The 916,416-nt window shown below is 67.0% G+C and carries 825 protein-coding genes, 4 tRNA genes, 11 pseudogenes and 3 riboswitches (2 of these 843 running past the window's edge); of the genes and pseudogenes, 350 read left to right on the top strand and 490 right to left on the bottom strand.

Features of this window, described 5'->3' with window-relative positions; all coding sequences use genetic code 11:
• The 8 genes from LGM89_RS09880 to LGM89_RS09845 form a co-directional block, all read right to left on the bottom strand.
• Positions 1-28, bottom strand: partial view of a chemotaxis protein CheX gene (locus LGM89_RS09880; protein ID WP_089497244.1) — the 5' end (the start) only. 932 nt of this gene lie to the left of the window's left edge; 28 of the gene's 960 nt are visible here — the first part of the coding sequence; it begins with the start codon at positions 26-28; its stop codon lies beyond the left edge, outside the window.
• 32 nt (positions 29-60) lie between these two features.
• Positions 61-642, bottom strand: coding sequence for a hypothetical protein (locus LGM89_RS09875; protein WP_226272953.1), 582 nt, complete (start codon positions 640-642; stop codon positions 61-63).
• Positions 639-1,367 (bottom strand): methyl-accepting chemotaxis protein, encoded by a 729-nt coding sequence (locus LGM89_RS37145; RefSeq protein ID WP_089498154.1) that lies wholly within the window; start codon positions 1,365-1,367, stop codon positions 639-641. Before LGM89_RS37145 ends, LGM89_RS09875 begins: the two co-directional genes overlap by 4 nt.
• A gap of 22 nt (positions 1,368-1,389) precedes the next feature.
• Positions 1,390-3,771: an ATP-binding protein gene (locus tag LGM89_RS09865; RefSeq protein WP_226272952.1), complete on the bottom strand. Its 2,382-nt coding sequence runs from the start codon at positions 3,769-3,771 to the stop codon at positions 1,390-1,392.
• 454 nt (positions 3,772-4,225) lie between these two features.
• Positions 4,226-5,956, bottom strand: a complete 1,731-nt coding sequence (locus LGM89_RS09860; RefSeq protein ID WP_089497248.1) for a cation acetate symporter — start codon at positions 5,954-5,956, stop codon at positions 4,226-4,228.
• Entirely contained in the window at positions 5,953-6,261 is a 309-nt protein-coding gene (locus LGM89_RS09855; protein WP_043179330.1) for a DUF485 domain-containing protein, read from the bottom strand. Before LGM89_RS09855 ends, LGM89_RS09860 begins: the two co-directional genes overlap by 4 nt.
• 653 nt (positions 6,262-6,914) lie before the next feature.
• The gene (locus tag LGM89_RS09850; RefSeq protein ID WP_089497249.1) at positions 6,915-7,322 is read right to left on the bottom strand and encodes a type II toxin-antitoxin system VapC family toxin; all 408 of its coding nucleotides are present in this window, start codon (positions 7,320-7,322) and stop codon (positions 6,915-6,917) included.
• The gene (locus LGM89_RS09845; RefSeq protein WP_089497250.1) at positions 7,319-7,561 is read right to left on the bottom strand and encodes an antitoxin; all 243 of its coding nucleotides are present in this window, start codon (positions 7,559-7,561) and stop codon (positions 7,319-7,321) included. The genes LGM89_RS09850 and LGM89_RS09845 overlap by 4 nt, the downstream gene beginning before the upstream one ends.
• 214 nt (positions 7,562-7,775) lie before the next feature.
• Between LGM89_RS09845 and LGM89_RS09840 the strand changes: the two genes are divergently transcribed.
• Positions 7,776-8,459, top strand: a complete 684-nt coding sequence (locus LGM89_RS09840) for an alpha/beta hydrolase (RefSeq protein ID WP_226272951.1) — start codon at positions 7,776-7,778, stop codon at positions 8,457-8,459.
• A gap of 61 nt (positions 8,460-8,520) precedes the next feature.
• On the opposite strand, the gene LGM89_RS09835 is transcribed toward LGM89_RS09840, so the two are convergent.
• Positions 8,521-10,032, bottom strand: a complete 1,512-nt coding sequence (locus tag LGM89_RS09835) for an amino acid permease (protein WP_226203804.1) — start codon at positions 10,030-10,032, stop codon at positions 8,521-8,523.
• 108 nt (positions 10,033-10,140) lie between these two features.
• Positions 10,141-11,547: an aspartate ammonia-lyase gene (locus tag LGM89_RS09830; protein ID WP_089427816.1), complete on the bottom strand. Its 1,407-nt coding sequence runs from the start codon at positions 11,545-11,547 to the stop codon at positions 10,141-10,143.
• Between the two features lie 142 nt (positions 11,548-11,689).
• On the opposite strand from LGM89_RS09830, the gene LGM89_RS09825 reads away from it, so the two are divergent.
• A complete protein-coding gene (locus LGM89_RS09825) occupies positions 11,690-12,664 on the top strand; it encodes a LysR family transcriptional regulator (RefSeq protein ID WP_089474592.1) in 975 nt (324 codons plus the stop codon).
• A gap of 88 nt (positions 12,665-12,752) precedes the next feature.
• Here LGM89_RS09825 and LGM89_RS09820 read toward each other — a convergent pair whose 3' ends face one another.
• Positions 12,753-13,817, bottom strand: coding sequence for an asparaginase (locus LGM89_RS09820; protein WP_089432480.1), 1,065 nt, complete (start codon positions 13,815-13,817; stop codon positions 12,753-12,755).
• Positions 13,818-14,139: 322 nt separating this feature from the next.
• Here LGM89_RS09820 and LGM89_RS09815 point away from each other — a divergent pair, with 322 nt between their 5' ends.
• Complete coding sequence (locus LGM89_RS09815) at positions 14,140-16,380, top strand: TonB-dependent receptor (protein ID WP_226272950.1); 2,241 nt, start codon at positions 14,140-14,142, stop codon at positions 16,378-16,380.
• Between the two features lie 45 nt (positions 16,381-16,425).
• Here LGM89_RS09815 and phnY read toward each other — a convergent pair whose 3' ends face one another.
• Together phnY and LGM89_RS09805 are read right to left on the bottom strand one after the other, a co-directional pair.
• Entirely contained in the window at positions 16,426-17,880 is a 1,455-nt protein-coding gene (gene phnY / locus LGM89_RS09810; protein WP_226272949.1) for a phosphonoacetaldehyde dehydrogenase, read from the bottom strand.
• 44 nt (positions 17,881-17,924) lie between these two features.
• On the bottom strand, positions 17,925-18,266 hold the full coding sequence (locus LGM89_RS09805) for a GNAT family N-acetyltransferase (protein ID WP_226272948.1): 342 nt from the start codon (positions 18,264-18,266) through the stop codon (positions 17,925-17,927).
• A 271-nt stretch (positions 18,267-18,537) separates the two neighbouring features.
• Between LGM89_RS09805 and LGM89_RS09800 the strand changes: the two genes are divergently transcribed.
• From LGM89_RS09800 to LGM89_RS09775, 6 genes are all read left to right on the top strand, one after another.
• On the top strand, positions 18,538-20,064 hold the full coding sequence (locus LGM89_RS09800) for a PLP-dependent aminotransferase family protein (protein WP_089497256.1): 1,527 nt from the start codon (positions 18,538-18,540) through the stop codon (positions 20,062-20,064).
• A gap of 481 nt (positions 20,065-20,545) precedes the next feature.
• Positions 20,546-23,431: a GH92 family glycosyl hydrolase gene (locus LGM89_RS09795; protein WP_226272947.1), complete on the top strand. Its 2,886-nt coding sequence runs from the start codon at positions 20,546-20,548 to the stop codon at positions 23,429-23,431.
• A 372-nt stretch (positions 23,432-23,803) separates the two neighbouring features.
• Positions 23,804-24,202, top strand: a complete 399-nt coding sequence (locus LGM89_RS09790) for a nuclear transport factor 2 family protein (RefSeq protein ID WP_089497258.1) — start codon at positions 23,804-23,806, stop codon at positions 24,200-24,202.
• Between the two features lie 160 nt (positions 24,203-24,362).
• Positions 24,363-26,180 (top strand): sulfoacetaldehyde acetyltransferase, encoded by a 1,818-nt coding sequence (xsc, locus tag LGM89_RS09785; RefSeq protein WP_089427823.1) that lies wholly within the window; start codon positions 24,363-24,365, stop codon positions 26,178-26,180.
• 129 nt (positions 26,181-26,309) lie between these two features.
• Complete coding sequence (pta, locus tag LGM89_RS09780) at positions 26,310-27,344, top strand: phosphate acetyltransferase (RefSeq protein WP_226272946.1); 1,035 nt, start codon at positions 26,310-26,312, stop codon at positions 27,342-27,344.
• Positions 27,341-28,108: a sulfite exporter TauE/SafE family protein gene (locus tag LGM89_RS09775; protein ID WP_226272945.1), complete on the top strand. Its 768-nt coding sequence runs from the start codon at positions 27,341-27,343 to the stop codon at positions 28,106-28,108. The genes pta and LGM89_RS09775 overlap by 4 nt, the downstream gene beginning before the upstream one ends.
• Before the next feature lie 88 nt (positions 28,109-28,196).
• Here the strand turns inward: LGM89_RS09775 and LGM89_RS09770 are convergent, their stop codons facing one another.
• On the bottom strand, positions 28,197-29,918 hold the full coding sequence (locus LGM89_RS09770) for a cobaltochelatase CobT-related protein (RefSeq protein WP_226272944.1): 1,722 nt from the start codon (positions 29,916-29,918) through the stop codon (positions 28,197-28,199).
• Positions 29,915-30,901, bottom strand: a complete 987-nt coding sequence (locus LGM89_RS09765; RefSeq protein WP_226272943.1) for an AAA family ATPase — start codon at positions 30,899-30,901, stop codon at positions 29,915-29,917. Before LGM89_RS09765 ends, LGM89_RS09770 begins: the two co-directional genes overlap by 4 nt.
• Positions 30,902-31,097: 196 nt before the next feature.
• Here LGM89_RS09765 and LGM89_RS09760 point away from each other — a divergent pair, with 196 nt between their 5' ends.
• Positions 31,098-31,850 (top strand): IclR family transcriptional regulator, encoded by a 753-nt coding sequence (locus tag LGM89_RS09760; protein ID WP_226203823.1) that lies wholly within the window; start codon positions 31,098-31,100, stop codon positions 31,848-31,850.
• Positions 31,851-31,882: 32 nt separating this feature from the next.
• Here LGM89_RS09760 and LGM89_RS09755 read toward each other — a convergent pair whose 3' ends face one another.
• The 7 genes from LGM89_RS09755 to LGM89_RS09725 all read right to left on the bottom strand — a co-directional run bounded on the left by LGM89_RS09755 (position 31,883) and on the right by LGM89_RS09725 (position 43,548).
• Positions 31,883-32,830, bottom strand: coding sequence for a dimethyl sulfoxide reductase anchor subunit family protein (locus LGM89_RS09755; RefSeq protein ID WP_226272942.1), 948 nt, complete (start codon positions 32,828-32,830; stop codon positions 31,883-31,885).
• Between the two features lie 40 nt (positions 32,831-32,870).
• Positions 32,871-33,617, bottom strand: coding sequence for a 4Fe-4S dicluster domain-containing protein (locus LGM89_RS09750; RefSeq protein WP_226272941.1), 747 nt, complete (start codon positions 33,615-33,617; stop codon positions 32,871-32,873).
• Between the two features lie 16 nt (positions 33,618-33,633).
• Positions 33,634-36,570, bottom strand: a complete 2,937-nt coding sequence (locus LGM89_RS09745) for a molybdopterin oxidoreductase family protein (RefSeq protein ID WP_226272940.1) — start codon at positions 36,568-36,570, stop codon at positions 33,634-33,636.
• Positions 36,571-36,823: 253 nt separating this feature from the next.
• Positions 36,824-38,245 (bottom strand): amino acid permease, encoded by a 1,422-nt coding sequence (locus LGM89_RS09740; protein ID WP_226203832.1) that lies wholly within the window; start codon positions 38,243-38,245, stop codon positions 36,824-36,826.
• 180 nt (positions 38,246-38,425) lie between these two features.
• Positions 38,426-39,841: an NAD(P)/FAD-dependent oxidoreductase gene (locus tag LGM89_RS09735; RefSeq protein ID WP_226203834.1), complete on the bottom strand. Its 1,416-nt coding sequence runs from the start codon at positions 39,839-39,841 to the stop codon at positions 38,426-38,428.
• 619 nt (positions 39,842-40,460) lie between these two features.
• Positions 40,461-41,765, bottom strand: coding sequence for an MFS transporter (locus LGM89_RS09730; RefSeq protein WP_089497268.1), 1,305 nt, complete (start codon positions 41,763-41,765; stop codon positions 40,461-40,463).
• A gap of 127 nt (positions 41,766-41,892) precedes the next feature.
• The gene (locus LGM89_RS09725; protein WP_226272939.1) at positions 41,893-43,548 is read right to left on the bottom strand and encodes a GMC family oxidoreductase; all 1,656 of its coding nucleotides are present in this window, start codon (positions 43,546-43,548) and stop codon (positions 41,893-41,895) included.
• Positions 43,549-43,734: 186 nt separating this feature from the next.
• Between LGM89_RS09725 and LGM89_RS09720 the strand changes: the two genes are divergently transcribed.
• Entirely contained in the window at positions 43,735-44,559 is an 825-nt protein-coding gene (locus tag LGM89_RS09720) for an IclR family transcriptional regulator (protein ID WP_089497270.1), read from the top strand.
• Positions 44,560-44,589: 30 nt separating this feature from the next.
• Here LGM89_RS09720 and LGM89_RS09715 read toward each other — a convergent pair whose 3' ends face one another.
• The 4 genes from LGM89_RS09715 to LGM89_RS09700 form a co-directional block, all read right to left on the bottom strand.
• The gene (locus LGM89_RS09715) at positions 44,590-44,913 is read right to left on the bottom strand and encodes a hypothetical protein (protein WP_226272938.1); all 324 of its coding nucleotides are present in this window, start codon (positions 44,911-44,913) and stop codon (positions 44,590-44,592) included.
• A 115-nt stretch (positions 44,914-45,028) separates the two neighbouring features.
• Positions 45,029-46,051 carry a DUF2891 domain-containing protein gene (locus LGM89_RS09710; protein WP_226272937.1) on the bottom strand — a complete coding sequence of 341 codons (1,023 nt, stop codon included), beginning with the start codon at positions 46,049-46,051 and terminating at the stop codon, positions 45,029-45,031.
• Positions 46,052-46,061: 10 nt separating this feature from the next.
• On the bottom strand, positions 46,062-47,012 hold the full coding sequence (locus LGM89_RS09705) for a DUF979 domain-containing protein (RefSeq protein WP_226272936.1): 951 nt from the start codon (positions 47,010-47,012) through the stop codon (positions 46,062-46,064).
• Entirely contained in the window at positions 47,009-47,698 is a 690-nt protein-coding gene (locus LGM89_RS09700) for a DUF969 domain-containing protein (protein WP_174971847.1), read from the bottom strand. The genes LGM89_RS09705 and LGM89_RS09700 overlap by 4 nt, the downstream gene beginning before the upstream one ends.
• 343 nt (positions 47,699-48,041) lie before the next feature.
• On the opposite strand from LGM89_RS09700, the gene LGM89_RS09695 reads away from it, so the two are divergent.
• The gene (locus LGM89_RS09695; protein ID WP_039357299.1) at positions 48,042-48,266 is read left to right on the top strand and encodes a hypothetical protein; all 225 of its coding nucleotides are present in this window, start codon (positions 48,042-48,044) and stop codon (positions 48,264-48,266) included.
• A 46-nt stretch (positions 48,267-48,312) separates the two neighbouring features.
• Here the strand turns inward: LGM89_RS09695 and LGM89_RS09690 are convergent, their stop codons facing one another.
• Positions 48,313-48,741, bottom strand: a complete 429-nt coding sequence (locus tag LGM89_RS09690) for a hypothetical protein (RefSeq protein ID WP_089497275.1) — start codon at positions 48,739-48,741, stop codon at positions 48,313-48,315.
• Positions 48,742-49,080: 339 nt separating this feature from the next.
• Here LGM89_RS09690 and LGM89_RS09685 point away from each other — a divergent pair, with 339 nt between their 5' ends.
• Both LGM89_RS09685 and LGM89_RS09680 read left to right on the top strand, forming a co-directional pair.
• The gene (locus LGM89_RS09685) at positions 49,081-50,085 is read left to right on the top strand and encodes a chemotaxis response regulator protein-glutamate methylesterase (protein WP_226272935.1); all 1,005 of its coding nucleotides are present in this window, start codon (positions 49,081-49,083) and stop codon (positions 50,083-50,085) included.
• Positions 50,086-50,152: 67 nt separating this feature from the next.
• Positions 50,153-51,220 (top strand): diguanylate cyclase domain-containing protein, encoded by a 1,068-nt coding sequence (locus LGM89_RS09680; RefSeq protein WP_226272934.1) that lies wholly within the window; start codon positions 50,153-50,155, stop codon positions 51,218-51,220.
• 27 nt (positions 51,221-51,247) lie between these two features.
• Here LGM89_RS09680 and LGM89_RS09675 read toward each other — a convergent pair whose 3' ends face one another.
• On the bottom strand, positions 51,248-53,497 hold the full coding sequence (locus tag LGM89_RS09675) for a putative bifunctional diguanylate cyclase/phosphodiesterase (protein ID WP_226272933.1): 2,250 nt from the start codon (positions 53,495-53,497) through the stop codon (positions 51,248-51,250).
• A gap of 336 nt (positions 53,498-53,833) precedes the next feature.
• On the bottom strand, positions 53,834-54,850 hold the full coding sequence (locus LGM89_RS09670; RefSeq protein WP_226272932.1) for a LysR substrate-binding domain-containing protein: 1,017 nt from the start codon (positions 54,848-54,850) through the stop codon (positions 53,834-53,836).
• Between the two features lie 134 nt (positions 54,851-54,984).
• On the opposite strand from LGM89_RS09670, the gene LGM89_RS09665 reads away from it, so the two are divergent.
• A complete protein-coding gene (locus LGM89_RS09665) occupies positions 54,985-56,835 on the top strand; it encodes a sulfatase-like hydrolase/transferase (protein WP_226272931.1) in 1,851 nt (616 codons plus the stop codon).
• Positions 56,836-57,100: 265 nt separating this feature from the next.
• Entirely contained in the window at positions 57,101-58,003 is a 903-nt protein-coding gene (locus LGM89_RS09660) for an AraC family transcriptional regulator (RefSeq protein ID WP_226203852.1), read from the top strand.
• Here the strand turns inward: LGM89_RS09660 and LGM89_RS09655 are convergent.
• From LGM89_RS09655 to LGM89_RS09640, 4 genes are all read right to left on the bottom strand, one after another.
• The gene (locus LGM89_RS09655) at positions 57,966-59,477 is read right to left on the bottom strand and encodes a hypothetical protein (protein ID WP_226272930.1); all 1,512 of its coding nucleotides are present in this window, start codon (positions 59,475-59,477) and stop codon (positions 57,966-57,968) included. The two genes, LGM89_RS09660 and LGM89_RS09655, sit on opposite strands and share 38 nt — an antisense overlap.
• A 1-nt stretch (position 59,478) precedes the next feature.
• Entirely contained in the window at positions 59,479-60,801 is a 1,323-nt protein-coding gene (locus tag LGM89_RS09650) for a DUF6765 family protein (RefSeq protein WP_226272929.1), read from the bottom strand.
• 92 nt (positions 60,802-60,893) lie between these two features.
• Complete coding sequence (locus LGM89_RS09645) at positions 60,894-62,528, bottom strand: LVIVD repeat-containing protein (RefSeq protein ID WP_226272928.1); 1,635 nt, start codon at positions 62,526-62,528, stop codon at positions 60,894-60,896.
• 63 nt (positions 62,529-62,591) lie between these two features.
• Positions 62,592-62,999: a hypothetical protein gene (locus tag LGM89_RS09640; protein ID WP_226203860.1), complete on the bottom strand. Its 408-nt coding sequence runs from the start codon at positions 62,997-62,999 to the stop codon at positions 62,592-62,594.
• Positions 63,000-63,394: 395 nt separating this feature from the next.
• On the opposite strand from LGM89_RS09640, the gene LGM89_RS09635 reads away from it, so the two are divergent.
• Positions 63,395-64,117 (top strand): haloacid dehalogenase type II, encoded by a 723-nt coding sequence (locus LGM89_RS09635; RefSeq protein WP_226272927.1) that lies wholly within the window; start codon positions 63,395-63,397, stop codon positions 64,115-64,117.
• 64 nt (positions 64,118-64,181) lie between these two features.
• Here LGM89_RS09635 and LGM89_RS09630 read toward each other — a convergent pair whose 3' ends face one another.
• The 3 genes from LGM89_RS09630 to LGM89_RS09620 all read right to left on the bottom strand — a co-directional run bounded on the left by LGM89_RS09630 (position 64,182) and on the right by LGM89_RS09620 (position 66,625).
• Positions 64,182-64,679: an SRPBCC family protein gene (locus tag LGM89_RS09630; protein ID WP_089498160.1), complete on the bottom strand. Its 498-nt coding sequence runs from the start codon at positions 64,677-64,679 to the stop codon at positions 64,182-64,184.
• Positions 64,680-64,735: 56 nt separating this feature from the next.
• Entirely contained in the window at positions 64,736-65,542 is an 807-nt protein-coding gene (locus LGM89_RS09625; protein ID WP_226272926.1) for a uracil permease, read from the bottom strand.
• A gap of 123 nt (positions 65,543-65,665) precedes the next feature.
• Complete coding sequence (locus tag LGM89_RS09620) at positions 65,666-66,625, bottom strand: LysR family transcriptional regulator (RefSeq protein ID WP_226272925.1); 960 nt, start codon at positions 66,623-66,625, stop codon at positions 65,666-65,668.
• 157 nt (positions 66,626-66,782) lie between these two features.
• Between LGM89_RS09620 and LGM89_RS09615 the strand changes: the two genes are divergently transcribed.
• The 3 genes from LGM89_RS09615 (at position 66,783) to mmsB (ending at position 70,648) form a co-directional block, all read left to right on the top strand.
• A complete protein-coding gene (locus LGM89_RS09615) occupies positions 66,783-68,102 on the top strand; it encodes an MFS transporter (RefSeq protein WP_226272924.1) in 1,320 nt (439 codons plus the stop codon).
• Between the two features lie 112 nt (positions 68,103-68,214).
• Complete coding sequence (locus LGM89_RS09610) at positions 68,215-69,741, top strand: CoA-acylating methylmalonate-semialdehyde dehydrogenase (RefSeq protein ID WP_089497284.1); 1,527 nt, start codon at positions 68,215-68,217, stop codon at positions 69,739-69,741.
• Positions 69,742-69,757: 16 nt separating this feature from the next.
• Entirely contained in the window at positions 69,758-70,648 is an 891-nt protein-coding gene (mmsB, locus tag LGM89_RS09605; protein ID WP_089497285.1) for a 3-hydroxyisobutyrate dehydrogenase, read from the top strand.
• Positions 70,649-70,770: 122 nt separating this feature from the next.
• Here mmsB and LGM89_RS09600 read toward each other — a convergent pair whose 3' ends face one another.
• The 4 genes and pseudogenes from LGM89_RS09600 to LGM89_RS09585 all read right to left on the bottom strand — a co-directional run bounded on the left by LGM89_RS09600 (position 70,771) and on the right by LGM89_RS09585 (position 75,646).
• On the bottom strand, positions 70,771-71,103 hold the full coding sequence (locus LGM89_RS09600; RefSeq protein WP_089474557.1) for a hypothetical protein: 333 nt from the start codon (positions 71,101-71,103) through the stop codon (positions 70,771-70,773).
• A gap of 244 nt (positions 71,104-71,347) precedes the next feature.
• Positions 71,348-73,844: pseudogene (locus LGM89_RS09595) on the bottom strand (c-type cytochrome).
• Entirely contained in the window at positions 73,834-74,337 is a 504-nt protein-coding gene (locus LGM89_RS09590; RefSeq protein ID WP_175239450.1) for a (2Fe-2S)-binding protein, read from the bottom strand. The pseudogene LGM89_RS09595 and the gene LGM89_RS09590 overlap by 11 nt, the downstream one beginning before the upstream one ends.
• Before the next feature lie 151 nt (positions 74,338-74,488).
• Positions 74,489-75,646 carry an FAD-dependent monooxygenase gene (locus LGM89_RS09585; protein WP_089474553.1) on the bottom strand — a complete coding sequence of 386 codons (1,158 nt, stop codon included), beginning with the start codon at positions 75,644-75,646 and terminating at the stop codon, positions 74,489-74,491.
• Positions 75,647-75,944: 298 nt separating this feature from the next.
• On the opposite strand from LGM89_RS09585, the gene LGM89_RS09580 reads away from it, so the two are divergent.
• From LGM89_RS09580 to LGM89_RS09560, 5 genes are all read left to right on the top strand, one after another.
• The gene (locus tag LGM89_RS09580; RefSeq protein ID WP_060212471.1) at positions 75,945-76,697 is read left to right on the top strand and encodes an Asp/Glu racemase; all 753 of its coding nucleotides are present in this window, start codon (positions 75,945-75,947) and stop codon (positions 76,695-76,697) included.
• Between the two features lie 27 nt (positions 76,698-76,724).
• Positions 76,725-77,555, top strand: coding sequence for an alpha/beta fold hydrolase (locus tag LGM89_RS09575; RefSeq protein ID WP_226272923.1), 831 nt, complete (start codon positions 76,725-76,727; stop codon positions 77,553-77,555).
• A 41-nt stretch (positions 77,556-77,596) separates the two neighbouring features.
• Entirely contained in the window at positions 77,597-78,646 is a 1,050-nt protein-coding gene (locus LGM89_RS09570; RefSeq protein WP_226272922.1) for a 2,5-dihydroxypyridine 5,6-dioxygenase, read from the top strand.
• Between the two features lie 19 nt (positions 78,647-78,665).
• Entirely contained in the window at positions 78,666-79,319 is a 654-nt protein-coding gene (locus LGM89_RS09565; RefSeq protein ID WP_226272921.1) for an isochorismatase family protein, read from the top strand.
• Between the two features lie 219 nt (positions 79,320-79,538).
• Positions 79,539-81,824: a xanthine dehydrogenase family protein molybdopterin-binding subunit gene (locus LGM89_RS09560; RefSeq protein WP_226272920.1), complete on the top strand. Its 2,286-nt coding sequence runs from the start codon at positions 79,539-79,541 to the stop codon at positions 81,822-81,824.
• A gap of 94 nt (positions 81,825-81,918) precedes the next feature.
• Here the strand turns inward: LGM89_RS09560 and LGM89_RS09555 are convergent, their stop codons facing one another.
• Positions 81,919-82,365, bottom strand: coding sequence for a MarR family winged helix-turn-helix transcriptional regulator (locus tag LGM89_RS09555; protein ID WP_226272919.1), 447 nt, complete (start codon positions 82,363-82,365; stop codon positions 81,919-81,921).
• A gap of 534 nt (positions 82,366-82,899) precedes the next feature.
• Here LGM89_RS09555 and LGM89_RS09550 point away from each other — a divergent pair.
• Positions 82,900-84,207 (top strand): MFS transporter, encoded by a 1,308-nt coding sequence (locus tag LGM89_RS09550; RefSeq protein ID WP_089497294.1) that lies wholly within the window; start codon positions 82,900-82,902, stop codon positions 84,205-84,207.
• A 305-nt stretch (positions 84,208-84,512) separates the two neighbouring features.
• Positions 84,513-85,274, top strand: a complete 762-nt coding sequence (locus LGM89_RS09545) for a DUF4397 domain-containing protein (protein ID WP_089497295.1) — start codon at positions 84,513-84,515, stop codon at positions 85,272-85,274.
• A gap of 64 nt (positions 85,275-85,338) precedes the next feature.
• On the opposite strand, the gene LGM89_RS09540 is transcribed toward LGM89_RS09545, so the two are convergent.
• A complete protein-coding gene (locus tag LGM89_RS09540) occupies positions 85,339-85,887 on the bottom strand; it encodes a DUF3005 domain-containing protein (RefSeq protein WP_124585759.1) in 549 nt (182 codons plus the stop codon).
• 252 nt (positions 85,888-86,139) lie between these two features.
• On the opposite strand from LGM89_RS09540, the gene LGM89_RS09535 reads away from it, so the two are divergent.
• The 4 genes from LGM89_RS09535 to LGM89_RS09520 all read left to right on the top strand — a co-directional run bounded on the left by LGM89_RS09535 (position 86,140) and on the right by LGM89_RS09520 (position 90,133).
• On the top strand, positions 86,140-86,481 hold the full coding sequence (locus LGM89_RS09535) for a hypothetical protein (protein WP_226272918.1): 342 nt from the start codon (positions 86,140-86,142) through the stop codon (positions 86,479-86,481).
• 110 nt (positions 86,482-86,591) lie between these two features.
• Complete coding sequence (locus tag LGM89_RS09530) at positions 86,592-88,142, top strand: NCS1 family nucleobase:cation symporter-1 (RefSeq protein ID WP_226272917.1); 1,551 nt, start codon at positions 86,592-86,594, stop codon at positions 88,140-88,142.
• 22 nt (positions 88,143-88,164) lie between these two features.
• Positions 88,165-88,893 (top strand): aspartate/glutamate racemase family protein, encoded by a 729-nt coding sequence (locus tag LGM89_RS09525; RefSeq protein WP_089497298.1) that lies wholly within the window; start codon positions 88,165-88,167, stop codon positions 88,891-88,893.
• A 61-nt stretch (positions 88,894-88,954) separates the two neighbouring features.
• Positions 88,955-90,133 carry a LysR family transcriptional regulator gene (locus tag LGM89_RS09520; RefSeq protein WP_226272916.1) on the top strand — a complete coding sequence of 393 codons (1,179 nt, stop codon included), beginning with the start codon at positions 88,955-88,957 and terminating at the stop codon, positions 90,131-90,133.
• A gap of 77 nt (positions 90,134-90,210) precedes the next feature.
• Here the strand turns inward: LGM89_RS09520 and LGM89_RS09515 are convergent.
• Positions 90,211-90,390: pseudogene (locus LGM89_RS09515) on the bottom strand (AEC family transporter); the annotation flags it as partial.
• Between the two features lie 24 nt (positions 90,391-90,414).
• Positions 90,415-91,986, bottom strand: a complete 1,572-nt coding sequence (locus LGM89_RS09510) for an MFS transporter (protein ID WP_226272915.1) — start codon at positions 91,984-91,986, stop codon at positions 90,415-90,417.
• Between the two features lie 100 nt (positions 91,987-92,086).
• Between LGM89_RS09510 and LGM89_RS09505 the strand changes: the two genes are divergently transcribed.
• The 6 genes from LGM89_RS09505 (at position 92,087) to LGM89_RS09480 (ending at position 99,440) form a co-directional block, all read left to right on the top strand.
• Positions 92,087-92,965 carry a LysR family transcriptional regulator gene (locus LGM89_RS09505; RefSeq protein ID WP_089427872.1) on the top strand — a complete coding sequence of 293 codons (879 nt, stop codon included), beginning with the start codon at positions 92,087-92,089 and terminating at the stop codon, positions 92,963-92,965.
• 157 nt (positions 92,966-93,122) lie between these two features.
• Positions 93,123-94,109 (top strand): ABC transporter substrate-binding protein, encoded by a 987-nt coding sequence (locus tag LGM89_RS09500; protein ID WP_089427873.1) that lies wholly within the window; start codon positions 93,123-93,125, stop codon positions 94,107-94,109.
• Positions 94,110-94,453: 344 nt separating this feature from the next.
• Positions 94,454-95,551: a glycosyltransferase family 2 protein gene (locus tag LGM89_RS09495; RefSeq protein ID WP_089497301.1), complete on the top strand. Its 1,098-nt coding sequence runs from the start codon at positions 94,454-94,456 to the stop codon at positions 95,549-95,551.
• A gap of 6 nt (positions 95,552-95,557) precedes the next feature.
• A complete protein-coding gene (locus tag LGM89_RS09490; RefSeq protein ID WP_089497302.1) occupies positions 95,558-96,820 on the top strand; it encodes a glycosyltransferase family 87 protein in 1,263 nt (420 codons plus the stop codon).
• A gap of 271 nt (positions 96,821-97,091) precedes the next feature.
• Positions 97,092-98,171, top strand: coding sequence for a glycosyltransferase family 2 protein (locus tag LGM89_RS09485; RefSeq protein WP_226272914.1), 1,080 nt, complete (start codon positions 97,092-97,094; stop codon positions 98,169-98,171).
• Positions 98,172-98,186: 15 nt separating this feature from the next.
• On the top strand, positions 98,187-99,440 hold the full coding sequence (locus LGM89_RS09480; protein ID WP_226272913.1) for a glycosyltransferase family 87 protein: 1,254 nt from the start codon (positions 98,187-98,189) through the stop codon (positions 99,438-99,440).
• Here LGM89_RS09480 and LGM89_RS09475 read toward each other — a convergent pair.
• The 12 genes from LGM89_RS09475 to LGM89_RS09420 form a co-directional block, all read right to left on the bottom strand.
• On the bottom strand, positions 99,413-100,453 hold the full coding sequence (locus LGM89_RS09475; RefSeq protein ID WP_226203904.1) for a TadG family pilus assembly protein: 1,041 nt from the start codon (positions 100,451-100,453) through the stop codon (positions 99,413-99,415). The genes LGM89_RS09480 and LGM89_RS09475 overlap by 28 nt on opposite strands.
• Positions 100,446-100,874 carry a TadE/TadG family type IV pilus assembly protein gene (locus tag LGM89_RS09470; protein ID WP_226272912.1) on the bottom strand — a complete coding sequence of 143 codons (429 nt, stop codon included), beginning with the start codon at positions 100,872-100,874 and terminating at the stop codon, positions 100,446-100,448. The genes LGM89_RS09475 and LGM89_RS09470 overlap by 8 nt, the downstream gene beginning before the upstream one ends.
• Complete coding sequence (locus LGM89_RS09465; protein ID WP_226272911.1) at positions 100,871-101,749, bottom strand: tetratricopeptide repeat protein; 879 nt, start codon at positions 101,747-101,749, stop codon at positions 100,871-100,873. The genes LGM89_RS09470 and LGM89_RS09465 overlap by 4 nt, the downstream gene beginning before the upstream one ends.
• Positions 101,746-102,690 carry a type II secretion system F family protein gene (locus LGM89_RS09460; protein ID WP_226272910.1) on the bottom strand — a complete coding sequence of 315 codons (945 nt, stop codon included), beginning with the start codon at positions 102,688-102,690 and terminating at the stop codon, positions 101,746-101,748. Before LGM89_RS09460 ends, LGM89_RS09465 begins: the two co-directional genes overlap by 4 nt.
• Entirely contained in the window at positions 102,687-103,664 is a 978-nt protein-coding gene (locus LGM89_RS09455) for a type II secretion system F family protein (RefSeq protein ID WP_226272909.1), read from the bottom strand. The genes LGM89_RS09460 and LGM89_RS09455 overlap by 4 nt, the downstream gene beginning before the upstream one ends.
• On the bottom strand, positions 103,661-105,094 hold the full coding sequence (locus LGM89_RS09450; protein WP_226272908.1) for a CpaF family protein: 1,434 nt from the start codon (positions 105,092-105,094) through the stop codon (positions 103,661-103,663). The genes LGM89_RS09455 and LGM89_RS09450 overlap by 4 nt, the downstream gene beginning before the upstream one ends.
• Positions 105,091-106,314, bottom strand: coding sequence for an AAA family ATPase (locus tag LGM89_RS09445; RefSeq protein ID WP_226272907.1), 1,224 nt, complete (start codon positions 106,312-106,314; stop codon positions 105,091-105,093). Before LGM89_RS09445 ends, LGM89_RS09450 begins: the two co-directional genes overlap by 4 nt.
• 19 nt (positions 106,315-106,333) lie before the next feature.
• Positions 106,334-106,714: a CpaD family pilus assembly lipoprotein gene (locus tag LGM89_RS09440; protein ID WP_089427883.1), complete on the bottom strand. Its 381-nt coding sequence runs from the start codon at positions 106,712-106,714 to the stop codon at positions 106,334-106,336.
• A 13-nt stretch (positions 106,715-106,727) separates the two neighbouring features.
• On the bottom strand, positions 106,728-108,110 hold the full coding sequence (locus LGM89_RS09435) for a type II and III secretion system protein family protein (protein ID WP_226272906.1): 1,383 nt from the start codon (positions 108,108-108,110) through the stop codon (positions 106,728-106,730).
• A gap of 54 nt (positions 108,111-108,164) precedes the next feature.
• Positions 108,165-109,202 carry a Flp pilus assembly protein CpaB gene (gene cpaB / locus LGM89_RS09430; RefSeq protein WP_226272905.1) on the bottom strand — a complete coding sequence of 346 codons (1,038 nt, stop codon included), beginning with the start codon at positions 109,200-109,202 and terminating at the stop codon, positions 108,165-108,167.
• 20 nt (positions 109,203-109,222) lie between these two features.
• On the bottom strand, positions 109,223-109,696 hold the full coding sequence (locus LGM89_RS09425) for a prepilin peptidase (RefSeq protein WP_089497315.1): 474 nt from the start codon (positions 109,694-109,696) through the stop codon (positions 109,223-109,225).
• 89 nt (positions 109,697-109,785) lie between these two features.
• A complete protein-coding gene (locus LGM89_RS09420) occupies positions 109,786-109,968 on the bottom strand; it encodes a Flp family type IVb pilin (RefSeq protein WP_041493341.1) in 183 nt (60 codons plus the stop codon).
• 857 nt (positions 109,969-110,825) lie between these two features.
• Here LGM89_RS09420 and LGM89_RS09415 point away from each other — a divergent pair.
• The 6 genes from LGM89_RS09415 (at position 110,826) to LGM89_RS09390 (ending at position 116,704) form a co-directional block, all read left to right on the top strand.
• Positions 110,826-111,893, top strand: coding sequence for an ABC transporter substrate-binding protein (locus LGM89_RS09415; protein WP_089497317.1), 1,068 nt, complete (start codon positions 110,826-110,828; stop codon positions 111,891-111,893).
• Positions 111,894-111,908: 15 nt separating this feature from the next.
• Complete coding sequence (locus tag LGM89_RS09410) at positions 111,909-112,751, top strand: ABC transporter permease (protein WP_226272904.1); 843 nt, start codon at positions 111,909-111,911, stop codon at positions 112,749-112,751.
• 39 nt (positions 112,752-112,790) lie between these two features.
• Positions 112,791-113,612, top strand: a complete 822-nt coding sequence (locus LGM89_RS09405; RefSeq protein ID WP_226272903.1) for an ABC transporter permease — start codon at positions 112,791-112,793, stop codon at positions 113,610-113,612.
• 40 nt (positions 113,613-113,652) lie between these two features.
• Positions 113,653-114,498 (top strand): ABC transporter ATP-binding protein, encoded by an 846-nt coding sequence (locus LGM89_RS09400; RefSeq protein ID WP_226272902.1) that lies wholly within the window; start codon positions 113,653-113,655, stop codon positions 114,496-114,498.
• Between the two features lie 148 nt (positions 114,499-114,646).
• Entirely contained in the window at positions 114,647-115,600 is a 954-nt protein-coding gene (locus LGM89_RS09395; RefSeq protein WP_089427891.1) for a TauD/TfdA dioxygenase family protein, read from the top strand.
• Positions 115,601-115,756: 156 nt separating this feature from the next.
• The gene (locus LGM89_RS09390; protein WP_089432426.1) at positions 115,757-116,704 is read left to right on the top strand and encodes a TauD/TfdA dioxygenase family protein; all 948 of its coding nucleotides are present in this window, start codon (positions 115,757-115,759) and stop codon (positions 116,702-116,704) included.
• Between the two features lie 100 nt (positions 116,705-116,804).
• On the opposite strand, the gene LGM89_RS09385 is transcribed toward LGM89_RS09390, so the two are convergent.
• Entirely contained in the window at positions 116,805-118,466 is a 1,662-nt protein-coding gene (locus LGM89_RS09385; protein WP_226272901.1) for an ABC transporter substrate-binding protein, read from the bottom strand.
• Positions 118,467-118,754: 288 nt separating this feature from the next.
• Here LGM89_RS09385 and LGM89_RS09380 point away from each other — a divergent pair, with 288 nt between their 5' ends.
• Both LGM89_RS09380 and LGM89_RS09375 read left to right on the top strand, forming a co-directional pair.
• The gene (locus tag LGM89_RS09380) at positions 118,755-119,162 is read left to right on the top strand and encodes a DUF427 domain-containing protein (protein ID WP_089442892.1); all 408 of its coding nucleotides are present in this window, start codon (positions 118,755-118,757) and stop codon (positions 119,160-119,162) included.
• Between the two features lie 298 nt (positions 119,163-119,460).
• Positions 119,461-120,453 (top strand): sulfonate ABC transporter substrate-binding protein, encoded by a 993-nt coding sequence (locus LGM89_RS09375; RefSeq protein ID WP_089497323.1) that lies wholly within the window; start codon positions 119,461-119,463, stop codon positions 120,451-120,453.
• Between the two features lie 45 nt (positions 120,454-120,498).
• On the opposite strand, the gene LGM89_RS09370 is transcribed toward LGM89_RS09375, so the two are convergent.
• On the bottom strand, positions 120,499-121,083 hold the full coding sequence (locus LGM89_RS09370; protein WP_226272900.1) for a putative glycolipid-binding domain-containing protein: 585 nt from the start codon (positions 121,081-121,083) through the stop codon (positions 120,499-120,501).
• 174 nt (positions 121,084-121,257) lie between these two features.
• Between LGM89_RS09370 and LGM89_RS09365 the strand changes: the two genes are divergently transcribed.
• Positions 121,258-122,166, top strand: coding sequence for a LysR family transcriptional regulator (locus LGM89_RS09365; RefSeq protein ID WP_226272899.1), 909 nt, complete (start codon positions 121,258-121,260; stop codon positions 122,164-122,166).
• Between the two features lie 22 nt (positions 122,167-122,188).
• Here the strand turns inward: LGM89_RS09365 and potE are convergent, their stop codons facing one another.
• Positions 122,189-123,574: a putrescine-ornithine antiporter gene (gene potE, locus LGM89_RS09360; RefSeq protein WP_089427898.1), complete on the bottom strand. Its 1,386-nt coding sequence runs from the start codon at positions 123,572-123,574 to the stop codon at positions 122,189-122,191.
• 46 nt (positions 123,575-123,620) lie between these two features.
• Positions 123,621-125,921: an Orn/Lys/Arg decarboxylase N-terminal domain-containing protein gene (locus LGM89_RS09355; RefSeq protein WP_226272898.1), complete on the bottom strand. Its 2,301-nt coding sequence runs from the start codon at positions 125,919-125,921 to the stop codon at positions 123,621-123,623.
• A 510-nt stretch (positions 125,922-126,431) separates the two neighbouring features.
• On the opposite strand from LGM89_RS09355, the gene LGM89_RS09350 reads away from it, so the two are divergent.
• Entirely contained in the window at positions 126,432-128,612 is a 2,181-nt protein-coding gene (locus LGM89_RS09350; RefSeq protein ID WP_226272897.1) for an ornithine decarboxylase, read from the top strand.
• Positions 128,613-128,692: 80 nt separating this feature from the next.
• Here LGM89_RS09350 and LGM89_RS09345 read toward each other — a convergent pair whose 3' ends face one another.
• From LGM89_RS09345 to LGM89_RS09335, 3 genes are all read right to left on the bottom strand, one after another.
• Positions 128,693-129,850, bottom strand: coding sequence for an iron-containing alcohol dehydrogenase (locus LGM89_RS09345; RefSeq protein WP_226272896.1), 1,158 nt, complete (start codon positions 129,848-129,850; stop codon positions 128,693-128,695).
• Positions 129,847-130,182, bottom strand: a complete 336-nt coding sequence (locus LGM89_RS09340) for a putative quinol monooxygenase (RefSeq protein ID WP_089497331.1) — start codon at positions 130,180-130,182, stop codon at positions 129,847-129,849. Before LGM89_RS09340 ends, LGM89_RS09345 begins: the two co-directional genes overlap by 4 nt.
• 207 nt (positions 130,183-130,389) lie before the next feature.
• Positions 130,390-131,106, bottom strand: coding sequence for an SDR family oxidoreductase (locus LGM89_RS09335; protein ID WP_089497332.1), 717 nt, complete (start codon positions 131,104-131,106; stop codon positions 130,390-130,392).
• A gap of 133 nt (positions 131,107-131,239) precedes the next feature.
• Here LGM89_RS09335 and LGM89_RS09330 point away from each other — a divergent pair, with 133 nt between their 5' ends.
• Positions 131,240-132,217: a LysR family transcriptional regulator gene (locus LGM89_RS09330; RefSeq protein WP_226273019.1), complete on the top strand. Its 978-nt coding sequence runs from the start codon at positions 131,240-131,242 to the stop codon at positions 132,215-132,217.
• A gap of 8 nt (positions 132,218-132,225) precedes the next feature.
• Here the strand turns inward: LGM89_RS09330 and LGM89_RS09325 are convergent, their stop codons facing one another.
• Entirely contained in the window at positions 132,226-132,963 is a 738-nt protein-coding gene (locus LGM89_RS09325) for an SDR family oxidoreductase (RefSeq protein WP_226203946.1), read from the bottom strand.
• Positions 132,964-133,066: 103 nt separating this feature from the next.
• Between LGM89_RS09325 and LGM89_RS09320 the strand changes: the two genes are divergently transcribed.
• The 3 genes from LGM89_RS09320 (at position 133,067) to LGM89_RS09310 (ending at position 136,293) form a co-directional block, all read left to right on the top strand.
• Complete coding sequence (locus tag LGM89_RS09320) at positions 133,067-134,023, top strand: LysR family transcriptional regulator (RefSeq protein WP_226272895.1); 957 nt, start codon at positions 133,067-133,069, stop codon at positions 134,021-134,023.
• A 142-nt stretch (positions 134,024-134,165) separates the two neighbouring features.
• Complete coding sequence (locus LGM89_RS09315; protein ID WP_089474503.1) at positions 134,166-135,554, top strand: nucleobase:cation symporter-2 family protein; 1,389 nt, start codon at positions 134,166-134,168, stop codon at positions 135,552-135,554.
• A gap of 313 nt (positions 135,555-135,867) precedes the next feature.
• Positions 135,868-136,293, top strand: a complete 426-nt coding sequence (locus LGM89_RS09310) for an NUDIX hydrolase (protein WP_226272894.1) — start codon at positions 135,868-135,870, stop codon at positions 136,291-136,293.
• Between the two features lie 77 nt (positions 136,294-136,370).
• Here LGM89_RS09310 and LGM89_RS09305 read toward each other — a convergent pair whose 3' ends face one another.
• The 10 genes from LGM89_RS09305 to fdnG form a co-directional block, all read right to left on the bottom strand.
• A complete protein-coding gene (locus LGM89_RS09305) occupies positions 136,371-136,583 on the bottom strand; it encodes a hypothetical protein (RefSeq protein ID WP_175239513.1) in 213 nt (70 codons plus the stop codon).
• Positions 136,584-136,782: 199 nt separating this feature from the next.
• Positions 136,783-136,878: transfer RNA gene (locus tag LGM89_RS09300), tRNA-Sec, on the bottom strand.
• Positions 136,879-136,988: 110 nt separating this feature from the next.
• Positions 136,989-137,744: a Fic family protein gene (locus LGM89_RS09295; RefSeq protein WP_226272893.1), complete on the bottom strand. Its 756-nt coding sequence runs from the start codon at positions 137,742-137,744 to the stop codon at positions 136,989-136,991.
• 56 nt (positions 137,745-137,800) lie between these two features.
• Positions 137,801-137,896: transfer RNA gene (locus tag LGM89_RS09290), tRNA-Sec, on the bottom strand.
• 32 nt (positions 137,897-137,928) lie between these two features.
• On the bottom strand, positions 137,929-139,854 hold the full coding sequence (selB, locus tag LGM89_RS09285) for a selenocysteine-specific translation elongation factor (RefSeq protein WP_226272892.1): 1,926 nt from the start codon (positions 139,852-139,854) through the stop codon (positions 137,929-137,931).
• Positions 139,851-141,290 carry an L-seryl-tRNA(Sec) selenium transferase gene (gene selA, locus LGM89_RS09280; protein ID WP_089427919.1) on the bottom strand — a complete coding sequence of 480 codons (1,440 nt, stop codon included), beginning with the start codon at positions 141,288-141,290 and terminating at the stop codon, positions 139,851-139,853. The genes selB and selA overlap by 4 nt, the downstream gene beginning before the upstream one ends.
• A gap of 76 nt (positions 141,291-141,366) precedes the next feature.
• A complete protein-coding gene (fdhE, locus tag LGM89_RS09270) occupies positions 141,367-142,302 on the bottom strand; it encodes a formate dehydrogenase accessory protein FdhE (protein WP_174971920.1) in 936 nt (311 codons plus the stop codon).
• A 106-nt stretch (positions 142,303-142,408) separates the two neighbouring features.
• On the bottom strand, positions 142,409-143,035 hold the full coding sequence (locus LGM89_RS09265) for a formate dehydrogenase subunit gamma (protein ID WP_011355693.1): 627 nt from the start codon (positions 143,033-143,035) through the stop codon (positions 142,409-142,411).
• Positions 143,032-143,946: a formate dehydrogenase subunit beta gene (gene fdxH / locus LGM89_RS09260; protein WP_166890531.1), complete on the bottom strand. Its 915-nt coding sequence runs from the start codon at positions 143,944-143,946 to the stop codon at positions 143,032-143,034. Before fdxH ends, LGM89_RS09265 begins: the two co-directional genes overlap by 4 nt.
• Positions 143,947-143,956: 10 nt before the next feature.
• Positions 143,957-147,028 carry a formate dehydrogenase-N subunit alpha gene (gene fdnG, locus LGM89_RS09255; protein ID WP_226272891.1) on the bottom strand — a complete coding sequence of 1,024 codons (3,072 nt, stop codon included), beginning with the start codon at positions 147,026-147,028 and terminating at the stop codon, positions 143,957-143,959.
• 142 nt (positions 147,029-147,170) lie between these two features.
• Between fdnG and LGM89_RS09250 the strand changes: the two genes are divergently transcribed.
• The 3 genes from LGM89_RS09250 (at position 147,171) to LGM89_RS09240 (ending at position 150,541) form a co-directional block, all read left to right on the top strand.
• Positions 147,171-148,118 carry a YihY/virulence factor BrkB family protein gene (locus LGM89_RS09250; protein ID WP_226272890.1) on the top strand — a complete coding sequence of 316 codons (948 nt, stop codon included), beginning with the start codon at positions 147,171-147,173 and terminating at the stop codon, positions 148,116-148,118.
• A gap of 404 nt (positions 148,119-148,522) precedes the next feature.
• Positions 148,523-149,680, top strand: coding sequence for a porin (locus LGM89_RS09245; RefSeq protein WP_089457862.1), 1,158 nt, complete (start codon positions 148,523-148,525; stop codon positions 149,678-149,680).
• A 387-nt stretch (positions 149,681-150,067) separates the two neighbouring features.
• Positions 150,068-150,541, top strand: coding sequence for a VOC family protein (locus LGM89_RS09240; protein ID WP_089497343.1), 474 nt, complete (start codon positions 150,068-150,070; stop codon positions 150,539-150,541).
• Positions 150,542-150,693: 152 nt separating this feature from the next.
• Here the strand turns inward: LGM89_RS09240 and LGM89_RS09235 are convergent, their stop codons facing one another.
• Together LGM89_RS09235 and LGM89_RS09230 are read right to left on the bottom strand one after the other, a co-directional pair.
• Positions 150,694-151,485: an AadA family aminoglycoside 3''-O-nucleotidyltransferase gene (locus LGM89_RS09235; protein WP_226272889.1), complete on the bottom strand. Its 792-nt coding sequence runs from the start codon at positions 151,483-151,485 to the stop codon at positions 150,694-150,696.
• Between the two features lie 278 nt (positions 151,486-151,763).
• The gene (locus tag LGM89_RS09230; protein WP_011355701.1) at positions 151,764-152,213 is read right to left on the bottom strand and encodes an HU family DNA-binding protein; all 450 of its coding nucleotides are present in this window, start codon (positions 152,211-152,213) and stop codon (positions 151,764-151,766) included.
• A gap of 257 nt (positions 152,214-152,470) precedes the next feature.
• Here LGM89_RS09230 and LGM89_RS09225 point away from each other — a divergent pair, with 257 nt between their 5' ends.
• Positions 152,471-153,589: an acyltransferase family protein gene (locus tag LGM89_RS09225; RefSeq protein ID WP_089497345.1), complete on the top strand. Its 1,119-nt coding sequence runs from the start codon at positions 152,471-152,473 to the stop codon at positions 153,587-153,589.
• A gap of 388 nt (positions 153,590-153,977) precedes the next feature.
• Here the strand turns inward: LGM89_RS09225 and galU are convergent, their stop codons facing one another.
• The gene (gene galU, locus LGM89_RS09220; protein ID WP_011355704.1) at positions 153,978-154,865 is read right to left on the bottom strand and encodes a UTP--glucose-1-phosphate uridylyltransferase GalU; all 888 of its coding nucleotides are present in this window, start codon (positions 154,863-154,865) and stop codon (positions 153,978-153,980) included.
• Between the two features lie 230 nt (positions 154,866-155,095).
• Positions 155,096-155,239 carry a hypothetical protein gene (locus tag LGM89_RS09215; protein ID WP_175967895.1) on the bottom strand — a complete coding sequence of 48 codons (144 nt, stop codon included), beginning with the start codon at positions 155,237-155,239 and terminating at the stop codon, positions 155,096-155,098.
• A 217-nt stretch (positions 155,240-155,456) separates the two neighbouring features.
• Here LGM89_RS09215 and LGM89_RS09210 point away from each other — a divergent pair, with 217 nt between their 5' ends.
• Positions 155,457-156,632, top strand: a complete 1,176-nt coding sequence (locus tag LGM89_RS09210; protein ID WP_226272888.1) for an acyltransferase family protein — start codon at positions 155,457-155,459, stop codon at positions 156,630-156,632.
• A 397-nt stretch (positions 156,633-157,029) separates the two neighbouring features.
• On the opposite strand, the gene LGM89_RS09205 is transcribed toward LGM89_RS09210, so the two are convergent.
• Genes LGM89_RS09205 through LGM89_RS09195 form a run of 3 tightly spaced genes read right to left on the bottom strand, consistent with a single transcriptional unit; the run spans position 157,030 to position 163,177 of the window.
• Complete coding sequence (locus LGM89_RS09205; protein WP_226203969.1) at positions 157,030-159,495, bottom strand: glycosyltransferase family 4 protein; 2,466 nt, start codon at positions 159,493-159,495, stop codon at positions 157,030-157,032.
• Positions 159,492-160,958 carry a flippase gene (locus LGM89_RS09200; protein ID WP_089497347.1) on the bottom strand — a complete coding sequence of 489 codons (1,467 nt, stop codon included), beginning with the start codon at positions 160,956-160,958 and terminating at the stop codon, positions 159,492-159,494. The genes LGM89_RS09205 and LGM89_RS09200 overlap by 4 nt, the downstream gene beginning before the upstream one ends.
• A gap of 26 nt (positions 160,959-160,984) precedes the next feature.
• Entirely contained in the window at positions 160,985-163,177 is a 2,193-nt protein-coding gene (locus LGM89_RS09195; protein ID WP_226273018.1) for a hypothetical protein, read from the bottom strand.
• Between the two features lie 499 nt (positions 163,178-163,676).
• On the opposite strand from LGM89_RS09195, the gene LGM89_RS09190 reads away from it, so the two are divergent.
• The 3 genes from LGM89_RS09190 to LGM89_RS09180 are packed head-to-tail and all read left to right on the top strand — an operon-like array spanning position 163,677 to position 166,781.
• Positions 163,677-164,741, top strand: coding sequence for an acyltransferase family protein (locus tag LGM89_RS09190; RefSeq protein ID WP_226272887.1), 1,065 nt, complete (start codon positions 163,677-163,679; stop codon positions 164,739-164,741).
• 35 nt (positions 164,742-164,776) lie between these two features.
• Complete coding sequence (gmd, locus tag LGM89_RS09185; protein WP_226272886.1) at positions 164,777-165,823, top strand: GDP-mannose 4,6-dehydratase; 1,047 nt, start codon at positions 164,777-164,779, stop codon at positions 165,821-165,823.
• Positions 165,810-166,781 carry an NAD-dependent epimerase/dehydratase family protein gene (locus LGM89_RS09180; protein ID WP_226272885.1) on the top strand — a complete coding sequence of 324 codons (972 nt, stop codon included), beginning with the start codon at positions 165,810-165,812 and terminating at the stop codon, positions 166,779-166,781. The genes gmd and LGM89_RS09180 overlap by 14 nt, the downstream gene beginning before the upstream one ends.
• A 109-nt stretch (positions 166,782-166,890) precedes the next feature.
• Here LGM89_RS09180 and LGM89_RS09175 read toward each other — a convergent pair whose 3' ends face one another.
• The 12 genes from LGM89_RS09175 to LGM89_RS09120 form a co-directional block, all read right to left on the bottom strand.
• The gene (locus LGM89_RS09175; protein ID WP_226272884.1) at positions 166,891-168,081 is read right to left on the bottom strand and encodes an O-succinylhomoserine sulfhydrylase; all 1,191 of its coding nucleotides are present in this window, start codon (positions 168,079-168,081) and stop codon (positions 166,891-166,893) included.
• Positions 168,082-168,326: 245 nt separating this feature from the next.
• Complete coding sequence (gene purF / locus LGM89_RS09170; RefSeq protein WP_089427935.1) at positions 168,327-169,859, bottom strand: amidophosphoribosyltransferase; 1,533 nt, start codon at positions 169,857-169,859, stop codon at positions 168,327-168,329.
• A gap of 51 nt (positions 169,860-169,910) precedes the next feature.
• Positions 169,911-170,405 carry a CvpA family protein gene (locus LGM89_RS09165; protein ID WP_069251156.1) on the bottom strand — a complete coding sequence of 165 codons (495 nt, stop codon included), beginning with the start codon at positions 170,403-170,405 and terminating at the stop codon, positions 169,911-169,913.
• Positions 170,406-170,411: 6 nt separating this feature from the next.
• Complete coding sequence (locus LGM89_RS09160) at positions 170,412-171,257, bottom strand: SPOR domain-containing protein (protein ID WP_226272883.1); 846 nt, start codon at positions 171,255-171,257, stop codon at positions 170,412-170,414.
• 29 nt (positions 171,258-171,286) lie between these two features.
• Positions 171,287-172,597 (bottom strand): bifunctional tetrahydrofolate synthase/dihydrofolate synthase, encoded by a 1,311-nt coding sequence (gene folC / locus LGM89_RS09155; protein ID WP_226272882.1) that lies wholly within the window; start codon positions 172,595-172,597, stop codon positions 171,287-171,289.
• A gap of 100 nt (positions 172,598-172,697) precedes the next feature.
• Positions 172,698-173,570 carry an acetyl-CoA carboxylase, carboxyltransferase subunit beta gene (accD, locus tag LGM89_RS09150; protein WP_089497355.1) on the bottom strand — a complete coding sequence of 291 codons (873 nt, stop codon included), beginning with the start codon at positions 173,568-173,570 and terminating at the stop codon, positions 172,698-172,700.
• 64 nt (positions 173,571-173,634) lie between these two features.
• Positions 173,635-174,450, bottom strand: a complete 816-nt coding sequence (trpA, locus tag LGM89_RS09145) for a tryptophan synthase subunit alpha (RefSeq protein WP_089442926.1) — start codon at positions 174,448-174,450, stop codon at positions 173,635-173,637.
• A gap of 41 nt (positions 174,451-174,491) precedes the next feature.
• Positions 174,492-175,343: a DNA-methyltransferase gene (locus LGM89_RS09140; RefSeq protein ID WP_226272881.1), complete on the bottom strand. Its 852-nt coding sequence runs from the start codon at positions 175,341-175,343 to the stop codon at positions 174,492-174,494.
• Between the two features lie 9 nt (positions 175,344-175,352).
• Entirely contained in the window at positions 175,353-176,546 is a 1,194-nt protein-coding gene (trpB, locus tag LGM89_RS09135; RefSeq protein WP_089497358.1) for a tryptophan synthase subunit beta, read from the bottom strand.
• 55 nt (positions 176,547-176,601) lie between these two features.
• On the bottom strand, positions 176,602-177,303 hold the full coding sequence (locus tag LGM89_RS09130) for a phosphoribosylanthranilate isomerase (protein ID WP_226204230.1): 702 nt from the start codon (positions 177,301-177,303) through the stop codon (positions 176,602-176,604).
• Entirely contained in the window at positions 177,300-178,112 is an 813-nt protein-coding gene (truA, locus tag LGM89_RS09125; protein ID WP_179254913.1) for a tRNA pseudouridine(38-40) synthase TruA, read from the bottom strand. Before truA ends, LGM89_RS09130 begins: the two co-directional genes overlap by 4 nt.
• Positions 178,112-180,316 (bottom strand): FimV/HubP family polar landmark protein, encoded by a 2,205-nt coding sequence (locus tag LGM89_RS09120; protein WP_226272880.1) that lies wholly within the window; start codon positions 180,314-180,316, stop codon positions 178,112-178,114. Before LGM89_RS09120 ends, truA begins: the two co-directional genes overlap by 1 nt.
• An 857-nt stretch (positions 180,317-181,173) precedes the next feature.
• Between LGM89_RS09120 and flgE the strand changes: the two genes are divergently transcribed.
• Complete coding sequence (flgE, locus tag LGM89_RS09115; protein ID WP_089462908.1) at positions 181,174-182,418, top strand: flagellar hook protein FlgE; 1,245 nt, start codon at positions 181,174-181,176, stop codon at positions 182,416-182,418.
• A gap of 104 nt (positions 182,419-182,522) precedes the next feature.
• On the opposite strand, the gene asd is transcribed toward flgE, so the two are convergent.
• The 7 genes from asd to LGM89_RS09080 all read right to left on the bottom strand — a co-directional run bounded on the left by asd (position 182,523) and on the right by LGM89_RS09080 (position 189,255).
• The gene (gene asd, locus LGM89_RS09110) at positions 182,523-183,644 is read right to left on the bottom strand and encodes an aspartate-semialdehyde dehydrogenase (RefSeq protein WP_069251145.1); all 1,122 of its coding nucleotides are present in this window, start codon (positions 183,642-183,644) and stop codon (positions 182,523-182,525) included.
• A 298-nt stretch (positions 183,645-183,942) separates the two neighbouring features.
• Positions 183,943-185,010, bottom strand: a complete 1,068-nt coding sequence (gene leuB, locus LGM89_RS09105; RefSeq protein WP_089497362.1) for a 3-isopropylmalate dehydrogenase — start codon at positions 185,008-185,010, stop codon at positions 183,943-183,945.
• A gap of 79 nt (positions 185,011-185,089) precedes the next feature.
• Positions 185,090-185,740, bottom strand: a complete 651-nt coding sequence (gene leuD, locus LGM89_RS09100) for a 3-isopropylmalate dehydratase small subunit (RefSeq protein WP_039358292.1) — start codon at positions 185,738-185,740, stop codon at positions 185,090-185,092.
• Positions 185,741-185,808: 68 nt separating this feature from the next.
• Positions 185,809-185,955, bottom strand: coding sequence for an entericidin A/B family lipoprotein (locus LGM89_RS09095; RefSeq protein ID WP_089474479.1), 147 nt, complete (start codon positions 185,953-185,955; stop codon positions 185,809-185,811).
• A 3-nt stretch (positions 185,956-185,958) separates the two neighbouring features.
• Positions 185,959-187,368: a 3-isopropylmalate dehydratase large subunit gene (gene leuC / locus LGM89_RS09090; protein WP_089427948.1), complete on the bottom strand. Its 1,410-nt coding sequence runs from the start codon at positions 187,366-187,368 to the stop codon at positions 185,959-185,961.
• A gap of 285 nt (positions 187,369-187,653) precedes the next feature.
• A complete protein-coding gene (locus tag LGM89_RS09085; RefSeq protein WP_226273017.1) occupies positions 187,654-188,403 on the bottom strand; it encodes a Tat pathway signal protein in 750 nt (249 codons plus the stop codon).
• 30 nt (positions 188,404-188,433) lie between these two features.
• Positions 188,434-189,255, bottom strand: coding sequence for a hypothetical protein (locus tag LGM89_RS09080; protein ID WP_226272879.1), 822 nt, complete (start codon positions 189,253-189,255; stop codon positions 188,434-188,436).
• A 401-nt stretch (positions 189,256-189,656) separates the two neighbouring features.
• Between LGM89_RS09080 and LGM89_RS09075 the strand changes: the two genes are divergently transcribed.
• Both LGM89_RS09075 and LGM89_RS09070 read left to right on the top strand, forming a co-directional pair.
• Positions 189,657-189,980: a cupin domain-containing protein gene (locus LGM89_RS09075; protein ID WP_089497365.1), complete on the top strand. Its 324-nt coding sequence runs from the start codon at positions 189,657-189,659 to the stop codon at positions 189,978-189,980.
• A 143-nt stretch (positions 189,981-190,123) separates the two neighbouring features.
• A complete protein-coding gene (locus LGM89_RS09070) occupies positions 190,124-190,849 on the top strand; it encodes a glutathione S-transferase (RefSeq protein WP_089497366.1) in 726 nt (241 codons plus the stop codon).
• Between the two features lie 167 nt (positions 190,850-191,016).
• Here LGM89_RS09070 and LGM89_RS09065 read toward each other — a convergent pair whose 3' ends face one another.
• The 5 genes from LGM89_RS09065 to LGM89_RS09045 all read right to left on the bottom strand — a co-directional run bounded on the left by LGM89_RS09065 (position 191,017) and on the right by LGM89_RS09045 (position 195,933).
• Positions 191,017-192,549, bottom strand: coding sequence for an amino acid permease (locus LGM89_RS09065; protein ID WP_226203989.1), 1,533 nt, complete (start codon positions 192,547-192,549; stop codon positions 191,017-191,019).
• A 102-nt stretch (positions 192,550-192,651) separates the two neighbouring features.
• Positions 192,652-193,116, bottom strand: coding sequence for an Lrp/AsnC family transcriptional regulator (locus LGM89_RS09060; RefSeq protein ID WP_089427955.1), 465 nt, complete (start codon positions 193,114-193,116; stop codon positions 192,652-192,654).
• A 98-nt stretch (positions 193,117-193,214) separates the two neighbouring features.
• The gene (locus LGM89_RS09055; protein WP_226203991.1) at positions 193,215-193,973 is read right to left on the bottom strand and encodes a dimethylarginine dimethylaminohydrolase family protein; all 759 of its coding nucleotides are present in this window, start codon (positions 193,971-193,973) and stop codon (positions 193,215-193,217) included.
• Between the two features lie 209 nt (positions 193,974-194,182).
• The gene (locus LGM89_RS09050; RefSeq protein ID WP_226272878.1) at positions 194,183-195,433 is read right to left on the bottom strand and encodes a DUF1479 domain-containing protein; all 1,251 of its coding nucleotides are present in this window, start codon (positions 195,431-195,433) and stop codon (positions 194,183-194,185) included.
• Positions 195,434-195,543: 110 nt separating this feature from the next.
• Positions 195,544-195,933 (bottom strand): VOC family protein, encoded by a 390-nt coding sequence (locus LGM89_RS09045; RefSeq protein ID WP_089442941.1) that lies wholly within the window; start codon positions 195,931-195,933, stop codon positions 195,544-195,546.
• Between the two features lie 72 nt (positions 195,934-196,005).
• Between LGM89_RS09045 and LGM89_RS09040 the strand changes: the two genes are divergently transcribed.
• Positions 196,006-196,983, top strand: coding sequence for a helix-turn-helix domain-containing protein (locus LGM89_RS09040; protein ID WP_226272877.1), 978 nt, complete (start codon positions 196,006-196,008; stop codon positions 196,981-196,983).
• A 90-nt stretch (positions 196,984-197,073) separates the two neighbouring features.
• On the opposite strand, the gene gltA is transcribed toward LGM89_RS09040, so the two are convergent.
• The 7 genes from gltA to LGM89_RS09005 all read right to left on the bottom strand — a co-directional run bounded on the left by gltA (position 197,074) and on the right by LGM89_RS09005 (position 203,091).
• A complete protein-coding gene (gltA, locus tag LGM89_RS09035) occupies positions 197,074-198,375 on the bottom strand; it encodes a citrate synthase (protein WP_011355741.1) in 1,302 nt (433 codons plus the stop codon).
• A gap of 66 nt (positions 198,376-198,441) precedes the next feature.
• Positions 198,442-198,714, bottom strand: a complete 273-nt coding sequence (locus LGM89_RS09030; protein WP_011355742.1) for a succinate dehydrogenase assembly factor 2 — start codon at positions 198,712-198,714, stop codon at positions 198,442-198,444.
• An 87-nt stretch (positions 198,715-198,801) separates the two neighbouring features.
• On the bottom strand, positions 198,802-199,503 hold the full coding sequence (locus tag LGM89_RS09025) for a succinate dehydrogenase iron-sulfur subunit (protein WP_011355743.1): 702 nt from the start codon (positions 199,501-199,503) through the stop codon (positions 198,802-198,804).
• Positions 199,504-199,524: 21 nt separating this feature from the next.
• Positions 199,525-201,303: a succinate dehydrogenase flavoprotein subunit gene (sdhA, locus tag LGM89_RS09020; protein ID WP_089497371.1), complete on the bottom strand. Its 1,779-nt coding sequence runs from the start codon at positions 201,301-201,303 to the stop codon at positions 199,525-199,527.
• A gap of 3 nt (positions 201,304-201,306) precedes the next feature.
• Complete coding sequence (sdhD, locus tag LGM89_RS09015; protein WP_011355745.1) at positions 201,307-201,675, bottom strand: succinate dehydrogenase, hydrophobic membrane anchor protein; 369 nt, start codon at positions 201,673-201,675, stop codon at positions 201,307-201,309.
• 4 nt (positions 201,676-201,679) lie between these two features.
• Entirely contained in the window at positions 201,680-202,096 is a 417-nt protein-coding gene (sdhC, locus tag LGM89_RS09010) for a succinate dehydrogenase, cytochrome b556 subunit (RefSeq protein ID WP_206138036.1), read from the bottom strand.
• Positions 202,097-202,266: 170 nt separating this feature from the next.
• Positions 202,267-203,091, bottom strand: coding sequence for a GntR family transcriptional regulator (locus LGM89_RS09005; RefSeq protein WP_039358249.1), 825 nt, complete (start codon positions 203,089-203,091; stop codon positions 202,267-202,269).
• A gap of 288 nt (positions 203,092-203,379) precedes the next feature.
• Between LGM89_RS09005 and LGM89_RS09000 the strand changes: the two genes are divergently transcribed.
• From LGM89_RS09000 to acnA, 5 genes are all read left to right on the top strand, one after another.
• Positions 203,380-204,366, top strand: a complete 987-nt coding sequence (locus LGM89_RS09000) for a malate dehydrogenase (RefSeq protein WP_046549914.1) — start codon at positions 203,380-203,382, stop codon at positions 204,364-204,366.
• A gap of 184 nt (positions 204,367-204,550) precedes the next feature.
• Entirely contained in the window at positions 204,551-205,558 is a 1,008-nt protein-coding gene (locus LGM89_RS08995) for an HpcH/HpaI aldolase/citrate lyase family protein (RefSeq protein WP_226273016.1), read from the top strand.
• 230 nt (positions 205,559-205,788) lie between these two features.
• The gene (locus LGM89_RS08990) at positions 205,789-206,304 is read left to right on the top strand and encodes a hypothetical protein (protein ID WP_089442945.1); all 516 of its coding nucleotides are present in this window, start codon (positions 205,789-205,791) and stop codon (positions 206,302-206,304) included.
• A gap of 22 nt (positions 206,305-206,326) precedes the next feature.
• Positions 206,327-207,778 carry a bifunctional 2-methylcitrate dehydratase/aconitate hydratase gene (locus tag LGM89_RS08985; RefSeq protein WP_226272876.1) on the top strand — a complete coding sequence of 484 codons (1,452 nt, stop codon included), beginning with the start codon at positions 206,327-206,329 and terminating at the stop codon, positions 207,776-207,778.
• 52 nt (positions 207,779-207,830) lie between these two features.
• Entirely contained in the window at positions 207,831-210,548 is a 2,718-nt protein-coding gene (acnA, locus tag LGM89_RS08980; RefSeq protein WP_226272875.1) for an aconitate hydratase AcnA, read from the top strand.
• Between the two features lie 123 nt (positions 210,549-210,671).
• On the opposite strand, the gene LGM89_RS08975 is transcribed toward acnA, so the two are convergent.
• The 3 genes from LGM89_RS08975 to LGM89_RS08965 are packed head-to-tail and all read right to left on the bottom strand — an operon-like array spanning position 210,672 to position 211,860.
• Positions 210,672-211,109: a DUF1801 domain-containing protein gene (locus LGM89_RS08975; protein WP_089497375.1), complete on the bottom strand. Its 438-nt coding sequence runs from the start codon at positions 211,107-211,109 to the stop codon at positions 210,672-210,674.
• Positions 211,106-211,537: an SRPBCC family protein gene (locus tag LGM89_RS08970; protein ID WP_089447379.1), complete on the bottom strand. Its 432-nt coding sequence runs from the start codon at positions 211,535-211,537 to the stop codon at positions 211,106-211,108. Before LGM89_RS08970 ends, LGM89_RS08975 begins: the two co-directional genes overlap by 4 nt.
• Positions 211,537-211,860, bottom strand: a complete 324-nt coding sequence (locus LGM89_RS08965) for an ArsR/SmtB family transcription factor (protein WP_089458952.1) — start codon at positions 211,858-211,860, stop codon at positions 211,537-211,539. The genes LGM89_RS08970 and LGM89_RS08965 overlap by 1 nt, the downstream gene beginning before the upstream one ends.
• Before the next feature lie 644 nt (positions 211,861-212,504).
• Here LGM89_RS08965 and LGM89_RS08960 point away from each other — a divergent pair.
• A complete protein-coding gene (locus LGM89_RS08960; RefSeq protein ID WP_226272874.1) occupies positions 212,505-214,238 on the top strand; it encodes a protease pro-enzyme activation domain-containing protein in 1,734 nt (577 codons plus the stop codon).
• Positions 214,239-214,344: 106 nt separating this feature from the next.
• On the opposite strand, the gene LGM89_RS08955 is transcribed toward LGM89_RS08960, so the two are convergent.
• The 5 genes from LGM89_RS08955 to LGM89_RS08935 form a co-directional block, all read right to left on the bottom strand.
• Entirely contained in the window at positions 214,345-215,763 is a 1,419-nt protein-coding gene (locus LGM89_RS08955) for an MFS transporter (RefSeq protein ID WP_226272873.1), read from the bottom strand.
• Positions 215,764-215,971: 208 nt separating this feature from the next.
• A complete protein-coding gene (locus tag LGM89_RS08950; RefSeq protein ID WP_027791109.1) occupies positions 215,972-216,808 on the bottom strand; it encodes an ABC transporter permease in 837 nt (278 codons plus the stop codon).
• A 37-nt stretch (positions 216,809-216,845) separates the two neighbouring features.
• Complete coding sequence (locus tag LGM89_RS08945) at positions 216,846-218,111, bottom strand: ABC transporter permease (RefSeq protein ID WP_226273015.1); 1,266 nt, start codon at positions 218,109-218,111, stop codon at positions 216,846-216,848.
• Between the two features lie 102 nt (positions 218,112-218,213).
• On the bottom strand, positions 218,214-219,260 hold the full coding sequence (locus tag LGM89_RS08940; protein WP_089462920.1) for an ABC transporter substrate-binding protein: 1,047 nt from the start codon (positions 219,258-219,260) through the stop codon (positions 218,214-218,216).
• Positions 219,261-219,338: 78 nt separating this feature from the next.
• Complete coding sequence (locus tag LGM89_RS08935; RefSeq protein ID WP_089427971.1) at positions 219,339-220,445, bottom strand: ABC transporter ATP-binding protein; 1,107 nt, start codon at positions 220,443-220,445, stop codon at positions 219,339-219,341.
• A gap of 108 nt (positions 220,446-220,553) precedes the next feature.
• Between LGM89_RS08935 and LGM89_RS08930 the strand changes: the two genes are divergently transcribed.
• Positions 220,554-222,077, top strand: coding sequence for a PLP-dependent aminotransferase family protein (locus tag LGM89_RS08930; protein WP_226272872.1), 1,524 nt, complete (start codon positions 220,554-220,556; stop codon positions 222,075-222,077).
• Between the two features lie 36 nt (positions 222,078-222,113).
• On the opposite strand, the gene LGM89_RS08925 is transcribed toward LGM89_RS08930, so the two are convergent.
• The 5 genes from LGM89_RS08925 to LGM89_RS08905 all read right to left on the bottom strand — a co-directional run bounded on the left by LGM89_RS08925 (position 222,114) and on the right by LGM89_RS08905 (position 227,751).
• Complete coding sequence (locus LGM89_RS08925; RefSeq protein WP_089497378.1) at positions 222,114-223,148, bottom strand: lipase secretion chaperone; 1,035 nt, start codon at positions 223,146-223,148, stop codon at positions 222,114-222,116.
• A 3-nt stretch (positions 223,149-223,151) separates the two neighbouring features.
• A complete protein-coding gene (locus tag LGM89_RS08920) occupies positions 223,152-224,246 on the bottom strand; it encodes a triacylglycerol lipase (protein ID WP_226272871.1) in 1,095 nt (364 codons plus the stop codon).
• Between the two features lie 228 nt (positions 224,247-224,474).
• Complete coding sequence (locus LGM89_RS08915; protein ID WP_226272870.1) at positions 224,475-226,607, bottom strand: TonB-dependent copper receptor; 2,133 nt, start codon at positions 226,605-226,607, stop codon at positions 224,475-224,477.
• A gap of 82 nt (positions 226,608-226,689) precedes the next feature.
• Positions 226,690-227,058, bottom strand: a complete 369-nt coding sequence (locus LGM89_RS08910) for a DUF2946 domain-containing protein (RefSeq protein ID WP_226272869.1) — start codon at positions 227,056-227,058, stop codon at positions 226,690-226,692.
• A 156-nt stretch (positions 227,059-227,214) separates the two neighbouring features.
• Positions 227,215-227,751: a cytochrome b gene (locus LGM89_RS08905; protein ID WP_226204021.1), complete on the bottom strand. Its 537-nt coding sequence runs from the start codon at positions 227,749-227,751 to the stop codon at positions 227,215-227,217.
• A 225-nt stretch (positions 227,752-227,976) separates the two neighbouring features.
• On the opposite strand from LGM89_RS08905, the gene LGM89_RS08900 reads away from it, so the two are divergent.
• Positions 227,977-228,615 (top strand): Pr6Pr family membrane protein, encoded by a 639-nt coding sequence (locus tag LGM89_RS08900; RefSeq protein ID WP_226272868.1) that lies wholly within the window; start codon positions 227,977-227,979, stop codon positions 228,613-228,615.
• A 48-nt stretch (positions 228,616-228,663) separates the two neighbouring features.
• Here LGM89_RS08900 and LGM89_RS08895 read toward each other — a convergent pair whose 3' ends face one another.
• Complete coding sequence (locus LGM89_RS08895; protein ID WP_226272867.1) at positions 228,664-229,398, bottom strand: peptidoglycan DD-metalloendopeptidase family protein; 735 nt, start codon at positions 229,396-229,398, stop codon at positions 228,664-228,666.
• Positions 229,399-229,821: 423 nt separating this feature from the next.
• Here LGM89_RS08895 and LGM89_RS08890 point away from each other — a divergent pair, with 423 nt between their 5' ends.
• Entirely contained in the window at positions 229,822-230,142 is a 321-nt protein-coding gene (locus tag LGM89_RS08890; RefSeq protein WP_089497384.1) for a hypothetical protein, read from the top strand.
• A gap of 118 nt (positions 230,143-230,260) precedes the next feature.
• Here LGM89_RS08890 and LGM89_RS08885 read toward each other — a convergent pair whose 3' ends face one another.
• The 4 genes from LGM89_RS08885 to LGM89_RS08870 all read right to left on the bottom strand — a co-directional run bounded on the left by LGM89_RS08885 (position 230,261) and on the right by LGM89_RS08870 (position 233,850).
• The gene (locus LGM89_RS08885; protein ID WP_226272866.1) at positions 230,261-230,605 is read right to left on the bottom strand and encodes a DUF4148 domain-containing protein; all 345 of its coding nucleotides are present in this window, start codon (positions 230,603-230,605) and stop codon (positions 230,261-230,263) included.
• 200 nt (positions 230,606-230,805) lie between these two features.
• Entirely contained in the window at positions 230,806-232,218 is a 1,413-nt protein-coding gene (gene gndA / locus LGM89_RS08880; RefSeq protein WP_226272865.1) for an NADP-dependent phosphogluconate dehydrogenase, read from the bottom strand.
• A gap of 97 nt (positions 232,219-232,315) precedes the next feature.
• Positions 232,316-232,957, bottom strand: a complete 642-nt coding sequence (locus LGM89_RS08875; protein ID WP_089474451.1) for a DUF938 domain-containing protein — start codon at positions 232,955-232,957, stop codon at positions 232,316-232,318.
• Positions 232,954-233,850 (bottom strand): NAD-dependent protein deacetylase, encoded by an 897-nt coding sequence (locus LGM89_RS08870; RefSeq protein ID WP_226272864.1) that lies wholly within the window; start codon positions 233,848-233,850, stop codon positions 232,954-232,956. Before LGM89_RS08870 ends, LGM89_RS08875 begins: the two co-directional genes overlap by 4 nt.
• Before the next feature lie 1,015 nt (positions 233,851-234,865).
• On the opposite strand from LGM89_RS08870, the gene LGM89_RS08865 reads away from it, so the two are divergent.
• Positions 234,866-235,597 (top strand): GNAT family N-acetyltransferase, encoded by a 732-nt coding sequence (locus LGM89_RS08865; protein ID WP_226272863.1) that lies wholly within the window; start codon positions 234,866-234,868, stop codon positions 235,595-235,597.
• Positions 235,598-235,618: 21 nt separating this feature from the next.
• Here LGM89_RS08865 and LGM89_RS08860 read toward each other — a convergent pair whose 3' ends face one another.
• Positions 235,619-236,017 carry a lysozyme inhibitor LprI family protein gene (locus LGM89_RS08860; RefSeq protein WP_089497387.1) on the bottom strand — a complete coding sequence of 133 codons (399 nt, stop codon included), beginning with the start codon at positions 236,015-236,017 and terminating at the stop codon, positions 235,619-235,621.
• 185 nt (positions 236,018-236,202) lie between these two features.
• Between LGM89_RS08860 and LGM89_RS08855 the strand changes: the two genes are divergently transcribed.
• Positions 236,203-237,162 (top strand): LLM class oxidoreductase, encoded by a 960-nt coding sequence (locus LGM89_RS08855; RefSeq protein ID WP_226272862.1) that lies wholly within the window; start codon positions 236,203-236,205, stop codon positions 237,160-237,162.
• A gap of 298 nt (positions 237,163-237,460) precedes the next feature.
• Positions 237,461-239,947 (top strand): mechanosensitive ion channel family protein, encoded by a 2,487-nt coding sequence (locus LGM89_RS08850; RefSeq protein WP_226272861.1) that lies wholly within the window; start codon positions 237,461-237,463, stop codon positions 239,945-239,947.
• Positions 239,948-239,974: 27 nt separating this feature from the next.
• On the opposite strand, the gene LGM89_RS08845 is transcribed toward LGM89_RS08850, so the two are convergent.
• Positions 239,975-240,808, bottom strand: coding sequence for a CerR family C-terminal domain-containing protein (locus LGM89_RS08845; protein ID WP_226272860.1), 834 nt, complete (start codon positions 240,806-240,808; stop codon positions 239,975-239,977).
• A 92-nt stretch (positions 240,809-240,900) separates the two neighbouring features.
• On the opposite strand from LGM89_RS08845, the gene LGM89_RS08840 reads away from it, so the two are divergent.
• From LGM89_RS08840 to LGM89_RS08810, 7 genes are all read left to right on the top strand, one after another.
• Positions 240,901-242,022 (top strand): HlyD family secretion protein, encoded by a 1,122-nt coding sequence (locus LGM89_RS08840; protein WP_226272859.1) that lies wholly within the window; start codon positions 240,901-240,903, stop codon positions 242,020-242,022.
• Positions 242,015-243,601 carry an MDR family MFS transporter gene (locus LGM89_RS08835; protein ID WP_226204044.1) on the top strand — a complete coding sequence of 529 codons (1,587 nt, stop codon included), beginning with the start codon at positions 242,015-242,017 and terminating at the stop codon, positions 243,599-243,601. The genes LGM89_RS08840 and LGM89_RS08835 overlap by 8 nt, the downstream gene beginning before the upstream one ends.
• Before the next feature lie 13 nt (positions 243,602-243,614).
• Positions 243,615-245,102 carry an efflux transporter outer membrane subunit gene (locus tag LGM89_RS08830; protein WP_226272858.1) on the top strand — a complete coding sequence of 496 codons (1,488 nt, stop codon included), beginning with the start codon at positions 243,615-243,617 and terminating at the stop codon, positions 245,100-245,102.
• Positions 245,103-245,409: 307 nt separating this feature from the next.
• Positions 245,410-246,945 (top strand): catalase, encoded by a 1,536-nt coding sequence (locus LGM89_RS08825; RefSeq protein WP_226272857.1) that lies wholly within the window; start codon positions 245,410-245,412, stop codon positions 246,943-246,945.
• A 77-nt stretch (positions 246,946-247,022) separates the two neighbouring features.
• Complete coding sequence (locus tag LGM89_RS08820) at positions 247,023-247,634, top strand: ankyrin repeat domain-containing protein (RefSeq protein ID WP_226204052.1); 612 nt, start codon at positions 247,023-247,025, stop codon at positions 247,632-247,634.
• Positions 247,635-248,348: 714 nt separating this feature from the next.
• Positions 248,349-250,181 carry a protease pro-enzyme activation domain-containing protein gene (locus LGM89_RS08815; protein WP_226272856.1) on the top strand — a complete coding sequence of 611 codons (1,833 nt, stop codon included), beginning with the start codon at positions 248,349-248,351 and terminating at the stop codon, positions 250,179-250,181.
• Positions 250,182-250,631: 450 nt separating this feature from the next.
• Positions 250,632-252,335, top strand: a complete 1,704-nt coding sequence (locus LGM89_RS08810; protein ID WP_226272855.1) for a DUF3300 domain-containing protein — start codon at positions 250,632-250,634, stop codon at positions 252,333-252,335.
• 136 nt (positions 252,336-252,471) lie between these two features.
• Here LGM89_RS08810 and LGM89_RS08805 read toward each other — a convergent pair whose 3' ends face one another.
• Positions 252,472-253,122: a pyridoxamine 5'-phosphate oxidase family protein gene (locus LGM89_RS08805; protein WP_089497396.1), complete on the bottom strand. Its 651-nt coding sequence runs from the start codon at positions 253,120-253,122 to the stop codon at positions 252,472-252,474.
• 313 nt (positions 253,123-253,435) lie between these two features.
• On the opposite strand from LGM89_RS08805, the gene LGM89_RS08800 reads away from it, so the two are divergent.
• On the top strand, positions 253,436-254,902 hold the full coding sequence (locus LGM89_RS08800) for a PLP-dependent aminotransferase family protein (RefSeq protein WP_089497397.1): 1,467 nt from the start codon (positions 253,436-253,438) through the stop codon (positions 254,900-254,902).
• Positions 254,903-254,924: 22 nt separating this feature from the next.
• On the opposite strand, the gene LGM89_RS08795 is transcribed toward LGM89_RS08800, so the two are convergent.
• The 7 genes from LGM89_RS08795 to LGM89_RS08765 all read right to left on the bottom strand — a co-directional run bounded on the left by LGM89_RS08795 (position 254,925) and on the right by LGM89_RS08765 (position 263,597).
• Positions 254,925-256,475 carry a phospholipase D family protein gene (locus LGM89_RS08795; RefSeq protein WP_226272854.1) on the bottom strand — a complete coding sequence of 517 codons (1,551 nt, stop codon included), beginning with the start codon at positions 256,473-256,475 and terminating at the stop codon, positions 254,925-254,927.
• Positions 256,476-256,735: 260 nt separating this feature from the next.
• Positions 256,736-256,811 (bottom strand) — tRNA-Ile (locus tag LGM89_RS08790).
• Positions 256,812-256,940: 129 nt separating this feature from the next.
• Positions 256,941-259,364 (bottom strand): RNA polymerase sigma factor RpoD, encoded by a 2,424-nt coding sequence (rpoD, locus tag LGM89_RS08785; RefSeq protein ID WP_175864840.1) that lies wholly within the window; start codon positions 259,362-259,364, stop codon positions 256,941-256,943.
• A gap of 88 nt (positions 259,365-259,452) precedes the next feature.
• A complete protein-coding gene (dnaG, locus tag LGM89_RS08780) occupies positions 259,453-261,330 on the bottom strand; it encodes a DNA primase (RefSeq protein ID WP_206137471.1) in 1,878 nt (625 codons plus the stop codon).
• A gap of 70 nt (positions 261,331-261,400) precedes the next feature.
• Positions 261,401-261,847 carry a GatB/YqeY domain-containing protein gene (locus LGM89_RS08775; RefSeq protein ID WP_089427999.1) on the bottom strand — a complete coding sequence of 149 codons (447 nt, stop codon included), beginning with the start codon at positions 261,845-261,847 and terminating at the stop codon, positions 261,401-261,403.
• Between the two features lie 209 nt (positions 261,848-262,056).
• Positions 262,057-262,269, bottom strand: coding sequence for a 30S ribosomal protein S21 (gene rpsU, locus LGM89_RS08770; RefSeq protein WP_006479415.1), 213 nt, complete (start codon positions 262,267-262,269; stop codon positions 262,057-262,059).
• 107 nt (positions 262,270-262,376) lie between these two features.
• A complete protein-coding gene (locus LGM89_RS08765; RefSeq protein WP_089497401.1) occupies positions 262,377-263,597 on the bottom strand; it encodes an NAD(P)/FAD-dependent oxidoreductase in 1,221 nt (406 codons plus the stop codon).
• Positions 263,598-263,727: 130 nt separating this feature from the next.
• On the opposite strand from LGM89_RS08765, the gene tsaD reads away from it, so the two are divergent.
• A complete protein-coding gene (tsaD, locus tag LGM89_RS08760) occupies positions 263,728-264,768 on the top strand; it encodes a tRNA (adenosine(37)-N6)-threonylcarbamoyltransferase complex transferase subunit TsaD (RefSeq protein ID WP_089497402.1) in 1,041 nt (346 codons plus the stop codon).
• Positions 264,769-264,866: 98 nt separating this feature from the next.
• On the opposite strand, the gene folE2 is transcribed toward tsaD, so the two are convergent.
• The 4 genes from folE2 to LGM89_RS08740 form a co-directional block, all read right to left on the bottom strand.
• Entirely contained in the window at positions 264,867-265,676 is an 810-nt protein-coding gene (gene folE2 / locus LGM89_RS08755) for a GTP cyclohydrolase FolE2 (protein ID WP_011355803.1), read from the bottom strand.
• A 154-nt stretch (positions 265,677-265,830) separates the two neighbouring features.
• Positions 265,831-267,735: a 1-deoxy-D-xylulose-5-phosphate synthase gene (dxs, locus tag LGM89_RS08750; RefSeq protein WP_226272853.1), complete on the bottom strand. Its 1,905-nt coding sequence runs from the start codon at positions 267,733-267,735 to the stop codon at positions 265,831-265,833.
• A gap of 81 nt (positions 267,736-267,816) precedes the next feature.
• The gene (locus LGM89_RS08745) at positions 267,817-268,701 is read right to left on the bottom strand and encodes a polyprenyl synthetase family protein (protein ID WP_226204097.1); all 885 of its coding nucleotides are present in this window, start codon (positions 268,699-268,701) and stop codon (positions 267,817-267,819) included.
• Positions 268,698-268,991, bottom strand: coding sequence for an exodeoxyribonuclease VII small subunit (locus LGM89_RS08740; RefSeq protein ID WP_027791079.1), 294 nt, complete (start codon positions 268,989-268,991; stop codon positions 268,698-268,700). Before LGM89_RS08740 ends, LGM89_RS08745 begins: the two co-directional genes overlap by 4 nt.
• Before the next feature lie 270 nt (positions 268,992-269,261).
• Here LGM89_RS08740 and LGM89_RS08735 point away from each other — a divergent pair, with 270 nt between their 5' ends.
• Together LGM89_RS08735 and LGM89_RS08730 are read left to right on the top strand one after the other, a co-directional pair.
• Positions 269,262-270,368 carry an aromatic ring-hydroxylating oxygenase subunit alpha gene (locus tag LGM89_RS08735; protein ID WP_089497404.1) on the top strand — a complete coding sequence of 369 codons (1,107 nt, stop codon included), beginning with the start codon at positions 269,262-269,264 and terminating at the stop codon, positions 270,366-270,368.
• Positions 270,369-270,485: 117 nt separating this feature from the next.
• The gene (locus LGM89_RS08730; protein ID WP_089497405.1) at positions 270,486-271,355 is read left to right on the top strand and encodes a sulfurtransferase; all 870 of its coding nucleotides are present in this window, start codon (positions 270,486-270,488) and stop codon (positions 271,353-271,355) included.
• Positions 271,356-271,409: 54 nt separating this feature from the next.
• On the opposite strand, the gene LGM89_RS08725 is transcribed toward LGM89_RS08730, so the two are convergent.
• From LGM89_RS08725 to polA, 3 genes are all read right to left on the bottom strand, one after another.
• A complete protein-coding gene (locus LGM89_RS08725) occupies positions 271,410-272,285 on the bottom strand; it encodes a dienelactone hydrolase family protein (protein ID WP_069251089.1) in 876 nt (291 codons plus the stop codon).
• A gap of 424 nt (positions 272,286-272,709) precedes the next feature.
• Positions 272,710-274,044, bottom strand: a complete 1,335-nt coding sequence (locus LGM89_RS08720; RefSeq protein ID WP_089474427.1) for an NAD(P)/FAD-dependent oxidoreductase — start codon at positions 274,042-274,044, stop codon at positions 272,710-272,712.
• 269 nt (positions 274,045-274,313) lie between these two features.
• Positions 274,314-277,067, bottom strand: a complete 2,754-nt coding sequence (polA, locus tag LGM89_RS08715; RefSeq protein ID WP_226272852.1) for a DNA polymerase I — start codon at positions 277,065-277,067, stop codon at positions 274,314-274,316.
• 1 nt (position 277,068) lies between these two features.
• Between polA and LGM89_RS08710 the strand changes: the two genes are divergently transcribed.
• Together LGM89_RS08710 and LGM89_RS08705 are read left to right on the top strand one after the other, a co-directional pair.
• Positions 277,069-277,827, top strand: coding sequence for a TIGR00730 family Rossman fold protein (locus LGM89_RS08710; protein WP_069259466.1), 759 nt, complete (start codon positions 277,069-277,071; stop codon positions 277,825-277,827).
• A gap of 386 nt (positions 277,828-278,213) precedes the next feature.
• On the top strand, positions 278,214-278,510 hold the full coding sequence (locus LGM89_RS08705) for a hypothetical protein (protein WP_089474425.1): 297 nt from the start codon (positions 278,214-278,216) through the stop codon (positions 278,508-278,510).
• Between the two features lie 125 nt (positions 278,511-278,635).
• Here the strand turns inward: LGM89_RS08705 and LGM89_RS08700 are convergent, their stop codons facing one another.
• The gene (locus tag LGM89_RS08700) at positions 278,636-280,162 is read right to left on the bottom strand and encodes an AMP nucleosidase (protein WP_089442993.1); all 1,527 of its coding nucleotides are present in this window, start codon (positions 280,160-280,162) and stop codon (positions 278,636-278,638) included.
• Positions 280,163-280,291: 129 nt separating this feature from the next.
• Between LGM89_RS08700 and LGM89_RS08695 the strand changes: the two genes are divergently transcribed.
• The 5 genes from LGM89_RS08695 (at position 280,292) to LGM89_RS08675 (ending at position 283,803) form a co-directional block, all read left to right on the top strand.
• Positions 280,292-280,687 carry a hypothetical protein gene (locus LGM89_RS08695; protein WP_021160838.1) on the top strand — a complete coding sequence of 132 codons (396 nt, stop codon included), beginning with the start codon at positions 280,292-280,294 and terminating at the stop codon, positions 280,685-280,687.
• Between the two features lie 101 nt (positions 280,688-280,788).
• Positions 280,789-281,787 (top strand): homoserine kinase, encoded by a 999-nt coding sequence (locus LGM89_RS08690; protein WP_226272851.1) that lies wholly within the window; start codon positions 280,789-280,791, stop codon positions 281,785-281,787.
• Complete coding sequence (locus tag LGM89_RS08685) at positions 281,778-282,587, top strand: BPSS1780 family membrane protein (RefSeq protein ID WP_069251080.1); 810 nt, start codon at positions 281,778-281,780, stop codon at positions 282,585-282,587. Before LGM89_RS08690 ends, LGM89_RS08685 begins: the two co-directional genes overlap by 10 nt.
• Before the next feature lie 187 nt (positions 282,588-282,774).
• The gene (locus LGM89_RS08680) at positions 282,775-283,227 is read left to right on the top strand and encodes a MarR family winged helix-turn-helix transcriptional regulator (protein WP_089428013.1); all 453 of its coding nucleotides are present in this window, start codon (positions 282,775-282,777) and stop codon (positions 283,225-283,227) included.
• 156 nt (positions 283,228-283,383) lie between these two features.
• Entirely contained in the window at positions 283,384-283,803 is a 420-nt protein-coding gene (locus LGM89_RS08675) for an organic hydroperoxide resistance protein (RefSeq protein WP_039358076.1), read from the top strand.
• 113 nt (positions 283,804-283,916) lie between these two features.
• Here the strand turns inward: LGM89_RS08675 and LGM89_RS08670 are convergent, their stop codons facing one another.
• Together LGM89_RS08670 and LGM89_RS08665 are read right to left on the bottom strand one after the other, a co-directional pair.
• Positions 283,917-284,093, bottom strand: a complete 177-nt coding sequence (locus tag LGM89_RS08670) for a DUF3563 family protein (protein ID WP_069251078.1) — start codon at positions 284,091-284,093, stop codon at positions 283,917-283,919.
• Between the two features lie 81 nt (positions 284,094-284,174).
• Positions 284,175-285,284 carry a PHB depolymerase family esterase gene (locus LGM89_RS08665; protein ID WP_226272850.1) on the bottom strand — a complete coding sequence of 370 codons (1,110 nt, stop codon included), beginning with the start codon at positions 285,282-285,284 and terminating at the stop codon, positions 284,175-284,177.
• A 247-nt stretch (positions 285,285-285,531) separates the two neighbouring features.
• Here LGM89_RS08665 and LGM89_RS08660 point away from each other — a divergent pair, with 247 nt between their 5' ends.
• From LGM89_RS08660 to LGM89_RS08645, 4 genes are all read left to right on the top strand, one after another.
• Positions 285,532-286,230 (top strand): phosphatase PAP2 family protein, encoded by a 699-nt coding sequence (locus tag LGM89_RS08660; RefSeq protein ID WP_089497411.1) that lies wholly within the window; start codon positions 285,532-285,534, stop codon positions 286,228-286,230.
• Between the two features lie 137 nt (positions 286,231-286,367).
• Complete coding sequence (gene modA, locus LGM89_RS08655) at positions 286,368-287,168, top strand: molybdate ABC transporter substrate-binding protein (protein ID WP_226272849.1); 801 nt, start codon at positions 286,368-286,370, stop codon at positions 287,166-287,168.
• Between the two features lie 10 nt (positions 287,169-287,178).
• Positions 287,179-287,856 (top strand): molybdate ABC transporter permease subunit, encoded by a 678-nt coding sequence (modB, locus tag LGM89_RS08650; protein ID WP_089457806.1) that lies wholly within the window; start codon positions 287,179-287,181, stop codon positions 287,854-287,856.
• Between the two features lie 55 nt (positions 287,857-287,911).
• Complete coding sequence (locus LGM89_RS08645; protein WP_226272848.1) at positions 287,912-288,613, top strand: sulfate/molybdate ABC transporter ATP-binding protein; 702 nt, start codon at positions 287,912-287,914, stop codon at positions 288,611-288,613.
• Positions 288,614-288,780: 167 nt separating this feature from the next.
• On the opposite strand, the gene LGM89_RS08640 is transcribed toward LGM89_RS08645, so the two are convergent.
• The 3 genes from LGM89_RS08640 to LGM89_RS08630 form a co-directional block, all read right to left on the bottom strand.
• On the bottom strand, positions 288,781-289,617 hold the full coding sequence (locus LGM89_RS08640) for a TOBE domain-containing protein (RefSeq protein WP_089497413.1): 837 nt from the start codon (positions 289,615-289,617) through the stop codon (positions 288,781-288,783).
• A gap of 48 nt (positions 289,618-289,665) precedes the next feature.
• Positions 289,666-291,291 (bottom strand): CHAD domain-containing protein, encoded by a 1,626-nt coding sequence (locus LGM89_RS08635; protein WP_089497414.1) that lies wholly within the window; start codon positions 291,289-291,291, stop codon positions 289,666-289,668.
• Positions 291,292-291,417: 126 nt separating this feature from the next.
• Positions 291,418-291,801, bottom strand: a complete 384-nt coding sequence (locus tag LGM89_RS08630) for a tautomerase family protein (protein ID WP_089497415.1) — start codon at positions 291,799-291,801, stop codon at positions 291,418-291,420.
• A 115-nt stretch (positions 291,802-291,916) separates the two neighbouring features.
• Between LGM89_RS08630 and LGM89_RS08625 the strand changes: the two genes are divergently transcribed.
• The 5 genes from LGM89_RS08625 (at position 291,917) to LGM89_RS08605 (ending at position 296,613) form a co-directional block, all read left to right on the top strand.
• Positions 291,917-292,774: a LysR family transcriptional regulator gene (locus LGM89_RS08625; RefSeq protein ID WP_039358052.1), complete on the top strand. Its 858-nt coding sequence runs from the start codon at positions 291,917-291,919 to the stop codon at positions 292,772-292,774.
• Between the two features lie 41 nt (positions 292,775-292,815).
• Entirely contained in the window at positions 292,816-293,739 is a 924-nt protein-coding gene (locus tag LGM89_RS08620) for a DMT family transporter (protein ID WP_089497416.1), read from the top strand.
• A 67-nt stretch (positions 293,740-293,806) separates the two neighbouring features.
• On the top strand, positions 293,807-294,586 hold the full coding sequence (locus LGM89_RS08615) for a sensor histidine kinase (protein ID WP_089497417.1): 780 nt from the start codon (positions 293,807-293,809) through the stop codon (positions 294,584-294,586).
• Between the two features lie 76 nt (positions 294,587-294,662).
• On the top strand, positions 294,663-296,006 hold the full coding sequence (locus LGM89_RS08610; protein WP_089497418.1) for a hemolysin family protein: 1,344 nt from the start codon (positions 294,663-294,665) through the stop codon (positions 296,004-296,006).
• Positions 296,007-296,028: 22 nt separating this feature from the next.
• Positions 296,029-296,613 carry a thiamine phosphate synthase gene (locus LGM89_RS08605; protein ID WP_226272847.1) on the top strand — a complete coding sequence of 195 codons (585 nt, stop codon included), beginning with the start codon at positions 296,029-296,031 and terminating at the stop codon, positions 296,611-296,613.
• Between the two features lie 72 nt (positions 296,614-296,685).
• Here the strand turns inward: LGM89_RS08605 and LGM89_RS08600 are convergent, their stop codons facing one another.
• A complete protein-coding gene (locus LGM89_RS08600; protein WP_226273014.1) occupies positions 296,686-298,338 on the bottom strand; it encodes a DUF3459 domain-containing protein in 1,653 nt (550 codons plus the stop codon).
• Between the two features lie 309 nt (positions 298,339-298,647).
• Here LGM89_RS08600 and LGM89_RS08595 point away from each other — a divergent pair, with 309 nt between their 5' ends.
• Positions 298,648-299,355, top strand: a complete 708-nt coding sequence (locus tag LGM89_RS08595) for a class I SAM-dependent methyltransferase (protein WP_226272846.1) — start codon at positions 298,648-298,650, stop codon at positions 299,353-299,355.
• Positions 299,356-299,463: 108 nt separating this feature from the next.
• Positions 299,464-300,132: a glutathione S-transferase gene (locus LGM89_RS08590; RefSeq protein WP_089497421.1), complete on the top strand. Its 669-nt coding sequence runs from the start codon at positions 299,464-299,466 to the stop codon at positions 300,130-300,132.
• Positions 300,133-300,156: 24 nt separating this feature from the next.
• Here the strand turns inward: LGM89_RS08590 and LGM89_RS08585 are convergent, their stop codons facing one another.
• Positions 300,157-300,810, bottom strand: coding sequence for a DUF1345 domain-containing protein (locus tag LGM89_RS08585; protein WP_039360521.1), 654 nt, complete (start codon positions 300,808-300,810; stop codon positions 300,157-300,159).
• Between the two features lie 139 nt (positions 300,811-300,949).
• Between LGM89_RS08585 and LGM89_RS08580 the strand changes: the two genes are divergently transcribed.
• Positions 300,950-301,681 carry a metallophosphoesterase gene (locus LGM89_RS08580; protein WP_089497422.1) on the top strand — a complete coding sequence of 244 codons (732 nt, stop codon included), beginning with the start codon at positions 300,950-300,952 and terminating at the stop codon, positions 301,679-301,681.
• Between the two features lie 55 nt (positions 301,682-301,736).
• Here the strand turns inward: LGM89_RS08580 and LGM89_RS08575 are convergent, their stop codons facing one another.
• Both LGM89_RS08575 and LGM89_RS08570 read right to left on the bottom strand, forming a co-directional pair.
• Positions 301,737-302,432, bottom strand: coding sequence for an RES family NAD+ phosphorylase (locus LGM89_RS08575; protein ID WP_089497423.1), 696 nt, complete (start codon positions 302,430-302,432; stop codon positions 301,737-301,739).
• A gap of 2 nt (positions 302,433-302,434) precedes the next feature.
• Complete coding sequence (locus tag LGM89_RS08570) at positions 302,435-302,854, bottom strand: MbcA/ParS/Xre antitoxin family protein (protein ID WP_226272845.1); 420 nt, start codon at positions 302,852-302,854, stop codon at positions 302,435-302,437.
• Between the two features lie 233 nt (positions 302,855-303,087).
• On the opposite strand from LGM89_RS08570, the gene LGM89_RS08565 reads away from it, so the two are divergent.
• Together LGM89_RS08565 and LGM89_RS08560 are read left to right on the top strand one after the other, a co-directional pair.
• Positions 303,088-303,870, top strand: a complete 783-nt coding sequence (locus LGM89_RS08565) for an ABC transporter substrate-binding protein (protein ID WP_069251060.1) — start codon at positions 303,088-303,090, stop codon at positions 303,868-303,870.
• A gap of 1,116 nt (positions 303,871-304,986) precedes the next feature.
• The gene (locus tag LGM89_RS08560; protein WP_226272844.1) at positions 304,987-305,373 is read left to right on the top strand and encodes a GtrA family protein; all 387 of its coding nucleotides are present in this window, start codon (positions 304,987-304,989) and stop codon (positions 305,371-305,373) included.
• 28 nt (positions 305,374-305,401) lie between these two features.
• Here LGM89_RS08560 and LGM89_RS08555 read toward each other — a convergent pair whose 3' ends face one another.
• Both LGM89_RS08555 and LGM89_RS08550 read right to left on the bottom strand, forming a co-directional pair.
• Positions 305,402-306,883: a sigma-54 dependent transcriptional regulator gene (locus LGM89_RS08555; protein ID WP_089497426.1), complete on the bottom strand. Its 1,482-nt coding sequence runs from the start codon at positions 306,881-306,883 to the stop codon at positions 305,402-305,404.
• Positions 306,884-307,333: 450 nt separating this feature from the next.
• Positions 307,334-308,251: a metal-dependent hydrolase gene (locus LGM89_RS08550; RefSeq protein WP_226272843.1), complete on the bottom strand. Its 918-nt coding sequence runs from the start codon at positions 308,249-308,251 to the stop codon at positions 307,334-307,336.
• A gap of 581 nt (positions 308,252-308,832) precedes the next feature.
• Here LGM89_RS08550 and LGM89_RS08545 point away from each other — a divergent pair.
• The 3 genes from LGM89_RS08545 (at position 308,833) to LGM89_RS08535 (ending at position 311,610) form a co-directional block, all read left to right on the top strand.
• On the top strand, positions 308,833-309,174 hold the full coding sequence (locus LGM89_RS08545) for an FKBP-type peptidyl-prolyl cis-trans isomerase (RefSeq protein ID WP_011355854.1): 342 nt from the start codon (positions 308,833-308,835) through the stop codon (positions 309,172-309,174).
• A 31-nt stretch (positions 309,175-309,205) separates the two neighbouring features.
• Positions 309,206-309,979: an AraC family transcriptional regulator gene (locus LGM89_RS08540; protein ID WP_089497428.1), complete on the top strand. Its 774-nt coding sequence runs from the start codon at positions 309,206-309,208 to the stop codon at positions 309,977-309,979.
• Positions 309,980-310,170: 191 nt separating this feature from the next.
• The gene (locus LGM89_RS08535) at positions 310,171-311,610 is read left to right on the top strand and encodes an MFS transporter (RefSeq protein WP_226272842.1); all 1,440 of its coding nucleotides are present in this window, start codon (positions 310,171-310,173) and stop codon (positions 311,608-311,610) included.
• A 27-nt stretch (positions 311,611-311,637) separates the two neighbouring features.
• On the opposite strand, the gene LGM89_RS08530 is transcribed toward LGM89_RS08535, so the two are convergent.
• Positions 311,638-312,090 (bottom strand): winged helix-turn-helix transcriptional regulator, encoded by a 453-nt coding sequence (locus LGM89_RS08530; RefSeq protein ID WP_179254914.1) that lies wholly within the window; start codon positions 312,088-312,090, stop codon positions 311,638-311,640.
• Positions 312,091-312,244: 154 nt separating this feature from the next.
• Between LGM89_RS08530 and LGM89_RS08525 the strand changes: the two genes are divergently transcribed.
• Positions 312,245-313,480 carry an MFS transporter gene (locus LGM89_RS08525; RefSeq protein ID WP_226272841.1) on the top strand — a complete coding sequence of 412 codons (1,236 nt, stop codon included), beginning with the start codon at positions 312,245-312,247 and terminating at the stop codon, positions 313,478-313,480.
• A 131-nt stretch (positions 313,481-313,611) separates the two neighbouring features.
• Here LGM89_RS08525 and LGM89_RS08520 read toward each other — a convergent pair whose 3' ends face one another.
• The 10 genes from LGM89_RS08520 to LGM89_RS08475 all read right to left on the bottom strand — a co-directional run bounded on the left by LGM89_RS08520 (position 313,612) and on the right by LGM89_RS08475 (position 326,433).
• Positions 313,612-314,778, bottom strand: a complete 1,167-nt coding sequence (locus tag LGM89_RS08520) for a glycosyltransferase family 4 protein (protein ID WP_089497432.1) — start codon at positions 314,776-314,778, stop codon at positions 313,612-313,614.
• Positions 314,778-315,962, bottom strand: a complete 1,185-nt coding sequence (locus tag LGM89_RS08515; RefSeq protein WP_089457790.1) for a glycosyltransferase family 4 protein — start codon at positions 315,960-315,962, stop codon at positions 314,778-314,780. Before LGM89_RS08515 ends, LGM89_RS08520 begins: the two co-directional genes overlap by 1 nt.
• Positions 315,959-317,425 carry a glucose-6-phosphate isomerase gene (locus tag LGM89_RS08510; RefSeq protein WP_089486255.1) on the bottom strand — a complete coding sequence of 489 codons (1,467 nt, stop codon included), beginning with the start codon at positions 317,423-317,425 and terminating at the stop codon, positions 315,959-315,961. Before LGM89_RS08510 ends, LGM89_RS08515 begins: the two co-directional genes overlap by 4 nt.
• Positions 317,426-317,435: 10 nt before the next feature.
• Complete coding sequence (locus LGM89_RS08505) at positions 317,436-318,584, bottom strand: glycosyltransferase family 4 protein (RefSeq protein WP_226272840.1); 1,149 nt, start codon at positions 318,582-318,584, stop codon at positions 317,436-317,438.
• Between the two features lie 43 nt (positions 318,585-318,627).
• On the bottom strand, positions 318,628-319,587 hold the full coding sequence (locus tag LGM89_RS08500) for a glycosyltransferase family 2 protein (protein ID WP_089497434.1): 960 nt from the start codon (positions 319,585-319,587) through the stop codon (positions 318,628-318,630).
• Between the two features lie 64 nt (positions 319,588-319,651).
• Entirely contained in the window at positions 319,652-321,877 is a 2,226-nt protein-coding gene (locus LGM89_RS08495) for a polysaccharide biosynthesis tyrosine autokinase (protein WP_226272839.1), read from the bottom strand.
• Between the two features lie 50 nt (positions 321,878-321,927).
• Complete coding sequence (locus LGM89_RS08490; protein ID WP_069251045.1) at positions 321,928-323,106, bottom strand: polysaccharide biosynthesis/export family protein; 1,179 nt, start codon at positions 323,104-323,106, stop codon at positions 321,928-321,930.
• A complete protein-coding gene (locus LGM89_RS08485) occupies positions 323,100-323,543 on the bottom strand; it encodes a low molecular weight protein-tyrosine-phosphatase (protein ID WP_089428042.1) in 444 nt (147 codons plus the stop codon). Before LGM89_RS08485 ends, LGM89_RS08490 begins: the two co-directional genes overlap by 7 nt.
• A 30-nt stretch (positions 323,544-323,573) precedes the next feature.
• Entirely contained in the window at positions 323,574-324,986 is a 1,413-nt protein-coding gene (locus LGM89_RS08480; protein ID WP_226272838.1) for a UDP-glucose dehydrogenase family protein, read from the bottom strand.
• 73 nt (positions 324,987-325,059) lie between these two features.
• Positions 325,060-326,433 (bottom strand): undecaprenyl-phosphate glucose phosphotransferase, encoded by a 1,374-nt coding sequence (locus LGM89_RS08475; protein WP_089498168.1) that lies wholly within the window; start codon positions 326,431-326,433, stop codon positions 325,060-325,062.
• A 428-nt stretch (positions 326,434-326,861) separates the two neighbouring features.
• Here LGM89_RS08475 and LGM89_RS08470 point away from each other — a divergent pair, with 428 nt between their 5' ends.
• The gene (locus LGM89_RS08470; protein ID WP_226272837.1) at positions 326,862-328,388 is read left to right on the top strand and encodes a mannose-1-phosphate guanylyltransferase/mannose-6-phosphate isomerase; all 1,527 of its coding nucleotides are present in this window, start codon (positions 326,862-326,864) and stop codon (positions 328,386-328,388) included.
• Between the two features lie 123 nt (positions 328,389-328,511).
• Here the strand turns inward: LGM89_RS08470 and LGM89_RS08465 are convergent, their stop codons facing one another.
• From LGM89_RS08465 to LGM89_RS08430, 8 genes are all read right to left on the bottom strand, one after another.
• A complete protein-coding gene (locus tag LGM89_RS08465; protein ID WP_089497438.1) occupies positions 328,512-329,453 on the bottom strand; it encodes a transposase in 942 nt (313 codons plus the stop codon).
• Positions 329,454-330,187: 734 nt separating this feature from the next.
• Positions 330,188-330,769: a DUF3501 family protein gene (locus LGM89_RS08460; protein WP_226272836.1), complete on the bottom strand. Its 582-nt coding sequence runs from the start codon at positions 330,767-330,769 to the stop codon at positions 330,188-330,190.
• A 31-nt stretch (positions 330,770-330,800) separates the two neighbouring features.
• Positions 330,801-332,138 carry a heterodisulfide reductase-related iron-sulfur binding cluster gene (locus tag LGM89_RS08455; protein WP_089497440.1) on the bottom strand — a complete coding sequence of 446 codons (1,338 nt, stop codon included), beginning with the start codon at positions 332,136-332,138 and terminating at the stop codon, positions 330,801-330,803.
• Positions 332,139-332,261: 123 nt separating this feature from the next.
• Positions 332,262-332,684 carry a rubrerythrin family protein gene (locus LGM89_RS08450; protein ID WP_089428047.1) on the bottom strand — a complete coding sequence of 141 codons (423 nt, stop codon included), beginning with the start codon at positions 332,682-332,684 and terminating at the stop codon, positions 332,262-332,264.
• 397 nt (positions 332,685-333,081) lie between these two features.
• Positions 333,082-334,350 (bottom strand): RNA polymerase sigma factor, encoded by a 1,269-nt coding sequence (locus LGM89_RS08445; RefSeq protein ID WP_226272835.1) that lies wholly within the window; start codon positions 334,348-334,350, stop codon positions 333,082-333,084.
• Positions 334,347-334,763, bottom strand: coding sequence for a VOC family protein (locus LGM89_RS08440; protein WP_089428049.1), 417 nt, complete (start codon positions 334,761-334,763; stop codon positions 334,347-334,349). Before LGM89_RS08440 ends, LGM89_RS08445 begins: the two co-directional genes overlap by 4 nt.
• A gap of 42 nt (positions 334,764-334,805) precedes the next feature.
• A complete protein-coding gene (locus tag LGM89_RS08435) occupies positions 334,806-335,225 on the bottom strand; it encodes a YciI family protein (RefSeq protein ID WP_089497442.1) in 420 nt (139 codons plus the stop codon).
• Between the two features lie 125 nt (positions 335,226-335,350).
• Positions 335,351-335,704: a YciI family protein gene (locus LGM89_RS08430; protein ID WP_226272834.1), complete on the bottom strand. Its 354-nt coding sequence runs from the start codon at positions 335,702-335,704 to the stop codon at positions 335,351-335,353.
• Positions 335,705-335,908: 204 nt separating this feature from the next.
• On the opposite strand from LGM89_RS08430, the gene LGM89_RS08425 reads away from it, so the two are divergent.
• The 5 genes from LGM89_RS08425 to LGM89_RS08405 all read left to right on the top strand — a co-directional run bounded on the left by LGM89_RS08425 (position 335,909) and on the right by LGM89_RS08405 (position 340,375).
• Complete coding sequence (locus LGM89_RS08425) at positions 335,909-337,765, top strand: ExeM/NucH family extracellular endonuclease (RefSeq protein ID WP_226272833.1); 1,857 nt, start codon at positions 335,909-335,911, stop codon at positions 337,763-337,765.
• Between the two features lie 5 nt (positions 337,766-337,770).
• Entirely contained in the window at positions 337,771-338,064 is a 294-nt protein-coding gene (locus LGM89_RS08420; protein WP_144023118.1) for a hypothetical protein, read from the top strand.
• Complete coding sequence (locus LGM89_RS08415) at positions 338,051-338,437, top strand: DUF883 family protein (protein ID WP_089428053.1); 387 nt, start codon at positions 338,051-338,053, stop codon at positions 338,435-338,437. Before LGM89_RS08420 ends, LGM89_RS08415 begins: the two co-directional genes overlap by 14 nt.
• Before the next feature lie 64 nt (positions 338,438-338,501).
• Positions 338,502-339,086: a YSC84-related protein gene (locus LGM89_RS08410; protein WP_089497445.1), complete on the top strand. Its 585-nt coding sequence runs from the start codon at positions 338,502-338,504 to the stop codon at positions 339,084-339,086.
• Positions 339,087-339,322: 236 nt separating this feature from the next.
• Positions 339,323-340,375, top strand: coding sequence for an AI-2E family transporter (locus tag LGM89_RS08405; RefSeq protein WP_089428055.1), 1,053 nt, complete (start codon positions 339,323-339,325; stop codon positions 340,373-340,375).
• Between the two features lie 43 nt (positions 340,376-340,418).
• On the opposite strand, the gene LGM89_RS08400 is transcribed toward LGM89_RS08405, so the two are convergent.
• From LGM89_RS08400 to LGM89_RS08375, 7 genes and pseudogenes are all read right to left on the bottom strand, one after another.
• Positions 340,419-340,934 (bottom strand): thioesterase, encoded by a 516-nt coding sequence (locus LGM89_RS08400; protein WP_226272832.1) that lies wholly within the window; start codon positions 340,932-340,934, stop codon positions 340,419-340,421.
• Between the two features lie 207 nt (positions 340,935-341,141).
• Positions 341,142-342,158 carry an NADP-dependent oxidoreductase gene (locus tag LGM89_RS08395; protein WP_089432337.1) on the bottom strand — a complete coding sequence of 339 codons (1,017 nt, stop codon included), beginning with the start codon at positions 342,156-342,158 and terminating at the stop codon, positions 341,142-341,144.
• Positions 342,159-342,195: 37 nt separating this feature from the next.
• Positions 342,196-342,984 (bottom strand): SDR family oxidoreductase, encoded by a 789-nt coding sequence (locus tag LGM89_RS08390; RefSeq protein WP_059521513.1) that lies wholly within the window; start codon positions 342,982-342,984, stop codon positions 342,196-342,198.
• A 467-nt stretch (positions 342,985-343,451) separates the two neighbouring features.
• Positions 343,452-344,042, bottom strand: a complete 591-nt coding sequence (locus tag LGM89_RS08385; RefSeq protein ID WP_089497447.1) for a phosphatase PAP2 family protein — start codon at positions 344,040-344,042, stop codon at positions 343,452-343,454.
• A gap of 81 nt (positions 344,043-344,123) precedes the next feature.
• Complete coding sequence (locus LGM89_RS08380; protein WP_226272831.1) at positions 344,124-345,440, bottom strand: Nramp family divalent metal transporter; 1,317 nt, start codon at positions 345,438-345,440, stop codon at positions 344,124-344,126.
• Positions 345,392-345,499, bottom strand: a pseudogene (locus LGM89_RS37365) (AraC family transcriptional regulator); the annotation flags it as partial. The gene LGM89_RS08380 and the pseudogene LGM89_RS37365, both read right to left, overlap by 49 nt.
• 12 nt (positions 345,500-345,511) lie before the next feature.
• Complete coding sequence (locus LGM89_RS08375) at positions 345,512-346,441, bottom strand: helix-turn-helix domain-containing protein (protein WP_089474389.1); 930 nt, start codon at positions 346,439-346,441, stop codon at positions 345,512-345,514.
• Positions 346,442-346,938: 497 nt separating this feature from the next.
• Between LGM89_RS08375 and LGM89_RS08370 the strand changes: the two genes are divergently transcribed.
• Both LGM89_RS08370 and LGM89_RS08365 read left to right on the top strand, forming a co-directional pair.
• The gene (locus LGM89_RS08370; RefSeq protein WP_226272830.1) at positions 346,939-347,862 is read left to right on the top strand and encodes a LysR family transcriptional regulator; all 924 of its coding nucleotides are present in this window, start codon (positions 346,939-346,941) and stop codon (positions 347,860-347,862) included.
• Between the two features lie 104 nt (positions 347,863-347,966).
• Positions 347,967-348,368, top strand: a complete 402-nt coding sequence (locus LGM89_RS08365; protein ID WP_226272829.1) for an OsmC family protein — start codon at positions 347,967-347,969, stop codon at positions 348,366-348,368.
• Between the two features lie 102 nt (positions 348,369-348,470).
• Here LGM89_RS08365 and LGM89_RS08360 read toward each other — a convergent pair whose 3' ends face one another.
• Positions 348,471-349,352 (bottom strand): Dyp-type peroxidase, encoded by an 882-nt coding sequence (locus LGM89_RS08360; protein WP_226204169.1) that lies wholly within the window; start codon positions 349,350-349,352, stop codon positions 348,471-348,473.
• A 482-nt stretch (positions 349,353-349,834) separates the two neighbouring features.
• Between LGM89_RS08360 and LGM89_RS08355 the strand changes: the two genes are divergently transcribed.
• The gene (locus LGM89_RS08355) at positions 349,835-351,697 is read left to right on the top strand and encodes an ABC transporter ATP-binding protein (RefSeq protein WP_089497453.1); all 1,863 of its coding nucleotides are present in this window, start codon (positions 349,835-349,837) and stop codon (positions 351,695-351,697) included.
• 80 nt (positions 351,698-351,777) lie between these two features.
• Here LGM89_RS08355 and LGM89_RS08350 read toward each other — a convergent pair whose 3' ends face one another.
• Positions 351,778-352,749: a phosphatase PAP2 family protein gene (locus tag LGM89_RS08350; protein ID WP_226272828.1), complete on the bottom strand. Its 972-nt coding sequence runs from the start codon at positions 352,747-352,749 to the stop codon at positions 351,778-351,780.
• A 187-nt stretch (positions 352,750-352,936) separates the two neighbouring features.
• Between LGM89_RS08350 and LGM89_RS08345 the strand changes: the two genes are divergently transcribed.
• The gene (locus tag LGM89_RS08345) at positions 352,937-353,650 is read left to right on the top strand and encodes a riboflavin synthase subunit alpha (RefSeq protein WP_089497455.1); all 714 of its coding nucleotides are present in this window, start codon (positions 352,937-352,939) and stop codon (positions 353,648-353,650) included.
• A 13-nt stretch (positions 353,651-353,663) separates the two neighbouring features.
• Here the strand turns inward: LGM89_RS08345 and LGM89_RS08340 are convergent, their stop codons facing one another.
• From LGM89_RS08340 to LGM89_RS08285, 12 genes are all read right to left on the bottom strand, one after another.
• Positions 353,664-354,275: a shikimate kinase gene (locus LGM89_RS08340; RefSeq protein WP_226272827.1), complete on the bottom strand. Its 612-nt coding sequence runs from the start codon at positions 354,273-354,275 to the stop codon at positions 353,664-353,666.
• 70 nt (positions 354,276-354,345) lie between these two features.
• Complete coding sequence (locus tag LGM89_RS08335; RefSeq protein WP_089497457.1) at positions 354,346-355,587, bottom strand: voltage-gated chloride channel family protein; 1,242 nt, start codon at positions 355,585-355,587, stop codon at positions 354,346-354,348.
• 79 nt (positions 355,588-355,666) lie between these two features.
• Positions 355,667-355,773: riboswitch (Fluoride riboswitch) on the bottom strand.
• Positions 355,774-355,847: 74 nt separating this feature from the next.
• Positions 355,848-356,867, bottom strand: coding sequence for a chemotaxis response regulator protein-glutamate methylesterase (locus LGM89_RS08330; RefSeq protein ID WP_089497458.1), 1,020 nt, complete (start codon positions 356,865-356,867; stop codon positions 355,848-355,850).
• Positions 356,864-359,173 (bottom strand): hybrid sensor histidine kinase/response regulator, encoded by a 2,310-nt coding sequence (locus LGM89_RS08325; protein WP_089497459.1) that lies wholly within the window; start codon positions 359,171-359,173, stop codon positions 356,864-356,866. Before LGM89_RS08325 ends, LGM89_RS08330 begins: the two co-directional genes overlap by 4 nt.
• Positions 359,170-359,877 carry a chemotaxis protein CheW gene (locus tag LGM89_RS08320; protein WP_226272826.1) on the bottom strand — a complete coding sequence of 236 codons (708 nt, stop codon included), beginning with the start codon at positions 359,875-359,877 and terminating at the stop codon, positions 359,170-359,172. The genes LGM89_RS08325 and LGM89_RS08320 overlap by 4 nt, the downstream gene beginning before the upstream one ends.
• A gap of 45 nt (positions 359,878-359,922) precedes the next feature.
• Entirely contained in the window at positions 359,923-361,332 is a 1,410-nt protein-coding gene (locus LGM89_RS08315; RefSeq protein ID WP_226272825.1) for a CheR family methyltransferase, read from the bottom strand.
• On the bottom strand, positions 361,329-361,796 hold the full coding sequence (locus LGM89_RS08310) for a chemotaxis protein CheW (RefSeq protein WP_264172501.1): 468 nt from the start codon (positions 361,794-361,796) through the stop codon (positions 361,329-361,331). Before LGM89_RS08310 ends, LGM89_RS08315 begins: the two co-directional genes overlap by 4 nt.
• 41 nt (positions 361,797-361,837) lie before the next feature.
• Entirely contained in the window at positions 361,838-363,514 is a 1,677-nt protein-coding gene (locus tag LGM89_RS08305; RefSeq protein ID WP_089497463.1) for a methyl-accepting chemotaxis protein, read from the bottom strand.
• Positions 363,515-363,638: 124 nt separating this feature from the next.
• On the bottom strand, positions 363,639-364,772 hold the full coding sequence (locus tag LGM89_RS08300) for a hybrid sensor histidine kinase/response regulator (RefSeq protein ID WP_089428075.1): 1,134 nt from the start codon (positions 364,770-364,772) through the stop codon (positions 363,639-363,641).
• Between the two features lie 480 nt (positions 364,773-365,252).
• On the bottom strand, positions 365,253-366,836 hold the full coding sequence (locus tag LGM89_RS08295) for a Na+/H+ antiporter (protein ID WP_089497465.1): 1,584 nt from the start codon (positions 366,834-366,836) through the stop codon (positions 365,253-365,255).
• A 242-nt stretch (positions 366,837-367,078) separates the two neighbouring features.
• On the bottom strand, positions 367,079-368,512 hold the full coding sequence (locus tag LGM89_RS08290) for an aldehyde dehydrogenase family protein (protein ID WP_226272822.1): 1,434 nt from the start codon (positions 368,510-368,512) through the stop codon (positions 367,079-367,081).
• Between the two features lie 29 nt (positions 368,513-368,541).
• Complete coding sequence (locus tag LGM89_RS08285; protein WP_226272821.1) at positions 368,542-370,182, bottom strand: acetolactate synthase large subunit; 1,641 nt, start codon at positions 370,180-370,182, stop codon at positions 368,542-368,544.
• Between the two features lie 352 nt (positions 370,183-370,534).
• On the opposite strand from LGM89_RS08285, the gene LGM89_RS08280 reads away from it, so the two are divergent.
• Positions 370,535-370,852 (top strand): type II toxin-antitoxin system RelE/ParE family toxin, encoded by a 318-nt coding sequence (locus tag LGM89_RS08280; protein ID WP_166886314.1) that lies wholly within the window; start codon positions 370,535-370,537, stop codon positions 370,850-370,852.
• Between the two features lie 3 nt (positions 370,853-370,855).
• A complete protein-coding gene (locus LGM89_RS08275) occupies positions 370,856-371,155 on the top strand; it encodes an addiction module antidote protein (RefSeq protein ID WP_069251007.1) in 300 nt (99 codons plus the stop codon).
• Between the two features lie 48 nt (positions 371,156-371,203).
• Here LGM89_RS08275 and LGM89_RS08270 read toward each other — a convergent pair whose 3' ends face one another.
• The 5 genes from LGM89_RS08270 to andAc all read right to left on the bottom strand — a co-directional run bounded on the left by LGM89_RS08270 (position 371,204) and on the right by andAc (position 375,993).
• Positions 371,204-372,490, bottom strand: coding sequence for a DUF445 domain-containing protein (locus LGM89_RS08270; RefSeq protein WP_089497468.1), 1,287 nt, complete (start codon positions 372,488-372,490; stop codon positions 371,204-371,206).
• Between the two features lie 171 nt (positions 372,491-372,661).
• Complete coding sequence (gene andAa / locus LGM89_RS08265) at positions 372,662-373,882, bottom strand: anthranilate 1,2-dioxygenase system ferredoxin--NAD(+) reductase (protein ID WP_226272820.1); 1,221 nt, start codon at positions 373,880-373,882, stop codon at positions 372,662-372,664.
• Complete coding sequence (gene andAb, locus LGM89_RS08260; protein WP_006479527.1) at positions 373,872-374,198, bottom strand: anthranilate 1,2-dioxygenase ferredoxin subunit AndAb; 327 nt, start codon at positions 374,196-374,198, stop codon at positions 373,872-373,874. The genes andAa and andAb overlap by 11 nt, the downstream gene beginning before the upstream one ends.
• Positions 374,199-374,218: 20 nt before the next feature.
• The gene (gene andAd, locus LGM89_RS08255; RefSeq protein WP_089443060.1) at positions 374,219-374,704 is read right to left on the bottom strand and encodes an anthranilate 1,2-dioxygenase small subunit AndAd; all 486 of its coding nucleotides are present in this window, start codon (positions 374,702-374,704) and stop codon (positions 374,219-374,221) included.
• 17 nt (positions 374,705-374,721) lie between these two features.
• Positions 374,722-375,993, bottom strand: a complete 1,272-nt coding sequence (gene andAc, locus LGM89_RS08250) for an anthranilate 1,2-dioxygenase large subunit AndAc (protein WP_226204193.1) — start codon at positions 375,991-375,993, stop codon at positions 374,722-374,724.
• A gap of 213 nt (positions 375,994-376,206) precedes the next feature.
• Here andAc and andR point away from each other — a divergent pair, with 213 nt between their 5' ends.
• Positions 376,207-377,166, top strand: a complete 960-nt coding sequence (gene andR / locus LGM89_RS08245; RefSeq protein ID WP_089497471.1) for an anthranilate 1,2-dioxygenase regulatory protein AndR — start codon at positions 376,207-376,209, stop codon at positions 377,164-377,166.
• A 151-nt stretch (positions 377,167-377,317) separates the two neighbouring features.
• On the opposite strand, the gene LGM89_RS08240 is transcribed toward andR, so the two are convergent.
• Positions 377,318-378,208, bottom strand: coding sequence for a LysR family transcriptional regulator (locus LGM89_RS08240; RefSeq protein ID WP_226272819.1), 891 nt, complete (start codon positions 378,206-378,208; stop codon positions 377,318-377,320).
• Positions 378,209-378,299: 91 nt separating this feature from the next.
• Between LGM89_RS08240 and LGM89_RS08235 the strand changes: the two genes are divergently transcribed.
• Genes LGM89_RS08235 through catC form a run of 3 tightly spaced genes read left to right on the top strand, consistent with a single transcriptional unit; the run spans position 378,300 to position 380,701 of the window.
• Positions 378,300-379,433 (top strand): muconate/chloromuconate family cycloisomerase, encoded by a 1,134-nt coding sequence (locus LGM89_RS08235; protein ID WP_089447280.1) that lies wholly within the window; start codon positions 378,300-378,302, stop codon positions 379,431-379,433.
• A gap of 31 nt (positions 379,434-379,464) precedes the next feature.
• Positions 379,465-380,367 carry a catechol 1,2-dioxygenase gene (catA, locus tag LGM89_RS08230; protein WP_089443064.1) on the top strand — a complete coding sequence of 301 codons (903 nt, stop codon included), beginning with the start codon at positions 379,465-379,467 and terminating at the stop codon, positions 380,365-380,367.
• Positions 380,368-380,410: 43 nt separating this feature from the next.
• Positions 380,411-380,701 (top strand): muconolactone Delta-isomerase, encoded by a 291-nt coding sequence (catC, locus tag LGM89_RS08225; protein WP_105830058.1) that lies wholly within the window; start codon positions 380,411-380,413, stop codon positions 380,699-380,701.
• A gap of 701 nt (positions 380,702-381,402) precedes the next feature.
• On the opposite strand, the gene tssJ is transcribed toward catC, so the two are convergent.
• From tssJ to tssB, 13 genes are all read right to left on the bottom strand, one after another.
• Positions 381,403-381,933, bottom strand: coding sequence for a type VI secretion system lipoprotein TssJ (gene tssJ, locus LGM89_RS08220; RefSeq protein ID WP_226272818.1), 531 nt, complete (start codon positions 381,931-381,933; stop codon positions 381,403-381,405).
• A 13-nt stretch (positions 381,934-381,946) separates the two neighbouring features.
• Positions 381,947-383,050: a type VI secretion system baseplate subunit TssG gene (gene tssG / locus LGM89_RS08215; RefSeq protein ID WP_089498172.1), complete on the bottom strand. Its 1,104-nt coding sequence runs from the start codon at positions 383,048-383,050 to the stop codon at positions 381,947-381,949.
• Between the two features lie 17 nt (positions 383,051-383,067).
• The gene (tssF, locus tag LGM89_RS08210; RefSeq protein ID WP_089497475.1) at positions 383,068-384,882 is read right to left on the bottom strand and encodes a type VI secretion system baseplate subunit TssF; all 1,815 of its coding nucleotides are present in this window, start codon (positions 384,880-384,882) and stop codon (positions 383,068-383,070) included.
• 9 nt (positions 384,883-384,891) lie between these two features.
• Positions 384,892-386,475 carry a type VI secretion system protein TssA gene (gene tssA, locus LGM89_RS08205; protein WP_089497476.1) on the bottom strand — a complete coding sequence of 528 codons (1,584 nt, stop codon included), beginning with the start codon at positions 386,473-386,475 and terminating at the stop codon, positions 384,892-384,894.
• 8 nt (positions 386,476-386,483) lie between these two features.
• Positions 386,484-390,299, bottom strand: coding sequence for an ImcF-related family protein (locus LGM89_RS08200; protein ID WP_226272817.1), 3,816 nt, complete (start codon positions 390,297-390,299; stop codon positions 386,484-386,486).
• Positions 390,296-391,531, bottom strand: coding sequence for a hypothetical protein (locus LGM89_RS08195; protein ID WP_226272816.1), 1,236 nt, complete (start codon positions 391,529-391,531; stop codon positions 390,296-390,298). The genes LGM89_RS08200 and LGM89_RS08195 overlap by 4 nt, the downstream gene beginning before the upstream one ends.
• Before the next feature lie 3 nt (positions 391,532-391,534).
• Positions 391,535-391,792, bottom strand: a complete 258-nt coding sequence (locus tag LGM89_RS08190) for a PAAR domain-containing protein (RefSeq protein WP_226272815.1) — start codon at positions 391,790-391,792, stop codon at positions 391,535-391,537.
• Positions 391,793-392,065: 273 nt separating this feature from the next.
• The gene (locus tag LGM89_RS08185; protein ID WP_226272814.1) at positions 392,066-392,719 is read right to left on the bottom strand and encodes a hypothetical protein; all 654 of its coding nucleotides are present in this window, start codon (positions 392,717-392,719) and stop codon (positions 392,066-392,068) included.
• 320 nt (positions 392,720-393,039) lie between these two features.
• Positions 393,040-393,564, bottom strand: coding sequence for a hypothetical protein (locus LGM89_RS08180; protein WP_226272813.1), 525 nt, complete (start codon positions 393,562-393,564; stop codon positions 393,040-393,042).
• Positions 393,565-393,598: 34 nt separating this feature from the next.
• Positions 393,599-396,226 carry a glycoside hydrolase family 19 protein gene (locus LGM89_RS08175; RefSeq protein WP_226272812.1) on the bottom strand — a complete coding sequence of 876 codons (2,628 nt, stop codon included), beginning with the start codon at positions 396,224-396,226 and terminating at the stop codon, positions 393,599-393,601.
• Between the two features lie 9 nt (positions 396,227-396,235).
• The gene (locus LGM89_RS08170) at positions 396,236-398,575 is read right to left on the bottom strand and encodes a type VI secretion system Vgr family protein (protein WP_226272811.1); all 2,340 of its coding nucleotides are present in this window, start codon (positions 398,573-398,575) and stop codon (positions 396,236-396,238) included.
• Positions 398,576-398,651: 76 nt separating this feature from the next.
• A complete protein-coding gene (gene tssC / locus LGM89_RS08165; protein ID WP_089432315.1) occupies positions 398,652-400,202 on the bottom strand; it encodes a type VI secretion system contractile sheath large subunit in 1,551 nt (516 codons plus the stop codon).
• A gap of 73 nt (positions 400,203-400,275) precedes the next feature.
• Positions 400,276-400,788, bottom strand: a complete 513-nt coding sequence (tssB, locus tag LGM89_RS08160) for a type VI secretion system contractile sheath small subunit (RefSeq protein WP_226272810.1) — start codon at positions 400,786-400,788, stop codon at positions 400,276-400,278.
• A gap of 577 nt (positions 400,789-401,365) precedes the next feature.
• Here tssB and tssK point away from each other — a divergent pair.
• The 6 genes from tssK to tssE all read left to right on the top strand — a co-directional run bounded on the left by tssK (position 401,366) and on the right by tssE (position 409,047).
• Positions 401,366-402,715 (top strand): type VI secretion system baseplate subunit TssK, encoded by a 1,350-nt coding sequence (gene tssK, locus LGM89_RS08155; RefSeq protein WP_226272809.1) that lies wholly within the window; start codon positions 401,366-401,368, stop codon positions 402,713-402,715.
• Complete coding sequence (locus tag LGM89_RS08150) at positions 402,715-403,470, top strand: DotU family type IV/VI secretion system protein (protein WP_226272808.1); 756 nt, start codon at positions 402,715-402,717, stop codon at positions 403,468-403,470. The genes tssK and LGM89_RS08150 overlap by 1 nt, the downstream gene beginning before the upstream one ends.
• Complete coding sequence (locus LGM89_RS08145; protein ID WP_226272807.1) at positions 403,467-405,245, top strand: OmpA family protein; 1,779 nt, start codon at positions 403,467-403,469, stop codon at positions 405,243-405,245. The genes LGM89_RS08150 and LGM89_RS08145 overlap by 4 nt, the downstream gene beginning before the upstream one ends.
• Positions 405,246-405,339: 94 nt before the next feature.
• Complete coding sequence (locus tag LGM89_RS08140) at positions 405,340-405,825, top strand: Hcp family type VI secretion system effector (RefSeq protein ID WP_089497485.1); 486 nt, start codon at positions 405,340-405,342, stop codon at positions 405,823-405,825.
• A gap of 94 nt (positions 405,826-405,919) precedes the next feature.
• A complete protein-coding gene (gene tssH / locus LGM89_RS08135) occupies positions 405,920-408,628 on the top strand; it encodes a type VI secretion system ATPase TssH (protein ID WP_226272806.1) in 2,709 nt (902 codons plus the stop codon).
• The gene (gene tssE, locus LGM89_RS08130) at positions 408,625-409,047 is read left to right on the top strand and encodes a type VI secretion system baseplate subunit TssE (RefSeq protein ID WP_089497487.1); all 423 of its coding nucleotides are present in this window, start codon (positions 408,625-408,627) and stop codon (positions 409,045-409,047) included. The genes tssH and tssE overlap by 4 nt, the downstream gene beginning before the upstream one ends.
• A 10-nt stretch (positions 409,048-409,057) precedes the next feature.
• On the opposite strand, the gene LGM89_RS08125 is transcribed toward tssE, so the two are convergent.
• Entirely contained in the window at positions 409,058-409,843 is a 786-nt protein-coding gene (locus LGM89_RS08125) for an NAD(P)H-dependent oxidoreductase (RefSeq protein ID WP_226272805.1), read from the bottom strand.
• Between the two features lie 86 nt (positions 409,844-409,929).
• On the opposite strand from LGM89_RS08125, the gene LGM89_RS08120 reads away from it, so the two are divergent.
• Entirely contained in the window at positions 409,930-410,823 is an 894-nt protein-coding gene (locus tag LGM89_RS08120) for a LysR family transcriptional regulator (protein WP_226272804.1), read from the top strand.
• A 164-nt stretch (positions 410,824-410,987) separates the two neighbouring features.
• Positions 410,988-411,392 carry a DUF2471 family protein gene (locus LGM89_RS08115; protein WP_039344831.1) on the top strand — a complete coding sequence of 135 codons (405 nt, stop codon included), beginning with the start codon at positions 410,988-410,990 and terminating at the stop codon, positions 411,390-411,392.
• Positions 411,393-411,589: 197 nt separating this feature from the next.
• On the opposite strand, the gene LGM89_RS08110 is transcribed toward LGM89_RS08115, so the two are convergent.
• Positions 411,590-413,623, bottom strand: a complete 2,034-nt coding sequence (locus tag LGM89_RS08110) for an NADPH-dependent 2,4-dienoyl-CoA reductase (RefSeq protein WP_226205797.1) — start codon at positions 413,621-413,623, stop codon at positions 411,590-411,592.
• Positions 413,624-413,708: 85 nt separating this feature from the next.
• Here LGM89_RS08110 and LGM89_RS08105 point away from each other — a divergent pair, with 85 nt between their 5' ends.
• On the top strand, positions 413,709-414,809 hold the full coding sequence (locus tag LGM89_RS08105) for an AraC family transcriptional regulator (protein ID WP_226272803.1): 1,101 nt from the start codon (positions 413,709-413,711) through the stop codon (positions 414,807-414,809).
• Here the strand turns inward: LGM89_RS08105 and LGM89_RS08100 are convergent.
• A complete protein-coding gene (locus LGM89_RS08100; protein ID WP_226272802.1) occupies positions 414,806-415,696 on the bottom strand; it encodes a LysR family transcriptional regulator in 891 nt (296 codons plus the stop codon). The genes LGM89_RS08105 and LGM89_RS08100 overlap by 4 nt on opposite strands.
• Positions 415,697-415,851: 155 nt before the next feature.
• Here LGM89_RS08100 and LGM89_RS08095 point away from each other — a divergent pair, with 155 nt between their 5' ends.
• Positions 415,852-416,271 carry an ester cyclase gene (locus LGM89_RS08095; RefSeq protein ID WP_226272801.1) on the top strand — a complete coding sequence of 140 codons (420 nt, stop codon included), beginning with the start codon at positions 415,852-415,854 and terminating at the stop codon, positions 416,269-416,271.
• A 47-nt stretch (positions 416,272-416,318) separates the two neighbouring features.
• On the opposite strand, the gene LGM89_RS08090 is transcribed toward LGM89_RS08095, so the two are convergent.
• The 3 genes from LGM89_RS08090 to LGM89_RS08080 form a co-directional block, all read right to left on the bottom strand.
• A complete protein-coding gene (locus LGM89_RS08090) occupies positions 416,319-416,783 on the bottom strand; it encodes an aconitase X swivel domain-containing protein (protein WP_226272800.1) in 465 nt (154 codons plus the stop codon).
• The gene (locus LGM89_RS08085; RefSeq protein WP_226272799.1) at positions 416,776-418,023 is read right to left on the bottom strand and encodes an aconitase X; all 1,248 of its coding nucleotides are present in this window, start codon (positions 418,021-418,023) and stop codon (positions 416,776-416,778) included. Before LGM89_RS08085 ends, LGM89_RS08090 begins: the two co-directional genes overlap by 8 nt.
• A gap of 188 nt (positions 418,024-418,211) precedes the next feature.
• The gene (locus LGM89_RS08080; RefSeq protein WP_089428109.1) at positions 418,212-418,640 is read right to left on the bottom strand and encodes a MarR family winged helix-turn-helix transcriptional regulator; all 429 of its coding nucleotides are present in this window, start codon (positions 418,638-418,640) and stop codon (positions 418,212-418,214) included.
• A gap of 91 nt (positions 418,641-418,731) precedes the next feature.
• On the opposite strand from LGM89_RS08080, the gene LGM89_RS08075 reads away from it, so the two are divergent.
• From LGM89_RS08075 to LGM89_RS08055, 5 genes are all read left to right on the top strand, one after another.
• Positions 418,732-419,652, top strand: coding sequence for a LysR family transcriptional regulator (locus tag LGM89_RS08075; RefSeq protein WP_089462995.1), 921 nt, complete (start codon positions 418,732-418,734; stop codon positions 419,650-419,652).
• Positions 419,653-419,733: 81 nt separating this feature from the next.
• Complete coding sequence (locus LGM89_RS08070) at positions 419,734-420,165, top strand: MarR family winged helix-turn-helix transcriptional regulator (protein ID WP_089428111.1); 432 nt, start codon at positions 419,734-419,736, stop codon at positions 420,163-420,165.
• 64 nt (positions 420,166-420,229) lie between these two features.
• Positions 420,230-421,324 (top strand): HlyD family secretion protein, encoded by a 1,095-nt coding sequence (locus LGM89_RS08065; protein ID WP_226272798.1) that lies wholly within the window; start codon positions 420,230-420,232, stop codon positions 421,322-421,324.
• Between the two features lie 13 nt (positions 421,325-421,337).
• Entirely contained in the window at positions 421,338-422,912 is a 1,575-nt protein-coding gene (locus LGM89_RS08060) for a DHA2 family efflux MFS transporter permease subunit (RefSeq protein WP_226272797.1), read from the top strand.
• A gap of 19 nt (positions 422,913-422,931) precedes the next feature.
• Complete coding sequence (locus LGM89_RS08055; protein ID WP_226272796.1) at positions 422,932-424,368, top strand: efflux transporter outer membrane subunit; 1,437 nt, start codon at positions 422,932-422,934, stop codon at positions 424,366-424,368.
• A 50-nt stretch (positions 424,369-424,418) separates the two neighbouring features.
• Here the strand turns inward: LGM89_RS08055 and LGM89_RS08050 are convergent, their stop codons facing one another.
• From LGM89_RS08050 to LGM89_RS08040, 3 genes and pseudogenes are all read right to left on the bottom strand, one after another.
• Positions 424,419-424,601: a hypothetical protein gene (locus LGM89_RS08050; protein WP_089497497.1), complete on the bottom strand. Its 183-nt coding sequence runs from the start codon at positions 424,599-424,601 to the stop codon at positions 424,419-424,421.
• Positions 424,602-424,607: 6 nt separating this feature from the next.
• Positions 424,608-424,730: pseudogene (locus tag LGM89_RS08045) on the bottom strand (glutathione S-transferase); the annotation flags it as partial.
• 7 nt (positions 424,731-424,737) lie between these two features.
• Complete coding sequence (locus LGM89_RS08040; protein ID WP_089428115.1) at positions 424,738-425,148, bottom strand: TIGR02594 family protein; 411 nt, start codon at positions 425,146-425,148, stop codon at positions 424,738-424,740.
• Positions 425,149-425,331: 183 nt separating this feature from the next.
• On the opposite strand from LGM89_RS08040, the gene LGM89_RS08035 reads away from it, so the two are divergent.
• The 3 genes from LGM89_RS08035 to LGM89_RS08025 all read left to right on the top strand — a co-directional run bounded on the left by LGM89_RS08035 (position 425,332) and on the right by LGM89_RS08025 (position 428,951).
• Positions 425,332-426,243 (top strand): LysR substrate-binding domain-containing protein, encoded by a 912-nt coding sequence (locus LGM89_RS08035; RefSeq protein ID WP_226272795.1) that lies wholly within the window; start codon positions 425,332-425,334, stop codon positions 426,241-426,243.
• Positions 426,244-426,380: 137 nt separating this feature from the next.
• Positions 426,381-427,697, top strand: coding sequence for an MFS transporter (locus tag LGM89_RS08030; protein WP_226272794.1), 1,317 nt, complete (start codon positions 426,381-426,383; stop codon positions 427,695-427,697).
• Positions 427,698-427,709: 12 nt separating this feature from the next.
• Positions 427,710-428,951: a metal-dependent hydrolase family protein gene (locus LGM89_RS08025; protein ID WP_226272793.1), complete on the top strand. Its 1,242-nt coding sequence runs from the start codon at positions 427,710-427,712 to the stop codon at positions 428,949-428,951.
• A 208-nt stretch (positions 428,952-429,159) separates the two neighbouring features.
• Here the strand turns inward: LGM89_RS08025 and LGM89_RS08020 are convergent, their stop codons facing one another.
• From LGM89_RS08020 to LGM89_RS07965, 12 genes and pseudogenes are all read right to left on the bottom strand, one after another.
• Complete coding sequence (locus LGM89_RS08020; RefSeq protein WP_089429160.1) at positions 429,160-429,456, bottom strand: hypothetical protein; 297 nt, start codon at positions 429,454-429,456, stop codon at positions 429,160-429,162.
• Between the two features lie 680 nt (positions 429,457-430,136).
• Positions 430,137-432,362 (bottom strand): hypothetical protein, encoded by a 2,226-nt coding sequence (locus LGM89_RS08015; protein ID WP_226272792.1) that lies wholly within the window; start codon positions 432,360-432,362, stop codon positions 430,137-430,139.
• A 246-nt stretch (positions 432,363-432,608) separates the two neighbouring features.
• Positions 432,609-433,247 (bottom strand): annotated as a pseudogene (locus LGM89_RS08010) (transposase); the annotation flags it as partial.
• Positions 433,248-433,483: 236 nt separating this feature from the next.
• Positions 433,484-435,769, bottom strand: a complete 2,286-nt coding sequence (locus LGM89_RS08005) for a hypothetical protein (protein WP_226272791.1) — start codon at positions 435,767-435,769, stop codon at positions 433,484-433,486.
• A 236-nt stretch (positions 435,770-436,005) separates the two neighbouring features.
• The gene (locus LGM89_RS08000) at positions 436,006-438,621 is read right to left on the bottom strand and encodes a hypothetical protein (protein WP_226272790.1); all 2,616 of its coding nucleotides are present in this window, start codon (positions 438,619-438,621) and stop codon (positions 436,006-436,008) included.
• 182 nt (positions 438,622-438,803) lie between these two features.
• On the bottom strand, positions 438,804-439,328 hold the full coding sequence (locus LGM89_RS07995; RefSeq protein ID WP_226272789.1) for a hypothetical protein: 525 nt from the start codon (positions 439,326-439,328) through the stop codon (positions 438,804-438,806).
• Positions 439,298-439,591, bottom strand: coding sequence for a hypothetical protein (locus LGM89_RS07990; RefSeq protein ID WP_226272788.1), 294 nt, complete (start codon positions 439,589-439,591; stop codon positions 439,298-439,300). Before LGM89_RS07990 ends, LGM89_RS07995 begins: the two co-directional genes overlap by 31 nt.
• A 105-nt stretch (positions 439,592-439,696) precedes the next feature.
• Positions 439,697-441,559: a methyl-accepting chemotaxis protein gene (locus LGM89_RS07985; protein WP_226272787.1), complete on the bottom strand. Its 1,863-nt coding sequence runs from the start codon at positions 441,557-441,559 to the stop codon at positions 439,697-439,699.
• Positions 441,560-441,728: 169 nt separating this feature from the next.
• Complete coding sequence (locus LGM89_RS07980; RefSeq protein ID WP_226272786.1) at positions 441,729-442,409, bottom strand: flagellar motor protein MotB; 681 nt, start codon at positions 442,407-442,409, stop codon at positions 441,729-441,731.
• A gap of 39 nt (positions 442,410-442,448) precedes the next feature.
• Entirely contained in the window at positions 442,449-443,213 is a 765-nt protein-coding gene (locus tag LGM89_RS07975) for a flagellar motor protein (RefSeq protein ID WP_174975841.1), read from the bottom strand.
• A gap of 13 nt (positions 443,214-443,226) precedes the next feature.
• A complete protein-coding gene (locus tag LGM89_RS07970) occupies positions 443,227-444,468 on the bottom strand; it encodes a cyclic nucleotide-binding domain-containing protein (protein WP_319001501.1) in 1,242 nt (413 codons plus the stop codon).
• A gap of 238 nt (positions 444,469-444,706) precedes the next feature.
• The gene (locus LGM89_RS07965; protein WP_089497507.1) at positions 444,707-445,372 is read right to left on the bottom strand and encodes a glutathione S-transferase family protein; all 666 of its coding nucleotides are present in this window, start codon (positions 445,370-445,372) and stop codon (positions 444,707-444,709) included.
• 289 nt (positions 445,373-445,661) lie between these two features.
• On the opposite strand from LGM89_RS07965, the gene LGM89_RS07960 reads away from it, so the two are divergent.
• Positions 445,662-447,017, top strand: a complete 1,356-nt coding sequence (locus LGM89_RS07960) for a polyhydroxyalkanoate depolymerase (RefSeq protein ID WP_226272785.1) — start codon at positions 445,662-445,664, stop codon at positions 447,015-447,017.
• Positions 447,018-447,123: 106 nt separating this feature from the next.
• Here LGM89_RS07960 and LGM89_RS07955 read toward each other — a convergent pair whose 3' ends face one another.
• From LGM89_RS07955 to kdpA, 12 genes are all read right to left on the bottom strand, one after another.
• On the bottom strand, positions 447,124-447,591 hold the full coding sequence (locus tag LGM89_RS07955) for a DUF3761 domain-containing protein (protein ID WP_089443092.1): 468 nt from the start codon (positions 447,589-447,591) through the stop codon (positions 447,124-447,126).
• 60 nt (positions 447,592-447,651) lie between these two features.
• On the bottom strand, positions 447,652-447,789 hold the full coding sequence (locus LGM89_RS07950; protein WP_167347852.1) for an HHHH-motif protein: 138 nt from the start codon (positions 447,787-447,789) through the stop codon (positions 447,652-447,654).
• A 316-nt stretch (positions 447,790-448,105) separates the two neighbouring features.
• Positions 448,106-448,540, bottom strand: coding sequence for a cupin domain-containing protein (locus LGM89_RS07945; RefSeq protein WP_124659799.1), 435 nt, complete (start codon positions 448,538-448,540; stop codon positions 448,106-448,108).
• A gap of 93 nt (positions 448,541-448,633) precedes the next feature.
• The gene (locus LGM89_RS07940) at positions 448,634-449,401 is read right to left on the bottom strand and encodes an ABC transporter ATP-binding protein (protein ID WP_039344915.1); all 768 of its coding nucleotides are present in this window, start codon (positions 449,399-449,401) and stop codon (positions 448,634-448,636) included.
• A gap of 33 nt (positions 449,402-449,434) precedes the next feature.
• Positions 449,435-450,148: an ABC transporter permease gene (locus LGM89_RS07935; RefSeq protein ID WP_046549412.1), complete on the bottom strand. Its 714-nt coding sequence runs from the start codon at positions 450,146-450,148 to the stop codon at positions 449,435-449,437.
• Complete coding sequence (locus LGM89_RS07930) at positions 450,145-450,834, bottom strand: ABC transporter permease (RefSeq protein ID WP_041493367.1); 690 nt, start codon at positions 450,832-450,834, stop codon at positions 450,145-450,147. Before LGM89_RS07930 ends, LGM89_RS07935 begins: the two co-directional genes overlap by 4 nt.
• Positions 450,835-451,007: 173 nt before the next feature.
• On the bottom strand, positions 451,008-451,781 hold the full coding sequence (locus LGM89_RS07925; protein WP_124576198.1) for an ABC transporter substrate-binding protein: 774 nt from the start codon (positions 451,779-451,781) through the stop codon (positions 451,008-451,010).
• A 273-nt stretch (positions 451,782-452,054) separates the two neighbouring features.
• A complete protein-coding gene (locus LGM89_RS07920) occupies positions 452,055-452,807 on the bottom strand; it encodes a response regulator (RefSeq protein WP_226272784.1) in 753 nt (250 codons plus the stop codon).
• Positions 452,804-454,510 carry a DUF4118 domain-containing protein gene (locus tag LGM89_RS07915; protein ID WP_226272783.1) on the bottom strand — a complete coding sequence of 569 codons (1,707 nt, stop codon included), beginning with the start codon at positions 454,508-454,510 and terminating at the stop codon, positions 452,804-452,806. Before LGM89_RS07915 ends, LGM89_RS07920 begins: the two co-directional genes overlap by 4 nt.
• Positions 454,511-454,590: 80 nt before the next feature.
• Positions 454,591-456,639 (bottom strand): potassium-transporting ATPase subunit KdpB, encoded by a 2,049-nt coding sequence (kdpB, locus tag LGM89_RS07910; protein ID WP_226273012.1) that lies wholly within the window; start codon positions 456,637-456,639, stop codon positions 454,591-454,593.
• Positions 456,640-456,695: 56 nt separating this feature from the next.
• Complete coding sequence (gene kdpC / locus LGM89_RS07905; protein ID WP_226272782.1) at positions 456,696-457,397, bottom strand: potassium-transporting ATPase subunit KdpC; 702 nt, start codon at positions 457,395-457,397, stop codon at positions 456,696-456,698.
• A gap of 10 nt (positions 457,398-457,407) precedes the next feature.
• The gene (gene kdpA, locus LGM89_RS07900; protein ID WP_226272781.1) at positions 457,408-459,111 is read right to left on the bottom strand and encodes a potassium-transporting ATPase subunit KdpA; all 1,704 of its coding nucleotides are present in this window, start codon (positions 459,109-459,111) and stop codon (positions 457,408-457,410) included.
• On the opposite strand from kdpA, the gene LGM89_RS07895 reads away from it, so the two are divergent.
• Positions 459,110-459,280, top strand: coding sequence for a hypothetical protein (locus LGM89_RS07895; RefSeq protein ID WP_174975849.1), 171 nt, complete (start codon positions 459,110-459,112; stop codon positions 459,278-459,280). The genes kdpA and LGM89_RS07895 overlap by 2 nt on opposite strands.
• Here the strand turns inward: LGM89_RS07895 and kdpF are convergent.
• Positions 459,250-459,576 (bottom strand): K(+)-transporting ATPase subunit F, encoded by a 327-nt coding sequence (gene kdpF / locus LGM89_RS37300; protein WP_226205749.1) that lies wholly within the window; start codon positions 459,574-459,576, stop codon positions 459,250-459,252. The two genes, LGM89_RS07895 and kdpF, sit on opposite strands and share 31 nt — an antisense overlap.
• A gap of 89 nt (positions 459,577-459,665) precedes the next feature.
• Here kdpF and LGM89_RS07885 point away from each other — a divergent pair, with 89 nt between their 5' ends.
• The 3 genes from LGM89_RS07885 to hutC all read left to right on the top strand — a co-directional run bounded on the left by LGM89_RS07885 (position 459,666) and on the right by hutC (position 462,172).
• Positions 459,666-459,980, top strand: coding sequence for a hypothetical protein (locus tag LGM89_RS07885; protein WP_226205746.1), 315 nt, complete (start codon positions 459,666-459,668; stop codon positions 459,978-459,980).
• 186 nt (positions 459,981-460,166) lie between these two features.
• Positions 460,167-461,294 (top strand): porin, encoded by a 1,128-nt coding sequence (locus LGM89_RS07880; protein ID WP_226272780.1) that lies wholly within the window; start codon positions 460,167-460,169, stop codon positions 461,292-461,294.
• A 182-nt stretch (positions 461,295-461,476) separates the two neighbouring features.
• A complete protein-coding gene (hutC, locus tag LGM89_RS07875; protein ID WP_089428141.1) occupies positions 461,477-462,172 on the top strand; it encodes a histidine utilization repressor in 696 nt (231 codons plus the stop codon).
• 20 nt (positions 462,173-462,192) lie between these two features.
• Here hutC and LGM89_RS07870 read toward each other — a convergent pair whose 3' ends face one another.
• Positions 462,193-463,434: a glycosyltransferase gene (locus LGM89_RS07870; protein ID WP_089497518.1), complete on the bottom strand. Its 1,242-nt coding sequence runs from the start codon at positions 463,432-463,434 to the stop codon at positions 462,193-462,195.
• Between the two features lie 94 nt (positions 463,435-463,528).
• On the opposite strand from LGM89_RS07870, the gene LGM89_RS07865 reads away from it, so the two are divergent.
• On the top strand, positions 463,529-464,149 hold the full coding sequence (locus LGM89_RS07865; protein WP_089497519.1) for a TetR/AcrR family transcriptional regulator: 621 nt from the start codon (positions 463,529-463,531) through the stop codon (positions 464,147-464,149).
• A 120-nt stretch (positions 464,150-464,269) separates the two neighbouring features.
• Here LGM89_RS07865 and LGM89_RS07860 read toward each other — a convergent pair whose 3' ends face one another.
• Positions 464,270-464,872, bottom strand: coding sequence for a TetR family transcriptional regulator (locus tag LGM89_RS07860; protein WP_089474337.1), 603 nt, complete (start codon positions 464,870-464,872; stop codon positions 464,270-464,272).
• A gap of 388 nt (positions 464,873-465,260) precedes the next feature.
• Between LGM89_RS07860 and LGM89_RS07855 the strand changes: the two genes are divergently transcribed.
• The 3 genes from LGM89_RS07855 to LGM89_RS07845 all read left to right on the top strand — a co-directional run bounded on the left by LGM89_RS07855 (position 465,261) and on the right by LGM89_RS07845 (position 468,084).
• On the top strand, positions 465,261-465,923 hold the full coding sequence (locus LGM89_RS07855; RefSeq protein ID WP_089474336.1) for a DUF3313 domain-containing protein: 663 nt from the start codon (positions 465,261-465,263) through the stop codon (positions 465,921-465,923).
• 38 nt (positions 465,924-465,961) lie between these two features.
• The gene (locus tag LGM89_RS07850) at positions 465,962-467,551 is read left to right on the top strand and encodes an intermembrane transport protein PqiB (RefSeq protein ID WP_226272779.1); all 1,590 of its coding nucleotides are present in this window, start codon (positions 465,962-465,964) and stop codon (positions 467,549-467,551) included.
• A 179-nt stretch (positions 467,552-467,730) separates the two neighbouring features.
• Positions 467,731-468,084 carry a hypothetical protein gene (locus tag LGM89_RS07845; RefSeq protein ID WP_089497520.1) on the top strand — a complete coding sequence of 118 codons (354 nt, stop codon included), beginning with the start codon at positions 467,731-467,733 and terminating at the stop codon, positions 468,082-468,084.
• 37 nt (positions 468,085-468,121) lie between these two features.
• Here the strand turns inward: LGM89_RS07845 and LGM89_RS07840 are convergent, their stop codons facing one another.
• The 4 genes from LGM89_RS07840 to LGM89_RS07825 all read right to left on the bottom strand — a co-directional run bounded on the left by LGM89_RS07840 (position 468,122) and on the right by LGM89_RS07825 (position 472,290).
• Positions 468,122-468,967, bottom strand: a complete 846-nt coding sequence (locus tag LGM89_RS07840; RefSeq protein WP_226272778.1) for an alpha/beta fold hydrolase — start codon at positions 468,965-468,967, stop codon at positions 468,122-468,124.
• Positions 468,968-469,076: 109 nt separating this feature from the next.
• Positions 469,077-469,994: a LysR family transcriptional regulator gene (locus LGM89_RS07835; protein ID WP_011355987.1), complete on the bottom strand. Its 918-nt coding sequence runs from the start codon at positions 469,992-469,994 to the stop codon at positions 469,077-469,079.
• 250 nt (positions 469,995-470,244) lie between these two features.
• Positions 470,245-470,490 (bottom strand): DUF3717 domain-containing protein, encoded by a 246-nt coding sequence (locus LGM89_RS07830; RefSeq protein WP_089497522.1) that lies wholly within the window; start codon positions 470,488-470,490, stop codon positions 470,245-470,247.
• A gap of 264 nt (positions 470,491-470,754) precedes the next feature.
• The gene (locus LGM89_RS07825; protein WP_089497523.1) at positions 470,755-472,290 is read right to left on the bottom strand and encodes an amino acid permease; all 1,536 of its coding nucleotides are present in this window, start codon (positions 472,288-472,290) and stop codon (positions 470,755-470,757) included.
• A 579-nt stretch (positions 472,291-472,869) separates the two neighbouring features.
• Here LGM89_RS07825 and LGM89_RS07820 point away from each other — a divergent pair.
• The 5 genes and pseudogenes from LGM89_RS07820 (at position 472,870) to LGM89_RS07800 (ending at position 479,117) form a co-directional block, all read left to right on the top strand.
• Positions 472,870-474,402, top strand: coding sequence for a sensor domain-containing diguanylate cyclase (locus LGM89_RS07820; RefSeq protein ID WP_226272777.1), 1,533 nt, complete (start codon positions 472,870-472,872; stop codon positions 474,400-474,402).
• Positions 474,403-474,565: 163 nt separating this feature from the next.
• Positions 474,566-475,636: an FUSC family protein gene (locus LGM89_RS07815; RefSeq protein ID WP_089497525.1), complete on the top strand. Its 1,071-nt coding sequence runs from the start codon at positions 474,566-474,568 to the stop codon at positions 475,634-475,636.
• Between the two features lie 334 nt (positions 475,637-475,970).
• Positions 475,971-477,305 (top strand): argininosuccinate synthase, encoded by a 1,335-nt coding sequence (argG, locus tag LGM89_RS07810; protein WP_069250949.1) that lies wholly within the window; start codon positions 475,971-475,973, stop codon positions 477,303-477,305.
• 225 nt (positions 477,306-477,530) lie between these two features.
• Positions 477,531-477,981 (top strand): annotated as a pseudogene (locus LGM89_RS07805) (shikimate kinase).
• Between the two features lie 341 nt (positions 477,982-478,322).
• Positions 478,323-479,117, top strand: a complete 795-nt coding sequence (locus LGM89_RS07800) for a polysaccharide lyase family 7 protein (RefSeq protein ID WP_226272776.1) — start codon at positions 478,323-478,325, stop codon at positions 479,115-479,117.
• Positions 479,118-479,194: 77 nt separating this feature from the next.
• Here the strand turns inward: LGM89_RS07800 and LGM89_RS07795 are convergent, their stop codons facing one another.
• Both LGM89_RS07795 and LGM89_RS07790 read right to left on the bottom strand, forming a co-directional pair.
• On the bottom strand, positions 479,195-480,505 hold the full coding sequence (locus LGM89_RS07795; RefSeq protein ID WP_226272775.1) for an MFS transporter: 1,311 nt from the start codon (positions 480,503-480,505) through the stop codon (positions 479,195-479,197).
• A 243-nt stretch (positions 480,506-480,748) separates the two neighbouring features.
• Positions 480,749-481,831 (bottom strand): tartrate dehydrogenase, encoded by a 1,083-nt coding sequence (locus tag LGM89_RS07790; protein ID WP_226272774.1) that lies wholly within the window; start codon positions 481,829-481,831, stop codon positions 480,749-480,751.
• A 108-nt stretch (positions 481,832-481,939) separates the two neighbouring features.
• Between LGM89_RS07790 and LGM89_RS07785 the strand changes: the two genes are divergently transcribed.
• Positions 481,940-482,848: a LysR substrate-binding domain-containing protein gene (locus tag LGM89_RS07785; protein ID WP_226272773.1), complete on the top strand. Its 909-nt coding sequence runs from the start codon at positions 481,940-481,942 to the stop codon at positions 482,846-482,848.
• 263 nt (positions 482,849-483,111) lie between these two features.
• On the opposite strand, the gene LGM89_RS07780 is transcribed toward LGM89_RS07785, so the two are convergent.
• From LGM89_RS07780 to LGM89_RS07770, 3 genes are all read right to left on the bottom strand, one after another.
• Entirely contained in the window at positions 483,112-484,107 is a 996-nt protein-coding gene (locus LGM89_RS07780; RefSeq protein ID WP_226272772.1) for a LysR family transcriptional regulator, read from the bottom strand.
• A 93-nt stretch (positions 484,108-484,200) separates the two neighbouring features.
• Positions 484,201-484,620 carry an ATP--cob(I)alamin adenosyltransferase gene (locus LGM89_RS07775; RefSeq protein WP_226272771.1) on the bottom strand — a complete coding sequence of 140 codons (420 nt, stop codon included), beginning with the start codon at positions 484,618-484,620 and terminating at the stop codon, positions 484,201-484,203.
• 125 nt (positions 484,621-484,745) lie between these two features.
• On the bottom strand, positions 484,746-485,546 hold the full coding sequence (locus tag LGM89_RS07770; protein WP_089497532.1) for an AraC family transcriptional regulator: 801 nt from the start codon (positions 485,544-485,546) through the stop codon (positions 484,746-484,748).
• A 172-nt stretch (positions 485,547-485,718) separates the two neighbouring features.
• Here LGM89_RS07770 and LGM89_RS07765 point away from each other — a divergent pair, with 172 nt between their 5' ends.
• On the top strand, positions 485,719-486,345 hold the full coding sequence (locus tag LGM89_RS07765; RefSeq protein WP_069250940.1) for a LysE family translocator: 627 nt from the start codon (positions 485,719-485,721) through the stop codon (positions 486,343-486,345).
• A gap of 13 nt (positions 486,346-486,358) precedes the next feature.
• Positions 486,359-487,123 (top strand): class I SAM-dependent methyltransferase, encoded by a 765-nt coding sequence (locus tag LGM89_RS07760; RefSeq protein WP_226272770.1) that lies wholly within the window; start codon positions 486,359-486,361, stop codon positions 487,121-487,123.
• 24 nt (positions 487,124-487,147) lie between these two features.
• Here the strand turns inward: LGM89_RS07760 and LGM89_RS07755 are convergent, their stop codons facing one another.
• The 4 genes from LGM89_RS07755 to LGM89_RS07740 all read right to left on the bottom strand — a co-directional run bounded on the left by LGM89_RS07755 (position 487,148) and on the right by LGM89_RS07740 (position 490,408).
• Entirely contained in the window at positions 487,148-487,837 is a 690-nt protein-coding gene (locus LGM89_RS07755) for a DUF2848 domain-containing protein (protein WP_226272769.1), read from the bottom strand.
• Between the two features lie 72 nt (positions 487,838-487,909).
• Positions 487,910-488,296: a hypothetical protein gene (locus LGM89_RS07750; protein ID WP_011356002.1), complete on the bottom strand. Its 387-nt coding sequence runs from the start codon at positions 488,294-488,296 to the stop codon at positions 487,910-487,912.
• Positions 488,297-488,344: 48 nt separating this feature from the next.
• On the bottom strand, positions 488,345-489,823 hold the full coding sequence (locus LGM89_RS07745; RefSeq protein ID WP_089432263.1) for a 4-hydroxyphenylacetate 3-hydroxylase family protein: 1,479 nt from the start codon (positions 489,821-489,823) through the stop codon (positions 488,345-488,347).
• Positions 489,824-489,859: 36 nt separating this feature from the next.
• The gene (locus LGM89_RS07740; RefSeq protein ID WP_226272768.1) at positions 489,860-490,408 is read right to left on the bottom strand and encodes a flavin reductase family protein; all 549 of its coding nucleotides are present in this window, start codon (positions 490,406-490,408) and stop codon (positions 489,860-489,862) included.
• A gap of 255 nt (positions 490,409-490,663) precedes the next feature.
• Here LGM89_RS07740 and LGM89_RS07735 point away from each other — a divergent pair, with 255 nt between their 5' ends.
• Positions 490,664-491,875: an IscS subfamily cysteine desulfurase gene (locus LGM89_RS07735; RefSeq protein ID WP_226272767.1), complete on the top strand. Its 1,212-nt coding sequence runs from the start codon at positions 490,664-490,666 to the stop codon at positions 491,873-491,875.
• 47 nt (positions 491,876-491,922) lie between these two features.
• On the opposite strand, the gene LGM89_RS07730 is transcribed toward LGM89_RS07735, so the two are convergent.
• Positions 491,923-492,465, bottom strand: a complete 543-nt coding sequence (locus tag LGM89_RS07730; protein WP_089497538.1) for a MarR family winged helix-turn-helix transcriptional regulator — start codon at positions 492,463-492,465, stop codon at positions 491,923-491,925.
• 131 nt (positions 492,466-492,596) lie between these two features.
• Between LGM89_RS07730 and LGM89_RS07725 the strand changes: the two genes are divergently transcribed.
• On the top strand, positions 492,597-493,184 hold the full coding sequence (locus LGM89_RS07725) for a nuclear transport factor 2 family protein (RefSeq protein WP_226272766.1): 588 nt from the start codon (positions 492,597-492,599) through the stop codon (positions 493,182-493,184).
• A gap of 67 nt (positions 493,185-493,251) precedes the next feature.
• Here the strand turns inward: LGM89_RS07725 and rtcR are convergent, their stop codons facing one another.
• Positions 493,252-494,868 (bottom strand): RNA repair transcriptional activator RtcR, encoded by a 1,617-nt coding sequence (rtcR, locus tag LGM89_RS07720; RefSeq protein ID WP_226272765.1) that lies wholly within the window; start codon positions 494,866-494,868, stop codon positions 493,252-493,254.
• Positions 494,869-495,203: 335 nt separating this feature from the next.
• Here rtcR and LGM89_RS07715 point away from each other — a divergent pair.
• From LGM89_RS07715 to LGM89_RS07695, 5 genes are all read left to right on the top strand, one after another.
• A tRNA-Cys gene (locus LGM89_RS07715) sits at positions 495,204-495,274 on the top strand.
• Between the two features lie 258 nt (positions 495,275-495,532).
• On the top strand, positions 495,533-496,672 hold the full coding sequence (locus LGM89_RS07710; RefSeq protein ID WP_226272764.1) for a slipin family protein: 1,140 nt from the start codon (positions 495,533-495,535) through the stop codon (positions 496,670-496,672).
• 62 nt (positions 496,673-496,734) lie between these two features.
• Entirely contained in the window at positions 496,735-497,958 is a 1,224-nt protein-coding gene (locus LGM89_RS07705; RefSeq protein WP_319001500.1) for an RtcB family protein, read from the top strand.
• A 283-nt stretch (positions 497,959-498,241) separates the two neighbouring features.
• Positions 498,242-499,390 carry a DUF1176 domain-containing protein gene (locus tag LGM89_RS07700; RefSeq protein WP_226272763.1) on the top strand — a complete coding sequence of 383 codons (1,149 nt, stop codon included), beginning with the start codon at positions 498,242-498,244 and terminating at the stop codon, positions 499,388-499,390.
• Between the two features lie 62 nt (positions 499,391-499,452).
• On the top strand, positions 499,453-500,748 hold the full coding sequence (locus LGM89_RS07695; RefSeq protein WP_226272762.1) for an XAC2610-related protein: 1,296 nt from the start codon (positions 499,453-499,455) through the stop codon (positions 500,746-500,748).
• A 36-nt stretch (positions 500,749-500,784) separates the two neighbouring features.
• On the opposite strand, the gene LGM89_RS07690 is transcribed toward LGM89_RS07695, so the two are convergent.
• Complete coding sequence (locus tag LGM89_RS07690) at positions 500,785-501,453, bottom strand: O-methyltransferase (RefSeq protein WP_226272761.1); 669 nt, start codon at positions 501,451-501,453, stop codon at positions 500,785-500,787.
• A 133-nt stretch (positions 501,454-501,586) separates the two neighbouring features.
• Between LGM89_RS07690 and LGM89_RS07685 the strand changes: the two genes are divergently transcribed.
• Together LGM89_RS07685 and LGM89_RS07680 are read left to right on the top strand one after the other, a co-directional pair.
• Positions 501,587-502,882 (top strand): O-acetylhomoserine aminocarboxypropyltransferase/cysteine synthase family protein, encoded by a 1,296-nt coding sequence (locus LGM89_RS07685; RefSeq protein ID WP_226272760.1) that lies wholly within the window; start codon positions 501,587-501,589, stop codon positions 502,880-502,882.
• Between the two features lie 184 nt (positions 502,883-503,066).
• Positions 503,067-503,792 carry a hypothetical protein gene (locus LGM89_RS07680; RefSeq protein WP_226272759.1) on the top strand — a complete coding sequence of 242 codons (726 nt, stop codon included), beginning with the start codon at positions 503,067-503,069 and terminating at the stop codon, positions 503,790-503,792.
• 21 nt (positions 503,793-503,813) lie between these two features.
• On the opposite strand, the gene LGM89_RS07675 is transcribed toward LGM89_RS07680, so the two are convergent.
• Together LGM89_RS07675 and LGM89_RS07670 are read right to left on the bottom strand one after the other, a co-directional pair.
• Entirely contained in the window at positions 503,814-504,317 is a 504-nt protein-coding gene (locus tag LGM89_RS07675) for a hypothetical protein (RefSeq protein WP_226272758.1), read from the bottom strand.
• A gap of 65 nt (positions 504,318-504,382) precedes the next feature.
• Entirely contained in the window at positions 504,383-504,658 is a 276-nt protein-coding gene (locus tag LGM89_RS07670) for a DUF4148 domain-containing protein (protein ID WP_226272757.1), read from the bottom strand.
• A gap of 316 nt (positions 504,659-504,974) precedes the next feature.
• On the opposite strand from LGM89_RS07670, the gene LGM89_RS07665 reads away from it, so the two are divergent.
• From LGM89_RS07665 to LGM89_RS07655, 3 genes are all read left to right on the top strand, one after another.
• Positions 504,975-506,135, top strand: a complete 1,161-nt coding sequence (locus LGM89_RS07665; protein WP_226272756.1) for a porin — start codon at positions 504,975-504,977, stop codon at positions 506,133-506,135.
• 381 nt (positions 506,136-506,516) lie between these two features.
• Entirely contained in the window at positions 506,517-507,323 is an 807-nt protein-coding gene (locus tag LGM89_RS07660) for an aminoglycoside phosphotransferase family protein (protein ID WP_226272755.1), read from the top strand.
• Between the two features lie 558 nt (positions 507,324-507,881).
• Positions 507,882-508,169 (top strand): DUF4148 domain-containing protein, encoded by a 288-nt coding sequence (locus LGM89_RS07655; RefSeq protein ID WP_089432253.1) that lies wholly within the window; start codon positions 507,882-507,884, stop codon positions 508,167-508,169.
• A gap of 79 nt (positions 508,170-508,248) precedes the next feature.
• Here LGM89_RS07655 and LGM89_RS07650 read toward each other — a convergent pair whose 3' ends face one another.
• The 5 genes from LGM89_RS07650 to LGM89_RS07630 form a co-directional block, all read right to left on the bottom strand.
• A complete protein-coding gene (locus LGM89_RS07650) occupies positions 508,249-509,673 on the bottom strand; it encodes a heavy metal sensor histidine kinase (protein WP_226272754.1) in 1,425 nt (474 codons plus the stop codon).
• Positions 509,670-510,353 carry a heavy metal response regulator transcription factor IrlR gene (irlR, locus tag LGM89_RS07645; RefSeq protein WP_089497548.1) on the bottom strand — a complete coding sequence of 228 codons (684 nt, stop codon included), beginning with the start codon at positions 510,351-510,353 and terminating at the stop codon, positions 509,670-509,672. The genes LGM89_RS07650 and irlR overlap by 4 nt, the downstream gene beginning before the upstream one ends.
• Complete coding sequence (locus LGM89_RS07640; RefSeq protein WP_226272753.1) at positions 510,353-513,565, bottom strand: efflux RND transporter permease subunit; 3,213 nt, start codon at positions 513,563-513,565, stop codon at positions 510,353-510,355. Before LGM89_RS07640 ends, irlR begins: the two co-directional genes overlap by 1 nt.
• Before the next feature lie 125 nt (positions 513,566-513,690).
• Complete coding sequence (locus LGM89_RS07635; RefSeq protein WP_226272752.1) at positions 513,691-515,163, bottom strand: efflux RND transporter periplasmic adaptor subunit; 1,473 nt, start codon at positions 515,161-515,163, stop codon at positions 513,691-513,693.
• A gap of 34 nt (positions 515,164-515,197) precedes the next feature.
• On the bottom strand, positions 515,198-516,520 hold the full coding sequence (locus LGM89_RS07630) for a TolC family protein (RefSeq protein WP_226272751.1): 1,323 nt from the start codon (positions 516,518-516,520) through the stop codon (positions 515,198-515,200).
• A 397-nt stretch (positions 516,521-516,917) separates the two neighbouring features.
• On the opposite strand from LGM89_RS07630, the gene LGM89_RS07625 reads away from it, so the two are divergent.
• On the top strand, positions 516,918-517,634 hold the full coding sequence (locus LGM89_RS07625) for a M35 family metallo-endopeptidase (protein ID WP_226272750.1): 717 nt from the start codon (positions 516,918-516,920) through the stop codon (positions 517,632-517,634).
• A gap of 15 nt (positions 517,635-517,649) precedes the next feature.
• On the top strand, positions 517,650-518,099 hold the full coding sequence (locus LGM89_RS07620) for a hypothetical protein (RefSeq protein ID WP_226272749.1): 450 nt from the start codon (positions 517,650-517,652) through the stop codon (positions 518,097-518,099).
• Between the two features lie 143 nt (positions 518,100-518,242).
• Here the strand turns inward: LGM89_RS07620 and LGM89_RS07615 are convergent, their stop codons facing one another.
• The 6 genes from LGM89_RS07615 to LGM89_RS07590 all read right to left on the bottom strand — a co-directional run bounded on the left by LGM89_RS07615 (position 518,243) and on the right by LGM89_RS07590 (position 526,084).
• On the bottom strand, positions 518,243-519,433 hold the full coding sequence (locus LGM89_RS07615; protein ID WP_226272748.1) for a phosphotransferase enzyme family protein: 1,191 nt from the start codon (positions 519,431-519,433) through the stop codon (positions 518,243-518,245).
• 41 nt (positions 519,434-519,474) lie between these two features.
• Positions 519,475-520,107 (bottom strand): nicotinamide riboside transporter PnuC, encoded by a 633-nt coding sequence (gene pnuC, locus LGM89_RS07610; RefSeq protein WP_089497555.1) that lies wholly within the window; start codon positions 520,105-520,107, stop codon positions 519,475-519,477.
• A 59-nt stretch (positions 520,108-520,166) separates the two neighbouring features.
• The gene (locus tag LGM89_RS07605; protein ID WP_226272747.1) at positions 520,167-522,398 is read right to left on the bottom strand and encodes a TonB-dependent siderophore receptor; all 2,232 of its coding nucleotides are present in this window, start codon (positions 522,396-522,398) and stop codon (positions 520,167-520,169) included.
• Between the two features lie 570 nt (positions 522,399-522,968).
• Entirely contained in the window at positions 522,969-523,172 is a 204-nt protein-coding gene (locus tag LGM89_RS07600; protein ID WP_043178166.1) for a DUF2970 domain-containing protein, read from the bottom strand.
• 122 nt (positions 523,173-523,294) lie between these two features.
• Positions 523,295-525,403: a pyridoxamine 5'-phosphate oxidase family protein gene (locus tag LGM89_RS07595; RefSeq protein ID WP_226272746.1), complete on the bottom strand. Its 2,109-nt coding sequence runs from the start codon at positions 525,401-525,403 to the stop codon at positions 523,295-523,297.
• Positions 525,404-525,439: 36 nt separating this feature from the next.
• Positions 525,440-526,084 (bottom strand): glutathione S-transferase family protein, encoded by a 645-nt coding sequence (locus LGM89_RS07590; protein WP_226272745.1) that lies wholly within the window; start codon positions 526,082-526,084, stop codon positions 525,440-525,442.
• A 126-nt stretch (positions 526,085-526,210) separates the two neighbouring features.
• Between LGM89_RS07590 and LGM89_RS07585 the strand changes: the two genes are divergently transcribed.
• Positions 526,211-527,152: a LysR family transcriptional regulator gene (locus LGM89_RS07585; RefSeq protein WP_226205682.1), complete on the top strand. Its 942-nt coding sequence runs from the start codon at positions 526,211-526,213 to the stop codon at positions 527,150-527,152.
• Between the two features lie 36 nt (positions 527,153-527,188).
• Here LGM89_RS07585 and LGM89_RS07580 read toward each other — a convergent pair whose 3' ends face one another.
• Complete coding sequence (locus tag LGM89_RS07580) at positions 527,189-527,329, bottom strand: hypothetical protein (protein WP_179254919.1); 141 nt, start codon at positions 527,327-527,329, stop codon at positions 527,189-527,191.
• A 94-nt stretch (positions 527,330-527,423) separates the two neighbouring features.
• Positions 527,424-528,074, bottom strand: coding sequence for a TetR/AcrR family transcriptional regulator (locus LGM89_RS07575; protein WP_226205681.1), 651 nt, complete (start codon positions 528,072-528,074; stop codon positions 527,424-527,426).
• 103 nt (positions 528,075-528,177) lie between these two features.
• On the opposite strand from LGM89_RS07575, the gene LGM89_RS07570 reads away from it, so the two are divergent.
• Genes LGM89_RS07570 through LGM89_RS07560 form a run of 3 tightly spaced genes read left to right on the top strand, consistent with a single transcriptional unit; the run spans position 528,178 to position 531,642 of the window.
• On the top strand, positions 528,178-529,080 hold the full coding sequence (locus LGM89_RS07570; RefSeq protein ID WP_226272744.1) for an SDR family NAD(P)-dependent oxidoreductase: 903 nt from the start codon (positions 528,178-528,180) through the stop codon (positions 529,078-529,080).
• Positions 529,077-530,651, top strand: coding sequence for a flavin-containing monooxygenase (locus LGM89_RS07565; RefSeq protein WP_089497562.1), 1,575 nt, complete (start codon positions 529,077-529,079; stop codon positions 530,649-530,651). Before LGM89_RS07570 ends, LGM89_RS07565 begins: the two co-directional genes overlap by 4 nt.
• 7 nt (positions 530,652-530,658) lie before the next feature.
• Entirely contained in the window at positions 530,659-531,642 is a 984-nt protein-coding gene (locus LGM89_RS07560; protein ID WP_089497563.1) for an alpha/beta fold hydrolase, read from the top strand.
• Between the two features lie 57 nt (positions 531,643-531,699).
• Here LGM89_RS07560 and LGM89_RS07555 read toward each other — a convergent pair whose 3' ends face one another.
• On the bottom strand, positions 531,700-532,098 hold the full coding sequence (locus tag LGM89_RS07555; protein ID WP_089497564.1) for a carboxymuconolactone decarboxylase family protein: 399 nt from the start codon (positions 532,096-532,098) through the stop codon (positions 531,700-531,702).
• A 358-nt stretch (positions 532,099-532,456) separates the two neighbouring features.
• On the opposite strand from LGM89_RS07555, the gene LGM89_RS37295 reads away from it, so the two are divergent.
• Positions 532,457-534,778 carry a collagen-like triple helix repeat-containing protein gene (locus LGM89_RS37295; protein ID WP_319001499.1) on the top strand — a complete coding sequence of 774 codons (2,322 nt, stop codon included), beginning with the start codon at positions 532,457-532,459 and terminating at the stop codon, positions 534,776-534,778.
• A gap of 120 nt (positions 534,779-534,898) precedes the next feature.
• Entirely contained in the window at positions 534,899-536,182 is a 1,284-nt protein-coding gene (locus tag LGM89_RS07540) for an isoprenylcysteine carboxylmethyltransferase family protein (protein WP_089497566.1), read from the top strand.
• Between the two features lie 88 nt (positions 536,183-536,270).
• Here the strand turns inward: LGM89_RS07540 and cml are convergent, their stop codons facing one another.
• Positions 536,271-537,503 (bottom strand): CmlA/FloR family chloramphenicol efflux MFS transporter, encoded by a 1,233-nt coding sequence (gene cml / locus LGM89_RS07535; RefSeq protein ID WP_089497567.1) that lies wholly within the window; start codon positions 537,501-537,503, stop codon positions 536,271-536,273.
• A gap of 709 nt (positions 537,504-538,212) precedes the next feature.
• On the opposite strand from cml, the gene LGM89_RS07530 reads away from it, so the two are divergent.
• Both LGM89_RS07530 and LGM89_RS07525 read left to right on the top strand, forming a co-directional pair.
• Positions 538,213-538,803, top strand: coding sequence for a histone acetyltransferase (locus LGM89_RS07530; protein WP_226272742.1), 591 nt, complete (start codon positions 538,213-538,215; stop codon positions 538,801-538,803).
• A 58-nt stretch (positions 538,804-538,861) separates the two neighbouring features.
• Positions 538,862-539,434 carry an NADPH-dependent FMN reductase gene (locus LGM89_RS07525; RefSeq protein ID WP_089497569.1) on the top strand — a complete coding sequence of 191 codons (573 nt, stop codon included), beginning with the start codon at positions 538,862-538,864 and terminating at the stop codon, positions 539,432-539,434.
• A 32-nt stretch (positions 539,435-539,466) separates the two neighbouring features.
• On the opposite strand, the gene LGM89_RS07520 is transcribed toward LGM89_RS07525, so the two are convergent.
• Genes LGM89_RS07520 through LGM89_RS07505 form a run of 4 tightly spaced genes read right to left on the bottom strand, consistent with a single transcriptional unit; the run spans position 539,467 to position 544,578 of the window.
• Positions 539,467-540,093, bottom strand: coding sequence for a DUF2894 domain-containing protein (locus LGM89_RS07520; protein ID WP_089497570.1), 627 nt, complete (start codon positions 540,091-540,093; stop codon positions 539,467-539,469).
• On the bottom strand, positions 540,090-540,734 hold the full coding sequence (locus tag LGM89_RS07515) for an OmpA family protein (protein WP_089497571.1): 645 nt from the start codon (positions 540,732-540,734) through the stop codon (positions 540,090-540,092). The genes LGM89_RS07520 and LGM89_RS07515 overlap by 4 nt, the downstream gene beginning before the upstream one ends.
• A 3-nt stretch (positions 540,735-540,737) precedes the next feature.
• Positions 540,738-543,785 carry a DUF802 domain-containing protein gene (locus LGM89_RS07510; RefSeq protein ID WP_226272741.1) on the bottom strand — a complete coding sequence of 1,016 codons (3,048 nt, stop codon included), beginning with the start codon at positions 543,783-543,785 and terminating at the stop codon, positions 540,738-540,740.
• A gap of 10 nt (positions 543,786-543,795) precedes the next feature.
• Positions 543,796-544,578, bottom strand: a complete 783-nt coding sequence (locus LGM89_RS07505) for a DUF3348 domain-containing protein (RefSeq protein WP_089497573.1) — start codon at positions 544,576-544,578, stop codon at positions 543,796-543,798.
• A gap of 434 nt (positions 544,579-545,012) precedes the next feature.
• Here LGM89_RS07505 and LGM89_RS07500 point away from each other — a divergent pair, with 434 nt between their 5' ends.
• Positions 545,013-546,224 carry a hypothetical protein gene (locus LGM89_RS07500; protein ID WP_226272740.1) on the top strand — a complete coding sequence of 404 codons (1,212 nt, stop codon included), beginning with the start codon at positions 545,013-545,015 and terminating at the stop codon, positions 546,222-546,224.
• 109 nt (positions 546,225-546,333) lie between these two features.
• On the opposite strand, the gene LGM89_RS07495 is transcribed toward LGM89_RS07500, so the two are convergent.
• Positions 546,334-546,972, bottom strand: a complete 639-nt coding sequence (locus LGM89_RS07495; protein ID WP_069252865.1) for a LysE family translocator — start codon at positions 546,970-546,972, stop codon at positions 546,334-546,336.
• A gap of 151 nt (positions 546,973-547,123) precedes the next feature.
• On the opposite strand from LGM89_RS07495, the gene LGM89_RS07490 reads away from it, so the two are divergent.
• The 5 genes and pseudogenes from LGM89_RS07490 to LGM89_RS07470 form a co-directional block, all read left to right on the top strand.
• A complete protein-coding gene (locus tag LGM89_RS07490) occupies positions 547,124-547,588 on the top strand; it encodes a GNAT family N-acetyltransferase (RefSeq protein WP_226272739.1) in 465 nt (154 codons plus the stop codon).
• Positions 547,589-547,662: 74 nt separating this feature from the next.
• The gene (locus LGM89_RS07485) at positions 547,663-548,532 is read left to right on the top strand and encodes a hypothetical protein (protein WP_226272738.1); all 870 of its coding nucleotides are present in this window, start codon (positions 547,663-547,665) and stop codon (positions 548,530-548,532) included.
• A 62-nt stretch (positions 548,533-548,594) separates the two neighbouring features.
• Positions 548,595-549,164 (top strand): hypothetical protein, encoded by a 570-nt coding sequence (locus LGM89_RS07480; protein WP_089497577.1) that lies wholly within the window; start codon positions 548,595-548,597, stop codon positions 549,162-549,164.
• A 208-nt stretch (positions 549,165-549,372) separates the two neighbouring features.
• A complete protein-coding gene (locus tag LGM89_RS07475) occupies positions 549,373-550,752 on the top strand; it encodes an FAD-containing oxidoreductase (RefSeq protein ID WP_226272737.1) in 1,380 nt (459 codons plus the stop codon).
• Between the two features lie 33 nt (positions 550,753-550,785).
• Positions 550,786-550,905 (top strand): annotated as a pseudogene (locus tag LGM89_RS07470) (zinc-binding dehydrogenase); the annotation flags it as partial.
• Between the two features lie 55 nt (positions 550,906-550,960).
• Here LGM89_RS07470 and LGM89_RS07465 read toward each other — a convergent pair.
• Entirely contained in the window at positions 550,961-551,854 is an 894-nt protein-coding gene (locus LGM89_RS07465) for an SDR family oxidoreductase (protein ID WP_226272736.1), read from the bottom strand.
• A gap of 95 nt (positions 551,855-551,949) precedes the next feature.
• On the opposite strand from LGM89_RS07465, the gene LGM89_RS07460 reads away from it, so the two are divergent.
• The 3 genes from LGM89_RS07460 to LGM89_RS07450 all read left to right on the top strand — a co-directional run bounded on the left by LGM89_RS07460 (position 551,950) and on the right by LGM89_RS07450 (position 555,144).
• A complete protein-coding gene (locus tag LGM89_RS07460; protein ID WP_226272735.1) occupies positions 551,950-552,807 on the top strand; it encodes a helix-turn-helix transcriptional regulator in 858 nt (285 codons plus the stop codon).
• A gap of 194 nt (positions 552,808-553,001) precedes the next feature.
• On the top strand, positions 553,002-554,231 hold the full coding sequence (locus LGM89_RS07455; protein WP_226272734.1) for a cyanate transporter: 1,230 nt from the start codon (positions 553,002-553,004) through the stop codon (positions 554,229-554,231).
• Between the two features lie 142 nt (positions 554,232-554,373).
• Positions 554,374-555,144 carry an ABC transporter substrate-binding protein gene (locus LGM89_RS07450; RefSeq protein WP_226272733.1) on the top strand — a complete coding sequence of 257 codons (771 nt, stop codon included), beginning with the start codon at positions 554,374-554,376 and terminating at the stop codon, positions 555,142-555,144.
• Between the two features lie 78 nt (positions 555,145-555,222).
• Here the strand turns inward: LGM89_RS07450 and LGM89_RS07445 are convergent, their stop codons facing one another.
• Positions 555,223-555,606, bottom strand: coding sequence for a hypothetical protein (locus LGM89_RS07445; RefSeq protein WP_089457688.1), 384 nt, complete (start codon positions 555,604-555,606; stop codon positions 555,223-555,225).
• 203 nt (positions 555,607-555,809) lie between these two features.
• Between LGM89_RS07445 and LGM89_RS07440 the strand changes: the two genes are divergently transcribed.
• The gene (locus LGM89_RS07440; RefSeq protein WP_089497584.1) at positions 555,810-556,331 is read left to right on the top strand and encodes a GNAT family N-acetyltransferase; all 522 of its coding nucleotides are present in this window, start codon (positions 555,810-555,812) and stop codon (positions 556,329-556,331) included.
• Positions 556,332-556,476: 145 nt separating this feature from the next.
• Here the strand turns inward: LGM89_RS07440 and LGM89_RS07435 are convergent, their stop codons facing one another.
• The 6 genes from LGM89_RS07435 to LGM89_RS07410 all read right to left on the bottom strand — a co-directional run bounded on the left by LGM89_RS07435 (position 556,477) and on the right by LGM89_RS07410 (position 562,618).
• On the bottom strand, positions 556,477-556,941 hold the full coding sequence (locus LGM89_RS07435) for an Ivy family C-type lysozyme inhibitor (protein WP_226272732.1): 465 nt from the start codon (positions 556,939-556,941) through the stop codon (positions 556,477-556,479).
• 84 nt (positions 556,942-557,025) lie between these two features.
• Entirely contained in the window at positions 557,026-558,498 is a 1,473-nt protein-coding gene (locus LGM89_RS07430) for an amidohydrolase family protein (RefSeq protein ID WP_226272731.1), read from the bottom strand.
• A 64-nt stretch (positions 558,499-558,562) separates the two neighbouring features.
• Positions 558,563-560,041 carry a sodium:solute symporter family protein gene (locus LGM89_RS07425; protein ID WP_226272730.1) on the bottom strand — a complete coding sequence of 493 codons (1,479 nt, stop codon included), beginning with the start codon at positions 560,039-560,041 and terminating at the stop codon, positions 558,563-558,565.
• The gene (locus tag LGM89_RS07420; RefSeq protein WP_226272729.1) at positions 560,038-560,268 is read right to left on the bottom strand and encodes a DUF3311 domain-containing protein; all 231 of its coding nucleotides are present in this window, start codon (positions 560,266-560,268) and stop codon (positions 560,038-560,040) included. Before LGM89_RS07420 ends, LGM89_RS07425 begins: the two co-directional genes overlap by 4 nt.
• 39 nt (positions 560,269-560,307) lie before the next feature.
• The gene (locus LGM89_RS07415; protein ID WP_413227461.1) at positions 560,308-561,435 is read right to left on the bottom strand and encodes a porin; all 1,128 of its coding nucleotides are present in this window, start codon (positions 561,433-561,435) and stop codon (positions 560,308-560,310) included.
• Between the two features lie 295 nt (positions 561,436-561,730).
• The gene (locus LGM89_RS07410; RefSeq protein ID WP_089497590.1) at positions 561,731-562,618 is read right to left on the bottom strand and encodes an IclR family transcriptional regulator; all 888 of its coding nucleotides are present in this window, start codon (positions 562,616-562,618) and stop codon (positions 561,731-561,733) included.
• Positions 562,619-562,912: 294 nt separating this feature from the next.
• Here LGM89_RS07410 and LGM89_RS07405 point away from each other — a divergent pair, with 294 nt between their 5' ends.
• The 7 genes from LGM89_RS07405 to LGM89_RS07375 are packed head-to-tail and all read left to right on the top strand — an operon-like array spanning position 562,913 to position 569,719.
• Positions 562,913-563,995 (top strand): ABC transporter ATP-binding protein, encoded by a 1,083-nt coding sequence (locus tag LGM89_RS07405; RefSeq protein ID WP_089497591.1) that lies wholly within the window; start codon positions 562,913-562,915, stop codon positions 563,993-563,995.
• Complete coding sequence (locus tag LGM89_RS07400; RefSeq protein WP_089497592.1) at positions 563,996-564,964, top strand: ABC transporter permease; 969 nt, start codon at positions 563,996-563,998, stop codon at positions 564,962-564,964.
• The gene (locus LGM89_RS07395) at positions 564,961-565,755 is read left to right on the top strand and encodes an ABC transporter permease (RefSeq protein ID WP_226272728.1); all 795 of its coding nucleotides are present in this window, start codon (positions 564,961-564,963) and stop codon (positions 565,753-565,755) included. Before LGM89_RS07400 ends, LGM89_RS07395 begins: the two co-directional genes overlap by 4 nt.
• Positions 565,756-565,757: 2 nt before the next feature.
• Entirely contained in the window at positions 565,758-566,102 is a 345-nt protein-coding gene (locus LGM89_RS07390; RefSeq protein WP_226205637.1) for a (2Fe-2S)-binding protein, read from the top strand.
• On the top strand, positions 566,099-567,532 hold the full coding sequence (locus LGM89_RS07385) for an NAD(P)/FAD-dependent oxidoreductase (RefSeq protein ID WP_226272727.1): 1,434 nt from the start codon (positions 566,099-566,101) through the stop codon (positions 567,530-567,532). The genes LGM89_RS07390 and LGM89_RS07385 overlap by 4 nt, the downstream gene beginning before the upstream one ends.
• A complete protein-coding gene (locus tag LGM89_RS07380) occupies positions 567,525-568,676 on the top strand; it encodes an NAD(P)/FAD-dependent oxidoreductase (RefSeq protein WP_226272726.1) in 1,152 nt (383 codons plus the stop codon). The genes LGM89_RS07385 and LGM89_RS07380 overlap by 8 nt, the downstream gene beginning before the upstream one ends.
• Positions 568,673-569,719 (top strand): ABC transporter substrate-binding protein, encoded by a 1,047-nt coding sequence (locus LGM89_RS07375; protein ID WP_089497597.1) that lies wholly within the window; start codon positions 568,673-568,675, stop codon positions 569,717-569,719. Before LGM89_RS07380 ends, LGM89_RS07375 begins: the two co-directional genes overlap by 4 nt.
• A 14-nt stretch (positions 569,720-569,733) precedes the next feature.
• On the opposite strand, the gene LGM89_RS07370 is transcribed toward LGM89_RS07375, so the two are convergent.
• The 6 genes from LGM89_RS07370 to LGM89_RS07345 all read right to left on the bottom strand — a co-directional run bounded on the left by LGM89_RS07370 (position 569,734) and on the right by LGM89_RS07345 (position 576,581).
• A complete protein-coding gene (locus LGM89_RS07370) occupies positions 569,734-570,120 on the bottom strand; it encodes a BON domain-containing protein (protein WP_226272725.1) in 387 nt (128 codons plus the stop codon).
• A 39-nt stretch (positions 570,121-570,159) separates the two neighbouring features.
• Positions 570,160-571,221, bottom strand: a complete 1,062-nt coding sequence (locus LGM89_RS07365) for a porin (RefSeq protein ID WP_226205627.1) — start codon at positions 571,219-571,221, stop codon at positions 570,160-570,162.
• A gap of 119 nt (positions 571,222-571,340) precedes the next feature.
• The gene (locus LGM89_RS07360; protein ID WP_226272724.1) at positions 571,341-572,639 is read right to left on the bottom strand and encodes an MFS transporter; all 1,299 of its coding nucleotides are present in this window, start codon (positions 572,637-572,639) and stop codon (positions 571,341-571,343) included.
• Between the two features lie 44 nt (positions 572,640-572,683).
• Positions 572,684-573,832, bottom strand: a complete 1,149-nt coding sequence (locus LGM89_RS07355) for a CaiB/BaiF CoA transferase family protein (RefSeq protein WP_226272723.1) — start codon at positions 573,830-573,832, stop codon at positions 572,684-572,686.
• Positions 573,829-575,016, bottom strand: coding sequence for an acyl-CoA dehydrogenase family protein (locus tag LGM89_RS07350; RefSeq protein WP_226272722.1), 1,188 nt, complete (start codon positions 575,014-575,016; stop codon positions 573,829-573,831). Before LGM89_RS07350 ends, LGM89_RS07355 begins: the two co-directional genes overlap by 4 nt.
• Before the next feature lie 11 nt (positions 575,017-575,027).
• A complete protein-coding gene (locus tag LGM89_RS07345) occupies positions 575,028-576,581 on the bottom strand; it encodes an AMP-binding protein (RefSeq protein ID WP_226272721.1) in 1,554 nt (517 codons plus the stop codon).
• A gap of 101 nt (positions 576,582-576,682) precedes the next feature.
• Between LGM89_RS07345 and LGM89_RS07340 the strand changes: the two genes are divergently transcribed.
• Entirely contained in the window at positions 576,683-577,573 is an 891-nt protein-coding gene (locus tag LGM89_RS07340; RefSeq protein WP_226272720.1) for a LysR family transcriptional regulator, read from the top strand.
• Positions 577,574-577,717: 144 nt separating this feature from the next.
• Positions 577,718-579,055, top strand: a complete 1,338-nt coding sequence (locus LGM89_RS07335) for an MFS transporter (protein ID WP_226272719.1) — start codon at positions 577,718-577,720, stop codon at positions 579,053-579,055.
• Between the two features lie 131 nt (positions 579,056-579,186).
• Here LGM89_RS07335 and LGM89_RS07330 read toward each other — a convergent pair whose 3' ends face one another.
• Together LGM89_RS07330 and LGM89_RS07325 are read right to left on the bottom strand one after the other, a co-directional pair.
• The gene (locus tag LGM89_RS07330; RefSeq protein WP_226272718.1) at positions 579,187-580,197 is read right to left on the bottom strand and encodes a 3-hydroxybutyryl-CoA dehydrogenase; all 1,011 of its coding nucleotides are present in this window, start codon (positions 580,195-580,197) and stop codon (positions 579,187-579,189) included.
• Entirely contained in the window at positions 580,194-581,309 is a 1,116-nt protein-coding gene (locus LGM89_RS07325; RefSeq protein ID WP_226272717.1) for an NAD/NADP-dependent octopine/nopaline dehydrogenase family protein, read from the bottom strand. The genes LGM89_RS07330 and LGM89_RS07325 overlap by 4 nt, the downstream gene beginning before the upstream one ends.
• Before the next feature lie 150 nt (positions 581,310-581,459).
• On the opposite strand from LGM89_RS07325, the gene LGM89_RS07320 reads away from it, so the two are divergent.
• Together LGM89_RS07320 and LGM89_RS07315 are read left to right on the top strand one after the other, a co-directional pair.
• A complete protein-coding gene (locus LGM89_RS07320) occupies positions 581,460-582,434 on the top strand; it encodes an AraC family transcriptional regulator (protein WP_226272716.1) in 975 nt (324 codons plus the stop codon).
• A complete protein-coding gene (locus LGM89_RS07315) occupies positions 582,431-583,465 on the top strand; it encodes a LysR family transcriptional regulator (RefSeq protein WP_226272715.1) in 1,035 nt (344 codons plus the stop codon). The genes LGM89_RS07320 and LGM89_RS07315 overlap by 4 nt, the downstream gene beginning before the upstream one ends.
• Before the next feature lie 96 nt (positions 583,466-583,561).
• Here the strand turns inward: LGM89_RS07315 and LGM89_RS07310 are convergent, their stop codons facing one another.
• On the bottom strand, positions 583,562-584,302 hold the full coding sequence (locus LGM89_RS07310) for a TetR/AcrR family transcriptional regulator (protein WP_089497609.1): 741 nt from the start codon (positions 584,300-584,302) through the stop codon (positions 583,562-583,564).
• Positions 584,303-584,447: 145 nt separating this feature from the next.
• Between LGM89_RS07310 and LGM89_RS07305 the strand changes: the two genes are divergently transcribed.
• The 5 genes from LGM89_RS07305 (at position 584,448) to LGM89_RS07285 (ending at position 591,225) form a co-directional block, all read left to right on the top strand.
• Positions 584,448-586,139, top strand: a complete 1,692-nt coding sequence (locus tag LGM89_RS07305) for a bifunctional 3-(3-hydroxy-phenyl)propionate/3-hydroxycinnamic acid hydroxylase (protein ID WP_226273009.1) — start codon at positions 584,448-584,450, stop codon at positions 586,137-586,139.
• On the top strand, positions 586,130-587,200 hold the full coding sequence (locus LGM89_RS07300) for a VOC family protein (RefSeq protein ID WP_226205608.1): 1,071 nt from the start codon (positions 586,130-586,132) through the stop codon (positions 587,198-587,200). Before LGM89_RS07305 ends, LGM89_RS07300 begins: the two co-directional genes overlap by 10 nt.
• A 37-nt stretch (positions 587,201-587,237) precedes the next feature.
• A complete protein-coding gene (locus LGM89_RS07295; RefSeq protein ID WP_089497612.1) occupies positions 587,238-588,194 on the top strand; it encodes a fumarylacetoacetate hydrolase family protein in 957 nt (318 codons plus the stop codon).
• Positions 588,191-590,200 (top strand): acyl-CoA synthetase, encoded by a 2,010-nt coding sequence (locus LGM89_RS07290; protein ID WP_226205606.1) that lies wholly within the window; start codon positions 588,191-588,193, stop codon positions 590,198-590,200. Before LGM89_RS07295 ends, LGM89_RS07290 begins: the two co-directional genes overlap by 4 nt.
• Positions 590,201-590,487: 287 nt before the next feature.
• Entirely contained in the window at positions 590,488-591,225 is a 738-nt protein-coding gene (locus LGM89_RS07285; protein ID WP_226272714.1) for an OmpW/AlkL family protein, read from the top strand.
• Positions 591,226-591,359: 134 nt separating this feature from the next.
• Here LGM89_RS07285 and LGM89_RS07280 read toward each other — a convergent pair whose 3' ends face one another.
• On the bottom strand, positions 591,360-592,478 hold the full coding sequence (locus LGM89_RS07280) for a porin (RefSeq protein ID WP_226272713.1): 1,119 nt from the start codon (positions 592,476-592,478) through the stop codon (positions 591,360-591,362).
• Positions 592,479-592,889: 411 nt separating this feature from the next.
• On the opposite strand from LGM89_RS07280, the gene LGM89_RS07275 reads away from it, so the two are divergent.
• Together LGM89_RS07275 and LGM89_RS07270 are read left to right on the top strand one after the other, a co-directional pair.
• Complete coding sequence (locus LGM89_RS07275) at positions 592,890-594,284, top strand: spinster family MFS transporter (protein ID WP_226272712.1); 1,395 nt, start codon at positions 592,890-592,892, stop codon at positions 594,282-594,284.
• Positions 594,285-594,462: 178 nt separating this feature from the next.
• Complete coding sequence (locus LGM89_RS07270) at positions 594,463-595,455, top strand: PDR/VanB family oxidoreductase (protein WP_226272711.1); 993 nt, start codon at positions 594,463-594,465, stop codon at positions 595,453-595,455.
• Positions 595,456-595,719: 264 nt separating this feature from the next.
• Here the strand turns inward: LGM89_RS07270 and LGM89_RS07265 are convergent, their stop codons facing one another.
• On the bottom strand, positions 595,720-596,640 hold the full coding sequence (locus LGM89_RS07265) for a LysR family transcriptional regulator (RefSeq protein WP_089474252.1): 921 nt from the start codon (positions 596,638-596,640) through the stop codon (positions 595,720-595,722).
• A gap of 139 nt (positions 596,641-596,779) precedes the next feature.
• On the opposite strand from LGM89_RS07265, the gene LGM89_RS07260 reads away from it, so the two are divergent.
• The 3 genes from LGM89_RS07260 to LGM89_RS07250 all read left to right on the top strand — a co-directional run bounded on the left by LGM89_RS07260 (position 596,780) and on the right by LGM89_RS07250 (position 599,072).
• Entirely contained in the window at positions 596,780-598,063 is a 1,284-nt protein-coding gene (locus LGM89_RS07260) for an aromatic ring-hydroxylating oxygenase subunit alpha (protein WP_226272710.1), read from the top strand.
• Positions 598,060-598,563, top strand: coding sequence for an aromatic-ring-hydroxylating dioxygenase subunit beta (locus LGM89_RS07255; protein WP_226272709.1), 504 nt, complete (start codon positions 598,060-598,062; stop codon positions 598,561-598,563). Before LGM89_RS07260 ends, LGM89_RS07255 begins: the two co-directional genes overlap by 4 nt.
• 122 nt (positions 598,564-598,685) lie before the next feature.
• Positions 598,686-599,072 carry a tautomerase family protein gene (locus tag LGM89_RS07250; RefSeq protein ID WP_226272708.1) on the top strand — a complete coding sequence of 129 codons (387 nt, stop codon included), beginning with the start codon at positions 598,686-598,688 and terminating at the stop codon, positions 599,070-599,072.
• 59 nt (positions 599,073-599,131) lie between these two features.
• Here LGM89_RS07250 and LGM89_RS07245 read toward each other — a convergent pair whose 3' ends face one another.
• Positions 599,132-600,715: a sensor histidine kinase gene (locus LGM89_RS07245; RefSeq protein ID WP_226205590.1), complete on the bottom strand. Its 1,584-nt coding sequence runs from the start codon at positions 600,713-600,715 to the stop codon at positions 599,132-599,134.
• Between the two features lie 144 nt (positions 600,716-600,859).
• On the opposite strand from LGM89_RS07245, the gene LGM89_RS07240 reads away from it, so the two are divergent.
• From LGM89_RS07240 to LGM89_RS07220, 5 genes are all read left to right on the top strand, one after another.
• Positions 600,860-602,053, top strand: coding sequence for an acyl-CoA dehydrogenase family protein (locus tag LGM89_RS07240; RefSeq protein WP_226272707.1), 1,194 nt, complete (start codon positions 600,860-600,862; stop codon positions 602,051-602,053).
• 95 nt (positions 602,054-602,148) lie between these two features.
• Positions 602,149-602,526, top strand: coding sequence for a hypothetical protein (locus LGM89_RS07235; RefSeq protein ID WP_011356094.1), 378 nt, complete (start codon positions 602,149-602,151; stop codon positions 602,524-602,526).
• An 8-nt stretch (positions 602,527-602,534) separates the two neighbouring features.
• On the top strand, positions 602,535-603,053 hold the full coding sequence (locus LGM89_RS07230) for a nuclear transport factor 2 family protein (protein WP_226272706.1): 519 nt from the start codon (positions 602,535-602,537) through the stop codon (positions 603,051-603,053).
• Between the two features lie 38 nt (positions 603,054-603,091).
• The gene (locus LGM89_RS07225) at positions 603,092-604,216 is read left to right on the top strand and encodes an amidase (protein WP_226272705.1); all 1,125 of its coding nucleotides are present in this window, start codon (positions 603,092-603,094) and stop codon (positions 604,214-604,216) included.
• 59 nt (positions 604,217-604,275) lie between these two features.
• The gene (locus tag LGM89_RS07220; protein ID WP_089497625.1) at positions 604,276-605,019 is read left to right on the top strand and encodes an SDR family NAD(P)-dependent oxidoreductase; all 744 of its coding nucleotides are present in this window, start codon (positions 604,276-604,278) and stop codon (positions 605,017-605,019) included.
• A 52-nt stretch (positions 605,020-605,071) separates the two neighbouring features.
• Here LGM89_RS07220 and LGM89_RS07215 read toward each other — a convergent pair whose 3' ends face one another.
• Positions 605,072-605,704: a response regulator transcription factor gene (locus tag LGM89_RS07215; protein WP_011356098.1), complete on the bottom strand. Its 633-nt coding sequence runs from the start codon at positions 605,702-605,704 to the stop codon at positions 605,072-605,074.
• 352 nt (positions 605,705-606,056) lie between these two features.
• Between LGM89_RS07215 and hpaC the strand changes: the two genes are divergently transcribed.
• Positions 606,057-606,602, top strand: coding sequence for a 4-hydroxyphenylacetate 3-monooxygenase, reductase component (gene hpaC, locus LGM89_RS07210; RefSeq protein WP_226272704.1), 546 nt, complete (start codon positions 606,057-606,059; stop codon positions 606,600-606,602).
• Between the two features lie 20 nt (positions 606,603-606,622).
• On the opposite strand, the gene LGM89_RS07205 is transcribed toward hpaC, so the two are convergent.
• Together LGM89_RS07205 and LGM89_RS07200 are read right to left on the bottom strand one after the other, a co-directional pair.
• Positions 606,623-607,891 carry a YbfB/YjiJ family MFS transporter gene (locus LGM89_RS07205; RefSeq protein ID WP_089497627.1) on the bottom strand — a complete coding sequence of 423 codons (1,269 nt, stop codon included), beginning with the start codon at positions 607,889-607,891 and terminating at the stop codon, positions 606,623-606,625.
• A gap of 226 nt (positions 607,892-608,117) precedes the next feature.
• The gene (locus tag LGM89_RS07200; RefSeq protein ID WP_089497628.1) at positions 608,118-608,663 is read right to left on the bottom strand and encodes an RBBP9/YdeN family alpha/beta hydrolase; all 546 of its coding nucleotides are present in this window, start codon (positions 608,661-608,663) and stop codon (positions 608,118-608,120) included.
• 117 nt (positions 608,664-608,780) lie between these two features.
• On the opposite strand from LGM89_RS07200, the gene LGM89_RS07195 reads away from it, so the two are divergent.
• The 3 genes from LGM89_RS07195 to LGM89_RS07190 all read left to right on the top strand — a co-directional run bounded on the left by LGM89_RS07195 (position 608,781) and on the right by LGM89_RS07190 (position 610,762).
• Positions 608,781-609,236, top strand: a complete 456-nt coding sequence (locus LGM89_RS07195; RefSeq protein ID WP_011356102.1) for an Lrp/AsnC family transcriptional regulator — start codon at positions 608,781-608,783, stop codon at positions 609,234-609,236.
• A gap of 391 nt (positions 609,237-609,627) precedes the next feature.
• The gene (locus LGM89_RS37135) at positions 609,628-609,750 is read left to right on the top strand and encodes a hypothetical protein (protein WP_006766865.1); all 123 of its coding nucleotides are present in this window, start codon (positions 609,628-609,630) and stop codon (positions 609,748-609,750) included.
• Positions 609,751-609,808: 58 nt separating this feature from the next.
• Positions 609,809-610,762, top strand: a complete 954-nt coding sequence (locus LGM89_RS07190; protein ID WP_226272703.1) for a leucyl aminopeptidase — start codon at positions 609,809-609,811, stop codon at positions 610,760-610,762.
• A 16-nt stretch (positions 610,763-610,778) separates the two neighbouring features.
• On the opposite strand, the gene LGM89_RS07185 is transcribed toward LGM89_RS07190, so the two are convergent.
• Both LGM89_RS07185 and LGM89_RS07180 read right to left on the bottom strand, forming a co-directional pair.
• Positions 610,779-611,288, bottom strand: coding sequence for a GNAT family N-acetyltransferase (locus tag LGM89_RS07185; protein ID WP_226272702.1), 510 nt, complete (start codon positions 611,286-611,288; stop codon positions 610,779-610,781).
• 55 nt (positions 611,289-611,343) lie between these two features.
• A complete protein-coding gene (locus LGM89_RS07180) occupies positions 611,344-612,375 on the bottom strand; it encodes an AraC family transcriptional regulator (protein WP_089497632.1) in 1,032 nt (343 codons plus the stop codon).
• 336 nt (positions 612,376-612,711) lie between these two features.
• On the opposite strand from LGM89_RS07180, the gene LGM89_RS07175 reads away from it, so the two are divergent.
• The 5 genes from LGM89_RS07175 (at position 612,712) to LGM89_RS07155 (ending at position 618,642) form a co-directional block, all read left to right on the top strand.
• Positions 612,712-614,427: a GMC family oxidoreductase gene (locus LGM89_RS07175; protein WP_226272701.1), complete on the top strand. Its 1,716-nt coding sequence runs from the start codon at positions 612,712-612,714 to the stop codon at positions 614,425-614,427.
• Positions 614,414-616,864 carry a flavin-containing monooxygenase gene (locus LGM89_RS07170; RefSeq protein ID WP_226272700.1) on the top strand — a complete coding sequence of 817 codons (2,451 nt, stop codon included), beginning with the start codon at positions 614,414-614,416 and terminating at the stop codon, positions 616,862-616,864. The genes LGM89_RS07175 and LGM89_RS07170 overlap by 14 nt, the downstream gene beginning before the upstream one ends.
• A 211-nt stretch (positions 616,865-617,075) precedes the next feature.
• A complete protein-coding gene (locus LGM89_RS07165; protein ID WP_226272699.1) occupies positions 617,076-617,630 on the top strand; it encodes a protein tyrosine phosphatase in 555 nt (184 codons plus the stop codon).
• A gap of 353 nt (positions 617,631-617,983) precedes the next feature.
• Positions 617,984-618,316, top strand: a complete 333-nt coding sequence (locus LGM89_RS07160; protein WP_048020341.1) for a type II toxin-antitoxin system RelE/ParE family toxin — start codon at positions 617,984-617,986, stop codon at positions 618,314-618,316.
• A complete protein-coding gene (locus LGM89_RS07155) occupies positions 618,313-618,642 on the top strand; it encodes a DNA-binding protein (protein ID WP_011356110.1) in 330 nt (109 codons plus the stop codon). Before LGM89_RS07160 ends, LGM89_RS07155 begins: the two co-directional genes overlap by 4 nt.
• Before the next feature lie 16 nt (positions 618,643-618,658).
• On the opposite strand, the gene LGM89_RS07150 is transcribed toward LGM89_RS07155, so the two are convergent.
• Together LGM89_RS07150 and LGM89_RS07145 are read right to left on the bottom strand one after the other, a co-directional pair.
• Positions 618,659-620,677, bottom strand: coding sequence for an LssY C-terminal domain-containing protein (locus LGM89_RS07150; protein WP_226272698.1), 2,019 nt, complete (start codon positions 620,675-620,677; stop codon positions 618,659-618,661).
• Positions 620,678-620,779: 102 nt separating this feature from the next.
• On the bottom strand, positions 620,780-621,232 hold the full coding sequence (locus LGM89_RS07145; protein ID WP_226205571.1) for a hypothetical protein: 453 nt from the start codon (positions 621,230-621,232) through the stop codon (positions 620,780-620,782).
• Between the two features lie 322 nt (positions 621,233-621,554).
• On the opposite strand from LGM89_RS07145, the gene LGM89_RS07140 reads away from it, so the two are divergent.
• Both LGM89_RS07140 and LGM89_RS07135 read left to right on the top strand, forming a co-directional pair.
• Positions 621,555-622,199, top strand: coding sequence for a response regulator transcription factor (locus LGM89_RS07140; RefSeq protein ID WP_226272697.1), 645 nt, complete (start codon positions 621,555-621,557; stop codon positions 622,197-622,199).
• Positions 622,196-623,986 (top strand): sensor histidine kinase, encoded by a 1,791-nt coding sequence (locus LGM89_RS07135; protein WP_226272696.1) that lies wholly within the window; start codon positions 622,196-622,198, stop codon positions 623,984-623,986. The genes LGM89_RS07140 and LGM89_RS07135 overlap by 4 nt, the downstream gene beginning before the upstream one ends.
• Before the next feature lie 89 nt (positions 623,987-624,075).
• Here LGM89_RS07135 and LGM89_RS07130 read toward each other — a convergent pair whose 3' ends face one another.
• Positions 624,076-624,267 (bottom strand): hypothetical protein, encoded by a 192-nt coding sequence (locus LGM89_RS07130; RefSeq protein WP_226272695.1) that lies wholly within the window; start codon positions 624,265-624,267, stop codon positions 624,076-624,078.
• A gap of 90 nt (positions 624,268-624,357) precedes the next feature.
• Here LGM89_RS07130 and LGM89_RS07125 point away from each other — a divergent pair, with 90 nt between their 5' ends.
• Positions 624,358-624,552 (top strand): hypothetical protein, encoded by a 195-nt coding sequence (locus LGM89_RS07125; RefSeq protein WP_226272694.1) that lies wholly within the window; start codon positions 624,358-624,360, stop codon positions 624,550-624,552.
• Between the two features lie 12 nt (positions 624,553-624,564).
• On the opposite strand, the gene LGM89_RS07120 is transcribed toward LGM89_RS07125, so the two are convergent.
• Complete coding sequence (locus LGM89_RS07120; RefSeq protein ID WP_226272693.1) at positions 624,565-625,875, bottom strand: MFS transporter; 1,311 nt, start codon at positions 625,873-625,875, stop codon at positions 624,565-624,567.
• 100 nt (positions 625,876-625,975) lie between these two features.
• Positions 625,976-626,992, bottom strand: a complete 1,017-nt coding sequence (locus LGM89_RS07115; protein WP_226272692.1) for an ABC transporter substrate-binding protein — start codon at positions 626,990-626,992, stop codon at positions 625,976-625,978.
• A gap of 271 nt (positions 626,993-627,263) precedes the next feature.
• Here LGM89_RS07115 and LGM89_RS07110 point away from each other — a divergent pair, with 271 nt between their 5' ends.
• On the top strand, positions 627,264-627,929 hold the full coding sequence (locus LGM89_RS07110; RefSeq protein WP_069250848.1) for a response regulator transcription factor: 666 nt from the start codon (positions 627,264-627,266) through the stop codon (positions 627,927-627,929).
• Positions 627,916-629,337, top strand: a complete 1,422-nt coding sequence (locus tag LGM89_RS07105) for a sensor histidine kinase (protein WP_226272691.1) — start codon at positions 627,916-627,918, stop codon at positions 629,335-629,337. Before LGM89_RS07110 ends, LGM89_RS07105 begins: the two co-directional genes overlap by 14 nt.
• 43 nt (positions 629,338-629,380) lie before the next feature.
• Here the strand turns inward: LGM89_RS07105 and LGM89_RS07100 are convergent, their stop codons facing one another.
• From LGM89_RS07100 to LGM89_RS07080, 5 genes are all read right to left on the bottom strand, one after another.
• Positions 629,381-629,827, bottom strand: a complete 447-nt coding sequence (locus LGM89_RS07100) for a hypothetical protein (RefSeq protein WP_226272690.1) — start codon at positions 629,825-629,827, stop codon at positions 629,381-629,383.
• 95 nt (positions 629,828-629,922) lie between these two features.
• Positions 629,923-630,687 (bottom strand): ABC transporter ATP-binding protein, encoded by a 765-nt coding sequence (locus LGM89_RS07095; protein ID WP_226272689.1) that lies wholly within the window; start codon positions 630,685-630,687, stop codon positions 629,923-629,925.
• Positions 630,684-631,541 (bottom strand): ABC transporter ATP-binding protein, encoded by an 858-nt coding sequence (locus LGM89_RS07090; protein ID WP_226272688.1) that lies wholly within the window; start codon positions 631,539-631,541, stop codon positions 630,684-630,686. The genes LGM89_RS07095 and LGM89_RS07090 overlap by 4 nt, the downstream gene beginning before the upstream one ends.
• Positions 631,542-631,552: 11 nt before the next feature.
• Positions 631,553-633,364: an ABC transporter permease gene (locus tag LGM89_RS07085; protein WP_226272687.1), complete on the bottom strand. Its 1,812-nt coding sequence runs from the start codon at positions 633,362-633,364 to the stop codon at positions 631,553-631,555.
• 40 nt (positions 633,365-633,404) lie between these two features.
• Entirely contained in the window at positions 633,405-634,598 is a 1,194-nt protein-coding gene (locus LGM89_RS07080; protein WP_089497649.1) for an ABC transporter substrate-binding protein, read from the bottom strand.
• A gap of 355 nt (positions 634,599-634,953) precedes the next feature.
• Here LGM89_RS07080 and LGM89_RS07075 point away from each other — a divergent pair, with 355 nt between their 5' ends.
• Genes LGM89_RS07075 through LGM89_RS07060 form a run of 4 tightly spaced genes read left to right on the top strand, consistent with a single transcriptional unit; the run spans position 634,954 to position 638,563 of the window.
• Complete coding sequence (locus LGM89_RS07075) at positions 634,954-635,970, top strand: LysR family transcriptional regulator (RefSeq protein ID WP_226272686.1); 1,017 nt, start codon at positions 634,954-634,956, stop codon at positions 635,968-635,970.
• The gene (locus LGM89_RS07070) at positions 635,967-637,397 is read left to right on the top strand and encodes an NAD(P)-binding domain-containing protein (protein ID WP_226272685.1); all 1,431 of its coding nucleotides are present in this window, start codon (positions 635,967-635,969) and stop codon (positions 637,395-637,397) included. The genes LGM89_RS07075 and LGM89_RS07070 overlap by 4 nt, the downstream gene beginning before the upstream one ends.
• A gap of 45 nt (positions 637,398-637,442) precedes the next feature.
• Positions 637,443-637,973, top strand: coding sequence for a CMD domain-containing protein (locus tag LGM89_RS07065; protein ID WP_226272684.1), 531 nt, complete (start codon positions 637,443-637,445; stop codon positions 637,971-637,973).
• Positions 637,970-638,563 (top strand): peroxidase-related enzyme, encoded by a 594-nt coding sequence (locus tag LGM89_RS07060; protein WP_089497653.1) that lies wholly within the window; start codon positions 637,970-637,972, stop codon positions 638,561-638,563. Before LGM89_RS07065 ends, LGM89_RS07060 begins: the two co-directional genes overlap by 4 nt.
• Before the next feature lie 45 nt (positions 638,564-638,608).
• On the opposite strand, the gene LGM89_RS07055 is transcribed toward LGM89_RS07060, so the two are convergent.
• Complete coding sequence (locus LGM89_RS07055; RefSeq protein ID WP_006479718.1) at positions 638,609-639,040, bottom strand: Lrp/AsnC family transcriptional regulator; 432 nt, start codon at positions 639,038-639,040, stop codon at positions 638,609-638,611.
• Positions 639,041-639,386: 346 nt separating this feature from the next.
• On the opposite strand from LGM89_RS07055, the gene LGM89_RS07050 reads away from it, so the two are divergent.
• Both LGM89_RS07050 and ctlX read left to right on the top strand, forming a co-directional pair.
• Positions 639,387-640,466 (top strand): ornithine cyclodeaminase, encoded by a 1,080-nt coding sequence (locus tag LGM89_RS07050; protein WP_226272683.1) that lies wholly within the window; start codon positions 639,387-639,389, stop codon positions 640,464-640,466.
• A 58-nt stretch (positions 640,467-640,524) separates the two neighbouring features.
• Complete coding sequence (gene ctlX / locus LGM89_RS07045) at positions 640,525-641,538, top strand: citrulline utilization hydrolase CtlX (RefSeq protein WP_226272682.1); 1,014 nt, start codon at positions 640,525-640,527, stop codon at positions 641,536-641,538.
• Between the two features lie 251 nt (positions 641,539-641,789).
• On the opposite strand, the gene LGM89_RS07040 is transcribed toward ctlX, so the two are convergent.
• From LGM89_RS07040 to LGM89_RS07015, 6 genes are all read right to left on the bottom strand, one after another.
• Complete coding sequence (locus LGM89_RS07040; RefSeq protein ID WP_226272681.1) at positions 641,790-642,296, bottom strand: GNAT family N-acetyltransferase; 507 nt, start codon at positions 642,294-642,296, stop codon at positions 641,790-641,792.
• Positions 642,293-642,598 carry a DUF1778 domain-containing protein gene (locus LGM89_RS07035; RefSeq protein ID WP_089497656.1) on the bottom strand — a complete coding sequence of 102 codons (306 nt, stop codon included), beginning with the start codon at positions 642,596-642,598 and terminating at the stop codon, positions 642,293-642,295. The genes LGM89_RS07040 and LGM89_RS07035 overlap by 4 nt, the downstream gene beginning before the upstream one ends.
• A gap of 329 nt (positions 642,599-642,927) precedes the next feature.
• Positions 642,928-645,672, bottom strand: coding sequence for an Hsp70 family protein (locus LGM89_RS07030; RefSeq protein ID WP_226272680.1), 2,745 nt, complete (start codon positions 645,670-645,672; stop codon positions 642,928-642,930).
• A gap of 5 nt (positions 645,673-645,677) precedes the next feature.
• Positions 645,678-647,519: an Hsp70 family protein gene (locus LGM89_RS07025; RefSeq protein ID WP_226205542.1), complete on the bottom strand. Its 1,842-nt coding sequence runs from the start codon at positions 647,517-647,519 to the stop codon at positions 645,678-645,680.
• Entirely contained in the window at positions 647,516-648,109 is a 594-nt protein-coding gene (locus tag LGM89_RS07020; protein ID WP_089497659.1) for a DUF2760 domain-containing protein, read from the bottom strand. Before LGM89_RS07020 ends, LGM89_RS07025 begins: the two co-directional genes overlap by 4 nt.
• A 252-nt stretch (positions 648,110-648,361) precedes the next feature.
• Complete coding sequence (locus LGM89_RS07015; RefSeq protein ID WP_089497660.1) at positions 648,362-648,802, bottom strand: RrF2 family transcriptional regulator; 441 nt, start codon at positions 648,800-648,802, stop codon at positions 648,362-648,364.
• A gap of 160 nt (positions 648,803-648,962) precedes the next feature.
• Here LGM89_RS07015 and LGM89_RS07010 point away from each other — a divergent pair, with 160 nt between their 5' ends.
• The 5 genes from LGM89_RS07010 (at position 648,963) to LGM89_RS06990 (ending at position 654,056) form a co-directional block, all read left to right on the top strand.
• Complete coding sequence (locus LGM89_RS07010; protein WP_226272679.1) at positions 648,963-649,877, top strand: NAD(P)/FAD-dependent oxidoreductase; 915 nt, start codon at positions 648,963-648,965, stop codon at positions 649,875-649,877.
• Between the two features lie 147 nt (positions 649,878-650,024).
• Positions 650,025-650,951 carry a LysR substrate-binding domain-containing protein gene (locus LGM89_RS07005; RefSeq protein WP_089497662.1) on the top strand — a complete coding sequence of 309 codons (927 nt, stop codon included), beginning with the start codon at positions 650,025-650,027 and terminating at the stop codon, positions 650,949-650,951.
• Positions 650,952-651,098: 147 nt separating this feature from the next.
• Positions 651,099-652,229, top strand: a complete 1,131-nt coding sequence (locus LGM89_RS07000) for a DSD1 family PLP-dependent enzyme (RefSeq protein ID WP_089497663.1) — start codon at positions 651,099-651,101, stop codon at positions 652,227-652,229.
• Positions 652,230-652,339: 110 nt separating this feature from the next.
• Positions 652,340-653,311 (top strand): ornithine cyclodeaminase family protein, encoded by a 972-nt coding sequence (locus LGM89_RS06995; RefSeq protein ID WP_226272678.1) that lies wholly within the window; start codon positions 652,340-652,342, stop codon positions 653,309-653,311.
• Positions 653,312-653,333: 22 nt separating this feature from the next.
• On the top strand, positions 653,334-654,056 hold the full coding sequence (locus LGM89_RS06990) for an HAD family hydrolase (RefSeq protein ID WP_226272677.1): 723 nt from the start codon (positions 653,334-653,336) through the stop codon (positions 654,054-654,056).
• 127 nt (positions 654,057-654,183) lie between these two features.
• Here LGM89_RS06990 and LGM89_RS06985 read toward each other — a convergent pair whose 3' ends face one another.
• On the bottom strand, positions 654,184-654,801 hold the full coding sequence (locus LGM89_RS06985) for a glutathione S-transferase family protein (RefSeq protein ID WP_226272676.1): 618 nt from the start codon (positions 654,799-654,801) through the stop codon (positions 654,184-654,186).
• Between the two features lie 88 nt (positions 654,802-654,889).
• Complete coding sequence (locus tag LGM89_RS06980) at positions 654,890-655,258, bottom strand: hypothetical protein (protein ID WP_089497667.1); 369 nt, start codon at positions 655,256-655,258, stop codon at positions 654,890-654,892.
• A gap of 80 nt (positions 655,259-655,338) precedes the next feature.
• Here LGM89_RS06980 and LGM89_RS06975 point away from each other — a divergent pair, with 80 nt between their 5' ends.
• Positions 655,339-655,806, top strand: a complete 468-nt coding sequence (locus LGM89_RS06975; RefSeq protein ID WP_089497668.1) for a MarR family winged helix-turn-helix transcriptional regulator — start codon at positions 655,339-655,341, stop codon at positions 655,804-655,806.
• A gap of 36 nt (positions 655,807-655,842) precedes the next feature.
• On the opposite strand, the gene LGM89_RS06970 is transcribed toward LGM89_RS06975, so the two are convergent.
• Positions 655,843-656,436, bottom strand: coding sequence for a TetR/AcrR family transcriptional regulator (locus LGM89_RS06970; RefSeq protein ID WP_089497669.1), 594 nt, complete (start codon positions 656,434-656,436; stop codon positions 655,843-655,845).
• 118 nt (positions 656,437-656,554) lie between these two features.
• On the opposite strand from LGM89_RS06970, the gene LGM89_RS06965 reads away from it, so the two are divergent.
• The 4 genes from LGM89_RS06965 to LGM89_RS06950 all read left to right on the top strand — a co-directional run bounded on the left by LGM89_RS06965 (position 656,555) and on the right by LGM89_RS06950 (position 659,931).
• On the top strand, positions 656,555-657,607 hold the full coding sequence (locus LGM89_RS06965) for a saccharopine dehydrogenase family protein (protein ID WP_226272675.1): 1,053 nt from the start codon (positions 656,555-656,557) through the stop codon (positions 657,605-657,607).
• The gene (locus LGM89_RS06960) at positions 657,604-658,365 is read left to right on the top strand and encodes an isocitrate lyase/PEP mutase family protein (RefSeq protein ID WP_226272674.1); all 762 of its coding nucleotides are present in this window, start codon (positions 657,604-657,606) and stop codon (positions 658,363-658,365) included. The genes LGM89_RS06965 and LGM89_RS06960 overlap by 4 nt, the downstream gene beginning before the upstream one ends.
• 114 nt (positions 658,366-658,479) lie before the next feature.
• A complete protein-coding gene (locus LGM89_RS06955; protein WP_226272673.1) occupies positions 658,480-659,037 on the top strand; it encodes a carboxymuconolactone decarboxylase family protein in 558 nt (185 codons plus the stop codon).
• Between the two features lie 48 nt (positions 659,038-659,085).
• Positions 659,086-659,931 carry a helix-turn-helix domain-containing protein gene (locus LGM89_RS06950; RefSeq protein ID WP_226272672.1) on the top strand — a complete coding sequence of 282 codons (846 nt, stop codon included), beginning with the start codon at positions 659,086-659,088 and terminating at the stop codon, positions 659,929-659,931.
• Positions 659,932-659,961: 30 nt separating this feature from the next.
• Here the strand turns inward: LGM89_RS06950 and LGM89_RS06945 are convergent, their stop codons facing one another.
• The gene (locus LGM89_RS06945; RefSeq protein WP_226272671.1) at positions 659,962-661,173 is read right to left on the bottom strand and encodes an MFS transporter; all 1,212 of its coding nucleotides are present in this window, start codon (positions 661,171-661,173) and stop codon (positions 659,962-659,964) included.
• 70 nt (positions 661,174-661,243) lie between these two features.
• Between LGM89_RS06945 and LGM89_RS06940 the strand changes: the two genes are divergently transcribed.
• Entirely contained in the window at positions 661,244-662,293 is a 1,050-nt protein-coding gene (locus LGM89_RS06940; protein ID WP_089497675.1) for an AraC family transcriptional regulator, read from the top strand.
• Between the two features lie 94 nt (positions 662,294-662,387).
• Here the strand turns inward: LGM89_RS06940 and LGM89_RS06935 are convergent, their stop codons facing one another.
• Positions 662,388-662,555, bottom strand: a complete 168-nt coding sequence (locus tag LGM89_RS06935; RefSeq protein ID WP_226272670.1) for a hypothetical protein — start codon at positions 662,553-662,555, stop codon at positions 662,388-662,390.
• Between the two features lie 56 nt (positions 662,556-662,611).
• Positions 662,612-664,519 (bottom strand): DUF3857 domain-containing transglutaminase family protein, encoded by a 1,908-nt coding sequence (locus LGM89_RS06930; protein WP_226272669.1) that lies wholly within the window; start codon positions 664,517-664,519, stop codon positions 662,612-662,614.
• A gap of 365 nt (positions 664,520-664,884) precedes the next feature.
• On the opposite strand from LGM89_RS06930, the gene LGM89_RS06925 reads away from it, so the two are divergent.
• Positions 664,885-665,070, top strand: coding sequence for a hypothetical protein (locus tag LGM89_RS06925; RefSeq protein WP_089474198.1), 186 nt, complete (start codon positions 664,885-664,887; stop codon positions 665,068-665,070).
• Between the two features lie 229 nt (positions 665,071-665,299).
• Here the strand turns inward: LGM89_RS06925 and LGM89_RS06920 are convergent, their stop codons facing one another.
• The gene (locus LGM89_RS06920; protein WP_089497676.1) at positions 665,300-667,270 is read right to left on the bottom strand and encodes an APC family permease; all 1,971 of its coding nucleotides are present in this window, start codon (positions 667,268-667,270) and stop codon (positions 665,300-665,302) included.
• Positions 667,271-667,761: 491 nt separating this feature from the next.
• Between LGM89_RS06920 and LGM89_RS06915 the strand changes: the two genes are divergently transcribed.
• On the top strand, positions 667,762-668,625 hold the full coding sequence (locus tag LGM89_RS06915; protein WP_089497677.1) for a crotonase/enoyl-CoA hydratase family protein: 864 nt from the start codon (positions 667,762-667,764) through the stop codon (positions 668,623-668,625).
• 48 nt (positions 668,626-668,673) lie between these two features.
• Here LGM89_RS06915 and pdeR read toward each other — a convergent pair whose 3' ends face one another.
• The 4 genes from pdeR to LGM89_RS06895 form a co-directional block, all read right to left on the bottom strand.
• Complete coding sequence (gene pdeR, locus LGM89_RS06910; protein WP_089497678.1) at positions 668,674-670,677, bottom strand: cyclic di-GMP phosphodiesterase; 2,004 nt, start codon at positions 670,675-670,677, stop codon at positions 668,674-668,676.
• Positions 670,678-671,240: 563 nt separating this feature from the next.
• Positions 671,241-674,891, bottom strand: a complete 3,651-nt coding sequence (locus LGM89_RS06905; RefSeq protein WP_226272668.1) for a hydantoinase B/oxoprolinase family protein — start codon at positions 674,889-674,891, stop codon at positions 671,241-671,243.
• 121 nt (positions 674,892-675,012) lie between these two features.
• On the bottom strand, positions 675,013-676,311 hold the full coding sequence (locus tag LGM89_RS06900) for an MFS transporter (protein ID WP_089497680.1): 1,299 nt from the start codon (positions 676,309-676,311) through the stop codon (positions 675,013-675,015).
• An 83-nt stretch (positions 676,312-676,394) separates the two neighbouring features.
• Positions 676,395-677,168, bottom strand: coding sequence for a putative hydro-lyase (locus LGM89_RS06895; RefSeq protein ID WP_089497681.1), 774 nt, complete (start codon positions 677,166-677,168; stop codon positions 676,395-676,397).
• 205 nt (positions 677,169-677,373) lie between these two features.
• Here LGM89_RS06895 and LGM89_RS06890 point away from each other — a divergent pair, with 205 nt between their 5' ends.
• Both LGM89_RS06890 and LGM89_RS37130 read left to right on the top strand, forming a co-directional pair.
• The gene (locus LGM89_RS06890) at positions 677,374-678,306 is read left to right on the top strand and encodes a LysR family transcriptional regulator (protein ID WP_226272667.1); all 933 of its coding nucleotides are present in this window, start codon (positions 677,374-677,376) and stop codon (positions 678,304-678,306) included.
• 104 nt (positions 678,307-678,410) lie between these two features.
• Entirely contained in the window at positions 678,411-678,536 is a 126-nt protein-coding gene (locus tag LGM89_RS37130; protein WP_256990131.1) for a hypothetical protein, read from the top strand.
• A 93-nt stretch (positions 678,537-678,629) separates the two neighbouring features.
• On the opposite strand, the gene LGM89_RS06885 is transcribed toward LGM89_RS37130, so the two are convergent.
• The 6 genes from LGM89_RS06885 to LGM89_RS06860 all read right to left on the bottom strand — a co-directional run bounded on the left by LGM89_RS06885 (position 678,630) and on the right by LGM89_RS06860 (position 685,729).
• Positions 678,630-680,330: a hypothetical protein gene (locus LGM89_RS06885; protein ID WP_226272666.1), complete on the bottom strand. Its 1,701-nt coding sequence runs from the start codon at positions 680,328-680,330 to the stop codon at positions 678,630-678,632.
• 185 nt (positions 680,331-680,515) lie between these two features.
• A complete protein-coding gene (locus LGM89_RS06880) occupies positions 680,516-680,854 on the bottom strand; it encodes an antibiotic biosynthesis monooxygenase family protein (protein WP_226272665.1) in 339 nt (112 codons plus the stop codon).
• Positions 680,855-680,918: 64 nt separating this feature from the next.
• Positions 680,919-681,905 carry a YkgJ family cysteine cluster protein gene (locus LGM89_RS06875; protein WP_226272664.1) on the bottom strand — a complete coding sequence of 329 codons (987 nt, stop codon included), beginning with the start codon at positions 681,903-681,905 and terminating at the stop codon, positions 680,919-680,921.
• Positions 681,899-682,708, bottom strand: coding sequence for a MetQ/NlpA family lipoprotein (locus tag LGM89_RS06870; RefSeq protein WP_226272663.1), 810 nt, complete (start codon positions 682,706-682,708; stop codon positions 681,899-681,901). The genes LGM89_RS06875 and LGM89_RS06870 overlap by 7 nt, the downstream gene beginning before the upstream one ends.
• Positions 682,705-683,754 (bottom strand): formylglycine-generating enzyme family protein, encoded by a 1,050-nt coding sequence (locus tag LGM89_RS06865; protein ID WP_089497686.1) that lies wholly within the window; start codon positions 683,752-683,754, stop codon positions 682,705-682,707. The genes LGM89_RS06870 and LGM89_RS06865 overlap by 4 nt, the downstream gene beginning before the upstream one ends.
• 16 nt (positions 683,755-683,770) lie before the next feature.
• The gene (locus LGM89_RS06860) at positions 683,771-685,729 is read right to left on the bottom strand and encodes an arylsulfatase (protein ID WP_089497687.1); all 1,959 of its coding nucleotides are present in this window, start codon (positions 685,727-685,729) and stop codon (positions 683,771-683,773) included.
• A 612-nt stretch (positions 685,730-686,341) separates the two neighbouring features.
• On the opposite strand from LGM89_RS06860, the gene LGM89_RS06855 reads away from it, so the two are divergent.
• The 6 genes from LGM89_RS06855 (at position 686,342) to csgH (ending at position 690,822) form a co-directional block, all read left to right on the top strand.
• On the top strand, positions 686,342-686,923 hold the full coding sequence (locus LGM89_RS06855) for a CsgE family curli-type amyloid fiber assembly protein (protein ID WP_181159269.1): 582 nt from the start codon (positions 686,342-686,344) through the stop codon (positions 686,921-686,923).
• Positions 686,924-686,953: 30 nt separating this feature from the next.
• Positions 686,954-687,391 carry a curli assembly protein CsgF gene (locus LGM89_RS06850; RefSeq protein ID WP_089428285.1) on the top strand — a complete coding sequence of 146 codons (438 nt, stop codon included), beginning with the start codon at positions 686,954-686,956 and terminating at the stop codon, positions 687,389-687,391.
• Between the two features lie 23 nt (positions 687,392-687,414).
• Positions 687,415-688,353, top strand: a complete 939-nt coding sequence (locus LGM89_RS06845; protein WP_089497689.1) for a CsgG/HfaB family protein — start codon at positions 687,415-687,417, stop codon at positions 688,351-688,353.
• Between the two features lie 32 nt (positions 688,354-688,385).
• Positions 688,386-688,925: a hypothetical protein gene (locus LGM89_RS06840; RefSeq protein WP_144023127.1), complete on the top strand. Its 540-nt coding sequence runs from the start codon at positions 688,386-688,388 to the stop codon at positions 688,923-688,925.
• Positions 688,926-689,056: 131 nt separating this feature from the next.
• On the top strand, positions 689,057-690,430 hold the full coding sequence (locus tag LGM89_RS06835; RefSeq protein ID WP_226272662.1) for a beta strand repeat-containing protein: 1,374 nt from the start codon (positions 689,057-689,059) through the stop codon (positions 690,428-690,430).
• 71 nt (positions 690,431-690,501) lie between these two features.
• On the top strand, positions 690,502-690,822 hold the full coding sequence (gene csgH, locus LGM89_RS06830; protein WP_089497692.1) for a curli-like amyloid fiber formation chaperone CsgH: 321 nt from the start codon (positions 690,502-690,504) through the stop codon (positions 690,820-690,822).
• Positions 690,823-690,867: 45 nt separating this feature from the next.
• Here the strand turns inward: csgH and LGM89_RS06825 are convergent, their stop codons facing one another.
• A complete protein-coding gene (locus tag LGM89_RS06825) occupies positions 690,868-691,779 on the bottom strand; it encodes a LysR family transcriptional regulator (protein ID WP_226272661.1) in 912 nt (303 codons plus the stop codon).
• Positions 691,780-691,905: 126 nt separating this feature from the next.
• Between LGM89_RS06825 and LGM89_RS06820 the strand changes: the two genes are divergently transcribed.
• Positions 691,906-692,925 (top strand): zinc-dependent alcohol dehydrogenase family protein, encoded by a 1,020-nt coding sequence (locus tag LGM89_RS06820; RefSeq protein ID WP_226272660.1) that lies wholly within the window; start codon positions 691,906-691,908, stop codon positions 692,923-692,925.
• Positions 692,926-692,976: 51 nt separating this feature from the next.
• Here LGM89_RS06820 and LGM89_RS06815 read toward each other — a convergent pair whose 3' ends face one another.
• From LGM89_RS06815 to LGM89_RS06805, 3 genes are read right to left on the bottom strand one after another with little or no spacing between them, the layout of a single operon-like run.
• Positions 692,977-694,167, bottom strand: a complete 1,191-nt coding sequence (locus LGM89_RS06815) for a porin (protein WP_226272659.1) — start codon at positions 694,165-694,167, stop codon at positions 692,977-692,979.
• A 52-nt stretch (positions 694,168-694,219) separates the two neighbouring features.
• Entirely contained in the window at positions 694,220-695,008 is a 789-nt protein-coding gene (locus LGM89_RS06810) for an ABC transporter substrate-binding protein (RefSeq protein ID WP_089457612.1), read from the bottom strand.
• Positions 695,009-695,058: 50 nt separating this feature from the next.
• Positions 695,059-696,180 (bottom strand): M20 aminoacylase family protein, encoded by a 1,122-nt coding sequence (locus LGM89_RS06805; protein ID WP_226273008.1) that lies wholly within the window; start codon positions 696,178-696,180, stop codon positions 695,059-695,061.
• Positions 696,181-696,364: 184 nt separating this feature from the next.
• Between LGM89_RS06805 and LGM89_RS06800 the strand changes: the two genes are divergently transcribed.
• Positions 696,365-697,324 (top strand): LysR substrate-binding domain-containing protein, encoded by a 960-nt coding sequence (locus LGM89_RS06800; RefSeq protein ID WP_089457611.1) that lies wholly within the window; start codon positions 696,365-696,367, stop codon positions 697,322-697,324.
• 45 nt (positions 697,325-697,369) lie between these two features.
• Here LGM89_RS06800 and LGM89_RS06795 read toward each other — a convergent pair whose 3' ends face one another.
• The 8 genes from LGM89_RS06795 to LGM89_RS06760 form a co-directional block, all read right to left on the bottom strand.
• The gene (locus LGM89_RS06795) at positions 697,370-699,682 is read right to left on the bottom strand and encodes a TonB-dependent receptor (RefSeq protein WP_089497696.1); all 2,313 of its coding nucleotides are present in this window, start codon (positions 699,680-699,682) and stop codon (positions 697,370-697,372) included.
• Positions 699,683-699,874: 192 nt separating this feature from the next.
• On the bottom strand, positions 699,875-701,092 hold the full coding sequence (locus LGM89_RS06790) for an MFS transporter (protein WP_226205492.1): 1,218 nt from the start codon (positions 701,090-701,092) through the stop codon (positions 699,875-699,877).
• A complete protein-coding gene (locus LGM89_RS06785) occupies positions 701,089-702,165 on the bottom strand; it encodes an ABC transporter substrate-binding protein (RefSeq protein ID WP_226205490.1) in 1,077 nt (358 codons plus the stop codon). The genes LGM89_RS06790 and LGM89_RS06785 overlap by 4 nt, the downstream gene beginning before the upstream one ends.
• A gap of 34 nt (positions 702,166-702,199) precedes the next feature.
• On the bottom strand, positions 702,200-702,610 hold the full coding sequence (locus LGM89_RS06780) for an ExbD/TolR family protein (protein WP_009694203.1): 411 nt from the start codon (positions 702,608-702,610) through the stop codon (positions 702,200-702,202).
• A complete protein-coding gene (locus tag LGM89_RS06775; protein ID WP_226272658.1) occupies positions 702,610-703,326 on the bottom strand; it encodes a MotA/TolQ/ExbB proton channel family protein in 717 nt (238 codons plus the stop codon). The genes LGM89_RS06780 and LGM89_RS06775 overlap by 1 nt, the downstream gene beginning before the upstream one ends.
• Positions 703,327-703,367: 41 nt before the next feature.
• On the bottom strand, positions 703,368-704,183 hold the full coding sequence (locus LGM89_RS06770; protein ID WP_226272657.1) for an energy transducer TonB: 816 nt from the start codon (positions 704,181-704,183) through the stop codon (positions 703,368-703,370).
• Positions 704,184-704,216: 33 nt separating this feature from the next.
• Complete coding sequence (locus tag LGM89_RS06765) at positions 704,217-705,263, bottom strand: ABC transporter substrate-binding protein (RefSeq protein ID WP_039354360.1); 1,047 nt, start codon at positions 705,261-705,263, stop codon at positions 704,217-704,219.
• A gap of 50 nt (positions 705,264-705,313) precedes the next feature.
• A complete protein-coding gene (locus tag LGM89_RS06760; protein WP_226272656.1) occupies positions 705,314-706,486 on the bottom strand; it encodes an LLM class flavin-dependent oxidoreductase in 1,173 nt (390 codons plus the stop codon).
• A gap of 455 nt (positions 706,487-706,941) precedes the next feature.
• On the opposite strand from LGM89_RS06760, the gene LGM89_RS06755 reads away from it, so the two are divergent.
• The 4 genes from LGM89_RS06755 to LGM89_RS06740 are packed head-to-tail and all read left to right on the top strand — an operon-like array spanning position 706,942 to position 710,776.
• Positions 706,942-708,018: an ABC transporter substrate-binding protein gene (locus LGM89_RS06755; protein ID WP_226205481.1), complete on the top strand. Its 1,077-nt coding sequence runs from the start codon at positions 706,942-706,944 to the stop codon at positions 708,016-708,018.
• A 31-nt stretch (positions 708,019-708,049) separates the two neighbouring features.
• A complete protein-coding gene (locus LGM89_RS06750) occupies positions 708,050-709,156 on the top strand; it encodes a PhnD/SsuA/transferrin family substrate-binding protein (RefSeq protein ID WP_226272655.1) in 1,107 nt (368 codons plus the stop codon).
• A complete protein-coding gene (locus LGM89_RS06745; RefSeq protein WP_226272654.1) occupies positions 709,156-709,971 on the top strand; it encodes an ABC transporter permease in 816 nt (271 codons plus the stop codon). Before LGM89_RS06750 ends, LGM89_RS06745 begins: the two co-directional genes overlap by 1 nt.
• 16 nt (positions 709,972-709,987) lie before the next feature.
• Positions 709,988-710,776, top strand: coding sequence for an ABC transporter permease (locus LGM89_RS06740; protein ID WP_089497705.1), 789 nt, complete (start codon positions 709,988-709,990; stop codon positions 710,774-710,776).
• Here the strand turns inward: LGM89_RS06740 and LGM89_RS06735 are convergent.
• On the bottom strand, positions 710,767-711,894 hold the full coding sequence (locus LGM89_RS06735) for a sigma-54 interaction domain-containing protein (RefSeq protein WP_089497706.1): 1,128 nt from the start codon (positions 711,892-711,894) through the stop codon (positions 710,767-710,769). The two genes, LGM89_RS06740 and LGM89_RS06735, sit on opposite strands and share 10 nt — an antisense overlap.
• 120 nt (positions 711,895-712,014) lie before the next feature.
• Positions 712,015-712,695 carry a class II aldolase/adducin family protein gene (locus LGM89_RS06730; RefSeq protein ID WP_226272653.1) on the bottom strand — a complete coding sequence of 227 codons (681 nt, stop codon included), beginning with the start codon at positions 712,693-712,695 and terminating at the stop codon, positions 712,015-712,017.
• A gap of 390 nt (positions 712,696-713,085) precedes the next feature.
• On the opposite strand from LGM89_RS06730, the gene LGM89_RS06725 reads away from it, so the two are divergent.
• The 3 genes from LGM89_RS06725 (at position 713,086) to groL (ending at position 716,456) form a co-directional block, all read left to right on the top strand.
• Positions 713,086-714,369 carry an alpha/beta fold hydrolase gene (locus tag LGM89_RS06725; RefSeq protein WP_226272652.1) on the top strand — a complete coding sequence of 428 codons (1,284 nt, stop codon included), beginning with the start codon at positions 713,086-713,088 and terminating at the stop codon, positions 714,367-714,369.
• 143 nt (positions 714,370-714,512) lie between these two features.
• Entirely contained in the window at positions 714,513-714,803 is a 291-nt protein-coding gene (locus LGM89_RS06720; RefSeq protein ID WP_011694564.1) for a co-chaperone GroES, read from the top strand.
• Positions 714,804-714,815: 12 nt separating this feature from the next.
• The gene (groL, locus tag LGM89_RS06715; protein ID WP_226272651.1) at positions 714,816-716,456 is read left to right on the top strand and encodes a chaperonin GroEL; all 1,641 of its coding nucleotides are present in this window, start codon (positions 714,816-714,818) and stop codon (positions 716,454-716,456) included.
• A 126-nt stretch (positions 716,457-716,582) separates the two neighbouring features.
• Here groL and LGM89_RS06710 read toward each other — a convergent pair whose 3' ends face one another.
• Entirely contained in the window at positions 716,583-717,497 is a 915-nt protein-coding gene (locus tag LGM89_RS06710) for a LysR family transcriptional regulator (protein ID WP_089497708.1), read from the bottom strand.
• Positions 717,498-717,668: 171 nt separating this feature from the next.
• On the opposite strand from LGM89_RS06710, the gene LGM89_RS06705 reads away from it, so the two are divergent.
• From LGM89_RS06705 to LGM89_RS06675, 7 genes are all read left to right on the top strand, one after another.
• Positions 717,669-719,027 (top strand): nucleobase:cation symporter-2 family protein, encoded by a 1,359-nt coding sequence (locus LGM89_RS06705; protein ID WP_226272650.1) that lies wholly within the window; start codon positions 717,669-717,671, stop codon positions 719,025-719,027.
• Between the two features lie 58 nt (positions 719,028-719,085).
• Positions 719,086-719,595, top strand: a complete 510-nt coding sequence (locus LGM89_RS06700; RefSeq protein ID WP_089497710.1) for a nucleoside deaminase — start codon at positions 719,086-719,088, stop codon at positions 719,593-719,595.
• 8 nt (positions 719,596-719,603) lie between these two features.
• Positions 719,604-719,960, top strand: coding sequence for a hydroxyisourate hydrolase (locus LGM89_RS06695; RefSeq protein WP_089497711.1), 357 nt, complete (start codon positions 719,604-719,606; stop codon positions 719,958-719,960).
• Positions 719,961-720,431: 471 nt separating this feature from the next.
• Positions 720,432-720,803: a DUF6697 family protein gene (locus tag LGM89_RS06690; RefSeq protein ID WP_039354345.1), complete on the top strand. Its 372-nt coding sequence runs from the start codon at positions 720,432-720,434 to the stop codon at positions 720,801-720,803.
• Positions 720,804-720,861: 58 nt separating this feature from the next.
• Positions 720,862-721,080: a hypothetical protein gene (locus tag LGM89_RS06685; protein WP_226272649.1), complete on the top strand. Its 219-nt coding sequence runs from the start codon at positions 720,862-720,864 to the stop codon at positions 721,078-721,080.
• Positions 721,081-721,212: 132 nt separating this feature from the next.
• A complete protein-coding gene (locus LGM89_RS06680; RefSeq protein WP_226272648.1) occupies positions 721,213-721,734 on the top strand; it encodes a PTS sugar transporter subunit IIA in 522 nt (173 codons plus the stop codon).
• A 59-nt stretch (positions 721,735-721,793) separates the two neighbouring features.
• Positions 721,794-722,687 (top strand): acetylglutamate kinase, encoded by an 894-nt coding sequence (locus tag LGM89_RS06675; protein WP_226272647.1) that lies wholly within the window; start codon positions 721,794-721,796, stop codon positions 722,685-722,687.
• Between the two features lie 60 nt (positions 722,688-722,747).
• On the opposite strand, the gene LGM89_RS06670 is transcribed toward LGM89_RS06675, so the two are convergent.
• The 15 genes from LGM89_RS06670 to fabI all read right to left on the bottom strand — a co-directional run bounded on the left by LGM89_RS06670 (position 722,748) and on the right by fabI (position 738,385).
• Positions 722,748-724,748: a family 2A encapsulin nanocompartment cargo protein cysteine desulfurase gene (locus LGM89_RS06670; protein ID WP_226272646.1), complete on the bottom strand. Its 2,001-nt coding sequence runs from the start codon at positions 724,746-724,748 to the stop codon at positions 722,748-722,750.
• On the bottom strand, positions 724,723-725,655 hold the full coding sequence (locus tag LGM89_RS06665; protein WP_006479760.1) for a family 2A encapsulin nanocompartment shell protein: 933 nt from the start codon (positions 725,653-725,655) through the stop codon (positions 724,723-724,725). Before LGM89_RS06665 ends, LGM89_RS06670 begins: the two co-directional genes overlap by 26 nt.
• A gap of 138 nt (positions 725,656-725,793) precedes the next feature.
• Positions 725,794-726,015, bottom strand: a complete 222-nt coding sequence (locus tag LGM89_RS06660) for a helix-turn-helix domain-containing protein (protein ID WP_006484517.1) — start codon at positions 726,013-726,015, stop codon at positions 725,794-725,796.
• 8 nt (positions 726,016-726,023) lie between these two features.
• Positions 726,024-726,962 carry a serine O-acetyltransferase EpsC gene (gene epsC, locus LGM89_RS06655; RefSeq protein ID WP_089443278.1) on the bottom strand — a complete coding sequence of 313 codons (939 nt, stop codon included), beginning with the start codon at positions 726,960-726,962 and terminating at the stop codon, positions 726,024-726,026.
• Between the two features lie 28 nt (positions 726,963-726,990).
• Entirely contained in the window at positions 726,991-727,461 is a 471-nt protein-coding gene (locus tag LGM89_RS06650; RefSeq protein WP_089443279.1) for a rhodanese-like domain-containing protein, read from the bottom strand.
• Positions 727,462-727,884: 423 nt separating this feature from the next.
• Complete coding sequence (locus LGM89_RS06645; protein WP_226272645.1) at positions 727,885-729,285, bottom strand: amidase family protein; 1,401 nt, start codon at positions 729,283-729,285, stop codon at positions 727,885-727,887.
• Positions 729,286-729,361: 76 nt separating this feature from the next.
• Positions 729,362-730,153: an alpha/beta fold hydrolase gene (locus LGM89_RS06640; RefSeq protein ID WP_226272644.1), complete on the bottom strand. Its 792-nt coding sequence runs from the start codon at positions 730,151-730,153 to the stop codon at positions 729,362-729,364.
• An 84-nt stretch (positions 730,154-730,237) separates the two neighbouring features.
• Positions 730,238-730,582 carry a DUF4148 domain-containing protein gene (locus LGM89_RS06635; RefSeq protein WP_089497719.1) on the bottom strand — a complete coding sequence of 115 codons (345 nt, stop codon included), beginning with the start codon at positions 730,580-730,582 and terminating at the stop codon, positions 730,238-730,240.
• 303 nt (positions 730,583-730,885) lie between these two features.
• On the bottom strand, positions 730,886-731,428 hold the full coding sequence (locus LGM89_RS06630; RefSeq protein WP_089497720.1) for a cytochrome P460 family protein: 543 nt from the start codon (positions 731,426-731,428) through the stop codon (positions 730,886-730,888).
• Positions 731,428-732,471 (bottom strand): alpha/beta fold hydrolase, encoded by a 1,044-nt coding sequence (locus LGM89_RS06625; protein WP_226272643.1) that lies wholly within the window; start codon positions 732,469-732,471, stop codon positions 731,428-731,430. The genes LGM89_RS06630 and LGM89_RS06625 overlap by 1 nt, the downstream gene beginning before the upstream one ends.
• Before the next feature lie 270 nt (positions 732,472-732,741).
• Positions 732,742-732,996 carry a hypothetical protein gene (locus LGM89_RS06620; protein WP_089428318.1) on the bottom strand — a complete coding sequence of 85 codons (255 nt, stop codon included), beginning with the start codon at positions 732,994-732,996 and terminating at the stop codon, positions 732,742-732,744.
• 28 nt (positions 732,997-733,024) lie between these two features.
• On the bottom strand, positions 733,025-734,203 hold the full coding sequence (locus LGM89_RS06615; protein ID WP_226272642.1) for an acetate/propionate family kinase: 1,179 nt from the start codon (positions 734,201-734,203) through the stop codon (positions 733,025-733,027).
• 4 nt (positions 734,204-734,207) lie between these two features.
• Complete coding sequence (locus tag LGM89_RS06610) at positions 734,208-735,146, bottom strand: phosphate acetyltransferase (RefSeq protein ID WP_226272641.1); 939 nt, start codon at positions 735,144-735,146, stop codon at positions 734,208-734,210.
• 19 nt (positions 735,147-735,165) lie between these two features.
• Positions 735,166-737,514, bottom strand: coding sequence for a DUF3141 domain-containing protein (locus LGM89_RS06605; protein ID WP_226272640.1), 2,349 nt, complete (start codon positions 737,512-737,514; stop codon positions 735,166-735,168).
• 61 nt (positions 737,515-737,575) lie between these two features.
• Entirely contained in the window at positions 737,576-738,385 is an 810-nt protein-coding gene (fabI, locus tag LGM89_RS06600; RefSeq protein ID WP_413227460.1) for an enoyl-ACP reductase FabI, read from the bottom strand.
• Between the two features lie 425 nt (positions 738,386-738,810).
• On the opposite strand from fabI, the gene LGM89_RS06595 reads away from it, so the two are divergent.
• Complete coding sequence (locus LGM89_RS06595) at positions 738,811-739,317, top strand: RICIN domain-containing protein (protein WP_226205456.1); 507 nt, start codon at positions 738,811-738,813, stop codon at positions 739,315-739,317.
• A 186-nt stretch (positions 739,318-739,503) separates the two neighbouring features.
• Here LGM89_RS06595 and LGM89_RS06590 read toward each other — a convergent pair whose 3' ends face one another.
• Entirely contained in the window at positions 739,504-740,781 is a 1,278-nt protein-coding gene (locus LGM89_RS06590) for an epoxide hydrolase family protein (protein ID WP_089497727.1), read from the bottom strand.
• Between the two features lie 200 nt (positions 740,782-740,981).
• Positions 740,982-741,686 carry an SDR family oxidoreductase gene (locus tag LGM89_RS06585; protein ID WP_089498189.1) on the bottom strand — a complete coding sequence of 235 codons (705 nt, stop codon included), beginning with the start codon at positions 741,684-741,686 and terminating at the stop codon, positions 740,982-740,984.
• 134 nt (positions 741,687-741,820) lie between these two features.
• Here LGM89_RS06585 and gcvA point away from each other — a divergent pair, with 134 nt between their 5' ends.
• Positions 741,821-742,714, top strand: a complete 894-nt coding sequence (gene gcvA / locus LGM89_RS06580; RefSeq protein ID WP_089497730.1) for a transcriptional regulator GcvA — start codon at positions 741,821-741,823, stop codon at positions 742,712-742,714.
• Between the two features lie 16 nt (positions 742,715-742,730).
• Here the strand turns inward: gcvA and LGM89_RS06575 are convergent, their stop codons facing one another.
• The 4 genes from LGM89_RS06575 to LGM89_RS06560 form a co-directional block, all read right to left on the bottom strand.
• On the bottom strand, positions 742,731-743,327 hold the full coding sequence (locus LGM89_RS06575; protein WP_089497731.1) for a pyridoxamine 5'-phosphate oxidase family protein: 597 nt from the start codon (positions 743,325-743,327) through the stop codon (positions 742,731-742,733).
• Positions 743,328-743,422: 95 nt separating this feature from the next.
• Complete coding sequence (locus LGM89_RS06570) at positions 743,423-743,614, bottom strand: hypothetical protein (RefSeq protein ID WP_226272639.1); 192 nt, start codon at positions 743,612-743,614, stop codon at positions 743,423-743,425.
• A 12-nt stretch (positions 743,615-743,626) separates the two neighbouring features.
• Positions 743,627-744,826, bottom strand: coding sequence for a PLP-dependent aminotransferase family protein (locus LGM89_RS06565; protein WP_089443293.1), 1,200 nt, complete (start codon positions 744,824-744,826; stop codon positions 743,627-743,629).
• Between the two features lie 400 nt (positions 744,827-745,226).
• Positions 745,227-747,527 carry an NADP-dependent malic enzyme gene (locus LGM89_RS06560; protein WP_226272638.1) on the bottom strand — a complete coding sequence of 767 codons (2,301 nt, stop codon included), beginning with the start codon at positions 747,525-747,527 and terminating at the stop codon, positions 745,227-745,229.
• Positions 747,528-747,663: 136 nt separating this feature from the next.
• On the opposite strand from LGM89_RS06560, the gene LGM89_RS06555 reads away from it, so the two are divergent.
• The gene (locus LGM89_RS06555) at positions 747,664-748,635 is read left to right on the top strand and encodes a LysR substrate-binding domain-containing protein (RefSeq protein ID WP_089497732.1); all 972 of its coding nucleotides are present in this window, start codon (positions 747,664-747,666) and stop codon (positions 748,633-748,635) included.
• A gap of 95 nt (positions 748,636-748,730) precedes the next feature.
• Here the strand turns inward: LGM89_RS06555 and LGM89_RS06550 are convergent, their stop codons facing one another.
• The 4 genes from LGM89_RS06550 to LGM89_RS06535 all read right to left on the bottom strand — a co-directional run bounded on the left by LGM89_RS06550 (position 748,731) and on the right by LGM89_RS06535 (position 750,884).
• Positions 748,731-749,246 (bottom strand): hypothetical protein, encoded by a 516-nt coding sequence (locus LGM89_RS06550; protein ID WP_226272637.1) that lies wholly within the window; start codon positions 749,244-749,246, stop codon positions 748,731-748,733.
• Between the two features lie 266 nt (positions 749,247-749,512).
• Entirely contained in the window at positions 749,513-750,007 is a 495-nt protein-coding gene (locus tag LGM89_RS06545; RefSeq protein WP_226272636.1) for a GNAT family N-acetyltransferase, read from the bottom strand.
• Positions 750,008-750,227: 220 nt separating this feature from the next.
• A complete protein-coding gene (locus tag LGM89_RS06540; protein WP_226272635.1) occupies positions 750,228-750,434 on the bottom strand; it encodes a hypothetical protein in 207 nt (68 codons plus the stop codon).
• 75 nt (positions 750,435-750,509) lie between these two features.
• Entirely contained in the window at positions 750,510-750,884 is a 375-nt protein-coding gene (locus LGM89_RS06535; RefSeq protein ID WP_226272634.1) for a VOC family protein, read from the bottom strand.
• Between the two features lie 625 nt (positions 750,885-751,509).
• Here LGM89_RS06535 and LGM89_RS06530 point away from each other — a divergent pair.
• A complete protein-coding gene (locus LGM89_RS06530; protein ID WP_089457579.1) occupies positions 751,510-751,968 on the top strand; it encodes a GNAT family N-acetyltransferase in 459 nt (152 codons plus the stop codon).
• 123 nt (positions 751,969-752,091) lie between these two features.
• Here LGM89_RS06530 and LGM89_RS06525 read toward each other — a convergent pair whose 3' ends face one another.
• Together LGM89_RS06525 and LGM89_RS06520 are read right to left on the bottom strand one after the other, a co-directional pair.
• Complete coding sequence (locus LGM89_RS06525; protein WP_226272633.1) at positions 752,092-754,131, bottom strand: SMI1/KNR4 family protein; 2,040 nt, start codon at positions 754,129-754,131, stop codon at positions 752,092-752,094.
• A gap of 60 nt (positions 754,132-754,191) precedes the next feature.
• On the bottom strand, positions 754,192-755,295 hold the full coding sequence (locus LGM89_RS06520; protein WP_226272632.1) for a NucA/NucB deoxyribonuclease domain-containing protein: 1,104 nt from the start codon (positions 755,293-755,295) through the stop codon (positions 754,192-754,194).
• Between the two features lie 462 nt (positions 755,296-755,757).
• On the opposite strand from LGM89_RS06520, the gene LGM89_RS06515 reads away from it, so the two are divergent.
• Entirely contained in the window at positions 755,758-756,987 is a 1,230-nt protein-coding gene (locus LGM89_RS06515) for a peptidoglycan DD-metalloendopeptidase family protein (RefSeq protein ID WP_226273006.1), read from the top strand.
• A 38-nt stretch (positions 756,988-757,025) separates the two neighbouring features.
• Here LGM89_RS06515 and LGM89_RS06510 read toward each other — a convergent pair whose 3' ends face one another.
• On the bottom strand, positions 757,026-757,436 hold the full coding sequence (locus LGM89_RS06510; RefSeq protein WP_071333191.1) for a GNAT family N-acetyltransferase: 411 nt from the start codon (positions 757,434-757,436) through the stop codon (positions 757,026-757,028).
• A 177-nt stretch (positions 757,437-757,613) separates the two neighbouring features.
• Positions 757,614-758,741 (bottom strand): aminotransferase class V-fold PLP-dependent enzyme, encoded by a 1,128-nt coding sequence (locus LGM89_RS06505; RefSeq protein WP_226272631.1) that lies wholly within the window; start codon positions 758,739-758,741, stop codon positions 757,614-757,616.
• A gap of 365 nt (positions 758,742-759,106) precedes the next feature.
• On the opposite strand from LGM89_RS06505, the gene LGM89_RS06500 reads away from it, so the two are divergent.
• Positions 759,107-760,288, top strand: a complete 1,182-nt coding sequence (locus tag LGM89_RS06500) for a serine hydrolase domain-containing protein (protein ID WP_226272630.1) — start codon at positions 759,107-759,109, stop codon at positions 760,286-760,288.
• A gap of 103 nt (positions 760,289-760,391) precedes the next feature.
• Here LGM89_RS06500 and LGM89_RS06495 read toward each other — a convergent pair whose 3' ends face one another.
• The 5 genes from LGM89_RS06495 to LGM89_RS06475 all read right to left on the bottom strand — a co-directional run bounded on the left by LGM89_RS06495 (position 760,392) and on the right by LGM89_RS06475 (position 765,193).
• Positions 760,392-761,564 (bottom strand): NAD(P)/FAD-dependent oxidoreductase, encoded by a 1,173-nt coding sequence (locus LGM89_RS06495; protein ID WP_089457572.1) that lies wholly within the window; start codon positions 761,562-761,564, stop codon positions 760,392-760,394.
• Entirely contained in the window at positions 761,561-761,761 is a 201-nt protein-coding gene (locus LGM89_RS06490) for a hypothetical protein (RefSeq protein WP_226272629.1), read from the bottom strand. Before LGM89_RS06490 ends, LGM89_RS06495 begins: the two co-directional genes overlap by 4 nt.
• On the bottom strand, positions 761,758-762,909 hold the full coding sequence (locus tag LGM89_RS06485) for a branched-chain amino acid ABC transporter substrate-binding protein (protein ID WP_089497741.1): 1,152 nt from the start codon (positions 762,907-762,909) through the stop codon (positions 761,758-761,760). Before LGM89_RS06485 ends, LGM89_RS06490 begins: the two co-directional genes overlap by 4 nt.
• 419 nt (positions 762,910-763,328) lie before the next feature.
• The gene (locus LGM89_RS06480) at positions 763,329-763,520 is read right to left on the bottom strand and encodes a CsbD family protein (protein WP_089497742.1); all 192 of its coding nucleotides are present in this window, start codon (positions 763,518-763,520) and stop codon (positions 763,329-763,331) included.
• 140 nt (positions 763,521-763,660) lie between these two features.
• Positions 763,661-765,193, bottom strand: coding sequence for a helix-turn-helix transcriptional regulator (locus LGM89_RS06475; RefSeq protein WP_089497743.1), 1,533 nt, complete (start codon positions 765,191-765,193; stop codon positions 763,661-763,663).
• A gap of 370 nt (positions 765,194-765,563) precedes the next feature.
• On the opposite strand from LGM89_RS06475, the gene LGM89_RS06470 reads away from it, so the two are divergent.
• The 6 genes from LGM89_RS06470 (at position 765,564) to LGM89_RS06450 (ending at position 767,214) form a co-directional block, all read left to right on the top strand.
• Complete coding sequence (locus LGM89_RS06470; RefSeq protein WP_179254921.1) at positions 765,564-765,728, top strand: hypothetical protein; 165 nt, start codon at positions 765,564-765,566, stop codon at positions 765,726-765,728.
• A gap of 62 nt (positions 765,729-765,790) precedes the next feature.
• A complete protein-coding gene (locus tag LGM89_RS06465; RefSeq protein WP_089497744.1) occupies positions 765,791-766,141 on the top strand; it encodes a BON domain-containing protein in 351 nt (116 codons plus the stop codon).
• Positions 766,142-766,197: 56 nt separating this feature from the next.
• Positions 766,198-766,395 (top strand): CsbD family protein, encoded by a 198-nt coding sequence (locus tag LGM89_RS06460; RefSeq protein WP_039354235.1) that lies wholly within the window; start codon positions 766,198-766,200, stop codon positions 766,393-766,395.
• A gap of 26 nt (positions 766,396-766,421) precedes the next feature.
• Positions 766,422-766,553 carry a hypothetical protein gene (locus LGM89_RS37125; RefSeq protein WP_256941090.1) on the top strand — a complete coding sequence of 44 codons (132 nt, stop codon included), beginning with the start codon at positions 766,422-766,424 and terminating at the stop codon, positions 766,551-766,553.
• Between the two features lie 56 nt (positions 766,554-766,609).
• Entirely contained in the window at positions 766,610-766,831 is a 222-nt protein-coding gene (locus tag LGM89_RS06455; RefSeq protein WP_089443317.1) for a hypothetical protein, read from the top strand.
• Between the two features lie 128 nt (positions 766,832-766,959).
• Positions 766,960-767,214 carry a GlsB/YeaQ/YmgE family stress response membrane protein gene (locus LGM89_RS06450; protein ID WP_089497745.1) on the top strand — a complete coding sequence of 85 codons (255 nt, stop codon included), beginning with the start codon at positions 766,960-766,962 and terminating at the stop codon, positions 767,212-767,214.
• 105 nt (positions 767,215-767,319) lie between these two features.
• Here LGM89_RS06450 and LGM89_RS06445 read toward each other — a convergent pair whose 3' ends face one another.
• Both LGM89_RS06445 and LGM89_RS06440 read right to left on the bottom strand, forming a co-directional pair.
• Positions 767,320-767,625 carry a hypothetical protein gene (locus LGM89_RS06445; protein ID WP_226272628.1) on the bottom strand — a complete coding sequence of 102 codons (306 nt, stop codon included), beginning with the start codon at positions 767,623-767,625 and terminating at the stop codon, positions 767,320-767,322.
• A gap of 392 nt (positions 767,626-768,017) precedes the next feature.
• Positions 768,018-769,046, bottom strand: a complete 1,029-nt coding sequence (locus tag LGM89_RS06440; protein WP_089463203.1) for a DUF1338 domain-containing protein — start codon at positions 769,044-769,046, stop codon at positions 768,018-768,020.
• Between the two features lie 474 nt (positions 769,047-769,520).
• Between LGM89_RS06440 and LGM89_RS06435 the strand changes: the two genes are divergently transcribed.
• Positions 769,521-770,468, top strand: a complete 948-nt coding sequence (locus tag LGM89_RS06435; protein WP_226272627.1) for a LysR family transcriptional regulator — start codon at positions 769,521-769,523, stop codon at positions 770,466-770,468.
• A gap of 19 nt (positions 770,469-770,487) precedes the next feature.
• Here LGM89_RS06435 and LGM89_RS06430 read toward each other — a convergent pair whose 3' ends face one another.
• Together LGM89_RS06430 and LGM89_RS06425 are read right to left on the bottom strand one after the other, a co-directional pair.
• Positions 770,488-770,982: a hypothetical protein gene (locus tag LGM89_RS06430; RefSeq protein ID WP_226272626.1), complete on the bottom strand. Its 495-nt coding sequence runs from the start codon at positions 770,980-770,982 to the stop codon at positions 770,488-770,490.
• A 66-nt stretch (positions 770,983-771,048) separates the two neighbouring features.
• A complete protein-coding gene (locus tag LGM89_RS06425; protein ID WP_226272625.1) occupies positions 771,049-773,178 on the bottom strand; it encodes a TonB-dependent receptor in 2,130 nt (709 codons plus the stop codon).
• A 943-nt stretch (positions 773,179-774,121) separates the two neighbouring features.
• On the opposite strand from LGM89_RS06425, the gene LGM89_RS06415 reads away from it, so the two are divergent.
• Positions 774,122-775,750 (top strand): NADP-dependent glyceraldehyde-3-phosphate dehydrogenase, encoded by a 1,629-nt coding sequence (locus LGM89_RS06415; protein WP_089463205.1) that lies wholly within the window; start codon positions 774,122-774,124, stop codon positions 775,748-775,750.
• Between the two features lie 86 nt (positions 775,751-775,836).
• Here the strand turns inward: LGM89_RS06415 and LGM89_RS06410 are convergent, their stop codons facing one another.
• From LGM89_RS06410 to LGM89_RS06395, 4 genes and pseudogenes are all read right to left on the bottom strand, one after another.
• Positions 775,837-777,033 (bottom strand): T6SS immunity protein Tli4 family protein, encoded by a 1,197-nt coding sequence (locus LGM89_RS06410; RefSeq protein ID WP_226272624.1) that lies wholly within the window; start codon positions 777,031-777,033, stop codon positions 775,837-775,839.
• 208 nt (positions 777,034-777,241) lie between these two features.
• Positions 777,242-777,316, bottom strand: a pseudogene (locus LGM89_RS06405) (LysE family translocator); the annotation flags it as partial.
• A gap of 131 nt (positions 777,317-777,447) precedes the next feature.
• Entirely contained in the window at positions 777,448-778,026 is a 579-nt protein-coding gene (locus tag LGM89_RS06400) for a hypothetical protein (RefSeq protein WP_226272623.1), read from the bottom strand.
• 82 nt (positions 778,027-778,108) lie between these two features.
• Positions 778,109-778,741 carry a LysE family translocator gene (locus LGM89_RS06395; protein ID WP_089497754.1) on the bottom strand — a complete coding sequence of 211 codons (633 nt, stop codon included), beginning with the start codon at positions 778,739-778,741 and terminating at the stop codon, positions 778,109-778,111.
• Positions 778,742-779,333: 592 nt separating this feature from the next.
• Between LGM89_RS06395 and LGM89_RS06390 the strand changes: the two genes are divergently transcribed.
• From LGM89_RS06390 to LGM89_RS06355, 8 genes are all read left to right on the top strand, one after another.
• Positions 779,334-779,657: a DNA-binding protein gene (locus LGM89_RS06390; protein ID WP_069259119.1), complete on the top strand. Its 324-nt coding sequence runs from the start codon at positions 779,334-779,336 to the stop codon at positions 779,655-779,657.
• Positions 779,658-779,750: 93 nt separating this feature from the next.
• Positions 779,751-779,987 (top strand): hypothetical protein, encoded by a 237-nt coding sequence (locus tag LGM89_RS06385; protein ID WP_226272622.1) that lies wholly within the window; start codon positions 779,751-779,753, stop codon positions 779,985-779,987.
• Positions 779,984-780,529, top strand: coding sequence for a hypothetical protein (locus tag LGM89_RS06380; protein WP_226272621.1), 546 nt, complete (start codon positions 779,984-779,986; stop codon positions 780,527-780,529). The genes LGM89_RS06385 and LGM89_RS06380 overlap by 4 nt, the downstream gene beginning before the upstream one ends.
• A gap of 103 nt (positions 780,530-780,632) precedes the next feature.
• A complete protein-coding gene (locus LGM89_RS06375) occupies positions 780,633-781,118 on the top strand; it encodes a hypothetical protein (protein WP_089497757.1) in 486 nt (161 codons plus the stop codon).
• A gap of 242 nt (positions 781,119-781,360) precedes the next feature.
• Positions 781,361-782,824, top strand: coding sequence for a PepSY-associated TM helix domain-containing protein (locus LGM89_RS06370; protein ID WP_226272620.1), 1,464 nt, complete (start codon positions 781,361-781,363; stop codon positions 782,822-782,824).
• The gene (locus LGM89_RS06365) at positions 782,802-783,245 is read left to right on the top strand and encodes a DUF2946 domain-containing protein (protein WP_226272619.1); all 444 of its coding nucleotides are present in this window, start codon (positions 782,802-782,804) and stop codon (positions 783,243-783,245) included. The genes LGM89_RS06370 and LGM89_RS06365 overlap by 23 nt, the downstream gene beginning before the upstream one ends.
• 164 nt (positions 783,246-783,409) lie before the next feature.
• Complete coding sequence (locus LGM89_RS06360) at positions 783,410-785,524, top strand: TonB-dependent receptor family protein (protein ID WP_226272618.1); 2,115 nt, start codon at positions 783,410-783,412, stop codon at positions 785,522-785,524.
• Positions 785,525-785,577: 53 nt separating this feature from the next.
• Positions 785,578-787,695: a TonB-dependent receptor gene (locus LGM89_RS06355; RefSeq protein ID WP_226272617.1), complete on the top strand. Its 2,118-nt coding sequence runs from the start codon at positions 785,578-785,580 to the stop codon at positions 787,693-787,695.
• 169 nt (positions 787,696-787,864) lie between these two features.
• Here LGM89_RS06355 and LGM89_RS06350 read toward each other — a convergent pair whose 3' ends face one another.
• Complete coding sequence (locus tag LGM89_RS06350; RefSeq protein WP_226272616.1) at positions 787,865-789,109, bottom strand: NADH:flavin oxidoreductase/NADH oxidase family protein; 1,245 nt, start codon at positions 789,107-789,109, stop codon at positions 787,865-787,867.
• A gap of 77 nt (positions 789,110-789,186) precedes the next feature.
• Here LGM89_RS06350 and LGM89_RS06345 point away from each other — a divergent pair, with 77 nt between their 5' ends.
• From LGM89_RS06345 to LGM89_RS06335, 3 genes are all read left to right on the top strand, one after another.
• Positions 789,187-789,657, top strand: coding sequence for a MerR family transcriptional regulator (locus LGM89_RS06345; protein ID WP_226205406.1), 471 nt, complete (start codon positions 789,187-789,189; stop codon positions 789,655-789,657).
• A 109-nt stretch (positions 789,658-789,766) separates the two neighbouring features.
• On the top strand, positions 789,767-790,465 hold the full coding sequence (locus LGM89_RS06340) for a hypothetical protein (RefSeq protein WP_226272615.1): 699 nt from the start codon (positions 789,767-789,769) through the stop codon (positions 790,463-790,465).
• 211 nt (positions 790,466-790,676) lie between these two features.
• Positions 790,677-790,997, top strand: a complete 321-nt coding sequence (locus LGM89_RS06335) for a DUF1330 domain-containing protein (protein WP_089497763.1) — start codon at positions 790,677-790,679, stop codon at positions 790,995-790,997.
• 63 nt (positions 790,998-791,060) lie between these two features.
• On the opposite strand, the gene LGM89_RS06330 is transcribed toward LGM89_RS06335, so the two are convergent.
• Positions 791,061-791,777 carry a tetratricopeptide repeat protein gene (locus tag LGM89_RS06330; RefSeq protein WP_226272614.1) on the bottom strand — a complete coding sequence of 239 codons (717 nt, stop codon included), beginning with the start codon at positions 791,775-791,777 and terminating at the stop codon, positions 791,061-791,063.
• Between the two features lie 203 nt (positions 791,778-791,980).
• Entirely contained in the window at positions 791,981-792,814 is an 834-nt protein-coding gene (locus LGM89_RS06325) for an NAD-dependent epimerase/dehydratase family protein (protein ID WP_089428365.1), read from the bottom strand.
• A 120-nt stretch (positions 792,815-792,934) separates the two neighbouring features.
• Here LGM89_RS06325 and LGM89_RS06320 point away from each other — a divergent pair, with 120 nt between their 5' ends.
• Together LGM89_RS06320 and LGM89_RS06315 are read left to right on the top strand one after the other, a co-directional pair.
• On the top strand, positions 792,935-793,987 hold the full coding sequence (locus LGM89_RS06320; protein WP_226272613.1) for an RNA-guided endonuclease InsQ/TnpB family protein: 1,053 nt from the start codon (positions 792,935-792,937) through the stop codon (positions 793,985-793,987).
• A gap of 116 nt (positions 793,988-794,103) precedes the next feature.
• Positions 794,104-795,207: a LacI family DNA-binding transcriptional regulator gene (locus LGM89_RS06315; protein WP_226272612.1), complete on the top strand. Its 1,104-nt coding sequence runs from the start codon at positions 794,104-794,106 to the stop codon at positions 795,205-795,207.
• A gap of 87 nt (positions 795,208-795,294) precedes the next feature.
• Here the strand turns inward: LGM89_RS06315 and LGM89_RS06310 are convergent, their stop codons facing one another.
• On the bottom strand, positions 795,295-796,587 hold the full coding sequence (locus LGM89_RS06310; protein WP_226272611.1) for an MFS transporter: 1,293 nt from the start codon (positions 796,585-796,587) through the stop codon (positions 795,295-795,297).
• Between the two features lie 322 nt (positions 796,588-796,909).
• Here LGM89_RS06310 and LGM89_RS06305 point away from each other — a divergent pair, with 322 nt between their 5' ends.
• Positions 796,910-798,394: a bifunctional transcriptional activator/DNA repair enzyme AdaA gene (locus LGM89_RS06305; protein WP_226205398.1), complete on the top strand. Its 1,485-nt coding sequence runs from the start codon at positions 796,910-796,912 to the stop codon at positions 798,392-798,394.
• Positions 798,391-798,924 carry a methylated-DNA--[protein]-cysteine S-methyltransferase gene (locus LGM89_RS06300; RefSeq protein WP_226272610.1) on the top strand — a complete coding sequence of 178 codons (534 nt, stop codon included), beginning with the start codon at positions 798,391-798,393 and terminating at the stop codon, positions 798,922-798,924. The genes LGM89_RS06305 and LGM89_RS06300 overlap by 4 nt, the downstream gene beginning before the upstream one ends.
• Positions 798,925-798,943: 19 nt before the next feature.
• Here the strand turns inward: LGM89_RS06300 and LGM89_RS06295 are convergent, their stop codons facing one another.
• Positions 798,944-799,762, bottom strand: a complete 819-nt coding sequence (locus LGM89_RS06295; protein ID WP_226272609.1) for an AraC family transcriptional regulator — start codon at positions 799,760-799,762, stop codon at positions 798,944-798,946.
• A gap of 77 nt (positions 799,763-799,839) precedes the next feature.
• Here LGM89_RS06295 and panB point away from each other — a divergent pair, with 77 nt between their 5' ends.
• Positions 799,840-800,697, top strand: a complete 858-nt coding sequence (gene panB, locus LGM89_RS06290; RefSeq protein ID WP_226205392.1) for a 3-methyl-2-oxobutanoate hydroxymethyltransferase — start codon at positions 799,840-799,842, stop codon at positions 800,695-800,697.
• Between the two features lie 59 nt (positions 800,698-800,756).
• On the opposite strand, the gene LGM89_RS06285 is transcribed toward panB, so the two are convergent.
• Positions 800,757-801,248, bottom strand: coding sequence for an Lrp/AsnC family transcriptional regulator (locus LGM89_RS06285; RefSeq protein WP_021160045.1), 492 nt, complete (start codon positions 801,246-801,248; stop codon positions 800,757-800,759).
• A gap of 156 nt (positions 801,249-801,404) precedes the next feature.
• Between LGM89_RS06285 and glmS the strand changes: the two genes are divergently transcribed.
• Entirely contained in the window at positions 801,405-803,234 is a 1,830-nt protein-coding gene (glmS, locus tag LGM89_RS06280) for a glutamine--fructose-6-phosphate transaminase (isomerizing) (protein WP_174947408.1), read from the top strand.
• Positions 803,235-803,542: 308 nt separating this feature from the next.
• Here glmS and LGM89_RS06275 read toward each other — a convergent pair whose 3' ends face one another.
• From LGM89_RS06275 to LGM89_RS06190, 18 genes and pseudogenes are all read right to left on the bottom strand, one after another.
• Positions 803,543-803,716: a helix-turn-helix domain-containing protein gene (locus tag LGM89_RS06275; RefSeq protein ID WP_226272608.1), complete on the bottom strand. Its 174-nt coding sequence runs from the start codon at positions 803,714-803,716 to the stop codon at positions 803,543-803,545.
• Between the two features lie 67 nt (positions 803,717-803,783).
• Positions 803,784-804,596, bottom strand: a complete 813-nt coding sequence (locus LGM89_RS06270) for a hypothetical protein (protein WP_226273005.1) — start codon at positions 804,594-804,596, stop codon at positions 803,784-803,786.
• A gap of 220 nt (positions 804,597-804,816) precedes the next feature.
• Entirely contained in the window at positions 804,817-805,152 is a 336-nt protein-coding gene (locus tag LGM89_RS06265) for a hypothetical protein (RefSeq protein ID WP_179254923.1), read from the bottom strand.
• A 42-nt stretch (positions 805,153-805,194) separates the two neighbouring features.
• A riboswitch (SAM-I-IV-variant riboswitch) is annotated at positions 805,195-805,298 on the bottom strand.
• A 150-nt stretch (positions 805,299-805,448) separates the two neighbouring features.
• Positions 805,449-806,801: a sensor histidine kinase gene (locus LGM89_RS06260; RefSeq protein ID WP_226273004.1), complete on the bottom strand. Its 1,353-nt coding sequence runs from the start codon at positions 806,799-806,801 to the stop codon at positions 805,449-805,451.
• Between the two features lie 54 nt (positions 806,802-806,855).
• A complete protein-coding gene (locus LGM89_RS06255; RefSeq protein ID WP_089497775.1) occupies positions 806,856-807,530 on the bottom strand; it encodes a response regulator transcription factor in 675 nt (224 codons plus the stop codon).
• An 8-nt stretch (positions 807,531-807,538) separates the two neighbouring features.
• The gene (locus LGM89_RS06250) at positions 807,539-808,354 is read right to left on the bottom strand and encodes a MipA/OmpV family protein (RefSeq protein WP_089498196.1); all 816 of its coding nucleotides are present in this window, start codon (positions 808,352-808,354) and stop codon (positions 807,539-807,541) included.
• 183 nt (positions 808,355-808,537) lie between these two features.
• On the bottom strand, positions 808,538-809,626 hold the full coding sequence (locus LGM89_RS06245; protein WP_226272606.1) for a porin: 1,089 nt from the start codon (positions 809,624-809,626) through the stop codon (positions 808,538-808,540).
• Between the two features lie 197 nt (positions 809,627-809,823).
• Positions 809,824-810,159, bottom strand: a complete 336-nt coding sequence (locus tag LGM89_RS06240; RefSeq protein ID WP_226272605.1) for a Rieske (2Fe-2S) protein — start codon at positions 810,157-810,159, stop codon at positions 809,824-809,826.
• A gap of 3 nt (positions 810,160-810,162) precedes the next feature.
• Positions 810,163-810,474, bottom strand: coding sequence for a YciI family protein (locus tag LGM89_RS06235; protein WP_046549162.1), 312 nt, complete (start codon positions 810,472-810,474; stop codon positions 810,163-810,165).
• Between the two features lie 5 nt (positions 810,475-810,479).
• Positions 810,480-810,623, bottom strand: coding sequence for a hypothetical protein (locus tag LGM89_RS06230; protein ID WP_226272604.1), 144 nt, complete (start codon positions 810,621-810,623; stop codon positions 810,480-810,482).
• 28 nt (positions 810,624-810,651) lie between these two features.
• Positions 810,652-811,719 carry a maleylacetate reductase gene (locus LGM89_RS06225; protein WP_226272603.1) on the bottom strand — a complete coding sequence of 356 codons (1,068 nt, stop codon included), beginning with the start codon at positions 811,717-811,719 and terminating at the stop codon, positions 810,652-810,654.
• Positions 811,720-811,727: 8 nt separating this feature from the next.
• On the bottom strand, positions 811,728-813,194 hold the full coding sequence (locus tag LGM89_RS06220; protein ID WP_226272602.1) for an aldehyde dehydrogenase family protein: 1,467 nt from the start codon (positions 813,192-813,194) through the stop codon (positions 811,728-811,730).
• Between the two features lie 51 nt (positions 813,195-813,245).
• Positions 813,246-814,274: a hydroxyquinol 1,2-dioxygenase gene (locus LGM89_RS06215; protein ID WP_226272601.1), complete on the bottom strand. Its 1,029-nt coding sequence runs from the start codon at positions 814,272-814,274 to the stop codon at positions 813,246-813,248.
• A gap of 38 nt (positions 814,275-814,312) precedes the next feature.
• The gene (locus LGM89_RS06210; RefSeq protein WP_226272600.1) at positions 814,313-814,807 is read right to left on the bottom strand and encodes a hydroxyquinol 1,2-dioxygenase; all 495 of its coding nucleotides are present in this window, start codon (positions 814,805-814,807) and stop codon (positions 814,313-814,315) included.
• Positions 814,808-814,922: 115 nt separating this feature from the next.
• Positions 814,923-815,852, bottom strand: coding sequence for a LysR family transcriptional regulator (locus LGM89_RS06205; protein ID WP_089497782.1), 930 nt, complete (start codon positions 815,850-815,852; stop codon positions 814,923-814,925).
• Positions 815,853-815,999: 147 nt separating this feature from the next.
• Positions 816,000-817,256: an MFS transporter gene (locus LGM89_RS06200; RefSeq protein WP_226272599.1), complete on the bottom strand. Its 1,257-nt coding sequence runs from the start codon at positions 817,254-817,256 to the stop codon at positions 816,000-816,002.
• Between the two features lie 399 nt (positions 817,257-817,655).
• Positions 817,656-817,766, bottom strand: a pseudogene (locus tag LGM89_RS06195) (AraC family transcriptional regulator); the annotation flags it as partial.
• A 60-nt stretch (positions 817,767-817,826) separates the two neighbouring features.
• Complete coding sequence (locus LGM89_RS06190) at positions 817,827-818,162, bottom strand: winged helix-turn-helix transcriptional regulator (protein WP_089497784.1); 336 nt, start codon at positions 818,160-818,162, stop codon at positions 817,827-817,829.
• Positions 818,163-818,303: 141 nt separating this feature from the next.
• On the opposite strand from LGM89_RS06190, the gene LGM89_RS06185 reads away from it, so the two are divergent.
• Positions 818,304-819,317 (top strand): NADPH:quinone reductase, encoded by a 1,014-nt coding sequence (locus tag LGM89_RS06185; RefSeq protein WP_089497785.1) that lies wholly within the window; start codon positions 818,304-818,306, stop codon positions 819,315-819,317.
• A gap of 407 nt (positions 819,318-819,724) precedes the next feature.
• Here LGM89_RS06185 and LGM89_RS06180 read toward each other — a convergent pair whose 3' ends face one another.
• Positions 819,725-820,339, bottom strand: coding sequence for an NIPSNAP family protein (locus tag LGM89_RS06180; protein ID WP_226272598.1), 615 nt, complete (start codon positions 820,337-820,339; stop codon positions 819,725-819,727).
• Positions 820,340-820,535: 196 nt separating this feature from the next.
• Between LGM89_RS06180 and LGM89_RS06175 the strand changes: the two are divergent.
• Positions 820,536-822,011, top strand: a pseudogene (locus tag LGM89_RS06175) (aminotransferase class V-fold PLP-dependent enzyme); the annotation flags it as partial.
• Between the two features lie 168 nt (positions 822,012-822,179).
• Here LGM89_RS06175 and LGM89_RS06170 read toward each other — a convergent pair.
• Together LGM89_RS06170 and LGM89_RS06165 are read right to left on the bottom strand one after the other, a co-directional pair.
• Complete coding sequence (locus LGM89_RS06170) at positions 822,180-822,443, bottom strand: hypothetical protein (protein ID WP_226205362.1); 264 nt, start codon at positions 822,441-822,443, stop codon at positions 822,180-822,182.
• Positions 822,427-823,383 (bottom strand): LysR family transcriptional regulator, encoded by a 957-nt coding sequence (locus LGM89_RS06165; RefSeq protein WP_226272596.1) that lies wholly within the window; start codon positions 823,381-823,383, stop codon positions 822,427-822,429. Before LGM89_RS06165 ends, LGM89_RS06170 begins: the two co-directional genes overlap by 17 nt.
• Before the next feature lie 157 nt (positions 823,384-823,540).
• Between LGM89_RS06165 and LGM89_RS06160 the strand changes: the two genes are divergently transcribed.
• Both LGM89_RS06160 and LGM89_RS06155 read left to right on the top strand, forming a co-directional pair.
• On the top strand, positions 823,541-824,095 hold the full coding sequence (locus LGM89_RS06160; protein WP_226205360.1) for a flavodoxin family protein: 555 nt from the start codon (positions 823,541-823,543) through the stop codon (positions 824,093-824,095).
• 28 nt (positions 824,096-824,123) lie between these two features.
• A complete protein-coding gene (locus LGM89_RS06155; protein ID WP_089497789.1) occupies positions 824,124-824,423 on the top strand; it encodes a superoxide dismutase in 300 nt (99 codons plus the stop codon).
• A 126-nt stretch (positions 824,424-824,549) separates the two neighbouring features.
• Here the strand turns inward: LGM89_RS06155 and LGM89_RS06150 are convergent, their stop codons facing one another.
• Complete coding sequence (locus LGM89_RS06150) at positions 824,550-825,650, bottom strand: DJ-1/PfpI family protein (RefSeq protein WP_226272595.1); 1,101 nt, start codon at positions 825,648-825,650, stop codon at positions 824,550-824,552.
• Positions 825,651-825,738: 88 nt separating this feature from the next.
• Between LGM89_RS06150 and LGM89_RS06145 the strand changes: the two genes are divergently transcribed.
• Positions 825,739-826,749: a GlxA family transcriptional regulator gene (locus tag LGM89_RS06145; protein WP_226272594.1), complete on the top strand. Its 1,011-nt coding sequence runs from the start codon at positions 825,739-825,741 to the stop codon at positions 826,747-826,749.
• A gap of 384 nt (positions 826,750-827,133) precedes the next feature.
• On the opposite strand, the gene LGM89_RS06140 is transcribed toward LGM89_RS06145, so the two are convergent.
• Together LGM89_RS06140 and LGM89_RS06135 are read right to left on the bottom strand one after the other, a co-directional pair.
• Positions 827,134-827,526, bottom strand: coding sequence for a 2-oxoglutarate dehydrogenase (locus tag LGM89_RS06140; protein WP_226272593.1), 393 nt, complete (start codon positions 827,524-827,526; stop codon positions 827,134-827,136).
• Positions 827,527-827,618: 92 nt separating this feature from the next.
• Entirely contained in the window at positions 827,619-829,463 is a 1,845-nt protein-coding gene (locus LGM89_RS06135) for a S10 family serine carboxypeptidase-like protein (protein WP_226272592.1), read from the bottom strand.
• A gap of 234 nt (positions 829,464-829,697) precedes the next feature.
• Here LGM89_RS06135 and LGM89_RS06130 point away from each other — a divergent pair, with 234 nt between their 5' ends.
• The gene (locus LGM89_RS06130; protein WP_226272591.1) at positions 829,698-829,928 is read left to right on the top strand and encodes a hypothetical protein; all 231 of its coding nucleotides are present in this window, start codon (positions 829,698-829,700) and stop codon (positions 829,926-829,928) included.
• 246 nt (positions 829,929-830,174) lie between these two features.
• On the opposite strand, the gene LGM89_RS06125 is transcribed toward LGM89_RS06130, so the two are convergent.
• From LGM89_RS06125 to LGM89_RS06090, 8 genes are all read right to left on the bottom strand, one after another.
• Positions 830,175-831,989, bottom strand: a complete 1,815-nt coding sequence (locus LGM89_RS06125; protein ID WP_226272590.1) for an ExeM/NucH family extracellular endonuclease — start codon at positions 831,987-831,989, stop codon at positions 830,175-830,177.
• A 220-nt stretch (positions 831,990-832,209) separates the two neighbouring features.
• On the bottom strand, positions 832,210-833,151 hold the full coding sequence (locus LGM89_RS06120; RefSeq protein WP_226272589.1) for a CopD family protein: 942 nt from the start codon (positions 833,149-833,151) through the stop codon (positions 832,210-832,212).
• Positions 833,148-833,528, bottom strand: coding sequence for a copper homeostasis periplasmic binding protein CopC (gene copC / locus LGM89_RS06115; RefSeq protein WP_089428408.1), 381 nt, complete (start codon positions 833,526-833,528; stop codon positions 833,148-833,150). The genes LGM89_RS06120 and copC overlap by 4 nt, the downstream gene beginning before the upstream one ends.
• Positions 833,529-833,542: 14 nt before the next feature.
• The gene (locus tag LGM89_RS06110) at positions 833,543-833,890 is read right to left on the bottom strand and encodes a copper-binding protein (RefSeq protein ID WP_226272588.1); all 348 of its coding nucleotides are present in this window, start codon (positions 833,888-833,890) and stop codon (positions 833,543-833,545) included.
• A 67-nt stretch (positions 833,891-833,957) separates the two neighbouring features.
• Positions 833,958-835,253 (bottom strand): multicopper oxidase family protein, encoded by a 1,296-nt coding sequence (locus LGM89_RS06105; protein WP_089497800.1) that lies wholly within the window; start codon positions 835,251-835,253, stop codon positions 833,958-833,960.
• Between the two features lies 1 nt (position 835,254).
• Positions 835,255-836,751, bottom strand: coding sequence for a TolC family protein (locus tag LGM89_RS06100; protein WP_226272587.1), 1,497 nt, complete (start codon positions 836,749-836,751; stop codon positions 835,255-835,257).
• Positions 836,748-837,029, bottom strand: coding sequence for a hypothetical protein (locus LGM89_RS06095; protein WP_226272586.1), 282 nt, complete (start codon positions 837,027-837,029; stop codon positions 836,748-836,750). The genes LGM89_RS06100 and LGM89_RS06095 overlap by 4 nt, the downstream gene beginning before the upstream one ends.
• A gap of 90 nt (positions 837,030-837,119) precedes the next feature.
• Positions 837,120-837,647: a hypothetical protein gene (locus LGM89_RS06090; protein WP_226272585.1), complete on the bottom strand. Its 528-nt coding sequence runs from the start codon at positions 837,645-837,647 to the stop codon at positions 837,120-837,122.
• Positions 837,648-837,762: 115 nt separating this feature from the next.
• Between LGM89_RS06090 and LGM89_RS06085 the strand changes: the two genes are divergently transcribed.
• Complete coding sequence (locus LGM89_RS06085) at positions 837,763-838,434, top strand: heavy metal response regulator transcription factor (protein WP_089497804.1); 672 nt, start codon at positions 837,763-837,765, stop codon at positions 838,432-838,434.
• On the top strand, positions 838,431-839,840 hold the full coding sequence (locus LGM89_RS06080; RefSeq protein ID WP_226272584.1) for a heavy metal sensor histidine kinase: 1,410 nt from the start codon (positions 838,431-838,433) through the stop codon (positions 839,838-839,840). The genes LGM89_RS06085 and LGM89_RS06080 overlap by 4 nt, the downstream gene beginning before the upstream one ends.
• Before the next feature lie 19 nt (positions 839,841-839,859).
• On the opposite strand, the gene LGM89_RS06075 is transcribed toward LGM89_RS06080, so the two are convergent.
• The 4 genes from LGM89_RS06075 to LGM89_RS06060 form a co-directional block, all read right to left on the bottom strand.
• Positions 839,860-841,068, bottom strand: coding sequence for an MFS transporter (locus LGM89_RS06075; RefSeq protein ID WP_226272583.1), 1,209 nt, complete (start codon positions 841,066-841,068; stop codon positions 839,860-839,862).
• Positions 841,069-841,154: 86 nt separating this feature from the next.
• On the bottom strand, positions 841,155-841,340 hold the full coding sequence (locus LGM89_RS06070; RefSeq protein ID WP_226272582.1) for a DUF1289 domain-containing protein: 186 nt from the start codon (positions 841,338-841,340) through the stop codon (positions 841,155-841,157).
• A 2-nt stretch (positions 841,341-841,342) separates the two neighbouring features.
• Entirely contained in the window at positions 841,343-842,632 is a 1,290-nt protein-coding gene (dmeF, locus tag LGM89_RS06065) for a CDF family Co(II)/Ni(II) efflux transporter DmeF (protein WP_226272581.1), read from the bottom strand.
• A gap of 12 nt (positions 842,633-842,644) precedes the next feature.
• Complete coding sequence (locus tag LGM89_RS06060) at positions 842,645-842,920, bottom strand: metal/formaldehyde-sensitive transcriptional repressor (protein WP_089428418.1); 276 nt, start codon at positions 842,918-842,920, stop codon at positions 842,645-842,647.
• 119 nt (positions 842,921-843,039) lie between these two features.
• Positions 843,040-843,207: riboswitch (yybP-ykoY riboswitch) on the top strand.
• An 81-nt stretch (positions 843,208-843,288) separates the two neighbouring features.
• Between LGM89_RS06060 and LGM89_RS06055 the strand changes: the two genes are divergently transcribed.
• Complete coding sequence (locus LGM89_RS06055; RefSeq protein WP_089497808.1) at positions 843,289-844,299, top strand: sodium:calcium antiporter; 1,011 nt, start codon at positions 843,289-843,291, stop codon at positions 844,297-844,299.
• Positions 844,300-844,389: 90 nt separating this feature from the next.
• Here LGM89_RS06055 and arsH read toward each other — a convergent pair whose 3' ends face one another.
• From arsH to LGM89_RS06005, 10 genes are all read right to left on the bottom strand, one after another.
• Complete coding sequence (gene arsH / locus LGM89_RS06050; RefSeq protein WP_089497809.1) at positions 844,390-845,112, bottom strand: arsenical resistance protein ArsH; 723 nt, start codon at positions 845,110-845,112, stop codon at positions 844,390-844,392.
• Positions 845,105-845,527, bottom strand: coding sequence for an arsenate reductase (glutaredoxin) (arsC, locus tag LGM89_RS06045; protein ID WP_089497810.1), 423 nt, complete (start codon positions 845,525-845,527; stop codon positions 845,105-845,107). Before arsC ends, arsH begins: the two co-directional genes overlap by 8 nt.
• Positions 845,528-845,547: 20 nt before the next feature.
• Positions 845,548-846,618, bottom strand: coding sequence for an ACR3 family arsenite efflux transporter (gene arsB / locus LGM89_RS06040; RefSeq protein ID WP_226272580.1), 1,071 nt, complete (start codon positions 846,616-846,618; stop codon positions 845,548-845,550).
• A complete protein-coding gene (locus tag LGM89_RS06035) occupies positions 846,615-846,947 on the bottom strand; it encodes an ArsR/SmtB family transcription factor (RefSeq protein ID WP_089497812.1) in 333 nt (110 codons plus the stop codon). Before LGM89_RS06035 ends, arsB begins: the two co-directional genes overlap by 4 nt.
• A gap of 194 nt (positions 846,948-847,141) precedes the next feature.
• A complete protein-coding gene (locus LGM89_RS06030) occupies positions 847,142-847,513 on the bottom strand; it encodes a copper-binding protein (RefSeq protein WP_226272579.1) in 372 nt (123 codons plus the stop codon).
• A complete protein-coding gene (locus LGM89_RS06025) occupies positions 847,510-850,716 on the bottom strand; it encodes an efflux RND transporter permease subunit (protein ID WP_226272578.1) in 3,207 nt (1,068 codons plus the stop codon). The genes LGM89_RS06030 and LGM89_RS06025 overlap by 4 nt, the downstream gene beginning before the upstream one ends.
• Complete coding sequence (locus LGM89_RS06020) at positions 850,713-852,242, bottom strand: efflux RND transporter periplasmic adaptor subunit (RefSeq protein ID WP_226272577.1); 1,530 nt, start codon at positions 852,240-852,242, stop codon at positions 850,713-850,715. The genes LGM89_RS06025 and LGM89_RS06020 overlap by 4 nt, the downstream gene beginning before the upstream one ends.
• Positions 852,243-852,253: 11 nt before the next feature.
• The gene (locus LGM89_RS06015) at positions 852,254-853,546 is read right to left on the bottom strand and encodes a TolC family protein (RefSeq protein ID WP_226272576.1); all 1,293 of its coding nucleotides are present in this window, start codon (positions 853,544-853,546) and stop codon (positions 852,254-852,256) included.
• Positions 853,547-853,638: 92 nt separating this feature from the next.
• Positions 853,639-854,022 carry a hypothetical protein gene (locus LGM89_RS06010; RefSeq protein WP_226272575.1) on the bottom strand — a complete coding sequence of 128 codons (384 nt, stop codon included), beginning with the start codon at positions 854,020-854,022 and terminating at the stop codon, positions 853,639-853,641.
• Positions 854,023-854,109: 87 nt separating this feature from the next.
• Positions 854,110-854,742: a glutathione binding-like protein gene (locus LGM89_RS06005; protein ID WP_226272574.1), complete on the bottom strand. Its 633-nt coding sequence runs from the start codon at positions 854,740-854,742 to the stop codon at positions 854,110-854,112.
• A gap of 136 nt (positions 854,743-854,878) precedes the next feature.
• On the opposite strand from LGM89_RS06005, the gene LGM89_RS06000 reads away from it, so the two are divergent.
• The 4 genes from LGM89_RS06000 to LGM89_RS05985 all read left to right on the top strand — a co-directional run bounded on the left by LGM89_RS06000 (position 854,879) and on the right by LGM89_RS05985 (position 857,608).
• A complete protein-coding gene (locus LGM89_RS06000; protein ID WP_089428429.1) occupies positions 854,879-855,271 on the top strand; it encodes a winged helix-turn-helix transcriptional regulator in 393 nt (130 codons plus the stop codon).
• Between the two features lie 31 nt (positions 855,272-855,302).
• Positions 855,303-855,671: a hypothetical protein gene (locus LGM89_RS05995; protein WP_089428430.1), complete on the top strand. Its 369-nt coding sequence runs from the start codon at positions 855,303-855,305 to the stop codon at positions 855,669-855,671.
• A gap of 57 nt (positions 855,672-855,728) precedes the next feature.
• Positions 855,729-856,049 carry a hypothetical protein gene (locus LGM89_RS05990; protein WP_226272573.1) on the top strand — a complete coding sequence of 107 codons (321 nt, stop codon included), beginning with the start codon at positions 855,729-855,731 and terminating at the stop codon, positions 856,047-856,049.
• A 176-nt stretch (positions 856,050-856,225) separates the two neighbouring features.
• The gene (locus tag LGM89_RS05985; RefSeq protein WP_226272572.1) at positions 856,226-857,608 is read left to right on the top strand and encodes an MFS transporter; all 1,383 of its coding nucleotides are present in this window, start codon (positions 856,226-856,228) and stop codon (positions 857,606-857,608) included.
• 97 nt (positions 857,609-857,705) lie between these two features.
• Here the strand turns inward: LGM89_RS05985 and LGM89_RS05980 are convergent, their stop codons facing one another.
• The 4 genes from LGM89_RS05980 to LGM89_RS05965 form a co-directional block, all read right to left on the bottom strand.
• Complete coding sequence (locus LGM89_RS05980; protein ID WP_226272571.1) at positions 857,706-858,782, bottom strand: C45 family autoproteolytic acyltransferase/hydolase; 1,077 nt, start codon at positions 858,780-858,782, stop codon at positions 857,706-857,708.
• 71 nt (positions 858,783-858,853) lie between these two features.
• Positions 858,854-860,434 carry a DUF3138 family protein gene (locus LGM89_RS05975; protein ID WP_226272570.1) on the bottom strand — a complete coding sequence of 527 codons (1,581 nt, stop codon included), beginning with the start codon at positions 860,432-860,434 and terminating at the stop codon, positions 858,854-858,856.
• Positions 860,435-860,532: 98 nt separating this feature from the next.
• Positions 860,533-861,648, bottom strand: coding sequence for a polyamine ABC transporter substrate-binding protein (locus tag LGM89_RS05970; RefSeq protein WP_226272569.1), 1,116 nt, complete (start codon positions 861,646-861,648; stop codon positions 860,533-860,535).
• 222 nt (positions 861,649-861,870) lie between these two features.
• The gene (locus tag LGM89_RS05965; protein WP_226272568.1) at positions 861,871-863,604 is read right to left on the bottom strand and encodes an amidohydrolase; all 1,734 of its coding nucleotides are present in this window, start codon (positions 863,602-863,604) and stop codon (positions 861,871-861,873) included.
• Positions 863,605-863,842: 238 nt separating this feature from the next.
• Here LGM89_RS05965 and LGM89_RS05960 point away from each other — a divergent pair, with 238 nt between their 5' ends.
• Positions 863,843-864,673 (top strand): helix-turn-helix transcriptional regulator, encoded by an 831-nt coding sequence (locus LGM89_RS05960; protein WP_089497826.1) that lies wholly within the window; start codon positions 863,843-863,845, stop codon positions 864,671-864,673.
• Between the two features lie 19 nt (positions 864,674-864,692).
• On the opposite strand, the gene LGM89_RS05955 is transcribed toward LGM89_RS05960, so the two are convergent.
• The 4 genes from LGM89_RS05955 to LGM89_RS05940 form a co-directional block, all read right to left on the bottom strand.
• Positions 864,693-865,613: a LysR family transcriptional regulator gene (locus tag LGM89_RS05955; RefSeq protein WP_069250655.1), complete on the bottom strand. Its 921-nt coding sequence runs from the start codon at positions 865,611-865,613 to the stop codon at positions 864,693-864,695.
• Between the two features lie 133 nt (positions 865,614-865,746).
• Complete coding sequence (locus tag LGM89_RS05950) at positions 865,747-866,937, bottom strand: MFS transporter (RefSeq protein WP_226272567.1); 1,191 nt, start codon at positions 866,935-866,937, stop codon at positions 865,747-865,749.
• A 103-nt stretch (positions 866,938-867,040) separates the two neighbouring features.
• The gene (locus LGM89_RS05945) at positions 867,041-868,498 is read right to left on the bottom strand and encodes an NAD(P)/FAD-dependent oxidoreductase (RefSeq protein ID WP_226272566.1); all 1,458 of its coding nucleotides are present in this window, start codon (positions 868,496-868,498) and stop codon (positions 867,041-867,043) included.
• A gap of 85 nt (positions 868,499-868,583) precedes the next feature.
• Complete coding sequence (locus LGM89_RS05940) at positions 868,584-868,928, bottom strand: cupin domain-containing protein (protein WP_047901802.1); 345 nt, start codon at positions 868,926-868,928, stop codon at positions 868,584-868,586.
• A 198-nt stretch (positions 868,929-869,126) separates the two neighbouring features.
• Between LGM89_RS05940 and LGM89_RS05935 the strand changes: the two genes are divergently transcribed.
• From LGM89_RS05935 to LGM89_RS05925, 3 genes are all read left to right on the top strand, one after another.
• Entirely contained in the window at positions 869,127-870,011 is an 885-nt protein-coding gene (locus LGM89_RS05935) for a helix-turn-helix transcriptional regulator (RefSeq protein ID WP_226272565.1), read from the top strand.
• Positions 870,012-870,177: 166 nt separating this feature from the next.
• Positions 870,178-871,128, top strand: coding sequence for an agmatinase (gene speB / locus LGM89_RS05930; RefSeq protein ID WP_226272564.1), 951 nt, complete (start codon positions 870,178-870,180; stop codon positions 871,126-871,128).
• Positions 871,129-871,150: 22 nt separating this feature from the next.
• Positions 871,151-872,632, top strand: a complete 1,482-nt coding sequence (locus LGM89_RS05925) for an aldehyde dehydrogenase family protein (RefSeq protein ID WP_226272563.1) — start codon at positions 871,151-871,153, stop codon at positions 872,630-872,632.
• Between the two features lie 141 nt (positions 872,633-872,773).
• Here LGM89_RS05925 and LGM89_RS05920 read toward each other — a convergent pair whose 3' ends face one another.
• Positions 872,774-873,658 (bottom strand): patatin-like phospholipase family protein, encoded by an 885-nt coding sequence (locus tag LGM89_RS05920; protein WP_226272562.1) that lies wholly within the window; start codon positions 873,656-873,658, stop codon positions 872,774-872,776.
• 194 nt (positions 873,659-873,852) lie between these two features.
• Here LGM89_RS05920 and LGM89_RS05915 point away from each other — a divergent pair, with 194 nt between their 5' ends.
• Positions 873,853-874,044 (top strand): hypothetical protein, encoded by a 192-nt coding sequence (locus LGM89_RS05915; protein WP_226272561.1) that lies wholly within the window; start codon positions 873,853-873,855, stop codon positions 874,042-874,044.
• 121 nt (positions 874,045-874,165) lie between these two features.
• Positions 874,166-875,512, top strand: coding sequence for a DUF2325 domain-containing protein (locus LGM89_RS05910; protein ID WP_226272560.1), 1,347 nt, complete (start codon positions 874,166-874,168; stop codon positions 875,510-875,512).
• A 74-nt stretch (positions 875,513-875,586) separates the two neighbouring features.
• Here LGM89_RS05910 and LGM89_RS05905 read toward each other — a convergent pair whose 3' ends face one another.
• From LGM89_RS05905 to LGM89_RS05895, 3 genes are all read right to left on the bottom strand, one after another.
• The gene (locus LGM89_RS05905) at positions 875,587-875,910 is read right to left on the bottom strand and encodes a winged helix-turn-helix domain-containing protein (protein WP_319001498.1); all 324 of its coding nucleotides are present in this window, start codon (positions 875,908-875,910) and stop codon (positions 875,587-875,589) included.
• 292 nt (positions 875,911-876,202) lie between these two features.
• The gene (locus tag LGM89_RS05900) at positions 876,203-876,970 is read right to left on the bottom strand and encodes a DeoR/GlpR family DNA-binding transcription regulator (RefSeq protein ID WP_226272558.1); all 768 of its coding nucleotides are present in this window, start codon (positions 876,968-876,970) and stop codon (positions 876,203-876,205) included.
• A 43-nt stretch (positions 876,971-877,013) separates the two neighbouring features.
• Complete coding sequence (locus tag LGM89_RS05895; protein WP_226272557.1) at positions 877,014-877,694, bottom strand: MgtC/SapB family protein; 681 nt, start codon at positions 877,692-877,694, stop codon at positions 877,014-877,016.
• 268 nt (positions 877,695-877,962) lie between these two features.
• Here LGM89_RS05895 and LGM89_RS05890 point away from each other — a divergent pair, with 268 nt between their 5' ends.
• The 4 genes from LGM89_RS05890 (at position 877,963) to LGM89_RS05875 (ending at position 882,413) form a co-directional block, all read left to right on the top strand.
• Positions 877,963-878,907, top strand: coding sequence for a choline ABC transporter substrate-binding protein (locus tag LGM89_RS05890; RefSeq protein ID WP_226272556.1), 945 nt, complete (start codon positions 877,963-877,965; stop codon positions 878,905-878,907).
• A gap of 23 nt (positions 878,908-878,930) precedes the next feature.
• Positions 878,931-879,611: an HAD family hydrolase gene (locus tag LGM89_RS05885; protein WP_226272555.1), complete on the top strand. Its 681-nt coding sequence runs from the start codon at positions 878,931-878,933 to the stop codon at positions 879,609-879,611.
• Positions 879,612-879,780: 169 nt separating this feature from the next.
• Positions 879,781-879,918: a hypothetical protein gene (locus LGM89_RS05880; RefSeq protein ID WP_226205318.1), complete on the top strand. Its 138-nt coding sequence runs from the start codon at positions 879,781-879,783 to the stop codon at positions 879,916-879,918.
• Between the two features lie 44 nt (positions 879,919-879,962).
• A complete protein-coding gene (locus LGM89_RS05875) occupies positions 879,963-882,413 on the top strand; it encodes a phosphocholine-specific phospholipase C (RefSeq protein ID WP_226272554.1) in 2,451 nt (816 codons plus the stop codon).
• A gap of 150 nt (positions 882,414-882,563) precedes the next feature.
• Here LGM89_RS05875 and LGM89_RS05870 read toward each other — a convergent pair.
• Positions 882,564-882,827, bottom strand: a pseudogene (locus tag LGM89_RS05870) (porin); the annotation flags it as partial.
• 379 nt (positions 882,828-883,206) lie between these two features.
• Here LGM89_RS05870 and LGM89_RS05865 point away from each other — a divergent pair.
• Positions 883,207-883,797 carry a GNAT family N-acetyltransferase gene (locus tag LGM89_RS05865; RefSeq protein ID WP_089497843.1) on the top strand — a complete coding sequence of 197 codons (591 nt, stop codon included), beginning with the start codon at positions 883,207-883,209 and terminating at the stop codon, positions 883,795-883,797.
• Between the two features lie 18 nt (positions 883,798-883,815).
• On the opposite strand, the gene tam is transcribed toward LGM89_RS05865, so the two are convergent.
• Positions 883,816-884,601 carry a trans-aconitate 2-methyltransferase gene (tam, locus tag LGM89_RS05860; protein ID WP_226272553.1) on the bottom strand — a complete coding sequence of 262 codons (786 nt, stop codon included), beginning with the start codon at positions 884,599-884,601 and terminating at the stop codon, positions 883,816-883,818.
• Here tam and LGM89_RS37115 point away from each other — a divergent pair.
• The 3 genes from LGM89_RS37115 to LGM89_RS05850 all read left to right on the top strand — a co-directional run bounded on the left by LGM89_RS37115 (position 884,600) and on the right by LGM89_RS05850 (position 887,059).
• Positions 884,600-884,722 carry a hypothetical protein gene (locus LGM89_RS37115; protein WP_264170896.1) on the top strand — a complete coding sequence of 41 codons (123 nt, stop codon included), beginning with the start codon at positions 884,600-884,602 and terminating at the stop codon, positions 884,720-884,722. The two genes, tam and LGM89_RS37115, sit on opposite strands and share 2 nt — an antisense overlap.
• Positions 884,723-884,738: 16 nt before the next feature.
• Entirely contained in the window at positions 884,739-885,629 is an 891-nt protein-coding gene (locus tag LGM89_RS05855) for a LysR family transcriptional regulator (protein WP_089428458.1), read from the top strand.
• 146 nt (positions 885,630-885,775) lie between these two features.
• Positions 885,776-887,059 (top strand): cystathionine gamma-synthase family protein, encoded by a 1,284-nt coding sequence (locus LGM89_RS05850; protein ID WP_226272552.1) that lies wholly within the window; start codon positions 885,776-885,778, stop codon positions 887,057-887,059.
• Between the two features lie 224 nt (positions 887,060-887,283).
• Here LGM89_RS05850 and LGM89_RS05845 read toward each other — a convergent pair whose 3' ends face one another.
• The 8 genes from LGM89_RS05845 to LGM89_RS05810 form a co-directional block, all read right to left on the bottom strand.
• Entirely contained in the window at positions 887,284-887,718 is a 435-nt protein-coding gene (locus tag LGM89_RS05845; RefSeq protein ID WP_226272551.1) for a GNAT family N-acetyltransferase, read from the bottom strand.
• 173 nt (positions 887,719-887,891) lie between these two features.
• Positions 887,892-888,731: an ABC transporter permease subunit gene (locus LGM89_RS05840; RefSeq protein ID WP_089473679.1), complete on the bottom strand. Its 840-nt coding sequence runs from the start codon at positions 888,729-888,731 to the stop codon at positions 887,892-887,894.
• The gene (locus LGM89_RS05835) at positions 888,728-889,714 is read right to left on the bottom strand and encodes an ABC transporter permease subunit (RefSeq protein WP_226272550.1); all 987 of its coding nucleotides are present in this window, start codon (positions 889,712-889,714) and stop codon (positions 888,728-888,730) included. Before LGM89_RS05835 ends, LGM89_RS05840 begins: the two co-directional genes overlap by 4 nt.
• 10 nt (positions 889,715-889,724) lie before the next feature.
• Positions 889,725-890,825: an ABC transporter ATP-binding protein gene (locus LGM89_RS05830; RefSeq protein WP_226273003.1), complete on the bottom strand. Its 1,101-nt coding sequence runs from the start codon at positions 890,823-890,825 to the stop codon at positions 889,725-889,727.
• 210 nt (positions 890,826-891,035) lie between these two features.
• Positions 891,036-891,347 carry a hypothetical protein gene (locus LGM89_RS05825; RefSeq protein ID WP_226272549.1) on the bottom strand — a complete coding sequence of 104 codons (312 nt, stop codon included), beginning with the start codon at positions 891,345-891,347 and terminating at the stop codon, positions 891,036-891,038.
• A gap of 1 nt (position 891,348) precedes the next feature.
• Complete coding sequence (locus LGM89_RS05820; protein ID WP_319001497.1) at positions 891,349-891,744, bottom strand: nucleoside deaminase; 396 nt, start codon at positions 891,742-891,744, stop codon at positions 891,349-891,351.
• A gap of 178 nt (positions 891,745-891,922) precedes the next feature.
• The gene (gene cynS, locus LGM89_RS05815) at positions 891,923-892,393 is read right to left on the bottom strand and encodes a cyanase (protein WP_226272547.1); all 471 of its coding nucleotides are present in this window, start codon (positions 892,391-892,393) and stop codon (positions 891,923-891,925) included.
• A gap of 36 nt (positions 892,394-892,429) precedes the next feature.
• Complete coding sequence (locus LGM89_RS05810) at positions 892,430-893,089, bottom strand: carbonic anhydrase (protein ID WP_226272546.1); 660 nt, start codon at positions 893,087-893,089, stop codon at positions 892,430-892,432.
• Between the two features lie 113 nt (positions 893,090-893,202).
• Here LGM89_RS05810 and cynR point away from each other — a divergent pair, with 113 nt between their 5' ends.
• A complete protein-coding gene (gene cynR, locus LGM89_RS05805) occupies positions 893,203-894,132 on the top strand; it encodes a transcriptional regulator CynR (RefSeq protein WP_226272545.1) in 930 nt (309 codons plus the stop codon).
• Between the two features lie 105 nt (positions 894,133-894,237).
• Here the strand turns inward: cynR and LGM89_RS05800 are convergent, their stop codons facing one another.
• Together LGM89_RS05800 and LGM89_RS05795 are read right to left on the bottom strand one after the other, a co-directional pair.
• Positions 894,238-894,441 carry a hypothetical protein gene (locus tag LGM89_RS05800; protein ID WP_089429190.1) on the bottom strand — a complete coding sequence of 68 codons (204 nt, stop codon included), beginning with the start codon at positions 894,439-894,441 and terminating at the stop codon, positions 894,238-894,240.
• A 34-nt stretch (positions 894,442-894,475) separates the two neighbouring features.
• Positions 894,476-895,795, bottom strand: coding sequence for a DUF3422 family protein (locus LGM89_RS05795; protein ID WP_089457473.1), 1,320 nt, complete (start codon positions 895,793-895,795; stop codon positions 894,476-894,478).
• A 161-nt stretch (positions 895,796-895,956) separates the two neighbouring features.
• Here LGM89_RS05795 and LGM89_RS05790 point away from each other — a divergent pair, with 161 nt between their 5' ends.
• Positions 895,957-896,832 carry a LysR family transcriptional regulator gene (locus LGM89_RS05790; protein WP_089428468.1) on the top strand — a complete coding sequence of 292 codons (876 nt, stop codon included), beginning with the start codon at positions 895,957-895,959 and terminating at the stop codon, positions 896,830-896,832.
• On the opposite strand, the gene LGM89_RS05785 is transcribed toward LGM89_RS05790, so the two are convergent.
• From LGM89_RS05785 to LGM89_RS05775, 3 genes are all read right to left on the bottom strand, one after another.
• Positions 896,833-897,393 carry a hypothetical protein gene (locus LGM89_RS05785; RefSeq protein ID WP_226272544.1) on the bottom strand — a complete coding sequence of 187 codons (561 nt, stop codon included), beginning with the start codon at positions 897,391-897,393 and terminating at the stop codon, positions 896,833-896,835.
• 141 nt (positions 897,394-897,534) lie between these two features.
• A complete protein-coding gene (locus LGM89_RS05780) occupies positions 897,535-897,885 on the bottom strand; it encodes a hypothetical protein (RefSeq protein WP_226208175.1) in 351 nt (116 codons plus the stop codon).
• Between the two features lie 246 nt (positions 897,886-898,131).
• Entirely contained in the window at positions 898,132-899,052 is a 921-nt protein-coding gene (locus LGM89_RS05775; RefSeq protein WP_089474013.1) for a LysR family transcriptional regulator, read from the bottom strand.
• A gap of 325 nt (positions 899,053-899,377) precedes the next feature.
• Here LGM89_RS05775 and fae point away from each other — a divergent pair, with 325 nt between their 5' ends.
• The 4 genes from fae (at position 899,378) to LGM89_RS05755 (ending at position 903,980) form a co-directional block, all read left to right on the top strand.
• Positions 899,378-899,902, top strand: a complete 525-nt coding sequence (gene fae, locus LGM89_RS05770; protein WP_011356415.1) for a formaldehyde-activating enzyme — start codon at positions 899,378-899,380, stop codon at positions 899,900-899,902.
• A 48-nt stretch (positions 899,903-899,950) separates the two neighbouring features.
• Entirely contained in the window at positions 899,951-900,973 is a 1,023-nt protein-coding gene (locus tag LGM89_RS05765) for an aldo/keto reductase (RefSeq protein ID WP_039369873.1), read from the top strand.
• A gap of 53 nt (positions 900,974-901,026) precedes the next feature.
• Positions 901,027-902,478 carry an NAD-dependent succinate-semialdehyde dehydrogenase gene (locus LGM89_RS05760; RefSeq protein WP_226272543.1) on the top strand — a complete coding sequence of 484 codons (1,452 nt, stop codon included), beginning with the start codon at positions 901,027-901,029 and terminating at the stop codon, positions 902,476-902,478.
• Positions 902,479-902,645: 167 nt separating this feature from the next.
• On the top strand, positions 902,646-903,980 hold the full coding sequence (locus tag LGM89_RS05755; RefSeq protein ID WP_226273002.1) for an MFS transporter: 1,335 nt from the start codon (positions 902,646-902,648) through the stop codon (positions 903,978-903,980).
• 161 nt (positions 903,981-904,141) lie between these two features.
• Here the strand turns inward: LGM89_RS05755 and LGM89_RS05750 are convergent, their stop codons facing one another.
• Entirely contained in the window at positions 904,142-904,441 is a 300-nt protein-coding gene (locus LGM89_RS05750; RefSeq protein WP_226273001.1) for a type II toxin-antitoxin system RelE/ParE family toxin, read from the bottom strand.
• The gene (locus tag LGM89_RS05745; RefSeq protein WP_071333298.1) at positions 904,438-904,695 is read right to left on the bottom strand and encodes a type II toxin-antitoxin system ParD family antitoxin; all 258 of its coding nucleotides are present in this window, start codon (positions 904,693-904,695) and stop codon (positions 904,438-904,440) included. The genes LGM89_RS05750 and LGM89_RS05745 overlap by 4 nt, the downstream gene beginning before the upstream one ends.
• A 229-nt stretch (positions 904,696-904,924) precedes the next feature.
• Here LGM89_RS05745 and LGM89_RS05740 point away from each other — a divergent pair, with 229 nt between their 5' ends.
• The 3 genes from LGM89_RS05740 (at position 904,925) to LGM89_RS05730 (ending at position 906,816) form a co-directional block, all read left to right on the top strand.
• On the top strand, positions 904,925-905,644 hold the full coding sequence (locus tag LGM89_RS05740; RefSeq protein WP_226208173.1) for a hypothetical protein: 720 nt from the start codon (positions 904,925-904,927) through the stop codon (positions 905,642-905,644).
• Positions 905,645-905,707: 63 nt separating this feature from the next.
• Positions 905,708-906,478 (top strand): hypothetical protein, encoded by a 771-nt coding sequence (locus LGM89_RS05735; RefSeq protein WP_226272542.1) that lies wholly within the window; start codon positions 905,708-905,710, stop codon positions 906,476-906,478.
• Complete coding sequence (locus tag LGM89_RS05730; RefSeq protein WP_144023133.1) at positions 906,475-906,816, top strand: hypothetical protein; 342 nt, start codon at positions 906,475-906,477, stop codon at positions 906,814-906,816. The genes LGM89_RS05735 and LGM89_RS05730 overlap by 4 nt, the downstream gene beginning before the upstream one ends.
• 164 nt (positions 906,817-906,980) lie before the next feature.
• Here LGM89_RS05730 and LGM89_RS05725 read toward each other — a convergent pair whose 3' ends face one another.
• Positions 906,981-907,856 (bottom strand): LysR substrate-binding domain-containing protein, encoded by an 876-nt coding sequence (locus tag LGM89_RS05725; protein ID WP_226208170.1) that lies wholly within the window; start codon positions 907,854-907,856, stop codon positions 906,981-906,983.
• 212 nt (positions 907,857-908,068) lie between these two features.
• Between LGM89_RS05725 and LGM89_RS05720 the strand changes: the two genes are divergently transcribed.
• From LGM89_RS05720 to LGM89_RS05695, 6 genes are all read left to right on the top strand, one after another.
• Complete coding sequence (locus LGM89_RS05720; protein ID WP_011356424.1) at positions 908,069-909,007, top strand: LysR substrate-binding domain-containing protein; 939 nt, start codon at positions 908,069-908,071, stop codon at positions 909,005-909,007.
• Positions 909,008-909,330: 323 nt separating this feature from the next.
• Positions 909,331-910,755: an aldehyde dehydrogenase gene (aldA, locus tag LGM89_RS05715; RefSeq protein ID WP_089497861.1), complete on the top strand. Its 1,425-nt coding sequence runs from the start codon at positions 909,331-909,333 to the stop codon at positions 910,753-910,755.
• A gap of 133 nt (positions 910,756-910,888) precedes the next feature.
• Positions 910,889-912,220, top strand: coding sequence for an MFS transporter (locus LGM89_RS05710; RefSeq protein ID WP_226272541.1), 1,332 nt, complete (start codon positions 910,889-910,891; stop codon positions 912,218-912,220).
• Entirely contained in the window at positions 912,217-913,434 is a 1,218-nt protein-coding gene (locus LGM89_RS05705; protein ID WP_089497863.1) for a mandelate racemase/muconate lactonizing enzyme family protein, read from the top strand. The genes LGM89_RS05710 and LGM89_RS05705 overlap by 4 nt, the downstream gene beginning before the upstream one ends.
• A 15-nt stretch (positions 913,435-913,449) precedes the next feature.
• On the top strand, positions 913,450-915,117 hold the full coding sequence (locus LGM89_RS05700) for a GMC family oxidoreductase (RefSeq protein WP_226272540.1): 1,668 nt from the start codon (positions 913,450-913,452) through the stop codon (positions 915,115-915,117).
• Positions 915,118-915,396: 279 nt separating this feature from the next.
• Positions 915,397-916,416, top strand: partial view of an acetate kinase gene (locus LGM89_RS05695; RefSeq protein ID WP_226272539.1) — the 5' portion only. Its footprint extends 345 nt past the window's final position; the window shows 1,020 of its 1,365 coding nt (coding positions 1-1,020); the start codon lies at positions 915,397-915,399; the stop codon falls past the right edge of the window.

The raw sequence follows: 916,416 nt of genomic DNA, 5'->3' as shown, positions 1-916,416 counted from the left end.
CCTTGCTGACGGGTTTGTCCAGGGTCATCTCAAGGTTTCCTCATGGTCGGTCAGGGTCGGTCAGAACAGTTCGAGCTCGCCGCCGGTATCCACCGTGGCCGTTGCCGGCACATGGAAATCGACCGCCGCGTTCGCGCACACGCACAACGTCGCGCCGACCCGCACGTCGCCATCGAGCGTCAGGTCGTAGGCGGCCACGTAATCGGGCGAGAGCGCGTGCATGAAGTCGATGCTCGCGCCGCTCAGCAGGTAAGGCGTCGACATCCCGAGGTCGGGAAACGACGCGGTCAGCGCCTGGTTGATCGCGCCGCAACACAGGTTCGCGACTTCCATGAACGCGTCGGTCAATGGTCGCTGGCTGTTCGTGCCCGCTGTCGCGCCGGCGAAATGGCGGCGCGTCGCGTCGTCGTCGCTGAAGCGCAGCGCGAGCAGCAGGCGGAAATGCAGTGCGGAGATCGTCAGTACGACCACATGTTCGGGCGCCTGCGGCTTCGATCGCGACTTCGCTTGCGCGCGATCCGGCGCGTCGTGTTCGTGCCCGGCTCGCGGCCGGATGTCGCACGCGCCGCCTGCCGCGAGCCGCGTGCGCGCGGCATCGAAAAAGATCCGTTCGAACCCGGCCCTCGCCTGCGCACTGATCACGCGGCTTCTCCCTCGATCCGCGCGTGCAACTGCCCGGCCAGCGTCTCGACGGTCGCGAGCGCGGCCGTGATCATCTTGCCGCCGGCCTGGATGTCCTGGAACGTCGCGGCCGTCACGAGATCGTTGCGGTTCAGGCTGTCGCGATAGCTGTTCGACAGCTGCTGCGAGCGCGCGGCCAGCCCGCGCACCTCGCTCGCGACGATCGAGAAGCCGCGCCCGGCCGTGCCGGCGCGCGCGGCCTCGATCGACGCGTTCAGCGACACGATCGACACGTGCGCGACGATGGCCGACAGCTCCTGGTTCTTCGTGCGCATGTCCTGGTTCTGCGTGGTCAGCGAGATCATCTGCTCGTGCCAGCGCTCGAAGGTGCCGGCGAGCCCGCGCAGGCGCGCGGCTTCGTCGGCGATCTTCATCGCGTGCTGCGCGAGCGCCGCGCGATCGGCCGACAGCGCCTGCATCGCGTCGCGCTGCGAGCCGGCGGCGGACGTCTCGCGCGCCAGCGCATCCTCGAGCTGCGCCTCGCGCTGCGCCCATGCGTCGGCCGCCTCCGCATGCGCCGACGCGGCGTCGGCGACGCGCGCGTCGGCTGCGTCGAGCGCGCCGCGCAACTGCGCCGCATCGCGCTCGAGCGCCGCGACGAGCCGCATGCGCGTCACGCGAAACACCACCGCCGCCACGATGGCGACGACGGCACCGCCCGCCAGTGCGGCGGCCATCTGGATCATCCACGCCTGCCCGATCACGTCGTCACTCCGCCGCGTCGATGTCCGCGCTGCGTGCACGCTCGTGCGCGACGCCCTGGGCGGCGCCGTCGGCCGCGAAACGGGCCGGCAGCGTCACGATCGTCTCGAACGCGCGATACGGCGCGCCGACGCGATCGTCGGTGAAGCGCAGCGCGATATCGCCGCCGTCGCGCTTCAGGAAGTTGCGCACCGCGTCCATGCCGACGCCGCGCCCCGACACTTCGGTCACCGTGCTCGCGGTCGAGAAACCCGGCCGGAAGATCAGCTCGGCCACATCCTCGTCGGACAGCCCCGCGTCGTGGTCGGCATCGATCCAGCCGCGCTCGCGCGCGATGCTACGAATCCGGTCGAGCGCGAGGCCGCGGCCGTCGTCGCTCAGCACGAACCACAGCTCGCCGCCGCCCACGCCGACCGCGATGTCGATCGTACCGGACGCCGCCTTGCCGGCCGCGCGCCGCTCGTCGGACGATTCGATCCCGTGGTCCATCGAATTGCGCAGCAGGTGCATGAACACGTTCTTCAGCGTCGCGGCGATTTCGCTGCGCACGCGGTGGCCGTGGCTGTCGATATGCACGACCGGTGCCGGCTTGCCGAGTTCGGCCGCGAGCGACGGCAGCGACTCGATCACGCCGCCGAGCGCATCACCGATGCCCTGCGTGCCGAGCTGGCTCAGCATGCGGCGCACGGCGTCGCGCGCCGCGTGCCAGTCGGACGCGTTCGCCGGATCGGCGCCGTCGAGCACGCGCAGGCTCTCGCTGATGTGCGCGCGTTCGACCATCAGGAAGTCGGCGCCCTGCACCGCTTCGCCGCTGCGGCCGAGCGTGACCGCGTTGATCGTCGCGTAGTGCTCGACCGCGTCGCGCACGCGGGCCAGGTCGTCCATCAGCGCGTCGCGGTTCCACTCCGGGCCGCCGTCCGCGCGGCGCAGCGAGTCGTACGCCTGCTCCGCTTCATGGACGATGTTGGTCAGGTGCTGGAGGCTGTACGTGCGCGCATTGCCCTTGATCGTGTGCATGTTGCGGAACAGCGCCGCGACGATCGAGTGATCGGCGCGCTCGTGCTGGCGGATCATCCGCTCGTTCTCGCTGAGGAAGCCCTTCGCGCTGTGCACGAAGTCGTGGAACTTGTCCTGGCTGATCGACAGAATCTCGCCGATCATTTCGAGGCGGCGCTGCTGCTCGCCGGCCTGCGCGGTCAGCTCGCGAATCTCGGTCACGTCGCGCACGCACAGCATCAGGCGCACGACCGTGTCGGTCTCGTCGGTGATCGCCGACCAGCTCAGGTCGAGCCACTTGTCTCGGCCATCCGGCATCCGCTTCGCGACTTCGTTCACGAGCAGGTGCTCGTTGAACGCGAAGTTCATGCTGTCTTCGCCGAGGCACGCGTGCACGGCCGCATCGACCTGCGAGCGCGCGTCGGAACCGATGTTCGAATCGTCGAACACGAGCGCCATCAGGTCGCGGCCGGCGATATCGTTCGTCTCGAAGATGGTTTCGAGGTATGCCGAATACTCCGCATGCACGACGCCGCCCTCGACGACGGTCAGGATCCCCTGCTGCATGTTCTGCAGCATCGCCTGGATGTCGGCCGTCTTCTGCTTGAGCTGCGCCGAGTTCTCCTGGATCTTCTCGATCATCCCGTTGAACGCGACGATCGAATGGCCGATCTCGTCCATCCGGCCCACCGGCACGCGGCGCGTGAAATCCTGGCTCGTCGCGATCTCGCTCATCGCCGTCTGCATCCCGATCAGCGGGCGCGTGATCTGGCGATACAGCAGCAGGCCGAGTGCGGTCAGCAGCACGATCACCGTGCCGGCGACGCCCGCGATCGCCGTCGCCGTGGTCGACAGCATCCCGTTCAGCGCGCTGATCGCGTCGTCCTTCTGGCGGTTCTTCTCGACGCGCAGCGTGTCGACGATGCTTTCGAGTTCGTCGCGATACTGCGCGACGTTCGCGAACAGGTACGCCTGCGCCATCTCGGGCTTGCCGTCGGCCTTCATCTTCACGGTGTCGTCGATCGCCGCGAAATAGTTCGCGGCGCTCTCCTTCGCCTGCGAGACGAGCCCGACCTGCGCCTGGCCGACCGCCGACTTCGCCTGCACGTCGAGCGCGGCGCGCAGCGCGCCCTGCTTCGCCTTCAGCTCGTCGCGCGCCTGCGCGGCGGTGTTCGCGTCGGGCGCATAGACGAGCGTCATCGTCGCGATCTGGATGTTCTTCACATCGGCGACGAGATCCGCCGACGCGAGCGCGCTCGGCACGATTCCCTGGGTGACCTGGCGTACCTCGGACGCGCTCTTGCGGGTCTGGTACACAGCATAGATGCCGATCGCGGACAGCGCGAAGAACGTCAGGACGACTAGCAGCGTAATGCGATGACGGATGGTCATGAGTACAGCTCCCCGCAGCGATCCGGCTTCGACCGCCGTTTGGTCTATTGAAAGAATGTGAGCGCCGAATTATCGGGGATGGTGTATGACGCTCCGATGACCGGAAATCAATCATTCATTGATAAAAACGAAATGAATAATTGCGACGAAAGCGCCCTAAAGGTTTGCCTGGATCTGCCGTTAACCTCATGCCACAAGGCTTCGGTCGGCGATCCTGCGCGGCCTTTGAATTCCAGGTTCGGATATTTTATTTTTATTTATTTAATCCGCGAATTAGCCGCAATCGGGCTTTCGTAAAACGTTTGCGCATTATCGACGAATTCAGTCGAGTTCGCGATTTTTTATTGCCGGGCGTGATTCTACGGACGGATGAAAACGATTCCGCCCGCCCCGGAGCGACGATACATGGACTGCATCGTCGGCCCCGGTGCGGGCTTGAGCGGCTAACGACCGGTCAGTGGCTGCTGGCGCGCGTCGCCCCCAGCCCCGTTTCCGAACGCACCTGCTGCGCGGCGAACGCGCCCTTCTCCGCCTTCGCGCGCAGGCTCGTGTCGAGCACCGAGAACAGCCACACGCCGACGAAGCCGATCGTCATCGAGAACAACGCGGGCGACGTGTACGGGAACCATGCCGAACCCTTCGGATAACCGAGCGTCGCCTCCCACACCGACGGCGACACGATCGTCAGCCCCACCGACGAGACCAGCCCGAGGAAGCCGCCGATGACCGCGCCGCGCGTGGTGCAGCCCTTCCACATCATCGACAGGAACAGCACCGGGAAATTGGCCGATGCCGCCACGGCAAACGCCAGCGACACCATGAACGCGACGTTCTGCTTCTCGAACGCGATGCCCAGCAGCACGGCGATCACGCCGAGCACCAGCGTCGTGATGCGCGACACCTTCAGCTCGTCGGCACTGTTGGCCTTGCCGTTCTTGAAGACGGTGGCGTAGAGATCGTGCGACACCGCGGACGCACCCGACAGCGTGAGCCCGGCCACCACCGCCAGGATCGTCGCGAACGCCACGGCCGAGATGAAGCCGTAGAACACGTCGCCGCCCACCGTCTTGGCCACCAGCACCGCGGCCATGTTGGCCGTGCCCGCGCCGCCCTTGATCACGCCCTTGGCCACGTCGGCCAGTTCCGGATTGGTCAGCACCAGCGTGATCGCACCGAAACCGATGATGAAGATCAGCACGTAGAAGTAGCCGATCCACGTGGTGGCCCAGAACACGGATTTACGCGCTTCCTTCGCATCCGGCACCGTGAAGAAGCGCATCAGGATGTGCGGCAGGCCGGCGGTGCCGAACATCAGCGCCATGCCGAACGAGATGGCCGAGATCGGATCCTTGATGAACCCGCCCGGCGACATCACCGACAGCCCGATGCGGGTCGCGTCGTCCGGCGACTTGCCGGCATTCGCGGCGATCGCGGTCTTGACTTCGACGGCATGGGCGAACAGCGCCTCCGGGCTGAAGCCGTACTGCGCGAGCACCATGATCGCCATGAAGGTCACGCCCGCGAGCAGCATGCACGCCTTGATGATCTGCACCCAGGTGGTGGCCGTCATGCCGCCGAACAGCACGTAGACCATCATCAGCGCGCCGACGATGACGACCGCCACCCAGTAGTCGAGACCGAACAGCAGCTTGATGAGCTGCCCCGCGCCCACCATCTGCGCGATCAGGTAGAACGCCACCACCACCAGCGTGCCGATCGCGGCGAAGCTGCGGATCGGCCCCTGCTCGAAGCGATAGCCCGCGACGTCGGCGAAGGTGAACTTGCCGAGGTTGCGCAGCCGCTCGGCCATCAGGAACGTGATGATCGGCCAGCCGACCAGGAAGCCGATCGAGTAGATCAGGCCGTCGTAGCCCGACGTCATCACCGCCGCGGAAATGCCGAGGAAGGATGCCGCCGACATGTAGTCGCCCGAGATCGCCAGGCCGTTCTGGAACCCGGTAATGCCGCCGCCGGCCGTGTAGAAATCCGCCGCGGAACGCGTGCGCGACGCCGCCCACTTGGTGATCCACAACGTCCCGGCCACGAACAGCGCGAACAGGACGATGGCCGTGGTGTTGGTCGCCTGCTTGGCGGTCTGCCCGACATCGCCGCCGCCCGCGACGGCCGCGCCGCATACGCCCGCAGCCAGCAGCGCGACCAGCGTCATCGAAAGTGTCTTCTTCATTGGGCGACGTCCTGCAGGATGTCCTGCGTCAGTTGATCGTATTCGTTGTTCGCGCGGCGCACGTAGATGCCGGTGATGACGACGGTGAACACGATCACCGCCATGCCGACCGGTACGCCGACACTCGTCACGCCGGTGCTCACCGGCTTCGCGAGGAACGACTTGTCGAATGCGATCAGTGCGATGTAGCCGTAGTACACGATCAGCATCAGCACGGTCAGGCAGATACCGAGCGTGTTGCGCCGTCGCTTGAGCTGCGCATACTTCGGATGCGCTTCGATTTTTTTCACCAACCCATCATGCATCGCCTGTCTCCTGGTTTGCTTTTTGAATGAGTTCGGCGATTCTGAAGAGCGAAGCTGACTGCGGGCTTACTCGGTCTTTCGCGAGTGGCACCGCGAGGACTATGGTTTTCCCTAGCGGTACGGGCGCTGTGGCGCTGTCGCACGCGAGCTGCTTATCACGTGTTCTCCACCGTACATCGGGCACGCCTCAATGGCGATGCCATTTCGGCGTCGCGATGCGGGTTGGTCGAGACGCAATTTCTCGACAGTCGTCAATCAATGGATATTCGCGCGCAGCAGGCGTCACTCACATCGATCGAGCGATGGCGGGGATAGGAGTGTCGACGGAGCATGCCGTCGGTGCGGCGTGAAGAATCTGAAGCCTTTTTTTGCCGTCGGCCCGTTGACATCCCGCCCCCGCCGGCCGCGCTTGCGTAGTGGTCGACAAGATCGAATCGCGGATCTTCATGCTCTTATTCGTCGTCCGCGAATCGAATTGCTTGCGAGGGGTTTCCACGAGATGGCGGATTCGCTGCGCCGCCAGCGCATCCCCCGCTGCACGCGCTGGGGAAAAATACGGAGTTGAAGTCGACGGTGATTCGGTTGCGGTGACGCGAAACGGGCACCCGCGCGCCGGACGATTCCACTCCCGTTGCAGCCTGACCGCCATGCGATCAGTTTTCACGCGCGTCGGCGAGCCAATCCTCGACCTGTAGCCCCGGAACTCGCGCAAACTCGCGCACGTTATGCGTGACGAGCACCAGACGCCGCGCGCGTGCCTGCCCGGCGATCAACGCATCGTACGGACCGATCGGGGTGCCCGCCGCGGTCAGATGCGCACGAATCTCGCCGGCGTGCTGAGCATCTTCGACATCGAACGCCACCCCCTCGAACTGAAGTGCCTCGACACGTGCCACGTTCGCAGCCGCTCTCTGGCTCTTGTAGGCACCGTAATAGAGTTCATGCGCGACGATCGCCGGCATGCCGAAATCGGCTGGCTGATACGTGCGCAGCCGTGCCAGCATGGCCGGCTCGCCTTTCAGGATGGCGATTACCGCGTTGGTATCCAGCAGAAATTTCATTCGAATACGTCCAGATCCGGTCGCTCCTGAGCACCAGGCTCGGTCGTGGCGGCGGCTTCGAAATCGGCGTCCACCGGGCCGATCAGCGGCGTGAGCCAAGCCCAGTCTTGCGGCACCGGCTCGAGAATCACGGATGAACCGTGGCGACGAATCCGGACCTCGGTCGTGTCGAAGCGGAAATCCTTCGGCAGACGGACAGCCTGCGATCCGCCATGCTTGAAAATCTTGGCAGTATCCATCCTCGCCCCTCGTGTATCTACGAAATGTATCTATTTTAACCATTCCGCGCGCTGATGACGAGTCACCCGATCGGTATATGAACAACGAGCAACGTGGCATCGCGGGACACCCGATTCATTCCCACTGGGAAACAATCAATCGCACGGCGGCGATTCACGTCGCCGCCCGCACGCCCTAGACTGTCGCATCGCTCCCCTTTCCGGACCCCACGCAATGCCCAACGTCCTGCCGCTGACCACCGATCCCGAGTCGGGCCTCCAGTACCGGCTGCGCCCGGCCACTGGCCGCCCCGCTGCCCGCCTGTTGCTGCTGCATGGCGTCGGCGGCAACGAAACCAACCTGCTGAACCTGGCCGACGTCATCGATCCGCGCATCGAGATCGCCTTCCTGCGCGCGCCGCTCGCGTTCGGGCCCGACCAGCATGCGTGGTTTCCGGTGCGCTTCGGCCCGAACGGCCCCGAAATCGACGCGGCCCGCGCGGACGCGAGCCGACTCAAGCTGATCACGCTGCTCCGCAGCTTCCGTGGCAACGATGACGCGGGCGCCGCGTTGCCGACGGTGATTGCCGGCTTCAGCCAGGGCGGCATCATGAGCGCGAGCGTCGGCCTCACGTCGCCGCAGGACGTCACCGCATTCGCAGTGCTGTGCGGGCGCATCCTGCCCGAAATCGATCCGCTGATCGCGCCGCGCGATGCCCTTCGCCCGCTCCATGCGCTGATCGTGCACGGCCGCGCCGACGACAAGCTGCCCGTCGCGTGGGCCGACACCGCCGACGCGAAGCTCACCGCGCTCGGCGTCGCGCACGAAACGCGGCTGTATGCGGCCGGCCACGAGCTGACCGCGGAGATGGCCGGCTCGTTCGCCCGATGGGTCGGCGAACGAGCCGGTTTGAACTGACCTTGGCGGCACGCCGGGGCGCCGGCCGCGAACGACCCGGCGCGCCCGGCGCATACCGTCTTCAGGCGCCCCGCACCGGATCGGCAACGGCGCGCGTGGCCGAAGATGCAAGCGCATCCGCCGCCTGCTCGCGCGCCGCACCACGCTTCGCCAGCTTCCAGCCGACCACCAGTGCGAGCACGACGACCGGAATCGTCGCGATGGTCCACGTGCCGCCCGGATAGTCGAATGCCATCAGCACCAGCACGCCGACGAGGAAGGCCAGCGTGAGCCACGACGTGAACGGCGCGCCGGGCATCCGGAACGACACGGCCTTCAGCTCGCCGCGATCGACCGCACGACGGAACAGGATCTGGCACATGACGATGAAGCCCCACGTCGTGATGATCCCGAGCGACGCCATGTTCAGCACGATCTCGAACGCCTGCGCCGGCACGATGTAGTTCAGCGGCACGCCGATCGCATTGATCGCGACCGTGATCAGGATCCCGCCGTACGGCACGCCGCGTGCGTTCATCCGCGACACGAAGCGCGGCGCCGATCCGCCCATCGCGAGCGAGCGCAGCACGCGCCCGGTCGAATAGAGGCCGGAGTTCAGGCTCGACAGCGCGGCGGTCAGCACCACGACGTTCATCACGGTGCCGACGTACGGCACGCCGAGCTTGCTGAAGAACGTCACGAACGGGCTTTCGTGCGCGCTGTACGCCGTCCACGGCAGCAGCATCGTCAACAGCACGACCGAGCCGACGTAGAACAGCGCAATCCGCCACATCACGCTGTTGATGGCTTTAGGCAAGACCTTGCGCGCATCGGCCGTCTCGCCCGCCGCGACGCCGACGAGCTCGATGCTCGCGTACGCAAATACGACGCCCTGCACGATCAGCACGGCCGGCAGGATGCCGTGCGGGAAGATCCCGCCGTGATCCGCGACCAGGTGAAGCCCCGGCATCTGCCCGGCGACCGGATGGCCGCTCGCGAGAAACACGGCGCCGACCGCGAGGAACACCGCGAGCGTCCCCACCTTGACGAGCGAGAACCAGAACTCCATCTCGCCGAACACCTTCACGCCGATCATGTTCATCACCGACACGATCCCGAGCGCGCCGAGCGCGAACACCCACTGCGGCACGTCCGTGAACACGGCCCAGTACTTCATGTAGATCGCGACCGCGGTGATGTCGACGATGCCGGTGGTCGCCCAGTTCAGGTAGTACATCCAGCCCGCGACGAACGAGGCGCGTTCGCCCATGAACTCCCGCGCATACGACACGAAGCTGCCGCTGGTCGGCCGGTGCATCACGAGCTCGCCGAGCGCGCGCATGATCAGGAACGCGAACACGCCGCAGACGAGGTACACGAGCGCGAGCGCCGGCCCCGCGTGCTGCAGGCGCCCGCCCGCACCGAGAAAGAGGCCCGTGCCGATCGCGCCGCCCATCGCGATCATCTGCACGTGCCGGGGCTTCAACTGCTTCGCATAGCCGGCTTCGTGCGACGCGAACATCGCATCCGGGTCGGCATGTCGGGAATCCGCGCCACCGGCCGAATCGGCCAGGCGCTCGCTGCTGTGGGTCATCGTGTGTCTCCGTTGTTTCTTGATGTGTCGCGCCCCGCGCGGGGGCGCGTCGGATGCAGTCGCATGCAAGCCGCCGGCGTCACGCACCGACGGCCCGCGCAGCCGGCGTCAAAGCACGCGCGGCCGGATCAGTGCTTCGGGTTGCAGCGCTTCCTCGACCTGCGCAGCGGTCATCCACTCGCGCTCCAGCACGACCTCGCGGATCGACTTGCCGGTCGCGTGCGCTTCGGCTGCCACGGCGGTCGCGCGCTTGTAGCCGATGTACGGGTTCAGCGCGGTCGCGAGCGCGACCGAGCGTTCCATCGTTTCGCGCAGCCGCTCGGGATTCGCGGTGATCCCGCTCACGCACCGCTGCGCGAGCGTCGTGCAGGCGGCCGTCAGGTGGCTGAAGCTGCGGAACAGCGCGCTGGCGATCACCGGCTCGAACGCGTTCAACTGAAGCTGCCCGGCCTCGGCCGCGAAGGTCACGGTCAGGTCGTTGCCGAACACCTCGAAGGCGACCTGGTTGACGACTTCCGGGATCACCGGATTCACCTTGCCGGGCATGATCGACGAGCCGGCCTGCACGGGCGGCAGGTTGATCTCGCCGAACCCCGCGCGCGGGCCGCTCGACAGCAGCCGCAGGTCGTTGCAGATCTTCGACAGCTTCACCGCGATCCGCTTGAGCACGCCCGACACCTGCACGAACGCGCCGCAATCCTGGGTCGCTTCGATCAGGTTCGGCGCGGTGCTCAGGTCGAGCCCGGTAATGCGCCGCAGCGCCGCGAGCGCCTTCTCCGCGTACTGCGGATGCGCGGTGATCCCCGTGCCGATCGCGGTCGCGCCGAGGTTGATCTCGCGAATCAGCCAGCCGGCTTCCTGCAGGCGCGCGATGTCTTCCGTCAGCATCACCGCGTAGGTCGAGAATTCCTGGCCGAGCGTCATCGGCACCGCGTCCTGCAGCTGCGTGCGGCCGAGCTTCAGCAAGCCGGCGAACGCGTCGGCGCGCTCCGCGAACGCATCGCGCAGGCGCGCCATCGCCTCGAGCAGGTGCTCGACCGCGAAGCAGGTCGCCACGCGGATCGCGGTCGGATAAACGTCGTTGGTGCTCTGCGCGAGGTTCACGTGCTCGTTCGGATGCAGGTATTCGTACTGCCCGCGCGCGTGCCCCATGAGTTCGAGCGCGCGGTTGCAGATCACCTCGTTCGCGTTCATGTTGGTCGACGTGCCGGCCCCGCCCTGGATGATGTCGACGACGAACTGGTCGTGCAGGCGCCCTTCGCGGATCTCGACGCACGCGGCGGCGATCGCATCGCGGTACGGCCGCGGCAGCAGCCCGAGTTCGCAGTTCGCGTCGGCCGCGGCCTCCTTCACTGCAGCGAGCGCCATCACGAAGTACGGCAGCGACGCGATGGTGCGGCCCGAAATGTCGAAATTCTCCTTCGCGCGCAGCGTATGGACGCCGTAGTAGGCCTCATTCGGGATGCTTCGCTTACCTAAAAGATCCGCTTCGACGCGGAAGCCGTTTTCTGTCATCGTGCCCCTCCTGGATGTCTCGTGCCGCTCGTCGTGCGCCGCTTCCCGACGCGACGGGTTCGCATTCTATGCCTTTGCAAAAACAACCTCCCTTCTGTATTATCGAAAGCGGTTTTGCGTGGCACGCAACAATGAGAATCGGATGAAAAAAGGCGCGAGGGAAACCGGCATCGATCACATGGGCGCGATGCGCGCGTTCGTCAGGGTGGTCGAAACGGGGAGTTTTTCGGCGGTCGCCAAGGAGATGCACGTGTCGACGTCCACCGTCGCACGCAAGGTCACCGCGATCGAGGAGGCGCTCGGCGTCGCGCTGCTGCACCGCTCCACGCATAGCGTGACGCTCACCGAAGCCGGCCATATCTACCTGGAACGCGCCGTCACGCTGATCGCCGATCTCGACGACACCTTGCGCGTGGTCGCCGAGCTGAATGCGCAGCCGAGCGGCCCGCTGAAGCTCACCGCGCCGGTGGCGTTCGGCCGCCGCCATCTCGCGCCGCTGGTCGCGCCGTTCCTCGCGCGCTACCCGACGATCCAGCTCGACGTGCGGCTCACCGACAACCACAACGACCTCGTGGCCGGCGGCTTCGATCTCGACATTCACGAAGGCGAGAACTACCTGGACAACCTCGTCGTCCACCGCCTGTCACGCAACGACAGCATCCTGTGCGCGACGCCCGGCTATCTCGACCGCTGCGGGCGCCCGGTCACGCCGGACGACCTCAAGCAACACAACTGCCTGCGCTACGTGCATCCGGAAGGCGATCCGCGCTGGGATCTCGTGAACGGCGACGCGCATCACAGCGTGCTGCCGGCCGGCAACCTCGTCACCGACCATTCGGAGCTGCTGCTCGAAGCGACCTGCGCCGGGCTCGGCATCGCGGAGTTCGAGATCTGGCTGGTGCGCGACCTGCTCGCGAGCGGCCGGCTCGAAGCCGTGCTGCCGCGCTACCGGCTGCAGAACCGGCTGACGGGCGAATACATCTACATCGCGTACCTGGCGAACCGGCGCAGCTCGGCGAAGCTGCGCGTGCTGAAGGACTTTCTCGCGGAACACCTCGCGCATATCGGCGAGTTGTCGGCGCTGGAGCTGACGAAGATTCGCGGCGCGAGCGTGTAGCGCACGCGCCCTGGGTCGGGTTCGCGCCGCTGCGCACGGCCCGCGTCGCGGACCACCGGCAGCAGCGCATCCGCGCCGTTCAGGCCGATCAAGCCGCCTGCAATTCGAACGGGAACGTGGCGTGCCCTATCTCGACACCCTGCGTGTTGAGCATCCGCGGCCGATGGAAGCCGGCCAGCGGCGCGCGCTGCTCGGCCGTGCCGATCTGCAGCCGCTCGAGCAGCTCGCTGACGACCATGTAGAGCACGTCGAGATTGCCGTCCTCGATCTTCACCGAGATGCCGAGCGCGCCATCGGCGCCCAGCGCCCGCGTGCGCTCGGACGCCCGCACGCCGATCCCGTAGCACGCATCGGCGCCGAGCTTGCCGACCACCTGCCCGCCGAACGCGTTCATCAGCACCGTGCAATAGCGCCCTTCGCCGGCAACCAGCTCCGGATACGCGGTCATCGCATGATGAATGCGCGCCAGCGCGCGGACGCGATCGGTGATGGCGTCACCGCCCGCTTCCACCGTATCCGCCCCGTCGGCCAGCGATGCGTAAAGCCGCGCGAGCCGGTCCAGCGAAAACGCCGGCGTCGGCAGGTTGCACCCGTCGATGCCCCACTCAACCTCGTCGTCGCGCAGCCCGCACGCGTCGGCCACCACGTGCTTCACGCGCACCTGCATCGGATGTTCGGGCAGATGGTAATCGGCGATCGCGGCGCCGATCGCCTGCGCGCCGGCCAGCATCCCGACGTGCTTGCCCGAACAGTTGCTGCACACGCCGGTTGGCGTGTAGTCGCGCTTGATCCACGCGCGGTACACCGCGTCCGACAACGGCGGATGGCCGCCGCAACGCAAGTCCGATTCGTGCGCGGCGACCTTGGCGAGCATCGCGCGCGTGCGTTCGATGTGCCGGTCCTCGCTGCTGTGCGACGCGCACATCAGCGCGATATCCGCATCGTCGAAGCCGAAACGCTCGGGCGCGCCCGTCTCGAGCACCGACAGCGCCTGCGCCGGCTTGGCCGCCGAGCGCGCGAGCGTCATCCGGAACGGATCGCCGAACCGGGCCAGCAGCCGGCCGCGTGCATCGACCACCGCCACATGGGCGACGTGCGTGTTCTCGATCGCATCGCCTCGGTACGTGACGACTGCTGCGCGTTGGGTGTCCATCTTGTGTTGTCTCCATGCTCGGGGCCTGCTTGCCGGGGCCCGTCCAACCGGTACGGCAGTGTATCGAGTCGTCGCCGCCGCGCACGGCCGGGTGATGGAAAGTGGTGTTGCACGCCACGCAAAGGCAATCCGCCCCCCACGAAAGCCTGACCGAATTAGTACAAAAACCATTCGATCGTTTACAGAATTAGTACCAATCCGTACAATTGCGACCGCAAACGCGAATCATACGCATTTACATTGACGTTTTCCGATGTTCCGTGCGGCCCGCCCGGCATCGAGAAGACGCACCTGCTCACCGAACCTTCTGCTGCCTCTCGATATGCCCGCCCAGTTCAAGACGAGGCCTCGCGCCCTCGTGTCGGCGCTGACCTGCTCCGTGTTCCTGACCCCGCTGCTCGCTTCCGCCGAAACCGCCCCTGCTCCCGCACCCGCCGCCGGCCAGCCCGCCCCGGCCGCCGACGTGCAGGCGACGCTGCCGACGATCCACGTCCAGTCGACCGCGCCGTCGGACATGCAGGTGAAACGTTCGCCGTCGTACAAGTTCACCGCGCCGCTGCTCGACACGCCGCGCTCGGTCACGGTGATCCCCGAGCAACTGATCAAGGAAAAGAACGTCACGTCGTTCGCGGACGCGCTGCGCTCGGTGCCGGGCATCACGTTCCTCGGCGGCGACGCGGCCGCGAACCCGTCGGCCGATCGCCCGGTGATCCGCGGCTTCGAATCGCGCAACTCGATCTTCGTCGACGGGATGCGCGACTCGGGGTTGCAGAACCGCGAAACGTTCGCGGTCGAGCAGATCAGCGTGATCAAGGGCCCCGATTCGGTCTACGCCGGCCGCGGCTCGGTGGGCGGCAGCATCGACATCGTCACGAAGACGCCGAAGAACGACAACTTCATCAACAGCAGCATCGGCTTCGGCACCGACGGCTACAAGCGCGCGACGGTCGACGCGAACCACAAGATCAACGACACGACGGCCGTGCGCCTGAACGTGATGGGTCACGACGCGAACCAGGCCGGCCGCAACGACGTGTACAACAAGCGCTGGGGCGTCGCGCCGTCGATCGTGTTCGGGCTGAATACGCCGACCACGGTCACGGTCAGCTACTACCACATGAACTCGTACGACATGCCGGACTTCAGCGTGCCGTTCCGCGCGTCGGGCGGTGCGCCGGTGCCGACCGATCGCGGCCAGTTCTTCGGGCTGAATACGCGCGACTACCGCTACGGGCAGACCGACACCGCCCAGGTGCGCGTCGAGCACAAGCTCAACGACGACTGGAAACTGAAGAACACGACGATGTTCGGCCGCTCGACGCTCGATTACGTGGCGACGAATCCGCAGATCCTCGCGTCGAATCCGACCATGCTGAGCCTGCAGGCGAAGAGCGGCAAGTACGCGCTCAACGGCTTCTCGAACCAGACCGAAGTGACCGGCAGCGCAAGCCTGTTCGGCATGAAGCACACGATGACGGCCGGCGTCGAGTTCAGCCATGAACAGGCACGCTACGAGGGCTACCTCGTGTCGGATGCGACCGGCAACAACATCCGCTCGGGCGGCCCCTGCTCGGTGGCCGGCAACTGCACGCCGCTCGCGGGCGGCTGGAACCCGAACATGCCGTGGACCGGCAGCATCGTGCTGAACGGCGACAAGGGCTTCCCCGGCGCGACGACGAACACGCGCACCGACACGGTTTCCGCGTACCTCTTCGATACCGTGAAGCTGTCCGAGCGCTGGCAGTTCAACACGGGGCTTCGCTTCGACCGCTACGACACGACCGGCAAGCAGGCCGGCGTGGCCGACCTGTCGAACACGTCGAACCTGTTCAGCTACCAGTTCGGCCTCGTGTTCAAGCCGGTGAGCAACGTGAGCCTGTATGCGTCGTACGGCACGTCGTCGAACCCGCCGGGTTCGAACGGCGGCCTCGGCGGCGGCACCGACCAGATCACCGCGACGAACCAGGATCTCGCGCCGGAACGCTCGCGCAACATCGAGATCGGCGCGAAGTGGGACGTGCTGCAGGATCAGCTGTCGCTGACGTCGGCGCTGTTCCAGACCGAGAAGACCAACGCGCGCGTGAGCGACGGCCTCGGTCACACGGTCAACGCGGGCAAGCAGCGCGTGCGCGGCGTCGAATTCGGCTTCGCGGGCAACTTGACGCCGAAGTGGCACGTGTTCGGCGGCTACTCGTACCTGAACGCGATCACGACCGATGCCGGCCCCGGCAGCCCGGGCGCATCGGGCCTGCCGATGGTGATGGTGCCGAAGCACAACTTCACGCTGTGGACGAGCTACGACGTGATGCCGAAGCTCACGCTCGGCGCGGGTGCGACGGTGATGAGCCAGACCTATGCGTCGGTATCCGCGACGACGAAGAAATGGACGCCCGGCTACGCACGCTTCGACGCGGCCGCGACGTGGCGCGTGAACAAGACGATGGACGTGCAGCTCAACGTGCAGAACCTGTTCGACAAGAAGTATTACTCGAGCGCGTATCCGATCTACGCGACGTGGGCGCCGGGCCGTTCGGCGATGGTCACGCTCAACTTCTATCAGTAACGCGGTTGGCGGCGGGCGGGCGCGATGCGCCCTTCCCCGCCGCACTCACCACGGCAGCGAATACGTCTTCACGTTCGTGAAGCTCTTCATCGCTTCCTGCACGCCCTCCTTGTAGCCCAGCCCCGAATCCTTCACGCCGCCGAACGGCGTCACTTCGAGCCGGTAGCCCGGCACTTCACGCACGTTCACGCTGCCGACTTCCAGCTCGGTGATGAAGCGCGTGATGTGGTCGAAGCGGTTCGTGCAGACCGATGACGACAGCGCGTAGTCGGTGCTGTTCGACATCCGGATCGCTTCGTCGATGTCGCGGAAACGCATGATCGGCGACACGGGGCCGAAGGTTTCGTACTTCACGAGCGGCATGTCGGGCGTCACGCGATCGATCACCGTCGGCGAATACAGCGCGCCGCTCCGCACGTTGCCGACCAGCAGCCGCGCCCCGCGTGCGATTGCGTCATTCACCTGCTGCTCGCAGAACTTCGCGGCCGCTTCGTCGATCACCGTGCCCATGTCGACCGACGGATCGGACGGATTGCCGTACGACCACGCACGCGTTTTCTCGACCACGAGTTCGGTAAAGCGATCGGCCACCGACTCGTGCACGAGCATCCGCTTGATCGCGGTACAGCGCTGCCCCGAGTTTTTATACGAACCCGACACCGCGAGCGTGCTCGCTTCATCGAGATCGGCGTCTTCCATCACGATGATCGGATCGTTGCCGCCGAGTTCGAGCACCGCACGTCGGTAGCCCATGCGCGACGCAATCGACTTGCCGATCGACACACCGCCCGTGAACGTAATGAGATCGATCGCCGGGTTCGTGATCAGCTCGTCGGCAATCTCCTCCGGGTCGCCGGTGAGCACTTGCAGCATCTGTGGCGGCAAACCGGCTTCGTACAGGATGTCCGCGAACAGGTAGCACGACAGCGGCACCTTCTCCGACGGCTTCACCACGATCCGGTTGTTGGTCGCGACCGACGGCACGATCTTGTGCGCGACCTGGTTCATCGGATGATTGAACGGCGTGATCGCCGAGATCACGCCGAGCAGCGGATCGCGCTGCGTGTACACGCGGCGCTTCTTGCCGTGCGGAGTCAAGTCGCACGAGAAGATCTGCCCGTCGTCCTTCAGCACTTCACCGGCGCCGAACGTCAGCACGTCGGCCACGCGGCCGGCTTCGTATGTGGAATCCTTGATGCACAAGCCGGACTCGGCCGTAATTAGCGCTGCAATCTCGGCGGTGCGCGAACGCACGATGTCGGCCGCACGGCGCAGGATCGCCGCGCGATCGTAGCGCGAGAGCGTCGGCCGGTAGGCACGTGCGGCGGCAAACGCACGCCGCACATCGTCCAGTGTCGCCTTCGGCACGGTGCCGACCAGCGCGCCGTCGTACGGGTTGCGCACGTCGATGACCGCGTCGCGCCACACGCGCTGCCCGTCGATGCGCAGCGCTTCGTGCCGCACGTCGGATGCGGGAATCGGCTTCAGGACCGTGCTCATGTCGTCTCCGTCTTTGTGAAGCGTGATCTTGGTCACGCTTCCGGTTAGCGCACCACCACCAGCCCTTCGTATTCGAGGCAGCGGCACAGCGTCGCCCAGGCCGGCGTATCGGGCCATTCCCGTGCGTGGGCATCGATGCGGATCGGCCGCCCGAATTCGCGCGACGCGCACGCCAGCAGTGTGTGCGCGATGCCGCTGCGCCGATACGCGGGTTCGACGTACAGCCGCGTGAGCGACGGCGATCGCCCGGCACCGCCACTGTCGTCGTCGATATCGAGTTCGCCGATCGCCTCGTCGTCGCGATACGCGACCGCCGTCGCACGTGCATCGTCGAACACGATGCGGATCACGCGCTCGCAGCGATCCCTGAACACGACGACGTGCATGGCGCGCCTCTCCTTGGCATCACGTTGCAGGCGAACGCGATGCGCGCACGCCTCCCTGCGCCCGCGAACCGGGGACTAATCCGGATCGTCCAGCGGCGACGGTTTGAGTATCGTCTTGCCACGTCGGCGCGCAGTAGTGCCAGACGGCACCTTTCATTGAGTCCACATCCGCGGCGCGGCGCGCGTATTCTCGCGACATCGCGCCCCTCGCGGGCCGCACGCACGCCCCGCGCACCGCCTCGCGTTTCCCGTACCGATCACAGGAGGAAGCATGCCGAGTCGTACCCCGACCGCCTTATGGGCCCAGCAGTTCCGGCGGTCGTCGGCGTCGAGCCTGCAGGACCAGATCCGGCGGATGCTCGTGGCCGCGATCCTCGACGGCCAGCTCGCGCCCGATGCCGCGCTGCCGTCGAGCCGCGAGCTCGCCGACCAGCTCGGCGTCGCGCGCAACACCGTCGTGCTCGCGTACCAGATGCTCGTCGAAGAGGGCTACCTGATCTCGCGCGAACGCAGCGGGCACTTCGTGAACCCGAAGATGCTCGAGGGCGTGCCTGGCTTCGCGGCCGCCAAGCCCACTGTGCAGCCGGGCGGCAGCGAAGCAACACCCGGCCGCCCCGCATGGGACAAGCGCATCGCGTATCCGCCGTCGAGGCAGCGCAACATCGTGAAACCCGCGAACTGGCAGCATTACGAATATCCGTTCATCTACGGGCAATTCGACCAGTCGCTGTTTCCGACCAACGACTGGCGCGAATGCTGCCTGAAGGCGCTGTCGGTGATGGAGATCCGCAACTGGGCGCCCGACCTGATCGAACGCGACGACGAATCGCTGATCCAGCAAATCCGCACGCGCGTGCTGCCGCGGCGCGGCGTGTTCGCGATGCCCGACGAGATCGTCGTCACGAACGGCTGCCAGCAGGCGCTGTACCTGATCGCGGACCTGCTGTGCGGCAAGCACACGACGGTCGGCTTCGAGAACCCCGGTTATCCGGATGCGCGCAACATCTTCGAGAACCGCAACGCACGGCTCTTGCCGCTGCCCGTCGACGGCCACGGGATCGCACCCGACGCGCTCGGCGCGACGCTCTCGCGCTGCGACTACGTGTACGTGACGCCGAGCCACCAGTGCCCGACCACCGCGACGATGCCGGTCGAACGCCGCCGCGCGCTGCTCGATTGCGCGCAGCAGCATGACTTCGTGATCATCGAGGACGACTACGAGAGCGAGAACACGTTCTCCGGCACGCCGCATCCGGCGCTGAAGAGCCTCGACACGGCCGACCGCGTGATCTACGTCGGCAGCCTGTCGAAAACATTCGCGCCGGGGCTGCGTCTCGGCTACGTGGTCGGGCCGCGCGAGCTGATCCGCGAACTGCGCGCGCTGCGGCGGCTGATGGTGCGCCACCCGGTTGCGTATATCCAGCGCGCGTTCGCGACCTTTCTCGCGCTCGGTCATCACGACGCGTTGCTGCGTCGGCTCGCGCATGCGTACAGCGAGCGCTCGCAGGCACTGATGGCCGCGCTCGATGCGCACTTGCCGGAAGCGCGCTACGTGCCGGTGACGGGCGGCGCGTCGTGCTGGGTCGAGGGCCCGCCGTGGCTGGATGCGACGCGCCTCGCCGCCGATGCACAGGAAGCCCGCATCCTGATCGAGCCGGGCAGCGTGTTCTTCATGAACGATGAAGGCGACGCGCGGCGCTGCTTCCGGATGGGGTTCTCCGCGATCCCGCTCGAGCGGATCGAGCCGGGTGTGCGGGCGCTCGCGCAATGCGTGCGTTCGCAACGACCGGGGGCCTGACCGGCGGCGAAAAGGCGTCGTGCGCCGGCGCGGCGGAGTCACCTCGAAGCCCGCATGTTTCGCGCGCTGCAGCTCGAAAAACCGCTTCACCGGTCGGCCGTGAGTCATCCTGCAGCATGACTCACGGACACATGCGTGCTGACCGCCTCGTCGGGTATCGATGAACCGCAGACGTGGGCACAAGACGCATCGCTTCGACCAACAGGTGATGTTCCGCTGCCTCATCGAACTCCGCCTACGCCACTCGCTCCCACACGCCGATACAGTGCGACTTCAACACGACGTCGTCTGAATTCATTGCGTTTCGATTCGTTTAGTAAATCCAATAAAAACATTACAACTCTCCAAATCCGATTGACAACGGATTCGTCCAAATCCTAGTGTTACGACGCTGAAAGACGGCAACAAGCGACGACGCAGCAACGGTTCGATCGATTGGATTGCCAAAGAACAAAGTGCGTGGACAACCGGAGGGGCGATCATGATTCGATTCACGACGCTCGCGGCAATCCTGGCCGCGGCGTGCGCATTGAGCGGGTGCGGAGGCGGTGACGGCAGCGACGGATCCGCGGCGTCGGTATTGGCGGCACGCCCGTCGGATGCCTCGGCCGATACGACCAATCTCGATGACAACCGCAACCTGTCGTTGACGCAGTACGTCGATCCGCTGATCGGCACGCTCGCGAGCAATTCGCCGAACCCGGTGCCGGCGGGACAGGCCGGCAGCGTCGAACCGGCCGCCGGCCTGCCGTCGGGCATGGTGCAGTGGGCGCCCGACACCAACACCACGCCGGCGCCGAGCAACAGCCAGGAGCCGAACTCGCCCGCCGGCTACTACTACGACATCCATTCGATCCAGGGCTTCAGCCTGACGCACATGCCGGGCGCCGGCTGCAGCGGCAACAACGGCGAATTTCCGGTCATGCCGACCACCGACCCGACGCAGCTCTCGCCAACCTTCAGTCATGCGAATGAAACGGCCAGGCCCGGCTACTATTCCGTGCTGCTCGACTCGCAGATCAAGGTGGAGCTGACCGCTACGCTGCGCACCGGCTTCGGCCAGTTCGCGTACCCGGCCGGCAAACCCGCGCTGCTGGTACTCGACGCGACCCGCACCAACACCAAGACCTCGACCACCGGCTCCGTTACGCAGGTTTCCGACAGCGCCATCTCCGGCAGCACGATCGGCGGTGGCTTCTGCGGCAACTCGGTGCCGGTTCCCGTCTACTTCTACGCCGCCTTCGACCAGGCTTTTACGTCGGCGTCGATTACGCACGGCGTGGCCCAACTGGGTTTCCGCCCGGGCCAGACGGTCAGGATGAAGATCGGCATCTCCTACGTCAGCGTCGCCAACGCGAAAGCCAACCTCGACGCGGAAAATCGCGGCTGGGACTTCGCGGGTGTCCGCACACAGGCCGACCGTATCTGGAACGACCGCCTCAATAGCATCCGCGTGGCGGGCGGCACGCTCGACGCGAAGAAAAAGTTCTACACGGCGCTGTATCACGCGCTGTGGGCACCGAGCATCTTCAGTGACGTGAACGGCCAGTACATCGGCTTCGACAACACCGTGCATCAGGTCGCCAAGGGCCAGCAGGCCCAGTATTCGTCGTTCTCGGGCTGGGACATCTACCGCTCGCTGATCCAGCTGAAGTCGATCCTCAACCCGTCCGAGACCAGCGACATGATCCAGTCGCTGATCAACGACGCGGACCAGTGCGGCGCGATTCCGCACTGGGTCAACGACAACGTCGAGGACGGCGTGATGCCGGGCGACGCCGGTTCGCTGATCGTCTCGAACGCCTATGCGTTCGGCGCGCGGCGCTTCGATACGCGGTCCGCGCTGCAGCACATGGTGAAGATGGCGAACATCCCCGGCACGGCCTGCAACAACGTGACCACCAACGGCGGTCGCGCGAGCTACCTGCAGACCGGCTACATCACCAACGGCGAGTGGGGACAGGCTTCGTCCACGCTCGAATACACGAGCAGCGATTTCGCGATCTCGCGCTTCGCGGGCGCACTCGGCGATGCCGCCACGCAGCGCATGCTGCTGAGCCGCTCGGCTTACTGGCAGAACCTGCTCGACACCACGCTGACGCCGCCGCTGATCGCGGCGCGCCAGTCGAACGGCGCGTGGATTCCCGAGACCCCGAGCAGCGGCGACAACTATGTGGAAGGCAATGCCGAGCAGTACACGTGGATGGTGCCGTACAACGGCGCCGGCCTGTTCGCGCAGCTGGGCGGCAATGCGGCAGTGACGTCGCGGCTCGACCAGTTCTTCACGGTGCTCAATGCGGGCCTGAGCCTGCCCAACTTCTACATGGGCAACGAGCCGACCTTCGAGGTGCCGTGGCTCTACAACTGGGCCGGACAGCCGTCGGGCACGCAGCGCGTGGTGCAGCAGATCCTCGCCAGCGCGTTCGGCACCGGCCCCGACGGCTTGCCGGGCAACGACGACCTCGGCGCCGTGTCGGGCTGGTATGTGTGGGGTGCGCTGGGCCTGTATCCGCAGATCCCCGGCGTCGCGGGCCTGGCGATCGGCAGTCCGCAGTTCCCGCAGATCGATGTGCGGCTCGGCAATGGCCGCACGTGGCGGATTCGTGCCGAAGGCGCGCCCGCGTCCAGCTATGTGCAGTCGCTGTCGATCAACGGTCGCGCGCACGATGTGCCGTGGGTCGCCTACGACGACATCGCGAACGGCGCGACGCTGCACTTCGCGATGGGCAGCGCGCCGTCGCAATGGGGCAGCCGGAAGCAGCCGCCGTCGTTCGGCGTGCCGGTGGCGATCAACGCGGTCGACAGCTACAACAATCGCGGCTTCAGCGCGGACGGCGCGACCAATGCCGACGGCCAGGGCGCGGACTTCGACGGCAGCCTGTTCAGCTACTCGCTGAATGCGCTGGCAGCGGCGGGCGTGCAGCCCGGCAAGCCGTTCGCGGTGGCCGGCGCGAGCGTCGCGGTGGCGGGCGGGCCGCTCTCGCTCGACAACACCGTGACCGTCGGCCAGACCGTGATGCTGCCGCCGGGATCGGCCGGCACCGGCGTGGTGGTGCTCGGCTCGGCCAACAATGGCCCGAGCAGCGGTACGGCGCAGCTGAATTTTGCGGATGGCACGAGTCAGGCTGTGACGCTGGCGTTCGACGACTGGACGCTGAATGGCGGCAGCGCGCATGCCAGCGCGGCGATCGCCGTCACGATGGCGTACCGCAATTCGGGCAGCGGTCAGCAGGACAACGTGAAGACCTACATCTTCGCGCAGAAGATTCCGGTACCGCCCGGCAAGGTGGTGACGAGCATCGTGCTGCCGCGGCAGGTGAGCGCCGGCAAGATGCATGTGTTCGGGATCGGGATGGCGGCGTCTTGATGCCCGCTTGACCAACGGGGATACATCGGACCTCCGATGTATCCCTCGCCGGCCGGTGCCGCGGCCGCATGCGCGTGCGCGCCGTGACTCATCGCGCAACAGCGACGGATTCGCGATACTCCCCTGCGGCAGATCTTTTTACCCATTGCTCCGCACCGATGCTTTCTGTCGATGCGCGTCACCGAACTCGCCGTCGGGCATCCACCGGGCGCCGGTAGCCAGGCGCACCGGCCCGGCTTCTCCCGCTGGCCCAAGCGAATCCCCCCCACTGGCGCTACCGCCAAAAACGAGCGCTCACTAACGTGTCGATACCGCGTGCCGCATGCGCGCCAGCGCCTTGCGCACCGCTCACCATTCGACAGGAGACACGTTATGGCAGATACGCTCACCGCCCCCGTCACGGCCGCCACGCTCGCGGCCTTTTCCGACGCCTTCAACCGGCACGACGCCAATGCGTTGATGGGCTTCATGACCGAGGACTGCGTGTTCGACGCGGCCGGCGGCCCCGACATCCACGGCACGCGGTTCGTCGGCCGTGACGCGGTACGCGCCGCGTTCGAAGCCGTGTTCAAGACCTTCCCCGACGCGCACTGGGGCCACGGCCGCCACACCGTCGCCGGCGAGCGCGGCGTCTCCGAATGGGTGTTCACGGGCACGCACGCCGAAGGCTGGCGCATCGAGGCCGAAGGCTGCGACCTGTTCGAATTCCGCGACGGACTGATCGCCGTCAAGCGTGCCTTCCGCAAGGAACGGCCGAAGCAGCCGGCCTGAGCGCACCGCCCGGGCCACCGTGCCCGGCGCGCATTTTGAAACGAATCGATTCATTTCATTCCACATTCCCCGGCAGCGGGCGGAATGACTTGACCGGCCTTCCCCAGCAAATAGCATCTGGAACAAGACGTTCCGTTAATTGAACAATCGGAGACAACCCATGAGCGAACAATCCACTTCCCTGCGTGCATCGGCGAACGGTCCGCAGGACATGACGCCGTCCGAAGCCTTCGTCGAGACCCTCGCGGCCAACGGCGTGACCGACATGTTCGGCATCATGGGCTCCGCGTTCATGGATGCGATGGACATCTTCGCGCCGGCCGGCATCCGCCTGATCCCGGTCGTGCACGAACAGGGCGCGGGCCACATGGCCGACGGCTATGCGCGCGTATCGGGCCGCCACGGCGTCGTGATCGGCCAGAACGGCCCCGGCATCAGCAACTGCGTGACAGCGATCGCGGCCGCGTACTGGGCGCATAGCCCGGTCGTGATCGTCACGCCGGAAGCCGGCACGATGGGCATCGGCCTCGGCGGCTTCCAGGAAGCGAACCAGCTGCCGATGTTCCAGGAGTTCACGAAATACCAGGGCCACGTCACGCACCCGGCGCGGATGGCCGAATTCACCGCGCGCTGCTTCGACCGCGCGCAGGCCGAGATGGGCCCGACCCAGCTGAACATCCCGCGCGACTACTTCTACGGCAAGGTCAAGGTCGAGATTCCGCAACCGCGCCGGCTCGATCGCGGCGCCGGCGGCGAACAGAGCCTGGACGACGCAGCCGCACTGATCGCGCAGGCGAAGTTCCCGGTGATCATCTCGGGCGGCGGCGTCGTGATGGCCGACGCGATCGAGGAATGCAAGGCGCTCGCCGAACGGCTCGGCGCGCCGGTCGTCAACAGCTACCTGCACAACGACTCGTTCCCGGCGAACCATCCGCTGTGGTGCGGCCCGCTCGGCTACCAGGGCTCGAAGGCCGCGATGAAGCTGCTGTCGCGCGCGGACGTCGTGATCGCGCTCGGCTCGCGCCTCGGGCCGTTCGGCACGCTGCCGCAGCACGGGATGGACTACTGGCCGAAGGACGCGAAGATCATCCAGATCGACGCCGATCACAAGATGCTCGGCCTCGTGAAGAAGATCTCGGTCGGCATCTGCGGCGACGCGAAAGCCGCGGCGGTCGCGCTCACGCAACGCCTCGAAGGCCGCACGCTCGCGTGCGACGGCTCGCGCGGCGAGCGCGCCGACCAGATCGCGACCGAGAAGGCCGCGTGGGAGAAGGAACTCGACGACTGGACGCACGAGCGCGACGCGTACAGCCTCGACATGATCGAGGAGCAGAAGCACGAGAAGCCGTTCAGCGGCGGCCAGTACCTGCATCCGCGCCAGGTGCTGCGCGAGCTCGAGAAGGCGATGCCCGAGGACGTGATGGTGTCGACCGACATCGGCAACATCAACTCGGTCGCGAACAGCTACCTGCGCTTCAACAAGCCGCGCAGCTTCTTCGCGGCGATGAGCTGGGGCAACTGCGGCTATGCGTTCCCGACGATCATCGGCGCGAAGGTCGCCGCGCCGCACCGCCCGGCCGTGTCGTATGCGGGTGACGGCGCGTGGGGCATGAGCCTGATGGAAACGATGACCTGCGTGCGCCACAACATCCCGGTCACGGCCGTCGTGTTCCACAACCGCCAATGGGGCGCGGAAAAGAAGAACCAGGTCGACTTCTACAACCGCCGCTTCGTCGCCGGTGAACTCGACAACCAGAGCTTCGCGGCGATCGCGCGGGCGATGGGCGCCGAAGGGATCACGGTCGACCGCCTCGAGGATGTCGGCCCGGCGCTCAAGCGCGCGATCGACATGCAGATGAACGAAGGCAAGACGACGATCATCGAGATCATGTGCACGCGCGAACTCGGCGATCCGTTCCGTCGCGACGCGCTGTCGAAGCCGGTACGCATGCTCGACAAGTACAAGGACTACGTGTAACGCCGCGTCGCCGGCGCAACCCGTTGCCGGCCGCGCGCCCCGCTCGCGCGGCCGGCCCTCCGGCCGGACGCCGTGCCCCGTGCGGGCCGCCGCATCCGGCCGTTTTTTCTTTTCTTACCCGAGCGAACGATGAAAGCCCTCGACCGCATTCTCGACGCCGCGCGCCGCCAGCCGATGCGCATCGCACTGTGCGAAGCCGACGATCCGCGCGTGCTGCAGGCCGCCGCGCGCGCGACGCGCGACGGTATCGCCCGCATCGTGCTCGTCGGCAACCGCGCGGCGATCCACGCGGCGGCTGCACGCGACGCGATCGATCTCGACGGCATGACGCTCGTCGATCCGGCCACCGCCACGCAGCGCGATGCCTATGCCGACACGCTGCACGCGCTGCGCAAGAGCAAGGGCATGACGGCCGATGCCGCACGCGACGCGGTGCTCGACCCGCTCTGCCACGCCAACCTGATGGTGCGGCTCCGCGATGCGGACGGCTCGGTCGCGGGCGCCGTGCATGCGACGGCCGACGTCGTGCGCGCGGCGATCCAGCTGATCGGCGTCGATCCGGCGTTCCGGATCGTGTCGAGCTTCTTCCTGATGATGCTGTGCGAGCCGTTCCACACGATCAAGGGCGGGCTGATCTTCTCCGACTGCGCGCTGGTCGTCGATCCGGACGCCAGTCAGCTCGCCGAGATCGCGATGGCCGCTGCCGACAGCGCGCACGCACTGCTCGGCGAAGAGCCGCGCGTGGCGATGCTGTCGTTCTCGACGAGCGGCAGCGCGCATCACGCGGCGGTCGACAAGGTGACGGCCGCGACCGCGCACGTGCGCGAACTCCGCCCCACCCTCGCGATCGACGGCGACGTGCAGCTCGACGCGGCGATCGTCGCGGAAATCGCCGAGCGCAAGATCGCGCATTCGCAGGTGGGCGGCCACGCGAACGTGCTCGTGTTCCCGAGCCTCGAAGCAGGCAACATCGGCTACAAGCTCGCCGAGCGGATCGGCCGCGCGAAGGCCGTCGGCCCGCTGCTGCAAGGGCTGCGCCGCCCCGCGAACGACCTGTCGCGCGGCTGCAGCGCCGACGACGTGTACCACGTGATCGCGGCGACCACCGTGCAGGCGCAGGCGGCCGCGCAGCGCGCCGCAACCGGCGAGGCCGCACACGCATGACCGCCGACAAACTGGCGATCCTGATCGCGGTGATCGGCGCCGGCAGCTATTTCCAGACCGTCACCGGCTTCGGGCTCGGGATGATCGTGATGGGCGCGACGAGCGGCTTCGGGCTCGCGCCGCTTGCCACCGTCGCCACGCTGATGAGCGTCGTGTCGCTCGCGAACGGCGCGACCGCACTGCCCGGCCGGCTGCATCACATCGACTGGCGCGCGGTCGGCGCGGCGACGCTCGGCATCCTGCCGTCGGTCGTCGCGGGCGTGCTGCTGCTCGAATGCCTGAGCCGCTCGGCGGCCGACCTGCTGCAACTGATCCTCGGCGCGGTCGTGCTGTATGGCGGACTGAGCGCGACGCTGCGGCCGACGCCGCTCACCGAGCGCTCGGACAACCGCAGCTTCTTCGTCAGCGGCCTGTTCGGCGGCTTGCTGAGCGGGATGTTCGGCGTGTCGGGGCCGCCGCTGATCTTCCAGTTCTACCGGCAGCCGCTGACGCTCGTGCAGATCCGCTGTGCGCTGATCGTGCTGTTCACGACGACCTCGGCCACACGCGTGCTGTACAGCGCATGCGAAGGCCAGCTCGATCGCGACATCTGGCTGCTGGCCGCGATCGCAACGCCGGTCGTGATGCTGACGACGGTGGCCGCCCGCCAGTACCCGCCGCCGCTGTCGCCGGTCGCGCTGCGCCGGCTTGCGTTCGGCGTGCTGATGGTGATCGGCCTCGGGCTGATCGCGACGTCGTTGCCGCCGTTGCTGCATCGCGCTTGATGTCGCGCAGCGTGCGCCACGTCGAACCGCCCTGTTCCCGGCAATCGATTCGGACTCGACGCCTGCGCTTCGAATGCAGACATCCGCATCACCGCCGGGCGCCGATCCATCCGGCGATTTCGACGAGCCGCTTCATATCGGGCGCCGACGCAAGATCGATCGCGAGCCGGTGCCGGTAATATGGGCCGAGATCGAGCCCGACGCCCAACCCTAGCACTTCGACGCGGCCCGCCGACTCCTCGCGCGCAACGACCTGCTTCAGATGGTTGTCGAGGTAGAACGGATCGTTCGCGAGCGCCGTCGCGCCGTCCATCGGGCTGCCGTCCGAGATCACGACGAGGATCTTGCGCGCCTCCGGCCGTGCAGCGAGCCGCGCGCACGCCCATTCGACCGCTTCGCCATCCACCCCTTCGCGGAACAGATCGGCCTTGAACAGCGCGGCAATGCCCGTGCGCGCATGCCGCCAGCGGGTATCCGCGTCCTTGAACACCAGGTGGCCGGTTTCGTTGAGCCGGCCCGGATGGCGCGGCTTGCCACGCGCGAGCCAGTCCTGCCGGGCGCGGCCGCCGTTCCATGAGAGCGTCGTGAAGCCCAGCACTTCGGTTGCCAGACCGGCGGCATCGCCCGCGCGGGCCAGCGTGTCGACCATCAGCGCGACGCCGTCGATCCACGTCTTCATCGACCCGGAGCAGTCGATCAGGAACGCGAGCGCGCAGTCGGCATGCGGCCGCACGCGTTCGAGCCGGAACAACCGACGTTCGGCCGGCGAGCTGACGAGTTGCGCGAGCCGGCGGCCGTCGAGCCGGCCGTGCTCCTCGCCGAACGACCAGCCGTCGGCCTGCGGCACGACGAGCGCCGCGCGCAGCACGCGGGCGAGCCGCGTGACGTTGATCCGCTGCGCGGCGACCTGGGCGTCGAGCCGGTCGCGATACTCGCGCAGCAGTGCCGCGCGGATCTGCGCGGCCGGTCGAAGCTCGCGGTCGTAGCGCGTCGTATAGGCACGGTAGACGGCATCGCCGCCCTGCAGCACGACGCTGTCGCCCGTCTCCACGAGTGCCGGCATATCGATGCCCGTCTCGTCGAAATCGACCCACAGCGAGAAATTCGTCAGTGCATCGTCCTGCTCGCGTGCGTCTTCCGTCTCCGTGTCCACGACGGCTGCACGCGCATCGCGGATCATCGCCGCAATCCACTTCGCGAGCGCCAGCGCGTGTTCCGCGAAGGCGCGCTGATCGTGCCGGCACCGCTTGAGCCCGGCAAGCTGCACGCCGATCTCGGGCACGATCGCCGCGCGCGACGCTTCGATCAGGTCTTCCGTCTCTTCGAGCACGGGCCAGCCCGTCAGCCGCGACCATGCGATCTGCGCGACGGTGTACACGAGAATCCCGATATGCGTATCGGCCTGCCCCGACCGGTGAAACGCGCGTGACCAGGTCTCGAAGCGATGACGCAGGTTCTGAACGACACCGCGCATGGCAGGCGGCGCGACCGACTCGCAGCGCAGTTGCTCGAGCATCTCGAACAGCACGCGTTCGACCGGATCGTCTCCGGACAGCGCGCGATGCAGGTCCGCATCGGAATGCAGGATGCGCATCGCGGCACCGTCGGCCGCGCCGCGCCATGACGCGAGATCGTCGTCGGCGGCCTGCGCGCGCAGGTGCGGTGCATGGATCGGCAACGGCCGCAGGTCGCGGCACACGCGGCCCGCGCGGTAATGCAGCGCCGCGTCGCGCGTCAGCGCACGCACGGTCGAAGCACCCAGCGCTTCGCGCGCCGATGCGCGGCGTGCGGCGTCGCGATCGGCGCTCACCGCCCCGCCCCCGGCTCGCCGCCGCCCCGCGACGCAACCGCCAGCTCCTCGCCGAAACAGCGCTGGTAATACTCGGCGACGACCGGCCGCTCCGCGTCGTCGCACTTGTTCAGGAACGTGAGCCGGAACGCGAGCGCCGGATCGCGGAAGATCTGACAGTTCTCGGCCCAGTTGATCACCGTGCGCGGCGACATCAGCGTCGACAGGTCGCCGGTCGCGAAGCCGTTGCGCGTCAGCTCCGCGAGGCTCACCATCGATTCGAGCAGCGGGCGGCCGGCTTCGTCCGCGAGTTCCGGCACGCGCGCCCGCACGATGCCGATCTCCTCGTCGCGCGGCAGGTAGTCGAGCGTCGCGACCACGTTCCAGCGGTCCATCTGCGCGTGGTTGAGCATCTGCGTGCCGTGGTAGAGCCCGTTCAGGTTGCCGAGCCCGACCGTGTTCGCGGTCGCGAACAGCCGGAACGACGGATGCGGATGGATCACGCGGTTCTGGTCGAGCAGCGTGAACTTGCCGTCGCGCTCCAGAATCCGCTGGATCACGAACATCACGTCGGGCCGCCCCGCGTCGTATTCGTCGAAAATCAGCGCGACCGGGCGCTGCAATGCCCACGGCACGATCCCTTCCTGGAATTCGGTTACCTGCACGTCGTCGCGCACGACGATCGCATCCTTGCCGACGAGGTCGAGCCGGCTGATGTGGCCGTCGAGGTTCACGCGCACGCACGGCCAGTTCAGCCGTGCCGCGACCTGTTCGATATGCGTCGACTTGCCGGTGCCGTGCATCCCCTGCACGAGCACGCGGCGGTTGCGTGCGAAGCCCGCGAGGATCGCGAGCGTGACGTCCGGGTTGAACCGGTATGCATCGTCGATATCGGGTACGTGATCGTCGCGCGTGCTGAACGCGGGCACCATCAGGTCCGAATCGAACCCGAACCGTTCGCGGACCGACACCATGCAGTCCGGCTTGTTCGCCACCCCATCCATTGCGTTGCGCTCCTGTCGTTGCTGTCGTTGCTGTCCGCGCGGGCGTCGATCTTCGCGCCCGCGCCGGTCGCGTTTATGGAACGATTCGTTCCATCGCTGAAAATGCGTACCGGGTTGCCGCGCCCCCCCCCTCACGCGGCCGGCCTGCCAGGCCGTTCGGTACAATGGCCGCCATCCAGTTTCCGGAATGCCTGCCATGCTGCCCGCGGATACGCCCACGCTGCGCGCCTTCGCGCTGCTCGAACATCTCGTCCAGGCCGGCGATGCCGTGTCGCTCGCCGATCTCGTGCGTGAAGTCGATCTCCCGAAGGCGTCGCTGCACCGGATGCTCGCGTCGCTCGAAGCCGGCGGCCTCGTGATCCGCGAGCCGGGCCGCAAGAACGCGTATGCGATCGGCCCACGCCTCGCGCGGCTCGGCACTGGCGTGCTGCTGCATGCGGGCGCGCGCCGGCTGCGCCACGCGATCCTCGAACGGCTCGTCGCCGATCTCGGCGAAACCTGCAACCTCACCGCGCTGCACGACACGGAAGTCGTCTATCTCGACCGCGTCGAAGCCGACTGGCCGCTGCGGCTCGACCTGCAACCCGGCTCGCGCGTGCCCGCGCACTGCAGCGCCAGCGGCAAGCTGCTGCTCGCGCTGTTGCCGCGCGACGAACGCGCCGCACTGGTGCGCGCGCTGGCGCTGCCGCGCTACACGCCGAACACGATCTCCGACCCCGAATTGCTCGAAGCCGAACTCGACCGTACCGCGCACAAGGGCGTCGCGATCGACAACGAGGAATTCGTCGCGGGCATCGTGTGCATCGCGGCGCCGATCGTCGGCGACGACGGCGCGTGCATCGCCGCGGTCGCCGTGCATGCACCCGTGTCGCGCGCACCGCTGTCGCGGCTGCTCGACCACGTGCCGCGTTTGCAGGAAGCGGCGCGCGCGCTCGCGGACACGTTCTAGCTCCCGCACGGCGTGGCGGCGCACGCGCAACGTCACGACGCGCGCTGGTAGTAGAGGTTCTGCGGATGGCGCGCATCCGCGAAGAAGAACCAGCGTTCCGCGACCAGCCCCGCGTACTGGATCACGAACGCCGCGCCGAGCGCGACGGCGGCCGCGACCGACGTCGGCGCGAGCGCGCCCGCGCCGGTCAGCACGAACGGCACCGCGAATGCGCCGATCAGGAAGCCGGCCTTCACCGCGCGCAGCGTGCCGTTGCCCTGCCCATGAAAGAATTCCCGCGTATTGAATGCGCTGGCCGTGAAGCCGCGCGATTTCTGCTCGACCTTGTCGCTGCGGATCCCGGTCGCGCTCTGCACGGTCGACTTCGGCCGCAGCCGCGCATTGCGTGCGAGCGACGCGAGCCGTGCCACGCCACCCGCGAGCGTCAGCACGCAGGCGGCCACGGCGAGCCGGCCAACCAGCGACGGCGCGAGCCACGCGGCGCACGCCGTCGCCAGCGTGCAGCCCGACGCGCAGCCGAGCAGCACGAAGTTCACGAGCGTCAGCGGGCTCGCCCATTCCTGCAGGAAGCGCAGGCACGCGTAGATCATCGCGGTGCACACGAACAGCGCGACGCTCGCGAGCGCGCCCACCGCGCCGATCAGCAACGTGCCCGGCCAGCCGAACAGGTGCGCCGCGCCATAGGCGAACGCGCACGCGAGAAACACCGGCAGCGCGATGCATTCGCGCGACAGCCACGACGTGCGCCACATCGCGATCGCGCGCCAGGCCCGCTCGGGGTGGCCGAGATGGAAGAACGACGCCAGCAGGCCGAGTGCGCCGAGCGCGACCGACAGCGCGGCGCCCGTCACGTAGAACGACGCAGCAATATCGACGCCTGCCGTGCGCGCCAGTGCCTCGACGATCACGAGCGTCAGCAGCAGGCCCTGTGCCGCACCGCACAGGGTGGTGAGGAAAACGACCGAAAAAGCTGGGCGCATGGGGACTCCGTTTTTTTCGTATGAGTGAAGGGCTTTGCGCTCAGCGCTGCGTCGCGAGCGACACGAGATCGATGTCGCCGCGCGTCGCGCGGGCCTCGAATGAATCGTCTTCGACGATGCCGTTCGATGCGCTGCCGCACCCGCCGCTGCTTCCGCACCCGCACGATGCTTCGGTCTTCACGCGCGGCAGGTAATGGTTCGACGGCCGCGTGCCCCATTCGGGCATCAGCTGATAGCCGCCGCGTTCGCGGATCGCGCGCGACACGTCCGACTCCGGATCGTGCACGTCGCCGAACAGTCGCGCCGACGTCGGGCACGCGAGCACGCAGGCCGGCTTCCGATCGCGCTCGGGCAGCGCTTCGTTGTCGATGCGGTCCGCGCAGAGCGTGCACTTCGTCATCTCCTTGCGGCCTTCGTCGAGCTCGCGGGCGCCGTACGGACATGCCCACGCGCAGTACTTGCAGCCGATGCACTTGTCGTAGTCGACCAGCACGATCCCGTCCGACTTGCGCTTGTAGCTCGCGCCGGTCGGACAGACGGGCACGCATGGCGGATCCTCGCAGTGCAGGCACGACTTCGGGAAATGAATCGTGTCGGTCATCGGAAACACGCCCGCTTCGTACGTCTGCACGCGGTTGAAGAACGTGCCGGACGGATCGTCGTCGTACGGGCGCATATCCGCGAGACTGCCGGCTTCGCCCGACGTGTTCCATTCCTTGCAGCTCGTCACGCAGGCATGGCAGCCGACGCACACGTTCAGGTCGATGACGAGGGCCATCTGGGTCATGGTGGTGCTCCTTCGATCAGCGATCTTCAGACTTCGGGCCGGCGGACGCCGCGCGCCGCAGCCGCGCGGCGAATGCGCCGGTTCCCGCGAAATACGCCTGCACGCGCTGCAGCACGCGCGGCGTGCCCGGCAGCGCCGGCATCGGCGCGAACTGCGGCAAGGTCGTCGCCGCATCGGCTTCGGCCGGATAGATTCGCACCTGCACGTCGTACCAGCCGGCCTGCCCCGTGATCGGATCGGAGTTCGACATCCGCGCACCGCCGCGCGCCGCATCCGGCAGCTCGTCGGTGATCACGTGGTTCAACAGGAAGCCGCGCTGCGACTCGCCCGCGTGCGGCCCGAGGTTCCACGCGCCGGACGCCTTGCCGATTGCGTTCCAGGTCCACACGGTGCCGGGCTCGACCGCCTCGCTGTAGCGTGCGCGGCAACGCACCTTGCCCCATGGCGATTCGACGTAGATCCATGCGCCGTCGTCGATCTGCTGGGCGGCGGCCGTCACCGGGTTCACGAACAGGTGGTTCTCGCCGTGGATCTGCCGCAGCCACGCGTTCTGCGAATCCCACGAGTGGTACATCGCCATCGGCCGTTGCGTGATCGCCGCGAGCGGATAGCGGCCCGCATCGGTCAGCCCGCTTTCGAGCGAGCGATGCCAGAACGGCAGCGGATCGAAATAGCGCGCGATGCGCTCGCGCAGATGGTCGGGCGGCTGGCGGCCCGACGTGCGGCCCTGCGCGGCGAGCCGGAATTTCTGCATCACGTCCGAGTAGAGCTGGATCACGATCGGCACGCCGAACTTGCGCATCCCGTTGTCGACCGCCCACTGCATGTACGGCCCGTTGCAGTTGCGCATGTACTGCAGCGGCTCCGGCAACCGGTGGTGGTACACGCAGTTGTTCTCCGCGTAGCGCTTCCATTGCTCGGGGTTCGGCTCGCCGACGACGGCCTTGCCACCCTCCTTGCCGCGCCAGCCGATCAGGAAGCCGGTGCCGGAATCGGGCGCGGTCTGGAAGTTGATGACGAAATCCGGGTAGTCGCGATACTTGCGCTGCCCGTCCGCGGTCGTGAAGGCCGGAAACTTCAGCCGGCTCGCGAGCTCGATCAGCACTTCCTGGAACGGCTTGCATTCACCGGTCGGCGGCACCACGGGCACGCGCACCGAGTCGACCGGCCCGTCGAATTCGGAGATCGGCCGGTCGAGCACCGACATCACGTCGTGCCGCTCGAGGTAAGTCGTGTCGGGCAGGATCAGGTCGGCGAACGCCGTCATCTCCGACGCGAACGCATCGCACACGACGAGGAACGGGATCCGGTATTCGCCGTCGTCGCGCTTGTCGACCAGCATCTTGCGCACTTCCGTCGTGTTCATCGACGAATTCCACGCCATGTTGGCCATGAAGATCAGCAGCGTGTCGATCGGATAGGGATCGCCGCGCCACGCATTGGTGATCACCGAATGCATGAGCCCGTGCACCGCGAGCGGGTATTCCCACGAGAACGCCTTGTCGAGCCGCGCGGGCGTGCCGTCCGGATGGACGAACAGATCCTCGGGGCCGGCGGGCCAGCCGAGCGGGCCGGTGGCGAGCGGCGTGTTCGGCTTGATCTGCGCCGGGTCGTTCGGCGGTTTCGCCGATGGCGGCACCGCGCGCGGATACGGCGCCTTGTGCCGGAAGCCGCCCGGCCGGTCGATCGTGCCGAGCAGCGACATCAGCACGGCAAGCGCGCGGATCGTCTGGAAGCCGTTCGAATGCGCGGCGAGCCCGCGCATCGCATGGAACGCGATCGGCACGCCCTTCACCGATTCGTGTTCCTTGCCCCACGAATCCGTCCAGCGCACCGGCAGCGCGATCGCGTGGTCGCGCGCGACCGTCTCCATCTCGCGCGCCAGGCGGCGGATCGTGTCGGCCGCGATGCCGGTGATGTCGGCCGCCCATTCGGGCGTGCAATCGGCCACCTGTTCGCGCAGCAGCGTGAACGACGGCGCGACGGGCGTGCCGTCGTCGAGCGTATAGCGGCCGTCGAGTGCAGGCTCGGCGCCTTCCGTGTGATGCAGCACCGCGCGGTTCGTCTTCGTGTCCCACCACATCCGGTTCTGCGGATACAGCGCGTTGACCTCCGGCGCGCCGCCGTCGCGCACGAACAGCCCGAACGTGTCGGCGCCGTCGCGCTGGTCGACCAGCTCGGCCGCGTTCGTGAAGCGCGACACGAATTCGAGGTCGAACGCGTCGCGCGCGATCAGCTCGTGCATCAGCGCCATGAACAGCGCGCCATCAGTGCCGGGGCGAATCGGAATCCATTCGTCGGCGATCGCCGCGTAGCCGGTGCGCACCGGATTGATCGCGATGAAGCGCCCGCCCGCGCGCTTGAACTTGCCGAGCGCGATCTTCAGCGGATTCGAATGGTGGTCCTCGGCGGTGCCGATCATGAAGAACAGCTTCGCGTTGTCGAGATCGGGCCCGCCGAATTCCCAGAACGAGCCGCCGATCGTGTAGATCATCCCGGCCGCCATGTTCGCCGAGCAGAACCCGCCATGCGCCGCATAGTTCGGCGTACCGAACTGTTTCGCGAACAGGCCGGTGAGCGCCTGCATCTGGTCGCGGCCGGTGAACAGCGCGAAGCGCTTCGGGTCGGTGGCGCGCAGGTGCGCGAGACGCTTTTCGAGCACGTCGAACGCGACGTCCCACGACACCGGCTCGAACTGCGCATCGCCGCGCTCGGCGCCCGGCTTGCGCATCAGCGGCTGCGTGAGCCGCGCGGGCGAATACTGCTTCATGATTCCCGACGAACCTTTCGCGCAGATGACGCCCTGGTTCAGCGGATGCGCGGGATTGCCGTCGATATAGCGCACCTCGCCGTCGCGCAGGTGCACGCGGATGCCGCAGCGGCACGCGCACATGTAGCACGTCGTCGTCTTGATCTCGGCCTGCTCGTCCCGCTCGCGTGCCCGATGTTCCATCGTCTGTCCTCGTTCGCGGATTCGCGGATGAGGGCGCGCCCGGCGGGGCGCACCCGTGAATCGGTTCATCCATGCTATGCCGGCACGCGGCCGACATAAAGTCGCATCCTCTGATCGGTGCTATCGGTCGGCCCGATAGTTGCCCCGATAGTTGCCCCGATCATCCACAGGCTCGGGCCGGAAGCTACATGCACGAAGGCCCGGCACGCGGGCCGGGCCTTCGGCGTCAGGCGTTAGCGCGCATTACCCGGCATCAACGCGGCGGATAGGCGAGCAGTTCGCTGTCGTCGAGAGGCTCGCGGCGGCTGCGGCGCGTGAGCCCGTAGGCGACGACCAGCACGCCGAGGCTGGCGACACCGAGCCACAGCGGCTTGCGCTGATCGGGGATGAACGCCATCGCGACGAGGATGCCGACCATCCCGATGATCGCGACCCAGGTGAGATACGGATACGCCCACATCTTGACGCGCAGCTTGCTGGCGGCCACCGGGTCGAGACGCTTGCGCAGGCGCAGTTGCGAGAACGCGATCAGCACGTACACGAACAGCGCAACGGTGCCGTACGAATTGACGAGGAACGCGAACACGGTATCGGGCGACACGTACGACATCACCACCGACACGTAGCCGAACACCGTGCCGAGCAGGATCGCGCGCACCGGCACGCCGCGCTTGTTGACCTTCGCGAGCGCGGCCGGCGCGTCGCCGTGGCGGGTCAGCGCGAACAGCATCCGCGACGCCGCATAGAGGCCCGAGTTGAGCGCGGACAGCACCGCCGTCAGCACGATCGCGTTCATCACGTTGGCGGCAGCCGGCAGGCCCATCACTTCGAGTGCGCTCACGTACGGCGTGGCCATCTGATGCGAGTTCCACGGCACCAGCGCCACGACGAGCGCGACCGAGCCGACGTAGAACACCAGCACGCGCGTGATCACCGAATTGGTGGCCTTCGCAACCGCTTTCGCCGGTTCCTTCGCCTCGGCCGCCGCGATCGTGACGATCTCGGCGCCGAAGTAGAAGCCGGTCGCCGCGACCGCCCCGCTCATCACCGGCCCGATGCCGAGCGGCATGAAGCCGCCGTGGCCGAGCAGCGTCGGCAGCACGGACGTCGTGTGCATCGACGCGGGCCACAGGCCGAGCACGTAGAGGCCGCCGAGGAACAGGAACACGATGATCGCGCCGACCTTGATCGACGAGAACCAGAACTCGAACTCGCCGTAGCTGCCGACCGAGATCAGGTTCGTGAGCGTCAGCACGACCAGCAGCGCGAGGCTGATGATCCACGCGGGCGTATCCGGCAACCAGAACTGGATCAGCTTGGCGCCGGCCACCGCTTCGAGCGCGACGACGATCACCCAGAAATACCAGTACATCCAGCCGGTCAGGAAGCCCGCCATCTTGCCGGGCCCGCGCCAGTTGCCGAACGCGAGCCGCGCGTATTCGTAGAACGAACCGACGGCCGGCATCGCGCATGCCATCTCGCCGAGCATCCGCATCACGAGCACGACGAGCCCGCCCGTGATCAGGAACGACAGGATCGCGGCCGGCCCGGTCTGCTGAATCACCACGCCGCTGCCGACGAACAGCCCGGCACCGATCACGCCGCCAAGCGCGATCATCGTCATGTGGCGCTGCTTGAGCCCACACTTCAGGTCACTCTGATTCGAGGGTTGCATGTCTTCTCCATATCCAGTTGTCCGGGCGCCGCCCGCTCGCCACCATCGGGTGAGCGCGGGTGCCGCCGGCGACGGCGCGTGCAGGGGCGCCTGCCGCCCCGGCCGCACGGATTTCTATTGCTTTTATTGTGTTCGACAACCCGGCGCGCGTTGTGTCACGCCGGGCGATATGCACTACGTTCAGGGCTTTTCGTCGTTCCTGAAGTAAGACAGGTAGAGCATCCGTTGCCCGAGGCGCCGGAACGGCGCGAACGGGTGGCCAGGCAGCGGCGACGTGAAGATCGGCAGCGTCTGCCGTGCGCCCTTCCCCGCGATCTGCTCGGCCAGCCGGCGGCCGGCCTGCTGCGAGTACGACACACCGTTGCCGCCGTAGCCGAGCGCGTAGTACACCGACTGCCGCGGGTCGGGCTGGCACACGCGCGGCATCATGTCGTGGCTCACGTCGACCCAGCCCCACCATGAGTAGTCGATCTCCACGCCGCGCAGCGCGGGAAACTTGCGCGCCATCCCTTCCTTCAGCAATTCGAAGTGACGCGGGTTCGGCGCATCGTCCCCGGTGATCGCGCTGCGGCTGCCGATCTGCAAGCGGCGATCCGGCAGGAAGCGGTAGTAGAAACGCAGCGTGCGCGTATCGGTCAGCACCTGTGTCGTGCGGAAATTGCATGCGTCGATCTCCGCGTCGGTGAGCGGGCGCGTGACCATCGAGTTCGACAGGATCGGCATCACCTTGCTGCGCAGCGACGGATGCAGCGTCTGCGCGGTGTACGCGCCGGTTGCGATGCCCACCGCCCGGGCCCGCACGACGCCGCCGGGCGTGCGCAGGTGATGCACGCCGTCGATCGTCTCAAAGCCGAGCACCGGGCTGCTCGTATGCACCTTCGCGCCGGCTTCGCGCGCGAGGCGCAGATAGCCGAACGCGAGCTTCAGCGCGTGGATGCCGATGCCTTCCGGCTCGTGCAGCGCGCCGGCCGCTTCGTGGTCGTTGATGAATTCGCGGCGGAAGGTTTCCGCGCTCAGCAGCTCGGACGGATAGCCGAACACGTCCTTCCACACCTTCGCCTCGGCCGCGAGCTTGGCCATGATGCGCGGACGATGCGCGATCAGGAAATGGCCGCCCGGCTGCGGGTCGCAGTCGATTTCCGCGACGAGCGACTTGAAGTGCTCGAAGCCTTCGAGGATCTCGTCGTGCATCTTCAGCGCGACGTCCTTGCCCCAGCGCTCGATCCACTGCGAGCGCGACAGCCGGCCCGATGCGTTCTGCCCCTGCCCGCCGTTGCGGCTGCTGCAGCCCCAGCTCGTGCGGTTGGCTTCCAGCACGACAGCCTTGATGCCGTGGTCCCGCGCGAGGCACAGCGCGGTCGCGAGGCCCGTGTAGCCGGCGCCGATGATCGCGACGTCGACATCGAGATCGCGCGTCACGGGGCCGTCGTCGGGCGGCGGGGTACCGGCCGTCGCGACCCAGTAGGTCGGCGCGTACTGCCTGCCGCACCCGGGCCCCGGCGACACGAGCGGATCGTAGGTCGGGTCGTAACGCGTATCGTTCGGCCGGCCGCCGGCGAAGCTGCTCGCGGTGCGTTCGATGGAAGGGGTCGACATGCTCAGACCTCCGACGCGGGCTGGCCTGCCGCGCCGCAACGGGCGCATGTGGCGATTCGACTGACTGATGCGGGGCGCGCGCTCGCCGCACGGGCGAATGCTGCCGACTGCCTGTTGGTCATGCCTGTCTCCTGATCGTTCTCTTCGGGTCGATCGTGTGCAGATGCTTCAATGCGGCGATCTGTCGAGGAAAGTGTAGGCAGGCCGATTTGTCGCAGGTAGGGCCAGTGGGCCGGATTCGCTTGGACCAGCACGGGGGCGGCGAACGGCGTGCGGCAGCGGGCGAGAGGGGGACCGTGACGGTCAAAAAGGATCAGCGGCGCGGGCGCGACGCCGCCGAGCGACCGGGACGCCGGATGGCGAGCAACAGCGGGCAGACGGTGTGGGTCGCAATCGGCAGGGGTGCACAGCGTGGGCCTGACGCCACCGGGAGACCGAACAGCCGGCAGCATCGGACGACCGGCTGACGGCAAGGGTCAGAGGCACGGCATAGGCATAGGCATAGGCATGGGCATGGGCATAGGCATAGGCGTGGCCGTGGCCGTGGGCTCGAGTGTGGGCACGGCACCGACCGACGACCGCACCGCCGATACGACCCGCCCCCCCACCCCACCCGCCGTCACATCGCGCGCACCGCGACGCCGTCCACGCCGCCGCGCTTCTCGATCGCCCGCGCGGACACGATCGACAGGAGTGCAGACAACATCACGTAAACCCCGACGAGCCACGGCGCCCCGCCGTTCACGCGCAGCAGCGCGGTCGCGACGATCGGCGTGAGCCCGCTCGCGAAGATGCCCGACACCTGGTAGACGAACGAGATGCCCGTGTAACGCACGTTCGCGTCGAACAGCTCCGCGAACAGCGCGGCCTCCGGCCCGTACGCCATCGCGTAGAAGATCCCGAACGGGATCACCAGCGCGAGCCACACGGCGAGCAGGTGGGTCGACTGCGTCTGCAACAGCCAGAACGCGGGCAGCACCGACAGCCCGCACAGCGTCGCGCCCCACCGGTACACGCGTGCGCGGCCGAGCCGGTCGGACAGCCCGCCGAACACCGGGATGAACACGCACATCACGACCGCCGCGCTCATCACGCCGAGCAGCGCGTCGCCGCGCGAGATCGACAGGTTGCGCGTCATGTAGCCGATCGAGAACACCGCGAACACGTTGAAGAACACGCCGTCGATATAGCGCGCGCCCATCCCGAGCAGGATCGCCCGACGATAGTTGGCGAGCAACTCGACGACCGGCAGCTTCGTCGCGCGCCGCTGGCGCTTGAGCGCGACGAACTCGGGCGTATCGGCCACGCGGGTGCGGATGTAGAAGCCGACCGCGACCAGCAGCAGCGACGCCGCGAACGCGACACGCCAACCCCACGCGAGAAAGGCGGCATCTGGCAGCGCACGCGACAGCGCCGCGACCACGCCGGCCGCGAGGCACAGCCCGATCGCGAGCCCGATCTGCGGCAGGCTCGCATACAGCCCGCGCCGGTGCGGCGGCGCGTACTCGTAGGCCATCAGCACCGCGCCGCCCCACTCGCCGCCGAGGCCGATGCCCTGCAGCACGCGCAGCGTCAGCAGCAGCACCGGCGCCCACATGCCGATCTGCGCATAAGTCGGCAGGAACGCGACGCCGGCCGTCGACACGCCCATGATCAGCATCGTCAGGATCAGCGCGGACTTGCGCCCGACGCGGTCGCCGAGATGGCCGAACAGCAAGCCGCCGAGCGGGCGCGTGATGAAGCCGACCGCGAACGTCGCATACGCGAGCATCGTCGACACGAACGCGTCGCCGGCCGGAAAGTACTGCTTGTCGAACACGATGCCGGCGACCACGCCGTACAGGAAAAAGTCGTACCACTCGACGGTCGCGCCGATCACGCTGGCCGCGGCCACGCGTCGGACGACCCGGGAATCGATTGCCATGCGAGCTTCTCCAGGTAAGGATGCGCCGCAACCTGCCCCGGCGCCTTGCCGGCGGGGGCATCGATGAACGCGCGGCGGCCGTCCGGGCGCAGGCGCACGGGCCACGCGAGTGATGCGTGGCGACGCGCTACGCGAGCGCCTCGGCGGCCGGCGCGACGCTGTGGCCGCGATCGGCCTCGCGCGCGTCCTCGAGGATCATGTCGGACGCCTTCTCGGCGACCATCACGATCGGCACGTTGGTATTGCCCGATACGAGGGTCGGCATGATCGAGCAGTCGACCACGCGCAGTCCGCGCGTGCCGTACACGCGCAGCCGCTCGTCGACGACCGCGAGCGGATCGCTCGCGACGCCCATTTTCGCGGTGCCGGACGGATGGAAGATCGTCTGCCCGTATTCCCGGCAGAACTCGAGCAGTTCGTCGTCCGTCTGCGCGTCCGCGCCCGGCCGCACCTCGCGCTTCATCAGCGGCGCCATCGGCTCGGTGGCCGCGACGCGGCGCGCAAAGCGCACGCCGGCCACCGTCGTGCGGCGGTCGCGCTCGGTGTCGAGATAGTTCGGCTGGATCGACGGCGCGTCGCGCGCATCGTCGGTGCGGATGCGCACGGTGCCGCGCGATTCGGGCCGCAGCTGGCAGATCGAATACGTGCAACCGGGAAACGGATGCACGCTGCCGCCCGCCGAATCGGCCGACAACGTCGAGAAATGGAACTGGATGTCCGGCGTCGCCGATTCGTCCGGCAGCGCACGGCAGAACATCCCGCCCTGGTTGATGCCGATCGCGAGCGGGCCGCCACGGAACAGCGCCCACTGCAGCCCCATCTTCGCGCGGCCGATCCACGAATGCAGCTCGTCGTTGGTCGTGATCGGCTGCGTCACTTCGTAGATCAGACGAATCTGCAGGTGATCCTGCAGGTTCTCGCCGACGCCCGCGCGATCGGCGACGACCGGAATCCCGTGCCGGTTCAGGAGCGCGGCCGGCCCGACGCCCGACACCTGCAGCAGTTGCGGCGACTGCAGCGCGCCGGCCGCGAGAATCACCTCGCGCAGCGCGCGCACCTCGTGCACGTTGCCATGCTGGACGTACCGCACGCCGGCCGCCTGCGCGCCGTCGAACAGCACCTTCAGCGCCTGCGCATCGGTTTCGACATGCAGGTTCGGCCGCCCGCGCGCGGGCTTCAGGTACGCCACCGCCGTCGAGCAACGCAGCCCGTTGCGCGTGGTGAGCTGGTAATAGCCGACGCCTTCCTGGTCGCCCGTATTGAAATCGTCGACCGTGCGCACGCCGAGCCGGTTCGACGCGGCCACGAACGCATCGACGAGTTCGTGCCGCTGCCGGATCGCGGACGCCCACAGCGGGCCGCCGGTGCCGCGCGTGGGCCCTTCGCCGAGCGTGTTGTGTTCGAGCTTGCGGAAATACGGCAGGCACTCGCGCCAGCTCCAGCCGCGATTGCCGAGCGCGGCCCAGTGGTCGTAATCCTGCTGCTGCCCGCGCACGTAGATCAGCCCGTTGATCGAGCTGCAGCCGCCGAGCGTGCGGCCGCGCGGCCAGTACAGGCGGCGGTTGTGCATGTTCGGATCGGGATCGGTGTGGAAGCCCCAGTTGTACACGGGGTGGAACATCGTCTTGCCGTACCCGATCGGCACGTGGATCCACATGTAGCGGTCGGCGGGGCCCGCTTCCAGCAGGCACACCGTATGGCGGCCGCCGTCGGACAGCCGGTTGGCGAGGACGCAACCGGCCGATCCCGCGCCGACCACGACATAGTCGAAGCTGCGTGTCATTCGTGTCTCCGTTCCGGGATTTTGAAAAAATCCGGTATGTTTCGTCCAAATTTATTGAGCCCACGGAACGCGTACAAGCCGATTTATTGTCCACGCCGCGAATGTGGTACAAAAACCGTTCAATTCGTTTCATTTCCCTCGCACACACCATCCCGGGACGCACGCCGATCCCGACGGAGGAGACACATGCGCGACACCGCCCCCGCGCCGCCCGATGGCGCGCCCGCCGACGACGCGCGCGTCCTGCGCGCGCTCGCGGTGCTCGAAGCACTCGCGTCGGCCGGCCAGCCCTACACGCTGTCGCAGCTCGCCGCGCGGCTGCACATTCCAAAGGCGACGCTGCTGCGCCTGATCGAATCGCTCGAAACGCGCGGCTACGTGATCCACCTGCCCGACTCGCGCGGCCACGATCGCGGCATCGCGCTCGGCCCGCGTGCCGCGCAGTTCGCGCTCGCGGCGCTGTCGAACAACACGTTCACGCGCGGCTGCCGCTCGGTGCTGCGCTCGCTCGTCGACGTGCTCGGCGAGACCTGCAACCTCACCGCGCTCGACGGCGACACGGTGCTGTACGTCGAACGCGTCGAGACGACCGAGCCGTTGCGGCTCGAGATGCGGCCCGGCATGCGCGTGCCGCTGCATTGCACGGCGAGCGGCAAGCTGTTCCTGTCGCAGCTGAACGCGCTGGAGCGCAACGCGATGCTCGCGCGGCTCACGCTGAAGAAGATGACCTACCGGACGCTGACCGATGCGCAGTTACTCGCGGCCGAGCTCGACCGGCTCGCCGCGCGCGGCGTCGGGATCGACAACGAGGAGTTCGTGCGCGGGATGGTGGCGGTTGCAGTGCCGGTGAAGGAGGCAGCAAGCGGCCGCGTGCTCGCGGCGCTCGCCGTGCATGCGCCGACCGCGCGCGCGACGCTCAACGACCTGCTGGAGAACGTGCCGAAGATGCGGGAAGCGGCTACGCGGCTCGCGCCGCTGCTGCATGCGGCCGAGGGCGCGCCGCCGGGTTGATTGCCGTGATGCGCCAAAGCGTCGAAACGTTCACGCGAGGTGGTAGCGCAGCCAGAAAGTCTCGCGGCACGCGTTGTCGAACGTGATCCGCGTCGGGCCGATCGGTTGCGCATCGGGATGACGAAGCACGTCGTAGTCGATCCAGCATTCCGCGCACAGCAGGTCGGACGGCGCGCGATCCTGCTCGACAGAGCGGCGCACGATCGCGCCGTTGTCGAAGCGGTATTCGGTTTCGTCGCGCGTGACTTCGACATCGTCGTCGGTCCAGCGGTCGTGCGACGTCGTGTGCGACACGATCGACACCGGGCCCGGGAGTCCGTGGATCGCGGCAACGTAGGAAATGAGCTTGTCCATGGCGAGGCGGCAGGGAAACAGATGGCCGCATCGCGCAACGCGTGCTGCGCGATACGGCCCGAGCGGCGAGTATAGCCGCGTGCCGAAGACCTTGCCGCCGGCGGGGTTTCGCGCGCTACGCCTCCAGCGCGAGCAACGCGAACGTCGCGAGCCAGTGCTCGCCCATGTAGTCGCCGGCCACGTGCGCGAGTGCGCTCGCAAGATGCCGGTCGGCCGCGTCGAGCAGCTTCGCGCGCCGCGCATCGCCTTCCGGCAGCGCGCCGGCCAGCGCCCGCTGGCACCACGCGCGGCTCAGGTTCAGCCCGTCGAGGTGCGCGATCTTGCCGTCGCTGCGGTCGCTGACCGTCGCCGGCTCGAACAGCGTCGCCGGTTCGCCGCGCGCGAGATCGGGCAGGAAGCGCGCGAACCAGCCGTCGAATTCGGCAGCCGGCAGCACGCGCCGCATCAGCTCCGCCTCCATCAGCGCGGGCGACAGGAATTCGTCGCCCGACGGCTCCCACGCCTGGCATGCGACATCGTTCAGGTGCCAGCGCTTCGCGGTATCGACGATCAGCGCCGCGAGCCCGTCGCGCTGCGTGTCGCGCGCGAAGTCGAGCGTGAGCGCCAGCGCGAACGCGGTGTTGAAGTGCGTGCCGACGCGCAGCGGATAGGTCGCTTTCGGCAGGAAGGTCTCGAAGCGCGACACGAACAGGTCGGTCAGCGGCGCCATCGTCTTCGCCCAGCGCGCGGCCTGCGGCATCGCCCCCTTCAGCGCGAGCCGCTCCAGTTGCGCCGACAGCGCGAGCAGCCACGCCCAGCCGTACGGCCGCTCGAAACCGGCGTTGTGCGGCCGCGCGAGATACGCGCGCTCGCCGGCGACGTTCGCGTCGGTGAAGTGCGCGTCGACGATCGCGACGATGCGTTCGGCCTCCGGCAATGCCGGGTAGCGCTCGAGCACGCGCAGCACGAGCCAGTAGCCGTGCACGCACGAGTGCCAGTCGTAGCTGCCGTAAAAGATCGGGTGAAGTGCGCGCGGCCCCTGCACGTCGTGCGGGCCTTCGAGCGCATGCGTGAGCTTGTTCGGATATTCGCGGGTCAGGTGCGCGAGCGCGAGCGACGCGAATTTCGAGGCGAGTTCGGGGGTCAGTCGGTCGGTCATGGGGATCTCGTCAGAAGCGGAATGCGAACGCGTACATCAGCAGCGTGTTCACGGCGAGCAGCAGCAAGGCCGTCGGCCACTGCACCTTGATCACGCCATTCTTGTCCTTCAGTTCGAGCAGCGCCGCCGGCACGATGTTGAAGTTCGCGGCCATCGGCGTCATCAGCGTACCGCAGAAGCCGCTCAGCATCCCGATCGCGCCGACGATCGCCGGGTTGCCGTGGAACTGGTGGACGATCAGCGGCAGGCCGATGCCGGCCGTCATCACGGGGAACGCGGCGAAGCCGTTGCCCATGATCATCGTGAACAGCGCCATGCCGACCGTGTAGGCCGCGACCACCGCGAACGGCGAATCGATCGGCACCCACGCCTTCACGAGCCCCGACACCACGCCGCCGACACCGGCGACCGCGAACAGCGCACCGAGCGCCGCGAGCATCTGCGGCAGGATCGCGGCCCAGCCGACCGCGTCCATCGTGTGGCGTGCCTCCTTCACCGCATGCACGGGCGAATCGCGCAGCATCGCGAGCGCGACGGCGAACGCGACGAGCGTGCCGAGCACGAGCGAGATCAGCGTCACGCTCTTCTGCTCGACGAACGGCACGAGCTTCAACGCGAACGTGCCGATCAGCGTGACGACCGGAATCAGCAGCGCGGGCAGGAACAATTTGTTGCCGAAACGCTGCGCGAGCGTCTCGCGCCGCACGGCCGCCGCTTCCCCGGCTTCGTCGGACGTGCCGCGCCCGAGCTTGCCCGAGCCGGCGATCACCGCGAGCGCGATCGCGAGGCAGCCCGTCACGAAATGCGGCAGCAGCGCGCCGAACAGGAACGTGAGCGCGTAGATCGCCCAGAACGCGAAATTGACGACGCGGCGCGGGTTCGTGCGATCGGTCAGGTTGAAGTAGGCGAACGCGGCGAACATCAGCCCCGCGAGCGTGTACAGCGATTCGAGGCCGATCATCGCGTGCCCTCCTGCCCCACCAGGCCGAAGCCGCGCGTGAGCCGACGGTCGAGCAGCGCGAGGCGCGTGCAGTGGATCACGAGTGCGGCGATCGCGGTCGGGATCGCCCACACCGACAGGTGCAGCGGCTCGATCGAGATGCCGTTCTGTTCGAGAAAGCCCTTGATCAGCAGGATCGACTGGATCGCGATGAAGATGTCCTCGCCGAAGAACACGGCGACGTTGTCGGCGCCCGATGCATGCGCGCGGATCTGCTGGCGCACCGATTCGGGCAGCTCGCCATGCCGGTTGACCGCGGCGGCCTCGGCCATCGGCGCGATCAGCGGCCGCACCATCTGCGCATGGCCGCCGAGCGACGTGAGACCGAGCGCGGCCGTCGCCTGGCGCAGCACGAAATACAGCATCAGCACACGACCCGTGGTGGCCGCCTGCACGCGCGAGATCATCCGTTTCGCCTGCTCCTTGAGCCCGTTGCGCTCGAGCAGCGCGATCACCGGCAGCGTCAGCCAGATGAGCCCCATGTAGCGGTTTTCGGTGAACGCCTTGCCGAACGCGCTGACGATGTCGACGAGATTGAGCCCGCCCGCCAGCCCCGTCGCGAGCCCCGCGATCGTGACCACCAGCAGCGCGTTGAAGCGCAGCGCAAAACCGATCACGACGATCGGCACCCCAATCAGCACCAGCATTGCTCCTCCTTGTGTCGAATGCACGGCGCCTTGGCAACGCGCCGCCTGCCCGGTTTCGACCGGATTCAGTCGGCGCAATCTAACACGAGACTTTATCGATAAATAGTCGACAATTTGCTGCTTCGGGTAAACGTTGAACGGCGTGGACACCGTGCCCGCGCCAGGTGTCGTCAATGTTTCATCCGGGGAATCGGTGGCGGATCAGTGGCCGGCCTGCCCGTGCGAATGCGCCGGTCGCGGCACGCGGATTGGATTGCCCCTCCGGGCCCGGGCCGCCGCGCGTGGCGGAGCCCCGGTGCGCCGACTACACTGGAAAGCATCGGCAACGGACGGGAGAGCCGCCATGATTGACGTATTCCAGACCATCGGCAGCCGCGCGTTCTCCGCTCATCTGGCGAAGGATGGGATGGTGACGCTGATGGAGCAACGCCATGAGGTCGATCGCGTGACGCTCGCGACCGCGTATGCCGCGCTCGTCGAGGAATCCGAGCAGGAAGCCGACCTGCTCGACGCGACGGTCGAGGGGATGATGCGCGCGCTGATCCAGGGGTACGCGCGCAGCCATTGACGGCACGGCCTCGCCCGTCGGAGCGGATGACGGGCAGCCCCGGGCGCTACGCGGCCGGCGTACCGGCGCCCATGTCGAACCACCGGCCCGCGCGCAGTTGCCGGTAGTCGGCCTGCGTGAAGATCCTCAGCAGGTTCGCGACCGCGCCGTTGCTGGCGCGGTCGAGTTCCGTCATGAACGCTTCGACCTCGTCGCGGCCGGCAAACAGGATCGTGCGAAAGTAGCGTTCGCGTTCCGCGTCGGACAGGTTCGTTGCGCGCAGCTGGTACGGATGGTGAAGCGCCGCGAACAGGAAGTAAAACCGCTCGGCATCGTCGCGCAGCACGCGCACCGCTTCCGGATCGACCGGAAAATCGCGGTGGAACGACGCATGCCCGCTCTCGATGGGGATCCGGTACAGCAAGCGGCCGTCGTGCTCGGTCACGATCGGCGCATACGGATCGCGGCTGACCAGCAGGGTGTCGGGCACGGTCATCCGGCATTCTCCCGTCATTTTTATCGAAGCCGCCACGGTAACATGCCGGCTTCCGCGGCCGGTCGTGCCGAAACCGCCGGACCGGCATGCGCGGGCCGACCCGGCTCCCCTGCTGTCGGCAAACACCGCGCCGTCATAGAGGAAACGCACTGAAACGGCACCATGCGCGAATTTTTCGATTGCCGCCGCCCGCGCCGCATGACAGCATGCGGGCGTCGCCAACCGAAAAGAATGCCGTGCCGTCCGGCCGCCGATGCCGTCCGGCGGCGCCGAACAGGCAGCCCCTTCCATGAACCCGGCCTACCTCCAACACTACGAACCGACCGGAGAATTCCGCTTGTGAACATCGGCATCGTCAACGACCTCCCGCTTGCCGTCGAGGCGATGCGCCGCGCGATCGCGCGCCGGCCCGAGCACCGCGTGCTGTGGGTCGCGACCGACGGCGCGCAAGCCGTCGAGCTGTGCGCCGCGCAGCCGCCCGACGTCGTGCTGATGGACCTGATCATGCCGAAATTCGACGGGATCGAAGCGACGCGGCGGATCATGCGATCCGAACGACCGTGCGCGATCCTGATCGTGACGAGCTGCATCGGCGCGAATGCCTGGCGCGTGTTCGAGGCGATGGGCGCCGGCGCGCTCGACGCGGTCGATACGCCGCGGCTCGGCGACGGCGCGGCCGGCGACACGACCCGCCTGCTGCTCGCGAAGATCGACCAGATCGGCCGCCTGCTCGACGCGCCCGGCGGCACGCGCGTCGCCGGCACGGCCGCCCGCGCCGGCGGCGGCCCGCTGATCGCGATCGGCGCATCGGCCGGCGGCCCCGGCGCGCTCGCGTCCGTGCTCGGCGGCCTGCCGGCCGATTTCAGCGCGCCGATCGTGATCGTCCAGCACGTCGACCGCGCGTTCGCCGAAGGCATGGCGCAATGGCTCGACGGCCAGACACCGCTCGCCGTACGCGTCGCGCGCGAAGGCGATCGCCCGCAGCCGGGCGTCGCACTGCTCGCCGCGACCGACGACCACCTGCGCATCACCCGAGACGGCACGCTCGAATACACGCGCGAGCCGGCCGCCACGCCGTATCGCCCGTCGGTCGACGTGTTCTTCAACAGCCTGACCGAGCACTGGCCCGGCCGCGTGATCGGCGTGCTGCTCACCGGGATGGGCCGCGACGGCGCGATCGGCCTGAAGGCGCTGCGGATGAAGGGCTACCATACGATCGCCCAGGACGAGGCGACGAGCGCCGTGTACGGCATGCCGAAAGCGGCCGCGACGCTCGGCGCGGCACGCGCGATCCTGCCGCTCGGGCGCATCGCGGGCGAGCTGGCGGCGCTCGCGAGAATCTGAGCCCGACGATGAACACGCGCAACACCCATGTCTGCCCCTGCAACAACCGCAACAACCCGCCTCGACCATGACCATTGACCTGACTCGCCCGCCAGGCGGCCCCCACACGCCGCCCGTCGACGTGCCGGCGATGGTGCTGCTGGTGGATGACCAGACGATCGTCGCGGAAGCCGTGCGGCGCGCGCTCGTCGACGAGGACGGCATCGATTTCCACTACTGCCCGCGTTCGGACGACGCGATGGCCACCGCGATTGAGACACGGCCGACCGTGATCCTGCAGGACCTCGTGATGCCCGGCACCGACGGGCTGAGCCTCGTGAGGGCGTACCGCGAGAATCCGGCGACGCGCGACGTGCCGATCATCGTGCTGTCGACGCAGGAAGAGCCCGTGATCAAGAGCGCCGCGTTCGCGGCCGGCGCGAACGACTACCTCGTGAAGCTGCCCGACCGCATCGAGCTCGTCGCACGCGTGCGCTACCACTCGCGCTCGTACATGAACCTGCTGCAACGCGACGAGGCCTACCGCGCGCTGCGGCAATCGCAACAGCAGTTGCTCGAAGCCAATCTCGAGCTGCGACGCCTCACGCATTCGGACGGCCTGACCGGACTGTCGAACCGGCGCTATCTCGACGAATACCTCGCCGCCGAATGGCGGCGCGGCACGCGCGAGCGCAGCGAGCTGTCGCTGCTGATGATCGACGTCGACAACTTCAAGCTGTACAACGACACGTACGGCCACGTGTCGGGCGACAGCGTGCTCAAGCAGATCGCGTCGACCATCGAGCGCTGCCTCGGCCAGTCGGGCGATCTCGCCGCGCGTTTCGGCGGCGAGGAATTCGCGGTCGTGATGCCGGCCACGTCGCCGGGCGCCGCGCGGCTGCTCGGCGAGAAGATCCGCCTCGCGGTCGAGGCGCTGCGGCTGCGGCACGCGCATTCGTCGACCGGCAACACCGTGACGATCAGCATCGGCGGCGCGACCATCGTGCCGATGCCCGGCCTGCCGACGACGCTGCTGATCGAAGCGGCCGACCGCGCGCTCTATCGCGCGAAGCACGAAGGCAAGAACCGCGTCGAGATCGATGCGACGCCGACGACGCCGGTCCCCGGCGGGTTCGGCGGGCCGCGCGTCGACTGAGCGCCGAACGCCGAACGCGCGCCGCGCTCACACGGCGCCGAGCCGGCGCGCGTAGTCGCCCGGATCCAGCGGGCGGCTGAACAGATAGCCCTGCTGCATGTCGCAACCGATCTGCTGCAGGAACCACGATTGCGCCTGCGTCTCGACCCCTTCGGCCGTGACCTTCATCCCGAGCGAATGCGCCATCGCGACCACGGCCTGCGTGATCGCGACCGAGTCGTGATGATCGGGCACGCCCGACACGAACGAGCGGTCGACCTTCAGGTTGTGCAGCGGAAAGCGCTTCAGGTACGCAAGCGATGAATAGCCGGTGCCGAAATCGTCGACCGAGATCCGCACGTTCATGTCCGTGAGCGCCTCGAGCATCGGCAGCACGGTGTCCGTATCATTCATCAGCAGTCCTTCGGTAATCTCGAGTTCGAGCGCGGACGGATCGAGCCGCGTCTGCGCGAGGCAGCGACCGACCGATTCGACGAGCCCTTCGTGGAACTGCCGCGGCGACAGGTTGACGGCCAGCATCAGGTCGGGCGCGATCGTGCGGCGCCATTCGGCCGCCTGCCGGCACGCGGTTTCGAGCACCCACTGGCCGATCGCGACGATCAGCCCCGTATCTTCCGCGACCGGAATGAACTCCGCCGGCGACATCGGCCCGAGCTCGGGGCTCGTCCAGCGCAAGAGCGCCTCGGCGCCGACCGTGCGGCCGCTGCGCGCGTCGACGACGGGCTGATACGCGAGCCGCAGCATGTCCGACGACAGCGCGCGCCGCAGCGACTGCTCGATCGCGAAGCGGCGCTGCAGCCGCAGGTTGAGCTGCGCGGTGAAGAACGTGAAGTGGTTGCGGCCGCGCTGCTTCGCGTCGTACATCGCCGAATCGGCATTGCGCATCAGCGTGACGGCATCGTCGCCGTCGCGCGGCGCGACGCTGATCCCGATCGACACGCCGAGCCAGTATTCGTTGTTCGCGATCGCGAACGGCTTCGCGATCGCGTCGATCACCTCGCGCGCGAGCACCTCGAGCCGGTCGGGATCGTCGCAGTCGTCGACGAGGATCACGAACTCGTCGCCGCCCACCCGCGTCAGCGCGTGCTGGCCGCCGCCGCAGGCCGCGAGCCGCGCGGCCACGCTGCGCAGCAGCGCGTCCCCCGCGTCGTGGCCGGCCGTGTCGTTGACCTTCTTGAATCCGACGAGATCGATGAACAGGATCGCGACGCGCGCGGGCCCGCCCGCCGCATCGTGTCCGCCGAACAGCTCGCGCATGCGGTCGCCCAGCCAGCGGCGGTTGTAGAGGCCCGTCAGCGCATCGCGCGTCGCGAGGTAACGCAACTGCTGCTGCGCTTCGCGCACGGGGCCGATGTCGTTGAACGACACGATCACCGAATCGGCCTGCTGCTCGCCCGGCTTCACGATTGGCACCGCGTTGCCGCGCACCCAGATGATGTCGCCGTCCGCCAGGCCGAAGCCGACCGTGTAGCCGAGCATCGGCGTGGCCGTCTCGAGCGCGCGCCGGCTCGGCCAGTCGTCCGGCGCGATCGGCGTGCCGTCCTCGTGCAGCTTGCGCAGGATCACCGTCGACAGCCGCCGGCCGACGAGGTCGCCCTTCACGCGCATCATCCGGTTCGCACTCGGGTTGCTCGCGACGACGACGCCGTCGCGCGACACCACGACGATCCCTTCGTTCAGGCTGTTGACCACGAGCCGGTGATGTTCCTCGCTGCGCGCGAGCTGTCGCGCGATCCGGTCCTGGTGCACCGCGAGGCCGACGCTGTTGCCGATGTCGCGCAACAGTTCGGTCGCCTCGTCGCCCGGCCGGCGCGGTGTGCGGTAATAGACGGCGAATGCGCCGAGCACGACGCCCGCGTCGTCGAGGAACGGCACCGACCAGCACGCGCGCAAGCCCAGCGGCAATGCGACGGCCCGGTAGTCGGCCCACAGGGGATCGGTTTCGATGTCTTCGACGACGACCATCCGGCGCAGGTACATCGCCGTGCCGCACGAGCCGGCGGCCGGCCCGATCGACGCGCCTTCGATCGCCGTGCTGTACCGCACCGGCAGCGAGGGCGCGGCACCGACGTGCACGTGCACGCCGTCGGGATCGAGCAGCAGGATCGTGCATGACGCGCCGTCGCCGAGCAACGCCTCGGCGCGCCGGCAGACCTCGACGAGCAGTTCCGGCAGCGGTGTGTTGCGCGTGATCAGCCTCAGCACGCTTTGCTCGGATGCGAGCACTTCCGCCGCGAGTCCGGGACTGTAACGAGAACTTTGCGGTTCGGTATTCAAGATGAATCCTGCCGTCTGTCCGATCGGGTCTGATGCGCCCGATTCGTTTTCGATCCTTCGTGCCGAATTTCGCTCCGGGTTTACGCCGATGCCCGGTGCGCCCCGTATTGCGCGCGGTGCCAACGCGCGCCGAAATACATTTAACACCAATCCGTGACCAGTGGCGCATCCACGTGCATCAGGGGTTACGCGTGGTCGGCACGGCGGTTGCACCCGGTAGTCAGCTCGCCGAAAGACTTGCACGCGGCGCGACGGCCCGGGGCACGGCCGCATGGGCTGCGCGGCGGGCATGCAAACCGTTCGTCAGATTGTGGCGGCGCGCGGCTCCGTTCGCGTTCATGGCACCGCGCCGGGTTCCATGCGCGTCACGGCCTTCAATGCATCGATCGCGGCCGCGACCGACACGCCCGCGGGCGCCGAATACAGCGCGCCGACCGTTTCCGGCATCGTCGACAGCTTCAGTGGCAACCGGCCGACCCGCTCGCCCGCGCGCACGGCCAGCTCGAACGCGCGGGACGACTGCACGAACAGGCACGGCGACTGCCCGGCCACCACGCGGTTGGTCTGCCATGACACCGATTCCATCAGCACGGGCGGTGGCGGCAAGCCCGCATTCGCGAACTCGGCGTCCAGCGCCGCGCGCGCGGGCGAGCCGAGCGGCGGAGCGATCCACGGGAACGCGGCCGCGTCGCGCCAGCCGATCCGCGCGCGCCTGAGCAGCGGATGGCGCGGCCCGCACACGACGATCATGTCGTCGCGGTACAACGGCGCGACGTCGAGCCCCGCGCTCAGCGCCGACGCGTCGAGCCGGCACACGAGCAGGTCGAGCTCGTGGCGCTGCGCCTGCGCGAGCATCCGGTCGAGCGTGTCCTCGCGCACGTTGAGCTGCACAGGCCGGCCGGCTTCGCGCAGCCACGCCAGCGCGCCCGGAATCAGTTGCGGCGCCATGTTCGGCAGCAGGCCGATCGACACCGGGCGGCCGGTGCCGGTGCGCAACGCGTCGAACGCGGGCGCGACGCCGCGCATGTCGGTCAGCACGCGGCCGATGCACTCGAGCAGCGCATCGCCGTAGACGGTCGGCGCGACGCGCCGCGACGTGCGTTCGAACAGCGGCAGGCCGAGCGCGTCCTCGAGTTCGCGCAGCCATTTCGACAGCGCGGGCTGCGTGATCGACGCGGCCTCGGCCGTGCGCGCGAAGCTGCGTGTGCGCCCGAGCGAGTCGAGCGTTTCCATGTCGCGCACGCGCAGCCGGCGCAGCGCCTGCGCGATGCGCTGCTCGTGGGCCGGCGCGCCGGGCGGCGCGAGCGGTTCCGGCCGCGTGCGGCGGGCCGGGCCGCGTGGATCGTAGGTCACGGGCGCCTCCGTCATTCATATTCGTCAGGTTATCGATCGACCCTGATCTTTCATCGATCGATACACGATCCTGCCGCATAGTCGTCCGCATGAAAACCCCCGGCACGAGCCGGCATGACCAGGAGACAGCCGACGTGAAAGACGATCAGGACACCCCCGCCGCCGAACCCACCCCGCGGCGCCAGTTCCTCAAGCGGGCCGGCGCGGCCGTCGCGGCAGCCGGCTTCGGCGCCGAAGCGCTGGCCGCGAGCGCGCCGCCGGCCGCCCCGGTCGCCACCGGCGCGGGCGTCGATCCCGCGCCCGCGTTCCACGGCGCAACGACCGCGCCCGCCGCGCCGCCCGCCGGCTACAACATCCTGTTCATCCTGACCGACCAGGAGCGCCACTTCGATCGCTGGCCGTTCCCGGTGCCGGGCCGCGAAGCGCTGCGCCGCGACGGCATCACGTTCATGCACCACCAGATCGCCGCCTGCGTGTGCTCGCCGTCGCGCTCGACGGTCTACACCGGGCAGCACATCCAGCACACCGGCGTGCTCGACAACGCAGGCGTGCCCTGGCAGAAGGACATGTCGCCGGACGTGCGCACCGTCGGCCACATGCTGCGCGACGCCGGCTACTACGCCGCGTATCTCGGCAAGTGGCACCTGAGCGCGTCGATGCACGAAACCGCGAGCCCGTACACGGCACCCGTGGCCGACTACAACCGCACGATCCGGTCGTACGGTTTCGACGACTATTTCGGCGTGGGCGACCTGATCGGGATGGTGCGCGGCGGCTACCAGTACGACGGGATCACGGCCGAGGCGGCGGTGAGCTGGATGCGCAACCACGCGCCGCGTCTCGCGAAGGAAGGCAAGCCGTGGTTCCTCGCGGTGAACCTGGTGAACCCGCACGACGCGATGTTCGTGAACACCGACACGAACGGCTCGACGGTGCAGGACGCGAACCACCCGATGCTCGGCAACGCGCCGCCGCCGAACGACGCGCTGTATCGCACGTCATGGCACGACGTGCCGCTCGCGGCTTCGCGGCGGCAGCCGTACGACGAGCCGGGGCGGCCGCCGGCGCACGGGATGTTCAACGCCGCGCATGCGAACCTGGTCGGACGCTATCCGTTCACCGACGAACGCCTGCGCATCTATCAGGACAACTACTTCAACTGCGTACGCGACTGCGACACGCATGTCGTGCGCCTGCTGCAATCGCTGCAGTCGCTCGGCCTCGACGAACGCACGATCGTCGTGATGACGGCCGACCACGGCGATCACGTCGGCGCGCACCAGCTCGTCGGCAAGGGCGCGACCGCATACCAGCCGCAGAACCACGTGCCGCTCGTGATCCGCCATCCCGCGTATCCGGGCGGCATGCAGTGCGATGCGCTGACGTCGCACATCGACATCGCGCCGACGCTGCTCGGTCTCACCGGTCTCGACGACGCGCGGCTCGCATCGATTCGCGGCAGCGCGCTGAAGGGGCACGACCTCACGCGCTGGCTCGCGAAGCCGGCCGACGCGAAGCGGCACGCGGCCCGTGATGCCACGCTGTTCAACTACGCGATGCTGCTCTACTACGACAGCGAATGGATGCTGAAGGAACTGGGCACGATGCGCCAGAAAGGCGTGCCCGAGGACGAGCTGCTGCGCCGCGCGCTCGCGCAGCAGCCGGATTTCCGGTTGCGCGGCACGATCCGCAGCGTGTTCGACGGCCGCTACCGGTTCACGCGCTACTTCTCGCCGCTCGAATTCAACCGGCCGACGACGATGGAGGGCTTGTTCGCGCGCAACGACGTCGAGCTGTTCGACATCGCGAGCGATCCGGGCGAGATGCGCAATCTCGCGATGGACCGGAAGCGGCACGGCGAGCTGCTGCTCGCGATGAACGGCCGCCTGAACGACCTGATCGCGAGCGAGGTGGGCGACGACAGTCCCGACGTCATGCCGATCCGCGACGGCAAGGTGCAGGTGCAGATTCGCAAGGGGCATTGAAGGCGGCCACCTGCCCTCCCGAACCGGCAATCGTCGGATGATTCCGCCTCCCGTGATCCGCTGCCGTGCGGTCGCGCCATGCGATCGCACGCGGGGCGTCTCTTTTCGTCATCGGTCGGGACAGGTAAGCATCGAGTAAGCATGACGCCCTACAGTGTGCTGATTCTCCAAGGCGGATCATCGCGGCGAGCGCGCGCTTCGCCCGGATCCGGGCTACATGAAGGGAAACGGCATGCAGAACCGGCCAGCGTTGAACTATGTATGTGTGAAACATCCCGACGGACGCCGGTCGAACTGGCAACCGCCCGCGAGCTGGAAACGGCAGCTTGCGACGCCGTCGCGCGGCGTCGTCGCGATCGATCACTACATCGCGAATGCGTCGGAGGTGATCGATCTCGAGACGACCGAGCCCGTCTTCACACTGCACTTGCGCGCACCGACGGGACTGGAGATGCGCACCGACGGCAACGGCTGGGCCGCGCACGTGATGCGCACGCCGTTGACCTACGTGCCGCCCGGCTTCGCGTGTTCCAGCCGGTGGTCGAACGATATCGAGTGGCTCGCCGTCCACTTCGACGTGGCCTGGCTGTCGCGCTCCGGCCTGCTGGCCAGCACGCCGACCGTGCCGGCCGTGCCCCGCTTCGACGTCAGCGACGATCTGCTCGTGCAGATCATCCGGAGTATTCATGAAGATGCGGTCGCGGGGATGCCGTCGGGGCCGACCTACGTCGAAACCCTCGGCGCGGCCGCGCTCGGCCGCATGTCGTATCTCGAGTCGACGCGCAAGGCCCGCGAGTACACGCATGCGCAGGGCATGCGACGGGCCGTCGAGTACATCCGCGACAACTTCCGCGATCCGCTGACGCTCGTGACGCTTGCCGAAGCGGTCGACTACCCCGGCGACCTGTATTCGTTCATCCGGAACTTCAAGAAGGCCAACGGGATGACGCCGCATCAGTACATCGTCGAAACCCGGCTGCAAGCCGCCCGCGACCTGATCGAACGCGGACGATGCGATGTGACCGAGGCCGCGCTCGCGTGCGGCTTCTCGACCACCAGCCACTTCTCCGCAACCTTCCGCAAACGGTGGGGATGCTCGCCGTCCGGGCTCAAGCCGCGCGCGGCGAACGTCACGCGAGCGGCAGCGACAGGATCCACAGGCCGCTGATCGTCAGCGCGATCGTCAACACCAGCAGCGGCAACTGGTTGAGCACCACGGTGCCGGCCAGCACGCGATGACGGACGGCGATCGCGTGCGTGACGACCACGCTCAGCACATGCCCGGCGAGAATCAGCAGGACCTGTGCATGCCAGATGGTGCCGACGTTGATCAGGAGCGCGGTCGGCGCGACCTGCGCCGGTTCGATCGACAGCAGGTTCCAGCCGATGCCGAGCGGATCGGACAGCAGTGAAACGACCTGCCGCCCCTGATCGATGAACAGCGTGAAGTAGTGGCACACGTTGTAGAACAGCGCGATCGGCAACAGCAACAGGCAGAACTGCCGCGCAAACGCGCCGCCATCCAGCCCTGAACGCGACCCCGCCGCGCCGAGCGCGCAGAAGCCCCGGAACAGCCCATGGTAAGCCAGCCCGACCGCGGCAAAGGTGGCCCACTGTCCGGCGAGCACGAGGTCTCCCGCAATCGCGTAGTTGTTTTTGAGCGCCGGCAACACCGCGACGATCAGCGGATAGATGCCGCGCCAGAAGAACGTGTTCCACACGGCCGTATCGCGCAGGCCGTCGTAGGCCGTCGACGACAGCATGAACGACAGGAAGATCACGACGCTGGTGTCGAACGGCGGCTCCGCTGCCATCGCGGTGACCGGATTCCTCAGCCTGATGCCGATTTCGCGCGCCGACCCGCGACGCCATTCGAATGGCGACAGTCGCGCGCACAATCCGCACAGGATGCCGAACGCATCGAAATGCCTGAGCCACACGTCGCGGCCGAAGCAGAATGAACCGGCCAATGCGTAGATTGCATAGCCGGCAAGAAACAGGCTGGCGTCTCGCGGCCGTGCCGCGCCGAACAACTCCAGCGCGATCAGCGCGACATACACGAACAGCGCGGGATACGATGCGAGGCCACGCGAATAGCGATACCGGCCCCGGTCGATTGCCGGGGCGCAGCGCGCCGCGATCCGCAGCATCAATGCGAACGGATTCGTGAACGCGTAGAGGTCGCCGAACACCGCACTGACATAGATCGACCCCAGGTAGAACCACAGCCAGAATCCCGACATGCCGAGATTGACGAACGGATTCTGGGTGCCGAAGAGGCCCGACACGATCAGCAGGATGACGAAGCTTAGGCTGACGGCCTGCACCGCAGCGAGCGCCACGGCCGGTATCCGCCATGCCCGCCGCCAGCGGATCGCCGGCGCGCGCGTGACCGGCACATGCGCGCCCGAGCCCGATGCGAACGCCAGGATCATGAAGGACACCACGAGCGTGCCGGTCGCCGCGTATGCATAGAGCCACAACGGCACCGGCAGGTAGTAGGGAATATTCCATGCATGCGCGTCGGCACCGGTCGGCGCGCAGGCGAGGAGCGCGGCCGCCCCCGCGGCCCGCCACGCGTTACGGCGCGGTGCGTGGAGGCTGGGCGGGTGGCTCGCACCGGATTCGAAGTCGTCGTGCATGTCAGTAATCGGATGACGCAATCAGTCCCGTGACCTTCCAGCCGGCCCCGCTTCCCTGCTCCGACACCACGCCGATCGTGTCGTACGGTGCATCGAGCAGCTTGATCAACGCGACGGCGCGCTTGTTGCCGTCCGCCGAATCGGGCAGCGGAAACACCAGGAACGGCAGGATCGGCGACGGCTTGTCGCCCTCCACGATGAGCGGCAGCACCGCATCGTTCAACGACTTGAAGACCGCGAACGACGCACGGTTGCGCAAGATCGCGCTGGCGCTTGCCGTCGGCTGCGACGGGGTTCCGATGGCGAGATAGGCACCGTGATCCCGCAAGCGCCAGCCGGTCAACTGCTCGACCAGCGCGCCGTCGGGCTTGCCGGTGCGACCGGCAGCCAGGGCGGGCAGCCAACGCCTATCCACCGGCGACGTCGTGACCCAGTCGCTGAAGAAGCGCGCGTAGAAATCGGTCAGCCCCTTGTCGACGCCGGGTTGCGCGCCCGGCGAGGCCGGCTTCGGCACGTCGCGCCGGCCGTGCCAGCGGACCGCCTGCCAGGCGGGGCCATCCGGCAGGCTCGTGCCGTCGAGAAACGATGTGTCCTTCACGCCGTTCGAAGCGAACCAGCCCGCTTTCGCCTGCTTGGTTCGCGCGTCGATGAAACCGGCGAGCATCGGCCGGACCTGCTCCCACGGCAGCGCATTTCTCGACGCGCCGTTGATCTTCGGATAACGAATCATCTGCAGATACGTCGACTTCGCCATCGCCTCCGTATCGACGGGCCAACGCCAGGTCATCTCGGCGGCGTGGCCGGGCGGCCCACCGCGCTCGACCGGCGCGGCCATCGCCAGACCGGCGTCGCATTCAATCCCGTAGCGGCGCCAGTCCGGTACGGACGGCGTACCCTGGTGCGCCCACGCATCCTGCAACGCATGCAGCGCCCGGCCGAACTCGCCCAGCATGAATCCCGCGTTGCGCCCTTCCGCACGCCGCAGCGCGGCGTCGACCAACGAGCGCGGCGCCGGGCCGTCCGGCACCACGACCCGGGCTGCCGCTGCGGCCGGCACCCGCGTCTCGCTCGGATAGTGCGCCACCTGGGTGTCCCGCGCATCGGGCGCGAAGCGCGACAGGCAAGCGAACTGCAGCGGCGACGTCATGTATTCGATCGAGCCGGCATCCAGCCGCTGGTCGGCAAGCGCAATCGCGTCGGCTTCACCGGGCGCGAATCCCACCTGCCGCGCCAGCCAGAACGTGAGGCCGAAGTGCACATCCGCTTCGAACCCCGAGCACGTCAGCGGCATGGCAAGCGCCGCCAGCAGGGCCAGCCCGGCCACGCCCGGATTTCTCCGGGCGCGGCCTCGCACGCCTGCCCTGCCGGTTGCGATCGCTTCACGCGACGACCCGCGAGCAACCTGTCTGCCGTGCATCAATTGCCGATCTCCGTCGCTTTCGTGCTTTCAGGGAACGGCCACGCCCCATTCTCGAACGACAGCACCAGCAGGCCGTTGTCCTGGCACGCCGTGGTCAGCAAATGGCGGTCGAAGTCGAAATCGAGACGCGACGCACACCAGTCCGGGCCGCCCGGGCGGTACTGGCCGAACATCAGGTGCGCGGAACCGGCGCCGGGCGACTTTGCCGAAGGCGGGTTGTAGTACGCGATTTCCTTCGGCTTCGCCGGATCGCGAATGTCGAACACGCGCACGCCCGAGTTGAAGTAGCTGCACGCGAGCGCGGTGGCGTTCTCCCGGTTGTCGACGCTGCAGTAGTGCGATCCGTACGTGAAGGTGGAAAGGCCGAGGATGTCGGGCATCACCTTGCTGCAGTTCTGCACCGCATGCGTTTCGAGCCGCAGCTCGGACACGAGCTTGGGCGCCGCCTCGTTCGACATGTCGTAGATATGGCCCAGCGGGAACGGCGTCATCCCGGCGTTGCACGCGGCCTTCACGCCCGCCGCGCCCGGATCCTGGATCCCGCCCGAGCCGCCTTCATCCACTTCGACCAGATAAGGCTTGCCGCCCACCTTGAACGGAATCGTGTGCTGCCCCGCACTGCCGTCGCGCACCGGCACCGTCGCGATCCGGTGCATCTGCGCATTGGGGCGCCGGCTCTGCACTTCGCTGGTGTCGATGACGAAGAACCCGTTGTCGCCGTTCGAGTTCGCGTTGTCCAGCGGCGGTGCGCCCGCGCCGGCCGCCGCGCCCGTGTTGCCGAGGCCGATGAAGTACGCGCGGTTGCCGTCCTGGCTCACCGACAACCCGTGCGGAACCGCCCCGAAGCCCAGGTCGGCCATCGTGATCGCCGAGATCAGCTTCGGCCGCGTCGGGATCGTCACGTCGACTGCGTAGTAGGACTTCGAATAGGCACCGCCGATGTAATACGTGAAGCCGTCCGGCGAGAAACCGCCTTCATGGCCCATCGGCTTGGCACTCGGGAGAATGCCGCCGTCGGCGCCCGTGCCGATCGGTACGCTCGCGAGCAGTTGCGGGTGCGTGCAGTCGGTCGCCACGTCGTACAGGTCGACTTCGGGGCCGGCGCCGCCGCCGAGCCCGTTATCGGCGGCGAGAATCCCGCGCGCGACGTTCACGCGCAGCGATTCCCACGGATCGATCATCGCCGTGGACGTCAGCGAACTCACCCGCACCGGCTTGGCCGGGTCGGTGATGTCGATCACCGGCACGCCCGGGTTCACGCGCGGCGGCGCATCGGGGTTGTTGAATGCCGGCGTGGCGCCCATCGTCGCATGGTAGAAGCAGGTCTTGCCCTGCCGGTCGGTGTAGGTCGCGGCCGACCACGACGCGCCTTCGCCCTGCACCTGGCTGACGCGCTTCAGGTTGCAGTTGAAGCCGCCGAATCCCGATTGACGCAGTGCGGCGGGCACCTGCCCTTGCAGCGCCGTCTCGGGCGTATCGCCGGGGCTGCAGCCGGGCACGCGCGGCACGACGTAGTCGGCCACCGATACGGCGGGCGTCGCGCTCGTCGTGACGTTATCGTCCCCGCCGCAGCCGGCGAGCATGAGTGTGCCGAGCGATAGCGTGATCGCCAGGCGATTCAGTGCGTGCATCTTTGCCTCCTCCTGTTTCGAACTTCGTTTCGAGTTTCGTTACGTTCCGTTCCATCTTTATCGTTAGTTATCCGGATAGATCTCGATGACCGCCACCTCGATCTGCTCGCCGGTCCGGCTGTGAAAGTGCAGCGAAAAGCGCCCGGTGATTCCGACCGGGAGAATGTCCATCGACTGATCGGTTCCGGATGTGCAGGCCGCGAGCGCACCCGGGATTTCATGCGCCATCAGCACGCCCGCCTCGCGCGAACGCACGCGGATATGCGCCGGCACGCCTTCGCGAATCGCAATCACGGATCGCTCCCAGGGTGCCTTGTCCCGATCGACGTCGACGGAAAAAACCTGTTGATCCGGGGGGCGTGTCGACGCGTGTGACAGATGTCGTGCCACACCGTAGGCGAACACCAGCGCCGACACGGTCGCGATCAACGCGACGAGTCGACGCCGCGGTCGCGGATTCCTCTCCTCCATGGCGGCGCTCCGTTTCATCGGCTCTCACGCTGCGCGGTGTGGTTGTGCCCGCAGGCCGGCCATCGGCGCGGCGCTCAGCCGTTCGACAAATGGTAGAGAGCGGCCCGATGCGGCGATATCGGCTTATTGCGGGTTGTCGGAAAATTGCGTCCGGAGTAACCCGAGCCGGGGCGGCCGGACGGGGTGCGCGAAGGATTCCCGATGAGTCACCCGCGAATCTCGCGGGGTGCCGATGTCCAAGGGACAGTTCACGCGCCACGCGGCCGGGCCGTTCGACCTGGCGACCGTCCCAACCGCTTTTCCGTATCCGTGATTCAATGTCGATCGAACCGGCGCCGCGCAATCGGGCGGCACGGCGATTCGCCACCTCATCGATCGACCCTCACGGGATCACCATGACGAACCCTGCCGAAATCAAGGCGCTCGTTTTCGATGTCTTCGGAACGATCGTCGACTGGAGAAGCGGCGTCGCACGCGGCGCCGCCGCGTTCCTCGACCGCTACGCCCCCGCGCTCGACCCGCTCGAATTCGCCGATGCGTGGCGGGCCGAATATTCGCCGTCGATGGAAGAAATCCGCAGCGGCCGCCGCCGCTACGTGCGCCTCGACGTCCTGCACCGCGAGAACCTGGTCCGCACGCTCGACCGCTACGGGATCGACGACGTGCCCGACGCCGACATCGACGCGCTCAACCTCGCGTGGCACCGCCTCGACCCGTGGCCCGACGCCGTCGCGGCGCTGCAACGACTGAAGCGACGCTTCATCATCGCGCCGCTGTCGAACGGCAACATCCGGCTGATGGTCGACGTCGCGAAACGCGCGGGGCTGCCGTGGGATGCGATTCTCGGTGCGGAGGTCGTTCGCGCGTACAAGCCGTCGCCGCAGGTCTACAGCGACACCGTCGAGATTCTCGGCGTCGAACCGGCCGAGCTGTGCCTGGTCGCCGCGCACAACGGCGATCTTGCGGCCGCGCGCCGGCAGGGGCTGTCGACCGCGTTCGTGCTGCGGCCGACCGAACACGGGCCCGGCCAGACGACCGACCTGAAAGCCGATGATGCGTGGGACTTCGACGTCAGGGATCTGAACGAGCTCGCGGACCGGCTCGAGTGCCCGGGTTGAAAACCGGGTTCCGGTGCGCGATCGCGGGGTGACCGGCGGCTCGTCGGGCGCCGGCTCCAAGGGCCTAACGCGCCGGCGCCATCTCGGCCGCCCGCCCCTGCGCCGCCATCGCCAAGCGCCGCCAGTTGCGGGCCGCATACCGGTGCGCCTGCTGCAACGCGAGCCACAACCCGATCTGCCGAACCGGCTTGAAAAGGCCGCGTGCGCGAAACACGGTGCGCCGCTCGACGCGGGTCCTGCCGCCTTCGACGGGCGTCAGCGTGAATTCGTCCTCGAGCAGCCCGACCCAGTCGCGGCACCACACCGTCGACGCCACCATCCGGTAACGCAGCCGGCGGTGCTCGTCGAGCACGAGAATCCGCTGGTCGATGGTGCCGCGATCGGTCGTGCACTGCCGCGTGTTGCCGACGGCCGGCACGCCTTCCAGCACGCGGCAACTGACCGGCTTCGGCACGCCGAGGCGGAACAGCAACGGCCGCGTGTCGTCCATCCGGGCATGGAGAAAATGCGGCCAGACATGCTCGGGCCGGCAATCGAACGTCCACTGCGAATGAATTTCCACGACCGTCTCCTGGCGGCTGTCGGTGCGGCCATGATGGCACAACCGCGCCGCCTCCGTTACTTCACGACCGCGCGCCAGGCCGTTCGCGCGTAGATGAGCAGCAACGGCAGCAGCGCGAGCGCGAACAACAGGCTGAGCGCCAGCACCCACACCGGCCAATCTTCCGGATTCCCGCGCGCCCAGTAGCGGTAAGGCACGCTCAGGAACCCGATTTCCATCAGCAGCGCGCCGAGCGGCACGAGCCCGTTCATGACCACCGCCACACCGAAGCGGGCCGCGCCGTCGAGGTTCCGGCCGGCGCCGTACGCCGCGATCAGGTAGAGGAAGTACCCGATCATCGCGACCATCAGCCCGCCGCCGGCCAGCAGGCCAACACTGCGCACGCTGCGTTCGTGCCATTGATCCGCACCGGGCGGCAACACGACATCGATCCGCTCGCCGATTTCCGGCGCACCGCCGGAACGGACGTTACCCGGCATCACCACGCGCTTGCCGTCGGGCAGCGCGGCTTCCAGGATCGACGTGTATTTCAGGCACTGATACCGTTCGGTCCGCCCGTCGCTATCGTGGCGCTCGCAGGTATCCCACTCGGACGTGTAGGACACGACCGTCGCCTCGTATTTCGGCGAGACGGTCAGTACGTAGAGTTCGTCGCCGATCCAGTACGCGAACGGGAAGAACAGCGACAGCAGGCAAAAGCACACGAGCCACCAGAATGCGACCGCGCCGCGATTCGGCGCCCCCTTCGCACCGTGCCTGGCGCCGGACTGGCGGCGCACCATGCGCGACGCGAGCCAATAAGCGGCCACGGCAAAGACCGCCACACACACCACGAAGACCTTGCCCGCATGCGTCAATGCCATCTGTCTTGCCCCCGATTCCCCGATTCCCCGATTCTTCAATGCTTCGCTTGCCGGCAAGTTCGCCGCCGGGTCGTGTTCACGCAATGAACCGCACAGCCGCCTTCGCCGCGGCCACGTCACGCACTATTCCGGCTCGCCGACGAACCTCAGCTTCCCCGACTCCCCCGACAGCAGCGCGAGATTCGCGTCCGCCGCCGCGCGCAGGTAATCCCACAGCGCGGTCACGCGCCGCAGCTTGCGCAGATCCTCGCGGCAGGTCAGCCAGAAGCACCGCGTGACGACCACGTCGTCCGGCAGCACCGGCACCAGCGCCGGCTGCGTGGCCGCCATGAAACACGGCAGGATCGCCAGCCCGCCGCCCTGCAGCGCCGCGAAATACTGCGCGATCACGCTCGTCGTGCGCAGCCCGGCCGTCGCGCCCGGCACCGCGCGGTCCAGGTACAGCAGCTCGTTGCTGAACGCGAGATCGTCGACGTAGCTGATGAACGCGTGCCGCGCGAGATCGTCGGTGCAGGTGATCGGATCATGGTTCGCGAGATAGTCGCGCGTCGCATAGAGCCGCAGCTGGTAGTCGCACAGCTTGGTGACCACGTAAGGCCCGCGCTCGGGCCGCTCGAGCGTGATCGCCAGATCGGCCTCGCGCTTCGGCAGGTTGACGAAATGCGGCACCGGCAGCAGGTCGACTGTCACGTGCGGATGCTCGGCGCGAAACTGCGCGAGCTGCGGCGCGAGGAAAAAGCAGCCGAACCCTTCCGTCGACCCGATCCGCACATGGCCCGACAGCGCCTCGCCCGTGTTCGCGACCTGGTCGCACGCGGACTGCACGGTCGTCTCCATCGCGTCCGCATACGCGACGAGCCGCTGCCCTTCGGCCGTCAGCGTGAAGCCGCCGGAGCGCGACTTGTCGAACAGCAGCGTGCCCATCGCGGCCTCGAGCGCGCGAATGCGCCGCGCGACGGTCGTGTAGTCGACGCCCAGCCGCTTCGCGGCGCCGCTCGCGCGCTGCGTGCGCGCGACTTCGAGGAAAAAGCGCAGGTCGTCCCAGTTCAGGTTGCCGGAAACCGGCTCGGTGGCGTGTCGCATCGGCGGGGAAAAAAGGGGCTGGAGTCTCCGGGCCGGCCGTCGATATGCATAAATGCACATCCAACCGGTTTCTTTATCGGTACATGATGAATCTGCGCATAACTATACTCGACCGTGACCTGCGGACCACGAGCCGCGGCACCACCACGGAGACACCATGCAGACCCGATCCACCCTCGATGAGCATGCGACAGTCGCGGCGCCGGCGCCCGAGCGCACCGCGAAGCACTACCTGCTGGCCGGCTGGGCCAGCATGGCCGGTACCACGATCGAGTGGTACGACTTCTTCCTCTACGGCACGGCCGCCGCCCTCGTCTTCAACCGCATCTTCTTCCCGTCGCTGGACCCGGTCGTCGGCACGCTCGCCGCGTTCGGCACGTTCGCGGTCGGCTTCATCGGCCGGCCGATGGGCGGCATCGTGTTCGGCCACTTCGGCGACCGCATCGGCCGCAAGTCGATGCTGATGATCACGCTGCTGCTGATGGGCGTGCCGAGCATGATCATCGGGCTGATCCCGTCGTACGACCGCATCGGCTACTGGGCCGCCGCGCTCTTGATCGCGATGCGCTTCCTGCAGGGGATGGCCGTCGGCGGCGAATGGGGCGGCGCGGTGCTGATGGCCGTCGAACACGCGCCGAAGGGCCGCAAGGGGCTGTTCGGCAGCCTGCCGCAGACGGGCGTCGGGCTCGGCCTGATCCTGTCGTCGGTCGCGATGGCCGCGGTGGCCGCGCTGCCGGAAGCCGACATGCTGTCGTGGGGCTGGCGCGTGCCGTTCCTCGCGAGCATCGCGCTCGTCGGCCTCGGCTGGTTCATCCGCGCGAAGGTGCCCGAATCGCCCGACTTCGAGAAGATGCAGCGCCAGGGCAAGGCCGAGAAGTCGCCGGTGACGGCCGCGCTGCGCCGCCATCCGCGCGAGGTGCTGACGATCGTCGGCGCCCGCGCCGCCGAGAACACCTGGTTCTACATGGTCGTCACGTTCGCGCTCGCCTACGCAACGCAGCAGCTGCACCTGCCGAAGGCCGAGATGCTGCATGCGATCACGGCCGGCGCGGCGCTGTCGCTCGTCACGATGCCGCTGTGCGGCCACCTGAGCGACCGCATCGGCCAGCGCCGGATGTTCGCGATCGGCCTCGTGCTGATGTGCGCGTTCGCCGCGCCGTTCTTCATGATGCTCGGCACGCAGCAGGTGTCGTACGCGTGGTGGGCGATCGTGCTCGGCCTCGGCGTCGTGTTCCCGATCCTCTATGCGCCGGAATCGCTGCTGTTCGCGCAGCAGTTCCCCGCGGAAATCCGCTACAGCGGCATCTCGCTGTCGGTGCAGCTCGCCGGCGTGATCGGCGGCGGCTTCGCGCCGATGATCGCGACGTCGCTGCTCAAGGCCGGCGGCGGCCAGCCGCATTACGTGATCGCGTACCTCGTCGGCTTCGGCGTGTTCGCGCTCATGTGTACCGCGTTGATGCGACCGGCACGCGCGTGAGCGCGCCGGCCCGCATTCGATCGATTTCAGTTCAGCCTGCTGCCCGCCGCGCCTCCACGCGCGGCGCAAGCAGACACCCTTTTCATCGTCACACCGCTTTACGGAGACATCCATGAACGCCGCAGTTCCCCAGACCACCCTCGCCCTGCCCACCGCCAAGCTGCTGATCGACGGCGCGTTCGTCGAATCGCAAAGCGCCGAATGGGGCGACATCGTCAACCCGGCGACGCAGGAAGTGATCGGCCGCGTGCCGTTCGCGACGCTCGACGAGGTCGATGCCGCGATCGCATCCGCGCAGCGCGCGTTCCAGACCTGGAAGACGACGCCGATCGGCGCGCGGCTGCGCATCATGCTGAAATTCCAGGATCTCGTGCGCCGCAATCTCGAACGGATCGCGCACACGCTGACGGCCGAGCAAGGCAAGACGCTGCCCGACGCGCAGGGCGACATCTTCCGCGGCCTCGAAGTGGTCGAGCATGCGTGCTCGATCGGCACGCTGCAGCAAGGCGAATTCGCGGAGAACGTCGCGGGCGGCGTCGACACCTACACGCTGCGCCAGCCGATCGGCGTGTGCGCGGGCATCACGCCGTTCAACTTCCCCGGCATGATCCCGCTGTGGATGTTCCCGATGGCGATCGTGTGCGGCAACACGTTCGTGCTGAAGCCGTCGGAGCAGGACCCGCTGTCGACGATGCAGCTCGTCGAGCTCGCGATCGAGGCCGGCGTGCCGCAGGGCGTGCTGAACGTCGTGCACGGCGGCAAGACGGTGGTCGACCGTCTCTGCACGCATCCGGACATCAAGGCGATCTCGTTCGTCGGCTCGACGCGCGTCGGCACGCACGTGTACAACCTCGGCAGCCAGCACGGCAAGCGCGTGCAGTCGATGATGGGCGCGAAGAACCACGCGGTCGTGCTGCCCGATGCGCACCGCGAGCAATCGATCAACGCACTCGTCGGCGCGGGCTTCGGCGCGGCCGGCCAGCGCTGCATGGCGACGTCGGTCGTCGTGCTGGTGGGCAAGGCACGCGACTGGCTGCCCGAACTCGTCGCGAAGGCGAAGGCGCTGAAGGTCAATGCGGGCGCTGAAGCCGGCACGGACGTCGGGCCGGTCGTGTCGAAGGCCGCGAAGGAACGCATCCTGTCGCTGATCGATGCGGGCGTGAAGGAAGGCGCGACGCTGTTGCTCGACGGCCGCAACGTGAAGGTGCCCGGCTACGAGCAGGGCAACTTCGTCGGCCCGACGATCTTCTCGGGCGTGACGACCGACATGTCGATCTACACGGAGGAAATCTTCGGGCCGGTGGTGGTCGTGCTCGAAGCCGACACGCTCGACGAAGCGATCGCGCTCGTCAACCGCAATCCGATGGGCAACGGCGTGGGCCTGTTCACGCAGAGCGGCGCGGCCGCACGCAAGTTCCAGAGCGAGATCGACATCGGCCAGGTCGGCATCAACATCCCGATCCCGGTGCCGGTGCCCTACTTCAGCTTCACCGGCTCGCGCGGCTCGAAGCTCGGCGATCTCGGCCCGTACGGCAAGCAGGTCGTGCAGTTCTATACGCAGACGAAGACGGTCACCGCGCGCTGGTTCGACGACGACGCGACGGCCGGCGGCGTGAACACGACGATCGCGCTGCGCTGACCCGGAGAGCCTGCACATGGAAATCGCATTCATCGGACTCGGCAACATGGGCGGCCCGATGGCCGCCAACCTGCTGAAAGCCGGCCACGCGCTGACGGTGTTCGACCTCGACGCGCACGCAGTCGACGTCGCGGTACGCGCCGGCGCGACGGCCGCCGGCTCGCCGCGTGAAGCGGCCGCGCGCGGCGCCGTCGTGATCACGATGCTGCCGGCCGCGCAGCACGTGCGCGCGGTCTACCTCGGCGACGACGGCGTGCTGGCCGGCGCACGCGCCGGCGCTGCGCTGATCGACTGCAGCACGATCGATCCGGGCACCGTGCGCGCGGTGGCCGAGGCCGCCGCGCAGCGCGGCTTCCCGCTCGCCGACGCGCCCGTGTCGGGCGGCACGGGCGGCGCGCAGGCCGGCACGCTGACCTTCATGGTCGGCGCGGACGCCGCGCTGTTCGAGCGCATCCGCCCCGTGCTGCTCGACATGGGCAAGAACGTCGTGCAGTGCGGCGGCACGGGCACCGGGCAGATCGCGAAGATCTGCAACAACCTGCTGCTCGGGATCTCGATGATGGGCGTATCGGAAGCGATGGCGCTCGGCGCGGCGCTCGGGATCGATCCGGCCGTGCTGGCCGGCATCATCAATACGTCGACCGGCCGCTGCTGGAGCTCGGACGCGTACAACCCGTATCCGGGCGTGAGCGACACCGCGCCGGCCGCGCGCGGCTACGCGGGCGGGTTCGCCGCGAACCTGATGCTGAAGGATCTCGGGCTCGCGACCGAAGCCGCACGCAGCGCCCACCAGCCGGTGTGGATGGGCGCGCTCGCGCAGCAGCTCTATCAGTCGATGAGCCAGCAGGGGCTCGGCACGCTCGACTTCTCCGCGTGCGTGAAGCTGTACGAGGCGCAGCCGGCGTAACCGCCGCCGCCCGCACCGGACGTGCGTCGACCCGCGATGTGCCTGAACGGCATCGCGGGTCGTTTTGCATGCGGGGGAAGGAAAACGTGCGGCACGGACGCGGCGTCAACGCCGCCGGTCGCTCAACCGCGCGGGTTCGACGCCGTCTCGAAGGTCGGATGGCACTCGAACGCGAGTTCGGAGCGCGCGCCGACACGGCTGCCGCTGGTCAGCGATTCCTGCTTCATGCTCGCGCGCATGCCGCGCTGCGTGCAGTAGTTGGTGGCTTCGTCGACGGCCTTCGTATGGGCGTCGGCCCACGTCGTCGACACGCCGACCGTGCGCGTCGTCACGGTAAACACGTTCGGGTTCGACGTCGCGGTCACGTCGGAAGCGGTCGAACACGCGGCGAGCAAGCATACGGCAGCCGCGACGGTCAACCATCGCAAGGTTCGAAAGGATACTGGAATGGACATGAGGGGCAGGCGCGCGCCGGTCGACGCGCATTGAGCAACATAGGCGACAGTATGCCTGCTCGATCGCCGGAGATCATGCCCCTTTCAGTGAACACATTGTTTCGAATGGTTAAACGATGAGGAAAATGGGGCAATATTTCCGCCCCTTTCCGGGCCAGATCGCGCCAGCGGGTAGTTTTGTCCGGTTGCCGGTTGCCCGCGTTGCCCGTCGCCCGCCTCCCGCAGCCCGTTGTCTGGCGGCCGATCAGTGCGCAAGTGCCTGCCGGGTCCTTGCCGACGCTTCCTCGAGGTTCCGCCACGCCGGCTGCCCCGGTGCGTAGCGCGCGCGGATATACGCGGCGAGCTCGGCCATCTGCCGGTCGTCGAATGCGTCGCCGAAGCCCGGCATGTAGCCGAGTTCGCCGGTGGCCGGCTGGTCGATCCCGTGATGCAGCACGCGCAGCAGGTTGTCCGGCGCGGCCTGGCTGACGCTCGTGTTGAGCCCCATCAGCGGGCGTACGCCGAAATGCCCGACGCCGCCCGATTCCGCATGACACACCGCACACGCGGCGTCGAACGCCCGGCGACCGTTCTCGAGGCCGAGCGTCGCGACGGCTTCCGCGCCGCGCGCCTGCCGGGCGGCCGCGTCGGCGGCGGCCGCCGCGTCGACGGGCGGCGACAGCGATGCGAGATAGTGTGCGATCGCCTGGACGTCGGCCTCGGGCAGCGACGCGAGCCCAGCGACGACGGGCGCCATCGGCCCGGCCGCGACGCCATGCTGCGCGGAGAAGCCCGTGCGCAGGTAGTCGAACAGCGCGCCTTCGGTCCACGGCACCGGCGAAGCCGGCGACGCGACGAGCGGCGGCGCGACCCAGCCCTCGGCCTCGCCGCCCGACAGGTACGCCAAACCGCCCTTCTCCGCACCCAGCGCGTTGCGCGGCGTATGGCACGCGCCGCAGTGCCCGGCGCCATCAACCAGATATTTGCCGCGATTCCACGTCGCGGAGCGTGCCGGATCCGGCGCGAACGGCCGCGCATCGTGAAACAGCCAGTTCCAGCCGGCGACGAGGCGCCGCTGGTCGAGCGGAAACGGCAGCTTGGTCTTCGGCGGCTCGTGCTTCACCGGCGGCTGCGACATCAGGTACGCATAGAGCGCGAGCAGGTCGGGTTCGCTCAGCTTCGCGAACGCCGTGTACGGGAACGCCGGGTACAGGTGCGTACCGTCACGCGAGATGCCTTCGCGCATCGCGCGCGCGAACGCCGGATACGACCATGTGCCGATGCCGGTGTCCGGATCGGGCGTGAGGTTCGTCGTGTAGATCGTGCCGAACGGCGTATCGAGCGCGAGCCCGCCCGCGTTGGTCGCGCCGCCGGGCGCGGTGTGGCACACCGCGCAGTCGCCGGCGAGGGCGACCAGGCGGCCGCGCTCGAGCGTCGCCGCGCTCCACATCGCGCCGTCCGCGCCGCCGGGCGCAACGGGCGCAACGGGTGCGATGGACGCAGGGCCCGGCAGGATCGCGCAGGCCAGGCCGATCAGCCCGCCGACCACCCCGCCCACGCCGCCGCCGGCCAGCCAGCCAGCGGCGCCAGCGTGAGGCGCGACGCGGGTCGCGGCGCCCCGCTTCCGCGGAATCGGCCGCCACCGGTCGCGCGAGCGCCGCGCGAATGCGCGCGGCGTCGAACGGCGGTGCGCGAAACCGCACACCCGTCGCGTCGTACAGCGCGTTCGCGATCGCCGCCGCCGCGGGCGCCGCCGCCTGCTCGATCCGGCGCGCGTCGTGCACGGACAGCTCCCCGTGCGCGCGATGGGCCGTGTCCGTGCCGTCGAACGCAATCAGTTCATGAGCGATCGCATCCGGCTGCGCACCCATGCCGGTTTCGTCGTGCGCGGGCCGCGCGGACAGGCGCGCCCCCATCACGCGCGAAATCGCCGCCTCGATCTGCCATGCGGGCAAGCCGGCCATCGACGCGTCGCCCGGTGCGCCGGCACCCTGCCCGGCCACGACGCGCCGCACCGCGACGTCGCCCGTCGCGCGGTCGACCTCGAGATCCACGACCCATGCGGACCAACGCGCATCGTCGTCGCCTGTCGCATCGGCGGCCGACGGCGGGTTGCCGGAAGGCGCCGCGGCGCCGTCGAAAGCAAAGCCGCGCCCGCTCAGGCGCGCATGGGCATCCGGGTCGACCGCGGCCGGCGCGCCCCATGCCGCACGCTCGCTGACCATCCGGATGATCTCGCGCGGCCCTGCGTCCCGCGCCGCATCGAGATGCTGCAGGCGCAACGCGACCGGATCGCGCCGCAACGCGCCTGCGAGTTCGTCGACGAAGGATTCGCGCGCGAACACGTGCGCGTGCCCGGGAATCGTGTGGCCGGCATCGGCGAGTTCGATCGACGTCTGCGCGTGCCGGTAGACGAACGGCTCGGTCGGGCCGGTATCCGCGCGTTCGGTCTGCGCACCGTGCGGCGCGTGACGATCGTCCGTCGCCGCCTGCACGGTATCCGCGCGCTCGGTCTGCGCACCGTGCGGCGCGTGATGATCGTCCGTGGCCGCCTGCGCGCGATAGCGCCAGGTCGTCATCCGCCCGTCGGCCGCGGTCCGCGTTTCGACGTCGAGCGATACCTGCGCGTCTGCCTGCGCATCGCCGATCGGCCAGGCGTAGCGCGCGTGGTGCGTGCGCAATGCATCGGCGCCGGCTTCATCGCGCGGCTCGGCGCCCGTCACGCGCTCCGGTGCGACGGGCAAACCCGCGTCAGGCTTCATCGCCGCCTCGCAGGTAGCGTGCCGCGCGATGCACGGCACGGATGATTTCCAGGTGCGTGCCGCAGCGGCACAGATTGAAGCGCAACGCATCGCGGATCGCCGCGTCGTCCGGTGCGGGATGGCGGTCGAGCAGCGCCTTCGTGCTCATGATCATCCCGTTCAGGCAATAGCCGCACTGCGCGGCCTGCTCGTCGATGAACGCGCGCTGGATCGGATGCGGCGCGTCGTGCGACCCGAGCCCTTCCAGCGTCGTGACGTCGCGCCCGTGCGCGGCGGCGGCCGGCACGACGCACGAACGCGTGGCCTGCCCGTCGACCAGCACCGTGCATGCGCCGCACTGCCCGAGCCCGCAGCCGTACTTCGGGCCGTTGAGCGCGCAGTCGTTGCGCAGGACCAGCAGCAGCGGCGCGTCGGGCGCGGCCTCGACGAAGGTGTGCGGCGTGCCGTTCACGCGAAACGCCAGCGGCCGCGATGGGGAAGCGGGATGGGACATGAAGGGATCCGGAATGCGGCGGGCGACCGGCAGCGGGCACTGCCGCCGGCGCGCGCCTGACATATAACACGCCGAAAAACACACGGCCCGGCGCATCGGCGCTCGCGACGCCGACGGCTCAGCAGCGGCCGGCGCGGGCACCGCGTACGCGTCAGGCCACGGCCGCGACGCTGTTGCGCGACGGCGAGACGAGCGGCACGTCGAACACGTCGTAGCCGAACACCCACGACGGATCCTCGTTCGTGCGCAGCCACGTGTTGTTGTGCGACACGAGCTGCACCTTCGACGCACGCGCCGCGCGATTCGCCTCGTACAGCGCGAACGCACCCGCGTAGTCGCTGACGCCGACTTCATCGAGGCAGCGCGCGAGCATCGCCGCATCCTCGATCGCCATCGCCGCGCCCTGCGCCATGTGCGGTTTCATCGGATGGCACGCGTCGCCGAGCAGCACGAGGCGGCCGCGGCTCCACAACGGCAGCGGATCGCGCTCGAGCAGCGGCCACTTGGTGATCGACGGCGACACGTCGATCAGGTGCTGGATGTCGGCATGGAAACCCGCGAACGCCTCGCGCATTTCATCACGGCTGCTGTCGACCATCGACACGCCTTCGGGCCATTCGGCCTGCGGCACGCCGGTCACGTAGTAATACTCGTCGCGCTTCTCGGTCACGTAGTAGACCATCATGTGGCGATCCTCCGACCACCACTTCACGCACATGTCGTACGGCTTGTTGCCGAGCAGCGACGCCGGGAACACCGCGCGGTGCGCGACGTAGCCCGTGTAGCGCGGCGGTTCCGCGCCGAGCAGGTGCTCGCGAATCCGCGAATTCACGCCGTCCGCGCCGATCACGATGTCGGCCGTCTCGACGCTGCCGTCGGTGAACGTCAGGCGCACCGCGTCGCCGGTGTCCTCCACCGCCGCGAGCCGCTTGCCGAAGCGGATCGTGCCGGGCGTCACCGCCTGCGTCATCAATGCATGGAAATCGCCGCGATGCACGGTCAGGTAGCGCGCGCCGTAGGCGTTGCGCGCGTAGTCGCCGAGCGGGATCTGCGCGAGCACGTCGGCCGTCTGCCAGTCGCGGCTGTACCAGTAATCCGGATGCGAACCCATCGTCTCCAGCGCGTCCTCGCAGCCGATGCGCCGCATGATCTTCATCACGTTCGGGCCGAGGTGGATGCCCGCGCCGAGGCGCGAGAACGCCGGCGCCTGCTCGTACAGCGCGACGTCGTAGCCGCCGCGCTGCAGCAGCGCCGCGGCGGCCGTGCCGCCGAGACCGGCGCCGATGATTGCGATACGGGGTGTGCTCATGCGGATCTCCTGATCGTGGGCCCGTGGCCGAGCGCGGCGCGAGAACGGGCGGATTGAATGGCGTTTATGTAGCGTACACACTCAATTTATTCAGGACAAGCGGATTGTCGCCAGCGGCAACGGCATTCGGGAAAACACCAATAATTCCATGAATACCCGCACCACAAAGCGATACACGCAAGATCGACGTCATTTTGATCCATTGCCATTTTCAAATGTACACACTAGACTTTGCTCGACATCCGGCGATCCCGCACCCGCGTGCCGCCCCACCCTTACCGACACGGAGCCTTCCGTCATGAGCAAGACCTACCGCATCGGCCAGATCGTGCCGAGTTCCAACACGACGATGGAAACCGAGATCCCCGCGATGCTGCGGCTGCGCGAAGCGATCCGCCCCGAGCGCTTCACGTATCACTCGAGCCGGATGCGGATGAAGAAGGTCGTCAAGGAAGAACTCGCGGCGATGGACGCCGAATCCGACCGCTGCGCGGTGGAACTGAGCGACGCGCGCGTCGACGTGCTCGGCTACGCGTGCCTGGTCGCGATCATGGCGATGGGGCACGGTTATCACCGCGTGTCGCAGGCGCGCCTGACGAAGCACACGGCGGACAACGGCGCGCAGGCGCCGGTGCTGACGAGTGCGGGCGCGCTCGTCGACGCACTGAAGGTGATCGGCGCGAAGCGGATCGTCGTCGTCGCGCCGTACATGCTGCCGCTGACCGAACTCGTGGTCGACTACATCCGCAACGAAGGCTTCGACGTGCTTGCGTACCGCGCGCTGGAGATCCCCGACAACCTCGACGTCGGCCGCCACGATCCGGCGCGCCTGCCCGACATCGTGAAGACGCTGCCGTACCAGGACGCCGATGCGATCGTGCTGTCCGCCTGCGTGCAGATGCCGTCGCTGCCAGCCGTCGCGAAGGTCGAGGCGATGACGGGCAAGCCCGTGATCACGGCCGCGATCGCGACGACCTACGCGATGCTGCGCGAGCTCGACCTCGAGCCGATCGTGCCCGGCGCCGGCGCGCTGCTGTCCGGCGCGTACTGAGCGCGACCCTTTAGACGGAGCTCCTTCATGCCCTCGACTTTCCTCTATGGCGCGAACATCCGCGCGAACGGCATCCGCCAGCACTACCTGCGCTACGGCGGCGCGACCGGCGCGCGCGCGGCGCGCCCGGCGATCGTGCTGATTCCCGGCATCACGAGCCCCGCGATCACGTGGGGTTTCGTCGGCGAAGTGTTCGGCGCGGCGTTCGATACCTACGTGCTCGACGTGCGCGGCCGCGGGCTGTCCGACGCGTCGCCGTCGCTCGACTACAGCCTCGATGCGCAGGCCGACGACATCGCGGCGCTCGTCGCCGCGCTCGGCCTGCCGCGCACCAGCCTCGTCGGCCATTCGATGGGCGCGCGGATCGCCGCGCGCGCCGCGCGGCGCGGCATCCACGGGCTCGCATCGGTCGCGCTCGTCGATCCGCCCGTGTCGGGCCCGAACCGCCGCGACTATCCAGGCAAGCTGCCGTGGTACATCGACTCGATGGCGCTCGCGCGTGCCGGCACCGACGCCGAAGGCATGCGCGCGTTCTGCCCGACCTGGACCGACGCCGAGCTGCAGTTGCGCGCCGAATGGCTGCACACCTGCGACGAGCGCGCGGTGCGCGCGTCGTACGAAGGCTTTCATACCGACGATTTCCACGCGGACGCCGCGCAACTGGCCGTGCCGTCGCTGCTGATCACGGCCGAACGCGGCGACGTGGTGCGCGACGACGACGTCGCCGAACTGCAGCGCGCGACGCCGTCGATGCGGCACGTGCGCGTGCCCGACGCCGGCCACATGATTCCGTGGGACAACGCAGCGGGCTTCTACGCGGCGTTCGGCGACTTCCTCGGCGCGCCGCTCGCGGCCTGACCCTGACCTCCCTTCCCCTCACGCCTTTACCGGAGCCGACGATGCCAGTCAGCGATTCCCAACTGATCGACGCGTGGAAGCAGGTCCTCACGCTGTCGCGCCTCGAACCGGGCCAGACCGTCACGATCCTGACGAGCGCGGCCACCCACCCGCAGACGCTGTCGTGCGCGCTGATCGCGACGCAAACGATGGGCGCGATCGTCAACCGGCTCGACCTGCCGCCGGTGAACGGCGACAAGGCGTTCAGCCGCGACCCGCTCGCGTATCTCGGTACGACGCCGCTGACCGGCAACAAGGCCGCGATCGCCGCGCTGCGCGAGAGCGACCTCGTGCTCGACCTGATGACGCTGCTGTTCTCGCCCGAGCAACACGAGATCCTCAAATCCGGCACGAAAATCCTGCTCGCGGTCGAGCCGCCCGAAGTGCTCGTGCGGATGGTGCCGACGCTGGCCGACCGCACGCGCGTGCTCGCCGCGGCGAAACAGATCGCCGCCGCCCGCGAGATGCGCGTGACGTCGGCGGCCGGCACCGCGCTCGTGTGCCCGCTCGGCGAGTTCCCGCCGACGGCCGAATACGGCTTCGTCGACGCGCCGGGCCGCTGGGACCACTGGCCGAGCGGCTTCGCGCTGACCTACCCGAACGACCGCACCACGCGCGGCACGATCGTGATCGACCGCGGCGACATCCTGCTGCCGCAGAAGCACTACGTGCGCGAACCGATCGCGCTGACCGTCGAAGGCGGCTATGCGACGCGCATCGAAGGCGGCGTCGACGCCGACCTGCTGCGCGACTACATGGAGACCTTCGCCGACCCCGAAGGCTATGCGATCTCGCATATCGGCTGGGGGCTGCAGCCGCGTGCGCGCTGGTCGACGCTCGGGCTGTACGACCGCGAGGCGACGATCGGGATGGACGCGCGCGCGTTCGAGGGCAACTTCCTGTTCTCGCTCGGCCCGAACAACGAAGGCGGCGGCAACCGCACGACCACCTGCCACATCGACATCCCGCTGCGCCGCTGCACCGTAGAACTCGACGGCGAGACCGTCGTGCGCGACGGCCGCGTGATCGATCGACCCGCTCAACCCGCCTGACCAACGAGTGCCCCACACCATGAACGATCTTTCCCGTCACGCCGAAGCGAACGTCTATCGCCAGCAGGGCTTCGGCACGCCGCTGCCGCCGCACGGCAACGTCGGCCTGCTGATCGTCGACTTCGTGGTCGGCTTCGCCGATCCCGCGACGTTCGGCGGCGGCAACATCGCGCCGGCGATCGCGCGCACGACGCGTGCGCTCGCGCTCGCGCGCGAACGCGGCTGGCCGGTCGCGCACAGCCGCATCGTGTACGCGGAAGACGGCAGCGACGACAACGTGTTCTCGCTGAAGGTGCCCGGCATGGCGACGCTGACCGAGCACCATCCGAACAGCGCGATCGTGCCGGAGCTCACGCCCGCGCCCGGCGAACTCGTCGTGCGCAAGACGGTGCCGTCGGCATTCTTCGGCACGCAACTGGCGCCGTGGCTCGCGCAACGTGCGGTGCAGACGCTGCTCGTCGCGGGCGCCGTGACGAGCGGCTGCGTGCGCGCAAGCGTGGTCGACGCGATGTCGCACGGGTTCCGCCCGCTCGTGCTCGCCGACTGTGTCGGCGATCGCGCGATCGCGCCGCACGACGCGAACCTGTTCGACATGCAGCAGAAATACGCGGCGGTGATACCGCTCGACGATGCGATCGCGGCGATCGATGCGGTGCAGGCACGCGCACGCTGAATCGTCACGGCGGGCCGGCGGCGTGACCGGCCGGCAACCGCCCGCGCGATTGACGCTGCGCTTTTGGCGACCTAGATTGGGGACGCGCGCGCTCGCGACGGTCACCGTCATGGCGCTCGACGCACACCGCGAACAGAACACCCGGGCCGCCGCCCGCCTCGCCCCGCGTACGCTGCATCCGGCCGCGCGCCGCCTCTCCCTCGACAGGATTCTTCATCCGTGAACCGCTCCGAACTGCTCGCGCGCAACGGCTGCCTTACCGTGATCCGGCCGCCCGCGCCGCCCGTCACGCCGGCGCCCGGCCAGCCGGGCAGCCTGTCGTCCTACGTGCCGGCGCTGCCGGAAGTATTCGTCGCGATCCTCGACGACGGCCGCATCCTCGCGTTCAACGGCCACGTCGATCTCGGCACCGGCATCCGCACGTCGCTCGCGCAGATCGTCGCCGAGGAACTCGACGTGCCGGCCGCGCGCGTGACGATGGTGCTCGGCGACACGGCCGCGACACCGAACCAGGGCCCGACCATCGCGAGCGCGACGATCCAGATTTCCGCGACGCCGCTGCGCTGCGCGGCCGCGCAGGCGCGGCATGCACTGCTGGCGCTCGCGGCCGAACGCTTCGGCGTCGCTGCGGAACGGCTGGCCGTCGACGATGGAACGATTTCGTCCGATGGACAGGCGATCACGTTCGCCGCGCTCGTCGCCGCGCACCGGATCGCGCTGACGCTGGACCTGAACACCCGCACGAAAGATCCCGCCCTGTACCGGATCGTCGGCAAGCCGTCGCCGCGCGTCGACCTGCCCGCGAAGGCCACCGGCCAGCTCACGTTCGTGCACGACATGCGCGTGCCGGGCATGCTCCACGGCCGTGTCGTGCGGCCGCCGTATGCGGGGCATGACAGTGGTTCGTTCGTCGGCACATCGCTCGTCGACGTCGATCGCGCATCGGTGGCCGACGTGCCGGGGCTCGTGGCCGTCGTCGCGATCGGCGATTTCGTCGGCGTGGTGGCCGAGCGCGAGGAACACGCGATCCGCGCGGCGCGCCAGCTGCGCGTGACGTGGCGCCCGCTCCCCGCGCTGCCGCCGCTCGACGAACCGGCTACCGCGATCGCCGCCGCGCCGGCCAGACGCCGCGTGCTGCTCGACGAAGGCGACGTCGACGCGGCGCGAGCGCAGCCCGACACGATCACGCTGTCGCGCACCTACGCATGGCCGTTCCAGATGCACGGCTCGATCGGCCCGTCCTGCGCGCTCGCCGACTATCGCGAGCCGGGCAACGGCCGGATCACCGTGTGGTCCGGCACGCAGAACCCCGTGTCGCTGCGCTACGACCTCGCGACGCTCGTCGCGCGCGACGAAGCCGATTTCGACGTGGTGCGGATGGAAGCGGCCGGCTGCTACGGCCGCAACGGCGCGGACGACGTGTGCGGCGACGCGCTGCTGCTGTCGCGCGCGGTCGGCCGCCCGGTGCGCGTGCAGCTGTCGCGTGCCGACGAACATCTGTGGGAACCGAAAGGCGCGGGCCAGCGGATGCAGGTGACCGGCACCGTCACGCGCGACGGCCGCCTGCTCGGCTACGATTTCACGACACGCTATCCGTCGAACGACGCGCCGCTGCTCGCGGCGCTGCTGACCGGCACGATCGCGCCCGCGCCGCGCGTGTTCGAGATGGGCGACCGCACGGCCGTGTCGCCGTATGCAAGCCCGCATCGCCGCTTCGTGTGCGAGGATCTCGCCCCGCTCGTGCGTGCGTCGTGGCTGCGCGGCGTGTCGGCATTGCCGAACTCGTTCGCGCACGATGCGTTCGTCGACGAATGCGCGGCGCTGACCGGCGTCGACCCGCTCGCGTTCCGGCTGCGCCATCTGCAGGACACGCGCGCGACCGAACTGCTGCAGGCCGTGGCCGATCGTGCGGGCTGGACGCCACGCGTGCGGCGCACGCCGCTTGAACCCGAGCCGTCGCGGCTGGTGCGCGGCCGCGGGATCGCCTACGCGCGCTACGTGCACAGCCGCTTCCCCGGCTTCGGCGCGGCGTGGTCGGCATGGGTCGTCGACCTGAGCGTCGATCGCGTGTCGGGCGAGGTCCGCATCGAACGCGTCACGGTCGGCCAGGACACGGGCACGATGATCAACCCCGACGGCGTGCGCCACCAGATCCACGGCAACGTGATCCAGGTATTGAGCCGCACGCTGAAGGAGCGCGTGCGCTTCGCCGACGGCAAGGTCGCGTCGCGCGAATGGGCGAGCTATCCGATCCTGACCTTCGCGGAAGTGCCGGACGTCGATGTGGTGCTGATGCCGAGGCAAGGCGAGCCGCCGCTCGGCGCGGGAGAATCGGCGTCGGTGCCGGGCCCGGCCGCCGTCGCGAACGCGTTGTTCGATGCGACCGGCGTGCGGTTCTACACGCCGCCGTTTACGCCGGAGACGGTCCGGGCGGCGTTACGCGACGCAGGCAGGTTGATGACGGCCGACGCGGCCGGTACGCACGCGGCAACCCGCACGGCTTGAAGGCGGCCCGCTGCATCGCGGGATCAAGCCGGCGGACGAACGGGCCAACAAGCGGGCGGGCCAGACGGGCATGCCGCCCCGCGAGCGACACGCATCACGCGTCGCCGTCTTCTTCCATCATCTTGCGCAGCAGGAACTGCAGCGCGACCCGCTCGCCCGGATTGAGCGCGCCATACGTGCGCTCCGTCACCTGCCGCGCGAACGGCACCGTGCGGTCGATCAGCGCGAGGCCGGTCGCGGTGGCGCGCACGATCAGCTTGCGGCCGTCGTTCGGATCGGGCAGCACCTCGATCAGCGCGCGCGCCTTCAGCCGGTCGACCACGCCGCGAATCGTCGCCTGGTCGATCGCGGTCGCCTTGACGATGTCGTTCAGCGAGCACCCCTGGCGCTCCTTGACCGCGCACAGCGTGACGAACTGCGCGGCCGTGAGATCCGAATCGGGGATCGCTGCCTGGAAGATCGACACGTGCCGCTGATACGCGCGGCGCAGCAGGTGGCCGACCTGATCGTGAAAGTCGTAGGAATCCTTCGAAGACGCCATGAAAGTGCAGGCCCGCGCCGCATGTAAGGGAAAGACAAGCAGTGTACACCCTCAATTTGGCCCGACCGGCAGCCGGGGGGGCGCTTCATTGCGGTGCGTCAGGATTCGCGGCACCCGGCGCGCCGCGTGCCTGACGATCGCCGGCCAGCTGCGCGTTGCCTGCCGAGTACGGCGCAGCGACGGCAGGCAATGCGCGTTCGAACCCGCTGCCGCGCACGTACTTGCGTGCATCGGCAGCTTTCCGTGCACACGCTGTATTTTTAAGCGCATACGCACGAATTTTGTGCATGACCTTGCGCGTTGGCGCCCTCTTTAAAACCGCGTTCATTTCCCCAAAAAACCTCATCAAACACGCGGCTTTTCTCACGCAAACGCTTGCCTTCTCGCGGCCGGAATCGTGCCTGTGCGATTCGGTATTTTCTAGTGTGTACGCTATTTAATTGCCGTGATATACAGACTCCAGAGCGCAGCGGAGCGTCCGCTCGCGTCGATCGGCCACCCATTCATCCGTCACATTCGAACAGGGGCAATCCCATGTCTACCGCACACCCGAGCGCCGCCGTTTCCCCCGACGACGCGCTGCACGGCAATCTCTATCGCAAGGTCACGCTGCGCCTGATTACCCTCTTTTGCCTGTGCTACTTCGCGGCCTATCTCGACCGCATCAACATCGGGCTCGCGAAACTCCAGATGCTCGACGCGCTGAAGTTCAGCGATACCGTGTACGGGCTCGGCGCCGGCCTGTTCTTCGCCGGCTACATCCTGTTCGAAGTCCCGAGCAACCTGGTGCTGCAACGCGTCGGCGCGAAGCTGTGGATCGCGCGGATCATGATCACGTGGGGCCTGCTGTCGGGTGCGACGATGTTCGTGCACACGCCGACGCAGTTCTACCTCGTGCGCTTCCTGCTCGGCGCGGCCGAGGCCGGCTTCCTGCCCGGCGTGCTGCTGTACCTGACGCAGTGGTATCCCGATGCGCGCCGCGCGCGGATCGTCGCGCTGTTCATGGTCGGGCTGCCGTTGTCGAGCATGATCGGCAGCCCGATCTCCGGGTGGATCATGCGCGCGTTCGACGGCACGCACGGGCTCGGCGGCTGGCAGTGGCTGTTCCTGCTCGAAGCGCTGCCTTCGGTGCTGCTCGGCTTCGCGGTGCTGCGCTGGCTGCCGAACAGCATCGAATCCGCACCGTGGCTGAACGCCGACGAGAAGCACGCATTGCGTGCGAACCTCGACGCCGATCCGTCCGGCAACAAGAGCCATGCGCTCGGCAAGGCGTTCTCCGATCCGAAGGTATGGGCGCTCGGCCTGATCGACCTGTGCGTGCTGCTCGGCCTCTATGCGGTGAGCTTCTGGCTGCCGACGATCCTGCGCGACACGGGCGTCAAGGATGCGTATCACATCGGCTGGCTGATGGTGATCCCGAATGCCGCGGCCGTGCTCGCCACGCTGTACTGCGGCGCCAGTTCCGACCGCGCGCGCGAACGCCGCTGGCATATCGTCGTGCCGTTCATGGTGTCGGCCGTCGCGCTGGCGATCGCGGCCTCGTCGTCGCACGGCACGTTCGGCACGGTGCTGCTGTTCTCGCTGATCAACGCGGGCGCGGCCGCCGCGATGCCGGTCGTCTGGGCACTGCCGTCGACGTTCCTGAAGGGCTCGGCCGCCGCCGGCGGGATCGCATTCGCGTGCTCGATCGCCAACCTCGGCGGGTTCGGCAGCACCTACTTCATCGGCTGGCTGCGCGACACGTTCCATTCGCAAAGCGCGGGGCTGTACGGTTTCGCAGCGTGCATGGTGATCGGCTGCGCCCTCGCGCTCGCCTATCCGGCCCGGCTCGTGAACCGCTGACGCAGCGCGTCGCGCACGCGACGCGGTCATTTTTACAACCGGCAACCGACAACCGCGCCGAGCGCGCGGTTCGCCCCGCGCCCCCTCTCACCCGCGCACGCCGCCCCTCCGGCGCGTGCGCGCCACCCGCCGCCGCTTCCCGCCCCCTTCCCGACGCCGTTCGCCGCACAGGCACATCGCTTGCGTCATGCACGCGCCCGCCGCTCCGGCGGACGGCATCCTTCCCTCAACCGGCGCTGCGCACCGCGCGACCCTTCGCGCGGCGATCCCGCATCGCAAGCAGGTTCCCTGAACGAGAGGACAACATGAAATCAATACGAACGCTGGTCGCCCTTTGCTCGGTCGTTTCCGTGCTCGCGGCGTGTGGCGGCGGCGACGACGCCGGGACCGAACTCGGCATCTCGAAGCCGCAGGCGCGCTTCATCAACGCGGTGCCGGCCGGGCCCAACCTCGACTACTACCTGAACGCGAAGCTCGACCAGGGCAATATCGCGTACAAGGGCGTGACGCGCTATCACGACGTCGACTCGGGCACGCAGAACGCGAGCTACGACGTCTCCGGCACGACGTCGACCATCGCCGCGCAATCGTTCAGCGCGGCAAACGGCCATCACTACACGACGATCGCGCTGCCGAGCACGACGTCGCTGATCTCCGTGATCGACGATCCGTACGCCAAGGGCCTGCTGTCCGACAAGGCGCGCGTGCGCAGCTTCAACGCGTCGCCGAATGCGCAGAACGTCGACGTGTACGTCGTCCCGCCCGGCACCGACATCACGACGCAAAGCCCGACGCTCGCGGGTACGGCTTACCAGAACGCGGTGCCGGCATCGACGCAGGATTCGATCTACCTGAACGGCGGCAGCTACCAGGTGATCGTCACGACGGCCGGCAGCAAGACGCCGATCCTCAAGACCGCGCCGGTCACCATCAACAACAACGCCGACTGGCTGCTGCTGACGATCCCGTCGGGCGGGGTCGGCGACGTGACGCCGAACGACATCCACGTGCTGGTCGCGCAGGGCAACGACGCCGATGCGTCCGCGCAGGAACTGGGTCCGCAATAAGGACCGCTCATGATGGCGGCGGGCGGCGCGATCGTGCCGCCCGCCGCCTCTTCCCGTCACGCGGTCAGTTGTTCCGCTCCAGGACGATCACATGCTCGGCGCGCGTGCCGTCGCCGTGCTCGACGTCGACATCGCCGACATGGCGTACGCGCCAGCCCGGCCGCGTCGCGATCTGCGGCATGTTGCCGGACGGACGGCTCTCGATCCCGCCGAGCCCTTCGTCGGGCGTCTCGACCGCTTCGTCGAGCGACGCGTTCGAATAAATCACGTTGTCGTGCCACTTCGACGCGCCCGCGGCGGCTTCCATGCCCTTGCCGTCGACGTCGACCGTGTTGTCGGTCATCGCCATGTTCGCGTTGTCGAGCGTCGGGATCCGGGCGGCCGCTCGCCGCACGGGGTCGGCGCTGTCGGGCGCCTGCGTGCCGCGCTCGATCGGCGGCAGGCCGGTCGGCATTTTCCCGGCAATCTTCTCGGGCGTCAGCGGACGCTGCGCGACCTGCGCCGCCTGGGTTGCCGCATCGGGCATGTCGCCGGCCGCCGGTGTCTTCACCGGGCTCTTCTCGATCTGTTCCCGCTGCTGTTCCGGGGTCGGGTTCGATTCCGCGTTCTGCATTGCACCTCCTTGTCCGGCCGGCGCGCGCCGGCATCAGGGCTGCCGCCGCCGGTCCGGGAATCGCTACAACGGTCCTTGCAAATCTTTCATGGGCTTGGCCCGACGCGCACGCCTCCAGGCGCACGTGCCAGGCCGGCCCGGTACCCTTCATACGGACGGCGCGCCCGCGCGCAGCCGGCGCGAGGTCCGCCCCACGCGTGAGCCGCGCGTCAGCCGCCGCTCGCGCCGCCCGGCGCGGAAGCCGCGCCCGGCATGCTCGCGCCGCTGTCGCCGCTGCTGCCGGCCGCCCCGCTGCTCGGCATACCCGACGGCGCGGTGGACGGTGCGGCCGACATGCCGCCCGTGGCGCTCGATTCCGAGCTTGCGCCGCCGTTGTCGCTCTTCTTCTGGCAGCCCGCACCTGCCGCCAGGCCCGCAATCAGGATGCCGGCGAAGACGGCTCGCGATACAAGTCGAAGTGAATATCGCTGCATGACACCTCCGCTGATGTCGATGTGGATGGAGCCCGCAGGCGCGCAATTCGCGTGCCGCACCCCGCCGCCACGGCCGCCCGCTTCCATTCATTTTTCAAATGACGCCCAACCGAATATTTAATTTCCCATCGCGTTGCCAGCCTTCCATACTCGCGAACAAATCCGAGACATAACGTCCACGGCGGCCGGGCCGGCGCAGCGTTCCCACGCAGCCGGTTTCGCGCCCCGCACATGGAAGGAGACAACGGCGTGCAACTGGAAGCCACCCACCGCCCAGGCATCGTGCCCGGCGCGGACGACGCATCGCATCGAACCGGTTCGGCCGCGCGCGAACCCGCGCTGAGCCCGCGGCTCCACAACGCCGACCTCGCGCCGACCCAGGCCAAGGGCCGGACGTGGGGCCGCTACAGCATCTTTGCGCTGTGGACCAACGACGTGCACAACATCGCGAACTACTCGTTCGCGATCGGGCTGTTCGCGCTCGGTCTGTCGGGCTGGCAGATGCTCGCATCGCTCGCGATCGGCGCGGTGCTCGTCTACTTTTTCATGAACCTCACCGGCTACATGGGCCAGAAGACCGGCGTGCCGTTCCCGGTGATCAGCCGGATGAGCTTCGGCATCTACGGCGCGCTGCTGCCCGCGATGATCCGCGCGGTGATCGCGATCGCATGGTTCGGAATCCAGACCTATCTCGCGTCGGTCGTGCTGCGCGTGCTGCTCACCGCGGTCTGGCCGGGCCTCGCCGCATTCGACCAGAACGCGATCTTCGGACTGTCGACGCTCGGCTGGGTCACGTTCGTCGCGATCTGGCTCGTGCAGATCGGCATCCTCACGTACGGGATGGAAATGGTCCGCAAGTACGAGGGGCTCGCCGGCCCGGTGATCCTCGTCACGACGCTGTCGCTCGCCGCATGGATGTATAGCCGCACCGGCGGCCATCTCGCGATGTCGATCGGCAAGCCGCTGACCGGCTTCAGGATGTGGACGGAGATCTTCGCGGGCGGCTCGCTGTGGCTCGCGATCTACGGCACGCTGGTGCTCAACTTCTGCGATTTCGCGCGCTCGTCGCCGAGCGCGAAGACGGTGCGCGTGGGCAACTTCTGGGGCCTGCCGGTCAACATCCTCGTGTTCGCGACGATCAGCTTCGTGCTCGCCGGCGCGCAGTTCAAGCTGAACGGCCACATCATCCACAGCCCGACGGAAATCATCGCGACGGTGCCGAACAAGCTGTTCCTCGTGCTCGGCTGCCTCGCATTCCTGATCGTGACGGTCGCGGTGAACATCATGGCGAACTTCGTCGCGCCGGCCTTCGTGCTGACGAGCCTCGCGCCGCACCGCCTGTCGTTCCGCCGCGCGGGCCTGATCAGCGCGACGGTCGCCGTGCTGATCCTGCCGTGGAACCTGTACAACAGCCCGATCGTGATCGTCTACTTCCTGTCCGGCCTCGGCGCGCTGCTCGGCCCGCTGTACGGGATCATCACGGTCGACTACTGGCTCGTGCGCAAGCAGCGCGTGAACGTGCCCGACCTCTATACCGAAGCGCCGACCGGCGCCTACTTCTACACGCGCGGCGTGAACCGCAAGGCGCTCGCGGCGCTGGTGCCGTCCGCGCTGATCTCGATCACGCTCGCCCTCGTGCCGGCGTTCAGCGCGATGACGCCGTTCTCGTGGCTGCTCGGCGCGGCCATCGCGGGCAGCGTGTACTGGCTGCTGGCCGATCGCAACCGGCATTACGAGGCGCGTTCGGGCGAATCCATCGCGGTCGCCTGCGCGCAACACTGACACACCTGCATACGGAGTCGCAATGAGGATCCTGGTAGTCAACGTCAACACGACCGAGTCGATCACCGACGCGATCGCCGCGCAGGCGCAGGCCGCCGCGTCGCCGGGCACGGAGATCGTCGGGCTGACGCCGCGCTTCGGCGCCGAGTCGGTCGAAGGCAACTTCGAGAGCTACCTCGCGGCGATCGCCGTGATGGATCGCGTCATGCACTACGACGAGCCGTACGACGCGGTGATCCAGGCCGGCTACGGCGAACACGGCCGCGAAGGCCTGCAGGAACTGCTGACGGTGCCCGTCGTCGACATCACCGAAGCGGCCGCGAGCATCGCGATGCTGCTCGGCCATCGCTACTCGGTCGTCACGACGCTCGACCGCACGGTGCCGCTGATCGAGGATCGCCTGAAGCTCGCCGGGCTCGACGCGCGCTGCGCGTCGGTGCGCGCAAGCGGCCTCGCGGTGCTCGAGCTCGAGGAGAACCCGGCCCGCGCGATCGAGTCGATCGTCGGCCAGGCGCAGCGCGCCGTGAAGGACGATCACGCGGAAGTGATCTGCCTCGGCTGCGGCGGGATGGCCGGCCTCGACCGGCAGATCGAGGAATGCACGGGCGTGCCGGTCGTCGACGGCGTCTCGGCCGCGGTGGCGCTCGCCGAGTCGCTGGTGCGCCTGAAGCTGAAGACGTCGAAAGTCCGCACGTACGCGCCGCCGCGCCCGAAGCGGATCGTCGGCTGGCCGGGCACCTTCGCACAATGACGTACGGCCGGCCCGCTGCTGCGTCGCACGCGCGCATCGGGGCGCCGGGAGGCGGATCGGCATGCGGGACCCACTAGACCCGAACACCCTGCCCCGCGGCGCGTCCGACGCCGCGGGCGCGCTCGACGTGCTCGATGCGCGGCTGATGCGTATCCTGCTCGTGCTGCTGACCGAGCGCACCGTGTCGCGTGCGGCCGTGCGCCTGAACATGTCGCAGCCGGCCACCAGCGCCGCGCTCAAGCGCCTGCGCACGCTGCTCGGCGATCCGCTGCTGGTGCGCAGCCGCTACGGGATGGTGCCGACCGAATTCGGCGCGCGGCTGATCGAACCGCTGCGCAACGCGCTGCGCGTGATCGACTTCATCCGCATCCAGCAGCCGAGGTTCGATGCGCGCACGTCGGTGCGGACCTACCGGATCGGCTGCCCCGACTACCTGAACGTGCTGTTCGTGCCGAAGCTCGTCGCGCTGTTTCGCGAACGCGCGCCGAATGCGCAGCTCGTGTTCCATCCGCTCGGCGACGGCTTCGACGACGAGCGCGCACTGGCCGACGGCGAGCTCGACGTCGTGATCGACAATCGCCCGGCGCGCGCGTCGCGGTTCCGGCAGGACGACCTGTTCGACGACCGCGTCGTGTGCCTGATGCGCGCGACGCATCCGCTCGCACGGCGCGGCACGATGACGGCGACCGAGTTTGCCGACGCGCCGCAGCTGTGCCCGACACCGTCGTGGCTGGAGGCGTCCGGCGCGATCGACAGGCAACTCGAACGCGTGGGCCTGCAGCGGCGGATCGTCGTCACGCTGCCGCACTTCGAACTCGCCGCGCATGCGCTCGTGCGCAGCGACATGCTGCTGACCACCACGTACCGGCTCGCGCGGCACTATGCGAAGCTGCTGCCGCTCGCCGCCGTCGCGCTGCCGGCCGAACCGCCGGACATCGTGTACCGGATGACCTGGAACGAATCGGGCGAGTGCGTCGAGGGCGTGCGCTGGTTGCGCGGGCTGATCGCGGAAGCGACGCGTGCGTGGCTCGATGCGGAGGCGATGCAGCCGGCGGTGGCGGCGGTGGCCGCCGGTGCAGTCGTGGACGTGGACGCACGAAATAGCACGCCGGTCTCGGCCGATACCCCCGAACCCGCGCGACGCACGCGCCGCAGGCAGGCGACGCATTGCCATGCGTCGCATCCTCGGCATGTCCCCCACGCAGCACGCATCCATCGCCTCGCGACGAAGCCGCATTGACGGGCGCGATCGATACGCGCGACAGCCGGCCGATACGTCGTTCAATCTCCGTCGACCAGCCGCACGGCCCGACGACCGATCAAGCGGTTGAGTTCCGAAGCCGCGGCCGGCCCAAGCACCCCGCGCCGGCGGCACGGGAACCCTGCCGCGATCAGCCCGAACACGGGCAACAGCATCTCGTTCGTCGATGACATCCTGAACACGCTGCGGGAAACCGGAACGCGCCCGCTTGATGGTTCCGCCGGGTCGCGTCCGATACGCGGCGCGGGCTGCGCCGTGCGTCACGCACCGTCGCGCATCGGTTGCGCAAGCAACTTGCGGGCGACGACGGTCGCAACCAGCGCGAGCCCGCCGCTCACCGTCAGCGCATCGGCGAACCCGCTCGCGAACGCGACGGGCGCCGCCTGTGCGAGCGCACCGGCGGCCGACGGCGGCACACGCTCGAGCGCCCGCGCCAGGTCGCCGGCCAGCAGGCTCGACATGAACTGTGCATCGGCGAACGCGCGCAGGCCGGGCGCGGCGGACAGCAACCGGTCGAGCCGCGCTTGCGTGCTCGCCGCCAGCACCGCGCCGAGCACGCCGACGGCCGTCACGATCGCCGAGAAGCGCGTCGTCGTGCTGATGCCCGATGCCATGCCGGTGCGGCTCGGCGGCACGCACGCCATGATCGCCTTCTGCGTGTCGCCGTTCATGATGCCCGCGCCGCAGCCCGTCACGAACATGCCGAGCGCGACGAGCCGGTAGTCGCCGCTGGCCGTCAGCGCCGCGGTCGCGAGGTTGCCCGCGCCGATCAGCGCGAGCCCGCCCGCCAGCACGCCGCCGGACGACACGCGCGCGGCCAGCGCCGCGCCGAGCGACGGCCCGGCGATCATCGCGAATGCAAACGGCAGCATCCCGAGCCCCGCGTCGATCGCCGACATCCCGAACGCGTTCTGCAGATACAGCGGCAGGAACGTCATCATCACCTGCGCGCACGCCGCATAGCCGAACATCGCCAGCACGGCGCCGACGAAGCGCGGCTGGCGGAACAGCGCGAGATCGATCATCGGCCGCGCCTGCCAGCGCTCCGCGCCGATGAACGCCGCGACGAGCGCGGCGGCCAGCGCGAGCCGGCCGAGCGTCGCGGCCGACACCCAGCCGTGCGACGGCGCGCCGATCAGCGCCGCGATCGCGCACGCGAGCGCCGCGCCGAACAGCAGGCTGCCGGCCGCGTCCACGCGCTTCGCGTGCGGATCGCGCGACTCGTCGATCGCGACACGCGCACCGGCCGCCAGCAGCAGGCAGACGGGCAGGTTCAGCAGGAACACCCAGCGCCAGCCGATCCACTGCGTGATCGCGCCGCCGACGAGCGGCGCGATGGCCGTCGCGATCCCCATGCACATGCCCCAGATCGCCCACGCGCGCGCCCGTTCGCGCCCGTCCGGAAAGCGGTTCGCGATCACGGCGAGCGCGGCCGTCAGCAGCAGCGCGGCGCCGCCGCCCTTCACCGCCCGCGCGGCGATCAGCCAGCCGGCCGTCGGCGCGACGCCGCAGCCGAGCGACGCGAGAAAGAACAGCGCGAGCCCCGTGAAGAGCATCCGCTTGCGCCCGAAACGGTCGGCGAGCCCGCCGGCCGGCAGCAGGCAGGCGGCGAACGCGGTCATGTACGCGCTCACGACCCATTCGATCTCGGCGAAGCTCGCGTGGAAACCGCGCGCGATGCTCGGCAGCGACACGGCGACGACGTTCGTGTCGAGCACGATCAGCGAGCAGGTGGCGGACGCGACGGCGAGCGTCGCGGCGGCGGGCAGGCGGGCGCTCGTGCGCGGGGCGGCAGCCGCGCCTGCGCGCGACGCCGGGGAAGGCTGGGACATCGGTTACTCCGGAACAGGATCGACGAGCCGTATGCTAGGCTTGACCGGTATTGACTGTCATTGACACACGGATGCTGTTTTATTGACGAAAATTGCAATCATGGACCGGCTCGAATTCCGCCACGTGCGGGCGTTCCTCAGCGTCGCGCAGCACCTGCACTTCGCCCGCGCGGCCGAAGCGCTCGACATGGCGCCGCCCGCGCTCACGCGGCAGATCCAGGAGGCCGAGCGCGTGCTCGGCGTGCGCCTCTTTCACAGGTCGCGCCGCGCGGTCACGCTGAGCGCGGCCGGCGAGGCCTATCTCGCCGAGGCACGCGCCGCGGTCGAGCACCTGCAGCGCGGCCGCGAACTCGCTGCGTTGGCCGAGCGCGGCGAACTCGGCCGGATCGAGATCGGCTACGTGTCGTCGGCCGTCTATTCGGGCACGCTGCAGCGCACCGTCGGCGCGTTTCGTGACGCGCACCCGCGCATCGAGCTGAACCTGCGCGAAGTGCCGATGGACGACGTCGCGAACCAGCTCGACACGGGCCGGCTCGATCTCGCATACGTGCGCCCGCCGCTGCCGCTGCCCGGCGGCCTGCGGGTCGTCACGCTGCAGCGCGACGTGTTCGTCGCGGCCGTGCCGGCCGGGTCGCGCTACGCGTCGATGTCGGCCATTCGCGCGGCCGACCTCGCCGACGCGCGCTTCGCGGTACCCGAACAGGAGCGCGGCACGCTCGACGTCGCGCGCCGCGGCCGCTTCGCACCGCTGATCGCCGCCCGCCCGGGCGGCCTGCTCGCGGTGCTCGCGTGCGTGTCCGTGAATGGCTGGGTCGCGGTGATTCCCGATGCGCTCGCCGGCTGCGTGTCGCTGCCGGGCGTCGTGTACCGGCCGATCGCCGGCAAGCCGATCACGTCGGAACTGGCGCTCGCGCACCGGCGCTTCGAGAAGGCGCCGGCGGTGCGCGCGTTCCTGCGGACGGTTCCGTCTGCCGCGTAAGCCCCGCCTCACGCCCCCGCGCGGCGAGGGCGACGATGCCGGCCGTCGCCGCGCGAATATGCATTGCACGATTCGATGTTTGTCGGCCGGAAACCGATTCCGTAACCTGCCCGGCAGCCGCGCCGCCTGCGCGCGGATCACCGAGGACACCCTGCCGATGAATCCCGCCTCCGCCCCGCCGCGCCGCCGCGTGCTGCAGCGTCTTGCCGCCCTCGCCGCCGCGCCGCTCGCCGGCGCCATCGCACGGCCCGCCCAGGCGGCCGGCGCCGACCTGTCGGGCGTGACGCTCGTGCTCGGCGACCAGGCCGGCGGCCTGCGCGCGCTCGCGGAAGCCGCGCACGTGCTCGACGGCACGCCTTACCGGTTCCGCTGGGCCAACTTCCAGGGTGCCGCGCCGCTGTTCGAGGCGCAGCGCGCGGGCGCGATCGATCTCGCGCCGGCCGGCGACCTGCCCGTGCTAACCGCCGCGCTCGGCGACCCGTCGTTGCGGATCGTCGCGACGCGCGTCGGCTCGCCGACGTCGCTCGGCATCGTCGTGCAGCCCGATTCGCCGGTCCGCACCGTCGCCGACCTGAAAGGGCAAACCGTCGTCGTGTCGTCCGCGCGCGGCAGCATCTCGCAGTACCAGTTGTACGGCGCGCTGCGCGAACACGGCCTCGCGCCGCGCGATGTCGACGTGCGCTTCGTGCTGCCCGTCGATGCGTTCGCCGCGTTCGAGGCGAAGCGGATCGGCATCTGGGCGACGTTCGATCCGTACTACGGGCATGCGGTCCGGCGCGGCGCGCGCATCGTCCGCGACGGCAGCGGCATCAATTCCGGGCTGGCGTTCCTGACGTCGCCGGTCGAGACGCTCGACGATCGCGCGAAGCGCGCGGCGCTCGCCGACGTGCTGGCGCGGCTCGCCCGCGCGGGCCAATGGGCGCTCGCGCATCCGGCCGACTATGCGAGCGTCTATGCGTCGCTCACGCGCCTGCCGCCCGACGCGGCCACCGACATCGCGCGCCGGGCCGCGCTCGCGCAGCGCAGCCTCAGCGGCGCGGACATCGACGTGCTGCAGCGTGTCGCCGACCGCGCGGCGGCCGACGCGATCCTGCCGCGGCGCGTCGATGTCGCATCGATCGCGATCCGGAGCGTATCGGCCTGAACGATGACGCGCGTGGGTACGATCAGCGTGGGCGCGCCATGTCGAGGTCGGGCACGTCGTCGCCGAACGTCGCCGCGACGAGCGTGCGCATCGCGGCGATGGCACCGCCGCGCGCTGCCCTATCGCTGAAATCCCTGCCCCGAGCAAACCCGCGCACGCTGTCACCGCCCCGTCATTCGTGCGTACAATGATCTGACCGCTTGCCGCCGCGGTTCGCGGCAAGCGGACGAGGACATTACAAACAGAAAACACACAAGAATTGCGCCGATCCGGACCCGTTTCCGCAAGGTCGGCGACAACCGGACCAGACCATGCGGCGCAGACCGGATTACACGGGGGGACATATGTCCAGGCACACCCGAAAGCCACTGGTATCGCTCGTCGTACCCTTCCACGACGAGGCGGAAGCGATCGACGCATTCTTCGCGACCACCCTTCCCATTCTCGAATCCATCGACACCACGCGCTTCGAAATCGTTTGCGTGAACGACGGCAGCCGCGACGACACGCTCGACAGGCTGATCGACGTCGCCGCCGGCGACCCGCGCGTGCGTATCGTCGATCTCACCCGGCGCTTCGGCAAGGAAGCCGCGCTCACCGCCGGCATCGACGAAGCCGCCGGCACCGCCGTGATCCTGATCGACGCCGACCTGCAGGATCCGCCCGCGCTGATCCCCGCGATGGTCGAGCGCTGGCTCGCCGGCGCCGAGGTCGTCGCCGCCAAGCGCACCGACCGCATGTGCGACCCGCTGATGCAGCGCGTGGCCGCCGCGCTCTACTACCGCGTGCACAACCATCTCTCCGAAGTCGAGATGCCCGAAAACGTCGGCGATTTCCGCCTGATGGACCGCCAGGTCGTCGACGCGCTGCGCGCGCTGCCCGAGCGGCGGCGCTTCATGAAAGGCCTGTTCGCGTGGGTCGGCTATCGCATCGAGCTCATCGAATACACCCGCGCGCCGCGCAGCGGCGGCCGCTCCAAATTCTCCGGCTGGCGCCGCTGGAACTTCGCGCTCGAAGGCATCACCAGCTTCAGCACCGTGCCGCTGCGCGTGTGGACCTACATCGGCCTCGCGTTCGCCGCGCTGTCGTTCGTCTACGGCGCGTTCATCGTCATGCGTACGCTGCTGTTCGGCAATCCCGTGCACGGCTACGCGTCGCTGATCTCCGTGATGCTGTTCGTCGGCGGCATCCAGCTGATCGGCATCGGCGTGATCGGCGAATACCTCGGACGCATCTATCACGAATCCAAGCAGCGGCCGGTCTATCTCGTGCGACGGCGCTACCGCGCCGACGCGCTGGTGGGCCAGCACCCGGCGCGGCACGCCGCGCAGCCGGACGCCGCGAAACTGCTGCCGTTTCCGGTCCGGCGCGCCGCCGCGGCCCGCCGACGGCAGCCGGCCGTCGCGAGCGCGGCGGTCGCGCGCAATCTGTCGATCAAGTAGCGCCGCATGGATATTTCCACCTCATCGATCCAGGCCGACGAACGTCCTGTCCGCGTCTGGCTGACGCCCGGACGCGTCGCGCTGTACAGCACGGTCATGCTGACGGTCGGCGTGCTGTTCATGACGATCCTGGTCTGGATCGGCACCCACTCGACCGACCCGGGCGTGTTCCGCCCCGGCTCGGGGTTCATGGTGTTCTGGTCCGCGTCCCATCTGATGCTCCACGGTTCGCCGTGGCAGATCTACGACGTCCCCGCGTTCTCGCGGGTGCTCGTCGGCCTGTTCCCGACCGCGGCCCGCTATGCGTTCCTGCCGTGGCTGTATCCCCCCACGTATCTGCTGGTGGTCGCCCCCTTCGCGCTGCTGCCCTATGCGGTCGGGTATCCGCTGTTCGTCGCGCTCGGCATCGTGCTGCTCGGGGTAGCAGCCTGGCGCGTGTCGGGGCTCGCGGCGACGCCCGGCGCGAAACGCGTCGGCTGGCTCGCGCTGCTCGCGTGCCCGGGTGTGTTCGTCACCGCGATGTACGGGCAAAACGCGATGCTGACCGCGGCGTGCGCGGCGCTCGCCGTGCATTTCGTCGACCGTCGGCCGATGCTGGCCGGCTTCTTCATCGGACTCCTGTCGGTCAAGCCGCAACTCGCGTTGCTGTTCCCGTTCGTGCTGATCGCCGCGCGGGCGTGGCGCGCATTCGCGTGGGCCGCGGCATTCGCGACCGCCTTCACCGCGCTGGGCATCGCGACGGGCGGCATCGCATCGCTCCATCTCTTCACGCAGAACACCGGCGCGCTGCGTTCACTGATCATCGAGCATGGCGTTGCGTTCTGGTTTGCATCGCCGACGCCGTTCGCGGCGTTTCGTCTCGCCGGCCTGCCGCTGACGCTCGCCTATGCCGGGCAAGCCGCCATCGCCGCGATCGCGATCGCGGCCGCGTGCGTCGTCTGGCACCGCCATCGGGATGCGCGGCTGCGCGGCGCCATGCTGGTCATCGCGACGCTCGCCGCGAATCCCTATCTCTGGCACTACGAACTGTCCTGGCTGTGCATTCCGATCGCGTGCATGATCGCCATCGGCTCGCAGGACGGCTGGCTGCGCGGCGAGCAAAGTCTCTTGGCCGTCCTGTGGGCGCTGCCGTTGTACGAGTTTCTGAATCCGTGGTTGCATCTGCCGCAGATCGGGCCGCTCGTGACGACGATCGCGTTGCTCGTGCTGCTGCGGCGCGCCCGGCTTGCACGCCGCGGCACATGCGCCGCGGTCGTTCGCGCCTCCTGAGCCGGTCGCCGGGCGCCACGCCCTGCACTCTGCCCGTGCCGGCGGCTGCGCCCGGCAATCGCACCGGTCGCGCTCGCGCGGCACGACGCCACCAGCCTCAACGTCCGGCCAGGCGACCCGGCGTCCGCGCGTGCATTGCCGCGCCGGCATCGATTCGTGTTACGAATCCCCGATTCCTGCCTACAATGTTCAGAACGCCAGTCGTCCGGCCTGCCGCCGGCGACGACCGGATCCATACGGCGCAGCGCAGGCCGGATCTCTCGGGGGACGTATGTCCGCGCATGCCAGAAAACCACTGGTCTCGCTCGTCGTGCCGTTCCATGACGAGGACGAAGCCATCGACGCGTTCTTTGCCACGACGCTGCCGATCCTCGAATCGGTCGAGTCGGTCCGTTTCGAGATCGTCTGCATCAACGACGGCAGCCGCGACGACACGCTCGGCAGGCTGATCGACGTCGCCGCCGGCGACCCGCGCGTGCGCATCGTCGATCTCACCCGGCGCTTCGGCAAGGAAGCCGCGCTCACCGCCGGCATCGACGAAGCCGCCGGCACCGCCGTGATCCTGATCGACGCCGACCTGCAGGATCCGCCCGCGCTGATCCCCGCGATGGTCGAGCGCTGGCTCGCCGGCGCCGAGGTCGTCGCCGCCAAGCGCACCGACCGCAGGTGCGACCCGCTGATGCAGCGCGTGGCCGCCGCGCTCTACTACCGCGTGCACAACCATCTCTCCGAAGTCGAGATGCCCGAAAACGTCGGCGATTTCCGCCTGATGGATCGCCAGGTCGTCGACGCGCTGCGCGCGCTGCCCGAGCGGCGGCGCTTCATGAAAGGCCTGTTCGCGTGGGTCGGCTATCGCATCGAGCTCATCGAATACACCCGCGCGCCGCGCAGCGGCGGCCGCTCCAAATTCTCCGGCTGGCGCCGCTGGAACTTCGCGCTCGAAGGCATCACCAGCTTCAGCACCGTGCCGCTGCGCGTGTGGACCTACATCGGCCTCGCGTTCGCCGCGCTGTCGTTCGTCTACGGCGCGTTCATCGTCATGCGTACGCTGCTGTTCGGCAATCCCGTGCACGGCTACGCGTCGCTGATCTCCGTGATGCTGTTCGTCGGCGGCATCCAGCTGATCGGCATCGGCGTGATCGGCGAATACCTCGGACGCATCTATCACGAATCCAAGCAGCGGCCGGTCTATCTCGTGCGGCGGCGCTATCACGCGCAGCGGGACGCCGCCGCGCATCCGGCGTCGCAGCTGCTGCAGTTTCCGCTCAAGCGCACGCATGCGGCCCGCCGCCGGACGGCGCAGCCCGCCGCCGCCGGCCACGGCGCCGCGCGGAAAGCGTCCGCCAAGTAACCGCGCGCACGACGCATGGATCTCCCCCGACAAGCGATCCGAGCGGCGGCCCCTCCCGTCCGCGCATGGCTGACGCCCCGGCGCGTCGTGGCGTACAGCGCGGTCGCGCTCGCGTGTTACGCGCTGTTCGTCGCGATCTGGATCGCCGTCGTCCGTCACGCGCCCGCGATCGCGCCGTCGCGCCCGGGCCCCGACTACGCGGTGTTCTGGTCGGCGTCGTACGTGATGCTGCATGGCTCGCCGTGGCAAGCGTACGATCTGCCGACCTTCTCCCGGCTGGCGGCCGAGCTGTTCCCGCAGTTCCGCCGCGAAGACCTCGTCGCGTGGCTGTACCCGCCCACCAACCTGCTGCTCGTGACGCCGCTGGCGCTGCTGCCCTATGCAGTCGGCTACCCGCTGTTCGTCGCGTTCGGCATCGTCGTGTTCGGGTTCGCCGCAGCGCGCGTATCGGGGCTCGGCGCGCTCCCCGGCTTGCGGCGCGTCGGCGCGTTCGCGCTGCTCGCCGCCCCGTGCGTGTTCGTCACCGGGATGTTCGGGCAGAACGCGTTCCTCACCGCGTCGTGCGCGGCGCTGGCCGTCTGCTGGGCCGACCGTCGGCCGATGTGGGCCGGCCTCTGCATCGGCCTGCTGTCGGCCAAGCCGCAGATGGCGCTGCTGTTCCCGTTCGTGCTGGTCGCCACGCGCGCCTGGCGCACGGTCGCGTGGGCCGCGCTCGCCACCGCCGCGTTCACCGCATTGAGCGTCCTGATCTGCGGCGTCGAATCGCTGCGCCTGTTCGTCGCCGGCACGGCGCTCGCGCGCACGCTCCTCCTCGAGCAAGGCATCGTGTTCTGGCTCGCGTCGCCGGCGCCGTTCGCCGCGCTCCGCCTCGCGGGCCTGCCGCCTGGCGCCGCGTATGCCGCGCAAGCGTGCGTCGCGGCGCTGGCGATCGCCGCCGCCTGCATCGTGTGGACACGCTCGCGCGACATCCGCTTGCGCGCGGCGGTGCTGGCCGTCGCCACGCTCGCGGCAAACCCGTACGTGTGGCACTACGAGCTCGCCTGGCTCGGCATCGCGATCGCGTGCCTGCTGGCGATGGGCTGGCAGGACGGCTGGCTGCGCGGCGAGCAGATCGCGATCGCGCTCATGTGGCTGCTGCCGGCCGTCGAATACCTGAACCCGTGGCTGCAAGGGCCGCAGATCGGCCCGGTCGTGACGCTGTTCGCGCTCCTGGTGCTGCTGCGCCGCGCCGGCCCGGAGGCTCAGAACGCGAGCCGCGGCGGCACGTAGATGCCGTAGTACGGCCCGACGCCGGTCGCGACGCCGGTCATCTTCACGCCGGCGACGAAATGGCCCTGGATGTACTTGTACGAGCCGCCGAGCGACACGTCGATATGGAACGGCGCGAACGCGACGATCGGCACGGAGGTGCTGGTCGCGGTCTGCGTGACGACCGGCAGCACCACCGTCGCGCCGACCGGCACCGACGTATAGAGCGTCGCCTTCACGCCGGTCGCAAGATTGATGGTGTCGCCGATGTTGAGCGTCGTCGGATTGCCGGTTGTCATCAGGCCGCCCATCGTCGTCGTGTCGGTCGCGCTCGACTGGAACGACGTCCACTGCCCGCCCATGCACAGCAGGCCGTAGATCTGGCCGTTCGTGATCGAGAATTCGAACGGCTGGCCCGTCAGCGGATTGATCAGCGGCTGGTTGGTCGACGCGTTCCAGTACAGGTTGTACACGCACTGGTCGATCGCGACCGGAAACAGCCCGCCTGCCCCGACCCCGCCCGGCGCCGCCAGCACCGCCACGGCGGTCGCGCTGTCGGATGCGCCGGGAATCCCCAGCAGCCCGCCGAGCAGCAGCGGAATCGAGCCGCCGTTCACGCCGGGCGCGCGCGACACGGTGACCTGCACCGCCGGCACGTCGTACTGGCCCGGCGTGATGGTCGTCGGCTGCATGGAGGCGGGGTTGCGCGTCACGTTCCAGTATCCGGTGGTCACCGTGCCGGTCGACAGCGCCGCGCCGGCCGCCGAGTTCTTCGCGATCACGCCATTCGCGGCCGGCGCGGCCTGCGACCAGTTCACCGCGCCGCCGCTCGGCGACATCATCGCATCGGCCCCCGCGAGCGCGGCCGCGTCGGCCGCGTTCTGCAACTGGTTGTTCACCGTGATGATCCACGCGATGTCGATCGCCAGGGCGCCGAACGACAGCAGCGGAATCAGGAACAGCAGGAAGAACAGCGCGACCGAACCGCGCTGCCGTTCGGCGTCGACGGGTGGCGTGGCGGTCACGTCATTCATAGAGCATCACCGACGTCGCCGAGACCGTCACCGGGCCCGTGAGCGCACTGAACGCGGAACCCAGCACGAGCCCCGAATACGTGTAGGTCACCGTCACCGTCAGCGCGGTGCCCGACGTCGTGCCGTTCGCCTGCGTCACGGTCACCGCCGGTGTCGTCGCGGTGCCGCCGGTGATCAGGCTGTTCTGCATCGCGGTCTGCGCGATGCCGGCGATCTGCGTCGTGGTCAGCATCGGCACCCGCAGCATGACGCCGGCGCGCGCCGCCTCGCGGCTCGCGTTCGTGATGACGGCCTTGTCGCACAGGAGCAGGCTCGTGTCGATGATGCCGATCAGCACCATCAACAGGAACGGCAGCATCAGCACGAACTCGAGGGACACGACGCCGCGCGCGTGGCGGGCGCCCATCGCCCCGCGTGTCATTTTGCGGCCCCCGCACCCGGTGGTACGACACCCGGCTCCAGCGCCGCGCCGGACAGCGGCGGCGGGCTGCCGGCCCCGCCGGCCACCCCGGCAACCCCGCGCGACGCCAGCCGCGCACGCACCGCCTGGTAAAAGCGCAGGTTGTCGGCCACCGCCGACGCGGGCAACTCCGCGGACAGCAGCTTCTTCGCCGAATCGGTGTTGCCGAGCACGCCGTACGCAAATGCGAGGTTCTGGCGCGCCTGCCACGGCGCGGACGGCAACCCGGCGACGTCGAGCAGCACGTTCACGCCTTCGCGCGGCCGGTTGCTCAGCACGAGCGACAGCCCGAGATCGACACGCAGCCCCTGCGCGTCAGGGTGCGCGCGCAGTGCGTCGCGATACACGACCTGCGCATCCGCATGACGCCCCTGCAGGTCGAGCACGGTGCCGAGCCCCTCCGCCGCGAGCGGATGGTTCGGCTGCGCGGCGAGCAGGTCGCGGTAGCGCTGCGCGGCTTCGTCGAGGCGCCGCTGCCGCAACGCGACGCGCGCGAGCCCGAGCTGCGGGCCGAGTTCCGCGGGTGCCTGCCGCTGCGCTTCGTCATAGAGAATCCGCGCACGCTCCAGGTCGCCCGCGCGGTAGTTGACGTCGCCGAGCCCCAGGCGCGCCGCGAGCGAATCGGGATGCTTCGCGAGCACCTTCTCGTACAGCGTCGACGCGAGATCGACGTTGCCGCCGGCCAGTGCGCTGTCGGCGATGCGCAATTCGGCCTGCGGGTCGTCGCTCTTGTGCGACAGCACCGGCCGCGTCTGGACGCCCGGCGCGCCGCAGCCGCCGGCCAGCACCGGCAGCACGGCCGCGAGCGCGAACGCGCGTATGACGGATCGTGTCATCTGAACACCTCGAGCAGGCGAATCGCCGCCGGGCCCGCCGCGATCAGGCAGACCGTCGGCAGGATGAACAGCATCATCGGCAGCGTAATCTTCGGCGCGAGCTTCGCGGCGCGTTCCTCGAGCGCGACGATCTGCTCGGTGCGCTCGGTGCGCGACAGCGTGCGCAGCGCCTGCGTGATCGGCGTGCCGAACCGTTGCGACTGCGTCAGCGTCGTCGCGAGCGAGCGCGCCGACGTGAAATCGACACGCATCGCGAAATGCGCGAGCGTCGCGGACACGTCGCCGCTCAGCGTCAGCTCGTCCGCGCATACGGTCAGCTCGTCGGCGAGCGGCGGGCAGATGCGCGCCAGTTCGTGCGCGACGCGCCGGATGCCCGACGCGAGACTGTTGCCGGCCATCGTGCAGATCACCAGCAGGTCCAGCGCATCGGGAAAGCACGCGGCGATGATCCGCCGCCGCCGCCGGATCATCACGCCGAGCACGTATTCCGGCACGATCACGCCGATCACGAAGGCGGCGATCATCGCCAGCGCGCGGATCACGAAGTATTCGCCGAAGCGCGGAATCAGCGGGCTGAACACGATCGCGCCGCACGCGAACAGCACGCCGCAGCTCAGCTTGATCCCGATCATCACCGACGCCGCGCGGCGCTCGCGAAAGCCCGCGCGCGTCAGCTGCAGGCCGAGCTTCACGCGCTGCATCGGGTCGAGCACCGGCAGCCGTTCGCCCAGCTGCGCGAGCCGGCGCGTGAGATCCAGCCGGACGCTGCCCGGCTGCAGCCACCCCGCCATCGACGCCGGCGGATGCTGGCCGGCAGCCTGCCGCACGCGCGCGGCGATCCGCTGGCGGGTGCCGCCGCCGGGCGTGGCGAGCGCCACCGCGACACAGCCGAGCAACAACAGCAACTCGAGGCCGCGGGCGGCCAGTATCGACATCGTCATCGCGCGGTATCCAGTTTCGAGATCTTGCGGATCACCAGCAGGCCGACCGTCAGCAACCCGGCCGCGATCGTCAGCATCGTGTGTCCCGGGTGCGTCGTGAACAGCAGCATCACGTAGTCGCGGTTCACGAGGAACAGCGCGCCGATCATCACGAACGGCACCGCCGAAATGATGTTCGTCGTGATGCGCCCTTCGGCGGTCAGCGCGCGCGTCTTCAGGCGGATGTCGCGACGCGTGCGGATGATGCTCGACAGCTCGTCGAGCGTTTCGCCGAGGCTGCCGCCGGTCTCGCGCTGCAGCAGCAGGTAGACGGTGAAGAACGAGAAGTCCGCGATCATCAGCCGGTCGGCTGCCTGCGTCAGCACGTCCTTGAGATCCGCGCCGACGCGCAGGCTGTCGCCCATCGAGCGGAACGTCGCGCGCACCGGCTCGGCCGCGCCGTCGCCGACCATGCTGATCGCCTGCGTGACCGGAATGCCCGCGCGCACGGCCCGCACGATCACGTCGATCGCGTCGGGGAATGCTTCGAGAAAACGCATCCGGAAGCGCTCGACCAACGCACGGTAGCTGGCGCGCATCGTGACCAGCGGCAACCCGACGTAGATCAGCGGACGCAGGAAGCCCGGCGGCCCGATCAGCTTCACCGCGACGATCGCGACGATCGCGCCGGCGATCGTGCTCGCGACGACGATCCTCACGCCGCCCTTGCCGCCGACGGCACGCACACGCGTCACGCGGCGCTGCAGCCACGCGCGCACGCGTCCCTGGCGGCGCTCGAGGTTGAACAACGCGACGCCGGGCGCGGCGGAGGCGAGCCCGTCGCGCCCGGCGAGCGACGGCGACAGCCGGCGCATCCGCGCGCGGATGCGCTGGGCCGGCGTGCGGCTCGCGCGATCGAACCACGACGACAGCACGAGCCCGATCGCGAGGATCATCACGAACGCGCCCACCGCGAACAGGTCGGCGGCCTTCATTGCCGGAACACCTCGGCGAGCGCATCCTCGACGCCGTAATACGCGGCGCGCGCCGCGAATGACGGCCGCAACGGCGACGCCTCGAACACGCCCTTCACCGCATCGCGCGTCGTGTCGCCTTCCTGGCGGAACGCGAACAGGTCCTGCGTGATCACCACCTCGCCCTCCATCCCGACGATCTCGGTGATCCGCGTGACGCGCCGCACGCCGTCGCGCATCCGCTCGATCTGCACGAACAGGTGCACGGCGCTCGCGATCTGGCGCCGGATCGACAGCAGCTGCAGGTTCGCGTTCGCCATCATGACCATGCTCTCGAGCCGGCTGATCGCATCGCGCGGCGAATTCGCGTGGATCGTCGTCATCGAGCCGTCGTGCCCCGTGTTCATCGCCTGCAGCACGTCGAACGCCTCGGGGCCGCGAATCTCGCCGAGGATGATGCGGTCGGGCCGCATCCGCAGCGCGTTGCGCACGAGATCGCGCTGCGAGATCCCGCCGAGCCCCTCGGTATTCTCCGGCCGCGTCTCGAGGCTCACGACGTGCGGCTGCAGCAACTGCAGCTCGGCCGCATCCTCGATCGTCACGATCCGTTCGTGCTGCTCGATGTGCTGCGACAGCGCGTTGAGCAGCGTCGTCTTGCCCGAGCCGGTGCCGCCCGAGATCACGATGTTCAGCCGGCACGCGCACGCGACCTTGAGCACCTGCAGCATCGGATGTGAAATGTTGCCCTGCTGCGCCATCCGCGCGAGCGTGATGTCGCGCTTCGCGAACTTGCGGATCGAGATCGACGGGCCGCGCATCGCGATCGGCGGCAGCACGACGTTCACGCGGCTGCCGTCGGCGAGCCGCGCGTCGACCATCGGGCTGCTCTCGTCGACGCGGCGCCCCACCGCCGCCGCGATCCGCTGCGCGACGCTCGCCACGTGCGCGTCGTCGCGGAACTTCAGCGACGTGAGTTCGAGCCGGCCCGCGCGCTCGACGTAGACCTGGTCGGGCCCGTTGACGAGGATGTCGGTGACCGAATCGTCGGCGAGCAGCGGCTCGATCGGCCCGACGCCGAACATGTCGTTCAGGATCGCGTCGACGATCAGCACCTGCTCGCCGGCCGTGATCTTCAGCCGCTCGCGCTCGACCGTGTGCGCGGCCACCTGCTCGATGCCCGCGCGCACTTCGTCGCGCGTCTTCATCAGCGCCGCCGACATGTTCATCGACGCGAACACCGCACTGCGGATCGCGTCGAACTTGCTCGACCGGATCAGCGCCTCGCGGGTGTCGGCCGTCACGGGTGTGCGAGCCGGAGTCGGTGCAGGCGCGTCCGCCGCGGTCGGCGCCGGGGCCGATGGAGCGGCCTCGCGCGCCACGGCGGGCGTCGCGGCCTGTGGCTCGGCCGGCGCGGGATCCGCCGGCGGCCGGTTGCGGGTGCCGAACGTCACGTTCCCTTCCTCCACTTGACGAGCCGCGCATACCACGGCTCGGCGACGGCCATCGGCTCGCCCGTGATGCCGTTCGCGAGCTGCCGGATCTGGTCCAGGAAGCCGTTGCGCTTCGCGCCTTCAATCGGCTCGCCAAGGTTCTCGGCGACGGCGAGCGTCTGCGGCTCGTGCGGCAGCTCGTGCAGCGTCGCGCCGCCGAACGCCGCCTCGAAATCGACCGGCTCGACGCGGCCCGCGACCGGGGCGAGCGGATTGTTCAGCACCATCGACAGCAGCCGCTCGCCGGGCAGTTCCCGCACGAAGCGCACGAGCCGCGCGGCTTCGTACGCGGCGTGCACCGAACGGTCGACCACGATGTGGACGAGATCGGACGCCACGAGCGCGTCCTCGAGCAGCTTGCCGGCGCCACTGCCGACGTCGAACAGCACGTAGTGGAAACGGTCCTTCAGCATGTCGACCAGGCGCGCGACGGCCTGGTCGCCCAGCGTGACGTCGGCGCCGTAGGCCAGCTCGGCGGACAGCACGTGCAGCCGGTCGCCCTTCGTCACGAACATGCGCTCGAACAACGCGTCGTCGGGACGCTGCCCCATGTTCAGCAACTCGATCAGCCCGTTGTTGCTGGACAGCCCGAACATCGAGTTCGCGCCGCCGCCATGCAGGTTCAGGTCGACGTAGGCCACCCGGCGGCGCTTCTCGCTCGCCAGGAAGCGCGCGAGGCTCACCGTGATCGTGGTCGCGCCGACGCCGCCGCGCGCGCCGACGAAGCTGACGACCTTGCCGGTGCGCGCCTGCACGACCGATTCCGTCGCGGTCAGCGCACGCCGCATCAACTCGACGGTCAGCGGCTTGACGATGTAGTCCTGCACGCCGATGCCGAGCAGGTTGCGAAACAGCCCGACGTCGTTCTGCGTGCCGATCGCGATGACGCGCACCGACGGGTCGCACACGTCGGCGAGCCGCATCAGGTCCGACACCGGCAGCACCGAATCGGACACGTCGATGACGAGCTGGCGCGGCGAACGCTCGTACTGCTGCAGCAGCCGGATCGCATCGTCGCAGGTGCCCAATTGCAGCTGGGTGCGCGTGATCGCCAGCTCCTGCGTGACGCGGCGTATCACGTCCTCGCTGCCCGGATCGGCGACGACCGCGACGAGATCGGCCGCGCCCGCGGACGCGGCGCGCCGGGTGTGCTGACGGTCGAGGAGGTTCATGGGCGGCATCGTGATGGCATCCGGGCGGTCAATGGCTGGGCGAGCCGGTCGTCTGCGTCTTGCCGGGCGTCGGCTGCTTCACGCGATCCTCGACGTAGCGGCGCACCGCGTCGGCGGCCGTCTGCGCATCCGCGCCGCCGTATGGCACGGGCGCGACGAGATCCTCCGGCCGCGCGAGCATCGCCGCGAGGTTCGAATAGGTCGCGCAGCCGAACGGCACGCCGGGCCGCGCGTACCCCGCGTCGACGAGATGCGACGGCTGCATCAGCTTCGCGCAATCGGGCGCCACCGCGTGCGCGCCGTCGAAGCCGATCGACCGCGCATCGGGCAGGTTGACCGGCGGCGGCGCCGACAGGCAGCCCGCACACACCAGCGGCAGGAGTGCGGCAACGATCGATCGGGTTCGCATGTGCGCCTCCGGTTCAGTACACGAAGCCCGCGGCGCCGACGAGGCGCGGCGTGTCGCCCGACAGCAGGTCGAGCCCGAGGTTGCGCTGCACCGCGAACTCCAGGTCGCTGCTCGGCCGCGCGACGGTGTCGATCGCCTGCTCGAGCTGGCCGGGCCCGGTCGGCTGCACGACGTACGGCGTGACGATCACGACCACCTCGGTCTTGTTGTCCTGGAAGTTCTTCGACGAAAACAGCCTGCCGATGATCGGCAACCGGCCGAGCCCCGGAATCTGCGACACGGTGTCGGCCGTCTGGCTCTGCAGCAGCCCGCCGATCGCGAAGCTCTGCCCGCTCGACAACTCGACCGTCGTGTCGACGCGCCGCACCGTGAGCCCCGGCACCTTGACGCCGCCGGTCGTCACGCTGTTGTTCGCATCGACCTCGCTCACTTCCGGCCGCACCTTCAGGCTGATGCGGTTGTCGGCGAGCACGGTCGGCGTGAAGTCGAGCGACACGCCGAACGGCTTGAACTCGACCGTGATCGCGCCGGTCGACGAACCGGCCTGCGCGACCGGGATCGGAATCTCGCCGCCCGCGAGGAAGCTCGCGGTCTCGCCGGACATCGCGGTGAGGTTCGGTTCGGCGAGCATCGTGATCAAGCCCTCCTGGTCGAGTGCGTCGAGCACCACGTCGATCGACCAGCGCCCCGCGCGGAATCCGCCGAGCACCGAGAAGGCGCCCGTCGGCGACAGGTTGAACAGGCCGTTCGTCGGATCGAACAGCGTGCGCCCGTTGAACAGCCCGCCGACGAAGTTGCCGGCGCCGCCCAGCGCGCTCCAGTTGATGCCGAGCTGCTGCGTGATGTTGCGGCTCACCTCGGTCACCCGCACGCGCAGGTTCACCTGGATCGGGCGCGACAGCGCGAGCCGGTTCACGATCTTCTCCTTGTCGTGCAGGTACGGCGTGAGCGACTGCATCACGGCGTCCGCGTCGGCCGCGCTCGGCACCTTGCCCGACACCATCAGCGAACCCGGCGCGCCGGACACCGACAGCTTCAGCTGCGGAAAGCGGCTGTCGAGCACGCCCTGCAGCGACGCCGTGTCGACCTGCACGATCACCGTCTTGCGCAGGATCGGGCGATGGTTCGCGCCGAGCGCGATCAGCGTGGTCGTGCCCGCCTTCTTGCCGAACACGAACACGGTGCGCGGGGACGGCACCTGGATGTCGGCGACGGACGGATCGGCGACGAACATCGCGGCCGCGGGTTCGGGCAGCGACAGCAGTTCCCCCTTGCCGGTCGCGATCGACAGCGCCGCGCCCGCGTCCGGCACGCGTGCGACCTGCGCCAACGCGCCCCCGGACGCGACGATGCAGGCCAGGCCCCCGAGAGCGATCCAACGAACCATGCGCACCATGCGTGTTCCCGTCAAATGCCGGCCGCCGGGCGGCCGGCCCGAATCGTCAATCCGTCACTGCGCCGCCATTGCCGGCGGTTGCGCAGTCGTCTCCGCCGCGACGTTGGCGCCGCCCGTCGTCGTGGGCATTGCAGGCACTGCAGGCATCGCCGGCCACGCCGGCAGCCCGGCCGGCAGCGGCGGCAGGCCCGGCGTGCCGGTGCCGCCGCCACGCGATCCGTCGTCGACCGACGAACCGCGATAGATCACGACCGCGTTGCTCCGCCATGCCGGCCGCGCGCCCGGCTCCGGCCTGGCGGACGGTTCGCGTGCGGCCTCGCGGGCCGCGCGCGACACGTCGCCGGCCCACACGGGCTGCGTATCGGGCTCCTGCGCGTCGCCGCCTGCCGGCTGCCGCCGGTCGCTCGTCGCGAAACTGCGCAGCGCGAGCGACAGCGAGCCGAGGCGGGTCGCCACCAGCACGACCTGCGCGGTGCGCGGCGCGACCTCGAGCGTGACCGTGCGGGCGCGGGCCGTCGCGTCCGGTGCACTCGCGGGCGCCTTCGCGCGCTGGAATTCGGAGCCGACCGCGAGCACGCGCGCACGCCGCACCACGGTCTCCGCTTCGAACGTGCCGGGCGACGTCGCCGAGCCGCCGATCTGCTGCGTCAGCAACACGTCGACGAAGTCGCCCGGCTGGATCAGCCCCGCGTTGCCGGACACGTCGTCGACCGGCACCGAGATCGCGCGCATGCCGGGTTGCAGCGCGGCCGCGAGAAAATCCGGCGCGCCGGCCGGTATCACGTTCTCGACGCGAATCGGTGCGCCCGCGCCGACATGGTTGCGCAGCAGCGCGCCCTTCAGGTCCGCGCCCGGCTGCGACTCGACGAATGCGCCGGCCGGCACCTGCGCGCGCGGCATGCGCTTCCATGCCAGATCGTTGTCGCGCAGCAGCAGCCCTTCCGGCAGGTCGGCGGCGGCCACCCGCACGCGTGCCTGATCCGTTTCGGCGGGCACCGACGGCGTCGACGCGGCGACGTACAGCTCGCGCAGGATGAACGCACCGATGCCGGCGGCAACGACGAGCACGGCCAGTCTCAGCGGTTTGGGCATGGCGGCGTGCGTCCCCCCGGCTAGGTAAGCGAAACCGTGTGTGGAAACGACGCCCAGACGGCCAGCGTGCCGCCGAGCGCGAGCGCGACGCCGTACGGCACGCCGCGCGCGGCGACCGCGCGAACCGAGCCTGCGCGCCACGGCCGCGACGCCAGCAACGCGACGCCGCACAGCGCACCGCCCGCACCGACGCCCGTCAGCACCGGAAACGCCAGTGCCGGGCCGGCCCACAGGAATACCGCCGCCGCCAGCTTGACGTCGCCTCCGCCGATCCAGCCCGCGTGGCGCATGCCGCCGAACAGCAGCAGCATCGCCGCCCCGGTCGCGACATGGCCGGCCAGCGGCGCGAATCCGTCGCGCACGAGCGCCGCCGCGACGAAATACAGCGCCGCGAACGCGAGCACCGCGCGATTGGACAGGCGCCGGTCGCGCAGATCCTGCGCGGCGAGCGAGGCCAGCAACACCGTGGCCACCGACTGCACGAGCGTGAGCATGGGAGAGCCGTCCGTCGACACGCCCCCGGCCGGACACGTTCTACCGCTGCGGATCCCGGTGTTCGTCGGTGGCGCGCGGGTTCAGGGGATCAGATCAGGCTCGTCACCTTGTTGATCAGTGTCGTGAACACGCTCGGCAGGCCGCCGCTGGTGCTGCTGAGGATCACGCCGACCGCCGCGAGCGCGACCACGACGATGCCGGCCAGCACGGCGTATTCGAGCGAGCTGACGCCACGTTCGTCACGCAGCAGGGACTTGACGTATTGCAGCATGGCAACCTCCGTGTAACGGGGCCGATAACCGACCGTTGAACGCAAAGATGCTCCGTTGCTCCGGCGGTTGCGCAGGGCCTTCGCCCGTTGCGACGCATGCGCGCGACCCTGGCACGAGGCCGCCCGCATCCCCCGGAATCCTCTCGATGACTGCAACACGCGGCGTGCAACGACATCTTCGATCGTTGCGTGCCTGCATCCGTGGTGCGGTCTTCCCGCACGATGCAACCGCGCTGATTCGTCTAGGGTATAGACAATTTTTCAGGCGAATTCAAATTATTTGGCGTCGGATGCATTTATGGATTTCATCCTGCAACGATGAAATCCATATCCTTCATTTACGGTCATTTTTTCTCGCATGACCGCGAATGGTTCGCCGATCGGAACGCGCATGCCGACTGTTGCAGCGCGTGAATTTCCGCCCCGGCTTCCACTCGATTTATCGGCATGCCGGGCCGCTCCCCATGCGCGCGTCTTGCCCCACCCGGCTTGCCGTTCCGGCCTGCATGACGGACTCGCATCGCATGTCACCGACTACCTGCCCCCGTTTTTTGGCCCGGATTCGGAAAGTGATCGCCGCGCGAATCCACGCGCGTGTTCTTTGCGACTTTCCAATCGGAAATTTCATGACGCTGCTTCCGGCTTCAATCGACTTGATTGGAATCCTGATTGAATGTCGGATGCATGTGAATACCGTTCTCATCCGGATGGAATGAATCGCCCGGCGCACCAACCGGGAAAACGGCGATAAGCATAGTTCAAATCGTTTCTTGTCCGGCCCCGGGCCGTCATCGAGAATGCGCCGACGGGCTGAGGCCCGGCCTCGCTTCCCCTCAACGTTCCGGAACCATCGATTCATGCTTCCACTGCGCCTGCTTCGCTCGCTGCTGATCGCGTCCCTCATTGCGTTGCCGGCCGCCGCCGCGCACGCCGACAAGCCCGCCACCATCCGCATCGGCGTCGCCCAGCAAGGCGCCGGCGATCCGCCGACGTTCGGCGGCTCGAGTGCGGCCACCGCGCAGTTGCAGCAGCTGGTCGAAAAGGAGTTCGCGGCCGACGGCATCAAGGTGGAGTGGCTGTTCTTCAAGGGCGCGGGGCCGGCCGTCAACGAGGCGATCGCCAACAAGGCGCTCGACTTCGCGTACCAGGGCGACCTGCCCGCCGTGCTCGCGCGGGCGAACGGGATCAAGACGCGCCTGCTGCTCGCCGCGAGCGTGCGTTCCGGCGTCAAGATCGCGGTACCGCCCGACTCCCCCATCCGCTCGATCAAGGACCTGAAGGATCGCCGCGTGTCGATCTTCCGCGGCACGAACCTGCAGCTCGTCGCCGACAACGCGCTCGCGAAGAACGGCCTCGGCGAACGCGACTTGCGCGTGATCAACCTCGACGCCGCGAGCTCGCTCGCCGCGCTCGCGTCGAAGGGCATCGATGCGTCGGTGGGCGACTACCAGCTGTACAAGCTGCGCGACGCGGGGCTCGCGAAGATCATCTACGAATCGCAGAACGACGGCCCGCAACTCACGCGCCAGACCCACCTGCTCGTGCTCGACGATTTCGAGCGCGCGCATCCGGACATCGTGCAGCGCGTCGTCACCGCCGTCGTGAAGGGCGCGCAATGGTCGTCCGATGAAGCGAACCGCGACGCGCTGTTCAAGCTGTGGGCGAAAAGCGGCGTGCCGGTGTCGTCGTGGCAGGCCGACTATGCGAACCAGCGCCTGAAGGACCGCCTGTCGCCGCTGATCGATCCGTTCTTCGTCGCGCGCTACAAGTCCGTCGCGCAGGATGCGCTGGCGCTGAAGCTGATCCGTCAGCCGGTCGACGTCGATGGCTGGTTCGAGCCGAAGTATCTCGACAATGCGCTGCGCACGCTGAAGCTCGAGAGCTACTGGCCACGCTACGACGCGGCCGGCAAGCCGCTTTCCTGACCCGGATCCGCCACGATGAGCGACACCGCGTTTTCCATTCCGTCATCCGGGCGCCACGCGCTCGCCGCGCCGCCTCGCCGTGCGGCGGCCGTGAAGCGGTGGTCGTGGCGGCTCGCGCCGTGGCTGCTGCCTGCACTGCTGTTCGCGCTGTGGAGCATCGGCAGCGCGCGCGGCTGGATCGCGCCGCAGATCCTGCCGCCGCCCGAACGCGTGTTCGACGCACTCAAGGATCTCGCGACGAGCGGCGACCTCGTGCGCCACACGCTGATCAGCCTGCAGCGCGTGCTGGTCGGCTTCGCTGCCGGCACGCTGCTCGGCTTCGCGACCGGCGTCGCGCTCGGCCTGTCGCGCACGCTCGAAGCGTACGTGCTGCCGAGCTTCAATGCGCTCGTGCAGATTCCGGTGCTCGGCTGGCTGCCGTTCCTGCTGCTGCTCGTCGGTGTCGGTGAGCCGCTCAAGTACCTGCTGATCGCGCATGCGGCGCTCGTCCCCGTTACGCTGAGCACGTTGCAAGGGTTTCGCCAGATGCCGCCCGCGCTCGACGAAGTCGCGCGCGTATTCGGCTACACGCGGCGGCAACGCATCGTGCACGTCGTGCTGCCCGCCGCGATCCCGACGCTCGCGACCGGCGTGCGGCTCGCGTTCACGAAGTCGTGGCTCGCGCTCGTCGTCGTCGAGCTCGTCGCATCGTCCGAAGGGCTCGGCTACCTGATCGTGTACGGGCGGCAGCTGTTCCAGCTCGACCTCGTGATGGCGGCCGTGATCGTCGTCGGCGCGGTCGGCCTGCTGATCAACCGGCTGCTCGATGCACTCGAAGCGCGCTTGCGGCGCGGCGTGCCGTCCGCGTTCCGCGGCTGAAGCGCCGCCCCTGCCCGTGCAACCGAAGGAGTCCCAACCTTGACGTATCATGCTGCCGCGCCTGACGCCACCCCGCCTGCTGGCGCAACCGCCCGTCGCCTGCACACCCCCGACTGGCGCGGCTTCGTGCTGCCGCTCGTCGCGTTCGCGCTGTGGTGGGCGATCGCTTCCGCGCACCTCGTCAGCAGCGGGCTGCTCGTCGGCCCCGCCGACGTGCTGCGCACCGCATGGGCGCAAGCCACGAGCGGCGCACTCGGCCGCGCGCTGTCCGCGTCGCTCGCGCGTGAAGCGTGCGGCTTCGTGCTCGGCGCGACGGGCGGGCTGCTGCTCGGCGCCGCGCTCGGGCTGTCGCGCGTCGCCGCGCGCATGGTCGGCCCGAGCTTCGACACGTTCAAGCAGGTCTCGCTGTTCGCGTGGATTCCGCTGATTTCCGTGTGGTTCGGCCTCGGCGACGTCGCCAAGGTCGTGTTCCTGTCGCTCGCCGCGCTGCTGCCCGTCGCCGCGCACACCTGCGACGGCATTCACGCGGTGCCGCGCGCGTATGTCGACGTCGCCCGCGCGCTGCGCTACTCGCGGCTCCAGCTCGTGCGCCACGTGATCCTGCCGGCCGCGCTGCCGTCGATCTTCACCGGGCTGTATCTCGGCCTGATCTATTCGTGGCTCGCGACGCTCGGCGCCGAATACCTGCTGGTCGCCGGCAGCGGGATCGGCAACACGCTGATCGACGGCAGCGAACAGTTCCGGATGGATCTCGTGCTGTTCGGGATCATCGTCGTCGGCGTGACCGGCTGGGCGCTGAACGCGATCGCGCGTGCGATCGAACGCAAGGTGCTGGCCCGGCGCGGCGACCTGACGCGCTGAACGCCGTTTCCTTTCTCGTCACCCTCTTCCTCGCACCGCCATGACGACCCTCGCCTCCGATTCGCTCGACATCCTCCACGTGAGCAAGCACTACGCGCAACGCGGCGCCGCGCTCGCCGTACTCGACGACGTGTCGCTGCACGTGCGCGCCGGTGAATTCGTCACGATCGTCGGCTCGAGCGGTTGCGGCAAGTCGACGCTGCTGCGGCTGATCGCCGGGCTCGATACCGATTATGCGGGCGAGATCCGGGCCGGCACCGAACGCGTGTACGACACGTCGTTGCAGCGCGGGATCGTGTTCCAGGATCACCGGCTGTTCCCGTGGCTGACCGTCGCGCAGAACATCGAAGCCGCGCTGCGCAACGCGCCGCTCGACGCGGCCGCGAAGCGGCGCGCGGTTGCCGATCACATCGCGCTCGTCGGGCTGAACGGCTTCGAACACGCGTATCCGAACCAGCTGTCGGGCGGGATGGCGCAGCGCGTCGCGATCGCGCGCGGCCTCGTGAACCGCCCGCGCGTGCTGCTGCTCGACGAACCGTTCGGCGCGCTCGACGCGCAGACGCGCGCGCGGATGCAGAACGAACTGCTGCGCATCTGGGAACAGGAGCGCATCACGATGATCCTCGTCACGCACGACGTCGACGAAGCCGTGTATCTCGGCGACCGCGTCGTGACGATGGCGCCCCGCCCGGGCCGCATCGAACGCATCGTCGATGTCGCGTTGCCGCGCCCGCGCCGGCGCGATTCGCCGGAATTCGCGCGATTGCGCGACACCGTGCTCGCCGATTTCGACGACCACGAACCGCCGGGCGACGATCGCCCGGGCGGTAAGCGCATCGACCCGCCGCGCCCGCACCGGATCGGCGAATGGCGGCTTGCGTGGTAACGCGCACGACGCACCGCATTGCTCAGCATGACGACGCATATCGATCATCGCTGCGCACACGCTAAGGTTGTGACGATTCATCGGTTCCGATTGCGCGCGGTCCCTGCTTGAATGGAGACTCGCCCGACCCGACTCCAGGAGACTCCCGATGTCCGAAGTCCAGCACGCCGCTCACCCGTCTTCGCATGCTTCGCACGCCGCACCGCGCACGGCCGCCACGCCGCTCCAGCTTCGCCAGGTCGCCGGCCGGATCGGCGCCGAGATCGCCGGCGTGCGGCTGTCGGGCACGCTCGACGACGCGACGTTCGACGCGATCCAGGCCGCGCTGCTGCGCCACAAGGTGCTGTTCTTCCGTGGCCAGCAGCATCTCGACGACACCGCGCAGGAAGCGTTCGCACGCCGCTTCGGCAAGACCGTCGCGCACCCGACCGTGCCGTCCGTCGACGGCAGCGCAGCCCTGCTCGAACTCGATTCCGCGCACGGCGCGCGCGCCAATTCGTGGCACACCGACGTGACCTTTGTCGATGCATACCCGAAGATCTCGATCTTGCGCGCGGTCGTGATTCCGCCGTTCGGCGGCGACACCGTGTGGGCCAACACGGCCGCCGCGTACACGAACCTGCCGGACCCGCTGCGCGCGCTCGCCGACACGCTGTGGGCGCTCCATACCAACGCATACGACTACGCGTCGACGCACGTGCATGCCGACGATACGCAACTGAAGCGCTACCGCGAAGTGTTCACGTCGACCGTCTACGAAACCGAGCACCCGGTCGTGCGCGTCCATCCGGAAACCGGCGAACGCACGCTCGTGCTCGGGCATTTCGTGCAGCGGCTCAAGGGGCTGTCGGCGCAGGATTCCGCGCACCTGCTGCAGGTGTTCCATGAGCACGTGACGCGTCTCGAGAACACCGTGCGCTGGAACTGGCAGGAAGGCGACGTCGCGATCTGGGACAACCGCGCGACGCAGCACTACGCGATCAACGACTACGGCGATGCGCGCCGCGTCGTGCGCCGCGCCACCGTGCACGGCGACGTGCCGGTCGGCATCGACGGCCGCCAGAGCGTCGTGCTGAAGGGGCCGGGCGCGACGCTGCAGTAACGCCCGCGTCACGCGGCGGCGGCGCTCCGTGCGCCGCCGCGCCTGCCCCGCTTTCCGCTACCGGACCCCGACCATGCCCTTCCCGCCTCCGGACCGACGCTTGCACGCGCAACGATGTCGGCCCTCCGCCCCGTCCACTCCCGCCAGGAGCGTCGCATGAGCGCCCTACTCGAACCCGCCGCCCAGCCGGTCGACGTGATTCCGCTGTCCGCCCATATCGGCGCGGAAATCCGCGGCGTCGACCTCACGCAACCGTTGACCACGCCGCAGATTGCGGCGATCCGCGCCGCGCTGCTGAAATGGCGCGTCATCTTCTTCCGCGAGCAATTCCTCACGCACGAGCAGCATGTCGCGTTCTCCGCGCAGTTCGGCGAGCCGACGGTCGGCCACCCGGTGTTCGGGCACGTCGACGGGCATCCGGCCGTCTACTCGATCGCGAAGCATCGCAAGGCGACGCGCTTCGAAGGCGAACCGGTGCGCCGCCCGTGGACCGGCTGGCACACCGACGTGACGGCCGCCGTGAACCCGCCGTGGGCGTCGATCCTGCGCGGCGTGACGATCCCGCCGTACGGCGGCGACACGCACTGGACGAACCTCGTGCGGGCGTACGAAACGCTGTCGGCGCCGCTGCGCGGCTTCGTCGACGGCCTGCGCGGCATTCACCGCTTCACGCCGCCGGCCGGCGCGCGCGCCACCGGTGCGTTCGACGACGCGGTCGAACGCCGCCCGCTCGTCACCGAGCATCCGCTCGTGCGCGTGCATCCGGAGACCGGCGAACGCGCGTTGTACGTGAGCCCGAGCTTCCTGAAGTCGATCGTCGGGCTGACGCCGCGCGAGAGCCAGGCGCTGCTCGAACTGCTGTGGGAACACGTGACGCGGCCGGAATTCACGATCCGCTTCAAGTGGGAACCGCGCAGCATCGCGTTCTGGGACAACCGCGCGACCGCCCACCTCGCGCCCGTCGACATCTTCGATCTCGACTTCGATCGCCAGCTGTATCGCACGACGCTCATCGGCGACGTGCCGGTCGGCCCCGACGGCCGGCCGTCGGTCGCGCTCGAAGGCTCGCCGGTCGAAGCCGCGGCGGCGGTCGCGCTCAACTGAACCGAACCGCTCTGCCGGCAGCCGGCGCGCACTGCATCGCGCCGGCCCTTCCCTTCATCGCACCGCGCGGACGAAAACGCTTGTCCGCGCGGGCCGCCCGTCAATCCAGCCACACCCCGTCGAAGCGATGCCCGCCGAGCGGCGAGAACGTCAGCCCGTGCACGCGCTTGGAGACCGGCAGCGACACGATCGACGTCGCGATCGGCGTGAACGGCACCTGGTCCTTGAACACGACCTGCGCCTGCTCGTACAGCGCCGTGCGCTTCGCGACGTCCCCATTGGAACGCGCCGCGTCCACCAGCTTCTCGAAATCCTGGTTGCACCACTTCGCGAGATTGCTGCCGTGCACCGCGTCGCAACCGAGCAGCGTGCCGAGCCAGTTGTCGGGGTCGCCGTTGTCGCCCGACCAGCCGTACAGGATCGCGTCGTGCTGCCCGTCGTGCTTCGCGCGGCGGTTGTATTCGCCCCATTCGTAGCTGACGATCTTCGCGCGCACGCCGATCTTCGCCCAGTCCTGCTGGATCAGCTGCGCCATCAACTGCGCATTCGGGTTGTACGGGCGCTGCACGGGCATCGCCCACAGCGTCAGGTCGAAGCCGTTCGGGAAGCCGGCCTGCGCGAGCAGCGCCTTCGCGGCCGCCGGGTCGCGCGGCGCATCCTTCAGCCGCGGGTTGTACGACCATTGCGCGGGCGGCATCGGGTTCGTCGCGATCTTCGCGTCGCCGTTGAACACGGTCTTCACGATCGCCGACTTGTCGATCGCGATGTCGAGCGCGCGCCGCACGTCGACGCGATCGAGCGGCGCATGCTGCGTGTTGTACGCGACGAAGCCGACGTTGAAACCCATCCCCGAGAACAACGTCAGCTTCGGGTCGCGCCGCACCGTGTCGAGATCGGCCGGCCGCGGGAACGCCGATACCTGGCATTCGCCGGCCACCAGCTTCTGCAGGCGCGCGGCCGGATCGGGCGTGATCGCGAACACGAGGCGCGCGAGCTTCACGTCGTCCGGTTTCCAGTAGTCGGGATTCGCGTCGTAGCGGATCAGCGCGTCCTTCTGGTACGTGCGCAGCAGGAACGGCCCCGTGCCCACCGGGAACTGGTTGATGTCGGCCTCGCGGTGGCGCGCCGCGAGCTGCGACGCATACTCGGACGACAGGATCGACGCGAACGCCATCGCGAGATTGCGCACGAACACGACGTCGGGTGTCTTCAGCACGAAGCGCACCGTGTAGTCGTCGACCTTGTCGATGCGCTCGATGTTGCGGTCGAAGCCGAGGTCGCTGAAATACGGGAAGCTGACCGGATAGGCCTTGCGGAACGGATCGTCGGGATCGAGCATCCGGTGGAACGTGAAGACGACGTCGTCGGCCTGGAACGGCCGCGTCGGCGTGAACCAGGCGGTGGTCTGGAATTTCACGTCGCGCCGCAGGTGGAACGTGATCGTGCGCTGGTCGGGCGACACGTCCCAGCTCGTCGCGAGCGCCGGCTCGAGATCGAGCGTGCCGCGCCTGAACTGCACGAGCCCGTTGTAGACCGGGTACGTGCTCGCATCGAAATCGGTGCTCGTCGTATGCTGGCCCGGATCGAAGCCGGCCGGGCTGCCTTCGGTGCAATACACGAGCGTCTTGCCGGATGGAGCGGCAAGCGCGTGCGTGGCCGCGCCGGCGAGCAGCAGCGACGCCACGAGACAGCGCAGGGCGATCGCGGCATGGGGGACGCCACGCGCACGACGCGCGGCTGACGAAACGAAAGCGTTTTTCATGGTGACGGGGACAGGAGAGCGCTGTCATGCAAATGAAGACGGCCGATCTTCGCGCGCCTCCCGCCGATCGCTTACCAATTAATTTCGCGTTGCTTATCGTCGTGGCTGCATCCCGCTGCCCGTGCATGAAAACGTCCACGCGAACGTCGGCGGCCGTCTCGAGCCGCCGTCTTCCGGCCCCCTGCAGACTCGCCCGAAATGGCGCATCGTATCGGCTGGCCAACGCCGGCACGGGCGCGCCGGGATTCGCCCGACGCCGCCGCGCCGCCGATTCCAGGAGGACACACGATGCCCGTCAGCTCCGAAACGTCTGCTCGCCCGGTGAAGACGCCGGGCCCCGATCACCCGATCACGGTCGAACTGCACCCGCGGCGCGTCGTGGTCAAGGCGGCCGGCAGGGTCGTCGCGGATACGCGCCGCGCGCTGGCGCTGCGCGAGGCCGCCTACCCGGCGGTGTTCTACATCCCGCGCGAGGACGCCGACCTGACACTGCTGCAACGCACCAACCACGCGACGTACTGTCCGTACAAGGGCGACGCCGCCTACTACTCGATTCCGGTCGGCGGCGAGCGCGCCGTGAATGCCGTCTGGACCTACGAGGCGCCCTATCCGGCCGTCGACGCGATTCGCGGGCACCTCGCGTTCTATCCGGATCGCGTCGATTCGATCGAGGAAAGCCCCGCCGGCTCCGATTGAGGGTCGAGGCAGCCGTTCATCGAATTCCGGGCGGCTGCGCGTGCGCGTGGGCGCATTCGCCGGCACGGCGCGCCGTGCCGGCGGGTTCCCGTGCCAACCACTAGCCCGAACCCGCCCACCTGGCCCGCCGCTGATTTGCATATGCGGATTCGTTGGTTGGCCGCCGGCCTGCGCGGCCGTATCGTCCTGAATCCGGCGCGGGCCGGCCCGTGGCGCGCATCGCCCGCATCGGGCCCGCCCTGCGCCGGCCGCGCCGTCTTTCGCGCGCGGCCCGTGAACCCGCACGCAGGACGCCTCGATGAACGACACACCCCACGCAGACGTTGAACCGACACCGGCGAACCCGCATCGCCGCCAGTGGCTGCAAGGCGCGGCCGCCGGGCTGGCCGGGCTCGCGCTCGGCCCGCTCGCGGGCCTGCCTGCTCATGCGCAAGACAGCAGCACGCGGCTGCGCGTCGGTTTCCAGAAATACGGCAACTTCGTCGTGCTCAAGGCGCGCGGCACGCTGGAGAAACGGCTCGCGAGCCAGGGCGTCACCGTGCAGTGGCTCGAATTTCCGGCCGGCCCGCAATTGCTCGAGGGCCTGAACGCCGGCGCGATCGACGTCGGCACGGTCGGCGAGACGCCGCCGATCTTCGCGCAGGCGGGCGGCGTCGACTTCGTCTACATCGGCAACGAGCCGCCCGCGCCGCAGGGCGAGGCGATCGTCGTGCTGCCCGATTCGCCGATCCGCAACGTCGCGCAATTGCGCGGCAAGAAGGTCGCGTTCAACAAGGGTTCGAACGTCCATTACCTGCTCGTGAAGGCGCTCGAACATGCGGGATTGACGTATGCCGACATCCAGCCGATCTACCTGACGCCCGCCGACGCCCGCGCCGCGTTCGTGCAGCGCAACGTCGACGCATGGGTGATCTGGGATCCGTACCTGGCCGCCGCCGAGCGCCAGATCGGCGCGCGCGTGATCGCGAACGGCGAAGGGCTCGTGCGCAATACGCAGTACTACCTCGCCGCGCGCAAATACGCGGCGGCCCACCCGCAGGTCATCCGCGCGCTGCTCGACGAAGTCGACGCGGTCGACCGCTGGGCGCGCGACCATGTGCCCGAAGTCGCCACGCAACTGTCGCCGCTCGTCGGCCTCGATGCGCCGACGCTCGAAGTCGCGCTCAAGCGCGCCGGCTACGGCGTGCAGCCGATCAGCGACGCGACGCTCGCGTATCAGCAGAACATCGCGGATTCATTCAGCGCGCTGAAGCTGATTCCGGGCAAGCTGTCGGTCGCGAGCGCACGCTGACGCGCCGGTGCCGGTGCCGCTAACGCGCGGCGCGGTACGCGCGAATCAGCGCGCGGTAGCCGCGCCGATGCGCCGCCATTCGTCGTAGTCGGTGACCAACCCCGCTTCGTCGACCGCGATATCGGCCGCATACGTGCCGCTTTCGTAGCGGTACACGCGCTCCGCCGTACGCGTATAGCGCTGCTCGCCGCGCACGAACGCGACATCCGGAAAACGCAGCCACGCGGTGTGAATCACCGCCGCTTCGCCGACGGCCAGCCCGAGCCGCCGGATCGGCAGCGTATTCGTCGACGGGCTGAAACCGAGATCGAGGTCGGTCGCGCCCGCGAGCGCCGGGACGTCGACGCCGTCGACCGTCCATCGCCCTGCGTCACGGCGGATATCCCACTGCCGCGGCGGCTGCGTGCCGTCCCACTGCGTGATGCGTGCCGAGCGCGTGAGCCAGTCGGCGCCGCATGCGATCGCGTAATCGATGCGAAACGGCGAGCCGTCGATCGCACCCGACACCGATCCCGACAGATCGATTCCCGTTCGCGATTCGACGAGCCGGCACCATTCGGCTGCCTGCCACGTCTGCACGATCTGCCATGCGACGCAGCGCGTGCGCACCGCGTCATCCTGCTGCGTCATGTCGTCGTCTCCCGTCGATCGCACGGATGCCGATTGTCCCCCATCGCACCGGCGAACACACGCGGCTTCGCCGACCGATGGTCAGTATCGGTTCGACGCGTACCTTCGGGCAGCCCTGCTTTGATACCATCCGTCGATCGGCATCAACCGGAACCGGACAAGGGGCGCGACTTCATGGATTTGCTGGCGACGATGCGCATCTACGTGAGGGTCGTCGAGCGCGGCACGATGTCCGGCGCGGCGCGCGATCTCGACATGGGCCAGCCGGCCGTCAGCGAGCGTATCGAGCGGCTCGAGAAGCATCTCGGCACACGGCTGCTGTTGCGCAGCGCGCGCACCCTCACGTGCACGGAAGAAGGCCGGATCTTCTATGAACGCAGCAAGGAACTGCTCGAAGCGGCCGACGACGCGGTCGCGTCGGTGTCGAAGACGGAAAACGCACTCGACGGCACGATCCGGCTCGCGGCGCCGCAGTGCATCGGCGAGGTCGTGCTGCCGGGTGTGCTGATGCATGTCCGCAGCGCGTATCCGAACCTGCACATCGACCTGGTCCTGAACGACGACATCGTCGATCCGGTCACGGAAGGCGTCGACATCTCGATTCGCGTCGGCCAGCTCGGCGACGGCGGATTCGTCGCGCATCCGGTCGGCGCGGTCGGCCGCCGGCTCGTGGCCGCGCCGTCGTATCTCGAGCGGCACGGCCCGATCGACACGGCGGCCGATCTCGCGAACCATCCGTTCGTCCGCGTGAAAGGCGTCTTCGCCAGCGAGCGGCTGCCGCTGCGGCGCGACGGCGACGCGCTCGACTACGCGCGCATCCGCACGATCATGACGACGAGCCACTGGCGCCCGATGTTCGACACGATCGTGGCCGGCGGCGGCATCGGCGTGGTCCAGCAGCCGGCCTGCGCCGACGCGCTCGCGTCCGGCACGCTCGTCGAGCTCCTGCCGCACTACGTGATTCCCGACTTCGCGCTCAACGTGCTCGTGCATGCGCAGCGGCCGCTGCCGCCGCGCGTGCGGGCCGTCGTCGACCTGCTGAAGCAGGACCTCCCGCCGCTGCTGGCCCGCGCTGCCCGATAACGGGCGGCGCCCGCCGCCCCCGTCACGCCTGCAGCGACTTCCCCGGCTCCTTCACGTGGGCGTCGACTTCCATCTGGTAGAAGCGCGCGCTGACGAAACCGAACAGCGTCCAGCCCAGGAACACGCACAGGCCGCCGAGCATCAGCGCCTGCTCGCCCGAGCTGAACAGCGCATAGAAGCTGTATGCGGTGGCCACCATCGCGATCACGTTGGTCAGCAGCGCCTTGGCCGGCGGCACCTTCGCGACCTTCTGGATCGTGATCAGCGCGGCCATCGACATCACGTACGGCACGAGGTTCGTGACGACCGCGAGATCGACGATCTTCTGGAACTGGCTGCTGAGCTCCGGGCTGATCGTCATCAGCGCCAGCGCGACCTGCGCGACCAGCAGGATCACCATCCCGACGATCGGCGTGCCGGTGCGCGTCGCACGCGCGAACACCGGCAGGAAGTAGCCGACGTCCGCCGAGCTCTTGAACACCTGCGCGACCGTGAACTGCCAGCCGAGCAGCGAGCCGATGCACGCGATCACCATCAGCGCGGTGACGATCGTGCCGACCGTCGGCGTGAACATCGTCGCGAACGCGATGCCGAACGGCGCATTCGACTTCGCGAGGAGCGCGTTGGGCACGATCCCCGCGATCACGTTGGTCGACACGATGTAGAAGATCGCCGACGCGATCGTGCCGCCGAGCACGGCGATCGGCACGTTGCGCTCCGGATTCTCGACGGCGTCCGAGTTCGCGCACGCCGATTCGAGCCCGAGGAACGCCCACAGCGTCACCGCGATCGAGCTGCCGACGGCCGGCCCGAACGGCAGGTTGTTAGGATTCCACGCGGCGCCCCAGGTCGCGCCGCTGAACCAGAACCAGCCGATCAGCGACACGACGACGACCGGAATGATCACGCCCCACACCGTCACCGCGCCGATCCGGCCGGTGATGCGCGAGCCGCCGAAGTTCGCGACCGTCGTCAGCACGAGCAGGAAGATCGTCCACAGGCCGGTCTGCAGCGGCGACAACGTCGCGTCGAACAGCACGGTGCCGTAGCCGACCGCCGTGACGCCGATCGCGACGTTCGCGATCACGAGCGACAGCCCGTACGTGTAGTTCGCCATGTAGTTGCCGGCCTTGCCGAACGCGTATTCCGCGTAGCCGCCCATCCCGCCCGGCTTGCGGCTCAGCATCCCGCAGCGCGCGAACGCATAGGCCAGCGCGAGCGAACCGCCGGCCGTGACGATCCACGACAGCAGCGAGATCGTGCCGACCTGCGCGAGCTTCGACGGCAGCAGGATGATGCCGGAGCCCATCATGTTGACCGCCGTGAGAATGGTCAGCTGCCAGACGTTCATCCGGTTCTTCGGCGCGGCCGCGGCGGCCGCGTCGGACATGCGCGCTGTGTTTTCCATGATGTCGATCCCTCGATGTAAGGCCGTTGCACGGCCGGTCGCGCGTTCAGGCCGTCAGGCAATACACGCGGTACGTGCCGTCCTCGACTTCCACGCCGTGCGTATCGTGCGCGAAGCCCGGGAAGCGCCGGTCGTACGCTTCGAGCGCCTTCAGGTAACCGAGCACCGGGCCGTCCGCCGGCCCCGCGTTCTCGCCCGGCATCAACAGCGGAATGCCCGGCGGATACGGCACGACGCCGGTGGCGACCGTGCGCCCGGCCAGTTCCTCGAGCGTGACCTGCTCGACGCGGCCCTGCACCAGATGCTCGTAGGCGCGCACCGGGCTCATCTCCGGCTTCGGCAGGATCGAGAACGCTTCCGACATCAACCGCGTCGTGCCGAGCTGCTCCATCGCCGCGAACATCGTGTCGGCCAGGTCCTTCAGCCCCATGCCCGCATAGCGCGAGCCGTGCGCCTTCGCGAGCGACGGAATCGCCATGTCGAGCGGCAGGTTCGCGTCGTAGTCGCGCTTGAAGTCGCACAGCGCGCTGACGAGCGAGCCCCACTTGCCCTTCGTGATGCCGATCGAGAACAGGAACAGGATCGTGAAGTCGGTGGTCTTCTCGACGACGATCCCGCGTGCATCGAGATACGCGGTCACGACGCTCGCCGGAATGCCGACCGGCATCAGCCCGCCGGCCGGCGCGACGCCCGGCGTGACGATCGACACCTTGATCGGATCGAGCATGCAGTAGCCGTCCTCGATATTGCCGAAGCCGTGCCATTGCGCGCCGGGGCGCAGCACCCAGCACGACGGGTCGCTCGCGAGCAGCTCGGGCGGCGCATCGTGGAACGGCAGCGTGCGGCCGGTGCGCGTCTCGAGCACCGTGTCGGGCTGCCAGCACTCGAAGAACCAGTCGCCCTTCGCGCCGAACTCGCTGTTCATCCGCGCGATCATCTGCCGGAACGCGACGGCCTCCTCGATCGACTCGTGCGTGAGCGCCGCGCCGCCGGGGCCGTCCATCATCGCGGCCGCGACGTCGTTCGACGCGATGATCGCGTAGTTCGGCGACGTCGACGCGTGCATCATGAACGTTTCGTTAAACTGACCATGTGGAATCGGGTTGCGGCCGTCGCGCACGTGGATGTACGACGCCTGCGACAGCGCGGTCAGCAGCTTGTGCGTCGACTGCGTCGCGAACACCGTGGGGCGGTCCGCACGATGGTCGCGCGGGTCGCCGTGCATCGCGTGGCGATCGCGGTAGATCGGGTTGAAACGCGCGTAGCCGTACCAGGCTTCGTCGAAATGCAGCCGGTCGACGCTCGCGCCGAGCAGCTCCTCGACGCGCGTGACGTTGTAGCACAAGCCGTCGTACGTCGAGTTGGTGACGATTGCATGCTTCGGCTGGCGATCGGCGAGCCCGGCCGTGAGCGGATTCGACGTGATCGCCTCGCGGATCGCCGCCTGCGTGAGGCGCTCCGACGCGATCGGCCCGATGATCCCGTAGCGGTTGCGCGTCGGCACGAGGTAGGTCGGGATCGCGCCCGACATCGTCATCGCGTGCTCGGCCGACTTGTGGCAGTTGCGGTCGCACAGCGCGATCTGGTCGCGACTCACGCTCGCCATCAGGATGATGCGGTTCGACGTCGACGAGCCGTTCGTCACGTGATACGTGCGATGCGCGCCGAACACGCGGGCCGCGTAGCGCTCGCTTTCGCCGATCGGGCCCGAGTGGTCGAGCAGCGAGCCGAGTTCGCCAACCGAGATCGACAGGTCGGAACGGAACAGCGCTTCGCCGAAGTATTCGAAGAACGCGCGGCCGACCGGCGATTTGAGGAAGCCCGTGCCGCCCGTGTGGCCGGGCGTATGCCATGAGTATTCGTAGACGCGCGAGAATTTCGCGAGCGCGCCGAACATCGGCGGCAACACGGTGGCGCGGTAGCGCTCGATCGCCGCGTGGATGCGCCCGCCGATGAAGTCGGCCGTATCTTCGAGCAGCCACACGAAATCGTCGACCTTGCCCATTACCGCGGACGGCACCGACGATGCGACGCTGCGGTCGGCCAGCAGGAAGATCGGCACGTTGGCGTTGCGATGCCGGATCGCGTCGACCACGGCCTCGGACGGCCCGTGGCCATCCACGCCGAGATCCCAGTCGAGCAGCACGCACTGGATCGACGGATCGGAGCGGATCAGCATGATCGCGTCGTCGGCCGAGGTGGCCGTGAGCACGTCGATGTCGCGCTGCACGAGCTCCGCGCTCAGCGTGCGGACCGCACGCCCGGTCGCGGTTTCCTGCGTGATCTCGTCGTCGACCAATAACGCGCGCAGGCCGAGACGACGAATGCCACCGACGGACGTATTCATGTTTTTGCCCTCGTTGTTCCGATGCTTCGTTGGGTTTAATTCGTCTCACGAGCACGCGGACAGCAGGCCACGGGAGCGGCATGAGACGCTCGCAAATCCGGTTTGATTCGCCATCCAATTCGGAGCCGACTATGCCATAGATGCCTTTTGATGAAAAGCAGACGAATCGGCGAAACGGTCGAACGTTTTCAAATCGCCTTTCACAATCGGTTCATTTTGATGTGCATTGCAGCACGCCGATTTCCGATTATCGGATCGGTTTCGCCCACCAATCGGATTGCCGATTCCGCTCGATTGAATTCGCCGGGTTTTGTTGCTACGATCGGCTGCGCCGTGCATTGACCGGCGGCGGCTGCGCCGCGCCGCGCAAGGTGTTTTCGTGCGGCGCGCCATGCGGCATTCAGCATTCGCGGGAGCGTTTCAATCGGCGGCGGCGCGTGTCGGATGACGCGGATTGCGCGCCCGTGCGAATGCGGCTCTCGTTTTCCGCACATTTACGGGAGAGTTCGTGTGAGCCTGTTGAAAATCGCAGTCGAGCCGGCGCTGATTGGCGCCTTCCTCACCACGCACGAACAGGTCGACGTATTCCAGACCGATCTCACGAATATCGCGGCAATCGTCGTCGGAATCGATTCGGCGCAACAGGTGCTTGAAACCGTCGAAAGAACCGGATTCGCGATTCCGTTTTTCGTCGCGGTCGAGCCCGACCAGGAAGTGCCGCCGTCGATCCTGCCGAGCGCGAGCGGCGTGATCCAGCTCCGCCATGGCGGACGCCACTACTACGGCCGGCAGATCTCCGCCGCCGCCGACATCTACAGCGAGAACCTGCTGCCGCCGTTCTTCAAGGTGATGCGCGAATACGTGCAGCGCGGCTATGTCGAATTCGACTGCCCCGGCCATCAGGGCGGCCAGTTCTTCTCGAACCACCCGCTCGGCCGGATGTTCTTCGACTTCTTCGGCGAGACGATCTTTCGCGCCGACCTCTGCAACGCCGACGTTCGGCTCGGCGACCTGCTGATCCACGAAGGCCCCGCGCTGGAAGCGCAGCGCAATGCCGCGCGGATCTACAACGCGGACAAGACGTACTTCGTGCTGAACGGCACGTCCACGTCGAACAAGGTCGTCACCAGCGCGCTGCTCGCGCCCGACGATCTCGTGCTGTTCGACCGCAACAATCACAAGTCGGTGCACCTCGGCGCGCTCGTGCTGTCGGGCGCGCGGCCGGTCTACCTCGAAACCGCGCGCAACGCGTGGGGCCTCATCGGCGGCGTCGACAGCGCGGCGCTCGACGAAACCCGTATTCGCGACGCGATCCGCGACGTCGCGCCGGAGCGCGCCGGCCTGCCGCGCCCGTTCCGGCTCGCCGTGATCCAGCTCGGCACCTACGACGGCACGATCTACAACGCGCGCGAGATCGTCGACCGGATCGGGCATCTGTGCGACTACATCCTGTTCGATTCGGCGTGGGTCGGCTACGAGCAGTTCATCCCGATGATGCAGGACTGCTCGCCGCTGATGCTCACGCTCGGCCCCGACGATCCCGGCATCTTCGTCACGCAGTCGGTGCACAAGCAGCAGGCCGGTTTCTCGCAGACGTCGCAGATCCACAAGAAGGACAGCCACATCGAAGGCCAGAAGCGCTTCTGCGATCACCGGCGCTTCAACAACGCGTACATGATCCATGCGTCGACGAGCCCGTTCTACCCGATGTTCGCCGCGCTCGACGTCAACGCGCAGATGCATGCGGGCCCGGCCGGCAAGCGCCTGTGGCGCGATTGCGTCGCGCATGGCGTCGATGCGCGCAAGCTGCTTCTGAAGACCTGCCGCCAGATTCGACCGTTCGTTCCCCAGAACATCGACGGCCGCCCGTGGGCCGACTACCCGACCGAGCAGATCGTCGACGACCTGCGCTTCTTCCGCTTTCATCCGGCCGACACGTGGCACGGCTTCGAAGGCTATGCGGACGACCAGTATTTCGTCGACCCGTGCAAGCTGCTGCTGACGACGCCCGGCATCGATCGCGACACGCACGAATACGCGGCGTTCGGCGCACCGGCGCCGATCCTGGCGCGCTACCTGCGCGAGCACGGCGTCGTGCCCGAGAAGGCCGACCTGTACACGATCCTGTTCCTGCTCACGCCTTCCGAAAGTTTCGGCAAGCTGCAGCATCTGGTCGCGCACCTCGCGCAGTTCGAACGCCATCTCGACCAGGACACGCCGCTGCGCGAAGCGATTCCATCGCTGTGCGAAGCGTATCCTGAGCTGTACGGCAACATGCGCCTGCGGCAGCTGTGCCAGCGGATGCACGACTTCTACCGCAGCCACGACATGAAGCATCTGCAGAAGATGATGTTCCGGCGTGCGCAGTTCCCGAAGCAGGCGATGCTGCCGCAGGCCGCGAACGTCGAGCTGATCCGCAACAACGTCGAACTCGTCACGCTCGATCGCATCGAAGGCCGGATCGCGACGGAAGGCGCGCTGCCCTATCCGCCCGGCATCTTCTGCGTGGTGCCCGGCGAAAGGTGGGGCGGCCCGGCGCTCGACTACTTCCGTGCGCTCGAAGCGGGGATCAACGCGCTGCCGGGTTTCGAGCCGGAAATCCAGGGCGTCTATCTGCAAACGCGGCCGGACGGCACGAAGCAGGCTTCGGCGTACGTGGTGGCGGCCGGCGCCGACGCGTCACGCGCGTAACGGCGGCCTGGCGGGCGGCCACGCGCCGCTCGCGGTCCTGAGCGCATCGTGAACGCATGACGGGCGGCGCGCCCGCCGCCTCACCACGCCTGCCGGTAGATCTCCAGCGCGTCGGCCTCCGTCACCTCGCGTGGATTGTTCACGAGCAGGCGCGTCTGCAGCATCGCATCCGATGCCATCCTCGGCAGGTCGCCCTCCCCGATGCCGACCTCACGCAGCGTGCGCGGAATGCCCGTCGCGACGATCAGCCGGTCGATCTCGGCGATCAGCGCGTGCGTGCGCGCTTCATCGCTGCCCGTCGCCGACGGCGCGACGATCGACGCGAGTTCCGCATACAGCGGCGCGGCGGCCGCCGCGTTGAAACGCAGCACGTGCGGCAGCACGAGCGCATTCGACAACCCGTGCGGCACATGGAAGATCCCGCCGACCGGATAGGCGAGCGCGTGCACGGCCGCGACCGGTGCATTCGCGAACGCCTGCCCCGCGAACATCGCGCCGACCAGCATCGCCTCGCGCGCGTGGCGGTTCCGGCCGTCGTCGCACGCCGCGAGCAGGTTGCGCGACAGCAGCGTCAGCGCGTGCACGGCCAGCATGTCGGATACCGGGTTCTTCAGCCGCGCGGACGTGTAGGCCTCGATCGCATGCACCATCGCGTCGATGCCCGTCGCGGCCGTGGCCGCACGCGGCAGGCCGAGCGTCAGTTCGGCATCGAGGATCGCGACGTCCGCGAACAGGTGCGGCGACACGACGCCCATCTTGCGCGCCTCGCCGATCGTGACGATCGACACGGCCGTGACTTCCGAACCGGTGCCGGCCGTCGTCGGCATCTGCACGAGCGGCAGCCGCGCGCTCGTGACCTTGCCGACGCCGTACATGTCGGTCAGCGCCTGCTGCCCCGGCGCGAGCACCGCGATCAGCTTCGCGACGTCCATCGACGATCCGCCGCCCAGGCCGAGCACGATCTCGGCATCGGCCGCGACGGCCCGCTCGGTCGCTTCCAGCACCACGTGCTCGGGCGGATCGGCGATCACGTCGTCGATCACGGTGACTTGCCAGCCGTGCGCGGCGAGGCTCTCCAGCGCGGGCGCGAGCACGCCGCTGCGATGCAGGAACGCGTCGGTGACGACACAGAGCCGCACGAGCGCCGGAAAGCGTTCGCGCAACAACACGCCGAGCCGGCGCGCGGCACCGAATTCGACGACCTGCGTCGGAACGGTACGGAATTGAAACGGGTTCATCGGGCGCCTCCCGGTGGCGTCGCCGCGCCGGTGCCCGGCTGCACCATGTAGCTGGACACTTCGCGGCGATCGAGCAACGGAATGATCGCGCCGAACCCGATCCGCTGGAAATGCGGCGTTTCCCGATGCACGTCGAGACCGTCCGCGTCGCGGTAGCGTTCGAGGATCACGATGTGGTCGGGGTCCTCCGGCGACCGGAAATACGCGTAGTCGAGATTCTTCGGCTCGGCGCGCGTCAGCGGCGCGAGCTCCGCGAGCAATGCGACCACGCGGTCGCCGTTGCCGGGCTTGGCGTGGAAATGCGCGATGACCTGCAGGTAAGGTTCGTTCATGTTGCGCTCCGGGTTCGACTGGGGGCCGTCACGACGGGGACGCACGCAATGCGCGGCGAACCGGAAGGATTCGAACGCGACGGCGCAACGCAGTGTCACTGGCGGGTCGTCGCATTGTATTGAATCGGCGCGGCCTTCGCAGTGACGCCACCGCGCCACGAACAACAACGCCGATCGCCATCGGCCTCTACTCGTGCGACGCGCCGACTACCACGGCACCGTCCGCCCCAGATAGTCGAGATACTCGAGCCCCGGGCGCCCATGCTTGGCGATCAGCACGTCGACGAGACTCGGCACGCTTTCCTCGATCGTCAGGCGCGCATCGGGCCCACCGAGTTCCGTGCGGACCCAGCCGGGCGCCATCAGCACCATTGCACGCCGCGTATCGGCCTGGCGCACCGCGAAGCTGCGCATGAACTGGTTCAGCGCGGCCTTGCTGCCGCGATAGACCTCGCGCATCCCGCTGACGTTGTTCGCGACGCTGCCCTGCCCCGACGACATCGCACCGATCAGGCCATCGTCGGTCACGAGATCCTGCAGCGTCTCGATCACGCGCATCGGCGCCAGCGCATTCGTGATCATCACGCGCACGAACTCGTCGGTCGTCACTTCGCCGATCGTTTCGGTGGGCTCGTTCGTCGTGCCCGCGTTCACGAACAGCATGTCGAAGCGCCGACCCGACAGCCGCTCGCGCAGCACGGCCAGTTGCACCGGTTCGCAGATGTCGAGCGTCTCGATGTCGAGCCGGCCGTCGAACCGGTCGGCGAGGTCGTGCAGCTTCGTGCGCCCCGATCCTGCGCGCACGGTGCCCGTTACGTGCCAGCCTTTGTCCAGGAACGTCTCCGCCATCGCGAGCCCGAGGCCGCGCGAGGCCGCGACGAGCAGGATCGTAGGCACATTCGCGTTCGATACTGTTGATTGCATGGTTTCCGCCTTTGCCGGGTTTCGTCATGCAGCCACTATAGGTGCGCACCACGACAGGCGCCAGACGCACCAGATTCAACTTGTAGTTGCATCGCACGCCATGTCAAATCGCACGGAGGCGTATCCTGTCGCCATGGAAGACATCGACCTGAATCTCGTCACCGCGCTCGACGTGCTGCTGTCGGAAGGCAGCGTGACCGGCGCCGCGCGCCGGCTCGGCCTGAGCACATCGGCCATGAGCCGCACGCTCACACGGTTGCGGATGGCCACCGGCGATCAGCTGCTCGTGCGCGCCGGGCGCAAGCTCGTGCCGACGCCACACGCCGCCGCGTTGCGCGACCGCGTACACGCGATCGCCAGCGATGCGCGCGCGGTGCTGCGGCCGGCGACGGCCGACGTCGACATGGCGACGCACACTTCCACGTTCACCCTCCGTGCGGCCGCCTCGTTCATGGAAATGCTGTCCGGCCCGGTGGTCGCCGCACTCGGCGAAATCGCGCCGCAGGTGCGCGTCCGCTTCGTCCCGAAGCCCGACCGCGATCCGCAAGCGTTGCGCGACGGCACCGTCGACCTGGAAATCGGCAAGCGCGGCGACGATGCCCCCGAGTTGCACACCCGCATGCTGTTTCACGACTGGCACGTCGCCGTGGCGCGCGCCGGGCACCCGCTGTTCGCATCGGGCCGGATCACGCCCGCGCGCTATGCGGCCTGCCGTCACGTGATCGCGTCGCAGTTGGGCGATTTCGGCGGTCCGGCTGGCGACTCGACCGACAAGGCCGGCCCAAGCCACTCCGTGCACGTCGTCGTACCGGGCTACCCCGATGCGATGCGGGTCGCGGCCAGCACCGACCTGATCGCGCTCGTGCCGCGCTCGAGCCTCGGCAACGCGTTCTCGCCGGGCCTCACGGAGGCGCTCGGGCTTCGCAGCTTCGAGATCCCGGTGCGCCTGCCCGAGATCCTCGTGTCCGCGCTGTGGCATCCACGCATGCACGGCGACCCCGTGCACCGTCGCTTGCGCGATGCGGTCATCGCCGTCTGCCAGCGAGCGTATCCGGAGGGCCGCGCGCCGCGCCCGCCGGCACGTCGCACCGGCACGCGCGCGGCAGGCTGACGCGCGGCTCAGACCAGCCGCCCGCCGCCGTCGATGTGCAGGATCTCGCCATTCATGAAGCCGTTGCCCAGCAGGAACGCGATCGCTTCCCCCACTTCATCGGCGCGCCCGACACGGCCGCCGGGCAATGCCGCCGCCGCGCCCGCGAGGATCGCATCGCGCGCTTCCGCACCGAACGCGTCGTAAAGCGGCGTCTCGACGAAACCGGGCGCAACCACGTTCACGCGAATGGGCTTCAGTTCCAGCGCGAGCGACTGCGCCAGTGCCTCGACCCCGCGCACGGCGGCGGCAATGACGGAAACGCCCTGCGCGGCCGGACGATCCGACAGTTGCCCGCCGGTCAGCACGATCGAGCCGCTCTCGGGCATCAGCGGCAATGCGGCGCGGATCGCGTAGACCGGCCCGGCGATACGCTCCTGCCACGCGGCGAGCAGGTGATCGGGATCGGTCTCGTTCAGCTTGCCGGCAATGAACCGGCCGGCCGTGACGACCAGGTGATCGACGCGCGTGATCGTGTCGAACACGGCCTCCACTGCCAGCCGGTCCGCGATGTCGGCCACCGCGACGCGTGCGCCGCCGATCGCCTGCGCGGCGGATTCGAGCTTCGCGCGGGTCCGGCCGACCAGCGTGACGCTGGCGCCTTTCGCCTTCGCGGCGGCCGCCGCCTCGAGGCCGATGCCGGAACTCCCGCCGAATACCACGACCTGCGCACCGTCCAGTGCCGAAGATTGCGTTGCCTCGTTCATGTCGACGCCTCATCAGGGATTGAAGATTCGCGAACGTTAGGTCATTCTCCATTGCGCAGGAATATGGGAGACTTGAATAAGGGTCATGCCATAAAGGAATGAGATGGATTCGCTGCGATCCATGCGCGTATTCGTCCGCGTGATCGAGCTTGGCAATTTCTCGGCGGTCGCGCGGGAGGAAGGCACCGGCCAGCCGACGATCAGCAAGATCGTCGCCGCATTCGAGAAGGAACTGGGCGTTCGCCTGCTCGAACGCTCGACCACGAGCCTCGCGCCCACCGACGAAGGCCGCCGGTTCTACGATCGCTGCAAGCGCGTGATCGACGAATACGCGAGCGCGGTGGCCGAGGTGCGCGGGCAAACGGTGCGGCCGGTCGGCAAGCTGGTCGTCAATGCGCCGCTGGGGCTGGGCGAACTGAGACTGAACGCGCTCGTGCTCGAATTCCTCGCCGCGTGGCCGGAGATCGAGGTCGAACTCCAATTGACCGACCGCGTGATCGACCTCGTCGAAGAAAGCGTCGATGTCGCCATTCGCCTCGGCCAGCTGCTGCCGCCGGATGCCGTGGCGCGCCACATCGCGTCGTCGCCGCGCCTGCTGGTCGCCACGCCGGCGTACGTGGCGCGGGCGCCGAAGCTCCGCCGGCCGGACGACCTCGCGAAGCACGAGTATGTCGGCTACGCGCGCGCGGACATCGGCAACGAACTGGCCTTCGCGCGCGGCAGCGAGCAAGTCGTCGTTCCGGTGCGCGGCCGGTATCGCGTGAACAGCTCGATGGCGCTGCGGGAATGTTTTCTTGCCGGAAACGCGGTGGGCAGCGGGCCCGCGTGGCTCGTTCAGGACCTGATCGACAGCGGCCAGCTCGTCCGGTTGCTGCCGAAGTGGGACATGGTGCCGCCGCATGCGCTGCACCTCGTCTATGCGTCGCGCCGGTATCTGCCGCTGCGGACCCGCACGTTCCTGCAGTTCATGGAGCAGCGGATTCCCGGGCTGCCCGGGTTCCATGCGATCACCGCCCCGACCCGTACCCCAACCGCGCCCGCATTGCGGCAGGCCCGCTAATCGACGCTCGCCGCGGCCACGGCCGGCCCGGGCGTCGATCCGCCACCGTTTTCCCGCTCCGCCGAATCCCCGCTATTGCAGCGGCGCCGGCGGGCCGTTCGGCTAAAATGCCGCACTTTCCACCTCGTCCGGCCCGCTCGCCATGCAACCCGCCTCCCCCGCCCAACCCGCCGCCCACGGCGCCGACGCCGCAGATTCGGCCCGCGACCTCGTCTACGGCCCGAACGACCGGCCGGCGCCGATGGTCGCCTTCGTCGCCGCGCTGCAGCACCTGCTGGCGATCATCGTGCCGATCGTCACGCCCGGCCTGCTGATCTGCCAGGCGCTCGGCGTGTCCAGCCGCGATACGACCCTGATCGTGTCGATGTCGCTGGTGATTTCCGGCATCGCCACCTTCGTCCAGTGCAAGCGCTTCGGCCCGCTGGGCGCCGGCCTGCTGATCGTCCAGGGCACGAGCTTCAACTTCGTCGGCCCGCTGATCGCCGGCGGCAGCCTGATGGTCAAGCAAGGCACGCCGGTCGAGACCGTGATGGCCGCGATCTTCGGCGTCGTGATGGCCGGGTCGTTCGTCGAGATGGGCGTGTCGCGCATCCTGCCGTTCGTGAAGCGCCTGATCACGCCGCTCGTCACCGGCATCGTCGTGCTGCTGATCGGCCTCACGCTGATCAAGGTCGGCCTGATCAGCATGGGCGGCGGCTTTGGCGCGATGGCCAAGGGCACCTTCGCGAGCGCGGAGAACCTGACGCTGTCCGGCCTCGTGCTCGGCACGATCATCCTGCTGAACCGCGTGCCGATCGTGTGGGTGCGCAGCACCGCGCTCGTCATCGCGCTCGTGATCGGCTATCTCGCGGCCGCGTTCCTCGGCCGCCTCGATTTCACCGGCATGCACCAGGCCGCGCTGTTCCAGGTCCCGACGCCGCTGCACTTCGGCATCGGCTTCTCATGGGCGCTGTTCGTGCCGATGCTGATCATCTACCTCGTCACGTCGCTCGAGGCGATCGGCGACGTCACGGCCACCAGCAAGATCTCGAACGAGCCGGTCGAAGGCCCGGTGTGGATGCAACGGATCAAGGGCGGCGTGCTCGTGAACGGCGCGAACTCGCTGCTGGCCGGCGTGTTCAACACGTTCCCGAGCTCGGTGTTCGCGCAGAACAACGGCGTGATCCAGATCACCGGCGTCGCCAGCCGCTACGTCGGCATCTGGATCGCGGGGATGCTCGTGGTGCTCGGCCTGTTCCCGGTCGTCGCCGGCGTGCTGCAGGCCGTGCCGGAGCCCGTGCTCGGCGGCGCGGCGATGGTGATGTTCGGCGCGGTGGCCGCATCGGGCATCAACATCCTCGCGGGCGTTCATCTCGATCGTCGCGCACTGCTGATCATCGCGGTGTCGCTCGCGCTCGGCCTCGGCGTGTCGCAAGTGCCGGACATCCTCAACAGCCTGCCGCACGCGCTGAAGAACGTGCTGGAATCGGGCGTGGCAACGGGCGGCATCTGCGCGCTCGTGATGAACTGGTTCCTGCCGGAAAAGAAGTAACGGCGCGACGCCTGACCGGCGTCCCCCTCAAGCCGCGCTTCCGGTGCATCGGGCGCGCGGCTTTTTTTCATGGCGGACGAGTGTGTCCCGCATCGAGGGATAACGTCGCCCGATTCGAAGCGAAGGGCGAGCCCATCGCGCACTTCATGCCATCGTCCCGCCCCTTGGCGCGGACGACCGGGCGCCGGCCGGGCACGGATTCGAATCTGCGAAACGCAGCGGCGGCCTGACCGGAGACGCGACGGTGACGATCGATCGTCAAACCACGTCAGACCCGCTTTGCCGATCGATCCGCGATGGTTAGAATTGCTTCATGCCTCAAACCCCCGCCCCCACCAACGCCCCAGAAGCGAGCACCGTCCCGGTCAAGGAACGTGCGACCGTCGTCTGCTACCGCGGCGAGAAAGTCTTGCTCGTTGCCCGTGCGGCGTCGCGCTGGGCCCTTCCCGGCGGCACGATCAAGCGCGGGGAAACGCCGCTCGAAGCCGCACATCGCGAGTTATCCGAAGAAACCGGCATGACCGGCCAGCATCTCGTCTACTCGATGCAGTTCACCGGCCTCGCGAAGATCCATCACGTGTTCTTCGCGGAAGTCGGCCCGGACCAGACGCCGCAAGCGAACAACGAGATCGAGAAATGCAAGTGGTTTCCGATCGACAGCGTCGACGGGTTGCGCGCCAGCATTCCGACGAAGCGCATCGTCGAACTCGTTTACCAACACGAAATCAGCAAGACATAGCCCGCGACGGACGTGCGTATTCGCGAGCCGGCAAACCGGCCCGGATCATCCTGTGTGGATCACCAGCGCGTGAGCGCTCAGTGCGGACGCCTTCTTCGCAACTCGTGTGTGGCATAGACGACCAGGAAGATGCCGAGCATCGCAATACCGGACGCCATGAAGTCGTTCGCGCTTCCCGAGCTTTGCAGGGACGTCGGGAAAATGCCGAGACTCAATCCTGCAACAGCAAGAAGCAGTCCTGCAGCCACGCCCCAGATCGGTCCGGCGGTCTTGTCGATTTTATTTTTCATACAGCACCCGTCTACAGTCATTACCTGAACGGTATCGGCAAGGGACGCCGCGTCTACCTTCAGTGATTCAACTATAGCCCGGAAAAAAATCGCAAACTTTTAGTGCTTTTCCCGATCAAGTTTTGGCGATTGCAATCGCCGGTGCTGTCGTGCAATTGCACGTTAATTGAAGCGCGTCGGGTCGACAAGAAATACGGGGTGGCGGAAGGCAGCAGGAGTCGAACCTACCGGGGAGTGTCTGACACCCCCAACTGGATTTGAAGTCCAGCCGTACCACCGGATACGAATGCCTTCCGTGGGGGGAAGAACACCTGGCAGACGGCACATTTACCGGAGTGGACGTAACCGGCCCAGACAGGACGCCTCAGTGATCGAACCAGCCTGACAGGCGTTCGGAATGGCCCGCTACGTGCGCAATCCAAGCACGCCGAGGTAGGCGTCGAGCGAGCGCTGCACTGACTCGGCCACCAGGCGCGTGATGCCGCTGTAGTCGCCGGTCGTGCACGCCTCGTCCAGCGTATCGTAGTAAGCCAGCCGGTCTTCCTTGCGAATGACCGCTGGCGGATAGCCGGACTTCATCAGTTCGAAATTCAGGAGCAGCCGCCCCGTTCTTCCATTGCCGTCGACAAACGGATGGATCTTCACGAACCGCGTATGCAGTTCGGCGGCCCGTGCCACCGGATGCATCGCGCCCGCCTGCGTATCCCAATCGATGAGCGCGGCCATTTCAGCCGGCAAATGCAGGAAATCCGGGGGCGTCGTGCTTGCGCCTGCGATCACGACGTTCTCCCGGCGATACCTGCCAGCCTCACCGTCGTCGATCCCCTTCGATAACAGCCCGTGAATATTTCCGATCTGCCATTCGGACAGCGTTTCCTGCTTGCCGACGATTTCTTCGACATGGAGAATCGCGTCGCGATGATTGGTGGCCTCGAAATGCTCGCGCAGCGACTTTCCGCCGACCGTAATGCCTTCGAGTACGACCTTCGTTTCCCGCAAGGCCAGCGTGTTGCCTTCGATCGCATTCGAATGATAAGTCCACTCCAGCATCAGCTTTTCGCGCAATGACGCCTGCGTATGCGGCGGAAGCGGACGCGCCGCGTCCAGCTTTGCCTTGTCGGCATCGACGGCTTCCAGCAGAAGCGATACGGACGAATCCATGAAATCACCAAAATCGACCAATGCGCGCCACTTTACTCAGTGTCGGGAATGGCGAATGGCGGAAGGCAGCAGGAGTCGAACCTACCCGGGAGTGTCTGACACCCCCAACTGGATTTGAAGTCCAGCCGTACCACCGGATACGAATGCCTTCCGTGGGGAAAAGAACCCAAAGAACAACGAGCGCCTACGCCTGAATACCCGCCCAACCGCTGTCAGGCCGCAGGAGGTGAAGATCGCGGTGGAAGCGAGTATACCCAACCCGGTCGAAGAACTCGAGAATCTGGATCGCGCGCTTGCGGCCGAGCCCCGTCGCATCGCGGAACGTCGCGGCATCGAGCCCGCCCTCGCGCGACGGCGCGAGATGCGCGACCAGTTCCGCCAGCTCGCGCACCACGCTCGCGTGATAGAACAGGTCGCGCACGACCTGGTGCACGTCACCGCGCCGCGCGAGCTTGCGCAACAACGCGCGCACCGCGTCCTCGGCCGCGCCCGTGTCGCGGGCCAGGTCGCGCACCCACGGCGGGTCGAAGCGCCCCGCATGAATCAGCGGCAGCAGTTGCTGCGCCAGCGCCTCCTCGCGCGGCTCGAGGCTCACCGCATGCGACGGCAGATGCAGCCACGGCCCGCTTCGCGCGACTTCGCCGCCGGCCACCAGCGCATCGACGAGCGCGCGCCACAGCGCATCGCCGGCGAGCGGCGCGGCCATCCGCCGCAACCGCGCGGCGTCGAGCCCCTGCTCGTCGGGCATGCGCTCGTGATACGCGCGCAGCGTATCGATCGCCCGCGTCTGCAGTGCGCGCCAGTGCGCCTGGGCAATCACCGCGCCGTCGTTCGACGCGGCGTCGCGCGGCCCGATCGCCAGCGCGTCTTCCGGCAAGGCCAGCGCATTCGGCGCAAAACCCGTCAGATGCGTGAGCATCGCGCGCGGGATGCCGAGCGGCGCCTGCGCGAGCAGCGCATCGAGGCGGCCCGCGTCGAGCCATTCGGCCAGCGCGTCGAGCCATGCGCGGCGCGCAGGCGTACGACGCTTGCGCGCCGGCCCGAACGGATCGAGTACGCGGCCGCCGCCGACCGTGCGCGTCGCCTGCGGATTGCGGACGATGAACCGGTCGCCCGGCAGCGCAAACACCGGTTCGTCGAACACCAGTTGCACGCGCATCCGCTGGCCGGCCGCGAGCGTATCGCCGTCGAGCAGCGCGACATGCGCGACGCGATGCAACGTGCCGAGATGCACGTGCAGCGGCGCCCAGTGCGTCAGCGTGAGCCCCGCATCCGCGAGCAGCGTCAGCTCGACGTCGAGACGCGGCGACGTCGCGACGAGCCGCGCATCGGCGACGGTGTCGCCTCGCTCGACATCGGCCTTGTCGACCCCGGCCAGATTCAGCGCGCAACGCTCGCCCGCGCGGCCGGCCTCGACCGGCCGGTTCTGCGCGTGGATGCTGCGCACGCGCGCCGCGCCGCCCGTGCGCACGATCGCGAGCGTGTCGCCGGTCGCGACGCGGCCCGCGAACGCGGTGCCCGTCACGACGGTACCCTGCCCCGCGAGCGTGAACACGCGATCGACCGCGAGCCGGAACAGCCCGTCGTCGCGGCGCGCACGCCACGCGATCGCCGCGTCCGCCAGATAACGCTTCAACGCGGCGACGCCCGGATCGTCCGCAGCCGTCGCGCGCGTTTCGAAAATCGGCACGCCGGCCAGCGTCGAGTCGTTCAGCCACGTGGCGATCTCGTCGCGCACTTCGGCCACGCGTGCGGCATCGACGCGATCGCACTTCGTCAGCGCGACGGCGCCATGCGTGACGCCGAGCAGTTGCAGGATCGCGAGATGCTCGCGCGTCTGCGGCATCACGCCGTCGTCGGCGGCAATCACGAGCAGCGCGAAGTCGATCCCGCATGCGCCGGCCGCCATCGTATGAATCAGCTTCTCGTGGCCCGGCACGTCGATCAGGCCGAGCACGTCGCCGTTGTCGAGCGGCGTATACGCGTAACCGAGCTCGATCGAGATGCCGCGCGCCTTCTCTTCCTTCAGGCGATCGGTATCGACGCCCGTCAGCGCGCGCACCAGCGTCGTCTTGCCGTGGTCGATGTGTCCCGCGGTACCGACGATCATGCAGCAGGCCCCGCGAGCGGCACGCATTGCGCGACGAACACCGCCTCGTCGGCGGCTTCGAGGCAGCGCAGGTCGAGCCGCAGCGCATTGTCGGCGACGCGGCCGATCACCGGGCGCGGCCATTCGCGCAGCCGTTTCTCGAGCTGCGCCAGTGCACGGCCGCCGCGCTTGCCGTCCGCCGTGCGTACGACGAGCCCGGCGCTCGGCAACTGGTCGACCGGCAGCGCGCCGCTGCCGATCTGGCTGAACATCGGCTCGACCGTCACGTCGAAACCGCTGCCGAGCGCGGCCTGCAGCGCCGGACGCACGCGCTCGGCGGCCTCGGCGATCTCGCGCTGCGGGCGCGTCAGCAGCCGCAGCGTGGTGAGCCGGTCACGCAGGAACTCGGGTGACTGGTAGAGGCGCAGCACCGGCTCGAGCGCCGCGAGCGTCAGCTTGCCGACGCGCAGCGCGCGCTTGAGCGGATGTTTCTTGATCTTCGCGATCAGCGCGCGGTCGCCGACGATCAGGCCGGCCTGCGGCCCGCCGAGCAGCTTGTCGCCGCTGAACGTGACAACGTTTGCGCCGGCGGCGACGGTTTCCTGCACGGTCGTCTCGTGCGGCAGGCCCCATTGCGACAGGTCGGCGAGCGTGCCGCTGCCGAGATCGACGGCCACCGGCAGCCCATGCTCGCGCGCGAGCGGCGCGAGTTCGGCGAGCGTCGCCTCCTTCGTGAAGCCGCTGATCGCATAGTTGCTGCAATGCACCTTCATCAGCAGCGCGGTACGCGGGCCGATGGCCTCCGCGTAATCGCGCAGATGGGTGCGGTTGGTGGTGCCGACCTCGCGCAGCCTGGCGCCCGCGCGGCTCATGATGTCGGGAATGCGGAATGCGCCGCCGATCTCCACCAGCTCGCCGCGCGACACCACGACTTCCCGTTTCGTCGCCAGCGCCGACAGCGCCAGCAGCACGGCCGCCGCGTTGTTGTTGACGACGGTCGCGGCTTCCGCGCCCGTCAGTTCGCACAGCAGATCGTCGATCAGGTCGTCGCGATCGCCGCGGCGGCCCGTGGCGAGATCGAATTCGAGGTTGACCGGCCGTGTCAGCACGTCGACCACCGCGCGCACCGCGTCGTCGGGCAACAGTGCGCGCCCGAGGTTCGTGTGCAGCACGGTGCCGGTCAGGTTGAACACGGCGCGCACCGCGCCCGCGCTCTGCGCGGCCAGCGTGCGCGCGACGGCCGCGGCGATGCGCGGCTCGTCGAGCGGCTCGGCCGCCGCCGGATCGTGTTGCGCGGCGGTACGCCAGCGTTCGAGCTCGGCACGCACGGCGTTCAGCACGCGCGTGCGGCCGTAGTCCGCGATGAGCGGTTGCAGCGGCGCCGACGACAGCACGCGCTCGACGGACGGCACGCGCGCCAGTACCGCATTCAGTTCATTCACACCCGGTTCGGTCACGTCGTTGTGGCTCCAGTCTCATGCTTCGCAGCGGGCCGGCGCCGGTGCTCGCGCACCGTCCCGCCGGCCCGTGCCGTCAATTCGCGTCCCGCGAGACATCCGGCCACAGCAGCGGGTTCGGTGAACTGCGCTGGTAGCCGGCTTCGTTCATCAGCAGGTCGAGCGTGAGGCTCGCGAGATCGTCCGCCAGCGGCTCGAACTCGTAGTCCTTGTCCTGATAGCCGATCTTGCGATAGGTCTTGCACTCGTCGCACGATTCGGCCTTAACGGCTTCGCTGCCGCCCTCGATCCCGTGATAGGCGATGCCTTTCGTCGAATCGCAGTGCGAGCACTTCGTGCGCACCATGTGCCACTCGGTCGTGCACAGCCCGCATTGCAGGAAACGGTAGCCCTGGTACTGGCCGCCGACCCGCACGACGCTCGCGACCGGATGCGTGCCGCACACGGGGCACAGCCCCGGCTGATCGAGATACGGAACGTCGGCCGGCGGAACGCGGCTGGCGAGGTCCGTCCACACGACCTGCAGCGCGGCCATCAGGAACGGCGCGATAGCCGGGTCGACTTCGGCGAAACGCAGCGCGAGAATCGCGTCGGCTTGCGCGTCGAGTTCGGCGGGCGCCATCAGGCGCAGCCGGTCGAGCAGCTTCGCGAGCTGCGGGTTGACGAGCCCGGCGCCTTCGACGCGGTCGAGCAGTTCGTACAGCACGGCACGCCAGCGCGGATCGCGCTCGCCGTCTAGCGCCGGCACGAGCGGCATCGAATGCTCCTGCGCACGCGCGATCGCTTCCTTCGACGGCAGCGGCAGTTCGAGCGTTTGCAACGTCGCGTGCTGCGCATCGGCGACGGTGGCCATCAGCCGCAGGTAGCCGCTGATCGGGTTCAGGTCGGCCAGCTTGCGCAGCCGCGCGGCGCGCGCCGAGAACGCGGTGGCGCGCTCCGGCAGGCGAAAGCGCGGGATGGCCGAATGATCGAGGGTCGAGATCTCGGTCGGTTCGAGGATGCGTTGTGTCACAGATATGTCTTCCAAATAAACAAGCGCCGACAAGTCGGCGCTTCAGGCGGTTCCGACGGCTGACGGAGCGGCCACCGCGATCGGCGAGCCGCCCCGCTCCGGTGCGTTATTTCACGCTTTCACGGAACCACTTCGGGTGATGCTTGCGAGCCCAGCCCAGCGTGACGGTGCCGCGCACCATCGCGCCGATCGAGCCCTTCACCCACAACGCCGCGTAAATGTGCACGATGATGCTCGCGATCAGCACGAAGGCCGCCACGGCATGCACGACCGCGGCCGCGCGGATCACCCCGATCGGGAAGTAGAACGAGAAGTAGCGCCGCCAGATCACGACTCCCGACAGCAGGAGCAGCAGCAGGCACGCGACCAACGTAAAGAATAGCAGCTTCTGCCCGGCGTTATAGCGCCCGACCGGCGGCAGCTTGTCTTCCTGGTTGGTCAGCACGTCGCCGATCTGCTTGAGCCACTGGCGATCGTCCGCGTCGAGCGCGTTGTGGTGCCAGAAGCGCACCACCAGGATCGCGAACGACACGAACATCACGAGGCCGACGAACGGATGCAGGATCCGCGTCCACTGGCCGCCGCCGAACAGCGCGGTCAGCCAGAACATCGACGGATGAAACAGCGCGAGCCCGGACAGCGCGAGCAGCACGAACGTGATCGCGGTGATCCAGTGGTTCGTGCGCTCGTTCGCCGAGTAGCGGACGATCAGGTTGGGGTCGTCGTGGTTCATTTCGCGTCCTCCTTGATGCGTCGCGCCTCGTCGCGCGCGGCCTGTTCCTCTTCGTCGCTCACCTCGTTCGGACCGACCCGGACATAGTGGAAGAACCCGGCAAGCGCGGTCAGCGCGAGGCCGGCCACCGCGAGCGGCTTCGCGATGCCCTTCCACAGCTTCACCATCGGGCTGATCGACGGATTGTCGGGCAGCCCGTGGTACAGCGACGGCTTGTCCGCATGGTGCAGCACGTACATCACGTGCGTGCCGCCGACGCCCTGCGGGTCGTACAGCCCCGCATGCTCGAAGCCGCGCTCCTTCAGGTCCTCGATCCGCTCGGCCGCGTGCTGCTTCATGTCCTCCTTGGTACCGAACACGATCGCGCCCGTCGGGCAGGTCTTCACGCAGGCCGGTTCCTGGCCGACCGCGACGCGGTCGGAACAGAGCGTGCACTTGTATGCGCGATGATCCTTCTTCGAGATCCGCGGAACGTTGAACGGGCAGCCGGTCACGCAATAGCCGCAACCGATGCAGTTCTCCTCGTGGAAATCGACGATCCCGTTGTTGTACTGCACGATCGCGCCCGGCGACGGACACGCCTTCAGGCAGCCCGGATCCTCGCAGTGCATGCAGCCGTCCTTGCGGATCAGCCACTCGAGGTCGCCGGCCGGGTTCTCGTATTCGGAGAACCGCATGACCGTCCACGAATGCTCGGTCAGGTCGGCCGGGTTGTCGTACACGCCGACGTTGGTGCCGACCTCGTCACGCAGGTCGTTCCACTCCATGCATGCCGTCTGGCATGCCTTGCAGCCGATGCACTTCGATACGTCGATCAGCTTCGCGACACTCCCGGTCACCGGTTCGCGCACCGTGGGCGGTGGCGTCGTGGTGGCCGAGACGCGCTTGATATCCAGCGATTGCAATGCCATCTCGTTCCCCTTACGCCTTTTCGACCTTCACCAGGAACGACTTGAATTCCGGTGTATAGGAGTTGCCGTCACCCACGGACGGAGTCAGGGTATTGGCGAGATAGCCGGGCTTCGTCAGACCCTTGAAGCCCCAGTGCAACGGGACGCCGACCGTCTGGACCTTCTTGCCGTCGACCGTCAGCGGTTTGATCCGCTTCGTGACGAGGGCGACCGCGATGATGTAGCCGCGCTTGGACGACACCTTCACGCGCTCGCCATGCGCGACGCCGACTTCCTTCGCGAGGTCTTCGCCGATCTCGACGAATTGCTCGGGCTGGATGATCGAGTTCAGCCGCGCATGCTTGGTCCAGTAGTGGAAGTGCTCGGTGAGCCGGTACGTCGTCGCCACGTGCGGGAAGTCCGCCACCTTGCCGAACGACGCGCGGTCGTCCGGGAACACGCGGGCAGCCGGGTTGTTCAGCGCCTGCGGGTTGTTCGGGTGCAGCGGGTTCGCGTCGAGCGGCGTCTCGAACGGCTCGTAGTGCTCGGGGAACGGACCTTCGTTCATCCCCGCCCGGGCGAAGAAGCGTGCGACACCTTCCGGGTTCATGATGAACGGCCCCATCCCGTTTTCGGGCGCTTCGTCCGCCTTGAAGTCGGGAATGTCGGCCCCCTTCCACGCGCTGCCGTTCCAGCCGATCAGCTTGCGGGTCGGGTCGAACGGCTTGCCGGCAACGTCGCACGACGCACGGTTGTACAGGATCCGCCGGTTCGCCGGCCACGCCCACGCCCAGTTCAGCGTCTGGCCGATGCCGGTCGGGTCGGCGTTGTCGCGCCGCCCCATCTGGTTGCCGGCCTGCGTCCAGGCACCGCAGAAGATCCAGCAGCCGCTCGCGGTCGTGCCGTCGTCCTTCAACTGCGCGAACGCGGCCAGCTGCTCGCCCTTCTTCACGAGCGTCTTGGTCGGATCCTTCGGATCGGGCAGATCGGCGAGCGCCTTGCCGTTGAACTCCATCGCGAGCTCTTCGGGCGTCGGGCTTTCCGGGTTCGCGTACGGCCAGGTCAGGTTGACGATCGGATCCGGATACTTGCCGCCGTCCGTCTGGTACATCTTGCGCATGCGCAGGAACAGCCCCGACATGATCTCGAGGTCGCTCTTCGCCTCGCCCGGCGGCTCCGCGCCCTTCCAGTGCCATTGCAGCACGCGGCTCGAACTCACGAGCGAACCGTTTTCCTCCGCGAAGCACGTGGTCGGCAGACGGAACACCTCGGTCTGGATCTTCGACGAATCGACGTCGTTGTAGTCGCCGTGATGCTTCCAGAACTCGGAGGTTTCGGTCGCGAGCGGGTCCATGATCACGAGCCACTTCAGCTTCGCGAGCCCGGCCGCCGTCTTCACCTTCGACGGCGACGCCGCAAGCGGGTTGAAGCCCTGGCAGATGTATCCGTTCATCTTGCCGGCATTCATCAGCTCGATCACCTGCAGCAGGTCGTACTGCTTGTCCAGCTTCGGCAGGTAGTCGTAGCCCCAGTTGTTCTCGGCGGTCGCCGCATCGCCCCACCACGACTTCATGAAGCTCACGTGGAAGGCCTTGTAGTTCTTCCAGTAGCTCAACTGGTTCGGCCGCAGCGGCAGCTGCACGCGCTTCTTGATGTAGCCGTCGAAGTCCTGCTCGGCCTGCATCGGCAGCGTCATGTAGCCCGGCAGCAGGTTCGACATCAGCCCGAGGTCGGTCAACCCCTGGATGTTCGAGTGGCCGCGCAGCGCGTTCATCCCGCCGCCGGCGATGCCGATGTTGCCGAGCAGCAACTGCACCATCGCGCCGGTGCGGATGATCTGCGCGCCGATCGAGTGGTGGGTCCAGCCGAGCGCGTACAGCACCGTGCCGGCGCGGCCGGGAACGGCCGTGGTCGCGAGCATCTCGCACACCTTCAGGAATTTCTCCTTCGGCGTGCCGCACGTCTGCTGGACCATGTCCGGCGTATAGCGCGCGTAGTGCTGCTTCAGCAGGTTGTACACGCAACGCGGATGCTGCAGCGTCGGGTCGACCTTCACGAAACCGTCGTCGCCGCGCTCGTAGTCCCAGCTCGATTTGTCCGGGTACGCGTGCTTCTCCGGATCGTAGCCGGAATAGATGCCGTCGTTGAACGCGAAATCCTCGCGCACGATGAACGAGAAGTCCGTGTAGTTCTTCACGTACTCATGCTGGATCTTGTCGTTCGTCAGCAGATAGTTGATGACGCCGCCCAGGAAGACGATGTCGGTGCCGGTGCGGATCGGCGCGTAGTAGTCGGCCACCGAGGCCGTACGCGTGAAGCGCGGGTCGACGACGATCAGCCGCGCCTTGCGGTGCGCCTTCGCCTCCGTTACCCACTTGAAACCGCACGGATGGGCCTCGGCTGCATTGCCGCCCATCACGAGAATCACGTCCGCGTTCTTGATGTCGACCCAATGGTTCGTCATCGCTCCACGGCCAAACGTCGGGGCAAGACCTGCCACCGTCGGGCCATGTCAGACACGCGCCTGATTGTCGAATGCGAGCATCCCGAGACTGCGGATGGTCTTGTGCGTCAGGTAGCCGACCTCGTTGCTGCCTGCCGACGCGGCCAGCATGCCGGTGGTCAGCCAGCGGTTGACCTTGGAGCCGTCTTCCGCCGTCTCGACGAAGTTCGCGTCGCGGTCGGCCTTCATCAGCTTCGCGATGCGGTCGAGCGCGTCATTCCACGAAATCGGTTCCCACTTGTCCGAGCCGGGCGCCCGATACTCCGGGTGCGTCAGGCGGTTCGGGCTGTGGATGAAGTCGATCAGGCTCGCGCCCTTCGGGCACAGCGTGCCGCGATTGACGGGATGGTCGGGATCGCCTTCGATGTGGATGATGCTCGGCTGGGCGTTTTTCGCGCCGTCTCCGAGGCTGTACATCAGGATGCCGCAACCCACTGAACAGTAAGGACAGGTGTTGCGCGTTTCGACGGTGCGCGCCAGCTTGTACTGTCGGACTTCGGCAAGCGCTTCGGACGGAGAGAAGCCCATCAGGGCTAGACTCGATCCGGCAAGCGACGTAGCCGTCACCTTCAGGAACTGGCGCCGGGACATTTGTAGCATGGCTGGTCTCGGCGTTATTGTGGGGGTGAGGAAACTGAAAGGAATTATAGACAGTTCGCGCAACTATGTTCGAATCCTCGGATCAATACTGAATTGTCTGATTACCAACGATGATCCGCGTTCCCCGCGCCACCGAACCGTCATGAAACGACAGATCACCTCCGAAGCCACCCGTCTCGCGCAAGAACAGGCCAACTGGGCCCTCACCGCGTTCAAGCGCTTCTCGTCCGACCGCTGCTCCGCGATGGCCGCGGGCATCGCCTTTTTCTCCGCGTTCTCGCTCGCGCCGATGCTCGTGATGGTGATTGCCGTGGCCGGCTGGTTCTACGGCGACGATGCCGCGCGCGGCCAGGTGTTCGAACAGGCCCACCAACTGATCGGCGACGACGCGGCGGCCAGCATCCAGACGATCGTGCAGAACGCGCACCGCGCGGGCGAGCGCGGCGGCCTGGCCACCCTGATCTCGTTCGCCGCGCTCGCGATCGGCGCGTCGGCCACCTTCGCGTCGCTCAGCGCCGCGCTCAGCGTGATCTGGCCGGCCACCGAGAACCGCTGGTCGAGCATGCTCGGGCTCGTGCGCGTGCGGCTGATCTCGTTCGGGCTCGTGCTCGGCGTCGCGTTCCTGCTGATCGTGTCGCTCGTGCTCGACACCGCGATCACGTTCGTCGGCACCTGGCTGCTGGGCAATTCGCCGTACGTGATCGTCACGAACCTCGTGCAGTTCTTCGTCGGGATCGCGGTGCTCGCGGGCGCGTTCGCGTCGCTGATGAAGTTCCTGCCCGATGCGCGCGTCGCCTGGCGTGACGCCGCGATCGGCGGCATCGTGTCCGCGATCCTGTTCTCCGGCGGCAAGAAGCTGTTCGCGCTGTACCTCGCGCATGCTGGCACCGCAAGTGCATTCGGTGCAGCGGGATCGTTCGCGGTCCTGCTGATGTGGCTGTACTTCTCCGCGATCGTGCTGCTGCTCGGCGCGGAATTCGCGGCCGCCCGCGGCAACGCGCATCGGCCCGCCGCGACCACCCCATCGGCCGTTACTGCTCAAGCCGATCGCGCCATCGATCGCCCCACCGACGGCATGCGCGACGACTGACGCACCGCTGTCGCCACGCCGCCGCACGCCCCCGCACACCCGTCCGCCGCTTTGCAACCACGCTGCCCGCCGCGCATTCGCGCGGCGTTGACATGTTCTTTGCATGCCCGCGCATTCGTTGCCGCAACCGCAAACGTTTGCACGCTTCAGTTTCCGTGCGTGAACGAGCCGAAACAGGCTTCCTGCCGCGATGCGCATCAACGAGCGAAACAATCGCATCGCAGCAATTGTCAACTTTTTCAAAAACAGAAACAGTCGTTGATGTGCTTGATATATATGGACTTTTTCTCGCTGTTACCTTTTCGAGACACTTTATTTTTTAAGCTTTCTTGCGTCGATGGCACTGAGCTATTCTCCAATCCGCAACAAATAACGATGAATCACTTGCGTGGAGATATTCAACGATGAAGAAACTTGCTCTCTCGACCCTCTCGCTCGCCCTGCTGGGCGCCGCTGGTGCCGCACAGGCCCAGTCGAGCGTGACGCTGTACGGCGTGATCGACACGTCGATCACCTATGTTCACGGTAACGACGGTCAAGGTAACAATGCGTGGTCGATGGGTAGCGGCAACCTGCAAGGCAGCCGCTTCGGCCTCAAGGGCGCAGAAGACCTCGGTGGCGGCCTGAAGGCGATCTTCCAGTTGGAAAACGGCTTCGACTCGACGTCGGGCGCACTGGGCCAAGGCAAGCGCATGTTCGGTCGCCAGGCTTTCGTCGGCCTGCAAAGCGATCAGTACGGCACGCTGACGCTCGGCCGCCAATACGATCCGATCGTCGACCTGGTCCAGGGCGTGACGGCTGACAACTATTTCGGCAGCGTGTTCGCCACGCCGGGCGACGTCGACAACAACGACAACAGCCTGCGCGTCAGCAACGCAATCAAGTACACGTCGCCGGTGTTCGCCGGCTTCCAGGTCGAAGGCATGTACGCCCTCGGCGGTGTCGCTGGCAAGACGGGCGCCGGCCAAACGTGGTCGGTCGCGGCCGCTTACAACAACGGCCCGGTCGGCGTTGCTGCTGGCTACTTCTACGCGAACAACCCGACGCCGGCAGCCGGCGCGCGCGCGGGCTGGGGTTCGACGACGTCGGACAATATCGTCGACGGTCCGATCAACGCGGGTTACGTGTCGGCGAAGTCGATCGGCATCGCGCAAGTGGCAGGCCAGTACGCATTCGGCCCGGTGACGTTCGGCCTCGGTTACAGCAATGCACAGTACAAGCCGGACGCATCGTCGGGCTTCGGTTCGACCGAAAAATACAACACGGGCCGCGGGTTCGTGACGTATCAGGTCACGCCGCCGCTGCTGCTGGGCCTCGGCTACTCGTACACGAAGGCGAGCGGCAACACGAACGCCAAGTACCATCAGGTTTCGCTGGGCGGCGACTACTCGCTGTCGAAGCGCACGGACATCTACCTGGTCGGCGCTTACCAGCACGCGAGCGGCACGCAACTCAACGCGGATGGCACGACGTCGGCAGCGCAAGCTTCGGTCGGCTCGTACGGCATCGCCGGCACGAAGTCCCAAGAGCTGGTCGCACTCGGCCTGCGTCACAAGTTCTAAGAAGTACGTTTCCGGCGTGCATGGCGTCTCCGACGCCTTGCCGCCGACCTGGAAAGCCAGTCCCGGTTTCGGCCGCGACTGGCTTTTTTTCGTCCGTCTCCCGCGTGCCCGCAGCGCCCGCACGGGCCGGGAACCGGAACCCGCGCCCCGACCCACGCCCGCCGGCCGGCAGCGGCGCCTGGCGGCTGCCACGCGCCGGGAACACCGTTTGCGAAGCGCCGCGCCGGTCGCGATCCGTCCGCCGAGCGACTACCATCCGCACTGCCGGCACCGCTCGTCCGGTGCGATCGCAATGTGCCGAGGCGTGTCGATTTCGGCAATCGTCATCCGTCGTCTCGATGGCGGCACGCGGTTCGCGCATCGCCCCATTCACACAGGAGATACGCCATGACGATTCAGAAGATCACGCCTTTCCTCTGGTACGCGGCGCAAGCAGAAGAAGCCGCCGCCTTCTATGCCGGCATCTTTCCGGATTCGCGCGTCGTGCGCGTCACGACGGTGCCCGGCACCGACGGCACGCGGATGGTCGAGTTCGAACTGTTCGGGCAACCGTTCTTCGCGATGAGCCACCCGCGCACCGATACGTTCAACCATTCAATTTCGCTGCTGGTCAGCTGCGCCGACCAGGCGGAACTCGACCGCTACTGGCATGCCCTGCTCGACAACGGCGGCACGGCCGACGCCTGCGGCTGGCTGAGAGACCGCTACGGCGTGTCGTGGCAGATCGTTCCGGAAACGCTGATCCCGATGGTGTCCGACCGGGACACGGTCAAGGCCACGCGCGTGGCCGCCGCGATGATGCAGATGATCAAGCTCGACGACGCCGCATTGAAGGCCGCCTACGCCGGTACGGCGGGCTGACGAAGCAGCACGTCGCACGGCGCATGCGCGATGACGCGCCGGGTCACCGACAGGCATCCGGCTCGACCGCATGCGCGTGCGACTGCCGCGCCAGTGCCGATGATCTTCCTCGGCGTCGCCCCAAGCCCCGGGCACGCGCGCGGTATCCGCCGCTACGTCGACAGCATCGATTCGACCGTTCGCCGCGCGTAGCCGATGAATGCGGCAAGGGGTTCGCCCGACAGGATCGCCGCGTCCTCCTCGCCGCCGAGATAGGCGGCACGCGCCGCCGCGACGACCGGCCGGCAGGCTTGCGGCAAGCGTTCCAGAACCCATGTCGCCGCGACGTCCTTCGGCGCGATCCTGCCGGTCGCGGCGCTGTACCAGATGCGCGCGAGCGCGAGCACCACGTTGCACGCGTCGCCGCGCCAGTCCGGTTCGGCGTTCCACTGCGCAACCGTCGCCAGCAGCGCGGCGACAAAATCCCGTGCGGGCACTGGCTCGAAAAGCGCCGCCGCCGGCGCGCCAACCAGCACGACACTGTGTTGCCGCACCTTCGTCAACAGGATCGCCAGATCGTGATCGACGCGCGCCGGTTCGACGATGCCGGCCTCGAGCTCGTGACGCAGCCACTCGCCGAACTGCAGTTCACGACGCGCCGGATGACGCCACGGCACGACCGCATCGCGCGCGACGACGGTCGCTTCCAGGGCGCGCATGCCGCCGGCGCGACCAGGCGGCGCCGACACGGCCAGCAGGTCGAGCATCAGTGCGTGCCGCGTCGACTCGTCCGGCCGGGCCGACACCGTCACCAGCAGGTCGATGTCACTGCGCGGCTTCAGTCCGCCGTCGAGCGCCGATCCGAACAGGTGAAGCGCCGTGAGCGTCGCGCCGAGATGCCGCTCGATCGTGTCGCACGCGGCGGTGACCTGGGCTGCGATTTCGTCGGGAATGCATTCAGTCACGATGCACGTGCCTCGCGAGGCGCACGCTACCGGCACAGCGCGCGCGACGGGCAGCGGCGGATCTGCTGCAAGCGCGCGGAGGATTGCCGTTCGTCATCGCGCGTGCGCGGCGCGTCTTCCGTCGTGCGTCACGCGTCGAACCGGACCTTCCGCCATTTCACTGCTTCGCTGCCGCGCGATTTGCGCAGCGCAATAAAAATCCCCGCACGCTTTCGCGTGCGGGGATCGTCGGACATCGCAGCGGCTGCCGACATGCGTTCGGCAGCCACTGCGCAGCATTACGCTGCCGCGTCCTTCAGCTTCTTCAGCGCACGTGCCTTCACGCGCACGCTGGCCGGCTTCGCCGGGAACCAACGCTCTTCGCCCGTGAACGGATCCTTGCCGAAGCGCTTCTTCTTCGCCGGCACGACTTGCGCCGTGATCTTCAGCAGACCCGGCAGCGTGAACTCGCCCGCGCCCTTCTTGTGGACCGAGCCCAGCACGACGTTCTCGAGTGCGACGAGCACTGCCTTGACAGCCTTCACTTCGACAGCTGCGCGCTCAGCGATGTGCGTTGCGAGCGATGCCTTCGTGAACTTGTCCTTCAGCGGCGTCGGAGCAGCCGGTGCCGCCTTCGCGACAACCTTCTTGGCCACTACTTTCTTCGCGGGCGCAGCCTTTTTGGCAGCCACTTTCTTGGTGGCCGGTGCGGCAGCCTTCTTGGCCACCTTTTTTGCGGAAGTCGCCATGTTTCTCCTACCAGGTGTGGTCGTTGGATACACGAAGCGTGCAACGCGCGCGCTTCAACGCCGGATTCTACAAGCGCCTTGACGCTTCGTGCAGTACTTTTATGCGTTTTCACGGGGTTTCCCGCAGGTTTTTTTGCATGCGACCGATTTCATCGACGCTCCAGCATCAAAAAACGCCTTCACGTAGGCACCCGAATGCGAATTACGTTCGATATTTGCGCACCTATACTGGGCTCGCTCAATGCCCGGATGCCTCCATGCGCGAAGCCAGATACGTCAAAGGACTCGACGGCCTGCGAGCCCTCGCCGTCATCCTCGTTTTCCTGTCCCACAAGGGCCACGTCCTTGCCGTCGACGTCGGCAAGCTTGGCGTGTGGACGTTTTTCCTCATCAGCGGATTCCTGATCGTCGGCGAGCTGCATCGCAACCGCCAGGCGGTCGAGCGCGGCACCATGACGCGCCGCCACGCGCTCGCGCTGTTCCTCGCGAAACGCGCGCTGCGGATCTTTCCCGTCTATTACCTGCTGCTCGCCGCGCTCGCGATCGCGCACGCGCTGTTCTACCAGCGCGGCGTCAATCTCGGGCTCGCATGGCACGCGGTGTTCCTGTCGAATTACTGGATCGGCGCCGTCAAGGACGGCTGGCCGGGCTCCACGTCGCACTTCTGGAGCCTCGCGGTTGAACAGCAGTTCTACCTGATCGCGCCGCTCGCGCTGCTCGCGGTGCCCGCCGCGCGACACGTCGCGCTCGGCATCGGGGCCATCGTACTGGGCGCGCTCGCGCATCTCGCGCTCTACCTGTGCGACGCGTCGCCGGTGCTGATCTATGCGTTTTCCCCGTGGAATTTCGCGCTGATCGCGCTCGGCGGCGTCGGCGCGATGGCGCTCGCCGATCGCGGCACGGCCGCCGTGCGCCGCGTTCCGCCCGGCTGGCTCGGCGCGGCCGGCGTCGTGTTCTTCCTCGTGCTGCCCGCCTGCACGCCCCTGCCCGATGCGATCGCGGGGCTCGCGGATCTCGGCCTGTCCGCATCGCTCGGCGCGCTGCTGCTGAGGATCGTCAGCGAACCCGAGCATCCGGTCGTCGCTTTGCTCGACTGGGCGCCGCTCGCCTATCTCGGCACGATCAGCTACGGCTTCTACCTGTTCCACAACCTGATTCCGGCGCGCTTCGGCGTGCTGCCGGCGCACGTCGGGCACGTGGCCATCCCTGAAATCGTCCGCGACACGCTACCCGAACTGCTGCAGTTCGCGCTCGCCGTGCTGCTCGCGCACCTGTCGTGGCGCTATCTGGAAAAGCGGCTGCTCGATTTCAAGAAGCCGGTCGCCGCGATGCTGGCCCGGTATTTCGTCGCACGGCCGAGTACGTCGGCGCGTTGAACACGGCACGAACGCGGCAACGGTTGAGCGGGGAAACGGTGCTTCACGCCACACTCTGGCGCTGACGCGCAACGCTCGAGCCGTCGCGTCGTCGACCGGCGCCGGCAAAACCGATGCGGTCACGAACGTCGATACGCGTCGCGCCATCGAGCCGCCGATCCGGTGATCCGGGCGCCCGTCGCGGCACCGGTTTCAGCCATGACGTCCGTTCTCGTCGGCGCGCCCCGCTCCACACGCAGCCCCGATCCTGACGCCGAGCTGCCACGACTCGCACCCCGACGGCCCGCATGGCGCAGTGGCGCATCCGCACACGCAAAAAAGCCCCGGCGCGCGAGCGGCCGGGGCCAACGGAACAACCACCACCTGAAACAACGGAGCGCGCGGCTGCTTAGGCGACAGCAGCCAGCGCGGGCAAACAGGTACGCAGGTAGGCCTCGAATTCGCGGCTCACTTCCGGATGCTGGAGCGCGAGCTCGACGGTGGCCTTGAGATAGCCGATCTTGCTGCCGCAGTCGAAGCGCGTGCCGAAGTAGCGATACGCGAGCACCTGCTCGTTCGCGAGCAGCGACTGGACCGCGTCGGTCAGCTGCAGTTCGCCGCCGGCGCCCGGCTTGAGCTTGCGCAGGTGATCGAAGATCGTCGGCATGAACACGTAGCGTCCGACCACGCCGAGATTCGACGGCGCATCCTCGGGCGCCGGCTTCTCGATGATGCCCGACAGCTTGATGATGTCCTCTTCCCATTCGCGGCCTTCGACGACGCCGTACGAACGGCTGTCCTCGCGCGGGATCGTCTCGACCCCGATCACCGAGCTGTGATAGTGGTCGAACACGTCGACGAGCTGCTTCAGCACCGGCTGTTCGCCATGCAGCAGGTCGTCGGCGAGGATCACCGCGAACGGCTCGCCGTGCACCAGCTTCTCCGCGCACAGCACCGCGTGGCCGAGGCCGAGCGCTTCCGGCTGGCGCACGTAGAAGCAGTTCACGTGGCTCGGCTTGATGCCGCGCACCAGTTCGAGCAGCTTTTCCTTGCCGCGCGCCTCGAGTTCGGCCTCGATCTCGTAGGACTTGTCGAAGTGATCCTCGATCGCGCGCTTGCTGCGCCCGGTGACGAAGATCATCTCGGTGATACCGGCGTTGATCGCTTCCTCGACCGCGTACTGGATCAGCGGCTTGTCGACGACGGGCAACATCTCCTTCGGGCTCGCCTTCGTTGCCGGGAGGAACCGCGTGCCGAGACCGGCGACGGGGAACACGGCCTTGGTGACTTTCAACATGTTCGCATCCTGATTGCGTTGACTGCGCCGCGTCGACCCGCGACCCGGCGCGATTGTGTTCCGAACGGCATATCGAGAATCGACGGTGCTGCCAATTCGACTCCGCTCATTTTCGATATGGACTGATTGCCCAATGATTCCGGAAAAAATATAATCCTTTCAACCCGGTCGATATTGCCGAACCGAGTGCCGAGGCAGAAACAAATTACCGATTTTCCAGATACAAATTCTTACGATTCGAATTCCTCGATATAGGGCACGCCGCCCCGTTCGAGACCCGGGCGAATCGGTTCGTTCTTCAGCGCCTCGCGGTACGCCGACAGCATGGCCATGACCAGCAGTACTGCAGCGCTCGCGATCCAATGCATGTCCATCTTGCCGCTCCTTGCATCAATCAACTGGAGCTTCAAACTATCAGAAAAAAATCGGTAAATAATTGACCCGCCTCGCGGAACCGCTTTCCGAACGCGATAAACCCATGATGTGGAATTTCGATATTTCCCGGTGAGATTTTTTTATTCATTGATCGAATTCTTGCGCATTACGATTGGATGAAACTTCCCGTCCATCCGTCGCAAGGAATCGAATCGCATGCAAGCTTTCAGCGGATCGTCTCTGGCCGCGCCGCCCGTCGCCGATCACAAGGAACACGTGATCGACGCGATGCGCGGCTTCGCGGCGCTGCTCGTCGCCTATTTCCACTGCCGCCAGGTCGTCTGGGTCGGCATGCAAAGCTTCCATCACGCTTACGGCCATGCGCTCACCCCGAGCGCGATCGCCGGCTACCTGACCTTCCCGTTCGCGTGGGGCTCCGCCGGCGTGCCGATCTTCTTCGTGATCAGCGGCTACTGCATCCATCGCAACGCGGCGCTCAAGCTCGCGGCCGATCCCGCGTACCGGCTCGACGCGCCGAACTTCTGGGTGCGCCGGTTCGCGCGCATCTACCCGGTGCTGCTCGCCGCGCTGCTGTTTACGCTCGCACTCGACTCGGTCAGCCTGCAGATCGAGCCCGTCAGCCACAAGATCCGCGACGCCGGCCTCGTCGCGTTCCTCGTGAACCTGTTCTCGCTGCAGGGTGTCGCCGGCTACACGTACGGGTCGAACGGCGCGCTGTGGACGCTGTCACTCGAAGTGCAGTTCTATGCGATCTACCCGCTGCTGTTCGCGATCCGCCGGCGTATCGGCATGCCGGCGGTCGTGGCCGCGGTCGCGCTCGTCAACGTCGCGTCGGCGTGGCTGCTCGAACGGCACGACCTGCAGTTCTTCACGTCGTACTGGCTGTCGTGGACGATCGGCGCGTGGATCGCCGACGTGCGCGCGCAGCCGGCCCGCGGCGCGGCCGCCGTGCCGTCGCGCGCGTGGTACGGTGCGGCCGCCGTGCTGCTGGCCGCCGGCTGCGGCGCGTTCCATTTCGGCCAGTACGGCGCGTTCCAGCTGTGGTCGGCCGGCTTCGCGTGCTTCCTGTACCGCGCGCTCGCCCGTCCGCCGCGCCCGACGCCGCCGCTGCGCGTGCTGAGCTGGTTCGGCGACTTCAGCTACTCGCTGTACCTGATCCACCTGCCGCTGTTCGTCTGTCTCGGCTCGGTGCTGTTCCATTCCGAGCTGCAGCTGTCGATCTGGCCGTCATTCGCGTTCATGGCCGCCGCGATCCCGGTCGCGTATGTGTTCTACCGGATGTTCGAACGGCCCGCGATGACGTGGTCGGCCAGCTTCAAGCCGGCTCGACCCGCTCGGGTCGTGACGCCGGCGCCCGAACGGGCCGTTTGATCCGGCCGGAACGCCTTTCCGAGCCCTCGCGCGGCGGTGCGCTGCGCGGGGGCTTTTTCATGGCCTGAGCGCGCCGGCATACCGGGTTGACGGGGGGTGGGTTAGCCTTCCGGCGTCGGGCCGCGCTACGGCCCGCGTGAGCCGCCCTCGACCGCCTTTCACCATCGGGACTGCCTGGGCGCGGCCTTCTCGCGTCACCTTCTCGCGTCACCTTCTCGCGTCACCTTCTCGCGTCGCCAACCACGCCCTCCCAATCAACAATCGGCCAAGCACGCGCCCCACGCAACGCACAACAACCTGCCCACCACCCGCCCGACGAAGGCCCGGGCGCTGAAAAACAAAGCCCCCACGCAGCACACCGCCGCATGAGGGCCCGTTTCCCGCCGGCTCGCGCCGCTTACCGCTTCTTCGCCTTCGCGGCCTTCGCCGTATCCGCGAGGATCTTCTCGACCCGCTCCACGTAGGTTTCGGTGCCGAACCGGCGCACCGCCGTCGCCCGCCCGCTCGCGACGAGCCGCTCGCGCAGCGCGCCGTCGCGCTTCAGCGTAGCCAGCGCATCGGCCAGCGCGGCCGCGTCGCCCGGCGCGCAGAGCAGCCCGTTGTCGCCGTCCTCGATGATCTCGACGACGCCGCCCGCGCGGGCCGCGACGACCGGCCGGCGCGCGAGCATTCCCTCGACGATCACGCGCCCGAACGGCTCGGGCGTGATAGACGTGTGCGCGACGACGTCGACCGCCGTCATGCAGGCGGCCACGTCGCGCTGGAACCCGAGGAAATGCACGCGCTCGTCCATCCCGTGCCGCGCGACGTATTCGTGCAGCTGCGCCGCGTATTCGTCCTCGCCGAACAGCGGCGCGCCGACCAGCACCACGTGCATGTCGGGATGCCGCGCGGCGGCTTCCAGCAGCACGTGCTGCCCCTTCCAGTGCGCGAGCCGGCTGAACGAACCGACGAGCCACGCGTTTTCGGGCAACCCGAGGCGCGTGCGCAGCGCGGCCTGGCTGACGCCTTCCAGCGCGTCGAACGGCTCGGCCGAAATGCCGTTGAACACGACGTCGACGTGCTGCGGCGTGAAGCCCGTCAGCGTCCGGAACGCCTGCGCGGACGCATCGGAATTCGCGATCACGCGCGTGACGCCGAGCCGCGCGCAGTACTTGATCGCCATCAACTGCTTGCTGCCGAAATGGTCGGTGCTGACGATGTCGCGCAGGTGCCACACCACCGGCTTACGCGCGAGCCGCCCGGCCAGCGCGGCGACCACCATCGCGCGCTGCGTGTTCGCGTAGATCACCTCGGCGCGGCGTGCGCGGCGCGCGACGTCGCGCACCAGCCGCACGAGTTGCTTCAGCGCGCCGGCCGATACGCCGCCCTGCTTGCGCACGCCCGCGAGCGCGCCCTGGTCGACCACGTCGACGCGCGCGCCGATCTCGTCGAGCGCCGCGCGGAACGGGCCGTCGTCGAACAGCAGCACATCGGCGTTTGCGCGCATGTGCTTCATGATCTCGAGCAGCGACAGCTCGGCACCGCCGAGCACGCCGCTCTGGTCGAGCACGAGCGTCGCCGGGCCGCGCGCAGCCGGCATCGGCGCGCTGGCCGTACCGCGCTGCGCGGTTGAGCCGGGCAGCGCGGCTTCCACATAGTCGAGGAAGCGCCGCCGGAACGTATCGGCGGAAAACCGCTCCGCGTTCGTGCGGCAGGCGGTCGGCGTGAAGCGCTGCGGCGCACGCTCGAAATCGTCGACGGCCGCGACGATCGCGTGTGGCGTCTGTTCGTCGAAGAACAGCCCGGTCGGGTTCAGGTCCGATTGCGGGTCGAGCACGGTTTCGAGCGCGCCGCCCTTGCCGTACGCGATCACCGGCGTGCCGCACGCCTGCGCCTCGACCACCGAGATCCCGAAATCCTCCTCGGCCGCGAACACGAACGCCTTCGCGCGCCGCATCCGGTCGTGCAGCACCGCGAACGGCTGGTAGCCCATGATCTCGACGTTCGGGCCCGCCTTCGCGCGGATCTTCTGCATCTCGGGGCCGTCGCCGATCACGACGAGCTTGCGCTCGGGCGTGCGCGAAAAGGCTTCGACGATCAGGTCGATCTTCTTGTACGGCACCATCCGCGACGCGGTCAGGTAGAAATCCTCCTTCTCCGCGTTCAGCGAAAACGCATCGACGTCGACCGGCGGGAAGATCACCGCCGCGTCGCGGTGGTAGACCTTCTTGATGCGCCGCGCGATGAACGCGGAGTTCGCGACGAAACCGTCCACCGCGTTCGCGGTGCGCGTGTCCCAGTTGCGGATGTAATGCAGGATCATCCGCGCGAGCAGCGACTTCGGCCCGCGCGTGAGGTTCGACTGCTCCAGATACTGGTGCTGCAGATCCCACGCATAGCGGATCGGCGAATGCACGTAGCTGATGTGCACCTGGTCGGGCCCCGTCAGCACGCCCTTCGCGACCGCGTGGCTGCTCGAGATCACCAGGTCGTACTCGGACACGTCGAGCTGCTCGATCGCGAGCGGCATCAGCGGCAGGTAGCTGCGGTACTTGGTGCGCGCGAACGGCAGCTTCTGGATGAACGACGTCGTCACCGGCTTGCCGCGCACGAACGCGCGATCGTCGAGGAAGTCGACGAGACTGAACAGGTCCGCGTCGGGAAAGCACGCGACGATCTGCTCGAGCACGCGTTCGGCTCCAGCATAGGTGACGAGCCAGTCGTGGACGATCGCCACGCGCAGCGCGCGCGTCGGATGGCGCGCGCTGGCCCGTTCGGCCGGCAGCGCCCGGCGCAGCGCGGCGGCGTCGCCCGCTTCGGCCACGGCCGCATCGGCGGTGGCGAGATTCAATACGGCGTGTTCCGCCAGATCGCGATTCATGCGGTTTTCCTCGCATTGAGACGGACAAACAGGTCGCGCACCAGCGCACGCAACCCCGGCGTCATCGTGAGCGACCACGCGACGTTCAACAGCAGCACGACCGCGCAGATGCCGATCGACTCGACGAGCCCCGGCCACGCCTGCGCCAGAAACAGGCTCGCCAGCAGAAACGCCAGATGCGCGAGCATGTCGAGCACGATCGCGCGCATCCGGATCGCCGACAGGTACAGCAGCACGCCGTAGTCGACGAGCGCGCGCGCCGCGACGACCACCGCCGCGCCGATCAGCCCGAAGTGATGGATGCCGAACCACAGGCCGCCGACGAAGAACGGCATCTCGACGAGCCCGGCGAACGCCGCGCGGGCCGGGTTGACCTGCGACTGGATCAGGATTCGCGTGACGCTCGCCTGGCCGACGAGCCACACGCTGATCACCAGCACGCGGCCGACCGGCGCCGAATGCGCGGCGAGATCCGCGCCCACCCACAGCGTGAGGAACGGCGCGAGCGCGAAGATCGCGACGATGCCGACCGGCGTGAACACGCCGTTCAGGAATTCGAGCGACTGGCGCGCGAGCGTGTCCGCATGGTCGCGGCCGACCGCCGACAGGCGCGGGAACAGCGTGCGCACCAGCGCATTCGGCAGCATGTTCAGGCGCGTGACGAGGTTCTGCGGCACCGTGTAGTAGGTGACGAACTTCGCGCCCATGCCGGCGCCGAGCATCACGCGGTCGAGCGTGTCGGCGATCATGCTCGTCGTACTCGCGATCAGCATCCAGCCGCCGAAGTTGAACAGCCCTTTCGCGGTGCCCCACTGCGGCGGATCGATGCGCCGGATCCCGAGCACCTTGATGCTGGCCTGGCCGAGCATCACCGCGGCGATCAGCCGCGCGACGACCGCTGCCGCGAGCACCGTCTGCAGGTTCGGCGCGATCCACCACGCAGCACCGAGCGGCAGCAGCTGGAACAGGAACGTGCCGATCGTCTGGTTCGTGTTGAACACGCCGAAGCGTTCGGCACCGTTGATCGCGCCGGCGAACACCCACGACACGTTCGCCAGCGGAATCGCGAGCGCGAGCCACGGCAGCGCGAGATACACCTCGTGCTGCATCGCCGCCGACACCTTCGTGAAGTACGCGGTGTAGACGAACGCGCCGAAATAGATCAGCAGCCCGCCGACGATGCCGGTGCCGAGATTCAGCCAGAACGCGCTCCAGAACACACGCGCGCTTTCGTCGGCGTTACCGCTCGCGAGCGCCTTCGAGATGTGGTTCTGCGCGGCCATGCTCATCCCGAGATCGAGGATCCCGAAATAGCCGATCAGCGTCCACACGAGGCTGACGACGCCGTAGCGTTCGACGCCGAGCGCGTGGATATAGGCGGGCACCGTCACCAGCGACACGAAGGTCGGCAGGATCAGCCCGATGAAGTTGATCGAAACGTTCTTGAGTATGCCTTTGTCCATGCTTCTGCCTTGTGTGACGTCGCCCGTCACGGTTTCCAGCGATACATCAGCACCTTGCCGCGTGCGTCTTCCTCGACGAACACGAGGTACTCGCCGTTCTCGCGCCGGAACGCGCTGATGCCGAACGGCACGTCGACCCAGCCGGAGGCCTTGCCAACCTCGGCGCCCGGGCTCATCACGCCCACTTCCTTGCCGGTTTCCTTGTCGTACACGTGGATCTTGCCGACCGGCTCCACCCCGAACAGGTAGCGGCCCTCGGCCGTGAGCCCGATCAGGTCGAAGATCGGCTTCGCGTCGAGCTGCCACGGCAGCGCGACCTGGTAACGCACGACCGGCGAACCCGTCGACCACTTGTCGAAGCGGATCAGCACGCGCCCCACTTCCTTGTTGATGCCCGGCTGCGGCGGCGCGTCGGCCGTGTAGCCGGTCACGTACAGCGTGTCGGTCTGCGGCTCGTAGATCGCGCGGCGCAACTGCGTGAACGGCTGCGGCATCGGGTAGGTCGTGACCTTGTCGTACGAGTAGATCGGGTTGCCGGCCTTGTCGATGCCGCCGTACTGGAAGCGGTGGATGCCGCGCACGTCGCTGGTGCGCCAGATGTCGCCCTTCGTGTCGACCCACCAGCCCCAGCCGCCCGCCTTCGCCTTGCCGGTCGTATTGATCTCGGCCTCGTCGCCATCGATCCGGCCGTTGCCGTTCGCGTCGCGCCACAGCCAGTCGCCGCCCGGCGGCTTGTTCGGCACCTTGTCGACCGGTCGCGCACGCCCCGCGATCAGGCCGGACGGAATCGCGACCTCGCCGTCGCGCTTCGCGTCGAAGCGGTAGATCTTCAGGTGATCGGCGTACATGTCGGTCAGGTACAGGAACGTGCGGCCGTCGAGGCGCCGTGCGAACGGCATGCCGGGATACTGGTCCGTGTGGAACACGGGATCGTCCGGATACTTGAAGCGGTTCGACAGGAAGCCGACGTATTTCCAGTCCTGGCCCGGCGGTTTCGACAGGTCGAGCTCGAAGCGCTTGTTGCCCGTGTACACGCTGTTCGGCCGCGCCGGGTCGAGCCACGCGCCGTCGACGAACAGCAGCCCCTGCACCTGCCAGCGCAGCTTGCCGTCCGGCGTGTAGCTTTCGAGCACCGCGCCGAGCCCTGCGCCGATCGTGTCGTGGCGCGGCCCGATGCCGTTCATCGACACGTAGATGTTGCCCGCGCGGTCGACACCGACGCCCGTCAGCCCGTTGAAACGCTGCGGCCCCGGCCGGCCCGGCACCGGGCCCGCGAAGATGCCGCCGCGCTCGCCGAGCGTGCCCGACTGCGCATAACCCTTGCCGCCTTTCGAGAAGATCAGGATCTGCTGGCGCGGCCCGTTGTCCGCGACGAGCACGCGCCCTTTCGCGTCGACGGCCACGTCCACCGCCTCGGTGCCTTCCGGCAGCGCGGGCGCGTCGTCGAGCTTGCGGCCGTCCGCGCGCACGTGCACGAGGTGCGCGGGCCCGTTGAGCGTATCGGTGAGCAGCCACAGCGTGCCGTCGCCCGCGAGTGCGAGGCGGCCCGGCTCGTGCGCGCTCCACGTGCCCTTCTGCTGCATGGTCTCCGCGTCGTACACGTTCACCGCGTCGCGCGACGGATTCGTCGCGAACAGCGTCTTGTCGTCGGCTGCGAGGCCGCCGACTTCCGCCTTCTGCTCGCCCACTTCCGAGCGCGCGGGCGCCGCGACCTCGTTCATCATCATGAAGCTCGCGGCCATCCGCGCGCGGCCGGTGTCCGCGCGGCCGCCGGGCGCGACCTGCGGCGCCGCGCGGAACGGCGCGGGCTGCTTCAGGTCGCCGATCGTGCGACGCGAGATGCCGAACCACTGCTTGCCCTTGTCCGGCCAGATGCCGGGCGACTGCAGGTGGCCGCGCTCGTTGCCGACACCGATCGCGACATACGCGTACTTGCCGTTCACCGCGATCGCGCTGCCGCCGAGGTTGCCCCAGCCGTGCGTGCCGCCGGCGAAGCCGAGCATCTTCCCGTCCTGGTAGACGCTCGCCTCGGCCCCGCTCTCGTCCCACGGCGCATTCGTATACACCTTGCCTTCAGGCGTCACCGCGATCGCGCGGATGTCGATCTGCGTCCAGCTGCCGTCGCCATAGCCGAACGTATTGCCGATCCACGACGTCGTCGCGGGCAACACCGTTTCGGCCGGTGCGGCGCTCGTCAGCATCGTCACGCATACCGTCATGCCTACCAGAATCAGACGTCGCAATGCGCTTCTCCAGACTTGATGCAACAGCGGCCGGGCCGCCGCAAGGACTGCCGCCGGCGCACCCTGTCGCTAAATGGGTTTCAAACGTCGCGATGCAGGTTACAAGCAAAAATAATCACAAGAAATTTGGAAATATTTGGGGATGTTTCCGCGTGAAATATCGAACCGGAACAGCGCCGAAAAGGTGCCCGAAAGCGGCAACAACGACCGCCTTTCGGTTTCCGTCCCGTAGAAAATGCCGCCCTCCACCGCCCGACGGGGCCGTCCGGGCGCCGACCTTTCATCCCACGACAGAAATAATCGGCATTTGAATATTTGCCGTCAGATAAATGACGCGCGTTTTTTTGCCGATTTCTTTTCCCTAGAATCGATTTCGATTCGATATTTCATTTAATGGCATGCATTACGTTCACGTTTACGCATCGGATGTGCGACACGCCCTAGCTCACGCCGCGCGTCGCGAAGGAGCGGCGCGATGACGGGCATCTCGCGACCCGCTGACCTCACCCCGTCGCAACACGGCCGCATCGTGCAGCTCGACGGGCTGCGCGCGATCGCGGTCGGCGCCGTGTTCCTGCAGCACGCGCTGAAGGCGCCGCTCTGGATGGGTGTCGACCTGTTCTTCGTGCTGAGCGGGCTGCTGATCACCGGCATCCTGCTCGATCGCAAGGCGCGCGGGCAGTCGTACTTCAGCCACTTCTACGCACGCCGCGTGCGTCGCATCCTGCCGCCGTACGTGCTGCTGCTGGCGGTGTCGACGCTCCTGTTCGGCGCGGGCTGGCTGCCGCACTGGCCGTGGTTCGCGTTCTTCTCGACCAACATCGGGCTGTCGCTCGGCAGCATCGGCCATGACAGCCTGAACGTGCTGTGGTCGCTCGCGGTCGAGGAGCAGTTCTATATCTTCTGGCCGTTCGTCGTGCTGTGGTGCTCGGAGCGCGCGCTGCTGTGGGTCGCCGCCGCGCTGATCGTCGCGGCCCCCGTGCTGCGCGCGATCGCGACGCCGTGGTTCGACTCGTTCTGGCCGATCTACTACCTGACGCCGTTCCGCATGGACCTGCTCGCCGCGGGCGCGCTGCTCGCGATCGTGCTGCGCCGCGACCGGCGCGCGCTCGAGCCGTTCTATCCGCTCGCGATCGTCGGCGCGCTCGTATCGCTCGCGATCCTCGGCTGGCTGCACCTGTCGTTCCCGCGCTTTCGCGCCGCGAACACGCCGCTGTCGAATGCGGCGCTCTACAGCATCTCGCTGCTGCTGTGCACGTCGATCGTCGTGATCGCGCTGCGCGGCCGCGGCCTCGTGCAGCGCGTGCTGACGAACCCGATGCTCGTCTACGTCGGCACCGTCAGCTACACCGTGTACCTGATCCACCTCAGCGTGCTGTACGCGCTGTGGCCGCTGCACCTGAACCGCTTCGTCACGGCCGCGCTGGCGCTCGCGCTCACGCTCGCGTACGCGACCGTGAGCTGGTACGGCTTCGAACGGCGCCTGACGCGCGGCCCCGCACGCCGCGCGCTGCCGGCCGCCGCCGGCACGACTGCCTGAATTTCATCATCCATCGTTTCTACCAGGACAACGTCATGAGCCAAACTCGCAAGAAGGCCATCATCACCGGGATCTCGGGGCAAGACGGCGCCTATCTGACCAAGCTGCTGCTCGACAAAGGCTATGAAGTCACCGGCACCTACCGCCGCACCAGCTCGGTGAATTTCTGGCGCATCGCCGAGCTCGGCGTCGACACGCACCCGAACCTCACGCTCGTCGAGCACGACCTGACCGACGCTGGCTCGAGCCTGCGCCTGCTCGAACGCACGCAGCCCGACGAGCTGTACAACCTCGCCGCGCAGAGCTTCGTCGGCGTGTCGTTCGACCAGCCGGCGACGACCGCCGAAGTGACGGGCCTGGGTCCGCTGAACCTGCTCGAGGCGATCCGCGTCGTGAGCCCGAACACGCGCTTCTACCAGGCGTCGACCTCCGAGATGTTCGGCAAGGTGCAATCGATTCCGCAGACGGAAGCGACCTCGTTCTATCCGCGCAGCCCGTACGGCGTCGCGAAGCTGTACGCGCACTGGATGACGGTGAACTACCGCGAGTCGTACGGCCTGTTCGGCAGCAGCGGCATCCTGTTCAACCACGAGTCGCCGCTGCGCGGCCGCGAGTTCGTCACGCGCAAGATCACCGACACCATCGCGAAGATCAAGCTCGGCAAGGCGACCCGCCTCGAGCTCGGCAACCTCGACGCGAAGCGCGACTGGGGCTTCGCACTCGAGTACGTCGAAGGCATGTGGCGCATGCTGCAGGCCGACGAACCCGATACCTATGTGCTGGCAACCAACCGCACCGAGACCGTACGCGACTTCGTGCGGATGGCGTTCGCGGCGGCTGGCTATCAGATCGAGTGGACCGGCAAGGGCGAGCAGGAGCGCGGCCTCGACGCGGCGACCGGCAATGTGCTCGTGGAAGTGAATCCGAAGTTCTACCGCCCTGCCGAGGTCGACCTGCTGATCGGCTGCGCGGACAAGGCTAAAGCCAAACTCGGCTGGGAACCGAAGACGACGCTCGAACAACTTTGCCAGATGATGGTCGAAGCGGATTTGACGCGGAATCAACACCATGACACGTTCTGAAGCCGGACGCCCGTCGCGCCGTGCATTCGTCACCGGCCTGACGGGCTTCACCGGCCGCTACATGGCCGAACGCCTGCAGGCGGCCGGCTATGAGGTCTGGGGCACGGTCGCGCCCGGTACGGTACGGCCCGACGATCCGGCCTTCGCGCACTGCACGCTGCTGCCCGTCGACCTGCTCGATGCGGATGCGATGCGCGCGGCGGCCGCCGACGCGCGGCCCGATGCGGTCGTGCATCTCGCCGCCCGCGCGCACGTCGCGCAGGACGAGCCGTCGCAGACTTACGCGGTCAACATCGTCGGCACGCGCAACCTGCTGGCCGCGCTCGCGGGCCTCGACCGCCGCCCGTCGGCCGTGCTGCTCGCCAGCAGCGCGAACATCTACGGCAATTCGACGGCCGGCGTGCTCGACGAAACCGTCGCTCCGGCCCCGGCGAACGACTACGCGGTCAGCAAGCTCGCGATGGAATACGCGGCGAGGCTATGGGGCGACCGGCTGCCGATCGTGATCGCGCGGCCGTTCAACTACACGGGCGTCGGCCAGAGCGATGCGTACCTGCTGCCGAAGCTCGTCGCGCACTACGCGCGCAACGCACCGCGCATCTCGCTCGGCAATCTCGACGTGAGCCGCGATTTCTCCGACGTGCGCGACGTGACGGCCGCGTACCTGAAGCTGGTCGAGGCCGCACCGGCCGGCGAGACGTTCAACGTCTGCTCGGAGCGCGCGTATTCGCTGAAGGAAGTGCTGGCGATGCTGTCGCGCATCGCCGGTTACGTGATCGACGTGACGATCGATCCGCGTTTCGTGCGGCACAACGAGGTGAAAAGTCTGAGTGGGTCGCGCGACAAGCTGCGACGCGCGGTGGGCGAGCTGCCCGTCACGCCGCTCGACGAAACGCTGCGATGGATGGTGGAGGCAATGCGCAACGACGCGCATGCGGGCGGACATCCCGCCGGGTAAGCCGGGCGATTTGCATCGACACCAAAACGAAGGGCCGGTCACGCAAGCGACCGGCCCTTCGTCCAAGTGTCACGTCAAATCACGTCACGACATGCGTGACGTGCCGCGCTCAACCTTCGAGGCCGCGCGCGAGATCCTTGCGCAGGTCGCCCGCGTCTTCGAGGCCGACCGACAACCGGATCAGCCCTTCGCTGATCCCTGCCGCCGCGCGCGCTTCCGGCGTGATGCGGCCATGCGTGGTCGTCGCCGGATGGGTAATGGTCGACCGCGTGTCGCCGAGATTGCCGGTGATCGAGATCAGCTTCGTGTTGTCGATCACGCGCCATGCATTCGCGCGCTGCTGCTCGGGCGTGTCGCCGTTCAGCTCGAACGACAGGATCGAACCGCCCGCCTTCTGCTGACGCTTCGCGAGTTCGTGCTGCGGGTGCGATTCGAGGCCCGGGTGAAACACGCGCGCAACCGCCGGATGCGAATCGAGCCAGCGTGCGATTTCCAGCGCGTTCGCCGACTGCTTCTCGACGCGCAGCGACAGCGTCTCCATCCCCTTCAGCAGCACCCACGCGTTGAACGCCGACAGCGTCGGGCCCGCGCTGCGCACGAACGGGAACACCTTGCCCATGATGAATTCCTTCGAGCCGACCAGCGCGCCGCCGAGCACGCGGCCCTGCCCATCGAGGAATTTCGTCGCCGAGTGCATCACGACATCCGCGCCGAGCTTCAGCGGCTGCTGCAGCACCGGGCTGCAGAAACAGTTGTCGACGACGAACAGCGCGTTCGATGCCTTGGCGATCTTGCCGATCGCCTCGATGTCGGCGAGTTCGGTCAGCGGGTTCGACGGCGTCTCGAGGAAGAACATCTTCGTTTCCGGACGCACGGCTTCCTTCCACGCGTTCAGGTCGGTCGGGTCGACGAAGGTCGTCGTGATCCCGAACTTGTTGAAGATCTGCGAGAACATCCCGAGCGTCGAGCCGAACAGGCTGCGCGAGCTGACGAGGTGGTCGCCGGCCTGCAGCGCGGCCATCACGACCGACATGATCGCGGCCATCCCCGACGCCGTCGCGATGCACGCCTCGCCGCCCTCGAGCGCCGCGAGACGCTCCTGGAACATCGTGACGGTCGGGTTCGTGAAGCGCGAATAGGTGAAGTAGTCTTCCGAATTCGCGAAGCGCTCGGCCGCGTCGGCCGCGCTCTGGAAGCAGAAGCTCGACGTGAGGAACAGCGCTTCCGAGTGCTCGTTGAAGTCGCTGCGCAGCGTGCCCGCGCGCACGGCAAGCGTGTCGAAGTTGAGGGAGTCGTCCATGTTCCGTTTTCCGTATTCGAGGGTCGCGCGGGTGGCGCGAACCCAGTCAAAACCAGGCCAAAACAAAAAGCCCGCTATGCGTCGGCATCAGCGGGCTTCGGTGCGGTACGACAGCGATCGACTCGGGCCGGTTGCCACCGGCCTTCGCTTTAGCTGTTTTGGGAAGTCGCCCCGCGTCCGCAAGCTGATATCAAATCGACGCAAGGCCACATCCTATCACGCCTCGTCAAAAGCGTGCGCCGGTGTCACTCGACCGACAACTGCAGGTTCATCTGCGAGCGTTCGGTGTCGCCCGCCGTGTCGCGATCGGCCTGCGATGCCGGCGTGAGGCGCGCGCGCTCGATCGCATCGAGATACTCGGGCGTCACGTCGCCGGTGATGTAGTTGCCGTCGAAGCACGACGCCTCGAAGCGTTCGAGCTTCGGGTTGATGTCGCGCACCGCGCGGCGCAGATCGTCGACGTCCTGATAGATCAGGTGGTCGGCGCCGATGATCTTCGCGACTTCTTCGTCGGTGCGGCCATGCGCGACCAGTTCGCCGCGCGTCGGCATGTCGATGCCGTACACGTTCGGGAACTTCACGGGCGGCGCGGCCGACGCGAAGATCACCGACTTCGCGCCCGCATCGCGCGCCATCTGCACGATTTCATGCGAGGTCGTGCCGCGCACGATCGAATCGTCGACGATCAGCACGTTCTTGTCCTTGAACTCGATGCTCATCGCATTGAGCTTCTGGCGCACCGACTTCTTGCGCACGGCCTGGCCCGGCATGATGAAGGTACGGCCGACGTAGCGGTTCTTGAAGAAGCCTTCGCGATACTCGACGCCGAGCTTCGCGGCGACCTGCATCGCAGCCGGGCGCGACGAATCGGGAATCGGCATCACGACGTCGATCGGCACGTTCGGCAGCTCGCGCTTGATCTTCTCGGCGAGATAGTCGCCCATGCGCAGGCGCACGTTGTAGACCGGCACGCCATCGAGGCACGAATCCGGACGCGCGAGGTACACGTATTCGAACATGCACGGATTCAGCGTCGGCTGCTCCGCGCACTGCTGGCTGTGGAAGTTGCCTGCGGGATCGATGAAGATCGCTTCGCCCGGCTGCACGTCGCGGACGAATTCGAAACCGATACCTTCGACGGCCACCGACTCCGATGCGACCATCCATTCGGTGCCGTTTTCGGTCTCGAGCTTGCCGATGCACAGCGGGCGAATGCCGAACGGGTCGCGGAACGCGAGCAGGCCGTAGCCGGCGATCAGCGAGACGATCGCATACGAGCCCTGCAGGCGGCGATGCACGCCCGAGACGGCCTTGAACACCGAGGCCGGATCGAGCTCGAGGCCCGTGGTCGACAGTTGCAGCTCGTGTGCGAACACGTTGAGCAGCACTTCGCTGTCGGAATTGGTGTTGATGTGCCGGCGGTCGATCCGGAACATCTCGTCCTTCAGTTGCTGCCAGTTCGTCAGGTTGCCGTTGTGCGCGAGGATGATCCCGAACGGCGCGTTCACGTAGAACGGTTGCGCCTCGGCTTCGCTCGACGCCGAGCCGGCGGTCGGGTAGCGCACCTGGCCGATGCCGTAGGTGCCGGGCAGGCTGCGCATGTTGCGCGTGCGGAACACGTCGCGCACCATGCCGTTCGCCTTGTACATGTGGAAATTGCTGCCGTCCGCCGTCGCGATGCCCGCCGCGTCCTGACCGCGATGCTGCAGGAGCAGCAGGCTGTCATAGATCAGCTGGTTGACCGGGGATTGGGAGATAACGCCTACGATGCCGCACATGGCATGTCCTTCAGAATGACAAAATCGGTTCCGTCCTGCCCGGCCGCGTCGTCACACGCGTACGTACTGGGCCATGCCGTCGGGCAGGAGCTGCTTCAGCTCGTGCACGCCCTGTTCGGCGAAAGGACGCAATAGCGCATTGCGCCAGAATTCCTGTTTGGGCAGCTCGGTCAGCCCGGCCGCCGCGACCAGCAGCACCACCAGCACGCAGCCGCGGACGAGCCCGAACATCATGCCCAGCGAGCGGTCGACGCCGCCCAGGCCGCTCGCCTGCGCGATCCGCGACAGCAACGCGTTCGCCACGCCGGCGACCAGCACCACGCCGATCACGACCAACGCGAAGGCGATCACCCACTGCGTCAGCGCACCGCCCGGCCAGTTCGCCGGGATATACGGCACGACCAGTCCGACGTAGCGGCCCGCGATCACGATCGCCGCGATCCAGCCGATCAGCCCGAAAATCTCGGACACGAAACCGCGCCACGCGCCACGCAGCGCAGACAACGCGATCACCGCCAATACAGCGTAGTCGAAAGCCGTCAGCATCGTGCGTTACTGCGTCAGACCGGCTTCGCGCACCTTCGCGATCGCGGCGGACGCCGCCGCACGATCCGCGAACGGGCCCGCACGCAACAGTGTAGCCGTGCTGCCGTCTGCCTGCTTGCGATGCTCGACATATGCGGGCACACCCGCGGATTTCAATTTGGTGGCCCACGAACGGGCCGTCGCGTCGTCCTTGAACGAACCGAGCTGCACCGCGAAACGCGCACCGGCCGGCGACGACGGCGACGAAGCGTCGCTGCTGTCCGGGCTGGCGGCGTCGGTATGCGCGACGGCCGCGGGCGCGGGGGCAGGCTTCGGCGCGGCCGGCTTCGCCACGGGGGCGGCCGGTTTCGGCGCGGGCTTCGGCGGCGTCACGCTCGCCGTGGTCGTGGTATCGGGTTTCGCGGCCGGCTTGTCGGCATCCTTCGGCGCGGGCGCCGGTGCAGCCGCAACGGCGACATCGGATGCCGGCGGTTCGTCGTGCGCGACGCCTGCCTGTACGTCGGCGGCGTCATCGTCGCGCGGTGCGACCGCCTGGTGCGCGGGCCGGTTCGGAATGTCGATGGCGATGTCGTCCGTGACCGGCTTCGGGTGCGAGTCGAGCACCATCGGCAACACGATCACGGCGGCGACGACGAGCGCGATCGCGCCGACGAGGCGACGGCGCGCGCGTTGCTTTTCTGGAAGGGTCGGATCGAGGAGCAGTGCGTCCGATTCCGGACGCTCGGTGCGGCGCGAGCGTCGCTCGACGCGCTCAGTGGTGCGCTCCGTGCGCACGTTCCGGGAGGTCCCGGTGCGACCGCCGCGCCGCGGGGGCGCGTCGTCGTCTTTCTTGCCGAACGAGAAAATTCCCATGAATGGCTGAGTCCGAAACTGCCCGTCAGTCAGTGTTGCTGCGATTTACGGTAGGCCAGCACGCCGGCAACCGTATGGAAACTGCCGAAAACCACGATTCTATCATTCTCGGATGCTCTTTTTAGTGCATCGCGAAACGCTTCGGCAGGCGACGTGTAACGCGTGACGCTCGAATCGGGCCCCTCCTCCACGCCGGCCTTGCGCAGCGCAGCTTCGAGCTGCTCCGCGGAGGCCGCGCGCGGCAGCGGCAGGTCGGTCACGCACCAGTGGTCGATCTCGCCCTTCAGGTGCTGCAGCACGCCGTCGATGTCCTTGTCGTGCATCGCGCCGAACACCGCGTACGTGTACGGGAAGAAGCCCATGTTGCCGAGGTTCTGCTCGAGCACGGCCGACGCATGCGGGTTGTGCGCGACGTCGAGCACGATCGCCGGCTTGCCGGGCAGCACCTGGAAGCGCCCCGGCAGCTCGACGTTCGCGAGGCCGAGCCGGATGTCCTGCGCGGACACCGGCAGCACCGGACGCAGCGCTTCGAGCGCGGCGAGCGCGGCCGACGCATTGATCAGCTGATTCGCCCCGCGCAGCGCCGGGTACGCAAGCGCCGGATAGCGCTTCTCGCGGCCGAGGTAGCTCCATTGCTGGCGCTCCGCGCCTGCCTGCGCCTCGTAGCGGAAATCGCGGCCGACCAGCCACAGATCGGCGCCGATCGCTTCGGCGTGGTCGATCAGCGTTTGCGGCGCGGCCGGATCGCCGCAGATCGCCGGCTTGCCGGCGCGGAAGATCCCGGCCTTCTCGAACGCGATCTTCTCGCGCGTGTCGCCAAGGTATTCGGTGTGGTCGATGTCGATGCTCGTGACGATCGCGCAATCGGTATCGATGATGTTCACCGCATCGAGCCGGCCGCCGAGGCCGACTTCAAGGATCACCGCGTCGAGCCCGCGCGATGCGAACAGGTGCAGGATCGCGAGCGTCGTGAATTCGAAGTACGTGAGCGACACCGGCTCGGGCAGCGACGTGCGCGCGGCTTCGACGGCCTCGAAGTGCGGCAGCAGTTCATCATCGGTGACGTTCTGCCCGTTCACGCGCGCGCGCTCGTTGAATTCGAGCAGGTGCGGCGACGTGTGGCAGCCGACCTTGTAGCCGGCGCGCACGAGGATCGTCTCGAGGAACGCGCAGGTCGAGCCCTTGCCGTTCGTGCCGCCGACGGTGATCACGGGGCACGCGAATTCGAGCTGCAGCGCCGCCTTGACCTGCCCGATGCGGGTCAGGCCCATGTCGATGCCGACCGGGTGCGCGCGTTCGAGATGCGCAAGCCACGCGTCGAGAGTGGGAAAAGTGCTCATCGGTTCAAATCTGGATCGGGACCGCCACTACGCCAAAAAACGAAGCGCGCCGCCTGACGCTGAAGCCAGGCGACGCGCAGTGTTCACAACCTCGCGCCGGTCAGGCCAGCGCGTCGGCCGGTTGCCGCTGCAGCAGCGCGAGCAGCTGCGCGATCTCGTCGCGCAGCTTGCGGCGGTCGACGATCATGTCGATCGCGCCCGTCTTCAGCAGGAATTCGGCGCGCTGGAAGCCTTCCGGCAGCTTCTCGCGGACCGTCTGCTCGATCACGCGCGGGCCGGCGAAGCCGATCAGCGCCTTCGGTTCGGCGATCACGACGTCGCCGAGGAACGCAAAGCTCGCCGACACGCCGCCCATCGTCGGGTCGGTCAGCACCGAAATGAACGGCAGCTTCGCTTCCGACAGCTTGGTCAGCATCGCGGTGGTTTTCGCCATCTGCATCAGCGACAACAGGCTTTCCTGCATCCGCGCACCGCCCGAAGCGGTGAAGCAGATGAACGGCACTTGCTGTTCCAGCGCATTCTGCGCGCCGCGTACGAAGCGCTCGCCCACCACCGAGCCCATCGAGCCGCCCATGAACGAGAACTCGAAGCAGGCCGCGACCACCGGCAGCGTGTGAATCGCACCGCCCATCACGACCATCGCGTCGGTCTCGCCCGTGTCGTCCATCGCTTCCTTCAGACGATCGGGGTACTTGCGGCTGTCCTTGAACTTCAGCGTGTCGACCGGCACGATTTCCTGGCCGATCTCGTAGCGGCCTTCCGGATCGAGCAGCCCGTCGAGGCGCTCACGCGCACCGATGCGCATGTGGTGATCGCACTTCGGGCACACGTGCAGGTTCGCGTCCACGTCGTTGCGGTACAGCACGGCCTCGCAGGACGGGCATTTGACCCACAGGCCTTCCGGAATGCCCTTGCGGCTTTTCGGGTCGGTCTGCTTGATCTTCGGCGGCAACAGTTTGTCGAGCCAGCTCATCGTATGGTTTCCTGTTCCGTGGCGGGGCGGGCCAACCGGCCCGTTCCCGCTTCCTGTGTTGTGTTTATCGCGCCGCCTTGCCCGCGCCGTCCAGGGCGGCACGCAGCTCGGCGATGAACGTCTTCAGCGCGGCGGCGGCCCCCTCCGGCGCAGCGCTTTCGAGCAGCTGCACGAGGCGGCTGCCGATCACGACGGCGTCCGACACCTCGGCCACCGCGCGCGCCGTTTCGGCGTCGCGGATCCCGAAGCCGACGCCGACCGGAACCGGCACGCGCGACTTGATGGCCGGGATTTTACCCGCAATGCTCGAAACATCCAGATTTCCTGCACCGGTCACGCCCTTGAGCGACACGTAATACACGTAGCCGCTCGCGATCTTGCCGACGTCGGCGATGCGTTCATCGGTCGACGTGGGCGCGAGCAGGAAGATCGGATCGATCTGCGCGGCGCGCATTTTCTCGGCGAACACGCCCGCCTCTTCCGGCGGATAGTCGACGACGAGCACGCCGTCGACCCCGGCCGCCTGTGCTTCGGCCGCGAACGCGTCGACGCCCATCCGCTCGATCGGGTTCGCATAGCCCATCAGCACGACGGGGGTTTTGGGGTCGGTTTCGCGAAAGCGCTTCACGTCGGCGAGCACGCTCTTGAGCGTGACGCCGCGCGCGAGCGCGCGTTCCGACGAACGCTGGATCACGGGGCCGTCGGCCATCGGGTCCGAGAACGGCACGCCGAGTTCGATCACGTCCGCGCCGCCTTCGGCGAGCGCGTGCATGAATTCGACGGTTTTGGCGGGATCCGGGTCGCCGGCCGTGATGAACGGGATCAGGCCCTTACGGCCTTGTTCGGCGAGCGCGGCGAAGGTCTGCTGAATACGGGACATGGCAATTTTCCTAAATGCGTTCGGCGATGCGGCGGCGCGATTCACGCGCACGCCGGCGCAGCGAGCGCGTTCACGCGCTCGTGCGCGATCGCACAATAGCTTTCGTTGATCTCGTAGCCGACGAAGTCGCGCCCCTGCCGTGCGCAGGCCACCGCGGTCGTGCCGCTGCCCATGAACGGATCGAGCACGCGGCCGCCCGGCGGGCAGCTTGCGAGCACCATCCGCTCGATGATTTCCAGCGGCTTCTGGGTCGGATGATCGACGCGTTCCGCGTGCTGCCGATGCAGGCGCGAGACCGACCAGACGTCCTTCGGGTTGTAGCCCATCTCCAGCCACTTGCTGCCTTCGAACAGCTTGCGCGAGCGGGCCTTCTTCGTGTCGGCGTCGTACGGGATGCGGACCGGATCGAGATCGAAGTAATACGCCTTGGAAACCGCGAAAAAGCCGATGTTGTCGTGCACCGACGTGAAACGGCGCGTCGTGCCGCCCATGCTCGGCACGCGCCGGTCCCAGATGATCTCGTTGACCATCGTGAGCTGCGTCTTCAGGAAGCTGAAGATTTCCGGCGCGTACTGCCACGTGCAGAAGATGTACATCGACCCGCTCGGCTTCAGCTTCGGAATTGCGAGCTCGAGCCACTCGCGCGTCCATGCGAGAAAGTCGTCGCCCGAACGCTTGTCCGAGTCGTTGCCGTAGTCCTTGCCGAGCCCGTACGGCGGATCGGCGACGATCAGGTCGATCGACGCGTCCGGCAGGTGCATGGCATGGGTCAGGAAATCGCGGTTATGCAGTTCGATACCGGACGGCAGCGCGCGCGGCTCGGCAGCGGCGGGCTGAACCGCCCCCGCCTCGCTCGCGGCACCGCCGCCCGGTTCTTCGATCAGGTCACGCATCGGTCGGGGTCAGAGCTCGATGCCCGATCGCTCGGCGACCGTATGCATGTCCTTGTCGCCGCGGCCCGACAGGTTGACGAGCAGGATCTTGTCCTGCGGCAACGTCGGTGCGAGCTTCACGCCATACGCGATCGCGTGGCTCGACTCGAGCGCGGGAATGATCCCCTCGATCCGGCAGCAGTCGTGGAACGCCTTCAGCGCTTCCTCGTCGGTGATGCCGACGTACTGCGCACGGCCGCTGTCCTTCAGCCACGCGTGCTCGGGGCCGACGCCCGGATAGTCGAGGCCCGCCGACACCGAATGCGTCTCGATGATCTGGCCGTTGTCGTCTTGCAGCAGGTAGGTCCGGTTGCCGTGCAGCACGCCCGGGCTGCCGGCGATCAGCGACGCCGCGTGATGGCCCGTGTCGAGGCCGTCGCCGGCCGCTTCGACGCCGATCAGCTGCACCGAGGTGTCGTCGATGTACGGATAGAAGATGCCCATTGCGTTCGAACCGCCGCCCACGCAGGCGATCACCGCGTCAGGCTGCCGGCCGGCGAGCTCGGGCATCTGCACCTTGCACTCGTCGCCGATCACGCGCTGGAAGTCGCGCACCATCATCGGGTACGGGTGGGGGCCCGCGACCGTGCCGATGATGTAGAACGTGCTCTCGATGTTCGTGACCCAGTCGCGCATCGCTTCATTCAGCGCGTCCTTCAGCGTGCGCGAACCCGACTCGACCGGCACGACCGTCGCGCCGAGCAGCTTCATCCGGTAGACGTTCGCGGCCTGGCGGCGCACGTCTTCCGAACCCATGTAGACGACGCACTCCATCCCGAAGCGCGCGCAGATCGTCGCGGTCGCGACGCCGTGCTGGCCGGCGCCCGTCTCGGCGATCACGCGCTTCTTGCCCATGCGCTTCGCGAGCAGCGCCTGGCCGATCACGTTGTTGATCTTGTGCGCGCCGGTGTGGTTCAGGTCTTCGCGCTTCAGGTAGATCTGCGCGCCGCCGAGCGTCTCGCTCCAGCGTTGCGCATGATAGATCGGCGACGGGCGGCCGACGAAATGCTTCAGCTCGCGCTCGAATTCGGCGACGAAATCGGGATCGTTCTGGAATTTTTCATACGCCGCGCGCAGTTCGTCCAGCGCGTGAATCAGCGTCTCGGCGACGAACGTGCCGCCATACGGGCCGAAGTGGCCGCGATCATCAGGAAGGTTGTACATGGTGTCTCTCTCGATCGGTCGGCGCGCCCCGCTTGTCGGGCCGCACCGGCTTGCATCACCCGGCGTCCGCTTCGCGCACCGCGCGTACGAACGCCGCCATCCGGGCGTGATCCTTCACGCCCTTCGCGCCCTCCACTTCGATGCCACTCGAGACATCGACAGCAAACGGGCGCAACTGGCGAATCGCATCACCGACGTTTTGCGCGCTCAAGCCACCACTCAAAACGGCCCGATGCGCGAGCTCTGCGGGAATAAGAGACCAATCGAAGACCTTGCCGCTACCACCGTAATCCGGCACCAGGGTGTCGAACAGGAGGCCGCGCGCTTTCGAATAATGAAGCCCCGATTCTACCAAATCGGCCGATTGCGTCGAGGGGCCTACGCGCACCGCACGCAGCCACGGCAGGCGTGCCGCGCGGCCAAGTGCGTCGCACTGCTCGGGCGTCTCGTCGCCATGGAACTGCAGCAGCGTGAGCGGCACGTCGCGCACGACGGCCTCGATCTCGGCCTCGGTCGCGTTCACGAACAGCCCGACCACGGACACGAACGGCGGCGCGAGGCGCGCCAGCTCCGCCGCCTGCGCGATCGACACCGCGCGGGGGCTCTTCGGATAGAACACGAGGCCGATCGCATCGGCGCCGAGCGCGGCCGCATGCAGCACGTCCTCGGGCTTCGACAGCCCGCACAGCTTGATGCGCGTGCGCGGCGGCAGGCCGGCCGCGGCGGGAATCGAGGAAGACACGGCGTGATCCGTCATGATTGCGGGTCCAGATCGGCCCAGACGCTGCTCCACGGCACACTGCCGAGCTGCGCGGGCGGGACGGCGAATTCCGCCGGGTAGCCGACGTGGGCGAGGTACAGCCCGTCGGCCATGAACGTGGGCGCCGCAAGCTTGCGATCGCGCCCGGCCAGCACGTCGGCGAGCCAGTCGGCCGGATAGCGGCCGCGACCGACCGCGACGAGGCAGCCCATCAGGTTGCGCACCATATGGTGCAGGAACGCGTTGGCGCGGAACCGGAAATGGATGAAATGGCCCACGCGCCGCACGTCGATCTGATACAGGTGTTTGACCGGCGTCTTCGACTGACATTCCGACGACCGGAACGACGAGAAGTCATGCTCGCCGATCAGGTGCGCGGCGGCGGCGCGCATCGCGTCGTCGTCGAGCGGCGTATGGATCCAGCCCGCGCGCCCCGCCAGCATCGGCGAGCGCACGGGATGCACGTACAGCGTGTAGTAATAGGTGCGCTCGAACGCCGAGAAACGCGCGTGGAACGTGTCCGGCATCGGCTTCGCCCATTGCACCGCCACGGTCGGCGGCAGGAACGCGTTGGTGCCGCGCACCCACGAAAAAACCTCCCGATCGAGGTCGGTATCGAAGTGCACGACCTGCCCGAGCCCGTGCACGCCCGTATCGGTCCGCCCGGCCACCGTCGTATGCAGCGGCACGCGCGCGAACTCGGCCAGTGCGCGCTCGAGCCGATCCTGCACGGTCTTGCCGTGCGGCTGCGCCTGCCAGCCGCAGAACGCCGCGCCGTCGTACTGAATGCCGAGCGCGATCCGCATCACGCCTCGTCCGCCAGTTTCGCGAGCAGCGCGCGCGCATCGTCGCGCGTCGCGGCGTCGTTCGCGTCGACCACTTCCTGCAGCAGTGTCCGTGCGCCGGACAGGTCGCCCAGCTCGACGTACTCGGACGCGAGGTCGAGCTTGTTGCGCGCGATGCGGGCGAGTTCGTCCGGCGTCAGCGCCGGCAACGCAGCCCCCGGCGCGGACGGCAGGTCGAGATCGAAATCGAGCTTCAGCGCGCCGAACTGCGCGCCGCCTAGCGGCGGCAGCGACGACGTCGCGAACGGGCTGCCCGCCTGGCTCGCCGGCGTCGCTGCGTCCGGATCCCAATCGAACTCGTCATCCTGGTCGGCCGGATGTTCCGGGGCCGGATCGATCGAGCCAAACGGGAGACGCTGGGCGACTTGACCGTTAGTTGCGATTTTATCGATGTCGGACTGCCCTGCTTGCGCAGCCGGCTCATCCGCCGCCAGCGACGGCTCGTCCGGCGTGCGCGGCGGCAGCGGCATGTCGAGGCTGCTGAGCGCGCTGATCGCGTTCTGCATCAGCGCCGCATGCTGCGCTTCGGTGGCCGCGGGTGCGGCCGGCGTCTCCACCGGCGTCGCTACCCGTGGCTCCACCGACGTCTCGATCGGCGTCGCTGACGACGTTTCGACCGGCTTTTCGGCCGGCGTTTCGGCCGCAACCTTTTCGATCGGCTCGGCATCGTGCGAAACCGGAGCCGTCTCGCTCGCGGCCGGCACTGCCGCGTGTGCGGTCGGCAATTCGGGCTGCTCGACATGCGGCTTCGCCACATTCGACGACGGCGACAGATCCGCATCCGGTGTCTCGACCGGCTCCGCCGCGGCGGCAGTCGCCGCGGCAAGGTTCAAGTCGGAAGCGGCATCACGCGCGACCGGCATCTCGGGCCGAATCGGCAGTTCAGGTTCGACAAAAGGCGCCGCTTCGGCTTGCGCAGTGGCAGCGGCAGCCGTGACACCGCCCGCTGCCGTAGCGGCCGCCACCGTGTCCGCCCCCGCATCGTCCGTGCGGCGGCTCTTCCTGCGCTTGCGCCACGCGAAACCTGCGGCGAGGACGATCACGGCCGCACCGGCCACCGCGGCCGGACGCCAGTCCATCTGCTCGTGACTACGTGCAGGCGCCACCACCGGCGCGGCCGGCTGCGCGGGCGCCGATACCGATGCCGGCGGCACTGCGCTGGCAGCAACGCCGGATGCCGCTTCGCCGGTCGCTGACGCAGCCGCAGCCGCGGACGCGCCCGCATCGCTCGCGGCCGGACGCGGCGCGACAGGTGCCGGCGCCGACGCCGGCTTGACCTCGTTCGTCGTGGCCGGCTTGCCGATACCGTGCTTCTGCAATTCCATCAGCACGCGGTTCTTCAGCGCCAGCAGTTGCTGCAGGCTCGACGGCCGCGGCTGCGACGCGCCCGTGACCGGTGCCGCGCCAGCCGGTTCGTTCATGCCCGGAACCTGGCTGCCCGACGCAGGCGGGATCACGGCCCCGCTCGCGGACGACGGCACCGACTGGATCGTGCCGCTCCACACATGCGGACCGCTTGCACCGGCAACGGGTGCCGCCGGCTGCATGCTTTGGACAGCCGATGCGCCGTGGGCAGCCGAAGCACCGATCGATGCCGACGCACCGGCGGCCGCCGCGACGCTCGCACCGCTGACAGGTGCCGCATGCACGGCCGGCGCCACCGGCGCGGATTGCACGGTCGACCCCGGATGTGGTGCGGACGCACCATGCTGCGCGACTGCCGTGCCGCCCGATGCGGCGGCGGGTGCGGACGCTGCCGCCGCACCGGATGCACCGGATGCACCGGATGCAGCGGATGCAGCGGCCGGGACGACTGCCGCGCCTGTCGCATCGAGCGCCGGCACGGTCAGCGTCACGCCGACTTTCAGGCGGCTCGCGTCGCGCTTCATGAACGCCTGCGGATTGGCGTCGAACAGCGCGCGGCCGGCGCGTGCGAGCACCCCGGGATCGCGCGACTGCGTGGCCGCCTTCGCGATGTCGTTCAGCGACTGGCCCGGCTGGACCGTCACGGTAAGCGGGGCCGCGCCGTCGGCAGCGGACGCCGGCAGTTCGCCGGTGCCGGCCGCCCAGGCCGATGCGGTTGCGCCGAGCGCCAGGATCGCCAGCGCGCCACGCACGGCGCGCGACAGACGGGACTGCCGCGGAAACAAGGAAATTCGGGACATCGTTGGCTCTATCGCCGCGCGCGGGCGCGGCTCGGATTCGCGGTTGAAAGCGTCAATAAAGTTGCCGCAGAAATGCAAAAGCGTCGCGTGGAACGCGACGCTTTCGGCGGGTCTGTGCGTCGTAACCGCATAGTTTACTTCACGTGATCAGGTTCGGGCCGAATTCATCGCCGACAGGTGCAACCGATTGCGTGCGCGCGTCGGTGCGACCCGTGATCGGGCCGCGTGGGGTATCCGGTTGAGCACGCTGCGGCCGGCGCCCCCGATCGACCGGAAGTGCGCCTCGCTCAGATGCCCAGATGCAAAGCCATCCGGCCGCATCGCATGCCGAACGCATCCCGCATGCCTTTGCTCACTCAACGATGCGGTTCGCACAACCCGGGGGCCGACACGGAACCACGACCGGGGAATCAGGTGCGTTTGCTCAATAATTCGCGTTGCTTGCCGTTAATGGATTAACAAGCGCCAATCAAAATAAATCCAGTCGGCCATCACCCCATTCAAATGAATTTCAATTGATCGATAAGAGGCCAATTCCCCTCTCTGATCGTCGAATTGAACACCCTCGCCGCCAAACCCCCGCCCCACAAGGCTTTACCGCCCCGCCCAAGCTTCATTGCTCATACGAAATCGATCATTTCGACAACAATTCAATTTCATTACACAAAATTACACAGATCAAATAATTGCCGTCGCTAGGATCGTCCTCAAACAAGAATCGGCGCAGTTCGACCATCGCGCCCGCACCCGCCGGAACAGCGGAACGCGGTCGGCCTGACTGACGCCGTGAGATGTCAGGGAGGCATCGCGCAGTCGCACGACTGCATTTACTCACCAGCTCGTTACGGGGATCGAACATGGGCTATCAACAAGGCTTGAGCGGGTTGGCCGGCGCGGCGAACCATCTCGACGTGATCGGCAACAACATCGCGAACGCAAACACGGTTGGCTACAAGCAGGGGCGCGCGAACTTCGCCGACATGTACGCGAACTCGGTCGCGACGTCGACCAACACACAGATCGGCATCGGCACGCGACTCACGTCGGTGCAGCAACAATTCGGCCAGGGGACGATCAACTCGACGAAGTCGTCGCTCGACATCGCGATCAACGGCAACGGCTTCTTCCAGATGTCGAACAACGGCGTGACGACGTACTCGCGCGACGGTGTATTCCACCGCGACAAGAGCGGCGCCATCGTCGACGCGCAGAACCGCAACCTGATGGGCTATGCGGCAGGGCCGGGCGGCGCGATCAACACCGCGGCGACCGTGCCGCTGCAAGCGCCGACCACCAACATCGCGCCGCAGGCAACGACGAAGATCACCGGCCAGTTCAACCTGAATTCGCAGGACAAGGTGCCGGCCAAGACACCGTTCAACGCGGGCGACAACACCACGTACAACTACAATTCGTCGATCCAGGTGTACGACACGCTCGGTGGCTCGCAACAGGTGTCGATGTATTTCGCGAAGAACGCGGCAGGTACCTGGCAGGCCTACGCGGGCGTGCAGGGCCAGACGCCGACGAATCTCGGCACCGTCACGTTCGACGCATCGGGCCGGATCAGCTCGACGACGTCGGCCGCAACCGGCCAGCCGACGCCGAGCCTCGGCCAGTTCGCGTTCTCGATCCCCAACGCGTCGGGCGGCGCCAATCCGCAAAACCTGACGCTCGACCTGACCGGCACGACGCAGTTCGGCGGGAAAAGCGGCGTGAACAACCTCGCACAGGATGGCTTCGCGAGCGGCACGCTGACGACGTTCTCGATCGGCACCGACGGCAAGCTCACCGGCAATTACTCGAACGGCCAGAGCGCGGTGCTCGGCCTGATCGCGCTCGCGAACTTCAACAACCCGAACGGGCTCGAGAACATCGGCGGCAACCAGTATGTGGAAACCACCGCGTCGGGCGTGCCGCAGATCTCCGCGCCGGGCAGCACGAACCACGGCACGCTGCAGGGAAGCGCGCTGGAAAACTCGAACGTCAACCTGACGACCGAGCTCGTGAACCTGATCAAGGCGCAGCGCGATTACCAGGCGAATGCGCAGACGATCAAGACGCAGCAGGCCGTCGACCAGACGCTCCTGAACATGCGCTGACCCGCACATGAAAAACGCGCCGCGCCCGCCTTGATATCGTCAAGGCAGACGCGGCGCGCAATCTCGTGCACCGCGGCCCGCGCATCGCGGGCCGGACACGCCACTTACTTGTCGAGCAGGATGCGCAGCATGCGGCGCAGCGGCTCGGCCGCGCCCCACAGCAGCTGGTCGCCGACCGTGAACGCCGACAGGTATTCACCGCCCATCGCGAGCTTGCGCAGGCGGCCGACCGGCACCGTCAGCGTACCCGTGACGTTCGCCGGCGACAGGTCGCGCATCGACGCTTCACGCTCGTTCGGCACGACCTTCACCCAGTCGTTCGCCGATGCGAGAATGCCGTTGATCTCGTCGAGCGGCACGTCCTTGTTCAGCTTGATCGTCAGCGCCTGCGAGTGGCAGCGCATGGCGCCGATTCGCACGCACAGGCCGTCGACCGGAATCGAACCCGGCTCGCCCATCGCCGGCTTGCCGAGGATCTTGTTGGTTTCCGCGCCGCCCTTCCACTCTTCCTTCGACATCCCGTTGCCGAGATCCTTGTCGATCCACGGAATCAGCGAACCGGCGAGCGGCACGCCGAAGTTGCTCGTCGGCATCGCGTCGCTGTTCATCGCGGCCAGCACGCGGCGGTCGATGTCGAGGATCGCGGAAGCCGGATCGGCGAGTTGCGCCTGAACCGCGCCGTTCAGCGTGCCCATCTGCGCCAGCAGTTCGCGCATGTTCTGCGCGCCCGCGCCCGATGCGGCCTGGTAGGTCATCGCCGTCATCCAGTCGACGAGGTTCTCGCGGAACAGGCCGCCGAGCGCCATCAGCATCAGGCTGACCGTGCAGTTGCCGCCGATGAAGTTCTTCTGGCCCTTGACGAGCGCGTCCTTGATCACGTCGAGGTTGACCGGATCGAGGATGATGACCGCGTCGTCCTTCATCCGCAGCGACGATGCCGCATCGATCCAGTAGCCGTTCCAGCCGGCCGCGCGCAGCTTCGGGAACACGTCGTTCGTGTAGTCGCCGCCCTGGCACGTGATGATCACGTCGCACTTCTTCAGCTCGTCGACGTTGGTCGCGTCCTTGAGCGTAGTCTCGTTTTTCGCGAACGACGGCGCTTTGCCGCCCGTGTTGCTGGTGCTGAAAAACACCGGTTCGATCAGGTCGAAATCGCCCTCTTCCTGCATGCGCTGCATCAGGACGCTACCGACCATGCCGCGCCAACCTACGAGACCTACGTTCATGACTAACCCTTTGATGGAGCTTCCCCGCCATTCCGTCCCCGGTGTGACCGCGCGGGGAAATAGGCGGGCACGACGGACGATCAGCGTTTAATGATCGTTTTCGTGGTAATGGTTTTCGTGATGACGATGGCGCGCGCACCCGCACGGGCTGTGTTGCCGTGGAGTTTCAAGACCGGGGAGATCAGGGAAAGATGCGCCATCGTTCGAGTCTACACAAAGCCGGTGGCCCGCACAACGGCCAACCGCACGCGAACCGGCCGATTTCGCGGCCTGTTCGCGCCCTTTCTACATGATCGCGTTACAGCGCCGCGACCACCGCGTCGCCCATCGCCGTCGTGCCGACCTGCTGGCAACCCGGCGTCGCGATATCGCCCGTGCGGTAGCCCTGTTCGAGCACCGTTTTCACCGCACGCTCGATGCGATCGGCCTGCTCCGCGCGATTCAGCGAATAGCGCAGCATCATCGCGGCCGACAGGATCGTCGCGAGCGGGTTCGCGATGCCCTTGCCCGCGATGTCCGGCGCCGAACCGTGCGACGGTTCGTACAGGCCCTTGTTGTTCTTGTCGAGCGACGCCGACGGCAGCATGCCGATCGAGCCCGTCAGCATCGACGCTTCATCCGACAGGATGTCGCCGAACATGTTGCCCGTGACGATCACGTCGAACTGCTTGGGCGCCTTCGCGAGCTGCATCGCCGCGTTGTCGACGTACATGTGCGACAGCTCGACGTCCGCGTATTCCTTCGACACGTCGATCATGATGTCGCGCCAGAACTGCGACGTCTCGAGCACGTTCGCCTTGTCGACCGACAGCAGCTTCTTCGCGCGCTTGCGGGCCGCCTGGAACGCGACGTGCGCGATGCGGCGCACTTCCGGTTCCGAATAGCGCATCGTGTCGAAGCCTTCGCGCTCGCCCGCGAACAGGCCGTCCGGTGCGGCGCGCACGCCGCGCGGCTGGCCGAAGTAGATGTCGCCGTTCAGTTCGCGCACGATCAGGATGTCGAGGCCCGCGACCAGCTCGGGCTTCAGCGGCGACGCATCGACGAGCTGCGGATAGCAGATTGCCGGGCGGAAGTTCGCGAACAGCTCGAGGTGCTTGCGCAGCCCGAGGATCGCCTGCTCGGGGCGCAGCGCGCGCTCGAGCGAGTCGTACTTCCAGTCGCCTACGGCACCGAACAGGATCGCGTCGGCGTCCTTCGCGAGCTTCAGCGTCGCGTCGGGCAGCGGATGGCCGCTCGCCTCGTAGCCCGCGCCGCCGACCGGCGCCTGTTCGAGTTCGAACTTCTCGTCGAGTGCGTTCAGCACCTTCACCGCTTCATTGACGATTTCCGGACCGATGCCGTCGCCGGGCAGCACTGCAATCTTCATGCGAAATTCCTGACTGGGTAGGTTTTTATGGAGGCAGGCCGGCGAACGCGCCGCCGGCGCGCCCGCCCGAAAGGCGATCTCAGCCGACCAGCTTGGTGTTGAGCCACGGCTGCTTCACGAGGCGCTCGGCCTCGAACTGGCGGATCTTGTCCGCGTGGCGCAGCGTGAGGCCGATGTCGTCGAAGCCGTTCAGCAGGCAGTACTTGCGGAACGCGGCGATCTCGAACGGATACTCGCGGCCGTCGCCCGTGCGGACGACCTGCGCGTCGAGATCGACCGTCACCTCGAAGCCGTTGAACGCGACCGTCTCGTTGAACAGGTGATCGACCTGCTGCTCGGTCAGCACGATCGGCAGCAGGCCGTTCTTGTAGCAGTTGTTGAAGAAAATATCGGCGAAGCTCGGCGCGATGATCGCGCGGAAGCCGTACTGTTGCAGCGCCCACGGCGCATGCTCGCGCGAGCTGCCGCAACCGAAGTTCTTGCGTGCGAGCAGCACGGATGCGCCCTGGTAGCGCGGCTGGTTCAGCACGAAGTCGGGATTCAGCGGGCGCTTCGAGTTGTCCTGGCCCGGCTCGCCGTGATCGAGATAACGCCATTCGTCGAACGCGTTCGGACCGAAGCCCGTGCGCTTGATCGACTTCAGGAACTGCTTCGGGATGATCGCGTCGGTGTCGACGTTCTCGCGATCGAGCGGCGCCACGACGCCGGTATGCACTGTGAATTTTTCCATGATCCGTCTATCCGGTTGAAGGGCCGGCGTTCAGCCGGCGCACATCGACAAATTCTCGGTGGGGGACGTCACTCCGCGGCGCGCTTCAGCGCGCTGCCGGCAGCGTTGACGTCCTGCCCGAAGCCCTGGACGGTATTGCAGCCCGCCAGGCCGAAGCCCAGCCCTGCGAGCGCCAGCGCGGCAACCAGCCGCGCAATGATCTTCGATGCCGTCACGCGTTACCCCAGCTGGCGAATGTCGACGAAATGGCCTTCGATGGCCGCGGCCGCCGCCATCGCGGGGCTCACGAGGTGCGTGCGACCGCCCGCGCCCTGCCGGCCTTCGAAGTTGCGGTTCGACGTCGATGCGCAGCGCTCGCCCGGCTCGAGCCGGTCGGCATTCATCGCGAGGCACATCGAGCAGCCCGGCTCGCGCCATTCGAAGCCGGCGTCCGTGAACACCTTGTCGAGCCCTTCGCGCTCGGCCTGTGCCTTCACGAGGCCCGAGCCCGGCACGACCATCGCGAGCCGCACGTTCGACGCGACGCGACGGTTCAGCTTCTTCACGACATACGCGGCTGCGCGGATGTCTTCGATTCGCGCGTTCGTGCACGAGCCGATGAAGATCTTGTCGACCTTGATCGATTCGATCGGCGTGTTCGGCTCGAGCGCCATGTAGGCCAGCGCACGCTCCATCGCATCGCGCTTGACCGGATCCTTCTCGCGCTCGGGATCGGGCACGCGGCCGTCGATCGACGTGACCATTTCCGGCGACGTGCCCCACGTGACCTGCGGGACGATTTCGGCGGCGTTCAGCTCGACCACGCGATCGAACTGCGCGCCGTCGTCCGACTTGAACTGGCGCCAGTATTCGACGGCCTGGTCCCATTCCGCGCCGGTCGGCACGAACGGGCGGCCCAACAGGTAATCGATCGTCGTGTCGTCCACCGCAACCATGCCGGCGCGCGCGCCAGCCTCGATCGCCATGTTGCAGACGGTCATGCGGCCTTCCATCGTCAGCGCGCGGATCGTCGAGCCGCCGAATTCGATCGCGTAGCCCGTGCCGCCGGCCGTGCCGATCTTGCCGATGATCGCGAGCACGATGTCCTTCGCGGTACAGCCGCGCGGCAACGTGCCCTCGACCTTCACGAGCATGTTCTTGCTCTTCTTCTGCAGCAGGGTTTGGGTGGCGAGCACGTGCTCGACTTCCGACGTGCCGATGCCGTGCGCGAGCGCACCGAACGCGCCGTGCGTCGACGTATGCGAATCGCCGCACACGATCGTCATGCCCGGCAGCGTCGCGCCCTGTTCCGGCCCGATGATGTGGACGATGCCCTGGCGCACGTCGTTCATCTTGAACTGCGTGATGCCGAACGCATCGCAGTTCGCGTCGAGCGTGTCGACCTGGAGCTTCGAGACGGGATCGGCGATGCCGTGGCTGCGATCGGTGGTCGGCACGTTGTGGTCCGACACGGCCAGGTTCGCGCTGATGCGCCACACCGGACGCTGCGCCATCTTCAGCCCTTCGAACGCCTGCGGGCTCGTGACTTCATGCAGCAGCTGACGGTCGATGTAGAGCAGGGTCGTGCCGTCTTCCTCGGTGTGGACCACGTGGGTGTTCCACAGTTTGTCGTAGAGAGTCTGTGCCATGGGTATGCGGGGTCGTTGTGACTACAAGCCTTGCGGATGTGATCGATTATGCCACGCAAAATCCGCCCACGGAGTACCACGATAACGAAAAAAGTGAATAAAAACAGTGGGTTGGGTGGTACACGCGATACCCGGATAAGCATTACCCGGCAACGCGGGCACCACGGCGCGGTGGCCACTGCCGCCACCGCGCTGCGCATGTCACGGCGACACGCGAAAGGACATGACGGTTCCGGAATGGAAGAGGTCGATGAACGGGAGATGTTCCGCGAACGCCCGGCAGTGTCAGCCGTTCGGGTACTCGCGGTTGATCAGGTCGAGCCGCAGCATGCCCAGTTGCACGCCGACGTTGCTCAGCAGGTAGAGATCGCGGCGCCGCAATGCCGGCATCTGCGCGGACGCGTCGTAAAGCGACGGTAGCGCCAGGCCCGCCGGCACCGCGGCCTGCATCCCCGCGGCGTTCGACACGCGCACGGCAAGCGACGCCTGATCCGTATGGGTGACGACCCCGACGTTGCCGAGTGCCGCAGCCGAGCCGGCCCGCTTGACGATCGCGGCAGCGACGCCGTCTGGCGTCGGGATCGGGCTGCCGGCGGCCAGGGCCGGGGTCGCGATCGACGTCACGCCGGCCGTCAGCCCGTATTTCGACGCGAGCACGCTCGCGACTTCCTGCTGCGCGAAGATCCGCACGGCAACTGTCTGGCGCAGCAGGAACACGGCGTCGGCAATCGCCTCGTTCACCGGGCCCGGCACCGGCGCGGCGCGACTGCCGAAGCTGAGGGCGACAATCGTGTTGATGGCCGTGTTCTGGACGGTCGGCGGCAGCCACGAGAAAAACGGTTCGAACAGGTAGCCGGTCTCGTCGGTGGCGGCAGCGCGGTCGTTCAGTTCGTTCGTCAGCTTGCCGAGCATCTGGCGTTGCAGTTCGGCGTCTGAAACGGGCGCGTCGCTCGCGAAGGCCGGCGTACCGGCGGCGCCGGTCGCGGCCAGCGCGGAAGCGGAAACGGAAGCGAGAAAATGGCGGCGGGTCTTCATGGTCATCGGAATCGGGAAAGAGAAAATGCGTCAGCCCTTCGGGAACGCCTGCATCGTCGCGCCGATCGCACGGCCGAGCATCTGCGCATACATGTCGTGCACGAGGTACAGGCTGCGGTTACGCGTCCACGGCTGGCCCGACAGCGGGTCGTAAAGCGTCGGCAACGACACCTCGGCAACCGCGGCCGCCTTCATGCCCGCCTGTTGCGAGGTCTGGATGCAGCGCTTCGCGTGGTCCCGATGACCGACCACCGCGACGCTGCCCATCGCTGCCGCGCCGCCCGCGCGCGCCACGGCCTCGGCGGCCACGCCCGCCGTACTGAGGTACACGATCGTGCCGTCGCTCGCGATCACGGGCTCGATCGACGACAGCACGTCGGCGCCCATCCCGTATTTCGACACGAGAAAGCGCGCAATCTCCCACTGCGCGTAGACCTTGACCGGTTTCAGTTGCCGAATACGGTAGACGGCGTCCGCGAGCGCTTCGTTGACGGGCCCCGGATCGGGCAGCGCGGACTGGTTGCCGCCCGTGCTCGACGTATTGCCGCTTGCCGCGTTCGGGCGATTGCCGAAGCTGTATGCGACGATCGCGCCGATTTGCGCGGCCGGCACCGTCGGCAGGTCCCACGTGAAGCCGACATCGGTCAGCGCAGGCACGATCGCGTTGACCGTCGCGGCATCGCCGAGCTGCGCGTTGAGCTTCGCGGACATTTGCGCGGCCAGCGCCTCATCGGTGACGGGCGCCGACGTGACGTCGTCGCCACCGCAAGCGCTCAACAACGGCGCCACGGCAACCGCGGGTGCGGCAGCCAGGAATTTTCTGCGTAAAGAAGCCGACGGGGTTCGATTCATGAGAAATACGAAATGATGCGAGCAACGCCAGCAGCCGATCACGACGTTGCAAATCGCGGGTTCACGGGAATGACGACCTGTTGCGTCGCACGGTTGGGCGATGGATGGCAGGGTCGACGCTCGAATCGAATCGCTGCGCATCGGTCGATCGACGATGCGGGATCGTAGTGGGCGTTTATTAAATCGCGGTGAACCTGTCGATCGAATGCGGACGATCGTCACGCTGTTTCATCGATGGACGCACGCGTTTCATCCATGGCGAGCATGTGCGGCCACCGTTTCATCGGTGGCGAGCGACGTGATTCGCCCGCCTCGTCGGGCGCTGCACATCGCGCTCCTGATTTCGAGATACGATGGCGCAACGCGCATGCCCCCCACGATCCGGATCCGGAGCCCCCGCCATGAAGCTCGGCCTGAACGAATCGCTCGCCCGCCTCGACGAAGATGGCACGCTGTTCACGACGCTGTTTCGCCACGGTACGCTCGACGTCGAGCTGTACCGGCCGCGCATCGAGGACAAGCAGAAGCCGCATACGCGCGACGAGGTCTACGCGATCGCCACGGGCACGTCACGCGTCGTCGTCGCCGGACGCGAATACGAAGTCGCGGCCGGCGACGTGCTGTTCGTCCCGGCACACGCGGAACACCGCTTCATCGGCTTCTCCGACGACTTCTCGACGTGGGTGTTCTTCTACGGCCCCGAAGGCGGCGAGCGCGGCGCATAACGCATGTACGACGCACACGCGACGCACGCGGCACTTTTCCTGCGATCGCCTAGACTGTCTATTCGCAGCGGGTGGCGCGCGACGCGCGGCCGCCCGGTCGTCACGATGCCGGCGGCAGCCGGTTCAACGAACGGGAAGACAGCATGCGATACGAACTGTATTACTGGCCCGAGATCCAGGGCCGGGGCGAGTACGTGCGGCTCGCGCTCGAAGCGGCCGAAGCCGATTATGTCGACGTCGCGCGTGAATCGGGGCGCGGCATGGGCGTGCCGGCAATGATGCGGATGATGGACAGCTCGAAGGCGGAATGCGTGCCGTTCGCGCCGCCGTTCCTGAAAGCCGGCGACGTCGTCATCGGGCAAACCGCGAACATCCTGCTGTTTCTCGGCGCGCGGCTGGGGCTCGCGCCCGCCGACGAAGCCGGCCGGCTGTGGGTGCACCAGCTTCAGTTGACCGTCGCCGATTTCGTCACCGAGATCCACGACACGCACCATCCGATCGCAAGCGGCCTCTACTACGAGGATCAGCAGGCGGAAGCCGCCGAGCGTGCCGCCGATTTCCTCGAAAACCGGCTGCCGAAATTCCTCGGATACTTCGAGCGTGTACTCGCACAGAATCCGCACAAGAGCGGCTACCTCGCCGGCAACGCACTCAGCTATGCGGACCTGTCGATGTTCCAGTTGATCGAGGGCCTGCGCTACGCGTTTCCGAAAGCGATGAAGCGTGCGGAGCGGCAGATCGCGGCGCTGGTTGCACTGCACGACCGCGTTGCACTGCATACGCCTGTTGCGCTCTATCTCGAGTCGGAACGCCGCATCCCGTTCAACGACATGGGCATCTTCCGGCACTATCCGGAGCTGGACAAGTAACGCAGGCACGGCATCCGCGCCGCTTCCCTCATGTAGGGCAGCGGATGCCCCCTGCTCACGCGGCGACCGGCGTCTCGTGCAGATGACGCCGCGCGCCAGCCGCATGCATCGGAGCCGGCCGGACAAAACATGCCGGCTCCCGTTGTCGCGCTTTCCGTACCAGGCAGTCAGTGCGACTGCCCGTGCTGCGTGGTCGCTGCATCGACGGCTTCGACCGAACGCGTCAGCCACGGCCCGATGTCCATCTCCTCGTAGCGCACGAGCCGGCTCTTGCGCGCCCGGCGATACGCCCACCAGATCGCGACGAACAGCGGAATCCACACGTAGATCGATAGCACTTCCATCCAGTCGATGCGGGCCGCGAAGAACGCCTGGTAATCCTGCCCGAGCGAGATCACGATGCAGATCGCGATCGCGAACAGCGGCCCGAACGGGAACCATTTCGCGCGGTACGGCAGCTGATCGAGCCGGTAGCCCTGCTTCAGGAACCCCTTGCGGAACCGGTAATGGCAGACCGCGATGCCGAGCCACGCGATGAAGCCGGTGATGCCGACCGTATTCAGCAGCCACAGATAGATGCTCTGGTTGTTGGTCAGCGACGTGAGGAAGCACAGCCCGCCGACGGCCATCGTCGCGTACAGCGCGTTGCGCGGCACGCCGCCCGGCGACAGCGTCGCGAACATCGCCGGCGCGCGCCCTTCCGCCGCGAGGTTGTACAGCATCCGCGTGGCCGCGTAAGTCCCGGAATTGCCGGCCGACAACACGGCCGTCAGGATCACGAGATTCATCGCGCCGGCCGCGAGCCGAAATCCCGCATGGCTGAACACCAACGTGAACGGGCTCACGCCGATGTCGGTCACGTCGCTCTTCAGCAGGTTCGGGTCCGTGTACGGCACCAGCAGCCCGATCACGAAGATCGCGAACACGTAGAACAGCATGATCCGCCAGAAGATCTGCTTCACCGCGCGCGGGATCGTCTTGCGCGGGTTTTCCGATTCGCCGGCCGTGATCCCGACCAGCTCGGTGCCGAGAAACGAGAAGCCCGCGATCAGCGCGACGCTCATCATCGCGTGCACGCCGCCGACGAACGGCGCATCGCCCGTCGTGAAGTTGCGCAAGCCGACCGGATGCCCGTTCCCGATCAGGCCGGCGGCGATCAGCAGCCCCGCCGCGATGAACGCGACCACGGTGACGACCTTGATCAGCGAGAACCAGTATTCCGATTCGCCGAAGCCGCGCACCGACAGCGTATTCAGCAGGAAGATCAGCACGAGGAAACCGGCGCCCCACCAGATGCCGGGTACGGTTGGAAACCAGTAGCGCATCACGATCTGCGCGGCGACCAGCTCGATCGCGATCGTCACGGCCCAGCTGTACCAGTAGGTCCAGCCGAGCGCGACGCCGAAGCCTTCGTCGACGTACTTCTCGCCGTAGATCGCGAACGAGCCCGATACCGGCATCAGCGCGGCCATCTCGCCGAGGCCCGTGACGACGAAGTACACCATCAGCCCGATCGCGATATACGCGGCGATCGCCCCGCCCGGCCCCGCCTGCGCGACCGACGCCCCCGACGCGACGAACAACCCCGTGCCGATCGAGCCGCCGATCGCGATCATCGCGATGTGGCGGCCCTGCAGACGGCGCTTCAGTGTCGTCCCGGACGGTGCGGCCGTCTCCGCTGCCGCTTGCAAAGCATCCATAGTGTTCACCCTGATTGGATTCGGGCCCGACGATTTGATTCGGAATGCAAATCGTCAGGCCGGGTCATTCGCGTCGGAGCCGGCCCTTCCCGGCCGGCCGCATCACACGACGCTGCGCTTGATCGCCTGCAGTTCGGCCGTCGTCACGATCTTCTCGATCCGGAACCGCGGGCTTTCCAGCCACAGGTTCGCGATCCGCCGGTACTCGTCGAGATCCTCGCACGCGAGCCGCACGAGGAAATCGAACGTGCCGCTGACGAGCCAGCAATCGAGCACCGCCGGATTCGCGCGCATTTCGTCCTCGAACGGCGCCTGCGAACGCCCGTGGTCGGCCAGCGTGATCTGCGCGATCACGACGATCGGCTTGGTCGCGCGCGGCGCCTTGATCACCGCGCGGTACCCTTCGATCACCCCAAGCGCCTCGAGCCGCTCCACGCGCGCCTGGCACGGCCGCGGCGTGAGGTTCACGAGCTCGGACAGCTTCCGGTAGGAAATCCGCCCGTCGGTGCGCAGGATGTCGAGGATCCGGAGATCGATCTTGTCGAGCTGCATCTTCTTGTCGGTCATCCGCGTTCGCTCCGGTCGGGTCGTGGCTGATGCGCGGAACGTCTCCGGTTCCGCGCGGGGGCCACATTATCCGGCCGAAGCGGCCGCGCGCCAATCGGCTAGAACCGCAGCGACAGGCAGGTCAGGCCGCCGTCCATCTTGCGGAACTCGCTCGTATCGATCACGTGCAGCGGCAGCCCGAGCGACGCGATCGCGTCGTGCACGCGCGGGTAGCCGGCCGGGGTGATCAGCGTGCCGTTCACGCGCAGCGTGTTGCCCGCGTATTCGTCGGCGGCCGAAATCGCGATCCGGCGATAGTCGGCGAAGGCCGGATGCGCGGCCAGCGCTTCGGTGACGAGCAGCGTGTCGTCGCCGAGCGCGTTGACGACCGACTTGAGATGCAGGCCGGCACCCACCGGCACCGCGACGACCGAATAGCCGTAGCGCGACACGAGCGAGTCGAATGCGGCGATGCCGTCGGCGTCGGTACGGCCCGTCAGGCCGATGTAGAAGCGCTTGCCGACCTGCATCACGTCACCGCCGTCGAGCCGGCCCGCCTGCATCGGCAGCAGGTCGCGATGCGCGGCCAGCGCCGCTTCGATATGCACCGTCTCGCCCCGCCGCGCCGGCGCACCGGGGCGCGTGATCACCGCGAATTCGGGCGTCACCACCGCGGTGTCCTCGACGAAGTGCGAATCGGGGAATGCCTCCAGCGGCGGCAGTTCGGTCAGCGCGACGCCGAGCGTGCGCAGCGCTTCGCAATACGCGTGGAACTGGGTGAGCGTCTTGTCGTAATCGGGCGCGCCGAGTTCGGCCGTGGTCAGGCCCGCGCCACAGGATGGCGCGGGGCGGCGAACGATCGCTTGCGTGAATTGCATCGACTCCTCCATGGTCAGCGCCGCACCCGTGCTTCACGCGGGGCGGCTGCGTTGTGTCCGGACCATTATCGGAAGCCAAATTGCGCAATTCGCGTCGATTTCGGCTGCGCCGACAGCCGATTGCGTCGAATTGCGCTCGACACGCAGCGGATTCGGCAGCCCGCCGTTCGCCACCCGGCGAGCCGTCGCTTTCACGGGCGGCACGCTGGCTACGCGCCCGCCCCGAACCCCATCTGCGAACGGCCGAGCACCGTGAGATCGTCCTCCCCGCCCCGCCCGTCGAATTCGACCTCGAAATGATCGGCAGGGAAATCGGGCGGGCTCTCGCCGCGCAGGAACGCAGCGCGTTGGCGCTGCAGGTACGCGTCGTTCTTCGCGCAACCGGGCGCGGCGGCGATGTACATCACGTTGCTGTCGCCGCTACCGCGATGCGCATCCTCGACCGCGTGCACGACGTCGCCGTGCCAGAACACCGCATCGCCCGGCTCCATGTGCGGGATCGGCACCAGCGCGTCGAGCAGCAGCGCGTGCCATTCGGGCCGGATCGACAGCGCGCGGCCCGGGCGCGCGCCGCACAGGTCGTCGTCGGCCACGTCGTCCTGCAACGCCCGCAGCACGACATAGGCCATCGCGTTCGCCACCGGGATCAACTGCAGCGTGCCGTCGCCGGGACCCTGCGGCGTCAGTGCGGTCCAGCCCTGGAACGTGCGGAACATCGAGCACACGGCCGGCGACGGAATCTCCTCGACATCGGGACGAAACGCCGCGTCGTACGGGTCGTAATCGCGCCAGCGGCCGGCCAGCACGTGACGGTAGACCTTGCGGAAATTGGCGCCGAGCCAGCGTTCGACGGAACCGCCGTCGACATGCGGCGACAGCCCGAGCGACGTCGAGCCGGGCGGGCGGCGACGAATCCGGTCCGCATAGGCCGGCACCTGGTCGGGATCGAAGTGCGTGCGGCCGCCGTCCGTGTGCCGCCACAGGCGGTTCAGGAACACGCGCGCTTGAGTCAACGCAGGCGACTGGCGCGCAGCCACCTGCGGCTTCGACCAGTAAACGCCGTAGATCTGCGGCTTGCCCGACGCGAGGTTGCCGAAATAGCGGTCCTCGGCACGTGCGTGCAGCCGGTCGGTGAAGCGGTTCGCGTCCAGGTAGGCACCGATCTCGTCGTTCCAGTCGCGCGCCTGCTGCGCATCGAATACGCCACGGATCACGACCGCGCCGTGCGTGCGGATCGCGGCAACCGCTTGCGGATCGACGGTCGCGCCCGCGATGTCCGCGAACGGCACCACCGGAATGACGTCACGACCATGCGCATGCGCGCGGCGAATCACATCGACCTGCCGCGCGATGTCGCCCTCCAGTTCGCGGAACGTGGCCGCATAACCGGGCAGGTCGGTGCGCAGCGCCCTTTTCGCGTCGCGAATCGCGGCAGGCAAGTCGTCAATCGTCAGTTGCATCGTGGTCTCCTCGCTGACAGGTGTCGTGATGTGCTGTCAGCGTACGGCCGGCGCGCAGTCGCGATTACCACTATCCGGCCAACTATCGATACAATCCTGACAACCGGGCATCACGCCGGACGATGGCAGACCACGCACAGCTTGTTGCCGTCCGGATCGCGGAAATACGCGCCGTAATAGTCGCGGTGATAGTCCGGCCGCAGGCCCGGCGGCCCTTCGCAGGTGCCGCCGTGGCGCAGCGCGAGCGCGTGGCAGCGATCGACGTGCGCGCGGGTCGGCGCAACGAACGCGATCGTGTGGCCATTGCCCGGTTCGGGCGCGCGGCCGTCGAGCGGGTGGCCGAAGAAGAACAGCGGCCGGTCGGTGTCGGCCGGCATCCAGCCCGACCAGCCGTCCGGCTCGCGGAATTTCAGGCGCAGCCCGAGTTCCGCGAACAGCGGCGCGTAGAAATCGTAGGCGCGCGCGGTGTCGGCCACCCCCACGCAAACATGTGAAAACATGGCATCGCTCCGTCGTGACGATCGCTCACGATCATGCCACGGCGGGATGCCGGCACTCCCCCGGAGGCCGCAATGAAACCGCAGTACGAGCACGTGACGTTCGCCCCCGGCTGTTCGATCCGCGTCTATCACCGCCAGCTCGCGCGCATCCCGTTCGAATGGCATCGCCATCCCGAGTACGAACTGACGCTGACGCTCAACAGCCGCGGCCGGCGCTTCATCGGCGATTACGTCGCGCACTACGCGGACGACGACCTGGTGCTCGTGCCACCCAACCTGCCGCATACGTGGTCGTCGAATGCACGCATCGATCGAGATGCGCCTGAAGTCGCGCTCGTCATCTGGTTCGACGGCGACTGGGCGCGGCGTCTGGCCGACTGTTGCCCCGAATACGCACCGCTGCGCTCACTGCTGCGGCGTGCCGCACCGGGCCTGCGCTTCGATACGGACGCGGCCCGCACGATGCGCGCACGGCTGCCGCAGCTGCTCGATCCGTCGCCGCGCACCCGGCTCGCGGCCGCGCTCGACACGCTCGCCGATCTCGCGGAAGCCGGCGGCGAACCGCTCGCCACCGCACACGCGTACGAGCGGGCCGACGGCACGACACGCCAAACCGACGCAGCCGCCCCCGAAGCCGAACGCCTCGACCGCGTGCTTGACGCGATCGACCGGCACTTCCACGAGCCGTTGCGCATCGACGCGCTCGCGGCCACCGCGCATATGTCCGAACGCACTTTGCAGCGGCTGTTCGTCCGGCATCTCGGCGAAAGCGTCGGCCGCTACGTGCAGCGGCTGCGGCTCGCGCACGCGTGCCGTCATCTCGTCGGCACCGACTGGCCGATCGCGACGGTGGCTGCGCGCTGCGGCATTCCGAATGCCGCGAACTTCAACCGCCAGTTCCTCGCCGCACGCGGGATGACGCCCGGCGCATACCGGCAGTTCTTCGTGCAGCACGGCCACGCGCCCGATCACGACGCACCCGCACTCGACACGCGCCCGCCGTCGCTGGAACGCCGCGCGGGCCGGAGCGAACCGCGACCGCCCAAATGAAAACACCCCGACGGGATGACCCGTCGGGGTGTCGTGGCGTTGCGATCGCCCGACGCGAGCGGCCTGCCGGCCGTTCGCGCCGCGCACGACTTAACGTGCGTTGAGCGGCTTCGCTTCGCGCGGCGTATCGCCGATGAACAGCTGACGCGGACGGCCGATCTTCTGTTCCGGATCGCCGATCATTTCGTTCCACTGTGCGATCCAGCCGACCGTACGTGCCATCGCGAAGATACACGTGAACATCGACGTCGGGATGCCCAGCGCGCGCTGGACGATGCCCGAGTAGAAGTCGACGTTCGGGTACAGCTTGCGCGACACGAAGTATTCGTCTTCCAGCGCGATCTTCTCGAGCTGCATCGCGAGCTTGAACAGCGGGTCGTCGTGCAGGCCCAGTTCGTTCAGCACTTCGTAGCACGTTTCGCGCATCAGCTTCGCACGCGGGTCGTAGTTCTTGTACACGCGGTGACCGAAGCCCATCAGCTTCACGCCCGAATTCTTGTCCTTCACCTGCTTGATGAATTCGGGGATGTTGTCCGGCGAACCGATCTGCTCGAGCATGTTCAGCGCGGCTTCGTTCGCACCACCGTGCGCCGGGCCCCACAGACAGGCGATACCGGCAGCGATACAGGCGAACGGGTTCGCGCCCGACGAGCCGGCCAGGCGGACGGTCGACGTCGATGCGTTCTGCTCGTGGTCGGCGTGCAGGATCAGGATACGGTCGAGCGCGCGGACGAGCACGTCGTTGACCTTGTACTCTTCGCACGGGTTCGAGAACATCATGTGCATGAAGTTCGCGCTGTACGACAGCGAGTTCTTCGGATACACGAACGGCTGGCCGATGCTGTACTTGTACGCCATCGCGACGAGCGTCGGCAGCTTCGCGATCATGCGGATCGCCGACACTTCACGGTGACGCGGATCGTTGATGTCGAGCGAGTCGTGGTAGAACGCCGACAGCGCGCCGACTGCAGCGACCAGGATCGCCATCGGGTGCGCGTCGCGACGGAAGCCGCGGAAGAAGAAGTGCATCTGCTCGTGCACCATCGTGTGCTTCGTGACGGTGTCGACGAATTCCTTCTTTTGCGCTGCGTTCGGCAGTTCGCCCTTCAGCAGCAGGTAGCAGCTTTCGAGGAAGTCCGCGTTTTGCGCGAGGTTGTCGATCGGGTAGCCGCGGTACAGCAGCTCGCCCTTGTCGCCGTCGATGTACGTGATCGCCGAATTACAAGCTGCCGTCGACATGAAGCCCGGGTCGTACGTGAACTTGCCGGTCTGGCCGTACAGCTTGCGGATGTCGATCACGTCCGGGCCCATCGTGCCCTTGTAGATCGGCAGTTCGACGCTCGGCGAGTTGTCGCTGAACGATAGCGTGGCTTTAACATCAGACGGAGTCATGGCACATCCTCAATCGAAATAAAGAAACGGGATTCGATAACGGGCACAGCGTGTTACACCTTGGCGTTACACGTTGCGCAGCATCTCCAACAGCCGGTGAATATCCGGGCTGTCTAGGTCGCCTTCTGGTTCCTTGCGCGCGAGGAGCAAGTCCATCAGGTCGTTGTCGCTCAGATCGAGCAGGCGCGACAACGCGCCTACGTCTGCATCGGTGAGGTCATGCTCGTATCTGCTGAAGAAACGCTCGAAAATGATGTCGTTCTCCAGCAGACCCCGCCGCGCACGCCAGCGAAGGCGTGCGCGACGGTGCGGGTCGGATTGATGCGAATCGTCGCTCATCACAACTCAGACTCCCGCAGGGCCGCCCCAAGGAAGTCGACGCCCCCTCGGGGGGCAGCGAACGCAGTGAGCTTGGGGGTCATCATATTAAACCGCGCGGCGAACCATCAGTTCCTTGATCTTGCCGATCGCCTTCGTCGGGTTCAGGCCCTTCGGGCAAACGTCGACGCAGTTCATGATCGTGTGGCAACGGAACAGACGGTACGGGTCTTCCAGGTTGTCGAGACGCTCGCCGGTGGCCGTGTCGCGGCTGTCCGCGATGAAGCGGTAAGCCTGCAGCAGGCCCGCCGGGCCGACGAACTTGTCCGGGTTCCACCAGAAGCTCGGGCACGACGTCGAGCAGCTTGCGCACAGAATGCACTCGTACACGCCGTCGAGCTCGTCGCGCTCTTCCGGCGACTGGAGGCGTTCCTTCTCCGGCGGCGGCGCGTCGTTGATCAGGTACGGCTTGATCGAGTGGTACTGGTTGAAGAAGTGCGTCATGTCGACGATCAGGTCGCGCACGACGGGCAGGCCCGGCAGCGGACGCAGCACGATCTTCTGCGGCAGGTCGTTCAGGTTCGTCAGGCACGCGAGACCGTTCTTGCCGTTGATGTTCATCGCGTCCGAACCGCACACGCCTTCACGGCACGAACGGCGGAACGACAGCGTCTCGTCCACGGCCTTCAGCTTGACCAGTGCGTCGAGCAGCATGCGCTCGTGCTCGAGCTCCAGCTCGTACGTCTGCATGCGCGGCGCTGCGTCCTTGTCCGGATCGTAGCGGTAGACTTCAAAAATGCGTTTTGCCATTTCGGATTCCTTTGACTCGGCTTAGAACGTGCGCGGCTTCGGCGGCACGGATTCGACCGTCAGCGGCTTCATTTGAACCGGCTTGTAGTCGAGGCGATCGCCTTCGCTGTACCACAGCGTGTGGCGCAGCCAGTTCTCGTCGTCGCGGTGTTCGTAGTCGCTGTGGGCGTGTGCGCCACGGCTTTCCTTGCGTGCTTCCGCCGACACCATCGTTGCGCGAGCGACTTCGATCAGGTTCTCCAGCTCGAGCGCTTCGACGCGCGCGGTGTTGAACACCTTCGACTTGTCCTTCAGGTGGATGTTTTCCACGCGTGCCTTCAGGCCGGCCATCTGGTCGACGCCTTCCTTCAGCAGCTCCGACGTGCGGAACACGCCTGCGTGCTTCTGCATCGTCGAGCGGATGTCGTTCGCGACGTCCTGCGTGTATTCACCCGAGGTCGACTTGTCGAGCTTCGCCAGACGTGCCAGCGAGAATTCGCCCGCATCGGCCGGCAGCGGCTTGTGTTCCTTCTGGTTCTTCACGTGCTCGACGATGTGGTTGCCGGCCGCACGGCCGAACACCACGAGGTCCAGCAGCGAGTTCGTGCCGAGGCGGTTCGCGCCGTGCACGGACACGCACGAGCATTCGCCCACTGCGTAGAAACCGTTGACCGGATCCTTGTGACCGCCGCGCGTCGTGCCGACGACCTGACCGTGGATGTTGGTCGGGATGCCGCCCATCTGGTAGTGGATCGTCGGGACGACCGGGATCGGTTCCTTGATCGCGTCGACGTTCGCGAACTTCAGCGCGATTTCGCGGATCGACGGCAGACGCTTCATGATCGTCTCGGCGCCGATGTGCGACAGGTCGAGCAGCACGTGATCCTTGTTCGGACCCACGCCGCGGCCTTCCTTGATTTCCTGGTCCATCGAACGCGACACGAAGTCACGCGGCGCCAGATCCTTCAGCGTCGGCGCGTAGCGCTCCATGAAACGCTCGCCGTTCGCGTTGCGCAGGATACCGCCTTCGCCGCGCACGCCTTCGGTGATCAGCACGCCCGCGCCGGCCACGCCAGTCGGGTGGAACTGCCAGAACTCCATGTCCTGCAGCGCGATGCCCGAACGCGCAGCCATGCCGAGGCCGTCGCCGGTGTTGATGAACGCGTTGGTCGATGCCGCGAAGATCCGGCCTGCGCCGCCCGTCGCGAACAGCGTCGTCTTGCCTTCCATGATGTAGACGTCACCCGTCTCCATCTCGAGGGCCGTCACGCCGAGCACGTCGCCTTCCGCGTCGCGGATCAGGTCGAGCGCCATCCATTCGACGAAGAATTGCGTCTTCGCTTCGACGTTCTGCTGGTACAGCGTGTGCAGCAGCGCGTGACCGGTACGGTCGGCGGCCGCGCAGGCGCGCTGCACCGGCTTCTCGCCGTAGTTCGCGGTGTGGCCGCCGAACGGGCGCTGGTAGATCGTGCCGTCCGCGTTACGGTCGAACGGCATGCCGAAGTGCTCGAGTTCATATACGACGTTCGGCGCTTCACGGCACATGAATTCGATCGCGTCCTGGTCGCCGAGCCAGTCGGAGCCCTTGATCGTGTCGTAGAAGTGGAAGTGCCAGTTGTCTTCGCTCATGTTGCCGAGCGACGCACCGATACCGCCCTGCGCGGCCACCGTGTGCGAACGGGTCGGGAACACCTTCGACAGCACGCCGACCGACAGGCCCGCGCGCGACAGTTGCAGCGCTGCGCGCAAGCCGGAGCCGCCCGCGCCGACGATCACCACATCGAACTTGCGGCGCGGGAGATTAGTTTTGATTGCAGCCATTCTTTACACTCTCCAGAGAATCTGCGCGGCGTAGCCCGCACATGCGAGCAGCCAGACGATGGTCAGCGATTGCAGCAGCAGGCGCACACCGACGGGCTTCACGTAGTCCATCCAGATGTCGCGCACGCCGACCCATGCGTGGTAGAAGAGGGAAAGCAGCATCACGAAGGTCGCGAGCTTCATCCATTGCGCGGCGAAGATCGATGCCCAGCCTTCGTACGAGAAATCGTGCGCGCCGAAGAACAGGACGAGCAGGATGACCGTGTAGACCGCCATGATCGTGGCGGTGATGCGCTGCGCGAGCCAGTCGCGCAGGCCGTAGTGGGCGCCGACGACGAGGCGCTTCGAGCCGATTCGGTTATTGGCTGCCATTTTCTTAGAATGCTCCGAACAGTTTGAGTGCCATGGCGATCGTCAGCGCGATCGAGACGACAAAGACGACGACTGCCGTCCGCTTGCCGCCTTCCTTCGTGACGGCGTCGTGGTTGACGTCCATCAGCAGGTGGCGAATGCCGGCGCAGAAATGGTGGAAGAAGGCCCACGACAGTGCGAGGACGATCAGCTTGACGATGATGTTGGAGAGGAAAGCCTTGAAGACTTCGAAGCTGAGCTCGGACGTGAGGCTCTGGTCGAAGAGGAACAGCAGGAACGGCAGGAACAAGAACAGCAGCGCGCCGCTGACTCGGTGGAGAATCGACAAAGTCGCTGCCAGCGGCATGCGATATTTCATCGTGATATCGGCGAGTCCGATGTTCCGGTATTCCGGCCTCGGCTTTCTTACTGCATCAGTCATGCTAGACCCCTACTATGTTGTCACACTAATCCGCGATTTTAGCGCCTTTTTATATCGCGCTGCAGCGAAAGTCTGCTCTGGATAGTTGCGCGAACAAGAACAAAGGCGGCCCGAAACGTGCTTCGCGAACGTGGGGAACGCGAACGCACTCGGCTTGAGCCGATACACCGTCAGCTCAAGTCATTCTGATAGTAGTACCCGGTCGTGACATACCAGCCTCGACGCACTTCCACCGGCCGGTCTCCGTATGTATAGGACACACGCTCGACCGACAGCAAAGGGAAACCTGCCGGCACGTGCAGCAGGTCGGCCACCGCCGGCTCCGCCGCCACCGCGCGGATCTTTTCCGTCGCGCGGATCATCCGCGTGCCGAACTCCGTCTCGAACATCGCGTAGAGCGGCCCCTTGTATTCGCTCAGCCGCTCGAACGTGAGCCCGCGGAACATCGCGCCCGGCAGCCAGATCTCGTCGAGCACCGTCACTTCGTTCTCGAACTCCAGCAGGCGGCGCACCTGCACGACGGGATCGGCCGGCTTCAGGTCGAGTTGCCGCGCGATCTCGGCCGGCGCGCGCAGGCGACGGCATTCGAGCAGGCGGCTCACGTGCGGATGCTCGGCACCGTCGTCGGCCAGCAGCCGCAGGAAGCGGAACTGCGCGCGATCTTCGTTGTGCGTTGCAACAAAAGTACCTTTGCCCTGCCGCCGGACCACGAGGTTTTCGGCGGCCAGCTCGTCGATCGCCTTGCGGACGGTGCCCTGGCTGACCTTGTAACGGGCCGCCAGCTCCACCTCGCTCGGGATGATCTCGCCCGGCTTCCACTCGCCGGTTTCGAGACTTTGCGTGATTAATGACTTAATCTGCTGGTATAACGGGCTGAACGTCGGCGACGGAGCCGCCGCGGGCGAAGGTGCGGGATCGCTCGCGCCCGGCTGCCCTGGGCCGCCTGCGCCGGTCTGATTCGCGGTATTCGCCTGGTTCGATGTCATGGCGCGCATTTCATCACAAACCGCACTTTTAAGTCCACTCAATTTCCGCAAAACATCTGTCTTATATAAGACATATGATACCGTTTGACTTTGAGCCGGACGGCTCCTACACTCCGGGTCGAGCAAGGGTTCGCGGGTGCAAAAGCGCGTCCCCGGCTACGTGCCACGGCCGTCTCCAGGTTCACCGCGTCTGCCATCGCGAGTCCTCCGCCCTGCTTCAATGCAACACTCCGCACAACGCGCATAGAATGGCGTTTTCGCGAGTGTCCAACGCTTTACCCGTCCTGGAGATTTTCAATGGCTAAGCCCGCAAAGCGTGTTGCCGTCACCGGCGCCGCAGGTCAAATCGCTTACTCCCTGCTGTTCCGCATCGCGAACGGCGACCTGCTCGGCAAGGACCAGCCGGTCATCCTGCAACTGCTCGACCTCCCGCAAGCCCAAGGCGCCGTCAAGGGCGTCGTGATGGAACTCGACGATTGCGCGTTCCCGCTGCTCGCGGGCGTCGTGATCACCGACGATCCGAAGGTCGCATTCAAGGATGCCGACGTCGCTCTGCTGGTCGGCGCACGTCCGCGCTCGAAGGGCATGGAGCGCAAGGACCTGCTGTCGGCAAACGCCGAAATCTTCACGGTTCAGGGCGCTGCGCTGAACGAAGTCGCGAGCCGCGACGTGAAGGTGCTGGTCGTCGGCAACCCGGCGAACACGAACGCCTACATCGCGATGAAGTCGGCACCGGATCTGCCGAAGAAGAACTTCACGGCGATGCTGCGCCTCGACCACAACCGCGCGCTGTCGCAGCTCGCAGCGAAGTCGGGCAAGCCGGTCGCATCGATCGAGAAGCTCGCCGTGTGGGGCAACCACTCGCCGACGATGTACCCCGACTTCCGCTTCGCGACCGCCGAAGGCGAATCGCTGCTGAAGCTGATCAACGACGACGTGTGGAACCGCGACACGTTCATCCCGACCGTCGGCAAGCGCGGCGCGGCGATCATCGAAGCGCGCGGCCTGTCGTCGGCAGCGTCGGCGGCGAACGCAGCGATCGACCACGTGCGTGACTGGGTCCTCGGCACGAACGGCAAGTGGGTCACGATGGGCATCCCGTCGGACGGCTCGTACGGCATCCCGGAAGACATCATCTACGGCGTGCCGGTCGTTTGCGAAAACGGCGAATACAAGCGCGTCGAAGGCCTGGAAATCGACGCATTCTCGCGCGAGAAGATGGACGGCACGCTGGCCGAGCTGCTCGAAGAGCGCGATGGCGTCGCCCACCTGCTGAAGAACTAAGCATCAAGCACCTCGCCGGGCGGCCCTCGGGCAGCCCGGTTTCGGCCTGGGCCGGCATGCCGCCGGCCCGGCCGACCGATCCGATCCGCGCACGTTTTGCCGCCCCGCGCTTGCCGCGCACCGGCCCAGAACGCGTCCGAATCCGATTTTCTCCACGTTGACCCGCTCCCCTGACGTAGACGAGATGGCCGCGCTCACTCCCGCACAAGTGCTGTACGACGGGGCGTCCCCGCCCGCGATCCTGCCCTGCTGTGATCACTACGCGGGCAGCGAAAAACTGATGCGCAAGTCGCTCGCGCTGCAGGCCGAGCTGGGCCCCGTGTTCGACATCACGCTCGACTGCGAAGACGGCGCCGCCGTCGGCCAGGAAGCCGCGCACGCGGCACTCGTCACCGACATCCTCGGCAGCGACGAGAACCGCTTCGGCCGCGTCGGCGTCCGCATCCACGACTTTTCCCACCCGCACTGGCGCGACGATGTACGCATCGTGCTGCGCGCATCGCGTGCCCCCGCCTACATCACGCTCCCGAAGATCGCGAGTGCCGCTGACGCCGCCGAAATGACCGCGTTCATCGAAGGCACGCGCCGCGAGCTCGGCATCGCGCAGCCGATTCCCGTCGACGTGCTGGTCGAAACGCACGGCGCGCTCGCACAGGCGGCCGCTCTCGCCGCGCTGCCGACGGTCGGCACGCTGAGCTTCGGGCTGATGGATTTCGTCTCCGCGCACCACGGCGCGATTCCCGATTCCGCGATGCGCTCGCCCGGCCAGTTCGAGCACCCGCTCGTGCGCCGCGCGAAGCTGGAAATCGCCGCGGCCTGTCACGCGCACGGCAAGACGCCGTCGCACAACGTGACGACCGAAGTGCGCGACATGAGCATCGTCGCTGGCGATGCGCGCCGCGCCCGCGACGAATTCGCGTTCACGCGGATGTGGAGCATCCACCCCGCGCAGATCCGCCCGATCGTCGACGCATTCGCGCCGCGCACCGACGAGGTCGCGCTGGCCGCCGAGATCCTGCTAGCCGCGCAGGCCGCCGACTGGGGCCCGACGCGCCATGGTGATACGCTGCACGATCGCGCGAGTTACCGCTATTACTGGTCGGTACTGCGCCGCGCACGGGCCACCGGCCAGCCTGTGCCGGCCGAGGCCGCGCCGCTGTTCGGCCCGGCCGCCGCGGGCAGCGCACCGTAAGCGCGCGCCGCCGGCCGATACACGAGTTTCATGCATTCGACGACGCGCGAACCGGATAGAGGTTTGCGAAACGACAAAAAACGTAACGGAGCCCGAAAACCTGATATACACGCGGCCAAATAGGTGAAAATAGCGGCCGCTGCGCGCTTTCGGGGCGCGTGCAGTTTCAACCCGGCCGGCGGCGCAGATTGCCGGCCCTTGTCAACTGATTATCGAAAGGTTCTGACTCCATGAAGAAACTCCTGATCGCTACCGCCATCGGCGCCTTGTCCGCCACGATGCTGGTGTCGGCTCCGAGCGCGTTTGCCCAGGGTACGACCACGACGACCGCGAAGAAGGCAGCGGCCAAGCGCCCGGCGCCGGCCAAGCGCATCATCCCGCGCAGCAAGAAGGCACAGGCACGTGCCGCGGCGAAGGTCGATCCGGTACCGGACGGCGCAGTCAAGTGGTCCTGCAAGGAAGGTCTGTCGTTCGACCTCGCCGGTGACATGAAGCGCGACCAGGTCGTCACGGTTCACTGGGCGAAGAAGAACTACAAGCTGCCGCGTCAGGCCACGACGACGGGCGCCGACACGTTCTACGATCCGGCCGCGGGCTTCAAGCTGGTCGTGATCCCGACCAAGGCGATGCTGTTCTCCGACGCGAACGGCGGCGAACGCCTCGCGGACGAATGCGTGACGCCGGAAATGGCGCAAGGCACGCCGGCACCGACGCAGTCGAACGAACTGAAGCCGGCAACGAACTAAGCGCGTTCCCATCGGCCCCTCGATGTCCGCCCCGGTCTCCAACGTCCGCCCTGCTCCGGATACGGTACTCGTCGATATCGTCGACTACGTGCTGAATGCCGGCATCGACAGCGCGCTCGCGCTGGAGACGGCGCGTCATTGCCTGATCGACACGCTCGGATGCGGACTCGAGGCGCTCTCCTACCCTGCCTGCACCAAGCTGCTCGGCCCCGTCGTGCCCGGCACGATCGTGCCGCACGGCGCGAAGGTGCCCGGCACGTCCTTCCAGCTCGATCCCGTCCAGGCCGCTTTCGGCATCGGCGCGATGATCCGCTGGCTGGACTTCAACGACACCTGGCTCGCCGCCGAATGGGGTCATCCGTCCGACAACCTCGGCGGGATCCTGGCGACGGCCGACTGGCTTTCCCGCACGGCCCGCGCGGCCGGCCGCAAGCCGCTCACGATGCGCGACGTGCTGGTCGCGATGATCCAGGCCCACGAGATCCAGGGCTGCCTCGCGCTCGAGAATTCGTTCAATGCGGTCGGGCTCGACCACGTGCTGCTCGTGAAGGTCGCGTCGACGGTCGTCGTCGGCCGGCTGCTCGGGCTCACGCGCGACGAGCTGATCAACGCGGTGTCCCACGCGTTCGTCGACGGCCACGCGCTGCGCACCTACCGCCACGCGCCGAACACCGGCTCGCGCAAGTCCTGGGCGGCCGGCGACGCAACCTCCCGCGCGGTGCGCCTCGCGCTGATCGCGAAAACGGGTGAAATGGGCTACCCGTCGGCGCTCACCGCCAGGACCTGGGGCTTCTACGACGTGCTGTTCGACGGCAAGCCGTTCCGCTTCCAGCGCCCGTACGGCACGTACGTGATGGAAAACGTGCTGTTCAAGATCGCGTTCCCCGCCGAATTCCACGCGCAAACGGCCGCCGAGGCCGCGCTGCAGCTGCACGCGCAGCTCGCCGCCGCGGGCCGCACGACCGACGACATCAGCCGGATCACGATCCGCACGCACGCGGCCGCGATCCGCATCATCGACAAGCAGGGCCCGCTCGCCAATCCGGCCGACCGCGACCACTGCATCCAGTACATGGTCGCCGTGCCGCTGCTGTTCGGCCGGCTGACCGCGGCCGACTACGAGGATTCGGCCGCCGCCGATCCCCGCATCGACGCGCTGCGCGCGAAGACCGTGTGCGTCGAGGATCCGCAGTTCACGCAGGATTACCACGACCCGGACAAGCGCTCGATCGCAAATGCACTGACGATCGAGTTCAAGGACGGGTCGAAGCTTGCCGAGGTGGCGGTCGAATACCCGCTCGGCCACCGGCGGCGCCGGGCCGAAGGCGTCCCGCTCCTGGTCGAGAAGTTCAGGACCAACCTTGCCCGCCGCTTCCCGGCCAAGCAGCAACAAGCGATTCTCGACGTGTCGCTGGACCAGGCAAAGCTCGAAGCGATGCCGGTCGATGAGTACGTCGATCTGTACGTGATATAGCCGTCATTTACAGGACACGTAGTTTCCTAGCCTTAAACCCAGGAAAATCACCATGGCCCACAATCTCCACAAGACCCTCAAGGAATTCGACAGCGGTTCCGGCAAAGGCAAGTTCTACTCGCTGCCGCAGCTCGGCAAGGAACTGAAGACGAAGATCGAACGCCTGCCGGTGTCGATCCGTATCGTGCTCGAGTCCGTGCTGCGCAACTACGACGGCAAGAAGATCACCGAAGAGCACATCCAGCAGCTCGCGAACTGGAAGCCGAACGACAAGCGCGTCGACGAGATTCCGTTCGTGGTGTCGCGCGTCGTGCTGCAGGACTTCACGGGCGTGCCGCTGCTCGCCGACATCGCGGCCATGCGCGGCGTCGCGGAGCGTACCGGCAAGAACCCGAAGAAGATCGAGCCGCTGGTCCCGGTCGATCTCGTCGTCGATCACTCGGTGCAGATCGACTACTTCCGCCAGAAGGACGCGCTCGACCTGAACATGAAACTGGAATTCCAGCGCAACAACGAGCGCTACCAGTTCATGAAGTGGGGCATGCAGGCATTCGACACGTTCAAGGTCGTGCCGCCGGGCGTCGGCATCGTCCACCAGGTGAACCTGGAATACCTCGCGCGCGGCGTCCACAAGAAGGCGGACGGCGGCGACACCGTGTACTACCCGGACACCCTCGTCGGCACCGACAGCCACACGACGATGATCAACGGCATCGGCGTGGTCGGCTGGGGCGTGGGCGGCATCGAGGCTGAAGCCGGCATGCTCGGCCAGCCGGTGTACTTCCTGACGCCGGACGTCGTCGGCGTCGAGCTGAAGGGCAAGCTGCGCGAAGGCGTGACGGCCACCGACCTGGTGCTGACGATCACCGAAATGCTGCGCAAGGAGAAGGTCGTCGGCAAGTTCGTCGAGTTCTTCGGCGAAGGCACGAAGTCGCTGTCGCTGCCGGACCGCGCGACGATCGGCAACATGGCGCCGGAATACGGCGCGACGATGGGCTTCTTCCCGGTCGACGAAAAGACGATCGACTACTTCGAAGGCACGGGCCGCACGAAGGCCGAAATCGCCGCGTTCGAAAACTACTTCAAGGCGCAGAAGCTGTTCGGCATCCCGAAGGCCGGCGACATCGACTACACGAAGGTCGTGACGCTCGATCTGACGACGGTCGCGCCGTCGCTGGCCGGCCCGAAGCGCCCGCAAGACCGCATCGAGATCGGCCACGTCAAGTCGACGTTCACCGACCTGTTCTCGAAGCCGGTCGCGGAAAACGGCTTCGCGAAGAAGGCGGACGACCTGGCCGCGCAATACACGACGAGCAACGGCGTCGACGTGAAGAACGGCGACATCCTGATCGCCGCGATCACGTCGTGCACCAACACGTCGAACCCGAGCGTGCTGCTGGCCGCCGGCCTGCTCGCGAAGAAGGCGGTCGAGGCCGGCCTCACGGTCGATCCGAAGATCAAGACCTCGCTCGCGCCGGGATCGCGCATCGTCACCGAGTACCTGACGAAGACGGGCCTGCTGCCCTACCTGTCGAAGCTCGGCTTCGAAGTCGCGGCCTACGGCTGCACGACCTGTATCGGCAACGCGGGCGACCTGACGCCGGAGCTGAACGAAGCGATCACGAAGAACGACATCGTCGCGGCAGCCGTGCTGTCGGGCAACCGTAACTTCGAAGCGCGGATCCACCCGAACATCCGTGCGAACTTCCTCGCGTCGCCGCCGCTGGTCGTCGCCTACGCGATCGCCGGCAACATCACGCGCGACCTGATGACCGAACCGGTCGGCAAGGGCAAGGGCGGCCGCGACATCTACCTCGGCGACATCTGGCCGACGAGCGAAGAAATCCACGCGCTGCTCAAGTTCGCGCTCGACCCGAAGAAGTTCGAGGACAACTACTCGAAGCTGACCAAGAAGGGCGACCTCTGGAGCAAGATCGAGGGCGAATCGGGCCAGGTCTACGACTGGCCGAAGTCGACGTACATCGCCGAGCCGCCGTTCTTCGGCAACGACTTCTCGATGGAACCGGCCGCGTCGATCCCGACGGTCAAGGGCGCGCGCGCACTGGGCATCTTCGGTGACTCGGTCACGACCGACCACATCAGCCCGGCAGGCTCGATCAAGGAAGACTCGCCGGCAGGCAAGTGGCTGAAGGAGAACGGCGTGCAGAAGGCCGACTTCAACAGCTACGGCTCGCGCCGCGGCAACCACGACGTGATGATGCGCGGCACGTTCGCGAACGTCCGGATCAAGAACCTGATGATCCCGGCAAAGGCAGACGGCACGCGCGTCGAAGGCGGCCTGACGATCCACCAGCCGAGCGGCGAACAGCAATCGATCTACGATGCAGCAATGCAGTACGTTGCCGCCGATACGCCGACGGTCGTGTTCGCGGGCGAAGAGTACGGCACGGGCTCGTCGCGCGACTGGGCCGCGAAGGGCACGCAACTGCTCGGCGTGAAGGCCGTGATCGCACGCAGCTTCGAGCGCATCCACCGCTCGAACCTGGTCGGCATGGGCGTGCTGCCGCTGCAGTTCAAGGGCGCGGACAGCGTCCAGTCGCTCGGCATCACCGGTGAAGAAACGTACGACATCGAAGGCCTCGGCGACGACTTCAAGCCGCAACAGGACGTCACGCTCGTGATCCACCGCAAGAACGGCGAATCGCAGCGCGTGCCGGTGCTGCTGCGCATCGATACGCCGATCGAAGTCGACTACTACAAGCACGGCGGGATCCTGCCGTTCGTGCTGCGCTCGCTGCTCGCAGCGTAAGCGCCCTGCACCTTGCAGGTGCCGCAGCCGCCTCGCGGGCGGTTGCGGCCGATTTGGATGCCCGACCTCGTGTCGGGCTTTTTTTGCCTGCGCGCTACGCCGCGTGACCGGTCGTGCGGCGCGTCATGCCGCCTTGTCGGCTCGCGCCTTCGTGCCTGCACCCGCTCGCCGGGTGTTCTTCTTCAGATGCGTGCGGTTGTAGTCGATCGCCGCGCGCACCAGGTTCTTCAGTGCCCGCTTGTCGAGCTTGTCGCCTTCGAAGAAATCGATCGCACGCCGCGCATTGCCGTCGAGGCCGTCGTTAAAGAGCTTGTCGGGATCGGGCAGTTGCGCGCCGTGCATGAAGGTCAGCTTCACCTTGCCCTTGTGCGCGTTCGCCACCGCAATCATCCCGTCGCACGACCATACGGGGCTGCCCATCCATTTCCATTCCTCGACGATGCCCGCTTGCGCGTCGAGGATCGTCTGGCGCAGGTCGGCGAAGGTCTTGCCGCGCCAGTCGGCGATGCCGGCGATCAGCGCGTCGATACGCTCCGACGGCGTGAGGTCGGTTGGGCTCATGCGCGGGCCTCCGTGCCTTCGTCGGGGCGGGCCAGCACCTGTTCGAGCGAGTCGAAGAAGCGGACCCAGCCGTGCTGCGCACCGCGGTACGCCTGCTCCTGGTCGGTCCGGAAGCCGACCTGCTCCATCCGCAGGTGCGTGCCGTGCGGTGTCGGCGTGAGCGTCCACGTGACGACGCTTTCGAGGCCGTATGCGGCCCACGTATAGGACAACGCATGCGGCGGCTCGATCGTCAGGACCGTGCAGTCGACCGAGCCCCAGTCCGCACGGAAGCTGAAGGCGCGGCCCGCGACGGGCTCGAAGTCGCTCTTCATCAGCCACGCCTCGATCAGGTGCGGCTGCGTGAGCGCGCGCCAGATCTTCTCCGGCGGATGGGGCAGCTCCCGGTCGACGACGACGGAGCGCGTTTCGGTGGTTGCCTGGTTCATTACTGGTCCATCCTTTTCAGAAGAGCTTCGAGGGCATCGAACCGGGTCTGCCAGAAGCCGGCCATCTGACTCGTCCAGTCGATCAACGGGGCCAGCGCTTGAGGCTGCGCGCTGTAGTGCGTCTGCCGGCCTTCGTGACGGTCGCTCACGAGCCCGGCCTGCTTCAGGACGCCCAGATGCTTCGAGACGGCCGGCTGCGAGACGCCCGCATGGGCCGTCAGCGCGGCAACCGTCAGCTCGCCGTCCGCGCACAGCCGCTCGAAGAGCGCGCGGCGCGTGGGATCGGCCAGTGTCCTGAAAAGCATGTCGTGTGCGTTCTGCATGTCCAAATCCATAACCCGATGGTTATGGATTGAAGCATATCCGCTGATCGACGCACGTCAAGGCGGAATTTCGCGAACGACGCCGCGCAATCTTGCGCGGGCCCGCTATCCGCCGCACGGGGTATCCACGCCCCCGAATTCGAGCCCTTCCTCTAATCCGCAATTGCCGCATGCGATCCGAAAGTCGCCTGCAAGACTGCCGGAAGCACCGTTCCACAGTTCGGGAAACGTTTGCGGCCGAGCGATCCCATTTTTGTGCACGCGCGAATCCGTTCCTGCCGTGTCGCGGCGTTTGACCACATAGTGCGACGCGACACGCGACAACGACCGGTCGCGCACGATGCGTTCACCCGGCGATCCGCTCCGCGATCGCGCACGTTCCGGCGTCGTGACGAGCGACTCGTGCGTGCGAGCGTCGCGCGTCGCTGCGCCGCCGTATCGCGAACCGGTTCCGCTCGCCGCTGCCGCAATTCGCTTACGCGCATGACGCAGCACATGCGTGCACCCGCGCCGATGTCAGAACTGACAGCTATGGAAAATGGCAGCTACCCGAACGATACCGACGCCCTACGCTCGTCACCGCTCGCGGCCCCACAAGGGCCGGGGGTTCCAGTAACGTCGCCTCTCCTAAAAAAGGACTCCCGATGAAAAGGAACACCTGGTTTGCCCTTCCCCTTCCGTCGCCCCGCCGCCTCGCGTGCGTGGCACCGTTCGTGTTCGCCGCCGCCGCGGCGCATGCGACGACGGATTGGGTCGATACGCATACGAAGGCCTTTCTGACCGGCCCGCAGTTGATGGCGCGCAGCGCGGCGCCGTCGCTCGAACTGGCAGGCGGTGAAACGACCAACGTCGTCGTCAGCCTGAAACTGCGCAACGCCGCGCAGCTCAAGCAACTGGCGCGCGACGTGAACCGGCCCGGCAGCGCGCATTACCGCCAGTACCTCACGCACGAGCAGTTCCTCGCCAACTACGCGCCGACCGATGCGCAGGTCAAGTCGGTCGTCGACTATCTGCACAAGAGCGGCTTCGTGAACGTCGAGGTTGCGCCGAACCGCCTGCTGGTCTCCGCCAGCGGCACGGCCGCCACGGTGAAGACCGCATTCAACACGTCGCTCGTGCACTTCGCCTACGCGGGTCACTCGGGCTTCGCGAACACGTCGACTGCGCAGGTGCCGCGCGCGCTCGGCGACGTCGTCGGCTCGGTGCTCGGGCTGCAGAACGTTGCACACGCGCGGCCGCTGCTGCGCATCGGCAACGTGTCGAAGCCGCAGGCGCTGGCAGCCGGCACGGCGACCGGCCACTATCCGAAGGAATTCCCGGGCCTCTACAACGCAACCGGCGTGCCGACCGCAGCCGGCGTCACCGTCGGCATCATCACGATCGGCGGCGTGTCGCAGACGCTGCAGGACCTGAAGCAGTTCACGTCGAGCAACGGATACGGGGCGGTGTCGACGCAGACCATCAAGACCAACGGCTCGGGCGGCAGCTACACCGACGACCAGGACGGCCAGGGCGAATGGGATCTGGACAGCCAGTCGATCGTCGGCTCGGCCGGCGGCCAGGTCGGCAAGCTCGTGTTCTACATGGCCGACCTCAATGCGAGCGGCAACACGGGCCTCACGCAGGCGTTCAACCGCGCGGTGTCGGACAACACCGCGAAGGTGATCAACGTATCGCTCGGCTGGTGCGAGACCGATGCGAACGCGGACGGCACGCTCGACGCCGAGGAACAGATCTTCACGACTGCCGCGGCGCAAGGCCAGACGTTCTCCGTTTCGTCGGGTGACGAAGGCGTGTACGAGTGCAACAACCGCGGCTATCCGGACGGCTCGAACTACACGGTGTCGTGGCCGGCTTCGTCGCCGCACGTGCTCGCGATCGGCGGCACGACGCTCTACACGACGTCGTCGGGCGCATTCTCGAGCGAGACGGTGTGGAACGAAGGGCTCGACGGCAACGGCAAGCTGTGGGCGACGGGCGGCGGCATCAGCACGATCCTGCCCGCGCCGTCGTGGCAGTCGGGCAGCAACCGCCAGTTGCCGGACGTCGCGTTCGACGCCGCGCAAAGCACGGGCGCGTACATCTACAACTACGGCCAGTTGCAGCAGATCGGCGGCACGAGCCTCGCCGCGCCGATCTTCACCGGCCTCTGGGCGCGCCTGCTCGCAGCGAACGGCACGGGCCTCGGCTTCCCGGCCGGCAAGTTCTACGCCGACATTCCGTCGAACCCGTCGCTCGTGCGCTACGACGTGGTGTCGGGGAACAACGGCTATCAGGGGTATGGCTACAACGCAGGCACTGGCTGGGATTACACGACCGGCTTCGGCAGCTTGAACATCGCGAACCTCAACCAGCTGATCAAGTCGGGCGGGTTCTAAGCGAAGCGTAAAGGCCGGCGCGCGGCGGTGGTTCGTTGCGTGCCGGCTCGAAAATTTCCCGCGACGGTCGTTCGGCCATCGGCTTGCGCCGCAACCGCGCGCCACCCTACTCCGTCGCCTGCTCGCCCACGCGCTCCGGCGCAGCCGGCACACCGGCCCGATGCGACGGCGCAAAGAGCCGCAATCCGCTCGCGACACTCGCGGCCCCGGCGAAGCCCGCGCCGAGCATCAGCGCGAGCGTCGGCCCGTGGCGTCCCGCGATCCCGAACGACAGCGCGACGAGCGCCGCGCCCGTCGCCTGCCCGATCAGCCGTGCGGTCGCGATGATCCCGCTCGCGCCGCCGCTGCGCTCGGGCGGTGCGCTCGACATCAGCGCCTTCAGGTTCGGCGACTGGAAGAAACCGAAGCCCGCGCCGCACAGCATCATCCGCCAGCCGATGTCGATGACGCCGGGCGCCGCCGGCAACGCGGCAAGCGACACCATGCCCGCGCTCAGCAACGCCAGACCGATCGCGCCGAGCAGGCCCGGCGGATAGCGATCCGACAGGCGCCCCGCGATCGGCGCGGCAAGCGCGACGATGACCGACCACGGCGTCATCAGGAAGCCCGTCTCGACCGCGTTGCGATGCAGGACGGTTTCGAAATAGAACGGCAGCGACACGAACGCGAGCCCCTGTGCCGCGAACGCGCACACCGCGGTCAGCGCGGACAGCGTGAACACCGGCCGGCGAAACAGGTCGACCGGCAGCATCGGCGCCGGGTGCCCCGCCTGACGGCGAATCAGCAGCCAGCCGAAGGTGAGCGCGACCGCCGCCGCCGCGAACACGATGGAAAGCGGCCCGCGCTGCGCGAATTCGCCGAGCGCGAAGATCAGCGACGCGAACGTGATCACGTTGAACAATGCCGCGACCGGATCGAACGCATGCTTGCCGCGCGCCGTCTGCGGCAGCGACGGAATCGCCACGGCAAGCGCGAACACGCCGAGCGGCACGTTCACCGCGAACAGCCACGGCCATGCGGCGACCGACAGGATCAGCGACGCGATGGTCGGCCCCACCGCGAACGACACGCCGACGACGAGCGCGTTGAAGCCGACGCCACGCCCGAGCCGGTGCGCGGGAAACAGGCCGCGGATAAGCGCGACGTTCACGCTCATGATCGCGCTCGCACCGAAGCCCTGCACGATCCGCGCGGCCGTCAGCATCGGCAGCGTCGACGCGAGCGAGCAGCCGAGCGACGCCACCGTGAACACCGCGAGCCCGGCGACATACACGCGCTTGTGGCCGACGATGTCGCCGAGCGACGCGAACGGCAGCAGCGTCGCGACCATCGCGAGCTGGTACGCGTTGATGATCCAGACGGACGCGGCCGGCGACGCATGCAGGTCGGCGGCAATCGCGGGCAGCGCGGTGTTCGCGATCGCGGTGTCGAGCGTCGCGAGCGCGACGGCCAGCAGCACGGCGGACATCGCGCGCCAGTTGACGGCCGGCTCATGCGCGCCGGCGGGGGAAGCGAATTCGGACAAGATGAGGCTCGGCTGACGAGCGACGCGTTGCGCCGCGTCGCGGATTGGACTCGCGGCGGCGTTCCGGACGCACCGCACGGAACGCGCGCCGCCGCGCCCCGTATTGTTGCAGAGCCGCATCGAACGTGCAGGCGGCCACCTCGTCAGTCAGCGAAATGAAAGCAAATGCGTGGCCGCGCAGGACGCACGGCCACGCAGGCTCGCCGCGTCAGCTCACCGCGCGCCGCGCATTACGACCGCGCAGCCATTCGAGCGCCAGCAGCAGGCTCGTCGAGAAGATGATCAGGATCGTTGCGAGCGCAGCGATCGTCGGGCTGATGTTCTCGCGGATGCCGGTGAACATCTGGCGCGGCAGCGTCGTCTGGTCCGCGCCCGCGAGGAACAGCGTGACGACGACTTCGTCGAACGACGTCGCGAACGCGAACAGCGCGCCGGACATCACGCCCGGTGCGATCACCGGCAGCGTCACGCGGAAGAACGTCGACACCGGATTCGCGCCGAGCGACAGGCTCGCGCGCACGAGGTTCTGGTTGAAGCCCTGCAGGGTTGCCGCAACCGTCGTCACGACGAACGGCACGCCGAGCGCCGCGTGCGCGGCGATCAGTCCCGTGTAGGTGTTCGCGAGCCCGAGCGGCGCGAAGAACAGGTACATGCCGACGCCGACCACGACGACCGGCACGATCATCGGCGACAGCAGCACGGCCATCAGCAGCCCCTTGCCGCGGAAGTCGGCCTTCGTGAGGCCGATCGCGGCGAGCGTGCCGAGCACGGTCGCGACGACGGTCGCCGACGGTGCGACGATGAAGCTGTTCTTCGCGGCCATCCGCCACTCGTCCGATGCGATCAGGTTCTCGTACCAGCGCATCGAGAAGCCCGGGATCGGATAGACGAGGAACGTGCTCGACGAAAACGACAGCGGCACGATCGCGAGCACCGGCAGGATCAGGTACAGCAGCGTCAGCACGACGAGCACGCGCAATGCGACGTACCACGCGCGCTCGACGAACGACATGTGCGGCGCGAACAGCGGCCTGGCGAGTTTCATGGTTCGAATCCCCTTCCCGTTTCGTTGCACGCGGCGCTCAGCCGAGGCTCACGTTGGTGCGCGTGAAGCGCCCGTACACCGCGTACAGCACGAGCGTCGCCGCGAGCAGCAGCCCGCCGAGCGCGCACGCCATGCCCCAGTTGATCGTCACGTTCGTGAAGTACGCGACGTAGTAGCTGACCATCTGGTCGTTCGGCCCGCCGAGCAGCGCGGGCGTGATGTAGTAGCCGATCGCGAGAATGAACACGAGCAATGCGCCCGCGCCGACGCCCGGGTAGGTCTGCGGCACGTACACGCGCCAGAACGCGGCGAACGGATGGCTGCCGAGCGACACGGCCGCGCGCTGGTAGGTCGGCGGGATCGACTTCATCACGCTGTAGAGCGGCAGGATCATGAACGGCAGCAGGATGTGCGTCATCGAGATGTACACGCCGACGCGGTTGAACAGCAGCGTCAGCGGATGCGAGATCAGCCCGCTGCCGATCAGCGCCGTATTGATGAGCCCTTCGCTCTGCAGCAGCACGATCCATGCGGCGACGCGCACGAGCACCGACGTCCAGAACGGAATCAGCACGAGGATCATCACGAGGTTGGCACGCCGCTCCGACAGCGTCGAGATCCAGTACGCGAGCGGATAGCCGAGCAGCAGCGCGAACAGCGTGACGGCGACACCGATTACGAACGTGCGGCCGAAGATCGCGAGATAGATCGACTGGTCGGGGTCGGCCTGCACGATGTGGCCGAAGCCGTCCTGCTTGTGGTCGAGCGCGGCGAGCAGGTAGAACGGCGAATACGCGCTGCCGTTCTTCGCGATCGCCTGCCAATAGGCGGCATCGCCCCAACGCGAATCGAGCTCGACCAGCTTGTCGCGCGTCTGCGCGGGCGTCAGTGCCGCGTCGCCAGTCCCACCCTCGCCCTTCAGCGGCATCGCGCGCGCCGTCTTCGCGACGAGCGAGCGATAGCCGGGAATCTCGGTGTTCAGCCGCCGCGCGAGCGCACCCATCGCCTCGCTGTCGGCCACCTTCGTCATGTCGGCCGCGAGTGCGACATACGCGGCGTCGGCCGGCGGCGTCTTGCGGTCCCAGCCCGACAGCGCCCTGACCGTGTTCGGCAGCGCGGCGGCGATCTCGGGGTTCTGCACCGCGCGCGTGAGCAGCGCGCCGATCGGCACGACGAAAATCAGCAGCAGGAAAATCGCGAGCGGCGCGACCAGCAGCAGTGCCATCGTGCGCTTGCGGGCCTCGACGGCCTTCAGCTCGCGCTTGAGCGCGGCGTTCGACGGCGAGGAAGGCGCGATCGTCATCGTATTCAACGGTTCTCTCCGGCCGGGCACGATCCGGCGGAAGGCCGCGCGACACGATCGACGTATCGCGCGGCCGGTTGCATCAGGATGCCTGAACGACGGTTACTTCGTCGCCCACGCGGCGAAACGCTGCTCGAGCTCGTCGCTGTGGTCGGTCCAGAAGCCGATGTCTTCCAGCACCGCGTTCTTGCCGTTGGCCGGCGAGTTCGGCAGGTTCGCGAGCGTCTTCGCGTCGAGCGACTTGATCGCCGCGATGTTGGTCGGGCCGTACGCGATGTGCTGCGCGTAGCCCTGCTGCGGCTTCGGCGTCAACGTGTATGCGATGTACTGCTCGGCCAGCGCCTTGTTCGGCGAGCCCTTCGGAATCGCCCAGTAGTCGAGGTCGTAGATACTGCCGTTCCACACGACCTTCAGGTTCTTGCCTTCCTTCTGCGCGGCGTCGATGCGGCCGTTGTACGCGGTCGACATCACGACGTCCCCGGCCACGAGGAACTGCGGCGGCTGCGCGCCCGCTTCCCACCACTGGATGTACGGCTTCAGCTCGTCGAGCTTCTTGAACGCGCGATCCTGGCCGGCCTTCGTGCCGAGCACCTTGTACACGTCCTTCGGCGCGACGCCGTCGGCCATCAGCGCGAATTCGAGGTTGTAGCGCGCGCCCTTGCGCATGCCGCGCTTGCCGGGGAATTTCTTCACGTTCCAGAAATCGGCCCAGCCGGTCGGCGCCGATTTCAGCTTGTCCGCGTTGTACGACAGCGCCGTCGACCACACGAAGAAGCCGACGCCGCACACCTGCGGCGATTCCGGAATCAAGTCGGACTTCTTCGCGATCTTCGACCAGTCGAGCTTCTCGTACAGCCCTTCGTCGCAGCCGCGGTTCAGGTCGCCCGATTCGACTTCGACCACGTCCCAGTTGACGTGCTTCGCCTCGACCATCGCCTTCACTTTCGCCTGCTCGCCGTTGTATTCGACGGCCGTGACCTTGTTGCCGGTCGCCTTCTCGAACGGCTGGTTGAACGCGGCCTTCTGGGCGTCGCCGTTCGCGCCGCCGAAGTTGACGACCGTGAGTTCGGCAGCCGATGCCGATGCGCCGACGACGGCGAGCGCCAATGCCAGCGCGGTGCGCCGTGCGGTAATGCGTGCTCGGTTCATGGTGGTTCCTCTCCTCTCGTGGTGGAAGTGGGCAGTTGTTGTTGACGACGTGCTACGGAAAATCGGGGGAAATCCTGCTCACGCGAACACGCGCAGGTGTTCGGGCGAGAACGCGAGCGCGACCGGTGCGCCGGGCGAGAACGCATCGAGCGCGCCGGTGCCGAGCGGCACCTTCACGAAGCATTCGTCCTGGCCGGGCAGCGCGCAGCGCATGCGCACGTGGTCGCCGAAATAGATGAGGCTGCGCGCCTCGCCGCTCAGCTGGTTGGCGGCCGCGCCGTTCGCGTGCCCGTTCGCGCCGTGCGCGGCGAGGCTCATGCGTTCGGGGCGGATGCACGCGACGGCCGGCGCTCCCTCGGCCGCATCGCCGATGCGGCGGCCGACGAGCTTGGTGCCGTCGTCGAGCCGGAATTCGCAGAATTCGCCGTCGACGCGCGCGATGGTGCCGCGCAGCCGGTTGCTGTCGCCGATGAAGTTCGCGACGAATTCGTTGCACGGCGATTCGTACAGGCGGTCGACGGTGTCGAGCTGCTGCACGATGCCCTTGTCGAACACGGCGACGCGATCGGACATCGTCAGCGCCTCGCCCTGGTCGTGCGTCACGTACACGAAAGTCACGCCGAGTTTTTCGTGCAGCGCCTTCAGTTCGTACTGCATGTGTTCGCGCAACTGCTTGTCGAGCGCGCCGAGCGGCTCGTCCATCAGCACCAGCTTCGGCTCGAACACGAGCGCGCGCGCCAGCGCGATGCGCTGCTGCTGGCCGCCCGACAACTGCGCCGGGTAGCGCTTCGCGAAGCGCTCCATCTGCACCATCTTCAGCGCGTGCGCGACGCGTTCCGCGCGCTCGGCCGCCGGCAGCTTGCGCACGGTCAGCGGATACGCGACGTTCTGCTCGACCGTCAGGTGCGGAAACAGCGCGTAGTTCTGGAACACCATGCCGATGTTGCGCTTGTGCGGCGGCACGTTGTTCAGCAACTCGCCGTCGAGGCGGATCTCGCCGCCGGTCGGGAATTCGAAGCCGGCCAGCATCATCAGGCAGGTGGTCTTGCCCGAGCCCGATGGCCCGAGCAGCGTCAGGAATTCCCCGCGGTGGATATCGAGGTCGAGCGATTTGACGACCAGCGTTTCGCCGTCGTAGGTCTTCCGCACGCCGCGAAAGCTGACGATCACATCATCGGACTTCATCGTGGCTGTCCCCTTGCTTCGCGACAATTGATTTTGAGATGCGAGCCACTATACGGCGCCCACGGTTCTACAATAGGGAACCATTTCAATATTACTAGTAGGACCACTTTGGATACCGTGATCCTCGCCGACTGGCTCTCTGCCCGCCTCGACCGCAGCTCGCCCGAGCCGATGTACCGGCAGTTGCTGCAGCAGATGCAGCAGGCCATCCTGACCGGGGAATTGGGGCCAGGGACAAAGCTGCCGAGTTCGCGCACGCTCGCGGCCGACCTGTTGATCGCGCGCAATACCGTGCTGCACGTGTACGACCAGCTGACGGCCGAAGGCTACGTGCTGACGACCACCGGCAGCGGCACCTATGTGGCCGACACGCGGCCGGACGCCGCCGCGATCCACGTGCCGGGCGCCGCGCCGCCGCCGTCGAGCGCCGATGAACCACCGCTGCCGGACGCGCAGGGCGGCCTGTCGATGCGCGGCCGGCAACTGATCGAGCATGCGGGCGTGTCGCGGCGCCAGTGGGGTGCGTTCATGCCGGGCGTGCCGGACGTGTCGGAATTCCCGAGCCGGACGTGGAGCCGCCTGCAGGCGCGGCTGTGGAAGGAGGCGAATCCCGAGCTGCTGACCTATGCGCCGGGCGGCGGCTACCGGCCGTTGCGGCGGGCGCTCGCCGATTACCTGCGCGTCGCGCGCTCGGTCAAATGCTCGCCGGACCAGGTGATCATCACGACGGGCATCCACCAGTCGATCGATCTCGCGGTGCGGCTGCTGTCCGACATCGGCGATCGCGCATGGGTCGAGGAGCCGTGCTATTGGGGCGTACGCAGCGTATTGCAGGCGGCCGGCCTCACGCTGACGCCGGTGCCGGTCGACCAGGAAGGGCTCGACCCGCGTGCCAGCGACATGCAGCATCCGCCGCGGCTCGTGCTCGTCACGCCGTCGCATCAGTACCCGCTCGGGATGGTGATGAGCCTCGCGCGACGCCGGATGCTGCTCGAATACGCGCGCCAGCACCGCTGCTGGATCATCGAGGACGACTACGACAGCGAGTTCCGCTACGGCAGCCGCCCGCTCGCGTCGCTGCAGGGGCTCGACGACGGCGGCCGCGTGATCTACGTCGGCAGCCTCGGCAAGATGCTGTTCCCGGGGCTGCGGATGGGCTACATGGTCGTGCCCGAGCATCTGGTCGACACGTTCCGCACCGGGCTGTCGGAGTTGTACCGAGAGGGCCAGCTGATGCAGCAGGCCGTGCTCGCCGAATTCATCATGGACGGCCACCTGACTTCGCACGTCAGACGAATGCGCACGCTGTACGGCGAGCGCCGGCAACTGATGATCGACGCGATCCGCGCGCGCTTCGGCGACGCGCTGCCCGTGATGGGCGACGAGGCAGGCCTGCATCTCGTGCTCGGCCTGCCCGACGCCTGCGACGATCGCGCGGTCACGCAGAGCGCGTTCGATGCGGGCGTGATCGTGCGCCCGCTCACCAGCTACTACAGCAGCCTCGACACCGCGCGGCGCGGCCTGCTGCTCGGCTATGCGTGCGTCCCGCACGAAGGCATCGGCCCCGCGTTCGACACGCTCGCGAATACCATCGAGCGACACCTGCCGCGGGACCTCACGCGCGCGGCATAGCGGCGCTCATGCGCCGCGCCGCCCGCGCTTCTCACCTTACCGCGCGCTGCCCGCCCCGCGATCGAGCGATGCCGCGCGCACGGCTTCGCCGGGCTTCGTGAACACGCGCTGCCGCAGCGCGGCGATCTGCGCGTCGCGATCCTGCGGCGACAGGCCCGCCGACTCGATCTGCGCACGCTGCGCCGCATAGTCCGTATAGCGGCTTTGCCACGATGCGTCGTCCTGCTGCAACTGCGCGACGCGCGCGGCGGCTTCGGCGCCGAGCGTCTGCGTCAGTTGCGCGCGCATCGCATCGGGCGTCGCCCCGCTCTTCTGCAATTGCGCGATCTGGTCGATCGCGGCGCGCTGCTTATCGATGCGCTGCTGCGCGGCGCGCTCGTCGGCCGGCATCTGCTGTTCGAGCGCCGCGAGTCGTTCGGCCTTCTGCACATCCGTCAGCGTCCGATCCTGCGTGATCTTCAGCCGCGCGAGGTCGTAGCGCTGCCGCCACTGCTCCGCGCCGAAAAACGGCTGGCTCCAGTCACCGAGCGTGCGATATGCAATCGACGCACGCTGGTCGAGCGCGAGCTGCAGCGCGCCGAGATCGGACTTGTCGACCGCGCCGGCATCGCGCAGCTTCGCGAGTGCGTCGAGATAGGCGCGATAGCGGTGCCATACGTCGAGCGCCTCGGCCTGCGCCACGGTGCCGTCGAGTTGCGCGGCAATCTCCCGCGCGACGAACGCATCGAGCGCGGTCGCACTCAGGTCGCTCTGCGCGGTCAGGCAGTAGTCGAAGAAGTCGCGCACCGCGCGCGACTTCGCGAGATGGCCGCCGACATCGAGCGGCAACCGCGGCGCGCTGGAGCCGGCGAGCGACGGCGGCAGGCCCGCGCTTGCCGGCATGGCGGCCTGCGGCGGTGCGGCAGCCACGCTACCCACCGCCGCCGCATCCGGCGACTCGCCGCCGGCGCCTGTCCCTCGATGCCAGCCCGCGCCGCTCCACATCGCCACACCGGCAATCGCCGCCAGCCCCACGACACCGTAGACCACGGCACGCCGCGCCAGCGGCGCGCGTCCTTCACGTGCCGTCATCGATTACACGCCCGCCAGCTTCAGACGGTTCGCATGCGTGCGGATCACCGCGACCGGATCTTCCGCATACGCGCCGCGCACGCCGAGCAGCTGGTTGATCTCGTCGAGATGGTTCCACTTGTAGCTCGTGCTCAGCACCTTGCCGTACAGCGCACTGCACTTCGACACGACCCCGTCGTTCTGCCCGGAGCCGCGGTTGATCATCACCGTGCCCGTGCCGAGCAGCGCGAGCGTCGACAGATCGAGTGCGTTCGCCGGATCGACGACCGGAAGGGTGCTCGTGTCCGTGGCGCCCGTGACACCCAACACGGAGAGTGTCGGCTGGATCGCCGTGCCGGCCCACGAGTACAGCAGGTGCGTGTTGCCGCCGACGGTTTCGGTCGGCGCGCCGGTCTGGCAACTGCCCGGCGCACCCAGGCCCGCACTCGGGTAGTTCTGGTTGTACGTGGCGGCGCGTGCGGTGGTCAGCGTCTGCAGTGCGGCGAGCGCGTCCTGGTTCGTGTTGTGGGTGCTGCTCGTCAGGATCCCGAACACATTGACGAACGCGGCGATCACCGATGACGAAAGTCCGGTCGGATCGTACGCAAGCACGTTCTGCACGAAGTCGGCGAACTCGGAGCCGCGATGCGGCGTGCCGATCGTCGTCACCGACGCGACGAGATCGGGCGCGACGGCCGCGACATAGCGCGACGAGAGGCCGCCCTGGCTGTGGCCGACGAGATTGACCTTGGTCGCGCCCGTCGCCGCGAGCACCGTCTTCACGTAAGCGAGCAACTGCTCGCCGCGCCCGTTCGGGCCGTCATCGCTCTGGAAACCCGACAGGTTCGCGACGTAGACGGTCGCCCCGTTCTGCTGCAGGTCTTCCTGGATGCCGTACCAATAATCGAGCACGCCGGCGTACTTGTCGGTACCGGTGAGCCCGTGCACGAGGATGATCGGATAACGCGTCGCCGCGTAGCCGTCGGCGGGCGCGGTCGCCGCCATCGCCGCGTGCGTCGTCGCGAGCGTCATTGCCACAGTCGTCCCCGCGAACGGCGCGATGCTCATCGCGCATGCCACTGCCCCTGCCACCACCCTGGAACGCATCGTATTGGCCATGCATGTTCTCCTGATTATTGTGCTGCCGGTGCGAATGAAGCCGGATCGATACGCACTATGCGTCGCCCACATCGCGACCACCGTGTGCGTCGAATGCGGGAGTGAATCACGAGTCGCGAACGTTTGCGCCCTGACTAGACACGGTTCTCTAATCGGTTGACGCGGCCCACCGGTTCGGGCGGGGCCGCGTTCATGCGTGCGCATGCTGCAATGCACACGCGCGATGCGTCAAAGCTTCGCACTCACACGCACCCATGCGGTCCGGCCCGGCTCCATCACCGGCGCGTTCGCCGGATAGCCGAAGCCCGCGTTGCCGGCGAGATTCAGGTGCTCGGTGTAGGCCTTGTTCAGCACGTTGTCGACGCCGACCGAGATCTGCACGGTCTTGCTGACGTTGTATTGCGTATGCAGCGAGAGCACACCGAATCCGGCGCTCGGGCCGAAGTCCTTGCCGACCACGTTGCCCTCGTTCAGGGCATAGCGATGCTGCGGCGCAACGATGCGCCACAGCCCCCCTGCCGACCACGCACCCCGCGTGTACTCGAGCCCGATGCGCGCCTCGAGCGGCGGCATCTGCGGCAATGGATCGCCGGTTGCGACGTTGCGCCCCCACGCATACGCGAGCGACGTCTCGACGCGCAGCGGCGAAACCGGTTTCCACGACACGCCCGCTTCGCCACCCATGATCTGCGCGTTGACGTTGGTTGCCTGCGTGGTCGGGCCCATCATGCCGGCCGCGTAGTTGAACAGGATGAAGTCCTGAACATAACCCGCATACGCCGACACCCACGCATCGAGCCGTTCGCTCTTGTATTGCGCGCCGAGGTCGAGCTGCGTGGTCTTCTCCGGCTGCACCGCCGAGAACGCGTTGATCGAACCCGCCGGCCCGCGCTTCGCGGAAAACAGCTCCCAGTAGTCGGGATAGCGCTCCGTATGGCCGACGCCCGCGTACCACGTGACGGGCAGCGACGCGAGATCGCGCTCATAGCGGACGAAACCGCTCGGCAGCACGCGCGAGCGATCGTCGTCGAAGGTCGGGTTCGGCATGCGCTTCATCATGCCGCTCGTCGTCGCGCGCTTGTCGCGTGCGCTCGCATAGTCGATGCGCGCGCCGCCGATCACGCGCGACACGTCGCTCGCGTACCACGTCAACTCGCCGAACACGCCTGCGTTCCACATCGTCGCCTGCGCATCCCACGGCTTGTCGCCGTAGTTCTGCCGCCCCATCGCCGAGCGCGAGTCGAGCCGGTTCGATTGCGCATCGACGCCCGTCACGAGCTTGAAGTCGTCGGCAAAGCGGAACGTCGCGGCCGCGCGCGCGCCGAACGTACGCCGCCGCACTTCCGACGCCATCCGCATCGGCATGCTGCTGGTCGGGTCCGGTTGCCGCAACGTAGTGTTGTCCATCACGTGATCGGCTTCGTTGTAGTACACGCGCGCTTCGATCCGGTCGAGCACGTCGCCGAGATGCTGCTTGTCGAACGACAGGCCGAACGTCTCGCGGCGGAAATGCGCGCCGTCCATTCCGCGTCCCGCGTAGCGCGCATAGCCGTCGCCGGTGCCGGCGGTCAGCTCGACGCGTGTATGGTCGTCCGGCGTCCAGCCGAGCGCCGCATCGGCGTTCCACTTGTCCCACTGCGACGGCACGGTGTTGCCGTTGCCGTCCTTGTAGTCCTGCGAATGCGCGTGGTTCGCGGTCACGCGGCCATAGACGTCCGGCGTGCCGGCCGTCACGTCGATGTTCTGGTCGTTGCGGCCGAACGACCCGCCGACCAGGCTGCCGTCGAAGCGCATGCCGGGCTTGTCGAAGCGCGGCGTCACGCGCTCGAACATCACGGTGCCGGCCGACGCGCCGGGACCGTACAGCACCGTCTGCGGCCCCTTCACGACGGTGACCTTGTCATAGCTTTCCGGCGCGATATACGACGTCGGCGCATCCATCCGGCCCGGACATGCGCCGAGCGTCGACATCCCGTTCGCCAGGATGTTCAGCCGCGAGCCGAACATCCCGCGCAGCACGAGGTCGCCGTTGGTGCCGCCGCTGCGGATCGACGTGAAACCGGGGATCGTTTTCAGGTAATCCGCGCCGTCGCTGGCGGGCAGCGGCTGACGCGGAGTCTTCGGATCCGTGACGACGACGAGCGGCGTCGACAGCGGCGATGCGACGACTTCGATGGCCGGCAACGGCGCGGCCGTCTCGCCGGTCGGCGCGCCGGATGCGCGCGCCGTTTCGGCGGCCGCGGCGCTCGCGGCCAATGCGCCGACAGCGAGCGCGGGAACGGTGAGTTTCAGCACGCGCGGCATGCGCCGCGCACCGGCATTGCGTGACGCCCGCGGCGTACGCAACTGGAAAATGGTCATGATCGAAAGCCCGAGTGACGCCCTCCACGCGGCCTCGACGGGCCGCACGGATATCGGCGATGAATGGAACGGAAACAGCGCGTCAGGCGCGCTCGGGCGGGGCGCGCGGGTACGCGCGCGGATAGCGGTCGGCGCGCGCCGCGACGGCAGGCGGCGCGACGGCGGTAACGGAAACGACGGGAACGGAAGCGAGTGCCGCGGCGGCTGGCCCGCCGATCGCGGGGCTGTGCGCGAAGAAACCGCAGTAGCCGCACGCATCGAGATGCAGCGCATGATCGTGCAGGCGGCCCGCATCGGGCGACGGGTGCGCGCCATGCTCCGTACTGCAGACGATTGCGTCGGGCGTGGCCGCCTGCGCGACGCGCCACTGCGACACCAGCGGCGCCGCGATCGCGAACCAGATCGCGAGCACGCCAAGCCAGGCGGTCAGGTGACGATGTCGGTGCAGCATGCTCGGCAACGAGTAAGCGGAATGTAAAAACAGCCGAGATGTTACAGAATGTTCAACACGATGGCCAGCACGGATGGCGGTAAACGAACCGGGGGCGCATGGTTGTCAACACAACCATGCGCCCCCCGCCTGCTGCATGCTTCCGGAACGCGCCGCTCAGGGCGCCATGCGCCGCAGCACGTCGTCGCGCCGGATGAAATGATGGTAAAGCGCGGCCAGCGCGTGCAGGCCGATCACGAAGTAGAACGCGTTGCCGATCAGCTCGTGCGCTGCCTTGATCGTCGGCCGCAGCGCCTTGTCGGGGCCGAACAGCGTGAACGAGACGCCGAGCCAGTCGAGCGACACCGGCTTGCCGCCCAGGTTGATCATCATGATGCCGAGCAGCGGCTGCGCGATGATGAACACGTAGAGCGCGACATGCGCGAGCTTCGACAGCCAGCGCAGCAGCGCCGCTTGCGGAATGGCCTGCGGCACCCGGCTGACGGCTCGCCACAGCACGCGCAGCACCGACAGCACGAGCACGAGCGTGCCCGCGGTGAGATGCACGTTCATCCAGAACACCCGGCTGTCGCTGCCTTTCGGCCCACGGATCTCGATGGCCAGGTAGGCCAGCGCCACCAGCAGGAAGACGGCCCAGTGGAAGAAGATCGCGGGCGAGCTGTAGCGCGTCTGTTTCGCGAGGATGTTTCTCATGCTTCGTCTCGTGTTGTATGCGGGGAGGAGCGCATGCAGCCACCGGCCGGCGCCCGGCAAAACTGCCCCGATTGTAGCCGCACGGGCGTCCGGTTTTGCACGACGCGCGCAAATATCCGACGAATTGCCCACGCGCGCCGAGCGGGGCTTCATATGGAAAGTCCGCATCGCGCGCCAGAACGGCTGTGGCACGATGAAGCTTTGGTGCGACGGCGCGCGGGCATCATGAGCAAGGCGTTCTTCGTTGCGGCCTATCGGCTGACCGCCGCGTTGCTCGCGGTATCCACCACGCTGCACAGCGTCGCCGGCTACTGGCACCTGCCGGGCTTTCATCTCGGCAACTACCTCAGCTACTTCACGCAACTGAGCAGCCTCTACGCGGCCGCGATGCTCGCCGTCGGGCTCTGGCGCATCGCGCGCCCCGGCTCGGCCCGCTACGAATCGATGCGCGGCGCCGCGGTGCTGTACATGCTGATCACCGCGATCGTCTACGAACTCCTGCTCGCGCGGCTCGATGCGCTGCACCACGTCACGCCCGCGTTCAACAACTGGGTGCTGCACCGGATCGTGCCGCTCGTCGTGCTGTGCGACTGGCTGTACGTGGAGCCGCGCCTGCCGATCCCGTGGCGCAGCGCGTTCACGTGGCTCGCCTTCCCGATCGTCTATCTCGGCTATACGTTCGTGCGCGGCTCATTCGAGAACTGGTATCCCTACCCGTTCGTCGATCCGCGGCCGCACGGCTACCTGCCGGTCGCGATTCAGTGTTCGCTGATCGCGCTGGGCGCGGTGGCGCTCGCAATGGGTATTCGCTGGCTCGGCAATCACGCGAGACCGTCCGGTGCGGTGACGCTCAGGAAAGGATGAAGGCGGGAGCGTGTGCGCCGCCCGGCGCACACGGGATGAAGCGGACGATCAGCCGCCGTTGCGCGGCAGGAAGTTCATCGGATCGACGACCTTGCCGTTCTGGCGGACTTCGAATTCGAACGTCGAGCGGCCGCTCGCGTCCGTGCCCATTTCGGCGACCGGCTGGCCCTGGCGCACCGCGTCGCCTTCGTTGACGAGCAGCTTGCCGTTGTGTCCGTAGGCCGTGATGAGCCCGTTCTCATGCTTCAGGATCACGAGCGGCCCGTAGGCCTTGACGCCGGATCCGGCGTACACCACGCGCCCGGCCGCCGCGGCCCGCACCGAATGGTCGGGCCCGGACGCAGCGATCACGAGGCCGCGCGTCTTGCCGGCCGAGAACGGCGTCGCCACGACACCGGTGGCCGGCCAGGCGAGCGAGCCCGGCTGTGCGGCCGCCGCGGGCGGCTGCCCGAGCGACGTCGCGGCAGGCGGCGGCGCGACGCGCAGCACCTGGCCGGGATACACGGCATCGGTCGGCGCCATGTGGTTCCAGCTGGCCACGTCCTGGACGCGCTGCCCGTAGGCGTTCGCGACGCCCGCGAGCGTATCGCCCGGATTCACGCGGTAATAGCCGGCTATCACGCCCGGCGTCGCGGCCGACGTGGGTGCCGGCTGGCGCGCCGGCTGCCAGCTGTCGGTCCACGGCGTCATCGTGCAGCCCGTCAGCGCGATGGCTGCGGCAACGAGCGCCGCCTGCGGCAGCCAGCGCATCAGCGCATCGTGGATGGGAATAGTTTCTCTCAAGGGTCCTCCCGGATTTGCGTCGTTGCGCCGCCCACCGCCCCCCGGCGCGCGACGCACGATGTCCGGCCGAACGGCCGGATCAACCAGTATCCGACCGCGCTCGCGGCCGTCAGTTTCCACAGCGGGACGTGGGTGCGAATGGGCTCACCGGCCCCTTTTTCGCGTCGTCCCGACCGGCAAAGATACCATTTGTGGCGGTCAAGGCCGCGTCAGGTGCCTGATCCGGCAACAATCTTGCGGCGTCGCACCGGCGTGCCGGTGGCCTGCAAGCCGCGCCGCGCGGGCCGTCGGGCGGCTTTAGCGGCGCTTCCGCTCGCCGCGCCGCCCTTGCGGGCAGTCTCGATCCCGTCACATTCTCCCCGTCGTTCGCCACCTATACTCGGTGATGCACTGCGCGATCCAACGACAACGAGGAGCATGACAATGAATAATGCGACGTTTCTTTCCGTGCAGCTCAACGCCGACGACTTCTCCGGTTCCAGCGGCCTGGTCGAATTGCTCAACCGGCACCTGCTGTTCGCGACCGACGTCGCCGAGGCGGCCGATGCGCTCGTCCAGTTGGCGAGTGTCGCGCATATGACGGGCGCCACGCGCCACAGCGTCGAGCTGCCGGTCCTCGCGATCGAGCGGCTGCGCGACGCGCTCGACACGTTGAGCGGCTACGACGAAACGTGGCTGCAGGTGCTGGAACCGGCCGAAGCGCTGTTCCGGGATATCGGGCACCGCCGGCACGCGCTGCACTGAACTGGCGGCTGGCACGATAGGCGCGCCGCCAATGAAAACAGCCCGCCGTTCCGCATGACGGAACGACGGGCTGTTTGTACTTCCAGGGTCGGATCAGGCCGCCGATGCGGCCGCACCATTAACGACCCTTGTAGATCGGGGCGTCGTCAGCGATACGCTTGACTTGCCAGCCGGTCTTGGCCTTGGCCGGCGCGCCGGATTCTTGCGCGGCAGCCGGTTGCGCGCCGTAGCCGGTCGTGTCGGCAGCGGCGACGTTCTGTTGCGGGTTCAGGCGGGCTTCAACAGCCTGGATGCCTTCCGGGTAGTTCGTACGGTCGCTGCCCAGCTTGTAGCCGGCCTGTTGCACGGCGACCAGGTCGGCCTTCACTTGTGCACGGGTGACGGGCGCGTTCTGTTGGGCGAACGAGACGGCGGGAACGGCGAGGACGGCAGCTGCGGCGAACGTTGCGATCAGCGATTTCATGATTACCTCCGGGATTTTTTTGCTCCGCCGCACACACCATGTCTGCAGCGATGGAACAGAGTTTAGTCCCGGCAGCACCTAGGGAAAACCATGAAACCACGAAAACACTATTTCCCAGGAACCAACAATCCCGGCATCCGGTATCGAAAAACCCTATCGATAGAATAGATTTTCGCAACAATGCCGCCCTCGCCAGCCGGTTACGACCAGTTCGCGTGGAAGCTGCCCGGCTTGTCGGTACGCTCGAACGTGTGCGCGCCGAAGAAATCTCGCTGCGCCTGCACGAGGTTCGCCGGCAGCCGCTCGGAGCGGTAGCTGTCGAAGTACGCGACCGCCGACGCGAACGCCGGTACCGGCACGCCGGCCTTCACCGCGGCGACCACGACGTCGCGCAGCGATGCCTGGTAATTCGCGGCGATGTCCTTGAAGTACGGGTCGAGCAGCAGGTTCGCGAGCGCCGAATCCTTCGCGTACGCGTCCGTGATCTTCTGCAGGAAACGCGCGCGGATGATACAGCCCGCACGGAAGATCTTCGCGATCGTGCCGAGATCGAGGTTCCAGCCGTACTCTTCCGACGCCGTGCGCAGTTGCGCGAAGCCCTGCGCGTACGAGATCACCTTGCTCAGGTACAGCGCGCGGCGCACCGCTTCGACGAACGCGGCGCGATCGCCTTCGAACGGCGCGGCGGCCGGGCCCGCCAGGACCTTGCCAGCCGCGACGCGCTCGGTCTTCAGCGACGACAGCACGCGCGCGAACACCGATTCGGTGATCAGCGGCAGCGGCACGCCGAGATCCAGCGCATTCTGGCTCGTCCACTTGCCGGTGCCCTTCTGCGCGGCGCGATCGAGGATCACGTCGACCAGGTGCTTGCCTGTTTCCTCGTCCTTCTTACCGAAGATCTTCGACGTGATCTCCATCAGGTAGCTGTCGAGCTCGCCCTGGTTCCACTCGGTGTACACCGCGCCGAGTTCGTCGTTGGTCAGGCCCGCGACGTCCTTCAGCACCGCATAGCTTTCGGCGATCAGCTGCATGTCGCCGTATTCGATGCCGTTGTGGACCATCTTCACGTAATGGCCTGCACCGTCCGGGCCCATGTACGCGACGCACGGCTCGCCGTCCGACGGCGCCTTGGCGGCGATCTGCTTGAGGATCGGCTCGACGAGGTCGTACGCATCACGCTGGCCGCCGGGCATGATCGACGGGCCGCGCAGCGCGCCCTCTTCGCCCCCCGACACGCCCGTGCCGATGAAGTGCAGGCCCGATTGCGCGAGCTCCTGGTTGCGGCGGATCGTGTCGGTGAAGTGCGTATTGCCGCCGTCGATCAGCACGTCGCCCTTCTCGAGCAGCGGCTTGAGCGATGCGATCGTCGCATCGGTCGCCTCGCCGGCCTTCACCATCATCAGGATCCGGCGCGGCGTTTCGAGCGACGCGACGAATTCCTCGAGCGTATAGGTCGGCACCAGATTGCGGCCGGGGAATTCGGCGATCAGTTCGTCGGTTTTCTCGCGGCTGCGGTTGTACACCGACACCGCGTAACCGCGGCTCTCGATATTGAGTGCGAGATTGCGGCCCATCACCGCGAGCCCGATCACACCGATTGCTTGTTTGCCCATTAGTCAATTCTCCGGAAAAAACGGGGCGCGACCCGAGCCGGGTCGCGCGCACAGGCGAAAGGATAGTGGAAACCCGGCGGCGATGCGCGCTTGCCTGTCATTGCTCCGCGTGCGGCAGCCGCCGGAACACGACGCTCAGGTTGTTCGCCGGCATCTCGACCACCTCGATGCAGTCGAGCCCGCGATCGAGGCCGAGCGCGACGACGGTCTCGAGATCGCGCACGCCCCACGACGGGTCGCGGCCGCGCAGCTGCAGGTCGAACGCTTCGTTCGACGGCGCCGTATGCCGGCCCTCGCGGCGATACGGCCCGTACAGGAACAGCACGCCGCCCGGCCGCAGCAGGCGCGACGCACCCGCGAACAGCGCGTCGGTGCAGGCCCACGGCGAGATGTGAATCATGTTGATGCAGACGATGGCATCGAGCGTGTCGACCGGCCAGGACGCGTCCCGCACATCGAACGCGAGCGGCCCGGCAACGTTGGCGAGGCCGGCATGGGCAACCCACGCGGCGATCGAGCGCCGCGCCTGCGCATCGGGATCGCTCGGCTGCCAGTGCAGGCCCGGCAGCGCCTGCGCGAAGTGGACCGCGTGCTGCCCCGTGCCGCTCGCGATTTCGAGCACGCGGCCGCTCGCCGGCAGCACGCGGCGCAAGACGTCGAGGATCGGCCCGCGATTGCGTTCGGCCGCCGGCGCCGACAGCCGCGCGGACGGATCGGGCGAAGAGGTCGGATCGGTCACGATGCCTGCTCCGGTGCGTGGTTCGCGAGGCCCAGCCGCGCGGTCAGCGCGTCGAGCGCGGGTGCGCAGCGCGCCTCGACCTTCAGCGTCAGCATCGGATCGGCGCGCGTATGGCCGAGATTGAGCGCGGCGACCGGCTTGTTCTGTGCCTGCGCCCACACGCAGAAGCGATAGCCGGAATACACCATCAGCGACGAGCCGACGACCAGCAGCGCATCGGCCGCCTCGAGCGCCTGCGACGCGAGCGCCACGCGCTCGCGCGGCACGTTTTCGCCGAAGAACACGACCGCCGGCTTCAGCAGCCCGCCGCACGCGGGGCACGCCGGAATGCGGAACGTGTCGAGCGCGGCCCATTCGAGGTGCGCGTCGCCATCCGCGGCCGGCTCGGCCTGCGCGCCCAGCAGTTCGGGATTGTCGGCCTCGAGCATGACCTGGATCGTCGCGCGCGCATGATGCGCGCCGCAGCCAAGGCACGTGACGCCGTCGATTCCGCCGTGCAGTTCAATCACGTCGCCGCTGCCCGCGCGCTGGTGCAGGCCGTCGACGTTCTGCGTGACGAGCCGCTCGACCCGTCCCGCGCTGCCGAGCCGCGCCAGCGCCACGTGCGACCCGTTCGGCTGCGCGCGGCCGACGACGGGCCAGCCGATCATGCTGCGCGCCCAATAGCGCCGCCGCGCGGCATCGGAGCCGAGGAATTCGTGGAGCTGGATCGGCGGCGAGCGCATCCATTGGCCGTTGCGGTCGCGATAGCCGGGAATGCCGGAGTCGGTGCTGATGCCCGCGCCGGTCAGTACCAGCAGGCGCGGATGACGCTCGACGAACGTGTGCAGCGCATCGAGTGCGGCCGGTTCGAGGCCGGCGGTTGAAGGGTCGTGCAGGGCTTTGTCGTTCATGTTGGCAACGCGTGATCGGGCGCGCCGGCAAGTACCGTGCGCCCGCACGGGCAGCCAGGCACGCCAGCACATGATACAGAACGCCGCGCGATCGGGCCGATGGCTCGCGTCGCACATCGGCGCACAAAAAAAGACGCCCATCCGCCACTCGGCGATGGGCGCTTCAACAATTGATCCATCGGGGTAGTGGATCAACTGACAGCACAATTTCGCGGCGTCCGCCTTGCTGCGGCTGGTGAACGCTTCCCCTGGACTCCATGTGTTCCGCGATGCCGAATGCATCGATGCGCTGCCGGCTTTCCGGTGCGTGCCGGTTCGGCCCCGTCGCGCCACCGCAATGCACGGCACGCACACGTCTACGCCGCACGACGACTTGCGTTGCGCGCGGCAGATTGACGATCCGGGATCCGGGATCCGGGCCGGGCCATCCGCAGGCATTCACGGTTCATCCCCGACGGCCGACTGGCACCAGTCGGCCTCGTGCGTCATGCCTGCACGTCGTCGTTCAGAACAAGCCCGATTGCTCGGATGGAACGGAAAGCCGCGCGCTCACGTCGCCTCGATAAACGGCGAAGCGAATAGCCCGGCAGGTCGGCGATTCATGTTTGCAACACCACACGTTGCGATTCGGTCTGTTTTCATTCTCTTGTCCCCGTCTCCGATACGTCCGACCCACTGAAGCGATCGCCGGACCGACTGCGTCCGCGACCGCGCTCACGGCCTGCACAGATATGCAAGGAGCGCACCATGCTTCACGCCGCAAGGCCGCGCGGGTCAAAACGGGGCCATCGACGCGCATCGCGCACCGGCAAACAGCGCGAACGTTTCGAAACTGAAACGCCTGCCGGATCGGCTGCCGGGGCCGGGCGAGCCGTCACGCCGCACCCGCCCGGCCCCGGCGGACAGCGCGACGTTGCATCGACGCGCGACCGCCGAACGGCTTACAATCGCCCCACAGTGCCGCATGAACCGGCGCGCGGCGCGCACCACCCGACCGGAGCCCACTACCCGACGCATGCCTGACGCACACGACTGGCTGGATACCGACTACCGCACGCTGTTCCGCCTGCATCCGGATCGCCGGATCGAACGCGAGAACGATCCCGACTGCTCGCCCGGGCCGCGCTTCTGGCTCGGCCGAAGCACCGACGGCAACCTGGCGGGCATACGCGCCGACGTGCCCACTGCTGTTGCAGACGAACTCGCACACCTGGCCAGCAGCGAACCGCCGTCGGCGGACCACATGCAGCCCGCGCACCTCGATCGCTATCTCGCGCTGCTCGCCCCTGTTCCGCACTGGAATATCGGCCTTGTCTACCCGCTGCCGCACGCGCTCGGTTTCGACACCGACGCGCGCGTCGCGCTGATCGACGGCGACAGCGACGCGGGCCGCCATCTGCTGCATGCGCTGTCCAAGCACGGGATGCCCGAAGGCCTGTACTCGATGGGATTTCGAAGCGCCGCCGATCTGTGGGCGCCGTGGTGCGCGGCTGTCGTCGATGGAGAAGTCGCGTCGGTCGCGTTTGCCGCGCGGCTGTCCGAAGTCGGTGCCGAACTCGGTCTCGCGACGGCCCCTGCATTTCGTGGGCGCGGGCTCGCGGCGGCGGTGACCGCGGCGTGGTCGCGACTGCCGTCGCTTCAAACGCGCACGCTGTTTTACAGCACCGACAGCGACAACCGCGCGTCACGACGCGTGGCGTCGCGCCTCGGCCTCACGCTGCGCGGCACGACGCTGCGAGTGGCATAGCACTGGAGCCGGCGCGACACCTCAACGAAAGGCGTCGATCACCTTGATGCGACGCTCGGTTTCGTTGACGAAGCAACTGTCGACCTCCACGAGCCCGAGCGTGCCGCCCGCATCGGGCTGCCGCGATTCGGCGCACTTCGCGTCCCGCGCCTTGAGCCAGCGGCGCTCGTCGTTGCGCAGTCTCGCCTGGCCTTGCGCATCCAGGTTCGCCATCTTCGTCTTGTAGACCGCATTCAAGCGCTTGTCGGCTGCTTCGTATTTCAGTCCGAGGCAATTGCGGATGTCGGCCGTGTAGCCCGTTTCCTCGGCGGTCTTGCAAATAGCGGCGCGCTGCGCATCGTCCGCGAGCGCGTCCGACGCGACCGCGAAAAGCATCGCGCTTGCCGCCAGACCGATCGCCATGTGTCGAAGCATGTTCATCCGGATTTGTTGTTTTCAATGACGGAAGGCCCCGATTATGCCCGGCCCGCAGCCCGCATGACCTGCGTTGCCTCGACGTCAACCGGTCACCGCGCATGCCATACCGGGCAACCGTCGTGCAAACACGCTAGCATTCGAACACGCAACGTCGCGCGTTCGCTTCGCGCTGCCTCCAAGGACTCGACATGACCACGCCCGCCCCTGCCCGCCCCGATGTCGCGCATCGCGTCTTTTCGGACGGACGGTTGTCGATCGGCCTCACGCTTCCGCTGCTTCGCACCGGCCATATCGTCGCCGACTTCGACGAGCAGCTCGAACTCGCGGCGCTGGCCGACGCGCTCGGCTTTCGCGCGCTGTGGGTTCGCGACGTGCCGCTGAACAGCGCCGACTACCCCGATCCGGTCGGCCACCTCGACCCGTGGGTCCTGCTCGGCGCACTGGCGTCGCGTACGCGCCGGATCACGCTCGCCAGCGGCGCGATCGTGCTGCCGCTGCGTCATCCGCTGCATATCGCGAAAGGCGCGCTGTCGGTCGCGACGCTGTCGGGCGGCCGCTTCATCCTCGGGCTAGGCTCCGGCGACCGGCCGCCCGAATATGCGGCGTTCGGTGTCGATGCGGAGACGCGGCGCGACCGCTACCGCGCCCACTGGGACGTCGTCGCGGCCGCGCTCGGCATGCCATCGCGCGTGCTGCCCGACGAAGCGCCGCCCGATGCACCCGAATTCACGCTGCTGCCGCGCGGCGCCGACGCCGTGCCGATGCTGGCGGTCGGCTCGGGCGGACAAAGCGTCGACTGGATCGCACGGCACTCGCTCGGCTGGATGACGTACCACCGCGATCCGGACACGCAACGCGCACGCTATTCGATGTGGCGCGCGGCGGTCGACCGGCTCGCGATGCCCGCCTTTCGCGCGTTCGGCGTCTCGATGCGGCTCGACCTCGTCGCGGATCCCGATGCGCCGGCTACCGCATTGCCGCTCGGCTATGCAACCGGACGCCGCGCATTGATCGACATCCTGCGGGACATGCACGCGGCGGGCACGCACCACGTCACGCTGAATCCCGGCTCGGACCGGCCCGTGCGCGAAGTCATCGAGGAAATCGCGGAACACGTTCTGCCGGTTTTTCACGACGAGCCAGCTTGATTCGGCAGGATTCCAGATTAATTCGATCCAATGCGTGCGTGGTGCATCGTAGTCGACGAGCCGACATTACAAATGTCTTTCGCGCCGACAATTGAAACGCCCGACCTGTCTGGCGACCCACAGTCCGCGTCGGACACATGACTGCGCAAACGCGCCGCAAACGCCCGCGCCGCGTCGGGTATGCCCGATTCGAATGATCGTCGACGGAACTATTCGGTTTCCATCGCAATCATGTTAACTTCCGTCCATCGTTCAGCCTGGCGGGCCGCGCGCCGATGCGCGCCCGCATGCCTACTCCATGCGACATTTCCTCCTCGGCTGGCTGCTGGCCGCCGTCATCTCGGCCGCCCATGCGGCCGCTCCCGCCCCGGCCGCCGCGTCGGCCGCTTCCGGCACCGCGCCCGCGTTGACGCCGCAACAGGCGCAGCAGGCACTCAATGTGCTCGAAAATCCGCGCGATCGCGCGCAGGTCGAAACGACGCTGCGTGCGATCGCGGCCGTCGGCGCGTTGAGCGCACCCGCGATCGCGGCGAGCGATGCGGCTGCGGCCAGCGCCGCGTCGGCCGCCGCGGCTCCGGCGGCACTGACGTCGAACGGGCTCGCATCGATGCTCGTCCGGCAGGGATCGCGCTGGACCATCGAAATCGGCGGTGCGCTGAAGGAATCGCTGCACTCGCTGCTCGATGTCGGCTCGGTCGGCAACTGGTGGCACGACAAGCTGGTGCGCGCCGACGAGCGCGCGGATCTTGCACACGCGCTCTGGATCATCATCGCCGTGCTCGTCCCCGCGCTCGTCGTCGAATGGTTCGCGAAGCGGCTGCTGCGACGTGCGCTGGCCGCAGTGGCTGCTCGGCGCGCCGACACGTCGCGCCGCACCGAGTCCGAGTCCGAGTCTGAATCCGTTACGCCCGACTCCGCGACGCTCGACGACGGCAACGCACCACCGGGCGCAGTCGCCCCACCAGACGCTTCCAACGTCCCCGACGCCGCGCCCGCGTCGTCGCAAGGCCGCGGCCACGCGCGCCGCCACACCACGCTGCTGCACCGGATGCCGCGCGCGCTCGTCAGCCTTGCGTTGCGTGCCGTGCCGCTGCTCGTGTTCGTCGGCGTCGCGAGCCTGACGATGTCGGTGATCGGCGATACGGGCGCCCCGGTCGAATCCGCACTCGAAGCGCTGATCGACATCTACGTGATCTGCCGACTCGTCACGATCGTCAGCCGGCTGTTCTTCCAGCCCGATGCGCGGCAATTGCGCTTGCTGCACATCAGCGACGCGTGGGCCGACTTCGCGCAACGCTCGATCGCGCAGATCGTGATCGTGGTCGGCGCCTGCACGGCCGCGGTCGAGATCGCCGCGAGCTTCGGCCTCAGCGACGCCGGTCACGTCGCGCTGCTGAAAGCCGTCGCGCTCGTCGGGCACCTGATGGTCTCGGCGCTGATCCTCCAGTGCCGCTTGCCCGTCGCCGCGCGGATCCGCGCGGCCGGCGCGGATCGCCCGTCCTTCGCGATGGTCGCCAACGCGCTCGCGGACGCGTGGGCGCCCGTCTCGGTCTTCATCGTGATGGCCCTGTGGTTCGTGTGGGCGCTCGACGTCCACAACGGCTACCGCGTGCTGATCACGCTCGGCGGCCGCTCGATCGCCGTGATGATCGGCATGCGGATCGTGTCGATCGTCGTGTTCGGCGCGCTCGCGCGGCTGTTCCAGGGCCGCGACGAAGATCGCACGATCGTCCATGCGCACGCGTACCGCTACTACCCGCTGCTGCGCCAGATCGTGTCGGGCGCGATCGGCATCGTGACCATCGTGCTGCTGCTGCAGATCTGGGGTGTACCGATTTTCCGCGCGTTCGAGACCGGCACGATCGGCCACCGGCTCGCGTCGGCGCTGGTGACGATCGCCATCGCGGCCATCGTCGCGCTCGTCGTGTGGGAAGCCGCGAACATCGCAATCGAGCGCCGCCTGCAGCGCTGGACGCGCGAAGGCAATCTCATGCGCGCGGCGCGGCTGCGCACGCTGCTGCCGATGCTGCGCACGCTGCTGTTCGTGATGATCGCGCTCGTCGTCGTGCTGACGGGCCTCAGCCAGCTCGGCGTGAACGTCGGCCCGCTGCTTGCCGGCGCCAGCATCTTCGGTGTCGCGCTCGGCTTCGGCTCGCAGAAGCTCGTGCAGGATTTCATCACCGGGATCTTCCTGCTGATGGAAAACGCGATGCAGGTGGGCGACTGGGTCACGCTCGCCGGTGTGTCGGGCACGGTCGAGTACCTGTCGATCCGCACCGTGCGGCTGCGCGCCGGCGACGGGTCGTTGTACACGATTCCGTTCAGCTCGGTGACGACCGTCAACAATACGAATCGCGGGCTCGGCAACGCGGCCGTCAAGATCAGCATTGCCTACGGCGAGGATATCGACCGCGCGATCGCGACGCTGAAGGAGATCGGTGCGGCATTGCGCGACGATCCGAAGTACCGCGACGGCATCCTGTCGGACTTCAGCTACTGGGGTATCGACCAGGTCGACGGCGCGACGCTCGCGCTGGCCGGGCAGATGCAATGCACGGACTCGACGCGCTGGAGCGTGCAGCGTGAATTCAACCGGCGGATCGCGGAGACGTTCCGCGAACGCGGCATCCGGATCGCCAATCCGCAGCGCAGCGTCGTTGCGTACGCGGACGGATCGCGGCCGGTGGTCGATGACGAAAACGGCACCCGCGGCGACAGCAGCCATGCTGCCGAAGTGACGGCCCGCCCGCCGTCGCCGGCCGCACCGGCGCGCAAGCCGGGTTGACCGGCCGGGGCCAACGGCGCGCCGCGTTCAACGCGCGGCGGGCTTGCTCCCGCGCCGCGGGCCTTGCGCGGCGGGCGTCGACGCCCCCGCCTTCGCCGTGCGTTTCGCCGTCGCACCCGGCTCCCGCTTCGAGCCGGCTCCAGATTCGGCCGCCCATGCGTCGCGCTGCACGTGCCATTGCTGGAGCAGCACCCGAGTCTGCTCGGCAATCGTGTCGATCAGCAATTTCGCGCGCTCGCCTTCGAATGCCTCCCATTCGAGCAACTGCAGCGCCGAACGCTGCGCGATGTGGAACACCGTGATCTGCCCGAACAGGCTCAGTGCACGCAGGCGCGTGACGGGATCGTTGGCCGGCCGCCCCGAGATGCGGCCGATCAGCTCGGCGCTCACGTCGTTCAGCGGCTTGCGCATGCGCTTCATCAGGATTTCGCTCGCGCTCGCCGGCTCCTGGCCGCCTTGCTCGCGTGCAAAGAACATCCGCTGGTTCATCGTCTTCGGCGCCGTGAACATCCGGTCCGACAGCGCGCGCAGCAGCCCGACGAACGCATCGATCAGCACGTCGACGTCCGCGTCCGCATCGAGCATCGCCCACGCATGGCCGACCGCCGGCGCGAACACTTCCCAGCCGTGCTCCGCGATCGTCTCCACGCACGCGCGGTACACGCCTTCCTTGTTCTCGAAGTAGTACTGGAGCGCCGGCGCGTTCACGCCGGCCATCGCGGCGATCTCGCGTGTCGATGCCCCCGCGAACCCCCGCTCGCCGAACAGTTCGATCGCCGCCTCAATGATCCGCCGGCGCGTTTCGTCGCCGCGGGCGTAGCCGCCCGCCGACGTACGGCGCAGCTTCTTCGCTTCGTTCATGCCTTCCTCGTCATTCGATCGATCGACATTCTACTTGACACAATTTTATCAACTGGAATAATTCTTCCACTTGGAATAAATTGGATGCCAGCATGTCGACGCAGCAAGACCCGCCACAGAAAGCAGATCGTCAGGAAAACGGAACAACCCGGCGCAACGGCAACGGATCGAAACGGCGCATCCTGCTCGTCGTCGCCGTGCTTGCGGCGATCGGCGGCGCCGTCTGGCTCGGCCGCTGGTGGACGGTCGGCTGCTTCATCGAAAGCACCAACGACGCGTACCTGCAGGCGGACAGCATGACCGCCGCGCCGAAGGTCGCCGGCTACGTGACCGACGTGTACGTGCGCGACAACCAGGCCGTGAAGGCCGGCGATCCGCTCGTGCGGCTCGACGTCCGCCAGTACCAGGTCGCGCTCGCGCAATCGCTTGCGACCGTCGACGCGCGCCGCGCCGACATCGCACGCGCCGAGGCCGACATCAGCCAGCAGCATGCGAATCTCGAACAGGCCGATGCACAGGCGAAGGTGTCGCGCATCAATGCGCAGCACGCCAGCGACGAATACACGCGCTATGCGCCGCTCGCCGCGACCGGCGCGGAAACGCACGAACGCGTGGCCGACCTGAAGAGCACGCGCGATCAGGCGGCCGCGACGCTCGCCGCGAACAATGCGTCGATCGCTGCCGCCCGCACGCAGATCGCGTCGTACACAGCGCAGCTCCAGCAGGCGCGCGCGCAGCTCGAAGCCGCGCAGGCCAGCGCCGCACAGGCGCGGCTCGACCTCGACAACACGATCGTGCGCAGCACCCTCGCCGGCCGCGTCGGCGATCGCACCGTGCGCGTCGGTCAATACGTGCAGCCCGGCACGCGCCTGCTGACCGTCGTGCCCGTCGACTCGATCTACCTCGTCGCGAACTTCAAGGAAACGCAGATCGGCAACATGCGCATCGGCCAGCCCGTCGAACTGCACGTCGACGCGCTGCCGGACGGCGCGCTGTCCGGCGTCGTCGACAGCTTCGCCCCCGGCACGGGCGCGCAATTCGCGCTGCTGCCGCCCGAGAATGCGACCGGCAACTTCACGAAGATCGTCCAGCGCGTGCCGGTACGCATCCGCCTCGCCGCGGACGCCCGCGCGCAGCGCATGCTGCTGCCGGGGCTGTCGGTGACGGTCGACGTCGATACGCGCTCGGCCCGCGACGAGACGCATCATGGCTGAACCGTCCGCCATGATGCCCATGCCGCCGCACGAGGGCCGTGCGAGCGTGACCGACTGGATCGCGGTCGCGGCGGGCGCGCTCGGCGCGCTGATGGCGACCCTCGACATTTCGATCACGAACTCCGCGCTGCCGCAGATCCAGGGTGAAATCGGCGCGACCGGCACCGAAGGCACGTGGATCTCGACCGGCTACCTGATGTCGGAGATCGTGATGATCCCGCTCGCCGCGTGGCTCACGCGCGTGTTCGGGCTGCGCAATTTCCTGCTGACGAACTCCGCGCTGTTCATTGCCTTCTCGATGATGTGCGGCTGGTCGCATTCGCTGCCGATGATGATCGCCGGCCGGATCGGCCAGGGCTTCACCGGCGGTGCGCTGATCCCGACTGCACAAACCATCATCCGCACGCGGCTGCCGCTGTCGCAGTTGCCGGTCGGCATGACGCTGTTCGGCCTGATCGTGCTGCTCGGGCCGCTGTTCGGCCCCGTGCTCGGCGGCTGGCTCGCGGAGAACGTCAGCTGGAGCTGGTGCTTTTTCCTGAACCTGCCGGTGTGCCTGTTGCTGATGGCGTTGTTGATATTCGGGCTGCCGTCGGACCGCCCGCAATGGCATGCATTCCTGAACGCGGACTGGCTCGGGATCTTGGGTCTCGCGATCGGTCTGAGCTCGCTCACCGTCGTGCTCGAGGAAGGCCAGCGCGAGCGCTGGTTCGAATCGCAGATGATCGTCACGTTGAGCCTCGTATCGCTTGCCGGAATGATCCTGATCGCGTTGTCGCAGCTCTTTGCAAAGCGGCCGATCATGCGGCTGTCGCTGATGCGCAACCCGCGCTACGCGAGCGTGATCGTGATCGTGTCCGCGGTGGGCGCCGGGCTGTACGGCGTGTCCTACCTGCTGCCGCAGTTCCTGGCGATCGTCGCCGGCTACAACGCGGAACAGGCAGGCGCGATCATGCTGCTGTCGGGGCTGCCCGCGTTCCTCGTGATGCCGATCCTGCCGCGCCTGCTCGGCAAGGTCGATTTCCGCATCCTCGTGATCTCGGGGCTGTTGCTGTTCTGCCTGAGCTGCATGCTCGACATCAGCCTGACCGCGCAGAGCGTCGGCCACGACTTCGTCTGGTCGCAACTGATCCGCGGCGTCGCGCAGATGCTCGCGATGATGCCGCTCAACCAGGCCTCGATGGCGGCCGTCGCACGCGAAGACTCGGGCGATGCGGCCGGGCTCTACAACATGGCGCGCAATCTCGGCGGCTCGATCGGGCTCGCGATCATCGGCACCGTGATCGACCGGCGCACGACCTTCCATACGGCCGCGCTCCGCGAATCGGTGACGGCGAACTCGCTGATCGGGCAGGACCGGCTGTCGGCCTACGCGGCCAACTGGTTCTCGCACACCGGCGACCTCGCGTATTCGAACATGCGCGCGCTCGGACAGCTGGCGCAGCAGATCCAGATCCAGGCCGTCGTGATGACCTATTCCGAAACCTTTTATCTGCTGGGCCTCGCGCTGCTTGCCTGCGTGCCGCTCGCGCTGCTGCTGAGAACGCCGCGCGGGCCGCAGCCGATGTCGTCCGGCCACTGAACCGTCTTACGCGATGAAACCCTTCTCCCTGCCCCGCCGCCCCGCGCTCACGCTGTGCGCGGCCGCGTGCCTGCTCGCCGGCTGCACGGTCGGCCCCGACTATCGCGGCGCGCCCGCCGCGCCGGATGCGCCGACCTTCGTGCGCGCGCCGGCCACCGGCGTCGACCCCGCGGCGCCCGCGCCGAGCGCATGGTGGCACGCGCTCGACGATCGCCAGCTCGACGACCTGATCACCGCCGCGCTCGCGTACAACCCCGATCTGCACGCGGCACAAGCCCGCTTGCGCGCATCGCGCGCGCAGCTCGCGCAACAACGTGCGGCCCAGTTGCCGAAGTCGTCCGCCACCGTCGCCGCCATCCGCATGCGCGAGCCGGACGTCAGCGCACTCGGTTCGCTGCTGCCGTCGAACGGTTCGAGCCAATCGGGCGGCACCTCGCCGTCGCTGGGTGGCTCGGGCCCGCTGCAGCTCTATTCGGCAGGCTTCGACGCAACCTGGGAAATCGACCTGTTCGGCGGCACGCGCCGCGCGGTCGAAGCGGCATCTGCGCAAGCGGAAGCGGTCGACGCCGATCTCGCCGACACGCAGGTGTCGATCACGGCCGAAGTCGCCAACGCGTACATCGACCTGCGCGATCAACAGCAGCGGCTTGCGTTGTCGCGGCGCACTGCCGAGCTGCAGCAGAAGATGCTCGAACTCACGCAGCAGCGTCGCGCGCGTGGCGTTGCCGCCGATGCCGACATCGAACGCCTGACGACGCAAGTCGAAAACACGCGTGCATCGCTGATCCCGCTCGACGCGCAGGTGACGGAATCGCTCGACCGGCTCGCGATCCTGACGGGCCGCGCACCCGGTGCGCTCGACGCGGCGTTGTCGACATCGGATGCGCCGTTGCCGACGCTACCCGGCAGCGTCGCGATCGGCGATCCGGCCACGCTGCTGAAACAGCGCCCCGACATTCGCGCGGCCGAGCGCCGGCTCGCATCGAGCAATGCGCAGATCGGCGAGCACGTCGCCGACTATTTCCCGAAGGTGACGCTGCTCGGCGACCTCGGTTTCAGCGCGGCGGACCCGGGCCACCTGTTCCGCAAGCAGAACTTCACCTGGGTCGGCGCGCCGTATCTGCAATGGAACATTCTCGACTTCGGGCGTACGCGCGGTGCGGTGCGCGCGGCCGAGGCATCGCGAGACGAGGCGGAAGCGAACTATCAGAAGGCGGTGCTCGGCGCCCTGCAGGATGCCAACACGGCATTGCAGCGTTACGGGCACCAGCGCGAGCATGTCGTTGCACTCACCAAGGTGCAGACGTCGGCCATGCATTCCCGATCGCTGATGGACGAGCGCTATCGCGCGGGCGTCGCATCGATGATCGACCTGCTCGATACGCAACGCGAAGCGTTGGCCGCGCAGCAGAACGTGATCGCCGGGCAGGCCGAGCTGATCAAGGACTACGTGTCGTTGCAGAAGAACCTCGGGCTCGGGTGGCAGGCGGGCGCGGGTTGATGTCCGGTTGATCGGTGCCGCACGGCCAGGTTTGTCGAGACTGCGGCGGCGCCGATGCTCGAAATGTGGATCGCAAGTCCAAAGCGCCCGCGTTCGATACTTGTGGATCGCCTCACGGCGCGCGACGCAACAACTCATTGCGCACGCAACGATATTCATCGCCTGCGTCGATGAGAGCCGCACCCACGCCGCACGCACGCCGTCGCTATCGGAAACATATCGAATATCAATTAGCCAATCGTCTGACGATCTCTTCTAATTCAGTCGGCTTCCCCACCACCGATCGGATTCAAGGAGTTCCATCGTCATGTCCTCATCCTCCCATCGCGTGCTGAGACACGCGGTCGCCGCGATCTGCGTTGCACTTTCCGCGTCCCCCCATGCCGCCGAACTCACGCGAGACACGGGCGCCCCCGTCGGCGACAACGAGAATTCGCAGACGGCCGGCCCTGCCGGCCCCGTGCTCCTGCAAGACTCCGCACTCATCGAGAAACTGCAGCGCTTCGATCGCGAGCGCATTCCGGAACGGGTCGTGCATGCACGCGGCACCGGCGCATTCGGCGAGTTCGTGCCGACCGCCGACATCTCGAACCTGACGAAAGCGAAGGTCTTCACACCCGGCACCCGCACGCCCGTGTTCGTGCGCTTCTCCACCGTGATGGGCTATCGCGGCTCGCCTGAACAGGCGCGCGATCCGCGCGGTTTCGCGGTGAAGTTCTATACGCAACAGGGCAACTGGGACATGGTCGGCATCAACTGGCCCGTGTTCTTCATTCGCGACGGCATCAAGTTCCCCGACTTCGTTCACGCGAACAAGCCGAGCGCCGTGACCGGCGTGCAGGATCCGAACCTCGCATTCGACTTCTTCGCGCACACGCCCGAAGCGACGAACATGCTGACGATGCTGTACACGAACGCCGGCATGCCCGATTCGTATCGTCACATGGACGGCTTCGCGGTGCACGCGTTCAAGTTCGTCAATGCGCACGGCGACGTGCACTACGTGAAGTTCCACTGGAAGAGCCAGCAAGGCGTGCACGGCCTGCGTCCGCAAGACATCAATGCATCGATCGGGCGCGACTGGAACATGATGACGAACGACCTGTACGGCGCGCTGAAGCAAGGCGACTTCCCGAAGTGGGATCTGTACGTGCAGGTGCTCACGCAGCAGGACCTGAACCGTTTCGACTTCGATGCGCTGGACGACACGAAGGTGTGGACCGGTGTGCCCGAGCGCAAGATCGGCACGATGACGCTGAACCGCGTGCCCGACAACTACTTCCAGTCGACCGAGGAATCGGCGTTCGCGCCGTCGCGACTCGTGCCCGGCATCGAGCCGTCCGAAGACCGGATGCTGCAGGACCGGCTGTTCGCGTACGCCGACACGCAGATGTACCGGCTCGGCGCGAACTACATGGACCTGCCGATCAACCGGCCCGTCGTGCCGGTGGTCAACAACAACCAGGACGGCAAGATGAACGCCGGCGACCGCAAGGGCGAGGTGAACTACGAACCGTCGACGCTGCATGAACTCGCGCCGGATCCGCAATACAAGTCCGTGCGCATGACGCTCAACGGCACGACGCAGCAGGAAGCGATCCACAAGAAGCTGCGGTTCCGTCAGGCGGGCGAGTACTACCGCAGCCTGTCGCAGCAGGACAGGGACGACCTGATCACCGCGCTGTCCGGCGACCTCGGCAAGGTGACGAACGCGCACAACCAGTACGCGATGCTGTCGTACTTCTACAAGGCCGATGCCGACTACGGCACGCGTCTCGCGCAGGCCGTGCACGCCGACGTCGGGCAAGTGCAGGCGCTCGCCGCGAGGCTGAGCGAGAACTGATCCCGCGACTCCGGTCGCCGTCGACGTGCGGGGTTGCGCCGCGCACGTCGACCTTACCCACCCATCAGGACATCCTCATGCAATCCGAACGCCTGACGCGCGCGATCCGCGCCACCGCAGCAGTCCTGGCGCTGGCCGCGCTCGCCGGTTGCGCGCACCTTCCCGAGCAGCCGGCGTATGCGCCGGCCGACCCCGCCGCGCTGCGCCGCTACGACGGCGACTGGTTCGACGCCGCCCGCGTCGGACGCGTCGACATCCTGCGCGCATTGCACGACGCCGGCTATCCCGTCGATGCCACCGACAGCCATGGCTTTACGGCCGTGATACTCGCGTCCTACGACGGCCAGCCGGCAGCGCTCGACTATCTACTGTCGGCCGGCGCAAACGCATGCGCCGGCGACCGCCACGGCAACACGGCGCTGATGGGCGCCCTCTTCAAGAACGAACCCGACATCGCACGGCGCCTGATCGACACGCCATGCCCGATCGACCAGACGAACGGCGCCGGGGAAACCGCGCTGGGATTCGCCACGCTGTTCAATCGATTCGACCTGATTCCGCTCCTCGTCGCGCGTGGCGCGAATCCGAATCATGTCGATCGGCGCGGTCAGTCGCTGCTGCAGCTCGCGCGGTCGCACGACAACACGGAAGCCGTGGATGCGCTGCGGCATGCAGGTGCGAGGCAGTAGCTTCATGCCCCGCTTCCTGATGCCCGCGGACTCGCCTCGCTTCACCGCGTCCGGCGATTCGAGTCCCGCCTCGAATAGGATCGGCCAATTGCCCCATTACGCATCAAACCGGAAACGATCGGCAAATCGCATTCCGCATTACTTTCTTTAGCGGCCCTGGACATTACAAAACACTGCCAATATTTTCAAAAACATTTCACCTATTCGCTTTAATTTAGTTTCATATAATCAAAAAAAGTTTGACACCTCGCTTTCGTTCTTGATACCGTCCGATGCAAGCAATCTGACGAATTGCTCACTACGCAATCGCTTCCGCTCTACGATTTTTGCTTCCGCCGTACCGCAATGCTCGCCGCCGGCCACATCGTTCGCGCGCCGACGGATGCAACATCCCGATGCATCTCATTGGACAACTGCCATCCGGCAGCGGGCCGAAGGATCGAATCAAATGAGCAGGACAACGAAACTGTTGCTCTAGCAATCTCGCCCGCGCCCCGTCCGGCGCAGTTGCGTCGTATCGCGGCGCAGCCTTCCCGTTACCGCGTTTTCCGTATTTCGCTCCCGGAGACAAGACACCTTTCCGGATCGGGCGAAAGGCCCTGTCGCGTCCGTGCCATCCGCATGCGTGCGACAGAAATCGGCGGTGCATGACCCGCACCGCTGTCGACCGTTGTTGTTCGTGCTGTTCGATGTTCAACCGGAGGGGTAATTCAAATGAATCAGGTTGCAGACAAGAATCAAAAGCACAATCGCTTCGTCAAACTCGCATTCGCCGCCGCCGCAGTCGCATCGTTCGGCATGGCGACGGCCCACGCCGCGCCTGCGGCCGGCTGGACGGAAACGCACACCAAGGGTTTCCTGCCGCTCGTGCAGCAAAGCGAAGCCGGTACGGCCGGCGCGCCCGCCGCGAGCACGGCGGCGGCTGCAGCAGCAGCCGTCGAGATGGCGCCGGGCGAGTCGGTGGACATCGTGCTCGGGCTGAACCTGCGCAACGAGGCGCAACTCGACCAGTATCTGCACGACCTGCATACGCCTGGTTCGCCGCACTACCGGCAGTTCCTCACGCCGGCGCAGTTCGCGTCGCAATATGCGCCGACCGACCAGCAGGTCGCCTCGGTCGTCGCGCATCTGCGCAAGGCAGGCTTCGTGAACATCGTCGTCGCGCCGAACCGTCTGCTGGTCTCCGCGTCCGGCACCGCGGCCACCATCAAGTCCGCGTTCCGCACGACGCTCAAGCGCTTCACGCGCAACGGCCGCAGCGTCTACGCGAATACCGACGCAGCGCAAGTGCCGAACGCGATCGGCGGCGTCGTGGGTTCGGTACTGGGCCTGCAGAACGTCGAGCTGATGCACACGGGCGCGGGCAGCCAGCCGCAAGGCAACACCAGCAACCTGACGATTCCGGCCGGCGCATCGGCGGTGCCGCACAACCCGACCGAATTCTCGTCGATCTACGGCGGCGACGGCACGCCGACCGCCTCGCAGACCACCGTCGGCATCATCTCCGAAGGCGACCTGTCGCAGACGGTAAGCGACCTCAATACGTTCGCCGCAAACAACAGCCTCGGCACGATCAGCAGCAGCATCGTGAAGACGGGCCCGTCCGGCAGCTCGTACACCGACACCGACGGCACCGTCGAATGGAACCTCGACAGCCAGTCGATCGTCGGCGCGGCCGGCGGCAGCGTGAAGCAGGTCGTGTTCTACGTCGCACCGTCGATGACGCTCACGGCGATCACCGCCGCGTACAACAAGGCCGTGACCGACAACGTCGCGAAGGTGATCAACGTGTCGCTCGGCGTGTGCGAATCGTCCGCGAACAGCACCGGCTCGCAGGCCACCGACGACACCATCTTCAAGCAGGCAGTCGCGCAGGGGCAGACCTTCTCGGTATCCGCCGGCGACCATGGCGCGTACGAATGTGCGAGCGGCACGCCGTCGCGCTCGACCTACACGGTGAGCGAGCCGGCAACGTCGCCGTACGTGATCGCCGTGGGCGGCACGACGCTGTTCACCAATACGTCGACCAACGCGTACAACAGCGAGATCGTCTGGAACGATCCGAGCTGGCAGCCGGGCACCGTGTGGTCGACGGGCGGCGGGTACAGCAAGTACGAAGCCGCGCCGTCGTGGCAATCGTCGAGCCTCACGGGCTCGACCAAGCGCGCACTGCCTGACGTCGGCTTCGACGCGGACCTGCGCACCGGCGCGATTCTCGTCGTCAACGGCCAGACGTCCAACACGCTGTGGGGCTCGGGCTACCTCAACAACGAAGGCGGCACGAGCCTCGCCGCGCCGATCTTCACGGGCATCTGGGCGCGCTTGCAGTCCGCCAACAACAATGCGCTCGGGTTTCCCGCGTCGAGCTTCTACAAGTACTTCCCGAGCAACGCGGCACTGCTGCACGACGTCACGTCCGGCAACAACGGCAGCGGCACCTACGGCTACAAGGCAAAGGCCGGCTGGGACGCGACGACGGGCTTCGGCAGCGTGAACATCTCGAAGCTGAACACGTTCATCCAGAGCACGTCGGATTTCGCACGCTGATGGATCGATGACTGCCCCGGTTCCGCGTGCGCACCGCAACGCATGCATGGAACCGGATGTGATCGCTTGAACAACCCGTGGGGGCCGCAAGGCCTTCGCGGGTTTTTTGTATTCCGCGCAGTCTCGAGGCGCAGCCTTCGGCGCGGCGATGCCCTCGCCAACCTTGCAATCGTTGCGCAAGCAACTTTCATGTCCATTACCCGGGCAGCATCGACCCGCTTACGGACTGCAAGGTACACACTGTTACACAACACGCAGACAACTTCCGCGCGTGTCGTGCGTTTAACTGGATATATCGATTCGTCGCGGGACAACCACCCTGCGAGCACGACCCTGCCGCCGGCCCCGGCCGATGCCCCCGGAGCATGCGCTGACGGCCGCGGCACAGTGCTCAAGCCGATCGCGCGGCCCGCGTGCCTGCCAACGCCGACACAACCCTGAACGAACAACATGAACAACACACGTGCACACCGCCCCGTCAGAACGCTGCTCGCGTCGTCCCTCATCGTGTCGCTGCTCGGCCTCTCGGCCTGCAACAAGAACGGCGACAGCAGCGCCGCCGCTCCGGCCAGCGACGCAAGCGCGGCCGCCGCGGCCCAGCCCGCCTCGACGCCCGTCGCCTACACGCCGCCGACTGCCGACCAGCTCTACCAGATGGTCGCGCCGATCGCACTGTTCCCCGACAAGCTCGTCGCGCTGGTGCTGGCGGGTGCAACGTATCCGGACCAGGTCACGGCCGCCAATAACTGGGTCATGCAGAATCCGTCGTTGAAGGGACAGCCACTCGCCACCGCCGCCGATACGCAGCCGTGGGATCCTTCCGTCAAGGCATTGACCGCGTTCCCGGCGGTGCTGTCGCAGATGGCATCGAACCCGGCCTGGACCACGTCGCTCGGTCAGGCCTACTACAACGACCCCACCGACGTGATGAACGCGATCCAGGTGATGCGCCAGCGCGCGCAGACGTCCGGTCATCTCCGCTCGGGCGGCCAGATGCGGGTCACGCAAGTCGCGCAGGCCGCACCGACCGGCTATACGCCGGCCAACGATGCGCCCGTCGTCTACGCCGGGCCGGCGATCGTGCCGCCCCCCGCGCAGGCCATCGAGATCGAGTCGGCACAGCCCGACGTCGTCTATGTCCCGTCGTACAACCCGACGGTCGTCTACGGCGAACCGGTTTCGGCGTACCCCGGCTACGTGTACCGGCCGCCTTCATACAGCACGGGGGAAGTCGTTGCGGCCGGCGTGATCACGTTCGGCGTCGGCATCGCCGTCGGCGCCGCGATCTTCGGGCACCACGACTGGGGCTGGCATGCATGGGGCATGAACTGGGGCGCGCCGCGTCCGGAAGGCCCCCGCAGGAACGACGGCTGGGAGCGCCCGGCCGTGGTGTACAACCACACCACGTACGTGTCGAAGTCGACCACCGTGATCAACAACATCACCAACATCCGCAACACGCGAATCACGAACAACTACGGCGGCAACGTCACCAACAATACGACGAACACGACGATCGAACGCAACACGATGCAGCCGGGTGCGGCGCCGATGCGCGGGCAGGCCATGGAGCAACGCCCGGGCGCCGTGCCGATGACGATGCCGCACTTCGGCGCGAACGACGCGCGCCCCGGCGCGCGCCCGTCGCCTGGCGCGTTCGCACAGAACCGTGTGAGCGAACCGCATGCCGAGGCACCCGCGCAGCATGCGCCCGGCGCGATGCGCGAAGAGCGGCAGCAGGCCATGCAGCAGGCACACGCCGCGCAGGAAAATCGTGCGGCCGCCCAGCAGCAGCAATTGCAGCAGCAACAGCGCAACGAAGCTCAGCAGCAACGCGAGGCGATGCAACAGCACAACGCCGCGCAGCAGCAGCAACGTGAGGAAATGCAGCAACACAACGCAGCGGAGCAACAGCAGCGCGAGGCGTTGCAGCAACACAATGCGGAACAGCAACGGCAGCGCGAAGCCATGCAGCAACGCAACGAGACTCAGCAGCAAGTGCGCAAAGAGGCGCCACCGCACAACGAAGCGCAGCCGCAGGAACACGCGGCAGCGCAGCCGCGGCAACCGGCCCCCGAGCACGCACCGGCACCGCATCCGCACCCTGCGGCGTCGCATCCGCCACACGAGACGCATGAGCATCGCACCGAGTGAAATGCACGCCAGCCGGCAGCGCGGGTTTCGCACTGCCGGCTGGCGACACCGCGTCTCGTTGGCGTGCGAACCCCGCTCGGCACGACATTCCGCGCGCCACCGTTTTCAGCGAAACCGCACGGCGGTGCCGTGCAACTTACTCCTCCCAGTTCCGGACATAATCCGGCACCGGCACGCTGCCCTCGGCATGGACCGGCGCACCGCGCGTCATCTTCAGCGGCAGGATCCCCGTCCAGACAGCAAGCGCGAGATCTTCGTCCTTGTCGGACGGCATTGAGTCGCTGACCTTCACGGCTGCTTCCGCAAGCGCAATCCGCAGCACGCTGGTCGCATTGATTTCCTTGTCGTTGCCGGGCCGCGCGTCATGCTTGCGACCCGGAGCGATCTTGTCCATCAATGCATCCAGCGCCGCCAGCTTGTCCGCACTACGCTCCACCATCTCGAACCGCCCGTAGATCACCGCGGATCGGTAATTCATCGAATGGTTGAAGGCCGACCTGGCCAACACGAGACCGTCCAGCAACGTCACCGCGACGGAGGCCGGCATGCCCGCCGCCAGCGCCTTGATCATCCGGCTGCCGTTCGACCCGTGAATATAGAGGTAATCGCCCCGTCTCCAGTGCGCGGTCGGGATGCAGTGTATGTCCTCGCCCGAACCGAATGCGATGTGGCACACGTAAGCCTCGTCCACGATGCGATGAAGCACCTCGCGATCGCGGCTTGCCAGCTCCGGCAGGCGGCGAATGGTGGTGCGGGATGTGGGGGAGATGACGGTCTGGTCTTGCATGTTTCGTTTTCCTGTTTGCACGCCCTTGCGCGCATCGAGCGGCCCGCGTTTCGGCAACGCGCAGGCGTTCACTCCAAATATATTGGCACTACGAAGTTAACGACATCGAACACTACAGCTTGCACGCGCGAATGACCGGTCGATCGGCCCATCGACAGTCGCTTTCCAAATCGATCAAAATACGCACACGCGCCTATCCGTGACGATCGCTGCACATGCCCGCGCACCGACTGGCGCCACGGGAACGTGAACGATACGACGCGCGTCGCATCTTCAAAAGAACCAGCTCACCCAAAAAATCTGGAACCAGCCCATGGATCTCGCGCTGCTCGTCTCATCGCTTTCCAGACAGGACGGCACGACACGCCACAGCCAGCAGGAAGCCCTCTACCGGAGCCTGCGCAACATGCTGCTGGACGGGCACATCCCGCCCGGCACGCGGCTCGTGTCGACGCGCGTGCTCGCGGCCGAGCTGGGCATCGCGCGTAACTCGGCGGTCTATGCGTACGAGCGCCTTGCCGAAGAAGGCTTCGTGGCGGCCACGCGCAACGGGACGATCACACTATGGGACGGGTGCGACCGTTCCAGCACAGAGCCCGAACGCGGCCCGGCCTCGGTTCGATTGTCCGAGCGTGTGCACGGGCTGGAGAACGCCGACCCCGAACCCGAATGCATGCTGCCGTTCGTGCCCGGCCTCCCTTCGCTCGATGAATTCCCCGTCGCCCAATGGCGCCGTTGCATCGAGCGCGCATGGAAAGTCATCAAGCCCGCGCAGCTCGCCTACGGCCCGGTCGAAGGGCTGCCCGAATTGCGGCGTGCCGTGGCCGCCTACATCCGGGTCTCGCGCGGCGTGCGCTGCGAAACAGGCCAGGTATTCATCACCGACGGCACGCAAAGCAGCCTCGAACTGTGCGCGCGCATGCTGGCGAATCCCGGTGAATATGGCTGGCTAGAGAATCCCTGTTACAACGGCGCCCGAACCGCATTCCGGTCGACCGGCCTGGATCTCGTGCCGATCGAGGTCGATCACGAAGGCATGGCGCCAACCGACGAACAATGGCACACCCGGCCGCCCCGGCTGATCTATACGACACCGTCGCACCAATACCCGCTTGGCGCACTGATGAGCCCCCAGCGGCGCACGGCGCTTGTCACGCGCGCACGTGCGTGCGGCGCGTGGATCATCGAGGACGATTACGACAGCGAGTTCCGCCACGGCGGCCAGCCGCTGCCCGCGATCCAGGGCCTCGATGCCGACGCACCGGTCTGCTATCTCGGCACCTTCAGCAAGACGATGTTTCCCGCCCTTCGACTCGGCTTCATGGTGGTACCGCCGACGCTGGTCGACCGCTTCACCCGCACGCTGCGCGAACTCGTCCATCGCGGCCACTCGGCCGATCAACTGGCGATGGCTGAATTCATCGATACCGGCCTCTTTGCACGACACCTGCGCCGAATGAGGACGCTGTACGCCGAGCGGCGGAGCAGCCTCGAAGCCGCACTCGCCTGCCACCTCGGCGCCGTGCTGAGCGTTCGCGAAAGCCCGGGCGGCATGCATCTGTCGGCGGATCTCGCGATGCCGCTGCAGGATACCGACGTCGCCCGCGCCGCAGCCGCGCATGGCCTGCTGCTACAGCCGCTGAGCCGCTATCGGGTCGGCGACGGCCGGCCGTACAACGGCTTCGTGCTCGGATACTCGGGGCTGAGCGACACGACGATCGAGACCGCGACGAGGCAGCTCGCGGCCGTCATCGAGCAGCACGGCCGCACGCGTTGCTGAATGGTGCGCGCGGCATCGGTGCTCACAGTTGCGACTCGAGCGGAAACAGCCCGAGGAACCAGACTTCCATCCGCCGCGCCGCGGACACTTCCGGTTCGTGATCGAGCTCGGTGACCTTCCCGTCCGAATCGGTCTGCATCCACTTGAGCCGCCCTTTGCCCGCCGGATCGGTCCTCAGCTCTACCCGCCACGCGATGCGATCGAGCCGTGCCTCCAGATCGTTGGCCACCTGCGACGCAATCGCCGGACTCTCGCAGTAAACGCCGATCTCCGTATTGAGGTTCAGCGAGCGCGGATCGAGATTCATCGACCCGATGAAAATACTCTTGTGATCGAACACGTAGGTCTTCGCATGCAACGACGCACGCGACGACCCGATGATGACCTGCTTCGAAATGCTCTTGTCACCCGACGGCCGCCGCTCGTAAAGCCGCACGCCGGCGGTCACGAGATCGCTTCGGTAGTGCCGGTAGCCCGCATGGACGGCCGCCACGTCGGTCGACGCGAGCGAGTTGGTCAGCACCGTGACGCGCACACCGCGCGCCGTGAGCGCGCGCAGCCGCTCGACGACCTCCTTGCCCGGCACGAAGTACGGCGACACGATCAGCAGGTCATGTTCGGGCTGCAATGCGAGCGCCCGCAATTGCGGCATCAGGTGTCCGTCGCTGTCCTTCGGCGCGTGTGCGATCTTCGACGGATCGTCGTACAGCACCGTCGCGTGCCCCCACGACAGTTCGGTGCCCTGCCCATGAACGATCCGGTCGAGCCGCTGCCTGGCCTCGAGCACGTACGGATTGTCTTCCATGGCTCTCAGGTAGTCGCGCAACCGTTCGCGCTCGCGGTCCAGCCCGCCCGGCGCCGCATCATGCCCGACCAGCGCGCTGATCGGATACGCGTACGGGGAATTCCAGAACGTATCGAATTCGGTCGAGATGTCCTTCACGACCGGGCCGTGAACGACAACGTCGAGATCGCCGAACTCCAGCATCGACGATGCGCCGAAATACTCGTCGCCGATATTGCGGCCACCGACGATCGCCGCCTGGTTGTCCGCGATCATCGCCTTGTTGTGCATGCGCCGGTTGACGCGCGAGAACTCGAACACGGTGCCGATCTTCTTGAACCGGCGCGTGGCAACCGGGTTGAAGAGCCGGATCTCGATGTTCGGATGTGAACTGATCTCGAGCAGCTTGCGGTCGTCCGCGTTCGTGCCGAGGTCGTCGAGCAGCGCGCGGACGCGCACGCCGCGATCGGCCGCGCGGATGATCGCGTCGGCCAACTCGTGCCCGGTCAGGTCGTCATGCCAGATGTAGTACTGAAGGTCGAGCGAGCGGTCCGCGCGATCGGCGAGCAGCACGCGCGCATCCAGCGCATCGACCGGATCGGTCAGCAGATGAAACGCGTCCTGCCCGGGGTGCACACGGGCCTGCTTCTGGAACGCGACGCCCAGCCGAGTATTGTCCGTATCGGTGTACGCGTGCGTCGGCACGCGCTCGGCCTGCGGGGGCAGGCTCGCGCATGCAACGAGCGCCAGCAACGAAAGAAGCGCACCCCACGAACGCAGCATGGTCATGATTGCCGTCCCACTCCCGGCCGAAGTCTGTTTGTTCTCGCCGCCGGATGGATCGCGGGGCTGTTTGGCTTGCCTTGGGCCGCAATCGGTATCGCGTGTGAAACGGCCGCGCTACAGCATACTTCGATTGACGACGACGCGGCACCCTCTCGGTACTTTCCTGATTACGACGTTCGTCTCGCATCCGCACAAAGAAAAACCCGCGACGCATGAAGCCATCGCGGGTTTTCGGCATGCCGCGCGAACGCGCGCATGAAATCTGGTGGGCCCGGCGGGGTTCGAACCCGCGACCAATCGATTATGAGTCGACTGCTCTAACCGCTGAGCTACAAGCCCTGATGAGAAGCGAAGCATGTCACACGCTGCCCCGACGAAGAAGCCGGGCCGGCATTGTAACAACAAAGGAGAGAAACGCCACCGGCATCACGCGGATGCCGGCGGCGTTCGCAGCAGAGACGCTGGAAATCAGTTCCCTTCGAGGAACGACTTCAGCTTGTCGGAACGGCTCGGGTGACGCAGCTTGCGCAGCGCCTTGGCCTCGATCTGGCGGATCCGCTCACGCGTGACGTCGAACTGCTTGCCGACTTCCTCGAGCGTGTGATCGGTGCTCATCTCGATACCGAAGCGCATCCGCAGCACCTTCGCCTCGCGCGGCGTCAGCGAATCGAGCACGTCCTTCACGACGTCACGCATGCTCGCATGCAGCGCGGCATCCGCCGGCGCGACCGTGTTGGTGTCCTCGATGAAGTCGCCGAGATGGGAATCGTCGTCGTCACCGATCGGCGTTTCCATCGAGATCGGCTCCTTCGCGATCTTCATGATCTTGCGGATCTTGTCTTCCGGCATCTCCATCTTCTCGGCGAGCGTTGCCGGATCCGGCTCGAGACCGGTTTCCTGCAGGATCTGCCGCGAGATGCGGTTCATCTTGTTGATCGTCTCGATCATGTGAACCGGAATACGGATCGTGCGCGCCTGGTCCGCGATCGAACGCGTGATGGCCTGACGGATCCACCACGTCGCATAGGTCGAGAACTTGTAGCCACGACGGTATTCGAACTTGTCCACCGCCTTCATCAGGCCGATGTTGCCTTCCTGGATCAGGTCGAGGAACTGCAGGCCGCGGTTCGTGTACTTCTTCGCGATCGAGATCACGAGACGCAGGTTCGCCTCGGTCATTTCGCGCTTCGCCTGGCGCGCCTTCAGTTCGCCGGCCGCCATCTGGCGGTTGGTTTCCTTCAGGTCCTTCAGCGGCAGCACGACGCGCGCCTGCAGGTCGAGCAGGCGCTGCTGCTGTTCGCGGATCGCCGGGATGTTACGCGACAGCACCGCGCTGTACGAATGGCCTTCGGCCATGATCTTCTCGGCCCAGTCGAGATCGGTCTCGCTGCCCGGGAAGCGCGCGATGAATTCCGAGCGCGGCATGCCGCACTTGTCGACGACGATGTGCAGGATCTGGCGTTCGACCTGACGCACTTCGTCCACCTGCGCACGCAGCGTGTCGCACAGGCGTTCGACGGTACGCGCGGTGAAGCGGATCGTCATCAGTTCGGTCTGGATCGTTTCCTGCGCCTTCAGGTAGGCCTTCGACTTGTAGCCTTCCTTTTCGAATGCGCGGCGCATCTTGTCGAACCACTCGCTGATCTGCGAGAACTTCTCGAGCGACGCACGCTTGAGGGCTTCGAGCTGGGCGGCGTTGGCCGATGCCTGCGCGGCACCGTCATCTTCCTCCTCTTCCTCTTCTTCCTCTTCCTCTTCGGCTTCCTCGTCCTCGTTCTCGATGGCTTCCGCTTCCTTCGCGGAGAAGCCGTCGGTATCGGCGGAGTCCGAAGCATTCGGATCGAGCAGGCCGTCGACGAGCTCGTCGACGCGGATCTCTTCGTTCGCGACGCGTTCGGCCATCGCGAGGATGTCGGCGATCGTCGTCGGGCACGCGGAGATGGCCATCACCATGTGACGCAGGCCGTCCTCGATCCGCTTCGCGATCTCGATTTCGCCTTCGCGCGTGAGCAGCTCGACCGTGCCCATTTCACGCATGTACATCCGGACCGGATCGGTCGTGCGGCCGAATTCCGAATCGACGGTGGACAGCGCGACTTCCGCTTCCTCTTCGACTTCATCGTCCGACGACGCGGCGGGCGCGTTGTCGTTCAGGAGCAGCGTTTCCGCGTCCGGCGCCTGCTCGTAGACCGCCACGCCCATGTCGTTGAACGTGCCGATGATGCCCTCGAGGGCTTCGGTCTCGGTGAAGTTGTCCGGCAGGTGGTCGTTGATTTCGGCGTACGTCAGGAAGCCGCGCTCCTTGCCGAGCTTGATCAGCGCGCGCAGTTTCACGCGGCGCTCTTCGAGCTCCTCGGCCGTACCCGGCGTGCTCGTCGCGAACGCTTCCTTCAGCAGCGCCTTTTCCTTGGCGCGACGATCGCGCACCTTGGATTTGCCCGGTGCAGCCGCCGCTGCTGCTGCGGGCTGCTCGTCGCTCTGATTTGCGTCGTCTTCGACGGATACTTCGTTCAGCTTTTTGGTCATGGAGTTCGCCGTACCGGCTATATCGACTCGCGGCTGCTGGACGACAGCCGGTTGAACCGTGGGTGCATGAGTAGTACGTACTGCCGTTTCGTCCGCGGCGGCAGTCGTGTCCCTTGCGCTTTTCGCACTTGCCCGCTTCGCCGCCGGCTTGGCCGGCCCGGAGTCGGGTCTGGCGGCAGCCCGTGTTCTGGCTGCCGGCGCCGGCGCAGCCTGAGCAGTGCCGGCCGCGGTTTTCTTTCCTGCTGGGGCTGACGTGGCTGAAGACGTTGTCCTGGTGGAAGAAGCAGACTTGGCCGCTGTGACCTTTTTGGTCGGCTCCGTCGAGCCCTTGCCTGTTGCTTTCTTTCCGCCTGTCGTCTTTGCCATCGCGATTCTCGCCTCTGCTTAGAAAACAAACCGCTGGAAACCTTATATTATAGCACGCTGGGGAGCCCTCTCTAAGCTCTCCAGCCGCCTACAGCCCGAGCCGACGCTTCATGTCGGTCCGCTGCTGGTTCAATTCCGTCAATTCGGCCAATTCCTCGGGTGTGAAGGCAGATTGCCGCGCCAGCCTGTCAAGCCGGTCGCAGCAAGCGTCGTAACGCATCTTGAGTACCGCCGCCTGCAGTTCCTCCCCCGCGATCCGTTCCTGTTCACGCTGCCGCTCGGGCACCGTCTCGTCTTCCGGATTCTGTAACAGCAAGTCGCGGACGTTTTCATCATAGTCCAGAATTTCGCGGAAGATTTCCTCGTAAGTCGCTCCATTCGAGGACGTCCGCAGGACATCCGACAGCAGCCGGAACTCCGCGCCCTCGCCCAGCGCGCGCGCATGATCGACGACTTCCGCGAACAGCTCGCCGATGCGCGGCAATGCGCGCAGGGTCGCCAGCTGCTCATCGTCGAGCTGCGACGCGATGCGCGGATGCATCACCAGCGTGCGCAATGCCCGCTTTTCACTGTCCGTCACGCGGCGCCGCTCGCTGCGCGGGGGCGCCTGGCGCGGCGGTGCCGCGATCCGCGTATCGACGTCGGACAGCGCCGCGACCTCTTCGAACGGGATGTCGAGGCGGTCGGCGAACATGTGCATGATCTGCGCGCGCAACGCGTTCGCGGGCAGCGCCTGCAACAACGGCTTCGCATCGAACAGCGCCTTCGCGCGGCCTTCCGGCTGATCGAGCGCCTTGCCGGCAATTGCTTCGTTCAGCAAAAATTGCGACAACGGCATCGCGCGCTCGACCTGCTCGGAGAACGCCGCCTCGCCGAACTCGCGCACATAGCTGTCCGGATCGTGCTCGGCCGGCAAAAAAAGGAACCGGATCGTGCGGTTGTCCCCCGCATGCGGCAGGCAGGCCTCGAGCGCTCGCCGGGCCGCTCGCCGCCCGGCCGAATCGCCGTCGAAGCTGAAAATGACCGTATCGGTCTGGCGCAGCAGCTTCTGCACGTGAATCGGCGTGCACGCGGTGCCGAGCGTCGCGACCGCGTTCGGGAACCCGAGCTGGGCGAGCGCGACGACGTCCATGTAGCCTTCGACGACCAGCACGTACTTGCGCTCGCGAATCGCGAGCCGCGCCTCGAACAGGCCATACAGTTCGCTGCCCTTATTGAACAGCGGGGTTTCAGGCGAATTCAGGTACTTCGGCTCGCCGCTGCCGAGCACGCGCCCGCCGAAGCCGATCACCTGGCCTTTCACATTGCGGATCGGGAACATGATCCGCTCGCGGAACCGGTCGTAGCGGCGCGCGACGCCCTGCGCATCGGTCTTCTCGCTGACGATCACGAGCCCCGACTCGACGAGCGACTCGTCGCGATAGTCGGGGAACGCGGCTTCGAGGTTCTGCCAGCCGTCCGGTGCGTAGCCGAGCCCGAAGCGCGCGGCAATCTCGCCGGTCAGGCCCCGGTTCTTCAGGTACTGGATCGCGACGGTCGCGCCGCGCAACTGCTTGCGGTAGTAATCGCACGCGGCGGTCATCGCATCGGACAACGCAGTCGCGACCGATTTCGACACGGGCGCCGGATAGTCACCGCCACCGCCGCCGCCCCCACCGCCGCCGCGCATCGACGGCTCGTGCGGCACGGTCAGCCCGACGGACTGCGCGAGATCCTGCACGGCCTCCGGGAATGTGAGCCCCGCGTGTTCCATCAGGAAGCCGATCGCCGTGCCGTGAGCCCCGCAACCGAAGCAGTGATAAAACTGCTTGGTCGGGCTGACGGTAAACGACGGGCTCTTCTCGTTATGGAACGGGCACAGCCCCATGAAATTGGCGCCGCCCTTCTTGAGCTGCACGTACTTGCCCACCACGTCGACGATATCGACGCGGTTCAGCAAGTCCTGCAGGAACGAATGCGGAATCACCGTGGGATCGAGCGAAAAAAGACAATACGACACCCCCGCGCATGCATCGCACGCGCCGGGGAAACAGGTGTTACTTCGTGAGCGCGGCCTTGACCAGCGCGGAAATGGCCGTCATGTCGGCGCGGCCGGCGAGCTTGCCCTTCAGCACGCCCATCACCTTGCCCATGTCCTGCGGGCCGGCGGCGCCCGTCTGCGCGACCGCTGCCTGGACTTCGGCGGCCACCTCGGCCTCCGACAGCTGCTCGGGCATGTAGCCGCTCAGCACGACCAGTTCGGCCTGCTCCTTCGCGACGAGGTCGTCACGGCTGGCTGCCTGGAACTGGCTGATCGAATCCTTGCGCTGCTTGATCATCTTGTCGATCACGGCCGTGATGCCCGCATCGTCGAGGGTGATCTGATCGTCGACTTCGCGTTGCTTGATCGCGGCCATCAGCAGGCGAATCGTTGCCAGGCGCTCGCTGTCCTTCGCGCGCATCGCGGCCTTCATGTCTTCGCTGATCTGCTCTTTCAAACTCATCTTTCACCCGGGAAGGAAACGTGAATCCGACGCCCGCCAAAGGGCGTCAAGACAAAAACCCGCTTGGGACAATGTCTCAAGCGGGTTGCTCGAATCCGGCATCGGCGGCTCGCCCGATCGGTCGCACGATCATGCTCGATCTTTCGCGATCACCTGATCGCACGGAGTCGCCGGTGCGCCGCTCAGCGAACCGCGCGGCGCCCAATCGTTCAGTACAGCTTCTTCGGCAGTGTCTGGCTGCGGATGCGCTTGTAATGACGCTTCACTGCAGCAGCCTTCTTGCGCTTGCGCTCCGCGGTCGGCTTCTCGTAAAACTCGCGCGCCCGAAGCTCGGTCAGCAGACCGTTCTTCTCGATCGTGCGCTTGAAGCGACGCATTGCAACTTCGAACGGCTCGTTCTCTTTAACGCGAATGATCGTCATGATCCGACACGAATAAAGGTTTGCAAGGAAAGACTACCGAGTATAGCAGAGCGATTGCCTAAAGGCACGGGGCCCGGCCCCGCCAAAACGGCGTCGGCCCGGCCCCGTCAGGCGCCGCGCGCATACTCCGCCGCGGCCTGTCCGGCCGCCGTGCCGGACGCCCACGCCCACTGGAAGTTGTAGCCGCCGAGCCAGCCCGTCACGTCCACCGCCTCGCCGACGAAGAACAGCCCCGGTACGCGCGCGCTCATCATCGTCGTCGACGATAGATCACGCGTATCGACCCCGCCCTTCGTTACCTCGGCCTTCTTGTAGCCCTCGGTGCCGTTCGGCGTCAGCGTCCAGCCGGACAGCGCATCGCCGATCTGGCGCAGCGTCTTGTCGGGCAGATCCGCGAGCCGTGCGTCGGCCGCGACGCGATGCGTGTCGAGCCACGCATGCGCGAGGCGCGACGGCACCCAGTCCGCGAGCAGCGAACCGATCTGGCGCTTCGACGTGCGTTTCGCGTCGAGCAAGTCGGCCACCGTGTCGCGCTGCGGCAGCAGGTCGACGCGAATCGGGTCGCCAGGCTGCCAGTAGCTCGAGATCTGCAGGATCCCGGGCCCGGACAGGCCGCGATGGGTCAGCAGCAGATCCTCGACGAATTCGCCGCCGCGCTTCCTGTCGCCGGTCGAGACGCGCACTTCGAGCGACACGCCGGACAACGCCGCGAACGGCTCCCAGTCCTGCTGCGCGAACGTCAACGGCACGAGCGCGGGCCGCGTATCGATGAGCTTGTGACCGAACTGCTTGGCGATCCGGTAACCGAAGTCGGTCGCGCCGATCTTCGGGATCGACAGGCCGCCGGTCGCGATGATCAGTGCGCGCGCACCGATCGTCCCGGCCTGCTGCGTGTCGAGCGTGAAGCCGTCGGACGGCGCGTGGCGCACCGCGTCGACGACGACGGGCCGGCGCCACGCGATACCGCCCGCGTCGCACTCGTGCTTCAGCACGTCGATGATCGCGTCGCTGCCGTGGTCGCAAAAAAGCTGGCCCTTGTGCTTTTCGTGCCAGGTCACGTGATGGCGCTTGAGCAGCCCGAGGAAGTCGCGCGGCGTATAGCGCGCCAGCGCCGAGCGCGCGAAATGCGGATTCGACGACAGATAGTTGTCGGGGCCGGCGTACAGGTTCGTGAAGTTGCAGCGGCCGCCGCCCGAGATGCGGATCTTCTCGGCGAGCCGCGGCGCGTGATCGATCAGCACGACGCGGCGGCCGAGCTGCCCGGCCACCGCGGCGCTCATCATTCCGGCGGCGCCCGCGCCGATCACGGCGATGTCATAAGTTTCCATGGCGCGGATTGTACCTGCCCGGCATGCGGCCCGGGCCGCTGCCAGCGGGGGCAGGCCCTCGCCTGCTATACTTTCCGGTTACGTTGACCTTCCCGCGGCGCGCCCGATACGGCGTGCCCTGCCCGTACCCATGCTCGTTCTCGGCATCGAAAGCTCCTGCGACGAAACCGGCCTCGCGCTCTACGACACGCAGCGCGGCCTGCTCGCGCACGCGCTCCACTCGCAGATCGCCATGCACCGCGAATACGGCGGCGTCGTGCCCGAGCTCGCATCGCGCGACCACATCCGCCGCGCGCTGCCGCTGCTCGAGGAAGTGATGGCGCAAAGCGGCACGCGCCGCGACGACATCGACGCGATCGCGTTCACACAGGGCCCCGGCCTCGCCGGCGCGCTGCTGGTCGGCGCGAGCATCGCGAATGCGCTCGCGCTCGCCTGGAACAAGCCGACCGTCGGCATCCACCACCTCGAAGGCCACCTGCTGTCGCCGCTGCTCGTCGACCAGCCGCCGCCGTTCCCGTTCGTCGCGCTGCTGGTGTCCGGCGGGCACACGCAACTGATGCGCGTGACCGACGTCGGCGTGTACGAGACGCTCGGCGAAACGCTCGACGACGCGGCCGGCGAAGCATTCGACAAGACGGCCAAGCTGATTGGCCTCGGCTACCCGGGCGGCCCGGAAGTGTCGAAGCTCGCCGAGACCGGCACGCCGGGTGCGGTCGTCCTGCCGCGCCCGATGCTGCATTCGGGCGACCTCGACTTCAGCTTCAGCGGCCTGAAGACGGCTGTACTCACGCAGATGAAGAAGTTCGAAGCGGCCAGGCTCGAAGGTGAAGCACTCGAACGCGCGAAGGCCGACCTCGCGCGCGGCTTCGTCGACGCGGCCGTCGACGTGCTCGTCGCCAAGTCGCTCGCCGCACTGAAGAAGACAAAGCTCAAGCGTCTCGTGGTCGCGGGCGGGGTCGGCGCGAACCGCCAGTTGCGCGCGGCACTGTCGGCCGCCGCGGCCAAGCGCGGCTTCGATGTGCATTACCCCGATCTCGCGCTCTGCACCGACAACGGCGCGATGATCGCGCTCGCAGGCGCGTTGCGGCTCGGCCGCTGGCCCGAGCAGGCGAATGCCGACTACGCATTCACGGTGAAGCCGCGCTGGGATCTCGCGTCGCTCGCGCGCTGAGCCGCGCCACGCACGCGACGCAAAGTCGCACCGGCAAACAGAAAGGCCGCTCAATTTTGAGCGGCCTTTCTTCATCGACGCGACAAAACGCCGCGGCGTTATGCAGCCTGTCGCTTGTCGCGCTCGATCAGCGCATACGCGCTGTGATTGTGGATCGACTCGAAGTTCTCGGCTTCGAGCACGTATGCCGCCACACGCTCGTCCGCATCGAGACGCTGTGCGACGTCACGCACGAGATCCTCGACGAACTTCGGGTTCTCGTACGCGCGCTCGGTGACGAACTTCTCGTCCGGACGCTTCAGCAGGCCCCACAGCTCGCACGACGCCTCTTCCTCGGCGATGCGGATCAGCGCCTCGACCGGCAGGTCGGCCGCGAGCTCCGCGTCGATCGTCACGTGCGAACGCTGGTTGTGCGCGCCGTACTGCGAGATCTTCTTCGAGCACGGGCACAGGCTCGTCACGGGCACGAGCACCTTCAGGAACAGGCGCGTATCGCCGTTGCGGCTTTCGCCCGCGAGCGTCACTTCATAATCGAGCAGGCTCTGCACGCCCGACACCGGCGCCGTCTTGTTCACGAAGTACGGGAACGTGACTTCGATGCGACCGGCTTCGGCTTCCAGCTTCTCGAGCATCGATGCGAGCATCGCGCGAAAACGTTCGACCGTCAGCGGTGCACGGTTCTCTTCGAGCAGCGCGACGAAGCGCGACATGTGCGTGCCCTTCTGGTCGGCCGGCAGGCGGACATCGAGGTTCCAGACACCGACGGTCGGCTGCACGTCGCCGCTTTCGGTGCACACCGTCAACGGATGCCGGACCGCCTTCACGCCCACACGCTGAATCGGAATCTGGCGGGTATCCACCGTGCTCTGCACGTCGGGCATCACGAAGGCGGGATTCATCTGGTTCATCTTGTTCAATCCTTGTAAGCCGCGCGTTCGACGACGCGCACGCCGCGTCATGCGGCAGCCGGAAAAGCAACATGGGCCCGCAGGCCCATGTTTTCCGCATCAATGAAGACCGGTTGCGCCAGTCGCACCGACACCGCCCGCAGGCGGCGCCAGCTTATGCGACGCGCTTCGCCTGACCGGCGACGTTGGCCGCCGGATTCAGAAAGCGTTCGCGAATCGATTTCGCGATACCCGCGCCGTCGAGGCCGCATTGCGACAGCAGCTTCGCGGGGTCGCCGTGATCGATGAACAGGTCAGGGAGGCCCAATTGTAGTACGGGTCGGATAACCCCACTCTCCATCAGGGCTTCCACGCAGGCCGAGCCCGCGCCACCCATCACGCAGCCTTCCTCGACCGTGACGAGGTAGTCATGCGTCTCGGCGAGTTCGCGCACGAGCGCCGCATCGATCGGCTTCACGAAGCGCATGTTCGCGACGGTTGCGTCGAGCTCCTCGGCCGCGGCGAGCGACGGCGCGACCATCGTGCCGAACGCGAGGATCGCGACGCGCTTGCCTTCCGGCTGCGACGTCTGGCGACGCACTTCACCCTTGCCGAGCGGGATCTCGGTGAATTCCTTCACCGTCGGCACACCCGTGCCCGCGCCGCGCGGATAGCGCACCGCGGTCGGGTTCGGCTGCTGCAGCGCCGTGTGCAGCATCTGGCGGCATTCGTTCTCGTCGGACGCAGCCATGATCGTCATGTTCGGGATGCAGCGCATGAACGCGAGATCGTACGCGCCCGCGTGCGTCGCACCGTCCGCGCCGACGAGGCCGGCACGGTCGATCGCGAACACGACCGGCAGGTTCTGCAGCGCGACGTCGTGGATCAGCTGGTCGTAAGCACGCTGCAGGAACGTCGAGTAGATCGCGACGACCGGCTTGAGGCCTTCGGTTGCCATGCCGCCCGCGAACGTCACCGCGTGCTGCTCGGCGATGCCGACGTCGTAGTAGCGATCCTTGAAGCGCTTCTCGAACTCGACCATGCCCGAGCCTTCGCGCATCGCGGGCGTGATGCCGACGACGCGCGTATCGCGCTCGGCTTCGTCGCACAGCCATTCGCCGAACACCTGCGTGTACGTCTTCTTCGCGGGCGTGGCCGACGGCTTGATGCCTTCGGCCGGGTTGAACTTGCCGGGGCCGTGGTAGAGCACGGGATCCGCTTCGGCGAGCTTGTAGCCCTGGCCTTTCTTCGTCACCACGTGCAGGAACTGCGGGCCGCGCAGTTCGCGGATGTTCTGCAGCGTCGGGATCAGCGAATCGAGATCGTGACCGTCGATCGGGCCGATGTAGTTGAAGCCGAACTCTTCGAACAGGGTAGCCGGCACGACCATGCCCTTCGCGTGCTCTTCGAGCTTGCGTGCAAGTTCGAGCACCGGCGGCGCGACGCTCAGCACGCGCTCGACGCCCGCGCGCGCAGCCGCATAGAAGCGGCCCGACATCAGGCGTGCGAGATGGCGATTCAGCGCGCCGACCGGCGGCGAGATCGACATGTCGTTGTCGTTCAGGATCACGAGCACTTTCGCGTCTTCCGACACGCCCGCGTTGTTCATCGCCTCGAATGCCATGCCGGCCGTCATCGCGCCGTCGCCGATCACGGCGATCGAGAAGCGGTCGTCGCCGTTCAACTGACTGCCGATCGCCATGCCGAGCGCGGCCGAGATCGACGTGCTCGAGTGCGCGGTGCCGAACGTGTCGTATTCGGATTCGCTGCGGCGCGGGAAGCCCGAGATGCCGTCCTGCTGGCGCAGCGAATGCATCTGGTCGCGGCGGCCCGTCAGGATCTTGTGCGGGTAGGTCTGGTGGCCCACGTCCCAGACGATCCGATCGTTCGGCGTATTGAACACGTAGTGCAACGCGATCGTCAGCTCGACCGTCCCGAGGTTGGACGACAAATGGCCGCCCGTCTTCGACACGCTGTCGAGCACGAACGCGCGCAGTTCATCCGCGAGCGGTTGCAGTTGGCGACGATCGAGGCGGCGCAAATCCGCCGGGTCGTCGATGGTTTTCAGCAAGTCGTACATCGTCGTTCCATTGTAGGAAATCAAACGCGCCCGCATTCTGATGCACGCACCGTAGCATGTGCGCGGCGGCGGGCTTTCGCGTCAGCTGACCCGGTTCACTACCAGGTCGGCAAGTTCGGCCAGACGCTGTGCGCGCGCGCCGAACGGTTTCAGCGCGTCGTGCGCTTCGGCGCGCAGTTGTGCTGCGAGCTCGCGCGACGCGTCGAGGCCGAGGATCGATACATAGGTCGGCTTGTCGTTCGCCGCATCCTTGCCGGCCGTCTTGCCGAGCGTCGCCGAATCGGTCGTGACGTCGAGAATATCGTCGACGACCTGGAAAGCCAGACCCACGGCCCCCGCGTATACATCGAGCGCCGCCATCGTTTCCGCGGACGGCGCCTCGCCGGCCAGCGCGCCCATCCGCACGGCCGCGCGCAGCAGTGCGCCGGTCTTCTTCCGGTGCATCGTCTCGAGCTGCTCGAGCGTCAGCTTGAGGCCGACGCTCGCCAGGTCGATCGCCTGCCCGCCGGCCATGCCGATCGAGCCGCTTGCCAGCGCCAGCTCGCGCACGAGCGCGGCCTGCTGCACCGGCGACAGCGCGGCGGCATCGGTCAGCGCAACGAACGCCTGCGACTGCAGCGCGTCACCGACGAGCAGTGCCGTCGGCTCGTCGTACTGCACGTGCACGGTCGGCTTGCCGCGACGCAGCGCGTCGTCGTCCATGCACGGCATGTCGTCGTGCACGAGCGAGTAGACGTGGATCATCTCCAGTGCGGCCGCCGCCGCATTGCGGGCCGCTTCGGTCGCGCCGGTCAGTTCGCCTGCTGCATGGCACAGCAGCGGGCGAACGCGTTTGCCGCCGCCGAGGACCGCATAGCGCATCGCCTCGTGGAGTTTCTCCGGCACCGCGGTTTCAGCGGGCAAATAGTGGCCGAGTGCGTCCTCGACACGGTCAAGCACGGACCGCATCCATTGTTCGAATGTCATAGATCGTCGTCTTCGCCGTCCGTGGCGGCCGTTCCGGACGAAAGCGGCTTCAGCGTCGCGCCGTCGAGCACGCGAACCTGCTGCTCCACTTTCTCGAGCTGCTGTTGGCAAAACGCAACGAGGGTCGCACCGCGGCGATATGCCGTCAGTGAATCCTCGAGGCTCAACGCGCCGCCTTCCATCCGGGCAACCAGCGTCTCGAGTTCCGCGAGCGCCGTTTCGTAATTGTCCGGCAACGGTTCGGTACCATTGCCGGGCGGCGTGGCGCCTGGGGATGCGGTTTTCGCCATGGACGAGGGTGTCAAATTTCAAAACAAGTCGGACATTCTACGGCAAAAGAGAATTTTCCGACCTGCCGTCGTGGCACGTGGGTACATATTCCGGCCCCACCTTCGACACACATTGTGCGCCTGCCGATTGTCGCCCGACAAAAAATTGACACAAATCAGGCACTTAATCCTAGCCTTGCGAGGCGAACCGGGTATAATTCCCCGTTTCCCTAAATCGATTTTTCGATGGTTGGGTTGTTCACTGCTTTCACGCTAACACCGGGAGTGGGAATGTCCAATCTGAGCGATGCGCTTCAGTTGAAGTCGGCTCACAGCCAGCTTCCAGTCACTGCATACTTCGATGAGGCGCTACTCGAGCGCGAGATCGAAACCCTCTTCAAGAAAGGACCTCGTTACGTCGGGCACGAATTGATGGTGCCCGAGGCGGGGGATTATTTTGCGCTGCCGTCCGAGCAGGAAGGCCGCGTGCTGGTCCGCAACCAGGCGAACCAGATCGAACTGCTGTCGAACGTCTGCCGCCACCGGCAGGCGATCATGCTCAATGGGCGCGGCCACACGCAGAACATCGTGTGCCCGCTGCACCGCTGGACGTACGATCTGGAAGGCGAGTTGCTCGGCGCGCCGCACTTCCCCGACAAGCCGTGCCTGAACCTCGGCAAGAGCCCGCTGCAGAACTGGCAGGGGCTGCTGTTCGAGGCCGAAGGCCGGAATGTCGCGCGCGACCTCGCCCACCTCGGCACGAAGCATCACTTCGACTTCTCCGAGTACCACTTCGATCACGTCGAAGTGCACGAGTGCGATTACAACTGGAAGACGTTCATCGAGGTCTACCTCGAGGATTACCACGTCGTCCCGTTCCACCCGGGCCTCGGCAGCTTCGTGTCGTGCGACGACCTCAAGTGGGAGTTCGGCGACTGGTACAGCGTGCAGACGGTCGGCGTGCACAACGCGCTCGCGAAACCGGGCAGCGCGACTTACCAGAAATGGCACGAGCAGGTGCTGAAGTTCCGCAACGGCGTGCCGCCGGAGTTCGGCGCGATCTGGATGGTCTACTACCCGGGCCTGATGATCGAGTGGTATCCGCACGTGCTCGTCGTGTCGTGGCTGATTCCGCAAGGCCCGCAAAAGACGACCAACATCGTCGAGTTCTATTACCCCGAGGAAATCGCGCTGTTCGAACGCGAGTTCGTCGAGGCCGAACGCGCCGCCTACATGGAAACGGCCGTCGAGGACGACGAGATCGCCATGCGGATGGACGCAGGCCGCCGTGCGCTGATGGCACGCGGCGAGTCGCAGGTCGGCCCGTACCAGAGCCCGATGGAAGACGGCATGCAGCACTTCCACGAGTTCCTGCGCCGCCACCTCGGCGACATCTGATAACCGGTGCGGCGCTTTGACGCCGCACGGTATCCGGCAGACGAAAAGACGGGCTTCGGCCCGTCTTTTTTTGTTTAGACTTGGAATGTCAGGCCATTCGCACTCCAGGGAGCCGTCATGCCACACACTCACTACACCACGCTCATCTCCGCCGCCAATCTCGCCGAGCGCCTGGCGGCGGCGCCCGGCAGCGTCGCGCTGTTCGACTGCCGCTTCGATCTCGTCGATCCCGCCGCCGGTGAGGCCGCCTATGCGGCCGGCCATCTCCCCGGCGCCCAATACCTCCATCTCGACCGCGACCTGTCGGGCCGCAAGACGGGCACCAACGGCCGCCATCCGCTGCCGACCCGCGACGCACTCGCCACGCTGCTCGCGAGCCGCGGCCTCAAGCAAGGCCAGCAGGTCGTCGCGTACGACGCACAAGGCGGCGCCTATGCGGCGCGCCTGTGGTGGCTGCTGCGCTGGCTCGGGCATGATTCGGTTGCCGTGCTCGACGGCGGCCTGCAGGCCTGGGAAGCGGCCGGCCAGCCGCTGACGGCCGACGTACCGCACCCGGCAGCCGGCGATTTCCGTGCGGCCGCGCCGCTCGAATCGACGGTCGACGCGGCAGCCGTGCTCGCCAACGTGAACGCACCCACGCGTGTCGTGATCGATGCGCGCGCACCCGATCGCTACCGCGGCGAAAACGAAACGATCGATCGCGTGGGTGGCCACATCCCCGGCGCACGCAACCGCTTCTTCAAGGACAACCTCACCGCCGACGGCCGCTTCAAGACCGGCCATGAACTGCGCGAGGCGTTTTCCGCCGTGCTGGCGGGCACCGAACCGAACCGCGTGATCCTACAATGCGGCTCCGGTGTGACCGCATGCCACAACGCACTGGCGCTGGAAGTTGCGGGCCTGCACGGCGCATCGCTGTATCCGGGCTCGTGGAGCGAGTGGAGCGCGGACCCGTCGCGGCCGATCGCGACCGGCCCGACACCGTAAGCGCCGGCGCGGCGCAGTCGCAACGAAGCGGCGGCCCATGCCGCCGCTTGCCGTTTACATCACGCCGTACTTGCGGAGCCACGCGATCGCGCGCTTCCAGCTCTCCTCCGCGTCGGCCTTCACATAGCTCGGCCGGTAATCGGCAAAGAACGCGTGACCGGCATCCGGGTACACGACGATCTCCGATTCGCGCGCGAGCTTCGAATCGCTCGTCTGGATTGCCTTGCGCATGTCGGCGAGCGACGCCTGCGTGATGTTCGCATCCTTCTCGCCATACAGCCCGAGCACGGGCACCTTCAGCAACGATGCATGATCGACCGGGTTGAACGGCGTCATCTCGTCGGTCTTGCCTTCGACGAACCCGTACCATGCGACGGCCGCACGCACGTGCGGATTGTGCTCCGCATACAGCCAGCTCTGGCGGCCGCCCCAACAGAACCCGACCACGCCGAGACGCGACAGGTCGCCGCCGTTCTTGCCGGCCCACGCGACGGTCGCATCGAGATCCTCGGTCACCTGCCGGTCCGGCACCTTGCTGACGATGTGCTCGACCAGATCCTTGATCGTCGGATACTTCTCCGCATTGCCCTGCCGCGCGAACAGGTCCGGCGCGATCGCGAGATAGCCGAGCTTCGCGAAGCGGCGGCAGACATCGGCGATGTGCGCGTGCACGCCGAAGATCTCGTGGATCACGATGACGACCGGCAGGTTCGTCTTGTCCTTCGGCTGCGCGCGATACGCGGGCACGCTCGCGTCGCCCGAGCGGATCTCGACGGTGTCGACGTCCAGCCCTTCGCTGTCGGTCGTGACCGTCTGCGCCGACACGGGCAGCACGGCCGCCGCGAAGGCACCGCCCAGCGCGGCCTGCATGAACTTGCGGCGCGAGAACGGAACGTGGGGAACCAGGCTGTCGACTTCGGGTTTCAACATGAATGCACTCCTCGATTGGGGGCCGCCGTCACGATCACGGACACGGCATGACGGGGCATCGCGCCGGCGCACGGCGCGGATGTCGCAGCGGTTGGCACCCCGCCGCGAACGGAAACCCGGACAAGATGCCCAATAATCCGTTGTCGCGTCAACTGTCGGATATGTAAGACTCGATTACGGCGTGTTGAATCGCCACGTCGATCGTCGCGCCAAACACCGCGGGCACCCCGTCGAATCGCGATGCAACAGGCCGCATGCCGATCGCCGTTGCGCGATCGGATGCTTGCCGATTGAAACGAAAAACACGCGGTCGATGTTGCCCGTCACACGCCGGCACGACAGCCCGGCTGCCCGCAAGGAACAACGGGCGGAGAACGACGCCCGACCTGCGCGCTCCCCGCCCGCCTCACGCGCGAACGCGCGCTCAGTGCAGCTTGACGCGCGGCAGCGTCGTGCGCCGCAGCCAGTGCGCGACCGTGTCGAGCATCATGCGCGGATAGCCGTGCAGCGCGGCGATGTGCATCCGGTACAACGACATGTACATGAAGCGCGCGAACAGCCCTTCGATCAGCATGTTGCCGCCGATCAGCCCGCCCATCAGGTTGCCGACCGCGCTGAAATGGCCGAGCGACACGAGCGAGCCCAGGTCGCGATAGGTGAATTCGGGCAGCGGACGCCCATCGAGCCGGCAGCCGATTGCCTTCAGCAGGAAGCTCGCCTGCTGGTGCGCAGCCTGCGCGCGCGGCGGCACGTTGCGCTCGTTGCCGGGCCATGCGCATGCCGCACAATCGCCGAGCGCGAACACGTTGTCGTCGGTGAAGGTCTGCAGCGTGCGGCGCACGTCGAGCTGGCCGAGCTTGTTGACCTGGAGGCCATCGAGATTGGCGAGCACGGCCGGCGCCTTGATGCCCGCGGCCCAGACCGTCAGGTCGGCACGTATTGTCTTGCCGCTCGCCGTATGGACGGCCCCGGGCGCCACCTCGGTCACGCGCTCGGCGAGCATCAGCCGCACGCCGATCTTTTCGAGCAGTTCGGCCGTCGCCGACGACACGCGCTCCGGCAACGCCGGGAGGATCCGCGGCCCCGATTCGATCAGCACGATGCCGACGTCGTGCCGCGGGTCGAGCTTGTGCAGCCCGTAGGCCGACAACACTTGCGCGGTGTTGCGCAGCTCGGCGGACAGCTCGACGCCGGTCGCGCCGCCACCGACGATCGCGACCTGGATGCGCGGCTCAGCCGCTTCACCCGGCGCGGTCGGCGCCGGCGCCTGATGCTCGGCGCGCATGCACGCGGCGATGAGCCGCTTGCGGAAGCGCTCGGCCTCGCCAACGGTATCGAGCGCGATCGCGTTTTCCGCCGCACCCTGCACGCCAAAGAAGTGAGTCGTGCTGCCGATCGCGATCACGAGCGTGTCATATTCCAGCTCGCGCGCCGGCAACAACTCCTCGCCGTCGCTGTCGTTGACGGGTGACAGCGTGATGCGCTTCGCCGCGCGATCGAGCCCGGTCAACCCGCCCTGCTGGAACTCAAAGCCATGCCAGCGCGCCTGCGCCGCGTATTCGAGCTCCTGCGTGAACGGGTCCATGCTGCCGGCCGCGACCTCGTGCAGCAGCGGTTTCCAGATGTGGGTCGGATTGCGGTCGACGAGCGTGACAAGCGCACGCGCAGAACGATTGCCGCGCGCGCCGTAACGGTCGCCGAGCCGCGTCGCCAGTTCCAGGCCGCCCGCGCCTCCACCTACGATGATGATCCGATGCATCTGTTCCCCCTTTGCGATTCGAAACTGCTGCCGCCGGACGATGCGAACGCGATGCATTCGCGCGACCCGGTGGATTAACCGGTTCGGACATCATCGATGTGCAGTTCGAAGCACTTCGATTCGCCCAATCCGGAACGCGGGGCGCGCTGCCCCCGCGTCAATCACATGCATTGTCCGGGAGCTTGCGCGTTGACCACAAGCAAACCATCTCGATATTCAGCATCCCTGCAACAATATGCCGCAGGAATCGGGAACCGCGCAACGGTGCGTCAGTGTGCCTCTTCCCAGTTCGCGCCGGCGCCCACTTCGGCCACCAGCGGCACCTTCAGCTTCGCCACGCCGCACATCATTTCGGGCAGTTTCTCGCGCACCAGCGACAGCTCGCCGTCGGGTACCTCGAGCACCAGTTCATCGTGCACCTGCATGATCATCCGCGACGCGAGCTTATCGCGCGTGAGCCAGTCGTCCACCGCGATCATCGACAGCTTGATCAGGTCGGCCGCCGTGCCCTGCATCGGCGCATTGATGGCCGCGCGCTCCGCCGCCTGGCGGCGCGGACCGTTGCCGCCGTTGATCTCGGGCAGCCACAGGCGGCGGCCGAAAACGGTTTCGACGTAGCCCTTCTCCTTCGCAACCGAGCGTGTGTCTTCCATGTACTGCGCGACACCCGGGTAGCGGGCGAAATAACGGTCGATATAGAGCTTCGCCGCATCGCGCGTGATACCGAGGTTCGACGCAAGCCCGAACGCGCTCATCCCGTAGATGAGCCCGAAGTTGATCACCTTCGCAATCCGGCGCTGGTCGGAATTGACCTCCAGCGGCGTCACGCCGAACACCTCGGCGGCCGTCGCGCGGTGGATGTCCTCGCCCTGCGAGAACGCGCGCAGCAGCGACGCGTCGCCCGAGATGTGCGCCATGATCCGCAGTTCGATCTGCGAATAATCGGCCGACACGATCCGGTGGCCCGGCGAGGCGATGAACGCCTCGCGGATCCGCCGCCCCTCGGCCGTGCGCACCGGAATGTTCTGAAGATTCGGATCGTTCGATGCCAGGCGGCCCGTGACCGCGACGGCCTGCGCGTAGTTCGTGTGCACGCGACCCGTTGAAGGGTTCACCATGCGCGGCAGCTTGTCGGTATAGGTCGACTTCAGCTTCGACAGCCCGCGATGCTCGAGCAGCAGCTTCGGCAGCGGGTAGTCCTCTGCCAGCTTCTGCAGCACTTCTTCGTCGGTCGACGGCGCGCCGCTCGGCGTCTTTTTCACGACCGGCAACTGCAGCTTTTCGAAGAAGATCTGCCCGATCTGCTTCGGCGAGCCGAGATTGAATTCGCCGCCCGCCAGTTCGTATGCCTGCGCTTCGAGCTCGATCAGGCGCGTCGCGATTTCGGTGCTCTGCGCCTGCAGCCGCGCGTCGTCGATCAGCACGCCCGTGCGCTCCATCTTGCGCAGCACGAGCGACACGGGCATCTCGATCTCGCGGTACACGCGCAAGAGGCCCGGTTCGCGCGCGACCTGCGGATACAGCGCGTGATGCAGTTGCAGCGTGATGTCCGCGTCTTCGGCCGCGTATTCGGCGGCCTGCGTGAGCGCGACTTCGTCGAAGCCGATCTGCTTCGCGCCCTTGCCGGCCACGTCTTCGTACTTGATCGTCTTGACACCGAGATGACGCAGCGCGAGGCTGTCCATGTCGTGCGTGCGATGCGATTCGACCACGTACGATTCGAGCAGCGTGTCGTGCTCGATGCCGTTCAGCGCGATGTCGTAGTTCGCGAGCACCTGCGCGTCGTATTTCAGGTGCTGGCCGACCTTCTTGCGATCAGCCGATTCGAGCCACGGCTTCAGGCGCGCGAGCACTTCGTCGAGCGGAAGCTGTTCGGGCATGTCGGGGCCGCGATGCGCAACCGGCAGATACGCCGCCTTGCCCGGCTCGACCGAGAACGACAGGCCCACGAGCCGCGCGAGCATCGGGTCGAGCGCGGTCGTCTCGGTGTCGAATGCGGTGAGCTCGGCCGCGTCGATCTTCGCGAACCACGCGTCGAATTGCCCCCAGGTCTGGATCGTGTCGTATTCGCGCACGATGTCGGCCGCCACCACCGGCGCCGGCTCGCCTTCCGGCGCGTCGGCACCGCCGCCTTCCGCCGGCGCGCTGTCGACTTCGCGCAGCCAGGTCTTGAAGCCGTAGCGCGCGAAGATGTCGCGCATCAGATCGCGCGCTTCGCCGTCGGTCTTCAACGACGCCTCGATCGATTCGAGATGCGGCGCGAGATCGCAGGCCGTCTCGACGGTCACGAGCTTGCGGCCGAGCGGCAGGAAGTCGAGCGCGCGGCGCAGGTTGTCGCCGACCACGCCCTTGATGTCGCCCGCATGCTCGATCACGCCGTCGAGGCTGTCGTACTGCGCCAGCCATTTCACGGCCGTCTTCGGCCCGCACTTCTCGACGCCCGGCACGTTGTCGACGGTGTCGCCGATCAGTGCGAGGTAGTCGATGATGCGCTCCGGCGGCACGCCGAACTTCGCGATCACGCCGTCGCGGTCGAGCGTCTCGTTGGTCATCGTATTGACGAGCGTGACGTGGTCGGTGACGAGCTGCGCGAGATCCTTGTCGCCGGTCGACACGATCACGTTCATCCCATGCCGCTCGGCTTCGCGCGCGAGCGTGCCGATCACGTCGTCGGCCTCGACGCCTTCGACCATCAGCAGCGGCCAGCCGAGCGCACGCACGGCGCCGTGGATCGGTTCGACCTGCAATGCGAGGTCGGGCGGCATCGACGGACGGTTTGCCTTATAGTCGGCATAAAGGTCGTCACGGAACGTCTTGCCCTTTGCATCGAACACGCAAGCGCTATACTCTGCACTGACTTCCTTGCGCATACGGCGCAGCATGTTGATGATTCCGTAGAGCGCTCCGGTCGGCTCCCCGCCAGGGCCACGCAAATCAGGCATCGCATGGTAAGCCCGATACAGATAGCTCGAACCGTCAACCAATAGCAGGGTCTTACCTTCCAGATTTCGTTCTTCAGGCATTATGAACAAGAGAAAAGTGATTCCGAGTCTGCGTTCGCTCGCAGATCAAGAACGCGCGACGGCCAAGAAGGCGCGCGCATCGTGGCAGATGTTCACGATTATGGCAGAGTTTATCGAGGCGACCGAGTACCTGTCGGAGATCCGCCCGGCTGTCAGCATCTACGGTTCTGCCCGCCTCAAACCCGACACGCCGCACTACAAGCTCGCCGTGCAGATCGCACGCAAGCTGTCCGACGCCGGCTTCGCCGTGATCTCCGGCGGCGGCCCCGGCATCATGGAAGCGGCGAACAAGGGCGCGCACGCCGGTAAAGCACCGTCGGTCGGCCTGAACATCGAGCTGCCGCACGAGCAGGCCGGCAACCACTATCAGGACATCTCGCTGCGCTTCCGCCACTTCTTCACGCGCAAGGTCACGTTCGTGAAGAATTCGGATGCGGTGATCGTGATGCCGGGTGGCTTCGGCACGCTCGACGAACTGTCGGAAGTGCTCACGCTGATCCAGACGAAGAAGTCGCGCCTCGTGCCGATCATTCTCGTCGGCAGCGAGTTCTGGAAGGGGCTGCTGCAGTGGTTCCGCGACCAGCTGATTCCGATGGGCCTCATCAATCCGGAAGACATGGACCTGATGCAGGTGATCGACGATCCCGACCAGGTGCTCGACGCGGTGCTCGCGTTCTACGAGGACAGTGGCGAGGAAGAAGGTTCGGACGATGACGGCCATCCGCCGCGCCCCGAAGAAGACCGGATGTTCTACCTGTAATCCATCCATGACGACCGCCGGCCCGACGGCCGGCGTGCCCCTCCCGCGCGGCAGACGTGGCGATTCCGCCACCTGCCGCGTGTCACTTTGTAACGCGCCATTAATCGCGCTTCGTGGCCGCGCGCCACCGAATGTCAAATCCGCGCAGCCGGTGCCGTGCAGCGCGCGCCGTCATCCGCACACGAAGGCCGCCATTGTCAAATGACACGGCCCGACGCCCGCGTCCGGCGCCTGCCGGCCGCAATCCTCCGTAACAACCCCGCCTCGCATTTTCCGTCGCGCGCCAGCACACTGCATGTGTCGGTGCGGCGTTCCCCCGGTGGAACGGTCCCCCTCGCTTCCATCGCGTCGCGCCGGCCTTTTATAACGACACCACGGAAAAGAACATGCAACGCTCGCTGATCGCCCTTGCCTTCGCCGGCCTCGGCCTTTCGCTATCCGGCCTCGCCCACGCCGTCAATGTCGACGTCAACATCGGCACGCCCGCACCGGTCGTCGTCGCGCCCGCGCCCGTCGTGGTCGCCCCGGCACCCGCGGTGATCGTCGGCTGGCATGGCGACCGCTACTGGGACGGCCGCCGCTACTGGGAACGCCGCGAGTGGGAAGACTATCAGCGTCATCGCGGCCACGGCGATCGCGGCTATCACTGCCCGCCGGGACACGCGAAGAAGGGTGAGTGCTGAGCGCATGATCGCCGGGCCGTTCAGCCCGGCACTGAAGCACGGGCAGAAAACAAAAGGCCGCACGCGAACCCACATTCGCGTGCGGCCTTTGCCGTTGCGGGTGCCGCGGCGCGATGCCGTCGACGTTACTGAAACGCCACTTCCGCGAAGCTCCGCAGCTTCCGGCTATGCAGCTTGTCGAGCCCGTTCGTGCGCAGGATTTCCATCGCCTTCACGCCGATCTGCAGATGCTGGTCGACCTGCCCGCGATAGAACGTGTCGGCCATGCCCGGCAGTTTCAGCTCGCCGTGCAGCGGCTTGTCCGACACGCACAGCAGCGTGCCGTACGGCACGCGGAAGCGGAAGCCGTTCGCGGCGATCGTCGCGCTTTCCATGTCGAGCGCGATCGCGCGGCTCTGCGACAGGCGCTGCACGGGTTCGCGATGATCGCGCAGCTCCCAGTTGCGGTTGTCGACGCTCGCGACCGTACCCGTGCGCATCACGCGCTTCAGTTCGACGCCATCGAGCTGCGTGACCTCGGCCACCCCGCGTTCGAGCGCGAGCTGCACTTCGGCCAGCGCCGGAATCGGCACCCACAGCGGCAGGTCGTCATCGAGCACGTGATCCTCGCGCACGTAACCGTGTGCGAGCACGTAATCGCCGAGACGCTGCGTATTACGCAACCCCGCGCAGTGACCGAGCATCACCCACGCGTGCGGACGCAGCACCGCGATGTGATCGGTGATCGTCTTCGCGTTCGACGGACCGACGCCGATGTTGACCATCGTGATCCCGCTGCCGTCCGCGCGCTTCAGGTGATACGCGGGCATCTGCGGCAGGCGCGGCGGCGCGTTGCCCTCGGCCGGCTCGCTGCCGAGGTTCGCGTTGTAGGTGACGACATCGCCCGGCTCGACGAACGCGCTGTACTGGCTCCGGTATGCACGCACCTCGGGATCGTCGCTCTCCGTCATCACCGTGCGGCCCAGCTTCACGAACTCGTCGATGTAGAACTGGTAGTTCGTGTAGAGCACGTAGTTCTGGAAATGCGTGGGCGACGTCGCCGTGTAGTGGCGCAACCGGTGCAGCGAGAAGTCGACGCGCGCGGCCGTGAACAGCGCGAGCGGATGCGGCTCGCCCGGCGCCGGCTCGAACGTGCCGTTGACGATGCGATCGTCGAGATACGACAGGTCGGGCGTGTCGAAGATGTCGCGCATCGCGAGCAGGCGGTCGCGGTCGAGCTCGCCCTCGAGATGGATGCCTTCCGGAAACGCGAAATGGATCGGAATCGGCTGCGACGACACGCCGATCTCGATCTTCACATGGTGGTTCTTCGCCAGCAGGCGCAGTTGCTCGCGATAGTAGTTCGCGAAGAGATCGGGGCGCGTGACCGTCGTCTCGAATACGCCGGGGCCCGCGACGAAACCGTACGAGCGCCGCGAATCGACGTGCGTGTTGACGTCGGTGCGGATCCGCACGAACGGGTAGCACGCGCGCACGTGCTCGGTAATCGATTCGTGGCGGCGATAGCGCGCGAACGCATCGCGCAGGAAGCCCGTGTTCGTGTCGTAAATGGCGGACAGCCGCGCGACGGCGGCGATCGGATCGTCGAAAGCCTCGACCGACGGGCTTTCGGGCGTCAGCACACGGTGCCGGCGGCTCAAGTCGTTCTTCATTTTGATTACCTCGTCTGATCCGACGACATTACCACGGAACCCGGTCGCCTTTATGGCTGCCCCTACGCACGCGAGGGCCGGATGGGGCGCAGTATTTGCTAAAATCGGTGGGTTCACTGGAGACTCATCATGAAGCCGCTCATTCTCGTCGTCGCTGCCGCCGCGTTTGCCGCCGCCAGCGCCGCTTACGCCGCCGGCGGCACGCCTGACGCCGACGCGCAGGCTCGGGCCGAGGCCAACGAGGCCGCCGGCCTGCCCGATCTCCGCAAGATCAACCGGCCGGGCGCCGAAGTCACGTCGAAAGTCGACTTCGCCGACATCCGCCGCACGCCGAGCTTTCACGAAAAGAGCAAGAACGGCACCGAAGTCACCGAGTACCGCGATCGCGGCAAGCCGGTCGAGATCGACGTGAAGTCGAACTTCGGCACGCGCTACCAGATGAGCTCGACGCCCGACACGTCGCCGAAGCCGCACGACGCGGGCATCCCGATCACGCGCCTGCCGTCGCTGAACCTGCGCTACTGATTCCGTGGCGCGCGGCACCGAACGCCGCGCGCCGCCTCCCTTCACCCGATGTCGCGACGCACGCCGCCCGCGTGCCGACACCCTGACCTGACGCATCCCGCATGGCCGTTTTCACTGCTGTTTCCGACTCCGATCTCGCGCAATGGATGCGCCACTACGAACTGGGCGACGTGCTTGCGTTCCGCGGCATTCCGTCCGGTATCGAGAACAGCAACTTCTTCCTGACGACGACGCGCGGCGAGTACGTCCTCACGATCTTCGAAAAGCTCACGGCGGAACAGCTGCCGTTCTACCTGGACCTCATGCGCCATCTGGCCGGCCACGGCGTGCCGGTGCCGGATCCGGTCCCGCGCGACGACGGCGCGCTGTTCGGCATGCTGCACGGCAAGCCGGCCGCGATCGTCACGAAGCTCGACGGCTCGGCCGAACTGGCGCCGGGGGTCGAACACTGCATCGAGGTCGGGCAGATGCTCGCGCGCCTGCACCTCGCCGGCCGCGACTATCCGCGCAACCAGCCGAACCTGCGCAGCCTGCCGTGGTGGCAGGAGAACGTACCGGCGATCGTGCCGTTCATCACGGATGAGCAGCGCGCGCTGCTGGAAGGCGAACTCGCGCACCAGGCCAGCTTCTTCGCGTCGGCCGACTACGCGGCGCTGCCGGCCGGGCCGTGCCATTGCGACCTGTTCCGCGACAACGTGCTGTTCGCGCACGCGGCGCCCGGCACCGGCCACGCCGTGCGGCTCGGCGGCTTCTTCGACTTCTATTTCGCGGGCTGCGACAAGTGGCTGTTCGACGTCGCGGTCACGGTCAACGACTGGTGCGTCGACCTCGCGACCGGCGTGCTCGACGTCGCGCGCGCCGACGCGCTGCTGCGCGCGTACCAGACGGTCCGGCCGTTCACGGCCGAGGAGCGCCGCCACTGGAGCGACATGCTGCGCGCGGGCGCGTACCGCTTCTGGGTGTCGCGCCTGTACGACTTCTACCTGCCGCGCGCGGCCGAGATGCTCAAGCCGCACGACCCCGGCCATTTCGAACGCATCCTGCGCGAGCGTATCGCGCATACGCCCGCGCTTCCCGAGATCCACACCGCATGCAACTGATCGAAGTGCCCGCCAAAACGGGCTATGTCTGGTTCCGTCAAGGCGTCTGGCTGTTCCGCCGGAACCCGCTCGCGTTCATCACGCTGTTCTTCACGTACCTGCTGGCGATCACGCTGATATCGATGGTGCCCGTGATCGGCTCCGCGCTGCCGCTGGTATTCATTCCGGGCGTCGCGGTCGGCTTCATGGCCGCGTGCCGCGACACGGTGGCCGGCAAGCCCGTGATGCCGACGATCCTCGTCGACGGCTTCCGCTCGTACGGCACCGTCGCAACCCAGCGGCTGCTCGTGCTCGGCGTGATCTACGTCGCGTCGATGGTGATCGTGTTCGCCGCGTCGTCGTTCGTGGACGGCGGCGCGCTGTTCCACGTGATGATGGGCGCGGCGGACGAAGCCAGCACGACGCCGGAGGCGCTCGCCGCGCAAGGCACGCTCGGCGCGCTGTTCTTCGCGACGCTGCTGTACCTGCCGGTCGCGATGCTGTTCTGGTTCGCGCCGGTGCTGGTCGCGTGGCATGACGTCCCGCCCGCCAAGGCGCTGTTCTTCAGCGTCGTCAGCTGCTGGCGCAATCGCGGCGCGTTCGTCGTGTACGGCGTGCTGTGGTTCGCCGTCGCGCTCGGCACGTCGCTCGCGCTGTCGCTGCTGCTGCAGGCGCTCGGCGCCGGCGCCTATGCGCTGACGATCATGATGCCGGTGACGATCATCATCGTCACGATGCTGTACTGCTCGTTCTACGCGACCTATCGCGGCTGCTTCGGCGTACAGGAACCCGGCGCGACGACCACCACGTCGGGTCGCTGAAGTCTCTCCGGCCGGCGCGCGGCGCCGGCCCGCCGTTCTCCGCGGCGGGTGGCCTCCCGGCGCCCCCGCCCTTCCCCCGCCTCCGGCAGCCTCCGGCAGCCCCCGCTCGCCCCTGTTCATCCGGATCTTTTGCGCGCAAAATAATTTGCGTACAAATTGTTCGCGCGTTCGCCGCGCCGCCCGAATCATGGACCGCCTGCCTCCGCTGCCTCAGACACTCGACGAGCAACTCTGCTTCGCGCTCTACTCGACTTCGCACGCGATGACGAAGGCGTACAAGCCGCTGCTCGACAAGCTGTCGCTGACCTATCCCCAATATCTCGCGATGCTCGTGCTGTGGGAACGCGACGACATCGCCGTGAAGGACATCGCCGCGCGGCTCGACCTCGACCCGGCCACGGTCACGCCCCTGCTGAAGCGGCTGGAGGCGCTCGGCTACGTCGAGCGTGTGCGCAGCGCAGCCGACGAACGCATCGTGAACGTGCTTGTGACGCCGGAAGGCCGTGCGTTGAAGGAGCGCGCGCGCTCCGTGCCCGCCGATCTCTTTTGCGCGATGCAGCAATCGCCCGACTTCCTGGTCAGGCTGCGCGCCGATCTTCAGCAGTTGCGCGACGCACTGTCGGCTGCCAACGAACGCTGACGGCCGAACCTCGATCAACCGGCCCGGCACTGTCGGGCCTTTTCTTCAAAAATTCATTTGCACACAAATGATTTGTGTTCTATTGTTTGTGCGTGGCCGGCGACACCCCGTTCGACCGGGCCGCTTTTCCTCCCTTTTCCAGACAGGAGCTGCACGATGAACATTCTGTACAAGACCAGCGCCACGAGCACGGGTGGCCGCGACGGCCGCGCGGTATCCGCTGACAACAAGCTGGAAGTGAAGCTGGCCGCGCCGCGCGAACTCGGCGGCACGGGCGCGGAAGGCACGAATCCGGAGCAGCTGTTTGCCGCAGGTTACTCGGCCTGTTTCCTGAGCGCGATGAAATTCGTCGCCGGCCAGGACAAGAAGGCATTGCCGGCCGACACGCAGGTCACGGCGGAAGTGGGCATCGGCCCGAATGACGCAGGCGGCTTCGGTCTCGACATCGAACTGCGCGTATCGCTGCCGGGGCTCGACAAGGCCGACGCACAAGCGCTGGTCGAAAAGGCGCACCACGTGTGCCCGTATTCGAACGCGACGCGCAACAACGTGCCGGTGCGCCTGACGGTCGTCTGACGCGACACACGGCCTGGAATGCAAAAAGGGCGCGTGCGGCATGGTGCCGCACGCGCCCTTTTCTGCTGCGTGACTCGCCGGAGCGGCGGACCTGACTGCCCGCCCTGCGCTCCTTAGCGCGAACCGAACGTGTACGGGCGGTTCATCGCCGCTTCGCGATCGATCTTGCGCATGCGGAATTCGAGATCATAGATGTCGGTGGCTTCGGCCAGGTACGCGTCGGCGCGCTCTTTCGAGGCCTTTTCAGCGTTCTTGGTCAGCATCAGGAAGAGGTGGCTCAGCAGGTACATGGTTGATCTCGCAATCCAAAGGTTCTTTGACTAGGGTTTTCCCGAATTATAGGGAAAACCCTAGGCTTTGGCCAGCGTCGATCAGACGGTGCGTCGTTCGGTCGCCACAGTGCGGCGCTGGGTCTCGAAAAAGGCCCAGATCATCGCGCTCGCATCGGGGCCGACCGCCGCGTGGAACGGCACGGCTTCGTCGCCGCCGGCCCACGCATGGTCGAGCCCTTTCACATGACAGAGCCGGACGACCGGCTCACCGTCGCGGCAGACATCGGTGATCTGCGCGCCCGCGTCGCGCGTCTCGACCCGTTCGCCGCCGCGCAACGCGCCGCGGCTGTCGGCAAGCCCGTTCAGGCGCATGAACTGCACCGTCAGCTGGTCGGCATTTTTCGGCGCGACCACGTGGTCACCGTCGCCCTGGACGACCAGCGCCGGCATGCCCGGATACGCGGCGGCATCGACCAGCGCGTCGACGGCCGCCGCCGGGTTCTGGCGCACGCCGCGCCGCATCACATCCATCGCGGTAATGCCCGAGGTTGCCTCGCCGAGCGCCGGGCCCGAATGCAGCGCCACCGCCGCGAAACGGTCCGGATGGTGCAGTGCAAGAAGCGACGCGAGACCCGCGCCGGCCGACAACCCCGCGACATAGACACGCGACGCGTCGAAACCGTGTTCGTCGACGAGGGCGTCGACGAGCGACGCCACCGCGTTCGCCTCGCCGCGGCCCGCGCGGTCGGTGTCTTCATACCAGTGCCAGCAGCCGTGCGCGTGCGCGCGCAGCGACTGCTCAGGGTACAGCACCGCAAAGCCGTGCTTGTCGGCCAGCAGGTTCATCCGCGTGCCTTGCACGAATTCGTCGACGGACTGCTGGCAGCCGTGCAGCATCACCACGAGCGGTATCGCGCCACGCCGGCGGCCGGGCGGCACATAAAGGCCGTACGCGAGATTCTGGACGAGGCGCCCGAGCGCGGGCGCCATCGGATGTTCGCCGCGCGTCCATTCGCCGGCCGCCCATGCGGCCGCGCGCGGTCGCACGCGCGATTCGCGCGGCGGGGACGGATCGGGTACGGCGGCGGAGGCCGCGGCCTCGAGTGCATCGCGTGTGATGCGCTGCGCATCGCGCGCCGAGCGCTTGGCGACAGGAGACAGCATGCGTTTCATGCCGCCCAGCCACACCTTGGTCAGACTTTTGGTCATCGATCGGGCTCGCAGTCAGGAAAAATAGGGGCACCACAGCGGATGCATCGTTCGTCTTTGTGCAATGCACCATAACATTGTTTCTCGGACTTTTCCTGCATGCGGATCGTTCCCGGCCGCGCAAAAAACGGGGCTCATGCGCACGCGGCGCTATACTGGGGCTTCGCCGCTTGTATCCGTTGTAGTCGTTCTTTCCGGCTCGCGCGTTGATTTAAGCATCCTCCCGCCTTCGTTCGCCCCCTTCCCGATGTTCGACCTGTCGTCTCACCTGTGGATCATGATCACCGCGTTCGGCGGCGCCGGCCTGACCTTGCCGCTCGCGATCACGATCGCCGTCTGGCTCGCGCTCGGCTATTCGTGGGAGCGCGCGGCCGCGTGGCTCGGCGTGCTCGCGGCCGCGATCGGCGTGGTCGCGCTCACGAAGATCGCGTTCCTCGGCTGGGGGATCGGCATCCGCAAGTGGGATTTCACGGGGTTCAGCGGCCATGCGATGCTGTCGACGTCGGTTTATCCGGTCGCGATTTTCCTGGCGCTGATCCGCACCCGCACACCGGTGCGACTCGCCGGCATCGCGCTCGGGCTCGCGGCCGGCGTCGCGGTCGGCGTGTCGCGCGTCGCGCTCGATGCCCATTCGCCGTCCGAATCGATCACCGGCTGCATCGTCGGCGCGATCGCCGCGATCGCGTTCATCGCCGGTTCGTGGCGCGCGGTGCCGCACCGCTGGTCGGTGCCCGCGGTCGTCGCGAGCCTCGCGCTCGTCACCGTGGCGCTGCACGGCATCACGGTGCCGTCACATCGCTGGGTCACCAAGGTGGCGCTGCAACTGTCGGGCCACGAGCGTCCGTTCGTCCGCGCGCGCTGGAAGGCCAACCCGAACTACCGCCCTGCTTCGCAGCCGTCGTCGCTGCAGCGCACCCAGTCGTCGCCGCACACGCTCCGTACGTGACCGGCCACCCGGCCGCCGCGTTCGCCGCTTTTCACGTCTGACCATTCCATGCGCGCCGTCGCATGAGCGGTATGTCGAGCGTTATAACCCGCCCTATATTACGATTACGGTTTCCACCCATTCAACACGAATCCACCATGCGCTCAACCGTCCGCTCGCTTCGCCGCACCCTGCTTCGCCTGCTGCCGATCGCCACGCTTGCCGCTGCCGGTATCGCGGTCAGCGCGCCCGCTTCCGCTGCCGACGAACTGGTCGTGTCGGCCGCCGCCAGCCTGACGAACGCGTTCAAGGCCGTCGGTGACGCGTACGAGAAGCAGCATCCGGAGACCAAGGTGCTGTTCAACTTCGGCGCGTCGGACGTGCTGATGCAGCAGATCGCCAAGGGCGCGCCGGCCGACGTGTTCGCGTCGGCCGACCAGAAGGCGATGGATCGCGCGGCGGACGAAAAGGTGATCGTGCCCGCCACGCGTCGCGATTTCGCGGCGAACTCGCTCGTGCTGATCGTGCCGGCGGACAGCAAGGCCGCCGCGCCGACGGCGCTGAACGACCTGACCGCGCCCGGCGTGAAGCGCATCGCGTACGGCGACCCGGCATCGGTGCCAGTCGGCCGCTACACGGAAGGCGCGCTGCGCGCGGCCGGCGTGTGGGATGCCGTCAGCGCGAAGGGCGTGCTGGCCGCCAACGTGCGCCAGAGCCTCGACTATGTCGCGCGTGGCGAAGTCGATGCGGGCTTCGTGTTCGGCACCGACGCCGCGATCATGCCGGGCCGCGTGAAGGTCGCGCTGACGGTGCCGACGAAGACGGCCATCACCTATCCGATCGCCGTGGTCAAGGACAGCCGCCACGCCGCGCAGGCGCAGTCGTTCATCGACTTCGTCGCGTCGCCGCAGGGCCAGGCCGTGCTGTCGACGTTCGGCTTCAAGCCCGCGGGCAAGTGAGCGTAGCGCGATGCAAGACGCCTGGGTACCGCTGCTGCTGTCGCTGAAGGTTGCCGGCTGGGCCACCGCGCTCGACATCGTGCTCGGCGTCGCGGCCGCGTTCATGCTCGCGCGCTGGCGCTCGCCGCTGCGCGACGTCGTCGATTCCGTGCTGACGCTGCCGCTCGTGCTGCCGCCGACGGTGCTCGGGTATTACCTGCTCGTGCTGCTCGGCCGCCGCGGCGTGTTCGGCGCGTGGCTCGACACGCTCGGCATCGAACTGGTCTTCACGTGGCAAGGCGCGGTGATCGCGTCGATGGTCGTTGCGTTTCCGCTGATCCTGAAATCGGCGCGGGCCGCGTTCGAAGGCGTCGATCCGCATCTCGAGCGCGCCGCGCGCACGCTCGGGCTCGGCGAAGTCGCGGTGTTCTTCCGCGTGACGCTGCCGCTCGCCACGCGCGGCATTCTCGCGGGCGCGCTGCTCGCGTTCGCGCGTGCGCTCGGCGAGTTCGGCGCGACGCTGATGATCGCGGGCAACCTGCCCGGCCGCACGCAGACGCTGTCGGTCGCGATCTACGCGGCCGTGCAGGCCGGCGACGACAGCACCGCCAACTTCCTCGTGCTGGTGACATCGATCACCTGCGTGCTCGTGCTGCTCGCGACCGGCTGGCTCGTGCCGTCGCGTGCCCGGCGGGGCCAGCTGACATGATGCACTCGCCTCGTTCATCGTCTTTCGTTATCGGGCGGCTTCGACGGAGGCACGCATGAGCCTCGTCGTCGACATCCGCAAGACCTACGCGAACGCCGAGCGCCGCTTCACGCTCGACATGTCGTTCACGGCAACGACGCAGCGCGTCGTGCTGTTCGGGCCGTCCGGGGCGGGCAAGAGCATGACGCTGCAGGCGATCGCCGGCCTGCTGTCGCCCGACGAAGGCATGATCACGCTGAACGGCGAGCCGCTGTTCGACGCCGCGCGCCGCATCGACGTGCCGACCCGCGAGCGGCGCGTCGCGTACCTGTTCCAGGATTACGCGCTGTTTCCGCATCTGAACGTGCGCCAGAACATTGCATTCGGGCTCACGTCGGGGCTGCGCAACCCGCGCGCGAAGACGGTGCCGCCGGAAGTCGCGTACTGGCTGCAGGCGTTCGATCTCGAGGCGCTCGCGGGGCAGTATCCGTCGCAATTGTCGGGCGGGCAGAAACAGCGCGTCGCGCTGGCGCGCGCACTGGTCGCGCAACCGCGGATCCTGCTGCTCGACGAACCGTTCGCGGCGCTCGACGGCGCCATGCGCCAGCGCATGCGTCACGAGCTCGCCGAGCTGCAGGCGCGGCTCGATATCCCGATGGTGCTGATCTCGCACGATCCCGACGACGTCGCCGCGTTCGGCGACCAGGTCGTGCAGTTGAGCGAAGGACGCGTGCAGGCGGCTCCGCCGCACGCCGAGTGGCCGACGCGCGTCACCTGAGCGCGCGAGGCCGTGGTCGTGGCAGGCAGGTTGGAGCCTGGGAGAAGCCGCGCATAGCGGCATTTGCTGAAAGCGGAAACGAAGCCGGTGCCGTGCGAGCGCTGTGCGATGCCGGCTTCGCCCCGCCCGTCACACGATCGTCGACGCGCGCCGCCCGGCCTGCCTCGTCAGCCCGTCACCGCAAGAATCACGCTCGACGCCTTGAACAGCGCGATCGCCCGCTCGCCGGCGTCGAGTTGCAACGCCTCGACGCTGTCGTTGGTCACGACGGCCGTCAGCGTCCCGCCACCGTCGAGCGCCAGCGTCACCTCGCTGTTCACCGCCCCCGCCGCGACGGTTTCCACACTGCCGCGCAGTTGATTCCGTGCGGACACCTTCAACTCGGGTTCGCCATCGTCGACCGCGAGCACGACCCACGATGCCTTCACCAGCGCGCAGGCGTCCGCGCCGACCTGCAGGCCGAGCGCATCGGCGCTCTCGTGCGTCAGCACGGCAACGATCGGCTGCCCGCCGGGCAGCGTGAGCGTGACCTCGTCGTTGACGGTGCCGCGCACGATCGATGCGACCTTGCCGAACCACTGGTTGCGGGCGCTGGTCTTCATCCCGATCCGGCCGATCAGCGCCCAGTCGACGTCGAACCCGGCCACGGCCGCGCTCGCGGCCTCGATGAACCGGCGGTGCTCGCGCTCGATCGTGCGGAACGCGGCGATCAGCGACGTCGCACGCTGCGTCAGCGTCGTACCGCCGCCGCCCTTGCCGCCCGTCGAGCGCGCGACGAGCGGTTCGCCGGCCAGATTGTTCATCGTGTCGACCGCATCCCACGCGGCCTTGTAGCTGAGGCCGACGGCCTTCGCCGCGCGCGTGATCGAACCGGTGTCGCCGATCGCCGCGAGCAACGCGATGCGCGTGGCGCCGCCGAGCGTCTGCTCGCCGGCGCGCAGCCACAGCTCGCCGCCCAGTTCGAGCGGTTCGGCGGACGGGAAGGAATGCGGTGCGTCGGTCATCGGGATGCGTAGGGAAATCGGGCGGCCATTATAGTCAGCGCGTGCGGCTCAACCCGGCTTGCCGTCGAGCTTCGGCGGCCGCAGGCTGGCCAGCAACGTCTCGGCGTCGCGCGCCGCGCGCTGCTCGAGCGCCGCGCCGTAGCCGCGCACGAACCCGAGCTGGTACGGCGGCGCAGCCAATTTTTCGAGGTGCTGCAGCGCGACCATCGTGTCGTTCGCTTCGCCGAGCACGCTCTGCACGCGCGCGAGTGTCTTGACCGTGTCGGTGCGCGTGCGGCGCGACGCCAGCGACGCGAAGAATTCGAGCGCATAGCGCAGCCGCTTCGCATCGATCCGCACCTGATGGCGCGCGGCCGTGTCGAGCGACGTCAGCGACGGTGACGCGTACAGATGACCGAACAGCCGCCGCACGCGCTTCGTCGCGTGGCGCCGCAGCGAAGGCGCGTCGCCGTCCTCGGCCGGCGGCAGCGCAAGCGAGCTCAGCCACTCGAGCCAGCCGAGCGTCAGCCGCGCATAGCGAGCCGAATGCAGCGCCTGGCGCAACTCGGCCCGCGCGGCCGCGCACTGCGCACGCGCGGCGTCGAGCGTACCGTTCCACTCGCCGTCGCCGCCGTCGGCCGCGATCAGCGCGGGCAGGCTTTCGGTCGCGAACACGTCCCAGTCGCGCACCGTGCCGAGCAGCGACGCAAGCCAGCGCAGGTCGACACCGAGCGTGTCGCGCCACTGGCGGTCGGTAAAGCGCGGAAAGAAGCGCATCAGCGTACGCAGGCGGCGCAGCGCGACACGCATCTGGTGCACGAATTCGGGATCGTCGTGCTCGAGCACCCCGCCCTCGTTGCCGAGCCACTGCGCGGTGATGTCGCCGGCCAGCGCGAACAGCGCGGTGCGCTGCGAGCGCACGCCGGTCAGGTCGACGGGCTTGGCCTTGACGGGCCCGTCGGCGGCCGGCTCGGCCGCGCATGCGCGATCGATCACGCTCGTCAATTGCACGAATGCGGGCCACGCGCCGCTCAATTCGCGCGCGGCGGCAAACAGCGCATGCAGCGCGGCGGTACGCGCGGGCAGCGTCTCCCAGTCGGGCGCCGCAAGGCGCAGCTCGACGAAGCGGCGCGGCGGCTCGCTGCCGCGATGCAGCGTGACGTCGTCGAGCGTCATCTCGACCACGACGCCGCTGTCGTCGGCCCAGCGCCCGCGCCGCCGTTCGCTGACGACACGCAGCGCCGACGATTCCGGCTGCACGCTCGGGGCCGGGGGCACTGCGGCGTCGGGCGCGACGGCATCCACTTCATCTGCCGGTGCATCGGCAGCGGCCGCCGCGGGCACGGGCAGCGGCATCGCGACGGCGATACCCGCATGCTCCGCGTCGAACAGTTCGCGCGCCGTGACGCCTGGCGCAAATGCCGTCGTGCGCGACGCGACCACCCGCCTGCCGTGCGCATTCGACTCGACCCACGTCCACCAGCTCGCGCCGGGGCTCGACTCGGCCTCCTCGATCTGGCACGGCTCGATCGTCACGCGCTCATGGCCGCGGCGCATCCGGACCTGCGGGCAGATCCGCCACGCCCGCACGAGTTCGGCGCCGAAATCACGCTGCGCCCCCCGGGCGCGACTCGCGGCCTTGACCGGCCACCCTTCCAGCGACAGCGACAACACGATTTCCAGCACACGCGACATGGAGGCTCCTGCACATGAAGAATCGCCGGCGCATCATCCGCGCCGGCGTCGACCGTGAAGCTGCTTCCATAGTACACGTCGCCCAAACTCGCCGGCGACGATCCGGCCCTGTCGTGCTGTCGCAGGTCAAACGGCGTATTGCGCGAGGCCGTTGCCGAACGACCAGTCCTCCTTCAGCACCTCGACAAGACTGATGAATACGTCCTGCTGCCGCACGCCCGGTTGCTGCGCGAGGTTGTCCGCGATCGCCCGGTACAGCGCCCGCTTTTGCTCGAGCGTACGCGTGTTGTTCGCGGTGATCTGGATCATCACGAGATTGTCGCTGCGTTCGATATCGAGGTAGTGACGACCGAACACGAAGTTCTCGGCCGCATGCTCGGTGACGACCATGAAGATGTCGTCCTCGGGCACGTTGAACGTGTGCATCAGCGCGCGATGCACGCCGTCGACGAGCGCCGCACGATAAGCGGCCGGCTTGCCTTCGCGCACTGCGATACGGGTGAATGGCATGGTCCTGCTCCTGTCGGTGAAGTTGACGTTGAAGAACGGAAACACAGCGTCAGGCTAGGCGCGCCGAACTATAATGAACAGTCATCGATGAATATTTCATCCATTTACATCGAAAATGAAAGTCCTTGATCTCGATGCCGTCCGTGCGTTCGTGCTGGTCGCCGATCTCGCCAGCTTCACGCGCGCCGCCGATGCGCTCGGCACCACCCAATCGGCCGTCAGCCTGAAGCTGAAGCGGCTGGAGGCCCACCTCGGCAAGCCGCTGCTCGCGCGTACGCCGCGCGTCGTCAAGCTGGCCGCCGACGGCGAGAATTTCCTGCCGGCCGCCCGCGCGCTGCTCGATGCGCACGATCACGCGCTGGGCGCGATCTCGGCCGGTACGCACCGGCTGTCGCTCGGCGTCAGCGAGCACGTCGCCGTGCCCGACCTGCCGGCCGTGCTCACGAGCCTGCATCGGCAGGATCCCGGGTTGTCGCTCGAAATGCATCTCGGCACGTCGACGAACCTGCTCGCGCAATACGACGAACGCCGGTTCGATGCGGTGATCGTGCGGCACGAGCCGGGCGAAGACCCGCCGCGCGAAGACGGCACGCTGCTGTTTTCCGAACCGCTGGCCTGGCTCGCCGCGCCGGACTGGGTGCCGCGCGCGGGCGAGCCGCTGCCGCTCGCGGTGCTGGCCGGCCCGTGCGGCGTGCGGGCCGCCGCGCTGCGCGCGCTCGACCATGCGGGGCGGCCGTGGCGCGAGCGCTTTACGGGCGGCGGCGTGGCGGCGGTCACGGCCGCCGCCGCCGCGGGGCTCGCCGTCTGTCCGCTGGCGCGGCGGGTCGCGCCGCGCACGCTGGTCGACGTCGGCGCGAAATTCGGGCTGCCGCCGCTGCCGCTGTCGCAGGTCGTGCTGTATTCGCGGGTACGCGACGCACGTGCCGGCGCCGCGTTGCGCAGGTTTGCCGACAGCCTTGCAATCTCGGCGTAAACTAACGGGTTTCGCCGCCCGCAATCTCCAGAAGAATTCCGATGACGCCCGACGCCCGCAAGCACCTCCGAGCCAACCTGCTGATGCTCGCCGCCGCCGCGATCTGGGGTTCGGCGTTCGTCGCCCAGCGCCTGAGCCTCGACGTGATCGGGCCGTTCCTGTTCACGGGGCTCCGTTTCCTGCTCGGCGCGCTGGTGCTGGTGCCGCTGCTGATGCTGAACACGGCGTCGCGCACGCAACTCGTGGCGATCCGCCGCGAGCCGACGCTGCTGCTGCCGGGCCTCGCGCTCGGCGGGCTGCTGGCGGTATCGATTTCGCTGCAGCAGATCGGCCTGCAGTACACGCGCATCGCCAACGCGGGCTTCATCAGCTCGCTGTACGTCGTGATCGTGCCGCTGATGGGCGTGTTCGCCCGTCACCGGATCGGCCCGGGCACGTGGTTCGGCGCGCTGCTCGCGGCGATCGGCCTGTATTTCCTCAGCATCAACGAGCAATTCTCGGTGCTGTACGGCGACTGGTTCCAGCTCGCCGGCGCCGTGATCATCGCCGCGCACGTGATGGCCGTCGGCCATTTCGCGAAGCGCCACAATCCGCTCGTGCTCGCGTTCATGCAGTTCGTCGTGTGCGGCGCGGCGTGCCTCGCGATCGGCCTCGTCATCGAGCCGGTCAGCGGCACGATGCTGCGCAACGCGCTGCCGACGCTGCTGTACGGCGGCCTGCTGTCGGTCGGGGTCGGCTATACGATGCAGGTCGTCGCGCAACGCGACGCGGCGCCCGCGCACGCGGCCGTGATCTTCAGCATGGAAGGCGTGTTCGCGGCGATCGCCGGCTGGGCCGCGCTCGGCGAAACGCTGACGCTGCGCGCGCTCGTCGGCTGCGCGCTGATGCTGGCCGGCCTGCTCGCGTGCCAGCTGCTGCCGAACGGCGACGCCCGGAAAAAGGACGAAGACGCGCTGCCGGCGTGACACGCACCGTCCCTATAATGACGGTTCGCGTGACTTCCACGCCAACCGCTTCCGACAGGCCAGCTCCGTGACGTCCACTACCGTCGATCCCGCCGCCGACCTGCTGCGCGAACGCGCAGCGCATTACGCCACCCAGGCGGCGCTGTTCCTGCGCGACCAGGCGCTCTCCACCGCCTCGCACGACCTGCGCAGCCCGCTGAACGCGATGCATAGCTGGGCGTACGTGCTCGAGCGCCAGCTCGCCAACGCCGATCCGAACCTGCAGCGCGCGCTCGCGGGGATCCGCACGGGCATCGACCAGCAGGTTGCGCTGATCGACGACGTGCTCGACGCGCCGCGCGCCGAAACGCGCACGCTCGCCGTCAGGCCGCAGCCGTTCGCGCTGCGCGCGCTGCTCGACGACACGATCGCGCTCGCCCGTTTCACGCTCGCCGACGCCCGGCAGGTCGCGCTCGACGCGACGCTGCCGGCCGGCGACCTGCCGCTGACCGCCGACCGCGAACGCATCGCACAGGCGCTCTGGACGATGCTCACGGCCGCGGTCGAAGCCAGCGCCGCCGGCAGCCGCGTGACGTTTGCGTGCGCGCGCGACGGCCTGCAGTTCACCGCGCGCGCCACGTGTACCGTCAACGCCGACGCGCTCGCCGATCCCGCGCAACCGCATGCATTCGAATCGTTCGCGCGGCGCGAGATGCTGCGCGAGCGCGACGCCAAGCGCGTCGCCTGGACGCTCGCGCTTTGCCAGCGCGTCGCGCTCGCGCACGGCGGCACGTTCGCGCACGACGCGTTCGCCGATGGCGCCACGGCCACCATCACGCTCTCCGTTTCCGGTGAGGCGCCGGTGTAAGCAATCGGCCGCCCGACACATTACAAATTCCTTTCTGGCTCTATACTGACGGGCCTGTCATAACCGGAGTGCTTCTTTGTTACAGATCTTCGCGCTCATCGGCGCGTTGTTCCTGGTGGCCCTGAACGGGTTCTTCGTCGCGGCCGAATTCGGCCTCGTCAAACTGCGCGCCACGCGCGTCAAGACACTGGCCCGCAAGCACGGCCTGCGCGGCCGCATCCTCGGCATCGTGCACGGCCGGCTCGACGCGTATCTTTCCGCGTGCCAGCTCGGCATCACGCTTGCGTCGCTCGGCCTCGGCTGGGTCGGCGAACCGGCCTTCGCGCAACTGCTCGGCCCGTTGCTCGACCTGATCGGCGTGGAATCCGAACGCGTCGTGCACCTGATCTCGCTGGTGTTCGCGTTCTCGCTGATCTCGTTCCTGCACATCGTCGTCGGCGAGCTGGCGCCGAAATCGATGGCGATCCGCCAGCCGGAAAAGATCGGCCTGTGGGTCGCGCTGCCGCTCTATGCGTTCTACTGGGCGATGTACCCGGCGATCTGGGTGCTCAACAACAGCGCCAACGCAGTGCTGCGGCTCGCGGGGCTCTCGGCCGACCACGGCAGCGACGCCCACTACTCGACCGACGAGCTGAAGCTGATCCTGCGCAGCCGCCGCAGCACGGCCGGCAATCCGGCCCAGCCGGCGCGCGGCACGTACAGCAACGACGAGTGGAACACGCTCGCGCATTCGCTCGATTTTTCGTCGATGACCGTGTCGGACCTGATGCGGCCGGCCCATGAAATGATCGGTCTGCGCCGCGACCTGCCGCTGCCCGACAACATGGAGATCGTCGCGCGGCACCGCTTCAGCCGCTATCCGCTGTTCGAGGATGCATCGCGCGAACAGGTGAGCGGGCTGATCCACCTGAAGGACCTGCTGCTCGCGCGTCACGCGGGCGCGGCGCTGGAAGACCTGTCGGACTACGTCCGCCCCGTGCAGTACGTGAGGCCCGACACGCCGGCGCTCGACCTGTTCCGCCGCTTCCGCAAGGGCGCGCCGCACTTCGCGCTGGTCGGCAACAAGGGCGAGAAGCCGATCGGCTTCCTGACGCTCGACAACCTGCTCGGCGCGCTGGTCGGCCAGATCCACGACGAATTCCGCCAGGGCGACGCCGACTGGAGCCGCCTCGACGACGGCACGCTGATGGGCAAGGGCAGCCTGCCCGTCGTGTCGCTCGAGCAGGCGCTCGGCATCGACATCGACGAAGGCCGCGCGGAATCGGTCGGCGGCCTCGTGATCCAGGCGCTCAGCGACCTGCCGACCGAAGGGCAGCGCGTGTCGTTCGACCGCTTCGACGTCGTCGTGAAGAAGATGAACGGGCCGCGCATCGTGCTCGTGCGCGTCTACCCGAAGATCTCGAAAGAGGCCGACGAATGACGGCCGCGCTGCGCCGCACGCGATGAACGCCACGCTGCCGCGCTGCTGCGTGATCACGCCGGAGCCGGCGTCCGCGTCGGCGGCCGATTGCGCGGCGTTCCTCGACCGGCTGTCGGCCGTGCTCGCGCGCGGCGAGACGCTCGTGCAACTCCGCGTGAAGTCGCTCGATGCAGCCGCGTTCGCGCGACTCGCCACCGAAGCGCTCGCGCGCTGCGACGCGACCGGCGCGCACCTGATGCTGAACGGGCCAACCGATGCGGCCGGCGTGATGCGACTCGGCGGCGCCGGCTGGCATCTCGACGGCACCGCGTTGCGCGCGGCCACGCAGCGGCCGTTGCCGGCCGGAAGATGGGTGTCCGCCGCCTGTCACACGCGCGACGACCTGCTGCTGGCCGCGCGCGCCCGCGCGGATTTCGTCACGCTGTCGCCCGTGTTGCCGACGCTCAGCCATCCCGGTGCGCCGACGCTCGGCTGGGCCCGGTTCGACGCGCTGGCCGCCGAGGCCGCCATGCCCGTCTTCGCGCTCGGCGGCATGACACGTCTCCACCTCGACGATGCACGCCGCCACGGCGCCTACGGCATCGCAGGCATTCGCGGGTTCTGGTAGTTCGGAGATTGCCCTGCGGTGCAGCCGGGCGCAGATGCGCCCGGCTGCTCAAACGCTTGCCCGCTCACGTCGTCATGCGTTCAAGTTCGGACGCATGCCGCGCCAGGCACCGTCATCGATGCGACGCGCGTCGTGCGTGAGCGCATACCGGTTGACGTCACCCGTCAGCCACGCGACGAGCGCATACGGCGGCAACACGCCTTCATCGACCCGGTCGCGCGCACGCGCCGGCGTCTCGAACACGACTCGCCCGCTCGGCGCATCGAACGGCACCGCGTCGGGCGACAGGTTCAACGCGATCGTCAGCGTCTCGTCGTCGGCGAGCCGCCAGGATGCGAGCAGCGCGTCGGCATCGCCGTCGCCGTCCGACTTCAGCGCACGCGCTTCCTGCGGCCGGCAATCGGACAATCGCGGCGCGATCAGCTTCGCGCGCACCGCGAGCGCCGACTGCACGAAATGCGCGCGATCGGCATCGCGCGCGGTTTCGTCGAATATCAACGGGATCTGCGGCGTGAGCAGCGACAGCGCCAGTGCGGCCAGACCGGCCGCCTGCCCGTGGTCGCCCTGCCCGCAGTCGCGCCACGCGCCATCGGACAGCACCAGCGACGTCAACGACAGCCCGCTGTCGGCGGCCATGCCTTCCCCCGACCCGGCCGGCTGGAATGCGGCTCCGGCCGCGGTCAGCGCGCGGGCGAGCGTGTGGATCGACTGGTGCGTGGAAATGCCTTCGTGGGCCGACGTATCGCGCCCCGTCAGCCGGTGCAGCGCGCGTTCGCCGCACCCGTTCCACTGTGCATCGAAATGGGTATCGGCAAGATGCGCCGGATGCCGTTCGCTGCCGAGGACGAGATGGATCAGCCGGTCGGCCGGCACGGCCGCGCGCACGCGATCCGCGATCTCGCGCAGCCACGACACGCCGATCCGGTCGGCTTCGCGCAGGCGCAGCCCGTCACAACGGTACTCGTCGATCCAGTACAGCGCGTTGTCGCAGAAGAAATCGCAGACTTCCGGATGATCGAGCGCGAGCGGCGACGCCTGGAGCGGATCGTCACGCGTATGGAAGAACGGCGCCGCGTAGTGGCGCAGCGCCTCGGTGCCGCTGCCGAAGCGCGCATAGTCGAGTTCCAGCAGCACCGCGAGACCGTAGCCGTGCGCGTCGTCGATCAGCGCCTTCAGCGCGTCGGGGCCGCCTTCTGCCGCGAGTGGCGCGAACGGCAGGCTGTCGTGCGGCGACGCGAGCAGCTCCAGCGCGGTCACGCCGAGCCGCGCGAGTTGCGGCAGGCGCCGGCGCACGCCGTCGAAGCCGCCCACCGCGTGCGGGCGAATCGCATAGAGCGCGATGTCTTCCCATGCGCGCCCGTGCCAGAACGTGTTGCGCCACGTGAACGCGCGCGGATCGATGACCTCGCTCGGGCCGTTGAGCCCTTCGGGTTGCGAGCGCGACGCGGGATCGGGAATCGATACCGCATCGTCGAGGCGATAGCGATAAAGCGCACCCGCACCGCAATCGGCAAAGACTTCGAACCAGTTCGTGCCGGCCGCCGTCATCGGGACGAGCAACGGGCCGAAGCCGGTATCGAGTTCGAGCTGGACCTGCGTGCTGCCCGGCGCCCACACGCGAAAATGCGTGCGCGGCGTCGCGCAGAGCGCGCCACAGGGCTGGGCGCCGAACGGCAAGCAGTGAATGTAGTGCTGCGCATACGGATCGTGCGGACAATCGGACATCATGCGCTCCTCGTGCGTGCCGAGCGGCATGGCCGCGCCAGCGGGGCGCGGCGCATCGGGGCCCGGCATGCGACGGCCAGGCGGGGGGAGAGAAACGAGTATGCGCCGGATTCGCTACCGCGATGCATCGCGCCCGGACATTTTTAAATACGAATCGACCCCGGGAAAACCCGCAATCCCGCCGGTCCCGACGAGTCGGGTAGCCGCCATACCGGAATGGTTGCTCGCCTTGTTGCACCGGCCGCGCACGCTTACGCTCTGCGCCATGCTCGCGGACACGACGTCCGCGCCCGACCCGAGGAACCCGCCATGTCGCTTCCCTCCAGCGCCGCCAAATTCGATCCAGCACGCGCGCACGAATACGCCGAGCAATCCCGCATCGCACTCGCCGGCTACGATGCCTGCCACGAACTCACCGCGTGCATGCTCGCGTCGGCGATCGCGGCGCCCGACGCGCGGATCCTCGTCGCCGGCGCGGGCGGCACCGGGCAGGAAATCTGCGTGGCGGCCGCGCTCGAGCCGGGCTGGCAATTCACGGCCGTCGACCCGTCCGCGCCGATGCTCGCGCTCGCGCGCTCGAACGTCGAGGCCGCGGGTTTCGGCGCACGCACGGCATTCGTCGAGGACAGCGTCGAGGCGTTGCCCGACACGCCCGCGTTCGACGGCGCGACGCTGATCGGCGTGCTGCACCACGTCCCCGGCGACGAAGCGAAGGCGGCGCTGCTGCATGCGATCGCGCGGCGCCTGAAACCCGGCGCGCCGCTCGTGCTCGCCGGCAACCATCGCCGCTACGCGGACCACCCTCGCCTGCTCGGCGCGTGGCAGCAGCGCTGGCGCATGAAAGGTACGACGCCCGACGCGGTGCGCGCGCAACTCGCGAAGATCCTGCAGGGCGCCGATCCGCCCGCGTCAGAGGAAGCCGTGTTCGGCCTGCTGCGCGATGCGGGCTTCGATGCGCCGCTGCGCTTTTTCGCGAGCCTGTTCTGGGGTGCGTGGATCGCGGTGCGGGGCGGCTGACCAGACGCGGTCGTCTAGACGCCGTTCGTCACGGCGCGCGGCGCGTTTCGCGTACGCGCCCTATGCGCTGGGTATGATGTCGTTCCCGCCCCCACTCCCAGCGTCGACATGCTCACCGTCCATCACCTGAACAACTCGCGCTCGCAGCGCGTGCTCTGGCTGCTCGAAGAACTGGATGTGCCGTACGAGATCGTGCGCTACGCGCGCGACCCGAAAACGATGCTCGCGCCGCCCGAATTGCGCGCGATCCATCCGCTCGGCAAGTCGCCGGTCGTCACCGACGAAGGCCGCACGTATGCCGAATCGGGCGCGATCATCGAATACCTGGTCGAACGCTACGGCAACGGGCGCCTGGCGCCGCCGCCCGGCACGCCCGAGCGGCACGACTTCACGTACTGGCTGCACTACGCGGAAGGGTCGGCGATGCCGCCGCTGCTGCTCAAGCTCGTCGCGCTGCGGATCGCACACGCGCCGATGCCGTTCTTCGCACGGCCGATCGCACGCAAGATCGCCGACACGCTGCAATCGAGCTTCGTCGATCCGCAGATCGCGCTGCATCTCGGCTATGTCAACGACACGTTGAGCCGCACCGGCTGGTTCGTCGGCGACGGTTTCAGCGCAGCCGACATCCAGATGAGCTTTCCGCTCGAAGCCGCGACCGCGCGCGGGGGCGGCAGCCGCTATCCGGCAATCGCACGTTTCCTCGATGCGATCCACGCGCGGCCCGCGTACCAGCGGGCGCTGGAACGCGGCGGCCCGTACGACCTGCTCAAGTAACGCGGCGAATCGCCCTGGCCTGCATCAGCTCAGCAGGCCCGCCGCGACGTTGATCGACAGCCCGAGCACGGCCATGTTGAAGTAGAACGACAGGATCGACTGCGCGAGCACCGAGCGCCGCGCGGAGCGGTTCGTCATCGACACGTCGGCCGTCTGCGACGCGACCGCGATCGTGAACGCGAAATACAGGAAATCCCAGTAATCGGGCTCCGGGCTCCGGTCCGGGAAACGAAGCGCGCGGTCGTTGCCGGGCGAGCCGTAATAGAGGCGCGCATAGTGCAGCGTGAAAATCGTCGGAATCATGAACCACGCGCCGAACAGCGTCGCGCCCGTGATCGCGTAGTGGCTGAGCCCCGCGCGAAAGCCGACGCTTTTGACGGTCGCGAGCTCGATCGCGATCGCGGCCACGCTCGCGACGGTCGCAAGGGACACGATGGTCAGCACGGTCGTCGCGTTTTCGTCCTCGCGAATCGCGATGTCGCGCACCTGGTCATGATGCGCGGTGACCATGCGCACCCACATCAGCGCGAGATACAGCCAGACCGCGCAATCCCAGCCGATCAGCGCCCGTACGGTCGGACGCAGCGGAAACGGCAGCAGTACCGCGCACAGCAAGCCGGCGACGAACGCCGCGACCATGCGCGGCCGGTTGCGTAATACCTGCGGATAAATCGTCATCATGTGATTCCGAAAGCAAATGGAAAGGGTTCGGCCGGCGCGCGGGACTGCCCGCCGCGCCGCACCGGCGGGTATTGTCCCGATTATCGCCATTCCATCGTGACGTGGCGATGGGGACGCAAGCGCCTAAGATATTGGGATGACTGCCATCGCCCCCCTCTGCCGCCATCCGGCGAACACGGTCGGCCGCGACTTCGTCGTTGGCGACCTGCACGGCTGCGTGGATGTGCTGCGCGCGCTGCTGCACGACATCCGCTTCGATCCGGCCCGCGACCGCCTGTTCTCGGTCGGCGACCTCGTCGACCGCGGCCCGGCCTCCGAAACCACGCTCGACCTGCTCGACCGCCCGTGGTGCCACGTCGTGCGCGGCAATCACGAGGAAGTGCTGAGCCTCGTGGCGCGCGGCAAGCTGTCGCCCGACGCGTGGCGCGGGATCGGCGGCGACTGGGGTGCCGACCTGCCGCCGGAACGGCTGCACGCGCATGCGGCACGCATCGACGCGCTGCCACTGGTGCGCGTGATCGGCGACGGCCCCGGGCGCTTCAACGTACTGCACGCGGAATTCTTCGGCTCGGACGCCGATCTCGACACCGGCAGCTATGCGCACGACGTGCGCGAGCGGCTGATCTGGGGCCGCGATCTCGTCCAGGGGCTCGCCGATCCGGCGCGGCAGGCCGGGCTGTCGCTGACCTGCACCGGGCACACGCCGGTGCGCGCGCCACAGCGGATCGGCGCGCAGTGGTTCATCGACACGGGCGCGTTCGCACCGGCCGGGCGGCTCACGCTCGCCGAGCCGCGCACCGGGCGCACCTGGTCGATGACGCAGGCCGAGGCACGCGAGCGCCATGCGGGCGACTGGCCGCTGCCTTGAGGCGGCTGATATGCGCTGATAGATGCTAATAGGTGCTGACGCCCGCGAGCAGGCCCTAGCCCACCTGGTTCAGTTCGAACACCGCATCGACGGCCGAGCCGTTCCAGTTGTATTCGAGGTAGGCCGCGTGATGGCAGTCGCGCAGCAGCGCGGTGCGGAACGCCGCCAGGCACTCGCCGCGCGGGTCGCGCACCGACGGATAGACGATGCCCGCGCCGCCCGCATTGCGCACCGCGCGACCGAGCGCCTGCCCGGCGCTGTAATCGAGCGGATGCAGCAGCGCCGGATCGCGTTTGGGCCACACGCGTATGTCGGCCACGTCGCCCTGCGCGATCACCGTATAGAGCCGCATTTGCTGGCGCATCGGCGGCTCCCTCGTCGCTTCCAGGAACAACGCGCTGTGATACCGCGTTTCGGCGATCGCCGTATCGCGCGAACGCGCGCAGTAGAACACGCCGTAGCTGCCGTCGGAAAAGCGGCTGCCCTGCGGATTCAGATGCGTGAACGCGGCCATGATCGGTCCCCAGCCCTGCCCGTAGCGGCGCTCGGCGGGCGGCACGAGGTCGAGCGTGCCGACTTCGTTGCGGATGCGGTCGTTGGTCAGCGATTCGAGTGCGTAAAGCGCGTCGAAATCGTCCGCCGAGGCCACGCGGTCGAAGAGGTTGATCGCCGGGAAACGGGTGGGGATCACGCGATAGGCTGGCGCCCAGTCGACCGCGGTCGTGGGCCATTGTTGTGCTTGGATCGGCATGGTCACGCCCAGCCACCTCGCATCGCGTCGAGATATTGCCGGACGGCGACCAGATCGCCGACGTTGCCGGCGAGCATCCGGTCGAGTGCGCGCTTGCCGCCGAACGGCGCCGCGTCGTTGGGCCGCTTGACCCACGCATCGGCCGCGGCCGGCTGCGGCAGCAGGATCTGCAGTGCCTTGTAGATGCCGAGCAACAGCGATAGCCGTTCGAGCGTATCGCGCGGCAGCCGCGCCGATTCCGGCGTGCCCTTCCACTTGAAGAACGTCGAACGGCCGGGCGACCCGAGCAGCACGATCTGCTCGTCGATCGTCAGTTCCCAGTCGCGCGCGATGTTGAAAAACGCGCGCAGGCCGGCCGCCGACATCTGCGCGACCGAGGCCTGCGGCGGGGCGGAGTGCGATTCATAGGCGGGCTGTGACATGATCGTTAGTCTCGAAACGAATTTACTAACAAGATTAGTCCATTTTCGTATTTTTGCAAGGGTCGAGACCGCCGATCGATCCGCTCCTCCGACCAAACGATATTTTTTGTCCATTCTGGACTCTTATTTTATTTTCTGCGTTAATGGCCGTGCGGACACCGCGCGCAGACGCGGTTCGTATCCGTGAAACCGTGTCGCACAGAAACCGGAAGCACCCCGCCAAGGAACGCACCATGAAGAGACTGATTGCCGCTGTTTCGATCGCCCTGCTCGCGGTATCCGCAGGCCCCGCCGTCGCGAAGGACTGGACCACGATCCGCTTCGGCACCGATGCCAGCTACGCGCCGTTCGAGTCGAAGGCGCCCGACGGCAAGCTCGTCGGCTTCGACATCGACCTCGGCAACGAGATCTGCGCGCGCCTGAAGGCGAAGTGCGTGTGGCTCGAGAACGATTTCGACGGGATGATTCCGGCGCTGAAGGCGAAGAAGTTCGACGCGGTGCTGTCGTCGATGTCGATTACGCCGCAACGTGCGCAGCAGATCGGCTTCACGACGAAGATCTACAACCAGCCGACGCGGCTCGTCGTGAAGAAGGGTTCGCCGCTGCTGCCGACGGCCGAATCGCTGAAGGGCAAATCGATCGGCGTCGAACAGGGCACGACGCAGGAAACGTATGCGAAGGCGTACTGGGGCAAGCAAGGCGCGAACGTCGTGTCGTACCAGAACCAGGACGGCGTGTACGCGGACCTGACGTCGGGCCGCCTCGACGCGGCGTTGCAGGATGAAGTGCAGGCGGCCATCGGGTTCCTGAAATCGCCGCGCGGCGCGAACTACACGTTCGTCGGCCCCGAGCTCGTCGACGAAAAGGTGCTCGGCATCGGCGCCGGCATCGGGCTGCGCAAGGAGGACACCGACCTGAAGGCGAAGATCGACGGCGCCATCCTCGATATGGTCAAGGACGGCACCTACAAGCGGCTCGCGTCGAAGTACTTCGACTTCGACATCTACGGCGGTTGAAACGGCGTCGCGCGCGTACGGGCGCCACTCCCGTCGCGCGCGTCCGACCGCCCCTCCCCTCACCACCGGACGGCACCGGCGCTACACCGTTTGCCGTCGCATCGAATGCTTCATCCGTCGCACACATCGCACGACGCTGCGCATTTCATTCGGATTGCAGATCGATCGTTCACGGGGACGATGCCTCGCGCGAACGGATATCGTGCGGCTTCAGTCAGTAGGCGAAGACCGGGCGTCGAGGGACCGGCGCCCGTGTGCACATGCCCTTGCGAATCGGGTTCGGGTGCAGGAAAGTGCCGACCCGGCGCGGATGACCGGCAATCAGCCGGATCCGCCTCGCACCGGGCGCGGAGAGATGGCCTGTCGATGCATGCCGGCCGGCTGCAAGAACGGCGTTCGACCGGCGATGCTCCGACTCACTGCGATCGCGGCCTGCCGGCCGCGGCGTGTGGCGATCGATCATTTTTCTTCCCCGTTTCAATCTGATGGTTGTTCCGGCAACCGGACGAGACCGGTGCCCCGACGATCAGGCGACGACACGCCGTGCTCGCCGGAACGCAGCTGTCGTGCCGCGCTCCGCCGCCGCATCCCCGCGGACCGTGTCCAGGCCGGTACTGACAGGGTTCGCTGCCGAACCGGACGGACCGTGCATCGTCGACTTTCGCACGCTCACTATTGCAAGGAGCGGGCCAGCGTCGCGCGAGCCCGTCCGGACAAGGGGTTGACCCGGCAGCGTGGTGGCCGGAACGGGTGCGGAAGGCGGGAAGTTACGAAACTGAAACACACGGCGCGCGGCCTGCGCTGGCCGTGTCGCGGCGCTGCCTTGCCGGATAAGGCTGAACAATGCGCCGCGACATTTTTACCGACGGGTAGCCGGCCGTTCACCCCGATTTGCCGCGCCAATTTGCGTGACTGCCGAGGCGAAAATGTTTCATGCGCTTTACATGGCGCAGGCGGCACGGGAGCCGCAGGTTGTCCGCACATCCATCGGCCGACGGCATCGCTATACTGCGAAACCGGCGCGCGTCATGTTTGCGCCGGCGCCCTTCGCCGGCGCGTGACGCACCTCACGACACCGCCCCACACGCCGCCCCATCACCCGAACGACCGCCCCCGATGATCCGCACCCTCTATACCGCCGAACGCGCCAGGATGATTCGCTTCGGGGTGTCGGGCGTCGGCTCGACCGCGCTGCATGCGCTGATCGCGGCCGCGATGTTCGCGCTGTTCGACGCGACGCCGGTGAGCGCGAACGCGGTCGCGTTCGCGTGCTCGACCGCGTTCTCGTATCTCGCCAACACGCTGTGGAGTTTTTCGTCGCCGGTGACGTGGGGCAACTTCGTGCGCTTTCTCGCCGTCGCGCTGGCCGGCCTCGGCATGACGATGCTGCTGGCGCACGCCACCGAGACGCTCGGCCTCGCCCGCGCGTGGAGCATCGTCGCGGTCGTGCTGTGCGTGCCGCCGGTCACGTTCGTGCTGCACCGGCTCTGGACCTATCGCTGAACCGGCTCACGCGTCACGCATGCGCCGCTCAGCCGACCCGCTGATGCCCCGCGTCGCCGGACGGCGTGCCGTCGTGGCCGCCGTTGTCGCCGTTCCCGCCGTTGTTGTCGTGATCGTTCAGCCCGTGCTCGATCATCATCCGGTAGAGCGTCACGCGTGAAATGCCGAGTTCGGCCGCGGCCTTGTTGATGCGGTGATCGTTGCGCAGCAGCGCATTCTCGATCGCGGTGCGCTCGGCGAGCGCCCGCGCCTGTTCGAGCGTCACGGGTTCGGTTTCGCCCGGCGTCTCGAGCCCGAGATCGTGCGGCGTCAGCAGCCGGCTCTCGGCCATCACGATCGCGCGCCGCACGCGGTTGATCAGCTCGCGCACGTTGCCCGGCCATTCGTAGCGGCGCATCGCATCGAGCGCGGCCGACGTGAAGCCGCTGATCTTGCGGCCGCTGTCGGACTTGAATTTCTGCAGCACGTAGTGCGCGAGGATGTCGATATCCTTGCCGCGCGCGCGCAGCGGCGGCTCGTGGATGCGCAGCACGCACAGGCGGTGATACAGGTCGGCGCGGAAGCGCCCGGCCTCGACCGCGCCGTCGAGATCGACGTGGGTGGCCGAGATGATCCGTACGTCGACCGGAATCGATTCCTGCCCGCCGAGCCGCTCGATCTTCCCTTCCTGCAGGAAACGCAGCAGGCTTGCCTGGCTTTCGACCGGCATGTCGCCGATTTCGTCGAGAAACAGCGTGCCGCCGTTCGCCGATTCGATCCGGCCCGCGCGCCGCTGGTTCGCGCCGGTGAACGCGCCGCGCTCGTAGCCGAACAGTTCCGACTGCAGCAGGTGATGCGGAATCGCGCCGCAATTGATCGCGACGAACGGCCCCTTGCCGCGGCCGGAGCGCTCGTGAATCGCGAGCGCCGTCAGCTCCTTGCCGGTGCCCGACTCGCCCGAGATGAACACGCTCGCGTCGGTCTTCGCGACCTTGCGGATCGTGCTGAACAGCTGCTGCATCGCCTCGCAGTTGCCGATCATCCCGTGTTCGCCGATCGACGCCGCATAGGCCGCGCCATCGACGCGATCGAGCGCGGCCATCCCGCGCGCATGGCCGAGCACGTGCGAAATCCATTCGTAGGGCAACGGAAGGGTCACGTAATCGAAGCAATAGCTGCGGATCAGTTCGCGCACCGCGGGGCTGATCGTGATGCCGGCCTGCGCGATGGAAATCCAGCCGATCGACGGCTGGCTCAGGCACGCCTTCAGCGCGGGATAGTCGCGCGACGTGAACCCGGTGAAATCGACCAGACCGGCGGCGACGCTTACGCCGGAGGTCATGTTCTGCGCGGCGCCGGCCGTCTTCGCGACGGCGATTTCCCAGCCGAGACCGCGCAGTTGCGCAAGCAACGGCTCATCGGGCGAACGCATGATCACGAACAGCTTGCGTCCGTCCTCGGGCGCGGTGACGGACACATGCGACATCTCGGGCACCGCATGCCCGTTTGCGTCAGGTGACCTAGCAACCATCGTTGTTCCCCGCTTCGCGTTGGTATCGCGCCGGCTCGCCGTCTCACGCGACGGACCTTGGTCGAACCGACATATTGGCCGCATTTCCGTCCGAATAAAATCCCCCCGTGCAGGAATCGCGCGTGAGGTGGACATTGTCATGAACGGTATATCGATGCGGCCGGCGCGCGGCTAGATGGGTGTTATCCCGGTGGCGTACGCGGCGGGCCCCCTGAAAGGATGGCTGCGCGGCGCGCAAAGCCGCGCCGGTGCTGGCGCATGGCGTTCCCGGGCGATGCCGCGCACGCCGGATCGGCTCGCTCGCGCATGCGTGCGCAACCGGTCGACGGGCCCGCAGGGCACCCGTGCTGCCGGTTCGAATTGATTTCGGTCAATCGTCAGAAGAAGCCGGCTGATGCACGAACGCAACATGCGCGGCCCGATGCCGCGCATGCCGGCGCAGCGGCGATCTCAGCGGCCCGATGCGAGCGGCGCCGGCGCGTTGGCGCGGCCGCGGCCGGCCGGTGCGTCGCCCTGTTCGCCATAGGCGGCGGCGAGCGCATCGACCCGCGCCAGATGGTGGTGATTGTCGTGATCCCACGGATGGAAGCCCGGCCGGAAAAAGCTCAGCCATTCGCCGGCGATGCGCGGGAACAGCCCTCGGCGCGGCCCGTACAGGAACGCGATCATCCGCAGCATGCCGCGCACGTGATGGCCGGCGCCGCGATCGCGCCACAGCAGCGTCGCATGCATCAGGAATACGGTCGGCCAGAACGTCAGCGTCGTCAGCAGATACACGCCGATGCGGATCAGGTAACGGCGCATGCCCGGCTCCATCGCGGTGTTCCATACGTCGAACGACACGGCCTTGTGCTCGGTTTCCTCGAGCGCGTGCCAGATCCACATCTGGCGGTAGCCCTCGACCGAGCCGTCGAGGCGCGTCGGGTCGCGCAGCAGCCAGTCGGCGAGCATCGCCGTGTAGTGCTCCGCCGCGACCGTATGCGCGAGCTGCACCGAATGCGGCAGCTTGCGCTTCATGTAGCCGAGCACCGTCCACACGCGCTTGTCGAGCTTGCGCGCGGGCAGGTGGTTCGCCTGCATCAGCTCGTTGTACTCGATGTGCTCGCGCGTGTGCATCGCCTCCTGGCCGATGAAGCCGAGCACCTGCTGCTTCAGCACGGGATCGTCGATCCGGTCGCGGTAGTTGCGCACCGAATCCATGAAGAAACGCTCGCCGGCCGGAAACAGCAGCGACAGCGCGTTGAAGAAATGGGTCACGTGCGACCCGAGGCCATGCCAGTCCTTCGCGCGTTCGACCGGCAGGTCGAAGCGCAGGTCGCGGCGCACCGGCATGATCCCGGCTGCGGTGGCGGAAGCGGCTGACTTCATGTTGATCGTTCTCCTGGTTCCGGAGCGGCCCGGCGCGTCGTCCGACGCAGCCGGCGCAGGCCCGGGCGGCGCATCGCGCACCGCCAAAATCTTGACATCGGCAGCTGTAAAGATAGGCCGCCCGCGGCGGCACACGCAAGCCGCGCGGTAGATGCGCGCTTCCAAACAGGGCACGGTCGAAAAGGCGGAAAAGACGGCGCTCGAACAGCGTCCGGACGGGGCGGGATTCGAACGCGCGCGGTGGCTCGCGAGCGCTACGCGCCGCGCCGTGCCGCGTCACGTCGACAGTCTGAAAGCCCCGTGCGGCGGGCGTTTCACGGAAGTCGGCGACACCACGCGGCACGCAGCGGCGCGCCCCGGTAGCACCGATTCATACACGCGTCGCACGCGCACGGTGCAACCGCGGGCACGAGGCGCGCGAAAAATTCAAACGCGCGTTCCATTTGCGTTTCGGACGATCGCGGCCACGGTGGCCCGGTGCCGCCCGCGACACGCGTGCGAGCGGCCGACAGCCCCGAGCGCCGACCCGTTGCGCGCTCGCCTACAATAGCGGTTTTACCCATCCTTTTTCAGGAGAAGTCATGTCTGTCATCACGACCGAATCGGGCCTCAAATACGAAGACCTGACCGAAGGCACCGGCGACGTAGCGCAAGCCGGCCAGACCGTCAGCGTCCACTACACGGGCTGGCTGACCGACGGTCAGAAATTCGATTCGAGCAAGGATCGCAATGACCCGTTCGCGTTCGTGCTCGGCGGCGGCATGGTCATCAAGGGCTGGGACGAAGGCGTGCAGGGTATGAAAGTCGGCGGCGTGCGTCGCCTGACGATCCCGCCGCAACTCGGCTACGGCCCGCGCGGCGCAGGCGGCGTGATTCCGCCGAATGCCACGCTCGTGTTCGAAGTCGAGCTGCTCGACATCTGACAACGCACGCGAGCCGCCTGACGCCTGCCCCATGGCACACCTTGCGTCCCCCACCATCGCACTGCAACGCTACGACACGCTCGAAGCGTCGGACGTGCACGACTTTCACCAGATCGTGCTCGGCATCGACGGTGCGATGGTGATGGCGGTGGACGGCGTCAGCCAGCGGCTCGACCGGCACGGCGCGTGGCTGGTTCCGGCCGGCGCGCGCCACGATTACGCGGGCCTCGGCGAGAACCGCCAGCTCGTACTCAATCTTCCCCTCGCGTCGCTCGCGGTACCGCAGCGGCTGTTCGACAGCGCGCGCGCCGTGGCGATCGATCCGGCACTGACGTCGCTGGTCGCGCAGATCGCGGCCGCCGCCGCGCAACTCGACGCCCCCGCCGACGACGCGCGGCACGCGGCCGCGCATCGTTTCCAGTGGCAGGCCGCCGCGCGGCTGTGCGGCGCGCTGCTCGACGAACGCGCGATCGCCGCGCCCGCCTCGGGCCTCGATTTCGCGCGCATCGACCGCTGGCTGCGCGCACGGCTCGAGGAGCCGCTGCGCATCGCCGATCTCGCCGCGCACTGCGGCTACGGGATGCGCCGCTTTCATCAACTGTTCGTCGACGCGTTCGGCGAAACGCCGCATCGCTACCTGCAACGGCTCAGGCTCGACGCGGCCGTGATCCTGCTCGCGGACGGCCGGTATCCGCTCGTCGATATCGCCGGGAGGGTCGGCTTCGCGGATCAAAGCACGTTCACCCATGCGTTCACGAAACGCTTCGGCGTGGCGCCCGGACGCTGGCGCGGCGAGCGGCATTGAACGCAGCCGCTGGCCCGCGCTGAGCGCGCATCCCGGCACGTAGCGGCACGCTTCTTCGATAAATGGCGTTCGCGACGGCCCGGACGCAGCCTGTTCCGTTCCCGCTTCGCGCCCCCTGCTCCGCATCCGGCGTTTCGACGCTTCACGTCCCGCTGAAACATCGCGGGCCGGCCGCGTCCTACGATTGACGCATGGATACGACCGCCCCCACGCCCGCCTTCCCGTCCGCGCTCGCCCGCGTCGTCGCGACCGTCAGCACCGGTTTCGTCGTGACGCAGCTCGACGTGACGATCGTCAACATCGCGCTCGCGCATCTCGCCGGCGACCTGCGCTTGCCGGTCGCCGGCCTGCAGTGGGTCGTCGACGCATACACGCTCGCGTTCGCGGTACTGATGCTGTCGGGCGGCGCGCTCGGCGACCGCTTCGGCGCGCGGCGCCTGTACATCGCCGGCCTCGTGCTGTTCGCGCTGGCGTCGCTCGCGTGCGGCGCCGCGAACGCGCCCGCGATGCTGATCGCGGCGCGCGCGCTGCAGGGCGTCGGCGCCGCGGCGATGCTGCCCAATTCGCTCGCGCTGCTCAACGACGCGTGCCGGCACGACCCGCACCTGCGGGCGCGAGCCGTGGGCGGGTGGACGGCGGCCGGCTCGATTTCGATCGCCGCCGGCCCGGTGGTGGGCGGCGTGCTGATCGCGGCATGGGGCTGGCGCGGCATCTTCCTCGTGAACCTGCCGCTGTGCGCGGCCGGGCTGGCGGCTGCGTTTGCATGGATCCCCGCGCGCCGTGCGGCGGCGCCGGGCGCGCCCTCCCGTTCCATCCGCGCACTCGACCTGCGCGGCCAGTTCATCGCGATCGCGATGCTGACCGCGCTGACCGGCGCCGTGATCGAATGGCGGCCACTCGGCTTCACGCATCCGGTCGTCGCCGGCGGCTTCGCGCTGGCCGCCCTCGCCGCGCTCGCGTTCGTCGCCGTGGAAACGCGCACGGCCACGCCGATGCTGCCGCTCTCGCTGTTCCGCCATCGCACCTTCAGCGCGGCCGTGCTGTTCGGGATCTGCGTGAACCTCACGTACTACGGCACCGTGTTCGTGCTCGCGCTGTACCTGCAGCGCGCACGCGGCGAAACGGCGTTGCAGGCGGGCCTTGCGTTCCTGCCGCTGACGGGCGGCTTCCTCCTGTCGAACCTCGCCAGCGGCCGTGTCGTGGCGCGTCACGGCCCGCGTGCGCCGATGCTGGCGGGCGCGCTCGTCGCCGCGCTCGGCTACGGGTCGCTGCATGTCATCGACGCGTCGACGCCGCTGGCCGTCCTGCTCGTGCCGTTCCTGCTGATTCCGACCGGCATGGGCTTCGCGGTGCCGGCGATGACGACCGCCGTGCTCGCGTCGGTCGCGCCCGAACGGGCCGGCATCGCGTCGGCCGTGCTGAATACCGCGCGGCAGGCCGGCGGCGCGATCGGCGTGGCTGCGTTCGGCGCGCTCGCCGGCGGTGGCGGCGCGGCGCAGGTCGTGGACGGGTTGCGGATCGAAACGGCCGTGTCGGTCGCGCTGCTCGTCACCGCCGCGCTGCTCGCGACGCGGGTGCGGCCCGATGCGGATCGTGGCGCGTCGTCCGCGCGTCAGGCCGTCAGGTCGTGACGGCGGCCGATTGAACCACGCGTGCGGTCACGCGTCGCCGATCTTCCTCACGACCGTCTCGGCCGCCTTCAAAGGCCGGCCGTCGTCATGCCGCAGCGCGAGCTTGCGGACCGCCCGCCCCGTGCTGCGGTCGACCAGCACCGAATGCGGTTCGCCGCGCGCGAACAGGTTCGCCTCCCCCCACTGCCTCAGCATCACGATCACCGGAAACAGCCCTTCGCCCTTCTTGGTCAGCACGTACTCCTGATACGCGGTGCCGTCGGATGCCGGCACGACGTCGAACACGCCGGCGTCCACCAGCATCTTCAGCCGGTCGGACAGGATGTTGCTCGCGACACCGAGGCTCGCGCGGAAATCGCCGAACCGGCGCACGCCGTCGAACGCATCGCGCACGATCAGCAACGCCCAGCGATCGCCGACGATATCGGTCGCCCGCGCCACCGGGCACGGCGAATCCGCAAGACTTTTCTGCCTGGCCATGTTCCTCTCCGCAATCTTGCCGGCCGCCTCCGCGGCAACGCCGGCCATCCGTGCGCGGACATTTCGCCTGCCGCACAACAGGTTGCATTTTAAAACTACTTTTCCTACACTTCACACTAGTTTCAATTTGCAACTACATTGCACGAGGGAACCCATGGCGTCTTCCTGTCATTCCGGCACCGTTGCGTCGACCGCGCCAACACACGCCGCGCATCCGCCCGACGGCGCCCGCCTGTCCGCGGCGCGCGTCGCGTTGCTGGCCGTCTGCTGCGCGGCCAGTGTCGCGAACGTCTACTATGCGCAGCCGCTGCTCGATTCGATCGCGCGGGATTTCGGCGTGTCGCAGGCGGCCGTCGGCGGCGTCATCACCGCGACGCAACTCGGCTGTGCGCTCGCGCTGCTGTTCGTCGTGCCGCTCGGCGACCTGCTGAACCGCAAGCGCCTGGTCACCGTGCAGCTACTGCTGCTGACGGCGGCCTGCATCGGTGTCGCCGCCTCGTCGACGCGCGTCGCGCTGCTGGCCGGGATGGTCGCGGTCGGGCTGCTCGGCACCGCGATGACGCAAGGGCTGATCGCGTGCTCGGCCGCGCTCGCGGGCGCCGGCGAACGCGGGCGCGTGGTGGGTGCCGCGCAAGGTGGCGTCGTGGTCGGGTTGCTGGCCGCGCGCTCGCTGGCGGGCGTCGTCACCGACATCGCGGGCTGGCGGGCCGTCTATCTGGTGTCGGGTGCGCTCGCGATCGCGATGCTCGTCGTGCTGTCGCGGCTATTGCCGGACGAGATCGGCCCGCGCGAGCGCATCGGCTACGCGGCGCTGCTGCGATCGATGGCGTCGCTGCTGCGCGATGAACGCGTGCTGCGCGTGCGTGGCGCGATCGCACTGCTGATGTTCGCGGCCTTCAGCATCTTCTGGAGCGCGCTGGTGCTGCCGCTGAGCGCGCCGCCGCACACGATGTCGCATACGCAGATCGGCGCGTTCGGCCTCGTCGGCGCACTGGGCGCGGCAGCGGCCGCCCGCGCGGGACGGCTTGCGGATCGCGGGCGCGGCGAAGCAACGACCGGCGCCGCGCTCGCACTGCTCGCGTGCGCGTGGCTGCCGCTCGCGTTCGGCGCGACGTCGATTGGATGGCTGATCGTCGGCATCGTGCTGCTCGATGTCGGCGGGCAGGCCGTCCACGTCGTCAACCAGAGCATGATTCTCGGCGCGCGGCCCGATGCGCATGCGCGCCTCGTCGGCTGCTACATGCTGTTCTATTCGGCCGGCAGCGGACTCGGCGCGATTGCGTCGACGATGATGTATGCGCGCGCCGGATGGATGGGCGTCTGCGTGCTCGGCGCGGTCGTGAGCGTGGCGGCGCTTGGCGTGTGGGCCGCCACGCTCAGGCGCGCGTGACACGTGCCGGCGCCACATATCGGAGGGAGAAGGCCCGCCTGCCCTTCGCGGGCGCCGGCTTGCGAACCGGCCGCGAACGCGCCGCCGGTTCGGCTTTCGGTTCGGCGCGCAGGTCGCGCGCCGCGGCACACTCAACCTGCCGCCTGGATCGCCTCTTCGTACACGCCGGCCACGCGCCGCGCGATCACCGCGTTGTCGAAATGGTCACGTGCATAACGCTTGCACGCGGCTTCGTCGGGCAGCGTGATCGCACCCGACAACGCGGCACCGAGCCCTTCCGCGATCGCGTCCGCGCCCGTGGACGGCAGCACGAGATCGTCGGACAGCCCGGCCACCGCCTCCGGCAGCCCGCCCACCGGCGTGACCAGCACGGGCGTGCCGGAGGCGAGCGATTCGACGGTGATCAGCCCGAAGCCTTCGAGCGCGACCGTCGGCACGACGCTGACCGTCGCCGCGCGGTACAGCGCCGCGAGATGGTTGTCGGGCACGAAGCCGAGCAGCTTCACGTTGTCTTGCAGCCCGGCGGCATCGATGCGCTGCTGCAGTTCCTCGCCGATCTTGCCCTTGCCGGCGATCAGCAGCAGCACGTCCGGGTGGCGGTGCTTGAGGAGGCCGATCGCGTCGATCAGGTCCTCCAGCCCCATGCGCCGCACGAGCCGGCGCACGGCCAGCACGATCGGCCGGTCCTGCGGCAGCTGCAGCTTGTGCCGCGCCTCGGCCGGCGTGAGCGGCGTATCGAACTGCGCGGTATCGACGCAGCCGGGAATCACGCGCACGCGCGACGGATCGATCCCGTAGCGGTTCGTCAGGATCTGACCGAACGCCTGCGACAGCACGATCAGCCGCGACGAACGCGTATAGACGGCCTGTTCGAGATAGCGCTTCGCGCGCTGGCCCAGCGACGCGGCACCCTCGACCTGGCTTTCGTCGGCCCACGGCCCCTGGAAATGCGACACCTGCGGAATCCCGCGCGTGACGTCGAGGCCCGGGAACGTGTACAGCGCGAAGTGCGACGAGATCACGTCCGGCCGCTCGCTGCGGATCTCCTCGCGCAACGCGCGCCGCGCGGCGAGCATCCGGCGTGCAAGCGACTCCGATGCGGGGCCGAAGCCCTGGATCGCGCCGTCCGTGTCGTCGGCGACCTTCGGCGAGCCGGCAACGAGCCCGCGCACCTCGACGCCCGCGCCCGGCAGCGCGCCGACGAGCGAGTAGTACATCCGGTCGAGGCCGCCCGCGCGTTCGGGGAACCAGTGCATGCCGATCTGCAACGATTTGATCGGCCGGGAAGAGTGGGACATCACGTTTGCTCCTGCGTGACTGCATGCTCGGCCCGCTCGAATGCGGACGGCTGCGTGGGTTGGCCGATGCGCCGGTAAAGCGCGACATACTGGGCGCCCATGTGCGCCCAGCCAAAACGGGTCATCAGTTCGCGGGCGGCTTCGCCCATCGTGCGACAGGTGTCGCGCGATGCCGCGAGCGAGCCGATCGCCTGCGCGAGCGCCGCCGGATCGTCCGGGTCCTCCAGCACGATCCCGCATTCGCGCGTGATGATTTCCGCGCCGCCCGCCGTGCGCGCGGTGACGACCGGCAGCCCGGCCGCCATCGCCTCGAGCAGCGACAGGCTCATCGCTTCGTAGCGCGACGGGAACACGTACGCGTCGACCGAGCGCATCAGCGTCGGCATGTTTTTAACGAGGCCGAGGAAATGCACGCGCGAATCGATGCCGAGCGCGCGCGCCTCCTCCGGATACGGGCTGCCGGGCAGGTAGCCTGCCACCGCCAGGTGCACGTTCGCCGGCAGCTTCGTCAGCGCCTTCAGCACGGTGCCGAGGTTCTTGCGCGGCGTGCGCAGGTCGCCGACGAACAGCAGCAGGAACGCATCGTCCGGCAGCTTGAATGCCGCGCGGTCGGCCTGCGCCCCCGCGAACGCGCTGGCGTCGACACCGTTGTAGATCACGCTGATCTTGCGGCTGTCGATGCCGAGCCCGGCGATCTCGTCGGCCACCTTCTGCGACACGGCCGTGATCGCGCGCGAACGCCGGTACGCCCAGCGCTCGAGCGTGGTGTTCACGCGCGTATAGACGTACTGGTAGGCCGACCACAGCCCCTTCGTCGGCCCGAACGGATAGTACGGACTCTTGAACCAGCCGCCGTGCACGAAGTGCGCGGTATTCACGTCGGCCTTGATCCACGAAATGAAGCCGTTCACGTGCAACACGTCGTACTCGCTGCGGTGCGATCGCAGCCAGGCCGCGCTCTTCAGCGCGAACACCTGCTGCTTGACGAGATTCGACGGCCAGAAGCCGCCGACCTTCACGGGCACCCAGCGCACGCGCGGGTCGGCCAGCAGCTCGGGCGCGACATGCGACGCGACCAGCGTGACCTCGTAGTTCTCGGCCAGCGCCGCGCGCGCGATTTCGTAATTGACGCGGCCCTGCCCGTCGTTATGTCGCACGACGTGCGTGACGATCGCGATTCTCAATGGTCGCCTCCCCGTAAACGCGCGGCGGCCAGCAGGCGTTGCGCCTTTTGCCAGTGCGCCGCGGAAAGAATCGAAAAAATGGCTGTGAACATCAGCAGGCCGCCCGTGCCGATCAGCGAGTTCGTGAACACGAGCATCGCGAAGGTCGACAGGCACAAGCTCAGGCACGCGCCGACGAACTTGTCCTTGCGCAACTTGAACGCCGCGCGCAGCGTGCGGCCGAACAGCATCACGACGCCCGAGAGGTACAGCAGCGTGCCGGGCCAGCCGAGCACGAACGGCACGTTCATCACGCCGCTGTCGAAGCTGCCGTACTTGCCGAGCTCGCCGCTGTCGCTCGACAGCTTCGTGGATGCACCCGTCGCGCCCATCCCTTCGCCGGCGACGTCGGTGAACGCCGTCTGCGCGAAGGTGGCGTAGAACTTGTTGCGGTCGTCGTAGCTGCGGTCGTCCTTCAGGTTCGTGATCGACTGCAGGCGCGCGCCGAGACGGTCGGCCACCGGCCCGACGGTCAGCAGCGGCACGCACAGGCCGACCAGCACGACGCCGCTGATCAGGATCCGCATCCGCACGCGGTTGTTCGACTGCGCGAGCTGGATCGCGAGCGCGATCACCCAGCCGCCCCACGTCGAGCGCACGAGACACAGGGCGAACGACACGAAGCCGGCCGCCCCCGCGAACCAGCGGATCTTCTGCGGCGCGGCGAACACGAACACCAGCGCGCCCATGATCGCGAACGCGAACGGCCCCGACGAGTTCATCGTGCTGAACACGCGCACGCCGTACGGCACCGGCTCGCCCTGCGAGCCCATGTCGGAGCCGATCATCCACAGCACGTCCCACTGCGGCATCACGAAATACTGGACGACGCCGTACAGGCCCATCACGAGCATGCCCCACATGAACGTGGACAGCAGCACGTCGCGGTACTCGGGGTAGTCGCGCGCGTTGACCATGATGTGAAAGCCGATCAGCACCGGGTACACCCAGTTCGCGAGGTCGTAGGTCGCGGCCATCACGCCGCTCGACACGATCCCGACGAGGTATGCGTACGCGAGCCCGAACAGCATCAGCAGGATCGGAATCCCGCGTCGCTGCGCGAGCACGCGGTAATGCCGGATCAGCCCGAGGCCGGCGATCATCGTCACCGCGAGCGGCGCGACCTGGATCAGGCTCGTCGGCGTGAACGCACCCTTCGACCAGTCGGCGAGACGCCGCACTTCCGGGCTCAGGAACCACACCCACCACATGAAGCCGACGTAGCGCGCCGGACTCTTGAAATACAGCCAGAGGCCGACCGCGATGGCCAGCACCGGGAACGCGAGCGTCAGCACCTTGCCCTGGTGAATGGCGATCAGCGCGGCCGTGAACGTCCACAGCCCGGCCTGCCCGACCCAGTGCTTCGGCTCGGGAAGCCAGTTGCGTTTGCGCGACGGTGCGCGTTCGGCGGCAATCGTACTCATCGATCCGCTCTCACCGCGACGACGGGCGCGAATCCGCGAGCGGCATCGCGAGGCCCGCGGCGGACGGCGTGCGGCGCCGGCGCAGCATGTCGCGCGTGATCCGCACGTGCTGCTCGGCGAACGCCTGCGTGGTCAGGTCGCGGTCGCGCAGGCACGCGGCGGCGGCCTGCGCGCAGGCGAGCGCCGCGACCGGGTCGGCCACGAAGCGATCGGCGGCCTGGCGCATCGCCTGCGCGTCGAACGCCGGCACATAGGCGGCCGTATCGTGCGGGAAGTAGTCGCTGAGCCCGCCGACATCCGACACGATCATCGGCTTGCCGACGGCGGCGGCCTCGAGCATCACCGTGATGCCCGACGCATGGAAGTTCGGCCGCAGCGGCACGACGATCACGTCGGCCCACGCGTACAGCTCGTGCTGCTTCGCGAGCCCCGATGCCGAGCCGATCTTCACGTTCGGCGCATGCCACTCGCGCGGCACGCGGCGGCGCGTCGCGAGCCGCACGTCGTAGCGCTCGTCGCCGCCGAACGCGGCGAGGAACGTGCGCCAGTCACGGTCGCGATCGTTGCCGATCGCCGCGATCCGCAGCGGCCGGTTCGGTTGCCATTGCCGCGGCTCGGCGATCGGGAAATCCTGCGTGTTCAGCCCGTAGTAGACGAACTCGGCGTCGCGGCCGAGATAGCGGCGGCACAGGTCGGCGTTGGCGCGGGCCAGCGTGGTCAGCGCGTCGGCGCGCGAGATCAGCTTGCGGTACAGCCAGCGGCGCGGGCCGCCGAAGCTGTTCCACTTGTCGAACAGCCATACGCTCTGCGCGAGCAGCAGCGGGCGCTTGCCCTGCGCGCCGGCCAGCTTCAGGATCAGCGCAGCGGCCAGATGCTCCTGTTCCGTGTGCGTCCAGATCACGTCGGTGTTCAGCAGCGCGGCGCGGTTGCGCCACGCGTGCACGACGTCGAAGCCGAGCGCCGCCTTCAGCGCGCGGCGCGCTAGGCTGGCGACGCGGTTCTCGCTGCCGTCCTGCGAATAGGTCAGCCGGAATTCGTCGGATTCTGCATGGTGATAGCCGTACAGGCAGCCGATGTTCTCGCCTTTCCGGTAGGTACGCGGATCGGCGCCATAAAACAGGTGAACGTGGACGTTCGTCGCAGCTTTCGTTGCAGTCATGCGAGCCCTCCGTGGGGGGTCGCGCGCGAGGCGCGCAGACCGTTCAAGACGTCACCGGCGGCATCGCCGCACGATGGGGGGCAAGGTTCGCGCGGCGGGCGTCGCGCGCGCCGCGGCGCACCGCGCGCCAGTGCTCGCGGATCCGCTCGCGCTGCGCCGTATGCAGCGACAGCAGCACGTGCGCGAGGCCCGGGTAGACGCGCGTGCCGACCAGCGTCCACCACCACCACGCGATCTCGCGCCGGACCGGCGGCAGATGCTCGCGCAGGATCAGGTGCATGTTGTACGCGCCGTTGCTGATCGCATTCAGCGACGCGGCATCGCGCCGGTCGTCGTCGAAGCGCTCGGCCGGGAAATGATCGACCGCGATTGCCGGGTCGTAGACGAGCTTCCAGCCGTCGCGCTGCACGTGCATGCTGAAACCCATGTCGTTGTGCATCTGCGCGCCGGCGCCGCGCAGCCGCGTGTCGAAGCGCAGCCGCTCGATCGCCGCGCGGCGGTAGCTCATGTTCGCGCCTTTCAGCATGTCGACTTCGCGCAGGCCGCCGACGCCGAGATGATGGTTGCCGACGATCTTGCCGGACAGCGTGAGCTGGCCGACGCGTTCGCGCGATTCGTCGAGCACGCGGCCCTTCTCGTGCACCCAGTCGCGCCCGCCAACCGCGCCCACGCGCGGATCGGCCTCGAACACCGACTCGACGCGCGCGAGCCAGTCGGGGTGCGGCGCCGCGTCGTCGTCGGTGATCGCGACGATGTCGCCGTTCGCCGAGTCGAGCCCCTTGTTCAGCGCGGCGACCTGGCCCGGCACCTCGACCGGCACGATGCGCAGCGGCAGCGTGCCGCCGACCGCCGGATCGGCGAGCCGTTCGTGCGTGGCGTCATCCTCCGGGCGCGCGACGACGATCACCTCGTCGGGCAGCCGATGCTGGCGCTGCAGCGCCAGCAGGCAGCGCGCGAGGTCGGCGGGCCGCCGATAGGTCGGAACGAGCACGGAAATTTTCATCGTTGATTCTCCTGTCGGCCGGGCAGGCAACACGCGCTGCCCGCCCGGTTACGTGCGATGCGGATCAGGCGCTCAGGTATTCATGCACGGCCGCATAGCCGCGGCCGTAGCCGCGCGCCTTCGGCGGCACGCCGTTGAAGATCCCGCCTTCCAGGTCGACGCCCGCGGTGCGCAGGCGCTTGATCGCGTCGGCGATCTCGCCTTCGGTATGCATGCCCGAGCGCAGCACGAGGAACGTCGAGCCGGCCATGCGGCCGATGATGGTCGCGTCGGTCACCGCCAGCACCGGCGGCGAGTCGATCAGCACGACGTCGTAGCGCTTGCCGAGCCCTTCGAGGTATTGCGGCAGGCGCGTCGACATCAGCAGCTCCGACGGGTTCGGCGGGCGCGTGCCGGCCGAGATGAACGACAGGCCCTGCACCGGCGTCTCGCGCACGGCGTCCTCGAGCGCCGACTGGTCGCTCAGCAGCTCGGACAGGCCCGGCTGCGACGTGAGGCCGAAGTAGCGGTCGAGCAGGCCGCGCCGCATGTCGGCGTCGATCAGCAGCACGCGCTTGCCCGAATGGGCGAGGAGCACCGCGAGGTTGACCGTCAGGAAGCTCTTGCCGATGCCCGGCGTCGGGCCCGTCAGCACGATCACGCGGTTCTTCGCATCCATCATCGCGAACTGCATCGCGGTGCGCAGGCTGCGCAGGCTCTCGACGCTGAGATCCTTCGGACGCAGGCTCGCGAGGATCGGCCGGGTACGGCTGCCGCTCTTCTCGGCCTGCGCGTCGAGCTTCACCTGCTCGGCGCTTTGCGGCACCAGCCCGTACAGCGGCAGGTTGAACGCGCGCTCGATGCGGTCGGGATCCTCGATACCCTGGAACATGTTGCGGCGCAGGAACACGACGCCCGTGCCGAGGATCAGCCCGAGGAACACGGCGGCCGACAGGATCAGCACCTTCTTCGGCTTGACCGGATCGCCCGGACGCAGCGCCGAATCGACGAGGTGGATGTTGCCGCCCGTGCCGGCCTTCTGCACCGACAGCTCCTGCACGCGGTTCAGCAGCAGCACGTAGATGTCCTCGGCCACCTTCGCGTCGCGCTGCAGCTGGACGGCCTTCACTTCGGTGGCCGGCAGGCTGCGGAAGCGGTTGCTGAACTTGTCCTTCTCGCCCTGCAGCTCCGCGAGCTGCTGCTTCGCGGCGATCACCATCGGGTGCGAATCGGTGAAGCGCTGCGCGAGCGACGCGAGCTGCAGGCGCTGCGCGGCGATCTGCTGCTCGTACTGCACGCTGCCCTCGAGGTAGACCTTCGCCTCGTCGCTCGCGTTGATCGAGCCCGACGTGCGCTGGTATTGCGTCAGCGCGGCTTCCGCGCGTTCGAGGTCGGCCTTCAGGCGCGGCTCCTCGCCCTTCAGGAAGTCGAGCATCTTGGTCGCTTCGGCCTGCTTCGCGACCACATGCTGGTTCAGGTACGACTGCGCGAGCGCATTCGCGATCGCGGCGGTCTGGTCCGGGTCCTTGCCTTCGAGCGAGATCTGCACGACGCCCGTCTGCTTGCCCTGCTCGGTCACCTGGATGCCGGTCTGGAAGCCGCTGATCGCGTCGAGATCGTTGTAGCGGACCACGGTGAACTGCGTGCCGGGGCGCGCGACGAGCTTCGACACGAGCAGCGTCACGCCGCCGCCCTGCGCCGATTCGCCGACATGGCCCGACAGCAGCCGCATGCCGTTCGGGTCGACGATCGAATAGGTGCCGTTCGGGCCGGCCGTCAGCGTCAGCTTCTTGCCTTCGAGCGCGGGCACGACGTTGATCGAATCGACGTCGGCCACTTCACCGCCCCATGCGTACGACTTCAGGCCGAGCCACGGCTTCGCCGGCTCGCCCGGCGTCGCGATGCGCGCAGCGAGGCTGCCGATCACCGGCAGCGTCTTCGGCACGACCGAGAAGTTCAGCTTGAACTGCTCGACCACCGGCGCGACCACGCCGCGGCTCTTGATGATCTCGATTTCCGCGTCGGTCGGCGCCTGCTGCGGGCCGCTGTTGATCATCGCGCCCGTCTGCGTCTGCGTGAGCGCCTGCGACGTGTTGTCGTTGCCCTCGACCCGCACGTGCACGTCGGCCTGGTAGACCGGCTTCGCGATGTAGCAGTAGAGGCCGGCGAGCGCGACGACCGTGACCGCGATGCCGAGCAGCAGCCAGATGTCGTCCATGATCACCTGGAGCAGCTGGCCGAGGACGACGTCCTCTTCCTCGGTTTTCGCGGACAAATCCGCGTAGGAGTGTTTCGCTTGCGTGTTCACCATTCGTTCCCGCTTGAGTGGTGCCGGGGGGCAGGCGCCGCCCCGGCGGGCTATCAGCGCGTGATTTGCCGCATGTAGAAGATCGTCTGGATCGTCGGCAGCACCTGCTGCAGCACACGGTTGAACTGCACCGAGCTGGCCGTGCTGACGTAGACGACGTCGAGCGGTTGAAGCGGGAAGCGGCTCGACAGCATCAGCGCGTCCGGCTGCGTCATGTCGAGGCGGAACACTTCAGGCTTCGTCGGGTTGTCGCGCATCCCGCGCATCACGTAGATCTTGCGCGGGTTCGCGTCGGTGTCGAGGATGCCGCCGCCCGCGGTCAGCGCGTCGGCGATGGTCAGCTTGCCCTTGAGCATCGGCACCGTGACCGGCGTCTTGACCTCGCCCATGATGAACACGCGGCTGTCGCTGCGGTCCGGCACGTTGACGATGTCGCCCGGCTGCAGCATCACGTTCTGCTTCACCTCGCCGCGATCGAGCACGCCGTTCGCGTCGAGCGTGTAGAGCTTGCCGTCGCGCGTCAGGCGCACGCGCTGCAGGTCGGCCTCGTTGGTCGAGCCGCCGGAGCGCGAGATCGCGTCGACGAGCGTCAGCGGCACGTCGCTCACCGCGAGCGGGCCCGGCTGCTTCACCTCGCCCGTCACCTGCACCTTCTGGCTGCGGAACGACAGCACGCGCACGTCGAGCTGCGGATTCTTCACGTAGCGCGACAGCGTGGTGGCCATCTGCTCGCGGATCTGCGCGACCGTCTTGCCGGCCACCTTGATGCGGCCGACGAACGGGAAGAAGATCGTGCCGTCCGAGGCCACCGTCTGGCCGTAGGGATCGGCCTGGCCCGGCAGCGCGGTCGTATACGGCTGCTGCAACGCACCCGCGACCGACTGCGTCGTGTTGCCGCCGCTCGAGAACGACTGGCCCTGCGGCGTCGTCAACTCGGGGTGGTCCCACACGGTGACGCCGAGGATGTCCTGCGGGCCGACGCGGTACACGTACTCCGACGGATCGGTATAACGTCCGGGCGGCAACGGATGGTCCACCTGCGCTTTCTGCAGCTGGTCCATCACCACTTTGGCGTCGATGTAATGAACCGGATAGGTTTCGGCCGCTTGCTGCCGGCCTTCGTCCTTCAGGTTCGACGAGTCGAGGTAGTTGCCGGGCGCGGTTGCACAGGCTGACAGGAAAGTCGTCAGCGCGACGGCAAGCGCCACCGGGCGCATCGGGCGTTTCAGCATAGTTTCTGTAGCCATCCTTGAACCAGACGTTCGATCAGTGAGTAGCTCTCGCGGTAATCGGCCTCGGGGCCGCCGTGCGGGTCGGCAATCTCGGCCCCTTCCCACTTGCCGAGCAGGTGGACCTTGCCGCGCGCGAACGGATCGACCGATTCGACGGCCTTGATCTGTCCGCGCTCGCTGACGAGAATCAGGTCGGCGTCGCGCACGATCCGGCGCGACAGCCGCCGCGAGCGGTGGGTCGTCGCATCGACGCCCCGCTCGGCGAGCAGCTGACGCATCACCGGATCGATGCCGTCGCCGTCGTTCGCATGCACGCCCGCCGAGTGAAACGTCGGGCGCGGGCCGCCGCGCGACGCGGCGTGCGACTTGAACAGCAGTTCAGCTGCCGGGCTGCGGCAGACGTTCGCGTGGCAGACGATCAGGATGTTCCGGAACATGGCGTCTCGTAACGAGTGACGGGAAACGGGTTACGCGCTCGCGGGCGCGGTGCCCGGCACACGGGTGGCGACGGCCTGGCGCGAGCCCGGCCGGCCGATCGGGTGGTATTCGATGCCCTGCTCGCTCATCGTCTCCGGCTCGTACAGGTTGCGGCCGTCGAAGATCACCGGCGCTTTCCACAGGCGGCCGAGCGCGACGAAGTCGGGGCTCTTGAAGATCTTCCATTCGGTGACGATCACGAGCGCGTCGGCATCGCGCGCGGCCTGCGCCTCGTCGTCGACGAAGCTCAGGCGCTCGAGCCAGCTCGGGTGATCGGCGAGATCGAGCGCGATCACGCGACGCGCTTCCTCCTGCGCGACCGGGTCGTACGCGGCGATGCGCGCCCCGCGCGACAGCAGCTCGGCGATCAGCTCGCGGCTCGGCGCTTCGCGCATGTCGTCGGTGTTCGGCTTGAACGCGAGGCCCCAGAGGGCGAACGTGCGGCCGCTCAGGTCCTCGCCGAAGCGCGCGACGATCTTCTCGGCGAGCACGCGCTTTTGCGTGGCGTTGACCGACGACACCGCCTTCAGGATCTGCAGTGCCTGCCCGTGCTCGTCGGCGGTGCGGATCAGCGCCTCGACGTCCTTCGGGAAGCACGAGCCGCCGTAGCCGCAGCCGGCGTACAGGAAGTGATAGCCGATGCGCGGATCGGAGCCGATCCCGCGGCGCACGGCCTCGATGTCCGCGCCGAAGCGGTCGGCGAGGTTCGCCAGCTCGTTCATGAACGAGATGCGGGTCGCGAGCATCGCGTTCGCCGCGTATTTCGTGAACTCGGCCGAGCGCACGTCCATGTACAGCGTGCGCTCGTGGTTGCGGTTGAACGGCGCGTAGAGCTTCTTCATCAGCTCGCGGGCGCGCTCGCCCGGCACGTCGTCGTCGCAGCCGATCACGATGCGGTCAGGCCGCGTGAAATCGTCCACCGCCGCGCCTTCCTTCAGGAATTCCGGATTCGACACGACCGAGAACATCTGGTCGCCGCCGCGCTTCGCGAGTTCTTCCGCCACCGCCGCGCGCACGCGCTCGGCCGTGCCGACCGGCACCGTCGACTTGTCGACGATCACCTTGAAGCCGGTCATGTAGCGGCCGATGTTGCGTGCGGCCGCAAGTACATATTGCAGGTCGGCCGACCCGTCTTCGTCGGGCGGCGTGCCGACCGCGATGAACTGCACGTCGCCGTGCGCGACCGCGGCCTCGATATCGGTCGAAAAGCGCAGGCGGCCGGCCGAGCGGTTGCGCGCGATCACTTCCTTGAGGCCCGGCTCGTGGATCGGCACGCCGCCGTTGTTCAGGATGTCGATCTTTGCCTGGTCGACGTCGAGACAGAACACGTCGTGCCCGATGTCGGCCAGACATGCGCCGGTGACCAGCCCTACGTAACCGCTGCCGATGATAGTCAGATTCATGATGTGTCGGACCTCTTGACCAATGATTCGAAATTCGTAAAACCGGAATGCCTGCGCGGCGCGATCTCGGTGCTCAGTACGCGTTGCTGCCGGTGAAGCCTTTCCAGAGCGTCAGCACGACGATCTTGATGTCGAGCCAGAACGACCAGTTCTGCATGTAGTACAGATCGAGCTTCACGCGTCCCATCATCTTCTCGATCTGGTCGGTCTCGCCGCGAAAGCCGTTGATCTGCGCCCACCCGGTGATGCCCGGCTTGATCCGGTAGCGGAACATGTAGCCCTTGACCAGATCCTTGTAGATGTCGTCGTGCGCGAGCGCATGCGGGCGCGGGCCGACGACCGACATCTCGCCCTTCAGCACGTTGATGAACTGCGGCAGCTCGTCGAGGCTCGTGCGGCGCAGGAACCGGCCGACCGGCGTCACGCGCGAATCGTTCTTCTTCGCTTGCGTGACCTGCCCCGCCACTTCCTGGTGCACCTTCATCGAGCGGAACTTGTAGATCTCGAACTCGTGCCCGTCGATGCCCTTGCGCTTCTGGCGAAAGAACACCGGCCCGCGCGACGTCAGCTTGATCAGGCACGCGATCAGCAGCATCACCGGCGCGAGGCCCGTGAGCGCCACCAGCGCGAACGCCCGGTCGAACACGAACTTCGGCAGGATCCGCACGTCGGTGATCGGCGACGCCGCGAGGTTGATCGCCGGCACGCCGAGCACCTCGACCACTTCCTGGTTGAAGAACGACAGCGTGCGCACGTCCGGGATGAAGCGGATATTCACGAAGTCGTGGCGGAACACCGTCACGATCTGGTGAATCCGGCGCTCCTCCGTGATCGGCAGCGTGAGCCACAGCTCGCTGATCGCGCGGCTGCGCACCAGCCACACCAGCGATTCGAACTGCCGCTCGATGCGCACGTCGTCGAGCGCGACTTCGCCCGGCGCTTCGTTTTCGTCGTACACGCACACCGGGTTGAAACCGGCTTCCGGCCGCGCCCGCATCTGGGCGATCAGCCGCCGCGCCGCCGGCGTCCCGCCGACGATCGCGACCGCCTTCAGGTTGTAGCCGCCGCGGCGCAGTTGCCGCAGCACGACGTGCACGCAGGCCTTCGAGCCGGCGAGCAGCGCCATCGTCACGAGCGCCCAGTACCCTAACCACAGCCGCGACAGGTCGCCCGACTGGTGAAAGCTGAAGCTCAACAGGATGCCCGCGAGCTCGACCACCAGCCATGCGAACGCGACCCGCCCCACCAGCCCGACGAGACGCTTGCCGCGCCACGACTGGTAGATGCCGAACGCGGGAAAGCACACGACGACGAGCAGGCAATCGAACAGCATCATCGTGCGCTGCAGGTCGTTGAGCCAGATGCCGCCACCGTGCAGCGCGGCGGCGATCAGCGCCCCCGTCACGACCATCGCGATATCGATGACTCTCGCCAGCACGCTCAACATGTCTGCTTCCTCTTTGAACAGGCGTTTGCCGAACAGCTCCTTGTGCGACCCGTGCCGCACATTCGATTCAAACGTTGCATGACGCTATTGAAGCGGTAAGAAATTGTCGCCTCAAGCGTACAAGTATTTCGAAAAATAATCGGAAATTCTTGCCGAGATGTTTTTGAATTAATTCGGCACGTTTTCCCGAAATTCCCGGGAATCGGGAATTTTTCAGAAGCTTTACGATTTCCGCTCACCCTTTGCGGGCGGTCAAGACCAGCCGATTCACCGATTTATTTCTTATTTTTTTATTTGCATCGGATGCCGGCGCGGAAAATTCTTCCCGATGAATGCGTGGCAAATATCCGGCAATGGATCCGGTTTTATTGTCGATTTACTTCATGCTACAACGACAGGCATTGACTTCAACCGTGGAGAGTGTCCTCATGAATGCTCCGGCCGTGGCTGCCGAAACGCGCCATTCTTCTTCCACCGCGCCCGCCGCCGGCACGCGCGTCGCCGTGCAGCCGGTGATTCTCGCCGGTGGGTCCGGCACGCGCCTGTGGCCGATGTCGCGCGAACGTTTTCCGAAACAGCTGATCGGCCTGCTCGGCGAACATTCGCTGCTGCAGTCGACCGCGCTGCGCCTCGACGGCCTGGCGGCCGACCATCCGCTGAACGACGACGTGCTAATCGTATGCGGCGAGGATCACCGCTTCACCACCGCCGAACAGCTGCGCCTGACCGGCAAATCCGCGTCGATCATGCTCGAGCCGATCGGCCGCGACACCGCGCCCGCGCTGACGCTCGCCGCGTTTCGGCTGGTCGCCGGCGGCAACGATGCGGTGATGACCGTGATGCCGGCCGACCATGCGGTCGCCGACCTGCCGCGCTTCCATGCGGCCGTCGCGGCCGGCGTGCACTGCGCGATGCAAGGCAAGATCGCGACGATGGGCATCGTGCCGCAGCACGCGGAAACCGGCTACGGCTACATCCGCGTCGGCACACCGCTCGGCGACGCCGCCACGGGCTCACTCGACGTGCGCCGCCTCGACCGCTTCGTCGAGAAACCGCATCTCGAACTCGCTCAGCAGTACGTCGCATCGGGCGAATACTGGTGGAACAGCGGCATCTTCATCGTTCGCGCGTCGGTCTGGCTGAAAGCGATCCGCCAGCTCGAACCGGCGATCTACGCGGCCTGCGAACAGGCCGTCGCCCAGGGCAAGGCCGATGGCGATTTCTTCCGCATCGATCGCGAAGCGTTCGCCGCGTCGCCGTCGAACTCGATCGACTACGCGGTGATGGAGCCGCTCGCGAGCCTGCCGCAACTGTGCGAAAGCGTCGTCTTGCCGCTCGACGCGGGCTGGTCGGACGTCGGCTCGTGGGACGCGATCTGGCAGATCTCGCCGAAGGATGAGGCCGAGAACGTCGGCCGGGGCCACGTGCTGTTCGAAGGCGCGGAGTCGACGTTCGCACATTCGGAAAGCCGGCTCGTCGCCTGCGTCGGCACGCAGAACCTCGTCGTCGTCGAAACGCCGGACGCCGTGCTCGTCGCGGACAAGTCGCGCGTGCAGGACGTGAAGAAAATCGTCGGGCGCATCAAGGCGCAACGCGGCGCGGAAGCGACCGATCACCGCAAGGTGCATCGCCCGTGGGGCCACTACGACTCGGTCGACATGGGCGAGCGCTTCCAGGTGAAACGCATCGTCGTGAAGCCGGGCGCGCAACTGTCGCTGCAGATGCACCACCATCGCGCCGAACACTGGATCGTCGTCTGCGGCACCGCGCGCATCACGCGCGGCGATGAAACGTTCCTGCTGTCCGAAAACGAATCGACGTACATCCCGCTCGGCGTGTCGCACCGCCTGGAGAACCCGGGCAAGATGCCGCTCGAGTTGATCGAAGTGCAGTCGGGCGCGTATCTCGGCGAGGACGACATCGTCCGCTTCGACGATACCTACGGCCGGCAGTAACGCACGTGCATAGCGAGGCGCCGCTTCGACAGCGGCGCCTCGGGCAAGACAGGCATGGAACGACGGGACTTCCGCGCGGGCGTCGTGGCACACGACGGCCCGCGCGTTTCACCAGGTCGGCGATCAGCCGACGCGGTACACGTACTCGCGGCGCTCCGGCTGCACCGGATCGTTGCGGCTTTCGGACAGCGCGCCCGCATGGCGCTCGGCGATGAAGCGCTGGATGTCCGACTCGGCACGCGCGAGCGCGGACAAGCCGGCCAGCACCTCGCCTTGCGGCTCGCGCGCCGGTTCGTCGCTCGCGCCATGGCGATCGATCCACTGGCGTGCCCAGTCGAGCGCGAACTGCTCGGCTTCCTCGGCATCGGTGAAGCGCGGGCCGATCAGGCCCGAGCGTTCGACGCGCCGGTCGTCCTGCATAATCTCGGCCCACGCGCGATACATCAGGTTCTGCACCGGCTGCGCAATGCCGCAGATCGTATAGCCGCGATATCGGTCGACTTGCGGTTCGGCCGCGGCGAAGCTCGCCGACGACGCATGCGCATGGCGCAGCGTCGTCGACGACGCACCGGGCACCGCGAACGACACGGCCGACGGATCGACCACTTCGTCGACCGGCCGCGCGCTCATCGACGCGCCCTCGCCCTCCCAAACGTTTGCCTGAGCGACCGGCAATTGCCACGACTCGGGGTTCTGCCAGAACACGCCGCGCAAGCGATCGTTGTCGGGCACGGGCTCGGCACGGCGCGCGGGCACGACCGGCACCGGCGGCGGCGGGATATACGCGAACGTGCGCCCGCTGAACTGGGTCAGCACGTCGATCATCTGCAGCAGCGTGCCGGACGCAAGCCACTCCTCGTAGCGGCGACGGCACGTCGGCCCGGACGGATAACGACCGGGCAGCTTCGACCAGGCTTCACCGGTCGTCAGGATCCAGAGCACCGCGTTGGCAACGACGCGCGGTTCGGCTCGTGGACGCCCACGGCGGTTCAGCCGGATGGGTTCATCGGCGATCAGCGTTGAAAGACGAAACCACTCTTCATCGGTAAGCTCATCGAAGAACATAGTAGATCTCTCCACGCAGCCAGGCCGGGGCTGCGATTGGCGGCGCCGTCGCGACACATCGCGTCGCGGGGCGGCCAGGTTGCACATTATGGTTATCCGCTGTTGTGCATGCCGGTGCGGCACCGCACTTTCACGGTGCCGAGATTCCCGGCAATGACGCACAAATCACGGTCTCACTCCAATGTGGGAATTTTTGTGCACGAAGCATACCATCCCTAGGGTTTATCTCAATATGACAATGACTTAATGTTACGCACTGAAACAACCTGCCATGGGTGCGTAATGTATTTTCGCTTGAATTTTTTTGCGGGATCTTTATGCCCGTCGCTGCAAAGGCCCGTCTGGCGGGGCTCTGCAGCGTATGAAGAATGCCTTTTGATGGGCATTTTCGGGCTGCCCCGACCCCGGCCGGCAACAATCCCGCGCATTGCTTCCCGATATCGGTAAATCAGGGAAAAAAGCGTAACAAGATATTCACGAATCGGTAAATCATTCAAATTCGGCCGATTTTAATTATCTCCGTGCACAATCTTTTTATTGTTTCTCTGCGAGTGATGAAAGCACGGTGACGTGCGATGCACATTTTTCGCCACGCGCAAACTCGTGACGTCTGTTACATCTTCGGGGCGGCGGGCGGGCGATCGCGCCGCATCGGGGCGCGGGGATTCCGTTTCGGGTCGGAACGGAAAAAGGGAAACCAGTGGCAGGCCGTGCCGGACGTTGCAGCGGACGCGTCAGCGCAGATCGACGGCCAGCGACGCGGTCACGTCCGCGTCCACGCGCTGCGGCGGCATCGTGTACGCCGGGTGATCGCAACCGATCGACAGCGCCGCCCCGCCCTTGAGCGCCGCGCGCATCGGCGCGTCGAGCTCGAAGCGCACGAAGTGCACGGCCGACGTCTTCTCGGCGGTGTCGCGGTCGAGATCCTCGTCGGCGATCGCGTAGACGCGCGCGTGCCCGTCGACCTGCAGGTACACGCGATCCTCGACCCCGATCAGCCGCGCGAGCGCCGCGCGCCGTTCGATCTCGTGCTCGTACTCGATCTGCATCGTCGCCTTCAGGTTCGTGCCGTCGGGCACGAGCGGCAGATACGCGTCCAGCTCCCCTTCGATGCCGGCCTGGTCGAAGATCTTCTCGATGTGCAGCATCTCCTGGATCTGGTAGCGGATCGTCGTCTCGTCCTCGAACAGGAAGCGCAGGTGGTCGCCGAGCGCCACCGCGCGGCGGCGCTTGTATGCGACCAGCCGCGCGTGTTCGGCCTTGCGGATCTTCGCGTACGCTTCGAGCGTCAGCAGGGAGTCGCGGGTCAACGTCATGGGAGGTCCTCGTGAGTCGGCCGGCGGCGGCTCAGATGCCGTACGCGCGGCGCAGCAGCGTAAGCGGATGCGCGAGCGGCGCGGACGGCAGCCCCTTCTCGTCGATCCCCTGCACGATGTGATGGCCGGCCAGCGCGCAGTCCGACGACACGACATCCGGCCGCGGCTCGGCCATCGCCTTGAACACGGGCCCGCCGATCCGCATCGCGTCCGCGTGAAATGCCTTCTTCACGCCGAACGTGCCCGCATGGCCCGAGCAGCGTTCGACGACGTTCACCCGCGTATCGGGCACGAGCGACAGCGCGTCGGCCGTCTTGCGGCCGATGTTCTGCACGCGCGCATGGCACGGCACGTGATACGACACGGTGCCGAGGCCGGTCTTGAAATCGGTCTTCAGCAGTCCGTCGCGATGCCGCGCGATCACGTATTCGAACGGATCCCAGAATGCGTCGGCCACCGCGCGCACCGCTTCGTCGCCGGGGAACATCAGCGGCAGCTCGCTCTTGTACATCAGCACGCAGCTCGGGATCGCACCGATCAGCGCATAGCCTTCGCGCGCGTAGCGTTCGAGCACGGGCAGGTTCACGTCCTTCTTCGCGGCCACGCCGGCGAGATTGCCCTGCTCGAGCAGCGGCATCCCGCAGCAGGCTTCGCGCGTGACGAGTTCGTACGGGATGTCGTTGTGCGCGAGGATCGCGAGCAGGTCGTGGCCGATGCCGGGCTCGTTGAAATTCACGTAGCAGGTTGCATAGATCGCGACCTTGCCGGGCGTGCGTTCGCCGTCGCGCACGGGCAAGCCGTCCGACGGCCTCGCCGTGCGCCGGAACTTGCGCGGCGCGAATTCCGGTAGCCACGCGTGACGATCGACGCCGAGCGTCGCCTCGAGCGCATGGCGCGCGGGCGGCGTGCGGTTCACCGCGTTCACCGCCTGCGTGACGATCGGAATGCCGGCGAAATGGCCCAGCGCGTCGGTGTTCGACAGCACCTTGTCGCGCAGCGTCGCTTCGCCGCGCTTGTAGCGCGCGGCCTTGCCGCGCAGCATCAGGTGCGGAAAGTCGACGTTCCATGCATGCGGCGGCACGTACGGGCATTTCGTCATGTAGCAGAGGTCGCACAGGTAGCACTGGTCGACGACCTTGCCGAACGCGGCCTTCGGCACTTCCTCGAGATCGCCCATCGGCGTGTCGTCGACCAGATCGAACAGCGTCGGAAACGCGCCGCACAACGACACGCAGCGCCGGCATCCGGCGCAGATGTCGAATACGCGCGTCATTTCCGCATCGATCGCGGCCTGGTCGTAGAACGCATCGGACTGCCAGTCGAGCGGATGCCGGGTCGGGGCTTCGAGACTGCCTTCCTTGTGGGGCATGGAGCGCTCCATCCAGCGTGGCGCGCATGCGCGCCAGCGCCGCCCGCGCGATGCGGGCAGCGATGAACGAACAGCCGGCCGCTTGCCGGTCGCACGGCCTGCCGTGCGGCCCGCGGCGGCCCGTCAGTCGACGAGACTGTCCAGCGCCTTCGTATAGCGGTTCGCGTGGCTGCGTTCAGCCTTCGCGAGCGTCTCGAACCAGTTCGCGATTTCGTCGAAGCCTTCCTCGCGCGCCGCCTTCGCCATGCCCGGATACATGTCGGTGTATTCGTGCGTTTCGCCGGCGATCGCCGATTCGAGATTCTGCCGTGACGAACCGAACGGCAAACCCGTTGCCGGATCGCCGACGGCCTCCAGGTATTCGAGATGGCCGTGCGCATGGCCGGTTTCGCCTTCGGCGGTCGAGCGGAACAGCGCGGCGACGTCGTTCTGGCCTTCGACGTCAGCCTTCGAAGCGAAATACAGATAACGCCGGTTCGCCTGCGATTCGCCCGCGAATGCGGCTTTCAGGTTCTCTTCGGTTTTGCTGCCCTTGAGTTGAGCCATTTGCGCCTCCGTTCGAGTCGGCGCGGCCGCGTGCGGAGCCGGGCCGATCAGGTATGTGGGGAACGATGCGCTTGCCGGGGCGCGCGCGTCGTGCTCTTCAATCTAGGCGCTCGCGTTCGCATCCCCCAATAGGCTTTTTCAATCCGGGCGATAGTGCTTGGGGGGCGGCGCGCTGGGGGATGTGATCGGGTGTTCGGGTGTTCGGGTGTTCGGGTGTTCGGGTGTTCGGGTGTTCGGGTGTTCGGGTGTTCGGGTGTTCGGGTGATCGGGTGTTCGGGTGATCGGGTGTTCGGGTGATCGGGTGATCGGGTGATCGGGTGATCGGGTGTTCGGGTGCTCTGTGCTCGGCGCTCGGCGCTCGGTGCGCAGTGCCCGGCATTCACGCGTGCCGCGTGCGTCACGCGTCCGTTGCGCGCCTGAGCAGTAATTCGCGTTCGCGCTCGTTGCGCGTCAGTTCCGCCGCGCGGCGGAATTCGGCCTTCGCCTCGTCGGCGCGGCCCAGCTTCGCCAGCAGGTCGCCGCGCACGCTCGGCAGCCAGTGATAGCGCGCGAGCGCGGGATCGTCGCGCAGCGCGTCGACGAGTTCGAGCGCCGCAGCGGGCCCGAACGCCATCCCGACGGCCACCGCACGATTCAGCTCGACGACGGGCGACGGCGCGACTTCGGCGAGCGCGTCATACAGCGCGACGATCTGCGCCCAGTCCGTATCCGACGCGTGCCGCGCACGCGCATGGCAGGCTGCCAGCGCGGCCTGCAGCGCATACCGCCCGCGCACGCCGCCGAGCTTCGTCGCCCGTTCGAGCGCCGCGAGGCCGCGCCGGATCAGCAGCGGATCCCAGCGGCTGCGATCCTGGTCGAGCAGCAGCACGGGCCGGCCCTGCGCGTCGGTGCGCGCATGCATGCGCGACGCCTGCAGCTCCATCAGCGCGACGAGCCCGAGCACCTCGCTCTCGTCCGGCGCCAGCCCGGCCAGCACACGGCCGAGCCGCAACGCCTCGTCGCACAGCGCCGGGCGCGTCCAGTCGTCGCCCGAGGTCGCCGCATGGCCTTCGTTGAACACGAGATAGATCACTTCAAGCACCGACGCGAGCCGCGCGGGCCGCGCGTCGGCCGCCGGCACCTCGAACGGCACGTGCGCCGCCGCGAGCGTGCGCTTGGCGCGCACGATCCGCTGCGCGATCGTCGGCTCGGGCGTCAGGAACGCGCGCGCGATCTCGCCCGTCGTCAGCCCGCCGAGCAGCCGCAGCGTGAGTGCCACGCGCGCATCGGTCGACAGCACCGGATGGCACGACGTGAAGATCAGCCGCAGGAGGTCGTCGCCGATGTCGTCGCCGCTCGCGTCGGCAAGCGCCTCCGCGATGTCGGGGACGACATGCGCTTCGAGCGCGTCCATCTCGTGGCCGAGCTGGTCGCGCTTCGCCGCGTGGAGCGACTCCTGCCGGACCCGATCGAGCGCGCGACGCTTCACGGCCGTCATCAGCCATGCGGCCGGATTGTCGGGCACGCCGTCGACGGGCCAGTGCTCGAGCGCCGCGACGAGCGTGTCCTGCGCCAGCTCCTCGGCCACGCCGACGTCGCGCACCACGCGCGCCGCGCGCGCGATGATCTTGGGCGCCTCGATCCGCCAGACCGCTTCGATCGCACGGTGAGTCGCCTCACGCGTCACGACGCCTGCCCCTCGGCGGACGCGTCCAGCGGCATGGCCATCAGCTCCCATGCATGGCCGTCCGGATCGTCGAACCCGTGGCCATACATGTTCGGGTACTCGCGCGGTGCCTGAGGCGCGGACCCGCCCGCCGCCAGCGCCTTCGCGACGATCGCGTCGACCTCGGCGCGGCTGTCGCACGACAGGCACGACAGGACCTGCACCTGCGTCGCCGGATCGATGATGGTTTTGCCGGTGAACGTCTGGAAGAACGGCCGCACAAGCAGCATCGCGAAGATCGTGTCGCTGATCTTGATGCAGGCGGCCTGGTCGTTGGTATAGGCCGGTACGACCTCGTAGCCGAGCGCCTGGTAGAACGCCTTCGAGCGCGGCAGGTCGGCCACCGGCAGGTTGATGAAGACCATCTTGTGCATGTCGGGTACTCCCGGTGAGGGTGGATTCAGGTGGGCAATCAATCAGGCGACGGTGCGGCCGACGTGGAGTTCGCGGAACCGCTCGACCGCATCGCTCGGCGTGAGGTCGTCGAGCTCGAACAGCGGCCGCACCTCGATCTCGCAATCCATCTCGGCGCCGAACGGCGCGGGGAACCGGCGCGTCCATTCGAGCGCTTCATCGCGCGAACGCACCTGGATCAGCGTATAGCCGGCAATCAGTTCCTTCGTTTCGGCGAACGGGCCGTCGACCACGGTGCCCTTGCCGCCCGTGTAGCGCACGCGCCAGCCACGCGCGCTCGGCCGCAGCCCGTTCGCGTCGAGCAGCACGCCGGCCCTGGCCAGTTCCTCGTGATAGACGGTCATGGCCTCGACCAGCCGGTTGTCCGGCAACGCGTCGGATTCGCTGACGGCGTTCGCCCGGATCATGATCATGAATCGCATCGTTCACTCCTTGTCGTCGGTGGAAGGCAGCGCCCGTTCATCGGCGCCTTATCCGGACGACGGCCGGAAGACGGCCGGATCGACATATTCCGCGACATGCCAGGGTAAACACCGAGTCGCGACCTTCACAGGAAGCACGGACCGACCGCCCGAACCTCGACCGTGCACCATTGCGCGGCCGGGCACTGGCGCGCGATCTCGATCGCTTCCTCGCGCGTGGCGACGTCGACGAGGAAAAAGCCGCCGACCATCTCCTTCGCCTCCGCGAACGGGCCGTCGAGCAGGCGCGTCTCGCCGTCGCGCACCTGCACGCGCGTCGCGCGCTCGGCGCGCTCCAGCGACTCGACGCCGCGCAGCACGCCGCGCTCCTTCAGCGTCTCGGCGAAATCGACCATCCGCGCGTATAGCGCCTGACCTTCGTCGAGGGTGCGTTCGGCGCGCTGCTCGGTCGGCTCGACGATCAACAGCATGTAAGACATGGATGACTCCTGTAGGAACGGGGCGCGGCAGCGTTCGCTGCGCGATCGGGATGCGCCGGCCGATGCAAAAGCGTAGCAGCCGCCGTGCGGCTTGCATCGTCGGCCGATCGGCAACTGGCCGGACGGCCATTTCGGCCGCTTCCTGACATTTTGCCGTCAAGATGCCTTCCCGAACCGTCGGATTTTCTTCCTGTGGACCGCCCCATGTCACGCCTGCTTGTGCCGCTTGCCGTTGCACCGTTCATCACCCTCGCCGCCCTCCCTGCCCGGTCGGCCTCGGCCGCGCCGCCCGTCAGCGCCGGCTGCGGCGGCGCAACCACGCCGATTGCCGACCTTCGCGGCGCCGGCGGCCCGTCGCCGCTGGCGGGGCAAACGACCTCGATCGAAGCGGTCGTCACCGCGGCATTCGGCGGCGCCGACGGCCTCGGCGGCTTCTTCGTCCAGCAGGCCGACGCGCAGCGACGGCACCGGCCGGGCGTCCCCGAAGGCGTGTTCGTGTACGCGCCGAGCGCGCGAGCGCAGGCCGGCGATCGCGTGCATCTCACGGGCCGCGTCGACGAGCGCTACGGCCGGACGCAATTCACGCTGTCGGGCGGCGTGACCGTCTGCGCCCGCGGGCAACAGGTCACGCCTGCCACGCTCACGCTGCCCGTCGCCACCCCGGCGGTGCTGGCCGCGCTTGAAGGCATGCGGGTGCGCCTGCCGCAAACGCTGACGGTCAGCGATACCCGCGAACTCGGCCGCTACGGCAGCGTCGTCCTCAGCCACGGCCGGCTGCGCATCCCGACCCACGTCGCTCCGCCGGCCGAGGCCGCCGCGATCGCGACCGCCAACGCACGCAACCGCATCGTGCTCGACGACGGCTCGACCCGCCGCGATCCCGCGACCGTGCGCTATCCGCCGCCCGCGCTGAGCGCCGCGAACACGCTGCGCGCGGGCTACACGGTACGCGGCGTCGAAGGCGTGCTCGAACTGCGCTACGGCGCGTGGCGGCTCCAACCGGTCGCCGGCGCGGCGCCGGTGTTCGATGCCGCCGCGAACCCGCGCACCGAGGCGCCGCCCCGGCACCCCGATGCCGACGTGCGCATCGTGTCGTTCAACGTATTCAACTATTTCAACGGCGACGGGCGTGGCGGCGGTTTCGATGCCCCGGCCAACCGCGGTGCGAAAACGCCTGCCGCGTTCGCGCGACAGGAGGCGAAGATCGTCGCGGCGTTGCGCGCGCTGCGTGCCGACGTGATCGGGCTGATGGAAATCGCGAACAACGGCCTCGGTGAAACAAGCGCCGTACGCCGTCTCGCCGCGCAACTTGGCGACGGCTGGCGTGCGGTCGAGCCCGGCACCGCGCGTCTCGGCCGCGATGCGATCGCAGTCGCGCTGCTGTACGACAGCCGCACGGTCGAGCCGGCCGGGCGCGCCGCGACCGTCTCACTCGGCGGCCGGCACCGCCCGCCGCTCGCGCAGACATTCCGGCGCGCCGGCGGCACGCGCGCCTTCACGGTCGCGGTCAATCACCTGAAATCGAAGAACTGCCCGAACGCGACCGGCGCCGATCGTGACCAGTCGGACGGCCAGGGCTGCTGGAATGCGGCGCGCACGCGGGCCGCCGCGCGCATCGCCGACTGGCTCGCCGCGTCGCCGACCGGTGCCACGGCCGATGGCGTCCTGCTGATCGGCGACCTGAACAGCTACGCGAAGGAAGACCCGGTGCGCGCGCTCGAGTCGCGCGGCTACGCGAACCTGGTGGCCCGCTTCGTCGGCGATGCTGCGTACAGCTACGTATTTCGCGGCGAAGCGGGCAGCCTCGACCACGCGCTGGCCACGCCGGCGCTCGCCGCACGCGTGAGGGCCGTACACGTCTGGCACATCAACGCCGACGAGCCGGTCGCCCTGCAACCGTTGCCTGATTACAAAACGGCCGCGCAACGGTCGATTTATTACGCACCCGACGCGTACCGGTCATCGGATCACGATCCCGTCGTGATCGACGTCGCGCTTGGCGATGGCCGCACGTCAGCCGCCCCGGGCACGAACCATGCTTCTCGACCAACGGTTGATTAGTGCATTTGCATCAGCACAAGGCCTGCAACGGCACTATTTACCTGATGGCCCCGGTGACGCGATATTTACCGGGCCTTCACCGCGTACCGCAGCCCGATACGCCGCTTCGCCCGGAATGCGAATTTTTTTCAATCGCCGCGCAGCCCCGTGCGGCGGGGCTTCGCGGCAATCCTGCCGACGAATTGAAAATTTGTCTCGAAACAAAATCGGGCCAAGTGAATCACACAGGTTGCTGGGATTCGTCTTATCTTCAAATTTGCCTTGAATCGAAGGAGGATAAACACCATGGCGCTCACTGACTCGATCGAACACAAGCTGGACCGCGGCCTGTCCGACATTCGTCGCACGGGCCGGCGCGTGGGACGCACGACGCGCTCGGCCGCCCGCGACCTGCATGACGACGTCACCGACGATCTGCGCGGGCTGGTCGACGAACTGGAAGATCTGCTGAAAAACGACGGCGACGGCGATATCGCCGCGCTGCGCAAGCGCGTGCAATCCAAGCTGGATGAAGCGCGCGGCGCACTCGACCATGCGTCGGGCAGCGCGGCCGCCCGGCTGCGCGATTCGGCCGAACGCGTGTCGCAGGTCGTGCAAGACAACCCGTGGCAAACCGCCGGCGTCGTCGCCGGCCTCGCGTTCGTTGCGGGCCTGCTCCTTGCCCGCCGTTGAGCGGAGCCGGCCGCCACGCGCCCGCCCCGTCCGTCCTCAATCAGACAAACGAAGGAGAAACGCCATGCAGAAGACCTTTGCCATGAAAGCCGCCGCCGCCGTCCTGCTCGGCAGCCTCGCGCTCGCCGGTTGCACGACCACCCCGGACAAACCGGAAGGCGCCGCGGCCAGCGCGTCGAAGCGCCAGTCGATCGACGCCAGCGTCAACGCGACGCTGTCGCGCCTCTATTCGACGGTGCCGGGTTCGCGTGAACTCGTCGCGAAATCGCGCGGCGTGCTCGTGTTCCCGAACGTGCTGCAGGCCGGCTTCATCGTCGGCGGCCAGTCGGGCAACGGCGCGCTGCGCGTCGGCGGCAGCACGGTCGGCTACTACAACACGTCGTCGCTGTCGGTCGGCCTGCAGGCCGGCGCGCAGTCGAAGGCGATCGTGTTCCTGTTCATGACGCAGGATGCGCTCGACTCGTTCCGCAAGTCCGAAGGCTGGGCCGCGGGCGCCGACGCGTCGGTCGCGGTCGTGAAGGTCGGCGCGAACGGCGCGGTCGACTCCAACACCGCCACCGCCCCGGTCGAGGTACTGATCCTGACCAACGCGGGCCTGATGGGCGACCTGTCGGTGAACGGCACCAAGGTCACGAAGCTCAACATCTGACGATGCGGCACGCGGCATCGCGCCGCGTTTGCTTCCCGGCAGCGCCGCGGCCCCGGCCGCGGCGTTTTCGCATGGGCCGCGCGCAGCGGCTATGATGGCGGCGCCTTTGCGGGCATACTCCGCATCGGGCCGCCCTGCGTCGCATTTCGCCGCGAACCCGTGACGATCGAGAACCGATCGCGCGCGGGGCAACGAGATTCAATCAAACCACGCATCAATCTGCGCGAACGTCATCCATGGAAAGCGGACACGACCACCAAAAATTCTTCTATTTCCTGCTGGCCGCGGTCACCGTCGGACTCTGCTGGATCCTCGCGCCGTTTTCCGGAGCCGTGTTCTGGGGCACCATTCTCGCGATCCTGTTCCAGCCCGTGCAGCGCTGGCTCGCCGCACGCTTCGGCAAGCGGCGCAACCTGGCCGCGCTCGTGACGCTGTCGCTGATCGTCCTGATCGTGATCCTGCCGCTCGTGTTCGTCGCCGCGACGCTCGTGCAGGAAATCGCGTACGTGTACCAGGAGCTCAAGGACGCCCAGCCGAACTATTCGCAGTATTTCCACGACATCATTCACGCGCTGCCGACGTCGATCCAGAACCTGCTGCAGAAATACGGGCTGACCAACATCCCGGGCATCCAGAAGAAGCTGACCGACGGCGCCGCGCAAATCAGCCAGTTCGCGGCCACCCAGGCGCTCAGCATCGGCCAGAACACGTTCCAGTTCGTCGTGAGCTTCGGCGTGATGCTGTACATGGTGTTCTTCCTGCTGCGCGACGGCGGCGAGATCGGCCGCCGCGTGCGCCGCGCGCTGCCGCTCGACGAGGAGCACAAGAACCTGCTGCTCGCGAAGTTCACGACCGTCGTGCGCGCAACGGTGAAGGGCAACATCGCGGTCGCGCTCGTGCAGGGCGCGCTCGGCGGCCTGATCTTCTGGATCCTCGGGATCGAGGGCGTGGTGCTGTGGGGCGCGCTGATGGCGTTCCTGTCGCTGCTGCCCGCGATCGGCGCGAGCCTCGTCTGGGTGCCGGCCGCGCTTTACTTCCTGATGATCGGCGCGGTCTGGAAGTGCGTGATCCTCGTCGCATTCTGCGTGGGCGTGATCGGCCTCGTCGACAACCTGCTGCGCCCGATCCTCGTCGGCAAGGACACGAAGATGCCCGACTGGGTCGTGCTGATCTCGACGCTCGGCGGGATGGCGCTGTTCGGCATCAACGGCTTCGTGATCGGGCCGCTCGTCGCCGCGCTGTTCATGGCGAGCTGGGACATCTACGCACGATCCGAACAGGGCGAATGACGCATCGCGTGGCCGCGTGCCACGCACCTGCCGGCACGCGCCGTCACGGATGGCGAATGCGGATCACGACGGGCGCCTCGGCGCCCGTTGCTTCATCCGCCGCCAGCGACATCACGCCGCCATACGGACCGACGCGATACTTGCGGCCCGACACCAGCGGCACGCTTCGATCGCCGTGCGCATCGCGCCACGTTGCACGCACGCGCGAAGCGACATCGGGCGAGAACGGCGCACCGTCGGGCCCGACCAGCGCCACCTGGGCGCCCGGCAAACGCCGGCCATGGGCATCGAATCGCAGTGTTGCCGCCGCCCCGCCGTTCGCCACCGCTCGTCCTTCGACCACCTCGCCCGACGGTGCGTCGAGCGTCACGTCGTAGAGATCGACGAGCGCCCCCGTGAACCGTACGATGCCGTCCGACGCGGCATGCCCGGCCGCCACCGCATTCGACATCGCGAACGCCACGCCAAGCCCGATTGCGATCTGCCGTACGGCACCGACACACCGCACCGTTCGATTGCGCATCGCCACCGATGCCGCCCGCTTCGCGTCGTTTCGCATGCTCCCTCTCCTCTTCCGCGTGACCAGAAAAAAGGCGGCGTGACGCGTCGGTCACGCCGCCTGTCTGCTGGCAATCACTTTAGGGAGAGACGTCCGGACAAGATATGGGACTAGTCCGAAACTAAAGCCCGGCCGTTCGAACGCACCGCGTTCGGCACCCGCTCGCGGCAGCGTACGAACGGCATCGCACGCTGCACGGCGGGCCGGTCAGGCGCCGGGATCGACGCGCAGCACGAGCTTGCCGCGATGGTCGCCGTCGAACAGGCGATTCAGCACGTCGGGCGCATTCTCGAGACCGTCCGCAACCGTCTCCTCGGCCTTGAGCCGGCCGTCGCGCAGCCAGCCCGCGAGCGTCTGCACGGCTTCACGGCTCTTGCGATAGTCGAGGATCAGGAAGCCGCGCATCGTCAGCCGCTTCGAGATCAGCACGCCGACGTCGTCCGCCGCGCGCCCGCTGTTGTAGTTCGAGATCACGCCGCACAGCGCGACGCGGCCGCCGATCACCATTCGCGACAGCACCGCGCGCATCACCTCGCCGCCGACATTTTCGAAGTTCACGTGCACGCCGTCCGGCGTCGCCGCCTTCAGTTGCTGACGGAAATCGTCGGCCTTGTAGTCGACGGCCGCGTCGAAGCCGAGCGTCTCGGTCAGGTAGCGGCACTTGTCCGCGCCGCCCGCGATGCCGACCACGCGTGCGCCGTGGATCTTGCCGATCTGCCCGGCGATCGAGCCGACCGAGCCGGCCGCCGCCGATACCACGAGCGTCTCGCCCGGCTGCACCGGCGCGATATCGGTCAGCCCGTAGTACGCGGTCAGCCCGCTCATCCCGCACGCGCCGAGCAGCGTCGGCAGCGGCAGGCCCGACGCCGCGGGCAGCTTCACGAGCTGCGCGGCCTGGTCGGCCGGCACGACCGCGTAATCCTGCCAGCCGACGAGCCCCTGCACGAGATCGCCTTCCGCGAACCCCGCGTTGCGCGACGCCACCACGCGCCCGATGCCGAGCGCGCGCATCACCTCGCCGATCGCGACGGGCGGCAGGTACTGCGGCACGTCGCTCATCCACACGCGGTTGGTCGGGTCCATCGACAGATACAGCACGCGCACGAGCACCTCGCCGTCCGCGAGCGCCGGCACCGGCGTCTCGACGAGCGAAAAGTGTTCGCGGCCGACCCGCCCTTCCGGGCGCGTCTTCAGCAGCAGTTGGCGGTTCACGGGTGTGGACACGATGTTCTCCTCCGGTCGTAGTGGTTCGGGATGCGCGTCAGACCGCGCACATGCCGCCGTCGATCACGAGTTCGGCGGCCGTCACGAAGCGGCTCTCGTCGGACGCGAGATACACGGCCGCGTGCGCGACGTCGTCGGGCTCGCCGAGCCGGCGCAGCGGAATGCCGCGCGCGAGCTTGCGCGTCGCGTCGCGTTCGCCGAGCGACTGGAACAGCGGCTCGACGATCCCCGTGCGGATGAACGCCGGGTGAATCGAGTTGCAGCGCACGTCGATCTCGCGGCGCGCGCAGTCGATCGCGACCGACTTCGTCAGCGACGCGACCGCCGCCTTCGACGCGTTGTACGCGGTGAAATCCGGCTCGACCTTGAACGCGGCGACCGACGAGATGTTGATGATCGACGCGGGATGGCTCTCAGCCAGATACGACAGCGCATGCTTGCAGCCGAGCACGATGCTCTCGACGTTGATCGCCATCACGCGCCGCCATTCGTCCAGCTCGATCTGCGCGGGCGAGCCGATCGAACCGACGCCCGCGTTGTTGACGAGCACCGACAGCCCGCCCATCGCGTCGACCGCCTGCGCGAGCAGCGCCTGCCAGCGCGCTTCGTCGCGCACGTCCTGCGTCGCGGCGAACGCGACCGGCGTCGCATGGCCCGCGTTGAGTTCCTGCGCGAACGCGTCGAGCACCGCCGCGTCGGCGATGTCGGTCACGAACACGCGCGCGCCCTGCTCGACCATCCGGCGCGCGATCGCGCGGCCGAGGCCGCCCGCGGCGCCCGTGATGTATGCGCACTTGCCGGCAAGGCGCGAAGAAACGACTGTCATGTGACCTGCTCCTATCGTGAATCGTCGTCGCGGAACGCTGCCGCGACGGGTGGGCCGTGCCTGTTCCGGCCAACGCGGGCCGGTCGACCGTGCCTCGACATCACGAGGCGCCGCACGGTTTCGACGAGTATATCGACATGAACCTGACGCGTGCCGGACGCGCCGGGCAGCCTGCCCCGGTTGAACGACAGCCAGCGTACGCGAATGCCGCCAATCGATGAAATGAATAATCGTTATGCCCAGTCATAGGCTTTGTTCATGACCTTAGCGTGCCGGCGCACAGGCGCGGGCCGGTGGCACACGCGGATCATGCAGACCGGGCGGATCGTGGATTCAGGCAATGACGAAGCGCGGCGTTCCGCGCGGACGCGAAAGCACTCGGGAAGATGAGCGGTGTGAAATCGTGCAACCGCCGGGCGAATGCCGGCGGCAAGAAAGCGGCGCCGGGGCGCCGCGACCGGCTAGCGTCAGAATCCGTCGCCCGACGGCGCGCGCACGAACGCGCAGAGTTGCGGCGAATGGGTGTCGATCATCTGCTGGAACGGCGCGCGGTGCCCGTACGCGATGCCCGACACGAGCAGCAGGCAGGCGGCCGCGACGCGCGGCGAGAAGGCACGCTGCCGCGCGCTGTCGTAGCCGCGCAGGAACACCAGCGCGACCAGCGCGCCGAGCATCCAGCCGACAATTACCTCCGGCACGGTATGCGAATGATCGAACACGCGCGCGACGGCCGTGATCGCGCCGACGGCCAGCCCGGCCGCGATGCCGGGCGCCTTGCCCGGCCGGAATGCCTGCCACAGCATCGACAGCGCGACGGTCCACACGGACGTCGACAGCATCGTATGGCCGCTGATCACGCGGAAATCGAATTGCGGCAGCTCGATGCCGCACCCGGCATACAGGATCTTGGTGGCGCCGACGAGGCCCATGCCGGCGGCGAGCAGCACGCCCCACCGGACGGCGAGGCGCCAGTCGGTGAGCGCGAACCATGCCGCGCAGGTCAGCGCGATCGGCAAGGTCAGCGCGGCATCGCCGATGTTGCTGATTTCACTCCACATAACGGACTTCGGACGACGATCGAAAGGCCGCAGTTTACCGCATGCGCGCCGCGCGGCTGTGTCAGCCTGTGTCAGGCTGTATCAGCCCGCGACACCGGTAATCAGCAGCAGGTTCGTGCCGGTGATGACGGCGAACAGCGCCCACGCGGCAATCTGCATCCCGCGCCCGATCGTGTGCTCGCCCATCGTGTTGCGATCGCTGACCGAGCGGATCAGCGGCCACATCGCGAACGGCAGCTGCAGGCTCAGCAGCACCTGGCTCCATACGAGCAGCTGCCCCACCGAGCTGTCGCCAAGCCACAGCACACCGATCAGCGCCGGCACGAGCGCGAGCCCGCGCGTGATCAGCCGGCGCTGGTAGCACGGGATCTTCGTATGCAGGAAGCCGTCCATGATCACCTGGCCGGCGATCGTGCCGGTCAGCGTCGAGCTCTGCCCCGACGCGAGCAGCGCGATGCCGAACAGCAGTGCCGCCGCGCCGCCGGCGATCGGCGTAATCAGATTGTAGGCCTGCTCGATGTCGGTCACGTTGTGCTGGCCCGTCGCATGGAAGGCCGCGCCCGCGACGATCAGGATCGCCGCGTTGACGAGCATCGCGACGAACAGCGACACGCAGGTATCGATGCGCACCAGCGCGAGCGTGTCGCGGATCATCCCGCGCGCGCCGCCGACCACGTGCCGCGTCTGCACGACCGACGAATGCAGGTACAGGTTGTGCGGCATGATCGTCGCGCCGACGATGCCGAGCGCGAGCACGATCGCGTCCTTGCGGTCGTGGCCCGGATCGCCCGGCACCAGCCCGCCGACCACCGCGTGCCAGTCGGGCGGCGTGATCGCGACCTGCGCGACGAAGCAGAACGCCATCGTCGCGATCAGCGCGAGCACGATCGCCTCGATCTGCCGGAACCCCTTGCCCTGCAGGCCGAGCACGATCACCGTGTCGAGCGCGGTCAGCACGATCCCCCACGCGAGCGGCACGCCGAGCAGCAGCTTGAACGCGAGCGCGCAGCCGAGGACTTCCGCGATGTCGCACGCGATGATCGACACTTCGGCGGTCACCCACTGCACGATGCGGCCGAACCGGCCATAGCGGTCGTAGCTGGCCTGCGCGAGATCCCTGCCGGCGACGAGGCCGAGCCGCGCCGCGAGCATCTGCAGGAAGATCGCCGCGAGGCTCGAGAACGCGACGACCCACAGCAGCGAATAGCCGAACTGCGAGCCGGCCTGGATGTCGGTCGCCCAGTTGCCGGGATCCATGTAGCCGATCGCGACCAGCAGGCCGGGGCCGAAGAAGCGCTTGAGCTTCTGCCAGCGCGGCGCGCCGGCATCGATCGTGATGCTGCCCTTGACTTCCGACGGGCAGAACGGGGCGGTGGCGGTGGTGGGGAGGAAGGACATGGAAACCGGGGCTCGAGATCGGGACAGGACGATTCTACGGGTATCCGCCCGATTTTCTCCCGCATGGCCTGTCACGCGGCGCGATGCCCCTCGGTGCCGTCGCCGGCGCCCTCGCCCGCATCGGCCGGCCTCGCGCCACGGGTGAGGATCCTTTCGCGCTCGGAGACGCGAAATTCGGTCGGCGACATCAACATGCGCTGGCGAAACAGCTTCGCGAGCCGCTCGCCGCTGCCGAACCCGGTGCGGCGCGCGACCTTGTCGGCCGGCAGCGTCGTGTGGACCAGCATGTGGCAAGCGCGCTCGAGCCGCACGTGCTGGACGAATTCGGTCGGCGTCACGCCGATTTCCTTCTTGAAGCGCCGCAGGAAGTTGCGCTCGCTCATCGCGGCGGCCTGGGCCGCGTTCGCGATCGAGATGCGGTTCACGCTCTGCGCGCGCAGCCGCTGCGCCGACATCCGGATCGACGGGCTCGCGCTCAGCTCGCGAAAGGCCCACATCGACTGTGCATAGCGCTGCTCGACCGGCCGCAGCAGGTTGCTGGCGATCTCCTGCGCGGCAATGTCGCCGAGCTCGACGCGGAACAGGTCGAGCACGGCGGCGAACACGTCGGTTTCGCCGGCCTGCAGCTCGACCGTCGCGGCGACCCGTCGCCCGCCCCGGCCGGGCCGCCCGTCGAGCGCCGCCGACGGACGCTGCATGGCCGCGAGCGTGGGCAGGTCCATCCCGTCGACGATCCAGCGCGCATGACGGCGAATGTCGGCGAGGCGACGCTGCAATGCGTCGTCCCAGTTGACGACCGCGCGGTCACCGTGAAGATGAAAGAACGCGAGCGCGCGGCGGCCGTGCTCGTCACCGAGCGGATCGGCCGCGATGCTCACGCCGGAGGACGACTGCACCAGTCCCCCGCTTTCGGATACGTACTTCAACTGGTAGTCAGCACTGTATGCGTGCAGGCGATTCGCCAGGTTGAAAGCCTCGCCAAGACGCGCGGCCTGGGCCAACGAAAATCCCGTACTCAAATAGATAACGACCCATCTCTGATCTGCTGCATTCACTGGCCAAGCCCCCGACTTGTTCGACTTCTTCTAATACCGTCGAACTGTCAGGCTTATATTTGGTTTGAATGCGTGCGACAGGACGGCTATCCCGAAATATGAAGCGACGGCATCTTAGCCGAACGGGTCGCGCCTTTGGCGCGAAATGGCCGACGTGGACAGCATGATGGCGGATTACTACAGGCTGTCACGGTTTGCCGGCGGCCCCGTGTGGAATTGCCCGGGCCGATATTGCTCATTATTACGATTGCATGCAGCGCAATCCGCGCATTTTCATTGCGACTTATTGCGTCGGATATCCGGATAAATGCACAACCGAATATCGGCTCAAACGATATCGATTCGTATCCCGTGCCATCGATCGCCACGCAGGAAGCTCGCCGTATCCGTTGCCTGCGCATCCTTTAGAATCGGTCCACCCTTCACCACGCCACCCGCGCCCCGTGCCCGCCGATCACCGTCTCGACCTGAACCTGTTTCGCGTGCTCGACGCCGTCTACGTGCATGGTGGCATCGGCGCGGCCGCCCGCGCGCTGCACCTCACGCAGCCGGCCGTCACGCATGCGCTCAACCGGCTGCGCGCGCATTTCGACGATCCGCTGTTCGTGCGGCAGGGCAACCGCGTCGTCGCAACCGAACGCACGCGCACGATCATCGCGGACGTGCAGTTGCACCTGAAGGGCCTGCAAGGCACCGCGCGCGCGCCGTCGGCATTCGATCCCGCGACGCTCGACCTGAGCATCGCGGTCGGCATTCGCGACGTGCTGGAATCGATCGCGCTGCCGCGGATCGTCGCCGCGTTCGCCGACGAAGCGCCGGGCCTGCGGCTCGTGAGCCGCCGCATCGCGGTGGCCGACATCGAGCGCGAACTCGCATCGGGCAATCTCGATCTCGCCGTCGATCGCCGCGTGCCGACCGGCCCGCGCATCGCCACCGAACACCTGCTCGACGATTCGCTCGTCGTCGCGCTGCGCTACGATCATCCGCTTGCGCACGAACCGCTGCGGCGCGGCGACTATTTCGCGGCGCAGCATGTCTCGGTGTCTTCGCTCGGCGAGCCGCAATCGCTCGACGTGCTGCTCGGCAACGACGGCCGTTTCCGCGATATCCGGCTCACCTGCCAGCACTATTTCGCCGCCTGCCAGATCGCCGCGACCGGCAACCTGCTGGTCACGCTGCCGCACACCTATGCGTTGCGGATGGCCGCGCTGCTGCCGATCGTCGTGCGGCCGCTGCCGTTGCGGCTCAAGCCGTTCCCGCTCCTCGCGTACTGGCACGAATCGCGCGACGCCGATCGCGCGCACCGGTGGGTACGCGAACGTATCGCCGCGCTCGTGCGCAGCAGCGCCAGCGTCACCGACGCCTAGCCGCGCGGCGTACGCCGACCCGATCGGGGCGGTATGCTGGCAGCTGCGCGCCGCCACGCGGCACCCGCTTCCCTTTCCCTCTTTCCGCTGACCGGAGACTTGCCATGTCGCTCATCCATGCCGCCGCCGTCCTCGACGCCGATGCGCCCGACTACGTCGTCCAGCTGCAGGCCGGCACGCACGCGTTGACCGGCGACGAAGGGCCCCGCGAAGGCGGCCAGGATCGCGGGCCGGCGCCGTACGAGTTCGTGCTGGCCGGCCTCGCGCAATGCACGGCCGCGACGCTGCGGATGTACATGCAGCGCAAGACGTGGCCGGCCACGCGCATCGACGTGCGCACCGAGCTGCATGCCGATCGCGACGGCACGCAATACGTGCGCCGCGTCGTGACGCTCGACGGCCCGCTCGATGAAGCGCAACGCCAGCGCCTCGCCGAAATCTGCGAGAAAACGCCGGTCACGCAGTTCATCAAGCGCGGCACGCGGATCGACACGACGTTGAACTGACACGCCACGCACGAAAGCACACGGCGCACGATCGCCGCGCAAAAAGAAACGGGGGGCCGCGCACGATGCGCGGCCCCCCGTTTCGTCGAACCCGTCAGGCGCTTACAGACCGAGCGCGGACAGGTCGAGCTTGCCGTCCTTCAGCGGCGGGCACCAGAAATACGCGCCCGTCAGCGGCCGCGTGAAGCGAAACAGGCCGTCGACGATCCCGTCATCCGCGCCGCTCATCCGGCGCATCTGCACGTCGAACGCGCGGAACGAGCAGCCGAACGCGACGAAGTAGAGGCCCGCGCGACGCGCGTCCGACCACGGCGACGAACGGCGCAGCATGAACGCCTCGGGCTCGAAGCTTTCCTGCGCGGTGCGCTTCACGTGCGCGAATTCGGGCGCGTCGTCGAGTTCCTCGTTGTCCGAGCGGCGGCGCCCGACGATGTTGTCCATGTCGCCCGACGGAATGCGTTCCATCTGGTCGAAGTCGTGCAGCCATTGCTGGACCGCGACGAAGCTCGCCCCGTCGAGCCCGGCACCCTGCCCCGTCACGATCGCCGCGGCCACCGCGTCGTCGCCCTCCGGGTTCTCCGTGCCGTCCTCGTAGCCGGACAGGTCGCGATCGTTCGAATAGCGGAAGCCGTCGACCGCATCCTGCAACGCAAACGCCGGCGCCAGCGCGCGTTCGATCGCCCGTGCGCGCAGCACGAGCTCGCCGCGATCGTCGCCGCGCAGCCAGACCCACACGTCGGCCGGCGTCGCCGGCAGCGTGCGGTCCTTCACCGCGAACGCCGGGAATTCGGTCAGGCCCGGCACCGGGCGCCCAAGGTACGCCGCCAGCGCATGCCCGAACCCGACCACCGTGTCGCGTCCGTCGACGATCTCGCGCAGCGCGGCCAGCGCCGCCGCCACATTGCCGTCATTCGACATCGTGAAAGTGAGGTATCGGGCCGCCGAATCGATCGGGGTCAGGATGCCTTGCTGAACGTCGCTCATCGTTTCCTCAGGAATGTATCGTGGTGAATCTGCGAGGGCCGCGGCGGCGCGCGCCGCAGACGCCGAAGTTGCAATCGACGCGCGTGCCGGCTGCCGCACTGCGGAAAGGCCGCAAAAGAAGGGCCGAAACCTGGAATATTAACCGTATCGACGCTGCCACGCCGCATTCGTCAGACGTTGCGGCGCGCCCTTCACTGCTGATAGAATCTTTTCACGTCTTTTCGGCGTCCTTTCAACCGTTCACTTCAGGGGAGGTGCAGATGTTCCGAATGCCAGCCACCTTCCCGAACGTGGTCCCACGGCGCGGCTGATCCAGCCCGCCGTTCGCGCCGGCTCCCGAGTTTTCCGCTAACCCGTCAGCCGCCGTTTCCCGACAGCCCGTTTCGTTTTTCCGCCCGCGATGTTCGCGCGGTCCGGCTGTTGCGTTTTCGATGTTCTCCGAACCGGAAAGTCCCGTCGCGCGATGCGCCGGGCAACGATAAATGACCAGAAAAACCTCCCATCTGGGCGGCCAGGCATTCCAGGCCGTCTTCGGCTTTACCTTCCGCTACTGGCGCAAGCAGCCGGCGCGCACCGCCACGGTCGCGAGCCTGGCCCTGCTCGCCGCGCTCGCCGACGTGCTCACGCCGCTGTTCGCGGGCCGCCTCGTCGACGCGCTGTCGACCGGCCTGACCGACCGCGCCGCCGCGTGGCATGCGGCCCTCGTCGCGTTCGGCACGCTCGCGGCGCTCGGGCTCGGCGCGACGGTGCTGCGGCAAGGCGTCTACCTGAACATCATCACGCTCACGTTGAAGATGATGAGCGAGATCGCGGCCGCGTCGTTCCATCGCGTGCAGCGCTTCTCGACCGACTGGCACGCGAACAGCTTCGCGGGCTCGACCGTGCGCAAGATCACGCGCGGCATCTGGGCGCTCGACCTGCTGAACGACACCGTGCTGATCGCGTTGCTGCCGTCGGTCACGATGCTGGTCGGCGCCACCGTGCTGCTCGGCACGCACTGGCCCGTGATGGGGCTCGTCGTCGGCGCGGGTTCGCTGCTGTACATCACGGTGACGGTGGCCGTGTCGCTCGGCATCGTCGCGCCCGCCGCGCGGCTCGGCAACCTGTGGGACACGCGCATGGGCGGCGCGCTCGCCGATGCCGTAAGCTGCAACGCGGTCGTCAAGGCGTTCGGCGCGGAAACCCGCGAGGAAGCGCGGCTCGCGCGCGTGATCGGCAAGTGGCGGCAACGCACGCGCCGCACGTGGGTGCGCGGCACGCTCAACGGCGGGTTGCAGGGCGCGATGCTCGTCGCGATGCAGGCCGCGATGATCGGCGTCGCGCTGCGGCTGTGGGTGAACGATGAAGCGAGCGTCGGCGACATCGCGTTCGCGCTGACGATGTTCTTCATGCTGCAGGGCTACCTGCGCGACGTCGGCATGCACATCCGCAACCTGCAGCGCTCGGTGAACGACATGGAGGAACTCGTCGCGCTCGAACGCCAGCCGCTCGGCATCGACGATCGTCCCGGCGCGCCGGCGATCCGGATCGGGCAAGGCGAGATCCGCTTCGAGCACGTGACGTTCCGCTACGGCAACCATCCGGTGCCGCTGTACGACGACTTCTCGATGCGCATCGCGCCGGGCGAGCGCGTGGGCCTCGTCGGCCACTCGGGATCAGGCAAGACGACGTTCATCAAGCTGATCCAGCGCCTGTACGACGTGTCGGGCGGCCGCATCACGATCGACGGCCAGGACATCGCGCAGGTCAGGCAGGATTCGCTGCGCAGCCAGATCGCGATCGTCCAGCAGGAGCCCGTGCTGTTCCACCGCACGCTGGCCGAGAACATCGCGTATGCGCGCCCCGATGCAAGCCGGGCCGACATCGAGCGCGCCGCGCGGCTCGCCAGCGCGCACGACTTCATCGCCACGCTGCCGGACGGCTATGACACGCTCGTCGGCGAACGCGGGATCAAGCTGTCGGGCGGCGAACGCCAGCGGGTCGCGATCGCACGCGCGTTCCTCGCCGATGCGCCGATCCTGATCCTCGACGAAGCCACGTCGAGCCTCGACAGCGAAAGCGAGCTGCTGATCCAGCAGGCGATGGAGCGGCTGATGGTCGGCCGCACGACGCTCGTGGTCGCGCACCGGCTGTCGACCGTGCGCGCGCTCGACCGGCTGCTGGTGCTCGATCGCGGCAAGGTGATCGAGGAAGGCAGCCACGACGCGCTGATCCGGATCGAAGGCGGCATCTATCGCCGGTTGTTCGAGCGGCAGGCGCTGGAACTGGCGAAGGGCTTGATCGAGACGCCGCGACGCATGGTGAACGGTGACGCCGGCCCGCTGGGGGAGCCGGCGGAGGCTTGACGGAAACCCCAGCGCATCCGGGCGCGCGGCACACCGCCACCGCGCGCCCGGATGCGCTGCACGGGACATCGATGCGATCGTCAGGAATTCACCAGTCCGGTGCGTCCGTCATCGGCTTCGTTGCGGGGCGCCACGCGTTCCACCGTACGCTGGCTGGCAAACCACTTGCGAACGAGATAAATCAGCAGTACGCCGATCACGATCCCCGACAACACATCGCACAGGTAATGGCCGCCCTGCGTCGGCGTCGACACGATCATCATGCCGTTCAGCACGATGCCGACCGGGAAGACGAAGCGCACATGCCGCAGCGAATACGCGAAGCACAACGCAAGGATCGTGTGAAGCGACGGAAAGGAAATGAGCCCCTGGGACGACGCGAATGCCAGCTCCCGGACGACTCCGCTTCGCAACGGCGCGAAGTCCGATACGGTGGAAATCGTTCCGGGATCGCGAACGTCGAAGTGGAGAAACGCACTCTCGGCCGGCAGCCAGGCAGCAATCAGGATCGACACGATGACTGCGACGATAAATTGCACCGCAAACTCGGCGTAGTCTTCCGAGTTCGACGTCAGCGTAAGGATGATCGGGATCGCAAGAAGCTGGACACTGCCGGATGCATACGCGAATTGGAGCACGGCATGCCAACCCGGATTTGCCATCACCCATCCATACGTTTGCAGCCAGTGAAATCCGAGCGCGGCATCGATCGATACCAGCGCATCACTCACGAGCGGCAGATCGGTTGCTACAGCCAGATACTGAAGGAGCGCGCCGGCATGCATGAATACCGACATCAACGCGATCCACTGGATCGATTGCGCGACATTCTCGTAGAACGCCTTTCTGGCCGGCACTTTGTATGATGGGCGCGATGCGAGCCCGGACGCGACGGTGACGGCGAGGACAGCGGACAGCACTTGGGCGCTTTGCACCAGACTGCCCTTCGCAATCCGGAAATCGACGCGGCATGCCCAGATCACGTCGACGATTATCAGGCTGATGGTCACCAGCCACGCGGTCACGTAGATTTTCCGCATATTGTTCGACATACCCCTTTTCTCGTTCTTTTCTGCCGACCCTCGCAATCGCTCGCCGCGGCTTCGTGCCGTATTCCAGCGAGCGCTAGAGAATGACACGCCGCCGTCCGTCAGGCGACGCCGACCCATCCGGCCCCCGACGCCCCCTCTCCGGATCACTTATCATACCGGCTAGGCAATTTGCGACGAAAGGCAGATCATGTTTACAGGCATTGTTCAGGGTGTTGGCGTCATCAAGGCCATCAAGGATCACGGGGAACTGAGAACCTTCAGCATCGAATTCCCGGAGCGCTTTACCGACGACATCGAGATCGGCGCCAGCGTGTCGGTCGACGGCGTCTGCCTGACGGTGACGACCATCCATTCGCCGGAGCTGATCGACTTCGACGTGATGCTGCCGAGCCTGCGGATCACGACGCTGGCCGATCTCACGACGGGCGCGCACATCAACGTGGAGCGGGCCGCGAAGGATGGCGCGGAGATCGGCGGGCATCCGCTGTCCGGCCACGTCGATTTCACCGGGACCATCCGGCACATCGCGGTGTCCGAACACAACCGGATGGTGCGCATCGGCGTGCCGGAGGCGTTCAAGCGGTATGTGTTCGCGAAGGGCTATATCGCGATCAACGGCTGCAGCCTGACGGTGTCCGACGTCAACCGCGACGAAGGCTGGTTCGATGTCTGGCTGATTCCCGAAACGCGGCGCGCGACGACCTTCGATGCGAAAGGCGTCAACGACACGGTCAACATCGAGATCGAGCGCAGCACGCAGGTGGTCGTCGATACGATCCGGGAAGCGGTCAAGGAGACGCTCGGCGAACTGAACGGTGTCGTCACCGCGCTGCTGGCGGAGAAGGGCATCGATATCGAGGAACTGCTCGCGCGGAACGTCGCGAAGCTGCCGAAGGCGTGACGGAGCGGGAGTTTCAGGTCCGTCGCCGAAGCACCGGGATCAGCCGCCCGCTCGCGACCGGATCCGGACGGCCTTCACTCGACGGCATCGACGCCACGATATAGCGTTCGATGTCGGCCGCCACGTGTTCGGGTGGGCCGTCGCTCGCAAACCGCCTGCAGTTCAGGCGCATGAACGCGGGGAACCGATCGCGGATCTTGCGCATCTCGTCGGCGTCATTCGCATTCAGATAGGGCCGAGACATTTGCCGGCCCACGATCAGTTTCGCGCAGCGTTCGAGATCGAACGAAGGCAACAGGAGCGCGGTGAACCGGTCCGCCTCGATGCAATGGCGAAGCGCGGGATAGGCCGGCGCGACATCGTCCGGATACAGCATGAAACCGGACGAAACCGCGCAGATCGTGGGCACCGAAGTACTGCGCTTGAGTTGCTCGTACAGCCGAACGTTGTGCGACGCGTACGCGGCATAGCCGCGGTCCCGGATGAAATCGGCGATGTTCCCGTGCGCGGCCAGGAAGCATTGATCCACGTCGACGAACCGCCAATTCAGGCGCGCCGCGACGATCGCCCCGACCGTGGTCTTGCCGGCGCCGCCCGGCCCGATCAGATGTACCAGCAACGACACGCCCTCCCTCCGACATCGCATGCATCGCGCGCCCGGAGGAGCCGCGACAAATCCGCCTTCCGCGCACGCATCACTCCACCTCCACCCGCGCCCCCTTCCCCACCGCCACCCGCTGCGACCGGTAAATCCCCGCGTGCCCGGAAAACAGATAAGCGACGACACACGCGACGATCGCATACACGCCGATATCCGCGCCGAACAGTTCGATCGCCATGATCGTCGACGCGATCGGCGTATTGGCCGCGCCGGCGAACACCGCGACGAAGCCGAGCCCCGCGAGCACGGGCACCGGCAATGCCAGCACCTGGCCGAGCGCGTTGCCGAGCGTCGCGCCGATGTAGAACAGCGGCGTCACTTCGCCGCCCTTGAACCCCGACGCGAGCGTGACGACGGTGAACGCGAACTTGCCCGCGAAATCGTAGAGCGGCAGCGGGCCGTGAAACGCGGCCTCGATCGTCAGGATGCCGAGGCCGAGATACTGCGGCACGTTCAGCGCGGTGGCGGCCGCGGCCACCAGCAGGCCGCCGAGCACCGGCTGCAGCGGCGCATAGCGAACCACGCGCCTGAACCCCGCCGTCAGCGCATGCGTCGCAAACGCGAACAGCCGCCCGACCACGCCGAACGCGATGCCCGCGACGACCGTCACGGCCAGCCCCGTCGCCGACACGGCCGGCACGAATGGAATCGCATAGGCCGTGTGATGCACGCCCCACGCGCGACAGACGACGTCCGCGACGATCGCGGAGGCGACGCAGGTCAGCAGCGCGTCGTACCGCACGCGTCCGATCGCGAGCACCTCGAGCCCGAACACGGCGCCCGCGAGCGGCGTGCCGAACACCGAGGCGAAACCGGCCGCGATGCCGCCCATCAGCAGCACGCGGCGATGTTCGCGATCGAGGCGAAACACCTGCGTGACGCGATCGGCGAGCGCGCCGCCCATCTGCACGGCCGTGCCCTCGCGGCCGGCCGAGCCGCCGAACAGGTGCGTGACGACGGTCGCGACGAGCACGAGCGGCGCCATCCGCTTCGGCACCAGCGCCTTCGGGTCGTGAATCTCGTCGATCAGCAGGTTGTTGCCGCGCGCGACGGACTGGCCGAAGCGATGGTAGATCCAGCCGGTCGCGAAACCGGCGGCCGGCAGCCCCCACAGCAGCCACGGATGCGCGACGCGCGTGCCGGTCGCCCAGTCGAGCGCGATCAGGAACAGGGCGGAAGCCGTGCCGGCCAGCGTGCCGAGCAGGGCCGAGAGTGCGAGCCAGCGGCACACATAGCGCACGGTCGCGAGAAGATCGGCAGAAGTCGTGAAAAACATGATTTCCAGATTCGACGGAACATCAAAACCTGGGCGGCAGAAATCCGCATGGACGGCCTGCGACCTCCTGACGACCCAGGAACACGCAGGCATCATCAGCCGGGCGAACCGGCGGTTGAGGGCCGCACCGTGCGCAACAACGCGCCGAATACGACCGCAGGGAGGTATGCCATCTCCGCTGGCCGCCATTGTACGCGACGCCCCGCGCCGCCCGCAATGCGACTACGGCACGGGACGGCGCCGCCCGCCCCTCGGCGCCGTCAGTCGCGCAGCGGACGCGCGATGCGCGAGATCAACTGGGGCGCGATCCGCTCGAGCGGCAGGATCGCCGACGCCGCGCCGATCGCCGCGGCCGCCTTCGGCATCCCGTAGACGGCGCTGGTCGCCTCGTCCTGCGCGATCGTGTAGCAGCCCTTCGCGCGCATCGCCTTCAGGCCGAGCGCGCCGTCGCGCCCCATGCCCGTCAGCAGCACGCCGAACGCCTCGCCCTGCCAGCCGTCGGCGACGCTGTTGAAGAACACGTCGATCGACGGCCTGTACGGCGTCTCGACCGGATGCCGCGTATAGCCGAGCACGCCGCGCGGCGACAGGGTCAGGTGATCGTTGGTCGCCGCGAGCAGCACCTCGCCGGCCTGCGGCATGCTGCCCTGCCGCGCGACGCGCACCGGCAGCCGCGTATAGCCGTCGAGCCACTCGGCCATCCCGAGCGCGAACGCCTGGTCGACGTGCTGGACGATCACGATCGCCGCCGGAAAATCGGCCGGCAGCGCCCGCAGCAGCGCGGTCAGCGCGGTCGGGCCGCCCGCGGACGCGCCGATCGCAACGAGCGTCGGCTGGCCGCGCTCGGGCGCCGGCCCCGGCGGCACGAGCGCCGCGGTGCGGCTTTCGAGCAGCCGGCCGATCTGGTCGATCTTCGCGAGCAGCGCCTGCGGCGACGCGTCCGTCGACAGCCCGAGCGCGAGCGTCGGCGTGTCGACCGCATCGAGCGCGCCGGCGCCCATCGCCTCGTACACCGACGACGTGTTCGCGCTGACGCTCGCCGTCACGATCAGGATCGCGCACGGCGCACGCGCCATGATCCGGCGCGTCGCGGCCACGCCGTCGACCTTCGGCATCACGAGGTCCATCAGCACCACGTCGGGCGGATGCGCGACGCAGAAATCCACCGCCTCGTCGCCGTCGGTCGCGACCCACAGCACACGGTGGTCCGCGCGGAGCGCGATCACGCGGCGCAGCGCCTCCACGGCCAGCGGCAGGTCGTTGACGATGCCGATGTTCATCCTCGCGCGTCCCCGATCAGGTCATGCACGGCGTCGAGCAACGCCTCGTCGTGGAAGCTGCTCTTCGCGAGGTAGTAGTCGGCGCCCGCATCGAGCCCGCGACGGCGATCCTCGTCGCGATCCTTGTACGACACGATCATCACCGGCAACCGCTTGAGCATCGGATCGCCCTTGATCAGCGTGACGAGCTCGATGCCGTCCATGCGCGGCATGTCGACGTCCGTGACGACGAGATCGAACCCATCGCTGCGCACCGCGTTCCAGCCTTCCATCCCGTCGACCGCGACCGTCACGTCGTAGCCGCGCTTTTCCAGCAGCTTGCGTTCGAGCTCGCGCACCGTCAGCGAATCGTCGACGACGAGCACGCGGCGGCGCCGGTCGGCGAGCGCGAGTTGCGGATCACGCGTGAGCCGCGCGAGCTGCCCGCCGCGCACGAGCTTGTCGACCGAGCGGATCAGATCCTCGACGTCGACGATCAGCACCGGGTCGCCGTTCTCGAGCAGCGCGCCGGCCGCGATGTTCTGGATCTTGTTCAGGCGGCTGTCGAGCGGCTGCACGACGAGCATCCGCTCGCCGAGGAAGCGGTCGACCGCGACGCCGTACAACTCGGGCTCCCCGCCGACGACCACGACCGCCGTGCTCGTGCGCGCGACGTCGGGCTCGCCCGCGTCCAGCAACTGGTGCGCGGCGACGAGGCCCGCGCGCCGGCCGTCGAACGGGAAATGCGGCTGCCCTTCGAGCACGTCGATGTCGTCGTGCGCGAGTTCGAGCGTGCGGCGCACGTGCGCGAGCGGAAACGCATACGGCTCGCCGCCCACTTCGACGAGCAGGCTGCGGATCACCGACAGCGTGAGCGGCAACTGCAGCACGAAGCGCATGCCCGCGCCCGGCTCGTTGAAGATCCGCACCGCGCCGCGCACGCCGCGCACCATCTCCTGCACCGCGTCGAGCCCGACGCCGCGGCCCGACACGTCGGTCACCGCATCGCGCATCGAGAAGCCCGGCAGCAGCAGGAATTCGAGCAGTTCCGGATCGGACAGCCGCGCGGCCGTCTCGTCGTCGGTCAGGCGCTGGCGCACGACGGCCGCGCGCAGCGCGTCCATGTCGACACCGGGCCCGTCGTCGATCACGCTGACCAGCAGCGAGCCGGCGCTGTGGCGCGCCTCCAGCGTCACGCTCGCCTCGGCCGGCTTGCCGCGCGCACGCCGTGCGTCCGGCGAATCGACACCGTGGTCGATCGCGTTGCGCAGCAGGTGGCCGAGCGGCGCGTCGAGCAGGTCGAGGATGTCGCGGTCGACCTGCGTGCCCTCGCCGACGATCGAGAAACGCACCTGCTTGCCGAGCGAGCGGGCGAGATCGCGGACGATGCGCGGATACGCGCGTGTCGCGTCGCCGAACGGCCGCATCCGGCACTGCAGCGCTTCGTCGTACAGCTGCTCGGCGATATGCGTGCTGCGCCGCTCGAAACGGTCGAATTCGTCCATGCGCTCGGCGAGCGAACGCTGCAGGTCGTTGAGCATGTGCCGCACTTCGTTCATCGACGCGAGCATGCCCGCGTCGAGATCGTCGGCGAATTGTTCGTACATCAAATCGAGCGACCGGGCCGCGTCGCGCTGGGCGCGCTTCACGCGCAGCATCGATTCGGCGAACGGCTTGAGCCAGCGCGATTCGACCAGCGATTCGCCGGACAGGCTCAGCAGCCGGTTCAGCGTATCCGCACGCACGCGGCGCATCGCGCCGGCGCCGGCCACGCGGCCGGCCTGGGCCGGATCGGGCACGCCGCCCGATACCGCAAGCGGCGGCACCGCGGCGCTGGCCCCGACGGGTTCGTTCGCGGCACCGTCGTGCTCCCGAAACGGCACGACCGACGGCGGCACCGGCGGCGGGGCCGCGACCGCCGCCTGCATCGCCTGCGCGCCGTCGGCGCCGGTCAGCGCCGCCGCGAACACGTCGATCTCCGTCTGCGTGACGGGCTGCCCTTGCGGATCGCCGACGCGCACCAACAGATCGACGCCCGCCAGCAGCACGTCGACGTGCGTGGCCGTCAGCGCGATCGTGCCGGCCTGCGCGGCGACGAAGCACTCTTCCATCCGCCCCGCGATATCGACGCCGAGCGGCACGCCGACGATGCGCGCGGCGCCCTTCAGCGAATGCGCGGCGCGCATGCATGCCTCGAGCGCGACGGAATCGGGTTCGCCCGATTCGAGCGCGAGCAGCCGCTCGGACAGCGCCTGGGTCTGCGTGCGCGTCTCCTCGCGATACAGCTCGAGCAGCGACAGGTGGCTCAGGTCGTCATCGCCGCTCATCGCATGCTCCGTGTGACTGCGTCGAACAGGCGGTCGTCGTCGAGCAGGCCCACCGACTTGCCGCGCCACGACAGCACGCCGCGCGACAGGCCGGCGCTCGCGCGCCCGACCGTCGCCGGCACCGGCACCCAGTCGGCGGCGCCGAAGCGCAGCACGCCTTCGACTTCGTCGACCGGAAACACGACCGGCTCGCCCTGGTGCGCCGCCACCAGCAGCCGCGTGAAGCGGCCGTCGTCACCGTCGCTGCTGCCCTTGCCGGCATCGAGGCCGAGCAGCGCGCCGATCGAGATCGCGATGCGCAGCGTGCCGCGGATATTGACCACGCCGCGCACGGCCGAATGGCGGCGATGCGGCAGCGAATGAATCGGGCGCGTGCCGGCGATCTCGCGCAGCACGCCGATCGGCAGCGCGAGCCATTCGTCGGCCACGCGGAACGCCAGCGCCGCGTGGTGCGTATCGGCATCGGCGCCGTGCACGTGCGGCGCGCCGGGTGCGCTCATCCGGCGCGTGGTGTCGGCCATCTCGGCACTGTCGAGCGGGCGCTCGAGCAGCTTCGCCGCGTGATACGCGTACACCGGGCAGTTCAGGCAGCGCAGGCAGTCGTTCAGCCGCTCGCACGTGCGGTCGCCGCGCGTGCCGATCCGGTTCCAGCAATCGTCGACGTCGATCGTCGTCTCGTCAATGGCAGCGGCGGCGCGGTTCATGGATTCCTCTGGTCATCGCGGTATCGTTCCCAACCCATCGTCTTGTCAGCCGGCCGAGCGCCGTGCGCGCTCGAGCAGCCATTGCGCGCCCGCACGATCGCCGCCGACGTCGAGCAGCGTCGCGAGATGGGTCAGCGCTTCGTGGTGCGTGGGCCGCAGGTACAGCGCCTTCCGGTAGAAGTCGCCGGCTTCGGCGGCGCGTCCGCGCGCGTCCGCGATCAGCCCGTTCAGGTAGAACGCATCGGCATGCGGCCCGACGCGCGCCGAGAACTGCGCGAGCACGCGCTCGGCCTCGTCGAACGCGCCGGCATTCGCCAGCGCCTGCGCGTCTTCCAGCGTCGGCGCGGCGCGCTCCGCAACCGGTGCGTTCGACGCGGCCGGTTCGGCCGCCGTCACCGGCAGGTCGCCCCGTGCGTCGAACGCGGCCGCGTGCATGGCGGGCGGCGCCGCCGCGAACGGCTGACGCGTGTCGCCGAGCCACGCCGGCGGCGCGACCGCCAGCACCGAGCGCGTCGCCGCGAGCGGCGCGACCGTGAAACGCTCCGCGCGCCGATACGGCGCGGCCGCCGCCAGCGGCGCCGCCGGCCGGGCCGCGAATACATCGCCCGCCGCCGCGGCGGGCTCGCGATGAAACGCGAACGCCAGCGGCACGCGCGCCGAGCGCATCCCGTGCCGCATCGCGACGCCCGTTTCGGCGGGACCGACGAACAGCATGCCATCGTCGGCCAGACGCGCGTCGAGCGAGCGGATCACGCGATCCTGCGCGTCGCGATCGAAGTAGATCAGCACGTTGCGGCAGAACACGAAATCGTAGCGAATGCCGGTATCCAAGGCCGGTTCGACGAGATTCGACTGACTGAACTGCACGCACGCGCGCACGCGCTCGTCGAGCAGCCAGCCGTCGCGGGTCGGCGTGAAGTGCCGCGCGCGAAACTCCGTCGCGGTGCCGCGGAACGCATTGCGCCCGTAGCAGCCGAGCCGCGCCTGCTCGATCGCGCGCGTGCTGAGGTCGATCGCGTCGATCGTGAAGCTGGCCGGGTCGAGCCCCGCGTCGAGCAGCGCCATCGCCGCCGAATACGGCTCCTCGCCGGTCGAGCACGGCGCGCTCAGCACGCGGATCACCCGGCCGGGCAGCGCGGCGAGCCGCTCCGTCGCGAGCCGCGCGAGCGTCGCGAAGGCCTCGCGGTCGCGGAAGAACCAGGTCTCGGGCACGACGAACAGCTCGATCAGCGCACGCCGCTCGTCGGCCGACGCATTGAGCTGCTGCCAGTAGGCGTCGAGCGCGTCCTGCGTGACGGGCGGCCGCGCCGCCGACGGCAGGCGCTCGCCGTCCGCCTGCAGCGCGTGCACGCGTTCCGTCAGCGCGCGGGTCAGGAAATCGTTGCCGAGCGAATCGGGGTCGATGCCGGTCTCGCGCAGCAGCCAGCCGCGAAATCGCGATTCGGACTCTTTCATGCGGACTCTCCCCCGTGGCCCGGCAGGCCGTCGAACAGATACAGGCGCGCGACGTCGTCGATCAGGTCGGACACCGATACCTGCTGCACGACGCCATCGGGCGTATTCGCGACGGGCCCGAGCCAGCGCGTGCGTGCGGTCGAGATGCCGCTCGCGCGGAACGCCGCGCGGTCGATCCGCATCGTCTGCGTCGCGCGCTCGACGATCAGCCCGATCGTGCGCTCGCCCCCCGCTCCGTCCGCGCGGTAGCGGACCAACACGAGCCGCGTCGAGCGCAGCGCATGGGCGCGGCGCCCGAGCGCCAGCATCGGCACGTCGATCACCGGCACCGGCTGGCCGCCGCGCATCAGCAGCCCGGCGATCCAGTCGGGTGCGCCGGGCACGGCCTTCGTGACCGCGAGCGGCAGCACCTCGTCGATGCCGGCTGCGTCGAGCGCATAGCGCCCGCCATCGAGCTCGAACATCAGGAACAGCGCGTGGACGCCGTTCTGCGGGTCGGCGCGCGTCACGCGTCGACCTTGAAGCGCGACACGCTGGTGCGCAACTGGTTCGCGACGAGCGTCAGGTCGTCGATCGCCTGCGACGACTGGCGCAGCGACTCGGCCGTCTGCTGCGCGGCCTCCGACAGCTGCGACAGCGCCTGCGTGATCTGCTCGGCGCCGTTCGCCTGCGTCTGCATCCCTTCGTTGACCATCTGGAAGCGCGGCGCGAGCGTCTGCACCTCGGCGATGATCTGCGACAGCTGCCCGCCGACCTGCTGCACGTCGAGCATCCCGCGGCGCACTTCCTCGGAGAACTTGTCCATCCCCATCACGCCCGCCGACACCGCCGACTGGATTTCCTTCACCGTCTGCTCGATGTCGTAGGTCGCCACCGCCGTCTGGTCGGCGAGGCGGCGGATCTCGGTCGCGACGACCGCGAAGCCGCGGCCGTATTCGCCGGCCTTCTCGGCCTCGATCGCCGCGTTCAGCGACAGCAGGTTGGTCTGGTCGGCCACCTTGGTGATCGTCGCGACCACCTGGTTGATGTTCAGCGCCTTCTCGTTGAGGATCGCGAGCTTCGCGTTCACCGAACCGGCCGCGTCCATCACGCTGCGCATCGTCTCGCCCATCCGCGTGAGCCCGCTCTGGCTCACGCCCGCGAGCGTCGCCGACTGCTCGGCCACGCCGGCCACCTCGTTCATCGTGCGCAGCAGGTCGCGCGACGTCGCGAAGATCTCGCGCGAGGTCGCGCCGATCTCGGTCGTCGTCGCCGCGGTTTCGTTCGCGGTCGCCTGCTGCTCGCGCGACGTCGCCGCGATCTCGGCCACCGACGTCGTCACCTGCAGCGACGATTGCTGCGCGCGGGCGACGAGCTCGGTCAGCTCGTCGGCCATCCGGTTGAAGCCCGTCTCGAGCGTGCCGAATTCGTCGCGGCGGCGCAGGTCGAGGCGGCGCGTCAGGTTGCCGGTGCGCATCACGTCGTGCACCTCGACGAGCCGCGCCATCGGGACGGTCACCGACCGGTACAGCAGGTAGCCGAGCCCGAGCGCGGACAGCAGCATGATCGTCAGCGCGCCGACGAGCACGACCTCGGTGTCCTGCACGGATTCGCGGATCAGCTTCGCGGACTGCTCGGCGAACTTGCGGTTTTCCTGCACCAGCACGTTCGCGTTGCGCACGACCTCGGTCCACGCGGGCAGCACTTTCCCGTACGCGGCGACGGCCTCCTCGCGCGACACGCGGCTCTTCTGCACGGCATCGTTCAGCAGCGGCACGTAGTGGTCGAACGCGCCGCGGAACGCCGCGAAGCGCTGCCGGTCGTCGTCGCGGAACGTCGTGCTCTGATAGTCGACCGACAACGCCTCGACTTCCTTCAGCGCATCGGCGATTTTCGCTAGATCGCGATGCACGCTGTCGGGATCGGTTTCGACGAACGTCGCCTGCTGCAGCAGCATGAACGATTCGTTGACCGAACCGCGCAGCGACGATGCAAGGTAGACGCCGGGCAGCGAGTCGCGCTCGATGCTGACGGCTTCGCTGTTGATCGCGCGCAATCGCTCGTAGGACACGCCGGCTGTCACCAGCATCAGCACGAACAGCACGCCGAAGCTGAGCAGGATGCGATTGCCGAGCGTCAGCCGGGCAGCGCCGATCGTCGGATGCAGGCTTTCATTGGTCGCGCGGGGCGTCACGGTGGCCATGTTCGTTATGGGCTTTATAAAATCAGCGTTGAAAAAATCCACGCCCGCCGGCGCGCCGGACGGCGCACCACGAGCACATCAGGGTCTCTCGGGCAGCACGGCGCCGGCAGGCCGCGCCGCGACATCACCGCTCCGCTTGCGCCGGCAGCCGAAGCGCGACCATGAAGCCGCGCGCGGTATTGCGCATCAGGATCTGGCCGCGATGCCGCGCCGCCGTCGCGCGGACGAACGCGAGCCCGAGGCCGAAGCCGCCGCGCGCCGCGCCATGCGCGGATTCGAGCTGCACGAACGACTCGGTCGCGGCCGTGCGCTGCGCCGGCGCGATTCCCGCGCCGGTGTCCTCGACACCGATCAGCCAGGCGCCGTCCTCGCTGCCCAGCGTGCAGTGCACGTCCGTGCCGGCCGGGCCGTACTTCAGCCCGTTGTCGATCAGGTTCGCGACCGCGCGCGTCAGCATCATGCGGTCGCCCATCGTCACGCATTCGGTATCGGGCACGTGCGCGGCGACCCGGCTGCCGAGCCCGGCCGCCTTCTCCCACAGCTGGTCGACGGCGTCGAGCACGATCTCGTTGAGACTCACGACCTCGTGCGCGCGGCGCTCGGACTGCGCGCGGGTCAGGTGGATGAAGCCGTCGGCGAGCGCGAGCGCGCGCCGCGCATGGCCGGCAATGCGCTCCATGATCGCCGGCATCTCGCCGTGCTCGGTCCGGTAAACGTCGAGCAGCGCGAGGATCGACGTCTGCGGCGAACGCATGTCGTGCGACAGGAAATCGAGCGCCTCGTCGCGCTGCCGGGACATCAGGTAGGAATTCGAGTGATAGCGGATGCGGGCAGCCAGCTCCATCGCGTCGGGGAGCTTCACCAGATAGTCGTTCGCGCCGGCGATGAACGCCTCGCGCTTGACGATCGGCTCCTCCTTCGCGGACAGCACGATGATCGGCACGCGAGCGGTGCCGGCGTCCGCACGCCACGCGCGGACCAGATCGAGGCCGTCGATCTCCGGCATCACGAGATCCTGCAGGATGACCGTCGGCTTCACGTCGCGCGCGACCGCCATCGCCCGGTGCGCGTCGGTGCACACGTGCAGGTCGATGTCATGTTCGCTGCGCAGCGCGCGGCGGATCACCTCGCCGACGAACGGTTGATCGTCGACGAGAAGGACCGATAACCCCGATTCAAGACAATCCGAGGCATTATCACCGCTCGATTCTTTCATAAATACAGTTTCAAACGCCGATTCTCCAATCGATTCTTTCATAGGAGTTGTTTATCAGACTTGGACGCTATCTTATTTCAGCGGTTGAAAACCCCGCCTGATTCCGCCGAATTGGCCTGTCGGCACCGCCTTGCAGGGTTTTGGACGCCGATTTCTCCCCGTTGGCGGCCGTATTACCTCCGCATCCTTTCTCTCAATAAACATAACCGGCTGATTCTAAATGAAATTAGAACACAGCATCTATCTCAATCCGGTTTAGTTTTGCCAAATATGCAGAAAGAGACGGAAACAGTTAAATCGGATCATTTCCGCATTCGAAACACGATAACGTTTGCGAGACCCGCGCGATAAGGCTTGCATGCGCTGCAAGGCTGCCTGCCGCCGCATTTGAGGGCCGGATGAATATCCGTCGAATCGGCGGGCGCGCGAAAGAAAAAAGCGCGCCGGGCAACGATCGACCGGGCGCGCTTCGGGCCGGCTGACGCCGGCCGCTCGATGGCGACGTGACGAAGGTGTGCGGCCCTACCCGCGCGCGTGCTGCGCGGACACTTCCTGCAGGTCGAGGTCGCGTTCGAGCGCGTGCAGCATCTCGTCGTGGATGCGCCCCGAACGGTGCAGGCGCAACAGTTCCGCGCGCCCGGCCCGGATCGCGGCCAGCACGACGTCGTAGTGCGCGGCACGCACTTCAGCCGGATACGTGGGCTCGTTCTTGGTCCTTTCCGTCAATTCCGCGCGATACGTGTACTGCTCGAGCAGGCGCGGATGGATCACGACCCCGTTCTCGTCGCGCACGAGCGGCTGGATCGCCGCGAGCTGCGCCGCCTCGACGTATGCCCACGTCTGCGGCTCGGTCAGGTGGTGCGACGCGCGTTCTTCGCGCTGCGGCAGGCGCAGCAGCCGGATCAGCGGCCCGATCGTCGTGCCCTGCAGCAGCACGGTGACGAGGATCACCGCGAACGACGCGACCAGGATCACGTCGCGGCCGGGCATCGCCTCGGGCAGCGACAGCGCGATCGCCAGCGTGACGACGCCGCGCATCCCGGCCCAGCTCATGATCGTCGCGGCCTTCCAGTCGGGCGCTTCGCCGCGCCGCGCGATCCCGCGCACCGGCCACTTCAGCGCCTCGACCGCGTAGATCCACACGAAGCGCGATACGATCACCGCCGCCAGCACCGCGAGCATCGGCGGCACCATCGTGGCGAGCACCTGCTCGAAACCGCCGAGCCGGTGGATCGCGCCGCGCAGCGACAGCCCGATCAGCACGAATACCATCGCTTCGAGCAGGAACACGATGACCTGCCAGAACGCGGTGCCGCGCGTGCGCACCGCCGCCGAGAACACCTCGTGCTGATGCCAGCCGACGATCATGCCGGCCGTGACCGTGGCGATCACGCCGGACACTTCGACCATCTCTCCCGCGATATACGCGATCCAGCCGGCGATCACCGCGACGGTGATCACGAGATAGTCGTCGTCGAGCAGCTTGAGGAACCACACGACGAGCTTGCCGACCGCGAAGCCGACCACCACGCCGCCGAGCCCGAGCTCCGCGAAACCCACGACCGCGTGGCCGAGGCTGAAGGTGCCCGACAGCGCCGCGACGACCGCGAAGCGGAACAGCACGAGGCCGGCCGCATCGTTCAGCAGGCTTTCGCCTTCGAGCAGCACCATCAGCCGGCGCGGCAGCGCGACGCGCTCGAGCACGGCCTTCGCTGCCACGGCGTCGGGCGGCGACACGATCGCGCCGAGCGCGAAGCACGCGGCCCACGGCAGCGACGGCGCCACCCAGTGCACGGCAAAGCCGACCGCGAACGTCGTGAACACGACCGCGCCGATCGCGAGCAGCAGGATGCCGCCGACGTTGCGCTTGAATTCCTCCCACACCGAGAAGTACGCGCCGTCCATCAGCAGCGGCGGCAGGAACACCAGCAACACCAGTTCCGGATCGAGATTGATCGGCGGCAGGCCGGGAATGAACGCGATGCCGATGCCGCCGATCAGCAGCGCGGCCGCGGGCGGCAATCGCAGCCGCTTGGCGATGCATTCGAGCGCGACGATCGCGAGAAATGACAACAAAACCAGCTTGAATGCCGAGACGGGGGACATGAATCGACCTCGTGAAGAATGAATTCGCGCGTTCCGGTGTCGTACCCCGGTCGGCAGTTTCGCGCGATTACATCACGAGGCGAGGCCCGCAGTCGAGCGCGTTCGAGCCGCCCGCCGTGCGAGGCGGTCACGGTGCGGGCCCGGCGCCTGCCCAATGCGCGCGGCGCCATGAAAAACGGCACGCGGGCCGGCCCGATCGCCCGCCCGCGTGCCGTCGCGGCACCGCGCCGCCTGCCCGCGCGTTACCGCCGCCGCACGACCATCAGCCGCGGCTCGGTCATGTCCTCGATCGCGTAGCGGATCCCTTCGCGGCCGAGGCCCGAATCCTTCACGCCGCCGTACGGCATGTTGTCGACGCGGAACGACGGCACGTCGTTGATCACGATGCCGCCGACCTCCAGCTCGTCCCACGCGCGCTGCGCATGCGCGAGCGAATCGGTGAACACGCCGGCCTGCAGCCCGAAGTCGCTGTCGTTCACGCGCGCGAGCGCCTCGTCGAAGCGGACGAACTTCTCGAGGATCGCAACGGGGCCGAATGCCTCCTTCCGGTACAGGTCCTGCTCGTGCCCGACGTTTTCCAGCAGCGTCGCCTCGAACATCGCGCCATCGACTTTGCCGCCGGCGACGATCTTCGCGCCCGCCGCGACGGCCGCGTCCATCCAGCCCGACAGCCGGCGCGACTCGGATTCCGAGATCATCGGGCCGACGAACGTCGACGGATCCTTCGGGTCGCCCATCTTCAGCGAACGCGTCTTCGCGATCAGTTTCTCGCGCAGCGCATCGTACAGGTCGGCATGCACGAGGATCCGCTGCACGCCGATGCAGCTCTGGCCCGACTGGTAATACGCGCCGAACGCAAGGCGCTCGACCACGTAGTCGAGCTGGTCGCGCTGATCCGCATCGACGATCGCGGCCGCGTTGCCGCCAAGCTCCAGCACGACTTTCTTCTTGCCGGCCTTCTCCTTCAACGCCCAGCCGACGGCCGGCGAACCCGTGAACGACAGCAGCTTGAACCGCTCGTCGGTCGTGAACAGGTCGGCACCGTCGCGATGCGCGGGCAGCACCGAGAATGCGCCCTTCGGCAAGTCGGTTTCCGCGAGCACCTCGCCGATGATCAGCGCGCCGATCGGCGTGCGGCTCGCCGGCTTCAGCACGAACGGACAGCCGGCCGCGAGCGCGGGCGCCACCTTGTGCGCGGCGAGATTCAGCGGGAAGTTGAACGGCGAGATGAACGAGCACGGGCCGACCGGCACGCGCTTCGTGTAGCCCGTATAGCCCTGCGCACGCGCGGAGATCTCGAGGTTGATGATTTCGCCGTCGATACGCACCGATTCCTCGGACGCCACGCGGAACGTGTCGATCAGCCGCGTCACTTCGCCCTTCGAATCGTTGATCGGCTTGCCGGCCTCGATGCACAGCGCCTCGGCCAGCTCGTCGAAGCGCTCGCGAAAGCGCGCGACGCAATGGTCGAGCACGGCCTGCCGCTTGTAGGCCGGCAACTCGCGCATCGGCTTCGCGGCATCGACCGCCGCGCCGATCGCCGCGTCGATGGCCTTCGCGTCGGCCAGCGCGACGCGTGTCGCGACCTTGCCGCTGAACTTGTCGGTCACCTCCAGATCAGTGTTCGCGTAGACGGCCTCGTTGGCGAGGTAGTACGGATAGGTTTCCTTCAACATGGAACGACTCCTTCCTGTGAACGTAACATTCAGAGTTGCGCCGACAGGCGCTTGATCTCGCGGTTCAACACGCGCTCGTTGTCCGAATAGTCGATCGGCACGTCGATCACGTGCACGCCCGGCGACGAGAAACACTCGCGCAGCAACGGCTCGAGATCGTCGGCCGATTCGACGCGGTGCCCGTGCGCGCCGTAGCTTTGCGCATACGCGACGAAATCGGGGTTCTGCAGCGTCATCGCGAAATCGGGGAAATTCATGTTCTCCTGCTTCCAGCGGATCATCCCGAACGCGTCGTCGCGCAGGATCATCACGACGAGGTCGAGCTTCAGCCGCACCGCGGTTTCGAGCTCCTGCGAATTCATCATGAACCCGCCGTCGCCGCACACGGCGATCACCTTGCGCTGCGGATGCACGATCTTCGTCGCGATCGCCGACGGCAGCCCCGCCCCCATCGACGCGAGCGCGTTGTCGAGCAGCAGCGAATTCGGCTCGTGCGCGCGCCAGTAGCGCGCGAACCAGATCTTGTACATCCCGTTGTCGAGACAGACGATGCCGTCGACCGGCATCGCGTTGTACAGATCGTTGACGATCCGCACCGGGTACATCGGGAAGCGCGAGTCGTGCTGCCCTTTCTGCAGATGCGCGTCGAAATGCGCCTTGATCATCCGGAAGCGCTCGAAATCCCAGTGCGATTGCGGCGTCACCGCTTCCTTCATCTGCCACACCGCGTTCGCGATGTCGCCGACCACCTCGATCTGCGGGAAATAAACCGGATCGACCTGCGCGCCGAGGAAGTTCACGTGGATCACGGTCTTGTCGTCGGTACGCATGAAGAACGGGGGCTTCTCGATCACGTCGTGACCGACGTTGATGATGCAGTCCGCATGCTCGATCGCGCGGTGCACGAAATCGCCGTCGGACAGCGTCGCGTTGCCGAGCCACAGCGGATGCGTCTCGTCGATCACGCCCTTGCCCATCTGCGTCGTGAAGAACGGGATGCCCGTCTTGTCGACGAATTCGAGCAGCATCTTGCAGGTGGTCTTGCGGTTGCCGCCCGCGCCGATCATCAGCAGCGGATGGCGCGCGGCCTGGATCGCGTCGACCGCATGCGCGACCGCCTTCTCCTCGGCCACCGGCCGCCGGCTGTAGCTGCGCGGGATCGGCTTGCCGTCGCCCTCCTCGTGCGCGATGTCTTCCGGCAGCTCGAGGTGCGCGGCGCCCGGGCGCTCTTCCTCCGCGCGGCGGAACGCCTCGCGTATGGCCGACGGGATATTGCCGATCGACACGATCTGCCGCGTGAACTTCGTGAGCGGCTGCATCATGTCGACCACGTCGACGATCTGGAAGTGGCCCTGCTTGCTGGACTTGATCGGCTTCTGCCCGGTGATCATCAGCATCGGCATGCCGCCGAGCTGCGCATAGGCGGCGGCCGTCACGAAGTTCGTCGCGCCGGGCCCGAGCGTGGCGATACACACGCCGGTGCGGCCCGTCAGGCGGCCGTAGGTGGCGGCCATGAACCCGGCCGCCTGCTCGTGCCGGGTCAGCACGAGCTTGATCTTCGATCGCCGCAGCGATTCGAGCAGATCGAGGTTTTCCTCGCCGGGAATGCCGAACACGTACTCGACGCCTTCGGCTTCCAGCGCCTTCACGAACAGATCCGATGCTTTCATGGGGGACTCTCGGTTGATGCCGCCTGCCCGGCCTACGGACACGCAGCGTTCAGAACGCGCGCCGGCCTACGGCACGCGGACGCTTTACCTACTGGACACAAACCACGGCACTGCCCGCCGCGCAGCACGCGCTGCACGGCGGCGCCTCCGGCTACCGGAGGACAAACGGATCCGCCCGCGCGCGGCAAACTCGCACGGGCGGCAAGAACGTTTTTGATTGTAGACGGATTCGGAAGATCCCGACTTCGGCCGAACGGCCATTTGGCACACAAGCGAAGCGCGTGGCCCTACTGTGGCGGCATCGAAATTCGACCCATCAGACTTGTGAACCATGGTTGACATACTGCAATCCATGCCCTACAGTGCGCCTACGTTCAGCATCCGGACCACCGACGTCTTCGACGCCTGGTTTGCCGGCCTGCCGGATCGCGTCGCGAAGCGCCGCATCCAGGCACGCATCGACCGCCTCTCGATGGGCAATCCGGGCGACTGGAAGTCCGCCGGCTCGCCGGTCGTCGAGATGCGGATCGACCACGGCCCCGGCTATCGCGTCTACTACGTCCGGCGCGGAACGATCTGGGTCATCCTGCTCTGCGGCGGCGATAAATCGACGCAACAGGCCGACATCCGCGCCGCGCACGCGATGCTCGCGCATCTCGACATGGAGTAACCGATGGACAAGATCAGCACCCGGCCGTGGGATTCGGCCGATCATCTGAAAACCGAAGACGACATGGCCGACTACTTCGAAGCGTGCCTGCAGGAAGGCGGCGACGATCCGGCCTTCATCGCGCATGCGCTCGGCGTGATCGCACGGGCACGCGGCATGTCGCAGGTCGCGCGCGATGCGGGCCTGTCGCGCGAAGGGCTGTACAAGGCGCTGTCGCACGACGGCAACCCGAGCTTCGGCACGATCCTGAAGGTCATCAAGGCGCTCGGCCTGCAGCTGCACGGCTCGAAAGCGCACGCATGACGCGCGGGCGCGGCCCGTCTCGCCCGCCGCGCGATACGCATGGCCGCGTCAGTGCAGCCAGCCGGCCGCCCAGCGCGGCACCAGCGACACCAGATACAAGCCGAGCCCGATCAACCCGCCGACCAGCGTGCCGTTGATGCGGATGTATTGAAGATCCTTGCCGATGTTCAGCTCGATCTGCCGCGACATCTCGCGCGCATCCCAGTTGCGCACCGTGTCGCGGATGTGACGCATCAGGAAATCCGCGAAATCCGGCGCCATCTCGTGCACGGCCTTCTCCACGTGCTCGTTCAGCGACGCACGCAATGCCGGGCTCTCCGCGAGCCGCGCACCGAGCCAGCCGCCGAGCATCGCGGCCTGCCGGTGCAGCGCCGAATCGGGGCGCGCGAGATCGGCCTTCAGCCACGCGCGCAACTGATCCCACAGGTCGCGCACATAGTCGTTGAACGCAGCGCCGTCGCGGACATAGCGCTTGATCTCCTCGCCCTTCTCGATGAACGCGGGATCGTGCTTCAACCGCTCGGTCAAGCGCAGGACCGTCCGGTCGAAACGTTGCCGCAGTTCGTGCTCGGGATCGGCCGCCACGCCTTCCAGCACACGGCTCACCGCGCTCGCGAGCATCCGCGCGCCGTTCTCGCCGAACCACTGCGTCGGCATGATCTTCTCGACCTTCGGGTACTGCGTCTTCAGCCATTCGACGATGAAGCCCGCGATCACCTCGCGGTTCTCCTCCTTGTCGAGCACGTCGACCACCTGTTCGATCGCGTCGTCGAGCAGCACCTGGTGGCGGCCGTCCTTCGTCAGCGTGTCGAGGATCGCGCCGGCCGATTGCGACAGGTCGATGCGGTCGATCACCGCGCGAAACGCGTCGTGCACGAACGACTGGATCCGCGCGTCGTCGGTCATGTCGAGCGCGAAACTCATCAGCTTCGTCACGTAGCCACCGAGCGCCTCGGTGTTCGCCGGCTCGCCGAGCCACGCGCCGAGTTTCTGCGCGGGATCGTGCTGGCGGATCTGCGCGGCGAGTGCGTCGGGGCCGAGGAATTTCTCGCGCACGAACACCGCGAGGTTGTCGGCGATCTTGTCCTTGTTCTTCGGAATGATCTCGGTGTGGCGCGACACGAACGGGATCGGCACGCGGCGGAACAGCGCGACGACCGCGAACCAGTCGGCGAGCGCGCCGACCATCGCGGCTTCGGCCACGGCCTTGACGCCGTCGACCCACGGGCCGCGCGGCAGCAGGATCGTCGTGACGAACACTGCGACGGCGGCCAGCAGCAGCCACAGCGCGCGGCGCTTGCTGCGTTTCAGTTCGAGGGCTTTGTCTGGCGTCATGGGCAACCGGTCGGGCGAACGATGCCGCTAATATGCACCGGTTGCGGGGCTGCCGACAAACATTGCTGCCCCCTTCGCGCGGGGCAGCGCCCCGCCGGAGCCGACCGACGGAGCGCGCACGGCGCCGGCCGGCATCGCTGCCGTAAGCCGCCCCGGACGACCGAACGCCCGCTACATGAACGTCTTCAGGTTCACCCCCGGATCCGCAAGCTTCACCGGATCCGGCACCGCCCCCGCCGCGATCAACCGGCGCGATGCGCCGATGTCGCGCCCCAGGTTCGCCGCCGCCACCGCGACGATCCTGCCGTCATCCCCCAGGCCGAACACCGTGAACGGCCCGCTCGCCGGATCGCCGCGCACGACGATCGTGCGCTCGCTGCCGAACAGCCCGAGCATCTGCAGGTTGCAGTCGTACTGATCGGACCACAGCCACGGCAGCTCGGCATAAGTCTCGTCGGCGCCGAGCAGGTTCGCGGCCGCAACCGCCGGCTGGTTTTCGGCCACCTGCCACGATTCGATCCGCACGTGACGCCCGAGCAGCGGATTGAAGTGCATCGTCACCTCGCCCACCGCGAAGATCGCCGGATCGGCCGTGCGGCAGCCCGCGTCGACGCGAATCCCGTTGTCGATATCGAGCCCCGCTGCTTGCGCGACCTCGACATTCGGCACCACACCGATGCCGACCACGACGAGATCGGCCGGCACGTCGCCGTGATCGGTCTCGACGATCGCGCCGCCGCCCGGTGCGCGACGGATCGCGCGCGGCAGCGTCGCCATCTGGAAGACCACGCCGCGCGCATCGTGCAACTGATGCGCATACGCGCCGACCACTTCCGGCAACGCGCGCTGCAGCAGGCGCGGCGCCGGATCGATCACCGTCACGTCACACCCGAGCTGGCGCGCCGCCGCCGCGACCTCCAGCCCGATGAACCCGCCGCCGAGCACCGCCACGCGGCGGCCCGGCGCAAGCTGCGCGCGCAACGCACGTGCATCGTCGACCGTGCGGACGTAATGCGGCGTGACGCCTGCGTCGATCTCACCACCGAACATGCGCACCCGCGAGCCCGTCGCGAGCACGAGCCGCGCATAAGCCAGCGTCGTGCCGTCGTCGAGCCGCACGCGCTGCGCATCGCGCTCGATCGCATCGACACGCGTACCGAGCCGCAGCTCGATGCGCTGCACGTCGTACCACGCGGCGTCGCGCACGAACGCACGCTGCTCGCCGCCGTCCGTCAACAGCGCGTCCTTCGACAGCGCAGGCCGGTCGTACGGCAGCTCGCGCTCCGCGCCGATCATGACGATGCGCGCCGCCGCGTCGCGCTCGCGCAGCGCTTCGGCCGTGCGCCGCGCGGCATGCCCGGCGCCGACGATCACGAACGGATCAGCCGACATTGACTTCCACCTGACCGTCGACGATCCGGATCGGATAGGTCCGCACCGGCTCCGTGATCGGCGCGCATTTCGGCGCGCCGGTGCGGATGTCGATCAGCCCCTGGTGCAGCGGACATTCGACGCAGCCGTCCTCCACATAGCCTTCGGACAGCCGCGCATGGCCGTGCGTGCAGAGATCGTGCATCGCGAACAGTTCGTCGCCGATCCGGAACACGGCGATCGGTTTCTGGCCGGCGACGCGCGCCGCCGGTTCGTCTTCGGAGAATTCGTCGAAAGCGCCGAGCGGATGCCACTCGGCGAGCGTTGCTTCGGTCATGTCGGTTCCTTGCTTCCGTATCAGATCGGGGTGGCGAGCAGCGTCTGCACGCGCGACGTGTCGTAGATCACCCGCTTGGTCTTGTAGCGCAGCCCGTCCGGCGTGCGCACGACCGTGTCGTAGTACTTGCCGGCCTGGTACACGTTCGACTCGCCGTTGCTGCGCGTCTGCACGACGACGTAGTTGCTCTCGGTATCGATCTCGCCGTCGCGTTCCGCGACGATCGTGAGGCCCGACGTCATGTGCCGGTACGTGTGCTCTTCGTAGATGTTCGCGTGCCGCAGCGACACCACGCGGTCGCGCAGCATCCGCTGGTTCGTGCAGTGGACGATCCCGACCGGCAGCCCGAGGTCGGCGTTTTCCTTCGGCACGATTTCGTACGTACAGTCCTCGGTGAACATCGTCGGCCATGCTTCGAGCCGGTCGTTGTCGAGGTGCCCGATGTAGCGGTTCTGGAGCATGTAAATCTCGAACCACGTCTTCATGTCTTCCGTCAGGTTTTCCATCGTTCCGCGCTCCCGCTTCAATAGCCCATCAGCTTCTGGTAGCCGACCCAGAACTTGCGGATCAGGCTTTCGGTGATCACCGTGTCCTGCTGGTCCGGATTGCCGCGCGACATCTCGATCACCGACGTCGCGTCGCCGTCGCGCACCGTGCCGCGCTGCACGAGCTCGGTCGCCTCCGTGTCCTCCATCGAGATGTAGCCGGCCGGCCCGACGAGGTTCGCCTGCTTGATGCGCAGCGCGCGCAGCTCGGGCGTATCGTCCGCGTAGCCGAAGAAGTGGAAGATCAGTTCGAAGTTGTCGGGGCCTTTCGGCAGGATCTGCCGTGCGACCAGCGTGTTGTGGATCTGCTGGATCACGAGCTGCGGGAAGATCGGCTGGATATGGTTCGTGCAGTCCTCGTCGTATTCCGACACGAGGTCGAGAATCGATTCGTCTTCCAGATGAAAGCCTTCGTCGAACGAGCGGATGTTCTGCTGCTTGTACGCGGCCGACGTGTCGTCGCCCGTCTTCGTCACCGTGATGATGCTGTGCAGCCCGTGGTTCGCATCCGGGATCGAGCGCGCCTTCATCCCGACGCGGAAGATGTTGAAGGTCGTATGGAACAGGTGCAGCATGCTCGCGTGATACGGATCCTTCACGTTCTCCATGTACAGCTTCCAGTTCGACTTCGAATACTGGCGCGTACAGCCGAGATACTCGATCGGCTTGTGGAAGATCCGGTCGATCCACGGGCGCATCTGCTCGCCGAGATAGTCGGGCAGCGGCATCACGTCGTCGCTGAAGGTCGCGAACACGAGCCCGCGATAGCTGTCGACGCGCAGCTTGCGCAGCCCGTGCTGCTTCGGGTCGAAGTCGGCCGGCATCCCGGACATCCCCTTCTGGCCGCGCCGGAACGGCACGCCGAGCAGGTTTCCCGAATTGTCGAAGCTCCACTGGTGATAGACGCAGGTGTGCGAGCTCGCGTTGCCGCGCGACTTGCGGCACACCTGCGCGCCGCGATGCGCGCATCGGTTCACCCAAGCGGACAGCGCGCCATCCTCGGTGCGCGTGACGACTACCGGCGTGTCGCCGACGAACGTGCTCTTGAAGTCGCCGGCGTTCGGGATTTCCGCTTCCAGCGCGACGAAGTTCCACGTCGGGCCGCGGAAGATGCGTTCCTGCTCGCGATCGTAGACCGCGCGCGAGCTGAACACCTTGTACGGCACGCGCGAGCCGTCGTCGTGCGGAAAATCCACGTCGGACGCGTCGCCGCGCGCGGCGAAAACGACGGGCGATTCTGTCTGCTCCATGTCGGACTCCTTGTCGATCCGTTGCGTTGAATGCATGGAGCCGATTTTTGAAAAGCTAATATTCGCCGTCTATCCGGAAAGTGCGATTGCGGCGGTGCAATATCCACTTTCGGCGGATTTCTGCGCTAGCATGACGGCACACACGACCCGGCGCACGATCGCGACCCATTGATCGGATCGACGCGCACGCCGTCCACACCAAGGCTGATGCCCATGTCCCCAACGTCGTTCGAGCCGCTCGCGCTGCGCGCGCACCGGCTGTTCGAATCCCGCGATCTCGACGAGACGCGCGAGCGGATCTCGCGCGTGATGCAGCCGCATGCGCTGCTGCCGAGCGGCCGCACGCGGGGTGCGTCGCACATGGATTTCGTCAGGCTCGGCGGGCTCGGGATCGGCACGATCGCGTTCGGCGATGCAATGCGCGTGCAGGTCGACGCGGTCGACGGCTACTACCTGCTGATGTTCTGCCTGTCCGGCCAGGCCGAGGTGCGCGCGATGGGGCGGCAGCTCGGCGTCGACGGCCAGACCGGCGTGCTGTGTGCGCCCGGCGAACGCTTCGACGCGGTGCTGTCGGCCGATTGCGAGCAGTTCGTGCTGCGCATCGACGCGGCGACCGTCGGCTCGCTGACCGGCGACCCGCGCGCGACGCTCGATCCCGTGCTGCACGTCAGCGACGCCGCGCTCGCCGCGTGGCGCCAGCAACTGATGCTCGTCGCCCGCTCGCCCGAACTGCTCGAACGCGCGAGCGCGAACCCGCGCGTCGCCTCTCAGCTCGAGCACCTGCTGATCGACCTGCTGATCGAAGGCCACCCGCCGTCCGTGCTGCAGGCGTCGCACCGCGACCCGGCGCCGGGCTTCGTACGGCGCGCGCAGGAGTTCGTGAACGCGCACTACGCGCAACCGCTGCAACTCGCCGATATCGTCCAGGCCGCCAACGTGCCGGAACGGACGCTGCGCGACGCGTTCCTGCAGTTCCGCGGAATGAGCCCGATGCAATACCTGCGCGCGACGCGGCTCGACCACGCGCGCGAGCTGCTGCGCGGCGCGGTGTCCGACCGGCGGATCGCCGATGTCGCGCTCGATTGCGGGTTTACGCACCTGGGGCGGTTCGCGATCGCGTATCGGGAAAAGTTTGGCGAATCGCCGTCGGAAACGCTCGACGGGAAGCGGTAACGTCGTCGCGCATGCGCGCGCGGCCGGCGTGCTTGCACGGCTGGCCCGCGACGTTGAACGAAACGGCATGAGATCACGATGCCCTCTCGGCGTTTGCCGGCGTTCGCCGAAACCGACCGTTAGTTGCGATTTATAGCGGCGACGACGATCGTCACCCCACCGGCACGATCATCTCCCGCGCAATCGCGCAAAACGCGGCCGTCGCCGCGCTTTCTCCGTGCAGCCGGCGGCTCATGATGATCGGCGAGGTCGCGGCCGGCTCCGGCAACCGCCGGTAGACCACGCCCTTCACGCGCACGCCCTCCACGCTCTCCGGCACCAGCGACACGCCGACCTGCGCGGCCACCAGCCCGAGCGCCGTCTGCAGCTCGCGCACCTCGTGAACGGCCGCCGGCACCAGCGCGCCGTCGCGCAGCGCCGACAGCTGCTGATCGGCGAAGCTCGGCCGCGGCGTGCTCGGATAGACGATCAGCGTCTCGTTTGCGATATCCGCGAGCGTCAGCGGCCGGGCCGGATCGGCGAGCCGATGCCCGACCGGCAGCGCCGCGATCAGCTTTTCCTCGATCAGCGCCTCGCGCACCAGCTGATCGTCGTCGAAGCGCAGCCGGCCGAAGCCCACGTCGATCCGCCCGCCCTTCAACGCGCCGAGCTGCTCGAGCGTAAACATTTCGATCAGCGACAACTCGACGTCCGGCTGCGCCTCGCGAAACGCGCGGATCACGTCCGGCAGCGCGCCGTACAGCGTCGACGGCACGAAGCCGATCACGATCCGCTCCGACAGCTGCGCGAGCCGCCGCGTCAGCGGGCCCAGTTCGTCGGCCTGATCGACGAGGCGCTTCGCCTGCGCATAGAACACGCGCCCCGCATCCGTCAGTTTCAGCGGCCGCGCGCCGCGCTCGAACAGCGGCAGTCCGATTTCGTCCTCGATCGCCTGGAGCTGGCGGCTGAGCGGCGGCTGCGTCATGTGCAGCCGCTCCGCCGCCCGCGTGATGTTCATTTCCTCGGCGACGGCAATGAAGTAGCGGAGCTGACGCAATTCCATTTCATGCCTCAAAGGTATGGAAGTAGTCGGAAAGAGTGTTGGACGACGCGGGGCGGGAATTCCTACCATGTGCACCAACAGGAGGAATCGCATGATAGCAACTGCCGCCACCATCGAACGCATCGAGACGCTGCTCGTCGACGTGCCAACGATCCGGCCCCACAAATTGTCGGTCGCCACGATGAATTGCCAGACCCTCGTGCTGGTGCGTGTTCGATGCACGGACGGTATCGAAGGTGTCGGCGAGGCGACCACCATCGGCGGTCTCGCGTACGGCGAGGAGAGCCCCGAAAGCATCAAGGTCAACATCGACACCTACTTCGCGCCGCTGCTGCAGGGCATGGACGCGACCCGCCCGGGCGCTGCGCTGGCGCGCGCCCGCAAGCTGTTCCAGGGCAACCGCTTCGCGAAGTGCGCGATCGAAACCGCGCTGTTCGACGCGCAGGCGCGCCGCCTCGGCGTGCCGCTGTCGGAACTGTTCGGCGGCCGCCGGACCGATGCGGTCGATGTCGCCTGGACGCTCGCGAGCGGCGACACGCAGCGCGATATCGCGGAAGCCGAGGCGATGCTCGACGCGCGCCGCCACCGTGCGTTCAAGCTGAAGATCGGCTCGAACGCGGTGGCCGACGACGTCGCGCACGTGATCGCGATCAAGCGCGCGCTCGGCGAACGCGGCGATGTGCGCGTCGACGTGAACCAGGCATGGAGTGAAACAGACGCGATCTGGGCCGGCGCACGCTTGGCGGAAGCCGGCGTGAGCCTCGTCGAGCAACCGATCGCCGCGACCAACCGCGCGGGGCTGAAACGCCTCACTCAACTGGCGCAGGTGCCGATCATGGCCGACGAGGCGCTGCACGGCCCCGTCGATGCATTCGCGCTCGCGCAGGATCGCGCGGCCGACGTGTTCGCGGTGAAGATCGCGCAATCGGGCGGGCTGCAGGGTGCGGCGAGCGTCGCGTCGATCGCGGCGGCGGCCGGCATCGAACTGTATGGCGGCACGATGCTCGAGGGCGCGGCCGGCACGATGGCGTCCGCGCAACTGTTCAGCACGTTCGACTCGCTGAAATGGGGCACCGAACTGTTCGGCCCGTTGCTGCTCACCGAGGAGATCCTCGTCGAGCCGCTGCGCTACGCGGATTTCAAGCTGCACCTGCCGGCGACGCCCGGCCTTGGCATCACCTTCGACTGGGCGCGCATCGAACGGATGCGACGCGACGCCCGCTGACCCCACACGACAACCGAAACCGGAGACACAGATGAACAAGCAAGCTATCGACGCACTGCTGAAGACCTTCGACGACGCCGCCGAGAAGCCGGGCAATCCGCGCGTGCGCGCGATCGTCAACCGGATCGTGAAGGACATCTGCTACACGATCGAGGACTTCGACGTGCAGCCGAGCGAATTCTGGACGGCGCTGAACTACCTGAACGAAGCCGGCCGCGAATTCGGGCTGATCGCCGCGGGCCTCGGCCTCGAGCGCTTCCTCGACGTGCGCATGGACGAAGCCGAGGAAAAAGCCGGCATCCAGGGTGGTACGCCGCGCACGATCGAAGGGCCGCTGTATGTCGCCGGTGCGCCGGAATCGGTCGGCCATGCGCGTCTCGACGACGGCACCGATCCCGGCCAGACGCTCATCATGCGCGGCCAGGTGCTGGGCCAGGACGGCGCACCGATCGCGAACGCGCTGGTCGAGGTGTGGCACGCGAACCATCTCGGCAACTACTCGTATTTCGATCAATCTCAGCCCGCGTTCAACCTGCGCCGCTCGATCCGTACCGATGCCGAAGGCCGCTACAGCTTCCGCAGCGTGCTGCCGGTGGGCTACAGCGTGCCGCCGGGCAGCAAGACCGAGCAACTGCTCGACCAGCTCGGCCGCCACGGCCATCGTCCGGCGCACATTCACTTCTTCGTTTCGGCGGACGGTTATCGTAAGCTGACGACGCAGATCAACATCGATGGCGATCCGCATCTGTGGGACGACTTCGCCTTCGCGACGCGCGACGGGTTGATCCCGCCGGTGAAGCAGGCCGAGGGCGCGGAAGGCAAGCCGTATGGCGTCGACGGGCAGTTCGCGCTGATCGATTTCGACTTCTCGCTGCTCAAGGAAAAGCCGGACGTGCCGGGCAGCGAAGTCGAGCGAGCCCGCGCGCAGGCGTGAGTGGCCTTCCGATTCGACGAACCGATAACGCAAGGAGTGCAGGATGCTGTTTCATGTGGAAATGACCGTCCGTCTGCCGACGGACATGGATCCGGTCAAGGCGGCCACGCTGAAGGCGGAAGAAAAGGCGATGTGCCAGCGGCTGATGAACGAAGGAACCTGGCGGCATCTGTGGCGGATCGCCGGGCAGTATGCGAACGTCAGTATTTTCGACGTGGAAAGCGTGCAGCAGCTGCATGACGTGCTGAGCCAGCTGCCGCTGTTCCCGTATATGGAGATGGAAGTGCGGGCGCTGTGCCGGCATCCTTCTTCGGTGCGGGAAGATGATCGGTAAGCGGAACTGCCAGCGCAGGTAGCCGCATCGCGGCGTCAGCTACACGCCAAACGGGCTACCCGCAGTTTCATCCGGGGTCGCCCGCTTCATGCTGTGATTCACAGGTGCGGAGCGTATCGCAGCGCTCGCCCGTTGCCCCACACCATTCCGCGACTTCTGCGTACTCACCCTGTCGATAACTTGGTAGCTGCACACCTTCGCAATGCGTCGTGAGACGGTCGCCTACATCAGCGTCTCGCCAACATCGTCGATGTCCTTTCTGCCGCTACCGTCCATGACGAACGTGAGAACATCCTTCAACTACGGCATCGAAGGCACACCGCTTGTGTTGTCAAGCTAACAGATGCATCGCCGAGATCGCAAGCGCGACCATTGCCAAACAATGAAGCGCCAATCCTTGGACAGCAACCGCAAGACTGAATGTCCTTCGGCGTCTAACAAGTCGAACTAGCGCAGCAATGGCCCATACAAAAGAATAAAAGAAAGCCCCAAATATTATGAAAATGTCTCCTATTCCGACTACCAAATCATTCCATCCACCTTGGTGCACTGCAGTGTGGTTCCATAAAAGCGCAGCAACGACTACGAACACTTCAATGCCAAAGGCGTACACCCAGCATTTCGGAGTTCCTTCTTTTCCGTTCATTAAACACAACCTCATTTACAGCAGTTCAATCACGTCGACGAGATCGCGTCTCGCGTCACCTTTCCCTCTTTTTTGACACATTCCCACTGCCAAGCAGAAGTTGATCGGTCAAGTCGATACTCAACGGTCTATCCGGTCTTAATCTCGTCTTTTCAATTACATATTTCCATCCGTCACCATTGCCGGGATTGCGAAAGAACGCAACTACCGCGACGTATTTCGTATCTGCCTGCATTGGCTGCGATAGACTTGCTGATGCTGCGGGATTCAGCACGACCGCCATCGCGGCACGAATATCCTGTGCAAGCGCTATCTTGTCGTTCTTCAGCAGATCATCGTACGACACTCCGTCGAACGTTTTACGATCCTTCAGTTGATAGACGCGCACGGCGACCGACGTGGGCCGTCCCAAGTCGTCCGGATTCAATGCGGCGCGCGCAGCCAAATCGACATCAAGCACCTTCACCTGCTTGAAAAACACCGCCCGATACGCATTCGACGAGGCATCCGACACGGATTGCCACGCGCCGCAACCCGACAGCAGCAATACGGCAGCGGCAGTGGCCGCACTCATTCGATAGAACATAAACACTCCGGAGTCAGATCGTGCGCGGCACGAGATGCGGATTGGGTCGCGGCGCGGGCAACGCCTCATAGACACCCAAGGCGATATCGATCAGTCGTTCATCGACTGACGGCAACACAGTCGTCCAGCCGAGACGTGGCGCGGGGGCGGCACGTTCGACTCCCACGGCCAGCTTCGGAACGAACCGTGTCGACACTTTCATCCGCAAATGCACGTCAGCCTTGATGCCGACATACAGCTGGATGAATGCCATCACCTCTCGATGCAGCCACGCACCCGGCAGCAGGTCCTGAGCCTGCTGCGCATCAACGGGCCACAACGTCAAACGCACGGCTCGACTGCGATACGCGAGACGCCTGCCGAGCACGTAACCACCGCCGAGCCCGCTGCGCTGCCCGTTCGACAACACGCCGGCATCCGGCTTCGCCGACGTCAACGGTGTCGGTCGACCGGTACTCGTCGTCACCGCCCAAAACTCGTCGACACGAACATCGGCTCCCGGTGCGGCAAGCGCCACCACGCCGGCCAGCCCTTCCGACGTGCGTGTCCGCTGAATCAACAGCCCCAGCAACGCAAGCATCCGTGAATTCGGCAAGCCCGCCCGATACGGCTTGTCACCCCATCCAAATCCCGCCAGGCACAACAGACTCTGCGAATAATCGTCGACACCGCCGGCCCGGAAGCGCTCCGGATAACGATATTTCTTCCACGCGCGATAAAGCAGCGTCGCCATCCGGTGGTTGAACGGATCGAGAAACGCCTCGACCGCTTCATGTCCCTCCTCCCGCAACACGATCTCGTCGATCATGTGCGACGGCATGGCCGCATCGACGCCATAGAGACCCATGAAGGTCGTGCGCACAGTCGGCGGCGCATCGAGGTGCTCGTCGTCGAACTCTACTGCGGCCACCTCGCCCGCCGGAAAACCCAACCTGGGACGCGGCCGGAACCGCACCGGCTCATGCTCCGGCGTATCACATGTGCCGAGGCCGGGGCGTCCGGGCACACATGCCTCCAGCAGACGACAGAACTGCATGAATGTCATCCTCGGCGCTCGCTCGAACAATTTCACGGCCACAGCCGGCAGGCTTTTCGGCTCACCGGCTTCAGCACTCATCCGATCGATCGAAAGACTCATAGCGGCGCCCGCTGAGCCTTGCTGCGCGGCCACTCCGTCCGCGAGCGGGACGGCAGGCTGACGATCGCCAGCTTCGTGAACAGATTGATCTCCGCGTATGCGCCAAAGAACCGGTGCAGCAGTTCGCCGAACAGCATCACGTCGCCTTCACCGGAAAACGCATGCGCATCGAGCGTGACTTCGATCAAGACACCTCTCTCGACCGCTCCTCCCGACACCTCCTCGATCATTTCCTGCGACACATGCAGGATGCCGGCGAGCCGCCGCCGGTTCAGCTCTTCGTTCGTCCAGTCATACAGCGCCAAAGCGCCGCGCAACACCTCCGCATTCATCATCGACAGGTAGTTCGGCGCGAGATGCGACAGCACGCGCCACTGGAAGCGGTCTTCTGTCGGTGGATACAGCGGCAATGTCGGCGACACGAGATTGCGCACGCGTGCAACGTTCGGCGTGCTGGCCGCCAACTCGTCGAGACTCGCTTCGCGCAACCCCTTGCGCGGCAGCAACCCGTTCGTGCCCGTCACACGCAGCGACAGGCTTTCCTCAGGCAGCGTATCCATCGTTTCCCACGCATGCCCGCCGAGAATCACCCACATTTCGTGCAGCCCCGATACGCCCGCACGCACGCGCGTATGGAAATAGCGCTCCGGCGCCTCGTGCCGCAGCATGCCGCCGCGGTGCCGGAACGTCGCGAACGGCACGTATTCGTACCGCTCGGCCGAGTCGTGATCGAACGTCGCGATCGCATCGACCGAATACGTCTCGACATGCTCGCCCTGATGGCCGGCCGGCACCACGCGATATTCGGTTTCGTGATGGTCGATCTCGATCGGTTCGGCATCCAGTTCGAACAGGTTGATGACCGGCGAACAGAACAACCGCACGTTCTCCGCGTTGAAACGCTGATCCGACGGATACGCTTCCGTCAGAAGGATCTCCAGCTCGAAGCGAGTCGATTTCTCGGGCAGTGTCGAGATATCCAGTCCGCATAGATCGACGAACAGGAATTTCTCACGGAACGTGAAGTATTCGAGCAGCAGCTGATATCCGGAGAACGCCGCATCGGCCTTGGGCCACAGCCGTTCTTCCGTCGAAAAACCCGCCGGCTCGATCGTCACGCCCGTAAGCGCCACTGGTTCGCCGTCGCGGACTTCCGGGACACGCCAATAAATCGCATCGACCTGCCGCGTCAGCGCAAGATGCATAGCGAATGCGGTCGGCAGATCCGCATTCAGATGCAGCCGAAGCCGCGACAGGTTCGTTTCGCTACGCAGCGCCGACCCTTGCAGCGAGAAGCCGAGACGGATCACCGAGCGACCGTCGTGGCGCACGGTCGGCCCGGCATGCGTGATCGACACGGGCTGCAGCGCAACGGCCTGCGTCGTCCGATACAGACATTGCACCGTCCGCGGCGTCATACCTTCCGCGCCGCCGGGCGACGGCACGTTGATCGGCGCGGACCGCACCGGCACGCCGGCTGGTACGACTTCCGTCTTCTGCAGTTTCTCCGAGAACGGCGTCAACTCGACGATCGACAGCGACGGAATCATCCGAAGATAATGCGGCCACAGCAGGCTGACGAGCCCTTCAGTCAGTTCGGGCAATTCGTCGTCTAGTTTCTGCCTGAGCCGGCCCGTCAGGAAAGCAAAGCCCTCGAAAAGACGTTCGACGTACGGATCGCGATCGCCGACGCGTTCGAGATTGAGCAGGCGCGCGCGGTCGGGATGCGCCTTCGCGAATTCCTTGCCGGACTCGCGCAGGTAACGCATTTCCGCTTCGTAGTAGCGCAGGATGGGATCGTTGTTGTCCATGGGAATCCGTTACGAAAGGGTCAGTGCGCGCGCGGGATCGAGTACCGTGAGTTCCGCATGCAGTTCGCCGATACGGCGGGCGAGTGCCGGCTTGTCGGCATCCTTGCGGCTGCTCATCGCTTTCAATGCCTTGACCAGTTGATGCTTGACCTCGAACGTCAGCGCCGGCTCCCAGCGCATAAGCGGCAGCGAGCGTGACGCTCCGTCGAGTTCGGCGAGCAGTGCGAGCGCCGCATCGTGACGGCCGGCATGATCGGCCAACCGGGCCATCACGAGCCGCTGCAAGTAGCGATGTCGATCGGTTTTCATGCCGGGCAGCGCTTCAAGCCACGCGAAAGCCGTCTCAATGCCCTCACGGGTAGCCAGTTCGCGAGCCTGGACTTCGATCTCCGGCCAGTCGCCGGTCGAATCGCTCTCGCTATCCGCCGAGACCGGCAGTGGCGCAATCGTCTCGCCCGCGTCCAGGTCGCGTACAACCGCATGGCGAGCAATCCATTCGAGTGTCGTGTCGTCGGCAAATGGCGTACCGTCGTTGAACGCCAGCCGTTCGATGCCCGGCAATCGTTCGAGAAACAGTGCAAAGTCGGCACGCAGCAATTCTCGCCACGCGCTGTACGGCGTACCGACGTGATCGAGCGCCGCGTGCTGGAAGTACTGCAGATCGAACCATAAGTGATTCACGCCTTCCATGAAGGCCCCTTCGACACGCTCCAGCAACTCGTGCCAGTGCTTCTGCAGCACGAGGCGCTTCATCTGCTGCCGCAACTCGGCGCGTGGCGGCGCCAGACGCGTGTGCGACGCGGTGTCTGTAGGCGGCACGTCGTGCAAGGTGTCCCACCGAACGCTTCGCACGAGGCGTACCGACGGCAAGTAGCCGTTTTCCTGATCCCGGAGCCACGCCGACATCGCGCGTGCCTGATCGAGCAAATCGCGTGTGGACGCAATCGACCCCGCCGACGTTCTGCCCGGCGCAGTCGCTGCCGGCATCGCCTTGCCGGAATCGACGCTGCGCGCTGGCGCTTCCTTTGTCTCGAAGCGAGAAACGAGTGGCTGCAGATTCGGACGGGCAGCATCGGGCCACGCGGCCGTATGCGCCACGAGCACGTCGAGCGCGGCCAACGTACGTTCGAGATCAGCGGGCACAAAGTCGCCACGACTATCCAGCGTCTCGATCACACGCGCAGTCGCCAGCATTTCAAGCGCAGCCTTCTTGGCTTCGTGACGGACGGGCAAAGCCGCTTCGCCAAACCGGTCGACGAGTGCAGCGGCCAGCTCAAGTCCGTCGGCGAACCCGGCCGGGCCGTCCTGCCGCAGGCGTGCGAACGCGTAGTAGCCGGCGAGCCGCAAATCCTTGCCGGTCTCCTTGAGCAGGTGTTCGCATGCACGGACGATCAACCCGTCATCGATTCCCGACAGCTTTCCGGCTTCGTCCTTCAGTTCGAAGAATGCGTCTTCGTAGCCGGGATCGCGTCCGTATGCATGCTCGCCCGGTATCGGTGCAATCCATGTGGCCCAGGTATCCGTCCGTGCCCGCTGAAGCGAATCGATACGGGAGCCGCCGACGAGTGTCTTCACAAAATTAGCAAGCGTCATGGAGGATCTCAAAAAACGAATGCGTCGCCCAGCAGGCTGAGGGCGTGTCCGAACGGACTGGAGGAGGATTCGGAACGTCCCGACGTGGTCGCCAATGGCGAAATCGCGACCTTCGGCACAGTCGTTTGTTTCGCCATTCCACGCTCCGTGACCTGCGCTTTCGCCTGAGCAAGTTCGAGCGCGGTACGCTGACCGGATGCCTGCTCCGTCGTCGCCTGCATGACGGCGTCCGGCAAGGCGCCTCCGCCCGGCACCCCCGGTGGCAATGGCACGGCTGCATGCTTCGCGGCCTCGATCGCCGACATCGGCAGCGGCGGCGGGCCGCTTGCCGATACCCGACCCCCGGCATTTGCCGATCCCGTCACGAAAATACGTGCCGGCAACACGAAATTCCGCAACTGGAGAACATCGAGCGGACCACCGCCGGCTTCGCTGCGCAATTGCACCTTGAGCGGGATACCCTGGCTCGTGTCCGGCGTCCAGGTCAGCAAATAGCGCGCGTTGTCCTGCTGTACGACCTTCGCGCGCTCCAGCAACCGAACGAGACCGAAGCGCCCCTGCGAATCGAGTGCGGTGCGCAACCCGCCCTGCTCCGTCTGCCATTCGATATGTGACAGGTTCTCGAGCGATTGTCCCGGCCATTCGAACGGCGTCCACTCCTGTTTCTGGTTGAAGTAATGCAGTTCGCGGCCGGACAATACGAATCTCATGTCGGTGACGCCCGGCGTCGGCTCGGCCCGCAGTTCGTAACGCACGCGTGCATCGCCGGACGGGAACAGGACCGTCGACGTGCGCGTGAGCTTGTTCAGGCCGCTGAGGAAAGCCGGATCGATCGTCAACGCGCCGGAATCGGTACCTTGCGAAGCGACCCATCGGTCGCCCTGCCGTTCGACGACACCGGCCAGTTGCGACGTCACGAACTGCGCGATCACGCCACTATCCGGACGCATGAAGCGCGCCATCTCGGGCAGCGATGCGTCGTTGTCGGAATCCGCAAACGGATAGCGGCCACCGAACGTCTTGTTCCAGTCGGCGAGGATCGCGGTACGCCAGATTTCGTTCAGACTGGAAGCGGCCGGCTGCACGATGACTTGCCAGGACTGGTCGAACGGTGCGCGGAACAGTGCGCCGAATCCGGACCACTGCTCACCGAGGCTCGCGGCGACACGGCTCGCGTAATCGCGGCTGTCGGCGATATCGGACGTCTTGCCCTGCAGCACGGATTGCGCGGCCAGACGCGCGATCGCGTCCGGGTCCGGACTGGAGACGATCTGCGATGTCTTCAGGCGCATCGCCGTGATCCGCTCCAGATAGCGTGCCAGGCTCAGGTCGCCGGTTGCTGCCGGCGGTGCGTTCCCCTTGCCGCCGGACGGCGCTCCGGAAGCGAGATCGCTGCCGGTCAAACGCAGGATCGGGCCGAATGCGGCGGCAAGCGGTGCAAACTGAGGTTTTGCATGCTTCGATGGGTCCTTTTCGTCCGTGCCGACCAATTGTTGCGCCTTGCTGATCAGCGTGTCGGACAACGACTGTGCGTTGGCTCCCGTGCCTGCCTGATAGACGATCGCATTCATCAACGCGACGAGCGGCGAGCGTTGCGGATCACCCAGCAGCGTCAACTGGTCGGCCGTAGCCGACAGCGTCGGGGCGGGTTGCCAGCGCAGGCTGTTGAGGAAAAGCGCCCATGCCCGCGCATAGTCGTCGAAGTAGCGCTGGCGCAGTTCGGCCTTCAATGTCGACGGGGATGCATCGGCGACCTTGGTGTCGGAGAGCACCCAGTCGCTTGCTACATCGCGTTGGTCGCCGGCTTCGTCGATTGCCTTCGAGATTCGCTCCTCCCACGCCGCGCGCGTGAATACGCCCGGTACGGTCGCGGTCGTGCCGAACAGGCCGCGGCTCGTTGCGCTGCCTGCAGAGGATTGCGTTGCCGCGTCGCCGAGCAGCGTCGCGAGTGATAGCGGTGGGTATTTCGGTGATGCTTCGTCGATGATCTGCTGGTAGATCGCGTCGCCGGAGTTCTGAATACCTCGGACACCGATGATCGTCTGGCGGGTCGAAGCAACCAGGCTACCGTCCGGGACGATCGTCGGTGCGGCTTGACGGGATGCGGCGCCACGCCCGATGTGATTGGCGAAGAACGTGATCGCTCGCTGACGCAGGTCTTCCCAACTGCCCTTCGACAGTTGGGAATTGGTCGGGCGTTCGGGTGCAGATGTTGCGACGAGTTGCGGTATCAGGAATGCGGCTGCCGCCCGCTCGGGTTTGGCGAGCATCATGTAGGTCTTGAGCGTGTCGTACTCGGCGTGTACCTGGGCGTCATCGCCGCTGGCGATTTCCGCGTCGGACAGGGACGCGAGTTGATGCAATCTCGCTTCGAGCTTCTGGCGGATCGGGCTGACGAGGATGCGGTTTGCGGCTTCGGTGTAGTAAGGCCACAGGGCATCGAGCAGCGCGTGGTCGCGGTTCAGACCGAAACGGGTGGTCAAAGGCGCACCGGCACGCTGGTGGATTTCGAGCGTGTCCATTTGCCGGTTGAGGTCGGTGAGCGTTTGCAGCGACTGCGTCGGGTTCAGGGGACCGGTGAGCTTCGCAGCCGTATCCGTTGCGCTTCCGATCGTTGTACGGTTGGCGAAACCGGACAGCAACGTGCCGGCAAACCAGCAGCCGATCAGGGCCGTCGTCATCCAGGCTGCCGTGGTCGACAGCGAGAAGCCAACGCGGTGGCCGTGAATCCTGCGGCTGTGCTCGGCGACGGTTTGCCAGATCGTGCGGTGTGACGGACCGACCGGTTGCTCGTCATCGTTCGCGTCGACGGGCACTGGAGGTGCCAGTTCCCGTTCCGTGAAGAGCGGCGCAAACAGGAGGCCGTGGACCGCGTGCCGCCAAGTACGCGACTGCAAGGTTTGCAGCACCAGGCCCGCCAGTGCGTTGCGAAGATTCGATATGTGCTGGGACAGCTCTGCGGGATAGCGGTCGCCGGTATCCTTCGTCAGGCGTGCGACACCGGCATCGGCCAGGTTGTCGGTGAGGTTCTGCAACGACGCTTCGATTCCTTCCGTGCTGAGACGCGCGTTGGCCCAGGTGAAGCCCATCGCCTCGTCGGCACTCGACGCGTCGCTGCCGAAGTCCGTCACATTGAGCAGATAGACCGGCGCGGCCCAGCGCAGCGCGCGCGCGTGGCGCGCGAGCCGCTGAGACAGATTGTCGGTGTCGAATGGCGCATTGGACGAACTGCGGTTACGCGTTACTGCGACAACCGCGTCGACCGGGCGCCGGCGGCGCAAACGGCGAATCTGGTCGAGCCAGTCGGCATCGAGGGTACTGCTCGTTTGCTTCGCGTACAGCAGGACCGTATCGCCGGTGATCGCAAAGCCGGCGTCGACCAGACCCGGCGCCAGGCGCTTCACGAGCGGTTCGTCGCCGGCGATCAGCACCCAACGTTCGCGGTATCGCCAGCGCCAACCGTGGCGATCCTGTAGAGCATTGCAGAGCGCAGCAGCGCGGTCGGCTTGTTCCGGTAGTGTGTCTTGATCGTCGCGGCCTACAGACGCTGCGCGCCGGCCGGCGTCGTATCGGGCAAGCCAACGGGAAGCTCTCAACGATGCAATCCAGAGCAACACTCCCTCCAAGTACTTGACCAGCAGGATCACCACGAGCATGGCCACACACAGCGAAAGCTCGACGATGATCCGGGTATCGCGAGACCACCCGTAACGAGGACTCTCCACCCATACCGCGATACCGAGCGCAAGGAACACGACGACGGCAGCAATCCCAATGAAGAGACCTGCCGGTCGTGTCTTGTTGTCGTTCTTGTTGTCGTTCATGTCTGTTTTCTGCACACGAGAGCGATCAGATCCTTACCTTCACTACACAGCACCATTTGCGTCTCACCCGTTGTACAGGCACTTTCTGCGGCAAGGGCGACGGCCAGCCACGGTCCCGCGCCCGAACAATCGCCCACTAACGTCTCGAGTACATTCCAACGCGTCGCTTCAGAAAGTGATGCGACTTGCCGAACTACACCCACACTTTCATCGGTCAGACCGTGTGCCCACACGGTGCGCAAACGGTCGCGCGAAGCACGCCCCCAACGGGCAGCCAGCCCGAGTGTCCGGGCGGCGGCATCGACCGAGTCTTTGGCAGGACGATGCAACCACAGTCCGACGGAATTTACCTGTGAAGCAAGCCGTGACTGCCCCACGAGCAGGGCCACGCCCGCCTCTGCAACACCACCTGACAGGACGGCACTAATGGCGTCACGAAGTTCAACAGCAATGAGCAGGTGAACCGTATTGGTGTCCGGCTTATCAAACCATGCGTCCGTTCTAAAGAGTGACGACGCATGCTCGCCGGGCTTGAGGTCAACCTTTAAAGCAGGCACCCGTTCGGCAATTAATTCCCGTATGCGGGCTTCGATCGCCTCGGATTTCAGCCTGGATTGCTGATGGAGCTCGACCTGGAGCTTCGTTCCTCGCGGAAGAGCCCTGAGCTGCGGCAGGACAGCGTCGATCAAGCGTTCAATGAGCCACGTACATACTGCGTGATGGCGGGCATGTTCCGCCAATTCGTTGCCGGGGTGAAACGGCTGATCGGGGATGTCGAGCCAACGTGCATGGACTTCACTGTCCGCGACTGCACCGCTTGGCCGTGTCGAAAGTTCGGTGCCGCTCAGAACGCCGTTGAGCGAGTTCTCCAAATTGTCCACAGAGAAACACCACGCATGGCCCAGTATCGCCAATGGTCTGCTCGCTAACGCATGGCGCGCGTTTTCCGCCTCAACGCTGACGCGGTTCGTCGCAATCGCCTGATTGCGCCGGACGTAGCCATACCCCAGCCACGTGAACACCAGGAAAGCCCAAGCCAGGAAGGGATAACCAGCGACGCAAAACCAAAACCATAGCGTGTTCGTCGGACGGCCGGTCGGCCAGAGCATGATAGCCAGTCCCGCCCCCACGGCCATGACGAGCACGAGCAGAACCGTCCAGACGATGATCGAGACTTGAGGCGGAGGTGGGACATCGACCCGCGGCGGCACGCGCCTGAAATCAACTGGCATCGCTTACCGAACCCGAGCTCCGCTGGACAAGGCAATGAGTTCAGCCCCGCATCGCGTGTGATCCCCGTCGCGCGACAGCGGCGTGGCGCCATCCTTCAACCTGCCGCTGCCTTCGAAGATTTCGTTGTCACCGTGAATCAGACATGAAACCTTGTCGCCGATACGGGCAGCCCGGCGCCCCTTCACCTTGATGCGATCAGAGCCGGACAGAATCGTGCCGCCGTGGCTCGTAGCGTCACCTTCATATACGAGATTTTTCACCTTGAATACCTAGATAATAAATTAAAAATCGACGATTCAATTACGTGTGGAGCACGCACTCACGTCTTCACAACGAATTCATCTCCCGATAATATTTTCGTTCTTCTGACGATACCTTAACGCCATAAACCCCTGCGACAAGCTATATTTATTCACCAATACCGAATCACCTTGCACAAGGTAGGATCTGGTAACTGATGATTTATCGGATTTTTCATGGACGGTCCAGGCGCCGACTCAACTGGCGCTACGTGGATAGATGTGCCACTCCGGTCACCACAGGATCTTCTTCAGTTTGGCGGCATTTTCAGTGTCTCCATCCTTCCTCAATTGGACAAGTAGCTTCGAATAAGCGCTTCTGTTACCTGCATTCGGTGGGTCGCACGCGAGCAGATTGTCAACTGTGGTACCCTCTGCCAGATAGGCTAGGATTGGTGGCTGTGAAACTTGGTATCCACTTTTATATTTCGATGCGTAAACAGCATAGGTGTCGGTCGCATTAGGTGGATTATCGAAGATCGGTTCAATGTTGATGGACCACTGGTGAGGCGGGTGCCACTCTCCACCACAGACGGTATCCTGCGCCACATGCACAACGCAACCGTCCTTCATACGTACGAAAGCACACAGATACTCGGTATGCATAGACACACCGCTGGAATCGTCGAGATCTCCTTCGGCAGAAAAGCTCACAATCGAGTACTGCCTGTCCGGAGACAGACTGTCGGCGCCGGGCTTGTAAAATCTCAATCCCTCATCGAAGGGGCTAAACATCGTGCCATCTGGGCGCTTAAAGCGTAGCGATCGGTAGACGTTGCGCCCATCATTGGCATACTCTAAAACACTTGATTCACCCAACACACTTTCCTGAACCTGAACGCAGGCAGACAGCAATGCCAAGAGCATCAATATTGACTTATTAATCATTTTGGACTTCCATCACAGATCACGAAATTGGCGGCAACGTTATCGAGCAAACTCGAATTTTTCGCGCCCTCCATCTCCTGGCTGATGCAAAACATGGGTTGAATGATATTTTCCCGCGCCATTCTCAATGGACATTACCGAATTCGCGCAAATCTGCGATGCGTCGACGACACTCCCATTTTCCTTTGATACTAGATAACTATTGCCCCCATAGCCACGGAGTGCAAAGACAAGTAGTGCGGCACCTGCTGCGTGCAGCCTAAAAATATCCTCTCTCCTTCTCCTAGCACGCATCTCAATTGATCTATATTTCGCCCTAGTCATTGTTTGACAGGTTTGCCCAGTCTACCTCGCCAGTATTTCTTAACATCGGAAGCCGTTCTATATCTAAATTTCGACTCCGCGCCTTGGGCATATCCCTCGATTCCGGTCATTGAGTTGTCTTCAGAGATGAGCCTATTTTCAACCAACATTCCATCGTTATTAAAGAAATAGGCGTATACCTGGTAGAGTCGCCCATAAGTACCATCGCCGCGATTGTTTATATCCCACGTGACAATGGAGAACACATTAACGCGACCATGAATAGCCATAAAAAATATCGACTCAACTGCCGGCACCCCTCCTTCAATCGAATATCGAGCGAATTCGATTTTTTTACATCCACCCTTTATCGGGCGATATAAATCAAGAACGAGCGGATATTCGGCCGTGCCGTTTTCGATGGAAACCCTCGAACTCCCTTCCAACACCGACGCATCAAACACATTTTTCTTGGTATTTACCGGCGGGCAACCCGAGATAGCTTCAACTCCATTTGCATTAAGCGAGAGAAAGAGCGACATCACGCTCACCACTAACAACCTATAAATAACCATTTTACGCCACCTCCTTTTGTAACCCAAGAATTGGCGCCACGTTGTTGTAGGCCGTTAATCGCTCTGAATATCCGATCTTCCCGCCGTTTACCGCTTTCGAAACCGCGAGGACATTCCCAGAATCCGCAATTCCATTAACATTTTTAGTAACGGCCCAGAAAACAAAAGCAGATTCTATCCCATACTCCAAATCGCTAAGAACGAGATCTGGGTTTTCCACGAAGTCACGTTGATCATCCGGGAAGCGGCGATTATGCTCATCCATAAGAATCATGTAATTACTTTTAAATGTCGTCTGTATAAGACCTCTGCCGCGATATTTATACCCGTCTCCGGACTCCTCGTTTCCATTTTTATATCGATCAGCATAAACATAGCTAGCAAGATTTCTTGGATTATTTTCGTACTTGCTTGTTTCAGTCCACAATTTCTCCCGCCGTCGGCCGAAATTGCAAACAATATCGCCCGATACTTCGCTATACGCCTCCTTGCCTTTGGGAGCAGGATTACATCCGAAAATCCGCTTCATTTGCTTTGAAGAATATGAAAGTCCTTCTTCGACATTCTTAAAACTACTCTCGACAGCGATTTGCGAGAGAAAATGAGCAATTCTCTTTGGCGTAGTGACCCGATATCCTTTCGCGTACTTATTGAGTGCAGGAAGGATCTGCCTATGATAATTTTTACTGCCACGCGGATCAACTGCCGCAAGCATTTCGAGTGTGATAAATCCCAGTTCGAGTGAAAAATTCGCGATTAAGCCAATTGGATTGACATGAAATACATCGGGGGCAGGAAAACCTGGGACATGGGCCTTCAAGTCATCCCACCATGCAAGCTTATCGATCCGCTTCTGCTCTTCCTCGTGCTGCGGCTTGGGACCCGTCTGCTTCTCCAGTTCAGCAATCAGCTGCTTCCACTTCGACGGATTCGCCCACTCACTTTCGTGCTTGACAATCAACCGCGACGCCGCTTGCATTAGCCACGGGTATCCGCCGCGCTCCGTTTGCGACAGCGTGCATAGCTCGTCAACTGCGAGCTTGCCATCCCCTTTCGTGAACAGGGTGTCGTACACCTTGAGCATCACCGGGCTGAGATTCGAACGCGACGCATGGTCGGCAACATTCGCCCCGCTGGCATAGTCGACCCACTTCTGAGTCGTCGTGAAGATCGTGTGCGTCGGATCATGCGCATCTGCCAGGCACTGGAAGTCGATCCATTTCTGCGCGAATTCTCGCGTCACCCGGCCGCTCGGGTGGTTGAAGTCGCACACCCAGCCGTCGATCGATTGACCTTGTGCATTCACGCCCTCAACGTGCCACCAGTTCACCGGATGACCCGGATTGGGGTTTGGGTTCTGAGCGGCGACTCGTCGTTGGGGATCACGTGCCAATTCGACAAGCGAATACACCTGAACAGTGTCCGTTTTCCTCAACTGCGGGTCAGCGCCGGGGACAAATTTCTTGTCCTGGCGTTGAAACAGCACGGTGCCCGGTGCAATCCGAAGTATCGGCGGCTCGGAGGGCAGGCCCAATGCCGACCAGTCTTCCTTGTTCGGGCCGTGTTGATTGACCCACGCTCGACCTTGCTCCTGGAACGACTGAATACTGTCATCACAGAACACCTCGATGTGCGCCATCCTCGTGCCGGACGTGCATTCGTTCAGCGAATCGTAGCGACCGAGGTGGCCGATCGGGTCACCCGCTTTGATCGGGATCCCACCTCTGGTTCCTCGCGAGTCTCCCGACTGCCCCCCTTGTTCGGTCATGACGATCACCCGGTCGAACATCGAATCCGGGAAGATCTCCTCGACGAGCGGCCCACCGTTGTCCTTGCCCAGAAAAACCCAGCCGCCGACAGCACTGCTCGGCTCAGCGTAGCCGCCGGCCTCCGGTGCAAGCAACGACGCGCCATGCAGGTCCGTCACTTGCCCCCAGTTCTTCTCCCGCTTGCCGATGCTAACGCTCGCGCCCTGCGGCAGGATGCCAAGGATTTCGCCTCTCGGGTAGCTTTTGCGGACCCGCAACCCTTGCTCCGATGAATCCGGGACCTGACCGTTGCGACCGGCCGCAGGTTTGTCCTGCGCATGTTGCGTCACTCGCCATTGCCGCGGCCAGTACGCCGGCTTGGTCCGCTTCGGGAAATTGGCGTAGTCCTCCAGCGACATCAAGTGCATATACAGGCTATAGAACGTCAGCTTCGCGCCCCGCGGAAACTCCATCGTGTGCTGCACCAGAGCAAAGCCCGTACTGTACGGTGCCTGAACCGGTGATTCGCTTCCCGCCTCTCCGACTTCGCTGATCGGATAGGTTTTGTTGGCGCGAAATGCGATCAGCACGCCGTCGGCGATGCAGCGCAAGCCCGCGTCAAGATCCAGAGATTGTCCAGCGCCCGCCTCCGTGACATGAATGCCGCCATGCCACATCCCCTTGCGACTGACGAGATACGTCCCTGACGGCTCACGCTCGGCAAGCAGGCGGTAGATTTCGTGCTCATCCGTGAATTGTGCGGAAGCCTCATTCTTTCCCCTTCCCTTCCGCAGGAACGGAAAGGCGAACGGCAATGGCTTCAGCTTGGCCGGTGCCGGCGCGGGGGATTGCGGCTTTTTCGGTGCGGGTGGGTTTGCCATGGCTGTCCGTTATTCAGAAAATCCGAAGTTCGTTGCACTCCGCACGTCGTTGACGGGCGCCGCGGCCCAAGTCGGGAATTTGAAACTACCGCCGTCCGGAGCGTCGATCGTCAAATTTCCCTTAACCTCGATTTCTCCGGCCGGACTCCCGATAATGATCTTGCCACCCGAGAGCTTGATGTAGGCGCCCGATCCATCGCCGAGCGTGACACCTTTGCGGCCGGTGATGATTACTTCGCCATCCGACGAACTGACTGTCATGTCCTGCATCGACATAAGTTCCATCGCGTCGGACTGCGCTTGAACCTGAACCTTGCCCTTCGCAGCGAAGATGCGAATCCCGAGCTTCGCCGCAAAAAGTGAGATTGCCTCGCCCGCCGCCACCGCGATTCGCTTCATCACGCCGATGTCGAGTCCATCGCCGGCGGTCACGAACATTTGCTTGCGGGCGGCAAGCTGCATCTGTTGACCACTGACGATCCCGACACCATCGGGCGCTGTCGCAACAATGACGGGTTTCTGAAGCTGCTTGAGCTTTTGCTGGATCAGTACGCGCTGCTGATCGATATCAGCCTGGAGGGCTTTCGCCGCGGTTGCCGAGTCGTTAAGCGCATTCAGGATTTGTTCGGCCTGCTCGAGCGTCGTGTCGGCATCTTGCATAGCGAGCTGCTGGCCTGCGGCGCCGGGCTGCCCTTCCGCAGTCACCAACACCCCCTTCGATCCTCGAATCGCCGCCGGCCCGTCGGTACGCAACTCGGCACCCCGCCCGCGATCCTTGCGATCACCGTCGACCATGTGGCCGAGGTTCAGCTCACTCGTCTGGAACGGCGTCGTCAGATGGACGTGTTCGACACCTTCCTTGTCCTCCATTCGCAGCTCGTTTTGAGCTGCGGTGCGGATCAGATTCCGGGTGTGGTTCTGGCTGGTGACAAGATCCGGATGCAGGCTGTCGTGCATGGCCCCCATGATCAAGGGGCGGTCGGGATGACCCTGCGTGAAGACGAGCGCCACTTCCGCCCCGTCGATCAGCGGAAAGTGATGCCCATAGTTGTCGCCGCTGTACGGTTTCGCGAACCGCACCGGCCGGCTGGTGCCGCCTGGACTCCACTCATCGAGATCGAACGGCAGCTTGATCACGTACCAGCCCTGCTCCGTCAGGTACGCGTATTTGTAATCGCCAGGTGACGTAATCCGGGCCGGCAGGATACCGTCGATGGCCGGTTTCTCGATCGAGGCGACCGGCGCGCGCCATACGCGGTCTGACGGAATCCCCTCGAAAGTTACCCAGTACGACTGGTCGCGCCCGCCTTGCGACTCTACCGCCGTGACGAAAATCCCGTGCTTCGCGTCCGCCGGATGCGGTGCCAGCCGCATGACTTCGCCCGCTTCGAGCCAGAACGGATTGCCGGTACCCTTGAAGGTGATCTGGTTCGCCAGGTATTCCTCGTGACGCCGGCGGGCAACGCTCTTGCCCTCTTCCGGCGTCTCGTAGTGCTCGCCCCACTGGTAATCGATGCCGCTCGTCGTCTTGTCGTCGCGCGCGGCATTTTCCTCGACCAGCAGCGACACACCCGCCTCACGGTGGTTGTAATCGTGCAGGCGGACGGCTTCCGGCACGCGCCGGGTCCGCTTCTCGAGCGTCTTGATCGCGTCCATGCCCGAACTCTCGAGCCCCGAATCGCGCCGGTACGACACGGTGCGCTGCTTGCGCGCATAGGCGTCCAGATCGTCGCCAAACACGAGCACCGCATAATCCTTCTTCTGCTCCCAGCGAAACCAGAGCCCCTCTTCGGCGCAGATTCGCTGAATAAAGGAAAACGTCGTTTCGTGATACTGGGTCACGTACTCACGGCGCTTGTACTGGCCGCGCAACTGGAACCGGAAATCGACTCCGGCCCGGTAGCCGTAATGGCGCAGCGTGTCGGTCAGGATCTCTTCGATCGACTGCTTCTGGAACAGTCGGCTCGTCACGCCCCGGTTCAGATCGGCGAGCTTGGGCTCCAGACGGACCCGATAGTGTGTCTGATCGGCTGAGGTGTCGAGTTCGTCGAACTCCGTGATGACGCCGTGGATCGTATAGGCCTGCGGCATCTTGCTGAATTGCTCTGCGCCCTCGCCAAACATTCTGCGTAGATAGTCCATGTTCGGATCGACTGGCGCGGCGATGAATTTTGCCGGGCGGCCGACCATCTGCTCCATCGGAATACCGGCTGCCGGGCTCGTGAATTCGATATCGTAGCGGTACAACTCGCTCACCGCGTCCCGGCCCGCGAAGCGGAGCACGGACGTCGGCGCCGGATGCGGCGCCAGCTTCAATTCATAAGCCTGCGTAGGCAAAATCATCGACATCGACTCTCTCGGTTGCGCAACCACACGCCGCCGGGACAACAATCGTCACCCCGGCGGATCCTGCTCAAACGTCGGATCAGTTCTTGGCCTTCGGCATCTGCGACACGAGCGACAGCCCGATATCCATCCCTTCGACCTGGAAGTGCGGGACGATGAACAACTTGATCCGGAAGAAGCCCGGGTTGTCCTCGATATCCTCGACCGTGACCTTCGCCTCGCGCAGCGGATGCGACGCCTGCAACTCGTCGCCCGGATCCTTCATCTCGGTCACGAGCCCCTTGATCCAGTTGTTCAGCTCGAGTTCGAGCAGACGACGATCCTTGGTCGTGCCGATGTTCTCGCGCTGGATCAGCTTCAGGTAGTGCGCGATGCGCGACAGCAGGAAGATGTACGGCAGCCGTGCATTGATGCGGCTGTTCGCGGTCGCTTCCTTGGTCTCGTACAACGCAGGCTTCTGCGCCGAGTTCGCGGAGAAGAAACACGCAAAGTCGTGGTTCTTGTAGAACGACAACGGAATGAAACCGAGATTCGCGAACTCGAACTCGCGCGTTTCCGGGATCAGCACTTCGGTCGGGATCTTCGGCTGGTAGCCGGTGCCGAGGTCGTACAGGTGGACCGGCAGATCCTCGACCTTACCGCCCGCCTGCGGCCCGCGGATCTGCACGCACCAACCGTTGCTCACGAAGCTGCGCACCATGTTCGCCGCGAACGCGAACGACGCATTCATCCACAGGTACTTGTCGTGATCGGGGCCCTTGACGGCCTCCTCGTAGTTGAACGCCCGCACCGGCGCCGTGTCCTTGCCGTACGGCAGACGGCCGAGCACGCGCGGCATCGTCAGGCCCACGTAACGGGCGTCGTCGGTATCGCGGAAGCTCTTCCACTTGATGTATTCGGCGCGATCGAAGTAGTTGCCGATGTCCTGAATCGCCGCGACTTCCTCCATCGACTGCTTGCCGAAGAACGCCGGCCCGACCGAGCCGATGAACGGCATGTGCGCCGCGGCCGCCACCTTCGAGATGTTGCGCAGCAGTGCGACGTCCATCGGCGAATTCGCGAACTCGAAGTCGCTGATCATCGCGCTGATCGGCTGGCCCCCCGGCGTGTCGTATTCCTCGATGTACGTCAGACGGTACAAGCCGCTCTGGATGAGTTCCGGCGTATCCTCGAAGTCGCGCTGCAGCGCATCCTTCGACACGTCCAGCACTTCGATGCGCGCGTTCTTGCGGAAATCGGTGCGGCTCACGAGCATCTTCAGGCCGCGCCAGCGCGCTTCGAGCGCCTGGAATTCCGACGTATGCATCACCGCGTCGAGCTGACGGCCGATCTGCCGGTCGATCTGGCCGATGTGGAAGTCGAGCAGCGATTTGTCGAGGCGGTCCACCGGCTGGCTCGCCTTCGCGACGAGTTCGAGGAACGCGCCCATGCCGCGCGCGATCCGTTCGTCGGCCGATGCCTCGGACAGCATGTCGTTGTCGCGGAACGCCTCGAGCGGGCGCGCCTCGCTGATGGGCTTCAGGTTGATCTTGCTGCACAGCGACGCATAGACGCTGTCGATATCCCCGTGCGGGGCGTCCAGCACGACGGTCTCGGTCGCGCCGCTCTGCTGGGTTTCAGTGGGTTTCATCTCGGGTCCTGTCTGCGATCGAATCGCTACGATGTGGCGGAATGTGCTGAACGCGCGTTTTGCCCAGCGGCGTTCACGCATGCCCTTCCGGCTGCGTCGCGGCGGTCGCGATCTGGGCGAGCTCGCCGCGCAGCTTCGCGGACAGGCGATCGTCCTTCAGCACCTTCTCGAACTCGCGGCGGAATGTGCCGTTGTCGAGCAGATTCGATTTCAGATCGCGCAGCAGATTGCGCATCGCGAGAAGCGCCTGCAGTTCGGGAATCTGGCGCGCCACCTGCTCGGGTTCGAAGTCCTTGATCGACCGGAACGACAGGTTGACGGGCAGTTCCGAACCGTCACCGGCCAGCGTGTTGCCCGCGACGATCTTGAGATCGGGCGCGTAGTCGGCCAGCACCGCATCGAAGTTGTTCTTGTCGATGTTGACCTTCTTGCGCTCGGCCAGCGGCGCCTGTTCGCGCCCGGCGCTGAAGTCGCCCGCCACCAGCAGCTTCAGGGGCAGCTCGACCTTCTTCTGCGCCCCGCCCGTATGCAGATCGAGGGTGATCGACACCCGGCTCTTCGGGATCTCTCGCTGAAAGCTATCCAATTCGTTCTCCTTATCTCAGGAAGCTTGAAGACTCCGCGACACGCACCCACGACCACGGATGCTCCGTCGTCCGCATCGCCCATGCCGAACCCCGCAACGTGCATCGACGGACGACCGAGTCGGATATTCGCGGCCCGATATCCGACTCAGGCGGCAGAAAATATCACGGCCTTTATCAACGAGTAAACCCGAAACACAAAAAATCGGAAATTAACGACACGACAATTTTTCGAACATAAGACTTGTCCTATTCCCATGCGATCTATCAACGCACACCACGACGCCTTGACGCCACCCACAAACGATATCCAACTAATCCTTAAATTTTTCCTATGTCAATGATTTTTATACAATAAATTGCACACAAAAAACCAAGACGAATCTTAATAAAACAAATGCACATCATGATTCGACACATAAAAACCAAACCCACCCCATCAATCTCACAATAAACTCCCATTTATCTCAAATTAACCGAAACTATTTCCAACAAATTCTAATAGACCGGGGTATACGAAATCGCAAAACGATGTATAGAATCGGCGCCTCATAATTCCTGGATCATTACAACCACACCATGCGGATCGACAAACCGCTCTGGCATGAAGGGCTGATTCTTACGCAGCAGCATTTCCAGCAGCAGGAACGCTGGAACGGGTTCGCGCTGCAACAACTGGCTTCGGCGATTGCCGTTGAGCCGTGGGGGACGCTGAACGTCGACGTCGACGAAGAGGCTCTTGCCGCCGGTCGCCTGAAGCTCACCCGGCTGCAATTGCGCTTCCCCGACGGCACGCCGATCGACACGACCGTCGCCGATGCGTTGCCGCCCGCGCGCGACCTGACCAGCGAAATTCCTGTCGATGCCCAGACCATCGACGTGCTGGCCGCGCTCGCGCTGCCCGATGCGAACGGCAACAACTGCCGCTTCGACGAAACGGCGCTGGCCCGCCCGCGGCGCGCGTATCGCGAATTCGTCAAGGTGACAGACCTGAACGGCGCAAGCGAAACCGAAATCGCCGCCGAGCGCCACGCCGTCCGGTTGCTGTTCGGCTTCGAGTCGCACGCGGACGACACGGCATGCGCGATCGCACGACTGATACGGACGACGAGCGGGCAGTTCCAAGTCGATCGCCGATATGTCCCGCCTTGCCTGACGTTATCCGGTCACGCGCTGCATATCGAGCGCGTCCAACGGATCGCCGATATCCTCGCCGCCAAAAGCGCGATCCTCGGTGCGCGCCGCAGCGAGCGCATCGAGCAGGTGGCCGAATACGGCGTCGCCGACGTCCAGCTCTTCTGGCTCCTGAACTGCATTCATCAGGCGTGGCCGCAATTGCGCTTCCTCGCGTCGCACCCGGGGCAGCCGACCGATCGCCTGTACCAGGTACTCACCCAATTGGCCGGCTCGCTGACCACGTTCTCGACGCGTGTCTCGCTGACTGATATTCCCCCCTACGATCATGCGAGCGCCCATGACGTGTTCACAACGCTCGAATCGCTGATTCGCGATCTGCTCGACGCGATCATCCCTTCGCGTGTCGTCTCGATCGGGCTTTCGCATACGACGCCGACCACCTGGGTCGGACAGTTCCTCGACGAGCGCATCGTCGAGGGCGCGGCTGATTGGTATCTGTCCGTCAACGCCGCACTGCCGGCATTCGAGCTCGTCGAGCAGTTCCCGCGCCTGTGCAAGATCGGCGCACCGGACGACGTCCAACACATCGTCAATTCCGCCGTGGCGGGAATTCCGCTCAAGGCTGTGCAGCGGGTGCCCGGCGCCATTCCGGTCCGGCTGGACAACCACTATTTCGCGCTCGATGCGCACGACGCCGCGCATGCGAGGATGCTCGCCGCGCGTGCCTGCCAGATCTATCTGCCGGCGTCGGTTCCCGACGCGTCGATCGAACTCTATGCGGTGCTGCGCTGATGAATACCATCGTCTCCACGCGTCACGAATCCGCGCTGCTCGCCCGGGAGCCGTCGTCCGGTCACTCGCCTCGAGCGCCGATACGTGCGCTGCTGCGCGATACGGCGCTGCTCGTCTCTCACCTGTCGAACGGCGGTCAGGTCGACAACCATGAGAACCTGCGTCGGCAATGCCTCCGGCTCGTCGCCCAGTTCTCGACAGCGCTCGATGCGCAAGGGATTGCCGCTGACGTCCGGGACGATGCCGTCATCGCCCAGTGCGGGCTGATCGACGAAGCCGCCCTGCGGTATCTGCCGGCCGCCAGCAAGGGGGACTGGGAGTCCCGACCGTTGCAGGTCGACCGATTCGGCACGCACGACGCCGGCACGCGCATTTACGAACGGCTCGAGTTCCGGATGCGCGAACCCGCACCGAACGTCGACTTGCTCGAATGCTACGCGGCCGTTCTCGGCCTGGGATTCCGCGGCCGCTACGCCGCCCGCTCGGGCGCGTCGACAGACGCGCACGACGGCGAAGCGAAACGTCAGGCACTGATCGCCGCACTGGTGGCGCAGATAGATCAGTTGCGGCCGGCCACGCGGCCGGGCTTCGTCACCGATCGCTCGAACACGCGTCTGATCGACCGTCTCAGAAGCCTGTCGCCATGGGCGATCGCGGGAACGGCCTGCGTGATCGCGATACTCGTCTGGTTAGCGTGGGATCGCATCCTCGATGCGGAACTGGCACAACTCGTTCAGAAAGTGAAACGGCCGTGACTTCGGACACCACGCTCCCACCTGCCGCCACCCACGCCGATTCCGATGCGGCACGCGCGGCCCTGTCGGGCCTGGGCTATCCGCTACGCACGGTCGTGACGCTGTCCGCGGCACTGGCGCTGGCCGTCATCGGTTGGGTGTTGCCCGTCGATCGCGGCGTCATGTGGGGATGGGTGTCAATCGACGTCTTACTCTCCGTGCTGATCCTCTGGCGGCATTCGCGCAGATTGACGCGGGCTCGCGAACGGAACGTACACGTGATCGCGCAGCTCGGCGCAGCGACCGCCGACCTGCCCGTCGCTCTGCGCACGAGAATGCCGCTCGCCCTCGTCACCGGTGACGGCCTGCCGGCCTTGTTCGATCGCGATGCGGCAAGCTCGCGCTTCGTCCATGTCGGCGACGGTGCAATCTGGTTACGCGCAGATCGGCCCCAGGATCTCCCCCGGCTCGCCGTCGCGGTTCGCCAGTGGCGGGACGGCCATGCGCCGGATTGCGTCGTGCTGTCGGTCGCGCCGGGCCTTCATGCGAACGACGATACGCTGTCGCAGTCGCTGCGCGTGATCCGTCAGGCCGTTGCGGATGCGTCACGCATGCTCGGCACGTCGCTGCCGGGCTACGTCGCCCTCTATCAGCGACTCTCGAACGCGGATGCCGCGACGATGCCGGCGGCCGGTGAATCGGCGGCCCAGTGGTATGGCATGTCGACGGGATCGGCAATCGTCGATCTGCACTGCTTCGACGCCGCAATCGACGCGGCCGAGTCGGATGCGTTCCATGCCGACGGAAGCCAGGCGGTCGCGGCCCGCGCCGCCGGAATCGCCTCGATGATCGGGTGGAGCCGCCGTGTCGTGTTCGACCCGCTGACGGATCGACGCCAGCCCGCCTCGCCCTGGCCGCTGTTCGGCGCCGGCTGGATCGACCATGGCCCGGCAACGGGCCCCGGCAAACCGTGGGAACGTGAAGTACGCAGCCTGACGGGTATCGCTCCCGCTGCCCTGCCTGCGTCGCCGCTGCCCTGGCCCTTGCCGCAGCCGCTGATCGACGCGACGCCACGCCGGTCGTGGCGATCGCCGCGCATCACCGCCGTCGCGCACGTCATTGCGATCGTTGCCTGTGCTGCGATCGCCGCCATCTGCGGCGCCGGGAAGAACAACGAGGCGTTGATGGCTCGCATCGGCGAGCACCTCGAACGCTACAACGGTATCCCTGCCACGCAGGACGCGGCAAAACGCGACGCGCTCCGAGTCCTTGCGTCGGATCGCGATCAGCTCGACCGGTACGCGCGTGTCGGCGTTCCGCTCCGGCTGTCGTTCGGCACTTATCACGGTACACCGCTGCTGCCGGTCCTCAACGAAGCCATCGCCTCGTATGAACCGCCCCTACCGCCGCCCGCCGTCGTCACGCTGGACAGCATGTCGCTGTTCGACAGTGGCAAAGCGCAGCTCAAGACGGGCACCACGCGCGCGATGGTCGATGCGCTCGCACTGATCAAGGCGCATCCCGGCAAGCGCGTGCTCGTCGCCGGCTATGCGGACGATCAGGGCCGGCCCGATCGCAATCTGAAGCTGTCGATCGATCGTGCGTCGGCCGTGCGCGACTGGCTCGTCGAGGCATCCGGCATCCCACCGACACAGTTCGCGATCCAGGGCTATGGCGATACGCGACCGGTCGCGGATAACGCCACACCGGAGGGGCGAGCAAAGAATCGTCGGGTCGAGATCACGCTCGTTCCCGATACGCCGGTGCCTGCCGTCCCGACCGGTGCCGCGAAGTAATACGCGTTTGGGTTCCCGAGGCGGTCGCCTCGGGTTTGTCAACGCCGGAATCCGATTCCGGCGATTCGTAGTACGAAGAAGAAGGAGTGAACAAATGGCAATTCCGGCCTACATGTGGCTCAAGGACGACGGCGGTGCGGACATCAAGGGTTCGGTGACCGTCCAGGATCGCGAGGGTAGCGTCGAACTGGTTGCATTCGATCACGGTGTGCACATTCCGACTGACGGCAATACGGGCAAGCTGACCGGCACGCGCGTGCATAAGCCGATCACGCTGACGAAGGAGACGGACGCATCGACGCCGTACCTGTACAAGGCTGTGACGAGCGGCCAGACGCTGAAGTCGGTCGAAATCAAGTGGTACCGGATCGACGACGCGGGCAAGGAGAAGGAATACTTCAACACGAAGCTCGACAACGTGAAGATCGTCGCGGTGAAGCCGAAGATGCTCGACATCAAGAACCCCGACTACGAGAAGCACAACCATCTCGAAGACGTGGAACTGCGTTACGAGACGATCACGTGGGCGTACAAGGACGGCAACATCATCCACAAGGACACCTGGAACGAACGTTCCTGATGTGCTGACCGGCTGGCGGAATCCGGCGCGCGTGCGCGACAGGATTCCGCCGCTTTGGGCGCCCGCCCGCTTCCCTTCCTGATCCGCTACCGACATGACGCCGCCTCTCCGGGACGCCTCCCATCTCATTCGTCGCCTCAATCCCCACTGCACACGCGCGCTCGAGGCCGCCGCGAGTCTTTGCCAGACCCGGCTCGCCGACGAAATCGCGGTCGAGCACTGGGTGCTGAAGCTGATCGAAGCGGACGACGGCGACATCCCCGCCCTTCTGCGACACTACGACCTCGATATCGATGCCGTCTGGGATGCCATGATCGATGTGATCGACCGCATGCCACGCACGTTGCGCGGCATGCCGTCGCTGTCGCGACAGCTCGCCACCGTGATCGAGGATGCGTGGGCGCATGCAATGGCCGACGATCCCGGCGCCACGATTCGCTCCGGGCATCTGCTGCAGGCCATCGTCGATGCGCCATACGTGCTGCGCACCCAGCGGGCGTGGCCACTGCTGTCGATCTCCAGCGTGCAGATCCGGCGCGTGCTGCCCCGGCTCGGACGACGGTCCTGCGAAAACGCAGTGGACGAACCCGTATCGACACACGAAACCGACCCGGTCGACAGGTTGCCCACCGAAGGAACGACGACGTCGGCCCCCGCCGCACCACACCCGCCCGCGCGCGCGCGCGAGCATGACGCGCTCGCCCGCTTCGCACTCGATCTGACCGAAAAGGCGCGTCGTGGCGAGATCGACCCCGTCTTCGGACGCGACCGCGAGATCCGGCAGATGATCGACGTGCTCGCGCGCCGCCGCAAGAACAATCCGATTCTGGTCGGCGAGCCGGGCGTCGGCAAGACCGCGCTCGTCGAAGGGCTCGCCTTGCGCGTGGTCGGCGGCAGTGTGCCTGACACGATCCGTGGCACGCGCATCCTGACGCTCGATCTCGGCTTGCTGCAGGCCGGGGCCGGCGTGAAGGGCGAATTCGAGCAACGACTGAAGAACGTGATCGACGAGGTACGCGCTTCGACGACGCCCATCCTGCTGTTCATCGACGAAGCGCATACGCTGATCGGCGCGGGCAACGCGGCGGGCGGCGCCGATGCGGCCAACCTGCTGAAGCCGGCGCTCGCGCGCGGCGAGTTGCGCACGATCGCGGCCACCACGTGGGCCGAATACAAGGAATACTTCGAACGCGATGCCGCGCTCGAGCGGCGCTTCCAGGTCATCAAGGTCGACGAACCCGACGACGAAGCTGCCTGCCTGATGCTGCGCGGGCTTGCGAGCCGCTACGCGAAGCATCACGACGTCCACATCCGCGACGAAGCGATCGTCGCGGCCGTGCGGCTGTCGCGCCGCTACATTCCAGCCCGGCAGCTGCCGGACAAAGCCGTCGACCTGATCGATACGGCCGCCGCACGCGTGAGGATGGCGCTCGACGTACCGCCTGCGGAACTGCAGCAGGCGCGCGCCACACTGGAGGCGCTCGAACTGGAGCGCGCCGCACTCGATGCGGACGCCAGCGCCGGGATCGTCGACATCGCCGAGCGGCGCGCCGCGATCGACAGGGAACACGAAGACATGCGCGACACCGCCGATGCGCTGCTCGGCCAGTACGCGCGGGAACAAGAACTTGTCGGCAACTTGCGCGCCCTCCGTGGCGCAACCGATCAGGCGCCCGACCCGGCAGCCGTTTCCAACGCGCTCGACGCGTTATGGACCGCTCAGGGCAAAGCACCCATGATCTCTGCCGACGTCGATGCGCAATCCATCGCGCGAGTCGTCGCTGAATGGACGGGCGTGCCGGTCGGCAATCTCGTCGAGGACGAATTGCGCAGCCTGCTCGCGCTCGAAGCGGCGCTCGCCGCACGCGTGGTCGGACAGGATGATGCGATCGGCGCGTTGGCCGAGAGCCTGCGCACGGCCAAGGCAGGCCTGAAAAGCGAACGTGCGCCACTCGGCGTGTTCCTGCTGGCAGGGCCGTCCGGCGTCGGCAAGACCGAGACCGCGCTGGCGCTCGCCGATCTGCTGTTCGGCGGCGAGGCCGCGCTGACGACCATCAACCTGTCCGAGTACCAGGAAGCGCACACGGTGTCGCAACTCAAGGGCTCGCCGCCCGGTTACGTCGGCTATGGACGCGGCGGCGTGCTGACCGAAGCAGTGCGCCAGCGCCCGTACAGCGTCGTGCTGCTGGACGAGGTCGAAAAAGCGCATCGCGACGTACTCGACATCTTCTATCAGTTGTTCGACCGGGGCACGATGCGCGACGGCGAAGGGCGCGAGATCGATTTCCGCAACTGCGTGATCGTGATGACGTCCAATCTCGGCAGTGTGGAAATCGACGACGCGACAGCCGACGGCGCGTCGATTACGCAGGCAGGCCTGCGAGAGGCCATTCACTCGCAACTGGTCGCGCACTTCCAGCCGGCGCTGCTCGCACGCTTCCAGACGCTCGTCTACCGGCCGCTCGACGCCGCCGCGCTCGCGTCGATCGTGCGCATCAAGCTGGGCAAGATTGCCCGGCGCCTCCATCGGCAACATGCCGTGACACTGACGTACGCCGACGACCTGATCGAATCGATCGCGCAACGCTGCGTGTCGCGGCAATCCGGCGCACGCAGCGTCGACGCGTTCCTCAATCAACGCGTGCTGCCGGTTGTCTCGCACGAACTGCTTGCCCGGATGGCTGAAGGGGTCACGCCGAGTGAAATCCTGCTGTCGGCAGCGCCCGACGGTACGATGACAATCGATTTCACCGACGTACCGCGGGCCATCAATGAAGGCGCAGGCCAACGGAGCCATCGATGACCGCCGGCCCGTCCCTCTACGACATGCTGCTTGGCCAGATCGGCGGCGAACCGATCGGCGCATACGACGACCGCACACTCGAATGCCTGAGCGTTCAGCAGAACGTGCGCCGCATTCTCAACACGCGGGCAGGCGCGCTGAAACACCTGCCCGACTATGGCCTACCTGACCTGACGAACATCTACAAGGCTCTGCCCGCGTCGTCGCATTTGCTCAAGCAGCAGATGGAGGCGACGCTGCTGAAGTACGAGCCACGCATTCGCGCGATCGACGTCGGAATCGTCGATAACCGCGATCCGGGCATCCTCGTCAGCTTCGAGATGACCTGCCACCTGAAGAACGCGGGGCTCGTGCGTTTCGGCACTTACTTTGAACCGCCCGGTCGCCTGCGCATCGAACGGTACGTCGCCCGCTCATGATCACGCGCGATCAGCCCTCGTGCGCCAGATGCACCGCATACCCCGCCTTCCCCGGCACGATTTCTTCCTTCAGCGTCAACGCCGGAATCTCGTAATCGCCCGCATTCTGCCGCCGGAACGGAATCGGCTGCGTGGTCCACAGTTCATCCAGACGCTTGCCGAGCGCCGCACGCGTTTCGTCGAAGCGCGCGTCGTTCATCTTCCCCGTCCGGTAGATCACGAACGGCGGCAGCACGTCGAAGCCCGGGTAATACAGCATCCCGTGCTGGATCGGGAACAGCACGTCGTCGATCGGCCCGTTGATGCCGCGCGGGCTGTAATGCGACTCCCACCCGCCTGCCGTGACGATCACCATCGCGCGCTTGCCGGCAAGCGAACCTTCGCCATAGCGATCGCCCCAGTGCGTATCGGAATGCTCGCCCACGCCGTAAGCGAAGCCGCATGCATACACGCGCTCGAACCAGCCCTTCATGATCGCCGGCATCGAGAACCACCACAGCGGGAACTGCAGGATCACCGCGTCGGCCCACTTCAGCTTCTCCTGCTCGCGTGCGATGTCTTCGCTTTGCGTACCCGCCGCGAACGCGCGCTTCGAGTCGAGCGACGGATCGAACCGCGCATCGGGCGCACGATCGGTCACGTCGTCCGCGTCGAACGCCGCCTTCCAGTTCATCGCATACAGGTCGGTCAACTGCACCGTGTGGCCGGCCGCTTCGAGATGGGCGACGGAGAAGTCGCGCAATGCGCCGTTCAGCGAACGCGGTTCGGGATGGGCATAGACGATCAGCACATTCATGTTCGGTACTCCGTTGATTGAATGACTGCAGGATGCCGCCGCCAACGGTATATTTGAAATGAATTCCTGATATTCCAGGTATAGCCATGAACAATCTCAGACGACTCGATCTCAATCTGCTCGTCACGCTCGACGTGCTGCTCGCCGAGCACAACGTCACGCGCGCGGCCGAGAAACTGAACATGTCGCAGCCGTCGGTGAGCGTGCAATTGCAGAAGCTGCGCGACGTGTTCGGCGATCCGCTGCTGCTGCCGGGGCCGCGTGGAATGCGGCCGACCGCGCGCGCGGAAGCGCTGCGCGAACCGTTGCGCGATGCGCTCGAAGCGGTCGAGCGCGCGGTCATTCCGGCCACGCCGTTCGATCCCGCGACCGCGACGAACACGTGGCGCGTGGCCGCGACCGACTACGGCGAATCGACGATCGTGCTGCCCGCGCTGAACACGCTGCGTTCGGCCGCGCCCGCCACGCGCCTCGCCGTGGTCGAGCTGGTACCGCCGCGCATCGAGCAGGACACCGAACGAAACGGCATCGATCTCGTCTTCCATATGACCGAAGCGTCGCCGCCCGGCATGCGGCGCTTGCCGCTGTTCGCCGAGCGTTACGTGCTCATCGGCCGTGCCGGGCACCCGAAGCTGAAGCGGCGCCCGACGCTCGCGCAGTTCGGCACGCTCGAGCACGTGATCGTGTCGCCCGACGGCGGCGGCTTCTTCGGCGTGACGGACGAAGCGCTCGCGAAGATGGGCGCCACGCGGCGCGTCGTGCTGTCGGTGCCGCATTTCCTGTTCGTGCTGTCGGCCGTGGCGAGCACCGATCTCGTCGCAATGGTGCCCGAGCGGCTGGTGCGCGACGTGCCCGCGCTGCGCGTGGTGGCAGCGCCCGTCGACGTGCCCGGCTATGAAATGTCGATGCTGTGGCACGAACGCGTGCATCGCGATCCGGCGCATCGGTGGTTGCGGGAGACGATCGCGGCAGCGGTGTAGATCGGTCGCGTGCCCGGGGCGGCCGCCCGCTTCGATCGCCGTCGCACGAAATCCTTCATCCGGGGCTTGAAACCGCGCCAAACACTGTATATATTTACAGTGCTTTTGCACCATTTGACCCGAATTCCGTCATTCACAGACGAACGGACTTTTGTGAGGCGACCATGTTCCAGGCATCCGCATTCGATCCCGAGCAACCCGGCTTCAACCCCGTCCACTTCGAGCGCGCCGCGCAGCGGGCGGTCGTCGATCTGCAGCGTGTCGCGGGCGGCCCCGCGCAGCGGGCGCTCGGCCTCCGGCGCCGCACCCATCCCGCGGCCGTGCGCACGATGAGCTGGCAGGCGCTGCTGAATGTCGAAGAGCTGGCATTCTCGAATGCCGGCTTCCTGAGCCGCAACGACCCGGCCGTCGTCGACGCGTTCATCCGGCTGCGCGACAGCCGCCTGGTCGCCGCGGATGTCGAGGAACCGGTCGACTGGCGCCGCGACGATGACGACCTGCCGGCCATCTACCTGATCGTCAAGGCGATGCTGGAAGCGGAAGAGGAAGAACGGGCCGAAGCGGCCTGAGCCGTGTGATGGCCAATCGCCGTCACGGTCTGTCGGGGTAGCGCCGCCACGTTACGTGGCGACGCGGCCGGCGTTGCGGCTCGTTTCAGTCCTGCGCCGGCGAATCGGTGCAGCAGACGGTGAGCCACGAACGGCCGCGCAGGCGGATCATCGCCACGCGGCGTACCTTCTCGGGTGGCCGTCGCAGCGACCGTCCGTTACAGCCGCGCGGCGAGCCGCGAGCCCTGATCGATCGCGCGCTTCGCGTCGAGTTCGGCGGCCAGTTCCGCGCCGCCGATCAGGTGCACCGAGCGCCCGGCCGCCTGCAGCGGCGCGAGCAACGCGCGCTGCGGCTCCTGCCCCGTGCAGAGCACGATCGTGTCGGCCTCGATCAGTTCGTGATCGGTGCGCTGCTCGCCGTATGACACGTGCAGCCCGCGCGCATCGATCAGTTCATAGTTCACGCCGCCGATCATCTTCACCTGCTTCATCTTCAGCGTCGCGCGGTGAATCCAGCCGGTCGTCTTGCCGAGCCCCTTACCGAGCGGCGCGGCCTTGCGCTGCAGCAGCGTCACTTCGCGCGCGGGCGCCGTCACCTGTGCACGCGTTACGCCACCGCGCGTCGCGGCCGGGTCGGTCACACCCCACTCCGCCTTCCACTCTTCCAGATCGAGCGCCGGCGATTCGCCCTCCTGCACCAGATACTCGGCGACATCGAAGCCGATCCCGCCGGCCCCGACCACCGCGACACGCCGGCCGACCGGCTGCTTGCCCGCGAGCACGTCGATGTAGCTGAGCACGTTCGGCCCGTCCTGCCCCGGGATCTTCGGGTCGCGCGGCGCGACGCCGGTCGCGAGCACGATCTCGTCGTAGCCGCCCGCGATCAGGTCGCTCGCGTCGACGCGGCGGTTCAGGTGCAGGTTCACGCCGGTCAGCTCGACCTGGCGGCCGAAGTAGCTCAGCGCTTCATGAAACTCTTCCTTGCCCGGAATCCGCTTCGCCATGTTGAACTGGCCGCCGATCTCGGCCGCGCCGTCGAACAGATCGACCTGATGGCCGCGCTGCGCGAGCACGGTCGAGCATGCGAGCCCGGCCGGCCCCGCGCCGACCACCGCGATGCGCTTCGGCTGCGCGGCGGGCGTGTATTTCAGTTCCGTCTCGTGACACGCGCGCGGGTTCAGCAGGCACGACGCGATCTGGTTCTTGAACGCGTGATCGAGGCACGCCTGGTTGCAGCCGATGCAGGTATTGATCTCGTCGGCACGGCCCTGCGCGGCCTTGACCACGAACTCGGCATCCGCGAGCAACGGGCGCGCCATCGACACCATGTCCGCGCAGCCGTCCGCGAGGATCTGCTCGGCCACTTCGGGACGGTTGATCCGGTTGGTGGTCACGAGCGGAATGCCGACCTCGCCCTTCATCTTCTTCGTCACCCACGCGAACGCGCCGCGCGGCACCGACGTCGCGATCGTCGGCACCCGCGCCTCGTGCCAGCCGATCCCCGTGTTGATGATGGTCGCGCCCGCGCGCTCGACGGCCTTCGCGAGCTGCACGGTTTCGCTCCAGTCGCTGCCGTCCGGAATCAGGTCGAGCATCGACAGCCGGTAGATCAGGATGAAATCGCGGCCGACCGCTTCGCGCGTACGCTCGATGATCTCGATCGGCAGCCGGATGCGGTTCTCGTACGAACCGCCCCACTGGTCGGTCCGCTTGTTCGTATGCATCGAGATGAACTGGTTGATCAGGTAGCCTTCGGAGCCCATGATCTCGACGCCGTCGTACCCGGCCTCACGCGCGAGTTTCGCGCAGCGAACGAACGCGCGAATCTGCCGCTCGACGCCGCCTGCGCTCAGTTCATGCGGCGCGAACGGCGAGATCGGGGACTTGATCTTCGACGGCGCGACCGCGAACGGGTGATAGCCGTAGCGTCCCGTATGCAGGATCTGCAGCGCGATCTTGCCGTCCTCCGCGTGCACGGCCTCCGTGATCTCGCGATGCCGCCGCGCGGCGGCCGACGTCATCAGCGTGCCGCCGAACGGCTTGGTCCAGCCGGCCACGTTCGGCGCGAAACCGCCCGTCACGATCAGGCCGACGCCGCCGCGGGCGCGTTCGGCGAAATATTCGGCGAGCCGCGGCAGCGTCTTGCGGCTGTCCTCGAGGCCCGTGTGCATCGAGCCCATCAGCACGCGGTTCTTCAGCGTCGTGAAGCCGAGATCGAGCGGGGCCAGCAGGTGGGGAAAGGTCGTGGTCATGATGAGCGTGCCGATTCGTGCCAGTAAGCGATGCGTGACATCGTAGGCGCGCGCCGCCTTGAACGTGAGGGGGCAAACAGCCATAATGCTTGTCATTTCCGGCCAAGACGACATGACTTCCGCTCTCGCCAAGGACCGCCTCGGGCTGCGCCGGCCGACGATTCCGGTCGCCTATACACGGCTGTTGCTGCAGGCGCTGGCCGCACGCGGCGTCGATCTGGCCGCCGTGCGCGCCGGCACGGGCCTGCGCGATGCGGTATTGGCCGAACCGGACGCGCGCGTCGCGCCGTCGCAATGGGGGCGGCTCGTGCTCAATGCGATCGAGATCGGCGGCGATCCGGGCATCGGGCTCGCGTTCGGGCTGCTGCTGAAGCCGACCGTGCACGGCTTCCTCGGCTACGCGACGCTGACCGCGCGGGACATCCGGGAAGCGCTCGCCGTCACGCAGCGCTACTTCCGGATGCGCAATCGTCAATATCGGCTGACCTATGAAGAAGACGAACACGGCGCGACGCTCGAACTGCACGGCGTGCAGGCCAGCCCCGTGCTGCAGCATCACGTGATGTTCGAATTCGTGCTGACGGGGCTCGCGCAGAACATCTCGCAATGGGCCGGGCGCACGGCACCGCCGATCCGGCTGCAGTTCGCGTGGCCGGAGCCGCCCTATTTCGCGCGCTATCGCGATCAGTTGCCGCCGGTCGAATTCGGCTGCACCGCCAACGCGCTGTGGATCGCGCGCGACGTGCTCGACTGGCCGCTGCCGCTCGCCGACGAAGTCGCACACCGGCAGGCGCTCGTGCAGGTGGAGCGCGAGTATGCGCAGGTGCGTCAGGAGGAAGGCGATCTGGTCGAACGCGTGCGCGCGGAGCTGGCACGCGGGGCTGGCGATTACCCCGGACCGGAGACGCTCGCCGACGCGCTGCTCGTATCCACACGCACGCTGCGGCGCCGGCTCGAGGAAGCCGGTTCGAGCTATCGGCAATTGCTCGATGAAGCGCGGTTTCGCGACGCGAAGCAGTTGCTCGCCGCGTCGGATCTCGACCTGAAGACGATCGCCGAGCGGCTGCAATTCACCGACCCGGCGAATTTCACGCGCGCGTTCCGGCGCTGGGCCGGGCAGACGCCGAGTGCGTATCGCGAAGCGGCTGCCGGGTTGACGGGACAGACGCCGGACAGCGCACGCTAGTCCGATTCGGTCGTCGCATCCAGGCTCGTCGACGCACGCGCCGTCAGGACTTCGACGAACATCCCGACGAGCGGCTCGACGACGGGCTGCGTGGTCGGGCCCTCACCGATCACCGCGACTTCGGACGCGGGCAGCGCCGGCCATTGCGCGGACGTCGGCAGGATCTTCATGCCGGGCTGCAGGAACGACTTGCCCAGCGCGGTGACGCCCAACCCACCCGCCACCGCGGCCTGCACGCCGGCGAGATTGCTGGCCGTGCAGCCCACCGACCATTCGCGGCGTGCCGCATCCAGGCTTTCGGTCATCACTTCGCGATAGGCGCAAGGCGGCGGCATCATGACGAGGCGCGCAGGGCGGCCCGGGTCGTTCCGGTAGTTTTTCGCGGCCAGCCACACCAGCGGCTCGCGCCAGATCACGCGGCCGCGCAATGGCGTGCCTTCCTGCTTCTGTCGAGCGAAAACCACGTCGAGCAGGCCGGCCCGATGCGCGCCGGCGAGTTCCGGGCTCGATCCGGTGACGAGTTCCAGCTGGACGGCCGGGAAGCGCTCGCCGAAGCGCGCCAGGATGTGCGGCAATTGTGCGTGCACGAGATTTTCGGAGACGCCGAGCCGCAACCGTTCGACTTGCGGCGGCTCCCGCCATTCGTGCATGAACGCGTCATACTGCGCCAGCAACCGCCGCCCGCCGGCGAGCACGCGCTCGCCTTCCTGCGTCAGCCTCAGCGAGCGGCTCGTGCGCTCGAACACGCGCACGCCCAGCGTCTCCTCGAGCCGCAACACCTTCTGGCTGACGGCCGATTGCGAACGGCCGACGACATCGGCAGCCACCGTGAAACTGCCCGTCTCGGCCACAGCGACGAACGCGTGCAGCAAATCCAGATCCAGCATCGTGCCCCATCCATTCGATAATCTTCTAGATCCAAGAAAGATTATTCGTTTGTCATCTTGTTCGCAAGTTCACACAATGACAGCCTGTCAGCCGGACTCGATCGTGAATCGCGGCAGGCAACGGATCAATGACGCTGTTTCAACGGAGCAGGAAGATGAGCAAACGCAATTCGGTCGAGATCGTCGAGCACTTCTGGCGGGAAGTCTGGCAGGCGCGCAACCCCGACGCGGTGGACGCACTCGTCGCCGAGGATTTCGCGATCACGTCGGGTGGCGTGGTCATCCGCTCGCGCGCGGCATTCAAGACGTGGGTCGCGGCGTTCCTCGCGAGCATCGACGACTTCCGGTTCGAAGTCGTCGAAACGTTCCAGAACGAAGCCGGCGACCGCGTCGCGAGCCGCTGGCGCGTGACGGGGAAGAACAACGGGTTCATGGGATCGGCGCCGTGCGGGTCGCCCATCGACATGACGGGCACGGCCGTCTGGCACGTGCGCGACGACGGGCTGCTTCAGCACAACTGGGTCGAACGCAATGCGCTTGAGGTGCACCGGAGCCTGAAGGGCGCGCAGTTGTAACGCTCGGGTGCGGCGAGCACGCGCTCGCCGTGCCGTACTCGGATCGATCAGGCCGAATGCGCCGCGTCGCCGAGGTCAATCCGCGCGCCGCCATCCCCCTCTCCCGCTTCGATCCGCACCTCCCCCGTCGCGGCGGCAATCGCGTCGTACACGTCGTCGGTCACGCACACCACCGGCACCGCGATCGCATACAGCTCGGCCGCCACGATCGCGCCGATCGAGATGATCAGGTCGCGCTCCTTCAGCACGATCGCGACCGGCCCGGTGCCGTTGCGCACGGCTTCCGCGAGCACGCTGCTGCTCGAACTCGAGCCCTTCGCGTGCGGCATCACCATCACCTTGCCCGCGAGGCTCGCGCCGGCCTGCGGATGGCCGCGATCGACGATCTTTCCTGCGCCCGAGTCGTAGCCGCCCCAGAAGCTGAGCGGCTTGTCGAGCACGAACGGGCGCGCGCATGCGCTGCCCGGCACGAGCGTGTCGCCCGTCATCATCTTCCCCGTCGGGTCAGTCATCGAATCGCACCTTTCCTTCGTACGCCGAACGCACGCATTCGCGCATGCTGCCGTACGCGACCGTCACGCCGATGTTCGCCGGCGCATACGATGCCCATTTCCCCGAATTGGTCATCACGAGCCCCGACAGTTGCTTCATCACCGGCGTGATGTACGTGCAGGTATCGACGACGATCTGGATGCCGCGTGCAGCGAATTTCTCCGCGAGGCCGGCCTCGTCCAGTTCCCACAGGATGAACCGGCTCGTGTTCACGTAGAAATCGCAGGCCGGCTGGCCGTCGAACGCATCGAGCAAGGTATCAAGCGTGCGAAATTCGGCCAGCGAGAAATGCGGTGTGCCGAGCGCCACCGCGACGAGCGCATCGCCGGCCGCGCCGTGGTTCAGCGTGCGGCGAATCTCGTCGAGATCGGCCATCGCGACATCGATCGTGCGTTGCGCCGCTTGTCCATGCAGTGCGGCGTCGAGCGTGGGTGCTTCGGGCGTCACGCCGACCGCATGGAACAGCGCAACGGCCCCGCTCGACGCGGCGGCCGCTCCAAGCGCCTTGAGTTCATCTTCCGTGGTGTCCGCCGGCAGCCCGACGATCGCCGGCACGACCGCGCCCGCGATTCTGCCGATCAGCAGCCCGAGCGCGGCGAAATAGATGTCGCGCGACAGCAGGCGACTGAAATCCGGTGCGTTGAACACGATCCGCGCGGCGCGATTCGCTTCGACATGCAGCCCCGCATACGGCGCACGCCCGGTGATCGCGGCAGCCAGGTCGAGAAAATCGCCGTACCGGCTCGTCCGCGCACCGAGCACCGAATTCGCGAACACGATCGCGTTCGATTCGGCCCAGGCGATCTGCTCGCCTTTCGCGGGACGGTTCTTCAGTTGATAGGGCGCGCACGTGAAACTCGATTCGCAGCCGAGTTGCAGATGCGCGTCCATCAGGCGCTGCGCATCGCGCTGGATCGTGCGGTCGCCGTGGTACAGCTCGGGATGGATCAGGTCGAGCGACCCGACGTTCAGCGTGGTCGGCACCGCGACCTTCGCGCCGGTGTCGACGAAATACTCGACGAAGTCGAGGCTGGTCTGGCCGTGGTAAAGGCAGCCGTCGATATGGGCGGACGTGATGTCGATCAGGTGCGGCGCGGACATCACGTGCGCCGTGCGCGCGACGATCCGCATCGCGCGCGCGACGCCCTCGCCGAAATCCCCGCGCAGCATGGCGCTGTCGCGGTCACTCAACTGCAGCATCGATCGCTCCTCTGACGCGTGCCGGCGGCGCCGGCCCGTGAAATCCGTCAGGGGACTCTACAACTGGAAATAAAAACTGTCCAGATCGCCATCGATCCGGACATTTTCAAAAACCAATTTCCGCTATTGAGCGCCACTGAAGCAACCAATGGCTAGAATTCCGCTCCAGTTTGCCGCCAGCCCGCCGCCTAGCGTTCCGCGGTCACGCTGAACAGTTCGTCGCGCAGCGCCTTCGCGCGATCGCGGCCGAACTGCGTCTCGAATTCGTCCTGCGCGGCCTGCCAGGCGACTTTCGCTTCAGCGAATGTGCGCTCGCCCAGCTTCGTGAGGCTCAGCGCATGCGCGCGCGTGTCGTGCTCGGACGCGGCCGTCGCGACGAACCCGTCGCGCTGCAGCGGCTTCAGTGCGCGCAGCAGCGTCGTGCGGTCCATCACGAGCGTATCGGCGAGTTCGCTCATCAGCAGGCCGGGCTGGCGCGTCAGGTTCGCCATGATCGAGAACTGGGCGGGCGTGACCCCAACCGGGGCCAGATGGCGCTCGTACAGTTGCGTGACAAAGCGCGCCGCCTGACGCAGCGCGAGGCAGTTGCACGCCTGGGCAATCGAGGTGTCGTTCATGTTTCGCAATTTATATGTGCATATGCATAAAGTCAATGTACACTCCGCCGTAACCAGGCCGGCGGCCGGCCCTCGCGTCAAGGAGACGGACATGGACTACATCGACAAGCTGCGGATTTTCCGGTCGGTGGTGGAAATGCGCAGCTTCACGCGCGCCGCCGACATGCACGGGCTCGCACGACCGGTCGTGTCGCGCGCGGTCGCGGATCTCGAGGCACGCTTCGGCAGCCGGCTGCTGCACCGGACCACACGCCAGGTGTCGCTGACCGAAACGGCCGAGCGCATCTACGAGCGCTGCGCGGCCGTGCTCGACGAACTCGACTCGCTCGAAGCGGAAGCGCAGTCGCCGACGCGCGAGCCCGAAGGCCTGCTGCGGCTCGTCGCGCACACGACGGCCACGCTGAACCGGCTGGTGCCGCTGATCGCCGGCTTCAAGGCCGCGCACCCGAAGGTACGCCTCGACGTGACGCTGACCGAGCGCCCCATCGATCTCGTCGGTGAAGGCTACGACATCGGTATCGTCGTACCGTACATGCTGACGAACGAATCGACCGTCGTGCGGCTGATCGAGCGGATTCCGCTCGTGATCGTCGCGACCCCCGCGTACCTGCGCGCCCACTCGCGCCCGGTCGCGCCGGCCGATCTCGCCGACCATCCGTTCGTGCCGATGTCGCCGTCGCTGCGCCGGCCCGCGCTGTCGTTTCGCGTCGACGGCAACACGCTGACCGTGCCGTTCCGCTTCGACATCTCGTCGAACAGCCCCGTCTTCAACCGTGAAATGGTGATGCACGACTTCGGCATCGGCGTCGTGCCGAAGACGCTCGTCGATGCCCAGCTTGCATCGGGCGCGCTCGTGCAGTTGCTGGCCGACGCCGATCTCGTCGATGCGTCCGTCGAGATCAAGCTCGCCTACGCGAACCGCGCGCTGCTGCCCGCGAAGGTCAAGACGTTCATCGACTACACGGCCGCTTATTGCGACCGCGAAGGCTGGATCGTTCCGGCGGCAGCCTGACGCCGATTGGTACAGCCGCGACAACAATCTGATCGCGCCCCGCCGCTCGCTTCAGGCCGCATTGCCTCCTAACATGTGTACATGCACAAGATGACGCTCACCGATGACGATTGCTTCGCGGTCCGGCAAGCCGCCCGCCGGATCTCGCAGTTCTACGAGCGTTATCTGTCGCGGGCGGGCGTGACGCCGTCGCAGTACAGCATTCTCGCGCTGCTGCGCGACCGGCCCGGCTTGACGATGGCGACGCTGTCGACCGTGCTGGTGATCGAGCGCACCGCGCTGCTGCGCGCGCTCAAGCCGCTCATCGGCGCGGCGCTGGTGGCCGGCCGGATCGAGCCGCGATGCCGCCGCCAGACGTTCGCGCTGACCGCGCACGGCGAAACGAAGATCGCCGACGCGCACGTGCACTGGCTCGCCGCGCAGGAAGCGTTCGAGCAGCGGTTCGGGTCAGCGCAGGCGGCCCGCCTCAGAGACGAATTGTTCCGGATCACGCACAACCTGCCGGAACGCTAGCCCCTTCCCCGATCGACGACATGCCGTCGATCGACTTGATAAGTGCATATACATAGGTGAATCGATGGATACGACCCAAGCCGCTGCCTCATCCCGCGAAGCAGCCACACTCGACCAGCCCGCGAAGCAACAGCGTCGCGTGCCGTGGATGCGCATCGCGGTGGGTGCCGTCGTCATCGTCGTCGCCGCCGCCGCGCTCGACTGGCTGTTCGTGCTGCGCTTTCAGGAAAGCACCGACGATGCGTATGTCGGCGGCGACGTGACCGTGCTCGCGCCGAAGGTCAACGGCTTCGTCGACAAGATCCTCGTGACCGACAACCAGCGCGTGAAGGCCGGCGACATACTCGTGCAGCTCGATGCGCGCGACTACGACGCGAAGCTCGCGCAGGCCAGCGCCGAAGTCGACAGCGCGCGCTCCGCGGTGACCGAACTCGAGGCGAAGCAGCAACTGCAATTCGCGGTGATCGGCCAGCAGGCGGCCGAGAAGAACGCATCGTCGGCCGAGCTGACGCGTGCCGCGTCGGATCGCGTGCGCTACCGCGAGCTCGTGAAATCCGATGCCGTGTCGAACCAGATCGTCGAACGCGCGGACGCTGACTATTCGAAGGCCGGCGCCGCCGTCGACCGCAGCGACGCCGCGCTGCTCGCGTCGAAGCGGCAACTCGACGTGCTCGGTGCGCAGCTCGCCGATGCGCGGGCCCGCGTGAACACCGCGCTTGCCGCGCAGCGCGTCGCCGCGCTCAACGTCGAATACACGACGATCCGCTCGCCGGTCGACGGCTACGTCGGCAACCGTACGGGCCGCGTCGGGATGCTCGCGAACGTCGGCGTGCCGCTGCTGACGGTCGTGCCGGCATCCGGGCTGTGGATCGACGCGAACTTCAAGGAAGACCAGCTGCGCAAGATGCATGCGGGCGATCGCGTCGACGTGTCGCTCGATGCGTCGAACACGACACTGCACGGCCGCGTCGACAGCCTCGCGCCCGCCACCGGCGCGACCTTCAGCGTGCTGCCGCCCGAGAACGCGACCGGCAACTTCACGAAGATCGTCCAGCGCGTGCCCGTGCGCGTGCACCTCGATCCGCAGCCGGGCCTCGACCACGTGCTGCGCCCCGGGCTCTCCGCGGTCGTGACCGTGCATACCGACCACGCGAACTGAGCGGGAGACGACGATGACCACCGCGTTTTCCGGCGACCCGGCGTCGCAACCCACGAAGCAGCGCGTGTTCGCGTTCGCGCTGATGTGCATCGGCTTCTTCATGGCGACGCTCGACATCCAGATCGTCGCGTCGTCGCTGCGCGACATCGGCGGCGGCCTGTCCGCCAGCCAGGACGAACTGTCGTGGGTGCAGACCGCCTACCTGATCGCCGAGATCATCGTGATCCCGATGTCGGGCTGGCTGTCGAAAGTGATGTCGACGCGCTGGCTGTTCGCCGCATCGGCGGTCGGCTTCACGATCACCAGCATGCTGTGCGGCGTCGCGTGGGACATCAACTCGATGATCCTGTTTCGCGGGCTGCAGGGTGCGCTCGGCGCCGCGATGATCCCGACCGTGTTCACCACCGCGTTCGTGCTGTTCCCCGGCAAGCAGCGGCTGATCGCATCGACGACCATCGGCGCGCTCGCGTCGCTCGCCCCGGCGATCGGCCCCGTGATCGGCGGCTGGATCACCGACCAGTGGTCGTGGCACTGGCTGTTCTACCTGAACCTCGTGCCGGGCATCGCGGTGGCCGCACTCGTGCCGCGCTACGTGCACATCGACGAACCCGACCTCAGCCTCATCAAGCGCGGCGACTATCTCGGCATCGTGCTGATGTCCGGTTTCCTCGGCTGCCTCGAATACGTGCTGGAGGAAGGCCCGCGCAAGAACTGGTTCGGCGACGACGCGATCGTGATCTGCGCGTGGATCTCCGGCATCTGCGGTTTCCTGTTCATCGTGCATGCACTGACCGCGAAGGACCCGATCGTCGACCTGCGCGCGCTCGTCGTGCGCAACTTCGGGATCGGCAGCCTGCTGTCGTTCGTGACGGGCATCGGGATCTTCGTGACCGTGTTCCTCACGCCGCTGTTTCTGGCGCAGGTGCGCGCGTTCAGCTCGCTGCAGATCGGCATCGCGCTGCTGTCGGTCGGCGCGTTCCAGCTGATTGCGCTCTGCGCATATGCGTTCGCCGCGCGCTTTTTCAGCCTGCGTTCGCTGCTTGTGTTCGGGCTGATCTGTTTCGGGCTCGGCTGTTACTTGTACACGCCGATCACGCACGACTGGGGCTGGCGCGAACTGCTGCTGCCGCAGGCGCTGCGCGGCATCGGCCAGCAGTTCAGCGTGCCGCCGATCGTGACGATGGCGCTCGGCTCGCTGCCGCAGTCGCGCCTGAAATCGGCAAGCGGCCTGTTCAACCTGATGCGCAATCTCGGCGGGGCGATCGGCATCGCGGTAAGTGCGACGATGCTCAACGACCGGCTGAACTTTCATTACCTGCGCCTGAACGAGCACGTGAGCGCCGGCCAGCCGCAGATCGCCTCGCTGCTCGATCGGCAGGCCGCGTACTGGACATCCGTGGCCGGCAACACGCTGGACACCGCGCAAGCCGGGCTCGCGAACCTGCATCACCTGATCTATCGCGAGGCGCTCACGCTCACCTATGCCGATGCGTACTACGCGCTGTCGCTGTGCTTCGTCGTCGCGCTGCTCGCGGTCGTCTTCTCCAAACCCATTTCCCTGAACGCGCCGCCGCCGGACGCGCACTGAGGTTGAGGTCATCACTATCATGAAAAAACTTCTCGTCGCCCTCGCCGTCAGCGCACTCGCCGCAGGATGTGCGGTGCAGCCCGCGCAGCATCCGGCGCTTCAGGATTCGGTTCGAACGCTCGCGCCGGAAGCATGGGACACCGATGTGCCGCGTGCGGACATCGACGCCGCCGCGTGGTGGGCGCAATTCCACGATCCCGCGCTCGACCGGCTGATCGCCACCGTGCTCGACGGCAACCTCGATCTGCAGGCAGCAGCCGAACGCGTGAAGCAGGCGCAGGCGCTGACCGTGCAGAAGCGCGCGGTGCTGCTGCCCGAACTCGACGCGACCGCGCATGCGGCCGATGCACGGCAGAACACGCCGCCGCCGCTCGGCTATGTGCGGCAGGCTGGCGCGGGGCTCGCGTTGAGCTGGTCGCCGGATGTGTTTGGCGGTGAACGGCTCGACCTGCTTGCCGCGCAAGCCGAGCTCGTCGGGCAGAAGCATGCGGAGGATGCGATGCGGCTCGCGCTCGCGGCCGATGCGGCTTCCGCGTATGTCGATCTGCGCTGGGCGCAGCAGGAACTGAAGATCCTGCAGGACAACGCGAAGATCCGCCAGCATGCGCTCGAACTCACGCGCAAGCGGCAGGCGTTCGGGCTGTCGACCGAGCTTGACGTCACGCGTGCGCAGAACCAGCTCGATGCACTCGAAGCGCGGATTCCGCCGACGCAGGCGCAGATTACGCATCAGCTCAATCTGATTGCGGTGTATTCGGGGAGGACGCCGGAATCGGTCGATCGGCTCTTGCTGGTACAGGCCGGGGAGATTCCTGCGCCGCCGATTGGTGCACCGGGGACGCTGCCTTCGCAGGCGTTGCTGCGGCGGCCGGATGTGCTGACGGCGTATGCGCAGGTCGAGCGGCGGGCGGCACAAGTCGGCGTGGCGAAGGCCGAGCGGTATCCGAAGTTTTCTTTGAACCTGACGGACGGGATTCTGGCGGCTTCTTATCTCGGGTTGCCGACGTTGACCGATAACCTGTTCAGTGCGGCGTTGAGTGCGACGAGCCCGATTTTCAATGCGGGGCGGATTACGGCCGATATCTCGCAGAGCGAAAGCCGGATGCGCGAGTCGGAACTCGGGTTGCGGCAGACGATGCTGCAGGCGTTGCGGGAAGTCGAGGATGCGCGGGCGAATCTCGTCAGTTCCGATGAGGCAACGCGCAGGCTGGGTAGTGCGCTGGCTGCATCGGACAAGGCGCTTGGGTTGGCGAATCAGCTCTATAAGGGCGGTGCGACGGATTTTCTGGATGTGCTGTCCGCGCAGGAGGTGTATCTGCGGGATTCGGATTCGCTGAATCAGGTCAAGCGTGAACATGCGCTGGCGGCTGTGGCGCTGTATCGGTCGCTTGGGGGTGGGTGGAGCAGGAATGACGCGGCGGGTGGGCCGGAAGTGGAGGCAGTGGCGAAGAACTGAGCGCGATCACGATACGGCGCCGGCCTCCAGGCTTGCCGGCGCCCCGCTCGTCAACCGCACGATCCCAGGCATTTGACCGATGACAACGCGATCAGATAGACCGCCGCCCACGCGATGCCCAGCCCCGCGATGACGGTAACGATACGCGTGACGGGCTTGTGCCAGAACCGGATCGCAACGAACACGCCGGCAGCCAGCAGGAGCACGATGAGGATCGGGCCGAGCACATTCATTGCAAATTACAGCGGCGGCCGTTTCAGCTTGACCCAGCGCTGCACCGACGGCCGTTCCCACTGCGCACGCGCATAGTCGGCGAGACGCTGCGGCACCGGATCGTCGTTCAGCACCAGACGGTTCAGCATGCGGTGATCATGCGGCGTCGGGCCAGCGGTAGCCAATCACCTCGTTCAACGGGTACGCGAGTTCGCGGACTTCTTCCAGCTGGTTGCCGCCGAAGAGATACACCTGTTCGTCGTCGTGACGCAGGTAGAAACCAACATGCCCTTTCCAGCTCGCGGGATCGTCGCGCGTCAGGATCGCGATGCAACCGTAGACTGGCCGTTCCAGCGGCCTCCCCCATTCGAGCCACGAACGCGCAAGCGCCGACCCCGTGCCACGAATGCCGGCGTGCGTCATGCACCAGTTCACGAAGGACGAGCACCAGGAAATCTTGTCGTCGTAGCCAACCAGGTTCGTCTGGTTGTTGTATTCGACGATGCGCGGGTTGATGCTGCCGGGCGGATGGCGGCGGATGCCGAGTTCGGCCATCGCGACAGGCATCCACGGCGGATGGGCGGCGTCCGGTTTGCTCTCAGGGTTGAATAGGGTCACGTCGTTCTCGGGCGAGTGTGTTGTGCGGCCAATCTTCGCATGAATGCGGTGACTGGGGCACCCTGCTTCCTTGTGATTTCCTTTCGATCCGCTCGTATCATATCGGCAGCCTCCTCGACCTCCCAAGCTGCCATGCGCATCACGCCCCTGCCGCCCCTTCAGTGCCTCATCGCGTTCGAAGCCGCCGTGCGGCATGCGAGCTTCACGCGCGCGGCCGCCGAGCTGCACCTGACCCAAAGCGCGATCAGCCGACAGATCCAGCAGCTCGAGGAATTCCTCGGCCGCTCGCTGTTCGTGCGCGAACATCGTTCGCTGCGGCTGACGATCGCCGGCGAGCAATACGCCGCGCAGGTGCACCATCTCCTCACGCAATGCGCGGAAGCCACGCACGATGTGATGAAGCCCTATGGCGATCTCGAACTGACGATCGCATGCTCGTCGGGCGTCGCGCTGCTGTGGCTCACGCCGCGCCTGCCCGAGTTTCGCGCCGCCTATCCGGACATCAAGCTGCGGCTGATCGTGCGCGACGGGCTCGCGTCGATGTCGCCGGCGGAGTTCGACGTGGGCGTCTACTACGTGCGCCAGCAGGCGCCGGCCGAATACACCGCGCGGCGCCTGTTCGACGAGGAAGTGTTTCCGGTCTGCGCGCCCGGCTATCTGGCCGGCCGCACGCTCGACGCAGCCGATCTTGCGAACGAGACGCTACTGCGTCTCGAGGATGGCCAGCGTCAATGGATGTCGTGGTCCGAATGGTTCGACCAGAACGACATCGACCGGCAGAAGGCACGGCCGCAGGACATCACCATCAACTCGTATCCGCAGATCGTGCAGATGACGATTCTCGGCCAGGGCGTGTCGCTCGGCTGGCGCTACATGATCGATGCGTGCATCGAGGCCGGGCTGCTCGTGCGCGTGACCGACGCATCCGCGAGCCACGGTGGCGGCTACTACGTGATCTCGCCCAACGACCGCGCGCAGAACCACGCCGCACGCCTGTTCACACGCTGGCTGTTCGAACAGGCGGAGCGGCAGACGGCGCCCTGACCGATCCATCACGCAATGCATGCGTCCAGCGCATGCGTGCATGCAAATCTTTCGTTTCAAAAAAAAATCGCGCTGTCCTTAGCATGGGGTTCACGCGGGGCAGCCGTCCCGTCTTGATTCCGATAGAGGAAGAGACCATGCAAGGAACGCTTTCCCCGCGCGCCGCGCCTGCCGTCGATGCGGCAGTGCAGCAGCGCCGCCGCGCCATCGTCGCGACCGTGATCGGCAATGGTCTCGAATGGTTCGATTTCACCGTCTACAGCTTCTTCGCGGTCATCATCGCGAAACTGTTCTTTCCGACCGGCAACGAACTGACGTCCGTGCTGCTGACCGTCGCGACGTTCGGCGTCGGCTTCTTCATGCGGCCCGTCGGCGGCATCGTACTCGGCATCTACGCGGACAAGGTCGGGCGCAAGGCCGCGCTGTCGCTCACCATCCTCATGATGGCCGCAGGCACCGCGCTCATCGGGCTCGCGCCGACCTACGAACAGGCCGGTGTCGCCGCGCCGCTGCTGATCGTCGTCGCGCGGCTGCTGCAGGGTTTCTCGGCCGGCGGCGAGATGGGCGGCGCCACCGCGTTCCTCACCGAATACGCGCCGCCGGAGAAGCGCGCGTACTACTCGAGCTGGATCCAGTCGAGCATCGGCTTCGCGGTGCTGCTCGGCGCCGCGACCGGCACCTTCGTCACGACCTCGCTCGACACGCAAGCGCTGCATAGCTGGGGCTGGCGGCTGCCGTTCCTGCTCGGGATCATCGTCGGGCCGGTCGGCTACTACATCCGCAGCCATATCGACGAGACGCCCGCATTCAGCGCCGTCGAAGCGCAGGCAAAAGAAAGCTCGCCGCTGAAGACAGTGCTGTCCACCTACCCGCGCGAGACGTTCGCGAGCTTCTCGATGGTCATTCTGTGGACCGTCTGCACCTACGTGCTGCTCTTCTACATGCCGACGTATTCCGTGCGCACGCTGCATCTGCCGCAATCGACCGGCTTCGCGGCCGGCATGGTCGGCGGGCTGATGATCATGTGCTGCTCGCCGATCGTCGGCCGGCTCGCCGACGTGTGGGGACGGCGCGTGTTCCTGTCCGGATCGGCGCTGGCCATCTTCGTACTCGCGTGGCCGATGTTCGCGTGGATCAACCATGCGCCCGGGTTCACGTCGCTGATCGTGTTCCAGGCCGTGTTCGGCGTGCTGATCGCGACCTACACGGGGCCGATCCTCGCGGCGTTCGCCGAACTGTTCCCGACCAAGGTGCTGTCGACCGGGCTGTCCGTCGCCTACAACTTCGCGGTCACGATCTTCGGCGGCTTCGCGCCGTTCCTGATCACGTGGCTCATCGCCCGCACCGGCAGCAACATGGCGCCTGCTTTCTACGTGACGCTTGCGGCGGCCGTCAGCTTCATCGGGACGCGCTTCGTGAAAGACGCCAAGCGTGGCGCTTCCGTCAATCGATAAGGATCTCTATCCATGACCATTACCGTGCTGCAAGGCGGCAACGTACTCGATCTCGAACGGGGCGTTCTGCTCGAACATCATCATGTCGTGATCGACGGCGAACGGATCGTCGAAGTCACCGATCGGCCGGTGGATTTTCCGAATGCGCAGGTGATCGACGTGCGCGGCAAGACCGTGATGCCGGGGTTCATCGATTGCCATGTGCATGTGCTGGCTTCGAATGCGAATCTCGGTGTGAATGCAACGCAGCCGAATATTCTTGCCGCGATTCGGTCGTTGCCGATTCTCGATGCGATGTTGTCGCGTGGGTTTACCAGCGTGCGGGATGCCGGGGGCGCGGACTGGAGCTTGATGCAGGCGGTCGAAACCGGGCTGGTGTCGGGGCCGCGGATTTTTCCGTCGGGAAAGGCGTTGTCGCAGACCGGCGGACATGGGGACTTTCGGCCTCGCGGGGATTTGCTGGAGCCTTGTTCTTGCTGTTTCAGGACGGGGGCGATCGCTCGGGTGGTGGACGGGGTCGAAGGTGTGCGGCTCGCCGTGCGTGAAGAAATTCAGAAAGGCGCGACGCAGATCAAGATCATGGCGTCAGGTGGCGTCGCTTCGCCGACCGACCCGATTGCGAACACGCAGTATTCGGAGGATGAGATTCGGGCCATCGTGGATGAAGCCGAGGCCGCGAATACTTATGTGATGGCGCATGCGTATACGGGGCGGGCGATTGCTCGGGCGGTGCGATGCGGCGTGCGGACGATCGAGCATGGGAATCTTGTGGATGAGGCTGCGGCGAAGTTGATGCACGAGCATGGCGCGTTTGTGGTGCCTACGCTTGTGACTTATGACGCGCTTGCCAAACACGGCGCGGAGTTCGGGATGCCGCCGGATTCGGTGGCAAAGGTGGCTTCCGTTCAGCAGAAAGGACGCGAATCGCTGGAAATCTATGCGAACGCCGGCGTGAAGATGGGGTTCGGGTCGGATCTGCTCGGGGAAATGCACGCGTTTCAAAGCGGAGAGTTTCGGATTCGGGCGGAGGTGCTGGGGAATCTGGAAGCGCTCAGGTCGGCGACTACCGTGGCGGCGGAGATCGTCAACATGCAAGGGCAGCTTGGGGTGGTTGCCGTGGGGGCGATCGCCGACCTCGTCGTGCTGGATGGGAATCCGCTTGAGGATATCGGAGTCGTGGCCGATGAAGGCGCGCGAGTCGAGTATGTGTTGCAGCGGGGGGCGCTTGTGAAGCGGCAAGCCAGTGGGCGTTGAATTGATGATTTGACGCCATTCGGCTGTTTCGGCAGGCGACGTGTCGCCTCACGGGCCTTGCGGTCGTGACAGTTGTTGAAGGTGGCTGGAGGTGGGAGTCGCGGCGTTTGCGGCAATGGCCGGGGCGGTGTCGCCCCGGCAGTCAGTCGCATTCGGGAAACGCCTGCCTTCCACTCGCTAGGGCCGCATCAAGCGGCCCTTGCAGGCGTTATAGCGTCGACGGTCCACGGTCAAGATCGTGGTACGGCTGCTCTCGCAACGCCAACTGGCTGTAATCCGGCGTGATCGTGATCTGCCGGGTCGCGTAGTTGGCGTCCACGTATACGCGGTCGCCAGGCTTGAATCCGAAGATCTTGAAATCAATGTCGATCGCCTTCATCCACGGCAGATACGGCCAGCCTCGCTTGGGAAGGTCCGGGTAGTTGCGCAGGACCAGCTCAAACGTCTTTTGCATGTTGACCGGTTTGTTCTTTCTACGACGTGGCTTAGTATTGGCGTCAGCCATTTCCGACTCCTGGTGTGAGTTGGTGGTGGTCAGCGGGTCGTATGGGTTGCCGCCCATGCGGCCCGCGCTTCTTTGATGCCTTGGGTTTCCCCTTCTTTCTCCCCCTGCGCTACGTCTTGTTGGGCAAGACGACTTTCGTTCGACCATTGGTGCGAAGGGGACTACGTTCTACTTCCGATGGCGAGAAGCTAGGCTTCAAGACCAGTGTAGTCGGAATGGCATCTCAGAAATGGGGGATTGGGGGGATTGGCCGTTAGGTATAGGAAGCAGGAGTGCCCTCGCCTGATGCCTCAGGTCAGTGACTTGGAGATTTTGTACCCAACGAGTTACCAAGGCCGATCGACGCCGAACCATTTCAATTGCGGGAATATCTCGACCGCAACTCTTCTTAAGTAGTATGGCACATGATCGATAGCGCTCAACGCGAGGATGACGAACGGCCGCTTGCGGCCGTACCTTAAGAACTGGGTTGGAACGTCAATCGTGTATGGTTGCCGCCACCAATACCAATGTCGACAATCGGCCCGGAAGGGACGTTCGCGAAGGTGCAACGGAGGCGCTCCGAGCACATAGGCGGCCATTCGCAAATGCATAGGTGCCATATGGGAACTGCCGCCTAGAGGCAAACAAGCACCATATGCGACCTTGATCCTAGGCGCCAAAGTCAGCTTGCAGCATTCCTAGCCCAGAATGATTGGCCCAGAGGGAAAATCGCCGCGGATTTCTCGAGCTTCAAAATACTTGCCAATTTTAAAATTCTCAGGACTAAATATCGCCCCTGCACTTAATATGAAGACAGGGATTTTAACATTCATTTTTCTTATAAAATCTTCCACCGCCATCAGCTCGCCGGACTTACTTGGTAGAAGCGACGAAAAAACAGCAAAATTATATTTCAATAAACACGCCATTTCCAACAAAGATTGAATCTGACACTCATCAAATCCACCATATGTTTTGCACTCCGCGACACCCAAGCGCATTCCAATCCGCAAAATCAGGTCGATATCTGTTTCCGTATTTTCAAGCCTTCTTATTTCTAAATTCGAAATAAAATCAAAAACTCGATAATTTTGTTGTGCAAAAAAATTTACCGTTAACGCAGTAGCCAACTGTCCTTGGTCGGCTGCTCGAACTATTAATTGATTCAGGCGAAAATAATCGTTCGCCGCAATTCCTTCGTTATGTACCGGAATGGACGTCTCATTTCCACACTCAGGGCAGTAGTTAATTCCCTGAATTGACTCGAGAGGAATCCATATTCTGCTACCACAATGCATACAAGGGAAATTTTTCCCTCTTAAGAAAATTTTTCTATCGTAAAGTTTCTGCAATCTAATAAAAAAATCTGGCTTGTCTTTCTTTTTTATCGATGCTTTACTGGATAACTCCTCTGCGGTATGGGATATTTCCGGAAAAACAAGTGCCCCCGAGCCACGCGCCTGCGAAACCAGTTCCATTATTCGCTCGGTTGCGTCTCCATTGGAGGCTCCCCCTATAATTTTTTGTATAGCCTTTTCAGTCCGCACAGTCGGCGTCATTGACATCAACAATGAAAAGATCGTCTCCGAAGATATCAAATGGACCCCACCCACCCCTCCCATCAAACTTAGCAGCTGCTCCAAAAGTGAGCTTTTATTGGTTTTACTAGCCTCCAGGCATAATGCGCTAAAATGATTATTAATAATATCGCAAAACCCCGGAACATCGAATGAGACAAACAGGTCGCTATGATTGAAACTTAAATCCAAACAATAACAGGCCAACCCAAATCTTGATATTCTGCGAAATTTATGAGCAAAAAGATCTGCAAATGAGGATTTTTCTTCGAATAACTTCCAAGAACTCGCCCTCGCCGGATAAGATAATTCAGTTAATCCGCGAACCTCCATCACGAAAGCACCACCAATTCCGATGTCGGAAAAACTGAGAGCCTGCGGGTGATGGACGGTAAGATGCCGATCCGTCAAAGCAATCACCTGATTATGCTCAAAATTCTTCCATCGATCATTTGCGCCGCTAAAGTAGTACCTATCCAAGCGAAGCAATTTATCCGAAGGAAATATTTCGACAATAGATTCTTGAGAAAAGTCATCAACAAAAACAACCGCCTCAAAATCTACGGCCAAGTCCTTAAGAGATTTCGCGAGCTCCAATGGCACCCATGAAATTTCGCTCCATCCGTGAGTGGCCCTCATATTCCAGAAGTAAGCAATGCCGCTTATATTGTCCGCAGGAGTTACGAATATACACCTCCCTTTATGGAAATATTTTTCCAGATTAAAATCCTTCTCGTATACGCTGCTTCCTTGCCCAGCTGCAGTGCCAAGAAAGCTTGACAAGGTTAAAAAATTCGAATCGCGATCGAAAATCAACTCGTCAATCGATTTGTCATCCGGGACGGGCTCAACAGAAACCGATGAGAAAATGCTGTTTTCCCAGTGAAGATCAGCGGGATCTCTGACGAAGCCGAAGTTAATTGCATTAAACAAACAACGCGGTTCGGTATCGAGGTGATTTGCTGCATAGACCCGCGCTGGCAAAGTTACACCGAATCGTTCAGCAAGCTTGGGGAGATGTGTGAATGACATCAACTGCGTGCCAAATTTGGCAATTTTCCATTGACCGTCGTTCGGCGTGACAGAGACTACATCGAAGTGAGATTTCAATCTTTCATTATCTATTTGCGAAAAATTAAAAATCAAATCGGGATCGTGCCGCGCGATGAATTCCTGAGTTATATCCGACCAAAGTAATTCATCGTCTGGCAGTATTAAATTGAATGCCGCATCAATTTCTCGCGATATTTCTGAGATTATTTTAAACAGAGACTCAAAATCATTTTTGCCAAGAATAAATAACTTTTTTATCGGCCTAATTTTGGTTGTAATGTTTTTGATTTTCACCATTTTTACCTAGATGGCTTATGATTTAATTTAACACCTTCAGAGATTTTCCTGGATTGACTGTAGAAGCACGCCAATCTTTCATCAGTTTTTCGCCCAATTACGGTATCACACGTTGTCGTACGTTGCGTTTTGGTTGCTTGAGATTCAAACCGCCGTCCAAGAGTAAAACTCCGCCCGTCAGATAGTCCGAAGCCACTAGCAAGGCAACCGCCAGAGCAATATCCTCGTGGCTTCCTGCTCGCCGCCGTCGGCCTGAATGCCCAAGGCCAGATAGACGGCCTTGTTGCTGACCACGCCGTCGTCGCGGATCTTGACCCGCAGCGCGTCGAAGAACACGACCGGATACATCGCTTCGAGCGGGCGGCTCTGCCACGTCAGCGCTTCGGCCATCACCTCGTCGGTGACCGAGCTGATGAAGTCGGGCGAGACTTCAGTGCCGTAGTGCTCGGCCAGAAATCCCTGAATCTCGCGCACGCTCATACCGCGTGCGTACATCGCGATGATGCGCTCGTCGAAGCCGGTGAAACGGCGCTCATGCTTGGGGATCAGGATAGGCTCGCAGCTGCCGTCGCGATCACGGGGCACCTCGACTCGGACCGGGCCGCGATCGGTAATGACCGTCTTGCCGCTGGCGCCGTTGCGCTCGTTGCCCTGACCGGGCGGCTTAGGCTGGCCCGGTGGGTAGCCCAGATGCAGATTCATCTCGGCGCCCATCGCACGCTCGATGACCGCCTTGTTGAATGCCAGCATCAGATCCTGCACCTCGGCCGGCGACATCGGCCCCTTGACCAACTGGTCCAGCAGTTCCTTGGGCAGTTCAGGCAGCGGCCCTCGGGCCGCTGCCTGACGCGCTACAGTTTGTCTCTTTTTCTTCATCGGCATATCCATGGCCTTTACACCTCATGATATGCCTCGCCCACGAAATCACGGATAGGTCCTGCCGTGTCGGCGACGGGCTCGGCCTTTGTGCCCGCCATGTGCACTGCACGTTCATGCCCCCAGCAGTCCAGACAGTTGACAAAGATGAGCATCACCTCGTTCCACAGCCTCACGCGGCCACGGTGCTATAGATCCGTGGCTCACAGTCGTCATTTGTGTAGACACGCACCTCTTCTCGATCAAGACAGCAGGGGATGATGGAATCGATAGGTTCTACCACGCTCGTTCAACACGCTCAAACGATGTAGGGCATCAGAATCACCAAGTCCGGATCGTCTCAGTGCGGTGTATAGCAGATAGAACTCCGTTTCGAGATCGCCCGCAAATATCCCAGGATCATCGGACCCAAGGCAAACCATGATCTCAGGGTCGCCCACTTCGACGTAGCCCGGAACCCGCATCCAACGCAATGAATGATGTTCACCCACATGATGGTACTGACTAATCCGAACGTTACTGGACGGTAGCGTCTCGATAAGTACCCTTCGATCAGCTACTTGTTGCATCAGTGCCTGCTGTAGCCTAAGGTAACTCGATGCATCCACGAAGCAGGTCTCCCTTTCGACTAATTCGTGCGAACGCTCCAGCACATCCTCGTCACTCAACCACCTCCACAGCAGAGCCATATCCTGCGGTTGATCTCTGTACGCAGCGTCAACCAGCAAGGTCTCTTCGCGCCAAATCTCGCTCAATGACTCACTTAGAGAAGTCACGTCATCAGTCTGATATCGCATCACATCCCGACGACTTAGCCCTCGAAGCGCCATTACTCGCTCTACATCACGAGCTGTTAGCGAGCACCGAAATATTTGAGAGGCGACATCTTCCAACTCGCTCTTCAACCGATGGGCACACTCATGTGAGTCAGGGATTTCTCGCAACAGTTGCCATGCTGATAAAACGCTAAGCATCCACTCTCCGCGAGCCAAACTGACTGTCCCAGGCATGCGCTCAACCCACAGGCGTGGATTGATCCCCATAGCCGTACCATGCCCAATACGGTCACCGTCCCGTAAATCAAGCAAAGTCAGAGCCTCCCACATCGTTGCAACTCCGGACAACAAGTGGCGAAAGTCTTCACCCGCATGGTATGTACGTCGAGTCAGACCAGCCCGTCTACAGACTCGGAACGCAGGCGCGAAAACATCGGGAGGAGCGTGTAATTCGTTCGCAGCGGCATCAACGCCTCGCACCCAGTTCTGAAGTCGAGGCCATTGTGCTAAGCACGAGAGCAGCACTCCCACCGTGCGGCGCAGTTGACGATCTAGCGAGTAGTGCCGATATGGGCCAGCCTTTTGCTTCGGCAGTGGTGACCACGGTTGCTTAATAAAATGTGCCACGAGTGTGAGGCGATGAATACTTCGGTGCTCTGCAGTCGGCTGCTCGAAATGTCGTGACAGTTCGGCCAATACCCCTGACAGGGTGCACGGAAGCCGACCATACTGGAATCCGGAAGCAGGAGCGCTCTGAAGATACTCCAGATAACCGCCTAAGATAGCTTTAAAAAGACCATAAGCTTTTCGGAGATTATCTTTTGGCGCGAAGCGCCCTTCGAGGTATCCAACGGTACTAATCGCGGGCCTAAAACCGTGCATGGCTTGAAAGCGCATGCGATAGTCGTGCTCCGCCGGATCGCGGAGCTCAGTTAAAGTGAACTTCTGAAATTGATCAAAGCCATACTGCGCCTCGCTCTGCACAAGCAGTCGATAGTGTTCATTCAACAACAGCAGATACGTGTGAAACATTCGCGTGAGCTGAACGCTTGGGCGCTCTCGGAGCTTAGCAACGAGACGGGCCATCCACGAAATCTCAACGCCTACATCATGCTTCTGCTGCCATACGAGCGCCACATCCGTCAGACCCGCAGACCATTCATCGTTATCCGCACTACATAGGTACTCGCACGACACGGGAAACTGTGCATTGGGTACGATTCGACCATCGGCAGCACCAATTAACCAAGTACGAAGACGCCCAGCCGCACGCAGGTGCCGATAGAGAACCGGCGGTGTCAAATCGGGATTTACTTGCCCGACAAGTTCCCGGAGATGCTTTGCATGTTTGCCCCGGGTCCATCCATCAACAAATGCTCGAACCTCCGTATACGGATCATGAATCGCTCGTAACCAGCAAACTTCCGCATGAGTACTACCATTTAAATGCAAATGCGTCTCATGCAAACCTTCCCTTTCGACATAATCAGCAATCGCAGCCTCTTCCGATCGAAGTAGTGGCACCGTCTGGCGCCACCATGGCGCAAGATTTTGATCATGAGAGGCTGACTGAAAATTGTACGCATTAGCAGAAGAATACCGCCCTATTTCGAAGAATACGTCTGCTGCTGCTTGAATTGGTATTGAGGAAATCCGACTGGCCAGACCTTGTTGCCATGCACCCAAAAGATCATGACGAACCCGAGTTTCGCCATGCCGTCGCTCCAGAAATTCATCAATCAGTGATTGCATCGTGCCAAGCAATACTCCCGGCCTTGGCTGCCGGAGGGCTAAATATCTCCAGGCAGAGTCGAACACATGATCTGGAAAACGCGCAGCCCAAGGCTGAAAAGCAAGATAGGTCGACTCTCGTAACTCAGACCATTCAAGAGGTCGTACGAACGGGGCTTCCCAAGAAATTCTCAGGATACGATTATCAGACAAAAGTAGGGCCGAGATAAATGACCCGATTGAAGCGGCCTGTGCGCTCATTCTTTTAAGGCCTCGCCAGCATCACCAGAGGCAGCAGCTGCCGACTTAACGGGTCTCGCTCTGGTTCTCGACTCCCCTGCAACTGACACTTTCTTCATAAGATCCGTAAGTGCCTTTGGACGCAAAAGTGCCTTGATTGCATCTGCCTCGGTCCCATCAGGGAACAAATTTTTCAGAGAGTTCTCATATCCTTGGTTCTCATCAAGTAGCCCTAGGATCAGGGGACACGTTGTGATGATCGAGGTCAATGGAAAATTACTACGCGTCAGCGACATCGCCTGAAGCTTCTTAGCAAATGTGGACGCTGAAGTTCGAGGATTGCTTCTATCAATACGCTCACAGGATTCGGCCCCAGAGGTAACAGGCATATGATGTTCAGCCTCCTCGACCAGAAACGCATTGATTATGCAAAGCGCATAAATCTCCATTACATCGCCAAAACCAGTCCGTGGCTTCAGGTCATCAGCGGCTTTCTGCAAACTGAAAAATAGTCGCGTCCAAACCTTGCCAAGAAAGACAGCCGACGGTGCAATTTCCTCAGCCAGCTTCTGTGCAGCCTCCCACCATTTCTTGATCTCATTCCAAAGATTTTCTTGCTTTACCGCCTCATCCCCAGACGTTTCTTCCTGATCCCCTCCATCATCTAAACCTTCCGCACCACCAAATGACGACCAGCTCGGCGCGGAAACTGTTAGCGAAGGATACGCGCGATCGAAAATAACTCGAGCATCTTTTGTCGAATTTGCAGACAGCAGTTTTTCAACTACCCCCAAAAGCATAAAAATAGATCCGTATGTGCGAGTTCCACTTGCACTTGCCACATCGACCATACCGAGTGCAAAAACTGGCAGACACTTGATTCCCCTATGCCCGATGGCACGCTGGATTACGGTACGAGCCGTGTGCTCCGATTTGCGCCCTTTCCGATTTAGCCCAACAACACCAGGAAGTACGACTCGAGCCTTGGGGTTGGTACCATAAGGAAACGAGATAACGGCAGACGCCCGCCGTGCCCAATCAAGACTGTCCTCTCTTCGGCCAATTCCTATATATGACTTGAATTGATTGACAAGATCTATTGATGAAAGCAAATCCTTCGCACCTGGTTGAGCGCGAACCAGAGAATAGAGCGAGACACTGCCAGGTCCTCGCAGAAGGTAACGAAGCGCAGTCCCGGGATTCTTCGCACATAGATTGGGCACCTCAGCGGCAAGCGCAGCAAAGCAGGATTTGATATCACGTTCCGCCGACATCGGCCGAAGATACAATGCAGTGTCAATATCCCCATCTAACAAAGAGAGGTCGAAAACAGCTTGCAGTAAAGCCGGCAACTCTCCCGCAGCAATAGCGTCAGTATCGATCGAAAACTTATAAAGACTGGTTAATGCCAAACCCTGCAGGGCACGGCTAAGCGCAACAGTCAAATCAGACGACCAAGTTGCGGCCCCCGATTTCGCACCCAAGTATGGCGCGCAACTCGCCATAACCTGCAACGTTGAGCGTAATGGCTGTTTTAGCAGAAACTCCACATATACATCGATATCAGAACCTGTTTTAACACGTAAACCGCGCAAAACAATCTCACGAACAACTTCCTTGACAGCACGATCCCCGCCCCAACCCATATGCGTCACCGCGTATTCCGCATCAGCTATGACGCTCCACAGCGGCTGTAATTGCGTACGCCGGCGAATCGGAAACAATTTTAGCAAGTACTGTTCTTCTAGATGATCAATCATGCGCAAGTATTGCCCCGATCGATCTCCTTCTTTTGATCTACGCTGTAGCTCGAGAGCCGCCTCGGGTTTTCCAACGACAGTCGCAGCGAAGTGCTGGCGAACGAGTAACGAATAGAGCTCCAGATCACCGGTCACTAATACCATCACTAGCGGAGTATCCAAATATTTTCTAATGCACTCTAATAGATTAATCGCATGCGAAGAATCCGTATCAGCATCATCGAAAGCCAGCATAAGCGCACGAACCCCAAGAATACGGCAGGCAGTCGTAAACAGCCGGTGTAGCTTAGTCCTCAAATTGGCACTATCATTTGCGCGCTCCAGCCCCCAGTCAAGAAACAGATCGGGATCAAGATCGTTAAGTGGATGATAATCCTTCACAAAGAGACTTAACCCACCCGCGACACCCTTAAAGGCTCTTCGCCAGTCCTCACGAAGCCATTCATCTTCAGTCCGTCGACTCTCTTTGAGCGCGTTTTCGACACACTTCCGAAGGTGCTGTAGAATTACGAGTAATATAATTCCACTACGCTCAATTCGACTTGGATCAATCGAAGCAATAAAAGCCATTCGACTCTTCACATCGGGATCAGTTTCGAGAGCAAATTTCACCGAACTTAGAAATGTCGATTTCCCCGCTCCTCGAGTTCCATCTAAGAACTGGGTCCAACCACTACCCATCGGATATTCATTCTGTGGATTAAATCCCGCGATCTCTAGCGATTCCAGATGGCTGATAATCTGTTGTCGGAGATGATCGTAGCGCTTGCGTTGGACGAGTTGATCTACCGACCGAGGTTCAGCGCTGTCTTTCTGGTCCAAATTAATAAGTACGCGAGAAGATTTCGCCACATTCGGCGTCAATTGATTCAAGTGAAGGTCTCCTACAGTTGATCTTTTCGTTACACAACACTCTCACGGCATACGCCATGAACTTTCTATCTTAGCGCTGCGCTTACCCCTGCATCGGGAGGCAATACCATTAAGCAGGGGCATCAATTTCTGATAATTTACATGATCTCATGTATCGCTCGCAGAATTTCCTAAAAAACCAGCTACTGAACGACTGAATCAGCGATGGATTGTGCCTCAAGCCTAAGTCGCAAATAGTGCTTCTGATCAGGCAAGTGCTTCGCGAAGCAGTCTTGCCTCTGCTCCTCATCCACCCGCCCCACCCCACAAGCCACAATCCCCGGCACCTTCGCTTCCCGCCAAAGGACATAAACCCGCTCTCCTTGCTCGACGAAGACCGCCAACGTATTCGGCCCGTCCGGCACCCCATCCTGGCTTTCCCCGAGTAGCAACGCCTTCACCACCGCATCAGCCGGTTTCCGCTTCACTGGCAACTCGGCAAACCGAAACGCCGCTGCGTCATCGGCGAACACATCCGTATAAAAAGTCTCGTTATCGAAGATAACGGCAACATCATCCGTGGACTTGACCCCCGCATCCGCCCTCTTCGCCCAAGCCTTCAATAGCGGAACTATCGTAACCAGAAGACTCATCTTTCCGTCATCAGACTTCAAGAGCAGCCCATCCGGCCCAGGCGTCATCCCATCATCGGGCACGACACTTTGCACGTTACTCTCCGCCTTCCCGGAAACCCTTTCGCCTTAACCGCTCCAACAAGCTTAACCAACCGCGCATTCACCTCGGCCGTATATTTCTTGTCTTGATCTGCCTGATCTTCCATTCTAGCCGCGCCAACCTCCGCCGCAACCTTCTCCCGATAAGCGAGATAAGAATACGTCGGCGACCCAACAACCTTCGCCCCCACCGCAGCCGCCACCGCGACGAGCACCACCGCCCCCACCCCACTCTTCCACTTGGAAATGCGTTTCATTTTTATAAGCGTTACCGAATCCCGCGCCGACATGCAAAAACGGCTGCCGTGAATCCACGGCAGCCGTCCCTCAGAAACGCCTTATTCTAAATCGCGAATCAGACTTTACTCATCCACCTTGAAAGCCGACACCAATCGAGTCAATTCCGCCGCCTGCTGCTTCAAGCTCGCCGCAGCCGCCGCGCTTTCTTCCACCAGCGCCGCATTCTGCTGCGTCATCTGATCGAGCGACTGCACCGCGTCCCCGATCTGATCAATCCCGGCGCTCTGCTCCAGGCTCGCCTCGGCGATCTCGCTCATCATCGCGCTCACGCCTTGAACCTGCGACACCACATCGCGCATCACCTTCCCCGCCTCACTCACCAGCCGCGACCCGGTATTCACCGTCCCCGCGCTATGCTCGATCAGCGTCTTGATCTCTTTCGCCGCTTGCGCACTGCGTTGCGCCAGATTCCGCACCTCAGAAGCCACCACCGCAAACCCGCGCCCCTGCTCCCCGGCCCGTGCCGCTTCCACTGCCGCATTCAGCGCAAGAATGTTCGTCTGAAACGAAATACTGTCGATCATCACGATGATCTCGGAGATCCGCTGCGACGCGTCGCTGATCTCCTGCATCGTGGTCACGACCTCACCCACCACCTGCCCACCACGCGCCGCCGTATCGGCAGCACCGTTGATCATCTTCGCGGCCGTGGTCGCCGTTTCGGTGTTGTTCCGCACCACGGCCGTGATCTCTTCCATCGAAGAAGCCGTGCGCTCCAGGTTGCTCGACTGTCCTTCGGTGCGTTCACTGAGGTCCGCATTCCCGGTAGCAATCTGCGCCGACCCGGTCGCAATCGACGAAGAAGCCGCGCGAATGCTGTGCACCAGCGTCGACAGCGACGACACGAACCGGTTGAACGCATCCGACAACTGCCCGATCTCGTCCTGGCTCTCGACCGTCATCCGACGCGTAAGGTCACCCTGCCCGCTGGCGATTTCCGACAGCAGCGTCGCCGCGCGACGAATCGGCGCGGCAATCGCACGCCCCACCAGCCAGATCACGAGCAGTGCGACACCCAGCCCCACCACCGCCGCAACCAGCGCAGCGCTACGAATCGCACGCGTCACCGGCCCGAGCAGTTCCGCCTGCGGCACCTCGACGACCACATACGCATTCAACTCCGGAATGAACGACGTCGCGATGAAACGCGCGCCGCCATCACCGTTGTAGCTCAGGTACGCATACGGATGACCAGCCAACAGCGTCGCCGACGCATCACCCGGCAACCCCTGCTGATCCTTCATGAAATGCTTCCCATCGATCAGCGCCGTATCGCGATGCATCATGATCGCGCCATCGGGACGCACGAGATACGCGAACCCGGTCTCGCCGATCCGGTAAGCAGCAATACCCTTCGCGAGCGCATCGACGGACAGGCTCATACAGGCCGCACCAATCGGCACACCATCAAGCTCGACACGGCTGTTGATGAACATCATGTAACCGCCGACCGTCACCTCGCGGTCCATGTTCACGTCGAACGCCTTCCCGGACGACAGGAAGCCGGTCAACCACTGATCCTTGTCGGTCACCTTCCGCTGCAGGCCGGATTCGTTGTAGTAGTTGCCGCTCTTCACGGACACCCACTGCACCGACGCCGCCTTCTGTTCGTCCTTCACGTTCTTCGCGAGCTGGATCCAGTTGCGCGTGCCGGCGTCGGGTTCGCCGTCGGCTTCCCATTGCAGCAGGAACGCATCGCGCGCGAGAATCCGCGACGCGGCGATCGGCCCGGCCATCTGTCGCTGCACGTCGGCGCGGATGCCGTTCACGGCCGTCGGCAGCTCTTCGCGCACGACGCGATCGCGCACCGCGTTGCCGATCAGGCGGATGCTGAGTCCGCTCGAGATCGCGACGAACACGAGCAGGCAACTCGTCATGCTGAGAATCAGCTTGTTCTGTATGGAAAGCTTGCGCCAGAAATGCATGGGGAACCCTCGATAACCGCTCGGTCTGAGCCAGTTTGGGTTATCGGCATGCACGCGCAGAACCGCATCGCTGATTTCACATGTTTATCATGCGAGATTCGTTATGTTGTTGTCAGGCGGACATATGCGGCCGCTTATAGATGCGCGAACAACGAAAATTCAGCGCGAATCAGTATGCAACGAAGATCGTGACACGCCGGTTGCGCGCCCGCGCGGCGGCATCGTCGCCCGCGACGAGCGGCTGCGTATCGGCCCGCCCGATCGCCGCGAGCCGGTGCGGGGCGACGCCGCGCTCGGTCAGGTAGCGCACGACACTCCCTGCGCGCGCCGACGACAGTTCCCAGTTCGATTCGTATTTCGCGTTCGCGATCGGCACGCTGTCGGTATGCCCTTCGACGAGAATGTCGCCGGTCGCGTGATCGCTCAGTGCCTGCGCGATTTGATTCAGCACGGGCGACGAATCGGGCAGCAGGCGCGCATCGCCGATATTGAACAGGATCTTCGCGTCGATGCCGATCTCGACGCCATGCGGCGCTTTCACGAGCGAGATTCGGCCGTTCGACTTCAACGATTCGAGCAACGCGAGCCAGGGCGGCGAGTGCTCAGGCGTCACGGCAGCGGTAGCAGCAGTTGATGCACTCGCCGCGATTTCCGCATGCCGCGCGAGCGTCTGGTACCGCGCATCGAGCGCGTTGTATTTCGCGAGCTGGAGCACGTACAACGCGAGAAACAGCACCATCAGCGTCGTGATGAGATCCGCGTACGAAATCAGCCAGCGGCCGGATTGCGCGCCTTCGAGTTCGTCGTCGTCGCGATCGGCGGCGGATGCGCCGTCAGTTCGAGCAGTCATGCGATTGGCATTCCGGGTTCGTCGTACGGCACACGCGCATCACGCGAGCGATTCGACCGCGCGACCGCGCACGTCGCCGGTCAGGCGCGTCTCGATCGTATGCGGCGATTCCTTGCGCGATATCGCGAGCAAGCCGTCGAGATACAGCTTGCGAAACCGCAGCTCGCTGTCGATCTGCGCGCGCAGCTTGCCGTAAAGCGGCAGGAACACGAGGTTCGCGAACGCCAGCCCGTACAGCGTCGCGATGAACGCGACCGCGATGCCCGGCCCGAGCTGTGCCGGTTCGAGAATATGGCTCGTCACCTGCACGAGCCCGAGCACCGACCCGAGAATGCCGAACGTCGGCGCATACCCGCCAGCCTGCTGCCACACGCGTGCGGCAGCAAGGCGGCTGCGTTCGTAGGCATCGAGTTCGCGCTGCAACGCGTCTTCGAGCACGGCAGTCGATACGCCGTTCGCCAGCAGTTCGAGCCCGCGGCGCGCGAACGGATGGATGCCGCTCACGTCCATCGATTCGAACGCGAGCAGCCCGTCGAGCTTCGCGCGGTCGCCCCATTCGAGCAGGTCGGACAGGTTCTTGCGATCGACCTCGCGTGCCCGCACGAACGCGAGCCGCAGCTGCTTCACCGCATCGAAGAAGCGCGCCCAGGTGTTCTGGATCATCACCGCGCCGAGCGTGCCGCCGAGCACGATCACGAGCGCCTCGAACTGGAACAGCATCGAGAAATGCCCGCCTTCCAGCGCGAAACCGAACACGATCGCCGCGCCGCCCAACAGCACACCGGCCAGGGTCAACAGATCCATGCGCGTCTCCTCGTCAGGCGTCCGATGCCGATGCGACAGGCGCCGTGCCCACCGCCGGCGACTTCGCCGCGCGCACGGCATCCAGCACGCGTTGCTCGATATCCTCGACCTCGACCGGATCGAGCTTGAGCTCACGGCGCATCACCCACGACACCTCGTTGCGCCGCGCCTCGGTCATCACGGAAAACAGCTTGTCGGCCACCGCGCGATCGTCGAGATTCGCGATCAGCTTCGCGAGATCGTACGTATCGAACGCGCTGATGACGTCGAACAGCGTGCGCTGGTCGATCGACACAAGATCCTCCAGCGCACGCACCTCTCCACGTCGCGCGTTGCGTCGCGAGAAGTACGTCACGCCCTTCTGTTCGACGTAACTGAGCACCTTCGATTTGCGGAACGCGAACAACTCGTCGGCAATCTCGCCGTTCGACAGTTTGTTGAGCAGCATCGTCTTCTCGACGCCGATCAGCGCTTCGAGGTCGGCCAGCTCGATGAGTTCGAGTTCGCTGTTGATCGACAGGTCGAGATCGTGATCGGCCACCTGCTGCGCGCGATCGATCACGCGCGCGGCGTCGAACGTGACGACCTGGCGTGCATCCGACGACGCAGAATAGTCGACCGCCCCGCCCGCATGGTCCGTCTGCGCCGCTTCGATCGTGACGAGATTGAGCTTCTCCATGCGTCGCAGCATCGCGAGCACGTGCGGCCGCGAGTGGCCGGCAATCGCGCGGCATTTGCGGATCACGTCGGCGAGCGGCACCGACGTTTCGGCCGCATGGGCCTGCATCGGCCGGCGCGCCCAAGTATCGCCGCCATCGCGCGCTTCGGCGCCCGCCATCAACGACAGCACATGCGCATACGACAGCACGCCCGGCATGAAGTCGGCATGGGTGTAGGTGGCGAGCTGATCGTCCTTGCGCTTCACGCGGCGGATCATCGTTCGCACGATGTGACGCAGCAGCGCCGACACGCGCTCGATTTCGTCGTCGAGCATGCCGGCAGGCACGACCGTCAGTTGACAGAATGAAAGCGCCTTCGCGGTATGCGCACGGGGCTCGGCTGCGAGCAGCGCCGATTCACCGAAGAACTCGCCGCGGCCGAGTGTCGCGACGACGACGCGCTTGTCGTCGCATCGCGTGGACAGCTCGACCTTGCCGTCGGTGATCAAGAAGATGACGGGCTCACCCGCAAAACCCTCGGAGTAAATGATCTCCCCGGGCGCCGCTGTACGCGTCCACGATTGCTGACGATTCACGTCGATTCCCCTGCTGCGCTGATTTTTTTCGGACTGCGCGTCGCACGTCGAAAGCATGTGATCGCGAGTCATCCCCGTGACTCGTTTACGTCAGCGTGCTCAACATCCTTTAGGGGATTCGTCCTCGTTTCGAACCGAAATCAAGGTAAAACGTTTGCGAGTCGCGCAGCCACAGCGGAAAGTTCATTTCAATGCTAGCGCGTGTAGTGCAATTGAAAGCGCCGAGCGATTCCGCGCGTCAGAACTCCATGTCGAGTTCGTCGATGTCTTCGTGCTCCGCCTTCGCCGCATCGATCCACTCCGCGACGAACGGATGCGCGAGCACCTGCATGCAGTACTCGGCGATATCGGGCTCGAGCTTCACGTCGTAGGTCAGGAAGCGCGTGACGACCGGCGCATACATCGCATCGGCGATGCCGATCTCCGCACCGAACAGCCAGGGGCCGCCGTACGCGGCCAGGCACTCGCGCCAGATCGTCACGATCCGCTCGATGTCGTGCTGTGCACGCGACCAGATGCGGAAGCCGGGGAAATGCGCGCGCAGGTTCATCGGCAATGCGGAGCGCAACGCACTGAAACCGGAATGCATCTCGCCGCAGATCGACCGGCAATGCGCGCGGGCTCTCCGGTCTTCAGGCAGCAGCCGCGCCTGCGGCCGGATTTCGTTCAGGTATTCGGCGATCGCGAGCGTGTCCCATACCGTGTTGCCGTCGTGGGTGAGGCACGGCACGAGAATCGACGGCGACAGCAACAGCAACTCCGCGCGCGACGCGGCATCGATCGGCACGCTGACCGTCTCGAACACGAGGCCGCTCAGCTTCGCGAGCAGCCAGCCGCGCATCGACCACGACGAGTAATTGCGGCTGCTGATGGTCAGCGTCGTCTGTCCTCCGGTGACTTCCATGTCGCTCCCCTGTTCAAGACCGTTCGTGCCCCTGCACCGAAAACGGACGCCACGCGGCATCACCCGCACCATGCCGGTGCCGCGCATTCGCCGAACTGGCGCAGCGCCGCACGCTGTCGCGTCACGTGCCGCACGACAGGCCGGCCGGGCAACGCATCGCGTGCGGCTGCCGGGTGTCGCGTGCCGCCTGCGTCGCCGCGTTCCCGAACCGCGTGCAACGCGCGTGCCAGCCGCAGGCTGGCACATCGCTTGCCTCGTTCCATGCAACGCGGCACAACGAGCGACAGCCATGAATCTGCTTGCCTATCCGTTCTATCAATGGTCTGCGGAATGCACGCGCCCGGCACGCGCATGGGCCGCTGCCGCACGCGCGACGATGTCGCTGTGGCCGCCCGCCACCGCGACGCCGACCGGCCGCATGCTCGACGCGCTGTGCGAACTGCTCGAATGCTGCGCGTTCTCGCATCGGCGTCCGCCGTTCGGCATCGCGTCGATCGTCGTCGACGGCGAAGCGGTACCGATCGTCGAGGAAGCCGCCGCGGGCACACCATTCGGCACGCTGCTGCATTTCCGCAAGGCGCTGCCGGTGGCGCGCCAGCCGCGCGTGCTGATCGTAGCTCCTATGTCCGGGCATTTCGCGACGCTGCTGCGCGGCACGGTGCAGACGATGCTCGCCGACCACGACGTGTACATCACCGATTGGCACAACCCGCGCGACATCCCGCTGACGGCCGGACGGTTCGGCTTCGACGAATACGTCGCGCACGTGATCGACTTCATCCACCAGATCGGCCCGGATGCACACGTGCTCGCGATCTGCCAGCCGACCGTCGCCGCGCTCGCGGCAGTCGCGTTGATGGCTGCCGGCGGCGATCCTGCGCAGCCCGCGAGCCTGACGCTGATGGCGGGCCCGATCGATTGCCGCGTGAATCCGACGAAGGTCAACGCGCTCGCGACGAGCCAGCCGATCGAATGGTTCGCGCGCAACCTGATCAGCGTCGTGCCGGCGGGCTTCGTCGGGGCGCAGCGCTGCGTGTATCCGGGCTTCGTGCAGGTGGGCGCGTTCATGTCGATGAATCCCGATCGCCATGCGGCGTCGTTCGCCGACCTGTATTACGAACGCGCGAAGGGCGACCCGGCGAAGGCCGACACGCTGCGGCACTTCTACGACGAATACTTCGCGACTGCCGATCTCACCGCGGAGTTCTATCTGGAAACGGTCGAGAAGGTGTTCCAGCAATACGCGCTCGCGCGCGGCGAGCTGACGGTCGGCGACCGGCTCGTCGAACCGGCGGCGATTCATCGCACCGCGCTGCTGACGATCGAAGGCGAGAAGGACGATATCTGCGCGGTCGGCCAGACGGTGGCCGCGCAGGAGCTGTGCTCGGGGTTGCCGCCGTACCTGAAGACGCATCACGTGCAGACGGGCGCAGGTCACTACGGCGTGTTCAACGGCAGCCGCTGGGAAACGCAGATCTATCCGATCGTGCGCGCGACGATCCACGACAACGAGCCATACGATCGCACTGCCGATGCAGACGGTAACCCGGACGGCACGCACTACGTGACGTTGCGCGCGCTGCTCGACGCCCGCGCGGCCGCGCCCGATGCAGCGACCGACACGCAATCGCAGCTCGCCCACTGAAGCCGGACGGCGCTGAAAATGAAACGCCCCGCCCGGGGGTGGCGGGGCGTGAGGTGCGGCAGCGTGCCGACGACGCGCGAGGGAGCGGCTCGCGCGTCAGCCTGTATTACGAACAGGCCTTGCCGTGCGACGCGTGGTAGCCCTTCGCCTTCGCGTCGGCTTCCGACATGTAGCTGCCGTGCTTCGTCTTGCCGTAGTACTTGTCGGTCGAGCAGTGGTAGACCTTCGTGCTGTCATTGGCCCATACCTTGCCCGCGCCGCCGCCCGGCGCTGCCGCCGCGGTCGTCGCTGCCGCGCTCTTCGCCGGCGCGGTGCCCGATGCCGGGGCTGCGGAGGCTGCCGTGGCCGGCGCTGCGGCCGGTGCGCTGGCGGCTGCCGCCGACGATGCGCCGTACCAGGTCTTCACCCCCTTGTGGCCGGCGCATGCGCCCTTCTTCGATGCGCCCGAGTAGAACGAGCCGTCCTTGCACAGCCCGGTCGTGCCGGCCGGCGCGCTGGCCGGAACCTGCGCGAATGCACCGATCGACAACCCCATGCCGGCGACCAGCGCGGCGATCAACATCGTCTTTTTCATAGTCCTCTCCTGATTTGCCTGATAAAGCATGCGTTCCGGGTATCCCCGGGAAAGTCGCGGTTACCGCACCCAGCGGCACACGCGATGGTGGTGATGATCGAAATGACACACACGGTGCGAATGCGCTTCGGCCAGTGCCGGAGCAAGAACGGCACATGCCACTGCGGTGGCCGTCAGGATCTTCGCGATGCGCTTCATGAAACTCTCCCGGGTAACTCAACCGGTGATCCGGCTGGTACTTCCTTAACGTCGGTCGTCGACTAGCCGTGCACCGCATCCACGCGCAATTGACGATCTTTGACATCGCGGCGCCGTCAACGCATCGAAGCTGACGAATGTCTTTCTTTTCTTTCCGGATCTTCAGCTTCGCGACCCTTCGGAATTCGAAAGAATGTGAAGCAGGAAACGCGGAGCGCACGGAAACCTCCGTGGAACGCGCAAGAAAAAACCGCCACGAGGGCGGTTTGTCACAAACAGGCGAACGGACGCGATGCACGCGAAAGCACGACGGCAGCTACGCCCCCGCCTCACCCCACGGCGTCGGCGGCGGCACCGCGCATGGCCCTTCGACGTCGATCGACTTGAAATCGGCGGGCCCGACGATCTCCAGGTACTCCATGTCAGGCGAGTAGTCGAACAGATAGTGGACGATCCCCGGCGCCTGGTGCACGCAGTCGCCGGCGCTGACCAGCGTCTCCCGTTCGCCGTACATGAAGCGCGCCCAGCCCTTCAGCATGATCACGATATGGAACTCGGCCTCGTGACGGTGCCAGCCGGTGCCCGCCTCCGGTGCATGATTCGCCCTGACGAGTTGCGCGACGACCTTGCCGTTCGTCGCGGCCGCGATACCGAGATCGCGATACAGGAAGAAGTCGCGCAGGCCTTCGCCGCGATACGCGGTGTCCTGCGGCTTCACATGGGAAAAGGCGGTGGTGGTCGGTGTGCTCATCGCGGTGCTCCTTCATTGAAAGGATCCCGCGTGACAAGCATTTAGCGTTCCAGTATGCGACGTCGCGGATGAGGCGCGACGCCGCCTGCCCGCTTACTTCAACCGCCCCGACAGAAACTGCCCGAGCCGTTCGCTCTTCGGATTCACGAGAATCTCCTGCGGATTCCCTTCCTCCTCGATCTTCCCCTGATGCAGGAAGATCACGTGATTCGACACGTTGCGTGCGAAACCCATCTCGTGCGTGACGACGACCATCGTGCGGCCTTCCTCGGCGAGCTTCTGCATCACCTTCAGCACTTCGCCGACGAGCTCCGGATCGAGCGCCGACGTCGGCTCGTCGAACAGCATCACTTCCGGCTCCATCGCGAGCGCGCGCGCAATCGCGACGCGCTGCTGCTGGCCGCCCGACAGGTGCGACGGATACATGCCCTCGACGCGCGGCGCGAGGCCGACCTTCTCCAGGTACTTGCGCGCCCGCGCGATCGCTTCGTCCTTGCCGACGCCGAGCACGGCCATCGGCGCTTCGATGATGTTCTCGAGCACCGTCATGTGAGCCCACAGGTTGAAGTGCTGGAACACCATCGACAGCTTCGTGCGCATCCGCTGCAGCTGCTTCTGGTCGGCCACGCGCAGCGAGCCGTTGCGGTCGCGCGTGGTCTGGATCGGCTCGCTGCCGATCGTGATCTGCCCGGAGCACGGCTGCTCGAGGAAGTTGATGCAGCGCAGGAACGTGCTCTTGCCGGAGCCGCTCGAGCCGATGATGCTGATCACGTCGCCGGCCTTCGCCTTCATCGACACGCCCTTCAACACCTCGTTGTCGCCGAATTTCTTGTGCAGGTTGTCAACGGTAAGCTTGTACATGCTGGGTCCTTCCTTGCGAATCTTGCGAATGCGTTAATGGCCGCGCGGCGAGAGGTACGCAAGCCAGCGCGTCTCGAGCTTGCGGAACGCCCAGATGAGCGTGAACACGACGGCGGCGTACAGCACGGCCGCGATGCCGTAGGCCTGGAACGACATGTAGGTTGCCGAATTGACGTCGCGCGTGACCTTCAGGATGTCGGGCACGGTCGCGGTGAACGCGAGCGTCGTCGCGTGCAGCATCAGGATCACTTCGTTGCTGTAGCTCGGCAGCGAGCGGCGCAGCGCGGAAGGCAGGATGATCCGCGTATAGAGCTTGAAGCGCGACATCCCGTAGGCCATGCCGGCCTCGATCTCGCCGGCCGACGTCGCCTTGATCGCGCCCGCGAAGATCTCGGTGGCATACGCGCATTCGTTCAGCACGAACGCGAGCAGCGTGCAGTTCATCGCGTTGCGGAAGAACGTGTCGAGCAGCACGTGGTTGTGCACGACCTGCAGGCTGTAGATGCCCGTGTAGCACATCAGCAGCTGCACGTAGAGCGGCGTGCCGCGGAACACGTACGTATAGAGCCACACCGGGCCGGAGATCCAGCGGTTCGACGACGCGCGCGCGATCGCGAGCGGCACGGCGAGCGCGAAGCCGAACGCGATCGACACCACCAGCAGCCACAGCGTGATCGCGAGGCCGCTGAAGCGGTAGCCGTCGGTGTAGAGATAGCTTTGCCAGTACTGGCTGACGAGTTCGATCACAGTGCGAGCCTCCGGACACCGACGGAATAACGCTTCTCGAGGTGATGCAGCACGACGTTGGAGACCGTCGTGATCGCGAGGTAGATCGCGCCTGCAGCCAGCGTGAAGAAGAAGAAATCGAGCGTGCTCTTGCCCGCGTCCTGCGACGCCTTGACGACATCGGCGAGGCCGATGATCGACACGAGCGCGGTGGCCTTCACGAGCACCTGCCAGTTGTTGCCGATGCCGGGCAGCGCGAAGCGCATCATTTGCGGGAACAGGATGCGGCGGAACACGCGCCAGCCGCTCATCCCGTATGCGAAGCCCGCTTCGAGCTGGCCGCGCGGCACCGCGAGGAACGCGCCGCGGAACGTCTCGGTGAAGTACGCGCCGTAGATGAAGCCGAGCGTGATGACGCCGGCCACGAACGGATCGATGTCGATCTGGTCCCAGCCGAGCATGTCAGTGACGTTGTTCAGCAGGATCTGGATCCCGTAGAACAGCAGCAGCATCAGCACGAGGTCCGGCACCGCGCGGATCAGCGTCGTGTAGAAGGTGCCGATCGACTTGAGCATGCGGTTCGTCGACAGTTTGGCGCTCGCGCCGATGAGGCCCAGCACGAGCGACGCCGCGAGCGATAGCACCGCGAGCTTCACGGTTTCCACCGTGCCGGCCCACAACAGCGGGCCAAATCCTTGGAAGATCATATGAGGGATCCAGAACGATGTGGCTGGATTGTCAATAGCCATTACCCGCGCATCAAACGATATCTGCGCACTACCTGATGCAACCTGCTCATCAAGTCGGACGCATCGCGCGAAGCGGGTTGCACCCGCGACAGCCGCGGCGCGCACGCAATCGATGCGCGCCGCGTGGTGGGTCAGCCGCCGTAGACGTCGAACGCGAAGTACTTCTTCTCGAGCTTCTTGTACGTGCCGTCCTTGATGATGTCGGCGATCGCGTGGTCGATCTTCGCCTTCAGGTCGGCGTCGTCCTTGCGCAGCCCGATGCCGGCGCCGTTGCCGAGCGTCTTCGGATCGTCGATGTCCTTGCCGGCGAATGCGAAGTTCGCGCCACGCGGCGTCTTCAGGAAGCCGATGTCGGCCTGCACCGCGTCCTGCAGCGCCGCGTCGAGGCGGCCCGACATCAGGTCCTGGTACACGCCGTCCTGGTTCTGGTAAGGCACGACCTGCACGCCCTTCGGCGCCCAATAGGCCTTCGCGTAGGTTTCCTGGATGGTGCCCTGCTCGACGCCCACCGACTTGCCCTTCAGCGATTCAGCGGTCGGCTGCAGGTTCGTGCCCTTCTTCGCGACGAGGCGCGTCGGCGTGTTGAACAGCTTGTCGGAGAACGCGATCTGCTCGGCGCGCGCCGGCGTCATCGACATCGACGACAGCACGCCGTCGAACTTCTTCGCCTTCAGCGCGGGAATCATCCCGTCGAAGTCGTTCTCGATCCACACGCATTTCGCCTTCAGGCGGGCGCAGATCTCGTTGCCGAGATCGACGTCGAAGCCGACGACCTTGCCGCTTGCGTCCTTCGATTCGAACGGCGGATAGCTGGCGTCGACGCCGAACCGGATCGTCGACCAATCCTTGGCGTGGGCACCGACCGCGATGCAGGCAAGGGCAATACTGAGCGCGAGTTTCTTCATGGCGTTCCTGTCAGAGGCGAACTGGGCCGGGTTCCGTCGGGCAGCGCCGCCGTGAACCCTTCCAACCCGGAGGCCGCCCGTTCCGGCGACACGCCAAGTTGTACATACAACTTTGCCTTTTCAGAAGGTGCGCCAGCAATCCGTGTTTATCTCTAATTGTCGGACCAATAGGATCGTGGGTCGCAAATTTCCTTATATTTCAATTAATTGCGAATTACACCGAGCTAAACAACAGCTTTCTCCGCGCGCCGGCGCACGGCCGGGAGCGGGATTTCAGTTGTCTAGACCTGCCGGCGCCGCGTCGCGCGGCCCGTCCGCCGTGACGACCGTTTCCAGACCGACCAGCCGGTAGCCGAACTGCAGCTCCGTCAGCAGGTGCCGCGGGCGCGCCGGCACCGGCTCGAGTTTCTGCCGCAGGTTCGTCATGTACACGCGCACGTAGTGCGCGCGGTCCGCGTCGTGGATGCCCCAGACCTCCGCCAGCAATTGCCGCGCGGCGATCACGCCGCCGCGTGCGCGGATCAGCGCGGCGAGCAGCCGGAATTCAAGGCGCGTCAGGTGAACGGGCGCGCCGCCGCGCGCCACTTCGTGCTTGCCGAGATCGACGGTCACGTCGCCGAACCGCACGATCGACGACGATTGCCCGTCGGCCGACACGAACGCCGCGCGCCGCAACTGCGCACGCGCCCGTGCGAGCAGTTCGGGCACGCCGAACGGCTTCGGCAGGTAGTCGTCCGCGCCCGCATCCAGCGCCGCGACCTTCTCCACTTCCTGCTGCCGCGCCGACAGCACGATCACCGGCACCGTCGACCACTTGCGCAGCTCGCGGATGAAGGTCTTGCCGTCGTCGTCCGGCAGCCCGAGATCGACGATCACGAGATCGGGCTTGCTGCTCGACGCATACATCCGCGCCTCGCGGGCCGTCGACGCCTCGCAGGTGTCGAGCCCTTCCTGTTCCAGCGCCATCCGCACGAAACGGCGGATGTCCGATTCGTCCTCGACGATAAGTACGCGCGATCTGATCATGTCCGGCTCTCGTGTTCGATATCGGGCGGCGCGCCCAGGGGCAGGCGAACCTCGAACCGCGCGCCGTGCGGATCGAGCGGCACCGCGCGGATCGAGCCGCCGTGCGCGTTGACGATGCTGCGGCACAGCGCGAGCCCGAGGCCGACGCCGCTGATCGACGATTCCTTGCGTTCGCGCTCGAACGGTTCGAACAGCGGCTCGGTGTTGCGCGCGATGAAGCCGGGGCCGTCGTCCTCGACGAAGACGTACAGCGTTTCGCCGAACACGCGTGCGCGCACCGCCACGGCCGCGTCCGTGCCCGCGTACTTCGACGCGTTGTCGAGCAGGTTCATCAGCACGCGCTCGATCAGCAGCGCGTCGACGTCGATCAGCGGCAGGTCGGCCGGCAAGTCGGTGCTCACGTCGCGGCCGGCCAGCACGCCGGCCGAATGCGCGAGCGCGCTGCCGACGATCTCGTCGAGCATGTGCCATTCGCGATTCAGCCGCACGCCCTCGCTCTGCATGCGCGCGAGGTCGAGCAGGTTGACGACGAGCCCGTGCAGCGCCTCGGCCTGGTTGCGGATGCCGTGCGCGAGCGCGGCCGGCTGCCCGTCGGCCAGCCGCTCGGGCCGCTCCAGTGTCTCGGCGAGCCCGCGGATCGCGGTCAGCGGCGTCTTCAGGTCGTGCGACACCGCGGCGAGCAGCGCGTTGCGCAGCCGCTCGCCTTCGATGCGGACCAGCGTGTGCTGCGCGACACCGACGTAGTGCACGCGTTCGAGCGCCATCGCGATGGACGAGCACAATGCGTCGATCAGGCGGCGATCGTCGGGGTCGGTGGGCACCGGCTGCGCGTCGCCGAACAGCACGAGCACGCCGCGCACGCGCATCGGCGCCTTCAGCGGCAGGTACTGCGCGGCCGCGCGCTCGAACGGCGGCAGCCCGCCCCCCGCGCCACGTGCATGCTCGTAGACCCAGCGGGCAATCGGTGCTTCGACGAACCGGGCGTGCTGCGCCGGCATCAGATGGTCATTTGCATCCGGCAGCACGAGTGCGACGCGCACGCCGAGCAGCGGCGCGATCGTGCCGGTGCAGATCGATGCGATCTGCTCGGTCTCGATCGCCGCCGACAGGTCATGCGCAACCCGGGCCAGCGCCGCCGAGCGCTTCTCGTTCGCACGCGCGGCCCGCGCCTCCGCACGCAGTCGTGCAGCAAGCTGGCCGATCGCCAGCGCGACGGCCAGCATCAGCGCGAACGTGAACACGTACTGCGTATCGGACACCGCGAACGACAGCCTCGGCTCGACGAAGAAGAAGTCGAAGCAGCCGACGCACACGAACGCGGCCCACGCGCCGGCGAGCCGGCCGAGCCGCAGCGCGATCAGCACGACGGTCATCAGGAACAGCATCACGACGTTCGACAGGTCGAACACGCGCAGCAGCGCGCTGGCCGCCAGCGTCGCCAGCGCGCACACGAGCGTGGCGAGCAGCAGCGGCACCGCGTACCGCGACACCCATACGTGCGTGCGCGGTCGCGCTTCGCGCACGGCCAGCGTCGGCTGCGTGTCGGGCCCGGCGCCCGCGATGCGGTCGGCCAGCATCGCGCACGCGCGCAGCACGCCGCGCCAGCGGTCGCGGCGCACGCCGTCCCCGCTGCGGCGGGCGGCGGTGTCCCGCGGCCCCGTTGCCCGTCGATTCGCTTCGCTCACGTTCACCTTCACATCCATGATCGCTTCCGGCAATTGAAACGCCGAACGGCCCCGCGCACGCCATGAAGGCGTGAGCGGGGCCGCGGCGGCGCGTTCGGTCAGATAAACGGCGTCAACAGCATGTCGATCAGCTTGATGCCGATGAACGGCGCGATGATCCCGCCCACGCCGTAGATCAGCAAGTTCCGCCCCAGCAATTTCTCCGCCGGCTCCGCGCGATACTTCACGCCCTTCAACGCGAGCGGAATCAGCGCGACGATGATCAACGCATTGAAGATCACCGCCGACAGGATCGCCGACGTCGGGCTGTGCAGCGCCATCACGTTCAGCGCGCCGAGCGCCGGATAGGTCGCGACGAACGCGGCCGGGATGATCGCGAAATACTTCGCGAGATCGTTGGCCACGCTGAACGTGGTCAGCGCGCCGCGCGTCATGATCATCTGCTTGCCGACCTCGACCACCTGCATCAGCTTCGTCGGGTTGCTGTCGAGGTCGACCATGTTGGCCGCCTCCTTCGCCGCCTGCGTGCCGCTGTGCATCGCGACGGCCACGTCGGCCTGCGCGAGCGCGGGCGCGTCGTTGGTGCCGTCGCCCGTCATCGCGACGAGATGGCCCTTCGCCTGGTGCTCGCGGATCAGTCGCAGCTTGTCTTCCGGCGTCGCTTCGGCGAGGTAGTCGTCGACGCCGGCTTCCGCCGCGATCGCGGCCGCGGTGAGCCGGTTGTCGCCGGTGATCATCACGGTCTTCACGCCGACCTTGCGCAACTCGGCGAAGCGCGCGGCGATCCCGTGCTTGACGATGTCCTTCAGCTCGATCGCGCCGAGCACGCGGGCACCGTCGGCCACGACGAGCGGCGTGCCGCCGCGTCGCGCGATGTCGTTGACGGCCGTCTCGACCGCTTGAGGAAACACACCGCCGAGCGCATCGACGTGCGCGCGGATCGCCGACGCCGCACCCTTGCGCACCTGGCGCTCGCCGATGTCGAGGCCGCTCATCCGCGTGCGTGCGCTGAACGGCACGGTGATGCTGCCTGCGGTCGCGGCCACGTCCAGCGAGAAGCGCTGCTTCGCGAGCGCGACGATCGAGCGCCCCTCGGGCGTCTCGTCGGCCAGCGACGACAGTTGCGCGGCCTCGGCCAGCGCACGCTCGTCCACGCCCGGCGCCGGCCGGAACTGCACGGCCTCGCGGTTGCCGAGCGTGATCGTGCCGGTCTTGTCGAGCAGCAGCACGTCGACGTCACCGGCCGCCTCGATCGCGCGGCCCGACGTCGCGAGCACGTTCGCGCGCATCATGCGGCTCATCCCGGCGATGCCGATCGCCGACAGCAGCGCACCGATCGTCGTCGGGATCAGGCACACGAGCAGCGCGATCAGCACCGTCAGGCTCACCGCCGTGCCCGACGCGTTCAGCAGCACGCTGAACTGCGAGAACGGCAGCAGCGTCACGCACACGAGCAGGAAGATGATCGTCAGCGCGACGAGCAGGATCGTCAGCGCGACTTCGTTCGGCGTCTTGCCGCGCTTCGCGCCTTCGACCATCGCGATCATCCGGTCGAGAAATGCCTCGCCCGGTTGCGCGGTAATCTTCACGATGATCCAGTCGGACAGCACGCGCGTGCCGCCCGTCACCGACGAGAAATCGCCGCCCGACTCGCGGATCACCGGCGCGGATTCGCCGGTGATCGCCGATTCGTCGACCGACGCGACGCCGTCGATCACTTCGCCGTCGGCGGGAATCGTGTCGCCGGCTTCGACGAGCACGATGCTGCCGGCCGCGAGCTCGTCGCTCGGCACGCGATGGCTGGTGCTGCCGAATTGCTTCGGCTCGTCGAGCACCTTCGCGTACACGCGCTTGCGCGCCGCACGCAGCGCATCGGCCTGCGCCTTGCCGCGCCCTTCGGCCAGCGCCTCGGCCGCGTTCGCGAACAGCACGGTGAACCACAGCCAGCACGCGACCGCGAAGATGAAGCCGGCCGGCGCGTCGCCCGTGCCGGCCAGCGCCTGCAGCCACAGCACGGTCGTGACGATGCTGCCGAGATACACGACGAACATCACGGGGTTCTTCAACTGCACGCGCGGCGCGAGCTTGCGGAACGCCTCGCGCAGCACGGCCGTCCAGCGCATCGGCGGCACGCCGCCGACCGGCATCGCCACTGGATTGATCGGGGTTTCGATATGGGACATGAGTGACTCCGTGGTTCCTGCTATTGCTTCGCGCCGGCCGCCTGGCCGAATGCGCGGTCCAGCGCGAGGTTCAGGTCGAGCACGCGCACGCGCGGTTCGCCGAGTACGCCGAGCTGGCGCGGCAAGGCGATCCGATCGACCAGCGCCGCGACCTGCGCGGCATCGACACCGCGTGCCTGCGCGACGCGTGCCGCTTGCAGCCGCGCATTCGCGACCGAGATCTCGGGATCGAGCCCCGACGCCGATGCGGTCACCGCATCCGCCGGCACCGGCGTGCCGGCGGCGAGTGCGTTCTCCTGCCGGTACGCGCGCACGCGCTGCGCGATATCCGCGAGCAGCTTCTTGCTGGTGGCGCCCTGGTTGCTGGCGCCGCTGCCGGCCGCGTTGTACGGCTGGTCGACCGTCTTCGACGGATCGGCCGGATCGGTGCCGACCGTCGCGCTCGGCCGCCCGTGGAAGTAGCCGGCACGCGTGAACTGCTGCCCGATCACCGCCGAGCCGACCGTCGTGCCGTGCTGCTGCACGAGACTGCCGCGCGCCTGCGACGGGAACAGCACGTTCGCGACGCCGGTGGTGAGCAGCGGATACGCGATGCCCGTGACGAGCATGAACAGCACCGACGACGCGATCACGGGCCGCACGAGGCCGCGCGTCGCCGCGCCGAACGAAGAACCGGGTGCCGGCGCGGCGGCGGCCGCTGCCTGGCGATTGCCTTGCATCATGATGTTTTCCTCAGAACAGTTGGCCGCCCGACATCATCAGGTGCTCGACGATCGGGCCGAGCGCGAGCGCCGGCAGGAACGTGAGGCCACCGACGACCAGGATCACGAAGACCAGCAGGCCGGCGAACAGGCCCGTCGACGTCGACAGCGTGCCCGCGCTTTCCGGCACGCCCGTCTTCGCGGCGAGGCTGCCCGCGACCGCGAGCATCGGCAGCAGCGTCAGGTAGCGGCCGATCAGCATCGCGAAGCCGATCGTCGTGTTGAAGAACGGCGTGTTCGCATTCAGGCCCGCGAACGCGGAGCCGTTGTTGGCCGTGCCCGACGTATAGGCATACAGCACTTCGCTGAAGCCGTGCGGGCCGAGGTTCGCGAGGCTGTCCATCGTCGAATGCAGCATCGCGGCCACCGCGGTGAAGCCGAGGATGCTGAACGGATGCGCGAGCACCGCGAGCATCACGAGCTTCATCTCGCGCGCCTCGATCTTCTTGCCGAGGAATTCCGGCGTGCGCCCGATCATCATCCCGACCAGGAACACCGTGAGGATCGCGAACGTGAACAGGTTGATCAGCCCGACGCCGTCGCCGCCGAACACGTTGTTCAGCATCATCTGCGCGATCGGCACGAGCCCGCCGAGCGGCGTCAGCGAGTCATGCATCGCATCGACCGACCCGGTGGTCGCGGCCGTCGTGACGGTGGCGAACAGGCTCGTCTGCGCGATGCCGAAACGCATCTCCTTGCCTTCCATGTTGCCGCCCGGCTGCGTGGCGCTCAGTTGCGGATCGACGCCGAGCCCGGTCACGAGCGGGTTGCCGTGCTGCTCGGCCGAATAGATCACGGCCAGGAAGCCGACGAACATCACGACGAACGCGGCGAGGATCACCCAACCCTGGCGGCGCCGGCCGATCATCGTGCCGAGCGCGTAGGTCAGCGCGGACGGAATCAGCAGCATCGACAGCATGTGCAGCGTGTTGGTGAGCGGCGTCGGGTTCTCGAACGGATGCGCGGCGTTCATGCTGAAGAAGCCGCCGCCGTTCGTGCCGATATGCTTGATCGATTCGAGGCTGGCCACGGGCCCCATCACGATCTGCTGGCGCGCGCCTTCGAGCGTGGTCGCCCATGCGTCGGACGCGAGCGTCTGCGGCATGCCCTGCCACACGTACACGAGCGCCATCACGAAGCTGAGCGGCAGCAGCACGCGATAGGTCACGCGCGTGAAATCGACCCAGTAGTTGCCGAGGTCCGCCGCACTCTTGCGGCTCAGCCCGCGGATGAAGCCGCCCGCGGCCGCGACGCCGGTGGCCGCGCTGACCACCATCAGGAACGTGATGACGGCCATCTGCGAGAAGTTCGACAGGCTGCTTTCGCCCGCATACGCCTGCCAGTTCGTGTTCGTGATGAACGACGCGGCGGTGTTGAACGCGAGGTCGGGGCTTTGCGACGCGCGCTGCAGCGCGTCGAACGGCAGCGTGTCCTGGATGCGCAGCAGCAGATAGCCGAGCAGCATCATCCCGGCGTTGCTGAGCAGCAGCACCATGCCGTAGCGCTGCCACGACATCGCTTCGTCGGGATTCACGCCGAGCAGCGCATAGGTCCGGCGTTCGACCCACGCGTGGCGCGGGCTCGTAAAAGCGTGCGCGAGCCATTTCCCGACGACGGGCACCAGCGCCAGCATGATCGCGAGAACGATCGCGAATTGAATGAGATTGTTGAACATGTCGACGCTCGCTCAGATCCGGTCAAGGCCGGTGATGAAACCGGCCGTCAAGGCAAAGAACGCGAGCGTGAACAAGATGAAAAGCAGATCGCTCATGACATTCACCGATATTTTCGAATTCCTGTTGAATCGCGCCGATCAATACCGCTCGGGTTGGATCAACGCATGAAACAGATAGATAAAGAGCGCGAGCGACAACGCGCCGGTGATCCACAACATGGCTTTCCCCTTTTTTCTATGCGCAGCAATGCCGCGCGATCGTCGGCGCATCGAGCCTTGCCGTTGCGGCGCAGGCCCGTATGACGCCCCCATGCTCAGTTGGCGAATGGGATGCGACAGTGTAGAAATCCGCGTATCAAAGCGGTGTTCAATTTCCTTACGCAAAGTAAAAAAGCTGTAAAGACGAAAGCCGGCGGCGATGGCGTTTTTATGCGTTCTTTTCAGGGCCAATACGAGTCTATACACCGTATCTTCACCGCGATTCCTAGAATGGGCGACATGTCCAAGACGAGATCTCCGCGGTGCGGAGCACGATGCGACCCGGGGATGCCAGCATGAAACCGACCAGAACCGCAACCGCTGCCTCACGCGACCTGCCGCCCGTTCGTGCGCGGCGCCGGTGCCCTGCCGACGAACGCGTGCTGCTGTCGATCCGTGTCGAATCGGACAACCTCGCCGTCGTGCGGCGCCTGCTGCACCAGGCGGTCGGCACCGCGCTCAATTTCTACACGGCCGCGATCGACAATCGCACCGGGCGCGCGTGCATCGAGCTCGAAGTCGCGCGGTCGCAAGCATCGCCCGCCATCCTGTCGATCCTCCGCCTGCTGCCGGCCGCTGAATTCGGCACGATCCGCCTGCTGCAGCACTAGCCGGCCTCCAATGCGGCCGCGCGTGACACGCATCACGCGCCCGCTCCCACTCTCATCGATTCGAACGCGCGTTGCCGACGCGAACGCGTGCGGTTCGTCTTCGTCACGAGCCGCGCACGCTCGCCGCCGGCATGCGCGCCGGATCGTCGTTCCCGTCGCTACGGGCCTTTCCAGGAAGCACTCACCATGAAAAAAGCAGTCGCCGGTACCCTCTCCCTCGCGTTCCTCAGCGCCGCCGCGCACGCGCAAAGCAGCGTCACGCTCTACGGGATGCTCGATGCAGGTATCGTCTATACGAACAACCAGTCGGGTAAGAGCGCGTGGCAGCAAGGCAGCGGGCTGCTGTCGAATACCGTCTTCGGCCTGAGCGGCAACGAGGATCTCGGCGGCGGCCTGCATGCGCTGTTTCGCCTCGAAAACGGCTTCAACCTGAACAACGGCACGCAGTCCTACAAGAACACGATGTTCGGCCGCCGCGCGTACGTCGGCCTGCAGAGCGACCCGTACGGCGCGCTGACGCTCGGCCGCCAGTACGATGCCGTGGTCGATTATCTCGGCCCGCTCGCGATGGCGAACAACGGCGACGGCAACAATCTCGCGTCGCATCCGTTCGACAACGACAACCTCGACGATTCGTTCTACATCGACAACGCGGTGAAATACACGAGCCCGACGCTCGCCGGCTGGCAGTTCGGCGGCCTGTACGGGTTCAGCAACGCGGCCGGCGGCTTCGCGAACAACCGCGCATACAGCGCGGGCGTGTCGTATGCGAACGGGCCGGTCAGCCTCGGCGCCGCGTACCTGCAGCTCAACCGCGGCGGCCTGACGGCCGGCGGCGCGCTGTCGGCCAACGACGGGCCGAACTTCCCGGCCGTGCGCCAGCGCGTAATGGGCGCGGGCGGCAGCTACGCGTTCGACCGGCTGACGCTCGGCGCGCTGTGGACGCATTCGATGTTCGACGAAACGGCCGCATCGTCGCTGCCCGGCGCGCTGAACGCGCTGCGCTTCGACAACTTCGAGGTCAACGCGCGCTATGCGCTGACGCCGGCCGTTTCGTTCGCCGGCGCCTATACGTTCACCAACGGCCGCTACGACGACGCCACCGGCAGCCATCGGCCGAAATGGCACCAGGTGACGCTGATGGCCGACTACGCGCTGAGCAAGCGCACCGACGTGTACGCGGAAACCGTCTACCAGCACCAGTTCGGCGTGCCGGCGGGCGCGACGCTCGGGTTCGCGAACGTCACGGGGCTCGCGCCTTCGTCGAACAATACTCAGGTGGTCGGGACGGTCGGCATCCGGCATCGGTTCTGACCGCACGCCAGCCGCCAGCGGCCGGCCGCTCTGTGCAATCCCGCATGGACGCGGGCCGGCCGAACAGGGATCATTCGGGGAATCCGGGCCCGCGCGCCTGCGAAACCGGTACACTCGGCGCCGGGCACGCGCCGGATCGGCATTCGGCGGCGGGCCGCTGCCGACTCTGGAATCGTGATCCCATGACCACACCGATCTATCAGGAAATCAAGGACTTCATCCTCGCGCGCATTCATGCCGGCGAATGGGCGGAAGGCGACCAGGTGCCGTCGGAGAACGAGCTGGCGCGCGAATTCAACGTCGCGCGGATGACCGTCAACCGCGCGCTGCGCGAGCTGACCGCCGAGCAGGTGCTTACGCGCACGCGCGGCTCCGGCACGTACGTCGCGTCGCCGAAGTACGAATCGACGCTCGTCGCGATCCGCAGCATCTCGGACGAAGTCGCCGCGCGTGGCCACGGCTATCGTGCGCAGGTGCTGCAGGTGGGTGCGGCCGTCGCCGATGCGAAGCTCGCCGACGAGTTGCAGATCGACACGGGCAGCCCGATCTTCCATTCGCGCGTGCTGCACTTCGAGAACGACACGCCGGTGCAGCTCGAGGAGCGCTGGGTCAATCCGGCCTGCGCGCCCGAATACGCGTTGCAGGACTTCACGACCACGACGCCGAACCAGTACCTGACGCGCGTCGCGCCGCTGCAGCGCGTCGAATACCGGATCGAGGCCGCGATGCCCGACGCCGAAACGCGCCGTCACCTGACGATGGACGACCGCGAGCCGTGCCTGCTGCTGCATCGGCGCACGTGGTCGCAGGGGATGGTCGCGTCGGTCGCCAATCTGTGGCACCCGGGCAGCCGTTACCGGTTCACCGGGCATTTCTGAGCTGAGGTGGAGGCGCGGGCTTACCGCGCGCCCGGCTGCCCCCATCGCTCGATCGCACTGACGGCCCGTTTCAAGCCTTCCTCTTGTGCGATGCGCGCGCCGAGTTCTATCGCGCGCGCTTGCGTTTCGCCCCGTTCAGCGAATGCGATGGCCTGCGCCAGTGCGGCAGCGTCCATGCGCCGCCCCGCGACCGGCGCATCCGCCACGCCGAGTCGCTGCAGCCGGTTCGCCCAGAAGAACTGATCGCCCGCGAACGGCACGACGACCGACGGAATGCCGGCCCGCGCAGCCGAATGCGTGGTGCCCGATCCGCCGTGATGGATTGCCATCGATACCTGCGGGAACAGCCAGTCATGCGGCGTATCGCCGATCACGTGAACGTTCTTCGGCAGCATCGACGCTTCGATACCGCTCCAGCCCGGATAGAACAACGCGCGCCGACCGGCGAGTGCGTGCATCAATGCATCGACCATCGCGGCGCGATCGAAGCCGGCCATGCTGCCGAATCCGACGTACACGGGCGGATCGCCCGCTTCGAGAAAGGTCGAGAGATCAGGCGACGGCGCCCATGCCCGCGCATCGATCCGCCACTGGCCGCATGCCTGCACATTCGACGGCCAGTCGCCCGGGCCGGACAGCAGCGCCGGCGACACGCCGTACAGCATCGGATGATCGGTCCACACCTGCTTGCGCGGCGGCAACCCGCACACGCTCGCGCGTGCCGCATTCGTCGCCTTCCTGAACGCCTGCCACAGCAGCGCGTTCACGAACCGGTGGCTTGCGCGGTTCAGCCAGCGCGGCACCTTCCCCGGCGGCAGGAACGGCGACGCGAATTCGGTGGTGGGTGTGATCGGGATCATGCCGGTGCCGATCGCCGGCACGCCGCGATACTCGGCGACCGACAAGCCGACGAACGATGCGAGCCCCGACACGAGGATTGCGTCGCAGCCTTCCGATGCATCCGCGATTTCGCGCATCCACGCGCCCGTGTTCGCATTGGCGATCGCCGCGAGCGCCTTCGACGTGTCATTGAAGCCGCCGCGCCCGCGCACCGCGTCGGCCAATGCGCCATCCGGCGCAATCGCCCCGCGGATATCACCGGACAACGACGCCGACGGCACACCAAGCGCCACTGCCGACCCGAGCGTCGCCGCATCGGCCAGCAGCCGGACATCGTGGCCGGCCTCGATCAACGCACGGCCGAGCGCCGCGAGCGGGCGCGTGTCGCCTTCGGTGCCGTAGGTGGCGATGACGAGCTTCATGCGTGACTCCTCGTGCACGGCGGCAATGAGTGGATTCAGAAAAATGCACGTCGTATACTAATGCAACTCGTGCACTTTCAGTCAATCCCCCGCCATGCCGACTCCGACCGACGATCCGGGCCGCCGCGCCCGCAAGCGCATCCAGATGCTCGCGCATCTCGCCGCCACCGGTGCACGCCTGTTCGACGCGCACGGCTATGAAGCGGTCACGATGGAACAGATCGCCGCGCAAGCCGATGTCGCGAAACGCACGCTGTACAACCACTTTGCAACGAAGGAAGCCGTGCTCGCGCACTGGCTGGAGGGTGAACTCGCACGCGATCTCGCGCATCTGCAACGCGACGTCGCGCGGCGCAAGACCTTCGCGTCACGCATCGACTGCGTGCTCGATGCGTCGGCTGCGTGGTGCGAGCAGCATCCCGCGTATCTGCTCGCGTATTTGCGCCATCGCTTCCTGAGCATCGGAACGGTTGAAGCGGCAAGCGGTGGAGAGAACGGCAGCGATATCGCGCTCGTGTGGCAGCAACTGATCGCGGCCGGGCAACAATCCGGCGAACTGAACGGCACGCTGCGGGCCGACCAGCTCGCGACGTGGTTCCATCACCTGTATCTCGCGGCGATGCTGCGCTGGCTGAGCCTGCCGGGGCTGTCGCTGAAACGGGAGTTCCAGGCGGTCGCGAAGCTGTTCGTCGAAGGTGCTCAAGCGAAAGGCTGAGCGGCGCCGGTAAGCGTTGACCGGTCAGGCGCTCACCGGATCACAAGCGCCCGAGCACGACCGAGAGCAGCGAGCGCCCGAAGCGGGCGACCGCCACCCCGCAGGCAACGAACGCGCGCTTCATTTCTTTCGTGACGATTTCGCGGCCGGTGCGGCAGCGTCGCCGCCCGACGGCCATTGCGTCTCGTCGAGCAACCGGTCGAACAGCCGTGCGCGCTCGTCGGCCGACAGCGGGCACAGCCCGAACATCGCCGAGAGCGCGAGCCCCCACGCCGCCTTCCAGCGCAGCAATGCAAGATCCGGATCGCCGGATTCGGCCGCGATGCGCTTCACGTTCTCTGCGTCGATATCCCTCACCTGCTGCAGCGGCGCGGGATCCTCGACCAGCGCCGCCATGATCGCGAGCGCCGCCGACGGCTGCTGGTCGATCACTTCGCGCATCGTCGCGATCTGCGCGGACAGCGTCGGCTGCCCCGCACCCGGATCGCGCGCGGCCAGATAGTCGCGCTGGAATCGTTGGTAGTAGTCCTGCTGGTGTTCCATCAGCGCGTTCAGCACATCGCCTTTCGTGCGGAACTGGTGCATCAGCCCGCCCTTGCTGATGCCGCTTTCGCGTGAAATCGCGTCGAACGTGAGCTTGCCCGGGCCGTCGCGCTCGAGAATCGCGAGCGCCGCCTGGATTGCGGCAGTGCGCGTTCGCTCGGAACGCGTCGGGTTGTCCATGAACTGTCCCCGCTATGGAGTCGTACCATGCGACCGCGCCGGACCGGCGGGATCGCATGAAGGAAGTGCGCGGAGTCTATCACAAACAAACCGCCTGGTCGGTTTACTTCCAGAAATGGCGGTGCTACGATCGGCTCCCGCATCGGCCCCTGTCGGATGCCGGACCGCACCGCGCGTCGCGCGGCGCGGCGCAAGCGCCACCTGCAGCCTGGCTGTCCGGCCGATCGACCCTGCCCGACGGCTTGTCGCTCCCGATATTCATGGGGTTGCTGCACCTCAAAAACAAACCGTCTGGTTGGTTTTTTTGCAAACCCGAAGCGGCAATGCCGCCCTGTTTCACCACCCTTCGCCCGGCTCCACCGGCGCGAATCCCGACCCGGAGCGTCAGATGAACCCCTTGTTCAAGTCCAGCCACCTGCTCAACGCCGCGCTCTGCGTCGTGCTCGCCGGATGCGCCGGCGTCCAGCCCGCCCGCTACAGCAGCATCGAATCGTCGCCGTACCTGCGCAGCGATCCGCAGGACAAGTCCGGGCGTGTGCCCTACCGCTACGCATTGCCGGCGGACTGGCACACGTACCGGAAGCTGATCCTCGACCCGGTGGCCATCTACCGCGGCACCGACCATCAGTTCGGCGACCTGTCCGACCAGGACAAGACGACGCTCGCCGCGTACATGGGCGACACGTTCGCGAAGAAGCTGAGCAAGCGCTTCGAGCTGACGAACACGCCGGGCCCCGGCACGCTGCGCGTGAAGCTGACGCTGACGGGCGCCGTGACGACGACCACGTTTGCCGGCGCATTCGCACACTTCGATCTCGCGGGCAACGTGTACAACGGCGTGCAGGCGATCCGCGGCCGCGAAGGCGCGTTCACGGGCTCGGTCATGTACGCGGTGGAGATCCGCGATGCCGCGACGAACCGGCTGATCAATGCGTACGTGACGAAGCAGTATCCGAATGCGATGAACATCGGCGCGAGTTTCGGTGCGCTCAGCGCGGCCAGGACGGGCATCGACAAGGGCGCCGATGCACTCGTCGCGCAATTCGACTGAAACCCGCCCGTACACGTTGGCCCGTGTGGCGCAGATGCGTGCCGGCCCGCTCGCGGGCGGCGCGCTTCTGGATCGCGCCGCTCGCAGCCGCCGCGCTCTGCATCGCATGGGGCATCACGTCGCTCGGCAACCGCGGGCCGACCATCACGATCGCCTTCGCGAGCGCCGACGGGCTGACAGCCGGCCGATCGACACTGCGGTTGCGCAACGTCGAAATCGGCCGCGTCACACACGTTCGCGCGTTGCGCGGGCAGCCGGGCGTGACGATCGATGTGCGACTGAACGCCGACGCGCACGCACTGGCGGTGGCGGACACACGCTTCTGGATCGTGCGGCCGCGCATCGGGCCCGGTGGCCTCTCCGGCCTCGATACGGTGCTGTCCGGTACGTATATCGCGGCCGCGCTCGGCCATTCGCGCGAACCGCGCACGACGTTTGCCGGGCTCGACACGCCACCGATCACGGAGGAAGGCGGCCGCCACTACACGCTGCGCGCGGCATCGCTCGGCTCGGTCGCGATCGGCTCGCCCATCTATCACCGGCGCGCACGCGTGGGCCAGGTGACCGGCTATGCGCTCGATGCCGACGGGCACGGTGTCACGATCGACGTGTTCGTCGCCGCGCCGTTCGATCGGGCTGTCGACGTCGACACGCGCTGGTGGCAGGCCGGCGGCCTCGGCCTGCAACTCGGCGCGGGCGGCATGAAGCTCGACACGCCGTCGATCGCCGCGCTGCTCGGCGGTGCCCTTGCGTTCGCCTCGCCGCCCGGGCGCGCATCGAGCATCCCAGCACCGGACGGCGCACGCTTTCGCGTGGCCGATGATGAAATCGACGCGACGCGCACGCCGAACGCGCAGCCCGCGCCCGTCGTGATGCGTTTCGATCGTTCGTTGCGCGGCCTCGAGGTCGGCGCGCCGGTGGAGTTTCGCGGCATCGAACTCGGCAACGTGACGGCTGTCGGCACCGAATACGATGCAGCGCGCGGCGACGTCACGATGCGCGTGACGATGGGGCTCTACCCCGACCGCCTCGGGCAGCGCTACCGCGACGTGCTCGGCAACGGCGAGTCCGAAGCCGGCAAGGCACTGCTGCGCACGCTCGTCGCGCGCGGCTTGCGTGGCCAGTTGCGCGTCGGCAACCCGATCGCAAACCGCTCGTATGTCGCGCTCGACATGTTCCCGAATGCCCTGCCCGTCTCCGTCGACACGAATCACGCGCCGATCGCGTTGCCGACCGTGCCCGGCACGCTCGACGTGCTGCGCGTACGGATGACCGATATCGCCGGCACGCTTTCCCGGTTGCCGCTCGATCGCATGGGTACGGATCTGAACGCAGCGCTCGCGAATACCAACGCACTGTTCGGGCAACTCGATACCGAACTCGCACCGCGTGCACGCATCGCGCTGGGCACCGCACGGCAATCCTTCACGGCCGCGCAGGCGATGCTCGCGCAACAAGGTGCGGATACATCGAACGTGCGCCGCACGCTGACGCAATTCGCGCAAACCTCGCGTGCGCTACGCGCGTTGGCCGACGATCTGGAGCAGCATCCGGAGTGGTTGTTGCCGGATGCATCGCGCACCACGCAACCGGCCGGTGCCGCGCATTCGGCACATCCGGCACGATAGACGCGTCGCGCGACGCCGATGCATTTTTACGACGGCCGCACGCTTCGCATGCCAAATTTCCCGTGCAGCAGTATGCTGATGTTGTACGGCCGCGCGCGACGCTTCGGGTAATCCCTTCGTTTGCACGTTGTCGCGCCGCCGTCGCGACCGCAATCATGCGTTGCAAGGAGGGATTCGTGATGGCAACCACGCATCAGCATTTCCACCTCGAACTACGGCACGCCACCGCGCCGACCTATTTCATCAGCTACCTGTTTCCCGCCTTGCTGTTCGTGTACGAACTGCTGCGCGTCGGCCAATGGATCCGCGATCACGGGATGCAATTCGCCGCGTTCAAGCAGATGGGTTACGAGTATTTGCTGATGCTGATGTTCGTCGGACTGCAGATCGTCGTCGAGGCGATCTTCCTGCTCGGCGCTGCAATGCGTCGCGACAATCGCGACTTCGAGCACCGGCTGCCGAATGTGGTCCTCGGGATCGGCCTCTCGATCGCCGTGCTCGCGATCGACCTCGCGATCCAGCTCGCGTTCTGACGGCCGGCGGGCACCTGCCCGCCGGTGGCAGCAGCGCTCAGGCGAGCGCGTCGCGCAGGAACGTCATCACGGCGGCCAGCACGTCGCCGGTTCGCTCGCGGTGCGGCATGTGCCCACACTGGCCGAGCAACAGATACGACGACGGCCCCGCGACGCGCGCGGCGATCCGCTTCGGATGCACGTCGGATCCATATTCGTCGTCTTCGCCGTGAATCGCGAGCGTCGCGCATTGCACGCGCGGCAAGTCGTCGTCGAGATTCCAGTCGCGAAACGCCGGCGACAGCCACGTGTCGACCCACGCGCGCAGCACCCATTCGGCCTTGTCGCCGTGATAGCGCGCGAGCCGGTCGAGCTGGCCCGGTTCGTCGAACTGCTGCCCCGCGTCGCGGATGCCGGCCAGCGTGCGATCCTCGACAAATGCCTGCGCGGCGATCGTCACCAGCGCGCGGCAACGCTCCGGATGCGCGGCCGCACACCCGACCGCCATCCCGCCGCCGACGCTGTGCCCGAGCGCGACGAACGCGTCGACGCCCAGTTGCTCGAGCAGCGCCGCGAACGCGTGATCGGCCTCGTCGCGCACGAACGTCGTGCCGAGTGTCCCCGGATGGCGATCGGAACGGCCGAAGCCGAGGCGGTCGTATGCGATCACGTCGCGCTGCGTGGCGCTCGCGAGCTGCGCGGGAAAGTCGCGCCACAGGTCGACGCAGCCGAGCGAATCGTGCAGCAGCACGATCGGTGCGGCCGGCTCAGGCGCGGCCGGCCCAGGTGCGCCTACATTCAACGCCCCCGCTGCCTGTTGCGCCAGACCACCGCGCCAGCGTTTCGCAAAGAGGCGCCCTTGCGGCGTCTCGACGGTTGTCTCCTCGAACGGGATATCGGTCATGTGTGTGTCGTCTGCATGAAAGCGGCCGCCCCTCGGCGGCCGTATCGAATCCTGCGATGTTGGCCCGCGCCCGCGTGCAGCGTCAAGCAAGCCCCCACCGCCCGCGCGTTCATTCGGGTTGCGGCGGCAGATACTCCATCTGCGCCTCGTCGTACAGCCGGTAGATCAGCGCCTGCATCGCGCGCAGATCCTCCGATTCGTCGAGCATCCGCATGCTCATGATGATCGGCGACACGAGGTTCGGATCGTCGAGCGGCTTGTAGCTGATGTCGTCGCGCTTCAGCCCGTACACGCTGTGCGGTACGACCGACACGCCCTCGCCCATCGCGACAAGGCCGAGCGCGATCTGCAGTTCGCGCGTCTCGTAGATCTTGCGCGGCTGCAACGCGCGATCGTGAAACGCCGCGAGCACCTGGTCCGCATAGCTCGGGCGCGGCGCCTTCGGAAAGATGATCAGCGTGTCGTTCACGAGATCGTGCAGCGACAGCACCGGCTTCGCGCTGTCGAGCGGATGGCCGACCGGCAGCGCGACGATCATCCGCTCCTCGCGCAGCACGACGCGCCGCACGCTCGGATCCTCGTGGCGGATGCGCCCGAAACCGACGTCGATGCGCCCTTCCTTCAGCGCCTTGATCTGGTCCATCGTCGACATCTCGTGCAGGCTCAGCTCGACCGCCGGATACTCGCTGCGAAAGCGCCGGATGATCTTCGGCAGCATCCCGTACAGCGTCGAACCGACGAAACCGACCGACATGCTGCGCTCGATCTTGCCGACCCGCTTCGTCATCGATTCGAGTTCGGTCGTCTGCGCGAGCAGCTGCACCGCGTGCGAATAGAAGAAGCGGCCCGCGTCGGTCAGCTTCAGCGGCCGTGCGTTGCGCTCGAACAGCGGCACGCCGAGCGCTTCCTCGAGCTGCTGGATCTGCCGGCTCAGCGGCGGCTGCGCGATATGCAGCCGTTCGGCCGCCCGCGTGAAATTCCGCTCTTCGGCGACCGCGACGAAGTAGCGGAGGTGTCTCAACTCCATGTTCGAATCCTCCCGGGCAGGCGACGGATGTTGATTCGGCACCGCGCACGGCGCGGGCGCCGGCCGTCCACACCGGCCCGGTCGGTCCCCTGCTTCCCGATCCCGTCACGATACCTCAGCCGGCACCGATCCCGGCGCGAACCGCATGGCGCGCGCAGCAGCGGCCGGCACCGCGCAAAGCAAAACGGGAAGCCGCAACGCTTCCCGTTCGTTCACCGATACCGCGCCGCGGCACCGTGTGGGCCGAGCATCACACCTCGGTCGCGTAGAGCGCGTCGCGCTGCGCGTCGCTCAGCGAGTCGAGCGGCACGTCCGGCAGTTTGTAGCAGATCATCGTGCCGTACAGTTCCGCGAGGCAATTGCTGCCGGCGTCGAGCGCGTAGCCGTCCTCGCCGTCCGGCGCCGGCGGGTACACTTCGCGCCACGCGTTGATCGCGGCTTCGAGTCGCACGATGGAAACGGGTCCGGCCTTCCGCTCGGCGGGTGATGCGCTCATGGATTCCTCTGGGTTGCGCGCTCCGCGGGCCGGATCGGCCCGGATGGAACGATGAAAACGCCGGGCGTTTCGCCGGCCGCCGCCTGTCGCGCGCGCCGGATGCCGATCCGCGCGGCGCGCCTCGCGCCGGCCGGGCCGTGGCCCGGTAGGGTCGGGCAATATAACCGGCTTTGACCCCGTACAGGCAAAAGCCGGGCAAAAAAAACGGGAAGCGCAAGGCTTCCCGTTTCGTCGTACGTCACGCGGCCACGCGCCGCGCCCGCGTCAGCCCGCGGTTTCGCGGTTCGCCACCGGCTGCCGCTGCGCGCCACGGCTCGCGGCGATCCACGGCGCGATTTCCATGTCTTCGTAGCGCACGAAGCGGCTCTTCTTCAGGAACCGGAAGCCGAGCCACACGACCAGGAACAGCGGAATGCCGACGTAGGTCGCGGCGACGCCCGCCCAGTCGATCCGGTTCGCGAGGAACGCCTGGTAGTCCTGGCCGAGCGCGATCACGAGGCACAGCACGAACGCGAACAGCGGGCCGAACGGGAACCACTTCGACTGGTACGGCAGCTGGTCGAGCGCATAGCCCTGCTTCACGTAGCCCTTGCGGAACCGGTAGTGGCTGACCGCGATGCCGAGCCACGCGATGAAGCCGGTCATCCCCGACGTGTTCAGCAGCCACAGGTACACGGTCTTGTCGCCATACAGCGACGTGAAGAAGCACAACGCGCCGACGGCCGTCGTCGCGTACAGCGCATTGCGCGGCACGCCGCCCGCCGACAGCTTCGCGAAGATCTTCGGCGCGCGGCCTTCGGTCGCGAGGTTGTAGAGCATCCGCGTGGACGCGTACATGCCCGAGTTGCCGGCCGACAGCACGGCCGTCAGGATCACCGCGTTCATCACGCCGGCCGCGAACGCAAGGCCCGCGTGGCGGAACACGAGCGTGAACGGGCTCACGCCGATGTCGGTCACGTCCGTCTTCAGCAGGTTCGGGTCGGTATAGGGAATCAGCACGCCGATCACGAAGATCGCGAACACGTAGAACAGCAGGATCCGCCAGAACACCTGGCGCACCGCGCGCGGGATCGTCGTGCGGGGGTTTTCCGATTCGCCCGCCGCGACGCCGATCAGCTCGGTGCCCTGGAACGAGAAGCCCGCGATCATCGCGACGCCCATCAGCGCCGGCAGGCCACCCGCGAACGGTGCGTCGCCGATCGTCAGGTTGCCCCAGCCGTTGCTCGGCGCGCCCTTCAGAATGCCGAAGATCATCAGCAGGCCGACGCCGATGAACGCGACCACGGTGACGACCTTGATCAGCGCGAACCAGTATTCGGCTTCACCGAAGCCGCGCACGGTCAGCGCGTTGAGCAGGAACATCACGCCGAGGAACGCCGCGCTCCACCACACGCCCGGCACGTTGGGAAACCAGTAATGCATCACGAGCTGCGCGGCGACCAGCTCCACCGCGATCGTTACGGCCCAGTTGTACCAGTAGTTCCAGCCGAGCGCGAAACCGAAGCCTTCGTCCACGTACTTCGCGCCGTAGGTCGCGAACGAGCCCGACACCGGCATGAACGCGGCCATTTCGCCGAGGCTCGTCATCAGGAAATAGACCATCAGGCCGATCGCCATGTACGCGACCATCGCGCCGCCGGGGCCGGCCTGCGAGATCGACGCGCCGGACGCGACGAACAGGCCCGTGCCGATCGAGCCGCCGATGGCGATCATCGTCAGGTGGCGCGCCTTCAGCGCGCGATGAAGCTTGGGTGGGTTCGCTGACGAACCGGATGGGTCGGATTTCGGAATTGCGGACATAAACGAGACGAACGTTGAGCGGGCCGGCATCCGTAGCCGGCGCATGCGAAATCGGAGCGCGGTGCGCGTCCTGCGATGCATTCGATGCGGCCCCGATACGCGTTGCGCGGCGGGCGCCTGCGGCGAAGCGCGGATTCTACCTGATTCGTCACGGGGACAGCTCAGGTGCCGCCGCCCGCCGCCGCCGCGGAGACTGCACAGAATCAAGGGGTTGGCCGCGTCGAACCGGGCCGCCGTCGCAGGTCGGCTCAAAAAAACCGCGCAATGGATGGTTATCCGGTTCTCCGCCCCCATCGATGCCCCATCGCAATCCGCCCGATACCGCGCCAGTACGCATAATCGCCGGGTAATCACGGGATTATTCAGACAATACGACCGATATCGACGATTGATTCAAATCAAATACCCTTCCGTAAAGCGGTAATGCTGCGTAACAATTTGGAATCGCCGGATCCGCATGCATGTTTTGCATGCACACGCGAATCTCCGGAATTCGCGAGATAATGCGCCCCGATTCAAAATAAACAGCGTACGGAATCGCCAACGACGCGAAAATCCGCCGCCCGCCCCCCATCGAGGATGAAGTCACTCACGCTGCCCGCCGCGCTGCGCCGCCATACCGCGTCGATCGTGGCACGCATTCTGTCGCCCCGCGGCGTACTCGTGGCGGGGATCGCGCTGCTGATGTTCAGCTGGGGGCTTTCCACGTCGCTTTTAATCGAGGCGCGGCGCGATGCATACGACCATGCGGTCGAAAATGCACGCAACCTGATGCTGCTGATCGAGCGCGATATTGCGCGCAATATCGAGCTCTACGATTTGTCGCTGCAGAACGTCGTCGACGGCGTTACCGATCCTGAACTGGCGGCCCTGCCCCCGCACCAGCGCCACCGCCTGCTGTTCGACCGCGCGGCGACCGGCGAGTATCTCGGGTCGATCTTCGTGATGGACGCGCTCGGCAATATCGTGATCGATTCGAGCGCATCGCCCGCCCGGCAAGGCAATTTCGGCGACCGCGACTATTTCGCCGTCCATCGCGACCAGCTCGCCCAGGGCCTCTACATCAGCCGGCCGTATGCGTCCCGGCTGCGCGGCGGCGCCTTGACGATCGCCCTCAGCCGCCGGATCAACCGGCCCGACGGCGCGTTCGCCGGCATCGTCGTCGGCACGCTCAGCATCGACTACTTCCGCGCGCTGCTCGACGGCCTGGCGGTCGGCAAGCACGGCAGCGCGGCGATCGTCGAGGACAACGGCACGCTTGTATCGCGCCTGCCGTACGACCCGCACGTGGTCGGCCTCGACCTGCACAGCTCGCCGCTGTTCATCGAATCGCAGCGCGCCCGCGACGGCGCGCTGGCCGGGGTCGGCACGATCGACGGCATCCGGCGCATCTATGTTTACAAGCATCTCGCCGCCCTGCCGCTGATCGTCGACGTCGCGCCCGCCGAGGTCGACATCTACGCGTCGTGGCACCACCGCGCGATCTGGACCGTCGTGCTGATGTGCCTGTTCACCGGGTTCATCGCGTGGGGGTCGCTGGCGCTGTCGCGCGAACTGAAGCGCCGCCAGGTCGCCGAATCGAAGCTGTACCGGCTCGCGCACACCGATGCGCTGACGGGCCTCGACAACCGCGGCACGTTCGACACGGTGCTCGCGAAGGAGGCGCAGCGTGCGTCGCGCAGCGGCCGCCCGCTGTCGGTGCTGTTCGTCGACGTCGATCACTTCAAGGCATTCAACGACTATTACGGCCATCCGGCCGGCGACGACGTGCTGCGGCGCGTCGCGCAAACCGCCTCGCGCTGCCTGCGCCGCGACAGCGATCACGTCGCGCGCTACGGCGGCGAGGAATTCGTCGTCACGCTGCCCGACACCGATGCGCCAGGCGCGTTGACCGTCGCCGAGGGCATCCGGCGCGCGATCGCGGCGCTCGACATCGAGCACGCGAAAAGCCCGTACGGGCGCGTCACGGCGAGCATCGGCGCGGCGACCGCCACCGACGGCCGCGTGAACGCCGCGACGCTCCTGCAGCGGGCCGACGAGGCGCTGTACCGCGCGAAGTCCGGCGGCCGCAATCGCGTGCTGGAGGCGCAGCCGAGCGCCGCCGGCGCATGACGTCGCCGTGACGTGGCGTGAAGTCGCACCGCGGCCGGCCGGGCCGGATGACCGCACCGTGGACAGTCCTCCCGTGTTCGGTTAGCGTGACACCTGCTGCGCACGCGGCGCGGCGCCGGCCCGCGCAGGCCGCCGTGCGCGTTCCAGCCACTCCCGTTCCGCCATGACCACCCCGTTCCCTGCCCGGCTGCCGCCGTTCCTGCGTCACGCGCTCCGCCCGCTGCTCGAGCCGTACCGCCGCTACCGGCACGCGAAGCTGATCCATGCGGCGCGCGTCTCGCTCGCGATTCTCGTGTCGATCGCGCTGTCCACCGGCCTGAACGTGCCGCACGGCGAGTGGTCGACGATCACCGTGCTGATCGTCGTCGGCGGGCTGCAGCACCACGGCAACATCCGCAAGAAGGCGGCCGAGCGCGCGCTCGGCACGTCGATCGGCGCGCTGGCGGGGCTCGGGCTGATCCTCCTCTACTCGTTCCTGCACGCACCGTTCGCGATCTACCTGCTGATGGCCATTGGGTGCGGTATCTGCGCGTATCACGCGATCGGCAAGGCCGGCTACATCGCGCTGTTGTCGGCGATCACGATGGTGATCGTCGCCGGGCACGGCGACAACGAGATCGTCGACGGCCTGTGGCGCGCGGTGAACGTGCTGGTCGGCATCGCGATCGCGCTCGCGTTCTCGTTCGCGCTGCCGCTCTATGCCACCTACTCGTGGCGCTACAAGCTCGCCGATGCGCTGCGCGCGTGCGCGGCCGTGCATGCGCGGCTCGCGGGCGACCGCCAGGTCAGCGACGACGCGCACCTGAAGGAAATGGCCGCGCTGAGCGCGCTGCTCGTCCAGCTGCGCTCGCTGATGCCGTCGGTGTCGAAGGAATGCGAGACGTCGATGATGCAGCTCGAGGCGATCCAGCGCAGCCTGCGCCTGTGCATCGGCTATCTGGAGATCCTGTCGAGCGCGGTGCCGGCCCGCGACGACATCGCGGCCCGCGAGTACATGCGCGTCGACATGAAGGCCGTGAACCGGCGCATCCGCGACACGCTGGTCGGCGCGAGCCGCGCGCTCAAGTTCGGCACGCCGAGCCGGCTCGCCCCGCGCCGCCGGCCGACGGACGTGCCGCACGACGCGCCGCCGCCGCAGTTGTCCGGCTACGTGTCGATCACGGCCAAGCTGGCCGGGGAAGTCGATCAACTGCGCGAGAAGCTGCTCGACACCGCGCAGTCGTGGAACATCTGACGTCGGCGGGGATCCGGGGCTTCGCGCGCGCGCCCGTCTTTCATATACCTTTCAGCTTGACATATCGGCATCCTGACGGCGGGCCGCCCCACCCGTCAGCCGATCCGGCCCCGGAAACACGGCCCGCGCCGGGCGCGTCGATGCCTGTTTCTGCCGCGATTTCGCACCGGCGAGCGCGGTATTCTCCACCCGGCTCACCGCCCGCCAGGCCCGCCGCGACAGGCTCGACGACGGTTCCGCGCGAAAATCAGCCCTTGCCCCAACCTCCCGGACAGCCGATACTCGCATATTCCGCGAAATACGATCCCACCGGCTTCAATCCACGGTAATTCCTATGAGCACGATTCTCGAAAGCCTCCCGACCGGCCAGAAGGTCGGTATCGCCTTCTCCGGCGGCCTGGACACCAGCGCTGCATTGCACTGGATGAAACTCAAGGGCGCCGTCCCGTACGCATACACGGCGAACCTCGGCCAGCCCGACGAAGACGATTACGACGCGATCCCGAAACGCGCGATCGAATACGGCGCAGCCGGCGCCCGCCTGATCGACTGCCGCGCGCAGCTCGTCGCCGAAGGCATCGCGGCGCTGCAAAGCGGCGCGTTCCACATCACGACGGCCGGCGTCACGTACTTCAACACCACGCCGATCGGCCGCGCCGTGACGGGCACGATGCTCGTCGCCGCGATGAAGGAAGACGGCGTCAACATCTGGGGCGACGGCAGCACGTACAAGGGCAACGACATCGAGCGCTTCTACCGCTACGGCCTGCTCGTGAACCCGGATCTGAAGATCTACAAGCCGTGGCTCGACCAGACGTTCATCGACGAGCTCGGCGGCCGTGCCGAAATGTCCGAATTCATGAACCAGGCCGGTTTCGCGTACAAGATGTCGGCCGAGAAGGCCTACTCGACCGATTCGAACCTGCTCGGCGCGACGCACGAAGCGAAGGATCTCGAAAGCCTCGAAAGCGGCATCAAGATCGTGAACCCGATCATGGGCGTCGCGTTCTGGCGCGACGACGTGAAGATCGCCGCCGAAGAAGTGACGGTGCGCTTCGAAGCCGGCCAGCCGGTCGCGCTGAACGGCGTCGAGTTCACCGACCCGGTCGAGCTGCTGCTGGAAGCGAACCGCATCGGCGGCCGCCACGGCCTCGGCATGAGCGACCAGATCGAGAACCGCATCATCGAGGCGAAGAGCCGCGGCATCTACGAAGCCCCGGGCCTCGCGCTGCTGTACATCGCGTACGAGCGTCTCGTCACCGGCATCCACAACGAAGACACGATCGAGCAGTACCGCGAGAACGGCCGCCGCCTCGGCCGCCTGCTGTACCAGGGCCGCTGGTTCGACCCGCAGGCGATCATGCTGCGCGAAACCGCACAACGCTGGGTCGCACGCGCGATCACCGGCGAAGTGAAGATCGAACTGCGCCGCGGCAACGACTACTCGATCCTGAGCACGAAGTCGCCGAACCTCACGTACCAGCCGGAACGCCTGTCGATGGAGAAGGTCGCATCGACGTTCTCGCCGCGCGACCGGATCGGCCAGCTGACGATGCGCAACCTCGACATCACCGATACGCGCGACAAGCTGCGCGTGTACTCGCAAGTCGGGCTGCTGACGCCGGGTGAAGCGTCGGCGCTGCCGCAGATCAAGGGCGACGAGAAGTAAGTCGCTTCGCTCGACGCCGTGCCGCATCGCTGGATGCGGTTCGGTTGGGCAGGCTGGGTGGGCGGATCCTCTTCTTCGCGCACGCAGCCTGCCGCTTCCTCCGCCTCTCCCCCGCCTTTCCGCTTTCCCCTCCGCAATCGCATCGCCCCGCGTGCCGTAACAACGGCACGGCATCGCCGCCCCCGTCATGGCAAGCTGCGAGTGTTCCGATTTCTGCGCCGACTCATGACCGCCCTCACAGTCATCCACCTGAACGGCCCGATCAACAGCGGCAAGACGACGATCGGTCTCGCGCTCGCACGCGCGCTGCCCGACGCGCGCTTCATCGACGGCGACGATCACGATGCCCCCGTAGACGCGCCGTTCGACGTGCAGTGGGCGATCGCGCTCGAACGTCTCGTCACGCAGATCACCCACGCACGTGAGCGTCATCTGGTCATCGCCTATCCGATCGGCGAAACGGAGTTCGAGCGGCTGCGCGCCGCCCGAAGCGGTCGCAGCGTCGAATCGCGGCTCGCGTGCGCTGACGGACTGGGAGCGCAACCGGATCGCCGAGATGTATCGCGAAGGCTATGCGTCGCGGCCGTTCAGCCAGATGGTGCTCGATACGTCCGATGCAACGCCCGATGCTTGTGCGGCGCGTATCGCGCAACACGTCGCGGCGACGGAGTCGTAACCGGCACATCTGCCCGCACCCTTCACGCCGGCACGCGGATACCTCGCAGCAGCCGGCGAAAGACAGCTTCTCCGGCCAAAATAGGAAAACGTTTACTCTCCCGACACTTCTTGCTAGCATCGTCCTCGATCGGCTTGAGCGCGTTCACGGAAAGCCGATTGCAAGCCTTGAAAATCCCGCAATTCCCGGCATCACTGTTTCAACCTTCGAGCCTCATCTGCTTTCTGTATTTTGGAGTGAATCCTGCGGGCAACCGATCTCGCTTCAACGATCAGGCGCCCGAATAGGAAAACGTTATCCACAACGTGGTGCCCAGCCACGGACCATCAGAGAGAGACACCATGAAGAACAGGATCATCCCGTGCGTCGTCGCCGTTCTGTCCGTTGCGTGCCTGTCCGCGTGCGGCGGCGACGATCCGGCCAGCCCGGCCGCCGCCGCCCGCCAGCAGGCCACCGTGATGGCGCTCAGCCCGTCGAACCCGCCCGGCTCGAACTTCAACCTCGCGCCGTTCACGCTGCAGTTGCCGACCGGCTCGTCCGGCAAGGTCGACACCGTGAGCGGCTCGTCGCTCGCGGGCGGCTACGTGAACCCGACGTATTTCTACACGGACGGTAGCGACGGATCGATGGTGATGATGGACCCGACGCAGGGCTGGACGACGTCCGGCTCGCTGCATCCGCGCACCGAGTTGCGCGAGAACGCGATCTGGCCAACCTCCGGCACCAACCGGCTGAACGCGACGGTGGCCGTCACGCAGGTGCCCGACCACACGACGATCGGCCAGATCTTCCAGGGCACCGGCCCGAGCAAGCCACTGTGCGAGCTGCAGTTCACGTCCGGCGGCGTCGTGCAGTTGCTGCTCGAAAGCACCAACCAGGGCGGCAAGTCGACGACCACGCCGATCACCACGGTCGGCGTCGGCCAGAAGTTCAGCTACGCGCTGAGCCTGAGCGGCACGACGATCACCGTCACCGCGAACGGCACGACCAAGACCTTCACGATGGATTCGAGCTTCGATGGCGAGAGCTTCTACTTCAAGGCGGGCGACTACGACCAGACGGCCGTGTCCGGCACGCCGCTGACGACGCCCGGCACCGTCGTGAAGTTCTATGCGCTGACGCTCACGCATAGCTGATCGCGCGGCACGACGCATGAAGCCGGACGGGCGCACGTCATGCGCGACCGTCCGGCGTTTCGATGCACACGTCGCGCTTACGAGTGATGCCGCACGCCCGGCACGGCGGCTTGCCTCGCGCCCTTGCGGCTCAACATCAGCGTGACGACCGCCGACACCGCGAGCGTGCCCGCCACCACGTAGAGCCCCGCCGCATACCCGCCCGTCACGTGCTTCAACCAGCCGATCGCGAACGGCCCGACGAACCCGCCGAGATTGCCGATCGAGTTGATCATCGCAATGCCCGCCGCCGCGCCGGCGCCGGACAGGAACGCGCTCGGCATCGCCCACAACGGCGCCTTCGCGGCGCTGATCCCGATGTTGACCACGACCAGCGCGAGCACGGTCAGCAGCGCTGTGCTCGCCTGCCCCGCGAAAACGAAGCCGATGCACGCGAGCACGCACGGAATCACGACGTGCCACGTGCGCTCGCCGGTACGATCCGAATGCCGCGCCCACGCGATCATCGCGACGACGGCGGCGATGCTCGGGATCCCGGTGAGCAGGCCCGTCTGCAGCGCGGTGAAGCCGAACTGCTTGACCATCAGCGGCGCCCAAAGGCCTAGCGTATACAGCCCCGCCGACGTGCCGAAGTAGATCAGCGCGAGCGCCAGCACGCGCGGGTCGCGCAGCGCCTGCCACGCGCCGGCCGTATGCCCGGCATGCGTGTGGCGCGCATCGGCTTCGGCTTTCAGCTTCGCGACCAGCCAGTCGCGCTCGTCCGCGCGCAGCCACGCCGCCTTCGACGGCGCATCGGTCAGGCACCTGAGCACGACGAAGCCGAGCACGACCGCCGGCAGCGCTTCGACGATGTACAGCATCTGCCAGTCGGCGAGCCCGAACATCGGCGGCATCTGCATGATCGCGCCCGACAACGGCGAACCGATCGCGGTCGAGATCGGCGCGGCCGCCATGAACCACGCGGCGGCCACCGCGCGCTGCTTCGCGGGAAACCACAGGCTCAGGTACAGGATGATGCCGGGGAAGAACCCGGCTTCGGCCACGCCGAGCAGGAAGCGCAGCACGTAGAAGCTCGTCGGCCCGGCCGCGAATGCGGACACGGCCGACACGATCCCCCACGTGATCATCACGCGCGCGATCCAGATACGCGCGCCGACGCGATGAAGAATCAGGTTGGACGGCACCTCGAACAGGAAGTAGCCGATGAAGAACAGGCCGCCGCCGAACCCGAACGCGGTCGGCGACAGGCCAATCGCCTTGTTCATCGTCATCGCGGCGAAGCCGACGTTGACGCGATCGAGAAAGCTGACGAAGTAAAGCAGCATCACGAACGGAATGATGCGCCACATCAGTTTCCGCGCGACGCGGGTTTCCAGATCCGCTTGCATGTGTCTCCTCCTTCGAGGTCGAGCCGGCTAGTCGTCGAGTCGTGCTCGGTGGTTGAATGCTCGCCGGCGCCGCGACGAAGCGCGTGGGCCGGCGCGCCCGGCTCGCGTCGGGCGCGCGAGTCTCGGGGCAGGAAAATCCGGGGACGATGAACGGGCGACGCCCGGTAACCGGTTGCGCTCGCGCGCCGCCGCGGGTCGCTGGCCGCCATGTCGCGGCCCGCCTGCCCATCTCCGCGCCTGTCGTCAGGCGGCGACCGCCGCGTTCGCGACGCGCTCGCACACGGCCGCCGTCACCTGCGCGGTCGTCGCGCTGCCGCCGAGATCGCGCGTATGCAGCGACGGGTCGGCCGTCACCGCCTCGATCGCCTGCATCACCCGCGCGGCGGCGGCCGTTTCGCCGAGGTGCTCGAGCAGCATCACGACCGACCAGAACGTGCCGACCGGATTCGCGAGCCCCTTGCCCATGATGTCGAACGCGGAGCCGTGGATCGGCTCGAACATCGACGGATAGCGGCGCTCGGGATCGATGTTGCCGGTCGGCGCGATGCCGAGGCTGCCGGCGAGCGCGGCCGCGAGATCGCTGAGGATGTCCGCATGCAGGTTGGTCGCGACGATCGTGTCGAGCGACGCCGGCCGGTTGACCATGCGCGCGGTCGCTGCATCGACGAGTTCCTTGTCCCACGTCACGTCGGGGAATTCCTGCGCGATCTGCTTCGCGATCTCGTCCCACATCACCATCGCGTGGCGCTGCGCGTTGCTCTTCGTGATCACGGTCAGCAGCTTGCGCGGGCGCGACTGCGCGAGCCGGAACGCGAAGCGCATGATGCGTTCGACGCCGGCACGCGTGAGGATCGACACGTCGGTCGCGGCCTCGATCGGATGGCCCTGGTGCACGCGGCCGCCGACGCCCGCATATTCGCCTTCCGAGTTCTCGCGGACGATCACCCAGTTCAGGTCGTCGGGCCCGCAGCGCTTCAGCGGCGCGTCGATGCCGGGCAGGATGCGCGTCGGGCGCACGTTCGCGTACTGGTCGAAGCCCTGGCAGATCTTCAGGCGCAGCCCCCACAGCGTCACGTGATCGGGCACGTCGGGGTCACCCGCCGAGCCGAACAGGATCGCGTCCTTGCCGCGCAAGGCGTCGAGGCCGTCGGCCGGCATCATCGCGCCGTGCCGGCGGTAGTAGTCGGCGCCCCAGTCGAAATCCTCGAACTCGAACGCAAAGCGGTCGCTGCCGCAGGCCAGCGCTTCCAGCACTTGCTTGCCGGCAGGCACGACTTCCTTGCCGATCCCGTCGCCGGGAATCGTTGCGATACGGTAGGTCTTCATGCGCACATCCTCGATTGATCGTCAGCGTGAAGGCACTTTACCGAACCAGAAGTACAGGAACCGGTGCTAGACTCAAAGCATCTTTAACTTTAATTCACGAATCCCGTCATGGCGGATACCGTCCAGCCGGCCGATCTCGGCTTCTTCTCGACGCTGGCCGCGTCGGGCAGCCTGAGCGCGGCCGCGCGCGAACTCGGGCTGACCGCGGCGGCCGTCAGCAAGCGGCTCACGCAGATGGAGCGGCGCGCGGGCGTGACGCTCGTGAACCGCACGACGCGGCGGATGATGCTGACGCCGGAAGGCGACGTGTATCTCGACTACGCGCGCCGGATCCTCGACCAGATGGACGAGCTCGGCGAACTGCTCGGCAGCGCGAAGCAGCACCCGAAGGGGCTGCTGCGCGTGAACGCGACGCTCGGTTTCGGGCGTAACCAGGTCGGCCCCGCGATCTCTCGCTTCGTCGCGCGTTATCCGGAGGTGTCGGTGCAGCTGCAGTTGTCGGTGATGCCGCCGCCGCTCACCGACGACGCGTTCGACGTATGCATCCGCTTCGGCGAGCCGCCCGATACGCGGGTCGTCGCGCGACGGCTCGCGCCGAACCGCCGGCTGCTGTGCGCGGCGCCCGCGTATCTCGCGCGGCACGGCACACCGGCGACGCCGCACGACCTGACGCGGCACAACTGCATCGGCATCCGGCAGGGGGACGAAGGTTACGGAATCTGGCGCCTGACGAGCGGGCGCGGCGCGGCACGCCACACGGAGGCCGTGCGCATCAACGGCAACCTGACGACGAACGACGGCGAGATCGCCGTGAAATGGGCGCTCGACGGACACGGGATCCTGATGCGCGCGGAATGGGATCTGCGCGACTACCTCGCCGACGGTCGCCTGGTCGTCGTGCTGCCCGATCATGAGACGCCGAGCGCCGACATCTATGCGGTGTATGCGCAGCGTCACCAGATGTCCACGCGGATTCGGGCGTTCGTCGATTTTCTGGCGGAAGAGCTGGGGCGGTGATCGGGACGCACGAAACGACGTCCGTCGACTCAGGAGAGACCAACGTGCGGCTCGGTCAAAAGCGCCAATATTTCAGCTATTTCGTCAAAAAATCGCCAGGATATCGGCACCTTCATATGAGCCGGCCGCGCCCGGCCGCCGCCGTCCGCTTCGCCACGGCAACCCGGCGGGATCATCGATCCGCTTGCGCCATCTCGTCGGTCAAGCGCGCGCACCCACGACGATTGCGAACCGTCGACCGCGCCTGACTCGACACTTGCTGATCAAGCTGCGGCCATCTGGGCGTCCACCTGATCAACCCTGTCCGCGGCGCCCACCGTCGGCCGCCACACCCGTGCGGTGATCAGGCCCGCATGGCCGCTCACCGCCGCCTCGAAACGCTCGGCGATCCAGTCGACGAACGCGCGCACGCCGGGCGACACATGCGGCCGCTTCACGTAGACGGCCGACACCGCGATCGCGTCGGGCCGCCAGCGCGGCAGCACTTCCCGCAACCGCCCCGCGTCGATCAGCGGCTGCGCGGCGACGCGCGGCGGCTGGATCAGCCCGAGGCCGTGCATGCCGCACGCCAGATACGCTGGCTCGTCGTCCACGCTGACGATTCCGTCCATCCGCACCTTGCGCACCGCCCTATCGACGAGGAAATCGAGTTCAGCCGTGCGCTGCCCCGGCACGGACGACATGCCAACCGCGCGATGCGAGCCCAGATCGTCGAGCGTGCGCGGCACGCCGTGGCGGTCGAGATACGCAGGGCTCGCGCACGTCACGCGCTCGAGCATGCCGAGCCGGCGCGCGACGAGCGACGAATCGGGCAGTTCGCCGAGCCGGACACTGCAGTCGATCGCATCGCCGACGCGATCGGCCGCGCGCCCGGATACCCCCAGCGTCAGCATCAGATCGGGATGCCGCGCATGAAACGCGCCGAGCGCCGGCAGCACGATCGCGTTCGCGACCGCCGCCGGCAGCTCGACGCGCAGCGGCCCGCTCGGATGCAGCGCGGCGCCGCGAATGCTGGCTTCGAGTTCGTCGACATCGGCCGTGATGCGCACGCAGCGCCGGTAATACGCATCGCCTTCGGGCGTCGCCCGCAGCGCGCGTGTCGTACGCACCAGCAAAGGCATGCCGAGCGCCGTTTCGAGCTCCTGCACGGTTCGCGTCGCGGTGGCGCGCGAAATGCCGAGCGCCTGCGCCGCACGCGTAAAGCTGTTCATTTCGACGATGCGCGTGAAGATGCGCATCGCGCGGATCGGATTGTCCACCGGACACCCCTGCATGTGTGCCGCATGCCGCGGCGCGCTTGCGCCGTGCATGCGTATCGAGGAACGCCGCGCCGCCGGCGCGGCAGAGACGGTTCAGCCGTTCGCCGCCGCGGCGCCGCGCGCCGGCTGGTCGAGCAGCCGCTGCGCCAGCGCGAGCGCGTCGTCGCGGGTGGCTGCCGCGTTCAGCGGATAGCCCCATACCTTCTCGAACGCACCCGAGAATGCGTTGAGCGCCACGCGCCGCGCCGCATCGGGCTCGATCGCGATCATCGCGGGGATCCATTCGCGCGACTGCGCGCGGTTGGCCTTGCTCCACTTCGCGAGCTGCTTGCGCAGTTCGTGATCGTCCGGGCCGCGATCGTCGCCGGACGGCGCGTCGTCGGTCAGAAGAACGAACGGTTCGCGACGCGCCAGCAACGCGTCGAGTTCGGCGATCAGGCGGGCGGGATCGGTGTGCGTCGAACCGGTGTAACGCAACCAGACAAACGGGAATTCAGTCGTGACGATTTGCATGTCAGCCTCCAGATGAGAACGATTCTCATTTTATGGATCGAGGCCTGTGGCGTCATTTATCGTGCCGGCCAACCGCTTGTTCAATCCGGCCAACCGCGCACGCGTGGCGGTGCGGCCTTCGTCGTTCAGCGTTGCCGGTCGGTCAGGAATTGCGTCGGCGACTTGCCGGTCGCCTTGCGGAACATCGTCACGAAGCTGCTCGCGCTCTCGTAGCCGAGATCGATCGCGATCTGGTGCACGCGGCGGCCGGTCGTCAGCATCCGCAGCGACAGCGCGACGTGCAGCCGCCGGCGCCAGTCGCCGACGCTCATCCCGAGCTCCTTCGCCGCGAGCCGCGTCAGGCTGCGCTCGCTGATGCCCACGCGTCGCGCGAGTTCGGCCAGCGGCGACTTGTCGGCCGGGTCGTCGAGCAGATGGTCGATCAGCTTGCGCAGCCGCCGGTCGGCCGGCATCGGCAGGTACAGATCCTCGACCGGCGCCGCGACGAGTTCGTCGAGCAGCGTCGCGATCAATCGCCCCTGCGGCCCGTCGACGTCGTACAGGTTCGGGAAGCTCGCCGCCTTCAGCAGCAGCTCGCGCAGCAGCGGCGACACCGACAGCGTGCAGCAGCGCACCGGCAGGTCGAGCGCGGCGTCGGGTTCGACCAGCACCGCGTAGAACGTCGCGCCGGCCGAGCCGCGCGCCGAATGCGGGACGTCGCCGGGAATCCACACCATGCATTGCGGCGGCGCGCTCCACACGCCGCCGTCGACCTCGCAGTAGATGACGCCGCTCAGCGTATAGAGCAGTTGTGCCTGCGGATGGCTGTGCCGCTCCAGTCGCCATTCGGGCTCGACGACCGAGCCGCCGAACACGACGAGCGGACGCGGCACGTGGAAGAATTCGTCATCCGCTGCGGGATCGGTGGTCGGTGGAAGCTCGCGCATGAAACGATGGACGATGGAGGAAGCCGGACGCGCTGCCCGCGCGTCCTTTCGTGCTTATACCAGAAAGGGGCCGGTGCGGCCGTGCGGTTGCCCGGGCCGCGTCTGCAGTCGGGCGGCGAAACGAATACAATGCCCCGATCCCCCGCCGCTGCGCCCACCTGCCGGAGCCGCCATGTTCGACCTGACCACGCTGACCACCTTCACGGCCGTCGTCCTGGGCCTGTTCCTGATTCCCGGCCCCGCCGTGCTGCTCGTGCTGAGCCGCACCGTGCAGGGTGGCCGCAAGACCGGCATCCTGACCGGCCTCGGCGTTGCCAGCGGCGACTTCGTGCACACGCTGTTCGCGGCCGTCGGCCTGTCGGCGCTGCTGATGACGTCGGCGCTCGCGTTCAACGTCGTGAAGGTGGTCGGCGCCGCGTACCTGATCTATCTCGGCGTGCGCGCGCTGATCGAGAAGCCGTCCGATCCGTCGCTGCCGAGCGTGTCGCCGGTCACGCCGCTCAAGGCGTACCTGCAGGCGATTCCCGCCGAAGTGCTGAATCCGAAGACCGCGCTGTTCTTCCTCGCATTCATGCCGCAGTTCGTGCATCCGGAACGCGGCTCGACGTTCGTGCAGTTCGCGGTCCTCGGGCTGATCTTCGTCGTGCTCAGCTCGCTCTACACGACGCTGATCGCGTGCTCGATCCGCCCGCTCGGCCGCATCGTGAAGCGGCTCACGTGGCTCACCCGCTGGCAGGGGAAGATCATCGGCTCGATCTTCATCGCGCTCGGGCTGCGCGTGGCGGTGCAGCAGCGCTGACACGCGCGGCCGCATGACGCCAGCCGCCGTGCCCGCCGGCGAAACCCTCTACACCGACCCGCGCCTCGTCGCGCTCTACGACCTGTTCAACGCGGGCGACCAGGACTTCGCGTTCTACGCGTCCGTGATCGGTGCCGCGCGGCAACGCATCCTCGATCTCGGCTGCGGCACCGGCACGTTCGCGCGCCGGCTCGCGGCAGCCGGGCACGACGTCGTCGCGATCGATCCCGCGCCGGCGATGATCGAATACGCCCGACGCCAGCCACGCGCCGACACCGTGCGCTGGCTCGCGGGCGGGCTCGACAGCCTGCCGCCCGATGCACCGCCGTTCGAGGCGGTCGTGATGACCGGGCATGCGTTCCAGTGCCTGCTGACCGACACCGAAATCGACGCGACGCTGCGCGCCGTGCGGCGCGCGCTCGCGGACGGCGGCCGCTTCCTGTTCGACACCCGCAATCCGCGCATCCAGCCGTGGCGTGCATGGACGCCGGAGCATTCGGCACGCAGCGTCGAGTCGCGCGAAGCGGGCATCGTCGATCTTCATCACGCGGTGCGCTCGGTGGACGATGCGATCGTGACGTTCGACACCCACTACCGCTTCCGCCGCGACGACACGGTGCTGACGAACACGAGCCGGCTGCGTTTCGTCGCGCAACCCGACCTGCGGGCACGCGTGATCGCAGCCGGATTCTCGTCGGCCAATTGGCACGGCGACTGGCGGCACGCGCCGTTCGACGCTGCGACCAGCGCGGAGATCATCGCGATCTGCCGCGCGTGAGTGCGTGCGCGCGCTGCTACCGCGTCAACCCGCCACGGGCAGCGTGTCCACCGCATACGCATGCCGCAGCGTGCGCCCCAGCACCGGATCTTCCAGCTCGATCTCGAACCGCTCGGCCGGCCGGATACCGCCGATCGCCGCGAGCGTGCCGCACAGCATCGCGGTGCCGTCGACGAAGCGGCCGTCATGGCGTGCGAACTGCGCGAGCAGGTCGTCCGGCGCGCGCATCGCGGTCACCTTGCCCTCCTGATACAGCACGCGCTCGCCGTCGATCGTCGCGTACGCGCGCAGCACGAGCTGATCCCAGTGCCCGGCCACGTCGTCGAACTTCCACAGCGTGTTCGCGCACGGCTTCCCGCACATCTGCTTCGACACGGTGATCCCGTAGGTCTCGACTTCACGATCGGTGTGGTCGGACGCGATGCCAACGAAGGTTTCGCCGCCGTCGCGCAGCAGCACGAATTCCGCTTCGCCGCTGCTCTGCCCGCCCGACACCTGGATCGCGGGCGACGGGTCGAGACGATCGGCCGCGACGCGGTAAAACACGGGCGTCGTCGCCGGGCGCTTGACGCCGAGTTCCTCCAGCTCGCGGATGTGCTGCTCCATGGCGAGCGTGTCGCCGCCGGTCCAGCCCGCGATCACGAGCGTGTCGATCGCGATCGCGCGCTCGGTCCGGCCATCGCGACCGTCGATCGCGAACGTGATGGTTTTCATCGAATGCTCCTCGTGGCGGGCAGCGCACGCGCTGCGGGCTGCCGCCCGCCTTGTGTCGTGGATCGGCCGCGCTTACGCCGGGTCGTAGTAGTGGATCTCCAGCAGCACGCAGCCGCCGTTCGACTTGAACGGGCCGTGCCATGCGCCGGGCGGACGCACCGCGTACGTGTAGCCCTTGAACGGCGTACCGCCGTTGCCGTGCTCGTCGTTGCCGACGGTCAGGTCGCCCTCGACGAGAAACACCTCTTCCCAGTAGTCGTGCACGAACGGCTTCTTCGTATGCAGCCCGGCCGGCAGGCGCAACAGGCGCGTGCGGCTGCCGCGCTTGCGCTCGGTGTCGAGCGCGCCGGACAGGATCAGCTCCTGCGCGCCGGACGCGGGGTCATAGCCTTCCGGCAGCCGCCAGTCGCGCTGCATGTCCAGCGTATGGAATTCGTCGTGAAGCTTGTTGATGGCCATCTGTCTCTCCTGTGGCGATAGCGGATGAATCGGATGCAAGGTGACGCGTCAGGCGGCGCGCGGCGTCGACAGTTCCTGGTTCAGCGAATAGCTGCCGAGCATCGAATCGACGAGATGCGACGCGCGCTGCCAGTCGTACGTGCGATACGCGTGCCCCTTCGTGACGAACGACGCGCCGGCATAGAACAGCTCGTACTGGTTGTGGCGCGACGCGAATTCGGAGCCGACCGCATCCCACGCGAGCTTGAAGAACTTCACGCGTTCCTCGGACGAACACACGGGCGACTTCTGCGTCTTCTCGATGATGCGCAGCAGGTCGGGATTCTCGAAATCGCGCACGCTGGACGGCAGCATGATCATTCCGCCGCCGGCGAGCTCGCGCAGCGTGTTGAGCACCTTCGAATAGAGCTGCTGCGTGACGACCTGCGAGCCGTACAGCATGTTGCGGTCGGGCACGTAGAAGCCGTTGACGACGGTGCCCTTCGCTTCCATTCCGTAGACCCACGCCTCGACCATCGACGCTTCGGCCGCGAGCTGGCCCAGCGTTTCGCGCACCTGCGGGAACGTATTCGTGCCGTTGACCTCGGAGATCTTCAACCCGAGCCCGACGAGGAAGCGCAGCTTCGTCATCAGCCGCACCTGGCATTGGTAGTTCTGGTACACGTGCGCGGGCGTCGCGTGGAACTGCTTCGCGCACATCGCCGTGTTGCCGGCGACGAAGATCCGTTCCCACGGCACCTTCACGTCGTCGAAATACAGCACCGCGTCGTTCTCGTCGAAGCGGCTCGACAGCGGGTTGTCGAATACCGACGTCGCGTTCTCCTCGTATGACTTGCGCGACAGGATCTTCATGCCCTTCGCGTTCATCGGCACCGCGAACGACAGCGCGTACATCTCGTCGCCTTCGCGCAGCGGCTGGATGCAGCTGCAGAACACCTCGTTCGCCATGATCCCGCTCGTCGCGAGCATCTTCGCGCCGCGCACCGTGATGCCTTCGGCATCCTGATCGACGATGCCGACCGCGAGGTACTTGTCCTCCTGCTCGTGTGCGGACTTCGACTGGTTCGCCTGCGGATTCACGATCACGTAGGTCAGGAACAGGTCGTTGTCGCGCGCATGGCGGTAGTAGTCGCGCAGCGCGCCCGCGCGCGCCGGATCGTATTGCTCGAACACGTCGGCGCCCATGAACATGCCGGAAAGACAGGATGCGACGTGATCCGGCGAACGCCCCATGAAGCCGTAGTGCAGTTCCGACCACGCTTCCAGCGCGGCACGGCGCTCGACGAGTTCGTCATAGGAAGTCGGCAGCTGCCAGATCCGGCTGACGCGGTTGCCCGAATCGGGCGAGACGAACGTCATCTTCTCGACGTTCTCGTCGCGCGCCTGGTAGTCGTACAGGCTCGCGTAGCTGCGGATCGAATTGCGAAATGCCGCGTGCGCGGTCACGTCGCCGACCGGCTGGCCGTTCAGGTAGACCTGCCGGCCGTCGCGCAGCGACGCGATGTGCTGAGTCCCGTTCTTGATCATGGTGTCCTCCAGGGTGGAATGAAACGTGGGTTGCATTCAGGCAGACGGCGCGTGCATGCCGTCGAGCGTGCGGTAGCGGCCGCCGAAGAAGATCAGCGGGCGCCCTTCCGAACGCGCGCAGTGCCGAGTCACGCGGCCGACGAAGATCACGTGATCGCCGCCGTCGTACTGCGCATAGGGTTCGCATTCGAACGTCGCGAGCGCGTCGGGCAGCAGCACGGCGCCATCGTCATCGGCTGCATCCGCACGCCAGCCCCACTTGTCGCCGTTCGCTTTCGCGAAGCAGTTCGACAGGTGCTGCTGCGTCTCGTCGAGCACGTTGACCGCATAGCCGTCCGCGCCGGCCAGGTCGCCAAGGCTCAGGCTGCGGCGGTCGACCGAGAACAGGATCAGCGGCGGATCCAGCGACACCGAATTGAACGACGCGACCGTGATGCCGATCGGCATCCCCTCCTTGCGCGGGGCGGTAATCACCGCGACGCCCGTCGCGAACATCGACAGCGCCGTGCGAAAGCGCCGCTGCTCGTCGGCGCCCGCGCCGGTTCCGGCATGGTTCTCGCTCATCTCGTCCTCCTTGGGTTGCATCGCCGGATTCCGCAGTGGAATCCGGCCCAACAAAGCATCGCGATTTAGCTTTGTTATTTAGCTTTTATTAAATGTAAACACGAAGACGGGTTCAAGCTGTCGTAAACCCTGACCTTGAAAGCTTTGTTTAAAAGACAACCCTACTGACGGGATGGATGTTGCGCGGCGTCCGGAAATGTCCACGTACACTGCGGCTACCCGATTCCCCGGTGCTTTCCGGCACCGCGGGAGACACCGCTTTCCGGAGCCGCATCGATGCAATCCCGTCCGATCTACATGGACTACAGCGCGACGACGCCCGTCGATCCGCGCGTGGTCGCCAAAATGGTGCCGTTCCTGTACGAGCAGTTCGGCAACCCGGCGTCACGCAGCCACGGCTACGGCTGGGAGGCCGAGCAGGCCGTCGAGGAAGCGCGCGCGCACGTCGCCGCATTGTTCGGCGCCGACCCGCGCGAAATCGTGTGGACGTCCGGCGCGACCGAGGGCAACAACCTCGCGATCAAGGGGGCCGCGCACTTCTACCAGGGCAAGGGCAAGCACCTCGTCACGGTGAAGACCGAGCACAAGGCCGTACTCGATACGTGTCGCGAACTCGAACGCCAGGGCTTCGACGTCACGTACCTCGACGTGCGGGAAGACGGCCTGCTCGATCTCGATGCCGTGCAGCAGGCGCTGCGCGCCGACACGATCCTGGTGTCGGTGATGCTCGCGAACAATGAAACGGGCGTGATCCAGCCGGTGGCCGAGATCGGTGCGCTGTGCCGTGCGCGCGGCATCGTGTTCCATTGCGACGCGGTGCAGGCGGCCGGCAAGATTCCGGTCGACGTGAATACGCTGAACGTCGACCTGCTGACGGTGACCGCACACAAGGTCTACGGCCCGAAGGGAATCGGCGCGCTGTACGTGCGCCGCAAGCCGCGCGTGCGGATCGAAGCGCAGATGCACGGTGGTGGCCACGAACGCGGGATGCGCTCCGGCACGCTGCCGACGCACCAGATCGTCGGGATGGGCGAGGCGTTCCGGCTCGCGAAGGAAGAGATGGAGGAGGAAAGCCGCCGTGTCGGCGCCTTGCGCGACCGGCTGCTGGCCGGCCTGTCGACGCTCGACGAGGTTTACGTGAACGGCGATCTCACCCGCCGGATTCCGCACAATCTGAACGTCAGCTTCAATTTCGTCGAAGGCGAATCGCTGATCATGGGAGTCAAGGGTGTCGCGGTGTCGTCAGGCTCCGCGTGCACGTCGGCATCGCTGGAGCCGTCGTACGTGCTGCGCGCGCTGGGCCGCAGCGACGAGCTCGCGCACAGCTCGATCCGCTTCACGCTCGGCCGCTTCACGACCGAAGCCGAAGTCGACAGCGTGATTGCGCAGGTGCGCGACACGGTCGGCAAGCTGCGTGAGCTGAGCCCGCTGTGGGACATGCATCTCGAAGGGGTCGACCTGAATACGATCGAGTGGGCCGCGCACTGAGCACGGCCGATGCGTCAGGCCGGCCGGCGATCGCGGGCCGGTACGCGTCAGCCTTTTTCCTGGCGCGCGATCAGGTGGGCGAGATCGAGCGTCGCGCGGTCGCCGTTGGTGACGAGGCGGTCGATCACCGAGCAGAGCGCTTTGAATTCGGTCTTCGTCACGCCCTCGAACAGCACGTTGTTGATGCGCTGCTGCGTATCGGCGAACGCCTTCAGCAGCTTCGCGCCGGCCGGCGTGACCGTGAGCCGCATCTTGCGCTTGTCGTCGGGGTCCGAGCGTTTGTCGATGAGGCCGAGCTTCTTCAGCTTGCCGGTCTCGATCGTGACGAATGCGCCGCTCAGGTGCAGGTGATCGGCGAGACGGTTGACGGTCACGACATCGTCGTGCGACAGATGCGAGACCGAGACGAGCAGCGAATACTGGATGCCGGTGAGGCCGATCAACGAGCCGAAGCCGTCGCGCACCGACAGCAGGCGGGCCGCGAACGGCAGCAGCCCGTTGATCAGATGGCGAAATTCCGTGTCCGTGCCGTCGATCAGGCAGGCCGGGTTGGTAATGGTCAGAACGGACTCCTCTTGCTGCTTGGCCATGACTTCGACGCTCCGTACGGTCATGCGAATTTAGCTTTGAAACGAAATTATACGGCAAAGGCACCTACGCCCTGGGCTCGGCCGGCCGGCCGGCGCATATGCCCCGATTTCCCGACACAGGAGGCTCATCCATGCCCTTCCCGCTTCATCCCGCAACGATTCGCGCACTGCTCGAGTGCTATCTGCGCGCGAAGGATCTGAACCGCCCCGCGCTGATCGCCGACTGCTTCGCGGCCGATGCCGAGCTGAGCTTTTCGCTCGCGAACGACGATATCGATTTTCCGCCGCGCGTAACGGGCGCGGCTGCGATTGCGCGCACGCTGGTCGAGGAATTCGGCGAGCGGTTCGAACGGTGCCGGACCTATTACGTCTGCGCGGCACCCGAAGTCGACCCGCACGGCGTCGGCGGGATGTCGTGGCTCGTCGTGATGCGCCAGAGGGACAACGGCGCCTTGCGGATCGGGCACGGCACGTACCGCTGGCAGTTCGCGGGCAACGGCGAAAGCGAACATGCCGCGCGGATTGCCGCGCTGCATATTCATATCGAGCGGATGGATACGATCGACGATCCGCAGTCGGTGAAACTCGATGCGCTGCACGCGGCGTTCGGGTATCCGTGGCTGCCGGCGCACGCATTCGCGCGCGGGCTCGCGGATGTGGCGGCTGCGCAGCCGGAGTGGGCATTCCTGGCGCCGTTTCTCGAGGCAGCGGCGGTGTAACCCTTCCCGATCGCTGGCCGCGTGCCGTGCGCTCCGGCTGCACGCGGCGCCCGCGCCGCCGGACGCGTCATGCCCCGTCGAGCGCCTGCCGCACCCCGTCCCAATCCAGCCCGAATCGCGCGAGATACTTGCGCAGCCGGTCTGCATCGTTCGGCTGCTTCTTGCTCTGCCGCGACACCGCGAACAGCGTGCGTCCGGCTTCCGACAAGCTTGCCGACGCTCGGCAAACATCGAGCACGCGTTCGAGCTGCGCACGGTCGAACAGGTCGAGTTCCGCCGCACGCGCACCGAACACCGCGTCGACACATGCATCGGACACACCCGCGCCGCCCGGCGGCGACCACGTGCGCGTCAGCCGTTCGACTTCCTGCTCGGCGAGCGCTTCGGTAATCCGCCCCGCATCGGCCAGCGTCGCCATCCGCGTGACCGACGCGGACAGCTCGCGGAAGTTGCCGGCCCACGCCGCGCGTGGCGACGCAGCGAACGCGAGATAACGCCGCTTCGCCTCGACGTTGAACCGCACCTGCTCGCCCTGCTCGCGGCCGAAGCGGTCGAGTTCGAATTCGAGGTTCGGCTCGATGTCCTCGCGCCGCTCGGCCAGCCCCGGCAATTCGTATGTCCACAGGTTGATCCGCGCGTAGAGGTCCTCGCGGAACGTGCCGGCCGCCACCATCTGCCGCAGGTCGCGGTGCGTGCCCGCGATCAGCTCGAAATCGCTGGTCGCCTCGATGTCCGCACCGACCGGCAGGAAACGCTTCTCCTCGATCGCCTTCAGCAGCATCGCCTGTTCGTCGAGCCCGAGTTCGCCGATCTCGTCGAGAAACAGCAGGCCGCCGTCCGCCGCGCGCAGCAGCCCGGCCCGCGCCGACTGCGCGCCCGTGAACGCGCCCTTCACGTGACCGAACAGCGTCGACATCGCCGCGTCGCCGCGCAGCGTCGCGCAATTGATCTCGATGAACGGCCCCGCGAGCCGATGACGGCCGCGCTTCAGCTCGTACACGCGCTTCGCGAGAAACGACTTGCCGGCACCCGTCGGCCCGACCAGCAGCATCGGTGCGCGCGAACGCACGGCCACGCGCTCCAGTTGCTCGATCAGCGCGTTGAAGCGCGCGTTGCGCGTCGCGATGCCGGCCTTCAGGAACGACACCGTTTCATCGCGTTCGCGCGTGAAGCGCTGCGCGATGCGGTTGTAACGCGACAGGTCGAGATCGATCACCGACATCGTGCCGGGCCCGCTCGGTCCTTCGTCGGTCTTCTGCGGCGGCGCCGTCTGCGCGAGACGCGCAGGCAGGTAGCGCGCCTCCGCCAGCAGGAACCAGCAGATCTGCGCGACGTGCGTGCCGGTCGTGATGTGGATCAGGTAGTCCTCGCGGTCGAGATCGAACGGGTACGCGCGCGCGAAATCGTGCAGCGTGGCGTAGACCTCCTCGAAATCCCACGGATCGCGAATCTCCATCGGGATCAGCCGCACGTCGGTGTGCGGCGACACGCGTTCGAGATCCTGCTTCACGCGGTCCGCGAGACGCGCGTAGTTTGGCGCGTGCAGCAGTTCGAGCCGGTCGATCGGCGTGTCGCGCTGCTCGCACAGTGAAATCGTCGGCCGCCAGTTGCGCCAGCGGCGCTGCGAGCCGCCGCCCTGGTCGAGCACGGTACCGAGAAAACCGATCGCAACAGTCTTTCGCATATTTATCTCATGGGATAAGAAGCGATCCGATTGTATCGAATATTCCGGATCGAACCACCATCGGATATTCAAGCTCCACCTGCCGATAAAAATAATTTCTCCTTTTATTTCAATAGCTTGAGATTTTCTCCGAGTACCGAGTCACCCGCTGGCACGCTCCTCGCTAAATAGAAAGCGCCGGATGTCCCGCTGGCCCACGAGTCAGGGTTCACCAAGCCCTGCTGGTGCGCCGCCGCCGAACCTGGTTCGTCGCGGTAGCGCATGTCGCCATGGGCAGACGAAGGCAAACGGGCGCGCAAGGCGCTTCGCCCGGGTTCGAATCCCGGGGCGCCCTCCGTTCGGAAGCTCATAGGTAGAGCAGCCGGCGCAAGCCGGTGTGTAGCGGGTTCGAATCCCGCTCGAACACTGTCCGCAAGGACAGTCTCTTGATGGAAGCAGTACCCGCCGGTGCGGGCCGCAAGGCCCGCCGCGCGTCGGACCGGTTGCGGTTCCGCGCGATCGGCCGGACGGCCGCACGGCCCGCGCGAACGCGCACGACGACGCGATGCAGGATGCGTCGCCGTGCACGTCGACGCCGGGCCAGCGCGCCGCCCGCCCGGTTGCGTCGCCCCGCGATCCGCACGATGCGTGTCACCCGGCGGTCAATGAAGAAAAGGACAAGAATATGTGGATGCGACATGTTGTGAAAAAGAACGAACGCGCGCTGCTGATGAACGAGGGCGATTTCGTGAAGGTGCTCGAACCGGGTGTGTTCAAGGCCTTCGATCCGTTCAAGCGTTTGTCGGTGCAGACCGCGCGTCTCGACGCGCCGCTCGCCGATGCGGCACTGGCCGATTACCTGCGTCACGACGCGCCGGACGTGCTCGCGCAGCACTTCGTCGCGATGGATCTCGCCGACGATGAAGCGGGCCTGCGCTATGAAGACGACGTGCTCGTCGAGATCCTGGCGCCGGGTACGCGCCGGCTGTACTGGCGCGGCCTGACCGCGCACCGCCTCGAGCGCGTCGATCTCGCGCAGGACAGCCTGCTGCCGGCCGCGCTCGTGAAGCGCATCGCGCAACCGGCGCTGCGTGCGCGCGGCGTGGCGGGCCTGACGGGCGTGCTGCTGGCGCAGGTGCCGGCGTACCACGTCGGCGTGCTGAAGATCGACGGCAAGATCGAGCGGTTGCTGGACGCGGGCGTCGCGGCGTTCTGGCGCTTCAACCGCGACGTCGCGGTCGAACTCGTCGACCTGCGTTTGCAGGCGATCGAAGTCGGCGGACAGGAAATCCTGACGCGCGACAAGGTCGCGCTGCGGCTGAACCTGTCGGCGACGTGGTGCTATGCGGACGTGCTGCATGCGTTCGGCCAGTTGCAGAAGCCGGTCGAGCACCTGTATCGCGAGCTGCAGTTCGCGCTGCGATCGGCCGTCGGCACGCGCGCGCTCGACGAGTTGCTGGAGGACAAGCAGTCGATCGACGAGGTCGTGATCGCGCAGGTGCGTGCCCGTCTCGGCGATTCGGGCGTGGACGTGCGCAGCGTCGGCGTGAAGGATATCGTACTGCCGGGCGACATGAAGACGATCCTCGCGCAGGTGGTCGAGGCGGAGAAATCCGCGCAGGCGAACGTGATTCGCCGCCGCGAGGAAACGGCGGCCACGCGTTCGCTGTTGAACACCGCGAAGGTGATGGAAGAAAACCCGACCGCGCTGCGGCTCAAGGAGCTGGAAACGCTCGAGCGCGTCGCGGAACGGATCGACCGCATCTCGGTGTTCGGCGGTCTCGACCAGGTGCTGAACGGACTCGTCAGCATCAAGGGCGCGTAATGAACGATCAGGCACGGCGCACACGCGCCGTGCCTCATGAACGAAGCAGCAAGGTGATGAACATGAGTGAAATGGATTATCAGGTCATGGAACTGGCCAACGGCAAGCCGGTGAAGATGTGGACGCAAGGCGTGGCCGTGGAAGACGAAGCGCGCGCGCAACTGCGCAACACCGCGCAGATGCCGTTCATCTTCAGCCACGTCGCGGTGATGCCGGACGTCCACCTCGGCAAGGGCTCGACGATCGGCAGTGTGATTCCGACCAAGGGCGCGATCATTCCGGCCGCGGTCGGCGTCGACATCGGCTGCGGGATGATGGCCGCGCGCACGACGCTGACGGCGTCCGACCTGCCGGATTCGCTTGGCGGGCTGCGCAGCGCGATCGAACGCGCTGTGCCGCACGGCCGCGCGCCGGGCCGCCGCGATCCGGGCGCGTGGGGCGACCGCACGCCGGCCGCCGTGACCGAATCGTGGAAGTCGCTGCAACCGGGCTTCCAGCGGATCGTCGACAAGTATCCGAAGCTGGAAAAGACGAACCACTACGCGCATCTCGGCACGCTCGGCACCGGCAATCACTTCATCGAAGTGTGCGTCGACGAAGCGGACCACGTGTGGTTCATGCTGCACAGCGGCTCGCGCGGCGTCGGCAATGCGATCGGCAGCCTGTTCATCGAACTCGCGCAGGCCGACATGCGGCAGCACATCGCGAACCTGCCGGATCGCAACCTCGCGTATTTCACCGAGGGCAGCCGCCACTTCGACGATTACGTCGAAGCGGTCGGCTGGGCGCAGGACTACGCGCGCCGCAACCGGCAGGCGATGATGGACGCAGTGATCGGTGCAGCACACGGCGTGATCGCCAAGCCGTTCTCGGTCGACGAACACGCGGTGAACTGCCACCACAACTACGTGCAGCGCGAACGCCACTTCGGCGAGGACGTGCTCGTGACGCGCAAGGGTGCGGTGTCCGCGCAGAAGGGGCAGCTCGGGATCATTCCGGGTTCGATGGGTGCGAAGAGCTTCATCGTGCGCGGGCTCGGCAACCCGGACAGCTTCTGTTCGTGCAGCCACGGCGCGGGCCGGACGATGAGCCGTACCGAAGCGAAGCGCCGCTTCACCGTCGACGACCAGGTGAAGGCGACCCAGGGCGTCGAATGCCGGAAGGACGCGGGCGTCGTCGACGAAATCCCGATGGCCTACAAGGACATCGACGCGGTGATGGCGGCCCAGCGCAGCCTCGTCGAAGTGGTGCATACGCTGCGCCAGGTGGTGTGCGTGAAGGGATAGCGCGGTGCGCGGCTGCGCACGATGAAAAACGAACGGCGCGGTGCCTGCGGGCGTCGCGCCGTTTTTGCATGTGCACGCGTCCGCCCCCTACCGGCCGGCAACGGCCGCGCCCGCACACTACGCGTCGCCGTCACGGTTGCAGCCCATTGCGGCGGTATACTCGATGCCGTTCGGTAAAGCGCGCCGCTGCATGCGCCGCAGCCTTCGACCTGCCCCGTTTGCTGACGATGCGCTTGCAGTCCGACGTCTTCCGCCCGCCCATCCACAGTCGATACGAACCGTCATGTCGCACCGCCTTTCGCTCGCCATCGCCGCCCTCCTCGCCGTTTCCCCGATCATCGCCCAGGCTCGCCCGCTCGCGCGGCCGCCGGTCGAGCGCGATTTCAAGAACTGGTCGGTCGTCTGCGACAACGGCAACCGCTGCATTGCCGAAAGCCATGCCGACGATATCGACGACGCACGCACCCGCCTCATCGTGCGCGTGACGCGCGATGCGGGCCCGGACGCACAAGCGTCGCTCGACCTCTACGCGTCGGCGCCGCTGGACCTGCGCAGCGCACGCATGGATGGCCGCCCGTTCGACGCCATGGCCGCCCAATGGCATGCATTCGGCGGCAAGCCGGACGATGACGAAGCGCACCCGTTCCGGGTCCGGACCACCGATCCGGCCACGGTTGCCGCCTGGCTCACCGCGTCGCGCAATGCGCAACTGCTGAGCTTCGGCGATCCGGCGTCGGCGCAAACCGCCCGCACGCCGTTGACGGGATTGAATGCCGCGCTGCTGTTGATCGACGACACACAGGGCCGGGTCGGCACCGTCACCGCGCTGCTGCGACCAGGCCCCCGGCCCGCGTCGTCGGTGCCGGCCGCGCCGGCACTGCCGCCCGCCGTCGCGCCGGCACCCGCCGTCGCGGACCTGTCGGCCGCCGAGCAACGCCCGCTCGTCGACGCGGCGCTCGCGAAGTTCGGCGGCGACGTGAAGCAATGTGCGGCCGACGTCGAAGACGAAATGCCGGCGAGCGATCGCAGGAAGGCATCGCGCGCCGTGGCGATCTCCGCCGACGAGGCGCTGGTCGCGATACCGTGCCAGACCAGCAGCATGTATAACCACACCGACCTGTGGTATCGCGTGCGACGGACGGCGCCGTTCACGCCTACGGCGATGAATTTCGGCGAGAACGCGAACGCGGGACTCGATTCGGCCTCCTTCGCGAACGAACTGACCGAGGCCGGCTACGATCCCGCCAGCGCGACGCTGTCGAGCAAGGTGAGGCTGCGCAGTGCCGGCGACTGCGGATCGACCGCATCGTGGATCTTCGACGGCCGGCGCTTCATGCTCGGCGATATCGCCACGCACGGCACGTGCAACGGCCTGTTCGACGATCAGTGGCCACGCCTGTATCGGCGGGCCGATGCGGCAGGAAACCACTGACGCATCCCTCGCACCGAAACACGCCGGCAGAGATAACGCATAACAAACCGAGGGGCCGAACCATGCATGACCCGTTCATCGCCGCGTCGCGCCAAGCGAGCGCGCCGCGTCGCACGCGCGGCTGGCGCAGCATGCTTGCGTTTGCGCTGATCACTGTCGCCGCCTTCGTGTCGGCGCCGGTGCGTGCGGCAAGCGCCGACGATTCGGTGGAAATCCGGTTCTGGTCGCGTGACTGGACCGGCACGATCGGCAACCGGCGTGTCGAAGTCACGTTATCGCGCGTGGCCGACACGGTATCGGGCTCGTACTGCTACGCGCCCTGCACGTCCGACAAACGTTATCGGCTCGCATTGAAGGGAACGCTCGACGCGCACGGTGTCACGCTGTCGGAACGCGACAGCGGCGCGAAAACCAACGCCGATCGCGTGACGGGCACGTGGCGCGCGGCATCCCTCGACGGCGCCGTGACCGGCACGTGGGTATCGCCGGACGGCAAGCGCACGCTGCCCGTCTCGCTCGCACCGAAACAGGACGGCAGGCCGTTCCCTTACGAGATCCGCCTCGTCGCGGACAAGCTGCCCGACGACAGCGGTTCGTGCAACGACCCGCCGCACGTCTCCGCGATCCGCCTGTACGATCGCGGCCGCCTCGTGCAGACACTGCGGACCGATTCGCAAGGCACCTGCGGCCTGTTCACGCCCGATTTCGCCGACGTGAACTTCGACGGCTGGCCCGACCTGATGCTTGCGCAAGGGATGGGGGCGAGCCCGAACATTCCCTACCAGACGTGGATGTACGATCCGAAGTCGCGACACTTCGTCGATGCGCCGCAGGGGCTGCAGGAGATCACGTCGCCGGATTTCGATCCCAAGCACCGGATCATCTGGACGAGCTGGCGCGCGAGCTGCTGCGAGCATGGCGTGACGACCTACCGCTGGCAAGGCAACGACGTGAAGGAAGTCGACACGGCCAGCAGCTACCTGCTGCCCGTGCTCGACGGGAACACGCGCCGCTATTGCTACGTCGTGCCCGACTACGGCGACGGTTACATCGAGTTTCCGCAGCGCATCGAGCAGACCGACACCGGGCTGCGTTCGACGCTTGGGAACCCGAAGGAATGCGAATCGAATGACTCACCGTGGATGTCGCGCGTATACATCGATATCTGGAAGCCGGGTGCACCCGGCCACGCGCCGACACTCGTGCGCACCGAAAAAGTTGCGTGGAAGCGCACGCCAACCCGCGTCGGCATGAAGTTCTGCCCCGACGTGCCGTTCTACGACAACGGCCGCATCCGCCGCATCGTGCTGCGCGACGATCCCGACCAGTGCGAAGAGAAGAATCCCGACAAGAACTAGCGCGCGGTGCGACCGCACGCGCGTACCGCCATCGCGTCACGCGCCGACGATCGAGATCGAGAACCCGTCCCAGCCCTTCTGCCCGACCGTCTGCACGGCGGTCGTCGTGAGATTCGGCGCGGCCACGAGACGCGCGAACCCGTCGCGCACGCCGACCACGTCCGGCTCGCGATTGTCCGGATCGGCCACGCGCCCGCCGCGCACGACGTTGTCGACGACGATCACCGTGCCGGGCCGCGACAGCTTCAGCGCCGCGTCGAGATAGACGGGGTTGTTGTCCTTGTCGGCATCGATGAAGATGAAATCGAACGGCGCCTCCCCCGCGTCGACGAGCCGCGCGAGGCTGTCCTTCGCGCTGCCGACCACCACCGTCACGGCTTCCGCGAACCCGGCACGCGCGATGTTCCGCGTCGCGACCTTCGCATGCTCCGGATTCAGTTCGAGCGTGACGAGCGAGCCACCCGGCGGCAACGCGCGCGCGAGCCAGATCGTGCTGTAGCCGCCGAGCGTGCCGACCTCGAGAATCCGCCGTGCGCCGCGAATCGTCGCGAGCAATTGCAGCAGCTTGCCCTGGTTCGGCGCGACGTTGATCGCGGGCAGACCCGCTGCGTCGCTCGCCGCGAGCGCGGCGTCGAGCACGTCGTCGGACGGCACGAGCGTCGCGGAGAAATACGCATCCACCTGGTTCCAATGATCCTGATTCATCGAGCGCCCCCTTGTTTGCGGAACAGGCATTTTATGCGCCGCACTGCCATAAGCAACACACCATTCGTTCTAAGGGCCGTGGCGCACGTGCTCCTATAATCGCTCGACCACCACAACAACAGACGGAGCACCCATGACCGATCAGGCCGCATCGAACTGGCGCCTCGAAACCATCGCCGTACACGGCGGTTATCGTCCCGACCCGACCACGCGCGCGGTCGCCGTGCCGATCTACCAGACCGTTGCGTACGCATTCGACGACACGCAGCACGGCGCCGACCTGTTCGACCTGAAGGTGCAGGGCAACATCTACACGCGGATCATGAACCCGACGACCGACGTGCTCGAGCAGCGGATCGCCGCGCTCGAGGGCGGCATCGGCGCACTGGCGCTGGCCTCGGGGCAATCGGCCGTCACGTACGCGATCCAGACGATCGCCGAAGCCGGCGACAACATCGTGTCCGCGAGTTCGCTGTACGGCGGCACCTACAACCTGTTCGCGCATACGCTGCCCCAATACGGGATCACGACGCGCTTCGCCGATCCGCGCGACCCCGCGTCGTTCGAGCCGCTGATCGACGCGCGCACGAAGGCGATCTTCGCGGAATCGGTCGGCAACCCGCTCGGCAACGTCACCGACATCGCCGCGCTCGCGGAAGTCGCGCATCGCCATGGCATCCCGCTGGTCGTCGACAACACGGTGCCGTCGCCGTATCTGCTGCGCCCGTTCGAGCACGGTGCGGATATCGTCGTGCATTCGCTGACGAAGTATCTCGGCGGGCACGGCACGAGCCTCGGCGGCGCGATCGTCGATTCGGGCAAGTTCCCGTGGGCCGAGCATGCGGACCGCTTCAAGCGGCTGAACGAGCCCGACGTCAGCTATCACGGCGTCGTCTACACGGAAGCGTTCGGGCCGGCCGCCTATATCGGCCGCACGCGCGTGGTGCCGCTGCGCAACATGGGCGCGGCCATTTCGCCGTTCAATGCGTTCCAGATCCTGCAGGGCATCGAAACACTGGCGCTGCGCGTCGAGCGCATCAGCGACAACGCACTGAAGATCGCGCAGCATCTCGCACGCCACGAGAACGTCGAATGGGTGAACTATGCCGGGCTGCCCGATCACCCGGACCATCCGCTCGTCGCGCGCTACCTGTCGGGCCGCGCGCCGGGCATCCTGACGTTCGGCGTGAAGGGCGGCCGCGACGGCGGCGCGAAGTTCCAGGATGCGCTGAAGCTGTTCACGCGGCTCGTCAACATCGGCGACACGAAATCGCTCGCCACGCACCCGGCGTCGACGACGCACCGGCAACTGTCGCCGGCCGAACTCGCGAAGGCCGGCGTGAAGGAGGAAACCGTGCGGCTGTCGATCGGCATCGAACATATCGACGACCTGCTCGCCGACCTCGACCAGGCGCTCGCGCAGCTTTGACGGAAACGGGCGCGCCGGCTTGCCGGTGCGCCCTGCCTCGAATGTATTGACCTTGAAGCGGCTTCAAGGTGTTCAATCCCCGGTTGGTGCCGGGGTGACGCCCGGCGTGTGCGAACCACCCGTATCGCGCAACGGGCCGCCAGACGCCGAGCCGCTGCGGTACGCCAACCGTCCGAGAGGCCTCATGACACCGACCGCGAAGCTCGCGCTGCTCACGTTACCGCCCTTGCTGGCGGCCTGCTTCGGCGCCCTCGCGGCCGCCTGGCGCGCACCCGGCCCGAAAACGTCGAGCGTCATCCAGCATTTCACCGGCGGCATCGTGTTCGCGGCCGCCGCGCTCGAACTGCTGCCGCAGGACCGCGCGCATGCGCTGTTTCCGGTCGTCGTCGGCTTCGTGCTCGGCATCGCGCTGATGCTCGCGATCCGTGCGCTGTCCGGTGCGATCGAGACGCGCTTCGAGGAAGCGCGGCTGCCCGTGAGCCTGATCATCGTCACCGCGATCGACCTCGTCATCGACGGCCTCGTGCTCGGCATCGCGTTCTCGGCCAGCGACGAAAGCGGCATCATCCTGACCGTCGCATTGACGCTCGAGGTGCTGTTCCTCGCGCTGTCGGTCAGCGCGGCGCTCGCGGCCGCCGGCATCGGCCGCCTGCTGTCGATCGTCGTACCGGTCGGGCTCGCGGCGCTGCTGAGCATCGCGGCCGTAGCCGGTAACGCGGCATTCGCCGGACTCCCATCCCATATCTACGCAGCGCTGCTCGGGCTGGGCACCGTCACGCTGCTGTACCTCGTCACCGAAGAACTGCTGGTCGAAGCGCACGAAGTACCCGAAACGCCGTTCGCGACCGCCGCGTTCTTCATCCGCTTCATCGTGTTCTTTCTGATCGAAGGATCGGTGAAGGTCGGATAAGCAGGCGCGGCGGCGCGCCGGCTACCACGTCGTCGCGCCCGTTGGATACGGTTCGACGATGCGCGTGCCGTTGACGGGCGTCACGCCTTCGTTGCGCAGCGCGGCCCACAGGTCGATCGCATGTTCGCGCGATTTGCGGCTGCCGTCGTCGGTCAGCACGTTCAGCGCGATCACTTCGTCGCGTGTCTCCAGTTGAAGTTGCTCCTTCAGCTTGCGTGACTGATGCGACGCGGTGCGGACGTCGCCGAGCACGATCCGCTGCTCGGCGACAGTCGAGTCGCCGCCTGCATCCGCCGGCACGAACGTCAGCCGGCCGTTGTCGACCTCGCATTGCCCGCGCGTGAACGTCGCGCTCCACTCGCCGGCCGGCACGGCCGCGAACTCGCAGCGCATCCGCTCGTTCGCGCGCCGGCCCATGTCATGCACCGACGCGTGCGACAACGCCCGCTCCGGCCAGCCGGCCGCCATTGCGGCCGTCGACATCAGGCACGCCGCGAGCACGATTCCTTTCGCGAAATGGCGCATGGCACTCTCCTCTTCGTGTGGGGTGCGGCCGACGGGCACCGCGCCGGCCGGCCGCGAATGAACGATCAGCGAACCGCAAAACGGTTGTCGTGCGCATCGACGAGCGGCGCCCTCTCCCCGCGATGCACGGTCTCGCGATGGATCTCCTGGTTGCGCGCGACGGCGGCCGGGCTCGCCGGGTAGTCGTGATTCGGGCTCGGAATCACGCCGTCGTGGCGCGCACGCACCAGTTCCTGACGGACCTCCTGCCGGGTCTTCTGCTGCGCGGCCGCTGCCTGAGACAAGGCCGCCATCGACAGTGCGGCAGCGGCGACGACGATCATCGGTCGCGGAATGTTCATGTTGTTCGCTCCTTGCTTGGAAATCCGAGACGGGAGCGCTCACTTTGAGCCGGCCGCGGTGCGGAATCGTGATCGCAGCATGACGGTTTCGTCACCACCGCGACATTCCTGTATCGCACTGCGAATGAAAATGCGTGACGCGTTTGCGCACGCATGACGCGCCGATGACATTTTTCTCATTTGTCCCTCACCTTCACGATCCGAACGCTTTCCAGAATCGGCAGCGCCATCGCGACATTCGGCGCCTGCCTGCACCATGCGCGGCACGGAATCGACCGATGCACGAAACGATCATCTTGAATTCCAGGGGAACACCATGAAAACTCCAGTTCGGCTCGCCATGATGTCGGGTGCGCTGCTCGCGACCACGCACGCGGCACACGCATCGGACGTCACGTTATACGGCCTGTTCGATACGTCGCTGACGTACGTATGGAACGCCAGCGCGGACGGCAAGAATCTCGTCGGCCTCGGCAACGGCAATCTGCTCGGCAACCGCTTCGGCGTGAAAGGCGCGGAAGATCTGGGCGGCGGGCTGAAGGCGATCTTCACGCTGGAAAACGGCTTCAATCCGAACACCGGCGCGCTCGGGCAAGGCAACCGGATGTTCGGCCGGCAGGCATTCGTCGGCCTCGACAGCGCGCGCTGGGGCACGCTGACGCTCGGCCGCCAGTACGACGCGCTCGCGGATGTCGCGTGGCCGGTCACCGGCGACTTCTACTTCGGCAGCGTCTACGCGACACCCGGCGACGTCGACAACTACGACACGTCGTCGCGCACCGACAACGCGGTGAAATACACGTCGCCCGTGATCAACGGACTCCAGTTCGTCGGCATGGTCGCGCTCGGCGGCGTGGCCGGCAAGAGCGGCGCCGGGCAAACCTGGTCGGCCGGCCTGTCGTACAGCAACGGCCCGGTCGACGCGGCGGGCGGCTATTACCACGCGGCCAATCGCTCGTCACTGGCCAACGGCATCCGCACCGGCTGGAATGGCACATCCGACGGCACGTTCGACGGTTCGCTGGTCAACGGCGGCTATATCTCCGCGAAATCGATCGGCATCGCGCGCGGCGCGTTGCGCTACAACTTCGCGCCGTTCGCGGTCGGCATCGACTACAGCAATGCGCTGTACAAGGCCGATGCGATGTCCGCGTTTCGCAGCACGCAGAAGTACGACACCGCGCGCGGCTTCTTCAACTATCAGGCGACACCCAGCCTGCTCGTCGGCGTCGGCTACAGCTACACGCGTGCCCGTGGCGACACGAGCGCGACCTACCATCAGGTGTCCGCCGGTGCCGACTACGTGCTGTCGAAGCGCACCGACCTCTACGCTGTGGGCGCATGGCAACGCGCGAACGGCGAACAGCGCACGCTCGATGGCGGCACGCAAACGGCGCAGGCGTCGATCGGGTCGTACGGTTATGGCGGAACGCGCACGCAGGGCATCGTCAATCTCGGGTTGCGCCACCGGTTCTGATCGCGGCTACCATACGCGCGCCGCGTGACGAAAATTTCATGTTCCGATCAGGTTCGCGAAGCGTCGCATCGCTACGATCGGAAACGTGACGGGCAGCGCCCGTTCCAGACCACGCAAGCGAGTCGCTGCCGCACGGCACGTCACGCGTTAGGCCCGGACACGTCGAGTGCCGGGCTTCTTTTTTTCTTATCGTGAATCGACGCCAGGCGCGTTCGGCGATGAACCCGCGAGTACCCGTGCGCTATCCTGTGACATTGCCGCTGTCCGCAACCTGTCATGTCAGACCATCCGCACGCCCTGTCACATCCCATCGACGCCGGTCTCGTTCGGCGGCTCATCACGCAGCAATTCCCGCAGTGGCGCGACCTCGACATCGTCCCCGTGCTGCCGGGCGGCTGGGACAACCGGACCTTCCGGCTCGGCAGCGACAAACTGGCGAGACTCCCGAGCGGTCCCGATTACGTCGCCCAGGTCGAAAAGGAGCAGCACTGGCTGCCGCAACTCGCCGCGCATCTGTCATTGCCCATTCCCGCACCGATTGCCAAGGGCAAGCCGACCGATTTCTATCCGTGGCCATGGTCGGTCTATGGCTGGCTGGACGGCGAACCCGCTCGCGATGAACTGATCGACGACAAGCCGGCGTTCGCGCGCGCGGTGGCCGGCTTCCTGGCCGAACTGCACCGGATCGACGCGTCGGACGGCCCGCCGCCGGGCCCGCACAATTTCTTTCGCGGCGGGCCGCTATCGCTGTACGACGGGGAAGCGCGCGCTGCGCTCGAAACCCTGTCGGGTTTTATCGATGCCGACAGTGCGCTCGCCGTGTGGGAAGCTGCAGTGAATTCACGCTGGAACGCCGCCCCTGTCTGGGTGCATGGCGACGTCGCGGCAGGCAACCTGCTGATGAAGGACGACGCACTGCACGCCGTCATCGATTTCGGCTGCGCCGCGGTGGGCGATCCAGCGTGCGACCTCGCGATCAACTGGACACTGTTCGACGACGAAGCGCGCCGCGCCTTTCGTTCGACACTACCCGTCGACGCCGGCACCTGGGCACGCGGGCGAGGCTGGGCGCTGTGGAAGGCGCTCATCACGATCGCGAAGCTGGATGACAGGCTGCGCGAGACCAATCCGTCGAACGGTACGATCCGACGCATACTGGACGATTACCATCGCGAGCACGGCGGTTGAGGGTTGAGTCAACGCGTGACGTTGCGCTGCGGGAACAGGCACGTATGCGTCTTCACATATAGATTCGGATTGCCGCAGCGATGCCCGGCGTAATCGATCTGCTCGCCGGGCATGAGATCGGCCGGCACCGGCCTTTTTGTCGCGGTAGCAGGCGCGGTCTGCGCAGTGGGCGTAGTGCCGGAGCGTATCGATGTGCAGCCCGCGAACAACGGGACGATCAGGACTGCGATCAAGGTGAGGCGAATGGCGGGACGAGGCACTTTTCAAGTCCGGTGTGAAAGTCAGAACAAGGCCGCCCGCGTTCCATACAGCTATCGCGAACGGCATGAATGCCGCCGGCCACGTCGACCATCGGCAGACTTCATGTTCCGCTTCCCGCTCATCGCACCCATGACGCGAACATGACGAATGCGTCATGCCGGTCGCGTCCGAACGGCGCCTCGCCACCTCACGCAATCTGACGCATTTTTCATCTCGCGATCACGATCACGCACGGCTGTTTTCGCATACTGGGTCCATGGTTCGCCACCCGGCGGCCCTGATCAAGGAGAGCACTCGATGAAAACCGCAAAACTCGCTGCACTGTTCGTCACCGCCACGCTGTCGCTCGGCATGGCCACGCAGGCCGCCTTCGCGCAGACGCAAACGCAGGGCAAGACCCGCACGCAGGTCGTCAATGAACTGAAGCAGGCACAGCACGATGGCGTCGTGCCGGTGAGCAAGACGCAGTACCCGCCGACCGGCGAACTCGTCGCGCGCAACAAGGAGCTGCATGGGATTTCGGTGCATGGCGGCGAGAAGAAGCCGCAGCCCGACAACCACGACAACCTGACCGCGCAGAAATGACGCCCGGTCAACCGAACGCGGGCAGCACGCCGCGCGCGGCCGCCTCATGGCGAACGCGCGGGCATGCCCGCCGGCGGTGTCAGGTAGGGAGGGCCGCCGGCCGTTTCAGCTCGGCCGGCCGGCGCGGAAAGCGCAGCCAGAACGTCGTGCGCCGGCCCGGGTCGCTGTCGACGCCGCATTCGCCGCCGTGGTTGTCCATGATCGAGCGGACGATCGCGAGCCCCAGCCCCGTCCCTTGCGCCGAATTGTGCCGGGATGGATCGACGCGATAGAAGCGCTCGAAGATCCTTCCAACATGCTGGGCCTCGATGCCGGGCCCCGTATCCGACACGGCGATCGTCGTCGCCCCGCCCTGCTCCACGCAATCGATCGTCACGATGCTGCCGCGCGGCGCGTAGGCCAGCGCATTCGACAGCAGGTTGCTCAGCGCGCGCTGGTACAGCGTCAGATCCGCATCGACCCACGCATGGCCGTCGACCTTCACCGTCACGCCGGCATCCTCCGCCAGCGGCTCGTAGTAGCCCGCGACGCGCCCCGCTTCTTCCGACGCATCCAGGCGCCGCACACTGATCGACGTGCCGGCCTGTTCCGAACGCGCCAGGAACAGCATGTCCTCGATCATCCGCGACAACCGCTGGTATTCGTCGATGCTCGACTCGATCACGTTCCGGTATTCGTCCGCGCTGCGCGGCTGCGACAGCACGACCTGCGCGGCCGCCTGCAGGTTCGTGAGCGGCGTGCGCATGTCGTGCGCGAGATTCGACGAGAACTGGCTCAGCCGCGTGAACGATTCGTTCAACCGTTCGAGCATGCCGTTGAACGCGTGCTCGAGCTCCTTCAGCTCGCCGGCCGTATCGAGCGCCGGCAGCGGATGGGCGAGCCGGCTCGTCGACATCTGTTCGGCGCGCGCCGCGAACCGCCGCAGCGGGCTCAGCCCGAGCGCCGCGATGCCGTATGCGATCGCCGCCGCGAGCACCACGCCGAACACCTCGATCACGACGATCGTATAAGCGTGCGTGCGCAGCAGCAGCACATCGGCGCTGCGGTCGTACTGCACCACGACGCGCACCACGGGCGCGCCTGCACCGGCAAGCGGCACATTCGTCACCAGATACTGCTGCCGTGCGCCCGGCGGCGCGACGCCGACCGGCACGCGCCCTGCATTCAGCGACATCAGCGGCGCAACGAGGCGGAAGCCGGGCGTGCCGACCAGGCGCGCACCCGTGGCGTCGAAGATCGCGAGATCCATGTTCGGATGACCATGCAACTGGTCGATCCAGATGTCGGTGTTGCGCGCGACGTCGGCGGTCGAGCGTGCTTCGGCCAGATGCGCGCCCAACGCGGCGGAGATGCCGGCCATCTGCTCGGCCGCCGCGGTTTCGACGCGATTGCTCAGCGCCTCGTACAGCGCGACGCCGCTCGACGCGAGGATCACCGACGTCGACAGGATGATCAGCGCGGTCAGGCGTCCGCGCAGCGTGCGCGGCAACAGGCGCGCGATCACGTCGCGCTGCCGCCGCGCGCCTCGAGCACGTAGCCCATGCCGCGCACGGTGTGGATCAGCTTCGGGTCGTATGCATCGTCGATCTTCGAGCGCAGGCGCCGGATCGCCGAATCGACGACGTTCGTGTCGCTGTTGAAATTCATGTCCCACACCTGCGACGCGATCGTCGCGCGCGGCAGGATCTCGCCCTCGCGGCGCATCAGCAGCCACAGCAGCGCGAACTCCTTCGCGGTCAGCAGGATCGTGTCGCCCTGCCGGGTGGCCTTGCGGCGCGTCAGGTCGAGTTCGAGGTCGGCCACGCGCAGCGTGTTCGAATCGCGCGGCTGGCCGCGCCGCAGGATCGACTTGATGCGCGCGGTCAGCTCGACGAAGTCGAACGGCTTCGCGAGATAGTCGTCGGCGCCGAGCTCGAGTCCCTTCACGCGATCGCCGACATCGTCGCGCGCGGTCAGGAACAGCACGGGCGTCGACTTGCTGCGCCGCAGGTTCTGCAGCAGCGTCCAGCCGTCCTGCCCGGGCAGCATCACGTCGAGCACGAGCAGGTCGTACTCCTCGGTCTCGGCCTGATGCTGGCCCGTGATGCCGTCCTCGACCCAGTCGACGACATAGCCGGCTTCCGTCAGCCCCTTGCGCAGGTACGCGCCCGTCTTCGGTTCATCCTCGACAATCAGAATTCGCATCACGCATTACCCTTGAAGAAACCCAGCCGGCGCAGCACGCCCGAGCCGAAGCCGCCGCGCAACGCCGCGCGCCACGACACCGCATGGCTGACACGGTACAGCACCGGCAGCACCAGCAGCGTCAGCGCCGTGGACGACAGGATACCGCCGATCACGACCGTCGCGAGCGGGCGCTGCACCTCGGCGCCCGTGCCGGTCGCGAACGCCATCGGCAGGAAGCCCAGCGACGCGACGAGCGCGGTCATCAGCACCGGCCGCAGGCGCGTGAGCGCGCCTTCGCGCACGGCGGCCTCGAGCGGCACCCCTTCGTCGCGCAGGTTGCGGATGAACGAGATCATCACGAGCCCGTTGAGCACGGCCACACCGGACAGCGCGATGAAGCCGACCGCCGCCGTGATCGACAGCGGAATCCCGCGCAGCCACAGCGACACCACGCCGCCGCTCAGCGCGAACGGAATGCCGGTGAACACGAGCAGCCCGTCCTTCACGTTGTTGAACATCACGAACAGCAGCACGAACACCATGAACAGCGCGAGCGGCACGACCAGCTTCAGGCGCTCGCTCGCGCTTTGCAGCTGCTCGAACTGCCCGCCCCACGACACCCAGTAGCCGGCCGGCACGCGCACGTCCTGCTGCAGTTGCTCGCGTGCGTCGGCGACGAACGACCCGACGTCGCGCCCGCGCACGTTCGCGCTGACGACCACGCGCCGCTTGCCGTCCTCGCGGCTGATCTGGTTCGGGCCCGGCGCGACGTCGATCGTCGCCAGTTCCGCGAGCGGTACGTACGGCGCCGCCGCGAGCGGTGCGCTGGCGCCGGCCGCCGGTGCGGGCAACGCGATCGGCAGCCGCTTGATCGCCTCGATGTCCGAGCGCAGCTCGTCGGGCAGCCGCACGACGATGTCGAAGCGCCGGTCGCCCTGGAACAGCGTGCCGGCCTTCTGCCCGCCGACGGCCGCGGCCACCGAGTCCTGCAGGTCCGCCACGCTCACGCCGTAGCGCGCGAGCTTGTCGCGATCGAGGTTGACGGTCAGCACGGGCAGGCCGGTGGTCTGCTCGACCTTCACCTCGGACGCGCCCGGCACCTTCTGCAGCGCGGCCGCGATCTGCTCGCCGGTCTGGTTCAGCACGGCCATGTCGTCGCCGAAAATCTTCACGGCGACGTCGCTGCGCACGCCCGAGATCAGTTCGTTGAAACGCAGCTGGATCGGCTGCGAGAACTCGTAGGCGTTGCCCGGCAGCTCGGCGAGCGCTTCCTCGATCTCGCGCACGAGCTGGTCGCGCGGCTTCTTAGGGTCGGGCCACTGGTCGGCCGGCTTCAGCATGATGTAGCCGTCCGACAGGTTCGGCGGCATCGGGTCGGCCGCGATCTCGGCCGTGCCGGTGCGCGCGAACACGCGCTCGATCTCGGGGAAGCGCGCCTTCAGCGTCTTCTCGATCGCCTTCTGCATCTCGACCGACTGCGACAGGCTCGTGCCGGGAATCCGCAAGGCGGCCACGGCCAGGTCGCCTTCGTTGAGGCTCGGGATGAACTCGCTGCCGAGCCGCGTGGCCAGCCCAAGCGTGGCGAGCACGATCACGCCCGCGCCGATCATCACGCGCGCCGGGCGCGTCATGAATGCGGCGAGCGCCGGCTCGTACGCGCGCCGCGCCCAGCCCATCAGCCGGTTCTCCTTCTCCTCGACACGCTCGCCGATGAACAGCGCGACGGCCGCCGGAATGAACGTGACGGTCAGCACCATCGCGGCCGCGAGCGCCATCACGACGGTAATGGCCATCGGGTGGAACATCTTGCCTTCGACACCTGTGAGCGCAAAGATCGGCAGGTACACAACCATGATGATCAGTTGCCCGAAGATCAGCGCGCGACGCGCTTCCTGCGATGCGCCGAACACTTCCGCGAAGCGCTCGTCGCGTGTCAGGGGCCGGCCGGCAGCGCCCTGCGCATGCGCGAGCCGTCTCACGCAGTTCTCGACGATCACCACCGCGCCGTCGACGATGATCCCGAAGTCGAGCGCGCCGAGGCTCATCAGGTTCGCGCTCACCTTCGCGTTCACCATGCCGGTGAAGGTCATCAGCATCGACAGCGGGATCACGAGCGCGGTGATCAGCGCCGCGCGCATGTTACCGAGGAACAGGAACAGCACGGCGATCACGAGAATCGCGCCTTCCAGCAGGTTCTTCTTCACCGTCGCGACGGCCTTCTCGACGAGCACGGTGCGGTCGTACACGGGGATCGCCTTCACGCCGGACGGCAGCGTGCGGTTCACGTCCTCCATCTTCGCGGCGACGGCCTTCGCGACCGTGCGGCTGTTCTCGCCCATCAGCATGAAGACCGTGCCGAGCACGACCTCCTCGCCATCCGACGTCGCCGCGCCGGTGCGCAGCTCGCGGCCGATGTCGACCAGCCCGACGTCCTTCATCCGCACCGGCACGCCGCCGACGTTGGTCAGCACGATGCTGGCGATGTCGTCGACGGTGCGCGCCTGGCCCGGCACACGCACCAGATACTGCTCGCCGCGCTTCTCGATGTAGCCGGCGCCGACGTTGTCGTTGTTGCGCTCCAGCGCGCGCACGATGTCGGCGAGCGTCAGCCCGTACGACATCAGCTTTGCCGGGTTCGGCGCGACACGGTATTCCTTCACGTAGCCGCCGATCGAGTTGACCTCGGTCACGCCGCGCACGTTGCGAAGCTGCGGCCGGACGACCCAGTCCTGCAGCTCGCGCAGGTCGGCCGCCGTATAGCGCGTGCCGTCGGGCTTGCGCGCGTTGGCGTCGGCTTCGACGGTCCACAGGTAGATCTCGCCGAGGCCCGTCGATGTCGGCCCCATTGCGGGCGTGATACCGGCCGGCAGCTTGTCTTTCGCTTCCTGAATGCGCTCGTTGACGAGCTGTCGCGCGAAATAGATGTCGGTGCCGTCCTTGAAGATCACCGTGACCTGCGACAGCCCGTAGCGCGAGATCGAGCGCGTCTGCTCGAGGCCCGGCAGGCCGGCCATCACGGTCTCGATCGGATAGGTGATGCGCTGCTCGGCCTCCAGCGGCGAATAGCCGGGCGCGGCCGTGTTGATCTGGACCTGCACGTTGGTGATGTCGGGCACCGCGTCGATCGGCAGCTTCTGGTAGCTGAACACGCCCAGCGCGGCCACGGCCGCGATCGCCAGCATCACGAGCCAGCGGTGCGCAATCGCAAAGCGGATCAGGCGCTCAAACATGACGGGATTCCTTGAAACGGGGCACGGTCACCCTCGACGGACGGGCCGCCCGGCCAGTTACACGGCGGGCCGGAAAGCGGGCCGCATACCGGGCCGCAAGGCGTGCAATGGCACACACGTAGCGCTCATTCATGTTCCGCGCTCCCCTTGCCGAGTTCGGCCTTCAGCACGAAGCTGTTCGACGCCGCGTATTCCTGGCCCGGTTTGAGCCCCTTCAGCACTTCGGTCGCCCGTTCGTCGCGCCGGCCCGTTTCGACGGCCTGCGCGACGAAACCTTTCGACGAGCGCACGAAGACGGACGGTGCGCCGTCGACGTCCTGCAGCGCGTCGCTCGCGACCGCGAGCGGCACGCTCTGCTTGCCCGCGTCGACCGACACGTTCACGAACATCCCGGGCCGCCACACGCCGTCCGGGTTCGGCAGCACGACGCGCGCCGGCGCGGTGCGCGTCTGTTCGCCGAGCAGCGACCCCACGTACGCGATCGGGCCGCTCGAGCGCGATTCGAACGCGGTCGCGATGACCGTCGCATCGCGGCCGACCCGCACGTCGTTCAACCGCTGCGCCGGCACGGCCATCTCGGCCCATACCGTCGAGAGATCAGAAATCACGAACATGCTGGCATCGGCGGCAATCGCTTCACCCGGTGTTGCATGCTTCTCGACGATCGTGCCCGCGAACGGCGCGCGCAGTTCGTAGCGGTTCAGCGCGCCCGCGCCGACCGGCGCATTCAGCGCGGCCAGCTTCTGCCGCGCGTTCTGCACGGCGATCTCGGCTTCACGCAACTGCACCTGCGCCTGCTGGTAGTCCTGCTCGGCCGAGATGCGCTCCTTCCACAGCGTGCGCTCGCGCTCGTAGGTCGCGCGGGCGCCCGACAGCCGGCGCTCGGCCGTCAGCAGCTCGCTGCGCCGGTCGGCGAGATCGGTGCTCGCGATCACGGCCAGCACCTGCCCCTTCGCGACGTTCTGCCCGAGCGACACCGACACCTGCTCGACGATGCCGGCCACGCGCGGCACCACATGCGCGGTGCGATCCTCGTTGAACTTGATCTCGCCCGGCAACTGGAACGGCGTCGCGATCTGCGCGGGGCCGGCCTTCGCCAGCGCGATCTTCGAGGTCGCGAGCTGCGCGTCCGTCAGCGCGATCGCGCCGTCGGCGCGCGCGAACGGGAAGGATGCCGATTCGTTGCCCGCCTTCACGTCGATCGTCGCGTCGAACACGTGCGGCTTGCCGATCGACTGCGCGGATACGAACTTCTGGCCGGCCGCGTCGAAACGCAACGGTTCGTGCGTGCGGTCGTAGCGAACCAGCGTGCCGGACACGGTGACGCCCTTGTCGGCCGGCTTGCCGTCGACCAACGGATAGACGATGAGGCGTGCGTCTCCAGGCTTCTCCGTCATCACGATTTCGACGGACAGCTTGCCGCGCTTGAGCACGACACCGCCGCGCTCGCCGGTGGCTTCGATGGATGAAGCGGCAACGGCCGCCGATGCGGACGCGCCGTTGCCGCCGCCGTTGCGCGTGACGCCGAGTGCGCCGATGACGATCCCGGCGCTGCCGAGCACGACCGCCGCGATGATCAGGATTCTGTTGCGTGACATGGTGATCCTTCAGGTAAAAGAGGCGTCCGTTGCGCTATTGCGCGGTCGGTGCAAGCGGCGCGAGCGGCGTTCCGACCAGCCGGCCGATGTCGGCGCGAGCCGTATGGGCATCGGCGAGCGCGCGCACGTATTGGGACTGGCCCTGGAACAGCGTGCGCTGCGCATCGAGCACGTCGAGGAAGCTGAACTTCCCGAGTTCGTAGCCGCGCGACATCGCGTCGAGCGCAAGGCGTGCGGCCGGCAGGATGTCGGCCTTCAGCCGCTGCGCTTCCTGCGCGGCGGCTTCGAAATTCGCGTACGCCTGCGTGAGGTCCAGCCGCAGCCGCGTGCGTTCGCGATCGAGATCGGCATTCGCGCGCGCGGCCTTGTGCGTCGCCTCGAGCAGCGCGCCCTTGTTCGTGTTGAACAGCGGAATCGGGATCGACACACCGACCACCGCCTGGTTGTCCGGCACGCCGCCCGTGGTCACGCGCTTCACGCCCGCGCTGATCGTCACGTCCGGAATGCGCCGCGCGCGTTCGAGCGACACGGCCGCGTTCGAGCGCAGCATCTCGGCGCGTGCGATCCGTGCCAGCGGAGCGTCATCGAGCTGCGCGGTCAGCGCGGACAGTTGCTCGACCGGCGGCACGACTTCGAGGTCGCCCTGCACCGCAAGCCGGCCGTCGCGTGCTTCGCCCATCACCGCGTTCAGCTTTTCGCGCGCGACCTCGACACGGCCGCGCGCGGTCACCACTTCGATCTGCACGCCGGCCGCCGCCACGTGCGCCTTGGTCGCCTCGACCGGCGACACCTTGCCGGCCTGCGCCCGGCGGCTCGCGAGATCCGCGGAGCGCGCGGCGATCGCGGCCGATTCCTCGGTCACCTGAAGCTGACGCTGCGCGGCGAGCAACCCGTAGAACGCGGCGGTCACGTCGGCGCGCACGACGGCGCCCTGCTCGTCGAGCGATGCATTGGCCGCTTCCCTGCCGTACGACGCGACATCGAGCCGCGCGCTGCGCTTGCCGCCGAGTTCGATCGTCTGGTTGATCAACGCGGTCGACGTGCGTTCGGCGCGGCGAAACCCTTCCTGCAGGAACGACACTTCGGGATTGGGACGCGCGCCGGCCTGCATCAGTGCACCGGCCGACGCATCGACGTCCGCGCGCGCGCCGCGCAGCGCCGGATTGTTCCGGGCCGCGACCGATAGCGCATCGGCAAGCGTCAATGAGTTGGGAGGGAGAGCGTCGGGGGGCGGTACGCTGATCGGCGCGACGCTGCCGGAGGCAGACGGGGCCGGCCCCGGCGACAGCGACGGCTGCGCATGAGCCGTCGCGGCCATCGCGAAGACGATGGCCACGGCGAGGTTGAGCTTGAGCATGTTCGGTTCTGCGGTAACGGTTCGCGACCGATGCTACGGTTCGGCCGCAGTGCGAACATGAGGCGAAGATGATATTTCCGTCATGTTGGGGGCGTGGTACTCACCGAGCCAGCGGACATATCGGCCCTGATAGTCAACTGCCGCTACGCCTGCGCGCCCACGAACGATCCAACAACGTCGTCAAAGTTAATCGGACTCGTCGCATCCCTTCCGACCATTCACTTCGGTCACGTCAAACTAATTGTCAGCATTCCAAAATTTAGAACTAGTTCTATAGACATCTTCACTTAAAAATATGACTTTTCAGGGTTCCGGCAGCACGACCGTAACCATGCCGCTCCATGACTTCATGGTCGTGCGCCCCCCTTGAAACCCTACACAACGAGACTTCACATCAATGAACGATTTCTTCCGCCGAGACGAGTACGAATTCGATGCTGACGACGATAAAGAATGGTTTCTTGTTCACTCCGGGGCCATCACCAACAAAAATCCGGGTTCGATGGTTCATGTTTACATCAATACGACCCCCATCTGCCCTAACATGACCAACAGAGAATTTCGAATTATGGTCGCGCGACTGATTAAATGGTCCATAGTTCTAGTGGACCGAAGGATCGCCGATCTGAAGCAATATGACGAAAAAACCAGAGAAAGAATGATCTATTGGTTCAATCGATGCAATGAGAATACAAGACAATATCTCATCAATGGCTTCTCACGACAGCTCTCCGTTCTTAAAACACTAACGCCACACAACTTCGTTCGATCTGATCCGAACCTCGATAGAATGTTAGGTTGCGTCCCGAACATGGGTGACATTGACAACGAGGCCGCTCATGTTTGCGGGCCTAACACGGAGCGCAGGCTTATAAGTATCGCCGCGAAATTTTGCACCGGCTTGCGCGATCAGAATATGTACGGAGATTCTCGCCTATCTACGCTCATTCACGAAGTAACACATTTCGTTGACACCTTCGGCAGCTGCGACACTCGTTACGGGCTCGACCCCACATCAGCCGCATGGGCAAGAGCCAATCCCGAACTGGCATTGAGAAATGCGGATACACTCACCGGATTCGTGATCTACGGCGAAGATTTATTTTCAGAGTAAGGAGCCGGAATCAGCATGAGAATTTTTGTCTCGGCACTAATCTCACCCATCGCAACGTTGTTCTTTTTTTCCATGAATGCTGCAGCAGAATGCCAGGGATCACAAAATCTGCCGTCACAACAATTTTTCGTGACCTTCTCAGCCAATAGTCACGAAGTCTCGAAATCCGAACGGATGCGAATTGAACGATGGGTCTCGACAATGAACGCAAAATATCCAATTCAAAACCGGATCGACATCATTGGCAGTGCATCAAGAAATGAAATTGGCGCCGATCAACTTGCAACGAAACGTGCTTCCGCGACGGCGAAGGTGGTCATAGACGGTGGCCTGATAAACGCGCCACTTCAGATAAAGACGCAAATTTATCCAGCCAATAGCACAACCGAGCTAACATCGGACGCCCGCGAGGTCACCGTTCAAGTGAGCCCCGGCTGCCCCGACAACTGTTGTACGGGCCATTGACATGAACGCCGCCGCGCTTGCGTTGAACCCCACACATCCAGCGCTTTCGTGCGACGGCCCATCGAATCTATCAGGGCGCGATTTCGACGTTTGAATCGACAATGATTCGAGCGAAATTGAAGCTATCCGGGTGTTCTCAGGAATCAAACGGCCCCTTGCTTCACCCGCCGCCGCTCGACGAGCCAATCAAGCAATTGCCGCCCGTCGCGCTCGCCGAACCAGCGAGCATGACCGATCAGGTAGCCGTCGTATGCGATATCGACGATGGCCGGCGCATCGATGATGCAGCCGAAATAAGCGACTTCCGACAGCGCGAACTCCGTATGCACGATCGGCAGCAGCGCGACCAGCGCCGCATAGGCTTCGTCGCCCAGCGGTTCCAGCGATTCGTACCCGTCGAGCAGCGCGTCGATCTGCGCATACTCGACGCGACGCGCATCGGCCGGCGCCATCCAGTCGACCGTATTGCGCTCGATCGCGAGCGCGAGATCCATCACCGCACAGGTGCGATCCGACAGCCCGAAATCCAGCACGGTCCGCACCTGCGCACCGGGCCCCGCTTCGGTCCACAACAGGTTCGACGCATGCCAGTCGCCGTGCGTCCACAGCGGCGGCAGCGCAGGCAACAGCGGCACGAGACGTGCGTGATACGGGCCGATCGCATCGGCCACGTCGCCGCGCCAGTCACGCGCACCGAGCGCGCGCACGAGCAGCGGCTGCGCGTCGACCCAGCGTTCGAGCGCGCCCGCCAGATCGGCGGACGACAGCACGCGAAAGCTCGACAGCAGCGTCCGCACGGGCCGCGCCGGCGCATCGTAGCCGGCCGACGCGCGATGCAGCTCGGCCAGCGCGCGGCCGGCCGCGTACGCGTGCGAAGCATGCGTGAACGGCTGCCACGACATCACGCCGCGATACGGGTCGACGCCCGGCGCCCGGACGTGCACCTCGTAGGTCCAGTCGCCGGACGCAAATGCGGTCGCACCGTCGCGATCGGCAAGAATGTCGACCACCGGCATCCCGCGCTCGCGCAGATGCGCGATGAAACGATGCTCTTCCTCGAGCCCTTCCACATCGCGCAGGCTCACATGATGACGCTTGACGAACAGCCCGCGCCCGTCCGTCATCTGCACCAGGACGGCCGCCGCGAACTGCCGCGGGCTGTGCCATGTGAGCCGCGCGGGCTCGCCGGCGCCGTCGATCCGGGCGAGCACCGCCGCCACCTCGTCGTGCGTCATCAGCGGCCAGTCGCGTTCGGCCTGCTCGCCGTCAACGCCGAATTGCGGCGGCGCGACGTCACGCGACAGGGATCCGTCCGGCTCGAGGGGGAATGACATGAACGACGTTGCTCCGTGGTTGATTCAGATCGGCACGTGGATCAGCGCGCGCCGCCGCCGGTTGCCAGCGCACCGCCGGCCGCCGCGCGCAACGCCGCGGCCGTGCGGCTCCAGTCGCGCCAGCCGACGACGGCCAGCCCGATGAACAGCGCATAGAGTCCGGCCGTCAGATACAGTTCCTTGAACACGAACATCCCGACGTACACGACGTTCACGACGATCCACAGCCCCCACGACGCGATGTAGCGGCGCGCGGTCCAGTATTGCGCGACGAGGCTGAACGCGGTCAGCGATGCATCGACGAACGGCAGCGCCGCATCGGTCCAGCGCGCCATCATGCCGCCGAGCAGCGCGCTGCCGACGACGGCCGCGATCAGGTCGGGCAGCATCTGCATCGGCCGCACGCCCGTGACGGGTGCGACGTCGCCTGCCGGTGCCGCACTGCCATTGGCTTCGCTCGCACGCTGCGCGAGCCAGCGTTGCCAGCCGTACACCTGCAGCACCGCGAACGCGCCCTGCAGCAGCATGTCCGAATACAGCTTCGCGTCGAAGAAGATCCAGCCGTACAGCGCGACCGACACGAGCCCGACCGGCCAGCACAGCATGCGCCGCTTCGCGGTCAGCCAGATCGCGAGCGCGCTGACGATCACGCCGGCGATTTCGAGTGGGGACATCGTCTGTGCTCTCCAGGTTGGCTGCCGGGGCCGCGCATCACGCGGCCGGTTCCGGACGATCAGAAATCATAGGTCAACGACACGCGCGCGGTGCGCGGCGCACCCGGGAACAGGTACGCATCGCCTTGCTGCTCGCCCGCGTCGCGCCAGTAGAACTTGTTGAACAAGTTGTCCACCGATACGCGCAACACCGTGCGATGTCCAGCGATCTTCGTCGTATAGCGTGCGCCGAGATTGAACACGAACCACGACGGCACGCGCGCGGTGCCCTCCTCGTTCGCGTTGCGGGCCGCGCTGTACTCGACACCGCCCAGCACGTTCAGCCCCGCGACGCCCGGCACCGCGTAGTCCGCATACACGGTCGCGCGCAGCGCCGGCACGTTGATGATCTGGTGCCCTTCATACGCCGGCGACCCGGAATCGTACGCACGTGCACGAATCGCCGCGACGCTGGCCGTCAGCCCCAGGCGCTCGGTCACGCGCCCGGCCGCGCCGAGCTCGATCCCCTGGTGCCGCTGCGTGCCGCGCTGCACGAACGTGTAGCTCGTGCCCGATGCGTCCGGGTCGGCGAACTGGAACGGCTTGCTGATCGAGAACACGGCGGCCGTGAGGCTCAGCCGGTCGAGCCAGTCGTATTTTGCGCCGACCTCGAACTGGTGCGATTCGACCGGCGGCAGGAACGCATACGCGTTGGTCGCGCGCACCGGCGCCTGGTCGCCGAGCGACAGCGCCTTGCTGTACGACGCGTACAGCGACAGCACGTTCACCGGCTTGTAGACGAGCGCCACTTGCGGCAGGAACACCGAGCGGTCGGTATGCGTCGCGTCGCCGTCGAGGCTGCTCCAGCTACGCTGGCGCAGCAGCACTTCCTTGCCGCCCGCGAGCACCTGCCAGTGTTCACCGATGCTGATGCGGTCGAGCCCGAACACGCCGTACTGCCACGCATCGAGGCGCGGATACGACGGGCCGGGCGAATTCGGCGACGGAGAAAACGTCGTGTCGGGCCCGTAGATGTTCTCGCTGCCTCTGATGTCGTACACGGCGTCGGCCATGCTCACGACGCGGCGCTGTACGCTCACGCCGAGCGTCAGCTCGTGCCGCAGCGGGCCCGTCGCGAACTTGCCGGTCGTGACCGCACGCAGGTCGTCGTTGCGACGATATTCGCCGGGGCTGCGGAAATCGTAGACGTCATAGTCGCCGTTCGCGCCGAAGAAGAACGGCGAATTTGTGCCGGCCACGCAGCTACCCTGTGTCGAGCAACCATAGGCGAACGCGCTGTTGTCGTCGATCATCGTGCGGCTGCGGCCCGCGGCGATGTAGGCCTTCCAGTCGTCGTTGAACTGGTAGTCGAAGCGCGCGTTCAGGTTCAGCGCATCGGTCGTCAGCGGTTTCGCCCACGGCTGCGTGCCGAGCGCCTTCGACGTCGTCTTGACCGACGGCACGACGGTGCCGCCAAGCAGCTGATAGCCGGGTGCGGAACGCTGGATCCACTGCTGGAACTCGGCGTTGAGCTGCAGGCTCGCACGCGGGCTGATGTCCCAGTCGGCGGCGATCGAGCCGAACGTGCGCCGTCCGTTCGTGCCGTCGATGTACGAGTGCATGTTCTCCTTCGCGGCATTGATCCGGAAACCGAACTGATTGTCGGGGCCGAAGCGGCGGCCGAGATCGACGGCCGCCGACGTCGAGCCGCGGCTGTCGACGCCGCCCGTCACGCTCGCGACGTTCGCCGAGCGCTTCGTCACGAAGTTGATCACGCCGCCCGGTGCGACGACGCCGCTGTCGATGCCGGCGAGCCCCTTCAGGATCTCGACGCGCTCCTTGTTCTCGAGCGGCACGTTCTGCTCGCCGGACACCGTCAGCCCGTCGATCCGGATTGCGCTCGCGAGATCGACCGGGAAGCCGCGGATCGCAAAGCCTTCGAAATAACCGACCGGCGCATAGTCGTTGACGACCGATGCGTCGTTGCGCACGACGTCGCTCAACCGCTTCGCCTGCTGGTCGTCGAGCTGCGCGCGCGTGACGACGCTCACCGACGCCGGCGTGTCGCGCAGCGGGGTGTCGTCGAGCCCCGCGACCGATGCGTTGCGTACGCGCAGCGCATTGCCGCGCTCGCCGCTCACCGTGATCGTCGGCAGCGTCGCGCTGCCGGTTGCATCGGCATCCGGCGCCGGCGTGTCGCCCTGCGCTGCGGCGGCCTGTGCCGCGAAAAGCGTGATGCCGAGACCGACGCCAAGCCCGACCTTCGCGCGCCGCCGCCGTGCGCGCGACGCTGTTGTTCTATTCACCGTCATTGTTCTGGATGGAAAACTCGCCACTCGACCCTGTCGAAACCGTTTACGAAGCTGCGAAGCGTGCCCGTGCGCGACATTCATCAGACGAACCGGGCGATGCGGCACGCAAGCGGGCCGCTCGGTCGGGAAGACGCAGGATGGGACGTCGGATTCAGGTGATGCGCCGGGAACCGACGCGACCGTCGACGGGTTCGTCGGGGGCGTGTCGGGCCGCCGGCGGCATCGCGCGGTCTTGTCATGCGGGGGGACGCTTCGAACGCCTCGGTGCGGGCGCGACGCACTTGCGCGCACCGTTCGCTGGAACGGCGGCGTGCCCGTCGCGCGCGACATCGCGGCGCGGCGCGCATTTTACCCCGGGGCGGGGCTGACCGACCTGGAATCGGGCGAAACGGGAAACGGGGAAGGCGGGAATGAGGACAGCTCGATTCGCGCGGCACGACGACGGTGCCGATGGGCGCGTGACTTGCGTCGTGCGCGCCCGCCTCAATGACCGGCGCCGTTGCGCACCGGTCATACGGCCGGAAACCGGAGCGGGAACGTTCGCCCGCTCGCGATTCGTCGGCCGTCTGCTCAGAACCCCTGCATCGTCACGGTCGGATCGACGACCAGGTGCACGACGCCGTAGATGACCGCGCCGACGAGCACTGCGAGGATGATCGCCACGAACGGCAGCATCGTGAAGTTGGCGTTCGCGAGATCGGTCGCGTGCGCCTTGCTGTTGCGTACGCCGAAGAAACTCCACAGGACCAGTTTGATCATGCCGAGCAGTTTCATGATTGCGCTCCTTTCCTCTATCGGTTGACGCTATCGTCGATCCAACCGGCATCCGAAAAAAGAAGCAGTTGCGCGCGCTTTTCGCGCAGCAGGCCGTCTGCGGCAGCATGTCGCAGAGTGCGTCAGCGGTCGAGCACGAGCGGTTCCGACCCTTGCGCGGGCCGCGCGACGCACAGCAGCGCGCAACCGGGTTCAACCGTGGCGTCGGGCGCCTGCTCGTAGTCGACCGCGCCGGACAGCACGCGCGTCGCGCACGTGCCGCACGACCCGGAACGGCATTCGGACGGCACGTCCACGCGCTGCCCTTCCGCGAATTCGAGCAAGGTGCCGTCGGCGGGCGTCCACGCGGCTTCGCGGCCGGTGCGCCGGAAGACGACCGGCACGCTCGCCGCTGCCGGCGTCGCAGTCGTGCGGGTCGCGCTGCGTGCCACGCTCGACGGCCCGAATGCCTCGAAACGGATGCGTTCGTCCGGCACGTTCAGTGCGCGCAATCCGTCGTACAAGTCGCGCATGAATGCCGACGGCCCGCAGAGATAGAAATCGTAATCGTCGAACGAAAGGATCCGCTTCAGCTGCGCGATATCGATGCGGCCGGCATGCGCTGCCGAGCCTTCGTGAGGATGACTGTCGAACCAGTGAAGCGACAAGCGCGCGTCGGCGGCGGCGACGCGCGCCAGTTCCTCGGCGAACGGTCGATCAGCCGCTTCACGCGCGCCGTGCACGAACACCACGCGGCGCGTCGCTTGATCAACGGCCAGCGCACGGCGCAGCATCGCGACCATCGGCGTGATGCCGATACCGGCCGACACGAGCACGGCCGGGCGCGGGCTCGCGAGATCGAACGAGAAGCGGCCGCGCGGCATCTGCGCGTCGAGCGTGATGCCTGCGTGCGCGTGATCGTGCAGCCACGCCGACACGCGCCCTTCGCGCTTCACGGTGATTCGATAGTGCGCGCCGCCCGGTGCATCGGAGAGCGTGTAGCTGCGGATCGCCGGCGCATCGCTGCCCGGCAGCGGGATGCGCAGCGTCAGGTGCTGCCCGGCTTCATAGGGAGGCAACGGGCCGCCGTCCACCGGTTCGAAATGGAACGAGCGGATCGCGCGCGCTTCGTCGACGATCTTTGCGATTCGCAGTGGGCGCCATGCGGGTGCCGACGTCGATGGGGTCGGCAATGCGGATGCGGATGCGGATGCGGACGATACCACCACGCCTGCCCCTGCCCCTGCCCCTGCGTTTGCGTTTGCGTTTGAGCCCACACCCGCCGTCATCGCCGCGAACTGCGGCGCACGCTCGACCGCCGACCACCGAAACGGCAGCACCGCGCGCATGCGCCGCACTTCCCGCACATGGAACCGCACGACCCGCTGCGCGCCGTCGAACGACGCGACGAGCGGCCCGTCCCACACGATCTCGGCGCGTGCGGCCACATACAGCAGGTCGCCGTGGTCGAAATCGACGAACAGCAGCCCCGCGCGCGGATCGTGCTGCAGGTTCCCGAGCGTATTGAAGAAGCGGTTGCCGCTGAAATCCGGCGTCGTCAGCGTGCGCGCATCGTCGACGCGCACGAAACCCGGCATCCCGCCGCGATGCGACACGTCCGCGCCGCGCGCGGCGCCCGCGTCCGCCGACGTGTTCGCGCTCGCGACGAAGAACGTATCGGCCTGCGCGAGCAGCGCGCGATCGACATCGTTCAACGCGTCCGACACGTCGGGCCGCGCGGAGGCATCGGCTTCCCGTGCGACGAACGTCGGCTTGCGCCCCTGGATGTACTTCGCACAGTTGCCGAAGCTCTGCTCGACCGCGATCGTCAGCGCATCGCCGTCGACCGCGCGCACGACGCCGTTGACGCGATTGCGCCGTCGCGTCTCGAATTCGATCCCGAGCCCGCCGAGCGGCGCGCCCGGTTGCCACGCGCCGGCCAGCGGATCGCCCGGCAGCGCGCGCGCCGCGATGCGCAGCGTGCGCGCATCGGGCGACGTCACGAACCCCGGCGCGCCGGCCCGCAGCGTCGCCCACGGCTGGCCGTGCGCGTCGACGCCGCCGAGCACGAAGAACGGCAGTTGCGCGAAAAACGTCCGGTGCTGGTCCGGCATGAAGCGCCGGATCCCGCGCCGGCCGGCCGAACCCGCGGCCTCCGTCACGCCCGCGCGCTGCTGCACGGCGAGCTCGCCCGCGTGAAACGGCGTGGTGTCGAGTTCCCAGCCTGGTACGACGGTGGTCGGGATGTTCATTGCGTTCTCCCTGAGCAGGCCCGGCTTCGATGAGCGTTACGCGGCGAGCAGGCCCACGCGCGTCGTCGGCATCGCGACGAAGCCCGGCAGCGCCTCGATGCGCGCCAGCCACGCACGCACGTGCGGATACGGTTCAAGCGACACGCCGCCCTCCGGCGCGTGCGCGATGTACGAATACGCGGCGATATCGGCGATCGTCGGCTGCGCGCCGGCGGCAAACGGCTTGCCGGCCAGCTCGCCGTCGATCACGTCGAGCACTTTGGCGGCCGTGCGCTTGGCGGCCTCCTGGTCGAGCTGCGCGCCGAACACGGTCACGAGCCGCGCGGCGGCCGGCCCCGATGCAATCGGCCCCGCCGCATACGACAGCCAGCGCTGCACGACCGCCGCGCCGGCCGGATCGTCGGGCAGCCAGTGCGCGTCGCCGTAGCGCTTCGCGAGGTAGACGAGGATCGCGTTCGAATCGGCGATCACCGTGCCGCCGTCGTCGATCACGGGCACCTGTCCTAGCGGATTGAGCGCGAGAAACGCCGGTTCGCGCTGCGCGCCGGCGGCCAGATCGACATCGACGGTCTCGGACGGCAGGCCGAGCAGCGACAGGAACAACCGGACGCGATGAGCGTGCCCGGACAGCAGGAACGAATACACACGGATCGGGGAAGCAGGCTTGTTGGCGGCAGACATGGAAACGCTCCGGACTCTCGCGCCGCCGGGGATCGGCGACGCACAACCGCAGCGTAGCGCTCGCCGTTCGTCGCCAGAAGACGGATAATCGCGGAAACATCATCCTCTTTCATAGGACAATCGACGATGGCCGACCTGCGCGACGTGAACCTGAACCGGCTGGCGATTTTCGTCGCGGTGGTCGACGCCGGCTCGCTGACAGCCGCGGCCGAGCGGCTCGGCCTGGCGAAGACGGTCGTCAGCACGCACATGCAGCGCCTCGAATCCGAGGTGGGCGCGAACCTGCTGGTGCGCACCACCCGGCGGCTAAGCGTGACCGACGCGGGGCGGGCGTTCTACGACGCGTGCCGCGACATCGTGCGCGCCGCCGAAAGCGCGCTCGACGCGGTGTCGTCCGATGCGGGGCCGCTGCGCGGCACGCTGCGCGTGAGCGTGCCGATCGACTATGGCGCGCTGGTCGTCGCGCCTGCCGTGGTCGCGTTGCGCGACCGGCATCCGGGGCTCGACGTCGAACTCGTCGCGAACGACCGCGTGGTCGATCTCGTCGCGGACAACCTCGACGTCGCGATCCGCATCGGCCGCCTCGCCGATTCGAACTATCGGGCGGTGCAGCTCGGCACGTACGAGAAATGGCTGGTCGCGAGTCCCGCGTTCGTCGCGCGCCACGGGCGGCCACACGATCCGGATGCGCTCGCCGCGCTGCCGTTCGTGATGCTGTCGTCGCTGCCGCACGCGCATACGGTCAAACTGGAAGACGCGAACGGCAACACCGCTTCCGTGCGCTGCGTCGCGCCGGTCGTGTCGAACACCGCCACCGCGTGCCGCGCGATCGTGCTCGCGGGCGGCGGCTTCGGGCTACTGACGGATTTCTCGACCGCCGACGACGTCGCGGCGGGCCGGCTCGTGCGGCTGCTGCCTGCGTGGCGCTCGGCGCCGGCCGGGATTCACGCGGTGTATCCGTCGACGCGGCTGCCTTCGCCGAAAGTTCGGGCGTTTGTCGACGCGATGAAGGCGAGGATCGGGGAGACAGCGGGGGTCATCGCCGCGAAGCGACCCCGCACGCGTTAGCGTGTTAGTCGAACCGGAAGACGTTACGTTCGGGACTCATTCGTCGCAGCACTCGATATCCGCAAACACGGACTCGACAGGACGAAAATGGCCCTGTGCGATTTCGCGCTCACCTAGAGACAACAGCGTCAGCAACACCAGCGTTGCTTGAGACGCTCCCGACGATTCGATATCCACGACATACCTCTCGTTGTTTGCAACCGGCCAAGCTCTGGTTGGCCGCCCATATCAACGCGTGATTGATGGCGAACCGTCAAATCACGCATTACCGTTACCCCACCTCCCGCAACGTCCCCAGCAGCACCTTCCTGCAACTCGCGACCATCTGCGCCTCCGGATCGCGATAGTCGGTGAGCAGCCACGCCGCGCCGACGTTCGTCATCGCGCCGACGAGCGCGAGCCCGATCAGCCGCTGCTCGGTGCGCTCCGCCGGTGTTGCCGCTTCGCGCGGCGCGCCGATCGCCATGATCAGCTTGCCGAAGTCGATCAGCATGCGCTGGTAGGTCATGTCGGTGTCCGCGCTCACGCCCATCACCTCGAGCAGCAGCACGCGCGCCGCGCACGGGTCGCGCAGGAACGCGAAGAACGCGGCGAGGCCCGCATCGACGCTCTCGCGCAGATCGCCGCCGCGCTCGGCCACCGCCCGCCCGACCGCTTCGTGCAGCTGCTGCGCGTGATGCAGGTAGGTGCAGCGCAGCAAATCGTCGGTGCTGTCGAACGCCGCATAAAAATAGCGATCGTTCAGCTTCGCTTCCTGGCAGATCGACCGCACGGTCGCCTTGCGGAACCCGACCGTGCCGAACACGCGCGTCGCCGCGCGGATCAGTGCTTCGCGCCGCTCCGCGGCCCGCACCTCGGGCGCCACGCCGCCATACGACCGGCCCCTTTTTTCCGTTTTTTCCGTTTCGAGTGCTTTCTCCATTCCGCTATTTGACATCAGGACACCCGAAAACTAAAGTGGTGACGAACAACACCACAATAGATGCGCCGCCGGTACAGCGCAAGCGGAACGGGAGGAACGACGGATGAAGGGGTTTTCCGGCAAGGTCGCTGCGATCACGGGCGCCGGTTCGGGCATGGGCCGCAGCCTCGCGGTCGAGCTCGCGCGGCGCGGCTGCGAGGTCGCACTCGCCGACGTCAACGACGTCGGGCTCGCCGGCACGGCGGCCGCCTGCGCGCAGCACGGCGTGCGCGTGAGCACGCGGCGGCTCGACGTCGCCGACCGCGATGCGGTGTTCGCGTGGGCCGATTTCGTGCGCGCCGAGCACGGCAAGGTCAACCTGGTCTTCAACAACGCGGGCGTGTCGCTGGCCGCCAGCGCCGAGACCGCGCGCATCGCCGATCTCGAATGGATCGTCGGCATCAACTTCTGGGGTGTCGTGCACGGCACGCAGGCGTTCCTGCCGCATCTGCGCGCGTCGGGCGACGGGCACATCGTCAACACGTCGAGCCTGTTCGGCCTCGTCGCGATGCCCACCCAAAGCGCGTACAACGCGACCAAGTTCGCGGTGCGCGGCTTCACCGAGGCGCTGCGGATGGAGCTCGAGCTCGACGGCGCGCCGGTGAGCGCGACCTGCGTGCATCCGGGCGGCGTCGCGACGAACATCGTCGACGCGGGCCGCGTCGATACCAGCATCCATGCGCTCACGGGCCAGGACGAAGCGACCCATCGCCGCCAGGCCAACCGCCTGATCAACGCGACGACGGCCGACGACGCCGCGCGGCAGATCCTCGCGGGGGTCGAGCGAAATGCGCGCCGCGTGCTGGTCGGCGCCGACGCACGCCGGCTCGACCGGATCGCGCGCCTGCTCGGCGCCGGTTACCAGTGGCTGATGCTGCGCCATGTGCGCCGCGCCCGCGCCCGCAACCTTGAACGCGCGCACGCCCCGGCCGCGCGCCCGACCACGCCGACCAAGGACCCAGCATGACCTCGACGACGACCGACCAGCGCGACGCGCCGCCCGCCCCCGACGCCCGCCAGGAAAGCAACGACCTCGACGTGCTGATCGTCGGCGCCGGCCTGTCCGGCATCGGCGCCGCGTATCACCTGAAACAGCGCTGCCCGTATGCCAGCGTGGCGATCGTCGAGGCACGCGACGCGATCGGCGGCACCTGGGACCTGTTCCGCTATCCGGGCGTCCGTTCGGATTCCGACATGTTCACGCTCGGCTACAGCTTTCGGCCCTGGCACAGCGACAAGGCGATCTCGGACGGCCAGACGATCCTCGACTACATCCGCGACACCGCGCGCGCATACGGCATCGACAAGACGATCCGCTACGGCCAGAAGGTGGTCGCAGCCGACTGGGACTCGAACCGTGCACGCTGGACGGTGCGCATCGAGCGCACGCAGGACGGTGCGACCGTCACGCTCGTCTACACCTGCCGCTTCCTGTTCATGTGCAGCGGCTATTACGACTACGACGCCGGCTACCTGCCCGACTGGGCCGGGATGGACACGTTCGAAGGCAAGCTCGTGCATCCGCAGCACTGGCCGAAGGACCTGTCGTACGCGAACCGGCGCGTGGTCGTGATCGGCAGCGGCGCGACCGCCGTCACGCTCGTGCCGTCGATGGCGGCCGATGCGCGGCACGTGACGATGCTGCAGCGCTCGCCGACCTACATCGTGTCGCTGCCCGCGCGCGACAAGATCGCGAACGCGCTGCGTCGCGTGCTGCCGTCGCGGCTCGCGCACCGGCTCGTGCGCGTGAAGAACGTGCTGCTGACGATGTACCTGTACAACGTGTCGCGCCGCAAGCCCGACCGGACCAAGCAGTTCATCATCCGCGCGGCCAGCAAGCAGGTCGGCCCCGGCTTCGACGTCGCGAAGCACCTGACGCCGCGCTACATGCCGTGGGACCAGCGCGTGTGCCTCGTGCCGAACGGCGACCTGTTCAAGGCGATCCGCGCGGGCCGCGCGTCGATCGTCACCGACGAGATCGAGCGCTTCACGCCGACAGGCCTCAAGCTGAAGAGCGGCCAGCAGCTCGACGCGGACGTGATCGTCACCGCGACCGGGCTGAAGGTGAAGATGCTCGGCGGCGCGCGCGTCACCGTCGACGGCCGCGCGGTCAACCTGCCGGATACCGTGTCGTACAAGGGCATGATGTACAGCGACGTGCCGAACCTCGCGTCGTCGTTCGGCTACACGAATGCGTCGTGGACGCTGAAGGCCGAGCTGATCGCGCGCTACGTGTGCCGGCTGCTCAACCACATGCGCGCGAACGGCTACGACACGTGCGTGCCGCGGCTCGGCACCGGCGACCTCGGCAACGTGCCGGCCGTCAACCTGAGCTCGGGCTACATCCAGCGCGCGGCCGGCATCCTGCCGAAGCAGGGGCACAGCAAGCCATGGAAATTCCACCAGAACTACGTGCTCGATCTCGCATCGCTGAAGTTCAGCGGACTCGCCGATTCGGCGATGCAGTTCGAACGCCGCGCAAAAGCCGGCCCGGCCGTCACGGCGCCGGTTGCCGAACCCGCACTCGAAACCCGCTGAGGCCGACATGACCCCTACGCTCCATCTGATCCAGAACGTGCTGCTCGGCGTCGTCGCGGTGCTCGCCGCGCTCGCGCTGTTTACCGGTTACGTGGCCCGCCGCGTGACGCGCGCGTTTCCGCCCGAAGGCCGCTTCGTCGACATCGGCGGCGACCGCATCCACTACGTCGAATACGGCAACGGCCCGCCGATCGTGTTCGTCCACGGACTCGCGGGGCAACTGCGCAATTTCGCGTACCTGCCGCTCGCGCGGCTCGCGCAGCAGCATCGCGTGATCCTGATCGACCGGCCGGGCGCCGGCCGCTCGCTCCGCGGCGCGGGTTCGCAGGCGAACGTGTTCGCGCAGGCCCGCACGGTCGCCGCGTTCATCGACGCGCTGAAGCTCGACAAGCCGGTGCTGGTCGGCCACTCGCTCGGCGGCGCGATCGCGCTCGCGGTCGGGCTCAATCATGCGGACCGCGTGAGCCGGCTCGCACTGATCGCGCCGCTGTCGCACGAGCAGAGCGAGCCGCCGGCGCCGTTCAAGCCGCTGATGCTGCCGTCGCCGCTGGTGCGCCGCTTCGTGTCGTGGACCTTCGCGATTCCGCTGACGATCCTGACCGGCCGCAAGGCCGTGCGCCAGGTGTTCGCGCCGGAAGACGTGCCGCGCGACTTCCCGGTCAAGGGCGGCGGGTTGCTCGGGATGCGCCCGCACGTGTTTTACGCAACGGCGACCGACCTGCTGTCGGCGCCGGTCGACCTGCCCGCGATGGAACGCCGCTACCCGGACCTCGCGCTGCCGGTCGACGTGCTGTACGGCCGCGCCGATCCGATCCTGAACTGGCGCGAGCACGGCGAAGCGCTCGCGAAGAAATCGGCGCGCGTGCGGTTGAAGGTCGTCGACGGCGGGCACATGCTGCCGGTCACGATTCCGGACGCCACCGCCGACTGGCTGCTCGAAGTCGCCGCCGCGCCGGCCGAGGTGGCCGCGCCGTCGGCACGCATCGCGTAAGCCGGGACCGCGTAACAGCGCCTGATTCCGTGCCGTGCCGTCGGCGCCGGCGCGGCATCAGGTTTCGTCGTCGGGCACCGGCAGCCCGAGATCCGATATCACCTCCCGCGCGCTGCGGAACGCCTCGACCGCAGCCGGCGCGCCCGCGTACAGCGCGCTGTGCAGCAACACCTCGCGAATCTCGACGAGGCTCGCGCCGTTGTTGAGCGCGCCGCGAATGTGACCCTTCAGTTCCGTACTGCGGCCAAGCGCCGCCAGCATCGCGCAGGTGCACAGGCTGCGCGTCTTCAGGTCGATGCCGCCCCGCTGCCACGTGCTGCCCCACGCGTGCTCGTTCAGCCAGTTCTGCAACGGCCGCGAAAAACCGTCGAGGTCGCGCATCGCACGCTCGACGAACGCCTCGCCCATCACGTCGATGCGTCGCGCCTTGCCGTATTCCCTGTCCTGTTCGCTCATGTCCGTGTCCTGTGTGGAGTCTGGGTGTTGCGGCGTCGCCGCCAGCCGGGGATGTCGCGCCATGTTCATCGGGCCCGCGCGTTTCGTCAAAGATGCGGCCCTCGGTTCGAGGCCGCCCGCGTCACGCGATGTCGAACGCTACGTAACATCGCGCCACGCGTTACGGCGGCGTGCGGGAACATCGCAACCGCCGCGCCGGCGCACCCTGCGTGCCCGTCGCGCGAAACCGCCGGAACGCCGTTTAAATCGCACGTATATTCCCGAATCCTGCAATAAAGCGCGACACCATTTCGGGAATACTGCCGTGGCGCGGAATTTGCAGAGGAGGCTTGGACACACTTCCAATGTCGAGGCCAACATGCACAAACTCTTCAAGAAGACGACGGTAACGATGGCCGTCTCGTCGCTGCTCGCACTCTATGGTTGCGGCTCGGTCGATGGGCCGACCACGCCGCCGACGATCAAGCCGAGCACGTCAGGGACGGGCGGCAGCTCGGGGACGTCGGGAACGTCGGGTGGCGGGACGTCGGGTACTTCGGGTGGCGGGACTTCGGGTAGTTCAGGTACTTCGGGTACTTCGGGTACTTCGGGTACTTCGGGTACTTCGGGTACTTCGGGTACTTCGGGTACTTCGGGTACTTCGGGTACTTCGGGTACTTCGGGCACTTCCGGTACGTCGGGTACTTCCGGCACGTCGGGCACCTCCGGCACGTCGGGCACTTCCGGTACGTCGGGTACTTCCGGCACGTCGGGCACCTCCGGCACGTCGGGCACTTCCGGCACGTCGGGCACTTCCGGTACGTCGGGCACGTCGGGCACTTCCGGCACGTCGGGCACTTCCGGTACTTCGGGCACTTCCGGTACGTCGGGCACTTCCGGCACGTCGGGCACTTCCGGCACGTCGGGCACTTCCGGAACGTCGGGCACTTCCGGTACGTCGGGCACTTCCGGTACTTCGGGCACCTCCGGCACGTCGGGCACTTCCGGTACGTCGGGTACTTCCGGTACTTCGGGCACTTCCGGTACTTCGGGCACTTCCGGTACTTCGGGCACCTCCGGCACGTCGGGCACTTCCGGTACTTCGGGCACCTCCGGTACGTCGGGTACTTCCGGTACTTCGGGCACTTCGGGCACTTCGGGCACTTCGGGCACCTCCGGCACGTCGGGCACTTCCGGCACGTCGGGCACTTCCGGTACGTCGGGTACCTCCGGTACTTCGGGCACTTCCGGTACGTCCGGCACCTCCGGCACGTCCGGCACCTCCGGCACGTCGGGCACCTCCGGCACGTCGGGCACTTCCGGAACGTCGGGCACCTCCGGCACCGGCGTCACCCCCCTCGGCAATGTCCTCCAGAAATCCGGCAACCTCGTGACGGCACTCGGCACGACGGTCGCAACCGGTGGTGCGCAGATCGGCGGCGTGCAGATCCCCGGCACGAACCCGACGACGGCCACCAGCGTCGGCAACGCGGTCACGAGCCTGGGCAACGGCGTGCAGGCGCTCGGAAACGGCGTCGCGGCCGGCCTCGGCTCGATCGGCGTGTCGGCCAACCCGCTCGGACCGACGTTGACGTCGACCACCGGCCTGCTGACCGGCACCGGCGGCGCGGTCAACAACCTCGGCAACGCGGTGAAGAGCCTCGGTTCCGGCCCGCTGTCGCCGCTGTCGCCGGTTACGACACTCGTCGGCGATCTCGTCAACACCGTCGGCGGCGCCGTCAACTCGACCGCGTCGGGCCTCAACACGGCGCTGAACAGCTCGCCGGTCCAGCAGCTCGAGACGCAGGTCGGCAAGGTGATCAACCCGATCACGAACACGCTGACCGGCGGAGTCACGACGCCGGGCGCCACGCAGACGCTCGGCGGCGTCACGCTGCTCGGCACGCCGCTCAACGGCCTGCTGAGCGCACTCGGCAACGGCCTCGCCAGCGCCGGCACGAAGGTCGGCGGCGCAACCGACAACCCGGTCGGCGGCGCGCTCGGCGGCGTCGTGGCGCAGCTCGGCAACACGGTGACGTCCACCGGCGGCCTCGTCCACGACAGCAACGCGGGCAGCTCCAGCAGCGGCACGGGCGGCAGCAACCCGCTCGCCCCGATCACGGGCCTGCTCGGCACGCTGACGGGCGGCCTGGGGGGCGGCAGCTCGAGCGGTTCGGGCGGCACCAGCGGCACGAGCAGCGGCGGCCCGCTCGGACCGGTCACGGGCCTGCTCGGCTCGCTGACGGGTGCGCTCGGCGGCCTCGGTTCGGGCGGCACGAGCGGTACCGGCGGAACGAGCGGCACGGGCGGCACCAGCGGCACCGGTGGCGCGGGTATCGGCGGCCTGCTCGCGCCGGTCACCAACCTCGTCAACTCGCTGACGCCGCTCGGCGCCAGCCTCACCGGCACGGTCACGACGCCGGGCGGCAACGTGACAGGCACGCTCGGCGGCCTGCTGTCGAGCGGCCCGGTCGGCACGGTGACGGGTGCGCTGACGACGCCCGGAGGCGCCGCCGGCGCCACCGGCACGGCCAGCCCCGGCGGTGCGGCCGGCTCGGTCACGACGCCGGCGGGTGGCGGCTCCGTGGTGGGCGGCCTGACCGGCGGCTCGAGCGGGGGTGCCGCGGGCGGCGCCGGCAACCTGCTGTCGCCGGTGACGAACCTCCTGGGCGGTCTGCTGGGCGGCGGCAACAAGAAGTAACGCTTTACCTATCAGAACCACAGGCCAATGGCCGGGCGCGCATCCATACAAAGCCCGGCCGACGGCCGGCGTCACCCGCCAAGCGGGGGCGCCGGCCCTCATCCGTACGAGGATCCGATCATGAATTCCACGCTTGACGGCATCGCCGCGGTCCAGGACCGCCCACCCCGTTCCGCCACGCCGCTGCGCGCCGGCCTGCTCGGCATCGCCGCCGGGCTCTTCGCGCTGTGGATCACGCGCGACCAGCCGGCCCTCGACGCAGCCACGCGCGCGGTCATCGCCAGCCTCGCGATCATCGGCACGATCGCGCTGCACGAAATCTTCATCTCGCGCGTCTACCTGCGCCCGAGCGCGGGCCTGTCGCGGCAGGCCGTCCGGCCGCTCGGCATCGCGCGCGTCGCGACGCGGCTCGGCGCGCTGACGTCGATCTATGCCGGCATCGGCGTGATCTACTGGCTGCTGCCCGAATACCACGGCAAGTTCTACCTGCCGTTCTGGACGCTGCTGCGCTCGCTCGCGCCGTACGTCATCGTCGCCGCGCCGTTCTACTTCGCGTGGATGGATCGCCACCAGCGCGAGACCGACGACGCGTACCTGCTGTGGGGCCGCTTCCTGTTCCGCCGCGAGCAGCCCGCAAGCTGGAAGCCGGTGCGCGAGATGCTGGCCGGCTGGGGCGTGAAGGCGTTCTTCCTGCCGCTGATGACCGTCTACCTGTCGAAGGACGCCGATCACCTGACCGCGTCGCTCGCGAACGCGATGCATGCGCCGATGACGATCGCAACCTTCGTGTTCATGTACGACCTGTCGTTCACGATGGACCTGATGTTCGGCACGGTCGGCTATCTGTGCACGTTCCGCATCCTCGACAGCCACGTGCGCACCGTCGAGCCGACGACGCTCGGCTGGGTGGCCGCGCTGATGTGCTACCAGCCGTTCTGGTCGCTGTTCTCGAACAACTACATCCGCTACGAAGGCTCGATGTTCTGGGACAACTGGCTGATGTCGGCCCCGACGCTGCGCGTGATCTGGGGCGCGGTGATCATCCTGCTGCTGTTGACCTACGCGCTGTGCACGATCTCGTTCGGGCTGCGGTTCTCGAACCTGACGAACCGCGGGATCATCACGTCGGGCCCGTACCGCTTCACGAAGCATCCGGCGTACATCACGAAGAACCTGTCGTACTGGATGGTGTCGGTGCCGTTCGTCGAGCCGCTCGGCTGGCAGGTCGGACTCATGCACTGCGCGGGGCTCGTCGCGGTCAACCTGATCTACTACACGCGGGCGAAGACGGAAGAGCGCCACCTGATGCGCGACCCCGACTATCGCGCGTATGCCGAATGGATCGAGCATCACGGGTTGTTCGCACGGATCAGGCAGGCATTCGGGCAGCGCGCGCCGGCTTGATACGGTGGCAATGGCGGGGCCAGTTGCCCCGCCGCTTCACCGAAGCGCCGCGCGGGCCCGAAACCACAGCGCGTTGCGGCGGGCATGCTCAGTCGAACGGAACGCCGCTGTCGCGCCCGTCATGCGCGCGACCGGTCGCACGCGTCAGCCCCGTGATCGCGACGAAGCTCGCGAGGCCCATGCCGAAGCAGCAGGCCGCGAGCGGCCACGCGGTAGCGCCGTCGAAGAGCAGCGTCGCGAGCGTGCCCACGCCAGTGACGATCACGCCCTGCACCGCGTAGTAAAGCGCAACCGCCTTGCCGGCGGCATCGCCGAAATCGCGCAGCGCCCCGTTCGCGGACACCGACGACATCAGCACGATGCCGACCGCAACCAGCCACATCGGCATCACGAACGTCGCGAACGACGGCTTCGTCAGGACCGTGCAGACGGCCAGCACGATCGCGCCCGTCATCATCGTGAGCGCCCCTCGCGCAACGCAGCCGGCCTCGCCCCATCTCGACACGAACGTCCCTGCGAAGCGCGACACGACGACCATCACGATCGCGACAGTCGCAAAGGCCACGCTGAACGCCACGCGGGAATAGCCCACCCCGCCGACCAGCACGCGCGGCGCGGTAGAGAAGAAGACGAAGAACGCCCCCATCGCGGCGGCAAACGCGAGTGTGTGAACCTGAAAGGGCCGGCTGCCGAGAATCGATGCGACGGACGGCCCCTGCCGGTTCGCTGTTCGCGGCCGTGTTTCGTGCCAGCGTGGCCACGCACGGCCGCACGCCAGCAGACCCAGCAGGCCGAGCGTCGCGAAGATCGCGCGCCATCCGCAGGCGGCTGCGATGGCCGCGCCGAGCAGCGGGCCCAACGCGGGCACGAACGCCAGCATCGCGCCGAAGTGGCTGTAGATCGTGCGACCTTCCGGGCGATCGGCGTAGACATCGCGCACGGTCGCAAACGTGGCGACGAGCGCGGCCGACGCGCCCACTGCCTGCAGCACGCGCAGTGCGACGAACAGACCGCCGCCGGTGGCCATCGCAAGTGCCAGCGAAGCCGCCGCAAAACACAGCGCACCACCGAGCACCACCGGCCGTCTGCCGACGCGATCCGACAACGGGCCGAAGAGCATCTGGCCCAAGCCGAGGACGACCATGTAGACACTCAGCGTCAATTGGACGATAGCCGGTGACGTGCCCAGCGCGGACGGCATCTCCGGGATCACCGGCAGGTACACGTCCATCGCCAGCGACGCGAGAAGATCGAAAGGCGCCATCAGCAAGAGCGCCGATGGCAACGAATAGGCCCAGGCGGGCGTGGATTGTTCAGGCATGACGAGGCATCCGCTCAGAAAAGGGAATCTGGCGGCGATCTGCCTAGTCAGCGAGGGACAACGGGAGATCGCCGCAACGACCGGTGGACGAAGGTCGTTGCGGCTTAGCGATCCGTGGACGGGCCGGCTCCCATGGAGGAATCCTTGCGGTGTGCGTTGACCGCGCAGTGTAGTCGGTTCGACAGACGGGCACCAGCCGCGTGCGCACGGCCAGCGGAGGCTGTCGGGCCGGCCCGCGTCGCCTTCCGCTCGGGCGGCGGCACGCCATCATGCGGCCAATTGTCGCGAAACGACGCGATTCTCCGCCTTTCGTCACTTTTCAGCTTCTGTCCGATTGCCCACCCGAATCACGTCGCGTATGGTGCTGCCCGTCCGCGTGCGATACGGCGCCCGACCTGCGCGCTTGTCGCCCGGACCTTCGACCGTCGTCCCGCACGACGGCCGCGCGGGCCGTGCCCGCCGCTCACCGTCTCCGCGATGCCGCCCTCCGGCGCCGCGCATTCTTGAGGAGAGAGACGTGATCCACAAAGTCCTGATCCTGTTCGCACTCTGCATCGCGGGCCTCGCCGCGATCGCCGCCGGTTTCCAGCACATCCCCAGCTGATTCGCGGCCCCGGCTCGCTTCGCCGAGCCCGGGGGCCGCAGCCACTTCTTCCCCCCTTTGCGATGAACCACTTTCTCGGACCGCCCGGGACGGGCCACCTTTGCCATGCGTATCGACGTACAGCATTCCCAGCACGACATCGACGATGAACTCGACACGCTCTACGCGCGTCTCCACCAGCCCGGCCATCGCCTGCACGGCCTGCCGGCCGTCGCGCTCGGCCACTCCGGCCTGATCGTCCGCCACCGCGAGGCGGACGGCGAGTACTTCCTGTATGTCGAGGATCCGGCCGCGCGCCAGCTTGCCGGCTATACGGTGTTCAACCGCCTGCCCGAAATCCCGCGCCGCGCCGACCGCTACCTGCGCGCGCCGCATACGCGGCTGCGCGGGTCCGCGCAACGCAGGGGGCTCGCGACGACGTTGTATGGCTGGGGGCTCGACGCGGGCCTGTGCCTGATCAGCGGCGCGCGCCAATCGATCGGCGCCGCGCAGTTGTGGACGGCGCTCGCGCAGGAATACCGGCACGGCTTCGTCGATATCGACGGGCGTGCGCTGCGTTATCTCGGTGAAACCGTCGCCGACGACGTGCACGGCGCGCTGCATACGCGGCGGCTGATGCTCGGTCATGGATGGGAGATCGGGGAATTCGCGCGCGTGGCGGGGATGGCCGGTGCCGCCCGAACACCGGTGCGATAATCCGTGCGACCGGCGCGACGCTCGCCGCTACGCGACGCGCCAACCTACACGCATCTCGATGACAACCGATTCCCGAACCGACTCCGACCGCCACATCGACATCGTCGCGCTGTGCGGCAGCCTGCGCGCGCAGTCGTACAACGCCGCGCTGCTCGACGCGGCCACGCGCGTCGCGCCGCACGGCATGCGCATCGTGCGCTTCGATCGTCTCGGCGAATTCCCGCTGTTCAATCCCGATACCGAATATCCGTCGCCCGCCGCGGTGCGCGACCTGATCGACCGTGTGAATGCCGCCGACGGCCTGTTGATCGCCAGCCCGGAATACGCGCACGGCGTCACGGGCGTGATGAAGAACGCGCTGGACTGGATCGTGGGATGCGAGGCCGTCGTCTACAAGCCGGTCGCGGTGCTGAATGCGTCGCCACGCGCGACGCATGCGGACGCGGCGCTGCGGGAGACGCTGTCGGTGATGTCGGCGAACATCGTCGAGCGCGCGTCGATCACGCTGCCGATCCTCGGGAGCCAGCTCGACGCGGCGGGGATCGCCGCGCATCCGCCGTTCGCGTCGGCGCTCGCCGATGCGTTGCACGCACTGCGCGCGGCCATCCAGGCGGCAGAACCGGGCCGGTAGCAACCCGCGTTCGTTCGTGAGCGCGCGCGGCGTTACCGCGCCTTCGCGCGCGTCACCTTCTTCGCCGGCTTGGTCGCCTTCGCGCGCGGCGCTTCCTTCTCGGGCTGCGCGCCGCCGCCGGCGAGATCCTCGAGCCACGCGAGCGCGTCGACATACGACAGGAACTGCTGCAGATAGGCCGGCGACAACTCGCGCATCGTCGCGAGCGACCGGTGCACGAGACTGTTCGAATTGAGCGGCCCCGCGTTGCGCGGTACCTGGTCGAGCGACTGGCGGTACTGCTGTTCCGTGCGGACCTTCGACCACATCGTGCGGAAGTAGTCGACCAGCTCGGGATCGAGCCCGCGCCGGTCGGCCTGCGCATCGCGCGCGAGCCGCTCGACGAGTTCCGCCAGCGCGCCGCGCACGGGCGTACCTGCCGCGCCGCTCGCGGTTGCTGTTGCGGTTGCGGTTTCATCGGCGCGCGCAACGATCTCCGCGAAGCCTTCGAGCAACGTCGCCAGCCGCGCATCGAGCAACGCGCGCGCGTCGCCTTCGAGCGCGGCCGCGCGCCGTTCGAGCGCGTCGATCCGGTGAAAGCGCACCGGATCGAGCCGGTCGGCGCCCTGCTCGCGCCATGCGTCGAGCGTCGCGCGAACGTGCGTCGCGTCGCCGGTCACTTCGCCTTCCCTCCGTTCGATGCCGACTTGCGCGGCACCGGCGCGATCTCCACGCGGCGGTTCTTCGCGCGGCCCTCATCGTCCGCATTCGAGCTGACCGGCTGCTCGGAGCCGAACGCGGCCGCGAACACCGACGACGCCGGCACGCCGGCGTCGATCAGCGCACGCGTGACCGTCAACGCGCGCTTGGCCGACAGTTCCCAGTTGTCCGCGAACAGGCGGTTGCCCGCATGCACCTGCTGGTCGTCGGCGAAGCCGCTGATCATCAGGATCTCGTCGCGCGTCTTCAGGTAGGCGCCGAGCGGCGCGGCCAGCGTCTTCAGCAGGTCACGGCCCGCGGGCTGCAACTGGTCGGAATTCAATGCGAACAGCACGTTGCCGCTGATGCCGATGCGGCCGTTCACGAGCGTCACGCGACCGGCCGCGAGCGGCCCGGCAAGCGCCTGCTCGAGCGACTTGCGCTGCTGCGCTTCCTGCTGGCGCGCACGCACGGCCTCCTCGAGCTTCGACGTGAGCTGAAGCTGCATGCCGATCACGCCGACGAGGATCAGCACGAACGCGCCGAGCAGCACCGACATCAGGTCGGCGAACGCGGGCCACACCGGCGCGGCGGACGCGCCGCCGTCGATTTCGTCGTGCATGCGTTACGCTCCGACGCTCGCCCGCCGGCCGGCGAGCTGCTGCAGGTCTTCGACGATCTGCTTCTGCGACATCATGCTCAGGTCGATCACCTCGCGCGCCTGCGCGACGTAGTACTCGAGCTGCTCGTCGCTGCGCGCGAGCGACTTCTCGAGCGCGGCCTCGATGCGTTGCAGATGGGTCAGCAGCTTGTCGTTCGACTCGCCGAATACCTGCACGGCCGTCCCGAACGCGTCGCCGAGGCTCGCGACCTCGACGGCGCCTGCCGTGACTTGCGCGGCCACCGAGTCGAGCTTGCGCGTCTCGGCATCGACGGTGTCGTTGAAGCGCGCGCCGACGCGGTCGAGCAGGTCGGCCGACGTGCTGACGAGCGCGTCGATCGCGGTGCGCTGTTCGGTCGACGCGTGGTTGACCGCGCCGAGCAGCGTTTCGAGTGTCGCGAGCAGGCGGCTGCGTTCCTCGAGCATCGCGGTGTCGTGCACCAGGCTGTCGGACAGGCGCTGACGCAGCTCGGCGACGACGTCGGCCGCGGCCTTCGGCGCCTCCGAGGCAGCCTGCACGAGACGCGCGATCTCGTTGATCGTGTCGCTCGCGTGCACTTGCGCCTGCGCGGTGATGTCGTTCGCGGTGCGGGCCAGCGTGTCGCAGATGTCCTGCTGGCGCGTCGCGGCCTGTGCGCTCGTCTGCGCCCATTCGTCGCGCAGCGCGGCGGCCATCGCGGCGAGCGAGTCGTTCCATGCCGCCAGGCGCTGTTCGTCGCGCGCGGCCAGTTGCGTCTGCAGGCCGGCGTGCGAATCGCGGATCGTCGACAGCAACTCATTCGAGCGTTGTTCGAACGTCGAAGCCTGTGCCGTGAGATCGCGCGTCGTTTGTGCGAGTGCGTCGCAGATTTCCTGCTGACGGCCCGCGCTGTGCACGCCTGCGCGCTGCCATTCGTCACCGAGCTTCGCGACCATCGCAGCCAGCGAGTCGTTCCACGCAGCGAGGCGTTCTTCGTCGCGCGCGGCCAGTTGCGTCTGCAGGCCCGTGTGCGAATCGCGGATCGTCGACAGCAACGCGTTCGAGCGTTGTTCGAACGTCGAAGCCTGTGCGGTCAGGTCGCGCGTCGTTTGCGCCAGTGCGTCGCAGATTTCCTGCTGACGGCCCGCGCTGTGTACACCTGCCCGCTGCCATTCGTCGCCGAGCTTCGTCGCCATCGCGGCCAGCGAGTCGTTCCATGCAGCGAGGCGTTCTTCGTCGCGCGCCGCGAGCTGCGTCTGCAGGCCCGTATGCGAATCGCGGATCGTCGACAGCAACGCGTTCGAGCGTTGTTCGAACGTCGAAGCCTGTGCGGTCAGATCGCGCGTCGTTTGCGCCAGTGCGTCGCAGATTTCCTGCTGACGGCCCGCGCTGTGCGCGCCGGCGCGCTGCCATTCGTCGCCGAGCTTCGTCGCCATTGCGGCCAGCGAATCGTTCCATACGGACAGGCGTTCTTCATCGCGCGCGGCCAGTTGCGTCTGCAGGCCCGTGTGCGAATCGCGGATCGTCGACAGCAGTTCGTTCGAGCGTTGTTCGAACGTCGAAGCCTGTGCCGCGAGATCGCGCGTCGTTTGCGCCAGTGCGTCGCAGATTTCCTGCTGGCGGCCCGCGCTGTGCGCGCCGGCGCGCTGCCATTCGTCGCCGAGCTTCGCGGCCATCGCGGCCAGCGAATCGTTCCACGCGGCGAGACGCTCCTCGTCGCGTGCAGCCAGTTGCGTCTGCAGCCCCGCGTGCGACTCACGCATCGCGGCAAGCGTCGCGCCCGAATGGCGTTCGAACGTCGCGGCGGCCTCGCCCAGCGCGCGCGCATGCTGGCCGGCCAGCGTCTCGCCGACCTGCTCCTGGCGCGACAGCGCATCGCGCCATGCTTCCGACAGGCGGCTTTCAGTCGATTCGAGGCGCGTCGCCACGCCGTCGAGCAGGTCCGTCGAGCGCTGCGAGAACGTGTCGGTGAACTGGCCGAGCGTCGTCTGCAGCTGCTGCGCGACGGCATCGCCCGCGCGGCGCTGTTCGTCGAGCGCGCGGTTCCAGACGGCCGTCACGTTACCGGTGGTCTTCTCGAAGCCGTCCGTCAGCCCGTCGAGCTGACGCTGCACGGCGCCCGTCACGGTATCGCGCAGCGCGGCCATCTCCTGCGCGAGCCCCGTCATCGTCGCGGCGACGACCGGCTGCAGCGCGGCACCGGCCACGCGCGCGCTTTCGGCGGCGCTCTCCTTCAGCGCGTCGCCGACATTCGACGCGAGGCCCGCATACGCGCGCTCGGTCCGGTCGAAAAACGCCTGCTGGCTTTCGATCTGGCGATCGTGCAGCGCGACGCTGCGCGCCTCGAGCGTCGTCATCATCGTCTGCAGCCGGTCGACCAGCGCCGGCATCACGTCCGCCTGGCGCTGCAGCAGCCGGAACGATTCGTCGCGCTGGTGCGCGGACGAATGCACGCGCAGCGTCGTCGCGATCTTCGCGTCGAGCTGCTGGGCCGCGTCGATCCGCTCGCGGCGCACCAGTGCGGACAGCAGCCCGAGCATCGCGGACGTCGCGACGCCGGCGATCGACGTGCCGAATGCGAACCCGAGGCCCTTCACCGGCGCGATCAGCGACGCGCGGATCGCGTCGAGATCGGTCGCGCTTTCGAGCGCGGCGCCCGTGCCCTTCAGCGTGACGACCATCCCGAGCAGCGTGCCAAGCATGCCGAGCAGCACGAGCAGGCCGACGAGGTAAGGCGTGAGCGACGGGCCCGGCAGCGCGACGCGCGCGCCTTCGACCCGCGCGCGCACGGCGCCGCGCAGGCCCGGGTGCAGCGTGTCGAGCCACGTGTCGAGTTTCGCGGGCGGCTCGGTCAGGCCGGCGACCGCGCGCGACAGCGTGGCGGTGGCCTGCCGGTAGCGCAGCAGTTCCCATGCGCCGGCGACGTAGCACGCGGCGATCAGCAGCGTGACGGCCGACGCCAGCGGGTTCGACGCGACATAGCCGACGCCGATCCAGCCCACAGCGAGCAGACCGGCGACGAAGACAACGAGATCAAGGCGAATTCTGGACATAGCGTGTTGATTAGCTGGTGCGAAGGGCCGCGAGCAGCCCGTCTACCGTTTGAAACCGGACTTCGAGTTCGGCAAGCAGGATGCTTTGCATCTCGTCGCGAAACGTATCGAGCCATGCGCCGGGCACGATCGCCGCGACAGCCGTGGCGTCGGCCACCACCGCGCCGTCATCGGCTGGATTTGCCGTGGCTGCTGCGGCCGCGGCCGCCGATTCGGCATCGGCCAGCGCCTGCCGCTCCGCGTCGCGCAGCCGCCCGAAACGGGTGCCGAGCAGCGCGGGGATGGCCGACAGCAGGCTGCGCTCGCGCGCGCCGAGCACGCGCTCCATGATCGCGTCGAGCGTCGCGAGCCGCGCCATGCCGGACGAGCGCGCGGCGACCGCGACCCGCAGGCGGCCGCGCAACTGGCCGATCGCCGTTTCCATGTCCTGCTGCAGGGATAGATAACGCTGGCGGAAGTCCGCGAAATCGGCCGTGTCGGCGGCCGGCGGCGGCGGATCGCCGGGCCGGCGCCGCGCACGCGGCCGGTTGGTGGCCGTGATCGCCTGCGCGAGCTCGAGGCGCACGCGGGCGCAGTCGCGCTCCGCGTCGTAGCCGCGCACGCCGGCCGCGACGCCGGGCGGGCTCGCGTTCAGTGCGGACGACAGCGTGATCGCGTCGGTCCAGCCGAGCCACTGGCTCAGCCGGTCGGACAGCGTCTGCCGGGATTCCGCGACGTCGGCATCGGCCACGCGCGCGAGCAGCCGGACGAGCGCCGGGCCGCTCAGCGCCGGGCGCGGAGGTGCTTGCACCATGCTGCAAACCGTCAAAAAAGGCAGCAGTTTACACGTCGCCGGGCGGTCGGCCGCCAGAATCGGGGAAGCGGCGCCGATGGGCGCGGCGGGCGACACACGCGAACGCCCGCCGCGCAAGGCTCGGCGGGCGACTGGGGCTTCGGCGGCGACGGTTCCGACACGCCCTTGCCCTTGCCCTTGCCCTTGCCCTTGCCCTTGCCCTTGCCCTCGCCCTCGCCCGTCGCCCGTCGCCCGTCGCCCGTCGCCCGCCGCCCGCCGCCCGCCGCCCGCCGCCCGCCGCCCGCCGCCCGCAAATATCGTCCGACGATACCGGCCGCGTTGCACTACCATCAAAGCACCCGCCGAGCCACGCGATCCGGCCGCGGGCGGCGCCGCCGAGACCGGGCGCCACCGCCCCACGACGACAACAGACGGGCCCGGCCCGACCGCACACGATGCTTGCCAATCTCGTCTCGCGCCTGCGCGACCGTTTCGGCAAACCGCCGACCCCGCAGGCTTTCGCGGAACGCCTGATCGCCACGCTGCGCGCATCGGGCGACACACGCACCTGGCGCCACGAGGACGAGAAGGGCTGCCTCGTCCAGTCGGATGTGCCGTCGAACATCATCAACCTGCACAACCTGTTCCGCGACTACGCGGCCGCGAAGCCGTCCGAGCGGGACACCGTGCTGAAGCGCCAGGCGAACGCGATGATGCAGCACGAGATCCCGACGGATTTCGCCGTCGCGCGCGCGAAGCTGCGGCCCGTGATCCGCAGCGCGACCGAGCGCTGCGTGGCCGCGCTGCAACTGGCCGGGCAGCCCGGCATCACGGAGCTGGCGTTCCGGCCGCTGTGCGAGAACATCGAGATCGGCATTGCGTACGACGGCGAGCTCGACATCGCGCGCCTGCCGACCGCGACGCTCGATCGATGGGGCGTCTCGTTCGACGAAGCCTGCGACATCGCGATCGACAACCTGCGGGCCGCATCGTCGACGCCATGGGCCGCGCTGCCGAACGGGGTATTCCTGTCGCAATTCGACGACGCGTACGACGCGGCGCGGCTGCTGCTGACCGACCTGCTCCACCGGCAGCCGATCGCCGGCGCGCCGGTCGTGATGGCGCCGAACCGCGCGGTGCTGCTGCTCACCGGCGACCGCAACCCGGCCGGGCTCGCCGCCATGGTCGACCTCGCCGAACAGGCGCAGGCGCAGCCGCGCCCGCTGCCGCCGCTGATGCTGCGCTGGGACGGCGCCGCCTGGCGGCGCTTCGTGCCGGCAGGGCTCGAAGCGAAGCTGCATGCGCTGCGCATCGGCGAGCTCGCGGGCGACTACCAGGATCAGCGGATGCTGCTCAACGACGTGCATGAGCGCGACGGCACCGACCTCTTCGTGGCGACCTACTCGGTGTACAAACGCCAGGACGGCAGCCTGTTCAGCGTCGGCGTATGGAGCGACGGCGTGCCTTCCCTGCTGCCCGAGACGGATATCGTCGCGCTCCATCGCGGCTCGACGGGGCAGTCCGCGTACGTGCCGATGGCCGAGCTGCTGCGCACGTGCGGCGACCTGATGACGGCCACCGGGCATCGCCCGGTGCGGTATGAAGTGAAGGCATTTCCGGACGACACGCGGTTCGCGGCGCTGCTGGCGCGGTTCAGCGAAGCGTGATGCCGATGCCGATGCCGATGCGCGTTCGCGCGGCGCGCGCCGGCGGCCCGCCACGGGAATGGCCGGCCGCCGTGCGATGCGGATCGGGAATGGAAGCGGTCAGATGCGGTCAGATGCCCGCTTTCGGCGCATTCAGGATCAGTCGCAGCCCGAGCAGCGTGATCGCGCCGGCGGCGATGCGGTCGACCCACTTCTTCGCGCGCAGGTAGAGCTCGCGCGGCCGGCGTGTGGAAAAGCACAGCGCGACGATCGTGTACCAGCCGAACTCGACGCCGAACACGAGCGGCGGCAGCGCCAGATAGCACCACAGCGGCGGATGCTGCGGGAGCAGCGCCGCGAAGATGCTGCCGTACCAGATCGCCGTCTTCGGGTTGCTGAGCTGGGTCGTGAGGCCCGTCCAGAACGACTTGCGCGCGCTGCCGCCGGCCATCGCCTGCGGATCGTCCATCGCGATCGGCCGGTCGGCGCCGCGCCAGATCTTCGACGCCATGTAGATCAGGTACGCGCCGCCCGCCACCTTCAGGCCCACGTACAGCCATTCGACGGCCTGCAGCAGCGTATAGAGCCCGGCCAGTGCGACGCCGCCGAACACGATGCCGCCGATGCCCATGCCGAGCGCGGTAGCCAGCCCGTCGCGGCGCGACAGCCCGATCGAATTGCGGGCAACCAGCACGAAGCTCGGGCCCGGAATCATCGCGCCGAGAAACAGCGCGGCCAGGATGGCGAGTACGGCAGCCGATGCAGTCATCGAAGTCTCCTTGGTGAGCGACGCCGGATCGCCAGCGCCTGCGTGTCGTTTCCGAAGGTCGAGCCGCTGATTCTGGCACGCTTCGCGCATGGCCGAAAGCGGCTTTGCGCTGCTATGCTGGCCCTCTTTCCCGTGATTCGCGCCGCCCCCCATGATCGAGATTCGCGCCGCCCGCTATCCCGCTGACGCCCGTGCCGTCGAGGCGATCTTCCGCGAGTACATCGCGAGCCCGACCGTCAGCCTCGAATTCCAGGACTACGAGCCCGAGATCGCCGCACTGCCCGGCAAGTACGCGGCGCCGCGCGGGCAGCTGCTGCTCGCGTGGCAAGGCGAACGCGCGGTGGGCTGTGCGGCGTTTCGCGCGATCGACGCGACGACGTGCGAGATGAAGCGCGTCTACGTGCGCCCCGACGCGCGCGGGCTGAACGTCGGCCGCCGGCTCGTCGAACGGCTGCTGCACGACGCGAAGGCGGCCGGCTATGCGCGCATGTGCCTCGACGTGCTGCCCGAATTCGTCGCTGCCAGAAAACTGTATGCGTCGCTCGGCTTCACGCCCGCGCCGCCCGTCGCGTTCAACCCGGTGCCGGGCACCGAGTTTCTCGGGCGGGATTTGTAGCGCCGGTACAGTGCGCAACTGACCACGCTCTTCCCGGCGCCCGACGGCCCGCTTTCAACCAACCGGAGAACCCCGTGACCGAGCCGCGGATGACGCGCGAACAGTTCGAGCGCGACGATTTCAACGATCGCTGCCTGTTCACCGGCGCACCAATCGAAGGCAAAAAGAAAGGCGAGCATGTGATCCCACGCTGGCTAATTGCGGACTACGGCCTGCAGAACCAACGAATCGAGATGGGTGACGCGGTACATCAGGCCACCATGAAGGATTTCCGGTCGCCGGCCGATCCTGTCGCCAACGGAAAATTCGGCGATCTGGAAAACAAGATCAAATGCGGCCTCGCTAGCATTGACGAATTGCATCTGTGGCAAAAAAAAATTTCCACCGGCATGGCGCTGAATCACTGGCGCATGGCCCGCAACGTCCGCCACCCCGGTGCGCCGCTTCCGTTCGACGCACGTTATCTCGCGTTCGCCCTCCAAGACTTCCGGAAGGAGTTCGGCGAGTATTTGGAGGGGCGCTACGTGCGCACGGGATCGACGCTGTGCCTGCCGACCCGCATTCCGTCCGGTTGGCTCGTCCATGCATTCGGTACTACCGTGAGAGAGCACGATGCGAGCCACGACGCGCTCCTGCCCTTTGGATTGGTGGCGCTCAGCCACTGCGGACAGCTGATCGTCTCGGTTCTATTCGACGCCAGAAGAAGATTCGAAGCCCTCCGTCTGAAACAAGAATGGTCTGCGCTGCGACTCGACGTCAGCGAATCCCCGCTGCCCATCCAGGCCGCTTTGGCTGTCGGCTTAACAGAGTGCATTACCGCAGCGAGTGAAACTGCGTTCGGCGAGCCTCCGGCATTTGATCCACTATTCGAGCATATCGCCTATCAGCTCGGCATCGAAGTCGATCCTGCAACTGCGCAGTATCGCGCGCGTGCAGCCCGCTGACACCGCGTAACACACGCGCGTGCCGAGCCATCCAGCGCCCTCTTGATATCCTGCGCCCAATCATGCCAATCCGCTTCGTGCTCCTCCCGCTGCTCGCCGCGCTTTCGTTCAATGTCCGCGCCGGCGACCTGCCGAAATCGGTCGCCGCGCAGCTACCCCCCGGCTTCCAGCCGCTGGTCGCGCATGCCGGACCCGATCTCGACAACGGGCGGCACAGCTTCCTCGTCGTCGTGCATCGGGCGGTCGATACGCGCGAGCAGCCGTCGCCGCGTCCGCTGCTGATCTTCGAGGAACAGCCGGATCACGCGTTCCGGCTCGTCGCGCGCAACGACCAGGTCGTGCTGCGCGCGAACGAAGGCGGTCAGTGCGATCCGTTCGATCCTGAAGATGCCGCCGACAATGGCTTCGCGATCAAGGGCCACTATTTCACCGTGCAGAACTTCGTCGCGTGCGGGCAGCACTGGAGCGACTACGTGACGTTCCGCTACGACCCGCGCACGCACGGGTGGCTGTTCTCGAACCAGATCGTCACGGAATCGTTCCCGCTCGACGACCAGCCCGACCACGTCACCGTCACGCGCGCCGACGCGCATCGGCCGGTGTCGTTCGGTCAATGGAAACGCAAGGACTGACGCGGCCGGTGCCACGCGCCGCGACCGGTTGCCTCGCACGCCGGCCGGCGCGGGTACGGCCGGATACCGTCACGTCCCGCCGCTCCCGCGCTCGCGAGCGCACGCCAACAGGGCTACCATGAACGCTTGCCGTCGCGCGACCGTGCGCCGGCCTCGCACGCGGCTCGCCCGCACGCGTTCCCTCGCTGCACCCGCACTGGAGGACGTCATGACGCAACACTTCGACGCGATCGTCATCGGCACCGGTCAAGCCGGGCCGCCACTCGCCGCGCGGCTGTCCGCCGCCGGGATGAAGGTCGCGATCATCGAGCGCGGCCGCTTCGGCGGCACCTGCGTGAACACCGGCTGCATCCCGACCAAGACGCTGATCGCGAGCGCGTACGCCGCGCACCTCGCGCGGCGCGCCGGCGAATACGGCGTGTCGGTCGGCGGCCCCGTCACCGTCGACATGAAAGCCGTGAAGGCGCGCAAGGACCAGATCTCCGGCCGCTCGAATCACGGCGTCGAGCAATGGGTGCGCGGCCTCGCGAACACCACCGTGTTTCAGGGTCACGCCCGCTTCGAGCAGGCCAACACGGTGCGCGTGGGCGACGACGTGCTCGAAGCGGAACGCATCTTCATCAACGTCGGCGGGCGCGCGCAGGTGCCGGCCATGCCGGGCCTCGACACGGTGCCGTACCTGACCAACTCGACGATGATGGACGTCGACTTCCTGCCCGAGCATCTCGTGATCGTCGGCGGCAGCTACATCGGGCTCGAGTTCGGCCAGATGTATCGCCGCTTCGGGTCGAAGGTCACGATCGTCGAGCAGGGTTCGCGCCTGATCCGGCGCGAGGACGAGGACGTGTCGCAGGCCGTGCGCGAGATTCTCGAAAACGAAGGGATCGACGTGCGGCTCGACGCGACCTGCCTGAGCGCGCGGCGCAACGGCAACGGCATCGCGGTCGGCCTCGACTGCGCGGGCGGCGGCCGCGAGGTCGCGGGCTCGCACCTGCTGCTCGCGGTCGGACGCGTGCCGAACACCGACGATCTCGGGCTCGACCGCGCGGGCGTCTCGACCGACGCGCGCGGCTACATCGAGGTCGACGAACAGCTGCGCACGAACGTGCCCGGCATCTGGGCGCTCGGCGACTGCAACGGGCGCGGCGCGTTCACGCACACCGCGTACAACGACTACGAGATCGTCGCGGCCAATCTGCTCGACAACGATCCGCGCAAGGTGTCCGATCGCATCGCGGCGTACGCGCTCTACGTCGATCCGCCGCTCGGCCGCGTCGGCATGACGCTCGCGCAAGCGAAACAGACCGGCCGCCGGCTGCTCGTCGGCACGCGCCCGATGACGCGCGTCGGCCGCGCGGTGGAAAAAGGCGAGAGCCTGGGTTTCATGAAGGTGATCGTCGACGCGGACAGCCACGCGATCCTCGGTGCATCGATCCTCGGCGTGACGGGCGACGAAGTCGTGCACGGGATGCTCGACGTAATGGCCGCCGGCGCGCCGTACACGACGATCAGCCGTGCGATGCATATCCACCCGACCGTGTCGGAGCTCGTGCCGACGCTGCTGCAGGATCTGCATCCGGTCGAATGACGGGCGGCGGGTGGCGGGTGGCGGCGGGTGGCGGTGGCGGCCGGCGCGCTGAAGCCGCTGATCGACCGCACGTTCGCGTTCGACGACATCGTGGAAGCGCATCGGTACATGGAAGCCGGTGCGCAGCTCGGGAAGATCGTCGTCACGGTGTGAACGATGCGAGGCGGGCGGCCGCTTGTCTGTCAACAGCGGCACACCCGCCCCCCGTTCAGCTTTCGAAATACCGCGGCCGGTCGATATCGGCCAGCAGCCCCGGTTGCGTCGGCGCCCAGTCGAGCGATGCACGCGTGCGCTCGCTCGTGGCCGGCGCATCCATCCCCGCGAACATCGCGAACCAGCCGAAGTGTTCGCCGGCTTCCGCCGCCGTTTTCGCGACGACGGGCACGTTCAGCCGCCGGCCGATCACCTCCGCGATGTCCCTGAACCGCACGCCGGTATCGTCGACCGCGTGATAGCGCGCGCCGGCCGCACCTCGCTCGATCGCGAGCCGGTACACACGCGCCGCGTCGAGCCGGTGCACGGCCGGCCAGCGGTTGTCGCCTTCGCCGACGTAGGCCGACGCGCCCTTCTCCCGCGCGAACGCGATCAGGCGCGGCACGAAAGCGTGATCCCCGTCGCCGTGTACGGACGGCGGCAGGCGCACGACCGATGCATGCACGCCGCGCGCCTCCAGCGCGACCGCGGTCGCTTCGGACGCACGCGGGTAGGTCGACGACACCGGCACGGGCGGATCGTCCTCGGTTGCCGCGCGCCCGGGTGCGACGAGCGCGAGGCCCGACGTGACGACCAGCGGCCGCGCCGAGCCCGCGAGCGTCGCACCGATCGTCTCGATCGCGCGGCGATCGAGTTCGCAGTTCTGCGCGAAGCGCGAGAAGTCGTGATTGAATCCCGTATGGATCACCGCGTCGGCGGCTTCGGCGCCGCGCGTGAGGCTGTCGAGATCCTCCAGCGACCCGCGGTGGACATCGGCGCCGGCCGCCGCGACCGACGACGCGGCCGCATCGGACCGCGCGAGGCCGAGCACCGAGTGCCCGGCAGCAATGAGTTCGGCCACGACGGCCGCGCCGACGAAGCCCGACGCTCCAGTAACAAAGACACGCATGTTCAACACCTCCGGATGGCAGGGAGGCTTACTATCTGTCGATCGCCGTGCACGGTGAAGTCGTGACGGTTTACCGGTAAACGAACCAACAGGCTATGGCTGACGCCCCCGACAACCTGCTCGGCGCATACCTTCGGGCCCGCCGCGAGAAACTCGACCCGGCCGCGCTCGGCCTGCCGGCCACGCGCCGCCGCACGCCGGGCCTGCGGCGCGAGGAAGTCGCCCAGCGCGCGCACGTGAGCACCGCGTGGTACACGTGGCTCGAACAGGGGCGCGGCGGCGCGCCGTCGGCCGACGTGCTCGACCGGCTCGCCCGCGCGCTGCTGCTGAACGACGCCGAGCGCGAGCACCTGTTCCTGATCGGCGTCGGCCACCTGCCGGAAGTGCGTTATCACGCCGCCAACCATGTGTCGCCGCGCGTGCAGCACGTGCTCGATTCGCTCGACGCGAGCCCCGCGATCGTGCGCTCGGCGACGTGGGACGTCGTCGCGTGGAACGACGCGGCAGCCGCGACGCTGACCGACTACACGACGCTGTCGCCGGAACGGCGCAACATCCTGCGGCTCATCTTCGTCGATCCCCACGTGCGCGGCGTGCAGGCGAACTGGGAACGCGTCGCGCGGTTCGCGGTGGGCGCGTTTCGCGCCGACGTCGCGCGCGGCGGTGCGACGCAGGCCGTTCAGGCTTTCGTCGACGAGATGCGCGCGGCGAGCGCGGAGTTCGACGCGCTGTGGCGCGACCACGATGTCCGCTCGCACGAGGAAGGCACCAAGGAGATCCACCATCCTGCGGTCGGGCGCATCGCGCTCGAATATTCGGCGTTCGCGGTGAACGGCCGGCCCGACCAGACGCTTGTGATCTTTACGCCGGAAACGGCGGCCGATCGCGCGCTCGTCCGGTCGCTGGTGGCCGCGCGCGCGCAAGCGCTGGCCGAGCAGATGCCCGTCGCATGACGGCGCGCGTTTAATCTGATGAACGCGCCGTCGAGCCGTCTCGCCCGCCACCGCCATCCCCCCGTCGCCCCGCGACGCCCCATCGCATTCCGCACTGATTCCCAGTCGAATATTTAATTTTCACCTGGCTTAGCGCGCGCTTACCCTTTCGGCATCGCATCACAGGGCCACCGGCCCCTCCCTGGAGCATTCCGATGTCCGACCCCGGCACCGCGCAAGCCATCCCCCGCCCGCATCCGGCTTCCGTGTCCTATGGCGCGCTCGCGCTGCTGGTGCTGGCCGGCCTCAACCTGCGTCCGTTTCTGACCGCATTCGGCCCCGTGCTCGACGTCGTGCGCGCCGACACGGGCCTCGGCTTTCGCGCGGCCGCGCTGCTGACCACGCTGCCGTTCGTGCTGATGGGTGTCGTCGCCGGGGTCGGCGTCGGGCTCGCGCGGCGCGTGGGCGAGCAGCGCGCGCTGAGCGTCGCGCTGGCGCTGATCGCGGCAGGCTGCACGGCACGCCTGTGGAGCGACGGCAGCGCGGGCCTGATCGGCACCGCGATCGTCGCGGGCGCCGGCGTCGCCGTGATCCAGGCGCTCGTGCCCGGCCTCGCGAAGCGCTGGTTCGTCGACCGGCTGCCGCTCGCGATGGGCCTCTACTCGGCCGCGCTGGTCGGCGGCGGCGCGTTCGGCGCGGTCGCGAGCCCGTGGCTCGCCGCGCAGGGCGGCTGGCATCTCGCGCTCGCCGTGTGGGCCGTGCCCGCGCTCGCCACGCTCGCGCTGTGGCGGGCGAAGGCGCCGCGCGACGCCGTGCGCGCGACGGCCGTATCGGCTCCGCTCACCGCGTTCATCCGCATTCCGCGCGCGTGGCAGCTCGCGCTGTTCTTCGGGCTCAGCAACAGCGGCTACGCCAGCCTCGTCGCGTGGCTGCCCGCGTTCTACCGCGGCATCGGCATGACTCCGCAAGCGAGCGGCAACCTGCTCGCGTGGATGGCGCTGTTCCAGGCGGCCGGCGCCCTCGCGATGCCGATGCTCGCAAAACGCTCGTCCGACCGCCGCGCCGTGCTGTGGCTCACGCTCGCGCTGCAGGCGGCCGGCTTCATCGGGTTCGCGACACTGCCCGCGCTCGCGCCGTGGCTCTGGGTCGCGAGCGTCGGCCTCGGTCTCGGCGGCTTCTTCTCGATGAGCCTGATCGTCACGCTCGACCACCTGCCCGATGCGCGGCTCGCCGGCGCACTCGCCGCGTTCGTGCAGGGCATCGGCTTCCTGACCGTCGCGGCCAGCCCCTGGCTGATCGGCTGGCTGCGCGATGCGGGCGGCGGCTTCGCGATCGCGTGGTGGATGCATCTCGGTGTGATCGCCGCGATGGCGGCACTGAACGCCGCGTTCGCGCCCGCCGGCTACCGGCACAGCATGCTGCGCATCACCGGCGCCGCCCGCTAACGCCCCTTCGAATCCGGACGTTTCGCCGGCCACTGCCGGCGCAACGTCCCGCCGCCCGCGCATGGCCGGGCGCGGGCAGTCACGCCCGACGGCCGCTGGTTCGTTTCACGACAAACAACATCAATCGGTATTGGAGACAGACATGAAAAAACTCGTCCTGGCCGCTGCGCTCGCGCTGACGGCCGGCGCCGCCGCCGCGAAAGACCCGGCGGTGCTGCGCCTCGGCGTCGACCCCAGCTACGCGCCGTTCGAATCGCTCGCGCCCGACGGCAAGCTCGTCGGCTTCGACATCGATCTCGGCAACGCGATCTGCGAACGGATGAAGGTGCGCTGCATGTGGGTCGAGAACGCGTTCGACGGGATGATCCCCGCGCTGAAGGCGCGCAAGTTCGACGGCGTGCTGTCGTCGATGAGCGTGACCGAGAAGCGCCTCGCGCAGATCGCATTCACGGACAAGATCGACAACGTGCCGCCCCGGCTCGTCGCGCGGCGCGGCTCGAACCTGCAGCCGACGCCCGAATCGCTGCAGGGCAAGAGCGTCGGCGTCGAGCAGGGTTCGACGCAGGAAACCTATGCGCGCACGTACTGGGAGCCGAAGGGCGTGATCGTCCGCACGTACCAGACACAGGATCTCGTCTACCAGGACCTGCTGTCGGGGCGGCTCGATGCGTCGCTGCAATCGTCGGTGCAGGCCGACCTCGGTTTCCTGAAAACCGCGAAGGGCGCGAACTTCGAATTCGCGGGGCCGCCGCTGCATGACCCGAAGACGCTCGGCGTGGGTTCGGCGATCGGCGTGCGCAAGGATGACGACGCGCTGCGCACGCAGATCAACCAGGCGCTGGCGAGCCTGATCCAGGACGGCACGTACCAGCGGATCGCGAAAAAGTATTTTTCGTTCGACATCTACAACTGACGGGAACGAACGGACAATGCAAAGCGGTGTCACGCATGCGTGCGCGACACCGCTTCTTCGTTGACCGAATGAGTTCGACTACGCCGCTCGCTGCAACAGGTCGGTGGCGAACGACTTCGCATGCGCGACGGCTTCCTGCGCGTCGCCGAACACACCGAGTTCATCCCAGTGTTCTTCAGCCGCGTACGTTCCCTTCACGGCGAGCGCCCGCTGAACGCTCAACTGCGCGGCGTATTTGCCATCCTGCAACGGCCGGGCCGTTGCAACCACCTTGTGCGGCGGGCTGGCGCGCTCCGGCTGAACCAGTTCGACGGCGCCGCCGGCCACGTCGACGTACATCAACTCGTTCCGGGTGTTGCAGTCCGGGCAGTGGAAGCACCACCCCGCGTCCTCTTGATGGGGCCTGACCTGCCCGCGAGCCAGCACGGCGCGGCATGCAACGTTTTCGCAGATGAACGGCATGGCAGTCTCCGAAGTTGTTTGTCGGAAATCCTAGCATGTCCGTCGGCGGTCAACCACCAGCATCGGCAGGATTGCCTTGCGGTTGATCAGGTCCGCGCGCACGCGCCCCCGGCACGGCTCGCACGCAGGTCGACCGGGCGCCCGCAAGCTGCTCGTCAGCCGGGATAAACTTTCTGCCCGATCCACGAAGCCAGCCATCCTCCATGTTGATCCGCGTTGCCACGCCGTCCGATGCCATCCCGCTTGCCGAACTGAAGCGCGACACGTTTCGCGAAACCTTTCTGCAAGACGGATTCAATATCGACTACCCGCCGCACGATCTGGCTGCGTACGAGACCCAGGCCTATTCGGTGGAAACGATCACGGGCCAGCTCAACGATCCCCGGTGCCGCACGTGGGTCGCCGAAAGCGACGACGGCCGGCTGGTGGGGTATGCGCACGCAGGGCCGTGCAAGCTCCCGCACCCGGAGGTTGACGACAGTGCGGGGGAAATCCATCAGATCTACCTTCGGCGCGGCACGCAAGGGACCGGCGCCGGGCGCGCGTTGTTCGACTCCGCGCTCGACTATCTGGCCACGGAACGCCCCGGCCCGGTGTGGCTCGGCGTGTGGTCCGGCAACGCGAAGGCCATCGCCTTCTACGAGAAGGCCGGTTTCAGGAAGGTCGGCACGTACGATTTCAAGGTCGGGGAAGCGACTGACCTGGAGTTCATCTACCGTCGCTGACCTTCGCAGCGGCATGCCGACCGAGCCGCGCCGGAGAAAGAAAAGGAGCGTCGCGCATGATCGCGCGACGCCCCTGCTTCACTTCGGCCGCCCCGTTCGGGCAGCGACGGCGATTGATGCATGACTGACCGTCAATCGGCCGGCGTCACTTGTAATTGAACGCGTCCGGGTGGTTCTCGAGGCTGCCCGTCAGTGCCGCATACAGGATCGTCCGTCCGTCGATCGATTCGCTACCGCCGCCGATATTGAGCCACGTCAGCTTCTCGGCGCCCTCCTTCGGACCGACGACCGACAGCACACCGTACATGACCTTCTTCTGCGGGTCGTACAGCACCGCGATGCGCTCCGACGCGCACCTGTGCGGCTTGCAAGCGGTCATCACGTAGACGTCGTGCCCGCCGAACACGACGGTGGTTGCCGGAGATTCGGTACCGTTCGTCACCCATGCCGGCACCGTGTGGCCTTTCTTCATCGCGGCGAACGCGTCGCTCGCCGCGCGATCGCCGGGGATCGCGCTCATCGTCCAGGTTTTCGTCGGCGCGGGGCCCGCGGCCCATGCGGCCTGGGCGAGGATCAGTGCGGCAGCGGCAAGCGGCATCCTGACGTTCATTTATCCATACTCCTATCGATGTGACGATTCCTTAGTCGTCACAAAACCGACAAGAGTTCGTCCCGTCGTGTCAATTTTTGTCAGTCAATAGTGACTCCGCCTCCACAATGTCCTCGGCTCGTCGAGCAGGTGACGCAACCCGCTGCGCTCGATCGTGAGTGCCGCGACTTCATTCACCCGTTCGAGAATCGCCTCCTCATCGACCGACAACACGCGCCGCTCCTCCATCAGCACCCTTCCGCCGACCATCGTCATGCACACGTCGGCCGCGTTCGCGAAGCACGTCACGCGATACACCGGCATGTTCATCGGCATCATGTGCGGCCGGAACAGGTCGACGAGGATGATGTCGGCGAGCTTGCCCGCTTCGAGCGAACCGACTTCGTGATCGACCGACAGCGCCTTCGCCGCGTCGATCGTCACCATCTCCAGCACCTTGCCGTGCGGCAGCACGTCCGGGTCGCGGAAATGCCGGCGGTGGTAATGCATGCACTGCCACATGTGGCGGAACATGTCGTAGCCGCGGTCGGGCGCCGCGCCGTCCGACGCGATCGCCACCGTCACGCCCGCATCGATCAGCTCGGGCACCGGGCAGCGCCCGATGATCGACATGATCGCGCTCGGGTTGTGGACGATCGCGGTGCCCGTCTCGACGCATGCCGCGATGTCGTCGTCGGTCAGGTCGATGCTGTGCGACATGAACGACGTCGGGCCGAGCAAGCCGAGCTCGCGGTGCGCGAACGCGAGCGTGCCCGCGCGGTGGCCGTCCTGCGTGAACGTCAGCCCGCGCTCGCGCGCCAGCGCGCCGTAACGCGCGGCCTGGTCGCGGAAGTCGCGCTCGTACCGCGCGAGTTCGGGGTCGTGCTCGGGCCCGTACACGGGCAGCGTGAGCGCGACGCGGATCCGGCCGCCGGCATCGCCGTGGCATTCGTCGATGATGCTTCTGCACACTGCGTACATCGTGTCGAAATCGATGTCGCGCGTGTCGCTGCCGTCCGGCGTGTGGCGCGTATAAGCACGCGGCGCGGGCGGCCGCGACGGGCCGACCGCGACGATCGAGCGCGTACCGGTGCGCACGACCGCATCGCAATGGCGCCGCGCATAGACCGGATCGTCGACGCGCATGATCGAGTTGCCGCCGCCGAGCAGCGACACGCCCGTCGTCACCCCGGCCTTCAGCCGCTCGAGCGCGGCCAGGTGCGATTCGGTCTCCCAGAACGCCTCGTCGGACGCACGCGTGTAGATCGTCTCGGCCGCGGCCGACCATGCGTCGCCGTCCGCGCCGCCGATCGTGCGCAGCATCGCGTGGCCCGCGTGCGCATGGGCATCGATCAGGCCCGGCAGCACGGCCTTGCGGCGCGCGTCGATCGTGCGTGCGGCGCGGTAGCGGGCCTGCAGTTCGTCGGTGCCGCCCACGGCGACGATCCGATCGCCTTTCACGGCAACCGCGCCATGCTCGATCACGCGCCGCTGCGGGTCCATCGTGATCACGCAACCATTCGCGATCAGCGTGTCGATCGCTTCGCGGCTGTCCGCCTGGTTGTCCTCGGTCGTCATCGCACAGTGTCCTGTTGTCGTTCGATTGATTTCATTGCCGTCCCGCCATCCAGCCGGCCAGTCGTCACGCGGAACCGACCGTCGCGGCAACCCGCGCCTTCAACCTGCGCTGCCCCGCGCTGATCACGACGAACACCACCGCATTCACCGCGAGCGCGACGAGCCCGGGGTTGATCGACGTCAGCGTGTTCGACGCGCGCGGGAACAGCGACGCGAGCGTCACGCCATAGGTGTTCGTCATCGCGATCACGATCGCGCCGGCGGCGATCCCCGCGAACGCGCCTTCGCGCGTGCCGAACGGCCGCTTCAGGAAGCTCGATGCGAGCATCGGCACGAGCTGCGTGAGCAGGCTCGACGAGAAGATCGCGAGCGTGACGAACGTCGCGCCGCCGCGCAGCACGAAGTAGACGACCACGAGCGTGAAGATCGGCAGCGCGATCCGCGCGACGCGCGTCACCTCGCGGTCGGTCGCGTTCGGCGCGAAACCTTCGCGGTAGATGTTGCGTGCGATCGTCGTCGACGCGTTCAGCATGATCAGCGAACCCGGCACCAGCGCGGTCAGCAGGCCCGTGCCGCCGACGATGCCGACGAACCAGGCGGGGAACGTCTGCTTCACGAGGCGCAGCAGCGCGAGATCGGCCTGCGCGCCTTCGAGCCCGTGCACGGTCATCACGGCCGCGAAGCCGACGAGGAACAGGAACGCGATCAGCACCTGGTACAGCGGCATCAGGATCACGTTGCGGCGCAGCGCGCGCTCGTCCTTCGCGACGTAGATCGCGGTGAAGCCGTGCGGATACAGGTAGTAGCCGAGCGACGTGAGCAGGATCGTCGAGTTGTACCAACTCAGGTTGAAGCCGTGCGCGGGCATGCGCAAAAGTTCGGGATGCGCGGCGTCGAGCTTCGCGAACATCGCGCCGAGGCCGCCGTAGTAATGCATCGGCAGGTACAGCCCGAGGAAGATCGCGATCGCGAGGATCAGCACGTCCTTGAAGATCGCGATGCTCGCCGAGCCGTGGATGCCCGACACGACCATGTACACGGCCATCAGCGTCGCGGCGATCCAGATCGCGGCCGCTTGCGGAATCAGCCCGTACGACATCTCCGACACGATCACGCCGAGCCCGCGCAACTGGATCATCAGCAGCGACACCATCGCGAACACCGCGACGACCGACACCAGCACGCCGATCGCGCGGCTGTCGTACTTCGCCGCGAAGTAGTCGGCGAACGACACGAGCCCACGCGCCTTCGCGTAACGCCAGATCGCCGGCAGCATCCAGTAGCCGATCACGAACGCGAGGCAGCCATACGACAGGATGTAGAACGCGGGCACGCCCTTGCTGTAGGTCCAGCCGCTCGCGCCGAGGAACGAGAACGTCGAGAACGCCTCGCCGGCCATCAGCAGGAACGTGAGCAGCGAGCCGAAGCCGCGCCCGCCGACGGCCCACTGCTCGAGCGTGAGCTTGCGGCCGCGGCGCGCCATCACGCCGATCGCGAGCGCGAACACGGCGAACGCCGCGATGATGAGGATCGATGCGTTCATCGCGCGTCTCCCGGGCGGCCGGCACGGGCCGCAGCGCGTTCAGCGCTTTCAGCGCGTTCATCGAGATGGAACAGGATCGCGAGGATCGCGGCGGTGGCCGCCATCCAGACCAGGTTCCAGACGAGCAGGAACGGCAGCCCGAACAGCAGCGGCCGCACCTCGGCGAGCGAGCCGCCCGCATACATTCCGACGAACGGCAACGCCGCCAGCAACAGTTTGAGTTTCATGAGTGCCTCCTCCGGAAGACGCGCGTATGCGTCAGAACATCAGAACTTCTGGCGGATGCCGACCACCACCGCCACCTGCGACGTCGTCGACGACGCGCTGTCGGTGCCGTCGATCCACGCCTGGCCGACACCCGACGACGCCTTCTGGTAGAAGCCGTTCACGTACACGTCGGTGCGCTTGGACAGCAGGTACTGCACGCCGGCCGATACCTGGTGGTAGTGACCGCTGTCGCTGGCGCGCGCGACCTGCGCATAGGTGTAGCCGGCCGCGGCCATCAGCGCCGGCGTGATCAGGTAGCGCAGGCTGCCTTCGTAGTTGTTGAAGCGCAGCGCACCGCCCGTCGCCTGCCCGAAGTTCGAGCCCGTGTACAGCAGGCCGAGCGTGGCCGGCCCGATCGCGTAGCTGCCGCCCGCGCCCCAGATCTGCTGGCGGATCGCGTTCCCGAGGCTCGCGCCGAACACCGATGCCGACGCCGGATAGTAGTTGTCCGAAGCAACGGCGCCGCTCGCGCTGACCGCCGGATGGTTCACGCGCGCATACGCGGCGCCCGCGTTGAGCGGCCCGTTCACGTACGTGACGCCCGCGCTCCAGCTGTTGTCGTTCGCGAAGCCGGTCGAGTTCGAGAAGCCGTACACGAGATTCGCCTGCAGGCCCGCGATCGTCGGCGACACGTACTTCACCGCGTTGTTGGTGCGGAACGTGTTGTTGATGTCGTCGTTGTCGAACGGATGCGTCGAGTACTGCGCGAGGAAGCTGCTCATCTGCAGCGAGCCGAGGATGTCCTGCGTCGAGTTGTACTGGCGGCCGAGCGTCACCGCGCCCCAGTTCGCGCCGCTCAGGCCGACCCACGCCGAACGCCCGAACATCCGGCTGCCCTGCCCGAGCGCGCCGTTCGCGACGTTGAAGCCGTTCTCGAGACGGAAGTTCGCCTTCAGGCCGCCGCCGAGATCCTCGGTGCCGATCAAGCCCCAGCGCGGGCCCGATTCGTTGCCGCCGGTGAATTGCCACAATGCATGGCCCTTCGCGTTGTTCGTGTAGGTCACGCCCGCGTCGACGATCCCGTACAGCGTCACCGTCGACTGCGCGTGCGCGGCGCCGGCAAACAGCATGGCCACGGCTGTGCCCACGCCCGCGGCGCCCGTCTTCCCACCTTTGATTCGTACCATCTCCGTCTTCTCCGCTCCAAACCTGTTCATCGATGTGTTGTGTTTTTTTTGATCCTGCCCATACGCCCGATCAGGTTGTATAGACAGTGGCTGGATGGTATCCAGCCGCAATCGCATCAAGAAATGAAATGTTCAACTGGGCGGCAGTTGAAAATCGAATGGCGGGGCGATGAGCGGGGACGGTGCGCCGCTGCAAGAGAAACGAAAGCGCGCAAGCCCGCTGGACGGGGCGCGCTTTGCTCAGACGTGAATGGCGCGCGTAAGCAAGCTGACGAAACGGCGACGCGTGATGCGCCTATGCGGTTTTCCCGGATAACCCGTGCATCGGCCGCCGCAGCGCGGCGTCGAACGGGTTGGTGCGTGGCCCGATCGCATCGGCCTGGCGCCGCAGCAGCTCGACGACCATCGGCATCCGGTCGTCGCCGAGGCGCGACGCGAGCGTGCCGACACTCAGCGCGGCGACCGGATACCCGGTGCGATCGAGGATCGGCACGGCGACGCCGGCCATCCCGTCGAGCACGCCGCTGTTGCGGCCCGCGTAGCCGAGCTGCCGCACGCGTTCGATCTCGGTGCGCAGGTACACCTCGTCGAGCACGCCATAGCCGCGAATGCGCGGCACGTTGAAGCGGATCACTTCCTCGCGTTCCGCTTCGGGCAGGAACGCGAGGATCGCGAGACTGCCCTGCCCGACGCCGAGCGCGATGCGCCCGCCGATGTCGCCGGTGAACGAGCGGATCGGGAACGGCCCTTCGCACAGGTCGAGACACACCGCGTCGAAGCCGCTCTTCACGAGCAGGAAGATCGTCTCGCCGAGACTCGCGCACAGCCGCAACAACGCGGGGCGGCACAGCGTGCGCATGCTGCTCGGGTTGCCGGCCTGCGCGGCGAGCGCGAAGAAGTCGACGCTCAGCCGGTACAGCTTCGATTGCTCGTCCTGCTCGACCATCCCTTCCGCGATCAGCGATTGCAGGATCCGGTGCGCGGTGCCCTGCGTGAGGCCGACAGCCTTCGCGAGATGCGTGACGCGCACGCCGTCCTGCTGCATGCCTGCCAGCGCGCGCAGGATCGCGAACGCACGCTGCAGCATGCCGGTGCCCGGCGCGCCGGCCGGATCGGCGGCGTCCTCGTCCGGGTGCGCCGCGCGGGCGGCCGGCGACGTTCCGGGCGAATGGGGTTCCTGCATGCCGGCTCTCCTCGATGATTTCAATGAACGGAATACGGTAGCCGCCATTGTCGTCCGGCTGAAATTCCGCGGGCATCCGGGTGTGCACGGGATTGACGCGTGCATTTCGCGGCCTGGTCGCCCATCATCCAGCGGAACGATTTGCATGTCGCGCCACGATCCATTCCGTTCACCGGAATTTTTTCTAAATTCATCCCGTTCAGCAGAATTCGAAATTGACGCTCCGAAATATGGCTGGCTAGAGTCCGCGTCATTGGCATACCGGCCACGCGGTGTGCGAACCCGGAGCTTCCCATGTCGTTTCTCACGCTTACGGATCTGACGAAAACCTTCGGCGACCTCACCGCCGTCGCCGACGTCAACCTGTCGGTCGAACAAGGCGAATTCGTGTCGCTGCTCGGGCCGTCGGGCTGCGGCAAGACCACCACGCTGCAGATGATCGCCGGCTTCGTCGACGTCACGCACGGGCGCATCGCGCTCGACGGGCAGGACATCACGCACCTGAAGCCGAACCGGCGCGGGCTCGGCATCGTGTTCCAGAGCTATGCGCTGTTTCCGCACATGAGCGTCGCGGAAAACGTCGGCTTCGGCCTCGACATGCGCGGCGTCGACAAGGCCGAGCGCACGGAGCGCATCCGCGCCGCGCTCGCGCTCGTGCGCCTCGATACCCTCGCGCACCGCTTTCCGCGCGAGCTGTCGGGCGGCCAGCGGCAGCGTGTCGCGATCGCGCGTGCGGTCGTGATCGAGCCGCCGGTGCTGCTGCTCGACGAACCGATGTCGAACCTCGACGCGAAGCTGCGCGAGGACATGCAGTTCGAGCTGCGCGCCATCCAGCGCAAGATCGGCACGACGACGATCATGGTCACGCACGATCAGTCGGAAGCGTTGTCGATCAGCGACCGCGTGGTCGTGATGGAAGCAGGCCGCATCACGCAGACCGACACGCCGTACCGTGCATACGAGCGCCCGGAAAACCGCTTCGTGTCGCAGTTCATCGGCAAGGCGAACCTGCTGCCCGGCACGATCGTCGCGCACGACGGCGACGCGATCCGCATCGACCTCGGGCACGACCTCACCGAGACGGGACACACCGCGCTTCTGCCGCCGCGCGAGCGCGACATGGGCGTCGGCGATGCCGTGTCGGTCTGCATCCGCCCGGAAAAGCTGCGGCTGTGCGCGCCCGATGCCGGCCGCTTCGCCGCGACCGTCACGAGCCGCTTCTTTCTCGGCAGCCAGTGGCTGTACCGCGTCGACAGCGCGCTCGGCGAAGTGCTCGTGTGCTGCCAGAACGAAGGCGCGGAACCGCTCGCGGAAGGCGCACCGGTCGGCATCGACTGGCATAGCGACGCGGTGCGCGTGATGCGCCGGGAGGCCTGAATGGGACAGCCCACCCGCCCGCTGACCACCGACGACGTGCCGGCCGGCCTCGCGCAGCCCGACACGCCGACACGCACCGTCGCCGTCCGGCGCACACCACGCGCGACCTGGCGCGCGCATGCGCCGCTGTGGCTGATGTGCGCACCCGCCTTCGCGCTGTTCGCCGCGCTCGTGCTCGTGCCGCTCGCGATGACGTTCGTGCTGACGTTCTACCGCTTCGACCCGGCGACGGGCGCGATCGCCGCGTTCCAGTTCGGCAACTACGCGGAAGTGCTCGGCTCGTCGTACTTCCACACGATCTTCCTGCGCACGTTCGGGATCGCCGCACTCACGACCGCGATCTGCGTCGCGATCGGCACGCCGGAAGCGTACGTGCTGTCGAAAATGCGCGACCCGTGGCGCTCGCTGTTCCTGCTCGCGATCCTCGCGCCGCTGCTCGTGTCGGTCGTCGTGCGCGCGTTCGGCTGGAGCATGCTGCTGAACACGAGCGGGCTCGTGAACCAGGCGCTCGGTCTCGCGGGCCTCGGGCCGTACAAGCTCGAATACACGACCTTCGCGATCGTGATCGCACTGGTGCACGTGATGCTGCCGTTCATGGTGATTCCGGTGTGGACCGCGCTGCAACGGCTCGATCCGCAGACCGAGCACGCGGCGCTGTCGCTCGGGGCGTCGCCGTTCACGACGCTGCGCCGCATCGTGCTGCCGCAGCTGATGCCGGGCGTGCTGTCGGGCAGCCTGATGGTGTTCGGGCTGTCGGCAAGCGCGTTCGCGATTCCCGGCCTGCTCGGCGGACGCCGGCTGAAGGTCGCGGCCACGGCCGTCTACGACGAATTCCTCGGCTCGCTGAACTGGCCGCTCGGCGCGACGATCGCGGTGCTGCTGCTCGCCGCGAACCTCGTCGTGATGCTCACCTACTACCGCGTGCTCGAACGCCGCTACGCGCGCAGCCTCGGAGGCGCATCCCGATGAGAAAGAACGGCCCCTTCGCCCTCGCGTTCCACACGCTCGTGATCGTGTTCGTGCTCGCGCCGCTCGCGATCGTCGTGCTGGTCGCGTTCACGCCGGACGAAACGCTGACGCTGCCGACCCACGGGCTGTCGCTGCGCTGGTTCCGCGCGATCGTCGACTACCCGGACTTCGTCACCGCGTTCCTCAACAGCCTGAAGCTCGCCTTCGCATCGGCGACGCTGTCGCTCGCGATCGCGCTGCCGGCGGGCCTCGCGATCGGCCGCGCGACGTTTCCGGGCCGCGCGTTCCTGAACGGGCTGCTGCTGTCGCCGCTGGTGATCCCCGGCCTCGTGCTCGGCATCGCGTTGCTGCGCTTCTTCGCGCTGATCGGCGCGACCGGCTCGTTCGCGTGGCTCGTGCTCGCGCACATGATCGTCATCACGCCGTTCGTGATGCGGCTCGTGCTCGCGTCCGTCGCCGGACTCGACCGCAGCATCGAGCAGGCCGCGTGCTCGCTCGGCGCGGACCCGTGGACGACCTTCCGCCGCATCACGCTGCCGATGATCGTGCCCGGCATCACCGGCGGGTGGCTGCTCGCGTTCATCAACAGCTTCGACGAGCTGACGATGTCGATCTTCGTCACGTCACCGCAGACGGTCACGCTGCCGGTGCGCATGTACATGTACGCGACCGAGTCGATCGACCCGATGATGGCGTCGGTGTCGGCGCTCGTCATCTTCATCACTGCCGGCGCGATGCTGCTGCTCGATCGCGCGTACGGCCTGAACCGCATCCTGATCGGCCAACACTGACGATGACTTCCGTTTCCCGTTCCTCCGACATCGCCGACGACGGCCCGCAATTCGTGCGCGTCGCCGAACGCGAGCGCGCCGTCATCGCGTTCACGCTCGACGGCCGCCCCGCGCACGCGCTTGCCGGTGACACCGTGCTCACCGCGATCCTCGTCGCTCAGCGCCGCGTGCGCGTGAGCGAATTCAGCGGCCTGCCGCGCGCGGGCTTCTGCCTGATCGGTGCGTGCCAGGACTGCTGGGTGCGCACCGAGGCAGGCGCACGCGTGCGCGCGTGCTCGACGCCGATCGCCGACGGCATGCGGATTGTCACTGGCGCGCAGCCCGTGGCAACCGGAGACATGCGATGAACGATGCACTGCAACCGGTGATCGTCGGCGCGGGCCCGGCCGGGGTGCGCGCGGCCGAGGCGCTGGTCGACGCGGGGCTGCGCCCCGTCGTGCTCGACGAGAACGCGCGCTGGGGCGGGCAGATCTACCGGCAACCGCCGGCGGATGGTGCTTTCGCGCGCGGCAAGCGCACGCTGTATGGGTTCGAGGCCGCCAAGGCCGACGCCGTGCACCGGACCATGGCCGCGCTGCTGCCGCACGTCGACTACCGGCCGGACACGCTCGCGTGGGCATGTGGCGCGGGCCGCGTCGATACGCTGCAGGGCGGCCACGAAGTGGCCGTGCCGTATTCGCACCTGATCGTCGCAAGCGGCGCGACCGACCGGATGCTGCCGGTGCCGGGCTGGACCCTCGCGGGCGTCTATACGCTCGGCGGCGCGCAGGTCGCGCTGAAGGCGCAAGGCTGCGCGATCGGCCGACGCATCGTGTTCGCCGGCACGGGGCCGCTGCTGTATCTCGTCGCGTACCAGTATGCGAAGGCCGGCGCGCACGTCGCGGCCGTGCTCGACACGAGCCCGCTGCGACGCCAGGCTGCCGCCGCGCCCGCGCTGCTGCGCATGCCTTCCACCTTCGCGAAGGGGCTGTATTACATCGGCTGGCTGCGCGCGCACGGCGTCGCGGTCGAAACGGGCGTCACGCTCGAGCGCGTGCTCGGCGAACGGCATGTGACGGGGCTCGCGTGGCGCGCGGCCGGCGCCGATACACCGCCGCGCGTGCTCGACTGCGATGCGCTCGGCCTCGGCTTCGGCCTGCGTTCGGAAACGCAGCTCGCCGATCTTGCCGGCTGCCGGTTCGGTTTCGACCCGGTCAATCGTGCATGGCTGCCCGAGCGCGACGCGGCCGGCCGCACGTCGGTGCGCGGGATTTACGTCGCGGGCGACGGCGCAGGCATCGCGGGTGCCGACGCGGCCGAAGCGGCGGGCCGGCGCGCGGCGCTCGCGTTGCTCGACGACGCGGGCATGGCGCCGCCCTCGCCGTCCGGCAAGCCCGATGCGGCGACGCTCGAACGCACGCTCGCGCGCATCGGCGCCTTCCGCACGGGCCTCGAAGCGGCGTTCGCGCCGCCCGTCGAGCAGGCCGCACGCTGCGCCGACGATACGATCGTGTGCCGCTGCGAGGAGATCGACGCGGGCGCGCTGCGCCGCTGCATCCGTGACGGCGCAGCGACCGAGCTGAACCGGCTGAAAGCGCTGACGCGGGTCGGGATGGGCCGCTGCCAGGGCCGCATGTGCGGCGACGCGGCCGCGCTCGTGCTGGCCGCGGAAACCGACCGCCCGCTGGCCGACATCGGCCGGTTGCGCGCGCAACCGCCCGTGAAGCCGTTCCCCATCTCGGCCGCGCTAGGCGGCGACGACGTCGCGGCAATTCCCGACGAGGCGCGCGATGAGTGAGATCCGGCATTACGACGTCGCGATCGTCGGCGGCGGCCTCGTCGGCGCGTCGGCCGCGCTGGCGCTGACACGGCGGGGCCTGCGCGTCGGGCTGTTCGAGCGGCGCGACTGCGGCGCGCAGGCGAGTGGCGTGAACTACGGCGGCGTGCGCTGCCAGGGCCGCCCGGCCGAGCAACTGCCGCTCGCGCTGCGCGCGCGGCGCATCTGGGATCGCCTGCCCGAACTGATCGGCATCGACGGCGAATTCGTCGTATCGGGCCATTTGCGGCTCGCGCGCAGCGACGCCGATCTCGACGCGCTCGACGCGTATGCGACGCTCGCCGGCGAGCACGGCCTGCCGCTGCAGGTGATGCGCGGCGACGCGTTCCGCCGCCGCTATCCGTGGCTCGGCCGCGCGGCGCTCGGCGGTTCGCTGTGCGCGACCGACGGCCACGCGAACCCGCGCCTCGTGTCGCCCGCGTTCGCGCGCGCGGCCCGCGCGGCGGGCGCCGACGTGTTCGAGCACACGCCGGTCGGCGACGTTTACCACGACGGCGCGCGCTTCCACTTTCAAGCGGGCGGCCGCGCGTGCAGCGCGACGTGGCTGATCAATTCGGCCGGCGCGTGGGCGAACACGATCGCCGAGCGCTTCGGCGAAGCCGTGCCGATGGAGCCGATCTACCCGAACATGTGGGTGACCGAACCGCTCCCGCCGTTCATCACGCACAACCTCGGCGTCTATGGCGGCGGCGTGTATGCGCGGCAGGTCGCGCGCGGCAATTGCGTGATCGGCGGCGGGCGCGGCCGCGGCGACGGCGAGTTCGGCCAGCCGTCGGTCGATACGACGCGCGCGGCGATGCGCGACGCCTGTGCGCTGCTGCCCGCGCTGCGCGACGCGCTGCTGATCCGCACGTGGAGCGGCGTCGAAGGCTGCACGCCCGACCACAACCCGATCATCGGCGCGAGCCGCACGACGCCGAATCTGCTGCATGCGTTCGGTTTTTCCGGCGGCGGCTTCCTGCTCGCGCCGGGTGTCGGCGACGTGCTCGCCGATCTCGTCACGACCGGCGAAACTGCCACGCCGCTCGACGCGTTCTCGATCGGCCGTTTCGCCCAGCAAGCCGCGCCGACCACCCTTTTCCCCCAAGAGGAGACCCACAAGTGAAACTGCTCGGAACGATTGCGGCCGCCGCCGCTCTCTGCGTCGCGGGCGTGAGCGCGCCCGCGTTCGCGCAAACGAAGACGATCTACGTCGGCATGAACGGCGGCCCGATGGAGAAGGCCTATACGAGCCAGGTGCTGCCCGAGTTCGAGAAGGCGAACAACGTGAAGGTCGTCGTCGTGCCCGGCACGTCGTCGGACGTGCTCGCGAAGCTGCTCGCGAACCGCAACAAGCCGCAGATCCACGTCGCGTTCCTCGACGACGGCGTGATGGCGCGCGCGGTCAGCCTCGGCGTGTGCCAGAAGCTCGACGACTCGCCGGTGCTGAAGGAGCTGTATCCGTTCGCGCGAATGAAGGACGACGTCGGCGCAGGCGTGCAGCTCGGGATGACCGGCATCGCGTACAACAAGAAGCTGTTCGCGGAAAAGGGCTGGGCGCCGCCGACGTCGTGGATGGATTTCGCGGATCCGAAATACAAGGGCAAGGTCGTGTTCCAGTCGGCGTCGAGCAGCACGTTCGGGCTGCACGGCTTCCTCGCGATCAACCGGCTGCTCGGCGGCAGCGAGCAGAACGTCGAGCCAGGCTTCAGCAAGTGGGCGAGCACGGTCGGGCCGAACGTCGTCGAGTACATCCCGAACTCGGCGAAGATCTCCGAGATGGTGCAGACCGGCGAGGCCGGCCTGTTCCCGCTCACGCCGACCGGCGTCGGCGACCTGCAGGACAAGGGCATCCCGGTTGCGTACGCGAACCCGAAGGAAGGCCCCGTGCTGCTGCTCGTCGACCTGTGCGTGGTCGCGAACAACCCCGATCCGCAGCTGGCGCAGAAGCTCGCGCAGTTCCTGCTGTCCGCGCCCGCGCAGACGAAGGCCGCCGAGGCCGGCAAGCAGATCCCGACCAACCGCGTCGCGAAGATGCCCGCCGCGATGCAGCAGAGCCTCGGCAACGTCGACGACCTGGTGCGCAAGGTAACGGTCGTCGACTGGACCGCAATCAACGCGCGCCGCGCGCAGTGGGATACGCGCTGGAACCGGCAGATCGAGCGGTAGGCCTGCGACGCGCGTCACAACGGCTGGCTGTCGATCCGCAGCAGGTTCACGACCGACACGACGCCGTCGACGCCCCGCGCCGCCTCGGCCGCGAGCGCCACCTGGCCCGTGTCGGACACCGACCCGGCAAGCGTCACGACACCGTCGCGCACGCGTACCAGCACGCGCGTCGCATTCAGCCCCTGCGTGCGGGCCAGCGCCGCGCTCACGCGCCGCATCAGCTTGCGGTCGGCCGCCTTGCGCTGCCTGACGACCGATGCCGCCGCCGGCGCGGCAGCGACAACCGGCGCGGATGAAGGCGCGACTGTCGCGTCCGATTGCGCCAGCGCCGGCGTCAGTGCGGTACAGCACGTTGCGATCGCCAGCACGATGCGAGAAACGGACTTCATCAGGATTTTCATGAGGATTCCTCTTTTCGTATAATGAGAAAAACGCCGCGTTCAGAAGCGCGTCATCATCCCGAGCGTCGCGCCGGTCGTCGCACTCGCGCCCGGTCGCAAACCCAAAGCGGCACGCGTCACGGGGTCGCGCATATAGGCGCCCGTCATGCCGTTGCGATCGAGTTCGACGTACAGTTCGGTGCGCTTCGACAGGAAGTACTCGGCAACCGCGTAGACCGTCAGCTTGTTGCCGTCGGCACCCGGGACGTTGCCGATGCGGCGCGCGATGTCGTAGAAGCCCGCTGCGGAAAACTGCAACCGCGGCGTCGCCTGCACGAGCAGCGCGAGCGACGGAATATCGTCGTGTCGCGTCGGCGCGCCGGCGCGTTGTGCGGTCACGGCCAGCGACGCGTAGCTGGCATACAGGCGCGCGGGCCCGAACTGCAATGTGCCGCCCGTCTGGATCGTCTGCGCGGATTGCGTGCCGTCGGCGCTGTACGTCTTCGAATAGGACGCGCCACCCATCACGTTCGCGAACGAATACATTGCCGCCGCCGAGAAATTCGTCCCGGCGCGCGTGTTGCCCGCGACCCCACCCGGCGAATAGCTCGCGCCGAACCTCAGGCCGCCCGCCTGGCCGAGATACTTGATCGTGTTGTTGAAGCGCGAATCGAGCGTGAAGAAGTTGCCCGCGAACTGCACGCCCGGCTCGACCGCCAGCGATTGCCCGCGCCCGCCGAGCGGATCGAGTGCGATGCCGAGATCCTCGGCCGCATTGAACTGGCGGCCGAACGTGAATCGCCCGAACGCGCCCGACACGCCGACATACGCGGCCTGCGAGAACAGCGTGCCCGGCGTCTTCAACGCGCCTGTACCGGTGTTGTACGCGCCGTCGAGGACGAACAGCGCGGTCGTGCCGCCGCCCAGGTCCTCCTTGCCGCGAATCCCGAACTCGTTGCCGGCGATGATGTTGGTGCCATTGAAGCCCACCTGGCTGCCGCCCTGTTGCCCGTTGACCCATCGCACGCCGCCGCCGACCTGGCCGAACAGCGTCACGCTCGACTGCGCGTGCGCGCTTCCCCACAGCGTGCCGATCAGCGCCGCCGCGATCATCTTCTTCATGTCTCCTCCTGCCGCGTCGTCGCGCGGCGTTTCGTGGTACTGCTCCCGTCGAAAGGCGCCGCGGCCCGGCTGGCGGGCCGTACGCCGAATGCGATGCAATGCGATGTGCGCGGCACGCGCTAGCGGCCGCACGCGCCGACCGTCGGCGCGGCACGCTCCGTGTCGCCCGCGAGGCGCCGCAGCGAACGCTGCGGATCGAGGCACCAGGCGCCGAGCACGCCGCACGCGATCAACACGACGCCGCACACGACGCCCGCCTGTTCGAAACCGCGCGCGACCGACGCGCCGCTCGCCTCGATCAGCATCCCGGTAACGACCGGCGCGCCGAGGCCCGCGAGCGACGCGAAGCCGTTGCTGAGCGCGAGCACGCCGCCGCGCTGCGCGTCGGGCGTCACCTCGGCGAGCATCGCGGGGCCGATCGAGTACATCGTCAGCGTCAGGCCGCTGCCGAGCGTCAGCAGCACGAGCTTCGCGGCGCGCGGCAGCTCCGGCACCGGCAGCATGGCGAGCATCGCGCCGGCAATGGCGAGCGTGACGGCGATGAACGTGCCGCGCCCGTGGCGCGACGGCATGCCGCGTGCAAGCAAGGTTTGCGACAGCCAGGCCAGCGCGAGACTGAGCGGCGACGTGACCGCAACGAACAGCGCGAACATGCGCCCCGCCTCGTGCGGCCCGAAGCCGAGCCCGAGCTGCAGGTAGGTCGGCATCCACGTGAGCGTCATCGCGAGAATCCAGTTCGCCGCGAAATGGCCGAGGAAGTTGCCGAGCACCGTGCGGTCGGTCAGCAGCCGCCCGTACGGCACGCGCTCGCCGCCGGCCGCACGCGGGCCGCGCGACAGCGTGCCCTCCTCGCCGAGCACCGCCCACGCGATGCACCACACGGCCCCGAGCACCGCCAGCACCGCGAAGTTCGCGCGCCAGCCCCAGTGCGACGTGACGACCGGAATCGCGAGCCCCGCGATCAGCAGGCCGAGCGCGCTGCCCTGGTGCAGCAGCGCGACCGGGAGATTGCGCCGCGTATCGGGAAACCATTTGTAGATCGCGTGCGTCGCGACCGGCGACGCGGGCCCTTCGCCGATGCCGAGCAGCACGCGGCACGCGATGACGACCCAGATCGAGCTTGCGACGAGCATCGGCAGTTGCAGCAGCGCCCATGCGGCCGCCATCGCGAACAGCAGCCATTTCGCGGGCCAGCGGTTCGCGGCGATACCGCCCGCGACCGCCGCGACCGCGAACAGCCAGTTGAGGCTGCCGCCGATCACGCCGAACTGCGTCGGGCTCAGATGCAGGTCGCGCATCATCGGCACCGACACGAGGCCGAGCACGACCTTGTCGAGAAAATTCACCAGCATCATCAGCGCGAGCATCGTCGCGATGGACCACGCCCGTCCGGGGCGGTACTGCGCACCATTCGTCATGGCTGTCTCCTGTGTATTTGTCGTCGGCGGCCGGTGGCGTCGCGCTATCCGCCGCCGTGCTCGCCGGGCGCCGGCACCCGGTCGTCACCGTCCGGCAGGCCGAGCGAGAACTTCACCGGGAAGCGCACCGCGAGCGACCGGTCGGCCGCCACCTCGCGGGCGACGCCGCGTTCGCGCACGTGCGGATCGTCGAACACCGCGCTCGCGTCGGGCACGCGCGACACTGGCAGCCCGAGCGTGCCGAGCACGCGCATCCAGTCGTCCTGCGGGCGCGTAGCGAAGGTCGCGCGCAGCAGCGCGCCCAGCGCGTGCCGATGCTGTTGCCGGCCCGCGCGCTGCGCGAAACGCGGTTCGCGCAGCGCCGGATACGCGTCGCCGAGCGCATCGGCAAACGCGGCCCAGAACTTGTCCTCGAGCGTCGCGAGCACGATGTGCCGGCCGTCGGCGGTCTCGAACAGGTCGTTGTCGGGCATCACCCAGCGCGCCGTGTCGGGCGTATCGCGGCCGGTGCGCAGCGCCCACGCGGCCGGTGCGGTCCACGCGAAGATCGCGTCGTGGATCGACACGTCGAGATGCTGGCCGCGCCCGCTCGCGCGTGCGCTCATCACGGCGACCGCCAGCGCGAGCGCGGCGTGCAACGCGGCCGCATGGTCGGCCAGCCGCACGCGCGGCCGCGAGACGGTGTCATGCAACTGCGCGGGCACCGACCAGTAACCGGCGTCGGCCAGGAAGTTCAGGTCGTGACCGGGACGGTTCGCATACGGGCCGTCCTGCCCGTAGCCGGTGATCGAGCACAGCACGACGCGCGGGTTCGCGTGCGCCAGCACGTCGTAGCCGAGCCCGAGCCGCGCCATCACGCCGGGCCGGTTGCCTTCGACCACCGCATCGGCGTCGCGCACGAGATCGAGAAAGCGTGCGCGGCCGTCGGGCGTCTTCAGGTCGAGCACGATCGAGCGCTTGCCGCGGTTGAACTGCGCGAACGTGTCGGCGCCGAACTGGCGCAACGCGTCGCCGCCCGGCGGCTCGACCTTGATCACGTCGGCGCCGAGCTGGCGCAGCAACGCGCACGCATGCGGGCCGGGCAGCAGCTGGCCGGCATCGACGATCCGCACGCCGCGCAGGCACGACCAGGCCGGTGCGTCGCCCTCATCGGCGGCGGGCCACGCGCCACGTGCGTCGTCGCGGGCCGTCATGCAGCGCCTCCCGCGCCGGCCGGCTCGAGAATCGCCTTCGCGATCGTGTTGCGCTGGATCTCGCTGGTGCCGGTCAGGATCCGGAACATCCGCAGCTTGCGGAACGTCTGCTCGACCGGGTGGCCGCGCGTGACGCCGACGTTGCCGTGGATCTGCACTGCCTTGTCCGCGACCTCGAAGCAGCGCTCCGACACGTAGAGCTTGCAGGCGGCGGCCGTCATCCGCAGGTCGGCGCCCGCATCGGCGAGCGCGGCCGTATGCGCGATCATGCTTTCGCATGCCCACAGCGCGGCGGCCATGTCGGCGAGCATGTGCTGAATCGCCTGGAACCGCGCGATCGGGCCGCCGAACTGCCGGCGCGTGCGTGCGTAATCGAGCGACGCGCGGTACGCCGACATCGCGAGGCCGAGCATCGTCGGGCAATGCAGCAGCCGGTTCACGTTGATGCGCGACATGCCGAGCCGGAAGCCGTTACCGAGCCCGCCGAACACGTTCTCGCGCGGCACGCGCACGTCGACGAAGCGGAGGTCCGCATCGATGTGCTGGCCGGACATCGGCACGTATTCGTGCTCGACGCTCACGCCGGGCAGGTCGAGATCGACCAGCACGGCCGTGATCTGCGGCGGCGTCGCGGACGCATCGGTCACGCACATCACGATCGCGAAATCGGCGAACGGCGCGCCGCTGATGTAGTGCTTCGTGCCGTTGATCACGAGCGCATCGCCGTCCTCGACCGCCGTGGTGCGGATGCTCATCGCGTCGGAGCCCGAGTGCGGTTCGGTCAGCGCGAAGCACGTCGATTTCTCGCCGCGCATCACCGGCTTGAAATAGCGCTCGAGCTGCGCGGGCGTCGCGTACTTCAGCATGTTGCCGACGCGCGGCGGCCCGCCGAGTTCGCCGAGCACGTGCGGTGCGAGCGCCGCGCCGCTCGCGGCGAGGTCGGCCTTCAGCGCGCACACCTCGGCAATCGACAGCCCCTGCCCGCCGATCTCGACGGGCAAGCTCGCCGTGTAGAAGCCGAGCGCGGCCGAGCGTTGCCAGACGCGGCGCAGCACGTCGCGCGGCCACACGTCTTCCGAGTCGAGCCGCAGCTCGCGCTCGATCGGGCGCAGTTCGTCGTCGACGAAGCGCAGCACGGCCGCGCGCAGCGCGACGAATTCAGGGCGTTGCAGATGATCGAACATGGCGGATTCCTTCAGTTGACGCGGCGCGCGACACCGCGCCAGTACGGCTCGCGCACGAGCTTGCGGGCGATCTTGCCGTTCGCGTTCTTCGGCAGCTCGGCGACGAAATCGATGGAGCGCGGCAGCTTGTAGTCGGCGAGCTGCGCGCGGCAGTGCGCGACCAGATCGTTCTCCTGCGCATCACGGCCGGCACGCAGCACGACCACCGCCTTCACGGCCTCGCCCCACTTGTCGTCGGGCACGCCGACCACGCACGCCTCGAGCACGCCTTCGTGCCGGTACAGCGCCGCTTCGACTTCGGTCGGATACACGTTGAAGCCGCCCGAGATGATCATGTCGTGCTTGCGGTCGACCAGATAGATGAAGCCGTCGCGATCGGTACGCGCGAGGTCGCCCGTGTGCAGCCAGCCGTCGACCAGCACCTCGCGCGTCAGCTCCGGCGCATTCCAGTAGCCCTGGAACACGTCCGCGCCGCGAATCACGATCTCGCCGATCGCGTCGCCTTCGACTTCGCGCCCGTCGACATCGACCACCCGCACCTCGGTTTCGCCGAGTGGCCGGCCGCACGACGCGAGCCGCTCGCGGTCGTGCAGCAGCGCGTGCGCGTGGTCGGCGATGCCGAGCCGCGTGACGCCCGACGTCGATTCGCTCGCGCCATAGCCTTGCGACAGCACGGGGCCGATGCGCGCCCATGCTTCCTCGATGCGCGCCGGCGCCATCGGCGCCGCGCCGTAGCCGAGCACCTTCAGGCTGCGCAGGTCGGCCTGCGCGAGCTCGGGCGCGTTCAGCAGCATGTTGACCATCGCCGGCACCATGAACGTGTGCGTGATGCGCTGGCGCGCGACCTCGGCGAGGAAATGCGCGGGCTCGAACGCGTCGAACAGCACGAGCGTCGCGCCGCAGAACAGGTACGGCTGCATCAGCATCCCGGACGCATGCGTGATCGGGCCGATCAGCGCGAGCCGGTCGCCAGGCTGCGCGGGGCGATCCATCCCCAGCACGATCTTGCGCAGCGACGCGAGCCGGTTGCCGTAGCTCTGCATCGCGGCCTTGATGCGCCCCGTCGAGCCGGACGAGAAATGCAGCACGGCGAGGTCGTCCGGCGCCGGCTGATAGTCGGGCGGCGTATCGCCGCCCTTCGCGACCAGCGTGTCGTAGTCGAGATAGCCGGTCGTCGCACCGCCGATCGACACGAACCGCTCGACCGACGCAAAGCCCGGCGAATCGGGCGTGTAATCCGTGTAGCCGCGCCCGCCGATGAACGCGGCGGGTGCGCAGTTGCCGACGACGTCGGCCGCCTCGGCCGCCGTGAAGCGCGGATTCAGCGCGGCTTTCACGAAGCCGGCCTTGTACAGCGCGCATTCGATCTCGACGAGCTCGATGCAGTTGCGCGCCTGCACGGCGATGCGGGTACCGGGCGCGAAGCCGAGGCCGCGCAGCGCGTTCGCGAGCCGGGTCGAGCGCTCGTCGAGCTGGCGATACGTGACGGCACGGTCGCGGTGGATCACGGCGGGCTGGCTGCCCCAGTAACGGGCCGCGCGCCGCAGGAAGTAGGCGAAGCTCAAAACGATTCTCCTGGTCGAACAGTGCCGCCAGTCTGTAAGATGCCCAGGCATCACCACAATGCATCACCGGATATAAAGTCATAACCGTCAGGAATCCCCCGATGGACACGCGCGATCTGGAGTACCTGCTGGCCGTCGAGCGGCACGGCAGCATCGGCAAGGCCGCCGAGGCGCTGGGGCTGTCGCAGCCGGCGCTCACGAAAGCCGTGCAGCGGCTGGAGGGGCAAGTCGGCGTGACGCTGTTCGAGCGCACCGCGAACGGGATGACGCCGACACCGGCCGGCGCACGCTTCGTCGCGCGCGCGCAGCGGATCGCACTCGAGTTCGACGACGCGATGCAGGAGATGCGCGCGATCCGCGGTGGCGAACAGGGCGTGGTGCGGATCGGCTACTCGCCGACCGTGCCCAATGCGTTCGTGCTCGGTGCGTGCCGGCAACTGATCCGCGAACGGCCGGCCGCGCGGCTGCGGCTGCGCTGCCGGCTCGCGCGCGAACTGCTCGACCTGCTCGCGGCCGGCGAGCTCGATCTCGTCGTCGCGCCCGAACCGCAGCAGCCGGACGCCGGCCTCGACACCATCGCGCTGTTCGACGACCGGCTGGCGGTGCTCGCCGACACCGCGCACCCGCTGCAGCGCAAGCGCGGGCTCACGCTCGCGGATCTCGCCGACCAAGAATGGCTGCTGCCGGAAGCGACGATTCCCGTGCGGCACCGAATCGACGACGCGTTCCGCGCACGCGGCCTGCCCGCGCCGCGCCTGCGCATCGAGACCGATTTCGGCAATACGTCGCTGCTGCAGCTGTTGCGCGGCACGCCGCTGCTATGCGTCGGCGGCGCGGATGCGCTCGACCAGGTGACCGGGTTGCGCGCGCTCGACCTGCGGGCCGGCGAGCTCGACCTGGACCGCCGCATCGGCGCGATGCACCGGGCAGGCGCGTACGTGCCGCCGCTGGCGCAGCGGATGATCGCGCTGCTGCGGGAAAGCGTGGGGTAGGCGCGGGGAAGCGCCGCGACCATCATCAGCGGGAGTGATGACCCTCCCCTTTTTCTGCGGATTTGACCGGGGGCACGGTGCCGACAACACTAGCCCGCAGTGCTGCTCAGACGGCACGCGCCCGCCTCCCCTTCAGAGTCCGCCATGGTCCCGACCGACATCATGCAATCCCCGAGCGCCGCCCGGCCGCTCGCCGACCGGCAGCTGCGCCGAATCGTCATCGCCTCCGTCGCCGGCAACGCGATGGAGTGGTACGACTTTTTCGTGTACGGCACGGCCGCGGCGCTCGTGTTCGGCCATGTGTTCTTCCCGCCCGGCGCATCGGCGCTCACGGGCAGCCTCGCCGCGTTCGCGGCCTTCGCGCTGGGCTTCGTCGCGCGGCCGCTCGGCGGGATCGTGTTCGGCCACGTCGGCGATCGCTACGGGCGCAAGGCGTCGCTCGTGTGGACGCTGCTGATCATGGGCGCGTCGACCTTCGCGATCGGCCTGCTGCCGACCTATGCGCAGATCGGCGTGTGGGCGCCCGCCGCGCTCGTCGTGCTGCGCCTGCTGCAAGGCATCGCGTCCGGCGGCGAATGGGGCGGCGGCGTGCTGATGATCAGTGAGAACGCGCCGCCGGAACAGCGCGGCTACTACGCCGCATGGAGCCAGCTCGGCGTGGGCGGCGGGTTCGTGCTGTCGTCGGCCGCGTTTCTCGCCGCGCAGGCGCTGCCGGACGACGCGTTCCGCACGTGGGGCTGGCGGCTGCCGTTCCTCGCGAGCGTCGTGATCTTCGCGATCGGCATCTATATCCGCCGCCATCTGCCGGAAAGCCGCGACTTCGAGCAGGCCGGCAAGCGCGGCGCGCACACGCACCTGCCGATCGTCGAATGCATTCGTCGCCATCCGAAGGAAATCCTGCTCGCGATGGGGCTGCGCGTGGCCGAGAACGGCGGCGCTTATATCTTCCTCGCGTTCTCGCTCGTCTACGGCAAATACGTCGGCATCCCGAACGGCGTGATGCTGACCGGCGTGATGATCGCGATGATTGTCGAGATGGGCGCGATGCTCGCGTGGGGCAAGCTGTCCGACCGGATCGGCCGCAAGCCCGTGTACCTGATCGGCGCGCTGAGCCTCGTCGCGTGCGCGTTCCCGTTCTTCTGGCTGCTCGACACGCGCGTGACGCCGCTCGTGTGGCTCGCGCTCACGGTCGGCACCGCCGTGAGTCACGGCGCGATGATCGGCACGCTGCCCGCGCTCGTCGGCGAGCTGTTCAGCACCGAGGTCCGTTACTCGGGCGTCGCGCTCGGGCATGAAGTCGCATCGATCTTCGCGGGCGGGATGTCGCCGCTGATCGCGACCGCGCTGCTCGCGCGCTATCACGCGTCGTGGCCCGTCTCGCTGTTCCTCGTTGCGCTCGGCCTCGTGACCGTCGCGACGCTGTGCGTGATGCGCGAGACGCGCGTCGCGCCCGACGCCGGCACGCGCGGCGATACGGCATGAGCATGCGGCACATGCCGGCCGCATCCGCATCCGTGCCCGTGCGCTTGCCGGCGGGTGTCGGACACACCGGCTCGCGGTGCCACGTGCGCGCTTTCGTGGCACCGCGAGCGCGCGCGACATCGACGTCCGGGCTACGCGTCCTGCCTGCTTCGCCCGCCGTCGAACACCGGCGCCAATCCCAGATGATCGAGCAACCGCGCGAATTCACCGAGCCGCTGCCGCATGTACGCGGGCACGTCCACGTCCGCATAGTCGTGGAAGCCGGCCCCCGTGCGCACGCCATCGCGCCCGGCTTCCATGTTGCGCACGACGCTCGCGGCCGGCGCGAAGCGCGGGCCGATCTCGCCGGCCAGATACTTCGACGCGTAGTACAGGATGTCGCAGCCGCCCCAGTCGATGAATTCGAGCAGCCCGAGCACCGCGAAGCGCGGGCCGAAGCCGGTGCGGATGGCCGTGTCGATATCCTCCGCGCTTGCGACGCCCTCCTCGACCATCCGCGCGGCCTCGTTCATCGCGAGCGCCTGGATGCGCGGCACGATGTAGCCGGGCGCCGGCCCGCAGATCACCGGCTTCTTGCCGACGCGTTCGAGCAGCGCGGCCAGCGCGTCGACCACCGACTGGGCAGTTGTGTCGCTGCGGCTGATCTCGACGAGCGGCATCAGCAATGCAGGATTCAGCCAGTGCGCGTTCAGCATCCGTTCGGGGTGCACGACATGGCGCTGCAATTCCGTGACGACGAACGTCGACGTGGTCGACGCAATCGTTGCGCGCGCATCGACATGCTCGCCAAGCCAGCGCAGCGCGTCGGCCTTCGCGTCGAGCACTTCGGGCAGCGCCTCGAACACGACCTCTGCATCGCGCACCGCATCGGCCGCGCCATCCCGAGAAACGATCTCGATGCGCGAGACGACCGCATCGGCCTGCGCGGCATCGATGCGGCCGAGCGCAACCTGCGCCTGCAGCGGCCTGGCGATCTCGTCGCGCGTGCGATCGTCGAAGGCGCGTTGGCCAGCCGCATCGCGTCGCTTGAAGTCGATCAGCGTCACGTCGATTCCGGCAAAGGCAAACACGAGCGCGATTCCCTGCCCCATGCGCCCCGCGCCGAGCACGTGTACATGCGTCACATCGGCGGCCGCGCTCATGCTGATACTCCCGCGACTCCGTTGTCGAGCAGCGCACGCATCGCGTCCTTCGACAGCGCCGCGATCCCGAGCCGCTCCAGCGTGCGCCCTTCCGCATACAGGTCGCGTACGGCAACCGCGCTCGCGATGCTCAGCAGCCCCTGCGCGACCGGCGTCGGCACGCCGGCCCAGCGCCCGCACGACACGATGAACGACAGCCCGAGCCGGGTGTCCTCGAGCATGTAGCGATGGGCACGCAGATCGATCTTCTCGCGCCAGTCGCCGCTATCGGTCAGCTTGCCGTGCGCGCCGCGCCCGTACATCCATTCGTCGCCATCGGCCGCGTAGTGATCCGCGAGCGGGAAATGCGGCGCGCGGTAGCCGAGCGCTTCGCGCACCGCGATGCGTTCGGCATCCAGCGCGTTCGTCACGCGGCGGATCGACGGCTGCGTGCCTTCGTTGTGGATGTCCCATGCGTCGAAGTGTTCGAGCGGCCCGGCGTTCATCAGGATCAGCGGCGGATGGATCACGGGCCCCGCGTTCATCAGCGCGCCGGACAACGCATCCTCGACCGGCTCGACCGACGGATAGCCCGCGCGCAACACGTCGAACGCCCAGCCGGCCGCATTCGCCGGCAACACACCGGTCGGCAAGCGCGTCGCGTACGCGCTGATCACGACGTCGTTGTCGCCATGCTTGCGCACCAGATACGGCAGCGTGCCCGTCTCGGCGAACGCGACGCGCGAACGGTTGCCGGCATCGGCCGTCGCCTGCGCGAACACGACGCTGCCGAACGTGCCGGGCGGCAGGAACACGACCTGGCCGTCCTCCAGCAACGGCGCGACCTGCGCGGCGAGCGCGTCGTGCGACGTAGCCGGCAGCGGCACCACGACGAGTTGCGCACCGCGCAGCGCGGCCGCGAGCTCGCTGGTCAGGCGGATCGCACCCGGCGCCTCGCCGAGCGGTACCGCGCGCGTGCCGCGATAGTCGGTCACGCTCAGTACGCCGAGCTCGCGCAGCCGTGCATGCGGCTCGCGGTCGCGCCGCCACCACGTCACGTCATGGCCTTTCTCGAGCAGGTCGATCGCCGCCGCGTGGCAGCCGTGGCCGCCGCCCAGAACACATACCTTCATCGTCTTCTCCCGGTGATTGAGTGTTTCCGAGACTACGCGGGCGCTTTCACCGCGTCGCTTCAGAACGCGCAACGGCACGCCCGTTCGCGCAACGCAATCACGGCGATCCGCATGCCGCCGCGCTCGCCGCATCCGCTACGAGGTCCGTGAATGGATATCGCCCTGTCCCGCCATGCGCCGAACCGGCTCGGCGCGCTGCACGCCCCCGACGAAGTCGAACGCGCGGTCGCCCATCGGCTCGGGCCGCACCGGATGGCCGCGCGTGGCCGTGATCCGTTTCATGCGGAGCTGTACGAAGTGCCGCTGCATCACGGCGCGCTGCTCGAACTCTGCTATGGCCGCGAAACGCGCATCGATTTCGGCGACGACGCCGAGCACTTCCTGTTCAGGCTGACGCTCGCCGGTGCATGCGAGCTGCAGGCCGGCAGCGTCATTGCGCGCGCCGGCCCCGGCGAGCTGACCGTGTCGTCACCGGCGCTCGCGAGCCGCCTGAGCACGAGCCCCGATTGCCGCAACCTCGTGCTGCGGCTCGAACGCGGCGCGCTCGAACGCAAGTTGCAGGACATGCTGCAAGCCACGCTCACGCGGCCGCTGCAGTTCGATCTCGCGGCCGGCGGTGCCGGCGCGGGCGCCGCGCTGCTGCTGCCGACCTTCGAATACCTGTGCCGGCTCGGCGCGCAGCCGGGCCTCGGCACGGCCGCGACGACCTTCGGTGCCGACCTCACTGCGTGGCTGATGTCACTGCTGCTCACGCACCTGCCGCATTCGTACAGCGATGCGCTCACGCGCGGCACGCCGCCGCTACCGGCGCACGTGCGGCGCGCGTGCGATCACGTCAACGCGCACCTCGGCGAACCGCTCGCACTCGCCGCGCTGGCCGCGGTCGCGGGCGTCGCGCCGCGCACGCTGCAGCACGCGTTCCGCGCGTTCCTGCACACCACGCCGGCCGCGTACGTGCGCGAATGCCGGCTCGCCGCCGTGCACGCGGCGCTGCAACGCGGCGACGCGCGCAGCGTAACCGACGTGCTGATCGCGCACGGCATCCATGGCTTCGGCCATTTCGCGAAGGCGTATGCGCGGCGTTACGGCCACGCGCCTTCCGTCACCGCGAGGCAACCCCGATGACGCACTCCGCACCCGGCCGTTCGGCGGCCCCGGCCCGTACCGAACCCGCATCGCACGACAACGACCCGTCCGAACTGCGCGTGCAGGATCTCGATCTCAACTTGCTGAAGACGTTTCGCGCCGTGTACGAGGAGCGGCACGTCGGCCGCGCGGCGCTGCGGCTCGGCGTCACGCAGCCGTCCGTCAGCTACGCGCTCGGCCGGCTGCGGCTGATGTTCCGCGACGCGCTGTTCGTGCGCACCGGCACCGGCGTCGAGCCGACACCGCGCGCGCAGCGGCTCGCGCTGTCGGTCGACAAGGCGCTCGCGATCCTGCAGGACGTGCTCGACGAAGGCTCGCGCTTCACGCCCGACAGCACGCAACGCGTGTTCCGCCTGCACATGAGCGATTTCGCGGCGAGCGCGTTTCTGCCGACGCTGCTCGCCGCGTTCGATCGCCGCGCGCCGGGTGCGGTGATCGAGACGCTGCACGTCGACGAATGTCAGCTCAACGTCGCACTCGAATCGGGGCGTATCGACTTCGCGCTCGGGCATTTCGCCGACGCATCGAGCCACTTCCAGCGCACCGCGCTGCTGCACGAGCGCTGCGTGCTGCTGATGCCGCGTCGCACCGCGCAGCGCGTCGCGCTATCCGACGATTACGTGCTCGATGGCGACGCGCCCGACACGCTGCGCTTCGTCGCGGTCACGTCGCATCCGCAATCGATGCAGTTGCTGGAACGGCACGGGCTGATGCCGCGCGTGCGCGCGGCGCTCCCCGATTTCATGGTGGTGCCCGCGCTGCTGCAGGGCGGCGACTATGCGCTGATCCTGCCGGAGACGATCGCGATCACGTTCGCGGCGCGGCAACCGTGCGCGCTGTACGAGATCGCCGGGGCGGGCGAATGGGCCGTCAACGCGTACTGGCACCGGCGCTTCGACGCCGACCCCGGCCATCGCTGGCTGCGCGCGCTGCTGCTCGAACTGTTCAACATCGGCGAGCTGGCGCCGTTCGACGCGTGGCTCGCGCCGCAGCCGCCCGCCTGCGCATAGCGGCGCGGACGGGCTGGTCCGACGGCCACGATCATTTGGCACTGGATGCTGCATGATGCGTCGCAAGCTGCGACGGGCAGCGCAACACGTCGAAAACTACATTTGACTCGGTCGAACGGCAGGCAACGGCCGGCGAGCGATCTCCTCAGCCTCGGCACGTGCGAGCCCGAGCGCTTGCAGCAGCACCGTCGCCGTGCGCTCGGGGAAATCTTCGTTGCCGAATCCGAGTGCCGCGAACCCGCGCGCCATGGGGTTGGCCGGCGCGTCGAACTGCAAGTCCGCCGCAATCGCGGCGAGCACCGTGCCTCCCACCGAAAGGACCGACAGCAGCGGATCCGCGACGACGAACCGCCCGGCGGCGGCACCTTTTTGCACATCCCGCAGGAGCCGCTGACCGAGCCCCTGGCTCAACGCGCGCGCGGACAAGCCTTCCCGGATCAGGAATTGCCCCCATACCGGTTCGCGACGCGCGCGCAGCAGCGTGTGCCGCACCGACACCGAAATGACTTCGGCCGGATCCGATAAATCCGCGGCGCAACGATCGAGCGTATCGGCGAAATCCTCGAACACCCAGTCCACGAGCGCCGTGTAGATCGCTTCTTTCGATTCGAAGTGGTTGTAGAACGAGCCGAAGCCGACATCCGCGGCCTCGGTGATCTCATTGATGGCGACACCTTCCGCCCCTTTTTCTGCCATCAGCCTGAGCGCGGCTTCGAGCAACCGGGCGCGCGTTTCGCGCTTGCGGCGGGCGCCGCGCGGCTCGCGTTCGGAAGCAGCCGTGTCTGGGATGGCCTCGGGGGGACGCTTGTCCACACGGGACGTGGGTGATTTCGCCATGGCATGTCGGTCGGACAGAGGAATCCGAGTATACGTTCAAGCATCATAATTGACAAAATCATCAGTTATGAGTTGAATGTCACTTATCGGCCGAACCGAGCCGGACGAATCAATCAATGGAGTGCTTGTGGAGACAAATGCGCAGATGGGCGCCCAGCCCGACGGTGAGCACCATCCCAGCCCGGAAGCCGCCGAAGGCTTGCCTTCGAGCGTCGACGTGCTGATCGTCGGCTTCGGTCCGGTGGGTGCCGCCGCAGCCAACCTGCTCGCGCGCGATGGCGTGAATGTGCTTGTCGTCGACAAGGCGACCGACATCTACATGGCGCCCCGGGCCATCGCGCTCGACAACGAGGCGCTGCGCATTCTTCAGCTCGTCGGCGTGACCGAGCACGACCTGGAAACCGTGGCGATCCCCTGCGTGAAGATGCGTTCGCCGCTGCTTGGAGAGTTTGGTCACGCCAATACGCTGGGCAGCATCGATGGACATCCGAAGCTGGTGACGTTTTATCAACCGGACCTCGAGCGATGCCTGCGCCACCGGTTGCGGCAATACGACTGCGCGCGGGTGGCGCTCGGCGTCGCATTGCGCGGCATCGAATCGGGACCGGAGTCCATTACTGCAACGCTGGATCTCGGGCCGGGGCGTACTCATGATGTCCAGGCGCGCTACCTGATCGGCGCCGACGGCGCGAGCTCGCTCGTCCGTCAATTGATCGGTCAGGAATTCAAGGGCAAGACTTTCGTCGAAGACTGGCTCATCGTGGACGCCCGTCACGTGCCACGCCCGATCGACCACATCGAATTCATTTGCGATCACCGGCGGCCAACGCCGCACATGACGGCACCCGGCGCGCGCGAGCGCTGGGAATTCATGCTGCGGCCCGGCGAGACGCGTGAGGAGATGGAGTCCGACGCACGCATCCGCGCGTTGCTCGCGCCGTGGGGCAATGTCGACAACATGGTGGTCGAGCGCAAGGCGGTCTACCGCTTTCACGCGCGGACGGTCAAGGCGTTCAGCCAGGGACGCGTGTTCCTCGCGGGCGACGCAGCCCATATCACGCCCCCCTTCGTCGGGCAGGGACTCGTTGCCGGGCTGCGCGACGTCGCCAATGTGTGCTGGAAGCTCGCGGCCGTCGTTCACGGGCACGCAGCGCCGCGGATTCTCGCCACTTACGATCAGGAACGTCGGCCGCATGTGAAGGCGATGATTCGCTTTGCACGGCTCATGGGGAGGCTGGTGATGCCGCGCAACGCCGCCGTCGCACTTGTCACCCACGGCCTGATGCGCGCAACGCGGCTCGTGCCGAAGTGGCGCGCCTATTTCGAAGAACTGGAGATCAAGCCCAGGAATATCTGCCGGCGCGGGCTCTTCGTCGCAGGCCGCACGCGATCCGGTCTCGTGCGTGGCGCGGTCGTGCCGCAGGGCTGGGTTCGCAGCGCCGACGGCCGCGCCTGCCTGAGCGACGACGTGCTCGGCACGGGCCTCACCTTGATCGGATTCGGTCGCGACGCAAGCGCGGCGCTCGATGCCCGGACGGCCGCGGCATTTGCCGCCTCGGGCGGAACGGTTATCCAGATCGCGCATCGCGGGCAGCGGCTGCATCTTGGCCCGAACGGCGGTTGGGAGGATCTCGAGGGCGCCTTCCTGCCGCGCGTCGCACCGTTCGGCTGGGCCGCCGTTGTGCGTCCCGACCGGGTGATCGTTCACGACGGGCCGGCGAGTGAAGCGAATCGTCTGATCGCGGAATCGCTGGCTTTACTCGGCACGCCAATCGGTGCAATGCCACCCGCAGCCGAACCCGCTCAATCTCGTCTGAGGCCTTCGTCATGCAACTGACCACACCGCAACCGGCACGTCATCCGCGCCCCACGACCAAAGCATCCGGCCTGGCGTACCTGATCTTCGATCGCACGGACCTCGTCAAGGCCGAGCGATTCCTGAACGACTTCGGACTACGTACCGTTTCGCGTGACAGCGAGCGGTTGTTCCTGCGCGGCACGGACCCGGCGCCATTCTGTTACGTTGTCCGGCAGGCGTCCAGAGACCGCTTCGTCGGCTTCGGCTTGCGTGTGAATCGCATCGAAGACCTGCATGCGCTGGCACGCGTGCCCGGTGCATCGGACATCGAGGGGGCCGATGCGCCGGGCGGCGGCCAACGCGTGCGGCTTGTCGATCCGTCCGGCTTCCGAGTCGATGCCGTGTTCGGGCAGGCATTGTCCGGCGCGTTGCCGCACCGGGCGCCCCTGCCGTTCAACACGGCGCAGGCCGCCGCCCGTATCAACGAAACGCAGCGCCCGCCGTCGGGGCCGCCGGAAGTCATCAAGCTCGGGCACGTGGTGCTGGAACTCGCGGATTTCCAGAAAACCTGCGCGTGGTACACGCAGCATTTCGGGTTCATCCCGAGCGACGTGCAACTCCTTCCCGACGGTTCACCCGCGGTGACGTTCATGCGGCTCGATCTCGGCTCGACCCCCACGGACCATCACACACTCGCGCTGGCCCAGGGTTTCGCACCGCTCTACAGCCATAGCGCTTACGAAGTCGTGGACGCCGATGCGGTCGGCATGGGCCAGCGCGTATTGCGTGACCACGGATGGAGGCATGCATGGGGCATCGGGCGGCATATTCTCGGCAGTCAGATCTTCGACTATTGGCAAGACCCGTGGGGCGACAAGCACGAGCATTACTGCGACGGCGATCTGTTCACGTCCGAGGTGCCCCTGGGTGTGCATGCAGTCAGTCGTGAAGCGATGTCGCAGTGGGGGCCGACGATGCCGCGCAGTTTCACCCAACCCAAATTCACGCTCGCCAGCGTGACCGCGCTCGTCCGCAGTCTCCGGCGCAGCCCCGACGTGACGGTAGGCAAGCTGAAAGCGCTCGCCAGGCTGTTTGCGTGACGCGGCGCCCATTCGTCCAGCCATTCGAGGCACACTCATGTCATTGCATGTCCTGCACTACAAGCATCAAGGCCGCGCCCAATGGGGCGTCATTCGCCATGGTGCGATCACGCCGATTCCAGGCGAATTCGCGACGACCGCCGACTTCGTTCGCGCGAACCCGATCGAGACGTTGCTTACGCTTTCCGGGCCGACGATCCCGGAATCGAACGTCGAGTGGCTCTCCCCCGTCACGCGCAATCAGCAATTCGTGTGTCAGGGCGCGAACTACCGGCAGCACATGATCGAATCCGGCATGGACCCCGACGCGAAGACATTCAACATGATCTTCGCGAAGGCGACGAGCTGCATCGCGCCAGCCGATTCGCACGTCGTGCGGCCGCGCGGCGTGCGCTTTCTCGATTACGAGATCGAATTGGGGCTGGTCATGAAGCGGGATGTCACGGCTCGCCAGCGGATCACGCTCGCGAATCTGCACGAGTACCTCGCAGGTGTCGTCATCGTGAACGATTACTCGGCGCGCGACGTACAGATTCCGCAGATGCAGTTCTACAAGGGCAAGAGCTACCGGACGTTCGGACCGGTCGGCCCTTACCTGTGCATGCTGGAGGCGCACGACATCCCGAAGCTGCGCGGACTGGATCTGACGCTGACCGTCAATGGACAGGTCCGGCAGAAGGATTCGACGGCCAATCTCGTCTATGGACCGGCCGAAACACTGGCCGAGCTGTCAGGCGTTCACGACCTGCATGTCGGCGACCTGATCGCGACCGGCACGCCATCCGGCTGCGCGTTGAGCGTTCCGTCGCCGGTGAAGCAACGTATCGCCGGGCTGCTTCCCGAGGCCGCCAAATGGCGCATGTTCATGAAAATTCAGGCCGGCAGAAGCCAGTATCTGCAGCCCGGTGACATCGTCGAAGCGCACATCGCCAGCGCGGACGGACTCATCGATCTCGGCGTGCAACGCAATCGTATCGTGGAAGAGGTCGCATGAACGGGATTGCCAATCAGACGGACGTTATCGCAATCGAGGCGAGCGGTCCGCCGGCGGATTTGCCGGCCAGCACGTACGAGATGATCTGCCGCGGCGCGGCACTCGATCCGTCCGCGCCTGCCCTGTCGTTTTTCCTGCGCGCCGACGATCATCGCAACGTCGCGCGCTGGACTTATCGCGAACTGGTCCGCGACATCACGCGCACTGCGAATCTCTTCACCCGCCTCGGCGTGCAACGGGACACGGTGATCGCTTATATCCTGCCGAACCTGCCCGAAACGCATTTTGTGATCTGGGGAGGCGAGGCGGCGGGGGTGGTCTGTGCGATCAATCCGCTGCTCGAGTCAGCCGCGATCGCAGACCTGCTGAACGCGGCAAGGGTGGAAGTGCTCGTGACGCTGGCGCCATTTCCCGGCACCGACCTGTGGTCAAAAGTCCAGCCGGTGCTCGATCGGGTCGACACGCTCCGGCATCTGGTACTCGTCAATCTCGCCGATCGCGTGCGGGCACCGAAGCGGTTTGTCGCCTACCTGCTGCAGCGCCGGGAATGTGCGAGGTTGTACGGCTCCGGCGGTGTGCGTGGCGCGGTGCCCGAACGAATCGGGATCCACGATTTCGGTCGATCGGTCGCGCGGGAATCGGGGGCGGCGCTCGACAGCGGCCGGCATTTCCATCCCGAGGACCATTCATCGTATTTCTGTACCGGCGGTACGACCGGCTTGCCCAAGATCGCGATGCGCCGCCATGGCAACGAAGTCGCCAATGCCTGGAGCGTCGGCCAATTTTTCGGTGCCGGCATGGGGCCCGGCAAGACCGTCTTCTGCGGACTGCCGCTGTTTCACGTCAATGCCGTGCTGGCGACCGGGCTCGTGCCCTTCTCGCGCGGCGCCCATGTCGTGCTGGGCACACCGCAAGGCTATCGCGGCGAAGGTGTCGTCAAGCGCTTCTGGGAATTGGTCGAACACCATCGCATCAACTTCTTCAGCGGCGTGCCGACGCTCTATGCGTCACTGCTCGACGTCCCGATCGCCGGCAGAAACATCGATTCGCTCGAATATGGCCTGTGCGGTGCGGCTCCGATGCCGATCGAAGTGTTCCGGACGTTCCAGGAACGCACCGGGATCCGAATTCTGGAAGGTTATGGCCTGACCGAGGGCGCGTGCGTCAGCAGCATCAACCCGCCGCTCGGCGAGCGCCGCCTCGGATCGATCGGACTGCGTGTCCCGGGCCAGGCGATGAAGGCGATCGTCGTCGATGACGATGGCCGGTTTGTCCGCGACTGCGTCGCAAACGAAGTGGGCCTGCTCGTCATCGCGGGGCCGAACGTCTTTGCCGGCTACCTGCAACCGGAACAGAACAGGGAACTCTGGCTTGACTTGAGTGATGGACGCCGCTGGCTCAACACCGGCGATCTGGGTTGTGCCGATGAGGACGGCTATTTCCGGCTCACGGGCCGCAAAAAGGACCTGATTATCCGAGGTGGCCACAATATCGATCCGGCAACGATCGAGGAGCCGCTACATCGCCATCCGGCGGTTCAGATCGCGGCTGCAATCGGGCGACCGGACGCGCATGCCGGCGAATTGCCGGTGGCCTACGTACAGCTCAAGGCGGGCGCACATGCCACCGAGGATGATCTCGCGGAATTCGTACGCGGAGAAATCGGCGAGCGCGCGGCACTGCCGAGGCAGATCCGGATCGTGGACACGATGCCATTGACGGCCGTCGGGAAGATCTTCAAGCCTGAATTGAAGCGACGTGAAACGGCCGACGCGCTTCGCTCCGCACTCAACGAGGCCGGCATGGCCAACGCCCGCGTCACCGTCGAAAGCGATGCGTCGCGTGGTGTGTCAGCGCATATCGCACTTGCGGACCCGGCACTCGAAGCGCAGGCAGTTGCGGTGCTGGGACGCTTCCCCTTCGCATTCACTATCGATGCAACGGTGCGGTCGCCGGTCGATGTACACGCGGACGACGGACCGGCCGACCACGAGCGGAACCGATAACGGCGACGTGGCGCACGCTTGCAACGGCTGACCGGAGCGCGACATTGCCCGACCCTTGATGTCGGCGGTGTCGCCCTTGGCGGCCATGACGTCGAAGCGGATCGTCGTTGATACCCATTTTTTTTCGATCATTAACTTAGTAGTTCGAACTTAAAAAATATGATCACACGGCGAAAGAGTATCGACCGGCACGCTTGAATTTCCGACAAAACCATAGACCGCCGACCTCGAAACCTCAATAAGGCCGTGGCGCGACACAGTTTGATCCACCAATGGAAGGAGACGAAATGGAAGACAGGAAGACGTTGAGAACGGTTGGCGTGGCGGCGCTTGTCTGTGCCGCGGCATGTGCCGCCCCCGCAAACGCGCAGTCGAGCGGCAGCATGCAACTGGGGATCGGCTGGCTGCATGTCATGCCGCAGGGAAACGCGGATCCCATCGTCGTCGAAAGCGTTGCCGGTGCACCGGTGAATCAGCAGCAGGCCGGGACTGGCGCTCATGCTGATACCTCGGACGCCGCGAGCTTGATGGCGGAATACTTCGTGACGGACAATATCGGCATCGCGTTTCTGGCCGGCACGCCGTTTACGACCGACCTGGTCGGCAGCAACTCGCTGGCTGCGTTCGGGGTGATCGGCAAAACGAAACCGATGGCGCCCGTTCTCGAAGTCAGATATCACTTTCGTGCGGCCGATGCCAGATTCAGACCATTTGTCGGACTGGGCGTCAACTACACGTGGTACTCGAAAACGCGCATCGTCAATCAGGCGTTCCTCGACGCGACATGCGGGCCCGGCTGTACGACTCGCGCGTCGCTCAGCGCTTCGTGGAATCCGACGTTCGAGCTCGGTGCGAACTATGCGCTCGCCAAGCATTGGTCGATCAATGCGTCCCTGTCCTACATCCCGTTGTCGACCACATTGACGACGAATGCCGCGTCCCCCAGCGGCGTCGATATCGTGACAAAAATGCGCATCAGGGTGAATCCGATCGTTACCCACCTCGATATCGCTTACACATTCTAGTGCTCGCGGACAAGCATCGACCGGAGCGTCGCTTCCGGGTCGTTCGCCCGTTCATTGTCCCCGGCCAACGGGCAAGCAGCAGGCGCCGCATGGCGCGGAAAAGCGCCCGCCCCCGTTGTAACAGGATCGACGAATCAGAACGACGTGAGGATGCCCGCGACGATCGAACTGGCGGTCGCGCCCGGCTTCGCGACCGCGACACCCCCACCCGCCGCGCCGTTCACGACGAAGCGTGCATGCGCGCCGTTGCGCACCATCGCGGCGCCCGTGTACAGCACCGTGCGCTTCGACAGCGGATAGTCGAAGCGGATGCCGTACGAATCGGCGTTGCCGTCGCTGTCCGCGACCTTGCGGTAGTGGCCCACGCTCAGCAACAGCGACGCACGCCCGATCGGCACCGTCGCGCTCAACTCCATGATGTCGCTGTGCGGATACGCGCTCTGGCTGTCGATCGCGGTCGCGACGTCGGGGCCGCCGCGATGGCGCATGTACAGCGCGGCCACCTTCACGACGCTGAAGTCGTACGAAATCGCGCCGAGCGTGTAGTTGCCGTTCGCGGCCGGGCTCGTGCCGCCAAGCGCGGACGCCGCCACCGGGCTGAACTTCTGCTGCATATAGTCGACGTCGACCGACAGGCCGCCCCGCACGTAGTTGAGCCCCGCGCCGTACGTATCGCCGAGTGTCGCCGGCTGCCCGGCCGCGCCGTTGGTGCCGCGCGCGGCCATCGCGCGCAGCATGAAGCCCGCATAGCGCGGCGACGTGTAGCGCATCGAGTTGCGCACGCGCAGGAACGCGGGCCCGACGAAGTTGTTCGTCGCATTGCCCCACGCGAGCCCCGCGCCGAGGCCCGGCAGGCTGTACGTGACGAGCGTCGTGTGCAGGATCGTGTAAAGCTCGCCGAACTGCACGCCGCCGAACGGCCCCGTGATGCCGACCCACGCCTCGCGGCCGAACAGTGCGCTGCTGTTCGACAGTGCGCCGCTTGCCGCGTTGAAGCCATCCTCCAGCTTGAAGATCGTCGCGTAGCCGCCGCCGAGATCCTCGACGCCCTTCAGCCCCCACTGCGACGCGAACAGGTTGCCGCTGCCCATGCGCGTCACGTGGTTCGGCCCGGCGTTCGCGTATTCGATCGCGGTGTCGACGCGGCCGTAGAGCGTCACGCTCGATTGCGCGAAGGCGGGCAACGCCGCGCAGGCAAGCAGCGCGGCAAGCGGTACGGCAAGCCGGTCGGCCCGCCCGTTCGGTTGGTTCATCGTCGTCGTCCCGTAGAGTCTGCGGCGCAGTTCGGCGCCGCGCCGCGTGGTATGAAGCGCGTTCGCCGCGAAGGGCCAACGCTGCCGATCAAAAACGGGCCGAGTCTAGGAACGACAATTTCGGACGTCGACGCAATGCGCTCTATAACGCTTATAGATGCGCCGCATGAGGCACGTGCGCCCCGCCGCACGCGCGCTGCGCGGCGGCCGGTGCGCGGGACCCTGGTGTTTTCTTTATCCGGGTCGGTAAATGCCCGTGTGGCGCGGCTGTCACTCCGGCTATGGCGGCTGAATTTGGCCGACTACGCTGCGTCTCCGATACGTGCCCCCCGCACGCCTTCGCGCCGCGACAGCGCACGGCCCGCCAGGCCGCTGCCGCGCGTTTCCACCGCCCGCTCCTGGAGAATCCGCATGTCCGCATCCACGGCCCGCGCTGCCGGCAAGCGCTATACGTACGAATGGTATGTCGTCGTCATCTGCATGCTCGCGTACGTCTTCTCGTTCGTCGACCGCCAGGTCCTCGTGCTGATGATCGAGCCGATCAAGCGCGACCTGCACCTGTCCGACACGCAGTTCAGCCTGCTGAACGGCTTCGCGTTCTCGCTGTTCTATGCGGTGATGGGGCTGCCCGTCGCCTATCTCGCCGATCGTTACGCGCGCCCGCGCATCATCTCGCTCGGCATCGCGCTGTGGAGCGTCGCGACCGCCGCGTGCGGGCTCAGCCAGCACTTCGTGCAGATGTTCATCGCACGGATGGGCGTGGGTGTGGGCGAAGCCGCGCTGTCGCCCGGCGCGTACTCGATGCTCGCCGACTACTTCCCGAAGGAGAAGCTCGGGCGCGCGATCGCCGTGTATTCGCTCGGCTCGTTCATCGGCGGCGGTGTCGCGTTCCTGATCGGCGGCTACGTGATCGCGCTGCTCAAGCATGCGAGCGCGTTCACGCTGCCGGTGGTCGGGCAGGTGCATGCGTGGCAGGTCACGTTCCTGATCGTCGGGCTGCCGGGGATCCTCGTGGCGCTCCTGTTCGCCGCGACCGTGCGCGACCCGCAGCGCAAGGGGCTCGCGCAGGATCGCTCGGGCGCGGTGCGGCGCGTATCGATGCGCGATTCGCTGCGCTTCGTCCGCACACATCGCGCGACCTTTTCGTGCCACTACCTCGGCTTCTCGTTCTACGCGATGACGCTGTACTGCCTGCTGAGCTGGACGCCCGCGTTCTATATCCGCCGCTTCGGGATGACGGCCGTCGAAGCCGGCTACACGCTCGGCATCGTGCTGCTGGTCGCGAACACGGCCGGCGTGTTCTGCGGCGGGTGGCTCAACGACTGGCTGCTGCGGCGCGGCCGCGAGGATGCGCCGATGCGCGCCGGCGCGACCGGCGCCGCGTGCATGGTGATCCCCGCGACGCTGTTCACGCAGCTCGACTCGCTGCCCGCGTCGCTCGCGATGCTCGTGGTCGCGATGTTCTTCGCGTCGTTCCCGATGCCGACGTCCACCGCCGCGATGCAGACGCTCGCGCCGAACCAGATGCGCGCGCAGATCTCCGCGCTGTTCCTGCTCGTGTCGAACCTGATCGCGCTCGGGATCGGCACGACCGTCGTCGCGCTGTTCACCGACCGCGTGTTCGGCGCGCCGGCGGCGGTCGGTCATTCGATGTCGATCGTCAACGTCGCGGCGGCCACGCTGGCCGCGCTGCTGCTCGCCGCCGGGTGCCGGCACTATCGCCGCAGCCTCGATCGCGAACGCGGCCTGGCGTCCGCCGCCGCGCCGCACACGGCCGAGACGGGCAACGCGATCGCCGCGCGATGAACACCGGGCGAGATCGGGCGCAATCAGGCGCAATCGCGCCGCCCGCCCATCATCCATCCCACTGATTCAGGTATCGCTTTTTAATCGATTTGATTTATGTGATGCCCATCCCTATTCTCGATCGCATGACGGCGCGGTGTCTGCCGCGCCGCGCGCCCTCTACCCCACGGATTGACCCATGCAAGCGAACCGCCACCAAGTCCGGATCGACGCGCTGATCGACGCGGCGCAGGACATCCGCTGTTTCCGGGTGTCGCGCGTCGACGGCCAACCGTTCGACGCGTACGAACCGGGCGCCCATATCGATGTGACCGCGCCGTCAGGCATCACGCGGCAGTACTCGCTGTGCGGCAACCCCGACGAGCGCGGCAGCTACCTGTTCGCGGTGAAGAAGGAAGCGCAGTCGCGCGGCGGCTCGCGTTCGCTGCACGACGATGTGCAAGTCGGCGCCGAGCTGTCGATCGGCGCGCCGCGCAACCTGTTTCGTCTGACGGATGACGCGAGCGAGCACGTGCTGATCGCGGCCGGCATCGGCATCACGCCGCTGCTGTCGATGGCGTATGCGCTGCACCGGCGCGGCGCGCGCTACCGGTTGCACTACTTCGCACGCAGCCGCGAGCATGCGGCCTTCGTCGCGGAGCTGTCGGCCGAGCCGTTCGCGTCGCACGTGACGTTCCACTACGGCGTCGAGCCCACAGCGCTCGCGGTCGAGCTGAACCGCTGCGTCGAATCGGTCGACGCGCATGCACACGTTTATACATGCGGCCCGGGGCCGTTCATGGATGCGGTCGTCGCGGCGGCCGCGACGCGCTTGCCGGAAGATTCGATCCATCTCGAACGCTTCGCGGCGGAACCGGCCGCCGCCGATGCGGGCAATGCCGATGCCGGCGCCGGCCCGGCCGCCGACGGTTTCGAAGTGCGCCTGCAGCGCAGTGGGCAATCGGTACGCGTCACGGCCGACACGTCGATCGTCGACGCACTCGCACGCATCGGCATCGAAGTCGACACGTCATGCGGCGAAGGCGTGTGCGGCACCTGCATGGTGCCCGTGATCGACGGCGAGCCCGATCATCGCGACCATTGCCTCAGCAAGGCAGAGCGCGCGAGCAATGCGGTGATCTGCTGCTGCGTGTCGCGTGCGCGCTCCGCGGTGCTCGTGCTCGATCTTTGACGCGCGAGGTCCGGGGCGACGTCCGTCAAGGACGTCGCGCGCGCTCGAACTGCTCGACGCATTCGCCCAGTCACACGCGCATCCAATGCGCTGCCCGCGCTCTCGTGGATCAAACGTCACCGACACGCTCGACGAGCTCGACCAGCAGTGTGAGCATCCACGCGCTGCCCTCGTCCTCACGTGTCACGCGTCACGCGTCGTCGCGCGATCCGACCCGCTCGGCAAGCAACGCGTGCAACCGTGCGTTGCTGGCGTCCTCATCGATCACACGTCATCGAACCGCTCGACAAGCTCGGCCAGCAACGTGCGCATCCACGCATTGCCCTCGTCTTCATGAAAATGCTCGTGCCAGTGCATCGTCACCGGCGCGGGCGGCAGCGTGACGGGCAGCTCGTACAGGCGGAACGCATTGTCGCGGTTCAGGATCTGCGCGAGCCGCTTCGGCAGCGTCGCATACAGATCGGTGACCGACAGCACGCTCGGCAGCGCGACGAAGTGCGGCACTTCGAGCGCGATGTTGCGGCCCACGCCTTGCGCGCGCAACGCATCGTCGAGCGCGTGGTGGCTGTGCTCGACCGATTTCACATTGATGTGCGCGGCGCGCACGAATTGCTCGAGGCTCAGCGCGGCGCCGCTCGGCACCCCGCGCCGGCGGCCCGTCATGCACACGTAGGTTTCCTCGAACAGCGTCTGGTGACGCGTGCGCGGCATCAGCTCCGGCAGGTTGCCGATCGCGAAATCCAGCCGGCTCGCGCGCAGCGCTTCCTCGATCTCCTCCACCGGCAGCGGCTGCACGCTCAGCGTCACGCGCGGCGCGCGCTCGCGCAGCGCCTGGCAGATCGCCGGCAGGTACGCCATCTCGCCCGCATCCGACAACGACAGCCGGAACGTGCGCGTGCTGGTGGCCGGATCGAAGCGCTCCGCGTAGCGCAGCGCCACGCGCACCATGTCGAGCGCCTTGCCGACGATGCCCGCGAGTTCGAGCGCGACCGGGGTCGGCTGCATGCCCGCGCGCGTGCGCACGAACAGCGGATCGTCGAACAGCGTGCGCAGCCGGCCGAGCGAATAGCTGACGGCCGGCTGCGACAGCGCGAGCCGCTCGCCGGCCTTCGTCAGGCTACGCTCCTCGACGATCGCCTGGAACACACGCAACAGGTTCAGATCGAGATGATCGACCGATGTCATGACCGCCTCCATTATTTGCCGTATTTATTGATCGGCCAATTTTAGATCAATTTGACGGATATGTAGTGGGAGACGAGACTGGGTACTCGACACCGCGCACGACGCGCCCCGATTTCGCGACTCTTTCCCCCACACGACGATGAGCGACATTTCCTACCAGACGATCGACACCAGCGCGTTGTATGGCCTCGCGCAACCCGACCGCATCGCGCCCGCGATGTATCACGACCCCGCGCTGTTCGAAGCCGAGCTCGACCGCATCTTCTACCGCACCTGGATCTGGGTCGCCCACGAAAGCGAGCTGCCGAACCCGGGCGACTTCATCACGACGACGATCGGCCGCCAGCCGGTGATCGTCGTGCGCGACAAGACCGGCGAGATCAACGTGCTGCAGAACCGCTGCCGCCATCGCGGCGCGACCGTGTGCGAATCGCACAAGGGCAACGCGAAGGGCTTCACGTGCCCGTATCACAGCTGGTCGTACGCGCTCGACGGCACGCTGCGCGCGCTGCCGTACGGCGACGGCTACGAAGGCGTGTGCGAGAAAGGCGACCTGCCGCTCGTGAAGCTGCGCGTCGGCGTGTACCAGGGGCTGATCTTCGCGAGCTTCAACGACGCGATCGAACCGCTCGAGGATTTCCTGGGCGGCGCGAAGCCGTGGATCGACCTGTTCATGAAACAGGGCGCCGGCTACCCGATCAAGGCGAACGGCGAGCACAAGTTCAAGTTCAAGGGCAACTGGAAGATCCAGCTCGAGAACACGACCGACCTCTATCACTTCCCGGTCGTGCACAAGTCGTGGATGAAGTCGATCGACGACGAGACGGCCGCCGCGATCACGAGCTTCATGACGAGCGAGGACGCGTTCTGCCGCGGGCTCGGCAACGGCCACAGCCTCGCGGTGCTGATGCCCGAGCTGATCGACCTCGACGAAGACGACGGCACGCCGCTGCCCGAGCGCTTCGCGCCGCTCGCGGCCAAGCTCGCCGAGCGCCACACGCCGGAGGAAGTGCGCCGCATCGTGCGCTCGCTGATGGGCGTCGGCTTCAACCTGAACCTGTTCCCGAACCTCGCGCTGTCGATGGCGTTCTTCCGCGTGCTGCGGCCGATCTCCGCGAACGAAACCGAGATCCGCCACGTCGCGCTCGCGATGGACGGCGGCCCCGACGAAGCGAATCGCGAGCGGCTGCGCATTCACGAACACTTCCAGGGCCCGTTCGGTTTCGGCAGCCCCGACGACGCGGAAGCGTGGGAGCGTGTACAACGCGGCGCGCATGCGGGCCCCGACGTGCCGATCCTCGTGAATCGCGGGCTGAACCGCGAGACGACTGCCGCGAACGGCGAAAAGACCGCGCATGCAACCGACGAGACCGGCATGCGCGAGGCCTACCAGCAATGGCGCAAGATGATGGAGCAACAATGATGGACGACCGCAACGCCCTCTTTTCCGAGCAGACCTTCGCCCGCGCGGTCGAATTCGTGTGGCGCGAAGCCGAGATGCTCGACCGCCGCGACTATCGCGCGTGGCTCGACCTATGGCAGCCGGCCGGCCACTACGTGGTGCCGATCGATCCCGACACGACCGACTTCGCCGCGACGCTGAACTACGTGTTCGACGACCACGACATGCGCGAGAAGCGCGTGCAGCGGATGGTGTCCGGCTATTCGGCGTCGGCCACCGACGCGGCGCGCACGGTGCGGACCGTGTCGCGCTTCACGCTGGAAAGCGGCAGCGCCGACACCGTCGAGCTGAAATCGGCGCAGGTCGTCGTCGCGTACAAGCGCGGGGTCGCGACGCTGTTCGCGGCCGATGTCACCCACAAGCTTCACGTCGATGCGGAAGGCGAGATGCGGATCGCCGAGAAGGTCGTGCGCCTGATCGATTCGACCGAAGCGCTCAGCGCGATCGGCTTCCTGCTGTAAACGGCCGCCGGTTCGCCATCGCCAACGCAACGGTGAGCCGGCCACCTTCACCTTCAAGCGGCCACCGGTTCGCCTTCGCCAACGCAACGGTGAGCCGGTCACCTTCACCTTTCCCGACGACCATGCCCACACTCGAAGTTTTCCTGCCGGCCGGCCATGACGACGCCCGCAAGGCCGAACTGATCGCACGGCTGACCGGTGCGACCGTCGATTCGATCGGCGCACCGATCGAATCGGTGCGCGTGCTGCTGACCGAATTGCCCGCGACGCACATCGGCCTCGGCGGCCGCACTGCCGCCGACGGCGCGCCGCCGTCGCTGCCCGTGATCGTCGCGATCCTGATCGCCGGCCGCACCGACGAACAGAAGCGCGCGCTGATCGCCGCGCTGTCGGAGACGAGCGCCAGCGTGCTCGATGCGCCGCTGCAGGCCACCCGCGTGATGATCAAGGACATCCCGAACACCGATTTCGGCATCGGCGGGCAAACCGCACGGGCGCTCGGGCGCTGATCATGCGCTGCGCGCGTGCCTGCCCGCTCATGCACCGCGGCCGCCGGGCGGCCGCGGCATCAAGCATTCCCCGGCGACGATGCGTCCGCCCGAGCCTTCGTCCCGGCGAGCGGCAGCGTCACGCGGCAATCGAGCCCGCCGCCATCGGCCGGGCTGGCAGCGATCCGGCCACCGTGGCGCGTCACGATGCTCTTGCACAGCGACAGCCCGATTCCGTTCCCCCCGGCCTTCGACGACGAGAAGCCGTCGAACAGCCGGTCGTGAGCGTCCGCCGCGACACCCGGGCCGTTGTCGATCGCGCGCAGCACTGCATGCCCGCCGACGCTCGCCGTGCCGAGCGTCAACGTGCGCGGCACACGCTCGCAACCGGCGAACGCCTCGATCGCGTTGAACGCGAGATTCAGGATCACCTGCCCGATCAGCACGCGCTCGCAGCGGATCGGCAGCGGCGCGTCGGCCTGCACGATCGTGACCGTCACGCCGGCCTCCTTCGCGCGCAGCTCGATGAAATACGCGACGTCCGCAAGAATGTCGCGCAGGTCGGCGAGCGCGACGACCGGCTCGCGCTTCACGATGAACTCGCGCACGCTCTTGATGATCAGCGCCGCATGCTCGGCCTGCCGGTCGGCGCTGCGCAGCCCCCAGATCGCGTCGTCGATCGCGCCGCGCGCGTTCAGCCGCTGCACCGCGCCTTCGATGAAATTGCGCACGGCCGCGAGCGGCTGGCTCAGCTCGTGCGCGATCACGCTCGCCATTTCGCCCATCGCGTTGTAACGGCCCGCGTGTTCGAGCATGCGCGCTTCCGCGCGGCGGGCGTCCTCGATCGCGACTTCGTCGCTCACGTCGCGGAACTGCACGAGCAGCCCGACGAGATCGTCCTCGATCTCGACCTGCCGGCACAGGATGCGCAGCCAGCACGACGAGCCGTCGCGCCGCACGATCCGGTAGCGCTGCGGCGCGGATGGATACGCGGACGGCGCATCGCGCAGCTGCGCGACGAGCCGGTCGCGGTCGGCCTCGGAGCAGTAGTCGAGCACCTCGCCGAGCGCTTCGTCGGGTGCGAGCCCGAGCACGCGGCGGCCCGACTCGCTGATGAACTGCACGCCGCCGTGCGGCGTGACGACCGCGATGCCTTCGTCGAGGTCCTGCATGAATTCGCGCAGCCGCGCCTCGTAGCGGCGCAACTGCTGGCGCACCGCCTCTTCCGCGCTGATGTCGCGGAACTGCACCATCACGACGTCGCGCCCGCGCAGCGGCACGTAGGTGGCGGTCGCCTCGGACAGCATGTCGACGCCCGTGCGCGACCGATAGCACCACTCGTACACCTGCGGCCCGTCGACGAGCGCGCGATCCCACGCGCTCACGGCGATCTCGCGCTGGTATTTCGGCTCGGGACGCGTCATGTCCGGCGCCTTCAGCGGCAGCAGCTCCTCGACGGAAAAACCGAGCGCGATGCACGCGGCGCGGTTCGCCCACACGATCGCCTTGGTGTGCGCGTCGTGCAGCAGCACGCAAGTCGTCAGCGCGTCGAGCAGCCGGTGGAAATCGTCTTCGTCGGGGAAACTCATGATCGGCTTCGGATGAGGTCGCGCGGCATCGTGCGACCGGAAACCCAACATAGCACCGGCGCGCGCCGCCCGCATCTGAAGATTTCTTTAGTGCGGCACGGAACGTCACCAGTCGCACGGCCCAACGCACCAATTGCTGCGTGTTTTCGGCGTTTCTAGACTGGTTGCATCGTCGTGACCACCCCGCATTCGAACCCCCAGCCGCCCCAGGAGACAGCCATGCCCCACGCCGCCCTTGCCCTCGACACCGCACCGGGCGCTCCCCACGCGGCCAGCGAACCGGCCGCCCGGCTGTCGCCGCTCGACGCCGTGATCGAGACCGTCGCCGCGCGCCGCGAAGAATTCGACCGCCTGTCGCACGTGCCGCGCGACGTGATCGCGCTGTTCAAGCAGGCCGGCATCTATCGCGCGGGCACGCCGCGCCGGTTCGGCGGCGATGCGCTCGCGCCGACCGCGTTCCTCGACATGATCGAGCGGATCGCGACCGCCGACGGCTCGGCCGCATGGGTCGCGAGCTTCGGCTCCGCGAACGTGTATCTCGCCGCGCTGCCGCTCGACACCCAGGCCGAGCTGTATGCGAGCGGCCCCGACCAGGTGTTCGCGGGCGGCCTGTTTCCGGTGCAGCCGGCCCAGCCCGCGCCGGGTGGCTGGCGCGTGAACGGCACGTGGAAGTTCGCGAGCGGCTGCAAGGGAGCCGACTGGCTCGGCGTCGGCATCGCCGTGCCGGGCGCACAGGACGCCGCGCCGAACAAGCCGCGCACGGCCGTGTTCCGCGCGGCCGACGTCGAGATCGTCGAGAACTGGAGCGTGGTCGGCATGCAGGGCACCGGCAGCCACGACCTGCGCGTGGACGACCGCTTCGTGCCTGAAGCGTGGACCTTCGTGCGCGGCGGCGAGCCGACCGTCGACGAGCCGCTGTACCGCTATCCGACCGTCGCGTATGCGGCGCAGGTGCTCGCCGTCGTGAACCTCGGCCTCGCACGCGCAGCGCTCGACGTCGTGAACCGCATGTCGGGGGGCCGGCAGACGACGACCGGCGCACCGCGCCTCGCCGATCGTGCGTATTACCGCATCGAACTCGCGAAGGCCGAAGCGCAACTGCGCTCGGCGCGCGCGTTCTTCTACGACGCGACCGACGGCGTGTGGCAATCGATCCTCGCCGGCGACCCGGTGACGCCCGACCAGGTCAGCCTGCTGCGGCTCGCGGCCACGCAGATCGCACGCGAAGGCGCGAGCGTCGTCGAACGCGCGTACCGGCTCGGCGGCACGGCGGCGATCTATCGCACGCACCCGCTGCAGCGGCTGCTGCGCGACGCGATGGTCGTCACGCAGCACGCGTTTCTCGGCGAAGGCAACTTCGACGGCGCCGGCGCGGTGTTCACCGGCGTCACGCCGTTCCCGGGCTATCTGTAACCTGCATCGACCGAATTGCTTTTGAACGCGCATGAAGCCGAAGCGCCGTCGCCGGCCGGTTCATGCGCCCCACCGATTCCTCTGGAGAACCTGATATGTCCGATTCGAATCCGCTGCCGCTGCGCGTCCTGTTCTGCTGCGGCGTGTCGCAAAACTTCTTCGACCTGCCGCGCGAGAAAATCGGCGAAGTATGGCAGGCGTACGGCGCGATGCTCGCTGCCGTCGAAGCGATGCCCGGCGTGCGTGTGCTCGGCGTGATGGATGACGACCGCCTCGTGGTCGGCCAGGCCGACGGCGCGCCGTGGACCTTCTACATCATGGCCGACGTCGCCGACTTCGACACGACGGTCGCCGTATGCAACCTGTATCGCACGACGCCGGTCGGCGAATACAACCTGTGGCGCTACGGCAAGATCGAGGCGCGCGTCGGCCGTGCGCTGACGGTGCCGCCGGCCGCGAAGCCCGCGGCGTGAGGCGCGCGATGACCGACCTGACTCCCGGCCTGATCGATGCGCTCGCACAGCGCCTGGCGGCGCTCGACGCCGAGCGCGCGGTGCGCGCGACGATCACGCGCTACATGGCGCTGTGCGACGTGCCCGAGGATGCCGGCGACGGCCCGTCGCTCGCCGGGCTGTTCACGCCCGACGCCGTGTGGGAAGGCATCGGCCCGCAGTATGCGCAAAAGTTCGGCCGCCTCGAAGGCACCGCCGCGATCGTCGCGATGCTGGGCCGCTACCTGCCGCCCGATCCGCACTTCTCGGCGAACCTGCACTTCCTGACGTCGGAGTCGATCGAGATCGGCGCCGGCAACACGCGCGCGCGTGGCCGCTGGATCATGCTGCAGGCGTCGCGCTACGCGGACGGCGCGGCCGAGTTGATCGCCGCGCGGCTGACCGTCGATTTCGCGCCGGCCGCTAACGGTTCTGCGTGGCTGATCCGCCATTTCCGCACCGAACGCGTGCTCGACGGCCCCTGGCCGCTCGCCGCGCCACGGCCCTGATTGCTGCTCCTTTCCACCGCTTGCTCACGATACCGACCATGACAGGCTTCATCGACACCTTCACGCTCGGCGGCCCCGGCCCCACGATCGCGATCAAGGACACGATCGACATCGCAGGCTATCCGACCCGCGCGGCGAGCCGTGCGCTCGCCGACGCACCGCCGGCCACGCAACACGCGGACGTCGTCCGCCTGCTGCTCGACGCGGGCTGGCAAATTGCCGGCAAGGCGAACATGCACGAGCTCGCATTCGGCATGACCGGCATCAACGACTACACGGGCACGCCCGTCAATCCGCAGGACGCGACGCGCATTCCGGGCGGCTCGTCGAGCGGTTCCGCTTCGCTCGTCGGGCTCGGTACGGTCGAAGCGGCGCTTGGCACCGACACGGGCGGCTCGATTCGCGGGCCGGCGGCCTGCTGCGGCGTGGCCGGGCTGAAGCCGACGTTCGGCCGCGTGTCGCGGCGCGGCGTCGCGCCAGCCGACACCACGCTCGATTGCGTCGGGCCGTTCGCACGCGACATCCGCACGCTGGTTGCGGTGATGGCCGCGATCGCGCCGGGCTTCGATCGTGCGCAAGCCGCGGCCTCCGTGGCAGGCTGCACGGTCGCGCACATCACGGTCGACGCCGACCCGGCCATCGCCGCCGCGCTCGACGCGGCCATACGCGCGTCGGGCCTGCACGCGCACGCGGCCGTGCTCGACGACATGGCGGCGTCGTTCGTCGCCGGGCTCACCGTGATCAACGCGGAAACGTCGCGTGCGTTCGGCCATCTCGTCGAAACCGGCAAGCTTGGCGCCGATCTCGATGCCCGATTGCGTGCGGCCGCAACGACCACGCCCGCGGCATTGCAAGAGGCCGAAGCCGGACGTGCACGCTTCATCGCACAGGTCGACGCCGCGCTCGAACACGCGGACGTGCTCGTGCTGCCGACGCTGCCCGCGCTGCCGATCACGCTGCAGCAGGCGCGCGATGGCGTATCGGTGATCGCGATGTCGTCGCTGATCCGGCCGTTCAACCTGAGCGGCCATCCGGCACTCAGCCTGCCGCTGCCGCTCGCCGGTTCGCCGCTGAAGGCCGGCCTGCAGATCGTCGGGCGCAAGGGTGCGGACGAACACGTCTGCGCGATTGCGGCACACTTCGAAACGGCACTCGCCGCATGAACCACGATGCGGGCGCGACATCGACCGATGCGCGCTCGCGAACCACGGAATCACACACCATGTCAGACCGAGTCGTCCTCGTCACCGGCGCCGCACGCGGGCTCGGCGCCGTCATCGCCGAACGTTTTCATGCGGCCGGCTACCGCGTCGCGCTGGCCGATATCGCCGCCGACGCCATCCAGGCGCACGCACGCGAACTCGACCCGAGCGGCGAACGCGCGATCGCGCTGCCGCTCGACGTCACGTCGAAACGCGATTTCGAAGCCGCGCGCGATGCCCTCGTCGCGCGCTGGGGCACGATCGACGTGCTCGTGAACAACGCGGGCGCCTCGAAGGTCGTGCCCGCGATGGAGATCACGGCCGAGCAGTTCGACCAGGTGATCGACGTGAACCTGCGCAGCGTGCTGTTCGGCTGCCAGGTGTTCGGCCAGTACTTCGCGGCGCGCGGCGCAGGTCGAATCGTCAACATCGCGTCGCTCGCCGGGCAGAACGGCGGCTCGGCGACCGGCGCGCACTACGCGGCCGCGAAGGGCGGCACGCTGACGCTGACCAAGGTGTTCGCGCGCGATCTCGCCGCGCAGGGCGTGACCGTCAACGCGATCTCGCCCGGCCCGCTCGATTTGCCGATCGTGTATGAAAGCGTCGCACCGGAGAAGCTGCGCCAGGTGCTCGCGAGCCTGCCGGGCGGCAAGCTCGGCTCGGCCGGGTTCGTGGCGGACGCCGCCGTGCTGCTCGCGTCGGGCGACGCGCATTTCGCGAACGGTGCGTGCTGGGACATCAACGGCGGGTTGTACATGCGCTGAGCGTCGCGCGTCGAGCGCTGCGTGCAGCGCTTCGCCGAACCCCGGCAAGGCCCTATCGCGACGCTTCCCCGTCGTCGCCCCACACGACCATCACATCGCGCACGAGCGCGGCGATCGACGTCGCGCCGAGCTTCTCCTTGATGCTCGCGCGATGCACGTCGACGGTCTTCACGCTGATCGACAGGTCCGACGCGATCTGCTTGCTGCCCTTGCCGTCCACCACGCCGCGCAGCACTTCCTTCTCGCGCGCGGTCAGCGCATCGAGCCGCTGGCGCAGCTCGCGGTGACGCTGGCTCACCGCATGCCGCTGCTGCGCGAGCCGCAGCGCGCGTTGCACGCGCTCGAGCATCTGCTGCGAGTTATACGGTTTCTCGACGAAATCGATCGCGCCGTTCTGCAGCGCGCGCACGGACATCGGGATATCGCCGTGCCCGCTGACGAAGATCACCGGCAGCGTCGCGCCGCGCGCGTTCAGTTCCGCCTGCACGTCGAAGCCGCTTTTCTCCGGCATCCGCACGTCGAGCACCAGGCACGCAGGGAGGTTCACGTCGAAGCGCGCGAGAAAATCGGTGGCGTTCGCGAATCCTTCGGACGCGATGCCGACCGATTCGAGCAGCCACGCGAGCGACGTCCGCATGCCGTTGTCGTCGTCGACGATGTATACGATCGGTGCGGGTGACGTCATCGCGGGTGTCTCACTGAATATCGGTATCGGTATCGCACGCGCCGCATACGGGGCCGGTTCCGGCGCGTCGCGCGCGTCGTTCGCTGGGGGTGTGCGGCACATCATAACGAGCCGAAAACCCGCTGAAAACCCTTTCACGCGCCGTATGAACGTGCAATCGCGCTTTTTTTCGCGCGGTGCGCCGCGCATCTAGGTAGAACCTTTAGACGCGTTGGCGAGAACGCCATCTCCATCGTCAATCGTGCGAATGGTCGCCGGCATTTTCGCGTCGTACGCTTGGGTCATCGTCGGTGATCCGGCGCTGCACCGGCAGCGCCAAGCGATCGCCGCTTTCGTCCAACCAGGAGCGCCCATGTCTTCCACGACCGATATCCAGCGACCGGCACGCATCGAGCCGAGCGACGCGCAGAAGGCCTTCCGGCAAGCGATGGCCCACCTCGGCGCGGCCGTCAACGTGATCACCACCGCGGGGCCGCACGGCCGCTGCGGGATCACCGCGAGCGCCGTGTGCTCCGTCACCGACACGCCGCCGACGCTGCTCGTGTGCCTCAACCGGTCGAGCGCGATGCGGGCGACGTTCGAACGCAACCGCCACGTCTGCATCAACGTGCTGCCGGCCGAACACGAGCAACTCGCGCGGCATTTCGCAGGGCTCACCGACCTGCCGATGGCGCGACGCTTCGACCTGCCCGTGTGGGATCGCGGCGAGCAGGACGTGCCCGTGCTGCGCGACGCGCTCGCGAGCCTGCAGGGCACGATCGCCGACATGAAGGAAGTCGGCTCGCATTCGGTGATGTTCATCGAGGCGACGTCGATCCGCGTGCGCGACGACGGCGACAGCCTGATCTACTTCAGCCGTGCGTTTCATCGCGTGTCGCGCACGGCGTGCGTGCGGTGAATGGCGTGTTTAGAGCGTGATTACGCGGCGGCCCGCAACGCGCGCTGCCCGGCCGCGAGCGCGGCGCCCGCGAACAGCGTCAGCGCCGAATACACGAGCCCGCGTGCGAGCCCGGCACTATCCGACACCCAGCCGATCGCGACCGGCCCGGCGATCTGCCCGAACGCGAAGACCGTCGTGAACGCGCTGATCCCCTTCGCCCAGCCGTCCGGCGGCAGGTTGTGGCGTACGAAAGCCGTCGTCGATGCGACGGCCGACAGGAACGTCGCGCCGAACAGCACGCCCGACGCGAACGCGGCCGCCGGATGCACGAACATCGCCGGCATCAGCGTCGCGATGCCGAGCAGCGCGTTGAGCACGGCGAGCGCCTGGCCGCCGCGCATCCGGTCGAGCAGCCCCGACCACAGCCGCGCCGACACGACGGTCGCGACGCCGAGCATCACGTAGAACGCGGCAACCACCGTGCCGCTCATCCCCGCGCCGCGCAGCAGCGCGACGATGAACGTCATGTAGCCGATGTAGCCGACGCCGAACAGGCCGTAGCCGGCGAGCGCGAGCGCGAAGCGCGCGGGGCTCGCGGTCGCGACCAGCGCCGCACCGCCGCGCGGCGCAGTCGGTGCCGCGTGCATGCGCTCGATGCGACGCGCGGCCGACACGGCCACGGCCGAGAACAGCACGCACGCGAACGCGAGCGCGAACCACGCGGGCTGCCAGCCATGGTCGCCGTGTGAGAGCGTCGCCGGCACGAGCAGTGACGATGCGACGACGCCCCATCCCGTGCCGCCGTAGTAGAGCCCGAGCAGCAAGCCCGCATCGCGTGGCGATGCCGATGCGAGCCGCGCGGCCAGCACGCCGCCGCTGATGAAGATCAGCGCGCTGCCGACGCCGGTCGCGAGCCGCTGCACGAGCAGCGCATGCATGCCGGACGTGAGCCCGCACGCGGCCATCAGCAACGCGGTCAACACGCATCCGGTCGCCAGCAGCGAGCCGGCTCTCCAGCGCCGCGACAGCAACGGAAACGCGAGCGCTCCGACCAGATAGCCGGCCGCGTTCGCCGTGTTCAGCGCGCCGGCCTGCGCGAACGTCCAGCCGAGATCGGCCTTCATCGGCGGCAGCAGCAGCGCATACGAAAAGCGCGCGAGGCCGAGCGCAATCGCGCTGCCGAACGACAGGCAGATCGCGAGCCGCCACGCGGCGATGCGATCGGGGTCACGTTCCGGGAAGGGGCTGGTCGCGCCGGTGTCCGGCCGCGACGGGCCGGCCTGCTCCGGTTGCGGCGCTGCGCGCATCGCATGTCTCCTTGGTCGTTCGAAGCCGCGGCCAGTCGTGACGGCGGAACCGGTGTTCCGCACGGGGCAATCCCAACTGTCGAGGCTTCCGATTCTGTCGACCGATCATACTTGAGCCGTCGCGGGCCGGCATGCGTTGTCGACAGGAGCCCGGCCGCGGCAGCCGGCTCGTCCATGCATCGCCCGCCGCAAGCCATCGCGAGAGCACGTCGGCCGCTTGCCCGCGCTACCCCCGCAATCCCGCCATGAAAGCCGTGAACAACGCGCGTCCCTCGGGCCATTCCGCCAATCCCGCTTCCGTATTCAGATGGCCGCGCGGGCCGAGCAGCAACGGCGTCGCGCCGCGCGCTTGCGCCCATGCAATGCCGCGCCCGGCCGGGTCGTACCCGTCATCCGAACTGGCGATCGCCAGCACCGGCAAGCCGCCGAAATCGCCCGCCGGCACATCCGCGAACGCACGGGCGGCAACCGGAAAACGCGGGCCGCCCGGATCGGGCACCGCCACGAGCCACGCAGCGCGCACGACGCGCGTCGACGCCGCCCGCCAGTGCGCGAACAGCAGGCACCCCAGCGAATGACAGATCACCACCGGCGGCGTCGCGGCTTGCGCAACGGCTTCATCGAGCGCCGCCATCCAGTCGCGCAGGTCGGGCGCATCCCATGACGCAGGCGCGATGCGCACCACGCCCGGCAGCGCGGCCTCCCAGTGGCTCTGCCAATGATCCGGTCCCGAGTTACCGATCCCCGGCACGATCACGATCGTCTGGTCCATCTCCGTCTCCATGAATGAGTGAGCTCAGAGTCTGGCTTGCCGGAAACCGGCCGGGAATGGCAAATCATCGGATATTGAGACAATATGCCGATGAATTAACGGAGCGGGAAAGCGGACATGTCGAACGGAGAGCTCGATCGCCTGGATCTGTCGATCCTCGAGGCGCTTCAGGAAAATGCACGGATGCCGCTGTCGGAAGTGGGGCGCCGCATCGGCCTGTCGCAGCCGGCTACGTCGGAGCGCGTCAAGCGGCTGGAAGAGCGCGGCATCATCGCGGGCTACGGCGCGCGGATCGACCCGGCCGCGCTGGGGCTGGGGATGATGGCCATCATCCGGTTGAAGACCACGCACGAACACATCAAGCCTGCGCTGCGCGCGTTCGCGGAAATGCCGCACGTCATCGAGGTCCACCGGATGACCGGCGAGGATTGCTTCCTGCTGAAGGTCCTGGTGCCGACACCGGGGCAACTGGAAACCATCATCGATGCGATCGCCCGCTTCGGCGCGGTCACGACGTCGCTGGTGCTGCGATCCGAGCCGGCCAAGCCGCTCGGCAAGGCGCTGCTCGGTTGACGCGCATCGGGCCGCTGATGCGCTACCGATGAGCGGCGACGCGTTCGCGCGCAGGCAGGGTTGCCGCGAACGCCATCGATCACGACGGTCGCGGCGATCGAATTTCCGATGAAAAATCGCCGAATGCAATGCAACGCCTGGAATTCCGGTCATTGAAAAAATGACATCGAATCCGCCATTCGCTTTATCCGTGCTTTACGTCATGCGCCCCGCCAATCCCCCGTGTTTAGCACGCTTCGGCTAAAAACCTTGCAACGCATTGCATTCGCAAATTCGTCAGACTAATATCAACGCCACTCGCCGCGCATTCACGAAATGCGTGATGAGGAGTGGCAACTTTTTAGCCGCGCTTTCATGTTGAATCACTCATGTTCACCACAGGAGAATTGACATGCAGGACACCCAGCAGATCGAATTGCTTGACTGGATGCAGGAAGACACGCACCCCGAGGCCGTCGACATGATGGTCGAGGACGCCGTGGTGCCGTTCGGCACCGCGCTCTGGCCGGTCTGAGCGGGCCACCCGTTCTCGCGGAAGGGCTGTGGCCCTTCCGCCGCTTCCGGAGACACGCATGCTGAACCTGCATCGCGCGCTGGGCTTCCACCCCGCGCTGCGCGACAAGCTCGCGCGCGGCGAGTCGGGAAAACTGCTGGTCGGCCATGACACCCGCAACCGCGACATCGCATTGCGCGCGTTTTCCGCCCTGCCCGATTCGCTCGACGCGACCACCCTCTGCCTCGAAAGCACCCCACCCGCCGATATCGCCGCCGCGCTCGATCGCGCCGATCTGTTCGTGCTGCTGTACGACTCGTCGTGCCTGCCGACGCCGTCGCCGAGCGGGCCGCCGTTCCTCGCCGCGATCCGCCCCGCGATCGTCGAGCACTGGAGCAAGTCGGTGCTGTTCAAGGATTACGGCCCGCATCTCGACGAGGCATTCGCCGAATCGCTCGACGACATCGCGGCGCGCAACGGCCGGCTGATCGACGCGGCCGCACACGCGTCGCGGATCCGCTTCATCGACGAATCCGGCAACACGCTGACGGGCTCGCTCGCGCCGGACCAGAAATGGACGAGCGTGGACGGCATGGGCAACCTCGACGTCGTGCCCGGCGAGATCGCGACGCACGTCACCGACCTCAACGGCTCGGTCGTCTTCAGCGGCACGTTTCTCGGCACGGTGCCGTTCGCGATCAAGTACAAGGTGGCCGAGCAGCTCGCCACGCTGCAGGTCGAGAACAGTACGGTCGTCGGGTTCGACACGGACAACGAAGGTTTCCGGCGCGACTTCTCGACCTATCTCGACCGGCATCCGAATCACCGGCGGATCGAGGAATTCGGCATCGGCACGAACCTCGGGATTCGCGGGCTGTACGGCCGCAACGCGGGGTTCGAGGAACGCCATCCGGGCCTGCATCTCGGGCTCGGCGGCGGCGAAAACGGCAGCCACCATCTCGACCTGATCTTCGCGCGCGGCACGCTCGCGCTCGACGACCGGATCGTGTTCGACGGCGCGTTCGCCGTCTGACGAAGCAGCTGCGTGCTCAGGCTTCGGCGGCCGCCGTGTCGCCGAGCCACTTGAACATCACGAGGCTGTCGACGAAGCCGAGCCGCGCGTGACGGTACGCACGCGGCAACCGGCCGACGATTTCAAATCCCAGCTTCTGCCACAGCGCCACCGCCACTTCGTTGGTCGACACCACCGAGTTGAACTGCATCGCGAGGAAACCGCGCTCGCGTGCGACATGCTGCGAATGCTCGCACATCAGGCGCGCGACGCCGCGGCCGCGCGCGGCCTCGCTCACCATGTAGCCGCAGTTGCTCACGTGATCGCCGGGGCCGCCCGCGTTCGCCTTCAGGTAGTACGAGCCCAGGACCACGCCGTCCTCTTCGGCGATCCACGTGCACAGCGGCGCATCGAGCCACAGTGCGCGCGCCGCTTCCTGTGTCGGCGCCGCATCGAATGCATAGGTTTCCTGAGCGGCGACGATCGCGCGATAGGTCGGCCAGAAGCGCGGGAAATCGTCGTCGGTCATCGGGCGAATCGTGATCATGCGAAGTCTCTCGTGATGGGAATGTCGGCAGGCATGCCGGCGATCGTACCGTGATTCAGGAACGGCTGCCGTCCCGTTGCGCCGCGCTGCGATACGCGCCCGGCGGCACGCCGTACCAGCGCTTGAACGCCTGCGAGAAACTCGACAGGTCGCTGAAACCGAGCCGCTCGGCCACTTCCGCGAGCGACAGGCGCGCGTCGCCGAGCAGCGCCTCGGCCATCGCGCCACGCGCCTGCGCAAGCAGGGCGCGGAACGTCGTGCCCTCCTCCTGCAGTCGGCGCTTGAGCGTGCGCGGGCTCGTGTTCATCAGCCGCGCCATGTCCTCGAGCGAGAACGGCGCGGGGCCGGGCGTCGCGCTCAGGTACTGGCGCACCATCTCGGACGTGCCCACGCGCGCACGCCGCGCTTCGAGCAGTTGGCCGCACATCTGCTCGCACATCGACACCGTCAGCGGATTCGCGTGCGGCAGCAGCCGGTCGAGAAACGCGCGGTCGAAAGCAAGGCGGTTCGCGCGCGCCGAGAACGCGGGTTCGACGCCGGCGATGCGCGGCACCGGCAGGGTCGGCGTGCGCGCCGCCTGCACCGTGAAGTGCGACAACGCGAACGTGTCGTCGCCGATTTCCTGCAGCAGCACGGCCGCGGCCGTCATGTCGCGCTCGACCAGGAACCGGCTCAGCGTGCCATCGAGTTCCGGCGCGCCGAAATTGAGCACGCACGTGCCGCCTTCCTCGCGGTACGTGATCACCGTGAACGCATAGGTGAGCGGCAGGAAGCGCAGCGCCAGCGCGAGCGCGTCGCGTGCGGTCGCGCTCGCGATCAGCCCGTAGCCCCACACGCCGTAGGCGGAGAAGTGATAGCGCTGGCCGACCTCGAACCCGAGGCCCGGCGCGCGCCCGAGCGCGCGCAGCAGGTTGCCGGTCAGCCGCAGTTCCTGCGCGGCCGTCACCTCGACCTTCGGATCGTCGAGCTGTGCGTTGGCGAGCCCGGTGCCGGCCAGCAGCGTCGTGTGCGGCACGCCGCGTTCGTCGCCGAAATCGACCAGCAGCCGGGCGCTGGCCGGACTCCGGGTGAAATCCCAGAAGCTCATGCGGAGAAACCCTCGAAGCGCCGATTTGGCCCAAATACTAAAACAATTGTCCCGAAGCAGCATTGGTGTTTTCCCATGCGGCCAGCACCATCGGCGTCAACCAGTCGTCATCCGAACGACGCCATCGCCCTCCGGAGGAGACACCATGCGACCGAGTCGCCCGACCGATCCCGCAGCCCGCTTCGCATGCCGGCGCGACGCTTTCGTCGCGTTCCTCGCGTTCGCCGCGTTTGGCCGCGACCCCGCCCCGCCGCTCGCGCCCCGCCTGCCGCACGCCGGCCGCCCGTGCACGCAGCCGCGCCCCGCTTGATCCATCGACCCTCGGAGGACCAATCCATGAGCAAGACTTTCGACTACATCGTCGTGGGCGGCGGTTCGGGCGGCAGCGTCGTCGCCGGGCGGCTGACCGAGGACCCGGCCGTGACCGTCTGCGTGCTCGAGGCCGGCGGCCGCGGCGACGGCACGCTCGTCAACGTGCCGACCGGCGCGGTCGCGATGATGCCGACCCGCATCAACAACTGGGCCTTCGACACGGTGCCGCAGCCGGGCCTCGGCGGGCGCATCGGCTACCAGCCGCGCGGCAAGGTGCTGGGCGGTTCGTCGGCCATCAACGCGATGGTCTATATCCGCGGCCATCGCGTCGACTACGACGGCTGGGCCGCGCTCGGCAACGAAGGCTGGAGCTACGACGACGTGCTGCCGTACTTCCGCCTGAGCGAGCACAACGAGCGCTTCGACGATGCGTGGCACGGCCGCGACGGCCCGCTGTGGGTGAGCGACCTGCGCACCGGCAACCCGTTCCATGCGCGCTACCTGGAAGCCGCGCGGCAGGCAGGACTGCCGCTCACCGACGATTTCAACGGCGCGCAGCAGGAAGGCATCGGCCTCTACCAGGTCACGCAGAAGCACGGCGAACGGTGGAGCGCCGCGCGCGCATACCTGCTGCCGCACATCGGCCGCCGCGACAACCTGACGGTCGAGACGCACGCGCAGGTGCTGCGCGTCCTGTTCGACGGCACGCGCGCGATCGGCGTCGAGGTGCGGCAGCGGGGCGAGGTCCGCACGCTGCGCGCGCGGCGTGAAGTCGTGCTCGCGGCCGGCGCGCTGCAAACGCCGCAGTTGCTGATGCTGTCGGGCGTCGGCCCGGGCCGCGAACTCCAGCAACAGGGCATCGCCGTGCACGCCGACCTGCCCGGCGTCGGCCGCAACCTGCAGGATCATCCGGATTTCATCTTCGGCTACCGCACGCGCAGCGTCGACACGATGGGCGTGTCCGTGGGCGGCGGCCTGCGCATGCTGCGCGAGCTGGCGCGTTTTCGCCGTGAACGGCGCGGGATGCTGACGTCGAATTTCGCGGAAGGCGGCGGCTTCCTGAAGACGCGCGCCGAGCTCGACGCGCCGGACATCCAGCTGCACTTCGTCGTCGCGCTCGTCGACGATCATGCGCGCAAGCTGCACGCCGGCCACGGGCTGTCGTGCCACGTATGCCTGCTGCGGCCGCGCAGCCGCGGCTCGGTCACGCTGAACAGTGCCGATCCGCTCGCGGCGCCGCGCATCGATCCCGCGTTCTTCGACGATCCGCGCGACCTCGACGACATGGTCGCGGGCTTCCGCCTCACACGACGGCTGATGGAAGCGCCGGCACTCGCCGGCTGGACCACGCGCGACCTGTTCACCGCGAACGCCGACACCGACGATGACATCCGCGACGTGCTGCGGCGGCGCACCGACACCGTGTATCACCCGGTCGGCACGTGCCGGATGGGGCACGACGCGCTCGCCGTCGTCGATCCGCAACTGCGCGTGCGCGGCCTGCAGGGGCTGCGCATCGTCGATGCGTCGGTGATGCCGACACTCATCGGCGGCAATACCAACGCACCGACGATCATGATCGCCGAGAAGGCCGTCGACCTGATGCGGGGCGTGTGCCGCACATCCGCACAACCGCAACGCGAAACCGTCAGGATGACGACGGATCTCGACACAGTTCCTGCCGCGAGTGCCGCGCACGATGCCATCCAGCCCGAGGAAACCCGCCATGTTGTCGCCTGATACCGCTCGCGCCGCCGAATCCACCGTACCGCTCGCGGCGATCATCATCGGTGCCGGCTTCGCCGGCATCGGCATGGCGATCGCGCTGCAACGTGCCGGCATCCACGATTTCGCGATCGTCGAACGCTCGCACGATGTCGGCGGCGTGTGGCGCGACAACCGCTACCCGGGCGCCGCCTGCGACGTGCCCTCGCACCTGTACTCGTTCTCGTTCGAGCCCAATCCGGCGTGGTCGCGCGTGTTCGCGCCGCAGCCCGAAATCCATGCGTACCTGCAGCATTGCGCGCGCAAGTACGGCCTCGCGCGCTACCTGCGCTTCGGCGCCGAAGTCGCGCACGCCCGCTACGAAGAAGCCGCCGCGCTGTGGCGCGTCACGCTCGCCGACGGCACGACGCTCAGCGCCGCCGTGCTCGTCAGCGGCACCGGGCAGCTGAGCCGCCCCGCGATGCCCGACCTGCCCGGCATCGACACGTTTCGCGGCCGCGCGTTCCACTCCGCGCACTGGGATCACGACTATTCGCTCGCCGGCAAACGCGTGGCGGTCGTGGGCACCGGCGCGTCGGCGATCCAGTTCGTCCCCGCGATCGCGGGCGACGTGAAGCAGCTCGTTGTATTCCAGCGTTCGCCGGCCTATGTGATGCCGCGCCCCGACCGCGCGTACCGCCCGTGGGAGAAAGCGCTGTTCCGCCGGTTGCCGTGGGCGATGAAGCTGCATCGCGCATCGATCTACCTGCGCTACGAATCGCGCGCGATCGCGTTCACGCGCCTGCACAAGCTGATGAAGGTCGCGGTCGGCCAGCCCTTTCACACACTGCTCGCACGCGACGTGCCGGACCCCGCGCTGCGTGCGCGGCTCACGCCCGACTACCCGATCGGCTGCAAGCGCATCCTGCTGTCGAGCGACTACCTTGCCGCGATGAGCCGCGACAACGTCGAACTCGTCACGCAGCGGATCCGGCGCGTGACGGAGGACGGCATCGAGACCGTCGACGGTGTACATCATCCGGTCGATGCGATCATCTACGGCACCGGGTTCGCGGCGACCGAGTTCCTGTCGCCGATGCATATCACCGGCCGCGACGGGCTCGACCTGAACGACGCATGGCGGCGCGGCGCGCAGGCGTATCTCGGGCTCACCGTGCCCGGTTTTCCGAACTTCTTCATGCTGTACGGCCCGAACACCAACCTCGGCCACAACTCGATCGTCTACATGCTCGAAAGCCAGATCGCGCACGTGATGCGTTGCCTGCGCACGATGCGGCGCGATGGCGCGCGCGAGATCGACGTCGATGCACGCCGCTACCGGCGCTTCAACGTGCATGTGCAACAGCGGCTCGAAGGCTCGGTGTGGAACAGCTGCAAGAGCTGGTACGTCGATGCGTCGGGCCACAACAGCACGAACTGGCCGGGCTTCACGCTGACCTACCGGTGGATCACGCGCGTCACCGGGATGGGCGCGTACCGCTTCACGCATCCGTTGCCCGAGTCGGTCGCACCGGCGCGCGACGTGGTGATCGCGCCGCCCGCCGGCCGGCTGGAGGCACTGACCGCCGCATCGCTGCGCGGCTTCCTGCGCGTCGCGTTCCGGCCGCTGATCGGGCCGCCGTTCGGCGCGCGCATGCAGCGGTGCGTGGTCGCGCTGCTGTCGCCGCTGATGCCGGGTACGGGCGGCACACTGCGCTACCGTACGTCCGCGCATCGCGTGCCGGTTGAAGTGGTCGCGCCGAGTCGCGGTGACACGGGCGGCGCGATCCTCTATCTGCACGGCGGCGCATTCTGCCTCGGCGGACCGCACACGCATCGCGGCGTGACGACGCGGCTGGCGAACGAGGCCGCCCTGCCGGTGTGGGTGCCCGATTACCGGCTGGCCCCCGAGCATCCGAGCCCGGCCGCGCTCGACGATGCGCTGGCCGTCTATGACGCGATGCGCGCTCAGGGTCATGCGCCGCACCGGATCGTGATCGCCGGCGATTCGGCCGGCGGTGCGCTGGCGCTCGCGCTGGCCATCGCGCTGCGCGAGCGCGGCGAGCCAGCCGCCGCCGCGTTGCTGCTGATCTCGCCGGTGACCGATCCCGCGCTCGGCGGCGCGACACTGGCGTCGCGCCGTCATGACGATCCGATGATCCGTCGCGGCTGGCTCGAACAGGGGCTGCGCTGGTATCACGGCGCCGGTTCCGTGGCCGCCCGCGGCCCGCTCGATACCGACCTGCGCGACCTGCCGCCGATGCTCGTCCAGGCCGGCGACCAGGAGGTGCTGCTGTCGGATGCGCAGCGGCTCGCCCGTCATGCGCGGGCCTGCGGCGTGCCGTGCCGGCTTGAGGTTCATGCGGCGCGCTGGCATGTGTTTCATCTGCAGGCGTTTTACCTGCGGTCGGCACGCGATGCATTGCGGACGCTGGCGGGGTTTGCGGCGCAACGGGTGGCGATGAAGGCGTGACGACGAAGCAGTCACGCGCCGCGATCGGGGCCGTGGTTCGCGGCCTCCCCGGTCGGATGCGCGGTGCATGCGCCGTCAGCGAACCCGCTTGCCACGAAGCGACGTCGTCTTGCAAAAACCGGCCGTTTATTTTTTTCCGTCGCATGCGGCCGTCATGATCTCCCGCAAGCCCCGGCGCGCCGCCGGGGTTCCCCACCCTCGCGGAGACATCATGAAAAGAAGGCACACCCTCAACACGCTGGCCCTGCTCTGTTGCGTCGGCATCCAGTGCGCGACGTCGGCGTTCGCCGACGAGCCGAAGAAGGTCGCGTTCGTCGACACCGGCAACACCGGGCGCAGCGTGATGGCCGAAGCGATCGCCGGCCAGTTGATCGCGCAACGCCACGCGCACATCGCGGTGATTTCACGTGCGGTCGACGAAGATCCGTATGACGAAAAACCCGAGGAAAACGGCGTGATCCTGATGAAGCGGCGTGGCATCGACACGACCGCGCACCGTTCGATGCAGTTGAACGCCAACGACGTCAAGCATTCCGACGTGATCCTGACGATGACCGACAAACATAAGGAGAAGGTGCTCGCGCTCTATCCGTCGGCCGCCGGCAAGGTGTTCACGCTGGCCGAGTATGCGTCCGGGAAGCACGTCGACGTGCCCGATGCGTGGGGCAAGCCGATCGATTTCTACGAATCGGTCACCGCGCAGCTCGACACGTACATCCCGGCGGCGCTCGACAAGATCGCGACGGCCGCGCCGGCGAAGCAGTAATGTCAGATGGCCTGTCGGCTCGCCTGGCGCGACGCGCCGGCACCGACAGGTTTGCTGTTCACGTTGCCCCCCAACCACCCCACCCACCGCATGCCCGTCGCCGGGACATTGACTTTGGCCATCCGGCCGAATCGTCATCCTGCGCACCGGATGAAAGAATGATCTTCGTCCGGGAAGCCGGCTTCGCGGCCTGACATCCCGCACTTCGAAGGCACCGTACGCGCAGCAACGCGCGTGCGATGTCGTGTGTCGCCCCGATTCGGCAATGCGCGCACGCCCCCGCGCGCACCACCCGGCCGCTCGCACGACAACGCCATTTACCCTACTCCCTTTTTTGTAGCTTATAAGTTACAATGCTCTCCAAGTTCGAACTTCTTCGCTACCAGCGCGACGATGGTCGCGAGCCCTTCACCGAATGGTTGAACGCCGTGCGCGACAAGCTTGCGCAGGCACGGATTCGCGAACGCTTGCGCCGCGTGCAGACCGGCAACTTCGGCGATTGCGAGCCCGTCGGCGAAGGCGTGATCGAACTGCGCGTCCACGTCGGCGCCGGCTATCGCGTGTATTTCGGGCGGTACGGCGGCGCACTGGTGCTGTTGCTTTCAGGCGGCGACAAAAGCAGTCAACCCGACGACATCAGGCGCGCCAAGGAACACTGGTCGAACTGGAAACGGAGGCAAACATGACCAAGCTCAAAGGTGCGGTATCGCACCACGACGCGGAAGTCGCCGAACTCGGCGCCGACCGCGAACTCGCGGTGGCCTATCTGCGCGTCGCGATGGAGTCGCTCGACGATCCCGACAACCGCGCGGCCGGCCTGCTCGCGCTGCGGACGGTCGCGGAAGCGTACGGCGGTCTCGGCGCCGTCGCGGCCGAAGCCGGCATCAGCCGCGAATCGCTGTATCGCACGCTCTCCCCGAATGGCAACCCGACACTGAAAACCCTGCTCGCGGTGCTCAAGACCGTCGGCCTGCGCCTGTCCGTCGTCCCCGCACAGCCGGCGCACGCGTAAGCGTCACACCGCCCGCTCACGGCCGCACCATCCACACCAGCAGCATCTCCGCCGGCGCGTTCGTCATCCCCGCCGGCGGATGCTCGATCGCCGGCTCGACCGACAGCGCCTTCGCGATCGTCGCCGCATCGTCGATCGTCGTCGTGCGCACGATCGTCATCAGTCGCGCCGGCCGGTGCAGCGTCTCGCGATACAGCGCGCCGTACCACAGCGGCCGCATGCCGAGCGCGTCCTGCAGCACGTACGGATAACGCCACAGCCGCAGCACGAGGCGGCCGGCCGGTTGCCCCGGATCGACGCGCACGAACACGCGGCGCGTGCTTTCCCCGTGCGTGTAGCGCGGCAGCACCGGCAGCGCATCGGCCGGCGCCTGCGGCAGCAGCCAGCGCAGCACGGTGGCCGGCGACCACGGCGTCGCGCGCTGCCAGCCGGCCTGCGCGAGATGCCGGTCGAGCGTGTCCGACGTCGCGCTCCATTGCAGCGGCAGATATTCCTCGCGGTCGCCGCCGATTTCGGTGCGCCGCACCGGCACACGCTGCCACCCGCCGCGCAGCCACTGGTCGACGGTCATCGCGACCACGTCGCCGACATGCGGGCGCGCCGCGCGGTCGAGCTGCCATTGCGCGGGAACCGTCCATACGCCGGCCGTCGCGAGCACCACCGTCACCGCGACGAGCGCGCCCCTTGGCTGCACGTGCTCGCGCACGCGCCAGTACGCATAGGCGCCGGCCAGCAGCGCGAACCAGGCGAGCCCGAGACTCCAGCCGCCCAGCAGGCCCGACAGCCACGTGTCGCCCACATACAGCCGCGCGAAGCCGCCGAGCACGATCCACAACACCACCGCCGTGACGACCGGGATCCGCCACCGCGCGGGCCGGTCGCGCGCGAGCACCCAGCCGAGGCCGCTGCTCGCGAGAATCGCGAACGCCGCTTCGGCATCGGGCAGCGGCACATGCGGCGCACCGGGCGGCAGGCTCGCGGGCGTCGCGCCGGGTATGCCCGCGCCGAACACCGGCCCGAGCACGACGGCGACGCCGACCGTCGCGAGCCACCACGCGGCCGTCAGCCAGCAGCGATGGATCATCAGCCAGACGAGAAACGCGGCCGCGACGATCAGCCCCGTGTCGTGCCCGTGCAGCACGGCAAGCGCGCGCATCGTGGCGTCCACCGGCGGCGTGCGCAGGTTCTGCAGGAACGCATACAGCGCGATGTCCGCGTGCATCAGCGGATCGTTCGCGACGACATCCTGCACGAGGCCCGCGAACAGCCACACGCAGCCGATGAACAGCAGCGCGAGCACGGGCACCGCGCCGGGCAGGCCGCGCACGTAAGCGATCGTGTCGTGCAGCCGTGCACCGAACCGCGGCCAGCGGCGCGCGCAGGCGTGCACGCCTTCGACGAGCGCACGGCGCAATAGCGGCCAGCCGCGCCGCAACGCGACCCGCACGCCGATCCACACGAGCGCGACGAGCGCCGCGACGACCAGCAGGATCACGGCGACCCGCACGCTGATCGCCGCGGCCAGCGCGGCCGACGCGCCGAACAGGATGCCCGGCGCGACGTGCACGGGCGCCCAGATGAGCGCCGAGACGACGTTGACCGGATAGAACGACCGGCGCGGCAGCGTCGCGCAGCCGACCACGACCGGCACGACCGCGCGCACCGGCGCAAGAAAACGCGCGAGCACGATGCTCTTCATGCCATGGCGCAGCACGAACTCCTCGCCGCGCGCGAAGGCGGCCGCGTAGCCGAAGCGCGCCCAGGCGTTGCGGATCACGCCGCGATAATGCCGCCCGAGTTCATAGCTGATCCCGTCGCCGATCACGGCGCCGGCCGCCGCGACACCGATGGTCGTCCAGCCGTCGAGCGCGCCCGCGCCGATCAGCGCACCGGCCGCGAACATCACGGCGCCGGCCGGCACGACCGTGCCGATCAGCGCGATCGCCTCGGCGCACGCCGTCACGAACACGATCGCGAGCACGAGCAGCGGATGTGCGCCGATCGCGCCGATCCACGCGTGGATCGTGCCGCTCATCGCGCGCGCCTCGGCGGAGCGCGCCGGCGTGCGAACGCCGGGCCGGTGGTGGCAGCGTGAAGGTTCATCGGGCGGTGCGCGCGGTCGCGCCGGCGGGGCGGGTCAATCGAACTCGTGCTGCCGCGCGTCGGCCTCGAGCGGCGCGTCGTGGTAGCCGACCGTCGCGATTTCCTGCAGATAGCGCGCGAGAAACGCGCCGATCGAGCCGGCAGCCTCGTACTGATGCACGTGGCGGAATTCGTGGGTCAGCAGGCGGCGCGTGTCCTGCCCGCGCAGCACGTACACCGCATGGCCGAGCGTGAGCCCGATCGTCCCCGGCGCCAGGAGCCCCGTGTCGCGGGCGATCGCGGCCAGCGACGGCACCTCGGGGAACGGCATGCGCTCGACGATCACCACGCGGATCCGCTCCGGCTGCGCGACGCCCACCGTGCGCGCGTCGTCGGCCTGCTCGGGCGTCAGCGGCGCCCCCTGCGCGATCCCGCGCGCCGCCTCGGCTTCCGCCCATGCAACGGCAGCGGGCAGTGCGGACGGCAGGATATCGGCAAGATCGATCATCGCGGGGCTCCTCAGGGAGTTGTAGTGGCATCGGGCACCAGTTTAGTCCCGAATCGGGAGGGTTCGCGGAGTGGTTCGCGACGCGCCACGCCGCCTCTTCACCGTCTCAATAATAATCAGGGAATACCCTGATTCCTGCCCGCTCTGACGCGTACTTTCTCCCTGGGATTGTTTCGTTTCAGTACACATTCCACGCTCGGCTATCTCGAAAATTTCCCGGATGTGTATCGTTTTCGGATTCGGCGGAATATATTGGTCAGAAGAACAGTCGCGGCGAACACCGGACAACAGTGCGCGGCGTCATCCCGAAGAGGATCGCTAGATGATCAGGGTAATTCTGGCTGACGATCACGCAGTCATGCGGGACGGACTGCGTTACATCCTGGAAACGGCCGGCGGTTTCGAGATCGTCGGCGAGGCGAGCGACGGCTCGGCCACGCTTGCGCTGGTCGAGCGCGGCGCCGCCGACGTGCTGCTGCTCGACTTGTCGATGCCCGCGCCGACCGGCATCGAGCTGATCCGGCTGGTGAAACGCCACGCGCCGTCGCTGCGCACGCTGGTGCTGACGATGCATGCGGAGGCGCAGTACGCGGCGCGCGCGTTCAAGGCCGGCGCAACCGGCTACCTGACGAAGGACAGCGCGACCGCCGAGCTCGTCGAGGCGGTCGGCAAGGTGGCCGCGGGCGGCGTCTACGTGAGCCCGTCGGCGGCCGAGAGCCTCGCGCTCACGCTGCGCACCCCGGCCGCCGCGCTGCCGCACGAACGGCTGTCCGCGCGCGAGTTCGACGTGATGCGCCGCATCGTCGCGGGCCAGACGGTCACGCAGATCGCGACCGAACTCGCGCTCAGCGCAAAGACGGTCAGCACCTACAAGACCCGGATCCTCGAGAAGATGGCGCTGCCGCACGAAGCCGCGCTGGTCCGCTACGCGGTGCGCCACGAACTCGACCCGAGCGGCGACGCATGACCGCCACCTTCCGCCTCCCGCCCTCGCCCGCGGACGACGACGACCCGGACGCGTCGCGCCTGTTCATGTCGTCGCTGCCGCCGGGCCGGCGTGAGCGGCGGCTCGCGCTCGCGACCGTCCTCATCTCCGCCGTGATCTTCGCCGCGCTTGCACCGTTCGCGGGCAGGCCGCTTGCGCCGGGCTGGGCGTTCATTCCCGTGTACCAGTCGGCGATCGTCGTCAACGACATGGTGACGGCCGGCCTGCTGCTCGGCCAGTACGCGATCCTGCGCCAGCGGCCGCTGCTCGTGCTCGCGGGCGGCTACCTGTTCACGGGTTTCATGGCCGGCACCCACATGCTGACCTTTCCCGGGCTGTTCGCACCGACCGGCCTGCTCGGCGGCGGCGACCAGACCACCGCCTGGCTGTACCTGTTCTGGCACGGCGGCTTTCCGCTGGCGGTCGCCGCGTACGCGCTGCTGCGCGCGAAGCCGCGTGCGCCGGGGCCGATCCCGGCCCCGCAGCGCCGCGCGGCGATTCCCGTCGTGCTGTGCATCGCGGCCGCGATCGGCGCGACGGTCGCGCTCGCGCTGCTCACGACGGCCGGCCACGACCTGCTGCCGCGCATCATGAACGGCAACCGGATGGCCGCGACGATGACGAACGCGATCACCATCGTCTGGGGGCTGAACCTGGTCGCACTGATGCTGATGTGGCAGCGGCGGCGGCGCCATTCCGTGCTCGACCTGTGGGTGATGACGGTGCTCGTCGCGTGGCTGTTCGACATCGCGCTGTCGTCGATGCTGAATCACGGGCGCTACGACCTCGGCTTCTACGCGGGGCGCGCGTACGGCCTCGTCGCGTCCGGTGTCGTGCTGTTCGCGATGCTGTTCGAGAACGGCCGGCTGCATGCGCAAACGGTGCGCGCGCTGGCCGGCGCGCGCTACCAGCATCTGCTCGTCGTGCAGAAGAGCGCGCAGCTGAACGACGCGAACGAACGGCTCGAACAACGCGTCGCCGCGCGCACCGCGCAATTGAGCGCGTCGAACCGCGACCTGCGGCGCGAAGTCGAGGACCGCGTGCGGGCCGAGCGGGCGCTGCAGGCGTCGCGCGAGGAACTGCGCGAGATTGCCGCGATCAGCGCGAGCGCACGCGAAGCCGAGCAGCGCCGCATCGCACGCGAGCTGCACGACGAACTCGCGCAGACGCTCGCGACGCTGAAGAACGATCTCGAATGGCTGCTCGACCGCGTGCCGCAGGACGACGCGCATCTGGCGCGCAAGATCGCGGCGATGCACGCGCTGGCGCGCGGCGCGGTGGCCGCGACGCGCCGCATCGCGTCGGACCTGCGCCCGCTGATGCTCGACGATCTCGGCTTCGCCGCGGCGATGCAGTGGCTCGTGGAGGATTTCCGGCACCGGCACGGCATCGAATGCGCGCTGCACGTCGAGCCGCCCGAGCTGCAGCTCGACGAGCCTTACGCGACGGCGGTGTTCCGCATCGCGCAGGAAGCGCTCGCGAACGTCGCGCGGCACGCGGCCGCGTCGCATGCGACCGTCGAACTCGTGCATGCGAGCAACGCGATCGAGCTGACGATTCGCGACGACGGCGCGGGGTTCGATCCCGGCGTGCCGCGCAAGTCGGGATCGTTCGGGCTGGTCGGGTTACGCGAGCGCGCGTATCTCGTCGGCGGCACGCTGCGGATCGCGACGACGCTCGGCGAAGGGACGACGGTCGAGGTGGAGATTCCGCTGGCGCCTGCGCAGGTGACGGTCGCGCATGGTGGGGATGGGGCGCCGCGCGGGTAGGTTCCCGGCGAAGGCGGTGGTGCAGGCGGCGGGTGCCGAACAGCGACGATCGCTACCTGCCCGGTAAAGTACGCCCCCGATCCGCCGACTTAATCGACGGCCTTCGTCGCGCGCGCCGCTTCCAGCATGCGCTCGAGTTCCGCAAGGACGTGCGCGGCATCGATGTATTCACCGGTCCGCCGCGCCTCGTCCCGCGAGGTCAGGCCTCGCGCGACAAACTCGCGCCGCATGCGTCGGCGCGACATGCCATCGCCCAATCTATCCATCGTCGTCGGTTTCATTGCCCCTCCATGCGCCATACCTGCGACGCATCGTAACGCACCGGCAGGTTGCGCAAAATGCCAGCCTGCCGACCACGACGCGTTCGCTGCATGGTCGTGCTCGGCCGCAGGCCGGCCCAAGGCGACATTGCCCGCATGATCCGCTTCGGCACAACGCTACAATTTGTCACCGTCCTGCCTCACTCTCGCGCCGATGCGGCGGCCGTCGCGCTCAAGTACCTGCTGTCGAACACGCACGCGACCGCCAACTTCACGTTCGTTGGGAACGAGTTGATGAAGCGATAACACCACGCCCCCTCACGCGCGCGCCGCCACCATCCCCCGTTCCGACCGCGTCCACGCGACCAGCGCGCCGATCCCGAGCAGCGCGAGACATACGATCGGCACGATCATCGGGCCGAACGCCGTGCCCGTCACCTTGCCGGCAAACGGCATCAGGTTCTGGCTGAAGAAGCCGCCGAGGTTGCCGATCGAGTTGATCGCCGCGACGCTCGCCGCCGCCCGCGCGCCGGTGAAGTAACGCGGCGGCATCGACCAGAAGCACGGATACAGCAGCGGGATGCATGCGCCACCGAGCACCAGTGCGATGAAGCGCAGCGGCGTCGACGGCAGCACGAGGCTCAGCAGAAAGCCGAGCGCACCGAGCGCGGCAACGATCGCGATCGTGCGCAGGATGCTCTTCGCCCGGCGCAGCTTCCCCGGCAGCCACAACAACAGCAGCACCGCGAGCGCCCACGGCAGCATGCTCAGGAAGCCGTTCATGCTGCTCGACACGCCGAACGATTTCACGAGCGTCGGCAGCCAGTACGTCACTCCGTACAGCGACGTCGACATCAGCATGTAGGTGGCCGCGAACAGCATCACGCGCGGATCGAGCAGCGCCTTCCACGGCTGCCCGTGCTCGGCCCGCGCGGGCTTCTCGCGTTCGAGCGCGGCCTCGACGATCTGCTTCTCGCGGTCGTCGAGGAATCGAGCGTCGCGCACCGACGCGGGCAGCACACGGAACACGACGATCGCGACGATCACCGCCGGGATGCCCGTCGCCACGAACACCCACTGCCAGCCCGCCAGCCCCCACACGCCGTTCAGGCTCAGCAACACGCCGCCGACCAGCGAGCCGAGCATGTTCGCGAGCGCGCTGCCGAGCGTGAAGATGCCGAGCACCTTCGCGCGATAGCTCTGCGGGAACCACAGCGTCAGGTAGTAGATCACGCCCGGATAGAAACCGGCCTCGGCGATGCCGAGCACGAAGCGCAGCGCGCAGAACGCGGGCATCGACGTCGTGAAGCCCATCAGCACGGTGATGAGCCCCCACGTCAGCATGATCCGCGCGAGCCACACGCGTGCGCCGTAGCGGTGCAGCGCGAGCGTGCTCGGCACCTCGAACAGCAGGTAGCCGATGAAGAACAGCGACGACGCGAGCCCGAACGCGGCTTCCGTCATCCCGAGGCTGTGCACCATCTGCAGCTTTGCGAAGCCGACGTTCTGCCGGTCGATGAACGCGATCAGGAACATCACGACGAGGATGGGCAGCAGGCGCCGCGCCATCTTCGACATGATGCGCTGCTCTTCGGCGGACGCGGGGTCCAGGGTTTCGGTGGCGTTCACTTGAGGCTCCTTGCGTGAAACGGTTGCATAGCGGTTGAATCGGCGCTGCGCGCGACAGGCGCACGGGCACGAGGTATTTCGATGAAAGGGCGCGGCGGCATCAACCCGATCGATAGTCGTCGAGCATCGGCGCGAACATCTCGTGCCACGCACGCGGCTTCGCCTTGATCGTGCCGGCGAGGTACAGGAATTCGACGTAGTCCATCAGCTGGTTCGGCAGCACCGAGAAGCGCGTGTCGGGTGCGGCGAGCATCCGCATCACGTCGTCGTGCGACACGCCGACGCCCGACGACGCCGCATAGAGCGCGGCCGCCGCGCGCGGGTCCTGCGCGATCAGGCGGTTCGCTTCGTCGAGCGCGCCGAGAAACGCGCTGGCCAGCGCGGGCTCCGTGTCGACGAGCCGCTTCGGCGCGAACACGACGTCGAGCGTCAGCGGGCCGAGCACGTCGACCGAATTCACGACGCGGTGGATGCCCGGCTGCCGCAGCTCGAGCGTCGAGAACGGCGGCGACGTGAAGTGCGCGGTGACGCCGTTCTCGCGGCGAATCAGCGCCTGCATCGCCTGCGGATGCGGCAGGTTCACGGTGATCGAATCGAGCTGCGCGAAATGCTTCGGGCCGAGCTGGCGGCTCGCGACCATCTGCAGCACGACCGCCGACAACGACGTGCGGATGCCCGGCACCGCGATCCGGTCGGCCGGCGTGAAGTCGCGCAGCGACACGAGGCCCGGCCGGTTCGCGTTCAGCGACAGCGACGTGGTCGACAACCCGCTGATGCCGATCACCTCGACGTTCGGAATGCCGCGCGCCCGCGCCCACAGTTCGATGAAACCCGGCGCGCCGGCCCCTGCGAAATCGAGCGTGCCGGCCATCATCGCGTCGTTGACGGAATTGCCGCCGTCGAGCAGCACCCAGTCGACCGCTACGTCGCGCACACCGTGGCGCGCCGCGTGCCGCTCGAACAGCCGCTGCTTCTCCATCACGAGCAGCGGCAGGTACAGCACCCCATAGCCTTTGGAAATCCGCACTGTGCGCGGCTTCGCGCGCACGAGCGCAGGCGCGGCGAGCACGCCGAGGCCGGCGGCGATCAACGCGCGGCGGCGCGGCGACGTCGTCATGCGCCGGCCTTCCCTGCACGCGCGGCACGAGCGGCAAACGCCAGGCGGCCGGGGCCCGCTTCGCCGCACCGGCGAGCGCCGGCCGGCGACGCGCTGCACCGCGCGTTCGTCGCACCCGTTTGCTGCTGCATGTTGCCGTCTCCTGTGGTTCTGGTATTAATGGCCGTCCTTGCAACGTCCGGCTCGACACAGGTTATCGACCGAGTCTGAGAAAATGCTGACATCCCGGCCCCGGGAAAACCCCTAACCCACCCACCTGCGAAACGGCACCATGCGCATTCTCGTCGTGGAGGACGATGCCGAAATCGGCGCGGCGATCCGCAGCCGCCTGGCGCGGCTCGGCCACGCCGTCGATCTCGAAACCGACGGCGCGACCGCGCACGGGCTGCTGCGCGTCGAGCGCTTCGACCTCGTCGTGCTCGACGCGAACCTGCCCGGCATGGACGGCTTCACGGTGCTGCGCCACCTGCGCGCATCGGGCAGCACGACGCCCGTGCTGCTCGTCACCGCGCGCTCGGCGATCGACGACCGCGTGAGCGGCCTCGGCCTCGGCGCCGACGACTACCTGGTGAAGCCGTTCGACTACCGCGAGCTCGATGCGCGCGTGCAGGCGCTCCTGCGCCGCAACAGCGGCCACGCGAACGACGTGCTGACGCTCGGCGGCCTCGTGATCGACCGCAGCAGCCGGCTCGCGGAACTCGACGGCCAGCCGCTGTCGCTGTCGCGCCAGGAATTCGCGCTGCTCGAGATCCTCGCGAGCCGCCCGCAGCGGATCTTCTCGAAGGACGAACTGCTGAACCAGCTGTTCAGCTTCGGCAACGAGCCGACCACGAACGCGGTCGAGCAGTACGTGACCCGCGTGCGCAAGAAGCTGCAGGGCAGCTCGGTCGAGATCCGCACCGCGCGCGGGATGGGGTATCAGATTGCGGCGCACTGACTGGTTCCCGAAGACGCTGTTCGGGCGCACGCTGCTCTTCATCGCGCTCGTCGTCGCGACCGGCGCGCTCGCGCTCGCGGCGATCGCCCGCTACTACGCGGGCGTCGCGGCCGAACGCGCGTACGACCAGTTGCTTGCGGGCGCATCGATCCAGGTCGCGGAAAACCTCTACGTGCAGGGTGGCGTGCTCGCGCTGAATCCGCCGGTGGCCGCGCTGTCGACGCTGTCGCGCTACGACCTCGTCTACTACAAGGTGGTTGATTCACGCGGCATCGTCGTGGCCGGCTACAACGATCTCGCGAGCCCCGCGACGCTCGCCGCCGCGAAGCAGGGCCCCGCGTTCGCGAACGGCCTGTACCAGGGGCACCGGATCCGCACCGCGACCATCGCGCGCTACATGCCCGAGGAAAGCACGCCGGGCTGGGCGCTCGTGACGGTCGCGCAAACCACCAACGCGCGCCAGCAGCTCACGAACGACATGAGTTTCAAGGTGTGGACGCTGATCCTGCTGATGAGCGTGCTCGCGATCGGCGCGAGCGGCCTCGCGATCCGGCGCGGCCTGCGTCCGCTCGCGCAGATCGGCACGATCATCGCCGCGCGCGACCCGGCCGACCTGCGGCCGGTGGCCGTCGACACGCCGAGCGAGATCGACGCGATCATCGGGTCGATCAACGGGCTGATGCACCGTCTCGCCGAGCGGATCAACGCGATGCAGCGCTTCATCGCCGATGCCGCGCACCAGATGCGCACGCCGCTCGCGCGGCTCGACGCGCAGATCGAGCTGCTCGACGGCGAAGCCGATCCCGCGCGCCACGCGGCGCGGCTCGACGCGCTGCGTGCGACCTCTTCGGACGTCGGCCGGCTCACCGGCCAGTTGCTCAATCATGCGATGGTGATTCATCGCACCGAGGCCGTGCCGTTGCAACCGGTCGAACTCGTCGCGCTCGCGAAGGACGTGCTCGGCCGCGCGATTCCGCTCGCGGGCGAGCGCGATGTCGCCGTCGCGTTCGCGAGCGACGCGCCGCTCGCGTGGATCGACGGCGACGCGATCAGCCTGCAGGAAGCGCTGTCGAACGTGCTGCACAACGCGCTGCTGCATGGGCATGCGGACGACATCGTCGTGTCGGTCGCGACGCAGGGCAACGCGGACGATGCGGTGACGCTGACCGTCACCGACAACGGTCGCGGGATTCCACGCGAGCACTGGGACGCGGCGCTGCAGCCGTTCGTGCGGATCGCGCCGGACGGCAGCGAGCGGCGCACGGGGTCGGGCCTCGGGCTCGCGATCGTGCAGGAAGTGATGAAGGCGCACGGGGGGCGCGTCGGGTTTGCGTTTCCCGAGGCGGGCGGGTTTGCGGTGGTGCTGACGTTTCCGCGCGCGGCGGGAAGCGGCGAGGAGCAGGCATGAACCGACGGACCCGGGCCGGTTCATGCACATGCGAGGCAGGCGCTCAATCGTCGCTGTCGTCATCGAAGCGGTTGCGCTCCGCATGCCGCGCGACCAGCCGGTCCAGCTCGTCATACTGACGATCGCAGAATAGCCGGCACAACGTATCGACATCCGCGCGCGTGTCGACGTCGATCGTATCGACATGCTGCTCCAGCTTGCCCTTGCCGATCCCGAACAGCCCCTTCTTCATGCGCATCGAGACGGCATTCAGCTGGAAGCCGCCCGCATGCGCATCGCTCAGCGCGGTCACCCACAACTCCCGCTGATCGTCGGCATGCTGCAGCACGAGGGCCGGCAACGGGCCGTCCTGCTTGTCGTCCCATTCGGCATGCTGCGCCGCCCACGGGAATGCGTCGAACGCCTGCGTGAACGACGGGTAATCCGTCGCGCCCTGCTGTTCCAGTTGCTCGAATGCGTAGCCGACTTTCTGAACGGAATAGGTCAACATGGTGCGGCGCTCCCGGTGGCGGTGATGGCGACTGAGCGTCAATCTACCTGACAATCCGGCGTGCCTCGCCGTTTTTTGCCCCGCCGCCCCGCCCGCTACGCCACCACCGCCTCCCCGCCGAGATACGCATCGCGCACACGCTCGTCGTCGAGCAGCGTCTTCGCGGGCCCTTCGAGCACGACGCGTCCCGTCTGCAGCACGTACCCGTAATGCGCGATCTCCAGCGCGAGGCTCGCGTTCTGTTCGACCATGAACACGGTCACGCCCTGCCGGTTGATCGCGTCGATCAGCTCGAGCACCTTGTCGACATAGAGCGGCGACAGCCCCATCGTCGGCTCGTCCATGCAGATCAGCTTCGGCCGCGCCATCAGCGCTCGCGCCATCGCGAGCATCTGCTGCTCGCCGCCCGACAGCGTGCCCGCGCGCTGCGTCAGCCGTTCGCGCACGCGCGGAAACAGGTCGAGCACGCGTTCGTAGTCCTCCGCCACCGCCGCGCGGTCGCCACGCGTGTACGCGCCCATCAGCAGGTTCTCGCGCACACTCATGTCGCCGAACAGCCGCCGCGCCTCGGGCACGGCCGCGATCCCGCGCCGCACGCGCTGCGGCGTGGCGAGCGCCGTCACGTCGTCGCCGTCGAAGCGCACGACGCCGCGGCGCGGCCGCATCAGCCCGAGGATCAGCTTCATCGTCGTCGACTTGCCGCTCGCGTTGCCGCCGAGCAGGCTGACGATCTGCCCGCGGCCCACTTCGAAGTTCACGTCGAAATGCACCTGCACCGGCCCGTAGAACGTGTCCAGGTGTTGGAGTTTCAGCAGCGCGTCGGTCATGGTCGTGTCGGGTCCGGAAGAAAGTGCCGTCATGCGGCCGCCTGTGCCGTGCGGTCGGCCGGCGCGCCGCCCGCATGCCGGCGGCCGAGGTACGCCTCGATCACGCGCGGATCGTGCCGCACGTCGCGCGGCGCGCCTTCGGCGATCTTCACGCCGTTGTCGAGCACCATCACGCGGTCGGACACGCGCATCACGAGTTCGAGCTTGTGCTCGATCAGCAGGATCGTCAGGCCGCGCGCCTTCAGCGACTGGATCAGCTGCAGCATCTCGGCCGTCTCCGTCTCGTTCATCCCGGCCGTCGGCTCGTCGAGCAGCAGCAGGCGCGGGTGCAGCGCGAGCGCGCGGCCGATCTCCACGCGCCGCCGGTTCGCATACGACAGGCTGTGTGCCGGATGATCGATGCGCGGCGTCAGCCGCTCGCCGAACCCGGCGACGATCGCGCGCGCCTCGTCGCGCAGCGCGGCTTCCTCGCGCCGCACCGCCGCGGGCCGCACGAGCGCGCGCAGCACCTCGGCCGCCGCGCCGAGCGCGGGCCAGCCCGGCCGCGCCGCGCGCAGCCGCGCATGCGCGCCGATCAGCACGTTGTCGAGCACGCTCAGGTTGCCGAACACGCGGCCGTGCTGGAACGTGCGTGCGATGCCGAGCGTCGCGAGGCGTTCGGGCGCGGTGCCCGTGATGTCGCGGCCGTCGAACGTCACGCGGCCGGCATCGGGCCGGTCGGCGCCCGCGATCAGGTTGAACAGCGTCGACTTGCCCGCGCCGTTCGGCCCGATCACGCTCAGCAGTTCGCCGTCGGCGAGTGACAGACTCGCGCCGTCGAGCGCGGTCACGCCGTCGAAGCGGCGCGTCAGGCCCTGCACGTCGAGCAGGGGTCGCTTGGTGGTCATCGCGTTCCTCCTCACACCGTGCCGAGCAGGCCCTGCGGCCGGAACCGGACGAGCAGCAACAGCACGAGGCCGTAGATCAGCATCCGGTAGTCGGCCGCCCAGCGGAACAGCTCGGGCAGCCCGATCAGCGCGATCGCACCGGCGATGCCGCCGAGCACGTTGCCGAGCCCGCCGAGAATCACCATCGTCAATGCGAGGATCGACACCTGCGAATCGAAGGTCTGGTGGTTGATGTAGCTGTACAGGTGCGCGGCGATCCCGCCGCTCACGCCGGCCGCGACGCCGCCGACCGCGAACGCGATCGCCTTGTAGCGGTTCGGAACGATGCCGTGCGCACGCGCGGCGACGTCGTCCTCGCGCACCGCGCGCAGCGTGCGGCCGAGGTGCGAGCGCAGCAGCCGCACCTGCACGAGCGCGAACCCGACGAGCACCGCGAACGTGAACCAGTACGCGGCACGCGCGGTCGTCGCCCACGGCAGCGGCGCGATGCCGGTGATGCCGAGCGGGCCGCGCGTGAGGCCGTCCCAGTTCAGGATCACGAGGCTCACCACTTCGCCGATGCCGAGCGTCGCGATCGACACGTAATGCCCGCGCAGCCGGAACGCCGGATAGACGAGCAGCGTGCCGAGCACGGCGGTGATCACGCCCGCGCACGGAATCGTCACGGCCGGCGACCAGCCGAGATCCGACGACAGCAGCGCCGACGCATACGCGCCAATCACGAGCAGCGCCGCGTGGCCGAGCGAGATCTGCCCGACCGTGCCCGCCACCAGCGTGAGGCTCAGCGCGAGCAGCCCGTACAGCCACGCATTGGTCAATGTCTGCAGCACGTACGGCGATGCGCCGAGCCACGGCAGCACGGCCGCCGCCACGACCAGCGCGACGAGTACCGGGCGCGGCACGCGCACGGCCTTCGCGGCCGCGAGGAAGGTGCCCGTCATCGGCTCGGGCGGCAGCGCGCGGTTCGCGCTGAACAGCCCGTTCGGCCGCCACACGAGGAACACGATCAGCAGCCCGAACGCGAACAGGTCGCGATAGCTGGTGCCGAACAGCGCGACGCCGTAGCTTTCGACGAGACCGAGCAGCAGGCTGCCCGCGATCGCTCCCGGCACGTTGCCGAGCCCGCCGATCAGCAGCGCGACCACGCCCTTCAGCGTGGCCTGGAAGCCCATCGCCGGATCGATGCTGTTGTAGTACATGCCGACCAGCAGCCCGCTCACGCCGCCGAGCGCGCACGCGATCGCGAACACGGTCTGGTTCACGCGGTCGACGTCGACGCCCATCTGCAGCGCAGCGTCGCGATCCTGCGCGGTCGCGCGCACGGCCCAGCCGAGCCGTGTGAAGCGCAGGAAGCCGTACAGCAGCGCGGCCGCCGCGATGCCGATGCCCGCGATCAGCAGGTCGAGCGAGCCGAGCGTCGCGCCGGCGATCCGCAGATGCCAGTCGGGCAACGGCGTCGGCACCGCGCGCGGGTCGGCGCCGAACGCGAGCTGCGCGAGCTGGTCGAGGATGAAGCTGATGCCGATCGTCGCGAGCAGCGGCGCGATGCGTGCCGCGTGACGCAGCGGCCGCAGCCCGATCCGTTCGATCGCGATGCCGAGCGCACCGCAGCCGACGACAACCGCCGCCAGCGCCGCCGGCAGCGGCAGCCCGAAGCGCGTCAGGCACAGCCAGCCGATGAACGCGCCGACCATGTAGACCGAGCCGTGCGCGAAGTTGATCAGGTGCGACACGCCGAAGATCAGCGCGAGCCCGACCGCGAGCAGCGCGTAGATGTTGCCGACGATGAGGCCGTTGAGCGTGTAGTCGAGCCAGGAAGCCATCACGATGCGTCCGTTACATGCATGCTGTTCAGGGCCGGGTTCAACGCGCGGCGAGCTGCGGTTTCGCGCCGTCCCACAGCGCCCACTGCCCCTGCTTCACGACCAGATACACGGTGCGTGCGCCCGCAACGCGACGCGTCTGCGGATCGAAGCGCACCTTGCCGAAGATCACGCTCGGCACGTCGCTGATTTTTGCGAAGCCGTCGTGCGCGGCCTGGCGCGTCGTGCCGTAGCGGCGCAGCACTTCCGCCGACAGGATCAGCGCATCGTATGCACGCGCGACGAACGAATCGGGATCGGCATGGAATTTCGCGCGATAGCGCTGCACGAATGCCTGCACTTCGGGGCGCGGTTCGGCCGGGAAGAAGTTCGATTCGGTATAGACGCCGTCGACGGCCGTGCCGCCCAGTTCGAGGAACTTCGGCGAGTACACCGAACCGACCGCCGCGATCGGCAGCGTGAGCCCCGATGTACGCGCCTGGCGCACGATCTGCGCACCGTCCGCGTAGTACGAGATCAGCACGATCGAATCGGGCTTCGATTCGCCGATGCGCACGAGCGTCGAGCGGAAATCCTTCTCCGCCGGCTGATAGCCTTCGGCCGCGACGACCTGCGCGCCGAGCCCCGTCACAGCCTTCGCGAAGATGTCCTTGCTGGTGCGGCCCCAGTCGGTGTTCAGGTACAGCACCGCGATCCGCTTGAAGCCGAGCTCCTTCACCGCGTAGCGCGCGAGCAGCGGCTGCTCCTCGGCCTGGCTCAGCGCGGTGCTCCACAGATAGTCGCCGCCCTTCGTGAAGTCCGGATGCGAGTTGGTGAAGCCGAACTGGATCAGTTGCCCGCGCTGGTAGATCGGCGATGCGGCCATCGACGTCGCGCTGGAGAAGTCGCCCAGCTCGATCGCGATGCGCGGATCGGCGACGAACTTCTGTGCGATCGCCACGGCCTGGCGCGGGTCGCTGCGGCTGTCCTGGAAGTCGACCGCGAGCGGACGGCCGTGAATGCCGCCGCTGCCGTTGATCTCGTCGAGCGCGAGATCGAAGCCGCGCTTCCATTGTTCGCCGTACTGCGCATCCTGGCCCGTGAGCGGCCCGCTCACGCCGATCACCACCGGCTCGCCCGACACGCCCGCCGCGAGCGCGCCGCCCGTCGACAAGCCCCATGCGGCAGCGAGCGCCGCCACCGTGCCCAGCACGCGCCGCCATGCGCCGCGTGCGTCGTTCCCCGAAACGTTCATGCGTCCCCCAGCTTCAGTCAGTCGAAAAGAGTGAGGGCATGTAACCACCCGGTTCAGGACGATCCAACGAAGTTTTGCGCATATCGATATCGCGCGCGGCGCGAAGCGGGTGAGGCTTGCGAGCGGCCATCCGCACACCCTGCCGCGCGCGATGCATCGGCATGCAACGCATCACGTTGATTCGATTGGCGTTTCGTTCACGGCGCCGATCGCAACCCACGTTCAAGCACGCGTAATCGTCTATCGGGACGATCGGGCGCTTCGCAGTTTTCGCGCTGTCGATAGCAAAAATCATTATATGAATCGCGCATGCTCACACTTCTACAATGCGCAAATCGCATCATCGGAAGGTGTCATGGAGCTGCATCAACTCGAAGCCTTTTCCGCGGTCATGTCGGCCGGCAGCGTGACCGGCGCGGGCGAACTGCTCGGCCGATCGCAGCCGGCCGTCACGCGGCAGATCCAGGAGCTCGAAGCCGATCTCGGCTACGCGCTGTTCGACCGGCACGGCCCGCGCGTCACGCCGACGCGGCGCGCATTCCTGCTCTATGAGGAAGTCGAACGCTCGCTGGTCGGCCTGCGCGCGATCGAGGCGCGCGCCCGGGCACTCGGCGATGAAAGCGCCGAGCCCGTGCGCATCGCGGCGACCCCTTCGCTCGCGGCCACGCTCGTGCCGGCCGCGCTCGCCGCGCTGCCCGACGGCGCGCAGGCGCCCCACTACCAGTTGCGCAGCGAATCGGCCGAGCACGTCGTGCACGAGGTGCTGGCCGGCACGGCCGATGTCGGCGTCGTCACGCTGCCGATGGCGCACGCGGGGCTCGACGTGCACTGGATCGCTCAGACACCGTGCGTGGCCGTGCTGCCGGCCGGCGACCCGCTCGCGGCGCAGCCGCGCATCGCGCTGCGCGACCTCGCGCGCCGCCGCATCGTGACGGTCGCGAACCGCCACCGGCTGCGCCAGCGGATCGATGCGGCATTCGCGGCCGCGCGGGTCGATGCACGCGTGTTCATCGAAACCAATGCGTCGCTGAATGCGGTGATGGCCGCGCGTGCAGGCATCGGGATCGGCATCGTCGATCCGGCAACAGGCGTGGCACTGCCGGTGGAGGGCGTCGTCGCGCGCCCGCTCGACGTCGACATCCCGTTCGCGTTCGGCGTCGCGACGCCCGCCGGCAAGGCACGCACGTCAGCGGTCGATGCGCTGCTCGACGCGCTGCACCGTACGACGCGCGCGCTGCTCGACGACGTGATCTTCCACGACGCCGCCGCGCACGACGCGCTGCTGCGCGGCGACCGGCTGCGCGCCGAGCGTGCGCCGCGTGCGGCAACCCGCACGACGCGTGCACGCCGGACCCGCCCGGAGGCGGCATGACAACGACCGATCCATTGCACGCACTCGAAGCCCGGCTCGCGCAAGACCTGCGCTGGCTCGACCTGCCCGCGCCGTCGTGGGTGCCGCCGCGCGAGGCCGACGGCACACGCGTGCTCGACGTCGCGATCGTCGGCGGCGGCATGGCCGGGCTCGCGGCATCCGCCGAACTGCGCCTGCTCGGCATCGACAACCAGTGCGTGATCGACCGCGCGCCGGCCGGCTACGAAGGCCCGTGGGTCACGTTCGCGCGGATGGACACGCTGCGCTCGCCGAAGCAGCTCGCGGGCCCCGCGCTCGGCCTGCCCGCGCTGACGTTCCGCGCGTGGTTCGAAGCGCAATACGGCCGCGACGCGTGGGACGCGCTCTACAAGATTCCGCGCACGCAATGGATGGAATACCTGCGCTGGTACCGGCGCGTGCTCGACCTGCAGGTGCGCAACGACACCACGCTCGTCGCGCTGCGCCCGCGCGACGACGGCCTGCTCGCGCTCGACGTGCGCGGCAACGGCGAAGCGCAGACGCTGCTCGCGCGGCACGTGGTGCTCGCCACCGGCCGCGACGGGCTCGGCGGCCCGTACGTACCGCCGGTCGCGCAACGCGCGCCGCGCACGCGCTGGGCCCATTCGTCCGAGCCGATCGATTTCGCGGCGCTCGCGGGCAAGCGGGTCGGCGTGGTCGGCGCGGGTGCGTCCGCGTTCGACAACGCGGGCACCGCGCTCGAAGCCGGCGCCGCGCGCGTCGACCTGTTCTTCCGCCGCACGGACATCCCGCGCATCAACAAGCTGACCGGCATCGGCAGCCCGGGCCTCGTGCACGGCTACGCCGATCTCGACGACGCGACGAAATGGCGCTTCATGCACTACGCGCTGACGTCGCAGACGCCACCGCCGCGCGACAGCGTGCTGCGCGTGTCGCGTCACGAACAGGCGCACTTTCATGCGGGCAGCCCGATCGAGACGCTCGCGGAACACGCGGACGGACTCGACGTGACGACGCCGCGCGGACGCTACACGGTCGATTTCCTGATCTTCGCGACCGGTTTTCATTCGGACTGGACGACGCGCGCGGAATTCGCGTCGTTCGGCGCGCAGGTGCGGCGCTGGAAGGATCGCTATCGACCGGAGCCGGGCATGTGGATCGACGAGCTCGCCGAATCGCCCGATCTCGGCCCCGCGTTCGCGTTCCAGGAGCGCGAGCCCGGCGCATGTGCGGCCATCACGCGAATTCACTGCTTCAACCATGCGGCGAGCCTGAGCCACGGCAAGCTGTCCGGCGATATCCCGGCCATCAGCGCGGGCGCGAGGCGGCTCGCGCGCGGGATCGCGAGCCGCCTGTTCGACGCGGACCGCGATCGCCACTACGACGCGCTCGTCGCGTACGCCAACGCCGAACTGCAAGGCGACGAATGGCGCGACGCCGACGCATGAGCGCGCGTTCATCGATCACATTGACGACGAAGGGAACCCGAAACGATGACTGAATCCATCACGCCGGCCGATGCGCCGGACACGATCGATGCGGTGGCCGGCCTGCGCGATGGCGACGCCGTCGCCGCACTGCGTCGCGCACGCGACAAGGTGCTGCGCCATACGCGGCTGAGCGAAGCGGCGCTGTTCGATCCCGCGTTGCCCGATCTGTCGTTGATCGAACGACTGCACGCGGCGCGGTATGTTGCAGAAAAATCGAACGCTCGCGTGCTGGCCGACACCTATCGCGCACGACTGCTCGATGCAGGCGGCACGCTCGAAGATATCGCCCGCGCGGACGCCGATGCATTCGACACCTTGCCCCGCCGCCTCGGCGCGATCCTCGCGCATGCACGCCTGCTGACGCACGCGCCGGTCGATGCACGTCCGTCCGATCTCGACGCGCTGAAGTCGGCCGGGCTCACGACGCCCGCGATCGTCGCGCTGTCGCAGCTCGTGGCGTTCGTCGCGTATCAGTTGCGCGTCGCGGTGGCCGCGCAGGCGCTTCAGGCACGTGCCGCAGCGGAGGCCGCATGACGACGACCACGCACGGCTTCACGTCCGACACGCTCGGCTGGCGTGCCTGGCTCGACACCGTTTCGCTCGATGCCGCGACGCCCGATCAGCTGGCCGTGCTCGAAGCGAGCCACCCGCAAGCGAAGACGTCCGACTATTACCTGCTGCTCGTCCATCTTCCCGAGATCCTGCGGCAACGCTCGGGCGTATTCAACGCGATCATGTATGGCCCCGGCGGGCTGTCGCGCGCGGAGCGTGAACTGGCGAGCACGGCCGTGTCGCGCGTGAACGGCTGCGTGTACTGCGCGTCCGTGCATGCGCAGCGCTTTACCCAGCTCGCGAAGCGCACCGACGCGATCGAGCAGGTGTTCGACGATCCGGCCACGGCCGGCACGACGGCGCGCGAACGGGCGATCATTCGCTATGCGATCGCGCTGACGGAGCGGCCCGATACGGTCGACGCGGGCGATATCGCCGCGCTGGAAGCCGAAGGGCTGACACATGAGGAGATTCTCGACCTGTCGCACGCGGTCGCGATCTTCGCGTGGGCGAACCGGTTGATGCTGACGCTGGGCGAGCCGGTGTTTCCGGCGCCGGCGACCAGCGCCTGACCCCTGCGCAAACCTGAGCGCTGACGCAGGCGCCGCGCGCCCGCGTCACGCCTTGTGCGTCGACAGCAAAATACTCGTCTCGGTATTCGCGATTCCGTCGATCAGCCGGATCGCGCCGAGCACGCGATCGAAGTGCTCGAGCGAATCGGCATGCAGCTCGGCGACGAGATCCCAGCGCCCGTTGGTGCTGTGGATCGACGCGACGTTCGGATGCCCGCGCAGCACCTTCACCACTTCCGCGCCGCGATTGCCCTGCACGGCGATCGACATCAGCGCGCGGATCCGGTGCCGTTCGGCCGCCGGCTTGAGCCGCACCGTATAGCCGACGATCACGCCGTTCTTCTCCAGCCGCGTCAGCCGGTTCTGCACGGTTGCGCGCGCGACGCGCAATTCCTTCGCCAGCGCGACGACGGGCAGTCGCGCGTTGTCGCGCAGCAGCGCGATGAGCTGCCGGTCGACGTCGTCGAGCGTGATCATGAACGGGCCTTCCTGTTGAACGTGAACCGGCCGCCAGCGTGCCGGAGCCTTTGCATTCCGACCCGCGCAACTTGGTCAAATTGCCATATCGGGTCAGCAATTTGCCAAGTCTATCGATAAATCTGCCACTTTTGCCGTCTTTTTGTTGGCTCGACTCGCCGAAATAATGACGCTATCGACCGGCGAGATGTGCCGCACCGCCGCTTCCAGCAAGCCGGGACGCGCGCCGAAGCACCGCGCGGTCGACCAGAACGCCAGGGACACCCGTACCGGCACTGAGCACTTGCAAAGCATGGGACCCGAGTAAGCGCTAAAGCGCTAACTCGGGTCGACAGGAGACAGACGTATGACCCGCTTCCTCGACGTTCCCGCCACCGCCCGACTGATCGCCCAGACCGGCGTCACGACGTTCCTCCGCGAGCTCGTCGACACGCTGCGCGCCGATTACCTGCACTGGGCCGACTTCGACAAGTCGCCGCGCGTCGCGTGCCACTCGCGCGACGGCGTGATCGAACTGATGCCCGTCGCGAACGCGTCGCTGTTCGCGTTCAAGTACGTGAACGGCCACCCCGTCAATGCCGCGCGCGGGATGCACACGGTGATGGCGTTCGGCGCGCTCGCCGAAGTCGATACCGGCTACCCGCTGCTGCTCGCCGAACTCACGCTGACCACCGCGCTGCGCACGGCCGCCACGTCGGTGCTCGCCGCCCAGGTACTCGCCCGCCCCGATTCGCGCACGATGGCGCTGATCGGCAACGGCGCGCAGAGCGAATTCCAGGCGATCGCGTTCCACACGCTGCTCGGCATCGACGAGATCCGCGTGTTCGACGTCGATCCGCACGCGACCGACAAGCTCGTGCAGAACCTCGCCGCCTACCCGGCGCTGCGCGTGGTGCGCGCCGCGTCGACCGCCGACGCCGTGCGCGGCGCCGACATCGTGACGACCGTCACCGCCGACAAGGCCTACGCGACGATCGTCACGGCCGACATGATCGAGCCCGGCATGCACCTGAACGCCGTGGGCGGCGATTGCCCGGGCAAGACCGAACTCGAGGCCGGTGTGCTGCAGGCGGGCCGCGTGTTCGTCGAATTCGAGCCGCAGTCGCGCATCGAGGGCGAGATCCAGCAGATGCCGGCCGACTTCCCCGTCACCGAGCTGTGGCGCGTGCTGCAGGGCGAGACGACCGGCCGCGAACGCGCGGATGAAGTCACGGTGTTCGACTCGGTCGGCTTCGCGCTCGAGGATTACTCGGCGCTGCGCTACCTGTATGCGCTCGCGCAGCAGCACAACGCGGGCGTCGAGATCGCGCTGATTCCGCCGGCCGTCGACCCGAAGAACCTGTTCGCGCTGATCGACGACCCGGCCGCGATCGCGCAGGGCCACGCGGCATACGTGACCGAAGCCGTCGCCGCGTTCGCGCGCTGACGGTCATCCCCGGCGGCCCGTGCGCCGCCCGGCCCCTTGCCTTTCGCTCCTGCCTTCCATGAATCTCGTATCGATCCAGGCGCCGGCCGCCGTCGTGATGATCCGGCCGCACCGCTTCCTGCCGAACCCGCAGACCGCGGCCGACAACGCGTTCCAGCGCACCGCCGCCGCCGACGGCGTGCACGGCGCGGCATCCGTGTCCGCCGCCGCGCGCGACGAAGTCACGGTAGCCGCGCAGACGCTCGCCGATGCGGGCGTGCGCGTGCACGTGTTCGACGACCACGGCGAGCGCGATACGCCCGACTCCGTGTTCCCGAACAACTGGTTCTCGACGCATCCGGGCGGCCACGTCGCGCTCTTTCCGATGTTCAGCGCGAACCGGCGCCGTGAGCGGCGCGCGGACGTGATCGAGATGCTGAAGGCCGAGTACCGCGTGCAGGACGTGATCGACTACTCGGGCCTCGAATACGACGACGTGTTCCTCGAAGGCACCGGCGCGATGGTGCTCGACCACGTCGCGCGGATCGCGTACACCGCGCGTTCGCGCCGCGCCGATCCGGTCGCGCTCGAACGCTTCTGCACGAATTTCAATTTCGAGCCGATCTGCTTCGATACGGCCGATGCCGACGGGCGCCCGATCTATCACACGAACGTGATGATGAGCGTCGCGACCGAGTTCGCGATGGTCGGCCTCGAACTCATTGCCGACCGCCGTCGTCGTGACGAGATCGCGCAACGGCTGGCCGAAACGGGCCGCACGGTGATCGCGCTCGATGCCTCGCAGATCGCGAATTTCGCGGGCAATACGCTGGAATTGTCGGGCAAGGAAGGGCGTGTGCTCGCGCTGTCGCGGCGCGCGTACGACTGCCTCACGCCGGTACAGCGCGCGACGATCGAGCGTTCGGCACGGCTGCTGCCGCTCGACGTGCCGACGATCGAACTGGCCGGTGGATCGGTGCGCTGCATGCTGGCGGGGATTCATCTGGCGCGGCGGGCGGCCATGCAGAACGCACTGGACGTGCCTGCAATCGAATTGGCCAAACCGCAGCGTGCGCGGGAACCGCAGACCTGACATCGAGAGGCGAAAAGCGCGCAACGTTTGTTGTTCGATACGCCAGTGCGGAGCAGTCTCGGTACGGCTGCCACCGAGCGCAGCAAACGGCGCTGCCACAGGTACCGACACGCACGTCTGTTCGGCCGTCGCGGTCAGTTGGTAGAGCAGGTGGGCATATCAGGCTCCGTCCTCGGCACGCGTCATGTCGTTCAGCCGGAGCAAGCTAGTGCGCAATGCCATGCGTCGGTCGGGGCACGTTCGATGCGCGCTCACGTCAACGACGCGCGCAAATCGGTCAGTGTGATCATGACTGTCATAGGGTCCAGCGGCGACGGCTCGAATCCGACCTGCAGATAGAAGCGCTGCGCGTCGGCCGACAGTGCATGTGCGAGCAGCCCGCGAATCCCGATGGTGTCGGCCGCCTGCATGACCCGTAGCCCGGCGTCACGCAGCAGCCCGCGGCCCAGTCCGCGGCCCTGCCAGGCCCGGTCTACCGCGAGCCTGGCCAACACGACGACCGGTACGGGGTCCGGCATGTTGCGGCGAAACCGTCCGGGTGCGGCCGCAACATCCACCGCACCAGACGCTAGCGCGTAGTAGGCAACGACGCGCTGGTCATCACACACCACGAAGGTACGTGACGCGCCGCTCACGTGGTTACGCAGGGCTCTCCGCTTGAGCCAATCGTCCAGGTTCGGCTCACCCGAATCGAAGGCGTCCAGGGCGCCCGCCTGCGCATGTTCCAGCGTAATCTGGGTGGGCGCGCGCAGCGTCATGCGACGGGGCCGCCCGAGCCGTCCCACGGCGCGGGCGTCTGCATCGTGCGCCGCAACTGGGGATTCGGCGCCGGTGACGCATCGAGCCGCGCGACGAACGCGGCATACGCGTCGGGACTGGCGCGCACCAGCGTCGCCTCGAGCAGGGTTTCCTCAGCGGCCGCGCGGGCGGCGGACAGGATGAAGTCGGTGCGGTTCTGCCCGCGTGCGGCGGCCGCGCGATCGATCAGGTCGCGTTCGTCAGGCTGCACGCGCAAGTTCAGGGTGTCGCGCTTGGTCGGGGGGCGATGGGTAGCGGACATGGAGGAGCCTCCGGTCAACAACAGTGCTTGGATACCCATATTGTACTGACATTGTCAGTACGATTCCACCGACTATCAAGGTTCAGAACGCGGCCTACGTGTTTTGACACGTTAAACACAATGCCGCTAATGCCCTTTAGCGGCATTGAAAGAATCGAAAGAAAAACCCGGCCGGGGCATACAAGGCGGGAACAGAATCCGTCCGCGACTATCGCGCCCTGTTCCGGCGCATAGTTGGCTAGCGACCAGGCGGCCGGATCGGCCCAGCCAAGTTGCTTGCATCTTCGCTACCCTCTCCGAACGGTGCCTAAACGTGTGGCAGTACGCGCTCACCCCGCCAGCAGCTTCAACCCCGCCGGCAGCGTTTCGCCGAACACGCGCACCGTGTCGGCTTCGTCGAACGCGATCGCTTCACGGACCATGTCGATCCAAGCCGCCGACGCATTCGCGGCCGACAGGCGCTTGATCACGGCCTCGCGTGTGTCGTCCGGCAAATCGCGCGAACGGTCTCCGGTCATCCGCGCAATCTGTGCAGCCGCGAACGCCGCCGGCTCGACCTGTTTCCAGTCGAGCGCGAACAGCGCATCGAGCCAGCCGGTGGCGACTTCCGCCGGTACGACACTGTGCGCACTACCGTAGAACGGCCGGCGCGCACCGATACGCCCAAGTGCCCACGCGCACAGCGTGCGCTCCGCCGGCTTCTGCAATTGCGCGATCAGGCGCTCGGCCAGCTCGACCTTGCGTTCAACGGGCAGTCGCTCAAGCGACGCGGACAACCGCGTCATATCGGCCGGTCCGACCTTGCCCGGATCGAACGGCAGCTTGCGCCGCTTGTCGTCGGTCGGTTCGAGGAACGCGATCGCGTCGCGCACCTGCGTCTGCGCATCGTCGTCGAGGCCGCCGGCCACGCGCCGCCACAACGTCCACCACTCCGACCACACCTGAGCGTCGGTCACATACTGAATCCCGTCGTCGAACAGCGGCCACAGCTGCTCGATGCGCCATGCATCGAGCGGATGCCCGAACCCCGGACGCAGGCAATAGCCGGCCAGGTTCAGCCACGCACGTTCGTGATCGGCCGAGCGCCGCCGCCGACGTGCGCGCGCGAGCAACGCATCGAACAATTCACGCGCGAGCGCGACGTCCCACGCTTCGCGCGCACCGAGCACCTGCTCGAGCTGCGCGCGCAGCCGGCGCGTATCTTTCGGCGTGACGCCGGCGGCCTTGCTGCCGAACGAGCGCTCGATCAGTTCGAGCGCCTGATCGAGCCGCGGGTGCCGCGCGAGCGCAGCGTCGTCGCCCTGCACGGGCGCATCGCCGCGCAGCTGGAATTCGAGCCGCCAGCGGCGCGACGCATCGTCGGTCGCGATGCAGTGCATTTCGAGCGTGCCGACCTCGGTCAGCGACGCGGTGAGCTTCACCGGTGTTTCGCGCGCATCGCCGCCCACTTTTGCGTCGACGACCGTCGCGATCGGCGGCAGCCGCACGAAATCGCCGCCGTCGAGATCGACGAGATCGCCGGGCCGATACGCGGTGTCGGCCACCGTGGATACGAGGTGGAAACGCACCGGCTGCCCGAGTTGCAGCGCGAACGTGTGATCGTCGAGCCGGATCTCGTGGCCCTCCTCCGTGCCGCGCGGCAGCAGGCACACGCCACGCGCGGCCGCGCCTTCGGCGCCATCGTCGAGCACGAGGAAATAGCTGCGCGCGGACCCGCCGCCGATGCGCGGCGCATGCCCCGCACGCGCGAGCCCGTAGGCCACCGCACCGCGTGCGACCGCGACGTCCGGATGCGCGTTGTGCAGCACGTCGAGCGGCGCACCGCGCCACGCGCCGAGCGTCTGCGCGAGACGGCCGGCGAGCGCGCCCGCGCGGAACACGCCGCCGTTGAGCAGCAGCGTGTCGGGCAGCGGGCCTTCCGCATGCCGGTTCAGGAACGCGGCGACGTGCCGCGTGACGGCCGCGTCGCTCGCATACGGCAGCCCGAATTCGACGATCGCGGCGCGCGCACGGCGCGGCAGTTCGCCGGCTTCGACCTGCGGGAAGAAACCGTCGACGACGATCTGCTCGGCTTCCTGCCGCGTCAGCTCGGTCGAACGCGCACCGCCGACGAGCTTGCTGCCCGCGCCGAGCAGCGTGACGTTGACGGATTCGGGGGCATCGTCGCCGAGCAGCCGCTCCTTCGCGGCGCGGCAACGCTCGACGAGCTGCGACAGGCTCGCGGCGGACAGCCGCGTGCCGGGCTCGGTCAGCCGCGACTCGACCAGGCGCGCGAGCGCGAGGTCCATGTTGTCGCCGCCGAGCATCAGGTGGTTGCCGACGCCGACGCGCGTGAAGGTCGGCTCGCCGTCGCCGCCCGGCGCGACATCGACGAGCGTGAGATCGGTCGTACCGCCGCCGACGTCGCAGATCAGCACGCGGCGCGCAGCGGCAAACGTCTCGCGCAGCGTGTCGCGCTGCCCGTACAACCAGTCGTAGAACGCGGCCTGCGGCTCTTCCAGCAGCCGCAGCGCGGGCAGCTTCGCACGTCGCGCGGCCTCGACCGTCAGCGCCCGCGCGCCGTCGTCGAACGACGCGGGCACCGTCAGGATCACATCCTGCTTCGCGAGCGGTGCGTCGGGAAAACGGGCATCCCATGCGTCACGCACGTGCGCGAGATAGCTCGCGCTCGCATCGACCGGCGACACCTTGTCGACGTCGTCGGCCGCGCCCCACGGCAGGATCGCCGCGAGCCGGTCGACCGACGCGTGCGACAGCCAGCTCTTCGCGCTCGTCACGAGCCGGCCCGGCACCTGCGCGCCGAGCGTGCGCGCGTAGCGGCCGATCACGGCCGGCGTCGCACCGGCCGCGCTCGCTTTCGCGTGGGCCGCCCACGGCAGCCGCAGCGTATCCGGCGGCAGCTCGCCCGCCGCCGGGTGATAGCGCACCGACGGCAGCAGCGGCTGTGCCGCCACCGCGCCGGGGCCGACCAGCTGCTCGACGTCGAACACGCGGATCGCGTCGGAACCGGCCTCGACGTATGCGACGACCGTATTGCTCGTGCCGAGGTCGATCCCGACCGTATAGCGCTTCATCGCGCTCAGGCGGCGCCGCGCACGTCGAACTCGACCTTCCAGCGCTCGTCCGTGCCGCTCGGGATCGCCTCGAGTTCGAGCGTGCCGGCTTCTGTCACGCGCGCATGCAGCTTCACCGGCACGACCTCGCCGACGGTGCGCCCTTCGGCGGGCAGCGTCGCCTGGATTTCCTCCAGCTCCTGCAGCTCTTCCGGCGACCAGTAGTCGAGCAGCGTGCCGACCTGGTCCTGACGGCGCACCGACGACCCGAAGAAGCGGAACTGCACCGGTTCGCCGACGACGAGGCCGAACTCCTGCGGCGGCAGTGCCGCGTCCGAGCCCTCCTCCATCCCGAACGGCGCGACGCACAGCGCCTGCACCGGCGGTTCGAGCCCCGGCACGGCCGGCATCGCCGATTCGATCGCGACGTAGTACGCACGCGCCGTGCCGCCGCGAATGCGCACGCCGCGGCCGCGCTTCACGTAGCCGTAGTACGCCGCGCCGCGCGCAACCGCGAGATCGAGATCCGCGCCTTCGAGCAGGCGCGCGGGCGGCGCACCTTCAGCGGCGAGCCAGCTGTTGAGCGTATCGAGCACGCGCTGCGTGAGCAGCGTCGACTTGAACACGCCGCCGTTGAACAGCACGGCGGTCGGATGCAGGAACGTCGCGCCCTGCGGCAGCGTGCGCTGCACGCCGTCGAGCGAGTCGAGCGCCGCGACCTGGCGGCCGAGGAACGCCGCGAGATGGCGCGTGATGCCCGCGTCCTGCGCATACGGCAGGCCGAGCTGCGTCAGGCCGACGCGGGCGCGGCTCACCGGGCGCGCGGCCGCGTCGACTTGCGGGAAGAAGCCTTCGAGGATCGTCTGCGTGAGTTCCGCGCGCGTCAGCTCCGTGCGGATCGACCCGCCGATCAGCTTCGAGCCGCGGCTCGGCACGACGAGCGGCACCGCGTCGGTCGTCGGGTCGGACAGCAGCGTTTCCTTCGCGGAACGGCACGCGTACGTGAGCGCGCGCAGTTGCCACGGATCGGCCTGCGTGCCCTGCTGCGCGAGCTTGCGCGCGACGATGTGCGCAAGCGCGAGGTCCATGTTGTCGCCGCCGAGCAGGATGTGCTCGCCGACCGCCACGCGATGCAGTTCGAGATTGCCTTCGCGCTCGACCACCGCGATCAGCGACAGGTCGGTCGTGCCGCCGCCGACGTCGACGCACAGGATCAGGTCGCCGACCTGCACCTGCTTGCGCCAGCCGCCCTGGCTCTTCTGGATCCAGCTGTACAGCGCGGCCTGCGGCTCCTCGAGCAGCGTCATCCGCGAGTAGCCGGCGGCGCGGGCGGCCTCGGCCGTCAGCTCGCGCGCGGCCGGGTCGAACGATGCGGGGATCGTGACCGTCACGTCCTGGTCGGCGAACGGCGCGTCGGGATGCGTGTGGTCCCACGCTTCGCGCAGGTGCGTCAGGTAGCGGATCGAGCTTTCCAGCGGCGACACGCGCGCCACTTCCGGCGGCGCATCGCTCGGCAGGATCGCCGCGCGGCGGTCGACACCCGGGTGGCACAGCCAGCTCTTCGCGCTCGACACGAGGCGGATCGGGGTGCCGGCGCCGCGCGTGCGGGCCATCTCGCCGACCGCGAAGCCGCGCGAGGCCGTCCACGGCAGCGTCAGGTCGCCCTGCGTGAGTTCGCTTTCATGCGGCAGGTAGAGGAACGACGGCAGCAGGTCGCGCGACTCCAGCGCGCCGGGCGCGGTGAGCTGCGCGATCGGCAGCACCTGCTGCGTGATGGTTTCGCCGTCGCTCGCGGCGCTGTCGACGTACGACAGCGCGCAATGGGTGGTACCGAGATCGATGCCGATCGAATAGCGCGGATCGCTCACAGTTCCACCTCCGCCGGTGCGACGACCGACGCGTCGTGGCTGCCCGTCAGCTTCGGCAGGCGCACGTCGGCGACCCGCCAGCCGCGATGGCTGACGGTGCCCGTGAACGGCGCGGCGCCGACCACGTTGCCGGTCACGCGCACGGCCGTCGCGTCGAAGCCGGCCGGCAGCGTCACGCGGCTGCCTTCGGCTTCGTCGCGCACCGGCACGATCGTGAAGTGTTCGCGCAGCGCGGCACGGCAGCCGTCGTGCACGAGGCGTGCGGCCGCGCCGATGTCGGCGTCCGCGTAGCCGGCGATGTCTTCCTCGACGAAGTCGATGAAGCGCGCATCGCGCTGCAGCAGGCCGAGCAGTTGCAGCGCGGCCTGCGGGCTCGCTTCGCGCAGCTCGGGTGCCGGCGCCTTCACGGGCGCGGCGGCAGGCGCCGGGGACGGCGCGGGGGCCGCGGCGGGGGCCGGCGCGACCGGTGCCGGGGCGCCATCGCGCACGCGCAGCACGCCGGCCGCGAACTCGCGGTTGCCGAGCACGGAGAAAAACGTGCCGACGGCCAGCGACAGCCGGCCGAAGAAGGACAGGTTGGATTCGGGCATGGGGTCTGGACTCCTGTGGGCTCGCGACATGACGAGCGTTTCTTGCCTGGGCGCCCGGCGGCGGCGTGCGGATGGCGCACCGCCGCCGCCCGGCGCGTGATTCGGTCGCGCCCTCGCGGGTGCGGAAAACCCGTATTTTGCCCTGTGGCGGGCGAACCGGGCAGAAGTTGGGGGACAGAACATCGCGACGCAGCGTTTTCGGCCACGTCGGCGCGCACATGGCGCGACGCCCGGCCGCGATGCTGCGGCGCGTCAGCGCGGCTTGCGCCGCTTCGCGTGCTTCGCCTCGAAATCGCGCGACAGCATGCCGAGCGTGACTTCGCCGAAGCGGGCGAGCAGCGTCGTCTCGGCCTCCTTCAGCGTGGCCGACAGGTGCGCATTGACGGCCTGCTCGACCAGGCATTCGGCCTCGTCGTCGGTCACCAGATCGGAGAACAGCGGCGGCTCGCCCACCGCGCGATAGACGTCGAGCAGCGTGATGTCGTCGAGCGCGACGCTCAGCACCCAGCCGCCGCCATGCCCCTTCTCCGACTGCACGTAGCCGCAGTCGCGCAAGCCGCCGAGCAGGCGCCGCACGACGACCGGGTTCGTGCACAACATCGTCGCGATCGCGTCGGACGTCATCGGGCCATCGGCCTGATCCATGTGGATCAGCGCATGCAGCATGCGCGACAAGCGGCTATCGGTTCTCACGGGCGGCGCCCCTCTCTCGAAACTTTTGAAGTTGCGTGAATGATACCATCGCCCTATCATGCAACTTCTCGTGTTTCGTGAGTTGGTTTGAGTTGAGTTTGAGTCGACCACCGTCGGAGCACGTCCGTCATTCACGCAGGTTCAGGAAAGGAGTGGAGGCATGCATGACCATCATGAAGTGATCGTGATCGGCGGCAGCTTTGCGGGGCTGTCGGCCGCGATGCAGCTTGCGCGGGCGCGCCGCCGCGTGCTCGTGATCGATGCCGGCCAGCCGCGCAACCGCTTTGCCGCGCACGCGCACGGCTTTTTCGGGCAGGACGGCAAGCCGCCCGCGGCCATCGTCGAGGAAGCCGCCGCGCAGCTCGCCGCGTATCCCACCGTGCAGCGGATCGCAGGCGACGTGCGCACGGCCGAGCGCGATGCGGACGGCCGCTTCCATGTGACGCTCGCCGACGGCAGCCGGGCGAGCGCCGACCGGCTGATCCTCGCGACCGGTATCCGCGACGCGTTGCCCGCGCTGCCGGGGCTGGCGGAACGCTGGGGCGCGAGCGTGCTGCATTGTCCGTACTGCCATGGATACGAGGTGAGCGGCCAGCGGCTCGGCGTGCTCGCCACGCATCCGCTGTCGGTGCATCAGGCGATCCTGATTCCGGACTGGGGCCCGACGACGTGGTTCACGCAGGGTGTAGTCGAGGCGAACGAAGAAGAAGCCGCGTTGCTCGATGCGCGCGGCGTGCGCATCGAACGGTCGCCGGTCGTGGAAATCCTCGGCGATGCGCCGCGAATCGAAGCGTTGCGGCTCGCCGACGGGCAGGTCGTGCCGATCGATGCGCTGTTCGTCGGCGCGCACACGGCGATGGCGAGCGATCTCGCGCAGCAGCTCGGCTGTGCGTTCGACGACGGGCCGCTCGGCCCGGTCGTGCGCGTCGATGCAATGAAGCAGACGAGCGTCGCCGGCGTGTTCGCGGCCGGCGACGCGTCGACGCCGATGACCAACGCAACGTTCGCATCGGCGTCGGGCGTGATGGCCGGGGTCGCCGCGCACCGGTCGCTGATTGTCGGGCTCGGCCGGTAACGGTGCGTGGCGTCGCGGGCCGTGTGATTCGAAGCGGCCGGGCAATCCGATTCGATGCGCGACCGACGCGATCCACCGCCGCACCGATGGATTCGCGTCGCGATGTGCGGTTTAATGCTCGGCACACCCAGCATTAAGAGACACGAAATGCTCGACCTCGACGACCTTCGACTCGTCCGCGCGATCGGCACGTCGCGCTCGCTGGCCGCGGCCGCGCGGCTGCTCGATCTCACGCCGCCCGCGGTCACGATTCGCCTGCAGCGGATGGAAGCGCGATTGAACGCCCGGCTCGCCGTGCGGCAGCCGAAAGGGATCGCGTTGACCGACGAAGGGCAGCGCCTGTACCAGGAAGCCGTCGACATCCTCGAGCGCGTGGAGGCGCTGCCGGTCAGCATCTCGGGCGACCACGGCGACGTGCGCGGCACGCTGCGCGTCGTCGCCCCGCTCGGCTTCGGCCGCAAGTACGTCGCGCGGATCGTGCGCGACGTGCAGCGCGCGCATCCGAAGCTCGACATCGCGCTCCACCTGTCGGAGAGCCCGTTGACCAGCGCGCCGGGCGCCGACGTGGTCGTTCATGTCGGCAGCCTCAAGTCGTCGTCGTGGATCGGGTATCCGCTCGCGCCCAATGACCGCTTTCTGTGCGCGAGCCCCGCCTATGCGCGCCGCATCAAGGAACTGAACCATCCGTCCGACCTGGCCCGCTACGACTGCCTGTGCCTGCGCGAGAACGACGAGGACATCCCGCGCTGGCGCTTCTCGCAAGGCGGCGACGTCAAGGGCGAACCGCGCCGGTCCGCCGTGATCCGCGTGACCGGCGCGCTGTCGTCGAACGACGGCACCGTCATCACGGAATGGGCGCTGGCGGGGCTCGGGATCGTCGAGCGCTCCGAGTGGGACGTCGCGCCGCTGCTGGCGAACGGCAAGCTCGTCCGGTTGCTGCCCGACTGGCACCTGCCGCCCGCCCCCGTGACGGCGCTGCTGCCGTCGCGCACCGGCCGCTCCGCGCGGCAACGGGTGTTCCTCGAAGCCGCGACACGGTTGCTCAGCCCGCCGCCGTGGCGTGGCAACGCGTGAGCCGCGCCGCGCATCCACACGATTCAGTCGATCCAGTCGATTAAGCAGCGTTTAATGCCGGATTAGCGATGCGTTAAACCCGAGATTCATCCACGGCCCTACAGTGTTCACATCGTTCACATCGGCAACCCTCCGAGGCAACGCATCGTGGATCTTCAAACCCTCAACACCCCGGCCGCCCTGATCGACATCGGCCGCATGCAGCACAACATCGGCCGCATGCAGGCGCATCTGGACGCGCTCGGCGTCCGGTTCCGGCCACACGTCAAGACCACCAAGAGCACGCAAGTCGTCGATGCCCAGATCGCGGCCGGCGCACAGGGCATCACGGTGTCGACGCTCAAGGAAGCCGAACAGTTTTTCGCGCACGGTATCCGGGACATCGTCTACGCGGTCGGCATGGTGCCCGCGAAGCTGGGCCAGGCGCTCGCGCTGCGCCGGCAGGGCTGCGACCTGAAGCTCGTCGCCGACAGCCTGCCGGCCGCACACGCGATCGCCGAATTCGGGCGCGCGCACGACGAGCGCTTCGACGTGTGGATCGAGGTCGACGTCGACGGCCACCGCTCCGGGATTCCGCCCGACGCCGACCTGCTGATCGACGTGGGCCGCGCGCTGGTCGACGGCGGGATGGTGCTCGGCGGGGTGTTGGCACACGCGGGCTCCAGCTACGAATACAGCACGCCCGACGCACTGGCGGCGATCGCCGAGCAGGAACGCAGCCGCACCGTGCGGGCGGCGGAGCGCCTTCGCGCTGCCGGGCTGCCCTGCCCGGTCGTGAGCATCGGCTCGACCCCCACCGCCCTCGCGGCGGAACATCTCGAAGGCGTGACCGAAGTGCGCGCCGGCGTGTACGTGATGTTCGACCTCGTGATGCACAACATCGGCGTGTGCGACCTGTCCGACATCGCGCTGTCGGTGCTGACCACCGTCATCGGGCACCAGGAAGAAAAAGGCTGGGCGATCGTCGACGCCGGCTGGATGGCGATGAGCCGCGACCGCGGCACGCAGCGCCAGGCGCACGACTTCGGCTACGGGCAAGTTTGCACCGAACACGGCGACGTGCTCGGCGACTACGTGATGAGCGCCGCCAACCAGGAGCACGGGATCGTGTCGCGTGCAGGCACGCCCGACGCCGGCATCGCGCAACGGTTTCCGATCGGCACCCGCCTGCGCATCCTGCCGAATCACGCGTGCGCCACCGGTGCGCAACATCCCGAATATCAGGCGATCGGCGAAGACGGCGGCGCGCAGACGTGGCCGCGCTTCTACGGGTGGTGAGCAAAACCGCGCACCCGTGCCGCCCCGTCGATTCATTGACTCTTTGTCCAAACTTGGACAAAATTTAAACCACCCCGATTTGCCTGGCGCCGAAAGCGCTTGCCCCGAACATGCCGACCGACGACCGACTCCTGCTTCTCGACCGCGATACCGTCGCGCCCGCCCTCCAGGCCGCGCAAGTGACGGCGGCCGTTCGCGAAGCCTTCGTGCTGCACAGTCAACGGGCCGGACGCGTGTTCCCGGTGGTGCGTGAGAAGCTGCACACCGGCGGCGTGTTCGGCATCAAGTCGGGCGATGTCGCGAATCAGGACCTGCTCGGTTTCAAGGCGGCCGGATTCTGGCCCGGCAACCGCGGGCTCGGCGGCGAACCGCATCAGGCCACCGTCGCGCTGTTCGACCCGGCTACGGGCCGCCCGCTGTGCATCATGGACGGCAATGCGATCACCACCGCGCGCACCGGCGCCGCCGGCGGCCTCGGTCTGCAACTGCTCGCGCGACGCGACAGCACGCGAATCTGCGTGTTCGGCACCGGCGTGCAGGCGCGCGTCCAGCTCGACTACGCACTGGGGCTGCTACCGCAACGGTGCACCGTGCAGTACGTGAGCGCCAGCGGCGAGCCCGACCCGGCGTTCGAATCGGCCTTCCGGGAACGATGCACGATCGGCGTGGCGCGCGACCGGAACGACGCGGTGGCCAACAGCGACGTGGTGATCACGGCAACGCCCGGCGGCGGCCCGCTGTTCGATGCGGACGCGGTGCAGCCGGGCACCCACCTGACCTGCGTGGGCGCCGACACCGCCGGCAAGCGCGAGCTGCCGGCCGGCGTGCTGGAACGCGCGCGGATTGTCGTGGACGATCACGACCAGGCGCGCAGCATCGGCGAGTGCCAGTGGGCGCCGGATTTGCCACGCACGGAAATCGGTGACATCCTCGCGGGAACCGCGACGGTCGACCGCGCGCCGCACGAGATCACCGTCTTCGACATGACCGGGCTCGCGCTGCAGGACCTGACCGTCGCACGCTTCCTGTATCGGCAGGCCCTCGAAAACGGCACCGGAATCGCCATTCCGTGGCCCTGGTAAACGAAACGCCCCGTCAACCTCCATGCGTCTCACCCAAGTTTCCGCGCTCTCGTTCGACCTGGACGACACCCTGTGGCCGTTCGGGCCATCCGTCGTACGGGCCGAAGGGGAGCTTCGCACGTGGCTGATCGAGCACGCGCCTGGTACCGAGCGGGTGCTGCCCACGCAGCAGGCGCTCAGCGACTTGCGTGAGGAATACGAACGATTGTGCCCCGACCTCGCCGGCGACTTCCGCGCGATGAGAATCGGCTCGATCCGGCTTGCGCTGGAGCGCGCGAACGAAGATGTCGCGCTCACCGACCGTGCGTACGCAGCCTTCTATGCCGCGCGCAACCGGGTTGAATTCTATGAAGATGCGTTGCCGGCGCTCGCGTGGTTGAGTGCGCGGTTTCCGTTGATCGCGGTGACCAACGGCAACGCGGACCTGCGGCTGACCGGCGGCGGCGAATTCTTTCGTGCGACGCTCAGTGGGCAGGCGTTCGGCGTCGCGAAGCCGGAGCCCGGGATCTTCCATGCGGCGGCGGAAGCGCTCGACGTGCCACCGGCGGAACTGCTGCATGTCGGCGATGACTACCACCTCGATATCGTCGGCGCATTGAACGCGGGGCTGCAGGCGGCGTGGGTGGTGCGCGATACGCACCGGGAAGCGGAGCGCGTGCAGCAGCAGGCCGCGACCCCGCACGTCACGCTCAGCGACCTGTCGATGCTGTGCCGCATGCTTGGCGGGCCTGACGACGTAGTGTGAGCCCCTGCGTGCGCCGCGTGCGCGACGCACGCGTCACCCTCCTGAAACGCGCAAGACCGCCGCTCGCCGAACGCACCGACGCAGCGGTCGGCCATGCCGATGCAGCGCATGACCGGCCGCCGAACGTTCACGCCGCCTTGCGCGCGTCCGCGATCCGCTGCGGTGCCTTCGGCCGCGCATACAGCCGTTCGAGATACGCACACAACTGCGGAAACGATTCGATCAGGTTGCACTCACCCGCCCAGTCGATCAGGTAAGCCGTCACGCAATCGGCCACCGTCAGCGTATCGCCGACGATGAATTCGCGGCCTTCGAGATGCTTGTCGAGGATCGCCGCCATCGTCCTGAAATCGTCGCGCGCCAGTTCGATATCGGCCGGCGAACGCTTCTCCGGCGGATAGATGAACGAGTGCCGCGTGATCCGCCACAGCGGCTGCTCGAGCTCCGTCACCGCGAACATGACCCATCGGTACGCCTCGGCCCGCAGCGCCGGATCGTCCGGCAGCAACGCCTTCTCCGGGTACTTGTCCGCGAGATACAGCACGATCGCGGCCGATTCGGGAATCACGAGATCGCCGTCCACCAGCACGGGCACCTTGCCGGCCGGATTGAGGCGCAGGAATTCGGGCCGCTTGTGTTCGCCCTGGAGCAGGTTCACCGAGATGAACTCGAAATCGGCATCCAGTTCCTTCAGCCCCCACAGCGCGCGTTGCGAGCGGGTGCCGGCAAATCCGTAAAGCTTCATCGCCAGTCTCCATCCAGAATGTCGGGAAAACGTCCACCTGCCGGCCACGGCGCATCGCCGATACACGGCGCCGGGCCTCGCCCGCCGTTCACGCGCCGGGAATCGGCAGCACCGGCATCACGTCGATCGCCACGCCCGGGAACAGCGTGAAATGCGGATGGCCTTCGAACAGCGCGGCCGCGGCTTCGTGCGAGGCCGCCCGCACGACGGTGAAGCCGCTCATCGCGTTCGCCGTGTCCTTGACGCCGGCGGCATCGATGGTCTTCGTCTTGCCGAGCGGGCCGCCCATCTCGACGATCGCGTCGCGATGCCGGTCGACCCACGCATGCCATGCGGCGATGCCGTCGCGCTCGCGCGTGCGCCGCTCCTCGTCCGGCAGCGCCATCCACGCCTTCATCGCCGGGCTATCCTTCGTCCCGAGAAATACCGCGAGATACAACTGCTGTTGAGCACTCATGTGTCCCCTCCGGTGACGGACGCGACGGGCTGCCGCGCCTCGACCTTGACAAGATAGGTTGATATCAACACAATTGCAACATGGCACGAAAAGAAAAGCTCCCCTTCGAAACGACGCTGATGGTGCGCGATTGCTGCCTGTGCCTGCACATGCAGCGCGCGGCGCGTAATCTTGCGCGGATCTTCGACGATGTGCTGCGCCCGCTGGAGCTCACCAACGGCCAGTTTTCGCTGCTGATGTCGCTGAACCGGCCCCAGCCGGCACCGATGAAATCGGTCGCGTCGCTGCTCGCGATGGACCGCACCACGCTCACGGCCGCGCTGAAGCCGCTCGAGCGGCGCGGCCTGGTCACGATCATCCAGGATCCGGACGACCGGCGCAGCCGCCTGCTCGAACTGACGCCGGCCGGCCACGACCTGCTGGCCGCGGCGTTTCCGCTGTGGCAGCAGACGCATGCCGAGATCGAACGGCCGTTCGCGCCGGGGGAAGTCGATCAGTTGCGCGGCCAGTTGCGCGCGCTGTCGGTCGATCCGGCCGCGCGCGACTGAACCGGACCGGCGCGCGGATCGCCGCGGCCACGCGGCTTACTTGCGGCCCTTCTTCGGCAACAGCAGTTGCGCGAATTCCTGCAGGAAAGCCACGGGCCCATGCGCATGCAACGCCTGCCCGCTGCTCAGCGCGCCGTCGATCACGGTCGCAAGCCGCAGCGCGAAGGTTTCCGGCTCGTCGACACCCATCGCATCCGCCAGCTCGGTCAGCCGGCGCCGCAATTCCTGCTTGTGCGCGACGGCCACCTTGCGGGCCGGATGGTTGCCGTCCGCGTATTCGGCGGCGATGTTGATCTGCGGGCAGCCGCGATAGCCGGGGCGCGCAATGCGCTCGCCGATCCATTGCAGTTGCGCATCCAGTTCCTCGCGCGGCGTGCGCCGGTACTGCGCGGCCACCGCATCCCAATGCGCCCAGAAATCGGCGTCCTCGCGCAGCAGGAACGCTTCGATCAGGTCGTCCTTCGTCGTGAAGTAACGATAGAGGCTCGTCTTCGCCACGCCTGCCTGCGCGACGATCAGGTCCACGCCGACCGCGCGCGTACCCTCCCGGTAGAACAGCTCGCTGGCCGTTTGCAGAATGCGTTCGCGCGTATCGGGCGCGCTCCCTGGTGTACCCGTTTCCTTTTTCATCCCGACCCGGCCTGGCTGGCCGCCCACTCCCGCAACAATGATCCGATCATAGCACCGCGTGCTTGACGACGCTACAGGTCTGTACTATAAAACAGACCGTTCTGTATCGGAGTAGATCATGGATGATCGAATGACGGTTGCAGTCTATGGCGCCACGGGTCATACCGGGCGGTTCGTCGTCGCCGAACTGGCCCGGCGCGGCCTGCGCGCGATCCGCATCGGGCGCGATGCCGCGCGGCTCGCGGAGGACGGCGGCGATACGGCGCTCGCGCTCGCACGCGTCGCCGCGATCGACGATCCTGCCGCGCTCGACGCCGCGTTGCGCGGCGCGGCTGCGGTCATCAACTGCGCGGGCCCGTACCTCGATACCGCATTGCCGCTGGCCGACGCGGCGCTGCGGGCCGGCATCCCCTATCTCGACCTGACCGCCGAGCAGCCGTCGGTGCTGGCGCTGGCCGAACACAGCGACGCGCGGGCGCGCGCCGCGGGCGTGACCCTCGTGCCGGCCGCTGCGTTCTATGGCGGCCTGGCCGACCTGCTCGTCACGGCCGTCGTGGACCCGCACCAGCCGATCGAGCGCGTCGATATCGCAACCGGCCTCGACCGCTGGCACCCGACGCGCGGCACGCGCGTGACGGGCGAACGCAATCGCGCGGTGCGGCTCGTGCAGATGAACGGCAAGCCGACACCGGTGCCGTCGACCGCACGCGAACGCGCATGGCCGTTCCCGCCGCCGATCGGCCGCGTCGACGTGACGCTGCTGCCGTTTTCGGAAGTGATGACACTGTCGCGTCACCTGCGCATCGATACGATCGAATCGTGGCTCGCCACCGTCGCGCTGCGCGACGTGCGCGATGCCGCCACGCCGCCGCCCGAGCCGACCGACGAGACGGGCCGCTCGGCGCAGCAGTTCGCGATGGACGCGATCGTCGTGCAGGGCGGCACGACGCACCGCGCGACGGCGTCCGGGCAGGACATCTACGCGGTCAGCGCACCGATCATCGTCGAGGCGGCCGTGCGCCTGATCGCGGGCGACACCGTGGTGTCGGGCGGCGTGCGCAGTCTCGGCGAGCTGTTCGACGCGCGCGATTTCCTCGCGGCGCTCGATACGGTGGCAGTATCGTTCGGCACGACAACCGATCCGGTTTTCAACCAGGAGACGCAAGCATGAGCAGCAATGAGAAGGGTGCATATTTCCGTTCGCTTCACCGTGCGGGCCAGCCGCTGGCGCTGTTCAACGTATGGGACGCCGGCAGCGCGCGCACGGCGGCCGATGCGGGCGCCGTCGCACTGGCGACCGGCAGCTGGTCGGTCGCGGCGGCGAACGGTTTCGGCGACGGCGAGCAGATGCCGCGCGCGCTGATGATGGACGTGCTCGAGCGAATCACGCGCGCGACCGACCTACCCGTCACGGTCGATCTCGAAAGCGGGTACGGCGAGCGGCCGGAAGATGTCGCCGAAACGATCGCGCTCAGCATCAAGGCCGGCGCGATCGGCTGCAACCTCGAGGACAGCTTCCCGGCGACGGGCCAATTGCGCGACGTCGACGCAGCGGCGGCTCGTCTCGCGGCAGCCCGGCAGGCCGCCGATCGCGCGGGCGCCGACTACTTCATCAACGCGCGCACCGACGTGTTCTTCACGGCGCCGGCCGACACGCACGACGAACGCCTGCTCGACGCCACGCTGGCCCGCGCACGCGCGTATGCCGCGGCCGGTGCCGATGGGCTGTTCGTGCCGGGGCTGGGCTCACCGGCGCTCATTCGCGCACTGACGGCCGCGTCGCCGCTGCCGGTGAACGTGATGCGCGTCACGGAGACGCCGACGCTCGCCGAGTTCGCGGAATACGGCGTGGCCCGCATCAGCCACGGACCATATCCGTACCTGCAGGCGATGAAGGCGCTGGCGGAGCTGGTCAGGCAAGGCGGCTGACCGCTTCGCGCGCATCGAATGATTACATCGCATGTAATTGGCGCGCGACACGGCCGCTCCTACGCTTCGGGTGTCGCGCCGCCAATCCGGCGGCGCCCCTCCCCCGGAGACATCATGTCCGCCTACCCGCTTCACACCATCGACTCGGCACCGGCCGCCTCAAAGCCCGTCCTCCAGCAGCTCCAGCAAACCTTCGGCATCGTCCCGAACATCGCGGCGGCCATGGCCGCGTCGCCGGTGCTGATCAACGGCTTCATCGGCCTGTTCGAGCGCGTGCACGCGAGCAGCCTCACCGAGCCGCAGATCCAGACGCTCCTGCTCACCAACGCGGTCACGAACGCGAGCGAATGGCCGGTCGCGTTCCATACCGCGCTGGCGCTGAAACAGGGTGTGACCCACGCCGACGTCGACGCGATCCGCCGCGGCGCCCTGCCCGGCGACGCGACCCTGGCCGCGCTGTCGGCCACCGCACGCAAGCTGATCGACACCCGCGGCCGCCTGTCCGAGGCCGACCGGCAGGCGTTCCTCGACGCCGGCTTCAGCGCCGAGCAGTTGCTGGAAGTGATCGCGGTGGTCGCCGCATCGACGATCACGAACTACGTCGGCAGCGTGACGCAGCCCGCACTCGAAGCGCCGTTCGACGCATTCGCGTGGCACGCGAACGCCGCGTGAGTCCGATATAGTCGATCGCGTCGCTCACGGAACGCCCAGGGAGGCACGATGAACGCCAGCCGCCGCGAACCGCACGCGCCGCCGCACGAACTCGGCCAGTTGCTGCGCTACTGGCGCGACGTGCGCGGCGTGAGCCAGCTCGACCTGTCGCTCGACGCGGGGATCTCGCAGCGCCAGATCAGCTTCATCGAAAGCGGGCGCAGCGTGCCGGGCCGCGACACGCTGCTGACGCTCGCGCAAACGCTCGACGTGCCGCTGCGCGAGCGCAACACGCTGCTGCTCGCGGCCGGGTATGCACCGGTGTATTCGGAAGCGCCGTGGGATGCGCAGGAGATGCAGGGCGTGATCGGCGCGCTCGAACGGGTCGTGCGCCAGCACGATCCGTTTCCGGCGATCGTGATGGATCGCCACTGGAACGTGCTGATGACCAACGACGCGGCGCCGCGCTTCTTCAGCTGCTTCATCGACATGGCCGCGCGCGACGGCCCGCGCAACCTGCTGCGCCTGATGTTCGATCCGCAGGGGATGCGGCCGTTCCTGGCCGACTGGGAGACGGTGTCGCGCAGCCTGCTGCAGCGCGTGCAGCGCGAAGCGGTCGGCCGCGTGATCGACGACGGCACCCGGCAGTTGCTCGACGACCTGCTCGCGAGCCCCGACGCGCCGCGCGACTGGAAAACGCCGCCGGCGCCGGCCGCCGCCCCGTCGCTGCCGGTCATCCCGATCGGCTTCGTGCACGAAGGCGTCGTGCTGAATTACTTCTCGCTGGTCACGACGGTCGGGACGCCGCACAGCGCCGCCGCGCAGGAACTGCGCATGGAGTGCATGTTCCCCGCCGACGACGCGACCGAAGCGCGTCACCGGCAGTTGCTCGACACGCACGCACCGGTGCGCTGAGCGGCGGGCCGGGCGGCCCGCCGGTGCAACTCATTCCGCCAGCGCGGACACCACGCCGACACGCTTCGGCACGCCGGTCACGATCGTCGCGACCGCGACGGCCAGCACAACGGCCGCGGCAACGAACACGCCGGCCGCCCCGTTCGCGTCGAACACGACGCCGCCGGCCGCCGCGCCCGTCGCGATCGCGAGCTGGATCGCCGCGACGATCAGCCCGCCCGCGCTCTCGGCTTCATCGGGCACGGTGCGCGTGACCCACGTCGACCACGCGACGGGCACGCCGCCGAATGCCATCCCCCACAACGCGACGAGCACCGCGTCGATCATCGGCGCGCGGCCGAGTGCGACGAGCGCGACGCCGAGCACGACCATCAGCGCGGGCATGCCGATCAGCATCGGCCGCAACCGGTGTTCGAGCACGCGACCGGCGAGCGAAGTGCCGACGAAGTTCGCGATGCCGTAGCCGAGCAGGATCGCCGACAGCCCGTTCACGCCGACGCCCGCGACCTGTTCGAGGAACGGCCGCAGGTACGTGAAGAACGCGAAGTGCCCGGTGAACACGAGGATCGTCGCGAACATGCCGAGGCCGACGGTCGGCCGGCGCAGCACGTCGATCAGCGTGCGCAGCCGCGTCGTGCCGCTCGGCGGCATCGACGGCAGTGTGAGGATCTGCGACACGAACGCAATGCCGCCGAGCGCGGCCGCGATCAGGAACACGTTGCGCCAGCCGATCAGGTGCCCGAAGTAACTGCCCATCGGCGCGGACGCGATCGTCGCGACCGCCACGCCGCTGAAGATGATCGACAGCGCACGCGGCACCATCGCCGTCGGCACGAGCCGCATCGCGGTAGCGGTGGCCATCGTCCAGAAGCCGCCGAGCGCGATGCCGAGCACGACGCGGCCGACCAGCAGCATTGCCAGGTTGGGCGCGAACGCGACCGCCAGGTTCGACGCGACGAGCAGCACCGAGAACACGAGCAGCACGCGCCGCCGGTCGATCGTGCGCGTCAGCGCCGAGATCAGCAGGCTCGTGACCAGCGCGACCGTCGCGGTGGCCGTGACGGCCTGCCCGGCCACGCCTTCGGTCACGCCGAGGCTGTCGGCCATCGGCGTCAGCAGGCTCGCCGGCAGGAATTCGGCCGTGACGAGCCCGAACACGCCGAGCGTCATCGCGAATACCGCGCCCCAGGCCGGTTCGCGGGGGGCCGCCGTCGAGGCGGCCGTGGAGATTCCGGGATTCATGCGTGGTTCCGTGTCGGTTAGGGAAAGTACTGATGAGGGCGTATCGTAAGGAACCACGTCAGGACGGTCTATGACATACAATCCGTTCTTGTTGATCGATCGTCCGTATCTCGCTATGTCCGAGCCCCTTCTGCCCCCTATTCCCGATGTGCACGACCTCGTCAGCGAGCTGCTGCTGGGGATGCGCCTGAGCGGCGTCCAGTACCGCCGCATCCAGGTCGCGCGGCCGTTCGGGCTGAACTTCGGCCACGTGACGGGCCGCGCGCAGTTCCATTTCGTCGGGCGCGGGCCGGTGCTGCTGCGCGACGCGTCGGGCGCCACGATGCGGCTCGAAGCCGGCGACGCGATCCTGCTGCCGCACGGCGGCATGCACGCGCTGGTGTCGGACCCCGATGCACCGTGCCGCGAGATCAACGGCTTCGAGGTCGCGAAGATCTGCGACACGGTCGCGTCGGTGGCGTCGGCCGGCGTGTCGCCCGCCAGCTGCGCGACGACCGAGCCGGGCGCCGGCGATGCGCTGATCTTCAGCGCGTGCATGGAGCTCGATCTCGGCGGCATGCAGCCGCTCGTCGGCACGATGCCGGAGTTCATGCACGTCGGCACGCTGCTCGCGCGCTACCCGGAAATCCGCCCGATGCTCGATGCGATGGAGCGCGAAGCGTGCTCGGCGCGCGCGGGTTTCGCGGGCATCCTCGCGCGGCTCGCGGATGTGGTCGCGGCGTTCATCGTGCGCGGCTGGGTCGAGTGCGGATGCGGTGATGCGACGGGCTGGGTGCAGGCGCTGCGCGAACCGAAGCTCGGCCGCGCGATCGTCGCGCTGCATCGCGACCCGGGCCGCAACTGGAGCGTGGCGGAACTCGCGACCGAAGCGGGCGTGTCGCGTTCGGTGTTCGCCGAACGCTTTCTCGCGGCCACCGGGATGACGCCGGTGCGCTACCTGACCGAGCTGCGGATGCGGCTCGCCGCGCAATGGATCACGCGCGACCACGAGACGATCGAGGCCGTCGCGTACCGGCTCGGCTACGGCTCGCTCGCCGCGTTCAGCCGCGCGTTCAAGCGCGTGGTGGGCAAGCCGCCGGGCGCCGTGCGCGCGGACGGCGAGGTGCGTGTCGAAGCGTAATGCGTGACGTGGCGCGCATCACGCTTCACGCGTGATGCCGGCCGCGGCCGCCAGGCGTCGTTCCAATGGCCTTCAGACGTGATGGCAGTGTCGCTCAGTCGCTGCGCGCTTCCAACGTGTCGATCAGCGCCGTCGCGCACTGCACGGCAAGCGCCGCGCACTGCTCCACGTCCACGACCGCACCGCTCGCCACGGTGCCTTGCACGATCCGGCCCAGCAATTCCTTCGAGAGATCGGCGATCTCGTGATCCCGTTCCGTCATGATGTCCCTCCTGCGCATCGACCGATCGCATCGATGCATTCACCTTCCCTGCCCGTTCAACGCCCTTTCGCCCGCACGACGATCTGCGCCTGCGTGTCGCGTTCGATGCGCTCGAGCGACGCGCGCAGCGCCGTGAATTCGTCCGCCGTACACACCTGACGGCCAAAGTCCGCCGTCATGCGCCGCGTGACCTGCACGACGCGCGCGGCCGCGTCGAATACGTAATGCGACGTGAAGTCGACGAAGCGGTCGTGCACGGCGGTGTCGGCCGGCAGGTCGGTCACCGCGACGTCGGCCGGCAGCGCGATCTGGCCGGTCTCGTCGAACGTGCCGCCGATGCAGCCCCATGGCTGCGTGCGCACGGGCTCGGCGAGCCAGTTCTCGACCTGCGTCGCGATGCCGCCCGTCAGGCTCGACAGCGCGGGCAACGCGGTCGTGCCGTCGGGCCACACGAAATGATCGAGCGTGCCCGACATCGTCACGTCGAACGGCCCGTCGGTCACGCGCCGGTCGCTGGTCGACAGCTGCGCTCGACCGCGCAAGCCGCTTTGCCGCAGCCGGTTGTTCGCGAGTTGCGCGATGGCATCCGGCGTCGCGCGGCGAAACAGGTTGCGTTCGAGTTCGGCCGTCCAGCCGTCGTCCTCGATGTACGCATGAAAACGCGTGGCGCCCGGCCCGGCCGCATCGATCTCCACCCGTGCGACGCGGCCGCGCGGCTGCGTGGCCGGCGTGCGCGACAGCACGCCCGTGTCGACGAGCAACGCGGGACGGTCCATCACGATCGGCGGCAGATAGCCGAATGCGATGCCGGCCGTCGTCGTGTCCGCAAAAAGCGCGAGATCGGGCAGCCACGTGATCGCGTGATTGATCGCACCACCGCCGTAACCGGGCACCGCCGGCAGCGTGTAGACGGACCCGAGATTGAGCAGCACCGGCTCGCTGCGGATGCCGACCGCCGCGAGCAGCGCGCCGAACAGCGCGACATGATCCTTGCAGTCGCCGTAGCGGTTGCGCAGGATGTCCGTCACGCGATGCGGCGCGGCGGCCGTTTCACCGAGAAACAACCCGACGTAGCGGATGTTCGCCTGCACCCAGTCGTACAGGATGCGCGCCTGGTCGTGCGGATCGGCGACACCCGCGGTGAGCGTGCGCGCCAGTTGCGCGACGGCCGGATCGTCCGCGCCCGGATCGACCGCCGCGTTGCGATAGCGCGCGGCGAACGCTGCATAGTCGGGCAGCGTCGACACGACGAGCCGGTCGCCGTAGGTCGCGTAGCCGACCGCGCCGCTTTCGATGCGGTCGTACGGGCCGTGCCGATAGTCGAATTCATAGCGCGTGCGGCCGTTCGCGGTGACCGGCGGCAGCGCGACGTAGCCGCGCGCATCTGAATACAGCGGCATGTCGGCCGGCACGTCGAAGATCAGCCGCTGGCGGTCGACCGGCTCGCGCGACGGCTCCACCGTATAGCCGAAGTAGCCGCGATTGACCGGCTTCGTGCGGGTCTTGCGGAACGCCACGCGCGTGCTCGACCCGGCTTCGACGCCGGGAAACACGACGGTGCGCAGCAGCCCGTCCTGGAACGTCGGCGCGCCGGCCGAGCGCGGCTCCTGCACGTCGCGAATGCCGTCCGCGCCGACCGGATGCGCGACCCCGTCGCGATCGATCGTCTCGGCCGCGAGCAGGTCCACCTTCTCGATATTCCTGTCGAACCACACGTAGCGCTGCGCGATGGCATCGATACCGTTTGCATCGTTCGCGCGCAGCGTCGAATCGTCGTGCTCGTCGAGCGCGCCGTCGTGCTGGATCACGAATTCGTGGACATCGCTGACGACCGTGACGGGCGCGCCGCCGCCCGTGTCGATCGTGTTGCCGTGGTCGCGCACATCGGCCATGGCCGCACCGGGGCCGAGCGCGATGGCGCAGGCGAGTAGCCGGCCGGTCCATCGGATAGGAAAAAGCACCACGTCGAAGCTCTCCGCGCGTTCGTTGCCGGGCGCCAGGGCCGCGCGCCGGCGCGAATGGTTCGATCCGCGTGACGCGCACATGACAACACACGCCGCGTGCCCGTCGTGCGAACCAGTGTGGGTGACGTGCCGGCGAGCGTCAAGCCGCGCCGCGGCGAGCCGGCTGCGCGATGCGGCGAGCTCGCCGGGCGTGCAGCGCAGGCTTCGCCACGCCGATGTGCCGCCGCCGTGCCTCGTGCCCTGAGCCAGAGCGCCTTTTTTGCATCACGTCGCAACCTATCATTCATTCAGATCATCCCTGCATGCAACGTCGACGGAACGACGCTCTGCCGGACACGACGTACCGGCATGGGGAAGGAGGCATCATGGCGATCATCAATAGCGACTTCGAAATGGGTTACCTCGTGATCGCGTTCACGCTACTGGGCCTGATCCTGTTCGGCGCACTGCTGACGGCGCTGCATCTACGGTGGCATCCGAGACTGATCGGCGCCGCGATCGGTGCGTTGCTCGGCATCGCGCTGATCGAAGCGATACCGATGCTGACGTGAGTACGGCCCGGCGCCCCTTCGTCCGGTCACGCGCCGCGCGGGGACGGAACGGCCGGCGCCTGCCGCAGAGGCCGTCGTGGCTTCGCCGCACCAGAAATCGGGCCGGCGGCATGCGCGATGCGCGCCTGCACACCCCACATCACGCTATCGGGTGCGGCGCAGGGCCGAAACATGATCCGCATCGTCATCGCGCCTGGTCGTCACCTGGCGGGGAACACGACGTGCACCGCTACCCGACGTTCATCGGCAGCAGCACCATCTGCTTGCCCTCGACGTGCAGGCGCGCCTGCAGCTCGACGGGCGTCTGGTTGTGCAGCCAGGCCGTGAGGAAATTCACGCGCCGGAAGATCAGCTTGCTCGCGAAGCACACGGCGTTCGGGTATTCGTCGAGCGTCGACGAAGCCAGGTTCATGAACTCGACGACGGGGTTCGTGCCGAACGCGATCCGGTAGTCGGCCGCGATGCCGTGGCGGCGGCAGTGCGCGACATAGTAGTCGAGCGCTTCGGTGATCGTGTGGCGCAGCCGCTCGAGGTGTTCGTGACCGTCGTACGCCTTCGCGTCGACTTCGCCGACCGCGAGGAAGATCACGTTGCGGAAATGCCCGGGAAACAGCCGGTTGACCCACAGCAGCGCGTGCATGCTCGCGCCGCGATGCTTGCCGACCAGCAGCACGGCCGTCGGTTGCGACGGGTCGGGCTTGCCCGGCGCGGTGGCCTCGTCGACTTCGGGCGGCTTGCCCGAGAACAGCGCGTCTTCCTTCGCGAGCTGCGCGCGCGTATAGGCGTAGTGGCGGTTGATCATGAAGCACAGCGCGATCACCGCGCTCGTCACGAGCACCGTGAGCCAGCCGCCGGCCGTGAACTTCTCGATCAGCGTGATGACGAGCACGGTCGCCGTCACGCTCAGCCCGAGCGCCGACAGGAAGAAGTGCTTGAACCAGCCCTGCTGGCTGCGATGGCGCCACCAGTACGTGCACAGCCCGAGCAGCGACAGGCTGAACGTCAGGAACACGTTGATGCTGTACAGCACGACGAGCACGTCGACGTTGCCGTGCGTCCACAAGAGGATCAGCAGGCTCGACAGCCCGACGACGATGATGCCGTTCTGCCGCACGAGGCGCCCCGACAGGTCGCGGAAATGGCGCGGCACCCACGAATCCGATGCCATGTTCGACAGCACGGCCGGGCCGTCGAGAAAGCCCGTCTGCGCGCCGACCAGCAGCAGCCCGGCCTCGAACGCGAGCACGGCCGCGAGCAACGCGTGGCGCGCGAAGGCCGAGCCGAGCCCGAGATGGTCGATCACGCTGCCGAACACGACCGCGTTGAGCGTCTGGCCGTCGACAGGCTTCGCGTGCCACAGCATGTACAGCAGGATGATGCCGCCGGCCGTGAACGCGAGCGACGTCGACATGTACCACATCGTCACCTTGCCGTTCGGCACGCGCGGATCGGCGAGCATGTTCACGTTGTTCGACACGGCCTCGAGGCCCGTATAAGTCCCGCCGCCGAGCGAGAACGCGCGCATCAGCAGCGCGAGCAGCACGAACAGGCCGAGCGATTGCGACATGCCGTGCGCTTCGTGCACGGCGTCGGGCACCACCATCGCGAGGCTGCTGCCATGCACGGCGACGCCGTACACGATCAGCCCGAAGTGCAGGATCACGAAGCCGATGAAGATCGGCAGCAGCACCATGATCGATTCGCGCATCCCGCGGAAGTTGAGCCCCGTCATCATCAGGATCAGCACGATCTCGGTCGTGAGCTTGAACGCCTGCGCGCTGACCGGCAGCAGGCTGAAGAACGCGTCGACCCCGCTCGCGAGCGACGTCGCGACGGTCAGCACGTAGTCGACCAGCAGCGCCGCGCCGGATACCAGCCCCGGCTTCGACCCGAGCAGCGACGTCGCGACGCGGTAGCCGCCGCCGCCGGTCGGGAACAGCTCGATCACCTGGTTGTAGCCGAGCGCGATGATGAACACGGTCGCCGCCGTCGCGAGTGCGAGGAACAGCGCGAGCGCATGATGCTGGCCAAGCGCGAGAAACGCCTCCTCCGGCCCGTAGCACGACGACGACAGCCCGTCGGCGCCGAGCCCGACCCAGGCCAGCAGCGGCGTGACGGCGATCGCATGCCGCGTACGCGGATCGAGTGGGTCGAGCGGCTTTCCGACGAGCAACTGCCACACTTTCTGGAACGTGGTCATGGTCCCCTCCCGGCACGCCTGGCGCCACGCGCGGCGTGATCCTTTAAAGCTAATCGACGCACGGGCGCGGCGCCAGTCCGCATCTTCCATAGGGGCCGCACGGCGGCCCCGCAGCGCTTTCAGCATGTAAGCGGACAACGCCGGCGGCCACGCGCCGGATCGGCCGTTTACACGCATTCGCGCAACGCGGCGAACCTGCACGGCCCTCCCTTTCCGGCCGCCTTTACATGCCTGCCGGCCCCGTCCGGCGCACCGGCCGACGCGCCGCCCACCTTCGCCCGATAGCGGCCGGCCGTACTCGCCGCCCCCTTCCCCGCCCATACCGATGCGACCGGCACCCGCGTCCCGGTCGTGCGTGGTTCCTCGCAATTCGACTTTTGTGCGCGCGCAACAATGGCGATGCCTCGCGCCCGGCGCCCTGCGGGACACTCGCCTCCCGCTCGGCACCGGGCGCGACGGTCTTCGAAAACCACATCTCACGAGGACATACCATGCAACTCCAATCCCATCCCGCGTGCCGCCCGTTTTATGAAGCCGGCGAACTCACGCAACTGACTGCCTTTTATGAAGAGGGACGTAATGTCATGTGGATGATGCTGCGATCGGAGCCGCGGCCGTGCTTCAACCAGCAACTCGTTACCGACATCATCCATCTCGCGCGCGTCGCACGCGATTCGGGCCTGCCGTTCGACTTCTGGGTGACAGGCTCGCTCGTCCCCGAGCTGTTCAACGTCGGCGGCGACCTGAGCTTTTTCGTCGACGCGATCCGCAGCGGCAAGCGTGACCTGCTGATGGCCTATGCGCGCTCGTGCATCGACGGCGTGTACGAGATCTACACGGGCTTCGGCACCGGCTCGATCTCGATCGCGATGGTCGAGGGCAGCGCGCTCGGCGGTGGCTTCGAGGCCGCGCTCGCGCATCACTACGTGCTCGCGCAGAAGGGCGTGAAGCTCGGGTTTCCCGAGATCGCGTTCAACCTGTTCCCGGGCATGGGCGGCTATTCGCTCGTCGCGCGCAAGGCCGATCGGGGCATTGCGGAGCAACTGATCTCGACCGGTGAAGCGCACGCCGCCGAGTGGTACGAGGATCGCGGGCTCGTCGATCAGACGTTCGACGCGGGCGACGCGTATCTCGCGACGCGCACCTTCATCGACGTGACCAAGCCGAAGCTGAACGGCGTGCGCGCGATGCTGCGCGCACGCGAGCGGGTGTTCCAGCTGACGCGCTCCGAGCTGATGGACATCACGGAAGCCTGGGTGCATGCGGCGTTCACGATCGAGCCGAAGGACCTCGCGTACATGGAACGCCTCGTGATGCTGCAGAACCGGCGCGTGTCGAAGCTGCGCACGGTGTAATGCGACGGGCGCCGCCGCTCGCCGGCGGCGCCTGTTCGTGAACGAAGCTCAGGCGATCAGCCTGAGCTTCCTCGTCTCCGCGAGCCACGCCTCGAACGCCTGGGCCGGCATCGGGCGGGCGTAGTAGTAGCCCTGCGCATGATCGACGTCGAGCTGCTTGAGGAATTCGGCTTCCGCATGCGTTTCGACGCCCTCGGCGACCACCGCGAAATTCAGCGCCTTCGCGAGCGACACGACCGAGCGCACCAGCGCCTGCGAGCGCGGATTGCGGTCGATGCCCGTGATGAAGCTGCGGTCGAGCTTGATCGCGTCGAGCGGCAGGCGCGACAACTGCGACAGCGACGAATAGCCGGTGCCGAAATCGTCGAGATGGATCTCCGCGCCGAGCTGGCGGAACTGTCGCATCAGCCCGTTGGCCGCATCCTCGTCCTCGATGAAGCAGCTCTCGGTCAGCTCGATGTCGAGCAGGCCGGGCTTGAGGCCCGCGGCGTCGAGGATCGACGCCAGCTGGTGCACGATGTTCATGTCCTGCAACTGCCGCGCGGACACGTTCACCGCGATCCGGATGCCGAGCCCCTTCGCCTTCCAGGCGGCGGCCTGCGCGGCCGCGGTTCGCATCACCCAGCGCCCGAGCGGCGCGATCAGGCCCGACTCCTCCGCGAAGCGGATGAACTCGACCGGCGCGACGAGCCCGCGATCGGGCGACTGCCAGCGGATCAGCGCCTCGACGCCGTGCACGTCGCCGGTCGCGATATCGACGACCGGCTGGTAGTGCAGCACGAACTGCTCCTCTTCGAGCGCCTTGCGCAGGTTCGTGTCGAGCCACATGTACTTCGCGACCTTCTGGTTCATCTCCAGCGAGAACACGCGATACGTATGCTTGCCCTCTTCCTTCGCGACGTACATCGCGGTATCCGCGCTGCGGATCAGCGTCTCGAGCGAGTCGCCGTGCTGCGGATGCATCGCGATGCCGATCGAGCAGCTCGTGTAGACCTCCATCAGCCCCAGATGAATCGGCGTGCGCAGCCGTTCGAGAATGATCTGCGCGGTCGCTTCGAGCAGCGGCCGCGTGCCGTGCTCGAACAGCACGAGGAATTCGTCGCCGCCGAGCCGCGCGAGCGTCGCGCCGGACGGCAGGCAGCCGCTGATGATCGCCGACACGTCCTGCAGCAGCCGGTCGCCGGTGATGTGCCCGTAGTGATCGTTGACGCGCTTGAAGTTGTCGAGATCGAGGAACAGGATGCCGACCTGCCCGCGCGTCGCGGCGGTCTCGGCGGCAATCGCCGCGTGGATGCGCTCGCTGATCGCATGGCGATTCGGCAGGCCGGTCAGCACGTCGGTGTTCGCGAGCTCGATGAGCCGCTGCTGCGCGCTGCGCTCCTCGGTGATGTCGATGCCCGAGCAGATCAGGAACTGCTCCTCGACGCCGCTGCCGCTCTGCACGAACTTGTTGCGGAACTGGAACAGGCGCGGCCCGTTGACCGTGTTGATGTAGCGCTCGACCGCGAACGAATGGTTGCTCGCGAAAAATCCCGTGATGTTGCTGCGCGACTGCGCGCCCTGCTCGGGGGTCATGAACAGCTCGAACGCGCTGCGGCCGATCACGTCGACCTCGCGCTTGCCCGTCACTTCCTCGCACAGACGGTTGAAGCGCTGCACCATCCCGTTGCGGTCGAGGATCACCACGAGCGAATTCACTTCGGACACGACCTGCTCGGCGAATGCGAGCCCGTGCGCGAGATCGCCCGCGACGGACTCGGCATCGGAATAGGCGGACGCCGTGCCGGCCCAGTTGGTCGTGTCGACCTTCCGGCCGACGAGATGGAGCTTGACCGGTTCGCCGAACAGCGCGATGTCGAGCACCAGGTGCGACGTGACGCCGGTCAGCGCGCGGATGCACGCGGCCTGTTCGACCGTCAGCGCGACGGCAACGTTGGTCAGGCCGCGGACGGCCGCCAGTTCGAGTGCGTTGCTGTCGCTGCCGAGACGCCAGCAGGGGCTGCGCGTACCGACGTGCGCCTCGAGCACCGCGCTATCGTTTTCGTCATCCATGGAGACGCCCCGATCCAGAAAAAACGCACAGTTTAGACGGAGGCGAGCCGGCCGGCCGCCCTGCCGGGTCGCGCGTCATGCGCGCCCGGCAAGGCGGCCGTGAGTGCCGTGCTGATGGGCCTCGTCCCGTACTTGTTTCCCGCTAATGCGACCCGGCGTTCGCGCGTCATGCGCGCAGGTGCTGCCTAACGAATGATGAGAGCCATCTTATCAAATGACGATCAGGATTGGCACTCACATTTAGAGCAGAGTGTCAAGGAATTGGGACTCGATTGGCAAGCCGGATTTTTCATGATTGGCAGCCGGCTCAATTGGGGTGGCGGCGCTGCGAAGCGGGTTCGGCGGGTTGGCTGAGCGCCCCGCCAGTCGGGCGTTTGCGGCTGATTCCAGCATTCGGGGAGCGCGCGCTGACGCGACCGCGAGGACAGGGTCGGATCGCCCTCCGGCGACCCGACCTTCCGTCGAATTTGATTCCTTTCGTGCGTTAATGCGCAGCTTTATTCCACAGTCCGTTGCAATGCCGGCCGAGCGCCGGCGCGACGCGCCGGCACCGGCTGCCCGGCTCAGCCCGCGGCGCCGTATCCGCCGCCGCCCGGGGTTTCGACGACGAATACATCACCCGGCGCCATCTGCGCGCGGCCGATATGGTCGAGCGCCTCGACCGTGCCGTCCGCGCGCTCGATCGTGTTGCGGCCGAGCGCGCCGGCCTCCCCGCCCGCCGCGCCGAACGGCGCGTGGATCCGGTTGTTCGACAGGATCGACGCGGTCATCGGCTCCAGGAAGCGGATCCGCCGCACCGCGCCGTCGCCGCCGCGCCAGCGCCCGGCGCCGCCTGACCCGGCGCGGATCCGGTGCGAGTCGAGCCGCACCGGGTAGCGCCATTCGAGCACCTCCGGATCGGTGAGCCGCGAGTTGGTCATGTGCGTCTGCACCGCGCCGACGCCCGCGAACCCGTCGCCGGCGCCACTGCCGCCCGCAATCGTCTCGTAGTACTGGTAGCGATCGTTGCCGAATGTGAAGTTGTTCATCGTTCCCTGGCTCGACGCGACGCAGCCGAGCGCGCCGTACAGCGCGTTGGTGATCGCCGACGACGTCTCGACGTTGCCCGACACGACCGCCGCCGGATACTCGGGGTTCAGCATCGAGCGCGCGGGCACGATCACCGTGAGCGGCTTCAGGCAGCCGGCATTCAGCGGGATGTCGTCGCCGACCAGCGTGCGGAACACGTACAGCACGGCGGCCATGCACACGGCCTTCGGCGCGTTGAAGTTGTTGTCGAGCTGCGCGGACGTGCCCTTGAAGTCGATTTCCGCGCGCCGCGCCGCCCGGTCGACGCGGATCGCGACGCGAATCTCCGCACCGTTGTCGAGCGGGTAGCGGTACGCGCCGTCCTGCAGCGCGCCGATCACGCGCCGCACGGCTTCTTCCGCGTTGTCCTGCACGTGCCCCATGAACGCGAGCACGACGTCGCGGCCGAACTGCGCGACCATCCGGCGCAATTCGTCGACGCCCTTCTGGTTCGCGGCGACCTGCGCGCGCAGGTCGGCCATGTTCTGCTCGACGTTGCGCGCCGGGTAGCGGCCCGATGCGAGCAGCGCGCGGGTTTGCGCATCGCGCAGCGTGCCGGCCGACACGAGCTGCCAGTTGTCGATCAGCACGCCCTCCTCGTCGATGTGGGTCGAATCGGGCGGCATCGAGCCCGGCGTCGTGCCGCCGATGTCCGCGTGGTGGCCGCGCGAGCCGACGTAGAACAGCGGCGCGTCCGAGCCGTCCGCGAACACCGGCGTGATGACCGTCACGTCCGGCAGGTGGGTGCCGCCGTGATACGGGTCGTTCAGCATGAACACGTCGCCGTCGCGCATGCGGCCGCGGTTGCGCTCGATCACCGTGCGGATGCTCTCGCCCATCGAGCCGAGGTGCACGGGCATGTGCGGCGCGTTCGCGATCAGGTTGCCGTCGCCGTCGAAGATCGCGCACGAGAAGTCGAGGCGCTCCTTGATGTTCACCGAGTACGCGGTGTTCTGCAGCCGCAGCCCCATCTGCTCGGCGATCGACATGAACAGGTTGTTGAAGATTTCGAGCCGCACCGGGTCGGCGTCGGTGCCGAGCGAGCGGCGCGTCGGCAGCGGCGTCGTGCGCGTCAGCACGAGGTTGCCCTGCGCGGTCATCTGCGCGCGCCAGCCGGGCTCGACGACGGTCGTGCCGTTCTGCTCCGCGACGATCGCCGGGCCGTCGATCGCGTCGCCGGCCCGCAGCGTGTCGCGCACGTAGAGCGCCGCGTCGTGCCATTGGCCGCCGGAATGGAAGCGCACCGCGGAATGGGCGCGCAGTGCGGCATCGTCGCCGTTGCCCGCGTGGCGCGGCGCGAGCGGGGCGATCTCCACCGGCGCGTCGGAGCGGCCGATCGCCTCGACCGACGCGAGCTCGGCGACGAGCGGCGTGCCGGGCATCAGGAACGCGTAGCGCTGCCGGTACGCGGCCTCGAACGCGTGCTGCATCTCGGCGACGCTGCCGGCCGGCACGTCGAGCGCCGAATCGGTGCCCTGGTAGCGCAGGTGCACGCGCCGCTCGGTCGCGATCCGCTCCGGCGGCACGCCCTGTTCGAGCAGCGCGCCGACGGCCTCGTCGGCCAGCCGGTCGAGCGCGGCATTCAGCGCCGGCAATGAATCGTCGGACAACACCGCCTCGACCGCGCGCTCGCGCATCGCGGTCTGGTCGGCGAGGCCCATCCCGTATGCGGACAGCACGCCCGCCAGCGGATGCGCGAACACCTGCGTCATGCCGAGCGCATCGGCGACGCCGCACGCGTGCTGGCCGCCCGCGCCGCCGAACGTCGTCAGCACGTAGCGCGACACGTCGTGGCCGCGCTGCACGGAAATCTTCTTGATCGCGTTCGCCATGCTGCCGATCGCGATTTCCAGGAAACCTTCGGCGAGCGCCTCGGGCGTCTCGCGCCGCCCGGTCGCTGCGTGGATCTCGTCGGCGAGCGCGGCGAACTTCGCGACCACGCCGTCGCGGTCGAGCGGTTCGTCCGCATGCGGGCCGAACACGCGCGGGAAATGCTCGGGCTGGATCTTGCCGAGCATCACGTTGCAGTCGGTCACCGTCAACGGGCCGCCGCGCCGGTACGCGGCCGGCCCCGGGTTCGCGCCGGCCGACTCGGGCCCGACGCGCAGCCGTGCGCCGTCGAAGCCGAGCACCGAGCCGCCGCCCGCGGCCACCGTGTGGATGCTCATCATCGGCGCGCGCATCCGCACGCCGGCCACCTGCGTCTCGAACACGCGCTCGAACTCGCCGTGATAGTGCGACACGTCGGTCGACGTGCCGCCCATGTCGAAGCCGATCACGCGCTCGAAGCCGGCTGCCTGCGCGGCGCGCACCATCCCGACGATGCCGCCGGCCGGGCCCGACAGGATCGCGTCCTTGCCCTGGAACGCGTCGGCGCGCGTCAGCCCGCCGCTGCTCTGCATGAACTGCAGGTTCACGCCCGGCATCTCGTGCGCGACCTGCTCGACGTAGCGGCGCAGGATCGGCGACAGGTAGGCGTCGACCACCGTCGTATCGCCGCGCGACACCATCTTCATCAGCGGCGACACCTCGTGCGACACCGACACCTGCGTGAAGCCGATGCGGCGCGCCAGGTCCGCCAGCGCGCGTTCGTGCGCGGTGTAGCGATAGCCGTGGATCAGCACGATCGCGAGCGCGCGCACGCCCGAGTCGAACACGCGGCGCAGCGACGCCTCGGCGCCCCGCGCATCGAACGGCACGACGACGTCGCCGTGCGCGCCGATACGCTCGTCGATCTCGACGACGGTCTCGTACAGCGCATCCGGCAGCACGATGTCGAGATCGAACAGGCGCGGCCGGTTCTGGTACGCGATGCGCAGCACGTCGCGAAAGCCGCGCGTCGTCGCGAGCGCGGTGCGTTCGCCCTTGCGTTCGAGCAGCGCGTTGGTCGCCACCGTCGTGCCCATCTTCACCATGTCGACGCGCTCGGGCGTGATCGGCTCGCCGGCCGCGAGGCCGAGCAGGTGGCGAATCCCGGCCACGGCCGCATCGCGGTACTGCTCGGGGTTCTCGGACAGCAGCTTGTGCGTGACGAGCGTGCCGTCGGGCCGGCGCGCGACGATGTCGGTGAAGGTGCCGCCGCGGTCGATCCAGAATTGCCAGCGTGCGGCGTCGGACGGAACGGAGGAAAGGTGTCGGTCAGTCATGATGTAGGGTCGATGCGTCGTGGAATCGAGGGATGAGCGCCGCCGCACGGCGCGCGTCGCACGCCGTGTCGCGGGGTCGGTCAAGGGGGAAGAAAAACGACGGGCCGGCCGCCCGTGCCGCTTACGCGGCGTCGAGTTCGCGGCCGCGGGTCTCGGGCAGCGTCAGCGCGGCGACGATCACCACGCCGTACGCGGCCACCGCGAAGAGGCCGATGCTCGTGCCGAGCCCGTATTGCTTGGACAGCGCGCCGATCAGGAACGGGAACAGCGCACCGATCGCGCGGCCCACGTTGTAGCAGAAGCCCTGGCCGGAACCGCGCACGCGGGTCGGGAACAGTTCGGTGAGGAACGCGCCCATCCCCGAGAAGATCCCCGATGCGAAGAAGCCGAGCGGGAAGCCGAGCCACAGCATCGACGCGTTGGTCAGGTTCAGCGACGTGTACGCGAACGCGATCACCATCGAGCCGACCGCGAACAGGATGAAGTTCGGCTTGCGGCCCAGGCGGTCGGTCAGGTACGCGCTCGTCAGGTAGCCGACCCACGAGCCGAAGATGATCATCGCGAGATAGCCGCCGGTACCCATCACCGTGAGATGACGCTCCGTCTTCAGGAAGGTCGGCAGCCACGTCGTGATCGCGTAGTAGCCGCCCTGCGCGCCGGTGGTCAGCAGCGCCGCGCGCAGCGTCGTCGTGATCAGCTTCGGCGCGAAGATCTCGGTGAGGCGCGGCGCATCGGCCACTTTCGCCTGCGCGGCCTTCTCCTTCTCGTAGACGTCCGGCTCCTTCACGTAGCGACGGATCGCGACGACCAGCAGCGCGGGCGCGAGGCCGACGAGGAACAGCGCGCGCCACGCCTGCTCGGCCGGCAGCACCGAGAACAGCAGCGCATACAGCAGCGCGCACAGCCCCCAGCCGATCGCCCAGCCCGACTGCACGAGGCCGACCGCCTTGCCGCGGTCGCGCGCGCGGATCACTTCGCCGATCAGCACCGCACCCGCGGTCCATTCGCCGCCGAAACCGAAACCCATCAGCGCACGCGCCGCGAGCAGCTGGTGGTAGTTCTGCGCGAGCCCGCACAGCGCGGTGAACACGGCGAACCACAGCACGGTGAGCTGCAGCGTGCGCACGCGGCCGATCCGGTCGGACAGGATGCCGGCGATCCAGCCGCCGGCCGCCGACGCGAGCAGCGTGATCGTGCCGATGAAGCCCGCGTCGGCGAGCGAGATGCCCCAGGTCGCGACGAGCGTCGGGATCACGAACGACAGCATCTGCGTGTCCATCCCGTCGAGCATGTAGCCGACCTTGCAGCTCCAGAACGCGCGGCGCTCGCGCGGCTGCGCGTCCCCGTACCACGAGAACAGGCCGTTACGCTCGGGGCTCGCGGGCTCCGCGGCGTGCGCCGCGAGGGTCTTGCTTTCCATGGTGGTACTCCTGTCGTTATGCGCCGTCGAATGATTGTCGCGCGTGCGGCGTGCCGTGCGGGTCGGGTTGTCGTCGTCCTGGCTCAGAACACGGCCAGCGACGCGTTCGTGATGTCGGTCATCAGCATGTGGCCGGGCGTATGCGCGATCGCGATCGGCAGCTTCGCGTCCATCAGCGCGGTTTGCGGCGTCACGCCGCACGCCCAGAACACCGGAAGCTCGCCGTCGCGGATCGTCACCGCGTCGCCGAATTCGGGGGCGTTCAGGTCGGCGATGCCCAGCTCGCGCGGATCGCCGAGATGGATCGGCGCGCCGTGCACGCCCGGAAACCGGCTCGTGATCTGCACCGCGCGAATCGCGTCGGCGCCGCGCATCGGCCGCATCGACACGACGAGCTGGCCGCCGAAGATCCCCGCGCGGCGATTCGGAATCGACGTGCGGTACATCGGCACGTTGCGCCCCTCCTCCACATGGCGCAGGCCGATGCCTTCGCGCGCCAGCATGTCCTCGAACGAGAACGAGCAGCCGATCGCGAACACGACGAAATCGTCGCGCCACAGTGCCTCCAGCGATTCGACGCGCTCGGTCAGGCGGCCGTCGCGGTAGACGTTGTAGCTCGGCACGTCGGTGCGGATGTCGAGATCCTCGCCGAGCACGTCGACCCGGAACGCGCCCGGTTCGCCGACGCCCAGCAGCGGGCAGGCTTTCGGGTTCGCCTGGCAAAAGCGCAGGAAATCGTGCGCGAACGCGTCGGGCAGGATCGCGAGGTTCGCTTGCGCGTACGGGCCGCAGTGGCCGGCGGTCGGGCCGCGGAACGCGCCGTGGCGCACGGACTGGCGGAATTCGGAAGGGGTCATGAGGTTCTGTCGCAGATCGGTGTGTCGTCGGGATGACGGTGCCGTGTCATCGGATACAGCGAAGAGTAGAAAAGAAAAAATTTTGTCGCCAACGAGTTTTTTTGCGCTTCGTGTATAGAATTTCTTAACGGATCTCGGGGTTTTCCCCGGCTCCGTTCACTTTTCCTCACCGGCAAAGTGCGCGCTCACCCTCCGTCCGACCGCCATGAACACGCGTTTTCTCGAAACCTTCGTCACGCTCGCGAAGCTGCGCAACTTCCGCACGACGGCCGCCGCGCTGCACGCGACGCCGGCCGCGATCTCGCAGCGCCTGAAGGCGCTCGAGGACGAACTGCAGACGGTACTCGTCGACCGCGACAGCCGCGAATTCCGGCTCACGCCGAACGGCGAATACCTGCTCGGCTATGCGAAGGCCGTGGTCGAGGCGACGCAGGAGCTGCAGGCCGCGGCCTCCGGCGAGCGCGCGCTGCGCGGCAAGCTGCGGCTCGGCGTGATCGAGACCGTCGTGCACAGCTGGCTGCCGCACTACATGCGGCGGCTGGCGGCCGACTATCCGCAGCTCGAGATCGACCTGACCGTCGACGTCAGCGTCGTGCTGCAGCGCCGGCTGATGGCCGGCGAGCTCGACCTGATCATCCGCGTGGAAGGCAGCGACGAGGCGTCGGTCGTGTGCGATGCGCTCGCGAACTACCCGGTGCGCTGGATCGCGCGCGCGGGGCTGCTGCCGACCACGCGCACGGGGCTCGCCAGGCAGGTGCTGCGGCAGCCGATTCTCACCTACGGGCGTGGTACGGCGCCGCATCGCGCGCTGGAGGATATCGTCCGCACGCTCGCGCATGCGCACGGCGTGCCGTTGTCGGACACGCGTATCACCGGGTCGCCGTCGATCTCGGTGATCGTGCAGCTCGTGCGCGACGGGTTTGGCGTGGCGGCGATTCCGGTGCTGTTCGTCGATGCGTTGATCGAAAGTGGTGAAGTCGTGGAGTTGCCGCTGCAGCCGTCGCCGCCGTCGATCGTCGTGTCGATGTCGCGGCGGGCCGATGCGCCGCGGTTCGTGCATGGCGCGTCGATTGCCGCGCGGGCGGCTTGTCACGAGTATTGCGAGAAGAGCAAGCGGTTGCTGGTTGAGGCGCTTTGATGCGGTGCAAGCCGGTGAATGGCCGGGCCGGGTATCCGGCACGCATTCGACATCGCGCGAATCACCCACACTCGCCTGCGACGCGTGCGCCCCATGCGTCGTGCATGCCGGGCATCGATCACCGCAAGGTCATCGACGCGCAGGCATCAGACAAGAATGCGATGTTTCCGATCTGGCGGCGTGCGGCTCGGGCTGAGCCGAAAGACAGCGAAACGCAACGCGCCGGCTGAATCCGTACCACGACAAAGTCGAAGGGCACGGCCACACCAACGCGCGGCCGTGCCCGAGTCACCCGGCATCAATCAGCCCGGGGCTCTGCTACTTCAGTGCGACCGCCCCGCCTCCGTCCCCGGCGCGAACTCGATCCCCCGCAGCACTTCCGCAAACTTCGCAGTCCGCAGCACCGCGAATTGCTCATGCGCGGCCGTCGCCGCGCTCGTGTTCTTCAACACGTCACGCACCGCCACCAGCCGGTTCGGATCCGCACCGACGTCGCCGTTGCCGCTGACGGTCGACGTAATCGCCCAGATCGTCACCGTGCCGTCGCGTTCGACGCGGCCCGTCAGGTTGCGCAGGCCGGCCGTCGCCGGCGCCCACGGCAGGCCCGTCGCCGAATTGTTGCCCGCCGGATAGCCGGCGACCGAATACGGCTGGCCGAGGTTCAACCCGTTCTGCAGCGTGTACGCGAGCTTCCACTGCTTCGTACCTGCGTCGTAGACCCACTTCTGCAGGCCCGCCGTCTTCTGCGCCGCGGCATGCGTGTACAGGTCCGCGCCGCCCGTGTAGCCGTCGCCCTCGTCCGCGACATACAGCGTGTTCGCGTCGGCGAACCAGATCCCGAACGGATAGGCGAGCGTCGTCGCGGTCTTGTTCGGCGTGCTCGGGAAGCCGGCCAGCACGCACATGTTGTTCGGCAGGCCCGCCGTCTGCAGCGTGGCGGCGTTGTACGCGAGCGGCGCCGTCGGCAGCACGGCCTTCGGCGACGGCACGCCGACGCCCGACGGGCACGCGGTGCCGGCCGTATCGACGAAGTACACCGTATTCACGCCGTTGCCGCCGCTGCCCTTCGTGTAGTACAGGACGTTGTCGTGCACCGCGATGCCGCGGAAGTTGTCGTCCTTGCCGATCTTGTCGGCCTTCGCGCCGAGTTCCGTGACCGAAAAGCTCGCGAGCGGCGTCGGCACGCCCGGATCCTGCTGCGCTTCGTGATGCTTCGCCCCGTCGATGAGCTGCGCGCCCGCGCCGAGGATCACGTTGTCCGGCTGCGGGTTCGCGCCGTTGCCGGCGTTGCCCGACGTGTAGTAGATCTCGCGGCCGTCGCGATCGTTCAGGATCGCCGCGCGGCCGTTGTTGCCGCTGTATGCGTTCGTCTCGGTGAAGCGGACATGCCCGTGGCGATCGATGCGCGCGATCGCGCGATAGAAGTTCTGCCCGTCCGGGTTGGTCGTATCGACCGCGAGCGGCGTGTTCGAGTTCGACACGTCGATCGCATTGACCGGCGCGACGTAGCCCATGAACGTCAGATAGCGGCCGTCGAGCGACAGGTGCAGGCCGAGTTCCGACTTCGAGCTGAAGCTCGTCACCAGCTGGTCGTGCGCGAAGCCTTTCTGCAGGCTGTTCGGCACTTCGAGCGTGCTGACGACACCGCCGGCCGGCGTGATCTGGTCGAGGAAGATACGCGACGTGATGCCGAAGCTGCCGTCGTAGCGGTCGTTGTTCCACACGGTCGGATAGGTGCCGTCGTTCGGCGCGCCGGATGCCGCGCCGCATCCGCCGGTGGTCTTCGCGCAGTTCGGCGGCAGGATCGCGCCGGGCTGGACGTTGGCCGACACGTTGTCGTACACGCTGCGGCTGACGACCAGGAAGCCCGGCACGAAACCCGGCTCGAAACGGCTGTCGCCGTCGTTGTCGTGCGGGGCAGCGTGTGCGCCGATGCTCGCGGCAATCAGCGTCAGTGCGAAGACGGGAACGGTGCGATCGCGCAGCGCACGGCGGCGCTTCGCGGACAAGGCGAGATTCGGCATGGACAAGGCTCCGTACGACATCGAGTGAGGACGTTGTGGGTGGACAGACTGACGACGTGAAGCCCCGCCACCTTAGCCATGCTTGATGAAGAATTGATTGCACGCGATCCCGCGGAAACCCGCGTGAAAACACGGGCTGCCGCGCACGGCACCTTGTTATTGATCCGTAATGCGAAAGAAATGAATCAGACAGCAATTCGGGCGCACTGCCCCGCATGCGGCTGCGCGAGCTTGCCGTCGCCATACTCGCGCAACACTTTCGAAATCACGACGCGATAGCCGTCCAGCCAGCGCGCCTGTTTCGTCTTCGCCTCGAGATGCGCCGGGTGCTGCATCAACTGCTGCAGCGCCGCCTCCGACTCCCAGTAATAGACGTTCTGGATCAGCCCCAATGCGGCGTTCTCCCACGTCTCCTCGCCCAGATAGCCGGGCGTTGTGCGCGCCATGTCGGCGATCTGCCGGTCGAGCCGGTGGAATTCGTCGTCGTATTGCCCGGCACGGAAAATGAAGGTCGACGCGTACATGCCCGCTCCATCGAAAGCGATTAAAGAGCGCCGATTGTAAGGCACGTGCGGCTGGCCGCTGTCGTCACGCGGCGAGCGTATCGAGGTCGGGCCGGTCGGCGAGCCACGCGTCGATGCGCGGTGCGTCCTCACGGATGCCGGCCGTGGGCGCCGGCATCGCGGCCAGGGCGTGCCGTGCCCGTTCAAGCGCCTGCGCGAAACCGCGCAACTCGCGCGTCGCGGGCCGGTCGTCGGCGTGCCGGCGCGCGAGTGCTGCTTCGATGTTCAATCCGATCAACGCGAGTTGCGCGTCGATAAACGCGAGGCAGCGTGTACGGCAATGGGCTGATATCGAGGCGACGGCCAGCAGCACCGGCACGATCGACACGGTCAGATAGCCGCCGGGCGCAAGCCGCGACAGGGCATGCCGCACGTCCTGCCCGCCATCGGTCAACGATGCGAACACGGCATCCCGCCACACCGCGCGCTCGAACACGAGCGCATCGCGATACGCGTCGAGCGCCGCGCGGTCCGCGACCTCTCCGGCCGTCACCAGCGGAATCGGGAATGACGATTCAACGGACGATTGCGCGCTCGCCGTTTCGACGATGCAGTTCGCGCCGAGCCATCCCGCATCGTCGCGCCGCGCGGCCAGCACGCGCGACTGCAAGCGATCCGGCAGCATCGGATCGAGCGGCACCGCACGGCAGATCGACGGCTTGTCCGCATGCACGCTGCAGCGCCCGTCGTCGGCCAGGGCCGCGCAACGACCGAGCGACGGATAGTCGTAGCCTTGCAACGTCAGCGCGATCCAGTCGCTCCCCGCGCCACCGCTGCGATGAAACAACCGCGCCGACAGCGCATCGGAAGCCGCGACGTCGTCCGCATCGAGCGCGTGCTCGCGGCCGCCCGCACGCCAGCGCTCGCCGGTTCGCCGCGTCGGCACGCGGCGGATCGTCAGCGCACCGACGAAGCGATGCCCGTGCCGGAACAGTTCGCGCAACGACAGCGTCGGTGCGCTGTTGCAGCAGCGTCCGCATGCGTTGCACGCGAGCAGCCAGGTGTCTACCACGGCCGTCGCACCGAATCCTGGTAACGCGTGAGGATGAAGCGCGCGACGTCGTCCGAGTGATACGCGGCGACGAGCTGCGTGACCCACGGCTTCGCGCGATCGGCCTCGCGCACCGTCAGCACGTTCGCATACGGCGAGCGCGCATCCTCGATGCTGATGCTGTCGCGTGCGGGTTGCAGCCCGGCATGCGCGGCATCGTCGCTGTCGATCGCGACGAACGCGGCCGAATCGAGCGCGGCATAAAGGCGATCGCGGCGCAGCGCGACGAGCTTCAGCCCGAGCCGGTTTCCGGTCACGTCGCGCAGCGTCGCATGAAGGCCGGCCCGCTCGCGCAGCGTCACCAGCGTGTCGTTCTGCAGCAGCACGAGCGCGCGCGCCATCCCGCGCGGATCGGCGGGAATCGCGACCGTCGCCCCGGGCTGCAGTTCGTTCAGGTTCTTCAGCTTGCGCGAATAGAGCGCCATCGGCAGCGTGACGGTCGGCGCGATTTCGGTCAGCGCGTAGCGTTTCTGCGCGCGCGTCGCGGCAAGCTGTTGTGCATCCTCGAAGCTGGCTGCGTCGATCCGGCCGTCGGCCAGCGCCGCGTCGATGCGCGATGCATCGTCGAATTCGACGACGTCGATGCCGAATCCTCGCGATGCGGCGACCCGCTTCACTTCGTCGAGGATCTGCGCATGTACGCCGCGCGTCACGCCGACGCGCACCGCCGGTGCGGCCGATTCGGCGGCCCAGATCAAACCCGAATGAACGATTGCACACGCCGCCATCAGCCACGCGCCCACGCAAACCATGACGCGCTTCATGACGCATCCCTCAGAATCGTGCGAAATCCGATATGCGACGCGCCGAGATCGGCTTCCTGCTGTTCGCGCGACGACGCGCGATAGCGCACGCAGTAGTCGCGCGAGCACAGGAACGAGCCGCCCTTGATGACCATCGGCGTGTCGTGCTTCCGCGTCGGCGGCGCGACGGCCGCCGTGTCGCCGTTCGTATGCGACTGGTGCGGGCCCGTGTATGCGTCCTTGGTCCATTCCCATGCATTGCCGATCATGTCGTAGAGCCGGAACCCGTTCGCCGCGTAGCAGCCGACGGGCGCGAGCCCCGCATGGCCGTCCTCGGCCGTGTCGAGCACCGGGAACACGCCCTGCCAGTAGTTCGCGGCCGGCTTGCCCTGCGCGTCGCGCGGCGCCGCGTCGAGCGCTGCGTCGTCGCGGCCGGCCTTGCCCGCGTATTCCCACTCGGCTTCGGTCGGCAGGTCGCGGCCGAGCCAGCGCGCATACGCGAGCGCATCGCGCTGCGTGACGAGCGTGACGGGCAGGTTGCCGAGCCCGTCGATGCCGCTGCCCGGCCCGTGCGGATGACGCCACGACGCGCCCTTCACCCACGACCACCAGGCAAGATCGCGCGCGTTCATCTCGTCGCGCGTCGGCACATGGAACACGGCCGCCCCCTCCTGCTGCTCGGCCTCGGTCACGTAGCCGGTCGCCTGCACGAACGCGGCGAACTGCGCGATCGTCACGTCGGTCTGGTCGATCCAGAACCCGCCGACACGCGTGCGGCCGTCGCCCGCCGGGCGCTCGTCCGCATAGCCGCGCGTGCTGCCGAACACGAACGCGCCGCCGCGCAGGTGCACCATCCCGGCTTTCGGGTCGTCGCGCCATCCGGCCGGCAGCCCCGAATAACGCGCGCACTGTCGCTCCGAACCGAGCGGCGCGAGCGCGCGGCCGCGATTCGCGTCGTCGAAGGCGCCGCCCGCCGGCGCGACGGGATTCGCATAGCCGGCCGCGAATGCCGCTGCGAACAGCGTGCCGGCCAGCGCCGCGCCGATCGTCCAGAACCGGAACCGCATCGTGTCGCTCCCGGCTTCAGTAGTAGCCGCGCGGACGCAGCGGTTCGACACCGCCGACGTTGCTCATGTAGGTCTTCCACTGGTCGACGAGCGTGCTGATCACCGACGGGTTCTGCGCGGACACGTCGGTCGTCTCGCCGCGATCCGCCGCGAGGTCGTACAGCTGCCAGTGGCCGTCGAGCGGCCCGAGCGGCGGCTCGGTCCACAACGCCTTCCAGCGGCCGTCGGCGCTGCGCAGGTACGCGCGGCCGTACGCTTCGTCGCCGAACGGCGCGGTATGCACCTCGCCCGTCGCCGTGCCCGTCAGCACCGGCAGCAGCGACTGGCCGGTGACCGGATACACGTAGCGGTTGTTGTAGACGACCTTGCCCTTGTTCTGGTCGACGCCCGTCAGCGTGTTGACGAGCGGCGGCGCCGGCTGCGACGGCGGCGTGACGCCCGCGACCGCGAGGAACGTCGCCGTGTTGTCGGTCACGTGCGTGAACGCGCGCAGCGTCGGCAACTGCTGCGTCTGGCCCGGCAGGCGCACGATCGTCGGCGTCGAGACGCCGCCTTCGGCCGAATAGCCCTTCGTGAGCCGGAACGGCGACGCGCTCACTTCGGCCCAGCGCAACCCGTACTGCAGGCGCTGCGCGTTCTGCTTGCCGTTGTCGGTGCCGAGCGTCGAATAGATCGGGTCCTGCCCGTTCGCGGTATCGGTCGCCGTCGGGTCGGCGCCCGAATCGATCGGCCAGCCTTCCGCGCCGTTGTCCGACTGGAACATGATGAACGTGTTGTCGTATTCGCCGATGTCCTTCAGGTGCTGGATCAGCAGGCCGATGTTGTAGTCGAGGTTCTCGACCATCCCCGCATAGATCTCCATGTAGCGCGCCTGAGCCTTGCGCTCGGCCGGCGACAGGCTCGCCCACAGCTTGTCGACCTTGCCGGGGCCGTAGTCGCTGTAGCCGTCCGCGGCCGAATGCACCGCGCTGATGTATTTCGCGGCGGCCGTGCCGTTGTTCGCGGTCGCGGGCGACGCAGCCGTGGTTTCAGGCAGGCCGTCGAACGGCTTGAAATCGGCGGGGATCAGGCCGAGCGCCTTCTGCCGCGCGATCCGTGCGTTGCGGATCGCGTCGTAGCCGGCGTCATAGACGCCCGCGTACTTGTGCAGCCACGGCTCGGGCACCTGCAGCGGCCAGTGCGGCGACGTGTAGGCCGCGTACGCGAAGAACGGCTTGCCGTCGCGCTGGTTCGAATCGATGTACGAGATCAGCTTCTGCGTATAGAAATCGGTCGAATAGAACACGGCCGGGCTGCCGCCCGTGCCGCCCGGCTGCCCGGGCTGGCCAGGCTGCACGTAGCGGCCGTCTTCCGTGTAGTTCGACGAGCCGGCCGGCTCGTGCGCGAAGTGATTCGTCGCCGCGCCGCCGAGCAGCACGTAGCTGCGCTCGAAGCCCCACTGGTCGGGCGTCTGCCCGCTGCCCGTCGCGCTGCCGACGATCCCCGAGCCGATGTGCCACTTGCCCGCGATGTACGTGTGGTAGCCGGCGTCCTTCAATAGTTGTGCGAACGACAGCGCACGGTCGTTCAGGTAGCCCTCGTAGCCGGGCAGCCCGCGCCGTTCGTCGGTCGGTACGCCCATCGTGCCTTCGCCGACGAGATGGTGGTCGGTGCCGGACACCAGCATCGCGCGCGTGATCGCGCAGACGGTGCCCGTGTGATGGTTCGACAGGATGCGGCCCGACGCGACGAGCGCGTCGAGGTTCGGCGTGTTGATCTCGCCGCCGAATGCATGGATGTCGGAATAGCCGAGATCGTCGGCCATGATGTACAGGATGTTCGGGCGTTTCGCGGCCAGCGGCGGCGGGGTGTTCGTCTGGGACGACGGCGTATCGCTGTCGACGCCGCCGCACGATGCAAGCGACAGCGCGCCGGCAATCGCGGCGCAGACGACACGGAAACGAAAGGCATGCAACGGCGACGCGGACTTTTTCATTGTTCTGGAACGCTCGATCTACGGGATCGGCGATCTTAGCGTCGCGTGCGCGGCACCCAAAGTCCGATTCGTCACATGCTAACGGGGTGGCGGAATATGCGCGCAAACAGAATACCCGCCATCAGCACGCACACATATGCGCGTGCGCGATGCGCGCCGAAACCGCGCGCGGGAATCGTCGCAAGCACCGGAACCCGCGCTTTCGTCGGACGATTTCATGTGCGTAACGGGACGTTACGTCGTGTCGTTACGGCCGAACCCGTAGCAACACGTTACGTTTTCTCCGCCTCTGCATCGCCAGGAATTTTTAAATCACGATTTTCATAAAATATCGTCTGATTAAACTGTAATGCTCTATTTATAAAAGAAAGCTTGTTAATGAATATCGAACTCGCAAACGTTTTACGTGACGGAAATATGCAACTCAAAAATTAGACGAATAACGACTTAACAAAATATACCGTTTAAAACAACGGCAGGCATGCCTCTTGCTGACTTCCCCCACCATGTGCCGCGTTCCACCGGGAACGAATAACCCGAAAATCGGGCGGGGCCTTATTTCGTACAAATGATTCCGGGGTCGGGGAAATGGTATCGAGCGCAAGGAGGCGATTGGCCTGGGGGGCCGTGACGTGCCTGTCGCTATTCGCGACGGCGCGCACGCAGGCACAAGACACCGTCGACGCACCGCCGTCCGCGGCGGTAAACGGCGGGCATCCGATTGCGCCGCCCTCGACGCTGCTGAACGCCGAGCGCGTCCTTGAAGCCCCGACGCCCGCGCCCGGCGCGGGCCCGGCCGCGGCGAAGCCGGCCGCCGGCGCCGCATCGGCGGGCGCCCGGGCCGCCACCCGCCACGCCCTCCCGGAAGACCAGCTCGGCGGCACGGTCACGACCGATGCCGTGACGCTCGCCGGCCGCGATTTCTATACCTACTTCTCGCAGACTTGGTCGGAAATCCCGCTGAGCGAGCGCTACATGGTCGCCATTCACGAACGCCCGTCCGGGCGTTACGGCAGCCTGATCTGGGTCGAATTCCAGCAAAAGCGCGTATTCCAGACTTTCCTGCCGATCGCACGGGCAAACGTCAAGGCCGTGGCCGAAAGCGCCGCCGGTATTTCCTTTCAGACCGTCATTCAGGACGATCTGTCGAATTTGCTGTTTCCCGATTCGGATCTGGCCAAAGACGAAATTTAATCGATTAATCAAAAACGGGGGTTGGAGAAAATGAATCGAATCAGATTGAGCGTGATCGCGCTGGTCGCGATGACCGCGGTGTCGCCGTATGCGTGGTCGTCGACGCTGGTTTATCAGCCGAACAACCCGAATTTCGGCGGCAACCCGGCAAACGGTCCCAACCTGCTCAACGAGGCCAACGCGCAGAACAAGCATACGGATCCGTCGCTGTCGGCCTTTTCATCGCCGACGTCCACGTCATCGCTCGACCAGTTCAACGCGCAGCTGCAGCAGGCGATCCTGTCGCGCGTCGCCGGCTCGGTGACGAACTCGATCGTCGGCACCAACGGCGAGCTCAAGCCGGGGACGATCAGCACGGGCAACTTCACGATCGTCGTGAGTGCGGCCGGCAACGGCAACCTGCAAGTGACGACCACCGACAAGACGACGGGTGCGACCTCGACGTTCATCGTCAGCAACGGCCAATAAATCAAAAAACGACTGAGCGAATCATGAAAAAAAATGCTGAACGCACACGCGTGAACACGGGGACGACACGGATCGCCATGGGCGCGCTGTTGCTGATGTCGCTGGTCGGCTGCGTCACGCGGCCGATGCCGGCCTTGAGCAACGCGACGCTGACGCCGCCGACGCGCACCACGCGCGACCTCACGCACCTGCCGCCGCCGAAGGGCAAGATCGTCGCGGCCGTGTACGGCTTTCGCGATCTGACGGGGCAGTACAAGGCCTCGCCGGACAGCTCCTTCTCGTCGCAGGTCACGCAGGGCGGCGCGTCGTTCCTCGTCAAGGCGATGCGCGACTCCGGCTGGTTCACGCCGGTGGAACGCGAGAACCTGCAGGACCTGCTGACCGAACGCAAGATCATGCGCGCCACCGACGGCGCGGATGCGAAGAAGGCACAGAACGATGCGATGGCGCCGCTGATGCCCGCGAACATCGTGCTCGAGGGCGGCATCGTCGGCTACGACACGAACGTCCGGACCGGCGGGGCCGGCGTCGCGTACCTCGGGATCAGCGGGTCGACGCAATACCGGATCGACCAGGTCACGGTCAACCTGCGCGCGATCGACATCCGCACGGGCCAGGTGCTCAACAGCGTGTCGACGACCAAGACCGTCTACTCCTATCAGGTCGACACGGGCATCTATCGCTTCGTCGGCTTCAAGGACCTGCTGCAGGCGGAAGCCGGGCTGACACGTAACGAACCCGCGCAGATCTGCGTGAACGAAGCGATCGAATCGGCGCTCACGCACCTGATCGTCCAGGGGGTCGCGAACCAGACCTGGGTGCTGAAGAACGACCAGGACTGGTACGACCCGACGATGCAGCGGTATCTGCAGGAAGACCGGAAATACGCGCAGGACATGGAGGACGCGAACACCGCGTACGACCCGCAGAAGATCGATCGCTCGGGCGTGTCCACTCATTAACCGGCATCAGGCCGGCCAGCGGAGAAAACAGGATGAATCGACACCATGATCGAAACGGGCGCGCCCGCGTGGCATGGCAGGCGCTCGCGACCGTGTGGGCAGCGGCCGCCATGCAGGCGGCGTGTGCGGCACCCGTGCCGCTCAACGATCTCGGCCCGCCCGAACCGGCATTCGACTACAGCGGCAACATCGTCGCCGTGCGCCAGAGCGGTGTCGGCAATGCCGCGTCGCTGGACCAGGCCGGCCACAACGGTGCGCTGATCTGGCAGGCCGGCGACGGCAACGCGATCGTCGCGCGTCAGGCCGGCGCGCAGAACTGGATCGCGGCGTCGCAGGCCGGCGTCGGCAACAAGCTGAATGCGACGCAGCGCGGCAACGGCAACACGTTGCAGGTGCAACAGAACGGCGCCGGCAATTCGGTCGACTCGACGCAGGTCGGCACGTCGCTGTCGGCGCGCGTCACGCAGAACGGCAGCAACAACGCGGTGAACCTCGTGCAGGGCGGATCGAACGCCGGCATCCAGGTGATCCAGACCGGCAACGGTGCGCGCGCGACGGTGCTGACGCGGTAACGGTGACGCAGTTTGCAGGTGCTTTGCTTCAAGTGGTGTGAGGTGTGGGACGTGAGAGCGTCCTCAATTGGCGGGGGTGCCGGCAAAGACCCACTTTTCCGGCGAATTTTCTTTCGAATCAGGAGCAACAAATGAAGGTGACCAAGTCTGCAATCGCAATCGCAGTGCTGATGCTCGCATCGGCTGCGGCACAGGCCGATTCGTCGGGTAACAACGTGACCGTCGGGCAAACCGGTAGCTTCAACTCGGCAACCGTCGAACAGACGGCGACGAGCGGTGATTCGGTGTCGATCAACCAGTCGGCAGCCGGCGACGATCCTCGTTACGGGTTCGTCGCCAACGTGACGACCGTGGGCGGCAGCGGCGACACGACGGTGATCCAGCAGAACTCCTGGTGGGCGGAGCCGTATTCGAGCGTGAACGTGTCGCAGACGGGCACGTCGCATGAGCGGAACTATGTGACGCAGTCCGGTGGCGGCGACTTCTCGGCGACCATCACGCAGACGACGTCGGCCTACACGGGCGGCCCGCAATACGACACCAACACGATCAACCAGTACAGCTATATCGACAGCGCGTCGATCTCGCAGCAGGGCGGCGGCTGGAACGCGGTGACGATCAACCAGGGCTCGCCGAGCCAGTCGGCGATCGGCAACAACGCGACCGTCGCGCAGACGGACACGATCGGCAACACCGTCGGCATCACGCAGACCGGCAACAACGGCACCGCGAACGTCCAGACGACCTGGGGCGGCGGGAACGCGACGTCGATCACGCAAACGGGCGGCACGACCAACGCCAGCGTGACGCAGTTCGCCGAGATTGGCGACCAGGTCACGACGACCCAGAGCGGCACCGAAACCGCCACCGTGAATTCGTCGTTCGGCGGCGGCAACTCGACGACGATTTCGCAATCGGGCGGCGTGAGCGGCAACAACGCAGCGGTGCACCAGCTCGCGGCGGCCGGCAACGCGACGTCGATCACGCAGACCGCCGACGGCAACAACGCCACGGTCAACCAGTGGTTCGAGTCCGGCGACAGCGCGACGATCAACCAGTCGGCCGCATCGAACAACGCAACGATCACGCAGCAGTACGGCTACGGCAACGGCGCGTCCATCACGCAAACGGCCGCGTTCAACACGGCGTCGATCACGCAGAGCAGCTCGAACGGTTCGACGGCATCCATCACGCAGGCTTCGGCGGACAACGTGGCGTCGGTGACGCAGTCGGCATCGGGGTCGTCGACGACGGTGAGCCAGTCGGGCGACATCGGCAACTACGCCAATGCGTCGCAGACGGGTGCGGATGACCTGCTGAGCCTCTCGCAAACCGGTGGCTTCAACATCATCAACGCGTCGCAAGTGTCGGGCACGGGCAACCAGGGCTACGTGACGCAGATCGGCTACAGCAACAATGCCACGCTGCTGCAGCAAGGCAACGGCAACTACGCGAGCATCAGCCAGACGGGCGCCTTCAACACCGCATCGATCAAGCAGCACTGAGCACCGCCGGTGTAACGAAAAGGCCGGACGGTTGCCCGTTCGGCCTTTTTTTCATTCGACAGGGGACGATCATGGTCGGCATTCACGATCTCAACGCCTATTTCGACATCGCCGCCAGTGCCGGCGGCGTGAACATCGTGCCGCACGTGCGGGCGGCCGCGCCGGTCGACGTGTCGTACAGCCTGCGCATTACCAAAACCGGCGGCGCCGGCTCGGCCTCGCTCACACGCTCCGGCGAATCGCGACTCGCCGGCGGCGAGGATCAACCGCTTGCGACGCTGCGGCTGAGCGTCGATTCGGGCGACATCTGCACGGCGACGCTGGTATTGCACGTCAATGGCGAGCACGCGGAGTATTCGGTGGACTGCAATCCGCACCGGGCCGCGAATTGAGCCGGCGCGGCGCGAGCCTGTCGCGAACGCCGCACCGCGCCCGCCTCAATCATCCGACGCCAGCATGCGCGGTATCTCGTCGACGAGCGCATCGATGACCACGCGCACCTTCGACGGCACCTGGCGCGAGGCCGGCCGCACCGCGAACACTTCGGCGCCCGACACGCTGTTGCTGTCCATCACGAGCGCGAGGCGGCCGTCGCGCAGGTAAGGCGCCATCAGCCAGCACGGCAGCCACGCGAGGCCCGCGCCGGCGGCGGCCGCATCGGCGATCGCCTGCAGGTCGTCGAGCCGCAGGCGGCCGGCCGGGCGATGGTCGTGCACCGCGCCGTCCGCGCCGAGAACCCGCCACGGCGTCGGTTGCCCGCCGCGCGAATACGCGATGCCGACGTGCGACGCGAGCGCGTCGGGCCCCGCCGGCCGGCCATGACGGTCGAGATACGCGGGCGACGCGCAGATCCCCATGCGCTGCACGCCGAGCTTGCGGCCGACGAGCGCGCTCGTGTCGGCCAGCTCGCCGATGCGCACCGCGATGTCGAAGCCGTCGTTGACCAGGTCGGCCACGCGGTCGCTGAACGACACGTCGATCTCGAGCCGCGGATGGCGCTCGACGAGGCGCCGCATCACGGGCGCCACGCACTGCCGCCCGAACAGCACCGGCACGCTGACGCGCAGCCGCCCTGCCGGCTCGCGCTGCCCCGCGTCGAGCGCGGCCTCCGTCTCGCCGAGTTCGGCCAGCAGCCGCCGGCATTGCTCGTAATAGACGAGCCCCTCGTCGGTCAGGCCGAGCTGGCGGGTCGTGCGCTGCAGGAGCCGCGCGCCGAGGCGGCGTTCCAGCCGCGCGACGACCTTCGCGACGGCCGAGCGCGTGACGCCGAGCCGCAGCGCGGCCGCCGCGAAGCTGCCCGACTCCACCACGTCGACAAATTCGGCCACGCCTCTCAGCCGCTCGTCCATGCGATTCCGCTCCAGTTGGGTCACAGGGTTGTGTCCACACAGGCGACAGTCGTCGGCCGAATTCTCGCCAATGCGTCCGCGTGCGCAACACTATGATAGTCCGCTCTATCTCGAAAAGGAGTCGACATGCACGCATGGCAAGTGAAACCGGGCGACGGCGCGGCCGGGCTTCGGCGCATCGACGCGACACGCCGCGCGGTCGGGCCGACCGACGTCGTCGTGAAGATCCATTCCGCCGGCCTGAACTACCGCGACCTGATGTTCGCGCGCGGCGACTATCTCGGCATCGGCACGGACGCGCTGATCCCGGTGGCCGACGGCGCCGGCGAAGTCGTCGAAACCGGCCGCGACGTCACGCGCTTCAAGCCGGGCGATCGCGTGATCAACACGTACTTCCCGCACTGGATCGAGGGGCCGCCCACGCCGCGGAAAGTCTCGGGGTCGCCCGGCGCGCAATTCGACGGCGTGCTGGCCGAACACTTCGTGTCCGACGAAGCCGCGCTGGTCGCGATTCCCGCGCATCTGAACTACGACGAGGCGGCGACGCTGTCGTGCGCGGGCATCACCGCGTGGAACGCGCTGTTCGCCGACGGCGGCCTGCGGCCCGGCGCGACCGTCGTGCTGCTCGGCACCGGCGGTGTGTCGATCGTCGCGCTGCAGCTCGCGCATGCGGCGGGGCTGCGCACGATCGTCACGTCGTCGAGCGATGCGAAGCTCGAGCGCGCGCGCGCACTCGGTGCGGACGCAACCATCAACTATCGCGCGACGCCCGAATGGCAGCACGAAGTGCTGCGGCTCACCGGCGGCGCGGGGGCGGATCTGGTCGTCGAGGTCGGCGGCAAGGATACGCTGCCGCGCTCGGTCGCCGCGACGAAACTGGGCGGCATCGTGTCGGTGATCGGCGGCCTCAGCAGCTTCGCCGGCCCCGAACTCGGGCTGCTGTCGCTGATCGGCGGGATCCGGCAGTTGCACGGGATCATGGTCGGCAGCCGCGCGATGCTCGACGATGTCGTGCGGCTCGTCGACGCGAAGCAGATCCGGCCGGTGGTCGATCGCGTGTTCGGCTTCGACGAGGCGCCGCAGGCGTATGCCTATCTGCAGTCGGGGCAACACTTCGGAAAGGTCGTGATCCGCGTTGCGCAGTAAGCGCGTCGAGGCGGCGGGTCGCTCGGCCCGCCGCCTCTTCCGTCATCGCACTCAGAACTTGTGACGGATCCCCGCGTGAACCATCAGCTGCTTCGAGGTCGACGACAGGTCCGCCGCGCCGGGAACATAGGCCTGGTCGAGCGACGAGCCCGTCGCGTCGCCCGCGATCCGCTGGTACGCGCCCATCAGGTACACGTCCGTGCGCTTCGACAGGCTGTAGTCGGCCATCAGCCCGAGCGAATGGATCTTCGGCTTCGCACTGCCCGTCGTCGCGTCGTAGCGCACCGTCGTGTACACGTACTGCGCCCCGACGAACAACGCCGGCGTGAACTGGTATTTGCCGTTCACCTCGAAGTTCTGGTACTTGATCGACGACACCGTGCCCCCCGCGAGCGGGCCGGTCACCGGCTCGATCGTTTCGTCGCCGAACAGGTAGCCGACGTTCGCGGTCGGCCGCGTGACGTTGCTGTTCGTGTACGCGAACCCGACCGTCGCGGGCCCGGCCGTGTAGTTGATGCCCGCACCGAAGATCCGCAGCCGCGCCGACGCAAAGTTCGCATCGGCGCCGACCGATCCCGAGCCGGCGATCGCGCCGCCCGCCGTGGCGCCCGGGTTGTCCGCATTCAGGAAGGCTGCGCCGACCAGCAAGCCGCCCTGCTCGTACTGCGCGCCGACGCTCCACTGCCGGTTGTTCGCGAAGCCCGTGTCGTTGCTGAAGCTGTATGTGCCGCCGAACGAGAAGCCGGCGAAATCCGGGCTCGCATACTTCACCGTGTTGTTCACGCGGAACGTGTTGCCGGTGTTGTCGTTGTCGAGCGGATGCGAGAACGGGTAGACGCCCCAGCTGCCGTTCGCGGTCGTCGGCGCGAGATAGTCGACCACCGCATCGTATTGCCGGCCGAGCGTCAGCGTGCCGAACCGCGCGCTGCCGAGCCCGACGTACGCCTGCCGCCCGAACATGCGGCCGCCCTGCGCGAGCGTGCCGTTGTTCACGTTGAAGCCGCTCTCGAGCTGGAACAACGCGCTGTAGCCGCCGCCCAGATCCTCGGTGCCCTTCAGCCCCCAGCGGCTGCCTTGCGCGAAGCCGCTTGCCATCTGCCACGCGCTGTGGCCGCCGACGTTGTTCGTGTAGTCGATGCCCGCATCGACGAGGCCGTACAACGTGACGCTGCCTTGCGCGAATGCGAGCGCGGGCGCCGCACACAGCGCCGGGACCGCGACGAAAGCCAATCTCCAATTCATTCGTTTTCCTTATTTATCGTGTCGTGACTGCCCGTGTTCCGGGCGTCGCCGCTTACTTCGCGCCGTAAATGTCGAAGTCGAAGTACTTCTTGTTGATCCGCTGGTACGTGCCGTTCGCGAGGATCGTCGCAAGTGCGTGGTTGAAGGCGTCGCGCAGGTCGTTGTCCTGCTTGCGCAGCCCGAGCCCGTCGCCCTGCCCGAAGTACTTCACGTCGTCGATCGCCGCGCCGACGAACGCGAAATCCTTGCCCTGCGGCTTCTTCAGGAAACCGTCGCTGGCCGCGATCGATGCCTGGAACGCCGCGTCGAGCCGGCCCGTCACGAGATCGGCATAGACCTGGTCCTGGTTCTGGTACGACACGACCTGCACACCGGCCGGCTGCCAGTTCGCGACCGCGTAGTCGGCCTGCGCGGAACCCTGCTCGACGCCCACGCGCTTGCCCTTCAGCGCGTCGGCCGTCGGCAGCAGCGGCGAGCCCTTGCGCGCGACGAGACGCGCCGGCGCATTCGAGATCCGGTTCGTGAACGCGATCTGCTGCTGCCGCTTCGGCGTGATCGTCATCGACGACGCGATCACGTCGAACTTGCGCGCGAGCAGCCCCGGGATCATCCCGTCGAAACTCGACTCGACCCACACGCAGCGCGCATGCAGCTCCGCGCACAACGCGTTCGTGATGTCGATCCCGAAGCCCGTGAGCGTGCCGTCGGGCAGCTTGTATTCGAGCGGCGGGTACGTCGGATCGACCGCGAGGCGGATCTCCTTGCCCGCCCAGTCGCCCGCATGCGCCGCCCCCGCCGCCAGCGCCACCGCGAGCGCCGCCATCCGTTTCCATTGCTTCATTGCCAGTCTCCTTCCTTGTGTGAATCGTCAGTCAAAATCGTGCGGGCCCATCACGCGAGGTAGCGCTCCGCCAGTGCAATCCAGTAGCTCGCGCCGGTGGCGAGGCACGCGTCGTTGAAGTCGTAGCCGGGGTGGTGCAGCCCGCATCCGGCGGCGCCGTCGCCGTTGCCGATCGACAGGTAGCTGCCGGGGCACGCGTTCAACATGAACGCGAAGTCCTCGCTTGCCGCGATCGGCCGCAGGTGCGGGATCAGCGCACCGTCGCCGCCCCATTCGCGGGCGACGTCGCGTGCAAACGCGGTTTGCTCCGCGTGATTGACGAGCACCGGGTACGCGTGCCGGTAGTCGATTTCGGCGGTCGCGCCATAGCTCGCGGCCTGCCCGTGCACGATCTCGCGAATGCGCCGTTCAAGTAGCGCCCGCACGTCCGGCGACAGCGCACGCACGCTGAGTGCCAGATCCGCGTGCGGCGGAATCACGTTCGATGCGGCGCCGGCATGGATCGAGCCGGCCGTCACGATCGCCATCTCCTGCGGGTTCACGTTACGCGACACGACGGTCTGCAGCGCCATCACGATCGACGCGCACACGACCACCGGATCGATCGTCGTATGCGGGGCCGCGCCATGCCCGCCGCGCCCGATCACACGCACTTGCACCTCGTCGGCCGAGGCCATCGCCGGGCCGTCGCAGAAACCGAGCACGCCGGCCGGCAGACCCGGCACGTTGTGCATCGCGAACACCGCATCGCACGGAAACCGCTCGAACAGCCCGTCGTCGATCATCCGCTTCGCGCCGCCGAGCCCTTCCTCGGCCGGCTGGAAAATCAGGTTCAGCGTGCCTGTGAAGCGCTCCCGCTCGGCCAGGCAGCGCGCCGCCGCGAGCAGCATCGCCGTATGGCCGTCGTGGCCGCACGCGTGCATCACGCCGTCGCAGCGGCTCGCGTGCGGCAGCCCGGTCGTCTCGCGGATCGGCAGCGCGTCCATGTCCGCGCGCAGCCCCAGCCGCTTGCCGGGGCCCCGCGTCAACGTGCCGACCACGCCCGTGCCGCCGATCCCGCGCGTCACCCGATAACCCCACGTTGTCAGGAAACCGGCCACGAGATCGCTCGTCGCATGTTCCTCGAAGCCAAGCTCCGGATGCGCGTGCAGCCGGTGGCGCAGCGCGATCATCTCCGCCTCGATGGCCGCCATTTCCGGATGGATAGGTTTATGGTCCAACCCCGATTCTCCTCGATGCGTTCCGGTTGCCGATCGCCCGAATGACCGATCGTGTCCGCATCGTAGGCAGCGAAAATCCCGGCGAACAGCCGCGGTTTCGTTATGATGACAACCTTTCGTTGTCGGGTATCGCACCATGAGCACGATCAAGCTGCATCAGTTGCAGGCGCTCGTCGCGAGCGCGGAGGCCGGCAGCATCCGCGGCGCGGCGCGCACGCTCGGGCTGTCGCAGGCGGCCGTCACGCGCGCGCTGCGCGAGCTGGAGGCCAGCGAACGCCTGCCGCTGCTGGTCCGCGCGCCGGAGGGGATCGGCTTCACCGAATACGGGAAGACGCTGCTCACGCACGCGAAGCTCGTGCTGAAGCAGCTCGAACACGCGCAGAGCGATCTCGAGCGCATGCGCGGCCGCGTCGAGGGCCGGCTGAGCATCGGCGTCACGCCGTGGCTGACGATGACCTTTCTCGCGGAAGCGGTGCTGCGTTTTCGGGAGCAGATGCCCGACGTGCGCCTCGAACTCTACGAGGCGCTGATGGCCGTCGCGCAGCCGCTGTTGCGCGACGGCAGCATGGACTTCGCGCTCGGGCACGTGCAACCGGGCGGCACGCAGGAATTCGCGTTCGAGCCGATGCTGCGCTACGAGACCGCGGTGATGGTGCGCGCCGGCCATCCGCTCGAGCACGCGCGGTCGATCCACGACCTGCTCGACCACGACTGGGTGCTGAATTTCGCGGCCGACGGCCAGGCCGCGCTCGTCGATTACCTGTTCACGCGCCACGGCGCCAAAATCGACGAGCGGCGCATCGTGCGTGCGCAGTCGGTGGCGATGCTGCAGACGATGCTCGAGCAGGCCGACATGTGCACGTGGTGCCCGACGATCCTCGCGGCCGTGCCGTCGTTCGGCGAACGGATGCGCGCGTTGCAGTTGAAGGAGACCTTCGAGCCGCGCGACCTCGGGATCGTCACGCGGCGCAGCAGCACGCTCAGCGACGCGGCGCGCTGCTTCATCGACTGCCTGCTGCACGTGATCCGCCGGCATGCGCGCTCGGCACGCAAGGCGGATCTCGCGCTGTTCAGGACGCTGTCGTTGCTGATCTGACGCGCGGCAGACGCGGCTCGCCGCCGCGCCGCCGCATGTTGCCCGTCAGATCTTCGCCGTCAGCGTGATCCCGACCGTGCGCGGATCGCCATACAGCACCGGATACGCGCCATACGACGGCAGCAGCTCGAGCTTCTTGTAAACCTTGTTGGTCAGGTTCGTCACGTAGCCCGTCACGATGTACTTCTGGTTCGGCGTCGTGTAGGACACGTGCGCGTTCAGCACCGTGTAGCCGCCCTGCCAGAGTTGCGGCATCGTCTGCCGCGTCGCGCTGAAGTACTCGCGGCTGCGGTAATTCACGTCGCCGCCGGCCGTCAGCGTGCCGAACGACACCGGCACGCGATAGTCGAAGCCCGCGTTGATCGTCGTATGCGGCGAGCGCGCGAACGAATTGCCGACGGCGGTCGGCACGTAGCGGAATTCCGTGTAGCGCGTGTTCAGCATCCCGAGGTTCGCGAACAGGTAGAGGCTGTTGACCGGCTGCGCCTTCAGCTCCAGCTCGAAGCCGTCCGCACGCCCCTGCCCCGCATTCGACAGCGTCGACACCGGCGGGCCGCCGAACGGGTTCGGCGCCAGCGCGAACACCTGGATGTCGCGATAGTCGTAGTGGAACACGCTCGCGTTGACGATCAGCCGCTTGTCGAACCACTCGCTCTTGATGCCGACTTCGTAGTCGGTCAGGTACTCCGGCGACACGGTCGACACCGTGCTCTGCGTGTACGCGTTGCCGTTGTAGCCGCCCGAGCGGAAGCCGCGCGCATAGCGGAAATACGCACGCACGTTGCTGCTGAGCGCATATTCGGGCGTGAGGTCCCAGGTCGGCGCGCGCCACGTGTTCGTCTGGTTCTGCCGCGCGCTGACCGCCAGCGGCGACGACACCGACGACGGATCCCACCAGCTGCCCGGATTGCTGAACGTCACGTTGCCGGTGCCCTGCAGCCCGGTCAGGTTGATGTTCTTGCGCTCGATCGTGTAACGCAACCCGCCCGTCACGTTGAAGCGGTCGGTGAAGCGGTACTTCACGCTGCCGAATATCGCCGCGCTCTGCGTGTGCTGCGTGAGGTCGGTCAGGTGGTAGAACGCGGGCGACGGCGAGCCCGGCAGGCCGCCGCCGGCACCCTGCTCGGCCAGTTGCTCGGTGAACAGGTGCGTGCCGACGAGCCAGCTGAACCGGTCGTTCTGCGGCGATTCGAGCCGGAATTCCTGCGAGAACTGGCGGCTCGACAAACGATCGTGCGAGCGTGCGGCGTCGAACGCCGAATAGTCCTCGTCGTCCTGGTACCAGCGGTGCAGCCCTTCGAACGCGGTGATCGACGTCAGCGTCACCGCCGGGTTGATGCGCCAGTGCGCGGTGAGCGACGTGCCCCAGGTCGAGATGTGATCGCTCGACGGCGCATTGAGCGACACCGTGTACGGATCGCTCGACCCGACGAAGCCGAACTGGTTCGCGCCGCCCGGCCCCGCGCCCTCCGCGTGCCACGCGTTGCCGCCGCCCGTGTAGTTGCGGCCGTGGATGTTGAACAGGAAGTCGGTGTCCGAGGTCGGCACGGCCAGCACCTGGAAGCGCACCGCATTGTCGTGGAAGCCGCCGAAGCGCCCTTGCTGCACCGTGTTCGTGTAGAAGCTGTCGGCGTTCTCGTGATACACCGACACGCGCGCGGCCAGCACGTCGTTCTTGCCGATCGGCCCGCCGATCGCGGCTTCCGCGAGCCGGCTGTTGTACTGGCCGAGCCCGATCTTGCCGTAGCCGCTCACGTCGAAGGTCGGCTTCTGCGACGTGATGCTGAGCGCGCCGCCGACGGTATTCTTGCCCCACAGCGTGCCCTGCGGGCCGCGCAGCACTTCGATGCGATCGAGGTCGAACAGCGGGAAGCCCTGCCCGAACACGCTGTTGATGTAGACGTCGTCGAAGTACACGCCGATCGGGCTCAGCGACAGGTCCGACGGATCGTTGCTGCCGACGCCGCGCAGGAACCAGCGCGGCCGCTCGCGGCCTTCGGTCGACTGGCCGGTGAAATTCGGCACGTACTTCGTGACGTCGTTCACCACGCGCAGCTCGTTGTTCTTGATCGTGTCCCCGCTCAGCGCGCTCACCGCGACCGGCACGTCCTGGATGCTCTCCTTGCGCCGGCGCGCGGTCACCGTCACCGTGCCGAGGTTCGTTTCGCGTGCGGCCGTGCCGCGGGTCGCACGGGCGGCCTTCGGCGCCGCCGCGGCTGCATCGTCCGCGCCCTGTTGCGCCGGTTTCGCGTCCGGCGCCGCCGTCACCGCGCCGTCTTCCGCCCATGCGGGCAGCGATACGGCTGCGCCCGTCAGCAGTCCCCCCAGCGCGGTGACGATTAGTTTTTTCCTGAACATCGATGAGTCATCCTGTTTGATCGGTTGAACGCACGTGCGTGCGCGACGCACGGGTGATCTATTGCAATTCGGATGCCAGCATCGAGAGGCCCGTCGCACGGGGCTTCCGGTATGTGCGAGGCGCAGGTGTTGCTGCATGCGCATCTGTGACGGGAAGCAAACTGCTTGTCACGCAACACCTGATGAGGGTCGTCAGGACAGCTTCGCAGTCGCGGAACGCGCTGCCTCGCGCCGCCCCGTCGAAGCATGCAACGCGAGCCCAACCAGCACGACGACCGGCAGCCAGCACAGGAACACGCCCTGCAACCCGACAACAGGCACGAGCGCGCTGCCGGCCAGCGGGCCGCAGAACGCGCCCGTCATCGATGCGAGGTTGTAGAGGCTCGACACCTGGCTCTTGTCGGCCGGGTGACGGCCGAGGCGCTGCATGTTGACGAGATGCAGCAGCGACGACCCGGCGCACAGCGCGGCGAGCCCCGCGCCGACGACCCATGCGTCATGGGCGAGACCCAGCGCGAGCAACCCGGCCACGCCACCGGCAAGACTGAGTGCCTGGCAACGGCGCGCGGTCATCCGTTGCGCGACGTGCCCGAGCCCGAACAGCGCGATCACCGCGACGACGCCCTGCAGCGTCAGCAGCGCGACGGCTTTCGTTTGCGACAGCCCGAGCGACTGGATCGCCAGCACCACCGTATATGCGCCGGCGAGCGAACGGGTCGCGCTGTTCACGGCCTCCAGCACGAGCTGCTCGCGCACGTCGTGACTCCACGCGAGCGCCAGCAACGCGCGCAGGCCGCCGGGTTCAGGCGGCGCACCGCGGGCCGCGGGCTCCGCATCGCCGAGCAGCGTCCGGCTGAACAGCGCCATGCCCGCGAAGCTCGCGGATGCCGCGCAGAACGTCGCGACCGCGCCGTGCGCGCCGATCAGCCCGCTCGCGAGCCACGGCCCGACCATGCCGGTGCCGACCGACATCGCCGCCCGGTACCAGCCGGCGCGGGCGAGGCCGATCTGCGCGAGACGCGCGAGGAACACGCCGTTGATCGACACGATCCGGAACGGGATGCACAGACCGATCAGCACTTGCGTGAGCGCGATCAGCGGCCATGCGCCGGTGAACGGCACGACGAGATTGAGCAGCATCGGCCCCATGCTCGCGACGAAGTACACGCGCCGCGCGCCGTAGCGCGCGACGAGCAACCCGGCCGGCAGCGTCATCAGCGCGATGCCGAGCGGCTCCATCGCCGCGATGATGCCGAGCCGTGCGCTGTCGACGCCGAGCGCGAGCGCGTACAGCGTCGTCGCGAGCTGCGCCATGCTGATCGTCGTGCCGCTCGCGAGCGCCAGCAGCATGAAGCCGCCGGTGAAACGCTCGCGCCGCCATGCGTCGGCGACGCGTGCCGGCGCGCTCACCGCGCGGCGTCGCGAGACCGCGTCGCGATGCCGTCGAGCGCACGCCGGTCGATCCACGCATGCACGTCGAAGTCGGCCGGCAGGAAGCGCCATTCGACGAGGAAGCGCTTGAAATCGTCGAGCGCGGCGATCGATGCTTCGTCGAGGTCCGTGCGCAGCCGCCGGTGCACGTCCGCGCCGTACGCGAGCCGCAGCCAGTCATGGCCCGATCCCGTCTCGCGGCCGAGATAGCCGAGCACGTCCTGCTCGTGCTCGCGCGCCCAGCCTTCGACATCGGTCACGCGCGCGAGGAAGCGGCTGACGATGTCGGGATGCCGTTCGAGCGTCGACGCATTGACGGTCAGCGGCCGCGGCGACCCGTTGTTGATGCGGATCTGCGGATCGGGATGAAAGCCGATGTCGATCACCGCCTGCGCGCCGATCAGGTGCGCGGTTTCGAGCCCGAGCGAGCCCTTCACGTAGATCGCGTCGACCTCGCCGCGCACGAGCGCGGCCGCTTCGGCCGCATAGAGCCGGCGGCTCGACAGGCTCGCGGGATGGCTGAAGGCCGCGTCGCGCGTCGCCGGGGTCGACACCGGTGCGCGCAGGTTCGACGCGGGCACGTCGACCCATTCGACGTCGGCGGGGCCGAGCCCGTCGAGCGACAGCGCGCTGACGAAGCCGCGCAGCGCCGCCGCGCGGAAGATGTCGATGCGCTCGCCGTCGCGGCGCGGCAGGCCGATGCGGCGCCCGCGCAGGTCCTTCGGCCGTGTCAGCCCGCTTTCCGGCAGCGCGACGATCGCCTGCGCCTCGTCGACCCAGGTCAGCGCGACCACGCGCGTCTCGGCGCCGGCCGCGCGCGCCCACAGCGCGGGAATGCTGCCGCCCTGCCGGAATGCGTTGTCGAGCGAATGATCGACGTGCGCGTGATGCAGCGCCGCGTGCTGGCTCTCCTGCAGCGCGCGCACGGTGATGCCGTCGCCGGCGAATTCGCTGTCGAGCCAGCCGAGATGCGCGGCGATGCCGAGCGGCGTCGGCACCGGACAGCGCGTGTACCAGATCGACTGGACGTTGGAGGAAGCCGTGATGCTCATGGATGCGTTCTTGGAGGAAGTCGTGAACCGCGCGTCAGCCGCGCGGCGCGGTGAGCACCGACAGCCGCGTGATGCCCGCATGCTCGATCGCGGCCATCAGCTTCGCGACCGTGCCGTACGGCACGTGCTCGTCGGCCTGCAGATCGAGCGCGACGTCGGGCCGGCCGGCCTTCAGCGCGGCCAGCTCGGCCGGCACGGCGGCGAGCGCGACCGCCCGCTTGTCGAGATACACGACGCCCTTGTCGTCGACGCTCACGGTGACGTTAGGCTTGCGATCGGCCGGCGCCGTGGCGACGGTGTTCGGCAGGTTCACGTGCACCGCGTTGTTCAGCAGCGGCGCCGTGACGATGAAGGCGACGAGCAGCACGAGCATCACGTCGACGAGCGGCGTGATGTTGATTTCGCTGAGCACGTCGTCGTTGTCGGAGGAAGAGGAGAAAGCCATTATGCGAACGCCTCCTGACGGGTGTCGTCGGCACGGCGTGCCGGCGCGGGCGCGGCGGCGGCGGCCGGCACGCGGAAGCCGGCCTTCTGCGCGAGCGTGACGAAATCGGTGGCGAACGCGTCGAGGTCGGCCGACGCGGCCTTCACGCGGCGCACGAAGAAGTTGTACGCGAGCACGGCCGGCACGGCGACCGCGATGCCGATCCCGGTCGCGACGAGCGCCTCGCCGATCGGCCCGGCCACGACGTCGATGCTCGCCGACGCGCTGTGCGTGATCGCGGTCAGCGCATGGATGATGCCGAATACGGTGCCGAACAGGCCGACGAACGGCGCGGTGCTGCCGATCGACGCGAGCACCGCCAGCCCCGCCTCCTCGCGCCGGCGCGCGTTGTGGATCTGCTGCCGCAGATGCCGTTCGAGCAGGTCGTGGCGGCTCCAGCTGTGTTCGAGATCGTGCGCGCTGCTCTCGTCGGCGCGCCGCAGCGCGTCGAAGCCCGTCGCGGCGAGTTCGCCCACCGGGCTGTTCGCGCCGTCGAGCGCGGCGGCCTCGTGGAAGCTGTTCGCCGCCCAGAACGCGCTGACGTAGCGCCGGTTGCGCACGCTCGCCCGCAGGCTCTGGATCGCCTTCACGACGATCAGCGTCCACGTGACGACGGAAAAGACGACGAGCAGCCAGAGCGCGCCCTGGACGATGAAGGTGGTCGGAATACCGTTCATGATGTGAGTTCCTTTGAAAATGTGGCGGGCTGCCCGGCGGGTCAGCCCAGCTTGAAATCGATCGGCACGTTGACCCAGCCGTCGACCGCCTCGTCGCCGCGCTTCGCGGGCACGAACGTCCAGCGCTTCACGGCGGCCACCGCCGCGGTGTCGAGCATGCGACGGCCGCTGCTCGTGCGGACCTCGACGGAATCGGGTGAACCGTTCGCGAGCACGTGCACGCGCAGCACGACGCGCCCTTCCCAGCCCTGGTCCTGCGCGAACGCCGGATAGTCGGGCGCCGGGTTGCGCAGGTAGGCCGCGTCGCCGATCGGTGCGGTTTCGCGCACCGGTGCGGCAGGCGCGACCGGCGCGGGAGCCGGCGTGGCTGGCGCGGCGACGGCCGGTGCCGCCGTCGCGGGGGCCGCCTCGCGGGTGAATTGCGGCGCGGCAGCGGGCGCAGGCGCCGGATGCGCGACGGCCGCACGCGGCTTCGGCGGGGTCGGCGCCTGCTTCAGCGGCTTCGGGGGCACTGCCGGCGGCGGCGGATGCGCGGCCTGCGGCAACGGTTCGGGCGGCCGCGTCAATTCGACCGTCATCGGCAGCGGCCGCGGCGGCTGCACGGGCGGCGCGGCAGGTGTGCGCGCGGCCAGCAACGCGACACCCGCATGCAGCGCCGTGACGGCGAGCGCAATCGCACCCGTGACGCGCCACGCGCCCGGCTTCGCCTTCGGCGCATCCGGCCGTGCCGACGGCGAAGCGGACGGCGGCCGCGCGACCGCCGCCGCCCCGCTCGCACCCGCACCTGCACGCGGCACGGCGCGCGCCGCATGCCGGCGCGCCGGCGGCACGCCGTATTCGATCGTCAGACCTGTCATGCTCGACTCCTTGCAATGACGCGCCGCGGCGCGCTACGCGACCCACGCATGGCGTTGCCGGTCGATGCGCGTGAACGGCGCCGGGTCGATCCACGCGCGTGCATCGAAATCCTGTTCGAGAAAGCCCCACTCGACGAGGAAGTCCTTGAACGCGACCAGCCCGTCGATCGATGTCTGCGCGAGCCCCGTCTCCAGATGGCGGTGCACGTCCGCGCCATACGCATAGCGCACCCACTCGTCGGATGCCCGCGTCTCGCGGCCGATATACGCAACCGTCTCCGCCGGATGGCGCGCGGCCCAGTCGCCCGCCCCCACCACCACCGACAGGAAGCGGCTCACGAGATCGGGGCGCGCGTCGATCAGTGCGCGGTCGACGGTCAGCGTGCGCGGCGTGCCGTTGCCGATCCGCACGAGCGGATCGGGGTGCGCGCCGAGATCGATGACGACCTGCGCATCGATCAGATGCACGGTCTCGAGCCCTTCGACGCCTTTCACGAACACCGCGTCGACCTCGCCGCGCACGAGCGCCGCGATCTCGATCCCGTACTCGTGCGGGCCGCGCGTGAACGATGCCGGGCCGGTGCGACGTTCACGTTCGTCGGGCAGGTCGACCCATTCGGCGTCGCCGTGCCCGAGCCCTTCGAGTTCGAGCGCGCTCAGGAAGCCTTTCAGCGCGGCCGCCCGCCAGAAGTCGATGCTGATCGGATGGCGCGGCAACCCGAGCCGCCGGCCGCGCAGATCGCGCACCGAGCGAATGCCGCGATCGGGCAGCGTGACGATCGCCTGGAATTCGTTGGTCCACGACAGGCCGATCACGCGCGTATCGGCGCCGCGTGCCCGCGCCCATAGCGCCGGAATGTTGCCGCCCTGCCGGAACGAGTGCGGCAGGCTGTGATCGAAATGCGATTCGCGCTTGCCGGCATCGGCCGTCTCCTGCAGCGAATTCAGCGTGATGCCGTCCGGCCCGAACTCCTCGTCGAACCAGCCGCGGTGCACGGCGATGCCGAGCGCGGTCGGCACCGGGCAGCGCGTGTACCAGAGTGCGTCGCAGGCCGTGGCCTGCGCAGCGAGTGTCGTCATGGTGAATGTCCTTGTCGATGTCGTTGGATGACGCGGGAAGGCCGTCGCGTTCATGCGCCGGCCACGCGCAGCGCCGCCTGCGTGCCGCGCGCGTTCAGCGCGCTGTCGACGAGCGGCAGCACTTCCTCGCCCACGCGGTACGCCTCCTCGAGATGCGGGTTGCTCGCGAGAATGAACGTCGACACACCGATGTCGACGTATTCCGCGAGCCGCTCGGCCACCTGCTCGTGGCTGCCGACGATCACGCAGCCGGGGCCGCCGCGAATCTGCGACATCCCGGCCCACAGGTTCGGGCCGACGATCAGGTCGTCGAAGTGCTGCGTGTTGCCCTGGTGCAGCGCGAACTGGCGTTTCGCGCCGACCGACTCCGACGATTCGCCGCGCCCGCCGAATCCGCCGCGCGTCGCGTCGCCCACCGTCGCGAACATCTGCCGCAACTCGGCCCACGCCTGCTCCTCGGTCTCGCGCGCCAGGATGTCGATGCGCATGCCGAAGCGCAGGTCGCGCTCGGCGTTCTGGCGGTCGAGCGCGCGGCGCGCCGCATCGATCACTTCCTTCTGTTTCGCGAGCGGCTCGCCCCAGCTCAGGTGCACGTCGCCGTGCTTCGCGGCCACCGCGAGCGCGGCGTCGCTCGCGCCGGCCAGGTAGATGCGCGGCGGCTTCTGCCCGCTCAGCGGCGGCAGCAGGCCGCCGGCTTCGACGCGATAGAAGCGGCCGTCGAACGTGAACGGCTCGCCGGCCGCGACGCCCTTCACGACATCGAGGAATTCGTCGGTGCGCGCATAGCGGCTGTCGTGATCGATGAAGTCGCCGTACGCACGCTGGTCGGGGCCGCCGCCGCCCGTGACGACGTTCCACTCGACGCGCCCGCGGCTGATCCGCTGCAGGCTCGCGGCCATCTGCGCCGCATAGACCGGATGCACGAAATGCGGCTGCAGCGCGATCAGGAGCCGCAGCCGGCGCGTCTCGCGCGCCAGCGCGGCCGCCACGACCCACGGTTCCTCGGTAAAGCGAAAGATCGGAATCAGCGCGCCGTGGAAGCCGGCGATATCGGCCGCGCGTGCGACCTGCGACAGATAGTCGATGTAGCCGAAATCGTCGTCGTCGACTTTCGGCGCGACGCGCGATGCGCGCTGGCGGTTCCATTCGCCGCGCGTATGCAGGTCGTGTGCGCGCCGGCCGTCGCCGTGCATCGGCAGGCGCCACAGAAATTCAACAGCCATCGGAGTTCTCCTGGTCGGGCCATTCGGATTGCGTGCGGCATCGGCGTGCCGCGCGAGTGCTGCGCTGTAAAGCACGCGGTGTGCCAACGCGCTCGCCGCTGCGCGAACGTGGTCGCCGGCGATCCCGCGCAGTGCCTTGCATACCGGGCGTCAGCGGCAATCGAATCGCCCCCGCTCGCGGTTACCCATGCCGTCACGACACGCACCTATCGCGCTGCTGCACCGCCCCCACTGCTGCTGCGCGCGCAACAGCGGCCGACGCGACTGTTGCTGGCGCAACAGGCGCTGCATCGGTACGCGCACCGCTCCTCCCGCGCGATGCCCGCGCCGCGTGCGGCCGCGCCGTTTCCGTTCACTGGCCCGGAACTTGCAACGTTGACCGGCCCGCGCGTGCGACACCGACACCGTGCGCGACCGGGCTTCAACCATGCTTACGCAGAGAGGGAATCTCACCCATGACAGACAGGCCCGATTCGTCATCGGACAAGCAGCAGACGTTCTGGTACGCCCGGTCGCCCGTGCCGACCCCGCTCGGCATCGCCGTGCATCTCGGCTGGCTCAACGGCGAGACGTCGGCCGACGGTGTCGCGATCCGCTCGCCGCGCGGCGCCACGCGGCACGACGTGTCGTCGATCAGCGATCACACGCTCGCGCAGTCGTTCCGCCAGGGCGGCAGCATCCCCGCGATGTGGGCGCGCTCGAACGGCGCGAACACGCGCGTGATCGGGCTGTCGTGGGTCGACGAATCGCAGTTGATCCTCGCGCGGCCCGAGTCGGGCATCCGCTCGGTGAAGGCCTTGCGCGGGCGCCGCATCGCGATCCCGAGCCGCCCCGACGACCGCATCGACATCTTCCGCGCGTCGGCGCTGCGCGGCTTCGTCAACGCGTTGAGCCTCGACGGGCTGACCACGCGCGACGTCGAATGCGTCGATGTGCGCGCCCGCACGCTGCAGGCCGTCGGGCCGGCGCGCGCGGCGGACCTGTTCGCGTCGCCGCACGGCTTCTCGAGCCGCGCGCTGTACGCGGCCGAAGCCGGCGCGCTATTGCGCGGCGAGGTCGACGCGATCTACGTCAAAGGCTCGACCGGCCTCGAGATCGCACAGCTGATCGGCGCGCACGTCGTGATCGACATCGGCTTTCATCCCGAGCGCGCGATCCGCAACAACAACGGCACGCCGCGCCCGCTGACCGTCAACGCGGACGTGCTCGCGAATCATCCGGACATCGTCGCCGGCTTCCTGAAGCTCGTGGTCGCGGCCGGCGACTGGGCCGGCACGCATCCCGACGAAACCGCGCTCTACGTGGCCGGCGAAACCGCGTCGTCGATCGACTGGGTCCGCGCCGCGTACGGCAACCAGTTGCACCGGCATCTCGGCGTCAACCTCGACGACGAATCGGTCGCCGCGCTCGACGACTTCAAGACGTTCCTGCACGACCACGGCTTTCTCGAAGCCGACTTCGACGTCGCCGACTGGATCGACCCGCGCCCGCTCGCCGACGTGCTGCGGCCATCGCTGCAGAAGCGCGCGTGAGCCCCTTTTCCGCCTATCGTTCCCGACCATCATGAAACATACGCTCTCCCTCGCCGCGCTGCGCCGCCCGCTGCATGCGCTGTTCGCCGCGCTGCCGTTCGTCGCGGCATCGCTCGCCGCACCGGCCGCGCATGCAGACGACGCGCCCAAGGTCGTGCGGATCGCCGTCGTCGCCTATTCGAGCGGCGGCAAGACGCAATACGCGGGCGCGTCGGCACTGATCGACGCCGACAAGTCGCTCGAGAAGGCGCTCGCCGCGCGGCACGTGAAGCTGCAATGGGTGCCGGTGTCGACCGCGGCGGTCGGCACGCTCGTGAACGAAGCATTCACGAACGGCAGCATCGATTTCGCCGGCTACGGCGACCTGCCGTCGGTCGTCGTCAACGCGTCGGGCACCCATACGCGCCTGATCGTGCCGGGCGGTGTCGGCAGCAACACATATCTCGTCGTGCCGGCCGGCTCGACCGCGAAGTCGATCGTCGACCTGAAGGGCAAGCGCATCGCGCTCAATCGCGGCCGGCCGTGGGAAGTCACGTTCAGCAAGCTGCTCACCGAGAACGGGCTGAAGCTGTCCGACTTCAAGATCTACAACCTCGACCCGCAGGCCGGTGCGGCCGCCGTCGCGGCCGGACGCGTCGACGGCTTCTTCACGCTGTCCGACGCCTACTCGCTCGTCGACAAGCACGTCGGCAAGATCATCTGGTCGACCAAGACCGCGCCCGACGACTGGAAGATGCGCGCGGAACTGTGGGCGTCCGACGATTTCGTGCGGCGCTATCCCGACCTCACGCAGCTCGTCGCGACGGCCTACGTGCGTGCCGCGCACTGGATCTCGCAGCCGCAGAACCGCGACGCGTACGTGAAGATCCTGAGCGCATCCGGCCAGCCGGAAAGCGTCGTGCGCCGCGAATACGCGGATGAGGCGACACCGTGGAAGGACCAATGGGCGCCGCTCTTCACGCCCGCGCTGACCGGCCACTACCGCGACGTCATCGCGTACAGTCGCCAGGCCGGCCTGACGTCCACGCCGGTCGACGTGAACGCGCTGCTCGCGCCGACGTTCGTCGCGACCGCGCTCAAGCAGCTCGGGCTCAACGGCTACTGGCGCGCCGACGCGGCACGCGTCGCGAGCCGCTGATGCCGATGCATGCCCTCGCGTCGAACGGTGCACGCGCGCTGCGCCTGCCCGGAATTGCCCGGCTTGGCGGGCTCGCGCTGTGGTGGGCCACGCCCGTCGCGTTCGTCACACTGTGGTGGCTCGCGAGCGCGCAGCGCTGGTTTCCGCCGCAGCTCGTCGTGCCGCCGGATCGGCTGGCGGCAACGCTGCGCACGCTGCTCGACACCGGCGAACTGCGCGACAACCTGCTGATCACGCTGCATCGCCTCGCGCTCGGCTTCACGATCGGCGCGACCGGCGGTGCCGCGTTCGGCATCCTGCTCGCGCGCAGCCGGCTGTTCGCCGATTACCTGCGGCCGACGTTCGACCTGCTGCGGCAAGTGCCGACGCTCACGCTGATTCCGCTGCTGATCCTGCTGATCGGCGTCGACGAGCCGCTGAAGCTCGTCGTCGTCGGCAAGGCCGTGTTCTTTCCGGTCGCGCTGGCCGCGTACACGGGCGTGCACGACGCGCCGCGCGACCTCGTCGAAATGGCGCGGCACTACGGGCTCGGCCGCTTCGCGCTGCTGCGCGACGTGCTGCTGCCGGCCGCGTTGCCGCCGCTGCTCACCGGCGTGCGAATCGCGCTCGCGCGCGCGTGGCTCGCGCTCGTCGCGGTCGAGCTGCTCAGCGCCGATAGCGGGATCGGCCAGATGATGGAACTGGCGCGGCAGATGCTGCGCCTCGACGTCGTGCTCATCGACGTCGCGGTGATCGGGCTGATCGGCTTCGCGATCGACCGGTCGATCGCACTCGTGCAACGCTACGCATTGCGCTGGCAGACGCCTGCGCGCTGAACGAACAGGTATCCGAATGACCCTCGCCATCCCCGCATTCTCGTTCGCCGCGCTGCGCCGTCGTGCACGCGGCCTCGTCGTGCCGGCCCTGCTGGTCGCCGCCTGGCAATACGCGTCGTCCGGCGACGCGGCCCATCAATACGCGTTCGTACCGTTGCAGCAGGTCGGCGCCGCGCTCGTCGAGCTCGCACGCAGCGGCGAACTCGCGACCGATCTCGGCGCGAGCCTGCGCCGCACGACGGTCGGCCTCGTGGCCGGCGTCGCGTTCGGGCTCGTGTTCGGCGCGGCGATGGCGCGCTCGACGCTCGCGCGCAAGCTCGGCGAGCCGACGTTCCAGGCGCTGCGCTACGTGCCGCTGCTCGGGCTGATTCCGCTGCTGAGTTTATGGGCCGGCACCGGCGAATTCGCGAAGGTGTTCATCATCGCGCTCGCCGCGTTCTACCCGATGACCACCGCCAGCTTCGACGGGCTGCGCCGCGTCGATCCGCGCTATGTCGAACTCGCGCAGTCGTATCGCCTGACGCGCATCGGCCTGTGGCGCGACGTGCTGATTCCGGGCGCGCTGCCCGACCTGTTCGCGGGCGTGTTGCAGGCCGTGCCGTTCGCGTGGATCACCGCGACCAGCAGCGAGCTGCTGTTCAACGCGGGCGCGGGGGTCGGCAGCCTGATGCAGAACGCGCAGGCGGGCGCACGTGCCGACGTGTTGCTGGTCTGCGTGCTGGGGGTGACGGCGCTTGCCGTCGGCATGAGTGCGCTATGCGAGCGGATCGCGCAGCGCGCGCTGCGCTGGCGCGATCACGCCTGACGGCGCAGCCGCGCGTCGGCGTCGCTCGCGTCGCCCGCGTCGCGCGGCTTCAGGATGCCGAGCTGCGCGAGCCGCGCGCGCACGATGTTGCGCGACTGGTCGAGCAGGCGCGACATGCGCAGCTGGTTGTGGTCGCTGTAGTCGAACACGCTGCGGTAAACGGTGTCCTCAATGTGCTGCCACAGCGCCGGCGTGCCGAGATCCAGCAGCTCGATCACCGCGTGGCGCAGCGCATCGGTGGCCTCGGCCACGTCGCGCGCCCGGCGCGGCGGCGCCGCCGCCGTGCTGCGCGGATCACCGGCATCGGGCGCCAGCGACAGCGCGGAAAACTGCAGGTCGCCCACGTCGATCGCGCCGCCCGCGCAGATCAGCACCGCGTGGTGGATCACGTTCTCGAGTTCGCGGATGTTGCCGGGCCACGCATGCGCATGCAGCCGGGCGCGCGCGGCGTCCGTCAGCGTCGGCGCGGCCACGCGCAGCCGCTTCGCGTAGGTGTCGATGAAGTGCTCGATCAGCGGCGCGATGTCGCCGGGCCGCTCGCGCAGCGGCAGCAGGCTCAGCTTCACGACGTTGAGTCGGTAGTACAGATCCTCGCGGAAATTGCCCGCGCGCACCGCGGCTTCGAGATTCACGTTGGTGGCCGCGACGAGCCGCACGTCGATCTTCACGGTCTTGCGCGAGCCGACCGGCGTCACTTCGCGCTCCTGCAGCACGCGCAGCAGCTTCACCTGCGCGGACAGCGGCAGGTCGCCCACCTCGTCGAGAAACAGCGTGCCGCGATTCGCGGATTCGAACCAGCCGGGCTGGCTGTTGATCGCGCCGGTGAACGCGCCGCGCTCGTGGCCGAACAGCTCGCTCTCGATCAGCGTCTCGGAGAATGCGCCGCAGTTGACCGCGACGAACGGGCCGTCGTGGCGCTCGCTCAGCGAATGCACGAGGCGCGCGATCAGCTCCTTGCCGGTGCCGCTCTCGCCGGTGACGAGCACGGTCGCGTCGCTGGGCGCGACGAGCTGGATGCGCTCGAGCAGCACCCGCGATTTGGGATCGTCGAACGTCAGCGCCTTCGCACGAATCGTGATCGCATGCGAAGTCGGGTCCGGCAAGCTGAAGATGGCCATGGCACGACCGGCGTGTTGAACGGGGAAGGTTCGACGATAGCAAGGCGCGCGCCGGCCACGAACCAATTCATCGAGCTATCGGTATGACGGCGGCCGGATTGCGCCGGCCGCGGCACGAGGTCACGCGAGGCCGGTCATCTTCCATTGCTGCTCGAGCGCGCCCGGCCCGAATTCGAGCGAGCCGCCGAGCGGTTCCGCGAGCGCCTGGAAATACGCGGCCTCCTCGAGGATCAGGATGTACTTCGAAACGTCGAGGATCGATGTGCCCCAGAACGTCGCGCCGCCGTTCGCCTCGATGATCGCCGGCACCTCGGCGTCGCGGCGGATCGTGTCGACGATGAAGCGCGGCTCGCCGGGACGGCGATCGACATACACCGGAATCTCGCGGGCCCGCGTGTAGCGCGCGGCCGGCGCGTAGCGGATCGGCAGCGGGCGATGCGCGCTCGCCCACGCACCGAGGTACGGGCCGTGCACGTGGATCACGACGCCGACTTCCGGCACCTCGCGGAACACGTCCGCATAGCGCGGCCCGCTGCCGCCCGCGCGCGCGTCGCCGTGCAGCACGTCGCCGTCGAACGTCACGACGACGGGCTGGATCTCCTGCGACGCGGCCCACGGGCTCGGCGCCGACAGCGCGACGATGAGTTCCGTGCCCGGCACGCGCTGGAACGCCTGGAACGTGTTGGTCGCGGACAGCGTGCGCGTATCCTTCAGCACGCGTTCGGCCTGCGTGAATTCGCGCGTGGCGCGCTCGACGAATGCCACGAGTTCGCCGCTGTCGATGGTGGAGGTGACTGGCATGAGGACGGTTTCCTTGATCGGATGGACGGATGGGCTCGCATCGCGATGTCGTGACACCGCGACGCACGGCCACCGGATCAGCAGCAATCGTGCCAGCCGGGCATGCATGCGGCGCAGGCCCGCGCCACGGTGCGTGTGCGCCTTTTTCACGACGCGCGTCATGCGCCCCCCGCGTGCACCTCTGTTGCGGGAGCAACAGCCTGCCGGCCCGGATTGTTGCGCGACGCGCAGCCGCCGAAAGCGTGCGCGGCTCGCCGTACGGCGCGGCGGCCCGTCGTGTCTCGCGCCTGGCGCCCAACGGCTGCGCTGGTTCGAAACTTGCGTCGTGGTCGGCCCGCGCCGCGCACTGTCCGGCGCGCCCGATCCGATTTCACCGACACCCATCCGACCATGACGCTCCTCCCCCTGCGCGGCTACGCCGCGCGCACGCTGCTGGCTTCGGCGCTCGCCGTCTCGTCTCTCCTGTCGCATGCGGCGTCCCCCGGCCGCGTGCCTGCGCCCGATCCGTTGCAAGGCGACGGCCGCGTGTCCGCGTTCTACACGTGGGACCGCGACATTCCGGCGACGCCCGGCGTGCTGCTGCGCACCGAGCCGCTGCCGGCGACGCTCGGGCTCGCGAGCGCCGGCCACCAACTGCGCATCCTCTATGCATCGACCGACGGCGTCGGCGGCCGCACGCCGATCGCCGTGTCCGGTGCGCTGTTCGTGCCGCGCGGCACGCCGCCGGCCGGCGGCTGGCCGATCGTTGCGTGGGCGCACGGCACGTTCGGGATGGCCGACATCTGCGCACCGTCGTGGTTCGGCCGCTCGTACCGCGACGTGCGCTATCTGAACGCGTGGCTTCAGCACGGGTTCGCAGTCGTCGCGACCGACTACCAGGGGCTCGGCACGCCCGGCCCGAATCCGCAGCTCAACAACCGCTCGAACAGCTACACGCTGCTCGACAGCGTGCGCGCGGTGCTCGGCGGCGTACCGGGCCTCGCGAACGAGGTCGTGCTCGTCGGCCAGTCGCAGGGCGGCTCGGCCGTGTTCGCGGCGGCCGGCTACGCACCCACCTATGCGCCCGAACTCGCGATCCGCGCGACCGTGGCCACCGGCACGATCTACAACGCATCGCCCGCCACGCTCGCGTCGCTGCCGAAGTTCGAGAGCGCGTACCGGCGCGATCCCGAGCGCGTCGATCCGACGCTCGCGTACCAGTTCTATTCGGTGCTCTCCGCGCAGCAGATCGACCCGTCGCTGCGCGCGGACGAGGTGCTGACCGACCAGGCATTGCCGATCCTCGAACAGTCGCGCATCAGTTGCCTTGCATCGCTCGAGGACGACGCGGCGCTCGCGCACCTCACGCACGCGAACACCGTCAAGCCCGGCGGCGATGCACGGCTGAAGGCATGGTGGGACGAATACCTGAAATACCCGACGCTGAAGATCGCCACGCCGGTATTCATCGGTGCGGGTGCCGACGACGGGCTCGCGCCGCTCGAACTCGCGCTCGCGAAGGACGCATGCGCGGCCGGCACGACGGTCGAGGCGCACCTGTATGCGGGCCGCGAACACAACGGCACCGTGAACGCGTCGCTGGCGGATTCGATCCCGTTCGTGAAGCGCGTGCTCGCCGGCGAGACGATCCGCCCGGTCTGCACGCCCGCCGCCCAGCAGGCCGTGTCGCAATAGCTGAGATGACGCGCTTTTGCACGTCGGCGCGAATGCATTTCGGAATCCGTTATTGGATCGCGCCGCCGCGCATTTTTATACTCGTCAGCACTCTCTGTTAAAGAGTGCCAGCCCATTTCAACAGATCAGCACAGGACGAACCAATGAGCCTACGCCCCTTGCACGACCGCGTGATCGTGAAACGACTCGACCAGGAAACCACCACCGCATCGGGCATCGTGATCCCCGATAGCGCCGCGGAAAAGCCCGACCAGGGTGAAGTGATCGCCGTCGGCCCCGGCCGCAAGGATACGGACGGCCAGCGCATCGTGCCCGACCTGCAGGTCGGTGAACGCGTGCTGTTCGGCAAGTACGCGGGGCAAGCCGTCAAGGTGGACGGCAACGAGTTTCTCGTGCTGCGCGAAGAAGACATCGTCGCGGTCGTCAATCAATAACGGAGCGCAATCATGGCAGCGAAGGAAATCATTTTCAGCGACGTCGCACGGGCGAAACTGACGGAAGGCGTGAACATTCTCGCGAACGCGGTGAAGGTCACGCTCGGGCCGAAGGGCCGCAACGTCGTGCTCGAACGCAGCTTCGGCGCACCCGTCGTCACGAAGGACGGCGTGTCGGTCGCGAAGGAAATCGAACTCGCGGACAAGCTGCAGAACATCGGCGCGCAGCTCGTGAAGGAAGTCGCGTCGCGCACCAGCGACGCCGCCGGCGACGGCACCACGACGGCCACCGTGCTCGCGCAGGCAATCGTTCGTGAAGGCCAGAAATACGTCGCGGCCGGGCTCAACCCGCTCGACCTGAAGCGCGGCATCGACAAGGCCGTCGCGGCGGCCGTCGACGAGCTGAAGAAGATCAGCCGGCCGACCACCACAAGCAAGGAAATCGCGCAGGTCGCGACGATCTCCGCGAACGGCGAGGAATCGATCGGCCAGCGCATCGCGGAAGCGATCGACCGTGTCGGCAAGGAAGGCGTGATCACCGTCGAGGACGGCAAGTCGCTCGCGGACGAGCTCGACGTGGTCGAAGGGCTGCAGTTCGATCGCGGCTACCTGTCGCCGTACTTCATCAACAACCCGGACAAGCAGATCGCCGAGATCGAAAGCCCGTACATCCTGCTGCACGACAAGAAGATCTCGAACATCCGCGACCTGCTGCCGGTGCTCGAACAGGTCGCGAAATCGGGCCGGCCGCTGCTGATCATCGCGGAAGATGTCGAAGGCGAAGCGCTCGCGACGCTGGTCGTGAACAACATCCGCGGGATCCTGAAGACGGTCGCCGTGAAGGCGCCGGGCTTCGGCGACCGCCGCAAGGCGCTGCTCGAGGACATCGCGATCCTCACCGGCGGGCAGGTGATCGCCGAGGAGACGGGCCTCACGCTCGAGAAGGCGACGCTCGCCGAACTCGGCCAGGCGAAGCGCATCGAGGTCGGCAAGGAGAACACGACCGTGATCGATGGCGCGGGCGATGCGAAGAACATCGAGGCCCGCGTGAAGCAGATCCGCGTGCAGATCGACGAAGCGACGTCCGACTACGACCGTGAAAAGCTGCAGGAACGCGTCGCGAAGCTCGCGGGCGGTGTCGCGGTGATCAAGGTCGGCGGGGCCACCGAAATCGAAGTGAAGGAGAAGAAGGACCGCGTCGACGACGCGCTGCACGCGACGCGCGCGGCCGTCGAGGAAGGCATCGTGCCGGGCGGCGGCGTCGCGCTGATCCGCGTGCGGCAGGCGATCCGCGAGCTGCAGGGCGTGAACGCCGACCAGAACGCAGGAATCAAGATCGTGCTGCGCGCGCTCGAGGAACCGCTGCGCCAGATCGTCACGAACGCGGGCGAGGAAGCGAGCGTGGTCGTCGCGAAAGTGGCCGAAGGCTCGGGCAACTTCGGGTACAACGCACAGACCGGTGAATACGGCGACCTCGTCGAGTCGGGCGTGCTCGATCCGACCAAGGTCACGCGCACGGCGCTGCAGAACGCGGCGTCGGTTGCGGGGTTGCTGCTGACGACGGATGCCACCGTGTTCGAAGCGCCGAAAGATGCGGCGCCGGTAGCTGCGCCGGGCGGCCCGGGTGCGGGTGGGCCGGGGTTCGATTTCTGACGATGTAGCGCGTGTGCCGTGTGCCGGTTCGCCGGCATGCGCGCGACCTTGCAGACTCCCCTGCGCGTGGCGATGCAAGTCGTCACGCGCATTTTTTTTGCCGCGATGCCTCTCGCGCGGCGCCGGCTACCACGTCGTGGCGTTCCCGCCGCGATCGAGTTCGAACACCTTGTGCGCCTGCATTCGCCGCTTGAGCCACGTGCCGGCCTTGCCGAGCACGCGCGCTTTGCCCCAGATCAGGTCGACGCCGACCAGCCAGTCGGTATGCGGATACGCGGCCAGTTGCAGCTCGACGAGTTCGCCGGCGTCCAGTTCCCGCAGGATCAACTGGCGCGGCAGCGTCGTCCAGCCGAGCCCCGCGCGCACCATCTCCAGTAACGCCAGATAGCTTTCGGCCTGCCAGCAGCGCGCCGAGTCGAGATACTCCGTACTCGGCAGCGTGTCGTTGTGCGCGCTGAATGCAAGCCGGCGATGCGAGCGCAGCTCCGCGAAACTCACGCTGTCCTGGCACGCGAGCGGATGATCGCGACGCGCCACGTGCGCGAGGATCAGCTTGCCCATCTGCGCAAAACCGAGGTCGCGCGGATACGCGGGCTGCGCGAACGCAACGCCCAGGTCCGCTTCGTCCTTCAGCAGCAGATCGGTCACGTCGCCATGAAACGGATGGCGGATGTCGAGATCGACATTCGGAAACTGCGTCGAGAAATCGACGATCGCCGGCATCACGGTGTTGTACGGCACCTCGATCGCGAGCGTCAGCCGTGGCTCGACCAGGTCGCCCAGTTCGTTCGCATGCGACTCCAGATCGAGACAGCGCTCGAGCACCAGCTCGACTTCATTCAGCAGCTTAAGGCCGGCCGGCGTGAGCGCGGGCAGCTTGCTCGTGCGGTCGAAGAGCGGCAGGCCCCAGTCGACTTCCAGGTTCGCGATCGCGAGGCTGATCGTCGATTGGGTCTTGCCGAGGCTACGCGCCGCCGCGGAAAACGAGCCCGTCTTCACGACGCGGGCAAACATCTCGAGCTGCTCGAGCGAATAGCGCATGGCGCTTCCCTGACCTATTGAAAAAACCGATGGATATTCATTTGGTGCCCCGGCAGGCGTGATGGATTATGGCGCACCGACCAGCACGCATCCAGCCGCTTCCGGGCAGGGAATTCCCTTGGATCCGGCAGCACGGCCACCCGGTTCGAGACAAACCACAGGAGTCATCGCATGAGCAAGCCACGCCCGCATCCGGTCGACGAAATCCTGCCGTTACGGCAACTCGCCAGTTATGGACTGCAACACGTGCTGGTGATGTACGCCGGCGCCGTAGCCGTCCCGCTGATCCTCGGCAGCGCATTGGGACTGTCGCAGCAGCAGATGGTCATGCTGATCAACGCGAACCTGCTGACTTCCGGCATCGCGACACTGATCCAGACGATTGGCGTCTGGAAGTTCGGCGCGCGGCTGCCGTTGATCCAGGGCTGTTCGTTCATCGCCATCGCGCCGATGATCATGATCGGCAAGCAGTACGGCATTGCCAGCGTGTTCGGCTCGGTGATCGCCGCGGGCGCGCTGACCGTCGTCATCGCGCCGGTATTCAGCCGGCTGCTGCGCTTCTTTCCGCCGGTGGTCATCGGCAGCCTCATCACGATCATCGGCGTGTCGCTGATGCCGGCCGCCGCGATCTGGCTCGGCGGCGGCAACCCCGACGCACCGGCGTTCGGCTCGGCCGCCAACCTGTTGCTCGGCTTCGCGACGGTCGCGATCACACTGTTCGTCTATGCGCGGTGCCGCGGCTTCGTCGCCAACCTGTCGGTGCTGATCGGGCTGATAGTCGGCACCGCGATCGCCACCGCGTGCGGGATGACGAGTTTCGCGCACGTCGGCGAAGCCGCATGGTTCGAATTCAGCACGCCGTTCGCGTTCGGCATGCCGAGTTTCGCCGTGACGCCGATCCTCGTGATGGCGCTGGCGATGCTCGTCATCATGGCGGAGACGACCGGCAACGTGCTCGCGATCGGCACGATCATCGGCCGCCCGTCGTCGCAAACGACCCTCGGCAACGCGTTTCGCGCCGACGGACTCTCGACGATGCTCGGCGGCATCTTCAACAGCTTTCCCTACAATGCGTTCACGCAGAACACGGGCCTCATCGCGCTTTCGAACGTGAAGAGCCGCTACGTCGTCGCATCCGCCGGCGTCATCATGATGCTGATGGGGCTATTCCCGAAACTGGGCGCGCTGATCGCATCGGTACCCCGCCCGGTGCTCGGCGGCTGCGCGATCGTGATGTTCGGCATGACGACGGTCGCCGGCATCCAGGAACTCGCCCGCGTGAAATTCGACGGCACCCGCAACGCGATCATCGTGGCCGTGTCGGTGAGCGTCGGCGTGCTGCCGATGTCGCTGCCGGCCCTGTTCGGTCACGTGAGCGGCCCGGCCAGGCTGATTCTCGACAGCGGCATCTTCCTCGGCGCGCTGACCGCCATCGTGCTCAACGTGCTGCTCAACGGCACCCGGCACGAAGCCGATACGCACGCGCCGGCCGCTGTCGTTCCGGACGGCGCGGGCACGCACGCCCGCTGAATTTCCCCCTCCCTGATCTGAATCCTGATTCGAACCCGAACCATACGGAGAACGCACCATGCAAATCGACACGACACCGGCACCCGCGAATCTCGACGAACGCGACCTGGCGCTGCTGCGCGCGGCAATCGAACTCGCCGACGAATCGCGACAGGACGGCCATCACCCGTTCGCCGCGATCGTGGCGGACGAGCACGGCAACATCGTGGCATCCGCAGGCAACAACTCGATGCCGCCCGAAGGCGACCCGACGCAACACGCCGAACTCGCCGCGGCGGCCAAGGCCGCGCGCCTGCTGTCGCCCGAGCAACTCGCGCGATGCACGCTCTACACGAGCGCGGAGCCGTGCTGCATGTGTGCGGGCGCGATCTACTGGTGCAATATCGGCCGCGTCGTGTACGCGCTGTCCGAGCACCGGCTGCTTGGGCTGACCGGTGCGCACCCGGAGAACCCGACGTTCTCGCTGCCGTGCCGCGAAGTGTTCCTGCGCGGGCAGCGGCACGTCGAAGTCGTCGGGCCGCTGCTCGAGGATGAGGCCGCCGGCTCCCACCGCGGCTTCTGGGCGTAGGTCGCGACATGCCCGGCATTTCGATTCACGTGATCGACGTCGCGCGCGGCGTCGTCGCCGAAGGGCTCGGCGTCAGCGTCGAACGGATCGGCCCCGCGAGCCGGGAACTGCTGTGCCGGGGGCGCATCGGATCGAACGGCTGCCTCGATGCGCTCGACTCGGTCGCCCTCGCGTGCGTGTCCGGCGTGTACGAGGTGACGCTCCGCACGGGCGCGTGGTATCAGGATCGAGGGATGGCGGACGCCGATCCGCCGTTCCTCGGCGACGTCGTCTACCGGTTCGGGCTGGCCGATGCGGCGCAGCACTATCACCTGCCGTTCAAGATGACGCCGTGGGGGCTGTCCTGCTTTCGCGGCGGCGCGTGAGCGGGCGGCGGGCTCGGGCCAGATGAAATCTGGCAGTGCACGTCGTGCGGACCGCACAACCTTTACGACCTTTTTACTTGCGCCCGCGCATGCGTTCACTAGAATGTGTTCGCAATCGATCCATCCACGAGTACGCATATGCGCATCCGAAGTCCTCGCCCTCCGAGTTGCTTTTCTGCCTGACCGGCAGGACGCCTGCGTCTCTCTGTTCCCGAGCCACCGTCCTGCCCGCAGGCGGACGGTGCGCGCCGTAGTCCTTCCCGTTCACGCTTGAACACGACGTCGATGCGTTAGCCGCGCATCGCGCGCTGCAAGCGTGTCCGCGCGGAAATTCCCGCCTCACGACGCGCCATCGATCCGCCGCCCCGGCAACGATCGACTGGCATGCCTCGCATCCCCCATGTCGATCCAACCTGATTACTTTGCATACCTGATTTAACCAACGGAAGTTTCCGATACCGGAGCACGATCATGTTCGAGATCGACAAGCAGTACACCCGCGAATTCATCCACACCGCGTGCGGCGGCAGCAAGCAGGCGTTCCTGCCGACGAAGAACGGCAAGGTCGTGGCCGCCTGCCTGCGCACGGACCTCAATCCGCACGCACCCGACGTGATCCTCTGCGACGGCAGCGCGTCCGCACGGGCGGCCGGCAGGACGCTCGCCGCGCAACGCGATGCGATTCCGGTGTTCATCCGCATGGCCACCGACGCGTACCGCTTCGTCGGCCAGTACGTCGTCAGCGAATCGCTCACCGCACCGCTCGACTGCGCGCCTTACGTACGCAACAGCAGCTTCACGCCCGGGCAGATCTCGCGCGTGCTCAAGCTCAAGCGTTGCTGATACGCATGCGGGGCGCCTCGCGCACCCCATTCCGGCCATCTTTCATACAGGAGCCATCATGCTTGGCCTGACGTTCTGGAAACACGTCATCGGTGCGCGGACCGGTGCAATCCGCGATGACAGGGCGGCTGCACACGACCGGCACCGACGGGTGTCGAGAACGCTCGTGCTGACCAGCGCCGCGGTAGCGTTCGGGGCGATCGCGTTCGGCGCGCCGGTGGTCGGCATTTCGGTGTTTCTGCTGACGACGCTGCCGTTCGTGCTGTCGGGCACCTGAAGCGCTACGTTTCGGGCCTGGCTCCATCGGCAATCGATACACAATTTTAATGTCGGGCCCGCTCGTATCTAACACCGTCTTTACGCGGTTTTGTCTAGGATTTCCCTGTCATCCCGACACGGAGAGATCCGCATGCAAACGCAGCAGGTCGCCGCCGGCGGCCAACCCGACCTTCCCTACCGACGCGGCGGCACACCGTTCGCGACCCGGCTGGCCGACGCCTGCCCGCCGGACAATATCCTGCTCGACGTACCGGTCGAAAGCGCGATCCAGTTGTTCGACCTCGTCGCGCGCTATGTCGAGCGCGGCAGCGGCGTGTCCGCGGAACGGATCAGGACCGAACTGACCAAGCGCGAGCAACTCGGCTCGACCGGCCTCGGCCAGGGCGTCGCGATTCCGCATGCACGCGTCGCCGGTCTCCGCTCGGCCATCGCGCTGTTCGTCCGCGCGCAGTATCCGTTCAGCTTCAACGCACCGGACCGCAAACCCGTGCGCGAATTCATCGTGCTGGTCCTGCCGCAGGAAGACAATCGCGCACACCTCGAACTGCTCGCCGACGCGGCGCGGTGTTTCAGCGAACGCCCGTTTCGGCAGGCATCGCGCGACGCGCTGACGCCCGACGAGATTCACCAGCTGATGCAACGCACGCACTGATGCCGAGTTGATGCCGCACCCTGCGGCGACAAGCACTCCCTTCATCCATTCGAATTCTCATGTTCCCAGACCCTGAAAGTCCCACCCTGACGTCGCGCCGCGTAGCCGGCCTGGCGCGCTCGCTGCCGTTCATGCAGGCCCTGCACGGGCAGACCGTCGTCATCGTCGATGGCGGCGCCGCGAGCGATGCACGCGCCCGCCAGGCGTTCGCGCAGGATGTCGCGCTGCTCGCCCTCACCGGCGTTCGCCCGATCGTCGTCCAGGGCGTGCCGGCCGCGGCCGGCACGCAATCGATCCACGCCGTTCACGCGGCGATGGCGGGCGTCAATCATGAACTGGTGCGCCTGATCAGCAGTCACGGCGCCAAGGCAATCGGCATCGACGGTCACGACGGCGGCCTGCTGGTGGCGAGCGCCGATTCCGACCGCACCGACGCGAGCGCGGTCGCACGGTTCGACGGCACCGCGCTGAACGCGTTTCTCGAGAACGGGCTGGTGCCCGTCGTGATGCCGGTCGCCCCGGACGACGCGGGCCACGATCACCTGCTGCGCGCGGAACGGCTCGGCAGCCTCTTCGCGCAGCGCACGGGCGCCGTCACGCTGGTGATGATGGTCGACGGTGCGCTGCTGCGCGAACTTGGCGAACTCGCGGGGCTCTATGGCATCACGGAACTCGAACAGTGGCTGGCCGAGCACCCGGCCGCCACGGCGGCGCCCTGCGTGCGAGACGCGCTCGATGCGCTTGCGCACGGCGTGCAGAACGTCCATCTCGCCGATATCGGGCAACCCGAATCGCTGATCGACGAACTGTTGACGGAGGAAGGATCGGGAGTCGTGTTCTGCCGGCGCGGCAACACCGACCTGCTGTCGGAAACCCGCCGCTACTTCGCGGATTCGGCGAGCGTGCTGCGCGACGGCTTCAACGTCGAGCAGAAGCAGGTCGTGCGGTTCTGACTTTCTTGTAGCGATAAAACGCTTGCGGCGACCCACCCGGGCCGCCGCAAGCGAATGGCGTCAGCGCCGCGTCGCAAGCCGCCGCACGACGCTCACCAGCGCATCGACTTCGTCGCACGTGTTGTAGAACGCGAGCGACGGCCGCACCGTCGCCTCGAGCCCGAACCGCCGCAGGATCGGCTGCGCGCAGTGATGCCCCGAGCGCACCGCGATGCCCTCTTCGTTCAGCGCCTGCCCGACTTCCTCGGTCTCATAGCCCTTCAGCACGAACGACAGCACGCTCGCCTTGTCGCGGGCCGTGCCGACGAGCCGCACGCCCGGCACCGGCGCGAGCACGCTCGTTGCATACGCAAGCAGGTCGTGCTCGTAGCGCGCGATGTTCTCGATGCCGACCCGGTTCACGTAGTCGAGCGCGGCGCCCAGCCCCACCGCATCCGCGATGTTGCCGGTGCCGGCCTCGAACCGGTTCGGCGGCGGCTGGAACACCGTGCGCTCGAACGTCACGTCCGCGATCATGTTGCCGCCGCCCTGCCACGGCGGCATGTCGTCGAGGATCGCGCGCTTGCCGTACACGACGCCGATCCCGGTCGGCCCGTAGATCTTGTGCCCGGAGAACACGAAGAAATCCGCATCGAGCGCCTGCACGTCCACGCGCATGTGCGAGATCGACTGCGCGCCGTCGACGAGCGCCTTCGCGCCCGCACGATGCGCGAGCTCGACGATCTCCTTCACCGGCACGACCGTGCCGAGCGCGTTCGACACCTGCGTGACGGACACGATCTTCGTGCGGTCGTTGAGCAGCTTCCGGTATTCGTCGAGCAGCACCTGCCCCGAATCGTCGACCGGAATCACGCGCAGCTTCGCACCCTTGAGCGCGGCAAGCTGCTGCCACGGCACGATGTTCGCGTGGTGCTCGAGATTCGACACGATGATCTCGTCGCCTTCGCCGACGTTCTGCACGCCCCACGACTTCGCGATCAGGTTGATCGCCTCGGTCGTGCCGCGCACGAACACGATCTCGTCGGGCGACGATGCGCCGATGAAGCGCTGCACCGTTTCCCGCGCATGCTCGTACGCGTCCGTCGCACGGCCGGCCAATGCATGCGCGGCGCGGTGGATGTTCGAGTTCTCGTGCGCATAGAAATACGCGAGACGGTCGATCACGGCCTGCGGCTTGTGGGTCGTCGCCGCATTGTCGAACCACACGAGCTGCTTGCCGTTCACGCGCTCCTGCAGGATCGGGAAATCGCGGCGGATCGCGTTCACGTCGAACGGCGGATGCGCGCCGCGATACAGCTGGCCTTGCGGCTCGGCTGCGTGCGTGTCGTCGATGAAGTAACGCGGCACGTCGCCGCCCGATGCACGCGACACCGGTACGTCGCGATGCACGGCGAGCAGTGCGCGCAGCGCGTCGTCGCCCGGCAGCCCGAACGCTTCCGGCGACGCGAGGCCGTTCGACGGCACGACGATGTCCTGCGGCGTCGCCTGCCAGCCCTGCAGCGAACCGTCGGTGAAGTAGTACGGCGAGGCCTTCGCCGCGCCTTCCGATACCGGCGCATTCACTTGCGGCACGCCGAGCGCCGCGCCGCCGACGCGCGGTTCGAGCGCGGACGCGATCGACACGACGTTGTCGGGCAGCCCGTTCTGCGCGGCCGCATGCGGCGCCAGCGCGGGTGCGCGGTTACCGAGCGACAGTACGTGCGTCGGGGCGGACGGCGCGAGATTCGCACCGGGCACCTTCCCTTGCGGGAGTGCGAGACCGGGCACGCCGGTGCCCGCACCGCCCGGGCCCGCGAGCGGCGAACCGCCGGGTACCGGGTTGCTGACCGACGCAAGGATCGGCGCGGCGGCCGGCAAGGCGGACGGCACGCCGCCCACCGCGCCGCTGCCCGCCGACAGCCCGGGCGCGGTAGCCTGCCCGGGCGGCGTCGCGAAGAACTCGGACGCGAGCCGCGCGAGCGTCGCCGGGTCGGGCAAGCCGGCCGGCAGCGGCGCGTGCGGCAGCGCGTGCGCGTCGCCGCCGGCCAGGCCGGGATTAACGGTAGGTGTCGGGATAGTCATGGAACTTGGCGATTTCGACGTCATCGAGGACAGCCAGCGCATCCGGCGAATGGACCGCGAGCGAGCAATACAGCGAGATCAGGTACGACGCGATCGCCTGGTTGTTGATCCCCATGAAGCGCACCGACAGGCCCGGGCCCTGCTCGCCCGCGACGCCCGGCTGATACAGGCCGACCACACCCTGGCGCTTGTCGCCGACGCGCAGCAGCAGGATCTTGGTCTTGCCGTCCGCGACCGGCACCTTGTCCGACGGAATCAGCGGAATGCCGCGCCACGTGAGGAACTGCGAGCCGAACAGGCTGACCGTCGGCGGCGGCACGCCGCGCCGCGTGCATTCGCGGCCGAACGCGGCGATCGCGAGCGGGTGCGTGAGGAAGAACGCGGGCTCCTTCCACACCTTGGTCAGCAGCTCGTCGAGATCGTCCGGCGTCGGCGCGCCCGTCAGCGGGAAGATCCGCTGCTCGTCGGTCACGTTGGCCAGCAGCCCGTAGTCGGGGTTGTTGATCAGCTGGCTTTCCTGCAGCTCCTTGATCGTCTCGATCGTCAGGCGCAGTTGTTCCTTGATCTGGTCGTGAGGACTGCTGTAAAGATCGGAGATCCGCGTATGCACGTCGAGCACCGTGCTCACCGCGTTCAGGAAATACTCGCGCGGCTGTTCCTCGTACGGCACGAAGGTCTGCGGCAGCACGCTTTCGTCCTCGAGCTGCGTGCACGCGGCGCGCACGGCTTCCGGGTTCTTCACCTGGTTCAGCCGATAGATGCCGGCCTCGACCGGCACCCATTGCAGCAGGTGGGTCAGCCAGCGCGGCGTGATCGTGGAAAGCTGGGGGACGGTCTTGGTAGCGTTCGCTAGTTGGCGGGCGGCGTGATCGCTCAGCGCGGCCGTGCCGCTTGCAACGGTCGACATGTGTGGCTCCGGGTTCTTTAGATGAAAAACGGGATTGCTTATGACGCTCGGTGATTATCGGAAGCACGCACCTGCCGGCTCAACATGCTATAGCCGTCAGGTCGCGTGCAACCGAAAGGGAAATGAAACGAGGCAGCCTCAGGTGACGTACGCGCCCGGCAGCAGTGTCGAGATCGACACGTCGAATGCGCGCGCGATCTTGTCGGCGGTGACGATCGACGCGATCGCCTCGCCGCGCTCGATCTCGCCGACATACGAGCGGTTCAGCCCCGCATGCTCGGCCAGTTGCTCCTGCGACCACGTGCGCGCCTCGCGCAGCTTGCGCACGGTGGCGCCGAAGTGATGGATGAGGTCGCTCATCGCGCCTCCTAGGCGACGCGCGCCGCCGCGCGCGGCGCGGCGTTCGCTTCGCTGCGCAGCACGGCCTGCGTGACGTTTTCGCCGGGCAACACGTCCTGCGTGAGCCATACGTTGCCGCCGATCACCGCGCCGCGTCCGATCGTCACGCGGCCAAGGATCGTTGCGCCCGCATAGATCACCACGTCGTCCTCGACGATCGGATGGCGGGCATGCCCCTTCTCCAGATGGCCGTCAGCATCGCGCGGAAAGCGCTTCGCGCCGAGCGTGACGGCCTGGTACACGCGCACGCGCTCACCGATGATCGCCGTCTCGCCGATCACGACACCCGTGCCGTGATCGATGAAGAAGCCCGCGCCGATGCGCGCGCCCGGATGAATGTCGATACCCGTTTCCGCGTGCGCCTGCTCGGCGATGATCCGTGCGAGCAGCGGCAGCCCGAGCCCGTACAGCTCGTGCGCGAGCCGGTGGTGAATCATCGCGAGGATGCCCGGGTAGCACAGCAGCACCTCGTCGACGCTGCCGGCCGCCGGATCGCCATGGAACGCGGCCAGCACGTCGCTGTCGAGCAGCCGGCGAATCTCGGGCAAGCGCGCGGCGAAGGCCTGCACGGCCGTCGACGCCACTTCATCGACGTTGTCGACCGGCCCGTCGGCATTGCGCTGCCGCGCCGCGTAGCGCAATTCCAGCTTCACCTGCGCGAGCAGCGCATTCAGCGCGGCGTCGAGCGCGTGGGCCACGTGGAAGTTCTCGCTCTCCTGGCGCAGGTCGGGCGGCCCGAGCCGCATCGGGAACAGCACGCCTTTCAGCGCGCCGATGATCTGCGCGAGCGCCTCGCGCGCCGGCAGGTCGCGCCCGCCCGGTTCGAGCGAGCGCCGCTGCTTCTCGCGCCATGCGCGGCGCACGGTCTGCAGCGATTGAACGATGTCGTCGATGTCGAATGCGGCCATGCTGCGTTCTCCCCGTAACGGCCGTGAATCAGTCCTGCGCCCACGGCAGGCCGCGGAAACGCCAGCCATTGCTGCCGCCGCGCTGCTGCCGCTCGTCGAGGTCGCCCTCGAACCCTTCGAGCACGTTGAATACCTGCGTAAAGCCGCCCTTCGTCGCCGCCTCGGCCGCCTGCGCCGAGCGGTTGCCGCTGCGGCACAGCAACAGCACGACGGCCTCCTTGCCGGTCTTCGCTTCCAGTTCGCGCACGAAGCGCGGGTTGCGTGTCAGGCTCGTGCCCGTCGCCCACGGCACATGCAGCGATTCCGGCACGTGGCCGACGAATTTCCGTTCCTCGGCAGTGCGTACGTCCACCAGCAATGCATCGCCGGCTGAGAACAACGCCCACGCCACTTCCGGCGCGACGCCGCCCGCATAGGGGGTGCCGGCCGCCGTAGCCGCTTCGCGCGCGTCTTCGAGCGCCTGTTGCGCAGCAGTTCGTTCTTCCAATGCAACCGTCATGACACTTCCTTGTTTTCGTTGATTCGTATGATCAAAGACACCGGGAATGCGGCCGTTGCAGCTTGCGTGCTGTCTATAGCCGTCAGCGCCACTATGCGATTGCGGCCGGGCAAGCTGAACCAATAAAAATTCATTTCCTAATCAGCGGCACGGGGAATGCAATAGCAGACGTGCGCTATCGGGGCGGGTTCATCGGCGAGCAGGACGGGAAGAAGGGTGACCGTTCGATGTCACGCATCGAAGGAATTTGAAAGGGTTCGAGAAAGACGATCAACGCGGCGTGCGGCGCGTTGCAATGGAATCCGAAATGGCCTGCATGCACGCGCGCGCATGCAGGGACAGCGGGTGACATCCTGTTGGCTGGCGGAATGCATCGGTGCGACGCCGGACGCGGCATCGCCGATGCACTCACGCTTCAACGCGTCACACCACGGGGTCAACCGGCGCGACCGGCACGCCGCGCGCTTCGATATCGCGCCCCGCGAGCAAGCACAGATCCTCACGATGATGCGCGGCAACCACCTGCACGCCGACCGGCACGCCATTCACGAGCGCCGTGGTCACGGCCAACCCCGGCAGCCCCATCGCCGGCAACGCGCGCAACGTGAGCTGCGCCTCCCACACGCGATCGAACCCGTCCTGCCCCTGGCGGTCGAGATCGTCCGGGAACGGCAGTTCCGACGACACCGGCAGCAGCAGCACCGCATACTCGTCGAGAAACAGCCGCCACTGCCGCGTCAACGTCGTGCGCCGGACGAGCGCGCGGCTGATCACGTCGGCCGGCAGGTCACGCACCTTGCCGCGCACGGCCTCGACCACGGCAGCCGCCCCCGGATCGCCGTCTTTCACGACCGCGCTCGTCAAAGCGTCGAATCCGTCGCCGAGCCAGAGCTGCTCCTGCAACAGTGCCGCCTCGCGCATCGGCGGTGTGTCGTCGATCTCGTCGACGGTCCAGCCGGCATCGATCAACCGCCGTGCGGCATCGCGCAATGCGGCCTCGACCTCGGGCACGACCTGCAAGCCGCCGGGCCGCACGCAGAGTGCCGCGCGCTTCGGCACCTCGCGCCCGTCGAACGGCACCGCCACGTGCCACGGATCGCGCGGGTCCGGTACGGCGAACGCACGCAACGCGAGCGCGAGATCGCCGATCGTGCGTGCAATCGGCCCCGCCGTCGACATCAGCTGCGCGCCGATCGCACGCTCGGGCGATGACGCGTTGAACGCCGGCACGCGACCGAGCGACGGACGAATGCCATGCACGCCACACGCGTAGGCCGGGTAACGCACCGAGCCGCCGATGTCGGTGCCGACGGCAAGCGGGCCGATCCCGGCGGCCACGGCTGCCGCCGCGCCGCCGCTCGATCCGCCCGGCGTCAGCGACGGATTGCGCGGATTGCGCGTGTGGCCATGCACGAGATTCGACGTGAACCAGCGCAACGCGAACGTCGGCGAATTGGTGCGGCCGAGCAGGATTGCGCCGGCCTTCCGGATGTTGCCGACCACCGGGCTGTCGGCGTGCGCGATCAGGTTCTCCTGCAGGCGCGTGCCGTTGGTCGTCGCGAATTCCGCCTGGTCGACGTTGATCTTCACGGTGACGGGCACGCCCGCGAGCGGCCCCGGATCGTCGCCGCGCGCGATCGCGCGATCGACTTCGTCGGCTTGCCGCCGGACATCGTCGGGCCGGTGCTCGATCACCGCGTTGATCGCCGGATTCACCGCCTCGAGACGGTCGAGCACCGCATCCGCCACTTCTCGCGCGGACACGTCACGATGCCGCACGCGCTTCGCGAGTTCGGTTGCGGGCAGTTGCCAGAGTTCCGTCATGACTTCTCCTCGTGGAAGGACATCACACTCACTCATGGCGCCGCACTTTCCTGCGAAAGCGCGGCGCCGCGTTCACTCACTGCTGATCCTGCTTCGCGCGTTCGGCCGCCGCGATGATCGCGTCGGCCACGGCCTTCGGCTGGCTCAGCATCGCCACATGGCTGCCGTTCACGCGCGTGACCGTCGCGCCGATCCGCTTCGCCATCGCTTCCTGCAGCGTCGGGTCGATCATCTTGTCCTGCGTCGCGACGACGAACGTCGACGGCTTCGCATGCCACGCGGCCTGCGTAACCTTCTCCGAGATACAACCGCCATACCACGGCCCCTGGGTCGCCGCAACGATGCGCTGCTGCGCGGGCGGCAGGTCGGGGGCGAAATCCTGCGCGATCGCCTTGTCCGACAGCGTGGCGAAACCGCCCGCGTCCTTGCGCAGCTCACCGGCCCACGCGGGCGCCGGCAGCCCCTGCGTGACGTCGGCGATCGACTGGCCGTTGTCGGGCGCGAACGCGGCGACGTACACGAGCGACTTCACCCTGTCGTCGTTGCCCGCCTCGCTGATCACGACGCCGGCCCACGAATGGCCGACCAGTACGACCGGCCCCTTCTGCGCGTCCACGGTGCGCTTCGTCGCGGCTGCATCGTCGGCGAGCGAGCTCAGCGGATTCTGCACCGACACCACGTGCAGCCCGCGCGCCTCGAGCAGCGGAATCACGCGGTTCCAGCTCGACCCGTCGGCGAACGCGCCGTGCACGAGCACGACGTTCGTCCCCTTCAGATCTTCTTTCGGCGCGGCCTGTGCCGCCACCGCACCGAACAGTCCGCCGATCACCGCGGCGGATACCAGAACGCGTTTCATCGAACCGGCCATCGTCATGCTCCTTGCTCTGTTGTGTTTTTCACATGTAGTGCTGCAGTGGTGGCCGCGCCCGCCTGCGGCAAGCGCGGCAGCCAATCACGAATGCGCGTACAGGTCGTCGGCGGCATTCCGCGCGGAGCGCGACTGGGACGCGTCGTGATGGCCGGCCGGCGTCGACGCATCGGCCACATTGTCGCCTTGCGACTTCGACGGGCCGTTCTGGTCGGAACGCGCGACCTGCTGCGCGGCGACGGCGTCCTCCGCGGCCGCGATATCGTTCGGGTAGTTCGCTTCGCTGCCGGCCGGGCGATAGCCGGCCTTCTCCAGGCGGACGAGATCGGCGCGCACGTCGGCGCGCGTGAGGCCGTGGCCGGTATCGGCGAACGACAAGGCGGGGATGGCAGCGAGGACGGCAACGGCGAGGAGTCGAGCGGCTTTCATGAGGGTTCTCCTTGAGAGAGGTAGGTCAGTCGATCATTCGGCATCCGATCCAGTTCGTCTGGCATCGAACGTTTCCTGCATGTCGACAGTAGAACCCGCGCACGTATCTGCGATGTTTCCGAAACCGGGGCTTTCTGCATGCCAGTTTTTCAGGAACGGCCGCAGATACAGTGCGATACAAACCGGGCTGCCGCATCGTTCACTCGCCCGTCTGCCGACGCGGTCCCCCCAAGCCCACTCACCATGAAAAAAGGCGTGCCACGCATGGCACGCCTTTCCGTCGAACCCGTCACACCACGCACGTCACGGCGCAAGCCGCGTGAACACGTAGTCGTGGTTCTTCACACGCGCCTGGTGGCACGCAAAGCACGTCTGATGCTGGCCGATATCGGCCGGTACGCCGTTGATGAAGCGTCCGAAACCCCAGCCGCCCGTCGATGCATAGCGGCGCGAGTCCTTCACCATCACCTGCACGGTCGTCGCCTGGCCCGGCACCGTGGCACTCGGGAGCTCGTCGGACTGCTTGCGCTTGTACGCGAGCTTCACGAGGATCGTGCCGTCCGGGAACGGCAGCGTCGCCTGTTCGAGCGCACGGATCGCGACGGGGTTGCCGAGCACCACACGGAGTTCATCGAGTGGCGCGGCTTCCTCGGCCGGCGCGACCATTTCCCACTTCCGGTAGCCGGGCGGGATCGTCACGCCATAGATCGGCGAAGCGGCGGCGGCCGGCTTCGGCTGCTCCGCGAATGCGGCCGGACCGCTGGCCGACCACGCGCCGGCCAGCAGCACGCCCGCGACGACCGTGCGTCGCATGATGCGGCGCATCACACCCACCCGCGCCCGCATCACAGATGCTCCACTTGCAGGATCGCATCGGCGAACGCCTGCGGCGCTTCCTGCGGCAGGTTGTGGCCGATGCCGCCGGTGATCGTGCGGTGCTGGTACTTGCCGGTGAACTTCTTCGCGTAGGCGGCCGGCGCGGGATGCGGCGCGCCGTTCGCGTCGCCTTCCATCGTGATCGTCGGCACGGTGATCGCCGGCCCGGCCGCGAGGCGGCGCTCGATGTCGTCGTACTGCGCTTCGCCCTTCGCGAGCCCGAGGCGCCAGCGATAGTTGTGAATCACGACGGCGACGTGATCGGGGTTCTGGAACGACGCGGCCGTGCGCGCAAAGGTTTCGTCGGAGAACTGCCATTTCGGCGACGCGAGCTGCCAGATCAGCTTGTTGAACGCATCGCGGTTCTGCGTGTAGCCGAGTTCGCCGCGCTCGGTCGTGAAATAGAACTGATACCACCACTGGAGCTCGGCCTGCGGCGGCAGCGGCGCGGCGTTCGCCGCCTGGCTGCCGATCAGGTAGCCGCTCACCGACACCAGCGCCTTCACGCGCTGCGGCCACAGCGCCGCGATCACGTCGGCCGTGCGTGCGCCCCAGTCGTAGCCGCCGAACACCGCGCGGTCGATCTTCAGCGCATCCATCAGCGCGACGATGTCGACGGCCGTCACGGCCTGCTGGCCGTTGCGCACCGTGTCGGCCGAACGGAACGTCGTCGACCCGTAGCCGCGCAGGTACGGCACGATCACGCGATAGCCGGCTGCAACGAGCAGCGGCGCGACTTCCGCGTAGCTATGGATGTCGTACGGCCAGCCGTGCAGCAGGAACACGACGGGGCCGTTCTTCGGCCCGAGGTCCGCATACCCGACGTTGAGCACACCCGCGTCGATCTGGTGAATCGTGCCCAGCGACGCGACGCCGGCCGTGCGCTTGGCGGGCGCTGCATCGGGCGCCGACTGCGCATGCGCGAGGGCGCTGAAGCCGAGGTCGGCGAGGCTCAGGCTTGCCAGCGTCGTACCAAGGATCAGGCGGCGGCGGGTGTTCACGGTTTCAGGCATGACTCGTTCTCCAGTGTCGATCGCTAAGGAAGGGGCCCGCGGCGCGCAGGGGCGCTCGGGAATCCGCGTTCGCGGCGGCGGCGCTGGCACTGCGCTGCCGTGTGAATCGCTTCACCGGATTTATATCCGATCCATCCAGAGGCTTTGTATCCCAACGTATCTGTGCGTGAACACGACACACGGCGATTCAAAAAATCGTGCTGGAGAGGCGTGTTGACAGGGGAATCAGCCCGCATTCCCCCCTTCAACCATGCTGACATGAGAATCCGCTCACACCTTCCGATCCGGCAGGATATGCGCACGGATCGACCGTCCCCGCCACGACAGGTGATCGATCCGCGCGCGTAGCGTGTAGAGCGCCACCGACGACAGCGTACTGAACCTGAGCAGCGCGATCGGGTTACCGATCCCGGCCGGCACCCGCTCGATCGAATCGAACAGCGGGAATCCATACCGGGTCAGGAACGCGCCGACCTCGTCGTCGCGTGCGTGTTCTTCGACATTGACCAGCAACAGTTCGGCCATGACGGCTCCTTGCTTGATTCGACCGCCGTCACCGGATCAGCCGGCGCGTATGGTGCGCGATCATCAGTTCTTCGTTGGTCGGGATCACCCACGCCGACACGCGGCTCGACGCCGTCGTGAGCAGCGGCCCGCCGGCATGGTTCGCGTCGACGTCGATCTCGACGCCGAGCCAGGCCGCACGGCGCATCACCCCTTCGCGAATCGCAGCCGCGTGCTCGCCGATCCCCGCCGTGAAGACGATCGCGTCGATGCCTTCCATGGCGGCGGCGAGCGATCCGAGTTCGCGCGCAATGCGGGTGATATACAGTTCGATCGCGAAGCGCGCATGCGGATCGTCGCTCGCGAGCAGCGTGCGCATGTCGCTCGAGATACCGGACACCCCGAGCAACCCGGAGCGCCGATAGATCAGATCCTCGACGGCGCGCACGTCCATCCCGAGTTCGTCCATCAGGAAGAGCACGACGCCCGGGTCCAGGTTGCCGCAACGCGTGCCCATCGGCAGCCCGTCGACGGCGGTGAACCCCATCGTGCTCGCGACGCTCTTGCCCGCCACGAGCGCGCACATGCTCGCGCCGTTGCCAAGGTGGGCGACGACCGTACGCCCGCGCGCCGCCTGTGGCGCAACGTCGGGCAGCACGCTCGCGATGTACTCGTACGAGAGCCCGTGGAAGCCGTAGCGGCGAACGCCCCGACTGGTGATCGACTCGGGCAGCGCGAACGCCTGGGTCACCGCGGGCTGCGTGCGGTGGAATGCCGTGTCGAAGCAGGCCACTTGCTCGATGCCGGGCTGCACCGTTTCGAGGATGCGAATCGGCGTCAGGTTGTGCGGTTGATGCAACGGCGCGAGCGGCGTGAGCTTGTCCAGCTCGGCCACGATCTCGGGCGTGACGCGCACCGGGCCGCTGAAGCGTTGCCCGCCATGCACGACGCGATGGCCCACCGCCGCGAGACGGTGTCCTTCCTGGTGAGCCTCCAGGAATGCGGCGATCTGCTCGAGCCCTTCGTGATGGCCGAACGTCTCGCCGCCGGCCCATTGCTGCTCGTGATGCTCCCCGTGATGGTCGACGGCGCTGAAGTGCGCGGTGGCCGTGTAAAGCCCATCGACCTGACCGTGCACGATCAGCCCGAGCGTGTCGCCCTGCACGTCGAATGCGGAAAACTTGATGCTCGACGAGCCCGCATTCAACACCAGAATCACGTCTGCCATGGCATCACCCCGCGTGCGTGGCCGCTTCACGCTGCCCATTCGCGACGAGCATCGCGACCGCGCATGAAGCCAGCCGGGTGATCAGCGAATCGGCGCGACTCGTCAGGATGATCGGCACGCGCGCGCCGAGCACGATCCCGGCGGCGTCCGCGCCGGCCAGGAACGACAGGCTCTTGGCGAGCATGTTGCCTGCTTCGAGGTTGGGCACCATCAGCACGTTCGCGTGCCCGGCCACCGGCGAATCGATCTGCTTGATGCGCGCGGCCTCGGGATCGATCGCGTTGTCGAGCGCAAGCGGGCCGTCGACGAGCGCGCCGGTAATCTGCCGCCGGTCCACCATCTTGCACAGCGCGGCGGCTTCGAGCGTCGACGGCACTTTCGGGTTGACCGTCTCCATCGCCGACAGGATCGCCACGCGCACCTGCGGAAAGTCCAGCGCATGCGCAAGATCGATCGCGTTCTGCAGGACGTCGACCTTGTCCTCGAGCGTCGGCGCGATATTGATCGCCGCGTCGGTCACGATCAGCGGATCGGCATGCGCGGGCACGTCCATGACGAAGCAATGGCTGATACGCCGGCCGGTGCGCAATCCGGCATCGTGACGCACCACTTCGGCCATGAGCTCGTCGGTATGCAGGCTGCCCTTCATCAGCGCAGCCGCCCGCCCGTCGCGGACGAGCCGCACCGCCGCGGCTGCCGACGCCTCGCTGTACGGCGCATCGACGATCTCGTGATCGATGATCGACAGCCCGCACGCCGCGGCGGTCGCTTCGATCCGGGCCCTCGGGCCGACCAGGATCGGCGCGATCAGCCCCTTGCGCGCCGCCTCCAGCGCCCCCTCGAGCGAGCTTCGATCGCACGGGTGCGCGACGGCCGTCGGCATCGGCGCCAGCGTCCGGCAGTGTTCGATGAGGCGGAGATATTTCTCGTGTCTGTTTTCCATCGTGGTTCCTGGCTGTCCGTCACTGCACACGTTCGAGGGCCGCCACCGGCCCCTTGGCCGGCCGCTTCGCGGGCGACGCGCCCAGCACCGCGCGGATGCGTTGCAGGGCCGCCCACTGCTGCTCGCTCACCGACGCGCTCTGCACGCGCGGATCGCCCAGCAACTTGTCCAGCAACGTCAGCAGCCGCTGGCGATCCTCCGGCCGGGCCAGCAGCGCCGGCAGCGTGGCAACGGCCTGCTGCGGCGCGTAGGTCGCGATGATTTCCTGCTCGCCATAGATGCGCCGCCACTGGTCGGGCGGCAGGTCCGGCAGGTACTCGGCGTAGGTTTCGGCGAGTTCACGCTCGGTCGCCAGCTGCGCCAGCGGAAACGGCTCGCCGCTGCGTTCGAGCAGAAACGCTGCGCGCGCAACCGCTTCGGTGTAGCCGCCCCGATCGATCGACGCGAGCGCGTCCTTCACGAACGGCAGGTCGCGAGGGTTCGTCGTGACCGGCGAAGCGGCATGATGGTCGCGATACTGTTCCGCGAAATGAAGCATGAACGGCTGCGTGTACAGCGTGAAGAACAGCGACTCGGTGCCGGCATCGCGCATCGCGCGGAAAAAATCGAGCGATGCGCTGACGACGTCCGAGCCACGGCGTTCGAGCTTGCGCCACGGTTCGATATCGTCGGCCGGCTGGCGATGCGCGTTGACCGTGTCGGCAGCCGGCTTCAGCCAGCCAAGCCATGGGTTCAGGTCCGAAAACGCCCAGCGCTGAAAGCGCAGCGGATGAAAATCGCGCAACACGCGCGCCGTGGTTTCGTTCGAGGCCTGCTGCACGAACGGCTGCAGGAACAGTTCATAGGCGCGCTGCGTGAATTCGGACAGTTCGGCGACCGCCTCGAACGCATGCTCGTCCTTGCGCCCGAAGCGGTTGAAGTGTTGCGCGATCTCTTCGAGACGATGCTCGGCGAACGTGACCTCGTAAGCGACCTTCCCGTCGGCGCCTTTCACTTCCTCGATCGACATCGCATAGAGGCCGGGCGGCAGCGTTTCGACGGCATCCAGCACGCTGACGATCTGTGCGTGCTCCTTCTTCGCAACCTTGCCCGACACGAAGATGCCCAGATGCCCGACATCCTCCTCCATCAAGCCGATGATCACCTGCCCGCGCGACTTGATCTCCTCCGTGCTGCCGTAGATGTCCGCGACCCAGTTGAACGCCTGCTGCGGCGGCGTGATGTTGTCGCCCATCGACGCGAACAGGATGATCGGCGAGCGGATCTCGCGCAGGTCGAACGCCTTGCCCGCCCCGTCCCGCACCTCGCCGGACCAGAGCTTGTTGCCGATGAACAGGTTGCGCGTGATCCATTCGATCTCCTCGCGGTTCATCAGGTAGTAGCCGCCCCACCAGCGCTCGAACTCGAGGAAGCGCGGCGGCTCGGTGTCGATGTTGTCGTACACGTGGTAATACTTGTCCCACCACGTGTTCGCCGGATTCAGGTTCTCGAAGTTCTGCACGAGATATGCGCCGTCGAACTTGCCGTTGCCGAGGTCCGACGAAAACGACGCGAGCCAGGTGCCGCCGAGCAGGCCGCCGGCATAGCGCATCGGATTGTCGCCGGGCCCGTCGCTCCACGCGCCGCTCCAGTACGACATCGGGGCGCCGTTGATGACGATCGGGCCCGTATCGTCCGCCGACGAGCTCGCGAGCATCATCGCGGCCCAGCCGCCCTGGCAGTTGCCGACGATGGCCGGCTTGAGGCTGTCCGGATGCAGCTCCCGCACCTTCCGGACGAACGCCTGTTCCGCCGCGCACACGTCGAGCAGCGTCTGGCCGGGCTCGGGCTCCTGGAAGAACACGACGAAGTACACCGGATGTCCCGCGTGCAACGCCACGCCGACCTGCGAATCGTCCTTGAAGCCGCCGATGCCGGGGCCGTGCCCCGCGCGCGGATCGATGATCAGGTAGGGCCGCTTGGCGGCGTCGACTTTCACGCCGTCCGGCGCCTGGATGTGAACGAGCGCGTAATTGACGGGCCGCTCGAACTGCCGGCCGTCGAGCACCACGTCGTAGTCGAAATGCAGCACCGGCTTGAGCCCCTGGGCCGTGCGCTCGACGTATTGCGTGCCGCGCTCGCGCAGCGTGTCCCAGAACAGCAGCGAGCGCTGGACGGCGTCGACCGCGTAGTGCCATGCGCTCAACGGCGAAAGCGCTGTGGCGAAGGGCGCGGCGCCCGGATCGTGGCTGAGGCTATCGCCGCCGTCGAATGCTTCGCTCAACCGCTTTCCATACTGTTCCAGCGCGTGCTGCGTGCGCTTTTGCAGGACGTGGACAATTTCCGCGGCGATCTCATGACTGCGCGCCAGTTGCGTGGCAGCATCCATAACACTGTTCTCCAGAGGGGCAAGGTGAATCCCGACGCATTCCGGGAGCGGCCGTCTCGCGTCAGCCGAGCACGTGCATCCCCGCGTCGACGTAGTGAACGCCGCCGGTCATCGCGCGTGCGGCATCGCTGGCAAGAAAGGTGCATAGCGCGCCGACGTCGTCGATGTCGAACGGCCGGCGCAATGGCGCACGCCGTGCGGTGTCGTCGAGCAGATGATCGAAGTTCGGCAACCCGGAGGCCGCCCGCGTGGGCAACGCACCGGGCGACACCGCATGCACGCGGATGCGTGCCGGCCCCAGCTCGACGGCCAGATAGCGAACGCTGGCCTCCAGCGCCGCCTTGACCGGCCCCATCACGCCGTATTCGGCGATGACCTGGTCGGCGCCGATATAGGTCATCGCCAGCAGGCTGCCGCCGGACGTCATCAACGGCTCGGCAAGTTTCGCCATCCTGATGAACGAGTGGCAGGAGGTATCCATCGCGAGTGCGAACCCTTCCGGCGAACTGTCGACGACCCGCCCGTGCAGGTCGGCCCTCGGTGCATAGGCGACGGCATGCAGCAGAAAATCGAGGCGGCCCCATTGCTCGCCGATCGTGTCGAACACGTCGCGCATCTGGTCGGTCCGGCCCACATCGAGCGGCATCGCGATCGCCGGCTTCAACTGCTCCAGCAGCGGCTCGACGTACGGCAACGCGCGATCGGATTGCCAGGTCACGGCCAGCTCCGCCCCCGCTGCGTGAAAGGCGCGCGCACATCCCCAGGCGATGCTCTGCTCGTTCGCCAGGCCGACGACGATGCCCCTTTTGCCTTCAAGCGGCCGCATGCCATTGCCGGGCGCGCGCGACTCGCGCACGTCGTTATTCGTCATCGCGAAACCTCGGATCGTATTTTTGCATCGAACGAAACTGCGAAAGGGCCGAATTGCCTTTGTGCCGCGAATCATTGTATTGAGGGTTTCAAACTACCAGATCATTCACGCGATATATCTTTGATTTTTATCAAAATCGCTTTCAAATCAGATAATTACGATGGAATGTTTCGATCCGGAAGGATCGATTTCATCGATATGTCATTCAATCGTGTGCAATTCATCAGCCCAGCGGTGCAGGTCGCCCCGTTCCCGACACGATAGCGACCCTTCGTGTAATCGCATGTAATTGATTCAGCGATGCGGCGGGCCTAATGTTTGTCCCAGGCAGAAGCCCGTGATTAAACCTTGCCAATCAAGCGCCGACGATTTTTCGTCGAATATATGCCGATACATCGAGGGTCTTGTGCAAGGATGATTTCCACGTGAGGCTGCTGTCGGGAAAGAAGCGTTCATTTATCGACTCATCCAATTACCGCTCAGAGGAAAAAATGGCAAAAATTTATTACTCGGCCGACAACAGCTGGCTCATCGGCGTCACCGATCGCGTCAAAGGCAACCGGTTGGTGCTCCTTCCCACCAGTGCGGACAACCTGTATACCGAGTGGGACTTCCAACCGGATGGCGGAATCACGCTGCACAGCGACCCCACGCTCGCCATCGACTGCGGAACGGTATCCGCCGAGCAATACCTTACCCTGAACACCTACAAGAAAAACAACGCGTCGGCCTCTCAGCAATGGCAATTCGACCCGCAATCGGACGACGCGCAATCGGGCTACATCGAAAACGTGAGCAATTCGCAACTTGTTTTCGATCTCCAATGGAGAAACGTGACGAAGGGCACGTACATCTGGACCTTCACGGCCAACGCGTCGGATGCGGAGATCTGGAGCCCGGTACCGGTCCCGCAGGATTCGTTCAAGAAGTGACCTGACCCAGGCTTCGGTGGTGCGCCGATTGACTTGTTCGGCGCACCATCGTCACTGCCGGTGGGCACGACACATCGAACCGCAGGTAGCCGAGGTTGCCATCCGCGTGGGCGTGCTGAACCGCAAAACAGAAACAAACGCAGGCCGCATGACCGCGCCGGCCCGCGTTCGCCACTCCTTCTCCGCTTACACGCGCCGCAGCGGCCGGAACCCGGCACGCACTTCACGCGCAAACAGTTCCGGCTCCTCCCATGCCGCGAAATGCCCGCCCTTGTCGACTTCGTTGAAGTAGATCAGGTTGTGATAACTGCGCTCGGCCCAGCTGCGCGGCGCCTGGTAGATCTCGCCCGGAAACACCGTGATCGCCGCCGGTAGCGAAATGTCCACCGCGTTGAAGTTGTTCGAGTGATCCTCCCAGTAGATCTGCGCGGCGGACGTCGCTGTGTTCGTCAGCCAGTACAACGAAATGTCGTCGAGAATCTCGTCGCGCGGAATCGAGCGTTCGGGCACGCCGCCGCTGTACGTCCATTGCGAAATCTTGTCGTACATCCACGCAGCCTGCCCCGACGGTGAATCAGCCAGCGCATAGCCGACCGTCTGCGGGCGCGTGACCATCATCGCCGAGTAGCCGCAGTTGTCGCGATAGAACGTCGCGAGCTTCTCGTACGCGGCCTTCTCCTTCGGCGACAGCGAAGCCGGCGCGGGCGCATCGGTCGCGAGCAGCGTCGCGATATCCGGCGGCACCGTCGCCGGCATGTTCACGTGAATCCCGGCGAGGCCCTGCACGCGCTGCATCGCCATCCGGTGCGAGATCACCGAGCCGCAATCGCCGCCCTGCGACACGAAGCGCGTATAGCCAAGCCGCGCCATCAGCTCGCCCCATGCGCGCGCGATGTGGTCGGAACCCCAGCCGGTCTGCGTCGGACGGCCCGAGAAGCCGAAGCCCGGCAACGACGGCACGACGACGTGAAACGCATCGTCGGCGCTCGCGCCATGCGCGGTCGGATCGGTCAGCGGGCCGATCGCCTTCAGCAACTCGAAGATCGAGCCCGGCCAGCCGTGCGTCATGATCATCGGCATCGCGTTCTCGTGCCGCGAGCGCACGTGAATGAAATGAATGTCGAGCCCGTCGATTTCCGTGATGAACATCGGGAAGCCGTTCAGGCGCGCCTCGCCCTTGCGCCAGTCGTAGTCGGTGCCCCAATAACGCAGCAACGCCTGCATGCGGGCGAGGCGCACGCCTTGCGATTCGTCGGCGACGGTCTCGCGACCCGGCCAGCGCGTCGCGGCGATGCGGCGGCGCAGGTCGGCCACGGCGTCATCGGGTATGTGCGCGGTGAACGGGCGTATGCCGGTCGCGCCGGTCGCCGCATGCAGCGCGGTGGGCAGCATCGCCGAGACCCCGGCGGCCACGGAGGTGGCTAGCAGGTGGCGACGCATCGGGGAAAACGGTGTGGAAGACATCGTTCGGCATCTCCTTTCGTGAAGTGGAAAGTGAACATGCCGCGCGCGGGAAACGCGCCTTCGCTTTCAATCCGGCGCGCCCGCGTCACGCGGCGTCGCCCATTTGAAAGGTCTGATGTATCCGGTATTTGTCTGATTTGTACGCGTTTGTAGCGGCTGGGAGGCGAGCGGGCGGGCCTCTGCAGCCGCCCGCCCGCCGCTCAGAGCGCCTTGACGATCGCGCCGTCGACGCGAATGTTCTGGCCGGTGATGTAGCCCGCGCCGTCCGACAGCAGGAACGCGACCGTCTTCGCGATCTCGCTGGTCTTGCCGAAGCGGCCGGCCGGAATGCGCGCGACGATCTCCGGCGTTTCCGGCCAGCTGTCGATGAAACCCGGCAGCACCGCGTTCATCCGGATGTTCTCGGCCGCATAGCGTTCCGCGTAAAGCCGCGTCCACGCGCTCAGCGCCGCGCGCAGCGCCGACGAAACCGGCATCGGCTGCTCGGGCGCATCCGCCGCGAAACTCGAGATGTTGACCACCGCGCCGCCGCCCTGCTGCTGGAAGATCGGCGTCACGCGGCGCATCACGCGCACCACGTTCAGCAGGATCAGGTCGAGCCCCGCGTGCCAGTTGTCGTCGGTGATCGCCAGCAGCTCGCCCTTCGGCGGGTGCCCGGTATTGTTCACGACCGCATCGATGCGACCGTAGCGCGCCACCGTTTCCTGCACGAGCCGGTCGATGTCGGCTTCTTCCGTCACCGAGCCCTGGATGCCGAACCCGCCCAGTTCCTCGCCCAGCGCCACCGCGCTGCCCGACGGCGACATCAGCGCGACGCGATAGCCCGTCGCCGCCAGTTCGCGCGCGATCGCCGCGCCCATGCCCTTGCCTGCCGCCGTGATCAACGCTACTTTTTCTACAGTCACGATGTGCTCCTCGTTCGAATCCTGCCGCCGCGCAGCCGCCGTTCGGCCCGCCATGGTGGTAATGTAGGCGCATCCATCACGACTGTCGAACCAGTATTTCTGCCTCCAGCCGATAGTTTTTCTACAGCCTGACGATGCCGCCTCGCCCCTCCCGCCTGCCGCCGCTGAATGCGCTTCGTGCATTCGAAGTGTCCGCGCGGCACCTCAATTTCCGCGCCGCCGCCGACGAGATCGGCGTCACGCAGGGCGCCGTCGCGCAGCAGGTGCGCCACCTCGAAGACGTGCTCGGCCTGAAGCTGTTCGAACGCCTGCCGCGCGGCCTCGCGCTGACGCACGACGGCGCCGCGTATTTCTCCGACGTGCAGCGCGCGCTGCATGCGATCGCCGACGCGACCGACAAGCTCGTGAAGCGGCGCGCCGCGCTGACGATCAGCACGACGCCGTCGTTCGCGTCGAAATGGCTGATCCCGCGGCTCGCGCAGTTCACCGACGCGCATCCCGACTACGACGTGCGCGTGATCGCCGACCCGCAGATCGCGACGTTCCGCCACGACGGCGTGGATCTCGCGATCCGCTACGGCAAGCCGCCGTTCGGCAAGCATCTCGCCACGCATGCGCTGTTCCCGCTCGACGTGTGTGCCGTGTGCAGCCCTGCGCTGCTGGCCGCGCCCGCGTCGCCGCGCGCGCTCGCGGGCCACGTGCTGCTGCATGACGCGCACGACCTGTGGCCCGAGTTCCTCGCCGCGATGCCCGAGCCCGTCGACCTCGATCCGCACAAGGGGTTGCGCTTCAACCAGACGTCGCTCGCGATCGATGCGGCCGTCGCCGGCCAGGGCATCGCGCTCGCCACCGATCCGCTGGTCGAGCGCGACATCGCCGCGGGCCGGCTGTGCAAGCCGTTCGATTTCGCGTTTCCGCTGTCGGTGGGGTTCTATCTCGTGTATCCGGCCGAGCGGCGCGACGACGATGCGATCGTCGTGATGCGCGAATGGATGGCCGCGCAGGTGATGTCGGACAGGCGCCCTTGAGCGGGCGTCGGCCGCGTCAGGGCGCGACCCAGCGGCCTTCGTAGCCGCTTTCATGCAGGTCGAACACCGCGCGGCAATGGCCGGCGCGCGCGAGTTCGAGCCAGTCGATACGCGTCACGGTCACGTGGAGCAGGCAGAAGTTGTCGTAGCCGTCATCGGTCGATGCGGCACCCTGGCTCGCCGGGACATGCGCGGCTTCCGGCGACTCGACCGGCGTACCCGGCGGCAACGGTGCGCGATACAGCAGCAGCGTATGCGGACGGCTCGCTTGCCAGATCGCGCGCCGTTGCGCTTCGTCGTCGCAGATCGATGCCGCACCTTCCACGCGAATCTGCACGAGCGCATCGAGATCGCTGGCGACGAGCGCGATGCGCGGATCGCGGCGCAGCTCCGCGACCTTCTCCGAACGAGCATCGGTATGAAACGACAGCATGCGATCGGCGCGGCTCACCTGACGCAACACGATCGTGCGCACCTTCGGCGCGCCGTCGATGCCGAGCGTCGCGGCCTGCAGCATCGTGAACGGCGAGCGTTGCGCGCTCACGCCGGATTCGAGGCACGACCACAGGCGCTCGTAGGTTTGCGCGAGTGATTCGGAAGTGGCGTCAGGCATGACGAAGCGGCGATCGGGCGGGTGGCGATCGCGCCAGCTTAACCGTTTGCTGCGGCGAGGGCACGCGGGTGGCGCGCCGACCGTCGCCGCGCGGCTCAGTTGTGGCCGAGTACGACCGGTGCCGCGTCGCCGAGGTCGGCCGCCGGCTCCGCGCCGAAGCGGCCGAGCACGTCGGCCACATACTGCGGCCCGGCGCTGATCTGCGACGACCGGTGTGCGACCGGCCGGTTATCGCCCGCGCCCGGCGCGATGCTCATCGATACGGTGTCGTTGACGGTGATGTTCACGTTGATGTCCCCTCACGCGGCCAGCGCCGCACCATACGCGCGCACGAGGCGCGCCACGCCTTCCCGGATCGCGTCGACGTCCGGCGCGGCGAACGACAGGCGCAGCGAGGCCGCGTCGACGTTGTCCGCGAAGAACGCCTTGCCCGGCACGAACACGACCTTGTTCGCGATCGCCTGTTGCAGCAGCACGTCCGACGACACCGCGCCGATCCGCGCCCACACGAACATCCCGCCTTCGGGACGATGGAATTCGATCGCATCGCCCAGGCCGTCGCGCAGCGCGTCGCACATCGCGTCGCATTTGCGCTGGTACGCGGCCGTGATGCGCGGCAGATGACGTTCGAGCGCACCGTCGGCCAGATACTCGGCGGCGGCCGCCTGGGTCCACGGCGTGCTGCACAGATCGACCGTCTGCTTCGCGATCACGCAGCGCCGCGCGATCTCGGCCGGCGCGATCGTCCAGCCCACGCGCAGCCCCGGCGCGACGATCTTCGACAGGCTCGCGAAATGCACGATCCAGTCGCGCGCGCCATCCACTTCGTCGGCGAGAGCGAGCATCGACGGCACGGCTTCGCCCGCGAAACGCAGGTCGCCGTATGGATCGTCCTCGACGATCAGGAAACGGTATTGCACCGCGAGACGCAGCAGCTTCAGCCGGCGCTCGCGCGTGAGCGTCGCGCCCGTCGGGTTCGCGAAGGTCGGGACCGTGTAGAGCAGCTTCGGCTGCGCGATCGCGCCGGACGCGAGCTGTTCGCCGAGACGATCGACATCGAGGCCCGCGCCGTCGACCGGAATCGTCACGATGCGCGCCTGCTGCAGACGCATCGCCTGCAGCGTCGCCGGGTAAGCCGGTTGCTCGGTCAGCACGACGTCGCCGGGCGACACCATCACGCGCAGCAGCAGGTCGAGGCCCTGCTGCGAACCGGTCGTGACGAGCAGCTCGGCCGCCGTGCACGTCACGCCGCGCCGCCCCATCAGCGCGATCAATTGCTGCTTCAGTTCGGCGAGGCCGTCGGTCGGGCCGTATTGCAAGCAGCGCACGGGCTGCGCGTACGCGCGCTCGGCGGCCGCGTTCAGGCCGTCGACGTCGAACAGGTCGCTGGCCGGATAGCCGCCCGCGAAGGAAATCATGCCTGGTTCGGACAGGTACTTGAACAGTTCGCGGATCGGCGAGCCGGCGGGATTCTGGAATGAGGGAGTGAACGCGTACATGTCGTCGTGGGCTGGATGGCGCGGACGGCCGGGATAGCCGCCCGATACCGGCCACCGCGGCGCTTCTGGCGCCACGGCGGTGAAATCGAGCCACGATTGTCGATAGTCATTAAGGCCGCGGCAAACGATATCTATGCACTAGGTCTTGCGGTTTGGTCATCACATGGGGGAGGTGGCGCGCCCGCCGATGGGGAGGGTGATGCGTGGTTTGGGGTGCACGCCGTCGCGCGGCATTCAATTCGGGCGATTGTTTCGACAACGTGCCGCCTCACGTTACTTGCAGCCGTTCGTCGGGTTTGCCGACGACGAACGCTTGGTCCGTACCCGCTCCGGCCGCATCACGCACTGCGTGTCGATATGTGAACGCGCGGGGCGACCACAGCCGCCCCGCCAACATCAATCAATCGGCCACGTTCCGGTTGGCCTCGATCACCGTCAACGCAGCCATGTTCACGATCCGCCGCACGGTCGCGCTAGACGTCAGAATGTTCACCGGCGCATTCACACCGAGCAGGAACGGCCCCACCGCCACATTGCTGCCCGCTTCAGTCTTCAGCAGGTTGTACGCGATGTTACCGGCGTCGACGTTCGGGCAAACCAGCAGGTTGGCAGCGCCCTTCAGCGGCGACATCGGCAGCAACTTCGCCCGCAGCCCTTCATCCAGCGCGCAGTCGCCATGCATCTCGCCGTCCGCCTCGATATCCGGCGCCTGCTCCCGGACGATCTCCAGCGCCCGGCGCATCTTCACGCCCGACGCCGCGCTCCCCGACCCGAAGTTCGACCGCGACAGCAACGCCGCTTTCGGCGTCAGGTTCAGCCATTCCATCTGGCGCGCCGCGGCGATCGTGAATTCCGCGATCTGCTCCGCGTCGGGATTGTCGTTGACGTGCGTATCCACCAGCGCGACCGTCCGCTGGTCGAGCAACAGGATGTTCATCGCCGCATAGGTCGACGCCCCCGGCTTCTTGCCGATCACCTCGTCGACGAACCGCAGATGGTTGTGATACTCGCCCACCGTCCCGCAGATCATCCCGTCCGCATCGCCGAGCCGCACCATCATCGCGCCGATCAGCGTCAGGCGGCGGCGCATCTCGACTCGTGCCATCTCCTTCGAGATGCCGTCCCGGCAGCGCAGCTCCCAGTACTTCGTCCAGTACTGCGGGAAGCGCTCGTCATATTCCGGATTGGTTACTTCGACATCCTGACCGAGCCGGATCCGCAGGCCGAACCGCTCGATGCGCGCCAGCAGCACCTCGGGACGCCCGACCAGGATCGGCCGCGCGAGCTTCTCGTCGACGATCACCTGCACCGCGCGCAGCACGCGCTCGTCCTCGCCTTCGGTAAAGACGATCCGCGCCTTGCCGCCGTCGCGCACCAGCCGGCGCGCCGTCGCGAACAGCGGCTTCATGAATGCACCGGAGTGGTAGACGAATTGCTGCAGTTGCTCGACGTACGCGTCGAGATCGGTCAGCGGTCGCTTCGCCACGCCGCCGTCCATCGCCGCCTTGGCCACGGCCGGCGCGATACGGACGATCAGGCGCGGGTCGAACGGCTTCGGAATCAGGTATTGCGCGCCGAACGCCACGTCGTACGCACCGTAGGCCGCCGCGACGACTTCGTTCTGCTCCTCCTCGGCCAGCCCCGCGATCGCGTGAACCGCGGCGATCTCCATTTCGCGGGTGATCGTCGTCGCGCCGACGTCGAGCGCGCCACGGAAGATGTACGGGAAGCAGAGGACGTTGTTGACCTGGTTCGGGTAATCCGAGCGGCCCGTCGCGATCACGACGTCGTCGCGCGTCGCGTGCGCCAGTTCCGGGAAGATTTCCGGCGTGGGGTTGGCCAGCGCGAGAATCAGCGGGCGCGGCGCCATCGCCTTCAGCATGTCGGCGGTCAGGATGCCGCCGACCGACAGGCCCAGGAACACGTCCGCGCCGCCGATCACGTCGGCCAGCTTGCGCGCATCGGTTTCCTGCGCGAAGCGCGACTTCGCCGGGTCCATCAGCGCGGTGCGGCCGCGATAGACGACGCCCTCGATGTCGGTCACCCAGACGTTTTCGACCGGCAGCCCGAGGTCGACCAGCAGGTCCAGGCAGGCGAGCGCCGCGGCGCCGGCTCCCGACGTCACGACCTTCACCTCCTTGATGGACTTCCCGACCACCTTCAACCCGTTGATGAACGCGGCGGAGACGGTGATGGCGGTGCCGTGCTGGTCGTCGTGGAAGACGGGGATCTTCATGCGGTCACGCAGCTTCTGCTCGACCGTGAAGCACTCGGGCGCCTTGATGTCCTCGAGGTTGATGCCGCCGAAGGTCGGCTCGAGGCCGGCGATGATGTCGACCAGCTTGTCCGGATCGGTTTCGTTGATCTCGATGTCGAAGACATCGATCCCCGCGAACTTCTTGAACAGCACCGCCTTGCCTTCCATCACCGGCTTCGACGCGAGCGGGCCGATGTTGCCCAGGCCGAGCACGGCCGTGCCGTTCGTGATCACGCCCACCAGGTTGCCGCGGCTCGTGAACCGGTGCGCCTGCAGCGGATCGGCGGCGATGGCCTCGCACACGCCCGCCACGCCCGGCGTGTACGCCAGCGCGAGATCGCGCTGCGTCACGAGCGGCTTGCTGGCGACGACCGAGATCTTTCCCGGGGTCGGAAATTCGTGATAGTCGAACGCTGCCTGCTGCTGTGTCTCAGTCTGTTTCATGTTTTTCGATCCGGGCACGGGCGCCAGGCCAGTCCCGGCGCGATCCATGAAGGGGATTCTAGGGATCTGCCATAAGGTGTTGATTCTGTTTTAATATCGGTCCATCACTTTTTCATGATGGATACGTGACCAGTCAATGAATTTTGACGCAAACGACGTGGTCAGGCGGCTGGGCGCCCGCTTGAAGATGCGGCACCTGGTGCTGTTGCTGCAGATCCAGCAGCACGGGTCGCTGACGCGCGTCGCGGAGCACATGGCCAGCAGCCAGCCCGCCGTGACCAACGCGCTGTCCGAGCTGGAGAGCATGTTCGGCACGCCGCTGTTCGAGCGCTCGTCGCGCGGCATGCGGCCCACCGCGCTCGGCGCGGTCGTGCTCGAGCGGGCGAAGGCGATGATCAAGGATCTCGACCACCTCGCCCGCGAGATGGAGGCCGTCGCCGCCGGGCATGCGGCCCACCTGCACATCGGCGTGATTCCGTTCATTTCCGGGCAGATGCTGTCGGCGGCGCTCAAGCGGCTGCAGGCGCGCATGGAGCGGCGCCTGACCGTGACGATTCATGAAGGCACCAGCGATCAGTTGCTGCTGCAGCTCAGGGATCACAGCGTCGACATCGTGATCGGGCGGGCGTCGTCGGCGATCGACCTGGGGCAGGTCTCCTTCGAAGTGCTGTACCAGCAGCAGCCGCGCATGATCGCGAGCCGGCGGCTTGCCGCGAAACTGGCCCGCACCGCGCTCGACTGGCACAAGCTGCATGCGCTCGACTGGATTCTCGGCGCGCCGCATACGCCGATGCGGGAACAGGTCACCGACCTGTTCCTGTCGGCCGGCATCGCGCCGCCCGTCCCGATCGTCGAGAGTTACTCGTCCAAGCTGATCGGCGAGATGATCGCGTCGAGCGACGAGGCCGTGTCGATCGTGCCGGCCGATATCGCGGAAGAACTGGTGCGGATCGCCGGGGTGGCGATCGTGCCGTACTCGCTGGTGTGGACGCTTCCGCCCATCGCGCTGTTTACCCGCGCCGCCGATTCGCGTTCGCCGGCGCGGGATCTGCTCGTCGACGCGCTGCGCCAGGTGTGCAGGGAGACTTACGGGGACGCGCAGCGGTAGGGTTTCGCGTGCCACGCCTGCGTTGAACGGCCCGCCGGCCCCGCCGAAACCCGTCGTGCGTCGCGACGGCTTCCCGGCGCGCCACCGGCCCCGGGCTACTTGCCGGCCGCGAGGCGCCGCAGGATTTCCGCATGCTCGGCGGTCAGCACATGATCCGAGCCCTCGCCTCGGTCATAGCGTTTCGTCGTCCGGTAGGAAAACCGCTTCTTGTACTGGTTGGTAGCGGGATCGAACACCCACGCATCGACGTCGAACAGGTGCGCTTCGAAATGACTCTCGTCCTTGCCCCACACATAATCGGCGCGAACGAACACCGGATAGGGCGACACTTCCGGCACCTTCCACATCGCGCGGTCGGCCAGCTCCGTCTGCGTGACTTCCGGCATCAGGTTCTCGATCTTGCCGTTCGCGCCATAACGCAGGATCGCCACGCGCTCCAGCATCCCGCTGCCGCCGCCCGAGAACATCCCCGAGAAGAACACCCACGAGCCGCCCGACGCGATCGGCAGCCGCTCGGACCTTGGCGTCAGTCCGAACTGGTAAAGCTCCTTCGGCGAATTGGGAAGCGGCGCGGGCGGCATCTGGAAGCACGGCGCACGGTCGGGAAGCACGCAAAGTTTCACGCCGGACAGCGGGAGACCGTCGGTATCCGTCCGGCCCTCCGCCTGGGTGAAACGCGGGAAGGCGAGTTCGCCGGATGCGGCTTGAACGCCGGTGACGCCAAAGACGGAAAGGCCCAGGATCACCCCAAGCGTTTTACGAAACCCGCGCATGCACCTGCCCTCTTCTCTCATGTTTTGATTGGCGCGCATTGTCGATGATCCGGCCGTGTCTGTCGATTGAACGCGCTTGACGTGGCGTCAGGGACAAGGGAGCGCTATTCAGCTGCCTTCTCGTACAGTGCCCAGACGATCCCGTCTGATTTCGACCCGACGCGAATGAAGCCCAGCGACTCGTAGTAAGCGCAGAGCGTCACGTTCTCCACGGCGCAATCGAGCCGAACGAAACGCCGGTTCGAGCTGCTCACCATGCGCCCGCACCAGTCCAGCATGAAGCTGCCGAGCCCTTGCCCGTTGAAACCTTCCCGCACGCACAGCCCGTGCACATAGCCGGCGATCGGTTCCTGCGGCCCCCAGTGCGTGTCCTCGTCGAAGGCGAGCGAGAACGTTCCGGCCAACGCGCCGCCTTGTTCGACGACATACACGTCTTTCCGGGAGACGTTGTTGCGGACCCACGCCTCGGAAAATCCATCGCCTTGCTTGCCCCACACATGATCGCCATACGTGAGCTTCTTCGCGTGTGCGTCATTCCGGACCACGGTGAGAATCGGTACGTCCTCTTCCGTTGCCCGGCGGATGCTTCTCGAGGTCATTGCTCGTTTCTCCGTTGCAGCGAGCCTGCAATTTCATATCGACTGTCTCGGCCAACCTTGACCGAATATTCACGCTCAATCAGCGCTCTTTCCGCCACTCGTTGACGCTCCGGGTACCGAGACCCGGCGCCTGCTGCTGACTGGTCGCACTCCGACGCGTACAGCGTTCCGACGCCGGCAACGTTTTGCACGCCATGCGCCAGCGTGATTTTCCTGAACGCTAACCCAGGGACAAGTAAATGCCGGTGCCAGCATCAACGACGAACAATAGCGCAATGACGAGGCAGACACCTTGCCAGACACCGCGCAGTCGAGTTGCCCCGACATACAATCCTGCCACGCCGACACAAAGCGTCACGGGCCAGTATTCCATGCCAGTTCCAAGCACAACGAGATAAAAAGGAAAATCAATGGTGATGTCGCTCATCCCGGAATGCTCGGTTGCGTGCGTGGCAAATGCGTTCGCTCATGGTTTGAATGACATCGACCAGTCGCCGGAAGCTCACCCCTGCGCCTGATGGCACACCACCTCGATATTGTGCCCATCCGGCCCGATGACGAACGCCGCGTAGTAATTCGCGTGATAGTGCGGCCGCAGCCCCGGCGCGCCATGGTCCTTCCCGCCGGCCGCCAGCGCCGCGCGATGGAACGCGTCGACTTGCTGCCGGTTGTCGGCCACGAACGCGATGTGGAGATGCGCCGGTTTCTCCGACGTCTGGAACAGGCACAACGAAGGCTTGCCCGGCGGAGAGATCTCGATGCCGTACGACGGCTCGCCCTCGCCCTGCACCACGACGCCTAGCGGCTCGAGTGCGCTCAGGAAAAACGCCTTGCTCGCTGCAAAGTCGGTCACGCCGAATTTGACATGGTCAAACATGACTCCCCCTCGGATAGATGGGTCTGCCGGCACCCGGATGGAACGTCGAAATCACCGCGATGTTGCCACACGTCGCCGTCGCTGGCATCCCCTGCGCGACCGAACAAGAAAAGTCCGACACAGTCGGGCCGACGAGCGGGATGCTCACCCCTCATCGAGCGGTCACGGCGTGCGACACAACGTCATCGTAATGTTGGCGACACCCGGCGATCGCGCACGACGCTGTGACCGATCGTCGATCGACAGGCATGTCTGGAAGGATTCCGAAAGAAAAGGCTACTGCGAAACAGGCGCATCGGGTGACCCGCCCGCCGGCATGGTCGGCAAGAGAATGGCCGGGCCCATCGACCTTCATCGCTCGCTCTCTCGTATGTGCGGAATTGCCAGGTCATTTGATCCCGGCAAATCGGACAGACGATACGGGAATATCGGATCCCGTGAATCCCGGAACGAAGCAGCGAATCGGTGACGGGATCTCGCTGCCGGTTCGCTGTACCGCACGCTCGATACGTCGCACTGAACTTCCGGTCTCGCCGGTTTCAGCGGCATGCTTCCGCGATCTTGGAAGTTCGATTCCGTGCTGCTATCGTTGTGCACCTTTTGACGATTTCGGAGCGGCCGAGACATGCCCTTGATCTTGCGTCGCGCGATTGCTGCGGATGCCGCAGAGGTGGCTGACGTCTATCTACGGTCGCGCAACACGCTGGCATCCTATGCGCCGCTCGCACACTCTGAAGCCGCTGTCCGCGATTGGGTGGCCAACCTGCTAGTTCCGTCCGGCAACGTTACCGTTGCCGTGAACGACAACCGCATCGTCGGCATGGCCGCGCACGTTGTCACTGACGGCGTGGTGTGGCTTGACCAGTTGTATGTGTGCCCCGAATTCAAGCGACAAGGAATGGGTTCTTCCCTCCTGGAATCGGTGAAGTCGCAGACGGTTGGCAGGCTCCAGCTCTACACGTTCCAGATGAATCACGATGCTGCTGCGTTTTATGAACGGCACGGGTTCGTTGCGATTGCATACAGCGACGGAAGCAGGAACGAGGAAGGGTGTCCTGACGTCTTGTACTGCTTGACCCGGTAGCGCACGAAGCGCCCGTCTGCCCTGCACAGACAAGCGTTTCCCCAAGGGTCATCGGCATGGCCCTTGGAGCATGCGCATCGACGTAGCGGCCCACACACCGCCACCCTCATGCTCAGCGAGTGCTCAGCTTGATTGCCCGTCGTCGGCGACGCGGGCAAGCCACGCCGAGAAGCTCCCCGCAACGCGCTCGCGTCGCGCGTCATCGTGCCAGACCCGAATCACTTGTCCCGAGAAACCGTCTTCCGTGGGATCGAGGTCGAGACACAGATGATTGCCGCTACCGTCATGCGTGAATGGAATCCACTTCAGGTTGTACCAGTCGTCCCCGATGCCTGGATCCGGTTCCGATTCCACACCGTCGAAATCGCCTCCGTCGACGAGACCTTTCCAGATACGCCATTGCGCGAGGATCTCGTGCGAGCTCAGCAGCGCATCACTTCCGGAAAATTCATCCCCCGCATCGGCCTGGCCATCGTGAATGCGCAGGCTGTCGACGAATGCGTCAGGCAGGCGCGTTCCCAGCGCAGTCTGCAAGGCCGCGATCTCGTCGTCGGACGCCGGCCCGTTGAGGCCACCCGGCAGACGTGACGCATCGGCGGCGAAGGCTGCTTCGAGCCGTTGCCATGTTTCGCGAAGATCGATGCTGCGTGCGTCGTCGATCTCGCGGGTCGTCGCGTGGGCGTCGACCACCGGCGATGGTGAGGCTGCCTCGGCGGATGTTTCCGCCACGGGGCGCGGCGGTTCACTGGCGAGGTCGCGGTCGAGACGCAGGAACAGCACGGACGAACCGGCTGCCATGGGACATTCCGCAGCGGGGATCGCGACGAGCACATCGGCACGAACGACGCCGCCGATCATCCCGTCGCCTTCGGACGGCAACAGGCGGACGACCAGGTTTCCGTCGACGCCACGATACAGATTGCCCCATCGCATCGCGTTCAGTTGACCATCGCGCTCGACGCCGGGGTCGACGATGCCGGACTCCCAATGAGGCCCCGGTGTTGCCGCGTGCTCGAGCGAATCGAGCACACGCGGCATGATCGCGTGCATCAGCATCGCCACGGCACCCGTGTGGCCCGACAGGTTGATCAGGGTGGCCTGATCGTAGCTGGTCAGGACCGTCATCCCGCTTTGCGTACCATCCGGACGCGTGAACGGCAGCATGGTTTTCTTCGGCGGCGAGCGATTGTCGCTGCGTCCGAAGTTGAAGCGGTCGGCCGGTGTTTGCTTGATGTCAACCGTCGTTTCGTCGTAGGCGTACACCTGCTGCGTATTCAGCCCCAGATCCAGAAATGGCCGCACGGCAGGCAGCCCGGCTCCCACGATCAGGTCGTAACGCTGCGCGAGCTCGGCCAGTTTCTTCTTGAACGCGTATTCGTTCTGTTGCACCTCGAGCGGCGGCCGTGCCATGTCCGGCGGCTCGATGTACTCGACCGAAGCCACCTCGTATCCCCAGCGCTGCAGTACCGCACGGATATAGGGCCCACTCGTGTCGGGGCGCCGCCAACCCTCACGTGCGGCGCGGGGCGCGCACGGCTCATACCCGACGATCACCACGCCGATGCGCGGCCGTTTCGTCACCTCGATGTCGCGTATGCCTGCGGCCGTCAGCGCGATCTGCCGTTCGGCCGTTATCCGGCTGCCCTTGGGCAGGAGCAGGCTGCCTTGCCGACATTCGCTGCCCGGTGCGATCACATGTTGGCCGGCGGATCGCGGCGCGTGCAACAGCAGAAAAGATCGAGCGCCACGGTACGAAACCTCGAGGTCGCTTTTCGGGACGACGGTGTCGGCATGTTCCGGCAGCGGGAAATACGGTGGGACATCGACCGCGCACTGTGCGCCGATTGCACGAGCCGCCGGACTGCCGGCCGGCGAGGCCAGCGCGCGCCGGCTGAACTGGAATTCGAGCTCGACCGGTGCATCGTGCGCCGCATGCGCGGTATCGGATGCGCGTAAAGCATAGCCTTCGACCGCCGCGAGCGGAACGGGCGGAACATTCTCGGGGGCGAAAACGTCCGCCGCCGTCACGCGCGTCAGCGCATCCTCGACCGGAATCGTCTCGGATTGCATCGCGCCCGGCACGGCGCGTCGGCAGAGCTTGTAGGGCTGGTCGAGCCAGAAGGGGAAGTGCTCGTGATCGTTCATGGTGATGGGTGTTGTCATGCCGTGGTTCGAAGGATGCGTGCGAACCACGGCAAAAATGCGGTTTTCGTCGCCTGCGGCTCAACGTTTTGCGGCAGGCTGCGAAGAACCGACGTCGACATAAAACGCCTCCTGGTCGATCACGCGCTGGTTCAAATAGAAACTTCCGAGGAAAGCGCCCGCGCGCCGATTATCGCTCGCATCGATACGCTTGACCGATACTTCCGGTTCTCGTGATGCGCCTTGCTCCGTCGACGCAAACGGATACTCGTCGCAATCGCAATCGCTCGGCGTTTCGTCCGGATCACCGGTGAATGTGCACTGGCCAGTGACCGGGCCGAATTTCTCGATGCATTGCGCCTTGGAATCGCTCCGGTTGGCCCGCCGCCATGCTGCGTCGCGCGTGCGTGTCAGCGGCCTGGCTTCAAAGGCCGGAAAGATCGTGCCGTCGCCCTTCGGTACGAACTTGCCGGGACGCCCGGCGGCTTGCGCCTCGCGTATATGGATTGCGGATTCGTTGACGTCGGGATTCGTGTCGACGATGGTACGCAGGACGGCCGGTGCGTCCGCGTAGATGCACCCTTGCGAGTTGCTCTTGACGAGCGCGATGTCGCATCGAATGTTGGGAATATAGCCGACGCCCGCGTAGGGATTCATGCTTGCGCCGTTCTCGAACGAGTCTCCCGATTTCGCCACCCGGTACTCGAGCGTCGGACTGAACCTGAGCGGATTACCGGATCCCATGTTGGGCGTGATCATCACCGATAGCTCGTTGGACAGCCCGCCAAGGGCGAGCGGCACGCCGGCATTGGGCGCAACCGTACAATCCGCGCCGCATTCGACGATCGGCTTGATCATCAGGCCGGGCGGATTGCCGGACAGGACGCGCGTGCGGAAGCGAAACGTCACCGGCCATGCGAGCTGGTTCGACGGATTGTCGGAATACGCATAGGCATCAATCGCCACCCGGCCGATTTCATTGTTCTGGCCGTCTGTCGCGACATAGACGAGCGGTTCGGTTTTCTGGCAATAACTGGTCCGGCTCAACAGCGAATCCTTGCTCGTTTCGGTCCGGACGGTCGTGCAGACGGGCGAAACGTCCGTCGCACTTTCCGCATGGGCAGGCATCGCCGTCGCAAGCACGATCGCACCGGCAAACAGCCGGCCAAACAGCATTCGATACATCGCTTCCCCTCCTGAAAATTCATCAATCGAAATGATTTACTTTGTCTCGGCTCAATTTGAATCTCGATCCGATTGAAATAAAACTGTTAAATTTGTCAGGAAGATGTAAATGATATTAACGAGACCACCTCACGATCGTTTCTTTTCCATAAATAATCCAATCCAATTCACCGGCCATTGAATCCTTTGTCGATCAAGGCACCTCACGACGCGGTTCGCCACGAGGCTGGGCATGGGCGACCCTTCGAGACCACTCCGCAAGGTGATTCCAGATCAATCGACTCCGGTTTACCGAGTGGACAAATCACTTTGAAACTATCGCATCAACAATTTCATCCGCAGCATTCAATTTAAAAACGCACCCAGATATATTTCATTTTCCTTGCAATGACTGGCGAATGATGTAGGCTTGCTGGCGGCGTCATGAACTTCTTGCAAACCCTCTTCGCGGTGCATTTGACCATGCGCAATTTATTAAGTCGTCCTGCCTCGAACTCGATTCAATACTCCATTGGAATCCTGCTGATTGCAGCCAGCCTTGCCGAAATCGCGCAGGCGGCGCCAATCGAGACGTCGTTGCAACGCTCGATCGGGCAGGCGCTCCAATCCCGATCGGGTGGGACGTTGAAGCTGCCGGCCCGGTCGGACGACAGCCTGGTCGAGGCAATCAAAACCGACGACGTTTTCGGATGGGTATTTGGCACTGCGACACAAATCCTGCGCGACGACGAATCCGGCGATCCCGTCACGAAGCTGTTCATTGCGCGCAACATGAATGGCCGATGGATCTCGGGTGTGGAGGGCAGCAGCGAGTTTGGAGCATTGCTCGATGCGGCGCCACCCACGCTGCTCGCGGCCGACGAGCGGAAAAATCTGGCGTCGAGACGCGCATCGCTTGCACCACGGTCGGCTGCATTGCCGCAACCGGGCCTTGCGTTGCCGTGGGAACCGAATGCCGGGTGGTACTGGACGGGCGGTGCACACGGCTGGTCCGGACAAAGCAGGCCGTATAACTCCCTCGATTTCTCGGGCGGCAACGGCCGCGTGCTGGCGGCGCGAGACGGCTATCTTTACAAGAGCTGCGAGCGCGACGGCAGCGCCATCGTGAAGGTGGTTCACGACAATGGCTATGCGACGACTTATTACCACATGGTCCAGCTGACGTCGCTGAACAGCGGTACGCGTGTTCGCCAGGGGGAGTATCTCGGCAGCGTCGGAAACGGCCTGCCGTGCGGCGGACAGACGACGGGGCCGCATGTTCACCTTTCATTGAGCAAGGATGGCAATGACGTGTCCGTCAATGGCATGACGATCGGCGGCTGGCAATTCTTCGAAGGCACTTCGCCGTATTCCGGATACGCGGTTCGCAATCAGCGGCGCGTCTCCCCGCAGGCATGGCTGGTCAACTACGGGAGCGCGGATTCCGGCGATCCGTCCACGCCCGTCAGCGCGCGTGTACAGGCACCGGGTACGGCGAATCTGCGCAGCGCGCCTTCATTGTCGGCGCCGGTCGTCGGTTCGCTCGAGAATGGGCGCATCGTGCAGCTCGCGTGCCACCAGTACGGCGACTCCGTGAACGGCAACTGGGGCGCTACACGGCTTTGGTATCGCCTCGACTCGAATCAATGGATCTCCGACGGATTCGTCTACACGGGCAGCAACGACCCGGTGGTGCCGGAATGCGTGAATTAGCGCGGGCGCACCGCGACAGGAAAAACGATGCCTCAACGTTACGTGATCCGCAGGAACATCCCCGCCTTCTCAGGCAGCACCGACGGTTGAAAACCGTAACGCTCGTAGAACTTCGGTGTCCCGTGATCTGCCATCAGGCTGACGTAGGCGGTCGGCGGCGCGTGCTCGTGAACGTAGCCCATGAGTGCCCGCATGATCAGGTCGCCCACGCCCTTCTTCTGGTGAGCGGGCAACACCGCGATATCGACGATCTCGAAGAAACAGCCGCCATCGCCGATGACGCGGCCAATTCCGACCGGATCGCTGTCGCAATACGCCACGACGCTGAAAAGGCCATTCTTCAGCCCGATCGTCGCAGCCTGTTCCGACTTTCTGCTCAACCCTGCGGCAAGACGAATGCCGATGTAGTCGGATACCGACGGGACTTCCTGTCGAACGACGTATGCCATGCGAACCCTTCAGGTTAGCCGTACAGGCAGATGGACCGGCCTCGCTGCGCATGAGCCCATCGAACCACGAACCCGAACGCGCGGATCGGACAAGACCATGACCCTCCATCCAGCGAGGCAGTAGACCAAAGGCGCGCACACCCATCACCCACTGCCTCGCCCAATCCGAGAAGCGCCTTAAAGAATCCGCTCCAGCGCATCCGCAAATCGCCCAACCGCCCCATCGACATCGTGCAGCTTGTCGAGCCCGAACAACCCCAGCCGGAAGGTCTTGAAATCCTCCGGCTCGTCGCACATCAGCGGCACACCGGCCGCGATCTGCAACCCGACGTCGGCAAACTTCTTCCCGGTTCGAATCCCGTCGTCGTCCGTATAACTGACCACGACACCCGGCGCCTCGAACCCTTGCGCCGCCACGCTCCGGAAGCCCTTCTCGGCCAGCAGCGCACGAATCCGCTTGCCCAGCTCGAGCTGCTCCGCTTTCACCTTGTCGAAGCCGTACGCCTCGGTTTCCTTCATCACGTCGCGCAGCGTGGTGAGGCTGTCCGTGGGCATCGTCGCGTGGTAAGCAAAACCGCCGCCCTCATACGCTTCCATGATCTGCAGCCACTTGCGCAGATCGCACGCGAAGCTGGTGCTGGTCGTGCCATCGATGCGTTCGCGGGCGAGTTCGCCGAGCATCACCATCGCGCAACACGGCGACGCGCTCCAGCCCTTCTGCGGCGCGCTGATCAGGATGTCGACGCCGCTCGCCTGCATGTCGACCCACACCGTGCCGGACGCGATGCAATCGAGCACGAACATGCCGCCGACCGCATGCACGGCATCCGACACCGCGCGCAGATACCCGTCGGGCAACATCATCCCGGAGGCGGTTTCGACGTGCGGCGCAAACACCAGATCCGGCTTGTGTTCCTTGATCGCGGCGACCACTTCGTCGATCGGCGCCGGCGCGTACGCGGCCTGCCGTCCCGCTTCGACCGGGCGCGCCTTCAGCACCGTCGTTTCGGACGGGATGCTGCCCATGTCGAAGATCTGCGACCAGCGGAAGCTGAACCAGCCGTTGCGGATGACGAGGCACTTCTTGTGGGTGGCGAACTGCCGCGCGACGGCTTCCATGCCGAACGTCCCGCTGCCGGGGACGATCACGACGGACTTCGCGTGGTAGACCTTCTTCAGCGTGCCGGAGATGTCGCGCATGACACCCTGAAAGCGCTGCGACATATGGTTGACCGAGCGATCGGTGTACACCACCGAATATTCGAGGAGCCCCTCGCGGTCAACATCGGGAAGTAATCCTGGCATGCTCGCCTCCGGTGAAAGATGAACGATGGAATCTGGGCGAGCAGTGTCCGTGATGCGATACCGCGCTGCACCCATGCAATTGCGTTATTTTCTCGACGAAAGCAGATTCTAACGAAGGCCGCGCGCCGCTTGGGGCATATTTTGTCGGCCGCCTGGCGCAGGCGTGACGGGGCGCCGCCGCCGGCCGACGCGCCGCGCTGCAACGGAGCCACGGCGGGCCCCGGCTGAATCGCCCGCCCCGTGTCCGTCCACGCCGATCGTTGCAGCGCACGACGCCCACGAAGCCCTGTTCCATGTACGGATAAATGGCACGTCCGGCGCATGCCGCCTACCATGTCGGCTCCCCCTTCACGACAGAGTCTTCGATGATCCCCAACCGAGCATCATCACAGCAGCCGTCGGCCGATCCCGCGCTCGCCGAGCGCGTCGATGCGGTACTGTCCCGCCAACTCGACACGCAACGCCTCGTCGGCGTGGTGGTCCTGATCGCACGCGACGGCGAACTCGTCTATCGCCGCGCGGCCGGGTTCGCCGACCGCGAAGCACGCACGCCGATGCGGGAGGACACGCTGTTCAGGCTCGCGTCGGTGACGAAGCCGATCGTCGCGGCGGCCGCCATGGCGCTCGTTGCCCAGCACAAGCTGTCGCTCGACGACGACGTCACGAAGTGGCTGCCCGAGTTCCGTCCGGCGCTGCGTGACGGCAGCGTGCCGGTGATCAGGGTGCGCCACCTGCTCACGCATTCGGCCGGCCTCGGCTATCGCTACGCGGAAGCCGACGCGGCGGGCCCATATGCTCGCGCGGGCGTCTCCGACGGGCTCGATGGCGCCTCGATCACGCTCGCCGAGAACATGCGCAGGATCGCGAGCGTGCCGTTGCAGTACGCACCCGGCACCGGCTGGAACTATTCGCTCTCCATCGACGTGGTCGGCGCGGTGATCGAGGCCGTCACCGGACAACCGCTCGCCGATGCGGTCGATGCGCTGGTGCTCCGCCCGCTCGGCACCCGCGACACGGGATTCGTCGCACGCGACGCCGCGCGGCTCGCGACGCCTTACGTCAACGACACGCCGCAGCCGCACCGGCTCGCCGAGAACGAAGCCGTACCCATCTACGAAGGCTCCGTCGGCGTGACGTACTCGCCGTCGCGCGCGCTCGACAAGAATGCGTTCGCATCGGGCGGCGCCGGGATGATCGGCACCGCCGGTGACGTGCTGAACGTACTGGACACGCTGCGGGCGGGCGGCGGCGCCATTCTGCCGGCCGAGCTGGTCGACGAGATGGGCCGCATCCACACCGGCAGCCTCGCGTTGCCCGACCTGCCCGGCGCGGGTTACGGGATCGGGTTCTCCGTGTTGCGCGACCCGCGCGCGGCGCTGTCGCCGGAGTCGCCGGGCACGTGGCGCTGGGGCGGCGTCTACGGTCATTCGTGGTTCGTCGATCGCGCACAAGGGCTCACCGTCGTGTCGCTGTCGAACACGCTCTACGAAGGGATGAACGGCCCGTACACGCTCGATCTGCGCGACGCGGTCTACGGCGTCGGCTGACACGCCCAATTGCACGCGCAACAAAAAAGGCCCGACACGGTCGGGCCAATGAGGTGAGACACAAGGAGAATCCCGCCCACCACACCGGGCGGGTCACGCCGCGCTACACGACGTTCTTTTCGACGATCGGCCGGTTCTCCAGCACGCGCGCCCAGCCGAGCGTCGACAGGTCGAGCGTGTCGTAACGCCCGCCCAGAATGAGTTCACTGACGCCGCGCCCCGTCGCCGGCCCCTGCTGCAGCCCGTGGCCGCTGTAGCCGTTCGCGAACACGACGTTGTCGAGGTCCGGGTGATACCCGATGATCGCGTTGTGGTCGAACACGTTGTACTCGTAGTACCCCGACCAGCAGTTCTCCACGCGCAGCGCCTCGAACGCCGGCACGCGGTTCGCGAGCGTCGGCCAGATCACCTCGTCGAACAGGTCGTGGTCGACTTCGTCGAGCGGCAGGTCGTCCGGGTCGCGGTCCGGGCTCGGCGACGTCCCGCAGATATACGTGCGCCCTTCCGGCCGGAAATACACGCCGGTCGGATCGATCAGCAGCGGGCAATCCGTGAGCTTCGCCGGCGACGACACGTTGAAAATGCTGCGGCGCCGCGCATACACGGGGATGTCGATGCCCATCATCGACGACAGCGTGCGCGTCCATGCGCCGGCCGCGTTCACGAGGGTGTCGCACGCATAGCGTTCGCCGTCGGCCGTGACCACGTGCGTCACCTTGCGGCCGTCGCGCACCACGTCCTTCACGTCGGACGGCACATAGCGCGCACCGAGTGCCTGCGCCTTCTTGCGCAGCGCCTGCACGAGCCCGTAGCCGTCGAACCAGCCTTCGCCGCTCACGCCATACGCACCCGACACGAGATCGTCGACGTTCAGCCACGGGAACTTCGCGCGCAGCGCATCGCGATCCATCAACCGGATGTCCGCGCCGAGGCTCGTCTGCAGCGCATGGTTCTCGCGCAGCGTCGCGTCGCCGGCCGGCGTCGCGAGGAACAGGTAGCCGCCTTCGTGCAGGTCGATCGACGGCTGATGGCCATCCACTTCGAGGCGTTCGCCGATCGTGCGCAGGAAGTCGATGCCGAACAGCGACATCTCGATCGACAGCGGCGTCGAGAACTGCTGGCGAATCGACGCGGCCGACAACGCCGACGACGAGCGCGCATAGGTGGGGTCGCGCTCGATCACGGTCACGGAAACCGTGGGATCGGTGGCGCGCAGGAAATAGGCGATCGAGCTGCCGATCACACCACCGCCGACGATGACGACTTGAGAACTCACGACTGACTCCAGTTGCACAGATTGGGCGCGGCCAGCCGGCCCCGCCCGTGGGTTGTTCGTGCCGCGTCGCGCGCGGCGTCGCGCGGGCAAACCCGTGCGGCTGCCACACCGGCGTGCGCCGCGATCGGCATCGATCGCTGATGGCATTTCAGCACGTCCGGCAGCGCCGCGAAAGTCCGCGCGCGGGCGGCGTTCAATCCGCCGATTTCGTCGTGACGGGCTGCCACGCGGCGTTCTTCACCTCATACAGCGTCGAGCTCGGGTTCTTCAGGTCGCCCGTGTTCGTGAACGCGATCGTGCCCGTGATGCCGTCGTAGCGCGTGCCCTTCAGCGCGCCGTTGAAATCGGCCGGCTTCGTCGAGTTCGCCTTCTGCATCGCGTTGATCGCGATCCACGTCGCGTCGTACGCGAACGGTGCGTACGCAAGCATGTCGATGCCGTACTTCTGCTTGAATTTCGTTTCGAATTCCTTGCCCTTCGCGAGACGCGCCAGCGGCTGCCCGTATTCCCACACGGACGCGCCTTCCGCCGCATTGCCGGCCAGCTTGATGAAGTTCGCGTTCATCACGCCGCCGCCCGCGAGAAACTGCGCGCGGATGCCGAGCTGGCGCATGCGCTTCACGAGCATCGCGGCCTGTGCGTCGAGCCCGCCGAAGAACACCAGATCGGCGTTGGTGCTCTTGATCTTCGTGAGCTGCGCGCTGAAATCCACCGCCTTGTCGTTCGTGAATTCGCGCGCGACGATCGTGCCGCCGTTCGCCTTCACCGACTTCTCGAATTCGTCGGCTTCGCCCTGGCCGAACGCGGTGCGATCGTCGATGATCGCGATGCGTTTCGCCTTGGTCACGCTCGCCGCATACGCGCCTGCGTTGCCGGCGTTCTGCGTGTCGGTCGCGATCACGCGGTACACGGTGCCGAGCCCGGCGCGCGTGATGTCGGGATTGGTCGCCGACGGCGTGATCATCGGAATGCCGGCCTTCGCGTAGATCTTCGACGCGGGCAGCGTCGTGCCCGAATTGAAGTGGCCGATCACGACGGCCACCTGCGCGTCGGCGAGCTGCTGCGCGGCCTGCACGCCGGTGCGCGGATCGCTCTGGTCGTCCTGCGACGCGACGACGAACTTCACGGGCTTGCCGCCCACCGTCGTCCGCGCGGCATTCGCTTCGTCGACGGCCATGCGCACGCCGTTCTCGATGTCCTTGCCGTAGGCGGCGCCGCCGCCCGTCAGCGGGCCGGCCACGCCGACCTTGACGACCGTCTCCTGCGCGTGAGCCGCGCCGGTCTGGAGCGCGAGGATCGCGGCGGTCAATGCGACGCCGGAAAGCGAACGAATGCGGAACGTCATGACAATCCTTGTTCTGGGGGCCGGGATGCAACGCGCGATCGCCGCGCGTCGGCAACCTCCCGCGTGCCGGTCATGTCGTCCGCCTGCGGGGCGTCATGCAACGCCCTTGCCGGCCGGTCGATCGCCGCGGCTCCGTCTCCGAAGAGCCTTTCATCGCGAAAGAGGTGAATGGATTGTGGATAGCCAATACCCGTGCAGCAAACGAAATATCGGAACTATGTTGTGAGGATTTGTCATCAAGTTCCGCATACGCGGGCGGCCCGCGCCCCACGCAACGGTGGGCCGCGGGTAAATCGCTACCGTGGAATGCCGCGCCGGCGCCCGGCCATCAAGGCCGGCCGTGGTCATGCCGGCGGCGCATCATCGTGGCGATGACGGCCCGGCCGGCCATCGCGACGCCCGCGGCGCCGCGTCATCGGTCAGTGCCGATCGGTGCCCGTCTCCTGGCGCACCGCATCGGCCGCCTCGCCGGCCTGCTCCTGCATCTTGCCGGCCTCTTGTTCAGCGACGCCTTCCGCTTCCGTCTCGCGGTCGCCCGTGACCTTGCCGAGCGCTTCCTTGACCGAACCCCTGACCTGCTTGAGCTTGCCTTCGATGCGATTCCTGTCCATGGTCGTCTCCTGCGATGGTGGGGGAGAGCCGGCGGCGTGACGGCCCGCGCCGCACCGCCGAGCGGACAGGATCGCAAGCGGAGGCCGCGCGCGGCAGATGCGGATGCACCAGCGCGCATGGTGCATTCGTACCGACGGCGTCAGTCCTTGTCCTTCGCGCCGCCCTTCTCGCCACGCGCGCCATTCGCATCGGCCGCGCCGACGATCCCGCGTTCGCGCGCCCACACGATCGCCTCGCCGCGGCTGTGCACGTCGAGCTTCCCGTAGATCGTCGCGACGTGATTGCGCACGGTGTTCGGCGCAAGCCCGAGGCGGCCGGCGATCTCCTTGTCGGCCAGGCCATGGCACAGCAGATCGAACACGTCGCGCTCGCGTGCGGTCAGGTCCGACAGCTGGGCGCCCGCATCCGGCGCATTCGCACGCCGCACGTTCGCGAGCTTCTCGATCAGCGTGCGGCTGAACCACGATGCATCCTGCATCGCCGTCTCGATCGCGTAGACGAGCTCCATCTCCGTGCGCTTGCGGTCGCTGATGTCGAGCAGCGCGACGAGCAGGCAGTCGCGCCCGTGAATCGCGACGGGATCGGCCGACACGACGCAATCGCGCACGTCGCCTTCCCGCGTGCGGATCTGCACGTCGGCGTTGCGCACGCTGCCGTCGCGCGCGAGCTGGCCCTCGATGCGCTGCCATGCGCCGCGCTCGGCCCACAGCCCGATCTCGTCCGCGGATTTGCCGAGCAGGTCGTCCTGCGCATGGCCCGTCATCGCGGCGAACGCGTCGTTCACGTCGAGCAATTCGAAGCGGTCGGCGGTGACGATCGCGGTGGCGACCGGCGCCATCCGGAACGCCGTCGCGAAGCGTTCCTCGCTCTGCCGCAGCGCGCGCTCGGCCTGCTTGCGCGGCTCGAGATCCATGAACGTGAACAGCATGCACGCCTCGTCGTTCATGTCGATCGGCTGCCCGGCGACCACCACGGCCTTCGTGCTGCCGTCCGCGCGCTTCAGCACGGCCTCCATCTGCGGGATCGTCGCGCCTTCGCCGAGCCGCTCGATCGCGAGGTCGCGCCGCTCGGCCTGGTCGAGCACGTCGATCTCGTACACCGAGCGGCCGAGCACGTCGTCACGCGCGTGGCCGGTCAGGTCCAGAAAGCCCTGGTTGACCTTCACGTAGCGCAGGTCGTCGAGCCGGCAGATCACGGCCGGCGCCGGGTTCGCGTTGAAGGTGCGCTCGAAGCGTTCCTCGGCGCTCGCCCATTCGGTCGCGTCGTGCAGCACGAGCGCGAGACAGTCGGGCTCACCGGCTGCATTCGTCAGCACGAGGCTGCGGATGCGGTGAACCCAGCTCACGGTTTCGTCGGCGGCCGATTCCACTTCGACCGTCACGTCGCTGAACTCCTCACCCGCGATCACGCGATCCATCGGATAGTGGCCATCGCGCACCGGGTGGTTGTTCCGGTAGCGCAGCCGGAAACGCTCGCGGTAATCGGTGACGGTCGCACCGAGCGCCTTCAGCTCGGTCACGCCGTGCATCGCGAGCGCGGCTTCGTTCGCCCAGACGATCCGCTGGTCGGGCTCGATCAGGATCACGCCCTCGGTGAGCCCCGCGATGATCTGGTGCAGCTGGCGCCGGTCGGTATGCGACTTCAGCGCCTGTTCGTTTACCTGTTCGTTCATCGAATGGTTGTCCCTGTCGTCAGCATGACTGCCGGCCCGGTTGCCGCCACGTCGACACGCGCCGGCCGGCGCGTGTGACGATGATCGCGTGCCGCACCGGTGCACGACAGTCGCGAATGCACTATTCGTCATAGTACATGCGCACGGCCTGCCCTACCGTGCGGTGTCCCGCCGATCCCCGAAGCACACGCTGCACCTGCTTTCCGCACGCCCCGGCCGGCAGGCGCACCCCCGCCCCCTTCCCGACACCCCGTGCAAACGCACTAGCCGATCAGGTGAATTTGCGCGATGTCCACGCCCGTTTGCATCGGTACGCTGGTACTGCATCGGCGCTCATGCGCTGCCTTCCGAACCGCAGAGGAGAAGCACGATGAAGCTGCATCAGACACCCGATCCGACGCGGCCCGAACCGGCCCCGGACAGTCCGCCCGAACCGCCGCCCGGCACCGATCCGCCGGTGCCGCTGCCGCCCGACGTGCCGCGCCCGGACATGCCGCCGCGCGAGCCCGGCTACGACACGCCGATCGCCCGTTGATCCGGGCACGCGCCGTGCTCGGCAGTCAATTCATTCACCACGCCAATCGAAGGAGAACATCAATGAACAAGACCTCGCACCTTTCGACGCTGCTCGCCGCCAGCGCGGCCTTCCTGCTTTGCGCCGCACCGCTCACGAGCGCACAGGCGCAAGCCTCGTCCGCCGACAGCAACATGACGGCCGAATCGAACCAGCCCGTCACCGACACGTGGATCACCACCAAGGTGAAAGGGGAACTCGCGACCACCGACGGCGTGAAGAGCACTGACATCAGCGTGAAGACGGTCGACGGTGTCGTCACGCTCACCGGCGTGCTGCCGACCAAGGTTGCCGTGAAGAAGGCTGTCGCCGTGACGCGCGCGATCAAGGGCGTGAAGCACGTCGACGCATCCGGCCTGAAGGCGAAGGCCTGACCTCCCGGCGCGGCACGCCGCCGCGCCTTTTATCCCTGCATGACAAGGAGCACATGATGAACGAGGACAAGATCAAGGGTCAGTGGAAGCAGCTCTCCGGCAAACTGAAGGCCAAGTGGGGCAAGTTGACCGATGACGACCTGAAGGTGGCCGACGGCAATCGCGAGTATCTGGCCGGCAAGATCCAGGAGCGTTACGGCATCGCTCGCGATGAAGCCGAGAAGCAGTTGAAGGATTTCGACCGCGAGCTGTAACGCGATAGCGCTTCCATCGCGCTTCAATGCAACCGCCGCGGCGCCCACGGCGTCGCGGCCACCAGGACAACGACATGGGCAAATACCTGATCGCCTGGCTGCTCGGCGTGCCGGTCGGGCTGCTGGTGCTGTTCTTTCTGATCACGCACGTCTTCTGAGCGTGCCGGCTCGATCAGAGTCGATCAAAACAACTCGTTTTTCAGGGAGATAAACAATGAAATTTCTTTCGATCTCGGTCGCCTGCATCGCGTTGATGACCGCTTCGATCCCGGGATTTGCAGCAGGGTGCCTGAAGGGCGCGGCCGTGGGCGGAGTCGCCGGCCACGTCGCGGGGCACCACGGGGCTGTGGGCGCCGCCGCGGGTTGCGCGATCGGCCACCACCACGCGGCAAAGAAAGCCAAGGCGGCAAGCGCGGCAACGGCCGCGTCGCAATGAACGCGTCACGACGGGGCCGGTGGACGTTCGCCGAAACCGCCGGCGTGGCGCCGCGCGCCGGCGGCCGCAGGTGAAGGCGTGACCGCCGGATTTACAAAAATTTCGCCAATCCAGAGGGAAAATCGTTCATGGATATGCATGGCTTGATCATATGGCTGGTCATCGGCGCCATCGCCGGCTGGCTTGCGGGCGTGCTCGTCAAGGGCGGCGGTTTCGGCCTGCTCATCGACATCGTCGTCGGGATTCTGGGCGCGGTGATCGGCGGCTGGCTCGCCGGATTGCTCGGTATCGGCTTCAGCGGGATTCTCGGCTCGATCGTCATCGCCCTCATCGGTGCCGTCATCCTCTTGCTCGTGATCCGCCTGTTCAATCGCGCAACGTGACAGGTCATCAAGCGCGCCGGCGAAGCGCTGCGTCAAAAAATGCCGGAATGACACGTTCGACGCCATGAGGGACGAGCCCGGTGTTCGACACCGGGCTCGCGATACTTAGTGCCCCTTGTAGAGTTCGAGCAACTGGCTCTGCAAGGCCATCATGTCCTTGTCATGCTGCATCTGCAGCTTCGCCATCGCTTCGTTGTGCTGCATTTCCATCTCCATCATCTTTTGCTGGATGCCGATGGCCTGAGTGCGCTGCTCGGGCGTGAGCTTGTCCATCATCATCATGGTCCAGTCGCTGGTATGCGACATGTAGGTGCCGCTGCGACCAATGCCGCCACCGTCTGCCTGTGCCGCACCCGCGACGAGCAGGAACGGAATGGCGCCACACAGCATGAGCTTGCGAATCGGGTTCATCCGGGTTCTCCTGTCAAGAAAGGACGTCGGGAAGCGCCCGTGTCGCATGCACGGGTTTCCTGAGCGTGTGTCATGAACTGCCAGCTGACATCAAGATCTCGTCCAATCCATCGACCCGATGATCGAAAGGCGTCTCCCTGACACGTGCTACGACGAATCGGCCGATGAATGATGGTTCGACTGGCGAGACGTTTGTCGTCCCATACCGGCGGATATGACACGGCTCGATGAGATTTTCCGGGTCGCGCAAACCCGCGCGCCCGGCCGTGGCATCCATGACGCCCCTTCCCCGAAATGGCAAACGCCCTGCATTCGCAGGGCGCTTCAGGCCGCGGTTCGTGCGTAGGCCGGCCAATCGGTCGCGGCCAGCGCAGCCTCCCGCTTTCCTTTCGTTACTTCGCCGCGTTCGCCGTCATCTTGAAGATGCCCTGCGCGTTGCCCGCATCGAAACGCAGGTCGGTCACCCAGCGGCGCGCCGCCTGGTCGAACGTGCGCTTGCGCGTGATGAACTCGTAGAACGAACCCGGCACGTTGCGCTTCACCGTGCCGCCGTCGCGCGTACGGAATTCGCGTTCGACGGTATCCGCGCGATACGCGGTCTGGAACACGCGGCCCGAGCGCGAGCGCTCGACTTCCGGCTTCATCGGCCGGCCCTTCGCCTTCTCGTCGTCGGACAGCTTGAACACGTCGGCGACGCGGTCGGTCGCGTGGTTGAACGCGTTGCCTTCGGTCGCGATCCACGCCATTTCCGCCGATTCGAGCAGCAGCGTTTCGTAGTCGAGTTCGTTCGGCAGGTCGTGCTGGCGCGCGAACGCGCCGACGATCTCCGGCAGCAGCGCATGCGCGGCCTCCAGCGGCAGCCAGCCTTCGCGCTCGACTTCCCACAGCAGCGCGACGGCCGCCGGCGACAGCGGATCGCGCGACGTGCTCACGACGTTCGTCACGGCCTGCTGGAATTCCTTCGAGAAACGCTCCGGGTGCAGTTCGCTGACGAAGAACTGCGCGATTTCGTCCGGTGCGTCTTCATGCGCATACGCGCGGCCGGTCATGCCGAGCTTGTCGAGCGGGTAACGGCCGTTCAGGCGGAAGCCGAGCGGGCGCAGGATGCGCGTGAACGCGGCCTCGCCCGGCGGCAACGCGCCGGTGTGCGGCCAGCGCACCGTGCGCAGCGCGCCGTGGTCGAAATAGACCGAGCCGCCGCTTTCGACCGCTTCGGCCGTGTACGCGCGGCCGTTCGCCGAACGTTCGAGCAGCCCTTCGAACAGCGCCATGTTCATCGCCTGCGCGATTTCCGCGCGCGTCACGACACCGTCTTCCCATTCTTCGAGGATGGCCGGCATGTTCAGGGTCGAGAACAGGGCGTCGGTCTTCGCCTGTCCCAGCAGCTTCGTCAGCAAGCTCTCGATATTCGGATTGCGCATCAGGATTCTCGTCTCGGGGGACCGCCGGCAAACGTGCCGGCAACTCGTCGGCCGGCCGCCCCACGGGCGCCTGACCTTGCGTGGAGAGCATTATTCAAAGGGTTGCAGCCGGGCGTAAAGCGAGATTAAATTGATATGTGATGAGTTTTTGGAATTATCAGCCGCTCCCGGCTTCGCCCGCCGGCCCGCACCGGGCAGGTGCGTTCGTCAGACGAATTCAGGGCCTGTTTAGATATGGAACGCACATGCGAATGCCCGAAATCGCTCGTAGGGCAAGGAGTGAGGAGCGCCGTTTGGCCGAGCCAAACAAGCGACGAGCGACGCCGCCATACGGGCGATTTCGGGCATTCCCGTGGCATGATTTTTTAATTTGGGGTTGCCACGAGAACGGCCGCTCGCCGCGTTGCGCGCCTCGCGAGCGGCCGTTCTCGTGGCAACGCATGCGCGTTCCATATCTAAACAGACCCTGACATCATGCGTAAATTCAAGATCCCCAACATGGGCGCGCTCGTGGCTTTCGAAGCCGCCGCGCGCCACGAAAGCTTCACGCACGCGGCCAAGGAGCTGTTCCTGACCGAAAGCGCGGTATCGCGCCAGATCGCGACGCTGGAAGCGAGCCTCGGCGTGCGGCTGTTCGCCCGCGTGAAGCAGCGCGTCGTGCTGACGCGCGCCGGCAAGCTGTACGGCACGCAGGTGCGCCGCGCGCTGGAAGCGCTCGACCGCGACACGCTGTCGATCATCGCGCACGGCAGCGGCGGCGGCTACCTGGAGCTGGCGGTGCTGCCAACCTTCGCGTCGCACTGGCTGATCCCGCGCATCAAGGGCTTCTACGACCGCACGCCCGACGTGCGCGTGAACATGGGCAGCCGCACCGACCTGTTCTCGTTCGAGGACACCCACTTCGAGGCCGCGATCCACTACGGCAAGCCGACCTGGCCCGGTACGTCGTCCGACTACCTGTTCGGCGAGGAAGTCGTGCCGATCTGCTCGCCGGCGCTGCTCGACGGCCCCGTGCACGGCGTCGAGGACCTGCTCGCCTACCCGCTGCTGCACTCGACGACGCGCCCCGGCGCGTGGGCGCAGTGGTTCGAGACGCACGGCGTCGAGGACATCCGCACGATGCAGGGCGTGCGCTACGAGCTGCACACGATGCTGATCAGCGCAGCCGCGGCCGGGCTCGGTATCGCGCTCGTGCCGAAGTTCTTCGTCGAGGAACAGTTTCAGCAGCTCGGGCTGGTGGTGCCGTGCGATGCGGCGACGGTCGGCGATTCCGCGTACTACCTCGTGTATCCGACCGAGTTCAGCCACAGCAAGCCGCTGGAGCTGTTTCGCGGCTGGCTGCTCGAGCAGGCGAGCGCGTATGCGGCGCCGGATGTCGACGCGGATGGCGGCGATATCGTGGACGACGAGGACGTCGAGTAACGGCGCGGTCGCGCCCGCCTCATGGCGCGGCGGCCTCGCACGCATGTCGCTTCGGCGGGCTGGCCGTCACGACCTTCACCAGCCGCGCGTGATCGGGCTCCTCCAGCCCCGGGCACACGGTTTCCAGATCGCGAATCACGAGCGTCGCGTGCCCGTCGAAACGGCACACGCCTTCGGGTTGCGCCGCCGGTAGCCGCAGACCGCGCCGAGCATCGCGCTGATTCGTGAACCGGATCACCCCCGCGCGTTGCGAACGGTCCGGCAGGCGCCGCGCCGATGCGTCGTCCTCCTCGAACCAAACGTCCTCCCCGCTCTCTTCATCGCCGTAATCCACCACGTAACGGCCCGACAACGTGATCGCCCGGCCGACGGACACCGAATGGCATTCGGGTTCGGCGTCGGCCGGGATCGTCTGCGCATGCGCCGCGGCCGCGCCGCAAGCCAGCCCCAACACGGCGCACAGCACGCGGGCGCGGCCGGTCAGGTTCGACACATCAATCGATTGGCGGATCATGGGCAGTGAGGGGCGGGGTATCGTGACGAAGCCCCGCATTGTCACCCGGCGCCTGCATCACGTGCATTACATGTGCCACTTCACCGTGGCGGTCAGCGTGCGCGGATCGCCGGGCATGTTGTACAGATCCGCATTGCCGTGCGCGGCGATGAAGTAGCGGCGATTGAACAGGTTGTCGAGCGTGAGCGTCACGTCGACCTTCTTGCTGCGATAGCCGGCGCCCAGGTTGAACACGGTGAACGACGGCAGCGTGACGAGATCGCTCGCCGACGTGTAGCGCGCCGACTGGAACTGCATGCCGGCCGCCGCGTAGAAGCCGTACGGCAGCTCGCGCTTCACCCACAGGTTCGCGCTGTGGCGCGGCATCAGCCCCGGCGTGTTGCTCGACACCGCGACGCCGGCCGCCGTCGATTGCGCCGAGCCGTCGACCGTCCCGTTCAGGTACGCGTAGCCCGCATACACCGACCACTTCGGCGCGATCTCGCCGGTGAAGCCGAGCTCCATCCCGTGCACGTGCTGCGTGCCGATCGGCAGCGCATAGCCGGAATTCGCCGGGTCGCCGATCTGCTGGTTGGTCTGGCGCATGTCGAACAGCGCGACGCTGGCCGTCGCCTTGCCGCCGAGATCGAAGCGCGAGCCGACTTCATACGCGGTGGTCTTCTGCGGCGCGAGCGCGGCGCCGTTCGAGAACGCGCCCGAGCTGATCAGCGTATCGGCCAGCGGCGAGAACGACTGGCTGAACGAACCGTACAGCGTCAGCCAGTCGAGCGGTTCGTAGATCAGGCCGACGCGCGGGCTCCACGCGTGATCGGTGCGATCGAGATTGACGTTCGACGACGTGTAGTCGTGGCGGATCTGGTTCAGGTAGTCGAAGCGCAGCCCCGCGAGCACCTTCCAGTGCTCGGTGAGCGAGATCAGGTCCTGCGCGTACACCCCCGCGAGCCCGACGACGGTCGACGCGTTCGTCTTCGCCCGCGCGCCGGTCGGCACGCCGGGCAGCACCACCTGCTGCGGATTGAACAGATCGTAGGTCGCGACCTTCGACACGCTGTAGATCGTGTCGAACTTCTGCTGCTGCGACAGTTCGAGCCCGTACAGCAGCTCGTGGCGCATGCCGAACAGCGACGTCTTCTGCGTGAGCTCGAACAGGCCGTCGATGCCGTGGTCGGTGCGCTGCCGCGTCGACTGGTCGAGCGTGACGACCGGATGCGCGGCCGTCTTGATCGGCTCGTACGTCACGTAGTTCTTGCGTTCGAGCGAGAAGTCGTACGCGCGGATCGCGCCATGGAACGACAGCGAATCGTTGAAGCGATGATCGAGCGACACCGTCGCGCTCTTCGCGGAGACGTCGTTGTACGAGCTGTTCGCCGCGTCGGCCGAGCCGTAGAACGTGTTGATCGGCACGTCGACCGGCCGGCCGAGATACGCGGGCAGCCCCTGGTCGGACGTGCGGCGGTCGTGCAGGTAGTCGAATTCGACGTTCAGCACCGTGTTGCTGTCGAGCTTGAACTGCGCGGACGGCGCGATCGCCTGGCGGTTGAGCTGGAACTGGTCGCGGAAGCTGTTCGAGTTCTCGGCCGCGCCGGTGATGCGGAAACGCGCCGCGTCGTTCGCATTCCAGCCGAGGTCGAATTCGCCGCGCCGCTCGCCGCGCGTGCCGAGCGTCACGCCCACGTCGCGCACCGGGTTCGCGTCCGGCCGCTTCAACACGCGATTCACGATGCCGCCCGCCGAGCCGCGCCCGTACAGCACGGCCGCCGGCCCCTTCAGCACTTCGACGTGATCGACGTTCGACAGGTCGCGATAGTAGAGCGCATCGTCGCGGATGCCGTCGACGTACTGGTCCGTGATGCTGTTGAAGCCGCGGATCGTGATCTGGTCGCGCTGGCCGTCGCCGACCGAGAAGCCGACGCCCGGCACGTTGCGCAGCGCATCCTGCATCGACGTCGCGTTCTGGTCCTCGATCACCGCGTGCGGCACGACGTTCACCGTCTGCGGGACGTCCATCAGCGACATGTCGGTCTTGGTGGCGGCACGCGAGCGGCCGCCGTCGTACGACGCATGCTCGGCGGTCGCCTTGACCGAGATCGCGGGCAAGGTCGCCGCGGCGTCGCTCGCCTGTGCGAAGGAGGTGCGTGCGCCGGCCAGCGACGTGGCGATCAGCAGCGCATGGCAAGCGCTCTTGTTGAGTTTCATCGTTGAAATAGAGGCTGAGGGAAAACGGCGAACGGAAACGCATCCGGCCCACGCGCGAACCACGCGGTGAATCGGGCTGGCGACAGCCTTTCCGTGAACAAGCAGCGGCGCGCAGGGATCGCCTCGTCGCGCCGACGGGCCGGTGAACGGCCGGCGGCGGATGGCAGCCGGCCGGCAAGACCGGCACGAAAGAGGCCGTGACGCTCCGTCACGGCTCGTAACGGAGCGAAATATTAAACGAGAATGATTCGTGTTTTTAGTTAATTTTCAACGTGTCGCCTGCCCGCAACGTGCAGGCGCATGGCGCTCTGCATTCCTGACGAATGCCTTTCTATTTCGCGCTTTTACGCGATCCGGCGGTAATAAAAACGAAAGAAATGCTTCGACCGCATCAGGCGATGACGGGCCAGGCAACAGGCGGGATTCGGGAGACGACGACGACGACGACGACGAAAGGACTGGAGAGGATCACGAAGCATCCGTCGAAGCGGACGGCGCATATTCGAAGTCCGGTGCGCGCCGGACCGGGCAACCCCGACCCGGCGCTCCGGGCAGCCGACCTCGCATCGGCAGCGCGGCGGACCTTCTTCCTTTTTTCACTACCTATGCTCTCAGGCTCACTTCATTTTTTTCTTCGCCGCGCCGGGCCATTATCCGCTGAAACCGGCCCGTTTGAAACGTTTGCGAGCGCTGTTGGCGGCTTATACCAAGCATTCGGCAACAGTCTTTCTGAATGCTTACGATGCAAGCGACGCGATTCGGCAATTCTTGCATTCGCGCCGGCGTTCCTTTTTAATGGAACTGGTTCCAGTCGTTGAATCGGCCAGGGTCACGCGTGACGTGTCGTCGTCCGCGCGTCATGATGCCGATTCAGGATCGAGGATTTCCCGCTCAGGATTCGCATCGCCCGTCCTTCCCGGACACCCCGTCAAACGAGACCGTCATGCCCGATTCCGCCTCCCTGCAGCAACTGTTTCCCGCCTTTCAGGACATCCCCGCCGAGTACCGGCTCGCTTCGCCGATTCACCAGCGCGTGTCGCTCGTCGATGGCGCGTTGCGGCCGTGGGACGGCGCGACCAAGACCGTGCTGTCGCCCGTGTGCGTGCGACAGGCGGACGGCAGCGTCGAGCAGGTCGAGATCGGCAGCTACCCGGTGATGGGCGAAACGGAAAGCGACGCGGCGCTCGACGCCGCGGTGCGCGCGTACGACGCCGGCCGCGGCGAGTGGCCGACGATGAAAGTCGAGCAGCGCATCGCGTGCATGCAGGACTTCATCAAGCGAATGGTCGCGCAGCGCGAGCTGGTGGTGAACCTGATCATGTGGGAGATCGGCAAGAGCCTCGCCGATTCGCAGAAGGAGTTCGACCGCACCGTCACGTACATGACGCAGACGATCGACGCGCTGAAGGAGCTCGACAACGCGAATTCGCGCTTCGTGATCGCCGAAGGCACGATCGGCCAGATCCGCCGCACGCCGCTCGGCGTCGTGCTGTGCATGGGCCCGTACAACTACCCGCTGAACGAAACGTTCGCGACGCTGATCCCCGCGCTGCTGATGGGCAACACCGTGGTGTTCAAGCCGCCTCAGTACGGCACGCTGCTGTTCGAGCCGCTGCTCGAAGCGTTCCGCGATGCGTTCCCGAAGGGCGTGATCAACACGATCTATGCGCCGGGCGCGGTGGTCGTGCCGCACATGCTCGCGTCGGGCAAGATCAACGTGCTCGCGCTGATCGGGTCGAGCAAGGTGGCCGACCACCTGAAGAAGCAGCACCCGAAGTCACACCGGCTGCGCGCGATCCTCGGCCTCGACGCGAAGAACGCGGCGATCGTGCTGCCCGACGCCGATCTCGACCTCACCGTGAAGGAATGCCTGCTCGGCGCGCTGTCGTTCAACGGCCAGCGCTGCACCGCGCTGAAGATGCTGCTCGTGCACCGCTCGATCGTCGACGAATTCCTGAAGCGCTTCACCGCCGCGCTCGAACAGCTGAAGATCGGCATGCCGTGGGAGAAAGGCGTCAGCATCACGCCGCTGCCGGGCATGCATCGCACGGCCTACATGACGGACGCGATCGACGACGCGAAGGCCAAGGGTGCGCAGGTCGTCAATCATTCGGGCGGCGAGTTCAGCAAGACGCTGTTCTATCCGGCCGTGGTGTACCCGGTGTCGGAAGGGATGAAGCTGTATCGCGAGGAACAGTTCGGGCCGATCATTCCGGTGGCGACGTTCGACGACGTGGACACCGCGCTCGACTACGTGACGACGTCGGATCACGGCCAGCAGGTCAGCATCTTCGGGTCCGATCCGGCGCAGATCGGCGCGCTCGTCGATCCGCTCGTGAACCAGGTGTGCCGCGTGAACATCAACTGCCAGTGCCAGCGCGGGCCCGACGTGTTCCCGTTCGCGGGCCGCAAGGATTCGGCGGAAGGCACGCTGTCGGTGAGCGACGCGCTGCGCGCGTTCTCGATCCGCTCGATGGTCGCGGCGAAGCAGACCGACAGCAGCAAGCAGCTGCTCGATTCGATCGTGTCGGATCACTACTCGAAGTTCATCAATACGGGTTTTATTTTCTGAAGCGCGCTGATTCGGGTGCCCTCCGCCGCGCGTCAGTGCGGCGGAGTCATCGGGTTGAGTGCGCACCCCACCTCGTCCGCCTCCGGTCAGATCGCACCAGGCCTCGCGCGCAGGCTGTTCAGCAGTGTGTCCCATACTTGCAACGCGCCCGCTTCGTCCACCGGCGAGGTGGCCTTTTCCGGTGGCAAGTCGTCGCGCGCGGGCGCGCCCAGCAGCAGTTCGACCGATGTGTGCGGCTGCTCCACCGTCGCGGGATTCCCCGGCGCGAGCAAGTAGAAGCGATAGACGGTGACCGCGCCATCCCTGAGCGCAAACAGCACCTCCTCAGCGTCCATGCCGGCGACCTGCCGTTTGCCTTGGCGCAGGATGCTGTAGCGTCCCGGCATGCGATTGAGTGTCGCGCGCAGCGCGCGCAGATTGCGGGTGAGCGGTTGCTCCAGATCGACGTCCACCGCATCCCGCAGCTTGATCACAAGCAGCGCCGGTCGGCCCGGCATCAACGCGAACGACTGGCTCACTTCCTCCGAGTAAGTCGACGGGCCGGCGACGACCCCGCCATCGAAGCAAAAGCCGGATTCCGTCGGCACGGTCCAGTTATCGCGCACCTTGATACGGCGGTAGGTATCGTCATAGATGCTTTCGGCCCGATCCAGCACATCCGCACCGATCAAGCTCGTCGTCCGGACGAGCGTGCGGTTCGCGAACAGATAGCCTTCCGTATCGAACGGCAAGGCGACAGCTTTCACCACCGCATCGTTGAAGACGAAAACCCGTGAGTGCGGCACCGGAGAGAAGGCCTTTTCCAGCGACATGCGTCCCGTCTGCTCCTGCAGATCGACGGGATTCACCCGCTGTTTGGTACGCAGTTCCTTCTCGCGCGCCGCGACTTTGGCGTCGTAGTCCTCCACTGACACATCGTGCGTCGTCACCAGCTTTTCGCCGCGGTACTCGTAACGCTCGTCCGAGATCTCGCTCGAGACGGGCCGGTCGAACATCAGGCGACCGATGCACCACGGACGCAATTCCGATAACAACGGATTGTTCATCCCGGGTTCCACGGCATACGCGAACGAGCAGGCACACAGCCCCGTCAGCAAGAGCAGCGAACGAACAAAACGCGCCATCACGAGCCTCCCCGCACATTGATATCTTTCATTGTCTGCACCCTGTTGCCGAGAAGCACCCGGCGCGTCCATGTTCGGCGTGAAGCAAGCCTCGACACCGATGTCTTTCGTGACTATAGGCGAGCCCATGACGTCCGGTATGAAATTCACCGGAATCATGGGGTGCAGATCCTGAAGTTCATCGATGGACGCTTCAAGTTCGGAAGCGCGCCGTTCGCAAAAAAGCCACTGCACACACCCGCGCAGCGGCTTTTTTACGCCAGCGCGTCACTACGCCCGAACCGGGAACGTCAACGCGTCGAGATCGAGCGGGCCGCCGGTCAGCTGAACCGGGCGGGCCTTCCGCGTCAGACGTTTCACACCAGCACCGGATCCCCGCCACGCCGAATACGACGGCGAGACACGCTTCCATCGCACGCCGGCCACGGACGTAAAGCCGGCGCAAGCAGTTGCTCGATTCGATCGTGTCGGATCACTACTCGAAGTTCATCAATACGGGTTTTATTTTCTGAAGCCGCAGAGATCCAGCGCGGGAGACGCACTGGATCTCCGCCTCCGGTACGAATCGACCGCTCACCGCGCGAGCGCGGCCAGTACGTTCGCCCGGTAGCTCATGTCCTTTTCCCGGATCTCGAGTACTCCGCGCGTCACGTCGATGTTCGTATATAGCTCGGCATAGCGCGATTCAGGGCCGTCGGCGAAGAAAAAGACTTTCGCCTGCATCGGGTAGGTGTCGACTTCGCGGAGGTCTCCGCTCAGCACGGCGACATCGCCGTACGCGCGTGCGGCAAATTTCGCCGACGGCTGCGGCTGTCCGTACAACGTCGCCAGTGCGCCCAGCAACGCATCGCTTTCGGCGCCGATCGAGTGATAGACGATTCCGCTGCGCCCGCCTTCGCGCGCACCGAACACGACTTTGACGCCCACCGTCTTGCCCTGATAGACACCGCGCGCCAACACCGAACATTGATTGCGGTCGTCGCATTCGATCGACCGGACCGCGAGGCGGATGTCAGCAAAATCGCGTAGCACGGGCCCCTTGGCCGCGGATATTTCGGGCAACGCCGGCTCGCGTGCAACACCTGCAATTGCAAAGGAAACGAACAACCCCGCGCCCAGCAGGCGCATGACATGGGGGCGGAATGGGCTCACGTTAAAAGCTCCCGTTCGGATGGTCCAGAGGCACCGGTGATGCGCACGTCTGCCTGAGCGGCATCACACCCGGTCGCCCACCCTACACGTTCGACACCAGCAGCCTGATTCCCGCCACGCCGAACACGACGGCAAGACACGCTTCCATCGCGCGCCGGCCGCGCACGTACAGCCGGCGCGCACCGTCCATCGAGAACACGAGCGCATAGCCGCCGAACACCAGGCACCCGATCACGATGCAGCCCGGCACGACGGCGCCGTGCGACGCGCCCGCGCCGTTCGACGACAGCGCGACGATCGACACCCACACGAGGATCGCTTTCGGATTGGTCAGGTGCAGCATCGCGCCGCGCACGTAGAAGCGCGACAGCCGCTGCTCGCCCGCTGCGTTCGTCGACGCCGCCGCGTTGCCCGACCATGCCGTACGTCCCGACTTGTACGCGAGCCACAGCAGGTACAGCCCGCCGAACAGCTTGATCGCGACCAGCAGCTTCGACCACGCGAGCAGCGCGGCCGACACGCCGAGCGCCGCCACCGTCGCCCAGCACATCGATCCGGAAATGACGCCGAGCGCGAACGCAAGCGCCGCCTTGCGGCCCTGGTTCGCGGCGACCGACATGATCGCGAGATTGCTCGGCCCGGGGCTGGCCGTCCCGATGAAGTAAGCCGTGTAGGCCAGCAGCAGGTTGGCCGAGAAGAAGGCGTGGACGCTCATGTCGAACCTCGCGGGGATGATCGGGGCATTGTTGGCAAACGCGCGCCGTCTGCCCATGGACAATTGGCCGACAATTCGCTGGGCCAGTTGGACGGGGCGCGCAACCGGATCGCCACGGGTCAATCCGTCTCGGATTTGAAACACCCGGCACATTCGCGGGCGGCTTTCGCCGAGCATGGCGGACACCCTGTCCCAACGCTTCCGCCGGCCCGAACGCTTGACAGGCGCAGGCGGCACGCGCGGGCCGGCCCGATTCATCAGACCGCCGGGGAACGCGCCACGCAATTTATCCCGGCGTTACGTTACATCCGTGAAGCATTTCGCGTCGGCGAGCTGCTCCGCGTACGCGATATGCATCGCGCCGCGCCGGTAGACCGCCTCCTCGGTCCCCTCCTCCCCCCAGTACCGGCGGGACTCGCGGCCCTCATCGCCTCGCGGCTCAACAATACTCAACAATCGTCTCGTGCCGCTGGTACGAAACCTGCATCCCGTTCGGGTAACCGCCGCGCCGATCACCGCGCGGACACGAACCCACCGTCGGGCGCATCCAGCGGACACGCCCGAACGATCCGAGCAAGTAACGAGGCCCTTCATGGATGCACTGCCCAATTCGTCCGACACGTCGTTCCAGCTCTTTCTCGCGAAGGTGCTCGAACAGCCGTTGCCCGACTGGACCGAAAAGCAGCAGATGGAACTCGAGATGGCACGCTCGTTGTCCACCGAAATGGTTCACCTCGCCGAGGACATGCGCGGCCGCACGCCCGATCTCGCGCGCTGCCTCGTGCTGCTCCGCTACGCGAAAGTGCTCGACTTCATGCTGACGTCGCTCGCCGCGCACCGCGACATTCATCCGCAGACGCTGCGCACGCTGTTCCGGCTCGCGAACCTGAAAGTCGACGATGCGTATCCGGCCTGAGCCGGCGCACTGCATCGGCTGCCGCGGGCGTCACGCACGGCTGCGGCGGCCTTTCCCGATGCGCGGCACGCGCATGCCCGATGATCTCGCCGCATGATTCCCCGGAACCGGCCATCCCGACAGGCCGGCGCACTCGGCGTGTTCGTGAAACGCGACGGACGAGACGCACAGGAGACGCTCGACCCGAACGCTCGCCGCGACGATCGCGACGTCGAGCGGACGATGCGCGTATCGCCGGCCGGCCTGTCCGATCGGGTGGCCGACGATGACGGCAGCGCCGACGACGCCGAGGCCGAGTCCTGTTTCGCCGATGTGAGACGCGCGCCGTGACCGCTGCCGACTTCGACCGGATCTGGCCGGCCATCTGCGACACCCCTGCCTGGTCCGTGACGAAAGGCCAGGGCAGCTTTCTCACGTTCGAATTCGGGCAACCCGCGCTGCATGTCAGGGAGCCGCTCGCCGGCTCGCCCGGCCTGTCCGCGACGGCACGGGACAGGCTCGCGTCGCGGCACGTGACGGTGGCCGGCAACGGGCATCTGTGGATCTGCTACTGCCATTGGTCGATCGCGCTCGACGGTCACGAGCTCGCGCACAGCGAATCCCGATCCGGCGACATCGCGGCCGCCGCGCAACGGCTCGACGGGCAGATCCTGCAGTCGGTCACGCCCTGCGCCCGGCCGGGTTCGTGGGCGTTCGATTTCGACCTCGGCGGCAAGCTGACGACCTGGCCGTACGGCGACGATCCGGCCGACGAACAGTGGCATCTGTACGACCGGCGCTCGGGCAACGTGCTGACCGCCCGCGCGGACGGCACCTGGTCGTATGGCCCGGCGACCCCGCCGCCCGGCAGCGGATCGTTCGGTTCCGAGTAGCCGCCCGCGTGCTTTCGTCCGCTTCCGGCAGCACGCCGGGCTGATGCCGTGCATCAGCGTGGCGGACGGCCCCGCCCCGCAAACGGAGGTACAATCGCGCGCCATGAACGCACTTCGCCGCTTTCTGCTCCGGCAAGGCGTCGCGCGACAGCTTCTGTGGGGGATCCTCCTCGTGACGCTGCTGTCCCGCGCGCTGATGTCGGGCGCCGTGATGCTCGATCCGGACGGTCCGGATGCGGGCTCGGTGGTGCTGTGTTCGGGCCGCGGCCCGCTGATCGTCAACGTCGCCGCGCTGGCGGCCCGTTTCGATGCCGGCGCGCCGATCACACCGGCCAACGACGCGCGCGCGCTCGCCGATGCGCTCAAGCATGACGGCCATGCCGACAATGCGACCTCGTCCGGCAGCGGCGACAGCCTGTGCGCATTCGGCGCCGCGCTGTTTACCGCGCTGGCGTCGTTCGTGCTGCTGGTGCTGCTGTTTCCCGCCGCCGCGCCACGGCGCTTCCGGATTCACGTCGACCGCATTCCTGTCGTGCGATCGATCTTCGACGATCGCCCACCCTCCCGCGCCCCTCCGCTGTCCTGCTGACGGTTCCGCCCCGCGGCTCGTGCACGTCGACGTGCGCGCGCCTGCATGCCGTTCGTCTCACACGACCTGATTCAACCGTTCACCCGCCTGCCCGCCTCGCGCGGGCGACGCCGTCATGCGCCGCTTCCGCGCATGGCGCCGCGCCGCCCGTTCCGTCGATGCCGGCCGGCGGGCGCAACGCGCGTTGACGTCCGCCGGCCCGTGCCGGCGCGGCCGCTCAACGAACCCGAGGAGCTGACACCATGTCGACCACCGTCGAACGGGCGATCTCGCCCGCCCAATCCGCCCACGCCGGCTACCGGACACTCTGGCGCTGGCACTTCTATGCCGGCCTGTTTGTCATGCCGTTCCTGGTGGTCCTCGCGATCACCGGAACGCTCTATTGCTTCCAGCCGCAGATCGAGCCGCTGCTGTATCCGCACCGGCTCGTCGTCGAGCCGCGCGCCACGCCGCGGCTCGATGCCGACACGCTGCTCGCGCGCGCGCGCACCGCGATGCCGGCCGGCTCGACGCCGGTGTCCGTGCAGGTCTCGACCGCGCCGGACCGCAGCGCCGAATACGTGTTCCGGCTGCGCGACGGCAGCCGCGAGAGCGTGTACGTGAACCCGTACGACGGCAGCGTGCTCGGCACGCTGAGCGTCGAGAACCGCTTCATGCAGATCGACCGGATGCTGCATCGCAAGCTGCTGCTCGGCAAAACGGGCGAGTTGCTGATGGAGCTCGCCGCGTGCTGGACCTTCGTGATGATCGGCACCGGCATCGCATTATGGTGGCCGCGCGGCGCGGCGCGCGTCGGGCAGGCACTGCGCCCCGACCTGTCGCTGCGCGGCCGGCCGCTGTGGAAAAACCTCCACGCAACCGCCGGCATCTGGCTCGCGGCCGGCACGATCGCGTTCATCCTGACGGGGCTGCCGTGGTCGGGCTCGTGGGGCAAGAACTTCAAGGCGCTGGCCGCGACCGTGAACCTCGGCGCGCCGGAAGGCGCATGGGGCGGCGGGTCGGTTCGCTCGACGCGCCCCGGTGCCGCCGCGGCGCCCGCACCTGCCCAGGCTGCCGCACCGTCCGGCCATCACCACGACTCCGGCGAGTCGATGCCGGGGATGGTGATGGACGACCTGCCGTTGCCGCAAACGCCGTGGGCGGTCGGCAACGTGCCCGTTCCGCATTCGCCGTCGGCACCGACGCCGGCACCGCTGCCGCTGGCCCGCGCGATCGCGATCGTCGCGGGCCTCGGCGTGACGAGCGGCTATACGCTCGCGCTGCCGTCCGGCGTGGATGGCGTGTTCACCGCGTCGTACTTCCCGGACGACCCGAAAGCCGAGCGGACGATCTACCTCGACCAGTACAGCGGGGCCGTGCTGAAGGACATCCGCTACGACGACTACGGCGCGGTATCGCGCGCCGTGTCGTACGGCACGTCGCTGCACATGGGCCGCTACTTCGGGCTCGCGAACCAGATCGTCTGCGCGGTGCTGTCGCTCGGGCTGGCCGCGATGGCCGTCACGGGCACCGTGATGTGGTGGAAGCGCCGCCCGGCTCGCAAGTTGGGCGCGCCGTCGCGCGAACGCGGCGCGCCGCCGATGCGCGGCTGGATCGCGGGGCTCGTGCTGCTCGGCATCGTCTTCCCGCTGATGGGCGCGACGATCGTCGCAGTCTGGTTGATCGACCGTGTGCTGTTCGGCCGTGCGGCGCGCACAGCGGCCTGATTCATCGCGCGCCGGCACACGCGGCGCGCCGACGCGACAAGCCCGGGCCACCGCGTGGCTCGGGCTGTTCGCGCTCGTGCTCGCGCTCGTCGCGCCGCTGATCTCGCAACTGCGCGCTGCCGCAGCCGATGACGGCCTGCCGGCCGCGCCGATCTGCTCGGCAACCGGCAACACGCTCCTGACGCACGCGGAACCGAAAGCGTCTTCCGATTCGCTGTCCGATTCTCCATCCGGCAAGCATTTCGACCGCTGCGGCTATTGCAGCCTGCTCGCCGGCCATCCGCCGCTGCAGTATGCGGTGTTGCTCTCCGCTTCCCCGGCCGTGCGGCATGCGCCGCCCGCGCCGCTGATCCCCTCTGCCTGCCACCTGCCGAAGCGCTACGCGCTCGCCGCGCGCGGGCCGCCTTCCGCCCACGCCTGACGCACCTCGCGACCGCGCCGCCGTACGCCGCGCGGCGCCGCCCGCTTCGCCTGCCCGCCCTGCCGGTGCCCGATGCCAAGCCCGCGCGCGTGACCACGCGCGGCGGCCGGTGCCGTGCATGGCGCGCATCGTGTCCGACTCATCATCGTCCTACGTACAACGACATGCTTACCTTGACCCGTATTGCCGTCGCGCTGTCCGGCGCGATCTCCGTGCTCTCCGCGTCGGCCGCCTGCGCACAGAGCGCCGACGCGCCAACCGACGCACCGGCCGCGTCGCCCCTGCCCGCAATCAACGTCAACGCACCCCGCGAGATGGACTCGCTGACATCGAAATCGACCGGCAGCCTGAAGCGCACGCTCGAGCAGACGGTCGGCTCGGTGGGCTTCGTCGATGCCGACAGCTACCGGAACACCTACGCGTTCACGCTGCGCGACGTGCTGAAGGACGTGCCGGGCGTGTTCGTCGAGAACCGCTACGGCCAGGAGTTGCGGCTGTCGATTCGCGGCTCGGGCATCGCCCGCTCGTACCACACGCGCGGCCTCGAGATCCTGCAGGACGGCATCCCGACCAACCTCGCGGACGGCAGCGGCGACTACTACCAGATCGATCCGCTCGCGCTGCAGGCGGTGCAGGTCTACAAGGGCGGCAACGGCCTCGCGTATGGTGCGTCGACACTCGGCGGCGCGATCGACTTCATCACGCCGACCGCCCATACCGCCGACGCGCCGAACATCGTGCGCGTGGAAGGCGGCAGCTACGGCACGGTGCGCACCAGCGCGCAGATCTCGCGCGTGCTCGGCCCGCTCGACTTCCTCGCGAACTTCAGCGTCAACCACGCGGACGGCTATCGCGATCATTCGAAGGGGCAATACGAGCAGTTCAACGCGAACGTCGGCTACCGGTTCAGCCCGACGGTCGAGACGCGCTTCCATGTCGGCGTGTACGTCGTGGACCAGTTGCTGCCCGGCACGCTGTCGCTGTCCGACGCGCTGAACAATCCGACCAAAGCCGCGCCGAACGCGATATCGGGCGACCAGGCGCGCAACACGCGCACCGAGCGGATCGCGAACCGCACGACGGTGAAGCTCGATTCGGGCGAGCTGCAATTCGACACGTGGGCGATCCACAAGAGCCTCTATCACCCGATCTTCCAGGCGCTCGACCAGGACGGCTGGACCTACGGCTTCGCGCCGCGCTACACGGGCCACCTGACGCTCGGCGGGATGCGTAACGACCTGATCGTCGGTGCACGCTTCTTCGGCGGCCGCACGCAGGCGAACCAGTACGTGAACGTCAACGGCAACAAGGGCGCGCAGACGCTCGACTCGACGCAAACGGCGTTCAACTACGAGGCGTATGTCGAGAACCGGCTGTTCTTCGTGCCGACCGTCGCGCTGATGACGGGCGTGAAGGTGCTGCACTCGGTGCGCGAGTACATCGACAACGGCGGGCTGCCGCGCAGCCCGAACACCAAGTCGACGAACGCGAGCTACAGCGGCGTCAATCCGAAGCTCGGGCTGCTGTGGCAGCCGGACGCGCACACCCAGGCCTACGTCGACGTCACGCGCAGCCAGGACGTACCCGACTTCACCGACCTCACGCAGACCTTCTCGAACACGACGCGCTTCACGCCGCTCGCCGCGCAGCACGCGTGGACGATCGAGTTCGGCACGCGCGGCTCGCGCGAGCGCGTGAGCTGGGACGTGACCGCCTATCGCTCGCTCGTGCGCGACCAGCTGCTGCAGTACACGACGAACCCGGACGTCCCGGCGTCGACGTTCAACGCGAACAAGACGGTGCTGCAAGGGATCGAGGCCGGCGCGTCGGTCGAGCTGCTGCGCAACGTCACCGGTCGCGGCGCGGGCGACAAGGTCACGCTGTCGGGCATCTGGAACCTGAACGACTTCCGCTTCAAGAACGACCCGCAGTACGGCAACAACCGGATCGCGGGCGTGCCGCTGAACGTGCTGCGCGCGACGCTGGGATACGCGCGGCCGAGCGGCTTCCACATCGCGGCGACGCTCGACTGGGTGCCGTCGGGCGCATGGGCCGACGATGCAAACACGTTGCGCGTGCCGAGCTATACGCTGCTCGGGCTGCAAGCCGGCTACGACTTCCGCAATGGCCTCTCGCTGTTCGTCGACGCGCGCAACCTGACCAACAAGCGCTATGTGAGCGACATCAGCACGGTCGCGGATGCGCGCACCGCGAACACCGCGATCTTCTATCCGGGCGAAGGGCGCAGCGTGTTCGCCGGCATGCGGTACGCGTTCTGATGCGCCGCCTTTCAAGCAACACCGCATTAAGCAGATTCAAAGGATCTCGAAACATGAAGTTCAGATTGATGCTGCCCGCCGCCTTGCTCGCGGCCTTCTCGCCCGCCGGGCAAGCCCAGGAAAGCGATGCCGCGAGCGCCGGCGCCACGCTCGCCCCGATTCGCGTCAGCGCCCAGAAGGCGACACCGCTCACGCAGCCGCTCGACACCGGCAGCCGTCTCGGCCTGACTTCGCTCGAAACGCCCGCGAGCGTCGAGCAGATCGATCGCAAGACGCTCGACACGCGCGGCGACAGCGCGATCGTCGACGCGGTGAGCCGCGCCGCCGGCATCAGCGCGTCGCCGCATCCGGGCAACGGGGGCTCGGAGCTCGGCGCGCGCGGCTTCGTCGGCGCGTCGTCGGTCACGCAGCTCTATGACGGCGTGCGCCCGTACGGCGCGATCGGCATCACGTTTCCGTTCGACACGTGGTCGGTCGACCATATCGACGTGCTGCGCGGCCCGGCGTCGGTGATCTACGGCGAAGGCGCGATCGGCGGGGTCGTCAACATCGTGCCGAAGAAGCCGACCCGCGGCGCGATCCAGAACGAGCTGCAGGTCGGCGGCGGCACCGAGGGCACGGCGCGGGTCGCGTTCGGCAGCGGCGGTGCGATCAACGACACGCTGTCGTACCGCTTCGACATCAGCGGCAACCGTTCGTCGAACTGGGTCGACCGCGGCAATTCGCGCAACCTGTCGATCTCCGGCGCGCTGCGCTACGACGTGAGCGCCGACCTGTACGTGACCGCGTCGTACGCGCAGGGCTTCCAGCATCCGATGCAGTATTTCGGCGTGCCGCTCGTGAACGGCGCGCGCGATCGCGCGCTCGACAAGAAGAACTACAACGTCGGCGACAGCGACATCGCGTTCCGCGACAGCTGGGCGACGGTCGCGGCGAACTGGCAGCCGAGCGACAGCCTGAACGTGACGAGCACGCTGTACCGGATGAAGAGCAACCGTCACTGGAAGGATGCGGAGTACTACACGTACCTGCCGTCGACCGCGCAAGTGCGGCGCAGCAGCTTCACGGAAATCTTCCACGACCAGGAGCAGTACGGCAACGTGACGGCGGCCACCGTCACCACCGCGCTGCTCGGGATGCGCAACACGTTCTCGACGGGCTTCGAGTTCAATCACACGACGTTCCAGCACGACAACAACTCGCCGTATTCGGGCACGTCGACGGTCGATCCGTTCAACTTCGATCCGGGCAGCTTCATCAACACGGCCGGCACCTACCCGAAGTACCGCAGCCAGGCGAACCAGTACGCGCTGTTCGCCGAGAACCGGCTGGAGATCACGCCGCGCTGGTCGGTGATCGGCGGGCTGCGCTACGACCATGCGAGCGTGAACCGCGACGATCTCGTGAACGGCGGCGCATTCACGAAGGTGTTCGCGAACACGGGCTGGCGCATCGGCACCGTGTACGACGTGCAGCCCGGCCTCGCCGTATACGGCCAGTATTCGGTCGCGGCCGATCCGATCAGCTCGCTGCTGTCGCTGAATGCGTCGAAGGCGAACTTCACGCTCGCGACCGGCCGGCAGATCGAGATCGGCGTGAAGCAGTCGTTCCTCGGCGGCAAGGCGGAATGGACGCTCGCCGCGTACCGGATCGTCAAGAGCAATCTGCTGACGGCCGATCCGCTGAACCCGAACCAGTCGATCCAGATCGGCCGGCAGTCGTCGCGCGGGCTCGAGGCGACGGTCGGCGCGGAGATCGCGCAGGACTGGCGCGTCGACGCGAACGTGTCGATCCTGCGCGCGAAATACGACGACTTCCAGCAGACGTCCGGCGGCACGACGGTGTCGCGCGCGGGCAACGTGCCGGTGTCGGTGCCGCAGCGGCTCGCGAACCTGTGGGTGAGCTGGCGCTTCGCGCCGGACTGGACGGGCATCGCGGGCGTCAGGTACGTCGGCAAGCGTTTCGCCGACACGGCGAACCAGCTCGTGATGCCGTCGTACACCACGGTCGACCTCGGCCTCGCGTGGAAACCGCGCAAGGACACGACGATCACCGCGCGCGCGTACAACGTGTTCAACCGGCGCTTCGTGCAGTCCGCGTACTACAACGAGACGCAATACCTGCTCGGTAACGACCGGCGGCTCGAAGTCGTGGCGAACTACCGGTTCTGACGCGGCGCGATGCGGTGCGCCGCACCCGCCGCCGGTGCGCATGCCCTGCGGCGGGCGCATTTCATCGCGACCTCACCGCGAATGCGCGGCCACTGACGCAACCGCATGAACGCCCTGGATCGGCGCACGGCGGCCCGACGAACCCGTCGCCGGGCCGCATGACCGCACGTCACGCACGCGTGCCTGCCGCGCGCCCCGCCATCCACTTCCGGTAGCGCCGCGTCTGGCACTGCGCGGCCAGTTGCTGCCCGACCAGCGCGCGCAGCGGCGACACCTGCGGGTGCGTGCGCCGGCCAACGCTCAGCCGCGTGAGCTGGAACTTGACGACCGCCATGTTGGCCAGCGCGCCCAGCGCCTTGTTCTTCCAGCGGATCGGTTCCAGCACCGGCGCGCTGTCCTTGCCGGCCCGCCAGTCGCGCGGCAGGTTCGGCTCGATCGACAGCGCGGTCGCGATGCCGACCATCGCCACGCCGCTGTCGACCACCTGCTCGGCCACCACGCGGCGCCGGATGCCGCCCGTGACCATCAGCGGCATCCGCGCGACCGCCGTGATGTCGCGCGCGAATTCGAGGAAATACGCTTCGCGGGCCAGCGTGCGCCCGTCGCGCGCCTCGCCCTGCATCGCCGGCACTTCGTAGCTGCCGCCCGACAGTTCGACGAGATCGACGCCGAGCGGATTCAGCAGTTCGACCACGCGCTTCGCATCGTCCGCGCTGAAGCCGCCGCGCTGGAAATCGGCCGAGTTCAGCTTGACCGCGACCGCGAATTGCGGCGACACCGTCGCGCGCACCTCCCGCACGATGTCGAGCAGCAGGCGTGCGCGATTCTCGATGCTGCCGCCCCACGGGTCCTGCCGGCGGTTCGTCAGCGGCGACAGGAACTGGCTCAGCAGATAGCCGTGCGCCGCATGGATCTCCACGCCGGTGAAGCCGCTCTGCTCCGCGAGCTGCGCGGCGCGCACGAAGCGCTGCTGCACGTCGGCGATATCGGCCGGCGTCATCTCCTTGGGCACCGGGAACTGCTTCGACAGCGCACCGAGCGCGAGCGGCACGGCCGACGGCGCGAGCGTCGTCTGGCCGAGTGCCGCCTGCATCTGGCGCCCCGGGTGATTGATCTGCATCCACACGTGCGCGCCGCCCGAGCGCGCCACCTGCGCCCAGCGGCGGAAGCGGTCGAGATGCGCATCGCTCTCGAGCACAACGCCGTTCGGCCCCGTCATCGCGCGGCCGTCCACCATCACGTTGCCGGTCAGAATCAGGCCGACCTGGCCATCGGCCCACGCCTGGTACAGGCGCAGCAACGCGTCGGACGGTGCGTGGTTCGCATCGGCCATGTTCTCTTCCATCGCGGCCTTGGCCAGACGGTTCGGAATCACCGCCCCGTTGGGCAGTGTCAGCGGTGTAAACAGGTTCATGGAGGGCACCCTCGATTGACGATGCCCAACGATAACTTTAAAGTCAACTTTAAGGTCAAGCCCTTTTGGAGCACGGCATGAAAATCGGCGAACTGGCGAAGGCGAGCGGCCTCGCGGCGTCGCGCATCCGCTTCTACGAAGCGAGCGGGCTGCTCGAACCGGCCCGTCGGCAGGCGAATGGCTATCGGGAATACGGGTCGGAAGCGTTGACGCGGCTCGCGATCATCGACCGCGCGCAGCGCGCGGGTTTTGCGCTCGACGAAATCCGCGCGGTGTTGCCGCCCGATCTCGGCGCGTGGCCGCGCGACGAGCTGCTGGTGGCGCTGCGGCACAAGGTCGACGAAATCGTGCGGCTCGAACAGCGTCTCGCGCAGAACCGGCAACATCTGGAGGTGCTGATCGAGGAAATCGAGAACAAGCCGGAGGGCGAGGATTGCGCGGAAACCGCGCAACGAATGCTCGACCGGCTGTGCGCGCAGGCCGAGGAAGCGTCGGCGTCGGCACCGGTGCCCGCGCCGGTCCCGCGGCCGACACGCAAGCGCGCATGACTGGTTACACTGCGGCACCTGACGAACAACCAACCCGCGCTGCGGCGAGACGAGACGGCGCGTGCGCGCCGGCTTCCGCGGCGTGACCTCATCTCATGACTCGATCCGCATGACGATCCCCCGCATCAAAGGATTCCTCGTCGCCGCGCTGCTGACGTTCGCCATCGGCGGTGCCTGCGCTGGGACGTGCCCTGATTCACCTGCGACATCCGCTTGCCCCAACGCACCCGACCTTCCGCACGACATCGTCGCGCAGCTTCCCGCCGGCTACGAAGCGCTGGATGCCGCGTCGGGGCGCCTGACCGACAGCACCGGCATCGGCTATGTCGTCGTCGCGCATCAACCCGACGATTCGATGCGCAAGGCGTCGCTGCGTCCGCTGATGATCTTCCTGCCGGGCAAGGACGGGCACTACCGGCTGGCGGCGCGCAACGACGCCGTGATCATGAAAGCCGACGAAGGCGGGATGGGCGACCCGTATCTGGATGGCGTCGCCGAGAACGCGCTCACGGTCGAACCGCGCACCTTCACGGTCGAACAGGGCGTATTCGCGGGCCATGACCACTGGCGCGACCGTGTCACGTTTCGCTACGACAACGCGCATCGCACGTGGGTGTTCCATCGCGAGGTGTTCCGGAACTGGCGCTTCAACGACGATCCGAACGGCGATGCGCTGAAAGCCGACCCGGTGCGCGTCACGCGCGCCAATGCGGCGAAAGCGGTCACGTTCGAAGCGTGGCGGCCGGATTACTGGTGTGATTCGGCCGAGCGGCGAGGTAGCGATCCGGCTTGCAGCAAGACGCATTGATGGTGACGCCGCGCCGCGACTGACGATGCGTGCGGACAAGCGGTATGCGCGGACGCTGCCGCGCCGCACGCGCAGTGTGTCTGCCGGCACACGCCTGCCCCCTTCCGCAGCCGCGCAGATTTGCTTACGTCGCAGGTAATCGACGCGCGCCGCCCACGCCGCGATGATGGCTCCATCGACGCACGAACCGCATCACATCAAGGAGCCTCCCATGACCGCCTACGCCATCGCCCACCTGCACGACGTCGAGATGTGCGACGACATCGTCGAATATCTCGAACGCATCGACGGCACGCTCGCGCCTTTCAGCGGTCATTTCGTGATTCACGGCGCGCGGCCCGAGGTACGTGAAGGCGCGTGGCGCGGCGACCTGATCGCGATCGCGTTTCCCGATCTCGACACGGCGCGCGCGTGGTACGAATCGGATGCGTACCGGCAGATCCAGCCGCTGCGCGCGCGGCACGCGAGCGGCCCGCTGATCCTGATCGACGGCGTCGACGCGCGGCACAAGGCGACCGACATCCTGCGCTGACGAAGCATTACACGCCGCCGGTCGCCAATCGGGCTGTTGGGCCGCCACGCGCCGACGGCGGCGTTACATCCCTTCGAGCGGCTGACCCGGCTCCCACGCGTCGACCGTCGCCTTCGCTTTCTCCCGATCGCGCGCCGACAGCACGCCGTCGAGTTCGGCGGCCGATACCTCGGAGAACTCGACCTTGCGGCTGCCCTTTGCGGATTTCAACGCCGCGAGGTAGAACGTGTACGCGGTCAGCTGGTTCTGCTTCACGCCACGCCCTTTCTGATAGAGCGTTCCCATGCTTTCGAGCCCCAGTGGATCGCCCTGGCGCGCGGCCGAACGATACAGCGCAGTGGCTTTGTCGAGGTCCGCGGGCAGCTTCAACCCCATGTCGTACATCAAGCCGAGCGCGCTCTGCGCGGGTGCGTAGCCACGGTCGGCTGCCAGCTGGAAGCAATCCGCGGCCACGCGGAAATAACGCTTGGCCGGATCCTCTTCACGACGGAACAGCCGCCACGCGATATCGTCGATCCGTACGGCCATGTCGTACTGCATCTTCACGTCGCCATGCTGGGCGGCGATGAAGCTCCACTTCACCGCCTGCTCGTCGTCCCTGCTCGGGTAGCGGTAGTACTTGCCAAGCAACGCGGCTGCTTCGGCGTTACCCGCGGTCGTCAGCTCGGGGATGGTGGTCTGGTAGTCCTTCTTCTCGTAGGCGGCCAACCCGTCCTTCAGATCGGCAAATGCCGGCGCAACGGCCAGCGCGGCGCACAGCGCCAATAGGGGTTTTTTCATTGCTCTCGATATTGTGATTATTCGATCGGATTACGGCGAAGCACGACATCGTGCCCCCACGTGTCGCGCTTCGCATGCAGCCGTCCGGTGCGTATCGTCGTTCTGCGGCCCCGCATGGCGGAACCTGTCGCACCGGATGGCTTTCCTTTTACCGCAATCGCAAATCCGTCGTCAATGAAGCGGCCCTCGCCCCACCGTGCCGGCTACCCCTTGCGCTCCATCGGCTCGCCGACGACGAACCCGCCGCCCTGGAACCGCTGCGCGGGATCGTCGTAGTCGGCGGTCGGCGCCGTCACCGGGAACAGCCCGGCGAATTGCTCGGAGCTGTCACGCGGGCGGAAGCCGAGGAAGCCTGCCTTCGTGTTGTCCCACCACTTCACCGGGTTGTCCGACGCGCCGTACACGATCGCGTGCCCGACGCGGTTCGTCAGCAGCGAGCAGCGCACCAGCTCGATGAAGTCGCGATAGCTGAGGAACGTCACGAGCATGCGCGGATTCTTTGGCACTTCGAACGATGAGCCGATCCGCAGGCACACGGTCTCGATCCCGAAGCGGTCGAAGTAGTAGCGCGACAGCGATTCGCCGAAGCACTTCGTCACGCCGTACAGGCTGTCGGGGCGCAGCGGCGAATCGGCGTCGAGCACTTCCGTGACCGGATGGAAGCCGATCGCATGGTTCGAGCTCGCGAACACGACGCGCTTCACGCCGTGCTTGCGCGCGGCTTCGTACAGGTTGTACGTGCCGGTGATGTTCGCGCCGACGAGATCGTCGAACGGCGCATCGACCGAAATGCCGCCGAGGTGGACGATCGCGTCCACGCCGTCGACGAGCTGCATCACCGCGGCCCGGTCGGCCAGGTCGACGACGCGGGTTTCTTCATGCGCGGCCGCGTCGCCGAGCGTCGCGATGTCGCTGACGCGCACGACGTCGGCCCAGTCGGCGAGCGCGCCGCGCAACTGGCGGCCGAGGTTGCCGGCCGCGCCTGTCAGCAGCAGGCGCCCGAACGGTTTGCGCGCGCCGGTGGATGAGGCGTTCATCAGAATTTTCTCCGAGAGACTCCGCTCTTTTCCTCAAGGAAACTTCCTTGGGGACACGGGGCGGAGAGTGAAAGGAGTGCGCTTGACAGGCAGCTTCTTCCACGGGTTAGGATGGCCGGCATGATCCTTGTCTACCGTTACCGGGTGAAATCGCTCAACGGACTGCTTAACAAGCAGAGCCGTGCGGTGAACTACGTCTGGAACTTCTGCAACGACACGCAGAAGCACGCGCTCAAGTGGAACAAGAAGTGGCCCACGGGTTTTGATCTGAACGTGCTGACCACCGGCAGCAGCAAGGAGCTCGGCGTTCACTCCGGAACGGTCAATGCAACGTGTGAGCAATACGCGAAGTCGCGCAGTCAGCACCGTCGGCCCTACCTGCGCTATCGCGGCAGGAAATCGCTTGGCTGGGTGCCGCTGAAGGGCCGTGACCTGAAGCGGGAAGGCAACGCATTTCGCTTCGCCGGCAACAGCTTTCGCGTGTTCAATAGTCGGCCGCTTCCAGAAGGCAAGATCAAGAATGGGACCAATTTTGCGCAGGATGCGCGCGGCAACTGGTTCTTGAATATCGTGATCGAGATGCCCGAAGTTCAGGCCCGCCCAATCCGTTCCGGTGTCGGCATCGATCTCGGCCTGAAAGACTTCGCCACACTTTCGACCGGCGAGAAGCTGCCCAATGACCAGTTGGGTCGACGAGCGGCGGAAAAGCTGGCGAAAGCGCAACGGGCGAGAAAGCACAAGCGGCATATCGCGAAGCTGCACGCCAAGGTCGCGAATGCCCGTGCCGATTTCCAGCACAAGCTTGCGCTCGATCTGGTGCGGCGCTTCGATTACATCGCGGTCGGCAACGTGTCGGCTGTCAAACTCGCCAGAACCAGGATGGCGAAGAGCGTCTACGACGCATCCTGGTCGTCCTTCCGAAACAAGCTCCGCTACAAAGCGATCGCGCACGGAGCCACGTTCGAGGAAGTCGACGAAAGCGGTTCTACCCAGTCCTGTTCGGCGTGCGGGTCGAAAGACAGCACGACGCGGCCGAAAGGTATCGCGGGGCTGCGAATAAGAGAGTGGGCCTGCAGTGACTGCGGTGTCGTGCATGATCGTGATATCAACGCTGCGTTGAACATTCTCCGATGCGGACGTGCATCGCCAGGTGTGGGAATCCTCCGCCTTTAGGCGGGCGGAGGAGGACGTCAATGAATCTCCTTGAATCTGACCTGGGCGCCGAGCTGGTATTTGACCAGAATCGGAAAACGTTTTCCAACTATACGCGGGCGCGCTGCCGAACGTCAATGGCCGAACCCGTCCGCAGCCATCCGCACTTTCCCGATATCGGCGCGTGGCCGCGCGCGCCCTTTTTCTGCCACAATCCGGCCTTACGGAACGAAAACGTTACCCTTCGAATGAAAAAAGTTTCCCCGACGATCCGCGACGTGGCGGCGGAAGCCGGCGTGTCGGTCGCGACGGTATCGAAGTACGTGAACGGCACGCAGCGCTTCTCGCCGACCGTCGAGGCCCGGCTCAAGGAGGCGATCGAGCGGCTCGGCTACCGTTCGAACCCGCTCGCGCGCTCGATGATCACCGGCCGCACGCGCACGATCGGCCTCGTGATCCTCGACATCAGCAACCCGCACTTCACGAACGTGGTGAAAGGCGCGAACCGCGTCGCGCTCCAGCACGACTACACGCTGCTGCTCGTCGATACCGAGGAGAGCCAGGCGCGCGAACGCTCGCTGATCGAGGCGCTCGCGCAGCGCGTCGACGGGCTGATCGTCAGCACGCGGATGCCGGATGAAGAAGCCGGCTGGATGCTCGATCTCAACAAGCCGCTCGTGCTGCTGCGCCGCAGCCCCGGCCTGCCGATTCCGAGCGTCGGCATCGACAACCGGCTGTCGACCTATATGCTCGCGCGCCACCTGCTCAATCTCGGCCACACGCGCATCGCGTATCTCGGCTTCGGCACCGCACGCGTGAACGACGAACGGATCCAGGGCGCGCGCGACTGTCTCGCGGAAGCCGGGCTCACGCTCGACGTGCACGATGCGCATGCGCCGACCGCCGAGGCCGGCGAGCGTGCGTGTTCGCGCGTGATGCTCGGGCCGCAGCGCCCGCAGGCCGTGATCTGCTACAACGACCTGATCGCGCTCGGCTTCATGAAGGAAGCCGCGTCGCTCGGTTTCCGGCTGCCGCAGGACGTGTCGGTCGCCGGCATCGACAACGTGCCGTATGGCGAATACGCGGCGCCCGCGCTGACGACCGTCGACATCCAGAGCGAGAACATGGGCGAGCTCGCGATGCAGAAGCTGATCGATGCGCTCGCGGGCCGCACCGATGCGAGCTATTCGACGTTCGAACCGCGGCTGATCATGCGCGCGTCGACGGCCGCGGCCGGCTGAGTTCCCTGTTTTCGCGCCTGCACAAGAAAACGCGCCGCCCTTGGGCGGCGCGTTCGTTTGCGGATACGCGATTACACAATCACACCATCACGCGTCGAGCTGCGCAGGCTTCATCTTCGGCGTGAGCAGGTGCATCACGCCCAACGCGATCAGGTAGGCCGACGCACCGATCGCGAACAGCACCCAGTAGTGGCCCGTGCGCTGCAGCACCTGGCCGATCACTTCCGAGAACAGCACGCCGCCGATCGAACCGGCCATCCCGCCGATGCCGACCACCGATGCCACCGCGCGGCGCGGGAACAGGTCGGACGCCGTCGTGAACAGGTTCGCCGACCAGCCCTGGTGCGCGGCGGCGGCGAGGCCGACGATCAGCACCGCGGCCCACAGGCTCTGCACCTGCGACACGAACGCGATCGGCAGCACGCAGCAGGCGCAGATCAGCATCGCCGTCTTGCGCGCGCCGTTCGCGCTCCAGCCCGCGCGCAGCAGCATCGACGACAGCCAGCCGCCGCCGATGCTGCCGACCGTCGTCAGCGCATAGATGCAGACGAGCGGCAGGCCGATGTGCTGCATGTCCATCCCGCGCGATTCGTTCAGCCACTTCGGCAGCCAGAACAGGTAGAACCACCACACCGGGTCGGTCAGGAACTTGCCGATCAGGAACGCCCACGTCTCGCGCTTGCGAATCAGTTCGCCCCAGCGCGGCGCGCCGGCATTCGCGTTCGCCGCGTCGAGCGCTTCCGCTTCGTCGCGCGGCTCGTCGTACTCCGCGGCCAGCGCGCGCGTATCGGCCTGGCGATAGAGCACGAGCCACACCGCGAGCCACACGATGCCGATCGCACCGACGATCACGAACGCCGCGCGCCAGCCGTAGGCCACCGCGATCGCCGGGATGATCGCCGGCGCGAACACCGCGCCGATGTTCGCGCCCGAGTTGAAGATGCCGGTGGCGAGCGCGCGTTCGCGGCGCGGGAACCATTCGGCCGTCGTCTTGATCGCGGCCGGGAAGTTGCCGCCCTCGCCGATCCCGAGCAGCGCGCGCACGAACGCGAAGCCCATCACCGAGCCGACCGCCGCGTGCAGCATCGCGGCGATGCTCCACACCAGCATCGCCAGCGCATACGAGATGCGCGTGCCGAGCCGGTCGACGATGCGCCCGAAGCCGAGCAGACCAAGCGCATAGAACGCGGAAAACGCCATCACGATGCGGCCGTACTGCACCTGGCTCCAGCCGATGTCGTGCTGGAGCATCGGCGCGAGCAGGCCGAGGATCTGCCGATCCATGTAGTTGATGACGGTCGCGAAAAACAGCAGCGCACAGACGGTCCAGCGGTAGCGGCTGGCGGCCGCGCGCACGGCGCCGACGACGGCAGATTGCATGAATGTCTCCGATGCGCGGCCGCGCACGTCGCGCCGCACGTTGTTCGTTGACCGGCGACCGGCGCCGGGGCGGACGGCGGCGCGCCTGTCGCGCACGGCCGATTCCGCCGATCAATCTGGAAAACGTTTTTCAAAGAATAGGACGTGCGCCCATGCCCTGTCAGTCGGGGATTTCGATGAGTCATCTCAAATTAGTCAACCGCAAAAGAGACGACTGTTTCACTACATGGCATTAATCGTTTTTCCCCGATTTTCCCGACCGGCGCGCGAGGGGACGACCGCCGAGACACATGTCCGATTCCAGCCAGAATCGGGGAGCGGGATGGTTTACAGTCGTCTCATGCGCCTCGATCCCGATACCTGCTACGACGCCCTGCTTTCGCGGAACCGCCGCTTCGACGGCTGGTTCTTCGTCGGCGTCGCGACGACGGGCGTGTATTGCCGCCCCGTCTGCCCGGTGAAACCGCCGAAAGCGCAGAACTGCAGCTACTACCCGAGCGCCGCGGCCGCCGAGAAAGCCGGCTTTCGACCCTGCATGCGATGCCGCCCCGAGCTCGCGCCCGGCCACGGGCTGCTCGACCTGTCCGGCACGCTCGCCGACGCAGCCGCCACGCTGATCGAGGACGGTTTCCTGAACGCCCATTCCGTCGATGCGCTCGCACGGCGCGTCGGCGTGACCGAACGCCACCTGCGCCGGATCTTCGGTGCGCAGTTCGGCGTGTCGCCGGTCGAGTTCGCGCAGACGCACAGGTTGCTGATGGCCAAGCGGTTGCTGACCGATACCGCGCTGCCGGTGGCCGTCGTCGCGTCCACGGCCGGGTTCGGCAGCGTGCGGCGCTTCAACGACCTGTTCCTGCAGCGTTACGGCCTCAATCCGTTGCGGCTGCGCAAAGGAGCCCGCGCATCGGCCGACGGCGACATGACGTTCCCGCTGCCGTATCGCCCGCCGTTCGCGTGGGACGACCTGATGCGCTTTCTCGCGCAGCGGCAGATCGACGGTGTCGAGCGGATCGATGCGCAGGGTTATGCGCGTGTCGTCGAATTGCCGAACCGCAACGGGAACACCACCGCCGACAACGGGCGCGTGGCCGGCTGGCTGTCCGTCGCGCACGTGCCGCAGCGCTTCGCGCTGGCCGTCACCGTGTCGCCCTCGTTGACGCCGGTCGTACCGGCCGTGCTCGCGCGCGTGCGGCGGCTGTTCGATCTCGACAGCCGCCCCGACGTGATCGACGCGCATCTCGGCGAACTCGCGAGCGGCTCGCCGGGCCTGCGTGTCCCCGGCGCGTTCGACGGTGTCGAGATCGCGATCCGTGCGATTGCAGGCGAACGGCTTGCGGCGACGCATGCGGGCGCGCCGGTGCTGGCGCGCCTCGCCGAACGTTTCGGCACATCGATCGAAGGCGCGCCGCCGGGCCTCACGCACGCGCTGCCCTCCGCCGCGACGCTGGCCGCCCTGCCGCCTTCCGCGCTTGAAACGATCGGCATCTCGCGCGAACCCGCACGGGCGATCGTGTCGCTCGCCCGCGCAGTCGACGACGGCACGCTCTCACTCGAACCGATGGCGCCGCTCGACACGACGCTTGACGCACTGCGCGCGCTGCCGGGTTTCGACGAGCACGCGGTGCAGTACGTCGCGATGCGTGCGATGGCCTGGCCGAATGCGTTCCCGGCCGACGATGCGTGGCTGCCCGCGCGCACCGAACGCGCCCGTGTGCCATCATCCGCGCCGCATGCGGCGCGCTGGGCGCCGTGGCGCGCGTATGCCGCACTGCACGTGTGGCGCCTTCATGGAGATGTGTCGCGATGACTCCCGCTCACCTGATTCCGAGCCCGCTGGGCGACATCGCCGTGCGCATCGAGGACGATGCGCTGACGGGCCTCTACTTCGTCGGCCAGAAATACTTCCCGCCGGTTGCGATCGTGACCGAAGCAGACGCGCTCGCGATGTCGCCGCTCGCGCGCAAGGTCGCGGAAGAAATCGCCGAGTACTTCACCGGCATGCGCGAGACATTCTCCGTGCCGATTCACCTGCGAGGCACCGCGTTTCAACGACGGGTATGGAAGGAACTGCTCGCGATTCCGTTCGGCGAACTCGTGACGTACGGCGACATCACCGAGCGCGTCGGGTTGCCGATGAGCGGCGCGCGCGCCGTGGGCGGTGCGGTCGGCCGGAATCCGGTGTCGATCATGGTGCCGTGCCATCGCGTGGTCGGCGCGTCGGGCAGCCTGACCGGCTATGCGGGCGGCATCGATCGCAAGCGTGCGCTGCTGTCGCTCGAAGGCGCGGGGTTCGAGCGCGGCGCCGACCATCCGGTGCAGCAGGCGCTCGCGTTCTGAGAGGGCGTGTGCCGCCGCGTCACGCGTTCAGCACGGGCCGGCGCGCTTCACGCTTCGCATACGCGCCGGGCGTCAGCTGGAATTTCGCCTGGAACAGCGCGATGAACGATGACGTCGAGTCGTAGCCCAGTTGCGCGGCCACCGCGCCGATCGGCTCGCCCGCATCGAGCAGCGGCAGCGCCGCCAGCAGCCGCACCGCCTGCCGCCATTCGGTGAACGACAGCCCCGTGTCCTGCCGGAACAGCCGCGACAGCGTGCGTCGCGTCGCGCCGACCTGATGGCCCCATTCGTCGAGATTGCGCGTATCGCCCGGATCCGCATGCAGCGCACGCGCGATTTTCAGCAGACGCGGATCGCGCGGCAGCGGCACCGTCAGCGGCGCCTGCCGCATGCGTGCGATCCGGTCGGCGATCAGGCAGACGAGCGCACCGTCCGGCCCCGTCTCGTCATAGTTCACCGGTAAGTCGGCCGTGGCGAGCACCAGCTCGCGCAGCAGCGGCGTCATGCAGAGGATCGCGCAATCGTCGTGCACGTCGTCGCGCGCGATCGCCGCATCGAGATACAGGCTGTGGAACGCGACGCAATCGCGCGTCGACACCGCATGTGGCACGTGCGGCGGAATCCACATCGCATAGTGCGGCGGCAGCAGGTGCCGGCCCGACGGCGTCGACACCTCGAGCACCCCGCTCGTCGCATACATCAGCTGCGCCCACGGATGACTGTGCGCGTCGATGCTCACGTTGCCGGGAATGCCGAACGCACGCACGTACAGCGGCCTCGGCAGGCGCGCCATCGGCGGCACCGCGTAAGGGTCACCCGATTGTCCCGCCAGCACCATAAGACGTCCTCCGAAGGTCATTGCACGAACGAGCGCGATGCTACCGTGGCGGCTCTTCCTTCACACGGCTTCCGTTCATGAGCGCTCATACCCGCACCACCCGCAAGACCGTCACCGCGATCCGTTCGACCAAGGGCATCGGCAGCCTCGTGTCGCTGACCGCGTATTCCGCGCCGATGGCGAAGCTCGTCGACGAGGTGGCCGACGTGATCATCGTCGGCGACTCCGTCGGCATGGTGCTGTACGGGATGCCCGATACGCTGCGCGTCACGCTCGACATGATGATTGCACACGGTGCGGCTGTCGTGCGCGGCGCCGCGCAGGCATGCGTCGTCGTCGACCTGCCGTTCTCGACGTACCAGGAATCGCCCGTGCAGGCGTATCGCTCCGCCGCGCGCCTGCTCGCCGAAACCGGCGCGCAAGCCGTGAAGCTCGAAGGCGGCAGCGAGATGGGCGACACGATCCGCTTCCTGACCGAGCGCGGCATTCCGGTGATGGCGCACGTCGGCCTCATGCCGCAGCAGGCCAACGCGACGGGCGGCTTCCGCGCGCAGGGGATGGACCCGCGCTCGGCCGCGCAGGTGTTCGATGCCGCGTGTTCGGCGGAACGGGCCGGCGCGTTCAGCGTCGTCATCGAAGGGACGGCCGAAGCGCTCGCGCGCCATATCACCGACACGCTGACGATCCCGACGATCGGCATCGGTGCATCGCCCGCATGCGACGGACAGGTGCTCGTGACCGAGGACATGATCGGCGCATTCGATGCGTACACGCCGCGCTTCGTGAAGCGCTATGCCGATGCGAATGCGGTGATGCGCGATGCGATTCGTCTGTACGCGCACGACGTGCGGCAGCGTGTGTTTCCGGAGCCCGCGCATTGCTTCGGGTATGGCAAGCCGTTGCAACTGGTGGGCGCGGCTGACGCGGCTGCGTGATGACGTGATGACGTCGCGCAGGCATGCGCGAACGCATCGCGAATGATGGTGCAATCACCTCACGCGCGCTTGCGCATCGCGTGCGTGACCCGAGCGTTCGCTTCGAATTTCGCGCGATGCGTCGAGAAGAACGTCCGCACGTTGCGGACGTTCGATGCGCCGGTGAACAGCCGGCGCGCGAATTCGTCGTATTCGGCGACGTCGGCCAGATCCGCCACCACCACGAAATCCGGCCCCGGCGACACGCGATAGCACTGCGTGACGGCCGGCTCCGCGCATACGTACGCTTCGAACGCGTCGTAGTCTTCGGCCGTCTGCCGGTCGAGGCTGATCTCGATCAGCGCGGTGACGGCCGTGCCGATCGCCACCGGGTCGAGCACCGCGACCTGCCGACGAATCACGCCGGCTTCCGTCAGCCGGCGCACGCGGCGCATGCAGGTGGGCGGCGACGACAGCGCCCGCTCGGCCAGTTGCAGGTTCGACACCGACGCGTCGTCCTGCAGGATCGCGAGGATGCGCAGGTCGAGATCGTCGAGGGTGATGCCGGCCATCGGAGGCTCCTTCCGGTCAGGACGTGAAATTTAATTTCAACATGATAGACGATCTATCGTTCGTTTCATTTGTTGTCGTATTTTGAAATTTAATTCCATTTGGCTCGCCCTACCATCGCTCTCACTGATCCAGACAGGACATTTACGGAGCGCGATATGTGTGGAATTGTCGGGGCGGTCGCCCAGCGGGACATCCTGCCGAACCTGGTCGACGGCCTGAAGCGGCTCGAATACCGCGGCTACGATTCGTGCGGCGTCGTGGTGTACCGCGACCGGGCGCTGGCGCGCGCCCGCAGCGTCGATCGTGTGGCCAACCTGCAGCGCGAGATCGCCGAGCATGCGCTGTCGGGTTACACCGGGATCGCGCATACGCGCTGGGCCACGCATGGCGCGCCCGTCACGCTCAACGCGCATCCGCACTTCTCGCCGAGCGACGCCAATGCGCGCATCGCGCTGTCGCATAACGGGATCATCGAGAACTGCGATCAACTGCGTGCGGAACTGCAGGCGCATGGCTACGTGTTCGCGAGCCAGACCGACAGCGAGGCCATCGCGCACCTGATCGATCATCTTTACGACGGCGACCTGTTCGATGCGGTGCGGCGTGCGGTTGCGCGACTGCGCGGCAGCTATGCGATCGCGGTGATGTGCCGCGACGAGCCGCACCGGATCGTCGGTGCGCGCGATGGCATGCCGCTCGTCGTGGGTGTCGGCGAAGGCGAGAATTTTCTGGCGTCGGATGCGATTGCGCTGTCGGGGATTACCGATCGCATCGCTTACCTGGAGAACGGTGACGTTGCCGATATCCAGCTGCACCGCTACTGGATCGTCGATGCGGCCGGCCAGCGTGTCGAGCGTGCGGTGCAGCGAGTCGCCGCGCATAGCGGGGCGGCCGATCTCGGGTCGTATCGCTACTACATGCAGAAGGAGATCTTCGAGCAGCCGCAGGCGGTGGCCGACACGTTGCTCGATGTGTCGTCGATCATGCCGGAGTTGTTTGGTGATGGTGCTTGGCGGGTTTTCAACGACGTCGATTCGGTGTTGTTGCTCGCCTGTGGCGGTAGTTATCACGCGGCCCTCACGGCGAAGTACTGGATCGAGAGCATTGCGAAGCTGCCGGCCAGCGTGGAAATCGCCAGCGAGTTTCGGTATCGCGACAGTGTGCCGAATCCGCGCACGCTCGTTGTCGCGGTGTCGCAGAGCGGCGAGACGGCCGATGTGCTCGGGGCGGTGCATGTCGCGAAGCGCAGCGGGATGATGCATACGCTCGCGATCTGCAACGTCGCCACGAGCGCGTTGATGCGGGAATGTGCGCTGCAATTCGTCACGCGTGCGGGCGTCGAAATCGGGGTGGCTTCGACGAAGGCCTTTACGACGCAACTCGTTGCTTTGTTTCTGCTGACGCTGTCGCTTGCGCAGGTGCGTGGGCGGTTGAGCGACGACGAGGAGAAGGAGCATCTGCGTGCGCTAAGACATCTGCCGGATGCGATGTCGAAAGTGCTCGCGCTCGAACCGCAAATCATGGCCTGGTCGGAGCTGCTCGCACGACGCGACAACATGCTGTTTCTCGGGCGCGGGATGCATTATCCGATCGCGCTCGAAGGCGCGCTGAAGATGAAGGAGATTTCGTATATTCATGCGGAGGCTTATCCGGCGGGGGAGCTGAAGCATGGGCCGCTGGCGCTCGTCAGTAACGAAATGCCGGTGATTGCGGTCGCGCCGAATGACATGCTGCTCGAAAAGCTCCGGTCGAACATGCACGAGGTCAGTGCGCGGAATGGGCGGCTTTTTGTGTTCGCGGATGTGGACTGTGGGTTGGTGCCGAGCGAAGGGATCGAGGTGATTCGGCTCAACGAGTACTACGGGCCGCTTTCGCCGATTCTGCATACGGTGCCGATGCAACTGCTCGCGTATCACGCCGCGCTGGCACGGGGGACGGATATCGATAAGCCGAGGAATCTGGCGAAGTCGGTGACGGTGGAGTGAGGGTGGACCTCTCCGGGGCCTAAGGTCCCTGGGTTTTCCAGTACATACCTCCGGCACATTTCAAAGCCTCGGATTTCGTCCCACAGAACTCCTCGGACACGGTAGACGAGTCGATAGCCTGACGAGCAGCTTGTCCGAGAGTGGCAGGTAGTTGAGCATTGGCCGTAGAGGTCTGTTTTTTGTACCACAAACGGCCAATCTTTATAAATCAATAGGTTACGATGATTCCCAGAGATGTTCTGGCCCGCTTGGCCGCTGAGCCCACGTCTCCGCCCGAATCTTCCCCGCCAGCTTGCGGATATCGCGCCTCAAGCGAGCCTGATCAAGATACCCGAGCGGGCATGAGCCAGTTCCGCGAGATCAACCGGCTCGCCACCGGCGAGCCAGCCGATGGACTCATGCAACCGGCATCGACAGATCCCCCGCTTCAGCATCACGCCCACATCGCTGGAAAAACGCTGCTGCAGCGTGCGCTCGCTCAACCCCGCACGCTCGAAATGTTCCGTTGCGGAGCCCCTTTACCGCCCAAAGACTCGCACAACAAACCCACTACTTCGAGAAACTCAGCTTCTTCAACAACACCGCACCACTCGCCCGACTCACGAGCGAAATGGATTCGATATCCAGGTACAACCTCGACGTCCTCGTCGTGATGTCGGTCGGCTCGTCGTTGTTCGGCTCGGCGTGCTCGATGTGTTCGGTCAGGTACGGCCGGACCAGTCGCCCGGAAAGAGCCAACACGAACCCGCCCTGCGCTTGCGCGTACGCAGCGGGTGACAGCTTCACGCTGCCGCGCACGGTGGACTTCCCGCCTTTTCCGGGATCGAGCTCGATGATGTCGATCTGCTGGATATAGCCTTTTGCCTTCGCCTCGGGTGCGATCACCAGCCCTCGCCCGCGCGGCCCGGTAATGACCTTTCTGAGCAGGATGCCTGTCCGGCCTTCGCCGTCGGGGTCGACCAGGTCGACATTCACCTTCAACAGATGCTTCTGCGACTGATATCGCAGCCCGTACGACACCGGCACCAGGAAAGTGACCTCACGATCCAGGTTGACCGCGGCCAGGTCGGCGTCCTGGCCATGCTTGTCGGCCACGCCGGGGATCAGGCCGCGGACGCGCTCGCTCAGGGACGGGGACGCGCTTTTGACGTGCAGCTTCTCCAGTGCTTCCCGAATCGCAACCGGATCGTCGCCGACGATCGGCCGCGTAAGCGACGTGTTGGCCGAAACGGCCGGCGCGACGCTCGCCGTTTCGTTGATATTGTCGGCCGCTGCACGCGCCGCGACCGGGGCCAGCATGATCGCCACGGCGACGACGCACGCGACATTCCGACGGCCCAACATGGATCTCCGGTGAAACACGACACACTCCTGATTTTCTGGCGAATCGGTCGACGATGAGATCGGCGGGATCAAACGATCGGTAACGGTCCAACCGTTCGGGTTCACCGATCGCCTGCGCGACCCATCATAGGTTCATTGTCAGTTCGGCGGCAGGCCGGTGCGCCACACTATCGTATTGCCCAGACTACAACAATCCCCGACACGCGAGCAGCGGCACGACGGGTGGGGGCAGTGACATTCAGTTGCCCGTCGCCGACCCGCCCCGCACGAAATGATGCTCCACCCTCGTGCGCAGTACACCATCGAGCGCGGCCAGTCGTTCGCGCAGCCGCACCGCTTGCCCTTCCGTCATTTCCCCGAGAACGATCTTTTGCTCGAGAACGTCACCACAGCGGGTGATGGCCCAACGGTCGACCGTGGCGGTTTCACCTTCGAGTACGGCAGCCGCAGTCGAGACGATGCCTGGGTTCCGTCTCGACACGAGATGAACCGTATGCGTCAGCGTGAAACCCGGGAGGTAGTGTGACCAGTCTTCACAGACCGTCGGACAGGAGGCAGGGGTAGCTTGACGCATGGTTGCTCCGGATGAGTGGTTATCGAACCGGTGCCAGCCATGCTGCTCCCGTTTCGTTGCCGTAAATCGGCCGCATCGCCTCAGAGGCGTCCACCTTGCCCGGGAGGGCAGGTTGGCGTCGGAGAATCCGACTCTGGATGCTTGACTTCTCACGTTCGACATTCCGAACGTGGATTCATTATACCGAAAAACAAACATCGAACAAGGGACCTCGGGAAAGCCCCCCTTCGACAAGCAGAACCTCCGATCCGTCCCTTGTACTGTGGGAGCCCGGCACGGCACGACAACCGTGCAGACTAAAACCACACGCTGAACCGCGTCCCCGTGGCCAGCACATCGACCGTCAGTTTCCACTGATGCGCCACGGCAATCTCCTTGCAGATTGCCAGCCCGAGACCGGCACCGTCATACCGTGAATCCGGCGCCCGCCAATACCGGTCGAAGAGCAGCGGGACATGCTCCCGCTGAATGCCCGGCCCCTCGTCGTCGATGTGAATCGCCGTATCGAGCACGGTCAGCACGACCACGCCAGCCGTGGGCGACGCGTTGATCGCATTCTCGAGAATGTTCTTGAGCAGGATGAAGAGCGCCCCGCCGTCGGCCCGGATGGGCGCCGCGGAGTCGCGCGCTTCGATATGGAGCTTCACCTGCTTCGCATCGGCCTTGCCGGCCAGCAAGCCAACGGCGTCGCGCGCCACTTCGACGCTGTTCACGTCGTCGAAGCTGAAGTTCTGCGCTTCGCTGACTTCCGCCAGGTGCAGCAACTGCTTGACCTGCCGAGCCATCAGGTCGATCTCGCGAAGCAGAAGCGCCTTGTGCCGGATGTCGGGCTGCAGCTCGATCTGGCCTCTGACCAGCGTGAGCGGTGTCTGCAACTCATGCGCGGCGTCGGCCAGAAATCGCTGCTGAACGGCGAAGCCGTTCTCGAGTCGCGTCAACGCATCGTTGAACGCGTCGATCAGCGGCTTGATCTCGCTCGGAATCCCGTCCGACGACAGTCGCGTCTTCAGGTTGTGCGGCTCGATTCCGCTCGCGGCACGCGATACCTCTCGCAACGGCTTCAACACGTGACTGATCGTCAGTGGAAGCGTGAGCCCAAAAATGATGGTCGCGATGAGCAGCACATAGCCGACGGTCTTCGGGATCGGCTCGATCTTCGACACGACAAGCGCGTCCATAAGCTGCCTGCTTTGCGCAACCTGCACGTAATAATCGACGCCTCCTTTCGACATGCGTCGTGTGGCGACGGCGTATACGTTGCCGTCGATCGTCGCGGGCACCACCTTGCCGGCCACCTTCGCGAGGTCTTCCGTCAGCCACGGCCGGCCCCCGTTCGAAGGCGTCGACGCCAGCAACAGCCGCCCCGTCGAATCGAGCACGCGATACTTCACCTCGCTCGACAAGAGCCGGAACATCAGCGCCGGACGGCCGTCCAGTTGCACGGATACCGGACGCCCGGCGTCGTCGAAGCTCAATCCGGTCACGACGTGACCGACGATCTCCATCTGCTGTCGCCGCCCCAGGAATGCCGGATAGCGATCGAGGGCATACACGGCGAGCGCAGACAGCAGCGCCAGGCTGATGGCGAACGCCCCGACGTTGGTCATCCACAGACGCGTCGACAGACGTCGAATCCAATGATCGAACATGGTCGCTTCCTTACCCTGAAGCTGAAGCGGCAACGAGCAAGACGCGGCGCAGCGTCATGCGTCCCGCAGCGCGAAGCCGGCACCGCGAATATTGGTCAGCCGCATCGTTGCGCCGATCGCCGCCAGCTTCTTGCGCAAGCGATGCACGGTCACCTCGAGCGCGTTCGGCGTGACCGCCTCCCCGAGCCCCCACGCGGCATGCTCGAGTATCGAATGCCGTACCGTCCGGCCCGCGGCTTCCATCAGGCAGAGCATGACCTGCAACTCGGCCGGCGCAAGCGGTATCGTCCGGTCGCCACAGCACATCGCGCGCTGTGGCGGGTCGACCGTCACGTCCGCGAACGATGCGACGAGCGTCGTCAGCAGCGCCGGGCGCCGCATCAGCGTGCGTACGCGGGCGACGAGTTCGCTCATTTCGAACGGCTTGGTCACATAGTCGTCGGCCCCGCTTTCGAGTCCGTCGATGCGGTCGTGCAACGCATCGCGTGCGGTCAGCATCAGGCAAGGCATCATGCGCCCCGCCGCGCGCAGCGTCCGCAAGAACGCCAGGCCATCGCCGTCGGGCAATCCGCGGTCGATGATCAGCAGTGCGTAGTCGGCCCGGTCGATACCGTAGGCCGCTTCACGGAGATTGCCGAAGCGGTCGGATTCGATCCCCGCTGCGGCCAACGCCTGGCTCAACATGTCGGCCAGGCGCTCATGATCCTCGACAATCGCAACTCTCGGCATCGCCGCTCTCACTTGAACCGGTACATGTAGCCCACTCTTGCCTCGGGAACGAACCGTCTTCCGACGATCGGACTGTCGGTGATGGCGTCGCCGAGGCGCGACACGCCGACGTCCAAAAATATCGTCTGCTGCTTCGTCGGCCGGAAGTCGATACGCGTGCCGGCCGACACGTTCACCGTCGAACCCGCACTGTAGGCGGCACGATCGGCGCGCGCTTCCGATGGTCGCACGCCGTAATAGTAGTCGACGTATTTGTTGCTCAGCCATTCCGCGCCGACATGCGGCGTGATCGAGAATTGGCCGAAAGCAAATGCCTTCTCGAAGCCGATTTTCGCGCGCTCGCCCTTGTTTCCGCCGAACAGGAAAGTGCCCGACAACGTACCGAACCCGGTGCCCCATGACAGTGCAGGCCCGTACCAGAGTGCGCCCTTGCGATTTTCCATGCCGTTCAGGATCGGTGCGTCGGAGCCTTTGTATCCGTCGAACAGCGAGAACTGGCCGCGAAGCGCGACACTGACACCGCTCCAGCTCCCGATTTTCAGATCGGCGGTGGTACCGATGACCTGTACCCATTTGTTGTCGAAATAGACCAGCGGAAACGGCAACACGCGGGTGCTGTCGCCCTTGTAGGTCGATGGCTCGAAGCCGACGCCGGCACCCAATCCCCAATGCGTCACATTCGTCGCGTTGTTGAGGATGGTCAGCCCCGAATTATCGGGATCGGGCGGGATCACGCCGTCGTCCGCCCAGGCGGAAGCAGACGCAAATGCGAATGAAGCGGCAAGCAGCAGTAACGGACGTTCACGGCGGAAGGCTGTTTTCACAATCATTTTCCTGGAGTCGACGATCGAAACGGGGGCTACTGTAGGACCAGTCGACTTACCGCTCACTTACCAGGAAATTATCGTCTTGCCGCAAATCCTGCGATGCATATCGGTGACGGAGAATATCGACGCAGGGCGAGCATGGGTCGCCCTGCGCGCTTGAGGAACGGGTGCCACGCCCCATCAAAACACCGTATGCAACCCCACCCGCGCCACCGTCTGGCTCGCGGAACTCGATGCCCCGTTCGGATCCAGCACGCCATTGACCTGCGCGTTCGCGCCGTTGTTCGCGCGCTGGTAGTCCGCCGACACATAAACCATCGTCCGCTTCGAGAACAGGTACTGCAGCGCCACGCTGACCTGATGCGCGTGGTTGTCGTTCACCGCTTCATTGCCCTTCATGTACATGTACTTCGCGCCCAGCACGACATCCGGCCTGACGTGCCACAACCCGCCCGCCTCGGCCATCCACACGCCGGCGTCGTTGAACGAGTTGTGCACGGTGGTCATCAGCGCGTTCGCGGTGACGACACCGAAGTCGTAATGCATCCCGACACCCCAGTTGCGCACGCTGGTGGACGGCACGCCGGGCGCGGGGCCGTATTTCTCGTTCGTGTAGGCCGCCCCGATACCGAACGGCCCCGCTTCATAGTTCAGCCCGGCGCTGACCGCATTGTCCGCGCCGACCGAACCGGCCACCCCGCCGAACGCATACATCGCGCCACCGGAAAAGCCCGATACCGTCGGCGAACTGTACTTGACGGAATTCGCGATCGGTTTGCTGCCTGCCGTGCGGTCCCAATCGAATGCACCGGTCGGATTGTCCGGAAGCGCGAGACGTTGAAATGGGCCATTGCGAAAGCCGTACAGCCCCGAGATATCCCGTGAAATCGCGTTGTTCTTCGAAAACAGCGAATCCACCATGAAGTCGTACTGATTGCCCAGCGTGATGCTGCCGAACCGGTTGCTTTCGAGGCCGACATACGCATTGCGCCCGAAAATCCCCGTCCCGATGATCGCGCCGTTCGCCATCGAGAACTGGTTCACGAGCGCGAAGATCGCGCGATATCCGCCGCCGAGATCTTCCGTGCCGCGAAAGCCGAAGAGGTTGGGCGCGAATATGCCGTCGTCGAACTTGACGTTCTTTCTGCCGCCCTCGTTGCTGACGTAAGAGACGCCCGCGTCGATCAGCCCGAACATCGTCACGCTGCTCTGTGCCCATGCGCCCTGCGCCACGGCGAGAATCGCCACTGCTCCAAACCTGAGTTTCATTTTGTCTCCGTCTTTTTTATGAAAAAGCGAGGACACCACCCGCTACGCGGCAGGTGCTCGCTCGGTACCGCACAAGGAATCGCCATCATTCAGGTGTCGATTACCAGACACCCGAAATATGATTAGCTTTACTGATCGATAAAAACGATGGCCATCGCATTGAACAGCCCTGCTCGCCCTTCATCAAAACACCGAAATCAGGCGCCTCGATAGACGACCCACGCGGCGGCATCCACGTCGACAGCCACGGCCTCCAGCGCCGATCCCGAGCAAGGCCCGTCGATACACACGCCATCGTCGAACCGGAACAGCGCGCTGTGATGGGCGCACATCAGCACCTGCGACCGATAACAGGAAACGCTACCCGGCACGAAATCGAGCGGCACCGAGAAGTGCGGGCAACGATTCACATAAGCCCACACCTGCTCACCGCGTCTCACGACGATCACGGGACGCCCGATGCATGCTTCGTCGACGACTCGTGCGCCGCCGTCGGGCACATCGGTAAACCGGCAGAGTTGTCGTGCGTCCATGATTCACACTCTCTGCTCGGGGTTGCCGAGGCTCCAGTCCCACGGACGCACTTCCACATGCGAGAACAGCCCTTCCTTCACATACGGATCGTTGCCGATGAACTGCATCACCGCCTGAATGTCGTCCGCCTCCACGACGAGCAGCGTGCCGTTCATCGCGTCGCCGTGCGGGTCGAGCGTCGGGCCGCCGAGCCGCACCACCACGCCGTGCTGGTCGGCCGAGCGCAGGTAAGTCCGGTGAATCGGCCGCACGCGATCGCGCACGTCGCGCATGCCCGGCTGGTCCGTCGCAAACACCGCAAAAAATCTTGCCATGGCGGTCAGCTCCGATCGACGACGAACGCATGGAGAAGCCGCGCGAGGCGTTGCATCGGCGCACGCAAGCGTGGGCTCGGCATGCCGTCGAAGCGGGCGACAACCGGCTCGGCCGGCGTGGCGTCACCATCCTGGTGGTCAAGGCTCATGGTTGTCTCCGTTGGCGCATCCGGCCGTTCATTGCGGCGCGCGCCCTTCCCATGCGCGCTGAAGCAGCGCGCGAATCGCGTCGCGTTCGATCGGCCGCGGATTCGCATACGGGTTGCGGCACGCGAGATCGGCCGCTTCGTCGAGGCCGGCCTCCGGCATCCCGAGGTCAGCGAGCGCCGGCGCGATGCCGAGCCGTGCGTTCAGCGCGAACAGCAGCGGGCCCGCTTCGGCCGCGTCGTTCCCGCCCAGCGCGCGCGCCACGCGGCGCAGCGCATTGGGCGCGGCGGCGTGGTTGTAGTGCGCGGTATGCGGCAGCATCGCCGCATGCGTCTGCGCGTGCGGCAGGTTGAAGGTGCCGCCGAGCGTGTGGCACAGCTTGTGATGCAGCGCCATGCCGACCGCGCCCAGGCAGGTACCCGCGAGCCACGCGCCGTACAACGCACGGCTGCGCGCGTCGCGGTTCGCCGGATCGCGCACGACCACGGGCAGCGCTTCGCCGAGCGCGCGGATCGATTCTTCCGCCATCAGGCTGATCACCGGGTTCGCATCTTCCGCATAGAGCGCCTCGACGGCATGCGCCATCGCATTGATGCCCGATGCCGCGGAAATGTCCGGCGGCAGCGACAACGTCAGCGACGGGTCGTAGAGCACCGTCCGCGGCAGCACGCGCGCGTCGCGCCCGGTGCGCTTCAGCCGGCCCTCCGTGAGCCCGAAGATCGGCGTCATCTCCGAGCCGGCGTACGTCGTCGGCACCGCCAGGATCGGCAGCACCGATTCGAGCGCAATCGCCTTGCCCAGCCCGATCGTCGACCCGCCGCCGATCGCCACGCAGCAGTCCGCTTCCAGCTCGGCAGCCATCTCGCGCGCCGCATGCGCGACCTCGATCGGCACGTGCATGACCGCCTGCGCGCAGATGCCGGCCGCGCGCTCGCCCAGGATCGCTTCCACGCGCTCGGCGAGCGGCCGCTGCTCGGGCGTGGACAGGATCAGCGCGCGGCGGGCGCCGAGCGTCGACAGCTCGTCCGGCAGCCTGTCGAGCGCGCCCCATTCGAATACCACGCGGGACGGGGTGCCCTGATAGACGAAGCGATCCATGGCGACCCTCAGCGCTTGAAGTGCGGCGGCACGTTGCCGTCGACGTTGACCCACACCGAGCGCGCCTCGGTGTAGTCGTGCATTGCTTCGAAGCCCATCTCGCGGCCGTAGCCCGACTGGCCGACGCCGCCGAACGGGCTGCCCGGATTGACGCGCTTGTAGCAGTTGATCCAGCACATGCCCGCGTTGATCTGCGACGCCATCTTGTGTGCGCGGGACAGATCCTTCGTCCACAGGCCGCTGCCCAGCCCGTATTCGGTTGCGTTCGCAATGGCCAGTGCTTCGTCGTCGCTGCCGAAGCGCAGCACCGTGACGAACGGGCCGAACACTTCCTCCTGTGCGATACGGTCGGCCGCGCTCCTGGCCTCGATGACCGTCGGGCGCACGTAGTAGCCGTTGGCGAGCGCGGGGTCCTGCGGCGCGCTGCCGCCGGTGAGCACACGGCCGCCCTGCTCGCGCGCGACATCGACGAACGCCAGCACGCGATCGAGGTGCTGCTTCGACGTCAGCGGCCCCATCTCGGTGTTCGCATCGAGCGGGTTGCCGATCCGGATCGACGACGCGAGCGCCACGAAGCGCTCGAGGAATGCATCCGCGATGCGCTCATGCAGCACGAGACGCGAGCCCGCGATGCACGCCTGCCCCTGGTTGTGGAAGATCGCCCACGCGGCGCCGTTGACGGCCGCGTCGAGATCGGCATCGTCGAACACGATGTTGGCGCCCTTGCCGCCCAGTTCGAGCTGCACGCGCTTCAGGTTGCCCTGCGACGCTTCGACGATGCGCCGGCCAGTGGCCGTCGATCCCGTGAACGCGATCTTGCCGACGCCCGGATGGTCGGCGAGCCGCTGGCCCGCCGTATGCCCATAGCCGGGGACGATGTTGACGACGCCCGCCGGAAACCCGACCTCGGCCATCAGCTCGACGATCCGCAGCGTCGACAGTGGAGTGATTTCCGAAGGCTTGAGCACCACCGTGTTGCCGGCCGCGAGCGCCGGGCCCATCTTCCAGCTCGTGAACATCAGCGGAAAATTCCACGGCACGATCTGGCCGACGACACCGATCGGCGCGCGCTGCACGTAGTTCAGGAAGCCGGTCTCGACAGGAATCACCGAGCCTTGCAGCTTGTCGGCCATGCCGCCGAAGTAGCGGAAGCACGCGGCCGTGCGCGGCACGTCGAGCGCACGCGAATCGCGGATCGGGTGGCCGGTATCCAGCGATTCGAGTTGCGCCAGCTCCTCCGCGTTGGCTTCGATCGCATCAGCCAGGCGCAGCAGCAGCCGGCCCCGTTCGGCAGCCGGCAGCGCCGACCATCTGGGGAACGCGCGCGTCGCGGCTTCGACGGCCAGGTCGACGTCCGCCGCGGTGGCGGCCGCGATCTTCGTGATGACGGAGCCGTCGTGCGGGTTCAGCACGTCGATCGTGCCGCGGTCGACGGCGTCAACGAAGCGCCCGTCGATGAAGAGTTGGGTTTGCATGAATCGTCCTCGGTGGATGGCGTGAAGCGCAAGCGGAAACCGACGCGCCGCTCAGAACGCGATCGGATACGGCGCGAGCTCGCCGCTCTCGTAGCGCTGCGGCAGGTTCGGTGTCGCGTTTTCCCAGACCAGCAGCATCGACCGCTTCGTGGAATAGCCCTGATGCCGGATGTCGGCGGGCATCGCGCAGATGTCGCCGGCGCGCATCGTCACGCGTGCACGCGGCGCGCCGGTGTTCTTGTCGCCGATGTCCCACACGATTTCGTCGGACAGTTGCAGGAACCATTCGACGCGGTCGTTGCCATGGAACACCGGCAGGATGAATTCCTCGGTGGTCGGGCAGAACAGGCTGCGCCCGCACACCGACGTGACCGACGGGTTCCACGTCACGTCCGAGCGCGACAGGTACTTGAACAGGTTGAACGCGTGCAGTTCGCCTTCGAAGCCCGGCTCGACGTGCACTTCCGGTTCGTCCTGCGCGACGTCGAGGAACGCGCGGTTGACCGGCAGGTCGTCACGCAGCGGCGAATCGCCTTCGAGGCCCGGCATGCGGCGCGTCGCGATCCGCGTGCGCTCGATCGCCGAGCCGTTCTCGCCGTGCTTGCGTCCGAACGCCGTGCCGGTTTCCTCGGGCGCCGCGAACGGATCGAAGCCTTCGTTCGTCCAGTCGTGCAGCATCGCCTTGAAGGTCGCCATGATCGTGGGCGTTTCGAAGGTCTCCGTGTAGTCGACCCCGGCGTCCTTCAGGATGCCGTTGAAGGTGCCCGCATACATGTCCACCTTGCCGTAGTGGTTGCGCGTGCCGAACACGTGGTCGAAGTTCACCCAGCCGTAGAAGAAGCCCCATGCCACGTCGCGCATCATCGCGCGCAGGAACGCGTCCGCCGGCATCGCGTGCGTGCGGGTCTGGCCTTTCGCGGGCCAGCTGATCTTCACGAAATATTCGTCGCGCTGGAATTCGAATGCGCCGAGCTGGAAGCGGCGGTAGCCGGTGACGGCATCGGCTTCGGTGGCTTGCACCAGATCGGCGGCGAAGCCTGCGGAAGTATCGAGGGTGTCGAGGGTGTCGAGGGTGGCCATAACGTGTCTCCTGGAAGTGTCGAATGCGGTCGGACGAATCAATGCAGGCAGATGTCGGCCCACTTCTCCACGGACAGCTCGCCCAGGACGGTCTGCACGAGTGCGACGCCCGGCCGGCTGGCTGTGAAGCGGTATGCACAGCCGGCCGGCAGCAGCGCCTGATGGCCCTGGCGCAATACGACGTAGCCCATCTTGCGGCCGGCCGGTTGCGTGCCGGCATTCACGGTGCCGCGCCCCGCTTGCGGCGGCGTATCGAGCTTGATGAATTCGATCCGGACTTCGCCATCCATCTGGATCACGAACTCGTCGTGCGTGCACGCGAACCACGGCGACTGGCCGTCGGTCCGCAGCACTTCGATCACGTATTCGAGGTTCTTGCCGGCGACGACCTTTTCATAAGGGGCCGACTTCGATGCGACCTCGAAGACATTCGAGAACGCGTAGTGTTGAGCGCTGCCGCTCGTGATTTCGATCTCGCCTTTCCGGTAATCGTTGAGCGAGCCAAAGACGGTGTGGAATGCCGTGTCGGTCATTTCTGTCTCCTGAGTTGAACCGCTTGTTGGATTCCACTCTAGGGGCAAGGCCCACCCGCAACAAGGCACGGGACGGCGACTACGGCATTTGCGTTTCGCGAATAATCCGCGCGCTTCAACGCACCCAGCCACGCTCCAGAAGGGGAACATCCCACGGCGATTCGTCGCCGATGGTTTCCGCGAGGAATTCGACCAGCGCCTTCACCTTCAACGCCTGTCGCTGCGTTGCGGGATACACCGCGGCAAAGCTCAGCGGCGCGAGCTGAAAGTCGGTCAGGATCGGCACCAACCGGCCCGCGACGAGCGCCTCGCTCGCCACGAGCGTCGGCAGGCACACGACGCCGCCGCCCGACAGCGCGTACTCGCGCAGCAGGTGCACGGAGTTCGAGCGGATCATGCCCGGCAGCTCCATTTCGACGACCTCGTCGCCGCGCGTCATCGTCCAGCGGTTGCGCGACGGATAACCCGAATAGAGCGCGGTGGTGTGCTGCAGCAGGTCGCGCGGATGTTGTGGCGCACCATGCGCGTCGAGGTACGCTGGCGATGCGCAGAAGAGGCGCTTGACGGTGAACAGCCGCCGCTCGATCAGCGACTCGGAGATCGGCGGAAAGATCTGGAACGCGATGTCGAACCCTTCTTCGACAGGGTCCACGACACGGTCATTGACGATGACGTCGAGCTGGATGCCCGGGTAGCGCCGGTTGAACTCCACCAGCGGCGCGCCGAAGTGATCGAGCGCGAAACCGGGCAGCATCTGGATGCGCAGCCGCCCGGTCGGGGTCGCGCGAAGCTCGCGCATCTGGTCGGTCAGCTCGTTGACGCGCCCTACCACGTCCGCGCATTCGCGATAAAACGCCTCGCCCACGTCGGACAGGCGCACGTGGCGCGTGCTGCGATGGAACAGCGGCGCGTTGACGAACTTCTCGAGCTGCTGGATGCGGTTCGTCACGACCGAGCTGGTCACGCCAAGCTGCCGCGCCGCCTCGGCGAAGCTGCTCGCCTCCGCCACCCGGACGAATGCCTCGATGCTCAGGAACCGGTCCATACCGCGCCCTTTTTCGACAGCGAAACCGGCAGTCTACCCGTGCGGATCACGGGCTGTGTCATGCGGGACGCGTCACACTGTCACCCAATCGATGTCAATCGCCGATGACGCCGGCCCGCGCATGCGCGGCCCTGCCCCTGTATTGCCTTACCGCGATTGCTCGCCCGCCGCCAGTTCCGGTTGCACGGCCGCCAACCGACGCTGCAGCACGGCCGGCGCGGTTTCCTTCAGCAGCAGGCTGACCACGATGCCGAGCATGACCGCGCACATCGGCAGCCACAGAATGTTCTGGATGCCAAAGTGTGCGGCGACGTAGCCGCCCATCGCCGGCGCGATGCCGCCGCCGAAAATCTCGCCGACCCCGACCACCACGCCGATCGACGTCGACACGAGCCCGATGGGCGCGGCCTCGGTCGCCACCGGGCCGGACAGCAGCGACACCAGCCCGAGCGTGAAGAACGACGCGACGAACAGCACCCCGAACAGGGCGAGCGGCTGCGGGCCGAGGCCGCGGAAAATGTAGAGCATCACGGCCGTTCCCGCGAAGCCGACGATGCTCGCGACGCGGCGGCCGACCAGGTCGGACAGGCCCGGCAACCCGAACTGCCCGAGAAAACCGCCGAAACCGATCGCCGACACGACGAGGCCCATCTTCTGCGTGCCGAGCGCCAGGTAGTCGGTCAGGTACAGCGGCAACAGCGCGCCGAGCACGAATACGCCGGTCATCGCGCAGCACAATGCGGCCATCGCCACGAGGATGTTGCGGCTCTTGAGCACATGGCCGAGCGACGCCGGCGCATGCTCCGACGCGACGGCCTTCGTGACCTTCGGCTCGCGGATCACGAAGAACATGATCGCGCCGAGGATCAGGCCGGGCACGGCGACGAGCGCAAAGACCCAGCGCCACGACACGAAGCCGAGCAGTTGCGTCGCGATGATCGGCGACAGCGCGAGCCCGAACAGCGCGAAGCCGCTTTGCTGCAGGCCAAGGTTCAGCCCGCGCCGCCGCGGATGCGATGCGTCGGCCGTCGCGGCAAAGCTCGTCGGGCAGAACGAGCCCTCCGCGACGCCCATCAGGCCGCGAATCGCCATCAGCCCGAGCAGCCCGCCCGCCATCCCCGAGAAGCCCGACAGCAGCGAGAACGCGATGATGGCCGGAATCAGCACCTTGCGGCGGCCGATCTTGTCGGAGATGCCGCCCATCAGCGCCGCGAAGATCCCCCACGACAGGCCGAGTACGCCGATGCAGTTGCCGACGTCCTGCGCGTTCAGGTTGAGGTCCTTCATGATCGAAGGAAACAGCGGCGCGATCAGCCAGCGATCGAGGCCGACCAGCCCGAAGCCGAGCGCCAGCAGCGTGACCGCCTTCCACTCGTATGAGGTATCCCACTCGTTTGCTTTCATGTCCGTCTCCGTGGACACAGGTTCGCCTGCGCGCGCCGCAGCGCCTGCGCATGAGCCAGGTCCGATGGTTTTTGTGTGCGACGCGAATCGCGAGGAAATGCCGGCCGGCGTTCGGGTGCGACGCGTTGGGTTCAATCAGCCGACGTCACCACGATAGGTGCACGGCATCCAATCGGGTAGGGAACAACCGGCGAACGCGCCATTCGCGAAACGCAAATAATCGCGGGCGGTGCGCGGGAAGCATCGACGGAGAAGCGCGGAGCGAACGAAGGCGGCGTCGAAGTGGCGCTCGTTCGCGTGTTACGGGGGAATCCCTCATAGACATCGAAGCATCGGCAGTTCGCCGCATGAACGCGGCGGATGCATCGGCTCCGCTCGACATGACGGAGGCGACGGTTTCTACGTATCCCGAACGACCGGCCGGCCGGCGTCCGGCGGCATGCCCGTCACGCGCTTGAACGCGCGGCTGAACGCGGCCTGCGACACGTAGCCGAGCCGCAGCGCCCCGGTTCAGTCGCGACGCGGCAAACCACCGGCCTGCACGTCAGGCCGATCCCTGCCTGGATGCATCTATCGCGTTTCGCAGTGGGCAACATAGCCGTCGCCCCAGTCTTTCATCGCGTTGAGCACGGGCGCGAGGGTACGGCCCACTTCCGTCAACGAATATTCGACACGGGGCGGAACCTCGGCGAATACTTGCCGGGAAATGACGCCGTGCGCTTCAAGCTCTCGCAGCTGCAATGTCAGCGACCGCTGCGTGACGCCGCCGATGGCGGCGCGAAGCTCGCCAAATCGCTTCGTACCGCTGAGCAGGTAGTAAATGATCAACGGCTTCCACTTCCCGCCGATGACATCGACTGTCGCCTCCACCGTGCATCGGTACCCGTGTGTATTCGGCTTTTCCATGCGCCAATAGTATAAAAAATTACCCTATATATCAAACTCGTACTTACTTGCGATCCGTATCCCTTCAACCCAGAATTTTCCCGTCCGGCGGTCAGGTCCACATGGCCCGCCGCCTTGGTGAAAACGATTGGAGCGCGACAGATGCAAGCAGCCTTCTACGAACGTCTCGGTGCAGCCCGGGACGTATTGACCGTCGGTGAATGGCCGATGCCCGAACCGGGGCCCCACGAGGTACGCGTCCGCATCCACGTGTCGGGACTGAATCCGACCGACGTGAAAGCGCGTACCGGATTCTCGTCCGCGCTGCCTTACCCGCGCATCATTCCGCATCAGGATGGCGCGGGCGTCATCGACGCCATCGGCGTCAACGTCTCGCCAGCGCGCATCGGCGAACGCGTCTGGCTTTACGAGGCGCAATACGGCCGGGCCACGGGTACGGCGGCGGAATACGTCGTGGTCCCGTCGAGCCATGCGGTACGCTTGCCGGACCATGCGTCGTTCGATGTGGGCGCCTCCCTTGGCATCCCGGCGTTGACCGCGCACCGCTGCCTGTTCGCCGACGGCAGCCTGACGGGACGACGTGTGCTGGTTCACGGTGGCGCGGGTGTCGTCGGCACCGCCGCCATCCTGCTGGCGAAATGGGCCGGCGCATGGGTGGCGGCATCGGTCACGAATGCCGAACAGGCGACCGTCGCCAAAGAGAACGGCGCCGATCTGGTCGTCGACCGGCATGCGGCGGACGCGGCAACAGGCATTCTCGACGCAACCGGCGGCATCGGCGTGGACCGTATCGTCGATGTCGACCTGAAGTCCAATCTCGAGGTCGACCTGGCCTGCGTGTCGCACGGCGGCGTCATCAGTTCCTATGCGATGGCTCATGCAACGGACGAACTGTCCGTTCCACTATTGAGGGCGATGATGCATGGCTGTGTCCTGCGCTTCGTCTATATCTATCACGTGCCCGACGACGCCAAGCAGCAGGCTGTCAGGGACGTCGCTGCCTGCGTGGCCGCAGGCGCCTACTCACCCAGAATCGGCATGAAGGTTCCGCTGGAAAGAATCGTCGACGCTCACGAGGCACTGGAGTCCGGCCGCGTCATCGGCAAGGTGCTCGTGCACAACCGGTTCGATGCGGCCGATCATTGCCGGCATTAGCAGCCGGCTGCAACGGGCCGGCCGCACCGCCGCTCGCACGCGTACGGTCGGGCCGGACGATAAAAAACGTCCCAAGATCCGCACTCAAATAAAACCGGCGAACGCGCCATTCGCGAAACGTAAATAATCGCGGGCGATGCGCGGGAAGCATCGACGGAGAAGCGCGGCGCGAACGAAGGCGGCGTTGAAGCGGCGCTCGTTCGCGTGTTCCGGGGGAATCCCTCATAGACATCGAAGCATCGGCAGTTCGCCGCATGAACGCGGCGTGCAGCCAGTCGAGTGTGCCCCGGCGCTTGCCGCGGTTCAGCGGAGGAACGCGGCAAGACCGCCGCTGCGGAGGCGTCGATACGTCACCTGCCGTCGCATCGTGCGGGGCAGCGCGACATCTGCAACGCTTCCCCGGACATTCAACCCAGCGGAGACCACGCCTCCGGCAGGCAAATCGTCGACGTAGCCCGCTCGATCTGCTGCGGCCCGCCTTTCGGCGGCCAAAGCCCTTCGGCATAGTGGCGCGCGCGCAATGCCATGCGCGCCTCCAGGCTCGAGAACCCCCAGATATGGGCAATGCGTGGCGGGCCGTCGATCGCGTACATATTCGCGACGAGATGCGACGTATAGGCCTCGGCCGGACCGACGGCCTGCTCCCAGGCGGCGATCGTCGGCGCGATCCCGGCCGGCTTGAGCCAATAGCGGCGAAATTCGTAGAACCTGCCGAGTGTCTTCGGTTCGATCGCGGGCAGGAACGGAAACAGTTCGTAGGTTTCCATGCTGAGACCCACGTGGTCACCGTCGATATTGAACGGCCCGCCGCTCATCAACGCACGACGGCGCTCCTGCTGCAGTTCGTCGATTTCGTCGAAGCCTCGCAGCACGACGATCTGCCCCAACTCGCCGATTTCCGAACGCCATGCCCCGAGGAGACGCCCCGCGGCCCCCGGATCCGTTACCCATCGGTGTGCGCCAGCCGAAACGACATCCTGCTCCAGCAGCAAACACGACAACGTCGTCAGTTCATATTGCATCTCGATCATCCCTCGCAAAATGGGCCAGACACGCTAATCGCCCTCCCCCGACGCCAGAAAAATAAATTCCCCCAATCCACAATCAAATAAAACATTATTCCATATCAAGCGGAATCATCAGCCAACTTTGGATCCTTTTTCCCTTCTGTCCCCCGTATCATTTCTTCCATTCCGAAAGAAAGAGCATGAGAAGGACATGAGCGACACCACCACGCTGCACTACCTCGACTACGCCGCCACGACGCCCGCCGATCCGCGCGTGATCGAAGCGATGACGGCCTGCCTCGGCTTCGACGGCATCTACGGCAACCCCGCGTCGAGCTCGCACGCCGCCGGCCGGCTCGCGAAACACAAGGTCGAGCAGGCCCGCGCACAAGTTGCCGCGCTGATCGGCGCGGACGCCGACGAGATCGTCTGGACCTCGGGCGCCACCGAATCGAACAACCTCGCGCTGAAGGGCTATGCGGAAAACGCGACCGGCAAGCGTCACCTGATCACGAGCCGCATCGAGCACAAGGCCATTCTCGACACGATGGCGAACCTGTCGAAGCACGGCTCGACGGTCACGTTCCTGACGCCCACGCGCGACGGCGAAATCACCGCCGACGCGGTCGCGGCCGCCATCGGCCCCGATACGGGCCTCGTGTCGCTGATGCTCGTGAACAACGAACTCGGCACGCTGACCGATATTGGCGCAATCTCGCGCATCGTGCATGACGCGGGCGCGCTGCTCCACGTCGACGCTGCCCAGGCGCTCGGCAAGACGCCGATCGACGTGCGCGCGCTCGGCATCGACATGCTGTCGATGTCCGCGCACAAGGTGTACGGCCCGAAGGGCATCGGCGCGTTGTACGTCCGCCGCGATATCGCGGATCAAATCGCGCCGCAGATTCATGGCGGCGGGCATGAGCGCGGCTTGCGTTCGGGCACGCTCGCGACGCATCAGATCGTCGGCATGGGCGTGGCATGCGAACTGGCCGCCGAGAAGCTCGACGGCGAAGCCGCTCGAATCGCGGCGCTCGGCGCGCGCCTGACGGACGCACTGGTCGCCCTCGGCGATGTCACGCAGAACGCGGCCGCCGCGCGCCGCATCCCGCACACGCTGAGCCTGACGGTGAACGCGCCGGGCTTCTTCCCGTTCATGCTCGGCGAAGCGCTCGCGGTGTCGTCGACGTCCGCATGCAACTCGACCAGCGGCGCACCGTCCCACGTGCTGACCGCGATCGGCCTCGACGCGGAAACGGCCGGCCGCACCGTGCGCGTGAGCTTCGGCCGCTTTACGACGGAGCAGGACGTCGATTTCGCGATCGCCTGTTTCCGCCAGGCGATCGAGCAGTGTCGCGCGACGGCGGCGAACGGTTTCTCCGCGTCGCGGCAGATCACGCCGGCCGACCTGAAGGCGATCCGCAATGCCGGCTTCCGCTCGGTCATCTGCAACCGGCCGGACGGCGACGGCGACGCCCATCCGGCGTTCGACGAAATCGCCGCGGCGGCCCGCGAACTGGGCCTCGAAGCGCGCTACCTGCCGGTCGAGCGCGACGGCATCGGTGATGCGGAAATCGATGCCTTCGGTGCACTGGTCGACACGCTGCAGAAGCCCGTGCTTGCGTACTGCCGCAGCGGCAATCGCTCCGGCATGCTGTGGAATCGCTGGTCCGCCCGACGTACGGCCTCGGCCTCGGCTTCAGCTTCAGCTTCAGCTTCAGCTTCAGCTTCAGCTTCGGCTTCGGCTTCGGCCTAATCGGAAACACCGCCCCGTTACGCTCCGTCCCCGGCGTTCACGCACGAAGCAGATACTTCGATGCGTGGCCGCCGGATGGCGGCAGCGGTTGAAACCCCTTCAGTCCCCCTCATCCCCGCTCACCGGCGTGTAAATCGCCAGCTTCAGCGCGGGATCGTCGTTCGCCTGGAACGTCGCGTATTCATAGCGCTGCGCGCCCCGTTGCGCATGCGCGAACACCTTCCGGCCCGACACGCCGCTGTGCACGTCATGCGCATCCCACCATTGCGCGAACTCGCTGCTGCTTGCGCGCAAGCGCGCCACCAGCGCGATGAACGCCGGATCGCTCGCATGGAACGCGCCGCCCTCACACGCCGTACGCATCCAGCGCCTTCAGCGGCACATGCAGGCTTTCGTTCGCAGCAAACGCGTCGAGCAGATAGTCGACCGTCGCCTGTACGCGCGACGCCTTCAATGCGCGATGCGGATACTGCATCGCCATTTCGTAGCTGCCGGGCAAGTGATGGCGGTGCAGCAGCACCTTCAGCGCGCCGGCGCGCAGATGCGCCCACGCGAGGTGCACCCCGACCTGCGCGATGCCCAGCCCGTCACGGGCGGCCTGCAGCACGGCCTCCGGCGCGGAGAATGTCAGCAGCGCCGTCTCGCCCGGATCGACCGCCACGATGCTCCCGCCGCGCATCCTGAAGCTCCACGTCGCGACTCCGCCGCCGAGAAACCGGCGTGCGATCAGCCGGTGCGCAACGAGATCGTCCGGCGCGCGCGGAATGCCGTGACGCTGCAGATAAGCGGGTGATGCAACCAGCACCGTATTCAGGCGAAAGACCGGCCGAGACACCAGCGCGGAATCGTGGATGTTGCCGCCGCGGATGACGATGTCGTAGCCGTCGCGTACGACGTCGACGATCCGGTCGTCGAAATCGGCCTCCACCGACAAGCCGGGGTAACGCGCCAGCAACCCGGGCAGCACCGGTTGCAGATGCTCGCGCCCGAACGCGGCGCTGGTCGAGATGCGTATGCGCCCTTGCGGCCCGAGCCGCTGCGCGACGATGCTGTCGACCGCCGAATCGAGCGCGTCCAGTGCGACGCGTGCCTGGCGCAGGAACACGCTGCCTTCGTCGGTGAGCTTCAGCGTGCGTGTGGTGCGGTTCATCAGCCGCACGCCGAGCGCCTGCTCGAGGCCCGCGACGTTCTTGCTGACGGCGGCCGACGTGATGCCGAGCATGCGCCCGGCCGCCGCGAAGCTGCCGCCGTCGGCCGCATGCACGAACGACAGGATCGCACGCGTGCGTTGTGACACATCCAAAGCAGCCTCCTTCAATCGACGCGTTGCACGGTACACCTTCGCCTGCCGCCGATTATCAACCTGAAGTTGAGAGCGACTCAACCCGGGCCCGACTTCCGGTTGCGACCCGCGCCGCCCACAATCCGGCCATCGTTCAACGCACTGCAAAGGAATGTCCATGCTTGCCACCATCGTTTTCGACAGCGGTCACGGTCACACCGAGCGACAGGCGCAAGCCGTCGCGGAAGGCGTGCGGCGCGTGCCGGGCGCGGAAGTGCGGCTCGTCGCGGTCGCCGACGGCGCGATTCCGTGGGAGACCCTCGCCGCGAGCGACGCGATCATCTTCGGCTCGCCGACGTACAACGGCTCGATCAGCTCGCGGCTCAAGAAATTCATGGAAGACTCGACGCGCCCCGCGTGGATTCCGCAAACCTGGCGCAACAAGGTCGCGGCCGGCTTTACCAATTCCGGCGCGCAGCACGGCGACAAGCTGAACTCGCTGATGACGATGACGCTGTTCGCCGCGCAGCACGGGATGATCTGGGTCGGGCTCGACCTGTTCGCCGGCACCGCGGCGAACGAGCGCAACCGGATCGGCGGCTGGCTCGGCGCGATGGCGCAGTCCGACGACGTGTCGCCGGAACTGTCGCCGATCGCGAGCGACCTCGACACCGCCGCGCACCTCGGGCAGCGCGTCGCCGAACTGGCGTCGCGGCTCGCGGCCAGCGCGTAAGCAGCCCCCCATTCGCCAGGAGATCGACATGAAACTGCTGTGCCTCGACGTCCCGTTGCCCGGCGCCAGCCCGGACGCGTATCAACCGCACCTGCTCGACGAAGTGCGCTACGCGTGGCAACTGCTTAAGCGCGGGATCGTCCGCGATATCTATTTCCGTCAGGATCGCCCGGGCGTCGCGATCATCGCGGAGTGCGAGTCGATCGAAAGCGCCCGCGAAGCGCTGCGCGAGTTTCCGCTGGCGAAGGCCGGGCTGATCGACTGGGACATCATTCCGCTTGGCGCGTTTCTCGGCTGGGAAGCGCTGTTCGCGGCGGACCCCGCGTAACTTTCACGGTCGGCGGCGTGTTGCTTACCCGCCGCTCACTCAAACTTCGACCGGGCCAGCCCCGGCGCCGGCGAATTCCGTCGCAAGCGCGGCACGCAATGCCAGCATGGCGCGCCCGACGCGTCGCTACCTCGGATACTCCAGTTGCAGCGCGACCCAGCCCGACGTCGTATCGCCATAGCGTGCCGCGATGTCGCCGAGCACACCGGGCAGCACCGCTTCCCCGCGCCGCTCAGCCGGCATCGTCATGCGCGCGTGCCGGGCATTCGCCGGCTGCGCCAGCAACCGCAGCCCGTGCTTCGACTCGATTACGCGCGCGTCTGCCGTCGCGACGACGTCACTGCGCCAGGTCCGCGCCCACGCGTCGGCGGTCAACGCAACCGGTAGCTCGTCGAACCCGGTTTCGACCGGAAGATCGAACGTCTCGCGCCGCCAGAACGCGACGCGGTTCGTCAACGCAACCGCCACCGCACGCGCCGTCAACGCGAACCGGCTGCCGTCGTGAACGTCGCTCCATGACTGTGCGCCGACGCGCCGCGCCGTCTCGCGCGCCGCTGCCGGCCCGGCCAGCGTATTCACCAACGCCAGCGAAGCGGGAATCGACGCCGATACGCCGGTCGTCGTCATGACGTTGCCGTCCATCACATAGCGGCGATCGTCGATCCACGTCGTATCGGCAAAGCGGTGACGCAGGCTGTCGCGCACATACCAATGAGACGTCGCCGTACGGTGCCGCAACAGGCCCGCATTCGCGAGCACTTCCGCACCCTCGCAGATCGCCACCATCGTTGCACCGGCAACGGCCTGCTTGCGTAACCATGTCAGCACCGCCGGACTGTCCGCGCGATGCAGCGCGGGCACGATCACCACGTCGGCCCCCGCGGGCGTCGCGGCATCGAACCGGTCGAACGTCGTATCGGCCAGCATGCGCAGCGCGGGCATCAGTTCGACTTCGCCCTCGGCGGCCGATACGGCGACGACATCGACCGCATCGGATGCCTTCAGCATCGCGTACGGCACGATGAAATCGGTCGTCTCCGTTCCGGCGTTGTCCGCGACGATCGCCACGAGCGGCCGCGTGCGTGCCGCCTTCGGCGCGCCGATCGTCAGCGCCTGGGCGACCGGCCGTGCGTCCTCCGCCTTCACCGGCACATGCCACCCCGCGGCCCATGCGCCCAGCATCGCGCACACCAGCAGCACCGCCCCGCCTGCCTTCCATCCCCGCATCGTTCACCCGCATCCGTCGATTGCATGTCCGGAAAATTACAAGGATCATGCTCGCGGTCACAAGGACAACTCCACCGCACTTTCCGCCATGTCCCAGTCAACCTGTTCGGCACGCGACATCGTCGTCGTCGGCTTCGAAGGCGTCCAGTCGCTCGACATCACGGGCCCGATGGAAGTGTTCGCGGTCGCGAACCGTCACCTTCCCGACCATGCCGCGCCGTACCGGCTCACGCTCGCGTCGCAACACGGCGGCGACATCGTCACGCACGCGGGCCTGCGCCTCGCCGGCACGGCCGCGCTCGCGGCGCTGCCCGAGCGGATCGACACGCTCATCGTCGCCGGCGGCGATGAAGCGGCGCTACGCCATGCCGCATCGGAAACCGGCGTGCTGCCGTGGCTGCGCACGCGGATCGCCGGCACGCGGCGCATCGCGAGCATCTGCACGGGCGCGTTCGTGCTGGCGGCGGGCGGATGGCTGGACGGCCGGCGCGCAACCACGCACTGGAACCAGTGCGCGATGCTGCAGGCGCTCCGTCCCGACGCGCGGATCGAACCGGACGCGATCTACGTCAGCGATCCGCCGTTCCATACGTCGGCCGGCGTGACGGCCGGCATCGATCTGTGTCTCGCACTCGTCGAGGCGGATTGCGGCGCGCCGACCGCGCTCGCGGTCGCACGCGAACTCGTGCTGTTCATGCACCGTCCCGGCGGACAGGCACAGTTCAGCGTCGGGCTAGGGGCGCTGGCCAACGCGACGCCGCGCATGCGCGCGCTGCTCGCCGAGATCGCCGACGATCCGGCTGGCGATCTCGGCGTTGCCGCGCTGGCCGCGCGGATGCACATGAGCGAACGCTCGTTTGCGCGCAATTTCCTCAAGGAGACCGGACGATCGCCCGCGCAGTTCGTGCTGGCCGCACGCGTCGAGCGCGCGAAGGCGCTGCTGGAGCGGGCCGACTGGCCGCTCGAACGCATCGCCGAGCGGTCGGGATTCGGCAGCGTCGACGCGTTGCAGCGCGCGTTCGCGAAGCAGGTCGGCGTATCGCCACGCGACTATCGCGCGCGCTTCGGACCGCGACACAACACGCCGAAAACGGAATAGGCCGTCGCTGGTTCCCGCATGCGTCCGGGGTCACTGGCGTGGTGGCAATGCGACGTTCGCCCGTCGACACCGCCGCGCATCCGTCACGCTCTCGGTCCTCCCGGCCCTCCCGGCGACGAAATGGGCCGACACGCCCTGTTCCGGTGCATCCCTCGGGATTTTCACTCCATTGCCGAATCTGATAGAACCGGGAGAAATGCGGGTGGATGACGGCGTGGCTCAACCTGATCGGCCTGCTCTTCGCGCGATGTTCGGCGAACTGCCGTCGGCCACCGCGAAGCGCTACGCGCGCCAGGCGCCCTAGCGCCTGGCGTTCACGCTGTCGTTCATCTTCCAGCGGCCGGTGCGAAGGCTTCCGCACCGGCCGCCGCCCTGCCTGCTACGTCACTCGCCCTGCTGTTCCTGCTGCGCCTGCACCTGCCGCTGCTGGATGAACTGCCGCACATCGCTCATCGTCACGCGGCCGGTGTGCTTCGCATCGATCTCGTCGAAGTGCTTCGACACGAAGCCGAGACCGCTGCTCTGCGCCTGCGCCTTCGTCACGGCCGCGCCGTTGCTCAGCACCGTATTGGCGCCGAGCCGCGCATCGACACGCTGCTGCGCCTGCTGCTGCAGCGTCGCGCCGGTCGACGGCAACACCGGCGCCGCTTTCGTGGCGGGAAAGAACGGACCGTCGACACCGCGCCCGCCGTGCGGCAGCTTCACCGGCGCCACCGCCTGCGGCGGCAACGCGTAGGCACTGCTCATCACGGCACCGACGACGATCAACGGAGACATACGCCGCATCATTTTGATTAGGGACATGATCACTCGCATTCAATGGATGAATAGAGGGTTCCTTTGACAAGGAGTCCGTCGCTCAGGCTCGCTCACGGGGCCGCCGCCAGCGTCGTCCCGGCGGTCGCGCCCGGGACGCTGCCGGTCGGCACGCTCGGCGGGTTTTCATCCGGCCACGGCGGCGGCAGCGTGTGCAGCGTCAGTGCCGTCGGAATCCGCGCACCCTTGTAGAACGTCTTCAGATCCCGCTTCATCTGCGGACGGGCGACGTCGTCCAGGTAGATCATGTGGCCGCCCTGGAAGAAGTTCACCTGCAGCTTCGGATTGAAGCCCTTCACCGTCTGCAGCCGCGCGAGTTGCTTCTCGGTGTTGAAGAACGGCGTCGCGAGATCGTGGAAGCCATTCTCCGCGAGCACGCGAAGCTTCGGGTTGAGCTGCAGCGCACCGAGCAGATCGGGGATCGTGTCGGGCATCGGCTGGCCGTCGTGCGTGAAGTCCCAGACGCCGATGATGTTGTCGTTCAGCGGCAGGTACGTCGCGTTCGGTGCGGTGTAGCCGAGGTAATCCGGCATCTGCGTCGCGAGCGCGTTCGTGAACGGCTGCGAAATCAGGATGTCGGACGGGTCGCCGTCGTTCTGCAGGCGCGGATCGGAATTCGGCAACGACACGCGTCCGTCATACCGGCCGATCGTCGTCCCGGGCAAGAGGCTCGTGCCGAACGGATTCGCGTTGAAGTAGCCGCGCAGCGCCTGTTGCGTGAGGCTCGACGGGATCGACCACAGCCTGAGCGTCGCATCGCTCGGGAACACCGGCGTGCCGAGCGCATCCGGAATGCCGAGCTGGCTCAACACCCACGACTGCGAATACTTCTGCAGCTGGTTGTAGATCAGCGTCGTGAACAGTTCCGTCTGCAGTGCGTACAGATCGGCGTTCACCGGTGCCGGCGACACCTGGTTGAAGTACGCCGCGACCGCCGCATAGCCCGGCAGGTAGCCGGCCACGGTATCGGTTTCGAGCAGCAGCCCCTCCGTCGACTGCGTGATCGCGACGGCTTCCACCGCATCCGCGAAGTAGTTCAGGATCGCCGACTGCAGCACGATGCCCGTCAGGTGCACGCCGGCCGATTCGAGCGCCAGCGCGAGCATATCGGTACGCGGCGTGCCGTACGATTCGCCGTACAGGTAGATCGGCGACGTGCCGCGGCTGTTGACGTTCAGGTAGCGCTGGATGAAGTCGCGCATGATGTTCACGTCCGCGTCGGAGCCCCAGTACTTCTGGTTGGTGTTCGGCAACACGGCTTCCGACAGCCCGGTGCCGGGCGGGTCGATGAACACGAGGTCGGTGGTGTCGATCAGGCTCTCGGCGTTGTCGACGAGCGGATAGTTCGGCCAGTTGCTGCCGAACAGCGGATCGGGCGTGGCCACGCGGGTCGGCGCGAACGAGCCGAGCCGCAGCCAGATCGACGACGAGCCGGGGCCGCCGTTATAGACGAACGTGACGGGGCGCGGCTTGCCGTTCGTGCTCGGCGCGGTGTACGCGACATACGACATCGACGCTTCCGCATTGCCGTTCGCGTCCTGCGCGGTCAGGTGGCCGGTGGTCGTCGTGTAGTTGACGGTCGTGCCGCCGTTCTTCCACTGGTAATGCATGACGGCGGTTTTCTCGGACACCTGCCCGGGGGCCAGGCCGTCGGTCGCATTCATCGAATACGCGACCGGGTCGACGTACGGCTGGTTGGACGGTGTCTGCCCGGCCGCCTGTTGCGCGCTCGCCTGCTGGCTGGCGGTGGCCTGCGCGAGGCTCGACGCACCGACGGACGACGAATCGTCGCCGCCGCATGCCGCGAGCGCCAGTGTCATGACGGTCAATGCACCTAGCCCGGCCAACCGGCCGTGACGGCCACGGCGGCTGCCGGTACAGCTCCTGTCTGGTTTCATCTCTGTCCTTTGATTCGGATACCGTTTCACACAGGCCGCCAACGCCTGCGAAACGCGCAGGCGAACCCGCCACTCGCGTTGCACGGTCGGCAGTCGGCGGTTGGGGATTGGACTTCCAAGAGACTGAACTTGATACAGACACAGCAAACTGCTGGCGAGAATGGTGCTCGGACGCCCCCTGCAGTTTGGACAACTTTTATATGACCCAAATTTACGACAACACAAAAATAGGCGGTGCTGCGCCGCGTTGTCAAAGATCATTCGGATATTAAAAAACCCGCAATGATGCTAACGGCGGACAGTGTCTGGCAATTGAAAGAAAACGGGATTATTCGCGCATTGCGCGCTCTAACGACAATAATCCACCGAATTTCCCGCCTTTATCGCGCAACCGGCAATCCTTTACCGACGTTGATGTTGCGCCTCGAAAGCCTTCAGATCACCGGAATTATTCTTTCATTTTAATTACCCGAGATCGATTAATTCAGCGTGACGGCATGCATGGGCCGCCATTCAATGATTCAAGTCACTTCAACCATTCTTCAAGCGATGCGCTTATCCGCATCGTGTCATCCATAAAATACCGATTTATCGAATTCCCATAAATTAAGCGGAATTATTTACCCTTTCCCCTGCCAGCGCTTCCAATAGGCAAGAAGCGCGACATGCAGCCTCGCCGCACGCCGCGCTTCTTCCGCATTCAATCCGCCATTACTTCCCGCCGCCCGGCAGCGCGATATCGATCAGCACCGGATCGTGATCCGACGAGCGATACGCATCCGGCGCGTAGAACGTCTTCTGCTGCTCCGCCGACTTGTACGCAAGCGTGTACTGCAGCGCGAGCGGCTCGTCCGCGTTGATGTGCCATTCGTGCACGGCCTTCACGTGCGAGGCGAGCGGCAGCGTCGCGAGCGCGTGATCGAGGTAGCCGGCTTCGCCGTTGTACACGTAGCTGTACGCATTCGCGCCGATCCAGCGCGCGACGAGGTTGCGGTAGCCGCGCGATTCGAGCGTGCGGATCGGGTCTTCGTACGTGTAGCTGTTGAAGTCGCCGATCAGCAGCACGCCCTGGCCGGCGACGCCCGTCGGGTTGCCGGCGAGCCAGTCGGCCACCTTCGCCGCCGCACGCGTGCGCGTCGGGTTCCAGCAGCCCTGGCCGTCGCCCTGGTCGAGATCGTCGTTCGCGGCGTCCGGGCAGTTCTTCGACTTCAGGTGGTTGACCGCCACCGTCAGCGACTGCTTGTTGCCGTTGATCAGCCGGAACGACTGCGCGAGCGGCTGGCGGTTCTTGTCGTCGATCGCGAGCGTCGCCGCGCGGCCGACCGGTTCGACCTTGCGGCTGTCGTAGATCATCGCGACCGTGATCGCATCGCCACCGAGGCGCGACACGCCCGGATCGACGACGCGCCATTGGGTGCCGAGCTTCGCCGCGAGCTGGCGCACCGCGCTCAGTTCACCGTAGCCGTTGTTCTGGATTTCCATCAGGCCGATCACGTCGGCGTCGATCGCCTTCAGCGCGCTGACGATCTTCGCTTCCTGGCGCTGGAATTCCTGGAAGTTCTTCGCGCCGCGGTTGTTCGGATCGTCGAAGCCGCCGCCGAGACCGTTGCCGTTGAAGTAGTTCAGGACGTTGAACGACGCGACGCGCAGGTTCGATTTCGGATCGCGCGCCGGTGCGTGGGTGCGCGGGTTCGTGCGTGCGTCGAATGCCGGCACGGCGGCGCCCGGCAGCGGCTGCACGCGCCATGCGCCGTAGCGCACTTCGAGCACGCCTTCGACGTCGCGCACCGTGTAGCCCGCGCGCAGCGTGTTCGCGGCCGACAGGCCCGGGGCCGGATACGGCACGGTCGCGGGGTTCTGCTTGTTCGAGCCGTCGTCGAGGATCAGGCGGTTGCGTGCGTTCGCCTCGATCTGCGTCTGCGCCTGCGCGGGCGGCACAACGCTCGTCGGCGTGCGCAGGCGGCCGTTGCTGAGCATCACGCTGCCGTAGCGGCCGAGCTCGTAGTTGTCGGTGACGTTCAGCGTCTGCGGCAGGCGCACGAGCATCCCTTCATACGCGGCGAACGCGTTCGGGCTGTCGACCGGCAGCGTGAGCGTCACGGGCGTGACGGTCTGGTTGTTCGCGCACACCGCGATCGCGCCCGACTGCGTGAGCTGCGTCTGGCCGTACTTCTCCTCGACCTTGCCCGTCACGTGCACGAGGTCGCCCGCTTTCGCCCGCACCTTCGGCGCGTAGACGAACAGCCCTTCGGATACGCCCGGCTGGTTGCGGCGCTGCGCGTCGGCCTGCTGGACGAAGAAGCCGCCGAAGCCGTCCGTGCCGCCGAAATCGGCGGTGACGACCGCCTCGATCGACACGTTCTGGCCGGCGAGCGGCGACGGCGCGCCCGGCCCCTGGATATCGGCGATCGGCGTCGTGCTGCCGCCGCAGTTGGGGCTGACGGGCGCGGCCGTGGCGGCGAAAGCCGGCGCGGCGAGCGTCGGGAGCAGCAATAGCGGGGTGATGAGGCGGATTGTCGAGCGCATGACGGGGAATCCCGGTTGTGAGGGTGGCGAAAGCTTAGCGGCGCTCAATGACAGTTTTTGGTAATCGAAAGACAGGCGGATGTAATTGTCGTTATCACACCGCGATCGCCGTCGAGCGTGCGTTTACGCCTGAAAAAGCGGGGAAATCGTCTGATGAAAATCCACCGTGAGCGTGACGATTGCCCCGCGTGGTCTTGCTGCGCGGCTCCGCGCCGCCACGCTACACCGTGCCCGGCAACGCGCTCGACACGAGCACGGCCGCGACCATCAGCACGCCGCCCAGCACCACCGCTTCGATCTGCAACACTGTGCCGAACCGTTTCAACGAACTGGCCGGCATCGAGGCGGCCGGATCCTTCAACGCGGCCAGCAACGTTGGCATCCCGAAGAAGCGGTTGTGTCCGCCGAGCGCCGCCGCGATCAGCACGAGCGCGAGCTTCAGCAGCAGGATCTGCCCGTACGCCGATGCAAGCAGATTGGCGGGCGTATCGACGCCGCGCCAGCCGTTGTACGCACCGGTCGCGAACAGCACGATCAATGCATAAGTCGATGCATCGGACAGCGACTGCACGAACGATGCGCCGGTCGTGCGTTCACTCGCGGGCATCGCTGCAAGCCTCGGCATCACGCCGAATGCCGTCACGAGCACGAGCCCGACCCATGCGCTGATCGCCAGCAGATGCAGCCAGTCGATCCACACCGGCACGCTGAACAATCCGGCATCCACCGGATGCCCGCCGTTGCTGCGTGCGAGCGCGACGCAGGCCAGCGCGGCCCACATCGCGAACGGCAAGCGCCTATCGTTCGCACACCAGACGAACGACAGCACCACGACGACGAGCATGAACACCGCGCCGGCCAGCCACGCATGACCGAAGCCGGTGCCCGCGAGCATCGCGCAAACGGCCGGCCCCGCTTCGAGCAACGACACCTCGCTCATCAGCGCGCAGTGCGCCCAGAACGCGGTGACGCTTGCGAGCAGCGAGATGACGGACGCGATGCGCAGCGTCGCGACGAGCCGCCACCCGATGCCGTGCTGCCACGCCGACGCGCCGCGCGCGAGCCAGTGGCGGCCGAGCAGCGCGCCGATGACGACGGCGAACCCGGCGTTCTGGATCGCCACCGATACGAGCCGCAGGAGACCGATGACGCCGTCGTTCACCCCTTCACCCTGAACGTGTAGGTGCCTTTCGTGCGATGCGCGTCGGCCGTCATCGCCACCCACTGCACCGTGTACGCGCCGGGCGCGAGCTTCGGCATCGCGACGGTCATCACGCGCGGGTTCGCCGCATCGACCTTTGCCTTGTCCTGCGTGACGGCGTTGCCGTTCGCATCCGACACCTTCACCGAGCTGAACGCCGGTTCGAGGTCTTCGTTGAACGTGAGCCGCACCGTGTCGGGCGCGGTGTCGACCGTGCTGCCTGTCGCCGGTGCCGCACTTTCCAGCTTGCCGTGCGCGGATGCCGCGATCGGTGCGGCGGCGAGCATCGCACCGGTCGCGACGATCGCGGCCAGCCGCGTGAGGGTCGTGATCTTCATGGGCACGCTCCGCGTCACGGCTTCTTCAGTTCGACGACGGTCAGCACACCGTCCACGTCTTCCGCGACGAAGTCGATCTTGTCGCCCGCTTTCACCTGCGACAGCATCGCCGGGTCCTTCACCTTGAACGCCATCGTCATCGCATCCATCCCGAGGTTGTCCAGCGGGCCGTGCTTGATCGTCAGCTTGCCGGCAGCCGTATCGACCTTGCGGATTTCGCCGTGCGACATGCCCGACGTCGCCGCAGCCGCCTGCTTTGTGCCGCCGCTCATGTCCATGCCGGCCATGTCGCCGGCCGCATACGTCGCCGCGGAAAACGCCAATGCCCAACCCGTTGCCATCAAAACCAGTCCCTTCTTCATCGTGTCGACTCCCAGTGAATGAAACGAAACCGGCGGCCGCATGCACGCAGCCGCCGCATGCTGCTGCTCAGCCGTCCGGCAGTTCGCCGGTGTACTCGTACGCGACAGTGCCCTTCGGATGTTTGAACCAGCCCGGGTCGCGATAGTCGTGGCGGCCGAGCCCCTGCCGCACCTTGCAGACCGTGAACATGCCGCCCATCTCCAGCGGCCCGAACGGGCCCGTGCCCGTCATCATCGGCAGCGTGTTGTCGGGCAGCGGCATCTCCATGCCGCCCATCGCGCCGCCGGTGCTGCCCATCGCCATGTAGTCGGGCACGAGCTTGCCGATGCGCTGCGCGAGATCCTTCTGCGGCACGCCGATCAGGTTCGGCACCTGGTGGCCCATCGCATTCATCGTGTGATGCGACTTGTGGCAATGGAATGCCCAGTCGCCCGGACGATCGGCGGTGAACTCGATCGCGCGCATCTGGCCCACCGCGACATCGGCGGTCACTTCCGGCCAGCGCGCGGCCGGCGGAATCCAGCCGCCGTCGGTGCCCGCGACTTCGAAGCTGTAGCCGTGCAGGTGGATCGGATGGTTCGTCATCGTCAGGTTGCCGAAGCGAATCCGCACGCGATCGCCCGCGCGCACCGGCAGCGGATCGATGCCCGGGAACACGCGCGAATTGAAGGTCCACATGTTGAAGTCGGTCATCTCGTTCACGCGCGGCGTGTAGCTGCCCGGATCGATGTCGTATGCGGCGAGCAGGAACACGAAATCGCGATCGACCGGCATCGTGCCGCGATCCTTCGGATGCACGATGAACATGCCCATCATTCCCATCGCCATCTGCACCATCTCGTCGGCGTGCGGGTGATACATGAACGTGCCGTGCGCTTCCAGCTGGAACTCGTAGACGAAGGTCTTGCCGGGCGGGATATGCGGCTGCGTGAGGCCGCCGACGCCGTCCATCCCGTTCGGCAGCCGCAGCCCGTGCCAGTGGATCGTCGTGTGCTCGGGCAGCCGGTTGGTCACGAAGATGCGTACCTTGTCGCCTTCGACGGCCTCGATCGTCGGGCCCGGCGACTGGCCGTTGTAGCCCCACAGGTTCGCGTTCATGCCGGGCGCCATCTCGCGCACGACGGGCTCGGCCGTCAAGTGGAACTCCTTCCAGCCGTTCTTCATCCGCCACGGCAGCGTCCAGCCGTTGAGCGTCGCGACGGGCGTGTAAGGGCGGCCGTTCGGCGGCACGAGCGGCGGCTGCGTACCGGTTTTCGCCATCGTGGGCGCTTCGGGCAGCGACGCGGCGCCGGCCTTGCTGACCATCGCGGCGCCCAGCAGCGCGGCGCCCGAGCCGCTGAGAAATTGTCGACGGGACACCATGTCAATGACCTTCCGGATGCGGTTGCGTCGCGGGCGCCGGTTGCGCCGCGGATGAAGAAGCCGGCTGCGGCGCAGCGTCGGCGTGTGAAGGGGCGTCGGGTTGGGTGGATGGCGTCGCGCGCGGCGTGGCGCCGTCGGACGGCAGCCGGCCTCCGACGGCCATCTGCAGATCGGTTTCGGCGAGCCAGTAATCCTTCAGCGCATCGATGTAGCCGTTGACCGCGCCGACCTGTTCGCGTGCATCGGCCAGCAACTCGAACACGCTCGCGAGCATCCCGTTGTAGCGCAGCAGGAGTTCGTCGGAGATCGTCTTGCGCAGCGGCACGACTTCGTCGCGATAGTGGGTCGCGACGTCGTAGCTCGTCACGTACGCCGCATACGACTCGCGCACGTCGGAGCGCGCGTCGATGGCCGTTTTCGCGAGCCGGTTCGCCGATTGCATGTAGACGGCCTCGGCGCGCGCGACCTTCGCGCCGCCCCAGTCGAACAGCGGAATCTCGACGCTGATCTCGTAGCCGTGCTCGTGACCCTTGCCGGTCTCGTAGTCGTTCACGTAGCCGAGGTCGACCGCATTGACGAAGCGCGTCGCCTTGCTCAGGCCGAGCGACGACGCGACGCCCTGCGTCTGCAGCTTCGCGGCCTGGATGTCGAGGCGGTTGCTCATCGCGAACCGCTCGAGATCGGGCAGGTTCGGCCGCGCTTTCGGCAGGTCGGGCAAGCGCTCGGGCAGCGCGTATCGCGTGCGGTCGCCCCACAGGCCCATCGCGCGCGTGAGCTTCTCGCGCGCGGCGACGGCCTGCTGGCGCGCCTTCGCGTGCTGCGCAACCGCATCGGCATGGAACGCCTGTTCACGCGCGTAATCGAGGCGGCTGAAGTTGCCGGCCTGCCGCATGCGCAGCGCGAGTTCGGCGGCCGCGCTCGCGGCATCGCGCACCTGTTGCGCATAGTTCGCGGCCTGCTCGGCCGCGACGGCCTCGACGTACGCACGGCGTGCGTCGGCTGCGACCTTCAGCATCGCGTCGGCGGTTTCGAGCTTGGTCTGCTCGAAACGGCGGCGTTCGATGTTCGTCGCGAGCGGCATCGTCAGCAGCGCGAACACGTTCGCCGAGAACGTGCGGCCGAGCGTCAGCTCGCCGTCGCCGGCACGGGTGCGGCTGAACGCGAAGCGCGGGTTCGGCAGCCGGCCAGCCTGGACCAGATCGGCTTCCGACAGCCCCAGTTCCGCATATGACGCCTGCAGCCCGCGGTTGTTCAGCAGCGCGACCTGCACCGCGTCGTCCATCGACAGCGGCTTCGCAAGCAGCTCCTTCGTGCGCTTGTCGACGGCTTCGCGGTCGGCGTCGGTCTTGATCACCACCGCGTCTTTCCCGATGCGCTCCGACGCGGCGGAAGACACCGCGTCGAAGCCACCGTCCTTCGAAAACGTCGTGCAGCCGGCGAGGAAGGCCAGCACGGCCGCGGCCGCGCCGATCCTCGGCGATATCGCAAGCATCGTCATTGCGCGGCGCCTCCGTGCTTCGAATGCGTGGCGCCGCTTCCGGCCGCGCCGCCCGTCGCACGGCCCTTCGCGGGCCGTGCCATCACGTCGCGGTTCAGTTGTTTCCAGCCGGGGCCTTCGTCGTCCCGATACGGCCGGTAGCCGTCGAATGCGGACGTCACGGTGATATCCGGCACGGCCACGGTGGCATCCGCCGGATCGGGCAACGGGGTTTGCGCAGGCGCGAGCGACGGCGCGAGGGCCGCCGCGCTCAACAGCGCCGCAGTAATGAATCGCATGAATGGGTCTCGTCACGAGTCGTCCGGCGGCCTTGATACCGCCGCCGGAACGGATTGCAGAGCGCGGCCGGTCGAGGCCGCGGGCAGGGTCTAGACGAGAAGCCGGCGCGGCGGCCTGTCGATGCCGCCAGTCAGGAACGACACGACGACGGGCGCCGAAGCGAAAGAGACGAGCGCGATACCGATACCCGACGCAACGGACATCACGGGAAGATCCGCCATGCCGGTGCCGAAGCAGCAGGATCCGCATGCGGAACATGGCTGTGCAAGTCGCGCATGATCGCCGCGCGCGTGCTCGTCTTTATGCTGGCCACCATGCGCGCTCGGCATCGCACGCGGCGCAACCGCGTCATCGTCGCTTGCTCCGTCCCCCGAGTGCGGCATTGCCGCGACCGCCCCCGCGCACGCCATCGACACAGCCGCGAACGACTGGATCGGCAGGCTCAGCGCCAGCAGCACGACGACGAGGAATTTGCGCCAGTACGACATGGATGCGAAATCACGCAGACAACGACCGGATGGGCCGGCGCAGCGCCGCGACGGCGCGCTCCGGGGACACGACGGCCGCAGCTTATCGTCGCCGCGGTGACGACGACATGGCCGAAACATGACCGGCATTTCATGACAATTCCGTCATCCGGCGGTCACCCTTCGCGCACGCACGGCGCCGTAAGCTCACGCGTTACACTGACCGGCTGGAATCACGGATGACTCACGGACAGCCTGCCTCACCATGCGAATACTGATAGTCGAAGACGAACCCAAGATGGCGTCGTACCTCCGCAAGGGGCTGATGGAGGCGAGCTACACGGTCGACGTCGCGGAAAACGGCAAGGACGGGCTGTTCCTCGCGCTGCACGAGGAGTTCGATCTCGTCGTGCTCGACGTGATGCTGCCGGAAATGGATGGTTTCGAGGTGCTCAAGCGGCTGCGCGCACAGAAGCAGACACCCGTGCTGCTGCTCACGGCGCGCGAGGCGATCGAGGACAAGGTCGCCGGGCTCGAGCTGGGCGCCGACGACTACCTGCTCAAGCCGTTCGCGTATGCCGAGTTCCTCGCGCGCATCCGCTCGCTGCTGCGGCGCGCGCCGCGCAACGTGCGCGACATCCTGCAGGTCGCCGATCTCGAAGTCGACCTGATCCGCCGCCGCGTGCGGCGCGCCGACACCCGCATCGACCTGACCGCGCAGGAATTCGCGCTGCTGCAGTTGCTCGCCGAACGCGAGGGGGAAGTGCTGACGCGCACCTTCATCACGTCGCAGATCTGGGACATGAATTTCGACAGCGACACGAACGTCGTCGATGCGGCGATCAAGCGCCTGCGCGCGAAGATCGACAACGCGTATGAGAAGAAGTTGATCCACACGATCCGCGGGATGGGCTACGTGCTCGAGGATCGTTCGTGACGCGCCGCCCTGGCGCGTATTCGCTGCTGCGGCGGCTGACGCTCGCGTTCGCCGTCGTCGCCGCGCTCGTGTTCGCGCTGACCGGCGCGTACCTGTATCGCTCGCTGTCCGCCGAGCTGACGCGGCGCGACGACATCGAGATTTCCGGCAAGCTCAACCAGTTCCTGCAGCTTGCACACGCGAGCGGATCGATCGCCGCGCTGCGCGCTGATCCGGCCGTGTTTCATGAGGTGCTGCTGTCGCATCCGGGCGTGTATCTCGGCATCTACGATGCGCAGAACCGCGCGCTCGTCGAGCATTCCGACGAAGCCGGCAATACGCTCGCGTCGGTGATCGCGGCACCGCATCCGGCCAGCCGAGCCCGCGAGCCGTTCACCTGTTCGCCGCCCGGCATCGGCACGTCGCGTTGCGTGCACGCACGCGAAACGCTGCCGTCCGGCGACGCGATCCAGGTCGCGCTCGCGCGCACGGCGACCGATCGCCAGTCGCTGCTCGAAAGCTATCGCGTCGACATCTGGCTCGCGGCGGCCGTGGGCGCGCTGCTGGTCGGCGCGCTCGGCTATGCGGTTGCGTCGCGCGGCCTGCGCCCGGTCGAGAGCCTCGGCCGGCAGACGTCGCGCATCGAGGCCCACAACCTGAACGCACGGCTCGACGCGCGCGGCGGCCCGGTCGAGCTGCGTGAACTCGCGACGTCGGTCAACCGGATGCTCGACCGGCTCGAACGCGCGTTCGTGCGGCTGTCGCAGTTCTCGTCCGATCTCGCGCACGACATGCGCACGCCGCTCGCCAACGTGATCAGCGCGTCGCAGGTCACGCTGTCGCGCGCGCGCACGACCGAGGAATACGAAGCGCTGATCGATTCGAACATCGAGGAATGCGAACGGTTGCAGCGGATGATCGAGAACATGCTGTTTCTCGCCCGCACCGATAACGCTCGGCAGCACCTGAAGACCACCGAGCTCGATGCAGGCAGCGAGCTGCGCCGGCTCGCGTCGTATTTCCAGGCGCTGGCCGACGAAGCCGGCGTGCGGATCGACGTGCACGGCGAAGCGCCGGTCGTCGCCGATGCGACGCTGTTCCGGCGTGCCGTCAGCAACCTTACGTCAAACGCGCTCGAACATGCGGAAGCCGCGTCGACGATCGAGCTCGCGGTGTCGGCGCAAGGCCGCTACGCGGTCGTCGAAGTCACGAATCGCGGCGCCGCGATTCCGCCCGAACAGGTCGACAAGATCTTCGAACGCTTCTACCGGATCGATTCGTCGCGGCACGGCGCGGCGCGCAACGCGGGGCTCGGGCTCGCGATCGTGAAGTCGATCATGGAGCTGCATCGCGGCAAGGTCGAGGTCGCGAGCCGCGACGGGCGCACGACGTTCGCGCTTTATTTTCCGCGGGGCACGGATAGCTAGACCGTTCACCGCCTTCCGGCTAGTGCTCCTGAGCGGCGGCAAATGACGCGCGAATGCACACGAGCAACACGATGGTCACCGCGCTGAACACGGCCCCTGCGTAGAACGTCGCCGCCGCCCCCACCCGGTCCCACAGGATGCCCGCGACGACACTCGACACGAGCGTCACCACGCCGCTGAGCAGATTGAACACACCGAACGCCGTGCCTCTCAATGCGGACGGCGCGGCATGCGCGACCATCGTCGCGAGCAACCCCTGCGTCATCCCCATATGGAGCCCCCACAACGCGACACCGACCAGAACGGTTCCCCAATGCGTGCCGTGTGCGAGCACGATATCGGCAGCGATCAGCAGGACGAGCCCGGCCACCATCAGCTTCGTGTGGCTCGTCGTGTCGGCGAGCTTGCCGAACGGATAGGCCGACAGGGCGTACACGACGTTCATCGCCACCATCATGAGCGGCACGAGCGCGACGGGCACGCCGCTGCCCATCGCGCGCAGCACCAGGAACGCCTCGCTGAAGCGGGCCAGAGCGAACACGGCGCCGACGGCGACGACCCACCAGTAGCGCGCACCGAGCTGCGCGACGACATCGCGGCGGATCGGGTTGACGCGCGGCTCGCCCGGCGCACGCGCCGGCTCGTCGATACCGAACGCGAGCAGCGCCACGGCCAGTACGCCGGGAATCACGGCCAGCCAGAATGCGAGGCGGAAATCGTCGTGCCACCCCAGCATGATGACGACGGCCAGAAGCGGCCCGAGGAACGCGCCCACCGTATCGAGCGACTGTCGCAGCCCGTAGGCGGCGCCGCGCAGGTGGACGGGGGTGACATCGGCCACCAGCGCATCGCGCGGCGCACCGCGGATTCCCTTGCCGATCCGGTCGACGATCCGCGCCGTCACGACGACGCCGAGCGTCGGCGCGATCGCGAACAGCGGCTTGCTGAGCGCGCCGAGCCCGTATCCGGCGACCGCCAGCCATTTGCGATTGCGCAGGTAGTCGCTCAGCGTGCCGGAGAACACCTTGACGACCGGCGACGTCGCCTCGGCGATCCCCTCGATGACGCCGATCGCGGTCGCGCTCGCGCCGAGCCCCGCCATCAGGAACATCGGCAACAGGCTGTGGATGATTTCCGACGACACGTCCATCAGCAGGCTGACGCAGCCCAGCACCCAGACACTGCGCGGAATCTGGCGAAGAACGCCGGTCGACGGTTCGGTCTGCATGGGTCGCTCCCGGTTCAGGAATCCCGACACGGGATGCCGGTGATACTACTGCAGTCCGGTGGCACGACCGCGCATGCCGGCCCGCGCTATTTTCCCGTCTCGCGCCGGATCTTCGCCTGGCGGCGATGGCGGTCGTTCAGTATCTGGTGCCGGCGATGATCGGTCAGTTTCTTCCAGTCGCGTGCCTCGTCGCGCGTCCTCAAGCAGCCCGTGCAGAATCCGGTGCGGCCATCGAACGCGCACAGCTCGATACACGGCGATTTCACGGCCACGGTCAGGCAGCCTTTGCCGGCGTCATCACTTCGACGGTTACGTGCGACACGCCGCCGAAGCCTTCGACCAGTGCATGGTAGAAGCGCGCGTCGCGCGCCGCATCGACGGTCTCGACCGACACGATCGCGCTCATGTGGCCGGGGCCGACCCGCCACACGTGAAGATCGTTGACCTTGTCGCCAAACGCCTCGATCGCGTGACGTACGCGCTCCGCCAGCTTGCGGTCGACATTGACGTCGAGCAGGATGCCGCCCGTATCGCGCATCAGCCCGTACGACCAGTTCGCGATGACGAGCGCGCCGACGATGCCCGCGACGGGGTCCATCCAGACCCAGCCGAAAGCACGCGCGAGCAGCAACCCGATAATGGCCAGCACCGACACCGCGGCATCGGCGATCACGTGAACGTAGGCCGACCGGATGTTGTGATCGCGGGCCGAGGCAGCGTGCACGCCTTCATGATGCTCGTGTTCGACGAACGTCAGCGCGTGCTCGTTACCGTCCAGCGACACGATCGCATCGAACGCATGGGGCTCGGGAATGGTCTCCCGCGACTCCAGGAAGCCGTTGCGCGCCACCATCGTGAAATGCTGTCGCGACTGGTCGGGACGGAGGGTCGTGATCGATGCAGACACCCCGTCGACGCTCGACCCGCCAGTGGCGGGCGCGATCCGGAACACCGGCGGCACACCGTCCTCGAACACCGATACGTCGAACACGCCGGCTGTCGAGAACACCCGCATGGCTTCGTCCGCGTGATCGTCGTGCGCGTGCCCATGGCCGTGGCCGTGGCCATGCCCGTGATGGTGGCCGTGATCGTGCCCGTGATGCCCGCCGCTCAGCAGCCACACGCTCGCCAGGTTGACCGCGAGACCGAGCACCGCGATCGGAATCGCCTCGCCAAAATGGATCGGGACCGGCGCCAGCAACCGCGCAACCGCCTCGTAGCCGATCAGGATCGCGATCATCGCGAGCACGATCGCGCTCGTGAACCCGGCCAGGTCGCCCAGCTTGCCGGTGCCGAACACGAAGCGCGGATCGTCGGCATGCCTGCGCGCATAGGTATAGGCCAGCGCGGCGATCAGCATCGCGCCGGCGTGCGTCGACATGTGCAGCCCGTCGGCGACGAGCGCCAGCGACCCGAACAGCGTGCCGCCGACGATCTCGACCATCATCATCGCCGCGCACAGGCCGATCACCATCCACGTCCGCCGCTCGTTCTGCTCGTGCGCGGCGCCAAGGAAGATATGGTCGTGCCCCGCGCCGAACGCATCATTCGTGAAATTGCTCATGCTCCACCCCGATCACTTGAAATAGCTGTGCACCACGTCGATCAGCTGCTCGGTCGCGCTGCCTTCGTGCTCATCTGGCCCATGTGCATCGACCATGTGCTCGCGAATGTGGTCTTCCAGCACGACGGCCAGCAGCCCGTTCATCGCGCCGCGACAGCTCGTGATCAATTGCAGCACCTCGTTGCAGCCGCGCTCGTCCCCGAGCGCGCGCTCGATCGCCTCGACCTGGCCCTTGATACGGCGCACGCGGTTCAGCAGCTTCTGTTTTTCACGAACGGTATGACTCATCGATGACGGACTCCTGCATAGGGAGGGGGAGTATAGCTCCGGAAGGCTGCCCCTATAGGGGAGAGGGGTATATTTTTTGAGATGAAGGCTTGCCGAAAGCAATTCGCCCGGCTAGACTGCCCTTCGTCTTTGGGGAGTAGCCTGCTTTCCGTCCCCGGAAAGCGATCGTGTCAACACACTCGGCCTGCGGCCGTGGCACGATCAGCCTGATTGGCCTGGCGAGACCATGGGCGCATCGCGTCGTTCCTGGTCGGACGTCGGCGGATGCGCCATGGTTCGTCAGCGTCCGACCACGGAGTCCCCATGTCCCACACCGCCCTCTCCCCGCGTTTCGCCGCCGTCCGCGCGCATGCCTGCCGAGGTGCCGCATGACTCTCATGTTTGTCGAACTGGCGTTCATGCTGGTCGTCATCCTCATCGCCGCCGAGGTCTTCACCAACGCGCTCGAACATCTCGGCGAGCGCCTGAAGATTTCCGAAGGCGTCACCGGTTCGCTGTTCGCGGCCGTCGGCACCGCGCTGCCCGAAACGATGGTGCCGCTGCTCGCGCTCGCCGGCGGCACCGCGAACCAGGCCGTGAACGAGGAGATCGGCGTCGGCGCGATTCTCGGCGCGCCGCTGATGCTCGCGACGCTCACCACCTTCCTGATGACGCTCGCCGTGATCCGCTCGCGCGGGCTGCGCGGCACGATCGCGCCCGAACGCACGGGCTTCGTGCGCGACATGAACTACTTTCTCGCCGCGTTCTCGCTGGCCACCGCCGCGATGTTCGTCCCGCATCACAACGGGGCCGTGCGTGCGTTGCTCGCGGCGATGCTGGTGGGCATCTACGTGATGTATGTCGTGATGACGTTCCGGGCGTCGACCCAGCTCGTCGATGCCGGGCACGGCACCGAGGCGCCGCACACGATGTTCCTGTCGCGCCTGGGTGTGCCGACCAACCTCGCGACGATCGCGCTGCAACTGCTCCTCGGCGTCGCGCTGCTGGTCGGCGGGGCGAAGGGTTTCATTCACGGCGTGGAAGGCGTGTCGCACGCGCTGGGCGTATCGGCGCTGCTGCTGTCGCTGATCATCGTGCCGATCGCGACGGAACTGCCGGAGAAGGTCAACAGCGTGCTGTGGATCCGCCGCGGGAAGGACACGCTCGCGTTCGGCAACATCACCGGCGCGATGGTGTTCCAGGGCACGCTGCTGCCGGCGATCGGCATCATGCTGACGCCGTGGGAGCCGCGTCCCGAAGTGCTGACCGGCGTGATCATCACGCTCGCGGCGGCGGCGTGGCTGCGCGTCAATGCGCGCACGCGCGGGCTCGCGATCTGGGCGTTGCTCGCGAACGGCGCGGGGTATGCGGGGTATCTGTTCCTGACGCTGGCGCGCTGAACTTGCTCGACGGACTCAACGGACGCGCCGGGCACGATCCCGCTGCCCGGCGCGAACGACGCATCGTCGCGCCGCCGGCCCGCAAGCGATTCAGATGCGCGTCTGGTTCACACGCTGCGACAGTTGCTCGGCGCTTTCCTTGCGCTCGCTGTACCGGTCAGTCAGATACGCGCCGACGTCGCGCGTCAGCAGCGTGAATTTGACCAGCTCCTCCATGACGTCGACGACCCGGTCGAAATACGCGGACGGCTTCATCCGGTCGTCGTCGCCGAATTCCATGAACGCCTTCGCGACGGACGACTGGTTCGGGATGGTCAGCATGCGCATCCAGCGTCCGAGCACACGCATCTGGTTGACCGCGTTGAACGACTGCGATCCGCCGCTGACCTGCATGACCGCCAGCGTCTTGCCCTGCGTCGGCCGCACCGCGCCGACCGACAGCGGAATCCAGTCGATCTGCGCCTTCATCACGCCGGTCATCGCGCCGTGCCGCTCGGGGGAGCACCACACCATGCCCTCCGACCATTGCACGAGTTCGCGCAACTCGGCCACCTTCGGGTGGTCGTCGGGCGCATCGTCAGGCAACGGCAAGCCGGCCGGATTGAAGATCCTGGCTTCGGCGCCCATCGCCGCCAGCAACCGCGCCGCCTCCTCGACCAGCAACCGGCTGAACGAGCGCGTGCGCAACGACCCGTAGAGCAACACGATTCGAGGCGGATGCGTCGACGGCCGCGCGGGTTGCAGCCGGCTCGCGTCCGGCATGCGAAACAGCGTGGCGTCGAGTTGCGGCAGATCGTTCAGTCGCTCAGACACGCTTGCCCTCCGCGTCGATCACGATTTCGCCGTCTTCCTTCGCAAACGGCCCCTTCTGCGGATCGGGCAGGATGTCGAGCACCTGCTCGGACGGACGGCACAGCCGCGTGCCGAGCGGGGTGACGACGATCGGGCGATTGATCAGGATCGGGTGAGCGGCCATGAAGCCGATCAGGTCGTCGTCGCTCCACTTCGGATTGTCGAGATCGAGTGCGTCATAGGGTGTCCCCTTGCGCCGCAGCACGTCGCGCACGGACACGCCCATCGCCGCGATCAGCGCGCGCAGCGCTGCCTGGCTCGGCGGCGCTTCGAGGTAAAGCACGACACGCGGCTCGACGCCGGCGTTGCGAATCATCGCCAGCGTGTTGCGCGACGTGCCGCAATCGGGGTTGTGATAGATCGTGATGTCGGTCATTTCCGGATTCCTGAATGGTTTCACGCGCACTCGTACCAGCGCTTCGAACGATTGACGACGCGCACGACGAGCAGCATCACCGGCACTTCGATGAGCACGCCGACGACGGTCGCGAGCGCGGCGCCCGAGTGGAAGCCGAACAGGCTGATCGCGGCGGCCACGGCCAGCTCGAAGAAATTGGACGCACCGATCAACGCCGACGGACACGCGATGCTGTGTTTCTCGCCGACGAGACGATTGAGCCCATAGGCGAGCGCTGCGTTGAAGAACACCTGGATCAGGATCGGCACCGCGAGCAGCGCGATGACCAGCGGTTGCTTCAGGATTGCCTCGCCCTGGAACGCGAACAGCAGCACCAGCGTGGCCAGCAGCGCGGCGATGGCCCACGGGCCGATCTTCGCCATCGCGCGGTCGAACGCCGCCGGCCCCTTCGCGAGCAATAGCCTGCGCCATACTTGCGCGAGGATCACCGGGATGACGATGTAGAGCACGACCGACGTGAGCAGCGTCGCCCAAGGCACCGTGATCGCGGACATCCCCAGCAACAGGCCCACCAGCGGCGCGAACGCGATCACCATGATGCTGTCGTTCAGCGCGACCTGCGACAGCGTGAACAGCGGATCGCCGCCCGTCAGCCGGCTCCACACGAACACCATCGCCGTGCACGGCGCGGCGGCCAGCAGAATCAGGCCGGCGATATAGCTGTCGATCTGGTCGGCGGGCAGCATCGGCGCGAATAGCTGCCGGACGAACAGCCAGCCGAGCAATGCCATCGAAAACGGCTTGACGAGCCAGTTCACGACGAGCGTCACGCCGATCCCCCGCACATGCTGCCGAACCTCATGCAATGCGCCGAAATCGACCTTGACCAGCATCGGCACGATCATCACCCAGATCAACAGCCCGACGGGCAGGTTGACCTGCGCGTATTCCATGCGGCCGATGTGCTGAAAGAGCCCGGGCAGCGCGTGGCCCAGCGCGATGCCGAGCACGATGCACAGCGCCACCCACACGCTCAGGTAGCGCTCGAAGAAGCCGATGACGGGCTGCGCCGCCACGGCTGGCGGTTGTGCAACGTCCGAGCCGGTCATGCGTCGCCTCTGCAGCAATCGGGCACCGTCGGCACGCCGCAGGCCGCGCCGGCGCAGCAGTTCTCGGTCAGGAACCCGATGAGCCCGCTCATCGATTCGAAATTCGCCGCGTAATAGATGAACCGGCCGTCCTGGCGCGCGGTGACCAGGTCGGCGTGCGACAGATCCTTCAGATGAAACGACAGGCTCGATGGCGACAGCCCGATCTGCTGGGCGATCGCGCCAGCCGGCAGCCCTTCGGGCCCGGCCACGACCAGCGCGCGAAAGATGGCCAGGCGCGCTTCATGAGCAAGCGCGCCCAAGGCGCGCACGACGAGATTGGAGTCCATGGCGCGAAGGATAGCGGCTTCATTTCAACATTTCAAGCATTGTTGAAATGAAGGTGCGGATCCCGTGTTTGGCCGCTCCCCAGCCCTTCGCGCACCGTCAAACCCGGCCGCACGCGCGACTTCCGGCCCGACGCGCACGGCACCGGTGCAGCCGCCCGCCTCGCGGACGGACGACGCACCGGCATGCGCTCAGGTCAGGACGCCTTCACCAGCTTGACGACCGTCAGCGTGCCGTCGACCTTCTCGATCCGCACCTTGACCTTGTCGCCCGCATGGGCGTGCTCGAGCATCGCCGCGTCCTTCGCCTTGAACGCCATCGTCATCGGCGGCATCCCGACGTTCTCGAGCGCGCCGTGCTTCAGCGTGATCTTGCCGGTCGCGGCATCGACCTTCTTCACTTCGGCGTCGGTCAGCGCGGCATTCGACTCGGCCATGCCGCCCGACGACATCTTCATGCCGGACATGTCCATGCCGGCCATGTCGCCGGCTGCAAAGGCGGGGGTGACGAACGTGCCGACAGCGAGCACAGCGGCGGCAGCAACGGTAACAGTGATCAACTTCTTCATCGGGATTCTCCGGTTGGGATGGATGGCACGTTCGTGCCGTGAGGAACTGCTTCGGAATGCCACGCATGGCCCGCGCTTCGCGCACGACGGCGCTGCAGCAGGAGCCAGGCGGCGGGAATGACGAACATCGACAGCAGCGGCGCGGTGACCATGCCGCCGACCATCGGCGCGGCGATGCGCTGCATGACTTCGGAACCGGCGCCGCGCCCGACCATGATCGGCACGAGGCCGGCGAGCACGACGGCCACCGTCATCGCCTTGGGCCGCACGCGCAGCACCGCGCCCTCGCGGATCGCGTCGAGCAGCAGCGCATCGGTCAGCGGTTCGCCGGCGTCGAGCCGGCGCTGCAGTGCGCCCTTCAGGTACAGCAGCATCACGACGCCGAATTCGGCGGCCACGCCCGCGAGCGCGATGAAGCCCACCGACGTCGCGACCGACACCGCGTGGCCGAGCGCCCACACGAGCCAGAAGCCGCCGACCAGCGCGAACGGCACCGTCGACATCAGCAGCAGCGCATCGGTCGCCGAGCCGAACGTGAGGAACAGCAGCACGAAGATCACCACGAGCGTCACCGGCACGACGGTGCGCAGCCTGGCCGCCGCGCGTTCGAGATACTCGAACTGCCCCGACCACGCGATCGAATAGCCGGGCGGCAACGCGACCTGCTGTGCGACGGCCTGCTGCATCGTGCGGACGGCGGTGCTCAGGTCGACGCCGCGGAGATCGACGTACACGTAGCCGGACAGTCGCGCGTTCTCGCTGCGGATCATCGGCGGGCCATCGGCGATCGCGATGCGTGCGACGTCGCCCAGGCGGATCTGCGCGCTGCGCGCGGTGACGACCGGAAGCTGCCGGAGGTTCTCGACCGAATCGCGCACCTCGCGCGGGTAGCGGAGGTTGATCGGAAAGCGCTCGCGCCCCGCGATCACTTCGCCGACGTCGTCGCCGCCGACCGCCGTCGACACGACCGACTGGATGTCGGCCACCGACAGCCCGTAGCGCGCGGCCGCGAGCCGGTCGATGTCGACGTCGATATAGCGGCCGCCGTTCAGCCGTTCCGCGAGCGCGGACGTCACGCCCGGCACGGGCTTCACGGCGGCCTCGACCTGCTTCGCGATCGCGTCGATGCCGGCCAGGTCCGGCCCGGAAATCTTCACGCCGACCGGCGTCTTGATGCCGGTGGACAGCATGTCGAGCCGGTTGCGGATCGGCGGCACCCACACGTTCGACAGCCCCGGCACCTTCACCGTGCGATCGAGTTCGTCGACGAGCTTCTCCGGCGTCATGCCGGGCCGCCAGGCGCTGCGCGGCTTGAAGCGGATCGTCGTCTCGAACATCTCGAGCGGCGCGGGATCGGTCGCGGTATCGGCGCGGCCCGATTTGCCGAACACCGTGTCGACCTCGGGCACGCTCTTGATCAGCCGGTCGGTCTGCTGCAGCAGCTCGCTCGCCTTGTCGGCCGAGATGCCGGGCAGCGCGGTCGGCATGTACAGCAGGTCGCCTTCATCGAGCGGCGGCATGAATTCGCCGCCGAGCCGCGACAGCGGCACGGCCGTCAGCACGAGCGCGACGACCGCGATGCCGATCGCGATCCACGGGCGCCGGAGCGTCGCTTCGAGCAGCGGACGGTACGCGCGAATCAGCACGCGGTTGAGCGGGTTCGCGTGCTCGTGCGGAATGCGGCCGCGCACGAGATAGCCCATCAGCACCGGCACCAGCGTCACCGACAGGCCGGCGGCCGCGGCGATCGTGTAGGTCTTCGTGAACGCCAGCGGCGCGAACAGCTTGCCTTCCTGCCCTTCCAGCGAAAACACCGGGATGAACGACAGCGTGATGATCAGCAGCGAGAAGAACAGCGCGGGCCCGACTTCCGCGGCCGACGTCGCGACGAGTTCCCAGCGTCGCGCGGCCGTGATCGGCTCGCCGGGATGCACGTGGTCGTACGCTTCGAGATGCTTGTGAGCGTTCTCGATCATCACGATCGCCGCGTCGATCATCGCGCCGATCGCGATCGCGATCCCGCCGAGCGACATCAGGTTCGCGTTCACGCCCTGGTAGCGCATCACGATGAACGCGGCCAGCACGCCGAGCGGCAGCGACAGGATCGCGACGAACGCGCTGCGCAGGTGGAACAGGAACATCGCGCAGACGAGCCCGACGATCACGAACTCCTCGATCAGCTTGTCCTTCAGGTTGCCCACCGCGCGCGCGATCAGCTGCGAGCGATCGTAGGTCGTGACGATCTCGACGCCGGGCGGCAGCGAACGCTTCAGGTCGGCGAGCTTCGCCTTCACCGCATCGATCGTGGTCAGCGCGTTCTTGCCCGAGCGCATCACGACGACGCCGCCCGTCACCTCGCCCTGCCCGTTCAGCTCCGCGATCCCGCGCCGCATCGCCGGGCCGACCTGGATGCGCGCGACGTCGCCGAGCAGCACCGGCGTGCCGGCGTCGTTCGTGCGCAGCACCACGTGCCGGAAATCGTCGAGCGTGCGCAGGTAGCCGGTCGAGCGCACCATGTACTCCGACTCGGCCAGCTCGACGACCGAACCGCCGGACGCCTGGTTCGCGTTGCCGAGCGCGCTCGCGACTTCCGCCTGCGTGATGCCGTATGCGCGCAGCTTGTCGGGATCGAGCACGACCTGGTACTGCTGAACCATGCCGCCAATGCTCGCGACTTCCGACACGTCCGGCACCGCCTTCAGCTCGAACTTCAGGAACCAGTCGTTGAGCGCACGCAGTTGCCCGAGATCGTGACGGCCGGTGCGATCGACGAGCGCGTACTCGTATACCCAGCCGACGCCGGTCGCATCCGGCCCGAGCGACACCGTCGCGCCGGCAGGCAGACGGCTCTGCACCTGGCTCAGGTATTCGAGCACACGCGAACGCGCCCAGTACGGATCGGTGCGGTCGTCGAACAGCACGTAGACGAACGCGTCGCCGAACGACGAATACGCGCGGACGGTTTTCGCGCCGGGCACGCCGAGCAGCGTGGTCGTCAACGGATAGGTCACCTGATCCTCGACGATCTGCGGCGCCTTGCCCGGATACGACGCCTTCACGATCACCTGCGTGTCCGACAGATCGGGCAATGCATCGAGCGGCGTCTGCCGCAGCGAATGAACACCCCATGCGGCAATCAGCACGGTGGCGAGCAGCACGAGGAAGCGGTTGTGGACGGACCAGCGAATGACGTGCGCGATCATCGTTCGCCTCCCTGCGGTTCGACCTTCGTCAGCCGGTAACCGTCGTCGCCCTGCGTGAACGCGAAGCGCACCGTCTGGCCCGGCTTCACGTCCGGGAACGCGGTGGCCGACGGCTTGCCGAACGCCATCGTCATCGCGCCCCAGCCGAGCGCCGGAACGGGCTGATGCGAGAACGTGATGTCGTCGGCCGTGACCTGTTCGACCTTGCCGGTGGTTTCGTAGACTGGTGCCGTCGCTATCGGCACCGACGCGGGCATCGCGCCTGCCCCGCTCGCGCCGGTGCCGCTTTCCAGCCGCGGCAACACGCTTTTCAGGCTCGCCTCGGAATCGATCAGGAACTGCCCCGATGCAACGACCGTGTCGCCTTCGTTCAGCCCGCCGAGCACTTCGGTGTCGCTGCCGACGTCGTTGCCCACCGTCACCGTCACGGGCTGGAGCCGGCCGTCGCGATTCTTCACGATGACGATCGAGCGCTTGCCGGTCGCGATCACCGCCTCGGACGGCACGAGCAGGCGCGATACCGTCTGCCGCGCGGCGACCCGCACGCGCATCAGCATGCCGGGTGTGAGCCTCAGCGCGGCGTTGTCGATCTCGACGCGCGCCTGCAGCGTGCGGCTGCTCGTGCTGATGCCGGGCAGCACTTCGCGGATGCGTCCGGTGAAATGCTGTGCCGGGTCGCCCACGAACGTCGCATCGACCGCCATCCCCGGCTGCACGGTCAGCGCAAGCGCTTCCGGCACCTCGACGATGAGCCACAGCGTCGACAGCCCGGCGATCTTCGCGAGCGTCTGGCCGGGCGCGACCATCGCGCCGCCCCGCACGTTCAGCTCGCTGACGACGCCGGTTTCCGGTGCGGTCAGCACGACATGCGTCTGCGCGCGGCCGGTGCGATCGAGGCTCGCGATCATGCCGTCGGGAATCGACAGCGCCCGCATCCGTGCACGCGATGCATCGAGCAGGCTGGCGTCCATCCCGCCGCGCTTGAGCGCGAGGTATTCCTCCTGCGGCGCGAGCCAGTCGGGCACGAACAGCGATGCCACCGGCGCGCCCTTCGCGATGCGCTGCATCGGTGCGCGCGCATAGAGACGGTCGATGTAGCCGGTCACGCGCGACTGGACGACATCCGCGCGCGATTCGTCGAACTGCGTGGTGCCCACCGCATCGAATCCGGCCGCCATCTGCTGCCTGCGCACGGTCGCATAGCGGATGCCGAGGTTCTGCTGCAGGCCCGGATCGATCCGGATGCCGGACGCGCCGCCGCCTTCGTCCGCGTAGACGGGTTGCAGTTGCATGTCCATGAAGGGCGACTTGCCCGGTTTGTCGAAATGCTGGTTCGGCACCATCGGGTCGTGCCAGTAGAGCACCTTTCGGCCGCTCGTCGAACCGGGCTGGCCGGTCGAGGCCGAGGCGGCGGCGTCAGTCGCGGCGCTTGCCGCATGGCGTGCGCCCACGAAATAACCCGTGCCGAGCAGCGCGGCACCGGCGAACGCCAGCACGGCCGCGCGGGCCCATGTTTGCTTCGTCATGTCGTTCTCCTTTATTGCGCGGCGGCCAGCGTCGACGGCACGACCTGGTATTCGAGCTGCGCCCAGGTCTGCGACACCTCGCGCCGGAGATCGAGCACCTGCAATTGCGCCTCCAGTTGCGCGCGGCGCGCGGCGAACGTATCGGCGAGCGAGCCTGTGCCGGCACGGTAGGCCGCGTTCGCCAGTTGCACGCGCTGGTCGGCGGCGGGCAGCAATGCGTCGCCGAGATTCGCGATGCGCGCACGACCGCTCGCGAGCGTCGCGGACTGCGTGCGGATATCGGCCTGCACCTGGCGCAGCGTGTCCTCGTACATCAGGCGCGCCTTCGTCGCGAGCGCGGCCTTTTCGGCGACGTCGCGGTTCTGGCGGTTCTTGCGATTGAGCGGCAGCGGGATCGTCACGCCGACGGACACCATGTTCGAATACGCGCCGCCACGCTGCTGGTACGCGACTTCCCACGTCCAGTTCGGGCTGCGTTCGCTGTCCGCGACGGCCGTATCGGCCTCGGCCACCGCGATATCGTCGGCGGCGGTGACCAGCGCCGGCTGCGACAGCCGCAACTCGTCCGGCGGCAACGACGACACGAACGATTCCGGCGCGGGCGGCGCGCCCGCAACGTCGTCGACCGGCACGGCGGTCCAGCGCGACAGCACGATGAGCGCGGTCTGGTAGACCTGCCGCGCTTTCAGTAGTTGATCCTGCGTCTGCGCGAGCATGGCCCGCGCCTGGACGACATCGGTCGCACTCGCCTTCGCGCCGCGATACGACGCCTTCGTCGCGTCAAGCTCATGGTTCATGTGATCGAGCAGCGCCTGCTGCAGCGCGAGCGCCTGCTTCGCGTAGACGGCGTTCAGCCACGCCGTCGCGGTTTGCTGGCGCACGCTCGCGAGCTGCGCGAGATAGCCGGCGCGCTCGCGCCCGACCTGCTCGTTGGCGAGCGCCGAGCGCAGGCGCCGCTTGTCGCCGGACACCCACTCCTGCTCGATGCCGATGCGGCGCATCGTCATGAAGTCCTGGCCGACGGTGAAGCGCTGGCCGCCGTTGACCGGCAGGTTGTCGATGCCGGCCTTGAGCATCGGGTCGGGCAGCTGGCCGGCCTTCACGGCCGCCTCCGCGCTCGCGCGCACCGACGCCTGCGCGGCCTGCATCGAAGCGGAATGATCGGTGGCGGACTGCAGCGCGGCGTCCAGCGTGACAGGCGATGGCTGCGCGTGAACGGCGCCCGCCACCAGCAGCGCCGCCCAAAGCATGGGCGCGCGCCGACGTGCACGCCGCGCAAGCGGCGTGCCGGGATGGAATGACATGGTTGAACCCCAACGGCGGAACCCCATAGGGATTCCACGTCCTGATACAGGACGAACCTCACCGCGAATGCGGCGAACCTATCGGATCGGGATCAGCTGAGGCGTGGAGGGCGCCACAATCCGTTCGGATCGCGGACCGGGAGGATTTGCGCGTAGTGGAACGCGACGGTGCTGGCGAATGCCGCGGGGCGACTGACTTCGGCGCGAGCGGCAGGATGATAGAGACTGCCGAACTGGCATTGCGCCGTCAGCTTGCAGGCCGTGCCCTTCGCTTTCGCGCGGGGCTTGCCGGCGGACGACGACTGCATCGAATCGCAGCCCGGCATGTCGGCGGACATGCCGGCGTCCGTGTCCATCGACATCGACATGCCCTGCTGCATCATCGGACATTCCCCGGCCAGGCCGCTGGCTGCCAGCCCGCTGATGGGCAGCACCGCGCAGAGCAGCAGCAGGATGAGCGTCCGGAGGAATTTCATGGCGGGGATTATAGCGCGGGGTTTTGCTGTGCGGCGGCGCGTCGATGAAGCGTAACGACGTGCCGACTCCGCGACCGCCGTCGCCTGCTACCGCGCGAGCCCGTCCGCCTCCACCGCCGCCCGCACCGCCGGCCGCGCCCGCACCCGCTCGTACCACGCATGCAGATGCGCATAGCGGGTCAGGTCGATATCCGCGTGGTACACCGACCGCAGCCATTCCGCCTTGCCCCAGCCGGTCAGCGCGAACAGGTAGGCATCGGCGAGCGTGAACGAGTCGCCCATCAAGAACGTATTGCCGTCGAGCTGATGATCGATCCACGCGAAGCGGCTGTCGAGCTTCGTTCTCGCCGGGTCGACGTATTTGCCCGCCTGCACCGCGTACAGCAGCGGAATGAAGCCCTTGTGGATTTCCGCCATGAGAAAATTCAGCCACTCCATCAGCCGATAGCGCGCGAGCGTGCCGTACGCCGGCGCGAGCTCCGCCTGCGGACACAGATCCGCAAGATACTGCGCGATCACCGGCCCTTCGCGCAGCCGCGTGCCGTCGTCGAGTTCGAGCAGCGGCACGTAGCCGAGTTCGGTCACATCGTAGTAATTGCGCCCGTCTTCAATGACATGCTTGCGCGCGTCGACCTGGATGACTTCCGCGTCGATGCCGCCTTCGCGCAGCACGATGCAAATGGCCTGGGAACAGCTTCCGGGAGCGTGATAGAGCTTCATGCGTGTCCTTCGTGAGTTGTCCATGTATCGATTCGCCGCGACGCGGGCGCTAATATCTCGCATCGGCGCAGGGCTGAGAAGACGGCAGTCGTTTGTGCCGTTGTCACAAAAAATTTACCGACCAGGATTCGGCACGATGAAAACGAGTGCGACAGGATGTTCCGTTGAAGAAGCGATGCGCCTGCTCGGCGGCCGCTGGCGGCTGCTGCTGGTGTCGTATCTGCTCGACGGGCCGCGGCGCTTCAGCGACCTGCGGCGCGACATGCCCGGCATCTCGCAGCGGATGCTGACGCTCGACCTGCGCGCGCTCGAAGACGCCGGGCTCGTGCGGCGCACCGTCTACCCGGAAGTGCCGGTGCGGGTCGAGTACGATCTGACCGCCGACGGCGACCGGCTGCGGCCCGTCGTCGAAGTCATGCGCGAATTCGGGTTGTGGCTGAAGGCGCGCGATGCCGATGCGTCGTGCGATATCGGTGTCGCGCCCGATGCGGCAGCCGCCATCGAAACAGCACACCATTCCACCCGATAACCCCTACTCCCCTACGCAGGAACCCACACTCATGGAACTTCACGCCACCATCGGCGCGGCGACGTCCGATCTCGACGACGACGAAAGCTTCGCCAACATCTATTGCCACGACGCCGAGCAGGACTATTGCTTCGCGCTGTCGCGCTTTCCGGACGACGCGCTGATCGAAGTGATGGTGCGCGACCAGGTCAACGCGCGCGTCAAGGATCTGTCGGTGCGCCTGACGGACGACACGATCGACGTCGAGATCGAACCCGCCCTCGCCGCGCGGCTCGACGGCCAGACGCGCTACGTGATCCATCTCGCGCCCGGACAATACGACCCGGTCACGCTGCGCGCCGCGCTGAAGGAGATCTTCGTGGGCAAGAACGGTTTTCAGGACGACAGCACGCGCGGCTGACGTGTCGTCACGCCAATCGAAGGGCCACGACGACAGCCCGGCTCGAGGTCCACTGACATGAAGATGCTGCTCATCCTGGCGTTGACGGTTGTGATCGTGCTTTGGCTTCGTTCGCGTTACTTACGATTCACGGCGCCCGTGCGCAGGGACAGGGACGCGAAAGAAGCCCTGATGCGCCAGGTTTTGCTCGACCGCGCCGATTACATCGACAAGCCCGTGCAGCGTCTGATCGACACGCTGGGCGAAACGAAATCGCAGAGCCTGGACCACGGCGTGGTCATTTATACGTGGCGGGCCAATCAGCTATGCATCGACGCATCCATACGAAACGATGTGTGTGAATACCTGGATGAACGCCAATGCAGCAAGCACGACTAGGGCACCGTATTCACACCTTCATTCCCACATATTGAGCGCATCACGTCCCATTATTAGGGATGCCTGTCCAGATGTTGACGCACGTCGTTCCACGGCTCTAACGTTCGCCCCAATGCTATTGGATACGGCCGCCCCGCCCGGCGGGCGCCGGCCGGCACAGAACACAGGAGACAACCGTGGCCCAATCCGCGTCACGTACCCACGCCAGCCAACCGGACCGGCCGCCGCTCGCACGCGTCGACACCCTGGCAGATCCCGCCCACTCCGCCACGACCACCACACCGCCCAGCCGCAAGCGGCTGCTGATCCTCGCGTTGCTGTTCGTCACGGTCGTCATCAACTATCTCGACCGCAGCAACCTGTCGATTGCCGCGCCCGCGCTGTTCAAGGAACTGAACATCGATCCGGTGCGCGCGGGCCTCGTGTTCTCCGCGTTCGGCTGGACCTACGCGCTGATGCAGGTCCCGGGCGGCTGGCTCGTCGACAAGGTGTCGCCGCGCGTGCTGTATGCCGGTGCGCTCGCGCTGTGGTCGGCCGCGACGCTGCTGCTCGGTTTCGCGGGCTCGTTCGTCGGGCTGATCGTGCTGCGCCTCGCGGTCGGCGCGCTTGAAGCGCCTGCCTATCCCATCAACAACCGCGTGGTGACGACCTGGTTCCCGACCCGCGAACGTGCAAGCGCGATCGGCGGCTACACGTCGGGCCAGTTCGTCGGCCTCGCGTTCCTCACGCCGGTGCTCGCGTGGCTGCAGGTGCATCTCGGCTGGCACATGGTGTTCGTCGCAACCGGCCTCGCGGGCATCGTGTGGGCCGCGATCTGGTATGCGGTGTATCGCGAGCCGCGCGCGTTTCGTGGCGTCAACGCGGCCGAGATCGCGCTGATCCGCGACGGCGGCGGGCTCGTCGATCTCGAGGATCGCGTCGCGGCACACACCGAACGCGCGCCGTCGACGTGGCGCGACCTCGGCGTCGTGCTCGGCCGGCGCAAGCTGTGGGGCATCTATCTCGGCCAGTTCGCGCTGAACTCGACGCTGTGGTTCTTCCTCACGTGGTTCCCGACCTACCTCGTCAAGTATCGCGGAATGGACTTCATTAAATCGGGCTTCCTCGCGTCGCTGCCGTTCCTCGCCGCGTTCGTCGGCGTGCTGTGCTCGGGCGTGCTGTCGGACTGGCTGATGCGCCGCGGCGCATCGCAGGGCTTCGCGCGCAAGCTGCCGATCATCTCGGGGCTGCTGATCTCGACCTGCATCATCGGCGCGAACTACGTCACGTCGACCGGCTGGGTGATCGCGTTCATGACGATCGCGTTCTTCGGCAACGGCTTCGCGTCGATCACGTGGTCGCTCGTGTCGGGGCTCGCGCCCGCGCGGCTGCTCGGCCTCACGGGCGGCGTGTTCAACCTGATCGGCAACCTGTCCGCGATCGCGACGCCGATCGTGATCGGGCTGCTGGTGGACGGGGCCGACTTCTCGCGCGCGATCACCTACATCGCCGCGATGGCGCTAGCCGGAAGCCTGTCTTACGGGCTGCTCGTCGGCAAGGTCGAGCGCATCGACGCGTAAGCGTCACGAGGGCGGCACGCGCGTGCCGCCCGGCCTTACCGCTACCGCTACCGTTAGCCGCGCGTCGCGCGTCGCGCGTCGTGCGTCGTGCGTCACGTCAGAACCGCAGAGCCCCATCCCGCGCGAGGTCGTTCGGATTGCCCGCCACGTAGTCGAGCGCGCATGCATCGGTATCGATGCCGACGGTCAGCAGCGTTTTCCAGCGCTCGGTGTCGGGCATCGACAGGTCCGGATGGAAGCACACGACGGCCTGATCGCCGGCCGCCCCGCACATCGCCGCCGCGCGCTCGCGCACATCGGCGCTCGTCATCCCGTTCACGACGTCATTCAGGTGCGCGAAGCGCTCGCGCGTGGTCGAGCTGTCGGGCATGCACTCGCCGCCGCTCAACACGCGATCGAGGAAGTGGTTCGTATGCAGCAGCCAGCCGTCCGGACGCGGCACCACCACACCCACGCCTGACGGGCTCAGCTCGATGCTCGCCGCACGCGGGTTCGCGTCGTGCCGCGTGAACACGGTCAGTACCGTCGATGCGCTCACGCGTGCCGTGCGCGCGATATCGATCGCCTCCTGCACCGTCGTCGCGTCTTCGAGCAGGCGCCGCGCGATCGCATGCACCGGCACGCCGGCGCTGTCGTTGTCGCTCGCGTGATGCAGGATGTTGAAGTGCAGCCCGAGCCCCGCGCTGTTCACGCCGAGCTTCGCCAGCATCCCGAATTCGGAGAACAGCTTGACGGTACGGCCGTAGGGCGTCGCGATCTGCATCAGCAAGCCCTGCGGCGCGAGGCTGTCGTGCCAGTCCCACGTCTGCAGTGTGCGCGGTGCGTGCGGGCCGGCCGGTGCGTAAACGGTCGTCGAGCACTCGCCTTCGGCCGATGCGGGTGCGGTGGCGAGAATCTCGGTGCGTGCGTTCAAGCACGCGAGCTGCCAGCGCGGCAGGTCGACACCGTCGGCGATCGCCTCGACTTCGGCGGCGAGGCGCGGGCACCACGCGCCGAGCGTGGCGAGACTCGCTTCGCCGATCTCCCGTGCGCGCTGCGGCGCGATGCCGAGCTTCGGGAAAAACGCGAGATACAGCGCGACCGTCTCGCGGATCGCCGGTGCGAAGCGCTCGCCGATCAGGCGGCCGCGCTCGCGCGGATCGGTGATGTCGGTCACGAAGGTGTGCAGCTTCAAGATCAAATCTCCTCGGTTGAATGCGTTCCGGGCCTGTACGGCCCGGAGAGTGTGATACATCGTGCAGCGGGTCAGAACGAGTAGATGAACTGCATCCCGGCCAGGTCGTTGCTGCGCGCGTACGTGCCGTTGCTCTTCAGGAACACCGGATGGTTCGCCGCGTCGTGGCGGTATTCAAGCTTCACGGTGATCTGCTGCGTCGGATAGAACAGCAGGTCGGCCGTGATCGCATAACGCTGCGCGCCCTTGCACTCGGTGCCGTTCGTCGACGAACCCTGGAAGCACGCCGGATCGATGCCGAAGCCGCTCGATCCGTTCACCGACGGATTGCCGCCCGCGAGCCCGTACTGGATGTTCGTGCCGCCGCCACCGTTCGACGTGTTGTTCAGGTAGTCGAAGCGCAGCGTCGCGCCCATGCGGCCGACCCACGACGTCGTCCACTTCGTGTGGCCGAGCAGCGACATCCCGTACCAGCGCGCGGTGCCGCCGTTCCATGCGCCCTTCTGCAGTTCGCCGTAGTCCACCTGTGCGTTGACCTGCGTCTTGTCGTGCGTATAGGTCACGTCGGCTTCCACGTACTTGTAGAGTCCGGTCGACGACGAGCCGTTGCACTGGTAGCCGTAGCCGCCCGCCTGCGCGCACGGCGAGAACAGCGACTGCCGGCCGAGCATCCCGGAAATGCCGAAGTCGAAGGCGGTCGACGTCGCGTTGTCGAAGCGCGCGGTGATCGTCGGCGTCCAGTTGGTCTTCGTCGTGTTGTTCGCCGCATTCGCGATCGCGCCGGCCGTGCGCAGCACCTCGTTACCGATCACGACCTGCCAGAAGCGCGTCATCGCCGCGTTGGAGCCCTTCAACCCGATGCCGATCAGGTTGCCCGGCTCGCTGAAGTCGTACAGCAGCCCGTGCGTGAGCGTGAGCATCTGCGTCGACGGCTGCACCTCGTAGCCGGCGAGGCTCGGCATCATCCCGATCTCGAAGGTGCGGGTCGTGCTGAGCGGCACCGTGACCACCGCCTGCGTGACGATGTTGTTGCCGACACCGCCGTGCGCGTTGCTGAACACATTGCCGAAGCCGCGGTTCGGCTGGATCACGATTTCCGCCGCCGGCGCCATCGGGCCGACGCCGAAGGTCTTCTTGATGTCGAGGTAGACGTCGCCGATCGTGCTGTTGAAGTAGTCGTACGCGCCCGGGTCGTGGTTCAGGAACTGGAAGCCGGACGTGCGCTGCGCGCGGTTGAACAGGTACACGGGATCGACGTAGCCGGTGATGCTCAGGCCCGCGAGCGGGCCGGTGGTCGCCGCTTCCTGCAGCGAGTCGACCTTCAGCGACGCGTTCGCGATCTGCTCGCGCATCTGCTGCAGGTCGTCGTTCGTGAACGCCGGCGCCGCATCGGCGGCCGGTGCAGCGGCGGCCGCCGTGTTGATCGAGCCGATCGTCGCGCCGCCCGAGGCGGCATTAGCGGTCGTTGCCGCGCCGGCCGGCTTCGCGGCCAGCATGCTCGCGCGCAGCTCGTTTACCTGCTGCTGCAGCGCGGTGACCTGCGCCTGCAGCGCCTTCATCCTGCTCGCGTCGGTCGCCTGCGGCGCGTGCGCGAATGCCGCGGCGGCGTCGAACGCCAGCAGGCACAGCGCCGTCATGTGTGTGATTTTCATGGTGTGGGTGGTCGTCGGGACGCGCGCGCCCCCGCCCGCCGCGATGAGCGGCGGGGCGCGCGAAAGGTAGTCGGGAATGGGGAGAAGCGGCGGCCGGCTTACTCGGTCTTCAGCTTCGTCCAGAGACGGTTCTGCAGACGCATCAGCTCAGGCGGCACCGGCTTGCTGAGGCTCAGCTTGCGGATCACGTCGGCGGGCGGGAACACGGCCGGATCGCTCGTCACGTCGGCGCGCACCAGGTGCTTCGACGACGACACGGCCGACGGATACGACGTGTCGTTGGTCAGGTTCGCGCTCTCCTTCTCCGACAGCACGAAGTTGACGAACTTCAGCGCGGCGTCCGGGTGCGGCGCATCCTTCGGCACCGCCATCATGTCGAACCACATCGCGCTGCCCTCGGTCGGGATCACGTACTTGATGTGATACGGCTTCTTCGCGGAAGCCGCCGCGATCCGCGCGGAATTCACGTCGCCCGACCAGCCGAGCGCGAGGCAGATGTCACCGCCCGCGAGGTCGTTGATGTAGCTGCTCGAATTGAACTGCGTGATGTACGGCCGCACCGTCTTCAGCAACTCGTATGCGGCCTGGTAGTCGGCCGGGTTCGTCGTATTCGGATCCTTCTTCAGGTACACGAACGCCATCCCGAATGCGTCGACCGGCGAATCGAGCACCGAGATGCCGCAGTGCTTCAGCTTCTGCGCGTACTTCGGGTCGAACAGCAGCGCCCAGCTGTCGAGCGGCGCGTCGTTGCCGAGCGCGGCCTTCACCTTCTCGACGTTCATCCCGAGCCCGTCGGTGCCCCACGTCCACGGAATGCCGAACTGGTTGCCCGGATCGTCCTTCGCGAGCACCTTCATGATCTCCGGATCGAGCAGCCCGTAGTTCGGCACCTGGCTCTTGTCGATCTTGCGGTAGATGCCGGCCTGCAGTTGCCGCGCCCAGAAGATGTCGGACGGCACGACGACGTCATAGCCCGACGTGCCCGACAGCAGCTTCGCCTGCAGCGTCTCGTTCGAATCGAACTCCTGGTAGACGACCTTGATGCCGGTCGCCTTCTCGAAGTTCGCGATCGTCGCCTTGCCGATCGAGTTGCCCCAGTTGTACACGTTGACGACGTCCGCCGCGTGCGCCACCGGCGCGCCGGCCCACAGCGCGCCGCCCAGCGCGAGCGCCGCGCATGCCGCTTTCAGATGCTTGCTCCAATCCCCTGCCATGGTTTCCTCCGTCGATATCATGATCCGCTCGCGATGAACGGTGTGTGCCTCGGTCCGGAAAAATGTAGCCAGAGGAAATTGGCCGGTCTGCCCTGCCGTTAGGGGGACACGCCGCACAATCGGGGCACCCGGTTCCGGGCGGAGGCCCGATCGACCCGACCAGGAAGCGAATTGAAAGCTTCCTTCGCCGCTTCGTCACGCCAATCAAAAACCGAAAACCGCTCAGGACGCCTGCACGCCCGTGCGCACGCCGAAGTCCTCGCCCACGTGCGTGACGCGGCCGTCCATCATCGTCAGCGCGACGTCGATGCGGCCGATGTCGTACTGGCCGACCTCGAACAGGTCGTGTTCCAGCACGACGAGATCCGCGCGCTTGCCGGGCGTGAGCGAGCCGACCTCGTGCTCCATCCCGAGCTGGTATGCGCCGTGGATCGTGTACGCGGCGATCAGTTGCGGAATGCTCAGGCGCTCGGCGATGTCCGGGAACACCGGCGCATCGGGCTCGCCCGCAAGCTGACGCGTATGGCCCGACTCGATGTGCTCGAGCGGCTTGTGCTGGCAGCGGCACTGGCACGCGAGGCCGTCCATGCCGATCGACACCGTCACGCCCTCGTCGAGGAACGTGCGGAACTTGTACATGTTGCTCCAGCGCTCATGGCCGTAGTGGTCGCGCAGCTGCTCGGTGTACGCATCGACCACGCCCCACTGCAGCTGCGTATTCGCCATCACGGCCGCGCGGCGGAAGCGCGGGATGTCGTCCGGATGCGTGAGAAACGCGTGCGTGATCACGTGGCGGCGGTCGCGCGGCGGGTTCGTGCGGTTGACCGCGTCGAAGCCGTCGAGCGCCATCCGCACCGCCGCGTCACCGACGCAATGGACCATCACGTTCGCGTTCACGCGATCGGCTTCGACCAGGTAGCGGTTGAACGTGTCGGCCGGCATCGTCGGCGCGCCGCAGGTGTCGGGGCGGTCCGCGTACGGCTCGAGCAGGTACGCGGTGTGGTTCGCTTCCGTGCCGTCGAGGAACAGCTTCAATGCGCGCGCCTTCACGAGCGGCGAATCGTACTGCTCGCGGTACTTGACGAGCGTGCCGACCGGATCGTCGATCTCGCCGATCACCGCGACGCTGCCCACCACGCGCAGCTTCAGGTCGCCCGCGCGCTCCATCGTCTGCAGCGTCTCGTACAGCAGCGACTGGTCGCCGCTCGCGTCGAAGAAGCCCGCGTCGAACACGGTCGTCACGCCGGCCGCGCACAGCTTCTTCTGCCACGGCGGGATCGACTTCAGGTACAGGTCGATGCCGGTCGGCAGCAGGCCGGCCGCGCTGATCCGTTGCATCAGCAACGAATACGCGGCGCCGTCGACGATCAGGCCGGTCGGCTCGCCGGTCACCGCGTCCTTCTCGAACCAGCTCGTGCCTTCCTGCACCGGCGGCGTCGACGCATCGATGCCGGCGATCGCCAGCGCCTTCGAGTTCACCCACATCGAATGGAAATCGGTCGACAGCAGGCACACGGGGCGATCCGCGCAGATCGCGTCGAGCGTCTCCTTGCGCAGCAGCGCCGGCGGAATCGTCGCCTGCACCCAGCCCATCCCGGTGATCGCCGGCTCGTGCGGATGCGACTCGACGTACGCGCGCAGCGCGGCGAGCACCTGCTGTGGATCCTCGAAGTTCACGAACGCCTGGAATGCGAACGCGGTCGTCTCGAAGTGCCAGTGCGATTCGACGAAGCCCGGCAGCACGAGCCGGCCGGCCGCGTCGACGATCTTCGTCTCCGCGCCGACGTACGCCTGCACGGCCGCCGTGTCGCCGACGTGGACGATCCGGCCGTCGCGCACGGCGACCGCCTGTGCCCAAGGTTTGTGCGGATCGACGGTGTAGACCTTCGCGTTGGTGAGAACAAAATCCGCCGGTGCCGAATCCTTGATGGCGGCGGGCGTCGGTTGCATCTGCATGGCCTGTCCTTTCTGTTGATCAGGTTTTCGAAGTGCTTTCACTATAGGCAGACGATTCACGGCGGTATGCCCCCCCGCCGCCGGGGCTTGGACGAATTCCGGCCGCCGCGCGCACGGTCTTGTCATCGTTTTGGGGACAACGCACGAAATTGGTCGGGTTGATCCGGTGAATTCCCGGCTGACGCGCGTATATCGTTCGCGTAACGTCGCACTGTCCCCTGACCGCCCACGCCCGACCATGCGACTTCTCCAGCCCGACCCGGCCGCCCGCGGCCACTACCTGATCGGTGTGCGCCCCGACACGCTCGGCGCGACGTTGCGCGCGGTCGGCACGCCGGATTTCGTCGGCGCGGTCACGGAGTTCGTCAACGACAGCATCGACGCCGACGCCGTGCACCTCGAACGCTGGCGCGCGGATACGGGCAGCACGTCGGGCTTCGTCGTCGAATGGATCGGCAGCGGCAGCCTGCGCTTCGCGGCCGACACGCTGCGCGTGATGGATGTCTATTACCAGGACTACTGCCAGGCCGATCCGCTGGTCGCGCCGCTGCGCGGCAAGGCCGGCACGCTGCTGGTGCAGCGCCACGTGGAAGGGATCGCGCACGGCGAGTTCCGCCGGCGGATCTTCGACGAGCCCGGCATCGAGCAGGAATGCATGCTCGTGCACGGCAACGCGCACCTGCAATACGCGCTCGGGCTGGCGCGCACCGTCGGCCGGCCCGCGTTCACGATGGACGAGCTGTTCCACTTCCGGCAGATGGTCGACCTGCTGTTCCCGATGTTCGAACTGCATGCGCGTAGCTGCGCGGCGCGGCGCGTGGCGTCGGGGACGGTGAACACCGCGTCGCAGGCGAGCTTCGACGCGCGCCTGGAACGGCAGGACGTGCAGCTGTCGCGCCGCGAGCACGAGATCTGCCGGCTGATGCTGTGCGGGCGCTCGGTGCCCGAGGCCGCGCAGCAGCTCGACGTGAAGCTGTCGACGGCCGAGTCGTACGTGAAGCGCGCGTTCGCGAAGCTCGGCGTGCGCACGCGCCGCGAGCTGTTCGACTGGGTGCTGGTGGACTGCTGAACGCGCGGCGTGCGTGGCCCTAAGCGGCCAGCGCGGCCGCCTTGATGTTGAACGCGCGCAGCAGGTCCTCGCAGAACGCGTCGACGATCGGCTTGTCGCTCGCGCTGCGCTTCATCGCGAGATGCAGCGGCACGTCGAAGCTGAACGTCGCGCGGCCGACGGCCTTCACGAGCCCGCGCTGCTCGAACGGCTCCGCATAATGCGCGGGCAGGTAGCCGAGATGGCCGCCCGACAGGATCAGGATCGTCGCGGCCTCGATGCTGTCCGCGCTCGCGGTCACGCGCCGCTCGGGCAGCGGGTACTGCTCCTCCGGCACCGGATAGGTGCGCCAGACCCAGTCGTGCAGTTGCAGGTCGTCCGCGGTCACGGGCCGCGATGCATGGAACAGCGGATGCCCGCGCCCGCAGTAGATCACCTGCTGCTCGGTGAACAGCGGCGTGTAGAGCAGCCCCGGCACGCGATGCCAGAAATAGCCGATCGCGAGATCGAGCTGGTTGTTGACGAGGCTTTCCTCGAGCTCCTGCGGCGACGCGACCTTCATCGCGAACGTGACGGCCTGGTCGCGCTTGCGGAACGCGCCGATCGCGTCGGCCACGCGAGCGTTCTCGACGAGCGGCGCCTGGCCGATCAGGCCGATCGACAGCGTGCCGACCAGCTTGCGGTCGATGTCGCGCACCCGCGCGACGAATTCGGAGGTGGCCGCGACGAGCGTGCGCGCGGTGGCCGCGAAGCGCTCGCCCTTCGACGTCAGGCGAAAGCCGCCGCGCCCGCGATCGCACAGCTTGAAGCCGACGCGCGCTTCGAGCGCCGACAGCTGCGTACTGATGGTCGACTGCCGCACGCCGAGCGACGCCTCGGCGGCCGTGATGCCGCGTGCGTCGACGACGGCCAGAAAGACCCGGATGAGCCGGAGATCGAGATCGGAAGTATTCGAGAACATGCTTCAAACCGCTGCGCGTGTGCGCCTTACCCGGCCGGCTGGCTCGACGCGCCTCGCACGTCACGCTCGCCGCCTGCGCCGATGAACCGAACCGGACGCGCGCCGCCATCGGCAGCGGCGCGCGTCGCCACCGTCATTCAGATGCCACCGCGAGCGCGCGTTCCATGCCGAACACGGCCGGCCGCAGCCGCCGGTAGCAGAGGAACGCCACCGCGCACAGCACGATCGCCGCGATCAGCGCCGACTGCGTGCCCGCGCGCTCGATCAGCGAGCCGCCCGCGACCGAGCCGACGCCGTAGCCGAGCGCGACGCAACCCGGCGACAACGCGGCCGACTTGCCGACCAGGTCGTACTGCGGAATCGTCGCGTAGATCAGCAGCGCGCCGCCGGTCCAGCAGCCGATGAAGACGATCGCGCCGAGCGTGAACGTCACGGCCGAGGCCGGCAGCGCGAGCAGCACGGCCGCGACCGCGCAGCCGCCGAGATTCAAGAGCGCCCAGCGGCGCAGGCCCGCGCCCGCGCCGAGCTTCGGCATCGCCGCGCAGATCACGAGGCTCGCGACGTTCGCGGCGCCGAGCACGAGCGACACCGACTGGCCGCTCAGGCCGGCCGCGGTGCCGATCTTCTCGAGGAAGGTCCACACGACGCCGACGCCGCCGTACAGCGCGAGCTGCGCGCACAGCACGAGCATCGCGCCCTTGCGGTCGATGCGGCCGGCCACGCCTTCCGGCGCCGGTGCGGCCAGCGTCTCGCCGCTGCGAAACAGCGGCGTCGCGAGCACGAACATGCCGAGCACGCACGCGACGAAACCGAACACGCCGTGCGCGCCCCAGGTGTCGCTCAGCATCGGGAAGATGGTCGCGAGCAGCACCATGCTCCACGTCACCTGCCCCATCAGCATGATCCCGAGATTGCGTTCCGGCGCGCGCGAATACGACAGGTAGCGCAGCGCGATGCCGTTCAGCCCGCCCGAGCCGACGCCCGCGATGAACTGCAGCGCCGAATACGCCACCAGCCCGTGCGTCGCGAGCGTGCCGAGGTTCGCGCCGGCCGCGAGCGTCACCGCGCCCGCGAGCACCCACCGCACCGGCTGGCGGCCGAGCACGAACGCGACGAGCAGCGTGCCCGTCGATTCGCCGAGCACCTCGATGAAGCTCGACAGCCCGAGCGCCGCTTCGCCGAAGCCCCAATGACGCTCGACCTGCCCGACGATCGCGGGCAGGCCGAGGAAGACCGTCGGCCCGAGCATGCCGAGCAGCAGCATCACGACGACGAACAGCGCGCTTTCGTGTCGCGCTTCATCCTGCAGGTTGACTACATTCATCTGGGTGTCTCTCTCCGTGTCCGCGGCGCGGACCGTGTCCTCTGGGGATCGTTTTTGTTGTGCCGCCATGACGGGGTGCCCCGTGGGGCCGCCCCGTCGTCGCTTACATCGGGAAGCCCATCGCCTTGATGCCGCTGATCCACGCGCGCTTCCAGCCGCCTTCCGCATCCGCGCCGTCGAACGCATGGAACGTGATCTTCGCGGCGACCCAGCGCACCGGCTCGGGCGGGATATAGCTCGGGCTCTGGTTCGCGATGTCGAGCTTGCGCTCGGGGCTGTCGCGATCGAACAGGATGTTCAGCCCCATGAACGCGCCGAACCGGCTCGCCGCGACGCCGAAGCCCGTATAGCCGGCGACGAACACGGCCTTGTCGCCGAGGTAGCGCTTCGCGAATACCGAGCCGCGCGAGCAGTAGTCGATCGGGCCACCCCACGCGTGCGAGAAACGCACGTCGCACAGTTGCGGGAACGTGCGATAGAACGCTTCCGCGAGCCGGTAATACGTTTCGCGCTGGCCGTCCTGATGCGGTTCCGGGTCGCCGTCGAAGTGATAGCTCACCAGCCCGCCGAAGATGATGTTGTTGTCCTTCGTTAGCCGGAAATAGTTGAGCTGCGTGCGCGTGTCGTACACGCCCTGGCGATTCTTCCAGCCGATTCGCGCGAGCTGCTCGTCGGTGAGCGGTTCGGTCGCGAGCACATGGTCGCGCACCTGCATCACGCGGCGGTTGATGTCGGGAATCCCGACCTTCGCGGTGCCGCTGCCGAACACCACGCGCGGTGCGCGTACGCTGCCCTTCGGCGTCGTCACGAACACCGTGCTGCCTTCGTCGCTCACGGTCACGAGCGGCGTGTGCTCGTAGAGCTTCACGCCGAGCGTCAGCGCCGCGCGCTTCAGCCCCCACGCGAGCTTCGCCGGGTGCACGATGCCGCTGCGATTGCGCGACCACAACGCACCCGCGAACAGCGGCGAATTCAGTTGTTCGAGCGTTTCCTCGCGGTTCAGCAGCACGACGTTGTGGCCGTACTCGCGATGCAGGTCGTAGTCGCCCTTCAGGTGCGCGAGGTGCTCGGGATCGACCGCCACCGTCATCTCGCCGTTCCACTCGATATCGGCGTCGATGTCGTAGCGCTTCAGCGTGTCCTCGAAGCCGTCGAGGTTGTGATGGCCGAATGCCTCGAGCTGCGCGATGTCGTTCGGGAACACGCGCACCGCATTCGGGAGCCCGTGCATCACCGACGTCGAAATGATCCCCCCCGCGCGGCCCGATGCGCCGTGCGCGACCTTGCCGGCCTCGATCAGCACCACGTTCAGGTGCGGCATCTGTTCCTTCGCCTGCACGGCCGCCCACAGCCCCGTGAAGCCGCCGCCGACGATCAGCAGGTCGGCCGTCGCGTCGCCGACGAGTTCCGGCTCGGTGGCCGGCGCGGCCGGGTTGTCGAGCCAGTACGGGAACAGCTTCGTATTCGCGAGCGCCGCCTCGACGCCCAGTGCGACCGGCGCGCCACGCATCGCGTGCGCCTGCTCCGGTGCAGTCTCTCTTGTCTTGACTTCCATTTCCATGATCCCAGCCATCACACGCGAACAGCGAAGCCGCCGCCGGGCGCGCGTCACACGGACGACGACACCGCGGCGGCGGCTTCGGACATCACGACTTCTCGAGCAGCACGTAGAACTTCTTCGCGTCCTCGATCGTCTCCCAGCGGCCCGCGAAGCCGGCCGGCAGCAGGTAGCCCTGGCCCGGCGCGAATTCCTTGCGGTTGCCTTCGACGTCGGTCAGCGCGATCCGGCCCTCGACGAGCCACACGGCTTCGTCAGCCGCGGTTTCCGGAAACTCCACCGAGCCGGCTTTGCCTTCCCACCAGCCGATGATGTAGTTGCCGCTCTTGCCTTCCGCCGCGCGCCAGTCGCTTTCATCCATCCCGAAGTCGAGCTTCGTGAATTCGCCGATGCCTGCGCCGAGCGGCAGGATGTCCTTGATCAGTTTGGTCATGTGAATCTTTCGTCTCTTGATTGAAAAAAGCAGAGACAAAGTTACTCATTTACACTGCCCCGGTATGCCCCCCTCCGGGGGGGACAAGCGGTGTTTTCCGGGGCAAACGGGTCGGCAGGACAACCGACGGTGTTTCCCCTTACTGACGTTTTTCGTTGTGACCGCTACAATCGCGCCGCTTTTCACCCGGGGAACCGCATGCTGCTCAACGTGAACCCCTTCCACCGCGACAACGACCGTTTCAACGTGTCGTTCAAGGCGCTGGGCGAGCTGATCGAGACGGTCGGCACGCCGCACTTCGTGCCGCGCCTCACGCAACTGCTCAATGAAGTCGTGCCGCTCGACGTCGCGCACGTCGAGCGCTCGCGCGTCGACGGCTCGATGCCCACAGGCTATCGATGCGAATGGATCGGCAGCAGCGGCATCGATACCGAATCCACCGAAATCTCCGACGTGATGACGCTCTACTACGAGCGCTTTCTCGACAGCGACCCGCTGTTCGCGGGGCTGCGCGGCAAGACGGGCACGATGCTGGTGGTGCGCGACATCGCGGCGATCCCGCCCGGCGAATTCCGCCAGCGGCTGTTCGACGACGTGCATATCGGGCACGAATGCGTGCTCGCGCGCGGCACGCGCTATTCGCAGCATTCGATCGCGCTGGAGCGCGGCCGCGACCGCCCGCCGTTCACGCTCGCCGAGATGAACCGCTTTCGCAGCATCAGCGACATGCTGTTCCCGCTGCTCGAACTGCATGCGTCGACCACGGCCGTGCGGCGCGTCGCGCACCCGACGCCCGACGTCCATCCGCTCGCGCAGTTCGATGCGCGCATCGCGGCCGACGGCGTGAAGCTGTCGAAGCGCGAATACGAAACCTGCAAGCACCTGCTCTCCGGCAAGACCGTGCCGGAAACGGCCGAGATCCTCGGCGTGCGCGTCGCGTCGGCCGAGTCGTACGTGAAGCGCGCATTCGCGAAGCTGGGCGTGCGCACCAAACGCGAGCTTGCCGCGTGGGGTTCAGCCTCCACCGCGTTCCCGTCTACCGGATCGCACGACGGCGCCGCGCCGACCGCCATTTCGCGCTGACACACCCGGCCGCACTGCGCGGCTGTGTTCGGTTGCGCCGCGTCGATGCGGTAGCGCCACTTGCATCGAAGCCCGTCGATGTAAACGTTGCGACTTCAAAATCTTCGCGCGCGTGTTCTCCTCTACCATCGGCCGATCGCTTGACCTCAAATAAAGGAGACGGCCCATGCCCCGCGAACTGAATCAACCGATGGGCGGCAACGAGATGCCGCGCTTTGGCGGCATCGCCACGATGATGCGGCTGCCGCAAGCCGCGACGACCGACGGTCTCGACGTGTGCTTCGTCGGCGTGCCGCTCGACCTCGGCACGTCGAACCGCTCGGGCTCGCGCTTCGGCCCGCGCCAGATCCGCACCGAATCCGTGCTGCTGCGCCCGTACAACATGGCCACGCGCGCGGCGCCGTTCGATTCGCTGCAGGTGGCCGACATCGGCGACGTCGCGACCAACCCGTACGACCTGAAGGACTCGGTGCGCCGCATCGAGGAGGCGTACGACGAGATCGTCGCGAACGGCTGCCGGCCGATCACGCTCGGCGGCGACCACACGATCGCGTGGCCGATCCTGCGCGCGCTGCATAAAAAGTACGGCAAGGTCGCCGTCGTGCACGTCGACGCGCACGCGGACGTGAACGACACGATGTTCGGCGAGAAGATCGCGCACGGCACGCCGTTCCGCCGCGCGGTGGAAGACGGGCTGCTGCAATGCGACAAGGTCACGCAGATCGGCCTGCGCGGCACCGGCTACCACGCGGACGATTTCGACTGGTGCCGCCAGCAGGGCTTCACCGTCGTGCAGGCCGAGGAATGCTGGAACAAGTCGCTCGCGCCGCTGATGGCGCAGGTGCGCGAACGCGTCGGCGACACGCCGGTCTACCTGAGCTTCGACATCGACGGCCTCGATCCGTCGTTCGCGCCCGGCACCGGCACGCCCGAAATCGGCGGCCTCACCGTGCAGCAGGGCCTGGAAATCGTGCGCGGGATGAAGGGCCTGAACATCGTCGGCGCGGACCTCGTCGAAGTCGCGCCGCCGTACGATCCGACCGGCACCACCGCGCTCACCGGCGCGAACCTCGCGTACGAGATGCTCTGCGTGATGCCGGGCGTCGTCTACCGCTAACCCGACCGACAGGATGACCTTCATGTCCACCGCCGAGCTTTCCCGTTCCACCGCCACGTTCGTGCTGCCCGCGGCGCACATCGCCGGCCAGCCCGTGCGCACGCCTGCCGACGCACCCGGCGCGCCGATCTTCGACGCATCGACCGGTGCCGCGATCGGCTGGCAGGCATTCGCGACGACTGCGCACGTCGACGCCGCGGTGCGCGCCGCGCGCGACGCGTTCGCCGGCTGGCGCGATACGCCACCGGAGGCACGCGGCCGGATTCTCGCGACGATCGCCGAACGCGTCGAAGCGTCCCGCGATCGCCTGGCCGCGCTGCAGATGCAGGTGAGCGGCAAGCCGCCGTTCGAAGCCGACGCCGATGTCGGCGATGTCGCCGCGACGTTCGCGTATTACGCGAAGCTGTGCGAGGACCCGGCGCTGTTCGCGGCCGAACCGGTCGCACTGCCGAGCGACGCCGTCACCGCCGAGCGCTTCTACGATGCCGTCGGCGTCGCGGCGCTCGTCATGCCGTGGAACTTCCCGATGGTCACGACCGCGTGGAAGCTCGCGCCCGCGCTCGCCGCCGGCTGCGCGGTCGTGCTGAAGCCGTCCGAACTCACGTCGCCGACCGAACACGCGCTGCTCGACATCGTCGCCGAAGCCGGCGTGCCGGCCGGCGTCGTCAACGTCGTGAACGGCGGCGCCGACGTCGGCGCGGCGCTGACCGCGCATCCGCTGATCGACAAGATCTCGTTTACCGGCAGCACCGCGGCCGGCCGCAAGGTCATGCAGGCCGCCGCCGTCGACATGAAGCGCGTGACGCTCGAACTCGGCGGCAAGTCGTCGCTGATCGTGCGCGACGACGCCGACCTCGACGTCGCGGTGTCGCTCGCGGTCGCGGGCGCCTTCACGAACGCGGGCCAGATGTGCTCGGCCACCGCGCGCATCCTCGTGCACGACAGCGTGTACCGCAGCTTCATGGCCGCGTTCGAGACCGCGGTGCGCGCGCTCGTCGTCGCGCCGCCGGCCGCGGAACACGTCGCGATGGGGCCGCTGATCTCGGCCGCGCAGCGTACGCGCGTCGAAGCGATGCTCCAGCACGGCATCGAGGCGGGCGCACGCGTCGCCTTCAGCGGCCGCGTGGCGGATGCCGGCGGCGACGGCTTTTTCATGGCGCCTGTCGTGATCGCCGAGCCGGCCGCCGACAACCCGCTGTGGACCGACGAAGTGTTCGGCCCCGTCGCGTGCGTGAAATCGTTCCGCACCGACGACGAAGCGATCGCGCTCGCGAACGACACGCGCTACGGGCTCGTCGCGACCGTCGTGACGCGCGATGCGGCCATCGCGAAGCAATTCCAGCAGCGCGTACGCGCGGGGCTCGTGTGGATCAACGCGCCGCAGCTCATCTACCCGCACGTGTGCTGGGGCGGATTCGGCCTTAGCGGAATCGGGCGCGAACTCGGCGTGGCGGGGCTGCGCAGCTATCAGGAACTGCGCCACGCGATGCGCGCGATCGACTGATCAGTGGGGCCTTCGAGGCCGTTGGCGGCACCGTGTCTCGCGGCACGGTGCCGTCTTTTTTACCGATTTCCGACAAGAGGCCCTGGCGGCACGATAACCGGCGTCCGTCGGTCATGCGGTTGGACGGTGCGTGAGCAACGATCAATGGGAATGCACCGCAGCATGATCGTGCTCGCGCAGCTGGCCCGGAATCGCACACACCGCGAGCCCGCCCTCCTCGATCCACGCGCGTGTGCGTTCCGCGGCCTTGTCGATCAGTTGCGCGCACTGCGAGTAGTCATAGGACGACACCTCGAGCGGACAGAGCGGCGGCACGACATGAATGTGCGCGCGCGCCCCGTATAGCTCCAGATCGCGCACCAGCTGCCGCGCGATCACGAGCGTCAGCGCGTGCGTCGCATGCGCGATCGGGCTGCGCGGCGGGACGCGCAACGCGCAGGCGAAGCCGGCCGGCAGCACGACGATCCGCCTGGCGCCGAGCGCGATCGCGACCGAGATCGGCGTATTGTTCGCGACGCCGCCGTCGACGAGCTCCATGCCGTCGATGCTGACCGACGGAAACACGCCGGGAATCGCCGCGCTGGCCTGCACCGCATCCACGACCGGGCCGGCCGACAGCACGACTTCGCGGCCGCTCAGCACGTCGGTCGCGACGATATGGAGCGGCAACGCGGCCTGCTCGATCCGGCGGTACGGCAGGTTCTTTTCCAGCAACAGGCGCAGCGCGTCGGCCTCGACCAGATGCGGCCGGTTGCGCAGCAGCATCGCGATGAGGCTGCGCATCGAGAACGGCATCACGTCCTGGCGGCGGATCCTGCACCACAGCGCTTCAAGCATCGCGATGCCGTCCGCGTCCGGCCGGCCGGCGAAATAGGCGGCGTTGATCGCGCCCGCCGACGCGCCGATCACGCAATCGGGCCGTTCGCCGCTCGCGACCAGTTCGCGGAGCATGCCGACCTCGATCGCACCCAGGCTGCCGCCGCCGGCGAACACGAAGGCGGTCGAGGGAATGGAAGCGGACGTCATGGTGCGACCTCCTGCGGTTGGCTGCGATAGCGCTATCGCCATGATGGATCGTGCGGCGCTCCGGATGTCCTGATGAAAACCCTGCCGGCACTTGGATCCAACCGGTCGGCCGACGATGGACGAAACGACCGGCGCCCGGACCACCGTGCTGCCGGCGGCGGTCACGCGGCGGCATCGGGCGCACGCGCGACGACGTGTTTTCCGACGCGCTCAGCAACGCCCCGGCCGCGCTGGAGCGCGTCGACGTGCTGTTCGTCGGGCTGTGCGTCGAGGACGTGATGGCACGTCACGCGCCGCCATCGCTCCCCGTTTCGCCCGAAGCACCGGCCCCGGCCCCGGCCCCCGCCGCACTGTCGCTCACCGACCATTCAACCGCGCTCTGCTGACCGCGCCGCGCGGCCTTCGCTCCGTGATTTCCCCGGAATTTCATGCGTTATATTCCGTGGTATATTTCGCGAATCTTTCGCGCATCCGTCTCCGGCCCGACCAGGCCGGACAGAGGTCAACATGCACGCTCCGCCTTTTCGCCCTGCCCGCACGGCGGATCTTTCGACGCCCGGCGGCACCCTGCCCGCGGCAACCGGCACGCGGATCGACGCATGCTGCGCGCCGTCGCGCGCGCAACGGGCCGAGCTGAAGCGCCGCACGCGCCTGTCCGAGCTCGATGCGAACCTGCACTGCTCGATCATCGGCACCTGCCTGACCACGCACGAACTGCGCAAGCTCGTGCCGAAGTTCACCGACCTCGACCGCCAGCGCGCGACCGACCTCGAAATCCATCACGCGGCCGTCGAACTCGCCATCGACGGCACGGCCGGCGCGAAGGCGTTGCACAAGGCGCTCGACGAGCGCTACGCCGGCGCGATCCGCGCGTTCGACAGCGCGAAGGATGCGGACGAACTCCTCGCGCGCTGGAAGGAAGCGCTGAAGCGCGGCGAGATTCCGCCCGCGTACTGGGCGCTGATGACGCATCCGCGCACGACGACGGGCGTGCGCCAGGTCGCGTTCGGCGACCTGCACATGCTGTCGCACCTGGTCGGCGCGGCCAATCGCGCCGATATCCGGCGGCTGGTCGTGCTGGAGGAAGAGAATGCGGCGCTGCACGCGAAAATCGAACGGCAGCAGGTGCGCCTGCACGAAATGAGCGCGCAGCGCGACGCGGCGCTGCAGGAACGCGATGCCCTCGCCGCGCGCCAGAACGCGCAGCCGCTGGCGGCGGAAAGCGTCCTGCGCGACGAAGTCCACGAACTGCGCGAAGCACTGGCCGCGCGCGACGAACGGCTCGCGCTGCACACGAGCCGCCGCGAGGCCGCCGAGCAGCGGATCGCCGCGGAACAGGCGAGCGCCCGCGCGATGCGCGCGCGGCTCGACGAACTGATGGCGATGGTGAAGACGCTGCGCGCCGAAGCGAGCGCGATCGAACGGGCGGTGCAGGCGTCGGCGGACGATCCGGCCGAGCGCGCGGCCGATCCGCTGTCGATCCTTCAGGGTACGCGTCTGGTATACGTCGGCGGGCGTCCCGGCTCGAATCGCGCGATCAAGCGGATCGTCGAAACGGCGGGCGGCGAAGTGACGCTGCACGACGGCGGCATCGAGGATCGCAAGGGCCTGCTGGCGGCGGCGCTCCCGGGCGCGCGGATGGTGGTGTTCCCGGTCGACTGTATCGACCACGATTCGACGAACCTGCTCAAGCGCATCTGCGAACGCCACCACATCGCGTACTACCCGCTGCGCACGGCGAGCGTCGCCAGTTTCGTCGAGCTGATCGGGCGGCTCGATGCGCAGTCGCGCGACGGGATGGCACCGGATGCCGCCACGGGCGACGCGTCGCGCTTTTGCCTGCGGCACGGCTAGGCTCTGATTCGCTTCGCCGCATGGGAGGCCCTTCAGGCTGCCTGTGAAAGCCCGTTGTCAGCGTCAGCGCACCTTCAGCGCCGGACCATTTTCGTGAGCGCGGCGATGTCGTCGGCGCAGGCCGCGTAAGCGCGCGCCTCGATCCCGCGATAGAGCCGGATGATCTCCTCGCCGACTGGCGTAAGCACGCTGCCGCCGCCGCTCTGCCCGCCATGTTCGGACACCGTCGCCGGCGATTTCAGCGAGCGGTTCAGCTCGTCCATCAGCAACCACGCACGCCGGTACGACATCTTCAGGCTGCGCGCCGCCGCCGAAATCGAACCATGCTCGCGCACGGCTTCGAGCAGCGCGACCTTGCCCGGCCCGAGCGCGATCGTGTCGGCGTGCTGGATACGCATCCTGAACCGCACCTCAGGCTTGGGGTGTGCCGGTGTCTTCATGTTGTCCCGCCCTTTGAACGATGCGGGCAAGCATACACGATGGCTGGTGCGGCATGCGCCGGCGTCGGCCAGCCACTTCACGTGGCGCGGCGCGGGCAGGAGGTCGGCGCCCGAGTACAGCAGCGGTGCGCCGCTGGGCGGGCCTGCGTTGTATTGGCGGATACATTACGCCGCCAAAAAAGCCGGCCGACAGAAGGTGCGCCGCATGGGCGGCATAACGGCGGGGAATCGCGCCCCCTGTCGCCCGGCGCTACGCCAGCACGACGTGCTTGATGACCTTCTTGAGGCCCTTGTAGCTGTCGACCGATTCCGCCTTCGCATCCGTCACCAGTGTGCCGATCCGCGCCGGCTCGCAGAAGCTGATCCGGCTGTTCGTGCCGAGCTTGCTGAAATCGGCCAGGATCGCGACGTCCGCCGCGTTGCTGACCATCGCGCGCGCCACTTCGGTTTCCATCCGGTCATAGTTGGTCGCACCGCGCACGGCATCGACGCCCACCGGCGACAGCAGCGCGAGATCGGCGCGGTAGCGGAAGATCTCGGCGACCGTGCCGTCGCCGACGGTCGCGGCCGCGCGGCTGCCGATCATCCCGCCGAGCAGGATCGTTTCGTTCCTCGCCTGCCCCGGGTCGCTCGACCGCATCTTCAGCGCGACGTCGATCGAATTCGTGACGATCGTGAGGCCCGACAGCTTCGCCAGTTCCTCGGCCAGCAGCGTCGTGGTCGTGCCCGCATCGATGAACAGCGTCTGCGAGCCCGTGACCAGCCTGGCCGCCGCGCGGGCAATCGCCAGCTTCGCCTTCACGTGCGTCTGCGCGCGCTCGGCGATCGGCGCTTCGTCGCCCACCTGCACCGCGCCGCCGTGTACGCGCTTCAGTTCACCGAGCGCCTCGAGATCGACGAGATCGCGCCGCACGGTTTCCCGCGACACGTTCAGGTCGGCCATGATCCGGTCGGTCGACACGCGCTGCATCTTCGATAACAGAAGCCGGATCCTCTGGTATCGCTCTTCTTGCCACATGGAATGTCCTCGGAATGAACGCCAATGTTATTCGAACGGCGGACTACGCTGCGCTCTCCTCCATCTTTTTGATGCCGACGAGGGTCTGCAGGGATTGACGGACCGCCTGGCACTCGCGGCTCGTCATCTTTGAAAACACCACGTGGATGCGGTCGTCGTCCGGCGCGGCGTCGTCCTGCTCGATGATGAACTGCACGATGCGCGCCTGATCGATGCCCGGCATCGCCTGCAGCGATGTCAGCTTCACGGTGCCGCGGCGCGCGAGGATGCGCACGCCCCAGCGCTGCCGCGCGGCGAAGAAGCGCTTCTCGATCGGCTTCAGGCCGGCCAGGATCGCGAGCACGATCGCCGTCGCGGCGATCGCGGCGACATACATGCCGCCGCCCACGGCGAGCCCGACCGCCGCCACGACCCACAGGCTCGCCGCGGTCGTCAGGCCGCGGATGATCTCGCCGCGCAGCATGATCGACCCGGCGCCGAGGAAGCCGATGCCCGACACCACCTGCGCGGCGACGCGCGACGGGTCCAGCGACACGTTCTTCGCGTCCTGGATATCCGCGAAACCGAACGCCGACACGACCATCACGAGCGCGGCGCCCACCGCCACCAGCATGTGCGTGCGCAATCCGGCCGCCCACGACAGGCGCTCGCGCTCGATGCCGACGATGCTGCCGAGCAATGCCGCCAGCAACAAGCGGGACACGATTTCCAGCTGACTGATCATGCGAGGTCTCCTTGCTTTGCCTGGTCTACCTGATGAAGCACGGCCCGCCTGGGCCGCCGCCCGATGCTTCCTGCCCTCGCCTGCCCGTAGCCCACCTCGGCAACCGGCAAGTTGTATTTTTGTGCGATCTTGCGATTTTGTGCGTTCTAATATACGGTACGCAAAACTACAAAGCCAGACCCAAGTTCGTTTGTTTCATCCGATCGGCACGATCAATCGTCAGACCATTCAGGCAACACGATCCGGAACACTTGCTTAGGAGACCCACATGATAAAGAAGGCATGGATGCTGGCCGCCACACTGCTGACGGCGCTGGCGACGGCCCCCGCTCACGCGTTGGAAGGCGACGTCTGCAAAAAGGTGACGCTCGGCGATGTCGGCTGGAGCGACATCGCGGCCACCACCGGAGTCGCGATGATGCTGCTCGACGGGCTCGGCTATGAGGCGACTAAAACGATCGCGTCGCCGCCGATCGTGCTGGCCGGCGTGAAGAAGGCACAGATCGACGCGTTCCTCGGCTACTGGGATCCGAGCATGACGCCGACGGTGAAGCCGTTCGTCGATGCCGGCGCCGTCCACCAGTTGCCGCAGCCGAACTTGATCGGCGCGCGCTACACGCTGGCGGTGCCGCAATACGCATCGGACAAGGGCCTCAAGAGCTTTGCCGACATTGCTAAATTCCGCGATCAGCTCGACGGCAAGATCTACGGGATCGGCGCCGGCAACAATGGCAACGCGCTGGTGCAGCGGATGATCGACAGGAACGAGTTCGGGCTCGGCGGCTTCAAGCTGATCGAATCGAGCGAGGCCGGGATGCTCGTGCAGGTCACGCGCGCGGTGCAGGAGCACCGGATGATCGTGTTCCTTGCATGGGAGCCGCATCCGATGAACATCAACTTCAAGATCGCCTATCTCGACGGCGGCGACAGCGTATTCGGCCCGAACTACGGCTCGGCGAAGGTCTATACGCTCGTCACGCCCGGCTATCTCGAACGCTGCCCGAACGTCGGCCGGCTGCTGACCAACCTGAAGTTCACAACCGACGAAGAGAACCAGCTGATGGTGCCGATCATGAATCACGCCGATCCGGTCGCCGTGGCGAAGGAATGGGTGAAGAAGAACCCCGGCGTGCTGTCGAAGTGGCTCGACGGCGTCACCACCATCGACGGCAGGAACGCGAAAGACGCGATCGAGAAGCGCATCGGCACATGACCACGCCACACAAGGAATCACCCATGTACAAGAATCTTGCGCTGTTCGACCTCGACCACACGCTGCTGCCGCTCGACAGCGATCAGGCCTGGAGCCGCTTCATCACGCGGGTCGGCTGGCGGGAAGACGACGCGCACATGGCGTTGATCGACGAGCATTACGGTCACTATGCGGCGGGCACGCTCGACATGGACGCGTATCTCGCCGTGACGCTCGCGCCGCTCACCCGCTATCCGCGCAAGGTGCTCGAGCGCTGGCATGCGCGGTTCATGGACGAAGTGATCCGTCCGGCGATCACGCCGCAGGCGCGCGAGCTGGTCGCCCGGCATCGCGAGAACGGCGATCTCTGCTGCATCGTGACTGCGACCAACGTGTTCGTCACGCGGCCGATCGCGGCGGAATTCGGCATAGCGCACCTGCTCGGCATCGAGCTCGATACCGACGACGGCACGCCGGACGGCGCGTTCACCGGACGCAGCACGGGCGTGCCGAGCTTCCGCGAAGGCAAGATCGTGCGCACCACCGCGTGGCTGTCATCACTTGGCTACGCGCCATCCGATTTCGAACGCACCTACTTCTACAGCGATTCGATCAACGACGTGCCGCTGCTGGACTACGTCACGCATCCGGTCGCCACCAATCCCGACTCGAAGCTGTTGCAAGTGGCAGGCACGCGCGGGTGGCCTGTCATGAAGTTGTTCTGATTCGGGCGATATCCTCTGCTGTCCATTTTTCATGTCTGGAGGGGTAATGAAATACGGAGCATGCAGCAATAGTCTCGATCATTCAGGAATCCGACTCGAATCGGATCGAAAGCCTGTCGTCAATTCGCGCCAGCCGGAAAGCCGCTTTCCGCACTGGCGCGGCGTTTTCATGATCGCACTCCTGTGCACGCTGGCCGCTTGCGGCGACGGCGATTCGGGTACGTCAGCCAGCATGGCGGCAGCGCGCGCGGCCGCACCGGGCTCGGCGTCCACGCCCGTCCTGCACTGCGCGAGCGCGTGCCACTGACCGACGCCGGCCGCAAAGCCCGTCATCCAAGACAGAGAGCGATCATGCAAAACAAACCCACAACCCGACGTCAATTCATTGCCGATGCGCTGAAGCTCGCCGGCGCCACCGCGATCACGGGCATGCTGCCCGAAAGCATCGCCCGCGCGCAGGCCATTCCGGCTGCCACCGTGACCGGCACGATCCAGGACGTGAAGCACGTCGTGATCCTGATGCAGGAAAACCGCTCGTTCGACCACTACCTCGGCACGCTGGGCGGTGCGCGGGGCTTCGGCGATCCGCGGCCGGTCGTGATTTCGAGCGGCTATCCGGTGTGGCGGCAGCCCTGGATGCTGTCCTACGTGTTCCCGTTCAACCCGTCCTCGCCCTCCGGCACGGCGAACGGCGACACCTATTACGGCGACCTCCCTCACGACTGGGGCACCACGCACAGCGCCTGGAACAACGGCCGCTACGACAACTGGACCGCCGCGAAGTCCAGCGGCACGATGTACTACTTCACGCAGAACGACATTCCGTTCTACTACGCGCTGGCGAGCGCGTTCACAGTGTGCGACGCGTACCACTGCTCGATGCTCGGCCCGACGGACCCGAACCGCCTGTATCTGTGGACCGGGTGCTGCGGCAACGTCCCCGGCTATTTGCCGTACACGACCAACACGATGACGGGCACCGGCTGGACCACGATGCCGGAGCGCCTGAACACGGCGGGCGTGACGTGGAAGTTCTACCAGGACAAGGGCAACGGCCTGGATGCCGGCCATGGCTACGGCGAATACAACGGCTCGAAAAGCGATCTCTGGTGGAACGGCAATTACGGCGACAACGTCATCCTGAACTTCAAGCAGTACCAGAACCTCGGCGCCAGCGATCCGCTCGCGCCGGCGCTCAACGGCACGCAGATCGACCCGTCAGGCGGCGGCAAGGAATACGACACGAACCTCTTCAGCCAGCTGCGGGCCGACGTCGCCAACGGCACGCTGCCGCAGGTGTCGTGGATCGCCGCCCCCTACGCGTACTGCGAACATCCGTCGTGGGCCGCGAGCGGCGGCGAATGGTACGTGAGCAACGTCCTCAATGCGCTGACGTCGAATCCGGCGGTGTGGGCCAGCACGGTGCTGCTCGTCATGTATGACGAGAACGACGGCCTGTTCGATCACATGCCGCCGGCCGTCCCGGCCAGCGCCGCTGCCGGCACCGGGCAGTCGACGGTCTCGACGGCCGCCGAATTCGTCGCGAGCAGCGGCGCCGCATCGGACGGCTCGGCCAGCGGCGACGTGCCGATCGGGCTCGGCCCGCGCGTGCCGATGTTCGTGATCTCGCCGTGGTCGAAGGGCGGCAAGGTCAACTCGCAGGTGTTCGATCACACCTCGGTGATCCGCTTTCTGGAAGCGCGCTTCGGGCTGCAGGAAACCAACATCACGCCGTGGCGACGCACGGTGTGCGGCGACCTGACGTCGGCCTTCGATTTCTCGAACGCCGACCAGGCGGTGCCCGCGATCCAGCCGCCCGCGAGCAACATGAACCCGAACGGCCCGGCCGTTCCGATCCCGTACCCGACCACCACCGCGGTGCCGGCGCAGACCGCCGGTCGCAGCACGGCCTGCCGCCTGCCCTACGAGTTCTTCGTGCAAGGCAAGGTCAACCGCGCCGGCCGCGCGCTCGCGCTGACGATGACCAACACCGGCACCGCGGGCGTGCATCTGCAGGCGTGGGTCGACGGCACGAGCACGATCCCCCGCCATTACACGATCGCGGCCGGCGCGAGCCAGTGCACGAACCTGTCGGATTCGCTCGCGCTGAACAGCGGCGGCGGCTACGACTATTCGGTCTACGGCCCGAACGGCTTCCTGCAGACGTTCCGCGGCAGCATCGGTACGTCCGGCAACACGGGATCGACTGCCGAAATCAGCCTGTGCTACGACGTGGCGAACGGCAACGTGCAGATCACGCTCGACAATTCGGCAGGCTCCAGCGCGACGACGTTCCAGCTCACCGACAACGCCTACGGGATGAACACGCGGCAGTCGGTCACCGTCGCCGCCGGCGCGACGCAAGCGGTCACGTGGTACGGCGACGGCGGCTGGTACGACGCCAGCATCCGCGACGCGAACGATCCGAACTTCCTGCGCCGGGTGGCCGGCTGCGTGCAGACGCAATCCGGCACGCTGCTCACGGATTCGGCGATCGGCAATACCAGCAAGAAGTTCGTCGCGGCGCTCGCGTCACAGGGCTCGACGTACGGCACGCTGCGGTTCGACTACGTTGCACCGCCGTGGAGCCACAGCCCGAAGAACTGGGTGGGCATCTTCGCGCATGGCGCGCAGCCGACCAAGGGCAGTTACAAGTCGTGGGCGTACCTGCCGAAGAGCTGCGGCTCGCTTCTGTTCTCGTCCACGGCGAACAGCACGTTGGCGCCGGGGCAGTACGATGCGTGGTTCCTGTTCGACGACGGCTACACGCCGCTCGCCGGCCCCATCACGATCAACATCTGACGGTACGGCCAGCCGGTGTCGGCCGCCCGCTTCGGGCCGACACGCATTCGGGCGCGACGTACCCCGTCGCGCCCGAATGCCTTTCCAGCCACGCGGCACGCGCTAGACGAGCCGATCCTCGTGGAACGCGCCGAACGGCCGTGTCGGATGTCAGAACTTGTGACGCAGGCCGATCCGCGTGACGAACTGCGTGTTCGCGCCCGCGTTGCCGATGAACGACCCCGACGAGCCGATCTCGGCCTGCACCGGCACCACGCGGCCATTGATCGTGTTGCTGCCCGACGCCTTCTGGTAGGCCGCGCTCATGTACACGTCCGTGCGCTTCGACAACGCATAGTCGAGCGCGGCATTGACCTGGTGCCACCTACCGTCGAAGCGTCCGTCGAGCTTCGAGAACGTATAGCCGAGACTGCCGTCAGCAATTGTTTGGGGTCCTGTCGTCTTTCATCCAGATGCGACTGGCGGCCACGCGGTTCGATTACACGACACGCGACGACCGTCATCGCACCGATGCGAGCACGGGGCCACCGCGGAAATCCAGCATAATCAGGCGATTGAACGAGCGCCCCTGCCGGCGCGCGAACCCCGCACACGTTTGCGCGGCCGTCCGGTTCGTCGCTTGACCGCGTTCCACCGGCACGGACGCAGCCGGTCTGTGCCGGTCTCACGCGCGGTAGATGGTGCGGGCACAAAAAATCGAAGCAGGAACACACTCGATGCGGCGCATATCATGGCGCCGACAATCGCATCACGGACACCACCACGCATCCCGCAGAAGACAGGACACCGACACATGGACCGAGCCGAGCACATCAGCATCGAACAGACGACCGGGCTGCCCGCCGACGAACTGGACCGATGCGACTTCTCGTTCGACATCGCCTGGGAATTGAACGCGCCGTATCAGGATTTGCTCGATCTCCGCGCGCTGCCTGCACGCCGCAAGAACTACGGGTTCGATCCGGCCGGCTGGGCGGACGAAGCGACCGGCAAGACGGCGCTCTTTCGTGCGACGGCCGGCGGCCGGCTCGCCGGGTTCGTGGCCATCGGCCAGAGCTGGAACGGGATGGCGGAGATCGCGGAGCTGGCCGTCGACCGCCAGTACCGGCGGCAAGGCATCGGGCAGTTGCTGCTGGCGACCGCCGAATCGTGGGCGCGCGGCCACGGGTTCGGCTTCATGCGGCTGGAAACGCAGTCGAACAACGTCGCCGCGTGCAGCACGTATGCTCGCTCAGGCTTCGTGCTGGGCGGACACGATCGTCTGCTGTACGCGGATGACGAGAACGACGGCGAAGTGGCGCTGTTCTGGTACAAGGACCTGCGCGACGGGCAGACCGCGCGGATCCGCACGGTCGACCCGGAATCGGTGCGGCCGGTGCGCTGACGCACGGCCGCCCGTGCGTTATGTCCGCGTCGCGACGATGAACAGGCGCGGGAACGGCAGCAGCACGGTGCCGTCGGCGAGCGCCGGATAGCCGCCCGGTCCGGCGAGCGCATCGCGATACTGCGCGAGAAACGCCGCGCGCTCGCCGTCGTCGAGCGCCGCGAGGAACGGCCGCAGCGCGCTGCCCTTGAACCACTCCACGACCGCGTCGGCACCGCCGCGCAGCGGGTGGTAGTAAGTCGTGCGCCACACGTCCACCCGCGAGCACAGCGGCGACAGCAGCGCGTGGTAGTGGCGCGCATCGAACCGCTCGGTGCGCGCCGCGCCCTTCAGCTTGTCCGCCCACGGCCCGGCCGTGGCGACCTCGCGCATCAGCCGGTGCGCGGGTTCGTCGAGGTTGTCGGGCATCTGCACCGCAAGATGGCCGCCCGATGCGAGCCGGCCGACGAGTGCCGGAAACAGCGTGTCGTGCGCGGGCACCCATTGCAGCACCGCATTCGCGAGAATCAGGTCGTAGCCGCCCGGATCGTCCCAGGTGGAGATATCCACGACATCGAAACGCAGGCCCGGCAGGCGCGTGCGCGCCGCGTCGATCATGTCCGCCGATGCATCGATCCCATGGACCGTTGCGTCCGGCGCACGGGCGATCAGCGCCTCGGTCGAATTGCCGGGCCCGCAGCCGATGTCGATCGCGGTATGGATCGGCGTGTTCGGCACGGCGGCCAGCAGGTCGCGGATCGGCCGCGTGCGTTCGTCCTCGAATTGCACGTACTGGGCCGCGTATCGATCGAGTGGGGTCGTCATGTCGTTTCTCCTGGTCGGCGTGGACGGCGTTGCCTCCCATGCGGACGGGATGCCGGTGGCCGTCGATGCACCGCATTCTGCGATCGTCACCGAGTTCAGTAAAATGAATTTAATATCGTGATTGATTCAAATCTCTAATGAAAATCGATACGCTCGGTGTCCAGGCCTTCGTCGCCATCGCCGACGGCGGCAGCTTCCGGCAGGCGGCCGACACGCTGCACGTCACGCAGACGGCCATCACGCAGCGGCTGCGCAAGCTCGAAACCTTCCTCGGCGTCGCGCTCGTCGAGCGCACCACGCGCCGCACCACGCTCACCGAAATCGGCCGGCGTTTCCTGCCGCAAGCGCGCCGGTTGCTGAACGAACTGTCCGACGCGCTCACCGAAATTCGCGAAACCGGCCTGAGCCAGCGCGGCGACGTCACGATCGCGTGCGTGCCGACGGTCGGCGTGCAATACCTGCCACGCATCCTGCGCGCGTTCTCCGCGCACCGGCCGCACGATCGCGTGAAGATCCTCGATCATGCGTCGGCGTCGGTGCTGCAGGCCGTGCTGCATCGCGAGGCCGAGTTCGGCATCGGCATCGCGGGCGATCAGCATCCCGAACTGGTCAACGTGCCGCTGACGAGCGATCCGTATGTGCTGGTGTGCCGCGACGATCATCCGCTCGCGAAGCGGCGGCGCATTCGCTGGGCGGCATTGCAGCCGCATCCGCTGATCTTCGCCGGTGAAGTGAGCGGCAATCGCGGGCTGCTCGACGGCGCGCTGAAGACGAGCGGCGTGTCGCTGCATTCGTTCTACGAAGTGCAGCGCAGCTCGACGGCGCTCGGCCTCGTCGCGGAAGGGCTCGGCGCGGCCGTGGTGCCGAAGCTCGCGATCCAGAAGAACGCGTATCCGATGATCCGCACGATCGAGCTCGTCGAGCCGGCGGTGTCGCGCACGCTCGTGCTCGTCACGCGCAAGCGCGCGCAACTGTCGCCGGCCGCGCGTGCGCTGTACGACATGATCGTCGAACAGGCGACACCCTGACGACTGTGTCAGGGGTGCGTCACGAAGCAGCGCCTTCGGGGTAGTATCGCCACACGCGGTCGCAACGGCCGGTGCCTACCCGGCGCCGCGTGCGTCATGCAACCGCTGCAACGGCCGTTCCTCACCACCCCTGCAAGGAGCACTGCATGGCCTATCGCAATTACCACAAGCGCAAGATTGCAGACCGGGAACTTCATCCCGAAACCCAGATGATGTCGTACGGCTACGATCCGTTCCTGTCGGAAGGATCGGTGAAGCCGCCCGTGTTCCTCACGTCGACATTCGCGTTCCGCACGGCCGAGGACGGCGCCGAATTCTTCGACGTCGTGGCCGGGCGCAAGCCTTCACCCGAAGGCGAAGGCGCGGGCCTCGTCTACAGCCGTTTCAATCACCCGAACCTGGAGATCGTCGAGGATCGCCTCGCCCTGCTCGACGATTCCGAAGCGGCCGTCGTGACGTCGAGCGGCATGTCGGCCATCGCCGCGATCCTGCTGACCTTCCTGCGGCCGGGCGACTGCGTCGTCCAGTCCGTGCCGCTGTACGGCGGCACCGAAACGCTGATCTCGAAGTTCCTGCCCGAGTGGGGCATCCGCTCCGAAGTGATCGCCGACGGGCTGTCCACCCACGCGATTCGCGCCGCGCTCGAAGCGGCCGCGCAAAAGGGCACCGTGCGGATGTGCTACATCGAGACGCCCGCGAACCCGACCAACGCGCTGTTCGACCTCGAAGGGCTGCGCGGCGAGATCGACGCGTTCGAGGCACGCCACGGCTATCGCCCGCTGTCGGTCTGCGACAACACGCTGCTCGGCCCGCTGTACCAGAAGCCGTCGCGGCAGGGCATCGACCTGAGCGTGTACTCGCTGACGAAATACATCGGCGGGCATAGCGACCTCGTCGCCGGCGGCGTCACGGGCGCTCGCGCGCTGATCACGAAGATCCGCTCGGTCCGCAGCACGCTCGGCTCGCAGCTCGACCCGCATTCGTCGTGGATGATCACGCGCTCGATGGAAACGCTCGTGCTGCGCATGCAGCAGGCGGCCCGCAGCGGCAGCGCCGTCGCCCGCTGGCTCGCCGACAATCCGCATCGGCCGGTGCGCGTGCTGCATCCCGAGCTCATCGACGATCCGGCCTATCAGGCCGTCTATCAACGCCAGTGCAGCGGGCCGGGTTCCACGTTCGCGTTCATCCTCGACGGCGGCCGCGAGCAGGCGTTCCGGTTCATCAACCACCTGACGCTCTTCAAGTCGGCGGTCAGTCTCGGCGGCACGGAGTCGCTGATCTGCCATCCGGCGTCGACCACGCATTCGGGCGTGCCGGCCGACGCGCGTGCGGCGGCGGGGGTGTCGGAAGGGTTGATTCGCGTGTCGGTCGGGCTCGAACATCCGGACGACCTGATCGCCGACCTGTCGTACGCGCTGGAGCATTGCTGAAGTGCGTGGCATGCGCCCCGTGTCGGTTTGCACGGGGCGGCGCCGACTCGCGTGGCCGGCAATCGGTAACGCCTGCTGAGCAGGGATGCTGACGTTCAGATCCGACGAGAAGGGCGAAGGGTCCTTCAGAGGCCTGTTCGTCGATCCGGTCGCTCACCACTGCTACGTGCCGAAGGTGATCGCCACGAAGATCCGACCGCGCGACACGAGCCGGCCGAGCCGGTTCAAAGCACCTTCACCATGAACACGCGCGACGCGCCTTCCGGCTCGCACGGCACTTCGCCGAACGCTTCGTAGCCCTGCTTCCGGTAGAAATCCGGTGCCTGGAACGAGATCGTGTAGAGCACCGCACGCGCGCATCCCCGTCGTTTCGCTTCCGCTTCGGCCTCGCGCAGCAGCCGGCTGCCGAAGCCGCCGCCGCGCAGCGATTCGGGCAGGTAGAACAGATCGATGAAGAAGAGGCCGAGCGACGTGCGCCCGGTCAGGCCGCCAATGATCTCGCCGGTCGCGGGATCGGTGACGTACACGTCGAGCGTGGCCGCGTCGGCGCGCCCCGTCATCGCGTGATTGAATTCGCCGAGCTTGCGGCTGATGAAGTCGTGTGCGGCCGGCTGTTCGGTGTCGGTGAGCCGGATGGAAACGTCGGGTTGCGTTGTCATGGGGGCGGGTTCGGTCGAAGAGAGAGTCCGCCGGGCATGCAACATCCCGGGCGGGAATCGTACGACTATAGCGCGGCGGCGGGCATGCCGTGCCGGCTCACCCGCCGCCTTCGTCACCCGTCGTGACGCATCACGTGGCCGGCCGCGTTCATGCCCGTGCCCCACGCCTGCCCTCACGCCACCGCGAACGCCGCCTTCATGTCGGCGATACGGCGTCGTTCGCGCGCGATCATCATCCGGTTCACGACGATCACGCCGATCGTCACCGCCGTGATGAACAGCGTCGCCAGCGCGTTCATCTCCGGGTTCAGCCCCAGCCGCACGCGCGAGAACACCACCAGCGGCAGCGTCGTCGAGCCCGGCCCGGACAGGAACGCCGACAGCACCAGGTCGTCGATCGACAGCGTGAACGACAGCAGCCAACCCGACAGCAGCGCCTGCGAGATCAGCGGCAGCGTCACCACGAAGAACACCTTCAGCGGCGTCGCGCCGAGATCCAGCGCCGCCTCTTCCAGCGACTTGTTCATCTCCTTCACGCGCGACTGCACGATGATCGCCACGTACGACACGCACAGCATCACGTGACCGATCCAGATCGTCACCATCCCGCGCCCCTTCGGCCAGCCGAACATCTGCTCCAGCGCAACGAACAGCAACAGCAGCGAGATGCCCTGGATCACTTCCGGGATCACCAGCGGCGCGTTGATCATCCCCGTGTACAGCGTGAAGCCCTTGAAGCGGCCGAAGCGCGCGAGCACAAAGCCCGCCCACGTGCCGATCACGACCGATGCGGTGGCCGTCAGCAAGCCGATCTTCAGCGACAGCCACGCGGCGCTCAGCAGCTCGTCGTCGTCCAGCAGCGCCGAGTACCACTTCAGCGAGAAGCCCGACCACACCGTCACCAGCTTCGACTCGTTGAACGAGTACACGACCAGGCTGATGATCGGGATGTACAGGAACAGGAAGCCGAAGGCGAGGACGCCCGTCGACAGCGGTTTGCTCGGCTTGATCATTTCGCGTCCTCCAGTTCCTTGACCTGGTAGTACTGGAACAGCGCCATCGGCACCAGCAGCAGCAGCACCATCGCGACCGTCACCGCGGACGCCATCGGCCAGTCCATGTTGTTGAAGAATTCATCCCACATCACGCGGCCGATCATCAGCGTGTCGGCGCCGCCGAGCAGCTCCGGGATCACGTACTCGCCGACTGCCGGGATGAACACCAGCAGGCTGCCGGCGATGATCCCGTTCTTCGACAGCGGCAGCGTGATGCGCGTGAACGCGACCCACGGCTTCGCGCCGAGGTCGTACGCGGCTTCGAGCAGCGTCAGGTCCGTCTTCACCAGGTGCGCGTACAGCGGCATCACCATGAACGGCAGGTACGAATAGACCATCCCGATGTAGACGCCCGCGTCGCTGTGATAGAGCCGCAGCGGCGTGTGGATGATGCCCAGCGCGATCAGCGTGTGGTTCAGCAGGCCGTCATCCTTCAGGATGCCGATCCATGCGTACACGCGGATCAGGAACGACGTCCAGAACGGCAGCATCACGGCCATCATCAGCACGTTGCGGCGGTTCGGCTCCGAGCGGGCGATGTAGTACGCCATCGGGTACCCGATCAGCAGGCACAGCACCGTCGACACGGCGGCCATCTTCAGCGAGCTGAGGTAGGTCGCGATGTACAGGTCGTCCTGCAGCAGGAACGCGTAGTGCGACAGCTGCAGCGCGAAGTGCACGATGCCGTCCTTGATCTCGACGAGCGACGTGTACGGCGGGATGCCCATCACCTGGTCGGCGAAGCTGATCTTCAGCACCAGCACGAACGGCAGCGCGAAGAACACGGCCAGCCACACGAACGGCACGCCGATCGCGACGCTGCGGCCCGACGGCAGGAAGCGCGACAGCGCGGCAAGGCGGCCCGGGCGGGCGCGGGCGGCACCAGTGCTCGCGGCGCCGGTCGGCACCGGCGCGGACGGATTGGAGGCGGAGGTTCTCATCGTGGCGTCCTCACTGCGTCAGCACGACGCCGCTGGCCGGCGACCACGACACGAACACGTCGTCGTTCCACGCCGGTGCGTTGTCGTTCATCAGGTGCGAGCTCGACAGGTTCGACACCACCGTCTTGCCGCTTGGCAGGCGCACGTGGTACAGCGAGTAGCTGCCCATGTACGCGATGTCGGTCACGACGCCGCGCGCCCAGTTGTGTTTCGAGCCGGGTTTTTCGCGCGACACGTGAATGCGCTCCGGGCGCACGGAGATGCCGACCGGCATCCCGAGCGGGCCGGTGATGCCGTGGCTCACGTACATGCGCGCTTCGAGGTCGTCGCTTTCAACGAAGATGTGATCGGGTTCGTCCTCTACCACGCGCCCTTCGAACAGGTTGGTCGAGCCGATGAATTCGGCCGAGAAGCGGCTGTTCGGAAACTCGTACACCTCGCCCGGCGCGCCGATCTGCACGATCTTGCCTTCGCTCATCACCGCGAGGCGGCTGGCCATCGTCATCGCCTCTTCCTGGTCGTGCGTGACCATCACGCAGGTCACGTCGACCTTCTCGATGATGTTCACGAGTTCGAGCTGGGTCTTCTGGCGGATCTTCTTGTCGAGCGCGGACATCGGCTCGTCGAGCAGCAGCAGCTTCGGGCGCTTGACCAGCGAACGCGCGAGCGCGACGCGCTGCTGCTGGCCGCCGGAGAGCTGATGCGGCTTGCGCTGCGCGTACTTGCTCATCTGTACGAGCGCGAGCGCATCGGCCACGCGCTCCTTGATCTCGTGCTTCGGCGTGCCTTCCTGCTTCAGGCCGAACGCGACGTTCGATTCGACCGTCATGTGCGGGAACAGCGCGTACGACTGGAACATCATGTTCACCGGGCGGCGGTACGGCGGCAGCGATGCGAGGTCCTCGCCGTCGACGAAGATCTTGCCGGAGGTGGCCGTCTCGAGCCCGGCGAGCATGCGCAGCAACGTCGACTTGCCGCAGCCCGAGCTGCCGAGCAGCGCGAACAGCTCGTTCTTCGCGATCGTCAGGTTCACGTTGTCGACGGCGGTGCTGTCGCCGAATTTCTTCACGACGTTTTCGATGCGCACGAAGGCGTCGTTCGGCTTGAGCATGTCCGTCGCCGGGCGATGCAGCGCATCAGGTGTACTGAATGAATCCCGTTTCATGATGGTCCGTGTTAGGCAGGTAAGCGAATCTCAGGCGTCAGGCGCAACCGGCCGGCCGGTCGCGCGGTGCTGGCGGGGAGGGATCGAGCGATTCCTCGTCCGCAACGAATGGCGCAATGAAACAGGGGGGGCGGAACGCACGGCGATCGACGGCTGTCAGTCGCGACCGACCGGACGCGTCGCGTTGGCTGTCATGAAGATTTCATCGGTTTTCATCGGGCTTTCCGCACGTTTCTGTCGTCTCCAGTGCGAATTTTTAAACCCGTCAAAAAGCTTTTGGATCGCGGATTTCGGTTCCGGACATTGAACGGGATCGATGTTTGGCGAGGCGGGAAAACGGGGGCCCAAGCCGGCCCCGTGCGGCAGCGCGGGCACCCGGCGGCATGGGCGCCGCCGGGTGAAACGGAGGGTGGGGAAAACGAGCAGCCGGGCGGCCGCCACGCGCGGCCGGTGCGCCGCGCGGATCACGTCACTTCGCGTCCAGTTCCTTCCAGCGCCGGTAGACGTTGATCGCGTCGCCGTGCTTCTGCTGCACCATCGGCAACCGGCGCTCGTCGATCGGCTTCGCATATTCGGCGTAGAACGTGTCGAGCTCGAAATACTTGCGGTCGTCGCGGTAGAACGGCGCGTAGTCCTCGCGCGTCGTGATGTAGATCACGCGTTTGGGGCTGCAGTAGTACAACGAGCCGAGACACATCGGGCACGGGCTCGCGAGAATGTAGATCTCGCAGTCGCTCAGGTGCTCGGTGCCGAGCTTGCGGCACGCATCGCGCACCGCGAGGATCTCGGCGTGCGCGGTCGGGTCGCTGGTTTGCGCGACGAGGTTCGGGCTTTCCGCGACGATCTCGCCGTCGCGGACGATCACCGTCGCGAACGGGCGGCCGCCTCTTCCACGTTCTTCATCGCAAGATCGATCGTGCGCTTCACAAAATCCATGGCTGCGTCCTCGTTGAAACGGAATGGCGGGAACGTGCGCCGGCCGGCGGCCCACGCACGTCGGGCAGGAACCTGCGCGGCACCGCTGCCGCGGCACCGCGCCGGCATCAGAACGGCTTGGTCGGCAGGTACTTGCCGTCGAGCGTGATCACCGCGCGCGACCCGCCTTCGGGATCGTCGACCTTCTTCACGTCGAGCCGGAAATTGATCGCGCTGATGATGCCGTCGCCGAACTTCTCGTGGACCAGCGCCTTCAGCGTCGTGCCGTACACCTGCAGCATTTCGTAGAACCGGTAAATGGTCGGGTCGGTCGGCACGCGATCGTCGATGCTGCCGCGCAGCGGGATCATCTGCAGCAGCAACACCGCGTCGTCATCGAGGCCGAGCTTGTCGGCCACGCTGCGTGCGGCGCGCGCCGGCAGCGCGTGCTGGCCGAGCAGCGCGGCCGTCACGAACGCTTCGCTCAGGCCCGTGCCTTCGGTGAGCTGCGCGAACGACAGGTTCTTGCGCGCCTTCGCGAGCACGATGGTTTCGGCAAGCGCGTGGCGGGCGGTCTGGCTGTGCTGGGACTGGATCATGGCAATTCCTCGTGGTGGGGTGGGAGCAATCCGGATTCAGGCCGCGACGGCAAGCGTCGCGGGCGTGGCGCGGACCTCGGGGTGGTCCGCCAGGGAGACGAACCGGCCGGTCGCGCCGTCGAAGGCGTCGATGCAGCCCGATTCGATGTCGTAGACCCAGCCGTGCAGCGCGAGGCGCCCTTCCTCGAGCGCGAGCCGCACGGCGGGGTGCGTCTTCAGGTTCGCCAGTTGCGCGACGACGTTCTCGCGCACCATCGAGTCGATCCGCTCGCGTTCGCCGCGATGCGTGCGTGCCTCGTTCACGACCCGCGCCGAATCGGCGTAGCGCAGCCAGTGGCCGACGGCCGGCATGTGGTCCAGGCACTGGCAGGTGGCGATCGCGGTCATCGCGCCGCAATCGGAATGGCCGCAGATCACGACGTCGGTCACGCGCAGCGCGGCCACCGCGTATTCGACCGATGCCGATACGCCGCCCGGCTCGGGGCCGTACGACGGCACGATGTTGCCGGCATTGCGGATCACGAACAGGTCGCCCGGTTCGCGCTGAGTGACGAGTTCGGGCACGAGCCGGCTGTCCGAGCACGAGATGAACAGCGCCCGCGGGTTCTGGCTGCGCGCGAGATCGCGGAACAGCGCGGCGCGTTCCGGATAGGCGTCGCGCTGGAACTTCAGGAAGCCTTCGATGATGTCCTTCATCGTGTGTTCTCCGGGGCAGGTGAAATCGATGAAGGGCAGGTTACGCCGGACTTCCAATAACGTAAAAGACTGATTTATGATCTTCCCGATAAGCAGGACTTATAGGAACCGCCATGCTGCTGCGCCATATCCACTACTTTCTCGCCGTCGCCGAGCACCGCAGCTTCACGCGCGCGGCCGCCGCGCTGCATGTGTCGCAGCCCGCGCTGTCCCAGCAGATCCGGCAGCTCGAGGAGACGCTCGGCGCGCAGCTGTTCGACCGCACCGGGCGCGTGACGCGGCTGACCGACGCCGGCGACGTGTATTTCCGCTATGCGCGGCAGGCGCTGCACGATCTCGCGGAAGGTCGGCGCGCGATTCACGACGTGCAGGACCTGAGCCGCGGCTCGCTGCGGATCGCGGTCACGCCGACTTTCACGAGCTATCTCGTCGGGCCGCTCGTCGAGGCGTTTCACGGCCGCTACCCGGATGTGTCGCTGTCGGTGCGCGAGATGTCGCAGGAACGCATCGAGGCGCTGCTCGCCGACGACGAGCTCGATGTCGGCATCGCGTTCGAGGAGGTGCAGACGGCGGATATCGACGCGCAAACGCTGCTGGTCGAAACGCTCGCGCTCGTCGTGAACCGCGCGCATGCGCTCGCCGGGAAACGCAAGGCCGGCCTGCGCGCGCTGCACGATGCGCCGCTCGTGCTGCTCACGGCCGAGTTCGCGACACGCGTGCAGATCGACCGCTATTTCCGCGAGCACGACGTGCGGCCACGCGTGTTGATGGAGGCAAATTCACTGGGGGCGGTGATCGAGATCGTGCGCCGCACGAATCTCGCGACGTTGCTGCCGGCGACGATCGCGGCCGGGCACGACGATCTCGCTGCCGTCGCGCTCGATCCGGCCGTCCTGCGGCGCACGGCCGTGCTGCTGCAGCGCAAGGGGGCGTACCGGAGCGCGGCCGCGCGCGCGTTCGTCGAACTGGCGCTGGCGCAGGGGACAGGGAAATCGAATGGGGAAAGCATCGCGCGTGCGGCGCGCAAACGGATGTCCGGCTGAATGCCCGTCATGCTGAACGGCGGGGAAAGCCGGCGCGCGGGCGTTCGACGCTTCACTCGAACGAAACGCCCGCGTTGCATTGAACCGACGCGAAGCGACCGCGCGTCAGTTGTACCCGAGAATCGCCACCGCCGCGACGTCCGGCCGATCGATCGTATTCCCGACGAGCGACGTCATCGGCTCCTGCAGCACGGCTTGATACGACGTCACGCGCGGCTCGTCCGGCGCGCCCGGCTCACCCGGTGCCGGTTCGTCGAACGCGGCATCGAAACCGCTGTAAAAGCCCGCTTGTGTCTGCGAAAAAGTCATCTCCATTCCTTTCATTGATTGTGTTTTAGATGGTCTAACCAGCCTGCTTCAACGCCGCCGCATGCACGGGCGCGCCGTCATGCGCGGCCTCCGATCGCGCCAGCTGCGCGCGCGTGCGCCGCGTGATGTGAATCACCGCGAACACGACCGGCGCGATCAGCAGGCCTTCCGCCAGTTCCGGATCGACCGGCAGGTTCATCACGTGCAGCGCCTTGAACGCCGCCGTCGCGAGCGACAGCACGTAGTACGAAATGGCGGCCACCGACAGCCCTTCGACCGCGTGCTGCAAGTGAAGCTGATTGCGCGCGGTGCGCTCCATGCCCGCCAGCAGGCGCGTCACGTCCTTCTCCTGCGCAAGGTTCACGCGCGTGCGCAGCAGGTCGACCGCCCGCGCGATCCGCGCGGCGATCTGCTCGTGGCGCGCCCATACGCTGCGGCAGGTTTCCATCGCCGGCGCGAAGCGGCGCTCCATGAATTCGGCGATCGTCGGCATCCCTTCGATGCGCTCCTCGCGCAGCTCGTGGATGCGCGCCAGCACGAGCTTTTCGTACGCCCGCGAGGCGCTGAAACGTGCGCCCGATCCCGACAGCGATTCGACCCGCACCGCGAGATGCGTGAGCTTGACGAGCAGCGCCGTGTCGTCGCCGTCCGCGCCGCTCGCGTCCATCCGCTGCATCAATGCGTGCAGCGCCGCGTGGATCTCGTCGAGCTCGCGGCTCATCCGGCGCGCGACGGGCAGCGCGAGCAGCGCCATCATCCGGTAGGTTTCGATTTCATACAGGCGCTGCAGCAGCCGGCCGCCCTGCTCCTCGCGGAAATCCTCGTCGACCACGAGAAAGCGCATGAAGCCGTCGTCGCGCACGTGCCAGTCGCAGAACACCTTGCCGCCGCCGAGCACGTTGCTGCCGACGAGCGCGGGCCCGTCGATCCAGCGGCGCAGGTCGCCGCACACGAGCCGCGCGGCGTCGCCCGACAGCAGCTCCATGCGCACCGCGACGAAGCGGATGCCGGCCAGCCGCGCGAACCACGCGGCCGGAATGCCTTCGATCGCGAGATCGTCGAAATAGCCGGTGTCGCGACGCGGCGCGACGAACGTGAAGGTCGAGAATTCGGTGTGGCGTTCCCACTTCAGGTGCCAGCCGCTCGGCGACTGCACCGCGTAGTGTGTCGCGCCTTCGTGCGGCGCGGCGATGCCGGTGTCGCGGCACAGCGCGTGCAGCAGCGTTTCGTGGATGTCGGGCTGGCCGTCCGCGTAGATCGCGTAATGCGTGAGCGACACGGCTTCGGCGAGCCGCAGGAACGGCCGGGCATGCAATTCCGCGGCCAGTGCGGCGCGCAACGGATGGTCCATCATCGAGACACCACGCTTTCCTGTTCAGTGCTGCACGCCGGCTCGGCCGGCCCGAACGCCGCGCCACCCTCGGGTGAAACGCCAGCGTGATCGCACTATGGCAGACACACAGCAACAATAAAAACGCATAATGCTGATCGTTACGTTCAGTTTTCCTGATACCTATGAAGATGCTTGATCACGACGTGCTGGCCACCGTCGTCGCCGTCGCGGAAACCGGCAACATGACCCGCGCCGCCGAGGCCGTGAACCGCTCGCAGTCGGCCGTGAGCATGCAGATCAAGAGCCTGGAAGACGCGATCGGCCGGCCGCTGTTCGTGCGCAAGCCGCGCAGCATCGTGCTGACGCGCGAAGGCGAGGTGCTGCTGGGATTCGCCAGACGAATGCTGGCGCTGCGCGACGAGGCCTGGGCGGCCGTGGTGCGGCCGGAAGTGACCGGCAAGGTCGTGATCGGCGTGCCGGACGACTATGCGTCGTCGCTGCTGCCGTCGGTCCTGAAGAAATTCTCGGCGACCTACCCGAAGGTCGAGATCCAGGTGATGGGGCTGCCGAGCAGCGCGCTCGCGCCGCTGATCAAGGACGGCACCGTCGATCTCGTGTGCGGCACGCGCATCAAGGGGCTGTCCGGCGACTTCATCCGCCACGAGCCGATGGCGTGGGCCGCGATGACGAACGGGCCGCGCGTGTGGGAAGAGCGGCCGCTGCCGATCGCGGTGTTCATGCCGGGCAGCGTGGCGCGCGAGAACGCGATCCGCAGCCTGGAGCGCGCCAAGGTGCCATACCGCACCTCCTATGAAAGCCCGAGCCTGCTCGGGCTGCTCAGCATGGTCGAGGCCGGCCTGGCCGTCGCGCCGCTCGCGCGCTGCGCGATTCCCGCGCAGCTGTCGATGCTCGGCCGCTCGCACGGGCTGCCCGACCTGCCGCCGCTCGAGCTGATCCTCGCGCGCAGCACGAAATCGAAGCGGCCGCCGTGCGACTTTCTCGCGGAACAGCTGATGGAAGACCTGCAGCGGCAGACCGGGCAGACCGGCGAAGCCTGATCAGCGCGTCGCGCCGAACCCGGCCGCGCCCAGCGCCGCGTTGACGTTCGCGGCGACCGTATCGACGAGCGCCTCGAGCGTCTCGCCGCGCACGTGCCGGTGTTCCGGCGCGACGTGCTCCTTGCGTTGCCAGCCCCACTGCGCGCCCGACGCGACCGACAGCGTCGCGCCGAACGCGTTGCCGTGGCGGAGGCCGAAGGTGCTCACGTGCCGCCCGGCCACATAGTCCTGTTCGGGCAAATAGAGCCGGATCTCGACCGCGACCTGGTCGCGATCGTTGACGCGCGCGGCCGGGCTGACCGTCGACGCGAACACTTTGCCGATCCGCCAGGTCACGCAGGTTTCCCACGCCTCGAGCGGCCCGCCGGCCGCGTCGACCCGTTCGGTGTCGACCGACCACTGATGCCGGTCGGGCAGGACGATCGCCTGGTGCAGCAGCACTTCGGCCACGCGCACCGTCGTCACGAGCTGACGCGCGAGCTGCTGGCCCGACGGCAGCGACGCCGTCCTTACGCGACGGCTTTCCGGCCGCGCGACAGGTACTGCTTCCATGAGGCCCATGACCCCTCCGTATTCAGGATCGGCGCCGCGCATGCTGTGTCGCGCGCCTGTCCGCCGCCTGCGGGCGGACGGCACGGCGACCGGCAATCAGGCGGCGGATCGGACAAACCATTCAGGAACGAGCAACAACCGTTCCTCGACTTACCGCGCGTTCGGCCCGAGGCGCAAGCGGCGGGCGACCGGCCCGATCACCGCATCGGCCTGCTGCGCGATCAGCATGTGCAGCGTGAAATCCAGGTCTTCCGGCGCGATGTCGAAGTGCACGTGAACCACGTCGCGCACGGCGCGCGCGCTGACGACGTACACGCCGAGCGGGGAATGCAGCAGCGCCGCGAGGCGGGCGTGCGCGGCTTCGCCGGAGGCGGCCGTCAGCGTGACGGGCAACTGCAGGCGCGGGCGCGGCGGCGGGAACGGAATGACGTTGTCGGGTGCGCCGGCGCGTAACGGGCGGCCGGCGACGTGGAAGGCGGGAACGGGACGAATGAAGGTCATGGAGCGGACGGAAGCCGTCTCGGCTGTTCGACACGTCCCCAGCTTAGAAGAGACGACATAAACGTCGTGCAAAAAAACGTGCCGCCGATGCAAAAAACGGCATGGGGGGGACACATCACATCACCGGGCGATGACCGGTGACCGGTCACCGGCGGCCGGCGGTGCGCCGTCGTCCGCGCCCCGTGGTCACGCGCCGCGGCGCGCGTCGACTTCACCCGCGCCGCGGTCGCCTTGGCGTTGCTCCCGTTACGCGGCAAACGCCTCGAGCGACGCGCGCCGCCGCTCGTCGACCATCGATTCGATCAGCGACACCAGATCGTCGGTCAGCGGATCGCAGATGCCCGGCGAGCGATGCAGTTCGAGGTCGGCCGCCGGCAGCGACGGAAAGCCGTCCGCCTCGTCGAGCACGCGCCAGTTCCCGGGCAACGTGCAGCGGTCGATCATCGTCACGGCCGCGCCGTGGTTCACCGCGATCTTGATGCCGGTCGGGCTCTGGCTCGTGTAGACGACATGAAACGACCGGTCGGCCGTCGCGAGCGCCTGCAGCCCGCGCTGCCGGTAGCAGCACGTTTCCGGGAACAGCGCGAGCGGCACCGACGCATGGCGGTCGAGCGCGAAATCGCGGTGCGCGGCCCACACGACATCGTGCCGGCCGAGCACCCGGCCGCCCGCGCCGGGCCCGTGCCGCACGACGAGCGCCACGTCGAGCTCGCCGGCCTGCAGCCGGTCGAGCAGTTCGAGCGACATCCGGCAATGCACGTGCAGGCGCGCGCCCGGCCGCATCGCATAGAACGACTTCAGCAGGTCGGGCAGCCACAGCTCCGCGTAGTCCTCGGGCAGCCCGAAGCGCACGACGCCGCGGTCGCTGCTCGCCTGCTTCAGCGCGAGGATCGCGTCGTTCTGCACCTGGATGATCCGGCGCGCATGGATCAGGAAATTCTCGCCGTCGCGCGACAGCTCGAGCCGCCGGCTGTTGCGCATGAACAGGTGCGTGTCGAGCCGTTCCTCGAGCGTGCGGATGCGCAGGCTGATCGTCGACTGCGTGCGATGCAGTTGCCGGGCCGCCGCGGTGAAACCGCCGCTTTCGACGACCGCGACGAATGCCCGGATCAGTTCCGGATCGAGCGAACTGAGCTTCGACCAATCGGGCTTTTGAATGGCAGCCATCGAAATTACTCGCTTTCGAAAAAAGTAGGGAAGACGAAAGATACGGCTCGGAGTACGCCGATTGTTGTCCGGATGCGCTCGGCCCTCCAACCCCTGCCCGGGTATGACAAACCCGGAGCCGGTACGCGCATGCCCACCCGCCGATCCCGCCCCGCCCGCCGTCACGACCACGGCCGAGGCCCGCCCGGCGGGCATGCGCGGGCCGGCTTCAGGGCTTTCCCGGAGACGACGAAAACTCATGGCCCGATCAGAAAACATCGATTCACCGGCCGCCTCACGGCCCACCACAATCGCCTCACCCCCACCTCATCGACGAGACACCGCAATGACCGCATCCCAACCCAGGCAGCTTTACATCGGCGAAGGCTTCGAAGGCCCCGGCGTCAACCTCGCGCACATCAACGTGCTGGTCGGCCCGCGCAACGGCCCGGCGGGCCAGGCGTTCGCCACCGCGCTCGCGACGCCGTCGGCCGGCCATGCGCCGTTCGTCGTGATCGCGCAGCCGGGCGTGCCGACCAAGCCGCTCACGCTGTACGTGAACAAGGCGCAGATCGCCAGCGATTTCCACGGCAACGCCACGTGGGGCGCGTCGCAGGCCGGCATCGCGAAGGCCGTGGCCGAAGCGCTCGAGAACGGCACGCTGCCGCCCGAAGCGGAGAACGACTGGGTCGTCGTGTCGGCGAACTGGGTGAACCCGCAGACCGACGATCTCGACGCCGTATTCGAGAACAACTACCGCGCGTGCCGCAACGCGATCGTCGCCGCGATGGAAGGGCTGCCGCATCGCGACGCGGTGTTCGCCGCCGCCCGCGACGTGTCGAACCCGTTCTACACCCCGAAGAAAAACTGACGACGACAAGCGGCCGACGCGCGACGGACGGCCGCATCTGGAGGAAACATGGAATACGTCCGCCTCGGCCAGTCCGGCCTGAAGGTGTCCCGCCTGTGTCTCGGCACGATGAACATGGGCACCCCCGAATGGAAGCCCTGGATCTTCGACGAAGCGCAGAGCGAGCCGATCGTGCGCCGCGCGCTCGACGCCGGCGTGAACTTCATCGATCTCGCGGATTTCTATTCGACGGGCGTCGGCGAGGAAGTGGTCGGCCGCATCCTGAAGCGCAACGCGCGCCGCGAAGAGCTCGTCGTGACGACCAAGGTCGGCTACGACATGGGCAGCTATCCGAACGCGGGCGGCCATTCGCGCAAGCACGTGCTCGACGGTATCGACGGCTCGCTGAAGCGCCTCGGGATGGATTACGTCGACATCTTCATGCTGCACTTCTTCGACGTGAACACGCCCGTCGAGGAAACGATGAGCACGCTGCACGACATCGTGCGTGCAGGCAAGGCGCGCTATATCGGCGTGTCGACGATGTATACGTGGCAGTTCGCGAAGATCATGCAGGCCTGCGAACGAAACGGCTGGGACAAGCCGATCAACATGCAGCTGCAGCTGAACCTCGCGTATCGCGAGGAAGAGCGCGAGATGGTGCCGTACTGCATCGATCAGGGCGTCGGCGTATCGGTGTTCAGCCCGCTCGCGCGCGGCCTGCTCACCTGCGAGCCGCAATCGACGCGCAACCAGACCGACTTCTTCACCGCGCAGATGTACGGCGACGCGTCGTCGCTCGCGATCGCGGCATCGGTCGCGAAGGTCGCGAAGCGCCGCGGCGTGCCGCCCGCGCAGATCGCGCAGGCATGGGTGCTGAGCCGCCCCGGCATCGCGAGCATGCTGGTCGGCGCGGATTCCGTCGCGCAGTTCGACAGCGCGCTCGGCGCGCTCGAAACGCAGCTCACCGACGAAGAGCTGCACGAGCTGGAACGCAACTACACGCCGTGCGACCTGATCAACGACTACACGGCCGGCAAGCGCATCGCGCGCGAATCGCGTCCGGCGCAGGGCAGCTTCGCGACGGACTGAAGCACTGATGCACTGATGCACGAAGCTCCGAGGCACTGAAGGAACGACACACAATGAACGAATTTCTGAGGACCGGCCATTACATCGGCGGTGAATGGCACGAATCGCATGGCGCGAGCGATGCAACCTATCCGGTGCTGAACCCGGCGACCGGCGAGACGATCGCGAAGGTCGCGAAAGGCGGCGCCGACGACACGCAACGCGCAATCGATGCGGCAGCACACGCATTTCCCGCCTGGCGCGCATTGACCGCAAAGGAGCGCGGCGCCCGCGTGAAGCGCTGGGGCGAGCTGATGCTCGACAACCGCGACGCGCTCGCCGAGCTGCTGACGCGCGAACAAGGCAAGCCGCTCGCGGAAGCGCGTGGCGAAGTCGCGTATGCGGCGAGCTTTCTCGAATGGTTCGCGGAAGAAGCGAAGCGCATGTACGGCGACGTGATCCCGAGCCCGAAGCCGAATGCGCAGATCGTCGTCACGCGCGAGCCGGTCGGTGTCGTCGCGGCGATCACGCCGTGGAATTTCCCGCTGGCGATGATCACGCGCAAGGCCGGCCCCGCGCTCGCGGCCGGCTGCACGATGGTGCTGAAGCCGTCCGAGGAAACACCGCTGTCGGCGTTCGAGCTCGCGGTGCTCGCCGAGCGCGCGGGCGTGCCGGCCGGCGTGTTCAACGTGGTGTCGGGCGATGCGGTCGCGATCGGCGAGACGCTGACGAGTTCGTCCGTCGTGCGCAAGCTGTCGTTCACGGGTTCGACACGGGTCGGCAAGCTGCTCGCGAAGCAGTCGGCCGACACGCTGAAGAAGCTGTCGCTCGAACTCGGCGGCAACGCGCCGTTCATCGTGTTCGACGATGCCGATCTCGATGCGGCGGTCGAAGGCGCGATCGCGTCGAAGTTCCGCAACACGGGCCAGACCTGCGTGTGCGTGAACCGCTTTCTCGTGCAGGACGGCGTGTACGACGCGTTCACGCACAAGCTCGCGGATGCCGTGCGCAAGCTGCGTGTCGGCAACGCGCTCGCGAGTGAAGTCGACCAGGGGCCGCTGATCAACGAGGCGGCGCTCGGCAAGGTCGAGCGGCACGTGGCCGACGCCACCGCGAAGGGCGCGCACGCGCTCACCGGCGGCAAGCGCCATGCGCTCGGCGGCACGTTCTACGAGCCGACCGTGCTGACCGGCATGACGGCCGACATGCTGATCGCCGAAGAGGAAACCTTCGGCCCCGTCGCCGGCTGCTTCCGGTTCGCGACCGAGGAAGAGGCGGTGGCCGCGGCCAACGACACGCCGTTCGGGTTGTCCGCGTACTTCTACACGCGCGACCTCGGCCGTGCGTGGCGCGTGTCGGGGGCGCTGGAGAGCGGGATGGTCGGCGTCAACGACGGGATCATCTCGACCGAAGTCGCGCCGTTCGGCGGCGTCAAGCAATCGGGGCTCGGCCGCGAAGGCTCGAAGTACGGCCTCGACGAGTACGTGGAACTCAAGTACACGCTGATGGCCGGCCTCGGCCGCTGACCGCCGGCCGCTCCCCGCGGTCGACCCGCACCGCGCGCCGTCCGGCCGCGCGGCGCCCTGCACGGCACGCGCGGCGGCGCTCCGCCTGCGCGCGCCGCTGCGCGCCCGATAACAATCCAGGAGGCAGCTTGACTCAAGCCAACGTTCAATCCGGTACCGCACGCGCGTTGCCGCTGTCGCGTGGCGCCGATGCGCCGCACCGCCCCGTCGCGCTCGACGACGTGCCGCTCAACCGCTTCCACGTGAAGATCGCCGGCCTGACGTTCGGCGCGCATTTCACCGAGGGCTACACGCTCGGCACGATCGGCTATGCGCTCGCCGCGCTCGGCAGGCAGATGCCGATCGACGCGTTCTGGATGGGGATGATCGGCAGCTCCGCGCTGATCGGCATCTTCTTCGGCAGCCTCGTGTTCGGCTGGCTGTCCGACCGGATGGGCCGGCAGAAGATCTTCCTGACGAGCTTCGTGATCATCACGGCGGCCGCGTTCGCGCAGTTTTTCGTCACGTCGCCGCTCGAACTGTGTGTGCTGCGCGTGCTGATCGGCTTCGGGATGGGCGGCGACTTCACGGTCGGTCACGCGATCCTCGCCGAATTCTCGCCGCGCAAGCATCGCGGCGCGCTGCTCGGTTCGTTCAGCGTGATCTGGACGATCGGCTATGTCGCCGCGAACGTGCTCGGCCTCGCGTACAGCGACGCCACGCCGGATGCATGGCGCTGGCTGCTCGCGTCGGCGGCGTTGCCCGCGCTGATCGTGCTGGTGCTGCGGATCGGCACGCCCGAATCGCCGCGCTGGCTGCTCGGCAAGGGCCGGGAGAAGGAAGCACGGGCGATCGTCGCGAAGCATTTCGGGCCGCACGTGATGCTCGACGGTTCGACCGAGCCGCATGCGCATGGCGGCTTCGCGCGGCTGTTCCAGCGTGACCTGATCCGCCGCACGATGTTCAACTGCGCGTTTTTCGTGTGCCTCGTGATTCCGTATTTCGCGATCTACACGTTCCTGCCGACGATCCTGAAGACGATCGGCCTCGCCGAAGGTTTCGGCGCGGACCTGCTGCTGAACGGCTTCCTGGTGCTCGGCGCGCTGATCGGCATCTGGCTGACGATCCGACTGTCGCGGCGCGGCTTCCTGATCGGCTCGTTCGCGGTGACGTGCGCGTCGCTCGTCGCGCTGGCGGTGCTGCCGTCGTCGGCGGCCGTCGCGATGATCGTCGCGTTCGCGATCTTCACGCTGACGATGTCGGCGTTCAGCAACCTCGTGGGCGTCTTCCCGCCCGAGTGCTTCCCGACCGAAGTGCGCACGAGCGGCGTGGGGCTCGCGATCGCGTGCAGCCGGCTCGGTTCGGCGATCGGCACGTTCCTGCTGCCGGTCGGCATCGCGACGCTCGGCTTTCACGCGACGATGTTCGCGTTGGCGGGCGTGCTGCTGGTGGGGATGATCGTGTCGATCGCGTGGGCGCCGGAGACGAAGCATCTGACGCTGGAGGAAGCGTCGGGGCATTGAGCGTGGTGGCGGGTTGCGTGCCCGCCTGTTTCATCGCGCGCGATCGAGGCTTTCGTATCGACAAGCCGCTGATGCGCCGCGGCGATGCTGCGCTCGATTCGAACGAACCCGGCCACGGCCGGGTTCGTTCATTTGTGACGCGATGCGATGCGCACGTTCGCTCAGAACAGGATCGATGCGTAGTCCCGCGCGCCGTGCAGGCCGTGAAGAATGTCGATCCGCGCAGGCGGATCGCCGACGACCCGATAGAAGATCTGGTAGTTGCCGTACACGCGGTGCCGCACGCCGTGACGCTCGTAGCGCGGCACCAGCGGAAACGCCAGCGGCATCGCGACCAGGCTCAGGCATTGATCGCGAATCTCCCGCACGTACGTTACGGCGCGTTGCGGGTTGTCGCGTGCAATGTAATCGGCGACCGCTTCGAGTTCGGCAATCGCAAAATCGGACAGGCGCACGGTCAGGCCTGCCGATCCGCCTGGGCCCGATACTTCGCCTCGAGACGATCGAAGACTTCCGCTGCGTCGGCGCCGCGTCCGGCTTCCGCATCGGACAGGCTGCGCGCGATCACCGCGTCCAGCGCGTTCAGCTGTGCCTCGCGATCCTGGATGAGGCGTACACCTTCCCGAAGCACTTCGCTCTTGGATCCGTAGCGCCCCGATTCGACCAGCTTCGCGACGTAAGCCTCCAGTTGCTGCCCGAGTTCTGCACTGATCATGTCGACCTCCCGACCGGATTGAATTCGATCCGTCGAGCGTATCCAGTTTATCAACAGTTATCAAGAAGAGGGGCTCCAAAAGATCGGCACGAATGCTTTAGTGGTGCCGATCGTGGCGGATGAACGGAACGGGACGCGCTTCAGGAAGGCTGCTTTGGCGCCGGACCTTCATCCGGTTTTCGTGCGCATTCGTGTAGCCTTACCGGACCTCACCGTGCGAGCAGCGATCATGATTGAAGACATCGTCACGCCACAACCTGGCCTGAAGGTCTACCCGCCAGACGCCGACGTCTTTGCCGAGTCCAACGCCGCACTCGCGCGCCACCTGCATCCGCTGATATCGATCGACCTGTCGACGGTCAATCCGTCGTGGGAGGGCTGGATCCACCTGCTCAGCCCCGTCGAGCCGTACGACGGGCTCGTCGGGCAGGACACGGCCGCGTATCACAACGACTATCTGCGCGCGAACTGGATCGGTTTCCGGCTCGACGAGAACAACCGCTACACGCTGCTCGGCGACCCGCGCTACTTCTATCTGGAAAACCCGCCCGGCGCGCATGACGCGGGCTATCGCGCGGAACTGGAGGCGCACTACGCCGAGCAACAGGCCAGCATCGAAACCGCGCGCAAGCGGTTCGCCGAATACGGCGTGCTTTACTCGTCCAACCAGTACGCGCCGGACGAGCGCGATTTCAGCCAGGAAAAGCCGTGCAACCTGATCGACCAGCTCGGCGGATCGGTCGGCTGGGGCAACTGGTCGGGCGCGTCGGATTTTCCGGTCGACGACCGCAATCCCGACGACATCCGGCCGCTCGGCCCCGACGGTGCGCGCTTTCGCTTCGTCGCCCGCGTCACCGGCTGGGAATACCGCGCGATGGGCGCGGACTCGATTCTCCTGTTTTACGAGCCGGCCAGCCGCGTGGCACTGCTGACGTTCGACTGGTCGTAGGGCGGGCGGGACGGGCGGTCGCGCCGCTTCGTGATTGGCCGTTTGGCGGACTCTGCCCGCCGGATGAGCGCCGATATGCTGGGGGCTTTCCATTCATTGCCGGAAGCCATGCCCGCTCAAACTGTCGATCTCGGTCACGTCCTGCCGTACGAGACGACGTACTTCGATGATCGGCTCACGGTCGATCGAAACGATCTCGATATTTCCGCGTTGCTCGGGGTGAGCGGCAGCGTCCCCGACGAACTGCTCGTTGCGTTGTGCGGCGCGCCGGCCGGATCGGACATTCAAGCCTATCTCGACAGCGCCGACAGGCTGACGTTCGCCGTCACGCACCCGACATTGATCCGATCGGAGAATCGCATCGCCGTCTTTCGAGAATCGGACACGTTCGCAATCGAACTCAAGACAATCGATCTGGCTGATAGCGCTATCGCCGGCCTCGGAGCAGCCATGCTGTGGCGGATCGTCAGAGCGTGCGATACGCTGGGAATCACCCGCATCAACGCATTGGCAGCGGGTGGCCGCAAGGCAGCGCCAAAACCCGGCGGACGTCGACTGTTTGGGTACTACGCCTGGCCTCGGCTCGGTTTCGATGCGCCCATTCCCGACCAGCAAAGCGACGAAGCAGCCCTGTTCCAGTATTTCCAGAGCGACCCGGTCGGTCTGGCCGACGGGTCGCTTCGATCGCTGCACGCACTCTACGCAACGCGATTCGGGCGAGATTTCTGGCGCATCGCAGGATCACATCGCTGGATGACTTTCGACGTTACGCCGCACGGAAGATCCGTGCAGACGTTGCATAATTACTTGATCGAAAAGGGGATTTACGAATGAACGCAAAGCACACGCCGATCGCAGGGTTCCGGATCACGCGCCGTGGTCGCCCGACGAGTGAACATCGTCCCGTTCGCCTCTCGGAAGCCCGCCGCCTCCTTGATGCAGTCGTCACGCGCGAACTCAATCACAGCCTGGCTCGGGTCATGCGCAAATCTGCCATTGAACACGACGCACGGGCCGCCGTCACATCCGCGTCCCCGCCGAAACGAGCCGTCTTCAACGTGGGGCGCATCGATCCCTCGAAGTGCCAGTTGCCGATCATCTCGGATGCCGAAGCAGAAGCCATGGCACGCAGGGAAACACTCATGCATTTCGGACACGCACCCGATCTGTGATCGGCTGAACACAACCACACATCCCGCGCCCACAACGATCGTACCGATCTCCCCCTTGGTAACGATCTTTGACACAGACGGAAGGCAGAAGCACGACACGACCGGTGCGGACTGATCCGATTGTTTCCACAGAAAGATCAGCCGCGTCTCAGCAACGAGGCCGCCTACCCCCGCCTCCCCGCCTGCTCCCGCAACCACGCAGCAAACGCGATCACCGGCTCGACCGCCACGCTCTCCGGCTCGACATCGAGCCAATACCCGAACGGCCCGATCGGCTGCACCGGCGACAGCCGCACGAGGCTGCCCTCGCCGATCTCCTCCTCGATCATGTTCAGGTCGACCACCGCGAGCCCCGCGCCCTTGCGCGCCGCGCGGATCGCCTGTTCGAGCGTCGAAAACTCGATGCCGTCGCCGATCCGCGCCGGCGGCACGCCCGCCTGCTCGCACCAGTCGGCCCACAGCGTCAGGCGCTTGCCTTCGTGCAGCACATGCAGCGACGGCAACCGGCCGAGCAGCACGTCGAGCGCATCGCCGCGATAGCGCGGCGCGCCGACGAGCGCGTGCCGCTCCATCATCAGCAGCTCCGACTGCATCCCGGCGCGCGCCGCGCGCCCGAAGCGGATGTGGCAATGGCAATCGTCATCGGGCTCCGTGCGGATCGACAGCTCGACGTCGGGCAGCGCCTCCGCGAGCGTGCCGAGCCGCGGCGAAAACCACTGCGTCGCGAACGTCGGCGGCAGCGACACCGTCAGCCGCCGCTTCGCGCCCGGCCGCGTGGCGGCGATTTCGCCGACGCCCCGTTCGATCGTGTCGAACGCCTGCCCGATGAACGGCAGCAACCGCTGGCCGGCATCGGTCAGGCGCACACCCTTGTGATCGCGCTCGAACAGCCGCGCGCCGAGCGCTTCCTCGAGCAGCCGGATCTGCCGGCTCACCGCCCCCTGCGTCACGCACAGCGAAACCGCCGCGCGGTTGAAGCTCAGGTGACGCGCGGTCTCCTCGAAAAATCGCAGTGCGATCAACGATGGCAGGCGTCGCATGATGTGTGTCCCCTTCGTTCGTATCGTTCGTATCGTTGCCGGCCGGCACCGCCGGCCCGCCTGCGGGCAGCCTTGTCGCGACAAGGCACGCGAGCCGCCATCCCATAAAACCCCGCGCCCGCGGTCGCCGCCATTCAGCGTCGCCGCGCCCGCGCCACCCGCCTACAATAAGCATCCCGCACCCAACACGACACCGCCCCGTGAGACGCAAGATGCCGGCGCTGAATGCGCTGAAAGCCTTCGAGATGGCCGGCCGCACCGGCAGCTTCACGCGCGCGGCCGAGCTGCTCAACGTGACGCAGAGCGCGGTGAGCCGCCAGGTTCGCCAGCTCGAGGGCCAGCTCGGCGAAACCCTGCTCGAGCGCCGCCATCACCAGCTCGAACTGACCGCGGCCGGCCGCGTGCTGCTGCGCGCGCTGCAGCAGTCGTTCGACAAGATCGAGCTCACCGTGCGCAGCCTGCAGGAAAAAACCCACCTGAACCGCCTGCGCGCGAACGTGCCGCCCACCTTCGCCGCGCGCTGGCTGATGCCGCGCCTCGGCCGGCTGCGCGACGCGCATCCCGAATTCGAGCTGAGCCTCACGACCCGTATCCACGACAGCCTCGGCGAATCGCGCGTGCTCGACTGCGCGATCCGGTTCGGCGACGGCGAATGGGACGGCTTCGACAACGCACTGCTGATGCAGGAGCAGCATATCGCCGTCTGCGCGCCCGCGCTGTATGCGCGGCTGCGACAGGACGGCGCGCCGATCGACCTGAACCGCTTCACGCTGCTGCACGTGCTCGCCACCGACGACCAGCGCTACCTGACCTGGCAGCACTGGCTGAAAGCGGCCGGCATCGCCGACGTCGACACGCGCGGCGGCTACGAATTCGACCTGCTCGACCATGCGATCCGCGCGGCGATCGACGGCCTCGGCATCACGATCGCGGACCGCCACATGGTCGCGCGCGAACTCGCGACCGGGCAGCTGATGCAAGTGCTCAACGTGCACGTCGACGGCCACCAGTCGTACTGGTTCGTCACGCGGCCCGAGCAGACGAACCTGCCGCACATCGTCCAGTTCCGCGACTGGCTGCAGCAGGAAGTGTGGCTCGCGAAGCGCCATCTCGAACCGTCGTCGCCGCTGCCGCAAGTGCCGCTGGCCTAGCGCGCGACCCGCCCCAACCACGCTCGACAGCTCTCGACCCTCCACCGCGGGCGACACCTTACCGCCTTCCGCGTCAGTCCGCACTCGGACCAGTCGGAAAATACGACAGCCCTCCGCCCGCTCCATTCCAGGCCCACGCCACGGCAGCCTTGCCGGATGGGCGACTCCGGCCGATTCGCCGAGTAACGTGCGTTTTTCTCATGCTCGACGCGAAAATAAGTCGTTTGTCGTGCGCTAAACGCATGAACAGAATGGCCGCTATCCCGTGCCACGCGTGTCGCCACTCGAAGCGATCCGCCTGCATTCATCGGAGGAGTCACTTCATGCGCACCGAACGCAACTACGTGAACGGCCGTTTCGTCGCCCCGGAAAGCGACACGTTCATCGTCGTCCACAATCCCGCCACCGAAGCGCCGTTCGCGCGCGTGCCGGCCGCGACACCGGCCGACGCGCTCGCCGCCGTCGACGCCGCGGCCGCCGCGCAGAAGGCGTGGCGCACGCTGCCGAGCGCCGAACGCGCCGCGTACCTGCACCGCTTCGCCGACGCACTGACCGCACGCGCGCCCGAGATCGGCGCGGCGCTCGCGCAGGAATCCGGCAAGAGCGTCGAGGATGCGTCGAACGAAGCCGTCTACGCGGGCCAGATCACGCGCTACCACGCCGAGTGGGCGCGCCGGATCGAGGGCGAGATCATCCCGAGCGACACGCCCGACGAGAACCTGTTCCTCCAGCGCGAGCCGATCGGCGTCGTCGCGTGCCTGATCCCGTTCAACTACCCGGTCTACACGCTGCTGCGCAAGGTCGCGCCCGCGCTAATCGCCGGCAACACCGTGGTCGTGCGGCCGAGCAACCACACGCCGGTGTCCGCGTTCGAGATCGCGAAAGCCGCCGACGATGCCGGCTTCCCGCCGGGCGTCGTCAACATCCTGACGATGGACCACGCGACGGCCGAAGCGCTGTGCACGCATCCGGCCGTCGGCATGATCACGCTGACGGGCAGCGTGAACGCGGGCCGCAAGGTGCTCGACTACTGCAAGGCGAACATCGCGAAGCCGTCGCTCGAACTCGGCGGCAAGACGCCCGCGATCATCGAGCCCGACGCCGACCTCGAACGCGCGGCTGCCGCACTCGTCGCGTCGAAGACGACGCACTGCGGCCAGCTCTGCACGGCAATCGAACGCGTGTACGTGCACGACAGCGTGCACGACCGCTTCGTCGCGCTGCTGAAGGAGAAGATGGCGGCCGTGCGCATCGGCGACCGTGCGGAAGACGCGTCGCGGATGGGCCCGCTCGTCAGCGCATCGGCGCGCGCGCACATCCACGGGATGGTCGAACGCGCGATCGCAGCCGGCGCGACGCTCGAAACCGGCGGTGCGATTCCCGCCGGCCCCGGCTTCTTCTACCCGGCCACGCTGCTCACCGGCGTGCGGCAGGACATGGAGATCGTGCAGGAGGAAACCTTCGGCCCGATCATGCCCGTGCTGCGCTACACGACGATCGACGAAGCGATCGGGTTCGCGAACGACCACCAGTTCGGCCTGTCGTCGGTGCTCTACACCGAGCGCTACCGCACCGCGATGACCGTCGCGAACGCGATCGAAGCCGGCGAGCTGTACGTGAACCGCACGCCGGCCGATCCGTACCAGGGCTTCCACGCCGGCTGGAAGCGCTCGGGCCTCGGCGGCGACGACGGCAAGCACGGGATGCTCGAATTCACGCAGACGCGCCTCGTCGTCATGAAGTACTGACGTCGCCACGCCAAACGCACCGTTGCCGGCGCGCGCCCCCAGACACCACGTCGCGCGCGCCGCCCCTGACCCAACCAGAACATAAAAAATCTGCAGGCCTCCGCCTTAAGGATGCCTGATGGAGGAAGACATCATGCCGACCCAACCGTCGACACCCGCCGCGTCGCTCGCGTTGCAGGACCAAGCGCTCGACGCCCACGCGTCGCAGCATTCCCGCGCGCAACGCTACCTGCAACTGCTGCTGCTCGTGATCGCCGCGGGCGCGATCTACCCGATGCTGTATCTGCGGCAGGTGTACCAGCCGACGATGCTGCAGTTCTTCCGTATCGACGATGTGCAGCTCGGCTACCTGTATTCGTCGCTCGGCACGATCTTCCTGATCAGCTATTTGCCGAGCGGCTGGCTGGCCGACCGCCTGTCGCCGCGCTGGCTGATCTGCTTCTCGCTGCTCGCCACCGGCGCGCTCGGGCTCGTCTACGCGACCGGGCCGTCGTTCGACCTGCTGGTGCTGATCTTCGGCGGCTGGGGGCTGACCACCGGCCTCACGTTCTGGGCGGCCGTGATCAAGCGCGTGAACATGATCGCGGGCCCCGACGAACAGGGCCGCTTCTTCGGCCTGCTCGACGGCGGCCGCGGCCTCGTCGAGGCACTGCTCGCCACGATCGCGATCACGCTGTTCGCGTACGTCACGCAGGCACGCGGCGGCACTGACGCTGCCGGCTTCAAGCTCGTCGTTCACCTGTACGCGTTCTTCTGCATCGCGCTCGGCGTGTTGCTCGCGCTGGTGAAGGATCCGTCGAACACGCGCGACCGTGCCGCGGCCGCGAAGCGCACCCGGGGCAACGTGCTGACCGACCTGAAGACGCTCGCGGCGATCCCCGAACTGTGGCTCGTCGCCGCGATCGTGTTCTGCGGCTACCAGGTGTTCTGGGCAACCTACAGCTTCTCCGCGTACCTGCACGAAGGCAACTTCGGGCTCAGCGCGACGGCGGCCGGCTTCATCACGACGCTCAAGCTGTGGATGCGCCCCATCGGCGGCATCGGCGGCGGCTTCCTCGGCGACCGCGTATCGAAGGTGTCCGTGCTGTTCTGGGCGCTGGTGCTCGCCGCGCTGTCGCTCGTCGGGCTGATCGCCGCACCGGCACACAGCCCGCAGGCGATGCTCGTCGTGCTCGTGCTGTTCATCGGCATCCTCACCTACGCGATCCGCGGCCTGTACTGGTCGCTGCTCGACGACTGCAAGGTGCCGACGCATTGCGCGGGCCTCGCGATCGGCCTGATCTCGGTGCTCGGCTATTCGCCCGACGTGTTCGTGCCGCTGATCAACGGCTACGTGACGCAGACCTACCCGGGCGCGCACGGCTACCAGCTCTATTTCGGCTATATCGCGGCCATCGCGCTCTGCGGCGCGGGCGCCGCCGCATTCCTCAAGTACCGCCTCAATCGCATCCAGGAGTCCGCATGAAGATCGTTTCGCTCGAAACCCATATCGTCGCCGTGCCGCCGCCGCATGTCGGCGGGATGTACTGGATCTTCGTGAAGCTGAAGACGGACGACGGCATCGAAGGCGTCGGCGAGATCTATTCGGCGACGTTCGGCCCGAAGGCGATGGCCCCGATCATCGACGACGTGTTCGAACGCCATCTGCTCAACCGCGATCCGCACCACGTCGAACGGCTGTTCCGCCAGGCTTACTCGAGCGGCTTCACGCAGCGGCCCGATCTCACGATGATGGGCGTCGTCAGCGGCCTCGAGATGGCGTGCTGGGACATCATCGGCAAGGCCGCCGGCAAGCCCGTGTACGAACTGCTCGGCGGGAAGATCCACGAGCGGCTGCGCTCGTACACGTACCTTTACCCGAAGAACGCGAAGGGCGAATACGACTACGACGATCCCGATCTCGCCGCCGAATGCGCGGCGGAGAACGTGAAGCTCGGCTTCACGGCCGTCAAGTTCGACCCGGCCGGCCCGTACACGGCTTACTCGGGCCATCAACTGTCGCTGGAAGTACTCGATCGCTGCGAACTGTTCTGCCGCCGCGTGCGCGAAGCCGTCGGCAGCAAGGCCGATCTGCTGTTCGGCACGCACGGGCAGATGGTGCCGTCGTCGGCGATCCGGCTCGCGAAGCGGCTCGAGAAATACGACCCGCTGTGGTTCGAGGAGCCGGTCCCTCCCGGCCAGGAAGAAGCGATCGCGCAAGTCGCGAAGCACACGTCGATTCCAATCGCGACTGGCGAGCGCCTGACGACCAAGTACGAATTCCACAAGCTGCTGCAGGCGGGCGGCGCGTCGATCCTGCAACTGAACGTCGCGCGCGTGGGCGGCCTGCTCGAGGCGAAGAAAATCGCGACGCTCGCCGAAGTGCACTACGCGCAGATCGCGCCGCACCTGTACAACGGCCCGGTGGGCGCGGCCGCGAGCATCCAGCTCGCGACCTGCACGCCGAACTTCCTGATCCAGGAAAGCATCATGACGTGGGGCGGTTTCCACGCGGAAGTCGTGAAGACGCCGATCCGCTGGGAAGACGGCTACATCATCCCGTCGAGCGAACCGGGCCTCGGCATCGAGCTCGACATGGACGTCGTGAAGCGCCACATGCCGTACACCGGCGAACGGCTTCACCTGCAGATGGGCGAGCACCCGGTCGACGTGAAGGATCTCGCGCCCGCGAAGGGCTGAGCGCAAAGGACACACATGAGCTACGACTACATCATCGTCGGCGCGGGCTCGGCCGGCTGCATCCTCGCGAACCGCCTGAGCGAATCGGGCCGGCACTCGGTGCTGCTGCTCGAAGCGGGCGAGCGCGACGCGTCGTTCTGGTTCAAGGTGCCGGTCGGCTTCACGAAGACCTACTACAACCGCCGCTACAACTGGATGTACTACAGCGAGCCCGAGGCGCAGCTCGCCGACCGCAAGCTGTACTGCCCGCGCGGCAAGGTGGTCGGCGGATCGGGCTCGATCAACGCGATGGTCTACGTGCGCGGCCAGCGCAGCGACTACGACGACTGGGCGAACGCCGGCAACCCAGGCTGGGCATACGACGACGTGCTGCCGTACTTCCGCAAGCTCGAAACCCACGCGGCCGGCGCGACCGATCCGCAGCATCATGGCGCGACCGGGCCGATCCACATCACGTCGATGAAGGCCGACGTGCATCCGATCGTCCACGAATTCCTGAAGGGCTGCGGGCAACTGAACCTGCCGCGCACCGACGATTTCAACGGCGCGCGGTTCGAAGGCGCGGGCATCTACGACCTGAACACGAAGCACGGCGAGCGCTGCTCCAGCAGCTTCGCGTACCTGCGCCCCGCGCTGGGCCGCGCGAACCTCACGCTGCGCTCGGGCGTGCTCGTGCGGCGCGTGACGTTCGACGGCACACGTGCGACCGGCGTGGTCGTCGCAGGCGAACACGGCGACGAGACGCTCGTCGCCGCGCGCGAGGTGATCCTCTCGGCCGGCGCGGTCGATACGCCGAAGCTGCTGCAACTGTCGGGCGTCGGCGATCCGTCGCTGCTCGCGCGCCGGCGCGTGCCGCTCGTGCATGCGCTGCCGGCCGTCGGCCGCAACCTGCAGGACCACCTGTGCGTGAGCTTCTACTTCAAGGCGAACCGGCCGACGCTGAACGACGAGATGGGCACGCTCATCGGCAAGATGAAGATCGGCTTGCGCTACCTGCTGACGAAGCGCGGCCCGCTCGCGATGAGCGTGAACCAGGCGGGCGGCTTCTTCCGCGGCACGGACGATACGCCGGAGCCGAACCTCCAGCTCTACTTCAACCCGTTGTCGTACCGGATTCCGAAGAGCGATCGCGCGAGCATCAAGCCCGAGCCTTATTCGGGTTTCCTGATCGCGTTCAACCCGTGCCGGCCGACGAGCCGCGGCACGATCGAGATCGCGTCGAACCGCGCGGAAGATGCCGCGAAGATCCACATCAACGCGCTCACCACACAGAAGGATCTCGACGAAGCCGTGCAGGGCAGCAAGGTGATCCGGGCGCTGATGCGTGCGCCGGCGCTGAAATCGATGACCGTCGAGGAGATCTCGCCGGGGCCGCAGGTGGATTCCGACGAAGCGATGCTGCAGTACTTCCGCGAGCAGTCGGGTTCGATCTATCACCTGTGCGGCTCGTGCGCGATGGGGCCGGACGCGGCGACGTCGGTGGTCGATGCGTCGCTGCGCGTGCACGGGCTGCAGGCGCTGCGGATCGTCGATGCGTCGGTGTTTCCGAACATCACGTCGGGCAACATCAACGCGCCGACGATGATGGTCGCGGAGAAAGGCGCGGACCTGATCCTGGCCGACGCGCTGCGCACGGAAACCGCCGGCGCGCCGGCGCACACCCGCGAAACCGTCCCGCACTGACGCGCCGCCCCCCTGCCTCGTCCGCTCGGGACAACGCCCGCCGGCACACGGGAAAACACTGCCATGAACAGGCAGCGCGGCCCGTGTGCACAGGCGCGAAACGTGCATTCGGTTTTGACGAAAGTCCCCGAGAAACGGGTGGCTCGCGTGCGATGTGACGCGCGTTCGGCAAACGCGTAGCCTGACGCGACGCGAAGCGATCCAGGGCAACGCACGCGCCGGCCTGCCGGCGATGTGCCCCGGGGGGGGGAACCGCAGGCCCGATGGGGGAGACGCGCCGTGAAACGCATGCCATTTCGCTGCATCCGTGCCATCACGTATGCAAGCGTGCTGCTCTTTCAGGCCCAGGCGCAGGCGCAGTCGCTGGACGCCCAGTCGACCCAGGAGAACATTTCCGCATTGCGCCACGAAGTCGATCGTCATCTGCAGGAACTGAGCGCGCTCAAGCGCAAACTGAACGACGAAGAAGCCCATCTGTCGCGCCTGAGCCGGGCGCTGGACGACCGGGAACTCGCGGCCCGGCGCGGTGCGGGCCCCGGTGAGGCCGGCGGCACCGGCGACGCGGCGGCGCCGGCCGATACCGGCGCCCCGGGCGGCGCACCTGGCACGGCAGGCAACGTGCCATCCGCGGCCGGTTCCGCCGCGCCACCGAGCCAGCCGATCGGCCAGGCGCCGGTGGCGGAAACCGCACCGCCGCCCGTCGCGCCGATCTTCGATCAGCCCGGCGTGCTGACGCCGAAGCACAAGTTCGTCGTCGAGCCGTCGTTCCAGTTCAACTATTCGTCGTCGAACCGCGTCGCACTCGTCGGCTACACGATCATCCCCGCGCTGCTGATCGGCCTGGTCGACGTGCGCGAAGTCAAGACGACCACGCTGACCGGCGCGGTCGCGGTGCGCTACGGGATCACCAACCGGATGGAGGTCGAAGTCCGCGTCCCCTACGTGTACTCGACGAACGACACGATCAGCCGCGAGATCTTCACCGGTTCCGCCCAGGACAACGCATTCAACAGCCACGGCAAAGGACTCGGCGACGTCGAAATGACGCTGCGCTACCAGTTCAATACCGGCGGCCCCGACAAGTTCTATTACATCGGCTGGCTGCGCTTCAAGACCGCCACCGGCAAGAGCCCGTTCGACGTCGTCACCGACTGCGTCACGCGCTGCGTCGGCAATGCCACCGGCACCGGCCTGCCGCTCGAGCAGCCGACGGGCTCGGGCTTCTACGCGATCCAGCCGGGCCTCACCTGGCTCTTTCCGTCCGACCCAGTGGTGTTCTTCGGCAACCTGAGCTATCTG

Source organism: Burkholderia sp. AU31624, from assembly GCF_020420065.1.
Lineage (GTDB): Bacteria > Pseudomonadota > Gammaproteobacteria > Burkholderiales > Burkholderiaceae > Burkholderia.
The sequence above is the reverse complement of the archived record's forward strand: the minus strand, read 5'-3'. Positions and strand labels throughout refer to the sequence as shown.

Bases quoted from the DNA above. Each gene is read 5' to 3' on its own strand.
- LGM89_RS37145 (WP_089498154.1), bottom strand. From the start codon at position 1,367: ATGATCCAGATGGCCGCCGCACTGGCGGGCGGTGCCGTCGTCGCCATC.
- LGM89_RS09865 (WP_226272952.1), bottom strand. From the start codon at position 3,771: ATGACCATCCGTCATCGCATTACGCTGCTAGTCGTCCTGACGTTCTTC.
- LGM89_RS09860 (WP_089497248.1), bottom strand. From the start codon at position 5,956: ATGAAGAAGACACTTTCGATGACGCTGGTCGCGCTGCTGGCTGCGGGC.
- LGM89_RS09855 (WP_043179330.1), bottom strand. From the start codon at position 6,261: ATGCATGATGGGTTGGTGAAAAAAATCGAAGCGCATCCGAAGTATGCG.
- LGM89_RS09850 (WP_089497249.1), bottom strand. From the start codon at position 7,322: ATGAAATTTCTGCTGGATACCAACGCGGTAATCGCCATCCTGAAAGGC.
- LGM89_RS09845 (WP_089497250.1), bottom strand. From the start codon at position 7,561: ATGGATACTGCCAAGATTTTCAAGCATGGCGGATCGCAGGCTGTCCGT.
- LGM89_RS09840 (WP_226272951.1), top strand. From the start codon at position 7,776: ATGCCCAACGTCCTGCCGCTGACCACCGATCCCGAGTCGGGCCTCCAG.
- LGM89_RS09835 (WP_226203804.1), bottom strand. From the start codon at position 10,032: ATGACCCACAGCAGCGAGCGCCTGGCCGATTCGGCCGGTGGCGCGGAT.
- LGM89_RS09830 (WP_089427816.1), bottom strand. From the start codon at position 11,547: ATGACAGAAAACGGCTTCCGCGTCGAAGCGGATCTTTTAGGTAAGCGA.
- LGM89_RS09825 (WP_089474592.1), top strand. From the start codon at position 11,690: ATGAAAAAAGGCGCGAGGGAAACCGGCATCGATCACATGGGCGCGATG.
- LGM89_RS09820 (WP_089432480.1), bottom strand. From the start codon at position 13,817: ATGGACACCCAACGCGCAGCAGTCGTCACGTACCGAGGCGATGCGATC.
- LGM89_RS09815 (WP_226272950.1), top strand. From the start codon at position 14,140: ATGCCCGCCCAGTTCAAGACGAGGCCTCGCGCCCTCGTGTCGGCGCTG.
- phnY (WP_226272949.1), bottom strand. From the start codon at position 17,880: ATGAGCACGGTCCTGAAGCCGATTCCCGCATCCGACGTGCGGCACGAA.
- LGM89_RS09805 (WP_226272948.1), bottom strand. From the start codon at position 18,266: ATGCACGTCGTCGTGTTCAGGGATCGCTGCGAGCGCGTGATCCGCATC.
- LGM89_RS09800 (WP_089497256.1), top strand. From the start codon at position 18,538: ATGCCGAGTCGTACCCCGACCGCCTTATGGGCCCAGCAGTTCCGGCGG.
- LGM89_RS09795 (WP_226272947.1), top strand. From the start codon at position 20,546: ATGATTCGATTCACGACGCTCGCGGCAATCCTGGCCGCGGCGTGCGCA.
- LGM89_RS09790 (WP_089497258.1), top strand. From the start codon at position 23,804: ATGGCAGATACGCTCACCGCCCCCGTCACGGCCGCCACGCTCGCGGCC.
- xsc (WP_089427823.1), top strand. From the start codon at position 24,363: ATGAGCGAACAATCCACTTCCCTGCGTGCATCGGCGAACGGTCCGCAG.
- pta (WP_226272946.1), top strand. From the start codon at position 26,310: ATGAAAGCCCTCGACCGCATTCTCGACGCCGCGCGCCGCCAGCCGATG.
- LGM89_RS09775 (WP_226272945.1), top strand. From the start codon at position 27,341: ATGACCGCCGACAAACTGGCGATCCTGATCGCGGTGATCGGCGCCGGC.
- LGM89_RS09765 (WP_226272943.1), bottom strand. From the start codon at position 30,901: ATGGATGGGGTGGCGAACAAGCCGGACTGCATGGTGTCGGTCCGCGAA.
- LGM89_RS09760 (WP_226203823.1), top strand. From the start codon at position 31,098: ATGCTGCCCGCGGATACGCCCACGCTGCGCGCCTTCGCGCTGCTCGAA.
- LGM89_RS09755 (WP_226272942.1), bottom strand. From the start codon at position 32,830: ATGCGCCCAGCTTTTTCGGTCGTTTTCCTCACCACCCTGTGCGGTGCG.
- LGM89_RS09750 (WP_226272941.1), bottom strand. From the start codon at position 33,617: ATGACCCAGATGGCCCTCGTCATCGACCTGAACGTGTGCGTCGGCTGC.
- LGM89_RS09745 (WP_226272940.1), bottom strand. From the start codon at position 36,570: ATGGAACATCGGGCACGCGAGCGGGACGAGCAGGCCGAGATCAAGACG.
- LGM89_RS09740 (WP_226203832.1), bottom strand. From the start codon at position 38,245: ATGCAACCCTCGAATCAGAGTGACCTGAAGTGTGGGCTCAAGCAGCGC.
- LGM89_RS09735 (WP_226203834.1), bottom strand. From the start codon at position 39,841: ATGTCGACCCCTTCCATCGAACGCACCGCGAGCAGCTTCGCCGGCGGC.
- LGM89_RS09730 (WP_089497268.1), bottom strand. From the start codon at position 41,765: ATGGCAATCGATTCCCGGGTCGTCCGACGCGTGGCCGCGGCCAGCGTG.
- LGM89_RS09725 (WP_226272939.1), bottom strand. From the start codon at position 43,548: ATGACACGCAGCTTCGACTATGTCGTGGTCGGCGCGGGATCGGCCGGT.
- LGM89_RS09720 (WP_089497270.1), top strand. From the start codon at position 43,735: ATGCGCGACACCGCCCCCGCGCCGCCCGATGGCGCGCCCGCCGACGAC.
- LGM89_RS09715 (WP_226272938.1), bottom strand. From the start codon at position 44,913: ATGGACAAGCTCATTTCCTACGTTGCCGCGATCCACGGACTCCCGGGC.
- LGM89_RS09710 (WP_226272937.1), bottom strand. From the start codon at position 46,051: ATGACCGACCGACTGACCCCCGAACTCGCCTCGAAATTCGCGTCGCTC.
- LGM89_RS09705 (WP_226272936.1), bottom strand. From the start codon at position 47,012: ATGATCGGCCTCGAATCGCTGTACACGCTCGCGGGGCTGATGTTCGCC.
- LGM89_RS09700 (WP_174971847.1), bottom strand. From the start codon at position 47,698: ATGCTGGTGCTGATTGGGGTGCCGATCGTCGTGATCGGTTTTGCGCTG.
- LGM89_RS09695 (WP_039357299.1), top strand. From the start codon at position 48,042: ATGATTGACGTATTCCAGACCATCGGCAGCCGCGCGTTCTCCGCTCAT.
- LGM89_RS09690 (WP_089497275.1), bottom strand. From the start codon at position 48,741: ATGACCGTGCCCGACACCCTGCTGGTCAGCCGCGATCCGTATGCGCCG.
- LGM89_RS09680 (WP_226272934.1), top strand. From the start codon at position 50,153: ATGACCATTGACCTGACTCGCCCGCCAGGCGGCCCCCACACGCCGCCC.
- LGM89_RS09655 (WP_226272930.1), bottom strand. From the start codon at position 59,477: ATGCACGACGACTTCGAATCCGGTGCGAGCCACCCGCCCAGCCTCCAC.
- LGM89_RS09645 (WP_226272928.1), bottom strand. From the start codon at position 62,528: ATGCACGCACTGAATCGCCTGGCGATCACGCTATCGCTCGGCACACTC.
- LGM89_RS09640 (WP_226203860.1), bottom strand. From the start codon at position 62,999: ATGGAGGAGAGGAATCCGCGACCGCGGCGTCGACTCGTCGCGTTGATC.
- LGM89_RS09635 (WP_226272927.1), top strand. From the start codon at position 63,395: ATGACGAACCCTGCCGAAATCAAGGCGCTCGTTTTCGATGTCTTCGGA.
- LGM89_RS09625 (WP_226272926.1), bottom strand. From the start codon at position 65,542: ATGGCATTGACGCATGCGGGCAAGGTCTTCGTGGTGTGTGTGGCGGTC.
- LGM89_RS09620 (WP_226272925.1), bottom strand. From the start codon at position 66,625: ATGCGACACGCCACCGAGCCGGTTTCCGGCAACCTGAACTGGGACGAC.
- LGM89_RS09615 (WP_226272924.1), top strand. From the start codon at position 66,783: ATGCAGACCCGATCCACCCTCGATGAGCATGCGACAGTCGCGGCGCCG.
- LGM89_RS09610 (WP_089497284.1), top strand. From the start codon at position 68,215: ATGAACGCCGCAGTTCCCCAGACCACCCTCGCCCTGCCCACCGCCAAG.
- mmsB (WP_089497285.1), top strand. From the start codon at position 69,758: ATGGAAATCGCATTCATCGGACTCGGCAACATGGGCGGCCCGATGGCC.
- LGM89_RS09600 (WP_089474557.1), bottom strand. From the start codon at position 71,103: ATGTCCATTCCAGTATCCTTTCGAACCTTGCGATGGTTGACCGTCGCG.
- LGM89_RS09590 (WP_175239450.1), bottom strand. From the start codon at position 74,337: ATGTCCCATCCCGCTTCCCCATCGCGGCCGCTGGCGTTTCGCGTGAAC.
- LGM89_RS09585 (WP_089474553.1), bottom strand. From the start codon at position 75,646: ATGAGCACACCCCGTATCGCAATCATCGGCGCCGGTCTCGGCGGCACG.
- LGM89_RS09580 (WP_060212471.1), top strand. From the start codon at position 75,945: ATGAGCAAGACCTACCGCATCGGCCAGATCGTGCCGAGTTCCAACACG.
- LGM89_RS09575 (WP_226272923.1), top strand. From the start codon at position 76,725: ATGCCCTCGACTTTCCTCTATGGCGCGAACATCCGCGCGAACGGCATC.
- LGM89_RS09570 (WP_226272922.1), top strand. From the start codon at position 77,597: ATGCCAGTCAGCGATTCCCAACTGATCGACGCGTGGAAGCAGGTCCTC.
- LGM89_RS09565 (WP_226272921.1), top strand. From the start codon at position 78,666: ATGAACGATCTTTCCCGTCACGCCGAAGCGAACGTCTATCGCCAGCAG.
- LGM89_RS09555 (WP_226272919.1), bottom strand. From the start codon at position 82,365: ATGGCGTCTTCGAAGGATTCCTACGACTTTCACGATCAGGTCGGCCAC.
- LGM89_RS09550 (WP_089497294.1), top strand. From the start codon at position 82,900: ATGTCTACCGCACACCCGAGCGCCGCCGTTTCCCCCGACGACGCGCTG.
- LGM89_RS09545 (WP_089497295.1), top strand. From the start codon at position 84,513: ATGAAATCAATACGAACGCTGGTCGCCCTTTGCTCGGTCGTTTCCGTG.
- LGM89_RS09540 (WP_124585759.1), bottom strand. From the start codon at position 85,887: ATGCAGAACGCGGAATCGAACCCGACCCCGGAACAGCAGCGGGAACAG.
- LGM89_RS09535 (WP_226272918.1), top strand. From the start codon at position 86,140: ATGCTCGCGCCGCTGTCGCCGCTGCTGCCGGCCGCCCCGCTGCTCGGC.
- LGM89_RS09530 (WP_226272917.1), top strand. From the start codon at position 86,592: ATGGAAGGAGACAACGGCGTGCAACTGGAAGCCACCCACCGCCCAGGC.
- LGM89_RS09525 (WP_089497298.1), top strand. From the start codon at position 88,165: ATGAGGATCCTGGTAGTCAACGTCAACACGACCGAGTCGATCACCGAC.
- LGM89_RS09520 (WP_226272916.1), top strand. From the start codon at position 88,955: ATGCGGGACCCACTAGACCCGAACACCCTGCCCCGCGGCGCGTCCGAC.
- LGM89_RS09510 (WP_226272915.1), bottom strand. From the start codon at position 91,986: ATGTCCCAGCCTTCCCCGGCGTCGCGCGCAGGCGCGGCTGCCGCCCCG.
- LGM89_RS09505 (WP_089427872.1), top strand. From the start codon at position 92,087: ATGGACCGGCTCGAATTCCGCCACGTGCGGGCGTTCCTCAGCGTCGCG.
- LGM89_RS09500 (WP_089427873.1), top strand. From the start codon at position 93,123: ATGAATCCCGCCTCCGCCCCGCCGCGCCGCCGCGTGCTGCAGCGTCTT.
- LGM89_RS09495 (WP_089497301.1), top strand. From the start codon at position 94,454: ATGTCCAGGCACACCCGAAAGCCACTGGTATCGCTCGTCGTACCCTTC.
- LGM89_RS09490 (WP_089497302.1), top strand. From the start codon at position 95,558: ATGGATATTTCCACCTCATCGATCCAGGCCGACGAACGTCCTGTCCGC.
- LGM89_RS09485 (WP_226272914.1), top strand. From the start codon at position 97,092: ATGTCCGCGCATGCCAGAAAACCACTGGTCTCGCTCGTCGTGCCGTTC.
- LGM89_RS09480 (WP_226272913.1), top strand. From the start codon at position 98,187: ATGGATCTCCCCCGACAAGCGATCCGAGCGGCGGCCCCTCCCGTCCGC.
- LGM89_RS09475 (WP_226203904.1), bottom strand. From the start codon at position 100,453: ATGAATGACGTGACCGCCACGCCACCCGTCGACGCCGAACGGCAGCGC.
- LGM89_RS09470 (WP_226272912.1), bottom strand. From the start codon at position 100,874: ATGACACGCGGGGCGATGGGCGCCCGCCACGCGCGCGGCGTCGTGTCC.
- LGM89_RS09465 (WP_226272911.1), bottom strand. From the start codon at position 101,749: ATGACACGATCCGTCATACGCGCGTTCGCGCTCGCGGCCGTGCTGCCG.
- LGM89_RS09460 (WP_226272910.1), bottom strand. From the start codon at position 102,690: ATGACGATGTCGATACTGGCCGCCCGCGGCCTCGAGTTGCTGTTGTTG.
- LGM89_RS09455 (WP_226272909.1), bottom strand. From the start codon at position 103,664: ATGAAGGCCGCCGACCTGTTCGCGGTGGGCGCGTTCGTGATGATCCTC.
- LGM89_RS09445 (WP_226272907.1), bottom strand. From the start codon at position 106,314: ATGCCGCCCATGAACCTCCTCGACCGTCAGCACACCCGGCGCGCCGCG.
- LGM89_RS09440 (WP_089427883.1), bottom strand. From the start codon at position 106,714: ATGCGAACCCGATCGATCGTTGCCGCACTCCTGCCGCTGGTGTGTGCG.
- LGM89_RS09435 (WP_226272906.1), bottom strand. From the start codon at position 108,110: ATGGTGCGCATGGTTCGTTGGATCGCTCTCGGGGGCCTGGCCTGCATC.
- cpaB (WP_226272905.1), bottom strand. From the start codon at position 109,202: ATGCCCAAACCGCTGAGACTGGCCGTGCTCGTCGTTGCCGCCGGCATC.
- LGM89_RS09425 (WP_089497315.1), bottom strand. From the start codon at position 109,696: ATGCTCACGCTCGTGCAGTCGGTGGCCACGGTGTTGCTGGCCTCGCTC.
- LGM89_RS09420 (WP_041493341.1), bottom strand. From the start codon at position 109,968: ATGCTGCAATACGTCAAGTCCCTGCTGCGTGACGAACGTGGCGTCAGC.
- LGM89_RS09415 (WP_089497317.1), top strand. From the start codon at position 110,826: ATGCTTCCACTGCGCCTGCTTCGCTCGCTGCTGATCGCGTCCCTCATT.
- LGM89_RS09410 (WP_226272904.1), top strand. From the start codon at position 111,909: ATGAGCGACACCGCGTTTTCCATTCCGTCATCCGGGCGCCACGCGCTC.
- LGM89_RS09400 (WP_226272902.1), top strand. From the start codon at position 113,653: ATGACGACCCTCGCCTCCGATTCGCTCGACATCCTCCACGTGAGCAAG.
- LGM89_RS09395 (WP_089427891.1), top strand. From the start codon at position 114,647: ATGTCCGAAGTCCAGCACGCCGCTCACCCGTCTTCGCATGCTTCGCAC.
- LGM89_RS09390 (WP_089432426.1), top strand. From the start codon at position 115,757: ATGAGCGCCCTACTCGAACCCGCCGCCCAGCCGGTCGACGTGATTCCG.
- LGM89_RS09385 (WP_226272901.1), bottom strand. From the start codon at position 118,466: ATGAAAAACGCTTTCGTTTCGTCAGCCGCGCGTCGTGCGCGTGGCGTC.
- LGM89_RS09380 (WP_089442892.1), top strand. From the start codon at position 118,755: ATGCCCGTCAGCTCCGAAACGTCTGCTCGCCCGGTGAAGACGCCGGGC.
- LGM89_RS09375 (WP_089497323.1), top strand. From the start codon at position 119,461: ATGAACGACACACCCCACGCAGACGTTGAACCGACACCGGCGAACCCG.
- LGM89_RS09370 (WP_226272900.1), bottom strand. From the start codon at position 121,083: ATGACGCAGCAGGATGACGCGGTGCGCACGCGCTGCGTCGCATGGCAG.
- LGM89_RS09365 (WP_226272899.1), top strand. From the start codon at position 121,258: ATGGATTTGCTGGCGACGATGCGCATCTACGTGAGGGTCGTCGAGCGC.
- potE (WP_089427898.1), bottom strand. From the start codon at position 123,574: ATGGAAAACACAGCGCGCATGTCCGACGCGGCCGCCGCGGCCGCGCCG.
- LGM89_RS09355 (WP_226272898.1), bottom strand. From the start codon at position 125,921: ATGAATACGTCCGTCGGTGGCATTCGTCGTCTCGGCCTGCGCGCGTTA.
- LGM89_RS09345 (WP_226272896.1), bottom strand. From the start codon at position 129,850: ATGAACCCGTTTCAATTCCGTACCGTTCCGACGCAGGTCGTCGAATTC.
- LGM89_RS09340 (WP_089497331.1), bottom strand. From the start codon at position 130,182: ATGAACGAACCTTACCTGCAGGTCATCGCGCATTTCCACGCCAAGCCC.
- LGM89_RS09335 (WP_089497332.1), bottom strand. From the start codon at position 131,106: ATGCAATCAACAGTATCGAACGCGAATGTGCCTACGATCCTGCTCGTC.
- LGM89_RS09330 (WP_226273019.1), top strand. From the start codon at position 131,240: ATGGAAGACATCGACCTGAATCTCGTCACCGCGCTCGACGTGCTGCTG.
- LGM89_RS09325 (WP_226203946.1), bottom strand. From the start codon at position 132,963: ATGAACGAGGCAACGCAATCTTCGGCACTGGACGGTGCGCAGGTCGTG.
- LGM89_RS09320 (WP_226272895.1), top strand. From the start codon at position 133,067: ATGGATTCGCTGCGATCCATGCGCGTATTCGTCCGCGTGATCGAGCTT.
- LGM89_RS09315 (WP_089474503.1), top strand. From the start codon at position 134,166: ATGCAACCCGCCTCCCCCGCCCAACCCGCCGCCCACGGCGCCGACGCC.
- LGM89_RS09310 (WP_226272894.1), top strand. From the start codon at position 135,868: ATGCCTCAAACCCCCGCCCCCACCAACGCCCCAGAAGCGAGCACCGTC.
- LGM89_RS09305 (WP_175239513.1), bottom strand. From the start codon at position 136,583: ATGAAAAATAAAATCGACAAGACCGCCGGACCGATCTGGGGCGTGGCT.
- LGM89_RS09295 (WP_226272893.1), bottom strand. From the start codon at position 137,744: ATGGATTCGTCCGTATCGCTTCTGCTGGAAGCCGTCGATGCCGACAAG.
- selB (WP_226272892.1), bottom strand. From the start codon at position 139,854: ATGATCGTCGGTACCGCGGGACACATCGACCACGGCAAGACGACGCTG.
- LGM89_RS09265 (WP_011355693.1), bottom strand. From the start codon at position 143,035: ATGAACCACGACGACCCCAACCTGATCGTCCGCTACTCGGCGAACGAG.
- fdxH (WP_166890531.1), bottom strand. From the start codon at position 143,946: ATGGCATTGCAATCGCTGGATATCAAGCGCGTCTCGGCCACCACGACG.
- LGM89_RS09250 (WP_226272890.1), top strand. From the start codon at position 147,171: ATGAAACGACAGATCACCTCCGAAGCCACCCGTCTCGCGCAAGAACAG.
- LGM89_RS09245 (WP_089457862.1), top strand. From the start codon at position 148,523: ATGAAGAAACTTGCTCTCTCGACCCTCTCGCTCGCCCTGCTGGGCGCC.
- LGM89_RS09240 (WP_089497343.1), top strand. From the start codon at position 150,068: ATGACGATTCAGAAGATCACGCCTTTCCTCTGGTACGCGGCGCAAGCA.
- LGM89_RS09230 (WP_011355701.1), bottom strand. From the start codon at position 152,213: ATGGCGACTTCCGCAAAAAAGGTGGCCAAGAAGGCTGCCGCACCGGCC.
- LGM89_RS09225 (WP_089497345.1), top strand. From the start codon at position 152,471: ATGCGCGAAGCCAGATACGTCAAAGGACTCGACGGCCTGCGAGCCCTC.
- galU (WP_011355704.1), bottom strand. From the start codon at position 154,865: ATGTTGAAAGTCACCAAGGCCGTGTTCCCCGTCGCCGGTCTCGGCACG.
- LGM89_RS09215 (WP_175967895.1), bottom strand. From the start codon at position 155,239: ATGGACATGCATTGGATCGCGAGCGCTGCAGTACTGCTGGTCATGGCC.
- LGM89_RS09210 (WP_226272888.1), top strand. From the start codon at position 155,457: ATGCAAGCTTTCAGCGGATCGTCTCTGGCCGCGCCGCCCGTCGCCGAT.
- LGM89_RS09205 (WP_226203969.1), bottom strand. From the start codon at position 159,495: ATGAATCGCGATCTGGCGGAACACGCCGTATTGAATCTCGCCACCGCC.
- LGM89_RS09200 (WP_089497347.1), bottom strand. From the start codon at position 160,958: ATGGACAAAGGCATACTCAAGAACGTTTCGATCAACTTCATCGGGCTG.
- LGM89_RS09195 (WP_226273018.1), bottom strand. From the start codon at position 163,177: ATGACGGTATGCGTGACGATGCTGACGAGCGCCGCACCGGCCGAAACG.
- LGM89_RS09190 (WP_226272887.1), top strand. From the start codon at position 163,677: ATGACGGGCATCTCGCGACCCGCTGACCTCACCCCGTCGCAACACGGC.
- gmd (WP_226272886.1), top strand. From the start codon at position 164,777: ATGAGCCAAACTCGCAAGAAGGCCATCATCACCGGGATCTCGGGGCAA.
- LGM89_RS09180 (WP_226272885.1), top strand. From the start codon at position 165,810: ATGACACGTTCTGAAGCCGGACGCCCGTCGCGCCGTGCATTCGTCACC.
- LGM89_RS09175 (WP_226272884.1), bottom strand. From the start codon at position 168,081: ATGGACGACTCCCTCAACTTCGACACGCTTGCCGTGCGCGCGGGCACG.
- purF (WP_089427935.1), bottom strand. From the start codon at position 169,859: ATGTGCGGCATCGTAGGCGTTATCTCCCAATCCCCGGTCAACCAGCTG.
- LGM89_RS09165 (WP_069251156.1), bottom strand. From the start codon at position 170,405: ATGCTGACGGCTTTCGACTACGCTGTATTGGCGGTGATCGCGTTGTCT.
- LGM89_RS09160 (WP_226272883.1), bottom strand. From the start codon at position 171,257: ATGGGAATTTTCTCGTTCGGCAAGAAAGACGACGACGCGCCCCCGCGG.
- folC (WP_226272882.1), bottom strand. From the start codon at position 172,597: ATGAGCACTTTTCCCACTCTCGACGCGTGGCTTGCGCATCTCGAACGC.
- accD (WP_089497355.1), bottom strand. From the start codon at position 173,570: ATGAGCTGGCTCGACAAACTGTTGCCGCCGAAGATCAAGCAGACCGAC.
- trpA (WP_089442926.1), bottom strand. From the start codon at position 174,450: ATGTCCCGTATTCAGCAGACCTTCGCCGCGCTCGCCGAACAAGGCCGT.
- LGM89_RS09140 (WP_226272881.1), bottom strand. From the start codon at position 175,343: ATGCGTGACCTGATCGAAGAACCGGGCGGCGGTGCCGCGAGCGAGGCG.
- trpB (WP_089497358.1), bottom strand. From the start codon at position 176,546: ATGTACAACCTTCCTGATGATCGCGGCCACTTCGGCCCGTATGGCGGC.
- LGM89_RS09130 (WP_226204230.1), bottom strand. From the start codon at position 177,303: ATGACGGATCACGCCGTGTCTTCCTCGATTCCCGCCGCGGCCGGCCTG.
- truA (WP_179254913.1), bottom strand. From the start codon at position 178,112: ATGCGGATCGCGCTCGGCATTCAGTACGACGGCGCGGCGTTCTGCGGC.
- LGM89_RS09120 (WP_226272880.1), bottom strand. From the start codon at position 180,316: ATGTCCCGAATTTCCTTGTTTCCGCGGCAGTCCCGTCTGTCGCGCGCC.
- flgE (WP_089462908.1), top strand. From the start codon at position 181,174: ATGGGCTATCAACAAGGCTTGAGCGGGTTGGCCGGCGCGGCGAACCAT.
- asd (WP_069251145.1), bottom strand. From the start codon at position 183,644: ATGAACGTAGGTCTCGTAGGTTGGCGCGGCATGGTCGGTAGCGTCCTG.
- leuB (WP_089497362.1), bottom strand. From the start codon at position 185,010: ATGAAGATTGCAGTGCTGCCCGGCGACGGCATCGGTCCGGAAATCGTC.
- leuD (WP_039358292.1), bottom strand. From the start codon at position 185,740: ATGGAAAAATTCACAGTGCATACCGGCGTCGTGGCGCCGCTCGATCGC.
- leuC (WP_089427948.1), bottom strand. From the start codon at position 187,368: ATGGCACAGACTCTCTACGACAAACTGTGGAACACCCACGTGGTCCAC.
- LGM89_RS09085 (WP_226273017.1), bottom strand. From the start codon at position 188,403: ATGAAGACCCGCCGCCATTTTCTCGCTTCCGTTTCCGCTTCCGCGCTG.
- LGM89_RS09080 (WP_226272879.1), bottom strand. From the start codon at position 189,255: ATGAATCGAACCCCGTCGGCTTCTTTACGCAGAAAATTCCTGGCTGCC.
- LGM89_RS09075 (WP_089497365.1), top strand. From the start codon at position 189,657: ATGAAGCTCGGCCTGAACGAATCGCTCGCCCGCCTCGACGAAGATGGC.
- LGM89_RS09070 (WP_089497366.1), top strand. From the start codon at position 190,124: ATGCGATACGAACTGTATTACTGGCCCGAGATCCAGGGCCGGGGCGAG.
- LGM89_RS09065 (WP_226203989.1), bottom strand. From the start codon at position 192,549: ATGGATGCTTTGCAAGCGGCAGCGGAGACGGCCGCACCGTCCGGGACG.
- LGM89_RS09060 (WP_089427955.1), bottom strand. From the start codon at position 193,116: ATGACCGACAAGAAGATGCAGCTCGACAAGATCGATCTCCGGATCCTC.
- LGM89_RS09055 (WP_226203991.1), bottom strand. From the start codon at position 193,973: ATGCAATTCACGCAAGCGATCGTTCGCCGCCCCGCGCCATCCTGTGGC.
- LGM89_RS09050 (WP_226272878.1), bottom strand. From the start codon at position 195,433: ATGCAACTGACGATTGACGACTTGCCTGCCGCGATTCGCGACGCGAAA.
- LGM89_RS09045 (WP_089442941.1), bottom strand. From the start codon at position 195,933: ATGTTTTCACATGTTTGCGTGGGGGTGGCCGACACCGCGCGCGCCTAC.
- LGM89_RS09040 (WP_226272877.1), top strand. From the start codon at position 196,006: ATGAAACCGCAGTACGAGCACGTGACGTTCGCCCCCGGCTGTTCGATC.
- gltA (WP_011355741.1), bottom strand. From the start codon at position 198,375: ATGACTCCGTCTGATGTTAAAGCCACGCTATCGTTCAGCGACAACTCG.
- LGM89_RS09030 (WP_011355742.1), bottom strand. From the start codon at position 198,714: ATGAGCGACGATTCGCATCAATCCGACCCGCACCGTCGCGCACGCCTT.
- LGM89_RS09025 (WP_011355743.1), bottom strand. From the start codon at position 199,503: ATGGCAAAACGCATTTTTGAAGTCTACCGCTACGATCCGGACAAGGAC.
- sdhA (WP_089497371.1), bottom strand. From the start codon at position 201,303: ATGGCTGCAATCAAAACTAATCTCCCGCGCCGCAAGTTCGATGTGGTG.
- sdhD (WP_011355745.1), bottom strand. From the start codon at position 201,675: ATGGCAGCCAATAACCGAATCGGCTCGAAGCGCCTCGTCGTCGGCGCC.
- sdhC (WP_206138036.1), bottom strand. From the start codon at position 202,096: ATGACTGATGCAGTAAGAAAGCCGAGGCCGGAATACCGGAACATCGGA.
- LGM89_RS09005 (WP_039358249.1), bottom strand. From the start codon at position 203,091: ATGCGCGCCATGACATCGAACCAGGCGAATACCGCGAATCAGACCGGC.
- LGM89_RS09000 (WP_046549914.1), top strand. From the start codon at position 203,380: ATGGCTAAGCCCGCAAAGCGTGTTGCCGTCACCGGCGCCGCAGGTCAA.
- LGM89_RS08995 (WP_226273016.1), top strand. From the start codon at position 204,551: ATGGCCGCGCTCACTCCCGCACAAGTGCTGTACGACGGGGCGTCCCCG.
- LGM89_RS08990 (WP_089442945.1), top strand. From the start codon at position 205,789: ATGAAGAAACTCCTGATCGCTACCGCCATCGGCGCCTTGTCCGCCACG.
- LGM89_RS08985 (WP_226272876.1), top strand. From the start codon at position 206,327: ATGTCCGCCCCGGTCTCCAACGTCCGCCCTGCTCCGGATACGGTACTC.
- acnA (WP_226272875.1), top strand. From the start codon at position 207,831: ATGGCCCACAATCTCCACAAGACCCTCAAGGAATTCGACAGCGGTTCC.
- LGM89_RS08975 (WP_089497375.1), bottom strand. From the start codon at position 211,109: ATGAGCCCAACCGACCTCACGCCGTCGGAGCGTATCGACGCGCTGATC.
- LGM89_RS08970 (WP_089447379.1), bottom strand. From the start codon at position 211,537: ATGAACCAGGCAACCACCGAAACGCGCTCCGTCGTCGTCGACCGGGAG.
- LGM89_RS08965 (WP_089458952.1), bottom strand. From the start codon at position 211,860: ATGCAGAACGCACACGACATGCTTTTCAGGACACTGGCCGATCCCACG.
- LGM89_RS08960 (WP_226272874.1), top strand. From the start codon at position 212,505: ATGAAAAGGAACACCTGGTTTGCCCTTCCCCTTCCGTCGCCCCGCCGC.
- LGM89_RS08950 (WP_027791109.1), bottom strand. From the start codon at position 216,808: ATGAAACTCGCCAGGCCGCTGTTCGCGCCGCACATGTCGTTCGTCGAG.
- LGM89_RS08945 (WP_226273015.1), bottom strand. From the start codon at position 218,111: ATGACGATCGCGCCTTCCTCGCCGTCGAACGCCGCGCTCAAGCGCGAG.
- LGM89_RS08940 (WP_089462920.1), bottom strand. From the start codon at position 219,260: ATGAACCGAGCACGCATTACCGCACGGCGCACCGCGCTGGCATTGGCG.
- LGM89_RS08935 (WP_089427971.1), bottom strand. From the start codon at position 220,445: ATGAAGTCCGATGATGTGATCGTCAGCTTTCGCGGCGTGCGGAAGACC.
- LGM89_RS08925 (WP_089497378.1), bottom strand. From the start codon at position 223,148: ATGACGGCACGTGAAGGACGCGCGCCGCTGGCGCGGCGTGCCGTGGTC.
- LGM89_RS08920 (WP_226272871.1), bottom strand. From the start codon at position 224,246: ATGGCCAATACGATGCGTTCCAGGGTGGTGGCAGGGGCAGTGGCATGC.
- LGM89_RS08915 (WP_226272870.1), bottom strand. From the start codon at position 226,607: ATGACCATTTTCCAGTTGCGTACGCCGCGGGCGTCACGCAATGCCGGT.
- LGM89_RS08910 (WP_226272869.1), bottom strand. From the start codon at position 227,058: ATGCTGCACCGACATCGTCACCTGACCGCCTGGCTTGGCGTGCTCGCG.
- LGM89_RS08905 (WP_226204021.1), bottom strand. From the start codon at position 227,751: ATGAGAAACATCCTCGCGAAACAGACGCGCTACAGCTCGCCCGCGATC.
- LGM89_RS08900 (WP_226272868.1), top strand. From the start codon at position 227,977: ATGAGCAAGGCGTTCTTCGTTGCGGCCTATCGGCTGACCGCCGCGTTG.
- LGM89_RS08890 (WP_089497384.1), top strand. From the start codon at position 229,822: ATGAATAATGCGACGTTTCTTTCCGTGCAGCTCAACGCCGACGACTTC.
- LGM89_RS08885 (WP_226272866.1), bottom strand. From the start codon at position 230,605: ATGAAATCGCTGATCGCAACGTTCGCCGCAGCTGCCGTCCTCGCCGTT.
- gndA (WP_226272865.1), bottom strand. From the start codon at position 232,218: ATGGGCAAACAAGCAATCGGTGTGATCGGGCTCGCGGTGATGGGCCGC.
- LGM89_RS08870 (WP_226272864.1), bottom strand. From the start codon at position 233,850: ATGAACGACAAAGCCCTGCACGACCCTTCAACCGCCGGCCTCGAACCG.
- LGM89_RS08865 (WP_226272863.1), top strand. From the start codon at position 234,866: ATGCCTGACGCACACGACTGGCTGGATACCGACTACCGCACGCTGTTC.
- LGM89_RS08860 (WP_089497387.1), bottom strand. From the start codon at position 236,017: ATGAACATGCTTCGACACATGGCGATCGGTCTGGCGGCAAGCGCGATG.
- LGM89_RS08855 (WP_226272862.1), top strand. From the start codon at position 236,203: ATGACCACGCCCGCCCCTGCCCGCCCCGATGTCGCGCATCGCGTCTTT.
- LGM89_RS08850 (WP_226272861.1), top strand. From the start codon at position 237,461: ATGCGACATTTCCTCCTCGGCTGGCTGCTGGCCGCCGTCATCTCGGCC.
- LGM89_RS08845 (WP_226272860.1), bottom strand. From the start codon at position 240,808: ATGAACGAAGCGAAGAAGCTGCGCCGTACGTCGGCGGGCGGCTACGCC.
- LGM89_RS08840 (WP_226272859.1), top strand. From the start codon at position 240,901: ATGTCGACGCAGCAAGACCCGCCACAGAAAGCAGATCGTCAGGAAAAC.
- LGM89_RS08835 (WP_226204044.1), top strand. From the start codon at position 242,015: ATGGCTGAACCGTCCGCCATGATGCCCATGCCGCCGCACGAGGGCCGT.
- LGM89_RS08830 (WP_226272858.1), top strand. From the start codon at position 243,615: ATGAAACCCTTCTCCCTGCCCCGCCGCCCCGCGCTCACGCTGTGCGCG.
- LGM89_RS08825 (WP_226272857.1), top strand. From the start codon at position 245,410: ATGTCCTCATCCTCCCATCGCGTGCTGAGACACGCGGTCGCCGCGATC.
- LGM89_RS08820 (WP_226204052.1), top strand. From the start codon at position 247,023: ATGCAATCCGAACGCCTGACGCGCGCGATCCGCGCCACCGCAGCAGTC.
- LGM89_RS08815 (WP_226272856.1), top strand. From the start codon at position 248,349: ATGAATCAGGTTGCAGACAAGAATCAAAAGCACAATCGCTTCGTCAAA.
- LGM89_RS08810 (WP_226272855.1), top strand. From the start codon at position 250,632: ATGAACAACACACGTGCACACCGCCCCGTCAGAACGCTGCTCGCGTCG.
- LGM89_RS08805 (WP_089497396.1), bottom strand. From the start codon at position 253,122: ATGCAAGACCAGACCGTCATCTCCCCCACATCCCGCACCACCATTCGC.
- LGM89_RS08800 (WP_089497397.1), top strand. From the start codon at position 253,436: ATGGATCTCGCGCTGCTCGTCTCATCGCTTTCCAGACAGGACGGCACG.
- LGM89_RS08795 (WP_226272854.1), bottom strand. From the start codon at position 256,475: ATGACCATGCTGCGTTCGTGGGGTGCGCTTCTTTCGTTGCTGGCGCTC.
- rpoD (WP_175864840.1), bottom strand. From the start codon at position 259,364: ATGGCAAAGACGACAGGCGGAAAGAAAGCAACAGGCAAGGGCTCGACG.
- LGM89_RS08775 (WP_089427999.1), bottom strand. From the start codon at position 261,847: ATGAGTTTGAAAGAGCAGATCAGCGAAGACATGAAGGCCGCGATGCGC.
- rpsU (WP_006479415.1), bottom strand. From the start codon at position 262,269: ATGACGATCATTCGCGTTAAAGAGAACGAGCCGTTCGAAGTTGCAATG.
- LGM89_RS08765 (WP_089497401.1), bottom strand. From the start codon at position 263,597: ATGGAAACTTATGACATCGCCGTGATCGGCGCGGGCGCCGCCGGAATG.
- tsaD (WP_089497402.1), top strand. From the start codon at position 263,728: ATGCTCGTTCTCGGCATCGAAAGCTCCTGCGACGAAACCGGCCTCGCG.
- folE2 (WP_011355803.1), bottom strand. From the start codon at position 265,676: ATGAACCAGATGAATCCCGCCTTCGTGATGCCCGACGTGCAGAGCACG.
- dxs (WP_226272853.1), bottom strand. From the start codon at position 267,735: ATGTACGACTTGCTGAAAACCATCGACGACCCGGCGGATTTGCGCCGC.
- LGM89_RS08745 (WP_226204097.1), bottom strand. From the start codon at position 268,701: ATGACATTCGAACAATGGATGCGGTCCGTGCTTGACCGTGTCGAGGAC.
- LGM89_RS08740 (WP_027791079.1), bottom strand. From the start codon at position 268,991: ATGGCGAAAACCGCATCCCCAGGCGCCACGCCGCCCGGCAATGGTACC.
- LGM89_RS08735 (WP_089497404.1), top strand. From the start codon at position 269,262: ATGTCCAATCTGAGCGATGCGCTTCAGTTGAAGTCGGCTCACAGCCAG.
- LGM89_RS08730 (WP_089497405.1), top strand. From the start codon at position 270,486: ATGCCACACACTCACTACACCACGCTCATCTCCGCCGCCAATCTCGCC.
- LGM89_RS08725 (WP_069251089.1), bottom strand. From the start codon at position 272,285: ATGTTGAAACCCGAAGTCGACAGCCTGGTTCCCCACGTTCCGTTCTCG.
- LGM89_RS08720 (WP_089474427.1), bottom strand. From the start codon at position 274,044: ATGCATCGGATCATCATCGTAGGTGGAGGCGCGGGCGGCCTGGAACTG.
- polA (WP_226272852.1), bottom strand. From the start codon at position 277,067: ATGCCTGAAGAACGAAATCTGGAAGGTAAGACCCTGCTATTGGTTGAC.
- LGM89_RS08710 (WP_069259466.1), top strand. From the start codon at position 277,069: ATGAACAAGAGAAAAGTGATTCCGAGTCTGCGTTCGCTCGCAGATCAA.
- LGM89_RS08705 (WP_089474425.1), top strand. From the start codon at position 278,214: ATGCAACGCTCGCTGATCGCCCTTGCCTTCGCCGGCCTCGGCCTTTCG.
- LGM89_RS08700 (WP_089442993.1), bottom strand. From the start codon at position 280,162: ATGAAGAACGACTTGAGCCGCCGGCACCGTGTGCTGACGCCCGAAAGC.
- LGM89_RS08695 (WP_021160838.1), top strand. From the start codon at position 280,292: ATGAAGCCGCTCATTCTCGTCGTCGCTGCCGCCGCGTTTGCCGCCGCC.
- LGM89_RS08690 (WP_226272851.1), top strand. From the start codon at position 280,789: ATGGCCGTTTTCACTGCTGTTTCCGACTCCGATCTCGCGCAATGGATG.
- LGM89_RS08685 (WP_069251080.1), top strand. From the start codon at position 281,778: ATGCAACTGATCGAAGTGCCCGCCAAAACGGGCTATGTCTGGTTCCGT.
- LGM89_RS08680 (WP_089428013.1), top strand. From the start codon at position 282,775: ATGGACCGCCTGCCTCCGCTGCCTCAGACACTCGACGAGCAACTCTGC.
- LGM89_RS08675 (WP_039358076.1), top strand. From the start codon at position 283,384: ATGAACATTCTGTACAAGACCAGCGCCACGAGCACGGGTGGCCGCGAC.
- LGM89_RS08670 (WP_069251078.1), bottom strand. From the start codon at position 284,093: ATGTACCTGCTGAGCCACCTCTTCCTGATGCTGACCAAGAACGCTGAA.
- LGM89_RS08665 (WP_226272850.1), bottom strand. From the start codon at position 285,284: ATGACCAAAAGTCTGACCAAGGTGTGGCTGGGCGGCATGAAACGCATG.
- LGM89_RS08660 (WP_089497411.1), top strand. From the start codon at position 285,532: ATGTTCGACCTGTCGTCTCACCTGTGGATCATGATCACCGCGTTCGGC.
- modA (WP_226272849.1), top strand. From the start codon at position 286,368: ATGCGCTCAACCGTCCGCTCGCTTCGCCGCACCCTGCTTCGCCTGCTG.
- modB (WP_089457806.1), top strand. From the start codon at position 287,179: ATGCAAGACGCCTGGGTACCGCTGCTGCTGTCGCTGAAGGTTGCCGGC.
- LGM89_RS08645 (WP_226272848.1), top strand. From the start codon at position 287,912: ATGAGCCTCGTCGTCGACATCCGCAAGACCTACGCGAACGCCGAGCGC.
- LGM89_RS08640 (WP_089497413.1), bottom strand. From the start codon at position 289,617: ATGACCGACGCACCGCATTCCTTCCCGTCCGCCGAACCGCTCGAACTG.
- LGM89_RS08635 (WP_089497414.1), bottom strand. From the start codon at position 291,291: ATGTCGCGTGTGCTGGAAATCGTGTTGTCGCTGTCGCTGGAAGGGTGG.
- LGM89_RS08630 (WP_089497415.1), bottom strand. From the start codon at position 291,801: ATGCCATTCACCCGTATCGCAGTGCGCGAAGGCAAGCCGGCCGCTTAT.
- LGM89_RS08625 (WP_039358052.1), top strand. From the start codon at position 291,917: ATGAAAGTCCTTGATCTCGATGCCGTCCGTGCGTTCGTGCTGGTCGCC.
- LGM89_RS08620 (WP_089497416.1), top strand. From the start codon at position 292,816: ATGACGCCCGACGCCCGCAAGCACCTCCGAGCCAACCTGCTGATGCTC.
- LGM89_RS08605 (WP_226272847.1), top strand. From the start codon at position 296,029: ATGAACGCCACGCTGCCGCGCTGCTGCGTGATCACGCCGGAGCCGGCG.
- LGM89_RS08600 (WP_226273014.1), bottom strand. From the start codon at position 298,338: ATGTCCGATTGTCCGCACGATCCGTATGCGCAGCACTACATTCACTGC.
- LGM89_RS08595 (WP_226272846.1), top strand. From the start codon at position 298,648: ATGTCGCTTCCCTCCAGCGCCGCCAAATTCGATCCAGCACGCGCGCAC.
- LGM89_RS08590 (WP_089497421.1), top strand. From the start codon at position 299,464: ATGCTCACCGTCCATCACCTGAACAACTCGCGCTCGCAGCGCGTGCTC.
- LGM89_RS08585 (WP_039360521.1), bottom strand. From the start codon at position 300,810: ATGACGATTTATCCGCAGGTATTACGCAACCGGCCGCGCATGGTCGCG.
- LGM89_RS08580 (WP_089497422.1), top strand. From the start codon at position 300,950: ATGACTGCCATCGCCCCCCTCTGCCGCCATCCGGCGAACACGGTCGGC.
- LGM89_RS08575 (WP_089497423.1), bottom strand. From the start codon at position 302,432: ATGCCGATCCAAGCACAACAATGGCCCACGACCGCGGTCGACTGGGCG.
- LGM89_RS08570 (WP_226272845.1), bottom strand. From the start codon at position 302,854: ATGTCACAGCCCGCCTATGAATCGCACTCCGCCCCGCCGCAGGCCTCG.
- LGM89_RS08565 (WP_069251060.1), top strand. From the start codon at position 303,088: ATGAAGAGACTGATTGCCGCTGTTTCGATCGCCCTGCTCGCGGTATCC.
- LGM89_RS08560 (WP_226272844.1), top strand. From the start codon at position 304,987: ATGATCCGCACCCTCTATACCGCCGAACGCGCCAGGATGATTCGCTTC.
- LGM89_RS08555 (WP_089497426.1), bottom strand. From the start codon at position 306,883: ATGGTTGCTAGGTCACCTGACGCAAACGGGCATGCGGTGCCCGAGATG.
- LGM89_RS08550 (WP_226272843.1), bottom strand. From the start codon at position 308,251: ATGAAGTCAGCCGCTTCCGCCACCGCAGCCGGGATCATGCCGGTGCGC.
- LGM89_RS08545 (WP_011355854.1), top strand. From the start codon at position 308,833: ATGTCTGTCATCACGACCGAATCGGGCCTCAAATACGAAGACCTGACC.
- LGM89_RS08540 (WP_089497428.1), top strand. From the start codon at position 309,206: ATGGCACACCTTGCGTCCCCCACCATCGCACTGCAACGCTACGACACG.
- LGM89_RS08535 (WP_226272842.1), top strand. From the start codon at position 310,171: ATGGATACGACCGCCCCCACGCCCGCCTTCCCGTCCGCGCTCGCCCGC.
- LGM89_RS08530 (WP_179254914.1), bottom strand. From the start codon at position 312,090: ATGGCCAGGCAGAAAAGTCTTGCGGATTCGCCGTGCCCGGTGGCGCGG.
- LGM89_RS08525 (WP_226272841.1), top strand. From the start codon at position 312,245: ATGGCGTCTTCCTGTCATTCCGGCACCGTTGCGTCGACCGCGCCAACA.
- LGM89_RS08520 (WP_089497432.1), bottom strand. From the start codon at position 314,778: ATGTCCCACTCTTCCCGGCCGATCAAATCGTTGCAGATCGGCATGCAC.
- LGM89_RS08510 (WP_089486255.1), bottom strand. From the start codon at position 317,425: ATGAGTACGATTGCCGCCGAACGCGCACCGTCGCGCAAACGCAACTGG.
- LGM89_RS08505 (WP_226272840.1), bottom strand. From the start codon at position 318,584: ATGACTGCAACGAAAGCTGCGACGAACGTCCACGTTCACCTGTTTTAT.
- LGM89_RS08500 (WP_089497434.1), bottom strand. From the start codon at position 319,587: ATGAAAATTTCCGTGCTCGTTCCGACCTATCGGCGGCCCGCCGACCTC.
- LGM89_RS08495 (WP_226272839.1), bottom strand. From the start codon at position 321,877: ATGGTGAACACGCAAGCGAAACACTCCTACGCGGATTTGTCCGCGAAA.
- LGM89_RS08490 (WP_069251045.1), bottom strand. From the start codon at position 323,106: ATGCTGAAACGCCCGATGCGCCCGGTGGCGCTTGCCGTCGCGCTGACG.
- LGM89_RS08485 (WP_089428042.1), bottom strand. From the start codon at position 323,543: ATGTTCCGGAACATCCTGATCGTCTGCCACGCGAACGTCTGCCGCAGC.
- LGM89_RS08480 (WP_226272838.1), bottom strand. From the start codon at position 324,986: ATGAATCTGACTATCATCGGCAGCGGTTACGTAGGGCTGGTCACCGGC.
- LGM89_RS08475 (WP_089498168.1), bottom strand. From the start codon at position 326,433: ATGTTGAGCGTGCTGGCGAGAGTCATCGATATCGCGATGGTCGTGACG.
- LGM89_RS08470 (WP_226272837.1), top strand. From the start codon at position 326,862: ATGAATGCTCCGGCCGTGGCTGCCGAAACGCGCCATTCTTCTTCCACC.
- LGM89_RS08465 (WP_089497438.1), bottom strand. From the start codon at position 329,453: ATGTTCTTCGATGAGCTTACCGATGAAGAGTGGTTTCGTCTTTCAACG.
- LGM89_RS08460 (WP_226272836.1), bottom strand. From the start codon at position 330,769: ATGACGTTGACCCGCGACTCCCTGCTGACGCTCGAAGCGTACGCGAAG.
- LGM89_RS08455 (WP_089497440.1), bottom strand. From the start codon at position 332,138: ATGCCCCACAAGGAAGGCAGTCTCGAAGCCCCGACCCGGCATCCGCTC.
- LGM89_RS08450 (WP_089428047.1), bottom strand. From the start codon at position 332,684: ATGGCTCAACTCAAGGGCAGCAAAACCGAAGAGAACCTGAAAGCCGCA.
- LGM89_RS08440 (WP_089428049.1), bottom strand. From the start codon at position 334,763: ATGCACAAGATGGTCTTCATCAACCTGCCGGTGGCCGACCTGCCGCGC.
- LGM89_RS08435 (WP_089497442.1), bottom strand. From the start codon at position 335,225: ATGCGATTCATGATCATGATCCGGGCGAACGCCGTCAGCGAATCCGAC.
- LGM89_RS08430 (WP_226272834.1), bottom strand. From the start codon at position 335,704: ATGTCTTACATGCTGTTGATCGTCGAGCCGACCGAGCAGCGCGCCGAA.
- LGM89_RS08425 (WP_226272833.1), top strand. From the start codon at position 335,909: ATGTCACGCCTGCTTGTGCCGCTTGCCGTTGCACCGTTCATCACCCTC.
- LGM89_RS08415 (WP_089428053.1), top strand. From the start codon at position 338,051: ATGGCGCTCACTGACTCGATCGAACACAAGCTGGACCGCGGCCTGTCC.
- LGM89_RS08410 (WP_089497445.1), top strand. From the start codon at position 338,502: ATGCAGAAGACCTTTGCCATGAAAGCCGCCGCCGCCGTCCTGCTCGGC.
- LGM89_RS08405 (WP_089428055.1), top strand. From the start codon at position 339,323: ATGGAAAGCGGACACGACCACCAAAAATTCTTCTATTTCCTGCTGGCC.
- LGM89_RS08400 (WP_226272832.1), bottom strand. From the start codon at position 340,934: ATGCGAAACGACGCGAAGCGGGCGGCATCGGTGGCGATGCGCAATCGA.
- LGM89_RS08390 (WP_059521513.1), bottom strand. From the start codon at position 342,984: ATGACAGTCGTTTCTTCGCGCCTTGCCGGCAAGTGCGCATACATCACG.
- LGM89_RS08385 (WP_089497447.1), bottom strand. From the start codon at position 344,042: ATGTGGAGTGAAATCAGCAACATCGGCGATGCCGCGCTGACCTTGCCG.
- LGM89_RS08380 (WP_226272831.1), bottom strand. From the start codon at position 345,440: ATGTCCTTCCTCCCCACCACCGCCACCGCCCCGTTCTGCCCGTCGGAA.
- LGM89_RS08365 (WP_226272829.1), top strand. From the start codon at position 347,967: ATGTCGCTCATCCATGCCGCCGCCGTCCTCGACGCCGATGCGCCCGAC.
- LGM89_RS08360 (WP_226204169.1), bottom strand. From the start codon at position 349,352: ATGAGCGACGTTCAGCAAGGCATCCTGACCCCGATCGATTCGGCGGCC.
- LGM89_RS08355 (WP_089497453.1), top strand. From the start codon at position 349,835: ATGACCAGAAAAACCTCCCATCTGGGCGGCCAGGCATTCCAGGCCGTC.
- LGM89_RS08350 (WP_226272828.1), bottom strand. From the start codon at position 352,749: ATGTCGAACAATATGCGGAAAATCTACGTGACCGCGTGGCTGGTGACC.
- LGM89_RS08345 (WP_089497455.1), top strand. From the start codon at position 352,937: ATGTTTACAGGCATTGTTCAGGGTGTTGGCGTCATCAAGGCCATCAAG.
- LGM89_RS08335 (WP_089497457.1), bottom strand. From the start codon at position 355,587: ATGTTTTTCACGACTTCTGCCGATCTTCTCGCGACCGTGCGCTATGTG.
- LGM89_RS08330 (WP_089497458.1), bottom strand. From the start codon at position 356,867: ATGAACATCGGCATCGTCAACGACCTGCCGCTGGCCGTGGAGGCGCTG.
- LGM89_RS08325 (WP_089497459.1), bottom strand. From the start codon at position 359,173: ATGAGCGGCGATGACGACCTGAGCCACCTGTCGCTGCTCGAGCTGTAT.
- LGM89_RS08320 (WP_226272826.1), bottom strand. From the start codon at position 359,877: ATGAACCGCGCCGCCGCTGCCATTGACGAGACGACGATCGACGTCGAC.
- LGM89_RS08315 (WP_226272825.1), bottom strand. From the start codon at position 361,332: ATGAAAGAGTCCGAATCGCGATTTCGCGGCTGGCTGCTGCGCGAGACC.
- LGM89_RS08310 (WP_264172501.1), bottom strand. From the start codon at position 361,796: ATGTTCGAGCTCGATGGCGGGCGCTATGCGCTCGACGCAGCCGGCATC.
- LGM89_RS08305 (WP_089497463.1), bottom strand. From the start codon at position 363,514: ATGGCCACCGTGACGCCCCGCGCGACCAATGAAAGCCTGCATCCGACG.
- LGM89_RS08300 (WP_089428075.1), bottom strand. From the start codon at position 364,772: ATGAAAGAATCGATTGGAGAATCGGCGTTTGAAACTGTATTTATGAAA.
- LGM89_RS08295 (WP_089497465.1), bottom strand. From the start codon at position 366,836: ATGTCCCCCGTCTCGGCATTCAAGCTGGTTTTGTTGTCATTTCTCGCG.
- LGM89_RS08290 (WP_226272822.1), bottom strand. From the start codon at position 368,512: ATGTTGAAGGAAACCTATCCGTACTACCTCGCCAACGAGGCCGTCTAC.
- LGM89_RS08285 (WP_226272821.1), bottom strand. From the start codon at position 370,182: ATGAAAGCATCGGATCTGTTCGTGAAGGCGCTGGAAGCCGAAGGCGTC.
- LGM89_RS08280 (WP_166886314.1), top strand. From the start codon at position 370,535: ATGCCCTACAGTGCGCCTACGTTCAGCATCCGGACCACCGACGTCTTC.
- LGM89_RS08275 (WP_069251007.1), top strand. From the start codon at position 370,856: ATGGACAAGATCAGCACCCGGCCGTGGGATTCGGCCGATCATCTGAAA.
- LGM89_RS08270 (WP_089497468.1), bottom strand. From the start codon at position 372,490: ATGACGCCAGACAAAGCCCTCGAACTGAAACGCAGCAAGCGCCGCGCG.
- andAa (WP_226272820.1), bottom strand. From the start codon at position 373,882: ATGTCGGCTGATCCGTTCGTGATCGTCGGCGCCGGGCATGCCGCGCGG.
- andAb (WP_006479527.1), bottom strand. From the start codon at position 374,198: ATGACCGAAGCAACGCTCGCCGAGTGGCATCCGCTCGGCGCTTTCGAC.
- andAd (WP_089443060.1), bottom strand. From the start codon at position 374,704: ATGGAAAACCTGACGGAAGACATGAAGACGTGGTTCGAGATTTACATG.
- andAc (WP_226204193.1), bottom strand. From the start codon at position 375,993: ATGGAGCAGACAGAATCGCCCGTCGTTTTCGCCGCGCGCGGCGACGCG.
- andR (WP_089497471.1), top strand. From the start codon at position 376,207: ATGTCCCCAACGTCGTTCGAGCCGCTCGCGCTGCGCGCGCACCGGCTG.
- LGM89_RS08240 (WP_226272819.1), bottom strand. From the start codon at position 378,208: ATGGAATTGCGTCAGCTCCGCTACTTCATTGCCGTCGCCGAGGAAATG.
- LGM89_RS08235 (WP_089447280.1), top strand. From the start codon at position 378,300: ATGATAGCAACTGCCGCCACCATCGAACGCATCGAGACGCTGCTCGTC.
- catA (WP_089443064.1), top strand. From the start codon at position 379,465: ATGAACAAGCAAGCTATCGACGCACTGCTGAAGACCTTCGACGACGCC.
- catC (WP_105830058.1), top strand. From the start codon at position 380,411: ATGCTGTTTCATGTGGAAATGACCGTCCGTCTGCCGACGGACATGGAT.
- tssJ (WP_226272818.1), bottom strand. From the start codon at position 381,933: ATGTTCTATCGAATGAGTGCGGCCACTGCCGCTGCCGTATTGCTGCTG.
- tssG (WP_089498172.1), bottom strand. From the start codon at position 383,050: ATGAGTGCTGAAGCCGGTGAGCCGAAAAGCCTGCCGGCTGTGGCCGTG.
- tssF (WP_089497475.1), bottom strand. From the start codon at position 384,882: ATGGACAACAACGATCCCATCCTGCGCTACTACGAAGCGGAAATGCGT.
- tssA (WP_089497476.1), bottom strand. From the start codon at position 386,475: ATGACGCTTGCTAATTTTGTGAAGACACTCGTCGGCGGCTCCCGTATC.
- LGM89_RS08200 (WP_226272817.1), bottom strand. From the start codon at position 390,299: ATGAACGACAACAAGAACGACAACAAGACACGACCGGCAGGTCTCTTC.
- LGM89_RS08195 (WP_226272816.1), bottom strand. From the start codon at position 391,531: ATGCCAGTTGATTTCAGGCGCGTGCCGCCGCGGGTCGATGTCCCACCT.
- LGM89_RS08185 (WP_226272814.1), bottom strand. From the start codon at position 392,719: ATGATTAATAAGTCAATATTGATGCTCTTGGCATTGCTGTCTGCCTGC.
- LGM89_RS08180 (WP_226272813.1), bottom strand. From the start codon at position 393,564: ATGTCGCTCTTTCTCTCGCTTAATGCAAATGGAGTTGAAGCTATCTCG.
- LGM89_RS08175 (WP_226272812.1), bottom strand. From the start codon at position 396,226: ATGGCAAACCCACCCGCACCGAAAAAGCCGCAATCCCCCGCGCCGGCA.
- LGM89_RS08170 (WP_226272811.1), bottom strand. From the start codon at position 398,575: ATGTCGATGATTTTGCCTACGCAGGCTTATGAATTGAAGCTGGCGCCG.
- tssC (WP_089432315.1), bottom strand. From the start codon at position 400,202: ATGAAACCCACTGAAACCCAGCAGAGCGGCGCGACCGAGACCGTCGTG.
- tssK (WP_226272809.1), top strand. From the start codon at position 401,366: ATGCGGATCGACAAACCGCTCTGGCATGAAGGGCTGATTCTTACGCAG.
- LGM89_RS08150 (WP_226272808.1), top strand. From the start codon at position 402,715: ATGAATACCATCGTCTCCACGCGTCACGAATCCGCGCTGCTCGCCCGG.
- LGM89_RS08140 (WP_089497485.1), top strand. From the start codon at position 405,340: ATGGCAATTCCGGCCTACATGTGGCTCAAGGACGACGGCGGTGCGGAC.
- tssH (WP_226272806.1), top strand. From the start codon at position 405,920: ATGACGCCGCCTCTCCGGGACGCCTCCCATCTCATTCGTCGCCTCAAT.
- tssE (WP_089497487.1), top strand. From the start codon at position 408,625: ATGACCGCCGGCCCGTCCCTCTACGACATGCTGCTTGGCCAGATCGGC.
- LGM89_RS08125 (WP_226272805.1), bottom strand. From the start codon at position 409,843: ATGAATGTGCTGATCGTCTATGCCCATCCCGAACCGCGTTCGCTGAAC.
- LGM89_RS08120 (WP_226272804.1), top strand. From the start codon at position 409,930: ATGAACAATCTCAGACGACTCGATCTCAATCTGCTCGTCACGCTCGAC.
- LGM89_RS08115 (WP_039344831.1), top strand. From the start codon at position 410,988: ATGTTCCAGGCATCCGCATTCGATCCCGAGCAACCCGGCTTCAACCCC.
- LGM89_RS08110 (WP_226205797.1), bottom strand. From the start codon at position 413,623: ATGACCACGACCTTTCCCCACCTGCTGGCCCCGCTCGATCTCGGCTTC.
- LGM89_RS08105 (WP_226272803.1), top strand. From the start codon at position 413,709: ATGCTTGTCATTTCCGGCCAAGACGACATGACTTCCGCTCTCGCCAAG.
- LGM89_RS08100 (WP_226272802.1), bottom strand. From the start codon at position 415,696: ATGCTGGATCTGGATTTGCTGCACGCGTTCGTCGCTGTGGCCGAGACG.
- LGM89_RS08095 (WP_226272801.1), top strand. From the start codon at position 415,852: ATGAGCAAACGCAATTCGGTCGAGATCGTCGAGCACTTCTGGCGGGAA.
- LGM89_RS08090 (WP_226272800.1), bottom strand. From the start codon at position 416,783: ATGACTGACCCGACGGGGAAGATGATGACGGGCGACACGCTCGTGCCG.
- LGM89_RS08085 (WP_226272799.1), bottom strand. From the start codon at position 418,023: ATGCTGCAGTTGAGTGACCGCGACAGCGCCATGCTGCGCGGGGATTTC.
- LGM89_RS08080 (WP_089428109.1), bottom strand. From the start codon at position 418,640: ATGAACGACACCTCGATTGCCCAGGCGTGCAACTGCCTCGCGCTGCGT.
- LGM89_RS08075 (WP_089462995.1), top strand. From the start codon at position 418,732: ATGGACTACATCGACAAGCTGCGGATTTTCCGGTCGGTGGTGGAAATG.
- LGM89_RS08070 (WP_089428111.1), top strand. From the start codon at position 419,734: ATGCACAAGATGACGCTCACCGATGACGATTGCTTCGCGGTCCGGCAA.
- LGM89_RS08065 (WP_226272798.1), top strand. From the start codon at position 420,230: ATGGATACGACCCAAGCCGCTGCCTCATCCCGCGAAGCAGCCACACTC.
- LGM89_RS08060 (WP_226272797.1), top strand. From the start codon at position 421,338: ATGACCACCGCGTTTTCCGGCGACCCGGCGTCGCAACCCACGAAGCAG.
- LGM89_RS08055 (WP_226272796.1), top strand. From the start codon at position 422,932: ATGAAAAAACTTCTCGTCGCCCTCGCCGTCAGCGCACTCGCCGCAGGA.
- LGM89_RS08050 (WP_089497497.1), bottom strand. From the start codon at position 424,601: ATGAATGTGCTCGGCCCGATCCTCATCGTGCTCCTGCTGGCTGCCGGC.
- LGM89_RS08040 (WP_089428115.1), bottom strand. From the start codon at position 425,148: ATGCCTGTCGCGATGGCCGAACTCGGCATCCGCCGCCATCCGCCCGGC.
- LGM89_RS08035 (WP_226272795.1), top strand. From the start codon at position 425,332: ATGCGCATCACGCCCCTGCCGCCCCTTCAGTGCCTCATCGCGTTCGAA.
- LGM89_RS08030 (WP_226272794.1), top strand. From the start codon at position 426,381: ATGCAAGGAACGCTTTCCCCGCGCGCCGCGCCTGCCGTCGATGCGGCA.
- LGM89_RS08025 (WP_226272793.1), top strand. From the start codon at position 427,710: ATGACCATTACCGTGCTGCAAGGCGGCAACGTACTCGATCTCGAACGG.
- LGM89_RS08020 (WP_089429160.1), bottom strand. From the start codon at position 429,456: ATGGCTGACGCCAATACTAAGCCACGTCGTAGAAAGAACAAACCGGTC.
- LGM89_RS08005 (WP_226272791.1), bottom strand. From the start codon at position 435,769: ATGCAATCACTGATTGATGAATTTCTGGAGCGACGGCATGGCGAAACT.
- LGM89_RS07990 (WP_226272788.1), bottom strand. From the start codon at position 439,591: ATGAAACGCATTTCCAAGTGGAAGAGTGGGGTGGGGGCGGTGGTGCTC.
- LGM89_RS07985 (WP_226272787.1), bottom strand. From the start codon at position 441,559: ATGCATTTCTGGCGCAAGCTTTCCATACAGAACAAGCTGATTCTCAGC.
- LGM89_RS07980 (WP_226272786.1), bottom strand. From the start codon at position 442,409: ATGACTGCTCGAACTGACGGCGCATCCGCCGCCGATCGCGACGACGAC.
- LGM89_RS07975 (WP_174975841.1), bottom strand. From the start codon at position 443,213: ATGGATCTGTTGACCCTGGCCGGTGTGCTGTTGGGCGGCGCGGCGATC.
- LGM89_RS07965 (WP_089497507.1), bottom strand. From the start codon at position 445,372: ATGGAAGTCACCGGAGGACAGACGACGCTGACCATCAGCAGCCGCAAT.
- LGM89_RS07960 (WP_226272785.1), top strand. From the start codon at position 445,662: ATGAATCTGCTTGCCTATCCGTTCTATCAATGGTCTGCGGAATGCACG.
- LGM89_RS07955 (WP_089443092.1), bottom strand. From the start codon at position 447,591: ATGAAAAAGACGATGTTGATCGCCGCGCTGGTCGCCGGCATGGGGTTG.
- LGM89_RS07950 (WP_167347852.1), bottom strand. From the start codon at position 447,789: ATGAAGCGCATCGCGAAGATCCTGACGGCCACCGCAGTGGCATGTGCC.
- LGM89_RS07945 (WP_124659799.1), bottom strand. From the start codon at position 448,540: ATGAGCACACCGACCACCACCGCCTTTTCCCATGTGAAGCCGCAGGAC.
- LGM89_RS07940 (WP_039344915.1), bottom strand. From the start codon at position 449,401: ATGTACAAGCTTACCGTTGACAACCTGCACAAGAAATTCGGCGACAAC.
- LGM89_RS07930 (WP_041493367.1), bottom strand. From the start codon at position 450,834: ATGATCTTCCAAGGATTTGGCCCGCTGTTGTGGGCCGGCACGGTGGAA.
- LGM89_RS07925 (WP_124576198.1), bottom strand. From the start codon at position 451,781: ATGAAGAAACTCGCGCTCAGTATTGCCCTTGCCTGCATCGCGGTCGGT.
- LGM89_RS07920 (WP_226272784.1), bottom strand. From the start codon at position 452,807: ATGATCAGATCGCGCGTACTTATCGTCGAGGACGAATCGGACATCCGC.
- LGM89_RS07915 (WP_226272783.1), bottom strand. From the start codon at position 454,510: ATGGATGTGAAGGTGAACGTGAGCGAAGCGAATCGACGGGCAACGGGG.
- kdpB (WP_226273012.1), bottom strand. From the start codon at position 456,639: ATGCCGGTCGGCGGCGTGCCGCCGATGCGCTGGACGGCCGTGCTGCGC.
- kdpC (WP_226272782.1), bottom strand. From the start codon at position 457,397: ATGATGCAAGGCAATCGCCAGGCAGCGGCCGCCGCCGCGCCGGCACCC.
- LGM89_RS07895 (WP_174975849.1), top strand. From the start codon at position 459,110: ATGTCGACGCTCGCTCAGATCCGGTCAAGGCCGGTGATGAAACCGGCC.
- kdpA (WP_226272781.1), bottom strand. From the start codon at position 459,111: ATGTTCAACAATCTCATTCAATTCGCGATCGTTCTCGCGATCATGCTG.
- LGM89_RS07885 (WP_226205746.1), top strand. From the start codon at position 459,666: ATGAAACCGACCAGAACCGCAACCGCTGCCTCACGCGACCTGCCGCCC.
- LGM89_RS07880 (WP_226272780.1), top strand. From the start codon at position 460,167: ATGAAAAAAGCAGTCGCCGGTACCCTCTCCCTCGCGTTCCTCAGCGCC.
- hutC (WP_089428141.1), top strand. From the start codon at position 461,477: ATGACCACACCGATCTATCAGGAAATCAAGGACTTCATCCTCGCGCGC.
- LGM89_RS07870 (WP_089497518.1), bottom strand. From the start codon at position 463,434: ATGAAGCTCGTCATCGCCACCTACGGCACCGAAGGCGACACGCGCCCG.
- LGM89_RS07865 (WP_089497519.1), top strand. From the start codon at position 463,529: ATGCCGACTCCGACCGACGATCCGGGCCGCCGCGCCCGCAAGCGCATC.
- LGM89_RS07860 (WP_089474337.1), bottom strand. From the start codon at position 464,872: ATGGACAACCCGACGCGTTCCGAGCGAACGCGCACTGCCGCAATCCAG.
- LGM89_RS07855 (WP_089474336.1), top strand. From the start codon at position 465,261: ATGAACCCCTTGTTCAAGTCCAGCCACCTGCTCAACGCCGCGCTCTGC.
- LGM89_RS07845 (WP_089497520.1), top strand. From the start codon at position 467,731: ATGGCAACCACGCATCAGCATTTCCACCTCGAACTACGGCACGCCACC.
- LGM89_RS07840 (WP_226272778.1), bottom strand. From the start codon at position 468,967: ATGACCGATATCCCGTTCGAGGAGACAACCGTCGAGACGCCGCAAGGG.
- LGM89_RS07835 (WP_011355987.1), bottom strand. From the start codon at position 469,994: ATGGAGTTGAGACACCTCCGCTACTTCGTCGCGGTCGCCGAAGAGCGG.
- LGM89_RS07830 (WP_089497522.1), bottom strand. From the start codon at position 470,490: ATGAGCGCATCACCCGCCGAGCGGAAGGCCGGACCCGTTTCCATCGTG.
- LGM89_RS07825 (WP_089497523.1), bottom strand. From the start codon at position 472,290: ATGTCCGCAATTCCGAAATCCGACCCATCCGGTTCGTCAGCGAACCCA.
- LGM89_RS07820 (WP_226272777.1), top strand. From the start codon at position 472,870: ATGAAGTCACTCACGCTGCCCGCCGCGCTGCGCCGCCATACCGCGTCG.
- LGM89_RS07815 (WP_089497525.1), top strand. From the start codon at position 474,566: ATGACCACCCCGTTCCCTGCCCGGCTGCCGCCGTTCCTGCGTCACGCG.
- argG (WP_069250949.1), top strand. From the start codon at position 475,971: ATGAGCACGATTCTCGAAAGCCTCCCGACCGGCCAGAAGGTCGGTATC.
- LGM89_RS07800 (WP_226272776.1), top strand. From the start codon at position 478,323: ATGAAGAACAGGATCATCCCGTGCGTCGTCGCCGTTCTGTCCGTTGCG.
- LGM89_RS07795 (WP_226272775.1), bottom strand. From the start codon at position 480,505: ATGCAAGCGGATCTGGAAACCCGCGTCGCGCGGAAACTGATGTGGCGC.
- LGM89_RS07790 (WP_226272774.1), bottom strand. From the start codon at position 481,831: ATGAAGACCTACCGTATCGCAACGATTCCCGGCGACGGGATCGGCAAG.
- LGM89_RS07785 (WP_226272773.1), top strand. From the start codon at position 481,940: ATGGCGGATACCGTCCAGCCGGCCGATCTCGGCTTCTTCTCGACGCTG.
- LGM89_RS07775 (WP_226272771.1), bottom strand. From the start codon at position 484,620: ATGCAAATCGTCACGACTGAATTCCCGTTTGTCTGGTTGCGTTACACC.
- LGM89_RS07770 (WP_089497532.1), bottom strand. From the start codon at position 485,546: ATGCGCGAGCTTCCACCGACCACCGATCCCGCAGCGGATGACGAATTC.
- LGM89_RS07765 (WP_069250940.1), top strand. From the start codon at position 485,719: ATGTTCGACCTGACCACGCTGACCACCTTCACGGCCGTCGTCCTGGGC.
- LGM89_RS07760 (WP_226272770.1), top strand. From the start codon at position 486,359: ATGACGCCAGCCGCCGTGCCCGCCGGCGAAACCCTCTACACCGACCCG.
- LGM89_RS07755 (WP_226272769.1), bottom strand. From the start codon at position 487,837: ATGAAAACCATCACGTTCGCGATCGACGGTCGCGATGGCCGGACCGAG.
- LGM89_RS07750 (WP_011356002.1), bottom strand. From the start codon at position 488,296: ATGGCCATCAACAAGCTTCACGACGAATTCCATACGCTGGACATGCAG.
- LGM89_RS07745 (WP_089432263.1), bottom strand. From the start codon at position 489,823: ATGATCAAGAACGGGACTCAGCACATCGCGTCGCTGCGCGACGGCCGG.
- LGM89_RS07740 (WP_226272768.1), bottom strand. From the start codon at position 490,408: ATGCAACCCAAGGAGGACGAGATGAGCGAGAACCATGCCGGAACCGGC.
- LGM89_RS07735 (WP_226272767.1), top strand. From the start codon at position 490,664: ATGCAATCCCGTCCGATCTACATGGACTACAGCGCGACGACGCCCGTC.
- LGM89_RS07730 (WP_089497538.1), bottom strand. From the start codon at position 492,465: ATGGCCAAGCAGCAAGAGGAGTCCGTTCTGACCATTACCAACCCGGCC.
- LGM89_RS07725 (WP_226272766.1), top strand. From the start codon at position 492,597: ATGCCCTTCCCGCTTCATCCCGCAACGATTCGCGCACTGCTCGAGTGC.
- rtcR (WP_226272765.1), bottom strand. From the start codon at position 494,868: ATGCGAAAGACTGTTGCGATCGGTTTTCTCGGTACCGTGCTCGACCAG.
- LGM89_RS07710 (WP_226272764.1), top strand. From the start codon at position 495,533: ATGTGGATGCGACATGTTGTGAAAAAGAACGAACGCGCGCTGCTGATG.
- LGM89_RS07705 (WP_319001500.1), top strand. From the start codon at position 496,735: ATGAGTGAAATGGATTATCAGGTCATGGAACTGGCCAACGGCAAGCCG.
- LGM89_RS07700 (WP_226272763.1), top strand. From the start codon at position 498,242: ATGTCGCACCGCCTTTCGCTCGCCATCGCCGCCCTCCTCGCCGTTTCC.
- LGM89_RS07695 (WP_226272762.1), top strand. From the start codon at position 499,453: ATGCATGACCCGTTCATCGCCGCGTCGCGCCAAGCGAGCGCGCCGCGT.
- LGM89_RS07690 (WP_226272761.1), bottom strand. From the start codon at position 501,453: ATGAATCAGGATCATTGGAACCAGGTGGATGCGTATTTCTCCGCGACG.
- LGM89_RS07685 (WP_226272760.1), top strand. From the start codon at position 501,587: ATGACCGATCAGGCCGCATCGAACTGGCGCCTCGAAACCATCGCCGTA.
- LGM89_RS07680 (WP_226272759.1), top strand. From the start codon at position 503,067: ATGACACCGACCGCGAAGCTCGCGCTGCTCACGTTACCGCCCTTGCTG.
- LGM89_RS07675 (WP_226272758.1), bottom strand. From the start codon at position 504,317: ATGCGCCATTTCGCGAAAGGAATCGTGCTCGCGGCGTGCCTGATGTCG.
- LGM89_RS07670 (WP_226272757.1), bottom strand. From the start codon at position 504,658: ATGAACATTCCGCGACCGATGATCGTCGTCGCCGCTGCCGCACTGTCG.
- LGM89_RS07665 (WP_226272756.1), top strand. From the start codon at position 504,975: ATGAAAACTCCAGTTCGGCTCGCCATGATGTCGGGTGCGCTGCTCGCG.
- LGM89_RS07655 (WP_089432253.1), top strand. From the start codon at position 507,882: ATGAAAACCGCAAAACTCGCTGCACTGTTCGTCACCGCCACGCTGTCG.
- irlR (WP_089497548.1), bottom strand. From the start codon at position 510,353: ATGCGAATTCTGATTGTCGAGGATGAACCGAAGACGGGCGCGTACCTG.
- LGM89_RS07640 (WP_226272753.1), bottom strand. From the start codon at position 513,565: ATGTTTGAGCGCCTGATCCGCTTTGCGATTGCGCACCGCTGGCTCGTG.
- LGM89_RS07635 (WP_226272752.1), bottom strand. From the start codon at position 515,163: ATGTCACGCAACAGAATCCTGATCATCGCGGCGGTCGTGCTCGGCAGC.
- LGM89_RS07630 (WP_226272751.1), bottom strand. From the start codon at position 516,520: ATGCTCAAGCTCAACCTCGCCGTGGCCATCGTCTTCGCGATGGCCGCG.
- LGM89_RS07625 (WP_226272750.1), top strand. From the start codon at position 516,918: ATGAACGATTTCTTCCGCCGAGACGAGTACGAATTCGATGCTGACGAC.
- LGM89_RS07620 (WP_226272749.1), top strand. From the start codon at position 517,650: ATGAGAATTTTTGTCTCGGCACTAATCTCACCCATCGCAACGTTGTTC.
- LGM89_RS07615 (WP_226272748.1), bottom strand. From the start codon at position 519,433: ATGTCATTCCCCCTCGAGCCGGACGGATCCCTGTCGCGTGACGTCGCG.
- pnuC (WP_089497555.1), bottom strand. From the start codon at position 520,107: ATGTCCCCACTCGAAATCGCCGGCGTGATCGTCAGCGCGCTCGCGATC.
- LGM89_RS07605 (WP_226272747.1), bottom strand. From the start codon at position 522,398: ATGACGGTGAATAGAACAACAGCGTCGCGCGCACGGCGGCGGCGCGCG.
- LGM89_RS07600 (WP_043178166.1), bottom strand. From the start codon at position 523,172: ATGAAACTGCTCGGCATGATCAAACTGGTCCTGTGGAGTTTCTTCGGC.
- LGM89_RS07595 (WP_226272746.1), bottom strand. From the start codon at position 525,403: ATGAACATCCCGACCACCGTCGTACCAGGCTGGGAACTCGACACCACG.
- LGM89_RS07590 (WP_226272745.1), bottom strand. From the start codon at position 526,084: ATGTCTGCCGCCAACAAGCCTGCTTCCCCGATCCGTGTGTATTCGTTC.
- LGM89_RS07585 (WP_226205682.1), top strand. From the start codon at position 526,211: ATGGCCGACCTGCGCGACGTGAACCTGAACCGGCTGGCGATTTTCGTC.
- LGM89_RS07575 (WP_226205681.1), bottom strand. From the start codon at position 528,074: ATGGAGAAAGCACTCGAAACGGAAAAAACGGAAAAAAGGGGCCGGTCG.
- LGM89_RS07570 (WP_226272744.1), top strand. From the start codon at position 528,178: ATGAAGGGGTTTTCCGGCAAGGTCGCTGCGATCACGGGCGCCGGTTCG.
- LGM89_RS07565 (WP_089497562.1), top strand. From the start codon at position 529,077: ATGACCTCGACGACGACCGACCAGCGCGACGCGCCGCCCGCCCCCGAC.
- LGM89_RS07560 (WP_089497563.1), top strand. From the start codon at position 530,659: ATGACCCCTACGCTCCATCTGATCCAGAACGTGCTGCTCGGCGTCGTC.
- LGM89_RS07555 (WP_089497564.1), bottom strand. From the start codon at position 532,098: ATGAGCGAACAGGACAGGGAATACGGCAAGGCGCGACGCATCGACGTG.
- LGM89_RS37295 (WP_319001499.1), top strand. From the start codon at position 532,457: ATGCACAAACTCTTCAAGAAGACGACGGTAACGATGGCCGTCTCGTCG.
- LGM89_RS07540 (WP_089497566.1), top strand. From the start codon at position 534,899: ATGAATTCCACGCTTGACGGCATCGCCGCGGTCCAGGACCGCCCACCC.
- cml (WP_089497567.1), bottom strand. From the start codon at position 537,503: ATGCCTGAACAATCCACGCCCGCCTGGGCCTATTCGTTGCCATCGGCG.
- LGM89_RS07530 (WP_226272742.1), top strand. From the start codon at position 538,213: ATGCGTATCGACGTACAGCATTCCCAGCACGACATCGACGATGAACTC.
- LGM89_RS07525 (WP_089497569.1), top strand. From the start codon at position 538,862: ATGACAACCGATTCCCGAACCGACTCCGACCGCCACATCGACATCGTC.
- LGM89_RS07515 (WP_089497571.1), bottom strand. From the start codon at position 540,734: ATGCACGACGAAATCGACGGCGGCGCGTCCGCCGCGCCGGTGTGGCCC.
- LGM89_RS07510 (WP_226272741.1), bottom strand. From the start codon at position 543,785: ATGTCCAGAATTCGCCTTGATCTCGTTGTCTTCGTCGCCGGTCTGCTC.
- LGM89_RS07505 (WP_089497573.1), bottom strand. From the start codon at position 544,578: ATGGTGCAAGCACCTCCGCGCCCGGCGCTGAGCGGCCCGGCGCTCGTC.
- LGM89_RS07500 (WP_226272740.1), top strand. From the start codon at position 545,013: ATGCTTGCCAATCTCGTCTCGCGCCTGCGCGACCGTTTCGGCAAACCG.
- LGM89_RS07495 (WP_069252865.1), bottom strand. From the start codon at position 546,972: ATGACTGCATCGGCTGCCGTACTCGCCATCCTGGCCGCGCTGTTTCTC.
- LGM89_RS07490 (WP_226272739.1), top strand. From the start codon at position 547,124: ATGATCGAGATTCGCGCCGCCCGCTATCCCGCTGACGCCCGTGCCGTC.
- LGM89_RS07480 (WP_089497577.1), top strand. From the start codon at position 548,595: ATGCCAATCCGCTTCGTGCTCCTCCCGCTGCTCGCCGCGCTTTCGTTC.
- LGM89_RS07475 (WP_226272737.1), top strand. From the start codon at position 549,373: ATGACGCAACACTTCGACGCGATCGTCATCGGCACCGGTCAAGCCGGG.
- LGM89_RS07465 (WP_226272736.1), bottom strand. From the start codon at position 551,854: ATGCGTGTCTTTGTTACTGGAGCGTCGGGCTTCGTCGGCGCGGCCGTC.
- LGM89_RS07460 (WP_226272735.1), top strand. From the start codon at position 551,950: ATGGCTGACGCCCCCGACAACCTGCTCGGCGCATACCTTCGGGCCCGC.
- LGM89_RS07455 (WP_226272734.1), top strand. From the start codon at position 553,002: ATGTCCGACCCCGGCACCGCGCAAGCCATCCCCCGCCCGCATCCGGCT.
- LGM89_RS07450 (WP_226272733.1), top strand. From the start codon at position 554,374: ATGAAAAAACTCGTCCTGGCCGCTGCGCTCGCGCTGACGGCCGGCGCC.
- LGM89_RS07445 (WP_089457688.1), bottom strand. From the start codon at position 555,606: ATGCCGTTCATCTGCGAAAACGTTGCATGCCGCGCCGTGCTGGCTCGC.
- LGM89_RS07440 (WP_089497584.1), top strand. From the start codon at position 555,810: ATGTTGATCCGCGTTGCCACGCCGTCCGATGCCATCCCGCTTGCCGAA.
- LGM89_RS07435 (WP_226272732.1), bottom strand. From the start codon at position 556,941: ATGAACGTCAGGATGCCGCTTGCCGCTGCCGCACTGATCCTCGCCCAG.
- LGM89_RS07430 (WP_226272731.1), bottom strand. From the start codon at position 558,498: ATGACGACCGAGGACAACCAGGCGGACAGCCGCGAAGCGATCGACACG.
- LGM89_RS07425 (WP_226272730.1), bottom strand. From the start codon at position 560,041: ATGAACGCATCGATCCTCATCATCGCGGCGTTCGCCGTGTTCGCGCTC.
- LGM89_RS07420 (WP_226272729.1), bottom strand. From the start codon at position 560,268: ATGAAACTCAAACTGTTGCTGGCGGCGTTGCCGTTCGTCGGAATGTAT.
- LGM89_RS07415 (WP_413227461.1), bottom strand. From the start codon at position 561,435: ATGGTACGAATCAAAGGTGGGAAGACGGGCGCCGCGGGCGTGGGCACA.
- LGM89_RS07410 (WP_089497590.1), bottom strand. From the start codon at position 562,618: ATGCAGGAACCCCATTCGCCCGGAACGTCGCCGGCCGCCCGCGCGGCG.
- LGM89_RS07405 (WP_089497591.1), top strand. From the start codon at position 562,913: ATGTCGTTTCTCACGCTTACGGATCTGACGAAAACCTTCGGCGACCTC.
- LGM89_RS07400 (WP_089497592.1), top strand. From the start codon at position 563,996: ATGGGACAGCCCACCCGCCCGCTGACCACCGACGACGTGCCGGCCGGC.
- LGM89_RS07395 (WP_226272728.1), top strand. From the start codon at position 564,961: ATGAGAAAGAACGGCCCCTTCGCCCTCGCGTTCCACACGCTCGTGATC.
- LGM89_RS07390 (WP_226205637.1), top strand. From the start codon at position 565,758: ATGACTTCCGTTTCCCGTTCCTCCGACATCGCCGACGACGGCCCGCAA.
- LGM89_RS07385 (WP_226272727.1), top strand. From the start codon at position 566,099: ATGAACGATGCACTGCAACCGGTGATCGTCGGCGCGGGCCCGGCCGGG.
- LGM89_RS07380 (WP_226272726.1), top strand. From the start codon at position 567,525: ATGAGTGAGATCCGGCATTACGACGTCGCGATCGTCGGCGGCGGCCTC.
- LGM89_RS07370 (WP_226272725.1), bottom strand. From the start codon at position 570,120: ATGAAAATCCTGATGAAGTCCGTTTCTCGCATCGTGCTGGCGATCGCA.
- LGM89_RS07365 (WP_226205627.1), bottom strand. From the start codon at position 571,221: ATGAAGAAGATGATCGCGGCGGCGCTGATCGGCACGCTGTGGGGAAGC.
- LGM89_RS07360 (WP_226272724.1), bottom strand. From the start codon at position 572,639: ATGACGAATGGTGCGCAGTACCGCCCCGGACGGGCGTGGTCCATCGCG.
- LGM89_RS07355 (WP_226272723.1), bottom strand. From the start codon at position 573,832: ATGACGGCCCGCGACGACGCACGTGGCGCGTGGCCCGCCGCCGATGAG.
- LGM89_RS07350 (WP_226272722.1), bottom strand. From the start codon at position 575,016: ATGTTCGATCATCTGCAACGCCCTGAATTCGTCGCGCTGCGCGCGGCC.
- LGM89_RS07340 (WP_226272720.1), top strand. From the start codon at position 576,683: ATGGACACGCGCGATCTGGAGTACCTGCTGGCCGTCGAGCGGCACGGC.
- LGM89_RS07335 (WP_226272719.1), top strand. From the start codon at position 577,718: ATGGTCCCGACCGACATCATGCAATCCCCGAGCGCCGCCCGGCCGCTC.
- LGM89_RS07330 (WP_226272718.1), bottom strand. From the start codon at position 580,197: ATGAGCGCGGCCGCCGATGTGACGCATGTACACGTGCTCGGCGCGGGG.
- LGM89_RS07325 (WP_226272717.1), bottom strand. From the start codon at position 581,309: ATGAAGGTATGTGTTCTGGGCGGCGGCCACGGCTGCCACGCGGCGGCG.
- LGM89_RS07320 (WP_226272716.1), top strand. From the start codon at position 581,460: ATGGATATCGCCCTGTCCCGCCATGCGCCGAACCGGCTCGGCGCGCTG.
- LGM89_RS07315 (WP_226272715.1), top strand. From the start codon at position 582,431: ATGACGCACTCCGCACCCGGCCGTTCGGCGGCCCCGGCCCGTACCGAA.
- LGM89_RS07310 (WP_089497609.1), bottom strand. From the start codon at position 584,302: ATGGCGAAATCACCCACGTCCCGTGTGGACAAGCGTCCCCCCGAGGCC.
- LGM89_RS07305 (WP_226273009.1), top strand. From the start codon at position 584,448: ATGGGCGCCCAGCCCGACGGTGAGCACCATCCCAGCCCGGAAGCCGCC.
- LGM89_RS07300 (WP_226205608.1), top strand. From the start codon at position 586,130: ATGCAACTGACCACACCGCAACCGGCACGTCATCCGCGCCCCACGACC.
- LGM89_RS07295 (WP_089497612.1), top strand. From the start codon at position 587,238: ATGTCATTGCATGTCCTGCACTACAAGCATCAAGGCCGCGCCCAATGG.
- LGM89_RS07290 (WP_226205606.1), top strand. From the start codon at position 588,191: ATGAACGGGATTGCCAATCAGACGGACGTTATCGCAATCGAGGCGAGC.
- LGM89_RS07285 (WP_226272714.1), top strand. From the start codon at position 590,488: ATGGAAGACAGGAAGACGTTGAGAACGGTTGGCGTGGCGGCGCTTGTC.
- LGM89_RS07280 (WP_226272713.1), bottom strand. From the start codon at position 592,478: ATGAACCAACCGAACGGGCGGGCCGACCGGCTTGCCGTACCGCTTGCC.
- LGM89_RS07275 (WP_226272712.1), top strand. From the start codon at position 592,890: ATGTCCGCATCCACGGCCCGCGCTGCCGGCAAGCGCTATACGTACGAA.
- LGM89_RS07270 (WP_226272711.1), top strand. From the start codon at position 594,463: ATGCAAGCGAACCGCCACCAAGTCCGGATCGACGCGCTGATCGACGCG.
- LGM89_RS07265 (WP_089474252.1), bottom strand. From the start codon at position 596,640: ATGACATCGGTCGATCATCTCGATCTGAACCTGTTGCGTGTGTTCCAG.
- LGM89_RS07260 (WP_226272710.1), top strand. From the start codon at position 596,780: ATGAGCGACATTTCCTACCAGACGATCGACACCAGCGCGTTGTATGGC.
- LGM89_RS07255 (WP_226272709.1), top strand. From the start codon at position 598,060: ATGATGGACGACCGCAACGCCCTCTTTTCCGAGCAGACCTTCGCCCGC.
- LGM89_RS07250 (WP_226272708.1), top strand. From the start codon at position 598,686: ATGCCCACACTCGAAGTTTTCCTGCCGGCCGGCCATGACGACGCCCGC.
- LGM89_RS07245 (WP_226205590.1), bottom strand. From the start codon at position 600,715: ATGCGGGCGGCGCGCGCCGGTGCTATGTTGGGTTTCCGGTCGCACGAT.
- LGM89_RS07240 (WP_226272707.1), top strand. From the start codon at position 600,860: ATGCCCCACGCCGCCCTTGCCCTCGACACCGCACCGGGCGCTCCCCAC.
- LGM89_RS07235 (WP_011356094.1), top strand. From the start codon at position 602,149: ATGTCCGATTCGAATCCGCTGCCGCTGCGCGTCCTGTTCTGCTGCGGC.
- LGM89_RS07230 (WP_226272706.1), top strand. From the start codon at position 602,535: ATGACCGACCTGACTCCCGGCCTGATCGATGCGCTCGCACAGCGCCTG.
- LGM89_RS07225 (WP_226272705.1), top strand. From the start codon at position 603,092: ATGACAGGCTTCATCGACACCTTCACGCTCGGCGGCCCCGGCCCCACG.
- LGM89_RS07220 (WP_089497625.1), top strand. From the start codon at position 604,276: ATGTCAGACCGAGTCGTCCTCGTCACCGGCGCCGCACGCGGGCTCGGC.
- LGM89_RS07215 (WP_011356098.1), bottom strand. From the start codon at position 605,704: ATGACGTCACCCGCACCGATCGTATACATCGTCGACGACGACAACGGC.
- hpaC (WP_226272704.1), top strand. From the start codon at position 606,057: ATGTCTTCCACGACCGATATCCAGCGACCGGCACGCATCGAGCCGAGC.
- LGM89_RS07205 (WP_089497627.1), bottom strand. From the start codon at position 607,891: ATGCGCGCAGCGCCGCAACCGGAGCAGGCCGGCCCGTCGCGGCCGGAC.
- LGM89_RS07200 (WP_089497628.1), bottom strand. From the start codon at position 608,663: ATGGACCAGACGATCGTGATCGTGCCGGGGATCGGTAACTCGGGACCG.
- LGM89_RS07195 (WP_011356102.1), top strand. From the start codon at position 608,781: ATGTCGAACGGAGAGCTCGATCGCCTGGATCTGTCGATCCTCGAGGCG.
- LGM89_RS37135 (WP_006766865.1), top strand. From the start codon at position 609,628: ATGCAGGACACCCAGCAGATCGAATTGCTTGACTGGATGCAGGAAGAC.
- LGM89_RS07190 (WP_226272703.1), top strand. From the start codon at position 609,809: ATGCTGAACCTGCATCGCGCGCTGGGCTTCCACCCCGCGCTGCGCGAC.
- LGM89_RS07185 (WP_226272702.1), bottom strand. From the start codon at position 611,288: ATGATCACGATTCGCCCGATGACCGACGACGATTTCCCGCGCTTCTGG.
- LGM89_RS07180 (WP_089497632.1), bottom strand. From the start codon at position 612,375: ATGAGCTTCTGGGATTTCACCCGGAGTCCGGCCAGCGCCCGGCTGCTG.
- LGM89_RS07175 (WP_226272701.1), top strand. From the start codon at position 612,712: ATGAGCAAGACTTTCGACTACATCGTCGTGGGCGGCGGTTCGGGCGGC.
- LGM89_RS07170 (WP_226272700.1), top strand. From the start codon at position 614,414: ATGTTGTCGCCTGATACCGCTCGCGCCGCCGAATCCACCGTACCGCTC.
- LGM89_RS07165 (WP_226272699.1), top strand. From the start codon at position 617,076: ATGAAAAGAAGGCACACCCTCAACACGCTGGCCCTGCTCTGTTGCGTC.
- LGM89_RS07160 (WP_048020341.1), top strand. From the start codon at position 617,984: ATGCTCTCCAAGTTCGAACTTCTTCGCTACCAGCGCGACGATGGTCGC.
- LGM89_RS07155 (WP_011356110.1), top strand. From the start codon at position 618,313: ATGACCAAGCTCAAAGGTGCGGTATCGCACCACGACGCGGAAGTCGCC.
- LGM89_RS07150 (WP_226272698.1), bottom strand. From the start codon at position 620,677: ATGAGCGGCACGATCCACGCGTGGATCGGCGCGATCGGCGCACATCCG.
- LGM89_RS07145 (WP_226205571.1), bottom strand. From the start codon at position 621,232: ATGATCGATCTTGCCGATATCCTGCCGTCCGCACTGCCCGCTGCCGTT.
- LGM89_RS07140 (WP_226272697.1), top strand. From the start codon at position 621,555: ATGATCAGGGTAATTCTGGCTGACGATCACGCAGTCATGCGGGACGGA.
- LGM89_RS07135 (WP_226272696.1), top strand. From the start codon at position 622,196: ATGACCGCCACCTTCCGCCTCCCGCCCTCGCCCGCGGACGACGACGAC.
- LGM89_RS07130 (WP_226272695.1), bottom strand. From the start codon at position 624,267: ATGAAACCGACGACGATGGATAGATTGGGCGATGGCATGTCGCGCCGA.
- LGM89_RS07125 (WP_226272694.1), top strand. From the start codon at position 624,358: ATGGTCGTGCTCGGCCGCAGGCCGGCCCAAGGCGACATTGCCCGCATG.
- LGM89_RS07115 (WP_226272692.1), bottom strand. From the start codon at position 626,992: ATGACGACGTCGCCGCGCCGCCGCGCGTTGATCGCCGCCGGCCTCGGC.
- LGM89_RS07110 (WP_069250848.1), top strand. From the start codon at position 627,264: ATGCGCATTCTCGTCGTGGAGGACGATGCCGAAATCGGCGCGGCGATC.
- LGM89_RS07100 (WP_226272690.1), bottom strand. From the start codon at position 629,827: ATGTTGACCTATTCCGTTCAGAAAGTCGGCTACGCATTCGAGCAACTG.
- LGM89_RS07095 (WP_226272689.1), bottom strand. From the start codon at position 630,687: ATGACGGCACTTTCTTCCGGACCCGACACGACCATGACCGACGCGCTG.
- LGM89_RS07090 (WP_226272688.1), bottom strand. From the start codon at position 631,541: ATGACCACCAAGCGACCCCTGCTCGACGTGCAGGGCCTGACGCGCCGC.
- LGM89_RS07085 (WP_226272687.1), bottom strand. From the start codon at position 633,364: ATGGCTTCCTGGCTCGACTACACGCTCAACGGCCTCATCGTCGGCAAC.
- LGM89_RS07080 (WP_089497649.1), bottom strand. From the start codon at position 634,598: ATGAACGTTTCGGGGAACGACGCACGCGGCGCATGGCGGCGCGTGCTG.
- LGM89_RS07075 (WP_226272686.1), top strand. From the start codon at position 634,954: ATGGAGCTGCATCAACTCGAAGCCTTTTCCGCGGTCATGTCGGCCGGC.
- LGM89_RS07070 (WP_226272685.1), top strand. From the start codon at position 635,967: ATGACAACGACCGATCCATTGCACGCACTCGAAGCCCGGCTCGCGCAA.
- LGM89_RS07065 (WP_226272684.1), top strand. From the start codon at position 637,443: ATGACTGAATCCATCACGCCGGCCGATGCGCCGGACACGATCGATGCG.
- LGM89_RS07060 (WP_089497653.1), top strand. From the start codon at position 637,970: ATGACGACGACCACGCACGGCTTCACGTCCGACACGCTCGGCTGGCGT.
- LGM89_RS07055 (WP_006479718.1), bottom strand. From the start codon at position 639,040: ATGATCACGCTCGACGACGTCGACCGGCAGCTCATCGCGCTGCTGCGC.
- LGM89_RS07050 (WP_226272683.1), top strand. From the start codon at position 639,387: ATGACCCGCTTCCTCGACGTTCCCGCCACCGCCCGACTGATCGCCCAG.
- ctlX (WP_226272682.1), top strand. From the start codon at position 640,525: ATGAATCTCGTATCGATCCAGGCGCCGGCCGCCGTCGTGATGATCCGG.
- LGM89_RS07040 (WP_226272681.1), bottom strand. From the start codon at position 642,296: ATGACGCTGCGCGCGCCCACCCAGATTACGCTGGAACATGCGCAGGCG.
- LGM89_RS07035 (WP_089497656.1), bottom strand. From the start codon at position 642,598: ATGTCCGCTACCCATCGCCCCCCGACCAAGCGCGACACCCTGAACTTG.
- LGM89_RS07030 (WP_226272680.1), bottom strand. From the start codon at position 645,672: ATGAAGCGCTATACGGTCGGGATCGACCTCGGCACGAGCAATACGGTC.
- LGM89_RS07020 (WP_089497659.1), bottom strand. From the start codon at position 648,109: ATGCCCGAATCCAACCTGTCCTTCTTCGGCCGGCTGTCGCTGGCCGTC.
- LGM89_RS07010 (WP_226272679.1), top strand. From the start codon at position 648,963: ATGCATGACCATCATGAAGTGATCGTGATCGGCGGCAGCTTTGCGGGG.
- LGM89_RS07005 (WP_089497662.1), top strand. From the start codon at position 650,025: ATGCTCGACCTCGACGACCTTCGACTCGTCCGCGCGATCGGCACGTCG.
- LGM89_RS06995 (WP_226272678.1), top strand. From the start codon at position 652,340: ATGCCGACCGACGACCGACTCCTGCTTCTCGACCGCGATACCGTCGCG.
- LGM89_RS06990 (WP_226272677.1), top strand. From the start codon at position 653,334: ATGCGTCTCACCCAAGTTTCCGCGCTCTCGTTCGACCTGGACGACACC.
- LGM89_RS06985 (WP_226272676.1), bottom strand. From the start codon at position 654,801: ATGAAGCTTTACGGATTTGCCGGCACCCGCTCGCAACGCGCGCTGTGG.
- LGM89_RS06980 (WP_089497667.1), bottom strand. From the start codon at position 655,258: ATGAGTGCTCAACAGCAGTTGTATCTCGCGGTATTTCTCGGGACGAAG.
- LGM89_RS06975 (WP_089497668.1), top strand. From the start codon at position 655,339: ATGGCACGAAAAGAAAAGCTCCCCTTCGAAACGACGCTGATGGTGCGC.
- LGM89_RS06970 (WP_089497669.1), bottom strand. From the start codon at position 656,436: ATGAAAAAGGAAACGGGTACACCAGGGAGCGCGCCCGATACGCGCGAA.
- LGM89_RS06965 (WP_226272675.1), top strand. From the start codon at position 656,555: ATGGATGATCGAATGACGGTTGCAGTCTATGGCGCCACGGGTCATACC.
- LGM89_RS06960 (WP_226272674.1), top strand. From the start codon at position 657,604: ATGAGCAGCAATGAGAAGGGTGCATATTTCCGTTCGCTTCACCGTGCG.
- LGM89_RS06955 (WP_226272673.1), top strand. From the start codon at position 658,480: ATGTCCGCCTACCCGCTTCACACCATCGACTCGGCACCGGCCGCCTCA.
- LGM89_RS06950 (WP_226272672.1), top strand. From the start codon at position 659,086: ATGAACGCCAGCCGCCGCGAACCGCACGCGCCGCCGCACGAACTCGGC.
- LGM89_RS06945 (WP_226272671.1), bottom strand. From the start codon at position 661,173: ATGAATCCCGGAATCTCCACGGCCGCCTCGACGGCGGCCCCCCGCGAA.
- LGM89_RS06940 (WP_089497675.1), top strand. From the start codon at position 661,244: ATGACATACAATCCGTTCTTGTTGATCGATCGTCCGTATCTCGCTATG.
- LGM89_RS06935 (WP_226272670.1), bottom strand. From the start codon at position 662,555: ATGACGGAACGGGATCACGAGATCGCCGATCTCTCGAAGGAATTGCTG.
- LGM89_RS06925 (WP_089474198.1), top strand. From the start codon at position 664,885: ATGGCGATCATCAATAGCGACTTCGAAATGGGTTACCTCGTGATCGCG.
- LGM89_RS06920 (WP_089497676.1), bottom strand. From the start codon at position 667,270: ATGACCACGTTCCAGAAAGTGTGGCAGTTGCTCGTCGGAAAGCCGCTC.
- LGM89_RS06915 (WP_089497677.1), top strand. From the start codon at position 667,762: ATGCAACTCCAATCCCATCCCGCGTGCCGCCCGTTTTATGAAGCCGGC.
- pdeR (WP_089497678.1), bottom strand. From the start codon at position 670,677: ATGGATGACGAAAACGATAGCGCGGTGCTCGAGGCGCACGTCGGTACG.
- LGM89_RS06905 (WP_226272668.1), bottom strand. From the start codon at position 674,891: ATGACTGACCGACACCTTTCCTCCGTTCCGTCCGACGCCGCACGCTGG.
- LGM89_RS06900 (WP_089497680.1), bottom strand. From the start codon at position 676,311: ATGGAAAGCAAGACCCTCGCGGCGCACGCCGCGGAGCCCGCGAGCCCC.
- LGM89_RS06895 (WP_089497681.1), bottom strand. From the start codon at position 677,168: ATGACCCCTTCCGAATTCCGCCAGTCCGTGCGCCACGGCGCGTTCCGC.
- LGM89_RS06890 (WP_226272667.1), top strand. From the start codon at position 677,374: ATGAACACGCGTTTTCTCGAAACCTTCGTCACGCTCGCGAAGCTGCGC.
- LGM89_RS37130 (WP_256990131.1), top strand. From the start codon at position 678,411: ATGCCGGGCATCGATCACCGCAAGGTCATCGACGCGCAGGCATCAGAC.
- LGM89_RS06885 (WP_226272666.1), bottom strand. From the start codon at position 680,330: ATGCCGAATCTCGCCTTGTCCGCGAAGCGCCGCCGTGCGCTGCGCGAT.
- LGM89_RS06880 (WP_226272665.1), bottom strand. From the start codon at position 680,854: ATGTACGCGTCGACCTTCATTTTCCGTGCCGGGCAATACGACGACGAA.
- LGM89_RS06870 (WP_226272663.1), bottom strand. From the start codon at position 682,708: ATGAAGCGCGTCATGGTTTGCGTGGGCGCGTGGCTGATGGCGGCGTGT.
- LGM89_RS06865 (WP_089497686.1), bottom strand. From the start codon at position 683,754: ATGCGGTTCCGGTTCTGGACGATCGGCGCGGCGCTGGCCGGCACGCTG.
- LGM89_RS06860 (WP_089497687.1), bottom strand. From the start codon at position 685,729: ATGAAAAAGTCCGCGTCGCCGTTGCATGCCTTTCGTTTCCGTGTCGTC.
- LGM89_RS06850 (WP_089428285.1), top strand. From the start codon at position 686,954: ATGAATCGAATCAGATTGAGCGTGATCGCGCTGGTCGCGATGACCGCG.
- LGM89_RS06845 (WP_089497689.1), top strand. From the start codon at position 687,415: ATGAAAAAAAATGCTGAACGCACACGCGTGAACACGGGGACGACACGG.
- LGM89_RS06840 (WP_144023127.1), top strand. From the start codon at position 688,386: ATGAATCGACACCATGATCGAAACGGGCGCGCCCGCGTGGCATGGCAG.
- LGM89_RS06835 (WP_226272662.1), top strand. From the start codon at position 689,057: ATGAAGGTGACCAAGTCTGCAATCGCAATCGCAGTGCTGATGCTCGCA.
- csgH (WP_089497692.1), top strand. From the start codon at position 690,502: ATGGTCGGCATTCACGATCTCAACGCCTATTTCGACATCGCCGCCAGT.
- LGM89_RS06825 (WP_226272661.1), bottom strand. From the start codon at position 691,779: ATGGACGAGCGGCTGAGAGGCGTGGCCGAATTTGTCGACGTGGTGGAG.
- LGM89_RS06820 (WP_226272660.1), top strand. From the start codon at position 691,906: ATGCACGCATGGCAAGTGAAACCGGGCGACGGCGCGGCCGGGCTTCGG.
- LGM89_RS06815 (WP_226272659.1), bottom strand. From the start codon at position 694,167: ATGAATTGGAGATTGGCTTTCGTCGCGGTCCCGGCGCTGTGTGCGGCG.
- LGM89_RS06810 (WP_089457612.1), bottom strand. From the start codon at position 695,008: ATGAAGCAATGGAAACGGATGGCGGCGCTCGCGGTGGCGCTGGCGGCG.
- LGM89_RS06805 (WP_226273008.1), bottom strand. From the start codon at position 696,180: ATGATCGCGCTGCGCCACCGGCTGCACGCGCATCCGGAGCTTGGCTTC.
- LGM89_RS06800 (WP_089457611.1), top strand. From the start codon at position 696,365: ATGAGCACGATCAAGCTGCATCAGTTGCAGGCGCTCGTCGCGAGCGCG.
- LGM89_RS06795 (WP_089497696.1), bottom strand. From the start codon at position 699,682: ATGTTCAGGAAAAAACTAATCGTCACCGCGCTGGGGGGACTGCTGACG.
- LGM89_RS06785 (WP_226205490.1), bottom strand. From the start codon at position 702,165: ATGAGCATCACGGCTTCCTCCAACGTCCAGTCGATCTGGTACACGCGC.
- LGM89_RS06780 (WP_009694203.1), bottom strand. From the start codon at position 702,610: ATGGCTTTCTCCTCTTCCTCCGACAACGACGACGTGCTCAGCGAAATC.
- LGM89_RS06775 (WP_226272658.1), bottom strand. From the start codon at position 703,326: ATGAACGGTATTCCGACCACCTTCATCGTCCAGGGCGCGCTCTGGCTG.
- LGM89_RS06770 (WP_226272657.1), bottom strand. From the start codon at position 704,183: ATGACAGGTCTGACGATCGAATACGGCGTGCCGCCGGCGCGCCGGCAT.
- LGM89_RS06765 (WP_039354360.1), bottom strand. From the start codon at position 705,263: ATGACGACACTCGCTGCGCAGGCCACGGCCTGCGACGCACTCTGGTAC.
- LGM89_RS06760 (WP_226272656.1), bottom strand. From the start codon at position 706,486: ATGGCTGTTGAATTTCTGTGGCGCCTGCCGATGCACGGCGACGGCCGG.
- LGM89_RS06755 (WP_226205481.1), top strand. From the start codon at position 706,942: ATGACAGACAGGCCCGATTCGTCATCGGACAAGCAGCAGACGTTCTGG.
- LGM89_RS06750 (WP_226272655.1), top strand. From the start codon at position 708,050: ATGAAACATACGCTCTCCCTCGCCGCGCTGCGCCGCCCGCTGCATGCG.
- LGM89_RS06745 (WP_226272654.1), top strand. From the start codon at position 709,156: ATGCCGATGCATGCCCTCGCGTCGAACGGTGCACGCGCGCTGCGCCTG.
- LGM89_RS06740 (WP_089497705.1), top strand. From the start codon at position 709,988: ATGACCCTCGCCATCCCCGCATTCTCGTTCGCCGCGCTGCGCCGTCGT.
- LGM89_RS06735 (WP_089497706.1), bottom strand. From the start codon at position 711,894: ATGGCCATCTTCAGCTTGCCGGACCCGACTTCGCATGCGATCACGATT.
- LGM89_RS06730 (WP_226272653.1), bottom strand. From the start codon at position 712,695: ATGCCAGTCACCTCCACCATCGACAGCGGCGAACTCGTGGCATTCGTC.
- LGM89_RS06725 (WP_226272652.1), top strand. From the start codon at position 713,086: ATGACGCTCCTCCCCCTGCGCGGCTACGCCGCGCGCACGCTGCTGGCT.
- LGM89_RS06720 (WP_011694564.1), top strand. From the start codon at position 714,513: ATGAGCCTACGCCCCTTGCACGACCGCGTGATCGTGAAACGACTCGAC.
- groL (WP_226272651.1), top strand. From the start codon at position 714,816: ATGGCAGCGAAGGAAATCATTTTCAGCGACGTCGCACGGGCGAAACTG.
- LGM89_RS06710 (WP_089497708.1), bottom strand. From the start codon at position 717,497: ATGCGCTATTCGCTCGAGCAGCTCGAGATGTTTGCCCGCGTCGTGAAG.
- LGM89_RS06705 (WP_226272650.1), top strand. From the start codon at position 717,669: ATGAGCAAGCCACGCCCGCATCCGGTCGACGAAATCCTGCCGTTACGG.
- LGM89_RS06700 (WP_089497710.1), top strand. From the start codon at position 719,086: ATGCAAATCGACACGACACCGGCACCCGCGAATCTCGACGAACGCGAC.
- LGM89_RS06695 (WP_089497711.1), top strand. From the start codon at position 719,604: ATGCCCGGCATTTCGATTCACGTGATCGACGTCGCGCGCGGCGTCGTC.
- LGM89_RS06690 (WP_039354345.1), top strand. From the start codon at position 720,432: ATGTTCGAGATCGACAAGCAGTACACCCGCGAATTCATCCACACCGCG.
- LGM89_RS06685 (WP_226272649.1), top strand. From the start codon at position 720,862: ATGCTTGGCCTGACGTTCTGGAAACACGTCATCGGTGCGCGGACCGGT.
- LGM89_RS06680 (WP_226272648.1), top strand. From the start codon at position 721,213: ATGCAAACGCAGCAGGTCGCCGCCGGCGGCCAACCCGACCTTCCCTAC.
- LGM89_RS06675 (WP_226272647.1), top strand. From the start codon at position 721,794: ATGTTCCCAGACCCTGAAAGTCCCACCCTGACGTCGCGCCGCGTAGCC.
- LGM89_RS06670 (WP_226272646.1), bottom strand. From the start codon at position 724,748: ATGACTATCCCGACACCTACCGTTAATCCCGGCCTGGCCGGCGGCGAC.
- LGM89_RS06665 (WP_006479760.1), bottom strand. From the start codon at position 725,655: ATGTCGACCGTTGCAAGCGGCACGGCCGCGCTGAGCGATCACGCCGCC.
- LGM89_RS06660 (WP_006484517.1), bottom strand. From the start codon at position 726,015: ATGAGCGACCTCATCCATCACTTCGGCGCCACCGTGCGCAAGCTGCGC.
- epsC (WP_089443278.1), bottom strand. From the start codon at position 726,962: ATGGCCGCATTCGACATCGACGACATCGTTCAATCGCTGCAGACCGTG.
- LGM89_RS06650 (WP_089443279.1), bottom strand. From the start codon at position 727,461: ATGACGGTTGCATTGGAAGAACGAACTGCTGCGCAACAGGCGCTCGAA.
- LGM89_RS06645 (WP_226272645.1), bottom strand. From the start codon at position 729,285: ATGACGGAACTCTGGCAACTGCCCGCAACCGAACTCGCGAAGCGCGTG.
- LGM89_RS06640 (WP_226272644.1), bottom strand. From the start codon at position 730,153: ATGGCCGGTTCGATGAAACGCGTTCTGGTATCCGCCGCGGTGATCGGC.
- LGM89_RS06635 (WP_089497719.1), bottom strand. From the start codon at position 730,582: ATGAAAGCCGCTCGACTCCTCGCCGTTGCCGTCCTCGCTGCCATCCCC.
- LGM89_RS06630 (WP_089497720.1), bottom strand. From the start codon at position 731,428: ATGCGGGCGCGGGTGGGTGTGATGCGCCGCATCATGCGACGCACGGTC.
- LGM89_RS06625 (WP_226272643.1), bottom strand. From the start codon at position 732,471: ATGCCTGAAACCGTGAACACCCGCCGCCGCCTGATCCTTGGTACGACG.
- LGM89_RS06620 (WP_089428318.1), bottom strand. From the start codon at position 732,996: ATGGCCGAACTGTTGCTGGTCAATGTCGAAGAACACGCACGCGACGAC.
- LGM89_RS06615 (WP_226272642.1), bottom strand. From the start codon at position 734,203: ATGGCAGACGTGATTCTGGTGTTGAATGCGGGCTCGTCGAGCATCAAG.
- LGM89_RS06610 (WP_226272641.1), bottom strand. From the start codon at position 735,146: ATGGAAAACAGACACGAGAAATATCTCCGCCTCATCGAACACTGCCGG.
- LGM89_RS06605 (WP_226272640.1), bottom strand. From the start codon at position 737,514: ATGGATGCTGCCACGCAACTGGCGCGCAGTCATGAGATCGCCGCGGAA.
- fabI (WP_413227460.1), bottom strand. From the start codon at position 738,385: ATGACGAATAACGACGTGCGCGAGTCGCGCGCGCCCGGCAATGGCATG.
- LGM89_RS06590 (WP_089497727.1), bottom strand. From the start codon at position 740,781: ATGTCTTCCACACCGTTTTCCCCGATGCGTCGCCACCTGCTAGCCACC.
- gcvA (WP_089497730.1), top strand. From the start codon at position 741,821: ATGCCGCCTCGCCCCTCCCGCCTGCCGCCGCTGAATGCGCTTCGTGCA.
- LGM89_RS06575 (WP_089497731.1), bottom strand. From the start codon at position 743,327: ATGCCTGACGCCACTTCCGAATCACTCGCGCAAACCTACGAGCGCCTG.
- LGM89_RS06565 (WP_089443293.1), bottom strand. From the start codon at position 744,826: ATGTACGCGTTCACTCCCTCATTCCAGAATCCCGCCGGCTCGCCGATC.
- LGM89_RS06560 (WP_226272638.1), bottom strand. From the start codon at position 747,527: ATGAAACAGACTGAGACACAGCAGCAGGCAGCGTTCGACTATCACGAA.
- LGM89_RS06555 (WP_089497732.1), top strand. From the start codon at position 747,664: ATGAATTTTGACGCAAACGACGTGGTCAGGCGGCTGGGCGCCCGCTTG.
- LGM89_RS06545 (WP_226272636.1), bottom strand. From the start codon at position 750,007: ATGACCTCGAGAAGCATCCGCCGGGCAACGGAAGAGGACGTACCGATT.
- LGM89_RS06540 (WP_226272635.1), bottom strand. From the start codon at position 750,434: ATGAGCGACATCACCATTGATTTTCCTTTTTATCTCGTTGTGCTTGGA.
- LGM89_RS06535 (WP_226272634.1), bottom strand. From the start codon at position 750,884: ATGTTTGACCATGTCAAATTCGGCGTGACCGACTTTGCAGCGAGCAAG.
- LGM89_RS06530 (WP_089457579.1), top strand. From the start codon at position 751,510: ATGCCCTTGATCTTGCGTCGCGCGATTGCTGCGGATGCCGCAGAGGTG.
- LGM89_RS06525 (WP_226272633.1), bottom strand. From the start codon at position 754,131: ATGACAACACCCATCACCATGAACGATCACGAGCACTTCCCCTTCTGG.
- LGM89_RS06520 (WP_226272632.1), bottom strand. From the start codon at position 755,295: ATGTATCGAATGCTGTTTGGCCGGCTGTTTGCCGGTGCGATCGTGCTT.
- LGM89_RS06515 (WP_226273006.1), top strand. From the start codon at position 755,758: ATGCGCAATTTATTAAGTCGTCCTGCCTCGAACTCGATTCAATACTCC.
- LGM89_RS06510 (WP_071333191.1), bottom strand. From the start codon at position 757,436: ATGGCATACGTCGTTCGACAGGAAGTCCCGTCGGTATCCGACTACATC.
- LGM89_RS06505 (WP_226272631.1), bottom strand. From the start codon at position 758,741: ATGCCAGGATTACTTCCCGATGTTGACCGCGAGGGGCTCCTCGAATAT.
- LGM89_RS06500 (WP_226272630.1), top strand. From the start codon at position 759,107: ATGATCCCCAACCGAGCATCATCACAGCAGCCGTCGGCCGATCCCGCG.
- LGM89_RS06485 (WP_089497741.1), bottom strand. From the start codon at position 762,909: ATGACGTTCCGCATTCGTTCGCTTTCCGGCGTCGCATTGACCGCCGCG.
- LGM89_RS06480 (WP_089497742.1), bottom strand. From the start codon at position 763,520: ATGGACAGGAATCGCATCGAAGGCAAGCTCAAGCAGGTCAGGGGTTCG.
- LGM89_RS06475 (WP_089497743.1), bottom strand. From the start codon at position 765,193: ATGAACGAACAGGTAAACGAACAGGCGCTGAAGTCGCATACCGACCGG.
- LGM89_RS06470 (WP_179254921.1), top strand. From the start codon at position 765,564: ATGAAGCTGCATCAGACACCCGATCCGACGCGGCCCGAACCGGCCCCG.
- LGM89_RS06465 (WP_089497744.1), top strand. From the start codon at position 765,791: ATGAACAAGACCTCGCACCTTTCGACGCTGCTCGCCGCCAGCGCGGCC.
- LGM89_RS06460 (WP_039354235.1), top strand. From the start codon at position 766,198: ATGAACGAGGACAAGATCAAGGGTCAGTGGAAGCAGCTCTCCGGCAAA.
- LGM89_RS37125 (WP_256941090.1), top strand. From the start codon at position 766,422: ATGCAACCGCCGCGGCGCCCACGGCGTCGCGGCCACCAGGACAACGAC.
- LGM89_RS06455 (WP_089443317.1), top strand. From the start codon at position 766,610: ATGAAATTTCTTTCGATCTCGGTCGCCTGCATCGCGTTGATGACCGCT.
- LGM89_RS06450 (WP_089497745.1), top strand. From the start codon at position 766,960: ATGGATATGCATGGCTTGATCATATGGCTGGTCATCGGCGCCATCGCC.
- LGM89_RS06445 (WP_226272628.1), bottom strand. From the start codon at position 767,625: ATGAACCCGATTCGCAAGCTCATGCTGTGTGGCGCCATTCCGTTCCTG.
- LGM89_RS06440 (WP_089463203.1), bottom strand. From the start codon at position 769,046: ATGCGCAATCCGAATATCGAGAGCTTGCTGACGAAGCTGCTGGGACAG.
- LGM89_RS06435 (WP_226272627.1), top strand. From the start codon at position 769,521: ATGCGTAAATTCAAGATCCCCAACATGGGCGCGCTCGTGGCTTTCGAA.
- LGM89_RS06430 (WP_226272626.1), bottom strand. From the start codon at position 770,982: ATGATCCGCCAATCGATTGATGTGTCGAACCTGACCGGCCGCGCCCGC.
- LGM89_RS06425 (WP_226272625.1), bottom strand. From the start codon at position 773,178: ATGAAACTCAACAAGAGCGCTTGCCATGCGCTGCTGATCGCCACGTCG.
- LGM89_RS06415 (WP_089463205.1), top strand. From the start codon at position 774,122: ATGCCCGATTCCGCCTCCCTGCAGCAACTGTTTCCCGCCTTTCAGGAC.
- LGM89_RS06410 (WP_226272624.1), bottom strand. From the start codon at position 777,033: ATGATTCCGGTGAATTTCATACCGGACGTCATGGGCTCGCCTATAGTC.
- LGM89_RS06395 (WP_089497754.1), bottom strand. From the start codon at position 778,741: ATGAGCGTCCACGCCTTCTTCTCGGCCAACCTGCTGCTGGCCTACACG.
- LGM89_RS06390 (WP_069259119.1), top strand. From the start codon at position 779,334: ATGGATGCACTGCCCAATTCGTCCGACACGTCGTTCCAGCTCTTTCTC.
- LGM89_RS06385 (WP_226272622.1), top strand. From the start codon at position 779,751: ATGATTCCCCGGAACCGGCCATCCCGACAGGCCGGCGCACTCGGCGTG.
- LGM89_RS06375 (WP_089497757.1), top strand. From the start codon at position 780,633: ATGAACGCACTTCGCCGCTTTCTGCTCCGGCAAGGCGTCGCGCGACAG.
- LGM89_RS06370 (WP_226272620.1), top strand. From the start codon at position 781,361: ATGTCGACCACCGTCGAACGGGCGATCTCGCCCGCCCAATCCGCCCAC.
- LGM89_RS06360 (WP_226272618.1), top strand. From the start codon at position 783,410: ATGCTTACCTTGACCCGTATTGCCGTCGCGCTGTCCGGCGCGATCTCC.
- LGM89_RS06355 (WP_226272617.1), top strand. From the start codon at position 785,578: ATGAAGTTCAGATTGATGCTGCCCGCCGCCTTGCTCGCGGCCTTCTCG.
- LGM89_RS06350 (WP_226272616.1), bottom strand. From the start codon at position 789,109: ATGAACCTGTTTACACCGCTGACACTGCCCAACGGGGCGGTGATTCCG.
- LGM89_RS06345 (WP_226205406.1), top strand. From the start codon at position 789,187: ATGAAAATCGGCGAACTGGCGAAGGCGAGCGGCCTCGCGGCGTCGCGC.
- LGM89_RS06340 (WP_226272615.1), top strand. From the start codon at position 789,767: ATGACGATCCCCCGCATCAAAGGATTCCTCGTCGCCGCGCTGCTGACG.
- LGM89_RS06335 (WP_089497763.1), top strand. From the start codon at position 790,677: ATGACCGCCTACGCCATCGCCCACCTGCACGACGTCGAGATGTGCGAC.
- LGM89_RS06330 (WP_226272614.1), bottom strand. From the start codon at position 791,777: ATGAAAAAACCCCTATTGGCGCTGTGCGCCGCGCTGGCCGTTGCGCCG.
- LGM89_RS06325 (WP_089428365.1), bottom strand. From the start codon at position 792,814: ATGAACGCCTCATCCACCGGCGCGCGCAAACCGTTCGGGCGCCTGCTG.
- LGM89_RS06320 (WP_226272613.1), top strand. From the start codon at position 792,935: ATGATCCTTGTCTACCGTTACCGGGTGAAATCGCTCAACGGACTGCTT.
- LGM89_RS06315 (WP_226272612.1), top strand. From the start codon at position 794,104: ATGGCCGAACCCGTCCGCAGCCATCCGCACTTTCCCGATATCGGCGCG.
- LGM89_RS06310 (WP_226272611.1), bottom strand. From the start codon at position 796,587: ATGCAATCTGCCGTCGTCGGCGCCGTGCGCGCGGCCGCCAGCCGCTAC.
- LGM89_RS06305 (WP_226205398.1), top strand. From the start codon at position 796,910: ATGGTTTACAGTCGTCTCATGCGCCTCGATCCCGATACCTGCTACGAC.
- LGM89_RS06300 (WP_226272610.1), top strand. From the start codon at position 798,391: ATGACTCCCGCTCACCTGATTCCGAGCCCGCTGGGCGACATCGCCGTG.
- LGM89_RS06295 (WP_226272609.1), bottom strand. From the start codon at position 799,762: ATGGTGCTGGCGGGACAATCGGGTGACCCTTACGCGGTGCCGCCGATG.
- panB (WP_226205392.1), top strand. From the start codon at position 799,840: ATGAGCGCTCATACCCGCACCACCCGCAAGACCGTCACCGCGATCCGT.
- LGM89_RS06285 (WP_021160045.1), bottom strand. From the start codon at position 801,248: ATGGCCGGCATCACCCTCGACGATCTCGACCTGCGCATCCTCGCGATC.
- glmS (WP_174947408.1), top strand. From the start codon at position 801,405: ATGTGTGGAATTGTCGGGGCGGTCGCCCAGCGGGACATCCTGCCGAAC.
- LGM89_RS06265 (WP_179254923.1), bottom strand. From the start codon at position 805,152: ATGCGTCAAGCTACCCCTGCCTCCTGTCCGACGGTCTGTGAAGACTGG.
- LGM89_RS06260 (WP_226273004.1), bottom strand. From the start codon at position 806,801: ATGTTCGATCATTGGATTCGACGTCTGTCGACGCGTCTGTGGATGACC.
- LGM89_RS06255 (WP_089497775.1), bottom strand. From the start codon at position 807,530: ATGCCGAGAGTTGCGATTGTCGAGGATCATGAGCGCCTGGCCGACATG.
- LGM89_RS06245 (WP_226272606.1), bottom strand. From the start codon at position 809,626: ATGAAACTCAGGTTTGGAGCAGTGGCGATTCTCGCCGTGGCGCAGGGC.
- LGM89_RS06240 (WP_226272605.1), bottom strand. From the start codon at position 810,159: ATGGACGCACGACAACTCTGCCGGTTTACCGATGTGCCCGACGGCGGC.
- LGM89_RS06235 (WP_046549162.1), bottom strand. From the start codon at position 810,474: ATGGCAAGATTTTTTGCGGTGTTTGCGACGGACCAGCCGGGCATGCGC.
- LGM89_RS06230 (WP_226272604.1), bottom strand. From the start codon at position 810,623: ATGAGCCTTGACCACCAGGATGGTGACGCCACGCCGGCCGAGCCGGTT.
- LGM89_RS06225 (WP_226272603.1), bottom strand. From the start codon at position 811,719: ATGGATCGCTTCGTCTATCAGGGCACCCCGTCCCGCGTGGTATTCGAA.
- LGM89_RS06220 (WP_226272602.1), bottom strand. From the start codon at position 813,194: ATGCAAACCCAACTCTTCATCGACGGGCGCTTCGTTGACGCCGTCGAC.
- LGM89_RS06215 (WP_226272601.1), bottom strand. From the start codon at position 814,274: ATGGCCACCCTCGACACCCTCGACACCCTCGATACTTCCGCAGGCTTC.
- LGM89_RS06210 (WP_226272600.1), bottom strand. From the start codon at position 814,807: ATGACCGACACGGCATTCCACACCGTCTTTGGCTCGCTCAACGATTAC.
- LGM89_RS06205 (WP_089497782.1), bottom strand. From the start codon at position 815,852: ATGGACCGGTTCCTGAGCATCGAGGCATTCGTCCGGGTGGCGGAGGCG.
- LGM89_RS06200 (WP_226272599.1), bottom strand. From the start codon at position 817,256: ATGAAAGCAAACGAGTGGGATACCTCATACGAGTGGAAGGCGGTCACG.
- LGM89_RS06190 (WP_089497784.1), bottom strand. From the start codon at position 818,162: ATGGAAAAGCCGAATACACACGGGTACCGATGCACGGTGGAGGCGACA.
- LGM89_RS06185 (WP_089497785.1), top strand. From the start codon at position 818,304: ATGCAAGCAGCCTTCTACGAACGTCTCGGTGCAGCCCGGGACGTATTG.
- LGM89_RS06180 (WP_226272598.1), bottom strand. From the start codon at position 820,339: ATGCAATATGAACTGACGACGTTGTCGTGTTTGCTGCTGGAGCAGGAT.
- LGM89_RS06170 (WP_226205362.1), bottom strand. From the start codon at position 822,443: ATGCGTACGGCGTGTGAGGGCGGCGCGTTCCATGCGAGCGATCCGGCG.
- LGM89_RS06160 (WP_226205360.1), top strand. From the start codon at position 823,541: ATGCTTGCCACCATCGTTTTCGACAGCGGTCACGGTCACACCGAGCGA.
- LGM89_RS06155 (WP_089497789.1), top strand. From the start codon at position 824,124: ATGAAACTGCTGTGCCTCGACGTCCCGTTGCCCGGCGCCAGCCCGGAC.
- LGM89_RS06150 (WP_226272595.1), bottom strand. From the start codon at position 825,650: ATGCGGGGATGGAAGGCAGGCGGGGCGGTGCTGCTGGTGTGCGCGATG.
- LGM89_RS06145 (WP_226272594.1), top strand. From the start codon at position 825,739: ATGTCCCAGTCAACCTGTTCGGCACGCGACATCGTCGTCGTCGGCTTC.
- LGM89_RS06140 (WP_226272593.1), bottom strand. From the start codon at position 827,526: ATGTCTCCGTTGATCGTCGTCGGTGCCGTGATGAGCAGTGCCTACGCG.
- LGM89_RS06135 (WP_226272592.1), bottom strand. From the start codon at position 829,463: ATGAAACCAGACAGGAGCTGTACCGGCAGCCGCCGTGGCCGTCACGGC.
- LGM89_RS06125 (WP_226272590.1), bottom strand. From the start codon at position 831,989: ATGCGCTCGACAATCCGCCTCATCACCCCGCTATTGCTGCTCCCGACG.
- copC (WP_089428408.1), bottom strand. From the start codon at position 833,528: ATGAAGATCACGACCCTCACGCGGCTGGCCGCGATCGTCGCGACCGGT.
- LGM89_RS06110 (WP_226272588.1), bottom strand. From the start codon at position 833,890: ATGAAGAAGGGACTGGTTTTGATGGCAACGGGTTGGGCATTGGCGTTT.
- LGM89_RS06105 (WP_089497800.1), bottom strand. From the start codon at position 835,253: ATGGTGTCCCGTCGACAATTTCTCAGCGGCTCGGGCGCCGCGCTGCTG.
- LGM89_RS06100 (WP_226272587.1), bottom strand. From the start codon at position 836,751: ATGACGATGCTTGCGATATCGCCGAGGATCGGCGCGGCCGCGGCCGTG.
- LGM89_RS06095 (WP_226272586.1), bottom strand. From the start codon at position 837,029: ATGCGATTCATTACTGCGGCGCTGTTGAGCGCGGCGGCCCTCGCGCCG.
- LGM89_RS06090 (WP_226272585.1), bottom strand. From the start codon at position 837,647: ATGCCGGTCATGTTTCGGCCATGTCGTCGTCACCGCGGCGACGATAAG.
- LGM89_RS06085 (WP_089497804.1), top strand. From the start codon at position 837,763: ATGCGAATACTGATAGTCGAAGACGAACCCAAGATGGCGTCGTACCTC.
- LGM89_RS06075 (WP_226272583.1), bottom strand. From the start codon at position 841,068: ATGCAGACCGAACCGTCGACCGGCGTTCTTCGCCAGATTCCGCGCAGT.
- dmeF (WP_226272581.1), bottom strand. From the start codon at position 842,632: ATGAGCAATTTCACGAATGATGCGTTCGGCGCGGGGCACGACCATATC.
- LGM89_RS06060 (WP_089428418.1), bottom strand. From the start codon at position 842,920: ATGAGTCATACCGTTCGTGAAAAACAGAAGCTGCTGAACCGCGTGCGC.
- LGM89_RS06055 (WP_089497808.1), top strand. From the start codon at position 843,289: ATGACTCTCATGTTTGTCGAACTGGCGTTCATGCTGGTCGTCATCCTC.
- arsC (WP_089497810.1), bottom strand. From the start codon at position 845,527: ATGACCGACATCACGATCTATCACAACCCCGATTGCGGCACGTCGCGC.
- arsB (WP_226272580.1), bottom strand. From the start codon at position 846,618: ATGACCGGCTCGGACGTTGCACAACCGCCAGCCGTGGCGGCGCAGCCC.
- LGM89_RS06035 (WP_089497812.1), bottom strand. From the start codon at position 846,947: ATGGACTCCAATCTCGTCGTGCGCGCCTTGGGCGCGCTTGCTCATGAA.
- LGM89_RS06030 (WP_226272579.1), bottom strand. From the start codon at position 847,513: ATGAAGAAGTTGATCACTGTTACCGTTGCTGCCGCCGCTGTGCTCGCT.
- LGM89_RS06025 (WP_226272578.1), bottom strand. From the start codon at position 850,716: ATGATCGCGCACGTCATTCGCTGGTCCGTCCACAACCGCTTCCTCGTG.
- LGM89_RS06020 (WP_226272577.1), bottom strand. From the start codon at position 852,242: ATGACGAAGCAAACATGGGCCCGCGCGGCCGTGCTGGCGTTCGCCGGT.
- LGM89_RS06015 (WP_226272576.1), bottom strand. From the start codon at position 853,546: ATGTCATTCCATCCCGGCACGCCGCTTGCGCGGCGTGCACGTCGGCGC.
- LGM89_RS06010 (WP_226272575.1), bottom strand. From the start codon at position 854,022: ATGAAATTCCTCCGGACGCTCATCCTGCTGCTGCTCTGCGCGGTGCTG.
- LGM89_RS06005 (WP_226272574.1), bottom strand. From the start codon at position 854,742: ATGAAGCTCTATCACGCTCCCGGAAGCTGTTCCCAGGCCATTTGCATC.
- LGM89_RS06000 (WP_089428429.1), top strand. From the start codon at position 854,879: ATGAAAACGAGTGCGACAGGATGTTCCGTTGAAGAAGCGATGCGCCTG.
- LGM89_RS05995 (WP_089428430.1), top strand. From the start codon at position 855,303: ATGGAACTTCACGCCACCATCGGCGCGGCGACGTCCGATCTCGACGAC.
- LGM89_RS05990 (WP_226272573.1), top strand. From the start codon at position 855,729: ATGAAGATGCTGCTCATCCTGGCGTTGACGGTTGTGATCGTGCTTTGG.
- LGM89_RS05975 (WP_226272570.1), bottom strand. From the start codon at position 860,434: ATGAAAATCACACACATGACGGCGCTGTGCCTGCTGGCGTTCGACGCC.
- LGM89_RS05970 (WP_226272569.1), bottom strand. From the start codon at position 861,648: ATGGCAGGGGATTGGAGCAAGCATCTGAAAGCGGCATGCGCGGCGCTC.
- LGM89_RS05965 (WP_226272568.1), bottom strand. From the start codon at position 863,604: ATGCAGATGCAACCGACGCCCGCCGCCATCAAGGATTCGGCACCGGCG.
- LGM89_RS05960 (WP_089497826.1), top strand. From the start codon at position 863,843: ATGCGACTTCTCCAGCCCGACCCGGCCGCCCGCGGCCACTACCTGATC.
- LGM89_RS05955 (WP_069250655.1), bottom strand. From the start codon at position 865,613: ATGTTCTCGAATACTTCCGATCTCGATCTCCGGCTCATCCGGGTCTTT.
- LGM89_RS05950 (WP_226272567.1), bottom strand. From the start codon at position 866,937: ATGAATGTAGTCAACCTGCAGGATGAAGCGCGACACGAAAGCGCGCTG.
- LGM89_RS05945 (WP_226272566.1), bottom strand. From the start codon at position 868,498: ATGGAAATGGAAGTCAAGACAAGAGAGACTGCACCGGAGCAGGCGCAC.
- LGM89_RS05940 (WP_047901802.1), bottom strand. From the start codon at position 868,928: ATGACCAAACTGATCAAGGACATCCTGCCGCTCGGCGCAGGCATCGGC.
- LGM89_RS05935 (WP_226272565.1), top strand. From the start codon at position 869,127: ATGCTGCTCAACGTGAACCCCTTCCACCGCGACAACGACCGTTTCAAC.
- speB (WP_226272564.1), top strand. From the start codon at position 870,178: ATGCCCCGCGAACTGAATCAACCGATGGGCGGCAACGAGATGCCGCGC.
- LGM89_RS05925 (WP_226272563.1), top strand. From the start codon at position 871,151: ATGTCCACCGCCGAGCTTTCCCGTTCCACCGCCACGTTCGTGCTGCCC.
- LGM89_RS05920 (WP_226272562.1), bottom strand. From the start codon at position 873,658: ATGACGTCCGCTTCCATTCCCTCGACCGCCTTCGTGTTCGCCGGCGGC.
- LGM89_RS05910 (WP_226272560.1), top strand. From the start codon at position 874,166: ATGCACGCTCCGCCTTTTCGCCCTGCCCGCACGGCGGATCTTTCGACG.
- LGM89_RS05905 (WP_319001498.1), bottom strand. From the start codon at position 875,910: ATGCGTATCCAGCACGCCGACACGATCGCGCTCGGGCCGGGCAAGGTC.
- LGM89_RS05900 (WP_226272558.1), bottom strand. From the start codon at position 876,970: ATGTGGCAAGAAGAGCGATACCAGAGGATCCGGCTTCTGTTATCGAAG.
- LGM89_RS05895 (WP_226272557.1), bottom strand. From the start codon at position 877,694: ATGATCAGTCAGCTGGAAATCGTGTCCCGCTTGTTGCTGGCGGCATTG.
- LGM89_RS05890 (WP_226272556.1), top strand. From the start codon at position 877,963: ATGATAAAGAAGGCATGGATGCTGGCCGCCACACTGCTGACGGCGCTG.
- LGM89_RS05885 (WP_226272555.1), top strand. From the start codon at position 878,931: ATGTACAAGAATCTTGCGCTGTTCGACCTCGACCACACGCTGCTGCCG.
- LGM89_RS05880 (WP_226205318.1), top strand. From the start codon at position 879,781: ATGATCGCACTCCTGTGCACGCTGGCCGCTTGCGGCGACGGCGATTCG.
- LGM89_RS05875 (WP_226272554.1), top strand. From the start codon at position 879,963: ATGCAAAACAAACCCACAACCCGACGTCAATTCATTGCCGATGCGCTG.
- LGM89_RS05865 (WP_089497843.1), top strand. From the start codon at position 883,207: ATGGACCGAGCCGAGCACATCAGCATCGAACAGACGACCGGGCTGCCC.
- LGM89_RS37115 (WP_264170896.1), top strand. From the start codon at position 884,600: ATGTCGTTTCTCCTGGTCGGCGTGGACGGCGTTGCCTCCCATGCGGAC.
- tam (WP_226272553.1), bottom strand. From the start codon at position 884,601: ATGACGACCCCACTCGATCGATACGCGGCCCAGTACGTGCAATTCGAG.
- LGM89_RS05855 (WP_089428458.1), top strand. From the start codon at position 884,739: ATGAAAATCGATACGCTCGGTGTCCAGGCCTTCGTCGCCATCGCCGAC.
- LGM89_RS05850 (WP_226272552.1), top strand. From the start codon at position 885,776: ATGGCCTATCGCAATTACCACAAGCGCAAGATTGCAGACCGGGAACTT.
- LGM89_RS05845 (WP_226272551.1), bottom strand. From the start codon at position 887,718: ATGACAACGCAACCCGACGTTTCCATCCGGCTCACCGACACCGAACAG.
- LGM89_RS05840 (WP_089473679.1), bottom strand. From the start codon at position 888,731: ATGATCAAGCCGAGCAAACCGCTGTCGACGGGCGTCCTCGCCTTCGGC.
- LGM89_RS05835 (WP_226272550.1), bottom strand. From the start codon at position 889,714: ATGAGAACCTCCGCCTCCAATCCGTCCGCGCCGGTGCCGACCGGCGCC.
- LGM89_RS05830 (WP_226273003.1), bottom strand. From the start codon at position 890,825: ATGCTCAAGCCGAACGACGCCTTCGTGCGCATCGAAAACGTCGTGAAG.
- cynS (WP_226272547.1), bottom strand. From the start codon at position 892,393: ATGATCCAGTCCCAGCACAGCCAGACCGCCCGCCACGCGCTTGCCGAA.
- LGM89_RS05810 (WP_226272546.1), bottom strand. From the start codon at position 893,089: ATGAAGGACATCATCGAAGGCTTCCTGAAGTTCCAGCGCGACGCCTAT.
- cynR (WP_226272545.1), top strand. From the start codon at position 893,203: ATGCTGCTGCGCCATATCCACTACTTTCTCGCCGTCGCCGAGCACCGC.
- LGM89_RS05800 (WP_089429190.1), bottom strand. From the start codon at position 894,441: ATGACTTTTTCGCAGACACAAGCGGGCTTTTACAGCGGTTTCGATGCC.
- LGM89_RS05795 (WP_089457473.1), bottom strand. From the start codon at position 895,795: ATGATGGACCATCCGTTGCGCGCCGCACTGGCCGCGGAATTGCATGCC.
- LGM89_RS05790 (WP_089428468.1), top strand. From the start codon at position 895,957: ATGAAGATGCTTGATCACGACGTGCTGGCCACCGTCGTCGCCGTCGCG.
- LGM89_RS05785 (WP_226272544.1), bottom strand. From the start codon at position 897,393: ATGGGCCTCATGGAAGCAGTACCTGTCGCGCGGCCGGAAAGCCGTCGC.
- LGM89_RS05780 (WP_226208175.1), bottom strand. From the start codon at position 897,885: ATGACCTTCATTCGTCCCGTTCCCGCCTTCCACGTCGCCGGCCGCCCG.
- LGM89_RS05775 (WP_089474013.1), bottom strand. From the start codon at position 899,052: ATGGCTGCCATTCAAAAGCCCGATTGGTCGAAGCTCAGTTCGCTCGAT.
- fae (WP_011356415.1), top strand. From the start codon at position 899,378: ATGACCGCATCCCAACCCAGGCAGCTTTACATCGGCGAAGGCTTCGAA.
- LGM89_RS05765 (WP_039369873.1), top strand. From the start codon at position 899,951: ATGGAATACGTCCGCCTCGGCCAGTCCGGCCTGAAGGTGTCCCGCCTG.
- LGM89_RS05760 (WP_226272543.1), top strand. From the start codon at position 901,027: ATGAACGAATTTCTGAGGACCGGCCATTACATCGGCGGTGAATGGCAC.
- LGM89_RS05745 (WP_071333298.1), bottom strand. From the start codon at position 904,695: ATGATCAGTGCAGAACTCGGGCAGCAACTGGAGGCTTACGTCGCGAAG.
- LGM89_RS05740 (WP_226208173.1), top strand. From the start codon at position 904,925: ATGATTGAAGACATCGTCACGCCACAACCTGGCCTGAAGGTCTACCCG.
- LGM89_RS05735 (WP_226272542.1), top strand. From the start codon at position 905,708: ATGAGCGCCGATATGCTGGGGGCTTTCCATTCATTGCCGGAAGCCATG.
- LGM89_RS05730 (WP_144023133.1), top strand. From the start codon at position 906,475: ATGAACGCAAAGCACACGCCGATCGCAGGGTTCCGGATCACGCGCCGT.
- LGM89_RS05725 (WP_226208170.1), bottom strand. From the start codon at position 907,856: ATGCGACGCCTGCCATCGTTGATCGCACTGCGATTTTTCGAGGAGACC.
- LGM89_RS05720 (WP_011356424.1), top strand. From the start codon at position 908,069: ATGCCGGCGCTGAATGCGCTGAAAGCCTTCGAGATGGCCGGCCGCACC.
- aldA (WP_089497861.1), top strand. From the start codon at position 909,331: ATGCGCACCGAACGCAACTACGTGAACGGCCGTTTCGTCGCCCCGGAA.
- LGM89_RS05710 (WP_226272541.1), top strand. From the start codon at position 910,889: ATGCCGACCCAACCGTCGACACCCGCCGCGTCGCTCGCGTTGCAGGAC.
- LGM89_RS05705 (WP_089497863.1), top strand. From the start codon at position 912,217: ATGAAGATCGTTTCGCTCGAAACCCATATCGTCGCCGTGCCGCCGCCG.
- LGM89_RS05700 (WP_226272540.1), top strand. From the start codon at position 913,450: ATGAGCTACGACTACATCATCGTCGGCGCGGGCTCGGCCGGCTGCATC.